The sequence below is a fragment of the Kribbella sp. NBC_00889 genome (assembly GCF_045207705.1).
GTDB lineage: Bacteria > Actinomycetota > Actinomycetes > Propionibacteriales > Kribbellaceae > Kribbella.
In genome coordinates this window covers 4,029,094-4,941,925 of sequence record NZ_CP108783.1, presented here as the reverse complement: position 1 = coordinate 4,941,925, position 912,832 = coordinate 4,029,094, and the positions used below count along the sequence as shown (strand labels likewise).

Sequence of the window (912,832 nt, the reverse complement as noted above, 5' to 3'; positions counted from 1 at the left end):
GCGGCAGCGAGAAGACCGACTGGGAGGTCGAGCTCGGCGTCGTGATCGGGCGTACGGCGGCCTACCTCGACAGCGAGGCGGATGCGCTGGAGTACGTCGCCGGCTACGTGCTGGCCAACGACGTGTCGGAGCGGCACTTCCAGCTGGAGCGTGGCGGCCAGTGGGACAAGGGTAAGAACGCAGCTACCTTCTGCCCGCTGGGTCCGTGGATCCTGACCGCCGACGAGGTCCCCGATCCGCAGGCGATCAAGCTGGGCCTGGACGTCAACGGCGACGTACTGCAGGACGGCTCGACGGCGAACATGATCTTCGGCGTCGCGCACCTGGTGCACTACATCTCGCAGTACATGACGCTCTACCCCGGCGACGTGATCAGCACCGGCACGCCGGCCGGTGTCGGTGCGGGACAGAAGCCGCCGCGGTTCTTGCGCAAGGGCGATGTCGTGCGCGTGTGGGCCGACGGCCTGGGTGAGCAGCACAGCCGGCTGGTCTCCGCACCTTGATGGTCGTCGGCAAGCTGGAGGTCGAGACGCTTCCGGATCCCGCAGCCGTCGGGGCGGCGGCAGCGGCGGCCGCGGCCGAGTCCCTGCGCCGGATCATCCAGGCGCAGGGCTCGGCCCGGCTGGTCCTCGCGGCGGCGCCGAGCCAGCAGCACACTCTGGCGGCGCTGTCCGTTGCCGAGGGCATCGACTGGTCACGGGTCGAGGCGTTCCACATGGACGAGTACGTGGGGCTGCCGGTCGCCGCGGAGCAACGCTTCGGCCGGTGGCTGGGCCGGCATTTCACCGCCCCGGTGCCGCTGGCTGTCTTCGACCCGGCCGGCGGCGCGGAGCCGGTGGCCGAGGCGGCTCGCTATGCGGCGCTGGTCGCGGCCGCGCCGATCGACATCGTGCTGGCCGGGATCGGTGTCAACGGGCACCTCGCGTTCAACGAGCCGCCGGCCGACTTCACCACCACCGACGTCGTGCAGGTGGTCGCACTCGACGAGATCAGCCGACGGCAGCAGGTGGACGAAGGGCTGTTCGTGTCGCTGGACGACGTACCCACCCATGCCTGGACGCTGACGGTTCCGTTCCTGCTGTCGGCGCGCGACATCTTCTGCATGGTGTCCGGTCCGGCCAAGGCGGACGCCGTACGGCGAACGTTGCACGGTCCGGTGGATCCCGGCGTACCGGCGAGTGCGCTGCGGACGCATCCGCGGGCCCGGCTGTATCTCGATCAGGAGGCCAGTCCCGATGAGTGAGTACCTGACCGCGATCACGGCGTTGCTCGGCCGGATCGAGGCGGAGGAAGGCGAGTCCATCGCGGCCGCTGCCCGGTTGATGGCCGAGCAGGTTGCCGCCGATCAGCTGATCCAGGTGTACGGACCGGGCGGGCACTCGAACCTGGCCGCCCAGGAGATCTTCTTCCGGGCCGGCGGTCTGATGCACGTCTCCGCGATCCTCGACGAGGGCACCTTGCTGTCGAACGGCGCGCTCCGCTCCATGGCCGTGGAGCGCATGCCGGGTTACGGTCGGATGGTGATCGAGAACGCCGGGCTCGGCCCGGACGACCTGCTGTTGCTGGTGAACGCCTACGGGATCAACGCGGCGCTCATCGACGCGGCCCTGACCGCTCGCGAGCGCGGCACGCGGACGATCGGCGTGAGTTCCCGTGAGCACGCCGAGCAGACGGCGAAGTCGCATCCGGCGCGGCACCCGTCCGGTGCGAACCTGCACGAGGTCGTCGACGTTGCCGTGGACACCAAGGTCCCGATCGGTGACGCGGTGATCGCGGTCGCCGGGATGCCCGAGCGGGTCGCCGCCGTCTCCACCTTCGCCAACGCGTTCACGCTCAACACGATGGTGCTGGCCACGATCGAGCGGCTGATCGAGCAGGACGTCGTACCGCCGGTGTGGCGCAGCGGCAACGCACCCGGAGGGGACGAGGCGAACGCGGCCTTCGTCGGCAGGTTCAGGGAGCGGGTGCGGTGGCTCTAGACAGGTTGTCCGGCCGGGACCCGTGGTCGGGGGAGACCCTCCACCTCGAGTACGTCGACGGCCTGATCTCCCGCATCGAGCGAGCGCCCGGAGACGCGGACCTGCCGTGGATCAGCCGGGGACTCGTCGACCTGCAGGTCAACGGGTACGCCGGGTACGACCTGAACGGCGACGATCTGTCCGTGGACACGGTCCGCGGTCTGCGGGAGGCCCTGCGGCGGGTCGGAGTCACGGTCTTCGTGCCCACGCTGATCACGGCGAGCCCGGAGCGCAACCGTCGTGCTCTCGGGATCGTGGCCGAGGCGAGGCGGCAGGACGCCGAGGTTGCGGCGGCCGTTCCGTTCGTGCACCTCGAGGGTCCGCACATCTCCGACCAGGACGGTCCGCGCGGCGCTCACGACGCGGCCTTCGTCCGTCCGCCCGACCTGGCCGAGTTCGAGCTCTGCCAGGACGTCTCGGACGGACTCGTCGGCTTGATCACCGTGTCTCCGCATTGGCCTGACAGTGCTGATTTCATCGCGGAGGTCGTTGCCGCCGGCACCCGAGTGGCGGTCGGGCACACCCACGCGGACGGTGCGCAGATCCGTGCCGCGGCCGAGGCCGGCGCGACGTTGTCCACCCATCTGGGTAACGGCGCGCACGCCCGGTTGCCGCGCCACCCGAACTACCTGTGGGCACAATTGGCCGAGGACCGGCTGAGCGCCGGGTTCATTGCCGATGGTCACCATCTCCCGGCGGATACGTTCGTGGCGATGGTCCGCGCAAAGGGCCTGGATCGGTCCTTCCTGGTCTCTGACTCGGTGGCGACCGGCGGCCGGCCACCGGGGGTGTACTCGTCGTCTGTCGGCGGCGAGGTGGAACTCACCGATGACGGACGGCTGGTCGTCCGCGGTACGCCGTACCTGGCTGGAGCGGCCGCGCCGCTCGCGGACGGCGTCGCCTGGGCGGCCGCCGCCTTCTCGTTGCCCGAGGCCCTCACCATGGCCGTCACGACGCCCCGCCGGATCATCGACGGGACGGACGGCCGGCTGCGGCCCGGCGTTCCGGTCGAGGACGTCATCACGTTCGGCTGGCAGCCCGGCGACCGCACTCTCGCCTGCTGATCAGCGCGTCAGGTCGTCCGGGCGCAGGGTGGCGACGAGTTCGCCGCGGCTCCGCACACCGACCTTGGCGAACGCCGACTTCAGGTGGTCCTGGATCGTGTGCGGCGAGATCGACAGCCGATCGGCGATCTCCGTGGTGTTGTGGCCCGAGATGACCTCGAGGCAGATCTCGCGCTCCCGGGTGGTCAGTCCGTACGCCGCGAGCAGCATGCCGACCAGGTGGTGACCACCAGCCGGTTCGATCGTGACGACGACCTCTGACTGGTCGTCGTCGCTGATCAGCCGGCTGCCCTGCAGCACCACCCAGCCGCCGGTCGCGGTCTGCACCCGTGCCTGGAACGTTCCGGCCGCCCGAGTCCCGGTCACCACGGCACGCAGAAGGGTGCTGAACCGCCCAGGTGCGATCTCGTTGAGCTCGTCCTGCCAGGTCCGCGCGGCTGCGGTGATCGCGCGCGGCTCACCGCTCGGGCCGGTCACCACGATGGACGGTCCGCCCCCGCCCTTGTAGCCGTGCGCATCGGTCCGCACCGCCACCCGGGTCGCTGAACCGATCGCCGGCGCCACTGAGCCGAGGAACTCGACCTCGCGGTCGCTGAACTCGGGACCACTCCGGACGAATCCGGCCGCGCCCCAGCAGTCCCCGTCGACGGTGAACGCGGCCCGCACCTCGTGCTCGATCCCGAGTGGCCGCCAGATCTCGTTCAGCCGCCGGTGCCCGACGACCTCGCGGTACGGCAGGTCGGACAGTCGCGCCACCGGGTACGGCCGGCGGGCCAGGTCGGCGAACGAGTTCGGGACGGTGCCGGCGTACTCCGTCTCGGCCAGCGTGGGTTCGTACTCGGGCGGGATGTGGTCGCGGCCGCTCGTCATCGAGCTGATCACCAGCGTGCCCGGATCCATCGCGGCCCAGCAGGTCAGCTCACTGCCGACGACCTGCTCGACCACCTCGATCGCCGCGGCGTGCAGTTCCGTGACGCCCAGTCCGGACGTCGCCAGTGCCGCGATGTCCCGGCGCGCGGCTCGCGCCCGGCCCTCCCACATGGGCTCAGTATGCGCCGCCGTACCGGACCCGCCTATCCCTGAAATGTGGGGAATCCACGGCGATCCAGACCCCCGGTGGACGGGATGGAACCGCCGCTCACCGCTGCCTACCGTCGCAGCCAGACAGTCGCAGCCACAAGGGAGGCATCATGAACGAGTCGGTACACCTGAGCACAGCCGGGACGGGCGCGGAGTACGCCGCCCCGGACGCGATCGTGACGGTCAAGGTCGCCAGCGAGCACACCGGCGCGCAGTACGAGGTGTTCGAGATCGACGCACCGCGCGCCCCGGCCGCGCCACCGCACAGCGAGTCCTGGAGCAAGGCGTTCTACGTCCTGACCGGCCGGATCCTCGTGCAGGCAGGCGATCAGGGCTATGACCTCGGCCCGGGCTCGTCGATCAGTATCCCGGCCGGCACGCTGAACACGTTCTCCGTGCTCACGCCATCGGCCAAGTTCCTCGCCATCAGCCAGACCGGCCGGATGAGCGCGCTCTTCGCCGAGCTCGCCGAGGTGCGGTCATGAGTACGGCGACGCAGGTGCTGGCGATCGTGATCGCGGTGATGCTCGTGTCGGTGTTCGTGATGGAGTCGTTCCTGTACCGGAACCCGCGGCTGTACCCGATGTTCCTGACCAAGCCTCGCGACTTCGACGCGGTCCGCTTGTGGACCGTGAACATAGGCTTCTACAACCTGACCACAGCGATCGCGCTGGTAGTCGGCGTGCTGCTCGCGCGCAACGATCACGTCGCGCAAGGACAGGCGCTGGTCGTCTTCACCGCGGCTCAGCACACGTTCATGGCCGTCGTCCTGGTCGTGTCGCAGCGGAAGCTGTGGTTCAACGCGCTCCTCGAGGGAGTTCCCGCTGCGGTGCTGCTCATCCTCGCCCTCAACTGAGCAGTACGGCGCGAGGTGTAGGAAACTTACGGGTCTTGCGCAACTATGGGCATCAAGCACCATCACTCAAGGTTCTCCGGATGTCACCATCAGCTTCATCCAGCCGGGGACCCTGCCGCCCTGAGTACCCGTGAAGGTGAGGCTCATGAGCCCAATCAGTCGCAGAACCCTTGTCCTCGGCGGACTCGCCGCAGCCGGCGTCAGCGCCCTGCCGGTCCGCTCGGCCGTGATCGCGGCGACCGCCGCCGTCCCGTACCCGTTCCAGCTCGGCATCGCGTCCGGTGAGCCCGACGCGAACAGCGTCGTGCTGTGGACCCGGCTGGCCCCCTCGCCGCTGAACGCCGACGGCCACGGCGGGATGACCGACACGAACATCGTCGTCGACTGGCAGGTGTCCACCACCGACACCTTCAGCACGCTGGTCGCCAGCGGCCAGGTCACCGCGACGTACGCGACCGCCCACTCCGTCCATGTCGTCGCCGGCAATCTGAACCCCGACTCCGACTACTTCTACCGATTCCGTGCCCAAGGCCACGTCTCGCCGGTCGGCCGCACCCGGACCACGCCCGCGATCGGCGCAGCCGGACGCGACCTGACGATGGCGTTCACCTCCTGCTCGCACTACGAGGAGGGCTACTACACCGTCTATCGCCGGATGGCCGAGGAGAACCCGGGCGTCATCCTGCACCTGGGCGACTACATCTACGAGTACGGCGCGACCTCCGGGCGGCCGCGGCTGCACCTGGGGGCCGAGATCGTGACGATCGCGGACTACCGGCGGCGGTACGCGCAGTACAAGACCGACCCGGATCTGCAGGCCGCGCACGCGGTCGCGCCGTGGATCGCCGTACCGGACGACCACGAGGTGGAGAACAACTACGCGGGCACGATCCGCGAGAACAACACTCCGGCACTGACGGCCGCGCAGTGGACCGCACGGCGGTCGGCGGCGTACCAGGCGTACTACGAGAACATGCCGCTGCGGCCGGCTCAGGCCAACAGCGGCAACAGCATCCCGCTGTACCGGCGGCTGCGTTGGGGGAGTCTGGCAACGTTCCACATGCTCGACACCCGCCAGTACCGCAATGACCAGGCCTGCGGCGACGGCTGGAAGATCTGCTCGGACGCGGACCTTGCCTCGCGCAGCCTGCCCGGCAATGCGCAGGAGACCTGGCTGCTCGACGGTCTGAACCAGCACCTGGGCACCTGGGACATCATCGGTCAGCAGGTGTTCTTCGCGCGGCGGTTCAACTCGACCGGCGCGAGCATGGACTCGTGGGACGGCTACCGCGCGTCCCGGGCCCGGATCCAGCAGGGTTGGGTCGACCGCGGTACGCGCAACCCCGTCGTACTGACCGGCGACGTGCACCGCGCGTGGGCGAACGATCTCAAGGCCGACTACAACAACGTGAACTCTGCGACCATCGGCACCGAGCTCGTCACCAGTTCGGTCACGTCCAGCGGTGACGGCGACGCCTCCACCACGGTTCCTGACGCCGGGACCAACCCGTGGCTGAAGTTCTACAGCAACCGGCGCGGGTACATCCGGGCGACGCTCAGCCCGACGCAGATGCGGACCGACTTCCGCGCGGTAGCGAAGGTGTCGGAGCACGGCGCCGCCGCCACGACACTCAAGTCGTTCGTCGTCCAAGAGGGCCAACCCGGCCTGCAGGCTGTGTGAGGGGATCATGAGGCTTTCCGCAGCTGCTGTCGCAGCCATCACCCTGCTGTCGTCCGCCGTACTCGCCGCTCCCAGTGCAGACGCGCACATCGCCGCACCGACCTGGGTGACCGCCAACAGTGTGTCGACCGGTGACCAGGACGCGCCGTCGATCGCGACCAACCGCAACGGCTATGTGGCCGTGGCGTGGGAGGACGACCGCGACACCGACAACGCGACCGACAACGTGCACAGCGAGATCTTCGTGCGGGTGTACCACAACGGGACCGCGCTGTACGAGAAGAAGGTGTCCGCCGCCGGCAGCAGTGGGGTGACGAACTGGCGCCACCTGCACCCGGACGTCGGCCTGGACGACAAGGGCAACGCGGTCGTGGTGTGGCAGGACGACCCGGACGGCAACGGCTTCTACAACATCCCGTACCGCGTCCTGAACACCGCGGGCACCGTGACCGCATCGGGCAACGCCAACACCAGCGCCGACGGCCAGCAGATCAACCCGCGGGTGTCGGTTGATCCGGACGGTGCACCGTCGAGTGCGGCGGTCGCGTTCACCGTTGTGTGGGAGGACATCCAGACCGGCACTCAACCGACGGTCAAGGCGGCCGGGTTCACAGGTCCGACGACCCGCGCCTGGGAAGTCACCGCGTCGACCACGACCGGCCAGCACCACAACCCGGATGTCGCGGCGTCGGCCTCCGGCGATGCGGTTCTCGTCTGGGAGGACGACGGCGACGCCAACGCATCGTACGAGGTCGGGCTGATCCGGCTCGCCCGGACCAACGGTGCGGCCACGCTGTCCCGCCGGGTCGCGAACTCCAACACCACTGGTCAGCAAACGCATCCAGCGGTGGCGGCGAACTTCAACGGTGACTTCGCGGTCGCGTGGGAGTCCGACCACACCGGCACCGCGGGGTCCTGGACGCGCAACTTCACTTCGACCGGCACGGCCCGGTACGCCGACGTCCAGGTCGCGACCGGCGCCAAGGCACCGTCGATCGGCATCGACGACCAGGCCCAGACGGTCGTCGGCTGGACGGTTCAGGCCACCGACCTCGATGTCTGGGTGCGCGGCTTCGGCACCACCGGCACGGACACCGGCCGGCTGTCGGCGCAACAGCTCAGCTCGGTCCCGGACCTGCGCCAGGAACAGATGACAGTGGCCGTCTCACCGTTCGCCGAGGTCGCTGTCGCCTACACCGACGACAACGACGGCAACACGTACGACCAGATCTATCTGGGCACCGGAATCTCCAACAACAGCTGGTGATTCAACGCGTCTCCGGGGACACCGTGCTCAGCACTGTGTTCCCGGAGGTCACCACCTCGAGCCGCTCGATGTCCTTCAGCGCGATCGACGTACTCGCCGGGACGTTGGCCTTGTAGGTGCTCGTGGTCGCCCACCAGCCCGCGGTCTCCACGCTGCCGTCCCGGCCGTGGACGAGGAGCTCGCAGTGCTCCCCGGGCTTCAGATCGGTCATCCGCAACTGGATGTCGGTACCCCAGCCCTTGCTGGTCAGCTCCGCCGTCGTGTCGATCCCACTCACGCCGTTCGTCGCCGTCCACGTCACCGAGTCCGGAGTGTTGATCGCTTGCCAGCCCACCACCCCGCCGGCCGTCACCACCGCGACGGTGGCCGCCGCAGCCAGGATCCACCGACGGGTACGTCGTACCGGACGTGGGGGGAGTGGGAGTGGCGCCGGATCCTCCGCCTCGATGTCTTCGGGCGGAACGGTGTGCAACAGGCCGGGGAGAGGTGCGAACTGGAGCAACGCCTCGCGACAGGACGCACACGTGCGCAGGTGCTGATCAGTGGCGTGGCGCTCCGCGCTGTCCAGGGCACCAAGGACGTAGGCCCCGATAGCGATGGTCTCCGGACACTTCATGACCCGGTCACTCCCCGTTCCTCCAGCGCGGCCCGCAACGCGTGCAGCGCGTAATAGCTCCTCGACTTCACCGTCCCGGGCGGGATCCCCAGCACGACGGCGGCTTCCGCGACGGTCCGCCGCCGGTAGAACAGTTCGACGATCACCCGCAGGTGGTCGTGACTCAGCTCGTGCAGAACCTCGGCCACTTGCCAGGCCTGCAGGACCCGGTCGATGTCGTCGGCCTCGGCCGCCGGGTCGCGCCGCCCGTCCAACGGCACCTCGGTGACGCGGGCCACGCGTTTGCGCCGCCCGGAGATGACGAGGTTGCGCGCCACCGTGAACAGCCACGGACCGGCCCGTTCCGGATCCAGCTGGTCCGCATGTGTCCAGGCCCGGGCCATCGTCTCCTGCACGATGTCCTCGGCGTACTGGTGATCGCCGCCCACCGAACGCAGGACGTAGCCGAACAACGGTCGCCGGTACCTGTCGTACAGCGCGCGGATCACCGTTTCGTCATCCACACAAGGAGATACGCGCCAGAGCCGTCGAAGGTTCAACTGAACCATCTCCGGAGCGCGTGCGTAGTTGTCCCGGAGAGGAGAACATCCCATGAGAGCTTTCAATCTGTTGCTCGGGGCAACCGCGGCGCTGGCCACGCTGACCGCGTGCGGTGCCGGTGGCAGCAACCAGCAGGCCGCCGGTGACCAACCTGCCCCTGCGGCGAACGGCGCCGTGTCGGTCAAGGACGTGAGCGGTATCGGCCAGACCCTGGTCGATCCGGCCGGCAAGACCGTCTACTTCGCGGACCAGGAGGCCGGCGGCATGATCAAGTGCACGGCCGGCTGCCTGGAATTCTGGATACCGGTCGAGGGAACGGACAGCGCGGCCAAGGCCATGGACGGTCTCGGGGTCGTCCAGCGGTCCGACACCGGCAAGAGCCAGCTCACCTTCCAGGGCAAGCCGCTGTACACCTTCCGCCTCGACACCGCAGCGGGCCAGCACAAGGGCCAGGACCTGACCGACGAGTTCGACGGCGCCAGCTTCACCTGGCACGCCGCCACCACCACGGCCGCGGCTCCCTCGCCGGCTCCGTCGACCTCGTCCGGCTCCGGCAACGGCAACGGGGGCTATGGCTACTGACCGCGGATCAGCCGGAGGTCCTTCCCGTCGACCAGGCGGAAGCCGAGGCCGCGCGCGGCGTCGATGTGGACCAGGACGCCGGCCAGCCGCAGCTTGGCCCGGAGGCGCTTGATCACCGACTGCACGGCCGCGGGTCCGGTGAAGTACGAACCGTCCCAGGCCCGGTCGTGCAGTTGCTGGTACGTCCAGATCCGGCCGGGCCGCTCCGCCAGGCACGCGAGAACCTTCAACTCGTGCGGTGTCAACGGCAACGGCACGCCGTGCCAGGTCGCCTCGTGATCGTCCAGGCGCAGACCGCCTACGCGTACGACGGACGCGTCGCCGGCGGGATGGCCTCCGCCGGATCCGCGGAACTGGCGGAGGAACTGACCGGCGACAGTGGGGTCGGACGCGACTACGAGCACACCAATGCCGTCGAACTGGGCGGCGAGCCGGCTGCGCTCCTCGGGACTGCTGGCGATACAGACGACGACCGGGACAGCGGCGGTGCCGTCCATCAGGCCTGCTTCAGTGGTTCGGAGGCGCTCCACAACGTGTCGAAGAGGAACTCGAGTGCGGCCGCGAGTTCGTCGTTGCGGACGATGATCGCGACCACGCCGGTGACCCCCGGCGCGACCAGTGGCATCACCACGGTGTGCGCGTCGAACAGGGCGAACTTCATCGGCAGCGCGCCCGGATACACTCGCGCCTGCTCGCCTCCCGACGTCCAGGACGGCAGGTTCTTCGCGACCACCGGATCGGCGAGGATCGCCTTGTCGTAGATCGCCCGGGCCCGGACGCCCCGCCGGAGCGCGCCGAGCTCGCCCTCGTTCGAGCCGCCGACCTGGAGCGGTCCGCGGACGACCACATCGATGCTCTCGCGTGCCTCGGACTGGAGCCGGTCGAACCGCTGACCGACCAGGCTCGGGGTGCGGAGGATCTCGACGAGTTCGCCGTCCGCGCCGGTGCTCTGCTCGAACAACTTGGACAGGTCCGGCAACACCTGCTCGACCTGCTGCTTGCGGTTCTCGAGCTCCTGCTGCTCGCGTTCCAGCAGCGCGGCCAAGGCCCGGTCCGGGGGAGCGGCGTGGTAGCGGCTGCTGTAGCCGGCGCCCGCGTCGATGAGTCCTTTGTCGACGAGGGAACGCAGTACCAGGTAGACGCTGCTGCGCGAGGTCCCGGTCCGGTCGGCGATGGTCGCGGCGGGCAGTGGCGCCTCGCCGAGCAGACAGAGGTAGACCTTGGCCTCGGTCTTCGACAGACCCAGCTTTTCCAGCAACGACTCCGTGTCCATCTGGCTCCCTCCCGGACGTCCTGGCTCCAGTCAACAAGTTCTCCAGTCGCTGGACGACATCTGCCCACAAAGTGCCGACAGTTTGCCCCGCTTTCTGCCGCCGAGGCGACATAAAGTCACCGGCCACCCTGCCATTTCCACGGAAAGGTCGGCATATGAGACTCCGGGCGGCCGTCATCGCCTGCATCGCACTGCTCGCAACCTTGCTCAGCGCTCCGGCCCGGGCGAATCCACTGGTGGCAACCTCGCCGGCCGGGACGCCGCGGGCGGACAAGATCCAGGCGGCACTACGGGACCAGTTGACCCGCAAGTCGGTCGCTCCCGTCGCCTTCTGGGTCCGGTTCGGCACTCAGCCGGACCTGTCGAAGGCCGCCGCCATCGACGACTGGAAGGCGCGTGGCACGGCGGTCGCCGAGGCGCTGCAGCGCGCCGCCCAGTCGTCGCAACATGACATCCGGGCCCAGCTCGACGCGGCTGGGACGTCGTACCAGTCGTTCTGGGCGACGAACGCGATCCGCGTCACCGGCGGCAGCTTGGCGATGGCCGAGCAACTCGCCGCGTCGGCCGACGTCGAGGGGCTGTACGCCACGACGTCGTACCAGCCGCCCGAACTGGACAAGAAGACCGCGGCGGGGAAAGAGGCCGCGGCGGTCGAGTGGGGTATCGCGAACATCAATGCCGACGACGTGTGGAACCAGTACGGCGACCGAGGCGCCGGGATCACCGTTGCCAGCATCGACAGCGGTGTGCAGTACGACCATCCCGCCCTGGTCCAGCAGTACCGCGGCACGAAGCCGGACGGGACGTTCGACCACAACTACAACTGGTTTGACGCGGCCGGCACCTGCGGACCGGTGCCGTGCGACCACAACGGTCACGGCACCCACACGATGGGCACGATGATCGGCGCCGACGGCATCGGGGTCGCACCCGAGGCGAACTGGATCGCGGCGAACGGGTGCTGCCCGAGCGACGCGTCGCTGATCGCGTCGGGCCAGTGGATGCTGCAGCCGACCGACCTGGCCGGGCAGAACCCCGACGCCGGCCGTCGCCCGCAGATCATCAACAACTCCTGGGGCAGCGAGACACCGTCGAACGATCCGTTCATGGAGGACATCACCAAGGCGTGGGCGGCGTCCGGCATATTCGCGGTGTGGTCCAACGGGAACAACGGCCTCAGCTGCCACACCAGCGGCTCACCGGGCAGCCTGGCGTCGAACTACTCGACCGGCGCGTACGACGTGAACAACACGATCGCGGACTTCTCCAGCCGCGGCAGCGGCCAGGACGGTGTCACCAAGCCGAACCTGTCCGCACCTGGTGTCGACGTCCGGTCGTCCGTTCCGGGCGGCTACGCCTACGCCAGTGGTACCTCGATGGCCGCACCACACGTGGCCGGCTCGGTAGCACTGCTGTGGTCGGCGGCCCCCGGGCTGGTGGGTGATGTCGACGCGACGCGCGCGCTGCTCGACGGGAGCAGCGCGGATACGCCGGACGGACAGTGTGGCGGGACAGATGCCGACAACAACGTGTACGGCGAGGGCCGGTTGAACGCGTTGGCGTTGGTGGACTCCGCACCGGTGGGCGACACCGGAACGCTGGCCGTCGCGGTGACGGACTCACGGACCGGCAAGGCGATTCCGTCGGCCGGGTTGAAGATCACCGGGCCTGTCAGCCGGGAGCGCACGGCCGGCGACGACGGGAAGTACTCGCTGCCGCTTCCGGTCGGCACGTACAGCGTCGCGGCGTCCTCGTTCGGGTACGACGGCGGGACCGCGCAGGTGACTGTCACCGCGGGGAAGACGACTCAGGTGGCGGTGCGGCTGCGCTCGATGCCGCGGGTCACGGTGTCGGGAACGGTCGAGGACGGATCCGGTCAAGGCTGGCCGCTGTACGCCAAGCTCACGGTCGACGACGTGCCGGGTGGAGTCTTCTACACCAAGCCGGAGGACGGTCGCTACAGCTTCGAGTTGCCCGCCAACGCGTCGTACAGCTACAAGGTCGAGGCGGTCTATCCGGGGTACCGGACCGGCTCCGTGGCGATCGATGTCCGCGGACAGGATGTCAGGCGGGATGTGTCGCTGACGGTTGATCCGGACTCGTGTGTTGCCCCTGGCTACAGCTATGCCGGAGTCTCGACGGACTTCGATCACGGTCAGCCGGCTGGCTGGACAAACGACGGATGGCGGTTCGACGATCCGTACCGGACGAGAAACCGGACCGGCGGCAACGGTGGGTTCGCGGTCGGGCAGACTCCGGGCAGTCCGGTCGTGCTCGACGCGAGTCTGGTGTCGCCGGCGCTGGATCTGCGCAGCCGGAAGTCGCCGGCGATCACGTTCCGGCAGAACCTCCATTCACTCAGCGAGAACAGCGACGTCGATCTGAGTCTGGACGGTGGCACGACCTGGCAGACGGTGCTGGACCAGCCGGATGACGTACAGCCGGAGCGGACCGTCGTACCGATCCCGCAGGCTGCCGGCAAGGACGGCGTCCGGGTCCGGTTCCACTACTGGGACGCGAAGTACAACACCTACTTCTGGCAGGTCGACGACGTGTTCGTCGGTGACCTGACCTGCGGTCCGGTGACCGGCGGTCTGGTGCTCGGACAGGTCAGTGACCGGAACACCGGCGCGGTGCTCAACGGCGCATCGGTTCAGCTTGCGGATCGGACCGTCCGGACCGCGGCGACGCCGGCCGATGGCGGACTGGGCGACGGCTTCTACTGGATGTTCTCGCCTGCCGGACGTCAGACAGTGGGCACGAGCTTCGTCGACTACCAGGACAGCTCCGAGCGGGTGCAGGTGCAGAGCCGGCGGATCAGCCGGGTCGACCTCCGGCTGTCGGCCGGGGAACTGTCTGTGAAACCTGGTGCCGTGACCATGGACGTCAAGGCGGGCGGCGTCGCGACAGCCCGGTTCACGGTGCAGAACACCGGGACCGCTCCGGCCGAGATCAGCTTCGGCGAACGGCAGGTCGTGGCCGCTGGCAACAGTGCCTTGATTGCTGGCAGCAACAGTGTGGCCCGGGTGGCAGGTGACTACTCGCCGCTGGCGTTGGCGCGTGATGGCCTGGATGCGAAGGGGCAGGGGGCTGGGGCGCCGGCGGCTGGGCCGTGGGTCGATCTGACTCACTACCCGACCCGGATCATGGACAACACCGTTGGTGAGGTCGGCGGGCTGGTGTACTCCGTCGGCGGCGTCGACGGGCGGCTGACCACCGCGAAGGGCTATGTCTACAACCCGTCGACGCAGGAGTGGTCGCCGATCGCGGATCTTCCGGACGGCCGGGAGAACGCGGCCGGGGCGTTCATCGGTGACACCTTCTATGTCAGCGGCGGCTGGGGTCCCGACCTCGTCCCGTCGAAGAGCACCTTCGGCTACGACCGTCGTACCGACACCTGGACGCGGTTGGCCGACGCGCCGGATGCTCAGGCGGCCGCGGGCCGGACGGTCCTGGACGGCAAGCTGTATCTGGTCGGCGGATGTTCGAACGCGTGCGACTCGACGAACGTCCGGCGGTACGACCCGGCCACCAACACCTGGGACGTACTCGCGGCCTACCCGGAGCCGGGCGGGCATCGAGCCTGTGGGGTGCTCGAGGGGAAGGTGTACTGCGCCGGCGGGATCCGGCGCGGTGGGGCCATCTCGCAGAGCACGTTCGCGTACGACCCGGCCACGAACGTGTGGACGAAGAAGGCCAATCTGCCGATCGACCTGTGGGGGATGGGCTACACCGAGTCGTACGGACGGCTGCTGGTCTCCGGCGGGATCACCACCGTGGTCTCCGGTGGCGGCACGACCGGTGCCATCACCAACGAGGGGTTCTCCTACGACCCGGCGACCGACCGGTGGTCCGCGCTGGCTCCGTCCGGGCATGTCCTCTACCGCGGTGGCAGCGCGTGCGGGCTGAACCGGATCGGTGGATCGGCCAGGTCCGGGTTCATCCCGGTCGACTCGGCGGAACAGCTGCCGACGTACGGCGCGTGTGGCGAGACGGATGTGCCGTGGATGTCGGTCACCGGTCCATCGACGACGTTGGCTCCGGGCCGCAGCGTCACGGTGACGGTGCGGGTGAACGCCGTTGGTCTGAAGGCCGGTGTCTACTCGGCGGGCGTTTGGGTCGGGGAGAACACGCCGTACCTGGCCAAGCCGGTAGACGTCACGCTGCGGGTCCGCTGATGGTGCTCAGCGGGAGAACAGTCCGGTGAGGCGGCCGCGGGTGAGGGTTCTGTCGTCGATGGCGTTGAGGGCTTCTTCGAGGTCGGCGCCGTTGGGGAGGGCGGTTGCCTCGGAGAGGGCGTAGATGGTGAAGCGGTAGTGGTGTGTGCCGCTCGGCGGGCAGGGGCCGTAGTACTTGGCCCCGCCCGCCGAGTTCTTCGCTTGCCTGGCATCCGGCGGCGTTTCGCCTTCTGCGAGGGAGGTTGTGGTCGGCTCGAGGTCGAGCAGGACCCAGTGAGTGAACGTGCCGCGGGGTGCGTCCGGGTCGTCGACGACAACGGCGAGGGCGCCGGCGTTCTGCGGCACGTTCTTCCACCCGAGTGGCGGTGAGACGTCGTCGCCGTCGCAGGTGTACTTGCGCGGGATCGAACCGCCCTCGCGGAACGCCTGGCTGGTCACGGAGATGCTGGCGGGTGCGGTTGTGGCCGGTTCCTTCGCCTGGCCGCCGCCGCATCCGGCCGTCCCGAGGAGGACGGTCGTGCACAGCAGCAGCCGTAGTCGCACCCGCTCAGCGTCTCACGAACGTGCGAGCCTTCTCAGTGGTCGGGATGCTTAGGGGTCGGGAGGCTCAGGGGTCAGGAGGCTCAGTGGCTGGGGACGAAGACGATCGCGTCGCCGACCGCGCGCTCGGCGCCGCCGGTACCGCTCGGGTGGTTGACCAGGGTGCCGTCCTGCAGCGCCATCGCGGTCGACCCGCCGCCGTCCAGGTTGATCGAGTTCTGCAACCCCAGCGACTGCGCGACCGCGGCCGTCTCGTCCATCGTCGTCCCGACACTCGTGGTCTGCCGCCCGTCGAGCGTCGCGAGCACGATCTTTCCGTCCGGCGTCGTGCCCGCGATCGTCCTGGGGTTCCGGTCGAAGAAGCTACCGGTCCCGTCCGGTACGACGATCTCGCCGTTGGCCGTCAGCCGGTAGCGACCGGTCACGCCGTACAGGCCGCTGCGCAGCGGGACCTTGTCGCCGTCCTCGTTCGACAGGTTGAGGTCGCGGTCGAGGCATCCGCGCGACGCCACCTTCAGCAGCGCAACGGTGTCCCGCCCGGTCGCCTGCAGCGACGTCTGGCCGGCCTTCAGGCTCGTGCCCCGCGTCGTCGCCGTGCTGACCACGCATCCACGCCGGTCGAGTACGACCTCGACGCCCGCGCCGGCCGGAGTCGCCGCGGCGAACTCGGGCGTGAACAGTACGACGTCACCCGGGGACGCGCAGGTGGTCTGGTCCGGCAGGCTCGCGCAGTCGGCCGGGATCACCGGCCGGTGGTTCACGAACTCGAGCGGCAGCGTGGCGAGCGTCGCGCGGTTCCGCACCTCGCCCGACCACTGCAGGTGCCCGGCGACCACCTTGTTGCTCTTGGCATCGATCAGTAGGTTGGCCTCGGCCGGGTCGGTCAGCGGCTCGCTCAGCAGCTTGCCGTCGGAGATGCCGAGGCCGACCGGATCGCCCGGGTACAGCGGATCGGCGGTGAAGGTGAAGAACGACGCGTTGACGCCGGCCACCGCGCCCGCAGACCGGACCAGGTCCGAGGTCTTCTCGACCCTCGCCAGGTCCGGCCCGTACGTCGCCTGCAGGTGGCCCGTCGCCTTGCGGGGATCGATCCTCAGCACGCTGACGACCCACGGTCCCCGGGTCGTCGTGTTGATCTGGTCGGCGGGCGCTGGTTCGGTCCCGCGCACGATCCGGGTCAGCGTCAGGCCAGGCGCCAGTTCCTGGCTGCTGCGGGTCTCGGCCAGATCAGGGTCGCCGAGCGGCAATCCACTGCCGGCGGCGGTCGCGTTGAGGGGGAGTGCGACGCCGATCGTGGCGGCCGCCGCGACCACGGTCGCCAGCGCACCACGCACAGCTCGAGGGGAAAGAGTCATGGTCACCATCCTGTTCGTCGGTGGTGGAATCTTTCCTCTCAAGGCGCTGTCTCGTCAGCATCTGACAGGTTAACGGTTTCGTCACCTGTCCGAGGGCTGAGCGGGGCCGGGGCGGCGGATGCGTTTTCATCTACGATCCGCACGTGCCAACGTCCTCGAGTGCCTGACCGCCATGTCCGCTGTCGTCGGTGCCTTCGTCGCCTTGGTGTCTGTTGCGGTACTGGGGTACGTCGTAGGACTGATCGGCGTACTGCGGGCGCAGGACGAGTTGGTTTTGTCGCGGATGGCGTTCTTCGTGGCCACGCCGGCGCTGTTGTTCACGACGGTGGCGCGGGCGGACCTGCACGCGATCTTCTCGGTCGTCCTGCTGACCAATGTGGCCAGTCTGTTCGTGGTGCAGCTGGTGTTTCTGCTGGTCGCTGCGGTGATCTGGCGGCGGACGAGATCTCAGGCGACGATCGGTGTCCTCGCGTCGTCGTACGTGAACGCGGGCAACCTCGGCGTACCGGTGGCGGCGTACGTGCTGGGGGACGGGGCGTTGGTTGCGCCGATCGTGTTGTTCCAGTTGCTGGTGATGGCTCCGGTCGCGTTCGCCGTACTGGACGGTGATCGGCAGGGGTCCGGGCGGCGGGTGTCGTTGCGGGCCGTGGTGACGCGGCCGTTGCGGAATCCGTTGACCGTGGCGTCGCTGCTCGGGCTGCTGGTGGCTGCGCTCGGTGTGCAGCTGCCTTCGTTGCTGATGCGGCCGATCGACCTCGTGGCGGCTGCCGCGGTGCCGGTCGCGTTGGTGGCGTACGGGCTGAGCTTGAGTGGCGGTACCAAGGACTCGATCAGCTTGCGGCGGGACGTCGTACTCGCCGTGGTGCTCAAGACGGTCCTGCAACCGATCGCCGCGTATGTCTTCGGACGGTGGGTGCTCGATCTGCACGGGATCGCGCTCCTCGCGCCGACCCTGCTGGCCGCACTACCGACTGCCCAGAACGTCTACGTGTACGCCGTTCACTACCGCAGCAGCCGGACTCTCGCGCGGAGTGCCGTGCTGATCAGCACGCTGCTGTCGATTCCGATCATGATCGCGATCGCCGGATTGCTCAGCTGACCGGTCACTTCATCGCGTTGAAGGCTTCCTCGGCGACCGGCGCTACTGCGTCGACGGCCACGCCGTCGTTGCCCGATTGGGCAATCACGGTCAGCGTGTTGGAGCCGCGGTAGCACTGGGTCGGCAGGTTGCCGGCCGACTCGACGCAGGTGGCGCGGCCGACTCGCTTGATCTGGTCGGGGGTGGCACCGGAGTCGGCGAGGGTCTTGTCGATGTCGACCTTGCCGCGCAGGGCGATCACCACGAACATCCGATTGCCGTCGAGGTTCCCGTACGCCTCGACCGTTGCCTGCTTCCCGTCGTTGATGCGGCTCAGCGCCTCGCGGGTCTGGTCCAGTTGGAGCTGTCCGCGGATTTCCTGATCCGTGATCCGGTCAAGACCCGCGAGCTTGGCCGGCGGGGTGATCCCGCGCGCTGTGTTCAGCCTGTTGAGCGGCCCGAAGCCCCAGATGTAGCCCAGCAGCGCCAGCACCAGCAGCACGACCAGGATCCCGCCCACAGTCATCCAGGGACCCCGGCGAATCCGCCGCCACCACTTTTTCTTCGCGACCTTCTCCCCAGCCGCGACCTTCTCCCCAGCCGCAGCCTTCTCCCGAGCCGCGACCTTCTCTCCAGCCCCAGCCTTCGCAGGCGCATCACCCTTCTCGCCCGTCGCAGCCTTCTCACGCGCAGCAGCCGTCTCCGCATCGGCCTTCGTGGGCTTCGGGTCCTCGACCTTGGCCAGTTCTGCGGTGTCCGCCATGCCGGCGGCCGTGGTGGTAGAAGCCTTGGACGTGGGGTCCGGGGTGGTGGGGTCGCTCATACAGGCTCCTCAGGACTGGCAGGACGCACGGTTCGGCCCGATGGTGTCATATCGGGACAACCCGATTTCGCAGCGTAGTCGTTGACTGCAAACGAATGGTGCCCGCCTCCCCGACGGGAGACGGGCACCATCCAAGTACAACTCAGAGCGTCGCGACCACGCTGACCGAGTCGGATTCGTCCGCATGCCAGACAATCTCACCGGTGATCCGGCCCGCGGCCCGCAGGTCGGGCTCCGCCCGCTCCGCCAGCGTGAGCCGGGCGGCCGGGCCGCTGACCTCGACCTTGCTGACCTCGGTCTTCATCGAGACCTGCGCAGCAGACTTCGCCCCACGGATGCCCGCAAGCACCTCGGAGACCGCATCCAGCACCTCAGGCTCCTGCGCGGCGACCGTCAGGTCTGCGTCAGGCTCCGGCCAGCGGGTCAGGTGGATCGAACCCTCCTGCCACCACGACCACACCTCTTCGGTCGCGAATGGCAGGTACGGGGCGAGCAGCCGCAACTGGACCGACAGCGCGACAGCCAGCGCTGCCTTCGCCGAGGCTGCGCCGGCGTCACCCTGACCGCCGTACGCGCGCTCCTTCACCAACTCGACGTAGTCGTCGCAGAACGTCCAGAAGAACCGCTCGGTGACCTCGAGCGCACCGGTGTAGTCGTACCGCTCGAAGGCGGCGGTCGCGTCGGTGACAATCGACCGCAGCCGCTGCAGCATCGCCAGATCGACCGGCTCGGTGACCGCAGCCGGGTCGACCGTCGATGCGCCGAAGCTGAGCACGAACTTCGACGCGTTCAGGACCTTGATCGCCAACCGGCGGCCGACCTTCATCTGCGACTCGTCGAACGGCGAGTCCAGCCCCGGCCGCGCCATCGCGGCCCGCCACCGGACCGCATCCGAGCCGAACTTGTTCAGAATCTCGGACGGGACGACCGCGTTGCCCTTGGACTTGGACATCTTCTTGCGGTCCGGGTCGACGACGAAGCCTGAGATCATCGAGCGCGCCCATGGGAGCGTGCCGTTCTCGAAATGCGCCCTGACGATGCGGGAGAACAGCCAGGTCCGGATGATCTCGTGGGCGTGTGTGTTCAGGTCCATCGGGAACGTCCGGGCGAACAGGTCGTCGTCCCGCTCCCAGCCACAGACGATGTGCGGGCTCAGCGACGAGGTGGCCCAGGTGTCCATCACGTCAGGGTCGGCCTCGAACCCGCCCGGCTTGCCGCGCTGGCTCTCGTCGTACCCCCGCGGAGCCTGCGAGGTCGGGTCGATCGGCAGCTCGGCCTCGCTCGGCATCAGCGGGTGGTCGTAGTCCGGCTCACCGTCGGCGTCGATCGGATACCAGACCGGGAACGGGACGCCGAAGAAGCGCTGGCGGGAGATCAGCCAGTCGCCGTTCAGTCCCTCGACCCAGTTGAGGTACCGGTGCCGCATGTGCTCCGGGACCCAGGCGAGCTCGTTGCCGCGCTCGATGAACTCCTGCTTCAGGTCGGCGTCCCGGCCGCCGTTGCGGATGTACCACTGCCGGGTCGAGACGATCTCGAGCGGCTTGTCGCCCTTCTCGAAGAAGTTCGCCATCCGCTGGGTCGGCTTCGGCTCGCCGTCCAGGTCGCCGCTCTCGCGCAGCTTCGCGACAATCAGCTCGCGAGCGCTGAAGACGGTCTTGCCGGCCAACTCGGCGTACAGCTCCGAACCCTCCAGCCACGGCGGCGTGTCACGCAGCAGACGGCCGTCACGGCCGATGACGGTGCGGACCGGCAGCTGCAGCTCGCGCCACCACAGGATGTCGGTCTGGTCACCGAAGGTGCAGCACATCGCGATTCCGGCGCCCTTGTCCATCTCGGCGGCCTCGTGCGCGAGGACCGGGACCTCGACCCCGAACAGCGGGGTCTTCACGGTGGTCCCGAATAGGTGCTTGTAGCGCTCGTCGGAGGGGTGGGCGATCAGCGCGACACAGGCCGGGATCAGCTCGGGCCGGGTGGTCTCGATGTAGATCGGGCCGTCCGCGCCGTGGAACGCGATCCGGTGATAGGCACCGGCGTACTCCCGGGCCTCGAGCTCGGCCTGGGCGACCGCGGTCTGGAACGTGACGTCCCACATCGTCGGCGCCTCGGCCAGGTAGGCCTCGCCACGGGCGAAGTTGCGCAGGAAGGCACGCTGCGACGTACGGCGGCTGTCCTCGGAAATCGTGGTGTAGAGGTACGACCAGTCGACGCTGAGGCCGACCTGCCGCCACATCGCCTCGAACGCCTGCTCGTCGATGTGGGTGAGCCCACCGCACAGTTCGACGAAGTTCTGCCGGCTGATCGAGACCTGCTTCTTCGGGTCAGGCTTCGCCGGCGGCGTGAACTCCGGGTCGAAGGGCAGGGTCGGGTCGCAGCGGACGCCGTAGTAGTTCTGGACTCGGCGCTCGGTGGGCAGGCCGTTGTCGTCCCAGCCGATCGGGTAGAAGACCTTCTTGCCGCGCATCCGCTGGAAGCGGGCGACCAGATCGGTGTGGGTGTAGCTGAAGATGTGCCCGACGTGTAGGGACCCCGAGACCGTCGGCGGGGGCGTGTCGATGGAGAACACGTCGGCTCGCTCGGCGGTGCGGTCGAAGGCGTAGGTCTGCTGCTCCTTCCATACGGCAGCCCACTTCTCCTCGAGTCCTTCGAGGCTGGGCTTGTCTGGAACGCGGGACGTCTGGCTCATGCGCACAATCGTAGTGGTTGTCAAGGGGTGCTCCGACCGCTTTATCCACAGGGCTCACTAGACTCGGTCTCCTGATGAGCGACCTCACCTACGCCGATGTGTCGGCACGGCTCCAGCAGCGCTGGCCGGAGCACAAGATCGAGCCCACGCTGGACCGGGTCCAGCGGCTCGTCGAGCTGCTCGGCGACCCGCAGAAGTCCTACCCCGTCGTGCACCTGACCGGGACCAACGGCAAGACCTCCACCGCGCGGGTGATCGACACCCTGCTCCGCGAGGCGGGGCTGCGGACCGGCCGGTTCACCAGCCCGCACCTGGAGTCCGTCCGGGAGCGGATCACCCTGGACGGCGAGCCGATCAGCGAGGAGCGCTTCACCGAGGCGTACGCCGAGATCGCGCCGTACCTGGACGTGGTCGACGCCGAGCAGGAGCACCCGCTGTCGTTCTTCGAGGTGATGACCGCGATGGCGTTCGCGGTGTTCGCCGACGCCCCGGTCGACGTGGCCGTGATCGAGGTCGGCCTGGGTGGCACCTGGGACTCGACCAACGTCGCCGACGGGACCGTCTCGGTGATCACCCCGGTCGCGGTCGACCACGCGCACATCCTCGGCGCGGATCCGGTCACCATCGCCCGGGACAAGGCCGGCATCATCAAGCCCGGCGGTACGACGGTGATGTCGCAGCAGAGCCTGGAGGTCTTCGAGGTGCTGCTGACCAAGGCCGCCGAGGTCGGCTCGCAGGTCGCCCGGGAGGGGATCGAGTTCGGCCTCACCAGCCGCTCGCTCGCGGTCGGCGGGCAGGTGATCTCGATCAAGGGACTCGGCGGTGAGTACGAGGAGATCTTCGTCCCGCTGCACGGTGAGTACCAGGCGCACAACGCGGCCACCGCGGTCGCTGCCGTCGAGGCGCTGCTCGGCGCCGGGCCGGAGCACGAGGACCGCGTCACCACCGAACTGCTGCAGGCCGGCTTCGCACAGGTCACCAGCCCGGGCCGGATGGAGGTCGTCCGGACCAGCCCGACGATCATCGTCGACGCCGCGCACAACCCGCACGGCGCCGAGGCGACCGCGGCCACCGTCTCCGAGGCGTTCGCGTTCCAGCCGCTGATCGGCGTACTGGGCTGCATGAAGGACAAGGACGTGTACGGCCTGCTGGAGGCGTACGAACCGATCATGGAGACGGTCGTGTGCACCCGGAACAGCTTCGTCGAGCGCTCGATGCCGGCCGAGGAACTGGGTGAGTTGGCGATCGAGGTGTTCGGTGAGGACCGGGTGCTGGTCCGGCCGCACCTGATCGACGCGATCGACGACGCGATCCGGCTGGCCGAGGAGAACGCGATCGCCATGGGGACGGGCGGCGTACTGATCACCGGGTCTGTCATCACCGCGGGCGAGGCGCGCACTCTGCTGGTCCGCAAGCCGAAGCAGGCCGACCAATGAGGTCCCTCGCCTCGATCGTGCTCGGCTTCGAGTCGCTGGTGCTGGCGCTGGCCACGCCGGTGATGATCTCCGTCGCCGACGTCCGGCCCGCGGTGGCCCTGTCCGTCTGTCTGGGGCTGGCCGTCCTCGCGATCGTCGCGGCCGGGCTGCTGCGCCACCAGGTGGGCTACATCCTCGGCTCGGTGGTCCAGGTCGGCGCAATCGGCCTCGGCTTCGTCGTACCGGTGATGTTCGTGCTCGGACTGGCGTTCGCGGGCTTCTGGGTGGCGGCGTTCGTGCTCGGCCGCCGGATCGACGAAGCGAAAGCCCAGCAGGCGCAGCAGGGGTAAAACGGCTAGGCTCAGCGGCCCGAACTACTTCGAGAGAGAGTTGACAGATGTCGCAGCGCACCCTGGTCCTGCTGAAGCCCGACACGGTTCGCCGTGGCCTGGTGGGCGAGATCCTCGGCCGGTTCGAGGCCAAGGGGCTCCGGATCGTCGCGATGGACCAGCGCACGATCGACGGCGAGCAGGCGGACCAGCACTACGCCGAGCACGTCGAGCGCGACTTCTACCCGCCCCTGCGAGACTTCGTCACCAGTGGCCCGCTGGTCGCCCTGGTCCTCGAGGGTGACGAGGCGGTCGAGGTCGTCCGCCTCCTGAACGGCGCCACCGACGGCCGCAAGGCCGCCCCCGGCACCATCCGCGGCGACTTCTCACTCTCCAACCGCGAGAACCTCGTCCACGGCTCGGATTCGCCCGAATCGGCCGAGCGCGAGATCAAGATCTGGTTCCCCGACCTACCCTGAGTGACACTGGAGGCAGGGGCGGAGGCCGCTGCCGACTGCTTGTGCAGGAATGGATACGATACGTGCCTGGGCGGACGGAACGTGTCGGTCCATGGGGTGAGCGCGGGCGGCGCTTAGCCTGATCGGGGACCGAGTGGGAGGTGCCGCGGTGGCGAACAGCATGCTCGGCCGCGACATGGCGGTCGATTTGGGTACGGCGAACACTCTGGTCTACGTCCGCGGACGCGGCGTGGTGCTGAACGAGCCATCGGTGGTGGCGACCAGGACCGACGAACCGCGCGAGGCGGTCGCATTCGGGCACGAGGCGAAGAAGATGATCGGCCGGACCCCCGGCAACATCACCGCGATCCGGCCGCTCAAGGACGGCGTCATCGCCGACTTCGACGCCGCCGAACAGATGCTGCGGTACTTCATCCAGCGGGTGCACCGGCGCCGGTACTTCGCGAAGCCGCGGATCGTGGTCTGCGTGCCGTCCGGGATCACAGCGGTCGAGCAGCGCGCGGTCCGCGACGCCGGGTACATGGCCGGAGCCCGCAAGGTCTACATCATCGAGGAGCCGATGGCGGCCGCGCTCGGCTCCAACCTCGAGGTCCGCGACGCCACCGGCAACATGGTCGTCGACATCGGCGGCGGTACGACGGAGGTCGCGGTCATCTCGTTCGGCGGCATCGTCACCAGCCAGTCGATCCGGGTCGCCGGCGATGCCATCGACAAGGCGGTCGTGAACTACTGCAAGAAGGAGTACTCGCTGCTGCTCGGCGAGGCCACCTCCGAGCAGATCAAGATGACGATCGGATCGGCGTTCCCGACCACCGACGGTCCGGACAGCGAGATCCGCGGCCGGGACATGGTCTCCGGCCTGCCGCGGACCGTGAAGGTCTCGTCCTCGAACATCCGGCAGGCGATCGAGGAGCCGATCACCGCGATCGTCGACGCGGTGAAGGCCACCCTGGACAAGACCCCGCCGGAGCTGGCCGGCGACATCGTCGACCGCGGCATCGTGCTGACCGGCGGCGGTGCGCTGCTGAAGGGGATGGACGAGCGGCTGCGGCACGAGACCGGCATCCCGATCCACGTCGCCGAGAACCCATTGGACGCCGTCGTGCTCGGCGCCGGCAAGTGCGTCGACAACATCGAGACCCTGAACCGCATCCTGGTCACCGACAACCGGCGCTGACGCCCGAGGGACGCTGACCCATGCTCAAAGACCTCGGCACCCCCGCCAGGGGCCTGGTCCGTTCGGCCGGTATGCCGCGGGAGATCCGCCGGCGCCGGACCGTACTGGTCCTGGTCATCCTGGCCTGCTTCACGCTGATGGTGCTCGATGCCCGGCGCTCGGCCGGTTCCCCGGTGGAGCCGTTGCGGGAGGCCGCGGCAGGCGTGTTCGGTCCGCTCGAGTCGACCGCCAGCTCGGCCCGGCAGCCTGTGGACAACCTCCGCGAGCGATTCGCCGAAATGGATAGGTTGAGGGACGAGAACGAAAAACTGAAAAAGGACAACGAGTCGCTCACCCAGGACCTGAACTCCTCCGACTACGCCCGCAACCGGGCCGCCGAGCTGGACAAACTGCTCAAGCTCGCGCCCGCGTTCACCATGACACCTGCCCGGGTGATCGGGATCGGCAGCGCCCAGAGCTTCAACCACACGGTCACGATCGATGCCGGTACGGCGGATGGCGTGCACGTCGACATGACCGTGCTGAACGGGAACGGTCTGGTCGGCAGGGTGGTGCGGACCACCCAGGCGACCGCGACCGTGCTGCTGATCGGCGACCGGAAGTCGACCGTGGGCGGCCGGCTGAACGCCTCGATGGCGCTCGGCTTCGTCTCCGGCCGCGGCGACGTCGCGGGCCTGCTCGACTACCACCTCGTCGACCTGAAGGCGCGGCCCAAGGCGGGGGACAAGATCGTCACCTGGGGCTCCAGCGACAACGCGCCGTACGTGCCGGGGGTGCCGATCGGCGTCGTCACCTCGGTGACGGAGACCGAGGGCGCCCTCGGGTCCACCGCGACGATCAGGCCGTATGTCGATCCGACCCGGATCGACACGGTCGGCGTGGTGACCGGACCACCGGCCCGGCCGCCGCGCGCCCAGCTCAAACCAACGCCTTCGCCGAAGGTGTCGACCACAGAAGGGAAGGTGAACTGACGTGATCGCACTGCGCATCGGGTTGGCCGCCCTGTTCCTGATGGTGGCCGTCACCGTGCAGACCTCTGTGCTGACGAACATCGCGGTCGCCGGCGTGACCTGCGACCTCGTGCTGATCGTGGTGATCGCGCTCGCTCTGTCCCGCGGGCCGGAGTGGGGAGCGATCGCCGGGTTCGCCGGTGGTCTGCTGCTCGACGTCGTACCTCCCGCCGATCACACCGCCGGGCGGTGGGCGCTGGCGCTCGCGATCGCCGGGTACCTGGCCGGTCTGATCCGTCGCGAGACGTCGACCGGCCCGGTCGGTCCGCTGGGGGTCGCGCTGACCGTGGTGCTGGGCACTGCCGTGTCGCTGTTCATCTACTGCGCGACCGGCTCGCTGCTGCACGATCCGTCGGTCGACTGGGGCGAGTTCGGTGTCCGCCTCGGCATCGCCGCCGGGTACGACGTCGTCGGCGCCATCGTCGTCATCCCCCTGGTCATGTGGATCCTGGGCCGCGTGCTCCCCGCCCGCGAGCGCCGCCGGGTCCTGCCATGAGCTTCGACGGCTTCGAGGCACCGCTGAAGGCCCGGTTGCGGTTGTTCGTGATCGGCGTTCTGGTCTTCTCCTTGCTGTGCACGTTGTTCGCCCGGCTCTGGTACATGCAGGTGATGTCCAACGACGACTACACCCAGGCCGCCACGCAGAACCACACCCGTCAGGTCCTGGTGCCGGCGCCGCGCGGCACCATCGTGGACGCCGCCGGCCGCACTCTGGTCGGCAACCGCGTCTCGCTGGTGATCACGGTCGACCGGTCGGTGCTGGCGAAGCTGCCGGACAGCCAGCAGAACGCGGTGCTCGCCCGCCTGGCGAAGGTGCTCCGCCAGAAGCCGAAGGACCTCAAGGCGCGCACGATGCTCTGCGGTGAGCCTGGCGCGTCGAAACCACCCGCCTGCTGGAACGGCACGCCGTACCAGCCGATCCCGGTGGCGAAGGACGTCAGCGAGCAGGTCGCGATCGAGGTGATGGAGCGCCGCGAGGACTTCCCCGGTGTCGCCGCCGAGTCGCAGACCCTGCGCGCGTACCCCGAGCCGTACAAGGTGAACGCGGCCCACCTCCTCGGATACCTGTCGCCGATCACCACCGAGGAGCTGGAGGCTCTGGACAAGGCCGGTCAGGACTCGGTCCCGCACCGGTCGGACCTCGTCGGCCGGGCCGGCGTCGAGCGCACCTACGACAATCTCCTGCGCGGCACCCCTGGCGTCAAGGACGTCATCGTCGACGCGGTCGGGTACACGACCGGCATCCAGAAGCAGACCGCGCCGGTCCCGGGCGCCACGCTGGTGACCAGCATCGACGCGCGGATCCAGGCCTCTGTCGAGACCCAGCTCAAGAGCGCGATCATGACCGCGCGTAAGCAGACCGACCCGGTCACCAAGCGCAAGTACGTCGCCGACTCCGGTGCCGCGGTCGTGCTGGACACCAAGACCGGCCGGGTCGTCGCGATGGCCAGCTACCCGACCTACGACCCGGGTGTCTGGGTCGGCGGCATCACCCAGCGCGAGCTGGACGCGCTGTACTCGACGAAGTCCGGCACCCCGCTGGTCTCCCGCGCCCTGCAGGGTCAGCTCGCACCGGGGTCGACGTTCAAGCCGATCACCACCGCCGCCGCGATGGGCGCCGGGTACAGCCCGAAGACCCGGCTCGACTGCTCCTCGTACTTCGAGGTCGGCAACCGCCGGTTCAAGAACTACGAGTCCGCGTCGTACGGGATGATCGGCTTCGACCAGGCGCTCGCGCTGTCCTGCGACACGTTCTTCTACCGGATCGCCTATGCGCTCTGGCTGAAGGAGGGCGGCAACTCCACCGACGTGAACACCCACGACCCGCTGGTGGAGATGGCGAAGAAGTTCGGCCTCGGTACGCCGACCGGCGTCGACCTGCCCGGTGAGGTCAGCGGCCGGATCGCCGACCGCAAGTGGAAGAAGGAGTACTACGACTCGCAGAAGGACTACTACTGCAAGCTGGCGCAGAACCCGCCGGCCGGGACGTCGGCGTTCCTGAAGCAGTTCTCCCGCGAGTTCTGCGTCGACGGCTACAAGTACCGTGCCGGTGACGCGGTGAACTTCGCCATCGGCCAGGGCGACACCACCCTCACGCCACTGCAGCTGGCCTCGGTCTACGCGGCGCTGTCCAACGGCGGCACGCTGTACGAGCCGCGGGTGGTGCAGTCGTGGATCGGTGCGAACGGCAAGAAGCACGAGATCAAGCCCACGGTGAAGGCGAAGCTGCCGGTGCCGTCGTCGACCCTGCGCTACATCGACAAGGCCCTCCAGGAGACGGTCAAGTCCGGTACGGCGGCCTGGAAGTTCAACGGGTTCCCGGTCGACCAGATCCCGGTCCGGGCCAAGACCGGTACGGCTGAGGTCTACGGCAAGCAGACGACCTCGTGGCTGGCGTCGTACACGGATCGGTATGCCGTGGTGATGATGCTGAGCCAGGCCGGTACCGGTTCGGGCGCCGGTGGTGACGCGGTCCGCAAGATCTACGAGACCCTCTACAACATCAAGCCCGCCCCGCCGGCCGGCCAGCAGACCCCGGGACAGTGAGGGCCTCGACATGGCACTGCTGAGCCCGATCCGGACCCGGCCGCGGATGGACCGCCGGTCGACGGTGTGGCAGGTGGACTGGATCCTTGTCCTCGGTGTCGTCGCGCTGTCGGCGATCGGCGCCGTACTGATCTGGTCCGCGACGCACGCCCGTACCTCGCTCACCGACGGCAACCAGTACGCGTTCCTCGCCCGTCACGCGCTGAACTTCGCCATCGGCCTGGTGCTTGCGGTCGGCGCCGCTGTCACCGACCATCGCCGAGTCCGCATCCTCGCTCCGGTCCTGTACGCCGCCTCGATCGTCGGGCTGATCCTGGTCCTGGTGCCCGGGGTCGGCGCGGTGATCAACGGCTCGCGCTCGTGGATCCAGCTGCCCTGGATGTCGATCCAGCCGAGCGAGTTCGCCAAGCTCGCGGTGATCGTCGGAATGGCTCTGCTGATCGCGGAGAAGGGCGAGACCGACCACAACGACACCGCCCGGACCATCGACGTCGCGCAGGCGATCGCGGTCGCCTGCATACCCGTGATCCTGGTGATGCTGCAGCCCGACCTCGGCACGGTGATGGTGCTGGGGGCGATCGTGTTCGGGATCATCGCGGTGTCCGGCGTACCGAAGCGCTGGATGCTCGGGCTGATCACCGCGGGCGTCGTGGTGGCCTCGGTGGCGATCAAGCTGCAGGTGCTGAAGGACTACCAGCTGGCCCGGTTCGTCGCGTTCGCGGACCCGTCGCAGGATCCGCAGGGCATCGGCTACAACGTCAACCAGGCCCGGATCGCGATCGGCAACGGCGGGATCTTCGGCCAAGGGCTGTTCCACGGCAGCCAGACCCAGAACGCGTTCGTGCCCGAACAGCACACCGACTTCGTCTTCACCGTGGCGGGGGAGGAGCTCGGCCTGATCGGGGCCGGTGCGATCATCGCGCTGTTCGCGCTGGTGCTGTTCCGCGGGCTGCGGATCGCGATCAACGCGCGGGACGCGTTCGGCCGGCTGGTGGCGACCGGCATCGTCTGCTGGTTCGCGTTCCAGGCGTTCGAGAACATCGGGATGACGCTCGGGATCATGCCGGTCACGGGTCTGCCGCTGCCGTTCGTCTCCTACGGCGGATCGTCGATGTTCGCCGGCCTGCTCGCGGTCGGGCTGCTGGAGAACATCCACCTCCGCTCGCACCGGTTCTGATCGACCTGCCCAGACACGACCTACCCAGACACGACCTGACACGGCACCGACCGGGCTGACGCGTCAGGTACGCTGCTGCCTGCTCGGCCACCGGTGGGCGCGCTCGGGCCCACGGTTCTGACAGGGTTTGGAAGGTCCATGACCAGGTTCGTGTCGCTCCCGCTTGCCCTCGCCGCTGCCCTCAGCCTGTCGCTCACCGCCTGCGGTGGAGACGACAAGAAGAACGCAGCAGCATCCTCGACTCCCGCCGGGACCACACCGGCACCGAGCGTGACTCCCTCGGCACCGAGTGGGAAACCGACCGGTCCGGTCACCCGCTCGTCCGCTGAGCTCACCAGAGCCCTGCTCGCGCTGAGCGACCTGCCGACCGGGTTCTCGCAGGAGAAGGAAGACCCCGAGGACACCTCGAAGCCGTTCTCGTCGCCGACGAGCAAGTGCAAGACGCTGGTGAAGTACCTCAACGCCACCGAGGCGCCTGGTGCGAAGACGAGCGTCACCCGCTCGTTCTCCGGCGGCCAGGAGGGTCCGTACATCGACTTCGGCCTGGACTCGATGGGTACGGCGGCGAAGGTCGCGGACCTGCGCGAGACCTACGAGGACGCGGTCTCGTCCTGCTCGAAGGTCTCGCTCAAGGTCGAGGGCGAGAGCAGCACGTCGATGAAGGTCGAGGAGATCTCCGCGCCGAAGGCCGGCACCGGCCCGTTCGCATTCCGCCTGACCGGCACGAGCGGCCCGAAGCGCGGCTTGGAGTACACGGCCGCGATCACCGGCGTGAAGGACGTCATCGTCTCGGTCGGCGTGCTGGCCGGACAGGGCTTGGAGTTCGAGGCCGCCACCGAAGCCGCCGTCACCAAAGCCCAGCAGGTCCTCAAGGCCGGCTGACCTGAGAGGCCGGCGGACCCGAGAGGCCGGCGGACCCGAGAGGCCGGCGGACCTGAATGCCGGCTGACTTGCAGGACCGGACGGCGCACTCAGCCGAAGGTCCAGGTCGGGTGGGCGGCCTCCAGGACGGATCGATGGCCTGACCACCTCGCCGAAGCGAGTGGAGTGACGTCGAGCAGCGTCGGGCGACCGGATTCGAGCCGATAGCCCCACGTGAACGCGGCGACCGGGGCGACGGTGCGCGAGTGGATCACGTCGGGCACGACAACGAGGAACGTGTCGGCGCGCCACGTGCCGTCCGGGTGGTCCGGATTGGCCGGGGCATCGAAGAACGTCGGCAGGTAGCCGTAGGCGTAGAACGGATCGGCCGGGTTGAGGTTCGGGGCGCGGTCGACCGAGATGTCGCCGTCGAAGTCCCGGGTGATCAGCTGGATCCAGCCCATGATCGCTTTGATGCCGGAGCCGTGGTATCGCAGACTCGCCGTACACAAAGGAAAGCCGCGGAACGCCTCGGCATTCAGGTCCGGCACGACGAGTTGATGGCCCGACGCCCACGGGTCGTCGTTGGGCACGATGCGGACCGAGATCAGGCCGCGGTGACCCCGGACGTCGAATGGGATGGACAGCTCTCGGCGCATGGTGTTCCCCTCTTGAGGCTTCAAGCAATTCTCCAACAAGCGCTGGGTTTCCGGTGGAGTTCACTACCCGGCGGGCGAAGGCTTGTGCGCGGGCGGTGAGGGGAGCAAGGTGAATCCAGAACAGAGACTTGGGGGCCGACTGTTCGGTGGGGGAAGGCGGGACAGACCGCCTTCGATCGGAGGGCGGGCTGGGGGAAGACCTTCTCGGTCCGGGATCGTGTGCGGTCCCGACCTGCTCGTGCGCCCCCGTTGGAAGGGGGAGAGATGCCGAGGAAGGCCAACGGTCGAGCGGGCAAGCACCGCGACGACGACTACCGGATGCCGGGTGACGCGGCGGCCGGTCAAGGTGCCAACGGCCAGCCGGCGAGCGGAATGCCGATGACGGGTATGGACTCTGCGCCGGGTTCGGCGGGAGCCGGAGGTATGGGCAGTGGCGGATCGGCGGGCGGTGCCGGTATGAGCGGCGGCGGCCAGGCCGGTGGAGTGGGCATGAGCGGTGGCACCGGTGCACCCGGTGGCGCGGGCATGAGTGGTGGCGGTTCAGCCGGTGGTGCAGGTATGAGCGGCACGGACGGGCGGACCGAATCCCCGACGCGACGGCAGTGCGGTGTGATGGACGTGCACCGGCGGCTGCTGTCGACCTCACCCGAGTACGCCGCCGCCCGGTCGGCGATCGAGAACGCGACGTCGCTGTACGTCGCCGGTCCGCAGCGTTTCACCGGTATAGCGCGGATCCCGTGCGTGGTGCACGTGGTCTGGAACACCGCCGCGCAGAACATTTCGCAAGCCCAGGTCGACAGCCAGATCGACGTACTGAACCGGGACTTCCGGGCGACGAACTCCGACATCGGCATCGTTCCGGCCGCGTTCACCGGCCTGATCGCGGACTCCCGGATCGAGTTCTACCTCGCCACCGTGGACCCGAACGGCAACCCGACCACCGGTGTCACCCGGACCCAGACGAGTACGGCGTCCTTCGGCACCGACGACAAGGTGAAGAAGTCGTCGACCGGCGGCATCGACCCGTGGCCGACGGACCGGTACCTGAACATCTGGGTGTGCCAGCTCGGCGGCGGCCTGCTCGGGTACGCCCAGTTCCCGGGCGGCCCGGCGAACACCGACGGCGTGGTCATCCTGCACAGCGGGTTCGGCACCAACGGTACGGCTGCCGCACCGTTCGACCTGGGCCGGACCACGACCCACGAGGTCGGGCACTACCTGAACCTGTTCCACATCTGGGGCGACGACGGCAGTGGCTGCAGCGGCAGCGACGAGTGCGCTGACACCCCGAACGCGGCCGGCCCGAACTTCGGCGTACCGACGTTCCCGCACGTGACGTGCAGCAACGGTCCGAACGGGGATCTGTTCTACGACTACATGGACTACACCGACGACCGCGGCATGGTCATGTTCACCAACGACCAGGCCACCCGGATGGAAGCCTGCCTCGACACCGTCCGGACGAACCTGCCGGTCTATGCCGGCGCCTCCGGTACGCCGGAACCCGCCGGCTCGGTGGTGTCGTGGGGCGCGAACCGGCTGGACGCGTTCGTGCTCGGCACCGATCTGGCGATGTATCACAAGTGGTGGGACGGATCGTCCTGGGGACCGTCCGTCGCCGGTTACGAATACATGGGTGGTGTCTGCATGAGTGCTCCTGAAGTCGCGTCCTGGAGCCCGGACCGGCTGGACGCGTTCGTCCTCAGTACCGATCACGCGCTCTACCACAAGTGGTGGGACGGCTCGAACTGGGGACCGAGTGTCACCGGTTACGAGTACCTCGGCGGCGTCTGCATGAGCCCGCCGCGGTTGGCGACCTGGGGGCCGAACCGGCTGGATGCCTTCGTCCTCGGCACCGACCGCGCGCTCTACCACAAGTGGTGGGACGGCTCGAACTGGGGACCGAGTGTCACCGATTACGAGTACCTCGGCGGCGTCTGCATGAGCCCGCCCGAAGTCGTTGCCTGGGGCAGCGATCGGCTGGACGTGTTCGTGCTCGGCACCGACAACGCGGTCTACCACAAGTGGTGGGACGGCTCGAACTGGGGACCGTCGGCCACCAGCTACGAGTACCTCGGTGGTGTCTGCGCTTCACCGCCGCGGGTCGTCGCCTGGGGCGAGAACCGCCTCGACATGTTCGTCATCAGCACCGATTCCGCGCTGTACCACAAGTGGTGGGACGGCTCGGCCTGGTCGGGCTGGGAGTACATGGGCGGCGTCTGTATGACGGCCCCGACCGTGGTCTCGTGGGACGCGAACCGGCTGGACGTGTTCGTGCTCGGTACGGACTCCGCGCTGTACCACAAGTGGTGGGACGGGTCCGCCTGGGGACCGTCGGTCACCGGGTACGAGTACATGGGCGGCCTCTGCACCGACGAGCCGCGCGTCGTCTCGTGGGCCCCGAACCGGCTCGACGTGTTCGTCACCGGCACCGACAAGCAGCTGTACCACAAGTGGTGGGACGGCTCGAACTGGGGACCGGGCGTCACCAGCTACGAGCCGCTCGGCGGCGTGATCAGCGACTTCCGGGTGACGGTCCCTTCGACCGTGCCCGAGTCGATGCCGCCGTCCGGAACGATGCCAGGGGCAACCATCGAACAGGCGGTGCTGCGCTGACCGGACACAGCAAGGGGCGGTGGACGCACTCGTTCGAGGAGGACCACGACGGGATCAGCGTCTACCGCCGGGACGACTTCGCCTTCCCGCCGGCCCGCGGCCGGCGGGGGGTGGAGTTCCGGCCGGACGGCACGATGGTGGAGTACGCGTTCGGCCGCGGCGACGCGCCCGAGCCCAGACCGGGCGGGCACTGGAGCGCCGACGGACTGATCACCCGCTCCGCCGGCGGGACCGCCCGGATCATCGCGGCCGAGCCCGATCGTCTCGAGATCATCTGGCAGGACTGACATGACCACTGCACCCGTGCGTTATCTCGTCGTACCGACCGTCGATGCCGCCGATGGCGCGCACTCGGCCCGGTTCGGCGACAAGACTCTCCTCTGGGTTCCGGCCGGCCAACGCCTCGGCCGGGCCTCCCGGACCGCACCCGGCCTGCTCCTCGTCACCCAGGTGGGCCGGAGTTTCCAGGACGACTACCCGGACGTCGCGCCGTTGCTCGACCACGGCCGGCACCTGGTGATCTCGTCGGCCGACAGACCGCGCCGCCGCTCCAACAACTGCTGGCGGATCGAACCACTCCGCGCCGGTACGACGGTTGTCGACAATCCGACGCCGGCTGCGGCGAGGGTGGATCCATCGATCGTGGACCTGGTCGCGCAACTGTCACCGGCGTCGTACCAGGACGATCTGACCTGGCTGGCGAGTCTGCCGACGCGGCACTCGCTGAGTACGTCGTTCACCGCCGCGGTGGACTTCGCCGCCGCCAAAATGGTTGCCCTCGGCTACGGAGTGACCCGGACCCAGATCACGGTCGGCGCCGGACACTCGCAGAACCTGATCGGCGACCGGCCCGGCACCGGCGGTGGTGGCCTGGTCCTGATCACGGCACACCTCGACTCGATCAACATCGCCGGCGGGCCGGCCGCCACCGCACCCGGTGCGGACGACAACGGGAGTGGTTCCGCGGGCGTGCTCGAACTCGGCCGGTTGCTGTCGACCCAGTCCTGGCGGCACGACGTACGGCTGATCCTGTTCGGCGGTGAGGAGGAGGGGCTGTTCGGCAGCAAGCAGTACGTCGCCGCGCTGCCGCCGGCCGAACGAGCCCGGATCCGGGCCGTCCTCAACATGGACATGATCGCGAGCAAGAACACGGTCGTGCCGACAGTCCTGCTCGAAGGCGCTCCGGTTTCGTCGAGCCAGATCGCGGACCTGGCGACGGCGGCAGCGACGTATACCGGGCTGAAGGTCGAGACGTCGCTCAACCCGTTCGCCAGCGATCACGTGCCTTTCATCGACGCCGGGATCCCGGCGGTGTTGTCGATCGAGGGCGCGGACAGCGCGAACGGCCACATCCACTCGGCGAACGACACGCTCAACTTCCTGAACTGGTCGTTGGCGGCCGAGATCCTCCGCATGAACATCGCCGCCCTGGCCGGTTGGCTCGAACCCGCGACCACGCTCGCCCGGCCAAGACCAGCCGGTTCGGTGGTCTCATGGGGCCCGGGCCGGCTGGACGTCTTCGCGGTCGGCATGGACTCCGCCCTGCACCACAAGGCGTTCGACGGCACCTGGCACGACTTCGAGTCCCTAGGAGGCGTTGTCCTAAACTGACGCCCGTGTGGAGCCCGAACGCGCGTGACTTAGGTGGACTTCCGACGAGGTACGGCGTAGCGACTCGCGAGCGGGCAGTGTTCCGGTCGGAGTCACCCGACGACCTGGACTCCGCGGGCCGGAGCGCGTTGGTCTCGGTCGGAGCCGGCTTGGTCCTCGACGTGCGCAGCGACCGCGAGCTGACGAGACCACATCCGCTCGACGGCACCCCGGCGTACCGGCGGATCCCCTGGATCGACCCGGTCGCCGATGAATCGCGGAATCCGGCCGCCGAGTCGCGGCTCGTCGATGTCTACTCCAACGGCCTGAGTCGCAACTCCGCCCACATCGGCAAGATCTTCCGGGCGGTCGCGGATGCCCCGGCGGACCGACCGGTGGTCGTGCACTGCCAGGCGGGCAAGGATCGCACCGGACAGCTCGCCGCGCTGCTGCTCGAGCTGGTCGGCGTACCTCGCGACGTGATCGCCGAGGACTACGCCATCAGTGAGGTCATGCTGGGCCTGCAGGACGGTCCTGAGCGGTCGCGGACCAGGCCGGAGACCATCCTCGGATCACTCGACCACCTTGACTCCCGCCTCGGCGGGATCCGTGCGTACCTCTCCGGCCTCGGGTTGAGCCAGCTGCAGATTCACCGCCTGGCGGCGCGCCTCGTGCCGGTCGGCGTGCGCGCCGTGGTGTTCGACTTCGACGGTCTGCTGATGGACACCGAGTCCACGTCGGTGCAGAGCTGGCAGGCCGAATGGGCGCACCACGGGCTCGAGCTGGATCTCGAGGACTTCTGGCCGGGCCACGGTGGCGACACCTCCGAGACCCGGTACGCGCTGCTCGCCGCGGCCGTCGGCGCCGGCTTCGACCGGGAGGCCAGCCACGCCCGGCGGATGGCGCATCGCGAGCGGATGCACTCCGAGCTCGACTTCCGGCCGGGGATCCTCGACTGGGTGACGACGGCGCGCGAGTTCGGCCTGCAGGTCGGGATCGCCAGCAGCTCACCGAGCCCGTGGGTGCGCGGTCATCTGGAGCGGGTCGGAGCGATCGACCTCTTCGACCTGATCGTCACCGGAGACGAGGTCAGCACCCACAAGCCCGATCCGGCGATCTACGAGCTGGCCCTGCGGCGCCTCGGCGTACCGGGGGCGGAAGCGATCGCGGTCGAGGACACCGCGCATGGTGTCGCGGCGGCGCAGCTGGCCGGCATGTTCGCGGTCGCCATCCCCAACCCGTACGTCACGCCGGCCGCGGTCTCGGCTGCGGACCTCGTTCTGACCAGCGCTGACCAACTCCTGCTCAGTGAGCTGCTTCTTTCAGCGGCGTCGAAAGGGTCGACCTCGGTAACCGAGTGACCTAGTCTGCTGACCCTCTGTAAATTTCCAACCGGAGGGAACGCAGATGCGGAAGCTTCTTGGTGCTGCCGTGATGTCGGGGGCGGTTGTGGCGGGTCTGATGGCCGGGACGCCGGCCCAAGCATCGACCACTGGGGCGCAGGCCTGCGACCTGGTGACCGCGCCGAGCGTCGGCTACAGCGCGCTGATGCTGTACGTCGCCGTCGGCCTGGAGGGTTGTTCGACCAGCGTCACTGAGGTCAGGGTCGAGTTGCAGAAGGGCCCGAGCGCGTCCGGACCGTTCACCACGGTCGCCGAGACGTACGCGTACTCCGGCGGAGGCGCCTGGTTCGACGAGGGCACCGGCTGCGGCTACTACGTCGGTGTCGCCCATTGGCAGGACCAGACCGAGACATCGCCCAACCCGGCGTACTACTGCAACTGAATCCACCGGCGCCTGGGCTCGGCGACGAGCCCAGGCGTCAGGTCAGGTGCGTCAGCAGCAGCGGATTGATGACCTCGGGGTGGGAGTAGGTCACCAGGTGGGCCGCGTTCTGGATGATTTCGAGGTGCGCGCCGGGGATCTGACCGGCCAGGGGTACGACGGTCTCCGGCGGGATCGAGGTGTCCGACTCGGCGGTGACGAGGAGCACCGGCGCGGTGATGTCCGACAGGCCGGGGACCAGGTTGGTGCTGCCGAGTGCCTCGCAGCAGGCGGCGTAGCCCTCGTCAGGACTGTCGAGCAGCATCTGGCGGACCGGAGCAGTCGCGGTGAACTCCGGCAGGAACCAGCGGCTGAGCGTCGCGTCGGCGATCGCCTGGGTGCCTTCGGCACGGACCTGAGCCGCGCGGTCGGCCCACATCTGCTTGTTCTCGGCCGGGTTGGCCGGCGGGCAGATCAGCGCGAAGCGGTTGAACCGGTCCGGCGCGTTCTGGGCCAGCCACAGCCCCACCGCGCCGCCGAGCGAGATACCGACGTACGACGCCTGCTCCACGAGGAGCGTGTTGAGCAGCTCGACCACGTCACCGCCGAGGTCGTCGATCGTGTACGGCCCGAGCGGTACGTCGGACCCGCCGTGGCCGCGGTGGTCGAAGGTCACCACCCGGAACCGCTGCGCCAGGACCTCGAGCTGCGGCGCCCACATCGCCTGCGTCGCCCCGAGCGACGATCCCAGCAGGACCACCGGCGCGTCGTCGGGACCCGTCACCTCGTAGTTGAGTCGCATGCCCCCACACTACGGACGCGACCGCAGGATGCGACCTTGTGCGCGGGTCGACCACATCGGCGGGTCGTTAGTGGTTGCTCGGTGCTCAAGGTCGTCAGCGGTACAACGCCAGGGCACCGGTGAGTGAGTCGACGGTTTGGCGGGGGCCGAAGAGGGCGAGGCCGAGGTATTCGACGTCGTCGGGCTTGGTGCCGCTGACCGTGCTGGACATCTGCTCGTAGGTCCGCGCCCGCTGGGCGATCTGGTGCATGTCGTGCACGGTGACGTCGTCCCGCGCGGCCGCCGCGGTCCGGAGGTCGTGCAGTTGATCGGCGGAGGCCCGCAGTACCGGGATCGGGTAGGCGCACATGCCTGTGTGCGGGTTGCCGGCGGCATCCTCGGTGTCCGGGCCGACCACCTGATCGTGGTGGTGGCCGAGTCCGACGCCGAGCAGGGCAGCGGTGTTCAGGGCGACGCCGATCGGCGCCTCGGCCGCGATGACCACGACCATCTTGTTCGTCAGCACGGCGGCAAACCTAGCTTCGTGCGCGGCTGTTCGCGATCGGTTCCGAACGTCGTTCGGCAGACCTGCGAAACTGCCTGTCATGGACGAACTTGATACGGCGCTCCTGCGGATGCTGCAGAACGATGCCCGCCGGACCAACCGCGACATGGCCGCCGAGCTCGGCATCGCCCCGTCCACCTGCCTGGAGCGGATCCGCAGCCTGCGCGACCGCGGCGTGATCACCGGCTACCACGCCGAGGTCGACCTGAAGGCCATCGACCGCTCCACCCAGGCGATCATCTCGATCAAGCTCCGCCCACAGGCAATGGCCGTCGCCACCACCTTCCAGGACTACGTGAACCAGTTGCCCGAGACCCTGGCGATGTTCATGGTCTCCGGCGGCTCCGACTTCCTTGCTCACGTCGCCGTCAAGGACACCCAGGCACTGCGTGACCTCGTCCTCGCTCTGGCCAAGCGCCAGGAGATCGCCGACATCCGCAGTTCGGTCGTCTTCGAGCATCACCGCCGTACGACGATCATGCCGCTAGCAGGACACTAGAGCACCGAGAGCGGTAGGAGCTTCTTGCCGGTTGGGCCGACCTGGATTTCGGTGCCCATCTGGGGGCAGACGCCGCAGTCGAAGCAGGGGGTCCAGCGGCAGTCCTCGACCTCGATCGCGCCGTCCTCCTCGAGCGAGTCCTGCCAGTCCTCCCACAGCCAGTCGCGGTCCAGGCCCGAGTCCAGGTGGTCCCAGGGCAGGACTTCGGCGTACTCGCGCTCGCGGGTGGTGTACCAGGCGAGGTCGACCGGCTCGCCGGCCAGCGCCTTGTCGGCGGACTCGACCCAGCGGTCGTAGGAGAAGTGCTCGCTCCAACCGTCGAACCGGCCGCCGTCGCGCCAGACCTGCTCGATGATGCGGCCGACCCGGCGGTCGCCGCGGGACAGCAGACCCTCGATGATGCCGGGCTTGCCGTCGTGATACCGGAAGCCGATCGCCTTGGCGTAGCCCTTGTCGGAGCGGATCGCGGCGGCCAGCTTGGACAGCCGCGCGTCGGTCTCCTCGGCGCCTAGCTGCGAGGCCCATTGGAACGGCGTGTGCGGCTTCGGCACGAACCCGCCGATCGACACCGTGCACCGGATGTCGCGCCGGCCGGACACCTCGCGACCGGTCGCGATCACCTTCTTGGCCAGGTCGGCGATCGCCAGCACGTCCTCGTCGGTCTCGGTCGGCAGGCCGCACATGAAGTACAGCTTCACCTGCCGCCAGCCGTGCCCGTACGCCGCCGCCACGGTGCGGATCAGGTCCTCCTCGGTGACCATCTTGTTGATCACCTTGCGCATCCGGTCCGACCCGCCTTCGGGGGCGAACGTCAGGCCGCTGCGCCGGCCGTTGCGGGAGAACTCGTTGGCCAGCGTGATGTTGAACGCGTCGACCCTTGTCGAAGGCAACGACAGCGAGACGTTGCTGCCCTCGTACCGGTCGCCGAGGCCCTTGGCCACGTCGGCGATCTCGCTGTGGTCGGCCGAGGACAGGCTGAGCAGCCCGACCTCCTCGAACCCGGACTGCTTCAGCCCGTTCTCGACCATGTCCCCGATCGTGGTGATGCTGCGCTCACGCACCGGCCGGGTGATCATGCCCGCCTGGCAGAACCGGCAGCCGCGGGTGCAGCCGCGGAAGATCTCCACCGAGTACCGCTCGTGCACGGTCTCGGCCAGCGGGACCAGCGGCTTCTTCGGGTACGGCCAGGCGTCCAGGTCCATCACGGTGTGCTTGGCCGTCCGCCACGGGACGCCCGGACGGTTCGGCGCGACGCGCTTGATCCGGCCGTCGGCGAGGTACTCGACCGTGAAGAACTTCGGGATGTAGACGCCACCGGAGGCGGCCAGGCGCATCAGCACCTCGTCGCGCCCGCCCGGGCTGCCCTCGTCCTTCCACTCCCGGACCACGTCCGAGATCGCCAGCACGATCTCCTCGCCGTCACCGAGTACGGCGGCGTCGATGAAGTCCGCGATCGGCTCCGGGTTGAACGCGGCGTGCCCGCCGGCCAGCACGATCGGGTCCTCGTCGGTCCGGTCCGCGGCGTTCAGCGGGATCCCGGCCAGGTCGAGCGCGGTCAGCATGTTGGTGTAGCCGAGCTCGGTGGAGAACGACAGCCCGAAGACGTCGAAGGCCCGGACCGGCCGGTGGCTGTCGAGGGTGAACTGCGGGATCGCGTTGTCCCGCATCACCTGCTCCATGTCCGGCCAGACGGAGTACGTCCGCTCGGCCAGGATGTGGTCGCGCTCGTTCAGCACCTCGTAGAGGATCTGGACGCCCTGGTTGGGCAGGCCGACCTCGTAGGCGTCCGGGTACATCAGGGCCCACCGGACGCTGACCGAGTCCCAGTCCTTGCTGACCGAGTTCAGCTCGCCTCCGACGTACTGGATCGGCTTCTGCACGCTGGGCAGCAGCGCCTCCAGGCGCGGGAACAGGGATTCGACGCTCATCGAGTACTTCCGGTCGGGGTCAGAGCGCCTACCAGCCTAACGCCGGTGACCGGCTATCCCCGCATCGGAGCGGGACCCGTGCTGGGCCGGATGACCAGCCGAGCTTGGAGGGTCCGGGTACGACGGCCTTTGCGGCCCTGGAGGAAGGGTGACAGCAGGCGCCACGCCTCCTGGCCGAACTCGGTCTGGGGCATCGCGATCGTGGTCAGGCCGGGGGAGGTGTAGCGGGCGTAGACGATGTCGTCGAAACCGGCCACGGACACCCGGTCAGGGACCGCGAACCCGAGCTCCTGCAGCCGGGCGAGTGCGCCGAGCGCGACCAGGTCGTTGAAGCCGATCAGGCAGGTGGCACCCGTGGCGAGGGCCTCGTCGGCGGCCGCGTGGCCGTCGTCCAGCATGGCGCCGGCGGGGATCCGGAGGAGTTTGGTCCGGCTCCGGATCGACGACTGCAAGGCTGACCAGCGATCGCTCTCCGCCGCGGCCTCGGCGGGACCGGCGAGGTAGCAGAGCCGGGTGTGACCGAGAGCGTCGAGATGACGGCAGAGCGCATCGACCGCCTCCTGGCTGTCGACGGTGACCGAGGGGAACAGGCTGCGAGCCGGCTTGCGGTTGACCACCACGATCGGTTCGTCGAGCTCGGCCAGTCCGGCCAGGTCCGGCGTACTCATCCGGGGACCGCAGAGGATGAGGCCGTCGCTCTGGCGGGCGAGCTCGTGCAGGTGGCGGATCTCTTCGCCAGGCTGCTCGTTGGCGTCGGCGACCAGGGTGCGGTAGCCGGCCTTCTCGGCCTCGGCCGAGATGCCCTTGAGGATGGCGGCGAAGAGTGGGTTGGCCAGGTCGGGGACCAGGACGCCGACGATGCCGGTCCGGCCGCGGGAGAGATTCTGCGCGGTCCCGCTCGGGCGGTAGCCCAGCCGGGTGGCGACGTCGCGGACCCGGGTGACGATCTCGGGATCCACGGTGGGGGTGCCGTTCATGACCCTGGACACGGTCGACTTCGAGACGCCCGCAGCCGCCGCGACGCTCAGGATCGTCACCTGCCTGGTCCGGCGCACCCATCCTCCTCGTGATCAGGAACCGGTTCCTGAAACCCTACCGCGCTAGCTGGGTATGGGACAGCTCCTGGCCCAGGAATCCTTGCCATGAAAGGTGTTTCATGATCGTCCACCCTTGACTGGGGCCGACGCCGAACCTACGGTCAGGAACCGGTTCCTGACCGCCCCGGAAGGACATCGAGCATGGAGTTCATGCGTCGACAGGTGTTGCTGACCGGCGGAGCACTCGTCGCCGCCGGCTTGATCGATCCGGCGATCGCGTCCGCCGCCACCGGTCTTCCCGACGAGGACGGCCGCGAGCTCTGGCTGCGCTACCGCAAGGCAGGCCCGTCCCGGCTGCCGGAGTACCGCCGTGCGTTCACTCATGTCGTGGCACCCAGCCACGACGTACTCGACTCGGCGGCAATTGAACTGGTCCAAGGACTTTCGGCCGTCACGGCGGCGCAGTCCCTCGCCTCGCGGCACTGAAGCACGACGGCGCAGTCGTCATCGGCACGCCCAGCACCTCGGAGTACATCGCCGCGTCCGTCGACCGGGCCGAACTCCGCCGCCTCGGTCCCGAGGGTACGTCGTTCGCACCCGCGGCAACGCCACCATCGTCGCGAGCGAGGGCGAGCGAGGCGTCCTGTACGGCGCCTTCCACCTCTTGCGACTGCTGCAGACCGAACGCCGCTTCACCCATCTGGACCTCCACGAACGCCCGGTCAACACACTGCGTCTGGTCAATCACTGGGACAACCTCGACCGCAGTGTGGAGCGCGGGTACGCCGGAGAGTCGATCTTCGAATGGGACAAGCTGCCCGAGACCGGGCCGCGGGATCTCGACTACGCACGGATCCTTGCATCGGTCGGACTCAACGGCACCGTGGTCAACAACGTCAACGCGGACCCAGCGTTCCTGTCGACCGAGATGCTGCCGAAGCTGGCCGGACTGGCGGCGGTGCTGCGGTCGTGGGGCGTCAGCCTCTACCTGTCCGCGAACTTCGCCGCCCCGATCGTGCTCGGCGGGCTGGCCACGGCCGATCCGTTCGACGACGGCGTGAAGGCCTGGTGGCGGGACAAGGCTCGTGAGATCTACGACGTGATCCCGGACCTCGGTGGTTTCCTGGTCAAGGCCGACTCTGAGGGGCAGCCCGGTCCGATCACGTACGGCCGGACCCATGCCGACGGCGCCAACCAGCTCACCGAGGCCGTTCGCCCGTACGGCGGGATCGTGATGTGGCGGGCGTTCATCCACGACTTCGACCCGGTGACCTGGGCGAGCAAGTCGTACCTGACGTTCCAGCCGCTCGACGGGCAGTTCGCGGCCAATGTCGTCGTACAGATCAAGAACGGGCCGATCGACTTCCAGGTGCGGGAGCCGCCTGAACGCCCTGGTGATCAGCCGCCGTCGGGCATGAGGTGGTCGCAGATTGCGGACCGCCAGGCCATCACAATGGCTCGGACCAGGGCGTCCAGCGGCTGAAGCGACGTCGCTGCCGCCCATTGTGATGGCCTGCAGGTCCGCACATCTCGGGCCATCCGCCGCTGTCAACTCCCGGCCGAGTTCAGCTAGAGCCGGCGTTCCCAGGCGGTTCGCTGGGCGGTGGGGCGGAAGCCCAGTTTCTCGTTGACGGTGATCATCGGGGTGTTCTCCGGGGCGTTCCAGGTGTGCAGGACGGCCGGGTTGGTCAGGCGGGACTGCAGGGAGCGGAGGTTGGGGAGTTTGACGGCGATGCCGAGGCGGCGGCCGCGGTGCGGCGGGTGCACGTACGTGTCGTACTGACTGAGGCGGTCGGGTCGCTCGGGCGTGCCGCCCATCTGGGTGTACGCCGCCAACGCGCCTGAGTCGGTGTGGACGGCGGCAGTGGTGTAGGTGAAGCGGCCTTGAGCTACGCGGCGGGCCTCGGCCTCGCGGACGAGCTCGGGCGTCCACCGGGTCGCCTCGACCGTACGGTCGCCGTGCGGTACGTCGGCGTACATCCCGCTGATCAGCTCGGCGAACTGCTCGAGCCACTCGTCAGGCGTGTGCTCACCCCACTGCACGATCTCGTAACCGGGGACCGGCCGCTCCACGGAGGCCAACTGCTCCTCGGACAGCGGCAGCTCGAGGACCTGGTGCAGCTCCGCGTGCTTGCGGACGAACCCGCGCGCCGAGGCGAACGCCGTACCAGGGCTCTCACCGGTCACCGGATCGCCGGCCACGTTGATCCCGGTCAGCATCCGCCGGCCCTCGGCCTGGGCCCGTTCGATCACTGCCTCCAACAGGCGCGACGCGACCCCGCGCCGCCGGTACGCCGGATCGACCGCGAACTCCACGTCGACCGTGTCGGTGTTGTCGAGCAGCCACCAGTCGAGCCATGCGATCCCCAGCCAGGCATCACCGTCCACCAGCGCCAGACCGTCCGCCCGGAGGTCGGAGTGGTCGCCGGTCATCAGGACCCGGGCCTCCTCCATCCCGAGACCCACGGGGAACTCGAGCTCCTCGCGGCGTACGGCGTCCTTCACCGCGAAGAACTGCTTGAAGATGTCTGGGTCCCGGCCGTCGACCGTCACGATGCGCACCCGGGAACCCTACGGGAGCCGCCGGGTGGCCGGCGCGCCGACTAGTGGTGCGGACGCAGTGCCCGGTTCGCGGCCGGTTCGGCGATCTGGGCGCGGAACGGGTGCGAGGGGTAGACGCCGAGGATGCGGACCTCGACCGAGAAGAACGCGAGCTCCTCGAGCGCCAGAGCGACGTTCGGGTCGTCCGGGTGCCCCTCGATGTCGGCGTAGAACTGGGTCGCGAAGAACATCCCACCGAGCTGGTAGGACTCCAGCTTCGTCATGTTGACGTTGTTGGTGGCGAACCCGCCGAGCGCCTTGTAGAGCGCGGCCGAGACGTTCCGGACCCGGTAGACGAAGCTGGTGATGATCGGCCCGGAGCCGACCGGAGGTACGTCGGGCTCCCGGGAGAGCACCAGGAACCGGGTGGTGTTGTGGTGCTCGTCCTCGACGTCGCTCGCCAACGTCGCCAGGTCGTAGAGGTCGGCTGCTGCCCGCGGGGACAGCGCGGCGACCGTCGGATCGGCCAGTTCGGCGACCTCGCGGGCGGCGCCGGCGGTGTCGTCGGCAACCACAGTGGACCAGCCGTGCTCGCGGATGATCTTGCGGCACTGGCCGAGCGCGTGCACATGGCTTCGAACCGTCCGGATACCGTCGATCGACGCCCCGGGGACGGCGAGCAATTGGAAGTGGATCGGCAGGAAGTGCTCGCCGACGATGTGCAGCCCGGACTCCGGCAGCAGGTGGTGGATGTCTGCCACCCGGCCGGCGATCGAGTTGTCCACCGGGATCATCGCCAGCCCGGCCCGGCCGCTGCTGACCGCCTCGAGCGCGTCCTCGAACGTCGTACAGGGCAGCTGCTCGCGGTCGGGGAACATCTCGGTGCACGCCATCGCCGAGTTGGCGCCTGGCTCACCCTGGTATGCGATCGGTCCGTCCACGGTCTACCAGCCTAGACCCAGGTCATCTCAGCAAGCGGATCAGGTGTCCGACTTGCGGACCTTCTTCGGTGCGCCGGTCGTCGCACGGCCCTCCAGTTGCTTGGCCTTCGTGGCGTACATGTCGATGTACTCCTGGCCGGACAACTCCATGATCTTGTACATGATCTCGTCGGTGACCGCGCGCAGGATCAGCCGGTCGCTCTCCATCCCCTCGTAGCGGGAGAAGTCCAGCGGATGGCCGAACTTGATCGTGGGGGAGGCGAACGAGGCGACCACCTTGCCGGGCGGGGCGACCACGTCGGTGCCGATCACGCCACACGGGATCACCGGAACCTTGGCCTCCAGCGCCAGCCGGGCGACGCCGGTGCGGCCCTTGTACAGCCGGCCGTCGTGGGAGCGGGTGCCCTCGGGGTAGATGCCGAACACCTCGCCGCGCTCCAGCACCTTCATCCCGGCCCGCATCGCGCCCTCGGACGCGGACCCGCCGGACCGGTCGATCGGCACCTGGCCGGTGCCCTTGAAGAAGCCGCGCTGGAACCGGCCCTTGATCCCGGCGCCGGTGAAGTAGTCGGACTTCGCGACGAAGGTGACCCGCCGGCGCAGCACCAGCGGCATGAAGATCCAGTCGGAGTACGAGAGGTGGTTGCTGGCGATGATCGCCGGACCGAGGTCCGGGATGTTCTCGGCGCCGACGACGATCGGCCGGAAGATCCGCCTGACCGGCGGACCGACCAGCACGTTCTTCAGCACCCAGTAGATGCCCTTGCCGTCACCGTCACCGGCGTCGACCGCGTGTGGTCCGCGGTCCGGCTCGGACCGCGGCGCCTGCGCCGGTTCCGTCATCGATGTCCTTTCCTCACAGTTCCCCGACCCCTCATGATGCCGCACCGCGGCCCGGTTGGCCCGTAAGTCGCCGCGCGGGAACTCCTGACACGGATCGCCGCCGCTTCGTAAGCTGCTGACGGCAGTGTCGCCCACACTGGGAGGGGTCATGCGGACCAGACGATTCGTGGCAGTTCTCGGGGTGGTCGCGGCGGTGTTCGCGGGCCTGCCGACGGCGGCCGGAGCCAGTACGACGGAGGCCTCGGCGACCGTCGTCCCGATCCAGGTCACCGGTCCGGCGGCGTCCCGGTTCAACCTGGTGGTGATGGGCGACGGCTACACCGCCGCCGAGCTGCCGAAGTTCCGCGAGCAGGTGGACAAGCACCTCAACATCCTGTGGAGCATCGAGCCGTTCAAGTCGTACCGCGACTACTTCAACGTGTACGCCGTCGAGATCACCTCGCCCGAGAGCGGCGTCGACTGCGACCCGGACCTCACCTCACCGCAGGTCGACACCCCACTGCAGATGGGCTTCTGGGGCGGCTGCAACCCGGGCAGCGTCCAGCGCCTGCTCACCGTCGACTCCGACGCCGCGACCCAGTACGCCGACCTGGTCCACGGCACGACCGGCGCCAACCGCCAGATCCTTGCTATCGGCAACAGTGCCACGTACGGCGGCGCCGGTGGCACCTACGCGACCGCGTCCGGCGGCAACGCGCTCTCCGCACTGATCACCCCGCACGAGCTCGGCCACTCGCTCGGCGGCCTCCAGGACGAGTACGACTACTACGCCCGCGGTGAGCGTGGTGCGCCGTACGAAGGGCCGGAGCCGTCCTCGATCCACCACACCTTGCTGACCGAGCAGCAGCTGCGGGACCAGCAGAAGAAGTGGTACCGCTGGCTCGGTGAGTCGTCAGAGTCCGGCGGCACGATCGGCCGGTACCAGGGCGGCATGTACGCCGGGTCCGGAGTCTGGCGACCCAGCAGGCACTCGATGATGAAGGCGCTCGGCTACTACTTCGACCAGGTCTCCCGGGAGCGGATGACGCAGCGGATCTCGTCCCGGACCAACCTCTTCCAGGACAGCACGCCGGTCGGTCAGGTGGCCGGTGACCAGGTCGTCTGGCTGCAGACCCTGCACCCGCTGAGTCACGAGCTCGACGTCACCTGGACCCTGGACGGTACGGCGCTCCCGACCGCGAACGCCCGCGCCGTCGACCTCGCGGCCCTCGACCTCACGCCCGGTCGGCACACGCTGACCGCGAAGGTCGTCGACCCCACCGAGTACATCCGGGATCCCGCCGTACGACCGACTGCGACCCGCTCCTGGAGCGTGAACACGACGATGACGGCGTCCCCGGCGGCGGACCCGGTGAGGTTCACCGGGTCGACCTCGACCGAGCATCCGGTGAGCGCCGACGAAGTGGTGTACGCCGAGACGTCGCAGCCTTCGACCGAGCAGCCGTCGATCACGTGGCGGCTCGACGGTACGCCGGTAGCGAACCCGGGCAATGACCGGGACTTCGACCTCGAGCCGCTACACCTGACCGGGCGGCACACGCTGACCGCGAGCGTCGGCGACGAGACGCTGACCTGGTCTGTCGACGGGGTCGAGCCGGTGGTGAAGTCCACGCTGTCGAAGCCGTTGCTGACCGTGCAGAAGCCGACCGGCCCGGAGTACATCTACAACGACGCGTTCACCATGGGTCTGGCCGCGACGGACGACAGCGCGGGGTACGTCGTTCCTGAGTTCCGGGTCGACGGGGACGGTTGGTACAACTACTTCGGCTGGCCGACGGACGCGTCCGCGCCGTTCCGGTTCACCGCCGAGGGGACGGAGATCGACCAGCTCGTCTACGGCAAGCTCGGGGTACCGCGGGTGGTGCCGTGGGACGACGTACCGCCCGGGTACGGCCGGCACCAGGTCGAGTACCGCGCCATCGATGCCACCGGCAACATCGGGACGCCGCGCCAGTTCGCGGTCACGCTCCTTCGGCCCGCACCGGCCTGCACGTCGACCGTGACCGGAGTCCACGACGGTCCACTGGTGGTGGGATCCGGCGTCACCTGCCTGGTCGATGCCACGATCGACGGCCCGGTGCTGGTCCAGTCAGGCGCGTCGTTGGTTGCCACCGGCACTCGCATCGCGGGTCCGGTCCGGGCCGACAGGGCGGCCGACCTCCAGTTGCTGCGGAGCACGGTGGCCGGACCGGTGACCGCCGACGGCGTTACCCGGAGCGTGGTCGCGGTCGGGTCCTCGGTCAACGGGTCGGTGTCGGTGACCAGGGGACGTACGACGGAGGCCGCCGTACTGGCTGGGAACACGGTCGAGGGGCCGCTGAGTTGCTCGGGGAACGCGCCGGCGCCGGTGAACCTGCAGGCGCCCAACCAGGTCTCGGGGCCGCGTTCCGGGCAGTGCGCGCGGTTGTGAGTTGCGCGGACATGGACGTGAGATTCGCTGACATGTCCGTGGGCTGCGCGGTGCCATAGCTTTCCGGTGCGGGGCCTTCCCGCCGTACTGGAGGAGAGAGATGAACGGACTGCGGGTGGCGGCGCTGATGGCGGCCACGATCACCACCGGGCTGATGGCGGGCGTGTACGCGATCTACTCGAACGCGTTCATGCCCGGCCTGGCCACGACCGACGACAAGACCTTCGTCGGCGCGTTCCAGGCGGTCGACCGGGCCATCCTCAACCCGGTCTTCCTGCTCCTCGGCTTCGTCGGCTCGGCGGTGTTCACGCTGCTGGCCGGTCTGCTCAGCCTGAAGGAGCCGGCACTGCCGTGGCTCGCGGTGGCCTTCGCCCTCAACCTGATCACGATCATCGTGACGATCGCGGTCAACGTCCCGCTCAACGACGCCCTCAAGGCGGCCGGTGACCCAGCCACCATCGACGTCGCCGCCGCCCGAGCAGCCTTCGACGAGGCCCGCTGGCGCTCCTTCAACCTGCGACGCACCGTGCTGATGCTGGTCTCCTTCGGCCTCCTCGGCTGGGCCCTCTACCTCACCGGCAAGTCCGCCGCCCAGCCCTAGCCCGGAAAGCGCATTCCCCGGTGTTCCCTGGCGGGTTGTTTCACCGCTGACCGGTTCTAACCCGTCAGCGGTGAAACAACCCGCCATCGGATCCTGAGAGGATGGCGGGCGTGGCACCTGTTCAAGCTCCGCCGTCGCAGCAACTTCCCGCGGTCCAGAAACTGCGGGTCCGGTTCGCCAAGCGGGGGCGGCTGCGATTCACCTCACACCGCGACTTCCAGCGGGCGTTCGAGCGCGCCGTCCGCCGCGCCGAGCTCCCGGTGGCGTTCTCGCACGGCTTCAGCCCGCACCCGAAGATCTCGTACGCCGGTGCCGCGCCGACCGGAGCCGCGTCCGAGGCGGAGTACCTGGAGATCTCGCTCACACACGAGCGGGACGCCGAGCAGGTCCGGGCCGCGCTGGACGAGGCGCTGCCGCCCGGGCTCGACGTACTCGAGGTGGTTGTCGCCGGCCCCGGAGCGCTGGCCGAGCGGCTGGAGGCGAGCGAGTGGCGGATCGCGTTGCCTGGGGTGGATCCCGAGGTAGCCGCCGCCGCGGCGGTGGAGGCGTTCCTGGCCCGGGAGGAAATTCTGGTCGAGCGCATGACCAAACGGGGTCTTCGCTCGTTCGACTGTCGGGGTGCCGTTCTGCGACTCACCGTTGCGCACGAACCGGCGCCGGTTGCGACGTGTGCGATACTGCAAGTGGTGTTACGGCACGGAACCCCGGCCGTGAGACCCGACGACGTTCTCGCCGGCGTGCTAGAGGTAGCGACGCTCCCGGTGACGGGCCCGGCTCTTCTGACCAGGCTCGCCCAGGGCCCGCTCATCGCGGCCACCGGCACGGTGGACGACCCGCTCGCTCGTGACCGCGACGCCACCCAGGCGACCGCGACCGGCCAGGTAGGTCCCCACCAGACGCATCCAGCGGAGGGCGACGCCGCCGCTCCCTCTGTGCCCTGAGCGCGGGCGGAGCGGATCCAGCAGGCTTCCGCCGCGCCGGCACCGACGATGTGCCGCACGGCGAACCGTGACCGTCTTTCGGAGTGGCTGCGCCGGACCCGTAACAGGGTCGCAGGCTGCGCCGGAAGGCTTGAGGAGACCCGTACCGCATGCTCGACAACGAGCCGACTACCGAGGCAGCCGAGACGGCTGCCACCGCCCAGCAGCCCAGCACCGGCAGGACCGCCAAGAAGGCTGCCGCGAAGAAGACGACCACCCGCAAGCGCACGGCCAAGACGGCCGCCGCCGAGGTGGTTCCCACCCAGTCCGACGGCGAGACCGCCGACCCGGCTCCGGTGAAGAAGACGGCCGCCAAGAAGGCTGCCGCCAAGAAGACCCCGGTGAAGAAGGCCGCGGCCAAGACCGCCGCGAAGAAGACCACCGCCAAGCGCCCGGCGAAGAAGACCGCTGCCCAGGACACGTTCCCGGAGCTGAGCGAGAACGCCGCGCCCGACACGACCACCGCCGACGCGGGCCCGGTCGTGGAGAACGCCCCGGCACCGGCGAAGAAGACCACCCGGAAGCGCACCTCGAGGAAGGCTGCCGCGACCGACCTGACCAGCACGGATTCGCCCGTCACCGACGGCCCTGTCGCCGACGCCGTGGACCCGTCCGGCGCCGCGGCCGATGCTGCGCCGGCCGCGACGCGGTCGTCTCGCCGCCGCGGTGCCAAGACCACGACAGCGACCAGGACCACGACCACTGCCTCTGACGAGGCGCCCAGCACGATCTTCCCGAAGGCTGAGGAAGAGGCCGAGACCCCGGCTGAGGAGCCGACCACGCGTCGTACCCGCCGGCGTGCTCCGGCCGCTGCGGCAGTGCTGTTCCAGGCGCCCACCGACGTACCGGCTCAGGCTCCCGCGCAGGCCGCGGCGACCAGCCCGGTCGAGGCGACAGCCAAGACGACCCCTGAGACCACTCCGGAGACTGCCAAGGCGACCCCTGAGACCACTCCGGAGACTGCCAAGGCGGCCCCGGAGGCCGCGGAGGCGACTCCGGAGCCGGGTGCCGACGAGCAGCCGACGACCACGCGGCGCCGCCGCAGCCGTCGCGGTCGTGACGCGGAGGCGCGTGAGGCCACCGCCGAAGAGACCAGCACCGAGCAGACCGCTGTTCCGGTGGACAAGGCAGCCGAGGACGAGTCCGCGGACGCCCAGCCGGAGTCGGACTCGCAGTCCGAGGACGGCGAGGAAGGTGGCGAGGGCACGCGCCGTCGCCGTCGTCGCCGCGGTGGCCGTCGCCGCCGCAAGTCCGGTGACGCCGATGGCGCCGAGGACAGCTCGGACGAGCAGTCCGACGACGACGAAGCCGACGAGCAGGACGCCGAGTCCGGCTCCGACGACGAGCAGGACGCTTCCGCCGACGGCGAGGAGGAAGGCTCGGGCAGTTCGTCCCGGCGCCGTCGTCGCCGTCGCCGCCGCAAGGGCGAGGAGGGCGCCACGTCGCCCGACGACCCCGACGAGACCGTCGTCCGGGTGCGCGAGCCGCGCAGCAAGAACACCGCGAACGAGATCACCGCCGTCGAGGGCTCGACCCGGCTGGAGGCGAAGAAGCAGCGCCGCCGCGAGGGCCGGGCGGCCGGCCGCCGCCGCGCGCCGATCGTCACCGAGGCCGAGTTCCTGGCCCGGCGCGAGTCGGTCGAGCGGACCATGGTGATCCGCGCCCGGGGTGACCTGACCCAGATCGCCGTCTCCGAGGACAACGTCCTGGTCGAGCACTACGTCGCCCAGGAGGAGCAGGTCTCGCTGATCGGCAACGTATACCTCGGCCGGGTGCAGAACGTGCTGCCCAGCATGGAGGCCGCGTTCATCGATATCGGCAAGGGCCGCAACGCCGTCCTGTACGCCGGTGAGGTCGACTGGGCCACGCTCGGCGGGGCCAACGGCCCACGCAAGATCGAGCAGGTGCTCAAGTCCGGCCAAGCGGTGCTGGTCCAGGTCACCAAGGACCCGATCGGCCACAAGGGCGCCCGGCTGACCAACCAGATCAGCCTGCCCGGCCGGTACGTCGTCTACGTACCGCGTGGCGGCAACGGCGGCATCAGCCGCAAACTGCCCGACACCGAGCGGAACCGCCTGAAGACCATCCTCAAGGACATCGTCCCCGACGAGGCGGGCGTGATCGTCCGGACCGCGGCCGAGGGCGCGTCCGAGGAGGAGCTGACCGCCGACGTCAGCCGCCTGCAGAAGTACTGGAACGACATCGACAAGAAGTCGAAGAGCGGCCAGGCCCCGCAGTTGCTGCACGGTGAGCCGGACCTGCTGATCCGGGTCGTCCGCGACCTGTTCACCGAGGACTTCACCAAGCTGGTGATCTCCGGTGACGACGCCTACGACCAGGTACGCGAGTACGTCTCCGACGTCGCCCCGCATCTGGCCGACCGGGTGGAGAAGTGGACCGGCGACGGCGACGTCTTCTCGAACTTCCGGATCGACGAGCAGATCAAGAAGGCGCTGGACCGCAAGGTGTGGCTGCCGTCCGGTGGTTCGCTGATCATCGACCGGACCGAGGCGATGACCGTCGTCGACGTGAACACCGGCAAGTTCACCGGCTCCGGCGGCAACCTCGAGGAGACCGTCACCAAGAACAACCTGGAGGCGGCCGAGGAGATCGTCCGGCAGCTCCGGCTCCGCGACATCGGCGGCATCATCGTGATCGACTTCATCGACATGGTGCTGGAGTCGAACCGCGACCTGGTGCTGCGCCGACTGGTCGAGTGCCTGGGCCGGGACCGGACCAAGCACCAGGTGGCCGAGGTCACCTCGCTCGGCCTGGTCCAGATGACCCGGAAGCGGATCGGCACCGGTCTGCTCGAGGCGTTCAGCGAGAACTGCGACCACTGCGGTGGCCGCGGCCTGATCCTGCACGACGAGCCGAAGGAGTCCCGTCGCCGGGACAGCCGCAACGGCAACGGCCAGGACAACAACAAGCCCGCGGCCGCGCAGGCTGACGACGGTGGCCGCAAGAGCTCGCGCCGCAGGCGGGGCAAGGGCCGCGCCGAGGACGAGCAGTCGGCCGAGGACACCTCGCAGCACAACGCCGACGCCGCCCAGCGACTGGCCCAGATCGCCGCTGCGTCAGCGCTCGACGCGAAGAAGGCCGACGAGGCCGGTACGACGGAGACTCCGACCGGCTACCCGGCCTCCGGGGCGGACGACGTACCGGTGAGCCCGGAGGCGACCGGATTCCCGACCGAGACGGCTGAGTCGACCACGACGGTGGGCGCCGAGGCGGCTTCGGCTGAGGCGGCTCCGGCCGAGGTTGCGAAGAACGGGAGCAGCAGGCGCCGACGGAGCAGCCGGGGCCGTGGCAAGGCAGCGACCGAGGGTGATGCTGGTAACACCGAGGCCGGTGCGACCAGCGACGCCACGGAGCTCGTCTCGACGGGGAGTTGACCCGGTTTGACCCGTCTGTGAGCCGACCCGTAAACTTGAGCTTCGGCGCGCGTTCCGCGTGCCATGTTTGTGTGGGCCGCTAGAGGTCTGTGCAGGCCCCCGTAAGTTTTCCGAACCAGCAGAGAGTGAGATCCACGGTGTACGCGATCGTGCGCAGTGGCGGCACCCAGCAGAAGGTCGCCGTCGGCGATGTCATCGAGATCGACAGCCTGACGGACGAGGTGGGCGACACCGTGTCCCTCCCGGCGGTCATGGTCGTTGACGGCGACACCGTGACGACCGATGCCGCGGCGCTGGCCAAGGTGGCCGTTTCGGCCGAGGTCCTGGGTCGTACCAAGGGTCCCAAGATCCACATCCTCAAGTACAAGAACAAGACCGGTTACCGCAAGCGCCAGGGGCACCGTCAGCACTACACCCAGGTCAAGGTCACCGCGATCGACGCTAAGAAGAAGTGAGCTGATCTGAGATGGCACACAAAAAGGGAGCGGCGTCGACCCGCAACGGTCGCGACTCCAACGCGCAGCGCCTCGGCGTGAAGCGGTACGGCGGTCAGCTGGTCAACGCCGGCGAGATCATCGTCCGCCAGCGGGGCACGCACTTCCACCCGGGCAACCTGGTCGGCCGTGGCGGCGACGACACGCTGTTCGCGCTGGCCGAGGGCAAGGTGGAGTTCGGCACCCGGCGCGGTCGCCGCGTCGTCAACATCGTCCCGGCCCCGGCGGAGTAACACCGCCACCCGGACGTTTCACGAGCTCTGAGAAGGGCGGGTCGCGGAATACCGCGGACCCGCCCTTCTGCTGTGTAAGTAACACCCAATAGGAAGTAGAGAACACCGATGGCGATTCCCAGCTTTGTCGACCGGGTCACGGTGCATGTCACCGCGGGCCGCGGCGGAAACGGCTGCGCCTCGGTGCACCGGGAGAAGTTCAAACCCCTCGGCGGTCCGGACGGCGGCAACGGCGGCGACGGCGGCAGCGTGATCCTGCGCGTCGACCAGGACGTGACCACGCTGGTCGACTACCACCGCTCCAGCCACCGCACCGCGACGAACGGTGCCCAGGGCAAAGGTGACCACCAGGCCGGCAGCAACGGCGGCGACGTGGTCCTCGGTGTCCCCGACGGCACGGTCATCAGTACGGCGGACGGCGTCGTACTCGCGGATCTCGTCGGGCCCGGTGCGGAGTTCGTCGCGGCGCAGGGTGGCAAGGGTGGTCTCGGCAACGCGGCGCTCGCCAGCAGCGCCCGCAAGGCGCCCGGTTTCGCGCTGCTCGGTGAGGACGGCGAGGAGCGGACGCTCGTCCTCGAGCTCAAGGTGGTCGCGGACATCGGCCTGGTCGGGTTCCCGAGCGCAGGCAAGTCGTCGCTGGTCGCGTCGATCAGCCGAGCCCGCCCGAAGATCGCCGACTACCCGTTCACCACCCTGATCCCGAACCTGGGGGTCGTCGTCGCGGGCGACACGACGTTCACCGTGGCCGACGTACCCGGGCTGATCGAGGGTGCGAGCGAAGGCCGCGGACTCGGCCACGACTTCCTGCGGCACGTGGAGCGGTGTGCGGCGCTCGTGCACGTCATCGACTGTGCGACGTACGAGCCTGGCCGGGACCCGCTGAGTGACCTGGACACGATCGAGGCGGAGCTGCAGGCGCACGGCGGCCTGGAGAACCGGCCGCGACTCGTTGCCCTGAACAAGATCGACGTACCGGACGCCCGCGAGATCGCGGAGATGGTGCAGGCCGAGCTGGAGCAGCGCGGGCTGCGGGTGTTCCCGATCTCGACCGCTTCGCATGAGGGTCTGGAAGCCCTGAAGTTCGCGATGGCGGAGATCGTCATGCGGCGGCGTGCCGAGGAGGAGAAGCCCGACACCACGCGGATCGTGATCCGGCCGCAGGTGCAGGGCGGGCCTGAGTTCAAGGTGAAGAAGTTGCCGGACGACGGCGGCTGGCTGGTGCAGGGCGAGAAGCCCGAGCGCTGGGTCAAGCAGACCGACTTCGCGAACGCGGAGGCGACCGGCTACCTGGCCGACCGGCTGAACCGGCTCGGAGTGGAGAAGGAACTGCTGGAGCGCGGCGCGATGGAGGGCGACGCGGTCGTCATCGGCGACGGGCCGAACGCGATCGTGTTCGACTTCGCGCCCGAGGTCCAGGCCGGTGCCGAGATTCTGGCTCGGCGCGGCGAGGACCACCGGCTGGAGGAGCCGCGTCCCGCGGTCCAACGGCGGCGGACGAAGGACACCGAGTACCACGCCCACCGGGCAGGGGAGTCGACGACCGACCTGTCGGAGTACGGCGCGGGCTGGGTCGAGGACGAGGTGGACCTGTCCCCGGCCGAGTCCAAACGAGCAGCTGAAGCTGCGGCGAAGCTGGCGCGCAAGGAAGCGCGCGAGCTCGAACTGCAGAAGGAACTCGACCAGAACGGTTGATTTCATGAAGGAACGCGCGGAGGTCGTCGAGGCCACGCGGATCGTCGTGAAGGTCGGCTCGTCGTCGCTGACCCAGCGCGGCAAGATCGACCTCGAACGGCTCCGGCTGCTCGTCGACGCCATCGCGGCACGACGGGTGGAGGGGACCGAGGTCGTGCTCGTCTCGTCCGGCGCGATCGCCGCCGGCCTGACCCCGATGGGCCTGCGGTCGCGACCGCGTGACCTGGCGACGCAGCAGGCGGCGGCATCGGTCGGGCAGGGGCTGCTGATGGCCCGCTACAGCGACGCTTTCGCGGCGCATGGCCTGCGGGTCGGCCAGGTGCTGCTCACGGTCGACGACGTGACCCGGCGGAGCCACTACCGCAACGCCTACCGGACGTTCGCGCGGCTGCTCGAGCTGGGCGTCGTACCGATCGTCAACGAGAACGACACAGTCGCCACCACGGAGATCCGGTTCGGCGACAACGACCGGCTCGCCGCGCTGACCAGTCACCTCGTGCACGCCAATCTGCTGCTGCTGTTGTCCGACGTCGACGGGTTGTACGACGGGGATCCGCGCAAGCCGGGGACGTCGATGGTCACCCACGTTCGTGGTCCCGCTGATCTGGCGCCGTTGCGGATCGGTCGTACCGGGTCGTCGAGTGTGGGCACCGGTGGCATGCAGACGAAGGTCGAGGCGGCCGCGATCGCCACGGAGGCAGGGATTCCGGTCGTCCTCACGTCTGCCGGTCGCGTGGGGGAGGCGCTGAAGGGCCTGCCCGTCGGAACCCTCTTCCACCCCACCGGCCGTCGTCGCAAGACCCGTCTGCTCTGGCTCGCCCACGCCACCTCGGGTCAGGGCCGGCTCCACCTGGACGAGGGCGCCGTACGAGCGGTGACAGAGCGCCGGACGTCGCTCCTGCCGGCCGGCATCTCGAAGGTCGAAGGCACGTTCTCGGCCGGCGATCCGGTCGACCTCGTGTCGCCGTCCGGCGCGGTCATCGCGCGCGGCCTGGTCAACTACGACGCGGCCGAACTCCCTGACCTGCTGGGCCGATCGACGCGCGACCTCGCGCGCGAACTCGGAGCGGCCTACGAACGCGAGGTCGTCCACCGAGACGACCTGGTCCTCCTGTGAACCGATCAATCTAGGATGAACCATGAGCGAGATCATCGAGCTGGCCAGGCGGGCGCGGGAAGCGTCGTACGCGTTGGCCGAGGCTTCGCGGGCGACGAAGGATGCGGCGCTGCAGGCGATGGCGGCGGCGTTGCGGGCGAACACGGACGCGATCGTCGCGGCGAACGCGAAGGATGTCGCGTCGGCCCGTGAGGCTGGTACGCCGGAGTCCACGGTGGATCGGCTGGCGCTGGACCCGAGCCGGGTCGACGCGATGGCCGCGGGGCTGGAGCAGCTTGCCGGGCTGACCGACCCGGTCGGTGAGGTCGTCCGCGGCTACACACTGCCGAACGGGTTGGAGCTTCGCCAGGTCCGCGTGCCGTTCGGCGTCGTCGGGATCATCTACGAGGCGCGCCCGAACGTGACCGCCGACGCGGCCGGCATCTGCCTCAAGTCGGGCAATGCGGTCCTGCTGCGCGGTTCGTCCTCGGCCGCCGCGTCCAACGACGCGATCATCGCCGTACTGCGGTCCGCCGCCGCTTCGGCCGGATTACCCGCGGACGTGGTCCAGGGTGTGCCGACTGAGAGGGCCGCGGTGAAGGAGCTCATGCAGGCGCGTGGGCTGGTCGACGTACTGATTCCGCGCGGTGGCGCCGGCCTGATCCAGACCGTGGTCAGCGAGTCGACCGTGCCGGTGATCGAGACCGGAGTCGGGAACTGCCACGTCTATGTGGACTCCGACGCCGACCTCGACCTGGCGCTGACGATCCTGCTCAACGCGAAGACTCAGCGTCCGAGTGTCTGCAACGCGGCCGAATCCCTGCTGGTGCACTCGGCGGTGGCCTCGGACTTCCTGGCGCAAGCCCTGCCTGCGCTGGCCGAAGCGGGCGTGACCGTGCACGGCGATCCCGCTGTGGTTGCTGCGGGCAAGGATGTTGTCGCGGCGACGGAGGAGGACTTCGGCGCGGAGTACAACTCGCTCGACCTGTCCGCCGCGGTGGTCGACTCGCTCGAGTCCGCGGTGCAGCACATCCGCCGCTACAGTTCGGGTCACACCGATGCGATCATCACGCGTTCGCAGGCCGCCGCGCGCCGGTTCGTGCAGGCGGTCGACTCGGCCGCGGTCGTGGTCAACGCCAGCACGCGGTTCACCGACGGCGCCGAGTTCGGCTTCGGCGCCGAGATCGGCATCTCCACCCAGAAGCTGCACGCCCGCGGCCCGATGGGCCTGCCCGAGATGACCTCGACCAAGTACGTCGTCACCGGCGAGGGTCAGATCCGAACCTGAACGTCCTCACGACGGGCGGCTCGGCGGACACCACCGCCAGAGCCGCCACGTGGTCGGGATCCACGTCCAGATCCTCGAGTTGGATTCCCGCTGTGATCTTGCGCGGCTTGGCTGGCAATCCCTCACCGGTCGCCTTCACCGCGGCCTCCCTCCGCGTCCAGTACGTGAGGAACGCGTGCACCTTCTCGCGTCCGTCGACGCCGCTCAGTTCGTGAATCTCCTCAGGAGTCAGCGCCACCTGCGCGAGACCGGCGATGTCCAGGTGCGGGTCGACCTTCTCCACATCGATCCCGACCGGCCGGTCACCGATCGCAACACCGACCAGGTCGCCGGCGTGGGTGACGGACAGCTCGACGCCGTCGGTACGCACCTTTCCGTGCGGCTTGCCGCAGCGCGGGCAGGTGCGGTCCAGCCGGATACTTGCTGCAGGCAACGAGAACCGTGCCGCGAGCAACCGCCGTACCATCGTGCACCCGAGCAGGAACCGGGCCCGTGCCTCCGGCTGTGTGTACGCCGCCAACCGCTCCCGCTCGACCTCGTCCAGATCTGCGGCGAACTCGTCGCGGGCCTGGTCGATCCGGGCCCACCAGACATCGACCGTCATGCCGGTCCTGGCGTCCAGGTCAGGCTCCCGCTGCGCAGGTCCTCGAGGATCCCGTCGATCCAGTCCGCCTCGGCCACCGTGACGGCCCGCTGGTACTCGGTCTCGAGCAGCGCGAACCGGGGGATCGGCGCGCCCTCGACCTCCAGGGTCAGCTCGGCGTCGAGCTCCGCCACACGCTTGGTCAGGTGGTCCCGCCGTTGCGCCAGCAGCTCGCCGGCGGTCTCCGGCGGCACCAGCATCACGAACGACAGTCCCGCCGGGAACTCGGGGAACTCGTTGCGCGGCGTGGTCAGGATCTCGGCCAGCCACTCCCGGCAGACTGTCCGCCCGTCCTCGGTGAGGTGGTAGACGGTCCGCTCGGGATAGCGCTCGTCCCGCTCGGTCGCGCCGGCCGTGATCAGGCCGGCGTCCTCCAGCCGGACGATCATCCGGTAGAGGCTGGTCCGTTGGCCGACGTTGACGACCTGGTCTTTGCCCCACTGCTTGATCAGCCGCTGGATCCCGTACGGGTGCAGTGGGCCGTTCTCCAGCAGGCCGAGGATCGCGAGCGCGAGGGGGGAGCGTCGGAAGGTCACGCTGTCAGCTTAAGGGGTCAGAGATACTAGTTGCAATGAAACTAGAGAATATGTGACTATCGAGCCATGAGAACAGCAGAACTGACCCAGGGTGCGGTCGAGTCCCGCGACGGCACTGAGATCGGCTACTGGAAGACCGGGCAGGGACCGGCGGTCGTCGTACTGCACGGCAGCATGGAGTCCGCCCGTAGTCACACGTTGCTCGCCGGGGCGTTGGCCGGCGACTTCACGGTCTACCTCCCGGATCGCCGCGGACGTGGGTTGTCCGGTCCGCATCGGCCGGAACACACCGTGCGTACCGAGGTCGAGGATCTTGAGGCGGTCCTGACCGCGGCGGGTGCCGAGTTCGCCTTTGGTGTCAGCGCCGGCGGCGCCGTTGTGCTGGAGGCGGCGCGCACGCTGCCGGGCCTGCGGAAGGTCGCATTGTATGAGCCTGCGATTGTCGACAATCCCACGCCGCATCGGGAGTGGCTGATCCGCTTCGATCGAGAGGTTGCTGAGGGCAATCTTGCCGGTGCGATGGTGACGAGCATGTACGGGTTGCAGTTGGCGCCGGCGTTCCTGAAGGTCGTGCCGCGGCGGCTGATGACGCGGATCACCGAGAAGATGCTGGTCAAGGACGAGCGGCAGGCTGGGGCGGACGCCATCACGATGCGCAAGCTCGCGCCGACCATTCACTACGAAGGCGCGCTGATCGCCGAGTTGGCTGGGACGTTCGAGGCCTTCCGCGAGGTGTCGGCGGACGTGCTGCTGATGGGTGGCAGCAAGGGTCTCGCGGCGTTGAAGCCTTGGCGGGACACGCTGGAGAAGGTTCTTCCACACTGCCGGCGGGTCGAGTTCGACGGACTCGACCATGGTGGGTCCAGTGACCCGGGTGGGATCAATCCAGGCGGCAGTGCTCAGGCGGTCGGTCGTGTGGCCGGCGAGCTGAAGACGTTCTTCAAGCGGTCCTGAAGGCCCAATCGACCGCGTCGGCGATGTCCGTCACCGGGTATCGCGCGGCTGTCACCACGCGGTCGGCTCCGATCACGAGTACGACGCGCTTGAGTCGCTCGTACCCGCCCGCGCGGAAGGTCGGCAGCCGGAGGGACGCGGTCAATTCCAGCTCCAGGTCGGACAGCAGAACGTGCTGGATCTCCTCGGCCTTGGCGAACGCCTGCTGTTCGTCGGTGCGTTGGGTGCTGACTCCGCGCACAGTGATTCCCCTCGCGACGAATTCGTCGTACCGGGCGGCGAAGAGGCGGTTCTCCAGCGTGCAGCCGTTCGCACCGGCGATATCGCCCCAGCCTTCCGGCAACGGAGTCGGCCGACCGGTCGCCGGGTAGCCGAACAGCACAGTCGCGCGGGCATCCGTGTCCACCACGTCGATCGTCGTACCGCTGACGGAGGGCAGAGCGATCTCGGGGACGCGCCGGCCCACCAGTTCGTGGATCCGGTGCGCGGGCGGCTCGTCGGCGTCGTTCGTGCCGGTGAGCGAACCGTCCCCGAGCAGCCAGCGGTCACCCCAGTCCTGCAGCGCAACCAGCACCGGCAGCAGCGCGCGGCCGCGCGGGGTAAGGCGGTAGGCGTAGCGCGTCGGGCGGTCCTGGTACGCCGTTCGCTCGACGATCCCGCTCTCGAGCAGGCCGGTGAGCCGCTCGGTCAGGACCTTACGGGAGATGTGCAGCGAGTCGGCGAGTTGGTCGAAGCGGTCGAGGCCGCGAGCGAGGTCGCGCACGATCAGCAGTTCCCAGCCGTCGCCGATCACACCGAGGGACTGCGCGATCGCACAGTCGGGCTCGGGAGAGAAGCTGCTCCGCCGCACGTCGACCCCCAATCCGGTTGCCACCACGCTAGCTGGCGACTAAGTTCCCGTTAGGAACTCACTCTACCTGTGCTCTACCTGGGGGCAGCATGTACTGGCGTCGGATCGCTGAGCTGCCGGCGTGGCTCAAGGCCGTGATGGTGGGGCAGCTGGTCAGCGCGGCCGGCGCGCTGGCGTGGATCTACCTGACGCTGTACCTGGTTGAGGATCGCGGCATGTCCGCGCAGCAGGCCGGCTTCGCCGCGGCGGCGTACGGGGTGGGGTTGCTCGGAGGCAATCTGGGCGGTGGCTGGTTCGGCGACCGCTTCGGCCTCCGCCGGGCCGCGGTGGGCAGCCAGCTGGCCTGGTCGATCTGTTGCTTGGTCATGCCGTTCGTGCCAGGCGCGCTGCTGATCGTGGTCGGGATGCTGGCTGGCCTCTTCGGCGGAGCGGGTCGGCCCAACATGAGTGCGCTGGTCGCGACCGCGCTTCCGGCTGAGCGTCGGCGCGAGGGGATCGCGTTGTCGCGGACGGCGAGCAACGCCGGGTTCACGATCGGGCCTCCACTGGGAGGGTTGCTGGCGGCGTACAACTTCTCGCTGGTGTTCGTGATCGACGCCGTCACCAGTCTGGTGCTGGCGGCGGTCATCTGGCGCTGGGTGCCGCAGGCGTCGCGTGCTGGTTCGGCTGTCGCTCGTGGGCTTTGGCGGATCTTGCTAAGGGACAGGCAGGTGCTGATTCTCTTGGCGGCGATCGTCGTCATCGACACCGTGTATCGGCAGCTGTTCGCCACCATGCCGCTACTGCTCCGGGACGCTGGTACGCCGGCAGTCGCCTACGGACTGCTGATCGGCTTGAGCTCTGCCGTCATCGTGTGCTGCGAGGCGCCGCTCGCCGTACGTCTACGCGCACATCGGTCGACTCGGGTGATCGCAGTCGGCTTCGCGCTCGTGGGTCTGGGGCTGGCAGTGCTGGGCGTCTGGCCGGCGCTGGTCGGGGCGACGCTTGCGATGGTGGTCATCACAGCGGGGGAGATGCTCTACAAGCCGACTGCCACGGCTCACGTCGCCGATGCGGCTCCGGAAGGCATGGTCGGGCGCTACTCCAGCCTGTACGCCGCCGCGTCCATCAGTGGCATGTTCCTGGCGCCCGCTCTCGGTGGTGCGGCCTATCAGCACGTTCCCGACCTGCTCTACCCGGTCGCGGCGGCGCTTGCCTTGGGTGCGGCCGTCGTACTGCTGCTCACTCGGGCAGCGGCGCGGGACGCCCTTCCCATCGGGTCGACAGCACGACAGTCGTCCGGGTCCTGACCACGCCGTTCACTCGGCGCAGCGTGCCCACGACCGCCTCGAGGTGGGTGACATCGGCGACCCGGACCTTCACCACCAGCTCCTGGTCGCCTGCGACGAACCAGCAGTCCTCGACCGCCTCGATCTCCCGGACCTGGTCGACGATGTCGTCGGTCTCCACGTCGTCGCGCTGGAACAGCCCGATCAGCGCGCTCGTCCCGAGCCCGACGTGCTCGGGGGCGACCACTGCGCGGTACCCGAGCAGTACGCCGCGTTCCTCCAGCCGCCGGACCCGTTCCTGCACGCTCGGGCCGGACAGACCGACCACGCGGCCCAGCTCGGCCCAGCTGGACCGGCCGTTCAGGCGGAGTGCCTCGATCAGCTGCCGATCGATCGCGTCCATGGCGCGAACCTCCCGTTCACCACAGATCCGTAGGCATATCACTCGATCTGCCTTTAATTCGTTTGTGTGAGCGTAACTCACACCGTACAATTTGAAGTGTCGAGGCCAGCCCGCCGCGACCCCGCCGTACAACCCGTGAAGGAATCATGATCACCCCCGAAGTTGCCCGTGCCCACATCGACGAGCGCCAGCGTGCCGCCGCGCAGGCTCGGCGTGCGCACGCCGTACCGTCCCAGTGGCGCCGGCTGCTGGCCCGTCACATTCGCCACAGCTGACGTCCTCGGCGCGACCGGCCGGCCGATGAGGCCACCGGTCGCGCTTCTGTGTCCGGCCACGAGATAGGCTCTGGGGCATGCAATCGCACATCCTGCCGCTGCTGGCGGCCGTCGAAGAGGCCGGCTCCGAAGCCAAGCACATCTCGGAGTGGTGGTACGGCGGGTTCGCCCTGTTCGTACTGGTCCTGCTGCTCCTCGTCACCGTCATCATGGGCAAGGGCCGGCCGCACTCCTGAGCGGCTGAGAACTGGCTGATATGGCTTCCGTCGAGCGGGTCCGTCGCCTGGGCGTGATGGGTGGCACGTTCGACCCGATCCATCATGGCCACCTGGTCGCGGCCAGCGAGGTGCAGGCGTACTTCGACCTGGACGAGGTGATCTTCGTCCCGACCGGCCAGCCGTGGCAGAAGACCGACCGGGCGGTCTCCCCGGCCGAGGACCGGTACCTGATGACGGTCATCGCGACGGCGTCGAACCCGCGGTTCTCGGTCAGCCGGGTCGACATCGACCGGCCGGGGCCGACGTACACGATCGACACCCTGCGCGACCTGTCGGCGCTGTACCCGGACGCGGAGCTGTTCTTCATCACCGGTGCCGACGCGCTCGCCCAGATCCTCACCTGGCGCGACGTGGACGAGATGTTCAAGCTGGCGCAGTTCGTCGGCTGCACCCGGCCCGGGACCGAAAGCCTCGAGCTGCCCCTGGACAAGCTCCCGATGGATCGGATCACACTGCTCGAGGTGCCGGCGCTGGCGATCTCCTCGACCGAATGCCGGGCCCGGGTCGCCAAGGGCAACCCGACCTGGTACCTCGTCCCGGACGGCATCGTCCAGTACATCGCCAAGCGCGAGCTCTACACCAACCGTTAGAAGGAACCTATGCCAGCAAGCGATCGTGCCATCGAGCTGCTCACCGCGGCTGCCGAGGCCGCCCACGACAAGAAGGCCGAGAACGTCCTCGCCTTCGACGTGTCGGAACAACTCGCCATCACCGACGCGTTCCTGGTCGCGTCCGCGTCCAACGACCGCCAGGTGCGGGCCATCGTCGACGCGGTCGAGGAGAAGCTGCGGGTCGACTTCGACGCCAAGCCGGTCCGCCGCGAAGGCGCCCGGGAAGGCCGCTGGGTGCTGCTCGACTACCTCGAGATCGTCATCCACGTCCAGCACGACGAAGAGCGCAGCTTCTACTCCCTCGAGCGTCTCTGGCGCGACTGCCCCGCCATCCCGCTGCCGTCTCCGATCCCTTCGGCTGAATGAGCGCGGGGCGACTGATCGTCTGGCGCCACGGCCGGACCGAGTGGAACCTGCAGGACAAGATGCAAGGCCAGGCCGACATCCCTCTCGATGAGGTCGGCATCGAACAGGCCCGCGTGGCAGCCGCACGGCTCGCCTCCCTCGCACCGACCCGCCTCTTCGCCAGCGACCTCCAGCGCGCCGCCGCCACCGCCGGCGAACTGGCAGCGCTGACCGGCCTCAAAATCGAGTACGACGAAGCCCTCCGCGAGATCCACGTCGACGACTGGGCCGGCAAAACCTCGGCCGAAATCGCCGCCACCCAACCCGAAGCCCTCGCCCGCGTTCGCGCCGGCCAAACCCAGCGCCGCGGTACCGCCGGCGAAACCAGCGAAGAGGTCGCCGACCGCTTCTCCGCCGCCGTGGCCCGGATCTCCGCCGAAGGCACCCCGGAAGACACCATCGTCATCACCACCCACGGCTTCGCCGCCCGCGTCGGCATCTGCCAGTTCCTCGGCATCCCACAGGCGCACTGGTCAGCGTTCGGCGGCCTCGCCAACTGCAACTGGATCTCGCTTCTGCCGAGTCGCAACAACGGCTGGCGCATCGAGGAATGGAACGCCGGCTCCCTCCCCGAACCAGTCATGAGCGACGACCCCCAACGCTAGGTTCTAGGACACCGTTTCGCGGCGGCTGTCGTGCCGGCCGCCTTCGGCGGCGCCGCGGGATGCCCTCCGGCGTAGTGCGCTCGGCGGGTGACTCCGGTGACTGGCAGTCGGACGTCGCTGCTCGGCGGTACTCGTCTCAGCGGCCTCCGATGGTTCCGACGGCGCGCCTCGGCGTACTGCGCTCGGGCCAGCTAACGCCGTCAGTTGATACCGCTGCGGGCGGCCACCTGCTGGCCGCCCGCAGCGGTGTCGCTCAGGCGCTCCGGCGTAGCGCAGTCAACGAGTTCGTCGTAGTCAGTTGGAGAGGACTCGGGCTGCTCCCGCCGCTGGCATCGACGACTGTCGCGGGCCGCGCCAGGCTTGCCGACTCGGCGTACGAATTGGAAGACTTGAGGCTCCGCCCGGCGGCGACCTGAGACGGTTCAGCCGCCGCCTGCGGGCCGGATCCGCCTGTGTACAGCCTGCTTCCGGGGTGCCCGCGAGCGAGGGGTATCCGATTTTTCTTTGGCACCCGGTATCCGCTAAACTTCCGGAGTCGCAAGACACCGCGGGGCTTTGGCGCAGTTGGTAGCGCGCTTCCATGGCATGGAAGAGGTCAGGGGTTCGAATCCCCTAAGCTCCACCGCAAGGTCAGAGGCCGGTTTCCCCTTCGGGAGACCGGCCTCTTGCATGACTGAGTGACTATCGGTTCGCGGGCAACAGTTTGTCGATTGCCTCGGCTCCCTCGGTCAGGACCGGCCGGAGCTGATGGCGGTAGACCGTCTCCGTGGCCTGAGTGGCCGTAGGCAGACAGTTCTTGACAGCCTGCCTTCAGCGGTTTGCGTCCGCCAGCGGCAGCATCGGGAAGTGGAGAAGGACGTCACCCAGGCGGGTCGTCGCGGATCGCCCGGACAGAGTTGGCAAGTCCCGGTACTCCTCCTGCGAGAGATCGATCGGAAATCGTCCGACGGTCGTACCGGGCAGAAAGACCACAGCATTGCATCGCAACATCGTGCCCCGGTTCCAGCTGTACGGCACCAGTAGCACGTACTCGATCGATGCGAAGTTGTCAGCAACCCACTGCGGGTGCCCGACCATCCCCAGGCCATCACCGATACGCCTGTCGATCAGGCGCGACAGCGCAGCCGGCGGCACATCCTTGATCTGGTCCGGCAGTGGATGCTCTACAGCCAGCCCGAAGGACCCGCCGAACCTCTTCACGACTCGACGCAACACGGTTCTCATACGCTGCCGTTCATCCAGTCCAGCTCTTGATGTAGATCGGAGTGTCCCAGCGTCCGGAGTGGCTGGCCATCGGCTCCGATCGCGTTGCGCATCACGCTGGTTTGTCCGGCTCGCGCATCGTCCATTCGTGCGGCAGTGCCGCGAACCACATCACGTCGATGCGCTCGCCCTGCCACACGCTGTGTGCGCGCATCGTTCCCTCGTGCACGAACCCCGCTCGGCGGGCCACCGCTGCTGACGCTGCATTGTCCGCCTCAACCGTCAGGAAGGCACGAGCTGCGCCGAGCTCGAACAACCACCGTGTGAGCAGAACCACCGCCCGCGTCGCGTACCCGCGCCCTCGCGCGCTCGGCCCGATCCAGTAGCCGAACTGCGCTACGTCTTCCTTCGACCAGTCATCGACGCCGCAGCACCCGACCAGGTCACCAGAGGCTGCGTCCGTGATCGCGAAGGCAACACCAGATGGTGGCTCCGCCGCGCCGAACGCCCGCCAGCTCGACGCGAACTCGTCGCTGATCGATTCAGCGTCCTCGATCGAGAGCGGCGGAGCCGGTCGTCCGAGTCGGTCGTGGGCCCCGTTGTAGCGTCGGATCGCTGGATCGGCGAATGCTTCCGCCATGAACCCCGCGTCATCTCTCGACCAGGGTCGGAGAGTGACCACGCCGTCCGAGAGCGACACGACCGGAATGTCGGCATCCGCTTCACGCACGTCTATCGGCTCCTTCCGGTTTGACCCTGCACATGTCGAACTCGGAGGTTACCCCGAGCCTCCGGTGGGGGGTCGTGCTCTTCCGGGTGCCGCCTTTCAGGTTCGCGACAGTGGGCACTTGCATGGCCGGAGACCGTGCGGAAACACGAGGCGCTCGATCCATCACACCGCAGGTCAGAGGCCGGGTTCCCTTCGGGAGACCGGCCTATTGCATGACCTGAGTGTCTGCCGGTTCGGGCAGGATTTCGTCCATCGCTACCGGACGCAGAACGTCCGCAATCGGGGGTACGTTGTCGCCATGTCCGACTTCAGGATCAAGGCGCTCACGCCGGAGACGTTCGACGACTTCGCCGCTCTCGTCGAGCGGAACAAGGGCATGTTCGCCAGTTGCTGGTGTACGCATTTCCATCCCGACTGCGCGGAAAAGGGTCAGACCGCCGAGGGGAACCGGGCGCTCAAGCAACGTCTGGTGGCCGACGGGATCGCGCACGCGGCGCTGGTGTACGACGACGACCGGGCCGTCGCCTGGGCGGAGTACGGATCACCCGAGGAGCTGCCCAACATCCAGCACCGCAAGGAGTACGTCGCCACTGCCGAGCGACTGCCCGAATACCGGGTCACCTGCATCCTGGTCGAGCGCAGCTTTCGCGGTCACGGCCTGGCGGCGATCGCCCTGCGCGGAGCCGTCGAGCTGATCGCGCAGGCCGGCGGCGGCCTGGTCGAGGGCTACCCGCACGACACCGGCGGGGTCCGGAAGAAGAACTCGTCGTTCCTCTACAACGGCACCCGCACGATGTACGAGCGCGAGGGCTTCACCTACGACCGGCCCAAGGGTCTGGGCAACTGCGTGATGGTGCGCGAGGTCGCCCCGAGCACGCGCGACTGAACCGGTCCCTCGCTCCACGCGAAGACGACGGCTGCTGAGCATTGATGCTACGCACGGCTTAGGTGGTGTGGGCCGGGTACTCTGACCTGGATCGGACTGGCTGGCATCTCAGTCTCTGGAGAACCACATGCCCGGCAGCAGTTTTGGCGCGTGCCCGCTGCGCGCCCATGTCGATCCGCGCCTCTTGCGATTCAGCGCCGGGGCCACAGCGAGCGTGCTCGCCGTCGTGCTGCTCATCGTTGACGTTGCTCGACCATTGGGTCTCGGCCTGCTCGCCTCCCAGGTCGCCGTGTTTGCGTTCACTGCGTTCGTGAGTTTTCAGTGGTCGTTGTGGGCGCAGATCTTCGCCCGTGTCATCTGGCCGCGGATCGGAGCGCCAGCCGAGTTGGAGGATGCTCGGCCGCCGAGATTCGCCCAGTTCGTCGGGTTCGTGTTCACCGCTCTGGCGCTGGCCGCCTTTGTACTCGGCTTCGATGTCGCCGGCTACGGCCTCACCGCTCTCGCCTTCGGCGTGGCAGCCCTCAACGCATCCACCGGGCTGTGTTTGGGCTGCAAGGCCTACCATCTGATCCGTCGCCCGAAACCGGCCTGAGCCCATCCGGAGCCGTCGTGACAGTCGATCATGGGCTGCCGGCCTTTGTACGAAGTGACATCAGCGGACCGGGTCGCCGGGGAGGAGGGCTCGCCACCAAGGCGTGTCTGTCCAGCGGTCGTAGCGAGCCAGTTGTTCATCGACGGTGGTGACCTTGCCTGCGGGGGCGTAGTCGAACAACGAGGCCTCGTGCCGGATGCCGAAGAAGGTTCGGCGGCTCCAGAGGTCGACGATGTAGCCGTCGTACGACCGGCCGCGGCGCATGAACGCGTCGGCCCTCGCGCCCGCACAGCACAGCCGGTAGCCGAGTGGTTCGATCTGACGTCGCAGCTCGACGAACGCTGTCCACAGACCCTGGCCGGAGCCGGTCCAGGTCCTGCCGTCCGGCGTTGTCAGGACCAGCGTCCAGTGGGAGTCGGTGGTCGAGGTCTCGTCGACGGAGCACTGCTGCTCCTTGCCGTCGAGCCAGACCGTGAGCGGCTCCACCTCGTGATAGTCGATTCGGCCGTTCATCGTCCTGCGAACTCCGATTCTCGATCGTGGGCCTTGCCATCCCCACTGACCGGTGAATTTAGCGGACTTGATGATCTCGGGTGCGATCCCGCCCTCGAAACTGATCTCCAGCTCGGACCGTAGGGACCGGTATGTCCACTAGTGCGTACCGGGGATGCCGCGTTGAGGGCTTCGTTGTCCGCAGCAAGCAAGCCGGGCGAACAAGTACCTTCCGTTGAGCAAGCCGGTGCGCGGCTCGATTGGTTACCAGCACTTTGCGTTCAGCGTGGTTGCGATCTCGGTTGCCCACGCGGCCAACTCGATCAGCAGTGCGTGAGCGTGGGGCCGGGTAGTGCCTCAAAACGAGACAGCTTGCCGGGTGCGAAGTGGAGAGACTGATTCCATCCGGGATGCGCCCGAAAGGAGTTCGCCATGACCACCATCGACGCCGATGCGTTCGGCGCTCACGAGGAACGCGCCCAACCTGCCGCTGCGGCCGCTGAGGCTGAGGCCGCGGTTCCAGCGGTGACTGGGGACCCGTCTCTGATCGGTCTCCCCAGCTTCATCGTGGGATCGGTCGCGCTCGGTCTCGTCCTTGTCGGCTACGTGCCGGCGGCGGCGGTTGGGGCCTCGCTCTCCATCATCGTCGCGGCCACCGGACCAGGCCTGGTGATCGCCGCCGTCTGGGCGGCAGGCGTCGGCCAGAGCGCGGTAGCCGGGGTGTTCGGCATCTTCGCGGGGTTCTGGCTCAGTTACGCCATGCTCGTACTGGGCCTCACACACAACTGGCTCGGCATCGTCGCCGCGGACGCCCTCGACACGCAAGGCTTGTTCCTGATCTCGTGGCTGGTCGTGATCGGGATGCTGACCCTGGCCACACTCCGGCTGCCGAGCGCGTACACGGTGCTCTTCGCGCTCATCGAAATCGCCTTGGTGCTGGTCTTGATCGGCACCCTGCAGGAATCAGCAGGCGTTCTCCACATCGCAGGTGTGGTGGTGTTCCTCTTCGCCGCGGTGGGTGTCTACCTGTTCTTCAACTCGGCTTCGCAGGCGACAGGCGGTGGCGCGCTTCCGCTCGGACCACCGCTCGTCCATGGTTGAGCCGCCTCGACCCTGAGCTTCACCGCAGGTCGAAGGCCCTGTCCCGTTCGGGAAAGGGCCTCCGACCTGTACCCCGGGAGGCTATGCCTCGCGCTGGTACGTGCTCAGGCGAGTGCCTTGGTCTTGATGGAGTCGTACTCCGCCTGCGTGATCGTTCCGGAGTCGAGCAGTTCCTTGGCGCTGGCGATCTCGTCGGTCGGGCTCTTGGACGTGCCTGCGACATCCTGGATGTACTTCTTCTGCTCGGCTTGCTGCTCCTCGAACTGCGTCCGCCGGCGCTCGTTCATGCTCCGGCCCCGAGCGATGAGGTAGATCAGTGCCCCCACCCACGGCACGAAGATGAGCAGGATCGCCCAGCCGGCCTTGGCCCAACCACTGAGCGAGCGGTCGCTGAACAGGTCCCACAGACAACGGAACCACACCATCAGTGCGGCAATCCAGATGAAGAACCAGAAGCTCCACAGAAGAACTTCCCCGAAGTCATTCGTCATTGCGTCCACGGTCATTCCCTCCAGAGATGAGCGGACGCGCCAGCCGGCTCACCCAGGTCGAGCCTCATGACCTGCGCCTCCGATGGGCGTCTCGGTCGCATTGCAGCAGGTCCGGACTGTCCGGGGCGTCACCCATGGTGGATGAACTCCGTTGCCATCGGCAGGGAGGTCATCCCAGCATGTCGTCGACGGCGATGCGGGCGGCTGACGGGCAGCCCTTGGTGAAGCCGTAGAAGGGGCCGAAGTCGCGGGTCGCCGCGAACCCTGTCATGTAGAGCCCGGCCAGGGACGTCTCGAGGCCCTCGGACAAGGCGGGGAAGCCCTCGGTGACCGAGATCCGATCCACGACATCGCCCAGGTAAGGCACGCGAGCAAGGTCGGCCCGGTAGCCGGAGGCGAAGACCACGTGATCGGCTGTCAGCGCCGCGCCGTCGGAGAGAGTCAGGGTCACGTCGTGTTCGCTGACTGCCGTGCTGACCACCGCACACCCCGGATGACTGGTCACGACGGCGTCCGGGATCCGCGGCACGAGCCAGGGTTCGAGGGTGAGACGGCCGACCTGCCAGAACTCGGCTGCGATCGCTCGCTGCCGCTCGACCGGGAGTCCTCGCCACCATCCCCGGTGTGCCAGCGTCTGATTGACGTACTGGTCGACGAAGCGCCAACTCACTTTGGCGAACGCCGGTGTGCTGTGGCGATGTACCACGTGCACCTGCGCGGCGTCGTGGTCACAGAGCAAAGCCGCCCATTCGTAGGCGCTTTGCCGACCGCCGATGATCACGACCCGCGCACCGGCGAGCGCATCGAAGGAGACCAGTTGAGACGTGTGCGAGCGGCGAGCCGGGGGGACATCGGCGTACCACTCCGGCAGGTTGAGGAAGTAGCCGATGCCGGGTGCGACGAGTACCTTGTCCGCGGTGATCGTCGTACCGTCGTCCATTGTTGCCACGAAGCCCGCGTTCGGCTTGCTCAGGCCGGTCACGAGGCGCTCGTCGAGGTCGAGCCTCTTGCACTCGCGGAACCACTCCGTGTAGTCGAGGAAGACCGAGATCGGGATCGGGTCGAAGTCTGCGGGGCGCAGGCCCCGATCCTCGAAGAACGCCTCGAACGTGTACTCGCCGTTTCCGTCGAGATGCCAGTCGGGGCCTGACCGCAGAAACATCTCAACCGGCATGTTCTTCCGCCAGAACGCCATCCGGTGGCCCACGATCCGGGTCTCGATGCCGTTGTCACGGGCAAGGGCCGCCGCGGAGTAGGCATAAGGCCCCGCGCCGACGACCAGCAGATCCGTCCGATCCGGCATCGTGTCTCCTGAAGGTGTGGCCGGTGGCAACGAGAACGAGTGGGCGGTGAGGCCAAGAATCCTCTACCTGATCCGTTGGCGCCAGGAGGTCACCCCGGGGCCGATCAGTTCGTGGGCAGGAGCCAGCCGATGCGTAGTTCTTCCGCGCCCGGGCGGAAGGTCCGGATGAGCTCGGCGCGTTCGGGGTCGTTTTCGGGGAGGTCTTCGGCGAGGGCGGCTTGGGCGGCGATTGTCTGGGGCCTGGCTCCGAGCGCGGCGCGCAGGTGGAGTGAGCGGCGCAGCATCGCGATCCGCTCCGCGGGCTCCTTGAGATGCGCGAGGTGCCGGATGATGTACGACTCGAAGTAGCCGTCGCCGGACTTCGTCGCGATCTCGAGTGCTGTCTCGTAGCGTGCGAGGGCGCCGGCCGGGTCCCCATCGATGTTGTCCAGCAAGACGCCCCAGTGGTACTCCGCCCAACCGCGCTGCTTCTCGTCGTCGCTCTGTGCCGCCGCGCGGTAGCCGGCCTCGGCCACGGCGCGGTCGTCGGCGCGGGGGTCGCGCTGGAACAGCAGGCGGCTGTACGCCATTCGGGCCGTGAGCAACTGCGCCGTCGGCGACGCGGGATCGAGTGCCGCGACCGCCTTCTCGGCCTCCTCATGACCCTCGATCTGGAAGAACCAGCGGTCGACGGCGATCTCGGCGTGTAACTCGGGCTCGGCGTCCGGGTCCACGACGGCGAGTGCGGCCTCCCACTCCCCGAGCAGGTGCAGGCGTCGGGCTACGTAGGCGTCATCAGTTAGCATGACCCCTACCCTAGGAATCGATGATGTAGGTGGTCAAGTGGAATACGGCGACTACATTGGGAACGTGACGCGCCTGGCCGTCGAGCTGGCCAACACCGGCACGCTCAACCAGGACGGTGAACTGGTCGCCGCGTTCTTCGCAGAGCACGAGATCACTCCGCCGCCGGACGGCGAGTACGGCGACCTGCCGGATCTCGTGCGTACGGCGTTGGCTCAGTCGGTCGACGGTGCCGCGCCGGACGCCGTACACCGCCTGCTGCGTGACTATCCGCCTGACATGCACTTGTCCGACCATGACGGCGGCTGGCACATCCATTTCAGTCGCAACGGCACCCCGGCCAAGCGCTGGGCCGGCCAGTTGATCGCCGCCAAGCTCGCCCTGGTCGCGGCGGGGGATCCGGCGGTGACGCTGGGGCGGTGCGCCGCGGCTGGGTGCGGAAACTACTTCGTGGACCAGTCACGGAACCGGACGCGCCGGTTCTGCTCCAACGCGTGCGCGAGTCGTACGACGGTCGCGGCGTACCGAGCCCGGGCGGCGAAAAACTCCTAGCAGAGTCTCTCGATGTCCAGCACGATGGACGGATGGCATCGGTCAGGCAGTTCCAAGTCACCTTCGATTGCGCGGAACCCGAGCGCGTCGCTCGTTTCTGGTGCGAGGTCTTGGGGTACGTCGTACCGCCGCCACGGGAGGGATTTGCCACGTGGGCCGATTTCCATCGCTCGCTGCCGCCTGAGCGTCAGGGGGCGGGGTTCTCCTGCGGCGATCCCACAGGTGTAGGCCCGCGGCTCTACTTCCAGCGCGTTCCCGAAGGTAAGGTCGTCAAGAATCGGGTGCATCTTGACGTGCGGGTCGGCACCGGGCTTGTGGGTGAAGAGCGCGTGGCTGTGCTCGAGGCCGAATGCGCACGGCTGGTCGCGCTCGGCGCGACACGCGTACAACTACTGCGGGCCGATGGCTTCAACGAGTCGTGCCTTCCCATGCTGGATGTCGAGGGCAACGAGTTCTGTCTGGACTGAGTCGGGGGGCATGGAGATGGGTCTTAGGGGGAGCGTTGAGGAAGGGTTGTGGCCGCTGGTCGAGTCCTTTCTCGGCTCGCACGACGTGGCAGGCCTGGCCGTCGCGGTGGTTCGCGACGAGGAGGTCGTCGCGCGTGGGTTCGGCGTTCGTGACGTCGGCACCGGTGCGCCGGTCACGCCGGAGACGATGTTCCACCTCGCGTCGGTGTCCAAGCCCTTCGTCGCGACCGCGATCGTGTCGCTGGCGATCGCTCGGGACACCGGTGGACCGGTGCTCGATCTGGATGCTCCGATCACCGATTGGGTGCCTGAGTTCACCTTGGCCGACGGTCGGGCAGGCGACGTCACAGCCCGGCGTCTCCTGAGCCACACGAGCGGTCTTCCCGACGTCGTCGACTACGGCTGGCACGACCCTCAGCTCGGCGACGACGCCCTGAGCGAGTTCGCTCGCAGCCTGTCGGACTGGCGGCTGCAGGCGGAGCCCGGCTCGGCGTTCTCCTACTCCAACGCCGGGTTCGAGCTTCTCGGCCTCCTGCTGTCCAGGGTCACGGGGACGACGTTCGAGAACGCCGTACGGCGCGAGGTCCTGGCGCCACTCGGGATGCGGAACAGCACGTTCCTGCGTGCCGAGGTACCCGCGCACCTGGCTGCCTCACCGCACGTCGGGATGCCGCTGTCGGTGCCCGATGGCTCCTATCCGTACACCAGGCGCCATGCCCCGAGCTCGACCCTGCATTCGAACCTGGTCGAGATGTGTCGCTGGATGGTGGCGCACTTCGAGCCGGCCGCAGTGGCTTCCGACGAGCGGTGGGCGCGGCTGGATCCTGGGTTGCTCGACCTGATGTGGCAGCCCGTGGTGTCGGTGGGCAACCCTCCGTCGGACGAGGCGAGGTCACTCGGTTGGGCCATCGGCAGCTACCGCGGGCACCGAACGGTGAGTCACGGTGGCATGGACCCTGGGTTCAGGTCGAGGCTCGTGCTGGTTCCGGAGCGGCGTACCGGCGTCGTCGTACTCGCGAACTCCAACGCGATCCCTGCCTCGCTGATCGCGAAGGCAGCGCTCGACGTCGCCCTCGCCGATCACCACCTCTCCGGTGCGACGCCCGAGGGGGTGGTGGCCATGCGCGCCTTGCTGCCCCCGGTCGTCGGCCCTGTCGCCGAGGCGCTGAAAACATCGGGTCCGGATGCCGCAGAGGCGGCGTACCACCGACTGGCCGCGCTCGAGCCGGCCGAGTTCAGTCTCGACGACGAGGGGTTCGACGAGGCTGTGTGGGGAGCGATCGAGCTGCGCCGCACAGACCTGGTCTGGCCGCTGCTGCGAGTGTGGACCGAGTTGCGTCCGCACTCGTCCGCCGCTTGGACGATGACCGGATGGGCCCATCAGCTCGACGGGCAGCTCGACCTGGCGAGGAGTGCCCTCCGACGCGCCGTCGACCTCGACCCCGAGAACGACGATGCCGCGCAGCTCATGAGCAGCCTCCCGTCGGCGTGACCGATGAAGATCAGAGTGGGCTGAGGCGAGGCCGCGGGCGGACGGCTCAGGGGTGCAGGGTGGGGCGGTAGGTGAGCTCTTGGGTGTGGCCATCGAGGGTCCGTTGCTCGATCAGCTCGAGGTCGAAGTCGGCCGCACCCTGGAAGACGGGGTCAACTCCGGTCTGACCGGAGATCACGGGGAAGATCGTCAGCTGGACGCGGTCGACCAGGCCGGCGGCCATCAGCGACCGGTTCAGGGACAGGCTGCCGGCCGAGCACATCGGTACGTCGGACTCCTCTTTGAGCCGGGCGACGACGTCGACGGCGTCGCCGTTGTCCAGCGTCGCGTTCTTCCAGGCGAGGGGTCCTTCCAGTGTCTTCGACACCACCGTCGTCGGCAGGCTCCTCATCATGGTGTTCACCGGGTCACGTACGTCGGACTCCTCGATGCTCGGGCCCAGAATCTCCAGGAACTGCCGGTAGGTGGTTGCCCCGAGCACCAATCGCGGCGTCTCGCCGTAGAAGGCAAGACGGCGGTCGAGGAACTCGGGCCCTTGCTTGCCCCAGTAGCCTCCCCAATCGCCGCCTTCGCCGTACGAGCCGAATCCGTCGAGGGTGGCGAAGACGTCGAAGGTGTAGATAGCGGTCATGATGTGCTCCGTAAGGTGTTGGTTGGTCCGGGAGGGCCGGATGTGGCTGATGATGTCTTGCCTTTTGTGGCTTTGAAGGAGTGGCCGTCCGGTTCTTCGGGACGCCCTGGCTGCTGATTGAGATGTGCGCGCTTCGTGCGGTCGCTGTTTACGGAGATGACAGTGGGGTGTTCCTCGGGCCGATGGATGCTGGCCGGAACGAGGAGGAGAAGTTGAGTGAGCGCCGTGCCCAGGTCTGGGCCGGGATCGACGCGGGCAAGGGGCACCACTGGGTGGCGGTGGTCGACGAGACCGGCGCGACGTTGTGGTCGAAGAAGGTCGACAACGACGAGGCGGCGATCCTGACCGCGCTCGGCGAGATCCTGGCCCTGGCCGGCCAGGTGCACTGGGCGGTGGACATCTCGGGTACGTCGTCCGCGCTGTTGCTGGCACTGCTCGCGGCCCATGGTCAACTGGTCGTCTATGTTCCCGGCCGAACGGTGAACCGCATGTCTGGGGCCTACCGGGGCGAGGCCAAGACCTACGCCCGTGATGCCTACGTCATCGCCGACACTGCCCGCCACCGCAACGACTTCGCTCCGATCGACGTACCGGCCCAGCTGGCCGCCGACCTGGCGTTGCTGACCGGCCACCGCACCGATCTGGTCGCCGACCGGGTGCGGATGATCAACCGGCTGCGTGACGTGCTGACCGGTGTCTTCCCTGCGCTGGAGCGGGCTTTCGACTACTCCGCGCACAAGGGCGCACTGGTTCTGCTGACCGGCTACCAGACCCCGGCCGCGATCCGGCGCCGTGGCCGGGCGAGGCTGACGGCGTGGCTGGCCAACCGTGGTGTCCGCGGCGCTGACGCGGTCGCGGCGGCCGCACTGCAAGCAGCTCAGGCCCAGCACACCGTACTGCCCGGCGAGGACGTCGCCGCCCAGATCGTCGCCGATCTCGCGGCGCAGATCCTGTCCCTGGACGACCGGCTCAAGCGGGTCGACCAACAGGTCCGTGACACCTTCCGCAACCACCCACAGGCAGACATCATCGAATCCCTGCCCGGCATGGGACCGATCCTCGGCGCCGAGTTCGTCGTCGCGGCCGGTGACCTGTCGTCCTACGCCGACGCCGGCCACCTCGCCTCGGCCGCCGGGCTGGTTCCCGTTCCGCGTGACTCCGGACGCCGCACCGGCAACCTGCACCGGCCCAAACGCTACAGCCGCCGCCTGCGCCGCGTGTTCTACCTGTCCGCGCAGACCAGCATCATCCGCGACGGACCGAACCGCGACTTCTACCTCAAGAAACGCGGCCAAGGACTCAAACACGTCCAAGCCCTGATCGCCCTGGCCCGCCGACGAGCCGGCGCCTTGTGGGCCCTCCTGCGCGACAACCGGATCTTCACCCCCGAACTGCCGACCCCGCAACCGGCTTGACTTCCTCATTGAGACTCCTTGAATTGCTAAAAGCTGGGTTGCTGCCGGAATCGCAGTGGTTTCTGGTTTGGTGTCAGCACTCAGCATGCCCAGCAGAGCCACGGCGTACAGGGCGGTCGCGCCGACGAGCCAGGTCCGTTGAGAGGTACGTCTGGCGGGTCGGCATGGGGTGTTCATGCGTCATGACCTGCTTCCGCAGGCGTGAGACAAGCATGATGCTGACCAGGAAAAGTACGGTGGTGACCAACAGCGTGTCGGCCTCGCCGAAGGCGGCGATTTTCCACGAACACCCCCAGCCCCGATCCGGCATCGCCCCGCGGATTTCCCGAGATCCTCTGTACGCCGATGCTGGGCGCCGCCACTTGCAACAACCTTTCAGCCGCCTTCAGACAGGGACGACCAGGTCGTAACCACCGTCCTACGCTCCGCGAGACGTAGGCCTGGAAGCCGTGTCAGTGGGCGTGTCAGTGGCGTGTCAGGGAGGTGTCTGGGCGTGGCGCGATGGTTGCTGCATGAACAGCTCAGCGATTGCAGTCTCAGGACTGCGTAAGGCTTATGGGGACAAGGTCGTGCTCGATGGCATCGATCTGGAGGTTCGGGCCGGGACGGTGTTCTCGCTGCTCGGTCCGAACGGCGCGGGCAAGACGACCACGGTGAACGTGCTGACCACCTTGCTGAAGGCGGACGGTGGGACCGCACGGGTTGCCGGCCACGACATCGACACCGAGGCCAAGGCGGTGCGGTCGGTCATCGGGGTCACCGGTCAGTTCGCGGCGGTGGACGAGCTGCTGACCGGGCAGGAGAACCTGCAGCTGATGGTGGATCTGCTCGGGGTGAACTCCGGCGAGCAGGTCATCGCGGGGCTGCTGGAGCGGTTCGATCTGGTGGAGTCGGCGCAGAAGCCGGTGTCGACGTACTCCGGGGGTATGCGCCGCAAGCTGGACCTGGCGATGACGCTCGTGGGCAACCCGGAGATCATCTTCCTGGACGAGCCGACCACCGGCCTCGACCCACGCAGCCGGCGCACGATGTGGACGATCATCCGCGGGCTGGTGGCCGACGGCGTGACCATCTTCCTGACCACCCAGTACCTCGACGAAGCCGATCAGCTCGCCGACCGGATCGCTGTACTCGACCAGGGCCGATTGGTTGCCGAGGGCACCCCGGACGAGCTCAAGCGCCAGCTGCCCGGGACGCACGTCCGGCTCCGGTTCGGCACCGTCGAGGAACTCGACGCGGCCGCGCGGATCTTCACCGACTCGACGCGAGACGACGAAGCAATGGACCTGCGGGTTCCGAGCGACGGCGGGACGAGGTCGCTGCGGGCCGTGCTCGACAGGCTCGACGAGTACTCGATCAGCGCCGAGGAGTTCTCCGTCCACACACCCGATCTTGATGACGTTTTCCTCGCCCTGACGGGCCACAACACGGAGGTAGTCGCGAAATGAGCGCCCAGAACCACTCGATCGTCATGCTGCGTCGCAACTTCAAGCACATCACCCGGAACCCGACCTCGGTGTTCAACGCGGTCCTGATGCCGGTCGTGATCATGTTGATGTTCGTGTACATGCTCGGCGACGCCTTCAACGTCGGCGTCGACTACGTCGACTATGCGACACCGGGACTGATGCTGCTGGCCATCTGCTACGGGCTGGGGGCCACCGCGACCGCGGTGAACTCCGACATGACCAAGGGCATCATCAACCGGTTCAAGGTCATGGACGTCTCCCGTGGTGCCGTGCTGACCGGTCACGTGATCGCGAGTCTGCTGACCAATCTGATCGCCATCGCCGCGATCGTCGGGGTGGGATTCCTGCTGGGATTCAACCCGTCGGCGAGCTTCGTCGACTGGCTCGGTGTGATCGGTCTCGTCGTACTGCTCGGATTCGCGGCCGGCTGGTTCACCGTCGCCCTGGGACTGTTTGCGAAGTCTCCGGAAACCGCGGGACTGGCCGCGGTGCCGCTGGTCATGCTGCCGTTCTTCAGCAGCGCGATCGTCCCGGCGGACAAGATGGGGGCCGGCCTCAAGCAGTTCGCGCAGTACCAGCCCTTCACCCCGATCATCGAGACCCTGCGTGGGTTGCTGAACGGTGCACCGGCCGCCAGCGACGTGATCCCCGCCCTCGCGTGGTGCGTCGGAATCGCTCTGGTCGGATATCTGTGGGCGCGTTCGACCTTCGCGAAGCGAGCCTGACGAACTGGGGCGTGCTGTGCCGCACCCTCACGAGGCGAGTGTGACCTCGACCAGCTCAGACCAGTTCGACTCCGTACCTTCCTGCGTCACCTCGGCGAACCGTGCGTCGCCGAGGTGACGTCGTACGTCGTGCTCGATCCTGACCGCGGCCGGGTTGGAAAGGTCCGGCAGACCGCGTACGCCGTTGCTCGCCGCCAGCAGCCGCGCTGCCTGCTCGTACTGTTCGCGGCGCATCGCCAGATCCGCGACCCCGACGATGGCGTGCGCGAGCGAGGGTGCGTGGCCGGCCTCGGACGCCGCCTGGAAGGCGGCGGCTCGGTGTCCGCGGGCCTGCTCGAGATCGTCGGCGAAGTCGCCGAGCTGACTCTGGACGACCGCGCGGATGTTCGCCTGATCCGCCTCGTCTCCCAGAACGGTCGTCGCGACCTCGAGTTGCCGACGTGCCTCCTCGGCGTCTCCGCGCCAGCCGGCTAGTTCCGCCTTCGCGAGTGCCAGCACGGCCAGCGCACCCGGCCAGGGGATCCGGTCCGCGTAGCGCTGCGCGTCCGCCATTGCCACCTCACTGGACTCCACGTCACCGAGCAGCCAGTACAGCTGAGCCTGTCGCGCGCGCAGCCGGATGACATCGTCGACAGCACCGAATTCGGTGACGACCCCGACCGCCTGTTCGAGGTACTCGCACGCGGCGGTGAACTCGCCCCGCGTGGCGATGCGGTCCGCCAGCTCGGCCAGGGCGAACGAGATCCCGAACCGTTCGCCGACCGCTCGGAACTCGGCCAGCGCCAGCTCGAGATCCTTGTCCGCATCCCGCCCGTCGCGCCCGAGCATGATCCTCATCTTGCCGAGCTGCAGCCGGGCCATCGCGCGTCCCCAGGGGTCCTCGTGGCTGAGCAGCGATTCCCACGCGGGCAGGATCTGGTCCGGCGCCTGCAACATCATCTCCAGCGGCGCGATCAACCCGAGCACCGGATGAGGATCCTCACTCTGCTGGCTGTATCGGTAGGCCTTGTGGATCCACTCCGCGACCTGGTGCTCGTCGCCCGGCCCGGAGGTCAGGAACTGCACGACCAGGGCGTACACCATGGCACGGATCTCGTCGGTCACCTCGCCGGGCGTCTCGATGGCCGCCATGATCAGTTCGTTGCCCTCGGTCTTGTCTCCCGCGAGCCACCAGTACCAGCCGGCGGACGCGGCCAGCCGCATCGCCCCCTGCGCCTCGCCGGCCGCTACCGCAGCACGCATCGCGGCACTGATGTTGTCGTGCTCGGCCGCGAGCGTGGCGAGCCATTCCAGCTGCTCGGCGCGGCGAAGGTGCGGCTCCGCGGTCTCGGCGAGTTCGGTGAAGTAGGCGAGATGCGCATGGCGCGCCAGCTCCGATTCACCCGCCTCCGCGAGCCGCTGCGCGGCGTACTCCTTGATCGTGCCGAGCATCCGGTACCGCGGCGCCTTGTCGGTGTCGGCGACCAGCAGCGACTTCTCGGTCAGTGCGGTCAGCAACTCGAGCACGTCGCCCGCCTCGACCGCATCGCCGGCACAGACTCGCTCGGCTGCCTCCAAGCTCGCACCGCCGTAGAACACTGCGAGCCTGCGTAGGACCGTCCGCTCGGCGTCCGACAGCAGTTCCCAGCTCCAGTCGATCACCGCGCGGAGAGTCCGTTGCCGCGGCAGCGCCGTACGACTGCCGCCGGTCAGCAGGCGGAAGACGTCATCGAGCCGGTCGGCGAGCTGATCGAGAGACATGGTGCGGAGCCTGGCCGCGGCCAGTTCGATCGCCAGCGGCATCCCGTCCAACGCGCGGCACACCCGCGCCATGGTCGACAGCGTGTGGGCATCCACCGCGATATCCGTGCGTACGGCGGCTGCCCGGTCGCGCAGCAGCTGGACAGCCGGAGAAGACTCGATCGCGCCCAGGTCCGCGTCGCTTGCGGGCAGGGCCAGCGGTACGACGTGCCACAGCGCCTCACCGGTGATACCGAGCGGCTCCCTGCTCGTAGCGAGGATCCGCAGCCGCCGGCACTCCCCGAGCACCCGATGCGCGAACGTCGCGGCCGACTCGATCACGTGCTCGCAGTTGTCCAGGACCAGCAGCACCTCGCGCTCGCGCAACGCGGTGATGACCCGATCCGTCGGCTCCGTGTCCGACGCATCGGTGAGCAGCCCGTCCCGCAGGCTGAGCGCGGCGAGCGTCGCCTGTGCCACGTCGCCGTCCGCGCCGATGGGCGCCAGTTCCACGAACCACACACCGTCGGCCAGGTCACCGACCAGCGTTCGCGCGGTTTCGGCGGCGAGTCTGGTCTTCCCCGCGCCGCCCGGCCCGACCAAGGTGGTGAGCCGATGGCCGGCGACGAGGTCGCGAACCGTGGCGACGTCGGCGTCCTTACCGATGAAGCTGGTCAGCTCGGCACGCAGATTGGTGGTCCGGGTTTCCTCCCGCCGTCCCAACTCGCCCCGCAACAGCGCGACGTGTACGGCGGACAGCTCGGGGGAGGGGTCGACGCCCAGCTCGTCGGCCAGCGCTTCTCTCGTGCTCTCGTACAGGAGGAGCGCGTCGGCGTTGCGGCCGGCCGCGGCGAGGGCACGCATCAGCGCCGCCACGAGCCGCTCCCGGACCGGGTGCGCGGCAACCAGGTCGGTCAGTTCCGTGACCATCTCCGCGCCGTTGCCGAGGCTGATCTCCGCGTCGAAGCGATCCTCGAGGGCGGTCAGGCGCAGCCCTTCGAGCCGCGTGACTGCCGCGTCGTACGCCGTACTGTCCTGCAAACCGACGTCCTGCAGGGCCGCGCCGCGCCACAAGGCGAGGGCCTCGCGCAACAGTCGTATCCGGGCTGGACCCTGGTCGGTGCGGGCCTGGTTGAGGAGGCGTTCGAACCGGATGGCGTCGACGGTGTCGGGCTCCACCATCAGCCGGTAGCCGTCGGTCTGCCCCTCCACCGAGGCGTCCGGCAGAGCCTTCCGGAGCCGGGAGACCAAGCGCTGCAAGGCATTCGCCGCTTCGGCGGGCGGCTGCTCACCCCAGATCCAGTCGACGAGGGTCGCCTTCGGAACCACCTGCCCCGGACTGAGCGCAAGGGCGATCAACAGCCCCCGCAACCGGGCGCCCGGCACGTCGGCGACGACCCCGTCGTCCGAACGAACCTCGAATGATCCCAGCATCCCGATCTGCACCCGCCCGATCTTGCCATGGGCGGCCGGTTGCCTCGCGATGTGGGATCAACGGAAACAAAGAGGCGCCAGGTGACAAGAACGTTCCGGAAAGCCGAGGTCGGCGGTGCTGAGTGCGGCACGGTTGGCTGGTGATCCCTGCGATCCCCGAAAGGATCCCCAGCCATGACCCGTGGCTCGAGGCGTGATCTCCAGTCAGGACACCCAGGCGGCCCTGTGGTTCCTTGGCGTCCTGTCGCAGGTGCGCGTCAGTGGCGAACAGACCGGCGGGGCCTTCTCTCTGACCGAGACAGCCGCCCGGCACGGCATCACGATTCTCGCCCCGCCACCCCAGCCGTAGGGATCAGCTCGCGGCCTTCTTCACGAGGGCGGTGATCTGCTTCTCGCCGGCAGCGGTCAGCTTTGTCAACGCGAAGGCGGTCGGCCACATCTCGCCGTCGTCGAGGTTCGCCGAGTCGTTGAAGCCGAACGTGCTGTACCGCGACTTGAACTTCCCCGCGTTCTGGAAGAAGCAGACCACCTTGCCGTCCTTGGCCCACCCGGGCATCCCGTACCAGAGCTTCGGCATGAGCTGAGGCGCGTTCTTCTTGACGATGGCGTGAATCCGCTCGGCCATCGCACGCTCCGCCTCCGGCATCTCGGCGATCTTCTCCAGTTGGGCCGCCTCTTGGTCCGCCCCGAGCGCGGCCGCCTTCATCTCCCGCGCATGCTCCTTCATCGCCCGCCGCTCCTCGGCGGTGAACCCTTCGTACGACGTGCCCTTCGAGCCTGCGGCCTTCTTCGCGTTCATCGGAGTTCCTGTCTACGAGATCCGCTGAGAACACTTCCCATGCTAGGAACCCGTCTGCGGCCTGAGCTTCTTCGAACCTGATCGATTTAAGTGGAGAGGTCGTCTCCGGTTCTGTGCTACGGTGAAAACGGAGACGGGATCTCCGCTAAGGGAGCTGGAGGGTGGAGATGGCTGAGACGGTGCTCGTGACCGGTGGGACGGGGTACGTCGGGGGATGGGCGATCGTCGCGCTGCTCGACGCTGGGTACGACGTGCGTACGACGGTTCGTGCCGCGAGCAAGGAGCAGTCGGTCCGGGATGTGGTGGGGGAGCGGGTGGGATTCGCGGTTGCGGACTTGATGCGGGACGACGGGTGGGATGCGGCGATGCAGGGTGTCGACTCTGTGCTGCATGTCGCCTCGCCGCTCGGGGATGAGGGTTCGAAGGATCCGGATGCGCTGATCGTGCCGGCGCGTGATGGGGCGTTGCGGGTGCTGCGGGCCGCGACTCGTGCGGGGGTGAAGCGCGTGGTGATGACCTCGGCCGCGAACGCCGCGAGTCCGGCGTCGTACACGGACGACGGCGTCACGGACGAGACACTGTGGACCGTCGACTCTCCGTCGCTGCCGGCGTACCGGCGTTCGAAAACCCTTGCGGAGAAAGCGGTCTGGGACTTCATGGAGGGGTACGACGGCCCGACCGAGCTGACGACTGTGCTCCCTGGTGCGGTGTTCGGGCCGATCCTGGCGGCGGACAACGTCGGTACGACGCAGATCATCCAGCGGATGCTGACGGGCAAGATGCCGGGTACGCCGAAGATCGGTCTGGAGGTCGTGGACGTTCGCGACCTGGTGGATCTGCACATCCGCGCGATGGTTGCGCCGGAGGCGGCGGGTCAGCGGTTCCTCGGCACCGGCGAGTTCGTCTGGATGCGTGAGATCGCGGCGGCGCTCAAGGAGGCGCTCGGCCCGCAGGCAGCGAAGGTGCCCACCCGCCGGCTCCCGAACTTCGTGGTGCGGCTTGCCGCGATCACCGACCCATCGCTGCGGGCGATCACCATCTCGCTCGGACGCCGCAACCGGCACACCACGGCCAAGGCTGAGCGTGTGCTCGGTTGGAAGGCGCGCCCCGCGGCCCAGACGGTCGTGGAGTGTGCCCAGAGCCTGATCGCGCACGGCGTGGTAGCCGCGTGAACGACGCCACCCCGAGGAGCGCCCGGCGAGACTCCGTGCGGAACCGTGAGCGGCTGGTCGATGCCGCGCGGGAGGTGTTCGCCGAGCAGGGGTTCGGCGCCACGCTCGACGACATCGCCCGGCATGCGGGCCTCGGCACCGGGACGGCGTACCGGAACTTCCCGAACAAGCGCGCGATCGCGGCCGAGGTGCTGCGGGAAGCAACCGAACAGATCGCGGTCGATGCACGGGAGGCGCTCGAGGTCGAGGACCCATGGGATGCGCTCGTGCAGTTCTTCGAGCGCACGGGTGCCCGGCAGGCCGCCGACCGGGGACTGTACGAGACCCTCACCGGGCAAGGCGACGACGAGGTCCAGACCCGCATCTGGCCCGAGATCGTTGCCGCAGTCACCGAACTCTTCAACCGTGCGTACCGCGCCGGCGCGATCCGCCCCGACGCCGCGGTCCAGGACGTCGCCGCGATCTTCGCCCTGCTCGGACCGGCGTTCGAAATGAGCCGCGCCATCGACCCCAACCTGTGGCGCCGCTACCTGGCCCTCCTCCTCGACGCCCTCCGCCCAGCAAACCAACCCGCCCTGCCCGTCGGCCCGCCACCCGTCGAATCCCTCGACCTCATCCTCCGCGCCGGCAAACGCAGCTGACCTCAGGTCAAGGCGGTCAGCGCTGGATGGCGCTGGGCCAGGTAGGCGCCGCGGACGATCGTCTCCTTGTACTTCGCGGCCGCGCGTCCAGTGAGTACGGCCTCGACCGGCGAGTCGTCTGCCCGGACGAACTGGATCAGTGCGTCATGGCGACCCAAGCTGATGCATTGGTTGAAGTAGCGGAAGTGCAGATCCCGCGGCTCGCGCCCGGCCAGACGATCGGTCAGGGCGCGGACCGCATGCGCCGCAGCCGGGATCCCGGTTGCGCAGGCCATCCGCAGTTCCTGGCCGGTGGTCCGTCGTACGGCGGCCGCGTCGCCGACCGCGTAGACGTCCGGATGCGACACCGACCGCAATGTCCCGTCTACGATCATCCGGCCCCGTGAGTCGACTGCGAACTCCGCCTCCGCAGCCCGCCTCGACACCTCGAACCCGGTCGTCCACACCACCACATCGGCCTCGAGCCGATCATCGCCGTCCATCGGCAGACCTTCACCATCGACCGACGCCACTCGCACACCTTCGACGCGCGAGATCCCGAGACGCTTGAAGGTCTTGTGGAGATGGCGTCGCCCACGATCCGACAACCCGGCTCCGAGCTCGCTACTCGTCACCAGCCGCACCTCCCGACCCGGGTAGGTCTCGGCGATCTCGGTCGCGACCTCGATGCCGGTCAGCCCACCGCCAACCACGGCAACCGACCCCTCCTTCTCCAGCCGCTCCCGCAGCCGCGTCGCATTGTCGACATCCGCCACGGTGTAGGCGTACTCACTTGCCCCAGGCACCGAACTCAGGCTGGTGCGACTCCCCAGCGCATAGATCAGTACGTCGTACCGCAGTTCCCGCCCGGTCAGTACGACGGTCCGCCGGTCCGCGTCGATGTGGATGACGCGATCGGCGACGAAGTCGACCCCGGTGCCTTCGAGCAACTCCTTGATCGGGCGCTCCGGCAGCTCCTGGCCGGACGCCAGTTGATGCATCCGGACCCGCTCGACGAAGGTGTCGCGGGCGTTGACGAGCGTGACCGGCGCACCGGTACGGCGAGCAGCCAGCTTGGTCGCGATCATCCCGGAGTACCCGGCTCCCAGTACGACGATGTGCGGTGACATGTGCGCACTCCTTTCGACATGACTCCTGACACATCGAGGCGGCGCGAATGTGACGTGACGACGGTCACGTCCACGGGCTGTCACGAACCTCGCGGGCTGTCTGGTCAGGTCGGCATCGTCTACGAGGAGGAAGACATGCCACAGCAGAAGGCTGTCCTGATGCGCGGCGCGGAGGCCGAGCGGCTCGGCGATCCGCCGAACATGACCTGGCTGATCGCCGACGCCGAGCACACCAACGGCATCATGAACGTCGTCCGCACCACGCTCGGAGCCGGCGTGGACGGTCCGCCGCCGCATTTCCACAAGGAATCGCCGGAGATGTTCTACCTGCTCGACGGCGCGCTGCGGATCCTGGCCGGCGACCAGATCGTCACGGTGGAGAAGGGCGACTACCTGCTCGTCCCGCCGCTGATGCCGCACGCCTGGGGTACGCCGCTGGAGGTCGGAGCGGACGTGCTGATCGTCAAGGCGCCCGGGAACAACCGGTTCGACTACTTCCGGCTGGGCGACCGGATCCGGCGCGGTCAGGCGGAACCGGCCGCGGTGCTCGCGACGGCGGAGAGGTTCGACAATACTTTTGTCGACAATGAGGTGTGGTGGCACGAGCTCGCCGTGCGGGAAGGTGAGCGGCGACAGTTCATCCCCTTCCCGGGGAACTGATGCGGACTCATCCCCTTCCCGGGGAACTGATGCCGACCGGCACAATCGAGGTCATGGATGGCCTGGCCGAGTTCGAGTCACAGCGACCCCGGTTGTTCGGCATCGCCTACCGGATCATCGGTGAGGCGAGTGAGGCCGAGGACGTCGTGCAGGACGCGTACCTGCGCTGGCGGTCGGCCGAGGGTGTCAGTACGCCGGCCGCCTGGCTGACCACGGCCGTCACCAACCTGTGCATCAACCGGCTGACGTCGGCCCGGTCCCGGCGGGAGCGGTACGTCGGCCCATGGCTGCCGGAGCCTGTTGCCACGGGCAATGACCCCCTGGAGCTGGCGGAACGCCGGGACACCATGACCATGGGCTTCCTGGTGCTGCTGGAGAAGCTGACGCCGCCGGAGCGGGCCGTGTTCGTCCTGCGGGAGGCGTTCGACTACTCGCATCGTGACATCGGCGAGGTACTCGGGATCGACGAGGCCAACGCCCGGCAGCTCTACCACCGCGCGCTGGCCCGGGTCGGCGACGCGCGGCGCCGGTTCTCCGCGAGTCCCGCGGACGGGGTGAAGCTGGTGGAGCGCTTCCTGGCCGCAACCGTCGAGGGCGACGTGGCCGGGCTGGAGCAGATCCTGACCGAGGACGCGTCGGTCTGGGCTGACGGCGGCGGTAAGGCAACCGCTGCCCGCCATCCGATCTTCGGCCGCCTCGAAGCCGCTCATTACCTGACCGGCCTTGGGAAGACCCAACGGGCGCTGGCCGCGACCGTTGCCGTGGGCGAGATCAACGGCGAGCCCGCGATCCTGGTCCACGAGTCCGGCGAGCTCACCGTCATACTTGTCCCGGAAATCCGCCACGACCGGATCAGCACCATCCGCGCCGTCCTGAACCCCGACAAGCTCGCCTACGTCAAAGGACAGCTCGCAGCATGACGACGTACAGCGACTTCCCGGCCGAACTGGTGACCGAGCGCCTGCGACTCCGGCGATGGAAGCCGTCGGACGCCGAGGAGCACCGCGGACTGTGGACCGAGCGCGATCAACGAGCGGTACGCCGGATCGACGCCGACGGACGGCCGACGGTCGAGGAGATGCGCGGGTGGCTGGTGGCGAACCCGCTGGGCACCGAGCCCGGCCTGGGGTTGCTGCCGATCGAGCGGCGCGACACCGGCGAGTTCGTCGGGTACTGCGGGCTGACGGTGGGGCAGGGGTCGTTCGACGAGCCCGAGATCGCCTACGAGCTGGCCCGGCGGGCGCACGGTCACGGCTACGCCACCGAGGCGGGTCGAGCGGTCGTCGAGGCGGCCGAAGCCACCGGGCGGCGGCGGTTGTGGGCCACCGTGCGGGAGTGGAACGCGCCGTCGTTCCGGGTGCTCGAGAAGCTCGGTTTCCACCGCAGCGACCGGGTCACCGAGGACCCGGAACGCGGCGACCTGATCTGGATGACCCGCGAGCTCGGTCAGCCGTCGGAGTAGAGACAGAACGGATGGCCGGCCGGGTCGAGCAGGACGCGAACGTCCTTCTGTGGCTGGAATTCGGCCAGGGTGGCACCGAGCTCCAGGGCATGCGCGACGGCCTCCTCGAGATCGCCGACCTCGATGTCGAGGTGCATCATCATGTGCTGTTTGCCGTCCTCGGCCGGCCAGGTCGGGCGGACCCACTCGGCCGACGTCTGGGACTGGAAGGCCAGGTAGGTCTCGGAGTTTCCCGGCACGGCCAGGGTGAACTCGCTCGGCTCGTTCTTGTGGATCTCCCAGCCGAGCACCGCGTGGTAGAACAACCCGAGCGCCTGCGGATCCGGCGCGTCGATCACCGTCCCGAACCAATGACCCTTCGGCGAACGTCCCCGGAGCATGTCTCCTCCTCCTGCTTGAAGTCTGTACTGGACACTAGACCCGTGAACCGACAGGACGACCTGGCCGCCGAAGGTGAACCGGAGAAGGAGTTCAACCCCGGAATCGCGGCGCGGTTGCCGCGGAAAACCGTGGCCGGCGGCGCACTGATCCGCGACGAGGCCGGCCGCATCCTCTTCCTCGAACCGACCTACAAACCGACCCTCGACATCCCCGGCGGCATCGCCGAGTACGACGAATCGCCGTACGACGCCTGCTGTCGCGAGGTCAAGGAGGAGATCGGCCTGGACCTGGAGATCGGCCGTCTCCTCGTCGTCGACTGGGTCCCGGTCCTCGGCGTCTGGACCGACGCGCTTGCCTTCGTCTTCGACGGCGGCACCCTCGACGACCACCACCTGTCCGCACTCACCCCAGACCCCACCGAGGTCCGCAGCCACCACTTCCTCACCCTCTCCGAAGCCACCCCCAACCTCCGCCCCTCCATGACCCGCCGCCTCACCCTCGCCCTCCAAGCCCTCACCCACCCCACCCCCACCTACGCCAACTTCGGTCGCCCAACCTTCAGCTGACAGCGTTTGTGAGGAGAGCTGCGTAGTCTCCGCCGTCCGCAGCACGCAGAGCATCGAGATGGTTGCGGCGGGCCTCGCCTGCCGGGAGGCCGCTGCGCGCGCCCCAGGTGAGATGGTCCGGACCGAGGCCCAGGGAATCCGCGAGTGCGCTCGCGACGAGTCGGGCATGCCGGCCGTTGCCTTTCACGAACGGATGGATGAACACAAGCCGATGGTGAAATCGAACGCAGGTCTCCGACGAACCGAAGGTTCCTTGTTCGATCCAGAATCCGGCATCGCCGAGCAGGACCTGCAACTCCTCCTGAATGCGCGCAGGTGGAAGGCCGATGGTGGTGTCGCGCTGACGAAGCCGTCCCGCCCATGTCCACACATCACCGAACATCCGGCGGTGAGCCTCACGAAGGAAGGTGTGGTTGAGCAGATCCCTCGGCTCGAGGGCCTGATCGCCAAGCCAGAGCAGCCCGTCGGTGATGTTCGACGCCTCAGCCTCGTTCAGCTCGTCCCGGGTTCGGATCCACGAGAACTCCTCGGTCAGGTGCTGAGCATCGTCGGCGTCGACCGGCGTCTGGCCGTCCTCCGAGCCGCCGAGCTTCGTCACGCGGCGGAGCGACCGATCCGATGCGCGACGATCTTGCGCAGCACGCGCTGGAAGCCGTCATCCGTGAGCGGCTGAGCTTCCAGGGCCATCGTCCAGGCGACCTTCTGCGCCTTCGCGATGTCCGACTGGGTCGGCTGCTCGTCCTGCGCGAGGAGGCTGAAACCAAGGATCCGCAGGACGCTGATGACCTTGTCCGCTTCCAGCCGAGGGGCTCCGTTCTCCAGGCGGCTGAGCCATTCGCGCGAGACTCCGGCCTGCGCCGCCAGGGCAGCCTGCGACAGCTGCCGCCGCCGTCGCTCGGCTCGAACGGCCGCACCGAGGTCGTGCATCTGCCCGATCGCCATCTCAGCGCCTCTCTCGTGTGATGGTACTGTCACAGCCTAGTCGCTGTGACAGTACCATCACAACCGAGCACTGTCGGAGAAGAGGGCTTGAGAACAGTCTCCTAGGCGGTGGCCAGCAGGGTCGGTCGGTACAGGGTCTGACCCGACGTGTCGTCGACGACGGCGACCCGGACCGATTCCGGTGTGTTGTCGCGATGCGGTACGGCGAAGACGGCGGTCGCCGGGCGGCCGTCGTACCTGGCGGTGTAGCTGACGAACCGCCAGTCCTCGTCGTCCCAGTAGTCGTGGATGTCGGATCGCAGCAGCCCGTTGACCGCACGGTATGCCGGACTGAGTAACAGCCGTCGCTGAGTAGCGGCGAGCGGTATGTCGTTGGTCGCGGTGCCGGCGAGTGGATGGGTGATCTCCACCCGCAGCCGACGCAGCGGAAGCAGCCAGTACCGATCCAGTTCGGCCGACAACATGACGAACGCGGCAGCCTCCAGCACCAGCACCGCCACAACCGCGACGGAGCCGACCGACCACCACCCATCACCTGCAGCCGTCGCCACCAAAGCCGTTGCCAGCAGCAACGCCGCGCGCCCGATCGTGCGCCGGCCAACGGGTTTGGCCGACGAGCCGATGCACCCACAGGACGCATCCGGAACCACGATCTTGGCGTAGATCAAGTACCCGGTGAACCCTGCCGCCAGCGCCACAGCCGCCACCGTCTCGACAGTCCATGCCGGCGGCAACAACAAGGCCAATGCGATCACGGCCTCGATCGCACCGACCGCGCGGTACGCCGGTGCCGCGCGCGTCTCGCCGACCAACCGGGGCAAGGCAGTCCGTCGTGCTTGCTCCGCGCTGTCCCGCCCGGCGACTTTGCCGTACGACGACCAGAGCAGGAGCAATCCGATGAGTAGCGGCTGGGCAGCCGCCACCTGATGTGCGAACATCACGGCCCTCCCGGTCAGTTCGAGGCGTAGACGGTGGCGATGTCGATCTCGTTGGTGCCCGGTCGCCAGGCACCGATCACCTGGGCATGTCGGCCGACCTTGAGCATCGACAGATCCGATACCGCGGGCGTGCCGTTGTAGACGGCCGCGGTGAGCCCGGGCTGCAGATGCCCCACGACCTTCTGGCCGTGGTGCTCGAGTTGCAGCGCGGACCGCCCGATCGAGGTGATGCTGACGGTCAGGTTGACGATGTTCACCCAGACCGACTCGGCAGCCAGGGTGCCGTCCGGCATCAGGACGCCGCGGGCGTACAGGCCGTCGCCGACCCGGACCTGGTCGAGCGTGGTGGGCCGGAGCTTCCAGACGCTCGTGACTCCGGTCAGCTGGATCCGGTGCAGCCGGCCGTCGGATCCCTGTACCTGCAGGAGATCCTGGTTCCGGCCGATGATCAGGCCTTCGGCGAAGTTGGGGTCCGGCTGTCCGGGTTCGGGGTACTGCGTGGCCGCGGCGAACGCGGTCTCGGGGGCGAGTGAGCCCATGGCGCTGGCGGCGACCAGGCCGGTGGCGCCGAGCGCGGCGCGGGTGAGCAGGGACCTGCGGTCCATCGTTGTGGTCATCTCAGCTCACCTCTCAGCCGACGTTGATCGTGCAGGGGATCAGGCCGGCGCTCAGGCTCGCGATCGCGGAGAACGCGGCCGGAGTCAGGTCGACGATCCTGTTGGAGGCGCACTTGCCGCCGCAGCAGGCACGCTCACCGCAGAACAGGTCGGTCTGCGGACCGCAGTCCGCGATCGACGTGACCACCCGTGATCCGTTGCACAGGTTGGTCGTGGAGTGGCGGAACCCGCAGGTCCGCCGGGACATCCCGGTGACTCCGCAGGTGTCGGGGTGGGTGATCGCGAAACAGGCGTCCGAGGCGTTCGGCCACGCGTGCTGGAAGTTGCCCGAGTGGCAGGTTCCGCAAGCACCTCGTCCGGTGCTCGCGCAGGGTCCCCATGCGTTGCCGCAACAGAACCATGAGACTTCGCCGTTGAGTCCGGCCATGACAGATTCCTCCAGGTCTAGGGGCGGTAAGACCTACAGAAACTTTGTACTCTGCTCAGGGGGAATCTCCCAGAGCTCAGGTCGAAACGGAAACTTTTTGCCCGGAACCAGGGGTAGGTATTCGATCGGAGTCGAATGCTTCAACCCCTGGCACTGGAGTCTGTATGCGGTATACGATCCTGGCGAACGCGCTGATTGTGACCTGGTGCACGGTGTGATGCATCGGTACCGGATAGGATCGGTGTGTTTGTGGAGGGGAGTATTCCTCTCGGGCGCCGCCCCCAGTGCGCCCGAAGCGGCAGCGTCGTCATCACGGGAGGCCTGGGCGGCCGAACCGGTGCTGCCGGCCCGGAGTTCCGGGCGGAAGAGACCTCCGGACCAAGCTGTGTGCCGTCGTCCGGAGGTTAGTCATGGTCTCTGTCATGTCCCCTGCTGTCTGGGTCTTCACCATCATCGGGTTGCTGGCGATCGTCGCCTTCGACCTGATCGTGATCGCGCGTCGCAATCACACGGTGACGATCAAGGACGCGACCCGATGGGTGCTGTTCTACGTCGGCCTGGCCGCGCTGTTCGCGGTCGGCCTGTTCGTGTTCAGTCCGGGCCAGACCGGCGGCGAGTTCGTGGCGGGCTACATCACCGAGTACAGCCTGAGTGTCGACAACCTGTTCGTCTTCGTCATCATCATGGCCCGGTTCGCCGTACCGAGCCTCGCCCAGGACAAGGTGCTCTACATCGGCATCGTGGTCTCGATGCTGCTGCGGGCGATCTTCATCCTGGCCGGCGCGGCCGCGATCTCCGCGGCCAGCTGGGTGTTCTACATCTTCGGCGCGTTCCTGGTCTACACCGCGATCCGGCTGGCGCTGGAGGGTGAGAACGACGAGACCGACTTCCAGGAGAACGTCGTACTGCGCGGGCTGCGGCGGATCCTGCCGCTGTCGCACGACTACGACGGCTCCAACCTGACCACCCGCGTCGACGGCCGGCGAATGCTGACGCCGCTGGTGATCGTGATCTCCGCGATCGGGATGGCGAACGTGATCTTCGCGCTCGACTCGATCCCGGCGATCTTCGGGCTCACCCAGGACGCCTACATCGTGCTGACCGCCAACGCGTTCGCTCTGATGGGCCTGCGTCAGCTGTACTTCCTGATCGGTGGCCTGCTGGAGCGGATCATCTACCTGAACGTCGGCCTGTCGGTGATCCTCGCCTTCATCGGTGTGAAGCTGATCATCGAGGCGCTGCACGGCTCGCGCATCGACGACATCGGCGCGATCCACCTGCCGCACATCGGCATCCTCACCTCGCTCGGCTTCATCGCCGGCACCCTGTTCGTGACCACGGTCGCCAGCCTGATCAAGTCGTCGTACGACCGGCGCCAGGTCGAGGTGAAGGTCCGGATCGACGACTGACCGGACCGCCACCACTCACCAACCTCGACCGACGGCGGCCCGACGGCTTCCGCTGAGCGGTGAGCCGCTCAGGGGCGTGTGGTTGGTGAGTGCTGGGCGTCCGCCTCCTCCGGACGGCGTACCTCGCGCAGGCGTAGGAAGAGGGCCGGGATCGGCGTCAGGATCAGCCCGGAGGTGAGCAGGGCGGCACGGAGGCCGGACCGGCCCGCCAGGGCGCCGAGCGGCGGGCCGCCGGCGACCTGACCGATCGCGTTCGCCTGGGACACCATCGAGATCACCGTCGCCCGCGACCGGGAGTCGACGTGGCGGTTCAGCCAGGCCGACTCGATAGGCCACGCGAGGGTGTCGGCGATCGTCCGCAGCCACATCGCGGCCAGCGCCAGCCAGAGGTGGTCGAGCAGCGCGAACGAGATGACGCCGACCACCTGCAGGAGGCTGAGCAGCGCGAGTACGCCGTTCGGATGCGAGGCACCGACCCGCTCGGGAGACAGCTTGTTCAACCCCAGCGAACTGATCAGCGACAGCAGCGTCCCGACCAGCGCGAGCACGGCGAACCAGAACGCCGGGTCCGACGTACCGAAGACCGTCGGGAAGCTGAAGTTCAGGATCTTCACCGACCACAGCCGGTCGAATGCCTCGCTCGACAGGCCGGAGATGAGGCTGATCAGGACCAGCGTCCGGACGACGGGACGCCGCCGGGCGACCGAAAGACCGTGCTTGAAGGTGTCGGCCATCTCCCGGAAGGTCTCCCGTTCCGCGGCCGGAGTCCGGTGGAAGTTGGCCTCGCGCATGAACGCCGCCAGGACCAGCGCGACCAGGATCATCCCGGCGCCGGACAGGACGAGGGGGAGCGGCAGGCTGATCAGGCCGAGCGCACCCGCGGACACGATGCCGGCGATCGTGGCGGCCAGGCTCACCTGCTGGCTGCGGACCATGACCGAGCCGACCCGGTCGGTGCCGATCTCGTCGGTGATCCAGGCCTGGTCGGCGCCGGAGGTGAAGGTGTAACCGAGGCCCCAGAGCACCTGGGCGGCGAGGATCGCGAGGAAGGCCGGCACCAGGCCTTGGAGCACGTAGCCGGCGCCGATCAACGCGACGCCGATGATGATCGACAGTCGTCTGCTGTACAGGTCGGCGACGATGCCGGTCGGGATCTCGAAGAGGAAGCAGGCCAGTTCCAGCGTGGTCCCGACCAGGACCATCTGGAGTGGGTTCAGTCCGGCTTCGCGGACGTAGTACACCATGCTGAGCGTGGAGGTCAGCGCGCCGAAGAACGCCCAGGCGGCGTTGTAGGCGTAGTAGGTCCGAACGGGGTCGGCGGACCGGAACACAGGGTGAGACATCGCGGGTAGCTCCCGAAAGCGTGTGCGGGCATGACAAGGCGCGACTCGATTAGGTCAAACGCTTGACGTGACGCACTACGGCGGCCTACCGGCAGTGGCCCGGAACAGCGGCGGTGGTGCGCTTTCAGGAGCTACGTTGCATGGGCTCAGGGTAGGGCACCGGCGGCGAGTCCGCCGCTCAATTTCCCGCCTCAGAGTGGTGTTGAGGAGTACCATCAGTAATGCCTGGCCCGGCCGTTCCCCCGTGATGGTCGGGTCAGGTTTTTCGGTGTCAGGGATGTCGAGAACGGCCTGTCGGCTTCGTCCCCCGGTAGACAGTCAGTCCTACCGGAAGGAACAGCCATGCTGCTCGAGAACAAGGTCGCGATCGTGTACGGCGCCGGCGGCGCGATGGGTGGCGCGGTCGCGCGGGCGTTCGCCACCGAAGGAGCCACCGTCCACCTGGCCGGCCGTACCCTCGCCAACCTGGAGAAGGTCGCCGCGGACATCGGTGCGGCGGTCGGTTCGGTCACGGTGCTGGACGCGTACGACGTACGGGCGGTGAACGATCACGTGGCGTCGATCGAGGGTCCGATCGACGTCGTCTTCAACGGCGTCAGCATCCGGGTGAAGCAGGACATCCCGCTGGTCGACATGGACGTCGAGGACTTCGTCCGCCCGGTCCAGGACGCGGCCCGGACCAACTTCGTCACGTCGACGGCGGTCGCCCGCCGGATGATCGTGCAGCGCTCCGGCGTGATCATCCTGCTGTCCTCGTCGGCCGCGCGGGAGTCCGGGTTCGAGATGGGCGGGTTCAGCCTGGCCTGCGCTTCGATCGAGTGCCTGACCCGGTCCATGGCCGGCGAGGTCGGCAAGTACGGCGTACGCGTGGTGGCGCTGCGGCCGAACTTCACCCCGGACACACACCCGGAGTGGGATATCCCGGAGGACGGTCTCGACCACCTGCTCGAGCGCACCGCCCTCAGGCGGCTCCCGCGCAAGGCCGAGGTTGCGCGGACAGCGGCCTTCGCCGCCTCCGACCACGCCGGCCCGATGACCGGCGCTGTCCTCAACCTCAGCTGCGGCTCGATCGTGGACTAGAACGGTTTGCGATACCTCGGCTGCCGCTCCACGGTCCGGTAGCCGAGGCTTTCGTAGAGGGCGACGCTGCCGGTTGGGTTCTCCAGGATCGTCCACAGGGATGCCGTGCGTACGCCGTACTGCCAGAGGCCGGCGTGGTTGGCGCGCAGCAGTGCGGACGCCAAGCCGCGTCGGCGCCAGTCGGGGCGGACTCCGACCCAGGGCGTGTCGTCGACGCCGCTGACCACCCATCCGGCGAGGCGATCGCCGTCCCAGGCCAGCGTCCACAGCGCGTACTCCGGGAAGTCCTCGGCCACATCGGTCTCGAACTCCTCGAAGGTGTCCTGGACGTACCCGAGCGAGCTCCGCCCGAACACGTCGGCGTTCGCCTCGAAGATCGGCCGCCGACGCCGGCCGTAGCTCGACCCCGGCCGGTAAGGCGACTTCTGTGGGCGCGTGGAGTGGCATCGTCATCCGGACCCTGGTGAAGGCGACCCGATACCCGGCCGCTTCGAGCAACGCCAACTGCCGCTCCGACTCCGGATTCCCGCCGAACATCGGCGTACCGATCCCGGCGTCAGCCGCCGCATGCTCCCGGGCGCGGTCCTCCTGCCAAGCCAGCAGACGCCGCCCGATTCCCTGCCTCTGCCACGCCGGTTCCACCGATCCGGTCAGCAGATACAGCCGAGTCCCGTCCGCCTCGTCCCACCACCGCATCCGGGCCACTCCCACCACGGTCCCGTCGACCTCGACCAGCTCACCCCGCACCACGAGTTCCATGCCCGCACTATCGCAACCCCTCGGGTCCCTACTGCCTCGCTCAGCGCGCGGCAAGCGATGCTCGAGCGGCAACTGCTCGGTCAGGTCTTGACATGGGCGGGTTACGGCGGGTTGACTGCGACATAGTTCACAGGAGAAATAAATTCTGGTCCGGACCGAAGCCGCTGGCTCAGAGCGACTTCTGCCGGGACCGCTGTCCGCCCGGATCCACTGGCGATGCCAGTGGATCGTTCGGCGTTCGCCGAGGGTCGTTGCTCTCAGCAACACGAGGGAACCCTTGTAGGCAAGCGATCTGAGCGCATCGGTCAAGGTCCGGTATCGACCCGGTGCAGAAGTCTTCCGCTGCCGGGGGTTCTGTGTCATTCTCCGGGATAGCGAAACCCGAGATCCTATCGGATATCGGTTCCACCCCAGAGCGTGACGGAAAGGATGCGGAGTGAGCGCAACCTTCGAGGTGAAGCCGGCGCCGGCGGCACCGGCCAGGACCGAGGCGGTGAAACGCACCCCGCCGCCTCGCCCGAGCCGGCGGACCGCGGCCCGCCGCAGCCTGCGCCGGCACTGGCAGCTCTATCTGCTGATCGTCGTACCGCTCGCGTACTTCGTCATCTTCAAGTACATCCCGATCGCGAACGGCGTGATCGCGTTCAAGAACTACAGCCCGATCAAGGGCCCGTGGGGCAGCGACTGGGTCGGCTTCAAGAACTTCGAGCTGTTCTTCCAGAACCCGGTGTTCTGGACGCTGGTGAAGAACACCTTCATCCTGGCCGCCTACACCGTGCTCGCGAGCTTCCCGATCCCGATCATCCTGGCGGTCGCGCTGAACGAGATCCGCAACGGCCGGTTCAAGAAGACCGTCCAGCTGGTCACCTACGCGCCGTACTTCATCTCCACCGTGGTGGTCGTCTCGATGACGATCCTGGTGCTGTCGCCGCGGCTCGGATTCGTCAACGACGCGATCGGCCTGTTCGGGGTCCCGCAGATCGACTTCCTCGGCAAGCCGGACTACTTCCGCCACATCTACGTCTGGTCCGACGTCTGGCAGACCACCGGCTACTCGGCCGTCATCTATCTGGCCGCGCTGTCCGGGATCGATCCCGCGCTGCACGAGTCGGCCCGGATCGACGGCGCCAGCCGACTGCAGCGGATCCGGCACGTCGACCTGCCGGGGATCATGCCGACCGCGGTGATCATCCTGGTGCTCGGTGTCGGCAACATCATGTCGATCGGGTTCGAGAAGGCCTTCCTGCTGCAGAACCCGCTGAACACCGCACAGTCCGAGATCATCGCCACCTACGTCTACAAGACCGGACTGCTGAACGCCGACTTCAGCATGGCCACCGCGATCGGGCTGTTCAACTCGGTGGTCAACCTCTTCCTCCTGCTCGGCGTGAACTTCGTCGCCAAGCGCATCACAGGGAACGGACTCTGGTCATGAGCGTCACGTTGCAGGGATTCCGGCGTACGGCGTCCGGGCGGTCGGAGCGCACCGCGATCGAGGAGACCAAGACCGACCGGATCTTCCTGATCGGCGTGAAGATCATGCTCTGGATCGCGCTGATCATCGTCGCGGTGCCGTTGATCTACATTGTCGCGAACTCGTTCAGCAGCGCGTCCGCGGTGAGTGCCGGCCGGGTCCTGCTGTGGCCGGTCGAGCCCAGCATCCGTGCGTACAAAGAGGCCTTCAGCGATCCCCTGATCATGAAGGGCTACCTGAACTCCTTCATCTACGCGATCGGCGGCACCCTGATCAGCGTCACGCTGACCATCGCGATCGCCTACCCGTTGTCGCGCCGGACGTTCTTCGGCCGCAACGTGATCATGAGTCTGCTGATCTTCACCATGCTGTTCTCCGGCGGCCTGATTCCGACGTACCTGGTGGTGCAGGACCTGGGCATGCTGAACACCCGATGGGCGATGGTGATCCCGAGCGCGATCGGGGTCTGGCAGGTGATCATCGCGCGCACGTTCTTCCGGAGCACGATCCCGGACGAGCTGTACGAAGCGGCCACCATCGACGGGGCCAGTGACCTGAGGTTCCTCTGGTCGATCGTGCTGCCGCTGTCCAAACCGGTGATCGCGGTGATCGCGCTGATGTACGCGATCTTCCAGTGGAACAGCTACTTCGACGCACTGGTCTACCTCAAGGACCCGGGCCTGTATCCGCTCCAGATCGTGCTGCGGAACGTGCTCATCCTGAACACGATGACCGGTTCGACCACGACCACCAGCTTGGCCCAGCAGCTCGAACAGCAGCAGTTGGCCAACGTTCTCAAGTACGCGCTCATCGTCATCTCGAGCCTGCCCGTACTGATCATCTACCCGTTCGTCGCCCGCCACTTCACCAAGGGCGTGATGGTCGGCGCGGTCAAGGGCTAACGGGTCCATTCAGGGCTGAATGGGCCCACTTCAGAAGGGAACACAGCAATGCGCTCATCCGTGAGCAAGGTCGTCGCGCTGGCCGCGGCCGGTGTGCTCGCCCTGGCGGCGTGCAGCTCGGACAAGGACAAGGGTGGTGCAGCGAACGAGACCTCGGCCGACGGCAAGGTCATCATCGACACGTTCACCCCGTCCGACTCCAGCACCAACCTGGACACCAACCAGGTCACCAAGATCATGAGCGACAAGTTCAAGATCCAGTTCCGTTGGCAGACCACGACGTACGACGCGGGTCCGGCCAAGGAGAAGCGGCAGATCTCACTCGCCAGCGGCGACTACCCGGACCTCTTCTTCCTGATCCCGTGGGTGGACGCGTTCACCCAGGCCGAGGTGCTGAAGCTCGGTCAGCAGGGTGTCGCGGTCCCGCTCGAGGACCTGATCAAGGAGAACGCGCCGAACATCCAGAAGGTGCTGGACTCCAACAAGGAGTACAAGGAGATGTCGACCGCGCCGGACGGTCACATCTACGCGCTGCCGCAGTGGGCGGACTGCTTCCACTGCACCTACCCGGACAAACTGTGGATCAACAGCACCTGGCTGAAGAAGCTCAATCTGCAGCCGCCGAAGACGACCGAGGACCTGCGCAAGGTGCTGCAGGCGTTCAAGACCCAGGACCCGAACGGCAACGGCAAGGCCGACGAGATCCCGATGACCACCGACGTCCAGGACAGCAGCCTGATCGCGTACCTGATGAACGCGTTCGCGTATGACCCGGTCGGTGCCAACAACGGTCAGCGCTCGCTGCTCACCCTGAACGGCGACAAGGTCGTGACTCCGGTCAGCAGCCCGCAGTGGAAGGAAGGCCTGAAGTACATCGCCTCCCTCTACAAGGAAGGCCTGATCGACCAGGCCGCGTTCACCCAGAACGCGCAGGCGCTGCAGGCGCAGGGCAACAACCCGAAGGCGGTCGTGCTCGGATCGGTGCCGGTGCTGTGGCCGGGCATCTTCGTGCAGCTCGACTCCAAGGACGGCCGGGACAAGCAGTACGACTCGGTGCCGCCGCTGACCGGTCCTGAGGGCAAGAGCTACACGGGCTACAACCACCCGACCTCGACCGGTTACACCTTCATGCTGACCAACAAGGCCAGCAAGGAGGCGCAGGTCGCAGCGGTCAAGATGCTCGACTACATCTTCACCGACGAGGGCCAGATGATCTCCAACATGGGTCCGGAGGGTGTCGGCTGGAACAAGCCGAAGACCGGTGAGATCGCGCTCGAGGCGAGCACCAAGCCGCTGTACAACCCGGTCCAGAACGCTCCGAAGAACATCAGCTGGGGCGCGCTGGGGCAGTACAACAACACGCTGGCCTACCGGAACGCGCAGGTGGTTCCGAAGGACATCTACACCGGTGCCGGCCTCGAGCGGCGGTTGTTCGAGGCAACCAAGCAGTACGAGGGTCACGAGGACAAGGCGCAGTGGTTCCCGCAGACCTCGGTCTGGCCGGACCCCAGCCTGAGCGGTGAGACTGCGACCCTGCAGACCAACCTCAGCACCTACGTGAACCAGAACCAGTTGGCGTTCATCACCGGTTCGAAGAACATCGACACCGACTGGGATGCCTACGTGAAGGGTCTGGACAGCACCGGCATGACCCGGTACCTGGAGATCCAGCAGCAGGCGTACGACAAGTACAAGTCCGGGAGCAAGTAGCCCTTCATGTCCCACGAACTGTGGTTCCGCACCCCCGCGCCGGACTGGTTCGAGGCGTTGCCGCTGGGCAATGGTCACCTCGGTGCCAAGGTGTTCGGCCGGGTCGGTGTGGAGCGGATCGCCCTCAACCTGGACGACGTGTGGTCCGGCGACGGCCCGCGCGAGCTGACGGTGGCGGACGGTCCCGAGGTGCTGGCCGACGTACGACGGTTGTTGCTGGAGGACGGTGATCGGCTGGCCGCGACTGAGCGGACCCGGGCGTTGCAGGGTCCGTTGGTGGAGTCGTACCAGCCGCTCGCCGACCTGCTGATCGAAGCGCCCGGAGAACCACAGGACTACCGACGGAGTCTGGATCTCCGGACCGGGATCGCCGCCGTCGACTACATGGTCGACGGCGTGCGGTTCCGGCGGGAGACGTACGTGTCGACGCCGGACCAGGTGATGGTGTGGACGATCACGGCCGACCGGCCGGGTGCGATCGACCTCGACCTGAGCCTGGAGAGTGAGCATCCGGTACGCGTGGAAGTCGCCGACGGCACCTATGGTGTCGTCGGCCATGCGCCCTCGGATCTGACGATCGAGTACCGGCAGAGTCCGGACCCGATCCGGTACCGCGACGGTCACGGCGTCGGCTTCGGCGTCGCCCTACGCGTGGACAGCCTAGGCGGTGCCGTGGATGTGACCGACGCGGGTGTCGCTGTTCGCGGTGCCGACAGTGTGACGGTGTTGTTGTCGGCGGCAAGTACGTTCGCCGGCTGGTCGGTGCCGCCCGGCCGGGATCCGCTGGTGGCGCTGCGCGAGGCGATCGGCGTACTGGACGCGGTTGCCTTGGACAAGCTTCGTGGGCGGCACGTCGAGGACCACGTCGCGTTGTACGACCGCGCCGAGCTGGTCCTGGGTGAGCCTGGCGAACTGCCGACCGACGAGCGGATCAAGGCGGTGGCTGCCGGGGGCAACGATCCGGACCTGGTCGCGTTGATGTTCGGCTTCGGCCGGTATCTCCTGATGGCGTCGTCCCGGCCCGGGACCCAGGCCGCCAACCTGCAAGGCATCTGGAACACCGACCGCCGGCCGATGTGGGCGAGCGACTGGACCAACAACATCAACACCCAGATGAACTACTGGCCGGCGGATCTGACCGGCCTGGGGGAGTGCTTCGACCCACTCACCGACCTGCTGGAGGGCCTGGCGACGTCGGGCGCGCAGACAGCGAGAATCCTGTACGACGCGCCGGGCTGGGTGTCGCACCACAACGCGGACATCTGGCGTGCGACCTGGCCGGTCGGTGAAGGTGGCGACGACCCGGTGTGGTCGATGTGTGCGACCTGTGGCGTCTGGCTGACCGCGCATCTGATGGAGCATTACCGCTTCCAGCAGGATCTCGGCTTCCTCCGCGACCGCGCGTATCCGCTGATCGCGGGTGCGGCCGAGTTCGTCCTGTCGATGCTGGTCGAGGACGGCGACGGCCGGCTGCAGTTCATCCCGTCGACCGCGCCCGAGCACCACTTCGTCCTTCCGTCCGGCGAGAACGCGTCCGTCGACCTCACCTCGACGTACGACATCTGGCTGATCCGCGAGCTGTTCGCGAACCTGCACGAGGCCGAGGGGGTACTCGGGCTCAGCTCGGAGCTCGCCGTACGAGCCGCGGCCGCACGAGACCGTCTGCCGGCGGTGCGGATCACGCCTGACGGGCGGCTGTTCGAATGGCCGACCGACTGGCCACCGTCCGAGCCCGACCACCGCCATCAATCGCATCTCTACGGGCTCTACCCGGGCGCGGAGATCGACCCGACACGTACGCCGGAACTGGCCGCGGCCGCTCGTGCTTCGCTGGAATTGCGGACTGCGGGTGCGACCAACGGTGGCTGGACGGCCGCGTGGCTGGTCGCCCTGTGGGCGCGGTTGTTCGACCCGGAGAAGGCGGCGGAGGTGATCCGTGACTATCTGAGTCGACTGGTTTCGGACAACCTGTTGCACCGCGACGGCGACATCTTCCAGATCGACGCCAACTTCGGCATGACCGGTTGCATCCCCGAGCTGTTGATCCAGAGTCACACCGACACGATTCGGCTGCTGCCGGCGCTGCCTGCGGACTGGCCGGATGGATCGTTCCGCGGCCTGCGGGCTCGGGGTGGTCTGAGCTTCGATGTCAGTTGGAGCGGTGGTCGGCTGACGGCCGTGTCCGTGCTCGCGGCGCAGCGCGGTACATACCGGATCGCGTGGCCCGACGGCGAGGTGACGGTGGAGTTGCCGGCCGCCCAACAAATGGACCTGGTTAGGACTGCCTAACCAAAGTTGTTGTAGTCTCAATGTCCGTGAAGACGCGCATCGTGGTAGTCGTTGCGGCAGCTCTGCTGGTGCTGGCCGGGTGTGGTGGTGGCACCGACACCGGGGGTGCCGACACCGGGGTCGGTGACACCGACGTCGCGACCGGCGGACGGCTGTTCAAGACCGCCGACGAGGACACCGCCAAGCTCGGTTCGGACGCGCAGCCGGGCGTCTTCCCGCGGACGGTGAAGCACGCGCTCGGCGAGGCGAAGCTGGACAAGAAGCCTGAGCGGGTCGTCGTACTGGACAGCGGTGAGCTGGACGACGTACTGGCGCTCGGCATCACCCCGGTCGGGATGGCGACGACCGCGGGGCAGGCCGGCGTACCGTCGTACCTCGCGGACAAGGCGCAGGGGATCAAGACCGTCGGCGGGATCAGCGAGCTGAACCTGGAGGCGATCGCGGCGCTGAAGCCGGACCTGATCCTCGGCAGCAAGCTGCGCGCTAACGACCTGTACGACAAGCTGAACGCGATCGCGCCGACGGTGATGAGCATCCGGCCCGGGTTCCCGTGGAAGGAGAACTTCCTGCTGGTCGCGGACGCGGTCGGCGAGGAGGACAAGGCCACCGGGATCCTGAACGACTACCAGAAGCGCGCCGACGAGGTGAAGTCGAAGGTGGACGGTTCGCCGACGATCTCGCTGGTCCGGTTCCGGCCGGCCGAGATCCGGCTGTACGGCAACCTGTCGTTCATCGGCGTGATCCTGAAGGACGTCGGGCTGCCGCGGCCGAAGATCCAGGACGTACAGGACCTCGCGGTGGAGGTGTCGCAGGAGAACATCTCGCAGGCGGCCGGTGACTGGATCTTCTACTCCAGCTACGGCAAGCCGGACACCACCGCCGAGAACACCGTTGTCAACGGCAACCTCTGGAAGGCGCTGCCCGCGGTGAAGGACGGTCACGTAGCCCGCGTCGACGACGAAGTCTGGTTCCTCGGCCTCGGCCCGCTCGGCGCCATGGACGTCCTCACCGACCTGGAGAAACTCCTGAGCCCGAAGGGCTGAGAAGCTCCCCGCCCTTCGCTTCGCTCAGGGCGGGGAGGTAGGAGGAACTCGTGAGTCCGAGACCGGGGCCGGGATCAGTCGAGGGCGCGGCCGCGGTCGGTGACGGTGACGTCGGGGGCGTACCGGGCGACGGCTGCGACGAGGTCGTCGTAGGGGAGGGGCCGGCCGAGGATCTCGACGGTTCCGGGCCATCGGCAGGACGGACCCCAGCTTCTCGAACTCCGGGCGAGCGAGGTTTCGTCGTGCACCAGCACGACGAGGTACGGTTCCCAGACCTCGTCGCCTTCGGCGTTCACCTCGTGCCGTTCCACCCGGCAGACACCGTGTACGTCGGGCCAGGCGATCATGCGGCGTTGCTCACCGCCCAGGTGGATCCCGGCAGCGTCGATCGACAGCAGTACGTCGTCGGAGTCGGCCTCGCGCCGCTCCTCGATCGTTGTCACGGCACCGACCAGAAGCAGCACCGGAAGGCCGACCGCGAAGATCAGCGGCGTTCCGCCGAAGGACAGCCAGATGGCCTCGAGGGGTTTGCGGACCGGTTCGCCCCTGACCAGCTGCACGACTACGCAGAGCACGGTGAGCAGCACCATCAGCGCGAACAGCACCGTGCCGAGGTACAGGACAGTCTTCGTCGTCCCGAGTCCGCGACGCTTGACGACGAACGGCTCGGCGGTCTGCACAGACGGCATAGTCGCATTGTCAGGGCTCTCAGCCCTTCGCACCACCGTCCTCACAAAATGCTAATCATTTCGGTCCGGACCGGTCCTTCCTAGGGATGAAAAGCCACGCCGGACCCTGTGGCGGGCTTTGGTCCGGACCGTGTGTCCGCAACAATCGCTGCATGCCGGACCGCCAGACCGCTGTCGCAGCACCGAAACCGCCGTCGCGGGCCAATAGCCGTGGACGCCGGAAGAACGGCAAGTGGCGTCGTGGCTGGTTCATCGCCGTCCTCGCGGTACTGTCCGCCCTTCCGCTGCTCTTCCATCGCTGGGTGCCGAACTCGGTCGGCAACCTCGGCAGCCTGCTCGACACCTTCCTGCCCTGGGTGGGCGTCGCCATACCCATCCTCGGAATCGCGGCCCTGGTACGACGTTCCGCTATCGCCGGTGTCGCGTTGCTGGTACCCGCGGTGGTGTGGGGCCTGATGTTCGGCAACCTGCTGATCCCCGGCAAGGGTGGCGGTGCCTACGACGTCCGCGTCCTGTCGCACAACGTCGATGCGGACAACCCGAACCCGAAGGCGACGGCGCAGGATCTGCTCACCGCCGACGCGGACGTGATCGCCCTCGAGGAGGTCACCGCGGCGGACATGAAGGTCTACAAGGCGGCGTTCGCCAAGACGTACCCGTACCAGGTGGCCCGCGACACCGTCGGGCTCTGGTCGAAGTTCCCGGTGGCGCAGAGCGAGTCGGTCGACGTCGGCTTCAAGTGGACCCGCGCGCTGCGCGCCGAGGTGAGCACCCCGCAGGGCAAGGTGGCGGTGTACGTCGCCCACCTCGCCTCCGTGCGGGTCGGCACCAGCGGCTTCACCTCCGGCCAGCGCAACGACACGATCAAGGCGCTCGGCCGGCAGATCTCGGACGAGAAGCTCGCCGGGGTGATCGTGATGGGCGACTTCAACGGTACGGCGAACGACCGCAGCCTGGCTCCGTTGACCACCGGACTGCGCTCGGCCCAGGGCGCGGCCGGCTACGGGTTCGGCTTCACCTGGCCGGCCAAGTTCCCGATGGCGCGGATCGACCACATCATGGTGCGCGGCGTCACCCCGACCAAGGCCTGGGTGATGAGCTCCACCGGCAGCGACCACCGCCCGGTCGTCGCCGAGATCCGGATCTAGTCTCCTGCGATCCCGTTGCGGTACGCGTAGCGGACGGCTTCGGCACGGTGCCGGGCGCCGATCTTGGCGAAGGTGTTGTTGATGTGGGTCTTCACAGTCGCCTCGCTGATGAACAGTTGCTTCGCGATCTCCGGATTGCTCAGTCCGCCCGCGATCAGTCGCAGTACCTCGGTCTCCCGCGACGTCAGTCCGGCGGCGTCCTTGGCCGGCGCACCCGGCGTCAGGCCGGCGATCAACCGCCGCGACACCTCGGGATCGAACGTCGACTGCCCGGCCGCGGTCGACCGCAGCGCCGCACCGATCTCCGCCCGGCCGGCGTCCTTGGTCAGGTAGCCCCGCGCCCCGGCCCGCAGCGCGGTCGCGATCGACGCGTCGTCGGCGTACGTCGTCAGCACCAGTACGGCGACGTCCGGGAAGCCGGCCGTGATCCGGGCGGTCGCCTGGACCCCGTCCAGGACCGGCATCCGCAGATCCATCAGCACGACATCGACGTTGCCCTGAGCAACCAGATCGACGGCTTCGGCGCCATTCGCGGCCGCGCCGGTCACCTCGATGTCGTCGAGCAGTTCGAGCAGGGCGACGAGTCCCTCGCGCACGACCTGCTGGTCGTCGGCCACCACGACCCGGATGACGTCACTCATCGCCTACCTCCGCGACCACCAGCCAGTCGTCCCCGTCCGGACCTGCTGTCAGCGTGCCACCGACCAGGGCCAGCCGCTCCCGCATCCCGGTCAGGCCGAATCCTTCGCCACTCGTCGCTCCCTTGTTACGCACCGACAGCCGGACGCCGTCGCCGTACGCCAGTTCGACGTCGACCGCCTGCCCGGCGCATGCTTCGCCGCATTCGTCAGCGCCTCCCTGGCGGCGCCGAGCAAGGCCACGGTCACGCCGGACTCCGATCGCTGCGACTCGCCCAGCACCGTGAGCCGGACCGCGGTGCCGTGGTCGTTCTCGTGCTGCTCCGCCAGCACGGCGATCGCGTGCGAGAGCTCCGGTACCTCGTCGGCCCGCAGCGCCGCCACCGCGTTGCGCGCCTCGGCCAGCCCCTGTACGGCGAGACGCCGCGAACGGCGGATGCGGTCGAGTGCACCGGCGGTGTCACCACGTTCCTCCAGCAATGCCTCTGCCACATCGAGCTGGACACTGAGTGCGCCGAGCGAGTGCGCCAGGACGTCGTGCAGGTCGCGAGCGATGCGGCCGCGTTCCTCCAGGGCCGCTGCGCGGGCGTGTTCGCTCCGGGCCAGCCGACTCTGTTCGAGCAGTTGCTCTGTTTGCCGGGCCTGGACCTCGTACTGACGGCGGTTGAGGCCGAACGCGATCAGGACGGCGGTCCACAGCAGTTGACTGAAGAACCAGCTGTCCGGGTGGCCGAACCACCAGGCCGAGACCGCGTAGGCGGCCGCCGTACAGATGGTCGCGGCAACGATCGGGCGGTTTCCGCGGACCACGCCGTCCCGGAGGAACTGCATCACCGCGATGTCGGAGACCGCGACCAGGACCAGCGCCAGGGCGTTGGAATCGTCCACTCCGGCGGTCGCGGCGCCGATCACCGCGACCGCGGTCAGCAGTCCGAGGGCGACGTGCTTCCGCGTCGCCATCAGGGCGGTGCCGGCCATGAACAGGGCCAGTCCGGCGCTGAGCACGATCCAGACCCGGTGATCGTCGGGCCGCGCGGTCGCCAGCACGGCGATCACGACGCCAGTGGTGAGCACCCGGCCGACCCAGCCGCTCTCGCCGTGCGGCCGCGCCGGCAGGACCGCCGCCAGCCTCGCCTTCGCATTCACGTGCTGGTGTACTCCTCCGCGTCGGTGTGGGCCTTGCTCTGGATGACCAACGACTGGGTGAGCAGATTCGCGCCCAGGGTGAGGAGCAGCGAACCGCCGCCGGACGTGACCGTGGCACCGATCAGGTGCCCGAGTCCCGCCAGGCCGAGCCGGACGACCAGATAGGCCACCATGATGCCGAGTCCGGGCGCGCCGAGCCTGAAGAACACCTTTCCCGCGCGCCGCTGGACCTGGGCGACCCGCCCCGTGGCGACGCCCGCCATCAGTGCGACGCCGGCCCCGGTGACCAGCAGAACCACGTCGGCCACACCGAGGTGGAGGTGCTTGTCGTACATCTGGTAGATCCCGACGCCGATCATCAACACCGGGCCGCGCCAGACATCGGCGTCGGAGTTCTCCAGCTCCGACCAGGACAGCCGGCGGGCGATCACGACGACCGCGATCGCGACCACGACGAGAGCGTTGGGCAACGTTCCGAAGGACATGTCACGGACGGTAGGCGGCCACGGTCCTCTCGCGGACCGTCCACGGGTGGAGATCGAGGTGGAGAAACCAGGAGTAACTCGCGGCCGCGGCGACGAACTCGTTGCTGCCACCCGCCGTGGACCTGATCCGGCCGGTGCTGGCGGAGCTGGCCCGGGACACGCTGAACGGGCTCACCGTCTTCGCGATGCCCGGCCGGGACCCGTACTCACGGACCCAGGGCACCCCGAGCCCGACACCGGGGGCGATCGAGGCCGGCGCAACCGACTTCATCATCAATTCGCTGGACAACTTCGTCCCGTTCCCGGACGCGATCGCGCAGCCGGTCGGCGCCGCCCTGGTGACGGGCCTTGCCGACTCGGGCATCGAGCTGCCGGGTCTGGAGGTGCTCCCGGTCCAGCTCCGCCGGCTCGATCGCGCCCTGGCGGAGTACCTGGAGAGCGACGAGGCGCTGCCGCTGTCGTTCCCGATCGCCGGCCTGCTGAACCTGATGGCGACCCAGGTGAACCCGCTCGCCGTGAACGGTCCGCATCTGTCGCCGTTCGCCCGCCTCTCGTACGCCGAGAAGGCGGCGGCGTTCGAGTTGATCGAGCAGACCGACGCGGATCTGGTCGCCCTGCTCGACGTGCAGTTCCCGGAGCCGCTGAAGGCGTCGGTGTCCGGGCTGCTGAAGTTCGTCGGCGGCGCGCTGATCGAGTTCGCCACCTTCGGCGCGTACGGCGAATCGGCCGTCTACGACAAGGTGAGCCGCACGCTGCGGGAGCGGCCGGTCGGCTGGAGCCAGACCGGCTACCAGCCGCAGGGCCCGGTCGAGGGCTGGGACGACTTCATCGGTTACTACCAGGGCCGTCAGAAGGTGAGCGACTGATGCGCGACGTCATCGTGATCGGAGCCGGCGGCGGTGGCCCGGTGGTGGCCAAGGAGCTGGCCGCGCAGGGCCTCGACGTCCTGCTGCTCGAGGCAGGCCCGCGGCACGCGAAGCCGCGCGAGGAGTGGACGACGTTCGAGGACGACGCGAACAACCCGCTCACCGGCTATCTGCGCTGGGGCCCGTCCGACCGGGAGAAGCCGGCCTGGTACCGGGAGTGGCCGCAGAACTCCTTCGTCTGGCAGCTGTCCGGCGTCGGCGGCACCACGCAGCACTTCTACGGCAACTACCCGCGCGCGTACCCGGGCGTCTTCGAGGGGTACGACGGCCCGGACCGCACCGGGTACGACGTCGACCACCGGTTCCCCTTCACGTACGGCGAACTGGTGCCGTACTTCGAGTGGGTCGAGGCCACCATGCCGGTGATGACGGCGGCGATGGGGCACAAGGAGCAGACGTTCTTCCGCGGTGCCGAGACACTCGGGCTGCCGGTGCAGACCACCAAGACCACGCATCGCCCGGCGTACCGGCCGCAGGAGAACGCGATCCTGCAGCCGGGCGGGACGGCCGGGAAGACGTCGGACAAGGACCTGCTGGTCTATCCGAGGGCCACCGGGTGCACGTTCTGCGGCTACTGCTTCCAGGGCTGCATGCGGCCGAACGGTGCCCCGCGCAACCAGTTCGCCAAGCGGTCGACCGACAACAGCTACGTGCCGATGGCGCTGACCGCGGAGGTGTGGTCGAAGGGCGGCAAGCCGGTCGAGCTGATCGCCGACGCCTTCGTCACCCAGGTCCACACCGAGCGGCGGCACGGCGTACTGACGGCGTCCGGGGTGACGTGGCGGTCCGGTGGGTCCGAGCATCGCGAGGACGCCAAGGTCGTGGTGATGTCCGGCGGCTGCACCGAGAACCCGCGGCTCTGGTTGAACAGCGGTCTGCCGAACCCCAACGGCTGGGTCGGCCGCGGCTACACCGACCACTTCTTCGACTGGGTGTTCGGCGTCTTCGACGACTACACCGGCAACCCGAAAGGCGTCGGCTCGAGTGCCCGGCTCGACTACCCGCCGTACGGCGGCCTGGAGAACGTCGGCCTGCCGCCGGCGCTGATGGCGTTCGCGGGCACGCTGTCGGACAGCGGGATCCGTGGCCAGTACACGAACGGTCGCGGCCGCACCGGACCGTGGGACGGACCGGCCGGCCGGGTGATGGGGCCGGAGCTGAAGGAGGTCCTGTCGCACGGGCTGGACCGGCTGCTGAGCGTGCTGGTGATCACCGACGACGACGTCGAGGCGCAGAACCGGGTCACGCTGTCGGCGTTGCCGGCCGACGAGAACGGGCCGATCCCGAAGGTCACCTTCAAGCAGCGGCAGCGCACCGCGCGGACGCTGCGCAACCGCGAGTTCATGGCCCGCAAGGCGGCCGAGCTGCTGCGCGGTGCCGGCGCGAAGAAGGTCTACCGGATCGACTGGGCTCCGCTGATCCTGCACGTCCAGTCGTCGATGCGGATGGGGGCGTCCGAGCACAACTCGGTCCTCGATCCGCGCGGCGAGACCCGGGCGGTGAAGCGGCTGTTCATCGCGGACAACTCCGCGCTGTCCAACGGCCTGGGCGGCCCGAATCCGACGCTGACCTCGCAGGCGCTGGCGACGCGGACGGCCGAGAAGATCTTCGAGACCTACTTCGGTGGCGATCCGTGGGTCCGGTCCGGGTCCCCGGTGGTGTCCACGGACCCGCGGATCAGCGTCCGGCTGGGGCAGCTCGGACTGTGATGTCCGTTTGACGAACATCGGCGTCCGGTCCGGTCCTGCCCTCCGGACGCGGGTGTTCGTAGCCTCGAAGTACCCGATCAGGAGGACTTCGAGATGACGATCACCTCGACGGCAGCGGACCTGTCCGCACTCGCCACGCACTACGCCGAGGACGGCTTCGTCCTGGTGAAAGGCCTGCTCAGCAAGGAGGAGGCGGCCTACTACCGGCAGCGCAGCCACGAGCTGCTGGCCCAGCTGAACCGCAACGACGACGCCACCTGGAAGTCCGCGATGGGACTGTCCGACGGCGCGACCCGACTGCAGCATCTGCATGACGCGCAGTTCTACGACGCGGAGTTCAGCAAGCTGGTGATCGACCCGCGGTTCACCGACGTGGCCGCTGCGGTGATGGGCGTGGACAACGTCCAGTTGCACCACACCAAGCTGTTCGTGAAGCCGCCGGAGAACGGCTCGCCGTTCCCGCTGCACCAGGACTACCCGTTCTTCCCGCACAAGTACCACCGGGTCGGCGCCGCGATCTTCCACTTCGACGACGCGCCGGTGGAGAAGGGCTGCGTCCGCGTGATCCCGGGCAGCCACAAGGACGGGCCGCGCCAGCACGAGGCGGAGGGTTCGTACCATCTGATCGATCCGCCGTTCGAGGCGGCGACGCCGCAGCCGGCCGAGGCGGGCGACGTACTGTTCTTCACCTATCTGACCGTGCACGGGTCCGGGGTGAACACCAGCGACGGGGCGCGGACCACCTGGCTGATCCAGTACCGCGACCCGGCGGACCCGCCGACGGTGAAGACGCACGACCACTCGCTCGGGCAGGGCATGATGCTGCGAGGAGTCGACCCGACCGGCAGGAGCGCTGTTTGACCCTCGCGGATGTCGCGATCGCGGACCGTTTCGTCGACCTCGCCGGACTGCTCGAGTCCTGCGAGGTCGACGGGTTCCGCGCGGACTTCCTCAGCTGGGGGCACTACCGGCCGGAGTACTGGCGCAACTACTGGCACAGCCATTCGTTCCACGAGGTCTGCCTGGCCTACTCCGGCGCGGGCCGCTTCAACTCGGGAGACCTGAGGTACGACGTTCAGCCGGGCTCGGTGTTCCTGGCCCGCCCCGGCGATGTCCACGAGATCCAGTCCAGCCGGAGCGAGCCACTCGGCATCGCCTTCTGGGGCTTCACGTTCCGGCCAGGCGCTGATGAACCCGGCTGGTGGTCCGGACTGACACGTTCGGATGGGCCCGTGATGTCAGACCGGACCGGCTCACTCCCTGCACTGATCACAGCGCTGGCGGCGGAGGCGGCGGCGCCGGTGTCCGGCTACAGCACCGCTCTGGGCGCTCTGGGCGCGACTCTGGTCATGGAGACCGCCCGAGCCTTCGCCCTCGACGAGGACCTGGCAGTGGAGCCGGTACGGCGTGACCGCGGCCCTCTGGTCGTGGAGGCGATGCAGCGCCACCTGCGTGACAACCTGTCCCGCGCGATCACGGTGCGGGATGTAGCCGCCGCCGCACACCTCTCGGAGCGCCACGCCGAGCGACTCTTCCAACAGCAGACCGGCGCCTCGATCATGACCACTCTCCGCCGACTCCGCCTGGAACTGGCCGCCCAGCTACTCCTCGACCCCACGGTCACCGTCACCGAGGTAGCCCGGTCTTGCGGGTACTCCGACGTACGCCCGTTCTCCACTGCGTTCCGCCGCCACTACGGCCGCACTCCCGGCGAGCACCGCCGCGCCGGCGGCACCGAGTTCGTTCAGGAGATTTGACCTGAACCTCGGTTGAGGTCTCAGGCTGGCTGCCATGATGAAGATCGGCGTCATCCTGCCCTCCGTAGATGTCCAGCGAACCGAACACCTCGACCTGCGCGCGGCCGCCAGGTACGCCGAAGAGGCGGGGCTGGACAGCGTCTGGATGGGCGATCATCTCGCCATCGGTGCCGCGACCCTGGAGGCGACGATCGGGCTGGCGACCGCGGCAGCCGTCACGGAGCGGGTCGCGATCGGAGCCAGCGTCTTCGTGCCGGCGATCCGCCCGCTGGCCTGGGCTGCCAAGCAGATCGCCTCGCTGCAGTACGTCTCCGGCGAACGACTGATCCTCGGGGTCGGATCGGGTGGTGGCGAGGAGCAGTGGCGGGCGGCCGAGGTTCCGTTCGCCGAGCGCGGGCGACCACCTCGCCGCCGTACGCGCACTGCTCTGACAGGTCAGTCCCGGCGGCGCCGCCAGAGACCCACAACGGCGACCAGTCCGGCCAGGGACGGCAGGGCGCCGATGATGCCGTGCAGTGGCGGCACGATCGTGGTGTAAGCCTCGCCGCCGACGGACAGACCTATGAGTTGGATGGTCGCGCCGAGGACGAACAGCACAGTGCTGACCGCGCGGACCCGGCGTTTGCCTCGGGCGACGCCCCAGATCGCGTACAGCCAACCGACGAGCCCGACGACTCCGACAGCGGCCAGGTAGATGGCGATCGCGTTGCGGTCGGCAAGGACCGACTTCTGCGGCCAGGCCGGGTATGCCGCCCGGACGTGGTCGGCGATGAGGTCGATCGTGACGATGTCGATCAGCGGCGCGAGCGTGGCCAGGACGGTCAGCAGCAGGCCGGCGTACAGAGCCGGTCTGACGTACGCCGGTGAGCGGGGTGGTGCGGCCATGGTGGTCATCGCGATCCTCCTGATTCTTACGGTGTATGTTTCAGGGTATACTTACGCCGTAAGAATCATCAAACGAGAATCAGGGTCCCGATGACTGCCCGCCGTACCCGTGGCCACAGCGTGGGGCTGACCCGTGAGGCGGTACTGCGGGCCGCGCTCGCGTTGGCCGATCGCGAAGGGCTGAAGGCGCTGTCGATGCGCCGGCTCGGCGCCGAGTTGGACGTCGAGGCCATGACGATCTACCACCACGTGCCGAACAAGGACGCCCTGCTGGACGGTCTGGTCGAGCAACTCGTCGCCTCGATCGCCCCTCCGGTGTTCGAGACGCCTTGGCAGGAAGGCATCCGCGACTATGCGCAGAGTCTGCGGGCCGCACTCCTCGCGCACCCCAATCTGGTCCCGCTGATCGCGTCCCGGCCGGCCATCACCACACAGAACCTTCAGGTGCTGGAGACCACGTTGGGGAGCCTGCGGTCTGCTGGTCTCGCACCCGCTGACGCACTGGACGTCATCTACGCGGTGACCGGCTTCGTCGTCGGCCAGGTCGTCACCGCGTCGGAGGGTGATCCGGTCGATCAACTGGCGCCGCTCGACCTCTCCGAGTTTCCGTTGCTGGCCGAGGCGGCGAAGGGACCGCGAGATGCGGAAGCACGCTTCGTGTTCGCGCTGGACGCCCTGGTGTCCGGTCTCGGCTCGAGGCGCTAGACTGGTGGCATGCGAGTGAGCCTGCTCCTTAGTTAGCCGTACTGGCATCCAGGCGCCGATGAGCGCCGGTCAGTGCGGCGTCCCCTCCTGTGTGAGGGGCTTTTTCATTTCTGGGAACGCCGTCTGGCAGATTTAGGCTCAACAACACACGAGTGCGGGAGTAGGACCGTGAGCGAGCAGGTGGAGGACGCCCCTATCGACCGGGGTGGGTACGACTTCAACGTCATGCAGGCCAAGTGGCGGCCGGTGTGGGAGAAGCTGGACCCGTTCAAGGCACGTGACGACGGCTCGGCTGAGCGGCGTTACGCGCTCACGATGTTCTCCTACCCCTCCGGCGACCTGCACATGGGCCACGCCGAGGTCTTCGCGCTGCACGACCTGCTGTCGCGGTACTGGTTCCAGCAGGGGTACGACGTACTGAACCCGATCGGCTGGGACTCCTTCGGGCTGCCTGCCGAGAACGCGGCGATCAAGCGCAACGAGCACCCGGCGACCTACACCTACGCCAATATCGAGACGCAGGCCGAGTCGATCCGGCGCTACGGCATGAGCTTCGACTGGTCGCGCCGGCTGCACACCTCCGACCCGGAGTACTACAAGTGGACGCAGTGGCTGTTCCTGCGGTTCTACGAGCGCGGGCTGGCGTACCGCAAGGCGTCGTTCGTGAACTGGTGCCCGCACGACCAGACCGTCCTGGCCAACGAGCAGGTGATCCAGGGTCGCTGTGAGCGGTGCGGGCACGAGGTCACCAAGCGCGAGCTGACCCAGTGGTACTTCAAGACCACGGAGTACGCCCAGCGGCTGCTGGACGACATGGAGCTGCTGCAGTGGCCGGAAGAGATCCTGCTGATGCAGCGCAACTGGATCGGCCGGTCCGAGGGCGCGTTCGCGGACTTCCAGGTCGAGGGCCGGGACGAGCCGATCCGGGTCTTCACGACCCGGCCGGACACGCTGTTCGGCGCTACCTTCATGGTGGTCGCACCGGATGCGAAGCTGGCCGCCGAGCTGGTCACTCCTGACCAGCAGGCCGCCTTCGACGAGTACCTGACCGCGGTCAAGTCGACCACCGAGATCGAGCGGCTGAGCACCGAGCGGGACAAGACCGGTGTGTTCCTGGGGTCGTACGCCATCAACCCGGTGACCGGGGAGCGGATCCAGATCTGGGCCGCCGACTACGTGCTGGCCGACTACGGCACCGGCGCGATCATGGCGGTGCCCGGCCAGGACACCCGGGACTGGGAGTTCGCGGAGAAGTTCGGCCTGCCGATCGTGCGGACCGTGCAGCCGTCACCCGACTTCGACGGCAAGGCGTACACGGGCGAAGGCCCGGCGATCAACAGCGCGAACGACGAGATCAGCCTGGACGGACTGGGCGTCGACGAGGCCAAGGCCCGGATCATCGACTGGCTGGACAGCAAGGGGCTGGGCGAGCGGACGATCAATTACCGGCTGCGCGACTGGCTGCTGAGCAGGCAGCGGTTCTGGGGCGCGCCGATCCCGATCATCCACTGCCCGACGTGTGGCGAGGTGCCGGTCCCGGACGACCAGCTGCCGATGGAGCTGCCCGACCTGCGCGGTGCCGACCTGGCGCCGAAGGGCGTGTCGCCGCTGGCCGCGGACCGCGAGTGGGTCGAGGTCGACTGCCCGAAGTGCGGTGGCAAGGCCGAGCGTGACACCGACACGATGGACACCTTCGTCGACTCGTCCTGGTACTTCCTGCGCTACCTGTCGCCGGAGTACACCGACGGCCCGTACGACCCGGCCGCTGCCGAGCGGTGGATGTCGGTCTACCAGTACGTCGGCGGCAAGGAGCACGCCGTACTGCATCTGCTGTACGCGCGGTTCTTCGTCAAGGCGCTGCACGACATGGGTATGCTGACCGTCGTCGAGCCGTTCACCCGGCTGCTGAACCAGGGCCAGGTGATCAACCAGGGCAAGTCGATGAGCAAGTCGCTGGGCAACGGCGTGAACCTGGGCGACCAGATCGACCTGTACGGCGTCGACGCGGTCCGGCTGACCATGGTGTTCGCCGGTCCGCCGGCCGACGACATCGACTGGGCCGACATGTCGCCGGGAGGCTCGCTGAAGTTCCTGCAACGGGCCTGGCGGCTGGCGGGATCGGTCGAGGCGCCGCTGGGTTCGGATCCCTCGACCGGTGATGTCGAGCTGCGCCGGATCACCCACCGGACGATCGCGGACTCGGCCGAGCTGATCGACTCGATGCGGTTCAACGTGATGGTTGCCCGGGTCATGGAGTTGGTGAACGCCACCCGGAAGGCGATCGACGCCGGACCGGGCGCGGCCGATCCGGCGGTCCGGGAGGCGGTCGAGACGGTGGCGGTGCTGCTGAGCCTGGTCGCGCCGTACACGGCCGAGGACATGTGGGAGACGCTGGGCTACGAGCCGACCGTCGCCAAGGCCGGCTGGCCGAAGGTCGACCCGGCGCTGCTGGTCCAGGACACGGTCACCTGCGTGGTCCAGATCGCCGGCAAGGTGCGGGACCGGCTGGAGATCGCGCCGGACATCAGCGACGCCGATCTGGAGCAGCTGGCGCTGGCCTCCGATGCGGTCCAGAAGGCGCTGGACGGCCGGGGTATCCGCAAGGTCATCGTGCGCGCGCCGAAGCTGGTCAACATCGTTCCGGCCTGATCGTTGCGGCCTGGCCCGTGTCCAAGTGGCACGGGCTAGGCTGCTCAGATGCGTTCTGAGCTGATCGATGTCACGACCGGCGGTGCGGAAGTCGTCTTCGACCTGACGAGCAGGTGTGAGCAGTACGTCAGCTCCGAGGCTCATCAGGCCCAGGGCGACGGACTGCTGCACATCTTCGTCCCGCACGCGACGGCGGGGATCGCCATCCTCGAGACCGGGGCCGGCAGCGACACCGACCTGCTCGCGGTGCTCGAGCAACTGCTGCCGCGCGACCTCGAGTGGCGGCACCGGCACGGTACGCCGGGTCACGGGCGCGACCACGTGGTGCCCGCGCTGATGCCGCCGTACGCGACGATCCCGGTGCTGGACGGGCGGATGATGCTCGGCACCTGGCAGGCGATCTGCCTGGTCGATACCAATGTCGACAATCCCCGGCGGCAGGTCCGGCTTTCCTGGCTTCCCGGTTAACGGATCACCAGGTAACTCGCCGGGAGGGATTTCGGTGACTTATCGTGATGTTGCCGATCGCGTTACGTTCGCGAAACACGGCTCGGATTGAATTGCCCGCATGGCAGCCCTTGAGACTCTGCGGGACCACTGGCATGGCCTCGGCACCGAACTCCTCATCCGCGCCACCCGCGGTATTTGTGACGGCAGCCTGACGAATGCCGATTCCGGCCGCGCGGACACCCGGGCCCGACTCGACGACTGGGCCGGAATCCTTTCCCTCTACGCCGGCGACAATGAATCCGCCTCGGTTCGCGCAAGTGCTTGAATCACCGGGCCGGATGATTTTCTGCGCGTTCAATAATTGCGTTCTGAAGTAAACCCGTTGCCTTGGTCAACAGTTCTGTGTGATACCGCTCACTGGACGCACCCGGCACCGATCGCTCAGTCACGCTATGTTGTGACAGGAACGTGAGGCTCTAGAGGGGTGACGGGCTTTGTCGGACACGGATGGCCGGGCTGAGGGGCGGCGGAGCTTCGCCGATCTGTTGCTCGACTTGAGAGTCCAGTCGGGCCTCTCCCAGGAGGAGCTGGCCGACCGGGCCGGGCTCAGCGTGCGGAGCATCCGTGAGATGGAAGCCGGCCGGGTGGCGCGTCCCCGGAAGGACTCCGTCCGGCTGCTCGCCGAGGGACTCGGACTCGGATCCAGCGACGCGGACCGCTTCCTCGCCGCGGCCGGGCACGGCGCCGTACGACCGGTGATCTCGGTGGCCGACCCGGCACCGACCGGACTGCGCTGGCGCGGGACGCGGCCGATCCCGGACGGCCTCGTCGGCCGTGAGCAAGAGCTGCTGGAGCTGGAAGGGCTGCTGCGGCAGAACCGGCTGGTCACGCTCGTCGGCCCTGGTGGAGTCGGCAAGACCGAGCTCGCGCTGGCTGCGGCCGACAAGTTCTCCGGTGCTGACACGACGGTGGTGGTTGTCGACCTCACGACCGTCCAGCGGGACGCCGCCGTACCGTCGGCCATCCTGGACGCGTTCGGCACGGCTCCCGGTACGTCGGACCTGGACGACGTACTGTCCGGCCGCCGGCCGGGTGACCTGGTGATCGTCGAGGACAACGCCGAGCATGTGCTCGACGGGGTCGCTACGGTGGCGAACCGGATGGTCCGCAGCTTCCCGGGCATCGGCGTGCTGGTGACGTCGCGGATCCCGCTCGGGCTGCCGGACGAGGTGGTCCGCCGGGTGCAGGTGCTCGGCGTACCGGACAACGACAGAGACTTCGGGGACATCGCGGCCAGCCCGGCGGTGGAGATGTTCTGCCGGCGGGTGGCTCGGGTGCGGCCCGACTTCGTGCTGACCGAGGAGAACGCGTCGATCGTCGCCCGGCTGTGCCGCCGCTTGGACGGGCTACCTCTGGCTCTGGAGCTGGCGGCTGCGCGAGCCGGTTCGCTGTCGGTGGAGACGATACTGGCCGCGCTGGACGACCGGTTCCGGCTGCTGTCCGGGCCGAGGCGGTTCGGTGCGCCGCATCAGCGGACGCTGGCGGACACGATCGCCTGGAGCGTGGACGCGCTGTCCGACGCCGCGCGGCAACTGCTCTACCGCGCATCGGTGCTCGGGTCGCCGTTCACGCTGGATGCGGTGGCCGGCGTGTGTACAGGCGATCCGATCGAAGCGGCCGACGTACCGATGCTGCTGGCCGAGCTGGTGGACAAGTCGCTGCTGCAGCCGGTGCACGAGTTCGAGCAGCTGTACGGCGCCCGCTACAAGCTGCTGGAGACGATCCGCGAGCACGCGTACGCCGGTCTGTCGTCGCAGGGAGACGACCTGATCGAGTTCCGCGACCGCGCGGTGGCGTGGTGCTCGAACTACGTCTCCGGGCTCGAGGGCGCGTGGTCCTCGCCCGACCGGGAACGGCGCTACCGGGCTGCGAACGCCAACTCGGCGCTCTTCGAGGTGGCGCTGGCTCGCGCGGCCGAGCTCGGGCAGTGGGACGTGGCCGCGCGGATCGTGCTCGGGTTCCGGATCGCGTGGCAGTACCAGGCGAGTGTGGCCGAGAGCGGGATCCGTTGGGCGACCTTGTGCGCGGACAACGTCGCGGACAAGGAAGTCAGCGGCATGCTGCGCGCGATCGCCGGGCGGCTGTCGAGCCTGACCGGTGACGTCCGTGGTGCGCGCCGACACTACGGCGAGGCCCGCACACTGATCCCCGGCGAGACCGAGATGGGCCTGGTCGCCCGCGGCGGGTGGGTGTCGTCCGGTTCGCATCTGCTCGACACGCAGAGCCTGGCTGAGATCCCGGCGCTCGTGGATGACGCGCGCAAGCACGGCGACGTGCAGCGGTCCGCGACGGTGCAGGCCATCTGCGGACTCGCCCTGCTGCGATGGGGTCGCCTGCCTGAGGCCAAGGAGCTGCTGCTCGCCTGGGAGGCCGCACTGGTCAACCCGGGCGTGTATCCGGACGAGATCGCGTACATGGCGCTCAGCCGCGTCGAGCTGGAGCTCGGCAACCTGTCCGACGCGCGGCGCTGGGCGCTGCTCGCCCGCGGCAGCCAGGCCTCCGACGACCCGGAGCGCACCAAGGTCGCCGGCTGCCTGGCCATGGTCGAGTACCACGACGGCCAGTACGACGAGGCCCGGGCGCTGCTCGACGAGGCGGATGCCGACATCCGCGGGCACCGGGGGTACTTCGACTACCAAGTCATGCGCTACCGCAGCCGCATGGCCCGAGACGCCGGCGACGCGGAGCAGGCCCGCATCTGCATCCGCGACGCGGTCAACCGGCTGCTGGTCGAGGGGCGGGTCGTGTACCTGCTGGAGGTCCTGCCGGAGGCCGTGGCCGTGCTGCACGCCCTCGGGAAGTCCGAGGACGGCGACGCCCTGTGTGGCCAGTTGCTGGCCTGGCAGCGGTCCATGGACCCGCCGATGCTCCCGACCGCGTGGGCGGTGCTGCAGGAGTCCTGCGAGAGTGCCTCGGTGGCTCCCGGCTGGCCGGAGCCCGACCCCGCCGCAGCGGTGCTGCGGCTGGCGAACGACGTACTCGCTGCGCTTTCGTGACGCCGATCCGCTGAAGCTGCCGGACAACTGCCGGTTCTTCTGCCTCGTCCTGACATGGCTGCCGGACGAAGAATTACAGCCGTAGGACAGGTTCCACGAAGCAGAGTCCGACACCGGCAGCGGCGGCAGGGAAGGGGTGGTGAGCCATGACGAGGCCTTGGTTCACCGCAGCACTGCCGTCGAGCTCGGAGAGGCAACGCGGAGGGTATCCGGTGGCCGACTGGTGGGGGCGCCGATCGGCTGCCGAGAGCTCCGGAGTGCTGCACAGTGCGGATCTGTCCTGCCTGAACCGGGTGCCGTGCGCCGTCAGGGCACCGGACCCGGGGCGAGGTCCCAGTATTGGGCCGTGCACACGACACAGGGGACGAGTGCCGGTCCGGCTGACACGGGGAAGTGGTGGGTTTGGTCACCCGCTGCGGTGGGTCGGCTGCTGGGACCTCCCGGGACCTCGACGGGCTCGCGGTCAGACCGGTACTTCGCGGAACCGGCACGGGGAGTAGCTCGCCGAGGTTTCTGAGCTCAGCTGACAACAAGGGGGAGTCAGCAGAAGAAGTTGGAACGCTGGCAACGAGGGGAGTCAGCGTGACGAACTGGGGGGTCGGTGCAGTGGGGAGCCGGCACAACGAGGTGGAGGCCACCGGAGGGGTTGGCCTCCACCTCGCTCAGTGCTTGGGGGAGTCCGCCTGCTCGAGGACCGCCTTCTTGTCGAAGGCGTAGCCGACCATCCAGGTCGGCTGGAGGCGGTAGTAGACGATGTCGTCGCCCCAGCTCGACGGTGAGCTGCCGTAGTGCTTGACCAGGTGCGCCTCGATCTCCGCGAAGTCCGGGTGGTCCGGTGTCAACGTCTCCACCTGCCCGTGACTGAACACGCCGATCCGCTCGCCGTCGACGTACGAGACGCTGGCCGCGGGCCGGACCTTGAGGTGCCGTGCCTTGGCCGCGGACCCGGAGGTCGTGAACACCCACCGCGCGTGCAGGAAGTGGCCGTCGACCGCACTGATCCGTGGCTCGCCGCGGGCGGTGACGGTGGCCAGGTTCAGCGTGCACATGCCAGTCAGAACCCGCACCAGCTCGCCGGCGTCCAGCCGGCGCGAGTCCGTGATGATGTTGTGCAGATGCTCCGTCGAGCGCTGGTACGCCGCGTCGAGGAGCTGCTGCAGGTCGGTGACTTCTGCCGCTGTCTCCTTCATCTCCGCAGTCTGGCAGACACGCACTTAACTGTCCGGTAACCTCGCTTCATGTCAGCCCGCGTGCACGTCGTCACCGACTCCACGGCTGGGCTGGCCACGCACGAGGTGCTCCGCCACCCGCTGACCGTCGTACCACTCCAGGTCGTCATCGGCGGGACGTCGTACGACGATGGCGCCACCTCGACCGACGCGGTCGCGGAGGCGCTCAAGACCTTCACCCCGGTGTCGACCAGCCGCCCGGCGCCGCAGACCTTCGCGGACACATACGCCGCTTGTGCGAAGGACGGAGCGGAGTCGGTGGTGTCGATCCACCTCTCCGGCGATATGTCCGGCACCGTCGAGGCGGCCATGATCGGCGCCAAGGAGTCGCCGATCCCGGTCCGCGTGGTCGACTCCCGCTCGCTGGGCATGGGCCTCGGGTTCCCCGTCCTGGCCGCGGCCGCCGCAGCCGCCGCGGGGGAGGACCAGGCCGGCGTCGAGGCCGCGGCCCGCACGCGGATGGCGTCGATCTCGGCGTACTTCTACGTCGACACCCTCGAGTACCTCCGCCGCGGCGGCCGCATCGGCGCGGCTCAAGCCCTCCTCGGTACGGCGCTCGCCGTCAAACCACTGCTGACGATCAGTGGCGGCCGGATCGTCCCGCTCGAAAAGGTCCGCACCTCCAGCCGAGCCATCGCCCGCCTCGCCGACATCGCCGTCCAACGCGCCGGTGACACCCCGGTCCAGATCGCGGTCCACCACCTCGCCAACCTCGAAAAAGCCCAAACCCTCGCCGACGGCCTCTCCGACCGCCTTCCCGCAGCCGAAGAAATAGTCCTCCGCGAAGTAGGAGCCGTCATAGGCGCCCACGTAGGCCCCGGCCTCCTAGCCGTAGTAGTAGCCCCGCGCTGATCTCCTGTGGGTTCTCCACAGGTTTGAATTCGCGGTTTGTGGCGGGCCTCGGACTCGTACTTTCTCTGGCGTGAAAGTCACACGTCGTGCTCCGGCGCCCGACCCGGGCGCCCGTGAGCGTGCGCTGGCGCGGCTCGCCGCCAACGCACGCGAGCACGCACCCGACGAACACCTGGAGGAGCGTGATGAGGACGTGCGCGGTGGATGGATCCCCGAATCGATCCGGCCCGAACGATTACGAGACGCCCGCTGGACCCTGTCCCCACGGCACGTCGTCGTCCTGGCCGCCGTCCTGGCCATCGGCCTGTCCTGGGCCGCCTGGCAGGTCTTCCGCGCCCGCCCCGAAACCCTCCCCGATACCCGCCCACCCACGACCGTCACCTCCGGCTCACCCGTCACCCAACCCGGCGCCGCGTCCTCACCCGGCAGCGGTCAGCCAGGCGCGAACCCCTCACCCGGAGCCGCGCAGCCGTCTACCGGTGCGGGCCAGCCATCGTCGGGTGCCGGCCAGCCTTCGGCCGCCGGCCAGGGCTCGGGCACCGGCCAGTCGCCCGCCGGCGTGGTCGTTGTCGACGTCGCCGGCAAGGTCCGCCGTCCCGGCCTCGTCCGAGCCCCCACCGGCTCGCGCGTAGCCGACGTGCTCACCCTCGCCGGCGGCCCACTCCCGGGCGTCGACCTGACCACCCTCAACCTTGCCCGCCCAGTCACCGACGGCGAACAAATCCTCGTCGGCATCCCCACCCCGCCCGGCGCCACCACCGCCCCAGGTAACACCCCAACGTCCCCGTCCGCCGCCGCCAACTCCCCCGTCAACCTCAACACCGCCGATCTCACCCAACTGGATACCCTCCCCGGCGTGGGCCCGGTCCTGGCCCAACGCATCCTCGACTACCGCACCCAGAACGGGCCCTTCGCCACCATCGACCAACTCCAAGAAGTCCCCGGCGTGGGCCCCAAGAAGTTCGACTCCCTGAAGTCCCATGTCCGCATCTGACGAGACTCCCGAGAAGCCGGGGGAGACGCTTGATCTACGACTGTTGGTGCCCGCGGGTGCAGGTTGGTTGGCGGCCGTCGTACTGGTCGGCGAGCAGCCACTCGCAGGGGTGGTGACGGCAGCGGTGTCACTTGCCCTCGCCGGCGCGGCCGCCACGTTCCTGCGAGGTCGGCTCAAGTCCGCCAGATCCAGCGGGAGGCGTGCGGTCTGGGCTGTCGTCGGAGTGCTCGTGGTGGTCGCAGGGATGGGAGTCGGAGCCGCCCTGCAGGTGAAGGGGTTGCAGGCCGGCCCGGTCCAGGGATTGGCGGCGGACGGTGCAACGGTTGGCGTCCGGTTGACGATCGACGGGGACCCGGCCGTACGCCGGAGTCCGGGCAACCGGCGCCCGCCGTATGTGGTGGTGAAGGCAACCATCGAGGAGGTTCGAACTCGGAGTATGACGTCGTGGACCGGGAACGGGACCTCGAGCCCGCAGGCTGGTGGGGAAGTGACTACTCGGGTGCGGACTCGGGTGTTGGTGGTGGGAGATGAGGCCTGGAGAGGAGTGCGGTTCGGGGAGCGGGTGGACGGAAGGGGGCGGTTGGAGGCGGCGGAGCGTGGCGGCGATGTCGCGGCCATGCTGTCGGTTCGCGGCGAGCCGCGGGTGGTGGAGGAGCCCGCTTGGTGGTTGCGCGCGGCCGAGCGGGTCCGGGCCGGCCTGCGGGGAGCGGTGGCGGGAGAGCCGGATGACGTGAAGGGCCTGGTTCCTGCACTCGTGATGGGTGACGAGTCCGGGCTCTCCGACGAACTCGCCGACGACTTCCGGACGACCGGGCTGACCCATCTGTCCGCGGTCTCGGGCACCAACCTGACGTTGCTGCTGGCGTTCGTCCTGCCGTTCAGCCGGCTGATCGGCGTGCGGGCGCGCGGGCTGACTGCGGTCGGCCTGATGACGGTCGTCGTGTTCATCATCCTGGCGCGCCCTCAGCCGAGCGTGTTGCGAGCAGCCGCGATGGGCCTGATCGCGCTGGCCGCGATGTCCGGCGGAGGCGGCCGGCGCCGCGCGGCACGCAGCCTCTCGGTCGCGGTCATCATGCTTCTGCTCCTCGACACCTCGCTCGCGCGATCAGCCGGGTTCGCGCTGTCCGTGCTCGCAACCGCGGGCATCGTGCTGCTCGGTCCAAGCTGGCGGGACGCGCTGTCCCGATGGCTTCCGACCTGGCTCGCCGAGGCGATCTCGTGCCCACTCGCCGCCCAACTCGCGTGTACGCCGATCGTCGCCTGGCTCTCCGGCCAGGTCTCACTCGTCGCTGTCGCTGCGAACCTGCTCGCCGGTCCCGCAGTCGGCCCGGCAACCATCCTCGGCTTCGCAGCCGCCGGGGTCGCACTCGTGAGCACAGAGGTAGCCCAGCTCGTCGGCTGGGCCGCCGGCTGGCCGGCCCGCTGGATCATCCTGATAGCTCGAGAAGGCGCAGACCTCCCTGGCGCATCCAATCCCTGGCCGGCCACGATCATCGGCGTCGCCGTGCTCACGGTGCTCTGCCTGGCCATCGTCATCGGCTTGCACCGCATCCTGGCTCGCCCGATCGCGGCACTCCTCGCGCTCGTCCTGCTGGCAGTCGTCGTACTGCGTCCGGTGGGTTCGATCGGCTGGCCACCAGGCGACTGGCTGCTGGTGATGTGCGATGTCGGACAAGGTGACGGCTTGGCGCTACGAGCAGGTGAGAACGCGGCGGTGGTGGTCGATACCGGCCCGGATCCAGCTGCGATGGATCGATGCCTGAGGGATCTCGGTGTCGAGTACATCCCGGTGCTGGTGCTCACGCACTTTCACGCGGATCACGCCGGCGGCCTGGCCGGCGTACTGAAGGACCGGCGCGTGGGCGAGATCGAGGTGACGCCGTACTTCTCGCCGCGCGCGGAGTACGACCGCGTCGTCGAACTCGCGGCGCAGCACGGGATCAGCCTGCGGACGGTCACCTATCACGAGAAGCGCGTCGTCGGCGCACTCAGTTGGACCACGCTCTGGCCGGCCCGCGTGCCGGCACTTCCACCACCGGGTACGTCGTCCGCGACCTCGAGCGACGAGGGTTCACCGGAGAACAACGCCAGCATCGCGATGATGGTCGAGGCGTCCGGCCTCCGGATCCTCCTCACCGGCGACCTGGAACCCGAATCCCAGCGAGCCATCCTCGCCTCCGGCGCCGACCTCCGAGCCGACGTCCTCAAGGTTCCGCATCACGGCTCGGCCCAGCAGGACCCGGCCTTCATCGCCGCCACCGGCGCCCGCCTCGCCCTGATCTCGGTCGGCCGCGACAACGACTACGGCCACCCGGCACCCAGGACCCTGTCGCTCCTGGCCCATCAATCCACCCGAACCGCCACCACCAGCACGAACGGCCCCCTGACCGTCACCAATCCCGCCAACCACCTGACCCTCACCGCCGCCCACGACCCATGAGCACGAGCCAGCAGCCAGCAGCCAGGAGGTCAGGAGAACGTGACGGCCGTGGCTGGGACTGTGCTTTCCGGTTCGTCGCCGAGGGACCACGCGGCTACTCGGGAGACCACCTGGGCCGGGACGTCGTCGCTGATGCCAGTGACAGCGGGGATGTCGTAGGTGCCGTGCGCGTCGTACGGGAGGACGACGCGGTAGCCGCGGGCCAGGGCAGTGCGCGCGGTGGCCTGTACGCACATCTCGGACATCACGCCGCAGATCGCCATCGACCTCACGCCGGCGGCGATCAAGAGCTGACCGAGCGGTGTCGCGTCGAAGCCGTCGTCGCGGGGCTTGCGAATCACCTGCTCACGCGGCCCCGGCTTCACCGGCAGGTACAACTCCCAGCCCCGCGTCCCCGGCTCGTCGGCCGCGCCGGGCACACCGTCGTTCTGCAGGTGCACAACGACCGCCCCAGCCTCCCGCGCACGGTCGAGCAGTTCGGTTGTCCGGTCCAGTAGGCGATCGGCTCCGGGTACGGCGTTCTCGCCGGAGACGAAGGCCGATTGCAGGTCCACCAGGATCAAGGCGTCGACAGGCGCAACGGGGTCGGTCATGCCGCCATCCTTGCCGGTCGGTGCAAGCGACCTCCAGCGAGTTTCTGTCGACGCGACATGGGATGCTGGCCGGGTGGCTGCTCGTAGGGGTTCCGCGCCCAAGCTGGGCGACGTACTGCTGGTGACCGGTGCCGAGGCGTTCCTCGCGGACCGGGCCGTCAAGTCGGCGATCGCCGCGGTGTCCAAGGAGGCGGCGTCCAAAGGCGAGGCCGACATCGAGGTGACGGACGTCGACGCGACCGGGCTGGACGTGGGGGTGTTCGCGGAGCTGACCGGGCCCTCGCTGTTCGCGAGCGAGCGCGTCCTGGTCATGCGAGCGCTGGAGAACCTGCCGTCCGACATGGTCCCGCACCTGCTCGAGTACGCCGGGAGCCCGTCGGACGACGTGCTGGTCGTGCTGGTGCACTCGGGCGGCCAGAAGGGCAAAGGCGTCCTCGACAAGTTGCGCAAGGCATCGGTCAGCGAGGTCGTGGCGACCGCGCCGAAGGCGTGGGAGTTGCCGCAGTTCGTGGCCGGGGAGATCCGGCTGCTCGGCGGCAGCGTGGACGAGCGGGCGTCCTCGGCGCTGGTCGACGCGGTCGGTCATGATCTGCGCGCGCTGGCGGGGGCGTGTTCCCAGTTGGTGTCGGACTCGGGCGGGCAGGCGGTCACGGCCGAGTTGATCGGGCAGTACTTCGGTGGTCGTGCGGAGGTGACGAGCTTCGCGGTCGCGGATGCGGCGATCGCGGGCCGGACCGAGCCGGCTCTGGAGCAGTTGCGGTGGGCGCTGGACTGTGGCGTCGCCCCGGTGCTGGTGACGAGCGCGATGGCGGGCGGTCTGCGCGGGTTGGCGAAGTTCTCGAGTGCCCCGGGCGGGCTTCGCGAGGCGGACCTGGCCCGGGAGGTCGGCGTACCGCCGTGGAAGCTGAAGCAGCTGAAGCAGCAGGTCCGCGGGTGGACCCCGGGCGGGCTGGCGACCGCGATCAAGGCGGTCGCTCAGGCCGACGCCGACGTGAAGGGTGCCTCAGGCGACGCCGGCTACGCCCTCGAGCGGATGGTCATCACCGTCAGCCGCTCCCACGGCCGCCGCTGACCGGACAGTCGGTCGGCCGAGGTGTCGGTCAGGGCTTGCGCGATCGGTGTCGCGTGGACGTGGTGATGTCACCGCCGCGCTGGCCTCCGCCGAGGCGGTCTACGCCGGGCACCGCCGACCGCGCGCGCTGAGCCCCGGGCGCGCGGACCGAGTCCGACCACGCCAGGCGAGGAATCCCCCGGGCGCGCGAGCCCAGAGTTCGGGCACGCAAAAACGATCGGCCGGTCTCAGGACGGGCCGATCGTTGGCGGGCTGCCTCAGAGAGAGGCGGCCTTCTTGAAGATGGCCGACTTGCGGTTGGCGGCCTGGTTGGCGTGGATGACGCCCTTGCTGACAGCCTTGTCGAGCAGGCGGCCGGCCACGCGGGCGTGCTCCTGCGCCTTCGCGGAGTCGCCGGTCTCGGCGGCCTCGCGGAAGCGGCGCACAGCCGTCTTGAGGGTCGACTTCACCGACTTGTTGCGAAGTCGCGCAGCCTCGTTCTGGCGGTTGCGCTTGATCTGGGACTTGATGTTCGCCACGTGAGCAGAGCCTCGATCAGGAGTATGCGGTCATTAACAGGAAGGTGTCGCGCGCACGGCTGTACACCACCCGTGGGTGCGCGAAGAGCCAGATTACCAACAAGCCACCGTCAGCTCCAAACTCAGCCACCCCGGCGGCGACCTACACGGCGAAACGCGGCGAAAAGCGGCGACGTCAGTCCACCTCTGCCGCGGCTTTGAGCCGCTCCAGGGTCACCCGGATCCCGCGCCGGTTGAGCCGCGTCCGATCCCCGAACACGCGCTGAAACACCGTCCGCATCACCACCGGCCGACGGTCCGTCCACGACTCGGTCAGCTCACACCCGTCGGCGGTCGCCGCGAACTCATAGGCCCACAGCGAGATCGGCACCGGCCCGAAGTGAATCCAGAACGCGAATCGCCGCCCCGGCTCAGCCTCCACCACCCGCCCCTGCGTGAACCACCGCAGCGCACCCACCCGGTTGTGCCCGACAAAACGCGCCCCCACCACCGGCCCCGGCGTACCCGAGGCCCAACTCACCCGAGTGCACTCCGGACTCCACTCACCCATCCGGGGCAGATCACTGACCAGCCCATAAAGCCGCCCCGCCGACGCCCCCACCGCAATGGATTCCGCCAAGTCCGCCATACGTCTCCTCCGCCGCCGCACATCCTGCCCGAGCGTGACATAGCGACTACCGGACGGCATACTCGGGCGCTCCGTCGCTCCCGGAGGAGATTTGTGTTTCGTCGTACGCCGATCGTCGTGGTCACTGCGCTTGTTGCGTCGCTGGCTGGTGTTCCGCTCATCGCCCGTGCGGCCAACGCGTTGCAGAGTGGTGAGACATCGGCAGCGGCTGATCCGCTGGTCAAGCGATCCGACACCGGCTCGTACATCGTCCAGCTCGATGACGCACCGGTGGCCGAGTACGGCGGTGACATCGCCGGACTGCCCGCCACACGCGTGCTGCCGGGCGGGAAGTTGGTGAAGACCGCCAGCCAGGTCGTCGGATACGTCAAGCACCTGGCCGAGGAGCGCCAAACGCTTCTGGAGACGGTCCCCGGCGTGAAGAAGCTGTACGACTACAGCTACACGTACTCCGGTTTCTCCGCGCAGATGTCGTACGACGAAGCCGTCAAGCTGGCCAGGTCGTCCGGAGTGAAGAGCGTCGAGCCGAACGAGCTCCAAAGGCAGGACACCGTGGACACCCCACGCTTCCTCGGGATGTCCGGCACGGGTGGAGCTTGGCAGCAGGCCGGTGGGGTCGACCGCGCCGGCGACGGCGTGATCATCGGCGTCATCGACTCGGGCTTCGTCCCCGAGCGGGCGAGCTTCGCGCCGATGAAGACCAGCAAGCGGTCGGACGCGATCGTCGCGAAGAAGTGGAAGGGCACCTGCCAGGGCGGCGAGGAGGCGCCTGTCACCTGCAACAACAAGGTGATCGGCGCCCGGTACTTCGACAAGGGCATCGGCAGCCGCCCGATCGCGGAGGAGTTCAAGTCGCCGCGGGACTACGGCGGCCACGGCACCCACACGGCCAGTACTGCGGGCGGCAACCACGGCGTCGAGATGAGCGTCATGGGCCGGGACTACGGCAAGGGTTCCGGCATCGCCCCGCACGCACGCCTGGCGATCTACAAGGTGTTGTGGGCCGTCGACCAGAGCGGTGGCGGCAGCGGCACCGACGCGGACATCGTGGCCGGTATCGATGCAGCGGTCGCGGACGGTGTGGACGTGATCAACTACTCGGTCTCCGGATCCGGCTCGACGTACGTGAACGCCACCGGCCTGGCGTTCCTGCGGGCCGCGAAGGCGGGCGTGTTCGTGGCCACGAGCGCCGGCAACACCGGTCCGGGTGTCGGCACGGTCGGAAAGAACTACCCCTGGGTGACGACGGTTGCCAACGGCACCCATGACCGCGACATCCAGACCACTGTGACCCTCGGCGACGGCAAGACGTACACCGGCGCGGGCATCGGCGCCGGGACACCACAAGCACCCGTGACGCTTGCCAAGGACGCCGGACTCGCCGGAGCTGACCCGGCCACCCTCGCGCGCTGCCAACCGGGCACGCTCGACCCGGCCAAGGTCAATGGCAAGATCGTCGTCTGCGACCGCGGCGTCAGCGATCGTGTGGACAAGAGCAAGCAGGTCAAGGCCGCCGGCGGCGTCGGCATGATCCTGCTCAACGTCACCCCAGGCACGCTGGACGCTGACCTGCACACGGTGCCGACGGTGCACCTCGACGACAAGGTCGCTCCCGCGGTCAAGGCGTACGTCGGCGGTACGGCGAACCCGACCGCCACGATCGGCCCCGGTACGCCGGTCCGCGTGACCGCACCGAAGGTCGCGACCTCGTCCAGCCGCGGGCCGTCCCCAGCCGGCAACGGTGACCTGCTCAAGCCGGACATCCTGGCGCCGGGCACCAATGTGCTCGCCGCGACGACCGCCTTCAGCGCGGCCGGTGGCGAGTATGCGTTCATGAGCGGTACGTCGATGGCGTCACCGCACATCGCCGGCGCCGCGGCGGTGCTGAAGGGCAGGCACCCGGACTGGTCGCCGATGGCGATCAAGTCGGCACTGCTGACCACCGGCACCGATCAGGACACCAGCCGCAAACCGATCCGCAACGAGTCGGGCTCAGAGGCCAGCCCGTTCGAGTACGGCGCCGGCCTCGTGCAGCCCAAGAAGGCGATGGACCCTGGCCTGGTCTACGACTCGTCGTACACCGACTGGGCCAAGTTCGTCTGCGGCTCCGGCCAGGTGCCGGCGACGCACGAGCTGTGTGCGGGCGGCAAGATCGATCCGAGCGACCTGAACTACCCGACGATCGCGGTCGGAGACCTGGCCGGCAAGCAGACCGTGACCCGCACGGTGACGAACGTCGGCCAACTCCCTGAGATCTACGCCCCGAAGGTCGAAGGCCTGGCCAAAATCAAGGTGACCGTGACACCGCGGATCCTGATCACGCTGCCCGGCCACACGGCGACGTACAAGGTCACCTTCGAGAACACGGGTGCGCCGCTCGAGCAGTACTCGTTCGGCAAGCTGACCTGGAAGTCGAACCAGCATGCGGTGACCAGCACGCTGGCGATCAAGCCGCTCACGGTCAAGGCACCAACGCAGGTCACGGGGACCGGGACCGCAGGGTCCGTGCAGGTGCCCATCACCGCCGGGTACTCCGGCACACTCAACACGACCGCGGCCGGCCTGACGGCAGCGACCACCGCCGAGGCCGACCTGAAGAACCCGGGCGGGGTGTCGTTCCCGACCGCGAACCCGCAGGTCAACGACCACGTGGCCAAGTTCACCGTGAACGTCCAGGCCGGTGTGAAGTACGCGCGGTTCTCCACGTTCGACGCGGACTACCCAGCCGGCACGGACCTGGATGTCTTCGTCTACAAGGCCGGTACGGCGACGCTGCTCGGCAGCAGCACCGGCAGCTCGGCCGAGGAACAGGTCGACCTCGCACAGCCCGCCGGTGGACCAGTGGACGTGTACGTCGACCTGTTCGCCGGAGCCGACCAGCAGCAGGTGAAGCTCAACCACTGGGAGCTCCAGAAGTCCGAGGGCAACCTGACCGTCACCCCAGCCACTCAGCAGGTCCAGGTAGCCGGCCAGACCACGGTCACAGCCTCCTGGACCGGTCTGACCGCCGGCATGCGGTACCTCGGCCAGCTGCACTACTCCGACGGCGCCGACGGCTCCGGATCGACCCTCGTCCGGGTCGACAGCTGACATCGGCTCAGCACGTTGTCACATGCTGAGCCGACGTCCAGGGATCAGGGCTGTGCTGCGGCGATGACCTCGTCGGGCTTGGCGGTCACGAGCGGCTTGCACTCGCCGGTCGCGACACCTCAGGACAGCCGCTCCCGTACCCAGTCCAGGTGGATCAGGGCGTGCTTGCGCTGCCAGGAGCGGATGGTCGGCAGGCCAGGTGGGGCCGGCTGGGCCGCGCCCCACCACAGCCCGCCCGCGATGGCGGCCAGGAACCCGGTGATCCCCACGTCGTCGGGCAGCTCAGGCAACCGGACCGACTCACGCATGTCCGCGTGCAGGATGACCTCGTCGGTCCAGGGCGGCGCCAACGCTGCGTGTGCCCAGTCGATGAAGACCACCCGGTCGTCGGTGAGGATGATGTTGTCGGCCCGCAGGTCCCAGTGCGCCAGCGCTTTGCCCTCCGCCAGAGCCCGCAGCCCGATCCGCGACAGCTCTGCCAGCTCCTCCTCGCGTCCGCCCACCCAGTCGGGTACGTCGAGCCCGTCCGCGATGACGCTGTCCCACCGGCTCAGGAACTCCTCACTCCGTACGGCGGCGACCGGCGCCTCCGGCCACGGCGAAGGGTCGAGTGCTGCGGTCAGCTCGGCGAGAGCGTCCAGGACACGGTCGGCCTCGTGCTGGTCCCATGGGTGGGACGGCAACCAGCCCTCGATGTCCTCCAGGAGCAGCCCGACCCAGTCGCCGTCGTCGTACACGTCGTACAGCGCCGGGGCCGTCGGCAACGGGCCGACGCCCTGGATCGCGGCGATCTCGTTGCGGAACAGCGTCGGGGTCTTCGGGTTGAGCGACGTACCGACGGTCTTGACGAAGGCGCGGCGGCCGGACGCGGTCACCAGGCGGGCGGCGACGCCGGGGGAGAACCCGCCCTGCTGGGTCGTGGCGGAGACCACCGCCGACCCGAGCGCGCGTTCGACCCACGCCCGCACACCGGCGGGCAACTCCTCGAAGGGCAACCGGACCCCAGCAGCGTGTGCCATGCCCACAAACGGTAGGTCGCCGGGCCCCGGACCGCTCGCGATTTTCGAATCCGCTGGCCCTGCATGGGATGATTGACCGATTGTCCGTCACCCGAGCTGAACTGGACCCCCTCCGTGCCCGCTGGCCCCACGACCGTGCCTCAGCCAGGTCGTACCGACCCGTCGCTGATCCGGAACTTCTGCATCATCGCCCACATCGACCACGGCAAGTCGACGCTGGCCGACCGGATGCTGCAGATCACCGGGGTGGTCGACGACCGCTCGATGCGGGCGCAGTACCTCGACCGGATGGACATCGAGCGCGAACGCGGCATCACGATCAAGTCGCAGGCGGTCCGGCTCCCGTTCGCGCCGAAACCGGACTCCCCCGGCGGCCTGCTCGCCCCGGACGGGACGACGTACATCCTGAACATGATCGACACGCCCGGTCACGTCGACTTCACCTACGAGGTGTCGCGGTCGCTGGAGGCGTGTGAGGGCGCGGTGCTGCTGGTCGACGCGGCCCAGGGGATCGAGGCACAGACGCTGGCGAACCTCTACCTCGCGCTGAGTGCGGACTTGCACATCATCCCGGTGCTGAACAAGATCGACCTGCCCAGTGCCCAGCCGGAGAAGTACGCGGCCGAGCTGGCCCACATCATCGGCTGCAACGCCTCGGACGTCCTGAGGGTGTCGGCGAAGACAGGCGAGGGCGTCGACGAGCTGCTGAGCGAGATCGTCGCCCAGGTCGAGCCGCCGAAGGGCGTCAAGGACGCGCCGCCGCGGGCCCTGATCTTCGACTCGGTCTACGACACCTACCGCGGCGTGGTCACCTACGTCCGGGTGGTCGACGGCGAGCTGACCCACCGGGACCGGATCAAGATGATGTCGACCGGCGCGGTGCACGAGATGCTCGAGGTCGGGGTGATCTCGCCGGAGCCGATGAAGACGCCGAGTATCGGTGTGGGTGAGGTCGGTTACCTGATCACCGGCGTGAAGGACGTCCGCCAGTCCCGGGTCGGTGACACCGTCACCGCGGCCGTGCACGGTGCGACGCAAGCGCTCGGCGGTTACAAGCATCCGCAGCCGATGGTGTACTCCGGGCTGTTCCCGATCGACGGCGACGACTACCCGACGCTGCGGGACGCGCTGGAGCGGCTGCAGCTGAACGACGCGGCCCTGCAGTACGAGCCGGAGACCTCGGGCGCGCTCGGGTTCGGGTTCCGCTGCGGCTTCCTCGGGCTGCTGCACATGGAGATCGTCCGTGAGCGGCTCGAGCGTGAGTTCGACCTCGACCTGATCTCGACCGCGCCGAATGTCGTCTACCGGGTCGAGATGGAGGACGGCAAGGAGCACGTCGTCACCAACCCGAGCGAGTTCCCGGAAGGCAAGATCGCCGAGATCTACGAGCCGGTGGTGAAGGCGACCATCCTCAGCCCCAAGGACTTCATCGGCGTGATCATGGAGCTGTGCCAGGCCAAGCGGGGCAACCTGCAGGGCATGGACTACCTGTCCGAGGACCGGGTCGAGCTCCGCTACACGCTGCCGCTGGCCGAGATCGTCTTCGACTTCTTCGACCAGCTGAAGTCGAAGACCAAGGGCTACGCGTCGCTCGACTACGAGCCGACCGGTGAGCAGGCCGCCGCACTGGTCAAGGTGGACATCCTGCTGCAGGGCGAGACGGTCGATGCGTTCTCGGCGATCGTGCACCGCGACAACGCCTACTCCTACGGCGTCGCGCTGGCCGGCAAGCTGAAGGAACTGATCCCCAGGCAGCAGTTCGAGGTGCCGATCCAGGCGGCGATCGGGTCCCGCATCATTGCCCGCGAGTCGATTCGCGCGATGCGCAAGGACGTGCTGGCCAAGTGCTACGGCGGTGACATCACCCGTAAGCGCAAGCTGCTGGAGAAGCAGAAGGAAGGCAAGAAGCGGATGAAGATGGTCGGCCGGGTCGAGGTACCGCAGGAGGCCTTCATCGCCGCCCTGCGCACCACCGACACCGGAGAGAAGGCCAAGAAGTAGTGCCGGTCGAGATCCCCGCCGGGTTACTGGTCGTCGCGTCGCGAGGTCAGGACTGGGCGGACTGGCTGGATCGTTTGCCCCGGTTGACCCGCGAGCTGCTCGACGAGTGGCAGTTGCGCGTCGACGGTACGGCGGCGTACGGGAACTGTGCTCTGGTCGTCCCGGTGACGACGGCGGACGGGCAGCGCGCCGTACTGAAGGTGCAGTTCCCGCACTGGGAGGCGGAGACCGAGCATCTCGCGCTGCGGGCGTGGGCCGGGAACGGCGTGGTCCAGTTGCTGCGGGCCGATCCGCGGCGGTTCGCGTTGCTGCTCGAGCGGCTGGAACCGCGGGACCTGACCACGATCGATGCCCTCGACGCCTGCGAGATCATTGGCAGCACCTACAAGCGACTGCATGTCCCGGCCGGACCGCAGTTCCGGACGTTGTCGGGTGAGTTGAAGCGGTGGCTCGAGCGGTTCCGGCAGTTGCCCGCCTCGGCGCCGGTGCCGCATCGGTACGTCGAGCAGGCGATCGCGCTGTCCGAGGACTTCGTCGCCGACCCGGACACCGACGGCCGGCTGATCCACACCGATCTGCACTACGAGAATATGCTGGCAGCAGAACGCGAGCCGTGGCTGGTGATCGACCCGAAGCCGCTGTCCGGCGACCCGCACTTCGAGGTCGCGCCGCTGATCTGGAACCGCTGGGACGAGATCGTTGCCTCCGGCGACCTTCGGTTCGCGGTCAGACAGCGTTTCTATACGGCGATCGACGCTGCCGGCCTGGACGAGGAGCGCGCCCGCGACTGGGTGATCGTCCGGCAGATGCTCAACGTCCTGTGGACGCTGGAGGATGCCGACGAGTCCCTGCCTCAAGACTGGCTCACCCGCAACATCGCGATCGTGAAAGCCATCCAGGACTAGGGCGTGTCTCCCACTCCCACGCCTACTGCGCGGCGCTCGAATTGGGAGACACGCCCTAGAAATTCGGTGGAGACCGCACGCCGGGCGAGGGAGTATGCCCGGTATGCGGGTGCTGACGGTCAACGTTGTGGAGAAACTGATTCCGGGTCCGAAGGAGACCGGACTCACCGCCATCGACAAACGACCGCAGGCGGGCCGAGTACAGGTCGGCGAGCTCGGGCTGACCGGTGACAGGGTGTGTGACACCAAGAACCACGGCGGCCCGGACCTGGCGATCTACGCGTACGCCGACGAGGACGCGAACTGGTGGTCCGCGCAACTGGGCCGGGAGATCCCGACCGGTCTGTTCGGTGAGAACCTGCGCACCGAGGGCCTCGACATCACCGGCGCGTTGCTGGGCGAGACCTGGCGGATCGGTGCCGAGGTCGAGGTGATGGTCCGCGCGCCGCGGATCCCGTGCGTCACGTTCCAGCACAGGATGCAGGAGCCGCACTGGGTCAAGCGATTCCACCAGGCCGGCCGTCCGGGCGCCTATCTGAAGGTACTGCGGACCGGATCGATCGGTGCCGGTGATCCGGTCGAGGTGCTGAGCCGGCCGGAGCACGAAGTCACCATCGGCGTCATGTTCGGCCGGCAGGAACCGGAGAAGATGCAGCGGATGCTGGAGTCCGGCGTCGACCTGATGGATGAGCTCCGTGAGACCGCGCAGCGCGTCGCGGCGCGCGCATGAGTGGCCTGCTGCCCGCACCTGGACCGCTTCGCCCACTCGCACTGGCCACCCTGCTCAGCCGGGTCGGCAACGGGCTGCTGATGACGGTCAGCGTGCTGTACTTCACCCGGATCGTCGGATTGTCCATCGCGCAGGTCGGACTCGGGCTCACCGTCGCCGGCCTGTTCGGTCTGCTGTCGGCGGTGCCGATGGGGCATCTGGCCGATCGCCGGGGTCCGCGCACCCTGTTCGTCATCTTGAGCCTCATGCTCTGCGGGGTGTCGCTGCTCTACCTGCTGGTGGACACCTTCTGGCAGTTCCTGATCGTGTCGATCGTGCTGACTGCCTTCGACCGGGGAGCGGGGGCCGTCCGGGGTGCACTGATCGCCGCCATCACGCAAGGCGCAGGCCGGGTTGCTGCCCGTGCCTACCTGCGGGCGGTGACCAACATCGGCATCATGGCCGGCGCCGGAATCGGTGCGTTCGCCCTGCATTTCGACACAGGTACGGCGTACCGCCTGATGTTCGTGCTCGACGCGATGCTCAGTGCGATCGCGGCGTTCGTCGTACTGGCGGTGCCCGCTGTGGCACCGGTTGAACGAAGCGACGACGGGCCGGTCTGGGTCGCCCTGCGCGATCGTGGGTATCTGGCGGTGGCCGCGCTGAACGCCGCGATGTCGATCCACTACGCCATCTTCGACGTCGCGATCCCGCTCTGGGTGGTGGACCACACCGAGGCGCCCCGCTGGATGGTCGCCGTGACGCTCATCATCAACACCGTGGTGGTCGCGCTCTTCCAGGTCCGGTCCTCGCGCGGGATCTCGGATCTGACCACGGCCGCGCGGGCCACCCGGACTGCCGGACTGTTGCTCCTGGCATCGATGATCCTGTTCGCCGGCGCCTCCTGGGGAAACGCCGCGGTCGCGGTCGGCCTGCTCGCCCTCGGTGCTCTGGTCCAGGTGGCCGGCGAGCTCCTGCAGTCCTCCGGCTCGTTCCTGCTCGGCTTCGAACTCGCCGGCGAGCACGCCCAAGGCCAGTACCAAGGCGTCTGGAACACCAGCATGTCCATCAGCACCATGGTCGCCCCAACCATCCTGGCCCTGCTCCCACTGGGCCTCGGAGTCCCCGGCTGGATCATCCTGGGCGTCTGGTTCGCCGTGGCCGGCGTCCTCTTCGTCCCCGTCGTCAGGTGGGCCGGCGCCCGGCGTACGGCTCAGTTGGTCAGGTAGTGGTGGATCGTGGCGGTTGCTTCGATGCAGCGCCACGTTCGGTCCTCGAGGATGTCGAGGCGCTCGTGCAGAGCACGTCTGACCTGGTCGGGGCGGCCCTGTGAGAGCTCGTCCAGGACGTCTCGGATCACGTCGTGCTGCTGCAGCCGGCGCCGGCCATCTTCCTGGCCAGCTTCGGAGCCTTTGCACCGTTGGCGTTGATCCAGGTCGGAGCCGGGCTGTGCATCGTGATCGGCGGGATCGCGCGGGCGGGCCTGACGATCACGGCGACCGGAGTCCTCGGCTGGCTCATGGTGGTGGCCGCGGCGACCGTCGTCATGTGGGCGACGCGGTTGATGCTGGCGTCAGTGGTGTTCTGGGCGTTCGGGCTCGACCTCGATGTGCTGTACGACGCGGTCTGGCAATTCGCTCGGTACCCGGTCCAGATCTACGGCCCCGTACTGCGGGTTGCCTTCACCTACGCATTGCCCGTGGCATTGATCGCCACCGTCCCGGTCGAAGCACTGATGAGCAGGGGAGGAGGCGTCGTGGCAGCGGTCGCTGTTGCCGGTGGCGCGAGCGGAATCGCCTGGCTGATCTGGCGCCGTGGACTCCGCCGCTACATCAGCGCCACGAGTTAGCGGGTGGGCTCCAGGTAGCCGAGGGCCGCGGAGATCTTGCGCGCGGCTTCGATCGCGGCGGGAGCCATCAGCGCCACCTGGGCGATGGATTGCTCCAGAGACAGGGTGGAGATGCTGACGGCGGCGATCGCCGTACCTGTGTGGTCGTGGATGACCGAAGCGACGCAGCGGATGCCTGGTTCGTTCTCCTCGTCGTCCAACGCGTAGCCGCGGGTGCGGACCTGGGCGAGGTCGGCCTTGAGCTCGGCCGCGGTCGTATGGGTCAGGGGAGTGCGGGCCGGCAGGCCGGTGCGGGTGATGTGCGCGTCGAGGGCCTCATCGTCCTTCTCGGCCAGCAGCGCCTTGCCGATGCCGGTGCAGTGCAGCCAGAACGCCTTGCCCACGCGAGACGGCATCCGGTACGGCTTCGGGCCGTCGAGACGAGCGACATAGATCGCCTCGTCACCGTTGAGCAGGCCGACGTGCACCGTGCAGCGGGTCTGCGCGACGAGATCCGCGAGCACCGGCCGGGCGACGGTGGCCAGGTCGACGTTGGTGAGGGCGTGACCGGCCAGCCGGAGTGCCTTCGGTCCCGGGTGGTACGACCCGTCGTCGGCCTGGGCGACGAACTCGTGCTCCACCAGCGACGCCATGATCCGGTGCACCGTCGACTTGGCCAGGCCGGTCGCGTTCACGACGTCGGTGAAGCGTGAGTGCTCCAGGACGGCGTCCAGCACCATCAGCGTCTTGTCGATGGCCGAGGGCGAACTCATGTCGGTCATCCTGCCACTCCTCACGTCACCTCCTGCGCCGATCACCGGGCCAGCCAGCCACCGTCGACCGCGAGCACGTGCCCGTTGACGTAGTCGGCCGCCGCCGAGGCCAGGAAGACTGCGGCGCCGACCAGATCCTCCGCCCGCCCCCAGCGACCGGCCGGGATGCGCTCCCGGATGGCGGCGTCGCGGGCAGGGTCCGCGCGCAGGTCGGTGGTGTTGTCGGTGCTGATGTAGCCGGGTGCGATCGCGTTCACCTGGACCCCGGCCGGACCCCATTCGTTGGCCAGTGCCCGGGTCAGTCCCGCGACCGCGTGCTTACTGGCAGTGTAAGCCGGAACCCTGACCCCACCCTGGAAACTCAGCAACGAGGCGATCGTGACGATCTTGCCGGTACGCCGTTCGGCCATCGCGGCACCGATCGGCCGGGTCACCGCCCAGGTGGAGTTGAGGTTCACGTCGATCACGTGCCGCCAGTCGGCGGTGCTGGTCTCGGCCGCCGGCCCGCGCCGGATCGTGCCCGCGTTGTTGACCAGGATGTCGATCCGCCGCGTCCGCGCCAGGTCGACCGCAGTTGCTTCGACCGCGTCCGGGTCGCCGAAGTCGGCGATGACAACCGTCGCCTCACCGCCGCCGTTCTGCTTGATCGCTTCGAGCGTCTCCTCGAGCGCCGCGTCGCGCGCCATCAGGATCAGCTCGGCGCCGGCCGCGGCGTACCCGGCCGCGATCGCCGCCCCGATACCCCGCCGGGCTCCGGTGACGAGCGCCGTACGCCCGCGGAGGCTGAACGGGTCAGCCGTCACCGCAGGTCCCGGACGTCGACGCCGTCCATGTCCCCGAACGCCTGGTTCTCGCCCGCCATCGCCCACACGAAGCTGTACGAGGAGGTGCCGGCGCCGGAGTGGATCGACCAGCTGGGCGAGATGATCGCCTGGCGGTCCGCGACCAGGAGGTGCCGGGTCTCCTCGGGCTCGCCGAGCAGGTGGACGATCCGCTCGGTCTCGGGCAGGCCGAAGTACAGATAGCACTCGGTACGACGGTCATGCGTGTGCGCGGGCATCGTGTTCCACGTACTCCCGGCGTGCAGCGTGGTGACGCCGAGCACGATCTGGCAGCTGCGGACGCCGTCGGCGTGGATGTACTGGTCGATGGTGCGGCGGTTCGCGGTCTGCTGGTCGCCGAGCTCGAGCCGGTTGCCTTCACCGGGATTGACCAACGTGGTCGGGAACGAGGTGTGCGCGGCGGCCGAGAAGAGGTAGAACGCCGCATCCGGGCCCTCGAAGACGACCTCGCGAACCCCACGGCCGGCGTACAGACAGGCTCCGGTGGTCACCTCGTACTTGGTGCCATCCGCGGTGACTGTGCCCGGGCCGCCGACGTTGACGATGCCGGCCTCACGGCGTTCGAGGAAGAACTCGCTGCGGAGTTCGGGCCAGGTGCCGAGCGTCAGCGGACCGTTCGCGGGGCGGGCGCCGGCCAGCACGATCCGGTCGTGGTGGGTGAGCACCGCGGTGACCGTGTCGGGCGTGAACAGGTCGTCGACGAGGTAGTGCGAGCGCAGGGCTGCGGTGTCGAAGCCGGGCACCTGATCGGGGTGGGTGGCATGCCTGATGTGGAGGGGCGGCTGAGCGTTCACGGAACAAGGTTCTAATCGGCGGAACCTCCTGTCAACCGTGGAACGAGACGGCTAAGGTTCTGGGTTCCATATCTTGACGCTCAGTTCTGTTCAGTGGAACCCTCCACTCACTCGCCCATCGCTGGTGCTGGCCGGGTTCTTCTCGCACACGATGGCGATGGTCGCTTCGGACGCGAACGTGATCTCGTCCGTCATCACCCGCGACCTTGCGCCGGTGCTGGTGCCGAAGGTCCGCCGGCTGACCGATGCCGGGGCGCTGAAATTCGCGCGGATCACACCACGCTGGTCGTCGCGTTGCCGCTGGCAACTTCCCTGGTGGTGTACGTCGGCCTCGGGCTGCTACTCCCGGAGCGTCGCCCGGAGGTGGACGAGCTGGTCACCTCGCTGGACACGGACCCCGACGACGTCGCCGCGAGACGCGCCGCCGCCGTCGGCTGATCCCTGGAACACTGTCCCACAACACAGAACCGCCAACTCTCTGGAGAATCTGCATGCCGAACATCACCGTCGAGCTCCTGTCCGGCCGCACCCTCGACCAGCGCCGCGAGTTCGTCGCCGCCGTCACCGAATCCGCCATCGCCATCCTCGGCGCCAAGCGCGAGTCCGTCCGCATCGTGTTCACCGAGATCGAGAAGACCGACGTGGCCAACGGCGGCACCCTCGTCGCCGACGCCTGAGTGCCCGGCCCGGCGCCCTCCTCGCCCCAGGGCGCCGAGCCGGACCGCCAGCACTCACCAACGGCGACTGGTGGGTCCGGGAGTCGCCCGCCTGAGCGTGAACGCTCGCGGGGACCGCCCGTTGGTGAGTGCTGGAGGTCCGGTCCCTGAAACTCACGCGCGACTCCACGGCTCACCTATTACTGTCTCGGGCATGCGAGTAGGTGTGTTCGGAGCCACAGGACAGGTCGGCAGTGTCATGCGGGAGCTGCTGGTCGAGCGGGAGTTCCCGGTGGACGACATCAGGTACTTCGCGTCGGCGCGGTCGGCGGGGAGCAAGCTGCCATTCGGGGACCGCGAGATCACGGTGGAGGATTCGGCGACCGCGGACTTCGGCGGCCTCGACCTCGCGCTGTTCTCGAACGGGAAGACGGCCTCGAAGGAGTACGCGCCGAAGGTGGCCGCGGCAGGCGCTGTCGTGGTGGACAACTCGTCCGCCTGGCGGATGGACCCCGAGGTGCCGCTGGTGGTGTCCGAGGTGAACCCGGCCGATCTCGACCACCTCCCGAAGAAGATCGTCGCGAACCCGAACTGCACCACGATGGCCGCGATGCCCGTCCTCGCCCCGCTGCACCGCGAGGCGACGCTCACCCGGCTCATCGTCTCCACCTACCAGGCCGTCTCCGGCTCCGGTGGCGTCGGCGTCAGCGAACTCGAGGACCAGGCGAAGGCACTGATCGAGTACGGCGGCCGCCTGGCCCGCGGCACCGACGGCGTCACCCTCCCCGAGCCCAAGGTGTACGCTGGTCCGATCGCGTTCAACGTCCTCCCGCTGGCCGGATCGATCGTTGCCGACGGCACCGGTGAGACCGACGAGGAGCAGAAGCTGCGGAACGAGAGCCGCAAGATCCTGCACATCCCGGAGCTCCCGGTGGCCGGAACCTGCGTCCGGGTGCCCGTGTTCACCGGCCACTCGCTCAGCATCCACGCCGAGTTCGCGGAGCCGATCACGCCGGATCGCGCCACCGAGATCCTCGGTTCCGCGGCGGGCGTCGTACTCGCTGACCTGCCGACGCCGCTGCTCGCGGTCGGCCAGGACCCGTCGTACGTCGGCCGGATCCGGCAGGACCAGTCCGTCCCGGACAACCGGGGGCTGGTGCTGTTCGTGTCGAACGACAACCTCCGCAAGGGCGCCGCGCTGAACGCCGTCCAGATCGCGGAGCTCCTCGCCCGGCGCTGATCGGAGAGCATTCGTTTGAATCTGCGGCCCTCCTGCGGAGGGGCGCGATGGACCAGCCCCGAGGATAGGGTGAGGTCTCCTTCGTGCGGAGGTGACCGAGCTGGAGCAAGGGGCTGTGATCGGATCCGCGAATCTGCGGTTCCGGTTGCTGGGGACGGTGGAGGTTCGGACCGCCGACGGTGACGTCGTTCCGCTGCCGTCACATCGTCCGGCGGTGCTGCTGGCCGCCCTGTTGCTGCGGCTGAACCGGACCGTGCGGGCCAACGATCTGGTCGACGTGCTCTGGGACGACGACGATCTCCCGACGAGTCCGCGGGCGGCGCTGCAGATCTACGTGTCCCGGTTGCGAGCCGCGCTGGGCGACACGGACCGGACGATGATCCAGACCGGCGACGGCGGCTACTCGCTGCGGGCGGACCCGTCCCGTCTCGACCTCGAGGTGTTCCGCGTGCTGGTCCGGCGTGCGGGCCAGACGACGGATCCCTCGGCCAGGGCCGAACTCCTCACCGAGGCCCTCGCGCTCTGGCGAGGCGAGCCGCTCGCCGGCCTCGACACGGGCGCTCTCACCCGAGAGATGACTCCGCGCCTCGTCGAGGAGCACCTCCGGGCGCAGGAGCTGTCGTTCGACGCCCGACTCGCCCAGGGTGCCGCGGCCGACGTCATCCCCGAACTCACCGAGCTGGTCCATCGATACCCGACCAGGGAGCGCTTCTGGGCCCAGCTCATGCGCGCCCATCACGCGGCCGGGCGGCAGGCTCTCGCGTTGTCGACGTACAGCGAGGTGTCGCGCCGGCTCCGCGATCTCCTCGGCGTCGGACCCGGTGCCGAGCTCCAACGTCTGCATGCCGAACTGCTCGCCGCGACCGACACCGAGAGCATGGTCGTGCCGCGGCAGCTGCCGTCCGTCGCACCGGCGTTCACCGGCCGTACCGAGCACCTCCGGCAGCTTGACGACCTCCTGCCGGGCTCGCGGGTCGCGCTCGTCATCGGCCCGGCCGGAATCGGCAAGACCTCGTTGGCGATCCATTGGGCCAAGCAGGTCGCGGACCGCTTCCCGGACGGCATCCTGTACGCCGACCTCCTCGGCTACTCGCCCGCCGCGGTGCCGGCGGACCCGCACTCGGTGCTGCCCCGGTTCCTCGCCGCACTCGGAATCCCGGCCGACCGCCTCCCGGTGACCGCGGACGAACAGGTCGGGTTGTACCGCAGCCTGCTCGTCGACCGTTCGGTTCTCGTCGTGCTGGACAACGCCCGTACGGCGGAGCAGGTCCGGCCGCTCGCGGCCACCGGCGCGACCTGTATCACGCTCGTCACCAGCCGCAACGAACTCGCCGGTCTGGTCGCCACTGAGCAGGCCGAGCCGATCCGCCTCGACGTGCTGGACCCGGACCAGTCGAGACAGTTGCTCGTGGCAAGAGTCGGTGAGCGGCGGTTGCGCGAGGATCCAGCCAGCGTCGACACCCTGATCGACCGCTGCGCCGGTCTTCCGCTGGCCCTGTCGCTGCTCGCGGCCCAGATCGCGCTGCGGCCGCGGCGAGAGCTGAAGTCGTTCGTCGAACTGGTCAACGAGGCGCCGCTCGACGCGCTGGCGACCACCGACGGGGTCGACGTACGGACGATCTTCTCCTGGTCCTACCGGCAGCTGCGGCCCGAGCTGGCGCGGATGTTCCGGTTGCTGGCGCAGCATCCCGGCAGCGAGATCACCACGGGTGCGGCCGCCGCCTTGGCCGGTGCGCCGATCCGCGACGCCCGGAACATGATCGCCGTACTGGTGGCCAATCATCAGCTGGTCGAGATCACACCGGATCGCTATGTTCTGCACGATCTGCTGCGGACGTATGCGCGTGAGCTGTGCAAGCCCGACGAGGCTGCCGAAGCGTTCACGCGATTGCTCGGCTATCTGGTGCACACCGGGTTCGCGGGAGCGTTACTCCTCGCTCCGAGCCGGGAGCCGGTCGCGTTGCCGGAGCTCGATCCGGCGGTGGAGCTCGTGCTGCCGGCCAGTCGCGACGAGGCGTTCGCGTGGTTCGACTCGGAGCAGCCGAACAATCTCGCCGTACTGCAGTCCGCGGCCGGGCCGGCCGATCAGTGGCTCTGGCTGTATGTGTGGGCGATCGCGGACTATCTCGACTTCCGCGGACGGTCCGGGTACATGGAGGCCGAAGGGCTGGCGCTCGAGGCGGCCGTGCGGCTCGGTGACCTGCGCAAGCAGGCCCAGACGCGCCGCGACCTGGCCCGCGGCCACATGGCGATGCGGGAGTGGGACGACGCCATCCGGCATCACGAACTCGCCCTGGGGATCGCGGAGGAGCTCGACGACCAGCCCGCCATCGCGCACGGGTCGCTCAGCCTGGCCCGTGTGCTCACCAGGATGGGAAAGCATCGGGAGGCGATCGAGAAGACCGTCCGGGCGCTGCGGATCTACGAGCAGACCGGGCACACCGACGCGCGGGGGACAGCGCTCAACAACCTCGGCTGGTACTACGCACAGCTCGGCGAGTACGAGGCCGCGGTCGACTATGCACAGCAGGCGCTGAAGCTCTTCCAGGAGCAGGACTCGGAGTACGGTCGTGCCGTCGTCAGCGACACGATGGCCTTCGCGCTGGCCGCGGCCGGACGGCTCGACGACGCGATCGCCAGCTACACGACCGCGGTCGACATCGTGCGCGCGCAGGGCCGTCGGCTGGAGACGGCCGAGTGCCTGATGGCGCGGGCTGAGGTAGAGGAGCGAGCCGGGTACGACGAAGCGGCCCACGCCAGCTGGACCGAGGCGTTGGAGATCCTCGAGGCGCTCGATCACCCCGATGCCGAGGCTGCTCGGCACGCCCTGGATCAGCAGCGGTTGAACGGACAGTAAGACTGGAGGCACCGGCCGTAGGTACCTGTTACCTGTTGCGGAAACGTAATGCAGAAGGCTGACGTGGGTACGCGAGTGCCCATGGTCAGCGGTGCCCAGTACCGATTACTCTCCGGTTACTTGACCCCCGATGGAGGCCAGTTATGACGCCTGTCGCCGATTCCGGCCAGCTCGCGCTGCTCAGCAACCGCAAGGACACGATGGCCCAGATGTTCCTGGACCGGGTCGCCGCGACTCCTGACCGAGAGGCCTTCCGGTACCCGTCGGGTGACGCCTGGACGTCGGTCAGCTGGCGCGACATGGACGGACTGGCGCGCCGCCGCGCGGCCGGCCTGGTCGCCCTCGGCGTCCAGCCCGAGCAGCGGGTCGCGATCGCGTCCAGCACCCGGATGGAGTGGGTCGAGTGCTACCTGGCCGCCGTCCTCGCCGCGGCCGCGACGACCACGATCTACCCGACCACGATGTCCGTCGACGTCGCGTTCATCATCGCGGACGCCGACGTACAGGTCGTGTTCGCCGAGGACGCGGCTCAGGTGGACAAGCTGCGGGAGCGCAAGGCGGAGATTCCGTCGGTGCGCAAGGTGGTGCTGATCGACGGGGAACCATTGGACAGCGATGGAGACTGGGTTATCAGTCTTGCCGCGTTGGACGCGCTGGGTGCGGACGAGGTGGACGCCGTTGACGGCCGGATCGCCAAGGTCAAGCCAGAAGATCTCTGCACGCTGATCTACACCTCCGGCACCACCGGCCGGCCGAAGGGAGTGCGGCTGCCGCACTCGGTGTGGACGTACGAGGGCGCCGCCGTCGAGGGGATGCGGGTGCTCAGCCCGGACGATCTGCAGTTCCTCTGGCTGCCGTTGTCGCACGTGTTCGGTCAGGTGCTGCTCGCCGTACAGTTCCAGCTTGGGTTCGCCACCGCGATCGACGGGCGGATCGACAAGATCGTCGAGAACGCCGCCATCGTCCAGCCCACGTTCATGGCCGCGGCACCGCGGATCTTCGAGAAGGCGCACGGCCGGATCGTGACGATGATCGCGTCCGAGGGTGGGGCGAAGGCCAAGCTGTTCGACTGGGCCTTCGGAGTCGGCGCTCGCGTGTCCGCGTTGCGCCAGCAGGGCAAGGAGCCGGGCGGTCTGCTCGGGGCGCAGTACGCCGCTGCGGACCGGCTCGTGCTGTCGAAGATCCGGGCTCGGTTCGGTGGACGGATCCGGTTCTTCGTGTCCGGGTCGGCGGCGCTGGACAAGAAACTGGCGGAGTGGTTCCACGCCGCTGGGCTGCTGATTCTCGAGGGGTACGGGCTGTCGGAGACGGCGGCCGGGGCCACGCTGAACCGGCCCACGCAGTACCGGCTCGGCAGTGTTGGTCCCGCGTTCCCTGGCACGCAGTTCAAGATCGCCGAGGACGGCGAGATCCTGATCAAGGGCGACGGCGTGATGAGCGGGTACCACAATCAGCCTGAGCAGACGGCCGAGGTGATCGATGCCGACGGGTGGTTCCACACCGGGGACATCGGGCACTTCGAGGACGAGTATCTGTTCATCACCGACCGGAAGAAGGATCTGTTCAAGACGTCGGGCGGCAAGTACGTCGCGCCGCAGGTGATCGAGGGGCGGTTCAAGACGATCTGCCCGTACGCGAGCCAGTTCGTTGTGCATGGCAACAAGCGGAACTTCGTGTCGGCGTTGGTGACGCTGGATCCTGATGCGGTCGTCGGGTGGGGCGCCGCCAACGGTCTTGGTGGACGGTCCTATGCGGAGATCGTCAGCTCGGATGCGGCTCAGGTGATGGTGCAGGGGTACGTCGACGAGCTGAACGCCGGGCTGAACCGGTGGGAGACGATCAAGAAGTTCACGATCCTGGAGCGTGATCTGACGGTCGAGTCCGGTGAGATGACGCCCAGCTTGAAGCTGAAGCGCAAGCACGTCGAGAACGAGTACGCCGACGTACTGGACAAGATGTACGAGTAGTCGGGCTAGCGGGTGGCAGCTTGGAGTTTGGTCGGCCAGGGGAACACGAGGGGGTCGAGGCTCGACTGCCAGCAGTGGCTCAGCTCCCGGAGTGTGTCGGTGGCGCGGTCCAGGTCCGTGTCGTCGTAAGGAAAGGCGTCCGCCCGGCTGATGCCCCAGCTCTCGCGGGCTTGGGCGTACGGCGTACGTCGATCGTTCTCGACGGCTCCGTGGATGACGCTTGTGAGGACCTCGCTCACGCCGATGCTGTTCGGCGCTTTCAGGATTCGGGTACTGCGGACCTTGGCGTCGTGGCGTTTCTTGCCTGCCGACTGTTGCATGCTGTCGAACACTGCGCCTGCCGCGATGCAGCCGAAGATGCCGTCGGCGATTCCGAGTTCGCGTTCGGTGACGGCGTGTGCGAGGTCGTGGGGGACGCGGTGCTTGCGTGAGTACGAGGACAGGGTGAACACCGCGCCGTCCGCTCGCCGGATCAGCGTGAAGCACTCGCCGCGCGGGTCGTGATGGAACGTCAGGTGCATGACCACCACAGTGGACCCTTGCGCCTCGGCGCACCACCGGATTTCCCCGCTGCACGGGACTCTCGGCTACCGCAGCCCGGCCAAATACGAAGGACAGAACAAGATCACGCAGGTAGCCTCACCAAATCATGGAGATGTCCGACATCACCCGGGCGAAAGCGGCTGCGACTTCGATCGCCGCATCGCTCGACCTTCCAGCCAACGACGCCATCGTTCTCCACAACTCGAACAAGCTGGCGCTGCGGCTGACGCCGTGCGATGTCTTTGCCCGGGTTGCGCCTGTGGGGCAAGAGGTTGCCCAGTTCGAAGTCGAGCTCGCTCAACGACTCGCCGAGGCCGGAAGCCCGGTGGGTGCCTTGGAGCCACGGGTGGACCCGCTGGTGTACACCCGCGATGGCTTCGCAGTGACGCTGTGGGTCTACTACGAGCCCGTGACACCTCACGTCTCACCAGCCGACTACGCCAAGGCGCTGGAGCAGCTGCACGCCGGCATGCGCAAGGTTGATGTGCCGAGCCCACGGTTCACGGATCGGATCGCGGAGGCGGAGGAAATCGTTGCCGACCCGGATCTCTCGCCGAAGCTCGCTGACGCGGACCGTGTGTTCCTCAGCAGCAGACTGGGAAGCCTGCGACGGGCGATCGAGGACCGCGGCGCCGTGGAGCAGCTGCTCCACGGCGAGCCGCATCCAGGCAACGTGCTCAGCACGAAGAACGGCCCGTTGTTCATCGACTTCGAGACGTGCTGTCGTGGACCCGTCGAGTTCGACCTCGCCCATGTTCCAGCGGCGGTCTGCGAGCATTACCCGGACGTTGACCAAGGACTGCTGGACGAGTGCCGGCAACTCGTTCTCGCGATGGTCGCAGCGTGGCGTTGGGATATCGGCGACCAGTTCCCGAACGGGAGGCGATTCGGAGAGGAGTTCCTGCGCGCGCTGCGCACGGGTCCGCCTTGGCCGACCCTCGACACGATGGCCACGCGACTGGATGGTCTGTGGAAATCGCCGTCAGTTGGCGGCGTCGCGGACGTAGGTGCTGATGGCTTCGACGTAGTCGGTCGGCTGTTCCTCGTCGATCAGGTGACCGCTGCGGTCGAAGATCCATAGCACAGCGTTGGGCATGCGGTTGGCGAGGTCGCGGGCCATGTCGAAGCCCACGTGGCGATCCCAGAGTCCGATCATCACCAGCGCGGGGATCGTGATCGCAGCCAAGTCGTCGGCAAGGTCGGGACGTTCGGTGCCGACCAGTGCGAGCGCCATCTCCATGTTCATCTCGGGCGCGGCAGGGTCGGGCTCAGGCATGTTGGCCGGGTCGTAGTAGAAGAACCGGGCGGCGTGCTCGCTCGACGATATCGCTCCAATCGCGGCCAGGGTCCGCTGGATCGGATCGGTCAGGCCGTCGAGTTGCGTCCGCAGTTCTGTCCGTTCGGCCGGCGCGAGGAACGTGTCGACGGCGTTAGGACGCAGCGACCAGAGACCCGGGTGCAACGGACCGACGACCGGGGGAGCGTGGAGGATCAGGCGATCGACACTGTTGGGGTGGGCAACGGCGTACTCCGTGGCAAGCAGGCAGCCGAACGAGACACCCCACGGGATGATCCGGTCCAAGCCCAACGCCGACCTGATCTCCTCGAGGTCCGCCACCAACCGCGTCATGGTGTAGGTATCCGGCTCGGTCGGCTTGGCCGAACGTCCACACCCACGCTGGTCGTAGAAGATCACCGTCGAGACCTTCGCCAGTTCGTCCCCGACCGACTGCTCGACCGAGTAGCAGCTCTCACCCGGCCCACCATGCAACAGCACCAACGGCACCCCGCCGTTATGAGCCCCCGCAACCCGGACCCAGTGCTCGACCCCGCCCGCCACCACAACGCGCACCCCATCACTCACCATGCCCGCGAGCATACGTCCCAACCCGTCCCATCCCCGGCCGGAAAATGGTTGGGCGGCGGGAAGGGAGGGCTGGTAGTTTCTGGGTGCACGTGACACTGCTCTAGGAGGTGAGACCCATGAACCTGCATCCTCGTGGGTGCTCCCCGGTCGTGGTCACGGTTGGGCGACTGACGTAGGTGTCGCCGGGAGCGCCTGAATCTGAAGGCACTTCCGAAAGGCGACACATCATGCATTTCACTACGCAGAATTCATCGAACGGCGTCATCGAACGCGACTTCGTCCTGGGTGACATCACCGGCGTCCTCTGGTCCCCGGAATCCGGAGCCGACGGTGCGCCACTGCACCTGATGGGTCACGGCGGCGGCCTGCACAAGAAGGCGCAGGGACTCGTGGCCCGTGCGCACTACTACGTGACCACCTGCGGTTTCACCGTGGCCGCCATCGACGCGCCCGGACACGGCGACCGGCCGCGATCGGCGGAGGACGGGAAGTGGGTCTCGGCTCTCCTCGAGGCTCGAGCAGCCGGTCAACCGATCGGCCCGATCGTCATCGACTACAACTCGTCGCTGGCGGAGCGCGCCGTACCGGAATGGCAGGCGACCTTGGACGCCCTCCAGGCACTGCCCGAGATCGGCACCGACGCGCCGATCGGCTACAGCGGCATGACCTTGGCCAGCACGATCGGGCTGATGTGGACGGCGATCGAGCCGAGGATCAGCGCAGCGGTCTTCGGTGGGGTCTTCGTGTACGACGCCCTGACCGAGGCGGCACGGCAGATCACCATCCCGGTCGAGTTCATCCTCCCGTGGGACGACGCGGAGATCGACCGCGAATCCGGGTTCGCCCTGTTCGACGCCTTCGCCTCGAAGGAGAAGACGTTGCACGCCAACCCCGGCGGCCATCACGAAGTTCCCTGGTTCGAGACCGAGATCTCGGGCCACTTCTTCGCCCGCCATCTGGGCCGATCCGTCCCATCACCGGCCTGATCTGAAGCTGTCGGCGGCCGGCTCATACCCGGTCGCCGCACAGCTGTGCTCGATCAGACACGCACTGGACAGGTCTCTAGTCCAACGACGAGCAACACTGGATGTACGGACGGCCGACTTCGCCGAACCTGATCGAGCTCACCCCCCCAGCTCCAGGACGCGAGGCCGGCCGTCTGCTCAAGGAGACGTTGCGCGACGGCGCGGCAGGCAGAGCTGGGCCGACAGCAGTCCGGCGGCGCCGATCAGGACCCACAGCGCCCAGGGCCCGATCGCGTACACGGCACCGCCGATGAGCGGTCCGGCGCCCGTACCGATCGTGTACGCGACGCCGTGCAGCCCTTGGTAGCGCCCGACCATCTGCGGCGGAGCCAGACTTCCCAGATACGCCTGGGAGTACGTGCTGGTCACCATCTCGCCGAATGTCCAGATCAGTACCGTCGCCGACAGCAGGACCATGTCGGTCGCGAACCCGGTCAGCGCCAGACCGATACCGACGATCAGGTTGCCGACCGCCAGGACGTACTCCGGCCGGTACCGCGAGACCCAGCCGGTGATGGGCAGCTCCAGCACCAGGACGAGCAGACCGTTGAGCCCGATCAGCAGGCCGAAGTCTCGCGGGCTCAGACCCGCGTCGTTGACGTGCAGGGGCAGGCCGACGGTCGACTGGATGTAGACGAACTCGGCGACCACGGTCATCAGCAGGAATCGCACCAGCAGGCGGTCGGACAGCGCCTGTCGATACCCGACCGCCCGGTCATCCTCCCTTTCCGCATCGTCAGACCCCACCTGGGGCGCATCCCGCAGCAGCACCGCCACGACCACGCCGAACAGCAGGCACGCTGCGGCATTGCCCAGGAACAGCCCTACATAGGAGGTGCTGGCCAGCACACCTCCGATGACGCCGCCCAGTGCAGCGCCGATGTTCATCGCGAACCGGTACACCCCGACGGCGGCGAGCCGCTGCTGGTTGGTCGTCACAGAGTCGATCAGTACTGCGGCCGCGGCCGGCCGGTAGAGCTGCGACGTCACGCCGATGAGCCCGGCCACCGCGACGATGGCCAGGAGCGGCCCGAGGAACGGCACGATCGCAGTCAGCCCAGCGGTGGTCACCGCCGACAGCACGATCGTCCATCGACGGCCGAGGTTGTCGGCGAGGTAGCCGCCGACGGCGTTGCCGAGCACCTTGCCCAGACCCGTCACACCGAGCACGAGCCCCGCGGCACCGGCGGAATAGCCGCGCTGGGTCAGGTAGAGCACGATGAACACGGGCAGGAAGTTGCCGACCTGGTTGACCAGGATGCCGAGGCTGATGATCCACACCCGGCTGGGCAGGCCGCGCAGCGCGTCGCGGAATCGCGCGTCGTCGACGCCCGGCGGGTCCGACGGCGCGGTGCTCACGGGATGGGCTCCGTGCGTATCTGGATCGCCGCGGCCAGTCGCTTGCCGTGGGCAATCGCTTCGGCTGCGGTGGAACCGCGGGCGATGACGTGACCGACCTTGTCCTCGTTCCAGGTCAGCGGTGGTACCTCGTCGCCGGGCTTCACGTCCAACTGGAGGTCGACGTACGCCGGGTCCGCGCGGACGGCCTCGACCCCGGTCACCTCGACGACCCGTCCGGGCTGCGGTGTGATGAACCGTACGGCGGCTCCGCCCTGAGGTCTGGGAGATGTGATCAGCGGTTCAACCAGGCCGAAGCCGGCGCCCAGCGCGTAGCGCTCCATGTCGACGCCGTACGCGATCTCGGCCAGTTCGTTGATCCGGTCACCGCCGATACGGTTGTGCGATTCGACGATCCGCGGGCCGCGCGAGGTCAACTTGACCTCCGTGTGCCCTGGACCGTTGCGCAGGCCGACCGCGTCGAGGAAGCCGGTCACCAACTGCGTGACCTCGCCCAGCGTCCCGGCCGAGAGGCCGCTCGGCTGCGAATGTCCGATCTCGACGAAACCGGCGCCGCCGACCTCCTTGTCGGTCACCGCGACGATCACGTGCCGGCCGTCGAACGACAGGGTCTCCACGCTGATCTCCGGGCCGTCCAGGAACTCCTCCATGAGGAACTCGTGGAACGAGTCGGCAAAGGCCAGGTCGCCGGCGGCCCACTGCACGTCGTCGAGGGATCGGTAGCGGTGGGCGACGACGTCCACGTCGGCCTGGTCGCGGACCCGGAAGACGCCGAGGCTGCCCGATTCGCGGACCGGCTTGACGATGATCGGGAGCCCGTGCGCCTTCACGAACTCCCGGATGTCCTGCCCGGACCGGCCGACCGCCGAGGCCACCGGACTGATGTCCCTTGCGGCCAGGTGCCGGCGCATCCGCCACTTGTCCAGCAGCAGTTCCACCGTTTCGACCGACTCGCCGCGGAGGCCGAGCGCCTCGTTGATCCGCGCCGTCGGCAGCAGCCCGAGCTCGGACAGCGACACGGCCGCCTGGAACGGGTACGCCGCGTGCAGCGCCCGGACCAGCGGCAGGAGGCGGTCGATGTCGCCGTAGTCGAGCAGCAGCGCCTGATCGACGTACGGCCAGTGGCCGCGGTCGTACTCGCCCGGGAACTGGACGTGAACCACATCCAGGCCGAGCTCCCGGGCCTTGCGCACATGCTTCAGCTTGCCGCCGACAACCAGAACGCGAGGCCGCGTGGTGGGCACAACATCGTCGAACACCGTGGCTCCTGTCAGAGAGGGTCCGTGCGACCCACACCCTGCCGGTCTGAGGTAGCCCCCGCATATCGGAACTCCTCCCTATCCCCGATCCCCGAGAACCTCCTAGGGATCCGCCGTACCGTGCGCGGCCGCCTAAGTACCCAGCTCGTTCGTGTAGCCTCCGCGCGTGGGCTCGAGATCCAGCCGGCTGATGACGTCGGTGTTCCTTGTCCGCGGCAGCCTGGTCCTGCTGCTGTACCGGAAGGGCTCGCGTGCGATGGACGAGGACTCCTGGGTCGGAATCGGCGGCCACCTCGAACCCGGCGAGATCAATGACCCCACAGCCGGTGCTCTCCGCGAGCTGGAAGAGGAGATCGGCGTGCGTCCTGACCAGATCTCTGATCTTGCCCTGCGGTATGTAGCACTCAGGGACACCGGCACCGAACTACGCCAGACCTACTACTTCACCGCCGTACTCCGGCCCGAGGCGCCGCTTCCCGTCGACTGTGCCGAGGGCGATCTCCACTGGTTCGATCTGACAGTGGATCCCTCGGACCCCAAGATGCCGCCCACGGCTCGCATCGCCTTCGCCCATTGGCTGAGCCACGGCCGCCACGACGAGGCACTCCGCTTCGTCACGATCGGTGCAGATGGTTCATGCGAGGTCAACGGGTAGGTGTTCGAGGTTCCTGTCACTCGCCGACGAGGCCGTCGATGGATTCTCGGATGAGATCGGCGTGGCCGTTGTGGCGGGCGTACTCCTCGATCATGTGCATGACGATCCAGCGTGCGCTGGGCGTGGTGCCGTCCCTCCGGGTGCGTCCTGCCGGGCGGCCCAGGCCGCCGTCCGCCAAGGTTTCGGAGAGCAGATCGCGGGAGCGGGCGACCGCGCCCTGCCAGAGCGCCTGCAGTTCCTCGGGGGAGTCATCGGCGGCCGAGTTCCACTCCCAATCGGGGTCGGCGTCGAAGTAGTCGTCGTTCCAGATGGCCTGGCGCTCGTTCCCCCGCAGGCAATAGGAGAACCAGTGGTCCTCGTAGAACGCGACGTGCTTGAGCATCCCGCCCAGCGTCATCGTCGACACGCCCACGGTCGCCCGTAGCCCGGCCGCATCCAGGCCGGAGCACTTCCAGGCGAACGTCGCCCGCTGGTACTCCAGGAAGCCCAGGATCGTCTCGGTCTCACCGCCCGCAAGAGGAGGTAACGGGCGTCCCTGCTCGTCCAGGCCGGTCATGCTCAGCAGCCTATGCCCGCGTCAGGTCGTGAGGTGGGCCGGACCGAACCAGGTGCTGAGAGCATCGGTCAGCCCGTCGTCGGGCCCATTGGTGGCCCAAGCGGCGTACCCGTCCGGTCGGATGAGCACTGCTGCGGGCACGCTGATCTCGCCGACGCCCGGCACCGTCCACCGCTCGCCGGGACACGTGGCCGTCACGCAGTCGATCCGGTCCGCCCAGCCGTCGACCGACGGTACGTCGCCACCGTTGAGCGCCAGCAGGATCGGACGCCCCGCAGCCAACAGTCTGTGGACACGACCGGCTCCATCGGCCGTGACGAGATCGGCATCGGGCACCCGGCGTCCGGCCAGCGGGTGGTCGCACTTCGTGTCGTAGCAGATGTCGAGCGCCGCGATCATCAGCCCGAGCCGCCGGCGTACGTCGTCGATGTCGAACAAACCGGCGAAGATCTCGCGCAACGCCTCGCTGTGCGCGCCGGGTCGCGACAGTGCGGTCTGCGCCCGAGTGTTGTGCAGAACGCGAGCAGCCACCGGATACCGCTCGCTCGCGTAGCTGTCGAGCAGGTCGTCGTACGCCTCGCCGCGAAGGACAGTCGCCAGCTTCCAGCCGAGGTTCACCGCATCCTGGACGCCCATGTTCAATCCCTGACCACCCGCGGGGTAGTGGATGTGGGCGGCATCGCCGGCCAGGAACACCCGACCCTCGCGATAGCGATCAGCCTGCCGCGCACCATCGCCGTACTGCGACAACCAGCGCGGACTGTGCATACCGAAGTCGGTGCCCGCGACCTCACGAAACGACTCGCGGAAGGCCTCGAACCCAGGCTCGACCGCACGGTCGAGAACGCGGTCGTGCCGCTGCACGATCAACCGGTACCAGCCCTCCTGGAAGTTGAGGACGGAGAAGTCGCCAGGACCGCCGCGCTGCGAGAAGAGGGGACCGGCAGGCGGGTCGGTCAGCTCGACGTCGGCCAGCATGCCGGTCATGGTCGCGTCGGTCCCGTCGAAGCCGATCCCGGCCAGTTTCCGTACGGCGCTTCGTCCGCCATCGCAGCCGACCAGGTACGCGGCGCGGATCCAGCCGCCGTCCGGGCCGCCGATCTCGACGTCGACACCAGTCGCGTCCTGGCGGAACCCGAGCACCGGGGAGGCCCACCGCACCGGTGCTCCCAGAGAAGTGGCGTGCTGGTCGAGTTCCCGTTCGATCTGCGCCTGCACGATGGCCAGCGTGTGCGGGTAGCGGGTGGGGAAGTCGGAGAAGTCCAGCGGCAGCCCGGCCAAGTGACCAGCCTGGATCGGCCGCCCGTGCGGCAGCATCCGCTCCAGCAGACCGCGCTGGTCGAACACCTCCATGGTCCGAGCGTGGATGCCGCCCGCGCGGGACTCGCCCGTCCGGGCCGGCAGGGCGTCCACCACGATCACGTCGATCCCGGCCAGCCGCAGTTCCCCTGCCAGCATCAGTCCGGTCGGTCCGGCGCCGGCGATGAGCACCTGAGTCTGCATGAGTTCGCTCCTTAACAACGTTAAATTGACTTTAATGCTGTTAAGGAGAACAGAACGCTGTTAAGCTGTCAAGGCAGATGCAGGCACAGGAGGCAACGTGAAGCTCGATGCCGGCGCCATCGCCACGGCCGCCTTGGGGCTGCTCGACGACACGGGCGTCGACGGCCTGACGATGCGCAAGGTGGCGGCCGAGCTCGGCGTACAGGCGCCCGCGCTCTACTGGCACGTCAAGAACAAGCAGGAGTTGCTGGACGCGATGGCTCGCGTGCTGTTCGTCTCAGCCGTCGACGGCATCGAGGCGCCGCGACGCGGGACGCAGTGGCAGGACTGGCTGATCGAGCTGGCCGGCCGCCTGCGCGCGGCGCTGCTGCGGTACCGCGACGGCGCTCGGGTGCTGGCCGGTACGAACGTCAGTGACGACTCGATGTGGCGGGTGACCGAGCTGACGTTGCGCACCCTGGAGGACGCCGGTTTCCCGATGCGGGACGCCGTACGGATCTTCCCGATTCTCCTGCACTACACGATCGGCTTCGTCCTCGAAGAGCAGGCGCAGACCGGCGTCGCGTATCCCGACGGCAATCCGTACAACCCCGAGCAGCTCGCCCAGGCCGTCGACGCCGACCGTTACCCGTTGACGGCACGGATGGTCGGAGACCTGTTCACCGCCGACCCCGACGCGGAGTTCGACCACGGCCTGCGGATCATCCTTGCCGGAGTCCGCGCGACCACGCGACCGAAAGTCTGACCCATCCGCTGGTGAGAACGCCCCGAATGTCGGCTGCACGGGGTTTCTACCAGTGGGAGGTCAGCACATGAGTAACGCAACGCGCCGGGGGTTCCTGGTGTTCGCGGGCGCGGGGACGGTTGCGGCGGTGGGAGCGGTCGCAGCGGTTGGTGCGGTCGGCGACAAGGCCGCGGACGCGGCGAAGACATCGCTGGAACCGGGCGACCTGGCTGACGCCGAGTCGTTCGTCGTCCACGTCAAGGACGTGAAGTCCGGTCAACTGGCGATCATGGTCGGCCACCGCGAGGTGCTCGTGACCGATCGTGAACTCGCGGCCCGCCTTGCCGGCGTGACGACCGCCTGATCCAGCCTTTCAGCATCTGTTCTTGGAGGAATTGTCATGTCTTCGCACCGCGAGGCACCGGAGATCTCGAAGGATCCGGTGGCCGACAACACCGATGTCTACGCGTTCGTCAGTCCGGACGCACCGGACACGGTCACGATCATCGCCAACTTCATCCCGTTCCAGAACCCGTTCGGCGGGCCGAACTTCTACGAGTTCGGCGACGACGTGCTCTACCAGATCCACATCTCCAACCGTGGAACCGGGCAGGCCGACATCAGCTACCAGTTCCGCTTCCGCGCCGAGATCCGGAACAAGAAGACGTTCCTGTACAACACCGGTCCGATCACGTCGATCAAGGACCGTACCTGGAACCGGCCGCAGTACTACTCCGTGACCCGCGTCGAGCAAGGCCGGTCCCGGACCCTCGCCCGGAACCTGACCGCCCCGCCGGTCAACGTCGGAGTCCGCAGTACGCCGAACTACGCCAGGCTCGCCCGCCAGGCGATCCACACCATCGGCACCGGTCGCAAGGTGTTCGCGGGGCAGCGCGCCGACGCGTTCTGGGCCGACCTCGGCAGCATCTTCGACCTCGGCACTCTGCGGCCCTTCCAGATGGCTCACCTGATCCCGTCTGCCGCCGCTATGGGCGTGAACGGGCTGCAGGGTTCCAACGTGCACACCATCGCGATCCAGGTCCCGATCACCGACCTGACCCGCGACGGCCGCCGGCCGACGAAGGTGCTGGACCCCAAGTCCGTCATCGGTGTCTACGCGTCGGCCAGCCGTCAGCAGTCCCGGATCGTCGACGGCAACGGCACCTCGGTGTGGCACGGCCCTTACAAGCAGGTCTCCCGGCTGGGCAACCCGCTGTTCAACGAGGTCATCGTGCCGATGGCGGAGAAGGACCGCTGGAACAGCCTGCCACCGTCGGCCGACAAGCGGTTCGCCGGATTCGTCACCAAGCCGGAACTCGCCGGCCTGCTGCCGGTGCTGTACCCGGGTGTGTTCCCGAGGTTGGCGGCGTACAAGAAGCCACGTGCGGACCTGGCGGCGATCCTGCTGACCGGCATCCCGAAGGATGTCGTCGACGGCTTCCAGAACTACACCGGTCCGGTCCAGGCCGACATGTTGCGCCTCAACGTCGCCGTACCGCCGGCCAAGTCGCCCAACCCACTCGGCCTGGTCGCGGGTGACGCGGCCGGATTCCCGAACGGCCGGCGCCTGATCGACGACGTCGTGACTGTCGAACTGCGGGCCGTCGCCGGCATCACGATCCCGCTGGTCGACAAGTCGTTCAAGCCCGACGACGCGGCCGGTGCGATCAAGGACGGTACGTCGAACACCAACGGCCCGCTGCTCGACCGCTTCCCCTACCTCGGTACTCCGGGCGGCGGCTACCAGTCGCTGCCGGGCACCCCGGCCGCGTGATCACGATGAGCGGCCCAGGGAACAACGCGGTCGAGAATCCCCATGCGGGGAAGGGGTCCTCGGTCCTGCTCGACATCGGCGGGGACATCGGTGCCCTCGTGATCGCCATGCCGGCCGACCTCGAAGACGAGGAGGTCGAACTCCGCAAGGCCGGCTCGTCGGGTCCTTCCGATCACCATCACCATCACGACCACGACTACGGGCATGGGCATGGCCACGGGCACGGGCATGGACATGGGTCTGCGCCGCATGTGGCCGTCGTACCTCGGCCGAAGCCCGATGGCACGACCGCGCACTCCGCGGTCTTCTCAGAAGTTGCCCAGGGCACCTACGAGCTCTACCTCCGCCCCCACGGCCTGGTGCAGCTGACGGTCGAGATCCACGGCGGCCGAGTCACCGAGGCGACCTGGCCTAGCTGACGGCTCCCGGCTTCTGTGCCTCGAAGAGGAACCGTTCGCTGGTCGCCACGAACACACCGTCTCGCTGGATCTGCTCGTGCAACGCCAGCAGCCGGTCGCGATATCGCTCCACGGTGAAGTCCGGAACGATCCAGATCACCTTGCGCAGGAAGTGAACCACCGCGGCGATGTCGAAGAACTCCATCCGCAACGACTCCGGCCGGACCTGTACGACGGACAGCCCGACGGACTCTGCTGAGGCCACAGCCTTCTCGGTACTGCGTCCTGTACCGACAGGCTGTGGCCCCATCATGTATTCGGTCAACTCGATCACGGTGCCGGAGCCGATCTGTTGAGACAGATACACGCCACCAGACCGCAGTACCCGGGCGATCTCCGGCCAGATCACCACGGTCGGATGCCGGCTCACGACGAGGTCGAACGACTCCGGGTCGAACGGCAGCGGGGCGTCGTCCGCAACCTCGACCACGGTGCCGCCGTGGGGCGCGAGGTTGCGCCGGGCAATCTCCAGGTTGGGTGGCCACGACTCGGTCGCGGCGAGCCGTGACGGCGCAGTCGGGATCGGGATTCCGGCCAGCACCTCGCCGCCGGTCTGGATGTCGAGGGCCGCCTCGGCGGTCGCCATCCGGGTGCCGATGAGCTTCTGGTATCCCCACGACGGACGTTCCTCGGTGGCGCGGCCCTCGAACCAGGAGAAGTCCCAGCCCTCGACCGAGATGGCTTCACCTTCTGCGACGAGTTCCTCGAATGAACGCATGGCCGCCATCTTCGCAGTTCGCCGGGGTCGATCTGACCGTCCCGCAAACTGATGCTCCTATTGGTGTCAAGCCGTGTTGAGCCAGGCGCGGTAGCGGTGGGCGAGTTCGTAGTCGGGGAACGTGCCGAGTTCGGTGCGGGTGATTTTGGTGATGTAGGTGTTCATCGCCTGGGCGGCCGCGGCGAGGGTGATGTTTTTGGCTTGCCGGGTGGGGCGGAGGTCGGCGAGCTCGGGCGCGGCCTGGCCTTGGGTGAGGGATCGGAAGATCTCACGGGCGAGGGCTCGTTTGAGGCGGCGGAGGATTTCTGCGGTGTCGCGGCCCTTGGCGCGGTGGGCCCGGACGTAGTCGCGGGTGCGTGGGTCGCAGGTCATTCGGACCAAGGCGATGGTGTGGAGTGCGTGGTTGGCGGCCCGGTCGCCGCCACGTGAGAGCCGGTAGCGGGTGGTTTTGCCCGACGAAGCCGGGACCGGGGCGGCGCCGCACAAGGCGGCGAAGGAGCTTTCGCTGCGCAGCCGGTCAGGGTTCGCGCCGGCGGTGACGAGCAGTTGTGCCGCGGTGGCCGGCCCGACCCCGCGCAGCGAGAGCAGGTGAGGGTTGGCTGCCCGGGTGAGATCCTTGAGCTGCTGGTCGAGTTCGGCGACCTGCCGGCTGAGGAAGCGGTGACGCTGGGCCAGCGCCTTCAACGCGGTCAGCACGGCCCGGACGATGGAGTCGCGGTGGTGGGCTGGTCGGCAGCCGGCCAGCGCGTCGACCAGTGGCTGGTCACGCAGCGGCCGGTATTTCTCCCGCAGCACGACGGGAGCCGTGATGAGCATGTGATGGATCTGGTTCATCGCGGCGGTACGTGCCTTGACCGCGGACCGGCGGACGATGTGCAGGGCACGGATCGCCTCGACCTGCTCGGTCTTGGCGGCCGCGTCGGCGCGGCCGGCCAGCACCGCATGAGCGGCCTGATAGGCGTCCAGAGGATCGGACTTGCCACGCATCCGGCGCCGGGCACGATCCGGGCGGGTGACTTCGCGGACCTCGATCCCCGCGGCCTGGGCGGCCCGAGTCAGCCCGGCGCCGTAGGAACTGGTGCCCTCGATCCCGATCACCACCAGCGTCCCGAACGTCGCCAGGAACGCCAGCGCGGCCCGGTAACCGTCCGGGGTGGTGCCGAACTCACGATCACCTAGTTCGCGGCCGACCTGGTCAACCGCCGCGACGTGGATCGTGTCGGCGTGGGTGTCAACGCCTCCGGTCACCGTGCCCGCGGCAGCAGCAGTCACTGTCATGATGGGTCTTGCCTTCCGTGTCGATCGGACAGGTCGACGCCGGCCGGGCGGCAGACAAGACATTAATGAGGCTTTGCCAGGCTCTTATTAGGTCATGCCGCCCGGCCGGCGACGGAACTCCCGAGCACCGGACGGACCAATTTGCAGTCAACCCAGCAGGGCGACAGTCGGCGGACGAGCCACGGCGCCCGAGAGCCTGCCCATCATTAATGTCGGTGGCCGGTGCGACGATCGGGTGGTCGACGTACGGGACCGAGGTAAGGGAGCGGGAGATGGCCGAAGTGACGCATGAGGTTCGCCTCAGGCCGGTCGAGGATCAGGACGTCGAGGTGTTCTTCGACCACCAGGCCGATCCGATCGCGAACGAGATGGCCGCGGTTCCGGCTCGCGACAAGGATCAGGTCACCGCGCACTGGGCGAAGATCCGCGGCGACGACACCAAGATCCACTGGACGATCGTGGCGGACGGCGCGGTGGCGGGGAACGTCGTGAGTTGGGAACAGGACGGCCAGCAAATGCTCGGCTACTGGGTCGGCCGCGAACTCTGGGGCAGGGGCATCGCCACGGAGGCCGTCACACAGTTCCTGACCCAGATGCCAACCCGGCCCCTGACTGCCCACGTCGCAGCCCACAACGCCGGCTCGATCCGCGTCCTGGAAAAGTGCGGCTTCCACCGAGACCACGCCCAAGAAGCAACCGCACCGCCGTCCGACGACGGCATCCAGGAGTACATCTACGTCCTCGACGCGCTACAGACGTGAGAGCACTTGCTCCTCAGCGTCAGGGCTCGAGCTCGGTGGGTTGGTACAGCGGGATGAACCGGATGATCGGCTCCTCGTAAGGATGGGCCGCCTTCAGCGCCTTCAGGACGACTGCTGCCGCTGAGGTCTCGCACTCGGACTCGACTCGGGTCTCGGTCCCGTGCATCAGCTTCCCGATCTCGCCGTCGAAGGGTTCGGCGCCGGGCATCGGCTTCCAGGTTCCGCCGATCTGCCAGAAGCTGGTCACTTGGTCGTAGCGGCCGACCCGTCCGGCACCGGCGGATTCCAGCGCCGCCAGGATCGCGGACACATGGTCGTCGGGGACGCAGACCTCGATCTTGACTCTCGACATCACAACTCTCCTCTCTCACGTCAGGGTAGAGTTTGGGACAGTGAGGCGATCTGGTGCTCCTCACCCGCCTGTCTGCACCTCACCCCGCCTGTCCCGATCAAGCGACCCTCGAGCTGTGACGCCCGCGCAAGGATGCGCAGGAGCCGGCCTGCCCTGAGGCCCGCCTGTGCCTGTGTCTGGAGACCGCATGACCTCGCTGACGCCTGAGTCAGCCACGCCCGGATCCGTTCCGTCCCCGACCGACGTCACATCCGTCCTGGCGGCGCTGCGTTCCCCACGGCGCCTGCGGACGGAAGTGCTGGCCGGCCTCGTCGTCGGGCTGGCGCTGATTCCCGAGGCGATCAGCTTCTCGATCATCGCCGGCGTCGACCCGAGGGTCGGGCTGTTCGCCTCCTTCACGATGGCGGTGTCGATCGCGTTCCTGGGCGGACGCCCGGCGATGATCTCCGCGGCCACCGGAGCGGTCGCGCTGGTGATCGCGCCGGTGATGCGCAACCACGGCTTCGAGTACTTCGTCGCCACGGTGATCCTGGCCGGGATCCTGCAGGTCGTCCTGGGCGTGCTCGGTGTCGCCCGGCTGATGCGGTTCATCCCTCGCTCGGTCATGGTCGGCTTCGTCAACTCGCTCGCGATCCTGATCTTCCTGGCGCAGCTTCCACATCTGACCCACGTCCCCTGGCTGGTCTACCCGCTGGTCGCGGCCGGCATCGCGGTGATGGTGTTCCTGCCGAAGCTGACCAAGGCGGTCCCGGCCCCGCTGATCGCCATCCTCGCCGTCACGCTGTTCGTGGCGCTGACCTCGGTCACTGTGCCGACCGTGGGGGATGAGGGCAAACTGCCCGACAGCCTGCCATCACTCTTCTTCCCGGACGTGCCGCTGAACCTCGACACGGTGCGCATCATCGCGCCGTACGCCGTCGCGATGGCTCTCGTCGGACTGCTCGAATCCCTGATGACCGCCAAGCTCGTCGACGACATCACCGACACACACTCGGTGAAGACCCGCGAAGCCTGGGGGCAGGGCGTCTCGAACATCATCACCGGCTTCTTCGGTGGGATGGGCGGCTGCGCGATGATCGGCCAGACGATGATCAACGTGAAGGCCTCCGGTGCCCGGACCCGGATCTCCACGTTCCTGGCCGGCGTGTTCCTGCTGATCCTCGTCGTCGGCCTCGGAGACCTCGTCGGTGACATCCCGATGGCCGCGCTGGTCGCGGTGATGATCATGGTCTCGGTCGGCACGTTCGACTGGCACAGCATTCGGCCCAAGACGCTGCGCCGGATGCCGCGCAGTGAAACGATCGTGATGCTGTCGACCGTCGTGATCGTCGTCATCACCCACAACCTCGCCATCGGGGTCGTCGTCGGTGTCCTCGTCGCGATGGTGCTGTTCGCGCGCCGCGTCGCCCACTTCACCACCGTCAGCGAGGTGGCTCACACCGACGAGAACATCAAGACGTACGCCGTCACCGGTGAGCTCTTCTTTGCCTCCAGCAACGATCTGGTCTACCAGTTCGACTATCGGGGCGACCCTGCGAACGTGGTCATCGACCTGACCGACTCCCACATCTGGGACGCGTCGACCGTGGCGACCCTGGACGCGATCACCACGAAGTACGAGCGGTACGGCAAGACCGTCCGTATCGTCGGCCTGAACCCTTCCAGCGCGGAACGCCACCAGCGCCTGGCCGGGCAGCTCAGCGCCGGCCACTAGTCGGGGATACGGGACAGGCTTCGGGTGACGAGGCGCGTCACGTATCTGGTGTGTGGATCGGGTAGGTCGAGGGTTTGGGCGTACTCGCGAGCCTCGACCGCCAGTTTGAGCGGCGCGACCTGCAGCGCGATCCCCGCCAGCCGGCGCCTCTCGGCAGCGCTTCCCCACGGTACGGCGTCCAGGTAGGCCGACAGTACGTCGGGGACGTTGCCCAACTCGTCCGCCTCCTGCAGCAGTCGATCCAGGGAGAGCATCGGGCAACCGACCCTGGCCTCTTCCCAGTCGAGCAGAACAACAGACCCGTCGTCTCGCACCAGACCGTTGGTGCCCTGGACGTCCGGGTGATCGATCGAGCTCGGCACGACCGCGGTCAGTTCCTCGATGCCGCGTTGCAGAGTGGGAAGGTGACGACGCAGCCCGGCGATCAACTCGTCGTCCAGATCGGCCACCCGGCTGAGGTCTGTCAGCAGAGTCTCCGGAATCGCGGACAGGTCGTACTGCGGCAGGCCACTGAGCTCAGCGTCGGCCATCGCACGTTGCACCTCACCGAGCGTCCTCGCCTGCGCCACCAGCGCAGCGGGTCCTGTCTTCTCCACAGTCGGGCCGCTCACAAACGCGAAAACGCTACGCTGCCAGACAGGATCATCGTCATGCGCAAGCAGCGCCGCCGTCGCCTGCGGGTACGCGCGCTCGACCGCCCGATGCACGGCGGCAGCATGCGGGTACACGACCGGAGAGGCGTGCTTGACGACGACGTACTGGCCGTCCACCTCGAACAACCCGGTAGCTCCCCACCGCTTCACCCTGAGCACTTCAACGGGCCCCCGAACCACCCCCGGCAAGACCGAGCCCACCCACGCCGACAGCCCGGCAATGTCTTCCCGATCCCCAGGCCACTCAGAAAGCTCAGGCACTACCCACCGCATCCTCTCTCACAACCATCAGGACATCTGAGCGCGCACCTTCACGGACTCATCGCTCACCCGGTCCATGATGATGTACGGCAGGTCGAGCCGACGGTCTGGGCTGATAGCGTCGGTGATTGTGGGCGGCGCTGATGATTTGCAACTCGCGTTCGACACCTCGGATCTGGCGGCGGACGTCGCGCTCGGGTACTTCGAGTCCGGCGTTTCGGCAACGCTGAAGGCCGACGGCACACCGGTCACGGAAGCTGATCGGGCGGTCGAGCGATTGGTTCGCGAGACGTTGTCTGCGGCCAGGCCGGACGATGCGCTCCTCGGCGAGGAACTCGGTCGGCTCGGTGAGTCCGATCGGGTCTGGATCATCGATCCGATCGACGGTACGTCGTACTTCAGCCGGCATGATCCGAACTGGCGGGTTCAGATTGCGCTGGAGGTTGCCGGGAGCATCGAGATCGCGGTCGTCATCGCGCCGGCGCTGCGACGCTGCTGGTGGGCGACCCGTGGCGGCGGTTCCTTCGAGTCATCCTGGCCACGCGAGGCGGCCGAACCGAAGCGCCTCGAGGTCAGCACTACGTCGAGGTTGGCGGATGCTCGGCTCGAGGCCCTCGACGACGGGTCCAGAGCCCGCCTCGCACCGAACGTGGCGCACGCACCGGGCAGCCCTCTCCCGCTGATCGAGCTTGTTCGCGGCGAGATCGATGCCTTCCTGGTAGAGCGCTACCACCTCTGGGATCACGCGCCATGGATCCTGCTCGTCGAAGAAGCCGGCGGCCGCTTCACCAACCGAACCGGAACCCACACCGGCGACCAAGGCGGCGGCCTCTACTCCAACGCCAACCTGCACACCCAACTCCTCACCACCCTCCACTACCCGTGACGGACCGCGGGCCGCGCCGCACACCAAGAGCGGGATGACGCGTGGGCTCAACCACGTCCCGCTGAACGACTACGGCGTATTGACTAGGACGGCGGCGTGTTTGCCGGTGGTTAGGGATTGGCCTTGACGAAGCGCTGGAACATCTCCAGGCCGAGGGTGGTGAAGCGGTAGTGGCCGAGGGTCTCGTCGGCAACTAGCCTCGGTCTCCTTGATCCTAATGTAACCAAGCGACCACTCTCTGCCAGCACAGCTCCGCGGCGATCCCGTCAAAATCGAGTCCGTACGATGGGTGGGTGCCGTCGACATTGCCCGAGGGGGAGGTTGCGCCCCGGGACGGGGCGCTGCCGGAAACCGCAGTTCGCGAGGCCGCCACGCGGCCGCTCGGGTTCTACCTCCATGTGCCGTTCTGCGCGTCGCGCTGCGGGTACTGCGACTTCAACACGTACACCGCGAAGGAGCTCGGTGGCGGCGCGTCCCAGGCGTCGTACGCCGACACCGCGATCGGCGAGGTGCGGATGGCTCGGCGAGTCCTCCAGAGCGTGGATCAACCCGTCGACACGGTGTTCTTCGGCGGCGGTACGCCGACCCTCCTGCCGGCCAAGGACCTCGGGAAGATGCTGGCCGCGGTACGCGACGAGTTCGGGCTGGCGCCGGGCGCCGAGGTGACGACCGAGGCCAATCCGGAGTCGGTGGATCCGGCGTACCTCGAAGGTCTCCTAGAGGCCGGGTTCACCCGGGTGAGCTTCGGCATGCAGAGCGCCTCGTCGCACGTGCTGAAGATTCTCGACCGGCAGCACACGCCCGGCCGAGCGCTCGACGCGGTGAAGGAAGCGACCGCGGCCGGTTTCGAACACGTCAACCTCGACCTGATCTACGGCACCCCCGGCGAGTCACTCGACGACTGGCGGGCCTCGCTCGAGTCGGCGCTGTCGGCACAGCCTGATCACGTGAGCGCCTACGCGCTGATCGTCGAGGACGGGACCCAACTGGCCCGCCGGGTCCGGCGCGGCGAGCTGCCGATGCCGGACGACGACGACCTCGCCGACAAGTACGTGCTGGCCGACGAGATGCTGTCCGCCCAAGGCCTGACCTGGTACGAGGTCTCCAACTGGGCCCGCACCGAGGACGCCCGCTGCCGGCACAACGAGCTCTACTGGCGCGGCGACACCTGGTGGGGGATCGGCCCCGGCGCGCACAGCCACGTCGGCGGCGTTCGCTGGTGGAACGTCAAGCATCCCAGCGCGTACGCCGACCGCCTCGGCGCCGACGACAGTCCGGCGTACGCACGCGAAACCCTCGACGCCGAAACCCGCCGGGTGGAACGCGTCCTGCTCGAGATCCGGTTGTCCGCCGGCCTCCCGCTCGACGTACTCGATGACGAAGGCAGAGCCGCGGCGGAGCGGATGCCCGACCTGGTGATGCGGGAGGCGGACCGTCTGGTCCTTACCCGCAAGGGCCGTCTCCTCGCCGACGCGGTCGTCCGGAACCTGCTGCCCTAGCGTTCTGAGATCACTCCCTGTGGTCAGCGTTCGGTGATCGACGCGGTTCGCTGCGTGACGACACGCGGAAGTATGTACTGACCTGGTCGGTCTCGTTTCGCTGCGTGACGACGAAGTGCTTGACATACCCAGTCGCGACGCTTGAAACTCAGCACACTTTCGCGATCCGAGAGCGCTCTCAACTCCGTCCAGTCCAGGGAGCTTTTGATGCGGCCCAGAAACGGTGCCGGCCTCCGCCCCATCGCACTGCTGTGTGCTTGTACTGCCGTTCTGCTCGCCTCCGCCTGCGGTGGGTCCGGGGGGTCGGATGCCTCAGGCAACAATGCCGGCGACGGCCCGAAGATCGAACTGACCATCGCCACCTTCAACGAGTTCGGCTACGAGGACCTGTACCGCGAGTACGAGGCCCAGCACCCGAACATCAAGATCGTCGAGCGCCGCGCACCCACCGTCGACGCGCACATCAAGAACCTGGACACCAACCTCGCGAACGGGTCCGGCCTGGCCGACATCGAGGCGATGGAGGTCAGCTGGATCTACAACTACCTGGCCAAGGCGGACCAGTTCGTCGACCTCCGCGACTACGGCGCCAACGACCTGAAGGACCGCTGGCTGGACTGGAAGGTCGCCGGTGCGACCACCCCGGACGGCAAGATCATCGGGTACGGCACCGATATCGGGCCGGAGGCGATCTGCTACCGCCGCGACCTGTTCGCGAAGGCCGGGCTGCCGACCGACCGAGCTCAGGTCGCGAAGTTGTTCACCGACTGGTCGTCGTACTTCGCCACCGGCCGGAAGTTCAAGCAGAAGGTGCCCGGCTCGGCCTGGTACGACTCCGCCGTACTGACCTGGGAGGCGATGCGCAACCAGCTGATCCAGGCCTACTACTCCAACCAGGACCGCTTCCTCGGCGCGGAGAACCCGCTGCTGAAGAAGACCTGGGACCAGGTGGTGAAGGGCACCGCCGACGGCCTGTCCGCCGGGCTGCCGGCCTGGAGCGACGAGTGGAACAAGGCGTTCCGCACCGACAGGTTCGCGACGATGGCCTGCCCCGGCTGGCTGCTCGGCGTGATCCAGGGCAACGCCGGCAGCTACGGCAAGGGCAAGTGGGACGTCGCCGACGTGTTCCCCGGCGGAGGCGGCAACTGGGGCGGTTCGTATCTGACCGTGCCGAAGCAGTCGCCGCAACCGGTCGAGGCGGCCCGGCTGGCCGCCTGGCTGACCGCGCCCGAGCAGCAGATCAAGGTGTTCAAGAAGGTCGGCTCGTTCCCCTCGACACTCGACGCGTACGACGATCCACAGGTCAAGTCGCAGGTGAACCCGTACTTCAACAACGCGCCGGTCGGGCAGATCTTCGTCAACCGCGCGAAGAACGTGATCCTCAAGCAGCACAAGGGACCACGCGATGGTGAGATCAACCAGGTGTTCAGCGCCGCACTGACCAAGGTCGACGAAGGCAAGCAACCTCCCGACGCGGCCTGGAAGCAGGCGCTCGACCTCGCCGACAAGGCCGCGAACACCCGGAAGAGTGGCTGACGCCCCGGCCGCCGGCGGCGCGCGAACGCCCGGCCGAAGTACTACGGTGTGAAGGCACATCAACCGAGGCGGGGAGGACCGATGGACCGCTCGGGTTCTCCCACGCTGGAGCAGGTCGCGGCGCTTGCGGGTGTCTCTCGGGCGACTGTTTCGCGGGTGGTGAACGGCTCGCCGAAGGTGCTGCCGCAGACGGTGGCCGCGGTCGAGCGGGCGATCGGCGAACTCGGCTACGTGCCGAACCGCGCCGCCCGTGCGCTGGTGACGCGCAAGACCGACTCGATCGCGATCGTCGTACCCGAACCGGACAGCCGCGTCTTCTCCGACCCGTTCTTCGCCGGCATCCTGCGTGGTGTCAGCCGGACGCTGGCGCCGACGTCGTCGCAACTGGTGCTGCTGATCGAGCCGGCCGAGGCCGACGACCAACGCCTGCTGCGCTACCTGCGGGGCGGCCATGTCGACGGGGCGATCATCGTCAGCCACCACGGCCGCGACAACGTGCTGCAGGAGTTGACGCAGCTGCCGTTGCCGATCGTGTTCAGCGCCCGGCCGATCGGTGTCGAGGTACCGGTGGCCAGTGTGGACGTGGACAACGTCGCGGGGGCGCGGACGGCGGTGGAGCACCTGTTGTCGATCGGGCGCCGCAAGCTCGGGACGATCACCGGTCCGCTCGACATGACGGCCGGCCTCGACCGGCTGACCGGGTACCAGGACGTGATGAAGGAAGCCAAGCTGCCCGAGGCCGTCGCGTTCGGGGACTTCACCGCCGACGGTGGTGAGCAGGCGGCGATACGGCTGCTCGACGAGCACCCCGACCTGGACGGTCTGTTCGTCGCGTCCGACCTGATGGCGACCGCGGCGCTGCGGGTGTTGTCGCAGCGCGGCCGGCGGGTGCCGGACGAGGTCGCGGTGGTCGGGTTCGACGACTCTGTGCTCGCGACCACGACCACACCGAGGCTGACCACCGTGCGGCAGCCGGTGGAGAAGCTGGGTGCCCGGCTGGCCGAGATCCTGCTCGCCAAGATCGGCGGCGCGACGCTCACCAGCCCGGAGATCTACGGGACCGAACTGATCGTCCGCGACTCCGCCTGAGCTGAGCCGCGCCAGGAGTAATGTCACCCCGTTGTTCACTCTCCGCTGCGACGATTGCCGTATCGCGTCACGCCCGTGAGGTCCCCCAGGGAAAGGGAACGGATGACCGACCACGAGATCCGGATCGCGCTGGTCCTGAACGGCGGGGTCAGCCTGGCCGTCTGGATGGGTGGGGTGACCCACGAGCTGGATCTGATCCGGCGTGCGTCCGGTTCCGGCAGCGCGCCCGGTCCACAGCCGTACGACGAGGTCCTGGCCGAGCGCTGGCGTGAGCTGTGCCGGCGCGGTGACGAGAACCGGCGCGTGGTCGTCGACGTGATCGCGGGTACGAGCGCCGGCGGGCTGAACGGTTCGTTGCTGGCGACAGCGATCTCGAACGGCTCGACCCTGGACCCCGACGGCGAGCACGGACCCTGGCTGCGGCAGAAATGGGTCGCGCTCGGGTCGCTCGAGGTCGGCAAGCTGGTGCCGTCGGCCGGCAAGAAGTCCACCTCGGTGCTGGACGGCAAGTACTTCTTGCAGGAGCTCGACAGTCTGCTCAAGGGCGTCGTCGACGCGGGCGAGACGGCGGCCGAGGAGCCGGTCACGCTGTTCGTCACCGCGTCCGGGCTCGGTGTCCAGCAGTTCGAGGCGAAGGACGCCGCCGGGCAGCGTTTCGTCGTACCCGACCATCGGTACCTGTTCGCCTTCACCAGTGAGAACGCGGCGACGTACGACGGATCGAAGCGGGCCTTCGCGGTCGCGGACAAGAACGGGCTGAACGACACCAAGCTGCTGGCGCGCGCGGCCCGCGCGTCGGCCTCCTTCCCGGCCGCGTTCGGCCCGGTGCTCGAGACCCCGAATCTGGCCGACTCACCGCCTCGCGTGCAGCCCGCGAACGCGGAGTCGGGTGCCTGGCTGGTGGACGGCGGCGTACTGGACAACGCACCCTTCGGTCCGGTCCTCGATGTCGTGGCCAGACGACCGGTCGCCGGGCGAGCCAGCCGCTACGTGTTGTACGTCGTACCGTCGGCCGGGATCGGGAGTGCGTCGACGGCGTTGCCGGAGGCGAAGGAGCCGAGCTGGCGGGTGGCGGCGCTGTCCGCCGTACAGTTCCCGCGCGAGGTCGACTTCCGGTCCGATGTGGAGCAGCTCGAGCGGCTGCTGCTGGAGGCGGACGCGTCCTGGTCCGACACCCAGCGACTGTTCGATCGTTGCATGAAGCAACCAGTCGAGCGGGACCGGCTGCAGGCGGCGGCCAAGGCACTGCAGCCGACGTACTCGCGCGGCCGCGCCGCCGGCGGTGTCTGGGAGGCGGTGACGATCGCCGGCCACGACCAGTCGACCGTCCTCGACGCGGCGACCGCGCTGTCCGAGCAGGAGGTCGACGAGATCCTCGGGACCGACCACCCGTGGGTGCCCGATCCGGACGGCTCGACGGCTCCGCTGCAGAACGATGCCGAGGGCAACCCCAGTTGGCTGTGGGGGACAGGTGCGGCGGAGCGCGTCGTACGGCTGATCCTGCGCTCGCTGCGCAACCAGATCAGCGAGGCGCCGAAGGAGCAACGGGCCGAGCTGGAGCGGCGGCTGAAGGCGGCCAGCGATGCTCTGCTGAAGACGCAGGCTGTGCGGGACGCACTCACCGAGCAGCTGACCGCCGCCGACCTCGACCTGAGCCCGGCCGGTGGCGCCGAGGCCGTCGCGGTCGGGCTGAAAGACATCTTCACCGACCTGCAGATCCAGCGGGCGCTGGGCGACACGTTCGCCGAGCTGATCGCGGCCGTCGGGCGGGACCTCGTCGAGACCGCCCTCGAGGTGGAGATCGTGTCGCGCTGTACGTCGGCGCGGACGCCGCAGCAGCGTAGTGCGCCGTTCCAGTTCCTCCGGCTCGGGCCGGACATCCCGCTGCCGCTGCTGGACGACCAGCCGGAAGGCTCGATCGCCAACAACCTCAAGGACCGCATCCTCTACGGGTCGCAGGTCGGGCACTTCGGCGCGTTCGGTGCGGCGGACTGGCGGCGGTGGGACTGGCTGATGGGCCGGCTGCACTGTGTCGCGCACCTGGGCGCGATGCTCGGCGCCGACGAGGACTGGATCCGCGAGACGCAACGGCAGGTCCTGAAAGCGGAGGACTGGAAGGTCGAGGCGGTCGCCGAGCGCGTCCAGCGGCTGGCCCAGGACTTCCCGATGGGCGCGGGTCTCGGTGCGCTCACCACGATGCGCGACGAGCTGAACCAGTCGGACGAGGGTCGGGCGACCACGAAGGGCCTTGCGGACCGGATGGTCGACGTGTCCGGCGGACTCGGGTCGCAGGTCGGCGACTGGGTGAAGGCGATGGCGGGCCGCAAGGACAAGCCCGGTTCGTGGTTGCTGCAGTGCGCGCGCTGGTTCACCGAGCCGGCGCGGCAGTCGGTGTGGACCCGTGTGGTGCGCGGCGCCAAGGTGACGCCGGCCAAGCGCCCGTTGGTCTTCGAGCAGTGGTTGCCGGTGGCGGGCATCGTGCTCGGTGTGGTGTTGCTGGTCGTCGCGGGGCTCGTCGAGCAGAGCGCCGTACGGATCATCGCGGCAGTGCTCGCCGGAGTGGTGCTGGCGGCGACCGCCGTGCTCGGTGCCGCGACCTGGTACGTCCGGCGTGCGCGGCGGCGGATCCAGGCCTGGGTCGAACGGCGGATGCCGGAGATCAGTCCAGCGTCACGAAATCGATGAGCTCCTCGACCCGGCCGAGCAGCCCCGGGTCGAGATCGGCGAAGCTGGTCACCTTCGACAGGATGTGTTTCCAGGCCGCGGCGACATCGGCCTGATCGGTGGCCGGCCAGCCGAACGACTGCAGCACGCCCTTCTTCCAGTCCTGCCCGTGCGGGATCCGTGGCCAGGCCTTGATCCCGACCGACGACGGCTTGACCGCCTCCCAGATGTCGATGAACGGGTGCCCGACCACCAGCACGTGCCGGTTGGTCACCTGGGCCGCGATCTTCGACTCCTTCGATCCGGCGACCAGGTGGTCCACCAGAACACCGAGCCGGCGACCCGGACCAGGCTGGAAGCGGTTGACGATGCCGGGCAGGTCGTCGACACCTTCGAGGTACTCGACCACGACGCCCTCGATCCGCAGGTCGTCGCCCCACACCTTCTCGACCAGTTCGGCGTCGTGCCGTCCCTCGACGTAGATCCGGCTGGCCCGGGCCACCTTCGCCCGGACGTTGTCCACCGCAACCGAACCGGAGGCGGTCCGGGTCTTCTTCGCCGGGCCGGCCTTCTTCGGCGGTTTCAGGCTGACCGGTTTGCCGTCCAGCCAGAACCCAGGCCCGAGCGGGTACGTGCGGACCTTCCCGAACCGGTCCTCGAGATCGACCACACCGTGCTCCCAGCGCACGATCGCGCCGACGAACCCCGAGGTCGGCTCCTCGACGACCATGCCCTTCTCGATCTCGACCTCGACGGTCCGCCCGTTCTTGGGCTTGCGCCAGTCCCCACTCAGTACGTCGTTCCCATACCTGTCAGCCACCGCCCAACCGTATGTCGTCGTACCCTCCCTTACAGCTCAGCCACACACCCTTTCCCACCCCGCGCCCGCCCCGATTCCCCGCGCCCGCCCCGATTCCCCGCGCCCGCCCCGATATCCCGCGCCCGCCCCGATTCCCCGCCCGTCCCTTCTGATGGGTTGACCCATCAGAAGGTGGGTGAATCGCCCCGGGTTTCGTGGAGACCCGATTACTTGGTTCCGGCCTTGGTGAGGACGGGGATTTCACTGTAGTGGTTGGCTTCGAACTCGGCGGGTGGGACGTGCCCGATCTCGCCGTGTAGGCGTCGGTGGTTGAACCAGTCGACGTATTCGGCGACGGCGATCTCGACGTCGTTGATGGACTTCCAGCCCGTGTTGGGTCGGGTGGCGGGGTTGCGGATCAGCTCTGCTTTGAACAGCGAGTTGAATGCCTCGGCCATCGCGTTGTCGTAGGAGTCGCCGCGGCTGCCGACGGACGCGACGGCGTCGGCCTCGGCGAGCCGCTCGGTGTAGCGGACAGCTCGGTATTGGACCCCGCGGTCGCTGTGATGAATCAGCCCGGTGAGGTCGTGGCCGGCCCGCTGCCGTGCCCACAGCCCCATGTCGAGGGCGTCCAGGGCCAGGTCGGTGCGCAGGCTGGTCGAGACCTGCCAGCCCACGACCAGGCGGGAGAACACGTCGAGGACGAACGCGGCGTAGACCCAGCCGGAGTGGGTGCGGATATAGGTCAGGTCCGCCACCCAGAGCTGGTTGGGTGCGTCGGCGACGAAATGCCGCTGCACTAGGTCGGCTGGACGTGGTGTCTGAGCACCTTCGGTCTGGGTCGTCCTGCGGGTCTTCTCACGCCTGATGCCTCGCAGGCCCTCGGCGCGCATCAGCCGTTCCACGGTGCACCGGGCAACGTTGATGCCGCCTCGATTCAGCTCGGCATGGATCTTGCGCGCGCCGTAGACCTCGAGGTTGTCCTTGTGCAGCTGGCGGATCGCCGGGACCAGTTCGGCGTCTCTGACCGCCCGGGCCGATGGCGGCCTGCTCTTGGCGGCGTAGTAGGTGCTCGGGGCAATCTTGATCCCGGCAGCGGCCAGGACCTTACAGATCGGCTCGACCCCGAACCGGTCGCGGTGCTGGTCGATGTAGTCGACCAGCACCGCCGTCGGCACCTCGGTTACTTCACCTTGCGGTCGAGCTCCGCCGCCGCGAAAAAGCCGACGCTGTCTTCAAGATCTCGTTGGCCCGCCGAAGCTCGCGGTTCTCCCGCTCCAACTGCGCGATCCGCTCGGCATCGCTGGTGGCAGTGCCCGGAACTGTCCCCTCGTCGATCTCAGCCTGCCGGACCCAACCCCGCAACGTCTCGCGGTGCACGCCGAGTTGCTCCGCGATCCGCGGAATCGCCCCCGACCTCGTCGCCGGGTCCTTGCGCGCGTCCACCGCCATCCGCGTGGCCCGCTCACGCAACTCGTCGCCATACTTCCTCGGTGCAGCCATAACTCTCATCCTCCATGGATTGAGAGCCTCCATCAGACCCGGGGCGATTCAGGGTTGGCCACCGGCGCGCGGCTGGCCAACCCACCATCTCGTGGGTCAACCAGGGAAACGCCGGCGTCGCACCGATATCGCGGGGACGGCGGGGTGGCGGGATTGCTGGCGGGGGGCTGGGGTGGGTGAACCCATCAGAAGGTGGGTTGGCCACCGGCCTGCGCGTGGCCAACCCACGTTCTCGTGGGTCAACCCATCAGATGTTCTCGTGGGTCAACCCATCAGATGGAGGCGCATGCCGTTGGGGTGGGCGCTCAGAGGGGGGAGGGGTCGGGTGTTGGTCAGTAGGTGGGAGCGGCTTGGGTTGTGGTGGGTTGGCGGGACGGGGAAGCGACCGTGAACAGGAGATAGGTGAGGAAGCCCGCGACCAGGCCGACTGCCCAGGAGTAGTCGTAGAGCGGCTTGAGGAAGGGGATCAGGCCGTCCTCCGGGAACGGGCCGGCGCCGGGGTTCGAGTACGCGCCGCCGACGGCGAGGACAGAACCGACGACGGTGGCGACGACCGCGCGCCAGTTCCAGCCGGCCGAGTACCAGTAGCGGCCGCCCGGTAGGTAGAGGTCGGCCAGGTACAGGCTGGTGCGGTCGATCAGCCAGTAGCCGGCGATCAGTACGCCGGCGACCGAGGCGAGCAGGCCGCCGTAGAAGGACAGCCAGACGAAGATGTAGATCGACGGGTCGGAGATCAGCCGCCACGGCTGGATCACGACGCCGATCACGCCGGTGACCAGGCCGGCGGTCCGGAAGTTCAGCCAGCGCGGGACGGCGTTGGCGAAGTCGTACGACGGGCTGACCACGTTCGCCGCCACGTTGCACGACATCGTCGCGAGGATCGCCATCACCAGGCCGATCGTCACGACCACCGGGTTCTCGAAGCGGCGGGTCAACTCGACCGGGTCCCAGATCGCCGTGCCGTAGACCAGCACGGTGCCGGACGTGGTGATGATCGAGACGAGCGCGATGAACGACATCGTGGTCGGCAGGCCGATGATCTGGCCGACGACCTGCTGGCGCTGACCCTTACCGAACCGGGTGAAGTCCGGCATGTTCAGGCTGAGGGTCGCCCAGAACGCGATCATGCCCATCAGCGACGGCGCGAAGATCTTCCAGAAGTCGGCGTCCCAGCCGAGCTTCGACGGCTGCGACAGGATCGGGCCGAACCCGCCGGCCTTGACCAGGATCGCCACCATCAGCGCCAGGAACGCGACCGTGACGAGTGGCGCCGCCCAGTTCTCGAACCGCCGCAGTCCCTCGATGCCGCGCCAGATCAGCACCATCTGGAGCACCCAGAAGAACGCGAAGCTGAGCCACATCGTCCACGGGTGCCCGCCGACCGCGGACGCCTCCGTCCAGCCGTTGCCGAACAGTTCGCCGACGATCACGAAGATCGCCTGGCCGCCGATCCAGGTCTGGATGCCGAACCAGCCGCATGCGATGAACGCGCGCAACAGGGCCGGGAAGTTCGCGCCGCGGAGGCCGTAGAAGGCGCGCGCGAAGACCGGGAACGGGATGCCGTACTTCGTCCCGGCGTGACTGTTCAGCAGCAGCGGGACCAGCACGATCAGGTTCCCCAGCGTGATCGTGATGAACGCCTGCAGCCAGTTCATCCCGAGCGCGACCAGACCCGCGGCGAGTAGGTAGCTGGGGATGTTGTGCGCCATTCCCATCCAGAGCGCCGCATAGTTGTACGTCGTCCAGTGCCGCTCGGGCAATCGGGTCGGTGCGAGCTCCGCGTTGGCGTAGGGGCTGTCCGCGAGGACGGCGGGATCGGCCAGTTCGACTCTGCCGTCGGGATGAGTGGTCTGCTCGATCGTGGTCATGGTTGCCACCCCATCCGGTCGTGGTTCGCGCCGCACTTCGCAACAAAGTGCGGCAAACCTGACGCGGTGTCAACGGACAACTACAACTTGACCGCCCGACCCGTGCGCTTTCGGGAATCAGCCGGGGCCGAGCAGGGGCAGCGTCGGGCGACGCGGGGTGCCGAGTGTCCCGTAGCCGCGCTTGATCGCGTCCTGGAGTTTCTCGAGCGGCCACGGCCAGTCGTCGGTGTGGGCGAGAGCCTGCTCCAGCGGGGTGCCGCCGTGGTGGAGACCGGAGATGGTGTTGGCGACGGTGCCGAGGTCGCCGGCTTGGTCGCGCACGAACTCCGCGTCGACGACCGCGCCGTGACCGGGGACGACCTTCGACGAGCTGGACAGCATCCCGATCACCCGGTCGATCGTGTCCGGCCACTCCAGCGGGAACGAGTCCTCTCCGTACGACGGCGGCGCCGACTCCTCGATCAGATCGCCGACGAAGTAGACCTCCGCATCCGGCACGACGACCACCACGTCGCCGTCGGTGTGCGCGTTCCCCAGATGCAGCAACTCGACTCTGCGGTCGCCGAGATCGATCACCCTCGCCACCGCGAAGGTCTGCGCCGTCAGTTCGGCGGCCGTCGCGGCGTTCTCGTGGGCGATGACCTCGGCCTGATCGAAGACGCTGTTCCCGGCGACGTGGTCGAAGTGCGCGTGGGTGTTGACGACCCAGCGCACCGGCTGGCCGGTCAGTTCGCGGATGTGCTCGCGCAATTCCTCGGCCTGCTCGGTCGTCGCCCGGGTGTCGATCACCAGCGCACCGTCCGCCCCGACGACCAGACCGACGTTGAGGTCCCATTCGTCGTACCGGCGGACCCAGCAACGATCGCCGACTTCGGCCCACGTACTCATGGGAGCGAGATTACTTGCTGTGTACATCTCCTCCGACCACCGGTCCCGTCGCATCCAGAGGACGGAATCGCACTTGAAGGGCGGTCGGGCGGCGCCTAGGGTCACGGTGGCGGTTCGCAACGGTTCCGAACTCGGCAGCGAAACTTTCGAAGGGCGGTCGGCGTGACGACACGACGTGCACTGGTGGTCCGGGGCGGCTGGGAAGGGCACTCGCCGGTCGAGGCGACCGACCTGTTCATCCCGTTCCTGGAAGAGAACGGTTACGAGGTGACCGTCTCGGACAGCACCGAGAGCTACCTCGACCTGGACGGCACCGACCTGGTGCTGCAGTGCGTCACGATGAGCGAGATCGACGCCGACCACTTCAAGGGCCTGGAGGCCGCGATCCGCCGCGGTACCGGATTCGCGGGCTGGCACGGCGGCATCGTCGACTCGTTCCGGGCCAACGCCGACTACAGCTTCATCACCGGCGGGCAGTTCATCTCGCACCCGCACGGCTTCACCGACTACCGCGTCGACGTCGTCGCCGAACACCCGATCGTCGAGGGCATCACCCACTTCGACGTCCACACCGAGCAGTACTACGTGCACTACGACCCGACCAACACCGTGCTCGCCACGACGACGTTCCGCTCGCATCCGGACTACCCGTGGATCGAGGGTGCCGTGATGCCGGCCGTCTGGACCCGGACCTGGGGCGCGGGAAAGGTCTTCGTCTGCACCGTCGGCCACAAGCTGGACGACCTCGAAGTGCCTGAGGTGCGGACCATCGTCGAGCGGGGGCTGCTGTGGGCGAGCAAGTGACGGGCATCGGCATCGTCGGTACGGGCGTCATCTCCGGCACCTACCTGGACCATCTGGCCAAGCTGCCCGGCGTTGATGTGGTCGCGGTCGCCGACCTGGACATCAGCCGCGCGCAGGCGATCGCCGACGGCAACCCCGCCATCCGCGCGCTGTCCCCGGACGAGCTGTACGCCGCGGACGACGTCGAGATCGTCCTGAACCTGACCATCCCAGCCGCCCACGCACCGGTGCACCAGGCCGCGCTCGAAGCCGGCAAGCACGTGTACGGCGAGAAGCCGCTGGCCGTCGACCGGGCCGAGGCGGAGCCGCTGCTCAAGTACGCCGCCGCGAACAACCTCCGCGTCGGCTGCGCGCCGGACACTGTGCTCGGCACTGGTACCCAGACTGCCCGGGCTGTCATTGACCGCGGCGACATCGGCGTACCGACGGCTGCCACGGCATCGTTTTTCACGCCCGGGCACGAGCTGTGGCACCCGGCGCCGGAGTTCTACTACCAGCCCGGCGGCGGTCCGGTCCTCGACATGGGTCCGTACTACGTGACGAGCCTGGTGACCTTGCTGGGTCCGGTACGACGCGTGACCGCGCGGGCCGGTCAGTCGAAGCAGGAGCGGAAGATTCACACCGGTCCGCGAGCCGGCGAGACCTTCCCGGTCCAGGTGCCGACGCACGTGACCGGCGTACTGGAGCACGAGTCGGGTGCGCTGACCACGGTGCTGATGTCGTTCGACATCTGGGCCGCGCGGTTGCCGCGGATCGAGGTGCACGGGACCGAGGGCAGCCTGTCCGTACCCGACCCGAACGGGTTCGATGGCAAGGTCGAGATCGCTACCGCGGCCAACCGCGACTGGACCGAGGTCCCGGTCGCCGGTGGGTACGCCGGAGCCGGCCGGGGCGTCGGGGTCGCGGACATGGCCCGGGCGGTCCGCACAGGTCAGCCGCACCGGGCCGACGGTGCACTGGCCTACCACGTGCTCGACGTACTCGAGTCCTTGCTCGAAGCGGCTGCCCAGGACCAGCCCGTGGATGTCGCGAGCACAGTCACCCGGCCCGCCGCCGTACCGTTGGGAGCGTCCCCCGAGCTCGCCTGAGACCCGTCCCACGCCGTCACACGTCGGTGCGAGCTACTACGGCTCGGTAGACTGGCACTCGTTTCAACTGAGTGCCAAGGGTCACTGAGTCGTACGTCGAGGCGAGGGAGGTGGTGCGCGTGCTGGACGATCGCAAGCTGGATGTTCTCCGCGCCATCGTCGAGGACTACGTGGCGACCCATGAGCCGGTCGGCTCGAAGACGCTGGTGGACCGGCACAACCTCGGGGTGTCGCCGGCAACCGTGCGTAACGACATGGCTGCGCTGGAGGAGGAGGGGTACATCACCCAGCCGCACACCAGCGCCGGCCGGATCCCCACCGACGCGGGCTACCGGCTGTTCGTGGACAAGCTGAGCACGGTCAAGACGCTGTCTCCGGCGGAGAAGAAGGCGATCACCTCGTTCCTGGCCGGCGCGGTCGACCTGGACGACGTCGTACGCCGTACTGTCCGGCTGCTGGCCCAGATCACCCGCCAGGTGGCGATCGTGCAGTACCCGTCCCTCAACCGTTCCAGCGTCCGGCACATCGAGGTCGTCACGATGACCCCGCGCCGGCTGCTGCTGGTGCTGATCACCAGCACCGGCCGCGTCGAGCAGCGGATCGTCGAGCAGACGAACGACGTCGACGAGCAACTGATCGCCGACCTGCGCTCGCGGCTGAACACCGCACTATCCGGGCAGCGGCTGACTGAGGCCACCACGTCCCTGGCCGCGGTGACCGACCTGTTCGCCCCGGCGGACCGGCCACTGGTCGCGGCGATCGTGACGACGCTGCTGGAGACGTTCACCGACGAGGTCGGCGAGCAGAGGATCGCGGTCGGCGGCGCCGCCAACCTGACGCGGTACGGCGACGACTTCGAGCGGAACGTGAAGCCGGTGCTGGAGGCACTGGAGGAGCACGTCATTCTGCTCAAGCTCCTCGGTGAGGCCACCAACCCGCAGACCCTGACGGTCCGCATCGGGCACGAGAACCCGTTCGAGGAACTGGCCACCACCTCGGTGGTCGCGACCGGCTACGGGTCAAAGTCGGAGGCGCTGGCCACGCTCGGCATCGTCGGCCCGACCCACATGGACTATCCGAGCACGATGGGCGCCGTGAGGGCCGTCGCGCGCTACGTCAGCCAGATATTGGCGGACTCCTAAATGACTGAACCCAACCCCTGGTCTGGAGTATGAGCACCGATTACTACGCCGTCCTGGGCGTCAGCCGCGACGCGACGCCGGACGAGATCAAGAAGGCGTACCGCAAGCTGGCACGCCAGTACCACCCGGACGTGAACGACTCCGAGGACGCCCACCACAAGTTCCAGGAGATCGGCCGCGCCTTCCAGGTGCTGAGCGACCCGCAGAAGCGGCAGTTGCACGATCTCGGCGGTGACCCGTTCGCGACCGCGGGCGCCGGCCCGGGCGGCGCGGGCTTCGGCCAGGCCTTCACGTTCACCGACATCATGGACGCCTTCTTCGGCCAGACCGGCGGGGCCACCCGCGGGCCTCGGCCGCGGACCCGGCGCGGCCAGGACGCGCTGATCCCGCTGCGGATCGACCTGGCCGAGGCCGCGTTCGGCACCACCCGGGAGCTGAAGGTCGACACCGCCGTACTGTGCCCGACCTGTTCGGGTTCGGGAGCGGCGGCGGGCTCCGAGCCGGTCACCTGCGAGATCTGCCACGGTCGCGGCGAGGTCACCCACACCCAGCGGTCGTTCCTCGGCGAGGTCCGCACCATGCGGCCGTGCCCGAACTGCCGCGGCTTCGGTACGACGATCCCGAACCCGTGCGTCGAGTGCGCCGGCGACGGCCGGGTCCGGTCCCGCCGCACCGTCACGGTCAAGATCCCCGGTGGCGTCGACAGCGGCACCCGGGTGCAGCTGTCCGGCCAGGGCGAGGTCGGCCCCGGCGGCGGCCCGGCCGGCGACCTGTACGTCGAGATCGAGGTCGAGCCGCACGACATCTTCACCCGCAACGGCGACGACCTGCACTGCACGGTGACGCTGCCGATGACGGCGGCCGCGCTCGGCACCACGATCGACCTGCCCACGCTGGAGGGCGAGACCACCCCACTGGAGATCCGGCCCGGCACGCAGTCCGGGACGGCGATGACGCTGACGGCTCGTGGTGTCCCGCGCCTGCGGCACGCGGGTCGTGGTGACCTGATCGTCCAGGTGATCGTCGAGACCCCGACCAGGCTGGACGACTCCCAGGTCGACCTGCTCCGCCAGTTGGCCGAGGCTCGTGGCGAGGAGCGTCCCCAGGGTCAGGTCCAAGCCGCCCACAAGGGCGTCTTCGGTCGCCTCCGCGACGCCTTCGGCGCCCACTGAAACAGGCTCGGCCGGCTCCGCCGGCCTCGCGGGAAGGTGATGGGCTGGTGGGCATTGCCGTTTTCTTCGCGCCGGAACTCGTGGGCGACGAACTGACGCTGGACGGCGCAGAGGGCCGGCATGCGGCGGTGGTTCGGCGGATCGGCCCTGGTGAGCGCATTCGGTTGACCGACGGTCGTGGTTCGTGGGCCGAAGGCCCGGTGACGGCTGCGTCCAAGGCCGGGGTGACCGTGGCGGTGCAGCAGCGTGGGCACGAGCCGGCGGCTTCGCCTCGGTTGGTGGTGGTGCAGGCGTTGCCGAAGGGCGAGCGGGCCGAGCTGGCGGTGGAGATGCTGACCGAGGTCGGGGTCGATGTGATCGTCCCGTGGAACGCGGAGCGGAGTCAGTTCCGCAACAACCCCGAGCGGTCCGCGAAGACGTACGCGAAGTGGCAGGCCTGGGCGTTCGAGGCGAGCAAACAGTCCCGCCGCTCCTGGTTCGCCACTGTGGAGCCCATCGCGAGTACGCCGGAGGTCGCGCGACTACTTTCCGCCGCGGCACTCCCCGTCGTACTGCACGAGGAAGCCAAGACGCCGCTCGCCTCGCTCGAGCTCCCGACCGACGGCGACATCGTCATCGTCATAGGCCCGGAAGGCGGCATCGCCCCAGCCGAGCTGGCCACCTTCGCCGCCGAGCCCATCCGCCTCGGCGACACGGTCCTCCGCACCTCAACCGCCGGCGTAGCCGCAGCCGCCGCCCTCCTCTCCCACTCCCGCTGGACCTAGCAACTGACCCGGCCGATGGCGGGTTGTTTCATCGCTGGCGTCAAAGAACCGGATAGCGAGCGAACAACCTGCTAGCGGACCTCGATGGTTTTGGAGTCGATGTCGGTGGTGGAGCCGTCGGCGGGGGAGATGAGGAAGGCCTCGATCTGCCAGGGGCCGGGGGTGAGCTTGAGGTTGAAGGCGAAGGGCGTGAACTTCTGGCCCTCCTTGGTGTTCGTGTAGCCCTTCCGTACCTCGCGGGTCTTCAGGTTCGTGGCCTCGTAGTTCACCGTCGCCTCGTACGCCGCGGCCGTGCCTTCGACGGTGACCATCGACTTGGTCAACTGGTCCTGGGCCGGGGAGGTGATCCAGACCAGCGCCTGGACGTTGGCGGCCTGGGCGCGACTGAGCGGCGTACTGGTGTCGACCTGGCCGAACAGCCGGGCGCCGACCTGGCCGTCCTGGGTGATCTGGACCTGCTGGCTGCTGTCGTCGAGGGCGCCTTGCACCGTGTAGATCAGCTGCTGGGCGGCCACGTCCGCGGTCTCGGGGTCGAGCTTCGTCGTCGGGAGCCGCTTGAAGTCGACGGTGACCGTGCCGTCGGACCTGGTGACGGTGTTGATCTCGGCGCCCCGCCACACGGAGTAGTAGTCAGGGTCGCCGGGCTGCTTGGACGTCATGATCCGGACCGCCTCGACGGCGGGCCGGCCACTCACCTTCGCCCACGTGCGGTAGAGCCGGACCCTCGGGGTGGCCTTGGTCGTTGCTCCCGGAGTGGGACGGACCGCGGTCTTGTCGCCGAGCCAGTAGACCGGGACGAGGGTGCCCTTCACCATCGGCTCCGGCGTACCGCGGCGGTCCTTCGGCACCGAGGTCGCCTGCGCCGTCGGCGGCTCTGGCGGCGGCTGGCTCGGCGAGGTGCTGGACTGTGGGGTGGTCGACGACGGCAATGCGGAGGCGCTGGTCGACGTACTGGGGCCGGCTGCGAGGCCGCTGTCACCTGCGGTGTTCATGTTGTTGTCGAGGACAGTGAAGGCGCCGATCACCGCTGCCGTGCCGACGATTGCAGCGCCGGCGGTCAGCACCCACGGGCGCCGGGACGTCGTACGGCGCTGGGCCCGGGCGCGGGCCTGGATCTCGGGTAGCGAGTCGGTCGGCTCGACCCGGTCGGCCTCCTCGTGCAGGGACCGCCGCATCAGCTCGTCGAACGAGTCGTTGGGCTGTTCGTTCATACGTTCTGCTCCAGGAGCTGGCGCAGCGACTTCGTCGCCCGCGCGGCGTGGCTCTTCACCGATCCCCGGCTGATGCCCATCGTGTCGGCGATCTCCGCTTCGGAGAGGTCACCGTAGTACCGCAGCACCATCACGGTGCGTTGCTTCTCCGGCAGGGTGCGCATCGCTTCGATCACCTGGTCGGTCTCGGCTGTCCGCAGCGCGGCCTGCTCGGCGCTCGGCGCGTCCGGCAGCGAGCGTGGTGTGTGCTTGTCGACGACCACCAGGTGGCGCTGGCGGGAGCGGCAGCGGTTCACCACCGCGGTGCGCAGGTACGCGAGAGCCTTGTGGGGGTCGCGCAGCCGGTGCCAGCGGCCGTGCATCGCGACGAACGCGTCCTGCACGATCTCCTCCGCCGTACCGGTGTCGCGCAGCAGCAGGGCGCCGAGCCGGACCAGCGACGTGTAGTGCGCCGTGTAGACAGCCGTCAACGCCTCGTCGGCATCCCACGAGGACTCATGTGTCACGCACTCTTCGTACACCACGGCTGGTTGCGCCACGACACGATGACGCGGAGACCCCCTTGCAGGTTGACAACACACCCCGGTTGACAACAGCCAGGCCTCGTTTCGGGCGGTTCGGGCGTGTTCCGGGGAATTACAAGTGAGGGTGTCAGTGGAGGCGGCTAGCATGGGTTAGTCAGTCAGTGATCATCGGCATCAGGAGGAAGAGCCTGTCCAGGCCACGCAGTATCGAACCGGAGGCGCGCGCGAACGGCCGTGGACGCGATGAGCTGTCCCGATCGAGCACCGCCACCAGCGCACAGGCGTCGCACAAGATCGTCGTGCCGAACAGCATCGACATGGTGGCCCTGCTCGGAGCCCGGGACGAGTTCCTCCGCATCGTCGAGAAGGAGTTCGCCGCCGACATCATGGTCCGCGGCAACGAGATCACGCTCAACGGCGAGCCGGCCGAGCTGGCCCTGGCCGAGCGGCTGATCGACGAGCTGATCGCGGTCGTGCGGACCGGGCACGGGCTGACCGCCGACTCGGTCGAGCGCAGCATCGCGATGATCAAGTCCGCCACGGCCGAGAGCCCGGCCGATGTGCTGACCCAGAACATCCTGTCCAGCCGCGGCCGCACCATCCGGCCCAAAACGCTGAACCAGAAGCGGTACGTCGACGCCATCGACAAGAACACCATCGTGTTCGGCATCGGCCCGGCCGGTACCGGCAAGACGTACCTGGCGGTGGCCAAGGCGGTCCAGGCGCTGCAGGCCAAGGAGGTCAACCGGATCATCCTGACCCGGCCGGCCGTCGAGGCCGGTGAGCGGCTCGGCTTCCTGCCCGGCACGCTGTCGGAGAAGATCGACCCGTACCTGCGGCCGCTGTACGACGCCCTGCACGACATGCTCGACCCGGAGTCGATCCCGCGGCTGATGACGGCCGGCACGATCGAGATCGCGCCGCTGGCCTACATGCGCGGCCGGACGTTGAACGACGCCTTCATCATCCTGGACGAGGCACAGAACACCTCGCCCGAGCAGATGAAGATGTTTCTCACCCGGCTCGGTTTCGGCTCCAAGATGGTCGTCACCGGCGACGTCACCCAGGTCGACCTTCCGACCGGCACGAGCTCCGGTCTGCGTGTCGTCCAGGAGATCCTCGAAGGCGTCCAGGACCTGACCTTCTGCCGGCTCACCTCCCACGACGTGGTCCGGCACAAGCTGGTCGGCCGGATCGTCTCCGCCTACGAGAACTACGAAGGCAATGGCGAGCCGCGAAGATGAACGTCGAGGTCAACAACGAGTCCGGAGTCGAGATCGACGCGCACGGACTGATGCGGCTCAGCCGGTTCGTGATGTCGTCGCTGCGGCTGCACCCGGAGTGTGAGCTGTCGATCAAGCTGGTCGACGAGGACACGATGGCGCGGTACCACGTCGAGTTCCTGGACCTGCCCGGTCCGACCGACGTGATGTCGTGGCCGATGGACGAACTGCGGCCGGGTTCCGCCGACAACGGCGAGGACTCGGATCTTCCGCTCGGTCATCTCGGTGACATCGCGCTCTGCCCGACCGTGGCGGCCGCCCAGGGCGCCAAGGCCGGGCACGGCACGTGGGCCGAGCTGGAGCTGCTGACCGTGCACGGCATCCTGCATCTGCTCGGCTACGACCACGCCGAGCCGGCCGAGAAGGCGGAGATGTGGGAAGTGCAGGGCCGCCTGCTGGAAGCCTGGCGAGCGCCGGCGAACCAGTTGGCCGGACAGGAGTGACGTTCCGGTGAGCTCCCAGGACCTCGTCCTGCTGGTCGTGGCCGCGGTGCTCGTGCTGCTCGCCGGATTGTTCGCCGGTGCCGAGGCGGCGCTGTCGTCGTACTCGAAGGTCCGGGCCAATGAGCAGGTCGAGCGGGGGAACCTGCGCGCGGTCCGGCTGCGGGACCTGCTGTCCGACGCCCCGCGGTACCTGAACTCGCTGCTGCTGCTCCGGCTGAGCTGCGAGATCACCGCGATCGTGCTGGTCACCCAGGCGCTGTCGAACGTCTTCGACGTCACCTGGGAGCACGTCCTGATCACCGCCGTGGTGATGGTGCTGGTCTCGTACGTCATCATCGGCGTCGCCCCGCGGACACTGGGCCGGCAGCACTCGGACCGGTTCGCGATCATCTCCGCCGGTCCGGTGATGGCGCTGACCCGGGTGCTCGGCCCGCTGCCGAAGGTGCTGATCCTGCTCGGCAACGCGCTCACCCCGGGTAAGGGTTTCGCCGAGGGCCCGTTCGCGACCGAGGCGGAGCTGCGGGCGCTGGTCGACTACGCCGAGAAGTCCGCGGTAATCGAGTCTGGCGAGCGGCAGATGATCCACTCGGTGTTCGAGCTCGGCGACACCATCGTCCGCGAGGTGATGGTGCCGCGCACTGACATGGTCTACATCGAGCGGCACAAGAAGCTTCGCCAGCTCACTTCGCTCGCGCTGCGCTCCGGCTACTCGCGGATCCCGGTGATCGGTGAGTCGCTGGACGATATCCTCGGCGTCGTCTACCTCAAGGACGTGATGCGCCGCGTCTACGACAACGCGCAGGCCGAGTCGACCGAGCGGGTCGAGTCGGTGATGCGGCCGTGCATGTACGTGCCGGACTCCAAGCCGGTCGACGAGTTGCTGCGCGAGATGCAGGCGGCCCGGATGCACGTCGCGATCGTCGTCGACGAGTACGGCGGAACGGCCGGCCTGGTCACGATCGAGGACATCCTGGAGGAGATCGTCGGCGAGATCACCGACGAGTACGACGAGGACCCGGACTCGGTGCAGGAGCTGTCCGACGGCGCGTACCGGGTCTCCAGCCGGCTCCCGATCGACGAGCTCGGCGAGCTGTTCGGCGTACCGCTGGACGACGACGACGTCGACACGGTCGGCGGCCTGATGGCGAAACTGCTCGGCAAGGTGCCGATCCCCGGCGCCGAGGTGGAGATCGAGGGATTGTCGCTGACGGCGGAGCGGCCATCCGGGCGCCGCAACCAGGTCGGTACTGTGCTGGTGCGACGGGTCGAGACCGCGACCCGGCCGCAGGACCAGAACCACCAGCCCGCCTGACCCCGGATCGCCCCTTTCTTTGGAGTACGTGTTGTCAGACCTTTCGGCCGAGGACGCCAAACTCGTCACGCTCGCCCGCGCCACCCGCGCCCGGACCCGGGCGGCCGAGGGTGCGGCCGTGCGCGACTCCGACGGGCGGACGTACGCCGCCTGCACGGTGGCGCTCGACACGGTCGAGCTGACCGCGCTGCAACTGGCGGTCGCGATGGCCTTGTCATCCGGTGTGAAGGGTCTCGAGGCCGCCGCGGTGGTCACCGACGCGGAGTCCGTCGACGTCAACGTGGTCCGCCACTTCGCCGGCGCCGCCATCCCCGTAGTAGTTGCCCAAGGCACCGGAGAGGTCCGCGATGTCGTCCACACCTGAGCCGTTCAAGTCCGGTTTCGCCTGTTTCGTCGGCCGTCCCAACGCCGGGAAGTCCACGCTCACCAACGCCCTGGTGGGCCAGAAGATCGTCATCACGTCGTCCAAGCCGCAGACGACCCGGCACGCGGTCCGGGGCATCGTGCACAGGCCTGACGCCCAGCTCGTGCTGGTGGACACGCCAGGTCTGCACAAGCCGCGCACACTGCTCGGCGAGCGGCTCAACGACCTGGTGAAGGCCACCTGGGCCGAGGTCGACGTGATCGCCGTCTGCCTGCCGGCCAGTGAGAAGATCGGGCCCGGTGACCGGTTCCTGGTGACCGAGGCGGCCAAGGTCGCGAAGACCCCGAAGGTCGCGCTGGCCACCAAGGCCGACCTGGTCGAGCCGGACCGGATGGTCGAGCACCTGGCCGAGATCGCCGCGCTGGGGGAGTCGGCCGGCATCGAGTGGGCCTCGATCGTCCCGGTGTCGGCGACGTCGGGCTTCCAGGTCGACGTGGTCGCGGACGAACTGGTGAAGCTGCTGCCGGAGGGTTTCGCGCTCTACCCGGATGGCGACATCACCGACGAGCCCGAGGAGACGCTGGTCGCGGAGCTCATCCGGGAGGCCGCGCTGGAGGGCGTCCGGGACGAGTTGCCGCACTCGATCGCGGTCACCATCGACGAGATGGGCCTGCGTGAGGACCGGCCAGACGACAAGCCGCTGCTCGACATCTACGCGAACATCTACCTCGAGCGGGACAGCCAGAAGGGCATCGTGATCGGCCACAAGGGTGCCCGCCTGCGCGAGGTCGGTGCCTCCGCCCGCCGCCAGATCGAGACGTTGCTCGGTACGCCGGTGTACCTCGACCTGCATGTGAAGATCGCCAAAAACTGGCAGACAGACGCGAAGCACTTGCGCAAACTGGGATTCTGATCAATCTGTCGTGGGGGAAGACCGAGTGCTGACCAATCCTGTGTACGCCGCTCTGACCGGATCGCACGCCGGCTTCGCCGAGGTCCTGGGCAACGCCCGTCGGTATCCGCCCGCGGTCGCGCCGTTCCTCGCTCTGCCGGACAACCCGACGCCGCAGGACTGGGCCGACGCCGCGGTCCTGCTCGGCCCGGGAACCACGGCTGCGCTGATGCGCCCGGAGTTCCCCATCCCTGACGGCTTCAAGTTGGACCTGCACATCGACCTGGTGCAGTTCGTCGCGCCGGCAGACCTCGCGGCCGAGGACCCGGAGGCGGTCCTGCTCGGTCCGGACGACGTACCCGAGATGCTCGCGCTCGTAGCTCTCACCGATCCTGGGCCGTTCCGCACTCGCACGATCGAGCTGGGCACCTATCTCGGGATCCGCCGCGGCGGCGAGCTGATCGCAATGGCAGGCACCCGCTTCGCATTGCCGGACCACACCGAGATCAGTGCCGTCTGCACCCATCCGTCGTATCAGGGCCAGGGCCTCGCCACCCGCCTCATCCGCTCCGTTGCAGCCCACATCACCGCGACCGGCCGCACCCCGATGCTCCACACCGGCGGAGGAAACACCAACGCCATCCGCCTCTACAACTCCCTCGGCTTCACCCTCACCAACCGCATGAAGGTCACCCTGGTCCAGGCCCTGTGAACGACCTGTCCCACGTCTTCTGGCTCGGCGGCGGCAGCGGCGGCGGCAAGTCCACCGTCGCCCGCCACCTGGTCGAACGCTTCGGCGTCCGGCTCTACGACACCGACCGTGCGATGGCGGATCACACTGCCCGCAGTGCGCCGGAGGATACGCCGTATCTGGAGAAGTTCCTCGCGATGGACATGGACGAGCGGTGGGCGGACCGGTCACCCGAGACGATGCTCGAGACGTTCCACTGGTTCCGGGGCGAGGCGTTCGACCTCATCGTCGACGATCTGCTGCGGTTGCCGCCGGAGCCGATCGTGGTGGAAGGATTCCGCCTGCTGCCCGCGCTGGTCGAACCTCTGCTGGCCGATCGGCGGCAGGGTCTCTGGTTGCTGCCGACCCCGGAGTTCCGGCGGATGGCGGTGGAGCACCGGGGGTCCTTGTGGGCGATCGCCGGGCGGACGAACGCGCCAGAGCGTGCCCTGGGCAACTTGTTGGAGCGGGACCGGAGGTTCACCGATCAGGTCGCGATGGAGACGCGGCGGCTCGGGCTGACCAGCATCATGGTCGATGGCAGCCGCACCGAGGACGAGCTCACGGTCCGGGTGGCCGGGTTGTTCGGGCTCGGCCACCCGGCGTGAACTACAGCGTCTTCTGGTAGGCGAAGACGCGGGCGATGATGCGGTAGTTCAGCTGTTCGTTGATCGAGATCATGTGGTCGTTGGACTCGGCGTTCCAGGTGTCGACCAGGCTCAGTGCCAGTTCCTCGTCACGCATCCACAAGAGCATGGCGGACTTGAGCAGCGCGCCGAGGCGGTGGCCCCGGTGGTCGCGCGACACGGCCGTGTCGTTCTGGATGCCGATGTGCGGGCGCTCGCGCTCGACCGTGATGGTCGAGTGGCCGGCCAACTCACCGGTGGCCTTCTCCCGGGCGATCACCCGGCGGATGGTCCGATCGCTCTTGATCTGCGCCTCTTCGTAGGCCCGCAACCGCTTTGGGCTGTAGACGTCGTCCTCCATGTCGAGGTCGTCCTTCGGCGCGTCGTTGATCGACTCGGTCACCGCGACCATGCCGTCGAGCAACTCGTCCGGCAGCGCCCCGGTGATCTTCACCAACTCGTACGCCGACGAGCGGGCGACGGCGCCGTCGTACAGGCTCTGCACGTTCGACCAGTCGAGGCCGTCGAGGTCCTGCCGACGGTTCACCTCGATCGCCTTCTGCTCGTAGCCGTGCCGCCGGGCGAACGCTTCCGCCTTCGGCAGGTCGTACCCGCCGAACCCGACCACGCTCCGGCCCAGCTCGCGGGTCACCTGCTCGGCGTACTCGACCAGGGCGGACCCGACCCCGCGACCGCGGTGGTCCGGATGGACGTTGACGTCGATCCAGACCTGGTTCAGGTTGTCGTACGACGGAGCCGACACGAGCAGCAGTCCGATCGCGGTGCCGTCGGTCTCCCGGGCCAGAAACGCCTGCTCGGGGTTCATGTCCCAGCCGTACCGCAGCATGTTGGCGAACCCTCGTGGGGTCAGGTCCAGCATCTCCGGACAGTCCAGCTTAGTGCCGGCGTTCTGCACGGCTACGGCATCGATGCACCCGGCCTCGTCGTCGGGTGACAGTCTCGTGATCTCCACGCCCACAGAGTCCACCACGCCGTCGGTTACCGCGAGTGGTTTATCCGCCGTGGAGAAGTTCCCCGCTCAGGGCTGCGGCATGCCGTAGGCGTGGTCGACGACCATCGAGAACATCAAGCGCTTCTCCCCGATCATCGCGCGGCGGTAGTCGTCCCAATCCGGGTGCTCACCGGACGCGGTGCGGTAGTAGTCGACCAGGTCCTCGACGACCGCGTCGTGTGGGTCTGCCGCCACCGCACTGAGCTCGGCCTTGCCCTCGAGTACGACGTACGAGCGGCCGCCGGGTCCGTCGACGTACAGACTGGCGCGCGGATCGCGGCGCAGGTTCTTCGTCTTGGCCCGGCCGTCGGTCAGCGAGACCCGGATCCGTTCGCCGTCGAACACATAGGTGACGTTCGACAACTGCGGTCGCCCGTCCCGTTTGAGCGTGACCAGGACGCCCAGCCCGTGAGTGCCGATCCGGTCCGCGAGAGTTCGTGTCATACCACGGAGCTTAAGATTTCAAGCACACTTGAAGGCAACTCGGACTGTTTCCGTCTCAGGTGGTGACGATCAGGACGCCGGCGACGACGGTGGTCAGACCAGCGATGTGGGTGAGGCTGAGTCGCTCGCGGAGTACGACGAGACCGGCCATCGCGCCGAGTACGAGGTTGAGGGTACGGCCGATCGCGACGGTGCCGACGGACGCGACGGACAGGGCGAGCAGCACCAGCCCATAACTCGCCGGCGTCAGGATCGCGATCGGTATCGCCTGCCGCCAGTGGCCGAGCACCGCACGCAGTTCGCCGCGACGCGGCGCGAGGATTGTCGACAACACGACGATCTGGGCCACGTTGGCTATCGCGAGGTACGGCACGAGGTTCGCGCCGAGCGAGGTCATCGCGAAGCCGTCCCACAGTGTGTAGGCGGCAGTGCAGGTCGCGACCGCGAGACCCAGCCCGAGACCGAGCGCCATCCTTCGGTGGCGGCGTTGCCCGTCCATCACCAGCACGCCGCACACCACCAGTACGACGCCACCCCAGGCCTTCGCTGCCGGCCATCCCTGCCATGGGATTATTGCCACCGTCACGAGGACGGGAGCCACGCCCCGGCTGATCGGGTAGACCGTCGAGAATTCGCCCGCGCCGTACGCCTTCTGCAGGGTGACGGCGTACATCGTGTGCAAAAGCATGCTCACCAGACCGGACCACCAGGCCGACCCCAGGCTGCCGCGCAGGCCTGACCAGATGAGGAGTGCGACCGAGAGCGGGAGGGTTACGAGACCGCACAGCCAGACGAACGCCGGACCGGTCTGGGAGGTCTTCTTCATCAGGAGGTTCCACGCGGCGTGGCAGCCGGCGGATGCGGTCAGGAGGCCGAGAGCGATCACGTAGACAGTGTCTACATGATAGGAATAGACACTGTCTACCAACACCTGTGGGTTGGCTGAAGAAAGCCGCCGGAGACTGGTCCGGGCGGACCCGGCTGGAAACGATCGGGGGTATGACCGAGATCAGCGAGCGGGCCGCGGTACGGCGGCTGAACGACCGGCTCGGATTCGGGCCGGCGGCCGGGGACCTGACGGCCGGGTTCGATGCGACGCTGCGGCGATTGCTGGGTCCGGCGACGGACGCGGCGGCCGCCGCCCTGCCGCCGCCGACGGGGCTCGCGCCACCGCCGCCGATGGGCAAGAAGGATCCGGACGCCAAGAAGGACAAGGACGCGAAGAAGGCGGCCGCGAAAGCGCGGGCGGCGCAGGAGCGGAAGCTGACCGTGTGGTGGCTGGATCGGATGGTCGCGAGCCGGACGGCCAGTGAGCGGCTGACCTGGTTCTGGCACGGGCACTTCGCGACCAGCAACCAGAAGGTCCGCAACGCCGCGTGGATGCTGGGGCAGAACCAGACGCAGCGCACGCATGCGCTCGGCCGGTTCGGCGACCTGGCCCAGGCGATGGTCGTCGACACGGCGATGATCCGCTGGCTCGACGGCCAGAAGAACCGCAAAGGTACGCCGAACGAGAACCTGGCCCGCGAGTACCTGGAACTCTTCACGCTCGGCATCGGCCACTATCAGGAGACCGACGTCGCCCAGGGCGCGCGCTGCCTCACCGGGTGGGTGCTCGGCCGCGACGGGAAGGGCGCGACGTTCCAGCGGAGGCGGTTCGACTCGGGCTCGAAGACGCTGCTCGGCAAGACCGGGAACTTCGATGCCAAAGGATTTGCCGGGCTGTCGCTGGCGCAACCCGCCTCGGCCGGCTTCGTGATCGGGCGGCTGTGGTTCCGGCTGGTGTCGGCGACGCCACCGGATGCGGCGACCATCGCTCGGCTGACCACGGCGTACGGCGTCGAGCGCAACGTACGGTCGTTGCTGACGGCAATGGTTGCCGAGGCGGCGTTCCGGGATCCGGAGTCCGCGCTGGTGAAGCAGCCGGTGGAGTGGGCGGCCGGCTTGCTGCGGGCCTTGCGGATCCAGCCGGGGAAGCTCGCCGAGAAGGAGCAGACCAAGCTGCTCGCCGGACTCCGCGGCATGGGGCAGCTGCCGTTCCGTCCGCCGAGCGTCGGCGGCTGGCCGGCTGGTGCGAGTTGGCTGACGACGTCGGCCGGGGTGACCCGGCTGCAGCTGGCCCAGCACCTGGTGAAGCAGGCCGAGATCCCCACAGTGGAAGGCGCCAAGGACAAAGTGGCCGCGGTCGCGACCCTGCTCGGTGTTGATGCCTGGACCGAGCGGACCAAGACGGCACTGGCCGGCGTGAAGGACCCCAAGCAGCTGACGGCACTCGCCGCCTGCGCACCCGAATACGTGGTCAGCGGATGAGCGGCCGAGGAGGACCGATGGACAACCTGACGAGAAGGCGGTTCCTGGCGCTCAGCGGCGTGACGGCAGCCGGAGCGCTGGCTGTCGGGGCGACGCAGGTGAACTGGTCCGACCTGATGGCCGCGGCGGTCGACAATCCATTGCCGAGCGACCAGTCCGTGCTGGTGGTCATCACCTTGTACGGCGGCAACGACGGACTCAACACGGTCGTGCCTGCAAGCGATCCGGCGTACCAGAAGGCGCGCCCGGATCTGGCGTACGAGCAGAACGACGTGCTGGATCTGGGTGACGGGCTCGGGCTGAACCCGGGCCTGAAGGGCCTGAAGGGTCTGTGGGACGAGAAGCGGCTGGCGATCGTGCGTGGCGTCGGGTACCCCGAGCCGGATCGCAGCCACTTCCGTTCGATGGCCATCTGGCAGACGGCGTCGCCGAAGTCGCCGGTCCCGACCGGATGGCTCGGCCGCTGGCTTGATGCGACCGGTGCCGATCCGCTCCGGGCCGTGTCGGTCGAACCCACCCTTCCGCCGCTGCTGGCCGGCGAGACCACTGCGGCTGCGTCGCTGCCGTTGCGTGGGCTGGCACTCCCCAAAGGTGCACTCGGTACGGCGTACGCGGCGCTGGGCAAGCCGAGTCCGGGGGAGGGGCACTGGCAGGCGCGCGCGGCCAAGGCAGTGCAGGACTTGCAGGACGCGACGAAGGTGCTCGGCAACGCGGTGCGCACCGGTCACGAGAAGGACGAAGACGAGGACGAGCAGCGCACGCAGGGAGCATCGGCGGGCGGTACGTCGCAACTTGGAGCCCAGCTCGAACTGATTGCGGGATTGATCGAGGCGGGTGTGCCGACGCGGGCCTACTCGGCTTCCCTCGGGGGCTTTGACACACATGCTGACGAGCGCGGGACGCAGCAGCGGTTGCTGACTGAGCTGGACGCTGCGGTGACGCCGTTCGTGCAACGGCTGCGGAAGACGGACCGGGGGAAGAACGCAGTGGTGCTCGTGTACTCCGAGTTCGGCCGGCGCGTCCAGGCGAACGGGAGCGACGGGACGGATCACGGTACGGCGGGTCCGGTGTTCGTGGTCGGTGACAAGGTGTCGGGTGGTTTCTTCGGCGAGCAGCCGAGTCTCACCGACCTCTCCAACGGCGACCTGAAGGCGACCACAGACTTCCGCGACGTCTACGCCACCGTCCTCCGCGACGTCCTCGGCACCGAACCCGCCAAGATCCTCGCCGACCACAAAACCACCATCGACGGCCTACTGAGGGTGTGAGAGCAAGAGCTCGAAGCAGGCACCGCGCCGACCGTCGGCGCGGTCGCCAACCGTCAGATCACCACCATGGGCTCGGGCGACTCCTCGGGCGATTGCGAGGCCCAGGCCGGCGCCCTTGCTCTGGGGGCCGTGGACGAGGCGTTGGAAGATGCGTTCGCGGACTTCGGGCGGGACTCCAGGGCCGTCGTCCTCCACCAGGAGGCCGGTCGGGGCGACCGCGATGTGCAGGGAGTGCGCACCGGCCTGGCGGGCGTTGTCGAGGAGGTTGGCGAGGATCTGGGCCAGGCGTTCCGGATCGCCGCTGACCGTCGCGGACCCGGTCACCTGGACGGCGACGTCGGGCGCGACCAACCGGATGCGGGCGGCCTGGGCTTCGGCGAGGTGGCGGAGGTCGACCTGGGCGAGGTTGAGCTGCAGGCCGGCGTCGATGCGGCTGAGTTCCAGGAGGTCGGCGACGAGAGTGCCTGCGCGCCGGGACTCGCGGACCAGCAGGAGCTCGAGCTCTTCGCGGCGTTCGGCCGGGGCCTCGGGGCCGAGCTGGATCAACGTCTCCGCAGCGGTCTGCAACCCGGCGACCGGCGTACGCAACTCATGCGCGGCATCGGCGACGAACTCACGCATCCGGTCCTCGGACCGGCGCGCCGAGCCCTCGGCACCTTCGAGCGCGTCCAGCATCTCGTCGAAGGCGGCCGCCGTACGCCCCAGCTCGGTGTCGGCCCGCTCCGGCTGCAGCCGCTCACCTCGCCGCCCCGCCACGATCGACCGCGCCAGTCCCGTCATCGCATCCAGCGGCGCCAGCGCGAACCTCATCCCGATGATCAACGCGAGCGCGGTGATCAGGATCGCCGCCGCACCCGACATCAGCAGCACCGTCCGGAGTCGCGCGCTCGCGTCCGACAACAACGCCGTGTCCGCCGACAACAGCAACGTCGCGCCGCGCGTCCGCTGTCCCGTCTGCAACGTCGCACGCACCTGCCGGACGGTCCCACCCGGGTCGACCGGTGGCGTACCGAGTTGCTGACCCGACCGTAGGATCAGCGTGACCCGGACCCCGTCCGCGTCGATCCGCCGTACGAGGTTGCTCGGGGCAACGTTCTGCCGGGCGAGCTGCTGAGCCAGCTGCGCCCGCCCGGTCAGCAGCGAGTCGAGACTGCGCTCGGCCTGCGCGTCGAAGACCGCCTTCACCACCAGCCCTGTCACCGGCAGCACGACGAGCAGTACGGCGATCGCCGTCAGCGTCACGCGAACCCGCAAGGACGCCGTACGCAGCGGCCTCATGACGGCGGCCGCAGGACGTAGCCCGAACCGCGGACGGTGTGCAGCAACCGTGGCCCGAGTGCCTCCAGCTTCCGGCGGAGCGCGCTCACATGCACCTCGACCAGGTTGGCCGCGTAGTCGTCGTACCCCCAGACCGCGGTCAGCAGTTGGGTCTTGCCGACCACCTTGCCGCTGCGCCCCGCGAGGAACGCGAGCAGCTTGTACTCCGTCGCCGTCAGCTCGATCTCCTGCCCGGCCCGCCGTACCAACCCGGCCTCGACGTCGACCGCCAGATCGCCGATCTCCAGGACAGTCCGGAGCCGGCCCATCCGCCGCAGCAGCGCCTCGACCCGCGCGATCAGCTCGGCAAGAACGAACGGCTTCACCACATAGTCGTCAGCCCCGGTCCGCAGCCCATGCAGCCGGTCCTCGACCCCGTCACGCGCGGTCAGCAGGATCACACCTGCGTTCGACGTCTCCCGAGCGACCGTCAGCAGCTCGAACCCGTCCCGGCCGGGCAGCATCACATCGAGTAGCACCAGGTCCGGCTGCCACTCCGCCAGCTCCCGCTCGAAGCCGTCGCCGTCCGCCTGCGTCCGCACCGTGTGGCCCGCCTCGGTCAGCGCGATACCGACGCCGGTGCGGATCGGTTCCGCGTCCTCGACCACCAGTACCCGCGCCGCCATCCGGCCATCCTTGCATCGCCACGGCTCCCGCCAAGGACCGCAGGACGCACATCTTCAGCACTTCTTCAGCACTCTGTCCGGCACAACGCGGTCACGCTCCGTGTCTCGCCGATCGAGACCCCCGGTTCGACGGCCGAGCGTGGTTGTGCATAGACTCACTGGCATCATGCGGCACCAGCTTCTCCTCCTTCGCTGCCGCGGCGAGGCCTGACAAGGCCGGTTCCCTCGCCGCGGAGTTCGGTCGTACGCCGGTCGTCCCTCACGACCCCGCAGTACACCTTCCCGAGGAGAACCCCCGTGGCACCGCAGAATCAGCCCAAGCCCGTCCAGCAAACCTCCGGTATGCCGATCCGGCGCTACCGGGCGTTCCCGCCGATCGACCTGCCGGACCGCACCTGGCCGACCAGGTCTGTCGACCGCACTCCGCGCTGGCTGTCCACCGACCTCCGTGATGGGAACCAGGCCCTGGTCGAGCCGATGTCGCCGGCCCGCAAGCGGCGGATGTTCGACCTGCTGGTGAAGATGGGCTACAAGGAGATCGAGGTCGGTTTCCCGAGCGCCAGCCAGTACGACTTCGACTTCGTCCGTAGCCTGATCGAGGACGACGTCATCCCCGACGACGTCACGATCTCGGTGCTGACCCAGGCCCGGGACGAGCTGATCGAGCGGACCGTGCAGTCGCTGCAGGGCTCGCCGAAGGCGACCATCCACCTCTACAACGCGACCGCGCCGCTGTTCCGCCGGGTCGTCTTCAACGTGGACAAGGCCGAGTGCCTCAACATCGCCGTACGCGGCACCGAGACGGTGATGAAGTACGCCGACGACATGCTGGGCGACTGCCAGTTCGGGTACCAGTACAGCCCGGAGATCTTCACCGGCACCGAGCTGGAGTTCGCGCTCGAGGTGTGCGAGGCGGTCAGCGACCAGTGGCAGCCGGCGGAGGGGCGGGAGATCATCCTGAACCTGCCGGCCACCGTCGAGATGTCGACCCCGAACGTGTACGCCGACCAGATCGAGTGGTTCAGCCGGGGCCTGACCCGGCGCGAGCACAGCACGATCAGCCTGCATCCGCACAACGACCGCGGTACGGCGGTGGCGGCGACGGAGCTGGCCCTGATGGCCGGCGCGGACCGGGTCGAGGGCTGTCTGTTCGGCCATGGCGAGCGGACCGGCAACGTCGACCTGGTGACGCTGGGCATGAACCTGTTCAGCCAGGGCATCGACCCGCAGATCGAGTTCTCCGACATCGACGAGATCCGCCGCACGGTCGAATACTGCACCCAGATGCGCGTGCCCGAGCGGCAGCCGTACGCCGGTGACCTGGTCTACACCGCTTTCTCCGGCTCGCACCAGGACGCGATCAAGAAGGGCCTGGAGGCGCTGGACAAGCAGGCCGCGGCCGAGGGCCGGCCGGTGTCCGAGATCACCTGGGAGGCGCCGTACCTGCCGATCGACCCGAAGGACGTCGGCCGGTCGTACGAGGCCGTGATCCGGGTGAACTCGCAGTCCGGCAAGGGCGGCGTCGCGTACATCATGAAGTCGGAGCACCGGCTCGACCTGCCGCGCCGGCTGCAGATCGAGTTCAGCCGGGTGATCCAGCAGCACACCGACTCCGAGGGCGGCGAGGTCGGTCCGCAGCAGATGTGGGACATCTTCGCGGCCGAGTACCTCTCGCCCGGCAAGCTGTCGCTGCTGAGCGTCAACTCGTCGTCCGGTGAGGGGCAGGGCGACCAGCTCCGCGTTCAGGTCTATTCCAATGGTGTTCCGCACGAGCTGTCCGGTGAGGGCAACGGCCCGGTGTCGGCGTTCGTCGACGCGATCCAGCCGCTGAAGTACGACGTACGGGTGCTGGACTACCACGAGCACGCGCTCTCCGCGGGCGGCGACGCGCTCGCCGCGGCGTACGTCGAGTGCGAGGTCGGTGACGAGGTCTACTGGGGTGTCGGCCGCGACGCCAACATTCTCACCGCCTCGCTGAAGGCCGTCGTCTCCGCGATCAACCGCGCAACTCGCTGACTTATCAAACGTTCGCCCGCCACCGCTAGGGGTGGCGGGCGACGTTTGCGTTGCGGCGTACCGAATTTCGGCACTGAGGGTGTCAGAATCGGTGCGCAGAGCAACCGAATACTCACGATTCGGTGACCGTGGCCTCGGGTACGAAGAAACCGTTGACTCGGTGTATGTGGTTGCGCAAACTAGCGACACTGCGCGCAGATGAATGCAAGACAGCATGCGTTAGTACGGCTGCATTCGGCTTCTGCGTTGACACGCCGTCGGTACCCCGCGTGGAGGTGAGCTGTGAGTGGTGCGGTCGAGACTCCGGCCTCGAAGCTGATAGAGAGGCCGGTGGATGAACCGAAACCCACGGCCCCCAAGAGATTCTTCAACTCCTGGCTGGTGCGAAGACTAGCCAAGGCCGTGCTGACTGTCTTCATCGTGACGACGGGAACGTTCTTCCTGGTCAGGCTGCTGCCCGGTAACCCGGTCGACACCTACATCCAGACCCAGATCGCGCAGACAGGTATCTCGTACGAGGCTGCTGCCGCACAGGCCAAGAACCTGTTCTCGCTGGATCCGGACCAACCGCTGATCCAGCAGTACGTCACCTACATGCTCAACCTGCTGCACGGCGACTTCGGCAACTCGCTGCTCTCGCCGGGGACCACCGTGGCGCAGGTGATCAAGACCTACCTGCCCTGGACGCTGTTCTCCGTCGGCGTCGCCACCATCCTCAGCTTCATGATCGGCATCGTGGCCGGCATGATCATGGCCTACCGCCGGGAAAGCTGGATCGACCACACGCTGAGCTCGATCGGATCCTTCCTGCACGCGATCCCGAACTACATCCTCGCGATCCTGATCGTGGTCTTCCTCGGGGTGAAGCTGCAGGTCTTCAACCTGACCGAGGCCCGTGGCTCGTACACACCGGGGGTGGAACCGTCGTTCAGCCTGGCGTTCCTGAACGACATCTTCTACCACGCGATGCTGCCGATCCTGGCGTACCTGCTGACCACGGTCGGGTCCTGGGCGCTGGTGATGAAGTCCTCCACGGTGGAGACCCTCGGCGAGGACTACGTCACCGTCGCCCGCGCTCGCGGCCTGACCGACTCGCGGATCCGGTCCGGGTACGTCGGGCGCAACGCCGTACTGCCCCTGTTCAGCGTGCTGGCCATCTCGCTCGGGTTCGTCGTCGGAGGATCGATCTTCGTCGAGCGGATCTTCGGCTACCAGGGCATCGGGTTCAGCCTCTACAACGCGATCTCGGGCCGCGACTACCCGGTGCTGCAGGGGATCTTCCTGGTCATCACGATCTCCGTGGTGGTGGCCAACCTGCTCGCCGACATTCTCTACAGCCGGCTGGATCCGCGGGTCCGGGTCCCCGGCAAGGGTCAGGGGTGACGAGATGACCGAGGCTGCAGCCACCGGCGGCGCCGTCGCCGCCATCGGGACGACGGGTGTCTCCCGGTTCGCCGGCATCATGCATGGGTTGCGGCGCAGCCCGGCCGGCTTCATCGGGTTCGTGATCGTGGCGCTGCTGGTGCTGATCACCGCGATCGGGCCGTTCTTCACCCCCGAGGTGGAGCCCAACGTCAAGGAGATCCTGCTGCCGTTCGCGTCGCCCGGGCACTTTCTCGGGACCGACAACGAGGGCAAGGACGTGCTGATCCAGATGATCGACGGCGGCCGGTCCGTCATCTTCATCGGGTTCTTCGCCGCCGCGATCTCGACCTTCATCGCGATCGTCCTCGGTTCCCTGGCCGCCTACCTGGGCTCCAGCACCGACTCCGTGGTCACGACGGCGGCCGACGTCGTACTCACGGTCCCGACGATCGTCCTGCTCGCGGTGCTCGGTGCGATGTTCAAGCTGGACTCGCCGATCCTGCTCGCCATCCTCGTCGGTGTCCTGAGCTGGCCGGTGCTGACCCGGGCGGTGCGGTCCCAGGTGCTCTCGCTGAAGGAACGCGAGTTCGTCGAGGCGGCCAAGTTGCTCGACCTCGGCACGATCCGGATCGTGTTCGTCGAGATCCTGCCGAACATGGCCAGCTTCATCCTGATGAACTTCATCATCGGCGTGACGAACGCGATCTACGCGCTGGTCGGCCTGTACCTGCTCGGGCTGGCGCCGCTGACCGGCTCCAACTGGGGCATCATGCTCAACCGTGCCTGGATCGCGGGCGCCATCTTCAACGACGACAGCCTGCCGTTCATCCTGAGCCCGATCGTCGCGATCATCCTGCTGCTGCTCGGATTGGTGATGATGACGAGATCACTCGAAGAGATCCTCAACCCGCGTCTCCGGGACCGGTGAGCATGGTGACTTCGATGCCCCAGGACACAACCAGCGCCCGCGCGGCGCGCGGCGGTCAGGGCAAGCCACTGCTGTCGATCCGCGACTTCAACGTCGAGTACCGGACCGGTTCCGGCGCCACCGTGCGCGCCGTACGCGGCATCGACCTCGACCTGTACCCCGGCGAAAGCCTTGCGCTGGTAGGCGAGAGCGGCTGCGGGAAGACGACCTTCGGGCTCGGCCTGCTGCGGCTGCTGCCACGGCTGGGACATGCTTCCGGAAAGGTCACCTTCAACCGTGGTGACGGGGCCGAGATCGACATCCTCGGTCTGGACGGGCGCGATCTGCGGCAGTTCCGCTGGCGGGACGCGGCGATGGTCTTCCAGGGCGCGATGAACGCGTTCAACCCGGTGATGAAGATCCGCGGCCACATGCACGACACGATGCGGGCGCACACCAAGGCCAGCAAACGCGAGATCGAAGAGCGGGCCGCCGAACTGCTGCAGCTGGTGCGGCTGGAGCCGGAGCGGGTGATGGACTGCTACCCGCACGAATTGTCCGGCGGAATGCGGCAGCGGGTGCTGATCGCGATGAGCCTGTTGCTCGAGCCGGAGGTCCTGATCCTGGACGAGCCGACCACGGCACTCGACATCCTCACCCAGCGTTCGATCGTCGACGTACTGCACGAGGTCCGCGAACGGCTCGGCTTCTCGATGATCTTCATCTCCCACGACCTGTCGCTGGCCGCCGAGCTCGCCGACCGGGTCGCCACCATGTACGCCGGTCGCATCGTCGAGACCGGTGGCGTCCGGGACATGTTCTACCGGCCGCGGCATCCGTACACGCTCGGCCTGATCAAGGCGGTGCCGCCGATCGTCGGCGACCTGCCGGATCTCGAGTCGATCCCGGGCGGGCCGCCGAGCCTGGCCGCGCTGCCGCCGGGCTGCAAGTTCAACCCGCGGTGCGGGTACGCCACCGCGGAGTGCAAGGAGGCCGACCCGCCACTGATCCCGGTGACCGATCAACCGGGCTCCGGGCACGAGGTCGCCTGCATCCATTCCAAAGACGTGCATCTCGAACGCAGAGTGCAGGACGACAGAGTGCAGGACAACAGAGTGCAGGACGACTTGGGGACCGCCTCATGACCGCGACGGAGACAAGCCGGCCGGCGACGGCCGAGGGGCGTACGCCGTTGATGACGCTGGACGGGGTCAGCCAGGTGTTCAACACCAAGGCCGGGCCGATCCGCGCGGTCGACCAGGTCAACCTGTCGATCAACCCCGGCGAGGTGCTCTGCCTGGTCGGCGAGAGCGGCTCCGGCAAGACCACCGCGGCGCGGATGGCGGCCGGCCTGGCCAGACCGACCGACGGCCGGGTGGTCTTCGACGGCACCGACATCTGGTCGATGAACCGGAACGGCTTCCGCGACTTCCGGCGCAGCGTGCAGTACGTCCACCAGGATCCGTACGCCTCGCTGAACCCGACCCGGACCATTCAGCAGACGATGACAGCACCGCTGCTCAAGCACGGCGTGGTCAAGGGAGCGAAGGCCGCCGCCGAGCGAGCCGCCGAGCTGCTGGCCAAGGTCGACATGACCCCACCGGAGAGCTTCCTGTCGAAGTACCCGCACCAGTTGTCCGGTGGTCAGCGGCAGCGGATCTCGGTGGCCCGGGCGCTGACCCTGGACCCGAAGATCATCATCGCGGACGAGTCCACGTCGATGCTGGACGTGTCGATCCGGATCAGCGTGCTGGCGATGCTCGGCCGGCTGCGCGACGACCTCGGGGTCGGGTTCCTGTTCATCACCCACGACCTGGCGATCGCGAAGTACTTCGGCTGGCACGGCAAGACCGCGGTGATGTACCTGGGCCGGATCGTCGAGTTCGGGCCGACACCGCAGCTCATCAACTCGCCGACGCATCCCTACACCCGCGCGCTGATCGACGCGATCCCCGAGCCCGATCCGGACCTGACCAAGACCAAGGGCACGGGATCGCTGCGCAGCCTGGAGATCCCGAATCTCGCCCACCTGCCGGCCGGCTGTTCGTTCCATCCGCGCTGCCCGCAGTTCGAGAGCGGCCTGTGCGACGGTGCGGTGCCCGAGCTGGTCGCCGTACGTCCCGGTCAGTCGACCGCGTGCCACGTGGTGGCGCGCGACGGAGCCGGAGATGCCGAGGTCCGCGATGAGCCGGTGGCCTGATGGCACCGCAGATCGGCCGGCTGGCGCTCGGCTGGGCGGCGTTCCTGGTACTGGCCAGCGGGGTTCTGTTACTCACGCTGACGCCCGGTACACCGGAGTTCGTCGTCACCCTGTTCACCTTGTGTTTGGGCCTGCTACTGGGCCTCATCGTCGTCGCCGCGGTCCTTGTGCTGCGGCGACGGGAGAAACGCGAGGGCGGTTAGCAGTACCCCAAACCAGTAGTGCCTGACCCACATGGGCGTGCGGTCAGATCAGAAAGGACGAAGGATGAGTCCCACCGGCACCAACGATCCCGGCACCAACGAGTCCGGCGCGCGCGCCGTGACCAACGCAGTCTCCCGCCGGCATGTGCTCCAGCTGTTCGGCATCGCCGGGGTCGGCATCGCCGGCATCGGGTCGCTGGAGGCGTGTTCGCCGAGCAGTCCGGACGACGCTGGAAACGACGCCAAGAAGTCCGGGGAGTTCCACGGCGCGTACCCCTACCAGTTGCCGCCCAAGGGCCACTTCAACCTCGGCGCCGGCGTCCTCGACGGCATCCAGCAGCAGAGCCCGTACCTCGACCTGATCTACCCGAGTGCCGGCATGTACTACTGGGCCGACAAGAAGTGGGAGTACCTGCTGGCCGAGTCCAACACGCTGGACGAAACGGCCAAGACCTACACGATGAAGCTCCGGTCCGGCCTGACCTGGAGCGACGGCTCGCCGCTCACCGCCAAGGACGTCGTCTCGACGTTCAACCTGCGCTGGCTGATGCGTCAGCAGGACTGGACGTTCCTGTCCGACGTGAAGGCGCAGGACGACACCACCGTCGTGTTCACCATCGGCACGCCGTCCACGGTCCTCGAGCGCTTCATCCTCCGCGCGCCGATCCTGCCGGACTCGGTCTACAAGGACTGGGCGAGCAAGGCCGAGACGCTCCGCAAGGCCAACGGCAGCCTGGACAGCGGCGAGGGCAAGCAGGTCAACGCCGACTTCCAGAAGTTCCGGCCGGAGAACCCGGTCGTGTCGGGGCCGTTCAACTACGACCCGAAGACCATGACCAACGCCCAGATGACGTTGGTGAAGAACGACAAGGGCCTGTTCGCCGACAAGATCGGATTCAGCAAGGTCGTCCTGTACAACGGTGAGACCTCCGACATCACTCCGGTCGTGATGAACAAGGACGTCGACTACGCCACCCACGGCTTCGCCGTGGCCAGCGAGAAGACGTTCCAGCAGAACGGCTTCCGGATCCTCCGCCCGCCGGTGTACTCCGGTCCCTCGCTGGTGTTCAACTACACCACTCGCCCGGAGTTCTCCGACGCCCGGGTCCGGCAGGCGATCGCCTACGTCCTCGACCGCAACGAGAACGGCACCGTCGCGCTCGGCGACTCGGGCAAGCCCTGCAAGTTCATGGCCGGCTTCTCCGACATCCTCGTCCCCGACTGGATCACCGACGCCGACCAGCAGAAGCTCCAGGCCTACGAGAAGGACCTCGACAAGGCCACCCAGCTGCTCCAGCAGGCCGGCTGGAAGAAGTCCGGTGACAAGTGGCAGACGCCGGCGGGCAAGCCGGCCGCGTACGACATCAAGTTCCCGACCGAGTTCGCCGACTGGAACCCGGCCGCCACCAACGCGGCCGACCAGCTGAACAAGTTCGGGTTCAACATCACCAAGCGGGGCATCACCTTCACCCAGCTGAACCCCGACGTCCTGGCCGGCAAGTTCGACATCGCCATCCAGGGCTGGGGCGCCTCGAACCACCCGCACCCGTACTTCGCGTTCGTCCAGGACCTGTACACGTTCAACTACGTGATCGCGGCGAACCAGGGCGGCAAGGGAATGAACTTCCCGCTCAAGCAGACCACGTCGGCGGGTCCGATCGACCTGCAGGCCGTGGTGGACAAGTCGGCCCAGGGCCTGAACGTCGACGAGCAGAAGAAGAACATCACCGCCGCGGCGATGGCGTTCAACGAACTGCTCCCGATCATCCCGCTGTGGGAGCGCTACGGTAACAACCCGGCGCTGGAGGGAACCCGGGTCGCCAAGTTCCCGGCGGACGACGACCCGATCCTGAAGAACGCGCCGTACGCCGACAACTTCGTGATCATGTACATGTACCAAGGCAAGGTCGCCCCCGTCTGAGTCGGTTAATGACTAGCGCCTGACCCGTTCGTTTGGTTGGGTCGGCCGGGTGATCATCGTTCGCGAGATCGACCCGGCCGACCTGGCACTGTTCGACGAGTGGTACGACGCCCTGCGGGCCGGTGTGGTCGCGGGACGCGAGGCCGCGCTCGTGGTCGGGCAGGAGGCGCTCGGCTTCTCGCTGCGCACTCCGGGCCCGCTCAAGCGCCGGATCGCGGTCGGCGCCTTCGAGGACGACCGGGTACTCGGCGCGATGCTGTTCGAGTACCGGTTGACCGACAACCTCGACATCGTCGAGGTCGAGATCGACGTACCGCCGCAGCATCGGCGGCGGGGGATCGGGACGGCCCTGTGGCAGTGGGCCGTGACCCGCGCGGCGCAGCTCGGGCGGACCATCTTCCAGTCCGAGATCGGGGTGCCGGGCGAGTCGTCGCCGGGCAGTGCGTTCGCCGAGCGACTCGGGCTCACCGTCGAGCATGTCGAGGACCATCTCGTCGTACCCCTGCCGTACGACGAGGCGCGCCTGGACGAGCTGCGGTGGTCCGCCGGGACGCTGGACGGCTATCGGCTCACCTCGTGGGCGGGCGTGTGCCCGCCGGAACATCAGCAGGCGTACGCCGATCTGCACACCGCGATGGACGAGGACGTGCCGACCGGCGGGATGACGCGCGAGGTCGTGCCGTGGACGGTCGAGAAGCTGCAGGCAAGCGAGCAGCGCGTCGATCGGAACTACCTGGCGCTGGTGACGATGGCGCACACGCTGTCCGGTGCGCCGGCCGGCTACACGCTCATGTACCTGCCGCGGGCTGATGCCGAGCATGCCCAGCAGGACGACACCCTGGTACTGCGGGACCACCGCGGGCACAACCTGGGCACGCACCTGAAGCTGGCGAACCTCGACCAGTTGGCGAAACATCGCACCACCCAGCGCTTCCTGCACACCTGGACGGCACTGTCGAACGCCCCGATGCAGAAGGTCAACGCGCGCTTCGGTTTCCGGTCGGTCGAGCAGAACCGCGAGCTCGAGCTCACCTGTCCGCGGCTGCGTCCGGCCGCCCGCGCTCTCGTCGTCGACCCGGACGACCGCATCCTCCTGGTCCGCTTCGAGTTCGACGACGGGCCGTTGTGGGCGACCCCCGGCGGTGGCCTGGAGGCGGACGAGACGCTCATCGAAGGGCTGCGCCGCGAGCTGCGGGAGGAGATCGGTCTCGAGACTCCGGACGACCCGCCGCACCTCTGGCACCAGGAGGTAGTTGCCGAGGGCCACGCTACCGGGTACGACGGTGTCCTCAACGAGGTCTTCCTGATCCGCACCGGCCCGTTCACCGTCGGCGGCACCCTGACCGAAGCCGAACTCCAGGCCGAGAACCTCCACGGCCACCGCTGGTGGACGCTCTCCGAACTCCAGTCCGCCGAGGACCGCTTCGCCCCCCGATCCCTCCCCAGCCTGGTGGAGTCGGTGTTGCGGAACGGCCCGCCCACCATCCCGCTGGCGCTCGGCGGCGTGTGAGAGCGACGTTCGGAAGTTGTGGGAAGCGTGTGAGGACACGGGATTCGGGGGTTGTGGTCGGCCTAGTTTCTAGGTGTGAAGTCTCGACATAGTGATGACTGGTTTGTTCCTGTTCGGTCGGTGGGCGCGGCGGCGACGCTGCAGACCGGCCGGTTGCCGGAGGGGCCGCGGGTGGGCATCGCGTTCACGACGCTGGCGCACCTGCGGGCCGCGACCGGACCGCGGCAGGAGTGGCTGCGGATGGACGAGGAGACGCTGCACGAGGTGCTCGCGCCGCTCGGTGTCACCAGGATCCAGCTCGACCCGGTGCTCGTCGGTCCCGACGTCGGAAGCTCACAGCCGTCGTACCCAGCTCAGCCGGCCTTCGTCCATTAGCGCGTGGCCGTCGGCGCTCTCCGCGACACTCGGGTCGTGGGTGGCGATGATGACGGCGGCGCCGCGGTCGGCCTGAGCTCGTAGCAGGTCGAGGACGCGTTCGCGGTTGGTGCTGTCCAGCTCGCTGGTGGACTCGTCGGCCAGGATCACCTTGCCCTGCTGGGCGATCCCGCGCGCAACCGCGACCCGCTGCTGCTCGCCACCGGACAGCTCCTCGACCAGGTGATCACCGCTGTCCGCGAGCCCGACGGACTCGAGTGCGGACGTGATCGCCCGGTCGACCTCCTCGAGCTCCGCGTCGCCGCTCGGCTTGCGGCCGGCCAGCAGCGGGATGGTCAGGTTCTCGCGCGCGGTCAGCACCCGCGCGAGCCCGTTGCCCTGCGGGATCAGTACGACGCCGTGCGCGGCAGCCTTCGGCCGATCGGTGATGACGAGCCGGTCCACCTCGACCTGGCCGGACTTCACCGGCACCGCGCCGGCGATTGCCCACAGCAACGAGCTCTTGCCGGCGCCGGACGGTCCGCTGACGGCGAGCACGAACCCGGGCGGCACCGTGAACGACACGTCCGCCACCGCGACCAAGTCGCCGTACGCGACCGTCACATTGTCGACGTTGATCACCGTGGGCCCTCCTGCTCGATCGGGGTGAGGCGGATCTCGCCGTCGTCGGTGGTCACCTGCACCAGCGTCCCGGCCGGCAGCAGCTCGGCCACGTGCGGGGGGAGTGGCAACGAGCCGTCGGTTGCCACCACGGCGTACTCCTCACCGGACCGGCCCTCGGACGCGATCCGCCCGTCCCGGATCGTGATGGTCCGCGGCAACGTCGCCGCCACCTCCGGGTCGTGCGTGATCAGCAGCACGGTCATCCCAGTCTCGGCGTTGATCGTCCGGATCGCCGCGAGCACCTCGTCGCGGGCCTGGTGATCCAGCTGACTGGTCGGCTCGTCGGCCAGCAGCAGACCGGGCATCGTCGCGATCCCGACCGCCACCGCGCACAGCTGGATCTGCCCAGGAGTCAGCGACGTCAACGGCGTACTGGCGTGCTCGCGCAGTCCCACCATGTGCAGTACGTCGTCCGGCTGCGGCAGCTCGTGGCCGCGCGGAGCGGCGCGTTGTGCGTAGCGGATGTTGTCGGTGGGCGTCAGGTAGGGGATGAGGTTCCGGCCGGCGCCTTGCAGCACGATGCCCACGTCGGCGGCGCGCATCCGGTCCAGCTCGGCCTCGGTCATCGTGGCGACGTTGTGCTCACCGATCTGCAGCCGGCCGGCGCTCGGAGTCAGCAGACCGCCGCACAGTTGCAGCAGCGTCGACTTGCCGGCACCAGACGGACCGAGCAGTCCCACCAGCTCACCAGGGCGGACCGTGATCCCGATGCCGGACAACGCGGCGACGTCATGCCCGTGCGCACGGTAGATGTGCACCAAGCCCGTCGTACTGATCGCCAGACCAGTCACGTCAGCTCCTCCCGGATCCGGCTGTAGCCGGCGCGTCGGTTGACCCCGGTGCCGAGCAGAAGGGTGGCTGCGGCGAGGACTGCGGTACCGGCGATCCACAGCACCAGCGCGACGGGCCAGTTGGTCGCGAGCTCCAGGGGTATCGGCCCGCCGGTGTCGGCGAACAGGGGTATGAGCGGCAGTGCGATCTGCGCGCCGACCACTCCACACAACGACCCCAGCAGTACAGCCAGCGCGACCGGTCCGGTTTGCTCCCACCTGGCAGCTCGACCTGTGGTGTTGGACGGTACGCCGGTGATCCGCAGGCTCGCGTAGTCCTGCGCCCGCGACCGCCAAGACGTCACCACGGTCAGCAGCAGTACGACGAGCGCCAGCGCCCACCCCGCGATGCCGACAACCGGCGTCAGCTGCAGCGCGAGTGCACTCGCCGACCGCCCGTACGAGGCGATCCGGTCGGCCCGGCGGTCGACGAGTTCGGCCGCGAACCCTGCCTTGCTGAGCTTCTGAGTGATCGTGTCGACGTTCGCCAGGCCGTCCGCGTTCAGCCAGAGCTCGTAGTCCGTCCCGCCCTCGTCGACGCTCCCGGCCAGCCGCCGTACTGTCTCGAGATCGACCACTGCGGTGCGATCGGGGTAGCGATCCACCGGGCCTGTCAGCCGGTCGACCTTGGCGAGTGTCAGCGGTGTGCCGTCGATCGCGGGGCTCGTGCTCGCGCCGTCGTCGAACGGGAACTCCGACGTCACCAGCGCCGGGATCAGCGGGGGCACCGTCGCGTACTGCAGGAACTGGTCGTTGCCCAGGCTCTTCACGGCGATTGTCAACAATCCGCCTGCCTTGGCGGTGACGGATCCTTGGTCGGAGCCGAGTTGCCGGACCGGTTGCCAGGTGTCCGGCGATCCGATCGGGATGGACGGGTGGTCTTCGCTGGAGATGTTGCTGATGGTCACGTCGCCCTGGACGCCGGCCTGGTCGAGTGGTTCGCGACCAATGCCGAGCCGGAGCAACTGGCAGCCACCCAGGCAGTCGACCGCCGCACGCAACTGGAGCGGTTTGCCCGGGACCAGCGGCATCGGCGGGAAGGTGACCAGGTAGCGGCCCCCGTTGCGCAGACTCACCACGTTCGCCCGCAGGACGATCGACTTCGGCGGCTCGGTTGCCGTCTGCGTGCCGTTCACTGTCTGCGCGGCGAGCGGCTTCATCGGACCGGTCGAGGCGGTGACGGTGAGCTGAGAGCTGCGGAACTCGATCGGCTTTAGCCCGGCGGGTGCCTTCAGCGTCTGCCAGCCCTCCGCATCCGTCATCAGATCGCCGCGGAACGCGATCCGCCGGAAGCTGTCCGGCTCGATCATCATCGACTTCAGTGAGTCCGGTGCGGGCGGTCGCGACGTGACGACCGGGGTCATCCAGTGCCGGTCCGGATCGATCTGGTCGACCGCTCGGGTGAACTCGTTCAGGTACAAGGCATTCATCCGCAGTACCGCTTCGGCTCCGGTCTCATAGCCCGCCCGGGTGTCCCGGTTGTGGTCGCCGACCGACGCCGCCTGGCCGGCGAACGCGACCAGTCCGCCGGCCACCGCGACCGCCGCGACGATGCGAGTGACCGCGGGCCGACGGGAGACCTGCAGTGCACCGAGCGCGAGGCCCAGCCGTCCGCGTCGCGCGGCCTGCCGACTGATCAGGCCCGCCATGGGGAGCAGGAGATGAGCGAACGTGAGCCCGACCGCCAGCGCCAGCAGGGCTGGAGTAAGAACGGGTAGCGGCCCACGGCCGTCACCGGTGAGCGCGGCCGCCAGACCAGCCACCGCGAAGACGATGACGCACAGGTCGAGCACCCCGATCGCCCTGCCACGCCGTCGTGGGACCACTCGACGCAGCAGGCTCGAGATCGGCTGCCGTACGCCGCCGCGAACCTGCAGCGCCACCACGATCAGCGAGAGGACGACGGCAACGGCCAGCGCCACCGGCACTGTCCACGGCAACTCGAGGGGGGAGCCGTGGCGCAGCCAGGTCGCCCGGACGATCAGCAGCAGTCCGAACCCACCGAGAGCACCTGCTAGCCCACCGACCAGCACAGGCAGCCCGAGCTCGGCGGACAGTGAGCGTGCGGTACGGCGGGCAGATGACCCCCGCAGACGTGCAAGAGCGATTTCCGGCCGCCGCTGGTCGACCACAGCCCCGAGCGCCAGGGCCAGCACGACCACACCGAACAGGGCGACCTGCACCATGATCAGTGGGATGATCGTGGTGGCCTGTTTCCGTTCACTCTGGATCCGGTCGACCAGTGAGGCGAGTCCGGACGTGGTTTCCGCGTAGATGCCTTGCTCCACCGCGTTGCCGTTCACCGTGACCGTGGCGTTCTGCAATCGGGGTAGGTCGTTGATCCGCGCCACACCGGGGATCGGCGCGGTGTCGGCGGTCATCCGCGGCGACCATTGGTCCCCGTCGAACGTGGTACGCGGAGTGAACAGGAAGTCCGAGGAGCCCGGATCCTTGGTGCCGGGCCTGCGGGAGTGCCCGGTCGGGTAGGCGCCGAACCAGTAGTCGGCCCGAGGTTGCTTCGGCTTGTACAGGCCGACGACCGTGAGTTTCTGGTCCCCTTCGGCTCCGGCGTCCGACGACTTACCAGTGAGAACGGTGCCGACCTTGAACTGCCAGGTGCCGGTGTCCGCGGTCGAGGCGATCACCTCGTTCGGGGCAGTCGGGCAGCGGCCCTGGGCCAGCATGAGCTGCTCGCAGTACCCGGCGCGCCAGATCAGCCGGCCCGCGACCGCGTCGTCGTCCGGCTGGACTCGCCAGCCGATGTCGGTGTGGATGCCGTGCACGGGCGGCGAGAACAGCGGCTTGAGGTCGGACGGAACCAACTGGTCGAGGCTCTCCGGCCGATCGGTGCCGGGGCCTTGTGCCCGGCCGCGGGGCGCTCCCTCGATCTGCCACGCCGCGGTCAGGCGCTGCGCGGTCAGGGTCTCGGTCGTCACGGTCTGCTCGACGGCCCGGGCGTACCAGGGCGCGAACACGGCGCAGGTCCCGATCAGCAGGCTGACGCCGGCCAGCACCAGCGCCTGGGACCACCGATACCGCAGCGCCCTCCGGAGAAACATGTGTTCAGCCACCCCCAGTGTTTCGCTCGCCCGGCTCGCTCGCGCCTGAAGATACGGAACGCGGCGGCGGGTGTGCCTGACCGTGGCGAAATGTCATGGAGTTGTTGTCTAGGCAGGAACGCGATCACGGACGGTGATCGCCCGAGGGGGGTTGCCCTATGCAACCGGTGACGACGGTAGGTTCGGCACATGCGTGAATCCCAGCTCGGTGACCTGACCGTTTCCTGCCTCGGCCTCGGCTGCATGGGGATGTCCCAGTCCTACGGTGCGACCACGGACGAGGCGGAGTCCATCGCGACCCTGCATGCCGCCATCGACGCCGGCTGCACCTTCATCGACACCGCCGACGTGTACGGCGACGGCGCGAACGAGGAACTCGTCGGCCGCGGGCTGGCCGGCCGCCGCGACCAGGTGGTGCTGGCGACCAAGTTCGGCTTCAAGAAGCCCGCGAGCGGCACGGCGCTCCCGAACGTCGTCGACGGGTCGCCCGGCTACGCGCGGCAGGCGATCGATGCGTCGCTGCGGCGGCTCGGCGTGGACCACGTCGACCTCTGGTACCTGCACCGCAAGGACCCGCAGATCCCGATCGAGGAGACCGTCGGCGCGATGGCCTCGATGGTGGAGGCGGGCAAGGTGCGGTACCTCGGCCTGTCCGAGGTCAACGGCGACACGGTTCGGGCCGCGCACGCGGTGCACCCGATCAGCGCCGTCCAGAGCGAGTGGTCGCTGTGGACGCGCGACCCGGAGACCGTCGTACTGCCGGCGCTGCGCGAGCTCGGGATCGGGTTCGTGCCGTTCAGCCCGCTCGGGCGAGGGTTCCTGACCGGGCAGCTGAAGTCGCCGGACGACTTCGAGCCGGACGACATGCGGCGCGGGCTGCCGCGGTTCATGGGCGAGAACTTCCAGCGCAACCTGGACCTGGTGGAGAAGGTCCGGGAGCTGGCGGCGGCGAAGGGTGTGACCGCCGGTCAGCTCGCGCTGGCGTGGCTGCTTGCTCAGGGCAACAACGTTGCGCCGATCCCGGGGACGAAGCGGCGCAAGTACCTGGCCGAGAACCTCGGTGCCGCCGACATCACGCTGACGGCTGATGAGCTCGCCGCTCTGGACGCGGCGTTCCCGGCTGATGCGGCGACCGGGCAGCGTTATACCGACGGCGGGATGGACCTGGTGGGCAAGTGATCGGCGTCACCGGATCCACCGGGCAGCTCGGTTCCCGGATCGCCCGGCTGCTGGCGGATTCCGGCGTACCCCAGCGGCTGCTCGTGCGGGATCCGGCGCGGGCTCCTTCGCTCCCTGGTGCCGAGGTGGCGCAGGCGGCGTACGGCGAGCACGCGGCACTGCTGAACGCGCTGGACGGGGTCGACACCCTGATGTTGCTCAGCGCAACGGAGTCGGCGGATCGGGTGGCGTTGCACAAGGCAACGGTCGATGCGGCGGTGGCGGCCGGCGTACGGCGGATCGTGTACACGTCGTTCGCCGGAGCCGCACCGGGGGCGACGTTCACCTTCGCCCGCGACCACTGGCATACCGAGCAGCACATCCGGTCGCTGGACGTGGAGTTCACGTTCCTGCGGGACAACCTGTACCTGGACTTCGTACCGGGGTTCGTCGGTGAGGACGGAGTGATCCGGGGTCCGGCGGGGGACGGTCGGGTCGCGGCGGTCGCCCGCGACGACGTGGCTGCTGTTGCGGCCCGGGTCCTTGCGGACTCGGCGCATGCTGGGGCGACGTACGAGCTGACGGGTCCTTCCGCGTTCACGCTGGCCGAGGCGGCCGGCGTACTGTCCGACGCGCTCGGCCGGAAGGTCCGCTACGAGCCCGAGACCCTGGACGAGGCCTACCGCTCACGCGAGTGCTACGGCGCCCCCGCCTGGGAGGTAGCCGGCTGGGTCACGTCGTACGCCGCCATCGCCAGCGGCGAACTAAGTCACATCTCCACCGCCGTCCAAGACATCACCGGGCGGGCGCCCCTGGGCCTCGAGGAGATTGTCGCCCCCGGATGAGACACTGACCGCGTGCCGCTCTATCGGGATGAGGCGATCGTGCTGCGCACCCAGAAACTGGGTGAGGCGGACCGGATCGCGACGCTGCTGACCCGCGGCCGCGGCAAGATCCGCGCGGTCGCCAAAGGAGTCCGCCGTACGTCCTCCCGCTTCGGTGCCCGCCTCGAACCGTTCAGCCACGTCGACCTCCAACTCGCCACCGGCCGCACCCTCGACGTCGTCACCCAGGCCGTCTCGATCGCGGCGTACGGCGAAGGAATCGTCGGCGACTACGCCCGGTACACCACCGGCACCGTCCTCCTCGAGACCGCCGACCGTCTCGTGGTCGAGGAGAAGGAACCCGCCACCCAGCAGCACCTGCTGCTCGCCGGCGCCCTCCGCGTCCTCTCCACCGGCGAACGCGAACCAGGCCTCGTCCTCGACTCCTTCCTCCTCCGCTCCTTGGCGATCTCCGGCTACGCGCCGTCCTTCGCCGACTGCGCCCGCTGCGGCGAACCAGGCCCGCACCGAGCCTTCAACCCAGCCTCCGGCGGCATGGTCTGCTCCTCCTGCCGCCCGCCGGCCTCAGCCATGCCGGCCCCCACCACCGTCACCCACCTCTCCGCCCTCCTCACCGGCGACTGGCCCACCGCCCTCCAAGCAGACCCCCGAACCCGCCGAGAAGCCACCGGCCTGATAGCCGCCTTCTTCACCTACCACCAAGACCATCAGCTCCGCTCCCTCCCCCACCTAGACCTCACCCCCGACCGCCCTACCGCTCCCACTCCGGCCACCCAGTAGGCCCACTCCGCGCCCCGATCGGCCGCCGCCCCGGCGCCTCACTTGGAGAACCACCCGTCCGCCCGCCGACACCAAGCGGCCGCGAACTCCTCAACGGCTGCTGCCCCGCCCACGCATGAGCTATAGCCCGCTTGACATCCAATTCCGCCTGCCGGTCTAGCTCGTTCCCACCCGACCCAGGCCCTCGCTCCCCAAACCGGTCAAGCCCCGGCTGCCGGTCGTACGAACCCCGATTCAGCCGAGCACAAACATGCGCATAGATGTTGTTACGACCTTCCCGCGGCTTGACAGCGAGCAACTCGCGCCGCGCAAAGTCCCCTGGACTCGCGGGCGACATCTCCCGGAACACCAACCGATAGTCCGCCCTGCCTTGCGGATCCGACTGCACGTACGCCGTCACGCAGTCCCGCAGATCGCCCTTGCCCGGCTCAAACCCGAGCGCATGATGACCGTCGGTCTTCCCGTTAGCCAGGTCGAGCATGACGCGCAGCACCTGGCGTCGCAGTACCGCCTCAGGTCCGAGGGGATTGTTGGTCGCTGCCCGATCGATCCGCCGAAAGTCCAGATCGAACTCAGGCCCAGCCACGAGCCGGTACACCCCGGCCCGACTCACGAACCCTCACGATCCTCCCGGCGCAGCTCCTCGAGGATCTCCTGCGTCTCCGGCCCCATCGAGGCCGCCCACTCATCCAGATCCAACGGCCGACTACCAGGCAACGGCTCACTGGCATACGCACGAACAGTCGGATCATCAACCACCCCCGCCGGCGGCTGATCATCCCCCCGCAAGTCCCGGTACTGCGCCGTCGACATCACAACTGCCTCCGGTTTTCCGTCGTACCCCCAAACAACTGGCGCTCCACGGCCGACCCGCCAGGCTTCTACAACCCCGCGCAACCGCGTCGCCAATTCACCTGGCTCCACCGCCCCGCCCAGGGCCCCGAACTTGGCCTCCCCGCCGAGATCCTCGAACTCGTCGTACGTGAGCATCACGGCCTCCGGCTCACCATCGCCAAAGCTGAAGGCCCGAGTACGTCCACCCCGGAATCTCGCCAGTACGCCAGCCAGATCCGCACGAAGCTCGTCAACGCCAAGCAGTCCACTCATGCTCTGAATGTATTCGTTCCGCGGCAACGAGAGTCCGAGTTATCCACAGCCATCCTTAGCCGGCGCTGTGACCTCGCCTCCATCAGGATCAACCAGCACAGGAATCGCCTCACCGATCCGCAGTTGAGTGGCGGCCTGCGGGGTCATGGAGATCTGTCCGGTGTCGCCCAGCGTGCTCTGCCAGGTGATGTCCCATTGCGCGGTGGCGGTCACTGGGTAGGTGCACTTCGGCAACTCCCGCGAGGTCTTCTTGTACCGATGCCCGCAGTCGGGGGAGTCCTTGATGCCCATCGCCTTGCTGTACGGCGTACCTGAGCCTTCACACCGAACCGTGTTCCCATCGCCAAGCGCCCAGTCGACCGCCTTCACATGCGCGGTAGCCGTCACCGACAACCCCGGAACACTCGCACTCCGCACAATCGGACCCCAGGTGTTCTCCGTCTTCTCCACCCACAACCACACCGGCATATTCACCAGCCCGACCTGCCCCACCCCAGGCGCCGACTTCACCAAAGGCGGAGCCAACTGCATAGCCGCCACCGCCCGATAAGCCAACGTAACCGGATCAATCACCACCGTGTCGGGCTCGCCGGGCAACCACACCCACTCGGTCACAAGATGCCGCCCCTGGTCATACCCCTGCTCCCGCACGCAAGCCCAGATGCTTCCATCTGTGTGCCCCTGCCAACGCGGGTCGGTGAAGGGGGGAGGTGGATACTCGCGCTTCAGATAGCACTGCTGGCTGTTCGACCATTTGCCGAGCTCGGCATCCGTGCATGCCTGAGCGGCGCCGCCAAACTGGCAGATCTTCTTTGCATCCGAGGCCTTCTCTGGGGGGTGGCCTTTCGATCCAGTGCCGCCGTCGTCGCTGCCGTAGGAGCTCAGGATCCAGGTGCAGACCGGCTCGGTCTTCAGGCAAACGAGTTTGTACCCTGGTCCGGGCTTCGGTGGGATGACTAGTCCAGCCAGAGCAACTCGAAGAGGACCGACCGAGATGGTCGCCGCGATGAGGGTGAACAGTGCGATACGAAAGGCGAGCCTTAGCATTTTCCGACTGCCTTTTCTTCGACGACAAACCACATCTTCTCTGTGGTTCCAGGTCGATCCGCGTATACGACCTTCGCAGTAAATGAGTTTCGCCGGCTGGTTTCAGGTCCAACCGGGACGACCTTCCGGTCCTTCCGGAAGTGGAGAGCTGTCGCGGAGGAATCCACGCAGGACCGCAGCGTGACTTCCTGTTGAGCGCCGTCCAGACTGACAGCTTGGGCATTCAGCGAGCGAACCTGGACGCTTCCGGCCCGATACCAGCCGTTTTGGCGTAGTGATCGGACATCATCGATTGCCGCGATGATCCAACTGCCACCCAGGCCCGCCGCTTCGAGGGGTGCACGGCTCGACTTCGTCGGATCGTTCAGGGCCTTGTCTATCGCGGCTCGTGCAGCCCGGTAGCGAGCCTGAGCGCCATCTACTGCCGCTTGCTCTTCCGGCGTCCAGGTAGGAGTGGAAGGGGCCGTTGGGGTGGGGGAAGGGGAGGTGGGGGTGGTGTTGGGGTGGCCGGCTTCGGGGGAGGCTTGGCAGGCGGTTAGTGCCAGGAGAGCGCAGATGGCTGCGGTGGCGGGTCCGAGGGCCGGTCGGTGGGTCATCTGGCTCCGATCTGAGGTTGCTGTTGGTGTAAGGGTGTCATACGGAGGGTGTTCGGATGGGGCAGTTGTCCACAGGTGCCTGGATGGTGCGAGTGAGGCAGGGCTGGGCGTCTCGGAGGCTTGCGCCAGGTTGGGTTCGAGCTCGAACAAGTGCGCAGGTGCATGCCCAGCAGCACCGCTCGGCGTGACTCGCTGCCGACGAACGTGCTCAGAGGCCGCGGTTGAGGTTGCGGATCTGCGACGGCGGTTGGTGGGCGGTGTGTGGTTCGGGGGTGGTCGTGGGACGGAGGGGCGCTCTCGTTGGTGGGGTTGTTCCGTTGAGAGCGATCGCGAGTGGGGCCTCGGCTGGCACCGCGCGTTGGTGAGGCGGGATAACGGAGTTCAGGTTGTGCGCGAATGACTTGAGGTCGTGTTGTGAGGCCAGTTTGGTGATGAGTTCCGGCATGGTTCGTGGCTCGCGGCGGTTGCGGTGGAGCATTGTGTGCAGGGTGGCGAGGACTCGGTCCGGGTTCTCGGCGAGGAGGCGGTTCAGGAAGGTTGAGGTTCGCTCGACCTTCATGGCGTGCGGGCCAGTTAATGGCGGGTCGAAGTCCTTCAGGTTCTCGGTGACCAGGACGTCGGACCGCGAGTGCACCGCTGCGGCGAGTACATGGGTGTCCTTCGGGTCAGCGTGCATCTCTGGCATCAGTGCGTCGTACCCGGAGGTCAGCGCTGCGGGGAAGGCCTTGTTCATCTGGCTGAAGCGGGCGTCGATTCGTTCTGCCGTGACTCCCGCCGGACGATTCCGTTTCACCTCGTCGAGGACCTGAGCGGACCATTTCGGCACGAGCAGCCGCTCGTAGGCGAGGCTCAGCAGTATGTCGGTCGTCAGCTGTCCCAGGAGCACGTTGGCATCGAGGAACGCGCGAGGGCGTCTGGCGATGTCAGCGGCCCGCGCCGGAGCCGTCGTCCTCGGCCATCGCCTGCAGCGCCTGCTCGCGCTCGGCGTTGACGCGCGCATTCAACGCGAGTACGTCGGCCAGCCGGACCCAGTCGCCGTACTCGGACGACCGGATGGGAAGGTCGCCGCGACTCGCGTACAGCCGTAGTTCGTCGCGATCCATCTCGATAGCGTCCGCCGCCTCGTCGATCGTCAGTTCGGACCGCAACGGTGTGACCTGAACAGCCAGACCTTGAAGCAGAGCCGCCTCGACGAACCGCATCACGTCGTACACCTTGGCCGGGATCTCGCGGCGTTCCCCGTGCGGCCCGACGAGCGTGGGTCCGCCAGGCACGACCACCCGTTCGTCGTCCTCCAACAGAAAGACCTCGGGGCGCCCAGGCATCGCATCCATGATCGCGAGTCTATTGGCCTCGATCGGGCGGACGGGGGAGTTATCCACAGGCCCCTGCAGGGGCGGTGGGTGGGGGTGTGGGGGAGGATTTGGGTATGTCGCCTATTGGTCGTCGTCGTCGGGGTGTGGAGGGGTCGCGGGGGGAGAAGGTGGTGGTGGCGCCGGAGGCGCATCCGTCGGGGGCTGTGGTGCCGGGGGTGCCCAAGGAGTTGGTGCCGAAGCACGTGGCGATTGTCATGGATGGGAATGGGCGGTGGGCCAAGCAGCGGGGGTTGGCTCGGACGGAGGGGCACCGGGCGGGGGAGGCTGCGCTGCTGGATGTGATCAAGGGCGGGATCGAGATCGGGGTGAAGTACATCTCGGCGTACGCGTTCTCGACGGAGAACTGGGCGCGGTCGCCGGAAGAGGTGCGGTTCCTGATGGGGTTCAACCGTGAGGTGATCCATCGCCGGCGGGACGAGCTGGACGCGATGGGAGTCCGGGTGGTGTGGTCGGGGCGCCGGCCGCGGTTGTGGAAGAGCGTGATCGACGAGCTCGAGTACGCGCAGGAGCGGACCAAGGGCAACGACACGATCACGCTGCAGTTCTGCGTGAACTACGGCGGTCGCGCCGAGATCGCCGACGCGGTGCGCAAGATCGCGGTGGAAGTTGCCGAGGGCAAGCTCAAGCCGGGCCGGATCACCGAGCAGACGATCGCGCGGCATCTGTACGCGCCGGACATCCCCGAGGTCGACCTGTTCGTCCGGTCGTCGGGCGAGCAGCGGACGAGCAACTTCCTGGTCTGGCAGCTCGCGTACGCCGAGATGGTCTTCCTGGACACGCTGTGGCCGGACTTCGACCGTCGCGACCTGTGGCGCGCGATCGAGATCTACGCCCAGCGCGACCGCCGCTACGGCGGCGCCATCCCCAACGAAGTCAACCCCACCAGCGTCAACCCGGCGAGCGTCAACCCGACGAGCGTCAAGTAGTACGAGGGTTAGGCAACAACCCGCGTTCGTAGGCGACCGTCACCGCGCGAGTCCGGTCGTCCACGTCGAGCTTGGTGAAGAGCCGCTGCAGATGCGTCTTCACCGTGGCCTCGCCGATGTACAGCTCCCGCCCGATCTCCGCGTTGCTCAAACCACGCGCGACAGCCGCCAGCACCTCGAGCTCACGCGGTGACGGCTGCGCGACCGGCGGCGTACTAGGTGTACGCAACCGCGACATCAGCCGCGCCGCGACCGGAGGCGCCAGCACGGTCTCTCCACGCGCCGCCGCCCGGATCCCCTCCAGCAGATCGGCATGCGGAGTGTCCTTCAGCAGATATCCCGCCGCGCCCGCCTCGACCGCGTGCAGGATGTCGGTGTCGGTGTCGTACGTCGTCAGCACCAGCACGCGCGTCGACGGATACCCGGACACGATCGCGCCGGTGGCAGTGACCCCGTCCGTCCGCGGCATCCGCAGATCCATGAGTACGACGTCCGGCCGCGCCGACTCGACCAGCGCGAGGGCCTCCGAACCGTCGCCGGCCTCGCCGACCACCTCGATGTCCTCGGTGACGGAGAGCATGCCGGTCAGCCCGGACCGCACGACTGGATGGTCGTCGACCACCAGAACCCGAATCACACGTCCTCCTGACCAGCCGGCATCAACACCTGGACCCTGGTACCCCGGCCCGGCGCACTCTCCACCTGCACCGAACCCCCGGACTCCTCGACCCGCCCGCGCATCGCGGCCAGCCCGAAGCCCCCGGACACTGCTGCCGGCGCGAACCCGGACCCGTCGTCCCGGATCTCGATCCATACCCGGCCGTCGGACAACCCCAGCGTGATCAGGACCTGTGTCGCCCGCGCATGCTTCCGTACGTTCGCCAGCGCCTCCTGAGCGGCCCGCAGCAGCACGACCTGCTGCGCTTGCGGTAGCGCCGCGACCTCCTCGTCCGGCAGATCCAGCGACACCTGTACGTCGACACCGGTCTCGGCCGCGAACCGTTCGGCCTGCCGACGTAGTACCTCGGTCAACGTTGCCTCCGACAACGCAACCGGGGTGAACGCGGCAACCAACGCGCGGGCCTCGGCGAGGTTCTCCCGGGCCGTGTCCTCGATCGCGGCCAGCCGTGCCGCCGCTCCGTCCGTACCGCCGCGCTGGAGCTCGACGGCGGCCGCCTGGGCGAGCATCACGATGCTGGTCATGCCCTGCGCGAGCGTGTCGTGGATCTCGCGGGCCATCCGTTCCCGCTCGGCCATCACGCCGGCGCTGTGGTGCGCCTCGGCCAGTTCGTCGCGGGCCGACTCCAGTTGCTCGATCAGCTCCGCCCGCTGCTCGCTCTGCGTGATCACCTTCTCGATCCAGATGCCGAACAGCAGGCTCACCACCAGGCTGACCAGCATCCACGGCAGGACCTCCCAGAACGTGTCCCAGCCCCACCCCGCGCTCCACAGTTGCGCGGCGCCGACCCCGATCACCAGCAGCACACTGAGCGCCGCACCCTCGCGTACGTCCTCGCCGAGCAACCAGATCTGTGCCGACACGATGAACATCAGGAACACCGACTGCGGGAACAGCCCGACCAGCACCATCAGGCACGCGATCATGATCAATCGATAGGCATGCGACGGCAGCCGCCGCCGGGACCTGATCGCGGGCAGCCCGATGAACTGGTACGCCGCCCCGAGCACCACCACCGCACCGACGAAGAAGGCACGCCGGACCGGGCTCAGGTCGACCGTGAAGGACACCGCCAGCGTCGTCGCCAGCAGAACCCAGAACACGACGTGCCAACCGACCAGCGTGCGCGTCCAGACCGGCTGGTCCACCCGCTTCGTCGCATCCACGGTCACCATTTTCCTCCACACCAGGACCCACACACGGGGTGCGCCCCCGGCGGACACGGTACGGCGCCGGGCCACCGGGGCCGACGCCGTACCGGGGTGCTGCTTCATCAGCCCGCGTCCCGGCGGGTCCAGCGGAAGACGCGCTGGGCAACGAGGAGGCCGACCACCAGCCAGACCGACAGCACGATCGCACCGGTTCCGAGCTGCCACGAACCGCCCGGCTCGTTCACCTCGAACCCGTCCGGCAGGAACACCGACCGCATGCCCTGCGCGAGCCACTTCAGCGGGAAGATCTCCGCCACCGTGCGCATCCAGGCCGGCAGGCTGCTGTAGACGAAGTACACACCGGAGATGAACTGCAGGAGCAGGACCACCGGCGTCACCACCGCGGATGCGGCCCGACCGGACTTCGGTACGACGGAGAACGCGATCCCCAGCACACACCCGGACGCCGTACCGAGGATGAAGATCCAGACGAAGTTCAGCCACTTCTCCGGCTCGCTCGGGATGTCGACGCCGAGCAGCAGGCCGGCGATCGCGAGCAGCAGGCCGAACTGCAGGACGGAGGTGACCAGGACGACGCCGATCTTGCCGATGAAGTACGACTGGGAGGACATCGGCGTACCGCGCAGCCGCTTCAGCACGTCCTGGTCGCGCTCGATCGCGATGCCGATGGACAGCGACTGGAAGCTGGTCAGGAAGATGCCGGAGGCAATCATTCCCGGAGTGAAGTAGGTGGCAGCGTCGACGCCGCCGGAGAAGTCGGTGCCGCTGAACACGGCGGAGAAGATGCCCAGGAAGATGATCGGGAAAAGGAACGTGAAGATGAGCTGCTCCCGCTCCCGGAAGAACTCCCTCACCTCCAGGCGGGTCCGCGAGACGCCGATCTTGAGGGGGGAGGGCAACGCCGTGCTCATCGAACCGCTCCTTCCAGGACCGGAGCGGCCGCGACCGCCCCGATCAGTTCCAGGTAGATGTCTTCCAGGCTCGGCCGCCGTACCTGCAGCTCCGGCACCTCGCCGTCGTACTGGGCCATCAGGCGCGCGACTTCGGCGGTCGGGTGATCGGTGCGCACCTCGCGCATCCCGTCGGCAGACAGCCAGGAGACCCGTGCGGTCCGAGCACCGCGCCCGCCGAGCGTGTCGGGGGTCGCGACCTCGATCATCCGGCCGTCGGCGATCACGGCAACCCGGTCGGCCAGGTGCTCGGCCTCGTCCAGGTAGTGGGTGGTGAGCAGGATGGTGGTGCCCTCGGTGCGCAGGTTCTCGATCAGCGTCCAGAACTGCCGGCGCGCCTCGGGGTCGAACCCGGTGGTCGGCTCGTCCAGGAACAGCAGCTCGGGGTTGCCGACCACGCCGAGCGCGACGTCGAGGCGCCGGCGCTGACCGCCGGACAACTTGCGGGTCCGGGTACGGCGCTTCTCCTCCAGACCGACCGCGGCGATCACCTCGTCGGGGTCACGCGGGTTCGGGTAGTACCCGGCGAAGTGGTGGACCAGCTCGGCGACGGACAGTTCGGCCTCGTCGCGGGAGGTCTGCGACACGATGCCGAGCCGCGCCCGCCACTGCCGGCCCCCGTGCGCCGGATCGTTGCCCAGCACGCTGACCTCGCCCTCGTCGGCGTGGCGATACCCCTCCAGAATCTCCACGGTCGTCGTTTTGCCGGCGCCGTTCGGCCCGAGCAGGGCGAACACCTCACCGTGCTGGATGTCCAGGTCGACCCCGTCGACGGCCACCTTGTCCGGGTACCGCTTCACCAGCCCCCGCACCCTCACTGCGTTGTCTGTCTGCATGTCTCAACCTTCCCTGCCGCGCCCCGTCCCCCGGGAGCGTCGCCCGGCGGACTCGCTGTCCCCCGACCGGTGGACAGACCGTGTCCTACGGACAGGAGGTAGTGGGTCGGCGAGGGCAAACAGCGGTGATGATCAGGCGTGACGAGGGATATACGTAGACGACTACGTCCTGTTCTTAGGCACGCCGTGAGATGACGAGACCACCCGCAGCCGGTTAGCGTCTGGGCATGGCTCAGACGGTGCGTGGAGTGGTGGCGGCAGGCAAGGGCAAGCCGGTGTCGATCGAGGAGATCACGATCCCCGATCCCGGCCCGGGCGAGGCGGTGGTGAAGATCCAGGCGTGCGGTGTCTGCCACACGGACCTGCACTACCGGGAGGGTGGCATCAACGACGACTTCCCGTTCCTGCTCGGCCATGAGGCGGCAGGCGTGGTCGAGTCGGTCGGCGAGGGCGTCACGGACGTGGAGCCCGGGGACTTCGTCGTACTGAACTGGCGGGCCGTCTGCGGCAACTGCCGTGCCTGCCTGCGCGGCCGCCCGTGGTACTGCTTCAACACCCACAATGCCAAGCAGAAGATGACGCTCAAGGACGGCACCGAGCTGAGCCCGGCGCTCGGCATCGGCGCGTTCGCCGACAAGACCCTCGTCGCGGCCGGCCAGTGCACGAAGGTCGACCCCGCCGCCAAGGCCGAGGTAGCCGGCCTGCTCGGGTGCGGCGTGATGGCAGGGCTCGGTGCCGCCATCAACACCGGGAACGTCGGCCGCGGAGACAGCGTCGCTGTGATCGGCTGCGGTGGCGTCGGTACGGCGGCCGTAGTCGGCGCCCGGCTCGCGGGCGCGTCGAAGGTGATTGCCCTCGACATCGACGAACGCAAGCTCGCGGTGGCCCGGGAGCTGGGTGCGACCCACGCGATCAACTCCAAGGACCTGGACCACGACGGAGTCGTCGAGGCAGTCCAGGAGTTGACCGGTGGGTTCGGGGCGGACGTGGTGATCGACGCGGTCGGCCGGCCCGAGACCTGGAAGCAGGCGTTCTACGCCCGCGACCTGGCCGGCACCGTCGTGCTGGTCGGTGTACCGACGCCGGACATGACGCTCGACATGCCGCTGCTCGACTTCTTCGGCCGCGGCGGTTCACTCAAGTCGAGCTGGTACGGCGACTGCCTGCCGAGCCGCGACTTCCCGCTGCTGATCGACCTCCACCTGCAGGGCCGGCTCCCACTGGACCGGTTCGTCTCCGAGACGATCGCCCTGGACGAGGTCGAGGCCGCGTTCACAAAGATGCACCACGGCGACGTGCTGCGCTCGGTGGTCGTGTTCTAGGCCACCTTGAACGAGATCCACACGTCGGGCTTCTCGTCGGGCTTGCCCGGGATCGAGCGACGCTCCTGGGTCCAGACGTCGCCGGAGACCGCGGTGGCGACGCGCTGCCAGAAGCGGACGGCCTTCTCGTTGTTGTCCTGGAACGCGACGTCACAGGGGCCAGGGTGGTGTGCGAGTACGTCCAGCACCGCACGCAGTCCCAGACCGTTGCGCCGGACCGGCCGCACTATGAAGAAAGCGTTCAGGACGTGGACCGGTTGTTGCAGCGCCCGCATGAAGCAGAAGCCGATCGGGCTCTCGCCGTCGGTGAACAGGTACCCGGCCCATTCCGGGTCCCCGGTCAGCACCTTCTCCAGCCACTCGGTCCGGTAGCTCCCGTCCGGCCGGGGCAGTTGGCCCTGGAACTCGGACATGTCGTGCCGGAACAGCAGCCACAACCTCTCCATCACGACTCGGTCCTCCGCGGTGGCACGCCGTACGAACATTGATCTCCTCAAAGGGTGTGAGAACGCAGAAAAGCCTCCCGCCGGAAGAAGATCCGGTACGGAAGGCTTACTGCGGAAGAGTTTATCAGGCCCGCGGTGCGGTGCTGCGCCCGACCCAGCTCATGTCCGGGTAGCGAGCGCCTGCCGGCGTGAGCCCGGACAGCGAGGCGAGGTCCTCGTCGGAGAGCTTCAGGTCGACCGCGGCCCAGTTCTCCTCCAGGTAGCGCCGCCGCTTCGTACCCGGGATCGGCACCACGTCATTGCCCTGTGCAAGCACCCAGGCGAGTGCCACCTGGCCCGGCGTCGCGTCGTACCGCTGGGCGATCGCGCGGACCCTCTCCACCAGCTCGAGGTTCGCCTCGAGGTTGTCGCCGGTGAAGCGAGGGAGCGTACGCCGGAAGTCGTCGTCCGCGAGGTCCGCCGGCAGTGCGCCCGTGAGTAGGCCGCGGCCGAGCGGCGAGTACGGCACGATCCCGATGCCGAGCTCCCGGCAGGCCGGCAGCACCGCTTCCTCGATGTCGCGGCTGAACAGCGACCACTCGGACTGCACCGCCGTGATCGGGTGGACCGCGTGCGCCCGCCGGATGGTGTCCGCCGAGGCCTCCGACAACCCGAGGTACCGCACCTTCCCGGCCTCGACCAGCTCCGCCATCGCCCCGACCGTCTCCTCGATCGGTACGTCGGGGTCCGCGCGGTGCTGGTAGTACAGCTCGACGTGGTCGACGCCGAGCCGGGACAGCGACGCGTCGATCGACGACCGCACGTACTCGGGTGAGCCGTTCACGGCGCTGCGAGCGGCGGCGCGGGGATCGCCGACGATGCCGAACTTGGTCGCCAGGAACACCTCGTCCCGGCGATCGGCGATGGACCGGCCGACCAGCTCCTCGTTCGCGCCGAAGCCGTACAGGTCGGCGGTGTCGAGGAACGTGATGCCGAGATCGAGGGCACGGTGCAGTGTTGCGATCGATTCGGGGTCGTCGGGGGTGCCGTACGCGAAGCTCATTCCCATGCAGCCCAGTCCCAGCCGGCTGACCTCGGCTCCAGTGCTTCCCAGTTTCATCTGTCCACTCCCAAAAGTTGGCATGGCTCCGCCCACCGAAGGACTCGTGAGCGTCCGTCGGCCGGGCGAAAAGGTGATTTACGGTTCGGCGGTGCCGCCGTACACGGTGATCTTGTAGTCGGTCACCGCCAGCGCGAGCCGCAGATCGTGCAACTGCTGCTTGATCCTGGCCCGGTGCTCCTCCATCAGGGCGAGCCGCTGCGGCCCCGTGTGCTCGCCCTCCTCGACCAGGTCGAGGTAGTGGCTGACCGTGCCGATCGGCATGCCGGACACGCGCAGCCTGGTGACGAACACGATCCGGGCCAGCGCCCGCCGGTCGTAGCTGCGGTAGCCGGTGTCGTCGCGCTCCACGCGGACGAGTCCGATCCGTTCGTAGTACCGCAGTGTGTGGGCGGTGAGCCCGGTGACGTCCGCGGCCTCGGCGATGGTCATCCGCTCGGGCAGGTCGTCCGGCAGATCGAGCAGGCACAACAGGTCGGCGTCGATCGGCTCCGGGCCCCCGTGGTGAGCGGCGATCGCCTGCCAGCGTTCCTGTGCGGTCAGCTCGGTCGTGGTCATGTCTTCGACCGTACGCCTTAGAGTGCGCTCAAACGCAAAGGTGACCTGGCCCACACTGCTCAGGCAGGCCGCTGGCAGTCCCCGCAGGTGCCGAAGATCTCCAGCGTGTGGCTGATGTCCGCGTAGCCGTGCTCGGCCGCGACCTTGTCGGCCCAGCGTTCCACCGCCGGGCCCTCGACCTCGACGGTGCGGCCGCAGTTGCGGCAGACCAGGTGGTGGTGATGACCCTTGGAGCAGCGCCGGTACGCCGTTTCGCCGTCGGCGGTCCGCAGTACGTCGACCTCCCGCGAGTCGGCCAGCGCCTGGAGGGTCCGGTAGACAGTGGTCAGGCCGACGGCCTCACCGGAGGACCGGAGCTCCTGGTGGATCTCCTGGGCGGTCCGGAAGTCGTCGAGATTGTCGAGCGCCGACGCTACCGCCGCGCGCTGACGGGTCGAGCGTGTTCCGATGGCCACCGTTCCTCCTGTTCTCTGGTCCGCGTCAATTCTCGCAGAAGTCGGCAAGTCGGCGTTCATGTCAGTGCTCGTCCCAATGGTCTCCGTGCGCGGCGTGCAGATGACCGTCGTGGACATAGTCGACGTGGTCGTCGTGCTCGACCTTGGTGTGGCCGCATTGCGGATTGTGCGCATGTGGGTGCCCGGCGCTCACGACATGCGGCTCCGGTGCCGGTACGCCGACCTCCGGTTCCGCGTCGGCCAGCGGCGCGACCCGGCCCTGCCGGCGGCGGATCAGGGTGCCGGCCGTTGCCGCCACCACGAACCCGGCCAGGGCCAGTACGACGATGGTCGCGCCGGGAGCGACGTTCGCGTTGTACGACGTGATGATGCCGGCCAGACAGGCGACGACACCGATGACACACGCCGTGACGAACGTACTGCGGAACGACCGGGTGATCTGCTGTGCCGTCGCCACCGGGACGACCATGAGTGCGCTCACCAACAGCAGGCCGACAGTCCGCATCGCCACCGTCACAGTGACAGCAGCCATGACTGCGATGAGCAGGTTGAGCAGTTGGACCCGCAGGCCGGTCACCCGGGCGAACTCCTCGTCCTGGCACACCGCGAACAACTGAGGGCCCAGTCCGATCGCCACCACCAGGACGGTCACAGCCAGTCCGACGACGACGTACAGGTCGCTGGACGAGACTGTGGTCAGCGAGCCGAACAGATAGGTGTTCAGCGTGGCGGCACCTTGGCCCGCGAGGCCGATCAGCAGTACACCGCCCGCGATGCCGCCATAGAAGAGGAGAGCGAGGGCGACGTCGCCGCTGGCCTTGCCGCGAGCCCGGACGAGCTCGATCGCCGTTGCGCCCGCGATCGACACGATGACCGCGGTGAACACCGGAGCGGTGCCGGTGAGCAGGCCGAGCGCTACACCGGTGATCGCGATGTGCCCGATGCCGTCGCCCATCAGCGACAACCGCCGCTGCACCAGGTAGGTGCCGATCGCAGGCGCGGACAGTCCGGTGAGCAACCCAGCAATCAGCGCCCGCTGCATGAACTCCAGTTGGAACATGGTCATGAGCTGAGCCACCCCGGTTCGTCGCCGCTGTGTGAGTGGTGAACATGGGCGTGGGTCTGGGAGGCGTGCGGCGGGCCGTCGTACACGATCCGGCCGCGGCGCAGGACGACGGACCGGTCGATCAGCGCGTCCATCGGGCCGAGGTCGTGGCTCACCATCACCACCGTGGTGCCGCGCGCGACCCGGTCCCGGATCGCGTCGGCGAAGATCTGCTGGCTGGCCAGGTCCACTCCGGCTGTCGGCTCGTCGAGGACGAGCAGCTCCGGGTCGGACACCAGCGCTCGCGCGATCAGGACTCGCTGCTGCTGCCCACCGGACAGCTCCGCCACGGCGTCCTTGCGCCGGTCGGCCATGTCGACGATCCGCAGCGCGTCCTCGACTGCCTGCTTGCCGGACGCGTGCATCGGAGTGAACAGCCGCCGCTGCGACAGCAGCCCGGACGACACCACTTCGTACACGGTCGCCGGTACGCCGCCTGCCGCGGTGATGCGCTGTGGAACGTACCCGATGCGCTTCCACTGCCGGAAGCGGGGGACCGGCGTACCGAAGAGGCGGACCTGTCCGCGGGCCGCGGGCAGCAGACCGACGACGGTCCGGATCAGGGTGGACTTGCCGGAGCCGTTGGTGCCGAGGACGGCGACCACCTCGCCCTGGCGGATCTGCAGGTCGACGCCGCGCAGGATCAGCCGGCCACCCAGCTCGACCGAGAGATCGGCGACCTGGACGGCCGGCGGAGCGGAGTCCGGTGGTTGTGATGTCACGCGCAGCTGTTCGCCTTCCGGAGCTCCTGCAGGTTCTCCCGCATCAGGGTCAGGTACGTCTCCTGCGAGTTCGCGTCGGACAGGCCCTCGATCGGGCTCAGTACGGCGGTCTGCACGCCGACGTCACGGGCGATCGTCTCGGCCACCTTCGGGCTGACCAGCTCCTCGTAGAAGATCGTGGTCACCTTCTGTGCCCTCACGATGTCCTGGACCTCCTTGATCCGGGCCGGGGTCGGCTCGGCGTCCGGAGTGAACCCGGCGATGCCGACCATCGTCAGACCGTATCGCTTCGCGAGGTAGGCGAAGGCCTGGTGGCTGGTCACGAAGGTCTTGAGCCGGCAGTTGGCCAGGCCGGTCTTGTAGTCGGTGTCGAGCTTGCCGATGTCGGCGAGCAGGGCTTTCGACCGCTCCTGGTAGCCCGCGGCGTTGGCGCTGTCGGTGGAGACCAGCTTGTCGGTGACCGCCTTGACGACGTCGGCGTACCGGATCGGGTCCAGCCAGAAGTGTGGGTCCAGCGCGTCGTCGGTGTGCGCGGCGGGAGCGACGTACGCCGCCGGCGTGACCGTGTCACCCGGCGTGGCCGCGCCCTGGGTCTCGTCGTGCTCCTCGAAGTCCGCGCCGGTCGCCTCCAGCTTGGCCGCCGGGGCGACGTCGAAGCCGGCGTCCTTGGCGTTCTGCTCGACCGCTTCGTCGACCGCCGGCTGCAGGCTCTTCTCGTAGACGACGAGCTTCGCCGATGCGATCGTGCCGACCTGCTTGGGGGTGAGTTCGAGATCGTGCGGCTCGACACCAGGTGCGGTCAGCGTGGTCACGTGCACCGCGTCACCCCCCACTGTGCGGGCGATGAACTCGAGCGGGTAGAACGAAGCCACGACGTCGAGCTTGCCGTCAGCAGAGCCGCTGGCGGACGAGCCGCCGCATCCGGCCAGGGTGACGGCAGCCAGGGCAGTGGCGCCGGCGATGACAGCACGAAGACGAGATCTCATGACAATCATTTTCATTTAGTTGGAACTGATTGTCAAAACAGGGAGTTCATCCATGGCCAGTCGCAGCGTTGGACGCCGCCGTGCCGACCGTCGTCCCAACCGGCGCCGGAAGATCGATATTCCGCAGGGTCACGGGCATGGTCACGGGCACGGCCATGGCGATCATGTGGTGGATACCTCGGTGGTCGACTCGGATGCGATCGTCGCCCGGCGCGTCCGCATTGTGGTCGCGGCGGTCCTCGCGCCGCTTCTCGCGGCCGCGGTGATCGCCATGATCGTGATGTGGCCCGGCGGTGGCGTGAAGGTCGCGTCGTACCAGACCGACTCGGCCAGGGGCGAGGTCACCGCGCTGAAGCCGTGCGCCGAGAAGAAGGATCAGTGCGACGAGGCCACGATGAAGCTGACCAGCGGGCCGGACCTGGGCAAGTCGGTGCCGGTCCAAGTGCCGAAGGCCGGCCAGGCTCCGCTGAAGATCGAGGTCGGGCAGTCCTTGATGCTCGGCATTCAGAAGGGTGCCCCGCTCGAGCAGCGCTACCAGTACGTCGACCACGACCGGACGATGCCGTTGCTCCTGCTGGCCGCGATCTTCGCGGTCGCCGTGGTGGCGCTGTCGAGATGGCGGGGCTTCGCGGCCTTGATCGCGCTGGCGGTCACCGCGGTCACGCTGACCCAGTTCATCCTGCCCGCGATCCTCAAGGGCTCGAATCCGCTGCTGGTCGCGGTCGTCGGCGGAGCCGTGATCATGGCGATCGCGCTGTTCCTCACGCATGGGATCAATGCGGAGAGTTCGATCGCCTTGTCCGGGACGATCGCGGCCTTGGGTCTGACCGTGGTGCTCGGCTGGTTCTTCACCAAGTTCTGCCAACTGAGTGGACTGGCGTCGGAGGGTGCCTCCGGGGTGCAGGCACTGGTGCCCGGCGTCGACCTGAAGGGATTGCTGGTGGCCGGCATCGTCATCGGGGCGCTCGGCGTACTCGACGACGTGACCGTCACGCAGGCCGCGGCCGTCTGGGAACTGTCCGCTGCGAACCCGGCCGCGACCCGGCGTGAGCTGGTCGGTGCGGGCCTGCGGATCGGCCGCGCCCATGTCGCGTCGGTCGTCAACACACTCGTGCTCGCGTACGCCGGTGCCTCGTTGCCGGTGCTGATGACCTTTGCGATCCAAGGTGTTCCCGGCCGGTACGTGATCTCGACCGAGATGGTGGCCATGGAGATCGTTCGCGGTCTGGTCGGCAGCCTCGGCATCATCGCCGCGGTCCCGCTCACGACGGCCCTGGCTGCGATGGCGGTGGCCGATCGTTCCCGCGACCTGATCTCGACCGAGCCCGAGCACGTTCACGAACCGGTATAGCTGCGCACCTTCCTCTTCCCCCGGGAGCACGAGGCTCCTAGAGTGCTGAGTAGGTCACGGAGAGTCCGCTCACAATTACCTTCCGTGGCTGCAACGGGGTGAGGAGTGCTGATGAGATTTCGGCATCGGGACGGTTCGGCCGTTCACCTGGGGTACTGCGCGAACGTCCATCCGGCCGGCGATCTGGACGGCGTGATCGCCGGTCTCGACGGCTGCGCGTCCTTGGTTCGCAAGGAGTTGGACGTGCCGGTGCTCGGTGTCGGCCTGTGGTTTCCGAGCACGCTCGCCGACCGATTGGCGAACTCGCCGGCCGCGCTCAACAGGCTGCGCCGGGCGCTCGGTCGCAACCAGCTCGAAGTCGTCACGTTGAACGGGATCCCGCACAGCTTCTTCACCGAGGAGATCGTCGGTACCAAGGTCTACTGCCCGGACTGGACCGAGCCTGAGCGGCTCCGCTACACCCTCGACCTGGTTGATGTCCTGGCCGAGTTGCTCCCCGGCGATGCGGCGTACGGCTCGATCTCGACGCTGCCGCTCGCCTGGCGGGTGCCGTGGTCGAAGGCCCGCAACGCCGCGGCGCGGGAGGCGTTCGACCGGGTCGAGCGGCATCTCGCCCGGACCGAGGCGCGCACGGGCCGCCGGATCCGGATCGCGGTCGAACCCGAGCCGGGCTGCGTCCTGGAGATGCTCGGCCAGGCCGCCGCCTGGCTCAGCCGCTATGCCAGCCCGTACGCCGGGGGCTCGGCGATCGGACTCGGCTTCGACACCTGCCATCTGGCTGTGCAGTTCGAGGAACCCGATCGTGGCTTCGAAACGCTGTGGCGAGCGGGCATCGATGTGGTGAAGGCACAGCTGTCCGCGGCGCCCCAGCTCGCGGATCCGTCCGACTACTCGGGGCGTCGAGCGCTCGCGAAGCTGGGTGATCCGAAGTACCTGCGTCAGGTCCGGGAGTGGTGCGGTCCCGGTGTTGACGACGTCGAGCTGGCCTACCAGTTGTCGGGTCATGCGGCCTGGCGGATGCATGCGCATGTCCCTGTGCACAAGGCGTTACCGCCTCCGCTCACCGGCACGGACGGCGTACTCGACGACTGCTTGAACCGCCTCGTTGGTGGTGGTCACCCGTTGACGCACCATCTGGAGTCGGAGGTCTACACGTGGCCGCGGATACCACGGACGCAGGAGAAACTGGCCGAACGCATCGCGGGAGAACTCGGCTGCCTTCGCAAACACCTGCTGGGCCTGGGACTCGAGGCCTCAGGCTGAGCTCAGCGGGCAGGAAGGTGCCCGCGGCAACGATCGGCTGGCCGTGCCCTAACCAAATGCCGGGCTCAGCTGCTGGCGATCTTGGAGACCGCGAAGAGCAGGATGATGAGGATCGAGAACACGCGCAGGAACCGCGGACCGGTGCCGACGGCGGGCCAGGACAGGAACCCGAGCCAGGCCAGCAGCAGCGCGAGCAGGATCAGCGCCGGGATTGCGATCACCAGCGGAGCGAGGACTCCGGCCAGGGCCAGCACCAGAGTGATGGCGGGCAGGGTAAGGGTGGGCATCCCGTGCAGCTTCGCCACGTACGGGTAACTGAACTTCGTGATCCGCTGCCGGAGCGGACTCTCCGGCTGACCGCTGGGGGAACTCATCTCCCCATTGTTCCAGGTCTTACAGTGGACCTCGTGTTCGTGGTGATCAGGTTCCGGGTGGAACCAGGGGAGCAGCCGGGGTTTTTCGAGCGGCTATGGGGCGCGGTCGAGGTCCTGGGGAAGCAGAAGGGGTTCGTCGCCGCCCGGGCCGGGCGGAACGCGGACGACCCGGAACTGGTCGCCTTGACGATGGAATGGGTCAACATCGGCAGTTACCGTCGCGCACTGTCGCCGTACGAGGTGAAAGTGGCCGCCGTCCCACTGCTGTCCCAGGCGATCGACGAGCCCACCGCATACGACGACGTACCCGAGTTCCTGCCGTAGCAGCGGTCGTTCGGCCGGATGCGACGGTGGCCACCCCGGACCGATAGCCTGGACCCTTCGTACGCAACCTGTGCCCGTTATCTGGAGTCGAAAAGTGCCCGTGGAAACCGTCGATGCCGTCGTCAGCCTCAGCAAGCGGAGAGGCTTCGTGTACCCGTGCGGCGAGATCTACGGCGGAACCAAGTCGGCCTGGGACTACGGGCCGCTGGGTGTGGAGCTGAAGAACAACGTCCGGACCCAGTGGTGGCGGGCGATGGTGACGAGTCGTGACGACATCGTCGGCCTGGACTCCTCGGTGATCCTGCCGACCAAGGTCTGGGAGGCGTCCGGGCACCTGTCGGAGTTCGTCGACCCGCTGACCGAGTGCCAGTCGTGCCACAAGCGGTTCCGCGACGACCACCTGCGCGAGGACTACGCCCGGCGCAAGAACAAGGACGCCGACGACGTCAAGCTGGCCGAGATCGCCTGCCCGAACTGTGGCAACAAGAACACCTTCACCGAGCCGCGGATGTTCAACGGCCTGCTGAAGACCTACCTCGGCCCGGTGGAGTCCGAGGAGGGCCTGCACTACCTCCGCCCGGAGACCGCGCAGGGCATCTTCATCAACTTCGCGAACGTGATGGGCACGGCCCGGAAGAAGCCGCCGTTCGGCATCGCCCAGGTCGGCAAGAGCTTCCGCAACGAGATCACCCCGGGCAACTTCATCTTCCGGACCCGCGAGTTCGAGCAGATGGAGATGGAGTTCTTCGTCGTACCGGGCTCGGACGAGGAGTGGCACGAGTACTGGCTGAAGACCCGCTGGGACTGGTACGTCGGCCTCGGGCTGAACCCGGACAACATGCGGTTCTACGAGCACCCGAAGGAGAAGCTGAGCCACTACTCGAAGCGCACCGTCGACATCGAGTACAAGTTCAACTTCGGCGGCAAGGAGTTCGACGAGCTCGAGGGCATCGCGAACCGGACCGACTTCGACCTGTCCACCCACTCCAAGCACTCCGGTGCCGACCTGTCGTACTTCGACCAGGAGAAGGGCGAGCGCTGGACGCCGTACGTGATCGAGCCGGCCGCCGGCCTGACCCGCAACGTGCTCGCGTTCCTGCTCGACGCCTACACCGAGGACGAGGCGCCGAACGCGAAGGGCGGCGTGGACAAGCGCACGGTGCTGCGGTTCGACCCGCGGCTGGCGCCGGTGAAGGCCGCCGTACTGCCGCTGTCGCGCAACGCCGAGCTGTCCCCGAAGGCGAAGGACCTGGCCGCCGAACTGCGGAAGAACTGGAACGTCGACTTCGACGACGCCGGTGCGATCGGCCGCCGCTACCGCCGGCAGGACGAGATCGGTACGCCGTACTGCATCACCGTCGACTTCGACACCCTCGACGACCAGGCCGTGACGATCCGGGAGCGCGACTCGATGAAACAGGAACGGGTGGCCCTCACCGAAGTCACCGGCTACCTCGCCCAGCACCTGGTCGGCTGCTGACATGGCGGCTCGGCGGTTCCTCGGTCGTGACCACCTGCGCTTCGGACTGACGATCTTCGGCCTGTCCGCGGTGATGGTGTTCGTGCTGGCCGCATGCTCGGACTCCAAGCCGCAGGCGGCCGACGACAGCCCCGCTCCGTCGACGCCCCCGGCGAGCTCGAACTCGCCGATCCCGACCGCATCCACGCCCGCGCTGACCCCGCTGCCGACACCGTCGAAGCCCTGGCCGACGCCGAAGGTGACCGGCGAGCCGGCGAACGACGCGGCGCTGGCCGACCGGATCCGGTTCGCGATCGCCAAGCAGGCGCAGATCGCGGCCGGCAAGTCCGCCACCACGACGGTGAAATGCCCGGGCATCGACGACGTGGAGAAGCCTGGCAATCACTCGTTGACGTGCACCGTCACGTATGGCGGGAAGCCGTACACCGGGACGCTGACGGTCGACGCGAAGCAGTACACGGCGTCGTACAAGTTCACCTCCGACTCGGTCGCGATCGTGAAGGCCAAGGTGGTGGACGCTGTGCTGCGGACGGCGCCCGACGCAGCCAAGGTGACCTGCACGATGGCTGATGTTGCCGTGGTCAAGCATTCCGGCGAGCCGATCGCCTGCGACGTCACCACGATGTCGAACGCGGTCGAGCCGTACGAGGCGCAGATCTCCGGCAACGGCCAGGTGCTGGTGGCGAAGGCCTGAGTCATGCTGCAACTGGGCAACCTCACGATCGACACACCCGTGGTGCTGGCGCCGATGGCCGGCATCACCAACGCGGCGTACCGCAGACTCTGCGCGGAGCAGGGCGCCGGGCTGTACGTGTGCGAGATGATCACGTCGCGCGGGATCGTCGAGGGTGACCAGAAGTCGCTCGACATGCTCACGTTCGACGAGCGGGAAACGGTCCGCTCCGTGCAGTTGTACGGCGTCGATCCGACGTACATCGGTCGTGCCGTGCAGGTGTTGTGCGATCAGTACGGCGTCGCGCACATCGACCTGAACTTCGGCTGCCCAGTCCCGAAGGTGACCCGCAAGGGCGGCGGCGCCGCGCTGCCGTGGAAGCGCAACCTGCTCGGCGCGATCCTGCGCTCGGCGGTCCACGCCGCGACGCCGTACGGCGTACCGGTCACGATGAAGACCCGGATCGGCATCGACACCGACCACCAGACGTACCTCGACGCGGGCCGGATCGCCGAAGAGTCGGGCGCCGCGGCGATCGGGTTGCACGGGCGTACGGCGGCGCAGGCGTACTCCGGTCAGGCCGACTGGTCCGCGATCGCTTCGCTGGTGGAGCACGTGAGCATCCCGGTGCTCGGCAACGGCGACATCTGGGAGGCGGGCGACGCTTTGCGGATGGTGGCGGAGACCGGGTGCGCGGGAGTCATCGTCGGGCGCGGATGCCTTGGCCGGCCGTGGTTGTTCCGGGACCTCGCGGTCGCGTTCTCCGGTGGCGAAGCACTGAATCTGCCGACCCTCGGTGAGGTCGCTGTCGTGATGCGCCGGCACGGTGAGCTGCTGGCTGACCTGATGGGGGAGCCGCGCGGCCTGCGGGACTTCCGCAAGCACGTCCCCTGGTACCTGAAGGGCTTCCCAGCCGGCGGCGAACTCCGCGCGGCCCTCGGCATGGTCGAATCCCTCGCCCAACTCGACGAACTGCTGGCCCAGCTCGATCCGACTGTCCCGTTCCCGGTCGCCGAACTCGGTGCACCCCGAGGTCGCCAAGGCAGTCCCCGCGACCACATCGTCCTCCCACACGGCTGGCTGGACGACACCGACGGCCTCACCGCCGACCTGGCCGAAGCCGAACTAGGCGTCTCCGGCGGCTAACAGGACACAGCCTCCGGCCGCGGCTGCCTTGGCGCCTTCGGCGGACCACGGCTCGTCACACGCCCGGAGGTCCTCCGCGGAACGGATGTGATGCCCGAAAGGGCAAGGATTCGGCAGAAAGTCGTGTGGGCTTGGGCCGCTGCTGATTCGTCGCGGTGTGCGGGCGCGTTGAGGTCGGGCGGTCGTGACCATGCACGCCGTTCGAAGGTCTTGACGGCGGTCTTGGTTGGCCGCTTCAGTGCCAAGATGGCCGTTGTGGAGTCCTACGTCGAGCGGCCGCCGTTGCCGGGGCTGGCGGGTGTGGTGCGGACGGTCTGGATCCAGCGGACCGGCGAAGCGGCGTACGTGCAGCGGCATTTGCCGACCGGTGGCGTGGAGATTCACTTTCCGATCGGTGGGCGTCCGCAGTTGGTGGGTCCGTTGACTGGTCCGGAGGTCGAAGTCATCCCCGCCCACACCACGATCGTGGGCGTGCGGTTCCACCCGGGTACGGCGCCGCCCTTGCCGACGGTGCTCGACGATCTCGTGGATCAGCGCGTGAGCCTGGTAGATCTGTGGGGAAGCTTGGAGGACCGTCTCGTCGAGGCGATGGCCCGAGCCGGCACACCCGAACGAGCGCTCATGTTGTTGCAAGCCCACCTCGTGCAGGAGTTTCGTACCGCGGTGCGCGTGGATCCGCTGGTGGGCGAGGCGGTGCAGGCGTTGATGCCGTGGCACCCGCTCAACATCGACACGCTGGCCAACCATCTGGCGCTCTCCGCGAGTCAGCTGCGTCGCCGGTGCCTGCACGCGGTGGGGATGAGCCCCAAGGTGCTCCAACGGACCTTGCGGTTCCAGGGGTTTCTCGCGTTGGCGCAGGCCGGCGCCACGCCCACGGGCCGGCGTGATGCGGACGGTACGGCGGGTCTGGCGATCGACGCGGGGTACGCCGACCAGGCGCACCTCAGCCGGGAATGCCTCCGCCTGACCGGCCTCACCCCGAGCCAACTCCTCGGCCTCAACCCGAGCCAGCCCCTCGGCGGCACCGTTGACCGGTGCATGTGCGGCCACGACCACTCCGCGTCGTACAAGCCGTTCCTAGCTACCCGGAGGCAGCCGCTCCGAGTCTGACCGGTGCGCGATTTGTTCAAGACCCCGCCGGCGTGCCGGTCATAACGTCTGACTCATGACCGACTGGACCGACGCACTCGACGGCGAGCTGTTCAGTCCCGGCTCAGCGGGCTACGAAGAGATCCGCCGCCCGTTCCACCCCGCCTACCGGGACGCCCGGCCCAGGTTCGTAGCCCTGTGCCGCTCGGTCTCGGACGTCGTCACCGTCATCAAGTACGCCGCAACCACCGGAGACCGCATCGCCCCACGAGGCGGAGGCCACTGCTTCGCGGGCCGATCCTCGACGGACGGGATCGTGCTCGACCTGTCCGGTCTCGATGGCATCGCGGTGGGATCCGATGGCATCGCCACGATCGGAGCCGGCGCCCGCCTGGCACAGGTGTACGCCGCTTTGCACGCCTACGACCGAACCGTGCCGGGCGGATGCGGTCCGACCGTCGGCATCACGGGCCTCACCCTCGGCGGCGGGATCGGTCTGCTCGGGCGCAAGTACGGCCTGACCTGCGATCGCCTCGTCGGCGCGCAGGTCGTGCTCGCGGACGGCAGCGTCGTGGAGTGCGACGCTGACCACGAACCAGACCTGTTCTGGGGTCTTCGTGGCGCCGGCGGCGGCCAGTTCGGTCTCGTCACCGCACTGCGGTTCGACACCGTCCCTGAGCCGATCATGACCCGCATCGAAGCGCAGTGGTCAGACATCGCTCTTGAGGAACTGATCTCGGCCTGGCAAGTCTGGGCACCGGACGCCCCGGACAAACTCACCGTCAACCTCTCCCTGGTGTCCGAGCCCGGCGTACCCGTCCAGGCGACGCTCTTCGGCGCCTCGACACTCGACGAGGCGACGACCCGGGAACAGGTGCAGCAGTTCACCGATCGGGCCGCGACCGTCGACTTGCGCGCCGGCCTGCCGTACAGCCGGCTGAAGAGCACCTTCGGCGACCCACTCGATGAACCCGAACGCCTCACCCGGTTGAGGTCGGAGTTCTTCTCCGACTCGATGGCCGACGGCACCATCGCATCTCTCCTGGCCCAGTTCTCTCCGACCACGGGCCGACGGGAGCTGGCGTTCACCGCGATGGGCGGGGCCTACAACAGGATTGTCGACAACGCGACGGCGTTCGCTCATCGCAGCACGCGCTTCCTGCTCGAGCACGTCGGCGACGCGGACGATCCTTGGGTCGACGAGTCCTGGGCGACCGCGCACGCCGATGGGTCCGGCCGCGTCTACCCCAACTTCCCCGACAGCGCGCTCGACGACTGGGCGTCGGCGTACCACGCGGCCAACTATCAGCGGCTCGCAGCGGTCAAGCGCGCCTACGACCCGCACCGATTCTTCGACTTCCCGCAAGCCATCTGATCACCACGGAGGACAGCCATGAGCAAGGTCATCAGTGCCCACTCGGTTTCGGTCGACGGTTACATCACCGGTCGCGATCCCGGCGCTGGGCGTGGGCTCGGCGACGGGGGGATGCTGTTCAACTGGTACTTCGACGGGGACACGCCGAGCCAGGTGTTCGACGGCTTCAAGCTGAGCGGGGCCAGTGTCCGGTTCTTCGACGCGAGTGCCGAACGTGTCGGCGCCAGCCTGGCCGGTCGCAACACGTACGACGACTCCGGCTGGGTCAACGGCGGGGCTCCACACCCGACCGCGCCGCTCGTCGTCGTCAGCCACCGTCCGGTGCCGGGGATGAGTGACCATCGTCAGACCCTGATCACGACCGGGATCGAGGACGCTGTCGCCGCGGCACGCGAGGTCGCCGGTGACAAGGACGTCGCCATCATGGGCGGCGGCGCGGTGACGTCGGCGCTCGCGGCCGGCCTCGTCGACGAGGTGATCCTCCACCAGGTGCCGATCCTGCTCGGCGCCGGGCGCAGCTTCTTCCAGGAACTCCCCGAACACGTGGAACTCCGCCTGCTCGAGGCCATCCCCGCGCCCGGCGTGACCCACCTGCACTACGAGGTCGTCCGATGATTCTCGTCACCGGCGGGCTCGGCATGATCGGCGCCCACACCGCCCGTGCGCTCCTCGACCTCGGACAGGACGTCGTCGTCACCACCCACCGCCGTACCGAGGTCCCGTCGTTCCTCGCCGGCCAGGTCATCGTCGAACCCCTCGACGTCACCGACCGGGACGCCTTCCTCGCCCTCGGCGCCCGCCACGACATCAGCGACATCGTCCACCTCGCGGGCAGCGTTCCGGGCGAGAATCCGGTGGATTTCTTCCGCACGGACACGACTGGTCTGCTCAACGCGCTCGACGCCGCCCGCGCTTGGGGCGTCCGCAGGTGCGCCGTCGCCAGCAGCCTCGGCGTGTACATCGGCCGGACCGAAACCCGCTGGCACGAGGAACTCGACCTGGCCACCACAGAGCTGCCGCACCTGGTCATCGCGTTCAAGAAGGCCGTCGAGCCGCTCGCCATGCACAGCCTTCAGGACAGCGGGGCCCAGCCCGTCGTACTCCGGATCGGGACCATCTGGGGACCGCTCGTCGATCCGGAAACACCGTTCTTCTACATCCCGCCGTACATCAGCGCCGTACTCCGGGGTGAGGAGCCGAAGCCGCTGTACGCCGACGACGGCGGAGACTGCTGCTACGCGCCGGACGCCGGCCGCGCGATCGCACTCCTGACGACCGCGAAAACCCTGCCGCACAACGTCTACAACGTGTCCAGCGGCCGTCCGTACACCAACCGCGACTTCGCGGGTGCTCTGCAGGCGATCACTCCCGGCCTGAAGCTCGACCTCCTGCCGGGACGGCAGGACGGTCCCGGCGACAACCCGTACCTCGACATCACCCGGCTCACCAACGACACCGGCTTCGAGCCGGCCTTCGATGTCGCCAAGGCGGTCGCCGACTACGTCGCGTGGCGCGCCGCAAACCCTCGCTGAAGGAGAACAGCATGCTTGACCCGAAAGTACGGAGCGTCCTCGACGGGACCTCGATCGCTCACCTCGCCACGATCTGCGCCGACGGTTCGCCGCACAGCACTCCCGTGTACGTCGGCGCCCGCGGTGACCGCATCGTCTTGTTCACCGGTCCGACCATGCGCAAAGCACGCAACCTGCGCCGCGACCCTCGGATGGCGCTGTCCATCGCGCCTGTCGACAATCCGTTCGAGCCGGTCGTCATTCGCGGCCGGGTGGTCGAATGGATCGAGGGCGACGAGGCCTGGGAGATTGTGGACAATCTGGCCATCAAGTACGCCGGCGCACCCTATCCCCGAGGCGAGGAGCGCGTCGTGGCCGTCATCGAGCCCGAGCACCAGGCTGTAGGGATCGGGTGAGGGCCCGCTTTCCGCTCCGGCGAATCACCCTGCGTCTCCGTGAAATCTCTTTCTGTTGATCTCTTGACCTGACGCCCGGTCACGAGGGACGTTGGACGGCATCGGATTTACGAGTCATTTCCGAACCTGGTTCGTAAAGGGAGTGCCGTGGCGATAGTCATCGGGGTCGTGACCCACTCGACGCACGGGCAGCTGTTCCGCGACGCGGCCGGCACGCTGCGCGGGGTCGACCTCGAGTGGGTCAGCTACGACCACGAGGACGAGATCCGCGCCAAGGTCGCCGAGTTCCTCAGCAGCACCCGGGTGGACGGCTTCCTGGCCGGCCCGGTCCCGTACACCGAGAGCCGCGAACTCCTCCCGCCTGGTCTGCCGGTCGGCGTGATCCGCTCGTCCGCGCTCGACCTGACCCTCGCCCTCTACCGCGCCCAGGAACGCGGCTGGGGTCGTACGCCGGTCAGCATCGACACGTTCCCCGCGGAAGCGGTCGAGGCGGTGGCGACCGCGCTCGAGCTGGACCCGGATGCGATCGAGTGTCTGCCGTACTCACCGACGCAGTCCGTCGAGGACATCGTCGAGTTCCACCGCTCGGCGTACGAGCGGTTCGGCGATCGCAGCTACGTGATCAGCGTCCGGGCCGCTGTCCGCGAGCAGCTTCGCGGACAGATCCCGATCATGAGCGGTATGCCGGTCCCGGCCACGATCCGGACCGAGTTGCACGAGCTCGCGTTGCGGATCGAGTCCGATCGGGCCAGCGCGCAACGGTTCGCGGCCGGCGTGTTCCTGATCTCGCGATCGTCCGACGAGGACCGTGCCCGGGTCGGCCTGATGAACCTGTTGCTGAACACCCCTGAGTTCGCCGGCGCGTGGATCGAGGATCGCGGCCGGCGTGGCGTCGTCGTCTTCGCCCACAAGGCCCTGTTCGAGCGCGTGACGCGCAACTGGGTCGCCGTACCCGCACTCGCCGAGGCCGCTACGGCGCTCGGTGCGCAGGTGTCGGCAGGCTTCGGCGTCGGCGTGTCTGCCCGCAACTGCGTGCTGCTCGCCGAGCAGGCCGCGGCGCGGGCGGAGTTGGAGGACGAGCCCTGTGCCTATCTGATCGAGGACAGCGGCGTGATCATCGGGCCGATGGGCCCGAAGACGAGCACTGTCCGCGAGGCGCTCAGTTTCTCCTACCGCGAGCACGGCGACCACGTCGAGCAGCTCGCGAAGTCCGTCGGGCTCAGCGCCGCCACCGTTTCCCGGCTGGCGGCCCTGGACCACGAACTAGAAGGCCGGACGATCTCTCCTGGTGAGCTCGCCGACCGTCTTGGCATCACGGATCAGAGCGGACGCCGGCTGATCCGCACCCTCGACGCAGGCGGCCTGGTGAGCGTCGAGGGCACCGCCCAGCACCATCCGAAAGGACGCCCGAGTCGTCTGTACCGACTGCGCATCGCCCAAGCGTTGAAGGGACACCAACCATGGAGCTCAACCGCCGCCAGATCCTGAAGCTTGCCGGCCTCGGCATCGCCTTACCCGCCGCATCGCCCCTGCTGTCCGCCTGTTCGAACGACAAGTCCGGAGGTGGTTCCGGCGACGGCAGTGTGAAGTTCGAGGGCTGGGACCCGATGTGCTCGTCACGGTCCGGATCGACGGCGAACTGTTGAAGGCCCGGGTGCCGACGCCGTTCCAGTTGGGCCACGACAGCACGGTGTACGTCGGGTTCAACCCGGTCCGGCTGCATCTGTTCACAGCCTCCGACGGCATCGCGCTGCAAGCACCCCAACGCGTGTGAGCAACCAGCACCCAGCGCACGCTCTACACAGCACCCAGCGCACGCTCTACATAGCACCCCCCCATCGAGAGGAATGCTCTTGAGAGACCCTGAGAACGCCACCGTCGAGGTCGAACTGCCGGACGACTTCGACGCCTTCTGGGCGGCCGGCCTGGCGGACTGTGCGTCGTACCCGCTGGAGCCGGTGCTCACCGAGATGCCGGCACTCTCCACGGACACTGTGATTGTCTACGATCTGCGCTACACCAGCTTCGGCGGTCTGCGGATCGCCGGCTGGTACACCATCCCGCGCGACCGGCCGGCGCCGTACCCGGCACTGGTGACGATCCCCGGCTACATCTCCGAGCCGACGATCCCGAAGGAATGGTCCGAGCTCGGGTATGCCGCCCTCGCGGTGGCGCCACGCGGCAAGCTCCGGTCGAACGACGTGTTCAACCCCGGCTACCCGGGGCTCCTGACGCACAACATCGTCGACCACAACACCTACGGGTATCGCGGCTTCTACCTCGACGTCGTCCGGGCGGTCGACGTCTTGCTCGGTCGTCCGGAAGTCGACACTGCACGGATCGGATTGCAGGGATCGAGCCAGGGCGGTGGGCTCGGGATCAGTACGGCGGCGCTGCGACCAGACGCGATCAAGGCCGTCGCGGCCGGCGCGCCGTACTTGTGCGGGATCATGACCGCGCCGACGCTGACCCGGTCGTACCCGTACGAGGAGATCAACGAGTACCTGCGGGTGCACCCCAAGGACGTGGATCGGGTGCGGGAGTCGGTCGCGTACTACGACGGCCTCAACTTCGCGCCGAAGGTGCAGGCGCCGACGCTCCTGTACCTCGGGCTGGAGGACGATGTCTGCCCGCCGGAGACCGGGTTCGCGCTGCATCGGACGCTGACCTGCGAGAAGACGCTGCACACGTTCCCGCACTGCGCGCACCACGCCGGGCTGCCGGGCGTGATGCGGATCGTGGAGGACTTCCTTGCCGAGCACCTGCAACCGGGACGGTGACTGATGGATTTCGACAACTACTGGGCCGCGGTCGACAGGGAACTCGCCGCAATACCCGCTCGTCCGGTGCTCGACGTGGTGCCGGCCCGGGCGACCGACGAGGCGACCAGCTACACCGTCCGGCTGACGAGCACCGGCCCGTACCGCGTCTTCGGCCACCTGAGCGTCCCCACCGGTGACGGCCCGTTCCCCGCGCTGCTCCAGACACCGCGGTACGGCAGCGTCAATCACGTACCGCACCCCAACGACCGGAGCCGGTACGTCGTGTTCGGTCTGATGCATCGTGGTCAACGATTGGCCGACGAAGGATTCTCGGCGGCGTACCCAGGGTTGTTGACAATGGGCATCGACGATCCGGCGTCGTACATCTATCGCGGGATCGCGGCGGACTGTCTTCGGGCGGCCGAGTTCCTGCTGGGGTTGTCGGAGGTCGATCCGGCGCGGGTCGCGGTGACCGGCGACGACCTGGCCGTGCTGACGGCCGCCCGGCGGCCCGGTGTCACCGCGCTCCGGGTGACGGATCTGCTGTTCTACCGGGCGATGGAGGCGCGGCTCAGGTCCAGTTCGTATCCGCTCGAGGAGCTCAACGATCATCTCCGAGCCGGATCGTCGGTGCAGATTGTCGACAACACGCTGTCCTACTTCGATCCGACCTGGCACGCGCCTGCGGTGACCGCGACGAGCCTGGTCGCGGCGGACGATCCGGACTGGTGTGCGTCGCTGATCAATGCCCTGCCTGCCGCGGGTGTCTACAAGCTGACGCACCTCGATGGGACGGACAACGACTTCCTCGATGCGTGGTTGGCCGAGCTGTCCGGGGTCCGGCCGATGTCAAGGTTCCTGGTCGGATGAGCGATCCGCTCGAGGTAGATCCGCCGGTCCGTCCGTCCACCACACTCGGCGGGCTTGGGGTGCGGCCGGTGATCAACGCGTCCGCCACTCTGACCATGCTCGGTGGCTCGTTGATGCCGGCCCCGGTTCTGAAGGCGATGAACGGCGCGGCCGCTCACTTCGTCGACCTGGACGAACTGCACACCCGCGTGGGCGAGCGGCTGGCCGCGCTGACGCACAACGAGGCGGCGTACGTGACCTGCGGTGCGGCAGCGGCGATCACACTGACCGTTGCCGCCTGCATCACCGATCAGTCGCAGGCATTCCCGGTCGATACCGAGGTGGTGATGTTCGCTTCGCAGCGGAACGGCTACGACTACGGCGTCCAGTTGACCGGGGCCCGGATCGTCGAGATCGGTCCGTCGGTCGACGACCTGCGGGCCGCGCTCGCTCGGAAGCCGGCCTGCGTCTTGTGGTTCGCCGGGACTCACTTCGCGGCGGGCGCGCTTGCCGTCGAAGACGTGGTCGGCGTCGCCGCGGAGGCCGGCGTACCGGTGATCGTTGACGCGGCCGCACAGATTCCACCGGTCTCGACACTGTGGCGATTCACTCGGGAGGTGGGCGCGGACGCGCTGATCCTCAGCGGTGGGAAGGGGCTACGCGGTCCGCAGGCCAGCGGCCTGGTGCTGGGCCGCCGGTGGATCGTGGACCGTTGCCGGCTGCATGCATCGCCCAACCAGGACATCGGGCGCGGCATGAAGGTCGGGAAGGAGGAACTGCTCGGTTTGCTCGCGGCGGTCGAGTGGACGCTGGAGCAGGATGAGGCGGCGACGCTCGCCGGCTACGAACGGATTGTCGACAACTGGATCCGCGGAGTGCAGGGACTGCCGGGAGTGACCGTCACCCGCGGCTATCCGAGCGAGGCGGGTCAGCCGCACAGCCGAGCGGTTGTGCGATTGTCGACAACCTCCGGCTGGACCCGGGACGACCTGGTCACGGCGTTGTGGGACGGCGACCCGCGGATCGCGGTCGGCACCTATCGCTTGCCCGACGACGCGATCGCACTCAACCCGCAGACGGTGGAACCCGGCGAGGAGGAAAAGGTTCTCGAAGCCCTTGTCGGCCTTCTAAGCTCTGGGAATGGCGAGCAAGCCGGATGAGACGCGGGACGGCGTCGACCTGACCAACTTGGATCAGCCCCTGTTCGACGGGGCTGACGCGACCAAGCGGGATCTGGTCGACTATCTGGATGCGGTGCACGAGCGGATCCTGATCGAGTTGCGGGAGCGGCCGTTGTCGGTGATCCGGATCCGGCCAGGGCAGCCGAAATTCATGCAGAAGAACGTGCCGAAGTACACACCCGACTGGGTCAAGACGGTGCCGGTGTGGGCGGAGGCGTCCAAGCGCGAGGTGTCGTACGCGCTGTGCGACGACCGGCGGACGCTGCTGTGGTTCGCGAACCAGCGCGCGGTCGAGTACCACCCGACGCTGATGCGCGCGGATCATTGGGACCGCATCACGCATCTCGTGCTCGACCTCGACCCGCCGGAGGGAGACGAGACGTTCGCGAAGGCGGTGCAGGCGGCGTTCCTGGTGCGGCAGGCGCTGAGCGACGCAGGGCTGTCGGGTGCGGTGAAGACGAGCGGCGCGAAAGGCGTGCATGTGTTCGTGCCGATCGACGAGTCGGTGTCGATCGAGGATGCGGCTGCGGCGACCCGGGCGATCGCGGCGCGGGCCGAGCGGATCGACCCGGACGTCGCGACCACGGCGTACATCAAGGAGGACCGGGGCGGGAAGGTGTTCGTCGACTCGACGCGATCCGGTGGGGCGACGGTGGTCGCGGCGTACAGTCCGCGGGTCCGGCCCGGTACGCCGGTGTCGTTCCCGGTCGGCTGGGACGACCTGGACCGGGTCACTCCGCGCGACTTCACCGTCCGCACTGCCGTCGACCAACTGGGCGACGCCGACCGCTGGGCCGATCAGCTCCCAGCTCCCCAATCTCTGCCCGAAGACCTCCTCGAGGACGGCCGAGCCATCCCCATCGCCCGCGTCATCGCCATGCACGAAGGCAAGCGCCGCAAACGGGCCAAGGAGAAGGCCGAGCAGGAGGACTAATCCTCGCTCGCCGTCGTCAGTTCGAGCGCGAGCTGGCGTACGTCGGTGGACGGGTGGTTGCGCAGGGCAATGAGTAACGCGCGCCAGGTGGAGGACCAGCCCGAGCGCGGGCCGGCGGTGGAGATCAGGGACCAGGCGAGGAGGCCGGCGACCAGGTCCGGGTCGTGGACGAGCTGTGTCGCCGGATCCGCCAGGGACTCGGGGGACCAGTTGGCTTCGCTTGCCGTCAGACGGGAGCGGAACAGGTTGGCTGCCGAGAAGGCGCCTGCACCGAGGGATCTGGGTCCCGCAGCAACGCGGTCACGTAAGAGACGTCCCCGGCCGCCTGCGCGACGGTCAGCCCGAGCGTCCGCTCGTACGACGCACAGCGTGCCAGCTCGTCGAGGAGCGTCGACCCGTTCAGCCGACGGCCCGCCAGTGCGGCCGCCCGCTGCCGCACGCCGTACGGAAGCTTGTCGACGGACTGGATCAGCTCGCTCGCACGCATGGGCCCAATCCTGCCCACCCCAGGTGTCAGGTCAGTCGGGCAGGGCCGCATCGGGCAGCAGTACGGCGGCCTGTCAACTGACCTGCTCGAGTTCCGCGAACGCGGCGGCGAGCTTCGGCAAGGTGTAGTGCGCGTTGAGCCCACTCGGATTCGGCAGGATCCAGACGCGGGCGTCCCCGATCAGGCGGTCCTGCTTGCCCATGGCAGCCTTCCGCTCGCCGAAAGCGTCCCGGTACGCCGTGACGCCGACGATCGCGAGCCATTCCGGCTGGACGCGAAGGACCTTCTTCACCAGGTTCTCCCCGCCGGCCAGATACTCCGCGCGCGTCAGTTCGTCGGCTCGCGCGGACGGGCGGTCGACGACGTTGGTGATCCCGAGGCGGTAGATCAGGAGCTCACCCTGCTCGTCCGGTCGCAACTGGCGCGGCGTGAACCCACCCAGGTGCAACGCCGGCCAGAACCGATTCCCCGGCCGGGCGAAGTGATGACCGGTCTCCGCCGACATCAGCCCGGGATTGATCCCGCAGAACAGCACCCGCAGCCCGTCACTGATCACATCCGGCAGAGGTTGCACGCGCCAAACCGTACAGCCCAGGCCGCGTCAACCCAGGGTTGACGCCCAACAGATTGTCAACCTAAGGTTGACGGCATGACTCCTGGACCTGACCTGCAGCAACTCATCACCACGATCAAGTCGGACGCCGGCAGCGACGACGAACTCGAGCAGCTTGGCGCCGCGGCGTCGACGATCAGCGAACTGACCAGCACCGGCGACGCCGCACTCGGCTTCTTCGTGGACCGCGCCCGCGGCGCCGGCAAGTCCTGGGTCGAGATCAGCGCGGTGCTCGGCGTGAGCAAGCAGGCCGCGCACAAGCGCTTCGCCGACTCGTGGACCAGCAAGCCGGCCTTCAACCGGTACACGAAGCGTGCGATGGCTGTGGTGAAGGCCGCGGCGGACGTGGCCCGCGGCGACAACCACGACTACATCGGCACCGAACATCTGCTGCTCGCGTTCTACGCCGAGCCCGAGTCGCTGGGTACGAAGGCCCTGCTGCACCACGGGATCACCAAAGAACGGGTCCGCGCCGCCGTCGACGAGGTGAATCCAGCGGAGGAGCCGACCGACCCGCCGAAGACGCTCGACGCCGAGCGACCGCCGTTCACCCGACGGACCGCGCACGTGCTGCAAGGCGCGGTCGGGGAGGCGCTGACGCTGGGGCACAACTACATCGGCACCGAGCACCTGCTGCTCGCGTTCTACCGGGACTCGGCCGGCCTGGCGACGAAGATCCTGCTGGCGGAGAACTTCGATGAGACCGCTGCCTGGACCGCCCTCCGTGCGCTGCTGGAGGAGGCAACGAAGTAGGTTGGGCGCATGCCTGACTGGTCTGCACGGTTGAGTGAATTGGCGGTGACGGCGAAGGTTCCGGGGGCGGTGCTCGGGATCTGGCACGACGGTGAGACGACGATCGCGCCGTACGGCGTGCTGAATGCGTCGACCGGGGTCGAAACGACGGAGGACTCGCTCTTCCAGCTCGGGTCGGTCAGCAAGCCGTGGACCGCGACGATGATCGTCCAGCTGGCCGCGGAGGGGCGGCTCGATCTGGACAACGCCGTGGTGAAATTGTTGCCTGAGGCATCGATCGATCCACGGATCACCGTCCGTCACCTGCTCACTCACACCAGCGGCATCGACGGCGACGTGTTCACCGACACCGGCCGCGGCGACGAGTGCCTCGAGCGGTACGTCGGTCTCCTCGCAGACGTCGAGCAATTGTTCGAGCCAGGTACGGCGTACTCCTACTGCAACGCCGGGTTCGTGCTGCTCGGCAGGCTGATCGAGGTGCTCGACGGCGGCAGCTGGGACGAGTCGCTGCGCAAGCGGCTGGTCGAGCCGCTCGGACTGACCAGGACGGTCACGCTGCCGGAGGAGGCGATCCTGCACCGCGCCGCGCTGGGTCACCTGGGCACCGACGGATCGCCGGTCAAGACGTGGCAGTTGCCTCGGAGCATCGGTCCGGCCGGAGGGGTCACCGCGTCGGCCGGCGACCTGCTCGAGTTCGCCCGGATCCACCTGACCGACGACCGCTACCGGTCGATGCAGGACCCGCAGGTCCCGTACGCCGGTGGCATCGGCGGCTTCAGCAACCTCGGCCTGGCCTGGCGGATCTATGACTGGCAAGGCCGCGGCCTGTTCGGCCACGACGGTACGACGATCTCCCAGCTGGCGTTCCTCCGGATCGACCCCGAGGCGCGGCTGATCATGTGTCTGCTGACCAACTCCGGCAATGGCACGACCCTGTTCGAGCCGCTGGCCACCGAGGTCTTCACGCACTTCACCGGGGTCGGCCACCCGGCCTCACCGCAGCCGGCCGACGCTCCGGTCGACGACCGCCATGTCGGCCGCTACGAACGTGCCAGCGTCCGGCTGGACGTCGTACGGCGCGACGACGCGCTGGTGATGGCGTATCAGGCCACCGGTGACCGGCTGTCGTTCGCCGAGCTGCCTGTGCAGGAGTACGAGCTGCGCCCAACCGAGCCCGCGGACGGCGATCACTTCGTCACCCGCGAGGCGCCGGAGCATCCGTGCGTCCCGGTCACGTTCACGCCGAGTCACGTCTTCACCTCCGGCCGGGTCACGCCCAAGCGCTGAGCGAGGCCGCCTGCTGAGATATTCGGGGTGCGATTTGGGGTGAGCGAGCTAACGTCTCACCTGTGACTAGTGCACCTGCTGAACTTCCTCGTAAGGCCGGTGACCTCCGGGCCGCCGGGTATCTCCCACGGTCGATCAAGGCCGAGATTCGTGACAACCTGCTGACAGAACTCCGGGCCGGGCGTGATCCGTGGCCCGGCATCGTCGGGTTCACCCGGACGGTGATTCCGCAACTCGAACGCGCCCTGCTCGCGGGGCATGACGTCGTCCTGCTCGGTGAGCGCGGCCAGGGCAAGACCCGGCTGCTGCGCACGCTGGTCGGCCTGCTGGACGAATGGACTCCGGTGATCGAGGGCGCCGAACTGCCCGAGCACCCGCTCGAACCGATCACGCCGGCGTCGCGCCGCCGCGCCGCGGAGCTCGGCGACGAACTGCCCGTCACCTGGATCCATCGAAGCGAGAGGTACGCCGAGAAGCTCGCGACACCGGATACCTCGGTGGGCGACCTGATCGGTGACGTGGACCCGGTGAAGGTTGCCGAGGGCCGCAGTCTGGGTGACCCGGAAACCATCCACTTCGGTCTCGTGCCCCGGGCGCACCGCGGCATCGTGGCGATCAACGAGCTGCCGGACCTGGCCGAACGGATCCAGGTCGCGCTGCTCAACGTGATGGAGGAGCGCGACATCCAGGTCCGCGGGTACACGCTGCGGCTGCCGCTCGACGTGTTGCTGGTGGCAACGGCCAACCCGGAGGACTACACCAACCGCGGCCGCATCATCACGCCGCTGAAGGACCGGTTCGGCGCCGAGGTCCGGACCCACTACCCGCTCGACATCGACGCCGAGGTGGACGTGATCCGGCAGGAGGCCGAGTTCACCGCCGAGGTCGGCGAGCCGCTGCTCGAGGTGCTGGCCCGGTTCGTCCGGCACCTGCGCGAGTCGACGTCGATCGATCAGCGCTCGGGTGTGTCGGCCCGGTTCGCGGTCGCCGCGGCCGAGACGATCGCCGCCGCCGCGCTCCGGCGCAGCGCGATCACCGGCGAGGAGCCGGCCGTCGCGCGGCCGGTCGATCTGGAGGCCGTGCCCGCCGTACTGCGCGGCAAGCTCGAGTTCGAGCCGGGCGAGGAAGGGCGCGAGATCGAGCTGCTCGAGTACCTGCTGCGTCGCTCGGTCGCCGACACCGCACGGGAGCGGTTCGCCGGGCTCGACCTCAGCCCGCTGGCCAACGCTGTTGCTGATGGCAACCTTGTCACCACGGGTGAGCGGGTGCCCGGCCGGGACGTTCTGGCCGCGCTGCCGGAGCTGCCGGTTCTGCACGACGTCGCCGCGCGCGCCGGCGTCGAGCCGGACGAGTCGCCCGGCCGCATCGCTGCCGCGGTCGAGCTCGCCCTGGAGGCGTTGTACCTGTCGAAACGACTGGCCAAGGACGCCGACAACGACACGACGATCTACGGGATCTGACATGTCCGCGTCCATACCGGAAGGCTGGTCCTACGGGCCGTGGCACGACGGGCCGGATCCACTGAAGGCGCCCGCGGATCTGCGCGACGCGCTGGATGAGATCGGCCGCGACGTGATGAACGGCTCGTCGCCGCGGTCCGCGCTGGAGGAACTTCTCCGGCGCGGCACCCGGAACACCCAGGGCCTGGACGACCTCACCCGCAGGATGTGGGAGCGCCGCCGCGAGATCCAGCGGCGGCACAACCTCGACGGCACCCTGCGGGATGTCCAGCGGTTGCTGGACGAGGCGCTGGCAGCCGAGCGGCGCGAACTGTTCCCGAACCCGTCCGACGATGCCCGGTTCAAGGAGGCCGAGCTCGACGCGCTTCCGTCGGGTACGGCGGCCGCCGTACGGGAGCTGGCCAACTACCAGTGGGAGTCGTCGGAGGCGCGGCAGAAGTACGAGGAGATCCGGGAGTTGCTCGGGCGCGAGCTGCTCGGGTCGCGGTTCGAGGGCATGAAGGAGGCGCTGCAGCAGACTACGCCTGAGGACGTCGAGCGGATCAACGAGATGCTCACCGACCTCAACGCGTTGCTCGCCGCGCACGCGCAGGACCGGCCCGAGGTGCCGGAGTTGTTCGACGAGTTCATGGCCAGGCACGGCGAGTTCTTCCCGGAGAATCCGCAGAACGTCGACGAACTGATCGACGTACTGGCGCAGCGGGCGGCCGCGGCGCAGCGGATGATGAACTCGATGACTGCCGAGCAGCGGGCCGAGCTGATGGAGTTGTCGCAGCAGGCCTTCGGCAGTCCGCAACTCGCCCAGCAGTTGGCGGAGCTGGACGCCCAGCTGCAGTCGCTGCGGCCGGGGGAGGACTGGACCGGGTCGGAGCGGATGAGTGGTGACGACCCGCTCGGTCTCGCCGACGGTGCGCGGGCGATGTCCGACCTCGCCGAGCTCGATGCGCTGGCCGAGCAGTTGGCGCAGTCGTATCCGGGCGCGCGGCTCGAGGACATCGACCTCGATGCGCTCACCCGGCAGCTCGGCGACGAGGCAACGGTGGATGCTCGCCGGTTGTCCGAGCTGGAGAGGCAGCTGCGCGACCAGGGCTTGCTCGAGCGAGCGCCTGATGGTTCGTTGCGGTTGTCGCCGAAGGCTCTGCGACAGCTCGGGCAGACCGCGCTGGCCGACGTACTGCGGGCTGCTCGGGGATCGGGTGAACGCGACGCTGCCAATGCCGGGGCTGCTGGGGAGCTGAGTGGCTCCAGCCGGCAATGGCAGTTCGGCGACACCCAGCCGTGGGATGTGCCTCGGACCGTGCGGAACGCAGTACTGCGGAGTGCTACGCGCAGTGGGTCGGTCAAGCTGGATGTGGCTGATGTGGAGATCGCGGAGACCGAGCACCGGGCCCGGGCCGCGGTCGCGTTGCTGGTCGACACGTCGTGGTCGATGGTCCAGGAGGGCCGTTGGCTGCCGATGAAGCGGACGGCACTCGCCCTGCACCAGCTCATCTCGACCCGCTACCGCAACGACGCGCTCCAGCTGATCACGTTCGGGAGGTACGCCGGAGTCGTCGAGCTGCCGCAGCTGATCGGGATGGAGGGCGCCTGGGAGCAGGGGACGAACGCGCATCACGCCCTGCTGCTGGCCGGCCGTCATCTGCGTCGCCATCCGGACGCGCAGCCGGTGGTCCTGATGGTGACCGACGGCGAGCCGACCGCGCACCTCGAGCCGGACGGTACGGCGGAGTTCTCCTACCCACCCGAGCCGGCCACGCTCCGCAAGACGATCTTCGAGGTGGACCGCCTGGCCAAACTCGGCGCGTCGCTCACGGTCTTCCGCCTGGGCGACGACCCCCGCCTCAACGCCTTCGTCGACCTCCTGGCCCGCCGCAGCGGCGGCCGAGTCCTGGCCCCCGACCCCGACGGCCTCGGCGCCGCCGTAGTAGGCGACTACCTCCGCACCCGCCGCAAACTCTGACCCGGTTGCCGTGGGCACCAGACAAGGTGCCCACGGCAAGGCCACTCAGCTGCGGGCGGTCCGGGCCGCCTGGACCAGGTGCCGGAGCGCGGGGATCACCTCGTCGTAGCCGCGGGTCTTCAGGCCGCAGTCCGGATTGATCCACAACCGGTCTGCCGGCACGGCCGCCACGGCCCGGTCAATCAGGTCCGTGAGTTCCTCCTGGCTGGGGACGCGAGGAGAGTGGATGTCGTAGATGCCCGGGCCAACGCCGCGGCGGAAGCCGGCGGCGGTGAGGTCGCCGAGGATCTCCATGCGCGACCGCGCGGCCTCGATCGTGGTCACGTCGGCGTCCAGTCCGTCGATCCCGGCGATCACCGCACCGAACTCCGAGTAGCACAGATGCGTGTGGATCTGGATCTCGGCGGACGCCCCGCCGGTGGCCAGCCGGAACGCACCGACCGACCAGTCCAGGTACGCCTTCTGCTCCGCCGATCGCAACGGCAGCAACTCGCGCAGCGCAGGTTCGTCCACCTGCACGATCCTGATCCCGGCCGACGCCAGGTCGACCACCTCGTCCCGCAGGGCCAGCGCGACCTGATCGGCGGTGACGGCGACGGGCTGGTCGTCGCGGACGAAGGACCAGGCCAGGATCGTCACCGGCCCGGTCAGCATCCCCTTCACCGGCCGCTCGGTCAGCGATTGCGCGTACGACGCCCAGCGCACGGTCATCGGCTCGGGTCGCGACACGTCGCCGTACAGGATCGGTGGTCGGACGCACCGGCTGCCGTACGACTGCACCCAGCCGTGCCTGGTGGTCGCGAAGCCGTCCAGCTGTTCGGCGAAGTACTGGACCATGTCGTTGCGCTCGGGCTCGCCGTGCACGAGCACGTCCAGCCCGAGTTCTTCCTGCAGGCTGATCACCCGCGCGATCTCGGCCCGCATCCGCTCGTCGTACGTCGCCTGGTCGATCCGGCCGGACCGGAGTTCGGTCCGGGTACGGCGGAGATCCGCGGTCTGCGGGAACGAGCCGATCGTGGTGGTCGCGAGATCCTGCAGCCCGATCGACTCCTGCGCCTTCCGGCGTTCGTCGTACGGCGCTCGCTGCCGATCCTCGGGACCGATCGCGGCGACCCGGTCGCGGACCGCCTGCTCACGAGCGAGGCCGGACTCGTTCAACGGGCCGCGGGACGGATTGTCGAGGTTCACCAATACGCCGGGCTCGTCCTCGCTGAGCGCACGGCCGAGCAGGACCACCTCGTCGACTTTCTGCCGCGCGAACGCGAGTCGCGCCCGCACCTGCGGATCGAGCTCGTCCTCCGCATCCACGTCGTACGGCAGGTGGAGCAGCGAGCACGAGGTGGAGACGGCGAGCCGGCCGACGGAGCCGAGCAGCTTCACGCAGGTCGACAACGCCTCACCCAGGGCAGTGCGCCAGACGTTCCTGCCGTCGACCACCCCGGCGAAAACGGTCTTACGCTGGATGGCCGGCAAGACGGCCAGTTGGTCGACCAGGCCAGGAGTGGACACGAGGTCGACCGCCAGCCCCTCGACCGCGGTGGACGCCAGCACCGGCAGGGCAGCACCGGGATCTCCGAAGTACGTCGCGACCAGGAGACGCGGGCGTTCGGTGAGCTTCGCCAACCGGTCGTACGCGCGACGGAGAGCGTCGAGCTCAGCCGGTGTGCGGTCCTGGACCAACGCCGGCTCGTCCAGCTGCACCCAGTCGGCTCCCGCGGCATCGAGCCTGCCGAGGAGTTCGGCGTACGCGTCCAGGAGACGGTCGAGCAGGCTGAGTGGCTCGAAGCCCGGAGTTGTGGATTTCGAGAGCAGCAGGAAGGTCAGTGGTCCGATCAGGACCGGGCGGGTCTCCACACCGGCTTCTCGCGCGGCCGCCAGGTCTTCGAGTGGCTTGGCCGGGTTGAGCCGGAACACCGTGTTCTCGGTGAGCTCGGGGACCAAGTAGTGGTAGTTGGTGTCGAACCACTTGGTCAGCTCCAGCGGCGCGACCTCGGCGTGGCCACGTGCCATCGCGAAGTACGTGTCGAGTCCGGAGCGACCGAGGGCGCGGAAGCGCTCCGGAATGATCCCGAACAGCTGCACGTGGTCGAGCATCTGGTCGTAGTACGAGAAGGTGTTACCGGGGAGAACGTCGAGTCCGCGGCCGGCCAGGTCGCGCCAGGTGTCGGCGCGCAGTCGGTGGGCGGTCGCCTCCAGTTCGGCCGCGTCGCTGTCGCCGGACCAGTACTTCTCGACGGCCTTCTTGAGTTCACGGTCCGGGCCGATGCGCGGATAGCCCAGCACTGTCTTGATGGTGTTCACGTCTCTCTCCTCGCGAGCGTGCCAGGGATCGGCGGGGTCGCGGAGACGCCGGACGGGTCCTCCCACGAGACCACCGATCCACCGCGCACCGGCTGGTGCGCGGACCGTCGGCAGGTCTTCGGACTCACGGGCAGTCCGGTCGGTCCGACCGGTCGGCCTACTGGCCGTCGCTTCCCGGACGCCGGGCGTCCAGTGCTGTCTGACGGCTGTCGTTCCCGTTCACCGCTGCGGGGCAGTCCCGGATTCACACCGGGTTCCCTCTTGCCTCGCCTCGTCGTCGACCACCCGACCAGGCGAACCGTCGGCAGTGCCGAGCGTAACCCGCGGGCACCGCGACGCGCCGGACGGCGAGACGAACACCACTCGCGGTGCCCGCCGTCGACACGACGAAACCCCGGGAGCGATTCGCTGGAAGGTTTCGTTGGCGAACGTGCCGATTGTCTTGCGTTGTCAACGGGGGAAGGGTTTTCCGGCCTTCGACCTGTGGGCAGAGTCACGTCGGCATCGTGAGACCAGTGTTCAACTGGACTGGTTTTCGGGCTTACTCTGAGAGCAACGCCCCCGCCACTGGAGTCGATGGGCCAGCGGGCCACCACACCGCGCTCAGAAGCACCGCCTGAACCACAGGGAGTGATCGTGCCGAAACTCGTCTACGACTTCGCCGAAGGCAACAAGGACATGAAGGAGCTGCTCGGCGGGAAGGGGGCGAACCTGGCCGAGATGACCAACCTCGGCCTGCCGGTGCCACCCGGATTCACCATCAGCGCCGAGGCCTGCCGCGCGTACCTGGCCACCGGCTCGGTGCCACCGGAGTTGGCCGACGAGATCGACCACCACGTCGACGTACTGCAGCAGAAGATGGGCAAGAAGCTCGGCCAGGCCGACGACCCGCTGCTCGTCTCGGTCCGGTCCGGAGCGGCCGTGTCGATGCCCGGGATGATGGAGACCGTTCTGAACGTCGGCCTGAACGACGACTCGGTGAACGGGCTCGCGCATCACTCCGGCAACCCGCGGTTCGCCTGGGACGCGTACCGCCGGTTGATCCAGATGTTCGGCAAGACCGTGCTCGGCATGGACGGCGACGTGTTCGAGGGCGCGATCGAGGCGGCCGAGGAAGCCAAGGGCACCCGCAACGACCTCGACCTGGACGCGGACGACCTGAAGCGCCTGGTCGAGACCTTCAAGCAGGCCGTCCACGAGCACACCGGCCGCGAGTTCCCGCAGGACCCGCGGACCCAGATGGACCTGGCGATCGAGGCCGTCTTCGGCTCGTGGAACTCCGAGCGCGCGATCCTCTACCGCCGGCAGGAGCGGATCCCGACCGACCTCGGTACTGCGGTCAACATCTGCTCGATGGTGTTCGGCAACCTCGGCATGGACTCCGGCACCGGCGTCGCGTTCACCCGCGACCCGTCGAGCGGTCAGCCCGGTGTGTACGGCGACTACCTGCAAAACGCGCAGGGCGAGGACGTGGTGGCCGGCATTCGCAACACCGTCCCCCTCGCGGACCTGGAGCAGATCGACAAGACGTCGTACGACGATCTGATGGCGATCATGGCCAAGCTCGAGGGCCACTACCGCGACCTGTGCGACATCGAGTTCACTGTCGAGCGCGGCAAACTGTGGATGCTGCAGACGCGGGTCGGCAAGCGGACCGCGGCGGCCGCGTTCCGGATCGCGACCAGCCTGATCGACGAGGGCGTGATCGACACCGACGAGGCGCTGAAGCGGGTGAAGGGTGCGCAGCTCGCGCAGTTGATGTTCCCGCGGTTCGACGCGGACGCGGACACCGATCTCATCACCAAGGCGATCGGTGCGTCGCCGGGTGCGGCGTCCGGCACGATCGTGTTCACGTCGGCCGCCGCGGTCGAGGCCGCGGACCGCGGCGAGAAGGTGATCCTGGTCCGGCGCGAGACGAACCCGGACGACCTGCACGGCATGATCGCGGCGCAGGGGATCCTGACCAGCCGCGGCGGCAAGACCTCGCACGCGGCCGTGGTTGCCCGCGGCATGGGCAAGACCTGTGTCTGCGGCGCCGAGGAACTCGACGTGAACGTTGCCCAGGGCACCATCAAGGTGCACGGCACGGTAATCGAGGCCGGTGAGACGATCTCGATCGACGGGACGACCGGCGAGGTGTTCCGCGGCGAGGTCCCGGTGGTCGCGTCCCCGGTGGTGCAGTACTTCGAAGGTTCGCTGGCTCCCGAGTCCGGCGACGAACTCGTGGCCGCGGTGCACCGGTTGATCACGCATGCGGACGACGTACGGCGGCTCGGCGTACGGACCAATGCGGACACCGCGGACGATGCGGCCCGGGCGCGGCGGTTCGGGGCCGAGGGGATCGGGCTGTGCCGGACCGAGCACATGTTCCTGGGCGAGCGCCGGGAAGCTGTCGAGCGGCTGATCCTGGCCGACAACGACGGTGATCGCGATGCGGCGCTGGCCGAGCTCGAGCCGTTGCAGCGGGGCGACTTCCTGGAGTTGCTGGCCGCGATGGACGGGCAGCCGGTGACGATCCGGCTGATCGACCCGCCACTGCACGAGTTCCTGCCGTCGATGGAGGATCTGGCGGTCAAGGTCGCGCTGGCCCGCGAGCGCGGTCAGGACCCGGGTCACGATGCCGCGCTGCTGGCTGCGGTCGAGCGGCTGCACGAGGAGAACCCGATGCTCGGCCTGCGGGGTGTCCGGCTCGGCCTGGTCATCCCCGGGCTGTTCGCGATGCAGGTCCGGGCGATCGCGTCCGCGGCCGTCGAGCTGAAGCAGCAGGGCAAGGACCCGCAGCCGGAGATCATGATCCCGCTGGTCGGCGCGGTCCAGGAGCTGCACCTGGCCCGGGACGAGGTGGAACGCGTGATCGCCGAGCTGGGCGTCGAGTGGGACATCCCGATCGGGACGATGATCGAGCTGCCGCGCGCGGCAGTGATCGCGGACCAGATCGCCGAGGCGGCCGACTTCTTCTCGTTCGGTACCAACGACCTGACCCAGACCACGTGGGGCTTCAGCCGCGACGACGTCGAGGGCGCGTTCTTCGCCCGCTACCTGGAGAAGGGCATCTTCGCGGTATCGCCGTTCGAGTCGATCGACCGGGAAGGTGTCGGCGCGCTGGTCCGTACCGGCGTCGACCGCGGCCGCGCCACCAAGCCGGATCTCAAGCTCGGCATCTGCGGCGAACACGGCGGCGACCCGGACAGCATCCACTTCTTCCACGAGGCAGGCCTGGACTATGTGTCCTGCTCGCCGTTCCGCATCCCGGTGGCCCGCCTCGAGGCCGGCCGCGCCGCACTGTAAGCGGTCGCTCCCGGCTCACGACCGCTAGCCTGCAGACGTGAGCCGGGAGCAGCTGCGCCAGACCTTCGGCGAGGATCGGTCCACGCACCGGCCAGGCGACCGCGCCGATGGTGGCCCGCGGCTGGTATTCCGGCCATCGGGCCTTGACAGCGGAGCGGCGTGACGGACAGTACGGATGTATCGGCACTCTGATCGACGCGATCGGGGGTTCGATCACGAAGCGTTACGTGACTCAACTGTCCGCAGTAATTTCCTTAACCAACCCCTTGCGTTGCGGCCGGTAAGGTAGTCAGAATATCCGGGCGGGAAGGGCGATCACTCGTCGACTTTCGGGTCCGACCTGAACCAGCCGCTGTGGCGGCTCGTGACTCCCTTCCCGCACCAAATCCTTTGCAGGCAAGGCCGTGTAGGGTTTTCGGCATGGCCCAATATGTCGTGCAGTTGCGCTTCGATGTTGCCGAGACCGAGCGCCGGCTGGAGGTCCGTCCGGCCCATCGCGAGTACCTCACCGAGCTCAAGGCGGCCGGCAAGCTCGTCGCCGCCGGACCCTTCACCGACGAGACCGGCGCGCTGCTCGTCTACGACGTCGCCGACGAGGCCGAGCTCCGCGAGATCCTCGCGAAGGACCCGTACACCCCGGCCGACATCTACGAGATCGCCACCCTCGCCGAGTGGAAGCCCCTCTTCCCCCTGGGCTGAGCTCGCGTTCCCCACTCAGGGAACGCCGAGGGGCGGGAGCTCAGATGTCGGCGCCTTCGAGGTCCAGGTGGTCGACGTAGGCCCAGAGCCAGACCAACGGCGCCAGGACCAGCTCGGGTTCGCCGTCCTCGTCGGCGACGAAGATCATCGACGCCTCGCCGTTGGAGATGTCCTCGATCACCGCGTCGCAGACCTCGATCGCGGCATCGAACGGCAGCAGCGGGGGCCCGTTCTCCCAGCGCGGCTGGGGGAGCGGGAGCACCGGTGCCTCGTCGGTCCCGTCGAGCTCCACCGAGACCTTCTGCAGCTCTTCGTACAGGTCGTAGGTGATCAGCCCGGCGAGCGGACGGCCGTCGAGACCGATGAGGTACGGATCGTCGGAGCCTTCTCGGAAGTTGTCCCGCAGGTCCGGGAACGCCGCCTTGAGGTCGGTCGCCTCCAGGTACGGCGCCTCGTCCAGTTCCTCGACCTCGGTCAGCCCGCTGCGCATCTCGTCGAACTGGTGCAGCAGCGTGTTCAGCTCGTCGTACGCGCCGCCGCCAGGAGCCTTCTGCGCCCGTGCCTCCAGGTCGCGCAGGTGCTCGAGCAGGTCGTCCTCGAAGTGCAGCTCGTACCGCGGCAGGTGGGGCTCGCGACCGGAGTTGATCTGGGCGACCAGCTGAGTCGACACCGGTCCGAGCCGCTCGGCCAGCACCTCCAGCGGCGTGGTCGGCTTCTCCTCGTCGTCGTGCGCGCAGGAGTCGTCGTCGACCTTCCCGCCCTCGAGCGCGAGCAGCACCTGGAACGCCGGGAACGCGACCAGCGCCGCCGTCGCCATCATCCCGTCGCCGATCAGCATCAGCGGGTTCGCACCGGCTTCGGTCCGGCGCAGATGATCCGGCATCAGTACGGCGGCCTGCTCGACGTTCACCTGGCTGGCCAGCGACGACAGGCCGTGCTCGGCGTCGACGCCGAGCAACTCGACGAGCCGCTCCGAGCTCATGTCGAAGTTCGAGCGCAGGTAGTACCGCAGCCAGCCGGCGTCGACCGGATTGGCGAGCAGCTCCGCGACGCGGGCACGGAAGTCGGCCAGGTCGGCGACCGCGAGCACCACGAGCACCGGCTGCTCGCCGTCGCCGATCACCAGCGGCCGGGTGTCACCGTTCTGGAACCCGTCGATCACCTGGTGCAGGCTGTCCGCAGCCGCATCGAGCGGCCACGACTCCGCCTCGAACTCGTTCACCACCGCGGCGGAGGTGTCATCGGGCATCTGCTGGTCCTCTCCGGGTGGCGGCGGGAGTTGGGGTAACTCTAGGCGGCGGCGGTTTCGACGGACGGTGAGGGGCCCGTCCGGGGGCTGGTGTGAGCATCGGCGTGACATTGGCTACGCTGCAATCGGCGGGTCGATGCAGAGGTATCTCACATGTGAGATAAAGTCCGGCCCATGACCGATGACTACCTGAGCCGGATCGGAAATCTCATCCGGGACGCCCGCAAGCATCGCGGCTGGACACAGACGCAACTCGCGGAAGTACTGAACACCAGCCAGAGTGCGGTGAACAGGATCGAAAAGGGTCATCAGAACCTCACCCTCGAGATGCTCGCCCGGATCGGCGAAGCCCTCGATTCTGAAATTGTCTCTCTCGGTGGCGGTCCGGTCCACCTCCGCGTCGCCGGCGGACGGGAGCTTTCCGGGTCGATCGACGTGAAGTCGAGCAAGAACGCCGGCGTCGCGCTGCTCTGCGCCAGCCTGCTGAACAAGGGCCGCACCACGCTGCGCAAGGTCGCCCGGATCGAAGAGGTGAACCGGCTGCTCGAGGTACTGAACTCGATCGGCGTCCGGACCACCTGGCTGAACGACGCCGGCGACCTCGAGATCGTCCCGCCGGCCCACCTCGACCTGGGCAGCATGGACGCCGAAGCGGCCCGTCGTACCCGCTCGATCATCATGTTCCTCGGCCCGCTGCTGCACCGCGAGGACACCTTCCAGCTGCCGTATGCCGGTGGCTGCGACCTCGGGACCCGGACCGTCGAGCCGCACATGGCGGCGCTGCGGCCGTTCGGGCTGGACGTGAAGGCGACCGGCGGTGAGTACCACGCGGTGGTGAATCGGGCACTGTCGCCGGGCAAGCCGATCGTGCTGACCGAGCGCGGCGACACCGTGACCGAGAACGCGATCATGGCCGCGGCCCGGTACGACGGCGTGACCGTGATCCGCAACGCCAGCTCCAACTACATGGTGCAGGACCTGTGCTTCTACCTCGACCTGCTCGGAGTCACGATCGACGGCATCGGATCGACGACGCTGACCGTGCACGGCAAGCCGGAGATCGACGTGGACGTCGACTACGCGCCGTCGGAGGACCCGATCGAGGCGATGAGCCTGATCACCGCGGCGGTCGTGACCGGTTCGGAGATCACCATCCGGCGGGCGCCGATCGAGTTCCTCGAGATCGAGCTGGCGCTGCTGGAGGAGATGGGCTTCGACTACAGCCGCAGCGCGGAGTACCTGGCCGAGAACGGCCGGACCCGGTTGGTCGACCTGACCACCCGGCCGTCCAAGCTGCACGCGCCGATCGACAAGATCCACCCGATGCCGTTCCCCGGCCTCAACATCGACAACCTGCCGTTCTTCGCGGTGATCGCGGCGACAGCGACCGGGCAGACGCTGATCCACGACTGGGTCTACGAGAATCGGGCCATCTACCTGACCGACCTGAACAAGCTCGGCGGCCGGGTCAAGCTGCTCGACCCGCACCGGGTGATGGTCGAGGGGCCGACGCACTTCTCCGGCGCCGAGATCATGTGCCCGCCGGCGCTCCGGCCGGCCGTCGTCACGCTGATCGCGATGATGGCCGCGAAGGGTACGTCGGTCCTGCGCAGCGTCTACGTGATCAACCGCGGCTACGAGGACCTGGCCGCCCGGCTCAACTCGCTAGGCGCTCAGATCGAGACCTTCCGCGACATCTGACCCGCGCGCGTCCTGCAGGAAGGCGACGGCCTCGGTGATCACCTCCGGATCGGTCATGATCCGGCGGTGACCGAGGCCGGTCGTCGCCAGGAAATGCGCTCGCGGCCCGTAGGCGCGTAGCAGCACCCGTGCCTGCCGGGGATCCACGACGTCGTCCTCGTCGTTGTGGATCACCAGCAGGTCCGCGTCGGCGGTCGCGACCGAGAACCTGTCCCAGATCTGCTCGTCGCCGTCGAAGTACCCGCGCTCGACCGACCGCCGGAGCGCCTTGTTGGTCTTCGGTCCGAGGCCGAGCTCGCGGCAGAACGTGTCGGCCAGGTAGCCGAACTCGGCGACGCCGCTGATCATGACGAGTCGCCGGGCGGCGACGCCTTCGCGGACGGCGTAGAGGGCGAACGGCACGCCGAGGGAGTGGGCGATCACGCCTTCGAACGGGCCGTGGCGTTCCTCCAGTCCGCGGATGATGCGCTGGTAGCCGAGGATCGAGACGATCGGGCCGGGAGTCTCGCCGTGCCCAGGAGCGTCGAATGAGACCGGGCTGTAGCCGAGCTCGAGCAGCCTCGCGACGAAACCGGCGTACCGCGACGCGCGCGAGCGCCAGCCGTGCACGAGCAGGACCGGGCGGCGGCCGTCACCCCAGGTGTAGGTGACGACGCCGTCGACGACCTCGACCCGCGCGGTCTCGTGGATCGCCCGCTCGGACTCGCGCACCCGGCCGCGGCCCAGCGGCCGGCGCCAGAGCGCGAACGCGAGTCGCCCGGCCAGCCGGGGAGAGAACCTCTCGACGGCCGACAGCCCGGCCCGGATCAACTGCTTCATGTCTCCTCCTCAACAAACTATACGAACGGTCGTATTATTAGTTTGTCCGAAGCTCGACGTCAACCGGCACTAGGATCGTGAGTCGTGGAAAAGGTCGACGGGCGGCTGGTGCGTGGTGACCAGACCCGGCGCGCGGTGCTGCGCCGGTCGGTCGACATCGCCTCGGTCGACGGACTCGAGGGACTGTCGATCGGGCGGCTCGCGACCGAGCTGGGGATCAGCAAGAGCGGGCTGTTCGCGCACTTCGGGTCGAAGGAGGAGTTGCAGCTCGCGACGATCCGGGCCGCGCGGCGGATCTACGCCGACGAGGTGGTAACGCCGGCGTTCGAGGTCGAGCCCGGCCTCGGACGGGTCTGGGCGCTGAGCGAGTCCTGGCTGCACTACTCGAGCAGCCGGGTGTTCCCGGGCGGTTGCTTCTTCCAGAAGGTGTCGCACGAGTACGCCGGCCGCGACGGCGCCGTGCACGACGCGCTCATCGACGTCCATGTGGAGTGGATGGAGCTGATCGAGGAGACCGTCCGCGCGGCCGTCGAGGCCGGCGAGGTGGACGCCGACGCCAACCAGTTGGCCTTCGACCTGAACGCGTACTACGAGGCGGCCAACTTCGCGTCGATCCTGCACGACGACGGCAAGGCGTACGACCGGGCTCGTCAGGCCATCCGGTCCCGGCTGGAGTCGGTCGTGGCCGCCGGTACGACGCTGCCGTGGTGAGTGGGGAGATCGCGGCGCCGGCGGATCGGTGAGCAGAGCAGGACCAGGCCCGCGAGTGGGACTCCCGCGGTCGTGATCCAGAGGGTCGGCCCGAGTCCGAGAGTCTGGCCGAGGGTTCCACCGAGGAGCGCGCCCAGCGGGATCGTTCCGTAGTTGACGAACGAACTCGTCGCGGTCAGGCGACCGAACAAGTCCGGTGGGCAGTAGGACTGCAGGAAGGTCGCCTTCACGACGTTGCCGCCGACGACGCCGAGACTGACGCCGAAGCCACCGGCCAGGTACAGCCAAGGGCTGAGGCTGCTCAGCGGGATGAGCAGGGCGAGGGTCGGTAGCCCGAGCTCACAGATCAGCAGTGCGCGCGCCGTACCGAAGCGGGCAGCGAGACGACGGCCCGCGAAGGCGCCGGCAACCCCACCGCTGGTCGCGGCGGCCACCAGTGCGCCGACGGTGCCCGCCGTCAGACCGGCTTCGCGGACCAGGAAGACAACCACGATGGCTTGGTAGCCCATCAACGCGAGGTTCGAGACCGCGCCGAAGATCGTCAGAGTTCGCAGCCAGACATCCCTTGCCACCAACGCGATGCCTGCCCGGATCGCGCCGGCTTGGCGGCCGGACGTCGTACGGCGCTCCCGGAATCCGATCGCGGCCAGGCACAGGAGAGCGACCAGGAAAGTTGCTGCGTCGATGAGTAGTGCATTGGCCGGGCCGGCCAGTTGGACGACCAGGCCGCCGCAGCCCAGGCCGGCGATCTGGGCGGCTGATGCGCTGCCGTGGAGTTTGGCGTTGCCTTCGGCGTGGTCGGCCGGGTCGACGAGGTTGGGCAGGTAGGCGGTGTAGGCGGTCTGGAAGACGACCGCGGCGGCGCCGGCGAGGATCGCGGCGGCGAGCAGCAGGTGGATCGTGAGTACGTCGGCCCACGCGGCGAGGGGGAGCGCGGCGAAGAGCAGGAACGATGCGGCCGAGGAACCCAGCAGGACCGGGCGGCGGCGTACCCGGTCGATCCAGGCGCCGGCGGGCAGTCCGATCAGCAACCAGGGTGCCCAGGCGGCCGCGGTCAGCAGGCCTACTTGGAAGGTGGTTGCCTGGAGCATCGAGATCGCGATCAGCGGGAGCGCCACCGACGAGGTCGCGGATCCGAACCGGCTGATCGTCTCGCCGGTCCAGAGCAGCCGGAAGTCGCGGTGCCGCCGCAGCAGGCTCATGATCTGCGCGGGAAGGACTGCAGTTGCACGATCACCCGCTCGGTGTTCTCGCCCGCGGGTTCCGTGCTGGTGTACTGCTCGACGACCGCGGCGATCTCTTCGTTGAGGTTGTGCAGCTGATCCGGAGTGAGGTGCAGATCGCGCCAGTCGGAGAGGGCGGCCGCGTGCTGCCACTCGCCGGGCCAGTTCTCGTCGACGTACGCGCGGACGCGGTCGAAGTACCGCTCGACCAGATCCCGCAGGTAGACGTTCAACGCGCCACTGGTCTCGGGATCGTCGCGGAACTCTCCCGGGTCGAGGACTGTCTGCCGCGCCGCGAGCCGCCACCAGCGCTCGCGCTTGGTGCCGCGCTCGACGTCTTCCTCGAGGTAGCCGTGCTCGGCGAGCAGCCGCAGGTGCCAGCTGATCGTGCCGGTGCTCTCGCTCAGCCGGGCCGCCAGGCTGGTGGAGGTGGCCGGGCCGTCGAGCTCGATCGCCTCCAGGATTCTCATCCGCAGCGGGTGGGCCAGTCCGCGCAGACTGCGGGCGTCGATCCTTCGTCGCATGGTTGCAGAGTAGTCTCTGCAAATGAGTCTCTGCAAAGCCGGTTGTCGGTGGCGGCTCCTAGCGTTCGGGGCATGCGGCCTCAGGTAGTGGCTCAGGTGGCGGTGTCGCTGGACGGTAGGACGTCCGGGTTCGACGCCGACCTCGCGCGGTTCTACGCGCTGGCGACGCTGTGGCAGGAGGACGTGACGCTGGTCGGTGCGGACACGATCCTGGCGCAGGAGGCCGCGGTTCGCGCCGCGCCGCATCCCGGTCCACGGCCGGCCGCGCCGCTGCTCGCCGTCGTGGACAGCCGAGCGCGGGTCCGCGAGTGGGAGGGGCTACGCCGGCTCGGCCACTGGTCCGATGTCCTCGCCCTGTACGCCGACCAGACGCCGGCCCGGCCGCCTGACGCGACGACCCGCGAACTCGTCACCGGGTACGACCGGGTCGATCTGGCCGAGGTGCTCGATGTTCTCGGCGATCGCGGTGCCAGGACCGTCCGCGTCGACTCCGGTGGGACGCTGATCGCCGTACTGCTCGAGCTCGGTCTCGTCGATGACATCGCGCTCCTGGTCCACCCCGTCGTCGTCGGATCCGGCCGGCGATGGTGCGGGCTGGAAGGGCTGCCGCTACGTCATGCCGGCACCGAGGTCTTCGAAGGTGGCATCGTCTGGCTCCGGTACTGCGTCTCCGCCTGAACTGTCGGTGCCGGCCGCTACTGTGAGCGGTGATGAGGAAGCAGCACGAGTGGTACGACGAGCATGACGCCGAGCGCTGGGTGGCCGAGCCGGTCAAACGACCGGGCCGGACTGCTTTCGCTCGCGATCGTGCGCGGGTGCTGCACAGTGCGGCGCTGCGGCGGCTGGCGGCGAAGACCCAGGTGGTGACGGCCGGCAGCGACGACTTCGTCCGCAACCGGCTGACGCACAGTCTCGAGGTCGCGCAGATCGGCCGCGAGCTGGCTCTCACACTCGGCTGCGACCCGGACATCGTCGACGCGGCCTGTCTGTCGCACGACCTGGGCCACCCGCCGTTCGGTCACAACGGCGAGCGCGCGCTCGACCAGGTGGCGGCCGGCATCGGCGGCTTCGAGGGGAACGCGCAGACGCTGCGACTGCTGACCCGGCTGGAGTCCAAGACGTTCGACGCGGCCGGCCGCAGCGTCGGCCTCAACCTGAGCCGCGCCACGCTGGACGCCGCGACCAAGTACCCGTGGTCCCGCCGCGCCGGAGAGCGCAAGTTCGGGGTGTACGACGATGATCTCGCCGTCTTCACCTGGTTGCGCCAGGGCGTCGGCGAGCAGCGGTGTCTGGAAGCGCAGGTGATGGACTTCGCCGACGACGTCGCCTACTCGGTGCATGACGTCGAGGACGGGATCGTTGCCCACCACATCGACTTGGCGCAGGTGGGTGCGGACCGGGCGACGTACTGGCAGACGGTCCGGCAGATGTACTTGCCGGAGGCAACGGATGCGGAGCTGGACGCCGGCTGGCGGCGGCTGACCTCGCTGGCCTACTGGCCGGCGACGCCGTTCGACGACAGCCGGCGCGCGCTCGGCGGGTTGAAGGACCTGACCAGTCAGCTCATCGGCCGGTTCTGCACGGCGGCCGAGCAGGCGACGCATGCGGTGTTCGGCCGCTCGCGGCTGATTCGCTACGAGGCCGACCTGGTCGTCCCGGACGGCATCCGGGTGGAGATCGGCCTGCTGAAGGGCGTCGGCATGTTCCACGTGCTGAACTCGCCCGAGCGGCAGGCACGACGCGCCACCCAGCGCGAGCTGCTCACCGAGCTCGTCGAGGCCCTGTGGAAGACCGCTCCACAGCACCTCGACACCGCGTTCGCCGCGGACTTCGCCGAGGCCGCGGACGACGGCGCGCGGCTGCGCGTCATCGTCGACCAGGTCGCGTCGTTGACCGACCCGTCAGCTCTTGCCTGGCACACGTCGTTGAAGGGTTAATCTGCTGGGTATGAGTGACGCAGACCAGCAGCCAATTGTCATCGTCGGTGCGAGTCTCGCAGGTGCGACCGCGGCCGAGGAGCTTCGGAACGACGGCTGGACCGGAGGCATCGTCCTGATCGGCAGCGAGACCCGGCTGCCGTACGAGCGACCACCGCTGTCCAAGGGGGTGCTGCTCGGCAAGGACGAGGCAGAGGTCGCGCAACTTCACGACCAGCAGTGGTACGACGACAACAAGATCGAACTGCGGCTCGGCAAGACCGTCACCAGCATCGATGTCGCCGGCCACACCGTCACTCTGGACGACGGCTCTCAGGTGTCCTACGGCAAGCTCCTGATCGCGACCGGCAGTCGTGTGCGGCGTCTCGACGTACCCGGTGGTGACCTGCCCGGGGTCCACTATCTGCGGACGGCCGAGGAGTCGCAGGCGCTGGACGACGCGTACGTCGCCAAGCCGCGGGTGGTCGTGGTCGGCGCGGGCTGGATCGGCCTCGAGACGGCGTCGGCCGCTCGGGAACGTGGCTCCGAGGTGACGGTGGTCGAGCCGCAGTCGACCGCGTTGGCGTCCGTGCTCGGTGAAGAGGTCGGCGAGTTGTTCGCCGAGTTCCACCGCCAGCACGGGGTTCAGTTCCGGTTCGGCGCCGGGGTCGAGGGCTTCGAGGGCACCGACAAGGTCACCGGTGTACGGCTCTCCGGGGGCGAGGTCATCCCGGCGGACCTGGTGGTCGTCGGCGTCGGCGTACAGCCGAACACCGAGCTCGCCGCCGAAGCCGGTATCGAGGTCGCGACCCGGGAGAACGGCTCCGGCATCGTCACCGGCTCCGACCTGAAGACGTCGGTGGCGGACGTCTACGCCGCCGGAGACGTGGCGCGGTGGGACCACCCGCTGTTCGGCCGGTCGGTCCGGGTGGAGCACTGGCAGAACGCGAAGGACAGCGGTGTCGCGGCGGCCAAGGCGATGCTCGGCCAGGACGTCGCGCACGACGCGATCCCGTACTTCTTCACCGACCAATTCGACCTCGGCATGGAGTACGCCGGTGAGGTTCCGCGCGGGACGTCGTACCAGGTGGTGCTGCGCGGCGACCCGAAGTCCGGTGCCTACTTCGCGTTCTGGCTGGACGGCGATCGGCACGTCCTGGCCGGCATGCACGTCAACAACTGGGACACGATCGACACCATCCAGGACCTGATCCGCTCAGGGAAGCAGGTCGACCCCGGCCGCCTCGCCGACACGTCGGTGGAGCTGGCGGACGTCTAGAGCGGGTAGGCGACGTACGCGAAGGACTGGCTGTCCGACGACCAGCTCGGCACGTTCATCGTGCCCTGGCCGCCGAACAGCGTCCCGAGCTCACGGACCTCCCCGCCCGGGCTGAGCAGCCGCAGGCGTACGTCGTCCACATCCGCGGGATGACCCAAGGTGCCGGACGGGAAGCTGACGTAGGCGATCACTGACCTGTCCGGCGCGGGGTGCGGGAACCAGTTGACCCGCTCGTCGAACGTCAGCTGCTCGACCTCACCCGTGCTCACCAGGATGCGGAACAACTGCGCATGCCCCGGCGTCGTCGAAGCCCGCTCGGAGTTGAAGTAGATCCACTTCCCGTCCGGGCTGTACTCCGACCCGTCGTCGGCGTACTCGTCGTTCGTCACCTGGACGTCGGCCCCACCGGCGGCCGGGATGGTCCACACGTTGGCGATCCGGCGCCCGTCGATATGCGTCAGTCCGATGTACGCCAGCGTCTTCCCGTCCGGCGACACACCGTGCAGGTAGTGGTGGAAGCCCGGTCCGCGGTCGTTGGTCACCCGCCGCGGGCCCGAGCTGTCGAACGGTACGGCATACAGGTGACCGTCGTCGGCCGACACGTACACCGTCGTACCGTCCGGGCTCACCACGTGGTCGTTGTTGATCGCCGGCACCCCGCCGAGGTCGATCTCCTGCAGCTCACTGCCGACTCTGAACAGCCGCCCGTCGCCGTTGACGATCAGCTGCCCGTCCGGCATCCAGTTGGGCGCTTCGAAGAGCAGTGTGGATGAGCTGTGCACCAGACGACGCTCGCCCGTGGCGATGTCGACGACGTAGAGCTCGGACCGTTGACCAGGGCGCAGGGTTCGTGGCACGCCCTCCAACCTATGTCATCAACTCGGGGGAGTGCCTTCCGGATCAGCGACACAGCCGGACACAGCGGCCGTACGCACCCGGCGCCTGGTTGTAGAACGCTCGCTGACCCTGCAGGTACGTCGCGTACGAGCGGCTCTCGACGGCCGGACCGTCGGTCGTGCAGTACGGCGCGTCCGCCCCGGCGTTGCCGACCTGCTTCGGGTCGAAGCCGGCCTGGTTGATCATCACGTAGAGGTCCTCGCCGAGCCCGTCGTTCGTCCGCAGTGTGTTGTCCTGCCCGAGGAACCGCATCAGGTTCGTGGCCACCGCGTCGTACTGCGTGGCCGGGATCTTCAGCGTGTCGTACGGGTGGGCACAGACGCCGACGGTGAAGTCGATGCTCTCCTTGTTGCGGGCCTGCAGGAACGCGTCCAGTGCGGCCGCGGTGACGGTTTGCTGCTGCTTGGTGTTGTCCCAGTACCCTGCGGCGAGAGCAAGAAGGCGCACGTACTTTTCCCCAGTTCGTGCTCCCGTGGCCGGGAGTGCTTGCCGATGATCGTAGACTCACGGGGTGGCAGGCCGGATCAAGGACGAGGACATCGCGCTGGTGCGCGAGCGCGCCCGGATCGACGACATCGTCGGCTCGTACGTGACCTTGAAGAACGCCGGCGGTGGTTCGCTGAAGGGGTTGTGCCCGTTCCACGACGAGAAGTCGCCGTCGTTCAACGTCACTCCGGCGCGCGGGTTCTTCTACTGCTTCGGCTGCCAAGAGGGCGGCGACGTCATCGACTTCATCCAGAAGATCGACCAGATCACCTTCAGCGAAGCGGTCGAGACGCTGGCCTCGAAGGTCGGCATCCAGCTTCGGTACGACGACTCCGGCGCGCCGATCCAGCGCGGCCCGGGGAACCAGCGGCCGCGGCTCGTCGAGGCGCACAAGGTCGCCGCGGAGTACTTCGTGGAGCAGCTGTTCGGCGCCTCCGACGCGGCGGCCGGGCGGCAGTTCCTGGACCAGCGCGGGTTCGACAAGGACGCGGCCGTGTACTTCGGGGTCGGGTTCTCGCCGCGCGGTGGTGAGGCGCTGACGGCGCACTTGCGTGGCCGCGGCTTCACCAACGCCGAGCTGGTCGCGTCCGGGCTGTCCGCCGACGGTCAGCGCGGGCTGTACGACCGGTTCCGCGGCCGGCTGATGTGGCCGATCCGGGACGCGTCGTCGGACGTCATCGGGTTCGGCGCCCGCCGGCTCTTCGATGACGACCGGATCGAAGCGAAGTACCTGAACACACCCGAGACCCCGATCTACAAGAAGTCCAAGGTCCTGTACGGCGTCGACCTCGCCCGCCGCGAGATCGCGAAGGGCCGCCAGGCCGTGGTCGTCGAGGGCTACACCGACGTGATGGCGTGTCACCTGGCCGGGGTGCAGACGGCGGTCGCCACCTGTGGGACGTCGTTCGGCGACGACCACGCCCGCGTGCTGCGGCAGCTGCTGCTGGATCACGACCAGTTCCGCGGCGAGGTGATCTTCACCTTCGACGGTGACGAGGCCGGTCAGCGCGCCGCGCTGAAGGCGTTCGCGGGCGACCAGGCTTTCGCCTCGCAGACGTACGTCGCGGTGGAGCCGGACGGGCTGGACCCGTGCGATGTCCGGTTGCAGAAGGGCGACGCCGCGGTCCGGGAGCTGATCGGCCGGCGGGTGCCGCTGTACCGGTTCGTGCTGACCAACGTGCTGTCGAAGTACGACCTGGACCGCGCGGACACGCGGATCGACGCGCTGCGCGAGGCCGCGAAGCTGGTGGTCAGCATCCGCGACCGGTCGAAGGTGGACTCGTTCACCCGTGAGCTGGCCGGGCAACTCGGCATGGAGGTCGACCAGGTCCGGTCCGAGGTTTATCGCGCTGCGTCGCGAGGGCCGGAGCCGGTCGGGGACCGCCGTGCTCCGGTGGGGCAGCCTGAGGTCGCCGCGCCGCCGCCTCGCGTCGACATCCCGTCGCCGCGGGATCAGCGGTTCGTGATCGAGTGGGACGTACTGAAGATCGCGATGCAGCATCCCGCGCTGGTCGGGGTCGCGTTCGACGAGTTGGACGATCACGACTTCACCCATCCGTGGCTGGCCGCGGTGCGGACCGCGATGGCGAAGGCCGGTGGGCCGTCGGCCGCGCCCGCGGCTGAGGCGTGGGTGGTCGCCGTACGCGATGCCATCGGCAACGATCCGGCGGCCGCCGTCGTGAGCGCGCTCGCGGTCGACCCGCTGCGACTGGGCCGTGAACCGGATGAGGCTTATGCGTTGGCGTTACTGGCTCGATTGCAGGAGTTGACCTGTGCTCGGCGGATCCAGGACCTGAAGTCGAAGCTGCAGCGGACGAACCCGATCGATCGGGCCGACGACTACAACAAGATGTTCGGCGAGCTGATCGCGCTCGAGGCTTACCGTTCCGACCTTCGCAAGAAGGCCATCTCCGGGGCGCTCTGAGGGTTCAGTCCTGGCCGCGTGACGCATGCTGGGGGTATGCCCGATGACGGACTCCTGCGACGAGTCGACGCCGTACAGGTCCCGGTGCCGAGCCTGGAGGAGGGCCTTGCCTTCTACGTCGAGGCCCTCGGCCACCGCCTCCTCTGGCGGAACGACGACCTGGGCCAAGCGGGCCTCAAACTCCCGGACGGGGACAGCGAACTGGTGCTGACCACGACCAGTCCGTACGAACCCAACTGGCTGGTCGACGACGTACCCACAGCTATCGCCACCATCACCGACCACGGCGGCACTGTCGTGACCGGACCCCTCGACATCCCGGTTGGCCGGGTCGCCGTCGTTCACGACCCCTTCGGCAACTCACTCGTCCTCGTCGACCTGTCCAAGGGCCTCTACGTCACCACCCCCGACGGCACCATCACCGGCGTCCGGCCCACATCTCACTAAGCCTTGAGCCTGGTAAGGAATCGCAGTACGTCGTCGAATCACCGTTCATCGGCAGCCGGAAGCGGTCAGTCCAGCGACTTGATCCAGGGGTGGTCGCTGCCTTTGGTCTCCGCCAACGCCTCCGCGAGCCACCTGCGCGCGTCTGCATCGAGCAGCGGCGCGGTGGCTTCGAAGTCCGCCTGATCCTTCGGGCGGGTCTGCAAGCCCTTGAACAGCAGGACGAGCTCCGGCTTGAGATACGGGATGCCGTCCGGCGTGTGGGCCACCGAGTCGTCGTAGGGCCGGTGAACCGCGCGGTCGAGAGCACAGATCCAGTTCGCGCCGTCGTCCGGGCAGCGCATCACGTCAACGCGCCACTTCCCGTTCGCCGGATCCCGCACCATGGTCTGCTGATACTCGAAGTACGCCCCACCGGCCCCGTCGACCGGCCAGAACCCCTCGCGTCCGGCCACGAAGAACTCGTACGGCGACAGCCGCTCCCGCAGTACGTCGAACTCCCACAGCGGCGTAGCGATCTCCAAATCTTCATGAGCCCGTGTCTGGTGACCCCGGAACAGATCCAGCGCCCACCCGCCCACAACACACCATCGCGCGTCCACCCCCGCAAGCAGCGTGGAAATCTCCTCAGGCCGCCACGCATCCCAAGCCTCGGGTCCCCACTCCAACTGCACCGGCTCAACCAACATCCCGCGAGCGTAACCGCCCCTCAGGTTCGCCCATCGCCCTCGGCGACTGTGGAGGCGGACGAACGGGCGAGCACTGCTGCGCGGCTCCTGAGTCAACTGCCCGCCTGGTTCGGCAGGGCAGAAGCAAATGATGCCTATGTGAAATCGGCGCGCGAGCTCCCGGCCCTCATCGCCCGGTCGGGAGACGAGGTTGTCGGCGTGCTCCTGTATCGCCGCCTACGCATGGTCAAACCCCTCGGCTGACGGCGGGCACGGTGTCACCCGAGCGGGGTGAGGCGATCGGGGTATCGGGACGGGAGGCTGGCAGCGATCACCCGGAGCTCGAGGGGAGAGGCGCGCGATGTCGACACTGACCGTCTGGAAGTTCTCGACCTGGGACGGGGCCAACCAAGCGATCGGCACGTTGGAGGGTTTGGCCAAGCAGGGGCTGATCAGGGTGCACGACGCGGCGTCGGTGTCGTGGCAGCCGGAGGCGAAGAGGCCCAAGACCCGGCAGTTGCGCAGTCTGACCGGTGCGGGCGCGATCGGCGGGATGTTCTGGGGCATGCTCTTCGGGATGATCTTCCTGATGCCGTTCGCCGGCGCGGCCATCGGAGCCGCATCGGGCGCCATCGCAGGATCGCTCGCCGATGTAGGCATCGACGACGACTTCATCAGGTCCGCCCGCGATCAGATCACCCCCGGGACGTCGGCCCTGTTCCTGATGTCGAGCGAGGCAGTCCTTGACGAGGTCCAGGCAACCTTCGAAGCAACCGGCCTCCAGAAAGTGGCCCGCCTCGTCCAGTCGAACCTCTCCGCCGAACAGGAAGCAGCCCTCCGCGAGATGTTCGGCGGCTGACCCACGCACAGCTGACTCGGCAGCGAGGCTACCGAGCCAGCTCTGTCAGTGGGTCAGCGGATCGTGGGGTGGGTGGGCGTGATTCGGGTGCTGACGGAGGTCCAGGTGACTACGTCGCCACGCACCAGCGGTTGCGGGTCGCCGTTGACGTTCCGGGGTGCGGTGATGGTGGCGACTTCGCGAAGGCCGAGGAACTGGCCGGTCCTGGGTTCGATGATGAGTTCCTGGCGCACACCCAGGAACTGCACCCGGCCGATCGCACGTCCGGCCTTCCCGTCGAGGTTCACCGCGTCGGCCTGGAGCTGGATGCCGGGAATCTTGCGGGCTGCCTGGTAGAGGGCTGCCCGCAGGTCGGCTGGTGCGATTCCCGAAGCCAGGACGGTGGCGACCCGGTTGAAGGCCTCCTCGTCCGCCCGCTGGGGAGTGCGGGCCGGGAAACCGCGTGGGAGATCGTCACCCTTCCGCAAGGCCGCCAGCAGTTCGTCAGTGTCTCGTGGCAGACGGGCGAGGAACTCGGGAGAAGGCATCAACCAGCTGCCGGTGCAGATGTTCTTCGAGCCCTTCTTCTGGAGAAGGATGCCGCCACCGCGCGGGAGCACCCCGCACGCGTATGGCGACTTGATCGTCTCCGGCTTCATGTTCAACGGGTCGATCTTGCTCCAGAGCTGTTTGGCCGCTGCGGGCGAGAACTCCTTCGTTGCATTGAGCACCGAAATCGCTGTGTACGGCGCCTTCTGGTCGGCTGAGATCCACCAGTCGCTCACGTCGAGGCGCGTGCCGACGTACGAGTTCTGAGGTCCGAATCTCCACGTCCCCTGGCTTCGCTGGGTGACCTGGCGGTACTGCCCAGGCGGGATCGGCGCGTCCGGGTTGGCGCTGGTGAGTTCGGCGGCGTTGGCCAGGAAGGTGTTCGCGTCAGCGACCGCGCCGGGCTTCGTGGCGCCGTCCTTGATGACGACGTCGTTCACCAGGAAGCCGACGGCCAGCGTGGCGGCCACTGCGCCGGCCACCAGCACCCGGCGCCGGCCGACGGAGCGGCGTACGGGGGAGGGGGTCAGCAGACGCTGACGGGCGCGGGCGAGTGCGATGGGATCCGGCGGGGGTACGTCGTCGCGTACCCGCTTGAGCAGGTCGATCTCATTCATCAGGGTTCTCCTGGAAGTCGGGGCCGAGCGCCGCGCGCAGGGCACGGCGGGATCGGTGCAGTCGGGACCGGACCGTCCCGATCGGGATGTCGAGTGCGGCGGCGATCTCCGGGTAGCTGAGGTCTTCCCACGCGAAGAGCAGCAGAATGTCGCGATCGGCTTGCCTTAGACCGGCCAGTACTCCGGCCAGGGCGCGCGAGGCCGACTGCGCGTCGACCCGGGCGGCAACCTCGGCGGCGAGCATGTCCGCGCCGTCGAACGATCCACCGGGGTCCGAGCGCGAGTAGGCGCGGTACTGGCGGACCTCGTCTCGCCGCCGTCGATGGATCAGGTTGGTGGCGATGCCGTAGAGCCAGGGCAGCGCACCCGCCGAGGACTCGTAGTAGTGGTACCGGCGTTCGAAGGCGATCAGGAACGTCTGCCCGACCAGGTCGTCAGCTTCGGTCGTGCCGAGCCGACGGGCGACGTACCGGTGGATCGCGACGGCATACCGATCGAACAGCAGGGCAAAGTCCTGCCGCCTGAGGGACACGAGCTGGGCGTCCGTGCGCTGGCCGACCGGATTGGTCCTCAGGGCAGCCTCTGGCGGTGGCCCCGGTTCGGGTGGCAGGCGTTCTCGGGAGAGGGCGGCCGTCTGTATTCGGTTCACGCCTGCTTCTGCCCGATCCCCAGATATCGGTTCCCGCCCACCCGGAGAGCATGCCCTAGTCGGCGGTGCGGAGCGCGCCCGGGGCCGAGCCGGTCGCGGCCTTGATGTGGCGGCTGAGGTGGCTGACCGAGTCGTAGCCGGTCAGGTCTGCGATCGCCTGCAGCGGCAACGTGGAGTTGCGGAGGTGACCCAGCGCGTGCCGGAGCCGTACGTGCTGCAGCGCCGTACGCGGGCTCGTGCCGCGCAGCCGTGCGAAGGATGCCCGCAGCCCGGATGGCGAGATGCCGAGTTCGGCGGCGACCGAGGAGATCCGGATTCCCGAGGCGAAGCGTTCCTCGAAGATCCGCTCTGCCTGCGCGACCAGTTGCTCCGCCGCGGTCACCGGCGCAGCTGCCGCGCGGCGCAGCAGCAGGTCGAGTTCGCCGAGCAGCAACGAGCAGAGCTGGTCGCTGTCTTCGCTGGGCTGCGTGCTCTCGCGGACGAGCGAGTCGAAGACCCGGCCGAGGTTGCGGTCGCCGTCGTCGAAGCAGACGCGTGGCCAGGGCCAGCGCAGAGCCGCGTCGACCTGCAGGAAGCGGTTGGCGTAGCCGGTGCGGCTGAGCTCGGCGTGCCACGTCCGCGGCGGGGTGAGCAGCACGGTCCCCGGCGTGGCGGCATACGTCTCGTCGCCGATCGGGCAGGTGATCCGCCCGCGCACGTAGTACACCAGCTCCCACGAGGTGTGCGCGTGCGACGGATAGTCCTTGCCCGGCCCGGCGGTGTGTACGCCGGCGCCGAGCAATCGAAGCGATTTGTGCATAACCGCTGTCGCCTTCTGCATTGTTTTCCTGGTACGTCGCATCGATGCTGGCATCGATTCGTGCATCTGGGAAGGAGTGCTTGGATGGATATGGCGACCGCACTGCGCGACCTCGGCGTGACCGACGACGTACTCACGCACGGCGAGAAGGACCAGCTCGACCGCGACGGATTCCTCCCGCTGGAGGGAATCCTCACGCCGGAGGACGTGGCCGGGCTCACCAAGCGGATGGCGGAGCTGACCGCCGCCGAGGGCGACCGAGCGGGTCTGGAAGTCCACCAGGAGAACGGCACCGACCGACTCGCCGACCTGGTCAACAAGGACCCGAGGTTCGAGGTGTGCTTCAGCCACCCACGCGTCCTGGCCGCGATGCGGCACGTGCTCGGCGAGTTCAGGTTGTCGTCCCTCAACAGCCGCGCGGCCTTGCCAGGTCAGGGGCACCAGGGTCTGCATGCGGACTTCGGCCACCCGGTCGAGCCCGGCGCGTACGAGGTGTGCAACTCAATCTGGCTGCTCGACGACTTCACTCCGCAGAACGGCGCGACACGCGTCGTACCCGGGTCGCATCGGCGCGGAACAATGCCTGGAGACGAGATGGCCAATCCAGGCGACGAGCACCCGGAGCAGATCCAGCTGACCGGCAAGGCCGGGACGGTCGTGGTCTTCAACAGCCACCTGTGGCACGGCGGCACCCTGAACCGCACCGACAAGCCGCGCAGGGCGATGCACTCCTACTTCGCGCTGCGCCACTTGCCGCAGCAGCTCGACCAGCAGGCGTACCTCCGCGTCGAGACGTACAAGCGGCTGAGTCCCGCGCAACGCTTCATCCTCGACGTCAGCGGCACCGGCTGAGTCGTCAGTCTTCGGCGGCCAGCTGGTGAGCGATCCGTGCTGCTTCGAGACGACTCGAGACGTCGAGTTTCCGCAGGATGTGCGAGACATGGACGCTGGTCGTCTTGATGCTGATCGTGAGTTCGGCGGCGATCTCCCGATTCGTGTAGCCGCGGGCGAGCAGCCGGAGTACTTCGCGTTCGCGCGCCGTGAGACCGAGGGCGTCGTCCTGGTCGCGGAGCGCGGGTTGATCCGCGAGGTCGAGGTGGGCCCGCTGCGCGAGCAGTTCGAGCTCCCTGATCAGCGGCTGCGCGCCGAGCCTGCTCGCAACCTGGTGCGCTTCGCGGGCGGGGACCGCCGCGTCCGCTCGCGAAGCGCCGGCGGCGACGAGCGCCTCGGCGTGCCGCCAGTGGCAGTAGGCGGCAAGGTACGGGCGCTCCAGCTGATCCCAGGCTGCGCTCGCCGCCTCCCACAATGCGGGTTGGGAGCAGCCCTCGACGCGGGAGTGCTCGGCTTCGGCGATGGCCAGCCAGCCGGCCGCGTCCAGTGTCACTGCAGCTGCATCGGCGGCCGAGCGGTGGGCGCGTTCGAGCAGCTGCTTCGCGCGACGGCGCGCGTCGTCGACACCCGCTGTGTCGCGGCGGATCGCCGCCAGTTGCGCACGGTCCGTCTCGGCTTGGATGGCCAGAGCGCACACCCTCGGCTCGCGGATCTTCACTTCACCCGGCGAGTCGAGGCCCAGCTCGGCACCGAGCACCCGTGCCGCGTCCCGCGGACGCCGTTCCCACAGGGCGAGCTCCGCCACGAGGCAGGAGTACGCCGCCGTCAACTGCGGCTCGAGCGCCGCCGGCCCCGCCGCTTCCAGGTGCTGCCGTGCGACGGCAAACGCGCCACGCCGGAGCTCCAGCTCTGCGCGGATCAGGTGCACGCCCTCGGGCCGGAAACTGCTGGTCAAGTGGAGCGCCGCATCGAGTACCTCCTCGGCGCGAGCCCAGTCACCCAAGCCGAGGAGCGCCTCTGCCGCGTTGGCTGCGATGACGATGCCACTGCTCCGCTCGTACCCGTACCGGCGAGACTTGGCAACACCGTCGAGCGCGTCCTGAGCGGCCTCGCGCAGCCGGCCGCCGATCAGGTGCACGTCCGAGAGCAACACATACGTTCGCAGCTCCTCGACCACCGCGCCACGCTCCCGCGCGCGCCGGCGGGCGTCCAGAAGGCACTCGATGCCCTCGGCGCCGCGCCCGAGGAGCTGGAGGTCCAGGCCGAGGACGGCGAGCGCCCTGAGGGCGGGTAAGTCGTCGCCGATCGCAGCGGCGACCGCCAGCGCCTGCTCACAGGCGGCGCGCGACTCGACGGGCCGCAAGGACAGGCTCAGCGCATTGCCGAGTGCGGAGAGGACGCGGGCTCGCTCCGGCGAAGGCGGCTGCTCCGGAACGAGTTCGACCGCCCGTTCGAACGCCGCCCGCGCGCCGTCGCGATCGCCGACCGGAAGGAGGTACGTGCCGAGCCGTTCGTACAGCAGGCCGAGCTCCGCATCGTCATCAGCCAGCGAGATCGCTTGTTGCAGCAGCTCCGGAGCCCGTTTGCCGACGCCGGAGAAGTACGCGACCTCGGCGGCCCCCGTCAGCACCCGGCCGCGGTCGTGCCCGGTCACGGACTCGGGGTCGTCGACCTGGTCCCACAGATCGAGCGCGCGGTCGAAATGCTGAAGGGCCTCCGCCGGCCCGGAAACAGCCTCCGCTTCCAGCGCCGCCTCGATCGACGATTGGAGCGCCTCTATGGGTCTCCCGGCCGCCGACCAGTGGTGCGCCAACTCGGCCGCGGTCGAGCCGGGCTGCGCGCGCAGTGCACGGGCGAGACGCTCGTGCAGCTCCTCACGCTCGCCCGGCAAGAGAGTCGTATACACAGCCTCGGCTAGGAGTGCGTGCCGGAAGCGGAAAGAGCCAGCCGCTTGGTCCGGCACGAGTACGTCGTACTCGACCGTCTCGCGTAACGCCTCGACGAGTCGTTCCTCGGGCAAGCCTGCGACCGCGGCGAGGAGCCGGAACGGGACGTCACGCCCAGCGGCGGCGGCGATGCGGAGGAGGGCGCGGCTCTCGCTGTCGAGGCCGTCGAGTCGCTGCAGCAGTACGTCGCGAAGTACCCGGGGAAGCGTCTGCTCGCCACGGACTGCAGCTGCTAGGAGTTCTTCGGCGAAGAACGGATTCCCCTGCGAGCGTTCGTAGATCTCGTTCGCCAGCTCCGCCGGGAAGGGTGCCTCCGTGGTCCCGGCGAGCAGTTGCGCAAGCTCGTCACGCTCCAGTGGCTCCAACGCCAGAGCAGTGGCGGCCCGCGCGCGCAGTAGCTCCCCGACGAGGCGTCGCAGCGAGCTGTCCGGGACGAGCTCGTCGCTGCGGTACGTCGCGACCAGCAGCAGCCTCCGCTCACGCGCGGCGTGCGCGAGGAACGACACGAGATCCAGCGTTGATCGGTCAGCCCAGTGCAGGTCCTCGACGACCAGGACGACCGGCGCTTCGGCGCCGAGGTGTTCGAGTAGGGCGAGCGTCTCCTCGAACAGTCGGAGCCGCGAGTCAGGGCCGCCCGAAGCTGCAGCCGTCTGCGGCTCCGTCAGCTCCGGGACAAGCCGCGACAGCTCCGGAAGCGAGCAACCCGCGACGGCCGCTGATCCCCGCAGCGGCCACAGCGCCTCGACGAGAGGGAGATAGGACATGCCGCTGCCGACGAGATCGATACAGCGCCCCCGCAGTACGGTTGCACCCGCCCGCAGCGCCCGAGCGCCCAGCTCCGACACGAGTCGGGTCTTGCCGATGCCGGCTTCGCCCTCGACCAGGACCGTGGAGCCACGAGCGCGTGCCGCGGCAGCGAGCGTCGCATCGAGGCGTTGCAGCGCGTCGGCCCGCCCCACGAACCTCGGCCACGCCGGTCCTGGCTCCATGTCTAGTTCGAGTATGCGCCCGGGATAGGACGTCGGTCGCCAGGATGTAGGACGGACCTCCCGATTGTGCGGGCCCCGCCCGAGGGCGAGCATCGAAGGGACGAGCCAGCCGGTGGGGGAGGGGCGATGACGACACAGCAGGTCCGGGACGCGATGCAGTTCGTCAACGAGCAGGACGCCGCGACGGTCGAGCGCTTCATCGAACGGCTCGAGCTCCGCGGCAAGGATCCGACGTTCGTGGCGTACCGCGAGGCCTACCTCGACGCGATGGACCTGTCTCGAACCGCCGAGGTCCTCGAAGTCGGCTGCGGTACCGGCGTCGTGTCCCGCGCGATCGCCTCCCGCGATGGATTCGCCGGCACAGTGACGGGGGTCGATCAGAGCCAGGACTTCATCGCGGTCGCCCAGACGCTCGCGGCGAACGAAGGCGTGGGCGACCGCGTCCAGTTCGCGGTCGGCGATGCGCACAAGCTCGACCTCCCGACCGCCGGCTTCGACGCTGCCATCGCCCACACCCTCGTCAGTCACGTCCGCGACCCACTCGCGGTACTCAAGGAGATGGCGCGCATCGTTCGCCCCGACGGCATCGTTGCCGTCTTCGACGGCGACTACGCGTCCCTCACCTTCGACTGCGCTGATCCGGCACTCGGCAAGGCTGTCGAAGCCGCGCTCGAGGCGATGCTCATGAGCTCGGCACGAGTCATGCGCGAGCTCCCGCGCCTGCTGCCGAAGGCGGGACTCCGACTGCTTGTCACACAGGCGAACGTCTACGCGGAGATCGGCTCGAGCACGTTCCTGCTCAACCTGGCCGAGACCTACGCGCCACTGATCGCCGTGCAGGGCCTCCTACCCGCAGCACAGGTCGACGAGTGGCTCGCACACCAACGCCGTTCCGCCGCCGACGGCACCTTCTTCGCCGCCTGCAACTACTACAGCTACCTGGCCCGACCCTGACTGCTCGCCCGATAGGATCCGGCGGGTGGAGGATCCCGAGCTCGCGGTCTGGTTGGAGCGGTTGCAGGAAGAGTCGTTCGACCGGGCGGGGTCGGCTACGCGTACGGCGTACCCGCCGGAGCGACGGATGACCGGACCCCAGTTGGCCGGATATCTGGAGCGCCGCAGCTACGCGCTCGCGTCCTCGACCCGGCCCGACGGTCGTGCACACGCCGCGCCGACCCTGTACTCCATTTACGCGCAGGCGTTCTGGCTTCCCACGGTCGGCGGCGCGGTCCGGCTCCGCAACGTGCAGGCGCATCCGTGGCTGGCCCTGTCTGTCCTCGAGGGTGACCACGACGCGCACGTCGCGGTCCTCACGGAGGGGCCGGCCGAGGTGCTGACCACCGTTCCGGAGGACGTGTCGGAGTTGACGCGCAGCCGCAACGACGGCGGGAGCGTGGACTGGGCGACGGCCTGGCTACGGATGGCCCCGCAACGACTGTTCAGCTTCGCCGAAGTCGCCTGGCAGGAATCCGGTAGCTCCTGACGACCTTCGCGCATCCGCAAGGTCGACGTACCCTCATACCGTTGAAGGTGCTCGCCGTGTTGTACGCCGACAGCATGTCGAACATCGCCTCGGCATCACTGGGCTGAGGAGGACGAACGGTGTAACGGTCAGGCAGTACGACGGTGGCCTTCATGACTGGTGTCCGGCCGGTTGCCGACCCGGATTCGGGAGCACGTTGGTGAGGACAAAGGCGACCACGACAGCGACCACGACCTGCGGTGTCACCAACACACCGTCGGTACCGAGCAACACTGTGGCCAGCAGGGTCGAGGTCAACGGCAACCGCAGCATGGCGGTACACATCGCTCCGATGCCCATGCCGATCGCCGGCGCCAGACTCATGCCGGGCAGACCCGCCGCGGCGATCCCCAGCACCGCACCGATGAACATGGCGGGGAAGACCGGCCCGCCCCGGAACGCGCTGAGCGCGAGTCCGTACGCGAGCAACTTGCAAACGGCGAGCAGGATCAGCACCCCGACCGAGTAGTCTGCGGCGTCTTCGACCAGCGCGGGCAGGGCATCCTGGCCGGAGAACAAGACCTGATTGAAGCTGTTGTCGGAGATCAGCTGGTAGGCCATGGCGATCAGCCCGATGAGAAGGCCGAGAGTCGCCGTCACCGGCACCCGGTTCACGTGCACGACCGCACGCAGCGACAGTCCGATCCAGCGGATCACCCAGCCCAGCAGCGCCCCAGCCGCGCCCATGGCCAGAGCCCAGGCCATCGTGGCCACCGTCGGATCCACCGCCGGCGGCACGGAGGGGAGGGCCAGCGAGAAGCTGCCGAGCCCCGTCCAGTTGTCCAGACCGACGAAGACCAGAGCGCCGATCCCGGAGGCCAGCAAGCCCGGCAGCGCTACCAAGCTCAGCGTCGCACCTCCGATGCCGGCGACCTCCATGATCAGGAACGCGCCGAGCACGGGGGAGCCGAGCAGCGTGCTGATCGCAGCGAAGCTACCGGCCGACGCCATGATCGTCAGCGCCATCGGTGGCGCGTCCTTCCGGACCAGATGCACCGTCAGCACCGCGAGGCCACCACCGATGGCGATCAGGGGAGCCTCAGGCCCGAGGACGGCGCCAAGACTGAGTGTGCTCAAGGCAGCCAGGATGATGCCGAAGAGCTCCTTGTCAGCCGGCGGACCTCCACCGGTCTGGAACCCGAACGCGGGTGAGTGACCACCGTTGCCGGGCAGATACCGAATGGTCAACCCGGTCAACAGTCCGCACAGCACCAACCAGGGCACCGGCCACCAGGCTGGTACCCCTCCGCTGAAGATTTCCTGCGGAAGATCGTCGAACAGGGCCTGCTGGATCGCGCTGACCAGAGCGAGGAAACCGTACGCGACGGCCGAGATCGGAATGCCGAGGATCGCGGCGAGCAGCAGCGCGAAAAGATACGGCTTCGAACGGATGACCGTGGCCGGGTCCATCGCCGGTGGACCGCCCGACGGCCGCTCAGCCGCGCGCGATGCGGCCGCTGGGCGTTGTGAGTCGGTCATGACACATGCCTCCCGGACGAGAACAACCCCGGCCCGCCTCGCCATCTGAGCTCGCCGAAGACCTCCCTCACGATCCGTGGTCGAGGCGCCCGGCCACATCGTCCCGGCCGGATGATCGTTCACCGCCGCACGGCGGGAGCGGTACGACGGTCAGCGGCGCCGCCCCCACCGACGCCCGGCCCCGACACCGGCCAAATGCAGCGCGACGCAGAGCAGGCCGGCCATCAGCAGCGTCTGAGGCGTAAACGCATCACTCACGCTGGCGTTGGCCCAGTCCAGGATGAGTGCCAGCCCAAAGATCACAGCGGCGATGATCGCGAACATTGAGTGCTCCTTCGAACGATCGGGCGGAAGTAGCACTCAGGTACCCATCCGCCAACCACGGAGGAATCACCCCACGAGGGGGATGTGACGCGCGCGGCGTTCGGATGAGGTGGGTGGACATTCTGCGAGGGGGCCACGGATGGCGCTGAACGAGTACGAAGCCGGCACCGGATTCACCGGCACGATCGGCAGAACGGCGGACGAGTCGTCCCCCGCGTGGCCGAAGCCCACCCGTGCCACGCCGGGTGCTCCCAACGTGCTGATGGTCGTACTCGACGACACCGGCTTCGGCCAACTGAGCTGTTACGGCAGCCCGATCGCGACGCCGAACTTCGACAGTCTGGCCGCCAGTGGGCTGCGCTACAACAACATGCACACCACGGCGCTGTGCTCGCCGAGCCGTTCGTGCATCGTCTCTGGACGCAACCACCACAGCAACGGGATGGCGTGCATCACCGAGTTCGCGACGGGCTATCCCGGGTACAACGGTGTGGTCCCGTTCGAGAACGGGTTCCTGTCGGAAATGCTGCTCGGGCAGGGATACAGCACGTTCATGGTCGGCAAGTGGCACCTCACTCCGAGCAACCAGGAGACCGCGGCCGGGCCGTACGACCGTTGGCCGCTGTCGCGCGGCTTCGAGCGGTTCTACGGATTCCTCGGCGGCGACACCAGCCAGTGGTACCCCGACCTGGTCTACGACAACCACCAGGTCGAGCCGCCGGCGACGCCCGAGCAGGGCTACCACCTGACCGAGGACCTGGTGGACCGGTCGATCCAGTTCGTCGTCGACGCGAAGCAGGTCGATCCGGACAAACCCTTCTACCTGCATCTGTGCTTCGGCGCGACCCACGCGCCGCACCACGCCCCGAAGGAGTGGGCGGACAAGTACGCCGGCCAGTTCGACGACGGCTGGGACGCGTACCGGGAGCGGGTGTTCGCCGAGCAGAAGGCGCTGGGGATCGTCCCTGCCGATGCGGAGCTGTCTCGTCACGACCCCGACGTACCCGACTGGGAGTCCCTGCCCGCACCGGCCCGCCGCCTGTACAGCCGGATGATGGAGGTCTTCGCCGGCTTCCTCAGCCATACCGACCACCACCTCGGCCGCCTGCTGGAGTTCCTCGGCGAGCAGGGCGAGCTCGACAACACCATCGTCATGGTGATCTCCGACAACGGCGCCAGCGCCGAAGGTGGCCCGACCGGTACCACCAACGAGGCACAGTTCTTCAACAACGCCCCGGAGTCCCTCGAGGACAGCCTCGCGGTCATCGACGAGATCGGCGGTCCCAAGCACTTCAACCACTACCCGTGGGGCTGGACGTGGGCCGGCAACACGCCGTTCCGCCGGTGGAAGCGCGAGACCTACCGGGGCGGGAGCTCCGACCCGTTCATCGTCAGCTGGCCACAGGGCATCCAGGCCAGGGGCGAAGTGCGAACGCAGTACGCGCACCTCATCGACATGGTGCCGACCGTCCTCGACGCGCTCGGCCTCGAGCCGCCGGCCACGATCCGGGGCATCACACAGTCGCCGCTTCAGGGGGTGAGCTTCGCGCACACGTTCGACGACGCGGACGCAGCGACCAAGCACCGCACCCAGTACTTCGAAATGCTCGGTCACCGCTCCATCTACCACGACGGCTGGCGAGCGGTCTGCCCGTGGCCCGGCCCCTCGTTCACCGAGGCCGGAGCAGGCTTCGGTGAACCCATCTCGGCGGACAAGCTCACCGAGCTCGACTCGACGGGCTGGGAGCTGTACCACGTGGCCGACGACTTCGCCGAGAACCACGACCTCGCAAGCAAGCACCGCGACAAGCTCATCGCACTCATCGGCATGTGGTACGCCGAGGCCGGCAAGTACGGCGTACTGCCGGTGGACGGAAGCGGCCTCGCGCGGCTCGTCGCCGAGAAGCCGCAGGCTGCCGTACCGCGGGACAAGTACGTCTACCGGCCGAACACCCAGTCGATCCCGTTCGGCGCCGGCCCTCGGGTGCTGAACCGGCCGCACAGCATCACCGCAGACGTGGACCTGCCCGAGGACGGCGCCGAGGGAGTTCTGCTGAGCCAGGGCACCGCGGCCGGCGGATACTCGCTGTTCATCAAGGACCGCAAGCTGCATTACGTGCACAACTACGTCGGCCGAGGCCTGTACAAGGTGTCCACGCCGGAGGCGCTCCCGTCCGGTCCGCACAAGCTGCGCTTCGAGTTCGAGCCGACCGGAAAACCGGATATGGCGAACGGCCGCGGAGCACCGGGAACGATGCAGCTCTACGTGGACGAGACCCTCGTCGCCCAGGCCGAGGCACCGGTGACGACACCCTTCATCCTCAACCCCGGTGCCCTCACCTGCGGCGCCAACCCCGGCTCCCCGGTAACGCCGGACTACCCGTCCCCGTTCCGCTTCACCGGCACCCTCCGAACCGTCACCATCGACATATCCGGCGACCTCATCACCGACAGCGAAAGCGAACTCCGCGCAGCAATGGCCCGCCAGTGACCACTACCTGGCGGCCGCCGGCGCAGCGAGCGGACGGTGTGGTGCGGGGTGCGGACCGTGTGGTGTGGCGTGCGGGTTTCTCACGCCGGCGCCTCGTCGAATGCGACCGCTTCGATCGTCGCCGGGTCGGCCTCGGCGAGCTGTTGCAGAAGGGCGCGGGCTGTCTCGACCTGGGTCGGGTCGAAGAGGCTGAACACCCGGCCGCTCGCCGTGCCGATCCGGTCCCGGACGGCCGCGTAGCGCTCGGCTCCTGCGGGGGTGAGGTGGAGTAGCTCGTCGCGGTCCTCGACGAGTCCGTCTGCGGCGAGGCGCGCGAGCAGCGCGTCGGCCCTCGGGCCGTCGTACCCACTGGTGGAGAGCAGCTCCTTGACGGTCCTCGTCGGGGTAGTGCCGCGCAGGCCGAGGGCGTTGAGCGTGAACCACGCGCCGGGCTCGAGGTCCTCCTCTGTGAGGATCCGGGTCAGTGGGCCGCGCAGGTTGCGCTCAGCCAGCGCCATCGCGGTGCCGAACGGGAGTGTCGGTGCGTTCATAGTCGTTGTTCCTCCTAGGATAGACAGGCAGCTGTCCACCACCGTAGCCAAAAGACAGGAGACTGTCTATATGCCTGGGTATCCCCAACCACTCATCGGGTTGCTGCTGCGCCTGGCGAACCAGCGCTGGTCCACGGAGATGGACGCGGAGCTCGAGAAGCTCGGCGTCCGCGCCCTCACCGCGGCCCACGCGCGGGTGATCCCGTTCGTACCGCCTGAGGGCGTCAGCGTCCAGGCGCTCGCTACCAAGGCCAACGTGCGCAAGCAGACCATGGCCCAGAGCGTCGAGCAGCTGATCGCGGCCGGCCTGGTCGAGCGCCGTCCGGACCCCAACGATCGGCGCGCGTGGCTCGTCGTACTCACCGAGGCCGGGCGTGCGATCCGACCGAAGTCCCACAAGGCGGGGGGCACTGTCGAGCGCGCCTGGGCCGACCAGCTCGGCGAGGATCGACTGGAGGCTCTCCGGGCAGCGCTGATCGAACTCGTCGGATACGACGCAGAGATCTGATTTAGGTTCCCTTTGTTTGGCAAACCCCTTGCTTGCAAGGGCATCAGTCCATGATCGCGAGCGACCAGCACCAGCCGGCGAGTTCACGGGCGATCGCGACGTTGGCGATCACGGGGCGTTTGCGGCGCAGGTTGAAGGCGACCCAGCGGGCGTGCAGGCGCCGGTTGCCGGCGTCGCCGCGGGCTCGTGCCGCGGGCGGGGCGAGTTCCCATCGGTCGCGCATGGTCTTGCCCGGCCGGTAGGTGGTGCGGTGGTGCCAGGCGGCTTCGACCAGGAGCCGGCGGACGTGGGTGTTGCCGGTCTTGGTGATCGGGCCTTGTGCGCGTGAGGTTCCCGAGGAGTGTTCGCTGGGCACCAGACCGACGAACGCGCCGATGCTGTTGCCGGTGAAGCGGTGCCAGTCGCCGATCTCGACCGCGAGCGCGAACCCGGTCAGAGTCCCGATTCCGCGCAGGCAGCTCAGCCGTTGCACGATCGGGGTGAACTCGCTGTCGGCGGCCAGGGTAGTGATCGCGGCATCGAGCCGGTCACGGCGGGCGGTGATCGCCAAGACGGTGTCGTGATCGGACTCGAAGGCCAGCTGGGTCGTCGGCGGATCGAAGTGCCGGCGCCGCAGCCAGGTCTCGTGGGTGCAGGTCCAGGCCTTCCCGCCGGAGTAGACGATTCCTTGGCGCAGCAGCAATTTCGACAACCGGTGCCGGGCCCGCATCAGGTCACCGCGGCAGTCTTCGCGGGCCCGGACCAGGTCCCGCGCCGACTCCTGCTCCACAGTCGGTATCACTACCGGTGTGATCTCGTCCAGGCGCAGTAGGCGGGCCAGATGGATTGCGTCCTTGGCGTCAGTCTTCACCCGATCACCGGCCGGGCGTTGCAGTTTCGATGGCGCCGCCACCTCACAGCGCACTCCGGCAGCATTCAATGCCCGATACAGACCGAACCCGGTCGGCCCGGCCTCATAGGTCACCGCGACCGGACCCGGCAACTGCTGGATCCAGGACCGGATGTCGTCATGGGCAGGGGTCAGTCTGGCCTGCACCAGTTCGCCGGTGACCCCATCGATCGCCGCGGCCGCGACCGACCTGGCGTACACATCCAGCCCAACACTCGTACGCTCGATAAACACCGGGGCCTCCCCACATTGCTGGATAGGCCGAGCAGCCGAAATCTGCTCGGTAACCCACGAATCTGTGCGCGTGAGGCCCCGGCCCGCAACCCTTCACCCGCAACCGGGCCGCCGACCACGACTCACCGTTTGCCCGCAGGCGGCCAACTCAACCGGCCGATGCGACGGAGTCAACGTGGAGCACGCGCAGCGCAGCGAGCATGAACGTGAATCGCCCCGGGTCTGATGGAGGCTCTCAATCCATGGAGGATGAGAGTTATGGCAGCACCGAGGAAGTACGGCGACGAACTGCGTGAGCGGGCCACGCGGATGGCGGTGGACGCGCGCAAGGACCCGGCGACGAGGTCGGGTGCGATTCCGCGGATCGCGGAGCAACTCGGCGTGCACCGCGAGACGTTGCGGGGTTGGGTCCGGCAAGCTGAGATCGACGAGGGGACAGTGACGGGGACTACCACCAGCGATGCCGAGCGGATCGCGCAGCTGGAGCGGGAGAACCGCGAGCTTCGGCGGGCCAACGAGATCCTCAAGACAGCGTCGGCTTTTTTCGCGGCGGCGGAGCTCGACCGCAAGGTGAAGTAACCGAGGTGCCGACGGCGGTGCTGGTCGACTACATCGACCAGTACCGCGACCGGTTCGGGGTCGAGCCGATCTGTAAGGTCCTGGCCGCTGCCGGGATCAAGATTGCCCCGAGCACCTACTACGCCGCCAAGAGCAGGCCGCCATCGGCCCGGGCGGTCAGAGACGCCGAACTGGTCCCGGCGATCCGCCAGCTGCACAAGGACAACCTCGAGGTCTACGGCGCGCGCAAGATCCATGCCGAGCTGAATCGAGGCGGCATCAACGTTGCCCGGTGCACCGTGGAACGGCTGATGCGCGCCGAGGGCCTGCGAGGCATCAGGCGTGAGAAGACCCGCAGGACGACCCAGACCGAAGGTGCTCAGACACCACGTCCGGCCGACCTAGTGCAGCGGCATTTCGTCGCCGACGCACCCAACCAGCTGTGGGTGGCGGACCTGACCTATATCCGCACCCACTCCGGCTGGGTCTACGCCGCGTTCGTCCTCGACGTGTTCTCCCGCCTGGTCGTGGGCTGGCAGGTCTCGACCAGCCTGCGCACCGACCTGGCCCTGGACGCCCTCGACATGGGGCTGTGGGCACGGCAGCGGGCCGGCCACGACCTCACCGGGCTGATTCATCACAGCGACCGCGGGGTCCAATACCGAGCTGTCCGCTACACCGAGCGGCTCGCCGAGGCCGACGCCGTCGCGTCCGTCGGCAGCCGCGGCGACTCCTACGACAACGCGATGGCCGAGGCATTCAACTCGTTGTTCAAGGCAGAGCTGATCCGCAACCCCGCCACCCGGCCCAACACGGGCTGGAAGTCCATCAACGACGTCGAGATCGCCGTCGCCGAATACGTCGACTGGTTCAACCACCGACGCCTACACGGCGAGATCGGGCACGTCCCACCCGCCGAGTTCGAAGCCAACCACTACAGTGAAATCCCCGTCCTCACCGAGGCCGGAACCAAGTAATCGGGTCTCCACGAAACCCGGGGCGATTCAACGACGTTGACACCGGCCCACCGGCCGGCTCCACAATCACCCGCCGGGAACGGTGCCATTCCACAGCCACAAATTCGAGAGTCACTCCATACCGTCTAGCCGGCCTCGGCCAACTCCTGGAGGGACTGCCTCATCGCGGCACGATCCGGATAGCCGTGTCGTGCACCAACTGTGTAGACGTAGTGCCGGTCGCTCTTCATCACTGCAGCGACGTACCAAACGGGGCTGCCCGCGGCCAGCATCGCCACTATCGTTCGGTGTTCGGGTGTCGTGAACATGCTGAACCTCCTCAGCTCGGTGTTGGGTGTGAGCCGGTCGGCGGCCCGGCTCACACAGCTGCCCTTCCTTGCTCAGAAGCACGCCTCGGCGTAGTAGCACGGGTGCCAGTACCACGGGTCAGGCGGCGGCGGGTCCACAAAGGTGATGCGGAAGTGCGCCTGGTTCTGGATGAACTGCCCTGAGTTGCCGGTCAGATAGTTGGCGCGGACCGTCCAGACCTCCCCTCCAACCGTGTGCCTCGCAAGGTTGACGTACGTCTCGTTCGCGACGCAGTTGCCTCCGGCAACCCCGCTGTTGAAGATGAACCGCCCGCTGACGTTGCTTTCGACGTTCCAGAACGCCGAGGTGTACGGCCGCAGACCGTTGCCGCCGACCCGCAGCGATGTCCAGTCCCCGGCGAACATCTGGTAGTCGTCGGTGCCACCGTCCACCGGCTGGTTCTCGAACCGGAAGCTGGACGGGTACACCGAGGTCAGGTAGACGTGAGCGTTGGTCCTGCACGCCGCCGCCTGGGCGGGCCCCGCAGTAACGACCGAGACCACCGCCAACGGGACCAACACGGCCGCCACGGCGGCGACCAGTTTCACCACCCGCCGCCAGCGGCCGGATGTGCGCGTGTATTGCATGACTGTTCCCTTCCCTGGAGCTGCGGATCGGTCGACCGGTCGATCGAATGAATCGACCAACGTTCGACACCACCCACCCCCCGGATAGCCAACAATCACCACCACCACCCCGAGGCCAACGAACCACGCCGACCCGCCTGGGCGTAGAGCCACGACTAGGCCGATACAGCCGCGGGCCTTCGGCCCGGGCTCAGCGGATGGCGGTGAGGTCGAGGCCGGTCCCGGCGGGGGTCAGCAGGGTTAGACGGTTGTAGTCGATGGTGTAGGTGACGGTGGCCCTGAGGGTGGTCAGGATCGCGGTCTCCACCTCGGCAGTTTCGCCTGTGCATGCGTGGTCGGTCGTGGTGACGCCGGTGAAGGTCAGCTCTGTTCTGGTGCGGGTGACGAGGCCGGAGAGTTCGTTGCAACCGGTCCAGCCGGTCAGTCGCTCACCGTCAAAGGTCATCCACGCCTCCTCGGCCCCATGGTGGTACTGGCGGAGATCGCCGTCCTTGATGATGACGGTGTCCACCTTCCACCTGGGCCTGTCGAGCGGGAAGTCGGGTTCGGCGATCTTCCTGTCCAGCAGAGCGATCGCCGTACCGGCCGATGCGAGGGTGAGCTGGCCGTCGTTCAAGTGCCAGCTGGGCTTGCTGACCAGGAACCTTGTCAGCCATTCGTCCTGGACCATGAGTGGCGGTTCGCAGCGCTGCTGGGTGACGAAGTATCCGTCGATCCATAACCTGCCGTCGGCCAGCAGCTCACCGGCTGCGGCAGAGGCGCCGAGCTGGTTGCACCCGGCGTACGCCCCGAAGCAGTGATACACGCGCGGACCCTCTTCGTTCGGGTTGGGCTGTTCGGCGAACTCCAGCCGGATGCGTGTGTTCGGGACCAGGTCCTTGGGATTGCCGTCCTCCGTCACCGCGGTGGACAGATAGGTCTTGCCCATCGGTGAACTAGTCGATCCGCCCACGCTCGGCTCCTCTCCACATCCGGTAGCCCCCGGGGCGGCCGGACACCGGCCAGGGTCGCCTCGTGACATTCAGTCCGTTGGTGCGGCCTACGTCGTTGACCGTTGTTGGCACCGGGTAGATCCCAGCCCGGTCGCGGGGATCAGTGCCTTGATCTCGTCCGCGTCACGCCTGGGGAACCGAATCGAGTTGGCTCAATGCATCGAGTGCGGCCTTCATCATCTCCTCTGCCTTTGTGTCTCCGTAGATCCTGGCGGCGAAGGCGAGGTACTTGATGTTGACCCAAACGACCGCGAGCAGATAGGTGCTGCTCCAGCCTGGGCCGGTGTCGGGGCGTCGGCCGGTGAGGCGGCGCCAGGTGTCGACATAGGTCTGGTACCCGCTGCTCGTCGGCCCGCCGAGGTTCGCGATGTCGAGGGCAGGTGCGCCGACGAGCGCGCCGCCCCAGTCGATGATGTGGCCTTTTTGATCCTCGTCAACGAGAACGTTGTTCCGATGAACGTCACCGTGGAGGAGCGTCCGAGGCAGCTGGTCGAGAGGGTTGGTGATGCGGGGATCGTGTTGCAGTGCAGCAACTTGCGGGATCAGCTCGTCCGGCACGGGTCGATGGAGCGCGGCGAGTCGCTGCATCGAGATGTCGCACTTGGTCCGCCACCAGGTCGCATCAACGACCGGCACCGACTCGAGTGGCGCTGCGTCGAGGTAGTGAAGGTGGACCCTGGCCAGCGTCTCGATCGCATTCGCGGGGAGGCTGGTCTCGTCCGCTGCTGGCGTCGCCTCGTAGAAGGCGGTCATCAGGTACGGACCCGACTCGTTGGTGCCGGTCTCGATGATCTCCGGCACGGCATCAGCGCCGGCCACGCTCGCCGCTGCGTGTATCGCCGAGATCTCGAGCTGTGAGGTCTGCTTCAGCAGAACCGTTCGCTCGGTCCGTCGCCCGGACCGGGTCAGAGCAACCCGAAGGCGGAACTTCGGCGCGTCACTGAAACCGCCGGTCACCGGCTCAGAAGAGACGACTTCGACTTCCGACCCCGGACCATGTGACGTCATCGCCATAGTCGTTGACCCTAGCCGAGCGGTGGTCCGACACCCGTCGCACGCGGGTCGGCCGTCGAGTTGCAGACGAATTCTGAGGGGGTGTCCAGTGTTCGGTTCGCTGCGGTGCCTGGTGGGTGGGTTGCGCGCCGGTCTGCCGTGGTGCCGACGGGGTCTTGCGGACCGGCGGCGGCGTGATGGCGAGGTTCGCAGCGGGGCTGGCTGGCCCGGTGAACCTCGAGAGCTGGCCAGGGGACGGTCCGTCGGCCGCTGACCGACCAGCCCCGGCACCGTCATGAAGCCCGGTGCGCGGACCGGCCAAGGCCGACCGGAGCATGGGCGGCCGCGGGCGGGAGACGCAGATCACGTGCGGGTGGGCTCACAGATTGCCAGGCTGTTTCGTCTACTGAGCGTCAGACGAGCCGAGTCTCGACGTGAGGAATGCGAGTGAAACTCAGAAAGCCAACCCTGGTCGTGGCCGCTTCGGCGCTCACGACCCTTCCGGCTCGAAGAAAGTGGCAACGAGATCCGGAAAGCAAGGGGAGTGCTTCATGTTTCGAGACATCGGCGCCTACGTTGACGGCGACAACAACAAGGCCGAGTTTTCCTCGGGACGGATGACCCCGAGGGCGGCTATGAGGTCCTGTTCTGGGACTGAAGGAGTCGCGTTCTGCAGCTTGGCGCCTGGCGATATTTCACTTGCCGAGGCATCGATTTCCTGTCAATGATCGCCAAGAGGGCTCTCGTGCTCTCAACACTTACAAGGAAGGTCAACAAGTGAGACGAACCAAGGTTGCACTGGCTGTCGCGGCAATCGCCTTGACGCCGGCGCTCCTGATCACCACCCCCGCGTCTGCCGCCGGCTCGGTCGGCGCCCCTACCGCTTGCCAGGCGCCCACGGATACGTTCGTCGCGACCACGCCGGTGGACGAGATGTCCGACGACGATGTGCGGGTCACGATCATGCGCATTATCGGCGACCCGAGCACGGGCAGCGCGGTCGAAGCCGCCGCGCAGAAGGCCATGGACGGGACCATCGAGGACCAGCGCGACTTCCTGACGACCGACCGCTGGACGGCCCAAGCCGAGGACGACAAGGTTGCCGTCGCTACCACCCTCCACTTTGCCATCGTGTACAACGACCGCGCCGTCAACAAGGCGGCGCAGCAGGCCCTCAACGACGGCACACCGACTGTCGTGCGCGCCTTCCTGGAGACCGGCTGCCGCCTCGCCCAGTTCGAAGACGACAGGGTCGCCATCTTCCGAATTCTCGCCGATCCGACCACCAGCGCGGCGGTCCGTGCGGCGGCAGAGCAGGCCCTCGACGAAGGTACGCCGGAAGCGGCGCGGTACTTCCTGGAGCACGGCCAGTTCGAGGTCTAGCCGTACTCGGTCATGAGGTTGGTGGCAGGGGTATGGGGTTGACGTGAGGAGAACCCCCGGTTGGGGTGTGGCTTGTCTAGGGCCTACTGCAACAACCGGAGGTTCTCCTTGGACACGGTGGTGCGCGGCTGACCGCTCATGGTCGGCGGTTGATTGTTGAGCGGTGTCGGGTGAGTTGGAGGCAGGCGCATGTCGCGGCGGCGATGGGGTGTCGCGTAAGTGTGTGAAGACCTGGATCGACCGGTTCGCCTTCGAGGGTGACACGGGTCTGCGGGATCGGTCGTCGCGTCCGCACACGACGCCGCGGCGTACCAGCACCGAGATCGAGCAGCAGTTGGTGGGGTTGCGTCGTACGGCGCGGCGAGGGCAGGACTGGATCGGGTCGGCGCTCGGCCTGGCGCCGCGGACAGTGGCGCGGATCCTGCGCCGTCACCAGATGCCGTATCTGCGTGAGTGTGACCCGAGGACCGGTGAGGTGCACCAACTCGCCCGGCCGGCCGCATCCATGACCGCGGCGGTTGGAAGGCCAAGGGCCGCGAGCACGGACAGGCCGCGCAACAGAAGCGGGCCAAGATCGACGACGACTACATCCACTCACTCGTCGATGACCACTCCCGGTTCGCTTACTCCGAGGTCTTACCCGACGAGAAGGGCACCACCTGCGCGGCGTACCTCCTCCGCGCCGCGCAGGCGTTCACCCGGGCCGGCCCTCACGACCCGGCACCGACATCAAGATTGGCGGACACCTCTACTGCCACATGAACCCGACCGGCGCGCTTTCATGAGCAAACGACATCAGATTTCACCGTCATGGCAACAGAGACCTGGATCTGCCAGAACGCATCTGATCTATTGCGTCACGTTGCCTCTCTAGCTCGATGCGGACCGTTGTAACGCTTAATGGCTCCCTTGCGATGTGGCGGGTGCCTGACTCGCGATGGCGGCTGACGGGGCTGCCTGTGCGCATTAGGCGGGAAGTGGGGGATCGTGTACGACCTGGGTCGTCTCCAGCGTGCCCGCGCGCAAGGGCTGCGAGAGCTCGTGGCTGTCCACGTTGGTCGCAATGGTGGCGTCATCGCGGTCGTCGTTATTGGCCTTGTGTTGGTGGCTGGCTGTGGTCCGACGAAGGCTGGTGATTCGACGGTGGGTGCCTCATCCGGTCCCTCGACGGCGAGCAGACCGACGCCGAGTGCTAGCCCTGTCCTGTCGGCGACATCGACGCGGCCTACGGTGGCTGGCAAGTCTGTCACCGTGGGCAACATGACGTTCAAGATGCCGGCGACATGGAAGGAGATTGGCCGGGACGCCCAGTCGGCGGTGTTCACTGATCTGAAACATTGCCGAACCCCGGAACAGGGATGTCCGCCGATTGCATTCGGCAGTCCCTCGAAGTACTCACGGGAGACGCTCAAGGAAATGACCGCATCTCAGCTTTGTGTCGTTCCTGGGCGGACAGTGGTGCCTGCGGCAGGCCAACTTCAACAGATGGGCGAGCGCGAGGTGGGCGGCGAGACCGCCCAGTACTACGAGCAGGCGATTTGCCCGCCGGATCTTGTGAAGCCCTCCAAGGCCTACATCTGGTACGTCGAGGGTGAGAACGCCCTCGTCGCTGCCAACGATGTACCCAGTGGAGCAGTCGACTTGTCTACGCTGCAGGCCGTGCTGGACACCGTGCAGTGGAACTAGGGGCGAAGGGAATCCACTGTTGCGGTTGCTGCGGCGGCTCGGCCGAGATCGCCGCGCCGGGGCGAGAGGCAGGACGACGAATCCCGTGGCCGAGGCCATGGGATATGAGAGCTGTGAGGATCATGGTGTGCCGTCCGGGATCGCGGTTTGACCCGTATGAGAGCAGATCGGTGCCGTGAACAAGGCGTCGTCACAGCTTTGACTGTTCCTGCCGGCCCGGTGTTGGCCATCGTGTGCCCGTACCGAACAGGAGTCCGACAGCCGTGACCAGCATGCCTCAGGTGATAGTGACCGACCCGTCCGACATCTCCGTCGAGGAGGTGGTGCTCGGTGTGGATACCCAAAAGGACACGCATGTCGCCGCTGAGGTGATGGTGCAGGGCGGGGTGATCGCGTGCAAGGCTTTCCAACCACCGCGGCTGGATACCGGGGGCTGTTGGGTTGGGCACGTGGCCTTGGCCTGGTGCCCGGGCCGGGGTCGAATGCACCGGCTCTTACGGTGCCGGGCTGACCCGCTACCTGCTCAGCGAGGGCGTGGAGGTGGTGGAGGTCAACCAGCCTGACAAGGCAACCCGCCGTCGACGGGGCAAGACAGACACGATCGATGCACAGGCCGCCGCGCAGGCAGTGATCTCCGGCCGCGCTGCGCGGTCTGCTTGCCCTGGACATGGACGATCCCGGCCCAATGCTGCCGTGGGAGCTGATGGAGTGCCTGCGCGAGCTGTTCCACAGTGACTTGTTGCAACTCGCCCGGACCCAGCCCGCTCTGGAAGCGTTCGTACTCGAACAAGCTCTGGGCGAGACCCAGGTGGTCGAAATCGACGGGGCTCCGGACCCGCGTTACTGGGAGCTGTACCGGTCGGCAGACGCCTGTAGCTACGCCGACCGCACCGGCGACATCGCCAACGTGGCAAAGCTGAGCGACTTTGTCTCCGACCGCCAGTGGCGGGCCAGCCCGATGAGCATCGACTACGCCTCCGGGCGTCTGCGTGCGTTGATGGCCTACTTACCCGACGAACCCGGCCACAGAACGCGGCTGTATCTGTGGCGCGGCTCAGGCCGGGACTTCGATGAGCGCGACCGGCTGCTGCTCACGCTGCTGCGGCCCCACCTGATTGCCGCGTTCCGCGCCGCCGAGCGATGCCGTCAGGCACCCGCGGCACTGACCACACGACAGCTCGAACTCCTTCAATACGTCGCCCAGGGTTACACCAACACACAGATCGCCCGGCGGATGCAGTTGTCCGAGGGAACCGTACGCACGCATCTGAACCACATCTACGAGCGGCTGGGCGTCGCCAGCCGCACCGCGGCCGTCACGAGGATGAGCGCCGCCGGGCTGGAATAGCCGACCATCGGGCAGGCGACAACTGCGCCGAGACCCACTCGTCCTGGTGCAGGTCATGGGCCCGGCGGTCCTGTGCGGGCAAGACGCCGGGAGGGGGTCGAGCAGGTGCGGGCCGTTGTTGCGACGGACGTCGTTGACCGCGGTGGACACGGCGTAGATCTCCAGGCCCGTCGGCGGCCTCATCAGCGCCTTGACGTCGTCAGGGGTCCTTGACTGTGGGATCGAGCCACTGTTCCCAGTCGTCGGGAGCGATGGCCGTGGGCATGCGGTCGTGAATGCGTCCGATCTCATCGGTCGCGGTGGTGGTCAGGATCGTGTACGTCCGCAGCAACGCGGCCGGATCGTCCTCGGCCAGGGACTTGTCTTTCCACACCTCGTACAGGCCGGCCAGAGCGAGTGAGGAGCCGTCGGTGGGCCGGATTCTCTGCACTGGTCAAGTCCAGTGATGGCTGCCAACCTCCGCCAAAGGTGATCGTCACCGCGATGACGGCAAGCAAAGGTCTGATTCGCGATGATCCTCGGTGATCTTGCGCCGGTCTGGGATCAGCGCTCAGCGCGCCTGGTAATCGGACTCGATTCGGCCCAGCCAGGTTGACGGTCTCGCGTGGGCTGCGGAGTTGGATGACGGTTAGGTGTGCCCACAACGGGTCCTGTGTGCGAGCGGTCAGCTGGTCGTGTCTGATCCGGGTGAGCCGCCACGCCCTTCGGATTGGATGATTTGGGCGAAGCCACCAGCGTGGCGTTTCGCGGTGGCCGTGCCACAGCTCCTCGCGGGTGATGATGCGCCGCAGCGACCGCTTGATGGCACGCCACAGCACAACGCGCCGCGGGTAGTCGAGCCAGATAAGCGTGTCGGCGCGGGACCACAGCAGGGCGGTGACCTCTGGCGGAGCCTCGGAGCTGGCCGGTGGACCCTGCGAGTCGAACAGCCACTCGTCGCCGGCGGCGATTCGCTCGATGGCGCTGACAAAGGTGGGTGACATGCGCAGGTCGGGCGCGAGGTACAAGTCGTCCAAATGGTGAAACGGCAGGCCGAGGACCGGCGCGAGCCGCCGGGCCAGGGTCGTCTTGCCGGATCCTCCGATGCCGGCGATCAGCACTCTGCGCATGACGACAGTCAACCTCGATCAGCGGCTGAACCCGTCGACTCCGGGGTGTGTCGCGAGGAAACCACCAGCGGCAAACGAGTCCACGTCCGGGGTTTGGTTCAGGCTCGACACTGACGTCATCCAGCCGACGAGCACCGCGATCTCCGACGACGTCGCTCGGTCCCAATCGACGCCAAGAACCGGCAGCAGCCGAAACCAGCGCAGCAGATCGAAGCTGTAGCCGGCGGCATGTCAACGGACTTGCGTCGCCGGTGTGCCACGTATCGGTGAAGTGCGCGTTGTCGAGACAGGCCGAACACCGCCGTTCGTTGTCGTCGATGGTGAGGGTTCGGAGGTCGAGCCGGCCGTCTGGTACCTGCGGAATCTGGCCCTACGTGATGTCAGCCCGTTGACTTGTCGTAGCTACGGCTTCGACCTGTTGCGGTGGTTCCGCCTGCTGTGGGAACTGAGGGTCGGTTCGGACCGGCGACGTCCTCCCAGGCCGTCGCCGTCCTGGTCGGCTGGATGCGGTCATCGCCGAATCCTCCAGAACTGCAGGCCACTGGGGTGGGTTAGCCCCCCGACAAGCGAGCCTTTCACCGAACCACTTGTCTGAGACGGTGCTGGCAGGCCGTGGGCCAAGGACATCTCGCGCCCATCGGGCGGGTCGTGTCCAGCTTGGGAACGCCTATCGGGCGTTGCGTGCGGATAGCGGGTCGGTTAAGAGGTCCAAGTGGCCGACATGGCATGCGGTCTCTTCCAGCATGTGCACCATCACCCAGCGAAGCGTCACGGGACCCTTGCCGAATGATGGCCGTGGCGCGGTCGTGTCGAGGCTAGGAAGTTGACTTGCGACGCGGCGGCTGCGCGAGCACGCGGCACGGTAGAGCTCGACGATTTCCCCGACGGTGTCGTCGGCCGCTGACTCGAGGTCCCACTCCGGCAGCGTGTCGAACGGCGCGGACGCCCAAGGCTCAGGCAGATCACCGCCGCCGACACGCGCGATGAACCAATGGTCCTCCATGTGCGCGAGATGCTTCACCACAGCGCCTGGTGTCAGATTGGTTGCCGGCAGGGACTTGGTTTGCGCCTGCTCGTCCGTCAGCCTCCCGAATCGGGTGAGCACCCGATGACGATACTGATCAAGAAACTGGCTGAGGGTGGTCCGCTCGTCAGCATCGAGGTCGGGGTAGAACTGCGCTTCGTCCACGGACATCTAGGCTTGGATCCTTCCGTGATGGTTCTGGTGGCAGCGCCGGGAATCAGACGCGGTTGGTCTTAACGTATGGCAGGCCGAGCTCGGCGTTCGTTGCCAAGCCGCTCGCCAACTGACCCGAAGGCATCCCAGGGGAACGGTCTACCCGTCTGTCCGGTGGTGGATCCTCTTGCGCGCAGCCGTTGATCATGGAGTGCCACGGCAACGTCCGCGAGTACAACGTGGCATGAGGATTGATCACGAACGGTCTCGACCCGTACGACACCGACGCCGACCGGATCAACCGCGTCCTCAGTCGCTGTCTCGTCTCGACAGCGCCCCGAGGGAAGCACCGCGCCCCTTGGGGCTTGCACATCCGCCGGCATCCGTCCGGGATGTTGCGGGTGACGGGGTCGACGCCGGCGTACACCGCATTGCTAGGCGCGTTTTCATCGCACACACCATGGGCATGCAGCGGCCGACTGACGATCATCGCCTTCGACGACTGGCGACCGGTTGCCCGTAACGCATGTCGAGCAAATACTGCTGAGTGTCGGTCGGCGGTGTCACGGTCACGTGCTGCTTCCGGCCGGCAGTTCGAGGGACCCCGTCCAACAGGTCCCGTCGTCCCGCCCCTTGGGAGGAACCAGTGAGGATCGAACGCACGTCTGTCCGGAGCCGCATGCGCCGGACCACCCAGTTGCTCGCCGCTGTCAGCGCGGTCGCGGCTTCCCTGTACGCCGTACCAGCCGCGGGAGCCGCCGTACCGTCGCCGTCCGCGCAGCTGTCCGCCGCCAGCACTGCGGTGGAGCGGTCAGGTGTGAAGGGCATTGCCTGGTACACCGACGCTGCCTCCGGCAAGGTGGTCGTCACCGCCGACAGCACCGTGTCAGCCGGCGACGTCGCTGCGCTGAAACACGATGCCGTCGAGGTCAACCGGACGGCTGGTGTCTTCAGGCCACTGCTGTCGGCCGGCGACGCGATCTACGGCGGACAGTACCGCTGCTCGCTCGGCTTCAACGTCGTGAAGGGCAGTACCTACTACTTCCTCACCGCCGGACACTGCGGGAAGGTGGCGAAGACCTGGTACACCAACTCCGGTCACACCACCCTGATCGGCCCGACCGTCGACTACAGCTTCCCCGGCAACGACTACGCGCTCGTGCAGTACAGCAACACATCGCTCAGCCACCCGGGTGGGTTCACCGCGGCCAACGCGTTCGTCGGTGAAAGCGTCAAGCGCACCGGGTCGACCACCGGCACGCACAGCGGCACTGTCACCGCGCTCAACGTCACGGTCCGGTATGCCGGCGGCGGTCGTGTCAGCGGCATGATCCAGACCACCGTCTGCGCCGAATCCGGCGACTCCGGTGGTCCGCTGTACGACGGCACCAAGGCCCTCGGCATCACCTCAGGCGGAAGCGGCGACTGCCGGTCCGGCGGTACGACGTTCTACCAGCCGGTCTCCGAGGCCGCGAGCACCTACGGCGTCACCGTCTACTGACAGACCAGCCACGGCCTGGCCGATCACGCGGCCAGGCCGTACAGGACCGACTCGCATCCCTACGAGCAGCCGGTCGGGTTCACCGTCGCGGACTCATTGGGCAGAACTGACGGACCGCTGCTTCCTGAGTCAGATGAACTGGTCCAGGAAGGCCCGCGCGTACGGCGTGTCAACCCGCTGGTAGCCCCCGGTCGCGTTGCACGTCAGCGAGTTCACGAACGAAGCGTCGCCCACCACGTACCGGCCGAGGAACGCCGGCCCGCCGGAGTCGCCGAAACAGGAGCCTCCGCCGGCATTCGCGTCGCGGTCGTTGATCTGGAAGGTCGCAACCTCGTCCTGCACGTTCTTGAGCAACGACGTGGTGAAGCGCCGCTCCGGCACCAGGATTTGCGACTTCTTTGCGCCGATGTCAACGCCATAGCCGACCAGGGTGAACGTCTCATTCTTCAGCGCGCCCTGGTTGCCGTCGAGCGTGCCGACCGGCAGCAGCGGTGCCGGCGTGATGCCTGGCCACTTGGAAGCGGCCGGCGCGTCCAACACCACGACACCTTGGTCGTGCTGCTTGGAGATCGACAACTTCCCGGTCCAGCCGGGATCCGGGTGTGCGGTGCCGGTGATGTAGTTCGCGGCGCGGGCCGCGCGCTCCGCCGGTGTGATGCCCGGCGCGAGCGGGTCGAGCGCCAGGTCGGTGTTGAACGAGACGTAGACGTTGGTGGCCGGACTGGCGCCGGTGTCGCCGGTGCAGTGACCGGCGGTGAGCACCACCGTGGGCGAGATCAACGTGCCGGAGCAGCGGAACCGACCCGACTCGGTGGTGAACCGGACAAGGCCGACGTTGGTGTGCACCTCATCGCGTTGGCCGCCTGTGATCGCCGCGGCCGGCTGTGCGGTGACCAGCACGCCGGCAAGAAGCGCCAGAGCGCCGAACACGCTGCCCAGACGACCGATCCGATATCGCCTCATCACGTAACTCCCGCCCGTCGGCCATTCGCAGCCAGCCCTGGCGATGGGTGCAACGGCACGCCAGGCCGGGGATGGTGTCTTGGACCAAACGGTGCCGCACCGAGCTCGGCCGCACAAGCCCGCAGCAGAAGCCCGCCGTACAAGCCCCTCCGCCTAGCGCTCTGCATAGGGGCGCGTGGAGGGCCGACCCGGTAGCAGCTCATGGTGACCTGGTCGGTGCGCTCGGCAACTACTTCTGACCGGTCTCGCGGTCGCTGTCCGGAGCACAGGCGTTCGGCGAGGCACAGTTGCGGCTGTCCGCGCTGTTCCCCCAGGTAGTTGCTTCTCGTTCGGATCGGCCTACCTGAAGAGCCGCTCGGCGGACACGTTCACGTCTGCACTGAAGGACTTCGTGCCTCCGGCAGATGTGAACATCACCAACTGTGGTTCGGTCAAGATCATCAAGACCGACGACACCGGAGCGGCCCTCGCCGGTGCCGAGTTCACGCTGTACAACGACATCACGCCGATCGGTGGCACCCGGGGCGCCGAGGACACGATCACCACGCTGAAGTGCACCACCGGCGCTGACGGAACCTGCACGATCAGCAATGTGTTCGCCGGTGAGTACTGGGTGGTCGAGACGGTCACACCGCCTGGCCACGACACCGCGGCCGACAAGCACGTCACAGTGGTCGGCGGTGTGACGGCACCGGTCGAGGTGACCTTCGTCGCCCCGCGCCAGCGCGGGGCGATCCTGGTGACCAAGACGCGCAAGCACGCGGCGTCCACACCGTCCACCCAGCCGCACGCCGGTGTCACGTTCACGATCACCGGCGGCGCGTCCGGCGTCACCGACGCGAACGGGCAGGTGTGCTTCGACAATCTGGTGTTCGGTAGCTACGACGTGACCGAGACGGTCCCGGCCGGCTACGCGGCGGACGGGGCGACGACCAAGACCGTTGTGGTCAACAACAAGGCGGCCTGTGGGGCTACGCCGTACGTGGGTGAGCTGGTGTCCTTCGGGAATACTCCGCTCACCAACCTGTCGGTCTCGGTGGATTCCCAGATCGACGGCGGTACGGCGTCCACGGTCGTCTGCACCGGTCCCAGCGGGCAGGTGGCTAGTGGCTCCACCGGCGCCAACGGTGACGGCTCGGCCTCGGCCTCCAACCTGAAGCCCGGGACCTACACCTGCACGGTGGTGATCGACCCGTAAACCGCAGGCGATCCTCTGAAGGTGGACCCGCCGGCCATACCCCCAGGCCGGCGGGTTCCTGTCCCCGCACGCGTCCAGCCAGGTGACCGCGAGTGGTTCTCGATCCCCACGGGCGACCCGGAGCTATGGCGCATCCTGCTCGCCGAAGTCGTCGACTTCGCGCGGAAGTCACTACGCGATGCGCGGTGAGTGACGAGGTCACCCCGCCGCCGGCTGACCAGCGCAGCAATCGGCCGATGACAGGAGGTGACCGCGCGGAACGCTGGCTGGCCGTGCCGGGCGTCTTCTGCTGCTCAGCGCCTTCTGGAGTGGCTCAGCTCCTTGCTTGGGCGCCGCGAGCGCACAAAACTGAGAGGTTGCGACCACCTGGCCGGTGCTCGGGGCAGCCGGGCGCGCCGCGCAGAACGATCCATCTAGCTAAGGAGCGTCATGCGCAGAATCAACGTCGCCGCGACGGTCGCCGCGGCAGTCGCCGCACTACTTCTCCCGACGCCGGCCCAGGCCGCGCCAATCACCCCCGGCGGGTCGACGGAAGTCACTGTCGGCAGCAATGACCAGCTGTTCTCGCAGAACAAGCAGAACGAGCCGGGTCTGGCTGTGAACCCGGTCAACCCCGCGATCCTCGCGGCGGGAGCCAATGACAACATCGACATGGAGGCGTGTAACGCCGGCGATGACCGCACGTGTCCGTTCACCCCGGGCGTGGGCGTGTCCGGCATCCAGTTCTCGACCGACTCCGGCCGCACGTGGTCGCAACCGACGTACACCGGCTTCTCGGCGCGCGTCACACCGTCCTGCCTCGGTGCACCCGACGTCGCGCCTGGCCAACCCCCGGCCGGCGACACCGGCTGCGTGCCAGATCCCAACGGCCCGATCGGCACGCTGCCCAACTACGACACCAACGGCATGGTCTCCAATGGCGACCCGGAGCTGGTCTTCGGTCCGGTTCCCGACGCCGCAGGGAACTTCTCATGGGCCAACGGGCAGAGGCTGTACTACGCGAACATCGCCACCAACTTCCCGGGCAATCCCGGCTTTGCCGGCGACGCAGCCATCGCGGTGTCCCGCACCGACGACCTGGCCGGCGCCATCGCCGGTGACAACGACGCCTGGATGGACCCGGTGGTCGTGACCAAGCAGAACCAGGCTCTCTTCAGCGACAAGGAACAGGTCTGGGCCGACAACGCCGAGAGCAGCCCCCACTTCGGCAACGCCTACGTCTGCAACGTCGGATTCCGCGGGAACGGCGGAGCCGAACCGGTGCTGTTCGCTCGTTCCACCGACGGCGGCGACACCTGGACCTCGCGCCAGCTGTCCGCGGCGACCAACAACAACCAGACCGGCGGACGGCAGGGCTGTGCCATCCGAACCGACAGCCAAGGCGTGGTCTACGTGGTGTGGATCGGCACCGACATCCGCACGCGTGAGGGCGTCTTCTTCCAGGCCCGGTCCTTCGACGGTGGCCGGACTTTCGAGCGACCCAGGGCCGTGGTCTCGGGGCTTGGCGGAATCGGGCAGTTCGACCCCGCGCAGGGCCGGTTCACCATCGACGGCATCGCGGGCGCGCGGACCAACACCTTCCCGTCGTTCGACATCGCCAATGGTGCGCCGACGGGTGAGGACGCCACCGACCAGATCCTGCTCACTTGGTCCGACGACAGTCAGGGAACCAACCTCGAGAAGGCGTTCCTGGTGAGCTCGACCAACGGGGGCGGCACCTACTCGGCGAAGACGGTAGTGAGCCAGGGCAGCGACCGAGCCAACTTCCCGGCGGTCGCAATCTCGCCCGACGGCACCGACGCGTGGCTGGTTTACAACGCCTGGCTCGACCCGTGGCGCGCCGACACGACCTCCGCGCGCCGGGTGCTGGGCGTGGTCCGGCACGCCGACATCGCCGGCACGGGCCACACCGTCGGCGCGTTCACGACAGTGTTGCGTGGCGCAGTAGGCGACGGGCGCGCGTCCAGCGCCAACAGCCTGACCTCGGAGTTCCTCGGCGACTACAACTACGCCGTCGCCACGCGGGACTACGGCTCCGGCGTCTGGAACGACATGCGCAACGGAGCTGTCTGCCCCGCCATCAACGCCTACCGTCAGGCGTTTGTCGAGGACGTCCTGGCCGGCACCACTGAACCCATTGTGGGAGACGAGAAGGAGGACCCAGCGGCGGCAGCCGAACTGCCGGCCACGCACTCTACGGACCTACGCCCGGGACCCAACAACGACTGCCCGGCGACCTTCGGCAACTCCGACATCTTCGGCGGAACCTTCAGCGACGACTCCTGAACCCGTACGAGCCGCAGCCACAACAACCCGACGGCCGCCCAGATGGGCGGCCGCCGGCAGTAGCCCCGCGCTCCATGTGACCTCGGACGAAGTGGCGGACGAACGTGCGGTGGCGCAACCGTCGCGCATAGGACGAGCCATTCGCCGGCAGGGCTGGCTGCGCTTCCTCTGGTTTGGCGTGTGGCTCGCACCTCCACGACGATCACCAGCAGCGCATGAGCGCCACTCCTCAGCCGCTGGCCATCTGAACGTCGCATCCGTCGAACTCGGCGAGATAGACCTTGGAGCTGCCGTGGGGGTCGAGTCGTAGCGGGCCGTCTGCGGGCTGCGCGGTGCCGAAGTCAAGGTTGCGTCCGTCCGTGGCGTCGCGCAGCTCGAAGTCGCAACGACCGTAACTGTTGAAGTCGACGACCTTGACGACGGCTTTGTGGCCGGCTGGCACTGTGAACGCCTCGGTGTCACCGGTCCCGGCCTTCTGTGCGAAGGGAAGGGCGATCTGACCGACGCCTCCGGAATGGGTCGCGAGGCAACTGGGATCGTTGGTGCTCACCCTGAACGTGCCGGTGTCCGCTATCTGGTAGGTCCGGGTCTCGAAGACTTGGGGGAAGGCTTTCTGGTCGCCGCTGTCGACGTTCGCGAGTGTGAACGTGCAGCCGTTCTCGACGGTGTTGGTGCCGCGGATGCTGAGCCGCCACGGGGAAGCCTCGGTGAACTCCCCGTCCGCCGCCCCATCTTGTCCGGGCGACCTGTTGACATCCAGCAGGAGTGCGGCCACGGCTCCGGCTGCGAGGATCGCACCGGCCACGGACAGGTACACCAAGCGCCGCGGCCAGGACCGTACGGACCGGTCCTTGCCGGTCGGCTCCGGCTCCGCCTCGGGCTCCGGCTCCGCCTCGGGCTCGGGCTGAGGCTGCGGCATTTGCTGGCGGCGCGGGGCCGCATCGGCGGCGCTCAGCGCTGCTGTCGCCGCGGCGGCCACAGAGCGGCTGTCGTCGTCAGCCAGACGCTCGAGGGTCATCCTGGCCGCCAACGCCAACCCGGCGTTCCTGCCCTGCAGCAGCCCGACGAGCTCCTGGATCGCGCCGATCCGCACCGTGGCCAGCGGATGGTCGATCAGCTCGCGAAGCTCGGCAGGCAGCGGTGCCGGGACGGTGACCGGACGACTGCGGCGGGCGAGGTACAGCTCACCCTGCATCTCCACGTCGCGGCTGGGGGTCTGGTGAGGATTGCGTTCGCGGACCCGGTCGAAGACGTAGTCGTACAGCTCGTTCAGCGACACCCAGCCGTCCTGGTCGAGGTCGGCGTCCCCGGTGGCCAGACCGTCCACCAAGGCAGCGGTGAACACCGAGGGAGTGCTGTGGTCGTCGGCGAGCCTGTCACCTTCGAACGCGTACTCCGTCGCGCTGGAAGCCGTGATCACCGCTCGGCCACGGCCACCGCCCAGCCTCCCACCGGAGAAGCTGTCCAGCACGTTGGCGTCGCCTGCGGCGCGCACGGTCACGCCCCGGCCGAAAGCGCCGCCGTAGCAACAGTCCAGAAGCAGCACGATGCTGCGCGATCTGCTCATCCGCAGGCATCGCTGCACGAAGTCGGCGGACACAGCGGTGGAGCCCAACCGGTTCGGGAGGGTGTTGCTCGCCGCGAAGAACAACTCCCCTGAGTCGCTCTTGAGGCCGTGGCACGAGAAGTGCAGCAGCAACACGTCTTCGGGCCGGCTGTCCGCGAACAGATCCTCGATCCGCCCCTGGATGACGTGGGCCGACTCGTTGCTGACGACCTGCACGTCGAAGCCACCGATCCCGGGGTCACCGAGCACGCCGGCCAGAGCCTGCGCGTCCGCCGCCGGCGCGCGAAGCCGCCCGAGCCCCTCGTGCTCGTAGACGTCGTTAGCGACGATCAGCGCCTTGCGTCGCCCAGCCATCCAGCCGCCCTCCCCGGCGCGGAATGCCCGCTCACCCTCAGTGTCGGTCACGATCCACCGGCCGGCCAACCTTTTCGCGACCGCCTTGTCGCCACGTGCCGCCGACCAGGAGGTGAGCGATGTAGATTTCGCGGGCTTTGGTCGCGACAGTCACCTCGTCGGTGAACTCGCTGAACCACCAAGCCCACGACCGTCTCCAGAGCGTCGACAACATCCCAGATAACAACACACAGTGACCATCGCTACGCGTCGTGTGCCGTGGGTGGGCTACATCATGGACATGTCTATTAATGTTCAAGGGAGCATAGGTTCGATCAATATCACGCTGAGGCTCATGGTGAGACGGTTCAACGTGCGCAACGGCTCGGCTACCTCCCACAGCACGTCGCGGTGAAATCTCGGTGCTGCTGGCAACCGTCTCTGCCTGCCGGTTGATGACCTTCTCGTCGGCGCCGGCGAGAAGCTGTTCGGGCCGACGGATTTGCTCGTACTGCTGGCGGAGGAGCTTCTGGACCAGGCACGTCGCCGCCACCGGCACTCTGATCCGGGCGCCGGTGGCGGCGAGCTCTCTTACAGGGAAGGGGTCATTGCCCAGGCGCCAGCACCGAGCTGTTGTGGTAGGCGGCGATCAGCCACTGGCCGTCCCGCTTCTCGAAAACCCAGGTCGCGTTCACCTTGCCGGTGTCCGGAACCTCGGTCTGGCCGGGGAACAGGATGCCGGATTCGCTGATGACGATCGCTGCGTCCCTGCCGACGAAGCGGAAGCTGAGCTGCTTGTTGGAGGTCGAGCTGCCCTTGAGTGGCCCCGCGAAGGCCAGAGCCATGTTCTCGCGGATTACGTCTCGGCTGTCGCGGAGCGAGCCGGTCATGATGGCGGTCGCGTCGGTGGTGTAGTTCGCGACCATGCCGGCGGCGTCGCCAGCCTCCCATGCCTTGTAGGAGTCAACCAGTACGGCCTGGATGGCGGCCTCGTCGGCCGGACGACTGTGTGACATCGGGTTCTCCCTTGTGATCGGTTCGCTCGGGGTATTCCGGCGAACTCGGGAATACATACCGTCGTCGGGCTCGGAACTCATCGCGTCCGCACAGAAAGTTGGTGAGGCGTACTGATCCACGGTTCCCGTGGCGCCTGCCTGCGCCCGTGCCGGCCTACAAGCTCAGCCACACTCCAGGCGGGGCGCCGACGCCCGCCGTTGACAAGTCCCTAGTCGTCGAGTCTGGCCGCCAGACCGAAGGTTGCGAAGACCTCGGAATCTTGGAACACCGAGTTCCGACTGATGCCGGCGGCGGTGACCGTGAAGATCTGGAGCGTGTGCAGCTCGTAACCGCCACCGACGCGCTGGTATGCGGCGAAACCGGGCTGGCCGTTGGCGGCGACGATCTTCAGCTGCCAGTCCGTTCCGGCCTTCGCGAAGACCCATTCCATGAACAGGCCGTAGTTGGCGGGGCCGGTGAACCAGTTGAGCATCGGCGGCATCTCCATGAGCACGTCCTCGGTGAGCAGCCGCTTGAGCCCCTCGATGTCTGCGTTCATGAATGCTTTCATGTAGCGCTCGACCCAGGCTCGCTGCTCGGCCTCGAGTGGCTCGCTGACATTTTCGTGCTGGATCCCGATCTCCTTCAGCCGGGTACGGGCCCGCTGGAGGGAACTGTTCACCGACACGACGGTGGTGCCGAGGATCTCCGCCGCCTCGGCGGCGGAGAAGCTGAGCACGTCACGCAGGATCAGCGCACCGCGCTGACGCGCCGACAGGTGCTGCAGGGCGGCGGCGAACGCCAGACGCAGACTGCCGCGGTCGATCACGGCCCCGGCCGGATCACCGCCGGTCAGCAAGGAGTCCGGCAACGGCTGAAGCCAGGGCACGTTGTCTCCGAGGACCAGCGGCGCGAGCGGCTCCGACTCGGCCACCAACCCCGACGGCAATGGCCGACGGCCATGGCCCTTCAACGCGGTCAGGCAGGCGTTCGTCGCGATCCGGTAGAGCCAGGTCCGTAGGGAACTACGGGACTCGTCGTACTGCTCCCGCGCCCGCCATGCCCTCAGGTACGTGTCCTGCACCAAGTCCTCAGCGTCGTGAACAGTGCCGAGCATCCGGTAGCAGTACGCCAGCAACTCCGAACGGAACGGTTCGACCAGCCGATCGAAGCCCTCTACGTTCGTCGTCACGTCCACGCCCTTCTCTGCTCCGATCAAGATCACCATGCTCGAGCGACTGTAGCCGTGAGTACCGACAGCGCTTGTGGTGGTAGCGGAGTACGCGCCGGCCGGGCCTCCGGCTACCGCCCGCCGTTGAGGAGCCGTCGAGGACGACGGACACGGTCCGCAGCTGGTAGCGGACGAAGTCGTCGCGGGGCCCGAGGACGAGTGAAGTGGCGGCGAGCGCGTCCCACCAGAACATGATGTCGAGTGCTGGCGTAGGCGGGCAGACTGAAGGTATGCGGTACGTCGAGTTGCGCCGCCACACCGAGAACGACGGTGATCGCCTGACGCCGAGGGGCGTGGCGGATGCCGAGGCGATCGGTGGCCGGCTGCGGCCGCCGTATGCGGCGTTCGTCTCGACCGGAGCGGTTCGTTGCACCGAGGTGCTGGAGATCCTGCGGGCCGCGGCCGATCAGGACGGCGTCCCGATCGTGGAGGCAGTCGGCCTGCGGTCCATGGTCGAGGACCGGTGGCGCGACGCTGTCAAGGCTGCGGGCAAGGGTGCGGATGTCGAGGCTGTCCGTGATGTCGATCCGGATCTGGTCGAGCGGGAGTCGTCGCTGCTACCACCTTTGGGCAAGGGCCAAGGAGTCCTGTTGATCGAGGACAGCGGGACCTTCCGGCTCGAGCCACTCGCCTGAGCATCGCCAGCGACCGGTCGGTCCCGCTGAGTCACCTTCACCGAGCCGGGGGGTGGGCTTCGAGGTGAAGGCGACCATATTCAGCGTAAGACTGTCCCGCGCTCAGGCGACCAGACGCCGGATAACGATTGCACAGCCAGCCGCGGGACCTCACGCTGCCGAATTTCCTATGGCTTCACCGACCCAGTAGGTCACCGCGTGGCGGGTCAGGCGTGGTCGCCGTCGAGCAGTTCATGGAGTTGCGCGATCGCTTTGATGATGTCGTCGTAGTCATTCTGGGCGGCGCGGGATTCGGCGCTGGTGAGGCCGCAGCGGTGCACGCGACGGAAGTCGCCGTACGGGACTTGTAGTGGCCTTTGCGTGCTCGTCCCGCTCGTCCCGCTCGTCCCGAACGGTCTGCAACTTCCCGATCGCCCGCGATCCGACACGTCTGCGCCCGCGGATCGTCGTACGGCAGGGTCCGGCCGACGACCTTCGCGGCCGCCCGGCGGCGCTTGATTTGGGTGCCGACACTGCGGGTACCGGGGGCTGGCCGCCGGCCGGTTCCTCGCTCGCACCGTGTGACCGGTTGGTGGCATCGGACAATCCGTTGAGGAGGGGCCATGAACGACACTTCCGGTAGTCTCGTCCGCCTGGACGACACGGCGTTGGCCCTGGCCGAGACGGCCGAGGACCTTCGCGGCCGGACCGTTGTCGACCGCAACGGTGACGAGGTCGGTGACGTCGACGGTCTGATCGTCGACGAGGAGGAACGGCGAGCCCGATTCCTCGAGGTCGGTTCCGGCGGGTTCCTCGGCCTGGGTGAGAGGAGACAGCTCGTACCGGTCGACGCGATCACGCGGATCGATGACGACAAGGTCCATATCTCCGCCGAACGCACCCACGTGGCCGGTGGCCCGGTCTACGACCCCGAGATGGTGCCTGAGACCCGGTACTACGAAGACCTCTACGGCTACTACGGCTTCTCGCCGTTCTGGACCCCCGGCTACATGGATCCAGGCTTCCGACGCTGACAACAGCCGCATCGCGCATGGACGCACAGGGTTGCGAAGTTCGAGCCGGCCAGGATCAGGACGCAACCGAGCAGTTGGAGCGGCGTCGGCCGCTCGCCAAGGACCAAGCGCGAGGGCGCCGACCGGAGTGAGCATGAGGAGTACGGGGAGCGGCGGCAAGGCCAGGGGGCACCGATAGAAACTGGCGGTCCCCGGGCTGGCGCCGGCCAGGTCGCACTCTGCCGGCCTTGACCTCAAGTGTGGTGGGAACCACTTGCTCGGTCCTGGGCAGAAGTGTTGCGTTGGCGCATCCTCTCCGAACGCCCACGCGAGGTGGTCATCGGCCCGGAGGAGTCAGCGCCCATCGGCATCTGCTTCATGCCGGTCGAAGAAGGCAAAACGGTCAAGAACCGCCCCCACCTCGATCTGACGTGTGATCCCGAGGATCGAGACGAGGAGATCGACCGCATCCTGAGCCTCGGCGGCCGCCGTGTCGACATCGGCCAGTCCGGAGGCGAATCGTGGACTGTGCTCGCGGACCCCGAGGGAAACGAGTTCTGCGAGTGCGGCCTAAGCAGACACTCGTGTCCTGACCAATTCGGCAGCTGAAGCGGCCTCCGCGATCTCCTGAGGTTTGGGCGGCATCGCGCTGTCGTTGCTTCCGGCAACTGACTCCGTAGTCGGTCAGTCGTGGAGTCTGTCCGGTCTGTGCAGTGCGTAACGACGCCCCCGGTGAGAGATACCCGACAGAGAGGATGTCGTCATGACACGCTCCGTTTCGCCACTGCTGGCCGCGGGAATCGTCGCCGGGCCGCTGTTCGTCGGCGGGACGGTTGAGTCGGCGAGGCCCTTGCACACGTGGGGCTTGCACTTCCGGCGGCACCGGCGGCATCCGGCTGGGTTGTTGCGGGGCAGCGTGTACCTTCGTGCTCGTCGCATTGGTGTGGCCGGGTCGTTCGGTGCTCGATGTCTTTTTTGCGGCCTCGGCAGTGGATGCGGCAGCGGCGCAGCTCGGAGTAGAAGGTGGGGCTGGGCCTGCCAGGTTGCGGGCGGCAGCGGACGGTTGGCGTCATGAGGGATGTCATGACGCCGAACCGCTGCTGACTGCCGTCAGGCGCAAAAGCCTGTGACCTGCGGCTTTGTGGAGTAGGGCGGGCGGGACTCGCACCCGCGACGCAGGGATTATGAGTCCGACGGCCGTTGCCACAGAGACCTACTTCAGGCTCCGGGAGTTCGTGTCTCGACCCGATCTGACCACTCTGCCAACGCTGTTTGACTCCACTTGGCCCCACGAGTGGCCCCACGCTGGCCATTGATTCCCCCGCCGAACTGCGGTGCTGAGTGGCGGTATTGAGCTGGCCCGCGGACCGATGGACGCGCGCCGCGATGACCTGGGTTTTGCAGCCATCATGGGGCCCAGCAGCGCGTCACCTCAGGAGCATGTCACCCAGGTCAAACGACCCCGCGTGGGAGAAGGCGAGCGGACGCCATGCCGGGGCTGAAAGGGCGGCGCGCCGCGCTCGCGTCGGCGCCGAAGGGCCTGTTCGGAGGATGTCGCCAGGGGATTGCGCGCATACGATCTTCAGGTGACCGGGTCCTGGCTCCAGGCTCGCGGCCGCGGGCGTGGCCCGGGGCGGGCTGTCGTCCGCTGGTTGGAGCGGCTGGCCGATGTCGGCGCTCGGCCGGAGGACACCCACGACGAGCGGCTCCGACAGGGCACGCTCATTTTCTCGTCGCTGCTGATCACGGCGATCTCCACGATCTGGGTGACCACGTACCTCGCCTACGGCGACCCGGTCTCGGCGGCGATCCCAGGCTTCTACCAGGTGATCACCGTCATCGGGCTGGCCGTCCTGGCCCGGACGCGGCGTTTCGCCACGTTCCGCACCACGCAGCTGCTGGCGTTCCTGGTGCTGCCAGCTTTGCTGCAGGTCTCGCTCGGCGGCTTCGTGGCGTCGAGCGCGATGATCCTCTGGGCGGTGTTCACACCGCTGGCGGCGCTCGCGTTGCTCGGTATCCGGCGCTCCGTGCCGTGGCTGGTGGCGTTCTTCGTCGAGTTGGCCGCGCTCGCCCTGGTCGATTCCCGACTCGCACAATCCCCGTCGGCGCTGCCACCCGGATTCGTGGTCACGTTCCTGGTGCTGAACATCGCGGGCGTCATGGTGAGCGCGTACGTGATGCTCAGCTACTTCGTCGAGCAGCGGGAGCGAGCCCATCGGGACCTCCGGGCCGAGCGGGAGCGTTCGGAGCGGCTCCTGCTCAACGTGCTCCCGGAGCCGATCGCCGAGCGCCTCAAGTCAGAGCCAGGGGTGATCGCGGAACACTACGACGCGGTCAGCGTGCTCTTCGCCGACATCGTCGGCTTCACGGCGCGATCGGCGGTGATGGCGGCGACGGACGTCGTGAAGCTGCTGGACCAGGTGTTCTCCGCGTTCGACCGGATCGCCGACGCCGAGGGGGTCGAGAAGATCAAGACGATCGGTGACGCGTACATGCTGGTCGGCGGCCTACCGAAGCCGCGGCCGGACCACCTCGCAGCGGTCGCCCGTACTGCGCTCGCGCTGCGCGACGAGGTCGCCCGGATCGCAGCCCTGCCCGGGCAGGACTGGCTCGCGGTCCGGATAGGAATCGACTCCGGACCGGTGGTGGCCGGCGTGATCGGTCGGCGCAAGTTCATCTACGACCTCTGGGGCGACACCGTGAACACCGCGAGCCGGATGGAGTCCCACGGCCCACCCGGCGAGATCCAGGTCACGGGACGGGTGGCCGCCGCCCTCGGCCCGGAGTTCGCCGTACGTCCGCGCGGCACCATCGAGGTCAAGGGAAAGGGCCCGATGCAGACCTTCCTCCTCGACCGGCCCTAGCGCCCGCAGACGGCACAGCACTCATGGAGCGGGGGTGGGCAACTATCGGCAACAGGGTGAAAGGCACGGGCTGCCCGGGTTGTCGCGGGAGGTGGCGACACCTGCACCCGGAGGACTCGGCCCGACAACGTTGGGAGAACGAGCAAGCCAGCTGCGCTGTTAGGAAAGGCTCTGCGAGCCGACGCAAGCAGTCAGTGCCTGAACCAGGGTCGCTCGCTCGGTGACCTACATCCGCAGCTGGTGGGGGAGTGGGATGTGCAAAACTCGCTGAGCCCATTCGATTACAGGCAACGCTCCGGCGAGGTGGTCATCTGGCGTTGCGCAGTCGGCCACCGTTGGCCAGCGTTGGTTTCCAACCGGACGAACGGTTCTGGGTGTCCGGGTTGTCAGGGAAAGCTGTCGTTCCTGCTCGACTGTTGAACTGCCCGCGACCCGTGTCGACGGCGGTTCGAACCTTCGGCCAACGGATTAAAAGGCTGCGTGATGCCCTAGCAACGAGCCTCTCTAGGCGGAAGTCCGGGTTCGAAGGGATTCTGTCCCCGCCAGTCGACTCTGTTTGACGCGATTTCGCACCACGTTTGATCCCACGCCGGCGGTCCAGTTGCGACGAATATCGTTACGCTAGCGGGTCATGCAGGATTCGTCTCTCCAGGGTTCAAGGCGGCGCGGGCGCGGCGTTCGCCGTGCTGCCCTCACGGGCCGCCGTGGGGGGACCGTCCACGGACGGCCGCCGCAGCCGGTGGAGGCACAGCACTCATCGAAGGCCTCAGGGCTTCGTCGCCGAACCCTAGTCCTCTCTCCGGAAGGGAGCCGCTGGGCTCAGTGTTGACTATCGCCTGGGCCGGTACTTCAGGCGTGTCACTGCCGGCCCCGAGGCCACGTCGACAGGATTGAAGTCCAGGGCACCAATACCGTCCAGCGGCCGTTCGCCGCCGCCCACCGTTACCGGCGCGACGTGCAGCACCAGTTCCTCCAGCAGCCCGGCCCTGAGATATTGCCGCACGGTGCTAGCGCCACCGGCGATCTGCACGTCGCCGGCATCGGCCGTCTTGCGCGCCTGTTCCAGTGCGGCCTGAATGCCGTCGGTGACGAAGTGAAACGTCGTGCCGCCCTTCATCGGCAATGGCTCGCGCTTGTAGTGACTGAGTACGTACACCGGGGCGTGATACGGCGGCTCATCACCCCACCACCCGCGCCAGTACAGGTCCCACTCACCCCTGTCCGGGCCGAACATGTTCCGCCCCATCACGAACGCTCCCGTCGGGTTCGGGGTGCCGGTGAAGGGAGACGTGTCCAGCTCGGAGCCATGCCATGCCATCGTCCGCATCCCGCCCTCACCCATCGGATTCTCCAGGCGCTGCCCAGAGGCCGCCATGCGCCCGTCAAGGGACACGGTGACGTCGCACCTCACGATCCGCATTTCTGCTCCCATCCTCGACGATTCCGGCCGCGAGCGTTCCAGGTGGCATGACTGCTCGGCAACACGCACTGCACGCATCACGCGTAGCCATCCACGTGCCACTACGCCAGGGCTGCGCGGTGCCGAGCAGTCACGGTTCCGTCATGCCACCAGGATTCCGAAGAAGCTCGTCGCGGAATACGCTTCATCTCGTCAGCGAGGAGGTGGTAGCGGTGCGAGAGGCTTGGGAGACTATGACCGCCGGGCCACCGGATGCATCGTCATCGGTGCTGCTATTGCCGGGTGGGGCGATGGCGGCTCGGTCGTTCCGCCTCGTCATGGACGAGCCGGCTCTGTCAGGGGTCCGTTCGGTGGCCACGACGCTGCCGGGCATGGCCGGCGCGCCCCTCGCTGAGGACGTGTCCATCCCCGCACTCGCTCGTCGCGCTGGCGAACTCGCGAGGGAGCATCATTGCGACGTGGTCGTGGGTTTCTCCCACGGTGCCACGGTGGCCTTGGAGATGGCGCTGTCTGGGCTCTTCGATGGCCCGGTCGTCCTTCTCGGCATCAGCCCGACCACCGCGGATGAAGCCCGGTTCTTCCGCGGCGTCGTGCGGGCATCGGAGAAGGTCGGCGTGTGGCCGATGGCGATCCTGCTTCGACTCATGCCGCTCATTGCCAGGTCCGCCAAGAGCACCAAGGTCCACAAGCAGGAACTGCTCGAGGACATCAAGCTGAACACTGCCCGCGATGCGGTCCGCGTCTGCAGCGAGTACCTCGACTACATCGCCGCAGACCGCGACCCCGCCGCCGAACTGGCCGCCTCCGGTCACTCGGCGTGGGTAGTCCACGCCGAGAAGCGCGGCGACGGTGGCCTCACCGACGACGAGCGCGCCACGCTCAAGGGCGCACCCAACGTCACGCTGGTGACCATTCCTGGCTCGGTCTTCCTGCTACCGGATGAGGTCCCACAGCAGATCGCCGCGGTGATCGCCACCGCTGTGGCGCATGCGTCGTAACCGCGGCCGAGGGCACGACAACGCCGAGGCTCGCGCGACCAGCGCGGTCGACCCCTGGCAACCGCGTCCAACCCCGCCACCGACAAGGCTCGCGAGACCTGAACGCCAGCCGAGCGGCACAGACCCTCATCAGCAGGAGAAGGTCATTAATCGCTTCAGCAGACCGAGTCTTTGCGGTTCGTGCCGGACCTAGGCCTTGGCGCGGCCATTGGGGCTCAATCGACCAGCGGAACGGGCAGCCTCGGCCGCGGCCCACCAATCCAACAATCCAGAGAGGACATCCGCCACACACGCAACTGCCTTCTCACATGCACGTCTCGTCATACCGGTTCGTCGGCCTGCACCGAGCGCGTAGTCAGTCACTCCACGGTGACCAGAAGAACAGAACGCCCGAGGCGAGGCCAACGATGGTGAAGATGAATGCTGACCCCAGCAAGAACAGACCGGCGAACTCGACGTGGGGACGACCGGGCAGCTTCACCGCCGCTGCCGTCGATCCGGCCCGGTCAGCCGCCCCTCCCGGCCGCTGGCCCTGGTCGGCCGCCTGAGCCTCTGCCGCGGCGACCAGCCACACCCGTCGCGCATCGCTCCGTCTGCCTCCCGCCTGAAAGGCCGGCGGTGGGAGATCTCCGGACTGACCGAGCTGGTGATGGCGCCGCCGTGGCTGTACTGGTCAGTTAACTGCACTAACTGGTCGTCCGAGTTGGCCGGGTGGGTGGGTTTTCGTGATGATCTGCGGCGTGGTTACTGGGGAGCTTCGTTCGTACGGTGAGGTGATGGAGGGGCGTGTCGCTCTTCCGCGGGTTGGTGCCGCTTCGGCTGGTGGCCTGGCGTCGTTGCCGTGGCTGGTGGTGGATGCGGCTGGCCGCGAGGTCGAGCCGGTGAGTCGGTATCTGCGGGATCTCGCGTTGGGTGATGCCAGCCCGGCGACGGGGCGCAGCTATGCGCACGATCTGCTGCGGTGGTTCCGGCTGTTGTGGCTGGTCGACGTGGGGTGGGAGCGGGCGACGGAGGCTGAGGCGGCCGCGTTGGTTGGTTGGCTGCGGTCCGCGCCGAACCCGCAGCGCAAGCGGGCCGGTGCTGGCGTGGTGAATGCCCGCACAGGCAAGCCGACCTTGGCGGCTGGGTATGCGCCGTCGACGATCGCGCACGCGCTGACGGTGGTGCACGGGTTCTATGAGTATCACCGGCACTTCGGCCGTGGACCGGGCGTCAATCCGGTCCCGCAGAACCCGGATCGCCGGACGAGCTGGCACACCGTTCACCGCTGGAGCCCTCGGTGCCGGTCCGGCGGGGCCGGCTGCGCCCCAAGGTCAGGTCCCGGGTCCCGCGGGCGATCCCGGACAGGCTGTGGGACGAGCTGTTCGCTCAGCTGCGGTGTGTTCGCGACCCGCCCTGCTGGCGTGTTTCGTGTCGTCCGGGGCGCGAGCGGCTGAGCTACTCGGGTTGGGTTTGGAAGACGTCGACTGGTCAGCGGGCAAGGTCTGGGTGATCAGCAAGGGCACCCGGCAGCACGAGCCGGTGCCGGTGTCACCGGAGGCCTTGGCCTATCTGGCGGCCTACCTCGATGAGGCGGGTCTCCCGGCACCGGGGCAACCGTTGTGGCGCACCAGGCGCGGGCAGCCACGCCCATTGACGTACTGGGCGCTGCGACAGGTCATGGCGCGGGCGAATGATGCCCTGGGCATCAACTGGACACTGCACGACCTGCGGCACCCCGCAGCCACGCGGATGGCGCGGGATCCGGAACTGACGCTGGTTGAGGTACAGACGATCTTGCGGCACGCGCATGTGACGACCACGGCGCAGTACACGGTGGTGGCCCTGGAGGATCTCATGGACAAGCTGGCCGAGCACTACCGGCGGCCGAAGCTGGAGCCTCGGTGGACGCCCGGTTACGCCGCTGGCGATGTCGAGGCGGTGTTCGGATGAGCACGTCGGCCGGGGAACCGAAGTACAGCTCCCGGGGTGGCTGGGCCACCACGGCGCGAGTCGTTCGCCACGACCCGAGCGTCATGGTCGACATCCCGGCGGCGAAGCTGCAGCCGACACCACCGCCGGTCCTGAGGAACCCGCCGCGGCCGGCTGGTGATCTGTCGGTCGCGACGGCGGAGGAGATCCTGGCAGTTGCTGAGCCTTTGTGGGCGCACACCAAGCCCATCAGGTTGCACCTGCGAACCGGTATACCGGCTCTGCTGTCGGAGCTCGAGACGGCGCCCGGGAACAGCTGGCAGCAACGCTGGGAGGCCCGCGGCCTCAACGACGGCACCGTCGTTCCAGCCGACCTGGTGACCGGGAAGAAGCCGCGTGGTCACATGACGACCAGCGCGCGGATCCTGTTCTGCCTGCGGGTTGTGCGCCCGAGCCTCAGAGCGCTCCGGGCCGGGAGGTATCCGAACTACGCCGAGCACCTGCGCCTGGCCACCCGCGATCCGCTGCTGGACAAGTTCTTCGACCACGTCCGCGACTCCGCTGCCCGGGACTTCATGCAGCGGGCCGCGCTAAGCGACGTCGCCCAGGCCCTCACCGTGTTCGGCATCAACCTGAGCGATCTGACCCCAGGGGTTCTACTGCACTATGCACTGACCGCCCGGGCGCAGGGCGTGGACGGCGGGCCGGCGGTGAAGCACGACGCCGTCGCGGCCTGGCAGCTGCTGCGCTCGATGGGCGTCTTCCCGCTCTCGTCGCCGCACACGCTGCGAGCGGCATTACTGCAGGGCCAGCTGACCATCGAACAGCTCGTCGACCGAGACCGGCCGACCACACCCGGCATCCGCGAGGTGTTCATCGAATACCTGCGCCGGCGCGCGGTCGGCCTGGACTACAACACGGTCAGCCAGCTGGCCCACCTGCTCACCCAGCCGTTCTGGAGCAACGTCGAGAAGGTCAACCCCGGCCAGGCCGATCTGCACCTGTCGGAGGAGACCTACCAGCAGTGGAAGCAGTGTCACGACCCGGTGGTTGTACTACCGCGACCTGCTGGCCGCGACCGAGGCTGTCGGACTGGGAAAGCACTTCACCCACGACGGCACCCGGTGGCAGCGCACCGCCAGCGAGAACGACTGCCGCTACGCCAAACGCGGCGAGGCCTACCGGCTCCGCGCCCTGAACCGCGACACCGGCGAGCTGGTCCAGGTCACGCTCGAAGAAGAGGGCGCGTTCTTCGACTGGGCCGTCGTGGAGATCCTGCGGCACGCCGGACTGAGGATCGAGGAGCTGCTCGAGCTGACCCACCTCAGCGTCCGCAACTACCAACGCACCAACGGCGAGGGGATCGCGCTGCTGGTCGTCGCGCCCTCGAAGGCCGACCGCGAACGGGTGATTCCGATGTCGGCCGAGCTGTTCCACCCGATCGCCCAAGTCATCAAACGCCACCGCAGCCAACACAGCACTGTTCCGCTCGCGCACAGCTACGACCCCTACGAGCGGATCTGGAAAGCCTCACTGCCCTACCTGTTCCAGCGCATCAACGGCCTGCACCGCTCCGCAGTCACGCCCACAACGATCCGCCGCCGGCTTCTGGAACGCTGCACCGACCTGGCGAAGATCCACCCGGAGTTCGAAGGCATCACCTTCGCCCCGCACGACTTCCGCCGGCTGTTCGCCACCGAACTGGTCAACTCCGGGCTCCCTATCCACATCGGCGCCGCTCTGCTCGGCCACCTCAGCATCGAAACCACCCGCGGTTACGTCGCCGTCTTCGACGAGGTTGTCGTGCGCCACTACCAGCAGTTCCTCGAGCGCCGCCGCGAACAGCGGCCACAGGAGGAATACCGCGAGCCCACCACTGGCGAGTGGACCGAGTTCGAGGAGCATTTCGACAAGCGCAAGGTCGAACTCGGCTCCTGCGGCCGGCCGTACGGCACACCATGCGCCCACGAGCACGCCTGCATCCGCTGCCCGATGCTCACCCTCAACCCGAAGATGCTCCCGCGCCTGGACGAGTTGGAAGCCGACCTGGTCCAGCGCCGTGACCAAGCCGCGGCCAACGGCTGGAAGGGCGAGATCGAGGGTATCGACCTCACCCTCACCTTCCTCCGCGGCAAACGCACCCAGGCCCGCCGCGCAGTCAACCTCGGCATGCCCACCATCCCAACCCATGACCTCACCGCACAGCCAGGCACGCCACCTGGCTCCTAGCAGCAGCTCGAACCTCTCCCGCGACACCCTCAATATCTGTGGTGATGGGATTAGACATTCACCGGCGACGTGTGTAGTGTTCCTCGTGTTGACAGAGAAGAACAGCGAAGCTGACGTGGACAGCTACCGTCCTGTCCAAGAGTGTGATTGCGAAGTACGTACGACGGCGGATTCCGCCGGGCCGATCAGTGAAGGGGCTCGGGTTTCCCGCCAGGATCCGGTCAGAGTCACTGCGAGCCAGTGGTCGGAAAGGGCTCCAGGCTTGACGGATGGAAGTAGCTGTTGCAGTTCGCAGTTGTAGTCAGCGGTTGAAGTCGCAGTTCCGTACCAGCAGTAGCAGTTGCTGTTTGTAGTTGAGGTAGCAGTAAGTAGCAGTAGTTGTTGTTCGAGAGAGAAGGGAAGGGATTACACCGTCGGATCGCCCGCCAGTGCCAGTACTTCGCCGGGCGGGTGCCGTAGCTCCATCAGATGGGAAGGTGGTCTTCGGTTACGCATTCAGCGATCCCCGCAATGACAGCCTTCACGTGGCGCGCTGCGGACATGCAAGACCGGCCTCACGGCTGGTAGATGGTGGCAATCCACAACCCCTGGGCCCCGGTGCTTCGGCACCGGGGCCTTCGGCATGGAGGTTCGATGACCCCAGACCTGCACACGGAGACCCCGATGAGTTCAACCCCGGCCGGGCCGGCCAACTTCGACGACGATGACTATCCCGCCTTCACGATGGGCAGGGCCGCGGAAATGCTGGGCACCACGCCAGGGTTCCTACGGAGCCTGGACGAGGCAAAGCTGATCGCCCCGCAACGTTCTGAGGGCGGCCACCGTCGCTACTCCCGCTACCAGCTCCGCCTGGCAGCCCGCGCGCGTGAACTCGTCGACCAAGGCACCGCCCTCGAGGCCGCCTGTCGGATCATCATCTTGGAAGACCAACTCGCCGAAGCTCTGCGTATCAATGAAGAGCGGCGGGAACAGGACTAGCCACCGACGACGCGAGGATCCGCTGGGACTCCGCGGCCCCACGACGAGTGCTCTGCGGAACCCAAACCGCCCCTCGCCCGGGGAGTGAATCCGCGCGATGGACCTCGATCACGACAAGACGATCGCCATCGCCGAAGGCATCCTCATGCTCGGCACCGCATCACCCGCCCAAAACCGCCCAGATGCTGGCCGACCTCGCACAAGCCCACGGCCTTTCGCTGATCGAGGCCGCTGAATGGCTGATCCTCACCCGCACCTGGTGACCTTCGCCGGCGACTCCGCCCGGCCTTGGTCCGCGGCGGTACTCCCCGTTGCCCTGGCGCCGGGGCTGATCAGCACCCCTTAGCCTGGATCCACCGATGCTGAGGCCGGGGTGAGCGGGTCGTAACGCGAGAATGCCCTTACCTGCTGGGAAATTGGACTTGTCTAAGGTCCCAATAGTCCGAGCCGGAAGGGCATCTCTGAGATGCAACTCTCTCATACTCCGCGGGCGATCTCGGCGGTGTTCGACGATCCGAATCTCGTGTCGGCCGCCGGTCTGGTGCCGATCGTTGCGGTGGCTGAGCAGGCTGGACTGCGGTCGCTGGCCGATGAGCATCTGAGTGTGCCCACCGACAAGGGCGCCAACGCGGGGTTGAAGGTGGCCTCGCTGGTCGCGGGGATGGTGGCCGGCGCGGACAGCATTGACGACCTGGGCCTGTTGCGGCACGGCGGCATGGGCAAGGTCTTCGAGCGTGCGTATGCGCCTTCGACACTGGGCTCGTTCCTGCGTGCGTTCACCTTCGGCCACGTCCGCCAGCTCGACGCGGTCGCGTCCCGGTTCCTCACTGGCCTCGCCGACCAGACCCACCGCGGCCACGCGATCATCGAACAGGTCAACGCCGACCTGAAGAGCTCCGCCCTGGCCCACCTACCCTCAGGCACCTTCTGGGCCAACGCCGCCTGGCTGGTGCTCGCCGTCATCGCGTTCAACCTCACCCGCGCCGCAGCCACCCTGGCCGGCGACACCCTGTCGAAAGCCACCACCCCCACAATCCGACGCACCCTGATCACCGTCCCAGCCAGGATCGCGTCAACTGCGCGACGGCTCATCCTGCATCTGCCCACCACCTGGCCATGGGACTCAGCCTGGACCGAGCTATTCACCCGAGTCTGCGGACCACCACGCCCAACAACCACCTGACCACCCAGCCGATCGGCGCAACCCAGACCCAGCGTGGAACACCCCGGCAGCGAGGCCGGCGACCACCCATGCCCACGCCACGATCACAAGCTCAAACCGAGAACGCACCCTCAAGCCTCAGCCCATCGGTGGATCGGGGCTTACCCGGGATGGCCGGCGCCGCCGACCAGGCGCTCCGCGAACTCCAAGCCGACCAGCTCGAGCACAATGCCGCGGCCGCCGGCGACGCACTCGAAGGTGCAGCAGGTGAACCGCGGCTGTACTTCCAACGAACTAAGCCTCCGGACCTCCCGGGGCGGTTCAAACGGGGTGGAGCCGGACGGGAGCCTCACCCTGCCCATTGACAGGCTCACGCTCCATATCAGATCAGGACCAGTTGTCGATCAAGGTGTCGTGAGGCGTCGGCGATCCGGTGCCGGTCTCGAGGTACTGCTTGAGGCTAACCATGAACACGCCCCACTTCGTGCTGCAGTGGTGCATGAACTCGGCCGGCTCAGCCCAGCCCTCGTGCTTGAACAGGACGACGGTCCAGTCGTCGTCTCGCCGGATGTCGAAGGTGATGCGGGTCCCGATCCACTCCTCAAAACCCTCCGTCACCTGCCAGCTGACGCGTTCGGGCCGACGCTCTACCACTGTGGACTTGATGCCGGCGCCGAAGTCCAGCGTGCCGCCAACAGCGTCGTCGCCGCTCGTATCGCCGATCCACCAGGACGCGATTCCGGCGCGGGTCGCGACCGCGTCGAACACGGTCTGGGGGGCAATGCCCTCCACTGCGATGCGGTGCAAGATGTCAACCACTGTCTGTTCCTTCCTAGAGGTGCTTCTTTCCGAACGGCTGCGCGGTCAGGTGATGGGCCGGCGTCGAGGCCGACCGCGCAGGAATGGGGTCATAGGTCTTCGGCGATCTCCTTGATGGCTGCGAGGCGGGTCTCCCAGGCCGTGCCGATGGCATCGAGTCGGCGCGCCGCAGTACTGAGTTCCGATCCGACGACCTGGTATCTCACCTCGCGCCCGACTGGGATCGGCTTGACGAGGCCGACGTCCTGGAGGACAGCGAGGTGCTTGGCGATTGCCTGGCGGCTGATCGGGAGGCGGCTGGCGAGTGCCGACGCGGACGCGTCGTTCTCCCCCAGTGCCTGCAGGATGCTCCAGCGGGTCTCGTCCCCGAGCGCGGAGAACACCGGTACCAGCGTCTCGGTCACAGCGAACTGCCCTCGAGCAGGCTGACGAGCTTGTCGAGTTCGTCATCCCACCCCTGGCGGTGGCTCTCGAGACTCCCCGCGGGGTCGGCAGTCATCTCGAATCCCGTCTCCTCCACGGTGAGCAGAGTGCCGTCGGGCGTGGGCTCGAGGGTGAAGGTGAACACCGTGGAGGGCGCATCGTCGACCGTGTCCGGGACGCGCCCGATGTCGTCGTTGCACCACCGGTAGGTGACACTGCGGGAGGGGTGGATCGCCTCGATGCGAATCGGCCTGGCCGGTTCGTCCGGCCATCCGATGGTGCCGTGTGCACCCACGCCCCCACCGATCAGGACGGTTCGTCCGAACCAGCGGGAGATGTGCTCGGGTTCGGTGACCGCGGTCCAGACCTTCTCAGGCGGGGCGGCGATCCGGATCGTGCGTCGAACGGCGAACGTGTCGGGGTCGGCGACCGCTCGTTGGTTGATCGTCATGACAAGTGTCCTTCGGTTGATGGATGGTTTCGACAGCGAGCGGCTCGGGCGCCTCCTGCTCGCTCGTCGGGGCCGCGGCCGGCCGAAGACTGCGGGAGACCACGGCGACCCCGGCGGCGGTCATGGCGATGACTGCTCCGGTGAGGACTGCGGCGGGGAGGCCGGCGAGATCTATCGCGGCACCGCCGGTCAGGGAGCCGCCGGCGATGCCGGCGTAGACCGCCGACACCGGCAGCGAGGACGCCAGCAGGGCCCCGGGTCCGGCGAGTGTCTCAACCCGGTGCTGCATCGCGGGCGTCATACCCATGCAGAGCCCCACGCACAGCACCGTCAGGGCCATCACGACTGGACTTCCACCGAAGAGGTACATCCCCATCAGCGACGCACCCATCCCGATCGTCCCGACGACCAGTGTGCGCGCGGCGTTCGCGTCGGCGAACCGGCCACCGGCGGCAGAGCCGATCATGGACGCCACGCCGTAGAGCAGCAGGAAGGCGGTCACCGCGGCACCGGTGACGCCGGTGACCTCACCCAGATAAGGCACCAGGTAGGTCCACGCCGACTGGACCGCGGTGAAAACCAGGCAGCACAGCGCCAGCACGGCCAGCACCGGAGGGGCGAGCACGTGGCGTAGTTGATGTCTCACCGCCCGGCTCTCTCGCATGGTCGGCACCGACGGGATGACAGCGGTCGAGGCCAGCAGGACCACGAGCCCGGTCACGACGACCGCGCCGAACGAGGTACGCCACCCCAGTGTCTGACCAAGGAGCGTGAACAGGGGCAGCCCAAGGGCGCTCGCCGTTGCAAATCCGGAAATCACCACGGCCATCGCGCGGCCCGTCCGTTCGGGTGGCACCATCGACGTCGCCGTGGTGATCGCGGCGGCGATGAACAGTCCCTGGACCGCGCCGACCAGCACGCGGGAGCCGAGGAACAGCGAGTATTCGTCGATAAGCACTGGCGCCAGGTTGAGCAGTACGAACGCTGCGGTCGCGGCGAGCACCACCGTGCGACGGTCGAACCGCGTGGTCAACAGGGTCAGCAGCGGACCACCGATCATCAAGCCGAGCGCGTTGGCGCTCACGAGTGCACCGGCGGCCGGCACCGAGACAGCGAGTCCCACAGAAATTAGGTCGAGCATCCCGAAGACGAGCTCATCCGAGGTGCCCATCATGAACGCCCCAGCGAACAGCACGCCCAGCGCCGCGGTGGTGCCGGTTGGAGCCTTGGTGGCGATCTTCATGTGACCTCTCTCCGTAAGTGCAATCGTATGGTTGCATATGACATGATTCTTCTGCAACCCCTGACTTGCACTTACATCGGCGCGTCGGGACACACGACGTGCAGTGACATCAGCTCATGGCTGGCTCGTTATGTGTGGGTACGTGGAGTGCGCAGACAGCGCGGAGGACGGCTTTCACAGAGCCGCCAGCTCCAAGGTGGCCCGCTCGCTGTGAGGTTCAGCCTCCAGCAACGCCCGTCGTGGCCACCAGAAGCAAGGCGTCGAGGTGGAGGTGATCCGCGCGATCGACCACGACATCGCGACCGGGGTCTGGTCAGACATGACCGTGCACTCGACGGTCGACGAGTGGCCCGCGATCCAGCAGCAGGTAATGGCTGCCGATATCGTGGTGATCGCCGGACCGATCTAGCTTGGCGACAACAGTTCGGTGACCAAACAGGCAATCGGGCGGCTTACGGGAACTCCTGCCGACGCCGGGTGGATCGGCGAGGCCGGCTTGGGGCCGTCGTATCTGGACGAAGGGTCGGGCGGTCCCGAGAACTACTTCACCAACCGCAACACCACCCTCATGACCTGGAACCTGTTGCACCTGGCAAGGATGCTGAAGGACGCGGGCGTCATCCCGGCCCTCGGCAAGCCATCGCTCGGAGTGGGACGCCGGCTGCCGGTTCGACTTCGAGAACCCGGAGCACCGGTGAAGGCCCCAGGACAGGCAGGGCCCGAGGTCGACGTAGGCACGCGTAATCGGCTAAGGCTCGACCCACCGATGGTTGGGGTGATTTGGCTGGGGTGAGCGTGCCGTAACGCGAGAATGCCCTTGCGTGCTGGGAGATTGGGACTTGCGACAGTTCCGAAGCTCTCAACCCGAAGGGCATCTCTGAGGTGCAACTCTGTCATAAGCCGCGGTCGATGGTGGCGATGTTCGACGATCCGAATCTAGTGGTTGCGCCCGTTAGTTCGTCGGTGGTTACGCGGCAAGCGGTAGTGGCGTGCTGGGGTCGTGGTTGCCGAGGCGTGTGAGTAGGTTGTTGAGGTCGGTGCGGGTGAAGGTCCAGTCGAGGGGGTTGGCGGTGCGGTTGTAGTGGTCCTGGAAGGCCACCAGCCGTTGCGCGACGGCGTTGAGGTCGGTGAAGTTGTCGGGGGTAAGTGCTTTGCGTTGCACGACGGAGAAGTAGATCTCGACCTGGTTCAGCCACGACGCGTGCACGGGCAGGTGGACCATGTGCGCGTTGGGGTAGGCGTCGTTGAGCCGTTGGGCCGCGGCCCAGTTGCGGTGGGAGGCACCGTTGTCGACGACCCAGAACACCCGCCGGGCGCTGGCATAGGGTTCGCTGGACATGACCTGGTCCACCAGTCGGGTGAACGGGACGATGCCTGTAGTGGGCTCGCAACGGCCGATGACGTGGGCGCGGTGCACGTCGTAGGCGGCGAAATAGGCCAGCGTGCCCTTGCGTGTGTACTCCGCTTCTACCCGCATCGGGCGGTGTGCGGCCGGCTCCAGGCTGGGATGTTTGCGGTGTCGGGCCTGGACACCGGGTTTCTCATCCGCGCTCAACACGAAATCGCTGTCGCCGAGCGGCTCACCGTCGAAGGTACGGGCGTAGAGATCGAGCACCCTGGCGGCTTTGGACGCGAAATACGGGTCGCGGGGAAAGATCCAGGATCGGTGCTGCCAGGGCTTGATCGCGTCGGCGGCCAGCCAGCGGCGCACCGTCGAGACCGAGATCTGCTCGACCACACCGCGGGTCACCACCTCACGCGCCAACTCGGGGCAGCTCCACCGGGTCATCGGCATCCCCGCCGTAGTGGGCAGTTCGCAGGCCAAGGCCTTGACCCCGGCAACCACCTCGGCGGTGAACTTGCGCGGCCGCCCGCTTCGCGGCAGATCGAGCAATCCTTCGAGCCCGCCGAGGCAGAATCGCCTGCGCCACTTGCCGGCGGTGTCGGCATCGATCGCGAAGCGGCGCCCGATGGCGGCGTTGGACGCACCGTCGGCAGCGGCCAGCACAATCCGGGCTCGTAGTACCTGCCGATGCTCAGCGCAGGCCCTGCGCGTGATCGCTTCCAGTTCCGACCGCTGCGTAACGGTCAAGCACACGACATACCGACTGCGCATCGACACCGCGTCCCTTGTCCCCTTGCCACTGCGAACAAGGAACTGTGCCCGACGATCTCGGCACGGTCGCGCAGACTCACCGCGTGTGGCCATGGCAGGCTGACAGCCATGGCCACACCGCCGGACTCGACCAAGACCTCACTGCGACAACGGCTGCACACCCACGCAGCCGAACGTTGGCCCCAACTGGCCGGTCTGCACATCCGCCATCGCGGAGCATTCGCCTACGTCGACGGCGAACTGCCCGACGGCACCACAATGCCACTACTCCGACTCCGATACGGCGGCTCCGCCACCACCTGGGGATTCGCCATCTACCAAGCCAGCAACAACACCTACCAGGACTCCATCCTGCCCAGCGGCCTCCCTGCCGGCACCCCAGCCGAGGCCCTCGATTGTGCCTGCGGCCTCTACCTCACCGACCCCACCGCCTGGCAACCACCGACGAACTAACGGGCGCACCCACTAGATGCGGCGGTGTCGTTCCTCCTCGTAATGAGAAGGTCGTCTGGCTGCCCGGCCGTTGTCGACCCGGTGACGAATACACCCTCGTCCTGCTCCTGGATCCGACTGGCAACTACGACAACGACCGGGTGTGTGCCAGCCGCTACTGCATCGGCTGCGGCTACCACCGGTTCGGCAGCGCCGAACTCGAACCCGCCCCCACCCCCACTGTCCGATCGCTCGTCACGACTGCCCTGGGCCGGGGACGGCACGGGGTCAGCCTGACTGACCTCCATCGGGGAGGACACGCAACCAGCTACCAACGCTACGCGCCGCGATCACTGCCTGACACGCGACCGTCAACCGCAAATCCTCCCGGCCAGCTCCCCCGTACACCCCAGAACTACTTGGCCGGCCGGAAGGATCTGCGGCCCGACGCTGGTCCACTCACGCCAGCGCGAGCTGGTTCCCGCTCGAGAAAGGAGCCAGCGACCCCCTCCCAGGTGCCCACGCCCAAACGCATCGAACAGACAAGCGTCTTGAGGGAGGCCGCGGATGACGACCATCTCTGGCAGCACCCAACACGTCCTAAGCGGCCTTGAAGGCCTCAACCAATTCATCTCACTAGACTCGACCCGGGAAGCGGCACACCCGTCGTCCGGCACCGAGGAAGCAAACCAGCGCGCGGCCTCTACCGCGACTACGGCGCCTGGCTTGACCACACCGCGTCCCCTGGCGGCTGTGTCCGCTCGATCCAGCTTCCCGGCAAAGCCCACGGGGCCGGCGGCCTGCTGAACCCGCGGAGTGTTGCTTGATCCGCATGGGTGGGGGTACCGGCGCTCTACCAAATGCTCGAGACACCGGGTGCGGGTCTCGGGCCTGCACGCGTGTCACGGGCTCCCTGCTGGGCCACGGCCCACTGCACCGAAAGGCAGACCGCGATGTCGATGCACGCATTCGACCCCTGGACCTACCGAGCGACTTCCGGCTACACCGAGGGCAACGACCTGAACGGATACAAGATCGCCGCCACCGACGGCGACATCGGCAAGGTCGACGGAGCCACCGACCAGCCCGGCATCGCCGGGCTGGTGGTCGACACCGGACCGTGGATCTTCGGCCGCAAGGTGCTGCTGCCGGCTGGCGTGGTCGAGCGGGTCGATCACGACGACGAGAAGGTTTACGTCGACCGCACCAAGGACCAGATCAAGGCCGCCCCCGAGTACGACCCGGACACCGGAGCCGATGACGCCTACCGCACCCGGCTCGGCGGGTACTACGACGACACCTACCGCACCGGTATGTAGTCGGCTGCGCGTAAACGGCCGTTCGGCGGCCGATGCCGCGGTCCCGCCCAATACGGGTCCCGCGGCCACGGCCGCCGAACGCACGACCGCTCATTACACCGCAGGGCGCTCGATGCACGCGACGACCAGATCCGCAGCCAAAACACTCACACCGGAGACACATTGACCGACCCGACGGCGATCCGCGACAACACCAACTCGTAGAGCGACGACATCACCCAACTGCGCGAACTCGCCGGGTGCTCCACAACCACACATCATCGCGCCCAACCTGGGTCGCAGCGAAGACGCCGTACGATCCAAAGCGCACGAGCTCGGGATATCGCTGGATCCCTAACCCGAACCTGCGGCTCGGTGATGGCCAACGACCGGGTCGGCTGCCCCTCTGGCCGGGGCGGCGGGAGTGAGGGTCGGTGTCTGCATCAGGCCACTGTTGCCTGATGGTTGCGTGGTCCGGCGGCGGCAGATCTCGTTGCACTGGGCACCGTTCACCTCTCGCGGAGTAGGCAGGTGCAATCCACCAAAGTGCGGCTTGTTGCAAATCTAGCGCGTCCTTGCTGTTGGGCCAGGTCGCGCGCGGTCTGCGCGACTCGCTGAACCAGGCTGTGGCGCCGGGACGTCAGCCGGCGCAGCGGCGCCGCCAGCCGCGCCCACGCATCGGCTGCCATTTTGGTCAGCCAGCGCCTGGTCACCTGCGGCCTCGACACGTAGCGATTCAACTCGCCCGGCTGAGACACAGCGGCATCCCCACCCAAGATGCGCGGTTACGGTATGACACCGCAACTTTCTCGACGCCATCCCACCGAAGGACCGCGGCGCGCAAGGCGTCAGTCCACGTTCCTCGGCTTGCCCCAGATCGTCAGGCTATTCCGGAACGTTCCGGTCCGCTAACTGTGCGTTCGCGGGTCGCTGAGACGTGGGCGCATGCGGCTCGCGGCGGGTGCGGTAGGCGGCGGAAGCTGCTCAGGTGAAGATGCTGACGCCACCAGGGCCGACCAGCAGCCCGATGATGATGAGCGCGATGCCCCAGATGAGCTGTCCGCGCACGAGCGAGAAGATGCCGGCGATCACGAGAATCGCCGCGATGATCCACAGAATGAGGCCCATGGCCCATCCCATCTGTCAGGCCGGCAGACGACCGGCGTGTGATCCCCGAACTGCTAACCGGTACCCCGCACCAAACCGCGATCACCGATCAGTCCGGGGCGTTCGAGTCACCGTGTCTGTGACCGAGCGACCCGGGGTGAGACATCGGTCGCCGGGATTAGAGTCGCGGGTCGCGGGGATCATCCAAGCGCTCCTCGCGGACCACGGTTTGGGTGGTCCGCGAGGAGCGGCTGGACAAGAAGATCGCCAGCACGAGACCAAGTGCGCCGGCACCCACCAGAATGTAGCCGACCGCCGACTACTTCGGACTCAGGATGCGCACGCGAGATGGTGGGTCTGCGTTCGCGTTCGTGTCGCCGAAGATGACCTCGACCGAGCTGAGTAGCGCGCCCAGCCAGAGCCCGGCAGCGCGGCTACGAGATCACAAGACGGGCTCAGGTAGCCGACCCCAATCGTGCGCCCGTGGTGCCCCGAAGAGCCCAGAACAGCCGTCAACGACCCCGATCACTGAGCACGATCACTGCTGAAGGTCGGTGGTCGTCGGGCGATTGGGGCTCAAGGCAACGGACTCGTAATGAGAAGGTCGCCAACTCCAACTCGCATGGGCTAGTGATAAGCGCTTGCGCTCCGCAGACGACCGGCGGTCGGGGTCCTGACCTAGGCTCCCGCCCGGCCGGCGTGGTGCGGTTGCATTGTGCGCCGGTGAGTTCTCCGTTCTGCGCGGCGGTGGTGGTATGGGCGATGATGGTGCCATGACCACGGAGTCGCGGCCAATCGATCTCCTTGTCCGTCCTGAGGCCGCCGCTGTCCGTTCTGTATGGATTGGCGAGGCGACGGACTTCACTCCTTGGCTGAAGGACAACCTCGACTGGCTCGACGTTCTGGGGCTAGGGCCCCTGGAACTGGTTGGTGTGGAAGTCCCGATCCCGGATGTGGGGCGAAGCCTCGACATTCTCGCCCGCACGCCGGCCAACACCCTTGTTGCGATCGAGAATCAGTTCAGCAAGACCGACCATGATCACCTCACGCGCGGTCTGGCTTACGCCGTAGGGCTTGAGGCTGGCGCGCTCGTTGTGATCGCCGAGGATCACCGCCGCGAGTTCGTGGCGGTCGCCGACTACCTCAACACCGCGTACGAAGAGCTCGGGCCTAACAAGGGCATCGCCGTTTTCCTGGTGAAGCTGGCCGTCGAAAAGGTCGGTGGCCACTATGTGCCCAGGTTCGAGATCGTATCGCGACCGAACACCTGGCTTGCGGAGATCCAGGTCGTCGGCAGCGTGAGCACGCGGACCGTCACTGGGTTTCTGGAGTCGTGCCCACCCGAGTCAAGGGACCGCCTCGCGGAGATCCTCGACAACTGGACGAGAACACCAGGAGCGTCGATCCGGCTCAACCCGAACTCGGCGTCGGTCTCGCTTGACTACCCATACTCGCCCAGGACAGGACACCGCTCGCTGTATGTCGTCTACAGCAACGACACCATGACCGTGAACCGGGGCTACCTGCGGGAGAGCGTCATCGATGACACTCTCGTCGCCGAGATGGACCGGCGACTTGCCGCCTCGTTCCCCCGCATCTCTGACAAGCCGTACTATCCGACGGTGCGCGAACCGCAGCCGGCGGCCCTGACTGAGTTTGCACAGTGGGTTTTCAGCATCGGCGGCACTGTTGCGGGGTGACCCGGTTCGCAACGCGAAATCGAGTCCTCTACCGCTCGTATAGAGGGCGCGCGGAAGGCTCTCAACGGACTCCAGCCCTAGGTCCGCAAGGCGGTAGCAAGGTCGGTTAGGTTCAGGCGGGAGACCTGTGGCCCAGCTGACAAAGGTTGTCCACGAGAGCCTAGCGGTCGGGTCCGGCGGTCAAGGCTATGACTGGGTGGACCGCACAAGCTCGATCACGGAGGCGGAAAACGGTGCCTCGCCGCCGATAGGCACCCCTCGCGCGACGGCCGCGCGAGGCAGTGACCAATCCTGCTGCGACGAGCAGAGCCACAGCACGGTGCGCGGTGCTCGGCGCCGCGCCGTACCGCTCAGCCAGAGACTTCTCGCTCGGCAGGGGATCGCCGGGGGACAGGATGCCGGAGTCGATCGCGCCCCGTAGATCTGCGGCAATCCGCTGATACGGCCGGAGGTCCTCGTCCAAGGCGTTTGGTGTCTGCGGCAGGGAATTCCGGGCCGCCGACTCGGCTGGCGTTGGCCTGGGCGGCACCCGAGTTGGCGTCGATCCGGCGGCGCGCTGGTCAGCCTCTGACCACCATGCCGTGTATACGCGAAGCGTCGTGGTCCCGCCGCCGGAGTGGCCTAGGCGCCCAGCCGTTGCGCGTACGTTGTAGCCGGCGTTGATCAGCCCGGTTGCGTTGTAGTGGCGGTGATTCTTGAGCGTGCTGTGAATCCCGAGACGTTTCGCGAGTCTCGCGTACCGCTTTGACAGCGTGTCTGGGTGGTGCGGGGCGCTCGCGTCGGGAACGGGGGAGTAGATGAATCCGTCGGGATTGAACGCGATGCCCGCAGCCGCGGCGCGCTTCCTGGCCCTCTGCTCTTGTTCGTCGAGGATCTCGTCAGGCACGGGATCGAGGAGGACTCGCCGTTGCTGGTGAGTTTTGGTGTCCTTCTCCTCCAGCTCGCCGTCATCGTTGACGAAGATCGACCGCTCGACCCGCAGGACCGACGGTGCATCTTTCCTGCGTTCGCGGTCGCTCCAGCGCAGTGAGCACATCTCTCCACGGCGGATTCCTGTCGTCGTCTTCGTCGACAGAAACGATCCCCAGTCCTCGTCTTCCTCCCATGCCGCGGTGAGCAGTCGGCCGACTTCATCGGCGGTCGGCGGCTGTGGATTCGGAGGTGGGAGCCCTGGCTTGTCCGCGTGCTCGGCTGGGTTCACAGAGATCCACTTCCAAACGACCGCACGGTCCAGGGCGCCGCTCAGGATCCAGTGGATCTGCCGGACGGATGAATCGGCCAGGCCCTTGCACACGTGCGGCTTGCACATCCGGCGGCACCGCCGGCATCCGTCCGGGTTGTTGCGGGGGCAGCGGTTGCCTTCGTGCTCATCACAGTTGTGTGGCCGGGTCGTTCGGTGCTCGATGTCTTTCTTGCGGCCTCGGCAGTGGATGCGGCAGCGGCGCAGCTTGGAGTAGAAGGTGTCGAGTGTCTCGACGTCGAGCCGCGTAAGTTGCGTTGAGCCGAGCAAGGGCTTGATGTGGGTGTTGTACTTCGACAGGTAGCCGCGCTTTGTCTGGATGTCGACGTCGAGGTACTTCTCATGAGCTGGTCGACGGTCGCTCGCGTCTTTGGATTGCGCTTTTCGTCGACCTGATTCAGAAATCGGGTGCGGACCTGCTCGGCAACGTCGGCCTGCTTCGGGTCGGGCGGAACCGTGTCGGTCAGGTACAGCTTCCTCCGCATCACGGGGGTCCCGGCCCGCGTACACCCGGACGCGCAGCGCCCCAGATGGCAACGGGTCAACGCGGCCGCGTTGCGCTTGCGGGGCTGAGGTGGGCCTGCCAGGTTGCGGGCGGCAGCGGACGGTTGGCGTCATGAGGGATGTCATGACGCCGAACCGCTGCTGACTGCCGTCAGGCGCAAAGCCTGTGACCTGCGGCTTTGCGGGTAGGGCGGGCGGGACTCGAACCCGCGACCCAGGGATTATGAGTCCCCTGCTCTAACCAGCTGAGCTACCGCCCCGTGCTCGGCAGATGGTATCTGGTGGGTGTGGGGGAGTGGGGAAACCAGGGGTGCGTCAGGGGTTTGACTGAGGGGTAGGTGGGGCGGACCAGGCATGATGGAGGCAGGTCCGACGAAGGGAACACCGATGGGCTGGTTCATTTTCCTCATCCTCGTAGTGGGCGCGATCGCGGCGTACAAGTATCGGGTGCCGCTGCTGGCCAAGTTGACCGGTCAGCCGCAGGACCGGATTCAGCGCGCCATCGACCGCAAGAAGGGCAAATAACGCTGACTCCTGAGGAGTGCCGGGTGCAGATTGTGCTCTGAGGAGACGCGACCGCACGCCGGGCCTGCAGGCATGCAGAAAGCCGGTCCCATGGAGGGACCGGCTTCTTGTACTACGCCCGCGATCAGGTCCATGACTTCTGACATCCAGGCGAACGGGTCCTGACATCTGACAGGTGGTTGCGGGTTGCGTCGATTCGCTCGGAGCGCTTCAGACTGTTGGTTCGTAGGGTGCCGGCGGTACGTCGTACCGAGACGCCGGCACGGCCACGGCCGTGTTCCTGCTGATCGTGACCAGCGCCATCAGCGTGTGTTCGAACCAACCGAACAGTACCCACACGAACAGTGACCACACGGCCGTCCCAGCTGCTACGGCGAGCGCGACTGTGATCGAGTTCGCTCCGTCGTCCAGGACTGCCGCGAGCACACTGACCGCGCCGGTGGTGATCGCCAGCGCGATCAGGATCCATTTGATCACGCTGATCGCAGTCGCAACTCGTGCCCTCTGCGCCGCTGAATTCGACATCGGTTCCCCCTCTCATCCGCCCGAGCCCCCTTCGGACATGCGCTCACGGTACGTCCGAGGCCGATGCCAGCCAACAGGCGAACCTGTCCACGATCGAGGGACGGAGATGTGAGGCCGCACTGGGCGAGGAAGGCAGGCCGCGAGGGCACCGAGCAATGAAAAGAGCCGGCTCCTGGAGGAGGCCGGCTGGTGGGTTGCTCCCGCGACTGGACTCGAACCAGTAACCTGCCGGTTATCCGCGTCGACCTGCCTACTCGGCGCCCGCCGCGGCGTAACGCCCATGTCGGTCACGACACAATCCGTAACGGACGCGACAGTGCAACCGATTTCCCCTCCGGTAAGAGGCAACACGGGGGTGAACGGAGAGCAAGACGTGAGAATGACACTGCGCCCGAGCTGGAGCCAGGCCGTCGACGGGTTCGCGGGGTACCTGCGGGCCGCCAACCGCTCACCAGAAACGATCCGACTCCGCACGTACTGGGTCGGCCGCTTTGCCAGTGAGTGCTGGGAATCGGACTGCGGCCGGGACGCGCAATCCTGCGGCGACCCGTTCCAGGTGCGACTCGACGACCTGTTGCGGTTCATGGCCAACGAGAGCTGGTCGGCCGAGACGCGCAAGTCGGCCCGGTCGTCCCTGGTGGCGTTCTACCGGTGGGCTGTCGACACGGACCGAATCACCGAGCGGGCCGACCCGACCCGGCGCCTGCCGAAGGTGACCCCGGCGCGGGCGCTGCCGCGGCCGGCGCCCGACAACGTGCTGCGCGACGCGCTCTGGCAGGCGACCGACCGAGACAGGCTCATCCTCATGCTGGCCGGGTATGGCGGGCTGCGGCGGGCCGAGATCGCCCAGGTGCACACGGTCGATTTCAACTGGTCGACCGGTCTCCTCCTGGTGCACGGCAAGGGAGGGCACGACCGCGCGGTCCCGATCCACCCGGACCTGACCTACGCGGTCCGGGCCGAGATCGCGCGGCGTCAGATCGGCCAGCACGGCAGCGGTTACAGGTTCGACTCGCAGATTCGGCCGGACGGCTACCTGTTCCCGGGCAAGCACGGGCACGTCACGCCCGACACCATCGGGCGGGTCCTCGACCGGTTGCTGGCCGGGAAATGGACCGGGCACACCCTGCGGCACCGGTTCGCCAGCGCCGCGTACGCCGCCGACCGGGACCTACGGGCGGTCCAGGAACTACTCGGCCACAGCAAGCCCGAGACGACCGCGCGCTACGTCCAGACGCCACCGGACGCGATGCGGGCCGCCGTGCTGGCCGTTGGACTCGATGCCGCATGACGCTACGATCCGTAGGCATGAGCACACCACCACCGGCCACCGAGACGCAACGGGCCATGATTGCCGAGCTGCGCCGTACCGTGGTCGAGGCCGCCGCGGCGGTCGCCGCGGCCGACAGCGCGCTGGCCGACCCGGAGCTGGACCGGGACCAGGCGCGCGAGGTCATCGCGACCTTGCGCGCTGCGCTGCCAAAGGTGGTCGACAGCGGGGTCGGTTTCTGGTTCCCGCCCAAGCCACCCGCCGAGTAACAGGGCACCGGTCGGCGTACTCGCGGTCCCGATGATCCCGAGGCAAGCCCCATCGCCGCCCGGCAACATAGAACGCCCGTCCCGGTCGCAGTTCGGGACGGGCGTTCTGCTGTGTCTGGCCGGAAATCTTGCGGCCGAGGACACTCGAGGTGCAGCTGTCGACCGGAAGATTTGCGGTCAGAGGCCGGGCGGTGGCGGGATCGGGCCGCCCGTACGCAGCGGCACCAGCGGGCGCCCGGCATCGTCTCTCGGGTCACTGGTCGGGGTCACCTTGGCCCGGACGGTCTCGACGCCGGGCACCAGCAGCAGCGCGGCGGCCAGGCCGAGCCACAGCGCGCCCTGGTTGTCGTTGACCAGGCCATAGGACACGGCCAGCGCCTCGCCCGGCAGGGCCAGGCCGTACAGGTAGGCCCGGACCGGGTTGCGCCGCAGCGCGGCCACCAGGCGGCTCATCACTCGGTGGCCGCGTCGAGCAGCACGGCCCGGACACCGGCCTCTACCGTGGCCTGGTCGACGGCTCCGGCCGGAAGCTTGGCCACGACCGCCGCCGCCAGCTCCTGCGGGTCGACGTTGCGGGCGAACAGCGCCGCGAACCGCTTGGCCTCAACCGCCCACCGGTCGGCCTCGGCCTTCCACCGGTCGGTCTCGGTGTTGTATCGCGCCCTTTCCTCGGTGCGGAAGGCCTGGATCTCGGCCAGGATGTCGTCTGCGTTTGCCATGTCGTCCTCGGGTTGGGCCGCCTTGAACCAGGCGGCGGTATCGGTCTCGGCCGAGCGCGTGTGCTTGATCGACACGTGCACGTGTCCGGTGTGGGGGTTGTCGCCGTAGTACGGCGCCCACTCCCACGGCTTGTAGGTGTGGCCGTCGATGGTCTTGGCGTAACTGCGCATCATGCGGCGGTTGTGGATCACGTACTCAACCCGGGCGTCACCGGTCAGCGCGTCCAGCAGCTCGGGCACGTCGATGCCGTCCTTGTCGATGTCGTCGGCCCGGACGACGCCACCGGCCGACCAGTCCGGGTTGTGGTCGGACTCGCGCGCCTGGTGGGACGCATCACCGATCCAACCGTCTGTCCCGCGGTCGCGCTGCGGCCAGAGCGCATCGATCTCGCGGAACAGCGCAACCAGGGACGCTGCGAGGTAATACCGGCCGCCCTGGTCGTTGTAGCCGACATAGCTCATGGGGGGTCCTCACTTCAGTAGATGGGGGATGAGCCAGCCCGCGGCCATGCCGACCGCCATGGCGAACCCGGACGCCACCAGCACGCGGGTTTCGAGCGCGGACACACGCCGCCTCAAGTCGGCCACGTCGCGGGTGAGCTGGTCGAGCGGGGCCAGGGCCGTCTTGATGTCGGACACGTCCTGGCGTACGCCGTCGTAGAACTCTTTCGGCGTAATGACGATGCTGCCGTCTGGTGCCTCACCCATCAGACGAGCCCGGCGAACCAGTGCACGGTAAACGCGCTACTGACCAGCACCCCGGCGTCCTTACTGTTCACCTGGACCGTAAACGTGGTCGCGGTCCGGGCCACCAGCGAGACCCAATAGGTGCCCGTGTTGTCGCTGGTGAGCACCACCCATACCGGCGTGCCGCCCATGCCATGCGTGATCGTCGCCCGCCCGGATGCATCGGTGGTGAAGCCGCTGCGGCCACCCTTGTACGTGGCCTGGTCGGTCTTGAGTGCGAGCTCGGCCTGGATCGCCGTATCGACCGCCTTGAGCGTCGTGTCGATGGCCTCGGCCAGGTCCTTGCCGAGGTCGGGGCCGTCCGGGGCGTCACTGAGCAACTGGTACGGCCAGCCGTAGTTGGGCGTTGCGCCAGGCATGGTCAGGTCTCCTATGCAATCGAGCGGAAAATGGCAATTGCGTTCACGGTCGCCACGTGGAACGCGGAGGCGGCCAGCGCTGCGGTGCAGTCGGCGTAGCACTGCACGGTGATGGTCGGGCCAGGGGTGGGCAGCACCGCCGTGTTGAACGCGGCCAACGCGCCCATCGGAAAAACCGCGTCGGCGTCGAGGCCGAGCGACATGGCCGATCCGGTCAGCCCGTTAATGCCCGCGTAAGCCAACGCCTGTTGGCGGCTGGCCGTGCTGTTGACCAGGCTCACCGAGGCCATGACCGTCACCGCGGCCTCATCGGCCCACGCCGGAACGGCGATGCTCTTGGCCGCCTGCTGTGTGTATTCGGCGGGCTGGGCGAAGTTGGTCCGGAAGTCGAGCGCGCTGCCGAACGCCACCGACGCGCCCGCAAAGTTCGGGTCGTTGGGCGGGGTGACCCGGCCGATGATGAACCAGGACGCGCCCTGACCGAGCAGGCCGACGACATGGCCGGCCTTGAGCGCGATGGCCTCGCCCGTGTTCAAGATCGGCACGTCAGTCAGCGTTCCGCCGCCCATGTCGACGGTGTTCTGTCCGGTGTTGGGATTCCAGGACAGCACCGTGCCTTGCCGGAACCGCACGCCCGGGCCGGACGTGCCGAACAGCGGGGCCAGGTCGTCGGTGATCATGCGTCACCCCCGATCAGTACGGCTTGCTGTTCGCGCGTCTTGAGCTTGACCGGATCGTCCGGCGTGAGCGGGATGGTGACCTCATCAACCACGTGCGTCTCGGTCCGCAGTGACCCGGACCGGGACGCCGCGGGATAGCCCACGGCCAGCACGTCGTACGGCTCTATGGCCGGGTTGGGAACGCTGGACAGCTCGACCTGGTACGGCAAACCGAGCTGTTGGCGTAGCAGCGTCTCGGCCGCGTTCTGCGCCTGCGCGTTGGTGGTGAGGAACTGCGAGCTGTAGAACATCGGGACCTTGCCGAACCCGCCGTTGTAGTAGGTAGGGCTGGCCGGGTCGAGGTTATACGCCACGCCACGCACGGGCGCGGTGGTGTCTCCGGCCTCACCAGTGGCCACTACGGCGTTGTAGACCCGTTCACGGGTCAGCCCGCGGCTCATCTGCACCAGCACGCCCTCGCGCCCGGCGTCGACAGTCCAGCTCGGCGCGCCCTCGGTCGACGGTGGAGTCTTGATGACGAAGATTCCGCGGTGATCCCAATAGCCAATCTTGCCCAGCGACGTGATCAGGTCTTGCAGCGTCCCGAGGCGGTCGTCCTCGGCCACGATCGTGCGGTTGATCGTGTCGTCTCGCACGTCGGGGTCATCCCACTCGATGATCCCGGCGAAGAAGTAGACACCCCAAATGAGGCTGTTCACCAGGTCGCCGTTGGTCATGGTCGACGGGAACTGTTGCGGGGCCAGGAACCGGCCATCCCGTAGCCCTGCGCTGCGGTCGGACCCTGACAGCTCGATCACGCCGTCAGGCGCCTCGTCCTGCTCGATCGTGTCGATGCGGTAGTAACCGAGGCCGACCCATTCGCGTTGGCCGTTGCCGTAGGCCAGGCCGCGCTCGACGTACACATAGTGGCTGTACGGCGCCAGTTCATCGGCCGCCGACACCGGCCAGGGCCACACGGTGGTCAGGCTCAGCGTCGAGCGAATGTCGGCGGTCGCGCTGTACTTCACATCGCCGCCCAGGATGGGGATTTCGGTTCCGCCCGGGTCGTTATTGTCGGGACTGATCACGAACGTGTGATGTACGCGCGCCCGGAACACCGCCAGGTGACTGCCACGCAGCGTCGACAGGAACCGCTCGGATACCGGCCTCATGGCACGATCACGTCCTCTGGTGAGCCGACGCGCTCGAGGAGGTCGGCCCAGGTCGCGTTGGCGGCCAGCAGGTCGGCCCAGGTCGCGTAGTCGGCCAGGACCGAGGTCCACGTGTACGTCGAGCCGACGACCTCGGGGCCGGGCGCCGCAACCTCGGTCAGAGGCACGTCCCACAGCCGCCGCGGTGACGTGCGCAGCGTCGGCCGCCGCGACGTGTCACCCACGGCGAAATACCCGCCAGGCAGGTGCTGCGCGGCCGAGGGAAGCTGTAGGAACACGATCTCCCCCGAGGCAAACAGATAGTCCAGGTCACGCTCCTCGGCCAGCGTCTCGGTCATGAGCTGCGCGCTGTAGGCCAGGCTCGACGCCACATCGCCCACCGCTACCGGCAGGGTGCGACCGACCACCTGGAACAGACCTTGCCGGGCCCGCCTGGTCACGTCGGATCGGTCAACCACGATCACCGGCCGGTTGAGGTACGGCGCCGCAGGCACCTTCAACCAGGCCAGGTCAACGTCTTGTGTGGTCGAGGCGGTGTCAGTGAACAGCGTGCTGCCGGACCCGTCGAGGCCGCGCAACCGGTAACTCACCGGTTCGCCCGCAGGGAACTCGTAATCGTCGGCGTTGGCGGTCTGCGCCACGACCGGGACCGACAGCCCACCACGGACCGCCGTCCAGCGCACGCCGCCATTGGTCGAGCGCTCGAACACCGCCGACACGGCCGGGCTCAGGAACGATCCGGCCAGGCGGATACGGGACAGCACCGGGTCATAGGTCAGCGTCAGCGTCATGCCGCCGCCCCCGCCCGCACGGTACGCCGTAGCGCCCGGTCGCGTTTCTTGAGCTCGACCTGGACCACGCGCACGACCTCGCCGCCGATCTCGATGTGCGCCTCAAGCACGCTCGGCCCGCCGTCGGCCTGGTCGAGCGGCACGACCGAGGCGCCTCGGGGCAGGTTCAGGAACTCGGGGCCGTTCTCACCGACCAGGGCCAGGCCGGACCGCAGCGCGGTGCCGCCTCGGGCCAGCATCGGGATATTGGGCGTGTTCAGGGTGAACCCGCCGACCGTGCCGACCCCGGGAATGTGCGTGTCGACGCCAGGAATAGTGAAAGAAAGGTTATTCCATTTGCCGACTACCCAATTGATGGAGGACTTAAATGCACCGGTAATACCGTTCCACATCCCGGAGCTGGCCGACGTGATCCGCTTAGGCAGGCCCTTGACGAATCCGACCGTCGCGTTGAACGCGCCGACTACGCCATTCTTGGCCGCCACGGCGCCGCCACTGATCTTGTCCCAGACCCACTTGATGCCCGGCCACAGCGTGCCCGTGAAGAACTTGCCTACGGCAACGGCAGCGGCCTTGACCGCGTTGAACGCGCCAGTCACGATCAGACGAAACGTCGTGCTGCGCTTCCATGCCAATACAACAATCGCAATCAACGCAATGATCCCGAGCACGACCAGGCCGAGCGGGTTGGCGGTCATGGCCGCGTTCAGCAGCCATTGACCAGCCGTCCATGCCTTGGTCGCTACGGCGACCGCCTTCTGTTGCGCGGCGTACGCGAGCGCGGCGACCTTGGCCCGGATGAACTGCACCGCAGACAGGTTCATCACCAGGTTCAGGCCCGTGCCCACACCGGACATAAAGTCTGTGGCCAGGGCAACCGACTGAAGTCCGCCCGCGTACTTGTCCAGGCCGACCAGCTCAAACCCGGACGAGAGCGCACCGAGCGAGTCGGTGGCCTTGCTCGACTTGTCGTCAAGATTCTCGGCCCGGTCACCGACTGTCCGCAGGCCCTTCTCTGCCTTGTCCGCGGCCTGTTCGAGGCCCTTGGCGTCACCGTTGAACTTGATACTGACGGTGCGGAGTCCCGACGCCATCACTCACCCCCGTTGAATTCTCGAATGATGGCGTCGGCCGCCGCGTTCCAGGCGTCCGAGATGCGCGCGGCCTCGGCCTCGATCACCGGGAAGAACCAGGACCCCTGCTTGCCCTGGTGGAACTTGTGGAACTGGTCATACTGAGTCGACCCGAACTCTGAACCGAACAGCAGCTTGTAGGCCGGAGCGCGGTTCACGCCGAGCCGTTTGGTGCCACCGGCAACCAATACCGGGATCCGGTCGCGCCGAACCTTGGCCGTCGAGGCAACCAGCGCGGACTGCGGCGAGAGGTCCGACCGGGCGGCCGAGCGGACTGCGGGCAACAGGTCGTCGGCAATTTGGCCGGCCGCGTCCCGGAGCTTGTCGGTGGCCTGCTTGGGCAGGTCCCGGAACGCCGCCAGCGTCTCGCGTACGCCGTCGATTTCGAGCGTGATCGTCAGCCCACTCTTGGCCATCCTCGCACCTCCTCTACGTGTCCTGGTTGGTGTTGCGGTTCAGCTCGTCCAGCAGCTCACTGGCCGTCTGGATGGCCGCCGCTCCCTCGGCCGCCCACACACTCGGGGCGATTCCGGTAGCGACGGCCAGCGCGACTAGCTTTCGGCCGAGGCTGCCGGTTGGGTAGGGTCCGCGGCGGTCTCGGCCTCGGCCTCGTCCTCGTCCCAGTCGAGCTTGTACGCCTGGACGAAATCGTCCAGCTTGCCGGGCACGTCCTCGCCCAGGCGCTTGGCCGCGATGTGCGCGATGGGGTACATGTCACCCATCAACAGGTTGTCCTTGAGCTGGCCCAGGCTCTTGCCCTTGTTGGTCTTCTCCCACACGAAAATGTCGCGTGAGTCGGCCTCGACCACCAGCGAATCGCCGTAGTCCGGGGTCAGGGTGAAGGTGATCATGTCAGCCTGCCGGGGGCGTGAAGACGGGAGAGCCGACGCACGGCAACTCCAGCTCGACCTCGGCCCATGATCCGGTCTCGCCGCCGAAATCGGTGTGCTTGGCCATCACGGTCACCGCGGCCGACTTGCCGCCGCGCTTGGGCTCAAACACCAGGTCGACGGGCGTCCCGGCGTTGTCGTTGAGGTAGTCGGCCAGGCCGCCAGTCTGGTTGATCTGCAACCCGGCGATCTTGAGTGTCCAGGTCGCGTTGTCCACGTCGACCGCTGCGCCGTCCGGCACCAGCGTCTTGTAGACCTGGTGCGGCTGGTCCGGGACCAGGCGCATTTCCTTGCACTGGTTGCCGTACTCGGTCGCGCCGAACGAGATAAGCGCGTCCTTCATCACGAACGCGCCTGTTGCCGGTGGCATCCTATTCACTCCTCGCTGTGATTTCCAGGGCGAACAGCTCGCCGCCCTGTGTGGGTACTGCGAACGGCTGGCCGCCGTCGACGTAGGCCACTGAGTCGATGGCCTCGGCCAGCTCGGGTAGCAGCGCCTCGGCCTTGTCGATGGCCGCGGCCTCCTCCTTGCCGAGAATGACGATCACTCGCCAGGTGACTTGGAACGCGCCACCGCTGCGGTTGCCGAACGAACCGAGCAACGGCCAGGCGTCGCCGGGCGTGATGATCGTCGGGCGCTTGGCGTACCCCGTGACGCCCTCGACCGTGGACAGTTGCGCGGCCAGCTCGGCGCGCGTGATCTCGAAACTCATCCGAACGCCCGCTTGCGGTGTGGCCCCTCGAACCGCCGGACCTCGGGGTCCGAGCCGGGCAGCACCAGCGAACCCGACTCGGAATCCCCTTGCAGTACAGCGATTGGCAGCCCACGCAGCGCCAGGTTCCGCGCTACCCGCCGCTTGAGCGCCTGCGAGAGCGAGGCGGGCCACGGGTCGGCATCGGCCGGCACCCGGCACCGGTTCGCCTGGTCGGCCTGCTCGGCCGCCAGCGCGTCGGTGATCTGCTCCACCGTTGCGCTGGTCTCGCCCAGGTAGTTGGTGACCTCTTGTAGCGTGGGCACGGGCACGGCTCAGACCTCCGGGTCGGCCTGGTCGGCCGCCTCGGTCTTGCGCGGGTCGGTCGCGTCGTACTCGATGCCGCCGATGACGTGCCGTCCCTCGTGCTGCACGGTGTAGCGCTGGCGGCACGTGACCACCGTGTGATCTGGCAGCACGGCCAGGCCGTTGCCCACCAGCTCGATCGTGTCGCCCACCTTGACGGCCACGGGCTCGACGGCCTCAGCCTTGACGCGCTTGGTCCTCTCGGTCATGTCTCCAGACCTCACTTGGTGTAGGTGATCTTGCGCAGGCCGGTGACGTCGTACAGCACGCCAGCGAAGTACGCGAACGTGGCCATATCCCAGCCCTCGGCGGTCTCTGAGAGCTTGTCCAGGCGGGTCAGGCCGCTGTTCCAGACGTGCACCGCGGCCGGGTCGGCAACCAGGCTGTTGTTGGCGCCCGCGCTGGTCGGGCCGAGCGAAGCGGCCGGGTACATGCCGTATCCGGCGATCTGGAGCGACGCGAACTTGTCGGCCGCCTGGCCGTCGCGGTTCTGCGGGGAGAGGATCGGGTAGATCTTGTCTCCGCTGCCGTTGACCGCCAGCGCCAGCGCCTTGTAGAGGTCGACGTGACCGAACGCCCGGGCGAACCGGTACCCGTCCGGGATGAACTGGAGATCGACCAGGCCGCCCTCGACGGCCAGCCCGGCGTTGACTCCGGTGGTGCCGGTGGCGATCGTGGCCAGCGGGGTCACGCCTGCCAGGCCCGCGGTGATCAGAGCGGCGGTCTTGGTCTCCAGCGCGATCTTGAACGACCGCTCGAACTCGGCCCACGCCAGCCCGGACACGACCGGGTTTCCGCCCTGGTCGGCAACCTCGCGCGTGATGTGCACCCGGCCGCTGACCGGGGCCGGGGTCACGGTCGCGCCCGCCACGGTCACCAGGTCGCGCGACTCGGGGTTGACGCCCTCGACGTGGTCGGCCACGCCGATATCAGTGTTGGCCCGGTCGAGCTTGGACCAGAAGAACGGGGTGACGTTGGTCAGCCCGCCCTTGTGGAAGAAGTCGTACAGCGGGGACGCCGGTACGGGCGCCTGGCCGAGGAACATGTCCGGCCGGTACACACTCGGGTTGACCGCCGCCACGTCGGCGGTGGTCGTCGGCTGGTCCGCGAACTGCGGACTCAGCCGCTCGGTGGTGAACTTCTGCAGGCGGGCCAGCGCTGCACCGTCACCGTCCTTGCCGGCCGCCAGCAGGTCGGTGGCGAAGTCGAACCCGGACGGGGCTCCCTCGACGCCTGCGAACCGGTAAATCGGCTCCTCGACGACCTGGAACTGCGCGCTGCCCGGGCCGACCGGAAGCTTGATCTTCTCCAGCTCGGCCAGCTTCTCGGTCAGGGTCGCAACCTGCGCCATGAGCGCGTCGCCCTCGGCCTTGGCGAACGCGACAGTCTCACCCGCGCCGACCTTCGTGTCTGTCACGTTGGTTTCCTCCTGATCTTGTGCGGCGGACGCCGCAACGCTTGTGATGTGGGCGCCCGTGAACGCGGGCACCCGGACCACCGCGGCACCGGTCACGGTCGTTGCCTTGGCGTTCTGTACGCCGTCGCGGTCAACCTCGAACTCGCCCTCGACCTCGGCTGAGAACGCCTTGAGAATGCGGGCGTCGGCCAGTGCCAGCACGCGGTCGCCCTCGGGGGTGCGGGCAATGCCGAACTCGGCCAGCACGCCCTCGGCAGTCGGTGTCAGCTTGGTTCCGACGCCCACTTGCTGGTCGAGCGACGTGCGATCGTGGGCGATGTTGAGCACCACGTCGGACGGGTCCTCGGGCAGCGTGACCTTGGACGCATCGGCGAACGTGAAGCGCGCGGGCTTGCCGGTCGCCTCGTCCATCGCGGGCCGCGAGATCTCGCCGAATGGCAGCAGCATTCCGCTCAGGGTGCGCTTGGCCTGGTCGACCTCGAACACCGCCGCCGTGAAAGTGACTGTCCTACGCATTGCTGGTTTCCTCCTGTACGGCGGGCAGCTCGGGCCGGTCGGCCGGGGCCGCGGCGGGCAGCTCGGGCCGGTCGGCCGGGGCCGGTGCGGGCAGGCCCAGCGGCTCAAGGCCGCGCTTCTCGCGCGCCTCGTCCGGTAGCAGGACCTTGGCGCCGATGAGCGTTGCGTCGGTCGACGCCGCGGCCTGGTCGTCAAGGCGCAAATAGCTCGACGTGTCGAACACGACCCGGTATCCGTGCGGAGTCAGGTCGTCCAGGGACAGGCGACCCTCTATCGCGGTCATGTACGGCCCTAGAACGTCCTCGATCCGCGACCGCCGCCGGTCCTGCGCGTTGAAGTAGGTGCGGCTCGTGGTCGACACACTCAGGTCCTCGGCATCAATCCCGGTCAGCCGCGCAATCTCGGTAATCGCGAACTCGCGCGCCTCTGCAAGTTGCAGCTTCTCGGGGTCGAACCCGTCGCGGTTGTACTTGAGCGCGGCCGGGATATAGGCCGTGATGCGCGCCTGCCGGGCCGCGTACCAGGCATCGAGTAGTTCGCCGATCGCCCGCGCGTCGGCCTCCTCCTGCGTCTCGTCGCCCTCGGGAATGCCGATCGGGTCGGCACCATCGGCCGGTTCGAACCAGTCGACCGGAGGCACGCCGTCAGCCGCCCGCAACGCGATGCGCGACAGCAAGATGTAAGCCTTGATCGCGGTTGACGCGGTGAGCAGACCGCCGTTCGGCGAGTCAATCCGGATCAGGCCCGGCACGTCAGGCCAGACCAGCGCCGTGCCCTCGGGGTACGTGACGTACTTGGGTTGGACAGTGACCGTCTCGGCGTCGAGGCGCACGACCTCGGCCGGCCGATTGTGCCAACCGACGTGCGTTGTCTTCCACCAGGCGCGCTCCGACAACAGCAGGTCCTCAACCGTTCGGGTGATCGACACCGAACGGGCCACCCCGGCCTCAGGCTGGCTGAGCAGGGACCATTCAACCGGCTTGCCGTCCGGGCCGACCAGGATCAACGGGAACTGCCCGATGCCGCCGCAGATCAGGTCACGCGCCCGCTTGACCGCGGGGACCGCCAGCGCCTCGGCGCGGCTGATCTTGAGACGACCGAAGATGTAGTCCTCAAGGCTCGGCGTCCCGTACAGCACGCCCGAGTCAATGTCGGCCGCGAACCGCGCGGCGACCGCAGGCGTGGCCGAGATGGCCCGAACGTCGCGCCCGGTCGGAACGGCGAGCATCTGCGACGGGTTCTGTTCGACCCCGCGACTGAGGCCCAGTGCTCGAAGGATTCCCACGGCGCAAACTGTGACATGCGCAATGCCCGTGCAACGAACGCTGCACGGGCATTGGGCGTGTCGCCGCGGCTAGCGTGCGGCGGCGGCCACGATGATGCGCGGCTTGCCGACCGTCTTGCGGCGACAGTCCGCGACCGCCCACACCGCCGCCTTGATGGCATCCGCTCGGCCCGTCGACACCATCCGTGGGCCGTCCGCGCCCGGCAGCGTGCGGGCCGCCAGCACCTGCCCAGTCAGGTGGGCGCCACCGTCATGGCTGAACACGTCCTCGGCCACCAGGCGGCCCAGCTCGGCCACCGCGGCGCCCGTCCGGCCCTGCCCGGCGCGGGCACGGACCCCGGTCATGGCCGGGTCCTCAAGCAGGCTTGCGCCGACCGTCGCGGTACGCCGAAAACCCGACGCCCGGACCGCCGCCACCGCTTCCCGCAGGTCGGCGTAGTCGGCCACCGTGACCACCACCCGCCCAGGGGTCTTCCACGCCAGCGCCACCGACACCCCGGCCCGGAACCACGACTCGACCGCCGCCGCGAACGGTGCACCGGCAGGCAGCTCCTCCACCAGCTCGGCCCACGTTTCGTCGGTCACCACCTGGTCGCCGCGCATGACGGCCGACGCGGTGAGCTGCCACATGTTCAGGTACTGCGCGGCGAACCCCGCCATGGGGTCGGGGTCGTCGGCCTGCGGGTCCGCCTCGCCCGACAACGCCGCCGAATACTTGGCGGCAATCATCCGACGCCGGTCCTCCGACCAGTGCGGCGAGGCGGCCCGCCAGACCTCGGCACTGCCCAGGTCCGCACCGGCCGGTGCACCCCACAGCATCAACAGCGTCTCACCGTCGTCCGAGGTCAGCGCCTCGGAAATCTTCGTCCGCATGAGCGAGGTTGCCCGCCGATGCGCCGTCGAAGTCAGGTGCAGTTGCGCCCACAGCCGCTCCAGCATCGCCGGTTCCAGTCCCTCAGTCACAGTGTCCGGCTTCACGTCCCACGCCTCATCCACCACCGCCAGCCCGGCATCGAACCCGTACACGCCTTCCTGCGACCGGACCAGCCACCGACTGCCGTCGAGCGCCTCGATCGCCTCTTTGCCGTTCGCCTTCGTGACCTCCCAGCCCTGCGAGTCGGCCCACCGCCAGGCGCCGCGCTGGATCTCCCGGCAGATCGGCAGATCGTTGCCGCAGTGAACGACCGTCTGAACCTCGCCGATCAACTCGGCGTGCTGCATCCGCCACAGCGCCAGCCCACGAATGCGCACGGACTTGCCCGCCCGCCGCGGGCACGACTCGACCACCGACCGCCAAACCAACGACCCGTCCGCACGGTGCTCAAGTTGCCGCGTGATCGCCAGGCGCTGCCACCACCGCAACCGGATTCGCTGCGTCTCCTCGATCCACGCGACCGCCTCGGCGCCGTAGCTGCCCACCGCCTCCTCGGTCGGCGGGGTCATGTACAGCGGCGGGCTCGCATCCTCGGGAACCTCGGCGAACGCCGCCAGCCACGGCCACGCCGCCAGCGCCTGCGGGTCCCACGCGAGTCCAGCTCGGGGCTCGACGGGCGCGGCGGGTTTCGGCGGGCCAGGGTTGAACGATCCTGAATTCCGGTTGGTTGATCTAGGCAAGGGATCGGGGAGAGAGAGCGGAAGCGGCGGAGATTCCCAGCGGGTCGCCGCGGCGGGAAAAACCCTGCCCTGCAAGGCGATTGCGGCACCTTCGGCCCGCGCTTTCTCGATCACCGCGGCCTGCCCGGTGCGGTCGCTGCACTTGCGATGCTCGGCACGCCAGTTGCTCGGCACCCAGGTGAGCCCGGGGTACGCAGCCCTCGACTTGATGTGGCCGACCACCCACTCATCGGCAGCGGTCACGGTCTCGCCGCACTGGCCGCAGGGTGCGGGCAGGCGTGCGGAGATGTAGGCGCGGGCGGTGGCGACAGCTCGGCCGGACCAGGCGGTGTGCGTGTGCATGGGGTTCAGGTCTCCGGGGTCACTCAGAGTTGCGGACGACGGGTAGACACAATGCTTGCTGTAGGCAACAGACTGCCTTGCGTGGCTCCCTCGTCGGTGGCGTCTTTCCCTTCATCATCGGCCAGCAACTGTGCAGCGGTCAGGATCGCACGGTCTGCAAGCAGGCCGGTAACTACCGGCGTCAGGATCTCGGCGAGCTTCAGGGCTGGACCAGGCCGACGACCAGCGGTCAGCAGGGCCGCGAGCAAGGCGGCATCGATGCGGGCCGCGAGAGCGTCACGCAGGCCCGTTGTCCACACGTGAGCAGCGGGCACCTGTACGGGGTCGGGTCCATATATCTCCTCCATAGCTCCTCTTTGTCTCCTCTTCCTATATAGGGACCCGGCCGTTACGACCGAGTGTTGCCGGTCGTTACGACCGAGTGTTGCCGGTCGTTAGGACCGAGTGTCAACGTGTTGCCCTGTGGGAGTTATCCACAGTTCCGGGGTCCCTGTGGGGCGGGTTATCCACACTGTGGATAAGGCGCAACGGCCGCCAGAAGTCCAGGCCGTATTTCACCTGACGCCCGGGCGCCTTGGCCTGGACGATGCGGATTGCGTGGATATCCTCTAGCTGGCCGAGAACCTTGGTCACGCGGTCGCGTTGGGTCGCCTCCGACCCGGACAGGCCCAGCGCGCTGGCGATCGGCCGCCATCCCGCCTGATACCAGGGCTCAGCGTCGTTGTCCTTGGCCGTGTTGGCCATAATGAGCAGCGCAACGCGCGCAGCGTGATTGCGGCCGAGGTGAGGCAGCACGTTGACCGTGGCAGCCGCGACCAGAGACGCGCCCATCAGTGCGCAGCCTGACTGAGCTGGCCGCGTCCGAGCGGATCGCGGTACCAGCTCGGCGTCTGCTTGCGCGGCGGGTGCGCCAGGTAGTCGAGCAGGCGCGCACGCTCGGCCGCAGACAGGGCAGCAGCCTGCCACTGCGGGCACTGGCCGCAGTAGCAGACCGCGAGGCAGTAGCGGCCGAGCGCGGTCATCAGCTCTCCTCATTGGTCCGGGCCGCAGGCTGCCGCCTGCGCCGCGGCTTGACCGGGCATAGCGCCTTGTGTGGCATGTACCGGCGCATTCCTGGTTCGTGTGGCCGTTCGCGTGACTCCACCCAGCCCGACAGCCCGCCCTCGACCAGGCGGGCACACACAGTGCCGTCCGGGTCGGGAACGGGCTCACAGGGCATCGGAGTGCCGGTTACCAGGCTCACGAAGATGATCGGCCGGCCGCACCAGTTGCAGGGTTTCGCCTTCACTGCAAGGACTCCAGGCACTTCTGGCGGGCCGCCATCCACCGCAGGTAGCCGCCAGGCTGCCGACCCTGGAAAGCGTCCCACTGGCGGTACACGTCAGCGCGTAGGTGCTTGGGGACGCGCTTCCAGCACGCCGGGCACACCAGGTGTCGAGCGCTGCGCATGCCCTGGCACCCGGCGACCTCACACGGGAACGGTCGGAGCTTGGCGACGGTACGGGGCACGGTCGAGGTCCCTTCTACGGTTGGGTTGTAGGCCGTGTTCCGCTTGGCCGGGCCGAGGCACCAGGCCGAGGCCAGCAGCAGCGCGGCGAGGATGAGTGCGAGCAGAACGCCGCCGTTGATTGCTCCGAGCAACGTCCACATCATGGGTTGGTCACCGACGCGCAGCGGTCGCACATCTCGTCATCGGCCGGGACGCCGCAGACGCCGCACAGCGCGACCACAGCGAGCGTCTGACGTACCAGTTCGTTGTACTCCTCGGGCTTGGCCTGTGCGGCCAGGCCGCGGAGCACCCTCTCGACCAGGTGCTGGTCGAGCAGGCCGCCCGCTGCGTCTCCGAGGTAGGACACCGCCGAGCACATCGCGGCCTCACTGCGGCCGGGGTGCAGATCCGACGTGATCCGGCGTACACACGCCCTGATGGTCAGCGGGGACAGCTCGACTGCGTTGGTGGTCATGCGGATTCCTTTCCGTAGTGCTGTTGGGCGGCCTGACGGGTGGTGCCGAGGCCGCGGCCGATCTCGGCCCAGGACCGACCCCATTGGCCGCGTTGGATCGTCACCGCCTCGGTGATGGCGCGTTCCAGGTCCTCGCGCAGCGCCACCAGCTCGGCCAGCTCGACCTCATCGGCATTTCCGACGCGCTTGGCCGCCGTCCGCAGCAGGCGCCGAACCATCGCCAGGTACTCGGTTGTCTCGACTTCCCTGCGCCGCCTGGCCATGTCAAGGCCGCCTTGACACTGAATCGGCGGACTCGGCCTCGGCCGTCCTCCGCTTCCACAGGGCCAGGTGACGGGCGCACGTCGTCGCGTACAGGTCGCCGTCTTTCAGTACGGCGTAGGCCACCCGGGACCTGCACGATGCGCACGTCACGTCACGTGCCTGGTATCGAATGACGTTCATCGGTCGGCCACCACGGGCGGGCCGGGCACGGCGGCGGGCGGGTTGACGCCCGGGCAGTCCCCCTGCCCGGGCGTGCCGAGGATGGCCAGCGCGCCGAACCAGATACCGGCGACCGCAGCCATGATCAGGACCGACACCAGCGCGGCCTTGGCCCGGGCGCTCACTGGTCGGCCTCGGCGTGCGGGTTGCGGGCGGTCGTGTGGTCCTGGCCGCAGACCTTGCGGTCGTGCGCCATGCCACGCAGGCAGGTCGCCAGGTGGCACCCTCGGCCGTCGGCTAGCACCCGGTACACAAAGCACCGATGACCGCAGAACTGGCAGTACGCGCCCGCCATCAGGACAGCTCCTGCTCTGCCGCGTCGTCGTCATGCTCGGCCTGGTGGTCGAGGTAGGCGCCGTGCGACTCGATCGGGTCGGACGGGTCGACCGGGAACACCTGGCCGCAGTCGCCGCAGGTGTAGGACGCGGTTGCCGTGCCGCTCGCGTCCGCGGTCGTGTGCATGCCCGCCAGCTCGGGCAGCAGCACGGAAACGGCCGGCGCCAGCATCTCGCTGACCCGGGCGTCCTGCGCGGTCCGGTAACGGATCACCGCCGCCGAGGTCTGGTCGCGTATCGACATGAGCGCTCGCAACGCCGTATCGGCGGCGGCCACTGCGGCCGGGCCGGACCGGTGCACGTTCAGAGAGTTCGGCCCGGCCAGGTCGCGTGTGCACCACAGCTCAAGGGCTTTGCGCAGGTCCTCGACGGCCTCGGCCGCCTGTCTCACTAGTTCGTTGCTCACAGCAAGTGTCCTCCAGTTCCAGGGATTGGAACGGGGCACCCGGTCAAGGCGCGATGGGGGCAGCGCGGCTGACGTGACCGGGCGCCCCGGCTACTTGGCTCGCGCGGCGCCGCGGTCGAGGCAGAGTCGATTCACGTCCCGCGGGTCGAACAGCATCGCGCCATTGCGACCCGGCAGCTTGACCTTGGGTGTGATGTCACCGGACTTGACCAAACGGCTAAGGGTGCTCTTGTCGACGCCGAGCGTCTGGCACGCTTGAGCGCTGCCGATCAGGTTTGCGTTTGCCATGCACTGAGCATTGCACAGGGACCGTGCGTTGGCCAAGCAACCCGGACATGACAGAACGCGCGCGTTGCAAACGTTCGATCCAGCGCGACCGCAACGTTCGTTGGCAACGCGCGTTGCACTTGGGTAGTTGTGATGCAAGACTCAACGCATGAGTAACGCACCGGCCGAGGGCTATATCCCTCAGTTCGACCTCGCAGACCGCCTACGTAAGGCGCTGCGGGTCGCAGACGTGTCAGTCCAAGAGATTGCCGACTACCTCGGCGTCTCCCGCAACACTGTCGGCGCCTGGATCAACGGTCGTGTTGTGCCTCAAATGGCCTTCGTCCGGCTGTGGGCGATGCGAACCGGCGTCCCGTACGAATGGCTCAGCACAGGAGAAAGCCCGGACCAGGAGGGGCCCGGTCCGGGCGCTCAAGTGCCTAAAGCTAGGCGGTCACGCTCTGTGCTCCCGCGCCTGGACTCGAACCAGGAACCTGCCGGTTAACAGCCGGCTGCTCTGCCAATTGAGCTACGCGGGATCGGGATGGAACCTGTCCCCGAACCCCGAGGACCTGAGTAGGTTAGCAGGACGGGGCCGAACTACAAAAACGGGATTCGGCCTGCCCGGGCTTGCCTTCTGGGTCAGATTCCGAACTCGTCCCGGACCGACTTCAGGGCCTCTTCGGCGGCATCCAGTACGCCGGGTTGGTCCGGCTCCAAGCCCTTGTCCAGAACGAAGTTCCAGGTGACCGGGACGTCGGCGGTGGCCGGGTTGCGGCGGCCGATGATGCGTACGCCGCGCTTGCCCACGAGGGGGACGTGGCGCTGGATCACGATGCTCGCGTCGACCCGTTCGCGGAGCAGTTGCCCGAAGCGGCCTGGGTCGTCGACCTGGAGGTCGGTGGCGCGTAGTGGCGTACCGAAGGCGGTGGTCTCGTAGACATGCAGGACCGAGGCGTCGGAGTCCCAGCCGGCGCGCTCGATCTTCTCCCAGCCGACGCGACGGACGGACTCCGGCGAGTCGGTCGGCAGGTAGACGGCCGCGCGGGTGCCCGCGACCCATGTGCCGTTGGTCAGGCGGACGGCGGCCAGGATGTCTTCCTTGCCGACGGGTGAGTGCCGGGACGCGATGGACACCGCCTCGGTCAGCTCACGGGGCCAGGAACTACGCCTGAGTCTCACCTGCTCATCATCCCAGCCCCCACCAACCCAGCCCGCACCGCCCACGTCCACGAAGGCGTTCAGGCGGCGTAGTCGCGGAGATGGTGGTGGGCTCGGCGGCGCAGCTGGCGGAGGGCTTCTCGTTCGAGGACGCGGATCCGGTCCGGAGGGAGGCTGAGTTGGGTGGCGGTTTCCTCGATGGTGCTCGGGATATGGCCTCTCAGCCCATAGCGGTGATGGAGAACGGCTTGATGCAGATCGTCAAGGAACTCCAGGTGGTAGGCGATGTCCCGGCGCAGGCCGGCGTGCAGTACGACGGACTCGTCGTCGATCACGGGTTCGGAGTCGTCCAGATCGAGGGTCTCCGGATGGATCCGCCACGCCTGGGCGCGTTCCACCCGAGCCACCGACAGACCGGTCTCCGTTGCGAGCTCCCGAGTGGTGGGATCGCGGCCGAGCGTCTGCGTGAGCTCATGCCGGATCGATGCCAGCCGGCCGGAGTCGGTATACGCCTGGGCAGGCATCCGCACCAGTCGTGATCGGTCGGAGATCGCCCGGCCGATCGCCTGGCGGATCCACCAGATCGCGTACGTCGAGAAGCGGTGGCCGAGGCGGTGGTCGAACCGCTCGACCGCCCGCATCAGCCCGATGTTCCCTTCCTGAATCAGGTCGAGCAGCGAGATGCCTTTCCCGGTGTACCGCCGGGCCAGCGACACGACCAGCCGCAGGTTGCACTCGATCATCCGCCGCCACGACTGCTTGCCGAGCGCGACCACCTGCTGCAGGTCGGCCGGATCGTGCCGGCCGTGCTCGCCGGCCAGCCGCTCCGCCGCGAGTAGCCCGGCCTCGATCCAGTACGAGAGCTCCTTCACCTCTTCCAGAGTCAGTAGTTCGTGGTTCCCGATGTCGCGCAGGTAGGCGACCAGTGCGGTCCGGTCAGCCGGCTCGCAGTCCAGTTCAGCCATCCGTTCCCCTCTCTCCTGCCAAGAGCTCCTGCCAAGAGCTGCTGCCCAAGAGCTCCTGCCCAAGAGAGTGCCGCGATTTCGCCGCGCTGAACGGATCAACTTTCCGTCGGTGGATAACTACCGGGCGTCACAACCCCCGCCTGTGGATGACGGCGGCCCCACCCAAGCAAGCGCCGTATGATGCCTGCCAAAGGGAGTTCAGGACCAAGCCGGGTACGACGCCGCCACCTCGGCGTACCGGTCGGACCAGTTGGGCAACTCGGCCCCGGCCAGTTGCGCGTCGAGCCGATCGAAGAAGGCGTGCGTCCCAGGCATGAAGCCGCGCGCGTTGGTGACGGACAGCCCGGTGTGGGTGAAGATCAGCAGGGTCCCGTCGCCGTCCACGGACAGTTCGTACCGCACGACACTGTCCTCGACGATGCGCTGGTGCCACTCGTGTTCGAACACATGCGGCGGATCCCAGACGAGGATGCGCCCGGTGAGGCGCTTGGCGTCGGGCGCGGCCGGCGGCTCGTCCGGCATCATCTCGATGATGCCGCCGGTGCGCCCGTCGATCACGGTCTCGCCGAACCAAGCCTTGCGCTCGAGCGGATCGGTCAGCGCGGCCCACACAGCGTCGATCGGATATGGCAGATGACGCCGGAACGTCATCGTGGTGCGGTCGCCGTCGATGATCAGGTCGCCGTGGTGGTCCTGCGTGGTCATTCGGTGGGCTCCTTCTGGTTTCGGGCCAAGTGGTTCTCGAGGGCGCCGAGGTGGCGCGGCCAGTACCTGCGGTAGCGGCTGATCCAGTTCTCGATCTCGATCAGGCGGTCGGCGCACAGCGCGTAGATCCGGCGCTGGCCGTCCGGCCGGACCTCGACCAGTCCGACCTCGCGGAGGATCCGCAGATGCCTGGAGACCGCGGGCTGAGTGAGCTTGTGCAGGTGCGCGACCAACTCACCGGCCGGCCGCTCGCGTTCGGACAGCAGGTCCAGCAGTTCTCGCCGGCTCGGCTCGGCGATCGCCTCGAAGACGTCCATGCCCAGAAATATTACAAGAAGCGTATATACACTTCAAGTGATATGTCCGACCGCGCAACTAACGGGCTGAAATGGTCCGTCCTGAGGTCTACCGTTGGCCGGGTGCGAGTGGCTACCTGGAACGTGAACTCGGTCAAGCAGCGGTTGCCCCGGTTACTGGGGTGGCTGGACGAACGGCAACCGGATGTGGTGTGCCTGCAGGAGACGAAACTGGCGAACGACGCGTTCACCTCGTTGCTCGGTGACGAGCTGGCCGGCCGCGGCTACGAGACAGCCCTGTACGGCGAGGTGCAGTGGAACGGCGTAGCCCTGCTCTCGAAGGTCGGCCTGGAGGATGTGGTGACCGGCGTCGCCGGTGCGCCAGGCTTCCCCGATCCCGAGGCCCGCGCGGTCGCGGCGACCTGTGGTGGCATCCGGATCCACTCGCTCTACGTGCCGAACGGGCGCACTCCGGACTCCGATCATTACCACTACAAGCTCGCCTGGCTGGCTGCTCTGCGCGAGGTGATCGCCGCCGGACCGGCCGACCAGATCGTCTGTGGTGACATGAACATCGCCCCGACCGACGCCGACGTGTTCGACCCAGCGGCGTACGTCGGGCAGACCCACGTGACGCCACCGGAGCGACTGGCGCTGACGGACCTGATGAGCGCCAAAGACCTGCACGATGTCGTCCGCGATCGCTGGCCGGACAACCGCGTCTTCAGCTACTGGGACTACCGCGCCGGCATGTTCCACCAGGACCTCGGCATGCGGATCGACCTGATGCTCGCGACCGATCCGGTCGCCGACCGGGTGAAGGCAGCGTGGATCGATCGCAAGGCGCGCAAGGGCACCGGTCCGAGCGACCACGCGCCGGTGATCATCGACCTGGACGTCGCGCCCGATGGCGATATCGGCCCGGTCGTGCCACCGCCGTCCGCGCCGCGGACCGGCCGCAAGTCCACCACCAAGCTTCCCCAGAACCGCTGATGCGTCGCCTGGTCGCGGCCATCGCGCTGATGGCAGTCCTCGCCGCGTGCAGCGGGGAGAAGAAGCAACCACCGGCAGCGCCCGCGGTGGCCTGGTCGAAGGTCGACGTCGGCGCGGAGCCCGTCGCCCTCCGGGCGTACGGCGACCAGCTGCTGATCGGCCTGCGGAATCGCGGAGCCGAGGTCGTCCCGGGTCTCGTCCTCCTCGACCAGGGGAAACAGACAAAGATCGCGATCAAGCCGAACCCGGCGAGCCCGTACGCCTACGAAGCGGTCTGGTACTCGATCGCCTACGACGGGAAGCAACTCCTCGCACTGGGAGGCGCATCGGGTGGTGCGCATTCGAACACCCGCTGGACCGTCTGGACAGGCTCGGTCGCCGGTGGCCTGATCGAGCGCCCGCAGGTGTTCTGGACCTTCGGCGGGCAGGACGCGGGCGATCTGTTCTCGGCCGTCATCACCTCCTCCGGCGGCCGGGCCCTGCTCGGTTCCTGGGGCGGGGTCGAGACCGGCAACGACGCGACCGTCTGGCTGCCGCAGGGCGACGCCAAGTGGAATCGGCTGAGCTCGGCGAAGACCGCCCTGCAGAGTACGCCGTCCCTCCTCGTCGGGCCGGGCTTCGGGACGACGCTCGGCAAGAGCGTCGTGTTCGTCGGCTCCCAGGTGCGGCTCGCGCCGAACGTGGTCGCGCAGGAGGCAGCGGTCTGGCGATCGGCCGACCTGAATCAGGGCTGGACCCGGATCGTCCTGCCGGATCCCGGCAACCGCAGTCAGGCCAACACCGCGACCTGCAGCAAGGACTGCGTGATCTCCGGCTACGTGGACGGGAAGCTGGCGATCTGGCGGCTCGGCGCCGACGGTACGGCGCAACGGCTCCAGGGTGTGCCGTCGATCCCGGTCGGCGACAAGGACAAACTGCCGCCGCCGATCGTCGACGGTGACAAGGTCGTCCAGATCGTTGCTCAGGACAACAAGGTGAAGGTGGTCACCGGGACCGGCGGCAGCTGGACGGTCCAGGAGTCGAGCGGTCCGCAGGGCCTGGTGACCGACGCAGCGGTCACCCAGGATCACAAGGTCTATCTCATCGCCGGTACGGCGTTGTGGGAGACCACGCTCAGCTGAGCAGCCCCCGGACGTACGCCGCCTGACCGATGTGCTCGAGGTCGTCGCCGATCACGCTCACCAGCCGCACGCCCATCGTCACCGGCGGCGTCCAGTTCCGGTCGACGATCTTGTCGAGATCGTCGTCGGTGACGAGCCGCAGGAACTCCAGCGTCCGCGCGTGCACGGCGTCGTAGTACCCGGCCAGCAGCTCGGCCGACAGTTGCACCTGGCCGACCTGCTCGGAGGTGTGCCCGTAGCCGGTGTCGGCGGGATCGAACGGCAGCCCGAGGCGCTCGTGCCACCCGTCCGCGGTCAGGACCTGCTCGTATCCACCGACGCCGGCGAGGTGGTCGTCCTGGATCCGGGTCAGGTGCCAGACCAGCCAGGCGATCGAGTTGGCCGTGTCGCCCGGCCGGGTCGCGAGAGTCTTCTCGTCCAGCCCGTCGACCACCGCGTGCACTTCCTCCTGGATCCGGCTGTACGCGTCGATCAGCAGTTCTCTTGTGTTCATGGACAGCCACCGTAGTACCCACTCCCGACAGTTCTAAGGTGGGTCGCAGCAAGTCCGGACAAATGAGGAGCAACCGTGGAATACCGCACTCTGGGCGCCAGTGGAGCGATCGTCTCGACCTACGCGCTCGGCACCATGACGTTCGGCAACGAGACCGACGAGGCCGGCGCGCACGCGCAGCTGGACCGGTATGTCGCCGCCGGCGGCAACTTCATCGACACCGCGGACGTCTACACCGGCGGTGTCTCGGAGGAGATCGTCGGCAGCTGGCTGGCGAAGAGCAGCGCCCGGGACGACGTGGTGGTCGCCTCCAAGGGCCGGTTCCCGACCGGCGACACCCCGAACGACGTCGGCACCTCCCGCCGGCACCTGCGTCGCGCGCTCGACGCCTCCCTGAACCGGCTCGGCGTCGACCACATCGACCTGTACCAGTTGCACGCCTGGGACCCGGTCACCCCGCTCGACGAGACGCTCGGTTTCCTCGAGGACGCCGTACGCGCGGGCAAGATCGGGTACGCCGGACTGTCCAACTTCACCGGGTGGCAGCTGCAGAAGGCCTGCGACCTGATCGACCGCCGGGGCTGGTCGCGACTCGTCACGCTGCAGCCGCAGTACAACCTGCTGGTGCGGGAGATCGAGTGGGAGATCGTCCCAGCCGCGCAGGAGAACGGGCTCGGCCTGCTGCCGTGGTCGCCGCTCGGCGGTGGCTGGCTGACCGGGAAGTACTCGTTCGACGAGGAGCCGACCGGCGCGACCCGCCTCGGCGAGAACCCGGACCGCGGTGTCGAGTCGTGGCGCCGGCGCAGCACCAACCAGCGCGTCCGCGACGTGGTCGACGCGGTTCGCGACATCGCGACCGCTCGTGGAAATTCGATGGCGCAGGTCGCCCTCGCCTGGCTGGTCGACCGGCCCGCCGTCACCTCGGTGATCCTCGGTGCCCGCACGATCGAGCAGCTCGACGACAACCTGGCCGCGGCCGACCTGCACCTGACCGCGGAGGAGACCGAGAAGCTCAACCAGGCCAGCGATCCGGGCGCGGCGGATTACCCCTACGGCGGTCCGGGCGTCGCGCAGCGGGGTCGTCCGATCACGGGTGGGCGCGCCTGAACGGCGATCGCTCCACAGCCTTGCGGAGAGCGGCGTACGACGCGACCAGCGCGCGCCGCTCTGCCGCGAGGAGCGGGTCGTCGCGGTCGCATCCTGCCCGGACCCATCGATCGGACAGGTTCATTGCCTCGACACGGTGCGCGGCCGCGGGCCGGACCGCCTCCGGATCGGCGTCGTACGCGTAGGAATAGAGGTCGACCAGAGCGGCCTCCAGTTGGTCGGCGGTGACCGATTCGTCGTGCTGCTGCGCGCGATGGATGCGCCACCACTCGACCTCCAGCCGGGCCGCCCGTGCCGGGTCGAGCGGCAACTCGCCGTCCTGGGCGACGAGATCGTAGAAGCGGCGCATGTACGCGCAGGCCGCGTCCGGCTGGTTGTCGGGGTACGGTGCCCATAACTGGTTGGCGCGCAGTACGTACCACGCTCCGGCCAGGGTCCGGCGGGGTGACATACCGAACGCGGCGGCGACCATCCCGACGGAGGCGCTGAGGAAACTCCGCCACTCATGGCGGTAGTACGCGGCCCAGGCGTCGGTCTCGCGATTGCCGACAACCACTGGGTCGAAGGACCGTGGACCTGTCGCAGGCATGACCCCCTCCTCCACAGGAGACCCCGATGAACGATGGTAGTCCCGTGGTTGGCATCGTCGCCCGGATGCAGCAGCGGCTGGACGAGCTGCCGGACGACCTGGCCCACCGCCGGATCTTCCTGAGCACATACCTTCGCACCACCCGAGCCGTTGGTGACGCCATCGATCTGGCGCGCTTCGAAGACCCGTCCTGGGTCGAGGACTGGGATGTGAAGTTCGCCGAGCTGTACCTGGATGCGCACGATGCCGCCTTGACGCCAGGCGCTCGAGTATCGCGCCCGTGGCGGCTGGCCTTCGACGCGCCCGCCGACATCCCAGCGCTGCGTCACGTCCTGCTCGGCATCAACGCGCACGTCAACTACGACCTCCCGCAGGCCCTCCTCGCGGTAATCAGCGACGCCGACTTCACCGATCCGTACCTCATGGAGCGACGGCGCCGCGACCATGAACGGATCGACGGTGTATTGGCCCAACGCGTCAGCGCGGAGGACGACGAGCTCGGTGGTGCGCGGAGTCTGCTCGATCAGGTGCTGACACCGCTCAACCGGCTGTCCTCGCGGCGGTTCCTGCGTGAGTCCCGTCAGAAGGTCTGGCACAACACCGTCGAGCTGCAGCACGCACGCAAGCAAGGACCAGACGCCTACGCGACCCGTCTGGCGGAGCTCGAACTGCTCAGCGCTGCCAAGATCGCCGACCTGCTACGTCCCGGACAAGTCCTGCTGCGTCTGGCCGTCACCGGCTTCGGTGTGACGCTGCCACCACCGGTCTAGCCCGGCAGTACGCCGGACCACACCACTCCGAGCGCCAGACATCCCAACGTCACCAGACCGAACACGCCGACCCACATCAGCGCCGGTACGCCGGTCAGCCGTCGCAGCTGATCCGCATCGGAGCTACGGCCTTGCCCGTAGCGGCGGGAGTGCTGCAACTCGAGTACGGCGCGAGGCGCGGCCAGCAGCAGGAACCAGGTCAGCAGATAGGCGAAGGCGGACTGGACCGACGGTGAGCCCCACCATGAGATGCCGAAGACAAGGGCGCCGAAGACAACGACCGACCAGAGGCCGTAAAGGTTGCGGATCTGCAGCAGCAGAATCAGCAACGCGACCAGGAGTCCCCAGAGCATCGCAACGGCGTACCCGCGGCTCAGGACGAAGGCAGCGGCGAGGCCGAAGAGGGCCGGTCCGGGGTAACCGGCCAGCAGTACGGCGATCATGCCCGGACCGGTCGGGTGGCCGCGTGACACGGTGACTCCGGAGGTGTCGGAGTGCAGTCTGATCCCGGACAGCTTCCGTCCGACCAGTGCGGCGATCAGTCCGTGCGCACCTTCGTGCGCGATCGTCACGACCTGGCGCGTCGACCGCCACAGCGGCCGGAAGCCGATCAGCACCAGTGCGACGACACCGGTCCCGATCACCAGTCGCAGCGACGGATCGGGCTGCGCCGACGTGATGCTGTCCCAGAACTCAGTCACCCGCCCATCCTTGCAGCACAGTGGTCAACTCCCGGCCGGGCGGGACGTTGACATCGCCAGTTGCGCGGACGACGGTTGAGGGATCGCGGCCCGGGGAGGGGCCGCCGCATTGGGGGCGACATGTCACAGCCACGCAGCATGAAGGCCACGGGGAAGAAGGCGGCGGCGAAGAAGACCGCCGCACGCAAGAGCAGCGCCCGGCAGGAGCCGGCGAAGACTGCGACGGGGGCGAAGCGGGCCGCCCGTGCCTCCGTCGCGAAGAGGACCCGGGCAGCTGCGAGTTCCAGCAGGACACAACGCACCGCGACCACTGTCGCCGCGCAGGCGGCCGCCGTACCGCTGCCGGACTTCCTCGGTTCGGCCGGCACGTTGACCCTCGCGCAGCGCACACAGCTGGTCGAGCAGGCGTTACTGCTGCTGGAGCAGAACTACGTGCATCTGCCGCTCAAGGTCGCGATGCACGCGGTGAATCCGTTGCAGCGGTTGCGAGTGATGCGGGCGCGGATGGAACGGCAGACCGCGGCCACGATGGGACCGGAGTGGATCTTCCACCGGGAGATGTCGAGCATCTTCCACTCGGTCCGCGACCTGCACACCAACTACCTGCTGCCGGTCCCGTTCGCCGGCAAGATCGCGTATCTGCCGTTCATGATCGAGAAGTGCTACGACGGGGCCGACGTCGAGCACTACCTCATCACCCGGACGGTGACCGGATACTCGGCCCCGCAGTTCGGGCCGGGCGCCGAGGTGACGCACTGGAACGGTACGCCGATCGCCCGCGCGGTCGCGCTGAACGGCGCCCAGTTCGCCGGCAGCAACGACGCGGCCAACCTCGCCCGCGGTCTGGAGTCCCTGACCCTGCGGCCGCTGGTGATCCAGTCGCCGCCGGACGAGGACTGGGTGACGCTGTCGTACGTCGGTCTGGACGGCTCGGCGCAGGAGTTGCGCGAGCAGTGGAAGGTCACCACCAACCTGCCGCCGATGACGGACCTGGACGCGATCAGCGAGATGTCGGCCTCGATGGGGCTGGACCTGGATTCCGACGAGAAGGCCCGGGCGAAGAAGGCGCTCTACGTCCGCGATGTGGTCGAGCTGGAAGGCGGTCAGAGTTCGGCCGAACTGCGGACACCGGCGGCCGTCACCGGCGCCGATCTGCCGACCACGATGCCGGGCGTCTTCCGCGCCCGCGAGGTGGTCACGTCGTCCGGAACGTTCGGGCACGTGCGGATCTTCACGTTCAGCGTGCAGGACCCGGTCGCGTTCCGGAACGAGTTCGTCCGGCTCGCCGCCGCGCTGCCGCAGAACGGCCTGATCGTGGACGTCCGCGACAACGGCGGCGGGCACATCTTCGCCAGCGAGTTCACCCTGCAGACGATGACGCCGCGGCGGATCGCGCCGGAGCCGGTGCAGTTCATCAGTACGCCGGTCAACCTCAAGATCTGCCGCCGGCACAAGGACAATCCGCTCGGCATCGATCTCGGTCCGTGGTTCGACTCGCTCGACCTGGCCACCGAGACGGGCGCCGCGTACTCGGCCGCGAAGCCGATCACGCCCGAGGACGGGGCGAACGACATCGGCCAGACGTACCACGGCCCGGTGGTGCTGGTCACCGACGCGCGGGTGTACTCGGCGACCGACATCTTCGCCGCCGGGTTCGCCGACCACGAGATCGGCCCGATCCTCGGCGTCGACGACAACACCGGTGCCGGCGGCGCGAACGTGTGGACCCACGGCCTGCTCGCCGCGTTGCTCAACGAACCACCCCCACCGGACGAGACCTCGCCGTACATCGCCCTGCCCAACGGTGCGAACCTGCGGGTCGCGATCCGCCGGACGTTGCGGGTGGGTGCGCTGTCGGGTACGCCGGTCGAGGACCTCGGGGTCAAACCGACGGTGGTGCACAAGATGACCGAGGCGGATCTGCTCGAAGGCAACGTCGACCTGCTGAACAAGGCCGGTTCGTTGCTCGCGGCGCTGCCGCACCGGCGTCTCGACGTGAAGACGACCTTCAGCGGTACGACGCTCACGGTCGCCCTGGAGGTGGACGAGCTGGACCGCGTCGATCTGTACCTCGACGATCGCCCGATCAGCTCCGAGGATCTGACCGGCCCGGAGCTCAGCATCGACATCCTGGAGGTCACCCACGGCCAGCTCCTGCGGGCCGACGGATACCAAGCCGGTGCTCTGGTCGCCTCCCGCCGGACGAAGGTCTGAACGCTGTAGTTTCAACGCATGCAGACGCTGCGCCTGACCGCCGAGGAAGAAGGAATGCTCGGTGGTCAGGACGGTGACGGCGTGGCGCTCGCGATGCGCGTGATCGTGAGCCTGGCCCGGATCGCGGACGCGCCGCGGCTGGTCGAAATCACCTCCGCGCACGTCGACTCGTGCCTGTACCACGGCCAGGTCAGCCTGGACTTCGCCCATCGCCTGGTCGACCTCGGCGCGAAGGTCCGCGTCCCGACCACACTGAACGTCGGCTCGATGGACCTCATCCATCCGGAACTGGTTCGTGACCGCGACCTCGCGGCGTCCGGTCGAGAGCTCATGTCGGCGTACGTCGCCCTCGGGTGCACACCGACGTTCACCTGTGCGCCGTACCAGCTGCCGAACCGGCCCGGACTCGGCGAGCACGTCGCGTGGGCGGAGTCGAACGCGATCGTGTTCGCCAACTCCGTCCTCGGTGCCCGGACCGATCGGTACGGCGACTTCCTCGACATCTGCGCTGCGATCACCGGACGGGCGCCGTACTCCGGGCTGCAAACGACTGAGGCGCGGCGGGGGACCGTGACGTTCGACTGCCGTCCGTTGGGTGATCGGTTTCTGCGGTCCGAGCTCGCGTATCCGTTGCTCGGGCATCATGTCGGGTCGGTCGTCGGCGGCGAGATCCCTGTGCTGGTCGGGATTCCGGCGTCTGCGGGCGAGGATGAGCTGAAGGCGTTCGGTGCGGCCGCCGCGTCGGCCGGGGGAGTGGCGCTGTTCCATGCGGTCGGGGTGACTCCGGAGGCTCCGACTCTCGATGAGGCGCTCGAGCTGCCGGTGCGCGAGATCGATCTCGACATGATGCGGCAGACGCGGCGAATGTTGTCGACCTTCTCGTCAGGTGAACTCGATGCGGTCAGCGTCGGCACACCGCACGCGTCGTACGCCGAGTGTGCCCGGCTCGCTGAGTTGCTGACGGACGGGCCTCCGTTGAAGATCGCGTTCTATCTGTCGACCGGTCGTGCGACGCGGGCGCTGGCCGAGGAGAGCGGCGTACTGCGGACGCTCGAGGCTGCTGGAGTCACGGTCGTTGTGGACACCTGCACCTACGTGACGGCGATCCTGTCGCCGGCGTGGAAGAACGTGATGACGAACTCTGGCAAGTGGGCGCACTACGCGCCGGGCAACATCAACGTGTCCGCCGTCCTCGGTTCGCTGGAGGAATGCGTGGCGTCCGCCCGCGCCGGTCGCGTGATGCTGGAAGACGCATGATCACGGCTCGCACACTCAATCCCGGCATCGCGACAGGTGAGGTGATCCGCCTGACAGCACCCCTGTCCTTCTGGGGCGGCACCGACGAGAACGGTCGCATCATCGACGCACACCATCCCCAGTGCGGCGTCGTACTGGCCGGCCGCGTCCTGGTGATGGAGTCGGGTCGCGGCTCGAGCTCCGCCTCCAGCGTCCTCGCCGAACAGATCCGCGCTCACACCGCACCGGCCGCCATCATCCTCGCCCGCCCCGACACGATCATCGCCCTCGGCGCCCTGATAGCCCACGAACTCTACGACCTCACCACCCCCGTAGTCGTCGTCGACGGGCCGCTTCCCGTCAGTGGCCGCCTACGGGTGGACGCCGGCCCGACCGGCGCCACGATCAGCCCGCTCATGCATGAGTACGGCGGTTGCGGTGAAGAGGAGTGCGCAGGCGGTGAGGGCTAGGGGGAGGGTGGTGAGGCGGGCGATGGTGGCGATGGCTAGGCCGCAGGTGATCTCACCGAGGTATTTGAGTTGGGCGAGGAATGAGTGGGTGGTGGCGCGGATGTCGGCGGTGGTGCGGGCGTTGACCCAGACCGTGCCGATCACCTGGGTCAGCGGTTTGACCATGCCGGAGATCAGTACGACGGCGATCGCGCCGGCGACCGGATCGCGGGCGAACGCGAGCAGGAGCGTGCCGAGTACCGCGCCTGCAGCCGCGAGGGCGTAGTCGTTGCGGGCGTGGGCGCCGTCGATGCGATGGCCGGCCAGGCGCAGGGTGAGCGCGCCGACGAGCAGCCCGGCAACGCCGAGGCCGGTGAACCAGATGGTTGGGTCTGGGTCGGTGGGTAGGCCGAGATCGATCAGCTGGACCTGGAACAGCCGTCCGACCGACCATGCGCCGTTCACGAGGAAGGTCGCCGCGAAGATCAGGCGGATCGCGCGACGGCGCCGTACGAGAGTGACGCCGCGCCGGAAGATGGTCCAGGACGCCGACCAGCGGGCGGTCCGCACCGGCACGAAGTGGTGCTCGGTGAACCTCAGCGCGACGTAGAGTGCCAGCGAGAGCATCGCAGCGCCGGCGATGACGATGGTCAGATCGCGGCGGGTCGCCCAGGCGAGCAGACCGAGCACGATCAGACCGGTTGCGGCCCCGGTCAGCTGTGCCCGGGCGGCGTGGGCGAGTACGGCGGTGATCCGGTCCGGCTGGTCGAGCTCGTCGGTGATCCAGGCGACGTCGGATCCACTCGCGAACGTCCACGAGATGCCCCAGAGCACCTGCGTCGCGAGGAGCGCGGGGAACGAGTCGACGAGCCCGGTGGTGACCATCGCCGTACCCATCAGGACCTGCGAGATCACCAGTGACCACTTGCGGCTGATGGTGTCGGCGACCACGCCGGCCGGCACCTCGCAGACCACCGCGAACCCACTCTGCGCCGCGCCGATCAGCACGAGCTGGGCCGGGGAGAGGCCGGCGTCCACGACCAGGTAGACGCTCGTGACCAGCCACCACCCGTTGTGCAGCACGGCCCGCAGCCAGGTCCAGCGGAGGAAGACCGTCACCATGCCCGCAGCGTCTCCCGCCCGATCGCGCGGGTCTAACGGATTTCTCCCACGGATGTGAGTTGGTTCATATCCTTCGCAACTATAAGCAAGTTGCGATAATTTGGAACAGTGGCGAAGCGCGGCCGATGCGGCCGGGATCACAGTCGAAAACGAATGACCGTTCTTGATTTTCGGGCGGCCATCGACGCAGGGTGGAATCTCAGAGAACGAGCGTTCGGTTTGAGGTGGGGGTCGATGTGGCGCAACTGACTCTGGAACGGGTGGAGCACCGATCGGTGCCGGTCGCGGTGAAGCCGCACGGGATCTGGCGGATCGTGCGGGAGGTCGCACTGCTGGCCGTGCTGTTCGGGGTGTACAACCTCGGGCGGTTCCTGTCGGCGGACCACACGTGGTCGGCGTTCCGGCACGCCGACGACTTGATCCGGTGGGAGGCGTGGCTCGGCCTGCCGAGTGAGGCCGCGGTGCAGCAGCACGCCTTGCGGATCGACGGCCTGGCCGACGTGGCCAACGCCTTCTACGCGAGCGTGCACTTCCCGCTGACCGCGGTGGTTCTGTTGTGGCTGATGATCCGGCGGCCGGCCGAGTACGGGAAGGCGCGCTGGGCGCTGGCGTCGCTGACCGGGCTGGCGTTGATCGGCCACATGTTCTTCCCACTCGCGCCGCCGCGGATGATGCCGGGCTGGGTGGACACCGGCGTACTGCTCGGGCAGTCCGTCTACGGACCGAGCACGGATTCCGGGGTGGCGAACCAGTTCGCGGCGATGCCGAGTCTGCATGTCGGATGGTCGTTGATGGTCGCCGTCTTCCTGATCCGGGCGACGCGGTCACGCTGGCGCTGGTTGTGGACCGCGCATCCGGTGCTCACGTTCACGGTCGTCGTCGTGACCGCCAACCATTACTGGCTCGACGGGTTGATCGCGACCGCGTTGGCCGTGCCGCTGCTGCTGATCTTCGACAGCCGGCGGGTGCGCATCCCCGCCGATGCCGGTGAGCTTGCTCAGCGTTTGAGCGACGAGCCCGCGGTGGCGAGCTCCTCGTCGGCCCGGACCAGGTAGGGCTCGCGGTCGAGGACGAGCCGGGCCGCTGCTGCGCGGAGGTCGAACCACAGGCCGATCAGCTCGAGCCGTCCTTCGTCCTCGGCCTTGTGCACGCAGGCGAAGCTGCGCAGGTTCGCGAGCTGTACGCCGACGTTCGCGACGGACAGCTTGTCCGCCGGGGACAGCTTCACCCCGGTGGCCGGGTCGACGATGTCCGGCAGCCCGACCGTGCGTCGTAGCGACGGTTCGAGGTGGCGCAGCCAGTTCTGCAGGCCGGTGCCGGCCGGGGCGTTCGCCTCGAGCGCGGCCGCGGCGGCACCGCAGTGCGAATGACCACAGACCACAATCGATCTCACCCCGAGTACGTCGACGGCGTACTCGATCGCGGCGTCGACCGAGCTGCTGTTCGATCCCTTGGGGGGAACGAGATTGCCGATGTTCCGGACACAGAACTGGTCGCCGGGGCCGGTGGCGGTGATCAGGTTCGGCACGATCCGCGAGTCCGCGCAGGTGATGAACAGCTGTGCCGGGCGCTGACCGTCCGCCGCGAGCTTCGCCAGCATCGGCCGGATCGGGTCGGCCGACGCCTCGCGGCCCGGAACGCCACCCGGTTCAGCTCGACCGAACCACCGCGCGCGATGTGTCCGCGCCGCCAGTCCTCGATCGCCTCGTACGCCGCATGGTCGAGATGGTGGACGTCGAGATCGACCCGAACCCGCGCACCTTCCGGGATCGACCGGAGCGTGCGGACCAAGGACGCAACGCCGAGGAACACCAGCGTGCCGCGGATCCGGATTGTCCACAGCCCGTCCTCCTCGGTCGTGGTGACAGTGGCCCGCGCCAGCCGATAGAGCACTCGCACGATCGCCAGCGCCAGGCCGATGAGTACGCCGTCGGCCAGTCCGAGTACGGCGACGGCCGCGGCGGTCACGACGTACACGAGGAGTTCGTCGTGTTTGCGCAAGGTGCGGATGTGAGCGAGCTGGACCAGCCGCAAGCCGGTGACGAGCAAGACACCGGCCAGGGCGGCCATCGGGATCAGCTCGAGCATCGCGCCGGCCGCCAGCACGAACGCCGCGATCCAGACACCGTGCAGGATCGCGGAGGCGCGGCTACGTGCGCCGGCTGCGACGTTGGTGGAACTGCGTACGATCACGCCTGTCACTGGCATGCCGCCGAGTGCACCGGACACCGCGTTCGAGGCGCCTTGACCGATCAACTCGCGGTCGAGGTTGCTGCGCTCGCCGCGATGAAGCTTGTCCACGGCAACTGCCGAGAGCAGCGACTCGACACTGGCGACGAGGGCAACGGTCAGCACCGCCGTGATGATCTCGATCGGAGTGCCGTCGGGCACCGCGGGCAGAACCAACTCTTTCAGTGGCTGCTCCGGCAGGTCGACGCGGGTGACGTCGGTCAGGAACGCCGCGGCCAACGCGGTGACCGCGACGACGGCCACCAATGGCGCCGGAATCACCGTGACCTTGGGCAGTCTGGGCCAGGTGAGCAGGATCGCGACGGTCAGTACGCCGGCCAGCACCGAATGGGGGTGATGGGCAACGAGTTGGGCGGGAAGCGCCGCCAGGTTGGCGATCAGGGAACTCTGCGCCTTCGCGCCGAGCACGACGTGCAACTGCTGGACGGCGATCGTGACGCCGATGCCGGCGAGCATGCCGTGTACGACAGCGGGGGACAGGGAGAGCGCGAGCCGCCCGACCCGGGTGACGCCCAGCAGGATCTGCAGCAGTCCGGCGGCGCAGGTGATCCCGGCGGTCGCGGCCCAGCCGAACTGGCCGACCAGGTCCGCGACGACGACCGTCAGACCCGCGGCCGGACCGCTGACCTGCAACGGTGATCCGCCGAGCGCCCCGGCGACCACGCCACCGACGACGGCCGCGACCAGGCCGGCGATGAGCGGGGCGCCGGATGCGGCGGCGATCCCGAGGGAGAGCGGTATCGCGATGAGGAAGACCACGAGCGAGGCCGGTAGGTCATGGTGAAGGACTGACCTCCAGGTCGTGCGCTCAGGCGCAGGACCGGAAGCCGGCGGGGGACGGGGAGTTGACATGGTCGGCACGGGTCCTCCGGCGTCGGTGCTCTGGGCAACTTGCTCTGGGCATCAGGCGTCGAAACAAAGAGTGTCGATCTGGTGACCCATAGTACTGGCCTGTTCAAGCCCGGAACAGGGACGAATGCGAGTTCGTTGCCGACGGCCCCGACGTGCGGAAAGGTGACGATTGCTCAGGCATCGATATCTCCGGGAACAGCACCCGGCGCGCGTGGTCGGTGTCGAGGTACTCGCGGACGGCGACGATCGCTCCGTCCCGGACAGTGAAGACCGCGCCGCATCGGTTGGCGTACGCCTCGCCTGATCTGGCCGTCGCCTGCGCGGTCCATTCGGCGAAGACCTGGTCGCCGTCGGCGAGGGCGTTCGTCAGCCTGATGGTCACCGGCGCTCCGGGCTCGAACAACTTGCCCGCCACCGCGCCGAGGAACTCGTCGACCACCGTCTCGCGCCCCTTCCACTCACCGGACAGCGGCAGGTCGCCCGGGTAGGTCCACACCACGTCGGGCGCGAAGCTCGCGCGGATGGTGGCCAGGTCACCGGCGGCAACAGCCTCGACGTACCTCGTCACGACGGCCTTCGGGTCCTTCATCGGTGTCTCCTCGGTGAAAAGTGTCAGTACGGCGTTGCCGCGGATCCGGCGGTCGCGCAGGTCGTCGAGGACGTCGCCGGTCCGGGACCAGTCCTCGATCCGGCCGAGCTCGGGGTGCAGCCGTCCGGCCGCGACCAGCCGGACGAGCGTGGCCAGGTCCGCGCCGTCGTCGCCGTCGGTGTAGTGGAAGTGCTCGATCGTCCCGTTCTCGGGTCCGTCGAACATGGTGAAGAAGTCAAGGCCGGCCGGCCGCCGGCTGGCTTGTCCGAACCAGATCAGCCGTCCGCCTGCGCGCACCTTCGACAGAGCGACCGGCAGGCTGTCACCTCCGATGGACTCGAGGACGAGATCGAACGGTCCGTCCGCGGCCGAAGCCTCGGGCACGATCGTCTCGGCGCCGAGTTCGAGCAATCGCGCACCGCGAACCGGCGAGGAGACGACAGCCGTGATCGATGCGCCGGCCGCCGCGGCGAGCTCGGTGAAGTAGTGGCCGACACCGCCGGAGGCGCCGGTCAGCAGGATCCGCCGTCCGATCACGGCACCCGCCGTACGCAGAAGACGGAGCGCCGTCAGCCCGGCGAGCGGAAGTGCTGCCGCCTGTTCGAGCGACACCGCGTCCGGCAGTACGGCGAGCTGCGTGAGCGGCGCGGTCACACGCTCAGCCCAGCCGGAGTGTGGCACGTGCGCCACCACTCGGGTGCCGACGGACGGACCAGCGGGAATCGTCCGGATCACCCGGCCTGCGACGTCCTTGCCGGGGCGCCAGCCGTCTCGCGGGTTCTCCAGTTGGAAGGTCTCACCGCGGTTCAGGGAGTACGCCGCGACCTCGATCACGACCTCGCCGGGACAGGGCTCGACCTCGTCGACCTCGGCCACCACGACCTTGCCGGGTCCGACAGGTAGTACTGCTCTCATCTGCGTTGCCTCTCGTGCTTAGACTCGACCTCGACGCTACGAACCGTTCGTGGCGGGCGGAAGACAGCACTTATTACTGCTCTAGGCACCTCATGGATACCGACCAGGTCAGAGGCAAGTGGGACGCCACTAAAGGCGCCTGCCCAACACGTCAGGTGCTGGGCCGGATCGGCGACACCTGGACGATGCTGGTGATCAGCACGCTGGAGAAGCACGGCACACTGCGGTCCGGGCAACTCAAGCTGCTGATCGAGGGCGTCACGCAGAAGATGCTCACCCAGACCCTGCGCCACCTGGAGCGCGACGGCATCGTCCAGCGGACGGTCGTCGCCACGGTGCCGGTGACGGTGACCTATACGCTGACTCCGCTCGGGCTGAGCCTGGCCGCGGCCGTCGCGACGATGCGGACCTGGGCCTACGACCACATGGACGAGATCGCCGCCGCCCGCGACGAGTACGACGCCGAAAGCTAGGGAGTCACGTGGATCTGCAATTGTCCGGCAAGACCGCGGTGGTCACCGGTGCCAGCAAGGGAATCGGGCTGGCGTGTGCCGAGGCACTCGCGTGGGAGGGCGTCACGGTGACCGGGATCTCCCGTGATCCCGCCAACCTGGCGAAGGCCCAGGAGGAGCTCGCCGCCAAGGGCCTGACGTACGCCGTGGAAGCGGTCGACCTCACCGATCCGGACGCGACCGACGCTGTGTTCGAGCGGATAGGCGTACCCGACATCCTGATCAACTGCGCGGGAGCGGCCCGCCGTACTCCGGTTGACGAGCTGGACAGCAAGGCGCTGCACGCCGCGATGGAGGCGAAGTACTTCACGTACATGCACGCGACCGACGCGGTCATCCGCGGTATGGCCGAGCGTGGCAGCGGTGCCATCGTGAACGTGGTCGGCCAGGGCGGCCGGCAGGCGAACCCACTGCACATCGGTGGCGGCGCCGCCAACGCGGCCTTGATGCTGGCCTCGGTCGGCTACGCCAAGGCGTACGCCGCTCAGGGTGTTCGGGTCAACGTGATCAACCCGGGCACGACCCGCACCGGCCGCGTCGACGAGGGCCTGGAGGCGGCGGTCCGGGCGAGCGGCCGGTCGAAGGAGGAGTTGCTCGGCGAGATGGTCGCCGACACCCCGCTCGGCCGGATCGGCGAACCAGAGGAGGTGGCTCGGGTCGCGGTCTTCCTCGCGTCGCCCGCCGCCAGCTACGTCACTGGCGCGATCATCCCGATGGACGGCGGCGTCACGTCCGCCATCTGATCTCGCCGTCGTGACGGTGAGTTCCGGGTCAGTCCGAGAAGTGGGTGACCGGGCGGTCCAGCGGTGCGCCGTCCAGCGTCACGTCGACGCGTTCGTTGAAGAACGCGATGAGGCCGGCGACCGGCAGCAGCGGCGCGGTGGGGAAGTCGTAGGACCAGGCCAGGTCGCGGCCGTCGACCGACCAGTATCCCGTGGTGCGGCCCTTGTACGGGCACGCGGTCCGGGTTTCGCTGGCGGTGAGGTGCCCGAAGTTCACCTCGGTCCGCGGGAAGTAGTAGCGCGGCGGCAGACCGGTCTCGAACACGATCACCGTCGATCGCGACTCGGCCAGCACCTTGCCGTCGTACTCGACCTTCACCTGGCGGCCGGAGCGGATCGCGTCGCACCGGGCGTACGGGTTGCGCGGGTGGACGAAGACCTCCTCGTCCTCCTCGAACCAGCTGTCCAGCGCGTCCCACTGGAACCGGACCCGGTCCTTCGCGATCCCGTCGTCGTACACCCACGCCTTGCCCGACCCAGCTGTGTGCACCCGCGCGACCCCGTGCTCGAACTCCTTCGTCTCACCGGTGTCCGTCAGCACGCCGTCCGCCACGTCGGCAACCGGGATGTAGTACTGCGGGTACGGCGGGAACTCCCACAGGTAGATCCCGTCCTGGGTGTCGAGTACGACGCGCCCGTCGAGCGTCGCGCGGATCCGCCGCGGGACCGGGACAGTCTGACCGGGTGGGACCAGGGGAGCCGGGTAGTCGTTCATGACTCCAGTAAAGGTCGCGGGGCCGACCTGAGGGAAGGCCGGCCCCGCGGTGGGGGGGTCAGACAGTGATCCAGTCGATGTCGGCGATGTAGCCGCTCGGGTTGCTGACCTTGATGGAGTTGGCTCCGGCGGTCAGCTTCATCGGGAGGTACGTCACCTGCGGCGTACCCCAGTCGTTGTCGCCGAGGCCGTGGTAGTTGACCCAGTAGGAGTCGGCGTCGTTGACGGTGAGCATGCTCTGCCGGCTGGTGTCGCCGTCGGTGTACGCGACCTTCACCAGGTACGTACCAGTGGTCGGGACGGTGATGTTGTGCAGCGTCACCGTGGCGTCGTACCCGATGTTGCCGATCTTCGAGCCGCCGGAGCACAGGTTGCAGCCGGAGATACCTGCGTTCCCGGTCAGCGTACTGGTCGATGCCTCGGCCTCGTACCGGACTGGCCCACCCGACTTCGAGGTGAACATGGTGACCGGCGCGCTCGCATCCGACGTACGGCCGCCGGACACGCCCTTCACAGTGAAGGCGTACTGCGTCTGCGGCAGCAGCCCGGTCACCACAGCGCTCGTGGTCGAGCTGGTCGCCACCTGCTTGCCGTTGGCGTACACCTTGTACGACGATGCGCCGGTGCTCGGCCGCCAGTTCAGGCTGACCGTCGTACGGCTCACGTCGGTCGCGGTGAGGTCGGCTGGCTTGCTCGGCGCATCATTCTTCTCCGGCGTGATCTTGTACAGCTTCGAGCCGTGTGCAGGCAGTCCCGCGCTGACCTGGCTGGAGACGTTCCGGGTGTTCTGGTTCGCCCAGATGTCGCGGACGGTCGCCTCGCCGGTCAGGCCGAGCTGGTCGAAGTTCCCGGTCACCGTGGCTGGGGTGTCGGCCAGGTTGAAGAGGGCGACGGTGACGCTGCCGTCCGCGTTCTTGGCGTACCAGGTCTGCTGCAACTGGTCCTGGTTCAGCGGCCGGGCCGGGTTGCCGGACTGGTTGATCGCGATGACCTCGCGGTTGGTCAGCAGCTTCAGGCCGTACGCGTCCAGCTTGGTCATGTCGTCCCCGACGAACAGCGGTGCGGCGTTGATCGCCCAGAACGTCATGTAGCTCTGCCGCTCGGCGTCGCTGAGGCCGTCCATCTCTCCGACGCCGACGTTGATCGCGTCCAGGTTGTTCCAGTGACCTGGTCCGGCGTCGTCGATCCACTGCGGCAGATCCCACCAGCGGGCCTTCACCGAGCTGTCCCAGCGGACGATCGTGTCGCAGTAGCACTCCACGTCGGTGTCGATCCGCCAGCCGTTCGAGTTCTGCTTCCAGACATCGGCGTACCGGTGGCTGAGCGACCACGACAGCGTGTACATCATCGGGCGCCCGGCGTTCTGGACCGCGCGCCACCAGGCCTCGATGTCCTCGGTGTTGTTGTGGTTCGGGTCGTCCGGCGCGCCCTTCCACGAGCCCGGGCCGACGCCGTCCATCTTGATGAAGTCGACGCCCCAGTCCGCAAAGAGCTTCGCGATCGAGTCGGCGTACTTCTGCGCGCACGGGCTCGCGTAGTTGATCTTGTACGCCTGGTCCCAGCCGTTCGTGGTGCGCAGGTCCGGGTACACGATGTCGCGGGTGAAGCAGCCGGGTGCGTTGTAGATCGGCGTGTTGCCGTCGCGGTAGACGTCGAAGCCGAGGCCGACCACGGTGTAGATGCCGAACTTCAGTCCGAGTTTGTGGATGTCGTCGCCGACCGCCTTCATGCCCCGCGGGAACCGCTGCGCGTTCGCCACCGGCCGGCCGTACTCGTCACCGCCGAGCTGCCAGCCCGCGTCGATGTTGATGTACTCGTAGCCGTACGGCTTGAGCTTGGTCGCCAATGCGTGCGCCTGGGTGAGGATGTTCTTCTCACTGATGAAGCTGCCGGGACCGTCCGGGTTCACGCCCGGGTAGTTGGTGGACTGCAGGCTCCAACTGCTCCAGCCCATGTAGGGCTTGGCCGCGACCTGCGGGTACTTCGCCGGGACCGGCTCCTTGGCCTGGACGGCGGTCGGGACAGCAGAGCCCTTGACCGCATCGGCCGGGCCGGTCGCGGCGGCCGTCGACACCAGGGCGACGGTGGCGAGCACGGCAGCGGCGGTACGACGTCTGAGATTCAGCACGGTGGTCCTCCGGATGACCGGGGAGAGAGCGGACGCTGCCGAGCCTAGGGTTGGTTAATTTACATCGTCAAGTATTCATCGCCGATGACTGTGCGTGGTCTCCGGCGAGGCGTTTCTCGAGGTGCTCACGGGTGGCCGGCCACTCGTTGCCGGTGATCGAGAACATGGCCGAATCGCGGAGGCGGCCGTCCTCGCCCGGAGCCCAGGACGGCGACCAGTTCCGCAGTACCCCCTCGAAATGTGCGCCGACGGATTCGATCGCCGCCCGGCTCCGCGCGTTGCGAGCGTCCGTCTTCAGGTCGACGCGGGCGACGTCCCAGACCTCGAAGGCATGCCGGAACAGCAGGTACTTCGCCTCCGTGTTGATCCCGGTGCCTTGGGCTGAACCCGCCAGCCAGGTGAAGCCGACCTCGATGGCCCGCAGTCGTTCACCGTCCGGCCACAGCCGAGGATCCCAGAACGACGTGGCTCCGACGACGCGGCCGGTGTCGACGGCGATCTGCGCGTACGGCGCCAGCTTGCCGGTGGCCGCCCGCTCGAGTTGCGCATCGATGTAGCCGGCCGCTTCTGTTGCCGTGGGCACCCAAGTGAACGCGTACGACGCCCGGTCCTGGTCGCCCGCGGCGCCAAGACCCTCCGCATGCCGAGGGGAGAGCGGCTCCAGCCGGACGCGCTCGCCCTCGAGCACCGGGCCTTCCAGTACGAATCCCACTACACCCCTCCTGGCCGAGACGAGGTGTCATCGTCGCAGTTGGCCGGTGGCGTGGAGCTGGATTTACCACGATCCGGGACAGGGCCGGGAGGCAGCTTCCCGGCCCGGTCCCGGTCGACTAGTGGTGCTGCGGACGGCGGCGTGGACGCAGTGGCCGGCTGTGCGGGTCGGTGCGTCCGTGCTCGCGCCGGCTGAAGACGAACGGGCGCGACGGACGCTCCGCGGCCGGGTGAACAGTCGGCCGGGACAGCTGGATCGGCGCCTGCTCGAGATTGACGCGGATCGGGCGCTGGTGCCAGGGCGAGCGGGTCCGGACCACGACCAGGCGGAACCCGCCGTCGCGGCGCAGCCGGAGACCGATCGCGATGGTCGCGATGGCCGGCACCAGACCGGCCAGCAGCAGGCCGTTGCGGGCGCCCCAGTGTTGGGCGATGAAGCCGACCGTGGGTCCGCCGATCGCGCCGCCCCCGATGAACACCAGGTTGTAGATCCCGGACACGCGCCCGCGCAGGCCGTCCGGAGTGGTCAGTTGGACCATCGACTGCGCCGCCGTGAGGAACATCAGCGTCGCCATGCCCATCGCCGACAGGAGCGGGATGAAGGTCCACAGCGAGGGCTGGATCGAGGCGACCATCTCGGTGACGGCCAGGATCGACGCGATGCCGACCAGGTTCCGCAGTCGGGGAGTCCGGATCCGTCGGGCGGACAGCAACGCTCCGCTCAGCGCTCCCGCGGCCACCACCGAGTTCAGTACGCCGTACCCGGTCGCGCCGGTGTGGAAGACCCGGTCCGCGAAGGCGGTCAGCGTGACCGGCAGGCTGATCGTGAACATGCCGTAGATGCCGACCAGGGCGATCGCCCACCGGACTGCCGGCTCGTGGAAGGCGTACCTGACGCCATCGCGCAGGCCGTCCCGCATCCGCAGACCCGCGCTGGCTCGCCGCGCCGCGACCAGGCCTGGCATCTCGGACTCCCGCATCCGGAGCAGCGCGGAGATCGAACCGAAGAACGTCACCGCGTTGAGCGCGAAGGACCAGCCGGTGCCGAGGGTGCCGAGCAGGATGCCGCCGAGTGCCGGCCCGATCAGGCTGCCCAGCTGGAACGTCGACGACACCATGCTGATCGCGTTGCGGACCCGGTCCTTGCCGACCAGTTCGGTGACGAACGACTGCCTGGTCGGATTGTCGACCGCGGTGGCCAGACCGAGGATGAAGGCCATCATGTAGACCTGCCAGACGTGCACCTGGCCGGTGAACGCGAGCACGGCCAGAGTGCCGGCCAGACTCCCCATCGTGGCCTGGGTGACGAGCAGGATCTTCCGCTTCGGGAAGCGGTCGGCGATCACGCCGCCGTACAGGCCGAACAGGAGGGTGGGCAGGAACTGCAGCGCGGTGGTGATGCCGACCGCGGTGGCGCTGCCGGTCAGCGTGAGGACCAGCCAGTCCTGGGCGATGCGCTGGATCCAGCCGCCGGTCGAGCTGACCAGCAGTCCGCTGACCAGGAGGCGGAAGTTGCGGACCTGCAGAGCGCTGAAGGTGTCCCGGAATCCGGGCCGGCGCTGCGTGGCCGGGATCTCGCCGGAGGCGGGCTTCGAGGTGGTGCGGTGAGTGTGGAAGTCGGGGACGGAAGGGACAGTACCGGTGGCCCGGGTGGTCAAGAGTGTTCCTAAGCGACGTGGACTGGTCAGGGGAGGACATGTCTATCCTCAGGGTTCGGTACTGGATTTCGACAGCGAATTACTCCTATTAGTCTTATAGCGTCACGTAATGGGAGGGATGTCGATGTACGACCCGGACCAGCTCCGCACGTTCCTGGCGGTGGCGCAGTCGCTCAGCTTCACGCAGGCCGCGGAGAGGCTGGGTATCCGGCAGCCGACGGTGAGTCAACATGTCCGCAAACTCGAGGCGGCGGTTGGGCGACCACTGTTCCTGCGCGACACGCGGACAGTCACTCTGACCGCGGACGGCGAGGCGATGGCCGGGTTCGCCCGGACCATCCTGGCCGCGCACGAGGAGGCGGCCGGGTACTTCACCGGCTCGGAGTTGCGTGGCCGGCTGCGGTTCGGGGTCACCGACGACCTGGCGCTGACCCCGCTGCCGAAGATCCTGCGTGACTTCCGCCAGCTCTACCCGCGGATCGACCTCGAGCTGACCGTGGCCCAGAGCCCCAATCTGCTCCGCCGGGTCGAGTCCGGCCACCTCGACCTGGCGTACGTCAAGCACGGCGCCGGCGGTGGCTACGAGCCGAACGGACGCCTGGTACGCCGGGATCCTCTGGTCTGGGCAGGGATCGCGGGGACGCGGATCGCGCCGGACGGCCCGGTGCCACTCGTCGCATACCAGGCGCCCAGCCTGAGCCGTTCTCTCGGTGTGCAGACGCTCGAACAGGCGGGCCGGACCTGCCGGATCACCTGCATCGTCCGCGGCGTGAACGGCGTACTCGCGGCCGTCCGGGCCGGGCTGGGGCTCGCGATCTTCGCGCGGTCGCTGATGCCGGCGGACCTGGTCGAGCCGCCGCCGAGCGCCGGGCTGCCGGAGTTGCCGTCGATCGACCTGGTCCTGATCACGAACCCGCGCGCTTCCAAGAAACCGGCCGAGGCACTCACGGCCGCGATCCTCGGAAGCAACGCACCGCTGAAGCCGGACGCCGCCTAGCGCCTCAGGCGCGGTTGAACGTCAGGTGCGTGACTCCGCTGGGCGAGGAGGTGGTCTCGATCTTGTAGTCCTTCTCGACGCCCTCCAGCCCGTCCCAGAGGCGTACGCCCCGGCCGAGCAGGACCGGCACCACCACGACGTGCATGTGGTCGATGAGCCGGGCAGCAAGGAAATCGCGGATCACGGTAGGCCCGCCGCCGATACGTACGTCCTGGTCGCCGGCAGCCTTGCGGGCAGTCTCGAGCGCCTCGGCGGGTGAGGTGTCGAGGAAGTGGAACGTCGTACCGCCCTCCATCTCGATCGACGGGCGGGTGTGATGGGTGAGGACGAAGACCGGCGTGTGGAACGGCGGGTTGGGACCCCAGGCACCCTTCCACGCCGGGTCCTCGTGCCATCCGGGGTGGCCCCACTTCCCGGCGCCCATGATCTCCGCGCCGATGCCCGGGTCGTGCCGCTGGACGAAGGCGTCGTCGACGCCCGCGCTACCGCCCGCCTCCCACCACTGGGTGGCGAACATCCATTGGTGCAGCCTGTCCCCGGCGTGACCGAAGTGCGCGTCGGGGCCTTGGTCTGCTCCGGTTCCGAAGCCGTCGAGTGAGATGGAGAAGTTGTGGACGCGGGCGAGTGACATGGCGGGTGGGTCCTTTCCGTCTCTCGGTCGAGCCTGGCCGGATCAGCTCGGTCTGTGCATCGATCATCGCGGTCCCACGTCATGACGTCGAATGCCAAAATTGCGAGCTTTTCATAGATAAACTTGATCTATGCTCAACGTCACCCACCTCAAGGTGCTGGAGGCGGTCGCCCGTCACGGATCGGTGACAGGAGCCGCGAACGAACTGCACTACTCCCAGCCGTCGGTCAGCCACCACCTGGGCCGGCTGGAAGCCGCCACCGGAGCCAAGCTCATCCAGCGAGTGGGCCGCGGGATCCGGCTCACCCCGGAAGGGGAACTTCTGGCCCAACGGGCGACAGAGATCCTGGGGCGACTGGACGCCGCGTCTGTCGAGCTGGAGGCGCGGGTCGGACTTCGGGCGGGGCGGGTACGACTGGCCGGTTTCCAAACGGTCCTCAGCACGCTGGTGCCGAGGGCAGCCACCGAACTGTCCCGAACCCACCCGGGCATCGAGCTGAATCTCGTCGACGCCCACCCGGCCGATGGGCTCGAGATGCTGCGGGGCGGGCATGTCGACGTCGCGTTGATCTTCCGGCACACCGGCACTCCGTTCGAGGAGGAAGGATTCCGGCTCACCCACCTGCTGGACGATCCCCTCTACCTCGTCAGTGACCAACCCGATCAGCGTCTCGAGGACCACCGTGACTCCGCCTGGGTCGGTGGGTGCGAGCACTGTCGAGCCGCCACGATGACGGCCTGCGAGCGCGCCGGCTTCTCACCACGCATCGCCTTCTTCTGCGACGACACCGTCGTCTCTCAGGCAGTGGTGGCCGCCGGCATGGGGGTTGCCATCCTCAACGGACTCGCACTGGAGGCACACCAGGCTCCGGGCATCCACGCCACACCGATCGCCGGCTTCGCCCGCTCGATCTACGCCGCCACGTACGGCGACCCGCCAGACCCGCCCGCCACGACCGCGCTGATCGAGATCCTGTCCTCGCTGCCTTAGTGCCCTGCGTCGGAGATCCCTTGGCGCTTGCGGCGCCCAGGCACGCACCTCGCGGCGTTGGAGAAGCATCCACGATGCTCCGCATCGAGGACGCTTCTCCGCCTTGCGATGCACGCACCTGGACACCGCAATCGCTCAAGGGATCTCCGACGCAGGACACTAGGTGAGGGCGTCGCCGCGGATGACCAGCGTGATGACGCTGACCGCGGCGACCGCGATCGTGACCAGGAACGGCGCGTTCCGCCACAACAGGATCACAGCCAGCAGTCCCGCGACCACGACCAGCGCGATCCACCCGACCACCCCGACCGGACCGGCGGGCGCGATCACGAGCAGCCCGGTCGCCACCGCGAGCGGCAGGGGCGCGAGCAGTCGCGCGTAGCGCCCGAGTCGTTGCGGCCAGCCCCTGACTCCGGTCGCCAGATCGTCCGCCATATCAGGTACGACGTTTGCCAAATGGGCACCGACGCCCAGAAGCGCGGTCGCGACAGTCGCCCACCAGGGTGCCCAGGTGCCCGCCGTGCCGAGCGTCACGAACGACGGCAGCGCGCCGAACGCGACGGCGTACGGGAGCCAGGAGATCACGGTGGACTTGAGACCGAGGTTGTACGCCCAGGCGCAGGCAACGAAGAGCAGATGCATCAGGCCGGCCGCGACCCCGTTGGCCAGCGACACCGGGATCGTGACGACCAGCGCGATGCCGGCGGCCACCTCGAGGGTCCGGCGACTCACCAGTCCGCGCACCACAGGCTTGTCCTGGCGGTTAACAATGGTGTCGCGGGCGGCATCAATCGCGTCATTGCTCCAGCCGATCGAGAGGTGGCCGGTGAGGATCGTTGCGGCGACGAGGAGACAACCGGCCGGATTCCGCCCGGCCGACCAGGCGGTGGCGGTGACGAACGCGGTGACGGCGATGGTCGGACCGGGATGGCAGGCAAGCGCCAGACCTCGCACCGTCCGCAGAACGCTCACGCACGTAACGATGCCACGATGACGCGGATCGCAGCCGTCCGGCCCGCGTTGCCGCGGTACCGCTATCCGCAGGCGGAGCTGACCGAGGCCTTCGCCTCGATCTGCCTCCCGGACGGCCGGGGTACGGCGTTGCTGCGGCGGCTGCACGCGAATGCTGGAGTGTCGTTCCGGCATCTCGCGTTGCCGCTGGAGCAGTACGGCGTACTGAAGGACTTCGGCGAGGCGAACGACGCGTGGATCGCGGCGGCCGTGGATCTTGGCGCGGAGGCGGTCGCGGGAGCAGTCAAGGACGCAGGGCTGACGTTGGACGACGTGGACGTGCTGATGTTCACGACCGTGACCGGCGTGGCGGCGCCGTCGATCGACGCGCGGGTCGCGTTGCGGCTGGGGCTGCGGGAGGACGTGAAGCGGCTGCCGCTGTTCGGGCTCGGCTGTGTGGGTGGTGCGGCCGGGATCGCCCGTTTGCATGACTATCTGAAGGCTTGGCCCACGCATGTCGCCGTACTGCTGTCAGTGGAGTTGTGTTCGCTGACGTTGCAGCGGGAGGACGCCTCGCTGCCGAACCTCGTCGGTGGGGCGCTGTTCGGGGACGGCGCGGCGGCTGTGGTGTTGACCGGGTCGGAGCATCCGGCGGCGTCCGGGCCGTCCGTGGTGGCGACGCGGAGCAGGTTGTATCCGGACTCCGAGCGAGTGATGGGCTGGGACGTCGGGGCCAGTGGGTTCCGGATCGTGCTCGGCGCGGACGTGCCTGAGGTCGTCCGGCAGTACCTCGGTGATGATGTGCGCGGCTTCCTCGGGGACCACGGGCTGACGGTGCCGGACGTCGGGACGTGGGTCAGCCACCCGGGCGGGCCGAAGGTGCTGGAGGCGGTGTCCGAGACGCTCGACCTGCGGCCGGGTGCTCTGGACCTGACCTGGAAATCGCTCGATGCGGTCGGCAACTTGTCGTCATCGTCGGTGTTGCACGTGCTCGGTGACACGCTGCGGCTGGATCCTTCTCCACAAGGCCCTGGGTTGTTGCTCGCGATGGGGCCGGGGTTCTGTTCCGAGCTCGTCCTGCTGGAGTGGTGATGTACACCTTCTACGTCGTCTTCGTGTTGCTGGTCGCCGCCGAGCGGCTGGTGGAGCTGGTCGTGTCGGTGCGGAACGCGCGCTGGAGCTTCGCGCAGGGCGGAGTGGAGTACGGGCGCGCGCACTATCCGTACATGGTCGCGCTGCACACGGCGCTGCTCGGCGGGTGCCTGGCCGAGGGAGCGCACCGGCCGTTCATCCCATGGCTGGGGTGGACGATGGTCGCGGTGGTGCTGTTGTCGCAAGGGCTGCGGTGGTGGTGCATCACGGTGCTCGGTCATCAGTGGAACACCCGGGTGATCGTCGTACCAGGGCTGCATTTGGTTGCCCGCGGCCCGTATCGGTGGATCCGGCACCCGAACTACGTGGCGGTGGTTGCCGAGGGCATCGCGCTACCGCTGGTCCACACGGCCTGGCTGACGGCGGTGGTCTTCACGGTGCTGAACATCCCGCTGCTCGCGATCCGGATCCGCTCCGAAGAGGCCGCCCTGAACTCAAACTTGGTCAAGTGATCGATCTCCTCGTCGCCGGTTGCGGTCCCGCCGGGGCGGCGACGGCGATCCGTGCCGCGCTGGCCGGTCTGTCCGTGGTCGTCGTCGAGCCACGTGCCGTACCGATCGACAAGGCGTGCGGCGAGGGGATCGCCCACAGTGCTGCTTCGTATCTGTCCCGCCTCGGAGTCGTGCTGGACGGCCGGCCGTTCTACGGCATTCGGTATCTCGACGGACAGCATCAGGTCGACGCCCGCTTCCACGCCGGCCCCGGGCTCGGAGTACGCCGTACGACGCTGCACGAGGCTCTCATGAAGCGAGTCGCCGACCTGGGCGTTCCCGTGGTCCAGACTCGCGTCGGCACCATCACCCAGAACATCACCTCGGTCACCGCCGCCGGCCACACCGCCCGCTACCTGGCCGCCGCCGACGGCCTCCACTCACCCATCCGCCGCCAACTGGACCTCGGTTCGACCTCTGTGGGAGATGTTCGCCGCGGACTGCGCAGGCACTTTCACGTCTCACCGTGGACTGATCTGGTGGAGGTGTACTGGTCGCGTCTGGGGGAGGCCTACGTGACACCGGTCGCGGCTGACTTGGTCGGCGTCGCCGTCCTCACCTCCGCCCGCGGCACCTTTGACTCTCACCTCAGCGCCTTCCCTGCCCTCCAACGACGGCTGACAGGTGCCTGCCCCGCAAACGACGTCATGGGTGCCGGCCCGCTCCGCCAAAGAGTCCGTAGCCGCGTCGCCGGTCGCGTCCTGCTCGTGGGCGACGCAGCCGGGTACGTCGACGCTCTCACCGGCGAGGGAATCGCGGTCGCCCTGCGCACCTCGGCGGAACTGGTGGACTGTGTTCTCAAGGACCGGCCCGAGGACTACGAAGCGGCCTGGCGCCGGGTCTCCTGGGAGTGCCGTCTGCTCACCGGCTCGTTGCTCTGGGCCCGGAACAGATCGTTGCTCGCTCCCCGCATCGTTCCCGCCGCGGCGCTGCTTCCCGGTGTCTACGCGCACATCGTGAACCGGTTGTCCTAGTGTCCCGAACCTCCGACTCAGGACACTAAGCAAGATGTGTGGCCCGGCGATCGCTCAGACAACCGCCGGGCCCCACGATGGCCCGAGCTTCCTGGTGAAAAGCTCGGACCCGGCCTTTCCAGCCGCCTGGTGAACGGCTGGACCGGCTGCTGAGTACGACTCAACCAGCCGGATGTTGCCCAACCATTGCCAGAATATGAAGCCTTGTTACACAGGGATGTGGCGAACCTCTCAGTGCTTTCGGGAACTCAGTGCTCGGTCCGTACGGCCGCGATCTGCAACTGCAGTGCCAGGCGTTCGCGCGGATCCGAGAGATCCAGCTCCGCGATCTCGCCGATCCGCTTCATCCGGTGCCGCAAGGTGTTCGTGTGCAGGTGCAGCTGCCGCGCCGCGCGCTGCGGCTGACCCGGGTACTCGAGCCAGGCCTGCAACGTCTCCACGAATCCGGTGCTGTGCTCGATGTCGTGCCGCAGCAGTGTGGCGAGTGGTCCGTCCAACTTGGTCGTGTCCAGCGAGGTGACGGCACGGTGAACAGTCAGCACATGCCACGCCTCTTCCACCCGCAACGCCGGTCCGGGCGCGAGTCCCCGTCGTACCAGGCCGAGCAGCTCGACCGCCTCGGCCCGTGAGCTCGGCAGGTCGGCCGGACCACGGGCTGGGCCGCCTGCTGCGGCGACAGTGCCGGGCGTGGCCTTCGCCTGATCGGTCACCAGCTTGCTCAGCCAGGTCCACGACCCCGGTCCGTCGTTGTCCGTGACGACGGCGAGCACTGTGCCGTCCAGATCGGCCAACTGCGGCTCGCTCCACCCATACCGACGACCCGTCGACTCCCACAGGTCGAGCTGCTGCGGTACGTCGTACCCGTCGGGCGACCCGAGTGCGACAACCCGCCAGGGCTGTGGTGGCAGCCGTACGTCGACCGGATTGTCGGGGGAGAACTGCCGGAGGATGGTCCGCAGCCTGTCGATGGCACTCCGTCGCGCGACATCCGCCTGAGCGCGCAGTCGCAGCAGATGCAAGGCCAGCACCGAGGCAGCGTTGCTCAGCTCGGTGGTGACCTCCTCACTCACCGGACCGTCCACCACAGCCCAGATCGACCCCAGCCACTCGCCACCGGCCCGCACGGGTACGACGAGACGCGGGCGGATGCCGTTCGGTCCGTCGGGCACCAGGAACGGTTCGCTGGAGCGCGCCAGCCGGCGGAAGATGCCTCGAGCCCGGAAGTGTGCGATCACCTCGGCCGGGACGCGGCGGCCGACGATGGTGGAGACCCGGGTGGGGTCGGTGAAGTCCTGCCCGGAGGAGTACGCCAGCACGCGCGACTGGTTGTCCTCGATGGTCACAGGCGCGTCCACGATCGCCGCAGCGGCGTCTGCCAGTGCGAAGAGCTCCTGATGTACTCCGGCGTCCCCAGCGGCGGGGGAGTCGGGCGCAGCGGCTCTGTCGATCACACCGCGTAGCAGCCACACCACGTGCGCCCAGGTCACGCTCGGCTGCAGTGCGACGAGCGTGAGCTGCCACCGCTCGGCAGCCGCGACCACGGCGGGTTGGTGAGCGAGCGTCGTACGCACGACGATGCCAGAGGCGTTACCGGCCGCGCACCGCTCGATCAGCTCGACGGCGTCCTCTGCGTCACGCAGGCCGAGGCCCAGCACCAGGTCACCGGGCTGACCGGTCGCCGGCTCCTGCGGATCGGCCAGGAAGACATCCCGGACCTCTCCGTCACCCTTGCCGGTGACCACCACCTCGAACAGGGCTGGTCCGACGGCGACGACGAGGTCAGGCGCGGTGATCATGAGGTTATTGTGCTCTGCGCACAGTCATTTGTCCCGTCTGTGGTGTGATCGCACCATGACAGCGGAGGGTTGACGACGCACCATCGATACATGGTCGCTGCTGGTTCTGCTGCTGGTGTCATTCACACCGTTCCCGATCGCGTCGCTGTCGTCGGCGCGGGCATGGTCGGACTCGCCACCGCCTGGTTCCTCCAGGAAGCCGGCGTCGAGGTCACCGTGCTCGATCGCGAGGGCGTCGCCGCGGGTGCCTCCTGGGGCAACGCCGGCTGGCTCACGCCCGGCCTGGCCACCCCGTTGCCGGAGCCGGCTGTCCTCAAGTACGGCGTCCGCGCGGTGCTGAGCCCGTCCTCACCGGTGTACGTACCGCCGACGGCGAGCCCGCGGCTCCTCAGTTTCCTCACCCGCTTCGCTCGCAACAGCACCGCCGGACGCTGGAAGACCGCGATGGAGTCGCTGGTCCCGATCAATCGGCAGGCCCTGAACGCCTTCGACCTGCTCGGCAAGGCCGGCGTCGAGGCGGAGACGTACGAGGCCAAGTCGTTCCTGGCCGCATACCGGACCGAGGCCGAGCGCAGCGTGCTGCTCGAGGAGATCGAGCAGATCCACTCCGCCGGTCAGGGCATCGAGTTCGAGGCGATCACCGGTGACGACGCCCGCGAGATCGAGCCGTCGCTGTCCGACGAGATCGGCGCCGCGATCCGGCTGCACGGGCAGCGCTTCATCAACCCGGGCGAGTACGTCCAGCTACTGGCCGACTCGGTGACCGCGCGCGGCGGCCAGATCATCAGCGGCGTCGTGGTGAAGGACATCGTGGACGAGATCCGCGGCGTACGGCTCATCACCGGCGACGGCGAGACCGACCCGTTCGACGCCGTGGTGATGGCGACCGGCGCGTGGCTGAACGACCTGGCCCGGGACTTCGGCGTACGCACCGTCGTGCAGGCGGGGCGTGGCTACAGCTTCAGCGTGCCGATCGCCCACGTGCCGGCCGGCCCGATGTACTTCCCGGCGCAGCGCATCGCCTGTACGCCGCTGGGCGACCGGCTGCGCGTGGCCGGGATGATGGAGTTCCGCAAGCCGGAGGCGAAGCTCGACCCGCGCCGGATCGACGCCATCGTCGAGGCGGCCCGTCCGCTGCTGCGCGACGCCGACCTGGATGCCCGCACCTTCGAGTGGGTCGGCCCGCGCCCCTGCACGCCGGATGGCCTGCCGCTGATCGGTGCGACCGCGTCACCGCGCGTCTTCGCCGCCGGCGGACACGGCATGTGGGGCATCACGCTCGGTCCGATCACCGGTCAGCTGCTGGCCGAGACCATCACCACCGGCCGCACCCCGGACGAACTGCGTCCGTTCAACCCGCTCCGCTGAGGAGCGACGTCGCGAGAGGGCGATCACCGGTTCTCGGCATCGCCCGCCCCGGCTGACCGACACCTCGGGCGCCAGGTGACCCTCCCGGACGGCAGACCACCCCGTCCACGAGCTCCACTGCCGGTCACCTCCGCCGGCCCCGGTCAGCCCCAAGAGCGGGCCCTGGCTGAGATTCCCCTGCCCAGGGCCCGCTCTTCGTTTTCTGTCGGTCCTGCGTGTCAAGGTGTTCTCCTCGACGACGAGGAGGGCCTCTCATGGTGCTGCGGTGGTACACGGTGGTGGTCGATTGTCACGACGTACGCAAGCAGGCCGCCTGGTGGGCGGAGGCGCTCGCCTGGAAGACGATCTACGAGACCGACACCGAGTGCGTGAACATCCCCGGCTGGGTGGACGAGGACGCCATGAGCAACACCCCGTGGGAGCGGATCGGGCCGGGCATGGTGTTCGTCCCCGTGCCGGAGGGCAAGACGGTGAAGAATCGCCTGCACCTCGACCTCGCGCCTCACACGAGCCAGGACCGCGACGCCGAGATCGCCCGCCTGGAAGCCCTTGGCGCCAGTCGCGTCGACGTCGGCCAGCCCGATGAGCCCAGCTGGACAGTCCTCGCCGATCCTGAAGGCAACGAGTTCTGCGTCCTCAGCTCCCGCGACTTCTGAGCCCCGCGGCTAGTGGACTCGGCTGCGTACTCCGGAGCCCAGGAGTGCGCCGAGGCCGATCGCTCCGATGCCACCGATCAGAAGTCTCGGCCCCCACCAGTAGCCCAGCACCAGGGCCACCGCCGCGAGCGCACCGAGAGCAACCGCCAAACCACGCATGGCTGGATTCTCGCGGCCGAGCGGACCCCCGACCGGCCGTTGCAGCAACCTGCCTCCAGATGGTTGCCGAACGGCCGCCCACGGAGCACCATCGGCTGAACGCACGACGAGGTGAGAGGCAGCCCGGATGTCCGACGATCGCCCTGCAAGTCCGGACCGCGGTTCGACGAGCGGCTCGTGGCAGTACACCCAGGAGCCTGTCCCACCCGGAGGCGGCAGCGACCTCCACACGTTCGAACTCAACCAACCCACCACCCCTCAGCATGCAGCGCCGAACCCGGGGCCCGGCCCCAGGGGTGGTGCAGATCCCCGGAGGCAGTCGTTTACGCAGTCTTCGACCGACTCGACCCTGAGGCGGCTGGCGGTCGTGGCCCGGATCCTCTGGCTCTCGGCAGGTGGTGCGTTGTGTGTCGCCGCGATCGTCGGACTCTTCGTCGGCGTAGGCGAAGCCGAGTTGCTGATCGTGCTCGCGGGTGGGGTCGTGCTCGCGATCATGCCGGCGGTCGTTGATCGCATCCGCTCGATGAAGGCGGGCCACTTCGAGATCCAGCTGATCGAGCAGATCGCCGACAACGCGCGCAAGAGTGCGGAGATGCTGCGACGACTCGGAATGGAGCACGAGCTCGACGCCTACGCGACGATCTACACCGAGATGCGTGGCGCTGAACTGACCGAGGTCCGGGGCGCGATGCTCGACCGGATCGTGCAGCGGGTGTCGAACGCGTCCGCGGTCGAGAAATTCGACCGGGGCGAGGTGAAGGACATGTTCACGCTGGGCTCGCCGATCGTCCGCGTGCTGGCCCTCGGGCTCATGGAAGGCGATCTGTCACTGATCGACAGCGAGGTACTGGTCGAGGCCCTCAAACGACCGCTGACCGGGAACGAGCACTACCACGCGCTGAAGCTGGTGCTGGGCGGTTGGGGCCATTTCTCGGCCGCAGAGCGCGCCAAGCTGAAGGACGCGATCGACTCCAACCAGCAGATCCAGTACGGGCCGGGACGGCGCGAGCTGGCAGAAAGAATCCGGAAGCTCTGAGCGAGCTCCCGGATTCTTTGAACTGTTTGAATCAGTGCGTGTGCGGTTCCGTGCCGTGCTCCGCCTCGTGGGCAGCGATCTGGGCCCGGACCTCTTCCATGTCGACCGCACGCAGCTGGCCGATCAGGTCTTCCAGGTTGGCGGCCGGAAGCGCGCCGGGCTGGGAGTACAGGACGACGCCGTCGCGCACGGCCATCAGGGTCGGGATCGACCTGATGTCGAACGCTTGAGCCAGCTCGACCTGCGCTTCCGTGTCGACCTTGCCGAACGTGACGTCCGTGTGCTGCTCGGACGACTTCTCGAACACGGGACCGAACATCTTGCACGGGCCACACCACTCTGCCCAGAAATCAACCAGGATCAGGCCGTCGCTACCGACCACCTCGTTGAAGTTGTCCTGGGTCAGCTCGACCGTTGCCACTACGACCTCCGAAATTAGACGACTACGAGTCCTTCAACACCGCCCCGCCTCGCAGTGTTCCCGGGCAGTACGGCATACCAGATGAGTGACCTCGTACGCCGTACGGATTGCCCGCTATGCGGATGCCGGACTGTGACCTGGGACACGCCGAATCAGATCGGAATGTCCACGAAGGGTGACGCGTAGTCCTTGACCTCGTCCAGGATCGACGCGGCGGCCTCCGGTGTGAGGTCGGCCCGCTCCCGCTCAGCGACGACCATCTGCTGCAGCAGCCGGGTCTCGCCGGCCGTGGCCAGGCCGGTGATCTCCGGGTGGCCGTTCAGCAGCCAGGCGGTCGCAGCCGTGATGTAGCGCTGCTCGTCGAACGGCCGGTACCAGGTGTCGTACGACTTCTCCTCGCCCTCACGCCAGTTGCGCCGGGCAATCATCTTGATCGTCATCAGCGCCGCGTCGGAGGCCTTGATCGCCTCCACCAGCGCCGCATAGTCGGCCGCGTACTGCGGGTCCGTCGAGAGGCGATAGTTGAGAGGTGTGAGAACGCTGTCGAAGTCGAACCGGCGCAGGCCCTCGGTGTGCACCGACGGCGCCTGGGCGGTGTGGCCGGTGATGCCGATGGCCCGGACCATGCCCTCGTCCTTGGCGCGGATCGCAGCCTCCAGCGAGCCACCCTTGCCGGTGACGAGATCGAGGTTCTCCAGATCGCAGACGGCGTGCATCTGGATCAGATCGACATGGTCGGTCTGCAGTCGCTCCAGCGACCGGTTGATCTCGCTCCAGGCCTCCTCGAAGGTCCGGCGGCCGGTCTTGGTGGCGAGGAAGATGCGGTCGCGGATCTCCGGCATCCGCGGGCCGAGCCGCAGCTCGGCGTCGCCGTAGTCCGCGGCGACGTCGAAGTGGTTGAGGCCGGCGTCCAGGGCCTCCTGGATCGAGGCGTCGGCCCGATCCTGGTCGACCCCGCCGAGCGAGGCCGCGCCGTAGATGAGCACCGAGCTCTCGTGCCCGAGTCTGCCCAGTCGGCGTGTTTCCATCCTGGTCCTCCAGGGGTAGCAGGGATACATCGGACCCTATGCCCGGAGTATGCCGTTTTGACCCCTCGCCACGGGAGAGTTTTCCACAGGCTGGACCCACTGATCAGTTACTATCTGTGATCACTTGTCCTGTTCTTTACCATGTTGTTCGCACGGATCTTCGAACCTGTCCGCGGCGTGTGGCATGGTGTGCGCTGCCCGATCGACCGGAACGGGCATGAGAGAGGAGCTATGACGACGGTGCCGAAGGTGTCACTCTTTTCCGATGAGTGTGACACTGCCCGCGAGTTGGGTAACAGTATGACTGCGGGGAGCGATGGAGCATCCGGATCCTGGTCTCAGGTCTCCCGGACGACAGTCGCTTGCCGTATTCTCCCGGCTACTGTCCGCGTAACTGCTGTCTGAGGGGCGGGTAGCGATGAGTTGGTGGCGAACGTTGCTGAATCTGCCGCCAAGAGGTGAGCATTGGTCGGACCAGCGGCGTACGAAGAAGCCGGGCAAGGGACGGCCGCAGAACACCGCACCGGAGTGGTGGGACCACCCGGATGGTCCGGTGTCACCCACCCCTCGCCAGGCACAGGGCGTAGCGGCGCAATACTCGACTCCGCAGCAGGCTCCGCCGCCGGCCGGCGGCGTGATGGCACCACCGCGTCGTCCCTCCTCTCGTCCGTCTGAGCCTTCGCAATCGGGACAGCGCCCACCCGAACGTTTGAAACAGCGATCGTCTCATGGTGCGCATACCCCACCGGTCCCGGGCCGTGAGGTGTACGAGCCCGGCCAGGCGCCATGGTCGACCGAGTCCGAGTCGTCGTTCTCCACGTGGGCCCGCCGGTTCTTCCGCGGCCTGGTGGTCGTCGTACTGCTGCTGGCTGCCATCAGTGGCGTTCGTTCGTGGATCAGTCCGAACCGGGCGCCCGAGACGGTGGTCAGCGGGCAGAGCAACTTCCCGTCCGACGAGGCCCGCGCGGTCGCGACTCGCTACGCCGTGTCATACCTGAACTGGGACGAGGAGGAACCGGATGCCCGGCCGGCCCAGATCGGGCTCGACCTGGCCGCCGGTCTGGACAGTCGCGCCGGCTGGAACGGCCGCGGCAAGCAGACCGCGGACCGTGCGTACCCGGGCGAGGTCACGGTCGACTCCGGTGGCGTTACCGCAGTGGTCGACGTACGAGTGGAAGTTCGTCCGTATGTGAAGAAGGGGAAGGTGTGGACCGCGGGGGCGGCCACGTGGGAGCGGCTGTCCGTTCCGGTTGCCCGGACCACATCGCGAGTGGTGGCCAGTGGGCCGCCGACGTTCGTGCCGGATGTGCGCGTGCCGCTGCCGGACAACATGCCCGAGGCCAGCGCTCCGGACGACGACCTGACCGCGGCCACGCTGAAGGATGCCGAGGCCTTCTTCGGCGCGTACGCGGAGTCGGACAACAAGGTGTCGGCGGTGACCGCGCCAGGCTCCACCATCCGTAGCCTGAACGGCGCAGTGAAGTTCGGTGAGCTGAAGGATTGGCAGGTCTATACCGGCAACGACGACGAGCGGCGGGCGACCGCTGCCGTCACCTGGGACGGGGCGGGTGACACCACCCTCGACCAGACGTACACGCTCACGTTGAGGCGTACTGTCGCCACGGACGGAGCACAACGATGGCAAGTGGCTGCCGTCGGATGAATCCAGCGACAGGCCATCGGATCACCAAGGCAACAAGGGAGACACCGCAATGACGACTCACGAACTGGCCGCGAGCGTGGTGCAGCTCGCCGCGCCCCTGGCCGATCCCAATGTCCCCACGGGTGCGGACTTCAAGGACTGGGTGCTGGTCATCGCGGGGAACATCTTCATCGCCATCCTCGTGCTGCGGGCCATCGGGCACTACTTCAAGCGCGAGTGGGGCGAGCTGTTCGGGCACATTGCGGCCGGGGTCCTGGTCGGCGGGCTGATCTACGCCAACAACCAGACCATCAATGTGCTGAAGGGCTTTTGGGGATTGCTGTCCGGAGGTAGCTGAATGCGCGTCGGCCGTACCCTGACCCACCACTTCGAGATCGAGACCCGGCAGTACGACCTGCTCGGTATCGACCTGGGAGAAGGCGCCCGGCGACGAATGATCATCTTCGGAGCGGTCATCATCGTTCTCTGGGTCGCACTGCTCATCCCGTTCATCGGGGTGCCGAAGAAGCCCACCGTCAGCCTGTACGTCGTTCCGCCGTTCGTGATCACCGCCTTCGGCTGGCGCCCCGGTAAGTTCCACGAACGCCGCCGCCGCGTGACCGAGTGGGCGCTGGCCGTCCGCTACGCGTTGCGCGCCCACCGCCCGATCATCGGTCTCGGCGCCCGGGCCGCCGACAAGACGGAGTACTTGCCATGGCGTGAGCGCGTCGCGACCCAGAAGGTGGCCAACCTGGCGAAGGCCAGAGTGACGCCGGAGTGGGACCGCGAGGTCGTGGTGGAGCTGGACCCGATGGTCCGCGCGGGTGCGGACATCACTGTGAACCAGCGTGCCCGATTGCTCGGGGCGGACCACGTGCAACGGGTCAGTCGCAGGAACTCGTCAGGGAAGGCCCAACGATGAAGATCGCTGACAAACTCCTGAACCTGGTCGGCGTCGGCCGCGAGCGTGGTCTACCGCCGCCTCGCCTGGTGGCCATCGCCGACGGTCTACTGGTGACCGAGCGCAGTGCGGAGGCGTGGTTCCTGATCTCGGTGGCGAACACCGACCTGGCCACCGAGGCAGAGCAGGACGCCGCCTTGGACGCTGCGGTCAGCGCCGCCGCAACCATCCTGGGTGACCGGCTCAGCCACCTGAAGGTGGTCTGGGGCCGCTCCACGGGCCAGGACTACATCGACTCCATGGCCGGCCACTACCGGCTCGGCGACCACGAGGCCTGGGCGCAGACGCGCGCCGACCGCATCGACGAGATGCGGATGCCTGAGCGGTACGTCGCTCTCGGCGTCCACCTCAGCGACCGCGACCCGCGGGCAACCGCTCAGGTGCGCGGTTCGATCAGCGACGCCCTCGGTACGACGTCGTGGCGGGTCAGCGCCCGTGAGCTCGCGCACCTGGACGATCGGGTCCGCAAGCTCGCCCGGCAGCTCGGTTCCACCGTCTGGCGGGCGCACACCGCGCCGGCCGAGGTGATCTCCTGGCTGGTCAGCCGCGAGATGCACCGCGGAGCCGTCGCCGCGCCCCGCCGCGGTCTGATCACCGGTGCCGCGCTTGCCCGGCTCACCTCCGGCCGAGTCGTGCCGTACACCGATCACCTGCGCATCTACGACACCCGCGGCCAGATCGCGGCGTACACGACCGTGCTGGCGATGACGGACTTCCCCGAAGAGCTCGAGACGCCGGGTGCGGGGGAGTGGCTGCGCACGCTGTCCGAGATCAAGGCGATCGACGACGACGGCGACGAGATCGACGTCACCGTCGAGGCGTCCGTCCGGTTCCGGGTGCTGACCAAGAAGACCGCGCGGAGCCTGGTCGACGAGACGCGCAAGAGCGCCAAGGAACAGCGCCGGTCCGCCGCGAAGGGCACTGCGGAGGAGACCGCGGACGAGATCGTCGAGACCGAACGCATCATGCGGGAGGTGAAGCGAGACATCAACCGCAGTGGCCTGACCCTGGTCGAGGACCACCCTCGCCTGCTGGTCAGCGCGGACACCCGCGAGGACCTCGAGGCGTACGTCGACGCCGTCATCGCGCACTACGCCGACCGCGGTATCACCGTGGCCCCGGGCGCGGACGAGCAGCGCGACCTGTGGCTGGAATCCTTGCCAGGCGACCAGTTGCGCGTCCCCGACCTCGGACATGTGCGTGAATCGACCGCCTTCTTCGGCTCCTGGTTCTGGGGCGGTGCGTCGATCGGTGACGCCACTGGTCCTGCCATCGGCTATCTGACCGGGTCGACGCCCGGTCTGGTGCGTTTCGACGCGGCCGCGGGTTCTGCTCTCGGTGACGCGACGACGACGCTGTTCCTGGGCCGGTCCGGTCGAGGCAAGACCACCGCCGCCATGATGGGTGGTCTCGACTCAGCCTTCGCCGGTGCCTGGGTGCCACTGCTCGACCTGAAGGGCGACGCGGCCGGCGTGTCCGCAGTCGCCGCGGAGTACGGCGTACCGACGGCTGTCATCGAGATCACGGCACAGTTCTCCGGTGCTGCGGACCTGCTGCGCGTGCTGCCCGTCGACGACGCATTGCTGCAGGCTCCGTCTCAGCTGATGTTGTTGCTGCCGCCGCATCTGCGTGGTGCGGCCGAGGCTCCGGTCGTTGCTGCGACCCGTGCGGAGATCCAGTCGCCCGATCCCTCGTCATGGGGTGTCATCCAGCGCCTGTGCAACTCCGACTCGGAGACGACCCGGACCGTTGGCTTTGCGTTGCGTGACTTGGTGGAGACCGGCCTTGGTTCGGTCGTCGCCGGTCCGCCGTCCGGTCTGTCCTCGCTGACGACGAACCCTGGTCTCTGGGTCGTTCAGATGCCCGGCCTCACGCTGCCCTCACCCGAGTCGGCGCCGGAATCCTGGTCCCCGATCGAACGTGTCGGTATGGCGTGTCTGCGCGGCTGCCTGGCGTGGATGGTCCGGACGACCGGCCGTCGCGAGTTCCGTGGCCGGTCCAAGGTCGTCATCGTGCCTGAGGTCCACCTGCTGACGAAGACCCCTGACGGCGCGTCGTTCCTGGACTACATCGCCCGTGTCGGCCGTGCGCTCGGCGCGTCCCTGGTGCTGGACACCCAGGACCCCGCGTCGATCCTGAAGCTCCCGGGTCTGGTCGAGCAGATCACCACGCTGTTCGCCTTCAGCCTGCGTTCCCGCGAGCAGGTCGACTCGCTACTCGAGCTACTCGGTCGCCCGCAGACACCGCCGTACCAGACGCTCGTCCGCGGCATCAACACCGCCGCCAACGGCAAGAGCATCCGCCACGGCCACTGCATCATGCGCGACCGCTGGGACGAGGTAGCCACCGTCCAGATCGACATCCCCAGCGAACGCGTGGCCGCCCTCCTCCGCACCACCCCCGAGTCCGAACACGACGTCCAGCCGGCCCAGCCCGTCATCGTGGCGTACGAGCCCGAAGACCCCTTCGCCGAAGACGAAGAAGAGACCTTCGAACCAGCCGCCACCGCGACAGCCCAAGCCGACGCCCACACCCACCTCGCCGACGAGCCGGCTGCCCCCACCGAGCCGCGCCCGGCCCAACAGCCGGCCCCGGCCTACTCTCCCAACGGCTCACCGGACCCGGCCTACACACCCGCGGCCCACACCCACAACGGCTCAGCCCACCCTGCAACGCCCCCCGGGCACGCACCAAACGGCTCGGCCGCCCCTGAGTACACACAAAACGGCTCGGCCGCCCCTGAGTACACACAAAACGGCCCCGCCGGCCCTGAGCACGCACCAAACGGCTCAGTCGACTCCGCATACGCACAAAACGGCTCCGCCGGCCCTGAGTACGCACAAAACGGCTCCGCCGGCCCTGAGTACGCACAAAACGGCTCCGCCGGCCCCGAGTACGCCCAAAACGGCTCGGCCGATGCGGCGCCCGCAGCAGAGGCTGCCCCCACGTCGGCATCAACCGAGCCCAACTCAGCCGGCCACCCAATCCTCCCGATGGCGCCAGCCGAGCCCCAACCCACCTCAGCCGACCCATCCACCGCCCCCCAGCCAGTAGCCCAGCAAAACGGCCACCCGCCCACCTCCAACGGCCACGACCACCACCACCCCACTCGCTACGAATCCCCCATCGGCCCCGACGAGGTCTACGACCAAGAGGCAGACGAAGCCGCCTACAACGAGGCCATGTACCAACCCGCCCCCAACGGCACCTCCGACAACGACCCCCAGCGATCCCCCTCCGGCAACAAGGAGCACGTCGCATGAGATGGCAGCGCCGAGCCCGCACGGCGCTAACCGTCCTCGCCATCTCACTGATCGTCACCAGCCAGGTCGCGCTGGCAGCTGATCCCAAGCCGGGCCCCACTAACCCCGCAGGATTCGGTGACCTGCTCCCGACGCCTGACCTGACGCACGGCGACACGAGGACGCTGTTCGAGCAGTACGGTCCGATGACGTACGGACTGGACTTCGAGACCAGCATCCGCGACCCTCTGCAGGCGGTCTTCAACGGCTACGCGTACATGGTGATGATGTACATCATCGCCATCACCCGTGCGGCGATCTCGGTCGGCTGGTGGCTGTTCTCGTTCACCGATGTCAAGCCGCTGACCGACGCCACCGCGACGACGATCGGGGCCTCGAGCAATCAACTCGTCGGTTGGTTGCTTCCTTCGGCGCTCGCCTTCGGTGCCGTCGCGGCTTATACGCAACGCAGGGCGAGCGGCAGCGCGATGGGCCAGCTGGTCTGGGTGCTGGTCGCCGGCGTGCTGAGCGTCAGTTTCGCGGTGGCCCCGGCGATGTGGCTGCGCGGAATCGACGGAGCCCGCCAACTGGGCGCGGCAACCATCATGACGACCTCTGCCGACGCGATGGGGCCGACGATGCAGAGCCCGATACCTTGGCCCGAGCCCGGCTTCACCGGGCCTCCGAAAGACACCCTGCTGAGAAAGTCCGCAGACGCCACGTGGCGCGGTTTTGCCGTGACACCGTGGTGCATTGCGGAATTCGGGTCGGTGGAGGCCTGCGGCCGGTACGGGAAAGGCATGCTCGACGCGGGCACGGATGGGGACGCGCGCTCGAAGTACATCGATTCCGTCATCAAGCCGGCCGAAGGCGGCGATGACGCCGCGACGGTGAAATGGGTCAAGGGCGAGAACCCGTTCGGGCGAATTTCGGTGGTCATGCTCGCCGCGATTGCGGCGACGTTGTTCGCATTCCTGACCATCTCGTTGGCATTCACGGCGTTGATGGCGTTCATCGGGTGTTTGCTGTTGCTGGTCGTCGGGGTCTTCTTCGCGTGCCTGTGGATCATTCCCGGCAAGCCCAGGCAGTGGGGCTTGAACTGGTTCGAGGCCCTGATAGGTCTGGTGATCCAGTCGTTCCTCGCGATGCTGGTGTTCGGGACGACCTTGACCTTGGTCACCGTGATCTTCAGCCTGACCGGTGTGCTCGGGTGGCTGCCGGTCACCGGACTGGCCATTGCGGTCTTGATCGCCGCGTTCAGGTTGCGCCGACTGCTCGACAACCTCACGTCGCTGATGCGGCCGGGATCCGGGAGCATCCTCCTCGGCGGTCTCGCCCGTAAGGGTGCCCTCGGGGCGTTCAGGCGACTAGCAGGTGCGGTGGGCGGCCGTGGGGCAGCCCCGGCGATGACAGAGCGGCGAGAACGCAACGGAGACACCGGGGCAACCGGCCCGCAGAAAGTTTCCTCGGTGCGGGTCTACCGGCAGGCGCCCGCCTTGAATGCTCTGCCGCGTGGAGGCGCGAGCGGCTCGCCGTACGAGTTGACTCAAGGTTCTGACCGGCGGCGGACCGACGCAGCAGCAGGTCCGACCGGACCTGCTGGTGGACAGGGCGCGGCCGGTGCCGGCGGACGGCTTGCTGCCGCGGCACATCCAACACGAAGCACCTCTGCACTCAATCTCGCCCGCTCCCGCGGTCAGGGCAAGGATGCCGACAAGCGCCGCACCATCACGGTGACCGCCGCGGGAGTCGCGGCCACGGGCAGTTCATCGACCAGTCGCGCATCGAGGCGCGCGGTGTCGGACGCGCCGAAGGGGCGGCATTCTCGGCAGACAGCGATGCCTGCGAACGAGCTCAGGCATCAGCAGCCCCGTGTCCACACGCATTCTGCGAGTCTGCGGGAGGGACCACCCAAGGGGCAGCGATCGCGGCGCAAACCACCGACCTCTCAACAGCGGAGATTCCGGGAGTACTCCACTGTCACGAAGGACGGCGTGACAATGCACGTGCCGCGCAGGTGATGCTTGATGGCTCGGAGATCACGATCGCCTCACGCCCGCCGCGAAGGTAGCGGCCGGCCACGTCACAATGCCCCGGACCCGAGTCCGCCGGATGACATTGACGGCGGGCACCCGTCAGATCGGCGGCCGGATGCGCCCGACGGCTGGCGCTCGCTGATGAGCACGGATTACGACTATCCGGAGGAGATGGACGAGCTCAGCGGTCGCGAGCGTCGTCGTGCGAAGAAGAGCTGGCGGCGCGACGATCATGCGCAGCGTATGGCGTGGCTGCGCAGCCAACGACAGGCCGAGCCAACCAGCCCGGCGGTCATCGTCGTCCTGGTCGTCATCCTGGCCATCGTGATTCTCGGTCTGGGCGGTGGTCTGCCGCGCCTCTTCGGCGACAAGGACACGGATGGAGGATCTCCGGTTGGGCTCCTGACACCGGGAAGCACGGTCGTCCTGCCGACGGCTCCGTCCAACAATCAGTCGAGCCAAGCTGCACCGACCGCGACGACATCGGCCCTGACGACCCCGCCACCTGAGACCCGGCGCCCATCTGCGAATGCGACAGCCTTGGCCACCGGTGTAGTTGGCGCCTGGGCTCGGGTGTTCTACACCCGCGACCCGAGCACCGAGGACTATGCCGCGCTGGTCGGCAAGGCCTCGAAGTACATGACCGAGGAAGTGGCCGCGAGCTTCACGTCGGCGGGCGATCCCACCTACGACGCCCTGAAGGCGGACGGTGGAAAGTCGACGGTCGTCTCTGCTCCGGTGAGTGCGCCGGCGGCCAACGCGGAGGCGCCGGTCGACACACCGGATCGCATCACGCGCTTCGTGAAGGTCACGATCAATGTCACGGGCAAGCATGCTCAGCGCATCGACGTACCCCTGCTCGTCACGCTCGCGAACCAGAACGGCCAGTGGGTCATCAGTGACGTGTCTGGCGGTACGGGGCCATGACGGTGGGGGATCGCGATGTTCGACGAACGTGATGTCGGTCGGGGTTTCCTGGCAGTCGCGAGCAAAAGTGTGTACGTCAAGGGCGCGGTTGCGCTCGCGGTCGTCGGGATCGTGAGTCTGTTGATGGTCGCGCCTTTCGGCGGAACGACTCAGCCGCAGGCGGCGTGCCTCCCGCTGCCACCGGGACAAGCCGGCGGCCGCGTTCCAGCAGGCTGGATTCGCAAATCCCAGCAAGACTTCGCCAAGCTGATCGACCAGGCCGCGATCGAGCGTGGTCTGCCCGGTAAGGCGACTCTGATCGCGTTGATGACGGCTCTGGTCGAATCGAACCTGCAGAACTTGTCGTACGGCGACGCAGACTCCGTTGGGCTGTTCCAGCAGCGTCCGGCAGCCGGATGGGGAACAGTCGCAGAGATCATGGATCCGCACTATGCAGCCGACGCCTTCTTCGGCGGGTCCGCAGCTCCGAACCCTCCTGGCTTGGTCGACATCAACGGCTGGCCGACGATGCCTCTTGGCGACGTCGCTCAAGCTGTTCAGGTCTCGGCGTTCCCCGACCGCTATGCGCTGCGGGAGCAGGAGGCGCGACAGATCGCGTCGGAGGCGGGCATCGACCTGACCCGTGCGGGGAATCCGTATGCCGGTCGATCAGGCGCACCTCCTCCGGGTTCGGCGAATGAAGGCGTGCTGGACGATGACGACTGCGGTGGGCAAAGTGGCGGTCTGGTCGAGAACGGACCGATCAACGGGGTCTGGCCCGAGCAGAAGGCAAGTGTCACCGACCCGAGTGGCACCGGCGGCCTGGTCACACCGCGGACGGCGGCCTGGACCGCCGAGGCCCGCAAGAACCTTGGAACTCTCAGTATGAGTTGCTGGGACGCCCACGTCTGGAACCCGACCAGCGACCATCCGCGGGGGAAAGCCTGCGACGTCATGGTCGGGGCCGACGCCAGGAAGTCCGCCCCGGCTCGAGTCCGCGGCGACCAGATCGCCAACTGGGCGGTCAAGACCGCGGCGCAGACTGGGGTGCACTATGTGATCTGGTACGGCAAGATCTGGTCAGCCCGCCGCGGAACGTGGATCCCGTACAACGGCGGCGGCGTCTACAACCCCACCGACGCCACCGGCGGCCACTTCGACCACGTTCACGTGTCCGTGTTCTGACCCGGACCTCACGCCTCACCCATGCAGAAGGAGAATCTCGGATGACCGGCCCCGGTGACCCACCTGAGGACAGCGCCTGGGAGCCCGGCCAACTCGAGCCCAGGCAGCCGCCGGGGCCCGGCGGTCCACCAGCCGTGCCCCCGAATTCACAGTGGATCCAACTGCCTCCGGACGCGGCTGGAACCGGTGCCGATGCCGGTTCCCCACGCGCCCGGGTCGACGTTTCCACCGCGACTCTCCTGCTGTCGGCGTTGCCTTGGTACTTCTGGAGCTTCGCCATCGTCTCGTGGATCGTTGGGCTGCTCGGCTTCGGCTGGGGATGGATCATTGTTGTTGCCTGGATGCTGTCCGGAGCGGTTGTCTTCGTTCGGCCTGTCGAAGACATGCTTGCTCGCTACTTGTTCCGACTTCGGCAGCCGACTCTCGTGGAGGAGCAGCGACTGCAGATGGCCTGGCGACAGGTCATCGAACGAGCCGGTGTGCCGCAGGACAGGTACACGCTGTGGATTCAGGATTCCGAAGAGGTCAACGCAACACCGACGCCGGGACACGTTGTTGGTGTGAGCCGCTGGGCGCTCTACACACTGCCTCCGGCGCACCTCGAAGCGGCGCTGGCTCATGAACTCGGTCATCACCTGGGCGGACGGGACTGGTTGAGCCTGCTCAGCTTCTGGTACTCGATTCCGGCGCGGTGCGCACTGATCGGAGTACGGGCACTCGGCCGGTTGATGCTGGCGGTTCCCGCCGTCGGATGTGTGGTCGTTGCCTTCGTGTTGCTGGCGTACTCCGGAGTTCTCTTCGCCGTCCTGCTGCTCGATGACAGCTTGCTGCTGCCGCTGCTGTTCCTCACGCCCTTCGTCGCGCCGCCGATCCTTGCCTGGCTCAGCCGACGCGACGTCATCCGCGCCGATCGCCGCGCTGCCGAGCTCGGATACGGTGCGACGCTCATCCAGGTTCTCTATGGCTGGCAGTTCCAGCACCAGCAGATGCTGGGGCGCGACGGCAGCCGACGGCGGCAGTTGATGTCGAGCTACCCATCTCTCACCGACCGCGCGCACGCCCTGGAACGCTTCCTTCAGTCGAACTGATCTGATGCGTCTCCGCTGAGCTGGAGAGAGTGGCGGATCAGGATTCGGTGAACCTGACTTCGTGGGTGGTGTTGGGGGCGGCGAAAGTCAGGAGGTTGTGGGCTTCTGACTCGATCGCGGTGCGGGCGGAGCGAGTCAGTTTGATGATCGGCTCGATGTCCAGGAGGGCTGACTTCTTGGACTTGGTTTGCTTCCAGAGGGCGGTGGCTTGGCCGTTGTGGAGGAGGGAGCCTCGGGTCAGGACTTCCTGGAGGGTTAGTTGCTGGCGGGTGGGGGTGTCTATCCAGCGGGTTCGGTCGGCGTGGGAGAGGAGGAGGTTGTCGAATTCGGGGAGGAAGCGGGTTGGGGCGGGAGTGTCTTCGGCGGGGAGGGTGATGGTGGGGAGGTCGTAGAGGGTTCGGCCGGTGGTGGCGTCGGTGTAGGTGCGAAGGTCCAGGCGGTCGAAGATCTCGGCGAGGCGGGTGAGGCCGGACCAGGTCTGGGCGTCGGCGACCGAGGCAGGGCCGTACGCGGCCAGGTAGCGCAGTACGAGCCGCTCGAGGGACGGGACCGGGTCGGTGGAGGCGGCGGGGTCGACGGGGGAGTCGAGCCAGAGGTCAGCGGTGGACATGGCGGGGTTGCCGCCTTTGCCCCAGATGCCGCGTGGCGGGGTCTGGATGGTGGGGAGCAGGCAGCGTACGGCGTGGGCCAGTGCGGCGGGTTCGCGGTCGGGCCAGAGTGGGCCGAGGTGTTCACGCAGTTGTACGGCGGTCGCCGGGCCGGCGGTCATGCGGTCGATACCGGCTCGCAGTACGGCGTCGATGTCGAGACCCTCGAGGCGGTGCCGGCCGTAGGTCATGTTCTGGAACACCTCGCGCTCGAGCCGCGGCTGGATCAGCGGGCGGAACGCGAGGAAGTCGCGGCTCGACATCAAGTGGATCGTCGCCCGCATCATCGAACCGCGGACGGCCTGCCGCTCCTCCAGCAGGGTGGCGAGTTCCTCCGGCTGGAAGGACTGCAGTCGCGTCCACAGTCCGACGTACGGCGCGAGTGGTGACTGCGCCTGCATACCGACGAGGTGCTCGATCGCCTCCAGCGCGGTCGCGTCCCGGCGTTCGAGCAGCCACTGCCGCTCCAGGGTTGCGCGACTCAGGGCCTGCAGGCTCAGCTTGGTCATGGCGGGATCCTCTCCTGTACGTCGGGTTCGACGCTACGAGAAGAAGCGGCCAGGTTCGGTCCTCTACTCGAGCCGCTCGCCAGTGAGACCTGGTGTTCGGGGCGATACGACGATCCCCGATCGTCAGCGTCAAGTGGCGACCGTCAGGCCAAGGCCGGCCACGAAGCTGGTGAGGAGTCGCTGGCCGAGAGGCCACAGACCGAGATCGCTGTCGGAATTGATGTGGCCTTGGCGGCCCGTGGTGACAAGAGGGACGGCCCAGTTGACGGCGAGGCCGGCCGCGGCTTCCACGGTGCAGTACGGGTCGTCGTCGCTGGCGACCAGTACGGCGGGGAGGCGTAGGGGACTGGGCTCGAGGCGGGCGAAGGTCGAGAGAAGCGTGGTCGGGAATGTGGGTGCGCGTTGGTCCGGTGACGCGACCATGAAGACTCCACGCACGTGGGGTGCTGCACTCGTGGTCAGCCAGTGAGCGGCGGCGTAGCAACCGAGGCTGTGCGTGACGAGGACAACGTCGTCGTCGGCGACCTGACCGGCCGCGTGGTCGATCGCGGCGGTCCAGTCGTCGCGGTCGGGATGCGTCCAGGATGCCGGTGCGATGCGGGTCGAGTTGGCGAGCCAGCCGGATTCCCAGGCGGACTGCCAGTGGTTGTGATCGGAGCCGTTCAGGCCGGGGACGATGATGAAATGCATGAGACAGCTCCCAAGAGGTGATCAGAGATGTCACCATCATGGTGCCGGTCATTGGCAGGGAGGCGTGTCAGCTGATGGATCGAAGGCAGATGAGCGAATCGAACACGAATTCATTGGATGCGATCGACCGGGAGATCCTGGCGATCCTGCAGACCGACGGGCGGTTGAGTGGTGCCGACATCGGGCGGCAGGTGAATCTGTCGCAGCCGGCGGTGTCGGCGCGGATTCAGCGGCTCGAGCGGTCCGGCGTGATCACCGGCTATCAAGCGATCGTGGATCCGGCCCGGATCGGGCTCAACATCCACGCGGCGGTGCGGATCCGGACGCTGCATGCACGGATCCCGGAGGCGCTCGAGCTGTTCGCCGGTCTCCCGGAGATCACCGCGACCTACCGGCTGACCGGTGAGGACTGTTTCCTCCTCGACGTCCACACGCCTGACGCCGGCCGCCTGGAGCAGGTGGTCGACGCGATCGGGCGTCTCGGGCCGGTCAGCACCTCGCTCGTCCTGCGCAACTACCCGACCAAACCTCTCGCGATCGGGTGAAGGCGCCAGCCCGGCCGGACGCTGCGGGCGGTCGACAGGTTTTCCCTTGCGGGCGCGGAACGACGGGGACTATCGCTTCCCAGCAGGCAGTGAGGCGAACTAGGGTCTCGACGGATTGTAGTTGTTGCATCACGCAACACGAACGGGTTCGTCGACTGTGGGAGGGAACGTATGACGAAACGCCGCAAGGCGGTCGTGGCCGTCACCGCCGGACTGGCCACCATCTCGCTCGGGCTGTCCGTCACCAGCGCCGCGGGGGCCGCGCCGGAGGCCACGACCCTGGGCAACCTGAAGCTGATCAAGACCAAGACGTCGCTGCTCGGCAAGCACTACTGGTACCAGCAGACCTTCAAGGGCCTGCCTGTCGTCAACGGGTACTACGCCAAGCACGAGACCAAGGCCGGCGGTGTCGAGATCGCCGACGGACGGGACGCCATTCCGGCCGATCTGGACGTGTCGGCGAAGGTGCCTGCGGCAACAGCCACCAGCAGCGCGAACAGCGTCGTCAGCGCCCGCGCCGCCCGGGCCCGGATCGCCGGGCCGCACAAGGACGCCGTACCGGCGCCGACCGCCACCCAAGGCGCGGCCCAGCTTGCCGTCGTCGGAGGCAAGGACGCGCGGGTGGTGTGGAAGGTGACCAGTAAGTCGGCCGAGGGCGTCAGCCAGTCCCTGGTCGACGCCAAGAGCGGGACCGTGGTCGAGTCGAAGGTGATCAGCCAGAACGTCGACGGCCACGGCTCGGTGTTCGACCCGAACCCGGTGGTCAGCGAGAAGAACGAGAAGCTGACCGACCAGAACGACAAGAACCAGGACGCCCTGTTCCTGGCGCAGAAGAACGTGATCCTGCGGAACCTGGACGGCTCCGGCAAGCTCAACGGCACCTACGTGAACATCGACGAGGCCAAGGGCGGGGTCGCACAGAACACGAACAACAACTTCGTCTACCAGCGCGCGAACAACAAGTTCGAGCAGGTGATGGCGTACTACCACGTCAACCAGACGCAGGAGTACATCCACCAGCTGGGCTTCACCGAGGTGAACAACGAGTCGCAGGACTTCTCGATCAACACGTTCGCCGGCGACAACTCGTTCTACTCCCCGGACGACGACATGATCACGATGGGCGAAGGCGGCGTCGACGACGCCGAGGACGCCGAGGTGATCTGGCACGAGTACGGTCACGCGATCCAGGACGACGTGGTGCCGGGATTCGGCTCGAACGTGGCGGCCGGATCGATCGGTGAGGGCTTCGGCGACTACTGGGCCGTCACCATGTCCGAGCCGGTCAGCAAGGGCTTCGAGCTGCCCTGCGTGATGGACTGGGACGCGACGTCGTACACCAGCACCGAGCCGCACTGCCTGCGTCGTACCGACACCGGCAAGACCACCGACGACATCGTCGGTGAGGTGCACGACGACGGTGAGATCTGGTCGAACGCGCTGTGGGACATCAACCGTGCCCTCGGCCGGACCAAGGCCAACAAGGTGATCCTCGAGGCGACGTTCTTCTACGACCCGGACACCTCGTTCGCCGCCGCGGCCCAGGACACCGTCCAGGCTGCCCGGCTGCTCTACGGCAAGCCCGCCGCGCAGCAGGTGACCGACGCCTTCAAGGCGCGCAAGATCCTCTGACGGTCGCTCCAGGTTGTGCGCTCACGACTACTGTGGGCGCATGACTTGGAGTACGGCGGACATCCCCGACCTGACCGGACGACGGGCGCTGGTCACCGGCGCCACCAGCGGCCTTGGGTACGAGACGGCGCTCGAACTGCTGGGACACGGCGCCGAGGTGCTCATCGGCGCGCGCAATCCGGAGAAGGCTGCCAAGGTCTCCCAAGCCCTTGCCGACGCATCCGGCCGGCAGCCCACAGTCGTCGAGCTGGACCTGGCCGATCTGGCGAGTGTCGAGCAGGCGGCCGGCAAGCTCACCGCGACCTACAACACGCTCGACCTGCTCGTGAACAACGCCGGCGTGATGGCGACGCCGTACCTGCAGACCAAGGACGGTTTCGAGCTCCAGATCGGCACCAACCATCTCGGGCATTTCGCCCTCACCGGCCGGCTGCTGCCGTTGCTGCTCAAGGCGCCCGCGGCCCGGGTCGTGACGGTCAGCTCGTTCGTGCACACGACTGTTCGCGGGATCGCGGAGGCGGACTTCCGGCGACCCGCCAGCGGCTACTCCAAGTGGGACGCGTACGGGAAGTCGAAGCTCGCGAACGTGCTCTTCATGCTCGAGCTCGACCGCCGCGCCCGCGCTGCCGGCGTGAAGCTGCTCAGCGCCGGCGCACATCCCGGCTACGCGTCCACCAACCTGCAGGCCTACGGCCCGGAACTCGCGGGGCAGCGGTTCATGGCCAACCTGATGGCCATCGGGAACACGCTGTTCGCGCAGTCCGCCGCGGCAGGGGCCTGGCCGAGCCTGTATGCCGCGACCAACCCTGACCTGCGCCCCGGCTCGTACGTCGGCCCGGGCTTCCTCGGGTTCCGCGGCAAGCCGGCGCTCGCGCACCCGACCCGCACCGCGCAGGACCCCGACCTGGCCAAGCGGCTGTGGGAGTGGTCGATCGAGGCAACCGGAGTGGATCCGGCACTCACCGTGCCGAGATAGTGACACAGCGGCAGCTTTCTGGTTACCCTCCGGTAATTCTCGATGGTAGTCCGGACGCCGGAGGTCTCACGTGCGCAGACTCGCAGCCGCCCTCGCTGTCGCCCTTGCCGTTGCGCTGGCCCTCATCACCATCGGTCCGCGTGCCGAGGCCGACCAGTCCGCGGCAGGCTTCAGTACGTCGTACCAGCGCATCCCCGGGGCGGACGGGATCGGGATCGGCGCCGTCGTGCTGACGCCGACCGGCCAGGGCGACGGGCCGTTCCCGCTCGTGGTGATGCCGTCGAGCTGGGGCGTGCCGAACGTCGAGTACGTCGGTCAGGGCGCGAAGCTGGCCAGGTCCGGGTTCCAGGTCATCGCGTACTCGAGTCGCGGCTTCTGGGATTCCGGCGGCGGCATCGACATCGCCGGCCCGCCGACCGTCGCCGACGTCAGCAAGGTGATCGACTGGGCCGATCACCACACGCCGGCCGACACCGGCCGCGTCGCCGCGGTCGGGATCTCGTACGGCGCCGGCACCTCGCTGCTCGCGAGTGCGCAGGACCCGCGGATCAAGGCGGTCGGCGCGATGAGCGGCTGGGCCGACCTGATCGCGTCGCTCGATCCGAACGACACGGTCGCGCTCCAGTCCGTCGCCGGTCTGCTTGCCCTCGGCAATATCACCGGCCGTCCGGGTCCGGAGATGGCGTCGCTGCAGACCAAGTTCGTCACCGGGAACTTCGACGGCGCGATCGCCGAGGCCAAGCAGCTGGCGCCGGTCAGGTCGGCCGCGACGATGGTCGACCGGGTCAACGCGAAGGCCCCGGCGGTGTTCCTGGCCAACGCGTTCGAGGACTCGATCTTCCCGCCCTCGCAGTACACCGACTTCTTCACCCGGCTGACCGGCCCGAAGCGGCTGCTGCTCGCGCACGGCGACCATGCGACCCCTGAGGTGCCCGGCGCGATCGGCCTGCCCAACGAGACCTGGGACGAGCTCGCGGCCTGGCTGCGGCACTACATCGCGGGCGCGGACAACGGCGCCGACGCCGAGGCGCCGGTGCAGCTGAAGTCGCAACGCGGCGGGTGGCGTGGGTACCCGAGCTGGGCCGCCGTCGGACAGTCGCTTACGGCGTACCTCACCAAGCCGACCGGGTTGTCGCGCACCGGCAGTCTCCAGTCGCAGGCCTCGACGGGGTGGACCAGCAACATCGCCGCTGGTGTGCCGACCCTCGCGGACAGCGGCGTGGTGCTCGTTTCCGGCGCGCTGCAAGGGCTTCTGTCGATCCCGACCGCGGTCGCGACTCGGCTCGTGGACAGGTCGTTCGCGGGCGTCTGGTCCGGCCCGGTCTACACCAGTGGCGCCGTGGTCAACGGCACGCCGAAGCTGCATCTGACGGTCAAGCCGTCCGGTCCGAACACCTCGCTCTTCGCCTATCTGTACGACGTCAACGCGCTCGGCGTCGGCTCGCTGATCACGCACAAGCCGTTGACCCTGCGCGGCGCGACCCCAGGCAAGGCGGTGCCGATCGACGTGCGACTCGAGGCGACCAGTTGGGAGGTCCCGGCCGGCAACCATCTGGTCGTCGTGGTGGACACGGTCGACCCTCGCTACCTCGGCCGGAGCGCTCTCGGTACGTCGGTCACCTTCAGTTCCCCGGCGAGCGACCCGTCCTGGATCAGCATCTCGTGATCCTCTGACCGGGCAAGCTCACAGTGCTGAATCGTCAACGCAACAAGGATCCGCGCCCTGACGACGGTCCCGGCCGCTGACTCGGGCGAGTTCGGGATGCGAAGTCGTCGCGTCTCACCGATCCTGGTAGCTACTGCCAACCATGGGAGGTGACAGTGCGATGGCCGCTCCCAGCCATGCGCTCGCGCCCACCTCGGTGAGCAGGTTCCGGCCACCACGCTTCGGGCTCGGCGGTTCGCGTCTCGGCGAACCGCCAGGGCCGGACGGTGACGCGGCCGCGGTCGCCACCGTGGACGCGGCGTACCAGGCCGGCATCCGGTTCTTCGACACCTCTCCGGCGTACGGAGAGTCGGAACGACGTCTTGGTACGGCGCTGCAACGGCGGCCGCGTGGTGAGTTCCTCGTGTCCACCAAGGTGGCGGGTGAGGAGTCCGGTGCGTCGGTGCGGGCGAGTGTGAAACGGCTCGGGTTCGCAGTCGACGTGGTGCTCGTCCGAGATCCCGACGAGGCCGCGATCGAGGCGGCGTACCCGGTGCTGGACGAGATGCGGCGTAGGGGAGAGATCAAGGCAATCGGAGTGGCCTCGGGGGACTGGCGGCTGCTCGATGGACTGGTGCGCGATGTGGACCTGGATTGTGTGCTGCTGTCCGGGCAGTACTCGCTCCTCGATCAGTCCGCGGCGCCGCTCCTGGATCGTTGCCTGGCTCGCGCTATCTCGGTGATCGTGTCCGGCATCCTGACCCGGCCGATCCTGCAGAGCGAGAAGTCCAGCGATCCCGTCGCGATCCGGGTCCGGCGGATCTCTGCGGTCTGCGAGCGGTACGGCGTTTCGTTGCCGCAGGCTGCACTCGCCTTCCCGGCAAGGCATGCCTCGGTCACGTCCGTGCTGATCGCCGCGGCCAGCCCGGCCGAGATCCGCGCCGACGCGGCCCTGGTGCGGCAGCCGGTGCCGGCCACCTTGTGGCGGGATCCGGAATTGCTGCGATTGGTATCCTGACGGCAGGTTCCGCGGTCTGCGGTTCCCCGGTCGAGTGGCGTCGTACCCGGTCCACGACAAGACGGCGCCCGCCCCAGGAGGGGCCACTCCGATGCATGCCATCGACATTCTCGAGATCGCCGGCGCGGTCACCATTCTGGTCGCCTTCGCGGCCGCCCAGGCGGGCAAACTCCGTCAGCGCACGCTCGCGTACCAACTGCTCAACCTGCTCGGCTCAGGGGTACTCGCGGTGATCGCCGCGGTCGAGTCCTCGTGGGGTTTCCTGCTCCTCGAGGGCAGCTGGGCCGTGATCAGCCTCATCGGTCTGCTCACCCTCAACCGAGGCCGCGAGCCGGCCACGCACTGAGCCGCACGCACTGAGCAGGCCACGCACCGACGCCCGCCACTGAAATTCCGGGTCAGAACTTGTCGCCGGGGTTCGTCGGCGGCGTCCCCGAACTCGGTGTACCCGTGGGGCTTCCGGTCGTCGGGGTCTGGCTCGTGGTCGGCGTCGGTCCGGTCGATCCGGTGTTCGGCGGCGGGGTGGTCGGGGTGACCGTCACCGTCACCGTGTTGCTCGGCGTCGGGATGACCGGCTCCGGCTCCAGCGGCTCGGCGTTGCGGAACAGCAGCCAGGCCAGGAACACGGCCAGCGCCATGATGAGCGCCATCGTCACCAGCGCGAAGATCAGCGCCCAGCGCGACGCCGGGCGCAGGATGTTCGGCCACGGCAGCGGCCAGATCCGGAACAGGCCCGGCCGGCGGCGACCCTCCCAGTAGTGCCGGAAGTCCGGTCCGCGGACCCGTCCGTTCTGCGGGACCCGGTCCATCAGTACGGCGGACAGCACGTCCTCGCCGCGGCGCTCCGCGATCAGCCGCTCGTCCGACGCCGCGCTGGTCCCGTCGTCGGTCCGGATCGGGCCGAGCGCGACCCACAGCGCCAGGTCGTTGTCGTCCGAGTCGTTGTGCGCCAGTACGGCGTCGTCCGGCAACTCGTCGACGGCGTTCACGAACCGGTCCCGGGCAGCCGCGTCGTCCGCGGAGCCCTCGGTCATCATCGCGACCACCGCGCTCCGGCCGTCGTCGGCGCTTGCGGTGTACAGGTAGCCGGCCGCGTTCGCGCCGAGGCGGCCGCGCAGCCAGTACTCGCCGACCCGCGGCGGATCCTCCGGCAGCAGCGGCAGTGCCTCCGGGATCACCCGCGCAGGCGCGTCGTCCGGCGTGTCCGCCGTACGCACCTCAGCCTGTGATTCCGTCGCAGTCATCACCTCCAATCCCACCACATCCCTGGTAGCACTGTCGCCACCGGGAGAACTCACCCGCTGTGACGGCCCCGGTCGAGGCTTGTGAATTTGGGTCGATGGGGAGGATGGGGAAAGGACCTGGTGGGCCGTCGGCCCGGCGGACCCGGGGATCTGATGGAATGGCCGGAGTTGTGAGTGCGCCACAGCAGCGACGCGGCGCGGAGATGACCAAGGTCCGAGCGCGGACCCCGGAAGGACAGGCATGACCGAAACCACTGTGCCAGCTGGATCGGTGGCCCAGCAGTCCCGGCTGATCGGCGAGGCCGTCACCGAGGTCAAGCGGGTGATCGTGGGCCAGGAGCACATGGTCGAGACGCTGATGGTCTCGTTGCTCGCCAAGGGCCACTGCCTGCTCGAGGGCGTGCCCGGCGTCGCCAAGACGCTGGCGGTGCGGACCTTCGCGTCGGTGGTCGGCGGCACGTTCGCCCGGATCCAGTTCACCCCCGACCTGGTCCCGTCCGACATCGTCGGCACCCGGATCTACCGGCAGACCCGGGAAGCCTTCGACATCGAACTCGGCCCGACGTTCGTGAACTTCGTGCTCGCCGACGAGGTGAACCGGGCCCCGGCCAAGGTGCAGTCCGCGATGCTGGAGCTGATGGCCGAGCGGCAGGTGTCGATCGGCGGCCAGACCTTCCCGATGCCGAAGCCGTTCATCGTGATCGCCACCCAGAACCCGATCGAGTCCGAGGGCGTCTACCCGCTGCCCGAGGCGCAGCGGGACCGGTTCCTGGTCAAGATCGACGTACCCCACCCGCGCGGGCACGAGGAGTTCGAGATCCTTCGCCGGATGAGCGTCGACCCGCCGGAGCCCCGGCAGGTGCTGAAGCCGGAGACGATCCTGGAGCTGCAGCGGTCCGCGGATCAGGTCTTCGTCCACAACCTCGTCGCGGAGTACGCCGTCCGCCTGGTGATGGCGACCCGGACACCGTCCGACTTCCACCTGCCCGACCTGGAGCCGATCATCGAGCTCGGTGTCAGCCCACGGGCCACCCTCGGCATGATCGCGGCCGGGCGGGGTCTCGCACTGATCCACGGCCGCGACTACCTGCTGCCGAGCGACATCCAGACCGTCGCGCTGGACGTGATGGGTCACCGGCTCGGCCTGACCTTCGATGCCGTCGCGGACAACATCGACCCGCGCGCCGTGATCGAGCGCATCCTGGCCACGGTCCCGCCGCCCCAGCCGGTCTGGCGTGACGGCAACGACGGCACCGGCCGCCCGGAGTTCGTCTAGTGGCCAACCGTCCGGATCCGCGGGCTGCGATGACGATCTCGCAGCTCGCTCCCGAGCGTGCGCTCCGGCGGCTGGAGCTGACCGTCGTACGGCGGCTCGAGGGGTACCTGCACGGGGAACACCTGGGCCTGCTGCCGGGGCCTGGCACCGAGCTGGCCGAGGCCCGGGAGTACCAGATCGGGGACGACGTACGACGGATGGACTGGGCCGTCACCGCCCGTACGACGATTCCGCACGTGCGGGACCTGATCGCGGACCGGGAGCTGGAGACGTGGGCCCTGGTGGACCTGTCCGGGTCGATGGACTTCGGGACGTCGCAGCTGGAGAAGCGGGAGCTGGCCGTCGCGGCCGTCGCCACGGTCGGGTTCCTCACCCACCGACTGGGTGACCGGTTCGGTGGCCTGATGCTGCGTGACTCCGCCCTCCGGCGTTGGCCGGCCCGGTCCGGGCGACTGGCCCTGTATGGCCTGCTCCGGGCGCTGCTGACCGAGCAGATGGGCGACCAGGAAGCACATCGCAGCGACCTGGCCGCAGCACTCGAATCGATGGCCCGGACCCAACGCAAGCGCGGTCTGCGGGTGGTCGTGTCCGACTTCCTGACCCCTCAGGACGGTGAGGTCGACAACCGGCTGGAGCCGTCCTGGGAGCGCGCGATGCGCAAGCTCACCGCGCAGCACCAGGTGCTCGCGGTGGAGATCGTCGACCCGCGCGAGCTCGAACTGCCGAACATCGGCGTGGTCACGATCGGTGACCCCGAGACGGGCGAGGTACGGGAGATCGACACCCGCCGGCGCAAGATCCGGGAAGCGTTCGGGCTGGCCGCACTCGCGCAACGGGAACGAACCCGGATCGCCCTGCGTAGGGTAGGTGCGGGGCACTTGGTCCTGCGGACCGACCGGGACTGGGTCGCCGACACCGTGCGGTTCGTGCTCGCCTACCGGCGAGTGGCGCCCCGCCTGCACCAACCGCCGAAGGGAGTGGCTCGCTGATGGAGTTCCTGTCTCCGGCCAGACTGTGGTTCCTGCTCATCATCCCGGTCGTGCTCGCGGCGTACATCTTCCTGCAGCACCGACGGTCGCAGTACGCGCTGCGGTTCACCAACATCGCCCTGCTGGACCGGGTCGCGCCGCGCCGGCCGCAGTGGCGGCGGCACCTGGCCGTGGGGCTGGCGCTGCTGTCCGCGCTGTCGTGCATCGTGGCGTTCGCGCAGCCCAAGGACAAGGTCAAGGTGCCGCGCGAACGGGCCACCATCGTGGTCGCGGTCGACGTGTCGCTGTCGATGATGGCGACCGACATCGAGCCGAACCGGCTGGAGGCGGCGAAGAAGTCGGCGAAGAACTTCATCAACCAGCTGCCGGGCAAGTTCAACGTGGCCCTGGTCAACTTCGCCGGTACGGCGTCCATCATCGTTCCGCCGACCACCGACCGGGCGACGGTACTGCGTTCCGTCGACGGCCTGGAACTGGCCGAGTCGACGGCGACCGGCGAGGGCATCTTCACCTCACTGCAGGCACTCACCCAGGTCCCACCGGACCCCGACCACCCGAACGACCCGGCCCCGGCCCGGATCGTGCTGCTGTCCGACGGGAAGCGGACAGTCGGCCGGACGGCGCAGGAGGGTGCGCAGGCCGCGAAGGCGAAGAACACCCCGGTGTACACGATCTGCTTCGGCACCGACTCCGGCTTCATCGAGATGGACGGCATCCGCCAGCGGGTCCCACCGGACCGCGCCGAGCTGCGCAGCGTCGCCGAGATCAGCGGCGGCGAGGCGTACACCGCGGAGTCCGCGGGTGAGCTCGAGGACGTCTACAAGGACATCGGCTCCTCGGTCGGGTACGACGAGGTGGACAAGGAAGTCACCGCCCGCTTCGCCGGCATCGCGATGCTCTTCACCCTGGCCGCCGCCGGTGCTTGCATCGCCCTGGCCTCGCGGTTCCCGTAACCCCGACCAGAAGCGCGACACGGCCGTGATGTAGTTGACACGGCGCGGTTGCTGGTGTTGGTGGGGGCGGTGGTGCAAGATGTACGCAGTTGGTCTGCTGGGATCGAGTAGTTGTTCGAGAACGCTGGGGAAGGCGCCCCTCGAGCACAGGAGGTCCCGGTGGCGACGACTCGTGGCGTTCTTTACGTCCACACGGTGCCGTCAGCGTTGTGCCCGCATGTCGAGTGGGCCGCGGGCGGCATACTCGGCGTGCCTGTGAAACTTGACTGGACGCCGCAGCCCGCAGCTCAGGGCACCTATCGGGCCGAGCTGTCATGGCAGGCCGAGGCAGGGACGGCGGCCAAGCTGGCGTCCGCGCTGCGCGGCTGGCAGAAGCTCCGGTTCGAGGTGACCGAGGAGCCCAGCAACGGCGTCGAGGGCGAGCGGTACTCGTTCACGCCCGACCTCGGTGTCTTCCACGCGACGACCGGCGTCCACGGCGACATCATGGTGCCCGAGGAGCGGCTGAAGGCCGCGATGCTGAAGGCCGCCAGCGGCGAAGCCGACCTGACCGAGGAGGTCGAACGCTTGCTCGGTCGCCCCTGGGACGACGAGCTCGAGCCCTTCCGGTACGCCGGCGACGGGGCACCGGTCCGATGGCTCCATCAGGTCGTCTGAACGGAACCTGAGAACTTCAGAAGAAAGCCATGAACGGCAGGACATCCCCGAACATTTCGATGAGACTGAGCATCAGACATCCCACTAGGGTGGGAGGGGCCGTGGCCGCTGGGCCACCGGGTGTCGGGACACCCCCGGTTGTCGACAACAGCGGCCGCACCACGTGAAGGGCGCGGACCTCAGGGTCCGCGCCCTTCCTACGTGCTACAGCGGGATGTTGCCGTGGGCACCACGAGTGCGGCCGGTGGCTTCGGCGTCGGCGATCGCAGTGGCCAGGGCGGTGCGGGTCTTGGCGGGGTCGACGACCTCGTCGACGACGCCGATCTCGCGGGCGCGGTCGATGCCTCCGGCCAGCTTCTCGTGTTCGGCGGCGAGTTCGGCCTCGACCTGCGGGCGCAGTTCGGGGTCGACCTCGGCGAGCTTGCGCCGGTGCAGCACCCGGATCGCGGCGACCGCGCCCATCACGGCCACCTCCGCGCGCGGCCAGGCGAACACGCGCGTGGCGCCCAGCGATCGCGCGTTCATCGCGATGTAGGCACCGCCGTACGTCTTCCGGGTCACCAGCGTCACCCGCGGTACGACGGCCTCTGCAAACGCGTGCAGGAGCTTCGCACCACGCCGTACGACGCCGTCCCACTCCTGGCCGACACCGGGCAGGTACCCGGGCACGTCGACCAGAACCACCAGCGGTACGCCGAACGCGTCACACATCCGGACGAACCGGGCCGCCTTCTCCGCCGATAGCGCGTCGAGGCAACCACCCAGCCGGAGCGGGTTGTTGGCGATCACGCCGACGGTGCGACCGCCGAGCCGACCAAGTGTGGTGACGATGTTCGGTGCCCACCGCTGGTGCAGTTCGACCGAGGAGTCCTCGTCGAGCACCCCTCCGACCAGCGGATGGACGTCGTACGCGCGCTTGGCCGACTCCGGCAGCAGCCCGGACAGGTCGGTGTCGGGAACGCTGGGCGCCACCGTTCCTTGGTTCGCGAGCAGGTCGGTGACCCGGCGGGCTCGCTCGATCGCCGCGGCCTCAGAGTCGGTCGTGATGTGGACGACGCCGGACCGGCGGCCGTGCGGCTCGGGCCCGCCGAGGCGGAGCATGTCCACGTCCTCACCGGTGACGGAACGGACCACATCCGGCCCGGTCACGAAGATCCGGCCCTCCGGCCCGAGGATGACGATGTCGGTCAGTGCCGGCCCGTACGCCGCTCCGCCCGCGGCCGGACCGAGGACGACGGAGATCTGCGGGATCTTCCCTGATGCCTGTGTCATCGCGTAGAAGATCTTCCCGACCGCATGCAGGCTGAGCACGCCCTCGGCCAGTCGGGCGCCGCCGGAGTGCCACAGGCCGATGATCGGCACCTGCTCCTGCCGGGCGACCTCGTACGCCCGGACCACGACGTCACAGCCCTCGTCGCCCATCGCGCCACCCATCACGGTGGCGTCGGAGCAGAAGGCGATCACGGGTGCGCCCTCGACAGTCCCACGCGCCGCGACCATCCCGGACAGGTTGTCCGGGGTGATCAGCGCCAGGCTGCCGGGGTCGAGCAGGGCGGTCAGTCGGGTGACCGGATTGCGTGGGTCCTGCTCGCGGGGCAGCTTGACGGGCTTGGGTACTACGGGGGCGGTGGTCATAGGTCCTCCGGGGTGAGAAGGAAACTGCGGCGTTGCCCGGCGTACGGCGTACCGTTCTCCGGGCGACTGGCGGCTGGGCTACACCGTCTTGAAGGCGATGGCGGCGTTGTGACCGCCGAAGCCGAACGAGTTGTTCAGCGCCGCGAGGTCCCCGTCGGCCAGCTTGCGCTGTTCGGTCGCGACGTCCAGCTCGATCCGGTCGTCGAGCTTGTCCACGTTGATGGTCGGCGGCACCAGCCGGTGGTGCAGCGCGAGCACGGTCGCGATCGACTCGACCGCACCGGCCGCGCCGAGCAGGTGACCGATCATCGACTTCGGCGCGGTCGCCACCGCGTGGTCCGCGTCGTTGCCGAGCGCCAACCGGATCGCCAGCGACTCCGCGATGTCGCCCTGCGGGGTCGAGGTGGCGTGCGCGTTGATGTGGAAGATGTCGGCCGGGGTCAGGTCGCCCTCGACCAGCGCCCGCTCCATCGCCCGCCGCGCACCGGACCCGGTCGGGTCGGGCTGGGCGATGTCGTGGCCGTCGGCGGAGATGCCCGCGCCGGCCAGCTCGGCATAGATCTTGGCGCCGCGCGCCTTGGCGTGCTCGTACGACTCCAGCACCAGGACCCCGGCGCCCTCACCGAGCAGGAATCCGTCGCGGTCCACGTCCCACGGCCGCGAGGCCCGCTCCGGCTCGTCGTTGCGCTTGCTCAACGCCATCATCTGCCCGAACGCCGCCAGCGGCAGGGCCATGATCGCGCCCTCGGTCCCACCGGCCAGTACGACGTCCGCGCGGCCGAGCCGGATCTGGTCCAGGCCGAGCGCGATCGCTTCGTTGCCGGAGGCACAGGCCGAGACCGGGGTGTGCACGCCGGCCTTGGCACCGAACTCGAGGCTCACGTACGCCGCGGACGAGTTCGGCATCAGCATCGGGATCGCCAGCGGCGACACCCGGCGCGGGTTGTTCTTCAGGGCGTCGTAGTTCGACAGCGTGGTGTGCAGGCCACCGATGCCGGAAGCGACGGCTACGCCGAGCCGCTCCCTGTCCAGCCCGGAGTCCTCCAGGCCGGCGTCGGCCCACGCCTCACGGGCGGCGACCACGGCCAGCTGGGCGTTGCGGTCCAGGCGCCGGGCCTTCACCCGCTCGAGCACCTCGGTCGGCTCGACCGCGGCCGGAGCGGCGATCTGGACCGCGAGGTTCTGCACCCACTCGTCGGTCAGCCGCCGGGCGCCGGAGCGACCGGCCAGCAGGCCTTCCCAGGTACCGGCCACGTCGCCGGCGAGCGGCGTGGTGGCTCCGAGCCCGGTGATCACGACTCGGGTCTTCGACATCTTTACCTCATCCTTTGCGAGATCTGGGGGACAGGAGCGAGGGGTGGGTGGTGCGGGTGCCAATGTGGGGGCCACTGTGTGGGCCGGTGTGTGGTGCTCATCGGACAGGTGGTCCGATGAGCACCGGCCAGCACACGGAAACGGCGGGTGGTCAGCCGTTCTGGGCGCGCTCGATGAACGCGACCGCGTCGCCGACGGTCTTGAGGTTCTTCACCTCGTCGTCGGGGATCTTCACGTCGAACTTCTCCTCGGCGGCCACCACGACCTCCACCATGGAGAGCGAGTCGACGTCGAGGTCGTCGGTGAAGGACTTGTCCAGCTGGACGTCCTCGACCGGGATGCCGGCGATCTCGTTCACGATCTCGGCGAGGTTGGAACGGATCTCTTCGGTGCTGGCCATCTTCTCGGTTTCCCTTTCGGATCTGCTGGGGCTACTTCAGCCGGGCCGGCCACCTGAGCCGCCCGGACAACTATGGGGGTACTACGGCACCCGGATGACCTGGCCGGCGTACACCAGGCCGGCGCCGAAGCCGATGACGAGCGCGAGGTCGCCGCTCCTGGCCTCGCCGGACTCGCGCATCGCGGTGATCGCCAGCGGAATCGAGGCGGCCGAGGTGTTGCCCTGCCGCTCGATGTCGCGGGCAACCTTCACGTGCGCGGGCAGCTTGAGTGCCCGCCGCATCGCGTCGGTGATCCGCATATTCGCCTGGTGTGGCACGAACAGGTCGAGGTCCTCGGCCTTCACGCCGGCCGCGTCAAGCGCCTGCTGGGCCGTCTTCGCCATCTCGAACGACGCCCACCGGAACACCGGGTTGCCGTCCATCGTGAGGTGCGGCCAGTTGGAACTGCCGACCGCCTCCGGCCACGACTCCTTCTGGCTGATCACCCGGTGCTGGGTCCCGTCGGATCCCCACACGACCGGGCCGATCCCCGGCTCGTCGGTCGGTCCGACCACCGCGGCACCAGCTCCGTCGGCGAAGATGAACGCCGTACCGCGGTCGGTCCGGTCGGTGATGTCGCTGAGTCGCTCGACCCCGATCGCCAGCACGTACTTCGCGCTGCCACCGCGGACCAGGTCGTTGGCCATCGCGATGCCGTAGCAGAAGCCCGCGCAGGCGGCGGAGATGTCGAACGCGGCCGCGGTCGGCGCGCCCACCTCGACCGCGATCTGGGTCGCGATCGCCGGGGTCTGGTACAGGTGCGTGACGGTCGCGACGATGACGCAGCCGATCTGGGCCGGCTCGATCCCGGCGTCCTTCAGCGCGTCCCTGGCGGCGTTGACCGACATCATCAGGACGGTCTCGTCGTCGCTGGCCCAGCGGCGTTCCTTGATCCCGGACCGGGTCTGGATCCACTCGTCACTGGAGTCGATCTGCTCGAGGATCTCGGAGTTCGGTACGACGCGGCGCGGCCGGTACGACCCGATGCCGAGAACACCGGCGTACGTCGATCCTGTCGACGGCGTGATCGTGGTCATGAGGACGCTCCGTTCGGGTGGAGGCGGACCAGCGGCTGCCCGGGGGCGACCGGGTCGCCTTCTTCGACGAGCCACTCGACCACGATGCCGCCGTGCGGCGCCTTGACGTCGAGCTCGTCGCGCAGGCTCTTCACCTTCGCGACGACCTCGCCGGCTTCGACCGTGTCACCGGACTCCCGCAGTACCTGCCCGGAGCGGGTGAAGATGCCCTTCATCGGGGCGACCAACAGCCGCCAGGTCGGCGACGCGTCGATCTCGGACGGGCTGCCGTGCTTGTCCACGAACGCGCGGGCGTCGTCGAGCTGGTCGGGGGTCTTCAGCGCGAACGTCTCGACGCCCTTCAGCGCCCGCCTCGCGATACCGGTCAGTGTGCCGGCCGGCGGCAGCTCCAGGATGCCGGTCACCTCGAGGTCGGCCATCGTCTGCATGCACAGGTCCCAGCGGACCGGCGCGTTGACCTGGGTGACTAGCCGGCGCAGGACGTCCTGGCCGTCGTGCACGACCTGGCCGTCGCGGTTCGAGATCAGGCGGGTCCGCGGGTCGTGGGTGCTGATTGCGGTCGCGTACCCGGCCAGGGTATGGACTGCAGGCTCCATGTGCTTGGTGTGGAACGCACCGGCCACCGACAGCGGGATCAGCCGGGTCTTGGCCGGCGGGTCCGCGGCGAGCGCGGCCAGCTCCTCGACCGTGCCGGCGGCGACGATCTGGCCGGGGCCGTTGTCATTCGCGGGAGTCAGGCCGTGCTCGGCCAGCTTGGCCAGGACCTCGTCCCGGTCGCCACCCAGTACGGCGGTCATCGAGGTGGCCGTCTGTGCGGCCGCGGCGGCCATCGCCTTGCCGCGCTCGCGGACCAGGACCATCGCCTGCTCGGCCGTGAGTACGCCGGTGCCGGCCGCCGCCGCGATCTCGCCGACACTGTGCCCGGCGACGGCGCCGACCTTGGTGAAGGCGTCGGCGGGTTGCGGGAACACGGCCAGCGCGGCCAGCAGGCTGGACGCGACCAGCAGCGGCTGCGCGATCGCGGTGTCCCGGATCGTGTCGGCGTCGGCCTGCGTGCCGTAGTGGCCGAGGTCGAGGCCTGCCACCGCGGAGAGCCAATGGAGCCGGCTCTCGAACACCGGATCGGCCAGCCACGGCTCGAGGAAACCTGGGGTCTGGGCACCCTGACCGGGCGCGACGATGACGAGCACGTGACAACTCTCCCTGAGCCGGGCCGTCCGTGTCCCTGGAAGGGGCACGAATTCTACCGGGCCGACTTTGTAGGAATCCTACAAAACGTAGCTTCCCGGCTCGGGATTGAGCAGGCGGCCCAAGGCCAGTGCGACACGAAGTGTGAAAGCGTCTCGCGGGTTCAGCGGGTGGTAGCCCGTGAGCTCTGCCACACGCTTCAGCCGATACCGGACGGTATTGGCGTGGATGAACATCGCCCGGGCGGTCGCCTCGATCGAACCACCCGAGTCCAGGTAGGTCGAAACGGTGTCAAGGAGTACACCATCCCCTACTGTGAGCGGGCCGTAGACGTCGGTGGCCAGTTGCCGGCGGGCATGGCCGTCTCCGGAGAGTGACCGCTCGGGGAGCAGTTCGTCGGCCAGGACCGGGCGAGGCGCGGCCGGCCAGGCAGGCGCCGCCCGGAGTCCGGCGACGGCGGCGCGGGCCGACGTCACGGCCGCCATCAGATCCTTCACGACCGGCCCGACGACGATCGGTCCGGGTCCGAACCAGTGGGCCAGCCTTTGTACGATCTCGACAGGTTTGCTAGTACCACCGAGTACCACCACCAGCCGGTCGCCCTGCATCGCACACAGAGCGTCAGCGCCGGCCTCGCGGGCGGCGTACCGGACCGCGTCGGCGACGTTGGCGTTCCCCTCGCTGGCCGGAGCGCGACCGACGACCACGGCGATCTCGGCGGATCCCGACGTACCGGACGATCCGGTCCAGCCGAGGGCGGAGGCGCGGGAGCGGACCGAGTCGTCGGCCTCGCCGCGGATCACCGCGTCGACGACCAGGGCCTCCAGCCGGTCGTCCCAGGCGCCGCGCAACTCTGCGGCCTGCGCATAGACGGTGGCGGCCGCGAACGCGACCTCGCGGGCGTAGCGCTGCATCGCCTCGCGCACCACCGGTACGTCGTCGGGCGGCAGCAGGTCGCCGATGGTGGTCTCGATCATCTCGATCGTGGTGCGGACCAGGTCGACGGTCTGGTGCAGTGAGATGACCCGGGTGAACTCCCTCGGCGCGGAGCCGAAGATCCGGGTCGGCATCGAGGGGTGCGCCTCGGGATCGCGGAACCAGTCGACGAACGTCGTGATGCCGGACTGCGCGACCAGCCCGATCCACGACCGGTCCTGTGCTGACAGCGTGCCGAACCACGGCAGTTGCTCGTCCATCGCCGCCATCGCCGCGGTGGCGAGCGCGCCGGTCTGGTTCTGCAACCGATCAGCCCGCGCGAGATGCGCCTTGGAACTCCGCTTCGCCACGTCCAGACCATAGCTCCCACGTCTTCGGCATGATGGGCCTATGACGGACAACGCGGGTGTGGCGGATGCGGTCGCGGCGCTTCGGGCGATCGGGTACTACCTGGAGCGCGACCAGCAGCCGACCCATCGGGTCAAGGCGTACCGGCGGGCGGCGGACACGATCGCCGCGTTGCCGCCCGCCGAGGTTCGCGCCCGTCGCCGGGCCGGCACACTGACCGAGCTGGCCGGGATCGGGCCGAAGACCGAGGCCGTGATCGTGGAGGCGATGGACGGCACCGCACCGTCGTACCTGGTCAAGCTCGAGGAGGCGGCCGGTGACCTGACGACTGCCGGCCGGGCGCTGCGCGCGGAGCTGAAGGCGGACCTGCACCTGCACTCGGAGTGGTCCGACGGCGGCAGCCCGATCGAGGAGATGGCGCGTACGGCGCACCGCCTCGGGCACAAGTACATGGCGCTGACCGACCACTCGCCACGGCTCACCGTCGCCAACGGACTGTCCCGGGAACGGCGGCTGGAGCAGATCGAGGTCGTTGCCGAGCTCAACAAGAAGCTGAAGGACGAGCTGGACGGGTTCACGATCCTGAACGGGATCGAGGTCGACATCAACGAGGACGGCTCGCTGGACTGCGACAGCGAGATCCTGGCCCGGCTCGACGTGGTCGTCGCGAGCGTGCATTCCAAGCTGCGGATGGCATCCGAGCCGATGACCGAGCGGATGGTCCGCGCGGTCGCGAACCCGCACGTCGACATCCTGGGCCACTGCACCGGCCGCTTGGTCACCGGCGGCCGCGGTACCCGGCCGGAGTCCGAGTTCGACGCCGAGGTGGTCTTCGAGGCCTGCCGTCAGTTCGGTACGGCGGTCGAGATCAACTCCCGCCCCGAACGCCTCGACCCGCCCAAACGCCTACTGACCCTCGCCGTCGAGATGGACTGCGTCTTCTCCGTCGACACCGACGCCCACGCCCCCGGCCAGCTCGACTGGCAACCCTACGGCTGCGAGCGCGCGGAGGAATGCGGCGTACCCGCCGACCGAGTCATCAACACCTGGGACCAGCCCGCGCTGCTGGACTGGACTCACTCCTGAGCGACGGGCATCCGGCGTAGATTGCTCGGTATGAGCGATCTGGAGAAGGACCCGGCGGAGGTGCTCTCGACCGGGGACGGCGAGGGGCCTGTGGTCGAGTTGCTCGAGGGCCGCGAGGTGGTGCTGGGGCGGTCGACGAAGGTACGGCGACTGCTGCCGAACAAGAACCGCCGGATGGTGGGTGCCTGGTGCTTCGTGGACCACTACGGGCCGGACGACATCACCCACCGGGTCGACTCGTACGACGTGCCGGGGGAGCGGGGGATGCTGGTTCCGCCGCATCCGCACACAAGTCTGCAGACGGTCAGCTGGCTGTTCGAGGGGGAGATCGAGCACCGCGACAGCGTCGGATCGCATGCGTATGTCCGGCCCGGTGAGCTCAACATCATGACCGCCGGCAACGGCATCGCCCACTCCGAGGTGTCGACGCCGACCGCACCGCCCACCCTGCACGGCGCGCAGCTGTGGGTCGCGCTGCCCGACTCAGTGCGGTCAACGACCCCGGCGGCGTTCAACGCGTACGCCGACCTACCCGAGCTCGAGCTCGACGGCGCCCGCGTCACCGTGATGATCGGCACCGTCGCCGGTGTCACCTCGCCGGCCCCGGCGTACACCCCGCTCGTCGGCGCGGACGTCACCGTCGGGCCCGGTCGCACACTGACCTTGCCGCTCACACCCTCCAACGAGTACGCCGTACTGATCGTGGACGGATCGCTCGCGGTCGGGGACCTGACGCCCGGCTTCGGCGAGATGGTCTACCTCGGTGCCGGCCGGGAGTCGGTCAACGTGGTTGCCTCCGACAACGGTGTTCGCTTCCTGCTGCTCGGCGGCGAGCCGTTCGAGGAGCAACTGGTGATGTGGTGGAACTTCATCGGCCGTTCGCACGAGGAGATCGTCGCCGCCCGGGACGCCTGGCAGGCCGCGATCGGGGCCGGTGGCAACGACCGCTTCCCGATGGTGCCCGGGTACGACGGCGATCCGCTGCCGGCCCCGGCGTTGCCCGCTATCGCGCTGAAACCAAGGCCGCGGGCGCGCTGACCTGACGACGGCGGCGGTAGTACGCCCACGTCAGGAGCAGAACCGACGGACCCCACAGTTGCAGCGGCGCGTAGCAGCTGATCATCAGCACGGCCGCGCCAGTGCTGCCGAACGGGATGAAGCTGTCGCTGAAGACGTCCCGGAAGCCGTAGGTCCAGATCGCGATCAGTGAGAGCCCGCCGAGGATCGCCGGAACGATCGCGGCGTACGGCGCGACCCGGCGACCGCCGATGAACGGGATCCAGGCAGGCGCGACCTCGCCCCACCGCTTCACCAGACCGAAGGTGATCAGCGCGACCCCCTCGGCGAAGATGGTCAGGCAGACGACGTACAAGTGCTCCCCGAAGCCGCGCAGGTGGGCCGGCTGGCCGGAATCGTCGAGCATCCCCATCGACGAGCCGGCGACCAGACCGAGACGCCACAGCCCGGACGGCAGTGTCATGAACGGGATCGCGTGGGCCAGGCCGTACGCCCAGCGGGGAACAGGTCGCTCGGTTGTTTGCTTCACGCTTCGAGCATCCGGCCGCGGGCCGTCCGGGGACCTCACCCGCGGGAGTGAACCGGCTCCCTCCGGAGAACCTTTCAGAGCAGGTCGTGGTCGCGGGCGTACGCCGCCGCGGCGGTCCGGGACGGGACGTCGAGCTTGGTGAAGACGTTGGTCAGATGCCGTGCGACAGTCTTGTCGCTGAGCACCAGCTGCTGCGCGATCTCCGCGTTGCTACGCCCCGCCGCGACCAAGCGCAGTACCTCGATCTCGCGGGCGGTGAGACCGCCCGCGCCGTCGCGGTGCAGCAGCCTCTCGACCTCCTGCCGGGTCGGAACCGCGCCGAGCTCACCGAGGCTTCGCCACGCGGACGTGAGCTCCGTCAGTGCCGACTCCTCGTCCTCGAGGAGCCGGAACGACCGCCCGATCAGCACCTTCGTCCGTGCGATCTCGTACGGCGCCTGAAGCGTGCTCCACAACCGCAACGCCTCCCGGGCCTGCGGCAAGGCCTGATCCGGATCGCCCCGCTCCAGTGCGACCAGGGCCAGGGAGTACGCCGCCGCCGCGCGCAACCCGGCACACCCGAAGCCGGCGGCGATCCCGGCCAGTTCCTCCGCGGCCGAGGCGGCTTCGTCGACAGCTCCACCGGCCACCAGCACCTCGACGGCTGGTGCGAGCAGGCGCGACCGGTACACCGGTCCCATGGTCTCCGCGAGCAACCGCCGCACTGCCGCGACAGCCGCGGAGGTGCGGCCCCGGGCGAGCAGCAGCAGGGCCCTGCCCGGCTGAGGGTCGTAACCGAATCCGGCGGCCTCGTCGTAGGACCTCTCCGCGGCGGCCAGGTCGCCGAGAATCCGGTGGACGTCTCCACGCTCGCTCAGCGCGAGTCCGGCCGCGGCCTGGGCGCCCGACGACGCATAGCGCCGGCATGCGTCGTCGAACTCCTGCACCGCCTCGCCGTAGGCGCCGTGCAACCGCAGGATCTGCCCCCGATGGACGGCGCATTGGCCGGTGAACGGCACCAGATCCGGCTGGGTGTCGCACCACCGGGTGAGTGCGGCTGTCCACGCGGCCGCGCGGGAGTAGTCCTGCACCTCCTGACAGCCTTCGATCATCGCGCAGTACACGTTGCCCGCGAAGATCGGTGACAGCTCACCGGCCGCGACCCCCACCATGGCTTCGTCGAGCATGGCGAGGCCCTCCGGCACGCGACCGGAGTACATCAGCATCCGGCCCTGGCAGACGAGGCCCTGGGCGAGCAGATCGGGCTCGCCGAACCGGCGGGCCACCTCGGTGATCTCGGCTCCGACGCGCAACGCGCCCGCGAAGTCGCCCTGGTCGAGGCGGCGATAGAAGTCGTGGACGAGGAGGTACCCGCGCTCGACCACGTCGCCCTGGTCCGCGAGCAGCCGCTCCGCCCGCGCGGCCCAGCCGAGGCCGATCGCGACCTCGCCGCGGGTGTTCAGCACCAGCGCCAGCCAGAAGGCGAGCCGGACCGCGCCCAGAACGTTGCCGTCATCAACTTCCCGCCGGTACGCGCGCTGCAGCGAGCGGACGCAGGCATCGTCGTCCCCGACCAGGTACGCGGCGGTGGCCAGCGTGAGCAGATCGCCGGCGCCCAGGTCGGCGGCGGACGACAGCCGGTCGTACGCCGTCGCCCAGTCCCGCCGGTCGAACGCCGCCCGGGCGCGCTCCAGATCCTCGACTATGCCCATCGCAGTCCCCTCCCCGCGAGGATGGACCCTCCGGTCACGCCGGGGCAAGACTCCGGTCCGTGCCGGCCCGCGCCGCGATCCGTTTGGCCAGGAACGCCGCGTCGCGCCCGACGCCGGGCAGGGTCATGGACGCGAAAGCGTACTGGAAGCACAGGCCGCAGAAGAACAGGCCGGGTGCCTCCGCGGCGACCCCGCGCAGTTCCCGGGGCCAGCCGTCGGCACCGATCACGGCTCCGTCGATCCAGTCGAACACCTGCCGGAAGCCGGTGCACCAGATCACGTTCGTCACTCCCAGCACCCGGCCGTCGCCCAGCACGGGCAGCCCGGCCTCGACACCGGTGACCTTGTCGTGGACCCGCTCGACCCCTCGCGCGAGCAGGTCCGCCCGCTTGACCCGGATCATCGGGCCTCCGTGGAAGCGTCCGTGCTGCATGATCGCGTCGGAGTTCGGCAGCCTTCGGGTGACCAGGTGCCGCCCGACGAACAGGAAGACCGGCCAGAACAGCCGCTCGCCCGGCTTGCCCGGCTTGACCGGGAGCTGACCGGGGTCGCGCCCGACCAGAACGGTCCGGTGTGTCTGCGCCACCTCGTACGCGATGTCGGTGCCCGAGTGTGATCCGCCGACCACCAGGACCGGTCCTGGCTTCAGTTGTCCCGGCCTGCGGTACTCGCTGGAGTGCAGTTGCCGGATCGCCGGGTCCAGGTCGACGGCGAAGTCCGGCAGGCTGGGCGTCCGTCCGAACGTGCCGGTCGCCACGACGACGTTGTCGGCCACGATCCGCTCGTCACCGATCACCACGGTCCAGCGGCCGTCGTGGCGTTCGAGGCGGTCCACCCGGGTGCTGTTCCGGATCGGCAGCGAGAAGTGAGCGGCGTACGACTCGAGGTAGTCGGCGACCTCGTCCTTGCCTGGATACGACCAGGGCTTGCCCGGGAACGGGAGCCCGGGCAGACCGTCGTACTTGGTCGGTGTATAGAGCCGGAGGGTGTCCCACTGGGCCCGCCACTGGTCGCCGACCCGGGCGTTGCCGTCCAGGATGACGAAGGACCGGCCGAGTTTCTGCAGGTGGTACCCGGTCGCGAGGCCGGCCTGCCCGGCGCCGATGACAACTGTTTCGATCGTGCTGTTCATGCGAGTCTCCGCTCGTTCTCCAACGACGCTGTCGGGACGACGCCACGCCGAAGCGGGCGGAAGCGCAGCCACCACAGCAGCATCAGCGCGGACGTCACGACGTAGAAGCCGTGCAGGGCCCAGATCGGACCCGCCGGCAGATGCACCACGTAGATGCTGTGGACGGCGTTGCCGACGTTGGCCAGGACGAGGTTCGCCGGACTGTAAGACTCCAGGTCGTGGGTCCGGAGCGCCTTGACCACCATCGGCAGCACGCTCGACGCGAAGAGGATGGTGGACACCGTCCCCGCGAGAAGAGCAACGCTTGCGCCAGTCATGTCACCGACGGTAGGGATCGCGCCTCGTCCACCGCGTCGGACGGAATACGCAACTCCCGCGGCGTTGGGCCTACGAGGTTTGTCGTAGCGGCGTGCTCGGCCGGAGCGTGACCCAGTAGCGGCGGGTCAGGCCGAGCCAGGTGTCGCGGACGTCTTCCAGGACGCCGCCGTTGCGCTCGATCGTCTTCGCGGACGCCACGTTGTCGTCGTCGCAGGTGATCAGCACCCGGTCGATCCCGCGCGTCCGCGCCCGGCCGAGGACCTGGCCGAGCGCCCACGAGGCCAGACCGCGACGCCGGGCCGACGGCCGGATGCCGTATCCGATGTGCCCGCCGCCCTCGAGCAGTTTGGCGTTCAGTGCGTGCCGGAGCGAGATCGCACCGAGGTAGTTGCCATCCTCAACGATCCACCAGTACGTCGCGTGCACCCGGTCCGGCCCGATCGGGAGGGAATCGTCGCTCTGCTCCCGCAGCCGCTCGATCCAGCCGACGAACCCCTCGACCGTGGTGAGATCCTCGGCCTCCCATACGCCGGCGCCGTCCTGGGACGCGGTGCCCCACTCGCGCGACGACTCCAGCCAGGAGTCGCGGAGGTCGACGGTCGGCTCGATCAGTTCAGGCATGACTCCGAGGGTAGGACAACGAGAGCCGCCTCTCCCGGGAATTTCGGGAGAGGCGGCTCTGGTGGACTGAGCCCGGCGTCAGGCGCCGGCGCCCTCCTGCTTCACGCCGGCGACCGCGGTCGGGTCGTCGATCCGGTACTTGCGGGCCGCCTCGGCGGCGACCTCCGGCTTCACGTCGCCCCGCTTGGCCAGGATCTCCAGTGCGGCCACGACGATCGACTCGGCGTCCACCTGGAAGTGGCGCCTGGCCGCCGCCCGGGTGTCGGCCAGACCCCAGCCGTCGGTGCCGAGCGAGGTGTAGTCGTTCGGGACCCAGCGGGAGATCTGGTCCTGCACCGCGCGCATGTAGTCGCTGACCGCGACCACCGGGCCCTTGGTGTCCTTCAACTGCTCGGTGATGAACGGCACCCGCTCCGGCTCCTCCGGGTGGAGCAGGTTGTGCTCCTCGGCGGCGACGGCGTCGCGGCGCAGTTCGTTCCACGACGTCACCGACCAGATGTCGGCGGCCACGGAGTACTGCTCGGCCAGGATGTCCTGGGCCTTGCGCACCCACGGCAGCGCGACGCCGGACGCGAGCAGTTGCACCCGCGGTACGTCGTCGCCCTCGGCGGTCTCGTACTCGTGGAAGCGGTACATGCCCTTCAGCAGTGCCGCGACGTCGAGGTTCTCCGGCTCGGCTGGTTGGGCGACCGGCTCGTTGTACACGGTGAGGTAGTAGAAGATGTCCTCACCGAACGGCTTGTCCTTGTCCAGGCCGTAGCCGTACATCCGGCGCAGCCCGTCCTTGACGATGTGCGCGACCTCGTAGGCGAAGCCCGGGTCGTAGTGCACCGCCGCCGGGTTGGTCGACGCGAGCAGCGGCGAGTGACCGTCCGCGTGCTGCAGCCCCTCACCGGTCAGCGTCGTACGCCCAGCGGTCGCGCCGATCAGGAAGCCCCGGCCGAGCTGGTCGCCGAAGGCCCACTGGAAGTCGCCGGTCCGCTGGAACCCGAACATCGAGTAGAAGATGTAGAACGGGATCATCGGTTCGCCGTGCGTCGCGTACGCCGTACCGGCCGCGATCACCGAGCCCATCGCGCCGGCCTCGCTGATGCCCTCGTGCAGCAGCTGGCCCTGCTCGGACTCCTTCCACGACAGCAGCAGGTTGCGGTCGACGGCCTCGTAGTTCTGCCCGTGCGGCGAGTAGATCTTGGCCGTCGGGAACATCGAGTCCATGCCGAACGTGCGGTACTCGTCCGGGGCGATCGGGACGATCCGGTGCCCGATCTCCGGGTCCTTCATCAGGTCCCGGAACAGCCGGACCAGGGCCATCGTGGTCGCGATGGGGGTGTTGTTGCCCTTGCTGAGCGGCTTGTACACCTCGTCGGCCGGCAGCTTCAGCGAGGTCTTCGGCGCCACCCGCCGCTGCGGCAGCGAGCCGCCGAGCTGCTTGCGCCGCTCCATCATGTACTGGTACTCCGCCGAGTCGGTGCCCGGGTGGAAGTACGGCGGGTTGTACGCGTCCTCGAGGTCCTTGTCCTCGATCGGCAGGTACAGCCGGTCGCGGAACGCCTTCAGGTCGTCCGAGGTCAGCTTCTTCATCTGGTGGGTCGCGTTGCGGCCCTCCAGCGCCTCGATCGTCCAGCCCTTGATGGTCTGGGCCAGGATCACCGTCGGCTGCCCGACGTGCTCGGTGGCGCTCTTGAACGCGGCGTACACCTTGCGGTAGTCGTGGCCGCCGCGGGGCAGCTTGCGCAGGTCGTCGTCGGACAGCGTGCTGACCATCTGCTGCAGCCGCTGGTCGCCGCCGAAGAAGTTGTTCCGGATGTACTCACCGGACTCGACCGAGTAGGTCTGGAACTGGCCGTCCGGCGTGGTGTTCATCTTGTTCACCAGCGCGCCGTCGTGGTCCTGCGCCAGCAGCGCGTCCCACTCGCGGCCCCAGATCACCTTGATCACGTTCCAGCCGGCGCCGCGGAAGAACGCCTCCAGCTCCTGGATGACCTTGCCGTTGCCGCGGACCGGTCCGTCCAGCTGCTGCAGGTTGCAGTTGATCACGAAGGTGAGGTTGTCCAGCTCCTCGCGGGCGGCCAGGCCGATCGCGCCGAGCGACTCCGGCTCACCCATCTCGCCGTCACCGAGGAAGGTCCAGACGTGCTGCTGGCTGGTGTCCTTGATGCCGCGGTGGTGCAGGTACCGGTTGAAGCGGGCCTGGTAGATCGAGTTCAGCGCGGCCAGCCCCATCGAGACGGTCGGGAACTCCCAGAAGTCCGGCATCAACCGGGGGTGCGGGTACGACGACAGTCCGTTGTGCGGACCGCGGGAGACCTCCTGGCGGAAGCCGTCCAGCTGGTCCGCGCTCAACCGGCCCTCGAGGAAGGCCCGCGCGTACATCCCGGGGGAGGCGTGGCCCTGGATGAAGATCTGGTCACCGCCGCCGGGGTGGTCCTTGCCGCGGAAGAAGTGGTTGAAACCGACCTCGTACAGGCTGGCCGCGGACTGGTAGGTGGCGATGTGGCCGCCGACCTCGAGGCCCTTGCGGTTGGCCTTGCTCACCATCACCGCGGCGTTCCAGCGGATGAAGGCCCGGATCCGGCGCTCGATGTGCTCGTCGCCGGGGAACCACGGTTCCCGCTCGGGCGGGATCGAGTTGATGTAGTCGGTGCTACGCAGTGCGGGCACCCCCACCTGTCGCTCCCGGGCCCGCTCGATCAGCTTGAGCATGAGGTAGCGTGCTCGCGCCTTGCCACGTTCGTCCAGGACCGCGTCGAGCGATTCGACCCACTCACGTGTCTCGTCGGGGTCGATGTCGGGGAGCTGGGTGGGCATCCCCTCGGTGATGATGGCTGGTGGTTCGTGTCCGGAAGCCACGGTGTCCTGCCGTTCTCTCTGGTTGTCTTCACCGCAATCCTGTCACCTGTTCGGAATGCGTTCTACTTCGCCTTCCACAGGGGCACGATTCCGGTCGTGCACGCGTGATCTGAGCGGACACGGACTGTACCCACCACGCGGATACCGGACACGTCACGGATCCCTCGTGCATACTTGCGCGACGCGGTACGTCACGATGGACTATCGCTACTGACGCCTACCCCCGGGCAAGCGGGGACCACGGAGGAGGACACGTGAGCGCGACCGCGGACCACGCGGACGGCAACAGCGGTGTGCCGAACATGGCGTCCCGGCTCGGCCTCGAGGCCGGCTGGGTCGTGCAGGAGATCGGGTACGACGAGGACTGCGACGACGAGTTCCGCAACGCGATCAAAGCGATCACCGGCGAGGAGTTCGTCGACGAGGACACCGACGAGGTCGTGGACGTCGTACTGCTCTGGTTCCGCGAGGAGGACGGCGACCTGGTCGACGCGTTCTTCGACATCCTCACCGACCTGAAGGCCGGCGGAGTCGTGTGGCTGCTGACGCCGAAGGTCGGCCGTGACGGGTACGTCGAGACCAGTGACATCGCCGAGGCGGCTCCGGTCGCCGGGCTGTCCACCACCAGCACCCTGAGCGTGACCGACGACTGGTCGGCCACCAAGCTCGTGGTGCCGAAATCCGGCCGCCGGGGATGACGCGAGGGTGACCCCTGCCGTCGGCGGCCGGGCCCCGGACTTCACAGCCCGCAACCAGCACGGCGAACAGGTCCGGCTGAGCGACTACGCCGGCCGGAGCGACGTCGTACTGGTCTTCTATCCGTACGCCTTCAGTGGGGTCTGCACGAGCGAGTTGGCTGCGCTACGTGACCGGCCGGACCTGCTGTCGGCGGCGGAGTTCCTGGCGATCTCGTGCGACCCGATGTTCACCTTGCGGGCGTACGCCGACGCCCAGAAGCTCGAGTTCGGTCTGCTCACCGACTTCTGGCCACACGGCGCAATCGCCTCGTCGTACGGCGTCTTCGATCCCGAGCGTGGTTGTGCGCTGCGGGGCACGTTCGTGGTGGACCGGGCAGGGATCGTCCGGTGGTCGGTCGTGAACCCGATCCCGGAGGCCCGCGACCTCGACGACTACTCCCGGGCGTTGGCAACTCTGGGCCACGACCTCGGGTAGACTGCGCCGGTCGTTTGATCCACAGCGGGCGGATAGCTCAGCGGTAGAGCGCTTCCCTTACAAGGAAGATGTCGGGGGTTCGATCCCCTCTTCGCCCACCTCAATCTTTACGCTCCGTTATCTTACGCATTCCGCTCCAGACCAGTAACGTGCCCCTGGATCCCGAGGGGGCTCGGGGACAACTGGAGGGGAATACATGTCTCAGCACGCGCCAAACAGCCGTGTCCGGAAACTCGTGCAGAACCGCCACGTACGCCGTTACGCCGCACCCGCGGTGCTCACGGCCGCGTTGGTCGGGGTCGCCGTGATTCCGTCGGCTACCGCCGCGTCGACCGTGCCGGCCAACAGCGTCGGCTCGGCACAGATCATCAACGGCGGCGTCTGGGGTGGCGACATCCACGACAACACGATCGCGGAAACCAAGCTCGGATGGGACCTGCGCCAGAAGATCGCGAAGAGCGGCGGTCAGGGCCCGGCCGGGCCCGCCGGCCCGGCCGGCCCGGCCGGACCTGCAGGTAAGCCCGGCGACCCGGCGACCGACGTGCTCGGCAAGGAAGGTGTCTCGGACACCCTCGGCCCGAAGGTGATCGCGAACATCGGCGGCTCGTTCAAGACGCAGAAGACGAAGGTCGGGGAGATCACCCTGCAGCCGGGCAGGTGGCTGCTGAACGCGTCGGCGTTCTTCGCGCGCACGGAGGCCGGCGTCGCCGGCACCCGGCCGCAGCTGGCGCTGCGCGTGGGCGCTTCGGAGACGGCGTTCGGGGACGACTACGGCACGATCCTGGGTGCGGAGATCTCGCCGGCGAAGGACCGTGAGCTGACTGGCTCGACCGTGAAGGTCGTGAAGGTGTCCGAGGCGACGAAGGTCGAGGTCTTCGGGTTCGGCTACAACGACGACGGCAGCTCCGCCGGCGGCGGTCAGATCACCGTGACTGCTGACGTAGTTGCGGTTCGCATCGGCTGAGCTCTTCGCTCAGCGAACGTTCCACCGGGAGTCCCCGGTCCGCTCTGCGGGCCGGGGACGACCTGTTTCCGGTGATCGGACACTCTGCCGAAACGGTGTATCCGCAGGCAGTGAGGGTCGTTGTCCTGGGTGGCGGCGGTCGGCGGGATTTCTTAACTCATCGATCGCCGGAACGGACTCCTCCAGGGCCGGTCTCGACTGGTAGGGTTCACGGCTGTCGGTCGGCGCGATGACGCACCGGGTGTGCCCGGTCACGGCTTCGTTCCGGCAGGCGGAAAACGGGGCTTTTCTGTCGGTGAGAGTGAGACGGGTCTGCCCTGAGCCCGGCTCCGTCCAGTTGGGGAGGCACGTGTCCGTGGGTCGCCAACTGGCTGGCACCACCGGTGTTCCCCGGCCTGCCCGCGCACTCGCTGATGCCCTCCCGACCCACCCCGTGCAGGTGGTGGCACGCACGTGGTGAGAAGCGGTGTGGACCGGCCGGCGATCAGCACCGGACCGGCCCTGATGATCCCGGCCGGATACCCCAGAGACCTGCCCAGTGCGCTGCTCCGCGCGGCCCGCGACTTCGGTGGCGCCGGCGTGGTCGAGATCGGCCCCGACGGCCGCGAGACGAAGCTCGACTTCCCGACCCTGCTCGAACTCGCCGCCCGCATCCTGGCCGGCCTGCGGGCGAACGGCGTACGCGCCGGCGACCCGGCGGTCGTGCACTGCACCGAACCGGTCGGCTTCTTCGCGGCGTTCTGGGCCTGCACACTGGGCGGCATCCGTCCGTTGCTGATGGCCCCGAGTCCTGAGGGCGACCGGTCCGAGGAGGGCCGTGAGCGGCTCCGCAAGCTGACCGACCTGCTCGGCTGGACCGTGCTGATCGGCCGCCCGTCCGACCTCCCTGATGACCTCGGCCTGCCGGTCCTCGACCCGGACGCTCTCGCGGGTCATGAGCCGACGTCGGAGTTCCATCGGCCGGCCGCGGACGACGTCGCTGTACTGATGATGTCGTCGGGCACCAGCACCGGTGCGCCAAAGATCGTGCAGCTGACGCACCGCGGCCTGGTCGAGTTCGCCGCCGGTACGCCGGCCATGCTGCCGGTGCGGCCCGGACAGACGACGCTGAACTGGCTGCCGCTGACCCAGAGCGGTGCGTTCCTGCTGTACCACCTGCTGCCCGTGTTCACCGGCTGCACCAACGTGCACGTGAACACCGACTGGCTGCTGGCCGATCCGCTGCGCTGGCTGGACCTGATGGACCAGCACCGGGTCAACCACTCCTGGTCTCCGAACTTCGGCTATCGCTTGGCCACGCAGGCGATCGCGGGCGAGCCGGACCGGCACTGGGACCTGTCCGCACTGCGCAGTCTGGTCAGCGGTGGCGAGCAGATCACCGTTCCGGTGATGTCGGAGTTCCTGCGGCTGACGAACCGGTTCGGCGTCGTACCGGAGACCTTCGTCGCGGCGTGGGGGATGACTGAGACCGTCACCGGGATCACGTTCGCGCGGCCAGGGCTGACGCCGAACGTGCACCGCGTCCGGATCCCACCGACCGGCGTGATCGAGTGGGTCGATCAGCGGCCCGCTACCGGGAAGGTCGCAGTCGCCCGGCCGGGTAAAACGCGGGCCGAGGCGCCGGGCGTGCTGAGCCTGGTGTCGGTGGGTGCGCCGGCTCCGGGGACGACGGTGCGGATCGTGGCGCCGAACGGTGCGGTGCTGCCGGAGGGCCGGATCGGTCAGCTGCAGGTCGCGTCCGCGCGGGTGACGCCGGGGTACCTGGGCAACCTGGAGGCGGACCGGGCGGCGTTCCCGATCGGCAACTGGCCGGCGCGGAAGTGGCTGGCGACCGGGGATCAGGCGTTCATCACCGGCGGGCAGGTGGTCATCACCGGCCGGGACAGCGAACGCATCATCATGGCCGGGAAGCTCTACTACGCGCACGACATCGAATCGGTCGCTGCGACGGTGGTCGGTGCCGAGCAGGGCCTCGTCGCGGCGTGTGGGATCGCGGACGGGGCGAGTGGGACCGACCGGCTGGTCGTGTTCTATGCGCTCACGCCGGAGTCGATCCCGGGAATGGATCAGGCGATCCGGAGTCTCGTCCTGGCCCGGCTGGGGCTCGAGGCCGAGGTGATCGGCGTACCGCGGCGGGACTTCCCGACCACACCCGGCGGCAAGATCCTGCGCCCGCTGCTCAAGCAACGCTGGATCGACGGCACGCTGGAAACTCCTCCCCACCCGTACGTCGAACCGGCCGGCGCCAACTCGTACTCCGGCCCCGCCGGCGAGGGCCCGCACGCCAACGCCGCCGACACCCTCATCTCAGCCGAAGAAGACCCAGCCGAACGCACCACCGAACTCCCGGTCGTCCGCCTCGCCTGGAAACGCACCCTCCAGCATTCCATCCCCACCCCACCCCAACGCCCGACCCTCGGCACCCCCACCTCGCCGGTCACCGCCGACCCAACCGCCGACGCGCCCACCGAGCCAGAGCCCGCCCCGATCCCGGACGCCGAACAAACCACGGAGCTCCAACGAGTCCCTGCCACCGACGAGCCGCGTCCGCCCGCACAGGCCAAGTCGCCCAGCCCCACCGAGCACCCAGCCGAGGCGCTCGCAGCTGAAGCACAGCCCCACCCGGAGCCCATCGCCGAGCTGGAGCCCACCGCCGAGCTCGATCGCACCGCCAAGCGCGAGCCCACCGAGGAAGCGTCCGAGCAGGCGGCCGAGCCGCGGCCGGAGTCCGTCGCGGCCGTGGAGCCGATGCAGCCCGTCGAGGAAACACCTGACGAGCCTGCCGCGGACGCACATCCGCAGCCGGAGCCCACTGCAGAGGCAGCCGAGCCCACCGCCGAAGCGGCCGAGGAGCCTGCCCCGGAGCTGACCGCAGAGACCCAGCCGACCGACCCCGCCGAAGAAGCAGCCGACGAGCCTGCGGCCGAAGCACAGGCCGAGCCGGAGACCACCGCAGAGTCCGAGCCGACCGAGCCCGCCGAAGAAGCAGCCGACGAGCCTGCGGCCGAAGCACAGGCCGAGCCGGAGACCACCGCAGAGTCCGAGCCGACCGAGCCCGCCGAAGAAGCAGCCGACGAGCCTGCGGCCGAAGCACAGGCCGAGCCGGAGACCACCGCAGAGTCCGAGCCGACCGAGCCCGCCGAAGAAGCAGCCGACGAGCCTGCGGCCGAAGCACAGGCCGAGCCGGAGACCACCGCAGAGTCCGAGCCGACCGAGCCCGCCGAAGAAGCAGCCGACGAGCCCGCGGCCGAAGCACAGGCCGAGCCGGAGACCACCGCAGAGTCCGAGCCGACCGAGCCCGCCGAAGAAGCAGCCGACGAGCCCGCGGCCGAAGCACAGGCCGAGCCGGAGACCACCGCAGAGTCCGAGCCGACCGAGCCCGCCGAAGAAGCAGCCGACGAGCCTGCGGCCGAAGCACAGGCCGAGCCGGAGACCACCGCAGAGTCCGAGCCGACCGAGCCCGCCGACGGAACGGCTGAGGAGCTTTCGGCCGAGGCACAGCCGCAGCCGGAGCCCTCCGTAGAGTCCGAGTCGACCGAGCCCGCCGAGAGAACGGCTGAGGAGCCTGCAGCCGAGGCACAGTCGGAGCCGGAGGTCTCCGGGGAAGTCGGGTCGACCGAGCCTGTCGAGGCAGCAGTCGAGTCGGCGGTCCTCGAAGTACCGCTGGAGTCCGCTGATGGGACAGAGTCGGTCGAGCCTGCCGCGGAAGCACCTGAAGAGCCTGCGGCCGAAGCACCGGCTCGGTCTGAGCTCCCGGCGGCGCGGTTCATCGCGCGGTACACGATCACGCAGGCCCCGGCCCTCGACGTACCAGCCGAAGACCCCACCTCCGAACCAGCCGCCAAGGCAACCGACCCCGACCAGCCCCAGCCCGCCGCCGAAGTCGGTGCCGACGAGCAGCATCCCGAGGCCGAGCTGGAACCAGCCGCCGAGTCCGAGCCCACGGCCGATGAGCAGCAGTCTGAGGCCGAGCCAGTCGCCGAAGCTGAGTCCGAGGCCGCCGGGGACGAGCAGGAGCCTGAGACTGAGCTAGCTGCTGGAGGTGAGGCCGAGCTTGGTGCGGAGGCCGTTGCCCTAGAGCAGCTCGAGCCTGAGGCGTCGCAAGTGGCCGGGGGTGAGTCGACCGGGACCGTCGACCAGCCGGCCGCCGATGCGACCTCCGAGGAGATCGCAGAGGCTGAGCAGTCTGGATCCACCGAGGAGCTAGCCGCCGAAGCCGAGCCGGTCGAGGAGGTACCCGCGGAGGCTGCCCGGGAGCAGGAGGCTGCACAGGAGCAGGAGGCTGCGCGGGAGCAGTCCGCGGTGGGTGCGCCGGCGGAAGCCGTCGCGGTGGCATCCGTGGAGGCTGCCTCTGCGGCAGAGCCTGTTGAGGACGGAGCTGCCGAGCAGGTCGCGGAGGCCGGGCAGGAGTCGGAAGCTGCGCCTGAGCTGGTTGCGTCCGCCGAGCAGGAGCCCGAACGCACGACTGCGCAAGCTCACGCAGAACCTGCGCCGCAGTCCGAGACCGCGCAGGAGCCGCGTTCCGAGACTACGCAGAAGTCTGAGCCGCGTTCTGAGAGCGCGCAGGAGGCTGAGCTTGCGCCGCAGTCCGTGACCGCGCAGGGAGCTGAGGCAGCGCCGCAGAGTGAGTCTGCGGTCGTGACTGAGGGGTCGCGGCGGGCGCGGCAGGAGCGGGGTTCGCGGCGGGTTGTGGAGCCGGTGGCTGTGGTTGGGTTGGCGGGGCGGTTTCCGGGCGCGGAGACCCTGGAGCAGTTCTGGGACAACCTCGTCGGTGGGGTGGAGAGCCTCCGGCGGTTCACGAACGAGGAGGTGAGCCAGGCCGGCGGGCATGTGGACGACGAGCTGGTCGCCGTCAGCGGTGTGCTCGACCACGTGGAGTCGTTCGACGCGAAGTTCTTCGGCCTCAGCGACCGTGAGGCCGAGTTGATGGATCCGGCGCAGCGGCTGTTCCTCGAGGTCTGCTACCAGGCGCTCGAGCACGGCGGGTACGCGGGTACTACCGGCCGCGTCGGTGTGTTCGCGGGCTCCGGCATGAACCTGTACACCCAGCAGCACCAGTCCCGCGATTCCCTCGCCACCCGCGTCGCCTACCGCCTCGGCCTCACTGGTCCAGCCATCGGCGTACAGTCCGCCTGGTCCTCGTCCCTCGTCGCGGTGCACCTGGCCTGCCAGGCGTTGCGCTCCGGCGACGCGGACCTCGCACTCGCCGGTGCGGCCGCCGTACAGGTGCCTCAGGCAACGGGCTACCACCCGGCACCGGAGTCGATCCTGTCGCCGCGCGGTCAGGTCCGTGCGTTCGATGCGGCCGCCGACGGCACGGTCGGTGGGAACGGCGTCGCCGCCGTACTGCTGAAGCGCCTCGACCAAGCCGTCGCAGACGGGGACACCGTGTACGCCGTGATCCGCGGCACCGCGGTCAGCAACGAGGACGCGCCTTCGGGCAACCAGGTCGAGCTGATCGAGCGTGCGCTGGAGCGGTCCGGGTTCGCGGCGGACTCGCTCAGCTACATCGAGGCGAACGCGATCGGCAGCGCCGCCGCGGACTCCGCCGAGGTGAAGTCGCTGACGACCGCGCTGCGCAGGCACACCGACAAGGTCGGCTTCTGCACGATCGGCTCGGTGAAGCCGAACATCGGCCACCTCGACAGTGCCGCGGGCATGGCCGGCCTGATCAAGACCATCCTGATGCTGCAGCACCGGATGCTGGTCCCGACGATCAACTACACCGAGCCGAACGCGGAGCTCGGGCTCGACGGCAGTCCGTTCGTGATCGGCACCGAGGCGCACGACTGGGAGGCCGGTACGACGTTGCGCGCGGGCGTCAGCGCTCTCGACGCGGGCGGTACCAACGCGCAGGTCATCCTGGAGGAGGCGCCGCGGCAGATCCGTCGCGGCGACGACGGACCGGTGGTGCTGCCGCTCTCCGCGCCCGATCCGGACGCTCTGGCAGACCTGGTCGAGTTGTTCCGCACCGACCTCGGCCACGGCACCGGACACCGCCTGATCGACCTCGCTGGTACGGCGGCCCTCGGCCGACCGCCACACCGGCACCGCATCGCGGTAGCCGGCGCGTCCGAGGCCGAGCTGGTCGACGCACTCGGCTCAGCTCAGGCAACCGAGGTCCCACGCGGTGGACCGGGTCCACTGGGCTACGCATTCACCGGACAGGGCGCTGCGCGGCGTGGGATGGCCGCTGCGCTTGCTGCTCGCTTCCCGGTCTTCCGGTCGGTGCTGGACGAGTGCGACCGCGTGTACGCCGAGGAGACCGGTGGCAGCCTGCTGGAGCTGTTGCTGACACCTGCCGGCGCGTCTGAGGGGGTCTGGCCGACAGAGACCGCGCAGCCCGCACTGTTCGCGTTCGAGCTTGCCCTTGCGCGGCTCTGGCAGTCGTTCGGTGTGCAGCCCGCGTTGGTGGTCGGTCACAGCGTGGGGGAGTACGCCGCTCTGTGCGTGGCCGGTGCTTTGTCGCTGGCGGACGGCGTACGGCTGACTGCTAAGCGCGGCGAGCTCATGCAGCGTGGCACCGTGCCCGGCGCGATGGTTGCTGTGCGTGCGGACGCGGACCGGGTTCGCGAGCTGACGCAGACGCCGGGCGTGGAGATTGCCGCAGGCAACGGTCCGCAGTCGTTCGTGCTGACAGGGTCCGAGGTGATCGTCGGGCAGCTCGCGGAGCAGCTGGACCGGCTGGAGGTCGCGTACCAGCGGCTGGACGTGGATCGGGCGTTCCACAGTTCGTTGGTGGACCCGATCCTGAAGGACTTCGCGGCGATCGTCCGGGAGATCACGCTGAAGCCGCTGCGGACGCCGATGGTGTCGAGCTGGTCCGGCGATCTGCTCGAGTCCGGGACGGTGCTGGACGGCGACTACCTGGTCGGGCAGTTGCGGCAGCCGGTGCTGTTCGGTGACGCGGTCGAGGCGGTCACGGCCGCCGGTTGCCGGCGCTTCCTGGAGCTCGGGCCGGACGCCGTACTGAGTCCGGCCGGGCGGCGGATCGCGCCGAACAGCACGTGGATCCCCGCGCAGCGGCTGGGGCAGGATCCGGTGCTCGCGACGATGAACGGGCTGGCCGAGCTGTACGAGCAGGGCACTGAGATCGCATGGTCGAAGGTGTACTCCGACGGCGGCCGCGTGCCGTTGCCGACGTACCCGTTCCGGCGCGTGCATCACCCCGTCGACACCTCGGCGGCCGGGCTTGCTAGTGATGGTGCGGGGCGGCCGGCCCGCGTGCAGCCGAGTCCGTTCGAGCGCGCGGCTCGGGCGCAGGCAGTCGTGTTCGAGCCGTCGAGTGCGGCAGTGAAGCGGATCCCGCTGGATCCGCCGGCCGAGCCAGAGGTTGCTGAGAGCAACGATCCGGTGGAGGAGCAGTCGCCGTTCGCGTTGCCGGCCGAGACGCATCAGATCGACGCGGACTACCTGGCGCGGGCCGGGGTGCTGTCCGGTGACGAGATGTCGGCCGAGCGGTACCGCGACTCGCTGGACCTGATCCTGGATCTGACCTGTGAGGCGCTGAACCTCGACCCGTACGACTTGACCGTCGATCACACGTTCGCCGAGCTCGGCGCAAGGCCGGACTCGATGGCTCCGGTCATCACCGAGATCAACTCGCGCTTCGAGGTGACGCTCACCCCCGAGGACCTGTTCAGCGCCTACACCACTCCGCACAAGCTCGCCACAGCCGTCGCCACGCAGACCCCGGAAGCCCTGGAGGCGGAGCAGGCGGCCGTTGCAGCCCAGCCGGAGAACACCGCCGAAGCACTCGAAGCGTCCGAGGACGTCGCGGTGGAAGCCGTCGCCGAGAAGGCGGAAGACGTCGCAGCGGAGGCTTCTGCTGAGGAAGCGGAGGTCGAGCCTCCTGCTGAAGAGCTCGAGGAGACGGCTCAGGCGGAGTCGGTGGAGGGTGCGCCGGCTCGCGATGCGCGGACCGCGTTGGCTGATCTGGGCTCCGGGCTGGCGGAGTTGGCGGCGAAGGTCGACGAGGCTGCGGCGGCTACCAGTGAGGCTGAGCTGCCGGGCAACGGGATGGCCGTGCTCATGTCGCAGCAGCTCCGCGTGGCTGGTCAGTTGGTGGACGGCGTCACCAAGCTGATGCGCGAACAGTTGGCCCTCCTCGAGGCCGCGACCTCAGAAGACCCAACAACCTCTGAACACTTCGCCGACCCATCGACTCCGGCCGAGCCGGAAGGCGTGCAGGACGTGGACGATGGCGCCGAGGCCGTCGATGCTGTGCAGGCTGATGCACCCGCGGCAGACCCCACGAACGCTCCAGATGTCAACGCGGAAGTACAGGCCGAGGCTCGCACGAGCGAGGATGTTGAGCGGTTGCGGCGGGACTTGGGCTACTGGGAGATGGCGCTGGCGGGCGCTGAGCCGCTGGTACTGGTTGCGGATGGAGTTCGGCCGGCCGCGTCGGGCGCTGTCGGGTCGGTGAAGAAGGAGTTCGAGGAGGAACTCGGGGACGCGGTGTTCGTGTTCAGCCGGGGCCGGAAGGTCTCCCCACTGATGACGATGCTGGCGGCCGTCGGGACGGTGCTCGGACGCTTCGCGGCGCAGGACGATGTGACGATCGGAACCGCGCTGATCCGGCCCCAGGGCGACACCTCGACGGCGGCCCGGCGCGCGCTCCCGATCCGGATCGACCTGTCCGGCGAACCCGACCTCGGCGAGCTCGCGCACCGGGTGCGCGACGTGACGGCGGGCGCGTTCGACCACGCCGGCACGGACCTCGCCGTACTCGAGCGTGACCCGCTCTTCCAGGTCCTGGTCGAGTTCGAGGACGGCGACGAGGAGCTGCCCGAACCGCTCGACCTCCGCCTGCGGCTGACCCACCACGGCGCCGGCATCACGTGTACGGCGGACTACCGCTCCGGACTGTTCGAGCAGCGCACCATCGACCGCCTCGTCGCGTACCTCGAAGCGGTCCTGCGTCGCGCCACCACCCAGCCGAACCTGCGCCTGCCCGACCTGATGTTCCCGATCGAGTCCGACCTCGAGGCCCTGCGCGAGCTGGAAGGCGACACCGCTCCGGCCGGCCCGATCGGTCGGGTACGACGAGACGCCGTCGTCGCCGGCGAGCTCAGCGGACTGCACACCCTCTTCGAGCAGCAGGTCGCCCGAACCCCGGACGCGACCGCGCTGATCCAGGGCGAGCGTGAACTGACGTACGCCGAGCTCGATCGCCGGGCCAACGCGCTGGCGTGGCGGCTCGTCGACCTCGGCGTGAAGCCCGGCCAACTGGTCGCCGTACGTGTTGCCCGAGGCACTGAACTGGTCGTCGCGGTGCTCGCCGTCCTGAAGTCCGGCGCGGCGTACCTGCCGCTGGATCCGGGCGTACCCGAGTCGCGCTGGGCGTTCATGGTGGCGGACTCGTCGGCGGTCGCGCTGGTCGGTGACGACGCAGCGCTGGCGGACCGGCTCGGTCTGCGGCTGGTCCCGGTCACCACGTCGAACGGCGATGCGCGGGCGCGGCAGGCGCCGCCGGTGCGGGCCGCCGCGGATGATGTTGCCTACTGCATCTACACCTCCGGCTCGACCGGGAACCCGAAGGGCGTCGTCGTCCCGCATCGCGGCCCGGTCAACCTGATCCGGCACTACCTGCGGACCCGGAGTTCGCTGCGGACGTTGCAGTGGACCTCGTTCGGTTTCGACGTTCACGTGCAGGAGATGTTCACCGCGCTCGCGTCCGGCTCGGCGCTGGTGCTGATCGGCGAGGACGACCGGTACGACCCGGACGCGGTGATCGCGGCGCTGCGGGACCACGACGTCGAGCGGCTGTTCATGGCGTTCAGCCCGTTGACGGCGTTGCTCGCGACCATGCGGCGGCTGCCCGAGCTGCCCGCGCTGCGGGAGATCGTCGCGGGCGGCGAGGCGATGGTGCTGACGCACAAGGTGCGCGACTTCCTCGAGGCGCATCCGGAGTGCCGGCTGTTCAACGAGTACGGCCAGGTCGAGGCGTCGATCGTGACCACGATCCACGAGGTCAACCCGGCTGTGGACCGGCCGTCGATCGGGCGTCCGGGCGAGGGCGTCGTCGTACGCCTGCTGGACCAGGTGCTGCGGCCGGTACCGGTCGGTGCGGTTGGCGAGATCCACCTCGGTGGCCCGGTCGTTGCCCAGGGCTACATCGGACGGCCGGAGGAGACCGAGCACGCGTTCGTGCCGGATCCGGGCCATCCGGGGGCGCGGCTGTACCGCAGTCGGGACCTGGGTCGCTGGCGGGCGGACGGGACGCTGGAGTACCTCGGCCGCGCCGACGACCAGGTCAAGATCCGTGGTCACCGCGTCGAACCCGGCGAAACCGAACACGTTCTGGCGGATCAGCCGGGTGTGGTCGACGCCGTCGTGGTCGCCTGTGCGGACCCGACCGGCGACACCTGCCTCCTCGGGTACGTCGTTCTCGAGGACAGCGATCCGGCAGTCCTGGCCCGCCTGATGCTCGACCTGACCAAGGAGCTCCCGATCTACCTGGTCCCGGCCGACCTGATCCCGATCGAGGAGCTCCCGCTCGACGACAACGGCCGGCTGGACCGGACCCGCCTTCCCGAACCCGAGTGGCTCACGCCGTAAAGGACTGTTCTGCACCGTGGACGGGGGTTGTCGGGGACAGCCCTCCCGCAGCCACCGGCCTCCGTCCGCGGTGCAGAACCCGCGACGATCCTCATCCCTCCTGAGGATCGATCGCACTCCTCGCCCGGCGGCGGAACAGCGATGAGGCGCTGATCACGCAGACGAGCAGGGAGTAGACCGCCAGCGCGGACCCGACGCTTCCGGTCGTCGGTCCGACGCTGCCGGCACCGGCTCCGTTCCCACCGGAGCCCATCCCGTCTCCGGCGGACCCGACCGCCACCACGGCGGTGACCACGATCAGAGCGATCAGTGGTCCGGTCCAGCCGAGCACACCCATCCGGAGCGCGTGGCCGTCGTCGGCCTGCGCCCCGATGGGTGGAGCCGACCCTGCCACGGCTGCGGCGGTCCCCGGGCCGGCGAGGGCCCGTCCGCGCAGCGAGCCGTGCAGGGCAGCGACGCCGCACGCGGCGGCGACGTTCATCAGTAGCAAGCGTCCGGCGACGTCCTCGAGCGCCGCGGCCCCCGGACCGACCGTGCGGTACACGATCGCGTACACGTCGACCGGCACAGTGACCGCGGCGGCCAGGACAGCGGCGACCTGGAACAGTCGCGGCCGTCCGACAGCTGTCCGCAGTACGTCGTACCTGGAAGTGGTCCGGACCAACAGCGCGGTGAAGAAGAGAGCGAAGAGGAGGAGCACCGCGACGTCCATCGGGGACCGAGTCTCTCTGGTCGAGCGTTGCCCTGGACAACGCTGGCGGACGTTGCTGACCTGACCTGCCTTGACACCGTGCTGTTCGCGAGGGCGGCGGAGAGTTTCCTCTCCGCCGCTCACGCGTTCGGCTGGTCCTGGCCCCCCATCGACCAACCGCTGCCGACCGGTCCAGGCCCCCTGACCAGTCTTGGATGACGTGCCCCCACCCCATCCATCCGTTGCATCGCGTGGGACGGCCCAGTCGTTACACAAATTCGGGCAATTGGGTTAAAACTGCGCAAAGGTGCGCATGAGACCCTGTTCCGCGCGTGCAGATGTGTGCGTGACGCGGGAGAGGTGTACGGCGGTCAGCCGACGGCGGCCCAGGCCTGATGGGCGGCACCGAGGAGGCCGGCGTTGTCGAGTTGGGCGGGCTCGACCGCCAGGTCGGTGATGAAGGGGAGTTGCGCGAGCCGCTTCACCCACGCCTGCACCGGGTCGAACAGCACCGGCCCCGCCTTCGACACCCCGCCCCCGATGACGACCGTGGTCAGATCGACCGTCACCGCCGTCGCGACGATCCCCGCGGCCAGCGCCTGCGCCCCGTCGTCGAACGCGGCCAGCGCGAGCTCGTCCCCGCCGGCCGCGTCGGCAGCGAGTACGGCGGCATCCGCGTCCTCGTTGATCCGCCAGCCGCGACGCTTGGCCCGGGCAACCATCCGCGGGCCGCTCGCGTACGCCTCCACGCATCCGTACGACCCGCACGCGCACGCCTCGCCGTCCAGGTCCACGACCATGTGGCCGATGTGCGCGGCGTTGCCTGACTGACCGATGACAGGCTTGCCGTCGACAACCAGTCCGCCGCCGACACCGGTCGACACCACGATCCCCAGGAGCGTGTCGGCGTCGCGTCCGGCGCCCGTCCAGAACTCACCCAGTGCGAAGCAGTGCCCGTCGACCCCGAGCGTCACGGGTACGTCGCCGACCAGCTCCCGGACCCGCTCGACCAGCGGGAAGTTCCGCCAGCCGGTGATGTTGACCGGTGACACCAGTCCGTGCTCCTGGTCCAGTGGCCCGGCCGAACCGATCCCGACCGCGACCGGCGTCGCGTCACCGCGAACCCGCTCGATCAGCTCGCCGAGCGCCGCGAACACCACGTCCGCGTCGCCGGGTGGAGTGAGGATCCGGTCCCCGGTGAGGATCTCACCGTCCGCAGACACGAGTGCGGCGGCCATCTTCGTGCCGCCGATGTCGATGCCCAGGACGGTGTCCTGCTTCACTGGTTCGTCACTCATGGTCCCCCCGTCAGTGCCGATGCAGGTGGTCAGGTCGGGAGACAACGTTATCCGTAGTCGGCCCGGACAGACAGGGGTCAATTGCAGGAATCCCCGCAAACCCGCAGGAAGGCGCCGGGTAAATGCCTTGACATAGCCTGACAACGATCGCCCTAGACCGCCGAGAAGGCGCTAATTATTAGCTGTCCGTGACGGCATCGGCCGGGCTCCGGCGGACGGGGGTGGCGGCGCGGACCTCGGGGAGGGGAGGGTAGGGGGATGAGTGATCAACTGGATCGTGATGCCGCCGGCGCGCTGATCGTCGGCTTCAGCGGGACCACCGCCCCCGACGAGTTGCGCCGCGCGGTCGCCGCCGGGCTCGGCGGCGTCATCCTGTTCACCCGCAACGTCGGCGACGCCGATCAGGTGGCCGCCCTGACCGCGTCGCTGCGGGCCGAGCGGCCCGACCTGATCATCGCGATCGATCACGAGGGCGGCGAGTTCAGCCACCTCGCGCCGGCCAACCCCTGGCCGCTGGCCTCACCGCGCGTACTCGGCGATCTCGACGACGTCGACCTGACCCGTGCGTCCGCCCGGGACGCCGCAGCGACGCTGGCGGGCCTCGGCATCGACCTGATGCTCGCGCCGTCGGTCGACGTGAACAGCAACCCGGCGAACCCGATCATCTCCACCCGCTCGTTCGGTACGACGGCCGACGTGGTCTCCCGGCACGGCGTCGCGTTCGTCGAGGGCGTCCACGAGGCCGGCATCGCCGCCTGCCCGAAGCACTTCCCGGGCCACGGCGACGTCGCGGTCGACTCCCACGTCGGCCTACCCAGCGTCGACCGCTCGATCGAGGAGGTCAACGCCGTCGAGCTCGCGCCGTTCCGGGCGACGATCGCCGCAGGCGCCGACGTGGTGATGAGCGCCCATATCGTCTTCTCCGCGTACGACGACCAGCCGGCCACCCTGTCGCGCCGGCTGCTGACCGGCCTGCTGCGGGAGGAACTCGGCTTCACCGGCGTGATCACCACCGACGCTCTGGAGATGCAGGCGATCACCAGGACCCGGTCGATCGAGGACGCCGCGGTCGCGTCGATCGGCGCCGGCGCCGACCTGGCCATGATCGCTGTCGGCTCCGCGGACCCGCGAGCCCTGACCGCCCGCGTGGTCGATGCCATTGGCAACGGAACGCTGGACGCCGAGCGCGTCGCCGACGCGGCCGCCCGGGGCCGTGCGCTGGCGGCAAGTCTGGCCCGGCGCACTCGGCAGCCCGGTCTCGACGGTGCCCCGATCCGCGAGGTCGCCGCGCGCGTGGTGGCCGGCCAGAACATCCCGTTGCTCGGCTCCGCGCCGTACGTCGTTGATCTGACGCAAGGGCTGCATCCGGCCTGGAACCCTTATTTCAGTGGGCTTCCCGAGGTCTTCGGCCGTGTCGCGCCGGGCTCGGACGGCGTCGTACTCCGCGGCGAGCATCGGCTCACCGACGCCGACTCGCCGGCCGGCGACGCGATCAAGACGGCGGCCGCGGCCGCCGCGGGCCGTCCGCTCGTCATCGCCGTCCAGGACGCCGGGCGTACGCCGTGGATGCGCGACGCGCTGACCTACTTGGTGGAAGGGCACAAGGACAGCGTCTTCGTACTCTGCACGGGCATCCCCGAGGACCGCGCCCTCGTCCCCGAAGGCATCCGCTCCGCCACCACCTCAGGCCGCAACGTCATCGTCCTCGAGGCAGTCGCGAAGTCGCTCACGCAGGCTTGAGGTTCAGATCCAGGGCATGTTGTTCGACGTAGTTGAGGGCGTGGCGGACGGCGCCGACGGAGACGATCGCGTCGCCGAGGGACGAGACGGCGACGCGAGGCGGCGTACTGGTGAAGCCGGCCAGGTGCCGCTCGATGTCGGGCAGCAACGCCGCGGCGGCCTGGGCGACCGCGCCGCCGAGGACGACGAGCTCGGGGTTGAACAGGATCCCGAGCGTCGCCACCACCCGGGCAGTCCGGCCGGCCACGTGCTGAAGGATGCCCAGGGCAACTTCATCGCCGGAGCCGGCGGCGGTGAAGACCTGTTCCGCGGTGATCGGGCCGTCACCGCCGAGCGTCCGCAGTACGGTGTCGATGGCCGGGTCGGCGACCGCCGCGGTGCCCCGATCGCGCGCGATCCGGGCGATGCCATGCGTGTCACCGACGCCCTCGACGAGCTTGAGGTAGACCATCTCGCCCGCACCACCACGACTGCCGTGCAGCAGCCGGCCCGAATCCATCAGGCCGGAACCGAACCGCTCACCGGCGAGCAGTACGGCGAGGTCGTCGACGTCACGCCCTTCGCCGCGCCACTGTTCCCCCAGCGCGGCGAGGTTGGCGTCGTTCTCGAGCCGCACCGGCCAGCCGTGCAACTCTGTCAGCCGCTTCGCCAGGCCGGCGTCGAACCGCCGCCAGAACTCGTCGTCGACCAGGATGTTCCCGTCGCGGTCGACCGGCGCCGCGACTCCGACTCCCGCAGCGAGCACCTGTGTGTCGCAGACTCCCGCGCTCGCCAGGGCTTCGACGATCGTCTCGTGCACGATCTCGGTCCGCTCACCGGCCGTCTTCACATCGGACACCGAGCGGCCGGCCTTGGCGACCGTCTCGCCGCGCAGGTCTGCGAGCAGCACCGTGGTCTTGGCGTCGCCGATGTCGATCCCGAGCACATACCCGCCTCGGCTGTTGAACTCGAACCGCCGTGACGGCCGGCCCACGGCGGTGTCGTCGCGGCCGGGGTCGAGCTCGACCACCCAGCCCATCGAGATGAGGTCGTTGCAGACCGCGTGCACGGTCGCCCGGGTCAGGCCGGTGGCCTGGATCAGACCGGTTCCCGTCATCACCCCCGCGTTCGAGAGCACGCCGAGGAGCTTGCCCGCGTTCACGCGGCGCAACAGCGGCGGCGTCGCCGTGGCTTGAGTCACTGCCATTCAAAGCCCCTTGACCAGCTCGAACATCCCGGCGCAGAATACTGCAGGATCTAAATTTAGACTCTATATTAACCAGTGACAACTATCTGCAGACGACTTCAGTGAGGCGCTGATGACGAGCAAGCAGTTGACGAACGATGCCGACTGGTGGCGGCAGGCGGTCGTCTACCAGATCTATCCGCGGAGCTTCGCCGACTCCGACGGCGACGGTCTCGGCGACCTGCAGGGCATCGTCAGCCGCGTGCCGTACCTCGAGACCCTCGGTATCGACGCTGTCTGGCTGAGCCCGTTCTACCCATCCGCGCTGGCCGACGGCGGGTACGACGTCGACGACTACCGCGCCGTGGACCCACGGCTCGGCACCCTGGCGGACTTCGACCAACTGGTCGACGCGCTACACGCGGCGAACATCAAGCTGATCGTCGACATCGTGCCGAACCACACCTCGGACCGGCATGCCTGGTTCACCGAGGCGCTGGCCGCGCCGAAGGGCTCGCCCGCGCGGGAGCGGTACATCTTCCGGGAGGGCGACGGCGACCAGCCGCCGTCGGACTGGGAATCGGTGTTCGGCGGCTCCGCCTGGGCGCGGACCGACGACGGCCAGTGGTACCTGCACATGTTCGCGGCTGAGCAACCGGATCTGAACTGGGAGCACCCGGAGGTTCGGGAGGACTTCCTCCAGACGCTGAGATTCTGGTCGGACCGTGGTGTCGACGGCTTCCGGGTGGACGTCGCGCACGCGCTGATGAAGGACCTGGCGGAGCCGATGCCGTCGCAGGCCGCGCTGCCTCGAGTGTCCGAGTCGTACGGTCTGCACCCGCTGTGGGACCGCGACGGCGTACACGACATCTACCGCGAGTGGCGGCAGGTCCTGAACGAGTACGACCCGCCCCGGTCCGCCGTGGCCGAGGCGTTCGTCCCGGCGTCGCGCCGCGCGCGGTACGCGAGAGCAGACGGGCTCGGGCAGGCGTTCAACTTCGACCTGCTGCAGGCCGACTGGGAGTACGACAAGTTCCGCCAGGTGATCGAGGAGAACCTCGCGCTGGCCGACCAGAACGGCTCGTCCTCGACCTGGGTGTTCTCGAACCACGACGTAGTCCGGCACGCGACCCGCTACGGCCTGCCGAAGGATCCGTCCGGACTGTGGCAGGACGGCAAGGCCTGGCTGCTGAGCAACGGCACCGAGCCGACCGTCGACGTGGAGCTGGGCTTGCGCCGAGCCCGCGCCGCGGTGCTGCTGATGCTGGCACTGCCCGGATCGGCGTACCTGTATCAGGGGGAGGAGCTCGGGCTGCAGGAGGTCGGCGAGCTGCCGGCGGCGAACCTGCAGGACCCGGCGTACTTCCGCTCCAAGGGTGCGGAGAAGGGCCGTGACGGGTGCCGGGTGCCGATCCCGTGGACCGTCGGTGGGTTGTCGTTCGGCTTCGGCTCGGGTGGGTCGCACCTGCTGCAGCCGAAGTGGTTCGGTGGGTACTCCGTCGAGGCGCAGGAGGGCGACGTCAGTTCGACGCTGAGCCTGTACCGCAAGGCCCTCGCAGTACGCCGGGGACTGCAGACGGGCAACTCGCTCACCTGGGTCGACGGCACCGACTGGGTCCTCCACTTCACCCGTCCCGGCGGCTGGCAATCGATCACCAACTTCGGTGCGGCGCCGGTCGAGCTGCCGGACGCCGCGGTCGTGCTGTCGAGTGGTCCGCTGGAAGGCGACAAGCTCCCGAGTGACACCACAGCCTGGCTGATCTGATGCGGCAGGATGGGGGCCGTGACTCCGACGCTTGCTGACGTGATCGCCGTACTCGACCGGCTCTACAACCCTGCCTGGGCGGAGTCCTGGGACGCGGTCGGTCTGGTCACAGGCGATCCGGAGCAGCAGGTACGACGGATCCTGTTCGCCGTCGACCCGATGCGCGCGGTGGTGGACGAGGCGATCGGAGGCGACTTCGATCTCCTCGTCACGCACCACCCGCTGTTGTTGCGCGGCGTGAACAGCGTGGCGGCAACGACGCCGAAGGGTCGGGTCGTGCACGACCTGATCCGGAGCGGTACGGCGTTGCACGTCTGCCACACCAACGCGGACAACGCGAACCCAGGCGTGAGCGACGCGCTGGCCGCGGCCCTGGGCCTACAGGACACGCGTCCGCTCAAGGCGATGCCGTCCGACCCGATGGACAAGCTGGTCGTGTTCGTGCCGGTCGACGAGACGCAAACCATGCTCGACGCCCTGGCGAAGGCGGGCGCCGGCCAGATCGGCGACTACGAGCGCGCCGCCTGGAGCGGCATCGGCGAAGGGACCTTCCGCCCGCTCGAGGGCGCGAACCCCACGATCGGGCAGGTCGGCGACATCGAGGTCGTGCCGGAGAACCGGCTCGAGCTGATTCTGCCGCGACACAAGCGGCGGGCTGTCGTCGAGGCGCTGAAGGCGGCGCACTCCTACGAGGAGCCGGCCTTCGACATCTACGAGCTGGCAGCACTGCCGAGCGAGCGCGGTGGCGGCCGCGTCGGCGCGCTCTCGGCACCGCTGCCACTGAGGGACTTCGCCCGGCTGGTCGCCGATCACCTCCCGCGCACTGAGCACGGCGTACGGGTGTCGGGGGACCCGGAGCGGACGATCGAGACGGTCGCCGTCGTCGGGGGAGCGGGGGACTCGGAGTTCGAGCGGGTCCGGGCCGCAGGCGTCGACGCGTACGTGACCGCCGATCTCCGGCATCACCCCGCGACCGAGGCACAGGCGTACGACGAAGGCCCGGCGCTGGTCGATGTCGCGCACTGGGCCAGCGAGTGGCCCTGGCTGCGCGACGCCGAACGACTCCTCCTCGAAGGGTTGGCAGCACAAGGCAGTACCGTGGACACTCACATCTCGACGCTCTGCACGGACGCCTGGACCCTGCGGTTCTGAGTGCAGCTGAAACACAACTGAAGGAGCCGACTCTGAACGCCGAGCCCGCCGTCCAACGCCGGTTGCTGGACCTGCAGGATCTCGACCTGCAGCTGGATCAGGTCGCGCACAAGCGCAAATCGCTGCCGGAGCACAAGGCACTTGCCGACCTGACCGCGGAGAAGTCCGTGGTCGACCGCGACCTGGTCACCGCCGACACCGAGGTCAGCGACCTGCAGCGCGAGCAGAAGAAGGCCGACAGCGACGTCGACCAGGTGCGGCAGCGCAAGGCACGCAACCAGCAGCGGCTGGACTCCGGTCAGGTCACGTCGGCCAAGGACCTGGAGAACCTGCAGCACGAGATCGGGTCGCTGGACCGGCGGATCTCCGACCTGGAGGACGCCGAGCTCGAGGTGATGGAGAAGCTGGAGGCCGCCGAGGCGGTCCAGCTCGATCTGCGCACCCGCGCCGAGGCGTTCGCCGGCCGGCAGTCCGAGCTGGAGACCAGCCGCGACGCCGCGCTGAAGGAGCTCGACGAGCAGCGTGCCGGGCTCGGCGACAAGCGCGCCGGGGTGGCGGCCGAGCTTCCGGATGCCCTGATCACGCAGTACCAGCGGCTCCGCGAGCACAACGGCGGAATCGGCGCCGCGCCGCTGGTCGGCAAGCGCTGCATGGGCTGCCGGATGGAGCTGGCGCCGTCCGACCTGAACCGCATCAAGACCGCCCCGGCGGACTCCGTACTGCGCTGTGAGGAGTGCGGACGGATCCTGGTCCGGACCGCGGAGAGCAGCGCATGAGCGAGCGGAGCGAGCTCATCGTCAAGCACAGTGCGTCTTGTGCCTCATCCGCGCCCGGAGCGAAGCGAGGACGTGGATGAGCTACCAGCACGTCATTGTCGAAGCCGATGGTGGGTCGCGCGGGAATCCGGGACCGGCGGCGTACGGCGCGCTGGTCCGGGATCCGGCGACCGGCGAGGTGATCGCGCAGGACGGCAAGACGCTGGGGATCGCGACCAACAACGTCGCCGAGTACTCCGGACTGATCGCGGGGCTCCAGTTGGCCGCGGAGTACGCGCCGGACGCCTCGATCGAGGTGCGGATGGACTCCAAGCTGGTGATCGAGCAGATGGCCGGCCGGTGGAAGATCAAGCACCCGGACCTGCAGCCGCTGGCGATCAAGGCGCAAGGCCTGGCGCCGTTCGGGACCGAGTGGACCTGGGTGCCCCGGGCCCAGAACTCCGCGGCCGACGCGCTGGCGAACAACGCGCTGGACGGCGTACCGATCCCGCTGAAGCCGGAGGCCGGCGGACCCGGGCCGGCGGCAGTCAAGGAACCGTCGGATCTCCAGAAAGCCTTGCAGGGTTGGGGTCCGCAAGCCGAGCCGCCGACGCAGCTCATCTTCCTGCGGCACGGCGAGACGCCGCACACCGTCGAGAAGCGGTTCTCGGGATCCGGCGGCGACGACCCCGCGCTCAGTGACACTGGTCGGGCGCAGGCCCAGGCCGCCGCCGAGTACCTGTCCCGGATCGGTGGTGTCGACGCTCTCGTGACTTCGCCGATGGTGCGGGCGCGGCAGACGGCCGACGCGGTCGCCGGCAAGCTCGGGCTCGAGCCGGTGGTGGACAACGGCTGGGTGGAGTGCTCGTTCGGCGACTGGGACGGGCACACGTTCGCCGAGGTGCAGCAGAAGTGGCCGGATGCGATGAACGCGTGGCTGGGCTCGACCTCTGTCGCGCCGCCCGGTGGCGAGTCGTTCGACGCGTGCGCGCGCCGGGCCCGGTCGGCGCGGGACGGACTGCTGACCCGCTACCCGGGCAAGACCGTTGTCGTCGTCACCCATGTCACGCCGATCAAACTGATGGTCCGGTCGGTGCTGCAGGCACCGATGGCGTCGGTGTTCCGGATGGAGCTGCGCCCCGCGACCATCACCGAGATCCACTGGTACGCCGACGGCCTCGCGTCACTCCGCTCCTTCAATGTGCAACCCTCGTTAGTCTGACCCCACGCACACGTCGTGCGCTGAGAAGGACGGAGGGCCCCACGTGCCGCTTCAGAGGGTTCACTTTGCCGAGGACGTGCCCGAGGTGTTCCGGGCGTCGCTGCAGGACATCCGGCGTGAGCTCGAGGTGCCGACGGAGTTCCCGGACGACGTGGTCGCGGCAGCACTGCACGCGGCGAAGAACCCGCGGCTGCCCGAGCTGGACCGGACCGATCTCGAGTTCGTCACGATCGATCCGCCGGACTCGATGGACCTCGACCAGGCCCTGCACATCGAGCGCACCGGCGACGGCTACACGGTTCACTACGCGATCGCCGACGTCGCCGCCTTCGTCCAGCCCGGCGACCCGATCGACCTCGAGGCACGCCGCCGCGGCGAGACGCTCTACGCGCCGGACAAGCGGACCCCGCTGCACCCGCCGGAGCTGTCCGAAGGCGCGGCGTCACTGCTGCCGGACGGAGTGCGTCCCGCGTTGCTGTGGACGATCACGGTCGACGCGACGGGCGAGGGGACCGGCGTCACCTGCGAGCGCGCGCTGGTGATGTCCCGGGCCAAGCTGAACTACGCCGGCGTGCAGAAGGACCTCGACGCCGGCAACGCGTCGGAGTCGCTGCAACTGCTTCGCGAGGTCGGGACACTGCGTGAGCAGCGTGAGCTCGAGCGCGGCGGAGTCAACCTGCCCATCCCGGACCAGGAGGTCGTCACCTCCAACCATGGTTGGGGTCTGGAGTTCCGCGCACCGCTGCCGGTCGAGGGCTGGAACGCGCAGATCTCGCTCCTCACCGGCATGGCCGCTGCCGAGCTGATGATGAAGGGCAAGATCGGCATCCTGCGGACGCTGCCCGAATCGCACGACAGCCTGCGCCACAAGCTCGAGCACACCGCCAAAGCGCTGGGGATCACCTGGCCGGACGGGACGTCGTACGCGCAGTTCATTCATGGGCTGCAGCCGAAGGTGCCGGCGCACGCGGCGATGCTGGCTGCCTGCACCGTGCTGTTCCGGGGCGCCGGGTACGTCGCGTTCGCGGGCGGTGTGCCGGAGCGGCCGCAGCATGCCGCGATGAAGGCGGAGTACGCGCACGTCACCGCGCCGCTGCGACGGCTGGTGGACCGGTGGACCGGCGAGATCTGTGTGGCGCTGTCCGCCGGCACCGAGGTGCCGGCCTGGGTGCGCGAGTCGATGGACGAGATCCCGAAGACGATGGACGAGGCGGACCGCCGGGCGAACGCGTACGAACGCTCGATCGTCAGCATGGTCGAGGCCGGTCTGGTGGCCGACCGGATCGGGACGGAGTTCGAGGGCGTGATCACCGACGTTGACGAGCGCGACACCACCCGCGGCGTCGTCGCCCTCTCCACGGTCGCGATCGAAGGCCGCGTCACCGGTAGCGTCCCCCTGCCGCTCGGTCAGGCGATCCGCGTGAAGCTGGTCGAGGCCGACATCGCCAAGCGCACCGTCGCCTTCGAGCTAGCCCCGTAGGTAGTCCTCGACGGCCGCTGTCGTGCGGTCCAGGTCTTCGGTCGCGAGCAGGTCGATGAGCGCGCCGCGCAGCAACGCGAGTACGCCGGTACGGCGTGCCTCCGCGGCCGGGCTACGGGGATCGGGCTGACTCCCCTTGAGCAGTTCGAGCCAGTCGTCGACGGTCGAGCGGCCGTAGTCCGCCCACGGGCCGTCCGGCGCGACCAGCGAACGCCCGTACGCCTCCACCCAGAACTTCATCAACGGCCGGCGCTCGGGCTCGGCCAGCCACGTCCACAGCTCTCGCGCGACCACGGTCAGGCCGGGTGGTTCGTCGTAGCTGGCCTCGATCTGGCGGAGTAGTTCGAGTTCGTCGACGCGGGCTCGGGCGAGCAGGGCGCGGATCAGGCCGTCCTTGCTGCCGAACAGGAACAGCAGCACCCGGGGGCTGGACTCGATCGCGGTGGCCAGCGGGCGCAGGGACAGGTCGGCCAGTCCGTGGCTGAGCGAGTAGGCGTAGGCGCGCTCCAGCAGTTCCTGCTGACGCGCGGAGGGGGCTGGCTTCGTCGACGGCACGGAGCTAGTATCACCTACTGAAACAGTCGTGTCAGTAGATTGGGTGGACTGGATGAGCCGGACGAAGGCGATCAGGAAGCTGGGCAAGCCGGGAGATCTCGGGTGGGTGGTGCAGGCGCATGCGGAGATCTATGCGGCGGAGTACGGCTGGGGTCTGGAGTACGAGGCGCTGATCACGCGGATCGTGGCGACGTACGCGAGCGAGCACGACGACGATCGCGAGGCCGCGTGGATCGCCGAGGTGGAGGGGGAACGGGCCGGCAGCATCTTCTGTGTCCGTGGGCCGGACGAGACCACCGCCCAACTCCGCCTGCTCCTGGTGACGCCGGACGCCCGCGGTCTCAAGCTTGGCGCCGAACTGGTCGACACGTGCCTCGCCTTCGCGCGCGCGGCCGGCTACAAGAGGATGGTGCTGTGGACCAACGATCCGTTGGTGGCGGCGCGTCACATCTACCTGGCCCGCGGCTTCCGCCTCACCGGCTCCGAGCCGCATGACTCCTGGGGTCTGGAGCTCGTTGGCCAGACCTATGAGCTGGACCTGGGCTGAGCTCAGTCCGCGCAGGTCGGCGCGCCGGGCGCCGCGGTCCGGTAGAGGGCGTGCGAGAGAAACGTCGTGACGTAGCCGTTCATGACGGCCAGTGCGTGGCGCGGGCCCACACTGCCCAGCGGCAGGAACTTCCGCAGCGGCAGCGCCAGGTAGTAGGCGCCGTAGTCGGTGAAGTTGAAGTGCCGCGTCCCCGGGATGGTCGCGCACCACGCCGTCCCTGTGCTTGCCTTGAGCAACGACAGGGCACGGTCCCGGCCGTCGTCGTTCTTCGCGTCCGGGCCGCAGACGCTGGTGATGCACGAGTCGTCCGCGCCGAGCAGCATGATCGGCGCGTGCACGCCCTTCGTCACCACCTCGCCGAACTGGAGTCCGTCCAGGTCGACCGCGGCGCCACACCGCCGATCGGTGCGGCACGCCTCCAGTGAGGCCGCGCCGCCGAACGAGTGGCCGACGTACGACGTACCGATCCCGGTCTCGACGCTGTTCGGCAACTGCTTGCCGAGGGTGGTAGCGGCGAAGCGGGCGTCGGCGGCCCAGGTGGTGACGAGGTGGTCGCCGGCCTCGAGCGCGCCGTCCGAGGTCTCGCCGAGATTCGGTGGGTTGGCGGCTGCGGTGCTCTTGACCGTCTGGCCGTCGAGGACGGTCAGGTTCGCGCTGTACGTCGGAGTCACGCCGGCGACCAGGTAGCCGTGGCTGGCGAGTTCCTCGGCGAGGCTGGCGTACATCGGTGCGGACAGCCCCATGCCCGGCATCAGCACGACGACCGGAAAGCGCCCGGGGGCGATGGTCGCGCGGTCCAGCGCGTGGTCCTGCAGGCCGTTGAACGGGCCCTGGAACACTGCGATCGGTGACTTCAGGTGCAGCCCGTTCCATAGGCCTGGCGCGTACTCCACGTGGCGTCCGGTGGTGCTCTTGGCCACCGGGTACCAGAGCCACACCGAGAGCTTCCGCGGGCCTTCGCCGTACGGATCGCGGCGGACCGTGTCGGTCCACTCGAACGTCCGGCGACCGACCTGGAAGGTCCCGGTCGGGTCGGGCAGGGACACCGGTTCAGACCGCTTCACCAGCACCCAGCCGACGTACCCGCTGCCGCCGAGCAGAGCGAACAGCACCAGGATCACGATCCCCGTGCGCATCCGTCGCATCCCTCTGCGGGCCATATCCCAAGCGTCTCACCCAGAGCCTCGATCCGTGGATCCTGGCTCGGGGTGTCGAACCCGGCAGATCCGCTCCGACGTGACCGATATCAGTGCTGATCGATCGAGGAGTGGCGATGAACCTTCCGGATGTCGCGTCCCGGGACGAGTGGCTGGTCGCGCGCAAGGCGCTACTGGCGGAGGAGAAGGAGTTCACCCGGCAACGGGACGCGTTGAACTCGCGACGTCGGCAGTTGCCGATGGTGCTGGTGGACAAGCCGTACGACTTCACCGGGCCGGACGGCGAACTCGGGCTGGGGGAGTTGTTCGAGGGCCGGCCGCAGTTGGTCGTGTACCACTTCATGTTCCAGCCGGAGTGGGAGGGCGGCTGCCGCAACTGCACCGGCTTCGTCGACGACATCGGTTCCCTCGACAACCTGCACCGGTTGAACACGACGTTCGCGCTGGTGTCTCGGGCGCCGTACGAGAAGCTGGCCGCGTACAAGGCCGAGCACGGTTGGACCGTCCCGTGGTACTCGTCGTACGGGAGCGACTTCAACTACGACTACCACGTGACGCTGGACGACTCGGTGGTGCCGTTCGAGTACAACTACCGCACCAAGGCCGAGTGGGACCTGCTGCCGAACAACGAGCACGTGCAGAGCGAGCAGCCGTTCGACCTGCATGGTCTGAGCTGCTTCCTGAAGGTCGGTGACGACGTCCATCACACGTACTCCACCTACGGTCGTGGGCCGGACGCGATGACGTTCACCGTCACCGCGGTCGACCTGACCGTGTTGGGTCGCCAGGACTAGATCCAGGGGAGGGCCGAGCGCTCGGTCCAGTACTCGTCGGGTTGCTGGACGAACTCGACAAGGGGGCCGTCGACGTGGAAGGCAAGGTTGCTCGCGAGTTGCTGGGCGGTGATCGCGCCGCTGAGTACGACGTCGGCCCACGGCTGCGCGACGGCGGCGCCGATCGCGAGCGAGTCCGGTGCGACGCCGTGCTGGTGGGCGAACGCGTTGAACGGCGTCTCGCCCGCCTTCGCGGTCAGGCGTCCGTTCGCCACAACTTCCTTGACGACGACGAACCAGCCGGCGTCGTGCGCCTCGGCCAGCGCGGCGCCGGCGGACGTCTCCAGCACGTTCCAGGTGGACTGGACCGCACTGAACGGCCCGTCGAGCTCGATCGCCGTGCGCAGCGTCTCGGCCTGGTGCGGTCCGCTGGTGGACAATCCGACGCGTACGCCGCTGTCCGCGAGCTCCTGCAGCCGGTCGAGCAGCTGCTTGTCGCCGAGCGCCGGGCTGTCCGACGTGAGGCTGTGCACGAGGTAGAAGTCCGGCGGTCCACCAAGCGCTTGAAGGGTCTCCGGCCACTGCCGTTCGAACGTCGCGAGCGAGTGGTCCTTCACCTCGTGCGTCCCGGCATCGGTCCGCCAGTCGGCGACGTAGGTGTAGCCCCACTTGGAGCCGATGGTGAGTTCGGTACGGCGTTGCGGCGTCAGCCACTCACCGAGGAACGTCTCGGCGAGTCCGTACGAACGCGCGGCGTCGAAGTACCGGACACCGGCGTGCCACGCCCGGTCGAGCAGATCGTGCGTACGCCGGCGAAGGTCCTCGACCGCACGCGCCGGCGGAAGGTCTTCGTCGTGCCCGAGATTGATGTACCCGGGCCGCCCCAATGCCGCCAGACCCAAACCGATACGCGCTGTCATGGCTTCGATCGTAGGTGTCCACGGCAACCAGTGTGAGACGCGCCGCATCGCGCAGCGGCGGATGTCCTACGTCGTCTAGCGTTTTGTCATGTGACCGATCCACGTCTGCCACCACCAGGCACCGTCGTCCGACGGACGACGGCGCGCGTGCTGCCGGTGCGTCCGGACGGCAAGGTGTTGCTGCTGCACGGCTGGGATCCGCTGAAACCGCAGACGCCGTACTGGTTCACCATCGGCGGCGCGGTGAACGACGGGGAAACGCTCGCCGAAGCCGGCACGCGCGAACTTCGCGAGGAGGTCGGCATCGTGCTGCCGCCGGACTCGCTCGGCGATCCGGTCGCGACGAACACGATCGAGTTCGAGTGGGGCGGTTGCCCGATCATTCAGCGGCAGACGTTCTTCGCGATCGGGGTGGACGGCGTCGAGGTGACGTTCGCCAACCAGGAAGAGCTCGAACTGGAGACGATCAGCGCACACGGCTGGTGGCACGCGGACGAACTGGAGGCGACCGGCCGCGCCGCGCACGTCACGATCCCGGGACTGCTGCGCCGGGCCGTCGACGCGATCACCCTGCGCCGCGCGTCCTGATCCCCGGTCAGCGCTTGCGGGCCTGTTTCAGCACCTTCTTCGGCACCTTCTTGTCGACCTCGTAGTGCACGCGATCGAGCCGTTCCGCACAGCCGGCCTTCGACAGCCGCAGCAGGACGACCGGGCACTTCTTGCACCTCGGCTTGTCCTTGCAGCACTTCTTCTTCGCGGTCATCGACGGCACGCAGCGAGTGTAGGTGAGGCATACCTAACCGTCTAGCTGAGCGGGCAGGGATCGTGGCGGACGTCACTCCAGCTGTCCGCCGAGCACTTCCCGTGCTTCCAGCAACGACGGGCCGTACCAAGTCAGGTGCCGGCCCGACGCGCAGCGCGCGGGCTGCGCGAACACTTCCGGCCCGTCGCCGGGGGAAAACGCATAAGGCTCGTCCGGCAGTACGACGAGATCGTGGTCGGGTAACGCGTCCGGATCGAACCGCGGATAACGTTCGCCGGAATCCCGCAGTACGTTGTCGATACCGATCCGGGCGAGCAGATCACCCGCGAACGTGTCGCGTCCCAACGCCATCCATGGCCGCTGCCAGATCGGTATCACCGCGCGCCGGCGTATTCCGTCGTACGGCGAACTCCACACCGCACGAGCGCTGGTCAACCAGTCGGGTACGCCGCCGATGATCGCGGACAGCATGCGTTCGAGTGAGTCGAGTGATTCGTCGACGGTCGTCGGTGCGGTCACCCACACCGCGATTCCGCGACCGCGCAACGCGTCGAGATCGACGACGCGATTCTCTTCGGCGTTCGCGATCACGACGTCCGGCGCGAGTGCTGCGATGAGTTCGACGTCGGGATTCTTGGTGCCGCGAACGCGCGTCACATCGAGGTCCGCGGGATGCGTACACCAGTCGGTCGCACCAACGATCAGGTGTGCGTGCGTTGCTGCGATCGACTCCGTCAACGAGGGCACGATGCTGACCACGCGCAGCACTTCGGACGGCGTCTCCACGACGTCTCCGAGGTCGTCTCGCGGCTTGTCTCGCACGTCTGTCACCTCACTTCGCGAAGGCCGTTGCCGACGACAACACTCGCCGATTGCGTGCTTCGACACGAACTTTGTGCGCGTGTCGCCAAGAAATTATCCGGTCCCTCGGGCATCCTCATAGCGCGGCGGAATCCCTTCTGCACAAGGATTTTCGGCATTTGCGCGCCGCTTTGCGACCAGGACGCCTTAACCTGCGGACGTTTCGGGTGCTTTACGTACGCACCAAGTGTTGTCATCATCGTGACGACGAGGAATCCACCGTGGTTTTCCTCAGCCGCACCAAGGAGGCAGAGTGCCAGCCAAGAAGGCAGCCGCAGGGAAGGCGACAGCCAAAAAGGCTTCTCCCGCCAAGAAGACTGTCGCGAAGAAGGCCAGCGCCGCAAGGACGACGTCCGCGCGCAAGGTCAGCGCAGCGAAGAAAACAGTGACGAAGAAGGTGAGTGCGGCAAAGAAGGCGCCAGCCAAGAAGACGGCCGCCAAGAAGACCACTGCTGCGAAGAAGACGACCGCAGCGCGGAAGACGACGGCGAAGAAGGCTCCGGCCAAGAAGGTCGCCGCGAGGAAGACGACCGCGAAGAAGACCGTCGCGAAGAAGGCGCCGGCGAAGAAGACCACGGCCCGCAAGACGGCCGCGAAGAAGACCGTGGCCCGCAAGACGACGGCGAAGAAGACCGTCGCGAAGAAGGCTCCGGCTCGCAAGACCGCGGCGAAGAAGGCTCCGGCCAAGAAGGTCGCCGCCAAGAAGGCCCCGGCGAAGCGGACCGCCGCCAAGAAGGCGCCCGCCCGCAAGGTCGCGGCGAAGAAGGCCCCGGCCCGCAAGGCTCCGGCCCGCAAGACCACCGCGCGGCGGGTCACCCGCTGAGCCCGGCGTCCGCACTCGCGCGACGTCGACGAAACCAAGACCGAGGGGCACCACCGAGATCGGTGGTGCCCCTTGGTGCGTGTTCATTGCGCAGCGCCGTGTCAGTAGTGCGTCGTCAGGTGCGCGGTGTCAGTTGCGGTCAGTCGTCGTCCCATTTGGGGTCGTTGTCCCAGGCCTCGTTGCGTTCCTGGACCTTCTCCAGTGCCCGAGCAGCTTCCTCGGGGGAGTTGTACGGCCCGAGCCGGTCGCCGGCCTTCTCCCCTTGGTACGGCTCGACCTTGCCGGTCTTGACGTTGTAGTACCACTCGTTGCTGTGATCGTCGCTCATCTGGATGACCACCTCCTGGGAGTCTTGTCGCAGCTCACTAGAATGATCTCACCATGTCGACTATCACTCCCGGCATCATCTCGCCGCGCCGCGAAGTACCCGCATCCATCCCGCGCCCCGAATACGTCGGCAAGCCGTCTCCGACGCCGTACGACGGTTCGTACGTGACCGCGCCGGAGTTGGTGGACAGGATGCGCGTCGCGAGCAAACTGGCCGCGCAGGCCTTGCAGGCGGTCGGTGCGGCGGCGAAGCCTGGTGTGACCACCGACGAGTTGGACGCTATCGGCCATGAGTATCTGATCGAGCGCGGTGCGTACCCGTCGACGCTCGGCTACCGCGGTTATCCCAAGTCGCTGTGTACGTCGGTGAACGAGGTGATCTGCCACGGCATCCCGGACGACCGTCCGCTCGAGGACGGCGACATCGTCAACGTCGACATCACGGCGTTCCTCGACGGTGTGCACGGCGACACCAACGGGACGTTCCTGGTCGGCGACGTCGACGAGGAGAGCCGGCTGCTGGTCGAGCGCACGCAGGAGGCGCTCAACCGCGGCATCAAGGCAGTCAGGCCGGGCCGGAAGGTCAGCATCATCGGGCGGGTGATCGAGTCCTACGCCAAGCGCTTCGGGTACGGCGTGGTCCGCGACTTCACCGGCCACGGGATCGCCACGGCGTTTCACTCCGGCCTGATCATCCCGCACTACGACGACGAGCGTTTCGACGACGTGATCGAGCCCGGCATGACGTTCACCATCGAGCCGATGCTCACCCTCGGCACCTACGACTACGACCTCTGGGACGACGGCTGGACCGCCACCACCAAGGACAAGTCCCGCACCGCCCAGTTCGAACACACCCTGGTAGTCACCGACACCGGCGCCGAAGTCCTGACCCTCCCGTGACCGCCACACAGTACGAGCACGCTCATCTTCCGGGCGTGCTCGCACTGTGCAAGGCCGAGTCTGCCGGCGGACCCCGATCGCGCTCACTCGAGCATCGCACGTTCAAGGGCTTCCGGATCTACCCGTCCTGAAAGCCGAACCTGCGGTAGAGCGTGAGGGCAGCGGTGTTGTCGTCGTCGACGCGGAGCGCCACTGTGTCCGCGGAGCAGCCGCTCAACAGCAGCCGGGCGATGCCTAGCCGCCGATGCGTCGGCGCGGTGAACAACTCGATGACGAACGCGCAGTCCGGGGTGTCCGGCCACGGTGCACGCTGGACGACCAGGATCGCGCCGACCATGCGGTCACCGACGAGAGCCAGCCGGCTCAGCCGCGGATCGAGCACCCCGTAAGCGTCCTCGAAGGTCAGCGCGATGTCCTCGATCGCCTCCTGTTCAGACGCCGACGCCGCGCCGGGCGGATAGGCCTCGAAGTACAACCGGCCCAACGCCGCTGTGTCCGCCGCCACGGGCGGACGCAGCACGACACCCTCGACCCGCGGCGCCTCGACCGGACCGGCCGGACGGACGAGGGTCAGCATCGGTGGCGTCATCGGTTGGAGGCGCCCCGGATGAACGTCGCGATGTCTTCGGACTGCTGGACGCGCGACGGGTCGTGGACGTACATCATGTGACCGGCCGGGTAGTACTTCGTCTCGATGTTGCCGAGCAGTTCGGCGGGGAGTTGCAGGCGACCAAGGGTGTGTTCGGTGGCGAAGTACGGCGTCGCGCCGTCGTAGTGACCGCAGGCGACGTGCACCTTGAGATGTGGGTTCACCCGCATCGCCTCAGCGAGCTTCTCCGCGACGGTGATCTGCTGACCCTCGAACTCCTTGTACGACCAGTTCTTCGCCGCGTCCATGCTCAGGATCTCGTACGGCAGGTCGTTCTGGTAGCCGAGCTCCACCCGCACGTAGTGGTTCAGCGCCGCCGTGTACGGCCCGATGATCGCGCTGAACGACGGATCCTTGGCCGGCGTCTCACCGGCGTAGTCCGCCTCCCAGCCGGTGAAGCGGCCGTCCAGCCGGCCGACGGTCTGCCGACGGGACCGCAGTACCTCGCCGAAGAATCGCATGTGTTCGATCCGCAGGTTGACCCGGTCGATGTAGTCCTCGGTCAGCCCGGTCAGGGCCGCGATCCGGCCGACCACCTCGGCCCGGAAGTCCTCCGGGATCCGGTTGCCCTGGGCAAGCGCATTCGGGTAGCGCCCGGCCGCGAACCGTTCCGCGTCGGCGAGCACCTCCTCGAGCGTCCGGTCCGGCATCAGGCCGTGGTAGTGCGCGATGGCGGCGTACGTCGGCAGGTAGAGCGTGTACGGCAGATCGTTGCCCGGCGTGAAGTCGAGTGTGCCGAACTCGAGCACGGCGGAGATCAGCATCACGCCGTTCAGGTACATGCCGTAGCGCTCCTGCAGATGCGATGCGAGTCCGGCGGCGCGCGTCGTACCGTAGGACTCGCCGGCCAGGAACTTCGGCGACATCCAGCGTCCGTTGCGCGACGTCCACAACCGGATCACCTCGCCGACCGACTCCAGATCGCGGGTGAAGCCGTGGTAGTCGCCCGGCTTCTCGCCCTCGACCGCGCGCGAGTAGCCCGTCGACACCGGGTCGATGAAGACAAGATCGCTGTGCTGCAGCAGAGTCTCCGCGTTGTCCACCAGCCCGTACGGCGGGGGCGCGAGCTCACCCGCGTCGCCGGAGACCACGCGGCGCGGGCCCAGCAGTCCGAGATGCAGCCAGATGCTCGACGAACCCGGCCCGCCGTTGAACGCGAACGTCACCGGCCGCTCGGCCGCATCGGCGCCGTCCAAGGTGTACGCGGTCAGGAAGACCTCGGCCTTCGCCTGATGCCCGTCGAACTTGCCGTCGGTCAGCACCTCCTGCTTCAGCACGATCCGTCCCGTGGTGGCGGTGTACTGCAGTTCGCGCCCCTCGATGGTCAGGGTGTGCTGCGAGGTGACGAGGTCGTCGGTCGGCGTCGCCGGCTTCTTCTTCTCGTCCGTCGCGTCGGTCGTGGACTCGGTGGTCTCATCCTTGGCCATGCCGAGCACCCTAATCGACGCACCGGCCGTACCGAGGGCTGTCTGTCGACCAAACCGTGCTGCGGTGATCCGCGATCCGGAGCGCGGGCAGCACTAGCCTGTGAGCATGGCGACGATTCTGCATATCGCGTTCGTGGAGCACTGGGAGGCTGCGCAGGAGACCGGCAGCTATCGGTGGTCGACGCGGGGCAAGTCCCTCGATGACGGGGCGACGTTCATCCACGCCTCGCGGCCGGAGCAGGTCGCCATGGTCGCGAATTTCGTGTACGAGGACGTGGCCGAGCCACTGTGCCTGCTGGTGATCGACACTGGGCGGCTGGTGTCCGCCCTGTGCGACGAGGACCTGGACGGGATCGGCATCAGCTTCCCGCACATCTATGGCCCGCTGAACCTGGACGCGGTCGTCGACGTCCGCCCGTACGAGCGAGGCTCCGACGGGCGCTGGCCGGAAGTGTCCGCCGAGGCCGTATCCTGAACCGAGGAACGGGTCGGTCGGGCGATCGCGTCGTCCGCGACAGCGGGCGCCGAGGAAAGTCCGGACTCCACAGGGCAGCGTGGTGGGTAACACCCACCCGGGGCAACCCGCGGGACAGTGCCACAGAGAACAGACCGCCAGCGGCTTCGATGAACCCCGTGGTTCATCGGAGTGCGGGTGAGGGTGAAACGGTGGTGTAAGAGACCACCAGCTCCGCAGGTGACTGCGGAGGCTCGGTAAACCCCACGTGGAGCAAGGCCAAGAAGGGCGGTGGGCAACCACCACTCGCGCGAGCGTTCGAGGGCTGCCCGCCCGAGCTCGCGGGTAGGCCGCTGGAGGTGCCCGGCAACGGTCACCGTAGATGGATGATCGCACTCGACAGAATCCGGCTTACATGACCGGCCCGTTCCCCCACCAGCCGAAGGATGCCGCCGTGGCCCGGAACAGCAACTGGTGGCCCACAACACAGCATGACCTGTCTCAGGCCCCCACGAGGTGTTGCAGACCCCGGGACTCGCCTGGAGCAGCCCGCGCTGGATGCTCTGAACAGAGCAGAGCTGCCGCCGCGCGGCGGCAGCTCTTTGCGGGTGTTTCTCAGAAGGTGTGTTCGTCGGAGGGGAAGGTGCCTGCGGCTACGTCGGCGGCGTAGGTGGTGGCTGCTGCGGTGAGGATTCCGCGGAGGTCGGCGTACTGCTTGACGAAGCGCGGCATGGTGCCGGACCGTAACCCCGCCATGTCCTGCCAGACCAGCACCTGGGCGTCGGTGTCGCGGCCGGCTCCGATGCCGATGGTCGGGATCGTGACGCGCTTGGTGATTTCCGCGGCGACGTCGCCCGGGACCATCTCCAGTACGACGGAGAACGCGCCCGCCTCGGCCAGTGCGACCGCGTCGTCGATCAGGCCGGCGGCCTGGTCGCCACGACCCTGCACGCGGTAGCCGCCGATGCTGTGCTCGCTCTGCGGTGTGAAGCCGATGTGCGCCATCACCGGAATGCCGGACTGGGTCAGCTTCTCCACCATCGGTACGACGGTCCGGCCGCCCTCCAGCTTGACCGCGTGCACGCCCGCCTCCTTCATGAACCGGACGGCGGTGTGGAACGCCTGCTCGGGCGACGCCTGGTACGAACCGAACGGCAGGTCCGCGACGACCAGCGCCCGGTCGACCGCGCCCGCGACGGCGCGCGCCAGCGGGATCAGTTCGTCGACGGTCACGCGCAGCGTGGTGTCGTAGCCGAAGACGTTGTTCGCGGCGGAGTCGCCGACCAGCAGCACCGGAATGCCGGCCCGGTCGAAGATCTCGGCGGTGTACTGGTCGTACGCCGTCAGCATCGCCCACTTCTCGCCGCGGTTCTTCATGTCCCGCAGGTGGTGGATGCGGTACCGCCGCGGCCGCTTGCCGGCCTCACCGGGGCCACCGCCGTCGGACGGCTTGTTGTCCGCCGGCGCTACCGGGGCGCCGAGCTCGGACGAACCGGCGCTCGCCATGGCCTGCGCCCTGCGGGCAGCGCGGTGCGAAGCCGTGTGCTCGTTCGCCACCTGGCTGGGGGCGTCCTGCTGGACGTCCGCACGCCGCCGCGCGCCGACCGACGGCTTCGGCTCGTTCATCGGTGCGTTGCTCTCGTACTCCGCACTCGGATCCGACAGATACCTGTTGTCCTGCTTGCTGCCCGAGTCCTGCTGGTAACCCTCGATCGACTCCGGCATGTACGCCGTGATGGTCGGGGTGTCCACCGTGTGGTTGGGCGGGGGAGTGGCAGGCGTGCTCGGCCGGTTCTGTTGCTGCTGCTGGCCCTGAGGCTGCGCGGGCGGAGCCGGGGGCGGCGGCGTCGTCGGAGTCTGACCAGACGGCTGGTGTGAGCTGATCCCGTTGCTCAACCCATTGCTGAGTCCGTTGCTCTGAGCCGGACCGTTCGACGGAGTAGGGCCTTGCGCAGGCGCCTGGCCGCTCCAGTTCGCGTTGCTGGTCCCGTTCGAGCTGTGCGGTCCTTGAGGCCGCTGCGTCAGCCCGTTGCCGGCCTGCGGTGGTGCAGGCGGCCGCTGCGGTTGCGGCTGCTGACCGGCCGCCGGTGGCTGCGCCTGCCGGTTCGGCGGTACGCCGTTGCTCCCCGGGCCGAACGGGCTCGGGCGGCCCTGCTGCGGCGGAGGAGTCTGCTGAGGCTGCGCAGGCTGCTGCGGACGGAACGGGTTCTGCTCCGGGTACGCCGGCTGTCCGTACGACGGCTCGTCGGCGCGGGACTGCTCGCGCTCCCCGTAGTGCTCAGGCCGCTGCGGCTGATCGCCGTACTGGCGGCTCTGCGGCTGGTCGCCGTACCGCTGCTGCTGGGGTTGCTGCGCCGGGGGCGGCGGCACCGCGGGCAGGTACGGCGGCTTGGGTACGTAGGGCTGCTGGGGCACCGGGCCGCGCTCGTAGGACCTGGGGGCGTTCGGCAGCGACGGCGACGGGTCGAGACCGAGGCCGTTGGCCCGGTCCCGCCACGAGTCGTTGTCGTAGTCCGAGCGGCGGTGCTCCTCGGTTGTCCGGTTCTTCGGTCCGGTCCCGTACGGCGACGGCAACTCCTCGTCCTCGCCCTGGGTACCGGCCGACAGGAAGTTGTCAACCATGCCTTCATCGTCCCACCGTTGCGGAGGGTGAGCGCCACCGGCTGTGCCTGAGTGATCGCTCACACCGTCACCGGGCGAGCCGGACCGACCCGTGGGCTCTTCAGGAGCGCCCCACGGGGTGTCATTGGATGGGCGGTACCGCCAGGAATCGCTCAGTGCTCGGCTGCCTTCCGTGCGTCCTCACGCCATGCATTGGTGATCGGCAACCGGCGGTCCCGGCCGAAGGCCTTGTGGGTGATCTTCGGACCCGGTGGGTACTGCCGGCGCTTGTACTCCGCGCGATCGACGAGCTGGATCACCTTGCTGACCAGCTCGGTCTCGAATCCTGCCGCGACCAGCTCGGCGCTGCCGCGGTCCAGCTCGACGTAGTCGTCCAGCATGTCGTCGAGCAGGTCGTACGGCGGCAGCGAGTCGGTGTCCTGCTGCCCCGGCCGCAGCTCGGCCGACGGTGGCTTGGCGATCGCGTTCTCCGGGATCGGCGGCTGCTGGCCGCGCGCCTTCGCGTCCGCGTTGCGCCACTTCGCCAGCCGCCAGACCAGGGTCTTCGGTACGTCCTTGAGCGGAGCGTAGCCGCCGACCGCGTCGCCGTAGATGGTGGAATAGCCGACGGACAGCTCCGATTTGTTGCCACAGGCAAGAACCAGGTGGCCGTCGGCGTTCGACAGGCCCATCCAGATCACCGCGCGGACCCGGGCCTGCAGGTTCTCCTCCGCCAGGCCGGTCAGGCCGAGCGTGTCGATGAACGGCTGCACCATCGGCTGGATCGGCACCACCCGGTAGTTCAGACCGGTCCGGGCAGCGAGCTCGGCCGCGTCGTCCTTGGAGTGGTCGCTGGAGTACACGCTCGGGTTGGAGATGCCGAACACATGCTCGGCGCCGACCGCATCACAGGCGATCGCGGCCACCAGCGACGAGTCGATGCCGCCGGACAGACCGAGCAGGACGGATTTGAACCCGTTCTTCTGCACGTAGTCGCGCAGTCCGGTGACGATCGCGCCGTACATCTCGGCCTCGTCGGACAGCCGCGGCGCCACCGCAGCCGCGATCGGGTCGTACGCCGCCAGGGCCGCGTCGTGGATGACCTTGTGGACGATCTCGATGCCCTCGTGGGTGCCGGCCGGCGTGCCCGTCGGGGCCGCCAGCTCGAGGTCGACCACCATGCTGCCCTGCTCGAACTGCGGGGCGCGGGCGAACACCTTGCCCTCGGCATCGGCGATCAGCGAGTCGCCGTCGAAGACCAGCTCGTCCTGGCCGCCGACGAGATTCACGTACGCCAGCGGGCAGCCGGCCTCGCGGGCGCGGCGACGGACCAGTGCGCCGCGAACGTCGTCCTTGTTGGCCTCGTACGGAGAGCTGTTGATGACGAGCAGGAGCCCCGCACCAGCGGCCTTGGTGGCGGCGACCGGGCCGCCGTCCTGCCAGAGGTCCTCACAGATCACCACGGCGACGTCGACGCCGTGGATCCGGACCACCTGCAGCGTGTTGCCGGGAACGAAGTGCCGGAACTCGTCGAAGACGCCGTAGTTCGGGAGGTGGTGCTTGACCGCGCTCGTGATCACGCGGCCCTGGTGGATCACGGCCGCGGAGTTGGTCGGGGAGCCCTTCGGCCGGCCGAGCCGGTCGATGCCCATCGCCGTACCGGTCGCGCGGTCGAGGTAGCCGCAGACCACCACGATGTCGCCGAGCCCTTCGTCGGCCAGCCGCTTCGCCAGGTCCTGGATCCGGGCCTGCGACGCGTCCACGAACGACGCTCGCAGGGCCAGGTCCTCGACCGGGTAGCCGGTCAGCGCGAGCTCCGGGAACGCTACGACATGCGCACCACGCTCGGCCGCGTTCCGCGTCCAGGCAACGAGCTTCTCTGTGTTGCCGTCGACGTCACCGACGGTCACATTGAGTTGAGCGAGCGCTACCCGAAGCTGAGGCACGAGAGCACATTACTGGTTACCCCGGCTCTTGCGAGAGTCCGCTGTACTCCCGGACCAGCCGGAGGTTCCGCTGGACCGGATTCATCGCGTCCACCGTGAGGTGCTCGCGCGTCAGCCGCGGGTACTCGACGCGCATCCGTTCCACGTGATCCCACCCGACCTCGTGCCATCCGGGAATCCCACGCCGCCGGCCCTCCAACCGGAGCCGGTGCTCGCCTTCGTCCGTACAAACGCACTCGATCAACCGCAGCCGTGCGTCGTACTCCGTCGCCAGTTTCTCCCATCGGTCCGCCACTGTGTCGTCGACCAGACAGTCGACAATCGCCGACTGCTCGAGCATCAGCTGCCGGCGGACCAACGTCTCCAGCAGGTCGTAGTACATCGCCAGGAAGGCCGGCCGGCTCAGTCCGCCGAGTACGCCGTGTGGTTTGAGCGCCCCGAGCAACCAGTCACCGGCGAAGACCGGAGTAGCTGCTTCGACAGCAAGTGCTTCGGCCAGCGTCGACTTGCCGGTCCCGGGCAGACCGGTGAACACGATGACCTGCTGCCATCGACGGAGTACGTCGTCGTCCATGCGGCTCATCAAACAGCGACCAAGGTTCACCAGGCCGGGAACTTTGGGTGGATGGCGAGGCGGCGACGGCTCGGTTCACTCAGGGGTATGGCGAACCAAGGTGGGCCGACCGGGCTGGGGGAGCGGGCGCTGGGACCCGATCTTGCGCGGGGTTTCATGCTGCTGTTCATCGCGCTGGCGAACTCCCACTACTTCGTCTACGGCACGCGCGTGTTCGGCGGCTTCTCGATGGACGGCTCGAATGCCGACCGCGTGGTGGGGATGGTGCTGTCGACCTTCGTCGACGGCCGCGCGTTCCCGATGTTCGGGGTCCTGTTCGGGTACGGCGTCGCGCAGATCGTCCGGCGGCAACGGGAATCCGGCAAGGAGTGGTGGCCGATCCGAACGTTGCTGTGGCGCCGGAGTCTCGTCCTCATCGTGCTCGGCTTCGTGCACGCGATGCTGCTGTACATCGGTGACATCCTCGCGGCGTACGGCGTACTCCTCTTCCTTGGTGTCTGGGCCGTGCGCTGGAAGGACCGCTGGCTGTTGATCGTCGCAGCGCTGGTCTTTGTCCTCACCGCATTGCCGAGCGACGACTCGCTGGCCACTGCGTCCGACGCCAGCGATCCCTCGATGCTTCCTCCGGACTTCCTGGGGCAGTTCGGTGACCGGATCGTCGTGCAGCCGTTCATCGCCTTGCTCGGCTGGATCGGGTTCATCACGCCGTTCCTGGTCGGTCTGTGGGCCGGCCGCCGGCGCATCCTCGAACGGCCGGCCGAGCACCTGACTCTGCTGCGTACGACGGCAGTCCTCGGCCTCACAGTGGCAGTCGTGGGCGCACTCCCGGTGTCGTTGGTGGTCGGCGGCGTGATCGACCAGCCGAGCGGCGAAGCGCTCACCCGGCTCGGTCCGCTGCATGACGCATCCGGTGTCCTCGGCGGCTTCGGGTACGCCGCTCTCATCGTTCTGATCGCGCTCAAGCTGCGCGATCGCCAGGACCGGATCACCCTGGCGATCGCCGCTGCCGGCCAACGGTCGCTGACCTGCTATCTGTCCCAGTCGGTGGTGTGGGCCGTGGTCTTCACGCCGTACCTGCTCGATCTGTCCCGCACGCTCTCCACCACCACGACGGCACTGCTCGCGGTCGCGACCTGGCTGGCGACGGTGTGGATCGCCGACCGGATGCGGCGCGCGAACTACCGCGGTCCGTTCGAGATCCTGATCCGGAGGGTGACCTATCAGCCGAGGAGGACCGCGGCCACCCGGTCGCGGAGCTCGGGCAGCCTCGCGTAGAACACGTCGCCCGGGCACTGGGTCGAGTTGTAGTCCCGGTGCCCGACGATCGCGGCATGCGGATCGAGGCCGTACGTCGTACACAGCCAGGCGCAGGTCAGCACGGACATGTCGAACAGGGCGGTCGGCACGTTCTCGCTGACATAGATGCCCTCGTGCTCGATGCCGATCGTGTGGCTGTTCTGGTTGGCGGTCTGGGCACCGAGGACGTTCTGCCCGTTCCTGATCGAGGACAGCGACTTGCTGCGGCCCTCCATCAGATGGCCGCCGCGGCTGATCGTGAGCTGCTGGCCGGAGTCGATCCAGCCATTGGTGTCCATGTGCAGGTCCTGGATCCAGTGCGACACGGCGTATGCCGCCGCCAGCGAGTAGTCGGTGACGTTCGGGCTGGCGGTGTGGTGGATGACGATGTGGTCGGGTGCGCCGATCACCTGGGTGGCGGACTTGGGCGGGCGCGCCGACCATTCGGTGCGCGTGTAACAGCGCGGCGCGGGGGCGGCGTGCGCTGCCGTGGTCGAGACGGCGATGCCGCCGATCAGCACCCCTGAGGCGGCAGCGCCGCGCAGGACAGTGCGCCGGGACATCCGGGCAGGTTGGAAATTTTCTGGGGCGGTCATGGTATGGAAAATTCCCTACCGCCGAGCGGCCGAAACCGGTCTGGTCTAATGACGGTCGTGAGAGATGGGCAGGAGCGGGCGGGGGACGTCCGGCTGGGGCGGGTCGGCAAGGGCGTACGGGTGGCCGTCGCCCTGGTCGGGATCGGCCTGCTGATCAACGGGTCGGTGCGCGCCACCGACGACGCGTGGCCGTTCGGCCCGATGTCGCAGTACGCGATGTCTGTGCCCGACGACGCCTCCATCACCTACACCCGGATCAGCGCGCAGACCGATGCCGGAACGACGGTCGACGTACCGCTGAACATCGAGGGCGCCGGAGTCGCGCGGGCCGAGATCGAGGCCCGGACCGGGGACATCGTCAAGGACCCGTCGCTGCTGCAGCAGGTCGCGGACGGGTGGGCGAAGAAGCACCCGGACAAGCCGAAGTACGTGAAGCTCGAGTTGATCCGTGACACCACCCAACTGGTCGAGGGCCGGGTCGTAGGACCGCCGGCACCGGAGGTCCTGGCCACCTGGGAGGTGCGCAAGTGAGCGCCCGCACCGTCGCCGTCCGTGCCGCGAACTGGTTCACCCCGGCCATCGCGCTCGCCCGGGTGGCGTGGTTGCGGACTGTCCTCTATCTGTTCGTCATCGTGGACATGCACGCCTTCGTCCGCGACACCCGGCTGAAGGGCGAGCATCCCGGGCTCTACCAGCCGTTGCTCCTGGCCCGCATGTTCGATCTCCCCAAGCCCACGGTCTTCAACACGACCGCCTTGTACGTCGTCCTGATCGCGGCCTGCCTGGTCGGCGCGTCGAACTACTTCCCGCGGATCGCCGGCTGGATCGTGGCGCCGGCGTTCACCTGGTGGGTGCTGATCGGTATGAGTGACGGGAAGGTCGACCACGATCACCTCGCGCTCGTGATCGCGTTGTGGGTGCTTCCGACCGTGAAGGCCGGTCGCGGCGGACGAGCGTCGTACAACGATCAGACGCGATCGGAGTCGGCCGGTTGGGTGATCCGGTGTGTGCAGATCTGCGTGATCGCGACGTACTTCCTTTCCGCGATAGCGAAACTGCGCAGTGCCGGATGGGCGCTGACCTGGCCGGGGAGCGCCGTACTGACGTGGGCGATCGTCCGGCGGCCGCATCCGGTCGGGGAGTGGTTGCTGCACCATCCGTGGATGCTGCACGTGATGCAGTGGGTCGGGATCACCGCGGAGTTCCTGTCCCCGGTCATCCTGTGGCTCAAGGGGCGGTGGCAGTTGCTCGGGGCCCTGTTCTTCCTCGGGTTCCACGCGGCGAACACCGCGATCCTGCTGATCCACTTCCTGCCGACCGTGGTCTGCTGGCTGGCGTTCGCGCCGATGGAGCGGATCGTGCCCTGGGTCCAGCGGCGGCAGGCCTCAGACAGCGACGCCGGAGAGGCCGAAGACCAGGCCGAAGATGGCCGGGAGGCCAAGGAGCAGGCCGGCGCGTAGCCGGAACCGGCGGCCGCCCGGTCCGGGAGTCCGCACGACCCGGGACAGCACCGCTCCGGCGTACCCGAAGACCAGGGCGGCAAGCAGGATCTCCTTGGTCGGCAGGTCGTCGGCGTTGTGGTGGGTCAGCCCGAGCGTGACCAGCCCCGGGCAGCAGAACGCGAACATGCCGAATCCGAGCTCCGGGACGGGCAACCAGCGCCGCCCGAGGACGTCCTGCTCGGCGGTGCGCTTCCGCCGGATCGTCTGGACGAATCGCGCCGTGCTGAGCAAGAGGTCGCTGGCGCAGAGCGCCGCTGCCACGATCAGCGCCACGTGGTACCCGGCGCCGACGATCGTTTGCACGACAGACACGGTAGGCCCTGGCGCTGCCGATGTCCCCAGCAGCACGTAACGTCTGCTTAACAGAGCCGGGGCACACTGTGTGAGAACCGACCGACGCCGTGAGAGGTGGACCGATGGACAAGCAGCAGGAGTTCGTGCTGCGCGCGCTGGAGGAGCGCGACGTACGCTTCGTGCGGCTCTGGTTCACCGACGTGCTCGGGTTCCTGAAGTCCGTGGCGGTGGCGCCGGCCGAGCTGGAGGGCGCGTTCGCCGAGGGAATCGGGTTCGACGGGTCCGCGATCGAGGGGTTCGCGCGGGTGACCGAGGCGGACATGCTGGCCAAGCCGGATCCGTCGACGTTCCAGATCCTGCCGTGGCGCGGCGAGACGATGGGCACCGCGCGGATGTTCTGCGACATCAACATGCCGGACGGGTCCGCGTCGTTCGCAGACCCACGGCACGTGCTCAAGCGGACGCTGTCCAAGGCGGCCGATCTGGGGTTCACCTTCTACACCCACCCCGAGATCGAGTTCTACCTGTTCAAGTCGCTCACCGGCGCGCCCGGGACGCATCCGGAGCCGGTCGACTCGTCCGGGTACTTCGACCACACCCCGCAGGGGATCGGGAACGACTTCCGCCGCGAGGCGATCACGATGCTGGAGTCGATGGGCATCTCGGTCGAGTTCAGCCACCACGAGGGCGGGCCGGGCCAGCAGGAGATCGACCTGCGGTACGCCGACGCGCTGTCGACCGCCGACAACATCATGACGTTCCGCGTCGTGGTGAAGGAGGTCGCGCTCACCCAGGGGATCTACGCCTCGTTCATGCCGAAGCCGCTGAGCGACCAGCCCGGGTCCGGGATGCACACCCACATGTCGCTGTTCGAGGGTGACCGGAACGCGTTCTTCGAGGGCGGCGCGCAGTACCAGCTGTCCAAGACCGGGCGCGCGTTCATCGCCGGGCTGCTGCAGCACGCGGCCGAGATCACCGCGGTGACGAACCAGTGGGTGAACTCGTACAAGCGGCTCGCGGTCGGTGACGAGGCGCCGTCGTTCGTCTCCTGGGGGCACAACAACCGGTCCGCGCTGGTCCGGGTGCCGATGTACAAGCCGCACAAGGGGCAGTCCTCGCGGGTCGAGTTCCGGTCGCTGGACTCGGCGGCGAACCCGTACCTCGCGTTCGCGCTGATGCTGGCCGCTGGGCTGAAGGGCATCGAGGACGGGTACGAGCTGCCGCGCGAGGTCGAGGACGACATCTGGGCGCTCACGCCGCGTGAGCGCAAGGCACTCGGCATCAAGCCGCTGCCGAGCAGCCTGGCGGAGGCCATCAGCGCGATGGAGGACAGCGAACTGGTCGCCGAAACCCTCGGCGAGCACGTCTTCGACTTCTTCCTCCGCAACAAGCGCGCCGAATGGCTCGACTACCGCCGCCAGGTAACCCCCTTCGAACTCAACAAGCTCCTACCTGTCCTCTAGAACCACGGATCTTCCCCAGCGTGCTGCCTCGCGGGTGCACAGCCACTCGGCGGGCTGGTGAATCCGGCTAGCAGGCCATCCGCTGGCGGGTTTCTTGATGAGTGGCGCACTGCAACGCGCTATCGGGGAAACAAGCCGCCAGCCGATCACGGGCGGGCCCCTGGCGGGTGGTGCGCGTGCGGTTGGCCGGCGGGTGGACGTGGTGGGGTAGTGCGGTTGAGTGGCGATTTGCCGCGTGGTGGCGGTAAATAGTTTCCTGAGTGGTCATCTAGTGGTCGCCGGGGTCGCGTGGGATCGGGTCTCATGCGGCGACTGCTGGTGGGTATCGGACTGCTCGTCCTGTTGTTCCTCACGGGAGCCTCGGCGGCCTCGGCTCATGTGATCGCTTCGACCGGGTACTCGACCGTGCACCAGGACGGCAGCCGGGTCACGTATCTGCTGAGCCTCGAGTACGACGTACTCGGGCGAGCTGTCGACCTCGGCGCACCGACCACGGACGACGGTCAGCGCGCGCAAGCCCTGGACACGGCCAAGGACCGCATCGCGGAGTACCTGCACGACCGGGTGGTCATCGCCGTCGACGGTGCCGCGTGTGAGCAGTCGCTGGAGACGACATCGGTCGGCCGGCGCGCCACCAAGGCGTACGCCGACCTCGGGCTCGTGTTCGAGTGCCCCGGCTCCTCCGGCGCGTTCAGCCTGCAGTACAGCGTCTTCGCCATGTCCGAGGCGGTCGCCGACGACCACACCAACCTGGTCGAGTACACCTTCGACAGCGGCTCCGGCCGGACCGTGTTCGACCGCTCCCACCACGACTTCACCGTCGGCGACAACACGCTGGCCACGTCGAGTCTCCAGTTCGGCAAGATGGGCGTCGAGCACATCCTGACCGGGCTCGACCACGTCCTGTTCGTCGTCGCCCTGATCCTCGGCGCCGTGAACCTGCGCAGTCTCGTCCAGGTGATCTCGATGTTCACCGTGGCGCACAGCGTCACGCTGATCTCCACCCTGCTCGGCGGCCTGTCCGTGCCGCCGGTCATCGTCGAGCCGCTGATCGCGCTCTCGATCGCGTTCGTCGCGGTCGAGAACCTGCTCGGCTCCACCCGCCACCGGCTCCCGGTGGTCTTCGGTTTCGGTCTTCTGCACGGGCTCGGTTTCGCCGGGTCGTTGCGGATCACCGATCAGGTCAGTCCGGAACTGCTCGTCTCGCTGCTGAGCTTCAACGTCGGCATCGAGGCGGGTCAGGCGTTGCTGCTGCTCGCCGTGTTCCCGCTGGTCCTGTTGATCCGCCGGACCCGGCTCTCGGTTCCGGTGGTCCGTTCGGCGACAGGGGTCGTCGCCGCCTTCGGCCTCTTCTGGTTCGTAGAAAGGTTCCTCATCGCTTGACGTCCTCCCCGCCCTGAACGACGAGGATTCCAGCCCATCTACGCGGAGGTAGTGAGTTGAGGTTCACGCTTCACCGACTCACCAACGGGTGTGTCTCGGCGTGCACTGACCGCCCGTCCGGCGGCGATGTTGATGGCGGCGTTGATGTCAGCGTGGTCGCGGTGGCCGCAGGAGCGGCATCGGAACGCTTGACTCTCGCGATTCCGAGGCTCGCGGTGCCCGCAGCGCGAACAGGTCTGACTCGTGTAGGCAGGGCAGATTCGCTCGACGCGGCCCACAGCTTTGTGCTCGAGCCGCTGGACCAGCAGTCCCCAGCCGCTGCTGAGGATGCCGCTACTCAGCGCGGCCTTGGCGCGTCGTCGGTTCGGCAGGAACGTACCTGGCTTGACTCGGTTCGGTTTCGGTTTCGGGCGCCGCGTCATCTGCGTGATCTTGAGGTCCTCGACTCGGATCACGTCGAATCGACGCGCCAGATCAGTGGAGGTCTTCTCGATCCAGTCCTTACGGCGGTCCACAGCGCGGGCATGCACCTTTGCGATCATGGCCACCACCCGCTTCCTGCGGTTCGAGCCGCGCTGGGCTCTGCTGAGTCGCCGTTGAAGGTGGACCAGTCGCCGACGCTCGAACTCGGACATAGCTGGGCAATTGAGCAGCTCTCCGGTGGACAAGGCGGCAGACACGGCCACGCCACGATCAACTCCGACGACGTCACCGGTGCCTGGTGGCGGGATCGGATCAGGTACGGCGGCGAATCCGATATGCCACCGTCCGGCCCGATCGCGGGTTATGCGATACGACTTCGCCCGCGGTACTGCGCGGCTTGCCCGAAACCGCACCCAGCCGACCTTAGGCACCAGGGCCCGTCCCCACTTCCGGTTCACGCGCTCGACTCGGCCGGCCTGCGCACCGACGATACGAAATCCTTCGTGTTCTCCGGCCTTCCGCCACCTCGGGCGGCCGTGGCTGCCGGCGAAGAAGTTCTGGCGTGCTTGGTCGAAGTCCCGCAGCGCTTGCTGCTGGACGGTCTGCGACCCATCACGCAACCAGCCGAACGCGGCCCGCGCCTCGGTCAACTGCCGAGCTTGCTCGACGAACCCTGGGCTGGAGCCCTTGTCAGACGTCCACATCGACCACTGCTCCAAGGCGAGGTTCCACACGTACCGCGCATGGCCACACTGTGCGAGCAGCCCAGCTGCCTGCACTGGGGTGGGGACCAAGCGAAAGCGGGACATGCCTCGTATCCAATCAGCCACCGCCGACAGTTCGGCGACCACTGTGAAAGGAGGAGTCGCGGTTCAATCCTGTCCGATGAGACAGCGACTGCCCGCGACGTATCGCATGATCCGCCTGACCCGCTCGTCTCGCGATCACAGACCAACAACGAAGTGGCACAAACTCCTGTACGGCGTCACCGCCGGATTGGCCGTGATGGTGATCGGCGTACCGCTGACCGGGGTCGTCGCCGACGCAGTCGACGGTCCCAGCGCCACCATCACCGGCACGGTCTTCGAGGACCGTGACGCCGACAACCGGATCGACGCGGGTGAGGCCGGCATCGCCGGCGTCAGCGTGTCGGACGGTCAGCAGAGCGTCGTGACCGATGCCCAGGGTCACTACACGTTCACGACCGACGTCGATCGCCGTGACGTCGACCTGGTCTTCGTCACCCAGCCGGCCGGCTACTCGGTCGGCACCGACGACAACATGACCCCGAAGTTCTTCCGCAGCCTCGGCCAGCTGGCCGACGGCGCCGGCCAGGAGGTCAACTTCGGCCTCCGCAAGGACCAGGCCTCCGCGGCCGGCGGGTTCACCTTCGCCAACGTCGCGGACCCGCACGTCAACGCGCAGCTGCCCGAGCAGATCACCGAGATCAACTCCACGCAGCGAAAGCTCGCGTTCATCCAGGTCAGCGGCGACCTGACCAACAGCGCCACCGACTCCGAGTTCGAGTTCTACAAGAAGAGCACGGCGAACTCGAAGGTCCCGGTGTGGCCGGCGGTCGGCAACCACGAGTACGCCGCGGGAGCGACGTACGCGGCCCGGATCAACAACTACCGCAAGCACGTCGGTCCGGAGTGGTACTCGTTCGACTACAGTGACCGGCACTTCCTGGTCCTGGAGAACAACGGGGCCGCGCCGTTCGCCGAGCAGCTCGAGTGGGTCAAGGCCGACCTCGCCCGGAACATGAAGGAGGGCAAGCACCTGGTCGTGCTCACCCACCAGCCGATGAACGTGCCGTTCGGTTCGCCGTCGGTGTACGACGAGTACGGCAAGGTGCTGGAGCAGTACGGCGCCGAGCTGATCCTGGTCGGCCACGAGCACTCCAACGACGTGGAGCCGAAGAGCGACTTCGCCGGCACCGCGAAGCACATCCAGACGGTGTCCAGCTCGTACACGATCGACAACTCGCCGCGCGGGTTCCGGTTCGTGCACATGGACAACAAGGCCTTCGACAACCCGTTCCGGATCTACGGCGCGGAGAAGGACCTCACGATCGTGTCGCCGGCGCCCGGTACCGCGGTCCCGCTGAACGGGTTCCCCGGGATCCAGGTCAACGCCTACGACACCACCGACCAGCCGGTCCGGGTCCGCTTCAAGCTCGACAAGGGCTCGTGGCGGCCGCTCAGCGCGACCGGTGAGTTCACCTGGTACTCCGCCCTGCCGAACGGCATCAACGCCGGCAAGCACCAGCTCACTGTGGAAGCAGCCGACAAGACCGGGGCGACGTGGACCCGGACCTCGGACTTCACCTTCACGAACGAGAAGGCGATCAAGCCGGTCGCCGGAGCCAACTGGTCGCAGCACCACGGTGACGCCTCGCACAACGGGGTCGCCACCGACGCGATCGCTGCCGGTCAGCGGTTGGCCTGGTCCTACCGGACCAAGGGCACCTTCCTGACCGGTTCGCCCGCGATCGTCGACGGCGTCGTGTACGCCGGGACGCGGGATGAGAACGGCGACGGCAATGCCGCGGTCCACGCGGTTTCGCTTGCCACCGGCAAGAAGCTGTGGAGCTATACCGTGCCGTCCTCGGTGCACGGCAGCGTCGCCGTCTCCGACGGCCTCGTCTATGTCCCGACCCTGCGCGGCACGCTGTTCGCGCTGGACGCCAGGACCGGCGCACTGAAGTGGAAGAACGACCCCGGGCCGGCGCCGGAAGGCAACAACCAGCGCACCTATGGGTACTACGGCGTGACGGTTGCCGATGGCAAGGTGTTGTTCCCGTACCAGACGCGCTTCGGCGAGGCGGCCACCGGTCTGCTCCTCGCCCTCGACGCCACGACGGGTCAGCGGGTCTGGGCCGCACCGATGAGCGGCGCCACGATGAGTGACGGCACACCGGCCGTGTCCGACGGACGGGTGTACGTCGGCAACGAGACCGCGGATCGCGTGATCGCGTACGACCTGAAGACCGGTGCGAAGCTGTGGCAGGGCACGGAAAGCCTCGGCGGTTGGCAGGACGGCATCCCGTCCGCGGCCGACGGCAAGGTGTTCATCGGCTCGAACAACGGGATCGTGGCGCGCGACGGTGCGACCGGCGCGGTGCTGTGGAGCTACCGCAGTTCGCACCCGTCGCTGGTGAGCAGCGGCGCGACCCCGTCCGCGGCGGCGATCAAGGGCAACACGGTCTACATGTCCTTCCCGAGTGGTGCGATCACTGCTCTGAACGCGACCACGGGTGACGTGATCTGGGATCAGTTGCTGCCTGGATCGCAGTACCGGGGTGGCTCGTTCACCTCGCCGGCGCTGTCGGGGAACACGCTGTTCGTCGGCGCCAACAGTGGTGGGTTCTACGCGCTGGACGCGCGGACGGGCCAGCCGATGTGGTCGCAGGACATCGGCACCTGGGTGTCGGCAGGTCCGGCGGTCAGCGGCAACACCGTGGTCGCCGGCGCGTTCGACGGCAACCTGTACGCCTTCACCCCGGGTGGTACGACGGCCGAGCCGTGGCCGGTCGTGTCCGGCAAGGTGACCAACAAGGTCACCGGCGGTCCTGCCGCGAACAGCACCGTGCTGGTCGTCCAGGACGGTACGGCAGTCGGCCGGACCACGACCGATGCTGAGGGCAACTACCAGGTCGGGCTGTCGCAGGGTGCCGGCACGTATACCATCCAGGTCGCGCAGGTGGGCTTCGCGACCGCGGCCAAGGAGGTCGAGGCCGGCGACAGCGGCACCTATCAGGCAAATCTGGAGGTGTCGCCGGTCAACGTCGACGCGAGTATCGGCAAGCGGCTCCCGAGCGGTCTGGTCGAGGGTGGCGTCGGTGACATCGTGATCGAGAACAAGCACCTGGCGATGGCGATCGCGAAGGTGTTCCAGGACTCGCAGATGAGCCCGTCCACCCCGGGCAAGGTCGTCGACATGGCGATCACCGGCCAGCCGGACCAGCTGGACTGGATCAACCTGCCGTACGTCAGCACCACCGAACCCACCGGTGGCAGCGCGTGGCAGCAGTTGCAGGTGCGGTCGACCGACGTACGCATCGTCGAGAACACCGGCGAGAAGGCGGTCGTCCAGGCCACCGGGACCTCCTCGGAGAACCCGAACCTGAAGGTGGTCACGACGTACACCGCGACGGCCGACGAGCAGTTCGTCACTGCCGCGACGACCTTCACCAACGCGACGGGTGCGCCGCTGACGGTGTGGGTCGGTGACGCCCTCGACCACGACGGCGCGGGATCGCGCTCCGCGGTGTCGGGCAGCGCGCCGGTCACCAGTGGTGGACCGTTCGCGCAGACGCCGGACGCGAAGCGCTGGATCGGGCAGTCCGGGACCGGCCCTGACAACCAGACCTACGGACTGGTGTACGGCGCGGACAGCGGAGCCTTCACCGGGTACTCGCAGGCGATCTGGACGATGAGCAAGTTCAAGCTCGACCTGCCGGCCGGGGGATCGCACACGATCACCCGGCGGGTGGTGGCGGTATCGAACGAGGGTGCGACGGACAAGTTCGCCGTACTGAACCAGTTCGCGTTCTGATCAACCGATCAGGACGTCGATGATCCGCACGGGCTGCTGGGGTGAGGCCGCGATCCGGTCCAGCACCGGCAGCCCGTCGGTCACGGCGCCGATGACGGTGGAGTACTTCGGCAGGCCGTCGGTGCCGTGGACGAAGAAGAACCGGCGGTAACACTGGGTATGCCGGATTGCGACAGAGTGTGTTCAGAGCTCGGCGGCGTGGAGCGGCGCCTGATCGGAGGCGTGCTCCGAGGTGGTCGTCCAGCGGGCCGCGGCGGTGGAGTGCCGGTACGGCGGATCGGTCGGGGAGGCCGGCGCGGTCATGGTGAGGTCCGGGAGCGGTGCGGGCTCGGCGGACGAGATCACCTGGGTGCCGTCCGGTGCGAGTGCGTGGACCTCTTCCACCGTGAGTAGACCGACCGGGCGGATCCCTTCGGTGATCACCACGATGCATCCCGGGATCACCTGCTGGGCGCGGTTGCCCTTGGACGGGACGAGGATCCCCTCCGCCGGCGTCCGCCAGGCGCCCGGTGCGAACCGCCGGAGTGCGATCCCCGCCTGCCCGTCCTCCGTGCTGCGCGGCGGCAGGTACGCGGTGGCTGTGTAGTCGTAGTCGTAGTCCGGCTCGGGCGGCCCGGACGCCCGCCCACCCTGCTGAGGCGTCAACCAGACCACAGTGCCCCGCACGGCGAGCGACCCCGTCATCATGACCATGAACAGCCATCATGCCGACTACAGCCCGAATCCGCTACACGACACCGTGTATCCACTGCAACACACTTGGTATCCATCCGAGGTGCCCAGTTCGCCGTCCCAGGGGCACGGGTAGCCTGCTGGGGTGGCTGAGGCTCGGAGGGGTTCCTGGGAAGGCCGGCTGGTTCGGCTGGGCTTCGGGGATCCGCAGCGGGCCGGGGTGATGCTGGAGCAACTGGACGCCCTGGCCTCGCACAGTCCGCTCGCCACCACACAGTTGATCAACTCGCTGTCGGAGTCGGCGGATCCGGACCTCGCACTGCAGGGACTCTGCGGGATCGCGGAGGCGCTGCACCGGTACGGGTACGACGTCGCCGCGTTCGCACGCACGCTGGAGATGGACGACGACTTCCGCCGTCGGCTCGTCTTCGTGCTCGGCGCGAGTGAGGCCTTCGGGCGGCACCTCGAAGTGCACCCACGGCACTGGTACGACCTGGCCGACCCCGCGCTGGCCGCCGTACGCCCGACACCTGACGACGTCCGCGCCCGACTCGCCACGGCCGTCGACGCACCCAACCCGGTCGACGCGCTGCGGATCGAGTACCGCCGCCTCCTGCTCCGCCTCGCCGCCCGCGACCTCGCCGAGGGCCTGCTGGTCGACGAGGTCGCCGCCGTGCTGGCCGACCTCGCCGGCGGAGCCCTGGAGACCGCGCTCCACATCGCCCGCAACGCCTACTTCGCCGCCCATCCCGGCGCCGCCGACTGCCGCCTCGCGATCATTGCCATGGGCAAGTGTGGTGGCCGCGAACTCAACTATGTCAGCGACGTCGACGTCCTGTTCGTCGCCGAACCGCACGACGGAGACCCCGAGGTCCCGGCCCTCAAGACCGCGACCCACCTGGCCGCCGCCGCGATGCGAATCTGCTCGGAGCACACCGGCGAGGGCACCCTCTGGCCGGTCGACGCCGCCCTCCGCCCCGAAGGCAAGTCCGGCCCGCTGGTCCGCACCCTCGACAGCCACCTCGCGTACTACCAACGCTGGGCGAAGACCTGGGAGTTCCAGGCCCTGCTCAAGGCGCGCCCGGTCGCCGGCGACGCCAAGCTCGGCGAGCAGTACGCCGAGAAGACCGCCGAACTGGTCTGGTCCGCGGCCGACCGTGAAGGCTTCGTCGACGACGTCCAGGCCATGCGCCGGCGCGTCATCGACCACATCCCGGCGGCCGACGTCGACCGCCAACTGAAGCTCGGTCCAGGCGGTCTGCGCGACGTCGAGTTCGCCGTACAGCTCCTGCAACTCGTGCACGGCCGCAGCGACGAAGCGGTCCGCAGCGGCACGACGCTGGTCGCGCTCGAGTCGTTGACTGCCAACGGGTACGTCGGTCGCACCGACGGCGCCGTGCTCGCGGACGCCTACCGCTTCCTCCGCTCGATGGAGCACCGCATCCAGCTGTACCGGTTGCGCCGTACCCACCAGGTCCCCGACGACGAGGCCGACCTCCGCCGCCTCGGCCGTTCGCTCGGCTTCACCAAGAACCCGGTGACCGACCTGACCGCGGCGTGGAAGAAGCACGCGCTCGAGGTCCGGCGGCTGCACGAGAAGCTGTTCTACCGCCCGCTGCTCGCGGCCGTCGCCCGCATCCCCGGCGGCGAGGTCCGCCTGACCCCGGAGGCCGCCAAGCAACGCCTGACCGCCCTCGGGTACGCCGATCCCGCCTCGGCCCTGCGGCACATCGAGGCGCTGTCCGAGGGAGTGTCGCGGCGTTCGTCGATCCAGAAGGCGTTGCTGCCGGCCATGCTCGGCTGGTTCGCGGAATCGCCCGACCCGGACGCCGGCTTGCTCGCGTTCCGGACGATCTCGGACCACCTCGGGTCGACCCCGTGGTACCTGCGTCAGCTCCGCGACGAGGGAGCCTCGGCCGAGCGCCTCGCGCACTTGCTGGCCAGCGGCCGGTACGCCGTGGACCTGCTGCAGCGTGCTCCGGAGGCGACCGCCATGCTCGCCGACGAACGCGAACTGGTCCCGCGCTCTCAAGAGGCACTGCTGGTCGAGATGTCTGCAGCTGCCGGCCGCCAGGAGCAACCCGAGGCGGCGGTGGCCGCGATTCGTGCGGTCCGGCGCCGCGAGCTCTTCCGGACCGCCGCGGCCGACCTGTCCGGTCTGCTCGAGGTCGAGGCTGTCGGGGAAGGCCTGACCGCAATCTCGGTGGGCACACTGACCGCTGCGCTCGAGGTGGCCAAGCGCGCGGTGGCAAAGGGCGAACCGGAGCCGACGCGGATGTCGATCGTGGCGATGGGTCGCTTCGGGGGCCATGAGCTCGGGTACGGCAGTGACGCCGACGTGATGTTCGTCCACGATCCGCTACCGGGTGCGGACGAGCGGGCGGCGACCGACTTCGCGACCCAGGCCGCGACCGAGCTGCGCCGGCTGCTCGCCCTGCCGGGCGCGGATCCCGCCGTCGCGATCGACGCCGACCTGCGTCCCGAGGGCCGCCAAGGGCCGTTGGTCCGGACGCTGGCGTCGTACGCCTCGTACTACGCGCGCTGGTCGGCGGTGTGGGAGGCGCAGGCACTGCTACGAGCCGACCCGTTGTGCGGTGATCCCGGGCTGTGCGCGTCGTTCCGCGAGCTGATCGACCCACTGCGCTACCCGGCCGACGGGGTCAGCGAACGCGACGTGATGGAGATCCGCCGGATCAAGGCCCGCGTGGACGCGGAACGCCTTCCGCGTGGTGCCGACCCGAGCACACACACCAAGCTCGGCCGCGGCGGCCTGGCCGACATCGAGTGGACTGTGCAGCTGCTGCAGCTTCGCGAGGCGCATCGCCTGCCTGAGCTTCGTACGACGCGCACCCTCGGCGCACTGCGGGTCGCGGTGGACGCAGGCCTGGTGGAAGCGGCCGAGGCGGCCACCCTGCGCGACGCGTGGGAGCTGGCGACCCGGATCCGGAACGCGATCATGCTGGTCCGCGGCCGGCCTGGCGATTCCTTGCCCCGCGATCCCCGTGACCTCTCCTCGGTCGCCCAGATCTGCGGCTACCCGCCCGGCGAGTCCAGCCGCTTCTCCGACGACTACCTCCGCATCACCCGCCGCGCCCACAACACCGTCGCGCGCCTCTTCTGGGACGACTGAGCAGCAGGCAGTCCTGCCCGCCGTGGATCACTCGTCGTTGACAGGCAACCTTTTAGTTGCCTATTATTGAGGGGTGGAGCTGGTGTTCAAGGCGTTGGCGGACGAGGGACGCCGCAGGTTGCTGGACGCGTTGCGGGAGCGGAACGGGCAGACCCTGCTGGAGCTGTGCGAGCTGCTGCCAGAGCTGACCCGGCAGGGCGTGACCAAGCATCTGCGCCTGCTCGAGGACGCGAACCTGGTCGTCACCGTCAAGCGCGGCCGGCACAAGTTCCACTACCTCAATCCGGTACCGATCAACGAGATCGCCGAACGATGGCTGAGCAACTACGAGCGCGACAAACTGCGCGCCCTCAGCGCATTGAAAGCGGCGCTCGAGGAGGACAGATGAGCAAGCCCGCGATGATTCACGTCACCTACATCGAGACGACCCCGGAGAAGCTGTGGGAGGCGCTCACTTCGGGAGCGTTCACCCAGCTGTACTGGTTCGGCCGGCGGATCGAGTCGGACTGGACCGTCGGCTCGCCGGTGCGGTTCTACGACAGTGCCGACGACAGCCTGACCGATTCCGGCGAGGTGCTGGTGTACGACGAGCCGAAGACGCTCGCCTACACCTTCAAGAACGAGTTCCTGGAGTCCCGGCGCGACGAGGTGCCGGGCCGCGTGACGTTCACGATCGAGCCGGCCGGGTCGACTGTGGTCAAGCTGCAGGTCGTGCACGACGAGATCGCCGCCGATGCGGTCGAGGGCTGGCGCACCGGATGGGCCCCGATCCTGGCCAACCTCAAGACCTACCTGGAGACCTCCCGCACCCTCGCGATCGAGTTCTGAGGCGGGTTTCCTAGACTCGGCGTAGTGGAAAGGACGGATCAGGTCAGACAGGCGGGCGTGTTCAGCCACGTCCGGCGCACTGTCCGGATGACAGTCGGGCAGAAGCGGGTCTGGGAGACGCGCTGGTCCGGGCTGGGCCGGAAGCTGGAGGAGCTGCCGCCGGGTGACGTCGATCTCGACGAGTGGTTCGGCCGGGAGGCGCCGACCGTACTCGAGATCGGATCCGGGATGGGCGACGCGACCGCCCAGCTCGCGGTCGCCGCGCCGGAGGTCAACCACCTGGCCGCCGAGGTGTACCCGCCCGGTCTCGGGCAGTTGATGCTGTGGGTGGAGAAGTACGACCTCGACAACGTCCGGCTGCTGGACGGCGACGCGCTCGACTTTCTCCGCGACCACGTGGCGCTGGGCGCCTTGTCCGGCGTACGGATCTACTTCCCGGACCCGTGGCCGAAGAAGCGGCACCACAAGCGCCGGCTGGTGACGCCGCCGTTCGTCGCGCTGGTGGCGTCCCGGCTGCAGCCCGGCGGAACGTTGCATCTGGCAACCGACTGGGCGGACTACGCGGACCGGATGCTCGAGGTGTGCGAGGCCGAGCCGCTGCTGCGTAACGCGTACGACGGCTGGGCCCCGCGCCCGGAGTGGCGTCCGGTCACCAAGTTCGAGTCCCGCGCCCAGGCCGAGGGCCGGGCGGTGCGCGATCTCCTCTACACGAAGGTCACGCCGACCGGCTTGTGAAGCTCCAGTGCCCGGCCGGCACCGTGTAGACGGTGTAGCCGTCCTGGTACGACGGTTCGCTCGCGAACTGACCCGGTACGACGGTGACCTCCGACGACGCCGCGGACGGTACGTGGACTTCGGCCGTCGTACCGACCGGCACCTGGACCTCGAGGGACAGCACCCGGCTGACCTGCCGCCACACCACGGAGACCCGCCCGCGGATCGTGTCGGTGTGGATGCCGGCCGAACTCGTCTCGTCGCGTGCGTCCGGCCGGACCACGATCCGCTCCCAGCCCGCGTCGACGTTGCGGAGTCCGGCGACGTTCTCGTAGATCCACTGCACGACGGTGCCCTGGAAGTAGTGGTTCCGCGACCGCGAGTCCTCCTCCCACTTCTCCCACATCGTGTCCGCGCCGAGGTCGAACCAGTACCCCCAGCTCGGATACGAGCGCTGCAACGCGACCTTCGTCGCGGCCTCGCCGTACCCGTGGGCGGTCAGCACCGGCAGCAGTTCGCCGACGCCGAGGCAGCCGGTGTTGAGGTGGAAGCCACGCGCCTCCACGTCGGCCGCAAGGTTCGCGGCGACCCGGGGGACAAGCTCGTCGGGCACGATCCCGAAGGCCAGCGGCACCGCGTTCGACGTCTGCCGGTAGTCCGGGTCGTCGGCCGACCGGTAGTGCCCGGCCTCGCGATCCAGGAAGGTCCGGTTCAGCCCGTCGGCCAGCTCGGCCGCCGCCTTCCGGTAGTCGTTCGGCTTGCCGATCAGCTCACCGATCTCAGCGGCCGCGAGAACGGCGCGATAGAGGTACGCCGTACCCGTGAGCCGACGGTCCTCGGGCGCCGGGCCGCGGCCGTAGCCGGGTGGCAGCCAGTCACCGAGCACGCTGACGGACAGCCCGTCATCGACCCGGTCGAGCTCCCAAGCCAGGTAGCGAGTCAGCGAGTCCCAGTGCTCGCGCAGCAGCCGCTCGTCGCCGTACGAGCGGTGCATCTCGCGCAGCAGGAACGGGTAGACAGTCGGCCACTCGGTTGCGGGGGAGAGGTCGGTGAAGCCCCAGCCGCTGGACGGCACGATCACCGGCAGCTGCCCGGACTCGGCCTGGCTGTCGCGGATGTCGCCCAGCCACTTGGTGAAGAAACGAGCCATGTCCAGCGTCGCCAACATCGTCGGCCCACCGACCTGCGCGTCCCCGGTCCACCCGTTCTTCTCCATGAACGGCGTGTCGGTCGGGATGCCATGCAGGTTGTTCAGGATCGTCCGCCGCATCGCCTGGTCGAACTGCTCGTACGGCGCCTGTGCCGACGTGAACCTGGTCACCGTGCCGACGTCGGAGTGCGCGACGCGCATCAGTACGTCGGGTCGCTCGGTCAGCCCGTCGATCTGGACGTAGCGGAAGCCCTTGTAGGAGAAGCGTGGCTCCCACTCCTCGACACCGTTGCCGGCGGCGATGTACTCGTCGCGCTGAATCCGGTCGCCCTCGACGTGCCGGTTCACCGCGACGACGTTGCCGTCAGCAAGCGTCTCACCGTGCGTCAGGCCAACGACTGTCCCGGCCGGCGCGGTGACGGTGAGCTTGGTCCAGCCGGCTGTGGTCTGGCCGAAGTCCGCGATCCACACCCCGGGCCGAACCTCGGTGAGCTCGACGGGCGCGACGGTCTCGACCACCCGGATCGGCTCGTGCGCCTGTCCTTGCAACTGTCCCTTCGGCGCGTCGACCACGGAGGCTGCGGACCAGGCGGAGTCGTCGAAGCCGGTCGCGTCCCAGGCGGGGAGGGCGCGGCGGGCGTCGTACGTCTCGCCGGTGTAGAGGGAGTCCGAGAGGGTCGGTCCGCCGGTGATGCGCCAGGACTCGTCCGAGACCACCTCGGTCGTGTGGCCGTCGTCGTACTCGACGACGAGGCGCGCGATCAGCCTCGGTTCGGCGGTCCATGGGGCCTCGTGCCAGCGCCAGGCGTTCGGCGACGTGAGTCCGAAGAAGCCTCGGCCGAGCTCGGCACCGACCACGTTGTCGCCGGCGCGGACGAGTTCGGTGACGTCATGGGTCACGTAGAGCACGGTGTGGTCGTAGTCGGTGAAGCCGGGGTCGAGGACCGCGTCGCTCACCGCCTGACCGTTGAGGCGCAGGTCGGCGTACCCGAGACCGCTCGCGTAGAGGCGCGCGCGTCGCACGGTGCCGTCGAGGGCGAAGGCCTTGCGCAGGAGTGGAGCGCTTTCCACCTGGCCGCCGATCCACCGGGCAGATCCGAAGCCCTCGTCCTGCAGGCCGGTCTCGAACCATTCCGGTGTAGCCCACTCGCCTTGGCGGTCCAGTCCGTCCCACAGCTGGACGGTCCAGTGGTAGCGCGTGCGTGCGGTCAGCGGCGGGCCGTCGTACTCGATGCCGAAGGTCCGCGCCGAGCTCACCGTGCCGGAGTCCCAGACATCCGCACTTTCCGGCGTCAGCAGCTCCGGCGTGCTCGCGACCAGGATCCGGTACGCCGTCTGGGTCGCGCCGTACCCGGGGGCGGTGGCGATCCAGCTCAACCGAGGCCGCGACACGTCGGTGCCCAGTGGGCGGACGGCGTACTCGGTCTTCAGCGTTCCGGCGTTCAGTGGACCCCCAGGCGTCCAACCGTCCGGCAGATCAGGCATCAGGCGGCTCCTCAGGCTCATCGGCACCCCGAGGACCGTAGGCAGCCCGCCGCCAGGCTTTCAACATTCTGACCACAACCGGCCGATGAGTCCGTCCGCTCAGCGATTTGTCGTCTCACATCCCGAAACCTGAGCATGTCACTCGACTTTGTCCGCTTTCATGGACTCATGCAGGTCACTCGAAACGCTCCCGGCGACGCGCTCACGCGGCGCCGGCACGTCGACCTGCTGCGCGTGAACTCTTCGGGTTGTCGACCTTCGGCGTAGGACTCCGCCCTCCGTCACCGTCTCCTCCCGACCCGTAGGAGCAGTTCCGTGCGTCGTCTCATCCTGATCGCGTTGCTGGGTTCCGTCGCCCAACTCGTCGACGGCACCCTCGGCATGGCCTACGGCGTCACCGCCAGCACAGCGCTGCTGATCACCGGGATCACCCCGGCCGTCGCGTCCGCTTCCGTCCATCTCGCCGAGGTGGGCACCACACTCGCCTCCGGTATCTCGCACTGGCGCTTCGGCAACGTCGACTGGCGCGTGGTCGCGCTGATCGGTGTGCCGGGAGCCGTCGGCGCGTTCGCCGGTGCGACGTTCCTGTCCAGCTTGTCGACCGAGTCGGCATCGGTGTGGGTTGCCGCCCTGCTGCTTCTGCTCGGCGTCTACATCCTGGCCCGGTTCGGCACCGGCAAGGTGCGGGCCGTGATCGAGGGCAGGCCGGCGGGCCGGTTCCTCGGGCCGCTGGGTCTGGTCGCCGGCTTCATCGACGCCACCGGTGGTGGTGGTTGGGGCCCGGTGGCGAACTCGGCGCTGCTCAGCAGCGGCAAGCTCGCGCCGCGACGCTCGGTCGGCTCGGTGAACGCCGCGGAGTTCCTCGTCTCGGTCGCCGCCAGCATCGGCTTCCTGTTCGGACTCGGCGGGAAGAACCTGCCGTACGGCATCGTCGCCGCGCTGCTGATCGGCGGCGTCCTCGCGGCACCGCTGGCCGCCTGGCTGGTGTCCCGACTGGCGACTCGCTGGCTCGGTGTCGGTGTCGGCCTGGTGCTGATCCTGACCAACGCCCGCACGCTGATGAATGGCCTCGACGTCGCCGCCGGCCCGCGCTATCTCGCGTACGGCGTCCTGGTCCTCGGCTGGGCCGCGGTCGTCGCGTACGGCGTACTGTTCGCCGGCCGCCGCGCCGTGGCCGAGGCCGAACGTGTCCTGGACGACGAGCGCGAGCTCGTCGAGACCGCCTCCTGACCTGCTCTTTCCTTCCGCCCGCGGCCGTCCGGCCGCCTGCACCACCGAAGGTCCGCTTGTGAGTATCCACCGCATCCGTCCTGTCCGCCTGCTTGCCGCCGTCCTGGCTCTGTCGGCCGCCGTCACTGGCTGCTCGCGAGCCGACCGCGACGAGGCTCCGGTCGCGTCGACCGACAAGGGCCCAGCCACCGAGCTGCGGCTCGGCTACTTCCCGAACGTCACCCATGCCGCCGCCCTGGTTGGTCTCGACCAAGGCCTGTTCACCAAGGAACTCGGCAGCACGAAGCTGGTGCCGACCAAGTTCAACGCCGGCCCGGAGGCCGTTGGCGCGCTGCTCGGCGGCTCGCTGGACGCGTCGTTCATCGGCTCCGGTCCCGCGATCAACGCCTACGCGAAGTCCAACGGCGAGGCCGTCCGGCTGATCGCCGGTACTACGTCCGGCGGTGCGCAGCTCGTGGTGAAGCCGACGATCACCAAGCCGGCCGACCTGGTCGGCAAGACCGTCGTCACCCCACAGCTCGGCAACACCCAGGACGTGTCGCTGAAGAATTGGCTCGCCGAGAACAAGCTCACCGGGAAGGTCAAGGTCACCAACCTGGAGAACGCGCAGACGCTGGACGCGTTCAAGCAGGGCGAGGTGGACGCGGCCTGGCTGCCCGAGCCCTGGTCGTCGCGGCTGGTGCTGGACGCCGACGCGAAGGTGCTGCTCGACGAGGCGTCGCTGTGGCCGGACGGGAAGTTCCCGACCACGGTGCTGATCGTGCGGACCAAGTTCCTGCAGGAGCACCCCGAGACCGTGAAGGCGCTGCTGACCGGCCTGGTCTCGGCGATCGACTTCGCGGACAAGGACAAGGCGGCCGCGGAGACCGCGGTGAACAAGCAGCTCAAGGAAGCCACCGGCAAGGCGTTGAAGCCGGCTGTCATCGACCGCGCGTTCCAGAACATCCAGATCACCGCGGACCCGATCGCGTCGACGTTCCCGCAACTGGCCAAGGACCAGGTCACCGCGGGCATCGCGAAACAAGCACCGGCGGTGGCCGGATTCGCGGACCTCGGTCCGTTGAACGACGTACTGAGCAAGGCAGGCAAGCCGGCCGTCGACGCCGCCGGTCTGGACACGAAGTAGTCACCAGGGAGGCAGCCATGACCGCGATCGTCGAGGCCGATCGGGCCGTAGTGGACAGCGTGAGTCCGGTGCGGTTTCACCAAGTGGGCAAGGCGTTCGGGAGCGGCCGGTCGGCGGTCGTTGCGCTCGAGGGTGTCGATCTGGAGATGGCCGCGGGTGAGTTCGTCTGCCTGCTCGGCGCGTCCGGCTGCGGCAAGACCACGCTGCTCAACCTGGTCGCCGGTCTGGATCAGCCGACGAGTGGACGGATCGAGCTGAGCTCGTCGCGGCCCGCGGTGGTGTTCCAGGAGGCTGCGCTGATGCCGTGGCTGACGGCTGCCGGGAATGTCGAGCTGCCGTTGCGGATGGCCGGCGTACCGAAGGCACGGCGGCGTGCGAAGGCTGCTGAGCTGCTGGAGCTGGTCCGGCTGGCCGGGCTCGGTGACAAGCGTCCGCACGAACTGTCGGGCGGGATGCGGCAGCGGGTCGCACTGGCCCGCGCGTTGGCATCGACGACGGACAACACCGGCTCCGGTGCGGGCAAGCCGTCGCTGCTGCTGATGGACGAGCCCTTCTCTGCCTTGGACGCGATCACTCGGGACGTGCTGCAGGGAGAGCTGCTGCGGATCTGGCGTGCGACCGGTACGGCGATCCTGTTCGTGACGCACGACGTCCGCGAGGCCGTGCGGCTGGGGCAACGCGTCGTACTGCTGTCGTCGCGGCCTGGTCGGGTCGTGCGGCAGTGGGACGTCGACCAGTTGCCCGAGGCTGAGGCAGTTGACGAGATCAACACCGAGCTTCGCAGGGTGATCAGTAGCCATGCCGCAGCTTGATCTTCAGGAAGAAGGCTCGGTCGAGGCCGGCCTGGATGCGCTGGACACGCCGGTCGAGCGGTCGGAAGGCTCACGGGCACGGCGGATTGCGGCGGGGGTGCTCCCACCCATCGGTGCTGTCGCCTTGCTGGTGGCTGTGTGGCAGGCGTTGTGGGCGGCGGCATTGTGGCCCGAGTTCAAGTTGCCGGCTCCGATCGATGTGTGGGATCAGATCTGGCAGTTGGTGACGTCGGGGGAGATCCTCGAACTGTTCTGGGTGTCGGTGCATCGCGCGGTGATCGGCTTCGCGCTGTCGCTGCTGATCGCCGTACCGCTCGGCCTGGCGATCGCCAACATCAGGGTCGTACGGCGAGGGATCGGGCCGTTGGTGTCGGGGTTGCAGAGCCTGCCGTCGGTGGCGTGGGTGCCGGCCGCGATCTTGTGGTTCGGGCTGAACGACCGGGCGATCTACTGGGTCGTGCTGCTAGGCGCCGTGCCCTCGATCGCGAACGGGTTGGTGTCCGGTCTGGATCAGGTGCCGCCGATCCTGCCGCGGGTCGGGAAGGCGCTCGGAGCGGGACGACTGAGTGGGATCCGCTACATCCTGCTGCCGGCCGCACTGCCCGGATTCCTCGGCGGACTCAAGCAGGGCTGGGCGTTCTCCTGGCGCTCGTTGATGGCCGCCGAGTTGATCGCGACGTCGCCGGACCTCGGTCAGGGACTCGGCCAGTTCCTGCACAACGGGATGTCGCTGTCGGACATCTCGATGGTGTTCGCCGGCATCCTGCTGATCTTCGTCGTCGGCGTCGGAATCGAACTGCTGGTGTTCCGGCCGCTGGAGAACTCGGTACTGCGCGCGCGGGGTCTGACCGTCACAGCGCGCTGACGCCGTACTGTGGGGGCGTGGTCCGATTCCTGCCGTTCCTGATCAGCCTGGCGCTCAGCGTGTACGCGCTGTTCTCCTGCATCCAGACGCCCGACGAGGAAGTGCCGCATCTGCCGAAGCTGGTGTGGATCGTCCTGATCGTGTTCGTCCCGTTCGTCGGGCCGATCGTCTGGCTGCTCATGTCGCGCACCCAGGGCAGTCGTCGGGAAGTCACAGGCCGGCCGCCACGGCCGTCCGCACGCCCGGTCGCGCCCGATGACGATCCGGACTTCCTGAAGACGCTGGATCGCTACCGCGACCCGCGGACCACGGTCAAGCCGCCGCACGACGACGAGCCTCACGACCGCCCGGACGATCGACCGCAGGACGCCGTGCAGAAGCCCGAGCCGAAGCCTGAGCAGCCCGAGGAGCCGGAGACGAAGCCCAAGGCGAAGGACTCCGGCTCCGAGACGACGCCAGAGGCTGAGACCACCTCAGAGCCCGACGACGGCAAGGCCTGAGCCTGCGCCCAGGCCCTGCCGGTCAGGGCCTCTGTCGTGGTGAGTGGACGAGCAGCGGCTCACGCGGACTTTCGGTGCTCGGGCAGGAGGGTGTTGTCGCGCTCCGACTCCGTGGTGCCGCCCCAGACGCCGTACGGCTCTCCGACCGAGAGTGCGTGCTGCCGGCACTCCGGCTGGACCGGGCAGGTCCCGCAGAGGGACTTGGCCACCATCTCGCGGGCACGTTTTCGCACGCCACGCTCCGACTCGGGCGAGAAGAACAGCTCTGGGTTGACGTCGCGGCACGCGGCCTGCGACTGCCAGTCCCACAGATCCATGAGCGGGCGGGGTAGGCGAGGCATCCCTCTCGACATGGCAACCTCCTTGACTCACCGTAAGCGCGGACGGGCGCTCGGTGAAAACTATGCTCAACTCATGGCGAGTTCAACCCTTGTTGTCTCGAACTTCGGTCCATTCGTTATCGGCAGGTGTCGTCGCGTGTCGTGATCGGGGCCAGATCACGCGGAGAGTGTGTTCACGTCATCACCGGGTGTGACTTGCGCCACTTATCCGGTGACCGAGGGGTCAGACCTCGCCGGCCGGGTCGAACCGGTAGTACTCGTGTGCTCCGTGCAGGGTGCCGGTCTCGCCGGTCAGGGCACGGATGACCATCGCGTGAGTGATCGCCAGCACCGGTCCGTCCGTGCTCGCGGAATGCCGGGTGAGTGCCGCACGGGCCCGCTCACGGACCCGGGACAGCGGCTCCCAGGGCCGTTGGATGCCTTCCGGCCACTCGCCGTCGTACGCCTCGAACTCGGCCTGTGCGGCCCGTACGTCGGCGATGCCCCGCCACGCACCGGTGTGGTCCGGCAGCCAGTCGCGGAGGTCGTAGTCGACCCGGACGCCGAGGGCCAGCCGGTGGCCGATGATCGCGGCGCTCTGCAGCGCGCGGGTGAACGGGGAGCTGACAAGGTACGTCGCTCCGATCCCGCTGAGCAGGTCCGCGAGCTCCTGGGCCTGTTTCGTCCCGAGCGGGGTGAGCGGGGCGGAGTCTGCTGCCATACCTGGCCAGCCCCGGGAGTCGATCGGCTCGTAGTCCGGCTCCCCGTGCCGGACCAGATAAATCTGTGTCACGGCCATGTTCTACCGGAGATGGCGGGCGCCTGCCCATCCTCGGGCGTGGCTGCTCGTGGACGGATCTGCGACGGAGGCGGGCGGATGGATGTCGTGCAGCTCGTCGAAGACGTGGTCGATGCCGGCGGCGGGATGCGGGCGTGGCCCCGGCTGCGGCTCGATCCAGCGCACCTCGGTCGCGCCGTGGTGGCCGTGCACCGCGAGCACCGAGTGCAGATTCGGCCAGACAGCTGTCGCGGGATTGTCACCGCGCCAGCGCAGCGCCACCGACCCGTCGCTGAACTCGCAGCCCTCAGCGACCACTCCCGTGCCCGACACGCCACTGGGATCCCGGTAACGAACCAACTCGAAGGTCCGCGGCCTCACCACCGTGCTGCACTCCTCATCGTGTCGACCCGTCTTGCAGCCCTCAACGAGGCCGGACCGCCTGCGGTTACTGAGGAGTGACAGCTCGGCGCATGAAGATGCGTTGCGCCGGGTCGAGTCCGAACGCCGTCTCGGCGGCCAGCAGGTCGGTCAGACCAGGAGTCCACTCGTCCGGCCGCAACTCCACGAAGCCGAGGCGGGCGTAGTACGGGCCGTTCCAGGGCACGCTGCGGAAGGTGCTGAGGGTGAGTGCGGGCAGACCCTGCTCAGCCGCCCACGAGTCGACGTGCTCGATCAGCAGGCGGCCGAGGCCCTGACCCTGCTGGTCGGGATGGACACTCACCTGCTCGATGTGCGCCGCGTCGTCGACCAGCGTGACCAGGACGAAGCCGGTCGGACGGTCGTCGGCGTCGGTCGTGACCCAGAGCCGGCCGGCCCGGCGACTCTGCTCGAACAGCTCGAGCGGCGGCGCTGGATGCTCGGCGATGTCGGTCATGCCGATGTCGCGGAAGAGGACGCCGGCGGCGACCTCGAGTTCGCGCAGGAGTTCCAGCTCGTCCTGGCGCGCGGTACGGATGCTCACCCGCTGAGACAACCATGATCGAGGCGCGGATGCCACGGACTTTCCGCGCCGGTGGTACTGTCGGTGCCGTGACGCGTAGCTATTGGCGATTTTTTGAGTGGCCGGCCTTGGTGCCGGGCGACTCAGCCGATCGCTGACGCCCACCGAAGACACCAGAGCCGGCCCGAAGGCAAGGACATCCGTCCTTGCCTTTTCTCGTTCCCAGCCGGCTGCCTGCGACCTTCCGCGATGTCCGGCGGAAAGGTCCCCAGTCATGAACACCATCCCGCACCAGGCCAGTCAGGCGGCCGTCGTCGATCGACGGATCGAGAAGACCGTCCCGTTGATCACTCCGCTCGCGCTGCACGACGAGCTGCCGCTGAGTGACTCCCTGGCCCGGACCGTCGTCGACGGCCGCCAGGCGGTCGCCGACGTACTGAACGGCGTCGACGACCGCCTGCTGGTCGTCGTCGGCCCGTGCTCGGTGCACGACGCGAAGGCGGCCCTCGAGTACGCCGAACGCCTCCGCCCGGTCGCCGAGCGCCTGTCCGACGGTCTTCTCGTGGTGATGCGCGTGTACTTCGAGAAGCCGCGCTCGACCCTGGGCTGGAAGGGGCTGATCAACGACCCCGGCCTGGACGGCTCCGGTGACGTGAATCGCGGCCTGCGGACCGCCCGGCAGTTGCTGCTGCAGGTGCTCGAGCTCGGCCTTCCGGTCGGCTGCGAGTTCCTCGACCCGATCACGCCGCAGTACATCGCCGATCTCGTCGGATGGGGCGCGATCGGCGCCCGGACCGTTGAGAGCCAGGTGCATCGCCAGCTGTCGTCCGGCCTGTCGATGCCGATCGGCATGAAGAACCGTCCCGACGGTTCGATCGGTACGGCGGTCGACGCGATCAAGGCGGCCGCCGTACCGCACGTGTTCACCGGTATCGACCACGACGGAGCGCCGGCCATCCTGCACACCCGCGGCAACCCGGACTGCCACTTGGTCCTGCGCGGCTCCGACGGCGGACCCAACTACGACGAAGAGTCGGTCGCGGGAGCTCAGGAACTGCTGCGAAAGGCGGGTCTGGCGGAGCGGGTCGTCGTCGACGCGAGCCACGGCAACAGCCGCAAGGACCACCGCCGGCAGCCGGTGGTGGCCGGCGAGATCGGTGCACAGGTCGCCGCGGGCAACCGGGCGATCGTCGGCGTGATGCTGGAGTCGTTCCTGGCCGAGGGCCGCCAAGAACTCGACCCCACGAGAGAGCTGACCTACGGGCAGTCGATCACCGACGCCTGCATGGGTTGGGAAACCACCGAAACAGTGCTCGAGAAGCTGCGTGACGCGGCGGTAACACGGCGCGGATAGCTGTTCATCTTGCGGCTGCGCGGCGGCCACAGGCTTTGCTTACTGTCCGGGGCATGACTGAGATCTCCCGGCGCCTGGTGCTCGGTTCGGCGGCGGGTGGGGCAGCGATGTCGCTGCTCCCACCCTCGCTGCATACCGCGATGGCGCAACCTGTGCGGCGAGGTGGCTTGCGAGCGATCGAGCACGTGATCGTGCTCATGCAGGAGAACCGTTCGTTCGACCACTACTACGGAACCCTGCGCGGCGTACGCGGGTTCGGTGACCGGCAGCCGTTGCGGCTGCGCAACCGCAAGAGCGTGTTCCACCAGCCCCAGACCGGCGGTGGCGAGGTGCTGCCGTTCTCGGTCCGCGAGGCGGCGGCCGCGGCCGGCCGGCAGCCCGACGACATCCAGTACCTCGGTGCGCTGGCCCACGGCTACAGCGACGCGACCCAGGCCTGGAGCAACGGCTGGCACGACGACTGGGTCCAGGCCAAGACGTCCGCCACCATGACCCACTACGAGCGCCGCGACATTCCGTTGCAGTACGAGCTCGCCGAGACCTTCACGATCTGCGACGCCTACCACTGCTCCGTCAACGGCTCCACCAACCCGAACCGCAACTACCTGTGGTCCGGCACGACCGGCTACGAGCCCGGTACGACGCAGCGCGCGGTCACGAACGCGGCGTACGACTACAACCACCTGGGCTACGACTGGACGGCGTACCCGCAACGGCTGGAGCGGGCCGGGGTGTCGTGGCAGATCTACCAGGAGTGGGACAACTTCACCGACAACGCAGTCGAGTACTTCAAGACCTTCAAGGAGTTGGGTCACCGGATCCTGGCGTCAGTGCCCGGCGGCTACCGGACCACCGAGGAGTTCTACGACAAGCTCTTCGCGAAGACGCCGGCCGAGCGGACCGATGCGCTGAAGCAGCTGGACGCGGCGGTCGACCAGCTGTCGGTCAAGGACCAGAAGCTGTTCCGCAAGGCGATGTACCGGTCCGAGCCGGAGTCGCTGATCCCGCGGATCCGCGCCGACATCAAGGCCGGGAAGCTGCCGCAGGTGAGCTGGCTGGTGCCGTCCGCGGTCGACTCCGAGCACCCCGGTTCGTCCACGCCGGTGGGCAGCGCGAACCTGGTCTACGACCTGCTCGACGCGATCGCGTCGGACCCGGAGACGTGGTCCAAGACCGTGCTGCTGATCAACTTCGACGAGAACGACGGCTACTTCGACCACGTCCCGCCGCCGGTCGCGCCGCGGCCCGCTTCGGGTGAGAGTGACGACTGGTACGCCGGTCGGCCGATCGGACTCGGGCCACGGGTGCCGATGACCGTGGTGTCGCCGTGGACCGTCGGCGGACACGTCAGCTCGCAGGTGTTCGACCACACGTCGGTGATCCAGTTCCTCGAACGCTGGACCGGTGTGAAGGAACCGAACATCAGCACCTGGCGCCGCACCGCGTGCGGCGACCTCACCTCGGCGTTCGACTTCGATCGCGCGTACCGGCAGCCGTCGGTCGACGCACCCGGTCCGGTGCCGGCGCCGATCGCGCGGTGGAAGCCGACGCCGCCGGCCGACCAGGCAGTGCCGCAACAGGAGCACGGCCGTCGTCCGGCGCGCGCTCTGCCTTACCAGCCGTCGATTTCCGGGTTCGTTGCCGATGGCAAGTTGATGTTGGCCCTCGGCAACGACGGAGACCAGGCCGCGCACTTCGCCATCTACCCGTACGGCGGTGAGCTGCCGCTGCCGGCACATCTCGACGTACAGCGCTCGCACGTCGAGACGATCGCCGTGGACGGCCCGTTCGAGCTGGCGGTCCAGGGTCCGAACCGGTTCTGGGCCGAGCTGGCCGGTTCCGTCGACGGACCCGCCGCGGGGCTGGACGTGCGCACCGACCGGCACGGCAACGAGCTCGAACTGGAGCTCGTCAACACCTCGCGCAAGTCGCTGACCGTCAAGTTGAAGGCTCGCGGTTACGGCCGCAAGACCGTCACCATCGAACTGCGGGGCAAGCAGAACCGGTCCCTGTCCTGGCCGACCGACCACGGCTGGTACGACGTCGAGGTCACCAGCCCGGACGACACGTCGTACCGGCGTCGTCTGACCGGCCACCTGGAGATCGGCAAGCCCAGCATTACCGGCTGATCGCTGCCGTCCGCGCCCTGGTCACGGTGATCAGGTCGGCGGGGGACAGGCCGATGTCGAGACCGCGGCGGCCACCGGACACGTAGACCTTGGCGTGTTCGGTGGCCGTGCTGTCGACCACCGTGGGCAGAGCGCGTTTCTGGCCGATCGGGCTGATGCCGCCGACGACGTACCCGGTGGTGCGTTCGGCGGCGGCCGGGTCGGCCATCACCGCCTTCTTGCCGCCTGCCGCGGCCGCGATCGCCTTCAGGTCGAGTTGCTTGTCGACCGGTACGACGCCGACCGTGAGTTTGCCGTCGACCTCGACCAGCAACGTCTTGAACACCTGCTCGGCCGCCAGCCCCAGCGCCTCGGCCGCCTCCAGCCCGAACGACTTCGCCGCCGGATCGTGGTCGTAGGTGTGCGTGCTGAACTCCACCTTCGCCTTCGTCAGCGCAACCGTCGCGGGCGTTCCCTGGCTCTGCCTACTCTTCGCCACCAGCCGAGCTTACGAGACGCACACAGCAGTGGCCTGCTTGCGGGTCGAGGCGAGCTTCGAGGGGCTCGTCGACGGTGTTGAGGAGGCCGGTCACCAGGTGCAGGTTCATGCCGCAGACCAGCCGGGGGTGTTCGGCGGCGAGGCGGCGGAAGGGGCAGTTGCCGAGCGCGATGCCGTCCTCGGCGGTGCGCGGCTCGAAGCCGTGCCGCTCCAGGATGTCGGTCAGCGAGAGCCCCGATCCGGTCCTCCCGAGGGCCTCGCCGTACTCCTCGGCCTTGCGGTTGACCGCGTCGCGGGGTGAGCTGCCGGTCGTCTCGGCGTCCTCGACCGCGGCCGCGAGCAGCCGGCCGGCCACGGCGTACTGGCGCTCGGGGAGGGTGATCTCGATCTCCCGGTCGGACCGGTGGTAGAGCTTCGCGGGCCGCCCGGCGCCGGGGCCGGTGCGGCCGGTCCGGCGCTCGAAGCCGGTCGCGAGCAGGCCCTCCTCGGTCAACCGGTCCAGGTGGAACGCGGCGGTGGTCCGCGGGATGCCGAGCGCGGCGGCCGCTTCCTCGCGACTCACCGGCGCCGGCTGGGCGACGACGTACTCGTACAGCCGGCGTCGCGTCGGCTCCTCGAGCACGGCGACGGCCTGCAGGCTCGCGTCCCAGGACATGTCCACGGGATGATTCTATCGACAAGATCCGTTGATGAAAATGTATAGTGACTCAGGTCCGTTGACCCCTCAGGGAGTGTGCAGATGGCGATTTCGGCCGATCTCGAATCCGTCCCCCTCCATATCGTCCCCGGCCGTGCGGAGATCGATCTCCCCGCCGCCCAGCGGGCCGTCGCGGATCTGCTGACCGCGCTCGGCCGGGACCCGCACAGCGCCCACCTCGCCGACACCCCCAGGCGAGTGGCCGACGCGTACGCCGAGATGCTCACCCCACGCGAGTTCGAGCTGACCACGTTCCCGAACGACGAGGGGTACGACGAACTCGTGCTGGCCAAGGACATTCCGGTCCAGTCCCTGTGCGAGCACCACCTGCTGCCGTTCACCGGCGTCGCGCACGTCGGCTACCTGCCAGGGGAGCGGATTCTCGGGCTGTCCAAACTCGCCCGCGTGGTCGAGCTGTTCGCCCGCGACTTCCAGGTCCAGGAACGGCTGACCAAGCAGGTCGCCGACTGGCTCCAGGACCACCTGGCGCCGAAGGGTGTCGGCGTGGTGATCGAGGCCGAGCACCAGTGCATGTCGCTGCGCGGTGTTCGCGCCACCGGCTCCCGGACGGTCACGTCGTCCCTGCACGGCACGCTGCGCGAGAACCCCAGCTCACGCCAGGAGTTCTTCGCACTCACGGGTCTGACGCCGTAGCCGGCGGTCAGGCCGTGGCCACTGCCGGTGGGCGGTGGTGGGTGTTCCGTCCGGTGGCGAGGATGTGGGCGACCTCGCCTGGAAGCAGATCGGTGCCGGGGACCGGTTCCATCTCGGAGACGTCGATCCAGCGCACTACGGTGGCGCCGCAGTGGCCGTGGACGGCGAGGATGGAGTCGAGGTCCGGCCAGATCGCCGTGGACGGGTTGGGGCCGTGCCAGCGGAGCGCGACCGAGCCGTCGGTGAAGACACAGCCTTCGGCCACGATGCCGGTGCCGGAGACTCCGCTGATATCGGTGTAACGGACGAGTTCGAAGGTCTGCGGTTTCACCGGCGGACCTCGCCGGAATGCGTGGAACCGCCGTAGCCCGAACTGGATTGGCCTGAGGGTGCCATGGTCCTTTCCCCGGTGGTCGGCGTGGATGGGCGCTCGCCACAAACCGGGGACAATACGGACTGTCAGCGGGGAAGTACGGTCTGTAGCGACAGATCTTCTCAAATCAAGTTAGAACCAAACCGGCCGACACGCCAGAGATCTCCCCGCGTGTCTCGATCCTCGATCCGCCTCGCGGTATTTCGGTCCCGGTCCGGTCGCGTCCCGTGATCGAATACGGAAGTGTTCCTGACGCTAGCCACCGACCTTGCCGGAGTTGACGCACCCGCGAGCGATTTCGGGTTCCTGTTGCACAAGAACCCGGCGCGACCGCAGGGGATCGAGGTGACCGGCGGCACAGCGCATGTGTTCTACCCCGACGCCACCGACGAGCGCTGTACGGCGGCCGTCCTGCTCGAGATCGACCCGATCGCGCTCGTCCGCTCCGGGCGGGGGAAGGCGCAGGAGGGGTTCACCCTCGGGCAGTACGTGAACGACCGGCCGTACGCCGCCTCCAGCCTGCTCGCCGTCGCGCTCGGCAAGCTCTTCCGGACCGCGATGAACGGCCGCTGCGACGCCCGCCCCGACCTGGCCGCCCGGCCGATCCCGCTGGAGATCCACGTCCCCGCGCTGCCATGCAACGGCGGCGCCGAGCTGGCCGCCCGCATGTTCGGCCCGCTCGGCTGGATCGTCGACGCTCGGCCGGTGCCGCTCGATCCGGAGATCCCCGCGTGGGGTGACTCCCGGTACGTCGATCTGCGGCTGACCGGCGTACTCCGGCTGGCCGACGCACTCAATCACCTCTATGTCCTGCTCCCGGTGCTGGACGACGCCAAGCACTACTGGGTCGGCTCGGACGAGGTCGACAAGCTGGTCCGGGCCGGCGAGGGCTGGCTCGGCACGCACCCGGAGAAGGACCTGATCTCCCACCGCTACCTGGCCCACCGCCGGTACCTAGCCGACACCGCCCTCGAGCGCCTCGCCGAGGCCGACGGCGTGGAGCTCGTGGAGGAGCCATCGGAGGAAGGCTCGGTGTCGCTGGCGGTCGAACGTCGCCAGACGGTTGCCGGCGTACTGCGGGAGCTCGGGGCGCGGCGGATCGCGGACCTCGGCTGCGGTGAGGGCGCGCTGGTCGGTGAGCTGCTGAAGGACCCGATGGTCGGCGAGCTGATCGCTACCGACGTGTCCGCGCGGGCCCTGATCGGCGCCAAGCGGCGGCTGCACTACAACGACCTGCCCGACCGTCAGCGGGAGCGGCTGCGCTTCCTGCAGTCGTCGGTGACGTACGCCGACCACCGCCTGGCAGGCCTGGACGCTGCCGTCCTGATGGAGGTGATCGAGCACGTCGACCCACCACGCCTGCCCGCCCTGGCCAAGTCCGTCTTCCAGGCCGCCCGCCCCGCCGCGGTCATCGTCACCACCCCCAACAGCGACTACAACGTCCGCTTCCCGTCCTTGCCCGCCGGCCGTTTCCGCCACCCCGACCACCGCTTCGAATGGACCCGCACCGAATTCCAGTCCTGGGCCACCGCGGTTGCCCACGACAACGGCTACGCCGTGGAGTTCCGTCCGGTAGGTCCGGAGGACCCGGAGGTGGGCCCGCCGACGCAACTAGCGCTCTTCATCCGCGTCGCCCCCGAGGGCGCGACCGGCGGGATGACGGGGAGGTCATGAGCTGATGGGCGCACTTCACATCCCCAACCTGTGTCTTGTGGTTCTGGTGGGGGCCAGTGGTTCCGGGAAGTCGACGTTCGCCCGGACGCATTTCAGGGCTACCGAGGTGATCTCGAGTGACTTCTGCCGTGGGCTGGTGTCTGACGACGAGAACGACCAGGCGGCCAGCAAGGACGCGTTCGAGGTGCTCAACTTCATCGCGGCCAAGCGCCTCGCCGCCGGCCGGTTGACCGTGATCGACGCGACGAACGTGCAGCCCGAGGCGCGCAAGGAACTGGTTGCTCTGGCGCGGGAGCACGACGTACTGCCGATCGCCATCGTGCTCGATCCGCCGGAGCGTGTCTGCGTGGAGCGCAACGCACAACGCCCGGATCGCCAGTTCGGCGGGAAGGTCGTCGCCCGGCAGCGTTCGCAGCTGAGGCGCGGTCTGCGCAGCCTGAAGCGCGAAGGCTTCCGCACTGTTCACGTCCTCGACAGCGTCGAGGAGATCGATGCCGTCAGCATCGAGCGCACCCGGCTCTTCAACGACCTGACCGACCAGACCGGCCCGTTCGACATCATCGGCGACATCCACGGTTGCCGTGCCGAGCTGGAGCAGTTGCTGACCGAACTCGGCTACACCCTCACCCGCGACGCCAACGGCCGCCCGATCGACGCGGTCCACCCGGGGCGCCGCGCGATCTTCGTCGGCGACCTGGTCGACCGCGGCCCGGATACGCCGGGCGTACTGCGGCTGGTGATGGGAATGGTTGCCGCCGGCCACGCGTACTGCGTTCCCGGCAACCACGAGGACAAGTTGCTCAAGGCACTCAGAGGCCGGAACGTCAAGATCAGCCACGGTCTCGAGACCACGCTCGAGCAGCTGGCCGAGGAGCCGGCCGAGTTCCGCGACGCGGTCGAGCAGTTCATCGACCGCCTGATCTCGCACTACGTCTTCGACGAAGGCAAGCTGGTCGTCTCGCACGCCGGCCTGGTCGAGCGCATGCACGGCCGCGCATCCGGCCGCGTCCGTTCCTTCTGCCTGTACGGCGAGACGACCGGCGAGACCGACGAGTTCGGTCTACCGGTCCGCTACCCGTGGGCCAACGAGTACCGCGGTCGCGCGATGGTCATCTACGGCCACACGCCGACCCCGGAGCCGGAGTGGATCAACAACACGATCTGCCTCGACACCGGCTGCGTCTTCGGCGGCGCGCTCACCGCGCTGCGCTACCCCGAGCGCGAGTTGGTCTCGATCCAGGCGGCCGAGGAGTACTACGCCCCGGCGAAACCGTTGCATGTGGCAACCGCGCCCGCACGCGAGCCTGACGTGCTCGAGCTCACTGACGTCACCGGCCGCCGGGTGATCGAGACGTCGACCCACGGCCGGCTGAGTATCCGGGCCGAGCAGGCCGGTGCCGCGCTGGAGGTGATGAGCCGGTTCGCGATCGACCCGCGCTTCCTGCTGTACCTGCCGCCGACGATGAGCCCGGTCTCCACCTCGAGCGAACCCGGGCTGCTGGAGCACCCGCTGCAGGCGTTCGAGACGTTCAAGGGCCAAGGTGTCACCGAGTTGGTGTGCGAGGAGAAGCACATGGGCTCCCGCGCCGTGGTTCTGCTGACCCGGGATGACGATGTCGCCGAGAAGCGTTTCGGTCTCGCCGGTCGTGGCGCGGTCCACACCCGCACCGGACGGTCCTTCTTCGAAGCTCCACTGACCGACGAGCTCCTGCTCAGGCTGAGAGCGGTCGTCGAGACGGCGGGCGTGTTCGACGAGCTCGACACGTCCTGGCTGCTCCTCGACGCCGAGCTTCTACCGTGGAGCGCCAAGGCCGAGGACCTGCTCCGTCACCAGTACGCCGCTGTCGGTGCGGCCGCTCGCAACTCATTGCCAGCGGCAACCGCAGCGCTCGAATCCGCCGCTGCGGCGGGACTTGACGTCGACCGGTTGCTCACCGCAACAGGGCGTCGTACTGCGAACGTCGAGCGATTCACCGCGGCGTACCGGCGCTACTGCTGGCCGACGGACGGGCTCGACGGGGTCCGGGTCGCGCCGTTCCAGGTGCTCGCGTCGGAAGGAGCGACGTACCAGGACCGGCCGCACGCCTGGCACCTGGGCATCGCGGACCGGATGGTTGCCGCCGGCCCGGACCTGATCACGCCGACCCGGCGCCTGTACGTCGATGCGTCGGGATGGGATGCCGGGATCGCGTGGTGGCAGGAGCTCACCGACGCGGGTGGTGAAGGCATGGTCGTGAAGCCGGCCGACAACCTGACCCGGACCGCGAAGGGGCTCGCGCAGCCGGGGCTGAAGGTGCGCGGGCAGGAGTACCTGCGGCTGATCTACGGCCCCGACTACACCGAGCCCGCGAATTTCGAGCGTCTCCGCGACCGCAACCTCGGTCACAAGCGCTCACTCGCTCTCCGCGAGTACGCCCTCGGCCTGGAAGCCCTGGAGCGAGCCGCCCGCGGTGAGCCGCTCTGGCGCATCCACGAATGCGTCTTCTCCGTCCTAGCCCTCGAGTCGGAACCGGTGGACCCACGCCTATGACCAGCTACACGATCCCTGGAATGCACGTCCGCGAACACATCGTCTCCGTGCCGCTGGACTGGTTCACTCCGAACGGTCCGGACCGCATCAACGTGTTCGCCCGCGAGGTCGTCGACCCGATGCGCAAGGACGAGGATCTACCCTGCCTGCTCTACCTGCAGGGCGGTCCCGGCGGGCGGGCGCCGCGCCCGGTCGAGCCGTCCGGGTGGATCGGGACGGCGCTGAAGACCTACCGGGTGATCCTGCTCGACCAACGCGGGACTGGTCGCAGTACGCCGATCAGCGCGCGGCGGATGGAGTCGTTCGAGAGCGCCGAGGCCGGTGCGGACTACCTCGCGTGCTTCCGCGCGGATTCGATCATCGCGGATGCCGAGCATCTGCGGACGACCGTCTTCGGCGGGGTCAAGTGGTCGACGCTCGGGCAGAGCTACGGCGGATTCCTGACGCTGACCTATCTCTCGAAGGCACCCGAGGCGCTGACCGCGTGCTACGTGACGGGCGGTCTCGCCTCGATCGATCCGGATGCCGCCGAGGTGTACCGGCGTACCTATCCGCGCGTCGAGGCGAAGAACCGCGAGTTCTACCGCCGCTATCCGCACAACGTGGGCCGGGTGGCCGCGATCGCGGACCGGCTCGCGGCGGACGACGTACGGCTGCCGGACGGTGACGGGCTGACGGTACGGCGGTTCCAGTCGCTCGGGATCGCCTTCGGGATGAAGCCCGGGTACGAGCGGATGCATTGGCTGATCGACGAGGCGTTTGACGGGGATGCGTTGTCGGACACGTTCCTGAGCCAGGTGATGGGGGAGTCGTCGTACAGCGCCGAGCCGCTCTTCGCCGCGCTGCAGGAGAGCATCTACGGGTCCGGCGAGGGTGCGACCGCGTGGGCAGCCGAGGCGGAGCGGGCGCTGCGGCCGGAGTTCGCCGAGGACGCGCGGCCGCTGCTGTTCACCGGCGAGATGATGTACCCCTGGATGTTCGAGGAGATCCGGGGTCTGCGTCCCTTCCGGGCAGCCGTCGAGGTCCTGGCGGCCCGGCCGCGGTGGTCGGAGTTGTACGACCTCGAGCGGCTCGCGGCGAACGACGTACCGGTGGCGGCCGCGGTGTACTACGACGACATGTACGTCGACTCCGGGCTGCAACTGGACACGGCCCGGCGGGTCGGCAACGTGCAGGCCTGGGTCACGAACGAGTACGAGCACGACGGCCTCAGCACCGAGCGCGTGTTCAACCGCCTGACCGAGCTCGTGCGCTCGGTCGGCGGCGGCGTCCCCGCGGGCTGACTGGCAGCTTCAGGTCACCGGCCGGCCCCGCACCGCGATCGGTGCGAGGCTCCCGGGCATGAGTCGATCAGGCCACCTTCACGGTGGACGTGCTCTGAGAAGTCAGGCCGACTTGAGCGCGCCGTCCGCCGTGGCAGCGGCGCCCGAGCCGTACGCCGACTCCAGGCGATCGAGGAACGCGGCGCGGTCCAGGGTGTACTCCTGGGTGCCGACCGTCTCGAGGACCGTGGTGGCCAGGGTGCAGCCGATCTGGGCGGCCGCCTCGTGGTCGAGATCCGCGGCGCGGCCGGTGAGGTAGCCGGCCCGGAAGGCGTCACCGCCGCCGGTCGGGTCGACCAGTCCCGGAGCCGGGACGGCCGGGACCTTGGCCAGGATGCCACCGGCGTTCTCGATCACCACACCGTCGCCGCCGTGGGTGGTGACGCGGACGCCGACCCGCTCCAGGATCTCCCCGTTGCTCCAGCCGGTCTTCTGCGCCATCAGGCCGGCCTCGTACTCGTTGCTGAACAGGTACGTCGCCCCGTCGACGAGCCGCCGGATCTCCGCACCCTCCATCCGGGCCAGCTGCTGGGACGGGTCCGCGGCCACGGCGATCCCGTGCGCCTTCGCCAGGTCGGTGTGCTTGAGCATGCCCTCGGGGTCGTCGGCGCCGACCAGCACCAGGTCGATCCCGCCGGTCTCGGCGTGGATCGCCGCCAGGTCGAGCTCGCGCGCCTCGGCCATCGCACCGGTGTAGAACGAGGCGATCTGGTTCGCGTCCAGGTCGGTCGTACACGTGAACCGGGCGGTGTGTACGTTCTCACAGACCCGCACGTGTGACACGTCCACACCGGCCTCGGTGAGCGCGGCGCCGTACTCGGCGAAGTCGGCACCGACTGAACCGACCAGCAGCGAGGGCTGACCGAGCTGGGCCATGCCGTAGCAGATGTTCGCCCCCACGCCGCCGCGGTGGACCACCAGCTCGTCGACCAGGAAGGACAGCGAAACCTTGTGCATCTGTTCTTCCAGGAACTGGTCCTTGAACCGTCCGGGGAACGTCATCAGGATGTCGGTCGCGATCGATCCGGCGACGGCGATGCGCATACGGGGTGCTCCCTCGGGTGGGGTGGTTGATCGTGGTTCAGGCAACCCATAGAGACTACAGGCGATCGATCTAATACACGGAAGGCGGGATTCGATGGGAAATCAGGTGCAGGTGACCGACCAGTTGCACGGCTACATGGTCGCGCACGGTATGCCACTGGACGAGATCGCCACCGAACTGGTCGCCGAGACCCAGGGGCTCGGACGGGCCTCGGTCATGCTCACCACCCCGGACCAGGCCGCGCTGCTGACCACGCTGACCCGGCTGATCTCCGCCCGCCGGGCGGTCGAGATCGGCACCTTCACCGGCTTCTCGGCGCTGGCGATCTCGCGCGGGCTGCCGGCCGACGGGCGGCTGATCTGCCTCGACGTGGACGACGAGTGGACCTCGATCGGCCGCAAGTACTGGGAGCGGGCCGGCGTGGCGGACAAGATCGACCTGCGGATCGGTGACGCGCACCAGTCGGTGACCGAGCTGGACGGCGAGTTCGACCTGGCCTTCGTGGACGCCGACAAGGACTGGTACATCCAGTACTTCGAGGCAGTGCTGCCGCTGATCCGGCCGAACGGGCTGATGTTGTTCGACAACACCCTCGCCGGTGGGCGCGTGGTCGGCGTTCACGACGAGGAGCCGGTCGACCGCAAGGAGTTCAACGCGCACATCGCCAAGGACGCCCGGGTCGACGTGGTCATGCTCGGCATCGGCGACGGGCTCACCCTGGTCCGCAAGAAGTGAGCCGCGCGTGAGCAAGGTGGCGGCGCGCCTCGCCGTGTCGGGGCTGCAGCACAAGTACGGCGATCGCCCGGTGATCGAGGGCCTGACGTTCAGCCTCGCACCGGGGAAGGCGATCGCGCTGGTCGGGCCGAACGGCGCCGGCAAGACGACGGTGCTCAAGTGCATCGTCGGCTCGGCCGAACCCGCGGCCGGCAAGATCCTGCTGGACGGCCTGCCGATCGACGAACGTGCCGAAGCGGTACGACGCGACGTCGCCACCCTGCTCGACGACCTCGACTTCTTCCCGGACCTGACCGCGGCCGAGCACCTCGATCTGCTGGCCCGCGCCCACGGCAACTCGGAGCCGGAGGACCTGGTCGACACCCTGCTCGACGACATCGGCCTGCTGCCGGCCGCGGACCAGCTGCCCGGTTCGCTGTCGTCCGGTCAGCGCCGCCGCCTCGCCCTGGCCACGGCCCTGGTCCGGCCGCGAAAACTCCTCGTCCTCGACGAGCCGGAAGCTCGCCTCGACGTCGACGGCGTCCAGTGGTTGTCCAACCGTCTGAGCGAGGAGAAGCGGTCCGGTACGTCGATCCTGTTCGCCAGCCACGACCCGGCCCTGGTCGAGTCGGTCGCGGACTCCATCGTCACCCTGACCCCGCTGCCATGAGCTCTGCGGACGGTCCGGTCGTCTTCGACCCGTCGGACTTCGGCGCCATCCCGACGTCGCGGGCGCTGCGCCAGTGGATGCGCACGACCCGGCGGCGCCGGGCGGACCGCTCGTTCTGGCAGATCTTCGAGGACGTCTACCTGGTCCTGTTCACGCTCGCGATGGCCGCGGCGACCGGCGGCAACGTCCTACGGCAGCTGAACGCAGACGCGTCCCGCTGTACGACGGCGGCCTGCTTGGACCTGGCGCACTACCTGCCGTGGATGCTCGTGCCGTTGCTCGTGGCAACAACGCTGCGAGTGCTGCTGAGTGTCGGGCCGGTGTCGGCGTCGCGGGCGGCTGGGTTCTGGCTGCTGGCCACTCCGGTGAATCGGACGGCTTTGCTGCGGCCGGCGTACTGGCTCGTGATCGTCGTTGTGGCGGTTGGTGGCGCTGTGGCGTCGGTGATCGCCTGGGCGCTGCTCGGTGCGCAACTGCGGTCGATCGGGGAAGCGTCGGTGCTGACGGCGTCCCTGCTGGTCTGCGCTGCTTGTCTGACAGTGTGGGTGCAGCAGTCGGCGGGGCGGAGCAGGTGGACGCTCCGCGTGGCCGACCTGCTGCTGATCGCGGCCGCGATTCCGGCGGTGTGGCTGGCGGTCCGCGGTGAGCCGGCGTCGGATCAGTCGATCACCGGGTCCGGGCTCTTTGCCATCAGCCAGTCTTCGTCGGAGCCGGCCCTGCTGACGTCGGCGCAGACGCACTTCCTGGTGGTCGGGGTGGTCTGTCTGATCGTGGTGGTTGCGCTGGTGATCATCACCGCTCAGACGCTCGACAAGTTGACTCGAACCACTGTGATCGCCGGTGGTGAGCTGCTGGCAGGCCTGGCCGGGGCGGCGAGCAGCTTGGACATCAGCATGCTGGCTGACGTCGTCTCGGGCCGGCACTGGCGGATGAAGGGTCGTGTGCGGACGCGGCGCGGCCGTGGGTCCGGGGGTGCAGCTTTGGTGCAGCGGGAGTTCCTGCGGATCCTGCGCTGGCCCCGGCGGCTCGTGATCGGCTTCGCGTTGCTCGTCGTACCGTATGCCGTCGCCGGGACCGGGTTCGACGTACTGGTGCCGATCGCTGCCGGGTTCGCGGGCTTCGTCGCCGTACGGCCGCTGATGGACGGGCTGCGATCGGTCTGCCGGTCCACCGGCCTGGTCCGTGCGCTCGGGATGGATCTGCGCGAGCTGCGGGCGATCATGGCGGTCGTCCCGGCGTTGTTCGCGGCGGTGTGGGCGGCGCTGGCGTTCCCGGCCATCGGAAACGGAGCCGCTGCGTTCGCGGTCGCCGCCGGGATGCTGTCGGGCGCTGTCCGCCAGGCCTCCGCGCGGCCGCCGTCGTACTCCGGACCGCTTGTCGCCTCGCCGATGGGCGCGATCCCGCCCGGCCTGTTCTCGCAGCCGATGCGAGGCTTCGACCTCCTCATCCTCTGCCTGGCCCCGGTCCTGCTGAACCTGAGCTCCACCTGGGTCCTGGTCATCCCCGGTTTCGTCCTGGCGATCATGTTCGCCATCCGCCCGAAGCAGGACTGACGCTAGACCTCGTGCACGAGCCACTTCCGCTCGATCTCGCGCTCCAGGTCCACGTCGTGCTGCCGCGCGAACAGGATCAACTGACAGAACACGTCAGCGAACTCCTGATGAAACCCGGCCCGGATCTCCTCCGCCCCCAGCCCGTTCTCCCGCGCCCGCCCGGTGTGCTGCAGGTACGCCTGCGTCAGCTCACCCACCTCCTCCTGCAACTTCAGCAAGAACCAGTCCGGATCCCGCTCGAACCCGAGCACCTCGCCGTACCGAACCGACAACTTCTCCAACCGCCCCGAAAGCTCCGCAAGATCCACGCTCGTACCCAACCAGGGGCTACCGACAGTCCTGCGCACTTGTCGGTCGAGGGGCACAGACTGGGGGGATGGATGTGGTGGCGTGGTTGGTGGGGTCGGCGGAGCCCGCGGTTCGGGGGATGGCTCGGCGGGATTTGCTGGGCGAGGAGCATGGGGAGGACGTGCTCGGTGGGGCGATCGTGGAGACGTTGCTGACTGATGCCTGTGCGGACAAGCGCGCGTACAAGAAGTGGACCGGGGCGCACTGGCGGATCGTTTCGCTGGTGGAGTTGGAGGTGCCGGCCGGGGAGCCGCGGGCAGTCGAGGCGGCGGAGTACGACCTGGCTGAGGTGACGCGGTCACTCAAGTACGGCGTGAGTGTCGTCGACGGACTGGTACGACGGTGTGGCTCGATCGAGGGGAACACGCTCGGAGCGTGTGCGCGGCTGGGTCTGGCGGCAGATCCGCGCGTCCAGCAGCTCGCGGAGGGGCTGATCGAGTGGCAGTGGCCTGACGGCGGCTGGAACTGCGACCGGAAGGCGTCCGGCCGGCGCTCGTCGTTCCATGAGACGCATGCCGCGGCGTGGGGTCTGCATGAGTACTACCGGGCCACCGGAGAGACAACCGCCCAGGACGCGGCCTTGCGGGCAGGGGAGTTGTTTCTCGAGCACAGGTTGTTCCGGAGCCTGTCGACCGGCGCAGTCATCAACAAGCGGTGGTTGCGGCCGGCCTATCCGCCGTACTGGCACTACGACATCCTGCAAGCCCTGCTCGTGTTGTCGCGGCTCGGACTCGCCCGGGACGAACGCGCCGCCGAGGCACTGGACGAGCTGGAGCAGCAGCGACGAACGGACGGCCGGTGGAACGCCGGTACGCCGTGGTGGGGCCCACTCGGTGGCACGCGGACGCCTGAGGTCGTCGACTGGGGAAGCGGCGGTCCGAACGAGATGATCACCCTCAACGCGCTGCGGGTGCTCACCGCCGCCGGACGCCGTACGTTGCCTTGAGCAACGTACGGCGAGCGGTCACTACTTCTGTGCGTCGGGCGCCGGGAGAGGCTCCGGGTCCTTGCCGGACTCGGGCACATCGGCGTCGTCAGCCGGCGACTCCACTTCGGGCTGCGGTTCCGGAGCCGGGACGAGCGGCTGGTCAAGGCCGTTCTCCTCGCTGATCGCCGCGCGGGCGACCGAGGCCTCGATCCGGTTGAGCTGTTTGCGGATGGCGGTCCCGGTGCCGGTCGGCGCGGCCCAGAACCGCCTCATGTACTCCTCGATCTCAGCCTGCATCATGGCCCTGAGCTGAGCTTGTGTGTACGGCAAATCGTCCTCCACGTGACCTGGGGTGAACTCGCCGCGGGCGAGCGCCGCCCGGGCTGCGGGGCCGGGACAGTCGGTACCGCCCGGCCGGACCGCGGAGTGCGGCCGGATCGCCGTACCGCGGGGAAAGATCGTGCGGAAGTCGGCGATCACCGCGCGGGTGGTCGCCTTCAGCGCGGCGGTCGGCTGCTCACCGGTGACCAGCACCAGCAGGATCGCGCCGTACCGCTCGTTGAGATCGGCGTTGCCGTTCGCGCCGGACTGGGTTCGCAGCCCGCGCAGCGTCCAGGCCCGGCCGGCCTGGTCGACGGCGACCTGGTACGCGATGTCCGACCAGCCCCGGTTGTCCATGTGGTAGTTCTGCCACCCACGCAAGGCCGACGCGACCGCCGCCTGGCTGTGGATGACACTGGTCGATCCGGTCCCGGGCCAATGGATCACCGTGCCCTGGACTCGGGAGACGGTCAGGTTCCCCGGCCCGTCGTTCGGCGGCCGCGCCCTCCAGGCGGACCGCGGCAGATATGTCACCATCAAGTGCTCCTCACGTGCCTCACAAGCACCGGATACTCGCTGCTGGCACTCGGTAATCAACCGATCACACTCGGCACGCAGTCGTCAAGGCTGAACGGACGTCCTGTCGGTCCCTACCCAATCAGTGACCCGGTCCACGCAGGACCGTACGACACCAGGAGGCCAGCAGCGCCGCGGTCAACCGGTCACGGAGCGGTCTCCTGGAGCAGTGGCAGAAGTTGGTCGCCCACGCGGACTGTTTCCTCGCGGTACGGCGTGTCGGAGAGGATGAAATGGGTGACGCCGAGGTCCTGGTACTTGCGCAGGGACTTCGCGACGTCGTCGGGTGATCCGACCAGCCACGTCGTACCCGCGCCGCCTGCGCCGTACTTGCCCGGCGCCGTGTACAGATTGTCGTCCAGTACGTCGCCACGCTCCGCCAGGTCGAGCAACCGTTGCTGCCCGACAGCCTTGAACCACCGGCGGTCCCGTGAGCCCGCAGCCTCCGCCAGCTTCGCGACCTTTGCCTCGGCGTCCGACCACGCCTGCTCGGTGGTGTCGCGGACGAGCGTGGTGATCCGCAGCCCGAACTCCAGCGGCGGATGCTCCCGCCCCAGCTCGGACTCGAGCAAACGCAGCCTGCTGATCCGCTCCGCGATCCCGTCCAGCGGCTCACCCCAGAACAGCTGCACATCGGCATCCGTCGCCGCCACCCGCTGTGCCGCCTCGGACGCGCCCCCGAAGTACAACCGCGGATGCGGCCGCCCTTGCCGTACGACGGGACGCGTGGCGACCGTGGATCCGGTGACCGAGAAGTACTCACCGGCGTACGACACGTCCTCCTCGGTCCACAATCGTCGAACCAGTTGGAGGAACTCGCGCGTCCGGGCGTACCGCTGCGCCTGGTCGCCCTCGGAGTCGCCGTACGCGGCGAGATTGTCCTGGCCGGAGACGATGTTGATCAGCAGCCGTCCGCCGCTCAGCTGATCCAGCGTCCCCGCCGCCGAGGCGAAGTGCGCGGGCTGCCAGTACCCGGGCCGGATCGCCACCAGCGGCTGGAAGGTCGTCGTCCGCGCCGCAAGTGCGGTCGCCACCGTGAACGTGTCCGGCCGGCCCCACCCGGTCCCGATCAACGCGCCGCCCCAGCCGTGATCCTCGGCGAGCCGGGCGAGCTCGGTCAACCGCTCCAGACTGTTGTGACCCGCGCCGGCGTCGTCCCCGCGATGCCCGGGATCGACCTGATTCGGGAGATACCAGAGGAAAGTCATACAAAGGAGTTTATGTCCATCGTATTAGTAGACTTTTAGGCCGTCTCGCGGTCTGGTCAAGCCGCCCGACCGGGAGGCCCGACCGGCCTCTGACTCAGTACTGCGAGTTGTCGGGGCCAGCAGAATTCCCTGTTGGACTGTGTGCAGGGATCGTGAACAGGATGCTGGAGACGTTCCCCAACGGTTCGGAGGACCGGATGACGAAGGCAGCACAGCGTTCGCTCGGCGACGGTGGACCGGAGGTCAGTGCGCTCGGGATGGGGTGCTGGGCGATCGGCGGGCCACACGCACGGCAGGGGAGTCCGGTTGGTTGGGGGGTGATCGACGACGACGAGTCGAAGCGGGCGCTGCGGCGCGCGTACGATCTCGGGGTCACGTTCTTCGACACCGCCGACGTCTACGGCTGCGGCCACAGCGAGAAGCTGATCGCGGCCGCGCTCGGCGACGTCCGCGACGACATCGTGATCGCATCGAAGGCCGGCTACACGTACGTCGAGGAGACCCGCGAGGCACCGGGGGAGAACGGCGACCCGGACTACATCCGCTGGGCCTGTGACGAGTCACTGCGGCGACTCGGGACGGACCACCTCGACCTGTACCAGTTCCACCTGGGTGGCCACGACCTGGCGAAGGCGGACGACGTCCTCGCGGTCTTCGAGGAACTGGTCGCTGCAGGCAAGGTTCGGGCGATCGGCTGGAGTACGGACAGCCCGGAGCGGGCCGCGGTCTTCGCGAAGAGCGAGCACTGCCAGGCGATCCAGCAGCACTTCAACGTGTTCGGCGGCAATGGCGAGGTGCTGGACCTGTGCGAGCAGCACGGCCTGGCAAGCATCGTCCGCGGTCCACTCGGTATGGGCCTGCTGACCGGGAAGTTCGACGAGAACAGCACCCTCCCGGCGGACGACGTACGCCACGGCTGGAACTTCCGCACCGGCGACCAGGCCGAGTCGCTCCGCCGCCTCGACGCCGTCCGCGACATCCTGGCGTCGGACGGCCGCACCCTGGCCCAAGGCGCCCTCGCCTGGCTCTGGTCCCGCAGCGAAGCCTTCGTCCCCATCCCCGGCTTCAAGACAGTAGCCCAGGTGGAGGAGAACGCTGGCGCCCTCGACCACGGCCCTCTCACCAAGGATCAACTGGCCGAGGTCAGCACGATCCTGTCCTGACCGGCCTCAGCGGTCGGCGGGCTGGTAGGCGGTCACGACGACGGCGCCGCCGAGGCCGATGTTGTGCTGGAGGGCGACGGCTGCGCCGTCCACCTGGCGGGCACCGGCCTCGCCGCGGAGCTGCCACGTGAGCTCCGCGCATTGTGCGAGGCCGGTGGCGCCGAGCGGATGGCCCTTGGAGATCAGCCCGCCGGACGGGTTGACGACCCAGCGGCCGCCGTACGTCGTGTCGTTGCCGTCGACCAGCTTGTGCCCCTCGCCTTCCGCGGCCAGGCCGAGGGCCTCGTAGGTGAACAGCTCGTTCGGTGCGAAGCAGTCGTGCAGTTCGATCACGTCGAGGTCGTCGGGGGTGAGCCCGGTCTGCGCGTAGACCTGGTCGGCCGCCGTACGGCTCATGTCCGTGCCGACCAGATTGATCGCGCTGTTGGTGTCGAAGGTCGAGGGCAGGTCGGTGACCATCGCCTGGCCGACGATCTCGACGGCGCGGTCACCGAGGTCGTTCGCCTCGACGAACCGCTCGCTCGCGAGTACCGCGGCGCCGGAACCGTCGGACGTCGGCGAGCACATCAGTCTGGTCAGGCCCGCGTCGGCGTAGACCGTCTTGGCGTTCTTGATGTCGTCGACGGTGTAGACGTCCTGGAACTGCGCGTACGGGTTGTTCGCCGAGTGCCGGTGGTTCTTGGCCGCGATCTTCGCGAAGTGTTCCGGTGTCGAGCCGTACCGCTCGTTGTGCTCCAACCCGGCGACGCCGTACATCCACGGCGCCGGCGGGGAGGCGAACTCGCGCATCTCAGCCAGCGCCCGGACGTGCTTCGCGACCGGCCATTCGCGGTCGTCGTACGCCGCGGCGAGCGAACCGGGCTGCATCTTCTCGAAGCCGAGCGCGAGCGTGCAGTCGGCCAGACCGCCGCGGATCGCGCTCGCGGCCAGGTACAGCGCGGTCGACCCGGTCGAGCAGTTGTTGTTCACGTTGGTGATCGGGATGCCGGTCATGCCCAGCTCGTAGACCGCGCGCTGGCCGCAGGTGGAGTCGCCGAACACGTAGCCGACGTGGGCCTGCTCGATCCGGTCGAAGGTGATGCCGGCGTCGTCCAGCGCCTTGCTGCCGGACTCCTTGGCCATCGCCGGGTAGTCCCAGCCCTTCCGGCGGCCCGGCTTCTCGAACTTCGTCATACCGACGCCGATGACGTAGACCTTGTGCACGTCGTCTCCTAGTCCATCGTGACGAGGCCGGACAGCATGATGTCCAGCTGATCGATCGTGCCCGACCCGATCGACTGCGCCTCGAAGGAGTGGCCGAACGGGCTTGCGTGAACCAGTGGCGCTCCCGCGCAGACCTCGCCGTCTTCGACAGCGAGCACGTAGCGAACGCAGGTGCCGGTTCCACACGGACCGCGATTGAGTACGCCGTCACCCCAGACCACCGCGCTGCGGGTCGACAATCCGGTCACCGGTTCAGTGATCAGGAGCATGTCCGGCGCCGGGATGTCGCTCGCCGGCCCGCGCAGCCGGCTGAGGAGGTCGTGCCCCGCGACCGTGAGCTCGTGGAACGAGAACCGGTCGAGCTGTGTGCCGAGGTCGGAGGCGGTGACGGCCGCGAAGCGGTTGCCGCCGGCCGATGCCGACCTGATCCGAAGGGGCCTGCCGAGGTAGTCGACCTGCTGACGAACCGACGTGCGCGCCACCGCGGGCATGTCGACAGCGACTCGGCCGGAGCTGAGGTTCCTGCCGACGATGACACCGGCCGCCGTCTCGAACGTCACCGCGGGGTCCGTGCTCGGGTTGGTGCACATGGCCGTGGCGAACAAGGTCGCCTCGCCACATCCGCCCAGCGGCCCGTGCGCGGCGACGAACCTGAGCCCGTAGTCGGCGTCGTCCGTCGACGGTGCGAACACCACAGCGACGATCGCCGACGGGTCGCCTCCGCGGGTCTTGAAGTAGTCAGCCTGGACCAGCTCGAGCGCCTCGCCATCGCACTGCTCCGACGAGGTCAGGTCGTAGCACGCGACCGGTTGGCCCTCGCTCGTTCCCTCGGCGACGAATCCGCTCACGATGGTTGCAGTCACCGAACCATCATTGGTTCAGCCTGATCGCGGTTGCGCCCTACAGGCGCAGGAAAACCCGTCACCCGCTTCCGACGAAGCGAGCTAGCCCGGCTCTGAGCGCACTCATAGCGTGAATCGGCAGTCAAGTTCGGGACGGAGGCATCGGGATGTTCGCACCAACCGAGTCGGCGCGCGTCGCTGTGGTGACCGGCGGGGCCGGCGGCCTGGGACGGGCCTGTGTCGAGTCGCTGCTGGCCCGCGGAACGGCCGTGGCCGTCGTCGATCGGCTGCCACCGAAGGACCTGCCCGGCAAAGCCATCTCTGTGACCGCGGACGTGACGTCGCCCGATCAGGTCCGCAGCGCCCACGAGGAGGTGGTGGACCGGCTCGGCGATGTGTCGATCCTGGTCAACGCCGCCGGGATCGCTCGCTCCACCCGGTTCGCCGACATCAGTCTCGACGAGTGGCAGAGCGTCCTGGGCGTGTCCATTACCGGCACGTTCCTGATGACGCAGGCATGTCTACCGGGGATGCGCGCGGCCGGCTGGGGCCGGATCGTGAACTTCTCCTCGACCGCGGGCAAGAACGTCTCCACCCTGGGCGGTGCGCACTACACCACTGCGAAGGCTGGGCTCCTCGGCCTGACGCGCGCCGTGGCTCAGGAGCTCGGCCCGCTCGGCATCACAGTGAATGCGGTGTGCCCAGGTCTCTTCGAGACCGAGATGGCGCGCTCGCTTGCGGCCGGGCGGGATCTTGACGCGTACCTCGGTGGTCTGCCGGTCCCACGGATCGGGCAGCCGTCGGAGGTCGGCGAACTGGTGGCCTTCCTCGCCAGCGACCAGGCGGCGTACATCACCGGGGCGTCGGTCGACATCAACGGCGGGGAGCTGATGGTCTGATGCCGCCGTGGTGATACTGGACGGACCGCAAGGCCCGCGGATCCGCACCAGCGATGGGCGCGAGCTCCTCAATCTCTGCTCCAACGACTACCTCGGGCTCGCGAACGATCCCGACGTACGCCGGGTGGCGCACGAGGCACTCGACCGGCTCGGGTTCGGCTACGCCTCCGGCCGGATCATCTCCGGTACGTCGACGGCGCATCTGCAACTCGAGCAGGAGCTGAGTACCTTCCTCGGCACCGAGGCGTCGCTGCTGTTCACGTCCTGCTTCGACGCGAACACCGGCCTGTTCGAGGTGCTGCTCGGACCTGACGATGTCGCGATCTCCGATGCCGCGAACCACGCATCGATCATCGACGGTCTTCGCCTGTGCCGGGCACGCCGGGCGATCTACCCGTCCCGCGACCTCGAGAATCTTCGGAGGGAGCTCGCGGCATCCGGCGATGCCCGGCGTCGGCTGATCGTCACCGACGGCGTCTTCTCGATGGATGGCGGCAGCCCCGACCTGGTGGCTCTGTGCGACCTCGCCGATGAGTACGACGCGTTGCTCGTCGTCGACGACTCGCACGGGACCGGCGTACTCGGCAACCACGGTCGGGGCACCGTGTGCGAGCCCGGAGTCGCAGGGCGGGTGGACCTGGTGACCGGAACCTTCGGCAAGGCCCTGGGCGGCGCAGGAGGCGGCTTCGTCAGTGGCCGGCGCGAGTTCGTCGACCTGCTGCGCCAGAAGGCGCGCCCGTATGTGTTCTCCAACGCACTCCCGCCCGTGCAGGTCGAGGTGGCCCGGCACGCGCTGCGCCTGCTCGAGCGCGACGACGACCGCCGTTCGCGGATGCTGGACAACACGGCTCTGCTGCGCAGCGAACTCAAGCGTCATGGCCTCGTCGTGCCGGACGGCAATCACCCGATCATCCCGATCATCCTGAGTGACGCCGGCATCGCCCGGGCCGCGGCCGCCGAGCTGCTGCGGCGCGACATCCTCGCGGTCGCCCTGACCTACCCCGTCGTGTCCGCTGACACGGCACGGATCCGGCTGCAGGTATCGGCCGCGCATACCCGGGCCGAGCTGTTGGCCGCGGCAACCACGATCGCGGACGTCGTCCGCGGAACAATCGCTTGCGAAACCGTCGGCGTACGCACATAGTGTACGTGCATACGTGATCGCGGAGAGGTGCACAGTATGGGCGGACGCTGGCTTGTGCGGGGCGCGATGGCGATGGTTGCCGTCATCTCCTTGTCCGGATGTGGCCTCGCCCAGCTGAACTTCCGGGTGGACGACCGGTTGCACTTCGCCGGCCCCGAAGCCCGGTCGACCGTGGGTACTCCGGTCACCGTCAGCTGGACGATGGACGACTTCCGGGTCGCGGCGGAGGGCAGCGAGGCGCCGTCGGACGAGGCCGGCTACTTCGCCGTCTTCGTCGATCAGAAGCCGGTCAAGCCCGGCCACACGATGGACGACGTGGCCGACGGCGACCCGTCCTGCGAGGAGTCGCCGACGTGCCCCGACCAGGACTACCTGGCCAAGCACGACGTCTACACCACGACGAGCGGCGAGGTCGAGATTCCGACGATCCCGGATCTGCCCGGCAGCGAGGAGAAGGTGCAACTCCACACCATCACGATCGTGCTCATGGACACCTCCGGGCATCGCATCGGTGAATCGGCCTGGGACCTCGAAGTCCGGGTCCGGAAGGCGGGGTTCTGACGTGTCAGACCGAGAAGAACTGCGGGCGAACCAGCAAGCGGCTCTGCAGGAGGTGGACCAGGCCGGCGCGGCGCTGCGCGAGCAGGCCCGCGCGACGCTCGGGGTCACCGGCGACGAGAACACGGAGAGCTTCCGGTCACTCGTCCGCAAGCACAACCTGAGCTACTACCCGATGATTGCCTTGGGCCTGTTGTTCGTCACCGGTGCGTTCCAGAGTTATGCGTTCACGGTCCTGACGCCCGAGATCAGCCGCACGCTCGGCATCTCGATCGCCGCCATCGTCGGAGCCCGCGCGCTGTACCAGCTCGCCATCGCGATCGCGCCGCTGCCGATCGCGCGGCTGTCCCAGAGCCGGGCGCGGCGCGCGATGCTCTGCATCGTCACCGGGATCGCGTGGAGCTGCATCACGCTGATGACCGGACTCGTCACTTCACTGGTCGCGCTCATCGTCATTCTCTGTCTCGACGGCCTGGCCACCGGATCGGTCGTCGCGCTGCACGCGCCGCTCATCGCCGACAGCTATCCACCGGCCGCACGGGTACGCGCGCTCACGGCGTACACCGCGATCGGCACCTTCGGGCAGGCGCTGGCGCCGCTGCTGGTCGGCATCCTCGCGTCCGTCGCCGGTCTGAGCTGGCGTGGCGTCTTCCTGACTCTGGGACTCACCTCGCTGCTGCTGACGCTGTGTGCGATCCGGCTGCGTGACCCGGGGTTCGGGAAGTGGGACTCCGAGCAGCTACGTGCCAGCGTGCATGAGGAGCACGGCGAGTCGGCGGATTCGCTGGCGGCCAAGGACGTCGCCCTCGGGTTCTGGGAGATCTGCCGTCGCGTGATGCTCATTCCCACCAACCGGAGGGTCTTCGCCGGGTTCGCGGTGTACGGCGTACTCACCGTGCCGCTGGGCACCTTCATCTCGGTGTTCCTCGACCAGCGGTGGAACCTCGGCCCGGGGGAGCGCGGCCTGTTCTTCTCGGTCTTCTTCGGGATCGGCGTCCTCGCCCTGATCGGCTACGGAGGCCGCGGCGAGAAGCAGTTCCGGTCCTCGCCGGCGCGGGTGTTGCGGGCTGCCGGATTCCTGCTGGCGGGGGCGGTCGTCTTCATCGCGATGGGCGGCGTGATGCCGGCGTTCGTGCCGATGCTGATCTGCTTCGGGATCGCCGGAGCGTGCATCGGGCTCCTGCAGCCGATGCTCGGCATCTCGATGCTCTCGATCGTGCCGGCCCACATGCGGCCGCACGCCCAGGCGCTGGCCGGGATCTTCGTCGCGATCGGTGGTTCGGCCGGCGCACTGCTACTCGGTGGCATCGAGGAGCAGTACGGGATCGGCGGCACGATGGTCGCGATCGCCGTACCCGGGGTAATCGGTGCGTTCGTCATCGCCAGCGCGGGCACCTTCATCGAGGGCGACCTCGACCGGATGATCGACGAGGTGGTCGAGGACGAGGAGATCCGCCGGGTCGAGCGGAGCGGCGGACGCCTTCCGCTGCTGGCTTGTCGCGGGATCAACTTCTCGTACGGCCAGCTGCAGGTCCTCTTCGACACCGACTTCACCATCGACGACGGTGAGATGGTCGCGCTGCTCGGTGTCAACGGCGCCGGCAAGTCGACGCTGCTCAAGGTCATCTCGGGCATCGGCCTGCCGACCGCGGGCAGTGTGCGCTACCGGGGCCAGGAGATCACCTACCTCGACGCCGAACGCCGGATGCGGCTGGGCATCACCCAGGTCCCCGGCGGCCGCGCGGTCTTCGGGCCGATGACCGTCGTCGAGAACCTGCGCAGCTACGGCTACACGATGGCCAAGGAACGTGGCGCCGTCGACAGCGCGATCGAGAGATGCCTCGAGGCGTTCCCGCGACTGGCCGAACGCCGCAACTCGCTGGCCTCGACGTTGTCCGGGGGCGAGCAGCAGATGCTCGGGCTGTCCAAGGCGTTGATGCTCCGTCCACGCCTGCTGCTCATCGACGAGCTCTCGCTCGGCCTGGCGCCGGTGATCGTCGGTCAACTCCTCGACATGGTTCGGCAGATCAACGCCGACGGCACGGCCGTGGTGCTGGTCGAGCAGTCGGTGAACATCGCGCTGAACCTGGTCGACCACGCGTACTTCATGGAAAAGGGCGGGATGCGATTCGACGGCCGCGCTGACGAACTTCTGGCTCGCGACGACCTGCTGCGCGCGGTCTTCCTGCACGGTGCGGGAGCGGCGCGATGACCGCGATGCTGCGGCGGGCCCGCAAGCCGCTCATCCAGCTGGCTGCGTTCACGGCCGCCGTCGTACTGACCAAGATCGTGACCGTCGTCCTCGACCGGCACGACGTCATCAAGGCGGAGACGCCACTGCCGGTGATCATGCTCGGCACGATCGTTGGCTTGACCTACGGCTTGCTGGCAGTCGGCATCGTGCTGGTCTACCGGAGCAACCGGATCATCAACTTCGCGCACGGACAGATCGGTGCGTTCGGAGCGGCGTTCTTCGGCGTCGTCGCGATGAAGTGGCACGTTCCGTACTGGATCGCGTTCGTGATCGCGTTGCTCGCGTCGGCGGCGACCGCGGCCGCCGCCGAGACCGGCGTCGTACGACGGCTGCGTAACGCACCGCGGATCGTGTCGATCGTCGCGACGCTGGGCATCGGCCAGTTCCTGGTCATCTTCGCCGCTCTGATCAACTCGACGGCATCCGGACCGCTGTATCCGCAGCCTGAGTGGTTGCCGGTCTTCAACGTCGGCGCGCTGCACGTGACGGAGGCGTACTCCGGCATGCTGTTCCTGTCGCCCCTGTTCGTTCTCGCGGTCGCACTGTTCCTGAAGCGATCGCGGTTCGGTCTCGCCATCCGCGCCGCGGCGGCCAATCCGGAGGCCGCGCGGATGTCCGGCATCTTCGCGAGCCGGATGTCGACCCTGGCGTGGGCGATCGCCGGCGCCTTGTCCGCTTTCACCGCGATCCTCACTGCCCCGACGCAAGGCTTCGCCAGTGCCGACAGCTTCGGCCCCGCGTTGCTCTTGCGTGCGCTGACCGCCGCTGTCATCGGCCGGATGCAGAGCCTGCCCATCGCACTGGTCAGCGGTGTCGGTCTCGGCATCCTCGAGCAGTTGCTGCTGTGGAACTACCCGCAGTCGGGTCTGGTCGAAGTGGTCATGTTCGTCATCATCCTGGTTGCACTGCTGGTGCAGCGCCGGCGCGGTGGGCGTGACGAGGAGAAGGGCAGTTGGGCGGCGGTGCGCGGCCTGCGACCGATCCCGGAGAAGCTGCAGAGTCTCTGGGCAGTGCGTGCGATGGGCCCGGCGTTCGGCATCCTGACGATCGCGGTGCTCGCGATCCTGCCGCTGTTCATCTCCAACGGCCTGTCGGTGACCTTCACCGGCATCCTGGCCTTCGCGATCGTCGGATTGTCGATCGGTGTCCTGACCGGTCTCGGTGGGCAGTTGACGCTCGGTCAGTTCGCCGTCGCCGCGATCGGCGCTGTCATTTCGTTCAAGGTGGCCGGCAGCACCGGCATCTTCCCGCTCGCGCTGCTGCTCGCCGGTCTGGGCGCGGGACTGGTCTCGGTGCTGATCGGTCTGCCCGCGCTCCGCATCCGCGGCCTCATGCTCGCCGTCACCACGCTCGGCTTCGCGCTGGCCGCGCCGTTGTGGCTGCTCACGCAGCCCTGGATGCTCGGCGACGGTCAGGATCCGGGAAAGCCGTCCGGGTGGCCGATCGGTGCGCTCGACACCGGCCGCTCGTACTACTACTTCGCGCTGGCGCTGTTCGTCCTTGCCCTGGTGGTGGCGCGAAACATCCGGCGCAGTGGATTCAGCCGCCTGCTCGTCGCCATCCGCGACAACGAGGAGAACGCGCGGGCGTTCGCCGTACGGGCGAGTGTCGTCAAACTGCAGGGGTACCTGATCGGCGGGTTCATCGCCGGCATCGGAGGGGCGACGTACGCGCACTCGTTGTCCACCATCAGTGCCGGGACCTTCCCGACGTCGGCCAGCATCGACGTCGTCGTCATGACAGTGCTCGGTGGCGTCTCGGTGCTGATCGGTCCGGTACTCGGGGCGATCTGGGTGCTCGGCCTGCCGTTGCTTGACATCGGCAACATCGGACTGGCGGCGACGAAGTTCGGAGTACTGCTGCTGATCCTGTGGAAGCCGGGCGGCCTGATCCAGGTCGTCGCGCCGATCCGGGACCGGATCGTGAAGTTCATCGCCCGCCGGCACGGCATCGATCCCGAGCCGTTGTACGCCGGTGAGGACACAACAGACGGTACGGCGACGGCCCGGGGCGTCCGGGTCAGCGACCTGCGCGTCGGTGAACCGCGCACCGAGATCGCGGATCGCCCTGAGGCGGGTGCGGCACTGCTCGAGGCGCGCGATCTGCGCAAGAGCTTCGGCGGCGTACACGCGGTCCGCGGGGTGTCGTTCGACGTACGGGCCGGCGAAACGGTCGGACTGCTCGGACCGAACGGCGCCGGCAAGACGACGACGTTCGAGCTGCTAGGGGGCTTCACGAGACCGGACACGGGACAGGTGTTCTTCAACAGTGAGGACATCAGCAAGGTCGGCCCGGAAGGGCGCGCGCGGCGCGGCCTGATCCGATCGTTCCAGGATGCGGCGCTGTTCCCGACGATGACCGTGAAAGAGACCGTCATGCTCTCGCTCGAGCGAGTCCGGCCGACGGGGTTCGTAGCGTCGACGCTCGGTATGACTCTCGGCGAACGGAAGAAGGAAGGCCAGGCCCGTACGCTCATCTCGGCGATGGGGCTGGATCGCTACCGGGACAAGTCGATCCAGGAGCTGTCGACCGGCACCCGGCGCATCACCGAGATCGCGTGTCTCGTGGCGCTGCAGCCGATCTGCCTGTTGCTCGACGAACCGTCCAGCGGCGTCGCCCAGCGCGAGACCGAGGCGCTCGGACCGCTGCTCGTCGACCTGAAGAAGGAGCTCGACCTGACGCTTGTCGTCATCGAGCACGACATTCCGCTCATCATGGGGATCTCCGATCGCATCATCGCGATGGCCGACGGACACCTGATCGCCGAAGGTACGCCGGACGAGGTGCGGACCGACCCGCTGGTCGTCGACGCGTACCTGGGCGGCAGCATCGAGGCGATCGAGCGCTCCGACGCCGGCCTGGCCGTGGCCGACCGATGACGACCGGTCGGCCTACTCGGGCTGGGCCGGGTCCTCGGGGACGGCGTCGAGCAGCGCTTCCATCCGGGACCGGATCGGTGCGGCGTTGTCGGGGGCCGTGAGGATGTACGGCCGGTCGTGGATGATCGCGTCGACGACGAGTTCACCCACGACCGATGGCTGAACGCCTTCGTCGCGCACCAGCTTCTGAGCCGCCGCCAGGATGGTCGTGATCGTTGCCGAGCGCACCGGTGCGTCCGCGGGCCGGAAGCGTTGAGTGTTCTCCACCATGTCGGTGGCCACCGGCCCGGGGCACAGGACGCTCACGCCGATCCCGTGGCGAGCCAGCTCCACCCGCAGCGATTCGCTCAAGCCGACGACCGCGTACTTCGACGCGTGGTACAGGAATCCGGACTTGTAGAGCAGCGACTGCCCGTCGACGAAGAGCCCTGCCGCTGAAGCCGTGTTGACGATGTGTCCGCCGAGGCCGCGCTCGATCATGCGTGGCACGAACGCCTGGAGGCCGTTGTAGACGCCACCCGCGTTGACCCCCATGACGTAGTCCCACAGGGTGTGGTCCATCCGCGACGGTGCGACGGAGTCGATCACGCCGGCGTTGTTGACCACGATGCTCACAGGGCCCAGCTCTGCCTCGACGGCGTCCGCGATCTCGGCGTACCGCCGGCGATCGCGGACGTCGAGCATGTAGGAACGGGAGGTCGTCACCGCGGACAGCTCGGCATCGGCTGCGTGCAAGGCCGGTTCGTCGAGGTCGGCCACCGCGACGGAAACACCCCGGTCGGCGAGCGAGCGAGCGATTGCCAGTCCGATACCGCGTGCCCCTCCGGTGACAAAGGCCGTACGGCCTGCGAGGGAATCCATTGTCTCTCCTCACTCGGAGCTGCCGGCTTCGCAGATTTGCCCGGCAAAGCCTTGCGCTCACCCTAGGCGTATCAGCATAGTGTATGGGCATACGTCATAGCCCGTGGTTGACAGGAAGGAGTTCCGCCGATGAGGACTGTTGCTGGTGTCTCCGGATCTCTGCTGGTCCTCGTGCTTGCCCTCAGTGGGTGTGGGAACTCCGGTGAGGCCGCGAAGGGCGCGCCGTCCGCGACGGTCGAGAACAAGAGTGGCGCTGCCACCGTGGACGCTTGCAAGCTGTTGACACCTGGTGGCCTGGAGCAACAGTTCGGGATCTCCTTCGGTGCCGGTGCTCCGACCCATCAGGAGGAGACCGGGTCCGACCAGTGCGTCTGGACCAGCTCGGGCGGCACCCCGGCCACGACGTTCTCTCTCACCGTGTTGCGCCAGGACGGGCTTCGCGGCGACCTCAAGTCCAGCGGGATGACGCTGGCACAGCTGTTCGAACAGACCAAGGGCGCGTACCCGAAAGCCAAGGCGATCGACCTCGGCGACCAGGCGTACATCGCCGCCCGCGAAGTACAGGTACTGGCGGGCGACACATGGTACTCGTTCTCGTTCCATGGCCCGGATGACACCGGCGTCGACGGACTGAAGGCAGTGGCCGCTCAAGTGGTCGGCTGACCGTGCACACCTCGGGGAGAAGAAAGGAGTCAGGATCGATGATGCGTATTCGGAGCGCCGTTGTGGCGGCGTGCTGCGCAGTTGTCCTCGTCGCTTGCGGCGTGCAAGGCGGTAGTGGTGGAACGGCGGTCAAGGGCAGTGGTACGGAGTTCAAGCCGTCGACGTCCGGGCCGATCAAGATCGGCGTGCTGATCACCGACACCCGGGCCGAGGCCGAGCGGAACGGCGTCGGCGTCGTGAGCCCGTACAAGGCCTCGGCTCATGCGATGATCCAGGCCGTCAACGACGGCGGCGGCGTCGCGGAGCGGAAGCTGGAGGTCGTCGACGAGACGATCGACTTCTCCACCCCGAACTTCGACTCGGCGTTCGAAGCGATCTGCCAGCGGTTCACGAAGGACAACCAGGTCCAGGCGGTGGTGTACGACGGCCTCATCTACAACCAGGCCTTCAACAAGTGCCTCATGACCGCCGGCGTTCCGATCCTGTACATGGGGCAGAACGGATCGCCGATCGGCGACGACACCGATCTCAAGGACAACCCCGGCGTCATCGCGGTGAACGCGGTGAGCATCGATCGCCGCGTCAAGAGCATCATGAGCAAGGCAATCGAGGCGAAGTTCCTTGCCTCCGGCAGCAAGCTCGGCGTGGTCATCGAGGACTGCCCGTACAACGAGCGCGCCTACGAGAACACGCTGAAGCCGCTCGCAGACAAGGCCGGCGTCGAACTCGTCAAGTCGGACATCAAGTGCGCCCACGGCTACGCCGACAACGGTCCGAACCTGGCCCAGGTCCAGTCCCTCGCCCTCAAGTTCAAGTCCCAGGCCGTGGACAGCGTGATGATCCTGACGCTGTACGAGAACGGGATCATCTACTACTTCGCACAGGGCGCACACGCGCAGAAATGGTCGCCGCAGTACCTGCTGTTCCACCCGCAAGGCATGGCCGACGTGATGAAGCTCTACCCGCCGGACCAGTTGGCGAAGATGCGCGGATTCGGCGGCATGCCCGACCAGGACGTCACCCAGCCGCCGGCGCCGCCGGCCGAGCAGGCCAAGGTGCGGAAGACCTGTATCGACGATGCCCGCAGCAACGGCGTGCCGGTCCAGAAGGTCACCGACCAGATCGTCATCTACCAGGCGTGCGACGTGGTGCGGCTGCTGCAGCAGGGCCTGGCCAACAGCGGTGGCCTGGGAGGGATCGACAAGCTCGTGCCCGGGATCGAGAAGATCGGAACGGGTTTCGTCAGCGCCCTCACGCTGGACGGCGCGACCAAGTTCGGGCCTGACCGGCATGACGGCATGGAGAAGACGGCCGCGTCGAGCTTCGACCCCGGCTGCAAGTGCTTCACGTACAAGACCCCGCCCGCGCCGGTCGGATAGCGATCACCATCACCTTCGAGAAGGGCCGTACAGCATCATGACCACAACGAGCGAGCCTGCGGTGCACGGACACGTCGAGGACGGTTGGGGGAAGGTCGCCGACCAGTTCCGGGCGAACTTCGAGGGGACTCCCGGTGAGGTGGGCGCAGCGTGCTGCGTGTACGTCGGTGGCCGTCCCGTCGTCGATCTGTGGGGCGGCCTGGCCGACAGCGAGACCAAGCGGCCGTGGCGCGAGGACACCATCGCCATCGTCGCCTCCACGACGAAGGGTGCGACCGCGATCTGTGCGCACCTGCTGGCCCAGCGCGGCGAGCTGGACCTCGACGCACCGGTGGTGGAGTACTGGCCCGAGTTCGGTGCCGGAGGCAAGGACCAGATCCCGGTGCGGCTGCTGTTGTCGCATCAGTCCGGCCTGCCGGTCGTCGACGGGCCGCTGACGTTGGAGCAGGCGTATGCCTGGGATCCGGTCATCCGCGCTCTCGAGGCTCAGAAGCCGGAGTGGCAGCCGGGCACCGAGCACGTCTACCACAGCATCACCTACGGGTACCTGGTCGGCGAGCTCGTACGCCGGGTCTCCGGCAAGTCGCTCGGCACCTTCTTCGCCGACGAGGTGGCCGGCCCACTCGGGCTGAACGCCTGGATCGGGCTTCCCGAGGAACAGGAACAGAAGGTGGCGCGGATCGAGTACGCCGCTCCACTCAGCCTGGAGGAGATGACCGAGGGCATGATCGAGACCACCGGTCTCGATGCCGACACGGTGACCCGGTGGATCCAGGCAGTCTGGGGCGAAGGCTCGATCCAGGCCCGGGCCGGCTCGCTCGGCGGCGCGTTCGAGGTCACGTCCGACCTCAACGCTCAGCGGGCGTACCGAGCAGCGGAGATCCCGGCCGGGAACATGCTCACCGACGCGCGCTCGCTGGCCCGGATGTACGCCGCCACGGTCAGCGACGTGGACGGCGTACGGCTGCTGGATCCCGCCACGGTCGAGCGGGCGACCGAGATCCAGACCGACAAGACGCGGATGCACGGCCTGCCCGCGGATCTGGACCTCCCGGCCGACCGGTCCTTCAACATGTCGCTCGGGTTCTGGCGGGCCTGCCCGCCGTTGCCCATGGCGGGGCCGAAGTCGTTCGGCCACCCGGGCTCGGGCGGGTCGGTTGCCTTCGGCGAGCCGGATGCCGAGGTCGGCTTCGGCTACGTCATGAACCTCTGGTCGTTCCGGACCGGCGAACCGCGGGCGTCGAGCCTGGCCGCGGCAGTCCGCTCCTGCCTCGGATGATGGGAGACCTCGGATGACGGAACTCCAGAAGACAGTGGAAGAACTCGTCGCCCGATCCGGCGTACCCGGTGCCGTGGTGGGCGTGCTCGAGGACGGGCGGATCGAGACCGCGGCCGCCGGACTCGCGAACCTGACCAGTGGCGTCGAGATGACGCCGGACACGCTGTTCCTGACCGGCTCGATCACCAAGGTCTGGACCACGACGCTGCTGATGTCCTTGGTCGAGCAGGGACTGGTCGACCTCGACGCGCCGGTCAAGCGCTACCTGCCGGAGCTCGTCCTCGGCGACCCGGAGGCCGCGGATGCCCTGGTTGTACGGCATCTCGTCACCCACTCCACCGGAACCGACGCATCGGACCTGATCGCCGACGTCGGCGAGGGCGACGACGCGATCGCGAACTGGGTGCCGCTGCTCGCCGATGTCGGTCAGTTGTTCCGGCCGGGGGAGTACTTCTCCTACAGCAACGCCGGCTTCGTGCTGGCCGGCCGGATCATCGAGGTCGTCACCGGTCAGGGCTACTCGACGGCGATGAGGCAGCGGTTGTTCGCGCCGCTGGGCCTGGAACGCAGCATGTTCACGGCCGAGGAGGCGATCCTGCACCGGATGGCGATCGGCCACTATCCGGGAGCAGACGGATTCGTGCGCAGTGAGCGGTTCATGATGCCCCAGTGCCTCGCGCCGGCAGGCACGACGTTCATCACCTCGGTCGAGGACACGCTGACCTTCGTGAGTTCCCATCTGCCGACGATCACCTCGGCGCGGCGCCTGCTCAGCCCGGAGACCGTCGACCGGATGGCCGCACACCAGATCGACTTCCCCGTGCCGGAAACGGGCTCGGTGGGGCTCAGTTGGCTGCGCAAGCAGTACGGCGATCACGTCGTACTCACGCATGGCGGTGGTTCGTACGGCGGGATCGCCATGGTCGGCGTTGTTCCCGACCTCGGTGCGGCGTACATCGCCTTTGCGAACGGCGGGCCGGCCTCGATGCCGTTCCACCAGGAGATCGCCGAGGCTCTGCTGCAGGACCGGTTCGGCCTACCCGCGCCGGTTGCGCCCGACCTGTCCGGTCCGGAGCCGAAGCAGAGCCGCTACCACGGCAGGTATGTCTGTTGGGGCTGCGAGCTCAACGTCGGCGACGACGGCGACGCGCTCTCCTACCAAGCCAGATTCACCGACCCGGTCCTCGGCCGCAACCGTTCGGATCCGCCGCCCGTCCGGCTGCGACCGATCGGAACACAGGCTCTGACCTTGGCCGATCACCCCGGCCAACCGCCCTTCGCCTATGGCGTCGGCGACGACGGAGCCGGACACCCGGAGTTCCTGTTCCTGCTGGACCGGCTGGTCCGCCGCATGGGTGACAACCAGCACCGCCACAGCTCTGGAGGATCTTGATGACGGAACAGTTCGGCACGTTCGACTTCGGCTTGGACGAGGCCCAGGAGGAGCGTGCCGCGCGGCTGCATCGCGAAAGCCTCATCGTCGACGTGCTGTTCCAGGGCCCGGTCGGGTACCGGGCGTTCGACGAGGAGATGAACAAGGAACTGCGCACTCTCCTCGAGAAGACCCACGACACCATGGAGACGTTCAGCCGTGGTCTCGAGGCGCCGCTCCGCCGCGCGATGGCGGGCCGGCTGGACGCGGTGAAGGAGCATTGGGACGCCAGCGGGATCACCTGCGGGAACCGCCAGGTGGAGATGTCCGACGAACGCCACGTCCGGGAGTGGTCGTTCGCCTTCGTGCAGAAGCAGTTCGACTACTTCCCCTGGCTGATCAAGGCCCTGACCGCCGCTGACATCCGCCGTGCGCACGATACCGGAGCTCACGCCGGCCTGGTCAGTTCGCAGGTCATGCTGGGTCCGTGGCGCGACCTCGACGCTCTGGCCTGGGCCCACGACGCCGGCCTGCGGATGATGCAGCTCACGTACAACAACATGACGACTGTCGGAGTCGGCTGCACCGAGCGGACGGATGCCGGACTGTCCGCGTTCGGCGTGGCCAGCGTGAAGGCCATGAACGAACTCGGCATCATCGTCGACACCGGCCACGTCGGCCGGATGACCACACTGGACGCCTGTGAGGTGTCGGAGGCACCGGTCGTTGCCTCCCACACCGCGGCGCAAGGCGTGTTCGATCACGCGCGGGGCAAGAGCGACGAGGAGCTGCGCGCGCTGGCCGCCACCGGCGGCATCATCGGCATCGTGACCGTCCCGTTCTTCCTCGGGGCGGGACCGACGGTCACGATCAACGCGATGCTCGACCACATCGAGTACGTCGCCGGCGTCGTCGGCGTCGATCACGTTGCCATCGGCACCGACTGGCCGATGCAACTGCCGAAGTGGATGCTCGACGACCTGCTCCAGCCGATCTTCGCCGAGACCGGCTTCAGGCCCGAGGACAAGCTGGTGGCGACGCAGGAGCTGGTCGGGTTCGACGACTACCGGGACTTCCCGAACATCACCCGCGGCCTGGTCGCGCGCGGCTGGTCGGACGAGGACATCGCCAAGGTGCTCGGCCTGAACTTCGTCCGCGTGATGGAAGCCGTCTGCGGCTGAGCATGAACGTGGCCGGTGGTCGCCGCCTACGCGGTGACCACCGGCCGTGCTTCTACTTCCGTTCGTCCTTCGCCACCACGCCGTTCTGCACGACGAGTACGACGCTGTCCGGGTCGGCGAACAACTTGGGGTCCTCCAGCGGATTGCCCGCGAAGGCAACGATGTCGGCCTGCTTGCCGACCTCGAGCGTGCCGATCTCGCTGCCGAGCCCGAGCAGGTCGGCGTTGACGCGTGTCGCCGCGATCAGTGCTTCCATGGGGGATTGGGCCGCGGCCCGCAGTGTCAGTTCCTCACCCCGACCGGTCTGGTCAGGTCCGATGACGTCGGACCCGAGGCCGACCCGGACACCGGCGGCCGTGGCGGCGAGCAGCCCGTCGATCATCGCCTGGCGTACCCCGGATGCCTTGTCGGCGAAGTGACTCGGCAGGCCGAGGTCGTCGATGTTCCTGATCAGCCTCTCGAGCGCGGTGAGCGTGGGCACGAGGGAGACCTGGCGCTCGGCCATCAGGGCGGCCGTCTCCTCGTCGATCCCGCTGCCGTGTTCCACACACCGAACACCGGCGAGGACAGCCATGCGGATGCCATCGACGTTGAGGGCGTGGACGGTGACATAGGTGCCCCTGGCGGCGGCCTCAGCGACGGCCACCGCGATCTCCTCAGCGCTGAACTGGGTGTCGGTGAGCTTGTCGTGCTTGGAGATGACGCCGCCGGTGACGCAGAGCTTGAGGAAGTCGGCGCCCCGCCGGAACGATTCACGCACGTTCCTGCGCATCTGGTCAGGCCCGTCGGCCAGCATTGTCAGCGTCCGCAGGCCGGGCACCTCGATCTCGCTCCACACATGGGTCGGCTCCCATTCGGACGCGTAGTGTCCGTGTCCGCCGGTCTGGCAGTGGATCGGGCCGCACTGCACGATCCGGGGACCCGGAAGCTTGCCTGATGCAACGACACGGGCGAGGCCGGCGTCGATGCCGCCACAGTCCCGCACCGTGGTGAACCCGGACCGAAGGGTCTGGGCGCAGTTGGAGAACATGTCGGCGGCGATCTCCGCCACCGACATCCCGTACCCGACGCTCGGCTCGAGTTCGCTGGCCAGGCCGAGATGGACGTGCGCGTCGATCAGACCGGGGGTCAGGGTCAGTCCGGTGCAGTCGACGACCTCGGCCTCGGCAGGGACTGATCCGCCGATCCGGGTGATCCTTCCGTCCTCGACGAGGATTCCGGCCGGCTCGGGATCGGACCCGGTCGCTGTGACGACGGTTGCGCCGTGCAGCCAGAGACTTGAAGTCATGGGCAGTGTGCTCCTTCGGCAGTGGTGTCGGCGTCGCGGACGAGAATCTCGGCCCGAACCATTCGCTTACGTACGCCCATACACTATGCTGGTACGCCAAGAGGGGTGCAAGAGCTACCCACGCCGTACCGGACTGGAGGACACGCCGTGGCGACACAGCGCAAGGTGCAGAAGTCAGCGCGGTTGGCGCGCGGCGCGCTCGATCGGGAGACGGTGGTGGCCGCGGCGCTCGAGATCGCCGACCGCGACGGGCTCAGTGGCGTCACGATGGCCCGGGTGGCCGAGGCGCTGGGCGGCAGCCCGATGTCGCTGTACCGGCACCTGAGCGACAAGCAGGAGCTGCTGGACGCCGTCGCTGATCTCGCGGTGTCGGAGATCCCGGCGATCGCCAAGGACGGGCGGTCCTGGCGAGTGCGGCTCGAGGAGTTCGCGCTGGACTCCCGGCAGTGCGCGCTGCGCCACCCGGCCCTGATCGAGATCCTCCTGCAGACATACGTCCGCGGCCCGCACACGGAGGCGGTCGGGTTGGACATGATCGTGCTGCTCCAGGGGGCCGGCTTCGAGAAGGAGTCGGCCATTCGCGGGTTCATGGCTCTGCGCAACCACATCATCGGCGCACTGGCGTGGGAGGTGTCCCGGTTCCGCGGTGGTAGCGAGGAGTTCGCCCGCGGGGTGTCCGACAACTTCGTGCACGCGGACACACCGGCCGACTCGCCGTTCCGGGATCTGCTCGAGGTGGTGCCGGAGGATCCGGAAGCGCAGTACCTGTTCGGGGTCCGCCGCCTGCTCGACGGGTTCGAGACAGAGCTGCGGAGGATCCGTCGACGGTCCGGATCGAAGAAATGATCGAGGACCTCTATCGACGACCGTCCTTCGTCGACCTGATCTCACGGTCACTGCAGAACTATCCGGATCGCGTCGCGTTCTCCACGCCGACCGGTGACCTGACGTACGACGAACTGCGCCGGCTGATCTCACGGATCGCGTTCGCGATGCGGGATGCCGGGGTCAAGCCGGGGGACGGCGTGGCGATGATCGCCCCGAACCGGCCGGAGACCTTCGCCGCGGTGACGGCGGCGCAGTCGCTCGGTGCGCGGTACACGCCGTTGCACCCGATGGGATCCCTCGCCGACCACGTCGTCGTCTGCACCGACGCCGAGATCACCACACTCGTGGTTGATGCGGCGCAGTACTCCGACCACGGCGCGGCGCTCGCCGCCGAGCTGGACCCGAGCCCGAGAGTGCTGCTCCTCGGTGGAGGCTCCGGATCCGACGTCCTCGCCGGGCCTGACACGGACGGGGTTATTCCATCCGTCGCCCGTGAGTCCGACGTCGCGTTGCTGGGCTACACCGGCGGGACGACCGGACGGCCCAAGGGCGTGATGCTCACGCATCGTTCGCTGGCCACTCACCTCTATCTCACCGTCGCGCACTGGCAGCTCCCGACCGAGCTGCGGTTCCTGGGATCGACGCCGCTGACCCACGCACTCCAGGGCATCGTGCCGCCGATCTTCCACCAGGGTGGAAGCGTCGTACTGACCAAGGGCTTCGATCCCGCGGAGTTCTGCGAGACCGTGCAGAGGCACCGGATCACGGCGACCTTCCTGGTGCCGAGCATGATCTACGTGCTGCTCGACTACATCGCCGAGCACGAGGTGGATCTGTCCAGCCTGCAGACGATCCTGTACGGCGCGGCGCCGATGTCACCCGACCGGCTCGAGCAGGCTCTCGAGGTGTTCGGCCCCGTGTTCGTACAGTTCTTCGGACAGAGCGAGGCGCCGAACACGGTGACGACGCTCAGCAAGGAAGACCATGATCCGGGGCGGCCAGAGCGGCTTGCGTCCTGCGGCAAGCCGCATCCGACGCTGGACGTCGCGGTCCTCGACGAGAACGACCAGCCTTGCGCGGTCGGCGAGCTCGGAGAGGTCTGCGTTCGCGGTCCTCTGGTGATGGACGGCTACTGGAAGCAGCCGGAACTGACTGCGGAGACGCTGCGCAACGGCTGGCTGCACACCGGTGACGTCGGCCGCTTCGACGCGGACAACTTCCTGTACCTCACCGATCGCAAGAAGGACATGCTGATCACCGGTGGGTTCAACATCTACCCGCGCGAGGTCGAGGACGCGGTGGTGACGCATCCGGAGGTCTCGGCCGCGGCGGTGATCGGGGTTCCGGACCCGAAGTGGGGCGAGGCGGTGACGGCCTTCGTGGTCAGGACACCGGGCGCGACCGTGACGGCCGACGAGCTCGTCGCGCTCGTCCGCGAGCGCAAGGGTCCGGTGCATGCGCCGAAGAGGCTCGAGTTCCTGGATGCCCTTCCGCTCACGCCGCTGGGCAAGGTCGACAAGAAGGAACTGCGGGCCCGCTTCTGGGGCGACCGCGACCGAGCCGTGAACTGAACGCCTTCCAGGAGGAGAACCGATGAGCACCGACACTGCCGCACGGCCCGGTGACCCGGGAACGAGGTCCGGGCGCGCCGCGCGGCCACGCTGGGCGGACGACGAGGCGGTCGCGCTGGGTGCGGTCGCGCGCGCCTTCTTCGAGGCCGAGGTCGTCCCGCACTTCGAACGGTTCGACGAGCAGAAGTACGTCGACCGCGAGGTGTGGCACAAGGCCGGCGCGCTCGGCCTGATGTGCTGCGAGGTGCCGGCCGAGTTCGGTGGGGGAGGTGGCACGTTCGCCCACGACGCCGTCGTACTGAGTGAGCAGGCCCGGGCAGGCGACACCGGGTTCGGCAACATGGTGCACAGCGGGGTGGTTGCTCCGCTGCTTGCGACGTACGGGACTGACGAGCAACGGCGGCGCTGGCTGCCGGGGATGGCGACCGGCGACATCATCGGGGCCGTGGCGATGTCCGAGCCGGGCGCGGGCAGCGACCTCAAGAACATCGTCACCCGGGCCGAACGCAAGGGTGACCAGTACGTCATCAACGGCTCCAAGACGTTCATCAGCAACGGCGCCCGCTGCGATCTGGTCGTCGTCGCTGCGAAGACCGACCCCGCGGCAGGACGCAACGGGATCTCCTTGCTCGCCCTCGAGACAGCCGACGCACCGGGCTTCCGGCGCGGGCGCACCCTCGACAAGCTCGGCCGGCATGCCTCGGACACCGCGGAGTTGTTCTTCGACGACGTGTCCGTGCCGGCCGGCCACCTGGTCGGGGAGGAAGGTCGCGGACTCGAGATCCTCAAGGCCGAGCTGCCTCGCGAGCGCTTGGTCATCGCGGTCACCGCGGCGGCCGCGATGGAACGTGCGCTGGAAGAGACCGTCGCGTACACCAAGACGCGGGAAGCGTTCGGCGGTCCGTTGTTCGCGATGCAGCACGTCCGGCTCGAGCTCGCCGAGCTGGCGACGATCGTCCGGGCGTCCCGGGTCTTCGTGGACGACTGCATCGAGCGGTTCGTCGACGGCACCCTCGAGCCGGCCACAGCGTCGATGGCGAAGTGGTGGCTGACCCAGAACCAGTCCGACGTGACCGATCGATGCCTGCAACTGTTCGGCGGTTACGGCTACATGCGGGAGTACCTCATCTCCCGGCTGTACGTCGACGCGCGGGCCCAGAAGATCTACGGCGGGGCCAACGAGGTGCTCAAGGACCACATCTCCCGATCACTCTGAACGAGGTGTCTTTGCGTATGACCGATCCACGCCTGCTTCACAACGACGCCGTTGTGGTCGACACGCACAACGACCTGATCCTGTTGGTGGACCACTTCGACCGGCGCGAGCAACCCGGCCACTTCGGCCAGTTCTGGTTGCCGGAGTTGCGCGCCGGCGGGGTCGACGTACAGGTCCTGCCGATCTGTATCGAGGACCAGTTCCAGTCCGAAGGGGCCCTGCGTCGTACCTTGCTGCTGATCGAGCGGATCCACGAGCTCGGGGCGGAGTACAGCGACGACGTGGCCGTCTGCCTGACCGGCGCGGATGTCGACGCCGCGACCTCGTCCGGACGGATCGCGTTGGTGATTGCTCTCGAGGGCGCGCACGCCATCGGGCAGGACCCGCAACTGGTGCGCACCCTGGCCCGGGTCGGGGTCCGGGTGATCTCGATGGCGCACTACGCGCGGACGTTCCTTGCCGACGGCAGCGGGTTGGACGCGACCTCACGCAGCCGGCTGACGCCGGAGGGCATCACCGCGCTGCGCGAGATGGAAGACCTGGGCATCGTCTTCGACATCAGCCATCTCGGCATCGGCGGTGTCGAGGACGTGCTGTCGCTGGCGGCCCGGCCGTTCCTCGCGACGCACTCGGCCTGCCTCGGCATCACTGACAGCCACCGCAATCTCGGCGACGAGCAAGTGAAGGCCATCGCGGAGCTCGGCGGGGTGATCGGGGTCGCGGCCGCGGTTCCGTTCTTCATCGACGCGAAGTCCCCGACGGCCGAACGCGTCGTCGACCACATCGAGCGCATCATCGATGTCGCCGGCATCGATCATGTCGGCCTGGGGCCGGACATCATCGACGACTACTACCAGCATGTGTTCGGCGGCTGGGTCGGCGCCCCGACCAACGGCGTCGAGTACGAGCGGGCCGAGATCGTGCGTCCCTCCGACTTCCCGAAGATCACCGAGGTGATGGTGCGCCGCGGGTTCCGCGAGGCCGACATCCGCAAGATCCTCGGCGAGAACGTGCTGCGGGTTCTCCGTGACGTGATGGGAGTCCCGGCCAGATGACCGTGTCGGACGACCTCCAGTACGCGTTGAGGAGCAAGGACGTTCGGACGCCGGCGCAGTTCGCGGCGGCTGACGTCAAGATCGAGACCGTGAATGTGTCGATGCGGGACGGCGTCAAGCTCGCCACCGACCTGTATCTGCCGCCGAAGACGCCGGCACCGGTGATCGCAGTACGTACGCCGTACGGCCGCGACGGCGACAACCTGGTGGCGCCCTTCCTGGCGTTCGCCCGCCGGGGGTACGTCGTCGCCGTACAAGATCTCCGTGGCACCGGGGACAGCGAACCCGAGGACCACGACTTCTACATGTTCGAGCCGCAGGACGGCTACGACTTCGTCGAGTGGGTCAGCGCTCAGGACTGGTGCGACGGATTCATCGGGTCCCTCGGCGGCTCGTACGTCGGTCAGGTGCAGTGGCCGATGGCGAGACATCCGAAGATGACCACGATCGTTCCGGAGGTCAGCGGGATCGGGGTCGGGACCAAGACGGCGTCGTTGCACATGGTGGTCAACGCGCTCGCCCACACGATCGGCCACGGGGAGGAGAAGACGGATCTCCCGCACTGGCAGGTCGAGCCGATGATGCTGGACGAGACGCTGTCGACGGGGTTCTTCAACGAGCCTTTCGTCCATCCGATGCTGGGAGAGCTGACCGACGCGTTCCCTGCGCTGAAGGACTTGTCGCCGGTCGAGGCGCAGGCCTGGCTGTGGGCGCACTACTGCTCGCTGACCTGCCCGGAGCGGGCCGAGTTCGTCCGTGAACTCACCGGGTCGCCCCATGTCACCATCGTCGATGCCGAGAACATCGGGCCGCTCTTCGGCCAGGGCATCTCGCTCGACCGGCACACGTTGCCTTCCGTCGAGCCCGCGCGACAGGTCGCCGAGTTCCAGGCGATCCCGCTGCTGCGCACCGGTTGGTACGACTGGTTCATCAACGACGCACTGGCGACCTTCGAGCTCCTCCGGAAACACGCTCCCGAACCATTGCGCTCCCAAGTCCGGATCATCGTCACCCCCTCCTCCCACAACTCGGTCGGCTACAAGGAGCGGATGGGGGAGCACCCGGAGCTGCAGCACAACCACTGGTCGAACGTCGACTTCACGTTGCGCTGGTACCAGACCGTGCGGGACGGCTCGATCGACGAGTGGCCGCGCGTCATCTACTACCTGATGGGCGCCAACGAGTGGCGCAGCGCGGACGACTGGCCGCTGCCAGAAGCGGTGGACGCGCCGTACTATCTCGGCGCCGGCGGGACGTTGACCACGACGCCTCCGCAGGAGCAGCAGGCCGTGGACCAGTACGTCTACGACCCGCTCGACCCGACTCCGACCGTGGGCGGCAGCATCGTCTCCTGGGTCTATCCGCCCGGGAGTGTGGATGTCAGCACGGTCCAGCAGCGCAACGACGTACTGACCTACACGACCGAACCGCTTGCCCAGGACATCGATGTTGTGGGCAACCTTCGGGCAGTGCTGCATGCCAGCTCGTCCGCGGTGGACACCGACTTCGCCGTACGGCTGAGCGACGTCGGTCCGGACGGACGGGCTGTCCAGCTGCAGAACGGTCTGCTGCGGGCGCGGTATCGCGATCTCGATCGTGGCGCGGAACCGCTCGTACCCGGTGAGGTCTACCCGCTGGAGATCGACATGTGGGTCACCGCGAACCGGTTCAAGGCCGGCCACCGGATCCGGGTCGACGTCAGCTCGGCGGACTTCCCGCGGTTCGACCGGAACACCAACCTGGGTGGCGCGCCAGGTGATCCGGTCCCGGCGACACAGACCGTCTATCGGGATGCGTCGCACCCGTCGCACATCCTGCTTCCGATCATCCCGGTCACGGCATGAGTACGCCGCACGAGCACCTGTCGACGCGTCAGCAGGGCGCGATCACAGTCGTGACGCTGGACCGAGGACCGGTCAACGCGGTCAACCTGGACATGTACGAGGAGATCCGCGACCTGTTCGGCCGGTTCGACGAAGTACTGCCGGGCACGAAGGCAGTCGTACTGACCGGCGCCGGGAAGCACTTCTGCGCGGGGAACGAGCTCGAGGAATTCCTCACCCTGACCGAGGTCAACTCCGCTGGGCGGATGCGACTGGTCCGGGACGCGTTCGCGTCGATCTACGACTGCCCGGTGCCGGTGATCGGCGCGGTCCACGGAGCGGCGCTCGGGACTGGTCTGGCCATCGCGGCAAGCTGCGATGTGGTCGTGGCCGGCGAGAGCGCTCGATTCGGTACGCCGGAGGTGAGCGTCGGTGTGATGGGCGGTGCACGCCACCTCGCCCGTCTGCTTCCCCAACCACTCGTGCGTGCGATGTACTTCACCGCCGAGCCGTGGCCGGCGTCCGAGCTCGTTCAGTACGGCGCGGTGCTGCGCGTCGTACCGGACGACGAACTGCTCGACGTGGCGCTCGGCTTGGCGGAGAAGATGACGCGGCACAGCTTGGCCGCACTCCGCCATGCGAAGGAAGCCATGAACACCGTCGAGTTCATGGACCTGAAGGCCGGCTACGAGTTCGAGCAACGGATGACTGGCCGTCTCGCCGCCGAGGCCGACGCCAAGGAGGCGATCGCCGCGCTCCGCGAGAACCGCAAACCGGCGTACAGCGACCGGCTGGGACGGGTGTGATCGAGGAGACCACGGCCGGATTCGTCGACTCGGTGTGGGTGTATCCGGTCAAGGGTGCCGCGGGCGTGGCGGTCGACGAGGTCGACGTACTGCCCGGCACCGGAGCGCTCCACGACCGTTCGGTCGCGATCGCGCGCGGTGATCAGCCAGTGCCGCCCCGGACGCCGTGGCGGCTGCGATCCGCCTTCAAGCAGGTGGCGCGCGATCCCGACATGACGCAGGTGACTGTGACCATGGCCACGCCCGGTGTGGTCGAGCTTCGTCACCGCGCTCACCCCGACGGACCGTCGGTGCGCTCGGACCAGGCTCAGCCGCACCAGGAGGCTGTACTGCGCCAGTGGTTCGGAGAATCTGGGTTGCGACTCGTGCTCGGCGATGCGGCGGCGCTGTGGGACATCGCCGACGCCGAACTGTCCGTGATCAACCTGGCGACGATCCGCGCGCTCGAGCAACTCACCGGCACCACTCTCGACATCCGTCGATTCCGCGCCAACGTGTACGTCGACGGTCTGGCGGCCTTCGCCGAACTGTCGTGGGTGGGCCGGCGGATCCGTCTCGGCGACTGCGAGGCCGAAGTGATCCGGCCGACCGCCCGCTGCCGCGCGACGTCGGCGAACCCGGGGTCCGGGGAGCGGGACCTGGAGTTCCCGTCCCTGCTCACGCGGGCCGTCGGTCTCCCGCACCTGGGCGTCTACGCACGCCTGGTCGGACCCGCACGGCTTCAGGTCGGTTCGCCGGTGGTGGTGAGTGGCCGGCCCGATCCGGTACGGCTCGTCGACAGGCTGCGGGAACGTCGTGAGGTTGTGCATCCCTGGCCGCGGGAGGCCGAGGTGCTCGAGACAGTTCGCGAGGATGACCGGACGATCAGCGTGTGGCTCCGCGATCCCTACCGTCAGCCGGTGGCCGCCGGTCAGCACATCCGGGTGCACCTGCCGACAGCGAAAGCTGCGCTGACCTGGCGTGCCTACAGCGTCTCCGGTCGGTACGACGATCGGATCCGGATCACCGTGCGTCTGCGCGGTGCGGTCTCGGAAAGCCTTGCATTGTTGGCTTCTGGAGACCGCCTGCTCATCTCAGGTCCGTTCGGAGTCCCCACGCTCTCGCGAGAGCCGCGGCCGCTGTACCTGGTGAGCGCCGGTATTGGCATCACCCCCGTGGCTGCGGCGTTGCAGCAGTTGGCGACAGCCGCGGACGGCCGCCCGATCTCCTTGCTGCACGTCGACGCGAGCAAGGAGAGCGCGACGCTCTGGCCCGAGGTGGTCGAGTTCGCTCGACAGTCCGGGGCGACGGCCACGCTCTTCGAGACGCGGCGTGCCGCTCGACGTCCCACCCAGCGCGACATTCTCGGCGGTCTGGCCGGCGACCGCCATGCCGACGCGGAAGCACTCGTGTGCGGCTCGACCGACTTCGTTGCCACGGTGTCCCAAGTCCTCCGGTCGGCGGGAGTGGACGCGGATCGCATCCACTCCGACCCGTTCGTCTCGCCTGCGATGGAAGTGCCCGCCCGACGGCCCGCACCAGGGCCCGGCCCGCACCAGGTGACCTACCTTCCCGACGGCACGGCAGCGACCTGGACCGATGCCGACGGCACCCTTCTCGAACTGGCCGAGAATCATGGGGTTCCCGTGCTCTCCGCCTGCCGGTCCGGCGCGTGCGGATCCTGCACGCTCGACCTTGTGCACGGCGAAGTCTCGTACCTGATCGATCCCGCACTCCCACCGGGATCGCGGGCGGTGCTGGCCTGTTCCGCAGTGCCCACCGGCCCTGTCGTACTGCGGTTGCCCAGGCGTCCCGAATAGGTGTGTCAGTCGGCCACGATGGCGCCGCCGGTGTACGGACGGCTCAGGCGGGTGAGGACATCGTGGTAGGCGTCCATGAACGCCGTACGGACGTTGTTCCGTTCGAGGGCCGCGACACCACGGACCGTCGACTCGCCCGGTGTACCCACCTCACGGCGTACGGCGAGGGTGTCGCCGTCGCGTTTGATCAGGAGCTCGGCCGTGCCGGCCATGGTCTCGAGGAACATGGCCTTCGCGCTCTTGAGGTCGAGGCCGTGGCAGACCGCGGCGTCGATCGCGGCCTCGGCCAGCACCGCGATGTAGGCGGGCATGACCCCGGACGTCGCCGTGGCCAGGTCCATCTGGCGCTCCGGAAGGACTACGACCGTCCCGAGCCGGGAGAGGAGCTCGACCGCGGGCTCGCCGCCCGCGGCCACGGCAACCACGCCTCGGCGGACCTCGACCGGCGTGTTGGGCATCGTCCGTACGACGGTGGCGCCGGGGTAGGCGGCTTGGAGCTCGCCGACGGTGGTCGGGCCCATCATCGAGATCACCATCTTCCCCGTCGCGTCGACACCCTTGGCGATCTCGGCCAGCTGGTCGGGACGATGACCCAGGAACACAGTCTCGGAGCGCTTGAAGAGGTCGGCATTGGTGGGCATCACCTCTCCGCCGAGCTCGGCCACGAGCGCCGCCGCCCGCCCGGAGCCCGCGTCGGTGGCGTAGACCGGCTCACCGAGCCCACGCGCGATTGCACTGGCCATGTTTCCTGCGCCGACGAAGCCGATCATGTGGATCCTCTGTCAGGGGGACGAACGGTCATCTGAACCGTAGAGCGGTCGAGCCGTTCGTACTTGCGTCGCACGTCGGACCCGTGCCGCACGTTTTGCATCACCTGTCGTTAGCAATCGCGGCCGGGCCCGCCGAGGATCGGTGCACAGAAGGAATGTGCCGGCAGGAAGGCCGCAAAGCATGCCGAGTAGAGGTGCGACCGACAAGTCGACGGGGCCCGCGAGTCCGCGGGTCCGGGTCCGGCGTCGACCCGCCCGAGCGTCGTACGACCTCGACAAGGTCCACGAGATCCTGGACGAGTCCCTCATGTGTCACGTCGGCTTCGTCGTCGACGACCAGCCGTACGTGTTGCCCACCCTGCACGTCCGGGTCGGCGATGAACTGCTCATCCACGGCTCCCGCCGGAACCGGATGTTCAACCTGATCGCCGACGGCGCGCCCGTCTGCGTGGAAGCCACGGTTCTCGACGGTCTGGCGATGGGCCGCTCCGTCCTGCAGAACTCGGTGAACTATCGCTCGGTCGTCGTCCTGGGCACGGGTACGGCGATCGAGGATCCCGAGGCCAAGCTGGAACGCATGCTGGCTCTCGTCGAGAAGTGCATCCCGGGCCGGTTGCCGGACCTGCGACCGCTGACCGATGCGGAGCTCGGTAGTGCTCTGTTGGTGTCCATTCCGCTCGACGAGTGCTCCGTCAAGGTGCGCACCGGCGACGGGGACGACGCGGCAGCGGATCGAGCCCTACCTGTCTGGGCGGGCGAGCTCCCGTTGCGGGTGACACCTGGTGAGCCGGTCCCGGACGAGCATGTGCCGGCCGGTACGGCGGTCCCCGAGTATCTGCGGTTGTGGGGCCAGGGCAGAACGGGAGTGTGACACCGGCCATCGGACGCTATCGTCGGAGGATGACGTCAGAGCTCCAACGGTTGGTTGATGCTCTAGGCCACAAGATCCAGCGCAACGTGACCGTCGACGATGCCTGGATGCGTCAACTGGCCTTCTCCTCGCACGAGTACGGCCCCGTCGACAGGCTCCGTCGGCAGTCGATCTTCCAGCAGCACGACGTACGTCCGGAAGTCCTGGCCTGGACGCAGGCGGCCGGAGCGCGGACCGCGGTGGAGCCGTTCCGGCCGCCGATCGATCCCCGGATCGGTTGCACTCATCAACGGCTGGTGATCCCGATCCGGTGGCAGGGCGCACTGGTCGGTTACATCTGGATCGTGGAGGGGGAGAACGAGCTCACCGCGGAGGAGCTGAAGACCGTTTCCCAGACGACCGAGACGCTGGCTGCCGCCCTGCATCGAGACCAACTGGCTGAGGAGTTCAGCAAGAGCAGGATTCGCGATCTTGCCCATGAGCTGATTCTGGCCGGCGACCTGGCCGCTCGTCGGCACGCCGCCGCCGACCTCGTCGACGCCGACTACTTCGTCGCATCCGAGCCGGTGTGCGTCGTGGTCGTCACACTGTCCGCGGACGGTCGCGGGCTGTCCGAGAACGAGCGCGACGTACTCGGTGGATGGCTCGATCGCGCGGGACGCCGGCTGAGCGATCGTCGTCACATCTGCCTGGTCCGGCGAGACCACGGGCTCCTCCTGCTCTCCGACAAGGACCCGATGTTCGGCGGCACGGAGAAGGTCGCGCTGGTGCGTGATCTGCTGTCGAGCATCCTGGCGGATCTGCCAGACAGTGATCCGTACGCCGGCATCGGCAGCGTGGCCGGCGATCTGACCGATGCGCACAGCTCGTACGAGACGGCACAACGAGCAGCCCGCGTGGCCCGCGTCATGGGCGGCCCGGATCGCGTGATGTCCCACGAGGAGCTCGGCGTCTACGGACTGCTCACCAGAATCCCGAGTCGTGAACTCGACGAGACTTGCGTGCCATCCGGACTGCTCCAGTTGATCGGATCAGGCCCGAAGGGCGCCCAGCTGGTCGATACCCTCGAGGCGTTCCTGGAGAACGCGGGAGACGTCCAGGCGACGGCGGAGCAACTGTTCGTGCATCGCACCACGCTGTACTACCGGCTCCAGCGGATCGAAGAACTGACCGGCGCCCACCTGTCCAACGGGGAGGACCGCCTCGTGTACCACCTTGGCCTGAAGATCGCCCGGCTGATCGGACTCAGAAGTTAGCTACAGGAGGAGGAGAGCGGGCCGCCGCTTTCCGACGACGGGAGAATGCCCGGCGCACGACCATCCCCCTAGCGTGAACGCGTGACGCGATTCGGGATGGAGACGCCGGGATGCTGGTACTGACTGCGACGGACGTACGGGCGGCGTTCCCGATGGGCGACGCGGTGGAGTTGATGCGCTCGGCAATGGCCGCGCACGGCAGGGGAGAGGTGTTCCAGCCGCCTCGTGTGGTGCTGGATCCGCCGGCGTTCGATGGGTCCGTCTGGCTCAAGCCGGCCGCTGTCGAGGGAGGGGTCGGGCTCAAGGTGCTCACGATCGTCCCTGGGAACCAGCAGCGTGGCCTGGAGGTGATCCAGGCGTTCGTCGCTCTGCTCGATCCCGTGACCGGCGTACTGCTGGCGCTGCTCGAGGGCGGAGTGGTGACGGAGCTTCGCACCGCTGCGACCTCGGGTGCTGCCACCGATCTGCTGGCCAACCAGGACGCAGGTGATCTCGCCATCATCGGCGCCGGAGTCCAGGCGCGGAGCCACCTTCTGGCGATGGCCGAGGTCCGCAAGCTCCGGCGCGTCCGCGTCTGGAACCGGACCGAACCACGAGCGCTCGAGTTCGTTCGATGGGCCGAGGCTCGCGGCTTCGAGGTCGAGGTCTGCGACAGCGTGCAGTCCGCGGTGGACGGAGCGGACCTGGTCTGTACCGTCACGTCGTCGACGGACCCCTTGATCGACGGCGACTGGATCTCCCCAGGCACACACCTCAACGCGGTCGGTGCCTTCCACCGCGAGGGTCGCGAGCTCTGCGCCAACCTGGTGCGGAAGGCGGACGTCTTCGCCGTCGACAGCCGTGATGGCGCCTTCGCCAACGCCGGCGACATGCTGATACCACTCGGCGAAGGCGCCCTCGCCGACTCGTTCGATCCACCCGAGGTCGGTGAGTTGCTCGTCGGCACTCGGGCCGGGCGGACGACGACAGACCAGATCACCGTGTTCGAGTCCCTGGGGTTGGCGATCCAGGACGTCGCGGCGGCAGCATCGATCGTCACGCTTGCGCAGCGTGAGGGCATCGGCGTCGTGATCGACTTTCCCTGACAGGAGCCGGTCGTGACCAAGGAAGTCACCGTTGTCGGCGGCGGAGCCATCGGTCTCGCCACCGCCTACTACCTGGCCCAAGCGGGCGCGGCGGTGCGGGTGATCGAAGCCCGCCAGGTCGGCAGCGGGGCTTCGTGGGGCAACAGCGGCTGGATCGCTCCCTCGTTCGCCGCGCCGATCCCTGCGAAGGGGCTGGTGAGCTACACGTTGAGGTCCTTGTCGGACCCGGCATCGCCGATCTACTTCGCCCTGCGAGCCGACCCTGACTTCATCCGCTGGGCGTGGAGGTTCTGGCGCCACTGCAACGACGGTGCCTTCCAGCGCGGAATGCATGCCACGGCAAAGCTGGGCGAGAAAACTCATCAGCTGTACGCCGAACTCACCGCTCGCGGGATCGACTTCGGAATCCGGCGCGAGGGGATCCTGATGGTCGCCCTGCGGGCCGGTGCGCTCGAGGCCGACCTCGACCGGCTGAGGATCTTGTCGGCGTACGGATATCCGTTGCCAGAGGCAATCTTGACCGGGGCCGAGTTGCACGAGGCGGAGCCGGTTCTGTCCGACGAGGTGACCGCGGGGTTCATGATCGAAGGCGAGGCGCATGTCGACCCGGCGCGGATCAGCCGCGGATTCGCGGACGCCCTCGGCCAGGTCGACGCCGAGCTCTTCGAGGGCACCGAGGTTGCCGGAATCGAGCATCGCAACGGGCGGGCGACCGCTCTGCGCACCTCGTCGGGACGGTTCACGGTCGAGAACGTCGTACTCGCCGCCGGAGCCTGGACCGAGCCCCTCGCGCGGATGCTCGGCGTCAGGCTGCTCATGCAGGCGGGCAAGGGCTACAGCTTCTCCATCCGTCCCCGGACCCAGCCGCTCCGGCCCATCCATTTCGGTGAATCGAAGGTGGTCGTCACGCCGCTGTCCGACGGCAAGACGCGCGTCTCCGGGACGATGGAGCTGAGCGGCCTCAATCTGCGTCTGGACGAACGCCGCATCCGCGCCATCAAAACCGGGGCGAGCCGGTATCTGGCGGACTGGCCCGACGACACCGTCGAGGACGAGTGGGTCGGCATGCGACCCCTCGCCGCTGACGGCCTGCCGATCCTCGGACGCGTGCCCGGCTTCGAGAACGTCTATCTGGCGACCGGCCACTCGATGTCCGGAATCACCTTGGCCCCGGCAACCGGCCTCTTCATGTCCGACCTGATCATGACCGGCCGAACACCGCCCCCGCTGACCCCCTTCGCCCCCGCCCGCATCACCCGCCGCTGAAACCGACGAGTCCACCCAGCCACCACTCCCGCGGCCGGACAGAATCGTCATACTGGACGTCCCGCATCCGGCTGGATCCGGGGAGGATCTCTGACCGCTACGGGGCCGGAATCGTCCCCAAATCCGCCCGGGGTGAAGCAGACGCTGCGCCCATCCGGTCAGACGGCTCGCAGAGTTTCCTCGAACTCGGTCACGAGCCCTTCGCCGCGGAAGCCCGTGCCGCCGTTATTGCTGGCGGCACGGGCCGGGAGTCTCACGGAACGGCGACGGAACGCGGAGGGGCCGTGATGATTTCTCCGCGGGTCAGCGGCCTACAGCCGATCAGACGTCGTAGTACAGCTCGAACTCGTGGGGGTGGGGGCGGAGCTGGATGGGGGCGATTTCCTGCTCGCGCTTGAGGTCGATCCAGGTCTCGATCAGGTCCTCGGTGAAGACGTCGCCTTCGAGCAGGAAGGCGTGGTCGGCCTCGAGGGCGTCGATCACGGCCGGGAGCGAGGTGGGGACCTGCGGGATGCTCGCGTGCTCCTCCGGGGGGAGCTCGTAGAGGTCCTTGTCGACGGGGTCGATCGGCTCGATCTTGTTCCGGATGCCGTCCAGGCCGGCCAGCAGCTGGGCCGCGAAGGCCAGGTACGGGTTCGCCGACGGGTCGGGGCAGCGGAACTCGATCCGCTTCGCCTTCGGGTTCGACCCGGTGATCGGGATCCGGATGCAGGCCGAGCGGTTGCGCTGCGAGTAGACCAGGTTGACCGGCGCCTCGAAGCCCGGCACCAGACGGTGGTAGGAGTTCACCGTCGGGTTGGTGAAGGCCAGCAGCGACGGGGCGTGCTTGAGCAGGCCGCCGATGTACCAGCGGGCCACGTCGGACAGGCCGCCGTACCCGGACTCGTCGTAGAACAGCGCGTCGCCACCGGAGAACAGCGACTGGTGGCAGTGCATGCCGGAGCCGTTGTCACCGAAGATCGGCTTGGGCATGAACGTCGCGGTCTTGCCGGCCGCCCAGGCGGTGTTCTTGACGATGTACTTGAACTTCTGCAGGTTGTCCGCGGTCTTCAGCAGTTCGTCGAAGCGGAAGTTGATCTCCGCCTGACCCGCCGTACCGACCTCGTGGTGCGCGCGCTCGACGAGCAGGCCGGCCCGCTCCAGGGCCAGCGTGATGTCGTCGCGCAGGTCGCCGAAGTGGTCGGTCGGCGCGACCGGGAAGTAGCCACCCTTGTAACGGACCTTGTAGCCGCGGTTGCCGCCGTCCTCGACCCGGCCGGTGTTCCAGGCGCCGGCGACCGAGTCGATCGAGTAGTAGCCGGAGTTCGCCTTGGTCTCGAACCGGACGTCGTCGAAGACGTAGAACTCGGCCTCCGGCGCGAAGAACGCGGTGTCCGCGATGCCGGTCGACTTCAGGTACTCCTGCGCCTTGCGGGCGATGTTGCGCGGGTCGCGGCTGTACGCCTCGCCGGTCAGGGGGTCGTGCACGAAGAAGTTGATGGCCAGCGTCTTGGTGCCGCGGTACTCGTCGACGAAGGCGGAGGTCGGGTCGGGCAGCAGCTTCATGTCGGACTCGTGGATCTGCTGGAACCCGCGTACCGACGACCCGTCGAACATGAGGCCCTCTTCGAAGACCTCCGGTCCGAACGACGACACCGGGACGGTGAAGTGCTGCATGATGCCCGGCAGGTCGCAGAACCGGACGTCGATGATCTCGACGCCCTCGTCCTTGACGTAGGCGAGCAGCTCCTCAGCGCTGGAAAACATACGTACTCCTCGGGGTGGCTCAGAGATTGCATCTGAACGTAGGGCCTGCCGATTACTCGGCCGTGACCCCAATGTTTCGCGGATGTTACGCCCAGCGTGTCCGCGCTGACCCACTGGTGTACGGCGGTGACGGCCTGAGATCTCCCGGTCCGCTGTGTCCCGGCCCGGACCGTTTCCGTAGGCTAGCCATCATGGCATCATCCGCGCAGCCGGGCACAGGACCCTCCGAGGAATTCCGGTTCCCGGGGAATCGGCTGGGGCTCCCGGCCACCGGACCGGGCTCGGTCGCGGGCTGGGGCCGCCGGGTGCTGGCGCTGCTGCTGGACTGGCTGATCGCCGGGCTGATCGCGTCCGCGGTCACGTCGAAGCCCATGTGGGCGGGTGGCAATGATTTCGGGACCGCGCAACTGGTCGCCTTCTTCGCCATCACCGCGATCCTGACCGGGCTGGCCGGCGGCACCATCGGTCACCGTGTGTGCGGGATGAGGGTGATCCCGATCCGCGGCACCACCAGCTACACGACGCAACCAGGGCTGCTGGCCGGCGTCATCCGCGCGTTCCTGATCTGCCTGCTGATTCCGGCCGTCGTCTACGACCGCGACCGCCGGGGCCTCCACGATCGCGCCGCGAACACCGCCGTCGTACTGCGGTAGTCAGGGCCGGGTGAGCCGGAGCTGGACGTCGTCCAGGTAGCCGGTGCGGAAGCCGGCCTCGGAGTACGCGAGGTAGAACTCCCACATCCGGCGGAAGGTTTCGTCGAAGCCGAGATCGGCGATGGCCGGCCCGCGCTCGATGAAGCGGTTCCGCCAGATCCGCAGGGTGCGCGCGTAGTCGGCGCCGAGATACCGGAGCACCTCGAGACGCAGGCCGGCGTGCCGCGTGGTGATGTCCTCGATCACCTTGATCGAGGGGATCAGGCCGCCGGGGAAGATGTACTTCTGCACCCAGGTGAACGTGTTCCGGGTGGCCAGCATCCGCTCGTGCGGCATCACGATCGCTTGCACCACCGCGACCCCGCCGGGAGCGAGCCGTCGCTCGATCGCGTCGAAGTAGACCGGCCAGTACTTCTCGCCGACCGCCTCGATCATCTCCACGCTCAGTACGGCGTCGAACTCGCCGATCTGGTCGCGGTAGTCACGCAACGCCACCTGCACCCGGTCGCTCACGCCGGCCTCGGCGATCCGGCGCTGGGCCATCAGTGCCTGCTGCGAGGCGATCGTGATCGCGGTGACCCAGGCACCGCGTTGCGCGGCGCGGATCGCCAGGCTGGCCCAGCCGCACCCGATGTCGAGCACCCGCGATCCGGACACCACCCCGGCCGCGTCGAGGATCGCGTCGAGCTTGTTCAGCTGCGCCTGCGTGAGTTCGTCGTACGACGCTGTGGCCAGGTCCGCCGCGGCGGCGGGGCCGAAGTACGCCGCCGAATAGGTCAGGGTGGGGTCGAGGAACTCGGAGAACATCGCGTTGCTGAGGTCGTAGTGGCGGCTGACGTTCTCGCGGGCACCGGCCCGGTCGTTCTCCTGGTCTCCGGGCTGGGACCGGGTCACCAGCCAGCGCAGCGACTGTGCCCATTTGGGCAGCAGGTGCCGGGTCTCCTCGTTGCTGAACCGCTCGGCGAACGGGACCAGCAGATCGGACAGGTCGGTGCCCGGTTCGGGATCCCAGTCGCCGGCCAGATAGGCCTCACCGAATCCGGACCCGGCGTCGTGACCCAGTCGGTCCAGGAATGCCGCGCTGCGGTGCACCCGCATCGCCGGTCCGCCCAGGCCGTACGACCTGTTCTCGAGGTGGATCGTGGCAGGCAGATCTCTGGCGATCAGACGGAGCGCGGCCAGCGCGCCGGCCCGGCGGACCGGGTTCGACCGAGGTCGGGCCAGTGTCGGCCACGTCTCGGTCACCGGCTGATGCACAGCCGGGAGGAGATCCGTCATGATCGTCAACCTCGTGTCCTCGATCCGTCCTGGTCGCACCTTAAGGCCCAACCTCCGCCCCACGACGCGACACGAAGGCACACTCGTGCCACGTCACGGACAGATCAACTGATGAGCGGCCGCCGGGTTACCCCGGCAGCATCTCGCTCGTCGCCCCCCAGCGCCGAGTCACCGGCCCTTCATGGCCTGCCTGGCGCCCTTGAGGCTGGTCGGCACCGGACCCTTCGGCATCGGCACCTGCGGGCGAACGGCGTCCAGCGCCTTCAGCCGCTGCAGCAGGTCCGTGATCTCCGACGGCTGCAGCGCCTGGGGCAGCTTCATCACGTGCTTGGTCAGCTTGCGGATGTCGACCTCGTCCTCGCCCTGACCGGCCACGATCTGGATCACCGGCGCGCCACCGGCCACCCGGTTGTGCTTCTTGCCCTCGGCGGCGAGCAGGTTCTTCACCCGGCTCGCCTGCCCCTCGCCGACCAGCACGATGCCCGGACGGCCGACGACCCGGTGCACGATGTCGGCGTTCTTGGTGACCGCGACGGCGGGCGTCACGGTCCAGCCGCGGCGCAGTGTCTGCAGCGCGGACGCGGCCGCACCCGCCTGGCCCTCGATCTGGCTGTACGCCGCCTTCTCGACCTTGCGGCCGAAGATGATCGTCGCGGCGAGGAAGCCGAGCGCGACACCCAGCGGGATCCACACCATCAGCGGCCCGACCAGCAGGCCGACCACCACGAAGATCGCGACGATGCCGAGGAAGATCCCGGCGAGCACCAGCCCGACCGTCGGGTCGGACTTCTTGGTCAGCTTGTACGCCGAGGCGATCTGCTTGAGCCGACCGGTCTTCTTCTCTTCGGGCGCGTCGTTCTTGGCCATCTCTCCCGGATCCCTGTTTTAAGCGGTCTGTGTCGCGGCGTTCATCCGCGACTCCACAGCCTGACGGTACAGCCGACCGGCCCGGTACGACGAACGCACGAGTGGCCCGGACATGACTCCGGCGAAACCGATCGCCTCGGCCTCGGCCTGCAGCTCCACGAACTCCTCGGGCCGGACCCACCGCTCGACCGGGTGGTGCCGCACCGAGGGGCGCAGGTACTGGGTGATGGTGATGATCTCGCAGCCGGCGGCGTGCAGGTCGCGCAGCGCCTGGCTGACCTCGTCCCGGGTCTCGCCCATGCCGAGGATCAGGTTCGACTTGGTCACCAGGCCGTAGTCGCGGGCCTGGGTGATGACATCCAGCGAGCGCTCGTAGCGGAAGCCCGGCCGGATCCGGCGGAAGATCCGCGGCACCGTCTCGACGTTGTGCGCGAACACCTCGGGCCGGGACGAGAACACCTCGGCGAGTTGCTCGGGGACAGCGTTGAAGTCGGGCGCGAGCATCTCGACGCCGGTGCCCGGGTTCAGCTCGTGGATCTGGCGGATCGTCTCGGCGTACAGCCAGGCGCCGCCGTCGTCCAGGTCGTCGCGGGCGACGCCGGTCACGGTGGCGTAGCGCAGGCCCATGGTCCGGACCGACTCGGCGACCCGGCGCGGCTCGTCCCGGTCCAGCGCCTGCGGCTTGCCGGTGTCGATCTGGCAGAAGTCGCAGCGGCGGGTGCACTGGTCACCGCCGATGAGGAACGTGGCCTCGCGGTCTTCCCAGCACTCGAAGATGTTCGGGCAGCCGGCCTCCTGGCACACGGTGTGCAGCTGCTCGGACTTCACCAGCTTCTGCAGTGCCAGGTACTCCGGGCCCATCTTGGCCCTGGTCTTGATCCACTCGGGTTTGCGCTCGATCGGGGTCTCCGCGTTGCGCACTTCGAGCCTGAGTAGCTTCCGTCCTTCTGGGGCGATCGTCACGACCCTAAGCGTACGCGGCCCTGGTCAGGGGCGATCCACCCCCACGGGCTGTCCGGTGCTCCCCTGCGTGCTGCGCGGCACTCGGCACGGCATCTCGCTGCACTGGAGCAAAGGCCACGATGGAACCACATCGAGGCCTCCACTCCAGCACACCGAGCTACCGCACCGAGCACCTGCTCGCGACTGCAGGGGAGCACCGGACAGCCCGTAGGCTGATGAGCTATGGCCACGCTTGAACTGGGTACGACGTCCGCGGCCGCCGAGCCGGGGACACCACCCGGCACCGGGACGACTGTTCGGGGCTGGGTGCGGCCCGGTCCGACCGCGGCGCAGCGGCGTGCCGACGTACTGCTGGGTCTCGGGATGGCCGTCGCCGCGGTGATCGGCACCGAGCTGGCCCGGGGTGCCTCGCCGACGCATGTGGACCTCGGGATCGGCGGAGTCGAGCCGTACGTGCTCAGCGCGGCGGTCTCGCTGCCGCTGTGCTTCCGACGCCGGTTCCCGATCCCGGTGCTGCTGGCGGTGGCGGCACTGTTCGTGGTCACGGGGGAGCGGGCGATCTTCGCCTTCGCCAGCAACCTCACCACCCAGGCGTCCCTGTTCATGGCGATCTACGCGGCCGTCGCCTGGGCCCGGGACCGGCGGCTGATGAAGGCGTCGGTCGCGGTCGTCTTCGTCGGGATGTTCGGCTGGCTGGCGATCAACTTCGTCAGAGCCCTGCGCAACAACGAGATCGAAGGCCCGAACCACGCACTGCTTTCGCCGTACGTCTCCAGCGTCATCCTCACCGTCGCACTGAACATCCTCTACTTCTTCGGCGCCTATTTCTGGGGCAGGACCGCGTGGGGCACCGCCCGGCAGCGCCACGAACTCGAGCAGCAGGCCACCGAGCTCGCCGCTCAGCAGGAGGCGAACGCCCGCCGCGCGGTGATCGATGAGCGGCTACGGATCTCCCGCGAGCTGCACGACGTGGTCGCGCACCACATCAGCAGCATCGGCGTCCAGGCCGGCGGCGCCCGGCGGGTGATGGACTCCGACCCTGACGCGGCCAAGAACGCGCTCAGCGTGATCGAGGACTCCAGCCGTACGGCGGTCAACGAGATGCGCCAGCTCCTCGGCATGCTCCGCGCCGCCGACCCCGACGTCGACCTGGAGGCGCCGGTCGCCAAGGCGCCACAGGCGGGCGCCGACCGGCTCCCGGCGCTGATCGCGGACGTGAACGGCGAGGGCCTGTCGGTCGGCTTCCACCAGATCGGCCAGCCGGTCCAACTGCCCGAGACGGTCTCGGTGTCGGTCTACCGGATCGCCCAGGAGGCGTTGACCAACGTACGACGGCACTCGACGGCGCGGAGTGCACACATCACGCTGCGCTACCTTGGTGACTCGGTCGAGCTCGAGGTGATCGACGACGGCCGGCCCAAGCACGCCCCGGTGGGTAGCCGGCTCGGCCATGTCGGCATCCGTGAGAGGGTCGGTCTGCTCGGCGGCGAGACCGAGATCGGGCCGCGCGCAGTAGCTGCCGGTGGCTTCCGGGTCCGGGTCCGGATCCCGCTCGACCCGCAAAACCGCCCACTACAAGGAGGAGACCAGGCATGACCGACACGGTGACCGAGCCGATGCGCGTCCTGCTGGTGGACGACCAGGACCTGGTCCGGGCCGGGTTCCGGATGATCCTGTCGGTCGAGCCGGAGATCGACGTGGTCGCCGAGGCCTCCGACGGGGGGAAGGCGATCGAGCTCGCGCTGGCGCTGCGGCCGGACGTCGTACTGATGGACGTCCAGATGCCCGGCATGGACGGAATCACCGCGACCCAGCGGATCGTCGCGGCGGACGCGGGCAAGGTCGTCATCCTCACCACCTTCGACCGGGACGACTACCTGTTCGAGTCGCTCGGGGCCGGGGCCAGCGGGTTCCTGCTCAAGAACACGGCGCCCGAGGACCTGGTCGACGCGATCCAGGTCGTGCACTCCGGCCATGCGCTGCTCGCGCCCGAGGTGACCAGGCGTGTCATCAAGCGGTTCACCGGCGGCGGCGAGCGGGTCTACCGCCCGGACCTGCTGGAGGACCTGACCGAGCGCGAACGTGAGGTGCTCGGCCTGATCGCCCGCGGCTTGACCAACACCGAGATCGCCAACCAGCTGTACGTCGGCGAGGCCACCGTCAAGACGCACGTCTCCCGCGTGCTGCTCAAGCTGGGCCTGCGCGACCGCGTCCAGGCTGTCGTCTTCGCCTACGAGTGCGGCTTGGTCACCCCTGGCGACGACCCGACCGGCTGACCGGCGACCACCGCGACCAGCGAGCAGACGGCGGCGGTCACGACGACAACGGCCGGTACGCCGATTTGCTCGGCCGTCAGCGGGACGACCGCGAGGACAGCGCCGGCGCAGAGGATCAGCGCGGGATGGATCACCCGGTCGACCTCGATCGGCTTGTGCACTGCCCAGAGCAGCACGATGAATGCGGCTGCAGGCACCGAGACCGAGTAGCCGACCGTCACGGGGGAGACCTCCATCTCGTGACCTGTCTGGACGGCCACCTCCAGACCGGCGCCCAGCGCGGCCAGCGACGCGAAGACACCGTAGTGCCCGTAGCCCCAGCGGTACGACTGGTTGCGCCGCTGGCTGAGGCACTCTCCGGCCGGGTGCTGGAAGTAGAACCACCAGAGCGCGAAGAGCAGCACCAGACCGGCCCCCGCGACGACCAGGAGCGAGCCGCTGAACTCGCCGGCGGCCAGCGCGTTCTGTACGCCTCTGGTTGCCGCCAGCACGCTCTCGCCGAGCAGGATCAGCGTGAACAGGCCGTACCGCTCGGCAATGTGGTGCGGGTGCCAGTTGGTCGGGTAGGTGCGTTCGGCCCAGAGCGGCACGGACAGCTCGAGCACGACCAGCACCAGGAACACCGGCGGATTGGGTCCACCGGTCAGGACCAGACTCAGCACCCATCCCACCTGTGCGACCGCGATCCCGATCGCGTAGCGGAGCGCCGTACGCCGACGGGTCGGGTCCTCGGCGGCCGCGCGCAGCCACTGGGCCACCAGGGCGAGTCGCATGATCACGTATCCGAGCGCCACCCAGCGGAAGTCCGAGTGCTTGGCCGCCTCCGGTATGCCGGCCGCGATGACCAGGACACCGCCCATCTGCACCATCGTGAGCAGCCGGTACGCGACGTCGTCGGTGGCGTACGAGGAGGCGAACCAGGTGAAGTTCATCCACGCCCACCAGATCGCGAAGAACACCTCGAGGAACGGCACCACCCCGTCGGCGAGGTGACCGTCCTCGATGCTGTGCGCCAGTTCGGCGGTGGCCGCGGCGACCGCGACCACCAGGGTCAGATCGAACAGCAGCTCCAGCGGACTGGCCGTGCGGTGTGGCTCGTCGACGGCGCGGGCCGTCATCCGGGCTCTGAGCGGGGTGCGTTCTGCGGGCAAGGTCGGCTCCTTGTCGGTCCTGTCACCAACTGAGACAGGACAGTGTCGCGAACTGTGACCGCTCGCGCTGTCACAACCGCGGTGGGTGCCCTGTCTTAGCTGGCGACAGGAGTGCGACCAGCGCACCCGCAGCACGAGAGGTGAACCATGAAGATCGTGGTGATCGGCGGTACCGGACTGATCGGCTCGAAGCTGGTCCGGCGATTCGAGGCGGACGGTCACGAGGCGATCGCGGCCTCACCGAACACCGGAGTGAACACACTGACCGGCGAGGGACTGGCCGAAGTACTGGCCGGCGCCGCCGTGGTGGTCGACGTGTCGAACTCACCGTCGTTCGAGGACACCGCCGTGATGAAGTTCTTCGAAACGTCCACGTCCAACCTGCTCGAGGCCGAAGCCGCCGCCGGGGTGGGGCACCACGTGGCGGTGTCCATCGTCGGCACCGAGCGGCTCCCCACCAACGGGTACTTCCGGGCCAAGATCGCGCAGGAGCAGCTGATCGAGAACGGAGGCATCCCGTTCTCGCTGGTGCACGCGACGCAGTTCTTCGAGTTCACCAACGCGATCGCGGACACCGCCACCGATGAGGCCGGCAAGGTCCACATGGCACCAGTGAGCTTCCAGCCGATGGCCGGTGACGACGTCGCGGACCAGGTCGCCAAGACCGCGGTCGCCGAGCCGTTGAACGGCCGCCGGGACATCGCCGGGCCGGACCGGTACCGGATGGACGACTTCTTCCGGATGGCGCTGCCCGACCGCGAGATCGTGACCGACGACCACGCGACGTACTTCGGCAGCGAACTGCTCGAGGACAGCCTGGTCCCGATCGGCGACGTGACGCTCGGTCAGTTCCACTACCCCGAGTGGGCGGAGGCGCATCGATGAGCTCTGGCGACTTCCTGGAGCGACTGGAGACCGAGGTCAACGCCGACCTGGCGATGGCCCGAGCGGGTGCACCGGCGGCCGACGCTCCGCCGAGTGAGTGGCTGGTGGACCCGGAAGAGGTCGAGGTCGAGCAGACTGAGTACACCAGTCTGCTCGGGGCCGTCCAGGCGCTCGAAACCGACCGGATGGATCCGGGCCAGACCCCCACCGGACGCGACGACACGGCGCGGGGGCAATGGGAGGAGTGACGGTGGCGGACGACCTCGAATCGGCCCTGGAGGTGTTCGAGGGGGTTCGCCCACGGCTCTTCGGGATCGCCTACCGGATGCTGGGGAGCGCCACCGAGGCCGAGGACCTGGTCCAGGACGTGTGGCTGCGGTGGCAGGCCGCTGACCGCAGTGCAGTCACCAACCCGGCGGCGTACCTGGCGACCGCGACCACTCGGCTGGCGATCAACGCCGCGCAGTCGGCCAGGGTCCGCCGGGAGACGTACGTCGGGCCGTGGCTGCCCGAACCGGTCGACACCAGCGCGGATCCGTACCTCGGTGCCGAGCGCGCTGACGCGCTGGAGTTCGCCGTACTGCTGCTGCTGGAACGCCTGTCGCCGAACGAGCGGGCGGCGTACGTACTGCGGGAGGCGTTCGACTACCCGTATCCGCAGATCGCCGAGATCCTGCAGCTCAACGAACCAGCGGTTCGCCAGCTCGTCAGCCGGGCCCGCAAGCACGTCACCGGCGAGCGCCGTACTCCGGTGGACAGTGCCGAGCAGCGCAAGCTCCTCAGCGCCTTCGTGACTGCGGCGAGGTCGGGTGACCTCGCCGAGCTCGAGGAGCTGTTCGCCCCGGACGTGACGAGCGTCTCCGACGGCGGAGGGATCCGCAGTGCCTCCAAGATCCCGGTGCACGGAGCGCAGACGGTGGCGAAGTACTTCCGGTCGTTCAAGGACCGCTTCTGGGCCGGGGTCGAGGTGGAGCTGTCAACCGTCAACGGGCAGCCCGCCGCGCTGCTGCGGCAGGACGGCAAGGTCTTCACCGTGCTGACCATGGTCGCCACCAGCGAGGGCATCGAGCAGCTCCTGTGGGTGATGAATCCGGCCAAGCTCGGACGCGTGGGGTGATGGAGTCCGTCGTACGACGCTTCGCGGCGGCCTGTGCGGCAGAGGACCAGGAGGCCGTGCGGGAGGTGCTGGCCGCGGACGTCGTGCTGGTCAGTGACGGCGGCGGCCGGGTCCTCGCGCCGCTGCGCCCGATCCGCGGCGCGATCGAGGCCGCGCGGATCGTCGTCACGCTGATGTCGGCGGCGGTCCTGTCGATCGAGGAGATCAACGGCCGTCCCGGCGTCGTCCTGCGCCGGGGCGGCCGGGTCGAGGCCGTTGCCTCACTCGAGGTGACCGGGTCCGTCATCACCCGCATCTGGGTCGTACTGAATCCGGACAAGCTGGCGCACTGGCTGGTGTCCGATCCGTCCCGCGGATGACACCGCCGATCACCCTGGCGGCCGACGTGCCCGCACGCCTGTCCTGACTAGCGTTGGAACCGCTCCCGCCGTGGGAGCGACCGGCGTGCGCCCGGTCAGGGGCCGACGTGATGGGAAGCGGTGACGGATGCTGAGGGTGGCTGGGCTCACTCGGCGGTTCGGGGATCAGTTCGCGCTGGACGACGTGACATTCGACGTCGTCCCGGGACGGATGACCGGATTCGTCGGAGCGAACGGAGCCGGGAAGACGACGGCGATGCGGATCATCCTCGGCGTGCTGGCGGCGACCGCCGGCGAGGTGCGGTGGAACGACGCGCCGCTGACCCAGGAGGTACGGCGGGACTTCGGGTACATGCCGGAGGAGCGTGGGCTGTACCCGAAGATGAAGATCCGCGACCAACTGGTGTTCTTCGGCCGGCTGCACGGCCTCTCCGCGGATCGTGCGGAGGAGCGCACCGACAAGCTGCTCGAACGCCTCGGACTGGCCGAGCGGGCCACCGACGCGCTGGAGACGCTGTCGCTGGGCAACCAGCAGCGGGTGCAGATCGCGGCCGCGCTGGTGCACGAGCCGATCGCGCTGGTCCTGGACGAGCCGTTCAGCGGTCTCGACCCGCTGGCGGTCGACACGATGGTGGACCTTCTCCGCGAGGAGGTGACAACCGAGGTGCCGGTGCTGTTCTCGAGCCATCAGCTCGACCTGGTCGAGCGGCTCTGCGACGACCTCATCGTCCTGTCCCGGGGCAAGGTCGTCGCGGCCGGTCCGGTGGCGGACTTGGCTGCCGGCTCGGGTACGACGTACCGGCTCGTGGTCGACGGTGACGCGGGCTGGCTGCGCGACATCCCGGGCATCCAGGTGCGCGACGTGGCCGGCGGTGCGGCGCTGTTCGACGTCGAGACCGACGGGGCGGGACAACACATTCTTCAGCAGGCGATCACTCGCGGGCCGGTGCTCGAGTTCGGGCCGGAGCGGGTGGCGTTGAGCGACATCTTCCGGGAGGCGACCCGATGAACGACCGATCTCTGGACCGTCCGTGGATGCTGATCGCCGAGCGCGAGATCACCACCAAGCTGCGGGACAAGACCTTCATCGGCTCGACCGTGGTGATGCTGTTCATCGTCATGGTCGCCGTGATCCTGCCGGCGGTGCTCGCCGGCCGCGGCGGCGCGGACAAGATCGCCGTTGTCGACGATGCCGGTGCGAAGGTCGTGCAGCAGGCGTCCACCACCAAGGGCGGTGACGGCTTCGAGGTGATCCGGGCCGCGGATCGTCCGGCCGCCGAGCAGCTCGTGACCGACGGCGACGTGAAGGTGGCGCTGCTGCCGGATGCCGACGGATACGTCGTCCTCGGCAAGGACCGGGTCGACTCCGGGCTCGAAGGCGCGTTGCGTGAAGCGGCGTCGGCCGTCGGGATGGAGAAGAACGCGGCCGGGGCCGGACTGACGCCGACCGAGCTCCGCGCCGGCACGAAGGTGCAGCTGGAGCTGCTCAAGCCGGGTCCGTTGCCGGACATCGTCTCCGACTTCGTCAACATCGGCCTGGCGCTGGTGTTCTACATGACCGCGCTCGGCTTCGGCATGATGATCGCGCAGAGCGTCGTCCAGGAGAAGGAGAGCCGGGTCGTCGAGATCCTGGCCGCCGCGGTACCGATCCGGTCGCTGCTGTGGGGCAAGGTGCTCGGCAACACCGTGCTGGCGTTGTCCCAGATCGTGGTGATCGCGGCCGCGTCGCTGATCGGGCTGCTGGCCACCGACCAGGCCGACATCCTCGAGGTGGTCGCTCCGGTGGCCGGCTGGTTCGTGGTGTTCTTCGTGCTCGGGTTCGTCGCCCTGGCCGGGTTGTGGGCGGTCGCGGGATCGCTGGCGACCCGGCAGGAGGACCTCGGGTCGACCACACTGCCCGGGCAGATGATCCTGATGATCCCGTTCTTCTTCTCGGTGTTCGCCGGATCATCGGCCAAGACCGTGGCGTCGTTCATCCCGATCGCGTCGTCGATGGCGATGCCGGGCCGGATGCTGACCGAGGACGTGCCGCTGTGGCAGCCGCTGCTGGCGATCGTGATCCTGCTCGCCGGCACCGTCCTGATCGTCCGCCTCGGCGCCCGTCTCTACGAGCGCACCCTCCTCCAAACCGGCCGCCGCCTCGGCTACCGAGAGGCACTGGCCATCAAGGCGACCTGATCTATCGTGCCAGCCGGGGCCGACGTTACAAGGTTGGTCCCGGCTGAGACGAAACCGCAACACTCGGAAACTGTGAGCTGTGCGTTGACCTGGACTACGGTCTCAACGCATGAACGTCGAGCTGCGCCACCTGCGGGTGGTGGTCCTGGTGGCAGAAGCGGGGTCCGTCGGACGGGCCGCCCGCTGGCTGAAGGTCAGCCAGCCGAGCCTGACCGCGCAGCTGAAGCGCATCGAGGCCGCCTTCGGCGGTGAGCTGTTCGAGCGCTCCCGCACCGGCGTCACCCCCACCGCACTCGGCCGGTACGCCGTCGACCGCGCCCGCGCCATCCTGGTCGACGTCGACCACCTGTCCGCCACCGTGTCCGCGATGACGGCGGTCGAGTCCAGCGCCGTACGGCTGGGCGGATTTCCGACCGCGCCCATGTCAGGCATCGCCTCGCGACTGCGCGACCACGGCGAGATCGAGCAGGTGAGCATCGAGGTCGAGTGGTCCACCAGTGTGTTGCTGCAGCAGTTGGAGAGCGGACGGCTCGACTTCGCGCTGCTGCGCGAGTTCCCGGGCTTCGAACCGCGGCTGCCGAGCGGCGTCGAGGCCACCACAGTCGTTGAATCGGAATCGGCGTACGTCGTGATGTCCGCCGACCACCCGCTGGCGGTCGCATCGCGGCACCGCGGTGAGATCGAGCTGGCCGCGCTGTGCGACGAGGAGTGGATCGGGGAACCGCCGGACGACAGCGGCTTCCACGTGTTGTTCCGGGCGGCCTGCGAGGAGGCCGGATTCCAGCCGAAGGTCGAGCACCACTCGGTCGACACTTCGGTCCTGATGGGCTTCGTCACCAGCGGCCAAGGCGTCGCGCTCGTCTCACCGACGTCGTACCGGATGCTCTCCACCGACGTCACCACCCGCACCCTCACCGGCGACCCGATCCACCGTCGCCTGCTGCTGGCCTGGAGCACGGAATCGCCGCGCGCCCAGATGGCGCGGGACGTCCACGAAATGGCCGCCGCAGCCTACGAACAAGCCTTCACCGAACACGCCCGCCGAGACCAACACCAACGCATGCACGTCGCGTAACCCGCGCCCCACCGCGAACACCTTCCGGGACCGTGAACACCTTCCGGGGACGGTGAACACCTTCCGGGGACCGTGAACACCTTCCGGGGACCGTGAACACCTCCCGGGACGGTGAACACGTCATACCGTGTCCGCACTCCCCACACCCTGTCCACGGCCCCCGGCGATGTGGGTGGGCCAGGGTGCTCCACGACCTTGTGCACGGGTCGACCACATCGGCGGGTGTCTGGTGGTTGATCGGTGCACAAGGTCGTGGGATGTACGGCGGTCGGCTCGCCCGTCCGCGGCCTGGATCGAGCTAGGCGCCGGCCGCCCGGATCTGTCCCGGGCCATCGACTACCGGCGGGTTCTCGAACGCACTGATGAAGAACTCCCCAGTGTCCTCGGGATCGTCCATGCGCTCCCGGTACTGAGACCCCACCTGCTCCCGAACCCCCGGCACCGGAGCAACCCCCTGCTCCCGAACCTCAGGCACAGGCGGCGTTTCCACTCGCTCACCCCTGCCCTCAGCCTGCTCTCCGGCCGCCGCTCCCCGCGATTCCCCAACCTCACCCTGCGACGAGTCCGCCCTAGCCGACCCCATCGACTCCGCACCCGGTGCCTGCGGCGCGGCTGCCTGCCCACTCGGCGCCTGCGGCGCGGCTGCCTGCGCACTCGGTGCCTGCGGCGCGGCTGCCTGCGCACTCGGTGCCTGCGGCGCGGCTGCCTGCCCACTCGGTGCCGACGGCCCGGCCGGCTTCGGCTCCTCGCCACCCGCCTCAGGCGCGCTCGCCTGGCCTTCACTCTTCACCACCGGCTCAGCAGTCCCCGGCTGCCCACCCGACGCTCCGGCTGCTCCAGCCGCCGCCGCTCCAGCTGCCGCCGGTCCGCTCGGTGCCTGCGGGCCCGCCTGCTTCGGCTCCTCCGGGCGCGCCTCGGACTCTGCCTGCTGCGCAGTCTGCACCGGCACCTGCTGCGCCTCCTGCTCAGCCTCGTCCACCGGAGCCGCAGCCTCCGACTCCCCACCCGATGCCGCCGCTGCTCCATCCGATGCCGCGGTTGATCCGCCCGCGTCCCGCGAGCCCGCCGCCTCCTGCGTTCCCGCCGGCTGCTCACTGGGCGTCTGCGGTGCGGCTGCCTCTTGCGTTCCCGCGGTCTGCTCACTGGGCGTCTGCGGTGCGGCTGCCTCTTGCGTTCCCGCGGTCTGCTCACTGGGCGTCTGCGGTGCGGCTGCCTCTTGCGTTCCTGCGGTCTGCCCACTGGGCGTCTGCGGTGCGGCTGCCTCTTGCGTTCCTGCGGTCTGCCCACTGGGCGTCTGCGGTGCGGCTGCCTCTTGCGTTCCCGCGGTCTGCCCACTGGGCGTCTGCGGGCCTGCCGGCTTCGGCTCTTCCGGGCGCGCCTCGGGCTCTGCCTGCGGCGCCGCCTGCACCTGCTGCGTCTCCTGCTGCTCAGACACCGGCACCTGCTGCGTGGGCTGCTCGGCCTCGCGCACCGGGACCTGCTGTGTCTCCTGCTCAGCCGCGCCCGCTGCCGCCGCGCCAGCGCTCATCGGGACCTGCGTGACCTGCTCGTCCTCGGCCACCAGTTGCTGCTCAGCTACCGGCTGTGCGGCCTCAGGCTGCTTCTCCTGCTGGTGTTCCGCGTTCGGGACCTGCGTGGTCTCGTCGCGATCGGTCGGCACGAGCTCCGTGTCATCACCGAACTCGTTGCCCTCAGCATCGTTGTTCATGCCGCGGAACTGCGCCGTGTTCTCCGCCGTACCAGCCGCCGGGAACTGCGCCGTCTGCTCATCCGCCTGACTCCGCGGTCGCACCGGCTCCGGGTCCTCGTCGAACAGGTCGTCGAACCGGCTCCGGCTCTCGTACGTCTCGGCGTACTGCCCCGGATAGGTGCTCCCGGCAACCGGATACAAAGCGGCCGCGTCCGCCTCCTGTTGCGCCTGCACGGCCTCCTGCTCCTGCTGCAGCCGCTCGGCCTCCGCGCGCTCCCGCCGGCGGCGCTGCGTGCTCTGCACGATCAGCTGGATCCCGTAGACCAGCGAGATCACCGCCAGGATCGGTACGACGCCGTTCAGCGTGTACTGCCTGGAGCCGTCGATCATCCCGTTGGTGACCCCGGGGACGTCGTTCAGGAAGTTCGTCGTCCGGTTCGGGATCCACAGCCAGCAGTAGATCAGCGTGCCGAACGCGATGAACGCACCGAGTGCGCCCGCGCCGGAGAAATACGACACGACGGTCCAGAAGATGAGCGCGCCGATGCCGTAGGCGAGCGCCATCTCCTTCACATTCAGCTCGATGCCGCCGGGCGCCGCGAGAACTCCGAAGACAGCCGGGCCGGCCAGCGCAACGGCCACTCCGAGCAAGAAACCGAGAAACTTGGACACACCCCCAAGGTAGCGACGTTTTGCCGTCACACCCCGCAGACACTTCGGCACGTGCAGAAGGGCAAACGCTTGCGACAGAAGGCAGCGGCCACATCGGGTGACCTAGGCTGAGCGCCTGTGGAGCGACCGAACATCGTGGTGATCCTGTCCGACGAGCACACTGGTTCCGCAGCGGGTTGGGCCGGTCACCCCCGGATACGGACGCCGCATCTTGACCGGCTGGCAGCGCAGAGCGTGTCGTTCGACCGCGCCTTCACGAACAGTCCGATGTGCGTTCCGTCGCGGTTTTCGCTGATGACGGGGCGATACGTGCACGAGATCGGGGCTTGGGACAACGGTGTCATCCCCGGTCCGGACTTCCGCTCGTGGGGACATCATCTGCGTGACTACCAGACGGTCATCGCGGGCCGCACCCACTTCAACGGCCCGGATCGCCTGCTGGGCTTCGACCGCCGCCTGACCGACGACCTCGACTTCTGGATCGACCACAGCGGCCGCCCACCTCGTCGTACGGCGGAGTGGCGCCGACTCACCAATTCACACGTCACCGAGTACGGCGCTGGTGAGCACGTCCACACCCGTCACGACGTCGAGGCCACCGACGCAGCGCTCGACTTCCTCCGCGATCCCGGCAAGGAGCCGTACCTGCTCTATGTCGGCTACATGCATCCACACTTCCCGCTGGTCGCACCACCGGAGTTCCGCGACCGCTACGACCCGGCCGACGTTGACCTTCCGCCCGCTCCGTCCGACGACCAGCATCCGGTGATCTCGCTGCTGCGCCACGGCTTCCGCAACGATGAGCCCATCACGGAGGAACAGGCACGCGAGGCCACCGCTTGCTACTGGGCCTTGATCAGCCATCTCGACCACCAGATCGGCCGGCTGCTGGCGGCGATCCCCGACGACACGGTCGTCCTCTACATCAGCGACCACGGGGAGATGGCCGGCCATCACGGCATCTGGCAGAAGCAGTGCTTCTACGAACCCGCTGTCCACATCCCGTTCCTGCTTCGCCACCCCGCACTGGACCCGGCCCGGACCACGGCACCGGTGAGCCTGATCGACATACTCCCCACGCTCCGGGCGATCGCCGGTCTGGCTCCCGACCCGACCTTGCCGGGCACCAGTCTGCTGCGTCCCGTCCCGGTCGACCGCCCGATTCTCTCGGAGTACCACGCCCAGGGCATGATCAACGCGGGCTACATGCTGAGGTCCGGTCCCTGGAAGTACTGCTACTACGGACCGACCGACCCGCCCCGCAACTCTTCGACCTGGACGCCGACCCGTTGGAACTACACGACCTGGTCAGCCGTCGACCCGACATGGTCGCCAGGCTCGACGCCGCTCTCAGAGCGATCCTCGACCCCGATCAGACCAACGACCGCGCGCACGCAGAGCAGGCAGCGCGAGCTGACTGAACGACCGACTGTGCTGGTGATGACGTCAGACGCTCAGGCCGTACGTGATGGCTGTGGGCGGTTCCTCGATGTGGTTGATGTCCGGTGAGCGCTCGTACTCTTCCCACGCCAACATGCGGTCCAGGTGCCGCCGGATCGGCTCGACCACCTCGGTGACTGTGACATCACGGCCGAGCTCCTTCGACAGCGTGGTGACGTCGGCGTCCGAGATCCCGCACGGCACGATCCGGTCGAACCACGTCAGGTCGTTGTCGCAGTTCAAGGCGAACCCGTGCATCGTGACGCCCTGCGCGACCCGGATCCCGATCGCGGCGATCTTCCGCTCCCGGCCACGGTCGTCTGCGGCCACCCAGACCCCGCTACGACCCTTGACCCGTCCGGTCTTCACCCCGAGCTCGGCGCAGACCGCGATCAGCGCCTCCTCCAGCCGCCGGACGTAGTCCACGACGTACACATGTGAGGCCAGCTTCACGATCGGGTAGCCCACCAGCTGCCCCGGACCATGCCAGGTGATCTTGCCGCCGCGGTCCACGTCGACCACCGGCGTCCCGTCCAGCGGCCGCTCCTGCGGCTCGGTCCGCTTGCCCGCCGTGTACACCGGTGGGTGCTCGAGCAGGATGACCGTGTCCGATCCGGTGCCCTCGGCAACTTCCGAATGCAGGCGTCGCTGCTCGGCCCACGCGGTCTCGTAGTCCACCGCGTCGGCGCCGAACCCGGCCTCCACATACTTGATAGCCCTCACGTCTTCGAGTGTATGCGTCCCCGACTCCCGCCGTTCGCCGCCGTCCACAGGCCGCCGCCGATCAAGCCGTCGTACGGCGGCCGCCGGAGTGGGCTGTGGATAACTTCCGGGGGCGTGGTCGCGATTCGTGCACTCTCTTGGGCATGGACCTCGACGACATCGCCGGCTACAGCCTGCGCCGGAAGCTCGGGTCCGGATCAGCCGGCGGCGTCTGGCAGGTCCGCGACCTGGCCTCCGGCCGCAACGCCGTGCTCAAACGCGTCCCCGTCAGTGCGATCTCAGACCTGGAGGAGCTTCGTGAACAACTCTTCATCCTGCAACGCGTCAATCATCCCCATCTCGCGCGTCTCCTGGAGCTCCGCGAGACCGAATCCGAGTGGCTTCTGTTCGGCCAGTACGTCGCGGCCGGCACCCTCACCAGCCTGCTCGGCCGCCGTGGCGCCCTGTCCACCGGCGAACTGGTCACGCTCCTCAGCCCGCTGGCGGAAGCCCTCGACCACCTCCATCGCTCCGGCCTCACGCACGGCCGAGTCACCGCGCCGAATGTCATGTTCGACTCGGCCGGCCGCCCCGTCCTCACCGACCCCGTCATCCATCCGCACCTCAACCCCGGAGCCAAGTCCCCAGCACCCACCGACGACCTCACCGCTCTGACCCACCTCGCCCATCAGTCCGGGGGCAGCCCTGCCCTCTTCCCACCAACGCTGTTCACCACGGGCGGGACCCGTGACCTCCTGGCCCTCGACGCCCCCGCCCCCATCGACCTCGCCTTCCCCGAGCCGGAGAACGGCCCGGACACCACCAAGCCACCCACCGACGACGATGACCCCGTCCAACGTTCCCGAGGCCCGCTGACCCCATCGCCACCCGATGAGTCAGCAACCGACTCCGTGCAACCAACCGGGCCCCAGCCCACCCCACCCAAGCCCGTTCCGCGCCTCCCCAAACCCTCTCGCCGCCCCACATCCCGTCGCCCCAGGCTCAGCCGTCGGACCGCTGCGACACCCACCAACCCCCTCGACCGCCTAACGCCCAGGCAACCCGCGTCCGAGCCGCCTGCGCCACCTCCCTCGACACCAACCACGAACTCGTCCGGCCTGCCTCCACCAGGACGTCGCCGACCACGCCGTCGCGTCTGGCGCCGGAAGCACACGTTCTGGCGACGCAGGTTCCCCCACCCCGCGTACGGCGTACTAGCCGCAGCTGGACTTGGCGCCGCGGTCGTACTCGTCCTCGGCCTACTCACAGTCGGCGCACTCGACAACCAACCCACCCCAACGGCCGCCACAGACCCAGCCACGACCCCACCCCAGCAGGCCCCAACCCCACCACCGTCGCAGACCTCAACTCGAGCACCCGCGCAGACCTCGACCGCGTCGCCGCAGCCCTCAACACCCTCGCGCCCGCCACGGCCGGCTGAGACCGCGGACTGGGTGCGCACTCTGCAAGCTCTGGATGCCCAACGGGCACAGGCGTTCTGGGCTCTGGAACCGAGCCTTCTCGACAAGATCTACGTACCAGGGAGCAAACCGTGGACCTCCGACCGCGCCCTCATTGTGGCCTACAGCAAGCAACAGCTCCGGGTCCAGGGACTCCGCATCCGGATCGACTCCACCACGGTGGAGCGCCGCACAACAATGAGTGTCACGCTCCGGACCGTCGACCACCTGATCGCCGGCAGCCTCGTGGACCGTCACGGCACCAGCACCCCTCTGCCACCGGCCACGCCTACGACAAGGCTCATCACCCTCACCACGAACCCCAGCACACCCGCGTGGCGAATAGCCGCGATCACCAACGTCTGACGACCAAGGCGCGCCCCACCGCGAGCCGTGCGTCAGCTGCTGAGAGCGGCGGACAGCGCAGCGGTGACGGTGGGGTGGTGGAACGTGAAGTTCGTGGACTGGAGGCGCGTCGGGATGGCGCGCTTGCTGCCCAGGAGTTCCCAGACGAATTCACCGAGGACGGCCTTCATCAGGAACCCGGGAATCGGGAAGAAGGCGGGCCGGTGCAGCGCGGTTGCGAGGGCCTCGGTGAACTCCAGGTTCGTCACAGGCATCGGCAGCGTGACGTTGACCGGCCCGCTGATCGAGTCGGTCTCGGCGACGTGCCGGACCGCGCGGAGCCAGTCGGTCAGAGAGACCACCGGGAAGTACTGCGTGCCTGGTCCCAGCCGGCCACCCAGACCGAGGCGGAAAGGAAGCGAGATCAATTGAAAGGCCGGAGCCTTGCGATCGAGGACCACGCCAGTACGCAGGGACGCGACACGGCTGCCGGCTTCGCGGGCGGGTTCGAGCGCGCCCTCCCAGAGGCGGACGACGTCGGACAGGAACCCTTCGCCCAGCTCGGAGTCCTCGGTGAGGATGCGGTCTCCACAGTCCATTCCATAACCGCCGACGCCGCTCTGACTGATGAGTACGGGCCTGTGCTCGAGCTGGGCGGTGACGGAGGCCAACGTCGCGGTCGTACTGACTCGGCTCTCGCGCAGGGTCCTGCGGTACGTCGGAGTCCACGGGCGGCCGATGTTCGCGCCGGCGAGGTTCACCAGGACATCGGGCTCGCCGATCGCGGCCGGGTCCAGGTCACCTCGCGCCGGGTCCCATTGGATCTCGTCCGGCTTGGCCGGCGTACGACGTACCAGGCGGTGGACCTGGTGGCCGTCGGCGACCAGGTCGCGGGCGAGTGCGGTGCCGAGGAAGCCGGATGCGCCGGCCAGGACGTACTTCATCCAGCGTGCTCCTTCGTCGGGTTCGGCCGTGTCGTGCCGTGTGCTGACAGCGGTGCCCGGGTGCAAACGGGCGTGAACGGAAATGGCGCCGGTGCTCGCCTTGGGGAGACGGACACCGGCGCCATCAACGGATCAGACGTCGAACTGGGCCTCTTCGAGGCGCTGCTTGACGGCGGTCAGGTAGCGGGCCGCGTCGGCGCCGTCGACCAGTCGGTGGTCATAGGTGAGCGCCAGGTAGACCATCTGCCGGATCGCGATCGTCTCGCCGAGCTCCGGGTGGGTGATGACGACCGGGCGCTTGACCACGGCGCCGGTGCCGAGCATGCCGACCTGCGGCTGGTTCAGGATCGGGGTGTCGAACAGCGCGCCCCGGCTGCCGGTGTTGGTGATGGTGAACGTGCCGCCCGCCATCTCGTCCGGCAGCACCTTGTTGTTGCGGGTGCGGTCGGCCAGATCCGCGATCCGCTTCGCCAGGCCGGCGATGTTCAGGTCCCCGGCGTTGTGCACGACCGGGACCATCAGGCCCTTCTCCACGTCCACCGCGATGCCGAGGTGCTCGGCGGCGTGGTAGGTGATCTCGCCCTTCTCCTCGTCGATCGACGCGTTCAGCTTCGGGTACTGCTTCAGCGCGTCGATCGCGGCGAGGGCGAAGAACGGCAGGAAGGACAGCTTGACGCCCTCGCGGGCCTCGAACTCGGCCTTCTTCGCGTTCCGCAGTTTGGCGATCAAGGTGACGTCGACCTCGACCACGGTGGTCAGCTGGGCCGAGACCTTCAGCGAGTTGACCATGTGGGTCGCGATCGCCTTGCGGATCCGGCTCATCTTCTCGGTGGTGCCGCGCAGCGGGCTGACCGTCGGAGTCTGCGCCGCAGGAGCTGCGGCAGCTGCCGGGGCGGCGGCGGGTGCGGCCGCGGCAGCCTTCTTCGCCTCGGCGGCGGCGGCGATCACGTCCTGCTTGCGGATCCGGCCGCCGACGCCAGTGCCCTGGACAGCGTTGAGGTCGACCTGGTGCTCGGCCGCGAGCTTGCGGACCAGCGGGGTGACGTAGTTCGGGCCGTCAGACGACGATCCGTTCGCCGACGCGGCGACCGGAGCAGCGGCAGGAGCCTGAGCCGGGGCGGCCTGCGGGGCCGGCGCAGCGGCCGACGGCTGAGAGGCGGGAGCCTGGGCCGGGGCGGCCGGTGCCTGGGCAGCCGGTGCGGGTGCAGCGGCCGGTGCCTGAGCAGGCGGAGCGGCCTGCGGTGCCGGGGCGGCCTGCGGCGCGGGCGCGGCCGCGGCCTGAGCTGGCGCCTCGGCCTGGGCCGGGGCCGCGGCGGCGGGAGCCGCAGCGGGTGCGGGGGAGGAGCCCGGGGCAGCGTCGCTGGAGCCGACAATCGCCAGCTCGGCGCCGACCTCGACGGTCTCGTCCTCGGCGACCTTGATCTCGAGCAGCTTGCCCGCGATCGGCGACGGGATCTCGGTGTCGACCTTGTCGGTGGAGACCTCGAGCAGCGGTTCGTCCACCGCTACGTCGTCACCGACCTGCTTCAGCCAGCGGGTGACCGTGCCCTCGGTGACACTCTCGCCGAGCGCCGGCAGCGTCACCGACGTACCGGAGGCGGAGCCACCGCCGGAGGACTGGGCCGGGGCCTCAGCGGCCGGAGCGGCCTCAGCCGGGGCGGCCTGCGGTGCTGGGGCAGCCTGCGGTGCTGGGGCAGCCTGCGGTTCGGGCGCAGCCTCCGCGGCAGGAGCCGGAGCGGCCTCAGCCGGAGCGGCCTCAGCCGGCGCGGCCTCAGCCGGGGCGGCCTCGGCCTCGGCGGGCGCGGAGTCGGCCGGAGCGGAGCCCGAGCTCTCGCCGGCGTCGCCGATCACCGCGAGCTCCGCGCCGACCTCGACGGTCTCGTCCTCGGCGGCCTTGATCTCCAGCAGAGTGCCGGCCACGGGCGACGGGATCTCGGTGTCGACCTTGTCGGTCGAGACCTCCAGCAGGGGCTCGTCGACGGCAACCGTGTCACCGACCTGCTTGAGCCAGCGGGTGACGGTTCCTTCGGTGACGCTCTCCCCGAGGGCCGGCAGGGATACAGAGGTCGGCATGACGGTCGTTGCTCCTTCGTCTGATCGGTCGAGTGTCAGCCTACGGGGCCGCCGGAGCGAGCGGGATCCGGGTTACAGCGGACGCGCACGCCCCGCGGCCTCAAACCTACTCGGACAGTCCAGTGGCTGCCCGGCCATCTCAATCGTGGAAATGCAGCGCCTTTCCGGCCAGCGCGAGGTGGGCTTCGCCCAGGGCCTCGTTCTGCGTCGGGTGGGCGTGCACCAGCGGTGCGACGTCGGCCGGGTAGGCCTCCCAGTTGTAGATCAGCTGGGCCTCGCCGATGAGTTCGCCGACGCGGGAGCCGACCATGTGCAGGCCGACGACCGCGCCCTCCTTGGCACGGACGAGCTTCACGAAACCGGAGGTCTTCAGGATCTGGCTCTTGCCGTTCCCGCCGAGCGGGTAGTTCAGTGTCTCGACCTCGCCGTACTTCGTCTTGGCCTGCTCCTCGGTCAGACCGACCGACGCGACCTCCGGCTCGGAGTACGTCACCCGGGGGATGCCGGCCTCGTCGATCGGGGTCGGGTTCAGGCCGGCGATGTGCTCGGCAACGAAGATGCCCTGCTGGAAGCCGCGGTGCGCGAGTTGCAGACCGGGCACGATGTCGCCGACCGCGTAGACGCCGGGCACGCTGGTCTGCAGCGTCTGGTCGACGGTGACGAAGCCACGGTCGAGCGCGACACCGACCTCCTCGTAGCCGAGACCGGCCGTGTTCGGTCCGCGGCCGACCGCGACCAGCAGCACCTCCGCCTCGATCACCTCGCCGCCCGCGACGCTGACCTTGACGCCGGTATCGGTCACGGCGACAGACTCGAACGCGGTGCCGGTCTTGAAGGCGATCTTGCGCTTGCGGAACGCCCGCTCCAGGGCCTTGCTCGCGTCGGCATCCTCCGCCGGGACGAGCCGTGGCAGTGCCTCGACGATCGTGACCTTGGTACCGAAGGAGGTCCAGGCGGAGGCGAACTCGACGCCGATCACACCGCCACCCAGCACGACTGCGGATTCTGGGACCCGGTCGAGCGTCAGCGCGTGCTCGCTGGCGATCACCCGGTCGCCGTCGAGCTCCAGGCCAGGCAGAGACCGCGAGTACGAGCCAGAGGCAAGGATGACGTTCTTACCGGTGTACGTCGTGTCGCCGACCTGGACAGTGGTCGGCGACGTGAGGCGGCCTTCGCCCTCGATCACGGTGATGCCGCGGGCCTTCAACTGGCCCTGCAGGCCCTTGAACAGCCGGTCGACGACGCCGTCCTTGTACTTGTTCACCCCGCCCATGTCCACGCCCTCGAGCGTGGTGCGGACACCGAACTGTTCACCTTCGCGGGCCGAATCGGCCACCTCGGCGGCGTGCAGGAGGGCCTTGGTCGGGATGCACCCACGGTGCAGACAGGTCCCGCCCACCTTGTCCTTCTCCACTACAGCGACGGACAGGCCGAGCGTGGCGGCCCGCAGCCCGGCGGCGTAGCCACCGCTGCCTCCACCAAGAATCACCAGGTCGTACGTCGTACCGCTGTCTGCCGTGTTCGTCACAGGTTCCTCCGTGGGCGTCTGGTCGGCGGGCCGGCCCCGGATCGCGGTTTCGGCCCGGCGACATCTTTTCACCGCCGCGGCCGGGCGCCTCCGCCGGGCCGGTCGCAGGGCGTGCCGCTGGGTGCCTGGGTTGTGGTGTTAGGGATACTTTGCCTATGAAGTGGTTCGGTCGCCGGCAGAAGCCGGGCACGATGCGCCGGTCGGAGAATCCGGATCAGGCGCACCTTCGGGAGTTCGCTCAGACCCGCCAGGGAGTCGAGGGGTTCGTCGAGCCGCGTACGGCGGTGACCGAATACACCCTGCTGCTGGTCGCCATCGACGGCGAGTGGACGCGGCGGCGGGTGCCGTCGGTCCAGTGGGCGCACAACTTCGCCAACAAGCTGGGGATCCCGTCGTACGACGCCGCGGTCGTCGGCTACCCGCCTCGCATGCGCGAATACAACGCCCGGATGAAGAAGAACGGACTGAGCTGAGCCGTCCCGCTGCCGCGGACGGCGCCGGTGGGTGCAGATGAAGGATCAGCACGAGTTCTTCGCGACCGGCAACCTCGAGTGGACGGACGCGGGTGGAGGCATCGCCGAGAAGGTGCTCAGCCGCGACAACGAGAACGGCGACCTGACCCGGCTGGCCCGATGGGCTCCCGGCACCACGTCGGGCGCCGGGGTCATCAGGCACGAGTACGTCGAAGAGGTCTATCTGCTCGAGGGCTCGCTGACCGATCTCACCCTCGAGCAGACCTTCGGCCCCGGCGACTACGCCTGCCGGCCGCCGGGGATGCCGCACGGCCCGTACACGACGGCCGACGGCTGCACCATGCTCGAAATCCGCTACTCAGCTCGCTGAGGCGGCCAGCTCCACCAGCGTGCGAACGGCGTACCCGGTGCCGCCGGTGGGGGTGTAGCCGGACGGCCCGCCGTCGTTGAAGGCCGGGCCGGCCACGTCGAGGTGCACCCAGTCGATGCCCTCAGCAACGAAGTCGCCGAGGAACGCGGCCGCGGCCAGCGCGCCGCCCCACGGCTCACCGGTGATGTTGGCCAGGTCGGCGACCTTGGAGTGCGACTTCAGCTTGTCCAGCATCTCGGCCGGGATCGGCAGCGGCCACATCGCCTCGCCGGCGGTGAGCGCGGCGTCGACCACCCGGTCCCGCGCGGTGTCGGTGTTCGCGAACGCGCCGGCCACCTTGGTGCCCAGGGCAACGACGCAGGCGCCGGTCAGGGTGGCCACGTCGATGATCAGGTCAGGCTCGTCCTCGGACGCGCGGACCAGTGCGTCGCCGAGCACGAGCCGGCCCTCGGCGTCGGTGTTCAGCACCTCGACGGTCTTGCCGCCGTACATGGTCAGGACGTCGGACGGGCGGGCCGCGGACCCGGACGGCATGTTCTCGGCCATCGCGGCGTACGCGGTCACCTGGACCGGCAGCCCGAGGCGTGCGATCGCGACGGTCGCACCGAGCACCGCGGCGGCGCCGGCCATGTCGGACTTCATGCTGACCATGCCGGTGGAGGTCTTCAGCGACAGGCCGCCGGAGTCGAAGGTGATGCCCTTGCCGACGAAGGCCAGGTGCGTCACCGGCTTCTTCGGCGTGTAGCTCAGCCGGACCAGCCGCGGGGGATTCGTCGAGCCCTGGCCGACGCCGAGGATGCCGCCGTACCCGCCCTTGGCCAGAGCCTTCTCGTCCAGCACCTCGACCTTGACGCCGTACTCCTTGCCGAGCTTCAGCGCCTGGGCGGCGAACTCGACCGGGTGCAGGTCCGACGGCGGGGTGTTGACCCAGTCGCGCACCTGGTGCACCGCGTCGGCGGTGACCTCGGCCCGCTCGAGCGCGGCCTTGGCCTCCTTCGTCCGGGCCAGGTCGGTGAGCACGATGAGGTTGCCGGGGACGTCGGACGGGCTGTCCGATTTGTACGCGGTGAACGAGTAGCGGCCGAGCAGTGCGCCCTCGGCGACCGCGCGGATGCACTCGACGTCCGGCGTCGGCAGCGCGAGCGCGACAGAGTGGGCCGTCTTCGCGGCGCGTACGCCGGTGCCGGCCGCGGCCCGCAGGTCCTCGGTCTTCAGTTCGCCGTCGGGGGCCGCGCCGAGACCGACCGCGATCAGGCTGGCCGACTTGCCCGGCTTCGGTCCGGGCACCTTGGTGACCTCACCGGATTTGCCGGTGGCGCCGAGGTCGGACAGCACCTCCACCAGCTTCCCGCCGTACGCGGCGTTCAGCGACTCGGTGCCGGCGGGCAGGGTGACGCCGCCGCCGAGTTTGACCACGCCGATGACCACGGCGTCGGTCTTGACACCGGCCGCATCCGACTTGCTCAGGGTGATGGTGCTCACGAAATCCTCAGTCCTCCTTGACCGCGCCGGGCAGACGGCCGGCCGTGACGGTACGTGAATGCTGCCTCCGCATGCTACGCGTCGGGTAAGTTCCGCTCCATGACCGCGTCAGCCGAATTGAAGAAGTCCCCGTTGCACGAGCGCCACGTCGCGCTCGGCGCCAAGTTCGCCGAGTTCGGCGGCTGGGAGATGCCGCTGGAGTACGGCGGTGTCGTCGCCGAGCACACCGCGGTGCGTACCTCTGTAGGGGTCTTCGACGTGAGCCATCTGGGCAAGGCGACAGTGAAGGGGCCGGGGGCAGCGGCGTACGTGAACTCCTGCCTGACCAACGACCTGGGCAAGATCGCGCCGGGGCAGGCGCAGTACACACTGTGCTGTAACGAGCGCGGGGGAGTGGTCGACGACCTGATCGCCTACCTGCACGCCGACGACGACGTGTTCCTGATCCCGAACGCGGCCAACACCGCCGAGGTGGTCCGGCTGCTGCAGGCGGACGCGCCGGAGGGCGTCGTGGTGACCAACACCCACGACGACTACGCGATTCTCGCGGTGCAGGGGACCAACAGCGACGACGTGGTGTCCGCCATCGGTCTGCCGATCGGCCACGACTACATGTCTTTCACGACGGCCGAGTTCGCCGGTACGCCGGTCGTGGTCTGCCGCACCGGTTACACGGGCGAACGCGGATACGAACTCGTCGTACCGAACCAGGCCGCGGTTGCGGTGTTCGACGCGTTGCTGGCGGCCGGAGCGCCGTACGGGATCGTGCCGGCCGGACTGGGTGCGCGGGACACGCTGCGGACCGAGATGGGGTACCCGCTGCACGGTCAGGACATCACTCCGGACATCACCCCTGTGCAGGCGCGGTCCGGCTGGGCCGTGGGGTGGAAGAAGGAGCACTTCTGGGGAGACGAGGCGCTGCGCGCGGAGAAGGAGCGTGGACCGGCCCGGATCCTGCGCGGACTGCGTGCCGCCGGGCGAGGGATCCCGCGGCCGCACATGACCGTGCTGGACCAGTCCGGCACCACTCTCGGCGAGGTCAAGTCCGGAACGTTCTCACCGACGCTGAAGAAGGGCATCGCGCTGGCGCTGCTCGACGCGACGGTGAAGGAAGGCGACCAGGTGGTCGTCGACATCCGTGGCCGGCAGGAGACCTTCGATGTGGTCAAGCCACCCTTCGTCACCGTCCACGTACGGGAGAGCTGAAGGTCCTCGGGCCAAGATGTGACTACGGTGAGCAACCGGACACTGAATGTGTTCTGTCGTCACCGAGTGTTATAAGTTGGCACAAATTGGACACTGTCGGTGCTGTGCCGACGCATTTTGCGAACGAATGACTGCAGAGGGTGACGTCACGGGGCAAATGTTCCGTTCCGGTACCCGTTCCGGTAACGATTTGTGCACTGGTGCCGGGCACCGCTGGTTTGGTGTCACAGTGTCAGGCAGGCTTGCGCCCGGTTGTGGGGGAATCGGTGCTGTCAAGGGGATTTGACGGAGCCGCCCACAGAACAAAGGCTCGGCACGATATCCACCGATATGTGCCGGATCACCAGACCGAATCCGGTTGACAGAGCTGACGGAGCGCGAATGAGTATTGGGTCACCCGACTCGACCGTAGGTGTCGAGGACCACCCGGCGTCGGCGGAACCGGTACGGACCACTGCGACGCCGCACGGCAAGTCGCCGAGCCGGATCGCGTTCGACCGGCTGCGCAAGGACCGGGTCGCTGTGGCGTGTGCGTCGGTCGTGGTGTTCTTCATCCTCATTGCGGTGTTCGCACCGCTGCTGACCAAGCTGGAGGGGCAGAACTACAGCACCTTCCACACCGACCTCGTCGACGAGTTCGGCTATCCGACGATCTCCTTCAGTCCCGACCACTGGTTCGGGGTCGAGCCGAAGACGGGCCGCGACAGCTTCGCCCGCTGGGTGTACGGCGCCCGTCCGTCGCTGATCATCGCCTTCCTCGCGACCCTGTTCGGCACCGTCGTCGGTGTCGTGATGGGTCTGCTGGCCGGCTTCCTCGGCGGCTGGGTGGACCGGGTCATCTCGTGGCTGGTCGACTTCGTGCTGAGCCTTCCGTACCTGCTCTTCGCGATCGCGCTGGTGCCGATCGTCGAGTCGATGCGCGGCGGTTCGTTCAACCTGACCCCGCAGGAGCAGGCGCAGATCCGCTTCTACGTTCTGATCTTCGTCTTGTCGTTCTTCGGCTGGGCAGGTCTGGCCCGGATCATCCGTGGTGAAGTCCTGTCGCTTCGCGAGCGTGAGTTCGTGCTCGCCGCCAAGGCGATCGGTGTCCCGACCCGGCAGGTCTTGTTCAAGGAACTGCTGCCCAACCTGGTCGCACCGATCGTCATCTCGGCCTCGCTGTCGTTGCCCGCGTATGTGACCGCAGAAGCCGGCCTGTCGTTCCTCGGTGTCGGACTGGTCGAGCCGATCCCCTCGTGGGGTCAGACGATCGCCGTCGCCACCAACTGGTTCAAGGCCGACCCGCTCTACCTCTGGTTGCCAGTGGTCGGGATCACCACTTTGGTGTTGTCCCTGGCCCTGCTCGGAGATGCGATCCGGGACGCCTTCGACCCCAAGACTCGCCGGTAGTTCGGCGATTGCCCCAGCGGCAGAAAAGGAGAAACCCGATCATGCAGTGGAAACGGATCACCGCAGTCGCGGCGACGGTCATGTTGGCCGCCGTGGCCTGTGGCAGCCCGTCCTCGAACAGCGGAACTAACAGTGGTGGGCAGGGCGACCTGGGTGGGGCCCAGGAAAAGGCGACTGACGCCACTGCGAAGGGCCCGGCCGCGGAAGTCGACGGAGCGAAGAAGGGTGGCACCGTCACGGTGCTGTCCGACGTCACGCCGGACACCTTCGACCCGACGAACATCTATTACACCGACGGTAACCAGATCAGCAAGCTGATGTTCCGGGCGCTGACCCAGTACCGGTTGGACGGGGACAGTCACAAGCCGGTCCTCGTCCCGGACCTCGCCGAGGACCTGGGCACCAAGTCGGCAGACGGTCTGACCTGGACCTTCAAGCTGAAGAAGGGCATCAAGTACCAGGACGGCACGGAGGTGAAGGCCGCCGACTACGCGTACGCGATCAAGCGCTCCTTCGCCCACGACCTGTACGACGCCGGTCCGACGTACCAGATCCAGTTCTTCAAGGACGGCGAGAAGTACAAGGGCCCGTACGGCGCCGGTGGCGCGAACTACGCGGGTGTCGAGACGCCGGATGACAGCACGCTGGTCATCCACCTGGCGAAGAAGTTCGACGACCTGCCGTTCTACGTCGCGTTCCCGATGTTCACGCCGATCCCGCAGGCGAAGGACACGCAGAAGAACTACGAGCAGCGCCCGATGTCGACCGGCCCGTACAAGGTCGACTCCTACGTTCCGGGCACCGAGCTCAAGTTGTCGAAGAACCCGAGCTGGGACCCGAACACCGACCCGGTGCGGCACCAGTACGTCGACGCCTGGGACTTCAAGTTCGCCCAGGACACCATCAAGGCTCAGCGTCAGGTCCTGGCCAGCTCCGGCCCGGACGCCAACGCGCTGAACTACTCCAACCTGGACAGCACCCTGCTGGCCGAGGTCAAGGACCAGTCGCAGCTCGTCAAGGGCCCGTCCCCGTGCACCATCACCTACCCGATGGACACGCGGAAGATCCCGCTCGAGGTGCGCAAGCTGATCGCCAAGGCCTACCCGTACGACTCGTGGCGCAAGGTCGCCGGTCTGAACCCGGCCACCGACCCGCCGGCGTCGACGATCCTGCCGCCGGCCGTCCCGGGCTTCGTGAAGTACGAGCTGCCGGGTCTGAACGGAACTGGTAAGGGCGCCGAGGACGACGCCGTGGCCGCCGAGATCAAGTCCGAGCTGGGCAAGCTGGGCAAGGCGAACTTCGAGCTCAGCTGGTACTTCTCGATCGACGACCCGATCTCGACCCAGAGCAGCCAGCTGCGTCAGCAGGTGTTCGAGAAGGCCGGCTTCAAGGTCAAGACGATCGGTGTTCCGAAGGCCAAGCTGCGTACCTACGTCGGCAACCAGGACGCTCCGGTCAACATCGGCAAGACGCCGACCGGTTGGTGCTCCGACTGGCCGTCCGGCACCAGCTGGTTCCCGGTCCTCTTCCGCTCCGACGCGATCGCCCTGGGCAACAGCATCGGTCAGCTGGAGGACAAGGCGCTGGACGCCAAGATCGACGCGGTCTCGGCGAAGACTCCGGATGAGCAGCTGACGGAGTGGACGAAGATCGACAAGGACATCCTGGAGAATTACCTCCCGGCCTTGCCGCTGTACTACTCCAACACCGAGGCTCCGATGGGCAAGAACATCGGGCACGCGATCAACGACCCGACACAGGGTCTGCCGGAGTTCACCTCGATCTACCTGAAGCAGCCCTGATCGAGGCCCGTTCTGAAGCAGTAGTCATTCAATGAACGGTGGAGTGGTGCCCGGATCACGGTCCGGGCACCACTCCGATCGGTGAGGAGACAATCCCGTGCTCTACTTCGTGGCGCGCCGTCTGGTCAGCGCGCTCAGTGTCGTGTTGGTCACGCTGATCGCGACCTTCGCGCTGTTCTTCGTCGCGCCCACGGACCCAGCCGGCGCGATCTGCGGCGAGCGCAACTGCACCACGCAGCGCTACAACGAGATCAAGGCGAACCTTCACCTGGACAGGCCGAAGGTTCAGCAGTTCGCGGAGTACACCGCAGGCATCTTCACCGGCCGTGACTTCACCACCTCCGGCGTCAGCCAGCACTGCGCCGCGCCGTGCCTGGGCTTCTCGTTCAAGAACGACCGCCCGGTCACCGAGATGCTCAAGTCCCGCCTCCCGGTGACGGTGTCTCTGGTCGCCGGCTACGCCGTCCTGGTACTCACCATCGGCGTCTTCGTCGGATCGATGGCGGCGAAGAGACGCGGGACCCTGGGCGACCGCGCCCTGATGACCAGCACGCTGGTGGTCAGTTCGGTGCCCTACTACATCGTGGCGCTGATGATCGCGCTGTACCTGACCATCTTGTATCCGATCCTTCCACGAGGGGAATGGACCCCACCGTCGGAGAGCGTCGGGAAATGGTTTGCCGGCCTGCTCACCCCGTGGCTGGTGCTCGGTATCTACAACTGCACTTCCTACGCTCGGTACTCCCGCGGATCCATGGTCGAGACGCTGAGCGAGGACTTCATCCGGACCGCGCGGGCCAAGGGCCTGTCCGACCGGGTGGTCACCTACAAGCACGCGCTGCGGTCCGGCCTGATCCCGGTGATCACGATCTTCGGCCTCGACGTCGCGGGCAGCCTCGGCGGCGCGATCTTCACCGAGAAGATCTTCGGTCTGCCCGGCCTCGGCGTACTGGTGCTGGACAGCTTGAACAGTTACGACTTGCCGGTGATCATGGGCACCGTACTGGTGGCCTCGGTCGTGCTGGTCGCGATGAATTTCCTCGTGGACATCGGCTACAGCCTGATCGACCCGCGGGTGAGGCTTTCGTGAGCACACCTGCCCCTGAAGACCGGAAGGACAGCATGGTCGAGAGCGCAGCTGGCGAGTCACAGTCGACCGCGGCGGCCAAGCGTGGCCCGTCGGTCGCCACCCGTGAGCGTCGGCAGGCTTCGATCAACCCCAGCGGCGAGACGCCGTACCTGGTGGTCGAGGACCTGACGGTCAAGTTCCCGACCGCGGACGGTCTGGTCAGCGCGGTGAACGGGCTGAGCTACTCGGTCCCGCTCGGCCGCACGCTGGCGATCGTCGGCGAGTCCGGCTCCGGCAAGTCCGTGTCCAGCATGGCCGTGATGGGCCTGCACGACCGCAAACGCACCCGGATCACCGGCTCGATCCGGCTCGGCGGCGACGAGATCGTCGGCCTGTCCGAGCACGAGCTGATGAAGATCCGCGGTGACGCGGTGGCGATGGTGTTCCAGGACCCGCAGTCCTCGCTGCACCCGCTCTATACGGTCGGCAACCAGATCACCGAGGCCTACCGGGTGCACCACAAGGTGTCCAGGGACAAGGCGAAGAAGCGCGCTCTGGAGATGCTCGACCTGGTCGGCATTCCGAACCCGCAGCGCCGGTTCTCGCAGTACCCGCACGAGTTCTCCGGCGGTATGCGGCAGCGCGCGATGATCGCGATGGGTCTGGTCAACGACCCGAAGCTGGTCATCGCCGACGAGCCGACGACCGCTCTGGACGTGACGGTGCAGGCGCAGATCCTGGACCTGCTGAACAACCTGCAGAAGGAGTTCGGCTCCGCGATCGTGCTGATCACCCACGACCTGGGTGTGGTGGCCGAGATGGCCGACGACGTGCTGGTGATGTACGCCGGGCGTTGCGTCGAGTACGGCACCGCCGAGGACGTGCTGGCGAACCCGCGGATGCCCTACACCTGGGGTCTGCTCGAGTCGATCCCGACGGTGTCGGCGGCGAGCGAGCGGCTGCGCCCGATCAAGGGTCTGCCGCCGAGCCTGCTGAACCTGCCCGACGGCTGTTCCTTCAGCCCGCGCTGTCCGTACCAGGACCGGGTGAAGGGCGAGCGTTGCATCACCGACCTGCCGGAGCTGCTGCCGGTGGACGGCGCCGGTGCCCACACAGCCCGTTGTCACCTGCACGACAAGGCCACGATCTACGCGGCCGAGGTCGCGCCGAGACTGGGCTGACAGGGGGCTGAGGAGAGAGATGAGCGACAACACAGTGCACAAGGTCGACGGCGTTCCGTCCGGCAGCACGGCGAAGGACTCCGGCACGCCGCTGCTGCAGGTCCGGGACCTCAAGATGCACTTCCCGATCAAGGAAGCGGCCGGACTCGGCCGGACCAAGAAGGTCGTCCAGGCCGTCGACGGCGTGAGCTTCGAGCTCAACGCCGGCGGGAGTATGGGCCTGGTCGGCGAGTCCGGCTGTGGCAAGTCGACGACCGGCCGGATGATCACCCGGCTGCTCACCCCGACCGCGGGCGAGATCCTGTTCAAGGGCACGAACATCGCCCACCTGAAGGAGCGGGAGCTGCGCCCGTTCCGGCGGCAGCTGCAGATCGTCTTCCAGGACCCGTACAGCTCGCTGAACCCGCGCCAGACGGTCAGCAACATCATCAGTACGCCGCTGCGCGTGCACAACCTGGTGAAGAAGGGCAAGGAGCTCGACCGGGTCCAGGAACTGCTGGAGCGGGTCGGCCTGAACCCCGAGCACCACAACCGGTACCCGAACGAGTTCTCCGGCGGTCAGCGCCAGCGCATCGGCATCGCCCGGGCGCTCGCGGTGGAGCCGGAGGTGATCATCGCCGACGAGCCGGTGTCCGCGCTGGACGTGTCCATCCAGGCCCAGGTGATGAACCTGCTCGAGGACCTGCGCCGCGACCTCGGCATCGCGTTCGTGTTCATCGCGCACGACCTGGGCGTGGTCCGGCACTTCTGTGACCGGGTCGCGGTGATGTACCTGGGCAAGATCGTCGAGCAGGGCAGTCGCGATCAGATCTACGGCGCTCCGCAGCACCCGTACACGCAGGCGCTGCTGTCCGCGGCTCCGGACCTGGGCACCATCCGTGGTGTGCCGCCGAAGGAGCGGATCCGGCTGGTCGGCGACGTACCCTCGCCGATCGACCCGCCGAGCGGCTGCCGGTTCCGGACCCGCTGCTGGAAGGCCGAGGACATCTGCGCGACGCAGGAGCCTCTGCTCGAGGCGAAGGCCCAGTCCACCGCCGGCCACGCCGCGGCGTGCCACTTCGCGGAGCCGAAGGTCGACCTCACCGCCGAGGTCTCAGCCTGAAACCCGTTGCACAGAAGGGTCCCCGCTTCGGCGGGGGCCCTTCTTCATCGGTGCTTGAGCTCGTCCCGCTCCTGGGCGAACCGGACCGTCTCGAACGCGACCAGCACCGTCAGTAGAGCAGCGAGTACGGCGAGCTGCCCGAGCGCCGGCACGTTCGTGACCAGCGGTATGGCGATCAGCACGAGCGCGGCTGTGATCAGCCGGGACACGCTCCACTGGTGCATGGTCCGGCGCTTGAACCCGACATGGCCGAGCAGGTAGAGGGCGACGCCGACGAAGAGCGCATAGAGACCGACGCCCTTCAGCGGATCGTCCAGGTGATGGTGCTCGGTGTCGCCGACGTACTCCAGAACCTTCTTGAGGCCGAGGGCGAGCAGGACGATCCCGATCACCATCGGCAGGTGCAGGAACGTGTACGCGTCGCGGGCCAGCTTGGGACGGGTCTCGGGTGGCTCCTTCTCCAGCGCGCGCTCGCCGTACCGCACGGCGGCGTCGAAGTAGATCCACCAGAGCGCGGCGGACACCACCAGGCCGAGGAGGGACGCGAGCAGGATCGGCCAGGAGATCGGCAGGTCGGTGACGCCGACGCCGATCGCGACGATCGACTCGCCGAGCGCGATGATCACGATGAGGCCGTGCCGCTCGGCGAAGTGCGCCGCCGACCGGAACCGCCAGCCGCGTGCGTCGATCAGGTAGGTGCCGCCGTAGTCCGCTGCCAGAGCTGCCGCCCACAGCAACGTCTGGGTCCTCCCGTGGTACTGCGAGGCGATCAGCAGGAGCGCCGTAGCGGCGAGCATCGACGGCGCGAACCGGAGCAGCGTACGCCGCAGCACCGGGTCGCCGTCGGCGATCAGCCAGAACAGGACCAGGTGCAGCGCCCGGAAGGCGAAGTACGCACAGGCGATGACCACCGGGCCGGGCAGACCGCCGGGCAGGTCATGGAAGGCCTCGGGAATCGCGAGTGCGATCAGGAACATCGCCGCCATCGACAGCAGCAGGACGCCGGCGACCGAGCCCTCGTCGGCCTTGACGAGGTTGCACAGCCAGGAGAAGCCGATCCAGCTCCACCAGAGCAGCCCGACCAGCAGGATCCCGCGGAGCAGTCCGTGCCAGCTCAGGTCGTGCGCCATCAGCGCGGTGATCTGCGTCAGCGCGAAGACGAAGACGAGATCGAAGAACAGTTCCAGCGTGGTGACCGACTGGTCCGCACTGGTCTCCAACGCCCGGATGGATCTCCTGGATGCCGCCATGGCGCACATCCTGCCATCCGGCCCGCGCTGTTTCCCTCGATCGCCGATTGGAACGGTGGGCTCCCGCCGGTCAGGGTCAGGAGGAGCCCACCGGTCTCTATGCGCGGCCGTGCGCCTGCCGGCTGCGACGGCTGAGCGAGTCGATGGTGACAGCGATCAGAAGCACCACGGCAGTCACGATGTAGCGGACGCTGGAATCGAGGCTGAGCAGGGCCAGACCGTTCGAGATCGACATGATCACCAGAGCTCCGAGCAAAGCGGAGTACGCCGATCCGCGGCCACCGAAGAGGCTCGTGCCGCCGATCACGGCGGCGGCGATCGCATTCAGGTTGGTGTCGGTGCCGCCGCTGCTCTGACCCACCGCGACCAGCCGGGCCGCCGCGAGGATGCCGCCGACGGCGGCGAAGGTCGAGCAGGCCGCGAAGACGGACAGGTAGATCATCCGGACGTTGATACCTGCCCGCCGGGCGGCCTCGACGTTGCCGCCGACCGCGAACACCGAGCGGCCCCAGCGGGTCCGCCGGACGACGAGATCGGTGCCGACCACCAGCGCGAGGAAGAACAGGAACATCGACGAGACACCGCGATCGCCGTTCAGCACGAAGACCGGGACGACCAGCGCCACGGCCAGGGCGCCTGCCTTGATGGCGATGACCGATGTGGGGGCGGCCGACAGCCCGGCGGCCGCGCGGGCGCCTCGGCCGCGCAGCCGGGTCAGCACGTACAGCGCGACCACCACCACGATCAGTCCGTAGGCGACGGCGGGGGAGAGGAAGCTGCGCGCGGCGAATCCGACCAGCGCGGAGTCGTACGGCAGGTTGAGCGTGCCCTCCTTGCCGAGCACAAGCAGTTGGAGACCGAGGAAGCCGAGCAGACCGGCCAGCGTGATCACGAAGCTCGGTACGCCGAACCGGGTGTAGAGCGCCCCGTAGAACAGCCCGATCACGAGCCCCAGGGCGATGCTGACCAGGAGCGAAAGCACCCAGGGCCAGTCCAGGTTGACGAAAGTGACGCCGAGGACGGCGGCGGACAGGCCGCTGACCGAGCCGACGGACAGGTCGATCTCGCCGAGTAGCAGCACCAGCACGATGCCCAGCGCGATGACGCCGACCGAGGTGGTCTGCAGGGTGAGGTTCACCAGGTTGCGGCTGGACAGGAACGAGCCGTTCGCGATCTGGAAGACCGCCCAGATGATGATCAGGCCGACCGCCACCGGGACCGAGCCGAGGTCACCCGAGCGGAGCCGGGCGGTGAACGCCGAGACGGCGCCGCTGATGCCGTGGCTCGCGATCAGCCGCTCGTCCTGCAGGTCGGCGGGCAGTTGGTCGGTGCCGTTCGTGGACGGGGTGCCGGGGGGCGGCGTGTCCTGCGGCCGGATCTCTGATCCGTGCAACGTCATGATGCCGAGCCCTCCTGCTGTGTCCGGCGCGCGGCGCGCTCGGAGACGGCGTTGTCCGTCGCGCCGGTGATGGCGGCGATGATGTCCTGCGTCCTGGTCTCGCTGACCACGAAGACGCCGTTGTTCCGGCCGAGCCGCAGAACGGCGACCCGGTCCGCGACCGCCATCACGTCGGCCATGTTGTGGCTGATCAGGATGACGGCCAGGCCGCGTTCGCGCAGCCGCTCGACCAGGTTGAGCACCTCGGCCGTCTGCGCCACGCCGAGAGCCGCGGTGGGCTCGTCCAGCATCACGACCTTCGGCTGACCGAGCAGGCTGCGCGCGATCGCGACGGTCTGCCGCTGGCCGCCGGACAGACTGGCGACCGGGATCCGGACCGACGGGATCTTCGCGGACAGCTGCCGGAGCAGTTCCCACGACGACCGCTCCATCTCGACCTCGTCGAGCACCCGGCCCCGGCGCAGCTCACGGCCGAGGTACAGGTTCGCGACCACGTCGAGGTTGTCGCACAGGGCCAGGTCCTGGAACACGGTGGCGATGCCGAGCTGCTGCGCCTCGGCCGGGCTGCCGACCCGCACCTCCCGGCCGTCGAACACCATCGTGCCGTCGTCGGCGGTGTAGACGCCGGCGATCGTCTTTACCAGCGTCGACTTGCCGGCGCCGTTGTCGCCGACCAGGGCCAGCACCTCACCGGTCCGGACGTCCAGCTCGATGTTCTTCAGGGCCTGGACCGCTCCGAAGCGTTTGGAGACGCCCCGCAGCGTCAGCACCGTACCGGTGCCGACGGGGACAGGTGTGGGGGTGACAGTCACTCGATCAGCCTCCTGGGCTTTGCGTTCAGGCCATGATCGCGGCGATCCGTTTGCCGGGACAGACCCGGCGTTGCCCCGCACCTCACTGCGGGGCAACGCCGAAGGGGCGGGTCAGTTGCTGGTCAGGCCGGCCGCGGTGCAGGCGGCGGCGAACGACGCGGTGCAGATGTCGCTCACCTTGTAGATGTTGTCCTTGACCACGGTGTCCTTGATGTTGGCCTTGGTCACCGCGACCGGGTCGAGGATCGTCGACGGGATGCCGCTCTTCTCGGTGGTCGACTCGGGCTTGCTGCCGTTCGCCAGCGCCAGCGCGCCCTTCGCCGCGGCCTCGGCCTGCGGCTTGACCGCCTTGTAGATCGTCATCGCCTGGTCCCCGGAGACGATCCGCTGGATCGCGGCCAGCTCGGAGTCCTGCCCGGTGACCGGCGGCAGCGGGGTGACGCCGCCACCCTTCAGCGCTGCGATCGCGCCGCCCGCCGTACCGTCGTTGGCGGCGTACACACCGACCAGGCCGTTCTTGATCGCGCTCAACTGGCCTTCCATCCAGGCCTGCGCCTTGTCCGGGCTCCAGTCCGGGGTGTCGAACTCGGCGGCGACCTTGAAGCCGCTGCTGTCCAGCACGCTGTGCGCGCCCTTCTTGAAGTCGGCCGCGTTCGGGTCCGTCGGCGCGCCGTTGATCATGGCCAGGTTGCCGGAGGTCTTGCCGGCCGCCTTGAGGGTGTCGACCAGGGTCTGGGCCTGCAGCTTCCCGACCGCCTCGTTCTCGAACGACACGTAATAGTCGGCGTTCTCGATGAACCGGTCGTACGCGACCACGGGGACGCTCTGGCTCTTCGCGGAGGCGACGACCGCGGCGGCGGCCTTGCCGTCGACCGGGTCGAGCACGAGCACGTTCGCGCCCTGGGTCAGCGCCGCCTCGGCCTGCTGTTGCTGCTTGGCCGCGTCCTGGTCGGCGTTGCTGTAGATCAGTTCGCAGTCGGCGCAGGCGGCCTTCAGCGCCTCGGTGAACAGCGGCCGGTCGAGTGCCTCGTAGCGGGTCGTCTTCGACTCCGGCAGCAGCAGCGCGATCTTCTTGGCGCCGCCCGAACCGGAGTCACCGTCGTCGGAGCCACAGGCGACGAGGGAGACGGCGAGGGCCGAGACGGCGAGGCCGAGGCCGACGAGACGGGATGCTGACACGGACATATGGCGGCTCCTTGACGTGAAGGCCCGGGTAGGCCTGACGGAAGTCAAGCTCCCGGCAGCCTTGACGTCAAGACTTGAATTCAAGAAATAGACATATTCCTGCAACGTGACCGACGCGGGGCAGGCGGAAGCCCCCGTCGTACTCCGGATGGCGAGGTGGCGTCAGGAGATGCTGAGCGACTTGGTGGCCTGAGCGTGGCTGAGCACGGAGGCCAGGTGGATGGCGCCGATGATGTCGGCCTCGTCGCCGAGCTCGGCGCGTCGCAGGTCCACGGTTGCGGCGGCGCTGGGGATCGCGCAGCGGTCGAGAGCTTCGCGGAGCGGGTGCAGGATCAGGTCACCGGCCTCCGCCATCAGGCCGCCGACCACGATCACCTCGGGGTTGAACAGGTTCACCAGTCCGGCCACCGCGACACCGACCCGGCGGCCGGCATCCTCGATCACCCGTCGGCAGCCGAGGTCGTCCTGGAGCGCCCGGCTGATGATGTCTTTCAGCCGGAGTGGGCCGTGCGACGCGGCAAGGCTGCTGATCAGGGCGCGGGATCCGACGAACGTGTCCAGGCAGCCACGGTTGCCGCAGCGGCAGATCGGGCCGTTCTCGTCGATGGTGACGTGACCGATCTCGCCCGCCGTACCGGCTGAGCCGCGGAACACCTCGCCGCTCAGCACGATGCCGGCGCCGACACCGTAGGAAAACTTGAGGTAGCAGCCGTGCCGGACGCCGCGGAGCGCGCCGTTGCGCAGCTCGCCGAGGGCGGCCAGGTTGGCGGTGTTGTCGAGCGCGACCGGCGCTCGCAGGTGGCCGGCCATCGCCTCGGCGACGTTCACGCCGCGCCAGCCGGGCAGGACCGCGTCGGACCCCGCCTCGCCGCTGACCGAGTCGACCGGCGCGGGCAGGCCGAAGCCGATCGCACTGATGTCCTCGACACCGGAGCTGACCGTCTCGGCCAGGTCGGCGAGCAGCCGGGCGGCGCGCTCCATCCCGTCGTCGGCGACGTGGTCGGCCTGCAGCGGCATCAACTGCTGGGCGAGGACCTCACGGGACTCGTTGGCGATCGCGACCCGGACGTCGCGCTCGCCGAAGGCGACCCCCGCGAGGAGACCGCCGCCCGACGCGAGCGAGACCAGGACCGCGCGGCGGCCGTTGCGGATGCTGCGGGACAGACCGACCATGCCGGCCTGGTCCAGTTCGCGGACCATGTTCGACACGGTGGCGGCCGACAGCCCGGAGGCGGTGGCGATCTCGACCTGGGTCAGGGGGCCGTGTTGCCGGACGACTCCCAGAACGCGTTCGCGGTTGGCTTCGCGCAGCGAAGCCTGCGACCCAGGTGCGGGGCGGGTTGCGTTCATTACATAAACATAACGGATCGCGAGGTGTACCCGGCCCTGTACCGGCCGTAAACCGCCAACATCACATCTGTCCTCGCCGTCACTGCCCCACGTTCGCCGTCCACCGGCGACATTAATGCACGCCTGCCCGGCGCCTGCAGAAGACACACTCCACCCGTCGGCGTGTACCGAAGAACGGGTAGTGGTCCGCCCATCTCACCCCCGCCCCGCTCGTGGCGAGGCCGCGGTGCCGCGGGATGGGCGCTGCGGGCGAACTACTACCCGTTCTTCGGTACGTCATGCGCTAGGTGGTCAGGGCGAGGGACAGCAGAGCGACCGGGAGCGCCAGTTCGACGGTGGCGCCGAGTACGTCGCCGGTGGTGCCGCCGAGTGCAGTGTGGGCGCGGCGGGTGGTGGCGAACGCGGTGGCTACGGCCAGCAGGACCGCGGCGGCGGTGCCTGCGAGTCGGAGGAAGTCGGGCGCGGTGGTCAGCCAGGTGAGGACCAGGGCAGCGGCCAGTACGACGACTGTGGCCGCGGCTGCTGTCAGGGGGCGGACGGTGGCGGCAACGACGGCGCCGAGGCCGTCCGGGCGGGCTGCGGGTGCTGTGGTGCGGCAGGACCACGGGAGAGTCAGGCGACTGGCTGTGGTGGCGATCAGGGCTGCCTGCCAACCGAAGCCTGCCTGGATGCAGGTGGTGAGGGCCGCGACGTCGACCAGGAGTACGCCGATGATGCTGACGACACCGAATGGCCCGATGTCGCTCTGCTTCATGATCCGGAGCATGGTCTCGCGGTCGCGGCGGCTGCCGAGCGCGTCCGCGAAATCCGCCAAGCCGTCCAGGTGCAGTGCGCCGGACAGGCCCGCCACCACAAGCACGGCAAGCACCGCGGTGAGCAGCTCCGCATCCGGCCGCACCAGTTGGACCAGCGCCACGACGCCGGCAGCGACCGAGCCGATCACCAAGCCGACGGCAGGCGCGAGCACCATCGCCCGCCCACCGACCGGACGGTCCACCGTCGACGGCATCGGCGCAGGTAGCACCGACAACGTGCCCAAACTCAACCAGGCCCCGTCCAACCATCCGCCACCGCCCCGGTCGGCCGAGTCACTGCTGGCAGGTTTGGCCGGGTCGTCGGATTGCCCCTCGTTCGCCGTCATGTCAGGGGGAGGGTTCGGCCTGCGATGGTCCAGAGGACCTGGTCGGAGGCCAGCGAGATGGTGGTGTTGAGGCGGCCCATCAGGTCGCGGAAGAGGCGGGTGCCGGCATCGGCGGGGACCACGCCGGAGCCGATGTCGTTGCTGACCGCAACCACGACCCGGGATGTGCCCGACCAGGCGGCGGCGAGCTCCGCGATGCGTTCGTCGACCAGGTCCGAGCGACTCAGATCCGACCAGACGTCGAGGGAGTCCATGGTGCGGGAGAGCCACAGCGTCAGGCAGTCGATCAGCATCGGCGGCCCGGACGACTCGAGCAGCGGGACCAGATCGATCGTCTCTGCCAGACCCCAACTGGCTGGGCGCCGGGCCTGATGCTTGGCGACCCGCTCCGCCCATTCCGCGTCACCGGAGTCGTCGCCACCAGTCGCGACGTACAACACCTCGGGCACCGAGGCCAGGCGGCGTTCGGCTGCGATCGACTTGCCGGACCGTGCCCCGCCGAGGATCAATGTGCGCTGCTCAGCCATTCGCCCTCCCGGAATCGAACACCACTGGTACGTCGAAGGCGGCCTTCCGCGCCGTACGGCGGAAGGCCTTCAACACCGGCCCTCCGACGAGCAGCACCAGGACCGCGCTGAGGATCCCGCGCGGGATGTCCCAGCCCAACGACGTCGCCACCACGAACAGGAGGTACCGATGCAGGTTCCCGGCCAGCGCGTCACCCGGGATGAACGAGAAGTCGCTGCCGAAGGTCGCGTACGGCCAGAACCACAGGTTCATCACCACGCCGTACAGCACGCCGGAGACCAGCGAGTACGCCGCCAGCAGCAACAACTCCAGCCGTCCACCCGCCCGTGGCAACAGCCCGGCCAGGCACCCCACCCACGCGCACGCGAACATCTGGAACGGCATCCACGGACCGACCCCGCCACTGATCAACGCCCCACCCAGCAGCGATACAGCCCCCAGCACGAACCCGAACCCTGCCCCGAATGCCCGCCCGGCCAGCACCAGCAGGAAGAACCCCGGCTCCAGCCCCGCCGTACCAGGACCCAGCGCCCGCAACGCGGCGCCGACAGCCGCCAGCATGCCGAGCAGTGAGATCACCTTCGCGTCGATCCCCGACTCCGACAGCTCCGCGAGTACGACGGCCACCAGCAACGGCAGCAGCAGGACGAAGAGCCACGGTGCGTCGGTGGTGTGGCCGATCGCGGACGCACCCGCCTGATCCGTGTGCAAGAACAACGGCCAACCGAAGGCCAGCAGCCCGGCCAACGAGGCGACCATGAGAGCCGCGGTACTGCGAGGCTTCAGCCGGACGAGATTCACGACGCACGGTCCAGTGCGGTGGCGACCTCGCCGACGGTCAGGAACGGCAACGGAGCAAGGATCTTCGCCACCTGCGGCGCGAATGCCGGCGACCCGGCGATCACCGCCGCAGTCTCGCCGTCACTCACCAACTCGCCCTCAGCGAGCACCAGAACCCGGCTGGCGACCTCGGCGACCATCTCCACGTCATGCGTCGACAGCACCACCGCATGTCCAGCAATTGCGAGCTCACGCAGGATCTCCACGAGCCGCCGCTTGGCGCCGTAGTCCAGTCCACGCGTCGGCTCGTCGAGCAACAGGAGCGGCGGGGCACCACACAGTACGACGGCCAACGCCAGACAGAGCCGTTGTCCCTCGGACAGGTCCCGCGGATGCATCCGGTCGTCGATGTCGGGCGCCAGCCGGTTCAGTAGCGCTCGGCAACTACCGGACGGCACTCTGAAGTCGGAGTCGGCGCTGGCGCACTCGTCGGTGACGGTGGCGGCGTACAGCAGGTCCGCAGGCTCCTGCGGCACCAGTCCGACCGCCTTCACGAGCTTGTCAGGTCTGGTACGACGTGGGTCCGCGCCGCCGGCGACCGCCGTCCCGGATCGGGCCGGGACGATGCCGACCAGCGCGTTCAGGAGCGTCGACTTACCGGCGCCGTTGCGGCCCATCAGAGCGACGACCTCGCCGGCTTTGATGCTCAGGGACACTCCACGCAGCGCCATGACGCTGCCGTAGCCGGCAACGAGGTCGGTGCACCGCGCGAGCTCAGAGCCAAGTGACGCGTTGGGTCTGACCGGCGCAGCCGAGTCCAACCGGCTGCGCAACGCGACCGCAGCCCGCCGGGCGTCCCGCACCGACAGCGGCAGGGGAGACCAGCCGGCCAGTCGTCCGAGCTCCACCACAGGCGGTGCGACCGGTGCGGTCACCATCTGGTCCGCCGGCAGCCCGGTCGACACAGCAGCAGAACCACCGGGTACTTCGATCACGCGGTCGGCGTACTGGATGACGCGCTCGAGCCGGTGCTCGGCCATCACCACAGTGACACTCAGATCGTGGACGAGCCGCTGCAGCGCGGCCAGCACCTCCTCCGCCGCCTGTGGGTCCAGAGCGGACGTCGGCTCGTCCAGAACGAGCACAGCCGGGTGAGAGGTGAGGGCCGCGCCGATGGCGGTCCGCTGTCGCTGTCCGCCGGACAGCGACGTCAGCGCACGATCGCGTACGTCGGCCAGTCCCAGCAGGTCGAGCGTCTCTTCGACCCGGCGCCGCATGACGTCCGGCGCGACTCCGAGTGACTCCATGCTGTACGCGAGTTCGTCCTCCACTGTGTCGGTGACGAACCCGGCCATCGGGTCCTGCCCGACCATACCGACGACATCGGCCAGGTCGCGGGGCCGGAACTCGCGGGTGTCCCGCCCGGCGATCAGGACCCGCCCGGACAGCGTCCCACCGGTGAAATGCGGCACCAGCCCGTTGATTGCCCTCAGCAACGTTGACTTGCCGGAGCCGGTCCGGCCGATGACGAGCGCCAGTTCGCCCTCGGGCACGGTGAAACTCACGTCCCGCAGGGCTGGTTCCGTGGCCCCGTCGTAGGTGACCGTCACCCGGTCGAACTCGATCATGTGACCACCCGCTTCACCAGTGGCGGCGCGGCCAGCGCCGGAGTCAGGCCCACGAGGATGCCGAGAATCGGCAGCAGCGGAGCAGGTGGGACCACCATCGGCCCCGGCAACACCAGACCGGCCACGCCACGCGACGCTGCGGTCACCATGGCCGCGGCGGCGATCGCGCCGGAGCCGACGACCAGCCACTCGGGGAGAGCCCACGGATCGGGTCTGTACTGCGTCCGTGTCACCCGCTGCCGCCCGACCGCCATCGCACCGACGGCCATCAGCAGTCCGACGCCGAGAGTGGCCGCAGCGAACGGGAACGCCATGGAGTCGGTCAGGAGCGCGTAGACGCCGAGCAGGATGCCTAGCAAACCCAGCAGCACGCACAGTCCGGTGAGGCGGCGCTGGTGCTTAGGGACCTGCGCCGTACGGCCGTAGCCGCGGGAGTCCATCGCGGCCGCGAGTTCCACGGACCTGTCCAACGCACCTTCCAGCACCGGCATGGCCGTCGTACGGAATGAACCTCGGGTGCGGCCGCGCAGGCGGCGGGCGGCGCGGATGCGGCGGGAGTCCGTCACCAGTTGCGGTGCGAAGGTCAACGCCACCACACAGGCCACGCCCATCTCGTAGAGGGCTCCAGGCAACGACTTCAGCAGTCGCCGCGGACTGGCCAGTGCGTTGGCGGCACCAATGCAGCAGAGCATGACCGCCAGCTGCAGGCCGTCGTACAGAGCCGTGATCAAGGCCTCGGCGGTGACCTCGCCGCCGAGCTTGACCCCGCTGGCCCAGTCCGGCAACGGGATCTGGGGCAGCGTGAACAGCACTGTGTTGCCCTGCGAGCGGGTGGACAGCAGCGCTTGCAGGACTACTCGGAGACCGATGACCACCAGCCCGAGCTTGAGGAACGCAGCGTAGCTGTGGGCCCAGGGAGCGTCGCTCCGGCGGGCCGCCACGACGAAACCGGTCACTGCGAGGATCAGCAGGAGCAGCACCGGGTTACGTGTCCTGCTGGCGGCCACGGCCATCCCCAGGGACCACAGCCACCATGCCCCCGGGTGCAGGGCCCGGGGGAGCGTCAGGTGGTGGACAGTACGCACTACTGACTCGAGGAGCGCCGGCGGCTGAGGACCAGACCGCCGCCTGCCAGTACGAGGACGACGACCGCGGCGATGATGATGCCGGTCCACGGTGCACCGTCGTCGGACGAGGACGAGTCGGAGGTGGTCGGTGCGGGGGCAGCGGTGGAGCCGACCGCGGCACCGATCTCCAGCGTCACCGGCGTATCCGTGGCCGGCACCTTGATGTTCTTCAGCTGGTCGCCACAGCCCTTGGACGGGTACCCGTCGATCCCACAGGTCAGGCCCTTCTCGATCCGGACCGGGCCGACCGCGGCCAGGATCTTCGCCCCGGTCGACTTCGGATCCGTCACCACGCAGGTGCCGGTGGCCGGCTTCGGCGTCTCACCGCTGAGCGCGTCTTCCGGCGTACCCGGGTCGACCACCAGGGCCACCCGCTTCTTCCCGGTCTCGGCCGGGGTCTTGCCGCAGATCGCCTCGAAGTCACCGGCCGCGCGCGGCATCCGGGGCGCCGCGCCGCCGACGGCGAACCGCCAGCCCTCCACGGCGCCATCGGCCGGTACGACGACGTCCGCGCCCTTCTGGGCGAAGGCCCACTTGCCCGCCGTCCACTGGTAGTAGCCCCAGAAGCGGTAGCCGTCCTCGGCCTGTGCTGTGGTGGCGACGGTCCCCGCGAGCAGGAGACCCGCCAGCAGGCTGAGGACCAGTCGTAGCGTCCGTTGTGCAGTCATCTGATTGTCCTCGGTCAGGCCGCGGCCCGATGGAGGAGGTCCCGCCTGCGCAGGCAGGGTAGGGGCTCCACCCGCGGACCACGGCGGGTAGCTGAGCCTGTCTGCCTGCGTCACAGTGTTCCGGCTCGCCACCTGAGGTGGCCTACGGTTGCGGGTCAGCGCCGGACTTGGACCGGCTTCCCTGTGACGCAGGCGTTTGGTTCGGACCGAAGCCTACTCTGGCGCGGCGAGACTCATCGGGCCGTAGACCTCACGGCCGTCCTCCAGCAGGTAGACCTGCCCGACGCCACGCTCGGACAGGTCCCGCCAGGTCTCACCCAGCCAGCTCTCCGCGTCGCCCTGCGCGGAGAAGTCGGCCCCGCCGACCTCACCGGGATCGACCAGGGCGCCGCTCGCGGTCTCGAACCGCCAGCTCCAGCTCACGAGCCCGGCCGGGTCTGCGGCGAGTTCTGCACGGTCTTGGCCGGGTCGCGCTCGACGATGCCGCCCAGGACCTCGTCGATGCGCTTGAGCAGGCCGTCCTCGAGCTTGACGCCGGACGCCTTCACGTTCTCGACCACCTGCTCGGGCCGGGAGGCGCCGACGATGGCCGACGAGACGTTCGGGTTCTGCAGCACCCAGGCGACGGCCAGCTGGGACAGCGACAGGCCGGCCTCGTCGGCGAGCGGCTTCAGCTCCTGCACCCGGGTGAGCACGTCGTCGTTGAGGAAACGCCGGATCATGTTCGCGCCGCCCTTGTCGTCGGTGGCCCGGGAGCCCTCCGGCGGCTGCTGGCCCGGCACGTACTTGCCGGTCAGCACACCCTGCGCGATCGGGGAGAACACGACCTGGCCGATGCCCAGCTCCTCCGAAGCCGGCACCACCTCGGCCTCGATCACCCGCCAGAGCATGCTGTACTGCGGCTGGTTCGAGACGAACGGGATGCGCAGCTCACGGGCCAGCCGGTGGCCCTCCTGCAGCTGCTCGGCGGTCCACTCGGACACACCGATGTAGAGCGCCTTGCCGGAGCGGACGACGTCGGCGAAGGCCTCCATCGTCTCCTCCAGCGGCGTCTCGGTGTCGTACCGGTGCGCCTGGTAGAGGTCGACGTAGTCGGTCTTGAGCCGCTTCAGCGACCCGTTGATCGACTCGTGGATGTGCTTGCGGGACAGACCGGTGTCGTTCGGTCCGCCCGGGCCGGTCGGCCAGTAGACCTTCGTGAAGATCTCCAGCGACTCGCGCCGCTGACCCTCCAGCGCCTCGCCGAGAACCGACTCGGCCTTGGTGTTGGCGTACACGTCGGCCGTGTCGAACGTGGTGATGCCGGCCTCCAGGGCCGCCCGCACACACGCCTTGGCCTGTTCGTTCTCCACCTGGGAGCCATGCGTCAGCCAGTTCCCGTACGAGATCTCGCTGACCTTCAAACCACTGTTGCCGAGATAGCGGAAGTCCATACCCCCGACCCTACTGGGCCCGGATCAGCTCGGCTTCTCGCCGCGCTTCACCATCGGCTTGGGCATCCGCCAGCGGCGCATCTGCATGGTCCGCCGGACCGCGTAGAACCCGATGCCCTTGGTCGGCTCCTTCGGGAACTTCGCCGTGACCGCCTTCCGCAGGCCGGCCGAGAGCAGGAACCAGTCCAGCGCGATCAGCACGATCATCACCAGGAAGAGCAGGTTGACGATGCCGGCCAGCCAGGGGAACTGCGCCGAGAACACCACGCCGACCAGGGACACCACCAGGAGCACCGGCAGCGCGAACTCCATCACCGAGTAGCGGGCGTCCACGTAGTCCCGGGCGAACCGCCGGACCGGCCCCTTGTCGGCGGCCGGCAGGTACCGGTCGTCGCCCGTACGCATCGCGTCCTGCATCTTGGCCCGCTCGGTCCGGACCTTCTCCCGCCGGTACGCCGACGCCTCCTTGCGGTTGCGCGGCTTGCGCAGCGCGGCCTTGCGGGCCGCCTCCGCCTCCTTGCGGGTCGGGGTGGGGCGTCCCTTCCCGCCCGGCTTGGCCTGGGGCTCGGCGGGTACGGTGGTATCTGTCTCAGACTTGGTACGACGGAACACGGGGTCTGAACCTCATTCGGCAGGGCAGGTCGCGACTCGGGGTGGTCCCCGGACCTGACACCCACTTTATCGGGGCCGGTCCTGATGGTGTGGTGACCCGTGGGGACATAGGGTGGACAAGGCACGCCGGGTCGTCACGCCGGCACAGAAGGGGTACGGATATCGATGAGCATCTTCAGGCGGATGTCGACGATCTTCAAGGCCAAGGCGAATTCCGCCCTGGACAAGGCCGAGGATCCTCGCGAAACCCTTGACTACTCGTATCAGAGGCAGCTGGAGCTGCTGCAGAAGGTGCGGCGAGGTGTGGCCGACGTGGCCACCAGCCGCAAGCGGGTGGAGCTGCAGGCCTCCCAGCTGCAGTCCCAGTCCAGCAAGCTCCAGGACCAGGCGCAGAAGGCGCTCTCGATGGGCCGCGAGGACCTGGCCCGGGAGGCCCTGACCCGCAAGTCCGGGCTGCAGGGCCAGATCGACGATCTGCAGACCCAGCACGCCCAGTTGCAGGGTGAGGAGGAGAAGCTGACGCTCGCCTCCCAGCGGCTGCAGGCCAAGGTCGAGTCGTTCCGGACCCGCAAGGAGACCATCAAGGCCACCTACACCGCGGCCGAGGCGCAGACCCGGATCAACGAGGCGTTCTCGGGCATCTCCGAGGAGATGAGCGACGTCGGTCTGGCAGTCCAGCGGGCTGAGGACAAGACCCAGCAGATGCAGGCCCGGGCCGGCGCGATCGACGAGCTGCTCGCCTCCGGTGCGCTCGACGACGCCAGCGGTACGGCGAAGGACAACATCACGCTGGAGCTGGAGCGGATGTCGTCCGGCTCCGACGTGGAGAGCGAGCTGGCCGCGATGAAGGCGCAGCTCTCCGGCGGCAGTGCGCCCAAGGAGCTGCCCGGTGAGACCCCTGGGCCGGCCCAGGCGCAGGCGCCTGCCCAGCAGCCGGCGCAGCAGCCGGCGGCCGAGCCGGCCCGGCCGCAGGACGGTGATCTTCGATGATCGTTCGCATCATGGGCGAAGGTCAGTGGCGACTGGCCGACGACAAGCTGGACCAGCTGAATGCGGTCGACACCGATCTGGAGAAGGCTGTCTCCGCCAGTGACGAGGCGGGCTTCAAGACTGCCTTCGCCGCGCTGCTGGAGTTCGTCCGGGCCGGCGACAAGCTGCCGGACGACGAGCTGCACGACTCCGACGCGATCCTGCCGCCGGGCGACAGCACGCTGGGCGAGATGCGCGAGCTGATCAGCGGTGACGGCCTGATCGCCGGCTGAACACACTGCCGGCGATCGCCGTCCCGACCCGGCGGCCGATCACGTGCTGTAGTCGACACGAGACCCCCTGAGCCTGGAAAACAGGCTCCGGGGGTCTTCGTCCGGGTGCTGGATTTCGCACGGGTAAACACTCGCTCCGGGTACTGTCCGACCAGGGCATTCCCGTAGTACTCTCTGGGTCAATGCCGTTGTGGGGGCGGCATTTCATCGAGGTCCGTGACGGGGAGTGGGTTGGTCGCGGGCATCGCTTTTCACCTGTGGGGGGTGACTGTGCGTGACTGAATTCGTCATGTCCGAGGGGTTGGCCGATTCGGCTGATCTACGGCCGGCGCCGTCGGGGGAGCGTCGTCGGCCGGTCTGGGTGGTACCGGACGAGATTCCGGCGATCGTGCCGCTGTCGGCCCGGTTCACCGAGGCGCGTTGGGTGGGCAGGTACCGCCGAGCCGCGCTCACGGCCGACCTGGCCGCGGCCGTGACCGGTGGCTCGCTCGCGCTGGTGGCCCGCTTCGGGGCCCAGATCAACCTTGGCTACATCCTGGTGGGCGCGCTGCTGCCGATCGCCTGGCTGGCCTGTGTGGCGCTGCAGCGGGGCTATGAGACCCGGTACTTCGGCACCGGGCCGGAGGAGTTCCGCTCGATCATCCGGGCCGCGGTCGCACTGACCGCCCTGGTCGCCATCACGTCGTACGCGACCAAGAGCGAGGTCGCGCGTGGTTTCGTCATCCTGGCGGTGCCGATGACGTGCCTGGCGGCGATGTTCGGCCGATGGGTGCTGCACCGCAGCATCTCCTGGCGGCGGTTCGCCGGGCGGTGCATGCGCCGGGTGCTCGTTGTCGGACGCAACGACCAGGTGACCACGCTGCGGCGGCACCTGGAGGAGCGGCCGGCCGACGGCTACATCGTGGTCGCGAGCTGCCTGCCGCGCGGCGACGCCTTCGAGGAACCGGAGCCCGAACGGCTGGGCCGGACCGAGATGAACATCCTGGCCGCGGTCGACCAGTACGACGTCGAGGTCGTGGCAGTGGCCGCGGATCCTGAGCTGGCGGGGTACACGCTGCGGAAGTTGTCATGGGCGCTCGAACAGCGCGGTGTCGAACTGATCGTCTCGCCGGGCATCGTCGAGGTCGCCGGCCCGCGGATCTCGATCCGACCGGTCGCCGGACTCTCGCTGCTGCACCTGGAGCGGCCTTCGGTCAGCGGCGGGCCGCACCTGCTGAAGACCATCTTCGACCGGGTACTCGGGTGTCTGCTGCTGCTGGCGGTCTCGCCGATCCTGATCGTGACCGCGGTCATGGTGAAGGCGACCAGCCGGGGGCCGGTGCTGTTCCGGCAGACCCGGGTCGGCCGCGGCGGTGAGCAGTTCTCGATGCTGAAGTTCCGCACGATGGTGGCCGACGCCGAGGAACGCAAGGCCGACCTGCAGAAGCTGAACGAGGGCAACGGGGTGCTGTTCAAGCTCCGCGACGATCCACGGGTGACGAGGGTCGGCAAGTACCTGCGCCGGTTCTCGATCGACGAGCTGCCGCAACTGGTGAACGTGCTCCGGGGGGACATGTCACTGGTCGGCCCACGGCCACCGCTGCCCGCCGAGGTCGCGAAGTACCAGATCGACGACGCGCGGCGGATGCTCGTGAAGCCCGGCCTGACCGGCCTGTGGCAGGTCAGCGGTCGCAGCGATCTGACCTGGGAGGAGTCCATGCGGCTCGACCTGCGGTACGCCGACAACTGGTCGATCGCGCTGGACCTGCTCATTTTGTGGAAGACCGCTCGCGCCGTCCTGGGAAGCGACGGCGCCTATTGAACCCGCCCGGCCATCTGCCGGCCGGGCGGAGTCAACCGCACCACTACGTCGGGGGACGTCAGAACACGCGGTGCATTCCCGAGGGGGGAATTCATGATGCAACACCTCAGTGCCGAGCCCGGTACTGATCAGGAAACGGCCGACGACGCTGTCGTCGTCCGGTCCGAGGCCGCGACCCTGGTGATCCAGGCCGCGTCCGGGGACCAGGGCTCCTGGAGCCGGTTGGTCGACCACTATGCGCGGCTCGTCTGGGCCGTTACCCGCAGCTTCCGGCTCAGCGACAGCGACGCCGCGGACGTATCCCAGATGGTCTGGCTGCGGTTGCTCGAGCACATCCACCGCGTCGACCCCGAACGGGTCGGCGCGTGGCTGGTCGTCACCACCCGCCGGGAATGCCTGCGGGTGCTGGCGTTCCGCAAGCGGGTCCTGCTCACCTACGAGTCGGCCGCGTTCGAGGGGGTGCCCGGCGACCTGCCGGAGCTGGACGCGGATCTACTCGCCGACGAGCGGGCGGTCGACGTACGGCGGGCTCTGGAGAGCCTGCCGGACCGGTGGCAGCAGCTGCTCGGCATGCTGATGGCCGACCCGCCCGCGCCGTACGCGGAGATCTCGGCGACGATCGGAATCCCGATCGGCAGCATCGGCCCGATCCGCGGCCGGTGCCTGGAGAAGCTCAGACTGCTGCTTGCCTCCTGAAGCAGGAGCCTGTATCCGGCGGCTGGTCCGGATCCGTCTGATCAGAGCATGATCCAGGCGGTCCGGACCGGCCGTTGTGTGCTGCCCGGCCACCGGAGCAGGAAGCTGACCAGCCGGGCCGCGGTCGGTCCGTCGTCGGCACCGCGGGACTCGACCATCACCGGTCCGGACGGGGAGACCCGCAGTTCGACGGTCAGGTCGGTCTGTCCGTGGATGTCGACGTCCAAGGTGATGCCGTGGCCGGTGAACCGCAGCCGGCGGAAGTCGCCATGAGTGTCGCTGGAGAAGCCAGGGGCGTCGACGAGGCTGTCGAAGACCAGGTCGAGTACGTCGAGATCCCGCTCATGCCGCCCGAACGCGGCATAGCCGACCGAGCGGAGCAGCGCGATCTGCTCGCCTACGGCACGCTCAGGAGGCCCGATCACCGTGCTCAGCGCTCCCCTTGCACCTTGATCACGCTGTCCTGGTCCTGGCCGTACGGTGCGCCCTGCCAGGCGGCCCAGTTCACCCGGTTGCCCTGTTCGTGCACAATGAAGTTCCACGGTCCGGCGTAGGTGTTGTTGAAGAACCGGTTGCCCTGGTCGTGCGTGATCGCGTCCTGCACCGTCGCCGTCTTGTACGGCGACCAGGTCGGAAACGTGCCCCAGTTGGAGAACAGACCGTTGAAGCCGCAGCCGCTGCTGAACGCACAGGTCTTGCCGATATTGTCCGGGACGAGGCTGAACAGGTTGTCGTGCACGCGCACGTTCTGCGTCTTCCACCGACAGTCGGCCAGGTACGGCGGTTTCTTGATCGTGGTCTCGTTGCAGGACTTGGCCGTCACCACAGAGGGGTTCACCAGCGTGCCCGAGCCGGTGCTGGTGTTGGCCGGCGACCCGGCGAACCGGTCGGCGTTCTCCCACAGCACGACGCCGGACCAGTTGTCGGTGAAGACGTTATCGCTCACCTCGAAGGTCTTGTTGTAGACGCCGGCTACCCGCGGGTCGCTGCCGGACTCAGAGATGTACAGCGCCGACGTCGGGAACCCGAGGTTCAGCGGACCCTTCACGAGACCGTTGCGGGCGAACGTGTTGCCACGGATGCCGGCGTTGTAGCTGGTCTCGTAGATGATGCCCTCGGCCAGATTGCTGGAGATGTAGTTGCCCTCGATCACGAAGCCGGTGTTGTTGGTGTCCGCCCACAGCCCGGCGCTGAGGTTGTCGTGGATCCAGTTGCCCCGTACCACAGCGCCGGTGACTTCCCAGAACTTCCCGCCGCCGGTGCACCCGCAGCCCTTCTTGACCCTCTCCCAGTCGTCGGTGTTGTTGCCGGCGATCTCGTTCTTCTCGATCGTGATGCCCTTGACCTTGCCCGGGTTGTAGGCGTTGAAGCCGTACTGGCCGTTCTGCTGCAGACAGTTGCCGCGGACAACGTTGTGGTCGCCGACCATCAGCCCGGCGCCGGCGTTCAGACGGATCGTGTTGGCCTCGACCGTCCAGCTGGCGGCGGCGTCGTGGTTCACCACGCCCTCGTCGTTGTTCGTCCGGGGTGCGCCGAAGTTCTGGATGGTCAGGTTCTTCACCGTGACCTTGGTAGCGTAGCCGGTGAAGGCGTACCGATTGTCCTTGGCGCCATCCAGGATCGCGCCGGGCGCGCCGACGTAGGTGTTGCCGTCCTTCGGGATCACCTGGGCATACATGCCGGCGCCGAGCTTGTGGGTTCCTGCGGCCAGCCAGAAGGTGGTGCCGGCCGGATGCGAGGTGGTGAGCTGGTTGAGGTTCTGGCCCGTGCCGACCACGACCGCACCGGACGGAGCCTTGGCCGGACCGGCCAGGGCCTTGGCGTTCCCACAGACCCGCGCCGGCGGCGCTGTCGGTGCGGTGACGTTGGTTTCCGTGGCCGCGGGTGAAGCGGACGGAGTGGACTGAGCCTTCGATCTCGCGTCGCCGTCGAGCACGGTGATCCCGACCACGACGAGCGCGGCGACCACGACCGATGTCGCGGCGATGAGGAACGGCGGGCGGCGGTACCACGCGTGTCCCGTAGACGGGTCGCGTTGTTCCATGGCGTTTCCTTCGGGGGGCATCTGGGCCTCGGACTCAGGCGGTGGCGGTTACCGGGTGCTCGATCGCGTACCGGTAGATGTCGAGCAACTGATCGATGCTCTGGTGGGGCTGGTGCTTCTTCTCGTACGTCGTCCGGGCCTGCCGGCCGAGATCGTCGTACCGGTCGGGGGATGTGTCGACGTCGAGCAGCAACTTGGCGAGCGCGTCCGGACGTCCCGGTTCGAACAGCGCGCCGTCGACGCCGTCGGTGATCAGGTCCGGGAACGACCCGTGGCCGGACGCCAGCAGTGGTATGCCGACTGCCATCGCCTCGACGACCACCAGGCCGAACGTCTCCTCCCACTCCGACGGCAGGACGACGGCCCGGGACGAGCGGATCAGCTCGAACACCTCCGGCTTGGTCATCATCCCGCGCAGCTCGACGGACGGCCGGGTGGCCGCCCAGGCGGTGACCTCGTCCAGCATCGGGCCGCCGCCGGCGATCACGAGCCGGAGCGCGTCGTCGCTGGCGATCGCGCGGTACGCGTCCCAGCCCTTCATCAGCAGGGGAGCGCCCTTGGCCGCGTCCAGGCGTCCGACGTACGTGACCTGGCGCTCCTTCGGTCCGCCGACGGGGCCGTCGTACGGGACCACGTTGTGTTTGACGAACGTCCGGTCCGGCTCGAAGTCCATCGCGGCCATCAGCTGTCGCTGGGATTCGGAGATGAAGATGTACGCCGATACCAGGCGGCGCCAGCTGCGCCGGTGGCTCCGGGCGTTCAGCACCGTGGTCGAGGTCGCCAGCGCGGATCCCCGGTAGCAACGGTGGATCACCGCGGGCGCCGGGTTGCCACCGGCGCAGTCGTGGCAGACCTCGCCGTTGCGGAAGAAGTCGCCGCTGGCGCACAGCAGCTTGTAGTTGTGCAGGGTGATCACGACCGGGACGCCCGCCTTGCGGCACGCGTACAGCACGGACGGGCTCAGCAGCGGGAACGTGTTGTGGATGTGAACGACGTCGGGCCGGTCCTCGGCCAGGGCAGCGGCGAGGTCCCGCCGGCTCGCCGGGTTCCAGACCACGCGGGCGGGCAACGTCGCCTTCTGCCACGCGGGCCAGTCCTCGATGGCGTCACTGTGCCGCTCGAAGTGCCGGACCTCGTGGCCGAGGGCGGTCAGTGCCTCGCTCTCCTGGTCGACCACCCGGTTCTCCCCGCTCGGAGCGGTCGACCGGTACCGGTTGTGTACCAGCAGGATCTTCATCGCACTCCTTCACGGGTGGATGTGGAGTACACGAGTGATGCCGCCAGCGTCAGCTCGAGCAGGTACGGCGACGCTTCGCTGAGGCCGCTCTCGGTGAACGACGCGACCACGCAGTACGCGACCAGGAACAACGCGAGCGCGCGATGCGGTCCCTGCGGGCGGAACCAGGCGGCGGTCAGGACGAACAGCACCAGCATGATCGTGATCGCGACCCCGACCAGCCCGACGTCGTAGTACGTGCCGAGCCAGTTACTGTCGATCGGCAGGCCGTTGAAGGACTTGTTCGACAGGCCGAAGCCGAACAGGGTCTCGAACGCCGACCGCGGCTCGGCCAGGATCGAGTCCCAGACGGCCCTGCGGCCGGTCAGTGCGGTCACTTCTTCGGCGTCCTGCCCGCGCGCCAGCCAGGTCGCTACCACCGAGCCGAGGGTGAGTGCTCCGACGGAGAAGACGGCGAAGCCGATGGCGAACGACTTGCGCACCCGCGACCGCGCGGTGAACAGGCTCAGCCCCGCGATCAGTACGCCGGCCAGCAGCGCGACCAACGCGGTCCGCGTATGCGTCAGCAGCAACACGGGAATGGCCACCAGCACGCTGGTGAGCGCGACTCCGCGCCGGAGTAGCCCGGATAGCCACAGCACGATCGTGAGGCCGGCCGCCACCGCGGCGTAGTGCCCGACCTGCGTCGGCGGGATGGGCCAGAGAGTGCCGCCGAGCCGGTCGTCGGTGAGCGCCACCCCGGGCGCGACGAGCAGACCGAGGACGACCGATCCGAGGATGGTCCACAGGACAAGGAGGTGCGTCCGGACGAGCAGGAGGTCCCGGCGGGTCCACCACGGTGTCAGCAGCCACAGCACCATCGCGAAGGTGAACAGGCGGCCGCCGCGGAAGAGCGCACCGAACAGGAACTCGGCCCGGACGCTGGCGAGCAGGCCCTCGGCCGCCAGCATCAGGAGCAGGAAGATGAACACACTCGGCCGGATCCGGACCGGCCGGTTCACCGACAGCGCCATCATCAGTGCGCCGACCAGGGCTCCTTGGGCGATGAGCTTGCCGAGGGACCCCGGGATCGGCAGCAGGTGTGGCGCGCCCGGGAAGAACGTCATCACGTTCAGCACGAGCAGTGCCCAGGTGAGCTGGACCCGCCGGCGCCGCCGGACCTCGGGCGCGACCACCCGCCTGGTCGGGCGGTGGCCGAGCCGCGTGGCCAGCTGCGTGCTCCACCGGGTGGTGATCGTGGTCATCGGCCGAACATCTCGACGTCCACCGTCCTCGGCGTACCGGCCTCGGCTTCGGCGACGCCGACACCCTCGTCGGTCTGATCCGGACGGAGGACGACAGCGGTGTCCAGCTCGAGTCCGGCCAGCCGCAGCATCTCGCCGGTGGCCTGGATCTTGGTGGTGGTCGATTGACCCGCGGTCACCACGACGGCGGCGTGCGACGCCCACGTGCCCAGGTGATCGGCGCCGATCTCCGGCGTCAGGGTGGTCAGGGTGAGAACGATGTCCGAGACCTCCCAGGCCGAGTCGAGTGCGACGTCACCGGAGCTCGACGGCCGGTGGGAGTCGCTCAGGTGCAGATAGCAGCCTTGCGCCGGTCCGCGGTCCGGGTCGGGGCGATGGACGTCGATCCGAAGGCCCGGTTCGCTGAACCGTGACTCGTGGGTGCCGGGCGTCTTGACGCCGAGCATCCCCGCGAGCCTGCCGGACTCGGTGAGGTCGGCCACCAGTACGTGCTTGCCCTCCTCGGCCAGCGCCACCGCCAGCGACGCCACCACCAGGGCACAGGTCTTCACGTCGTCGACGCTGACCACGGTCATGCCCGGCGTGGGACGCTCGCCCCAGAAGATGCGCTGGTCGAGGTGCTGCACCATCAGCCGGACCTCCGGCTGCCGTCGCTGCGCGTCGCTCAGGTACCGGGGATAGGGCAGGAGCTGCCAGCGCGGCGGCCGTTCGCTGCTCAGCCGGACCCGGGTACCCAGCGCACGGGCGATGTCCTGCCGCTTCCACAGCCGGTCCGAGATCAGCGCACGAACGATGACGAAGCCGAGACCGATGAACAGCCCGGCGAGCAGCCCGGTGGCCGCGTTGATCGCGATCGTCCGCTTGGCCGAGACCGGCACCGGCGCGGCCGCGTCGAGCATCCGGCTGCTGTTCATTCGCGAAGCCTGGGCCTGCTGGTCGAGCAGCTGCTGACTAACGTAGACGTACCGGTCGCGGGCGGCGCCGAGGCGGACCCCCGCCGGGCTGTTCGGTTCCTTCATCTGGGCCGGATCGTCGCCGGCGGCGCGGACCGCCTGCTCGGCCACGGTCAGGTCGCCCTCGGCCGCGGTCTTGTCGCGACGCAGCGGCGCGTCCTGCAGCGCGATCTGCTCCTTGCGGTAGACCAGAAACACCTGTGCGACGACGGTCGCCAGCTTGGTCGCCTGGTCAGGAGTCTTCGCCGAGGCCGTGATCTCGAGCACCCGGTCGGTCTTGCCGCCGACGGTGTACTCCTTGAGCAGGTCATCCGGCGTCTCGGGCAGCTTGAGCAGGTCGATGACCCGCTGTGCCACCGTGTGTGTGGTCGCCAGGCTGACATCCGTGGCCATCGCCTTCGCCGGGTCCTCACCATCGCGATGGGTGAGCAGCAAGCGGGTCGACGAAGCGTTCGTCGTCGGCACTACGACGGTCGACGCCAGGCCACAGCCCAGCCCGACGATGCCGACGATCAGCCAGATCCGCAGGTGCCGGCGGACTGCGTCGCGGAGAAACCGAAAGGTGACCAGCGCGTCCGGCGGGTACGCGGTCGAGGGTCCGTCGTCGGCGAACAGGCCGTCGTCGTCGGTCCAGGCCGGCTGGCTCACCACGGGCTCGGTGGACGGCTGGTTACTCATTTGCCCCTCCTCGCGGTACCGGTGAGGAGGGTCGGCAGCCGGGAGCTCGACCGGCGCATCGACTGCGAGACGCGGCCGATGGTGCGGTCCGTCGGGTCGGGATCGGTGACGACCAGGCCGTCGATGTTCCGGTCGTCGGCCGCGGCCGCGACAGCCAGCCGGGCCAGTTCCTCGGCCGTCACGGTGCCGGCCGACAGGGCGACGATCGTGTTGGTGGTGCGCTCGGCGCCGACCAGGTGCGGCGCGTCCCGATCGACGACGACCAGGTGGATGCTCAATGCCGTGGTGCCGGCCGGCTCTTGGTGCGAGTCGACCACGATCGAGGTGGTGATGCCGATCGACGTGGCGAGCGCGGCCAGTTGCGGGCCGAGCGGCAGCGCCTTGTCGTCACCGGTGAACGAGATGACGGTCAGCGAGACAGGCCCGCCGCCCTTCACGTCCAGGCCGAGGTGATGCAGCGTCTTGCGCAGACTCCAGGCCTCGACGGCCGTTGGTGAATAGTGCTCGAGCAGATAGGCCCAGTCGGACACATCGGTTGCCTGGTACGACGAAACCGACGCCAGCACCGGAAGTCCGACCGCGTCCGCGATCTCGTCCCGCAGCCGCAGCCGCCGGTCGCCGCGGACCTTCGCCAGTACGCCGATCGAGCTGGCCACGGCGCCGATCAGTGCGCCGAGCAACCCGAAGATTCCCAAGTGAATCGCGAGATTCCCGCCCCGTGCGGTAGTCGCCTGCTCCAAGACCCGTGCCCCCGTTTTCTTCCCCAGGTCGCCGGGCAGCTTCTGGTCCGTGGTGACGAAGACCAGGTAGACCTCGGCGACAGCATTCGCCAGTCGCATCGACTGACCGGCCGTCGTTCCCTTGGCGTCGATCTGGATGACGTCGTCGGTGACGGCGGTGACCTTGACCCTGCCCTTGACCACTTCGGAGGGCAGCGCGGGCGACAGGTTCTGCCCCGCGCTCCTCAGCACCGGCTCGCTCTCCGCGATGAAGACCTGCGTCTCGATGCTCTGCGTGCCGGTCGCCTTCTCCGGATCGGCTGCCAGTGGTGGCGGCAGCACCACGAGCGAAGTGGCGGTGTGCAGTGGCGGCACCAAGAACCCGGCGGCAAGACCGACGAGCAGGCCGACCGCTGCCACGGCAGCGACGATCAGGCGGTACCTACGAATGGCCCGCCAGGACTTCTTGACGTCGAGCTGCTGTGCGCTCACAGTCCCCTCCAGTCGAACGCCACGGTGGTGTCCTGTAATAGAGGGCGGTGAAAGAGGGCTGATACAGCCGATCTCCGGTCAAGACCGGAATCGGAATGTGCTGACCGCCGGGTCCTCCGCCGTGAGGTTCCCGGTACCGACGAGTGTCGTGATCGGGACCTTGTGCCCGAATCGCGGTGAGTACCAGCCCAGCAACGGATCGTCGTCACCACGGTGCGCGGACCAGCTCAGGCCGGCCGGCAACTCGACGACCGCCGAGCTGTTCGGCCACTCCAGCCGTCCGGTCGCTCCATCCAGGTCGATGGTCACTTCAGGCCCGAGATGCCACGCGATCCGTACGCCGGCTGTCGTATCGAGCCGGTCCTCGACCCGCAGTACCCCGTGATCCAGTACGGCGGTCCGCCGGTGTATCACCGGGTTGTCGCCGGATTGGTAGCCGTCGTGTTCGGCGTCCCACGTCGCCACATCACCATCAGCGGCGTAGCGGCGTACCCGGCCTGTTGCCCCGCGCAACCAGAGGAACGGGCCGCCTTGGACGGACTGCTCGGTGCCGGATACCTCGACGGTGTTGTGGGCGATGGTCGAGCGGAAGTAGTTCCGCCAGCCCTCTTCACCGTGATAGCAGTACGTGCCTGGATCCGCCAGGACGTCGACGCCGCCGACCCGGACCTCGAGCGAGAGCGCGTCGCAGTGCGCGTGCGCGGCGATGGACAGGAAGCCGTGCGGGCCTGCGTCGGCGCGGCACCAGATCTCCGGCCCTGCGTCGCGGCTGCGCAGGATCGTGAGGCCCGCATCCTCGAAATGATCTGGTCGTTCGGCTGGACGATCGGATTGTCGACCATCTACCAGTGAACCGACGAGGGCCGCGGTCGCCGTGACCGGGACCTCCGGCCACCAGAGCGCGCGGCCGACGACGGCGGCGCCGAGGGACAGGAACGCCGACCAATTGCTGACATTCGGTGGATCCAGGACCAGCACCATGCCCTCGTCGTCGTCGCCCTGACGTGGCGGCCGCAGCGTGTTGTCGACAATCGCCGCGGCCACGTCGATCGTGCGCGTCAGCAGGGCCCAGGCCTTCTCGGTCAACGGATGGCCGGCTTTGTCCGCTTCGAGAGCGGCGTACAGGCCGAGCTCGGCGACGAAGCGGTGGTAGTCGGTCGCGAGTTCGCGGTTCACGCCGGACGGGAAGGTGTTCGCGTCCAGTTCGCTCTCGAGGAGCGCGGCCGCATCGTCGCGCCAGCGCGAGCTCTGGGTGAACCACGGGAACGCGCAAGCACCCGCGAGCTGCCCGGCGGCCTCGGCGATCACATGATTGTTCGCCGACGAGCCGCGGCTGCGGAACGCGGCCAGATAGCGCTGGTGCCAGTAGATCTGCCGCAGCGCGAGTTCGTTGTGCTCGAACAGGTCGGTGACCTCGGGCCAGTCGTTCAGCAGTCGCCGGATCCAGGTCCAGCTGATCAGCCGGATGCCGATCTCGATCCCGCTCGCCCAGTGCACACCGGACAGGAACGGGTTGGACCGCCACCAGTCGTTCAGGTGCTCGGCGACACGCTCGGCGTACGCGTCGTCGAGGGTCAGGTACCAGGCCGCGGCCAGCTGGGTGAGGTGGTGGTGCCGGGACAATTCCCAGACCTGCTTGACGTTCCCGACCAGTTCCTCGTTGCGGTGGTTCAGCCGGAAGGTGTACTGCGCCGGGTCGGACCGCCGGCCGGTGGTCGGGTCGCGGAACCAGTCCGGCGAGCGCAGGTCCGTCCGGTCGGCGCCGAGCACGTCCAGCTTTCCGGCCATGATCGCGTCCGCGGTCGCGATGATCGCCTTGCGCGCTTCCTCCGGTACGGCGTCCGCCGCATGCGACGGCAGCGTCGTACCGAAGGTCAGCTCCTTGCGCACCGGCGGATGCACCTGCACGTCCTGCCCGGGCTTGACCTGCTGATAGGCCCAGGTGGTACGACGTACGTGGTCGCGCGTACGCCAGGCCAGCTCGGTGGGGGACATCCGGCGCAGGCGGCGGACGTACCAACCCAAGGGCTGGCGGCTCACACCATCTCCGGACGGCCGCTGGCCAGGCTCCGGTCGACGGCGATGGTCGCGCGCGTGGTGGCGATCAGTGAGTCGAACGAGATCGGCATCGGGCCGCCGGACCTGACCGCGGCGACGAAGCGTTCGAGTTCGACACGCTGGCCCTTGTCGGTGCCGCGGGCCTTCCGGGTCGAGGGTTTCCGGCCGGCCCAGACCGAGGCGCTCTGGAAGTTGTCCAGCCGGCCGTTGCGGCCGCCGCCGGTGATGTCCAGCGTCTCCTTCGGGAACCGCGCGTTGCCGCCGCCGACGTACGTGATCTGGCCGGCCGAGCCGTTCGCGAACCGCAGGGTGACGATGACGTCGCCGGCGTCCGGTCCGGGGACGGCGTACACCTCGGTGGGCGGGCTGTTCAGCCACCAGGCCAGGGTGTCGATGAAGTGGCCGCCCTCGCCGCCGAACCGGCTGCCCTCCTTGTCCTGGTCGAGGTACCAGCTGGACGGGTCCAGCCGGCCGGCGTTGACCAGGTAGCGCAGTGAGTAGTTGCCGCCCGGGTCGCCGAACCGGTCGCGCAGGTCGGTGAGCAGGGGAGCGAATCGGCGGTTGAACCCGACCATCAGCCGGTCGTTGCCGGTGGCGTCGACCGTGGCGACGATCCGGTCCACGTCCTCGGTGGTCAGCGCCAGCGGCTTCTCCACGAAGACCGCCTTCCCGGTCTCCAGTGCCCGGCACGCCAACTCCGCATGGCTACTGTGCCGAGTCACCACGAACACTGCGTCCAGGCTCTCGTCGGACAGTACGGCGTTCGCCTCGGTCGAGATGTTTTCGAACCCGAACCTGCGCTGCGCGTTGGCGGCGGACAGCGACTTGTTGGTCGCGACGTGAGCCAGGACGGCATCCTCGTTCTTCTGCAGGTGCGGCAGGAGCATGCTCGATGCGTAGTTGCCTGCCCCGATGAACCCCAGCCGCGCTCCGCCGGCGGAAGCCGGCCGCCCGCCCGGCTCCCGCCGGCGGGTAGTAGTCGCAGCATCCGTGGACCCGGGCGCGGTTCCCGCAATTCCCCCGGCGCTCTGCACCGCGCCGGCTCCGGTGTGCGCCGCTCCATTGCCTTCCGGCGGTTCCGCGGCATCCTTCGGGTACTCGAAGAGGAAGCCGACTCCGGGGAGGGCTCCTGTACTGAGTTGCTGGTAGACGTCTGTCGCGTCGGCGATCGGGAAGGTGCCGGCGATCAGGGAACCGATGTCCATCTGTTCGCGGGCAATCAGGTCTATGAAGCACGCCAGGTTGCGGCGTTCGGTCCAGCGGACGTACCCGGCGGGGTAGTCGATGCCCTGGAGTTCGTAGCGGTCGTCGTACCGGCCGGGGCCGTAGGAGCGGGAGAACCGGACGTCGAGTTCCTTGTCGTAGTACGCGTTCCACGGCAGGTCGAGCCTGGTCTTGCCGATGTCGACCACCCGGGCGCGGTCGCGCGCCAGCCGGGCCGCGGTCTCCACCGGGCCGTTCGAGTGACCACCGGCGGCCAGCAGGATGTGGTCGGCACCCAGTCCGCTGGAAGCCTCGAGGATCGACCGCTCCAGCGACGCGATCCCTGCCTCGTCCGCGGACGAGCAGTGCAGCGCGCCGGCCTTCTCCGCCATCCGGCACCGGTCGTCGACGGTGTCGATCCCGAACACCCGTACCCCGGCCGCAACCAGCAGCCGCACAACGAGCTGACCGACCAGCCCGAGCCCGATCACCACCGCGGTGTCGCCGAGCTGCACCTCGGCCTGCCGTACGCCGTGCATCGCGATCGCACCGACCGTCGAGAACGCGGCCTGCTCCGGCGGTACGCCGTCCGGCACCGGCACGCACAGGTTGACCGGGATCCAGTTGTACTCCGCGTGCAGCGCGAACTCGTTGCCCGCGGCAGCGACCAGTTGCCCGACGCTGAACTCCTCGGCGCCGGCGCCGACCTCGACCACCACACCACACAGCGAGTAGCCCAGTGGCGTGTACGAGTCGAGCTTGTTCATCACCTTCTTGTAGGTGTTGACCGCGCCCTGCTGGGCGACCGAGTCCAGCACCTTGCGGACCTGGTCCGGCCGCGCCCGCGCCTTGCCGAGCATGGACAGCTTGGCCTCGCCGACCTTCATCAGCTCGGTGCCGGTGGAGATCAGCGAGTACAGCGAGCGGACCAGCACGCCGCCCGGCGCACAGGTGGGCGGAGGCACGTCCAGGACCGCGAGCTCACCGGACTTGTAGTTCTGTGCAACCTGTTTCATGCCAGTCCTTCAGAGAGTGTGGAGCCTTCAGAGTGAGGTGATGGTCACGCCCAGGGAGCGCATGTGGCGGGTCCAGGTCTCCAGCGTCAGCAGCTGCCAGATCTGCTTCGAGTAGTCCTCGCGACCGGCGCGCTCGTCGTCGACCAGCCGCTGTACGGCGGCCTGCTGGAGGAAGCCGCTGCCGACGAGTTCGCCGCGGAGCAAGGTGTCGTCGACGAGCTCCCGCAGGTCGTTGCGGACCCAAGCCCGCAGCGGCGCACTGAACGACGCCTTCGGCCGGTAGATGATCTCCTTCGGCAGCCAAGCCTCGGCCGCCTTCTTCAGCGCGAGCTTGCCCTGCCGGCGGTGGATCTTCTCGCTGCCCGGGATCGAGAACGCCGCCGCGGCGACGATCGGGTCCACGAACGGCGTCCGGACCTCGGTCGATGCGGCCATGCTGGACCGGTCGGTGTAGGCCAGGTTGAGGCCGGGGAGGAACATCCGCGAGTCCGCCAGGCACATCCGGTTCACGTGATCGTCGAGCGTCGTGTCGTGGTAAATGTCGCTGTGCTCCGACAGCAGCTTCCCGACGTACGGCTCCAGGTCCGGGCTCAGCAGTCCGGTCAGCTGGTCACCGTCGTACATCGTGTAGCTGCGCCGGAACGCCGTCTCCTCCGGCAGGTCCGCGAATGTCAGGAACCGCTTCGCCCAGCGGGCGTATCGCAGTCCGCGACCGTTCACGGTGACCGGCATTCGCCGTACTGCCGGGCCGATCAGACCGTTCCGCAGTACGCCGGGGAGCCGCTGGTACTGCGCTCCCATCACACAGGCGAGGTGTTTGCGGTAGCCACCGAACAGTTCGTCGGCGCCCATCCCGGACAGCAGCACCTTGACACCGGCGGCGCGCGCGGCGTCGCACATCAGCAGGGTGTTGATCGCGGCCGGGTCACCGATCGGCTCGTCGAGCGTGTCGACAATCCGCGGAAGCAGGTCGACCACGTCCGGGGCGATCTCGATCTCGTGCAGGTCGATGCCGAACTGCTGCGCCACCTTGCGCGCGTAGATCGCGTCGTCGGGCATCGCCTCGAGCCGCTGGTCCTGCGCGCGGAATGTGATCGTGTAAGAGTCGACACCCGGATCGAGCCGCTTCGCCAGCACGGTGACGAGGCTCGAGTCGAGGCCGCCACTCAGGAACGTCGACACCGGGACGTCGGCGACCATGTGCGCGGCGACTGACTCCTCGATCACCGTCCGCAGATCAGCCCGCGGCCCGGCGGCTGCTTGGGTCGCGATGTCGGTCACGCGCCAGTACGTCTCGTGCCGGCTGCTGCCGTCCGGCCGGAACTCGGCCCACGAACCCGGCGGCAACTTCTCCACGCCGTCGATCGCGCAGCGCTGCTCGGGCAGCCAGTAGTAGAGCATCGACGCAATCAACGCGCCGGGCTCGGTGCGGAGCTCCGACCCGACCGCGGCGACCAATGCCTTCAGTTCGGACGCGAAGACCACGCCGCCCTCACGGCGCAGGAAGTACAGCGGCTTGATGCCGAGCGGGTCGCGGGCCAGGTACATGCTGCCGCTGTCCTCGTCCAGCATCGCGAACGCGAACATGCCGCGGAACCGCGACAGCGCGGCCGGACCCCAGCGCCGCCACGCCTCGAGCACCACCTCGGTGTCCGAGCTGGTCCGGAACGCGACGCCCGACCTGGACAGCTCGGCGCGCAGTTCCTTGTAGTTGTAGAGCTCGCCGTTGTAGCAGATCGTCAGGCCGCGCTTGGTGAACGGCTGGTCAGCGCCCGACGACAGGTCGATGATCGACAATCGACGATGGGCGAGGTGCGCCCGCACGTCACCGTCCTCGAACCGGTAGACATGGTCGGCGTCCGGACCGCGATGCGCGATCCGGTCGCTCATCGTCTCGGCCAGCGCGAAGCCGTCGTGCTGCTGGTAGCAGCCGGCGATGCCGCACACCTCAGGACCCCGTGGCCCGGGCCACGTCGCCGACCTCGCTGACGTGACCGGTCAGGCCGTCGTACACCTCGAGGTAGGCCTTCTGCTGGTGTTTCCAGGCGAGCACCTGCTCGACCCGTTCGCGGCCCAGCCGGCCCATCCGGCGGCGCCGGACCTCGTCGTCGAGCAGGTCGACGATCGCCTGCCCGTACTTCGCGACGTCGTTGGGCTCGACGTACACCGCGGCGTCCTCGGCGGAGACCTTGGTCTCGATCAGGTCGAAGGCGACGACCGGGAGCTCGAAGGCCATGTACTCCATCGTCTTGTTCATCGTCGACACGTCGTTGAGCGGATTCTTCGGGTCCGGCGACAGGCCGGCGTCCGCGGTCGACATGACCGCGCGCACCGTCTCGTCCGGCACCCGGCCGGTGAACTCGACGTGCTCGGCGAGGCCGAGCTCGTCCCGCAGTGCGACCACGTCGTCGAAGGAGTCACCGCCGCCCATCAGCGTGAACGCGATGTCGGTCCGGCCGAGATTGTTGACAATATGATCCGCCGCGCGGACCACGATGTCGACCCCGTCCTGCGGTCCCATCACGCCGATGTAGGTGACCAGGTAGCGGTGACCACGGCGCAGCGACTCGTCCACCCCGCCGCGGCGCAACTTGTCCGGGTCGGGCCCGGTGCGGACCACTGTCACGTCGTGGTTCGCCTTGCCGCTGCGCGTGATCGCGATCCGGCGGTAGGAATCGTTGGTCGAGGTCACGTGGTCGGCCTTGCGGTGCGTCATCCGCTCCAGGAACCGCAGTCCCTTGTACGGCAGGCTCGTCGTACCGCCGAAGCGGGACTGGAACAGCTCCGGGCACAGGTCGTGGTGGTCGAAGACGAACTTGGTCCGGTCCAGCCGGCGCAGCAGCATCGCGATCGGCCAGAAGATGTCCGGCGGGTTGCACGCCTGCAGTACGTCGAACGTGCCGGCCTTGCGCGCCCGCAGCACCAGCCGCAGCGTCGCCAGGAACGAGTACGCGTACTCCGCGACGAACCCGATCTTGCTCCCGCCGGGGGAGTACGCCTTGTACTGATGCACCGTCACCCCGTCGATGACCTGGTACGACGGGTCGCCCGGGCCCTTCGGGCAGACGACGGTCACCTCGTACCCGGACGTCACCAGGGCCTGGCACTCCAGCCAGACCCGGCGGTCGAACGGCACCCACAGGTTCTGGATGATGATCAGTACGCGCGGACCGCTCACCAGCCGACTCCTTCGTATCCGGGCAGCGCCTCGACGGCGTTGCCGAGCCGGCCGCTGAGGTCGATGGTCCGGGAAGGTGGAGTGCTCAGCAGGGCGTCGATCGCGGCGGTGTCGGTCGCCGACACGATCGCCAGGTCCGCGCCGGCGAGCGCCGCGGTCGGGTCGTCGGTCAGCACCCGTTGCAGGTGCGGCAGCTTCGACGTCACGTGCCGCAGGTTCGCGCCGACCAGGCGGCTCGGGTTCACGATCGCGTCGTAGATACGCAGGTTGTAGCCCTTACCGATCAGCCGTTCGGCCAGCTCGACGCTCGGGCTCTCGCGCAGATCGTCGGTCGCGTGCTTGAAACTGAGGCCGAGCAGTGCGATCTCGCGTCCCGGGCCGGCCACGACCCGGTCGACGACGTCACGGACAGTCAGCTCGTTGGTCGCCAGCGTTCCGGCGAGCAGCGGCAGGTCTGTGTCGTTGACCCGGGCCAGGTGCAGGACCGAGCGCAGGTCCTTCGGCAGGCACGAGCCGCCGAACGCGAACCCAGGCCGCAGGTAGTACGGCGAGATGTTGAGGCTGGTGTCCTGGACGAAGATTCGCATGACCTCGCGCGAGTCCACGCCGTAGTACCGAAAGATCCGGCCCATTTCGTTGGCGAACGACACCTTGGTCGCGTGGAACGCGTTGCAGGCGTACTTGAGCGCCTCCGCGGTCCGGACGTCGACAACCTGAACGTCGACGCCGAGGAACCCGAACAGGTCGGTCAGGGCGGTGCCGACCTTCGCGTTGCGTGTCCCGACGACGACGAAGGGTGGATCGTAGAAGTCGGCCAGCCCGGATCCTTCCCGCAGGAACTCCGGGCACATCGCCGTACCGAAGGTGAAACCCTCGGCGAGGCGTACGTCGGCCAGCACCTGTGCGACGACCTCGTCCACGGTTCCCGGCGGGACCGTGCTCCGGACCACGATGCTGTGGAACCCGGATTCCGGCGGTTCGGCGACATGCGCCGCCTCGGCGATGTCGCGGACCGCCCGCCGGATGTAGGTCAGGTCGGTACTGCCCGCCGCGGTCGACGGCGTCCCCACACAGATCAGCGAGACGTCGGCGCGTTCCAGCGCGAGTCGCGGATCGGTGGTCGCATGCAGTCTTCCCGCGGTGACTCCGTCCGCCACCAGTTCGTCCAGGCCCGGTTCGACCACCGGGCTGTGTCCCCCGGTGATCGGACCGACCTTCGCAGTATCGACATCGACGCCCCAGACGTCGTGGCCGTTGGCAGCCAGGCACGCAGCCGTCACTGACCCCACATAGCCCAAGCCGAATACGGCAACCTTCATAACGCCCCCCACAGGCTCATGACGCGGGCATCCCCCACGTACGGCAGCAGCGCAGAGAAGAGCAGCCGCGGCCGCCCCCTGATACACACCGCCGGAAGAAATTGCGTGTATCAGGCGGCCCGGTCGCCGATCTGTATTGGGCGACAGACCAGTGCTGGGGTGAGGGAGCGACGGATGAGGGTTCTGGTCACCGGGGACCGGGGATATATCGGCGCTGTGATGGTGCCGTTCCTGCGCGATGCCGGGCATCAGGTGGACGGGCTGGACACCGGGTTGTACGAGGGGTGCGACCTGCTGGGAGGACCGGATCCGATCGGGAACCGGAGACCGCGCGACATGCGGGACGTCACCGCGGCCGAGCTCGAGGGGTACGACGCCGTGGTGTGTCTGGCCGCGTTGTCGAACGATCCACTCGGTCATCTGAACCGCGACGCGACGTACTCGGTGAACCTGGACGGGACGCTCAAGGTGGCCCAGGCGGCCAAGGACGCCGGCATCGAGCGGTTCCTGTTCGCCTCCTCCTGCAGCCTGTACGGAGCGGCCGGCTCCGAGGCGGTCGGTGAGGACGCGGACATGTACCCGGTCACGCCGTACGGCGAGACCAAGGCGCTGGCCGAGAAGGAACTGTCGAAGCTTGCCGATGACACCTTCAGCCCGACCTACCTACGCAACGCGACCGCGTACGGCGTGTCCACCCGGCTACGGCTCGACATCGTGGTGAACAACCTGACCGCGATCGCGATGACGACCGGGCAGGTGCGGCTGGAGAGCGACGGGACACCCTGGCGGCCGCTGGTGCACATCGAGGACATCAGCCGGGCGTTCCTGACGGTGCTCGAGTCGCCACGCGAGGTGATCCACGACCAGGCGTTCAACGTCGGCCGGTCCGAGGACGTGGTCCAGGTCCGCGACATCGCCGAGATGGTCCGCGAGGCGGTGCCCGGCTCGACCCTGTCGATCGCCGACGGCGCCGGACCGGACCTGCGCAACTACAAGGTCGACTTCAGCAAGCTCAACGACACCTTCCCGAACCTCAAGCTGGCGTGGACGGTGCGCAGGGGCGCGGACGAACTGGCCGCCGCGTACGAGCGGCACGGCCTGACGCTCGAGGACTTCAACTCCGCGCAGTTCGTCCGGCTGCGCCGGATCCAGCAGCTGCTCGGTGCCGGCCTGGTCGACGACCAGCTGCGCCGCCAGACCGACGAGCAGTTCCCCGGTCCCGGGGACGCACTATTCAAGGAGAAGCACTGATGGGGGAATCAGTCGCCTGCCGCCTCTGTGGCGAGACACTGACGCGGACGTTCGTCGACCTGGGCATGTCGCCGCCGTGCGAGAGCTTCCTGCGCGCCGACCAGATCGACAGCGGTGAGACCTTCTACCCGCTGAACGTCCGGATCTGCGACAACTGCCTGCTGGTCCAGCTCCCGGCGTACGTCGCGGCCGACGACGTGTTCAGCGACTACCTGTACTTCTCGTCGTACTCGACCAGCTGGGTGGAGCACGCCCGCCGGTTCGTCGTGGACATGCAGGAGCGGCTCGACCTCGGCGCGGAGAGCCTGATCGTCGAGGCGGCCAGCAACGACGGCTACCTGCTGCAGCACGCGACGGCGCTCGGCATCCCGGTGCTCGGCATCGAGCCGGCCGCGAACATCGCCGCGATCGCCAACGACAAGGGCATCCGGACCGAGAGCTACTTCCTCGGCGAGGAGACCGGCAAGGACGCGGCGGCGCGGCACGGACAGGCAGACCTTGTCGTCGGCAACAACGTGTTCGCGCACGTGCCGGACATCGTCGACTTCGCCAAGGGCCTGCGCGCGCTGGTGAAGGACGACGGCCTGGTGTCGCTGGAGTTCCCGCACCTGCTCCGGCTGATCGAGCGTCGCCAGTACGACACGATCTACCACGAGCACTACTCGTACCTGAGCCTGAAGACCGCCGCGCTGGCGCTGGAGAAGGCCGGCCTGAAGGTCGTCGACGTGCAGGAACTGGCCAGCCACGGCGGTTCGCTGCGGGTCATGTCGACGCCGATCGAGACCGCGGGCGAACCGACCGAGCTGGTCGGGAAGGTCCTGCAGGACGAGGCGGACGCGGGCCTGCACACGGTCGAGGGCCACCTGGGCTTCGCGACCGAGGTCTTCACGATCAAGTCCGACCTGCTGGAGTTCCTGATCCAGGCCCAGCGCGACGGCAAGTCGGTCGCCGGCTACGGCGCACCCGGCAAGGGCAACACGCTGCTGAACCACTGCGGCATCCGCGAGGACCTGCTGCCGTACACGGTCGACCGCAGCCCGCACAAGCACGGCATGTACCTGCCGGGCACACACATCCCGATCTTCGCCCCGGAGCGCCTCGCCGAGACGCGCCCCGACTACATCGTGATCCTGCCGTGGAACCTGCGGGAGGAGATCGTCCACCAGCTCGGCTACGCACGGGAGTGGGGCGCGAAGTTCGTCGTACCCATCCCGCGTCTCGAAGTGATCTGACAAGCACTCAGTGGGGGGAAGGAACAGCGCGATGAAGGTCGTGATCTTCTGTGGGGGGTTCGGGCTGCGGATGCGCAGTGGAGTGGACTCCGCGCCGAAACCGATGATGACGATCGGCGACCGGCCGGTCCTGTGGCACGTGATGCGCTACTACGCACACTTCGGCCACACCGAGTTCATCCTGTGCCTGGGCTTCGGGGGGTCCGCGGTCAAGGAGTACTTCCTGCGGTACGAGGAGACGGTCTCCAACGACTTCGTGATGTCGAAGGGCGGGCAACGGATCCAGCTGCTCGACTCCGACATCAGTGAGTGGAAGATCACCTTCGTCGACACCGGGATCGACACCAGCATCGGTGAGCGGTTGCGCCGGGTCCGGCCGTACCTCGAGGACGACGACGCGTTCCTGGCCAACTACGGCGACGTGCTGACCGACGCTCCGATGGACAAGATCGTCGACCACGTGATGACCAGTGACATCACCGCCAGCCTGCTCGCGGTGCCGCCGCAGGCGTCCTTCCACGTGGTCGAGTTCGGCACCGACGCCCGGGTCACCGGGCTGCGGTCCGCGGCCGACCTCAACGCGTGGATCAACGGCGGCTACTTCGTCATCAAGAAGGAGATCTTCGACGTCCTGCACGAGGACGAGGACCTGGTCGGCGACGCGTTCCCGCGGCTGGCCGCGATGCGCAGGCTCGAGGCCATCCCGCACCACGGGTTCTGGGCGCCGATGGACACCCTCAAGGAGCGCAGTCAGCTCGAGGAGCTGTACCGGTCCGGCAAGAAGCCGTGGGCACTGTGGAGCCACGAGGCCCGCGCGCAGCGTGGCCAGGTGATGGACAAGGGCTTCGACGCTCCGGCCGGATCCGTCGGCGACGACCCTGTAGTGGTGGCGATCTGATGCTGCCGTTCCAGCTCGGCCTGATCGACGGGCCGGTTCATCTGGTTGCCCTCGGCGCCCATCCGGACGACATCGAGATCGGCTGCGGCGGCACGCTGCTGAAGCTGGCCGAGTCGGTGCCGGAGCTGACCGCCGAGTTCGTCATCGCGACCGGGTCCGCACTCCGGCTGGAGGAGGCCCGCCGCGCGGCGGAGCTGTTCCTGCCCGAGTGCGAGGTGACCGTCACCTCGGCCGAGCTGCCGGACGGCCGGCTGCCGTCGTACTGGAACGAGACCAAGGAGTTGCTCGAGGCAACGGCTCGGGCGGCCCAGACCGGTTCGTCCCGGCGCCCGGACCTGGTGCTGGCGCCGAGCCGCACCGACGCGCACCAGGACCACCGCCTGATCGCCGAGCTGGCGCCGACGGTCTGGCGGGACCAACTGGTGCTGCACTACGAGATCCCCAAGTGGGACGGCGACATCAGCCGGCCGTGGCTGTACGTCGAACTGACCGAGGAGCAGCTGCGCGACAAGATCGCCCTGCTGCGCAAGGCCTACCCGTCCCAGGTCCCGCACGACTGGTTCGACGAAGAAGTCTTCGCCGGACTGGCCCGGCTGCGCGGGATGGAGTGCCGCGCGCGGTACGCCGAAGCGTTCACCACGGCCAAGGCGACGTTGACATGGTGACCGGAGGGGATGCAGTGCGAGATCAAAAAGAGGCGAGCTTCAAGTGTCGTGGGTGCGCGGGGGAGAACGTCGTACCCGTGGTGGATCTCGGTGCACAACCGTGTGCCGACTACTTCCCGACGGCGGACACGCCGGGGCCCGATCCGCGCTGGCCGCTGGAGCTGTGGCTGTGCCGGGACTGCACGCTGGTGCAGCTCGGCCCGGTCGAGCCGCAGCTGCCCGAACCGCCGCTGGCGGTGGAGTCGGCGACGAGCATCGCGCACGCCGAATCGTCGGTGAAGGAACTGCTGAGGGACTACCCGGAGCTCACCGGTGGAGTGGTCTTCGAGTTCGCCAGCCACCACGGTGGCTCCTGGCTCGAGCACCTGTACGCCGCCGGTTGCCGGCCGGCCGGTGACGGCGAACGAGCCGACCTGGTCGTCGACGTGCATGGCATCGCGCACGAACCGTCGGTCGGCGAGATGCTGCGGCTGCGCGCCGAACGGCTCGCACCGGGCGGCCTGCTGGTGCTGGAGTTCCACCACCTGCTGCCGCTGTTCATCGGCAACCAGTTCGACACCATCCGGCACGGCCACTGGTCGTACCTGTCGCTCGGAGCGGTGAAGCGGCTGTCCGCCCTGCACGGGCTCGCGGTCGAGTCGGTGCGCCAGGTCGACATGTTCGGCGGCAGCCTGATGGTGATGCTGCGGCACGCGGACGATGCCAAGCCGGACGCATCGGTCGACGTACTGCTGGAGGACGAGGACGCGGCCGGCATCGCCGAGGAAGTCCAGTTGGCCAGCCTGCAGGAGGCCGCGTGGCACGCCGCCGGCGCCCTGCACGACGAACTGGTCCGGCACAAGGCCGCCGGGCGCACAGTGCTCGGGTACGGCGCTCCGTCGAAGGCGCCGGTGTTGCTCGACCTGAGCAGGATCGGGACCGACCTGCTGGAGTTCACCGTCGACGCCGCACCGGGCAAGCACGGACGCCGGATCCCCGGCGGCTGTGGTGTCCCGATCCGGCCGATCGACGAACTGCGGGCCGCACAGCCGGATGTCGTCCTGGTACTGACCTGGGACATCGCCGACGAGGTCATCTCCCAACTCGAAGCCGGTGGCGGCTGGGGTGCCACGTACCTGGTCCCGCTGCCGGAACCCCACGAGCTGGGGATCCGACGGTGAGAAGCCAGCTGGTTCGCGGAAAGGAATCACGATGACGTCTGTTGTAAGCGCCCTTCGAGGCTCGGGGCTGGATTTGCTCCGGCATCTGCTGCGGAGGCCGATGGCCCGGTTGGCGGCGTTCCACCGCCTGAGGTGGCGCGTTACCTCGCGGGAGGCATTGTTCACCCAGGTGTACGAGACGGCGGGATGGGACAGTGCGGAGTCGGGGTCCGGCACCGGATCCGAGTTGCGCGCGACCGTCGACATCCGCGAGCGCTTGTCTGAACTCCTGACCCGTCTCGGTGCGACCTCGGTGCTCGACGCGCCGTGCGGCGACCTGAACTGGATGCGTCACATCGAGCTTCCGGTGGAGGAGTACTACGGCGTCGACATCGTGCCGAGCGTGATCGAGAAGAACCAGCGCGAGTACGGCGACGAACAGCGGCAGTTCGACGTCGCCGACCTGACCCGCGACAAGCTGCCGCGTGCCGACCTGATCCTGTGCCGGGACTGCCTCGTGCACGTCTCGTTCCAGGACGCGGCGGCCATTCTGGAGAACTTCCGCGCCACTGGTGCGACGTGGCTCTTGATCAACACGTATCCGGACGTCGAGCGCAATCGGAATCAGTTCACCGGCCGGAACTGGCGGCGGTTGAACATGCTTCTCCCCCCCTTCAATTTCCCCGAACCGATCGAGTCCTTCCCGGACGGCGGCGAGATCGACCCGAATCGACTCGGCCTGTGGCGGCTCCAGGACCTTCCGGCTGTCCAGCGGAACGCGCTGTGAGCCGAGCATGAAAGGGGTACTGCGCCGCCTCACCTGGGGACTCGCCGACCAAGCTGTTACCAGCATGGTCAGCTTCGTGGTCGGGATCGTCGTCGCACGATCGCTGGGTGCTGTGGAGTTCGGCGCCTTCAGCCTCGCGTGGGTGACCTACGGGGTCGTGGTGAACATTTCCCGCGGCCTCGCCACCGACCCATTGGCGGTGCGGTTCAGTGGAGTGCCCAGGCCGGTGTGGCGGAAGGCAGTGGCAAGTTCGACCGGGATGGCGATCGCGGTCGGTCTGATCCTCGGCGCGATCTGCGTGGCTGTCGGTGCGGTGCTCGGCGGACGAACCGGCGCGGCCTTCATCGCCCTGGGCATCGTGTTACCCGGGCTGATGCTGCAGGACAGCTGGCGGTTCGCGTTCTTCGCGTCCGGTCAGGGTGGAAAGGCGTTCATCGCCGACATGACCTGGGCGCTTGCGCTCGTTCCATTGCTCTACCTGGCGTCGCATGACGCCAGTGTCACGCGGTTCGTCCTGGCCTGGGGTGCCGCGGGTGTCTTCGCCGCGCTGGTCAGTGGTCTTCAGGCCGGCGTACTACCGCGGTTGTTCCGGGCCTTCGACTGGCTGCGGAAGCATCGCGACCTGGGGCTGCGCTACTTGGCCGAAAATCTGACCATCAGTGGCGCTTACCAGTTCAAGATGTACGGCCTCGGCGCGTTGGCCGGAGTCGCGGCGGTCGGCACCGTCCGCGGGGCCGAGATGATGCTCGGCCCGTTCTTCATCGTGCTCTCCGGCATCGGCCTGGTCGCGGTGCCGGAAGCGGCCAGGGTGCTTCGCCGGCGCCACAAGGCCCTGCCCTTGTTCTGCCTGTTGCTCGGTGGAGCCCAAGCGGCCGCCGCACTGGCCTGGGGGCTGGCGCTGCTGATCGTCCTGCCGGACGGGTGGGGACACGCGCTGCTCGGCGAGGTGTGGCTGACCGCCTCGGCATTGTTGCTACCGGCGACTTTGTCGGTGATGTTCGCGAGCTTCTACACCGGCGCTGCGGCCGGACTGCGGGCTCTCGGCGTGGCACGGCGGAGTCTGCGCGCCCAGCTGTTCGCCTCGGCGGCGTACCTGATCGGTGGTGTCGGCGGCGCTGCCATCGGCGGCGCGCTCGGGTCGTCCTGGGGAGCGGCCGGGGCGACGTTCGTCGGCGCGATCGTCTGGTGGTGGTACTTCGGAGTGGGGATCCGCGAGCGGTGGGCCGAGCTGGCTCCCGGCGAGAGTCCTGCAGAGGTCCCCGCTGATGTGCCGGCCGAGGTGCCCGCCGAGGGGGCCGGCCTGCAGGGGCTGCCGGAAATGAGGAGCAGATGAGCGCGGCACCGCGGCTCAGTGTCGGCTTGCCGGTCTACAACGGGGAGAAGTACCTGGCCGAGTCCCTCGACGCCCTGCTGGGACAGACCTACACCGACTTCGAGCTGATCATCTCGGACAACGCCTCCACCGACCGGACCGAGGAGATTTGCCGCGACTACCTGGCCAAGGACGCGCGGATCAGCTACTTCCGTCAGCCGGTGAACATCGGCGCGGCGCCGAACCACAATTGGACGTTCGAGCATTCCCGCGGCGAGCTGTTCAAGTGGGCGTCGCACGACGACCTGTACGCGAGCGACCTTCTCCGTCGCTGCGTCGAGGCGCTGGACAAGGATCCCGAGCTCGTACTCGCGCACGCCTGGCAGGCGATCATCGACGGGGCCGGCGACATCGTGCTCACGGTCGACTACCCGTTGGCCACGGCTGATCCGCGCCCGCCGGAGCGGTTCCGGAGCCTGCTGTTGACCGTCGGCGGGGATGACTTCTATGGCGTCATCCGTTCGGATGTACTCCGTCGTACGCCGCTGCACGGGAGCTACCACCACGCGGACCGGACGCTGATGGCCGAGCTCGCACTGAACGGGCGGTTCCATCAGGTCCCCGAGGTGCTGTTCTTCCGCCGCGACCACCCGGACCGCGCCGAGAGGGCCAGACCGACGATCCGGTCCCGGGCCGCCAACCTAGAGCCGCGGCGGGCGCACCGGTTGAGCAACCCGACCGCCCGGCTGTTCGCCGAGTACATCGGTGGCTTCGTCGGTGCGATCCGGCGAGCGCCGCTGTCGTCGGCCGAGCGCCGCCACTGCTACGCACACCTGCTGCGCTGGATGGCGAGCCGGGGCGTGTCCAGATCGCCGGGCCGGATCGAGGACTCAGTACGCCCGCAGGCTCTGGTAGAGATGAGGACAAGATGAACGCAGTACCGCGGCTGAGCATCGGCCTGCCGGTGTACAACGGCGAGAAGTACCTCGCCGAGGCACTCGACGCGCTGCTCGGGCAGACGTACGCCGACTTCGAGCTGATTGTCTCCGACAACGCCTCGACCGACGGTACGGAACGGATCTGCCGGGAGTACGCAGCCCGAGACGCGCGTATCCGCTACATCCGCCAGCCGGTGAACATCGGTGCCTCGCCGAATCACAACGTCGTCTTCACAGAATCCAAGGGCGAGCTGTTCAAGTGGGCGTCGTACGACGACCTGTACGCCCGGGACCTGCTGGAGCGGTGCATCGAGGCGCTCGACGAGCGCCCGGACGCCGTGTTGTGCCACTCGTGGACCGCGATCATCGACGAGGCGGGCGACATCGTCGCCAAGGTCGGCTACCCGTTGACCACCGACTCACGAGACCCCGTCGAGAGATTCCGGAGCCTTCTGTTCGACGTCGGTGGTGATGACGACTACGGCGTCGTTCGGGCCGAGGTGCTGCGCCGGACGGCCCTGAACGAGAGCTTCTATCACGCCGACCGGACGATCGTGGCCGAGATCGCTCTGCACGGTCGCTTCTACCACGTGCCGGCGTCGTTGTTTTTCCGCCGCGACCACCCGGACAGCGCGCTCCGGTCGAACCGGACGATCCGCTCTTGGTGCGGCAACCTCGACCCGCGCCGACGGAACCGGGTGCGGCACCCGGTCGTGAGGCTACTTGCGGAGTACCCGCTGGGTTACGTGCGGGCACTGTTCCGCTCACCACTGACCCGCGCGGAACGAGTCCGTTGCCTCGAGCACCTGGTGCGCTGGATGGCGAGCCGCGCGGTTCCGCCGTCGCGGCGTCGGCAGGACACCCCGGTGGAGCAGGTCGACGAGGTCGTGTCGGTGGCTACGGTCGTCGCGGGTCAGGGAGGACAACTCGCATGAGCGGCAACACATTCGCAGCAGGTCGCGGTCCGCGGATCGGGTTCTTCGGCCTGCTCGGCTCCGGGAACCTCGGCAACGACGGTTCGCTGGAGGCGTTCCTGGCTTTCTTGGACAAGGTGTACCCGGACGCGGAGATCGACTTCCTGTGTGCCGGTCCGGAGGCGATCGAGGCTCGCTACGGCCTGCCGGCGACCCGCATGCACTGGAACCGCGGCGAGTACAGCACCGCGAGCAGCCCGCGCGCTGTCGCGCTGAAAGGTATCGGGAAGATCGTCGACGCCTTCCGGACCGCGGCCTGGGTCCGGCGCCACGACGTGGTGGTCGTGCCGGGCATGGGTGTGCTGGAAGGAGGCCTGCCCTTGCGTTGGTGGGGCTTCCCCTACTCGCTGCTGCTGCTGACCGCGTCCGGCCGTCTGGTCGGGACCAAGGTCGCCCTGGTCAGCGTCGGTGCCAATACCGAAGGGCGGCGGATGACTCGCCGGGTCTTCACCCTGGCGGCCCGACTGGCACACTACCGCTCGTTCCGTGACCAGATGTCGAAAGATGCGATGCGCGCCACCGGCTTGGGCATCGCCGACGATCTGGTCTACCCGGACCTGGCTTTTGCGCTGCCGATTCCGACGAGGCGGTCGGCCACCCCTCCGGGACAGCCCACGACCGTTGGCGTCGGGGTCATGACGTATCACGGGTCGAACGACGACCGCGACCGCGCCGACGAGGTGTACGCGCACTACGTCGCGAAGCTCACGCAATTCGTGCACTGGTTGATCGAGCAAGGGCACCGCGTCCGCTTGCTCACCGGCGATCACGAGGACGAGCAGGTCTCAGCCGAGATTCTCGCCGACGTGCGGACGCGCCGGCCCGATCTCGATCCGTCCTGCCTGGTCGCCGAGCCGCCGCGATCGCTGGATGAACTGATGGAGCAGATGGCGGCGCTCGATACGGTCGTCGCCACTCGTTTCCACAATGTGGTGTGCGCACTGATGCTGTCCAAGCCGACCGTCTCCATCGGGTATGCGGGAAAGAACGACGTACTGATGGCCGGCATGGGCCTGGCGGAGTTCTGCCAGAGCATCCGTACGCTCGACGTGGATCGGCTGATCAGCCAGTACACCGCGCTCGAGTCCCGCCGCGACGTGGTCGGGCAGGCGATGGACGATCGCAACGCCGTCAACCGCCGCTTGCTCGAGGAGCAGTACGCCCTCTTGTCGTCGACGGTCTTCCCCGCCGGGCCGGCGGAAGCAGAAGTTCTGGAGGGACGCTCATGAAGGTCACGCAGGCACCGGAGATCGCCGGGGTCTATCTGTTCGAGCCCACCCCGCATCTCGACGACCGCGGCTTCTTCAGCCGGACCTTCGACGCCGACGTCGCCCGGTCGGTGGGCATCGACCCGGACGGGTTCGCGCAGGACAGCTTGTCGCGATCCTGCAAGGGCGTGTTGCGTGGGATGCATCTGCGGTCCGGCCTCGGCGAGTCGAAGCTGGTCCGCTGCTCGGCGGGCGAGGTGTTCGACGTCGTCGTCGACCTTCGGCCGACATCTCCGACGTATCTGAACCAGGCGCACTTCACACTGTCGGGCGACACCCAGTGCTCTGTGTACATCCCGGCCGGGTGCGCGCACGGCTTCCAGGCGCTCACCGAACCCGCGGACATCGCATACCGGATCGACCGGCCGCACGATCCGGCCGAGGACGTCGTGATCGCGTACGACGACCCTGAACTCGCCATTCCGTGGCCGCTGCCGGTCACGCTGATGTCGGCCCGCGACCAGCGGGCGGTATCTCTGGCAGACCTGACCCGCTCGGGCGTTTCGAGCGCCCGCTGATCGAACACGACGCATCCGGAAGGCACCTCATGGCTCACACAGCATCCATATCGCAACTCCAGACGCCGCCGTGGGCCCTCGTCAACGGGGACCTCGTGCCGTACACCGACGTGCGGATCCATGTCGGTGCTGAGGCCCTGACCCGGGCTTTGAGCGTCTTCGAAGGCATGAAGGGTTACTGGGACTCCGCCGGCGAGGTCTTCGCGATCCGGAGCCCGCGGCGTCACTACGACCGGCTCTGCCGATCCGCTTCGTTGTTCCACATTCCCATTCGGTTCAGCTACGACGAGTTCCTCGCCGGGCTGGCGACGCTGGCCGGTGAGTTGCTGGTGCCGGAGAAGGACCTGTGGTTCCGTCCCACCTTGTTCGTGACCCAGGGGCACTGGGGTGAGGCGACGGTTGCCGACCTGGTGGTCACGGCCTTTAGTCAGCAGAAGCACGACCCGGACCCGATGCGGCTCGGTGTGACCACCTGGCGCCGCGCCACGGACGTGGTCCTGCCGACCCGCGTGAAGAGCAGCGCGAACTACGTCGGCGCCCGCCTGGCCCGGATCGAGGTGCGCCGGCTCGGGTACGACGACGCGATCATGCTCAACGACGCCGGCCGGGTCGCCGAGGCAACTGGTGCCTGCGTCCTGATCGCTCAGCGCGGGCGGATCGCAACCCCGCCGACCAGCGAGTCGTGCCTGGACAGCATCACGGTCGACGTGCTCGAGGTGGTGGCCAAGGACCTCGGAGTGCCCTTCGATCGGCGGCCGATCGAGCGGACCGAGTTGCTCGCCGCCGACGAGTGCGGCCTGGCCGGGACGATCTCGGAGCTGACTCTGGTCTCCGAGGTGGACGGCGCCAGCTACGAGCAGTCCGGACTGCTTGCGCAGCTCCGGCAGCGTTATCTGGAACTGATGCGTGGTGACCTGGCCCTGCCCGGTGTCGACCTGGTGCCACTGGTCGACGGGTCCCGTCAACCAGTGCCTGCCGGGGCCGGTGTGCGGGTCGGCTGAGTCCGACCCGGAATTTCGCAGTACGACAAGGAGGGGGACTCCAATGCATTCCATCTATGTCGACGCCGAGTTCGGCGACGACGAGCGCAGGCAGAAGTTGTACGACGGCGACCTGTTCGTCTACTCACCACGGCCGTCCACTCTGGCCCTCACCGAGTTCGCCGGTGAGATGGCCCGGGCGGCGTTCGCACCGCTGGATCCGGAGACGGCGCAGTTCGACATGGCCGTGGAGGACTACGCGGCGCTGCTGGCCGAACTCAAGCCGCGCTTCATCCATCACCCGGAGTCGAAGCGGCTGATCCAGGCGATGCTGGCCGACTTCGGCTGCGACACCGAGCAGGTCTACTTCGACGTACCGCGGATGCGGAGTTCGACGTCGAACGACTACCTGACCACCGGGATCGCGTTCGCCTTCCACCCGCACCGCGACACCTGGTACTCGGCGCCGCACTTCCAGCTCAACTGGTGGCTGCCGATCTTCCCGATCACCGCGGACAACGGGCTCGCCTTCCATCCGAAGTACTGGCAGACCCCGGTCAAGAACAGCTCCCGGGTCTACAACTACGCGGAGTGGAACGCGACCAGCCGGAAGATCGCCGCGACCCAGATCGGCACCGACACCCGGGTCCAGCCGGTGCCGGAGGAAGAGGTGGAACTGGTGCCGCAGATCCGGCCGATCTGCAAGCCGGGCGGCATCATCTTGTTCTCCGGTGCGCAGTTGCACTCCAGCGTGCCGAACACCTCGGGCCGGACGCGGTTCAGTATCGACCTGCGGACCGTGCACCTGGGCGACGCGATGGACCGCCGGTCGGCGCCGAACATCGACTCGGAGTGCACCGGTACGACGATGGGCGACTACCTTCGGGTCAGCGACCTGGAGCACATCCCGGCCGATGTCGTCAGTGAGTACGACACGCCGAGCCACGCGATCGCGTGACTGCTCCGGCCGGCGTCACTCCGACGCCGGCCGGGCCGCTCGCATCCGGGCGAGCCGGTTCATCACCAGCGCCGTCGGCGGGATCACGAACATCCCGCAGCCGAAGCCGCCGAGCGCGTCGGTGGGGTAGTGGGCGGTCAGGTGGATCTGGGCAAAGGCGCTGAGAACACCGCCGATGACGGTGACGGCGAGCAGGATCGCCGTACCCGCGATCCGGCCCGTGCGCAGCAGGTCGGCCAGGAGCAGGCCGATCACCATCGCCGCCGCTGTGGCCGCGGCGACATGTCCGCTGGGATAGGACAGGAAGTCGTCGTGGATCCGGCGGTTCACCAGCGGTTTGAGCGCCGTCGTGAGCACGCTGGTCGTCACGATGCCGAGGACGGCGGCGATTGCCAGCGCCTGGCGTCCCGCGATCAGGCAGAGCGCGGCGGTGACGAGCACCAGGACGACCCGGCCGGCAGGCTCCCCGAGCCAGTCCATCACGCGGACGAGATTCCACGCCCCGGCGGGCGAGTCGTCGACCAGGTTCTGCACCCGGACATCCAGCCGGCTCGGGCCGGTGTCGCCGGCGTACAGCACGGCCGGGACGATCCACAGCACCGCCCCGATGACCGCCAGTACGACGGCCGGCCCGCGGACCGCCGGCACCAACGCCGGCCGCATGGCCGCACGCGGCCGAGCAGCATCCTGCGACGCCATTTCTTACCCCCACCCCACCAGTCCCGCACCCCGACACAAATTCTATCCAAGGGTTCCTGAGCCGCCGTCGCCGACGGCCCTCGGTCGTAGTACTCTGCGATGTCGCACCGCCGACGGGCGGGTGAACTTCTGGGGATGTGGGGCACGCATGCTTTGTCGTCACCGTGGGTGGCGATCTCCGTTGGACAGTGTTGATGGCAGACTGCACGCTGCGACGGACACGTACCGTGTTCGTCCACTTGCAGCTTGGAGCAAGGGGCCGTTGTGAGCGGAGCTGAGGCGCCGGACGCGGTTGACGGCCGCCGTCCGCTGTGGGTGCTTCCGCACGAGGTGCCGGCGATCGTCCCGCTCCCGTCGCGATCGACCGAGCCGCGCTGGATCGGTGTGTACCGCTGGGCCGCCGTCGGCGGTGACCTGCTCGCGGCCATGCTCGGTGTCTCCATCGCTCTGCTGACCCGATTCGGCTACCACGTCGGCAGCGGTTATCTGATTGTCAGCAGCGTGCTCCCGCTGGCCTGGGTCGGCGCGGTCGCCATGTCCAAGGGGTACGACCCTCGCTACTTCGGTGCCGGACCGGACGAGTTCCGGTCGCTGCTGCGGTCCGGAGTCGGCCTCACCGCAGCCGTCGCGATGGCGGCGTACGTGACCAAGACCGAGATCGCGCGCGGCTTCGTCGTACTCGCGATTCCGGTGATGGTCGGTTCCGCCTTGGTACTGCGGTACGCCCTGCGCAAGGACCTGCACCGGCACCGGGTCAGAGGCCGCTGCATGCATCGGGTTCTCGTGGTCGGGCGAAATGGCCCGGCCGCAACACTTTGTGAGCACTTGGAGAGCCGTCCGACGGACGGCTTCCGCGTCGTGGCCACCTGCCGCCCGCGCGGCGACCAGCACGGGACCGGGCCGATGCCGCCGGAGGAGCTGGACGAGCCGGACATCCTGGCCGCCGCTGACCGGCACGCGGTCGAGGTTGTCGCGATCGCCACCGAGCCCGAGCTCGTCGGGCAGTCGCTGCGCCGGCTCTCCTGGGCCCTGGAGCAGCGCGGCATCGAGCTGATCGTCTCGCCCGGCATCATCGAGGTCGCCGGTCCGCGCATCTCGGTCCGGCCGGTCGCCGGTCTGTCCCTGCTGCACCTGGAGCGGCCGTCGGTCAGCGGCGGACCGCACCTGATGAAGGCGGTCTTCGACCGGATCCTGGCGCTCGGGATGATCGTCCTGCTCGCGCCGGTGCTGATCGGTCTCGCGATCGCCGTCCGGCTGTCCAGCACCGGACCCGTGCTGTTCCGTCAGCAGCGGGTTGGCCGGGGCGGCGCCGAGTTCACCATGCTGAAGTTCCGCAGCATGTACGCCGACGCCGAGCAGCGGCTCGGTGACCTGTTCGCGCTGAGCGACGGCAACGGCGTGATCTTCAAGATGCGCGACGACCCGCGGATGACCCCGTTCGGCCGGTGGATCCGCCGCTTCTCGCTCGACGAACTCCCGCAGCTGTTCAACGTGCTGCGCGGCGACATGTCCCTGGTCGGCCCCCGCCCTCCGCTGTCGGAGGAGGTCGCGCTGTACGCTGCCGACGACTCCCGTCGGATGCTGGTCAAGCCCGGCATCACGGGACTGTGGCAGGTCAGCGGCCGCAGCGACCTGTCCTGGGACGAGTCGGTCCGGCTCGACCTGCGGTACGTCGACAACTGGTCGATGACGCTGGACCTGCTGATTCTCTGGAAGACCGTGCGCGCGGTGATCTACGGCGCAGGAGCGTACTGATGGACCTGAAAGCACCGGTGTACGTCGCGGGCCACCGCGGCCTGGTCGGATCCGCGATCTGGCGGCGGTTGGAAGCGGCCGGCTTCACCCAACTGATCGGTGCGTCGTCGGCGGACCTGGACCTGCGGGACCGGGCCGCGACGTTCGCGTTCCTGGCCCACCACCGGCCGGCCGTGGTGATCGACGCGGCGGCCCGCGTCGGCGGCATCCTCGCGAACCGCGACCACCCGACCGAGTTCCTCAGCGACAATCTGCGCATCCAGGTGAACCTGATGGACGCGGCCCTCGAGGTCCGCACGCCCCGGCTGCTGTTCCTCGGCTCGTCCTGCATCTACCCGAAGTACGCCGACCAGCCGATCCGCGAGTCGAGCCTGCTGACCGGTGAACTGGAGCCGACCAACGACGCGTACGCGATCGCCAAGATCGCCGGCATCATGCAGGTCCAGGCGGTCCGCCGCCAGTACGGGCTGCGCTGGATCTCGGCCATGCCGACCAACCTCTACGGGCCGAACGACAACTTCGACCTGACCAGCTCGCATGTGCTGCCCGCGTTGATCCGGCGGTTCGACGACGCCCGTCGTACCGATGCCGCTGAGGTCGTGCTGTGGGGGAGCGGGACGCCGCGGCGGGAGTTCCTGCACGTCGACGACCTGGCCGACGCGTGCCTGCACCTGCTGGAGCACTACGACGAGCCGGAGCCGATCAACGTCGGCGTCGGCGAGGACGTGACGATCCGCGAGCTGGCCGAACTGGTGGCCCGGGTGATCGGCTACACCGGTGCCATCAGCAACGATCTGTCCAAGCCGGACGGTACGCCGCGCAAGCTGCTCGACGTGAGCCGGTTGCGGGCACTCGGCTGGAAGCCGTCGATCGGGCTCGAGGAAGGCGTCGCGGCCACCTACGCCTGGTATCAGGGGCAGACCTCATGAAGAAGGCGTTCGTCACCGGGATCACCGGGCAGGACGGGTCGTACCTGGCGGAGCTGCTGCTGGCCAAGGGGTACGAGGTCCACGGCCTGATCAGGCGGGCTTCGACGTTCAACACGCGCCGGATCGACCACCTGTACGAGGATCCGCACGCGAAGGACAAGCGGCTGTTCCTGCACTACGGCGATCTGACCGACGGGTCGCGGCTCGTCACTTTGCTGGCGTCGATCCAGCCGGCCGAGGTCTACCACCTGGCCGCGCAGAGCCATGTCCGGGTCAGCTTCGACGAGCCGGAGTACACCGGTGACACCACCGGGATGGGGACGACGCGGCTGCTCGAGGCGATCCGGATGATCGGGCTGGACTGCCGGTTCTACCAGGCGTCGTCGTCGGAGATGTTCGGTGCGACGCCGCCGCCGCAGAACGAGGAGACCCCGTTCTACCCGCGGTCGCCGTACGGCGCGGCCAAGCTCTACAGCTACTGGATGACCCGGAACTACCGCGAGGCGTACGACATGTTCGCGGTGAACGGGATCCTGTTCAACCACGAGAGCCCGCGGCGTGGCGAGACCTTCGTGACTCGGAAGATCTCCCGCGCGGTGGCCCGGATCAAGCTCGGCCTGGAGCAGCGGGTGTACCTGGGCAACCTGGAGGCCTCCCGCGACTGGGGCTATGCGCCGGAGTACGTCGAGGGCATGTGGCGGATGCTGCAGCACGACACCCCGGCCGACTACGTGATCGCGACCGGGACGTCGTACTCGGTCCGCGACTTCGTCTCGCTGGCGTTCGACCACGTCGGGCTGGACTGGGAGCAGTACGTCGACTACGACGCGCGGTACGAACGCCCGACCGAAGTGGACTCGCTGATCGGGGACGCGTCCAAAGCCACGACCGAGCTCGGGTGGAAAGCCCAGGTGCATGTGCCCGAGCTGGTCCGGATCATGGTCGACGCGGACCTGGCCGCGCTGACCCGCGAGGACTGAGGAATGACTGCGGAGACCACTGACCCCCGGCTCGCCACGTCGGCGCACGACCGCGTCGACGTACTCGGGATCCACGTGAGCGTGACCGATCTGGACGAGACGGTCGAGACGTTCGCGCGCTGGATCGACCACGGTGAGCGGCAACTGGTCTGCGTGTCGGACGTGAACGCGCTGCTGCACGCGCGCGCCGACGAGCGGTTGACCGAGGTCTACAACAACGCCGGGCTGACGGTCGCCGACGGGATGCCGCTGGTGTGGGCGGGCAAGCGAGCCGGTTTCGACCGGATGGCGCGCGTCGCCGGCCCGGACCTGCTCGAGCGCGTGATGGCAGAGGCTGCCGATCGGGGCTGGACACAGTACTTCTACGGCGGCGCCGAGGGCGTGGCCGAGGATCTGCGGGACACGTTCCAGGGGCGCCACCCCGCGTTGAAGGTGGTCGGTACCGACTGCCCGCCGTACCGGCCGCTCACCGAGGCGGAGGACGCCGCCGCCGTCGCGCGGATCAACGCGGCGAAGCCGGACATCGTCTGGGTCGGTCTCGGCGCGCCCAAGCAGGAGCGCTGGATGGCCGAGCACCGGGACCGGCTGAACGCGTCGATCCTCATCGGGGTCGGCGCCGCCTTCGACTTCCACACCGGCCGCCTGGACCGGGCGCCGCTGTGGATGCAGCGGTCCGGGCTGGAGTGGAGCTACCGGCTGTACAAGGAGCCGCGGCGGCTCTGGAAGCGCTATCTGTTGGGCATCCCGCGTTTCGGCGTCGGCGTCCTCCGGCGTCCTCCGCGTCCGGTTTAGGGCGTGTCTGATGGTGCACCGCCTACTGCGCGGCACTCAGCACGGCACCTCGCCGCACGTGAGCAAAGGCCACGATGCTCCGCATCGAGACCTTCGCTCCCGCACGCCGATGCACCGCACCGAGCACCTGCTCGCTACGGCGGTGCACCATCAGACACGCCCTAGGGTGCTTCAGTGAAGTTCCGGCGGCCGAAGCTACGTCGGCTGGCCGGGCCGGCCGGTCGCGCCAGTTGGGGTTTGGCCGACCAGGCGCTGTCGAGTCTGAGCAATCTCGCGGTCGGAGTCGTCGTCGCCCGCTCCAGCACTGTCGCTGACTTCGGTGTCTACGCGCTGGCCTTCGGCGGCTACACGATCGCGTTGAACGTGTCCCGTGCGGTCGCGACCGAGCCGCTGGCAGTCCGGCATTCCGGAGACCGGACTCCTGACTGGGAACGAGCAGTGCGCGCCAGTACGGCGACCGCGTTACTGGCCGGGTTCCTCGGGATGCTCGTGGCGCTGGGGATCGCGGCGTTCCCCGGCGTGCCGTCGAAGGGGGTGCTGATCGCCTTCGCGGTGACGATGCCGGGGTTGCTACTTCAGGACGCGTGGCGATGGGCGTTCTTCGTCGTCGGGGAAGGGCAGAAGGCGCTCGTCAACGACCTGATCTGGTTGCTGGCGATGCTGGTGATCTTCGGCGGGCTGTATCTCACCGACACGGCATCCGCGTCCACCGTGACGTTCGCGTGGGGACTGGGTGCGGTGATCGCGGCTGTCGCCGGGCGGTTCCAGGCCGGATTCTCGCCGCGTCGGCAGTTGATCCGCGAATGGGTACGGCGGAACTGGGACCTCACTCCGAAGTACATGGGGGAGATGCTCGCGGTCTCCGGCACGATCCAGGTCTACATGCTCGGCATCACGGCCGCGGCCGGTCTTGCCGCCACGGCCGGCATCCGCGGTGCGCAGGTGCTGCTGGGTCCCGTGAACGTCATCAACCAGGGCATCCGGATGATCTCCGTCCCCGAAGCCGCCAGGGCCCTGCGCCATTCGTACCGCCGGCTGTGGCTGGTCGGTCTCGCGATCTCGCTGGGCGTCGGCGCGGGCGCCCTTGCCTGGGGAGCCGTCTTCCTTCTGCTGCCGGCCGTCGTCGGCCGTGAGCTACTCGGACCCGGAGTCTGGACGCAGGCTCACGCCGTACTGATCCCCGTCATCCTGCTGCAGGCTTTCGGGGCCTCCAATGCCGGTGCCTTCGCCATCCTCCGCGCCCTCGCCGCCGCCACCCGAGGCCTCCGCGTCCGGCTCATCTCCTCCGTCATCCTCATCACCTTCGGCGTCGGCGGTGCCGTCCTGGCCGATGCCAAAGGCGCCGCCTGGGGCCTGGCCACTGCTTCGTTCTGCACCCTTCTCCTGTGGTGGAACGAAGCCCACCGAGCCATCGCCGCCCACCGCCGCGCCGTCAGCGCACCGTGATTGTTGAGTAGCCGCCTCGTACGGCGTTGTGGCCGTCGTAGGCCTCGATGCGGTACATCTGCGTCGTACCGGAGGGGGCATTCGGATCGGTCAGGGTGATGGTCGGCCGGCTCCAGAAGGTGGAGTTGGCCGTGGTGGTGGCGACGATCGTGTTGGTGGCGCCGCGGAGCAGCCGATAGGTCAGCGTGATGTCGTCGTTGTCCAGCGAGGTCTGGACGGTGGCCTTGACCTGACCGACCGTCGTACTGGAGAGCGTCGGCAGGACCGGGCCTAGGGGAGCGGCGCCGTTGCCGAGGTTCGTGAAGCGGGTGAGACCCTGCTGACCCACGCCGTTGACCTTGGTGAAGTCGCCACCGACCCACAAGTCGCTCCCACCGGTCGCGGACACGAGCGGACCGACCAGCGTCGGCGGACCGGCGTTCGTGTTCGGGAACCATGGTCCGAGCGACCCGTTGGCCGGGTTCTGCAGCAGCAGGAAATGCGTGCCGGTGCCGTCGCTGAAGGCACCCGGGCAACTGTGCGCGTGCGAGCCCTTGAACAGCCATCCGTTCACCATGGTCAGTGCCTCGGTCGCGCCCAGACAGGTGTTCTTCCACACCAAGTTTCCGGTGGCAACATCCGCGGCCCAGGTCCCGTCGAAGCAACCACCGCCGTCGCCGGCGTTGGCGAAGTACACCCGGTTCCCGGACGTCTCGATGTCCTTCACCCGGGACGTGCACCCACTGGTCGGTAGCGGTACGGCGGACGCCGCGGCGAACGGGAGCAGTGCGCCGGTCGAGCTGTTCACACTCGCGACGGCCCAGCGATTCACTCCGCCGACCTTGGCGAACGTGCCGCCCAGATAGACCTTCGAGTTGTCGTCGGCCGCGTCGATCGCGTACACGTCGGCGTCCGCGTTCGGGTTCCACGGCAGCAGGCCGCCGTTGACCGTGCTGATCGCGGCCGCGCGGTTCCTGGCGATGTTGTTGACCAGTCCGAACGATCCCCCGAAGTACAGGCTGGTCCCGCCGATCGCGAGTGCCTTGACCCGGTACGAGACGCTCGGCTTGATGGTCGGCACCAGCGCGCCGGTTGCCGTGTCGAACGCCGCGATCCGGTTTCGCACCTGGCCGTCGACGCGGGTGAAGTCACCGCCGACGTACACCCGGGATCCGTCGGCCGACGCGACGATCGCCCAGACGAAACCGTTCAGGGTGTGGTTGAAGCTCGTGTCGAGCGCACCGGTCGTCTGATCGAAGGCGGCCAGATAGGTCCGCGTCGTCTGGTTCGTCCCGGCCGCCGCACCCGGCGGACGGACCTTCGTGAACCGGCCGCCGACGTACGCCTTGCCCTTGGCAACAGCCAGGCCGAGCACACTCGCATCGGTCTGCCAGGACGATCCCGCGACGGCGGTCAGCGACGCACCGGTGCTGACAGCTGGTGGAGCCGGGATCAGGCCGAACGCCAGACCCGCCGCCCCGAGCACAGCAAGCAGTCTTCTCCCCATGATTCCCCCCAGTTCACCAGTTCCCGAGTACCCCAGATTTCCCCGTACCGCAGTTCCCCGGACTCTCAGGCTACGACCGGCAGGCCCGCGCCGATCCACAGCCGAAGGGGGTCTGCCCTTTCGAGCAGACCCCCTGACGACCTACTTCACCTTGATCGAGACCGACGGGCCCTTCACGATGTTGCGGCCGTCGTGCACCTCGATGTGATAGGTGACCGTCTGGCCGCTCTTCACACCCGTGTCGACCATCGAGTACAGCTTGCGCTTCTCCCAGTAGTAGGAGACGTACTTGTACGAACCGACGTTCGTCGAGCCCCGGAACACGTTGTACGTCAGCGTCAGGTTGTCCATGTCGTAGACGTCGTTGAACGCCACCCGGACCTGGTTGGCCGTCGTACTGGTCAGGGTCGGTGCCTTCGGCTTGGCCGGGTAGGCGCCGCCCGGGGTGTTGGTGAACCGGGCCAGGCCCTGCTGCACCGCGTTGTTCACGTGCAGGAAGTCGCCGCCGACCCACAGGTCGGTGTTGGTGCCGGCCATCGCCAGTGGTCCGACCTTCGTGGTGCTGTTCGGGTTGGCGTCGGTGTTCGGGAACCACGGGCCGAGCTTGCCGTCGATGCCGCTCTCGACCAGCAGGTAGTGCGTACCGGTGCCGTCGCCGAAGGCGCCCGACGAACTGCAGTTGTGCGCGTGCGAGCCCTTGTAGACCCAGTTGCCGATGGCCTTGATCGCCTCGGTCGCGCCCAGGCACTTGTTCTGCCAGAGCAGTTCGCCGCTGGTCGCGTTGGCGGCCAGGACGCCGTCGTAGCAGCCGCTGCCGTCACCGCCGTTGGAGACGAACACCTTGTCGCCCAGGGTGTCGATGTCCTTGACCCTGGTCGTGCAGGTGGCCGTCGGCTTCGGGATCGCCGCCGCGGCCGGCATCGAGTACGCCGCCCCGGTGGTGGTGTTGACCATCGCCAGCGAGTAGTGGTCCTTGCCGTTGATGGTGCTGAACGGTCCACCGACGAAGACCCGGGTGCCGTTGTCGGACACGTCGATCGCGTACACGTCCTTGTTCGCGTTCGGGTTCCACGCTGTCAGGTCGCCGTAGAGCAGCCGGACCGCGGCGAGCCGGTTGCGGGTCTGGCCGTCGACGCGGCCGAAGGCGCCGCCGATGTAGACCGTGCTGCCGGAGATCGCGAGCGCCTTGACGCGCGCCGCGACGACCGGGTTCCAGGCCTGCACGATCCGGCCGGTGACGGTGCTGTACATCGCGATCTTGCTGCGCTTCAGGCCGTTCGCGACAGTGAAGTCACCGCCGATCACCACCCACTTGCCATCCGGGCTGGTGGCGATGCTGTACACCGGGCCGTTGAGGGTCGGCGCGAACGTGGTCGGTGCGCCGGTGGTCCGGTCGAAGGCGGCGACGTAGGTGCGGACTACTTCGCCCTGACCGGCGGCCTTGCCGGGTGGGCGGATCCGGGTGAACAGACCGCCGGCGAAGACGGTGTTCCCTGCTATGGCCAACGCGTTCACGCTGTTGTTGGTCTGCCACGAGGTCTGCTTGATCGCCGAGACGGCGGAACCGAAACCTGGGGCCGCCGCCACCACTGGCGGACCGGACGGAATCAGTGCGGCGGCCACCACCGCCGCGCCGGTGACGATGGCCAGAACTAACTTCTTCATTTATGTCCTTCGGACGGGCGGGTGCCTCACAACGGTGCGTGGCCTCAAAACACACACCAGCAGCGGACATTAGCGGGGTGGGAGCTCGACCGGAAGGCAAGCTCCCACCCGCGTTATGACTTTGTGTCGCAAACCCGAAAAACTTGTCCGAAGCCTTACTCAGCGGCCTTACTCAGCGGGCCGCGAAGTGCGACTGCACCTGGACCGGAGTGAGTGCGTACGGGTACACCGCGCCCTCGTCGATGCTCATCCCGACCTGGCTCGCTCCACCGCCCGGCCAGTTGGTGTTGTTGTCGTACCCGAGCCGCCACCAGCCGTAGTACAGCGACGCGGTTCCGACACTCGCGCTTCCTGCGAGTGCACCGTCGACGTACAGCTTCATCGCGCCGTTGTCGAAGGTGCCGACGACGTGGTGCCACTGGCCGTCGTTCTTGCCCGAGGTGCTGGTCAGCGTCTTCTGGGCGCCGTCGTTCACCCCGAACACGATCGAGCCGTTGGTGCGCATGTACAGCTGCCGGTCGCCACCGGTCGCACTGGTGCCGGCCTTGGAGTTGCCGAAGCCGATGATGCGGCCGCCGCGGTTGGTGCCGCTCTGCTTCACCCAGGCCTCGACGGTGAACTGCTGCGGCATGCTGTAGCCCTTTTCGGACGTCATCCGGCCGCTGGTCAGCGTCGCCGTCATCGCGGTGTTCCCCGCGATCGCACCGGGCTGGCCGAGCACCGCGCCACCGAAGGTGCCGTTGTTGCTCTGCCCGGACGAGTCGACGGACGTCGTCGCACCGGCCGCCTCACCCAGCCGCCAGTAGCCCTGCGGACCGTCGGCGTTGATGATCTGGTCGTACGCCGTGGACGGCGTACTGGCGACCGTGACCGGGTCGGAGTAGTTGCCGCGCAACGTCGTACTTCCGTCGGTCACCTCGACCCGGTAGTTCGGCGTCTCGCCCGGCACCACGTTGGTGTCGGTGTAGTGCAGCCACGGCCGGTCCCACGGGGTCGACTTGGCTGTCCAGGTCGCGATCGTGGTGTTGCTGAAGCCCTTCAGCAGCCGGTAGGTCAGCGTGCTGTCGTCGTTGTCGACCACAGTCGGGAAGTGGATCTGCACCACACCCGGCTGGACGCTGTACGGCAGCAGCTTGGCCGGCTTGGCCGGAGCGGCACCCGGCGTCGCGTTGGTGAAGCGGGTCAGGCCCTGCTGGCCGACGCCGTTCGTGCTGAAGAAGTCGCCACCGACCCAGAGGTCGTCGCCACCGGTCGCGAACGCGAGCGGTCCGACCTCGGTGGGCGGTCCGGCATCGGTGTTCGGGTACCACGGGCCGAGCGTGCCGTCGGAGATCTTCTCCACCAGCAGGTACCGGTAGTCGAAGCCCTGCGGGAAGCCGCCGGCGCCCTGGTTGGCGCAGTCGTGCGCGTGCGAACCCTTGTAGAGCCAGCCGTTGACGACCTTGACCGCCTCGGTCGCGCCCAGGCACGAGTTCTTCCACTTCAGCGCGTTGGTCGAGACGTCGACCGCCCAGGTGCCGTCGAAGCAGCCGCCGCCGTCACCGCCGTTGCCGAAGTACACGGTGTCGCCGCTGGCGTCGATCGCCTTGACCCGGGTGGTGCAGGAGCCGTTCGGCGGCGGGACAGCGGACGCACCCGGGAACGGCAGTACGGCGCCGGTCGCCGGGTCGAGGCTGGTCACGGTGTTCTGGTTGGTGCCGTTGACCGCGCTGAACTGGCCACCGGCGTACACCTTGGAGCCGTCGTCCGCGGCATCGACGGCGTACACGTCGCCGTTCACCGATGGGGCGAACGGGAGCAGGGTGCCGGCGTCGGCGCTGACGGCCGCGAGCCGGTTCCGGGTCAGGTTGTTCACCAGGCCGAAGGATCCACCGAAGTAGACGGTGTTGCCGTGCACGGCAATCGCCTTGACCCGGAAGGAGACCGACGGCTTCCAGGTCGTCACCAGCGCACCGGTGGCGGTGTCGAAGGCCGCGATCCGGTTGCGGGTGACGCCGTTGACGGTGGTGAAGTCACCACCGACGAAGATCCGCGATCCGTCGGCGGAGGCCGCGACCGCGTAGACCTGGCCGTTGAGGACCGGGTTGAATGCGGTGACCAGAGCACCGGTGTTCTCGTCGAAAGCGGCGAGGTACGCCTGCGCGACCTCTCCGGTCCCGGCAGCGGCGCCCGGCGGCCGCACGCTCGTGAATCGGCCGCCGGCGTACGCGTTGCCCGCTGCGACCGTGATGCCCTGCACACTTCCGTTGGTCTGCCAGGTCGGGCTCGCCACTGCTGACAGCGAGGCCTCGATGCTCTGGGCGGGCGGCGCGAAAACGACTACCAGTGCCCCGGCGACGAGAGCGCCCACGAGCCCCAGACGCGTGCGCAACCATCTCTTGTTCATCCTGCGGTGTCCCCCTCGGACGGAAGGCGCGAAACGGCGCCAAATCAAATTCCCGGCAGCCCCCGGGAATCCCCCGGAGGTCACAGTAGGGCATGGACCGGACTCTTCGGTACGCCCGATCCCAGGTGCCTATATCCTGGGGCGCTGGCACCGAGCCTGTGGGCGATGGAAGTGGGGTAGGGATGGAACCGGGCACCGTGGTCTGGCGGGAGACCGCTCAGTCACTGCTACGGCAGAAGTGGCTCATCATGGGCTGCATCGTCCTCGGCCTGCTCGGAGCTTCTGTCTTCGCGCTGTCCCAGACGACGCGGTGGACCGCCTCGAGCCAGTTGGTGCTCGGGCCGGCGGTCCCGCCGGCCCTGGTCGGGAAGCTGCCCACGACGGACAAGACCGGTCCGCTCGGGATGGATCTGCCCGCCGAGACGCAGGCTCGCGTGATGGCCAGCCCGACGCTGCTGCACAGCGTCGCGAAGTCGCTCGGCATGGACACCAACGACGACGCGATCCAGGAACTGGCTGCGGTGACCCGGGTCAAGGCGGTCACCGACAACGCGTACCTGGTCACCACCGATGGCCCGACCGCGGCGAAGGCGGTCGAGCGGGCCAACGCGATCTCCAGCATCTACCTGAAGCAGCGCAACGACGAGGCCAAGGCGCTGCTGACCACGCTCGCCGGGCAGGCCCAGGATCGGTCCAAGACCGCGACCCAGCAGTCGAAGAGCCTGGTCAGCCAGATCGACGAGGCGGTCCAGCGGGGCGACTCGCAGACCGCCGCCGCGCTGCGCGACCAGCGGGTCGGGCTGGCGACCGAGGCCCGGCAGGCGGCCGACGACGCGGCCGCCATGGTCAAGGCGCTGACCACGGTCGGCTCTGGTAGTGAACTGGTCACCCCGGCCACCGCGGACACCGCGACCTCCTCACCGATGGTTGCCCGCGACATCCTGGTCGGCGGCATCCTCGGTCTGGTGCTCGGCTTCGGTCTGGCGCTGCTCCGGTCGCACCTGACGCCGTACATCGTGACTCGCGACCAGGCGGCCCGTTCGGCGAGCTCGCCGGTCATCGCCGCGTCGGAAGGCAACCGGCGCCGGTTCTGGCATCGGACGGCTCCCGAGTTGCCGCAGTACGAGATCACTGCTTTGGGCGCCGAGGCGAGCGGTGCGCTTGCTCGCCGGGAGTTGAACCCCCGCGCGTTCGCCGGTGGCGGCCCGGGCGCGATGCTCGTCGTCTCCGCATCCCCGACGCCGAACTCGGCCGGAATCGCGCTGGCGATGGCCGAAGCGAACGCTCGCGACGGCCGGGAGACCCTGCTGGTCCTGGCGGACATCGAGGGTACGCCGGTCCTGTCGCACGTGACCGGGCACGAAGGGCTGACCGACCTGGTGATGGAGCCCGCGGCGACGCGGGCGATCCGGGCGAGGAAGCTGTTCCGCCCGGGCACGGTCGCCGATCTGTACGTCCTTCCGCCCGGCCTGAACCACGAGGAGACGGCTGCGGCCGTTGGTCCGTCGCTGGTGCCGGGCATCGTGGCGGACCTGCCGCCTGGGTACTCCGTCGTCATCCACGGACCGGCGTCTGTCGGCCGGCACGGGATCACGCCGCTGGCCGCGGCTGTGGACGCGTCGGTCTTGGTGGTGCAGGTCGGGCATGACAAGGAGATGGACGTTGCCCGGCTGACCGGTGCGTTGCAGTTCGCCGGTGCTCCGGTGCTTGGCGTCGTACTGATCGGTGCCTCGCCGCACGACGAGACGCTGGGCATTCCGTTGAACTACAAGCCGCTCGACACCGCTGCACCGCTGCGCTGATCGTGTTGTCATGATGCGATCCGCGACCGCCTACCGTTCCGGTGGGACTCGTCTGGCGCCGCCGGTGCCGGGCACGGTCGACGGCGAGATCCAGAAGCCGGCGTGGTTCTGGCTGGTGTTGTGGTGCTTGTTCGTGCTGGGTGTGCAGCCGTGGTCGTCGCGAGTCGCGGCGCCGCAGGGGACCACCGGGTCGACCAACAGTGTGATGAAGGGGCTGCTGCTCGGGGCGATCTTCCTGATCGCGATGGCTGCGACCAAGCCTGGATTCCGGACCCGGGTGAATCCGGCGAGCAGTCTCTACGTGCTGTACGTGATGTTCGCGGTCGCCACAGCGTTCCTGCTGGCGGAGCCGCTCGGGCCGCTGACCCGGTTGGCGCGGTTCCTGATCGGGCTGATCCTGGTGTTCCTGCTCTGGCGGCCGCTGGTGCAGGTGCCGGAGCGGTTGGTGCGGGCGCATCTGTGGGCGCATGTGTTGCTGGCGGCCACGGTCGTCGCGAGTCTGGCGTACGCACCCAGTCAGGCGTGGCGGCCGCTCAGTTCGCTCGGCACTGGGTATCGCCTGCAGGGTGTCATCATCCCGATGCTGCCGCCGCGGGTCGGTGAGGTCGGCGCGATCCTGTTCGGACTGGCGCTGCTCGGGCTGCTGTGCCGGAAGCTGTCGATGATCCCGTCGGTCGGGCTGATGGGGCTGGGCGTCGTACTGGTGGCGGCGAGCCGAACCCGTACGTCGGCGGCCGCGATCGCGTTCGGCTTGGTGATCGCGTTGATCATCACCCGGAAGACGTGGGCCGGGCGGATCGCGAGTCTGGCGGCACCGGGGCTGATCGGGATTGCGTTCCTGACCATCGGATCGCTGCACACGTGGGTGTTGCGTGGGCAGGGGACACAGCAGATCAGCTCGCTCAGTGGGCGTACGACGAGTTGGCAGGCGGTGCTGGACGAGAAGGTGTCGATCCAGACCGCGATCATCGGCCACGGCCTCGGCAACAAGCGGGTGCTGCTGCGTCGCGGTGAGGGCGACATCGATGTGATGGCGATCGACAACAGTTGGCTCGGCCTGTACTGGGAGACCGGCCTGCTCGCGGTCACGATCGTCGCGATCGCGTTGATCCTCGCGTGGGTCTCGGTCCTCCGGGCACCGACGCCGTACATCCGCGCCTGCGGAGCCCTCCTCCTCGGCTACGTCACCGCCGCCTCCCTCAACGAAAGCGGCCTCTCCGACCTCAGCTCCATGACCGTCCACCTCTTGGTGGCCGCCGCCATCTGCGACGCCGACCGAATCCGCCAAAGATCCCGAAACCAGGCCAGAGCTCTAACCCGCTAATACCCACTCGCTTTTCGGCAGCCCACCAGTTGCCTAGGGTGCCGTGGCTAGCTGCTGACTGAGTCTTGGTCGAAGCCGGCTTCTTGCCATTGGGGCCAGGTGAGGGTTTTGCCCTGGTAGGCGAAGCGGTCGGCGGACTTGCCGCCGATCTGGTAGCTGTTGTGGCGGAAGGTGACGGCGCCGGGGCGGGTGGGGGAGCCCTTGTTCTCGACGACGCCGGTGCTGGAGGTCGCGTCGTGCATGACGACGAGGTTGCCTTCGATCGTGACGTCGCGGAGGACGTACGTACCTCGCGGCCCGTCACCCCGCGTGCGGGACTGGATCGAGATCCCGTTGCGGTTGTCCTTGACCAGGTTGCCGCGGACCTGCACCCCGGCGGACGTGTTCACGTTGATCCCGCCGCCGTCCCACAGGCTCCCACCGGACCCGCGCCCGGTCCCAAACCCGTTGCCCTCGACAACGTTCTGCTCGATCGCGGCCTGGTAGCTGATCTCGTACCGGATCCCGTCCGCCGCGTTGCCGCGGATCCGGTTCCCGGTGATCGTCCGGTCGTACTCCGCGATGTCGCTCCACATCCCGATGCCCCGATTGCCGACGATGTCGTTGCCCGACACCTCGCCCGACGACCGGGTCGACTTGATCCCCCCGGACTCCCAGTCGGCGATCCAGAACCCGTCGGTGTTGTTCCGGGTCACCAGGTTCGCGGTGATCCGGACGCCCTCGGACTTGTACTGCCCGATCCCGAGCTGCCCGTTGTCCGCGACCGTGTTCCGGCTCAGCTCGGCCCGGTCGCCCTCGATCACCATGATCCCGACCGCGTGGTTCCAGCGGACCTCGTTCGAGACCACCTTCCACCCGGGCCCGACCTGGAGCGCACCTCCCTGCGGCAGGCTGGCGAAGTGCTCGATCGTCAACCCGGTCACGGTGACGTCCTCCGCCGACTTCTCGATCGCAGTTGGCGTCCGCGACATCTCGACCGCACGGCCGTCCGGATCGGCACCGACGTACACGGCGTTCGCGGCGTAGTCCCCGAAGAACGTCCCCGGCTCCAGCTCCCCGAGGCTCATCACCCGCGTCAGATGCTTCCCATCGACGAACACCTGCTCGCCCCGCTGGCACGGCTTCGCCTTGTTGTCCTCGCACTGCCCTTTCAGCGGGTACGCCGCCGGCAGCACCCCGCGCACCACCCACCGATCGCCGTCCCGCTGCCACCCACTCAGCGCCACAGACCCGGTCAGTACAACGCCCTTCCCACCGGCCAGCGTGTCACCGGGCCGCGGACGGATCGCCCGGCTGATCCGATGCACACCCTTTGTGAAGCAGAACGTCGTACCTTCCGGCGCCGCGTCGATCACCTTCTGCGGATCCGCCCCCACCGCGATCGCAGTACCCGTGCAGGCCTTCGCCGTACCAGGTCCCGTCGGCCCGAGCGCAACGGCAGCCGCGGCCGGCGGGGCAGTAGGCACCGTCACCGCAGGGGGCGCCGCAGACGGCTTGGCTGAGTCTCCATCACCAGCAGAGCACCCGGCCAGCAGCAGCACCAGTACGGCGCCACCCGCCACAACACCACGACACCTCATCAACAACCCTTCACCCACCCCCGGCGAACAGATCTGGAGGAGACTACAGGCACACCGGGGCGGCGCGGACCTGTGGCACTCACCAAGTTCGCACGGCTCAGCCGGCCCACGCTCGACCGCACGAGCGGTCCGCCCCCGATCACCGATTGGTGAGTGACGCAGGTCCGCACTCCCTGGCCGGCGCCGTCGGTGAGCGTTCGGGCTTTGGCCGGGTGGGGTGCTGTGTCGGCGCGGCGTATTGGGGAGTCCGGCATGCCGTTTCAGGTGGGTAGCGCTCCCCGGACTGCGTCAGGACCGCTTGGGGGTGGCGGACGGCGGGTGGCGCGTGGCGGGTGGATGGGTGTGCGCGTTCGGCTCGACTTTGGGCACTGGTCAACCCCCCTTCGTACCGCGCCCGTCGTACCGCGCCCGTCGTACCGCGCCCGTCGTACCGCGCCCGGCGTGGGGACCGCGGACAGCATCTGGGGACCGCGGACAGGTCATACCTTGTCCGCAGTCCCCGGTTGCTGTCGGCGCCCCACTCCAAGCGCACTCAACCACCCACACATCAGACAGAAGAGCCGAAATTCCTTGTCCAAGGCCACCAGGAGGTGTTCAACGCCCGATCCGAGGTGCCCCCAGCCGAGGCGGCGGGCGTTGTGGGTCGCGACGGGTGGTGTCAGGTGAGGTAGGTGTCTCGGGCGAGGTTGTAGGCGAGGTCCTTGGCGACCTGGAAGGCGTCGTCCTCGTCGAGCCGGTGCTGTACGACGAGGTTGGCCAGATAGCCGGCGTCGATCCGCCGGGCGAGATCGTGCCGGGCGGGGATCGACAGGAACGCCCGGGTGTCGTCGACGAACCCGGACATGTTGTAGAACCCGGCGGTCTCCGTCACCAGCTCGCGGAACCGCCGCATCCCGTCGGGGCTGTCCAGGAACCACCACGGCGCCCCGAGCCGCACCGCTGGATACACGCCGGCCAGCGGCGCAAGCTCCCGCGAGTACACGGTCTCGTCGACAGTGAACAGCACCAGCCGGAAACCAGCCGCGTGCCCGAACCGCTCGAGCAGCGGCCGCAGCGACCGGGTGAACTCGGTCGCCACCGGAATGTCGTGCCCCTGGTCCGGCCCGTACGCCGCGTGGATCGCCGGATCGTGGTCGCGCAGGACGCCCGGGTGCAGCTGCATCACCAGCCCGTCCTCGGCCGACATCACCGCCGACTGGTACAGCATGTGCCCGGCGAAGACACTCGCATCCTCCGCTGACACATCACCCTTCAAAGCACTCGTGTAGATCCGCGCAGCCTCCGCGTCGGTCAACGGGAGCGCCGCCGCGCTGTAGTGCCCGTGGTCGGTCGCCCGCGCGCCCGCCTCGACGAACGCCTGCCGCCGCTGCCGGATCGCCGCCAGGAATCCGTCGTACGTCGCGGTGTCGATGTCGGCCAACTCTCCGAGCCTGGCAGCGAGAACACTCCAGCCGGGCCGGTCGAGGTGCACGAGGGCGTCGGGACGGAAGGTCGGGACGACTCGACCGGGCAGGTCCGCGGCGAGCTTCGCGTGCTGGGCGAGGTCGTCGGTGGCGGCGTCGGTGGTCGAGATCAGCTCGATCCCGAAGCGGTCGAGCAGGGCTCGCGGCCGGAACTCGGGCTCGGCGATCCGGGCGGAGATCTGGTCGTACAGCTCGTCCGCGGTCTCGGCCGAGGGGTGAGCGGTCACGCCGAGGACCTCGGCGAACTCGTGCTCCAGCCAGTACCGGCTCGGCGTACCGAGGAAGAGGTGCCAGTTCGCGCAGAACTCCCGCCAGACATCGCGCGGGTCGGCCGGCGCGGTGCCGTCGCGGCGGGGGAGACCGAGGCGGTCGGGGGAGATGCCCTGGGAGATCAGCATCCGGGTCACGTAGTGGTCCGGGACGACCAGCAGCTCGGCCGGGTTGCCGAACGGCGCGTCGGTCGCGAACAGCCCGATGTCGACGTGCCCGTGCAGGCACAGCAACGGCAGGTCCTTCGTCGACGCGTGGATCCGCCGGGCGACGTCGCGTGCCTCGCCGGCGGGCAAGGCGCGGTCCGGATGAGGCTGCAGGGCCTTCGGCATGGGTCCTCCGGGATGAGCGTGCTGAAACGAGTACTGCAAAGGATTGCAGTGCGCACGCGCCCACACAACCCCTTGTCCACAAGGCGAATCTCTCTGCCCGTGGATCGACGGTGAACGAACTCTTGACACAAGTGTGAAACCGATTGCAGACTGCGACGTCGGGGCCGACCTGAGGAGGTGACCATGCCTGCGACGATCCGTGACGTGGCTCGGCTGGCGGGCGTGTCGCCTTCCACCGTGTCCCGGGCGCTGTCGATGCCGGAGATGGTCAACGCCGCGACCCGGGTCCGAGTCGCAGCCGCGGTCGAGCAGCTCGGCTACCAGCCCAACCGTGCCGCCCGTGGTCTGATCACCGGCCGCACCGGCAACATCGGCCTGGTCGTGCCCGACCTGGCGAACCCGTTCTTCGCCAGCGTCACCAAGGGCGTGCAGGCGCGCGCCCGCCGGTCCGACACGGCTGTGTTCGTTGCGGACACCGACGAGGACGTGACCGCGGAGGTCGGCCTGGTCCGTGCGCTGTCCAAGCAGGTCGACGGGCTGATCCTGTGTTCACCACGCTCCGGTGACGCCGACCTGTCCGCGATCGCCCAGGACACGAACGTCGTCCTGGTCAACCGCACCGCCGAGGGCATCCCCGGCATCACCTACGACAACGAGGAAGGGATGCGGCAGGCCGTCGCCCACCTCGTTGCCCTCGGCCACCGCCGGCTCGCCTGGGTCGGTGGACCGGTCACGTCGTGGTCGACCCAGCACCGCGGCATCGGCCTGGAGAACGCCGTCGCCGACCACGGTGTCGAGCTCAGCCGGGTCGGTCACTTCGGGCCGACGTACGAAGGTGGCATGGCGGCGGCGGACCAGGTCGTCGCCTCCGGCGCCACCGCTGTCATCACCTACAACGACCTGGTCGCGATCGGGCTGCTGGCCCGGTTGCACGCACGGGGGATCTCGGTTCCGGGCGACCTGAGCGTGGTCGGCGTCGACGACATCGCGATGTCCCGGATGGCCCGACCGGCGCTGACCACGGTCCGGCTGCCCAAGCAGGAGGCCGGCCGGATCGCGGTCGAGCTCCTGCTCGCCCTGCTCGACGACCCGGACAGCACCGTCGACACCCGCGGCACCCTGCACGGCGAGCTCATCGTCCGTGACTCCACGGGGCCTGCGGCAAGCCCCTGATCTGCCGCCCCGAGCCGATCAATCCCGGCACCACGCCGGGCCCGCCCTTGATCCAGAGGAGATAGACCCGATGCCCCTGCAGCGCAGAACCGGCCGTCGCGTCCGCCGCACAGCCGTCGTCGGCCTGCTCGCCGTACTGGCCGCGTGCGGAGCCCCGACAAGCCCCAACCAGTCGTCCGGCGACAGCTCCGGCGATGCGCCGGACAAGCCCTCGAAGGCGGTGACGCTGAACATCCTCGACGTGGCCGGGAACCTGCAGCTGACCCAGCCGATGATCGACGACTTCGTCAAGCAGCACTCCGACGTGATCTCCAAGGTCACCTACTCCAAGGGTCCGGCGCCCGAGCTGTCCGGCAAGATCAAGGCCCAGCAGGACGCCGGCCGGGTCGACATCGACCTGGTGCTGACCGGTACCGACGGCCTCGCGGCCGGCGCGGAGCAGGGCCTGTGGATGGACCTGCTGCCGAAGTACGCCGATCGGCTGCCCGGCATGAAGGACTACCTCGAGCCGGCCGCGAAGATGCAGGCGCTGGCCGGCAACGTCGGCGTCACCGTCACCTACTACCCGTCCGGCCCGCTGCTGGAGTACCTGCCGGCCAAGGTGGCGTCGCCGCCGCGCAGTGCCGAGGAACTGCTCGCCTTCGCGAAGGCCAACAAGGGCAAGGTCATGTACGCGCGCCCGGCCAACTCCGGACCCGGCCGGACCTTCCTGATGGGCCTGCCGTACATCCTCGGTGACAAGGACCCGAAGGACCCGGTCAACGGCTGGGACAAGACCTGGGCCTACCTCAAGGAGCTCAACCAGTACGTCGACTTCTACCCGTCCGGTACGGCGGACACGATGAAGGCGCTGGCCAACGGTTCGGCCAGCATCATCGCCAGTACGACGGGCTGGGACATCAACCCGCGCGTCCTCGGCACCGTGCCGAAGGAGGCCGCGATCACCCCGCTGAAGGGCTTCCACTGGGTCACCGACGCGCACTACGCCGTCGTACCGAAGGGGGTCTCGACCGACAAGCAGGCCGCGATCCTGCAGTTGCTGCAGTTCATGCTGACGCCGGAGCAGCAGGCGAAGGCGTACGACAAGGGCTACTTCTACCCGGGTCCGGCGATCAAGGGGGTCGACCTGTCGAAGGCACCGCAGGAGAGCCAGGACGCGATCACCCAGTTCGGCCGGCCGGAGTACGACAAGTTGATTGCCGACAATCCGAACGAGGTGCCGTTGGACGCGAAGGCTCTGGTCGCGGCGTTCGACAAGTGGGACCGGGAGGTCGGCGGCAGCAAGGTGAAGAAGTCGTGAGTGGTTTCGGCCGGCTCCGGCTGGAGGGTGTCGGCCGCCGGTTCGGGACGGCCGACGCGCTGGCCGGGCTGGACCTGACGATCGAGCGGGGCGAGTTCATCGCCCTGCTCGGCCCGTCCGGTTGCGGCAAGTCGACCGCCCTGAACTGTCTGGCCGGGTTGCTGCCGTTGACTACCGGCAGCATCTGGCAGGACGACCAGCGGATCGACACGCTGCCGCCGGAGAAGCGCGGCTTCGGCATGGTCTTCCAGAACTACGCGCTCTTTCCACACCTGACCGTGCGGGACAACATCGCGTTCGGTCTGCGGATGCGCCGGCTGCCGAAGGACGAGGTAGGGCGCCGGACCACCGCGGCGATCGAGATGGTCCGGCTCGAGGAGCACGCGGGCAAGCTGCCCGGACAGCTGTCCGGTGGTCAGCAGCAACGCGTCGCCATTGCCCGGGCGACTGTGCTCGAGCCGTCGCTGGTGCTGATGGACGAGCCGCTCAGCAATCTGGACGCGAAGCTCCGCCTGGAGATGCGGACCGAGATCCGCCGCCTGCACCAGTCGCTCGGCCTGACCACGGTGTACGTGACGCACGACCAGGAGGAGGCGCTCAGCATGGCCGACCGCCTGGTCGTGATGCGGGAGGGCCGGGTGCAACAGATCGGCACGCCTGAGGAGGTCCACACGACGCCGACCACCTGGCACGTTGCCGACTTCATGGGCTACCGCAACCTGTTGCCGCTCGCGGCGCAGAGCGTGGCCGGCGAGGTCGTGACGGTCCCGCTCGGCGGTACGACGATCGACGGCGTGGCGCAAGGTACGGTCGCCGCCGGCGAGGACGTGGTCGTGGCGGTGCGGCCCGAGGACGTGAAGCTCGGCAACGAGGGCCTGCAGGGTCTCGTCGAGGTGGTCGAGTACCAAGGCCGCGAGCTCGCAGTGGAGGTCGTGCTGGACGACGGCACGCGTCTCCACGCCCGGACCGAACGCAAGGTCCAGGCCGGTGAGTCGGTGTCGGTGGCCATCGACCCGAGCCGCCTGCTGGTGTACGCCTCCGACCGTCCCGCGGCCGAGCTGGTGACAGCGGGGCTCGCGGTATGAGCGAGACCGCGAGCTGGCAGCACCGGCTGGCCGAGCGCGGCGTCGACCGGCGCCTCTGGTTGTTGCTGCCGGCCACTGTCTTCGTGCTGCTGCTCTTCATCTACCCGTTCCTGTACGGGCTGAGTCTGTCGTTCCAGCCGCTGAAGGGCGGCGGGGCCCTGGCCAACTACCAGAAGTTCTTCAGTGACGCCTATCAGCGCGACACGATCGTCACGACGCTGAAGATCGCGCTGCCCGCGGCACTGCTGAACGTGCTCGCCGCGGTGCCGATCGCGTTCCGGATGCGCGGCCGGTTCCGCGGCAAACGGCTGCTCACGACGGTGCTCGTCGTACCGATCACGCTCGGCACAGTGCTGACGGCGCAGGGCCTGCTGAACTATCTCGGCCCGACCGGCTGGTTCAACCGGATCCTGATGGCCGTCCATCTGATCGACGACCCGATCCGGCTGACCAACAACTACTGGGGCGTGTTCTTCTCGCTCGTCATCACCGGGTTCCCGTTCGCGTTCCTGCTGGTGCTGTCGTACCTGAGCGGTATCGATCCCACCCTCGAACGGGCCGCCGCGACGCTCGGCGCGTCCCGGGCGCAGCGGTTCCGCCGGATCACGCTGCCGCTGCTGGCTCCCGGGCTGGCGACGACGTTCCTGCTCACGTTCGTGCTCGCGTTCTCGGTCTTCCCGTCGGCGGTCCTGGTCGGCAACCCGGCCGGATCGACCCGGGTGATCTCGCTGGCCGCGTACCAGGCGGCGTACGAGCAGTACGACTACGCCTACGCCTCGGCGATCGCGATGATCATGGGCGTGGTCGAGCTGGTCGTGGTGGCGATCGTGCTGCTGTGGCGGTCGCGGCTCTACACCGGATCGACAGGAGGCAAGGGATGAGCACGCGAGCCCTCAAGGCGACGCCGACCGCCTGGCTCATCTGGGCCGTGGTGGTGTTCTTCTTCGTCAACCTGGCCGGTGTGGTCGGGTCTGTGCTGGTCAGCTCGTTCGGCCGCCGCTGGTTCGACACCTGGGTCCCGGACGGCTTCACCACCCAGTGGTACGGCGACGCATGGCACGAGTTCGGGTTGTTGCAGGTCATCTCGGTGACCCTGATCGCCTCGGGACTGGTCGTCGTACTGTCGGTCCTGGTCGGCGCGCCGGCGGCGTACGTGCTGGCCCGGCAGAACTTCCCGGGCAGGCGGCTGGTGTACCTGACCTTCCTGCTGCCGATCCTGATGCCACCGATCACCTACGGCATCCCGCTCGCGACCGTGCTGTACAAGTTCGGTTTCGCGGGTCACCTGTCCGGAGTGGTGTTGGCGAACCTGGTGCCGTCGGTGCCGTTCGTGATCCTGACCATGACGCCGTTCATCGAGCAGGTGGATCCGAAGATCGAGAGCGCGGCCCGGATGCTCGGGGCGAACACCCGCGCGGTGTTCCTGCGGATCCTGGCGCCGCTGCTCGTGCCGGGCCTGCTGGCCTCGGCGATCTTGGTGCTGGTCCGTACCGTGGGGATGTTCGAACTGACCTTCCTCACCGCCGGTCCGGACTCGCAGACACTGGTGGTCGCGCTGTACTACTCGATGTCGGCGGCCGGGATCCGTGCCCAGCAGTCGGTCGATGCGATGGCGGTCATGTACACGGCGATGATGCTGGTACTGCTCGTGGTCGCGCTGCGTTTCGTCAACCCCACGCAGTTGGTCGCCCGTGTGAAGGAAGAACCCGAATGAAAGCTGAGGTGCACGCTTGAGCAGGCTGAGTCTCACCCATCTCCCCGTCGCCCCCGCGGTCGATCCGCGGGCGTTGTCGGTCGGCATCGTCCATCTCGGGCTGGGGGCGTTCCATCGCGCCCACCAGGCCGTGGTCACCGAGCGCGCCGCCGTCGCCGGCGGCGAGACGCGGTGGGGGATCACCGGGGTGAGCCAGCGCTCGGGCAGGGTCCGCGACCAGCTCGCGCCGCAGGACGGTCTGTACTCCGTTCTGGAGCGCGGACTCGGCGATCCGTCGGTACAGGTGATCGGCAGCATCCGTGAGGTCCTGACCGCCCCGGAGGATCCGGACGCTGTGGTGGCACGGATCGCGGATCCCGCGGTGTCCGTGGTCACGCTGACGGTGACCGAGAAGGGGTACCGCGCGGCCGGTCACGGCCTCGACCTGGACGATCCCGAGATCCAGGCGGACCTGACCGGCCGCCCACCGCGCACGGTGGTCGGGCAGCTCGCGGCCGGGCTGGCGCGCCGGGACGAGCCGTTGACGATCGTGTCCTGCGACAACCTGGTGGCCAACGGGCCGTTCCTGCGGAAGCTGGTGACGGACTACTTCGAGGCCCTGGGCAAGGTTCCCGAGGTGTTCGAGACGACCCGGTTCCCGGCCAGCATGGTCGACCGGATCGTGCCGGCGACCACCGACGCGGACCGTGACGAGGCGGCCCGGCTGCTCGGCGTACGGGACGAGGCAGTCGTGGTCGCGGAGCCGTTCCTGCAGTGGGTGATCGAGGACGACTTCGCGGGGGACCGGCCGGCGTGGGAGCGCGGTGGTGCTGTCCTTACTGGCGACGTTGCGCCATGGGAGCAGGCCAAGCTGCGGATGCTGAACGCCACCCACTCGATGCTTGCCTACCTCGGTGCTCTGCGCGGTTACGAGACCATCGCTGAGGCGGTGCGAGACGAGGAGTTGTCCGCACTGGCACGACAGCTCATGACGGAGGACGTCGTACCGACGCTGACGGCACCCGACGGCCTCGACCTGACCGAGTACGGCGCGTCCGTCCTCGAGCGGTTCGCCAATCCGGCGTTGAAGCATCGGACCACGCAGGTCGCGATGGACGGGTCGGTGAAGCTACCGGTCCGGATGCTGGGGACGGTACGCGACCGCCTGGCTGCGGGGGCCGAGCCTCGGGTGATCTCGCTGGCCGTCGCGGCGTGGATGGTCTACGTGTTGAAGACGCCGATTGTCGACGATCCGCAGGCTGACCGGCTGAAGGCTGCCCTTGCAGGAGCCCCAGGTCCGGCCGCAGTGGTCGACGCGTTGCTCGGGGTCGACTCGGTCTTCACCCCCGACCTACGCGATTCGACAGCCTTCCGCGAACTCCTGATCGACCACGTCAGCTCCCTGACTGCCGGCTCGGACACGTCAGTTCGCTGATCTCCGGGTTGTGAAGGTGCTTGTCGTGTCCTGACCGGTCATGCGCCATTCCTGGGCGCTGTACCACTGGCCGGTCTTCTGGAACCGGTCGGTGGTCAGGCTGTCCAGGATGTAGGTGTTCTTGTCCAGCGTCACCTCGCCGAGCGGGATGGCCGCGCCGGCGTTCTGCACCATGCCGGTAGCGGTCGTCCCGCCGCGCATCGTCACCTGGTTGCCGGAGACAACGATGCCGCGGAGTACGTTCAGCCCCCACGGGCCGGAGCCGCGGGTGCGGGACTGGATCGAGATGCCGTTCACATTGTCGGCGACCACGTTGTCGCGGACCTGGACGTTCGACGACGTGTTGACGTTGATCCCGCCGCCGTCCCACAGCGACGTACCCGAGCCACGGCCGGTGCCGAGGCCGTTGCGGCTGATCTCGTTGTTCTCGATCACGCCGTTGCGGCCGATCTCGTACCGGATCCCATCCGCCGCATTGTCGACAATCTGATTGGCGCTGAAGGTCCTGCCGTCGTCGTACGCGTCGCTCCACAGCCCGACGCCCCGGTTCAGCTTGATGAGGTTGCCGGTGACCCAGCCGCCGCTGGACCAGGTGGTCTTGATCCCGCCCGACTCCCAGTCCGCGATCCAGAAGCCATCCGTGTTGTTGGAGCTCACCTCGTTGGCCGAGATGGTGCCCTTGAGGGTGCTGTACTGCCCGATGCCGAGTTGGCCGTTGGAGTGGATGAAGTTCTTCTCCAGGACGGCGCCGTCGGCGTTCACGAGCATTGCCCCGACCGCGTGATTCCAGCGGATGTCGTTGGCGAGGACCTTCCAGCCCAGCCCGAGCACGACCGCGCCACCTTGTGCGGGTGTCGCGAAGTGCTCGATCGTCAGCCCGCGCACGGTCACGCCGCCCGCGGTCGACTGGATCGCGGTCTCGGTCTTCGACATCTCGACCGACCGCCCGCGCGGGTCGTCACCCAGGTAGACGGCGTTCGCCGTGTAGTCGGCGTAGAAGGTGCCGGGGGCAACCTTGTCCCGTGAGGCCACCCGGGTCAGGTGTTTGCTGTTCAGGAAGACCTGCTCACGCAGGTAGCAGATGTTAGCGACGTTGTCCTCGCACTGCCCGGTCTGCGAGTACGCCGGTGGCAGGACTCCCGTGGTCACCCAGTCGCCGTTCGACGCGGTCCACCTGGTCAGCGGCACCGACCCGGTCAGTACGGCGCCCTGATCGCTGGCCAGCACCTGGTCGGCCTTCGGGCGGATGGTCTGTGTGATCCGGTGCAGGCCGGCCGTGAAACAGAACGTCGTACCGTTCGGTGCGTCGTCGACGATCTTCGCGGCGTCCTGCCCGGGCTTGATCGTGACCCCGGCGCATTGGGGTGCTTGCGATGGTCCCGATGGGAACGCCGCGTCCGCGGAGGGCGGCGTCGTGGGCAGATCCGCTGGGGGAGGCGTCGGTTGCACTCCGGGCATGATCGCGTGCAGCGGATCGTCAGACGGTGCCGCAGGCAACAGACCGTCCGAGGATGCCGCAGGCAACAGACCGTCCGGGGATGCCGCGGGCAGCAGACCGTCCGGGGATGCCGCGGGCAGCAGACCGTTCGGGGATGCCGCGGGCAACAGGCTGAACTCGCCCTGCACTAAGACGTCGTCGGTGGGCACACCGTGCGCGGGCAAGGCTGTCGTGGCGGCGAAGGTGCCGACTGCAACGATCGCCACAACTGCCGTAGCTGTCTTCATTGCGGAGCCTCCGGGGGCACAGGTGGATCCTGAGCGCACCCCCCATGGCGCGGCTTCGTCTGCAGACTACTACCACCTCAGGTAGCCAAGGCAATACTTTCCGCGCAATTTCTGTTGCACCCAGCCCCAACTCCGTTGCAACAGGCAATCGATCGCGCCGGGGGACCGTAGGTAGAAGTGGGGCCCGTGGACAGGAAATGGGGACCGTGGACAAGTAGTGGGGACCGTGGACAAGTCGTGCCATGTCCGAGGTCCCCGGATCCTGTCCACAGTTCCCCGGATGGTGTCCAGGCCGGCGGCAACGTCATGGCAAGGATGACGGCGTGGCTCATCGACCAGTGGTGTACAGACCGACAGGTAGTGCACTCGCGAGACACCGTACACAGAACGCACCGACGCTCAGCTGCACTACCGGTCGGCCCGACACTTCCTGTCCAGCTGCACGCCGCCACCTCAGCCGAACCCGGACCCCGACCCGGACCCGGACCCGGACCTCGGGAGCGTTCCGCCAGAGGTCACCGATCGCGTTCGTTCTCCTCGACCCGCACGTCCTCGCGCCTGAGCGCTGCGCGCAGGCGTGGCACCGGTGGTCAGTTGGCGAGGAAGCTGCCTACTAGGTCCAGGCCGGCTTTCTGCCAGCCGTCGGCGGTGAGTTTGGCGCCGAACATCGAGAAGCGCTTGGCGCCCAGGACGTCGAGGACGTACTTGTTGCCGCTGAACACGACCTCGCCGTCCGGCACCTCGGCGCCCGAGTTCTTCACGATGCCGGTGCTCTGGGTACCGCCGGTCATCTCGATCGTGTTGCCGGTGACGCTGATGTCGCGCAGCAGGTACGTGCCCCACGGGCCGGTGCCGCGGGTCCGCGACTGGATCGCGATGCCGTTGACGTTGCCCTTGACCACGTTGCCGCGGACGGTGACACCGGACGACGTGTTGATGTTGATCCCGCCGCCGTCCCACAGCGACGTACCCGAACCGCGCCCGGTGCCGAAGCCGTTGTTGGTGATCGTGTTGTTCTCGATCGTCCCGTTCCGGCTGATCTCGTAGCGGATCCCGTCGGCGGAGTTGCCGATGATCTGGTTGGAGCTGATCACCCGGCCGTCGTCGGCGACGTCGGCCCACATGCCCACGCCTCGGTTGGCCTTGATCAGGTTGCCGCTGACGGTGCCGGAGGAGCGGGTCGACTTGATCCCGCCGGACTCCCAGTCGGCGATCCAGAAGCCGTCGGTGTTGTTCGAGCTGATCACGTTCCGCGTCACCGTCGCGTCGGCCGAGCTGTACTGCCCGAGGCCGAGTTGGCCGTTGTCGCGGATCAGGTTCTTCTCGACCTTGGTGTTGTTCGCCTTGACCAGCATCACGCCGACAGCGTGGTTCCAGCGCACGTCGTTCGCCGTCACCTTCCAGGCCGGCCCGGAGACCAGGGCGCCGGCCTGCGGCGCGCTGGCGAAGTGCTCGATGGTGAGCCCACGGACCTCGACGCCGGTCGACCCGGACTCGATCGCGGTCGATGTCTTCGACATCTCCACCGAGTGGCCGGCGGGGTCGTCGCCGAGGTAGATCGCGTTCGCGCCGTAGTCGGCGTAGAACGTGCCCGGCGCGACCTTGGAGGTGTTGCCGACCCGGGTCAGATGCGCGCCGTCGAGGAACAACTGCTCACGCAGGTGGCAGATGTTCGAGACGTTGTCCTCACACTGCCCACTCGCTCCGTACGCCGCCGGCAGTGCGCCACGCACCACCCACGCCGAGCCGGACTTGGTCCAGCCGGTCAGCGGGACGGATCCGGTCAGTACGGCGCGAGCCGCGCTGGCCAGCGTCATGTTCGCCTTCGGCTGGATCGTGTCGGAGATCCGGTGCAGACCGGCCGCGAAGCAGAACGTCGTCCCGGCGGGCTTGGCGTTGACGATCGACTGGGCGTCGTCACCAGGCTTGATCACCACGCCGCTGCAGGGACCGGCGAAGGCCGGGCCGGCGTCGCCCTCGTCCGCCGTGGGGACCGTCGGGCCGGTGGGGGAGGTCGGCTCGGTGGACGGCGGCTTGCTGGGCTGCGTGGTGGGCTTCTTCGACGGCGGCTTAATGGTGGCCTTCGGCGACGAGGTCGCCGGGTGCGTGGCCGTCGGCTTGGGTGCGCGGTGTGAGGGGAGCACACCGGAAGCGGCTGTGTCGCGCGCCTGACGAGACTTGGCGGTGGTTGTCGCCTTGTTCTCGTTGGCGATCACCGGGAGCGCGATCGTAACGACTGACAGCGCAGCAGCGATAAGCGCTGCGAACCACAACTTCCTCAATGCACCCTCCGGGGTTGCGGTCCCTGAAACCAGGTGTAGCCACCGCGAGACTTAAGGTAGTGCCATGCGGGTCGCCATGTTGCACAACCGTTACCGGACCGGTCAACCCAGTGGCGAGAACACCGTGGTCGCGCAAACGGTTGATTTGTTGCGTAACTCAGGACATGAGGTCGACCTGTACGCCCGGAACAGCGACGATATCGCCGCGATGAGCCGAAAAGATCGCACTCTGTTACCGTTCCGCTCCGTCTGGTCATTTTCGGCCGAACGCGATTTAACACTTCTATTGCAGGAAAATCGGCCCGATGTCGTGCACGTGCACAACACGTTCCCGCTGTTCAGTCCCTCGGTGCTGCGAGCGGCGTACCGGCTGGGCCTTCCGGTGGTGGCGACGCTGCACAACTTCCGGCTGATGTGCGCCAACGCAGTCCTGCAGCGTGACGGCAAGCCGTGCGAGTCCTGTGTCGGCAAGCTTCCGTGGGCCGGTGTGGTGCACAGCTGCTATCGCGAGTCGCGGGTGCAGACGTTGCCCCTGGCCACGAGCATCGGCGTCCACAACACCCTGCACACCTGGCAGCGGTACGTGACCACTCTCGTCGCGCCGTCGGAGTTCGTCCGCGACCGGTACGTCGCCGGTGGCTTCGATCCCGACCTGTTCGTGGTGAAGCCGCATGCCGTCCCGCACTCCGGGCAGGTTCGCAGCGGTGCCGGCGATGCGGTCGTCTTCCTCGGCCGCCTGGAGGACGACAAGGGTTTCGCGGATCTCCTGCAGGCGTGGGATTCCTCGCTCGGGAAGCTGATCGTCGTCGGCGACGGCACGCTCCGCGCCGAGGCGGAGCAGCGCGCTCGGAACGACTCGTCGATTCAGGTACTTGGTCAACTTCCGTGGGCCGACAGCATGGAAGTACTGCGGTCCGCGCGCGCCGCCGTCGTACCGGCGCGTTCGTATGAGAGCTTCGGTCTCGTGGTGGTGGAGGCGTTCGCGCACGGGGTGCCGGTGGTCGCATCCCGGCTGGGAGCGCTGGCGGAGTTGGTGGACGACGGCGAGACCGGCGCCCTGACCGAGCCCGGCGACCCGGAAGGGCTGCGCAAGGCCCTGGGGTTGGTGACCGATCCCCGGACTTCGATAGCCTTCGGCGAACGAGCCCGACAGGTCTATCTCAACCGCTTCACCCCGGAGCGCGACCTCGAGGCCACGGAGAGGATCTACACCGATGCGATCGCGCGGCACGCCGAGGGCGGGCAGACGCGTCGGGGACGCCGGGCTCACCGTGACTGACCGGTATAGTGCCGCTGACGCGGGGGGACGCGTCGTACCGGGCCGTCGAGGCTCATCGAGAGACGGCTCCTGCCGGGAGCCACTGGGGGATCAGAGTTTGTCGCGGATCGGATTTCTGGCCGGAGTCTTCGACCTGTTCCACGTCGGGCATCTCGACGTGCTCGGACGGGCCGGGCAGGCCTGTGACCGGCTGGTCGTGGGTGTACTGACCGACGAGTGGGCGATGGACGGGTGGGGTGCGCGGCCGTTCGTGCCGTTGCCGGAGCGCATCCAGATCATCGAGCACCTGCGCTGCGTCGACGAGGTGGTTGTGGTGGACGGCGTACGGTCCGACTGGCTGACCGGCGTAGTAGGGGTACAGACCGTGTTCGCTGCGAGTGGTACCGACGGCGTGCTCGGCGTGGACGAACTCGCCGGGATACCGGGCGAGCTGGTCAGCGTCCTGCCGGCCGGTCGCGGATCCCGCAGCCCGATCCTGCGCGCCGCCATCGGTCAGCGGCAGTCGCGCAGTTCCGTCGCATGACCGCCCTGGGTGAGGTCGTCGGTCAGCTCTCCCGGGCCCAGAAGCCGTCAGCCGGGACACCGGCGTACTCGCGCTTCGTCAACCGGCGGATCGGCCGTGTCTTCGCGGCCGCGGCGTTCCTCGGCCGGCGTACGCCGAACCAGGTGAGCCTCGCGTCCGGCTTCTGCTCGTTGATCGGCATCGTGCTGGTCGCGACGGTCCGGCCGTCGCTCGGGCTCGCGCTGATCGTGACCGCGCTGCTGGTGCTCGGCTACGGCCTCGACTCCGCGGACGGCCAGCTGGCCCGGCTGCGCGGTGGCGGATCGCCCCTGGGTGAGTGGCTCGATCACATGATCGACGCGGTCAAGATCGTCCTGCTGCACAGCGCGGTACTCATCTCGTTCTTCCGCTTCGATGCCTTCAGCAACGAGTTGCTGCTGCTGATCCCGCTCGGCTACGTCTGCATGTCGTCGGTGCTGTTCTTCGGTCTGATCCTGATCGACCAGCTGCGCCGGCGCCACGGTGCGACGCACCAGCCCAACCAGCGCGGCGACTCGGTGGTCAAGTCGTTGCTCATCGCACCGACCGACTACGGCGTCCTCTGCCTGGTGTTCCTGGCCTTCGGCACCCCGTCGCTGTTCATCGTGCTGTACGGCGCCCTGCTCGCGGCCAACCTGGTGTTCCTGGCGGCTGCGATCGCCAAGTGGTACCGGGAGATGGCCACCCTGCAGCCGGGGGTGGGCTGATGGGGATCGTCGGCTACGCGCCCGGTGTGTACGACATGTTCCACATCGGCCACCTGAACATCCTCCGCCGGGCCCGAGAACACTGCGATCACCTGATCGCCGGTGTGGTCGAGGACGACGTGGTCGCGCGGATCAAGGGTCGGCCGCCGGTAGTGCCGCACGACGAGCGGATGGAGGTCGTCCGGGCGATCGGCCTGGTCGACGAGGTGGTCAGCGACTGGTCCAGCGACAAGTTCGAGATGTGGAGGCAACTCCGGTACGACGTCCTGTTCAAGGGCGACGACTGGAAGGGCACCGAGAAGGGGACCCGGCTGGAGCGGTTGCTCGGTGAGGTCGGTGCGTCGGTGCACTATTTCCCGTACACCGCGTCCACCTCGAGCACGGATCTGCGCAGGTTGCTGGAGGGGATGGGCTGATGCCGACCCGGCCGAAGGTCCTGCTCAGCGCGTACGCGTGCCGGCCCAAGGGCGGGTCGGAGCCAGGTGCCGGCTGGGCCTGGGCGAAGGCCGCGGCGCGGGACCACGACGTCTGGCTGCTCACCCGGGGCAAGTTCGCCCACGAGATCGCCGAGGAGCTCGCGATCCGGCCGGTTCCGGCGCTGACCGTCGTACCGCTGGAGCTGCCGAAGTGGGTCCTGCGGTTGCGTCGCCGCCCGGCCGACGTGTACTGGTACTACCCGCTGTGGCAGGGCCTGGCCCGGCGTACGGCGCGACAGTTGCATGCGGAGCACTCGTTCGACGTGATCCACCACCTGACGTTCGCGGTCGACTGGATGCAGGCGGGCGTCGTCGAGGAGTCGTCCGCGAGGGTGATCTGGGGACCGGTCGGTGGTTCGACGACCGCGCCGCTGTCGATGGCGCACTGGCTCGGGCCGCGTGGAGTGGTGGCCGAGCTGGTACGGCGTACCTACACCGGCATCCGGCGTCGCCTCACCGGCCGGAAGCTGGCCCAGAAGGCCGACCTGATGGTTGCCCAGAACAAGGATGTGGCCGAGGCCTTCCGCCCGTACGCGCGCGAGATCGTGGTGCAGCCGAACGTCGCGATCCGGCGGTTCACCGCGTCCGGCCCGTACGAACCGTTCGGTGCGCCCGGGGTGAAGACCGCGCTGTTCGTCGGCCGGCTGATCCCGTGGAAGGGCGTGTTGCTCGGGATCAGCGCGCTGGCGCGTCCCGAGGCGGCGAACTGGGAGCTGCGGATCATCGGCGACGGTCCGGACTGGGGACGCGCCGAGCACCTGGCGGAGGAGCTGGGCGTCCGCGACCGCGTCGAGTTCATGGGTCAGCTTCCGCGCGAGGACGTACTGGCAGCAATGTTCCGCGCCGACGCCTTGCTCGCCCCGGCCCTCCGCGAGGCCGCCGGCTGGGCCGTCACCGAGGCGTTGGCGTCCGGGTGCCCCGTGGTGTGCGTCGACCGCGGCGGCCCCGCGGTGATCGTCGGCCCGGAAGACGGCGCCGTCGTCTCCTGGCGCGGGGACGTGGTCGGCGAGCTCGCCAAGGGCCTTGCGTCCCTCCAGGGCCGGATCACTCCGGTCGACCGCTGGGGTCCGGACCGCCTCCCGGACCTTCTCGCCGAGTGGTACGCCCCGGCCCGCGTTTCGTCCTAGTCCTGGGCGGTCTTACCCGGGAGAGCGAGCATGCGGTCGAGGGCCAGCTTGGCGTACTTCTCGGTGTCGGCATCGACCGTGATCGGGTTGACCACGTGGCCGGCGACCAGGTTCTCCAGCGCCCAGACGAAGTGCGGCATGTCGATCCGGTTCATCGTCGCGCAGTAGCAGACCGTCTTGTCCAGGAACACGATGTTCTTGTCGGTGTGCTGCTTGGCCAACCGCTGCACCAGGTTGAGTTCGGTACCGACCGCCCACGACGTACCGGGCTCGGCCGTCTCCAGGGTCTGGATGATGTACTCCGTCGAGCCGACCAGGTCGGCCTTCAACACGACGTCGTGTTGACACTCCGGGTGCACGATCACGTTCACGCCGGGGACGCGCGCCCGTACGTCGTCGACCGATGCGGCGGTGAACCGGCCGTGCACCGAGCAGTGCCCGCGCCACAGGATCATCTTCGCCGCGGCCAGTTGCTCACGGGTCAGCCCGCCACCCGGCTTGTGCGGGTCGTACACCACGCACTCGTCCAGCGAGATGCCCATCTTCAGTACGGCGGTGTTGCGCCCGAGGTGCTGGTCGGGCAGGAACAGCACCTTCTCACCCTGCTCGAACGCCCACTCGAGCGCGGTGTCAGCGTTGCTCGACGTACAGACCGCTCCACCGTTGCGGCCGCAGAACGCCTTGATGTCGGCGCTGGAGTTCATGTAGGTGACCGGCACGGTCACGTCCGCGACACCAGCGTCCGCGAGCGCGTCCCAGGCCGCCTCGACCTGCTGGATCCGGGCCATGTCCGCCATCGAGCAGCCGGCCGCGAGGTCGGGCAGGATCACGGTCTGCCGGTCGTTGGTGAGGATGTCGGCGGACTCGGCCATGAAGTGCACACCGCAGAACACGATGTACGGCGCGTCCGGCCGGGCCGCGGCGTCGCGGGCGAGCTTGAACGAGTCACCGGTGACGTCCGCGAACTGGATCACCTCGTCGCGCTGGTAGTGGTGCCCGAGCACGAACACCTGGTCGCCGAGGGTCGCCTTGGCCTTCAGCGCGCGCTCGACCAGGTCCGGGTCGGAGGCGGGAGGAAGGGCTCCGGGGCACTCGACCCCGCGCTCGGAGTGGGGGTCGGTGCTCTGGCCCAGGAACAGCAGCGGGAGGGACTTCGGGCCGTCCGCGATCGTCGTCACGTCAAACATCGTGCCATGCCGCGTGCCCCTCGCCGCGTGGTGCACATCACTGCCCAGACTGTGAAATCGGTACTCTCCGGTTGTGAAGATCGCAGGCCTCGTCCTCGCCGCCGGTGCCGGCCGCAGGATGGGCACACCCAAGGCGCTGGTCCGCGACCCTGACGGCCTGGCGTGGGTGGTCCGGACTGCCCGCCTCCTGGCCGACTCCGGCTGTGCTCCGGTCCTGGTCGTCATAGGCGCCGCCGCCGACCAGGTCCGAGCGGTCCTGGCTGACGAGCCCGTCCAGGTGGTCGAGGCAACGAACTGGGACGAAGGGATGAGCGCCTCGCTCCGAGCGGGGTTGAAGGCGTCACCGCAGGATGTCGACGGAGTGGTCGTCGTACCGGTCGACGTCCCAGGCCTCACGGCAGCCGCGGTACGCCGGGTCACGGGGAACCGCTCGGCGTTGGTCCGAGCGGTGTACGACGGCCGGCCGGGGCACCCGGTGTTCCTGGGCCGGGACCACTGGGACGGGATCATCGCAACTGCGCAGGGGGACAGCGGGGCCCGGGAGTACCTGCGGAAACATCAAGCAGAAAAGGCTGAATGTGCGGATGTCGCAGAGGGTGCCGACGTTGACACGGTGCACCAATTGCCGGACGGACATCACCCCGGCTGAGCCTTGGCAACGGCGTCGCCGCTGCGGGATGCTGAAAAGATGAACTTGTTCGGTTCCGCGGGAGAGCTCGCCGAGCGGCTGCGCGGAACCGGATATCTGGCCGGCGACGGGTTGGCCACGGTCGGGTATCTGGCGCTCGCCCTGCACCGGCCGTTGCTGCTCGAAGGCGAGCCCGGCACCGGCAAGACCTCCCTGGCCGCGGCGATCGCCGAAGCCCTCGACCTGCAGCTGATCCGGCTGCAGTGCTACGAAGGCATCGATGCGACCCAGGCGCTCTACGACTGGGACTTCCCCCGCCAGATCCTGCACCTGCGTACGGTCGAGGCGACCAGCTCGGACCCGGCCGTCGAAGAGGTCGAGAAGTCGCTGTTCGACGAGCGCTTCCTGCTCGCCCGCCCGGTGCTGCGCGCGCTCCGCGAGAGCCCGGCGGTGCTGCTGGTCGACGAGATCGACCGTGCGGACGACGAGTTCGAGGCGTTCCTGCTCGAGGTCTTGTCGACGTACGAGGTCACCATCCCCGAACTCGGCACGATCACCGCCGAGACCCCGCCGATCGTCGTACTCACCTCGAACCGCACCCGCGAGGTCCACGACGCACTGAAGCGCCGCTGCCTGTACCACTGGATCGACCACCCGGGTCTGGCCCGCGAGGTCGAGATCGTCCGCACCCGGCTGCCGGAGGTCTCGCACCGGCTGGCCGAGCAGGTGGCGCGCTCGGTGCAGCGGATGCGTGAGCTGGATCTGCTCAAGCCGCCCGGGGTGGCCGAGACGCTCGACTGGGCTCGCGCACTCGATGCCCTCGGCACCGAGATCCTCGACGTGGAGACCGCGGCGGCGACGTTGGGAGCCGTGCTCAAGTACCGCGAGGACACCGACCGGGTGCGCGAATCACTGGACCGGTTACTGGGGAGCTGAGGACAGATGACCGCACCAGATCTCGCGTTGGCCGGCTTCGCGTCGGCGCTCCGGCACGCGGGACTGGCGGTCACTTCCGATCGGGTGCAGCTCTTCCTCGAAGCGGTCGCCACGCTCGACGCGGGCGTCACCGCGGATGTCTACTGGGCCGGCCGCGCCGCCCTGTGCACGGGTCCCGACGACACTGCCCGGTACGACGAGGTGTTCGCCGCCTGGTTCTCCGGAGAACGGTCGAACGGCGCGGCCCGGCGTACGACGGCGCAGTCCTCGGTGCAGGCTGCCCTCGAGGTGGACGACAGTGCGGGAAGCCAGGACGGCGACCAGTCGTCGAACGCCTCCGCGAGTACGACGGAAGTCCTCCGGCACCGCGACGTCGCCGAACTGTCCGCGAGTGATCGGGCCCACCTGAACCGACTGTTCGGGTCGCTGCGTCCCAGGATCCCGGTACGTCGTACTGTCCGGCGACGTCCATCGCATCGCGGCGACATCGATCCACGGCGGACGCTCCGGGCCCAGCTGCGGCAGGTCGGCGAGCCCGCCCGCGTCCACTACCGCCGCCGCGGCACCCGACCGCGCCGGGTCGTCGTACTGGTCGATGTCTCCGGTTCGATGCGCCCGTACGCCGACAGCCTGTTGCGGCTCGCGCACACGATGGTCCAGCGAGCTCCGCGGTCGGTGGAGGTATTCACGATCGGGACTCGGTTGACCCGGGTGACTCCGGCGTTGCGTCGAGGCGATGCGGAGTCCGCGCTGCGGTCGGCGGGGAGCGTCGTACCGGACTGGTCGGGTGGCACTCGGCTCGGTGAAGTGCTCAAGGTGTTTCTCGACCGGTGGGGCCAGCGAGGGATGGCGCGACGGTCGATCGTGGTGGTGTGCAGCGACGGTTGGGAACGCGGCGACACCACGTTGCTCGGTGCACAGGTGCAGCGGCTGGCTGCGCTGGCGCATCGGGTGGTCTGGCTGAATCCGCATCGCGGCAAGCCCGGATACCTGCCGGTGCAGACCGGGATCGTTGCGGTGCTCCCGTATCTGGACGAACTCGTCGCGGGGCACAGCCTGGCCAGTTTTGCCGATCTCCTGGAGGTGGTTGCCGATGCGTGATGTGCTCGAGCGATTAATGGAGTGGTGGCGCGCGGGCGAGTCGGTTGCCGTGGGCACTGTTGTCGCGACGTTCTCGTCGGCTCCGCGGTCGCCGGGTGCGGCGATGCTGGTCGGGCCTGAGGGCGAGGCGGTCGGCAGCGTGTCAGGAGGGTGTGTCGAGGGCGCGGTGTACCAGTTGGGCGAGGAGATCCTCGAGTCCGGCGAGTCGATGCTGCAGCGGTACGGCGTGAGCGACGAGTCGGCGTTCGCCGTCGGGCTCACGTGTGGCGGGATCATCGACATCTTCGTCGAGCGGGTCGATCGCTCGTCGTACCCCGAGTTGGGGGAGGTGGCGGCCGACGTCGAGGCCGGGCGGCCGGTGGCGGTGGCGACCGTGATCGCGCATCCCGATCCGGCAAGGGTCGGTCGCCGGATGGTGGTGCGCCCGGTCGGTCAGCCGATCGCGGGGACGCTCGGGTCGTCGCGGGCCGACGACGCGGTGGCCGACGACGCGCGCGGGCTGTTGGCGAGCGGGCGGACGGAGACGTTGGAGTACGGGCCGGACGGGCAGCGGCGCGGCGAGGGGATGCGGGTGTTCGTGTCGTCACACGCGCCGGTGCCGCGACTGTTGGTGTTCGGTGCGATCGACTTCGCCGCGGCGGTGGCGAAGCTCGGATCGTTCCTGGGATATCGGGTGACGGTGTGCGATGCGCGGGCGGTGTTCGCGACGGCGTCGAGATTCCCGTCGGCCGACGAGGTGATTGTCGACTGGCCGCATCGCTACCTGAAGGCCGAGGCCGAGGCCGGGCGGATCGACGGACGGACCGTCATCTGTGTGCTGACCCACGACCCGAAGTTCGACGTACCGCTGCTGGAGGTGGCGTTGCGGTTGCCGCCGCTGGCCTACATCGGGGCGATGGGTTCGCGGCGGACTCACGACGACCGCGTGAAGCGGCTGCTCGAGGCGGGACTGACCGAGGAGGAACTGGCCAGGCTGGCGAGCCCGATCGGTCTCGACCTCGGCGGGCGGACGCCGGAGGAGACCGCGGTCAGCATCGCAGCCGAGATCATCGCCCTGCGGTGGGGCGGTGCCGGCGACCGGCTGTCGACGGTGGCAGGACCGATTCACCATTGAACATCTCTTGTGGTGGACATCACAGGAGAGCAGGATCGGACGGACGACTTGGCTCACTTCTGGAGGCGGGGCGATGACCCGGATCACGGTGAAGGTCGACGGAAGCAGCTTCACGGACGAAGTGGAGCCGCGCACGTTGCTCGTGCATTATCTGCGCGAGCAACTGGGGAAGACAGGGACCGTGGTCGGCTGTGACACCGGCAACTGCGGAGCCTGCACGGTTCACCTGGACGGCCGGAGTGTGAAGTCCTGCTCGGTGTTCGCGGTCCAGGCCGACGGGCACGAGGTGACGACGATCGAGGGTCTCGCGGCCAATGGGCAGTTGCATCCGATGCAGCAGGCCTTCCACGAGAACCACGCGTTGCAGTGCGGCTACTGCACGCCAGGAATGATCATGCAGTCCATCGATCTGCTGGCCGACAATCCGGACCCGTCCGAGGACGACGTCCGGCTCGGGCTCGAAGGCAACCTCTGCCGGTGCACCGGCTACCAGAACATCGTCAAGGCCGTCCGCGCCGCCGCCGCTGCGGGAGGTGCGCAATGACCACCACCGAGGCACGCCCGGCCGCAGAGGTCGGGAGCCCGCGCCGGCGCAAGGAGGACGCCCGCCTCGTCACCGGCCGGACGCGCTGGACCGACAACATCGTGCTTCCGGGCATGTTGCACCTGGCAATGGTGCGCAGCCCGTTCGCGCATGCGCGGATCACCGCGATCGACACCGAGGCCGCCCGGGCCGCCACCGGGGTGGTCGCCGTACTGACCGGGGCCGACATCGCCGACGAGCAGGGTGCGTTGCCGAACGCCTGGGCGATCGTCCCGGAGCAGAAGGCACCGGTGCACCCGTCGATGGCGGTCGACCACGTCGCGTTCGCCGGCGAGATCGTTGCCATGGTCGTGGCCCGGAACGCGGCCGAGGCGAACGACGCCGCCGACCTGATCGACGTCGACTACGAGGAACTGCCGCCCGTCCTCGACCTGCGCCAGGCCGCGACCGACGCGTCGCTCGCGCACCCGGACCTGGGCACCAACGTGTCGGCGGTGTGGTCGTTCGACTCGGCCTCGGCCGGCACCGGTGGCGATGTCGAGGCCGCGATCGCGGCCGCCCGCGACGGCGGAATCGTGATCGAGAAGGAGATCCGCCAGCAGCGGCTGATCCCGGCGTTCATAGAACCGCGGTCGATCGTCGTCGATCCGACGCCCGAACAAATGACGGTGTGGTCGTCGACCCAGGTACCGCACTTCGTCAAGATCTTCATCGCGCTCGTGCTCGGCATCCCGGAGAGCAAGATCCGGGTGATCGCGCCGGACGTCGGCGGCGGGTTCGGCGGCAAGCTCCAGTTCACCCCCGAGGAAGTGCTCACCGTCATCGCGGCCCGGCGGACCGGGAAGCCCTGTAAATACACCGAATCCCGGTCCGAGTCGCTGATGGCCGCCCACCACGGCCGGGACCAGTGGCAGAAGCTGACGCTGGCCGCGACCAACGACGGCGACGTGACCGGTCTCAAGGTCGAACTGCTGGCCGACATGGGTGCCTACCTCGGCCTGGTCACGTCGGCGATCCCGTTGCTCGGCGCCTTCATGTACAACGGCATCTACAAGTTCCCGTCGTACCACCTGAAGTGCACGAACGTCTTCACGAACAAGACCTGGACCGACGCCTATCGCGGCGCGGGCCGGCCGGAGGCGACGTTCGCGGTCGAGCGGCTGATGGACGAGTTGGCCGCGAAGGTCGGGGCCGACCCGCTGGCGATCCGGGAGCGGAACTGGATCAAGCACGAGGAGTTCCCGTTCGCGACGGTGTCCGGGCTGAAGTACGACTCCGGCAACTACGAGGCCGCGACCGCGAAGGCCCGCGAGCTCTTCCGGTACGACGAGTTGCGCGCCGAACAGCTCAAACGGCGCGAGTCCGCTGACCCGGTCCAGCTCGGCATCGGCGTCTCGACGTACACAGAGATGTGCGGGCTGGCGCCGTCGCGGTGGCTCGGCTCGATGGGGTACGTCGGTGGAGGCTGGGAGCATGCGTCGATCCGGATGCTGCCGACCGGCAAGGTCGAGGTCATCACGGGGACGAGTCCGCACGGGCAGGGACACGAGACCGCGTGGAGCCAGATCGTGGCCGACCGGCTCGGCGTCGGCTTCGAGGACATCGAAGTACTGCATGGTGACACGCAGGTCGCGCCGCGCGGCCTGGACACCTACGGCTCGCGGTCGCTGGCGGTCGGTGGGATGGCGGTGCTCGCCGCGGCCGACCGGGTGATCGAGAAGGCCAAGCCGATCGCGGCGCAGTTGCTGGAGGCAAATGTCGACGACCTCGAGTTCGCGGGCGGCCGGTACGGCGTCCGCGGGACCGAGTCGGGGATGACGATGGCCGAGCTCGCGTTCGCGGTCTTCCAGGGGCACAAGCTCGACGGCTCCGCGGAAGGTTGCCTGGATGCCGACGCGACGCTGGATCCGGAGGACTTCTCCTTCCCGCACGGCACGCATCTGTGTGCGGTCGAGGTCGACACCGAGACCGGTGCCACCACGATCCGGTCGTACGTGAGCGTCGACGATGTCGGGGTTGTCGTCAATCCGATGATCGTCGAGGGTCAGGTCCACGGCGGTCTGGCGCAGGGCATCGCGCAGGCGCTCTTCGAGGAGGCCGTGCACGACGAGAGCGGCACGCTGGTGAGCGGGTCCCTCGTCGAGTACCTGGTCCCGTCGTCGGCCGACCTGCCGTCGTTCACCACCGCCCGGACCGAGACTCCTTCGACGACGAACCAGCTCGGCGTGAAGGGTGTCGGCGAGGCAGGCACGATCGCCTCGACGCCTGCTGTCGTCAATGCGATTGTCGACGCCGTCCGTCACCTCGGCGTGTCGGACGTGCCGATGCCCTGTACGCCGTACCGGGTCTGGAAGGCCTTGCAGGAAGGGGCGCGGTCATGATCCCGGCAGCTTTCGAGTACTTCACGCCGTCGACGGTCGACGAAGCGGTCGCGCTGCTGCGCGAGCAGCCCGACGCGAAGGTGCTGGCCGGTGGCCAGAGCCTGACGCCGGTCCTGCGGCTACGCCTCGCGGCGCCCGAGACGATTGTCGACATCGGGCGGATCGCCGAACTGCAGGGCGTCCGCGACGACGGCGACGCGCTGGTCATCGGTGCGATGACCCCGCACAGCACGGTGCAGGCCGATCCGCTGGTCGGAGAGCACGCCCGGCTGGTGTCGTTGGCGACGGCAACGATCGCCGATCCGCAGGTGCGGCACCGCGGTACGTTGGGCGGTTCGCTGGCGCATGCCGACCCGGCCGGTGACCTGCCCGCTGTCGCGGTCGCCCTCGACGCGTCGTTCGTGATCGCCGGCCCGGACGGCCGACGTACCGAGGCCGCTGCCGACTTCTTCCAGGGCGTGTTCAGTACGACGCTCGCCGAGGACGAACTGCTGGTCGAGGTGCGGGTGCCGAAGTACACCGGCTGGGGCGCGCACTACGAGAAGTTCAACCGGGTCGCGCAGCAATGGTCGATCGTGGCCGTGGCGGCCGCGGTTCGGCTGGACGGGGACTCGATCGCGGAGGCGCGGGTCGGGCTCACCAACATGGGCTCGACCCCGATCCGGGCGAGCGCGGTCGAGGCCGCGCTGGTCGGCCGGCCCGCGACCCCGGAGGCCGTGCGCGAGGCCGCGGCCCGGGCGGCCGACGGGACGTCTCCGGTCTCCGACCTCAATGGTGATGCCGACTATCGGCGGCATCTCGCGTCGGTGCTGACGCGGCGTGCGGTGCTCGCGGCGGCGGGGACCGGATGAAGCTCGAGCACAAGTTCGTCGTACCGGCTCCAGTCGACGAGGCGTGGGTCGCGTTCAACGACCTCGGAAGGGTGGTGCCGTGTTTTCCCGGCGCCACCCTGACGTCGGCCGAGGGTGACGAGTTCACCGGCTCCTGCAGGGTGAAGCTGGGGCCGGTGTCGCTCCTGTACTCCGGCAACGGCACGTTCGTCGAGCGCGACGAGTCCGACCATCACGCCGTGATCGAGGCCAAGGGCAAGGACCGCCGGGGCAACGGCACGGCCAGCGTCCGGGTAGTCGCCCGCCTCACCGCGGCCGACGCCACGTCGACCCAGGTCACCGTGGACACCGACCTGACCATCACCGGCCGCCCCGCCCAATTCGGCCGAGGCCTCATCCAAGAAGTCTCCGACCGCCTCCTGGACCAATTCACCACCTGCCTGACCACAACCCTCCAAACCCCCACCACCCCCGCGACTCCGGCGGCGTCCGCCTCTTCCACCACCTCCGCGAGTCCGGCGGCGTCCGCTCCCTCCACCGAACCCACTGCCCACGCCCAGCCCGCCGGCCCAGCCGAACCCGCGGGTCCAGCCCAACCCGCGGATCCCACCCGGCCCGCAGGCCCAGCGCGGGCCGCCGGTGCGGATCAGCCCGCCGGCATGGGTCAGCCCGCTGACCCATCAGCACCTACCTCGGACCTCGGCACATCGTCCGCTTCCGGCGCGGCTTCTGAGCCGCCAGCGCTCAACCTGGCGGCGACAATGCTGCCGGTGTTGGCCCGCCGCGTCCGGCCCTATCTCATCGGGGCAGTCGTGGCTCTCGTCCTCCGGCGCCTGTTCCGCCGCTGACTGGTCACGGCTGCTCGGGGGTGGGTGGGCCGCCGGGTGGCCACTCGACCAGTTCGATGCGGTAGCCGTCTGGGTCTGTCACCCACGACGTCTTCGGACCGTCCTGACCTCCTGGCAACTCGACAGCGCCAGGCTCGAGACCAGCAGCGGTCAGCCGGTCGACGGTTGCGCTGAGCGACTCGACCTCGATCGCGAAGTGTGCGAACCCGCCCAGGACAACCGGCCCGTCGGCCGGGCGGTGCACCAGCTCGAGCGACACCCCCGGCTCGTCGGGCAGTTTCAGCCAGACCAGGCTGGACCCGTCCTCGAACGGGACCGTAGTGAGCTCGGTGTAGCCAACGGTCCGGTAGAAGGCGAGCGAACGTTCGAGGTCATTCACGCGCAACGCGAAGAGGATTGTCTTCATGTTGACGATCCAACTGACGGCACCCCCGCACGTCAACGCAGCCCGTGGGAGAGGATGTCGGCATGCGAGTGCTGATTGCGCCGGACAAGTTCGCGGGCACGCTGACGGCCGTCGAGGCGGCCGCGGCGATCGAGGAAGGGTGGCGGCGGCGGGATCCGCAGGCCGAGGTGCTGGTCGCGCCGATGGCCGACGGCGGTCCCGGGTTCATCGACGTGCTGTCCGCCGTCGTCGACGGGACGCTCCTGTCCGTCACCGTCCGTGGCCCGCTGGGCGACGACACCCCGGCGACCGTGCTGCTCGCGGGCGAAACGGCGTACGTCGAGACTGCGCAGGCGTGCGGCCTGCACCTGGTGGAGCCGAAGCAACGCCGGCCCGAGGACGCGACGACGTACGGCGTGGGTCAGCTGATCGCGGCCGCGGTGGAGGCCGGTGCGAAGCGGATCATCCTCGGACTCGGTGGTTCCGGGACGAACGACGCGGGCGCCGGACTGCTGGCAGCCCTCGGTGCAACCGCGACCGGAGGCCGCCTGGACGCCGGTGCCACCGGGCTCGCGGAGCTGACCGCCGTCGACCTGGAGCCGGCCCGGGAGCGGATGGCCGGGATCGAGTTCGTCGCGGCGAGTGACGTGGAGAACCCGATGCTCGGCCTGCGCGGCGCGACCAACATCTTCGGCACCCAGAAGGGCATCACCGACGAACGCAAGCCGGCGGTCGACGGCTGGCTGACCAGGTTCGCCGAGCTGGCCGGCCGGAAGACCGCCGACCAGAAGGGCGCCGGCGCCGCCGGTGGTCTCGGCTACGCGCTGTTACTCCTCGGTGCCGAGCGCATCTCCGGCATCGACCTGGTCGCCGACCTCACAGGCCTGAAGGAGAAGGCGTCGAGGGTCGACCTGGTGCTGAGCGGTGAGGGCGCGTTCGACTTCCAGTCCCGCGACGGCAAGGTGATCGCCGGCGTCGCGAAGGTCGCGAACGATGCCATGCGCCCGTGCGTGGTCCTGGCCGGCAAGGTCCAGATCGGCTCCCGCGAGATGCGCACGATGGGTGTCGAGTCGGCGTACTCGCTGGTCGACGCGGTGGGGGAGGAGCGCGCCTTCGCCGACCCGCACGGCTCCCTTGCGGCGGTTGCGGAGCGTGTCGCCCGGACCTGGGCCCGCTGATCACCCTGCGACCGGGGTTGTTGATCCTGGAAATTGGTGTGCGACCATGGGAATGGTTCCGGATCGGCGCTTGTTGGTCCGAAATGACAGCGGACTTTCCGCGCGCGGCTGCTTGCCCACACAGCAGCCGGGCGCTCACGAGATGACTGGAGTCAGGAATGACTGAAGCGCAGACCGAGCAGACCGTCGCCACGGGTGTTCTCCTCACCGACGGGGCCGCCGCCAAGGTGAAGGCGCTGCTCGAGCAGGAAGGCCGCGACGACCTCGCGCTGCGGGTCGCCGTGCAGCCGGGTGGCTGCTCCGGGCTGCGGTACCAGCTGTTCTTCGACGAGCGTCAGCTCGACGGTGACGTGGTGGCCGACTTCGGCGGCGTGAGCGTGGTCACGGACCGGATGAGCGCGCCGTACCTGAAGGGCGCCTCGATCGACTTCGTCGACACGATCGAGAAGCAGGGCTTTACGATCGACAACCCGAACGCCACCGGCTCCTGCGCCTGCGGCGACTCGTTCAACTGAGCCTCCTCGAAGCCCCCGGCGCCTGTTGGTGCCGGGGGCTTTGTCGTGTCCGGACCAGCCCCGGCGCCGATGGTGAGCTCGGTGCCGACCCGCCCCGGCGACACGCCGCCTGACCCGCGGGTCGTGGGGTCCCTCAGTGCGCGGGTGTGCCTTCGCGGGCGCGCTTCGGTAGCAGCCAGGTGACGGCGAGGCTGACCAGGAACATCCCGATCGCGACCAGTACCGCGGTCTTGGTGGCGACGAGGAACGCATGCGCCGGTAGCAGCTGGAAGAAGATCGTGCCGATCACCGCGACCCCGATCGCACCGCCGAACTGCTGCATCGCGGTCAGTACGCCGGACGCGGAACCCGCCGCCTGGTCGTCGATCGACGCCAGGATGATGTCGAACAGCGGGGCGAACACCAATCCGGCACCGATACCGGTCGCGAGGGTTGCCGGGACCAGGTTCCAGATCGTGGTGGCGTCGCCGTACGTGTGCAGGGTGAGCCACACGCCGCCCATCGCCACAGTCATCACCGCGACCCCGAGCTGCAGCGCCTTGCGCCCGAACTTCGGTGCGAGCAGGCCGCCGGACAGCGGTGCGCCGATCGCGATGCCGAGCGAGAACGGCACCATCGCAAGGCCGGCCTTGAGCGGGCTGTAGTGCAGACCGAGCTGGGTGAAGAGGTTGAAGACCAGCGTGAACCCGGACATCGCGAGGAAGAACGTGGTGATGACGGCGAGGCCGGCGACGTATCCGCGGCTGCGGAACAGCGACGGGTCGATGATCGGGTTGCCGGAGCGGCGCTCACGCCAGCCGAACAGTGCGAACACCCCGATGGACGCGACCATCATCGCGATCGACCAGGCCGGCCAGCCGAGCTCGCGGCCCTGGACCAGCGGGTAGATCAGCAGCCCGGACGCCACGCTGACCAGTACGACGCCTGCGGTGTCGAGCCGGGACGCGCCGGGCGTCTTCACCTCGGGCATGAACCGGAGCGCGCCGACCAGGGCGGCGATGCCGATCGGGACGTTGATGAAGAAGATCATCCGCCAGCCGGCGTCGAACCAGTTCGCGTCGATCAGCACGCCGGCGAGGATCGGGCCGGCGACTGCAGACAATCCCATCACCGGACCGAACATCGCGAACGCCTTGCCGATCTCTTCCGCCGGGAAGACCGCCTTCAGGATCGCGAACCCCTGCGGGATCATCACCGCGCCGAGCAGTCCCTGGGCGACCCGGCTGCCGATCAGCAGTTCCGGTGAGGTGGCGAACCCGCAGACCGCGGACGCGACGGTGAAGCCGACAGCTCCGATCAGGAACAGCCGCCTACGCCCGACCAGATCGCCGAGCCGGCCGAAGCTGATCAGCCCGATCGCGAAGGCGAGCGTGTAGCCGGCCAGCATCCACTGCATCGCGGACTCGGACCCACCGAGCTCGGCCCGGATCGACGGCGCAGCAATGTTGACAATCGTCGCGTCGACAAGATCCATGATCTCCGCGATCAGCACGGTCGCGAGCACGATCCAGCGCCACTTGTACGGCGTACCGCTCGTCCCGTTGGAGGTGGTTGTCGGACCGGTGGCGCCAGGTGCGGTCTTGGTGGTGGCTTGGGTGGCGTTGGTCTCGCCGGTGCCGGTGGCGGTGGCGGTGGACGTGGAGGCGACGGTCTGGGTGGCCGGTGGCTCCGGTGGGGTGGTGGTCGAGGTGCTCATCGGTGGCTCCTGGAGGACGTGGCGCGAACGGTGTTCGTTAACGAACACTGTTCTACTCACGAACACTGTTCCTGTCAAGTACGGTGTTCGCTACAGTGGTCCCATGACCCAGTCGCCCTGGCAGCCGATCAGCCCCGCGAAGCCCACCCGCACCCCGAAGGAACCGCTCACCCGGGACCGGATCGTCGACGCGGCCATGCGCCTACTGGTCGATAAGGGGTACGACGCCGTCTCGATGCGCAAGGTCGCCCAGGTCCTCGGCACCGGTCCGGCGTCGCTCTACGCCCACGTCGCGAACAAGAAGGAACTCGACCAACTCCTCGTCGACCGCGCGGCCTCGGACATGCGGCTCCCGGAGACAGCGGATCCTGAGCGCTGGCAGGAGCAGTTGAAGGACGCGATGCGCGAGATGCTCCGCGTTATGCGCGCGAACCCGGGCGTCGCCCGGGCGGCGATCGGCCAGGTGCCGCTGGGGGAGCAGGCCCTGCTCAGCACCGAACGGTTCCTGGCCATCCTCAAGGCCGGGAATCTTCCCGACCAGGCAGCCGCCTGGGCGGTCGACCTGATCCCGCTCTACGTCACCGCGATCGCCTTCGAAGAGTCCGTCCAGGGCGCCTGGGCCTGGACACCCGAAGACATCGAAAGTTTCGTCGGCGGCCTGCGCACGTACTTCGAATCCCTCCCGGCTGACCGCTTCCCCTTCACCCTCGCCCTAGCCGGCGCCCTCACCTCCGGCGCCACCGGCGACGAACGCTTCGAGTTCGGCATAACCGTCATCACAGCAGGCCTGGCCGCCCTAGCCGAAAAGGCTTGATCTGAGGACAGCTCAGGCGATGCGGTCGTGGTCGGGGTGGACCGTGCCGGTCTGCGGTTCAATCCAGGCCTTGATCCGGGCCCAGGAGTTGCGCCAGTTCTTCAGTGCGGCGTCGCGGGCGCCGGCCGGATCCCGTGCCTCGAGGGCGGCCAGTATCCGGGTGTGCTCCTCGAAGGCTTCCTTGCGGATCTGTTCGTCGCGGAACGCGGCCCGCTCGATCCTCCGCAGCTCGACCTTGACCAGTTCAAGGAAGCTCATCAGCACCGGGTTGCCGGCGGCGAGGTAGTACACGTCGTGGAACTCTTCGTCGAGTTGCTGCACCCGGCCGACGTCGGCGCCGGCCATCTCGTCGAGCATAGCTCGCATCCGGCCGAGCGCGTCGTCGTCGAGGCTCCCGGCTGCGGTCTCGGCGGCGTACGCATCCAGTACGCCGCCGAGCTCGTACAGGTGTACGGCGCGGCCGAACTGCAGATCGGCGACCCGCGTGCTGCGGCCCCGCGCGATGTCCACGAGGCCTTCCTGGGACAACCGGATCAGCGCCTCGCGAACAGGAGTCCGGCTGACCCCGAGCATCGAGGCGACCTCCAGGTCGCGGATGTTCTCGCCTGGCTCGAGCGGCCCGTTGACGATCCAGTCCTTCAGTCGCTCGTACGCGATGTCCTGGGCGTTGACCCGCATCGGCATCTTGTCGCCGCCTGGCAACGGCATCTCGGTCCGCCCCTCACAGTGGATGACGCTCGGTATGCAGCATATCTGTCACCGCCAGCCCGCCGGCAGGACGGATCGCGCGATGCTCACGTGCGCAGCTGTCCAGCCGCCGGCGACGCACTGGTTCACCTGGACCCGTGCAGCGGCGCCGAGCAGTTCGTACGCCTCGACCCTGGTCAACCGGTGACTGGTGTGCAGCCGTTCGATCAGGTCCGTGAAGGCGTGCCGCAGGTTCGTCTCCAGCGGCGCACCGAACTCACACCCGATCGATCCGATCGTCGCGGCGGTGTCGAGCCGAGGCGTGACCGGCTCGTCCTCGCCTGTGAGAACGTCGACGGTGATGTGCACATCGGCGTTGGTCTCGAGGGCCGTGCCGGTGACCTCGGCGTCACCCATCGAGGCATGCACGTCACCGAGGGACAGGAGTGCTCCGGGGACGTTCACGGGCAGCAGTACGGTCGATCCCACCGTGACGCTGGGACAGTCGACATTGCCGCCATGGCCCGGGCCGAACTCCAGCGAACTCGCCGATCCAGCGGCGGGCGCGGTCGCGATCGAGCCGACCATCGGGCGGACTGGCAGCAGCAGGTCGCCGACCCCGGTCGGGAAGACCACCGTGTCTCCATCGATCCGGCAGATCCGCGTGTCCGGCAATCCGTTCTCGAGTGGACTCCAGTGCCCGCCGCACACACCCTTGGAGTCGCCTGTGACAAGCGTCGCGGCGTACGGCGCCAGCGTGCCGAGCTCGATCCGATCGATCCGTACGGCGAGCCGGTCGCCGGGCTCGGCGCCGTCGACGAAGATCGGCCCGGTCACCGGGTTGTAGTGCCCGATCAGGTCCATCAGATCCTGCTCGCGGCCGAACACCTGCTCGGCGGAGGAGACCTTGTTGGAGAAGCAGTCGTAGGTCTCGACCACGAGCGACGTCCCCGGACTCACCCGGACGGCCGGGGTCGTCGCGGCATCGAAGACGAACGCGTGCGCGGTCCGGGGGACCCGAACGACGGTCATCACGCACCACCGCCGAAGACAATCCGTCCGGCGCTCATCGTCAGTACCGGCCGCGCCTCGGCGATCCGGTCGGCAGGCAGCGTCCACGGGTCGTTGCCCAGGGCCACTAGGTCGGCGTCGTTCCCGACGGCGACCCGGCCCCGGCGCGCGGCCGCACCGGCGGCTACGGCTCCGGCTGTGGTGGCACAGGCGATCGCCTCCGTGAGTGTGATGCACTGCTCCGGCTGGAAGGTCCGGCCATCGGCGCCGGTCCGGGTCACCGCGAGCTGAACGGCGACGAGTGGATCGGTATCGCGCTGGTCCACCCGCAGCCCGAGCCGCCGGTCGGAGCCGAAGGTCACGACGGCGCCGGCGTTCAGCAGACTGCGGTACGGACTGATCCCGCGACCGAACTCCTCGTCGCCGCGGGCGGTCAGGATTGGGCCTTGGGCAACGATCTCCCAGGGCTGTGCCTCGATCGCTACGCCCAGCGCGGCGAAGCGGGCGAGATCCTGAGGCTGGATCCGGCGAGCGTGGATCACCCGGTGCGGTGGCAACGACGTACCGGCGCGGGACGGTAGTCCGGCCAGGATGTCGAGCGCCTCGGTGACGCCGAGGTCGCCCATCGCGTGGATCGACAGCGCGGCGCCGAGGGCATCCGCACGCTTCCCGAGCCGACCGGCCTCATCGGTACCGGGGTACCGGAACGAGTCGATCCGCGGTCCGCCGGGCTGTGAGTACCAGCCGTTGTCGAGCGACATCTTGAACCCGCCGAACGAGATCAGCGGCGAGTTCGGTTCGACGGCGGTGAAGTCGTCGACCCGCCAGATCGACGGCCTGAAGCTGTAGCGCACTGACAGTTCGCCGGCCAGCGAGTCGATCAGGCCGACGTCGGTGAAGGAGCGTTCGAGGTGGATCGCTGTCCGGCGATCCTCCACCGGGTATGTCGCGATGTCGTGCACCTCGGTGATGCCGCGCTTGGACAGGTCGGCGAGCAGATCGCGCAACTCGGCCAGCCGTCTCGCTCGATTCGGTGGTGGCACGACGCCCGCCGCCAGACGGCTCCACACGGCGGTACCCCGGAGTACACCGGTCGGGCGGCCGTCGTCGTACCTCTCGATCCGGCCGCCGGCGGGATCGGGGGTGTCCGAACTGATCCGCGACCTCTCGAGCGCGAGGCTGTTCAGCAAGGCCGTGCTGTGGTCGAGGCTCCGGAGGAACAGGGGTCGACCGTCGGTGGCGTGGTCGAGTTCGTCGAGTGTTGGGAGATCACGGTCAGGCAGTGTCGCCGGGAGCCAGTCGCCACCTGTCACCCAGTCGCCGGCGGTGATCCGCGAAGCCACGGTCCGCAGGCTCTCCAGTGCGTCGTCGTGGCTGGTCGTGTCCGACCAGTTCACGGTCCAGCGATCCTCCGCACTCCAGCCCAGGTGAGTGTGGCTGTCGACGAAGCCGGGGAGCAGCGTCGCACCGTCCAACTCGATGACCTGGGTCGCGGCCGGCGCGGGCTCGCCGGGCCGGCCGATCGCCGTGATCCGGCCACCGTCGACTGCGATCCACACCGGTTCCGCGGTGCCGTCCGGTGCCCACGGCCCGGCCGGAATTCTTGCCTGGTGCAACAACGTGTCAACCATGGAGATCCTCGATCCTCGGCGGCTGGGCGTAGACGTCCGGTCGGTCGTGCTCGAGTGATCTGAGCTCGTCGCGCCGGGCCCGGATCACGGTCGGGTCGAGGTCGACGCCGAGTACGGCAGGGGAGTCGTCCGCATGAGCGATCACCTTGCCCCACGGGTCGATCACCAGGCTGTGCCCGTACGCCGTGAACCCGGTGACATCGGCCCCGATCTGGGCGGGCGCCAGCACGTAACAGAGGTTCTCGATCGCACGCGCCCGGAGCAAGGCCTCCCAGTGCGCCGGGCCGGTGTACGCCGAGAAGTTCGCGGGCACCGTCAACACCGTCGCACCGGCCTTCGCCAGGCCTCGATACAACGCGGGGAACCGCAGGTCGTAGCAGATGCTGAGCCCCAGCGTGACGTCGTCGGCCCCGACGACCACGGTGTCGTCACCGGCGACGGTGAACGCGGCCTCGTCGTCGGCTGGTTCGCCCGGCCGGTCCAGCCGGAACAGATGGACCTTCCGGTACCGCGCCACGATCCGGCCGTCACGGTCGAACACGAGGCAACTGTTGTAGGCGCGCTGGGCGTCGTCCGACGCGGTCCAGACCCCGCCGAGGACCAAGCGGAGGTCGAGGTCACGGGCGAGACCGGCCAGTCGCCCGATCGCCGGCCCGTCCTCGGCTTCGACGTACCGGGGGTCGAACGGGCCGCGGTAGATGCTTGCCTCGGGCAACACCGCCAGTGAGCTGCCGTTCTCGGCCGCGGTCCGCAGCGCCTTCTCGATCGCGTCCAGATTGGCGCCCCGGTCCGAGCCGGAACCGAGCTGGACGACACTCACCCTCATGACGCCACCACCGCCGGCTTCGGCGCGATGGCGTACGGAATGCACAGTGGACTGCCGGTACGCGGGTCGGGGATCACATCGGACTCGAGACCGAACACGTCTCTCACCATCGTGCGGGTCAGTACCTCGTCCGGCCGGCCGTTCGCGTAGACGCTGCCGTCGCGGACCGCGACCATCCGATCCGAGTACGCCGCCGCCTGGTTGAGGTCGTGCAGCACCATCAGGATCGTCGTACCGTGCTCCCGGTTCAGCCGCCGGAGCAGTTCCATCAGCTCCAGCTGGTACGCGACATCGAGGAACGTGGTGGGCTCGTCCAGCAGGATGATGCTGGTGTCCTGGGCGAGCGCCATCGCGATCCAGGCACGCTGTCGCTGTCCACCGGAGAGTCGTTCCAGCGGACGGTGCGCGAGGTCGGACATCCCGGTCTGCTCGAGTGCCCACGCCACCGTGCGACGGTCTTCGTCGGACTTGATACCGAGGAACTGCCGATGGGGATACCGGCCGTGCTCGACGAGATCCATCACCGTCATGCCCTCTGGCGCGGTCGGGCCCTGAGGCAGGATCGCGAGCTGTTGTGCCAGGGCCCGGGACGAGATCGAGGCGATCTCCTTGCCGTCCAGCAGTACCCGGCCCGACCGCGCGTCGAGCAGGCGGCCGATGCAGCGCAGCAAGGTGCTCTTGCCGCAGCCGTTGCGGCCGACCAGGCTGGTGACCGCGCCTTCCTCGATCTCGATGCTCAGGTCGGGGATCACCACCAACGGGCCGTAGCTGAGCCGCAGGTTCTCGGTGCGGAGCCGAGCGGGCGGATGATCAGTCATGCGTGCAGTCCCTTCCGGAGCTGGAGCAGGAAGTACGGTGCTCCGAGCACCGCGGTGAACAGTCCGACCGGGATCTCCGCCGGCGGCAGGATCGCGCGGCCGAGAGCGTCGGCGACCACCACGAGCAGCGCGCCGATGCAAGCCGAGGCCGGGATCAGGAGGCGGTGGCCGGGTCCGACGAGGCGGCGGCACAGGTGGGGTGCGAGCAGGCCGACGAAGGCGATCGTGCCGCCGACCGCAACCGCGGATCCGGCCAGTGCGACGGCGATGGCCAGCAGCCCGAGCTTGAGTGCCTCCAGCCGTGAGCCGAGGGCACGGGGTACGTCGTCGCCGAGCCCGAGCAGGTTGAGTTGGTCGGCCAGAAACCAGGCCAGTGGGATGAGCACCAGGGTCCAGGGAGCGACCTGTTCGACGTGGATCCAGGTCCGGCCCCAGAGGCTGCCGGTCAGCCAGCGCAGCGCGGCCTGCACGTCACCGGTGAAGGAGGTGGTGACGATGATCAACTGGATCAACGCCAGCGACAGTCCGCCGAACGCGACGCCGATCAGCGCCAGCCGTCCGGGGTTGACGATGCCGTCTCGCCGTGACAGGAGGTACGTCGTACCGCCGGCCACGGCAGCACCGGCGAACGCGGCAGCCGGCACCTGCCAGATGGCAGCGGCGCTGCTGGAGAAGCTCAGTACGAGCAGTGCGGCGAGTCCTGCTCCGCCGTTCACACCGATCACCGCGGGGGATGCCAGTGGGTTGCGGGTGACTGCCTGCAGGATGACGCCGGACACCGCGAGGCCGGCGCCGACGCAGAGGCCGACCAGGATCCGCGGCAACCGGAATCCGATCACGATCCGGTGATCGGCGATCGTGCCGGTCCCGGTCAGCGCCCGGAGGATCCGGCTGAGGTCGATCTGTACGGCGCCGATGCCGATGCTGATCACCGACGCGACGACCACCAAGGCGAGCAGCCCGACGACGATCAGCCGGCGCCGGTATCCGACCCTCCGCAGGATCGTTGCCGACGGCAACACTTCGGTCAGGACCGTCATACGACACCCCTTCCGCGCCGGGCCAGATAGATGAAGTACGGCGTGCCTAGCACCGCTGTCAGTACACCGACCGGGACTTCGGTGCTGGGGACAACGATTCGGCTGACGACATCCGCGGTGACCAGCAGCGCCCCGCCGTACACGATGCTGAATCCGAACACCCGCAAGTACGACGTACCGACAGACCAGCGCGCCATGTGCGGAACGAGCAGCCCGACCATGGCGATCGGCCCGGCCACCGCGACGGCGGCACCGGCCAGCACGACGACGAGCGCCAATGCCTGCAGCCGGACCCGCTCGACCGGCAGGCCGAGACCGCGGGCGATGTCGTCACCGAGCGAGAGCACGGTCACCGACTTCGCCAGCAGGAACGCGCAGCCGAGGCCGATGATGGCGTAGGGCAAGAGGGTCCGGACGCCGGCCCAACTCGCGCCGTCGACTCCGCCGACCAGGTAGCGCAGGAGGAACTGCACCGCGTTGTCGTTGAGCACGACGACACTCATCACCAGCGCGTTCGCGAGGAGCGCCACAGTCACGCCGGCGAGGGCCACCCGTCCCGGTGTCATGTCGACGCCGGCGACGATCACGAACACCAGCCCGGCCGCGGCCGCTGCCCCGGCGAAGGCGACGAACGGCATCAGGCTGATCGCGCCGAGGCGGAATGCGGTGGCCCCGAGGGTGTAGGTCACCAGCGCTACCGCGAGTGCGGCGCCGGCATTCACGCCGATGATCGACGGCTCCACGATCGGATTGCGGGTGACGCCCTGGATCAGCGCGCCGGCGACCGCAAGGCCGGCGCCGATCAGCAACGCCAGCACGGTTCGTGGGAGCCGCAGGCTCTGCACGGCGGCCGTGAGTTGCGGATCGGCGTGACCGGTGAGTGCCTGCACGACCTGGCCCGGGGACGCTGTGCCGTTGCTGCCCACCATCAGGCTGAGTGCGCAGGCGATCAGCAGGACGAGTACGCCGGCGGCGAGGGGGACACGGAGCGGCCGGATCCGATCGGCCGCTTCGCGTGGCGGGGTTGTGGTGGTGGTCTGCATCGGGTCAGCCCTTGGCGAAGGTGTCGACCGTTTGCTGGACCATCATCGGCACTGACAGCGCTCCGCGACCCACCGACCAGACGCCGCGGTCGACCGTGTGCACCTGGTTGGTCTGGACCGCCGGGATCGAGTCCCACAGCGAGTTGCCCTTCCAGGTGTCGGTGACCACCGGAGAGCCCGGATCGACCGTCAGGAACATCGCGTCCGCCTTGGTCTGCGCCAGTGACTCGAGTGGGGTCTGGTCGCTGAGCTTGCCCGCGACTTCCTTGTAGGCGTAGGTCAGCCCGAGTTCGGACAGCACCCCTGCCTGCAGGGAGTTGGCCGTGAAGGCGAAGAACTTGTCCGGCGTCGGGACGCCGATCAGCGCGCGCTTTCCCGCCTCAGCGGTGAGCTTGCTCTTGCCTGCCGCGATGGAGTCCTTGAGGCTCTTCTCCGTCTCGGCGGCCTTGTCCGCCTTGCCGACGGCCTGGCCGAGCTTCTGCAGGTTCGGGTAGAAGTCGGCCCAGCTGGAGGTGTCGAGGATCAGCGTCGGTGCGATCTGCGAGAACTGCTCGTAGTCCTTCAGATGCTCGGACTTGTCGGCGACGATCAGGTCGATCGGTTCAGCCGAGAGGATCTCGAGGTTCGGCGAGATGCGGCTGCCGAGCGAGGTGTACTTGCCGAGCTTGCCCTCGAACTGCGGGGGCATCGGGTTCCCGCTGCCTGGTTGCTGCTCATCGGCGATCATCACCGGCTGAACGCCCAGGGCGAGCAGGTCTTCGAGGAACTGCCACTGCATCACGGCGACGCGGACAGCGGGCTTGGGCAGCTTGACCTCGCCAGTGGCTGCCTGGATGGTCACCGCCTCGGCGGTATCGCCGGCCGCGGCGTCGCTGCCGGGGCCGCTGCCACAGGCCGCGACGGCGATCACGCTGACGGCGGCGGCAACGGTCGTCGCGACCCTGGTGAGCTTGGTGACCCTGGTCAGCCTGGTGAGCTTGGTGACCTTGGCCAGCGGACGGGGACGTCGGGAGAGTCCAGCATTCATAGGTGCTCCTTAGACAGGGGAGTGAAACTCGAGAGACCTGTGATATGCGAAATGCTGTATATCGCACGAAGGTAGGACTGCCCATGGGTCGTGTCAACGCTTCGAGCAGGTTTTAATCTGGAACACCTGCTACACGGACGCGCGCCCCGCCGCGGTCGATCGCGGTGAGAACTCTGTGCGTAGCGGCGTGACTCCTTGCTGTTCACTAATGCACATGGTTAATGTTCGGATTGTCAACAAAACTACGACCTGGCCGTCAGTGTGTGCCGAAGGCGTGAGGTGGGCACCCGGGTGAGGCCGTGTGAAGACAGGAGGACACCGTGGACGCCGAGACCCAACCGCCAGTCGGGCCCCAGCCGCTCAGGAACACACCCGTCGAGAGCCGGCCGCCCGTCAACAGTCCGGGCGGGGGCCGATCGCCAGGCGGAGGTGGTCCGTCAAGTGGTGGTCCGTCAGGTGGAGGCGGTCCGTCAAGTGGTGGCGGTGCCTCCGGTGGTGGAGGTGCGTCCGGTGGAGGTGGACGGTCGGGTGATTCGCGGACTTCGGTTGATTCTGAGCCGCCGCCCGGCGTACTGAAGCGGGCGATCGCCGCATCGGCGATCGGGAACGCGACCGAGTGGTTCGACTACGGCATCTACGCCTACGGCGTGACCTACATTTCGGCAGCGATCTTCCCGGGCGACACCGAGAGCGCGACGCTGCTCGCATTGCTGACATTCGCCGTCTCGTTCCTGGTCCGGCCGCTGGGTGGTCTGGTCTGGGGGCCGTTGGGTGACCGGCTCGGCCGCAAGCACGTGCTGGCGATCACGATCCTGATGATGTCCGGCGCGACGCTACTCGCCGGCCTGGTCCCGTCGTACAACTCCATCGGACTGTGGGCGCCGACGCTGCTGGTCGTGCTCCGGATGATCCAGGGTTTCTCGACTGGTGGTGAGTACGGCGGTGCCGCGACCTTCATGGCCGAGTACGCCCCGAGTCGCAGGCGTGGATTCCTGGGCAGCTTCCTCGAGTTCGGAACGCTGGCCGGATTCTCCGCCGGTGCCCTGCTGATGCTGTTCTTCTCGCTGGTGCTCGGCGACGAGAAGATGCACGCGTGGGGCTGGCGCCTGCCGTTCCTGGTGGCCGCGCCGCTCGGCCTGGTCGGTGTCTACCTGCGGTCGCGTCTCGAGGACACGCCCGTCTTCCGCGAGCTCGAGGCGAAGGGCCAGAAGGAGGAGCAGACAACGCACCAGTTCAGGGATCTGCTGGCCGGCTACTGGCGGCCGATCCTCCGGCTCGGTGGCATGGTCGTCGCCCTGAACGTCGTCAACTACACGCTGCTGACGTACATGCCGACGTACCTCGAGAGCGAGATCAAGCTCACCGCGGACGAGTCGCTGATCGTGCCGATCATCGGAATGTTGACAATGATGATCTTCCTGCCGTTCGCCGGCCGACTATCGGATCGGGTCGGCCGCAAGCCGCTGTGGTGGGTCTCGCTGGCCGGGTTGTTCATCTTCGGGGCGCCGATGTTCCTCCTGATGGGGACGAACATGCTCGGCGCGATCGTCGGCTTCGCGGTGCTCGGTCTGCTGTACGTCCCGCAACTGGCGACGATCTCGGCGACCTTCCCGGCGATGTTCCCGACCCATGTCCGGTACGCGGGTTTCGCGATCGCCTACAACGTGTCGACCTCCTTGTTCGGAGGTACGGCGCCCGCCGTGAACGACTGGCTCACCGCGAAGACCGGCAACGCCCTGGTGCCGGCGTACTACATGATGGCCGCCTGCATCATCGGCGCCATAGCCCTCGTCAAGGTCCCCGAAACCACCCGCTGCCCGCTCAACGGCACTACCGTTCCGGGCACCGAAGGGGCGCCGCCCCCGGTCGCTCTGGAACCCGAGCCGGCCAGAGCCTGACTACTCGATCGGCTCCTGCAGTTCGGTGACCCAGCCGTCCGGATCGTCCGGGCAGTCGAGGTAGAGCTCCCGCGCAGGCTCGCTGGACCGATGGCCGTTGTCGTCGATCCAGCGGGCCAGCGCCTGCCACGCGGGTAGCACTTGGTCGATCGGTCCGCGATGCACCAGCGTCGCCGCACGTACCGCGGGCAGGTCGATGAACTCCAGGCCGTTGAGGTTGCCCTCGGCATCGATCGCTGCCGGAACAGTCGCGCGGACGACGACTTCGTCCTCGGTCTGGTGGGCGCGTTCGTACAGGCAGGTCAAGTGGCCGGTTGGCCGGACGGCGGCATGGGGGAGCCGGCGGCCGAGTTCGGCGCAGAGTGGATGGACCACCGGGCTGATGTCCGCGGGCGTGAAGCTCGCGGCGGTGGTGGTCAGTCCGACCATCCGGACGGCCGCCAGCTCCTTGATCACCACATCGGCGGTGGGGAGGTCAGTTTCGATGCTGCGCAGGCGTGACTCGACCTGGGCGAGCCGGGTGTAGCTCTCGGCAACAGTGGATTCAAGCTCCGCGCGTCGGATTGTCAACAATGCTTGCAGTTCGGTCGGGCTGATCTCGTCGGCGACCATCGTCCGTACCTGCTCGAGCGAGAACCCGAGATCCTTCAGAGCGACGATCCGGTTGAGGTCGGCGAGTTGTCCGGCGGTGTAGCTGCGATAGCCGGTCGCCGGATCGACGTACGCCGGCCGCAGCAGTCCGATCGCGTCGTAGTGCCGCAGCATGCGGATCGATACCCGCCCATGCCGTGCAAACTCTCCAATTGCGAACAATCTCAGCCTCCTTCCGCGGTGACGTCAACCAACCACAAGTTCGGCGAACGTGATCGCGGTGTCGTCCTCGTGCCACGGACCGATCACCTGCGCGCCGACCGGCAGCCCGTCCGGTGTCTGCCCGATCGGCATGCTGAGTGCGGGATGCCCGGTCAGTGAGGCGTGCGCGATCCAGAACACCTGGGCGTCGTACCGCTGCTCGCCGTACGACGTCGTGATGGTGCGCTCCTCGAACGGCCGGTCGTCATGGGGAAACGCCGCGGTGAAACTGACGGGGCACAGGAACACATCGACCTCCTCGAAGTACTGCTGCCACTTCATCCGCGCGCCCATTCTCCGCCGCTCCTGCTCGATCACCTCGCCGAGACTCAGCGATGACGGCTCGCCACCGTGCAGCGCGAAGAACAGTTCGACCTGCGATCCGAACGCCTCGGCCTGGTCCCAGGGATCGACACCGTCGGGCCAGCCCTCGACGATCTTCGCACCGCTCCGGCCGATCTGGTCGACCGTCGCCGAGAGCACGTCGCCTACCTCACTCGACACCGGCGCGGCGGGATGGTCGGTCACTACGCCGACCCGGAAGTCCGCGAGCCGGCCGTGGCGCGACCGGGGCAGTTCCCAGGAGAACGGTGCGGCCGGGCCGCCGGTCACCCGCAGCGCTGTCCGCAGGTCGGCAGCCGATCGCGCGAGTGGTCCGATTGTCGACAAGTTCGGGAACTCGTTCGGGACTTCCGGCGGCCCCGGCACCTGGAAGCCCTGCAGTGGGACGAGCCCGGCGGTCGGCTTCAGCCCGTAGACGCCGCAGTACGCCGCCGGCAGCCGGATCGACCCGACCAGATCCGACCCGTACTCCAGGTAGCTCAGGCCCGCGGCGAGCGCGGCCGCGCCGCCTCCGCTCGAGCCGCCCGGTGTGCGGGCGAGGTCCGCTGGATTGTTCGTCCGCCCGTAGATCTCGTTCGTGGTCTGTCCGAAATCCGCGAGCATCGTGTGGACATTGCTCTTGCCGACAATGATCGCGCCGGCCCGGCTGAGCCGCTCCACCACCACCGCATCCCGATCCGCGACATACTCCGCGAACGCCGGATTGCCCCAGGTCGTATGCAGGCCCGCGACGTTGAAACACTCCTTGATCGTCATCGGTACGCCGTGCAGCGGCCCGATCTCACGCTCGTCCGCTACCGCCGCATCAGCTTCGTCCGCACTCCGCAGAGCGAACTCCGCCCTCGTCTCGACCACCGCGTTCACGCTGTGGTCGTGCGCGATCCGCACCAGCAGTTGCTCCGTGACCTCGCGCGACGTCACCTCGCCGGCCCGAATCCGGCGGGCGATCTCGGTTGCTGTTGTCATCATGCGGATTGTCTACGGTCTGACACAGTGTCAGGGTCAACGGGAGGGGCAACCGACCGCACGCCCGTTGTGGAACACCGTCCGGATGCGGGACTCCAGCGACGTACAGCCCAGCTCCGTGCCGTCGATCAGCACCAGGTCTGCGCGCTTACCCGCGCAGATCTCGCCGCGGTCGTCCGAGAGCCCGAGCAGCCGGGCGGCGTCGATTGTTGCCGCACGCAACGCTCCGGCATCGCCCAGGCCGGCCGCCGCCAGGTGCTCAAGCTCCCGCAGTACTTCGGTGTGCGGGCGTACTGGATTGTCCGTGCCCATCGCGATCGGCACCCCGGCATCGAGCGCGAGCCGGACCGACTTACGGTGCGCCTCCGGAGCGCCGTCGGGGGCATGCTCAGGATCTGGTTGGGTTGTCGACAATGTGGGCATGTAGAACGTGCCGGCTGCAGCCATCGCCTCAACAGCAGCCTCGTCGAGGTACGTCCCGTGCTCGATACTCGCCGCGCCGGCCCGTGCCGCCACTTCGGCTGCCCGCGCGCCGTGGGCGTGCACCATGACCCGGCGATCGCCCTGCCGGCGTGCTTCGTCCACCAGCGCCGTCATCTCGTCGACAGTCAACTGGACGTCATGGACACCGGTCCCGAGCGCCAACGACCCGGTCGCAGTGAGCTTGATCCAGTCCGCGCCGGCCCGCACCATCCGCCGTACGGCGGCCCGCGCTCCGTCCGCGCCGTCGAACACCGGGTCCGGCATCGACGGATCGCCGAAGTAGTCGACCGGCCCGACGTCCGCTGTCCACAGGTCGCCGATGCCGCCCGTCGTACACACCTGGCGGAGGCTGATCAGCACCTCAGGCCCCTCGATCCACTCGCGCTCAACTGCGAGCCGTACGCCGGCATCGGCTCCCCATGCATCGCGAATCGTGGTGATGCCGAGGCTCAGCAAGGTCCGGAGTACGGGTACGGCGGACAGCGGCCGAGTCGACCGTGGCAGGCCGTCCGCATCGCTCAGCATCTGCGTGAGACAGACGTGCGTGTGGCAGTCGATCAGCCCGGGCAGCAGCAACCCACCGGAACAGTCGACCTCCTCGTCCCCATCCAACCCTGATCCAACGTCGACAATCCGATCGTCGGCGAGTACGACGTCCGCCGCCCGCACATCACCAGACGCGACATCGAGCACGGATCCGGAATGCAGCAGCAGGCGACCAGTCACTCCCGAGTCGTCGCAACCTCGAGGGCCGCTGGGAACGGCTCACAGCTGCCCGCATCGCGCTCAGGTGAGAGCGGTGCCTTGGAGGCCGGACTCCGAAAACCGGTCGCAAGTTCGATGACGGTCGTAGTAACTTGCCGCTCGGTCGAATTCGTTGCCGAGATCCGTGGAGCAGGAGAAGAGACGGTCGCATGAACGCCGAGACCGTTGCCACGCACGAGCGCACGCCCGGACCAGGACGTGGGCCGGTTGGTGGTCTGCTGCGGACGCGGAACTTCGGCTTGTTCTGGGTCGGCGAATCAACCAGCGGACTCGGCTCGGCCGTCACGACTGTGGCCCTGCCCCTCGTGGCGGTGACCACCCTCCACGCCGGCACCAGCATGGTGGCGCTGCTGACAGCCGCGAACTGGGTGCCGTTTCTGGTGATCGGGCTTCCGGCCGGGGCGTGGGTCGACCGTTGGCCGCGTCGACGCGTCCTGCTGGCCGCCGATGTCGTGTCGGCGGTGGTGCTGGCTGGTGTCCCGATCGCGGCGTGGACCGGAGTACTCACCATGGGCATGCTGCTGGCGGCAGCGCTGCTCGCCGGTATCGCCAAGGTGTTCTTCGACCTTGCGTACAACGCGTTTCTGCCCCATCTGCTGGCCCCCGAGGATCTGCTCGAGGGCAACTCCAAACTGCAGACCAGCGCCTCGGCGGCCGAGCTCGCCGGTCCGGGCCTGGGAGGGCTGCTGGCACAGGTGGCGGGCGCGGTCTGCGGGGTCCTCATCGACGCGCTGACGTTCCTGGTCTCGGCGGTCTGCTTGGCGGTACTGCGAGTCGGGCCCGAGGCGCAGCGAGACCGGGCCGGTGATCTGGGCGTGTTCCGTCAGATCGCCGAGGGTTTCGGGTTCATCCGGCGCGAGAGTTTCCTGGTGGCCATGACTGCGATGGCGGCGATCGGCAACTTCGCGATGATGGGGCTGACCGCACTGCGGATTGTCTACCTGGTGCGTACAGAGGGCGCGAGTGCGGGCACCGTCGGATTGGTGATCGGTGCGAGCAGCGTCGGCGGCATCCTGGGCGCCGTGTTCGCGTCGCGGATCGTGCGGCGCTTCGGCAACGCGCGCGCCTACCTGGTAGCGAATCTCGCGATCGCGCCGTTCATCCTGCTCCTCCCGGCCGCCGGTTCCGGTTGGCGGCTGTCGCTGTTCGCGGCCGGATCCCTCGTGGTGCTGACAGGCTCCACAGTCTCGAACATCATCACCGCCACGTTCCGGGGAAGCTACGTGCCCGTTCAGCTGCTCGGCCGGGTCACCGCGAGCTCTCGGTTCCTCGTCTTCGGCACAGGTCCGCTCGGCGCGGTGACCGGCGGAGCGTTGGCGGCCGGCTTCGGAATCCGAAGCGCCATGTGGGCGCTGGCTGTCCTGTTCGCCTGCACCCGCACGCTCCCGCTGGCCACGCCAATCCGCACCTTGCGCGACTTCCCCGCCTACCGCGCCTGACGAGTGTGGGTCAGGTGGTGATGGCGGAGACTGCGTCGGACCAGATGGTGGCGGCTTCGTCGATCTCGTCCGGGGTGACGACGAGGGCGGGGATGAAGCGGACTACCTGGCTCCAGGCGCCGCAGGTCAGCAAGAGGAGTCCTCGGCGGGCGGCCTCTTGCTGTACGGCGGCTGCCGCGACCGGGTCGGGTTTGCCGTTGGCGTCACGGAACTCGTTGCCGACCATCAACCCGAGCCCACGCACGTCGGTGATCTGCTCGTGTTTGTCCGCCACCAGTTGCAAAGCCTGCTTCAGCTGAGCACCGCGCTCGGCCGAGTTCTGCACCAGACCCTCGTCCTGGATCACGTCCAGCGTCGCCACCGCCGCCGCGCACGCGACCGCGTTCGCGCCGTACGTCCCGCCCTGCGAGCCGGGCCACGCCTTCTCCATCAACGCCGACGGGGCTGCGATGCCCGACAACGGGAAGCCGGACGCGAGCCCCTTCGCCGTGACCAGGATGTCCGGGTGCGAACCGAAGTGATCGCCGCCCCAGAACTTCCCGGTCCGCCCGAATCCGGTCTGTACTTCGTCGACAACCAGCAGGATCCCGTGCTCGTCGGCGCGTTCCCGCAGGCCGGCGAAGAACCGCTCGTTCGCCGGGACGTAGCCGCCCTCACCGAGCACCGGTTCGACGAAGAAAGCGGCAGTGTCGGCCGGCGTACTCAAGGTCTGGAGGGCGTAGTCGAGCTGGCTCAGCGCGAAGTCGGTCGCCTGCTCGACCGGCCAGCCGAAGTGGCCCGGGTCCGGGAACGGCGAGACGTGTACGCCGGCCATCAGGGGACTGAAGCCGGACCGGAACTTCGTCCCGGAGGTCGTCATCGATGCCGCGGCAACGGTCCGGCCGTGGAAGCCGCCGTGGAACACGATCACGTTCGGCCGTCCGGTCGCCTGCCGGCTGAGGCGCAGCGCGGCTTCGATCGCCTCGCTGCCGGAGTTCGCGAAGAACATCCGGTCGAGGTGCTGGGGGAGGACCTCGCCGAGGCGGTCGACGAGTGTCAGTAGCGGCCGGTGCATCACGGTCGTGTACTGCGCGTGGATGATCTTGCCGACCTGCTCCTGGGCGGCGGCGACCACGCGGGGATGGCAGTGCCCGGTCGACGTCACGCCGATGCCGGCCGTGAAGTCGAGATACCGGCGGTTGTCCTCGTCGAACAGCTGCACGCCCTCACCGCGGGCGGCGACGACTCCGGTCGCCTGTTTCAGGATCTGCGACAGCTCGGCCACGGACTTCCCCTCCAGATGTCGACTGGTAGATTGTCGACAATCAGCGTATCTCAGGTGTCGAGGCCGGTGAAGGGGTGCGAATGACCGAGCGAAACGCAACCAATGCAATAGATGCCGACCGGTATGCAACCGGGGCGATGGTCGCCGAGCGTGGCGAGGCCGCGGTGGTGGATGGCGCGCGGCGTGAGGCCGGGGTGGTGGTTGCCGGGCGGCGCGAGACCGGGCCAGCGGTTGCCGGGCGTGGCGAGGCCGGGGCAGTGGATGTGGGGCAGTGGGTGCCGGGCGGGATGGGGGCGGAGCGGTGGTTGCTGAGCGGAGTGGGGGTGGAGTGATGGGTGGCGGGCGGGATGTGTCTCGCGAGGAGGCTCGGGTCGTCGAGGCGGTTGAGAAGCGCCTCTTCATCGACGGCAAGTGGACCGATGCGGAGGGCGGTACGACGTTCGACGTGGTCGATCCGTCGACGGGCGAGGTGCTCTGTGCGGTCGCCGATGCGACACCGTCCGACGGGCGCGCCGCGCTCGATGCGGCCGTCGCGGCGCAGCCGGCGTTCGCCAAGACATCTCCCCGCGACCGCGCGGACATGCTGACGGCGGCGTACCAGCTGCTGATGGAGCGTGTCGACGATCTGGCGTTGCTGATGACGCTCGAGATGGGCAAGCCGCTCGCGGAGGCGCGCGGCGAGATCGCGTACGCGGCCGAGTTCTTCCGGCACTTCGCGGGCGAGGCGGTCCGGATCGACGGTGGGTACCAGACCGCGCCCGCCGGCAACGCCCGCTTCCTGATCACCAAGCAGCCGGTCGGCCCCTGCCTGCTCATCACCCCGTGGAACTTCCCGATGGCGATGGGCACCCGCAAGCTCGGCCCGGCGATCGCGGCCGGCTGCACGAGCGTGATCAAACCCGCGCACCAGACACCGCTGTCGATGCTCGCGCTGATGGGGATCCTCGCGGAGGCCGGCGTACCGGCAGGTGCGGTCAACTGCGTCACCGCGATGGACGCGGGCGGCGTGATGGAGCCGCTGATCAGGTCCGGGCTGGCTCGCAAGCTGTCGTTCACCGGCTCCACGCGGGTCGGGCGGGCCCTGCTGGAGCAGTGCGCCGAGAAGGTCCTGCGGACGTCGCTCGAACTTGGCGGCAACGCGCCGTTCCTGGTGTTCGAGGACGCGGATCTGGACGAGGCGGTCGACGGGGCGATCGCGGCCAAGATGCGCAACATGGGCGAGGCGTGTACGGCGGCCAACCGGATCTTCGTGCATGCCTCGGTCATCGACGAGTTCGGGCGCCGCCTCGCGGCAAAGATGTCAGCGCTGACGGTTGGTCGCGGCACCGAACCCGACGTCAAGGTCGGACCGCTGATCGACGAGGCCGGTCTCACCAAGGTCCAGTCGCTGGTCGCCGATGCCGTCGACCGCGGCGCCAGCGTCCTCACCGGGGGAGAGATTGCCCCGGGCAACGGCTACTTCTATCCGCCGACGGTGCTCACCGGCGTACCCCGGGATGCCGCGATGGCCGACCAGGAGATCTTCGGCCCGGTCGCGCCGCTGACGCCGTTCACGACGGACGACGAGGCGCTGGCAGCCGCCAACGACACGGAGTACGGCCTCGTCGCCTACGTGTTCACCAACGACCTCCGCCGCGCGCTCCGCATCGCCGAGTCCCTCGAGACAGGCATGGTCGGGCTCAACCAGGGCGTCGTCTCCAACCCCGCCGCCCCGTTCGGTGGCGTCAAGCAATCCGGCCTCGGCCGAGAGGGCGGCTCCGTCGGCATCGAGGAGTTCCTCGAGACCAAGTACATCGGCATCGCGATGCCCTGATCGCGAAGGAACCGGCCTCTACCGCGACGTGAGGCGAGCGATGGCGTCGTCCATGTGGGCGATGAGCAGATCGTCGGCGTGCAGACCGTCGCCGTTGCGGATGGCTTCGGCCAGGCGCTCGTGCTCGCCGACGCGAACCTCGGACGTCGTGTAGGTCTCCTCGAGGGCGTGGATGCACATGCGGGTCTCGGTGATGTACGTCCGGTGCATCCGGGACAGCCGGGAGCTGGCGGCCAGCTCGACCAGGCGTTCGTGGAACGCGATGTCGAGCTCGCCGACGGCCGCCGGGTCGCCTTCCGCTGCTGCCATCTCGTGGACGATGGCGAGCAGTTGTTCGCCGGCGGCCTTGTGGTCGCCCAACATGATCTTGCGGGCAGCGGCGCGCTCGATCGCCTCGCGGGCCAGGTACATGTCCTGGACGTCGTCCGCGGTCATGTCGATCACGAACAGGCCGCGGTTGCGAATCGCGACCAGCAGCCCTTCCTGCGTCAGCCGCTGCATGCCCTCCCGCAGAGGTCCGCGGCTGACGCCGAGCTTGCGGGCGAGGTCCGCCTCGCCGAGCTGCGTGCCCGGCTTGAGCTCCCCGTGGCCGATGGCCTTGCGCAGTTTGTCGGCGATGATGCTCGGCGTCGACTCCTGGGCCAGCGGCTCGATGTAACTGGTCACACTTCCGTCCCCCTTGAGGCAAACAAACTTCCCAGACCTGGCAGAGAAGGTACCTGGCCGAGCAAGTCGAGTCCCTTCCAGACCGTCACCTGGTTCGCGGTCAGCACCGGCTTGCCGACCGCGGTCTCCAGATCGTCGACAATCTCCAGCGTGTGCATCGCGGTGTCCGGCACCAGGATCGCCTCGGCGTCCGGGTGGTCGGCGGCCTTCACCATCGCGATCACCCGGTCCGGCGCGAGCGTCCCGACCTCGGCCGCGGTGATGATTCCGTGGCTGCCCATCGACACCACTTCGACCCCGCCGCCGGTCAGGAATCGCACGAAGTGCTGCGCCACGTCCTCCGGGTACGACGCCGCCACCGCGACCCGCCGTACGCCGAGCGCGCGGCACGCGTCCACGAACGCGATCGAGGTGGAGGACGCCGGTACGCCGATCGCCTGGGCGACACCGGACGCCTGGTTGCGGGCCCCCTCGGGACCGAAGACGAAACTGCCCGACGTACACGCCCACATCACCGCGTCCGGCTCTTCGGCCGCGAGCTCCGAGGCGCCTTCGGCGAGCCGCTCGGCGCGGCCGAGGTCAAGCAGGGCGTCGATCCGGTGCGCGTCCTCGCCCACCGACGTGATCACGACCGGCAGCCGGACCGCACCGTCGAGCCGCGCCTCGAGCGCCGGGTAGTCGTCCTCCGCGCTGTGCCCGGGATAGAGCAGCCCCACCGTGACCATTCCGACCTCCTGGCTGACCCGCGTCGCAATAGGTAGATTGTCGACAATGCTAACCCGTGAGAGCTCCGGCACCGGAAATGTCGCGTACGACGTCCCGCGGTTGGTGACCGGGCTGCGCCGGCAACTGCGGGGTGTGGTCGCGGACGACCGGCGGACCCGGGCGCTGTACGCGGCGGACGGCTCGAACTACCGCGCCGTCCCGGACCTGGTCGTCGTACCCGCGGATGCCGAGGACCTGGCGACAGCGGTGGCGCTGACCGCGGCGGCCGGCGCTCCGGTGGTGGTGCGTGGCGGCGGTACGTCGATGGCGGGCAATGCGATCGGTGGCGTGGTGATCGATGCGTCCCGTCACGTCAATCGCATTCTGGAGATCGATCCGGCGACGCGGACCGCGGTGGTAGAGCCGGGCGTCGTACTGACTGATCTGCTGGCTGCGGCGAAGTCGTACGGGCTGGCGTTCGGGGCGGATCCGTCGTCGGGGAGCCGGGCGACGTTGGGCGGGATGATTGCCAACAATGCGTGTGGTGCACATTCGGTGGCCTGGGGGACGACGGCCGACAATCTGCGTTCGCTGGATGTGGTGCTTGCTGATGGCACCAGGATGACGGTGGATTCCATTGCGGACCGCGCGGAGTGTGCGGCGCGGCCGGGGCGGGAGGGGGAGCTGCATCGCGCGCTGCAGCGGTTTGTCGATCGGCATGAGCTGCTGATCCGGCGACGGTTCGGGCAGTTCACGCGGCAGATCTCGGGGTACGCGTTGCATCGGCTGCTGCCGGAGTACGGGTACAACGTGGCCGGATTGTTGACCGGGAGCGAAGGTGGGCTCGCGGCGACGCTGCGGACGACGGTGGCGTTGACCGAGTTGCCGAAGGCAAAGGTTCTGTGTGTGCTCGGGTTCGGTGACTCGATCAGTTCGGCCGACTGCGTGCCGATCGTGCTGCGGCACGGCCCGCTCACGATGGAGTCCATCAACAGCGACCTGGTCGAACGCCTGCCGCGCGAGGTCCGCGATGCCGCGGTGCGCGCCGGTCTGCCGGAGGGCAACGCCTGGCTCCTGATCGAGATGGGCGGCGAGGACGAACACTCCGCCACCGCTGCCGCCCGAACCATGCTCGACGACCTCCGCAACACCGCATCAACAAGCACGACACCGCCCAACACCAGCCCCAGCGCCAGCGGGATCGGAAGCGCCGGGAGGAGCGGGAGCGGGGGCGCCGGGGGTAGCGGGAGTGGAAGCGGAATCCCCGGCGGGAGCGGTAGCGGAATCCCCGGCGGGAGCGAGGGCTGGAGTGGCACCCCTGGCGGGGGCGGGAGTGGAACCCCCGGCGGGAGGGGGAGGGTCGGTGGAGCGGGCTTGTCTGTGGGTGGGGGAGGGCGGTTTCCGACGGCTTCGTTGGTTACTGATCCGGGGGCACAGGCTGTGTTGTGGCGTTGCCGGACAGATGCTGCGGGGCTGGCGACGCGGCGCGCTGACGGGGCGGAGGCGTGGGGTGGTTGGGAGGACGCCGCCGTGCCGCCGGAGCGGTTGGGGGACTACCTTCGCGGGCTTGACGAGGTGATGGGGCGGCACGGTCTGTCCGGAGCGTCGTACGGGCATTTCGGTGAGGGCTGCATGCACATGCGGATCGACTTCGACCTGCTCAGTGCGCGCGGCCTCGCGACGTACCGGGAGTTCGTCGAGCAGGCCACCGACCTCGTGGTCGAGCTCGGCGGATCGGTGTCCGGAGAGCATGGTGACGGCCGAGCGCGAGGTGAGCTGCTCAGTCGGATGTACGGCGTCGACGGTGTGCGACTGTTCGCGGAACTCAAGGAGATCTGGGATCCGGCGCGGGTGATGAACCCCGGGATGATCGTCGACCCGCCGCCGCTGGACCTGGCGATCCGGCATGACGGTCCGGCGAAGGACCGCAGATTGTTGACAGTCTTCGCGTACCCGGATGACGACAACGACTTCGCCCAGGCGCAGCGCCGTTGCGTCGGGATCGGCAAGTGCCGGCAGAGCTCGGGTGGAGTGATGTGCCCGAGCTATCAGGTCACCAAGGATGAACTGCACTCGACCCGCGGCCGCGCGCATCTGCTGTGGGAGATGCTGCAGGGTGACGTCATCGCGGACGGATGGCGATCGACCGAGGTCCGCGATGGTCTCGACCTTTGCCTGTCCTGCAAGGGATGTCTGTCCGATTGTCCGGTGAACGTCGACATGGCGACGTACAAGGCGGAGTTCACTCAGCATTACTACGCGCGCCGCCCGTGGGCGCGGCCGATGTCGCACTGGTCGATGGGATGGCTCCCACTCTGGGCCCGGCTCGCCTCGCCGGTGCCTGCGTTGGCCAACAAGGTTGCCGGCCTCGGTCTGGTCAAGAAGCTGGGCGGAATCGCGGCCGAGCGCGCTGTGCCTATGTTCGCTTCGGAGACCTTCACGAGCTGGTTCGCCAAGCGCGGCAGGGGATTGTCGACCGGTGGACAACGGGTTGTGCTGTGGCCGGACACGTTCACGAACTACCTGGCGCCTGAGATCGGGCGGGCTGCGGTTGAGGTGCTGGAGGTGGCTGGGTTCGAGGTGGTGCTGCCGGACAAGCCGGTCTGCTGTGGGCTGACCTGGATCTCGACGGGCCAGCTGAAGAAGGCCCGACGCGTGCTCACTCGATCGCTCAAGACCCTCGAGCCGCATCTGGCCGCCGGTACGCCGATCGTCGGCCTCGAACCGAGTTGTACGGCGGCACTCCGCCACGACGCACCGGATCTGATTGCCGACAATCCACTTGCCGACCAGGTTGCGAAGGCGACCCGCACGTTCGCCGAGCTGCTCGCCGAGGCCGAGTGGGAACCGCCGCAGGTCGGGGGAGAAGCGCTGGTGCAGACGCACTGCCACCAGCACGCCGCGCTCGGCTTCGACGCCGACCGTCGGCTGATGGCCGCGGCCGGGATCGACGCGACCATCCCCGACTCCGGTTGCTGCGGATTGGCCGGCAACTTCGGATTCGAGCACGCCCACTACGCGGTCTCGAAGGCGATCGGCGAGCGCGTCCTGCTCCCCGCCGTACGTTCCTTGCCCGAGGCAACCGCCGTTCTCGCCGACGGCTTCAGCTGCCGCACCCAGATCACCCACGGCACCACCCGCCACCCCCGCCACCTCGCCGAACTCCTGGCCGCAGCCTTAGCCCAGTCAACCGACGGCTGACCGATCACGCGTTTCGCGCGCGGCTTGCGCCGTGCACTCAGATCGCCCGCGGCCGGCCTGACCACGTTCTGCCGTCTCGATGAACTCGGTCTGGACGTGGTCGGGCAACGCCGTGAGCCGGATCTGGCGGTGATCGCGTGCCGGCACCCAGCCGCGTTCACCGATTGGCGGCCAGCACTGCCGCGAGGCCCTCTTGCAGATCTTTGACGAAATACTCGGGAACCTCCAGCGACGGGAAATGTCCCCCGCTTTCGGGCGACCTCCATCGGACGATCTGTCGGTACCGCTCCTGCGCCCAGGCGCGCGGATACTTCTCGATGTCGCGGGGATACATACTGACTGCTGTCGGGACGTCGACCCGAAGTTCGGGGTCCAGTGAGTTGTGGCTTTCGTAGTAAATGCGAGCCGACGATGCGCCGGTCCGCGTCAGCCAATACAGGGTGACGTCGTCGAGAACCCTGTCTCTGGAAATCCTCTCGAACGGGCTGTCTTCGGTGTCTGACCATTCGGCGAACTTGTCAAGGATCCAGGCAAGAAGCCCGACCGGTGAGTCGACGAGCGAGTAGCCGATGGTCTGCGGCCGGGTCGCCTGCTGCTTCGCGTACGCCGCGCGGTGGCGCCAGAAGTCGCGGGTTTCCTCGGTCCACTTGCGCTCGACCGCCGTCAGTCCGTCCGTTGTCAACCCGGGCGGTCCCTCCGCGAACGTTGTGTGGATGCCGAGAACGTGCTCCGGGAACCTGCCGGCGAGGACCGTGGTGATGTTGCCTCCCCAGTCGCCGCCGTGGGCTGCGAACTTGCTGTAGCCGAGCCTTCCCATCAGTTCCACCCAGGCGGTAGCGATCTTTTCGGTTCCCCACCCGGTGATGGCCGGCTTGTCGCTGTAACCAAAGCCTGGGAGCGATGGAACCACGACGTGGAACGCCGGCGTGTCTGCATCTTTCGGATCTGCCAGCTCGTCTACGACATCGACGAATTCGGCAATGCTGCCTGGCCACCCGTGCGTCAAGATCAGAGGAGTGGCATCTGCGCGCGCGGATCGGCGGTGCAGGAAATGGATTCCCAGATCATCAATGGTCGTGCGGAACTGGCCGATCCGGTCGAGGCGCTCTTCGAACGAGCGCCAGTTGTACCCGGTGCGCCAGTAGTTCACGAGATCGACGAGGTCGGCGAGAGGAACGCCCTGATCCCATCGGCGAGGGTCGGGCGCGGCGCGATAGACCGTCTCGGCCTCCGGTAGCCGCGCAGCCGCCAATCGCGCGCGCAGATCGTCGAGATCAGCGTCGGTTGCGTGGGCTTCGAATGCTTGCACGTCGCTGGTTGGACGGGGCATGAGACCTCCTAGCCATCGCGGAACCGGCTGCAATCTATCGCGAACCGGCTAAGACGGTTCTAACATGCGTTTCTGCCTGAGCGCAACCTGCTAAGGTGGTTCCATGCGTGCCGAGTTCCCTGACTTTCGCCTCGGCACCGTGCTGGCGACCAGCTTCACGGGGACTCTGTCGGAGCGTCACGGCGACGCTGTGGAGCGCATTCCCACGCCGCAGCGACTCGTCGACTGGCTGGCAGTGAGCGGCCTCGCCGTGGACTCCTGCACCAGTGCCCAGCTCGACCTCGCTCGGGAACTGAGGGAGTCGATTCACGCCGCCGCGACAGCGGCCGCGATCCAGGACGCTCTCCCTGCAGCTGCCGTTCAGGTCATCAATGACTGCAGCGCTCAGGGTCGGGCCGCGGCTGTCCTGACGCCCGAGGGAAAGCGGCGATGGCGGCTCAGTTCGGCTTCCTGCGTGGAAGATGCCCTCAGCGTGATCGCCGCCGACGCAATCAGCATCATCGCAGGCGAACGAGACGGAAAACTGGCCTTGTGCGCATCGCCGACCTGCCAAGCCGCCTTCTTCGACACCAGCCAAAGTCGCACCCGCAGATGGTGTGACATGGGCACGTGCGGTAATCGTGAGAAGAAGGCGCGCTTCAACGCCAAGCGGCGCAACCCCAGCTCAGCGGAGTGATCGTCACCTCGGTACATCGCGCGGAGCTTGCTTGAAACCGGTGGATTCAGGCCCACCTACACCCTCAAATGCGATGGGCGGCTTTGCGTCGCGGCTTGATGTCGAGGGCTGCGAGCGCGCCGTCTACGGCCACGCGGCGGAGCTCGTCCTGTGGGACGTCGGCGAATTGGATCGTGCAGTCTTGGATGCCGCCGAAGGCGATGACGGCCCGGGCGGCCTGCTCCAGCGTGGGGTCGGGGCCGTGCAGCAGCTTCCCGAGTCGTCCGCGCCACTCCAGCACGAGATCGATCAGGCCCAGGTCGGCGAGGGTGGTCAGCTCGCTGAGCATCAGCACGATCTCTCGGCGATTGCGGTAGTGGAAGTCGAAGTACCCCTCCAGCAGGGCGCGCGGCTCGACCTCGCCCAGCGCCTCCTGAGCCACCAGGAAGGCCTCTTCCTCGTCGATGATCGGCTGCACGATGCTGCGGACCAGTTCCTCGCGGGAGGAGAAGTGGTAGTACAGCGCCGGCTTCGTGATGGCCAGCCGGTCGGCGATCTCCTGCAGGCTGGTCCGCTGCACGCCCTTCTGGGCGAAGAGCTCGCGGGCGACCTCCTGGATCCGCTGCTTGGTGTCCGAGGGGCGAGGCATGCCGTCAGCTTATCTGACTTAACGATAGGTAAGTAACCATGCTAAGCTTACCGACCGTTAAGTAAGGGAGGCATGCTCATGCGGATTCTCATCTCCGGCGCCAGCGTCGCCGGTCCGGTGCTGGCGTACTGGCTCACCAGACACGGCTTCTCCGTCACCGTCGTCGAACGCTCGCCGGCTCTGCGCAAGACCGGCGGCCACGCGGTCGACCTGTTCCGGCCCGCAATGGACATTTCGGAGAAGATGGGCGTGCTCCCGCGCGTCGAGGAGCGGGCCACCGGCACGAACCAGATGACCCTCTACCGAGAGGGCGTACGGCGTCCCGTCCGGGTAAACCTCGCGAAGATCTTCAGCGCCGCCTCCGAGCGGCACGTCGAGGTGATGCGCGACGACCTCAGCGAGATCTACTACGACGCGGCCTGCGACGACGTCGAGTATCTCTTCGGCGACTCGATCACCGAGATCTCGCCCGACGGCGAGGTGCGGTTCGAGAACGCCGAGCCACGCCGCTTCGACCTCGTCGTCGGAGCGGACGGCCTGCACTCCAACGTGCGCCGCCTCGTCTTCGGCGACGAGTCCCAGTTCAGCTCGTACATCGGCGCCTACCTCGGGGTCCTGAACCTGCCCAACACCGCCGGCCTCGACCGCGAACTCCTCATCCACGTCGGCGTCGGCCGCACGGTCGGCATGTACGGCGCGCCGCACCTCGGCGACGCGCGGGCGTTATTCCTGTTCCGCAGCGAGGGCGAGCTCGACTACCACCATCACGACGTACGCCGCCAGAAGAACCTGCTGCGTGGTGCGTTCGAGGGCATGCACCCCGAGGTGGACCGGTGGCTGGACGAGCTCGACCGTACGCCGGCGTTCTACTTCGACTCGATCACCCAGCTCCGCATGGACACCTGGTCGCGGGGGAGGGTGACGCTCGTCGGCGACGCGGGGTACTGCCCCGGCCCGGCCGTCGGCGGCAGCACCACCTTGGCCGTCGTCGGCGCGTACGTCCTCGCCGGTGAGTTGGCGCGGGCCGGTGGCGACCACGGGCGCGCCTTCCCTGCCTATGAACGCGCCATGGCGGAGCATGTGCGCGGCAGTCGCGCGGTTGGGCTGAGCGCGGCGAAGACTCTGATCCCCACGTCGCGTCTCGGCGTTTCGGGACTGGCCCAGGGCTCCCGATTGATCTCTGCCCTGCCTGCGGGGCCCAGTCGCGCGCTCCTCCGCCTCACTACCAAGAGCGCACGCGTGTACAACTCCATGACCGTTGACAATTACCCGCCGACCTCAACCGCATCAGGAAGCCGGGTCAACCCCGGAGGTAGCTGGGTGGAGTGATGAATGCACGCCGCCCCACCCGGCGACTGAGTCGTCGGATTGTTGACAATCGCTAGCTGAGGAGGCGGAGGGCGGTGAGGGCGTAGGTGCGGGCCGCGGCGACGAGTTCGGCGATGGGCACCGACTCGTCGGCGCGGTGAGCCTCGGTGGTGACCGAGCCTGGTCCGAGCACGACAACGGGTACGCCGAGGTCACGAGCGACGTACCCACCATCGCAAGCCGCCGTCCAGCCGGCGAGGGGGAGCGCGGCGCCGCCGGCGTCGAGTCGGGCGGCCTCGGTCGCGACGACCAGCGCGTCGTCGGCCGCGGTCTCGAAGGCGGGCATCTCCATCGGCATGTCGAGATCGACGGTGAGACCGCGGGACTTCAGATCCAATGCCGCGACCCGGGTACGCAGGTCGTCGAGGACAGTGGCCGGCGATTCGCCCGGGAGCAGGCGGCGGTCGGCGACGATCACGCACTCGGCCGGGACGATGGAACCGCCGGTGCCGCCGTTGATCTGGCCGACACTCCAGGTTGCGGGGCCGAGTAGCGGATGAGGCGCGGCGGCGAGTTCGGCGTGCAGGCGTTCGATCTCGGCTACGACCGCGGCCGCGCCGTAGATCGCGTTCGCGCCGTCGTCCGGGTTGCCGGCATGGCAGGCTCGGCCGTGGATCGCGACCCGCAGGTACGAGTCGCCGCGGGCCGCGATGATCGTCTGCAGATCGGTCGGTTCTGCAGTGATGCAGCCGACGAAGGATCGGGGCCGTCCGCTCGCGGAGGCGACGTACGCGCGTATCCCCTTACCGGTCTCCTCCTCGTCGACCACGGCCGCGAGCTCGACCGGACCGCTCAGGTCGGTGCCGCGCAAGGCGGCCAGGGCGACGAGCGCCGCAGCCAGACCGCCCTTCATGTCGGACGCGCCACGCCCGTAGATCCGGCCATCCCGTACCTCACCGCCGAACGGATCCGTCGTCCAGCCGTCGCCGATCGGTACGACATCCGTGTGCCCGAGCAGCAACACACCGGGATCGTTGCCCCCGGCAAGCGTGATGCCGACGTTGTCCCGCCCTGGCTCGACGGGCGAGGTCACCACATCGAGCCCGAGCTCCCGTCCGGCCGCGGCGAGTACGGCGACGGTCGCGGCCTCCTCACCCGGCGGGTTCTGGCCGGTCGCGCGCACCAGGTCCGCGGTGACCCGCACCAGCAGGTCTTCGTCGATCCGATCCAGCACTGCCTGCTCAGCGGGCGTCACGCTCATGCCGACCAACCCTAGTCGGACCTCCCGTCCAGGTACGCACGCCAGCCGCCGTACGACGTGATGTCGCGCCCCGGGTGCGCAGCATCGGCGGTGCAGACAAACCCGAGTACCCGCCGCCCGTCCGACAGTTCCACGGGCCCGATCGCGAGCGGCGGTTCGATTGTCGACACGAACCCACCGAGTTCCGCCGCCGGCAGACTCCACACCTCCACCTCGATCCCCGGGCCGTCCGCTCCCGAGACGGTCGGCGTCAGTCCCGGGCGCGGTCCGTCGACCAGATACATCCGGTACGACGAAGCGGTCCGTGCGGCGAACGCGAGTCGGGCACCACGCCGTACCAGCTGATCGTTCAGTGGCTGGCCGGACAGGTGAGCGCCAGCGACCGCGAGCAGTACCTCGGCCTCCGGGTCCACGCGCTCCGGCACCGGCTCATCACACCAGACGGCCGCCAGGTCGATCACCTCGTGGTCGTGACCGGCCGGGGCCAGGAGCTGAATCCCGAAGGGCAGACCATCCGCCCGATCTGGTCCCGGGAACGCGGCGGCGCAGAGATCGAGCAGGTTGACCATGTTCGTGAAGCGCCCGAGCCGGCTGTTCACGCCGATCGGATCCGCGGCCACTTCAGCCAGAGTGGGATGCCCGGGTGTCACCGGCAGCAGGAGTGCGTCGAGCTCGGTCCACAGGTGTTCGCTCGCCCGGGCCAGCGTGGCCAGTCGATCAAGGCCCGCGAACGCCTCGGCGGCCGTCAGAGCTGCGCCACCACGGACAATCGTCCGCACGGTCGGGTCCACCGCGGGTGAATCGTCGAGCTTGTCCCCGAATGCCAGCCAGCGCTCTGCCAGCCATGGCCCGGAGTACAGCAGGTCGGCCGCGGCGAGCAGCGGCTGCACGTCCACCTTGACCACGTCGCCGAGACGATGCGCCTGATCGAGCGTCTGCTGCCACGCCTGCTCGTGCAGCGGATCGAGCTCCAGCGCGGCATCGGGTACGCCGATGACGGGCGCGCTTCCTGCGCGACGGCCTGGCCGGCGATGCGGAAGTGCCGACCACCGCCGCGACCACGCATCGTCCGGGTCGAAGGCGACCATCACGTCGAAGGCCTGGCGGGCCGTCTCGACCGAACGGGCCATCACAGTCACGCAGTCGAGCGACCGGCAGGCCGGTACGACGCCTCGGGCCGAGACGAGACCGCGCGACGGTTTGATGCCGACAATCCGATTGAAGGCAGCCGGAACCCGGCCGCTGCCGGCCGTGTCGGTCCCGAGCGCGAAATCGACCTGTCCGGACGCGACCGCGACCGCGCTGCCCGAGCTCGAGCCGCCCGAGACATGCTCAGGGGAGAAGACTGAGTGACAAGCGCCGTACGGCGATCGGCTGCCGACCAGTCCGGTCGCGTACTGGTCCAGATTCGTCTTCCCGAGCGGGACGGCGCCGGCCTCGAGCAACCGATCGACCACGAAGGCGTTGCGCGCTGCCGGGCGTGAGTTGCGTGGGTCGCCGGCGGTGGTCGGCACACCCTCCAGATCGATGTTGTCTTTGAGAGCCATCGTCAGCCCATGCAAGGGACCGGGGGCCGGCTGGATGGGGTCGACCCGGCTGATCCACTCGTTCATGCTCCCCACCGAGCCCGCTCGGCCTCGAAAGCGGCGCGTCGTTTGGCTCGTACGGTCGCGATGTCCACGGGTGCCTCCTGCTCGATCCGGCGTACGTCGGCGATCGAGAACGTGGCCGGGCCGACCCGCAGGTCCGCCCGTCCGGCTTTGATCTCGGCCCGCTCGTGGGCGAGTTCCTCAGCGCTCACCGGCGTGAATCTGATCAGGTCGAACTGTCTCAGCAACCATGGTTGCTCGTCGCCGGGCGCGAGCCGCCAGACCGGGACGGTCCGTCCGACCAACTGGTACCCACCCGGGCCCTCCATCCCGTACACACACAGATAGATCCCCCCGATCCCGACCGCATTCTGCGGCGTCCAGGTCCGGGCCGGGTTGTACTTCGTGGTGACGAGTCGGTGCCGGGGATCGATCGGTACGGCGACCGGCGCACCGAGGTAGACGTCGCCCAGGCCGACGACCAGGTACGTCGCGGCCCGGACGATCTCGAACACCTCGTCGCGGTGCTGCAGATCGTTGACACGACGGATGAACTCCACGTTGTCCGGGCACCAGGGCGCGTCGGGCCGGACCGACGTCGCATACCGGCGCATCGCTTCGTGGGCCTCCGGGTGGTCGAAGGCGATCGGCAGCGTCACCTCGCGGGCCGGCAGCACCACCGTCTCCGGGTCCGCCAGGCCGGTCGCCAGGAACGCGAGCTGCTCGGCCAGTTCGACCAACCCGAGCCGGGCGGAGTCCACCGCGATCAGGAGTGATCGCACACCTTCGACCAGCTCCGTCACGCCGTCCGGCCGGTGGGCTCGCAAGGCTTGAGCCAGGAGGTGGATCCAGACCCGGACGGTGAGGTCGAGTTCGGTCGGCCCGGCCTCGACCAGCAGATGGCGTTCGCCCGCACAGCGGATCGTGTACGGCGGTGTGCCGTCGGACCGGTGGAGTACGTCGGGCAGCGCCGGACCGGCGGCGACCGCGACGGGTGGCGCCGGTTCCTGCCGGAGGTCCGACAGCCAAGCCCGTCGCTCCTCAATCGCCTCGGCTGCCGTCTCCACAGTCACCGGGATCAACCGAACGGTGTCCCCGGCACGTAGCTGCCCGAGCATCCACCGATCCGCCTCGATCACCACGGCCGGTACGACGAAACCGCCGAGCGACGGTCCGTCCTTGCCGACGATGACCGGGGTGTCGCCGGACAGCATGATGCCGCCGACGGGGTAGGCGGAGTCGTGCACGTTGGACGGGTGCAGGCCGGCCTCGCCTCCGTCGGTTCGGGCCCAGACCGGCATCGGGCCGGTCAGTCTGATCCCAGTTCGGTCGGACCGATGGTCGACAATCCAATTGCTGGCAAAGAACGCATCGACACCGTCGGCGGTCAGATGATCCGGCGCGCCGTGCGGTCCGGGGATGACCCCGACCTGCCAGCTGGCCGACATCGCCGGCGGCTCGACTGACTGCGGGCTGAGCAGGTTCTCCCGGCGCCCGACGGGGAGTTGGTCACCGGCCGCGAGAGGCCTGCCCTCGTGCCCGCCGAACCCGCCCAGCACGAAGGTCGCGCGGCTGCCGAGTACGAGCGGTACGTCCAGGCCGCCCTCGATCGCCAGATACCCGCGCGTGCCCGGTCCGTCGAGTGGCCCGAGATCGAGCACGGATCCGGCCGGCAGCTGTACGACCAGACCGGGGCGAACGCGCCAGCCGTCGATCGTCGCATTGTGGACAGCACCGCCGACACAGATGAGCCGATCCTCGTCGCAGGTCAGGACAGGTCCGGTGAGCACACACTCGAGTCCGGCCGCGCTGCTCGGGTTGCCGACCGCGGCGTTCACCAGGGCGAAGCTGAGTTCGTCGGCCGCTCCTGACGGGGGTACGCCGACATCCCACAGCCCCGGCCGCCCGGCCAGGTCCTGAACGGTCGTCTGGATTCCTGGGGCGACCACAGTGATGACCGCCATCGTCACCACCAGCCCAGCAGCTGGACCGGTGTCGGGTTCCAGCCGTTGCACGGATTGTTGACCTGCGGACAGTTGCTGATCAGGACCAGGAGGTCGCGGCTCGCGGTCAGTTCGACGTACCGGCCGGGCGCCGACAGGCCGTCGTCGAACCTCAGGTCGCCTGCGGAGGTGACCGGGACATTCATGAAGAAGTTGACGTTGTGGGTGAGCTGCCGTTGGCCGATGCCGGCCTGCGCGCCGTAGGTGAGGAAGGTCTGGCGGCACGCGTGCTGGTGACGGGTGTGCTCGCCGTACCGGATGACGTTGCTCTCCTGGGAGCACGCGCCGCCGACGGTGTCGTGCCGGCCGCAGGTGTCGTCGGTGATCACGGCGAGCTCATCGGCCCGGGTCGAGAGCAGATGTGATCCAGTGGTGAGGTAGACGGCTCGTTGCGCGCGGATCGTGTCGAAGGCGGAGTACCGGTTGTCGATGTCGTGGGCGTCGTAGAACAAGGTGTCCACGGCCTGGTTGCCGTGCAGGTCGACAATCCGCAACCGGCCGTTCGCCGGTACGGTCAGCAGTGCACCATCGCCGGGTTCCACCACGGTGTCCAGGCTCATGCGACCAGCTCCCGGGTCAACTCGAGTGCGCGCACCGCTTCCGCTCGGAGTTCCGGATCACACGGCTCGGCGATCTCGGTCCGTACGGCGGTCTCGATGTGTACGGCGACCGGCGCGGGTTCCGTGCTGGACAACGGATGTGCGGCGGTCGAGACGAACGCGAGCAGGTCCTGTTCGGCCCGCAGCGTGACGCTGTCGCCGGCCCGCGCGTGGTCGGGATCGAAGGTCAGCGAGGCCCGGGCGTCGTCGGTGACGCGGACCTTCGAGAAGAAGTGGACGCAGCCGTGCAGGTCCGCCGCGCCGAAACCGTGCTTGGTCAGCTCGAGCTGCAGCAACCGGTCGGGCGGGGCTCCGATCAGGCAGTCGTGCCAGTCGGATCCGGAGGCGACGACGGTGGCCAGGGCGAGACCGCGGTCCGACATGAGGACCATGCCCGCCCTGATCCGCGCGGACATCTGCGACTTCAGTGTGTCCGGGATGTTCAGACGGTCCAGTCGATCGGCGCCGATGATCAGCGTCGAGGCGTTCGCACCGTCGGCCAGTGCAGTCAGGGTGATGGTGCGTCCGGCTCGGACGGGTGCGGACCATGCCGCGGCGGCGGGAATCTCGTGTTTCATGCGACAGCGCCTTCCACGACAGTGCCGTCGACACTGGTGCCTTCGACACTGGTGCCGATCGACGCGTGGTACGCCCGCCGTTGACCCCGGTACGCGATCAGTCCACCGACGGCCACGATCCCGAGCGTGAGCAGCGGCAGATAGTGCAGGTACCACCCCTCGCCCGCAGGGTCGTAGACCTCGGCGCGCGGCCAGCCGAGGTTGATCGCCATCGCGAGTCCGTAGCCGACAGCAAGAATGTTGACAATCAGACCGAACCGCCCGAGCGAGAACAACGGGCGGCCGTTCTCGTCCACGCCGGCGGACAGTCCACCGGTCGTCAACCGCCGTACCAGCAGTGGCGTGGTCACCATCAGGTAGGCGACGTACAGCAGCATGATGCAGACGCTCGCGAGGCCGAGGAACAGTCCCGTGTTGCCCACGTTCACCAGCAGGCACACGGCGGCCAGCACCCCGGGCACGATCGTCGCCGCGACTGGAGTGCCGGTACGACGCGACACCCGACGCAACCGAGCCGACGCAGGCAGGACGTTGTCGCGCGCCATCGAGAAGATCATCCGGGCAGCCGCGGTCTGGATCGCCAGCGTGCACACGCACACCGCGAGCGCGACATCAAGGAGCAGCAGCTTGCCCGGCGTCGTACCGAGGCTGCTGGTCAGGACGTAGGGGAGGCCTTGGGTGGCGAGATCGCCGTCGGTCAGCGACGGCGCGGCCATCAGCGCGGCGATGATCAGGAACGCGCCGCCGATCCCGGAGGCGACGACGGCGCGGATGATCGTCCGCGGTGTGGTCGCGCGCGGCTTGTGCGTCTCCTCCGACAGTTCGCCCGCGCTGTCGAAGCCGACCAGCACGTACGCCGCCATCAACGTCGAGATCAGCAGCGGCACGACGTACCCGGTGGTGCTGTCGAGGTTCGTCGTGTGCAGGACGACCGACGGACCGCGCTCGGCTTGGCTTGTCAACAAAACAACGATCAGTACGACGCCGACGAGCTCACAGGTCACCCCGACCGAGTTGACGATCGCCGTGATCCGGACGCTGGTCGCGTTGAGCAGCGTGGTCGCGGCGAGGAGCAGGCAGCCGAGGACGACGGCGTTCGTCGCGCCGTCCTTCGAGGACAGCGCGGAATCGGTCCCGACCAGCTGGAAGCCGGACCAGACCGCGGGCAGGACGACCTGGAGCGCGATGGCCGCGGTGGCCAGCGTGATGATCTGCGCGATCACCATCGCCCAGCCGGCGAACCAGCCGACGACCGCGCCGCCGAGTCGTCGGGACCACTGGTAGATCGCTCCGGACAACGGATAGCGGGCGGCGAGCTCGGCGAAGCACAACGCCACCATGAGCTGACCGGCCAGCACCGCGGGCCAGGTCCAGAAGAACGCCGTCCCACCGAAGCCGAAGCCCAGGCCGAAGAGCTGGAAGACGGTGGTGAGGATGGACACGAACGAGAAGCCGGCAGCGAATGACGCATAGCTGCCGACCCGGCGTGAGAGCTGTTGGGTGTAGCCGAAGCGGCCCAGATCGGTTTCAGAAGTGGCTGACATTCCGGTCTCCGTCGGATCGGCCCGGAATGCGCACGGCAGCCCGGGGCCTTCAAGGCCTCCCGGGCTTTTGTCCCGCCGTGGAGCGATGCCGTCGCGACAGCACCGCCTCCCCTCTCGGACCAGGCCTGCCGGTCATCGGCAGCGGAACCCTAGGGGCGCCCCGCCTCAGGCGGGTCTGTTCCAGTTCAGGGCGCTGCGGTTTCAGCGGGCGTCCTCGTGTGTAACGGCGGCGTAAAGGAATCCTCTCACCAGGGCCGGAGCCGGTGAGAGAGCAGAGAGGCCGTCCTTCTGGCGCTGCGGCGCGGTGGACCGCTGAGGGTTGCCTAGGGCAACAATTTGTCGGCGGCGCGGCGGAGGCGGGCGACGCCTTCGTAGATGCGGTCCGGTGGGGTGGAGGCGAAACACAGCCGGAGGGCGTCGGTGAACCTGCCGGTGGGGGAGAACGCCGGGCCGGGGATGAAGGCGACACCTTCGGCGAGCGCGATCTCGAACAGGTCGGCGGTGTTGACGCCGTTCTCCAGGGTGACCCAGAGGAAGAAGCCGCCCTCGGGATCGGTCCAGCGGGCGATGTCGCCGAAGTACTCCTGCAGGGTCGAATGCATCGCGTCCTTGCGTCGCTTGTACTCGAGGCGCTGGGTGACCAGGTGCTCCTCGAGATGCCCGCCGGTCAGGAAGCCGGCGAGAAGTCGCTGGGCCGGGAGATTCGTGCAGGTGTCCATTGCCTGCTTCGCGTTGATCAGCAGCGGCTGCAGCTCGGGGTCGGTGTCGACCCAGCCGACCCGGAGTCCGGGCGCGATGATCTTCGAGAACGTCCGTACGGCGAACACGAGCGGATCACCGGCACCGAGCTCGCGCAGCGTCGGCAGTGGGTCGCCGGCGAAGCGCAGAAGCCCGTACGGATCGTCGTCGATCACCATCGATCCCCAGCTCCTGGCCAACTCGAGCAGCCGGTGGCGTCGTTGCAGGGAGAGGGTCGCGCCGGACGGGTTCTGGAACGTCGGGATCGTATAGATCGCCTTGGGTCGACGATCGCCTAGCAGGCGTGGTAGATCGTCGACAATCATGCCGTTGTCGTCGACCGGGACCTCCAGCAGTTCGGCGCCGTACGACAGGGCGGTGGCGCTGCCGTTCGTGTACGTCGGCGATTCGACGACGACCAGGTCGCCGGGGTCGACGAAGATCTTGCAGAACAGGTCGAGGCCCTGCATCCCGCCGGCCGTGATGGTGAGCCGGTCGGCCGTGGTTTCGTCGCTGGTCCCGCGGAGTGTCTCGAGCAGGGCGTTGTGCAGCGGCGGGTCGCCCTCGGTGGCCGCGTAGTCGTACGCGTCGGGGCGGCTGAGTTGTTCGGCGGCGATGGCGGCGAGGATTGTCGACGGTACGGCTTCCGCGGCCGGTGACCCCATCGCGAACCTCACGATGTCGTGGGTCTGCTTGTGCAACAGCGATGTACTCGAGTCGATCACCGACCCGACCAGCCCGGCGACACGTCCGGCGTACGGGAGACGTTGCGTGGTTCCGGCTCCTGGCACGCGATCACTTCCCTGCACGGGCTACCTCCTGATCGTGAGTTCGTGGGGGAGACCGGTCAGGCGTTCGACGCCGTCTCCGGTGACCACGACGGGTTCGGACAGTTCGTAGCCCCAGCCGTCCATCCACATCCCGAGGATCACGTGGAAGGCCATGCCGGCAGTCAGCACCGTGGTCTCGCCGGGACGCAGGCTGACGGTGCGCTCACCCCAGTCGGGCGGGTACCCGATGCCGATCGAGTACCCGATCCGCGAGTCCTTCACCAGCCCGTGCGCAGCGATCACGTCGTTGAACGCCGCGTGGACGACGCTTCCGGTCACGCCTGCGCGGATTGTCGACAACGTGGCGCGCATACCTTCGGCGACGATCTTGGCGGTCTCGCGCAGTCGCTGTGGTGGATCGCCGAGCATCACGGTGCGGGCCAGGGGAGCGTGGTAGCGCCCGAACACCCCAGCGAGTTCGATCGTGGTCGCCTCGCCGGACACGAACGGGCGGTCGGTCCAGGTCAGATGCGGCGTACCGGCGGCGTTTCCGGTCGGAAGCATCGGCACGATAGCGGGGTAGTCGCCGCCGTGCTCGGGGGTGCCGGTCGCCTGCGCGGCGAGGATCTCGGCGACCAGATCGCATTGCCGGTTGCCCGGCCGGAGTTGGTCGAGGGCGATGCGCATCGCGTTCTCGGCGATCGAGCCGGCGATTCTGAGTTGGCGGAGTTCGTGCGGTGACTTGAGCAGGCGGATCCAGTTCACGAGTTCGGCCGAGTCGACCAGTCGGTGGCCGGGCAGGCCGTTGCCGAGGGCAATGTAGCCGCGGGCCGAGAAGAAGTGCGCGTCGGCCTCGACTCCGACGTCCGCGCCGGCCGGGATCAGGTCGCGGGCCATTCCGGCGATCCAGTCGAACGGATGCACGTCGGGCCGGTGAACGAGGTCCTCGGGGTAGCCGTGGATCTGGTCGTCGCGCAGATTGCAGGTGTACGACGCCCCGGCCGCGTCCATCGCGCGGGCGAACAGATGTGGTTCCCCGTCAGCCGGGACGACCAGGCATTGCGGGGTGTAGAACGACCAGGCGTCGTACCCGGTCAGGTAGAAGAGGTTCGCCGGATCGCTCACCACCAGTGCGCCGAAACCACGGTCGGCCAGGGCGGCGCGAACCCGGCGGAGCCGGCCGGCGTACTCGTCCGGCTCGACCGCCAGCTCCAGCAGGTCCGGCACGCTCATCACCTCACCCTGGTTGCAGATTGTCGACAATCCTAGCGTCAGATCAGTCGCGGAAAGAAGGCCGGCCACAGCGCGCGGCCAGTGAGCGTGGGTGGTCAGGCGAGGAGGAGGCGTTGGCCGGGGCCTTGGGCTTGGTGGCCGGCCAGGTCGAGGGCGGACCACATGGTGACCTGGTTGGCGGTGAGGACCGGTTTGCCGAGAGTGGCTTCGAGGCCGGCGATGATGTCGTAGGTCGGGAGGTTCGTGCAGCTGATGAAGACCGCCTCGGCGGCCGGGTTGTCGACGCTGCGGACGAGTTCGACAGTGGTCTCGTACGGCACCGCCCAGATCTGGGCGATCAAGCCCAGGCCGGCAGTCCCGACCACCTCGATATCGGCTTCGGCGAGGAACGCGGTCAGCCCTTCGGTCAAGTCGTTCGTGTACGGCGTGACCGTCGCGACCCGGCTGATCCCGAGGTGCCGCAGCGCCATCAGCAACGCTCCGCTCGTCGTGACCGCGGCCGGGGCGCCGGCCGCGACCATGGCGTCGACGAGCGCAGCTTCACCGGCGAGACCACCGACGAAGCTGCCGAACGTACACGCGTATGCGACGGCCAGCGGTGCGACCGGCAGGACGTTGACCGCGGTCTGAGCGATCAGTTCCGGATCGGAGACGTGCAGCGCCATCTCGACCGTTGCCGCGAGCGGGGCGTACGGCGTCCGGGTGAAGTGCAGTGTGACGTCGTCGGGGACCCAGCGCCACAGTTCGCGGTCGAGCGCGAAGTCGTACGGCGCGACGACGCCGATGCCGGTCTGGAGCAGCTTGGGCACCGGCGCCGGCAGCGGGTGCGGGGGAGGCCGCAGGGTCATGCGGTCAGTGTGCGGCTCACCGAGGATTGTTGACAATCCTACGGACGGGTTTCTAGCCTCGATGCGTGCCAGCCACCTCTGAGCGTCCCGTCGTCGCGGTGCTCTGTGAGCGGGCGACCGACCGGCCACCCGGGCTGGAGGGCCTCGCGGTCGACTTCAGGTACTGCGCCGCGGATGGTCTGCCGGAGGCGGTCCGCGGTGCCCGCGCGTTGATGCTTTGGGATTTCTTCTCGACCGCGGTCCGTGACGTCTGGGCCGACGCCGGCACGCTGGCGTGGATCCATGTGACCGCGGCGGGTGTCGACACTCTGCTGTTCGACGAACTTCGCGATTCCGATGTGGTCGTCACCAACGCGCATGGGGTGTTCGACCGGCCGATCGCGGAGTACGTGCTCGGCGCGGTGATCGCTCATGCCAAGGACAGTTGGCGCAGTCTCGACCTCCAGCGCGGGCATGAGTGGCGGCATCGGGAGACCCGGAGCATCCTCGGTGCAACCGCGCTGATTGTCGGCACCGGGGCGATCGGACGAGAGACTGCCCGCCTGCTGCGGGCCGCCGGGTTACAGGTGCGCGGTGTTGGGAGGGTCGCTCGCACCGACGACCCGGACTTCGGCGAGGTTGTTGCCAGCAGCAACCTCGCGGACGAGGTGGCCTGGGCGGACCACCTCGTCCTGGCGGCGCCGCTGACGGCGGCGACGCGAGGGCTGGTCGACGGCACAGTGTTGTCGGCGATGCGACCGGGTGCACATCTCATCAACGTTGCTCGCGGTCCGGTTGTCGACGAACGAGCCTTGCTCGAGCATGAGCAGATCGCCGCGACCCTGGACGTGTTCGACCGTGAACCCCTCCCGCCGGACGATCCGCTGTGGGATGCACCCAACGTGACGATCACCGCGCACATGTCGGGCGACGTGATCGGCTGGCGCGACACGTTGGCCGGGCAGTTCGCGACGAACGTCCGCCGATGGCTGGCCGGCGAACCGCTGCTCAACGTGGTGGACAAGAAGCTCGGCTACATCCCCACGAGCAACCGATGACGCAGACCGACAGGAGAGTGCTGGTGTGGAGGTAGGCGAGCTGGTTGCGGGGTACCGGTCCGGGGCGGTGTCGCCGGTCGAGGCGACGCGGGCAGCGTTGGATGCGATCGAGCGGTACGACGAGCAGGTGAACGCTTTCGTGCTCGTCGACGCCGAAGGCGCGCTCGCGGCCGCGAAGGAGTCGGAGGCCCGGTGGCATTCCGGGGAGCCACTGGGCCCCGGCGATGGGGTACCGACATCGATCAAGGACGCCCTGTGGACCAAGGGCTGGCCGACGTTGCGCGGCAGCACGATGATCGACGAGGCCGGTCCGTGGAACGAGGACGCCCCGGCCGTCGCCCGGCTGCGCGAGACCGGCGCGGTGATTGTCGGCAAAACTACGACCCCTGAGTACTCGTGGAAGGGTGTCACCGACTCCCACAAGTACGGCGCGACTGGCAATCCGTGGGATCCGTCCAAGACGTCCGGAGGATCGAGCGGCGGTTCGGCGACCGCGGTCGCGCTCGGGATGGGTGCGTGGTCGGTTGGTACCGACGGCGGTGGGTCGGTCCGGATCCCGGCCGCATTCACGGGCACGGTCGCACTCAAGCCGACGTACGGGCTGATCCCGTTGTATCCGCCGAGTGCGTTCGGGACCCTGTCGCACGCGGGGCCGATGACGCGGACGGTCGGGGATGCAGCGGCGCTGCTCGACATCATCACTGGATTCGATGCCCGTGACTGGTCCTCGATGCCGACGCCGGCCACCTCGTTCCTGGACGGGATCGATGACGGCGTGGCCGGCTTGAGGATTGCCTTCTCGTCCGATCTTGGCTTTGTCGACAATGATCCCGAGGTCGAGGAGTTGGTCCGGACGGCGGTCGGCGTCCTCGCGGCGGCCGGTGCCGAGGTGACCGAGATCGATCCCGGGTTCACCGACCCGATCGACGCGTTCAACGTGCTCTGGTGGTCCGGCGCGGCCAAGGTGCTCGAGGCATACACGGTCGACGACCGCGTCGATCCCGGACTACGTCGAGTCGCAGCGCTCGGATCGTCGTACTCGGCGTCGGACTTCCTCGACGCGACCGCGACGCGGATGGAACTCGGGTTGCTGATGGGGCGGTTCCATCGCAAGTACGACGTACTCCTCACGCCGACGCTGCCGATCACGGCGTTCCCGGTCGGTCAGGACGTGCCGGATGGCTCGGAGTCGCCGGACTGGACGAGCTGGACGCCGTACACCTATCCGTTCAACCTCACGCAGCAGCCTGCGCTCAGCGTTCCGTGTGGGTTCACCAAGGCCGGCTTGCCTGTCGGATTGCAGATTGTCTGCTCTCGGCACGCGGACGCGCTCACCTTGCGGGTCGGACGGGCCTACGAGGCCGCCACTGATCGGCACCAGCGCACACCCACCTTGGAGGCACGATGAGCAAGTACGTCACCGTCAGCCTGGACAAGCGCGGCGTGAGCTGTGTTGCGCAGCTGCTCGAGGATGTCGCGCCGCGGACGTGCAAGGCGGTGTGGGATGCGCTGCCTCTGTCGGCGCCGGTGTTCCACGGGAAGTACGCGCGGAACGAGATCTACACGCTGCTGCCTGGGTTCGCGCCGGCTGATCCGGGCAAGGAGAACATGACTGTCACGCCGATCCCGGGCGACTTGTGCTGGTTCTCGTTCGACTCCGATGATCTGGGCAATCCGGCGTACGGGTACGAGAACACCACCGGGACGGGTACGACGGGGGCGATTGTCGACCTGGCTGTGTTCTACGGGCGGAACAATCTGCTGATCAACGGCGATCAGGGCTGGGTGCCGGGCAATGTGTTCGGTGCAATTGTCGACAATCTGGATGGCTTTGCCGCGGCTTGCCAGGATCTGTGGATGGGCGGCGCCCGCGGCGAGACGCTGAGCTTCAACCCCCGCGACTGAAAGCACCCCAACCAAAGGCATCCGCGCAGCACCGCACCCGGGCACGAGCACCCGGCTGACGGCATGCGCGCAACACAGCACCCGACAGCGCAGCACCCCGGCACCCCGGCACCACATCACCCCCCGTACCAAAGCGCCTCGGCACCCGGCTGACGGCATCCGCGCAGCACAGCACCCGGGCACCAGCACCAGGGCGCCAGCACCCGGTTGAAGGCATCCGCGCAGCGCAACACGCTCACGGCACAGCACCCCGGCGGCACACCACGCCCGCAGCACGGCAGCCCGGCGGCATAGCACCCGGGTGAAGGCGTGCGCGCTGCGCAGCACTCGACAGCACGGCACCCCGGCGTTGGGGGCCGGGGTGCCTTTGGGTGTCGTGCGTCAGAGGCCCTTGCGGAAGCCTTCGCGCCAGGAGGCGTAACCGGGCTGCCAGTCGAACGTCGCCTTCGCCAGCGAGTTGTCGGCACCGCGCATCGTGGTGAAGGCGGCCACGCCGACCTCGCCCGCGGCCAGGCGGCCCAGCCAGACGGGGACGTGACGCGGGCCCTTCACCCCAAGGATGCGGGCGAACTCCGGCAGCCACACCGCCGCCTGCGCCGGGTCGTCGTCGGCGATCTGGTAGATGCCGGTCGCATTGCTCTCGACCGCCTTCACGGTGGCGTCGGCCGCGTCGTCGTAGTGGATGAACGACCACACACCCGCGCCGTCGCCGATCAGCGGCAGTTGGCGCTTCCGGATCATCTCGACCATCGATCCACCCTTGCCGATGTCACCGGTCGGACCGTAGAACGCCCCGTACCGCAAGGCGATGCCCTCGATCCCGTCGGCGTTCGTGACGGCCGACTCCAGGTGCTTGATCCCGGCCATCGTCTGCCGCTGGGCGGCCACCGGGTTCGCGTCGAGCGGGTCTGCCTCGGTCTTCGTCGCGGATCCGCCGTGTTGCAAGTTCCAGCCGGCGTACGACTGGACGACGAACCGTCGTACGCCGGCAGCCTGGGATGCGGAGAGCAGGTTGTCGGTGCCCTCGATGCGCAACCGGTTCGTCATCGCGAAGCTCTGGTCGAACTTCTTGAAGTCGATCCCGCTCTTGAGCGCCGTCATCTGATGTACGACGACCTCCGGGCGGACCGTGTCCACCGCGGCCTTCACCGCGGCCGCGTCCAGACCATCAGCCAGGACCACGTTCGCGCCGAGTGCCTTGATCGAAGCCGCCTTCGACTCCGACCGGATCATGCCGACCACCTCGTGACCGGCCGCCACCAGTTGCGGGACCAGCGACCGGCCCAGTCCGCCGGTCGCGCCTGCCACCAATACCTTCATTGTCATTCCTCCGTCGTCTGTTGGTACGACCCGGAGGACACGCGCCGGCGGCGCGTTGTGACGTGATCCACGTCACGCGCGTGCGTCGTGCCCCGCCAGGCCGGGGCACGACGCACGCCGAGGGAGGGGTCAGCGAGTCAAGGTGATGAGTTGTGCGGTGCCTGCCTGGACCGTGGCGGTGAGTGAGTTGCCGTCCACCGGGACCCGCTGGCCGACCGGTGAGCCGGTGGCCGTGCCGTTCGGACGGATCTGCCGGTCGCCGAGCGTGACCTTCGAGGCGTCCGACGAGGCGAGGCCCGCGGCGTCGCTCGATCGCAGCGTGACGCTCTTGCCGTGACGGAACCGCGAGGGTAGGTCGAGCGTGACGCGCGAGGCGGTGCTGTCCGCCGCGGCCGGGTCCTGGACGTTGATCAGTACGACGGTCAGGTCGCCGTGCCGATCCTCGACGCCGTACGCCCGCAGCTTGCCGAGCTCGGTGTCCGGCAGGCCGAGGTCGACGAAGCGGCCGCGAGGCACCTGACGGAACGCCCAGATGCCGTAGTACAGCGGTGTCGCGGACAGCTCGCCCTTGTCCATCGCGGCCTGATCGGCGGCGCAGAACGCGCCGTAGTACCGGTACGAGATCGGGTACTCCGGCGAGTCGCGCGGCTTGAAGTCACCACAGATGGCGGCTGTGTTGGTGTGGAACTGCACTCGGCTCACACCGCTCTGAGCAGTCTGGAGCAGGTAGTCGAGCGACCACAGGGACGTCGCGTAGCTGGTGCTGACGCCGGGCTGACCGCTGCACGACGCGCTGTTGGATTCGTTGATCGTCATCGGGATGCGCGGCAGCCGACTGCTCAGCTGCATGATGCCCTGCAGTTTGGCGTCGGTGTTGAGGTGTGTCGTGGCCGACATCAACTGCGGGATGGTCAGGTTGGACGAGCCGCAATGGCTGCCCGGGTACCAGTGCGAGGCGATCTCACTGATCACCTGGTCGGGCTTGACGCTGGTGTCCGCGGCGACGGCAGCGGTGAACGCGTCCAGTTTCGTGTTCGTCTTCGCGGTGTTCGCCGATGGCCCGGTCAGCTTTATCGTTGCGTATGGCAACCGTTGCTGGATCGCCGCGGCGTACTGCTTCATCGTCTCCCAGTACTGAGCCGGCGTCAGCGTCGTGACGTGGTCGTACTCGTTGCCCAGTTCAACCGAGAGCAGGTCGTCGCCGAGCGTCGCGTGGGCGGCAGCGACCTCCTCGATGACTTGGTCGAGAGTGACCTGTCCGTTGAGCACCGAGAGCAGCGGCGCTCCCAGAGTGACCTTCCAGCCGGACTCGTGCAGCAGGGAACGGAGCTGGATGAGGTCGCCCTGGTCGACGGTGCCACCGATCGCCCAATCGGGCGCCGGAGTGTCCTTCGCGGCGCCGAATGCCGGCCAGACCAGATCCATCGAGTAGCCGCCGAGGCGCAGTACGCCCGGTCCGAGGGTCTTCAGCCGCTGCGCCATGCGTTGGCGGGTCAGGTATCCGTGCGCGAAGTCGGCGGACTCGACCGAGAAGCCTTGGTTGTCACCGGTGATCGAGGCGTTGGTCCGGTCGCTGTTGACGGTCAGCCGAACCTCGCTGGGGGCCGGCGGTGTGTCGCTGGTGGGTGGCAGGGCGGCGCCGGCGACCAGCGTTCCGGTACTGGCGAGCGCCACCGCCAGGGTGGTGGCGAGCAGGGATCTCATCGGGGCGGTCTCCTCACGGATGATTGCTGATGACAACGACCTCGCCGGGCACGAGGGTGGTGGCGGTCTGATGGGTGAGCCGAGGCCGGAACCCGGGCCAACTGCCGTCGGCCCGGACCGCCTGCCCGTCGATGCGGACCTGTGGCGCGTCGAGCATCCGGCCGGCACCGGTCGGGTCGTACGGCGTCAACCGGTCGACGAAGCCACGTGGTGTCGCGACAGTGATCGGCTGGTCGGTCTTGTTGATCAGGACCAGGCGGCCGTCGGCGCGCCACCCCTGGACCTCGGTGCCGGTGTCGACCGGCCGCAGCGTCATTGCGCCCTGAACGAAGTGCGAGAACAGGAGCAGAGCGTAGTACTCCGGTTGTGCGGTGGGTGCACCGATCGCTGGGGACGGGTCGTAGTTGACGGCGTTGTAGTAGCCGTTGCCTTCCTCGGGTTCGAAGAACGCGCGGACCTCGGCGTTGTGCAGGTTGACGCCGACCCCGCCGATTCGGCAGTCGGTATTACTACCGGGTTGGTCCGGCGGCTGCGGGCAGGCGACGTGGAACATCATGTCCACGGCGTACGTCGCACTCGCGGCCACGTTGCTCACGCCATCCGCGCCACGACCTGCGGCCGTGTTGGTCTCCTCGAGGCGGTAGGTCAGGCCGCGCTGAGCCGCGTCGGCGCTATGGACCGCTACCTGGTAGTCGAGGCTCGCGAGGTGCTCTGCGGACAGGAGCGCGGGGATGGACGGGCAGCGGTACGGCTTGTTCACACAGGTCCGCGCGAGCGGATAGAAATGGTCGCTGCTGTGGACCGGACGCTGGGTGTCGAGGATCTGCTGCCAGTTCCAGAACCATCGAGTCGGGACTGTACGTTCGTGGATCTGCTGCCAGGGCAGGATGTCCTCGCTCGTGTTCGGTGTGATCGCCTTGGTCGGGCTGATCGCCGCGGCGTACACGGGCAGGTCCGCGACGTACCGGTCGAGGCCGGAGGTGCCGTACGACAGATCGGGCTCGTTGCCGAGTTCGATGCCGGTCACCTGGCCGGGCCGGAAGGTCTGGCGGACCGCGGTCGCGAACGCCTTGGCGTGCTCAGGGCTGACGAACGGCCGCGTCTCCTTCGGCGGTGACATCGCCGTGCCGAGCACAACCCGCCAGGCGTCGTGGCCGTGGCTCGCCTGGTCGAGCGTCGCGCGGATGCTGCGCAGATCCTCGGGCGTGATGATCTCGTCGGTGTTCGGTGCGGCCGGGTCGAACGGCATCAGATCCTGGGACGAACCGCCGATGCGCAGTACGCCACTGCCGAGGTTCCGCAGCAGTTGGACGAACGCCGGCCGGGCGGTCGGACCCATGTAGCGCTCGATCAGCGACCACTCGATGCTCAGCCCGACGAAGTCGCGCGCCACCGCCGTCGGCGCAGCGGGGAGTACGTCGGCCACGGGCGCGGCACCGGCGTGCGGAGTGCTGGGTGCGAGCAAGGTCAGGGGGAGGGCGAACAGCGCGAGGGCGGCAACGACCGCCCGGCGCCTGGGGCGGCGTCGGCTCATCATTCAACCTCTGGGGAGGCTCCGGCCGCGGGCACCGGAGTGGCTGAGAAAACGTTGTCTGATTAGACTTCTGTGAGATTCTGACCATGTCAACCCCTCGGGCGTGACGAACTTCCCGCGGCTCGCTGACCGCGCGCTGCGGGTAGCCTCGTGCCCGCAGACCTGTGTGGGGAGGACCGTGACCAGATCCGGGAAGCGCACGACGATCGTCGATATCGCGCGTCAGGCCGAGGTGTCGATCTCGACCGTGTCGCGGGTGCTGAACGGGCGACCGGTCGCCGACGAGGTGCTGGCGACCCGGGTGCGGAAGGCGGCGACCGAGCTCGGCTACCGGCCGAACATGGTCGCCCGGGACTTCCGGCGCGGCGTGACCAGCACGATCGGCGTCGTCGTCCCCGATCTGGCGAACCCGTTCTTCCCGCACGTGCTCAAGGGATTGGCCGAGGAGGTGTCGGCCGGTGATCATCGCTTGCTGGTGGTGGATTCCGGTGAGGACGCCGATCAGGAACTGCAGCTCGTGGCTCAGTTGGCGGGTAGTTGCGACGGCATCATCCTGTGTTCACCGCGGATGCCGCAGAGCAGTCTCGCGACGTTGCCGGCGCTCGGCGTACCGATCGTGTGCACGAACCGCTCGGTGGGCGCCCTGCCGTTCGGGACCGTGGGGATCGACTCGGCGGCGGGCATGCGCCAGGCCGTCGCGCACCTCGCCGAGCTCGGTCACCGGCAGATCGGCTACCTCGGAGGTCCTGGCACGTCGTGGTCGGACGGCCTGCGGCGACAGGGCCTGAGTACGGCGGCCGCGGACCTCGGGGTCAAGGTGTCGTCAACGGAGGCGGGGTCGACGAGCGACGACGGTCACGCCAAGCTGCCCGAGCTGCTCGATCAGGGCGTGACGGCGGTGATCGCCTTCAACGACCTGGTGGCGATCGGTGCGCTGGCCCGGCTGCGGGAGCTCGAGATGGACGTGCCGTCGCGGCTGTCCGTTGTCGGGTTCGACGACATCCCGGTCGCCGCGTTCCTCGGGCCACCGCTGACCACCGTCAGTCTGCCGAAGGAGGAGCTCGGCCGCCGTGCCTGGGCCGGTCTCCATCAGCAACTGGAGACCGGGCAGGTGCCCCAGGAGGAGCTCCTGCCCGCGTCGCTCGTCGTTCGGCAGTCGACGGCCGCACCCGCCGACTGACGATCGTCACTCCGATGTGAACGTCAATTCGGTCGGGCCGAAGGACACGTTGAGGTTGACGTCGATCGTCATCCGCCCGTCGGCTGTGCGGCAGGCGAGCTTCGCGACGAACGGCGTCTCGAGCCAACGGATCGTCGCGACGAACGCGTCGCCGTCACCGTAGGCACTGGTCACGACGCGCTGCACCTCCGGGGCGACCGCGTCCAGGAGTACGCCGTGACTCGACTGCTCACGCCAGTCGCCGACCGCGCACACGATGTCGGTCGGCCCGTCCGAATCCCGCTCGACACCGAGCAGCGAGAACGTGCCGGTCCCGTCGGGGTCGAGGCGAACCGCGGCCAGCCCGGCGATGTTCTCCGCGAACCGGTACGTCTGCCCGTCGCCGCCCGCCGGCGCAGGACCGGTCGGCGGCGCTAGCTCGAGCCGATCGGGCCGGGCCACGGGCGTGACCTCCTTGCCCTCGAGCGCGGGAAGCAGGTGGTCCCAGACCGTGTCGACGATGGCCTGCATGTCGCCCGTCGCGCTGGTGACGATCAGGGCAGCGTCGTGGTCGGGGAGGACCATGACGAACTGACCGAACGCGCCGTCGCCGCGGTAGGTGTTGTTCCGCCCGCGCCAGAACTGGAAGCCGTAACCCTGCTGCCAGTCCGGGTTCTCCTGATGGTCGTTGGGCACCTGCTTGGAGGTCGCAGCCTCGTACCACTCGGCCGGGACGAGTTGCTTGCCCTCCCAGGCGCCGTGCTGCAGCAGGAGCTGCCCGAAGTTCGCCAGTGACTCGGTGTTGATGCTCAGCCCCCAGCCGCCGACGGTGATGCCCTCCCTCGACACCTGCCAGGTCGCCTCGGTGATCCCGAGCGGCTCGAACAGCCGCGGCTTCAGATAGTCGAACAGCCGCTCACCGGTCAGCCGCTGCAGGATCGCGGACAGCATGTACGTCGCGCCGCTGTTGTAGACGAACACCGTGCCCGGCTCGTGGTCGACGTCGAGGCCGAGGAAGATCTTGACCATCCGGCGGTCCCGCGAGAGCGCCGCGACGGTGTCCTCGCTGTGGCCGGTCGTCATGGTGAGCAGATGCCGGACCGTCATCGCGGCCAGGTTGTCGCTGATCGTCTCCGGCAGCTCATCGGCCCCGAAGAACGAGATCACCTTGTCGTCCAGCGTCAGCAGGCCGGAGTCGATCGCGAGACCGATCGCGGTCGAGGTGAAGCTCTTCGACACCGAGAACAGCAGATGCGGATCGGTCAGCCGGTACGGCGACCATTCCTCCTCGAGTACGACGTGACCGTGCTGCAGCAGCATCACGGTCTGGATCTCCGGCTCGGACGCGTCCAGTGCGGCGACAAAGGTGTCGAGCGCGGCACTGGACAGTCCCTGGTCCTCTGGGGTACTCCGTGGAAGGCTACTCACCCCAGGCACGTTATCTCCCCGATCGGACAAATATCAGGTGCGTTCTACCAGGCGGGCAGCCGTGATCTTGGACGCCGTGGCCGACGATGGGTCGTCAGCTCTGGTGCTCTGACGGTTGGAGGTGGTCGAGCTTGTCGGGGTTGACCACGCCGTGGATGGTGGTGATCTGGCCCTCGGCAACGACGAAGGACCAGACGGCGGCCGTGCGGTTCGCGACGTCGCGGACGCGGACTGCGGGCTGACCGCCGACGTGCACTGGCTCGACCGTCAGCTCAAGACCGCGAAGTTTGACGAAGGCACCGACCAGCATCCGGGCGACGTTCTGCGCACCATGCACCGGCCGGGGGAATCCACCCTTCCCTCCGCCGTCGCCGGTGAACGTCGCGTCCGGTGTCAGCAACTCGACCAACTCCTCGAGCTCACCACGCTGCGCCGCCGCAACAAAGCGCCGTACGAGCTCGTCTCTTTCCTGACGGGAGGCGTCGAAGCGCGGGCGCTCGTCGGCGAGCCGGCGGCGCGCGCGTACGGCGAGTTGGCGGCAGGCTGACGGGGTCTTGCCGATCATGCCCGCGACCTCGTCGTACGGGTAGCCGAAGACGTCGCAGAGGAGGAACACCGCACGCTGGTCGGGGGAGAGCCGCTCGAGGACGACGAGGAACGCGGTCGACAGCGAGTCCGACAGCGCGGCTCGGTCGGCGAGGTCGACGTATTCGTCGACGGCGGGTTCGGGCAGCCACGGGCCGACGTACAGCTCGCGCTTGCGGCGCGCGGACCGCAGTTGGTCGATCGCGAGCCGGGTCGTGACGGTGGTGAGGAACGCCTTCGGTGACTCGACGTCCTCTTCGCGGTGCAGCCGGAGATAGGCCTCCTGGACGATGTCCTCCGCGTCGCCGAAGCTCCCCAGCATCCGGTACGCGATCGACAGCAGCAGTGGCCTGAGTTCCTCCATCACACCTTCACAGACGATCGAGGCGGTCTCTCCGTGACACTGTCACACGATCGATTGTCCGATCGTCTGCAATCCACATGAACACAGTCACCTGGATCTTCACCGGCGTCCTGGCCGTGGTCTTCACGGTCTCCGGTGTCGCCAAGTCCACGATGTCCCGCGATCGCCTGATCGCGACCGGTCAGACCGGCATCGCGCCGTTCCCGATGCCCCTCGTTCGGGCCGTCGCGATCTGCGAGTTGTTCGCCGTCGCCGGTCTCTTCGCGCCGTGGCTGACCGACACAGCCCGCGTCCTCACGCCGCTGGCTGCGGTCGGCCTCGCCTTCGTCATGATCGGCGCCGCGACCTCCCACGCCTCCCTCCGGGAACCCAAACCAGTAGCCGCCAACACCACCATCCTGGCCCTCGCCGCCTTCGTAGCCGCCAGCCGCTTCGCCACCCTGACCTGACACAGTGGGGGCATGCAGACGTACCTCGACTCGTTGGTGACCGACGGCGCGGCAGGGGTGCTCCTGCACTACCGGTCTCCCGAACAGACCTGGATCGGCTCCAGCGGCGTGGCGGAGCTCGGCACCGATCGGCCGGTCGACCCGGACGGGTGGTTCCGGGTCGGGAGCATCACGAAGACGTTCACGGCCGTCGTGGTGCTGCAGCTGGTGGGCGAGGGCAAGCTGCGACTCGACGAATCGGTGGCGAAGTGGGTACCCGGTGTGCCGGACACGATCAGCCTGCGGCAGTTGCTCAATCACACGAGTGGGCTCTACAACTACACCGACGATCTCCCGGAGCCGGCCGCGATCGTCCGGAATCGCTTCCGGCACCGCGATCCGCAGGACGCGCTGCGGACGGGACTCGGGAAGCCGAGGCTGTTCGAGCCGGGAAGCTCCTGGTCGTACTCGAACATCAACTACATCGCCCTCGGGCTGCTGATCGAGGCCGCGACGGGCAGCGGGTACGGCGATGAGGTGGCGAGCCGGATCCTGCGACCCCTCGGGCTCCAGCGGACCGTAGTGCCAGGGGACGACCTGGACCTGCCTGACCCACACGCCAGCGCCTACTTGACCGTCGACGGCGAACCGGTGGACCTGGCGCGGATCAACCCGTCCCAGGCCTGGGCGGCCGGAGCGATCGTCTCGACAGCCGCGGATCTCGACCGCTTCTACGCGGCCGTGCTGGCCGGTGAGCTACTGGCGAAGGCTGAGCAGGAGGCGATGCTGACCGTCGTACCGTCAGGCGAACGCTACGGCTACGGCCTCGGCATCGAACGGCACGAGCTGCCTGACGGTCAGGTCGTGTGGGGCCACACCGGCGGATTCTTCGGCTACCTGACCGTCAGCTACCACTCCGCCGACCTGTCCAAGCAGCTCACCCTGTCCTACACAGGCACCAACGCCAATCCACCGGAGACCGACCAGGTGCTGGCCGGTCTCCTCGGGTGACTATCGCTGCACGAGTACGGCGACCGTGCGGGGTGGAACCGTGGCTGTGCCGGTGCCGGGGGTCCAGGTTGTTTGTTTGACGACAGGGTCCGAGCCGGTGGACTGGATGGAGGAGAGGGAGAGGGACTGGCCGGCCAGGGCGGGGATTGTCTGGGTGACGGGGGAGCCGGTGGTGTTGAAGACGACCACGACGCCCTTCAGGGACGGGTCGACGTCGGGGCCGGTGGTGTCGTCGATGTGCATGGTGACGACGCCGGGGGTTGTGCCGCTCAGGGGGAAGCTGAGTTTCTGGTTGATCAGGTCCGCGGAGCCCAAGCGGAACAGGGGAGTGGAGAAGCGGAGCTTGAGGAGGTCGTCCGCCGCGGCGGAGGCCGTCGCGACGTCCGCGGCGGTCGGCTTCAGGGCTGGGTTGGCGAGGAGTACGCGCATGTACTGCCACTTGGCCTCGTTGTCCGGCTTCGGCGGCAGGCCGTGGCCGAAGCCGTTGTCGGCGCCGGTCCAGTCGAGCGTGTTGAACCAGTCGCCGGAGTCGTACGAGTTGCGATCCAGCGATTTGCTCCGCAGCATGTCCGCACCGGCGTGCCAGAACGACGGGGTCTGCGCCAGCGCGGTCGTTGCCAGCGACATCGTGTTCATCCGGATCCGGTCCAGCATCGTCATTGCCGGCGGCAACTTGTAGGTCAGTGAGTCCCACAACGTCTCGTTGTCGTGGGCATCGACGTACGTGATCACCTCGTCCGGCTGGTCGGCGTACCCCGCCGGCGAACCGTTGTAGTCGACCCCGTCGCCGCGGACGACCGCACCGGTCTCGGCGGAGGTGAAGCTGAACGCGCGCAGATTGCCGGCCAGACCGAGTTGGACGAGGTCGGTGTCGTGGGCGAGCCGTTTCGCGCGAGCCGCTTCCGAGCCGTTCACCGGGTCGCCGTTCGGGTCGCTCGCTGCGCCGGAGCCGAATCCCTGGATCCGCGGGTTCTCGTCGAACGGACCGCCACCGCGGACCGCGTCCCGGAGCCGGTCGGAGAACGTGCCGATGCCGGTGCCCCCGAGGTTCCCCTGCCGGGCCTGGACGAACAGCGCGTCGTTCGCTACTTCGCCGAAGTTCCAGCCCTCGCCGTACAGGTAGATCTTCTTGCCGTCGACACCGTCCTTGGCGAGGGTCAGTTGGTCGAGCGCGGCCCGGACCTTCAGCATGTTGGCCTTGCTGTGGTGACCCATCAGGTCGAACCGGAACCCGTCGACGCGGTAGTTCCGGGCCCAGCTGACCGTGCTGTCGACCATGATCTTCTCGGCCATCGCGTGCTCGGTCGCGATGTTGCTGCAGCAGGTCGACGTCTCGACCTTCCCGGTCGCGTTGAGCCGTTGGTAGTACCCGGGCACGACCTTGTCCAGCACCGACGTCGGCGCCTGACCGGCCGCCGGGGTGTGGTTGTAGACCTGATCGAGTACGACGCGCAGCCCGGACTTGTGCAGTCCGCCGACCATCGTTCGGAACTCGGCGACGCGGGCGAGACCGTCGCGCTGGGTCGCGTACGAACCTTCGGGCGCGAGCCAGTGGTACGGATCGTAGCCCCAGTTGAAGCCGTCCTTCGCCGCGACCGCGGTCACGCAGGCCTGCTGCTGCTCGGAGTCCGGCGGCAGCGCCTTCAGATCACACGCAGGCGATTGCTGCCCGGTCTCCGGGATCGATGCAATGTCGAATGTCGGCAACAGGTGCACGGTGTTGAGCCCGGCTGCCGCGAGCGCACGCAGATGCTTCGTCCCGTTGCCCTCGTCCGCGAAGGCGAGGTAGGTGCCACGGTGTGCGGCCGGCACGGTGCTGTCGCTGATCGAGAAGTCGCGGACATGCAGTTCGTAGATTGTCGAATCGACCGCACGCGCGAGCTTCGGCGACGGCGTACTCGACCAGAGCGCGGGCTTCCCGGCCGGATCGTTCAGATCGACAGCGACGGAGTACGCCGAATCGGTCGTGAGCGCGACCGAGTACGGATCGGTGACGACGTTGGTCTCCACCTTGCCCGTCGACGGTGCGAACACGGTCACCTGGTAGCGGTAGGCGGCGTTCTTCCAGGACCGTGGCCCGCTGGCGGACCACGATCCGTCGTCGCCGCGCTGCATGGCGATTGTCTGCGATCCGACCAGCAGATTGACCTTTTGTGCAGTCGGCGCCCACAGCGTGAACCGCGGCGCGCCACCCTGCCAGGTCACGCCGAACGAGCGCCCAGCCGCCGACCTGCCGTACAGGTCGTCAAGGACCCCAGGGATCTGTACGCCGGTCGCGTCGAGCAGACGCCCGGCGTCGTCGTACTGGGCGAGCCCGAGTTGCCCGGTCAGGATCTTGCGGGCGTCAGCGTGATCCAGTCTGAGCGCTGTGTACCCCTTGAGCGTTGGGAACTTCGCCAGGACCGCAGCAGGGATCCCACCGCTGTCATAGCGCAGTCCGGCCGACGCACCACCGATGTCGTCCGCGTCCACCTTCAGAGAGCCGTCATCCGACCAGTGCAGTCGCCAGCGCGACCGCTCCGGGTGTGGAACCGGTGGTACGGCGAGCAGGTCGCGGCCGAGCCAGTAGGCCTTGGCCTGGCTCAGGTCGGGCTGCGCACCGGGCTTCGACGTCGTCACAGTGAGCGCGTGGGTCGCGAGCACGTACGAGAACGTGACGACCAGGCCGTCCGCCGGCACAGTGATCGGAACGTTGTTGGCCGGGTAGCTCTCGTCGAAGGACAGGTTGTGTGCGACCTTCGCCTCATAACTGCCCGCTTTCAGCTCGCTGGTGGACCAGGTGTAGGTGCCGTCGCCGTTCTCGTCTGTCAGCCACGGTCGCATGCAGGCCGGATCCCAGTCGGCCGGACAACCCAGCTCCGACTGGAACGAACCCGGCACCGTGATGATCGGCCCCTCCGCACTGGACGTGGCGAAGTGCCTGCCGTGCTCGTAGTAGAACGTCACCGGTCCGGCGGCCGGCGCGATGTACGAGATGTTGGCGCCGTTCTGGTTGCCACCGGCACCGTAGTTCTCGTCCCACGCCTTGTTGATCGCCGCCTTGTAGGCGTGTTCACCAGCCGGGATGGTGGTGTAGGTGCCCTTCCACACCTTGTCCTTCGGGTCGAGCGTCAGCTGCGCCTGGTTGCAGTCCGGCGACCAGTCCGCCTGGCAGCCCATCTCACTGTTGTGGTCGCCCGGCACGCTGACGTTGGCGGGCTGCACGACCGGACCGGTGCCACCACCACCGCCGCCGCCCAGGGCAGCAGCGTCGCCGACGACGCCGTACGACCCGGACACCGAGTAGTGGCCCGACACGTCCCGCAGCACCGCGCGGTACTCGAGCAGTGTCCCCTTCGGTACCCCGGACACGTCCTGGAACACCCGGTACGGCGCGTTGTCGTCAGACCCGAGCCGCTGCCACGCAGTCGTCCCCACGGGCCGGTAGCCGAAGGTCACCGTCACCGGAGTGTTCGCGGGGACCGCGGCTGCGATCTCAGCACGCCCGCCGACCGTCGCACCGAGCTCCGGCGAGCTCATGTAGACAGCCGGTGCCTCGGACGGCGACGGCACCTTGCTCTGCGCCTGATAGACGGTCACGGACAGCGGCGCCTGGCTGAGCAGCACCCGGCCCTCGCGATCGGTCCGCACCGACTTGGAGCCACCGTAGACCGGCTTGAACGAGGTGTTCGACCCGTACGTCGGGATCGTCGCAGACGCCGCGGACGACGAGTTGTTCGCGACCACCAGGTACTCGACGTTGTCGCTGCTGAGCCGGCTGAACGCGTACAGCCCGCCCGAGTTCGACGAGTACCGGTGCACCTGCCGCCCGTCGGCCAGCGCCGGGTACTTGGCCCGCAGGTTCTGCATCGCCGCGATGTGCTTGTACATCGGCGCGTTGGCGTCGTACCTGTCCTGGCTGCCGATCGTCGTCGTACCGCTGCCGTCCACGATCTCGTCGTCGGTGTAGTCGGTCGTCTTCGTGGCGAACATGTCCTGCCGCGCGTCCTTGTCACCACCAGGACCGGTGAAGCCCTGCTCGTCGCCGTAGTAGATGACGGGCTGACCGCGGGTGAGGAACATCAGCGAATGCGCCAGCTTGTCGCGGGCGAGCAACTCCTGGCCGTTCGCACCGCCCTGCTTGAGGAACGTGCCGACCCGGCCCATGTCGTGGTTGCCGAGGAACGTCGGCAGTTGGTACGCGTTCGAGTCGGAGTCGGTGTAGTAGTCGTCGTTCGCGTAGAGGTCGCGCAGCTTCGTACTCGGATCGCCCTTCGCGAACGCCACCGCGTTCTGCTGGAAGCCGAAGTCGAGGGTGGCCTGCAGCGCACCGGCCGTGGTGTACGTCGACATGAACTTCGGGTCGGCGTCGAACACCTCGCCGAACATGAAGAAGTCCTTCGCGCCGGCGCCCTTGGCCGCGGCCAGGATCTGCGGCGAGAACTTCTGCCAGAACTCGAGGTTGACGTGCTTGACCGTGTCGATCCGGAACCCGTCGATGCCGAACTCGGCCCAGCTCTGGTAGACGTCGATCATCCCGTCGCGGACCCGCGGCTGCTCGGTGAACAGGTCGTCCAGGCCGACGAAGTCGCCGTACTCCGCCGATTCGCCGGCGAAGGTGGAGTCGCCGCGGTTGTGGTACAGCGTCGGATCGTTCAGCCAGGCCGGCACCTTCACGGTCTCGTCGGCCGGGGTGCGGAACACCGGAACGTTCGGGAACGACGTGTTCCGGTCCAGCGGCGGGAAGACGTCGCCACCGGCGTAGGTCTTGTCGTCGAACTCGGTGCCGGCAGCATCCTTGTACGGCGATGTGGACTTCGAGATGTAGCCGTACTGATCGGACTGGTACGCAATCACGTCCGCGGTGTGGTTGGTGATGATGTCGAAGAAGACCTTCATGCCTTTGCGGTGGGCCAGGTCGATCAGCCGTTTCATGTCCGCGTTGGTGCCCAGGTGCGGGTCGATCTGGGTGAAGTCGGTGATCCAGTAGCCGTGGTACCCGGCGCTCACGTCGGCACCGGCGCCCTGAACCGGCCGGTTCTTGAACGACGGTGTGAGCCAGATGGACGTCGTACCGAGGGACTTGATGTAGTCGAGCTTCTGGATCACGCCGGTCAGGTCGCCACCGTGGTAGAAGCCCTTGTCGGTGGGGTCCAGGCCGGTCTGCAGCCGGTCGCCGGTCAGCCCGCCGGCGTCGTTGGACTTGTCCCCGTTGGCGAACCGGTCCGCCATCAGGAAGTAGAACCGTTCCTTGGTCAGGTCCTGGCGCAGGCTCGGTGACGACAGCGCCTTGTCGGCCGGGGTCACTGCCGACCCGGCCAGGTCGACCGGCTTCACGCTCACGACGTGGCTCGTGTCGTCGTAGCTGAAGGCGAGCTTGGCCGGTCCCTCGATCCGCAATGGGATGTTCGGGCCGTTCAGCACCCCGCCGGCGCCGTAGTTCTCGTCCCAGCTCCCGTTGACCGCGACCTTGTACTCGTACGAGCCGGCCGGTACGTCGAAGACCCCTCCGTACGGCGCGGCCGCGCCAAGACTGGTCGCCGCGCAGCCCGGATCCCAGTCGCCCGCGCAGCCGAGCTCGTTCTGCAGCGACCCGGCCAGCGTGATCACCCGATCCGCCGCGACCTGCGCGGGCGCCGGTGCCGCCGTACCGAGTCCGAGCACGACCACCGCTACCGCGGTGAACCCTGCCGTCCATCGCCTGAACCCGCGCATCCCGGTCCCCTCCCAGCCGACTGAGCCTGCCGGGACGCTAACCCGCGACCTTCACCGTGAGGAGGGCTCGAACGTCACGGTCGGGTTACGAGGCGTGGCAGAGTGCTTTCGATCGGCGTGCGCAGGATGCTGGTCGCCTCTTCGTCGTACGGCGTTGGCTCGGCGTTGAGGATGATCAGGGGTTTGCCGGCGTTCAGCGCGATGTCGCAGAGGCCGGCGGCCGGGTAGACCTGCAGGGATGTGCCGACGGCCAGGAACACATCGGCTGCCTCGGTGGCCGCGACGGCTGCGTCGAGGACGCGGCGGTCCAGAGACTGGCCGAAGGAGACGGTTGCCGACTTGAGGATGCCGCCGCACGCCTCGCAGGCAGGGTCCTCGTCGCCGGCGTCCAGCCGGGCGAGTACGTCGGCCATCGGGATCCGCCGCCCGCAGTCCAGGCAGTCGACGAAGCGGACCGTCCCGTGCAGCTCGTGGACGAGGTCCGGTGATGAGCCGGCCTTCTGATGCAGCCCGTCGACGTTCTGGGTGATCAGTCCGGTCAGGCGGCCCTGCCGTTCGAGCTCCACCAGCGCCAGGTGGCCCGGGTTCGGCTCCATCGTCCAGACCGGTACGGCGAGACGGTGCTTCCATGCCTCCACGCGGACCGCGCGGCCGGCGACGTACTCGTCGATGTCGAACATCGCCTGCGCGGCCGGGTTCTTCGTCCAGACTCCCTGTGGGCCGCGGAAGTCGGGGATCCCGGACGCGGTCGAGATCCCGGCTCCGGTCAGTACGGCGATACGGTCGGCATGGATCACGACTCCGAACGTAGCGTCTTCCAGTCCGGAGCCACGACCGACATCACGATCTCGTCGACCCACTGGCCCTCCCACAGCAGCGAGTCCCGCAGCCGGCCCTCGACCATGAAGCCGGCCTTCTCGTACGCCCGCTGCGCCCGCGGGTTGAAGGCGTACACACCGAGGCTGATCCGGTGCAGCCCGATCTCCTCGATGCCGTAGCCGACGATCAGCCTGGTCGCCTCGGTCCCGAGCCCGCGGCCCTGGCCGGCCGGGCCGATCAGGATCCGGAAGTTGCAGCACCGGTTGTCCGGATCCCAGTCGTTCAGCACCGCCTCACCGACGACGGCTCCGGTGGCCTTGTCCACGATGGCCAGGTCGAGCCGGTCGGTCTGGTCCTGCCGGGTTCGCATCCACTCGCGTGCCCGCTCTTCGCCGATCTCGCCGTGACTCCCGGTCAGCCGGGCAACCTCCGGATCAGCCATCGCCGCAGCCATGGGCTCATAGTCGCCCTCATCCAACGGCCGCAGTACGACGAGCGCACCGGTCAGAGTCGGCTTCGTCGCGAAGTCGGTCATGCTTTCGACCGCAGCGTCTGCCACTCAGGGGCCAGGATCGACATCATGATGTCGTCGTGGCGTTCGCCGTCCAGGGCGACTGCCTGCCGCAGCCGGCCTTCCTCGACGAAGCCGGCCTTCTCGTACACTCGCCGCCCGCGCGGGTTGAACGCGAAGACGGTGAGCGAGATCCGGTACAGCCCGAGCCGCTCGAAGGCATAGTCGACGATCATCCGGGTCGCTTCGGTCCCGAGCCCCTGGCCGCGGCCGTCCGCGCCGATCATGATCCGGAAGTTGCACGACTCGTCGTCCGGACTCCACTTGTTCAGCACTGCCTCACCGACGGTCCGGCCGGTCGCCTTCGACACGATCGCCAGGTCCAGGCGGTCGGTCTGCTCCTTCCGGGTCCGCAGCCATTCGCGGTACATCTCCTCCTCGACGCCGCTGCCGTCGTCATGGGGATCGGTGAACCTGGTCACCTCAGGATCGGCCATCGCCGCCACCAGCGCGTCGTAGTCGCCCTCGTCCAACGGACGCAACACGACCAGCTCACCCGTCAGCGTCGGTTTCACCGCGAAATCGCTCACGGTCGGCAGTCTGTCAGCTGACCCGCCGAACGACGTAGCTGTTTTCGTCCGCCGACACGAGGTCCTGGGAGCGCATCCGGCACCAGGCTGGGATGTCGGTGGCGGCGGCCGGGTCGTCGGCGAGGACGGTGACGGTGTCCCCGATCGCGACGGTGGGTAGCGTCTTGGCCAGCTTGATCACCGGGAGTGGGCAGAGCAGGCCGCGGCAGTCCAGGTCGACGTTCACATCCCCACCTCCGCGCGGATCCGTCGCACGATCCCGGGCAACACCGTGCAGAACCGGTCGATCTCGTGGTACGTCGTGGTCCTGGCCAGCGAGACGCGGACGTTCCCGTGGGTGAGGACGCCCATGGCTGCCAGTACGTGGGACGGTCGCAGGGTGCTCGACGTACAGGCCGAACCGCTGGAGACCGAGAAGCCCTCCGCGTCGAGGGCAGTGACGAGTGCCTCGCCGTCCACGTAAAGACAGGAGAAGGTGAGCACGTGTGGCAAGCGGTCTTCGGGGTCGCCGACCACCTCGACATCCGGGATCTCGGCGGCCACTCGTTGCCTGAGCTCGTCGATCCAGGCGCGGTGGTTCTTGTTCAGGTCGGCGGCTTCGGCGAGGCGGGCCTGGAGAGCGGCCGCGGCGGCGAGCGTGTTCGGGATGTCCGGGAAACCGGGGGAGAGGCCGTCCTCGCGCTCGTCCATCGGCCAGGCCGGCACGATCCGGGTCCCCTTCCGCACTGCCAGCAGACCGACGCCGGCAGGCCCACCCCACTTGTGGGCGCTTGCCGTTAGCACCGACCATCCCGTCGGTACGGCGTCGTGCCCGATGGACGCGGCCGCGTCGACGAACAGCGGTACGTCGCCACACGCCTCGGCGGCTGCCTCGATCGGCTGACGCGTACCGACCTCATGGTTGGCGGACTGCAGCGCCGCCACCGCGACACCCGGCGCACGCACTGCGTCCCTGAATGCATCCAGGTCGACCCGGCCGACCATGTCCACGCCGACCTCCACTCCCGCGTCCCCGGCGGTGTGCAGTACGGCGGAATGCTCGACGGCACTGTGGACAACGGCAGCGCCCACGCGCCTGCGGGCAGCCGTGACCGCGGTCAGCCCCGCGTGGATGGCCGCCGTACCGGAGGTGGTCAGGAACAGTTCGTCGGGCCGCACTCCGACCGCGTCGGCGAGGACCGCCCGGGCGTTGTCCAGCAGCAGCCGCGCGGTCCGGCCCTCGTGGTGCAGGCGGACCGGATCGGCCCAGCCGGAATCGACTGCCGAGAGCAACATTTCCCGCGCTGCCGGGTGTAATGCCTCCGCCGACGCCGCGTCCAGATACGCACGCTCACTCACACCGGAAACGCTAAGCCCTACCTGTGCGCAAGAACGCGAAAGGTGTCCAGTAGTGTTTGGTCGTCAGTCTCACTTGGGAAGGGAAAGGCGCCCCGTGGGTTCGAACGGCACGCCCGGAGTGGACGAGCGCGCGGCAGGTCTTGCCGGCGCCACACGTCCGGCGAAGCGACGCCTGCTGGTCGGTGCGGGAGTGGTGCTCGGCACCCTGCTGCTGACCGGTTGTTCAACGGCGACCAAGGAGCAGTGGAAACGACTCGGTCTCCCCCCGGGCGCATCGGACCGGACCGAGGCTGTCCTCAGCCTCTGGATCGGTGCCTGGATCGCGGCGCTGATCGTCGGTGTGCTGGTCTGGGGCCTGATCCTGTACGTCTCCGTGCGCTACTACAAGCGCAACGACGAGGCTCCCAGGCAGGTCCGGTACAACCTGCCGCTCGAGGTGCTCTACACGCTGGCGCCGTTCGCGATCATCGGCGTGCTGTTCTTCTACACCGTCGAGCACGGCAACCAGGTCACGGCGATGTCGAACAACCCGTCGCACACGATCAACGTGGTCGGCCAGCAGTGGCAGTGGACCTTCAACTACAAGGACACCGTCGACGGGCAGGAAGGCGTCTGGGAGACCGGCACGCTGCAGAAGCCGGCCGAGCTGTGGCTGCCGGTGGACGAGTCGGTCCAGTTCGACCTGACCTCTCCGGACGTCATCCACTCCTTCTGGGTGCCGTCGTTCTACTTCAAGCTCGACGTCATCCCGGGCCGGACGAACAAGTTCCAGCTGACCCCGACCAAGACCGGCACCTTCGCCGGCAAGTGCGCCGAGCTCTGCGGGCTCTACCACAGCCGGATGGTCTTCACCGTCAAGGTGGTACCCAAGGACGAGTACGACGCGCATCTGCGTGATCTGGCCGCCAGGGGCCAGACCGGCGCCGCCACCGGTGGACAAGACGCCACCACCATCCCCGGTCACGGGGAGCAGGAGGGGGAGAAGTGACCGACCTCGCCGAGCGCACCGGCGCTATCGGTAGCACCAGCATCACCGCGTTGCCGCGGCGGCGCAGCAAGGGCCAGATCGCGGTCAAGTGGCTGACCACCACCGACCACAAGCTGATCGGCCACATGTACCTGATCACGTCGTTCGCGTTCTTCCTGATCGGCGGTGTGATGGCTCTGCTCATCCGCGCCGAGCTGGCCAAGCCGGGCCTGCAGATCGTGAACGAAGAGGTCTACAACCAGCTCTTCACGATGCACGGCACGATCATGCTGCTGCTGTTCGCGACCCCGCTGTTCGTCGGCTTCGCGAACGAGATCATGCCGATCCAGATCGGTGCCCCGGACGTCGCGTTCCCGCGGCTGAACATGTTCAGCTTCTGGCTGTTCCTGTTCGGCGGCCTGATCACCATCAGCGGGTTCTTCACCCCGGGCGGCGCGGCCGACTTCGGTTGGTTCGCCTACGCCCCGCTGTCCAACGCGGTCCGCTCGCCGGGCATCGGCGGTGACCTGTGGATCATGGGTCTGTGGATGGCCGGTCTGGGCACCATCCTCGGTGCGGTCAACTTCGTCACGACCATCATCACCATGCGGGCACCTGGCATGACGATGTTCCGGATGCCGATCTTCACCTGGAACATCCTGGTCACCTCGATCCTCGTGCTGATCGCGTTCCCGATCCTGGCCGGCGCGCTGCTGATGCTGGAGGCGGATCGAGCCCTAGGGGCTCACGTCTTCGATGCCGCGAACGGCGGGCCATTGCTCTGGCAACATCTGTTCTGGTTCTTCGGGCATCCAGAGGTGTACATCATCGCGTTGCCGTTCTTCGGCATCATCACCGAGATCCTGCCGGTGTTCAGCCGCAAGCCGGTCTTCGGCTACATCGGTCTGGTCTCCGCGACCCTCGGTATCGCGGTCCTGTCGGTGGCGGTCTGGGCGCACCACATGTTCGTCACCGGCGCGGTGAACCTGCCGTTCTTCTCGTTCATGACGTTCTTGATCGCGGTGCCTACCGGGGTGAAGTTCTTCAACTGGATAGGCACGATCTGGGGCGGCTCGGTGTCGTTCGACACCCCGATGCTGTGGTCGGTGGGCTTCCTCACGACCTTCCTCTTCGGCGGTCTGACCGGCATCATCCTGGCCTCGCCGGCGCTGGACTACCAGCTGTCCGATTCGTACTTCGTGGTCGCGCACTTCCACTACGTCGTCTTCGGCACCGTGGTGTTCGCGATGTTCGCCGGGTTCTATTTCTGGTGGCCGAAGTTCACGGGCCGGATGCTGGACGAGAAGCTGGGGAAGTTGCACTTCTGGTTGCTGTTCATCGGTTTCCACACCACGTTCTTGGTGCAGCACTGGCTGGGTGTCGAGGGCATGCCGCGGCGGTACGCGTCGTACGGCGCGAACGAGGGCTTCACCACGCTGAACGAGGTCTCCAGCGTCGGTGCCTTCATCCTCGGCCTGTCGATGCTGCCGTTCTTCTACAACGTCTACAAGTCGCGCAAGGCGCCGCTGGTGGGCGTGGATGACCCGTGGGGTTGGGGCCGTTCGCTGGAGTGGGCGACCAGTTCCCCGCCGCCGCGGCACAACTTCGAGCGGCTGCCGCGGATCCGGTCCGAAAGCCCCGCGTTCGACCTGCACCACGCCGACCTTGCCCTGGCCGAGTACCCGGACAACCGGGCCGGCACGGACAACCTGCTGGACGCCGGTGAGGACGAGGGCCGGGTCGAGCACCTGGAGCAGGTCGTGGCCGATACCGACGCTGAGGGGAAGGACAAGGCGTGAAGGTCGAAGCCTGGGTCTTCGGGATCCTGAGCGTGTTCGTGCTGGTCGTGACGCCGATCTACTGGCTGATGTCGGAGGACCCGACCGGCACCACCGCACTGACGATGACGTTCTTCCTGTCCCTGCTGGTGGCGTTCTACCTGAGCATCACGGCGCGCCGGATGGACGCCCGGCCGGAGGACCGCAAGGAAGCCGAGATCGTGGAGGGTGCCGGTGAGCTCGGCTTCTTCCCGCCGTACTCGTGGTGGCCGCTGTGGTGCGGGCTGACCCTGGCGGTCGTCGTCCTCGGCATCGTGTTCGGCTGGTGGCTGTTCATCGCCGGCTGCGGCATCGGCATCATCACGCTGTCGGGGTTCATCTTCGAGTACTACCGCGGTGACCACGCTCACTAGTTGAAGCTCGTACGGGCGCCATCCGGAAGCCAACCGGATGGCGCTTTCGTGCGTCTTAAGGGGTGCCACCGGAGAATGGGCCGTTGTGGTCCGTACCACTGTGGTGGCGGTGTGCTTGCGCGGGTATTCCGGTACTACGGGTTACCCTTGCGGCGGTTGGTGCAAACAGGGGAGAGCTGGGGAATGTTGAGCGGTTCGGTGAGGAAACACGGCCTTGCCATGGTGGGGATCTGCGCGATGCTGCTGGTGGGCACCGCGTGCAGCGACACCGAGGCGGGCGGATCGCCGTCGGCGGGGGCCACACAGAGCGGTGGTACGCCGGGTGCCTCGAGCAGCCCGGGCACCTCGTCCAGCCCGTCGGAGAACCCGGCCGCAGCGAGCATCTCGGTCGTCCCGGCCAAGGGTGCGGCCTCGGTCAAACCGGATCAGCCGGTGACCGTGAGCACCACCGTCGGCAGCCTGAAGGCGATCACCCTCAAGGACGACGACGGCGACGAGGTGACCGGCAGCTTCAACACCGACCGGACCAAGTGGACCTCCACGCCGCAGCTCAAGCCGGGCGCGTCGTACAAGCTGAGCGGCACGGCCGAAGGCACCGACGGCGCCACGGTCCCGATCAGCTCGACGTTCGAGACGCTGAAGGCGGCGAGGAGCCTGAAGGCCTCGGTCGCCCCGCTGAACGGCGAGACCGTCGGCGTCGCGATGCCGATCCAGATCTACTGGAACAACCCGGTCAAGGACCGCGCCGCGGTCGAGAAGCGCCTGTCGGTGAAGACCTCGGTCCCGGTCACCGGCAGCTGGCACTGGGTGAGCAGCACGCAGGTCAACTACCGGCCGATGAACTACTGGCCGGCCGGCACCAAGGTGACCGTCGGCATCGCCACCCAGGGCGTCAACGCGGGCCGCAATACGTGGGGCACGGCCAGCCGGACCATTGCCTTCAGCATCGGCAAGTCGGTCGTCAGCAACGTCAGCGTGAAGACGCACTCGATGACGGTGACGATCAACGGCAAGCTGGCCCGGACCATCCCGATCACCGCCGGCAAGGACGGCTTCACCACCCGCAGTGGGGTGAAGGTGATCATGGAGAAGTTCCCCACCAAGCGGATGGACGCCGCGACGGTCGGCATCAAGCCGGGCGACCCGGAGTACTACAACATCAGCAACGTGAAGTGGGCCCAGCGAGTGACGAGCTCCGGCGAGTTCATGCACGGCGCGCCGTGGTCCGCCGGCAGCCAGGGCAGCGCCAACGTCAGCCACGGCTGCGTCGGTATGAGCCTCAAGGACGCCCAGTGGTACTTCGCTCAGACCCTCCGCGGCGACCCGGTCATCGTCACCGGCACCACCCGCCGCATGGAGCCAGGCAACGGCTGGACCGACTGGAACACCACCTGGGCCAACTACAAGGCCGGCTCAGCCCTGTCCTGAGAGCGCCAGCATGGCGGCGAGCACTTCGTCGGCGTGCAGGACCGGCAGTGAGTGGTGGGTGGCGGTCGCGATCCGTACGACGCTCGCCCCGGCGGCACTGGCTCGTCGGGCGACTTGGTCGGGGTTGTGAGCCTTGCTGCGGTCCGCGACGACGACCAGGGTCTCGGTCTCGAGTTGCTGGACGTCGGGCCTGCGCGGCAGGACCGGTCGAGTGGTGGGCTCGACAGTGGCCAGGCCGGCCAGGTGCATCCAGTCCGGGTCGACGGGCAGGCCTTGCGTCTCCCAACGCAGGAACGACTCCGTACGGGCGGGACTGGGCCACAGGAGCGAGGGGAGCGCTCTGGCGACGTACCTCGGCTTGAGGCCGGTGAAGCAGTCGGTCGGATCGATCAGCACGAGCCTGTTGACCCGCGCCGGGTTCCGGAGTGCGTACGTGAGTGCGATCCGGGTGCCGTAGGAGTGCCCGCACAGCACAGCCTGCCGGATCTCCAACGCATCCAGTACGCCGGTCAGCCAGGCCATCAGGTCGTCCACCGTGCGCGGTGGGGTCGCCGTACTGCGGCCTGCGTCGCCGGGGAGGTCGAGAGCATAAACGCGGTACTGCTCCGCAAGCCGGGGCGCGACGGTGAACCAGACCGCTGACGTGGCGCCGTGGCCGGCGAGCAAGACCAGGGGAGGGGCGTCCGACGGGCCGCACGCGTTCACGTGCGTGCCGGCGAGGTCGAGGTGTTCCACCGGGACACCCCAGCGGCGGAGGAGAGCGTCGTACGCGTCCTGGAAGGTCATGACGCGAGAATAGCTCACTGAGTGAGGTAAGTTGTCGGGCATGCGTGAGGGAGTGAAGCCGGCCGACCCGGAGCGGGCAGCGGCGCTGGAGGTGGTGCACCGGCTGCGGGAGGTCGCATTGCGGCTCGAGCTGGCAGTGGGGGAGTTCGCCCGCGCGACCGGTATGCATGCGACCGACGTACGGGCGCTCACGCGGCTACTGGATGCCGAGCGGGCTGGTGTGGAGGCGACTCCGGGATGGCTCGCCCAGCAGCTCGGGATGACCTCTCAGGCGACGACGGCGGTCATCCACCGTCTGGAGGCCGCCGGGCATGTCGAACGCCTCAGAAGCCGCTCAGACGGCCGCAGCGCTCGCCTGCAGGTGTCCGAGACGGCTGTCGACCTCGGCTGGCGGTTCTTCGGGCCGCTCCTCGAGCGCCTGATCGGCATCACCGAGCAGCTGGGCCAGCGCGACAGGTCGGTCGTCAGCGACTACCTGACCACAGTCGCTGACGCCCTCGAATAAACCGAAAGACCCCGGCGAGACGCCGGGGTCTTTTGGGTGGTGCTGCGATCAGGAGCGGTCGCTGGTGACTTCGCGATACGTCTCGGTCTCGCTGAGGTCCTGGATCTCGTCCGCGTCGTGAGCGTGCTCGTGAGCCGCCTCCAACTCGTGCGTCGTCGGCTTCTGGATCGCGTCGGCGTAGTAGAAGCGCGACAGCCGGGCACGGAGCTTGTTCAGGGCCCGGCGCGGGGCGCGGACGCCGTTGTCGTCGGTCTCCGGACCGATGTCGAGCGGCAGGACCCGGTCGTGCGCCGTGAGGCTGTACGCCTCGTAGTTCGAGATCGGCTCGTGCTTCTCCGTGTACTTGCCCTCGGGGGAGCGGACGATCACACCGGTCTCCAGACCGTGCATCAGCCGGTCGTTGTCCGAACGCTGCAGCGAGATCGCGACCCGCCGGGTCACCCAGAAGGCGAGCACCGGGCCGATGAACACCGCGAACCGGAGGAACCAGGTCACGTTGTTCAGTGACAATCCGAAGTGGGTGGCGATCAGGTCGTTACCGCCACCGATCCACAGCAGCGCGTAGAAGGTGATGAACGCCGCACCGATACCGGTCCGGGTCGGCATGTTCCGCGGCCGGTCGAGCAGGTGGTGTTCGCGCTTGTCACCGGTGATCCAGCTTTCGATGAACGGATAGAGCGCGACCAGGGTGACGAAGGCAGGAGGTATCAGCAGGGCCGGGATGATCAGGTTCCAGCTGAGCGTGATGCCCCAGAAGTGTGACTCGAATCCGGGCATGATGCGGACCGAGCCTTCCAGCCAGCCCATGTACCAGTCCGGCTGGGATCCCGCCGTCACCTCCGCTGGGTTGTACGGGCCGTACAGCCAGACCGGGTTGATCTGCAGCAGCGCGCCCATCAGCGCGGTGATGCCGAACACGACGAAGAAGAAGCCGCCGGCCTTGGCGGTGTACACCGGGAACAGCGGGTAGCCGACCACGTTCTTCTCGGTCCGGCCGGGACCGGCGTACTGCGTGTGCTTGTGGTACACGACCAGGAACAGGTGGACCGTGACCAGGGCAAGGATCAACCCCGGAATCAGCAGCACGTGGATGGTGAAGAAGCGGGAGACGAATTCGTCACCCGGGAACTCGCCACCGAAGATGAAGAAGTTCAGGTACGTCCCGATGATCGGGGAGGCCCCGATCATCCCCTGGGTGATGCGTAGACCGGTGCCTGACAGCAGGTCGTCGGGGAGGCCGTAGCCGATGAAGCCCTCGATGATGCCGAGGAACAGCATGGTGAAGCCGATCACCCAGTTCAGCTCACGCGGCTTGCGGAACGCGCCGGTGAAGAAGATGCGGAGCAGGTGCACCATCATCGCGGCGATGAACAGGACCGCCGCCCAGTGGTGGATCTGCCGCATCAGCAGACCGCCGCGGACGTCGAAGGTGATGTCCAGCGTCGAGGCGTAGGCCTCGGACATGGGCAGGCCCTTGAGCAGGCTGTACGAACCCTGGTACTCGACCTCGCCCATCGACGGCTTGAACCAGAAGGTCAGGAAGATGCCGGTGAGGATCAGGATGATGAAGCTGTACAGCGCGATCTCGCCGAGCATGAAGGACCAGTGGTCCGGGAAGACCTTGCGCAGGTTCTTCCGGCCGATCTTCGCGATCCCGAGGCGGTCGTCGAGATATTTGACCGGTGGCGGGAACTCTTTGTCAGACACTGCAGTCACCCTCGTTCGAAGAAGCTCGGGCCGACCGGCTCGGTGAAGTCGCTCTGCGCGACCAGGTAGCCCTCTGCGTCCACTGCCAACGGTAGCTGAGGCAGCGGGCGGGCCGCAGGACCGAAGATGACCTTGGCGCCGTCGGCCAGGTCGAAGGTCGACTGGTGGCATGGGCAGAGCACGTGGTGAGTGGTCTGCTCGTACAGGGAGATCGGGCAACCGACGTGGGTGCAGATCTTCGAGTAGCACAGGATGCCGTCGACACCCCAGTTCTCCCGGCCGGGAGGCGTCTGGATCTCGCTGGGCTTGATCCGGACCACGATCACCGCGGACTTCGCCTTGGAGTTCTGGTACTCGACCGGGCTCTCCTCCTGCATCGCAGCCAGGTTCGCCGGCGCGGCATTGACCAGCTGGCCCACGATCATGTCGGACGGCTTGATCGGGCGGTCGGTGACGTCGTTGACGACGCGGATGCCCTTCGCCCAGATCGTGCTGTAGAGCGCGCGGCCCGGCAGCGGACCGAGGTCACGCAGCAAGATGATCGCCGGCAGGCCGAGCAGGCCCAGTCCGGTCAACAGCCCACGGCGGATCAGCTTGCGCCGGGTGAAGCCGGATTCCGCCACACCCTGCTGGAACGCGTCGGAGATGTCGGCGATCTGAGCCGGCGAGGAGTGCGCGGGGTGCCGGTCCTCGGCGATCTCCTCGTCGACCATCAGCTTCTTGGCCCACTGGATCGCGCCGGCGCCGAGCAGGAAGAGGGCCAGGCCGATGCACAGGCCGATGACCATGTTGTTGGCGTTGCCGGACAGCGGCCCGAACACGAGGTTGGCGTCGCGCGGGATGGCGAAGTACGCCACGCAGGACCCGAGGGAGAGCAGACCAGCCAGGGTGAACATCACCGAGACCTGGCGCTCGACCCGGTCGGCCGCCTTCGGGTCGATGTCGGTGATCCGGTACTCGTGCGGCTCGATTCCCGGGTCCGGGATCGGCTCCGCCACCTGCACCTGACTGTGCTCTTCCTCCGCCTTCACGGCCGGAAGGTTCTCGTCGTGACTCATTCGGCCTTCGCTCCCTTGGCCTTGACGCCCTTGGCGCCGATCCACACCGCTACACAGACCAGCAGGCCGATACCGACCAGCCAGCCCCACAGACCCTCCGAGACCGGGCCGAGCCGGCCGAGGCCGAACCCACCCGGGTCCTTCTGCTGCTGAAGCGCGTTCAGGTAGGCGATGATGTCCCGCTTGTCCTCCGGCTGCATCACCTGGTCGGAGAAGACCGGCATCTGCTGCGGACCGGTGAGCATCGCCTCGTAGATGTGCTTCGGGTCGACGTTCATCAGTGACGGCGCGTACTTGCCGTTCGGCAGTGCGCCGCCGCGGCCGGCGAAGTTGTGGCACGCCGTGCAGTTGGTCCGGAACAGCTCGCCACCGCGGGTGATCTGCTCGTCGGTGGCCTTGCTGATGTCGTACGACTCCTGGGCCGGAACCGCCGGGCCGGGGGCGAGCGAGGCGACGTACGCGGCCAGGGCCTCGATCTCCTCCTGCGTGTACGACGGCGTCTTGCGCGGCACCTGGGCGCCGGGCTGCATGGCGGGCATCCGGCCGGTGCCGACCTGGAAGTCGACGGCGGCCGCCCCGACCCCGATCAGCGACGGTCCGGCCATCTTGCCCTCGCCGTTCCCGCCACCCTCGGCGTTCAGGCCGTGGCAGCTGGCGCAGCCGACCGCGAAGAGCTTCTTGCCCTCTTCGATCTGCTGGGACTGGGCCGAGTTGTCCGCCACCGCGTCGTCAGGGGCGAACGCGGCGTACGCCGAGCCCACTGCCAGGAGGCCGAAAAGAAGCACGACGAGGCCGGCGGACCGGTGCCGTCGTCGCGCGGAGAGAAAGCGCGCCGGTGACAAGGAAGGTCTCTTCTCACTCATTTGAGCAGGTAGATGGTCGCGAACAGGGCGATCCAGACCACGTCGACGAAGTGCCAGTAGTACGACACGACGATCGCCGAGACGGCCTGTTCGTGGGTGAACTTTCGAGCCATGTACGTCCTGGCGAGGACGAACACGAAAGCGATGAGGCCACCGGTCACGTGCAGACCGTGGAACCCGGTGGCCAGGTAGAAGACCGACCCGTACGGCGACGACGAGATCGTCAGGCCCTCGTGGACCAGCTTGGCGTACTCCGTCACCTGGCCGGCGATGAAGACCGCGCCCATCAGGTACGTGAGGATGAACCACTCACGCATACCCCAGGACCGGATGTTCGCCAGTGCGCCGGACCGGCCCACCTTGCCGTGCTCGGCGGCGAACACACCCGCCTGGCAGGTGAACGACGACGCGACCAGGACGAACGTGTTCACCGAGGCGAACGGGACGTTCAGCAGCTCGGTGGACGTCTGCCACAGCGTCTCCGTACCCGGAGCGGCGGCAGCGGTCGTGACTGACCGGATGGTGAAGTAGGCCGCGAACAAGGCGGCGAAGAACATCAGCTCGCTCGAGAGCCAGACGATCGTGCCGACACTGACCATGCTGGGACGGTCGTGGTGTCCGTGTTCACGAGACGCTGGGAGCGCGGTTGCAGTGGCCACGCGGTCATTATGTCGTTCCAGGTATCGACTGCCACGACCACCCCCATGCATGTCGTCAACTCGTTGTTCTTACTGTGGAACCGTGCTTCCTCTCCACGCCGGGCCCGGCGACCAGATCGAGCCGTTCACCGCGCTCCGGTTGCTGACGGGCTGGACCTTCGAGCCGGTGTTACTCGGCGTGACCATTGCCCTCGGCGCGCTCTACCTGTACGGCGTCCACCGGCTGCACAAACGGGGTGACAAGTGGTCCCGGTGGCGCACTTTCGCCTTCGTCGGACTGGGTCTGGGAAGTGCTGTGATCGCCACCCAGTCGGCTCTCGGCACCTATGACACGGTGCTGCTCAGCGTGCACATGGCCCAGCACATGATCCTGTCGATGCTGACGCCGCTGATGCTCGCGCTCGGTGCGCCGATCACGCTGGCCCTGCGGACCCTGCCGCGGCGTCCGCGGAAATGGTTGCTCTCCGTGTTGCACTCGCGGTTCGCGAAGGTGCTCTGCTTCCCGCTGATCGGCTTCACTCTGTTCGTGCTGAGCCCATGGGCGCTCTACTTCAGTGGCTGGTACGACGCCACGCTGCATTCGGCCGTGTTGCACGACCTGCTCCATCTGCACTTCATCCTGGTCGGTTCGCTGTTCTTCTGGCCGCTGCTCGGCCTCGACCCGGTACCCGGCCGGGTGATCTACCCGTTCCGGCTGATGCTGGTGTTCCTCACGCTGCCGTTCCACGCCTTCCTCGGCATTACGATCATGTCCGCGAACAAGCTGATCGCCGAGGACTGGTACACCAGCTTCGGCCGGTCCTGGCCGCCGTCACCGCTGCACGATCAGTACATCGCCGGCGGCCTGCTCTGGGGGTCCGGCGACCTCGTCGGGGTGGTGTTCTTCGGCGTGCTGTTCGTCCAATGGGTGCGCGAGTCGCAGCGTGAGGCCCGCCGCGAGGACCGCCGGCTGGACCGGTTGGAGGAACAGGCTCGCCGGGCCGGACAGGCACCCCGGTAGCATTCGCCGTGTCCAGTCTTCTCAGAACACAGCTTGGGATGGATCGATGAGTTCAGAGCGTCCGCTGAAGGTGCTGGTCTACAGCGATGACCGCACGACGCGGGAGTCCGTCCGGCTGGCGTTGGGCAAGCGGCCCGCCGCTGATCTGCCCGAGCTCGAGTACGTCGAGTGTGCGACCGAGCCGGCCGTGATCAAGTCCATGGACAAGGGCGGGATCGACCTGGCCATCCTGGACGGCGAAGCGGTTCCGGCCGGCGGCATGGGCATCGCCCGGCAGCTGAAGGACGAGATCTTCCAGTGCCCGCCGATCCTCGTCATCACCGGTCGTCCGCAGGACGCCTGGCTGGCGACCTGGTCGCGGGCCGAGGGCGCGGTCTCGCACCCGATCGACCCGGTGCGTATGGCGGAGGTCACCGCGGACCTGCTCCGGCAGCGGCTGGCCACTCTCCCCGCCACCACCGCCTGACGCACTATGCCTGCCTACACCTGGCCCCAGGTGCTCAATCCGCTGCTGCGGCGCGAGGACCTGGAGGCGTCCGCCACCGCGTGGGCGATGGAGCAGATCCTGTCCGGCGCGGCGTCGCCGGCCCAGCTCGCGGGGTTCGTGATCGCGCTGCGGTCCAAGGGCGAGACGGTGTCCGAGGTGGAGGGCCTGGTCGCGACGATGCGCGACTTCGCCACCCGGGTCTCGGTCCCGGGCCGGACCTTGGACGTGGTCGGTACCGGTGGTGACCAAGCCCACACCGTGAACATCAGCACGATGTCGGCGATCGTTGCCGCGGGCGCCGGCGCGAAGGTGGTCAAGCACGGCAACCGCGCGGCCTCATCGGCTTGCGGTGCGGCCGACGTACTCGAAGAGCTCGGGATTCCGCTCGACCTCACCGCGGCGCAGGTCGCGGAGGTGGGGGAGCGGGCCGGGATCACGTTCTGCTTCGCGCCCGCGTTCCACCCGGCGCTGCGGCATGCCGCCGTACCTCGGCGGGAGCTCGGCGTACCGACGACGTTCAACTTCCTCGGCCCGCTGGCGAACCCGGGTGATCCGTCCGCGCAGGCCGTCGGGGTCGGGGACGCGCGGATCGCCGGGCTGATGGCCGGCGTGCTTGCGCGACGGGGGATCGACGCGTTGGTGTTCCACGGTGATGACGGGCTGGACGAGTTGACCACCCGGACCACGTCGCAGGTGTGGATCGTCGGTGGCGGAACGGTCGAAGGGCCGTTCACGGTCGACCCGCGGGAGCTGGGAATCGAGCCGGTGACCGCGGAGGCGCTGCGGGGCGCGGATGCGGCGTTCAACGCGAAGGTTGTGCGGGCGCTGCTCGAGGGCGAACCGGGTGCGGTGCGGGACGTCGTACTGCTGAACGCGGGTGCCGCACTGGCGGCGTACGAGCCGACCGAGGGTCCGATCACCGCGCGGATCCGGGCCGGGATGGACCGGGCCGCCGAGGCGATCGACTCGGGTGCGGCGAAGGAGACTCTGGATCGGTGGATCGCGGCCTGTGCCGAGGTGCGCTGACTGATCTGGCTCAGGCCCGGCCGGGGGCGCTCCCCTCGGCCGGCCTTTCTGCTTGTCGTCTGCCGACTAGCCGTTGATCTTGATCTGCTTGACCTTGTTGCGCCAGATCTGCTGCCAGGTCGGGGTGCTGCCGGCGATGTCGGCGATCGACACCATCGCGGTTCCGTCGCCGCGGTCGATCACGACGATCATGATCGTGGAGAACGTCTCCTTCAGCTTGGGCACGCTGACCGCCACCTTGGTGGTGATCTCGTGCCCCTTGTGGCCGTTGATCGTGATCGCCTTGTGCGTGGTGCCGGACAGCTTCGCGTCCTTCGAGTACAGGCCGACGATCGCCCGCGTACCCGCCTGGACCGCGGCCGCCTTCAGGCCGGCCGGCGTCGTACTGAACTTGATGTCCGGGGCGAGCTGGCCGAACGAGACATAGTTGCCCCAGTCGACCCCCTTCTGGCCGGTGTAGTCCTTGTGCACGACGAAGAAGATCGCGGCGCCGCCGTGCACACCGGACCGCTGCGCGTCCTGGTTCTGCCAGGCCGCGCTCATGATCGGCATCGTGTCGTTGTTGGCGGCAACCAGTTCGGTCCCTAGCACCTTGCCGATCGGTGGTGGCGTCTCCGTCGGCTTCACGGACGGGGACACCGTTTGCAAAGGCTTCGAGATCCCTGTCGGCAAGGCGACCGGGGTGACTGCGTCCGCCTTGGTCCAGATCCAGCCGACGCTGAGCCCGGTCGTCGCCAGGGCGGCGACCACCAGCACCAGAGCCCCGATCAACCGAGCCCTGGCAGCCGTATCCAGCGACGCCTTGCCACCACTCCGCCGGCGCCGCGCAGTCGTGATCCCATACTCCTCGTCCCCACCCTCCGAGTCATACCCCGCCGGCCCGTACGGCGTCTGTCCTGCATGCTGCCCGTGCGCCTGCCCGGGCTGCTGTCCGTGCTGCTGTCCATACGGTGCCTGCCCGGGCTGCTGTCCGTAGGACGCCTGCCCGGCGTGCTGGCCCGGACCCGAACGCCCAGGACCCTGCGCGGCCGCCCGGTGCGCCTGCTGCCCCGGCTGCTGCCCGTACCCGTGCTGCCCTGGGGGCTGCGCTGGCTGCCCCGGGCCTTGCCCCGAGTGCTGTGACTGTTGCTGCTGCGCGTACGCCTGCTGCCCCGGGCGCTGCGCCTGCGGCGGCTGCACCGGAGGCTGCCCGGAGTGTTGAGCCTGTGGCGGCTGCCCGTATGGCGGTTGACCCGGCTGCTGCGTCGGTCCCGGCGGCGCGGCCGCCGGCCGTTGGGGCTGAGCGCCGTACGGCTGCTGACCTTGCTGAGGTGGGGCCGGCGGCTGAGCCGCGTGCTGCGGCCGGCCCGGCTGCTGGGACTGCTGATAGCCCGGCTGCTGGTTTGCACCCTGCTGAGTCGGCTGCCCGGCTGCCGGCTGTCCGCTGTTCGGCTGGCTCTGCGGCTGTCCGCCGTACTGCTGCGCCTGCGACTGCCCGCCGTACTGCTGACTGGGCTGTTGCGGCTGGCTGTACTGCTGCGCCGACGGCTGTCCGTGCGACGTACTCGACGAACGTGGCGGCGGGGGAGGAGGAGGCGGCGGCGCCGGAGCGGGGGACTGACCGAACAACGGATCAGACGACCCACCCAGCCCACCGGACGACCCACTCAGCGGCTCATGATCCAGCGGGTCCGGAACCGAGTGCCGCCGGTCCGCGGCCGACGGCGGTGCGGACGTGAACCACGCATCCGGTGCGGGCGGCGCAGGCGACGTACCGGACAACGAGTCACCCGCCCCAGACTGCCCGAGCGACCCACCCGCCCCGGACTGCCCGAGCGACTCACCCGCGTCGTACGGCCCGAGCGGATCCCCCGACGAGGGATCGCGAGGGTCGCCGTCCGGCCGGTTGTACCCGGCGGGCGGTTGCGGTGGTGCACTGTGCCGCGCCGGAGGGCGCTGGGGCGGTTGCGGGGTCTGGTCTTCGTTCTCAGCCAACGTTGATTCCCTTGTAGGCCTGGCTCTCGGCGGTCCTCAGATCCGGCCGGTTGATCGGTATGTCGCTGATGTACGCGACGGCGGTTCCGTCACCGAGGTCGAAGACGGCCACCGTTAGCGTAAGCACCCGGGCGGTCAACTGGGTCGACTTCGCGGTCACTGTCTGCTGGATGAACCACCCCGACTTGCCGGACCGAGTCACCGCACCGCTCCCGGCGCTCTTGAACGTGACCGGTACGTCGCCGTACATCGATGTCTGCACCTCGCGCGACAGCCAAGCCGCGGTCGCCTTCGGGTCGCCGTTGAAGCCCGAGGCGGTACCCAGCGCGCCGACGAAGATGTCGGCGTACCAGTCGTTCTGGCCGTCGAAGTTCTCCTGCAGGAGCATGTACTGGCCGCTGGAGTTCTGCAGTTGCGCGACGAGCCGCTTCCGGTCCGACCACGGCGAACTCCGGCGCGGGAACGAGATCGCGTCCGACGAGATCCGCTCACCCTCATGCAACTTCGGATTCTTCGACTGCCCCGGCGTGGTGGTTCCCGACGCGCTCGGCGGGCCCGTCGGCTGACTCTCACTCGGCTCGCCGGTCGGCTGACTGGTCGGCTGGTTCTCCGGTCCCGCCTTCTCGTCGTCCCCCGAAGTGATCACGAAGAACCCGGCGATCACCAACATCACGCACGCCACAGCCCCGCCCACCATCAACCAAAGCCTGCCCCCAGCCCCGCCAGACTTCCCCCTCCCCCCACGAGCCTCACCCCCAGCCCGAACCCCCCAACCCTGCCCCTCACTCCGCCCACCCGGCCCACCCTGCTGCCCACCAGCCGATCCGTCAGCTCCACGCTGCCGCCGGCCCCACCCATCAGCTCCACCACCCTGTTGCTGACGGCCCCATCCGTCAGCCCCACTGTGCTGCCCGCCCCAGGCGTCACCCGCCGCCTGGCCGCCCCCGCCCCAGGCGTCACCCGCAGCCTGCCCGCCGCCACCCCAGGCGTCACCCGCAGCCTGCCCGCCGCCACCCCATGCCCGACCACCAGCCGCCCCGGCGTCAGCACCCTCTTGCTCCCGCCGCCCCCAACCCGCGTCCCCCGCAGCCTGCCCACCCCAAGCCTGCCCGCCACTAGCCCCCTGCTCCCCGTCACCCGCCGGCGTACGACCCCACGGCCCAGTAGTCACCGACCCACCACCCGCCGCCGACCCACTACTCGCCTGCCCGCCACCCGACGTTCCAGCACCCGCCTGGTCACCGGCCTGCGATCCACTACCCCAGCCGTCAGCACCGGCTCCTGTCTGGTCGCCGGCCTGCGGTTGACGACCCGAGCCGCCACCACCCGCCGACCCGCCGCCACTCCACGCTCCGGCGTCTCCCTGACCACCACCGGCCGGCTGCTCGCCACCCCGCGCTCCGGCGTCCCCCTGACTACCGCCGGCCCGCTGCTCACCAGCCCACGCCGCGGCCTGACCGCCGGCCTGCGTTCCACCGCCCCAGCCGTCACCACCGGTGGCCTCGCCGCCACTCGACGGCCCGGCGTTCGCCTGGCCACCAGCCTGCTGTCCCCACGCCCCAGCGCTGCTCGGCGCGCCGCTGTCGTCCGGCTGCTCCCCGCGTTCCCAGGCCGCGTCGCCAGTCGGTTGTCCGCCCCACGACCCACCAGTCGCCTGCTCCCCGCCGCGGGCTGCGGCATCCGTCGCGCTTTCCGGAAAGAAATCCCCGCTGAGGGACGACTTGTTTCCGGGAAGCGGGCTGGTTGGGGTCAGGTGTGGCTGATGGTGGCTATCAGGTGGTTGTTGCGTTGTTGGTGGTGGGTGGGGCGCAGACTGCTCGCCGCTCTCGGTCGCTTCACGACCCGACGGCCTGGCAGTCGCCGGATCACCGTCGTCCAGTTGTTGCTGTACGTCGTCAGCCGATGGGTCAGCGCTGGTGCGCGAATCGTCCGCACCCGTCTGGTCGTCGGGCTCTGTCGCGGCGTTCCCAGGCCGTGACAATGGCACAACGTTCGTGTGCTGCCGATCGTCGGCTGTCTGTTCCGGACGACTGCTCGAGGTCCCGTCGGCTGCCTGTCCCGCACGTGCGCCCGAAGTCTCGGCGGCCGGCTTCTCTGCACCAGCCCCGGTCCGGTCGCCCGCCTCGCCTGTGCCGGTCGATTGGTCGTCACTGGTCGTCTGCCCGCGTGGACCGGCGTTCGGCTGATTGCTGTCGGTGTCGGCCGCACGAACCCACGGGTTGTTGTTCTCGAGCTGGGGGTCGTCGCTGGTTGTCGTTGATCCGGCGCCTGTTGGCTCGGCGTCGGCGGTTGTCTGTCCGCCGCTTGTCGGAGGTTCGCTCGCTGCCGGCTGTGCGCTGCCGCGAGGGTCAGCGTTGGTTTGGGCGTCGTCACCGGTCTGCTCGGCCCGCGGGTCGGTTGCTGGGGGTTGTTGAACCGACGGGTTGGTGTTCGTGTTGTCGGTTGAGGTGCGGCCGGTGATCTGTGGGGTTTCGCCCCATCTCTCAGCGGCTGTCTCTTTCGCGGTCGCCTGGCGCGACGGCTGCGGGTCGGGCGGAGTCTGGTCGTCGGTGGGCGCGCTGGGCTTCTGCTTGCCGTCCGAGGTGGGGGGTTGCTGGACGCCCCAGAGGCGCTGGGCTTCGTTGGCGTCTGCTTTCTGGACTCCCCAGGTTTGGCTGGCCTGGTGGGTGGCCCAGTCGGGCGGCTGTCCGGAAGCGTCGCGCTCGGCGTTGGGGTGCTGTGGTTGGTCCGCGTTCTTGTCGGGCTGGTTCGCCGGGTTCTGCGGCTTGAGGATTTGGATGTTGGGGTGGTCTTGTGAGGGGTCCTGCGGGTTGTGGGGTGCCCACTGGTCTGGGGACGTGGGCGTGACGAGCTGGGGGTTCCAGGTCGCGCGGGCGCGGTCTCCTGGATCCAGGTTGGCTTGTGGCGTGTGCTGCTCGACGGGCGGCGTGTAGTCAGCCGGCTCGTTGGCAGTTGGTGCCGAACTCGTCTCGCCGACCGCCGGTGCCGGGTTGGATTCGGCGGCGGGGTGGTCGGGGAGGTCTTCGTGTTCGGTGCGGTTGGTCCATTGCGTCCCGTTCCACCATCGGATGGTGTTGGGCTGGCCGGTGGGGTCCGGGTACCAGCCTGCGGGAGGGTTGCTCATGAAGTCACGGTAACTTCGCCGCGTGTCAATGGAACGGTCGTTTTACTGCGTCAGCTGCCGTCCTCTTCGCCGAGGCTGAAGGCTGCCTCGAGGTCGTGCGAGGAGTATGCCCGGAACGCGATGTGGGTCTCGGTGCTGACGACGCCGGGCACCCGGTTGACGTGGTCGGGGATGACGGTGGCGAGGTCGTCGTGGTGGGCGACCCGGACCATCGCGATCAGGTCGAGCCCGCCGGTGACGGAGTACACCTCGCTGACACCCTCGATCGCCGCCACCTGCTCGGCGACCTCCGGGATCCGTGCGACGTCGGCTTTGATGAACACGATCGCGGTGACCATGCCGTCCTCTCCTAGAGCTCACATCCCAACCCGCTGAAGCATAGTGCGGCCCACCCCCTGACCCGCTGCCAGCACGGACGACGAAACGGATCAGACCGGATCCAGACGCCGGAGGGCAGCGGCGGTCGAGGGATCGGCGGGAAGGAAGGCCTCCATGCGCAGCTCGGACAGGGTGACGTCGACAGCCGTGCCGAAGCGGGTGAGGGTCGTGATGAGGCGCAGGTCGCCCTGCGCGGATCGAAGGTGCAGCGGTACGGCGAACCCGAGGTGGCCCGGGGTGAGGTCTGGCCGAGGCGGGATCAGCCCGGTGAGTTCCTCGATGAGGGCATCGGACTCGGGAGCTGGGTTCTGCAGGGCCTCGCGCGTCAGAGCGTCGATGACATGCCACGACCACTCGGGAAAGTTGAGGATCCGAGGAGCGAGGCCGTCGGGGTGGAGGAGCAGGCGCGGGATGTTGGTCGGCGCGCTCAGCAGGCCATCCGAGATCCCGGCCGTGAGGACGTGGAAGGTCCGGTTCGCGAGCACCAGGTCGCCGCGCCGGTCGACGGCGACCGCGGGGTACGGGCGGTGGCCCTCGAGGATCTCGGTCAGCGCCGTTCGGACCGCGCCGAGGCCCGCTCCGTCGTACGGCGTCTCGTCGTACGCGGGGGCGTACCCGCCGGCCAGCAGCAGCGCGTTGCGGTCGCGCAACGGGAGTTGGAGCGATTCGGCGAGCCGGATGACCATCTCGCGGCCGGGGATCGAGCGGCCACTCTCGATGAAGCTGACGTGGCGTTGGGTGGTGCCGGCGCGTACGGCGAGCTCCAGCTGGCTGACGCGTCGGCGCGTCCGCCAGAGGCGGAGGCCGGCGGACAGCTGGGAAGGACTGGTGGAGATCAGCACCCGTCCTGTCTAGCCGATGGCACCGACAGTTCCGGCGCCATACCTGGCAGGGAATTGTTCGCGGCTGGGCTCCTCGGCAAGGTCGTAGCAAGGGCGGCCGCCGGTCGCGTGGTTGCGAGGAGGAATGTCTTGTCCGATGTGAAGAACCCGGCTGAGGAACTGGCCGATCGGTACGTCGCGGTGTGGAATGAGCCCGATCCCGGCGTACGCCGGAAGGCTGTCGAAGAGCTGTGGACCGAGGACGGTGTGCACCTGCTCGAGCCGCCGGAGGAGATGGTGACGCGGGCGGCGGAGATCGGGGTGGTCGCGGTGTTGGAGGCTCGCGGTCATGATGCGCTGAGCCGACGGGTGACGCGGGCGTACGACGAGTTCGTGGCGCCGGGGGAGTTCGTGTTCCGGCGGCGGGGTGAGGCCGCGGCACTGAGCGACATGGTGAAGCTGCGCTGGGAGATGGTGCCGGCCGGCGGGGGAGACGTGCTTGCCGTGGGCATCGATCTGCTGGTGCTCGGCGCGGACGGCCGGATCCAGAAGGACTATCAGTTCATCGAGGCGTGAGCGCGGGACCCACTGGGCGCATTCGGCGGCGGCGCTCAGTGGGGTGTTGGTGTTGCTCGGAATGAGAGTTGTCGAGGCGGGTCAGGTGGCGGGCGGCGCCGGAGATGGGGCAGGTCCAGGTGCCGTCCATCTCGACCAGGCGAATGCCGGGCTGGTCCAGCCAGCGGAGCACGAGGTCGATCTCCTCGGGCGAAGCTGAGGCGACCGGACCGATACCCGGAAGCACCGTCTCGGCAGACGCCCGGAGCATGTCGAGGTACCTGCGGGGATCCGTGCCCCGCGGGCTGATCCCGGCGGCCGCGAGCCGGCCGCGGCGGATCACGTGGAGCTCCCAGCCGCCGTCGTCAGTACGCCGGGCCGCGCAGATCTCCGCGCAGCCGGTCACCGACGCCATCCGCTGCATCCGCGCCGAACTTCGCACGAACGCACTCAACCGATCCCGCTGTACGGCGGCGTCCTCGAACCGTTCGTCCGCCGACAGCAGGTCGATCCGCCGGTCCAGCGCCTCGACCACCGGCGTCGGGTCCGCGGTCAGCGCCGTCCGCAGCGCCGTCACGAATTCGCCGTACGAATCGGCCGAGATCCGCCCGTCGCACGGCGCCACGCAGCGGCCCATCTCCGCCAGCACACACGGAGACAGCTGTGGCGTACGCGACATCCGTGCCGTGCACTGCCGGATCGGGAACGCCTCGTGCAGCGCCGCCATCGCCCGCTCGGCCGTCTTCCGCGAGCTGAACGGCCCGAGATAGCCGGCGTCGTCGTCACGCACCTGTTTCACCAGCGACAGTCGCGGAAACGGTTCGACAGTGACCTTCAGCCAGTGTTGCCGCTCCGGGAACTTCGACCTGCGGTTGTACCGCGGCTTGTGCTCCGCGATCAGCCGCAGTTCGCGGATCTCCGCCTCGAGCGACGTCCCGCACTCGATCCCGCGGACGCCGGTCGCGATGCCGATCATCTCGCCGATCCTGGTGCGGGTCTCGGACGCGGTGAAGTACGACCGCACCCGGTTCCGCAGGTCCTTCGACTTGCCGACGTACAGCACCTCGCCGCGGTCGTCGGTGAACAGGTACACACCCGGTGCGTGGGGCAACGTTTCGGACAGATGCCGCTTGGCTCGCACGGCCGGCGCGACGCGGGACGAGAAAGTCTGCAGGTCCTCCAGCGTCTGCACGCCCAGCGAGCCGACGCGTTCGAACAGCCCGTGCAGTACGTCGACTGTCGCGCGGGCGTCCGACAACGCGCGGTGGTTGGGTGCCGTGGTCGCGCGGAACAGCTTGGCCAACGTGCCGAGCTTGCAGTTCGGTGCCTCGTCGGGGGTGATCACCCGGCGCGCCAGCAGGGCCGTGTCGACGACGGCGAAATCGGGCCAGTCGTACCCGTGCACGAGGCTGTCGTGCTTGAGGAAGCCCATGTCGAACGGCGCGTTGTGCGCCACCATCACGCAGCCCCTGGCGAACTCGAGGAACGCCGGCAGCACCGAATCGATCCGGGGTGACGAGGCAACCATCAGGTTCGTGATACCGGTCAGCACGGCGATGAACGGCGGGATCGGATCGGCCGGGTTCACCAGCGTCTGGAACTCGCCCAGCACCTCGCCGCCACGCACCTTCACCGCGCCGATCTCGGTGATCCCGGATTCGCCCGGCGCGCCACCGGTGGTCTCCAGGTCGACGATGCAGAACGTGATGTCGCGCAGCGGCGTACCCAGGTCGTCGAAACTCGGCTGGACGCCACGGATCGGCATCAGCGGTTCCGGTTCCGGCGCGCGCACTGGGCTGGTCATGTCCAAGACGCTAAGAGCCCCCACCGACAATTCCGCAGGTGACACGCGAGAGAGTCGACTACGCTCTCTGTATGCGTACACAGGCGATCACCGCGAAACCGGCCGAGGCGCCGGGCCGTTGTGGTCTGCATCACTGGCCGCGGTCTTCGTGCCGCCGGGCCATCGTCCGGGCCGGACTGCGGACCGGTGACTGAGACAGGGACCGCCGCGAGCTCCGCCGCTACCTCCTTGCCCGAACCGGTCCGGCAACGGGTCCTTGCCCTCGCCGCGCACGCTCTCGGCCAGCTGCCCGCGTCCGACATCCCGGCGCCGCTGCGCCGGTTCGCGAGTTTCGCGCCGGCCAAACGCGCGAAGCTGTCGGCGTCCGTACTCGGCCCGATCCTGGAGACCGACGACCACTTCCGCCGGCTCGCGGCCTTCCAGGTACGCCGGGAGCACCCGGAGCTGGGCGACGCGGTGGCAGACGGTGTGCCGGTGCCGGCCGCGGACCCGGTCGAGGTCGCGGCGCTGGCGTACCTGCTGCGTCCTGACGACTGGGAGCAGCACATCGCCGCGGCCGCGCAGGTCCCGGTCGAGTCGCCGCGCGCCGACGAGGAAGCCGTCACCAGACTCTCCGACCAGCTCGACCACGCCCGGACCGAGACGCGGCAGGTCCGCGAACGGCTCCGCGAACAGGTCAACGAGCTCAAGGCCGAGAACGTCACGCTCCGGCGCAAGCTGAACGAGGCGCGGCAGCGGATCAGCGGCCTGCAGAGCGATCTCGAACTGCGAACCACGGAAGCCGAGACGGCCGACGAACGCGTCGACGCCGCACGCGCCGAAGTGGAGCGTGAGCTGCGCAAGCTCCGCGCCCGCATCACCGAACTGGAAGCGGTCGACTACGCGGCCCGTCGTACGGCGGGACAGGAGCGAGAAATGGCGTCGACACGGACCAGACTGCTCCTGGACACGGTGCTGGAGGCAGCGAGTGGACTGCGGCGTGAACTGGCGCTACCGCCCGGGGGAGACCTCAGACCGGCCGACACGGTCGCGGGGACGGAGCCTGAGGCCGCTCCGATGGGGCGGACGGCTCCGGACGACGATCCGGCCTTGTTCGACGAACTGCTGGCGTTGCCGCAGGTGCATCTGATCATCGACGGCTACAACGTGACGAAGACCGCATGGCCGAACTCACCGCTGCATTCGCAGCGTCAGCGGCTGGTGACGGCGTTGGGTGCGCTGGTGGCGCAGCGCCGGATCGAAGTGACGGTGGTGTTCGACGGGGCCGAGCTGTCCGGACCGGTCCAGTTGAACCCACCGCGAGGTGTGCGCGTGCGGTTCAGCCCGGCCGGAGTGATCGCGGATGAGGTGATCCGGCAACTGGTCCGGGCCGAACCGCCGGGACGCCCGATCGTTGTCGTCTCGACCGATCGCGAAGTTGCCGAAAGCATCATCAAGCTCGGTGCCCGCTCACTCTCCGCCACCAGTCTCATTTCGCGCATCGCCCGCGCCTGACGCACAAAACTGTCGGCGGGGCTCTCTAGCGTCCTTCTCAGCCGGATGCAAGTCCGGGTGCTTCCCCACTTTGGAGGACGTTGTGCTGATCGACTGCGACGCTTGTGTGATGAAGGGCCCGGGCTGCCAGGACTGTGTGGTCACCGTGGTCCTGGGCTTCTCGCCCGAACGGTCCGAACGGTCCGGCACCCTGCGGATCGACGACGACGAGCGGGCCGCCCTGGACGCGCTGGCCGAGTCCGGGCTCGTGCCGCCGTTACGCCTCGTGCACGCCGTCAGCAGCATCGAGCCGGACGCTGCTGCCAGAACCCCTGACGGAGAAGGTGAAACGGCCGTTGGGTCGGGATGATCCTTCGTTAATTTTGGATCAAACCCGAGGGGCGAATTGCACTGGTCACGAAACGGTCACTACTGTTACGTCTCGTTGCCTCAGGGTGCCGGCTGATCAGGCCGGCCGGGCAGCGGCAATGCCGAGGGAGTGACCCGTCGGCGGACGTGGGTGAACACCCGCAGCCGGCGTGGTCGACGGGGACGGCGTCGAGCAGAGGAAGGGACCGACCGGGCTGTGTCCATCGGACGCATCAACCGCACCAAGGGAATCGCCCTCGCCGCCATCACCAGCACGGCTGTCGCTGCGGGCGTGATCTTCATCCAGACGGGAGCGGACGCGGATCCGAAGCCCACCCTGGACCAGGCCAAGAAGCAGGTCGCCACGCTGCAGCACAAGGCGGAGGAGGCCGGTGAGTCGGCCAACGATCTGCGCGGGCAGATCAGCGCCTCGGCCGTCCGGGTGAAGGCGCTGCAGGCCGGGATCGCGAAGCAGCAGGCCCAGGTGGACGCGGTGAAGCGGCAGATCGGCTCCCTGGCGGTCGCCGGGTACCAGACGTCCGGGATGACGACGACGGCCCAGTTGCTGCTGTCGACGAACCCCGACCAGTTCCTCAGTCAGGCCTCCACCGCGCAGGCTTTCGCCGGCCAGCAGAACTCGGCCCTCCGCCGGTTCCAGCTGGCCCAGGGCAAGCTCGGCGACCTGCAGGCCAGCGAGCAGTCCGAGCTGGCCTCGCTGAAGGCCGTGCAGACCCAGCAGGACACGCTGAAGAAGCAGATCCAGACCAACCTGGACGCCGCCGAGAAGGTCCTCGACAAGCTCAGCGACGCGGAGCGGGCGAAGATCCAGGCGGAGAACGAGAAGGAAGCCGAGGACGCCCGGGACGAGCGCCCGAGCCGTGACGAGGACCGGATGGACAACAGTCTTCCGGTGCCGGTCAGCGGCCGCGCCGGGACGGCGGTCAAGGCGGCGATGGCCCAGCTCGGCGACTCCTACGTCTGGGGCGCCGACGGGCCTGACTCCTTCGACTGTTCCGGCCTGATGATGTACGCCTGGGGCAAGGCCGGCGTCTCGCTGTCGCACTCCTCGAAGGCGCAGGCGAGCGAGGGCCGCCGGGTCAGCAAGAGCCAGCTGATGCCGGGCGACCTGGTCTTCTACTACTCGCCGATCAGCCACGTCGCGATGTACATCGGCAACGGCCGGATCGTGCACGCGAGCCGCCCGGGCAAGCCGGTGAAGACCGACCCGATCGACCTGATGCCGTACAACACCGCGGTCCGTCCGGGCTGACCTGCACCCTTGACATACTCTTCGGCTCCGGGGCACTTCCCCCGGAGCCGAGTCGTTTCACGATCGTCCAAGTGCTCTACTGTCGGAGGAGGCACGTAGTGTCCCGCCTGACTGGGGCAGGTGAGCAGCGAGGGGCCGAGGTGATCGACGAGCAGGGCGACACGGTGCCTCTCCCGCTGGTTCCCCCGGACGATGACGGACCGCAGCCGTTCATGCGCAAGCTGCCACCGGCCGTCGGGCCGATCGTGAAGAAGGTGGCGCTCGGCCTCGCCGTCTGCCTGGTCGCAGGCGCTGGGTACGCCGGACTCCGGCAGATCGCCGACGCTCCGGCCGATCCGAACTCGCCCGTCGCTCAGCCGCCACAGACCTCCACCACGCCCAACGAGGCGGCCGAAGGGGTACGACGAGCCGTCGCCGGCGAAGCCGTGCTGCAGAAGATGGCCGACGCGGTCGAGAACGACAACCGCACCGAGTTCCTGGCCACCATCGACCCGCGGGCGGCCGAGTTCCGGGCCACCGCCCGGACGATCTTCGCCAACCTGACCAACCTCCCGATCGGCGCGTTCACGCTGCGCTACGTGAGCGACGACACCGGCGCGCTGACCCCGGACCGGCAGTCGGAGCTCGGCGGTTCCGAGTCCTGGCTGGCCCAGGTCGAGGTTTCCTGGCAGCTCGCCGGCTACGACACCAAGCCGGCCCGCGAGATGCTCCCGGTCACCTTCGTCTCCCGCGACGGGACGACGTACGCGGCCTCGTTCTCGGAGCGGTTCGTGGCCGGGCAGCGGCGGCCGATCTGGACGCTCGGTCCGATCGACGTGGCCAAGAGCGACCACAGCCTGGTCATCAGTCTGGGTTCGGAGTCGGATGCGAGGGCCTACGTCGCGGTCGCGGATCGTGCGGTCGAGTCGGTCAGCAAGGTCTGGGGCAAGAGCAACTGGCGGCAGAAGGTGATCGTCTACCTGCCCGCCAAGCAGGCCCAGATGGAGGCCGTCCTCGGCGCCGCGCCGAACACCTATACCCAGATCGCGGCAGTCACGATGGCAGAGGTGGACACGCCACAGGTCGGTGCGCCGGTGCGGATCGTGGCGAACCCGAAGCTGTTCGAGGAGCTCGGCAAGCAGGGCCGGCGCATTGTGCTGACCCACGAGACCACGCACGTCGCGTCGACCGCGACCGCCTCACCGGTGCCACTCTGGCTGGCCGAAGGGTTCGCGGACTACGTCGCCTTCACCGCCGTCCCTGTCCAGGACGAGTCGGCTGCCAAGGAGTTGTTCAAGGCGATCCGGGCGGGCGATGTACCGGCCACGCTGCCCACCACGCAGTCGTTCGCGGCGTCGTCGAAGGACCTTCCGCAGGCGTATGAGTCGGCCTGGCTCGCGTGCCGGCTGATCGCCGAGCGCGAGGGGCAGAGCAAGCTGGTGAAGTTCTACCGCGCGGTGCACGCGTCGAAGAGTTCGACGGGTCTGGCGGACGCGTTCAAGTCCGTCCTGGACATGACCGAGACCGAGTTCGTCGTCGAGTGGCAGAAGTACCTCAAGAGGCTCGCCGGTGCCTGAGTCGGCCGCACGGTGGGTACCCCGTGCGTCCGCCCTGATCCTCGCCGTCGCCCTGGTCCTGGCGATCGTCATCACGACGCCCTGGCATCTGATCGACCTGCCCAAGCCCGAGACGGCACTGGACTTCACCCCGGCCGAGATCGCCCGCCAGAACGCGTTCCGGCACGAACTGTTGCCGTGGTCAACGACCTCCTGGGTGCTCTCGATCCTGGTCCCGCTGGTGATCGGCTTCAGCCCGCTCGGCCGCCGCCTGTACGACGCGATCCGCCTTCGCCGCTGGTGGATCGTCGTACCGCTGCTGGTCGCGGGGCTCGGGCTGCTCACCAGCCTGATCACCGTCCCGACCGACGTGATGGCCGAGCGGGTCTCCCGGAAGTACGGTCTCTCGGTGCAGGACTGGGGCCTGTGGACCCGCGACCGCGCAGTCAACTGGCTGCTGATGTCGTTCGCGCTGGCGGTCGTCGCCCTCGGCCTGATCGGACTGGCAAAGCGCTGGCGACAGGGTTGGTGGTTGCCTGCGGCAATCGCGGCGGCGGTGCTGGTGCTCGGGGTCTCGTTCGCCTACCCGGTGCTGGTGGAGCCGCGGTTCAACTCATTCACCTCGATGCCGGCCGGCGCGCTGCGCGACGACCTCATGAAGCTGGCCGCGGACGACGGCGTACCGGTCAAGGACGTGCTGGTCGCGGACGCGTCGAAGCGCACAACCGCCCTGAATGCCTACGTTTCCGGTTTCGGATCGACCCGCCGGCTGGTCGTCTACGACACGCTCCTGAAGGACACTCCGACGGCGCAGATCCGGCTGGTGGTCGCGCACGAACTCGGGCACGCCGCGGAGGACGACGTACTGCACGGCACGTTGATCGGTGTCCTCGGCGCCGCCTTCGCCGTGACGCTGCTCAAGTTGTTGCTCGGGGCCCGGATGGCAGACCCGCGCCGTACTGCGATGCTGCTGGCCCTGATCGTCGCCGGTACGACGCTCGCCTCCCCGGTGCAGAACCTGGTCAGCCGCAAGATCGAGGCCCGCGCGGACTATCACTCGCTCGAGTTGACGCACGACCCGCAGGACTTCGTCGCGATGCAGCACGACCTGGCGGTCACGAACATCTCCGGTCTGGACCCGAGCCGCTGGCGGTACTGGATGTTCGCCACCCACCCGACCGCGCCGGAGCGGATCGCGATGGGCCGGGCCTGGGCGACCGCACATGGCGAGACCGTACCGCCGCTGGTCGACCGATGACCGTGCTCGTCGTCACCAACGACTTCCCGCCACGGCAAGGCGGGATCGAGACGTTCGTCCGGTCGTTGTGCGATCAGCTCGACGAGGTCGTCGTCTACACCTCCCGCTCACCCGGCGACGCGGCGTACGACGCCGGCCTCCCGTTCCCGGTCGTGCGAGACCGGACCACGATGTTGTTGCCGACGGCCCGGGTCACGAAGTACGCCGTACGCCTGATGCGCGAGTACGACGCCGACCGGGTGCTGTTCGGTGCGGCCGCTCCACTCGGCTTGATGGGCCCGGCGCTCCGACGGGCCGGCGCACGGCGGATCGTGGCGATGACCCATGGGCACGAGACGTGGTGGGCCGGCGTACCCGGAACGCGGCAGGCGTTGCGGCGGATCGGCGACGCCGCGGACACGGTGACGACTGTCTCGTCGTGGTGCGCGGATCAGATCGCCCCGGCGCTGTCGCCGGCCGCGGTACGACGGATGCGGCGGTTGACGCCCGCGGTCGACACCGAGCGATTCTTCCCGGACTGCGGGGGAGAGCAGGTCCGCAAAGGACTCGGGCTCGAAGGCGTCCCGCTCGTTGCGTGCGTGTCGCGGCTGATTCCACGCAAGGGTCAGGACACTCTGATCCGGGCCTGGCCGCGCGTCCTGGCCGCCGTACCGTCGGCGGTGCTCCTCCTCGTCGGCGGCGGTCCCGACCGCGAGCGGCTCGAAGGGCTTGCATCGGCGGTCGGTGTCCGGTCGTCGGTGGTGTTCACCGGCCCGGTCCCGTGGGCAGACATCCCGCCGTACGTCGATGCCGCGGACGTGTTCGCGATGCCATGCCGGACCCGCCGGCTCGGGTTCGAGCCGGAGGCGCTCGGGATCGTCACGCTCGAGGCGTCCGCCACCGGGAAGCCGGTCGTGGTCGGGGACTCCGGTGGCGCCGGCGACACGGTCCGCCACGGCGAGACCGGCTACCTCGTCGACCCCTACAACCCGGTCCCGGTCGGCGTACGCATCGCCGAGCTCCTCTCCGATCCCGCACACGCCCGGGCCATGGGCGCGGCAGGCCGGGACTGGGTACGACGCGAGTGGTCGTGGGACCGCAGTGGCGCCGTACTGCGGGAGCTCCTGGACGTGTGATCAGAAACGACGTGTGACCAGAACGTGGTGGACGAACCTGTGGTCGGTTCGTGTACTCTGCGGATATGCATCAGATGTCCCGACTTGCCGCAGCCGTACGAGCTCAATGCTCTCCGGCTGCCGCGGCCTGACATCCTGAAACTTCCACCGGCGACCGGAAACGGTTCGCCGGTGTTGTTGTTTCCGTAGCCCGGTGGTCTGGTTCCGGTCAGTACAGACAAGGAACCACAATCATGACCATCACCAGGACCTTCATCGACTTCTTCCTCGACCGGGACCACGTTCCGACCACGGGGTCCACGCTCATCCCGCGGCTGGGTGATCCCGTGCTGTTCACGACCTCCGGGATGCATCCGTTGACGCCTTATCTGGAAGGGGAACCCCATCCACTGGGGCGCAGACTCACCGGTGTGCAGCGATGCCTGCGCACCACCGACCTCGACGAGGTGGGGGACCCGACCCACCTCACCGTGTTCGAGATGCTCGGCTCGTGGTCGCTCGGGGACTACGGCAGCAGCCAGACCCTGCGCTGGGGCTACGAGCTGCTGACCGAGGGCTTCAAGATCGACCCGGGCCGGCTGTACGTGACCGTGTTCGGCGGTGACGACCAGGTCCCGCTCGACCAGGAGTCACTGCAGACCTGGCAGGAGCTCGGCGTGCCGATCGAGCTGACCACCGAGGACAACTGGTGGTCGAACGGCCCGACCGGTCCGTGCGGGCCCGACTCGGAGATGTTCGTCTGGACCGGCGAGGGCAGCCCGGAGGGTACGCCGAGCACCGACAAGCGCTGGGTCGAGGTGTGGAACCACGTGATGATGCGCTATCGCCGCCTGGACGACGGATCGCTCGAAGGACTGAAGCAGCAGAACATCGACACCGGGCTCGGCCTCGAGCGGCTCACGATGCTGCTCGAGGGCAAGGACTCGGTCTACGAGACCTCGCTGTTCGAGCCGTGGATGCGGATCGTGCCGAAGCTGTGGCGGCTCGACGAGCAGTCCCAGCGGATCGTCATCGACCACCTGCGCTCCAGCATGGTGATCGTCGGCGACGGCGTGCACCCGTCGAACACCGGCCGCGGCTACGTGCTGCGCCGGCTGATCCGCCGGGTGCTCACGATCCTGTGGCGCGACGACGAGTCGCGGACGCTGTCCGACCTGCCGCTGGAGTTGTTCGAGCACACGCTGAACCACTTCCACCAGGGCGAGACCGTCACGCTGGTGCGGCGGATCCTGATCGACGAGGAGATCCGGTTCAGCAACCTGCTGGACCGCGGCCGGAAGGTGCTCAGCCACGAGCGTTTTCACAAGTCGCTCGACGACACCGACTACGAGTACCTGCACGAAACCCACGGTCTGCCGCGGGAACTGGTCGACTCGTTGCGGTGACGAGGTGTACCGACGAACGGGTAGTACTCGCCGGATTCGGCTCCTGCCGGACCTCGCCGAGCGGGCCCCGCGGCGGCCTGGCGAACTACTACCCGTTCTTCGGAACGGTCACACGGGATCCAGGACCTCCGGGATGATGTCCGAATCCGGGATCTCCGGAGGTACGACCTTCCCGACCGACGACTGGGCCACGAACGCGCCGGCCAGCACGATCACGCCGCCGATGATCTGGTTGGTGCGCAGTGTCTCGTTGAGCAGGATCCAGGCGAAGATGCTGGCGGCAACCACCTCGACGTACGCGACCGCGCCGCCGATGGCCGCCGACAGCCGCTGCACCGCGGCCGCGCCGGCCAGGTAGGCGACGACGGTGCTGACGACGATCAGCCAGCCGGCCAGGACCCAGCCCGGCGCGTGCCGGTGGCCGATCGCGATCGTGTCGGCCAGCGTGTGCCACGGGATGCCCCACGGTGACGCGATCGCGGTCAGCACCACCGCTCCGACCACACTGCCGGCCGCGGTCATCACCAGCGGATCCGCGGCGCCGGTCAGCTTCTCGATCAGAATGAAGTACGTCGCCTGGCACGCGGCCGCGGCGAGACCCGCGATCAGGCCGACCGCGTCGATCTGTACGCCGGACCAGATCTCCACCACCGTGGCCAGGCCGATCAGCGCGATCCCGACTCCGACAGCGGCGGTCCGCGGTACGGCGACCTTCTGTCCGAACTTGAGCCACGCGACCACGAGCACCGGCCCGGAGAACTCCAGCATCAGCGCGACGCCCACCGGCAGCCGGCTGGCCGCAATGAAGAACAGGGTCTGGCAGCCGGCGATCCCGGTCAGGCCGTAGAGGACGAGGGCCTTCCAGGACGTGCGGGCGGCGCGCAGACCCGCGGAGCCGCGGAACGCCAGCGCGAGCGGCACGAGGAGGGCGGCGGCGCCGAGGATCCGTAACCAGGCCGCCTGTTCCGGTGAGAAGCCGGCACCGATCAGGGCCTTGGCGAACGGCCCTGACCCACCGAAAGTGACCGCGGAGAAGACCGCGAACCCCAACCCCACCGACTTCGTGCTGTACATGGGCATAACAGTCTCATGCCCATTACATGGCTGTCGAGCGCGATTCTCGGCCAGAGAGACGCGCCCTGGTGGTCAGAGCACGTTGATCGCGCGCGCCGCGACGATCCCGACGGTGAGCAGTGCGATCGCCGACTGGATCGTCATCAGGGTCTTCACCCGGGCGGTCAGCGGCATCGTGTCGGTCGGACTGAACGCGGTCGCGGCGGTGAACGCGACGAACAGGTAGTCGGTGAATCCGGGTAGCCAGCGATCCCAGCCCGGCAGGTCGACCGTCATCTGCGGGAACAGCAGGTCCGCCCGCTCCGCCTCGCGCTCGTGCTCGGGCGCCCGGGCGAACGGCCCGCCGCGATCGATCTCCCAGTACCAGACGGCGAAGGCGACGACGTTCGTCACCCAGATCAGGAGCGCCGCCTTGACCAGCACCCTGCCGTTGTCCCCCTCACCGGAGCCGAGGAAGAAGATCAGTCCGGTCAGATAGAAGGCGTTCACCAGCACGAGCACCGCGAGCAGCACGATCTCGACCCAGCGCAGCCAGGGCTCGTCGCGGGTCAGGTGGAACGGGTTCGCCCAAACCAGCGGGATCAGGAGGGCCCCGCCGATGGCGGGCATCAGCCAGCGCGGCAGGGTGCTGATCTCGGTCGGCACGAGCAGTTGCAGGACCAGTGCTGCGATCACCGCCAGCGAAGCCGGCCAGCGCCGGATGTGCCGCATGCTGGGTTCCGCAGTCTTCGGATCCTTGTTCACTCCAGCATTCTGACCCGGGACCGCCCTCAACCGACGGAGGCGTCGACGACCGCCTGTCCTACTTCGGTACGTCGGTAGTGCACCTGATGACCTGTACGACGCCGTGACGCCAGACCGGCGTCGTGGAGCGCGGCCAGATGTTCGGCGACCGTGGCCAGTGCCAGCCCGTACTCCGCGGCGAGCGCACTGGTCGTGGACGGCGGGTCCAATGCGACGAGGAGGGTGGCGCGCGTGCGACCGAGCAGACGGGCGAGTGGGTCGGGGGGAGCGGGCGCGTCGGACCAGAGCCGGGCGGCTCCGCGCGCTGGGTAGACGACTGTCGGTTGGTACGTCGGGTCGACGACCATCACGAGGTACGGCCACTGGAAGACGCCCGGAACGAGGAGGAGTCCCTGGCCGGTGAGCTCTCGATCCTGATCGCGGTAGCGGGCCGCGATGAGACGGTCGTCCTCCCAGGTGAGCGTGGGGTGCAGATCGTCGAACAATCCGGCCAGTCCGCCGTCGGTGAGTTGCCGGCCGCGGTAGGCGATGTCGTCCTCGAGGACGCGGCTGATCAGCGGCCAGTCGGGCCGGATCAGCGTGGTCCACGCGGTCTCGATCTCGTCCGCGAGCCGTTCCCGCGCTCCGGCCGGGTCCTCGAGCATCCGGTTGATCTCGGGCGCGGCGGGGTTGTTCAGTTCGTCGCGGGACCGGGTCAACTCGGCCCGGACCCGATCGAGCGGCGTACTGCGGACGCGGGCGATCTCGGTCGCGAACTTCGCTCGGGACGCCTTCGGCGGCGGTGTCAGGAAGTCAGGCGTGAACCCGACGCGAGGCTGCAGTGCCTTCAATCCGCGCAGGTCCAACTGAGCCGCGGCCTCCCGTTTCGCCGCGACCCACGGCAGGTACAACTGCCGGTGCTTCAACCCGTGCAGCACCCGCACCGCGGACATCGTCTCCCACAGTTGCGAGGCCCCGAACCGGCACCGCAGAGCGTCCTTCTGCGTGAACCGCAACACCGTCATCGCACAGAACTTTCGGCCACACCCAAAACTCTACGCCCGGCCGTTCCCCGTCGTGCACGCTCGCGGCGTGAGTGTGAGTACCCCGGCGACCTACGGCTATCGATCTGTCCTCCAGGTTCCTGGCATGCGGAGCGTGTTCCTCGCGCACGCAGTGTCGATGGTGGGGACGGTCGCGGCTCAGGTCGCCCTGTCGATCGTGGTGTTCGAGCGGACCGGCTCGGCGCTGCTGTCGGCGCTGGTGCTGGTGTGTTCGTTCCTGCCTTATGCGCTGGGTGGAATGCTGCTCTCGTCGGTGGCGGACCGGTTCCCGGCGCGACGGGTGTTGGTGGTTTGCGACGTGTTGAGCGCGGTGTGCATCGGGGTGATGGTGATCCCGGGTATGCCGGTCGCGGCGTTGCTCGGGTTGTTGCTGGTGAGCGGGATCATCGCGCCGGTCTTCGCCGGGGCGCGGGCGGCGAGTCTGGCGCAGTTGCTGCCGCAGGACCTCTTCCCGATCGGACGCTCGTTGCTTCGGGCAATCAGCCAGGTGACCGTGCTGACGGGGTTCGCGCTGGGTGCGATAGCGGTCGCCGCGATCGGCTCCACCTGGCTGCTCGCGCTCGACTCGGCGACCTTCCTCGCGTCCGCGCTGCTCATCGGCCTCGGTACGCCGTTTACCCCGGCGGGCAGCCGTACGAGCACCACGATCGCCGACTCCTGGACGGGTCTGCGTTACCTGTTCGCCAACGCCCGGCTCCGCCGCCTGATCATGCTGACCTGGGTCGCGCCGGCCTTCTCCTCGGTCCCGGACGGACTCGCGGTCGCCTACGCCGCCCAGGCGGGTTCAGTGGCCGCGAAGGCCGGCGCCCTCTTCACCGGCTACGCGGCCGGCACAGTACTCGGCGAGCTCGTCGTCGCGCGGTTTACCCCTTCCACGCGGCGACGGCTCGTCGTCCCCTTGCTTCTTGCCAGTCAGATCCCCGCAGTCGCCTTCGTGGCCACGCCGAACGTCCCGATCGCGGCCGTCCTGCTCGCGATCGCCGGCGCCGGGTACGCCTTCAACCAGGGGATCGACCCGCTGATCCTGCAGGCGGTCGACCCGTCGTACCGCGGCCGCCTGTTCACCGTCCAGACCAGCGGCCTGATGGCGATCCAGGGCGTCAGCATCGCACTGGCCGGCGTCGTCGGCACCTTCCTCGCACCGAACCTCACCATCGCCGCCGCCGGAGTCCTCGGTACGGCGGCCACCCTGCTGATCGCCCGTCAGGCGCTCGACCGCACCACCAAGGGCGCGGTGACGAGCCGTCCCGGCTGATCGGTGTCGCCACTGATCTCCCGCAGCGCACGCTCGAACAGGCAACGCGCGATGTCACGCAACGGAATCCGTGCCGTCGTCAGCGGAGTGTCGAGCATGCTCGCGAACGGAAAGTCGTTGAACCCGGTGACCGCGACATCCTCGCCGACCGTGATCCCGCCCCGCTGCAACGCGCGCATCGCGACCACGGCATAAGCATCGTTGTCCGCCACGAACACATCCGGCCGATCGGCCTCGGCGACGTACGCCGCCACTGCCTCCAGCGAACCGAACGACCGTACGACGGCGGACGGGAACTCCCGCAGGAACCCGGCCTGCCGCTGATGCACCCACGGCAGCGCACTGTCCGTCGCGAGGTACACGGCCCGCTCACGGCCGGTCGACCGCAGATGCTGCGCGATCCCCACCATCGAGGTCTCGTTGTCCACGTCGACCCAGCACTGCCGATGCTGCGGCCCGGTCCGCCCGAACGCCACGAACGGGAACCGCCGCTGGCTGAGGAACTCGATCCGTTCGTCCTTCGGCATCGTCTCGAGTACGACGATCGCATCGACCTGCCGGGCCGCGATCAGCCTCTCGTAGAGGGCGATCTCGGTCGCGCCCTCGGTCGGCGTGGTGACGTGAACGCCGTACCCGGAGACCGCTGCCGCCTTCACCAGACCGCCGAGCAGACCGTGCAGGAAGCCACCCAGGCCCGGGTTCTGCTCGCTGAACGTGTCGTCCTCGAGGTACAGCGGCAGCCCGATCACCTGACTGCGGCCGGACGACAGTGCCCGGGCCGCGTGGTTCGGCATGTACCCGAGCTCCTCGATCGCGGCGCGGACGGTCTGGACCGTCGGCTCGCTCACCCGGTGCGGTGCGTTCAGCACGTTCGACACCGTCATCGCCGACACCCCGGCCAACCGGGCCACGTCCGCGACCGTCGTCCGGCGTGGTTTCCCCTGCTCCGCCAATCCAGCCCCCTCAGTCAGTTCCGCACGATCCTGGCCACCCCAGCCACTGGTACGTCGATCGCCCACAGCTCCGGCGGTGTCGTCGTACTGCGAAACACCTCCGTGCCCGAGCAGTCCGACACTACGAGGTCGACCGGTCCAGGCCCGGCACCCTCGACGATGAGCCGGCCCGAGCTGCCGCCGTTCACCAGCACCACCGACAGATCCGAGTCGGCCAATCGCACCACAGGATTGGTGAAAGCGGCCACCACGGTCGTCGAGCCGACAGCCCGCACCTGCGGATACCGCGCGTCCGGCCGCGACGGAACCAGTACGCCGTCCAGCAGGACGTCGGCGTGATCGCGGAGGAACCCGAGCCAGTACCGCACGACCCGCTCGTGCTCGGCGGACAATGCGTCGAGCTCCATCGACACCTGCGGCGTACTGAACATCGCGCCGATGAACTGCTGGGCCACGGTCTCCGCCGACGCGTCGGGATGCCACATCAGCATGTCCGAGTGGACCGCGCGACCGCCGGCCAGCAGTCGGCTGTCGATGGTGCGAACCCGGTTCTCCACCGGGTCCATCGCGCAGTCGCCGGCCCGCAGGAACGTGCCGAACTGCCACAGCCGTGGGTTCACGTAGTCCTGCCGGAACTCGATCAGCACGTCCGGCCGCAACCGCTTCAGCTCAGTGGTGACCGCCTGCAGGAACAGCTCCACGCCCTCGTCGACGGACGTGCAGTCGCCGTCAGGCGCCGGGGGAGGATTGTCCCAGGCCCACGAGTCGATGAAGTCGAGCTTCAGGCCGTCGACTCCCCAGTCACGCACCGGCCGGATGCAGCACTCGACCAGGTGCTCGCGCACCTCGGTGTAGCGCGGGTCCAGCACCGCGGTGACCTGTCCGTCGGCGAACCCGAGGGTGCGGTCCTTCAAGCGGTCCCACGCCTTGGAGTGCACACCGATCAGCGGCGGCGCGAGCCAGAGCACGTAGCTCAGTCCGAGATCGTGCACGCGTCGTACATGCTCGGACATGTCGGGGAATGTCCGGCTGGTCGGCTCCCAGTCACCGCAGTACGCGTAGCCGCGCGCGGTGTCGTCCGTCTGCCAGCCGTCGTCTACGATCACTGCCGCACAGCCGTACGCCGCGCCGTCGCGGGCGTGACGCTCGACCGACTCGGCGGACACGTGCTGATGGTCGCTGTACCAGGTCGAGTACATTGGCTGCCGGGCCAGCTCAGGCACCGGCACGATCCGGTCGCCGAGCTCGGCGGTCCAGTCGGCGGTGACACCGTCGAGCGCCTCGGCGAAGTGCAGGTCGCGGACGTCGATCCGCAGGACGAAGCTCTGGCCTTCGACGTCGTCGACGATCAACTCGACCAGTTGCTCGGCGGTCTCCTCATGAACCCCGATGGCGAAGTCGCAGCCGCGGACGTGCGACGACAGCGACACGGTCAGCAGGTTCCGGTCCTGCGCGTCGACCAGGGTGCCGACCGGCGCGGAGCGGACCGACCGGATCTCACGACGAGAGCCCCAGTCGGTCGGCAGCTCTCGCCGCGACGATTGCGTCGCCCGCCACAGTGACACCGCCGACTCGGCCGGCCAGGCGAAGCGCAGGGTGACCGGACCGGCCGCCACCACCTCGTACCGCAGTACGCCCGGCTCGGTCGTCGGCAGCTCGGTCATCGACGCCGCGCCGCTCGCTGTGCCGGTCTGGCACAGGCCGCCGGGAGAGCGGATCTCGAAAGTCGTCACGCCGTGGACTATAGCGGTAAAACCAAGACCTCAGAAGGTATTGACGGAATTGGTCCACCTCTCTAGTTTTAGCGCTAATATCCGATGTTCCGAGGAGTGGCCGTGCTGGCTCTGACCTCCGGCAACAGCTACGTCGAGGACGCCTTCGCCTGGGCCCGGAAGCGGGCCCTGGACTGGGTCCAGACCGACGCCGCGCCGGGCAATCTGCCGTCGTACTGGGCCGGTTATCCGTCCCGGCCGATGTTCTACTCGCGCGACGTCTGCCACCAGGCGGCCGGCGCGCACCTGCTCGGCCTGGACGCGGAGAACTTCGCGATGTTCCGGCAGTTCGCCGCCTCGGCGACACCGGCCCGGAAGTGGTTCCCGATCTGGGCGTTCCACTTCGACGGGCGCATCGCCGCACTCGACTACCACCACGACGAGCACTTCGTCCGGGAGATCCCCGCGGTGTTCGATCTGACCTACCGGGCGCTGGAACAGTACGACTGGACCGGCGACCGCCGATGGCTCGACGATCCCGACCTGGCGGCGTACTACCGGCACAGCATCGGCGAATTCGTCGCGGCACACGACAGCGACGGCGACGGCATCCCCGAGGCGGGCGGGACCGGGGACATCTTCCTCGGCACCGCCACCTACAACGAGCGGGAGGCGCCGCTCATCGTCGCGGGCGACGGCCTGGCGCTCCAGTACGCCGTACTCCGCAAACTCGGGCACCATGCCGAGGCCGACCGGATCCAGGCGACGTTCCTCGACGACTGGTGGAACGGGGAACAGTTCGCGCGTGGGCGGACCAAGGACGGGTTCGACTACGGCTGGGGACTGGAGTCGCACGATCTGGTCCCACTGTTCGGGCTGAGTGGGACCGGTGAACGCAACGAGCGGCTCCTGGACTATGTGGAAGCCCAGCTGGAGACCCACCCGCCGCTGAACATCGAGTCGTTCAGCTACCTGCCCGAGCTGCTGTTCCGGAACGGTCGCGACGAGTCGGCCTGGCGCTGGACGAAGCACCTGATCGACAGCCGGGACGACTATCCGGAGATCTCCTTCACCGTCATCGAACACCTGGTCGCCGGACTGCTCGGGCTGCGCCCGGACGCGCCGAACGCGGCCCTGACGATCGAGTCCCACCTGCCGGCCGAGATCGACTGGCTGATCGCCGATCACGTCCGGGTCGGCGACTGGGATCTCCGCATTCACCAAGAAGGCCGGCGTACGACCCAAGTCACCGTGCACAGCGGACCGGGGCCGCTCACGGTGACGGTCGGCCGCACCGGTCCCCGCACGATCGAGCCCGGTCGGACCGCCCGGGTCAGCACACCGACGAAGGACCCCTCATGAAGCTTCCCTATCGTTTGCTGCCCGTTGCGACGGCACTCCTGCTGGCCGCAGGGTGCGCCACCGGCAGCCAGCCCGCCGCCAACAACTCCAAGGACGACGGCGGCTCCGCCGACATCACCTTCTCGTTCTGGGGCACGAACTCCGAAGCCGCGTCGCTGAAGGCGATCGCGGCCAAGTTCGAGCAGGCCAACCAGGGCACGAAGGTGACCACGAACTGGATCCAGTCCGACTACGAGCAGAAGATCCAGACCTCGATCGCCGGCGGCACCCAGTCGACCGTGATGGAGATCAGCAACACCAGCCTGGCCGGGTTCGCGCCCAGCTTCGCCGAGCAGCAGGTCGACCCGGGCAAGTACGTGCAGCCGAACATCTCCTCGGCGCTGCAGTTCCAGGGCAAGTACTACGCGACGCCGTTCGCGGCCAAGCCCAAGGTGATGGCGATCAACGTCGACGCGTTCAAGGCCGCCGGCGTACCGTTGCCCAGCACAACGACTCCGCTGACGCTGGACGAGTTCAAGACGATCGCGGCCAAGCTCTCGCACGGTGACGGCAAGGCTCGCGTCTTCGGGTCGAGCAATCTCTGGTACCGCGGCTGGCTGACCGCAGCCGGCGGCGGCTACTACAACGCCGACGCGAGCCAGTGCACCTTCGGCGACGAGACCGGCGTGAGGACCGCGCAGTACGTCGTCGACATGCAGAAGGAGCGGTACGCGCCGACCTCGCTGGACATCGAGGGGCAGGACCAGGCGCAGTGGTTCGCAGCCGGCCGGCTGGCCACCTTCAGCGACTTCGGGCCGTGGACGGTCGCGGACTTCGCCAAGATCAGCAAGCCCGCGTGGACGCTGGTCCCGGTTCCCGGCAAGGGATTCCCGATGGAGGTCGACGGGCTCGCGATCAGCAAGAAGGCGACCGGCAAGCAACTCGAGACGGCGAAGAAGTTCGTCGAGTTCGCCAGCACCCAGCAGGTTGCCCAGGACCAGCTGATCCAGGGCAACACGGCCCTCGGCGTACCGATCATCGCCGCCTCGGCGCCGACGTTGGAGAAGGTGCTGCCGGCCGACCGCAACCTGGCCGCGTTCACCACCGCGCTGAAGAACGGCCTCGTCGGCGTCTCGGTCGCTCGCGAGGCGCAGATCTCCGGCGACGCGGACAAGGGGATGACCAGCTACACCCCGCTCGGCAGCGGCAAGGACGACGTCGCCAAGGTGCTCCCGCAGCTCGCCGCCAAGTGCACCGACGCGCTGAAGCAGCAGTGAGGTAGTCCATGAACCCGACCATCGGCTGGATCCGCGAACTCGCGGCGTCCCTGGGCGTCCCCGCAGTACTCGTGCCGCTGGTCCCGTTCCTGCTCCTGCTGATCGCCCTGTACGCCGTCATCGGGCTGGCGGCGTACGGGGCGAAGCGGAAGTGGCCGCGGGCCGACAAGACGATCGCGTTCTGGCTGTTCGTCTCGCCGTGGCTGATCGGCTTCGCCATCTTCACGGTCGGCCCGATGGCGTCCTCGATCTACGTCAGCCTGACCTCGTGGGACCTGATCACGCCGCCGAAGTTCGTCGGTCTGGCCAACTACAGCGAGGCGCTCCAGGATCCGCGGGTCGGGCAGGCACTGAAGGTGACGCTGCTGTACGGATTGATCAGCGTGCCGCTGCAGACGGCGCTGGCGTTTCTGGTGGCGATGCTGCTGAACGCCGAGTTGCCCGGGATGCGGTTCTTCCGGACCGTCTGGTACCTGCCCAGTCTGGTGTCCGGCGTGGCGCAGATGGTGCTGTTCCTGTGGGTGTTCAACCCGCAGTACGGCCTGGCGAACGACGTATTGGGGAGGTTCGGGATCACCGGGCCCGGCTGGTTCAACGATGCGTCCTGGGCGTTGCCGACGGTGATCCTGATGAGCCTGTGGACGGTCGGCGGCGCGATGGTGATCTACCTGGCCGGGCTGAAGGACGTGCCGTCGAACCTCTACGAGGCGGCGGCGCTGGACGGCGCCGGTCCGGCGCGGCTGTTCTGGCACGTGACGCTGCCGCAGATGTCGCCGATCATCCTGTTCAACGCATTGACCGGGATCATCGGCGCGCTGCAGATCTTCACCCAGGGCTTCATCGCGAACGGCGGCCCGAAGGACTCGCTGCTGTTCTTCGTCTACTACCTGTACGACAACGCGTTCCAGAACTTCCGGATGGGCTACGCGTCCGCGCTGGCCTGGATCCTCTTCGTCATCATCCTGGCGCTGACCGCGGTGACGGCCAGGGGGAGCGCGTTCGCCGTGTACTACGAGTCCGAGCAGTCCGGCGGCTGGAAGAGGAGAAGGCGATGACTGTCCTGGCGGAGTCACGGCCGGCGGTGGCGTTCCGCACCGACCGCCCGTTCTGGCGGCGCAACATCTCGCTCACCGTCGTCCTGTACGTCGTCCTGGCCCTCGGGTCACTGGTGTTCGTGTACCCGTTCCTGTGGATGCTCGCGACGTCGCTGCGATCGCAGGCCGGGGTGGGAAGTTCCGGCGCGAGTGTGTGGCCGCACGAGTTCCTCTGGGACAACTACACGCGGGCGATCACGTCGTTCCCATTCTGGCGGTACGCCCTCAACTCGGTGCTGACCACGCTGATCCCGATCATCGGCACGGTCTTCTCATGTTCGCTCGCGGGCTTCGCGTTCGCGCGGTTGCGGGTGCGGTTCTCGGGCGTCGTGTTCGCCGTCGTCCTGGCGACGATGCTGCTGCCGGGGGAGGTGACGATGGTGCCGCAGTTCATGCTCTTCAACAACCTCGGCATGATCGACACGCTCTATCCGCTGATCCTGCCGGCGTTCTTCGGGTCGCCGTTCTACATCTTCCTGTTCCGGCAGTTCTTCGCCCGGATGCCGTCGGAGCTCGCCGACGCCGCGGTGGTGGACGGCTGCGGGTGGTTCAAGACGTTCTGGCTGGTCTATCTGCCGCTGGCCCGCCCGGCTGTCGTGGCGGTCTCGATCCTGCTGTTCATGGGCTACTGGAACAACTTCCTCGGCCCGGCCATCTACATCAACTCCGACAAGTGGAAGACGCTCCCGCTCGCGCTGGCCGGCTTCCAGTCCGTCAACGGCACGGACACCCCGTTGCTGATGGCAACGTCGGTGCTGATCACAATGCCTTGTCTGGTGCTGTTTTTCGTCGCGCAGAAGCACATCACCAACGGAATCACGTTCACGGGCGGCCGCTGACTGATGGACAGACCTGCCCACTTCCCCTAACTGGGCAAGGGGCAAGCGCCGCCCCCCGGTGGCTGGCCGGTTCCGAGTCAGCGCAGCTACACCATCTGTAACTGAGGCAAGATCCTGGACACCTTGCGAACTGTTCCGTTCGCAAGGTGCCCAGGCCTGATCAGTCCCGGCCCAGGATGCCTTGTTCGTAGCCCTTCGCCACTGCTGCTGCGCGGTCGTTGACGCCGAGCTTGGTGAAGAGGTGGCTGAGATGCGTCTTGACAGTGGCCTCGCTGATGAACAGCTCGCGGGCTATCTCGCGGTTCGAGGTGCCCATGGCAACGAGTGCGAGGACCTGGCGTTCGCGGGGAGCCAGCGGACTCGGCGCCGGGGTGCGGACGGCCGAGACCAGACGGGATGCGACGGCAGGGGAGAGGACCGTCCGTCCGGCCGCCACTTCGCGCACGGCCGTGAACAACTCGTCCCGTGGGGCGTCCTTGAGCAGGTAGCCCGTCGCTCCGGCCTCGATCGCGGGCACGGTGTCGGTATCGGTGTCCCAGGTGGTGAGGACCAGGACCTTCGCGCGGGCGCCGCTGCGAGTCAGTTCCCTGATGGCGTCCAGCCCGCCACCTCCCGGCATACGCAGGTCCATCAGGATCACGTCGGGGTCGAGGTCGGCGGCCAGCGCGACCGCCTCCACGCCGTTGGACGCCTCCGCGAGCACGGTGAAGCCGGGCACCGACTCGAACATGCCGCGCAGGCCGTTGCGGACGACCGGATGGTCGTCGACGAGAAGCAGCGAGATCTCACTCATGGAGCACCAACGGTACGCGAGCCGACACCGCCGTACCGGAGCCCGGCTCGGCCTCGACGGTGAGCGAGCCGGCGATCCGCGCGGCCCGGGCGCGCATGCCCTCCAGACCGAAGCCGCCGGTGCTGCTGCGGGCGGGCAGTGCCAGCGGTTCGAACCCCTTGCCGTCGTCGCGGATGTCCAACGTGACCTCGTCGTCCATGAAGCTGAGGGTGACCCCGACCCGGGTCGCGGCCGCGTGCTTGGACACGTTCGCCAAGGCTTCCTGAGTGATGCGCAGGAGAGTGGCCGAGACCTCCCCGTGCAGGTGCTGCGCAGTACCCGTGAGCGTGAACTCCGTGCGTACGCCGGTCCGGTCTGCCCACTGGTCGACTGTCTTGTGCAGCGCCTCGGGAAGTCCGTCGTACGACAGACCCGCGGGCGCGAGGTTGTGGACCGAGCGGCGGGCTTCGCCCAGGCTGTGCCGGGCCAGCTCGGTCGCGCGGACCACGTGCTCCCGCGCGGCCGCCCGGTCGGACGTGGTCGCGACAGCCTGGAGCTGGGCGATGATGCCGGTCAGGCCCTGGGCGATCGTGTCGTGGATCTCCGCCGCCAGCCGCCGGCGTTCGTCGGCGATACCCGCTTCCCTTGCCTGGACGAGGAGTTGAGCCTGCAGGGCGGCGTTCTCGTCGCGGGCCTGCTGGAGCTCGACGATGGTGGCCGCCCGGCCCCGGGACCGTTGTTCTTCCTGCTCGCTGAAGTGGATGACGAGCGTCAGCATCACGTTGTTGCCCGCGAGGAGGACCGCGAAGACGATCCACCTCATCCCGCCGTCGACAGGGATCCCACTGGTCTGCGCCCCCGCCACCGGGATCGAGCAGGCGAACAGCGCGACTCGTCTCCAGCGTCGTCCGGGAATCAGTTCCTCGGCATCGAAGTACCCCGCCACGGCGTAGAAGGCGAAGAAGGGATTCATCAGGGTGAGCGCGAAGCCGATCGCGTAGCGGATCGCGTAGTACACGACCGATAGCCGGCTCGGACCGCGGCGGGTGCGGTCGCCCCACCAGAGCTGGAGGGCCACGGCCGCGACGACGAGAGCCGCGGCCGTGGTCTGCCGGGCCGCGGTCGGCATGATGAGCTCGACCGTGGCGGCCGACAGGAGGGCTCCGAGGACGAGCAGACCGAGCGGCTGCCACCGCCGGAACACCTGCTGCCGCCGATCGATGTCCGCTTCCGCTGTCGTCACCCTGTCAGTCTCCTACTCCCAGCGGAACCAGCGGATGGCGGCCGCCGAGAGCACGATCGCCCAGGCAGCGAGTACGCCGAGGTGCGACCACGCCGGCCAGTCTCCGGCCGCGGCCTGGCCCAGCGCACGGGCCGCCGCTCCGAAGGGGGTCGCCTCGACGATGTGCCGCAGGACATTCGGCATGTTCTGCACAGGCAGCCAGACACCTGCGCAGAACATGCTCGGGAAGAACACCGCCGAGCCGATCGCGCTCGCGACCTTCGCCGTACCGGCCAACGCGGTCACCAGCGCACCGATGGCCAGCGCGACGGCGGCGGTGAGCAACAGTGCCAGCGCATACCCGAACGCCTGCTGTGGAAGCTTCACGTCGAAGGCCAGCCGGCCGATCGTGAGGCAGACCAGCGCCGACACCAGCGCCGTGGCACCGTTCAGGCCCATCTGGGCGATCAGCAGGGCGGACGGGCGGACCGGCGTCGCCGACATCCGGCGCAGGATGCCGCGCTCGCGATAGCCGGTGATGACCGGCGGCATCGTCTGCAGGCCGGTCACGATCAGCGCGACCAGCACGAGGATCGGCACGTACAGGTCGATCAGCCGAAGACCGCCGAGGCCGGCGTCGACCTTCCGGAACGACGGGATGCTGCCGAGGATCACCAGCAGCACGGGTGGGAAGCCCAGGGTCCAGAAGAGGATGCCGGGCTCGCGCCGGAACAGCCGAGCCTCGGTGCGCAGGACGGCGGCGAAGGGAGAGGTCGTGCCGCGAGGAGTCGCGGTCGGAACGGTGGCGGCGGTGCTCATTGTGCGGCTCCGGTCAGGTCGAGGAAGGCGTCGTCCAGCGTGGCGTCGGTGACTCTGAGCTGGTGCGCGGTGATGCGGTGCCGGGCCAGGAGCGAGAGCACCGCGGTGACGGTGTCGTCGGTCCCGCCGAGCGTGATCCGGTCGTCCTTGTACTCGACCGAGGCCAGTGCCGGGAGTGCGGCGAGTTCCTCCTCGTCGAGCGGTGCCGACGGTGTGAACGAGATGACGGTCGATCCGGCCGTCCGGCTGATCAGGCCGCGCGGTGTGTCGAGCGCGGTGATGCGGCCCTTGTCGATCAGGGCGATCCGGTCACACAACCGCTGCGCTTCCTCCATGAAGTGCGTGACGAGCAGGACGGTGACGCCTCGCGCGCGGACGTCCTCGACGATCTCCCAGGTGTCGCGGCGGGCACGCGGGTCGAGGCCGGTCGTCAGCTCGTCGAGGACGACCACCCTGGGGTTGCCGATCAGTGCGAGCGCGATGAACAGCCGCTGCTTCTGGCCGCCGCTGAGGACGCCGAACCGGGTCGTCAGGTGAGCGGTCAGGCCGAGGCGTTCGGCCAGCGGCCGCCAGTCGGCCGGGTTCGGGTACAAGGCGGCGTACAGCTCGAGGGCCTCGCGCACCGTCAGCTTGGCCTGCAGCTCGCTCTCCTGGAGCTGGGCGCCGAGGACCTGGGTCACCGCCGCGTGATCGGCGACCGGGTCGAGCCCGGCCACCCGGATCCGGCCCGCGTCGGGGACCCGCAGGCCCTCGATGGACTCGACCGTGGTCGTCTTCCCGGCACCGTTCGGGCCGAGGATCCCGAAGATCTCGCCCTCCTCGACGGTGAACGACACACCGTCGACGACGGTCCGGTCGCCGTAGGACTTGCGCAGGTTACTGACTTCGACGACAGCCCCACGGGCCGCCGTTCTCGTACTCGCCGTGGTCATACGACGAGCCTCGCGGACGGCCCACCCACCCCACATCGCCCATCAAGATCGACCCGGCATCAACCGATCGGCTGATGCCGGCCGTACGCCGCCTACTTGGTGTAGAGGGCCTCGACGTCGGCCTCGTGGTTCTTCATCACGATGTGGCGGCGGAGCGAGAGCTTGAGCGACAGCTCGCCGCTCTCCTGCGTCCAGTCGGTCTGGAGGATGTGGAACTTCTTGATCTCCTCGGCCTTGGAGACCGAGCCGTTGGCCTCGTCGACAGCCTTCTGGATCTCGGCGATCAGGTCATCGTCGGCGGTCAGCGACGCGACGTCGGTGGGCTTCCCGCGCTCGGTCGCCCACGGCACGATCGTCTCCGGGTCGATCGTGATCAGCGCCGCGATGAAGGGCTTGCCGTCGCCGACGACCATGCACTGACTGACCAGCGGGTGCAGCCGGATCTGGTCCTCCAGCACGGTCGGCGCGACGTTCTTGCCGCCCGCGGTGACCAGGATCTCCTTCTTCCGGCCGGTGATCTTGATGAAGCCGTCGACGTCGAACTCACCCAGGTCGCCGGTGTGGAACCAGCCGTCCCCGTCGATCGCGGCGGCGGTCGCCTCGTCGTTCTTCCAGTAGCCCTGCATCACCTGGCCACCCTTGAACAGCAGCTCGCCGTCGTCCGCGACTCCGACCGAGACACCGGGCAGCGGCCGGCCGACGGTACCGATGCGGATGTCGTCGGGCAGGTTGACCGCCACCGCCGCCGTCGTCTCGGTCAGGCCGTAGCCCTCCAGCACCGGTACGCCGATGCCGCGGAAGAAATGGCCGAGCCGGTGACCCAGTGGCGCGCCGCCGGAGACGGCGTACTGGACCTGGCCGCCGAGAACGCTGCGCAGCTTGCTGTAGACGAGCCGGTCGAACAACGCGTGCTTGGCCTTCAGCCCGAACGACGCGCCGCCCTTGTCCTGCGCCTGCGAGTAGGCGATCGCGGTGTCCGCCGCGGCGTCGAAGATCTTGCCCTTGCCCTCCGAGTGCGCCTTCTGGCTGGCCGAGTTGAACACCTTCTCGAACACCCGCGGCACGCTGAGGATGAACGTCGGCTTGAACTCGCCGAGGTCGGGGACCAGGTTCTTCACGTCGGCGGTATGGCCGACCTTGACCATCTTCATCACGCAGCCGACCTGGATGATCCGGGCGAACACGTGGGCCAACGGCAAGAACAGCAGCGTGCTCGCGCCGTTGACGTCGAACAGGCCGTCGAGGATCTTCACCGCCGGGCCGAGCTCGTCCAGGAAGTTCGAGTGGCTGATCTTGCAGCCCTTCGGGCGGCCCGTCGTACCGGAGGTGTAGATGAGCGTGGCGAGGTCGCTCGGCACGACCGCCGTACGGCGCTTGTCGAACTCGGTGTCGGTGATCTCCTGGCCGAGCACGGTCAGCTCGTCGACGGCACCGGCCTCGATCTGCCAGACCTCCTGCAGGTGTGGCGCCTCCGGCCGGGCGGACTCGACCACCGCACCGTGAGCGGCGTTCTCGGCGATCGCGACGACCGCGTCGGAGTCGGTCAGGATCCACTGCACCTGCGACGCCGAAGACGTCTCGTAGATCGGCACCGTGACCGCGCCGATGGTCCAGATCGCGTAGTCGATCAGGGTCCACTCGTACCGGGTCGCGCTGAGCAGGGCGACCCTGTCGCCGTGCTTCACTCCGGCCGCGATCAGGCCCTTCGCGACGCCGGTCACCTCGCGGGCGAACTCGGCCGCGGAGACGTCGAGCCAGCCGCCCCCTGAGTCCGAACCGACCCGCCGGCTGAACACAGCGGTGTCAGGATGGGAGGACGCGTTCGCCCAGACGGGGTCGCTCAGGCTCCCGGTGGGTGGCTCGGTCACAGCAGGAACGGTGTACTCACGCATCCGCGTCTCCTCAGTCGGTCACGAATTGTCGACTCCGGCGCACGCTACAGTCACCTACCCATAAGTAGCCAGGTTCATGTGACCCAAGGAACAGGTGCCCGCAGCAATGTCCACGCTCGACCTCAGTTGCGACGACCTGGTCGTTGCTGATCCAGCCTACGTGGCCGAGCGGCTCGGTTCGGACACCCTCTGGCGCGAGTGGTGGCCGGAGCTGATCCTGACCCCCTCCGAGCGGCGCGGCCTCGAGGGCGTGCGCTGGTCAGTGACCGGCGCGGCCGTCGGTACGGCGGAGTGGTGGCTGGAGCCGGTCCGCGATGGGGTCGTGGTGCATTGGTACCTGCGTGTCGATCCGCGCCGGCCGGTCCGCGGCCGGGCCCTGGCCAGGCTACGCGAGCGGTACGTCGCGGCGTACCGGGAGCGGATGTGGCGGTTCAAGGACGAAGCCGAGGCAGGCCGCGCGGCGGGCGAGCACCGTCCCGGATCCGATCCCGCGATAGTCTCCGGTGAGGACACCGCACCCGGCCGTCCTCGTACCACTCGTCCCACCGGTTCCCGCACCACCAGCCCTGGCAACTAGCATCACCACCGCACTTTCGGTTCCCGCAGTGACCATCAGCTCCCGCACCACCAGCCCTGGCAGTTAAGAGGTGTATCAATGGCGGAACAGACCACCTCGACCATCGTGGTGAACGCGTCCCCGAAGCAGATCATGGCGGTGATCGCGGACTTCGCGGCGTACCCGGAATGGGCCGACTCGATGCGGGAGACCGAGGTGCTGTCCACCGACGAGGCGGGCCGGCCGAAGCAGGTACGCTTCCGGGTCGACGCCGGGGCGATCTCGGACGAGTACACGCTGGCGTACACGTGGTCCCGCAACGAGGTGACCTGGACGCTGGTGCAGGCCAAGATGGTGAAGGGGATGGACGGCGCCTATGTGCTGCGCGACCTGGGTCCGGACGGCCAGGAGGGAACCGAGGTGACGTACCGGCTCGCCGTCGACGTGGCGATCCCGATGATCGGCATGCTGAAGCGCAAGGCCGAGAAGGTCATCATCGACACCGCCCTGAAGGGCCTCAAGAAGCGCGTCGAGTCGTAAGTCCGTGACTCGGGTCCTGCTGTACACGGGTAAGGGCGGCGTAGGCAAGACGACCTCCGCCGCGGGAACGGCCACGCTCGCCGCGCTGCGCGGGCTGCGCACGCTGGTGCTGTCGACCGATGCCGCGCACTCGCTGTCGGATGCGTTCGACTGCGAGGTCGGTGGTGAGCCGACCGAGGTCGACGACCTGCTGTTCGTCCAGCAGATCGACGCCCAGCGCCGGTTCGAGCGGTCCTGGGGCGACATCCAGGCGTACCTGCGCTCGGTGCTGAACATGGTCGGGGTCGACCCGATGGAGGCCGAGGAGCTGACCGTGCTGCCCGGCGCGGAGGAGGTGCTCGCGCTGCTCGAGGTGCGCGACCACTTCCGGTCCGGGCGCTGGGACGTGATCGTGGTCGACTGCGCGCCGACCGCCGAGACGCTCCGCCTGCTCGCGTTGCCCGAGGCCCTCAACTGGTACATGGGCCGCATCTTCAACGCCGAGCGCAAGGTGATGAGAACCTTCCGGCCGTTCCTGAGTCGTCCGTCGGGCATCCCGGTGCCGGACGACACGGTCTTCGACGCACTGCGCAGGTTGCAGAGCGACCTGTCGGACATCCGCACGTTGCTGGCCGGCCCGGACGCGTCGGTGCGGCTCGTGCTCACGCCGGAGGCCGTGGTCGTCGCCGAGGCGCGGCGTTCGCTGACCCGCCTCTCGCTGTACGGCTACCGCGTGGACGGTGTGGTGGCGAACCGCGTGTTCCCGGCCGCGGGCGCGGACACCTGGCGGCGTCAGTGGGTCGCGGCGCAGCGCGGGATCCTCGAGGAGGTCGCTGACTCGTTCCGGCCGTTGCCGATCTGGGAATCGCCGTACCGGGTCTGTGAGCCGGTCGGCGTCGAGGAGCTGGCCGCCTTCGCGGTCGAGATGTACGGCGGGGACGACCCGTTCGCCCGGGCCACGGACGAGACGTCGCTGTGGGTGGACCGGCACATCGACACGGACGGCCGCACCTACACGCTGACCATGCCGTTGCCGCTGGCCTCCGCGAACGAGCTGGAGCTGGCCCGGCACGGCGACGAGCTGATCATCACGGTCGGGTCGTACCGCCGGGTGCTGCCGCTTCCGGCCGCGCTCGCGCGTGGAGTGGTCGCGGGTGCGCGACTGGACGAGGGACGGCTGCAGGTGCGGTTCGCGCCGCGCGAGTCGGCGCGTCCGGTGCCGTCCGGCGAGGCACCGAGTGGGAGTGGACCGCTGGAGTCCGCGCAGGAGCTGGCGCAGGGCCTGACAGCGGAGTACCACGAGCAGTTGACCCAGCAGCGTGCGCGCGAGGCAGCGATCGGGAGGGCCGTTGAGTAAGGAGCCGATCGGCAGCCTCGCTGAGGAGGCGGCCAAACTGTTCGCCGTACTGCAGCATGCGGCCGACGTGGATGAGACGAAGCATTCCGAACAGACACCCGCGGCGGATGAAGAGCACCAGCACAAGCTTGGGCCGGACTGCGTGTGGTGCCCGGTGTGCCAGCTGATCCACAAGGTGCGGAACACCAGCCCGGAGACGATCGAGCAGCTGTCCGCCGCGGCCGCGCACGCGCTCGGCTCGGTGCGATCGTTGCTGGAGGCAGCCGCCGCGGCAGCCCGGCAGGGCCAGGAGGACGCGGCGTCGCGCTCCGCCAAGCAGAAGGACAAGCAGGACGACGAGCCGAGCCGGCCGACAGTGGACCGGATCGACGTGAGTGAGGACCCCGAACCATGGGACTGACCATCGGCATCGATGTCGGCGGAACGAAGATCGCGGCAGGTGTCGTCGACGCGGACGGCACGATCGGTGCCCGCGCGAATCGCGACACCCCGGCGGACTCGGTCGACGACACCGCGGCGGCGATCTGCGACGCGGCCGCTGAGCTGATCGCCGCGCACGAGGTGGAGGCGGTCGGGATCGGCGCGGCCGGGTTCGTGTCCTCGGACCGGTCGACGGTGCTGTTCGCGCCGAACCTCGCCTGGCGGGACGAGCCGCTCGGTACCCGGGTCGCGGAGAAGCTGAAGATCCCGGTCGTGGTCGAGAACGACGCGAACGCGGCAGCCTGGGGTGAGTTCGCCTTCGGCGCCGCGAAGGACGTCGAGCACATGCTCTGTCTCACCATCGGCACCGGGATCGGTGGCGGGGTCGTCATCGGAGGCGAGTTGCTGCGCGGTGCCTATGGGGTAGCGGCCGAGCTCGGCCACATGCGCGTCGTACCGGGTGGGCATCGGTGTGGCTGTGGAGCGAGGGGGTGCTTGGAGCAGTACGCCTCCGGGCGTGCGCTCGTCCGGGAGGGGCGGGCGCAGGCGGAGGCCGGTTCGCTGGCGGCGATGCAGATGCTCACCGTGTGCGGGATCTCGGACCCGGCCGGGCTGACCGGGCCGATGATCACCGAGGCGGCCGCGGCCGGCGACCCATGCGCCGTCGAACTGCTCGAGGATCTCGGCCGGTGGCTGGGGGAGGGCCTGGCGAGCCTCGCGACCATGTTCGACCCGACCACGATCGTGATCGGCGGCGGCGTGAGCGCGGCGAGGGACCTGTTGATGAAGTCCGCCCAGGTCGCCTTCGAGCGGAACCTGCCGGCCAGGGCCAACCGCCCGCACCCGTCGTTCGGGCTCGCCGAACTGGGCAACGACGCCGGCCTGATCGGCGCCGCCGACCTGGCCCGTCGCCCCGCCCCACCCGCGGAGAAAACCCGGTGATCCGCACCGCGCGGGATACTGGAGGTAATCCGGCGGGGGCTGGGGGTACGGCGAGGAGGGTCGTGCAGTGGCTCTGACGCAGGCTTTGACGATCGGGATCGACATCGGCGGGACCAAGGTCGCCGCCGGGGTGGTCGACCCGGAGGCCAACATTCTGGACCGGTTGCGGCGGGACACGCCGACGACGGATCCGAAGGAGACCGAGGACGCGATCGAGGAGATCGTCCGCGACCTGGAATCCCGGCACGACGTGATCGCGGTCGGTATCGGCGCGGCCGGGTTCGTCGACGGGACACGGTCGTCGGTGCTGTTCGCACCGCACCTTGCCTGGCGGCACGAGCCGCTGCGGGACGCGGTCGAGCGCAGGCTCGGGCTGCCGGTCGTGGTCGAGAACGACGCGAACGCGGCGGCCTGGTCGGAGTGGCGCTTCGGCGGCGGTCAGGGTGAGAGCCACCTGGTCTGCGTCACGCTCGGCACCGGCATCGGCGGCGCGATCCTGAACGACGGTGCGCTGCAGCGCGGGAAGTTCGGCATCGCGGGCGAGTTCGGGCACATGCAGGTCGTGCCGGGCGGGCATCGGTGCGAGTGCGGCAACCGCGGCTGCTGGGAGCAGTACGCGTCCGGCAACGCGCTGACCCGGGAGGCGCGGGAGCTGGCGCTGTCGGGTTCGCCGGTCGCCCACAATCTGCTGCGCGCGGCAGGCGGCGATCCGCGCAAGATCAACGGTCCGATGGTGACCGAGCTGGCCAAGGACGGCGACCCGGTCGCGGTCGAGTTGCTCGAGGACGTCGGCCGTTGGCTCGGGATCGGGCTCGCCAATCTGGCCGCCGCGCTGGACCCGGGCACGTTCGTGATCGGTGGCGGTGTGTCGGACGCTGGGGAGCTGCTGCTGGCGCCGGCCCGCGAGGCGTTCAAGCGGACACTGACCGGTCGCGGGTTCCGGCCGGAGGCGCGGATCGTGCGTGCCGTCCTCGGCCCGGAGGCCGGCCTGGTCGGTGCCGCCGATCTCGCGCGGGAAGAGGCGACCTGGTTGCGCCGGGTCCGTGTGAAGACGACCGCCGTGACCGCGAAGACCGCAGCCGCCCGGAGTCGCTCCACGCGGCTCGAACGAGCAGCACGCAAGTCGGCCGCCCGGCGTACCGGCATGCGCGCCGACCCTGACCTCCAGCACGCCGACCTGAACGGCGACCCTGAAGCATGAGCGAAGGCCCGCCTCTGCTGCGGGTGTTGTCGTACAACGTGCATCGGTGGGGTGACGATCGGGCTGCGCTCGCGCGGGTGGTGAAGGCGTGTGCGCCGGGCGTGATGCTCGTGCAGGAGGCGCCGACCTGGTGGGGGACCCGGCGGAAGCGGCGCGCAATGGCGGCGAGCTTCGGCATGCGATACGTCGCCGCGTCGGCCCGGAACGCGATCCTGGTTGCCGATGGCACCGATCTGGTGGAGCCGCTGCACTGGCGGATCTGGCGCCCGTTCGTACGGCGCCGGCTGAACCTGATCGCCACCCAACTTCCCGGTGGTGCCGTCGGCGGCCGCGTCACCGTGGGCTCTACCGACCTGGCCCTGATCGTCTGCCACCTCGGCCTGCACATCCGCGGCCGCCGGCACGAACTCGAACAGGTCCTCCGCGGTTGCCGCTCCTTCGATCTCCCGTACCTCCTCGCCGGCGACCTCAACGAAGAACCCGACGGCCAGGTCTGGAAGCGCCTCGCCGCCGAAGGCCTCACCGACCTCGGCGCCGATGCCGGCCCGACGTACAGCTCCTCCAACCCGCACAAGCGCATCGACGGCGCCCACGCAACTCCCACCCTCACCGCCCGCATCGTCCCCATCCCGACGGCAGCCCGCCCCGACCTCCCCGCCGCCTCGGACCATCTCCCGATGCTGATCGAGCTCAGTTCGCCAAGAACCGGTCCGCCGTGAGTGCCGCGTTCTTGCGTGTGCTCAATCTGATCGACGAGCCACAAGCCCTGTTCTCGCCGAGGCTGATGCCACGCGTGCTTCGGCCGCGGCGCCCTTCGAGAACGGCTTCGTCGTCGGCAAGCAACTGTCCAGAACGACGATCGAGTAGCCGACACAATGGTCGATAGACATAGGATCTCTGCTCATGCGCACATCGGTGAGTTCCCTGTCCTACGACCGCCCGGCAGGCACTTGGCTGGAGGCACTCCCGCTCGGCAACGGGCGGATCGGGGCCATGTGCTTCGGCGGTGTGAGCACGGACCGGATCGGCCTCAACGACGAGACGCTCTGGTCGGGGAGCCCCGAGACCCAGCGGATGCTGTCGACGCCGCTCGGCGACACCGGGGCCCAAGCAGTACAGGCGGTCCGGGACGCACTCGCGGCCGGCGACATCCGTCGCGCCGAGGGGTTGGCGAACGGCTTCCAAGCCGGTCACTCGCAGGCCTACCTGCCCCTCGGCGACCTGCTGCTCGAGTACAGGACCGCCGGGGAGGTCACGCAGTACCGCAGAGAGCTCGACCTCGATACGGCAACCGCCACGGCGGAGTATGAGGTCGGAGGTCTCGCGGTCCGGCAGCAGGTGTTCGTGAGCAAGCCGGCCGGTGCCCTCGTACTCCGGCTGACCGCATCGCAACCGATCGGACTTACCGCCCGCCTCACGTCGCAGCTGCGATCCCGCGCTCATCGGACGGACGACGGCATCGGCCTCCTCCTCCAGGCTCCGGCGAACGTCGCCCCGCCACACCGCGACGTACCCGACCCCGTCCACTACTCCGACGGCCCGGATCGCGGTATGGCGGCGGCCATCTCGCTCCGGGCGACGACCGACGGCGAGATCCGCGCCGACGACACGGGCCTGACGATCGAGAACGCCACCGACGTCACCCTCGTCCTGTCGACCGCCACCGGGTACGACGGCCCGTCGACGCCACTGACCCGATCGGCCGAGGACTGCTTCGCCCAGGCCGACGAGACCGTGCGTACAGCCCGCACCCGCGGGTACGACGACCTCCACGCGGAGCACTTGCAGGACCACCAGGCACTCTTCCGCCGCTCGTCGCTCGAGCTGCCCGGCAACGACACCGCCGACCTGCCGACCGACGTACGGCTGCGGAACGGGGACGACCCCGCGCTCGCCGCGCTGGTCTTCAACTACGGCCGCTACCTGATGATCGCGAGCTCCCGCCCCGGTGGCCTTCCGACCAACCTGCAAGGCATCTGGAACGACATCCTCCAGCCGCCGTGGAGCTCGAACTACACGGTCAACATCAACACCGAGATGAACTACTGGCCCGCCGAGACGACCAACCTCGCCGAGTGCCACGAACCGCTGCTGACCTACCTCGAGCACCTCGCCGAGGCAGGCCGTCGTACGGCGCAGGAGCGGTACGGCTGCGGTGGTTGGGTCGCGCACCACAACGCCGACGCGTGGTGCTGGACGATCCCGGTCGACGGCAACCCGAAGTGGTCCAACTGGCCGATGGCCGGCACCTGGCTGGTCCGCCATCTGTGGGACCACTACGCGTTCTCCGGTGACCGTGAGTTCCTCGGCCGCGCCTGGCCGGTACTTCGGGGTGCGGCGGAGTTCTGCCTCGACTGGCTGATCGAGCTACCCGACGGCAGTCTCGGTACGTCGCCATCCACGTCACCCGAGAACGACTACGTCGCGCCCGATGGCGAGCCGGCGTCGGTGACTGTCTCGGCGACGATAGACCTCGCCCTGATCGCCGACCTGTTCGACCGCTGCGTGATCACCGCCGACGTCCTCGAGCTGACCGACCCGTTGGTCGAGCGGTTCGCCGCGGCGCGCAAGCGGATCCCCGAGCCGTCGATCGGTAGCCGGGGGCAACTACAGGAGTGGGCGGCCGACCTGACCGAGGATGATCCGCACCACCGGCACACGTCGCATCTGATCGGCGTACACCCCGGCGACCTGATCACGCCGGACCGCACTCCGGCGCTGGCGGCCGCCGCGGCTCGTACGCTCGACCTTCGCGGCGACCTGGCGACCGGTTGGTCGCTGGCCTGGAAGATCAACCTCAGAGCCCGGCTGCGCGACGCGGCCGCGGCACACCGCTTCGTGCGCGCATTCCTGACGCCTGCCGACGACACCGAGACGGACTACGCCGGCAGTGGCGCGGGCGTGTACCCGAACCTGCTGTGTGCCCACCCGCCGTTCCAGATCGACGGTAACTTCGGCGCGACCGCGGGCATCGCGGAGATGCTTCTCCAGAGCCACACCGACGAGATCGAACTCCTGCCGGCGCTGCCGACTGAATGGCCGACCGGCCAGGTCACCGGCCTGCGCGCCCGCGGCGGCGTGACCGTCGACATCACGTGGTCACCCGACGGCTCCGAGGCCGTCCTCACCGCGGACCGCGATCAGCAACGCACCATCCGCCACGGCGACAGCCGCACTACGGTCACCCTCACCGCCGGCGAAGCCCACCGACTGGTGCTCTAGCGGGCGCTATCCGGAACTTTTTCGCCGCCAGGCGGCGAAAAAGTTCCGCAAACCGTCAGCTCTTCTTGCGGTTGAGGAAGGCGAGCATCGCTTCTTGTGCTGCGGACGAGCCGAACAGGCTCGCCGACAGCTCGGCGAGATCCTTGCCGCGGGCATCGATGTCGGCGAGGAGCTCTCTGTTGAGCAGCTTCTTGGTCTCGCGCAGGCCTTGGGGTGCGCCCTTCAGCAGCGACTCCACGACGGAGTCGACCGCGGTGTCGACGTCGGTGTCCTGAACCGCGACGGTGACCAGACCGAGCCGTGCGGCCTCGGCGCCGTCGAAGGTGTTTCCAGTGAGGAACGTGTACGCCGCCGCGCGGTCGGTCAACCGGGGGAGCACGGTGAGCGAGATCGTCGCCGCCGCCAGTCCCAGTCTGACTTCGGTGAGCGCGAAGGTGCTGCTCGCGCCGGCGACGCTGATGTCGGCGGCGGCCACGATGCCGATCCCTCCGGCCCGCACCGGACCCGCGACCCGTGCGACCACCGGCTTCGGGCTGGCGACGATCGCCCGCTGGACGTCGACCATCCGCTGCGCGCCGACGCCCATCCCGATCGTGGTCGCCTCGGACAGGTCGGCTCCCGAGCAGAACACGTCCAGGGCCGACCGGATCACGATCACTCGGACCGCGTCGTCCGCGCCCGCGTCGTCCAGCCGCTCCAGCAGTTCACCGGTGAACTGCTGGGAGAGTGCGTTCTTGTTGTCCGGCGAGTCGAGCGTGATGGTCGCCACGCCGTCGGCCACGGTCAGCTGCACGAGTTCCGTCATGGAGACATCCAACACCCGCCTGGCCCTCGGCGGCTGTAATCAGCCGCACAAGCCCGTGCGGTCAGGCTCCCCGCGGGCTGAGCGGGTCCGCGTGCCGGTGGACGATCTTCCAGCCGTCGCCCTCCTTGCGGAAGACCATCGTCGCCCGCAGCGCATGCGGGAACTCACCGGGCTGCTCGACGTACATCACCGTGCAGCGCTCGATCGCGACGGAGTACGCCGTGTCACTGCCGACGTGCTTGTCGAGGTACTCGAACTCGACCTTGGCGCCACTCGGACGGAACTGCGCCGAGGCCCATTGGTAGCGCGGTCCGACCTGCGACCAGCCGACCTCGAGACCGCCGAAACCACCGAAGATCGAGGTCTGCTCGCTGTGCGACACCAGCGGCATCCACAACGACGAGTCCCCGTTCACGAAGGCCGTGTTGGCCCGCTCGAACTGGTCCAGGAACGCCTCGAAGCTCTCGGTCACTCCGGGCAGTTTACGGCGCCCGGGGTCTACTTGCCGTCGGCGTACGTCGGGGACAGTTCGCGGGCCAGGTGCTCGATGAACAGGCCGACGTCGGTGACGATGCCGCGGGCCTGGGACGAGCCGCGGTCGGCCAGCTTGGTCACCGTGGCCGGGTTGATGTCGACGCAGGTGAGCGGGATCGACGACGGCAGGATGTTGCCGGTGGCAACCGAGTGCAGCATGGTCGCGGCCATCAGGCAGTAGCCCACGCCGGGCAGTTCGGCCCGCATCGCGCGCTGACCCTCGAGGACGTCGGTGTACACGTCCGGCAGCGGGCCGTCGTCGCGCACCGAACCGACCAGGACGAAGTTCTTTCCCTTCTTCACCAGCGCGTGCATGACGCCCGAGGTGAGCACGCCCTGCTCGACCGCGGCCGCGATCGAGCCGGCCTTGCGGATCGTGTTGATCGCGCGGATGTGGTGCTCGTGGCCGTGCTCCACCCCGCGACCGCGGGCCAGGTCGACGCCGAGCGACGTACCGTAGAGCGACGACTCGATGTCGTGGGTGGCCAGCGCGTTCCCGGCGAACAGGACGTCGACGAAGCCGGCCTCGACGAGCGACACCATCGCGGGCGCGGCGCCGGTGTGCACGATGCCGGGGCCGCCGACCCAGAGCACCTTCTGGCCGTTCGCCTTCGCCTCGCGCATGCCGTCGGCGACCTGCATGACCAGCACCCGCTGTGGCTTCTCGCTGGACACCTCCGAGTCCATGAAGCCGAACGCGTCCTCGACGGTCTCGACGAGCGGAGGCGTGACCTTGACGCCCTGGGCGCTGGTGATGATCCGCATCCCGATCTTCACCTCGGACATCGGGACGGTGCGGACGGTGGCGCCCTCGACCAGCAGACCGCAGTCCATCTCGGGGTTGCGGACCTGCACCCAGTGACCGCCGAGCCGGACGCTGGTCGGCAGGTTGGTGGTGGAGTAGAAGCCGTCCGGGAAGACGCCGTCCTGGGCCACCTCAGTGATCTCCGGCGTCCCGGGGTGCACCAGGTTCGCGCCCTTGGTCTGGATCCGCATCAGCAGCCGCTGCAGCGACTCCTCGTCCTCGGCGCCGACCGTCATCCGGACCGTTGACGGGTCGTCCTTGTCGTAACCGAGATCGAACTTGTCCAGCGTGTAGTCACCGCCGTACCCGCGGATGTCGTCCAGGACGCGTGACAGCAGTCCGGTGTCCATCAGGTGGCCGGTGATCTCGACGGTCTCGGTGACCTGCACGGGTACCTCCCCTACGCGTTCGTCGGATTGTCCGACGATCCGCATGCTAGCTCAGACGACCGCCCCGTCGTCAGGCGTGTCATCAGGTGGCAACCGATCCTTCATCCGGATCACCAGGGTGAGGAATCCGCCGATGAATCCGACCACCGCGAGCGTGGTGATCCGGCCGGTGCCGAAGTCGAGGACGGCGGCCAGGATCAGCAGCAGCGGGCCGCCGATCAGGCCGAGCCAGGCGATCCGGCTGACCCAGTCCAGCCGGGGTGCGCGCGGCGGCTCCGGTGGGACGAAGTGGTCGTGCGGGTCGTCCTCCCGCTTGACCGGCTTCTCCTCTTCCTCGTCGTCGTCCGGCGTGTCCTTGATGACGAGCCCGGTCGGTACGTCGATCAGCGGCTCGTACTTGTCGTCGACGTCCTCACTGGCCGGCCACCGCGGCACCGGGCTCTCGTCAGCGTCGTGCCCGGGCGCCGACGGCGCGTTGAACTGCTCGACCAGCGACTTCCACTCGGCGTCCTCGGTGCTCCGCTCGATCACCGGGCGGGCCCGCTCCACCGCCTCCGCGTCGACGAAGATCACGTCGTACCCGGCCGGGATGTGGACCGGCTCCTCCGCCTCTTCCGGCGTCTTGGCCTCGCTCTGGGCCTCGCAGTACGCCGCGATGCCGGCCTCCGCGAGCGCGGTGAGGACCGGTTCGGCGACCAGTGGGTCGATACCGCCGAGCGACGTGTACGCCGTGGCGGTGAGGCCGTTGTCACGCATCGGCGGCGACCCGGCGGATGAAGTCTGTCGAGTCCGCGAAGATGCGCGGTGCGTCGTTGTCCAGAGTTGCCACGTGAAAGCTGTCCTCGAGCAGGGTCTCGGTCACATCGCGGGACGAGATCGAGGCAAGCACGGTCCGCCCCGAGCTCGGTTCCACCACATGATCGACAGTACTGCGGAACATCAGCACGGGCTGCGTGACTTTGGCCAGATCGTCGCGAGTTATCTGCCACAGCTGGGACAGGGACCGCAGCGCGCGAAGCGGCATCCGGTCGTACGCGCCCTCGTCCATGCCCGGCTTCTTGATGTCGTTCGAGATGCCGGGGAACGACGGCACGAGCCGGGACAGCACCGGCAGCAGCACCAGCCGCTTGTCGTCGGTGCGCACCGACGGGTTGATCAGGACCAGACCGGAAATGTCGGCGCCGTGCTCCTCGGCCAGCCGCAGAACCAGGCAGCCGCCCATCGAGAGTCCGGCCAGGAAGACCTGGTCGTGCTCCTTGCGCAACCGCTCCAGTTCGTTGTCCAGGACGGCGTACCAGTCCGGCCAGCAGGTCTTGTTCATCTCCTGCCAGCTGGTGCCGTGGCCGGGCAGCCGCGGTACGGCGACGCCGTACCCGTCGGCGGCCAGATGCTCGGCGAACGGACGCATCGACTTCGGCGAGCCGGTGAATCCGTGGCTCAGCAGGACTCCGATCGCGGCGTTCTCCCCGGTCCCGGGACTGCGGTAGTCCTCCGCATGGCCTTGCACTGGCACGGTCACTCCTCGCCGTCAGAGTCCTCACAGACGGTCAGGCCGCACCGGCCTGCTCGCGACTCTATGGTCGCATTTGGACTGCATCCAGTCTGCAACAAGGTGACAACACGGTGAGCAACACGGAGATTCCTGGCGGTGACATTGCCTGAGGGGGAAGCTGGAACGTAGTGTCCTGCACCGACGGTGGGCGCCGGAGCTTGTCGCCGCCGTCACCGGTGGGCACTGGTGCCGGACGAGGTACAGGCCGACGATGGTCGGTGGTGAAGGTGTCAGGCGAGCGACGGAGGTCGAGGCGGATGCTGTACCTGTTCCTCAGGCGGTTCATCGTCGCCCCCTTGGTGAAACTGCTCTTCCATCCCCGGGTGAGCGGGCTGGAGAACATCCCGACCACGGGCGCGGCGTTGCTGGTCAGCAACCACCTCGCGTTCTGCGACTCGATCTTCCTGCCGGTCGCCGTACCGCGGCAGATCGTCTTCCCGGCCAAGTCGGAGTACTTCACCGCGCCCGGTCTGAAGGGAAAGCTGGTGGCGACCTTCTTCCGGTCCGTCGGCCAGATCCCGATCGACCGGTCCGGTGGGCGCGCCTCGCTGGCCGCGCTGAACACGGGGCTGGACATCCTGAAGAAGGGCGAGCTGTTCGGGATCTACCCCGAAGGCACCCGCTCGCCCGACGGCCGGCTCTACAAGGGCAAGACCGGCGTCGCCCGGATGGCGATCGTGGCCGGCGTACCGGTCATCCCGGTCGCGATGATCGACACCGAGAAGCTGCAGCCGCCCGGCACGCTCTGGCCGCAGTGGCTGGTCCGCGAGCCCGGCCGCCGGCTGCCCCGGCTGGTCCGCCCGGGCGTGGCGATCGGCAAGCCGCTGGACTTCTCCCGCTACGAGGGCATGGAGCGCGACAGGTTCGTGCTGCGCTCGGTCACCGACGAGATCATGTACGCGATGATGGAGCTGTCCGGCCAGGAGTACGTCGACATGTACGCCGAGAAGGCCAAGGAACTGCTCAAGAAGGGCGAGTCGATCGACGAGCACGTCCGGCTCCGCGACACCAAGGCCAGTTGACCGCTTCCGACCTCGTCCGCGGGTGAGGATGTCCGCATGGACAGCGACCTGAACGTGCTCGGCGAACCACTGGAGGAGTGCGGGACCGATCCGGTCACCGGCTTCTACCGGGACGGCTGTTGCACCAGCGGCCCCGAGGATCTGGGCAGCCACACGGTGTGTGCCGTGATGACCGCGGAGTTCCTGGCCCACCAGGTCTCGGTCGGGAACGACCTGGTCACCCCGCGCCCCGAGCTGCAGTTCGCCGGTCTCCAGCCCGGCGACCGCTGGTGCGTGGTCGCGGTCCGCTGGCTCCAGGCCTACCGCGACGGCGCCCCGGCCCCCGTCGTCCTGGCGTCGACCCACGCCCGCTCCCTCGACACCATCCCCCTGACCGTCCTCCGCGAACACGCAGTAGACGTACCAGCAGACCCCGGCTCCCTGACCTGACCACCTCGATTCGGGGAGGATTGTGTGCCGGGAACAGGCAGCGAGCCTCCCCAAACCACCGCTCTAGCCTGCGAGGGGAAGAGTGGGGCAGGTGGGGGAGCAGGGGTGGGGGGAGCGGCTCCAGCCGCGGAGGCGGAGGGCGGCGGCGACCTGAGCGGCGGCCTCACACGGATGCGCGACCAATTGGTAGCCGAAGCGCAAGGTCACCTTGCCGCTGAGTGCTGCCGAGTTGTTCCGGCCCATGTCGCGCCATCGCGACAGGGACTCGGAGTGGCCCGCCCGGCCGTCGAGCTCGACGATGAGGTCGTACGGCGTGTACTCGACGTCTCGGTAGACGACTTGGCCCTCGTCGGCCGACTCGACCCGCACCTGCCGCGTACCGGGCGGCAGGCGATGGAGGCGCTCGACCCGCCGCAGGTAGACCTGCTCGAGGAACGACTGAACTCCTTCCACCCCGTCGAGGAGGATCTGGCGCAACACCCGCCGGGTCGGCAACTTCGGGAGTGCGTCGAGTTCGCCGATCAGACGGGCGGGCGTGGTCCGGCGCTGCCGGCACGCGTCAAGCAGGATCGCCGCCTTGCGCGACACATCCGCGGCCGTGCTTGCGGTTGTCAGTAGGGCGACCTCGAGACGCACCATCGGTGGTTCGCGGGACCCTTGGAGCTGCGCCGGCAAGTCCCGATGGCGACTGACGACGACTCCGGGGCGACTGTCGACACGGCGCGAATGCGGGAGCGCAAGGTGGATCGTGTCGTCGATCCACCTGCCCTCCACGCCGTACTGGCGCAGTGCCGTCTGGCCGGCGAGCGCAGCTTCCGGTCCGTACGCCAGCCACGCGGCCCACACCCGGGTCCCCCACGGCAGTGGGCTGGTGAAGTCGACGTACACCCCCGGGTAAACCCGCTGGATCTGCAGCGCCCAGCACCGCCGTCCCAGCACCTTGTCCGTGATCCCGTGAGCGAGAGCCTGGGACCTGCTGAAGGTACCCCGCTGGCGCCGGCGCAGTTCGACGAACGCACCCCCTTCCGCCATCTCTCACCTCCTCCGTCACCCACAACATGCACCGATCCCCTCCCGAACCCTCCCCACCTCCTCCCCTCTGGATAACCGGTCGGTTTGGGGTGGTTGGCTGCCCGATTAGGGGATGACATCCTCCCCAGTCAGGCATCTCGGGGAGGGTGAGACGGGCGGGGTGGGGATGCGTGGGGCTGGCCTAGAGTTGGGGGCATGCAATTCGCGACGGTGAGTGCGGGGGAAGTGCCTGGGGTGCCGGGCCTGGATGATCTGCGGGCGCTGAAGCCGCTGCAGCAGCCGGAGTGGCCGGATTCCGCCACGTTGGACCAGGTGATCGGCGAGCTGCGCAAGCTGCCGCCGCTGGTGTTCGCCGGTGAGTGCGACGACCTGACCACCAAGATCGGTGCGGTCAGCCGCGGCGAGGCCTTCATCCTCCAGGGCGGCGACTGCGCGGAGACCTTCGACGGCGTGACCGCGGAGAACATCCGGGCCAAGCTGCGGGTCCTACTGCAGATGGCCGTCGTCCTCCAGTACGCCGCGAGTGTGCCGGTCGTGAAGGTCGGCCGGATCGCCGGGCAGTACGCCAAGCCACGGAGCTCCGGTGACGAGACGCGGAACGGCGTCACGCTGCCGTCGTACCGGGGTGACGCGGTCAACGGGCTCGAGTTCACGCCCGAGGCGCGGAACCCGGACCCGCACCGGCTGCGCGGCGTCTACAACGCGGCCGCGGCCACGCTCAACCTGACCCGCGCGTTCACCACCGGTGGGTACGCCGACCTGCACCAGGTGCACGCGTGGAACACCGACTTCGTGAAGTCCTCGCCGGTCGGGCAGAAGTACGAGCGGCTGGCGTCCGAGATCGAGCGCGCGCTCTCCTTCATGCGGGCCTGCGGCGCCACCGCGGACGAGTTCAAGACTGTCGACTTCTACGCCTCCCACGAAGCGCTGATCCTCGAGTACGAGCACGCGCTGACCCGGATCGACTCGCGCACCCAGCAGCCGTACGACGTGTCCGGCCACCTGCTGTGGGTGGGGGAGCGGACGCGGCAGCTGGACGGCGCGCATGTCGAGTTCCTGGCCTCGCTGTCGAACCCCCTCGGTGTGAAGATCGGGCCGACCACGACCCCGGAGTACATCCGGACGCTGATCGACAAGCTGAACCCGAAGGGCATCGAAGGCAGGCTGACCTTCATCACCCGGATGGGCGCCGGCAAGATCCGCGACGGGCTGCCGCCGCTGTTGGAGGCCGTCCGCGACCACGGCTCGCCGATCGCGTGGGTGTGCGACCCGATGCATGGCAACACCTTCGAGACTCCGAACGGATACAAGACCCGCAACTTCGAGGACGTCATGGACGAGGTCCAGGGCTTCTTCGACGCGCACGAGCAGGTGGGGACCTGGCCGGGCGGCATGCACATCGAGCTCACCGGCGACGACGTGACCGAGTGCCTGGGCGGCGGTGAGGAGCTGGTCGCCGAGGATCTGGTGAACCGCTACGAGACCGCCTGCGACCCGCGGCTGAACCGGCACCAGTCGCTCGAGCTCGCGTTCCTGGTCGCCGAGCGGCTGCGGGGCGCGAGAGCGTGATTGACCTGCGGTCCGACACCGTTACCCGGCCGTCGGCGGGGATGCTGGCGGCGATGACTTCGGCACCTCTCGGGGACGATGTGTACGGCGAGGACCCGACCATCAATCGGTTGGAGGAGACGGTCGCCGGACTGCTCGGGCACGAGGCCGGCTTGTTCACCGTCACCGGGTCGCTTGCGAACATGCTCGGCGTACGGGCGCTGGTGCCGCCTGGCGCGGAGATCCTGTGCGAGGCGAGCGCACACATCGCGCGGGCCGAGCTCGGCGCGCACGCGGCCGTCAGCGGCGTCACCACGCGGACGTGGAGCGCGCCGGCCGGTCAGATCGACCTCGAGCAGATCCGCGCACTGATCGCGCCGGACCTCGGGTCGTACTTCGTCTCCACCGCGGCGGTGTCGGTCGAGAACACGCACAACTTCGGCGGCGGCGCGATCCAGCACGGGTACGACGCTCTGGCGGACGAACTGGATGGATTGGGGCTGCCGCTGCACCTGGACGGTGCGCGGCTGTGGAACGCGTCGGTGGCGTCCGGGGTGCCGGTCGCGGCGTACGCGTCGCGTGCGGCTGCTGCCAGCGTGTGCTTGTCGAAGGGCCTGGGTGCGCCGGTCGGCTCAGTGCTGGTCGGCTCGACCGAGCTGATCCGCGAGGCCCGCATCTGGCGCAAGCGCCTCGGCGGGGGCTGGCGCCAAGCCGGCGTACTCGCGGCGGCCGGTCTCTACGCGCTCGAGCACAACGTCGAGCGCCTCGCCGAAGACCACGCCAACGCGCGTCTCATCGCCTCGGTCCTCGCCGACGCAGCCCCTGGCTCCGTCAAACCCGACCAGGTCGAGACCAACATCGTGGTCGCCGACCTCGCCGCCACCGGCAAGACCGTCGCCCAGGTGGTCGAAGCTGCTCGCGCGGCCGGCGTACTCGTCGGCGGTGTCGGCCACACCCAGCTCCGCGTGGTGACCCACCTCGACGCCTCGACCGCCGACTGCCGGACCGCGGCCGAAACCCTCGCCCGCATCCTTCAGTAGGCGAGGGTTCCGGCGCGTTCGGTCAGCGCAGGTGGTACGCGTCGATCGTGGTCAGGTCAGTCGTGTTCCCGTCCGCGTCCGTTGCCGCGTCCTTCGCCAGCTTGACCGCGCTGCCGTTGATCGCCGGCAGGTCGCGGGTGGTGGTCACGCCCTCGATCGCGGAGCGCTTGGCGCGGGCGGCGTACGTCACGATCAACGGGATGGCCGTCGTACTCGCGTCGTCGTAGTGGTCCTCGATCAGGCCGCCGATGTCGAACAACCTGCGGTCGAGTTTGCCGGCGGCAACGTCGGCTTCCACGTCGGACGGGATGACGGTGAGGCGGCCCTTGATCCGGAGGGCTCGGAAGGTGATGTGCTCGCGGCCGGGCCCGCGCCGAATGCTCGGGTTGCTCAGCTCACCACCGAGGAGGGTGATCTGGTCACCGGTGACCAGGGTGATCGTCCGGTTCGGTGCTGCTGAGGGCGTGCCGGCGGTCATGGTCGCGGGCGGGCCGGCCGCGACCGCCGGAAGGCCGGGGTTCTGGGCCGTGAGGTCGACGGACATGGCGAGCGCCGCGGCGGCGATCCACCGCGGTCTCGGTCTGGAGTGCACCATGTGCTTCCTCGTCAACTGGGCAGAGCCCGTCCGGGCAGACGGGCTCATCCCTACTTGCCCGAAGGGCGCTCAGCAGTTCTCGCGACCGGATGCCGACCTCGGGCCGGTGGTCCCTGCGGGCCCGGGATAGGCTGCAGGCGTCGGGGTTCGCAGCGTTCGGGGAGAGCCGTGCGAGAGATCGTCGTGTTCAGCGGAAGTGCCCACACTGATTTGGCGGAGCGGATCTGTGCCGATCTCGGCGTACCGCTCGCACCGGTGGAAATCCATCGTTTCAGCAACGACTGCCTGCAGGTACAACTCCAGGAGAACTGTCGGCAGCGAGACGTGTACATCGTGCAACCACTGGTGCCGCCGACGCAGGAGCACCTGATGGAGCTGCTCCTGATGATCGATGCGGCCCGTGGCGCCTCAGCGGAGCAGATCACCGCCGTGATGCCGCACTACGCGTACGCGCGGTCGGACAAGAAGGACGCGTCCCGCATCTCGATCGGCGGTCGCCTCGTCGCGGACCTCCTGGTCACGGCCGGCGTCGACCGCGTCCTGACTATGGCTCTGCACGCACCCCAGGTGCACGGGTTCTTCTCGGTCCCGGTCGACCACCTGACCGCGATCGGTGTACTCGCAGACCACTTCCGCGGCCGCGACCTGACCGAGACGGTCGTGGTCAGCCCGGACCTGGGCAACGCGAAGACCGCCACCCAGTTCTCCCGCCTGCTCGGCCTCCCGGTCGCCGCCGGCAGCAAGCAGCGCCTGGCCGACGACCGCGTCATCATCGACGCGATCGTCGGCGACGTAGCCGGCAAGCGCGCGATCATCCTCGACGACGAGATCGCCACCGGCGGCTCGATCATCGAACTCCTCGACCGCCTGAAAGACCGCGGCTGCACCCAGGCGGCCGTCGCTACTACCCACGGCCTGTTCGCCGGGAAGGCAGTAGAACGACTGCGGTCGCACCCGTCCGTCACCGAGGTCATCAGCACCGACACGGTGCCGCGGCCCGCCGGCTTCCCCGAACTCCAGGTCAGCTCGGTCGCCGGACTGTTCGCCGAAGCGATCAAGCGCATCCACGAGGGCGAGTCCGTCAGCAGCCTCTTCGACGGCGTAGACCCCACCCACGCCCCACCCCAACCCAAACTCCCGTTCTAGGGGTACTGGGCCGACCCACGCCCGCGTGCGACTACTTGGCCGGCGCCCGCGGTCGAACGGACCGTTGCCGGCAGCTGATCGTGACAAACGGCAGGGTTCGTCGTGACAAACGACGGAGGTACGGCCCCGTCGGATCGTTAGGTTCTCGATGTGACTACTCGTACTGCGGAACGTAGCCCTCTCTCGGTACTCGCTTTCGGACCGCGGCGGCCGGTGCTGACTGGTGTTGTGTTTCTGGTGACGCTGGCGTGTGGGATCGCGCAACTGGTGTACCGGCCGCTGTATGAGCATGTGGTGCGGGACGCGTCTCACATCGACGACGGGCAGTGGTATCGCCTGCTGACGGGCATGTTCTTCCAGGACGGCTGGGCGTCGGGGCTGGTCTCGAACCTCATCCTGCTGGCCGTGGCCGGCTCGGTCGCCGAGCGCGTGTTCGGGCGATGGCGGTGGCTGGTCCTCTACTTCGTCTGCGGATGGTTCGGGCAGCTCATGAGCTACGTGTGGATCAACCCGGTTGGCGCGGGCAACTCGATGTGCGTCGCCGGTCTGATCGGCGGGCTGACGACGGTGATCCTTGTGGCTCCGCGCCGGTACGGCGTCACGCCACCACTGCAGCTCCGGATCCTGGCTCTCGCTGTCCCGGTGCTGGCCGTCGTCGACACGATCCTCCACGACAATCACGGCCTGCCCTGTCTGCTCGGCATGGTCGTTGGCTTCCTGCTTTTGCCTCACCCCGAGCGCTGATCGGACGTTGGTTCGGGGGAGGTGAGGTTGTTGGTGGCTAGCCAGTCGTCGATGTGGGTCATGGTGGTTTGGAGGATCTTGCCGAACAGGAGCATGTGGTCGGCGTCGGGGATTTCTTGGTAGGTGGCGTTGGGGTACTTCGAGGCGGTGGCGCGGCAGACTGCCGGGACCACGGTGAGGTCCTGGGCGCCGCCGAAGATCAGGACCGGGCCGGAGATCGCGGCGTAGTCGACGCGGGATGCCTTGCGGCGGTCGAGTTGTGGAAAGGCCATCTCGCAGTACGCGCGGCCCGACTCGCAGACGAGGTCCGCGAACCGCGCGCGGGAGTCCTCCAGCGTCTGCGTGATACGCCCGCCCACCTGGAACTTCTCCCAGGTCGGACGGAGCGGCTTGGCCCAGGGCCGCGGCTGGAGGTAGTGGCTGAGGAACAGCCGGCTCATGGATGGGTACATGGCGAAGATCCCGGCCGCCGGGGCTGGGCACACCCCGATCAGACCGGCATGCGCCGTCCGGGCCGCGACGAGCTGAGCCAGCAACCCACCCAAGGAGTGTCCGACGATCAGCGGCGGCGAATCGAGTGACTCACACACCTCGACCAGATCGTCGGCGTAGTCCGTCAGGCTGAGCGTCGCGACCTGCGTCGATCCGTCCTGCAGAGGCAGTTCGTGATGGCGCAACGTCGGCGTATGAACAGCAAACCCACGGGCTTCGAACGCAGCCCCGGGCCTCACGGAAGCTGCTCCCGCGACCCCAGGTCCCGTGAATGAGAACAACATGCTCGACAACGCTCATGGCGCCGAAACCTATCCGACCCGAGGGAGCAGCCGGGAGTGGTGCCGCGTGGAAGGATCGGGTGCATGGCGGATTCGGTGCGGATGGGTGTTGTTGGGGCGGGGAGTATTTCGGTGCGGGGGCTTCTGCCGCATTTGGGGCAGGGGGATCTTGCCGGGCGGGTGACGCTGGCGGCGGTGTGTGATCCGGTGCCGGGGCGGGCGGAGGCGGCGGCTGAGAAGTTCGGGGTGGAGCAGGGGTTCACGGAGTACGAGGACCTGCTGGCTCGTGGGGATGTTGATGCCGTGACGATCGCTTCGCCGATCGGGTTGCACTATGAGCAGGGCAAGCTGGCGTTGCAGGCCGGGAAGCATGTGCACTTCAACAAGACGATGACGATCACCGTCGCCGAGGCGACGGAGCTCATCGAGCTTGCCGCGGCCAACGACCTGCGGATTGTTGCCTCGCCGGGGGAGATGCTGCGTCCGCATCACGTCCGGACACGTGAGTTGATTGCCGAGGGCGCCATTGGGACGTTGTCCTGGGTGAGTTGTGGCGCGGCGTTCGGCACCTATCACGAGGACGAGGCCGTGCGCGGCGGCAGCGACGTACTGACGAACATCGATCCGTCGTGGTACTTCCGCAAGCCCGGTGGCGGGCCGATGTACGACATGACGGTGTACGGGCTGCACGCCGTGACCGGGATCCTCGGCCCGGCCAAGCGCGTGACGGCGATGTCCGGCGTACGGATTCCCGTGCGGACAAGCGGAGAGACGGAGGTACGGACGGATGCCGACGACAACACCATCGTGCTGATCGACTTCGGTGACAACCTGTTCTGCGTCGCGACCGGGACCGCCGCAGGAGGGATGCGGGGTGGATTCGGCGGTGCGTACTACGGGACGAAGGGGACGATCGACGGACTGCTGCTCAACGATGAGCCGTTCGACTTCCCCGACCGCAACCCCGCCGAGCTGTCGCCGCGTGGCCCGGGCAACCAGGCTTTGCTTCCGCACGTGACAGGTGTGCATCGCGAGATCGAGGAGCAGCACGTGTATGAGGACGTCATGCAGCTGGTCGACTGGGTCCGCGAAGGCAAGCCTTCGATCGTCACCGCCGAACACGCGCGCCACGTGATCGACATCATCGAGGCCGCGTACCGAGCCTCCGCAACCGGTCAGACGCAGAACCTCACGACCACCTTCTGACAGATCACGGAGGCCCGAAGGCGTCAGCCCTCGCAGCACACCCTGTGGAGCCACTCGGGTTCGTGCCACCAGTAGGTGTTGTCGTGTGAGTGCGCCTGCTCCCGGGTGAGCGGAGTCGGCGCATTCGCGGGAGCCGGTACGGCGGCCGTCGTCCGGGCGGCACTGGAGTACGGCGCGAGCAGGTCGTCGACCGTGTGCAGCTTGCCGGCGACCATCACCCGGTCGACCGCGGCGGCGACCCGGATGTCGGCGAGCGGATCGCCGGTCACGAACGACAGGTCGGCCTGAGCTCCCGGCTTGATCACGCCGAGCTTGTCCTCGAGGTTCAGCCACCGCGCCGGGTTGCGCGTCGCGGTCGTCAGAGCCTCGTACGGCGTGAAGCCACCGGCGACCATTGACCGCAGGTTGGCATGCGTTGACACCGCGACGTTGTCGAGCGGGCTGTCGGTGCCGCAGATCACGAATCCACCGCCGCGGTGGATTCGCAGCACCATGTCGACGTTGCCGCGCAGCAACTCCCGCGTGGTCACGCCCGCTGGTCCTGCCGCCGTGTTCACCTCGGTCTGCAGAGCGGCGTACTCCCAGGAGGGGAACAGCGTGGTCGTCCGCCGGTCGGTGAGGAGGCTCGGGTCGTCAACGTGCGCCATCGTCGAGTTGAACAGCGTCGGCGTGACCGACAGCCCGGCCTTGGTGAACAGCGTGACGACATCGGCGTACGCGCGGCCGAGCCGGCTGACCGTGTGCGAGTAACCCAGCCGGTTCGTCGCGCCGGTGTGCTCCATCCCGTCCATGCCGAGGTGCTCGGCCGGATAGAGGTAATGCGACGACAGCTGCAGTCCGAGTCGGTGGACGGCGGCGATCGCGCGACGCTGGTAGTCGATCGGCAGGCGCACGTACGTTTTCACCAGGTCATACGCAAGACCCTCGACCCGGTCGAGTTCCAGACCGAGTTGCCGTACCGACAGCGTCGGCCGCATGAAGTTGTAGTAGACCCGCGACCCGTCGATCGCCTCACCGGTCGCGAAGTACCGCGGCCCGACCAACGACCCGTGGGCGAGCGCCTCCCGCGTCTCCTGCATCTGATAGACCGGATCGCCGGGCGACCGCGTGGTCGTGATGCCGTACGACAGCCACAGGTTGCCCTGCCGCGCACCCCACGCCCGCCCACGCAGGTGCCAGTGGTTGTGCGCATCAATCAAGCCAGGCATCACCGTCAGCTCCGACGCGTCGACGTCCGCCCGTCCCTGATGCGGGCGTACGGCGGCAATCCGCGACCCGTCCAGTACGACGTCGACGTCGCGGCGCAGCGTGGTCGCGCGGCCATCCCACAGGGCGCCGGCGTGGATCGTGACGTGCTGGTTGACAATCGCCCGGCGCCACTGTAGGTCGAGCTTGACGGTCTGCGGGCGAGAGCCGCGCAGAGTCGTGCGCCGCAGCCGGCCGTTGTTCAGGTAAAGCAGGGTGTCGTTGTCCTGCCAGACCGGCGAGTCGGTGACCTCGTCGGTGATCGCCCTGGGCTCGGCGGTGAACCGCCCGCGTTCGTCGACGGGAGCGACGTACAGCAGGCTCTCGACGACGAAGGCGAGCCACTTGCCGTCGGGAGAGAAGACCGGGCCGTCGTCGCCGCGGGTGGCCAGTGAGCGGAACGGCATCGGCTCGACGTACTCCAGCGCTGTCGTGGCGACATCGACGTACAGGAGCTGGCTGGTGCCTTCGCGGAACCGCTTGGAGAACGGCTTGACCGCCGCCAGCACGATCGTCTTCCCGTCCCGCGACCAGCTCACCCGGCCGGGCTGGAACAACGTCGGTGTCAGCTGACGGACCTGGCCGGAGGAGAGATCGAGCACCCACGCGATCCCGTCCTGATCCTGGTACGCGACCTGCTTCCCGTCCGGGGAGAACCGCGGCGCGGTCTGTGCCCCGGGCAACGACGAGAGCTTGCTGTCGGCACCGGTCTTCAGGTCGTGCAGCCACAGGTCCGCGGTCCCGTCCCGATCGCCGGCGTACAGCAACTTGCTGCCGTCCGGCGAGAAGTCGGGATCCGAGTTGAAGTAGCCATCGGCAACCAGTTGGCGTGGTTGCCCACGGCCACTCGTTGCCGCCAGCCACAACGCGTTCAGGGACCGGAACGCGATCCACTCGCCGTCCGGCGACGCGGTCGGGCAGGCGATCCCGAGCACCGGCCGGCGGGCGGTCGACTCCAGGTCCGGCACCTTCGGCCGCGGCCGCTTCGCCGTCACCGGGACGGTCGCGGTGAACGGTACGACGGTGTGCGCGCCGCCGGCGCTATGTCGCAACACGTGTCCGTCGGCGGTGTAGAAGACATCGCTCGCGGATGCCCACGAGGGCGGTACGGCGAACACGTCCTTCCCGCTCGTCACCTTCTCGTCGCCGACGACCAGGTCACACACCGGACCCGCCAGCCGGACGTAGGCCAGCTGACCGGTGGGGGAGTACGCCGGTCCGTACAAAGTAATCCCGGTCTCTGCGGCGACCAGCGTCGTACGCGCACCGGTGGTGAGGTCGAGCTGGACGATCGACGCGGCGTCGACGGTGAAGGCGATCTTGGTGCCGTCGGCGGAGACGGCGGGCTCGGCCTCATCGCTCGGGTCGTCCGTGAGGGCAACGATCTTGCCGTCGGACAGGTCGAGCCGGTGGATGCCGTAGCTGCCGTTGCCGCCGCGGTCGGAGGAGAAGACGATCGACCGGCCGTCGGGCGCGAAATGGGGTTCGCGGTGGTCGTACCGGCCGCTGGTCAGCTGAGTGAGACCGAGGCCGTCAACCCCGATCGTCCACAGGTGGAAGTTGCCGTCGCGGTACGACTGGAACACGATCCGCCGGCCGTCCGGCGACCAGCGTGGCCGGGTCGCGTCCTGCAGGTCGTCGGTCAGCCGCCGCGACTCGCCGCCCGCGGCCGGTGTCACCCAGATCGCGGTGACCAGGTCGAAGGCCAGCCAGCGGCCGTCGGGGGAGACCGAGACCATGACGTTGGTGGCCTCCGACAGCAGGGCCTGATTGCCGGCCGCCTGTGCAGCAGAGGCGGTCGAGGTTGCGGACGCGGTGGTGGTGACCGCGGCCAGGCCTCCGGTGAGTTGCAGAGCGCGGCGCCGCGAGATGCTCCAGGATCCGGGGGTGTGGGCGTCATGAGGCACGATGCGATTCCAATCCCTAGGGGGCGGTGGGAGCTCACACAATGTGCCAGGACCGTCGATGGTGCACGATCCTGTCCGGCGGTTCGATCGCCCAACGGCCCGTGCGCTGCGACGAACGGCGAACGTCTATCGTCTGCGCCATGCCTTCCGTGTCTCCCCGGCTCCGGGCGCTCGGCGCCGCCGTGCTCTGCATCGTGATCGCACTCGTCGCCGGGCTCGCGCTGGACAGCCGGCTCGACCGGCACTGGATCCTGCGCGGACTGACGCTCGTCCTGGCGTTGTGCTGCGCCGCCTTGCTGCTCACCGACCAGACCCGCCGCATCCGCCAGGTCGTCACGGCGATCGGCCTGGCGATGTTCGGCCTGGTCATCCCGGTGACCCAGACGACCTGGGCTACGCCGCCGGAGATCGAGTTCGCCCTCGCGGTAGCCACTGACGCCGAGAACGCGGCCACCAAGGCCGCGCGCAGTGCGGTCACGATCGAGGACGTGAAGTCGGCCGCCGAGTCCCGTGGTGGCGCGATCGGCTCGCTGAAGACCGACAAGACCCCGGAAGTCCGCGGCGCCACCGCGTTTCCCCTGATCGTCCGCGCCAAGGCCGACCAGGGCCGTCCGTGGGCCTGTGTCTCCTTCGAGCACGGCCTGGACGCCAGGGTCCGCCCCTGCTGATCAGCCGGCGTGGTCCACTTGGTGGGCAATCGATTTCTCGCGGACCCTGCCGCGGCCTAGGGTCGCGGTATGACTCTTGGGAATCTGTCCGGCATCAGCGCGCTCGCCGACGTCGAGTCGCGGTCCATCAGTGCGGAGAACCCGACCGGCGAGCCCGGGCAGGGTGGCCGGCGGACCGAGGGGACCGGGGCCCGCGCGGCCCGGGATCTCGGTCAGGGCTGGAAGGTGTCGCCGTCGATCGAGATCGGCCCGGGCGAGACCGCCACGCTCGCGGACATCGCCGGTTCGGGCTGCATCACCCACATCTGGCTGACGACGCACGTCGACCACTGGCGGCGGCTGGTGCTGCGCGCGCACTGGGACGGCGACGAGGCGCCCGCGATCGAGACGCCGGTCGGAGACTTCTTCTGCTCCGGCTGGGGCAAGTTCGCCCAGGTCAACTCGCTGCCGGTGTCGGTGAACCCGAACGGCGGCTTCAACTGCTACTGGGAGATGCCGTTCACCGAGCAGGCCACAGTCACGTTGGAGAACACGCACGACGAGAAGGTGGTCGTGTACTTCCAGGTGGACTACTGGCTGGGCGCCGTACCGGACAAGTCGGCGTACCTGCATGCACAGTGGCGGCGCAGCAACCCGCTGCAGTCGAAGGCCGTGCACACGCTGCTGGACGGCGTGGAAGGGCCGGGCCACTACGTCGGGACGTACGTCGCCTGGGGCGTCAACAGCACCGGGTGGTGGGGCGAGGGCGAGGTGAAGTTCTACCTCGACGGCGACGACGAGTTCCCGACCATCTGCGGCACCGGCACCGAGGACTACTTCGGCGGCGCGTGGAACTTCGACGTGCCCCACCTCGGCGGCTACACCGAGTTCAGTACGCCGTACCTCGGCATGCCGCAGGTGATCCGGCCGGACGGGCAGTACGCGAGCCAGCAGCGGTTCGGGATGTACCGCTTCCACCTGCCCGACCCGATCCGGTTCAAGGAGCGGCTGCGGGTCGACGTACAGGCCCTCGGCTGGCGGTCGGGAGGCCGCTATCTGCCGCTGCAGGACGACATCGCGTCGACCGCGTTCTTCTACTCGGCCAAGACGAGTACGGCGCGCCCCGAGGCGCCGGTGCACGACGTGATGGAGATCTGCTAACCGGGAATCGGTAGCGGCTTGTGCAGTGCCGCGCCGGTGAGGACGACCAGGGCCGAGGTCCAGCCCAGGGGAGCCTCGCCGGCCGGCTCCAGGTCGCGATTGACCTTCTCCGGCAGCGCGCCGGTGCTGGTCCGGTAGTGGTCGAGCCAGGACAGCAACGACTCTGCGGTCGCCTGGTCTCCGCGGGCCGCCGCGCTCAGCGCGAACAACGCCGTCTGCGGCGTCCAGGCCACGCCGTCGGTGCGCCAGTCCTCGCCCGGCGTCACGCCTCCGTTCGGCTGCGTCAGTACGCCGCGAGTCCGGTCGATCGCCGTGGACACGGCCTCCCGGGCCGGAGCGAACGGTGGTCCGAGCACGGTGACGATCGCATCGGCACCACCACCGATCCCGATCGGCTCGAGTCCCGGCTCCAGGAAGCTCACCGCGTGAGCCGGCGTTCGCGGATAGTCCGGACCGAAGACGCGATCTGTTGCTGTGGACAGCTTGTCGAGTGCGGCCCGCCAGCGTGCGGCCTCGTCGCCGTGGTTCTGTTGCGTGGCGATCTGAATCGCGGCGCGGAGGCCGGTGAGGAGCGGGGCGACGATGCCCAGCGTCACCGTCGACTCGGGCCGCTCCCAGTAGTCGGGAGACGGCGCGGGCAGTCCGTCCGGGGTCAGCTCGGAAACAATCTCGTCAGCGGACTCGCGGACCAGCTCCCAGTACTTCGCGCCGGCCCGGCAGAACCAGGTTGCCCAGAGCACCCATCCCGATCCGTCGAGCTGTGGCTCACGTCCGTCGCGGATCACCTCGCCGGTCGCGGAGTACCGCGCTTCCCAACGGCCGGACGACGGCTTGATGCCGTCGAGGAAACGCAGCACCCGGTCGGCTTGGTCGTACTGTCCGATCGAGCACCGTGCCGCAGCGACGAACGACGCGTCGCGGGGCCAGACGAACCGCCAGGGACCGTCCCGGCCCGCCAGCGTGGCGCCGCTGGGGAGGGTGAGTGCGTCGAGGTCGGCGATCGCGTGCTGCATCAGCTCGCCGCGCTCTCCCGCGGACTGCGCGGCCCCGTGGATCGGTACGCCGTCCGCGACCAGCTGGGGTTGTGGGTTGCGCGCGAGGTTGTTCGCCGTACCGGCGGCCAGGATCGTCAGCAGAACGACGATCACCACGGCCGGGAACCACCGGTCCCGTCGCGCGCTGTCGTCCCGCATCGTTCCCCCTACTGGGCCAGGTGTTGCACTTCCGCCTCGAACTTGCGCCGCGGTGCGAGCTCGACCAAGTACATCGCTGACAGGACCAATGCGCCACCTACCAGCATGCGCCACGTCACGCTCTCGGACCCGAACAGGACCGCGAAACCGGACGCGAACACCGGCTCCATCGTCATCGCGATGGCCGCCCGGGTCGGGGTGAGATGCGCCTGCGCCCAGGTCTGCACGATCAGCGCGAGCGCGCCGGCGACCAGGGCCATATAGATCACCCTGACCCAGTCGCCTCCGGTGGGCGGGACTGCGAATCCGCCGGGCAGCGCGCCGATCGCACAGACCATCGTGATGACGATCATCTGCAGCGCCGACAAGCCGAAGGCGTTCCGCGGGGTGGACCACGCGCCCAGCCCGATGATGTGCAGGGCGTAGAGACCGGCCGAGGCGAGGGTGAGCAGCTCGCCGGTGCCCAGGCTGAGGCCTTGCAGCGACAGGACGCCGAGCCCGACGGTGGCGAGGAACACAGCGACCCAGGCCCACCGGCCGATCTTGTGCCGGAGGATGACGGCGGCCAGCAGCGGGGTGAAGACGACGTACATGCCGGTGACGAACCCGGACACGCTCGCCGACGTGTGCCGCAGGCCTTCGGTCTGAACCAGCTGGGCGATGCCGTAGGTGATGCCGAGGGCAACGGCCCGCCCGCGGTCGAGCCGGCTCAGACGGGAGATCGCCGGCGGGTGCACCAGCACGAGCGCGAAGGACGCGATCAGGAACCGCAACGCCAGGTAGTCGGCGACGTCCATCCGGGTGAGCAGGTCCTTGGTCAGGAAGAACGTGGATCCCCACGCCGCCGCGACCGCGAGCAGGGCCAGCACGGCCAGACGTGGGTGGTTCACGCCGGACATCTCATCAGACGCCTTGCACAGAAGGCAAAACGGATCAGAGGACGGTGATCACGATGGTGCTGCCGGGCTGGGCCTTCTTCCCGGCGCCCGGGTCCTGCGCCGCGACGATGTTCAGCCCGAGGTTGAACGGCGCCTTCTCCACCTTCACGATGAAGCCCGCGTCGGTGAGGATCTTCTGCGCGTCGGCGAGACTCTTGCGCTTGACGTCCGGAACGTCCTGCAGCGGTGGGCCCTTCGACACCACCAGCTGGACCTTGTCCTTGGCGAACAGGGTGCCGGTGTTCGGGGTCTGGCTGATGACGTTGCCTTCCGGCACCTTCTCGTCGTACTGCTCGGTGCGGCCGACCAGGAGGCCGAGCTTGCGCAGTTGCCTGTTCGCGTCCTGGTACGACTTCCCGGTCGTGTCCGGCACGGTGATCGGCTTCTTGCCCTTGCTGACCACGAAGTTGACCGCGTCCCCGGGCTTGACGACGGTGTCGAACTTCGGGCTGAACGCGATCACCCGCCCGGTCGGCACGGTCTCGTTGTACTGCTCGACGATCTGGCCGGCGTTCAGCTTGATCGGGGCCAGCGCGTTCTTCGCGGCCTCCAGCTCCAGTCCGGCCAGCTGGGGCACACGGTACCGCTCCGGGCCTTTGGAGACGGTCAGGTTGATCTCGCCGTTCTTCGGGATCCGGTCGCCTGCGGCCGGGTCGGTCGACACCACTTGACCCCTGGGCACGTTCTCGGAGAAGTCCTGGTTGGCCAGGGTGGTCCGCAGTCCGGCCTTCTCGGCCTCGGCGGCTGCCACCGCGGGGACCATGCTCACCAGGTTGGGCGTGCTCGTGTAGCGGTGGATCCCGTAGTACCAGGCCGCCGTACCGATCCCGATGGCCGCGGCCAGGATGAGGACGAGCGCGACCAGTCCGCGGCCCCGGCGCGGCGGCGGCGCCTGGACCCGGGTCGCCGGGCCACCGGTCGGCCGCCCCTTCTCCACCGGTACGACGATCGTGTCGTGGCGCAGGACGTGACCGTTCTCACCCGCCAGCGTCGGCACATCGCGGGTGTAGCCGTCGTCGTACCCACTGTCCTGACGGATCTGCTGGATCGGCACTGTGAGGTCGCCGGTGAGCTCCGGGTCGTCCGGCAGGCCGTCCTCGAGCGCACTGCGGACCCGGTGCACCTGCCTGCTCAGCACCCGCGCGTCGGCGGGACGCAGATCCCGGTCCCGGGCCGTCGCCCGCTGCACCAGCGCATCGACGTACGGCGGGATACTCGGTACCTCGAGCGACGGTGCGGGAACATCGGCGTGCACATGCGCGTAGGCGACCTGGATCGGGGTGTCGCCGGAATGCGGCTTGTTCCCGGTGAGCATCTCGTACAGCAGGATGCCGGAGGAGTAGACGTCCGAGCGGGCGTCCGCACTGCCGTCGGTGACGAGTTCGGGCGCCAGGTACGACACCGTGCCCATCAGCAGGCCCTGGGTCGCGGTGTTGCCGGTCGCGCTGACCGCCCGGGCCAGGCCGAAGTCGGCGACCTTCACGACGCCGTTGTCGGCGATCAGCACGTTCTCGGGCTTGATGTCGCGGTGGACGATGCCGGCGTCGTGGGCGGCGGAGAGCGCGGACAGGATCGGCGCCAGCAGATCCAGCGCCCGGGCGGGGGTGAGCGGCGCCTGCTCGCGGATCACGTCCCGCAGCGTGCGGCCGGGCACGTACTCCATCGCCAGGAACAGGGTGCCGTCGTCGTCACCCTGGTCGAAGACGGCGACCACGTTCGGGTGCGAGAGCCGGGCGGCGGCCCGTGCCTCGGCGACGAACCGGCGGGCGAACTGGGCGTCGTCGCCGAGTCCGTCGTGCATCACCTTCAGGGCGACGGTCCGGTCCAGCCGCGTGTCGAGGGCCTGGTAGACGGTGGCCATCCCGCCCTTCGCGACACGCGCGCCCACGCGGTACCGTCCGTCGAGCACTCGCCCGACGAGGCGGTCGCTGACCTGCGTGTCCACGTCGTCCGTCACTTGCGGTGAGCCGCCTCTCGAAGCCGTCCTGCTCAGAGAGTGTAGATAAGGGCTCAGCGTGACGGCGCCAGGCTCACCGCAGTGGGTCCCAGCCGCGTTCCAGTTGTGCCTTGATCCGGAGGACGTTCTTCACATACAGCTTCGTGTCCGGATACATGCCGTTCTTCGTGACCCCGCCGAGGCCCTGGTAGTACCCGGCGACCGCGATATCGAGCTTCGCGGCGCCGGTCAACCGGTCCAGCAGCACCACACCGGCGGTGACGTTGTCCTGCGGCTTGAGCAGGTCCAGGTTGCGCCCGACGATGCCGGACACGAAGCGTCCGGTCGACGGGATGACCTGCATCGCGCCGACGGCGTTGGCGGGGGAGACCACCCGCTGCTTCCAGCCCGACTCCTGCCAGCTGACCGCGAGCGCCAGCTCAGGGTCGACGCCGTACCGCTTCGAGGTGCTGACGATCAGGCTGCGCAGCTGCGTCCGGGTCGGCAGCTTGCGCTTCTTCAGGGCCGCCCGGTTGCGGTTGGCCTGGGCGACGATGTGGTCGGCGTACGTGCGGCCGGCGAAGGTGTTGTTCTTCGTCTTGGCCGGTGCCTTGGCCTTGGGTTTCGGCTTGATCGTAACCGGCACCTGCAGCGGTTTCCCGGCGTAGATGCGGTCGCTGACCTTCAATCCGTTGGCGGCCAGCAGATTGGCCTGCGAGCACCGGAACCGCTTGGCGATCTTCGTGATCGTGTCGCCCGGCTTCACCACATAGGTGACCCGGCCACCCGCGACCGTGCGCTTGGCGGGGTGGCCGGAGGCGATCCTGGCCTTCTGGCCCGGCACCTTGAGGGTCTCGCCGGCGTAGATCGCGTTCCCGTTGCCAGGAAGATTGTTCAGGGCGACCAGGGCCTTGACCGTGGTCCCGTAGCGGGCGGCGATGTGGCTGAGGGTGTCGCCGTCCTTCACCTTGTACGCCCCGAAGCCGGGCGAACCTGCGGTGATCACCGCGGCGGCCAGCACTGGAACGGCGAGCCCGGTCACTATCCGTACGACGTTACGCATCGATCCATCTCCCCGTGTGAGCGTCTCTTGACCGTAAGTGCTGGTACGGATGTGACAACAGGGGCGAATGGGGTGATTGTTACGCCTGTAACTCAATGTTTACAATTCAAAGCTGAACTACATCAATGTAGTTCACAAACTGATGTTGCTCAGGGCAACCGCCGGGCTACAGCACCGCTAGAGCGCGGCCCGGCCTTCCAACGGCGACGAGGGATTCGCGTGGTAGCGCTTCGGGATCCGGCCCGCCCGCCGTGCGTTGCGTCCGGCAACTACCGCGTCGCGCATCGCGGCCGCCATCAACGCGGGGTGTTCGGCCCGGGTGACCGCGGTCGCCAGCAGTACCGCGTCACAGCCCAGCTCCATCGCCAGCGCGGCGTCGCTCGCCGTACCGATCCCGGCATCGAGAACGACGGGTACGTCGAGCTCGTCGACGATCATGCTGATGTTGTGCGGGTTGCGGATGCCCAGGCCGGAGCCGATCGGGGAGCCCAGCGGCATCACCGCCGCACACCCGGCCTGGGCCAGCCGGCGGGCCAGGATCGGGTCGTCGTTGGTGTAGGCGAGCACCTGGAATCCGTCGTTCACCAGCTGCTCGGCCGCGTCCAGCAACTCGACCGGATCGGGGAGCAGGGTGTGGTCGTCGGCGACCACCTCCAGCTTGATCAGGTCGGTGTGGAACGCCTCCCGGGCGAGCCGCGCGGTCAGTACGGCCTCGCCGGCGGTGAAGCAGCCGGCCGTGTTCGGCAGGATAGCGATGTCGTGCTTGCGCAGTACGTCGAGGACCGAGCCCTGCTGATTCGGGTCGAGGCGGCGCAGGGCGACCGTTGTCAGCTGCGTGCCGGACGCGACCAGAGCCTCTTCCAGTACCTCGAGACTGGGCGCACCGCCCGTCCCCATCACCAACCGCGACGTGAGCTCGCGTCCGGCAATCAGTAAGGTGTCATCGCTCATGGCCTCACCTTAGGCGCTCGGCGGAGTGGCCGAACCTACTGCCCAGGAACGGCTTTCCGAGCTCCGGAAGGACGCCGGTGCGGACCGTGTCGGCGATGATCTGCGCGGTGATCGGGGTCAGCAATACGCCGTTGCGGTAGTGGCCGGTCGCCCACAGCAACCCGTCCAGACCGGACGGTCCGAGGATCGGTGCGTTGTCCGGTGTGGCCGGCCGGAGCCCGGCGATGGACTCGACCAGTTCCAGCTCGTCCGTGATCGGGAGGACGGTCCGTGCGTCCCGCAGCAGCGTGAAGACGCCGCCTGCGAGCACACGCGTGTCATAGCCGAGCTCACTGGTGGTCGCACCAACGACAAGTTCGCCGTTGGGCCGCGGCACCAGGTAGACCGAGAAGCCGCGAGCCGTCGCGCGCACCGTGTGCTTGAGCGCCGGGCGGTACGCCTCCGGCACCCGCAGCCGAAGCACTTCACCCTTCACCGGACGCACTGGCGGCCGCAGCTCATCGGGAACGCCTTCCAACTGCGACGACCAAGGCCCAGTGGCAGCTATCACTTGCGCAGCCCGCACGGTGTCCCCGTTGTCGAGTTGTACGCCGACAGCCGTTGTACCTGCTGTAATGACGTGGGACACGCGCTGGCGGATCACGGTGACGCCGGAGAGCTCGACTGCACGCAGGAGGGCGGCGACTGCCTGCCGATTGTCGACTGAGTGGTCGCCAGGCACCCACACGCCGCCGGAGACGCCGGCTGCGAGCAGGGGCTCGCGTTTGCGGGCGTCCCGGCCGGACAGCTCTTCGACGTCCAGACCGAGTCGGCGCTGGTAGTCGGCCAGTCTGCGCAGTGCTGCCGCGTCATCAACGTCGTATGCCACGGACAACGTGCCGGTCTGGTGGAGGCCTGCGGGCAGACCGGTCAGCTCTTCGAGCTCGGCCGCGAACGCCGGCCACGCAGCCACGCCGGCGAGGTTGAGGGCCAGCAGGTCGTCTTCGCCGTACTCGACTTCGGTGACCGGTGCGAGCATGCCGGCGGCGACGGTGGAGGTCTGGGTGCCGGGTGTTGGGTCGCATACCGTCACCTGCATACCGTCTGCCGCGAGGCGCCAGGCGGTCGCCAGGCCGATCAGCCCGGCGCCGACCACCACCACATCGGACGTGTGCTCAGGCATGCCGTAAAGCCTACGTCCAGCAAGACATGGCAGGCTTTGCGGTGTGACTGAGCACACCGACCGCCTGAACGACGCCCGCCTCTACCTCTGCACGGACGCCCGCGAGAAGCAGGGCGACCTCGGACAGTTCCTGGACGCTGCGCTGGCCGGTGGCGTGGACATCGTGCAGCTCCGCCAGAAGGAGATGGAGGCGGCCGACGAGCTGGCCGCGCTGGAGGTGTTCGCGGACGCCTGTAAGCGGCACGGCAAGCTGCTGGCGGTCAACGACCGGGCGGACATCGCGTTCGCGTCCAGGGCCGACGTACTGCACCTCGGCCAGCGGGACCTGCCGGTGCACGCCGCACGAGCCATCACCGGACCGGATCCGATCATCGGGCGGTCGACGCACACGTTCAGTCAGGTGAACGCCGTGGTGGCCGAGCAGGGATCCGACTACTTCTGCGTCGGTCCGACCTGGGAGACCCCGACGAAGCCCGGTCGTCAGGCAGCCGGTCTGGATCTCGTCTCGTACGCCGCCAGCAGGCCGCAGTCCAAGCCCTGGTTCGCGATCGGCGGCATCGATCTCGGCCGGCTCGACCAGGTCATCGAGGCCGGCGCCACCCGCGTGGTCGTCGTCCGCGCCATCACCGACGCGGACGACCCGGAGGCGGCGGCCGCGGAGTTCAGCCGGCGGCTGCGGGGTGCCGGGTGATCAACAACCCGAAGACCGCCCGGATCATCGCCGCGATCCTGATCGCCATGCTGGTGATCACGTTGGCGGCGTCGTTGTTCGGCTGCGCCGCGGCCAAGACCCAGCCGTCGGGCACGTCGAGCACGGATCCGGACAGTGGTCTCCGGATCGTCGCGGTGGCGGACCTCCCGAAGGAGGCGCAGGACACGCTGGAGGTGATCGACGCGGGCGGACCGTACCCGTACAGCCGCGACGGCGTCGTGTTCGGCAACCTGGAGAAGATCCTGCCGAAGCACGACCGCGGCTACTACCACGAGTACACGGTGAAGACGCCGGGAGAGAAGGACCGTGGCCCCCGCCGGGTCGTGACCGGCACCGGCGGCGAGCGTTATTACACGGATGACCACTACGAGTCGTTCCGCCGGATCGCGGAGGACGGGGGCGCCGACGGATGACCGACCTGCGCACGCTACTGACCGAGGGGTTGCGCCCCGGCGTCTACCGCTGGCAGTCGGACCACACGCCGGATCAGGTACGCCGTGACGTCGAGGACGCCGGCTGGGACTTCGTGCTCCTGGATACCAGCGACGTCACCGACAAGGCCGGCTTCCTGGACCAGTGCGCGACCGCGTTCGACCTGCCGCGCTGGTTCGGCCGGAACTGGGACGCGCTGGCCGACTCGCTGAGCGACCACTCCACGGGTGCGCCCGAGATCGTCCTCTGGGAAGGCCTGCACCACCTGCTCGAGCACGACCACGACACCGTCGACGTCGCACTCCAGATCGTCGGGGAGGACATCACGAACTCGGGCCAGCTCCGCGTCCTGGTCCGTGAGCCTTCGGCCGCCGCAACGCCGGACCTGATCCGCTCGCTACCTGCCCTGTAGCCGATCGGCGAGCTCGTCCAGCTCGGGTACGAAGACCACCGACCGACCGCGGTTGCTCTCCCGTACCCAGTCCCGTAACGGCTCGCTCTTCGCGAGCCGGTCCGTCAGGTCGCCGACCACTGCGAACCCCACGCCGTACTGGACGAACTTCTGCGTGATCGCTCCTGCCCGTCCGGTCCTCAGGTCGAAGAACTCGTCCCCGAGCAGGTCCGCCTCCAGGGCGACCCACGTCGCGTCGTGGTCGTAGACCGCCTGCGAGATCAGATCCACCGCGCCCAGCTCGTCCACCACCTCGGTGTCGGTGACGTACACCCGGACCCCGCCTACTTCCTCAACCACTCCAGCACCCTCTCGGTCTGGGCCGGCGCCACGTGCCCGGCCTTCGGCAACACCACCGTCCGCTCCGGCAACCGCCGCTTGGTCTCCTGCGCGTCGAGCATCCGGTCGCGCCCTCCGACGATCACCAGCAGGTCGAGCTTCGCCAATTGCTCGTCGGTGAAGACCGGGAGCCGCGGCTCCCGGTCCGCTGCTGATGACGAACGTTTCGCCTTCACGCGTCGGCAGCAAGCGCTGATCGCTCGGCACCGGCCAGGTGGCCAGCAGCTCGCGATAGCGCTCGTGCAGCAGACGTCTGCCTGCCTCGGAGGTGAAGATCATGGCACCAAACTACCTTAAACTTCCCTATTGAGTCATTTATAGGGAATTCTAAGGAATCGGCCCTAGGCTTGGTGCCCACGACGACGAAGGATGCGGATGCCTCAGGAGCTGTACTCGGTCGAGCAGGTCGCGCAGCGACTCGGGCTGCACGTCCGGACGATCCGGAACTATGTCCGCGACGGCCGGCTGAAGGCGGTCCGGATCGGCAAGCAGTACCGGATCGCCCGCGAGGACCTGGAGGCGTTCACCGGCACCAGTGCGGCCGCGCTGGAGGTGGACCAGCAGACCCGGCACGTGGAGGCGTCCAGCATCGTGCACATCGACGCGGTCGACCGGGCCACCGCGGACCGGATCAGCACGCATGTGATCGGGTCGCTCAATCAGAGCGGGATCGGCCGGCTCCGCGTCGAGACCGTGTACGACGAGGATCGCGCCGTACTGAAGGTGATCATCCTTGGAGACCTCGCTCCGACCGCGGAGCTGCTCCGGCTGATCGAGATGATGACCTAGAGCTGCCGGGAGGTGGCTGCGATCGCGAGGTCGGCCAGAGCCTTACGGGCCGTGTCGTCGGCCAGGGGAGCGCGGTCGAGCGCGTCGAGGGCGTCCTCGGTCCGCTCGGTGATGAGGTCCTCGCAGGCCTGCACCGCTCGAGAGTCCTGCAGGATCTCGCGCAGCAACTGGATCTCGTCGTCGTCCAGGTCCGGTCGCCCGAAGAGCCGGTCGAACTCGGTCAGCTGCACTTCCGACGCGTGGTCGACCGCGTACGCGACCAGCACAGTCCGCTTGCCCTCGCGCAGGTCGTCACCGGCCGGCTTCCCGGTCAGTGCCGGGTCGCCGAACACCCCGAGCAGGTCGTCGCGCAGCTGGAACGCCTCGCCGACGGGCAGTCCGTACGCCGACAACGACTCGATCAACCGCTGATCCGCACCGGCCAGCGCTGCCCCGACGTGCAGCGGCCGCTCGACCGTGTACGTCGCCGCCTTGTACCGCAGTACTCGCAGGGCCAGGTCCATGTCGGACTCGCCGCTCGCCTGCGCGAGCAGGTCGAGGTACTGACCAGCTGTCACCTCGACCCGGACGGCATCGAAGTACTGCTCCGCCCGAGCCAGCGCGGCCGCGTCGAAGCCAGACGTGTGCAAGAGCTCGTCCGCCCAGATGAGGCACAGATCTCCGAGCAGGATGGCCGCACCGATGCCAAAGCTCACCGCGTCGCCGCCACGACCGGACTGCTCCGACCGAGCCCTCTGCAACGCCTCGAACCGGCGGTGCGCGGCCGGTGCACCTCGTCGTACGTCGGAGGAGTCCATCACGTCGTCGTGGACCAGGGCACTGACGTGCAGCATCTCCAGACTGGCCGCGGCCGTCAGGATCGGCCGGGCCGGGTCACCACCGGCGGCGCGGAAACCCCAGTAGCAGAAGGACGGCCGCAACCGCTTCCCGCCACTGGTCGCGTCCCGGGCCGCCTGGACCTGCTCGGTCAGCTCCGGCCCGATCGCCTCCAGGCGCCGCTGCTGCAGGTCGAGGAAACCGGTCAGCGCGCGCTGCACCTCGGCGGGGATGTCCACATCGCCATACACGTCTCGGAGCGTAGTCGGTGCGACGACGCGGTGGACACCGCGGGTAACCTGTCGCCATGGCGAACGGTCTTGCTTCGACGCGTCCTGGCAACCGGCCGACGATCCGCGAGCTCCTCGCGAGCGGAGGCCGTTCCTTCTCGTTCGAGTTCTTCCCACCGAAGACACCCGAGGCCGAGGAGGTGCTGTGGCGCTCGATCCGGGAGATCGAGCAGCTGCGGCCGACCTTCGTCTCGATCACGTACGGCGCCGGCGGGACCACTCGGGACGGCACGATCCGGGTCACCGAGCGGGTCGCCCAGGACACCTCGCTGACGCCACTCGGTCACCTGACCTGTGTCGCGCACTCACGCGACGAGCTGCGCTCGGTGATCGGTGCGTACGCCGGGTCCGGGGTGCGCAACATGCTGGCGCTGCGCGGCGACCCACCGGGTGGCCCGAACCAGCCCTGGGTCGCGCACCCGGAGGGCATGAACCATGCGATCGAGCTGGTCGAGCTGATCCGGTCGCTCGGCGACTTCTGTGTCGGCGTCGCGGCGTTCCCGGACAAGCACCCGGAGGCCACCTCGCTGGAGGCGGACGCTCAGGTGCTGGCGGCCAAGGCACAGGCGGGCGCGGACTACGCGATCACCCAGATGTTCTTCGGAGCGGACGACTACTTCCGGCTGGTGGATCGGGCGGCCGCGCTCGGCTGCGACATCCCGGTGCTGCCGGGCGTCATGCCGGTCACCAACATCAAGCAGATCCAGCGGATGGCGGAGCTCACCGGGATGGCGCTGCCGACGGCTGTCACCGACCGCCTGCTCGCGGTCGAGGACGACCCGGCCGCGGTCCGGCAGGTCGGCGTCGAGATCGCCACCGAACTGTGCGAACAGCTGCTGGCGGGCGGCGCTCCGGGCATCCACTTCATCACCTTGAACCGATCGACCGCGACCCGTCAGGTCTTCCTCAACCTGCGATCGTCGGTCGTGTCCTGACCGCGGCACCCGGCCGTATCCTGTGGCGATGGCTGACCCGTCGGATCTGTTGATCGACCGCACCCTCGTCCTGCTCCGGCACGCCAAGGCGGTCCCGCCCGAGACCATGCCGGACCTGCAGCGTCCGCTGGCCGACCGCGGCCGCGCCGACGCCCGCGCGGCCGGCCGCCATCTAGTTGCTCAAGGCATCGAAGCCGGACTGGTCCTGTGCTCGCCGTCGGAGCGCACCCGGGAGACCTGGCAGTGCGCCGCCGAGGGCGGGGCGACCACCACCGACATCTGGTACGACCGGCGCATCTACAACGCCGACACCGACGAGCTCCTCGATGTCATCCACGAAGTACCGGCCGAGGTCCGCACCGCGATCATGATCGGCCACGCGCCGGGCATCCCGTGGCTGGCCGACGAGCTCGCTCTGGACGGCACCAGCCCGGAGCGGGTCGAACTCACCAAGAAATACCCGACGTCGGGCCTGACCATCCTCCACCTGACCTGCCGCTGGTCCGACCTGTCCGCGAACGAGGCCGACCTCGTGTCGTACGTCGTACCTCGCGGCTGACCCGCGAGGTACGACGCGCGCTCAGTCGCGGGCGGGCAGCCAGTGCGTGGTGCTGTTGATCGTGATCAGCCGTTGCGTCGCCCGGGTCAGCACGACGTACAGCGCGCGGACTCCACCGAGGGTGTCGTGCACGATCTGGTCCGGTTCGACCACCACGACGGCGTCGTACTCCAGGCCTTTGGACTCGAGGGGGCTGACGGCAACGACCCGCGGATTGCCGATGTCGGCCAGCACCGCGTCGACGGCAGGTCGCAGCTTCGGCGTGACGATGACGCCGACCGTGCCTTCCACCAGTTGGAGCAGTTCGGTGGCCGCGTCCGCGGTGGCCTCGACGACCTTGCCGTCGTCGAAGATCCGGTGCTCCGGGTCCACTCCGGTACTGCGGACCGCGTTGGGCAGATCGGCGTCGGGGAGACTCTGCCGGATCACCTCACCGGCGAACGCGTAGATCTCGGCCGAGTTCCGGTAGTTGGTCGACAGCCGGAACGTGTGCCGCTGCAGGTGCGACAGCATCGAGTCCATCGCCGCACGGGCCTCGTCCGGGTCCGGCCACGAGCTCTGCGCCGGGTCGCCGACGATGGTCCAGCTCGCCTGCGGCCCGCGCCGCGTCACCATCCGCCACTGCATGGGGGAGAGGTCCTGTGCCTCGTCCACCAGCACGTGGGCGTACTCCTCCGGCTCGTCGGCCTCTCTGGCCGCCGCTGCCCGGGCGCGCCGCTCCGAGGTCGTCAGCACCTCGTTGACGCCGTCCGACAGGCCTTCCAGCCAGTCGAACTCCTCGTCCCTCGTCTCCGAGACCGGAGCGCGTCCCAGCACCGTGTCCAGCTCGTCCAGCAGGGCCACGTCGGCGATGGTGAACTCGTCGGTGCCGCGGATCGCTCTGGCGAGCGCGTCGACCTCGGCCGGCGTCAGGTCGTTGCGGGCCCACCGCTGCAACCGCCGCGGGTCACCGAACCACCGCAGTACCGCCTCCGGCGTCAGCACCGGCCACCACTGGCTGAAGAACGACCGGAACGCCGGTGTGTCGGTCACCCGGTCGCCGAACGCCTCACGATCGGCGTACACGCCGGTCCGCAGATCCTCCGGGAACCGCTGCCACAGCGCGCCGACCAGAGCCTTGCGGGCTTCGGTGCCCGCCCGGTTGCGTGGCGTACGGCGCAGGGCGTTCCGACGTACGTTGTCCAGCTGGTTGGCGTCCAGCTCGATCGTGGCGCCGCCGAGGAAGACGCGCAACGTCGCGGGCGCCGTCGGCACGCGGTCGCGGGCGGCCCGTGACAGCAGTGCGCTCATCCGGAGCGAACCCTTGATCGCGGCAACCTCCGCCTCGTCGACCGCGGTGGCCTTGACGCCGTCGACCAGCTCGCCGACCGCCCGCAGGGAGACCGTGTTCTCACCGAGGCTCGGCAGCACGCGCTCGATATAGGCCATGAACGCGGCCGACGGCCCGACGACCAGTACGCCGCCCCGCTCGAAGCGCCGGCGGTCGCTGTACAGCAGGTACGCCGCCCGATGCAGAGCGACCACGGTCTTGCCGGTCCCCGGTCCGCCGCCGATCACGGTGACGCCACGAGCCGGCGCCCGGATCGCCTCGTCCTGCTCGGCCTGGATGGTGGCGACGATGTCGCGCATCGTGTGACCGCGAGCGCGCGACAGCGAGGCCATCAGTGCGCCCTCGCCCATCACCGGCAGGTCCTCAGGAGCGCGCTCTGGGGCGAGCAGGTCGTCCTCGAGACCGACGATGCGGGCGCCCTTGTTGCGCAGGACCCGCCGCCGGACCACCTTCAGCCGATCGGTCGAGGTGGCGCGGTAGAACGGCTCCGCGGCCGGCGCGCGCCAGTCGATCACCAGCGGCTCGTACTCGACGTCACGGACACCGAGGCGGCCGACGTACAGCCTCTCCAGATCCGCCGCGGCGCCTGCGGCCGGCTCGTCGTCGCCCTGGTCGGAGTCGAGCCGGCCGAAGACCAGGCCCTCGTGCTCCGCGTCCAGTTCGGCGATCCGGCGGGCGGCGGCGAAGACCAGCACATCCCGCTCGTACAGACCGGTCTGCTCCTCGTCGCGGACCCGGCCGACGTTCTGCGCCTGCCCGCGTTGGTGCCCTTCGACCGCGATGCGCGACGCCGATCGAGCCGCCTCCGCGACCCGGTCGTAGACCCGGTCGACGTGGTGCTGCTCCGCCGCCAGTTCGGCCCGCTCGACGTTCTCGTGATCGGCCGACGTAGGGGATTGATCCACCGAGGTCCTCTCTACTGCCGGGCTCCTGCCCCGACACGGAACACATGAACGATCAATCCTACGTGGGTCCGGTGACCGAACCCCCACCCGGTCTCAGGCCTTACCGATGGCATCGGCCACGATGGCGGCGCCGAGTGTGGTGGCGGGCACACCGGAGCCCGGGTGAGCGCCCGCACCGACGCAGTACAGGCCCTTCACGGGGGAGACGTTCGACGCCCGGCGCCGGGCCGTTCTGTACCCCTCCCAGGCCACCCCGGCCCACCACGACGGTGACGTCTGACGGGACACCACCTTGTCCCGGATGTGCAGCCCACGGGCCACGAGCAGGTCGAGTACGTCGTCCGTCGGGTAGCCGTGCACCAGGACGGACCACGCCTGGTAGCCGGCCGGTGCCTGTCCGCCGGTCCGGACGACCACTGTCGGCGTACCGTGCAGCACCGTCTCGAACGGCAGGCTCGGCACGGGCTCCTGCAGCCCGAGATGTACGACGTACGCCGCCTGGGCCTGGTGCGTCGCCAGCACCTTCTTGCGGACCTTCTTGGCCGCCGGGTCGTCCAGGAGCTCGGTGTAGAGCTGACGCGGGTCGATGTCGCTGACCACGATGTCGGCGGGCAGCTCAGTCGCATCGGCCAGTCGTACGCCGGTCACTCTGCCGTCGGCCGTGGAGACTGCAACCACCTCGGCGCCGGTGTGTACGTTGATCTTCCGTTCGCTCGCACGCTGGGCCAGCGCGTCCGCGAGCGCACCGAAGCCGCCCTCGATCGTCCAGCGGCCGAACGTGCGCTCCAGGTAGGACCACACCCCGACGTACCCGGGGGTGAGCTTGGCGTCCGATCCGCCTTGCGCTGCGAAGTGCCGCAGTACCGCGCGGGCCCGGTCGTCATCCAGCTTGCGGTTCGCCACCTTCTCCAGCGACTGCCAGGGCTTGAGCGACCGGACTGCACGCAGCGACAGCTTGTCGTGCAGTGGTGGTTCGAGCGAGGTCTTGCGCAGGATCTGCCACGTCTCGCCGTAGCCGTCGACCAGAGCGGTCCATTGCTTGGCGGTCTTCTGGTCGGCCAGACCGGTCCATGCCTCCGCCTGCGCACCGCGGTCACCGATCGGCAGGTCCAGCACCGATCCGTCGCCGAACATGTGCCGCCGCGGCTCGGTGACCGGCTCGAGTTGGACCAGACTCTCGATCGGGCGGCCGCTCTTGCGGAAGAGGTCGCGCAGCGCCGCTGGGAGCGTCGTACTGGCTGCTCCTGCGTCCCAGCTGAACCCGTCCGCCTCGACGCGACCCAGTACGCCGCCCAGGTGCTTGTCGCGTTCGCACACGGTGACCTCATGGCCGAGCTTGGCCAACCGGACTGCACTGGCGAGGCCGGCCAGACCAGCCCCGACGACTACAACGCGGGCCATCAGGCGGCACTGCTCCCTGTCACCGGGGTGACCCGTTCATCCCGCCACGCCTTGAAGCGCGCGAAGCCACGCCGGATGAACCGGAACGTGAAGTACACCCCGATCAGGCCGAGCAGCAACAGCACGCCGGCGATGATCAGCGCGACCTCCGGGTGGAACGCGGCCAGTGCCACCACACTGGCGACGGCGACGTCCTCACCGGACGACGCGGCGATGTTGGTGACCGGCTCGGGGGAGGTGTTGATCGCCAGCCGCAGACTCGACTTCACAGCGTGTGAGAGTAGCGCCACGAGTCCACCGGTGGTCGCGATCACGGCCTGCTGCAGGGTGCTCGCCTCACCGGACAGCAACGCGGCGATGATCACGCCGATGGTCGGCCGGATCACGGTCGAGATCGCGTCCCAGGCCGAGTCGACGTACGGAATCTTGTCGGCGACGAACTCGAAGGCGAAAAGAACACCCGCTGCGATCAGAACCGGGGTGGTGGTCAGGGCCGTCGGTACGTCCTCGGCGCCGGCGAAGCGGCCGAGCAGACCGAGAATCAGCACGCAGGCGTAGGCGTTGATGCCACTGGCCCATCCCGTCGTGAACGCCAACGGCAACGCTTCCATCGTCGATCTCCGTAACGCTCGGTCGCCACCCCGTGAGACGGCATGCTTCGTCAGTATCGAACCTGCGGATGTGAGTTTTGGTTAACCGTTGACATCCGGTCCGCCCCGACCCACAGTGACTAGGCTGCCAGTCTGCGTGACCGGCATCCCCCGCCATCGGGTTCAGGAGATCAACATGCTTCGTCGTCCGAAGATTCTCGCCGCACTGGCAGCGGTCGCGCTGCCCATCACCGCGCTCGGCGTGTCGACCGGAGGCCCACCCGCTGCCGCTGCGCCCCCAGGGCCATCCGCCGCGACCGCCTCCGCCACCGCGGCCTCCGCGTTCAGCGCTGCCGCCGCGAAGTACGGCGTGCCCGAGTCGGTCCTGCTCGCCGTGTCGTACGCCGAGTCGCGGTGGGACGACCATCTGGGTGCCCCCAGCACGTCGGGCGGTTACGGCCCGATGCACCTGACCGCCGTCGACCCCAGCGAAGTGGCCGACCTGTCCGGCAAGCGCAAGATCGCCAGCGCTGCGTCGCTGCGGACCCTCGACAAGGCGTCCGAGCTGACCGGGCTGGACCCGGCCGCCCTCAGGAACGACACCACTGCCAACATCAACGGTGGCGCCGCGCTGCTGGCGTCGTACCAGCGCTCTCTGGGCCTCCCGGTCGGTGCGAGCACCTCTCCGGCCCAGTGGTACGGCGCAGTGGCGTCGTATGCGGAGGCCGGCGACCGCGTGGCCGCCTCCGGCTTCGCCGACGATGTCTACTCGATCATGGCCCGCGGTGCGGCCCGGACGACGAACACCGGACAGCAGATCACGATGGCCCCGGTCGCAGTGACTCCGGACAAGGCTCAGGCCGGCAAGCTGGCGCTGCCCGCGGGGACGAAGCCCGCGAACAGCGGCGTCGAGTGCCCTCCGACGCTCGGGTGCGAGTGGCTGCCGGCACCGTACTCCCAGTACGGCACCGGGGCCGGTGACTACGGCAACCACGACCTGGCGAACCGGCCGAAGACCGGCAAGATCGACTACATCGTCATCCACGACACCGAGGGCAGCTGGCAGACCACGCTGAACCTGGTGCAGGACCCGACGTACGTTAGCTGGCAGTACACGATGCGCTCGTCCGACGGCCACACCTGGCAGCACGTCAAGGCGAACGACGTCGCCTGGCACGCTGGCAACTGGTACGTGAACATGCACAGCATCGGCATCGAGCACGAGGGCTTCGCCCCGCAGGGTGCCACCTGGTTCACCGAGGCGATGTACCGCAACTCGGCCAGGCTGGTCAGCTACCTCGCCGCCAAGAACAACATCCCGGTCGACCGCGCCCACATCATCGGCCACGACCAGGTGCCGGGCACGATTCCCAGCACGGTGGCCGGCATGCACTGGGATCCGGGACCGTACTTCGACTGGGAGCACTACTTCGACCTGCTCGGCGCCCCGATCTACGGGAACAAGATCTTCCCGGTGAAGGCCGGCTCGATCGTCACCATCAAGCCGGGCTTCGAGAACAACGTCCAGGTCGTGACCGACTGCACGGGAGCCGGGACCACCTGCGACCCGCAGGGCACCAACTTCGTCTACCTGCGTCAGTCGCCGGACGACTCCGCTCCGCTGGTCAAGGACGTGGGACTGCGTCCGGGCGCGACCGCCAGCACCACACAGGTGTCCGACATCGGCGCCCGTGCCACCGCCGGTTCGCAGTACGTCGTGGCGCAGCGGCAGGGCGACTGGGTGGCCGTCTGGTACCTGGGCGCACTGGGCTGGTTCAAGAGCCCGGCGTCGGCTCCGGACGCGTTCGCCAAGCCGGGTCTCGTGGTGAAGCCGAAGGCGGGCAAGGCCTCGGTGCCGGTCTACGGGCGTGCGTACCCCGAACAAGCGGCGTACCCGGCGGGTATTCCGTACCAGACCGTCACGCCGCTGCAGTACTCGATCGGTGCCGGCCAGGCCTATCCGGTCAGTGACCTCAACATCGAGACCGACTACTACCGCGCCGTCACCTTCGCCGGTCAGCCTCCGACCGACCACGTGCAGGTGCTCGGCACGGACCGCTACTACCAGATCTGGTTCGGCCACCGGATGGCTTACGTCCGGGCCGCCGACGTGGACATCAGTCCGGCCGTCTAGCTTGCCTGTTGTGCATGACGAAGCCGTCCAGCAACTGCTGGACGGCTTCGTCGCGTCGGTGCGTCAGGTCGCCGCGGTCGAGGCGATCTGGCTGCACGGTTCGCTGGCCCTGGGCGACTACCAACTCGGCCGCAGCGATCTGGATGTCGTCGCGGTCGTGTCGTCACCGCCGCCCGCCGCCGTCGAGGACGTTCATCGGCGACTGATCGCGGAGTCTTCGCTGGCGTCCAAGCTGCATTGCTCCTACATGCTCGCCGACCAACTGGCGGACGCGTCGATCCGGCATGTGACCTTCGCCCAGGAGCGGTACTTCGACCGGCCGGTGACCCCGGTGACGCGGCGGGAGCTTGCCCTGAGCAACGTCTCGCTCTTCGGGCCGCCACCGTCCTCGTTGCTGCCGGCCACCAGTGACGAGGAGTTGTTCTCCTTCATCCGCCGTGACCTGCGGGAGTTCTGGCTGCCCGCCGTGGCCCGGTGGACGAACTGGTACATGGATGTCTGGGTCGATCTCAGCCTGCTCACCATCGCCCGCGCGCACGCCACGCTGACGACGGGGGACCTGATCACCAAGCGGGCCGCCCTCGACGTCCTGCCATCGTTGGGCGCGCCCGCGGCCGTCGTCGCGGACATCACCCGCGGCCGCTACGGCTCCCGCCGCCGCGCGACGCCGTGGTGGCGACACCGCCGCGCAGTCCTGACGCGCCGCTTCGTCCAGACCGCGATCCCCGCCGTCCTCAGTTGACGGTGATCGGGGTTCCGCTGGCGATGGAGACGAGTTCGGCGTACGTGGTCGGGAAGACCGAGTGGGGGATGCCGGCAGCGGCCCAGATGACGTCGTACTGCTCGAGGGCGGCGTCGACGTAGGTGGGGACCTGATGCGGGTGGCCGACAGGGGCGACACCGCCGATCGACTGGCCGGTGTGCTCCTTGACGAACTCCGGTGTGGCGCGGCGGAGCTTGCCGATGTCGAGCTCGGCGGCGACCTTGGCGGTGTCGACCCGGTGCGCGCCCGAGGTCAGGATCAGCACCGGTACGCCGTCGCCGTCGAAGATCAGGCTGTTCGCGATCGCGCCGACCTCGCATCCGAGCTCGGCGGCAGCGGCCGCCGCCGTCGGCACCGCCTCGTCCAGGATCACGATCTCACCGGTGGCACCGGCCGCCTTCAAGGCATCGGCCACCTTCTGCACATTGGGATGACTGCTCACCTTCGGCACCCTATGCGGCCGGCTTGACGCGGGTCACGCCGGTTTCAGTTCGGCTGCTCCGAAGGACACGTTGAACCGGTCGCACCAGATGGCCACGCTGCGGAAGTCGCCGAGTGTCACGCCGGCCGGGACCGGGTAGTTCTGGTTGCCGTGGTTGCCCTTCAGGCTGCCCAGACTGCGGTAGCGCCCGTCGTCGAACAAGTGCCATCCGGCCCGGCCCGGAACGACGTTCGCATCGCTCAACCACACTTTCAGGTCGGGACCGTCCGAGGTGTTGAGGTTCTCGATCCTCAGCACCCGGCTGCCGTCGGACAGCCGGAGTACGGCGACTGTGCCGGACGTCTCGTGTTCGTGCGTGATCAGCTTCCCGGTCAGCAGAACCTCTGTGGTGGGCGGGACCTGCTTCGGTGCGACGGAAACTGTCGGTGGCGTCGTCGACGATGTCTGTGTGGAGATCGGAACAGCGCCGGGTAGCGCCTCGTCGACGACCGTGTCGGTGAAGAGCCGCCACGGCTGGAAGAGCGGCAGCGCGACTGCCGCGACCACGACGGCAACGGCCGCCGCGGTGACCAGTGCTGTCCGCTTCTTCACGGTCCGTCCCTTCGTCAACGCCTCGGTGCACCCAGTCTGGCGGCCGGATCGGTCGCGCGGCGGCGCGCCGGGCTTACGGGCCGTTGACGATTGTCGGCGGGCGGCGATACTCTTCCAGTGTTCGAACAGATGTTCGATTACCTCCGACCCGGCTTCGTCGGGAGGCCGGCCGGAGGTGACCCGGACAGCTGGACGGCTCCGGTGCGGAGTTGCGGCCGCATCGGGATCCGGTGGTTCCGGCGGGCCGGGCACCGAGGTGGACCTCGACCCCCACCTCGTGCCCACCCGCCGGGCCTCCGACCGGGCCGTCGACCAGGGGAAGCAGCAGTTCGTACACAGGAGGCGATGGACCATGTGGGAGTTCGACGAAGCCGTCGAGGTGCGTTCGGGTGTCGTGGACGGCGTCGAGACCCCGGAGCAGTTCCTCTGGCGTGGCCGTCTGTGGCGGGTCTGCTCCGTCCAGGCTCACTGGACCGAGACCGCCGCCTGGTGGGAACGCGGCATCATCGGCACCCCGATCCATCGCGTGACCGACTGGCATCACGCCGAGGCCGCTCCGGCCGTCGCCGAAGCGCCTGTCCTTGCCGGTGCTGCCCCGACCAGTGGCGCAGCGAACGGCGCGGCGGTCGGCGTACTGGATGCGGACTGGGGACCGCGGCGCGCGGTGTACCGGGTGGAGGCGGGGTGTGGCCGGCACGGTCGGCGTGAGCTGTTCGATCTCGCGCACGACCCGGACTCCGGCCGCTGGCAGCTGGAAAGGGTGACAGACCGATGACCGTTTCACCGGTGTCTCCGGCGGCCGCCGGCGCGGCGAGTCGGGAGCTGTCCCGTGCCCGAGCCGCCCTGGCCGAGGCGTTGGACACGAGCGACCATCTGATCCGCTACTCGAGTGCCCACATCGCGGCTCTCCGGGTCGCGGCGGCGGTCCTGGCCGTGCGCGCCCGGCCGGTGCGCTCCGGCGCTCGCCGCCGCATCCAGCGGAATGCCTGGGTGCTGCTGGCGGAGGTCGCCCCAGAGTTCGCCGAGTGGGCTACGTTCTTCTCGGCCGGTGCGTCTCAGCGGGCTGCCGCCGAAGCCGGCCTGGAGCGAGCCGTCACGACCCGCGAGGCCGATGACCTGATCCGCGCAGTGGAGACCTTCTACGGCCTGGTCGAGTCCTCGCTGCGGCTGTCCAGCACTCCCACCTTCACCGCCACCACAGACCCTCAGTCGGTCCTCACCCAGTCCTGGATGCAGGCCAGCTAGCAACAGCCCACGACGGCAGTCACTCGGAGAGAAACGACATTGAGTCAGGTACGCAGAGGTGTCGGCCATGACCTGTGCGGTCGCGTGCATGCGGTGCTCGGGGTCGAGTGCTATCTGGCCGACACCCATTACCCGAGCCCGCATCAGTCGCTGGAAGGCGAGTCCTGGGACGACGGCCTGTGCAGCAAATGCGCGGGCGGCGGCCTCCTGGCCGGCTACACCTGCGACCGCTGCAACGGCGCCGGCTTCGAGCCCGTCGAGCTGATAGACCCCGAAACCTACCAACCCGGCTAACCTCCGCACCTTCGGCGGCGCGGCGCTGCGGCAGGTCGGCGGAGTGGTCACCGCCTCCTCCGCCCCGCAGCGGCGCCACGCTGCGGCAGGTGGGCGGGGTGGTGACCGCCCCTCCGCCCGCACACCTACCCGGACGGCGGCGAGCTCCCGGGGTGGGAAGTAGGGTGTGGCGGACGCGGGGTGGTTGGTTGGGGGACTGCTAGGAGGGTCATGACGATGGTCGATCGGCGGCGGCGTTCGCTGCGGACGGCGCTGGTGGGCGAGGCTCTGCGGGTTGCCCTGGCAGGGCGGGCCCGGACCGATCCGGGCGCCGGGCTGGACATCGTCGACCTCGGTGGCGGCACCGGCGGATTCGCCGTACCGCTGGCCGTCGAAGGTCACCGGGTGACCGTGGTCGACCCGAGTCCCGACGCGTTGGCGTCGCTCGAGCGGCGGGCGCGGGACGAAGGCGTGAGCGACCTGGTCCGCGGCGTCCAAGGCGATGCCGCCGAGCTGCCCGGCCTGGCCGGTGAGTCAAGTGCGGATGCCGTCTTGTGCCACGGCGTACTCGAGGTCGTCGACGATCCGGTGCAGGCCCTGCAGGCAATGGCCTCGGTACTGCGCGAAGGCGGCGTACTGAGCTTGCTCGTTGCCCAACGCAACGCTGTCGTCTTGGCGCGGGCCCTGGCCGGTCACCTGGCCGAGGCGCGGGTCGCGCTGCAGGACCCGGACGGTCGCTGGGGTGCGAACGATCCGATGCCGCGGCGGTTCGACGAGGCCGGCATCATCGCGCAGTTGGCCGACGCCGGCTTCATGGTCCACACCGTGCACGGCGTCCGTACGTTCGCCGACCTGGTCCCGTCCGCTTTCGTCGACGCCGAACCGGGCGCCGCCGACTCCTTGGCCGAGCTGGAACGCGCTGCCAGCCAGCACCCCGACTTCCGGGCGCTCGCCACTCAGTTGCACATCCTCGCCACCCGCTGACCACCCGGACAGCGCGGGGGCGTCCACGAGGTACGACGTACCGCGTCAGACTCCCGGGCGTGTCGCGGCTCACGCAGACGGCCCGGAGCGCCCGAATGCGACGGAGCGTGACGGGCTGGCAACCGTAGGCTGGAACAAGGTTTCGGCTGGTGGCGCCGTGGCTCGTAAGCGTCCGTCGAGGCGGGGAGTTTCCGGACCGTGACGCGCTGGACAGGCGGCCAGGGTTTCGTGTGAGGCACGCGCGTCCTAGACTGAAGGTGGCCTATCGAGATCGCGCTCACCATGGAGGGATCGACGGTGCCCCTCTCGGAAGAAGAGCAGCGCCAGTTCGAGCAGCTCGAACGCGCCCTCGCTGCGGAAGACCCGAAGTTCGTCTCCGCCATGCGAGGGACCAATGTGCGCTTGTATTACAAGCGCCGGGCAGTGCTTGCCGGCGTTGGATTCGTGCTGGGCATCGCGGTCTTGATGGCCGGCGCGATCATCCCCAACACCATCATCGGAGTCATCGGCTTCGTGATGATGGTCGCCTGCCTCTACATCGCGGCGCTCAGCATGAAACGGATCAGCAACGCGGGGGACTCGGACGACATCCCGCCGCCGCCTCCGCCGTCGAAGCGGCATCGGACCAAACACGACTCGTCCGGAAGTTTCATGGAGCGCATGGAGGACCGCTGGCGGCGCCGCCGCGACGAAGACCTCTGACCGGCCGCCGCGCCGGCTGAGCGCGAGACCAGTCGAAGAACCACACCCGTGCCCTGGTGGGGCGGGTGTGGTTCTTTGTGTGCGCGGTCTGGTTCGAGATCTGTCCCAGGTGGGAACCACCGCCCTCGGCCGCGCATCCCGGGATGGGTCGGCCGCGCACCCCGAGATGGGATGCGCGGCCGAGGTCCACTGTGCAGCAGAGGCCTGGTCGTCAGTTGCGGCCGAGGCCTGGTCGTCAGTTGCGGCCGAGGCCTGGTCGTCAGTTGCGGCCGAGGCCTGGTCGTCAGTTGCGGCCGAGGCCCGGGTGTCAGTTGGCGTGGCGCCCGCGGAGGACCAGGGATCTGAGCCGGGCGAGCAGAAGGTCGAACTCGTCCAGGAGGTCGGAGGCCTCTGTGCTGCCCCGGTTCAGGTACCAGCGCCAGGACGGTGGCAGCAGCCGCGCCCGCCAGCGGCGGACCTGCCGCGCCTGGGACCACAGCGCCTTGCGTACGGCGGCCGCCTCGGCCCGGAGGTCCGTGCTTGGGTTCACGTCACCGGAGTACCGCAGAGCCTCGATGCCACGGGCCAGTCGGAGAGCCTGCGGATGCGTCCCTGTGGGCAGTTTCGTCAGCAGCCATTCGCCGGACTGGCGTGGCGTGGAGATCTCCGACCAGTCGAGACCGAGGTCCCGGGACGTGTCGCGGATCTCCGCCCAGAGCCCTTCGGCTCCGGCGCGGCCTGGCGGCCGAGAGAACCGGCGGCGTCTGGTCAGACTGCGGATCAGCCACGGGATGCACAGCAACAGGATCACGCCCGCGCTGATGCCGATCGCCTGGCCGCCTCCGTTGGTGAACCAGTTGCCCTGGTCGAGGACCGCGACGCCGCTGTCGTTGGGTAGGTTGCGGTCGCTGTTCGGCTTGTCGATCAGCGGATCCTCGGTCCCGCCCGGGGTGATCGGCGCGGTGCTCGGCGCCGTCGACGGGTTGATCGAGTCAGAGCCGGTGCCGACCGTCCAGCTTGGTGCGGCCGCCACCCGGGCCGGCGGGGTCGGCTCGAACCGGATCCAGCCGTAGCCCTGGAAGTACAGCTCGGGCCACGCGTGCATGTCGTGCATCCGCACCGTGTACTGGCCGTCCTTGTCGGACGTCCCGGGCAGGAACCCGATGCCGACCCGGGACGGGATGCCGAGGATGCGCGCCATCAGCGCCATCCCGGTGGCGAACTGCTCGCAGTACCCGGTCTTGTTCTCCAGCAGGAAGTCGCGCAGCGCCGGCATCCCGCTGCCGCGCGCGTTGTCGGTGCTGTAGGTGAAGCCACCGCCGCTGCGGAACCAGCTCTGCAGCAGCACCGCCTCGTCGAACTGGTTGCCCTTGGCATCGGCAGTGACCTCGTTGGTGAGGTCCTTGATCTCCTGCGGGGTACGCCGCGGCACCCGGCTGGTGTACTCGTCCGGCGCACCGCCCTGGAGGGCGTTGTGCAACTGGTCCGGGTTGGGCTTGAGGTCGTACGCGCTCAGGTTGTACTTCTTGCCGCCGACGACCTGCCCGTTCGACGACACCACGTCGAGCGCGCCGGCGTCGTACCGCCAGTCCCGCTTGAGCGAGATCGTCCGCAGCGGATAGGGGACCGGCGCGAACTGGGACCGGAAGCTCCGGCTGACGCTGATCTCCATCTTGGCCTGTGGGGCCTTGCTCAGGTCGCCGTTGTACCCCGGCGGCGGCGAGAGCTCGCCGTCGATCTTGCGGTTCTCCGGCCGGGGCGCGATCCGCCAGGTGTTGCCGTCGAAGCTGTCGAGCGCGGTCAGCCGCAGGTAGGTGCCGGCGTCCGGACCGCCCTTGTAGGTGAGCGCGACCACGTTGTCGCCGCGCTTGAGGTTCTTGCCCATGTCCAGCATCGGGTCGGTCGATGAGATCGACGCGCCGACGCCGTTGCCGGGACCGCTACCCGCCAGGCCGTTGCCAACGACACCTTCCGGCAGAGCCGGCAGCAACGCCGGCAGGAGTGCGGCGAGCGCAACCACGCTCAGACCGATCCGTCGGCCCGCCTGCCCGAGCGCGGACGCCTCGACCGGCTCGGCCGCGTCCAGGTGGGACACACCGGAGATCCGGCGACCCCACCGGCTCAGCCTGCTGCGGCCCTCGGCCGACAGCAGCACGATGTAGCCGATCGCCGGCGGGATGAACAGCAGCGCGGGCAGTCCGCCGTGCACGGTCGCGGCCGGCACGGTGTACATGATCAGGAGCAGCAATCCGGCCCAGGCCGCCTGCCGAAGCTGCACGGCGACGACGTGGATCAGCAGTCCGGTCGCGGAGATGACCGACACGGCGAACAGGGTCAGGTGCGAGTCCGGCGGCAGCGGCGCGCTGAACCGGTTGATCGAGTCCATCGCGTTGACCATCTGCTGGTTGAACTCGATCGCTGTCGCCTTCCACGGGAACAGCCCGAACTTCAGCGTGCTGTTCAGGAAGAACAGCGACAGCAGTTCGATCAGCACCACCAGTTGAACCAGCGGTACGACGATCCGCGGGGCGCGCAGGTTCTGCAACAGCACTCCGACGCCGGTCACAGCCCCGCACAGGAACGCACTGATGAACAAGAACGGCCCCGAGAACACGGGCGTCAGCACGAGCGACCCCAACACGGTCGCTCCCCAAGCGGCGAGAGAGATCCTCACGTGACCGGTCATGCGATCCTTCCGCTCCGCAGCCCGAGGCCGGACCACACGGTGGGTAGGTGGTCGCCGCGCCGGACTCTGGCGACCCGCCAGCCGCTCCGGCGCAGTTCGTTCTCAGTGGCGTCCGCGGCGGCGGTCAGCCGGGCCGCCTTCTCGGTCGCCTCGGCGCCGACCGCCCAGCTGGCCGCGTCGAGCAGCAGCGCGACGCCGATGGCCTGGCTGGTCCGCCAGCGGTTCAGCGAGGTGATGTCCTCGGAGCTGCACGCGCCGAGGATCGCGATCACCAGGCTGGGGTCGTGGGTATGCCGGTCGACGGTCAGCAGCGGACCGATCTCGGCGTACTTGTGTTCCTCGACGGTCGCGCACTCGGTCAGCAACTGCTGCGTGGTGAGCGGCTGGTGGACGGAGGCCGAGGTGCGGTGGGTGATCGCCGACAGTGTGGTCGGGCCGCCGAGCATCGTGGTCGCGTAGCCACGGCGGATCCTGTCGATGCCGACCGAGGCGGCTGCGCTGACGGCCCACTCGAGGCTGGACGACGGGCCGTGGCCGTGGTGCGAGATGACCCGCGCGTCCAGGAACATCGCGCACCGGCTCTGCCAGGGCTGCTCCTCCCGCCGCACCATCAGCTCGCCGCGGCGGGCGGTCGACCGCCAGTGCACCCGGCGGAGGTCGTCACCGTCGCGGTACTCGCGAACAGTCGCGTCCTCCTCGCCGGCCGACGCGATCGCCCGCGGCCGGTTCTCACCGGAACCGGCCCGGTCCGCACCCAGCCGGATCTCCGGCAGCCGGTAGACCCGCGGCGTCACCAGCAGGTGCTGGCTGCGGGTGAACGTGCGGCTGGTCTCGACCAGACCGAACGGGTCGGCCACGGTCAGCATCAACGGCCCGACCTGGAACAGGCCACGGACGTCGGACTTGACCGAGTACGTGACCGTACGACGCCAGTTCGGACTGACCCGGTCGACCACGAAGCGCGGCCGGTGACCCAGCACGTAAGGGATCCGGTCCTCGAGCAGGAGCAGACCCGCGGGCATCCGGCCTTGGTTGCTCAAGGCAAGCTCCACCGTCGCCTGCGTACCCACCGGCACCTGGTCCGGCGCGAGGCTGCGCCGTACCTGCAGTCGCAGCCTGGTCCGTCCGACGACGAGCGCCGCGACCAACGGCAATGCGACCAGCAGGATGCCGACGCGCAGCAAGTCCTTCTGCCCGAGCAGGAGTGCACACAGAGACGCGGTGATGCCGGCCGCGACGAACGCCCGCCCTCTGGTGGTCAGCCCGCGCAGTGCCTGCCGCATGTCTCAGTCCCGACGAGTGCGGGGGAGTGCCACTGTGGACACCAGCCCGGAGATGATGTCGGCTGCACCGCGCCCACCGAGATGCGCCTCAGCCGCAGGAAGAACACGGTGCGCCAGCACGGGCACCGCGAGCTCTTGAACATCGTCCGGGAGCACGAACTCCCGGGAGTCGAGCGCCGCCGCCGCGCGGGCCGCCCGGATCAGGTGCAGGGTGGACCGGGGGCTCGCACCCAGCCGGAGCTCCTGCGACCGACGGGTCGCGCCGACCAGGGCGACGGCGTACTCCTTGACGCCCTCGGACACGTGCACCGACTGCACCGTCTTCACCAGCCGCAGGATCTGCTGGCCGTCCGTGACCGGTTGCAGGCTCTTCAGCGGGTCGTCGGCGGCGTGACCGTCGAGCATCCGCAGCTCGGCGGCCGGCTCCGGGTACCCCATCGAGACGCGGGCCATGAAACGGTCGCGCTGCGCCTCGGGGAGCGGGTAGGTGCCTTCCATCTCGATCGGGTTCTGGGTCGCGATGACCATGAACGGCGCCTCGAGCTGGTACGTCGTGGTGTCGACGGTGACCTGGCGCTCCTCCATCGACTCCAGCAGCGCGGCCTGGGTCTTCGGCGAGGCACGGTTGATCTCGTCGCCGACCACGATGTTCGCGAACACCGCGCCGGGCTTGAACTCGAAGTCGCGGATCTCCTGGTTGAAGACCGAGACGCCGGTGATGTCCGACGGCAGCAGGTCCGGGGTGAACTGGATCCGGCGCACGGTGCAGTCGATCGACCGGGCCAGCGCCTTGGCCAGCATCGTCTTGCCGACGCCCGGTACGTCCTCGATCAGTAGGTGGCCTTCGGCCAGCAGGACCGTGACGGCGACCTCGACCACGTCGGGTTTGCCCTCGATCACCTGCTCGATGGCCCGGCGGACTCGTCCCGCCACCTCGGCCAGTTCGTCGAAGTCCCCGGCTCCTGCCAGCGCCGAGCTGGTCGCGGTACTGCTCACCCTGAGTCCTCCCCATTCGTTGACGGCCGACACATTCTCACCCGCTGTAGGGGCCGGGCCTAGAGCATCGGAAGTTTCGTTACCTGGCGTTTCGGTGTTCATCGGCACAGGCCCTCACCGGCTGGGTCGGAAAGTCGTCCCTCCAAGCGTACGGGCGGCGAAAACAAACTGCCGGGGGTTACGACGGCTCTGGGCGCCGAATGGTTCATCCCGATGCGGAGCGAAGTGGAAAGAGCACCGAGTGGAGCGAAGTGGGGGATGACCGGGTGGAGCGAGGTGGAGAAGGCCGGTGGAGGGGAGTGGAGGGGCCGGTGGAGCGAAGTGGAGGAGAGCCAGGCGCCTGACCGGGCAGCGACACGCGGGAACGCCGGGTGGGATTCGCGGCGCGGGTGGGGGGAAACGGGCGGAAGTTGGTTGACGGTGGTGGAAAGTGGAGTAAGGTGGAGCGCAGTGGAACCGGAGTGGTGGAAACAGCTCGCCTGAGACGGAGAGTCCGCAACGGGGAGGTGGAGCGTGTTCCTCGGAACGCACTTCCCCAAGCTCGACGACAAGGGACGGTTGTTCCTGCCGGCGAAGTTCCGTGACGAACTGGCCGACGGCCTGGTGATCACGCGTGGACAGGAGCGGTCGCTGTCCGTGTGGCCCGAGCGCGAGTTCATCCAACTGACAGAGCAGCTGAAGCAGGCGCCGATCACCAACAAGGGTGCGCGGGACTATCTGCGGATGCTGTTTGCCGGAGCCTCGAACGAGGTGCCGGACAAGCAGGGCCGGGTCACCATCCCGCCGATGCTGCGCGATTACGCGGGACTGGATCGCGACTGCGTCGTCATCGGGGCGATGAACAGGGTGGAGATCTGGAACACCGGGAACTGGAACAGGTACTCGCAAGAGCAGGAGCAGGCCTTCGCGGACCTCTCCGAAGAGGTATTGCCAGGGATCTTCTAGCTGAACAGTGGGCGAGCAGGACCGAGAGCACACCGACCGTCCGGTGAGATCACGGGTCCGACTTCCGACCTCAAGCCCTTGGCGCCACTTCCCCGGCGCCAAGACCGACGAGGTACTTCCCCGGAAGGCGTACCCGCGATCTGACCGGACGGTGTCACTCGAAGCACCGCGCCACAGCGACACCCTCCACCCCGCCCCACCGCAGGACACGTACGACGGCGAACCGCCGGACCGGATCCGCGACATCCGGAGCCGGCGACCAACCGGAAGGCCGGCCCGGACGGCAGGCCTGACGGGCAGCACAGCAGTACAGAACCTGCGGGGGCAGGGTCGCTCCCGCGGCGACGGGAAGGGTCGAGGATGAACGCTGCGGAGCGGCATGTGCCGGTGATGCTGGAGCGCGTGGTCGCGCTGCTGGCACCGGCGCTCGCGCACCCCGGCGCGGTCCTCGTCGACGCGACCCTCGGCCTCGGTGGTCATTCCGAGGCGTTCCTGCGCAGCTTCCCCGACGCCCGGCTGATCGGCTTCGACCGCGACCCCGCGGCGCTGCGCCTCGCCGGTGACCGGCTGGCGCCGTACGAGGAGCGGATCACCCTCGTGCACGCGGTGTACGACCAACTCCCGCGGGCGCTCGCGGACCTCGGCATACCGGCGATCGACGGGATCCTGTTCGACCTGGGCGTCTCATCGATGCAGTTGGACGAGGCCGACCGCGGGTTCGCCTACGCGCAGGACGCGCCGCTGGACATGCGGATGGACAGCACCGGCCCGACCACCGCCGCCGACATCGTGAACACCTACAGCGCGGCCGACCTGGCCCGGATCCTGTTCCAGTACGGCGAGGAGAAGTTCGCCCGGCGGATCGCGGACCGGATCGTGCGGGAGCGCGAGACCGAGCCGTTCACCACCAGCGCGCGACTGTCCGAGCTGGTCCGGAACGCGATCCCGCAGGCTGCCCGGCGTACCGGCGGGCACCCGGCGAAGCGGACCTTCCAGGCGCTGCGGATCGAGGTGAACGGCGAGCTCGAGGTGCTCCGGCGGGCGTTGCCGGCTGCGCTCGCGGCGCTGGCGCTGCACGGGCGGATCGTGGTGATGAGCTACCAGTCCCTGGAGGACCGGATCACCAAGCAGACGTTCGCTGCCGCCACGAAGAGCGACGTACCTGACGACCTGCCGGTCATTCCGGCCGGGCACGAGCCGTACCTGAAGTTGCTGACCCGCGGCGCCGAGCGGCCGACCGAGCAGGAGGTCGCGGCGAACCCGCGGGCCGCCTCCGCTCGCGTGCGAGCTGCCGAACGAATCCGGGAGAAAGGGCTGGTGGCCTGATGAGTACTGTCTTCAGCCCGTCCAAGGCACGGGTCACGCCGGCGCCGGCCAAGCGGTCGGAGCCGAAGCTGCGGGTCGTCTATGGTGCGCCGTTCCGGCCGCCGCGGATGCCGTTCGTCATCTTCGTGGTGTCGCTGCTGGCGGCCGGCCTGATCGGCCTGCTGCTGCTCAACACCGAGCTGCAGAGCGGGACCTTCCACGTCACCGAGCTGAACAAGCAGGCCGATCAGCTGCGGGACCAGCAGGAGCAGCTGGAGAAACAGGTCCGCACGCTGGAGTCGCCGCAGAACCTGGCCGACCGGGCCCTGAAGATGGGCATGGTGCCGAACCCGAATCCGGTCTTCCTCCGGCTGTCCGACGGGCGGGTGCTCGGGGTGCCGCAGGAAGGCAAGGCCGGGACGGGTGCGGCGATGTTCGGTCCCAGCGCGGCGCCGAAGCCAGCCGTCACGCCGAGGCCGCCGGTCGTCACGCCCAAGCCTCCGGCCGCGACAGTGAAGCCGCCGGCCGGGACAGTGAAGCCGCCGGCCGGGACGGTCAAGCCGGGGACGGTGAAGCCGGGTACGGCGACCGCACAGACAGGAACGGCCACGGGTAACAAGCCGCCCGCCACCACGAACTCCCCGCGCACCGGTACGACGACAGGGGCGCAGGGCACCACGACCACCGGGGGATGATCGGATGACGGACCGACGGGGCAGCGAGCCGCCACGCAGGCGTGGCACCGAGCCGGGCCGGGGCGGCACGCCCCGCAAGGCCCAGCCTCGCCGTCCGTCGATTACCGACAGCAATCGCTCCACCCCACAGCGTCCCGAATCCACCCGAGACCGCGTCCTTCGCCAAGCCCGCGAAGAGCAGGAGCGTGCCGCTCAACCGAGTCCCGCTCCGCGCCGTCCGGTGAAGAAGGCGCAGCCGAAGAAGCGGGTGAGCTCGAACGGCGCGCGCCAGGCACCCCGCCGGACGACTGGCGACACCGACCCGCGGAAGAGGCCGGTCAAGAAGGCGACGGCCAAGAAGGCTCCTGCCAAGAAGGCTCCTGCCAAGAAGTCGGGGGCGAAGAAGAGGCCTCCGCAGAATCGGCCGGCTCCGCGGCCGAAGAAGCGGAAGGTCAAGCGGCCGCCGCGGACCTTGAAGTTGGGGCGGCCGACGTTGCGGCTGCGGGTGACGTTCGGGGTGATGGCGTTCGTGCTGTCGCTGTTCGCCGGGCGGCTGGTGCTGCTGCAGGGCGTGGACCCGGACAGCTATGCCCAGGCGGCCAGCCGGGAGAACACCAAACCGTTCCCCCTGTACGCCTCCCGCGGCGCGATCGTCGACCGCAACGGCGTTCCGTTCTCGGTCTCCGAGGAGGCGGTCGCGATCACCGCGGACCCGACCCAGACCGGCCCGGTCGCGACGCAGCTCGCCGCGATCATGGCTCCCAAGCTGTCCGGTACGACATACGACAAGCTCGTCACCGCGATGACCGGGAAGGGCCGGTACGTCCGTCTCGCCCGCCAGGTCGCCCCGCAGACCTGGAACGAGATCCAGGCCGCGATGAAGCAGCGCAACGCCGACATCAACGAGCAGAACAAGGCCAAGCCGCAGGACCAGGGGGCTCCGCTGCTGGCCGGCCTCTACACCGAGGACGACCCGGTCCGCAGCCACCCGAACGGCACCATCGCCGCGAACGTGGTCGGCGTGGTCGGCGCGGACGGCAAGGGGCTGTCCGGACTCGAGTATGGGCTGAACGACAAGCTGTCCGGCCAGGACGGCAAGGCGATGTACGAGGTCGACACCAAGGGCAACAAGATCCCGAACGCGAACCACACGGTCGAGGAACCGAAGCCCGGCGTCGGCGTGCAGCTCACCTTGGACGCCGACCTGCAGTGGTTCGCCGAGAAGCGGATCGAGCAGACGGTGAAGCAGTACAAGGCCAGCGCCGGCACCGTGGTCACGATGGACGTGAAGTCCGGCGAGATCCTGGCGATGGCCAACTACCCGAGCTTCGACCCGAACAAGAGCGTCACCTCGCCGAACCAGTTGAAGAACCCGGCGCTGGAGCGGACCTACGAGCCGGGCAGCGTGCAGAAAGTGGTCACCATGGCCGCTCTCGCCGACGCCGGCCTGATCGACCTGAACACCAAGCTCCGCGTCCCGGGCAGCATCGAGGTGCAGCGGCGCACGATCAAGGACCACTGGGACCACGGCACGCTGAACCTCACAATCGCCGGGGTGGTCGCGAAGTCGTCGAACGTCGGCACGATCATGGCCTCACAGCAGATGCGGATCCCGCAGTTCGTGAAGTACTTGCACGACTTCGGTTTCGGCGCGCCGACCGGGCTGAACTACCCGGGCGAGAGCAAGGGCCTGATGCCGCCGGGTGACGAGTGGAGCGAGCTGACCCGGTCGAACGTCGCGTTCGGCCAGGGCCTGTCGGCGAACGCGGTGCAGATGACCGCCGCGGTGAACGCGGTCGCGAACGGCGGCGTCTACGTGCCGCCGAAGCTGGTCCGCAACTACGTCGACGCGAACGGCACCACCACGCCGAACCAGACCGCCCCGCCGCGCCGGGTGGTGAGCGAGAAGGCCGCCAAGGAGGTCGCCACGATGATGGAGGCGGTGACGGCGAAGAAGGGCACCGCACCGCAGGCGGCGATCGACGGCTACCTGGTGGCCGGTAAGACCGGTACCGCCCAGGAAGTCGACTCGGCCTGCGGGTGCTACCGCAAATGGGCGACTTCTTTCGCCGGATTCGCCCCAGCCGACAACCCACGGTTCGTGACGTACGTCGTACTGCACGATCCCTTGGGTGCGCGGGGAGGTGGCTTCCAGGGAGGACCGGTGTTCCGAGACGTGATGAGCTACGCGCTGCAGAAGTACGTCGTCCCACCGACGGGGGCGAAGCAGCCCGACGTTCCCATCACCTGGTGACGCAGGGTCAGGTAGGACTCACGGTGCCCGGAGCGGTAGCCTCTGGGCCCGTGTCCAACCCTTCCGCCGCAGGCGGCGCCGTCGCAGCGATCAGGCCACGGCACATCGTGCCGGTAGACCTCGCCGAGGTCGCCAGGGTCGCCCACGCGCGGACCCCGGCAGCGTCAGCCGGCATCACCGGTGTCTCGCTCGACTCGCGCTCCGTCCTTCCTGGTGACCTGTACGCCGCTCTGCCGGGTGCGATCACGCACGGTGCAGCCTTCGTGGCGAAGGCGCAGCAGTCCGGGGCGGTCGCCGTACTGACCGATCCCACCGGCGAGGAGCGGGCGAACGCGACCGGTCTGCCGGTCCTGGTGGTCGACAAGCCGCGGGACGTGCTCGGCGCGGTCGCCGCCCGGATCTACGGTGAGCCGACCAGTGAGCTGCGGCTGATCGGTATCACCGGCACGAACGGCAAGACCACGACCTGCTTCCTGCTGGACGCCGTACTGCGTCGGCTCGGTCAGGCGGCGTTGATCGGGACGATCGAGACGCGGATCGGCGACGAGGTGGTGAAGAGCGTCCGGACCACTCCGGAGGCGACCGATCTGCAGGCGTTGTTCGCGGTGATGCGGGAGCACGCGGTGGCGTGGTGCTCTATGGAGGTGTCGAGCCACGCGTTGGCGATGGGCCGCGTGGATGGCGCGCGGTTCGCGGTCGCCGGGTTCACCAACCTCACCCAGGACCACCTGGACTTCCACAACACGTTCGAGGAGTACTTCGCCGCGAAGGCCTCGCTGTTCACCCCCGAGCGGTGTGATGTGGCGGTGGTGACCATCGACGACGAGTACGGACGCCGGTTGGCCGCGCAGACCGTCGTACCGCTGGTGACTGTGTCCACGACCGGCGAGGCCGACTGGACCGTCGCGAGCCGGCACCAGTCCGAACACGGCACGACCGTTCTCGACATCCAGGGGCCGGGGGAGACGCTGACCGTCGAGATCGCGCTGCCTGGTGACTTCAACGTGGCCAATGCGCTGCTGGCGACCGCAATGCTGCGGCAGGTCGACGTACCGGCGGAGGCGATCGCGGCCGGACTGCGGACCGCGACTGTGCCGGGGCGGATGGAGACGTTCACCCGCGAGGACGGCCTCGCAGTGATCGTGGACTACGCGCATACGCCGGACGCGGTGGAGCTCGCGCTGAAGGCGGCCCGCGGTGCGACGAAGGGCCGGCTGTTCGCCATCGTGGGCTGCGGCGGCGACCGTGACGCGGGCAAGCGCCCGCAGATGGGCGCCGCGGCCGCGCGGGGATCGGACGTCGTCATCGTCACCGACGACAATCCGCGCAGCGAGGACCCGGCGGCGATCCGGGCCGCCGCGCTCGAGGGTGCCCGGCAGGCGGTCCCGGGCGTCGACCTGCACGAGATCGGTGACCGGAGGCGGGCCATCGCGACCGCGATCGAGCTGGCCGGACCGGGCGACACCGTCGTCGTACTGGGTAAGGGCCATGAGACAGGCCAGGACGTCGGCGGTGTGATCCACCCGTTCGACGACCGCCAAACCGTGCGTGAGTTGCTGGAGGCTGAGCGGTGATCGGAGTCAGGTGCGGTGAGATCGCCGAGGCGGTCCACGGCGAGCTGGTGGGTGTGGACCCGTCGGCCGTCGTCGACGGTGCGGTGGTGATCGATTCGCGAGCAGCCGCTCCCGGCGGGCTGTTCGTCGCCCTGCCCGGTGAGCGGGTCGACGGGCACGACTTCGTCGGTACGGCGTCCGAGGCAGGCGTCACGGCGTCACTCACGACGAGGCCGATCGACGGTGCGCCCTGCATCGTCGTCGCCGACACCCAGAAGGCGCTCGGCGATCTGGCCCGGCTCGTGGTCAGCCGGCTGCCCGACCTCGTCGTGATCGCCCTGACCGGCTCGTCGGGCAAGACCAGCACCAAGGACCTGATCGCGCAGCTGATCCGCCCGTACGGCGAGACGGTGTCGCCGGAGAACTCGTTCAACAACGAGATCGGTCACCCGCTCACCGCGCTGCAGGCGACCGAGAGCACGAAGTACCTGGTCGCCGAGATGGGCGCGCGGCACATCGGCGATCTGACCTACCTGTGCGGGATCACGCCGCCGCGGGTCGGACTGGTGCTGAACGTCGGGACGTCGCACATCGGCGAGTTCGGCTCCCAGGACAACATCGCGCTCGGCAAGGGCGAAGTGATCGAGGCCGTCGTCCCCGGCGGTACCGCGATCCTCAACGCCGACGACCATCGGGTCGCGGCGATGCGGAGCCGGACGCAGGCACGAGTGCTGACCTTCGGCGAGGCGCCGGAAGCGGACATCCGCGCGGAGGGCGTCAAGCTCGACGCCGAGGGACGCCCCGCGTTCACCGTGCACCTCGGCGACTTCGCCGGCGAAGTGCAGTTGCAGCTCATCGGCGAGCACCATGTGTCGAACGCGCTGGCCGCGGCGGCCGTCGCATCGGCAGTCGGCCTCACCCCCGAACAGATCGTGGCCGGGCTCAACTCGGCAAGCCGCGTGTCGGCGGCGCGGATGGAGCTGGTCGAGCGGGCGGACGGTGTCACGATCATCAACGACGCCTTCAACGCGAACCCGGACTCGATGCGCGCGGCACTGAAGGCGCTGGTCGCGATCGGCCGCTCGCGCGGTGCGCGGACCTGGGCGGTGCTGGGCGAGATGCGCGAACTCGGCGACACCTCCACCGACGAGCACGACGCGATCGGACGGCTCGTGGTCCGGCTCGACGTCAACCGGCTCGTCGTGGTCGGGGAGGGTGCCAAGCCGATCCACCTCGGTGCGTCGCTGGAAGGCTCCTGGGGCAATGAGTCGGCGTACGTCGACTCGATTCCGGAAGCGCTCGCGCTGCTGCGGGCCGAGCTGCGCGCGGGCGACGTCGTACTCGTCAAATCCTCGAAACTGGCGAAGCTGCGCAGCCTGGCCGACGCCCTGCTGACCGGACGCGATGAGCTGTCCAATTATGCGGAGGACGTGCAGTGATCTCGATCCTGTTCGCCGGCGCCGTGTCGATGGTGCTGACGCTGCTCGGCACCCGCTGGGCGATCACGCTGCTGTCGCGGCGTGGCTACGGCCAGGAGATCCGCGACGACGGCCCGACCTCGCACCACACCAAGCGCGGTACGCCGACCATGGGCGGCACCGTCTTCATCGTCGCCACCATCGTCGGGTACTTCGCGGCGAAGCTGTTCACGATGATCAGCGGCCACGGGAGCGCGCCGACCGCCTCTGCGCTCCTGGTGCTGTTCCTGTTCGCGGGCATGGGTGCGGTCGGCTTCCTGGACGACTTCATCAAGATCGTCCGCCAGCGCAGCCTCGGCCTGCGCAGCAAGGCGAAACTGGCCGGCCAGACGGTGGTCGCGGTCTCCTTCGCCGTCCTCGCGCTGCAGTTCCCCGACGAGCGCGGCCAGCGTCCGGCCTCGCCGTTCATCTCGTTCATCCGCGACATCAACTGGCTGCACCTGGCCGGGGTCCTGGTGGTGATCTGGATCCTGCTGCTGATCGCGGGCATGTCGAACGGCGTCAACCTGGTCGACGGCCTGGACGGTCTGGCCACCGGCGCGTCGATGATGGTGTTCGGTGCGTACACCCTGATCTGCATCTGGCAGTTCAACCAGAGCTGCGCGTCGTTCCCGACCGCCAAGTGTTACGAGGTCCGCGATCCACACGACCTGGCCGTGGTGGCCGCCGCTCTGACCGGCGCGCTGTTCGGCTTCCTGTGGTGGAACGCGTCGCCGGCGAAGATCTTCATGGGCGACACGGGCTCGCTGTCGCTGGGTGGTGCGCTGGCCGGGTTCGCGGTGATGACCCGGACCGAACTGCTGGTGCTGCTGCTCGGCGGGCTGTTCGTCATCGTCACCGCCTCGGTGATCCTCCAGGTCGGCTACTTCAAGCTGACCGGTGGCAAGCGATTGTTCCGGATGGCGCCGCTGCACCACCACTTCGAGATGCTCGGGTGGGAACAGGTGAATGTGGTGATCCGGTTCTGGATCATCCAGGGCCTGTGTGTCGTGATCGGTCTCGGGCTGTTCTACGCGGAATGGGTCGCCGGATGAGTCTCGAAACACGCACCTCCGACGGTTGGGCGACGACCCGGTTCGTCGTGCTCGGCTTCGGTACGGCGGGCTACGCGTGCGCCGACTCACTGCTGCAGGCCGGCGCCGAGCACGTCACGGTTGTGGACGATCGGGACAACGAGGCACTGCGCGAGAAGGCGCAGATCCTCGAGACTCTCGGCGCCGCCATCACGCTCGGCCCGGGCAGTACGGCAGAACTCCCGAAGGACGTCGACATCGTGGTGACGTCGCCCGGCGTCCCGCCGTACGCGCCGCTGCTCGCGCAGGCCGACGAGCGCGAGGTGCCGATCTGGAGCGAGATCGAACTGGCCTGGCGGCTGCGGGACCCGGCGAACGCCGCGCCGTGGCTGTGCATCACCGGGACCAACGGCAAGACCACGACCGTGCAGATGCTGACCGCCATGCTGACCGCGGCCGGCCACCGTGCCGTTGCCGCGGGCAACGTCGGGCTGCCGCTGCTGGAAGTCGTGATGGACCCCGAGCCGTACGACGTGATCGCGGTGGAGCTGTCCAGCTACCAGTTGCACTTCACCCACTCGATGTCCGCGCACTCGGCCGCCGTACTGAACCTCGCGCCCGATCACGTCGACTGGCACGGGTCGATGGAGGCCTACGCGAAGGACAAGGGCCGGATCTACGAGAACTGCCAGATCGCGTGCGTCTACAACGTCGCCGACCCGGTCACCGAGCAACTGGTGATCGACGCCGAGGTGATCGAGGGCTGCCGCGCGATCGGCTTCACCCTCGGTACGCCGGGACTGTCGATGGTCGGCCTGGTCGAGGATCTGCTGGTCGACCGCGCGTTCGTCGAGCAGCGCGAGACGTCCGCGCTGGAGCTGGCGAAGCTCGAGGACATCACGCCGGCGGCACCGCACAACGTGGCGAACGCGTTGGCCGCGGCGGCGCTCGCCCGGGCGTTCGGCGTACCCGCGACGGCGGTGCGGGACGGGCTGCGCGGATTCACCCCGGACAAGCATCGGATCGCGCACGTCGCGGAAGTTGCCGGGGTCAACTATGTCGACGACTCGAAGGCGACCAACCCGCACGCGGCGCAGGCGTCGCTGCTGGCGTACGAGCACGTCGTCTGGATCGCCGGCGGTCAGGCCAAGGGCGCGACGTTCGACGAACTGGTGCTCGCGGCAAGGGAACGGCTGCGGGGTGTCGTGCTGCTCGGCCAGGACAAGCAGGTGATCGCCGAAGCACTTGCCCGACACGCACCGGATGTCCCGGTAATCACTGTCGAGGCAACGGACACTGGAGCTATGCAGATCGTGGTGGGGGAGGCGGCGAAGTTGGCACAGGTGGGTGACACCGTGCTGCTCGCGCCTGGCTGCGCATCCTGGGACATGTTCGCCAACTACGGAGCCCGTGGGGACGCCTTCGCCGAAGCCGTGCGTCGGCTGGGCGACAACTGATCCGGGAGTGATCGCGTGACGTCGATCGCGGATCAGCCCAAGAAAGCGCAGGACGAGCGGCCGTGGATTGCCGCCATCCGCGAGGTGCTCGACCGGCCCCTGACGTCGTACCACATCCTGCTCGGTGCGACCGGTCTGCTGCTGGTGCTCGGGCTGCTGATGGTCCTGTCGGCGTCCAGCGTCCTGTCGCTGCGTGCGAACGGGAACAGCTACACGATCTTCGTCCGCCAGTTGATCTGGGTCGGCGTCGGCCTGCCCATGGCGTACGTCGCGTCCCGGATGACACCTCGGCACTTCCGCATGCTCGCGTACGTCGCTCTGCTCGGCTCGGTGTTCCTCCTGGTGCTCACCTACGTGCCCGGCCTCGGTGTCGGGGTGAAGGGCAACACGAACTGGCTGAACCTCGGTGGACCCCTGCAGATCCAGCCGAGTGAGTTCGCCAAGCTGGCGCTGGTGATGTGGTGCGCGGACCTGTACGCGCGCAAGGAGAAGTTGCTCACCCAGTGGAAGCATCTGCTGGTCCCGATGGTGCCGGTCTGCGGTCTGGTGATCGCACTGGTCGTCGGACAGCACGACCTCGGTACGGCGCTGGTGCTGATGGCCGTGATGATCGGCATGATCTGGGTGGTCGGCGCGCCGACGCGGTTGTTCATCGCCACCATCACCGTGGTCGGCACGATCGCGTCGTACTTCGTCATCACCGCGAAGCACCGGATGGACCGCGTCTCGTCGTTCCTGGATCCGTTCACCGACCCGTCCGGTGTCGGCTGGCAGGCGTACCACTCGTTCTACGCGCTCTCGACCGGCGGCTGGTGGGGTGTCGGGATCGGCAACAGCCGGCAGAAGTGGGGCAACCTGCCGGAGGCGCACACCGACTTCATCTTCTCCGTGATCGGAGAGGAACTCGGCCTGTTCGGGTCGCTCACCGTGCTCGCCCTGTTCCTCACCCTGGCCTATGCCGGGGTGCGGATCGCGACCCGGAACACCCAGCCGTTCGTCCGCTATGCGGCGGCCGGGATCACGGTCTGGATCATGGCGCAGACCCTGGTCAACCTGGGTGCCGTGATCGGACTGCTACCCATCGTGGGGATTCCGCTCCCGCTTTTGTCGTACGGTGGTTCCGCACTGCTGCCGACGCTGATCGCGATCGGCATGCTGCTGTCCTTCGCGAAGGCCGAACCCGGCGCGCAGGCCGCCTTGAAGGAGACCAGGCGGTCGCGGTTCGGATGGCTGTCTTCGCGGCGTACGCCCTAACGAGAACACGCGGGAGCGTTGAAAGCTGTGCCCAGCATCGTCCTGGCCGGTGGAGGATCCGCCGGCCACACCTCACCCCTGATCGCCACCGCCGACGCACTGCGCCGCATCGACCCGACGGTCGAGATCCTCGCCCTCGGCACCGAGCGTGGCCTGGAGACCCGCGTGATTCCCGAGGCCGGTTACCGGCTCGAGTTGATCCCGCCGGTGCCGCTGCCGCGCAAGCCCACGCCCGCCCTGCTCGCCGTCCCCGGGAAGATGCTCGCCTCGGTCCGCGCGGCCCGCAGGGTGCTGGACGAGGCGAAGGCCGACGTCCTGGTCGGCTTCGGCGGCTACGTCTCCACACCCGCGTACGTCGCAGCGTGGCGGCGGAAGACGCCGATCGTCGTCCACGAGGGCAACGCGATGCCCGGGATCGCGAACAAGTTCGCCGCCCGCTACTGCACGCAGCACGTGAAGACATCCTTCCCGGGCACCGATCTTCCGCACGCGGAGTACGTCGGCCTGCCGATTCGGCGAGCGATCTCCACGCTGGACCGGGCCGCGCTGCGCGCCGAGGCTCGTCAGTTCTTCGGACTGGACCCGGACGCGCCGACGCTGTTCGTGACCGGTGGCTCGCAGGGCGCGCAGCAGATCAACCAGGCCGTCTCCGGCGCCGCCGCGGACCTGCAGGCCGCCGGGATCCAGGTGCTGCACGCGATCGGCCCGAAGAACACCCTCGAGATCCCGCAGACCGGTCGCTACCCGTACGTCGTGCTGAACTACGTCGACCGGATGGACCTCGCGTACGCCGCGGCTGACCTGGTCGTCGGCCGCTCGGGTGCGAACACGGTCACCGAGGTGTCCGGTGTCGGCCTGCCCGCGATCTACGTTCCGCTGCCGATCGGTAACGGTGAGCAGCGATTGAACGCGAAGCCGGTGGTGGACGTGGGTGGAGGTGTGCTGATCGACAACGCGGAGATGACGACGGACTGGGTCCGGGCCAACGTGCCGCAACTTCTGCACGACCGCGAGCGTCTGACAGCCATGTCCACAGCAGCGACCGGCGTGATCCGTACGGATGCCGACGAGCGATTGGCGCGGATCATCCTGGATGTGGTGGGGTCTGCTTCGTGATCGTCACCGCTCCGCACACAACGCTGCCCGCGGAGAAGCTGGGCAGGGTGCACTTCGTCGGTATCGGCGGCGCCGGTATGTCCGGGATCGCCCGGATCATGGCGTCCCGCGGCATCGAGGTGTCCGGCTCCGACGCCAAGGACAGCAAGGTGCTGGCCGCGCTGCGCGCGCTCGGCGCCACCTGCTGGGTCGGCCACGCCGCCGAACAGGTCGCGGCCGTGGACACCGTGGTGGTGTCGACCGCGATCCGCGAGACCAACCCTGAGGTGGTCGCGGCACGGGCCGCCGGGATCCCGATCCTGCCGCGGGCCGCCGCGCTCGCCTCGGTGATGGTCGGCCGCCGGACGCTGGCGATCGCCGGCACGCACGGCAAGACGACCACGACCTCGATGCTGACCGTCGCGTTGCAGCACTGCGGGGCGGATCCGTCGTACGCGATCGGCGGCAACCTGAACGAGTCGGGCTCGAACGCCCACGACGGCAGCGGTGACCTGTTCGTCGCCGAGGCGGACGAGTCGGACAAGTCGTTCCTGACGTACACGCCCGAGGTGTCGATCGTCACGTCGGTCGAGCCGGACCACCTGGACAACTACGGTGACGAGGCCAGCTACCGGAAGGCCTTCGAGGAGTTCTGCGGTCGCGTGCTGGCCGGCGGCTTCATGGTGATCTGCCACGACGACGCGGGTGCGCGCCGGCTGGCGGCGTACGCGCACGAGCAGGGGATCGACGTCCGCACGTACGGCGAGTCGGAGGACGCGGACCTGCGCGTCACCGAGATCACCGCCACCGGGGCGACGCAGTCGTTCGTGCCGGTGTACCGCGGCCGCAAGCTGCCGATGGTGCAGTTGCAGCAGGCGGGCAAGCACAACGCGCTGAACGCGTCGGCCGCGCTGACGGTCGGCCTGGGCCTCGGGTTCTCCGCGGCCGACCTCGCCGAGGGGCTGGCGTCGTTCACCGGCACCGGGCGGCGGTTCGAGTTCAAGGGTCTCGAGGACGGCGTACGGGTGTTCGACTCGTACGCTCACCACCCGACCGAGCTGGCCGTCGACCTGACCGCGGCCCGGCAGGTCGCGGGGGAGGGCCGCGTGGTCGCGTGCTTCCAGCCGCACCTGTTCAGCCGGACCAGGATCTTCGCCACCGAGTTCTCGGAGGCGCTCGCGCTGGCCGACGAGGTCGTCGTGATGGACGTGTTCGCCGCCCGCGAGGACCCGGAGCCCGGTGTCACCGGTGCCCTGATCGCGAACCACGTGCCGTTGAAGCCGGACCAGGTCCGCTTCGAGCCGTCCTGGTCCGCCGTACCTCAGCTGGTCGCCGACCTGGCCGAGCCCGGCGACCTGGTGGTCACCCTGGGCGCCGGCGACGTGACCCTGATCGGGCCGGAGGTCGTTGGTCTGCTGGCCGAACGCGCCGCCGCCCGCGAGTCTGCCGCGGAAGCCCTTGCCCCTGTGGTGGAGTAATTGCGTGGGGTTTGTTGAATGAGCCAGAGCGCTGATCTGGCTCGGGCACAGCAGCGGTTCGCGCGCCGGCAACGGCTCGTGCGGTGGCGGAGTTGGCTGCCGTGGGCCATCGGCGGCGCACTGGTCGTCGTGGCCGGTGTGATCGTCTGGTTGTTCTACTACTCGTCCGCCTTCGCAGTCGACGGCGTCCGGGTGAGCGGTGCGGACACGGTGCCGGTGGCAACGATTCAGAACGTCGCCGAGGCACCGGTCGGGACGCCGCTGGCGAAGGTCGGTCTGCGCTCGATCGCCGACCGGGTCCGGACCATTCCGGCGGTGGCGGACGCGCAGGTGACCCGTGCCTGGCCGAACAAGGTCGTGATCGTCGTCACGGAACGGGTCCCGGTGGTGGTCGTCACCGACGGGTCGCGGTTCGAGTTGGTCGACGCGACCGGTACGACGTTCAAGACCGTTCCGGACCGGCCGGCCGGGCTGCCGGAGGCCAAGGTGACCGGCTCCCGGCGCGACGTCACGATCCGTTCGCTGGTGACGGTTTCGGCGGCCCTGCCGGACACGTTGCGGGCCCAGGTCGGGTCGATCTCGGCGGAGTCGCCGGACTCGATCACCCTCAACCTCGGCTCCGGGGTGAAGGTCGTCTGGGGCAGCTCCGATGACAGCGAGCACAAGGCGGAAGTACTCAGCGTACTGATGAAACGCAAGGCGAAGGTGTACGACGTCTCGGCACCCGATCTCCCTGTCACCAAAGGGGAAAAGCGGTGAGGGATCACATCACGGGAGTGTGCGGCGAGGCGCGTGGACTTTGGCTGGAAGCGTCCCGTACCGTGCGTCGTAATCTAAAGTTGACATAAGTCTAAGCATTCAGTTGAGGTTCAGTCTTTTCGCTGGACAACGGGAAACGAACGAGGCGAGAGGCGCGGACGTGGCGGCACCGCAGAACTACCTGGCACTCATCAAGGTCGTCGGCATCGGCGGAGGCGGCGTGAACGCCGTCAACCGGATGATCGAGCACGGTCTGAAGGGCGTTGAGTTCATCGCCATCAACACCGACGCGCAGGCGTTGCTGATGAGCGACGCGGACGTCAAGCTCGACATCGGCCGGGAGGAGACCCGGGGCCTCGGCGCCGGCGCGAACCCGGCGATCGGGCAGAAGGCCGCCGAGGACCACGCGGAGGAGATCGAGGAGGCGCTGAAGGGCGCCGACATGGTCTTCGTCACCGCGGGCGAGGGCGGCGGCACCGGCACCGGTGGCGCGCCGGTGGTGTCCCGCATCGCGCGCTCGCTCGGTGCGCTGACGATCGGTGTGGTGACCCGGCCGTTCTCGTTCGAGGGGAAGCGCCGTGCGACCCAGGCGGAGGACGGTATCGCCGCCCTGCGCGAAGAGGTCGACACCCTGATCGTCATCCCGAACGACCGGCTGCTGACGATCTCCGACCGCGCCGTGTCCGTGCTGGACGCGTTCAAGCAGGCCGACCAGGTGCTGCTGCAGGGTGTCTCCGGCATCACCGACCTGATCACCACGCCCGGCCTGATCAACGTGGACTTCGCCGACGTCAAGGCGGTCATGTCGAACGCCGGGTCCGCACTGATGGGCATCGGCTCGTCCCGCGGCGAGGACCGCGCGGTCGCGGCGGCCGAGGCGGCCATCTCCTCGCCGTTGCTCGAGGCAAGTATCGAGGGTGCCCACGGCGTACTGCTGTCGATCGCCGGCGGCTCCGACCTGGGCCTGTTCGAGATCAACGAGGCGGCCCAACTGGTCTCGGAGTCCGCGCATTCGGACGCGAACATCATCTTCGGCGCGGTCATCGACGACGCGCTCGGCGACGAGGTGCGGGTCACCGTGATCGCGGCCGGGTTCGACGGCGGGATGCCGAAGCGCCGTGAGCAGGCGATGAACTCGGCCCGCCCACAGACCACGCGCCCGGCGACCGATGCGTCGTACTCGGCCCCGATGTCCGGGACGACGAACCCGCCGGCACAAAGCGGTCAGCAGTCCGGTCAGCCTGCGACCGGGCAGCCGGGTCAGCCGCCGGAAGGTCAGCCTGGCGCAGGCCAGTCCGCATCCGGTCAGCCGGCCTCGGGTCAGGGCACCGCGGGGCAGGCCGGGTCCGGGCAGGGCACCGCGGGGCAGAACGGCGGTCCGGCTCAGCCGGCCCCGGGCACCCCGGCGGGCCAGGCCACGACTCCGCCGGCTCCGACCGACGACACCGTCCCGGTGCCGGCCCCGACCGAGGGCCGTCCGGGAGCAGGCACGACCAACTCGGCCCGCCCGCAGGGCGGTGACCCGGTCCGTACCGTGCCGTCGCAGTCCGCGCCGCACACGCCGGCCACTCCGACCTCGCCGCACTCGTGGCCGACCAATGGTCCGAGCAACTCGCCGACCGGCGGTTCGACGTCCGGTTCCACCTCCTCGCAGCCCGCGCCGGCCCGCCCTGTCCGCAAGCCGGAGCCGGAAGAGGACCTCGACATCCCGGACTTCCTGAAGTAAGGAGCGTCCGGGCCGGTAGCCTTTGTTCGTGTTCAGCTACGACGAGGTTCACTCCGCTGCCCGCTTCGCCGTCACCGACCGCTTCGGCGGTGTGAGCACGGCGCCGTACGGCGAACTGAACCTCGGCGGGTCGGGGGAGGATCCAGACCTGATCGCGGAGAACTTCCGCCGCATCGCGGCGGCCTTCGGCGTCGAGCCGGAGGCTGTGGTCCGGGTCAGCCAGGTCCACGGGCGTGACGTTCATGTTGTCCGGCCGGGGGACGAGTTGCCGGCCGACCCGACACCCACCGCGGATGCGATAGTCACGACCAGATCCGATGTGGTGCTGGCTGTCCGTGCCGCTGACTGTCTCCCGGTCCTGCTGGCCGATTCCGAGCGACGCGTGATCGGCGCCGCCCACTCCGGACGCCCGGGGATGTACGTCGGCGTCGTACCGGCGACCGTCGAGGCGATGCGTGATCTCGGTGCCCGGAACATCACTGCCGTACTCGGGCCGCATGCGTGTGGGAAGTGTTACGAGGTGCCCGCGGAGATGCGGGCCGAGATCGCGGGGCGGGTGCCGGCGTCGTACTCCGAGACCACGTGGGGTACGCCGGCCATCGACGTGGCTGCTGGCGTGAAGTCGCAGCTGGCCGAACTCGGGGTCGAGGTCATCGACGCGACCGCATGCACGATCGAGTCGGAGAACCTCTACTCGTACCGGCGTGAAGGCAAGGTCAGCGGACGCCTGGCCGGTCTGGTCAAGCTGGCCGCGGAATGAGCACACGTGCTGACGAACTGCGGAGCAATCTGCAGCGGGTCCGGGAACGGATCGAGAAGGCCTGTCAGGCGGCCGGGAGATCTCCGGACGAGGTCACCCTCGTCGCGATCACCAAAACCTTCCCAATCAGCGACGTACGGGCGCTGGCGGCCCTCGGGGTCCGGGACGTGGGGGAGAACCGCGAGCAGGAGCTCAAGGCGAAGGCGCCGGACTGCCCGGATCTGACCTGGCACTTCGTCGGGCAACTGCAGTCGAAGAAGGCCCGCTCGGTGGCCCGGAACGCGTCGATCGTGCACTCCGTGGACCGCTCGTCACTCGTGGCCGCGCTGTCGAAGGCCGCTGCCGCCGAGGAGAAGACCCTTCGCTGCCTGCTCCAGGTCAGCCTGGCGTCGTACGGATCGCGTGACGCAGCCACCGGCGCCGAACGGGGTGGAGTCGAGCCGGACGCCGTACCGGAACTGGCCGCGGAGGTCGCGGCCGCGGACCGGCTGGAGCTCGGTGGCGTGATGGCGGTAGCTCCATTGGGGTCGGACCCCGACGTTGCCTTCGCCGGGCTGCAAGACGTAGCGTCCCGGCTACGCTCCGAACACCCCGGCGCAGACTGGATCTCGGCCGGGATGACCGGTGATCTGGAGGCCGCGATCAGGCGCGGCGCGACACACGTCCGGCTCGGGCGCGCCTTACTCGGTACGCGTCCTCCACTCGGTTAGTGTCGACATCGAGCAGGTTTGTTTCCTGCTCACCGTTGTCGTCGAACCGGGATCGAGGGGCTGGAGGGCCATGAGCGGCGCACTGCGCAAGATGGGTGTGTACCTCGGCTTGGTCGAGGACGGGGAGCGCTACAACGCTCGCTACGACGACGAGTACGACGACTACGAAGAGTACGACGACGCAGCCGTCGACGGGGAGTCCCACGAGCCCGAGCCGGTGCCCGCCGGCCGGGAGAGCCGCGAGGCCCGTGAATCCCGCACCGAGTCGCAATCTCACTCGGGTCGCGAGGAGCAGGGCGCAACGGTGAGCAAGTTTCCAGATCGACGTGGTGTCGCACCGTCCCCGGAGGTTACCGAGTTGGCCCGCATCACCACCGTGCACCCGCGCAGTTACAACGAGGCGCGAGTCATCGGTGAGCACTTCCGCGACGGCACGCCCGTCATCATGAACCTGACCGAGATGGACCACGCGGATGCCAAGCGGCTGGTCGATTTCGCCGCCGGGCTGATCTTCTGCTGCCGTGGTTCGATCGAGCGGATCACCACCAAGGTGTTCCTGGTCTGCCCGCCGAACGTGACGGTGGCCGCCGAGGAGAAGGAGAAGATCGCCGCGGACGGGTTCTACAACCAGAGCTGACCCGAACCCTTCGCCGGTCTTCTACACTCATTGACGACATGGTTGCTCTAACGCTCGTCCTCAGTGTTCTGTACTGGGTGCTGCTCGCCTTCTTCCTGGTGCTGGTGGCGCGGTTCGTACTCAGTCTGATCGTCATGTTCGCGCCGCAGTGGCACCCGAAAGGCCCACTGCTGCTGTTCTTCGAACTGATCTACTCGGTCACCGATCCGTTCCTGCGCCCGCTGCGACGGATCCTGCCCCCGATCGGGGCCGGCGGGATCCGGATCGACCTGTCCATGCTGATGCTGTTCGTGATCGTCTCCGTGGCGATGTCGATCAACTCGACCGCGCTCGGATCGCTGTGACCCAGCGGATCGGGGCGGACAGGGAACCCGTGGAGGTTCTGCCGGGTCGGAGGGTGAGGACATCGGGGACTGGGTAGGTAGAGTCTCGACGAACGGCTGAGTTGTCGAGACTCTCCGCGGGGGCAGTGGAGCGTTATCGCCCGCCCGGATTCCGTCAGAACACAACGAAGCGATAACGTGATCTACTGAGTCGCCGAGGTGAAGGCCACGGGGACTCCGCCAAGACACAGACAAACGAGGTGAAAGATGCCGCTGACGCCGGATGACGTCCGCTCGAAGCAGTTCACGCCCGTCCGACTACGGGAGGGCTACGACGTCACAGAGGTCGACTCCTTCCTCGACGAGGTGGAAGCCGAGCTCGAGCGACTTCTCGCCGAGAACGAGGAGCTGCGGGCCAAGCTCGCGGCGGCTCAGCGCGCGGGCGCGGGACAGGAGCGGCCGGTCGTCGACCAGACCGCTGCGCTGCCGCCTGTCGTGCAGCAGCCCAAGCCCCCGGTCGTCGTCGAGAAGCCGGAGGAGAAGCCACCCGTGGTGCCCGCTGTAGCGGCCGCGGGGGCTGCTGCGGCAGCAGGCACTGTCGGGGACGCGTCCAGCTCCGCCGTGCGGCTGCTGGAAATGGCGACCAAGCACTCCGACGACCTGGTCCAGGAGGCGAAGGACACCGCCGACAAGATCATCGGCGAGGCCCGCGCCAAGGCCGAGCGGCTGGAGAACGAGGCGCGTGGCAAGGCCGACCGGATGACCGGCGAGGCCCGTGCCCGCGCCGAGAAGCTGGACGGCGAGATCGCCGAGCGCCGGGCCCAGATGCTCGGCACGCTGGAGAAGCAGAAGGGTCAGCTCGAGCGCACGATCGACGACCTGCACGCCTACGAGCGCGAGTACCGCAGCCGGCTGAAGACGTACTTCACCGAGCAGCTCAAGGCGCTCGGGAACGGCGACGACACGCTCAGCCCGCGCAACGGCTTCCGCCCGGAGGCTCGCGCCCAGGCTCACGGTCACGGCGTCTAAAAAACCTCGAGAAGAGGCGGTGCTTTCCGGCGGCACCGCCTCTTCGGCATGTCTGGCCACTTCTGACACACCGTCCCGTTGCGGTGACAGGGTGTCAGCGCCAGGCGAGCGGATCCTTCCGGCCACTGAGCGTCTCGACGTCGGTGAGCCGCAGCCGGTACGGCGTCAGCCGTAGCAGGGAGGGCGATTCCCCGGCCGGGCCGTCGGGGAACACACTCCAGAAGTCGTAGCCGAGCGGTGCCGGCTCGCCCCGGTACAGCTCCCAGACTCGTTGCCGGGTCGCGACATCGGCGATCCACTCCGCGCGGCAGTCCGCGACTGCCACTTGATGACCGGGCTCCCAGTAGCTGCAACTCAAGTACGGGCTGTAGGCAAGGTGTCGCACCTTCACCGGCGTCGCCCGCGTGACGATCCACCCGGTCAGCTCATCCGCCAGTTCCCACAGCGGATGGAGGATGCGGGTCCGCGGCCGGTGATCCGGGCCGACGGTCGCGACGGTGCACCACACGATCCGGTGCGCCCGATCCAGAAACTCCTTTTGCACAACCATGGGTGTAGATTAGCCGATGCACAACCACGGTTGTATAGTTCGCGGCATGGACTTCGATCCGGCCGGTGCGGACCTCTCACTCGCCTCGCTGTTCGCCGGCTGGGCGCTGGCCGACGAGCTGCAGCGCCGCCTGGTGGCGGACGATTTCGAGGACACCCGATTCGCCGACGGGGTGATCTTCCAGCACCTGATCAGCGGCCCGGTGACGATCAGCACACTGGCCGAGCGTCTCGGCGTCACTCAGCAGGCCGCGTCCAAGTCGGTCGCGGACCTCGAGCATCGTGGCTACCTGACCCGCGAGCCGGATCCCGCCGACGCTCGCGCGCGGAACGTCGTACTCACCCAGCGGGGACAGTCCGTGATCGCCGCGGCCCGGCGTCATCGGGCGGCCCTGGATGCAGAACTCCGCCGAACCCTCGGCACCGAGCGCATCGAAGCAGCCCGGTTGGTGCTCGTCGACACCATCAACCACCTCGGCGCCACCCCATCCCTCCGAGCCCGCGCCGTCCGCCCACCCCGCTAACCCACCCACCCGCGTGCCCTCCCACCCGCGTGCCCTCCCCACCCGCCCGAATGCAGACCCACTCGCCCGCGCGCCCGCATGCAGGCCCGCGCGCCCGCCCGTCCGCCTCCATCCGGTGGGTCGACCCACTCGCCGGCGTGCCCGCCCGCGCACCCGCCCTCCCTCCCGCCCGCATGCCGACCCGCGCGCCCGCCCGTCCGCCCCCGTCTGGTGGGTTGACCCACGAGACGGTGGGTTGGCCAGCCGCCTGCCGATGGCCAACCCTCCATCCGGTGGGTCGACCCACTCGCCGGCGTGCCCGCCCGCGCACCCGCCCTCCCTCCCGCCCGCATGCCGACCCGCGCGCCCGCCCGTCCGCCCCCGTCTGGTGGGCTGACCCGCGAGATGGTGGGTTGGCCAGCCGCCTGCCGATGGCCAACCCTCCATCCGGTGGGTCGACCCACTCGCCGGCGTGCCCGCCCGCGCACCCGCCCTCCCTCCCGCCCGCATGCCGACCCGCGCGCCCGCCCGTCCGCCCCCGTCTGGTGGGCTGACCCGCGAGATGGTGGGTTGGCCAGCCGCCTGCCGATGGCCAACCCGCCATCCGGTGGGTCAGCCCACCAAATGGGCATGGACGGACGGGCGGGCGGGCGAGCACGCGGGCCGGGTGGGATGGGTGGGGTGAGGTGTGACGGGTGGAGTGGGGTGGATGGGGGGAGTGAGGTGGGAGGGGGTCAGGCTTTGGCTAGCCAGTAGGTGAGGTGCAGGTCCTCTTCGGTGCCGGTGGCAACGTCCGGCGTCTCGGTCGGGGCCGAGTGCGCCAGCTCGACGGCCAGGACCTCGCGGGCGATCTCGTCGCTGTGCTTGCCGAGGGCATCGGTCAGGTCGGTGTCGGTCGAGGTGAGCCAGACCTTGATCCGGTCCGAGACCTCGAGGCCGGCGTTCTTCCGGGCTTCCTGCAGGGTCCGGATCACCTCGCGGGCCAGACCGGCCTGCTTGAGCTCCGGCGTGACCTCGAGGTCGAGGGCAACGGTTTCGCCCTGCTCGTTCACCACGGACCAGCCTTCGCGCGGCCGCTCCGACAGCAGCACCTCGGACTCGCCGACCTCGACGTTCTCGCCGTCCACCACGACGGTCGCCGTACCCGACTCCTTCAGTGCGGCGGCGAGGGCGGCGGCGTCGGCCGCGGCGATCGCGGCGGCGACCACCGGGGTCTGCTTGGCGAACCGCTTGCCGAGCTCGCGGAAGTTGCCCTTCGCGGAGAATTCGACCAGGTCCGCGCCGGCCGAGGAGAGCGGTTCGACCGAACCGACATTGAGCTCGTCGGCGATCTCGCGCAGCAACTGCGGCGACAGGTCAGCGATCGCCGCCGATCCGACCAATGCCCGGGACAACGGCTGGCGCGTGCGCACCTTCGCTTCGGCCCGCGCCGAGCGACCGAGCTCGACCACGCGACGTGCCATCGACACATGCTGTGCGAGTGCATCGTCGATGAGGTTCTCGTCGTACGCCGGGAACGTCGTCAGGTGCACCGACTCCGGGAGACCGGGCGTGACCGGGCGGAACACGTCCTGCCAGACCCACTCGGTGACGAACGGCGTCAGCGGCGCCATCACCCGGGTCAGCGTCTCGAGCGTCTCGTGCAGCGTCGCCAGCGCGCCGGGGTCACCGGCCCAGAACCGGCGGCGCGAACGCCGGACGTACCAGTTCGAGAGCACGTCGACGAAGCCGCCGATCGCGGTGCCCAGCTTCTGCGTGTCGTAGACCGCGTACGCCTCGTCGGCGTCGCGGACCAGCCGGTGCGTCTCGCCGACCAGCCAGCGGTCCAGCACCGATCGCTCGGCGACCGGTGGCGCGTCCGTTGGCGACCAGTCGGCCAGCCGCGCGTACAGAGCGTGGAACGCGACCGTGTTCCAGTAGGTGAGCAGTACCTTCCGGACGATCTCGTTCAGCACGTTCGGCCCGAGGCCGCGGGCCTTCCACGGTGAGCCGGACGCGGTCATGAACCACCGCACGGCGTCGGCGCCGTGGTCGTCCATCAGCCTCATCGGCTCCAGGATGTTGCCCAGGTGCTTGGACATCTTCCGGCCGTCCTCGGCCATGATCAGGCCGAGGCAGACGACATCGCGGTACGGCGACTCGTCGAAGACCAGCGTGCCGATCGCCATCAGCGTGTAGAACCAGCCGCGAGTCTGGTCGATCCCCTCGGAGATGAAGTTGGCCGGGTAGGTCTGCTCGAACTTCTCCTTCGAGCCCTCGACCCAGGGGTAGCCCCACTGCGCGAACGGCATCGAGCCCGAGTCGTACCAGGTGTCGATCACCTCGGGCACCCGGCGGGACTCCGCGCCGCAGGTCGGGCAGGCGAAGGTGATGTCGTCGACGTACGGCCGGTGCGGGTCGGTCTCGCTCACGTCGCGGCCGGTCAGCTCACTGAGCTCGGCCAGCGACCCGACGCAGACCTGATGGTCGTCTGCGCACCGCCAGATCGGCAGCGGCGTACCCCAGTAGCGGGTCCGGGAGACGGCCCAGTCGATGTTGTTGCGCAGCCAGTCGCCGTACCGGCCCCACTTGACCGAGTCCGGGTACCAGTTGGTCTTCTCGTTCTCCCGGAGCAGCGCGTCCTTCACCTGGGTGGTGCGGATGTACCAGGAGGGGAGGGCGTAGTACATGACCGGGGTGTGGCAGCGCCAGCAGTGCGGGTACGGGTGCTCGTACGGCACGTGCTTGTAGAGCAGGCCGCGGTCCTGGAGGTCCTTGACCAGGGTCTCGTCGGCCTTCTTGAAGAACTGCCCGCCGACCAGCGGCACGTCGGCGGCGAAGTGGCCGCTGCTGTCGACCGGGTTCACGACCGGCAGGTCGTACGCGCGGCTGACCGCGAGGTCGTCCGCGCCGAACGCGGGGGACTGGTGCACCAGACCGGTGCCGTCCTCAGTGGTGACGTACTCGGCGAGTACGACGTAGTGCGCCGCCTCGGGGAACTCGACCAGCTCGAACGGTCGCTGGTAGGTCCAACGCTCCATCTCACGGCCGCCGTACCGGCCGGTCACCGTCCAGCCCTCACCGAGCCGGTCCAGCAGCGGCTCCGCCACGACGAGCGACTCGGTGCCATCGGTCGCGACGACGTACTCGACATCGGGATGAACTGCGACAGCAGTGTTTGAAACGAGCGTCCAAGGTGTTGTCGTCCAGACCAGCAGCGACGCTTGGCCGGCCAGGGGTCCGGAGGTGAGCGGGAAGCGGACGTAGACCGACGGGTCGACGACAGTCTCGTAGCCCTGGGCGAGCTCGTGGTCGGACAGACCGGTGCCGCAGCGCGGGCAGTACGGCGTGATGCGGTAGTCCTCGACCAGCAGGCCCTTGTCGTGGATCTGCTTCAGCGACCACCAGACCGACTGCACGTACGGCGCGTCCATGGTCCGGTACGGGTTCTCGAGGTCGACCCAGTAACCCATCCGCCGGGTCATCACCTCGAAGGCGTCCACGTGCCGCAGGACCGACTCACGGCACTTGGCGTTGAACTCGGCGATGCCGTACGCCTCGATGTCGTTCTTGCCGGTGAAACCGAGTTCCTTCTCCACCGCGACCTCGACCGGCAGGCCGTGGCAGTCCCAGCCGGCCTTGCGCTCGACCCAGAAGCCCTTCATGGTCCGGTAGCGCGGGAACACGTCCTTGAAGACGCGGGCCTCGATGTGGTGGGTGCCGGGCATGCCGTTCGCCGTCGGCGGGCCTTCGAAGAACGTCCACGGCTGTCCGCCCGCGGACTGCTCGAGGCTCTTGGCGAAGGGATCGTGCTCGTCCCACCGGGTGAGCACCTCGCGCTCGAGCGCGGGGAAATCAACTTGTGCCGGGACCTGCCGCCACGGGGTGTCTGCCGTCATCGTTCCGTCGTCCTTCGTCGCCAGTGACCTGCTGACGAGGGACGAAGTACCAGGCTTTTGGTCGCCGGATACCGCGCGGTACCACCCTCCTTGGTAACTCCCGGTGGAGCTACCCACTTCCTTCCCGCGCCGCGGCCGGTTCTAATAGGTCCTTGCGGACCGTTCTTCCGGCGGCTCCGGGGTGATGGCCCCATCGCTGCCTTTGCGGATCGCGGTTGTCAGTGTACGGCGTAGTACCAGGCAACTACGAATCGTTAAGTGACCGGGTCCGGCGGGGTGGGGCAGTGAAAAGTAGTGGTCAGGGGAGGATTCAGGGATGAGAATTCTCCCGCGGGCTCGGGTGCTTCCGGACCTCGGTCTGCGGTAGGACGTCAAAGGGGGAGGAGAGCGACATCCGGCCGGGGCATCGAACAGATGCCCGGCTGAATTCCAGTTGGGTCCGAACTGATGCTCGTTCGGAACGAAACAGACTCGGGTGGTGAGACAGTCGCAGATGCGACTGTGACGCGCGGAACATCGAGTGGCCTTGAAGAACCGACTACCGTATGTCCACGGTCTGCGCGTCGGACTGGCACGTGGTGAACACGTGGCCTAATGTCTTGCGACCAGTCCGCTTCAGTCTCCGACGAAGGCAGGGGGTAGCTGACCATGGCTACATCGGCTCCCAAGAAGACCGCCCCCCAACGCACCGCCGCGGCCAAGAAGAGCGCCGCGAAGAAGACGACCGAGCAGGCCAAGACCACGGCCCGCAAGAAGGCGCCGGCGAAGACCTCACCGGCCAAGAAGACTTCCGCGGCGAAGAAATCCACAAGTTCGGCCGCGGCGAAGAAGACAGCTGCGAAGACCCCTGCGAAGAAAGCTCCGACGAAGAGGGTGGCCATGAAAACGAACGAGAACAGGGCCCCGGCAACGGCGCCGGCGAAGTCCGCAGCACGCAAGGCTGAGACCCTCGCGGTGAAATCCGGGGAGACCCCGTGGACGACGGCCGAGCTGGCCGAACTGCGCGGCGAGCTGGAGGCCGACGTGGTGCACCTGCGGGAGGAGATCCGCGACGCCGAGCAGGAGATCGTGGGCCTGCTCCGCGACGGCGGTGACGGAGCCGGTAACGACCAGGCCGATGTCGGCTCCACCACGCTGGAGCGCGACCACGAGATGTCGCTGGCCAACAACGCCCGGGACATGCTGGACCAGATCGAGCGGGCCCTGGCCCGGATCGAGAACGGCACCTACGGCGTCTGTGAGAGCTGTGGCAACCCGATCGGCAAGGGTCGGTTGCAGGCGTTCCCGCGTGCGACACTGTGCGTGTCATGCAAAGAACGCGAAGAACGCCGCTGAACCACACCTCGTCCCGTCAGGCGGGGGACGACGCTGAACCGACGCCGGAACCGGCCGACCACGAGTCGGCCGGTTCTCCGTCGTCTCCGGACCCGGCCACGCCGCCGCCGAAGAAGTCCTGGAAGTGGACCCTCATCTTCGCCGTCGTGGGGCTGGTCATCCTCGGGCTGGATCAGTTGACGAAGGCTCTGGCGCTCCAGCATCTGACGCCGGGTGAGCCGGTGAACGTGATCGGGAGCCTGCTGAAGTTCAACCTGATCCGGAACTCGGGGGCCGCATTCAGCCTCGGCGCCGGGTATACGCCGTACATCAGCGTCATCCAGATCACCGTCGCGGCCGGGGTCATCTATCTGTCCCGGCGACTTGGGTCGGTGGGCTGGGCGATCGCGTTCGGGCTGCTGTTCGGCGGTGCGGTCGGCAACATCATGGATCGGGTCTTCCGTGAGCCGTCGCCGTTCCACGGGCACGTCATCGACTTCTTGCAGACCCCGCACTGGGCGATCTTCAACGTCGCCGACATGGCGGTCACCACGGCCGCCTGCCTGCTGGTCCTGCAGACCCTGCGCGGCGTCCGCTTGGACGGTACGAAAGACCACCGGAAGTGAGTGACTCCCGGACCGTGATGGTGCCGGACGGGCTGGCCGGCGAGCGCCTGGACGCGGCTCTGTCCCGCCTGTTCGGCGTGTCCCGGACCAAGGCCGCCGAGCTGATCGAGTCCGGCCTGGTCCAGGTCGACGGTGCCCCGGCTCCCAAGTCGTCCCGGGTGGCGGCCGGCGTACTGCTGGACGTCGAGCTGCCGGCTCCGCCCGCAGCGGTGACCGTCGTGCCCGAGACTGTGGACAACCTCCGGATCGTGTACGACGACGACGAGATCATCGTGGTCGACAAACCAGTCGGAGTCGCCGCGCACCCGTCGCCCGGCTGGACCGGCCCGACGGTGATCGGCCACCTGGCCGGAGCCGGCTTCACGATCTCCACCAGCGGAGCCGCCGAGCGGAAGGGCATCGTGCACCGGCTCGATGTCGGTACTTCCGGGTTGATGGTCGTCGCCAAGACCGAGTACGCGTACACCGTGCTCAAGCGCGCCTTCAAGGAGCGCACGGTCAAGAAGATCTACCACGCGCTGGTCCAGGGCCACCCGGACCCGTTCACCGGGACAGTGGACGCGCCGATCGACCGGCACCCGCACCACGACTACAAGTTCGGCGTCGTCGCGGGCGGCAAGCCGAGCGTCACCCACTACGAGACGCTCGAGGCGTTCCGGTACGCGACCCTGCTCGAGATCACCCTCGAGACCGGCCGCACCCACCAGATCCGCGTGCACATGTCCGCCATCGGCCATCCGTGCTGCGGCGACCTGACGTACGGCGCCGACCCGGTGCTCGCCGAGCGGCTCCAGCTCACCCGGCAGTGGCTGCATGCCATGCGCCTCGGCTTCAACCACCCCGGCACCGGCGAGTACGTCGAGTTCACCTCGGAGTACCCGGACGACCTCGACCACGCGCTGGATCTGCTCGTGGACTCGCAGTGAGGCTGTACCTGTCCTCCTTCCGCCTGGGCGACCATCCCGAGCGCCTGGTGGCACTCCTGCCACCGAGCGGCCGGGTCGCCGTCATCTGCAACTCGATCGACTTCGAGGAGCCTGGCGAACGCAACGAGAAGGTGGCGGCCGAGATCACCTGGCTGACCGAACTGGGTCTGCGTCCCGAGGAGCTCGATCTCCGGGAGTCCGCCGACTTCTCGACGTACGACGGAGTCTGGGTCCGCGGGGGGAACGTCTTCGTCCTCCGCGAGGCGATGGCGCGCTCCGGCGCCGACCGGATCCTCCCTGATCTGATCCGCTCCGACCACCTGGTGTACGCCGGGTACAGCGCGGGGCCGTGCGTCCTCGCGCCCAGCCTGCGCGGGCTCGAACTGTGCGACGACGTCGACGTGGTCGAGGGCGAGGTGATCTGGGACGGTCTCGGCGTCCTCGACCACGCGATCGTCCCGCACCTGAACTCTCCCGGCCACCCGGAAACGGAGTTCCTGGAGAAGGTCGCCGCCCTCTACGACCGCACCAACGTCCCCTACCTCCCCATGTACGACGGCCAGGCCCTGGTCGTGACCGGCGACCACAGCGAACTGGTGTGAACCTGGTCTGGTCCACGACCGGATATCGGGCGATTTCGGAGCGCCGGCCGGGACGGTCGGAGGGTCTGCGAAAACTGTCGGTGGGGCCCGCATAGGCTGTGTCAGTCCCGCTCACTCACGCCCTGGGAGGTCTGCGAAGACATGGCGTCCAGCGACAGTTTCGTGCATCTACATGTGCACACCGAGTACTCCATGCTGGACGGCGCCGCGCGGATCGACGAGTTGTTCAAAACCGCCCATGACATGGGCCAGCCGGCGATAGCGACCACCGACCACGGCTACGTGTTCGGGGCCTACGAGTTCTGGAAGACCGCGAAGAAGTACGACGTCAAGCCGATCATCGGCGTCGAGGCGTACCTGACGCCGCACACGCATCGGAGCGAGCGGAAGCGGGTCAAGTGGGGCGACGCGAACTCGGGTCGCGACGACGTCTCCGGCAGTGGTGCGTACACCCACATGACGTTGCTGGCGAAGAACACCTCCGGCATGCACAACCTGTTCAGGATGAGCTCGCTGGCCAGCCTCGAGGGCTATTACTTCAAGCCCCGGATGGACCGCGAGCTGCTGAACACCTACGGCCAGGGCCTGATCGCGACCACCGGCTGCCCGTCCGGTGAGGTGCAGACCCGGCTCCGCCTCGGGCAGTACAAGGAGGCCGTCGAGGCCGCCGCGGAGTTCCGCGACATCTTCGGCAAGGAGAACTTCTACTGCGAGTTGATGGACCACGGCCTCGGCATCGAGCGCGACATCCAGAAGGACCTGCTCAAGCTGGCCCGGGAGCTCGGCCTGCCGCTGGTGGCGACCAACGACCTGCACTACACCAAGCCCGAGGACTCGACGGCGCACGCCGCGCTGCTGTGCGTGCAGTCCGGTTCGACGTTGTCCGACCCGAACCGGTTCAAGTTCGACGCGAACGAGTTCTACGTCAAGACCGCGGCCGAGATGCGCGAGGTCTGGAAGGAACTGCCGGAGGCGTGTGACAACACGCTGCTGATCGCCGAGCAGTGCGACGTCAGCTTCACCGAGGGCGAGGGCCGGTTCATGCCGCGCTTCCCCTGCCCGGAGGGACACAACGAGGAGTCCTGGTTCGTCGCCGAGGTCGAGACCGGTCTGCACTTCCGCTACCCCGACGGCATCCCGGACGCGGTCCGCAAGCAGGCCGAGTACGAGATCGAGGTCATCGTCGGGAAGGGGTACGCCGGCTACTTCCTCGTCGTCGCCGACTTCATCAACTGGGCCAAGAAGAACGGCATCCGGGTCGGACCGGGCCGTGGTTCGGGTGCCGGTTCGATGTGCGCGTACGCGATGAAGATCACCGACCTGGACCCGCTCCAGCACGGCCTGATCTTCGAGCGCTTCCTGAACCCGGAGCGGATGTCGATGCCCGACTTCGACGTCGACTTCGACGACCGCCGCCGCCCCGAGGTGATCCGCTACGTCACCGAGAAGTACGGCGACGACCGGGTCGCGATGATCGTCACCTACGGCACGATCAAGGCCAAGCAGGCGATCAAGGACGCGGGCCGGGTGCTGGACTACCCGTTCGCGATGGGCGACCGGATCACCAAGGCGATGCCGCCGACCGTGATGGGCAAGGACATCCCGCTGTCCGGCATCTTCGACCCGCAGCACAAGCGGTACTCCGAGGCCGGCGAGTTCCGGCAGCTGTACGAGTCGGACCAGGACGTGCGCAAGATCGTCGACACCGCGCGCGGGCTGGAGAACCTGAAGCGCCAGTGGGGTGTGCACGCGGCCGGCGTGATCATGTCCAGCGAGCCGCTGATCGACCTGATCCCGATCATGCGCCGCGAGCAGGACGGCCAGGTCATCACCCAGTTCGACTACCCGAGCTGCGAGACGCTCGGCCTGGTCAAGATGGACTTCCTCGGCCTGCGCAACCTGACGATCATGGACGACGCGGTCAAGAACGTCGAGGCCAGCCGCGGCATCACGCTGGACCTGGACGAGCTGGCCAAGAGCCTGAACGACGGCCCGACCTTCGAGTTGCTCGGCCGCGGTGACACGCTCGGCGTGTTCCAGTTCGACGGCGGCCCGATGCGGGCGCTGCTGCGCCTGATGAAGCCGGACGGCTTCGAGGACATCTCGGCCGTCGGCGCGCTGTACCGGCCCGGCCCGATGGGCGCGAACTCGCACACCAACTACGCCCTCCGGAAGAACGGGCAGCAGGAGGTCTCCTACCTGCACCCGGAGCTGGAGAAGGCGCTGGAGCCGATCCTCGGACCGACGTACGGGCTGATCGTCTACCAGGAGCAGGTGCTGAAGATCGCCCAGGAGCTGGCCGGCTACAGCCTGGGCAAAGCGGACCTGCTCCGCAAGGCGATGGGCAAGAAGAAGAAAGAGGTCCTCGACGCCGAGTACGTCGGCTTCGAGGAGGGCATGAAGTCGAACGGCTTCTCCGCCCAGTCGATCAAGGCGCTCTGGGACGTCCTGGTCCCGTTCTCCGACTACGCGTTCAACAAGGCGCACTCCGCGGCGTACGGGCTGGTCTCGTACTGGACGGCGTACCTGAAGGCGAACTACCCGGCGGAGTACATGGCCGCGGTCCTCACGTCCGTCAAGGACGACAAGGACAAGATGGCCATCTACCTGAACGAGTGCCGCCGGATGGGCATCAAGGTGCTACCGCCGGACGTGAACGAGTCGGACTCGAACTTCACCCCGATCGGCACCGACATCCGCTTCGGCCTGTCCGCGATCCGCAACGTCGGCGTGAACGTGGTGGCCGAGGTCGTCGCGGCTCGCGAGGAGAAGGGCCGGTTCACCGACTTCGTCGACTTCATCGACAAGGTGCCGCTGCCGGTCTGCAACAAGCGGGTGATCGAGTCGCTGGCCAAGGCCGGTTCGTTCGACTCGATGAACCACGCCCGGCGCGCGGTCGCCGCGGTGCACGAGCAAGCCGTCGACGAGGCGATCGACCTGAAGCGGAACGAGGCGCACGGTCAGTTCGACCTGTTCTCGATGGGCGACGACGAGGCGGACGAGGGCGAGGGGAACAGCCGGCTCACCGTCACCGTTCCGGAGATCGAGGAGTGGGACAAGGCGACGAAGCTCGCGCACGAGCGCGACATGCTGGGGCTGTACGTCTCCGACCATCCGCTGTTCGGCGTCGAGCACGTGCTGACCAACGGCAGCGACTGCACCATCGGTCAACTGCTCGCCGACGAGGACCGGCCGGACGGCTCCCAGGTCACCATCGGCGGCTTGGTCACCGCGGTGCAGCGGAAGGTGAACAAGCGCGGCGACATCTACGCGATCGTCACCATCGAGGACCTGGAAGGTTCGATCGAGGTGATGATGTTCTCCTCGGCGTACCAGTTGCACGCACACCTGCTCACCAACGACGCGATCATCTTGATGAAGGGCCGGGTCCGGCGCCGTGAGGACCGGCTCGAGCTGAGCGGCTCCGAGGTGATCGTTCCGGACCTGACCGAGGGCCCGAGCGGCCCGGTGGTGATCACGATGCCGGTGAACCGGTGTACGCCGCCGCTGGTCGAGCAACTGCGGGACGTGCTGCAGTCGCATCCCGGGATGACCGAGGTGCAGTTGCGCCTGCAGGCCCGCCAGAAGACCACGGTGATGCGGATCGGCGACCGGTTCCGGGTGACACCGACGTCGTCGCTGATGGCGGATCTCAAGGCGCTGCTCGGACCTTCCTGCCTGGCCAGCTGAGGGGGACCAGTGAACGAGTCGTCTTCGGTTGCCGACCGGGGCGGTGGGGTGGGGCAGCAGAGAATGAGCCACACTGTCGAGGTGAGTCAACAGGAGTCCGCACAGCCCTCGCCGTACGTCGCACCGCCCTCGGGGCTGCCGCTCGGTACGCCGCCGGCCCCGGAGCCGGAGATGCCGTGGGCGAAGGCGATCCTGGTGACCGTCGTCGTGTTCCTGGTCGCCGGCGTGGTGGCCGGGTGGGCCTGGCAGCAGTTCTCGCCGCTGGCGCAGTACACGGTCGACGAGCGGGGCGGTGCTCTGGGCGAGGAGCAGATGACCCGGATCTTCGGGCCGGACGGCACGTTTACCTCGATCGGGTTCGTGACCGCGCTGGTGCTGGGTGCTGCGCTCTTCTGGTGGCTGCGCAACTACGGGCCGTGGTCGGTCGCGATCGTCGTACTCGGCGCCTGCATGGGTTCGGGAATCGCGTGGGGTGTCGGCATGCTGCTCGGCCATGATCCGCTGCAGCAGCGACTGGAGGCGGCCAAGCCGGGAGACCTGGTGTCAGCCCCGCTGGAGCTGCATACCTGGACTCCGGCCGCGGCCTGGTTGGTCGGTGCCGCACTGGCCGCGGCCGTCATCGCCGCCGCCACCTGGCGCAGCGAGCCGGTTGCAACCACTTCGCAACCTGGCGCGTCAAACACCCCGCCACCGGTGCACTAGTGTGTCCAGGTCGTGCCGCGCGAGAGCGCCGGACGACCTAGCCGGTGGGTGAGGCCACCGGACCACGCGAGGGAGCATATGTCCGACCAGAACATCCCGCCCAACCCGCCGTACCCAGGCGCCGGCGGTCCGCAGCACCCCCAGAACCCGTACGGCGGCCCCCCGCAGGGACAGCGTCCGTACGCCGGTCCGCCGCAGGGTCAAGGCCAGTACGGCAGCCCCGCCCAGCACGGCGCTCCGCAGGGTCAAGGCCAGTACGGCGGCCCCGCCCAGCACGGAGCTCCGCAGGGACAGCGCCCGATGGGTGCTCCCGGCAACCAGCAGGGTCCCTGGACGCAGGGCGCTCCGCAGGGTGCACCGCAGTACGGCCAGGCGCCGTCGCAGGGGCACCCAGGTCAGGCGCCGTACGGGCAGCAGCCTGGCGGACCAGGCGCGTACGAGCAGATGAACATCGGCGGACAGCCGCCGCAGGGGCCGGGGTTCGGTCCGGGGCAGTGGCAGCAGGAGCCGAAGAAGCGCCGCGGCAAGGTGATCCCGCTGATCGCCGCGCTGGCCATGGTGCTGGTCGTCGCCGGCGGCGGAATCTTTGCCTACGGCAAGCTGAACGGCGGCGAGCAGCCGGAGGCCGTGCTGCCCGGCACCGCGGTCGCCTACGCCCGCGTGGACCTGAACCCGTCGGCCGGCCAGAAGGTCGCCGCGATCCGGTTCCTGATGAAGTTCCCGTCGGTCAAGGAGAACCTCGGCCTGACCGGTGACAAGGACGACCTGCGGCAGAAGCTGTTCGAGCAGATCAAGAAGTACGCCGGTGACGACCTCGCCGATGTGAACTACGACAAGGACATCAAGCCGTGGCTCGGCGAGCGCGCCGGGCTGGCCGCGCTGCCCGCCACCGACGGCAAGAAGGACCCGAACGTGGTGCTCGCCGTCCAGGTGAAGAGCGAGAGCGACGCGAACAAGGGCCTGGACAAGCTGCTGGCCAACGAGGACGAGAAGCCGGGCCGTGCGTTCAGCAACGGCTACGTCCTGCTCGCCGACAGCCAGGCGATCGTCGACACGGCGGTCGCCACCGCCAAGGACAACCCGCTGGAGAAGAACGCCAAGTTCAGCGCGGACATGGACAGGCTCGGCGAGCGCGGCTTCATGTCGGCGTGGGCGGACATCAAGGCCATTGCCTCGCTCTCCGGCCGGGTCGAGTCCGAGCAGTTGGCCGGCCTGGGCGACGCGAGCATGGCGGCGGCGCTGCGATTCGACTCGCAGTACGTCGAGCTGAAGGGCATCGCCTTGGGTGACCAGAGCATCAAGGTCAACTCGGCCGACGCCGGTGACGTGATCAGCCAGTTGCCGGACAGCACCGCCGGTGCGCTCGCGGTGTCGGGTGGCGAGAGCCTGATCGACACGATGTGGAAGCAGATGGAGAAGGCGGCCAACGGCAACCTCGAGCAGCTCACCCAGGGCTTCGCCGAGGAGACCGGCCTGAAGCTGCCGGACGACCTGAAGGTTGTGCTGGGCAAGAACCTGGCCCTCGCGATCGACAAGGACACCTCGAACGGCCCGAAGATCGCGGCCCGGCTCGAGACCGACCCGGCCAAGGCCGAGCCGGTGGTGGAGAAGCTGACCACGCTGCTGCGGGACAAGTCCCGGGCGAACATCCCGGTCGAGTCGGCCAAGGACGACGACACGCTCGTGCTGGCGACCGACAAGGACTACGCCGACCAGGTGCTGAAGGGCGGCACGCTGGGCCAGACCGACAACTTCAAGCAGGCCCTGCCTGACACGAAGGGCGCGGTCTCGATCGGCTACATCGACTTCGAGGCCGCGGGTTCGCTGAGCGAACGGTTCAGCTCCGACAAGGACCTCGCCGCGCTCAAGTCCGGCGGCTTCGTCGCCCGCTCCACAGGCGACGGCCAGGCCGAGTTCACCCTTCGGGTGGTCGCGAAGTAGTCGTTCCACATCGAGAAACCCCGGACGGCAGCGGTATCCGTCCGGGGTTTTCTTGTGAAGTGATGTCGAAAACGCCGGTGCGGCTTCTACCTCCTGAGTGAAAGCACCTTTCACCGAGAAGGAGAACGAGATGAACCACCTCACCGGCATTCGGACCGTCGGCGTACCGGTCAGCGACCAGGATCGTGCGGTCGCGTTCTACACCGAGACGCTGGGATTCGAGCTGTTGATGGATGCTCCGCTGCCGCAGCTCGGCGGTCGCTGGATCGTGGTCGCGCCACCCGGCGCCGCGGCCAGCATCGCGCTCACCCCGGCCAGGGACGACAGCCCGGCCGGCATCGACACCGGCATTCGCCTGTCCAGCCCGGACGCCGAGGCGGCGCACGAGCACTTCCTCGCCGCAGGCGTCGAGACCGATGAACTGCTGAAGTGGCCGGACGTCCCGCCGATGTTCAGCCTCCGCGACCAGGACGGGAACCGGCTGTACGTCTCTCAGGAATGACCCGGCAACGTCACGCCGGTGAGCGAGGCGCAGGCGTCCAGGAAGGTCGCCTGCACCTCCGGATCGGACGCGGCCGGATGCGTCCGGTGCGGCCGGAGGTGGTAGTAGTACCCACCGCTCGGCGTACTCGCCGCGGTCGCGAGCCAGACCTGGGTCAGGTGAGCCTGGCCCAGGTCGCCGGGTGCACCGCGGCCGCCCATCTTGGTCGGGACCCAGCCCGGATCCACGGCGTTCGACAGTACGTCGGGCCACAGCCGGGCGACCGCGAAGGCGAGGATCACGTCGTGCAGCTTCGAGTCCGAGTACGCCTGCGCTCCCCGCCATCGCCGACGTACCCACTGCAGGTCGTCGAGTACGACGTCCCCGCCCTCGTGCATGCCCGAACTCAGGTAGATCAGCCGGTCCGGCCGATCGATCAGAGCGCTCAGCAGGTACGGCGCCAACGCGTTGACGGCGAACACGTGTTCCAGGCCGTCGACGGTCTCGATCCGTGGTTCCTGATAACCGACCGCCGCGTTGTGGATCACCACGTCGAACCGGCCCGACTCGTTCGCCTGCCGGGCCAGGTCGCGCGTCTCCGCGATACTCGCGAGATCGCCGGTCAACGCGGCTTCGGCTCCGGGCAGGGCGGACATGGCATCAGCCGCACGGGCCTCGTTGCGGGCATGGAGTACGACGTTGTGCCCTTGATCGATGAGCTCGGAGGCGGCCAGCCGGCCGAGGCCGTCGGCGGAACCGGTGATCAGGATGCGTGCCACGGTGTCCACTCTGCCAGCTCAGACGAGGACGTGGCCGCCGTCGACGGTGACGATGGTGCCGGTCGCGTAACCCTGGTTCATCAGGTAGACGTACGCCTCGGCGATGTCGATGACCTCACCGACCCGTCCGACCGGGAGCAGCCGCGCCGTCTCGTCGTACAAGGTCTGCTGGTCTTCGACGGACAGGTCCGACCACAGTGGCGAGCGGACGACGCCGGGCTTGACCGCGTTGACGCGGAGTGGTGCGAGTTCGACGGCGAGTGCCCGGACCAAGGAGTCCATGGCACCGCAGATGCTGGCCGCCACCGACCAGCCTGGACTGGGGCGGTCACCTGCGGCGCCGGTCGTCAGTACGACGGAGCCGCCCCGGCGGATCTTCGATGCGGCGGCGCTGACCGCACCGAGAGCGCCGAAGTACCGGAGCTGGAACGCCTGCCGGGCCCGCGCGAGGTCCATCGACTCGACCTCGAGCAGCGTGAGCGGTTCACCGGCCGTGAAGATCAGGTGGTCGAACGGGTCGAGACGATCGAAGAACGCTCTGACCGCAGCGGCGTCGGTCAGATCGACCGCCTCGCCGGACGCGGTGCCGGGAAGCGCCTCCAGCGCGCGCTTGACGGACTCGGGGTTGCTGGAGGCAACGATTACGGTGGCGCCCTGGGCGGCGGCGAGGTGGGCGGTCGCGAGCCCGATTCCCGACGTACCGCCGAGGACGACGACGCGCTGATCCTGCAAACTCATCAGAAGACTGCCTTTCGTGGTGGGGGATTCCCTTCCACGATGCGGGCGTCCGGCCGCCGGAGTCCAAGACCTGTTCCGGCGTCTGTAATACCCTGAAGGTATTATGGACGTCGACCTCCGCAAGCTCAGGTACTTCGTGGCCGTCGCCGAGGAGCTGCACTTCGGCCGGGCGGCGGAGCGGCTGCACATCGCCCAGCCGGTGCTCTCCCGGCAGATCCGCGCGTTCGAGGACGAGCTCCGGGTCCAGCTCTTCGTCCGGAGCAAGCGAGCCACCGAACTCACGCCGGCGGGTCGCCAGTTGCTCGACGACGCCCGGCCACTCCTCGCCTCAGCCGAGGCCGTGCGCCGCCGCGTCACTCAAGCTGCGCGGGGACCGAAGACCTTCACCGTCGGCTTCATGCCCGGCATCACCGTCACCCCAGCTGTCCGCGCCTTCGCCGCCGCACATCCCGAGGTCGAGGTCGAAGTGATCCGCACGACCTGGGACGACCAGGTGGACGTCCTGCACGACGGCCGAGTCGACGTCAGCATCGTGCGCCTGCCGATCGACCAGCAGGCTTTGACCATCCGCCCGCTCTTCGAGGAGCCCCGGGTCGCGATGCTCCCGTCCGACCATCGCCTGGCCGGCAAACCGGTCATCGACATCACCGACCTCGCCGGCGAACACCTGCTCCAGGAGCCCGACGCCGTTCCCGAATGGCGCGACATCGCGCTGGAACTGCGCACCGGCGCACCGAAGCCGCTCCCCGCACTCCGCAGCGTCGAGGAGAAGCTCGAACACGTCGCGACCGGCACCGGTATCTCGATCCTCCCGCTGTCGGTCGCGACCTTCTACCACCGCTCCGACGTCGCCGCCGTACCGGTGAACGATCTAGCGACCAACAAGGTATGCCTGGCCTGGATCGCCTCTCGCCGCTCCCGGTTGATCTACGACTTCGCCGATCTGGCGGCCACCGTCGACTGGACTCCGCAGCGCTGAACTCCTTCGGTGCCACTATCGAAGGATGGTGAAATCGGGGATGGCGGCGCTGCTGGTGCTGACGTTGGTGGGTTGTTCGGGTGGGAGCCCGGCCACGAGTACGCCGGCCACGGCCGCAATCTTCCTTGATCCGGCGACGACGCCGCTCGATCAGGCGAAGGCGAAGGCCTTGCAGGACGTGCTCGCGAAGATCGTCGCGACACCGGACCTCGAGTCGGGCTCGCGCGGTGTCACGGCCACGGTCGTCACCGATCGGTGGACCTGGGCCGGGGCGGCGGGGAAGGACGCCCGGGGTACGGCGTTGACCGCGGACACGAGCATGGCGGTCGCGAGCATCACGAAGACGTTCGTCGCGGCCGAGGTGATGCTGCTGGCGAAAGCGAAGAAGGTCGACCTGGACGCGCCGATCTCGACGTACGTGAAGCACAGGCTGACCGCGAACAAGGCGACCGTCCGGCAGCATCTCTCGATGACATCCGGCGTACCGAACTACCTGCCCGACGACTACGCGCGGATGGACAAGGCGATCGCGACCGCGCCGAGTGAGCACTGGACGCATGAGCAGGCCTTGTCCTACGACACTGCGCCGGTCGGAGCACCGGGCAGCACTTACAACTACAGCAATCCCAGCTACGTGCTGCTCGGTCTGCTGATCGAGAAGGTGACCGGGCAGCCGCTCGCGACCGTGCTCCGCCGGGACCTGGCGACCCCGGCAGGGCTGCAGCATGCTGCCTTCCAGGACGGCGAGAAGCCGCAGCCGCCCGCCGTGGCCGACGCCAATCCCGGGTGTGGCTCGGCGAACGACGGCTATCTCCCGTGCCGCTCGATCGCCAGCTTGTCGGCGGCGAACGGAGGGCTCGCCGCCGACGCGCCGACGATCGCGCGCTGGGGATACGAGCTGTACGGCGGCCGCGTGCTTCCGGCCGACCTGGTGAGCGAGATGACCAAGGGCGAGGGCGAGTACGGGCTGGGGACGATGCGGTTCACGGGCCGGTTCGGCATCGGTACGGCGTTCGGCCACCGCGGTGAGATGGCCGACCACACCAGCCTGCTGCTCGTGATCCCGGAGAAGAGACTCTCCGTCGCCCTGCTCCTTGCCGATGGCAACAAACAGGTCGACACCGCGATGGCCGGACTCCTCACCGCCCTCCAGCCCATGCTGAACTGAATGCTCAGCGGCGGACGCGGTAGCGGATGTGGGTGGCTGCTGGGGTGTCGATCACCCGGGCGACCTCCAGTTCGATCCGTTCCGGCAGGACGTCGAACAGGCGCATCCCGCCGCCGAACAGCACCGGGACCTGGTCGATCTGCAGCTCGTCGAGTACGCCCGCCTCGAGCGCCTTCTGGGCGGTCACCGCACCGTGGACCAGGACGTCCTTGTCCCCGGCCGCGGCCTTCGCCTGCGCCATCGCGGTCTCGATGTCGGACACGAACTTCACCGTCTCGTACTTCGCGGCCGCCTCCGGCACCGGTTGGCGGCTGAGCACGAAGATCGGCACGCCGTGGTGGTCGCCGCCGTAGAAGTCGACCTGTTCCGCCGTACGCCGGCCGACCAGCACCGCGCCGGTCGCGTTCAGTTCGTCCCAGACGTCGCCGGCCGGCCCCTCCGGCCGGCCGAACTCGCCGTCCGCGCGCTCGTACCACTTGTGCAACCGCATGAAGCCGTCGCCGCCCGGGTTGCCCGGACGGTCGTTCGGGCCCGCGATGTACCCGTCGAGGGACATCGCCATCAACAACACCGATGAAGACATGATCCTGCTCCTTCACTCCGCAGAGCGCGGCCGACCCGCGCTCATACCCTCGCGTCGAAGGAACCCGGCCGGACTCGACATCAGTCCGGCGCGGACAGCGCCTCCAGGACGCCCTCGCCGTACTTGGCCAGTTTGTTCTCGCCGATACCGCTGATGGTGCCCAGCGCGGCCAGGCTGCCGGGGAGGTCGGTGGCGATCTGGCGGAGCGTCGCGTCGTGGAAGATGACGTACGCCGGGACGCCCTGCTCCTTCGCGACGGCGGCACGCCAGGTCCGTAGCCGCTCGAAGACCGGAGCCGCCTCGGGGGAGAGGTCCGCCGCCGCCTTCTTCTTCGACCCCGACGAGGACTTCGACCGCATCCGCTCCGGCTCCCGGCGCATCATCACCTCGCGCCGGCGGCCGAGCACCTCGCCGCTCTCGTCGGTGAGCACCAGCGTCCCGTAGTCGCCCTCGACCGCGAGCAGCCGCAGCGCCAGCAACTGCCGGATCACGCCACGCCACTCGGTGTCCTTCAGTTCCGTGCCGATCCCGAACACGCTCAGCTGGTCGTGCCGGAACTGCTTGACCTTCTCGGTCTCCTTGCCGAGCAGGATGTCGATCAGCTGGCCTGCACCGAACTTCTGGCCTCGCTCGTGCTGCAGCCGGTACACGGTCGACAGCAGCTTCTGCGCCGCGATCGTCCCGTCCCACGACTCCGGCGGAGTCAGGCAGGTGTCGCAGTTCCCGCACGCGTCGCCGTGCTGACCGAAGTACGCGAGCAGTTGCGACCGGCGGCACTGCACGGTCTCGCACAACGCGAGCATCGCGTCGAGATGCGAACTGAGCCGGCGCCGATGCGCGAGATCGCCCTCGGAGGTGTCGATCATCTTCCGCTGCTGAACGACGTCCTGCAGACCGTACGCGAGCCACGCGGTGGACGGCAGCCCGTCGCGCCCCGCGCGGCCGGTCTCCTGGTAGTAGCCCTCGACCGACTTCGGCAGATCGAGATGGGCGACGAAGCGGACGTCCGGCTTGTCGATGCCCATCCCGAACGCGATCGTCGCGACCACGACCAGCCCGTCCTCGCGCAGGAACCTGGCCTGGTTGGTGGCTCGGGTCCGGCTGTCCAGGCCGGCGTGATACGGCACGGCCTCGATCCCGTTCTGGGTCAGGAAGGCCGCCGTCTTCTCGACGCTGTTGCGGGACAGGCAGTAGACGATGCCTGCGTCGCCGGCGTGCTCGGTCCGGAGCAGATCGAGCAACTGCCGCTGCGGGCTGTCCTTCGGCACGATCCGGTACTGGATGTTCGGCCGGTCGAAGCTCGCGACGAAGTGCTTCGCGTCGGTCAGCTTCAACCGGGTCGCGATCTCCTGGTGCGTCGCCTCCGTCGCGGTCGCGGTCAACGCGATCCGCGGTACGTCGGGCCAGCGCTCGTGCAACTCCGACAGCATCAGGTAGTCGGGCCGGAAGTCGTGGCCCCACTGGGACACACAGTGCGCTTCGTCGATCGCGAACAGTGCGATCTTGCCCTGGTCGAGCAGCCGCACGGTCGACTCCACCCGGAGCCGCTCGGGGGCCAGGTAGAGCAGGTCCAGCTCGCCGGCCAGGAACGCCTGCTCGATCTCGCGCCGCTGCTCGAAGTCCTGGGTCGAGTTGAGGAAGCCGGCCCGGACCCCGAGCGCGGTCAGCGCGTCGACCTGGTCCTGCATCAGCGCGATCAGTGGCGAGATCACCACGCCCACGCCGGATCTGACCAGGGCCGGGATCTGGTAGCACAGCGACTTGCCACCACCGGTCGGCATCAGCACCAAGGCGTCCCCACCGGCAACGACCGTGTCGATGATCTCGGCCTGCTGACCGCGGAAGGCGTCGTACCCGAAGACTCGGCTCAGCACTTCGACGGCTTCGGAAACGGGCAGCCCGGGTGTCTCGGTCACCCCGCGAGTCTAATGAGATCGCTACGTCGATGCTGGGCGTGCGGCACGATCCTGTGGATTACTCGGGGATCTCGCCGGCATAGGTGCCGACGCTCCAGATGTTGCCCTCGGGATCGCGGACGGTGAAGCCGCGGGATCCGTAGTCCGAGTCGGACAGACCGCGGACCACGACGGCACCGGCGGCGATCGCGCGGCCGATCAGGCTGTCCGGGTCGTCGTGGACGAGATAGACCGACTGGGGCACGTCGGCCAGCGCACTGAACTCGTCCGCTTCGGACTTGGCGTCGCTCGAGCCGACCATGATGCCGCCACCCGTCGGCCAGGACAGCTCGGCATGAGCAACCGAACCCTCAGCCACTCCGGGGTACGACGCGACCAGGACGAAACCGAGTCCCTCGGTCAGGAACTTCAGTGCGGCCTGTCCGTCCTTGTAGTGCAGACCCGGCCAGACGCCGATCACGTTCTTCTTCTGTTCAGTCGTCGTGTTCATGCCTCCAACTCTTCGGCCCAGGCCGGGACGAAGTCTTGAAGATTTGGGAGCTCCTCGACCAGCCACTGCCGCGGCGAGCAGCCCGCGATCGCCTGCCACTCCCTGGTCAGATGCGCCTGATCGGCGTACCCGAACTCGGCGGACAGGTCGGCGAGCCGGGTCGCCGGCTGCCGTCGCAACCGCCCGACCGCCCGCTCGAACCGCAGCACGCGCGCCGCCACCTTCGGCGGCAGCCCGAATTCTGCGGTGAACCGATCGGTCAGATGCCGCCGGCTCCAACCGACCTCCGCGGCCAGCTCCTGTACGCCGATCGCCCCGCCGGCGTCCCGCAGTCGTCGCCAGGCCCAGCTGACCTCCGGACGCACCTCATGTGCAGGCGTGTCCGCCATCCGCCGGAGGAACAGCGTCTCGAGGAGGTCCATGCGCTCGTCCCAACTCGGGGCCTCCCGTAGTTGCTCCGTCAGCACGCGGGCGGGCCGGCCGAGCACCTCGTCGAGGCCGACGACGGTGGACGCGAGCTCACCGGGTGGCAGGCCGAGCAGGACGCGCGCCGCGGCCGGCGTCAGTGACAGCTGGACGCCCGCCCGGCTGGGTGTCGCGCCGATATGGACCGCGGTCGAGTGCAGTCCGCCGACCAGCGCGTCGTACTTCTCCACCGGACAGTCGGGCCAGGCGACACCCAGCGGATCGTCGAGGGTGATGACGAGCGTCAGGTACCGCGAGGGCAGGCCGCGGTGCAGCTCCGGGGGATCGCCGTGGTACGCGTACCCGCTCACGTCGCCGACGTACGGGCGCAAGGCAGGATGCACCGCTCGCGTGTGGTGTTCCATCCCAGCCATGTGCTCAGGCTAGATCCGGCGTCCGACAGAATCATCCGCTCCACAATCCGGGACCCGCGTACCGCCATCCGGACGCACGTGGCAACATCAAAGGGGTCGTTCTACTGCGAGGAGATGCCGTCGTGCCTGCCCTGAGGTCCCGTACCGTCACCCACGGCCGCAACATGGCCGGCGCCCGCGCCCTCATGCAGGCCTCCGGGGTCGCTCGGGAGGACTTCGGCAAACCGATCGTCGCGGTGGCGAACAGCTTCACCGAGTTCGTCCCCGGCCACACCCACCTGGCGCCGGTCGGCCGGATCGTGTCCGAGGCGATCCACGCGGCCGGTGGGATCGCGCGCGAGTTCAACACGATCGCCGTCGACGACGGCATCGCCATGGGCCACGGCGGCATGCTCTACAGCCTGCCGTCGCGGGACCTGATCGCCGACTCGGTGGAGTACATGGTCGAGGCACACTGCGCCGACGCGCTGGTCTGCATCTCGAACTGCGACAAGATCACCCCGGGCATGCTGAACGCCGCGCTCCGGCTGAACATCCCGACCGTGTTCGTCTCCGGTGGTCCGATGGAGGCCGGGCGGGCCACCCTGGTCGACGGCACCGTGCGCAAGCTGGACCTGATCGACGCGATGTCCGAGGCGGTGAACGAGAACGTCTCCGACGCCGACATCCTGCGGATCGAGGAGAACGCCTGCCCGACCTGCGGCTCCTGCTCCGGCATGTTCACCGCGAACTCGATGAACTGCCTGACCGAGGCGATCGGCCTGTCGCTGCCCGGCAACGGTTCGGTGCTCGCCACCCACACCGCGCGGAAGGCCCTGTACGAGAAGGCCGGCGAGACCGTCGTACAGATCACCAAGCGGTACTACGACAACGACGACGCGACCGTGCTGCCGCGCAACATCGCCTCCCGCGAGGCGTTCGGGAACGCGATGGCGCTGGACATCGCGATGGGCGGGTCGACCAACACGATCCTGCACCTGCTCGCGGCCGCGCAGGAGGCCGAGGTCGGCTTCGACCTGGACGACATCAACGCGGTGTCGCGCCTGGTGCCGTGCCTGGCCAAGGTCGCCCCGAACGTCGCGCCGGGCGGGACGTACTACATGGAGGACGTGCACCGGGCCGGCGGCATCCCGGCGATCCTGGGTGAGCTGCACCGGGCCGGACTGCTGAACGAGAACATCCACACCGTGCACAGCGACTCGATCGACGAGTGGCTGAAGACGTGGGACCTGCGCGGCGGTTCGCCGTCGCCGGAGGCCGTCGAGCTGTGGCACGCGGCGCCCGGGTGCAAGCGGTCGGCGACCGCGTTCTCGCAGTCGGAGCGTTGGGAGACCCTCGATACCGACGCGGCCGGCGGATGCATCCGCGACCTCGAGCACGCCTACTCCAAGGACGGCGGCCTCGCCGTACTGAAGGGCAACCTGGCCGTCGACGGCTGCGTCGTGAAGACGGCCGGGGTGGACGAGTCGATCTGGACGTTCCAGGGTCCTGCGGTGGTGTGCGAGTCGCAGGAGGACGCGGTCGAGAAGATCCTCGCCAAGCAGGTCCAGCCGGGTGACGTCGTGGTGATCCGGTACGAAGGCCCGAAGGGCGGCCCCGGGATGCAGGAGATGCTGTACCCGACGTCGTTCCTGAAGGGCCGCGGCCTGGGCAAGGTCTGCGCGCTCGTCACCGACGGCCGCTTCTCCGGCGGCACCTCGGGCCTGTCCATCGGACACGCCTCCCCGGAGGCCGCGTCCGGCGGGACCATCGCGCTGGTCCAGGACGGCGACCAGATCCGCATCGACATCCCGAATCGCTCGATCGAGCTGCTGGTCGACGAGGCCGAGCTGACCGTACGCCGGGATGCCCTCGGCGGCGTCTACGCCCCACGCGCACGTGAGCGCAAGGTCTCGCAGGCACTCCGTGCGTACGCCGCCATGGCCACCAGCGCGGACAAGGGCGCGGTGCGCGACGTGAGCAAGCTCGGCTAGAGCTCGAGGTCGAAGGCGAGGGTGATCGCCTCGGCCAGGGCAGGTTCCTGGTCGGGGTGGAGGTACCCGATGAGGCGGCCGAGCTGGGCCCTCGGGATGGTCTGGATGTTGTCGCAGGAGATCGCGCTCTGATGGTCCAGCCCGTTCTCCGGGCCGACCAGTACCTCGGTGGACAGGCCGCGGATCGTGCTGGTGATCGGCGCCACCGTCACGTTGGTCAGGCGTGGGCGGATGAGTTCACGCGTCAGCACCACGACCGGCCGCGGTTTGTCGAGCCGGGCGATGTGGAGCGGCCGCATCAGTCGAGGTCGGTGAGCACGGTGCCGGCGGCCGCGGGGGCCAGGCCCTCCAGGTCGGGGTAGTCGCCGTGCTCGGTCAGGATGGCGAGGTCGCGGGCGGCCAGCTCGCGGCGGCGCTCACGCTCCATCGCCCGGGCGACCACGGACGCCCGGCTCGTTGCCTTGTCGGTCGCCACCAACTGGTCCATGAAGTCGACCAGCTCATCCGGCAACCGCACGGTGATCTGCTTGCTCATACCAGTACCATACCGCGCTGGGATTCACTTCGGTAGGGCGGTCTGCTCCCCGCAGGTCTGCCACAGCCGCTCGGCGGTCGCCTGGTCCTGCGCCGCCGTGGACGGCTGGGTGAGTTGCTTGTCCGAGTAGTAGCCGCCGGCCTCGGCCTCAGCTCCCGTCGCGAGCCACACCAGCGTCTCGGCGCCCTGCTCCGGTGTCTTGGCGAACGGCTTGGTCATCGCCATCATGGCCTTCATCAGCCGGCCGTTGTTGGTGTTGAACCCGGTGGAGACCAGCCCGGGCTCGAACGAGTACGCCTGGACTCCTCGCCGGGCCAAGTCTGCGGTGAGCAGGATCGTCGCGAGCTTCGCCTCGCCGTACCGGCGCAGTGGGCCGCCGGTCATCCGGGCGGTGGTGGAGTAGAACCGCGTCCCGGTCAGGTCGTCGAAGTCGATGCGCTTCGCCTTCGCGTGCTCGTCCGAAACGGTCATGATCACCCGGCCGCCGGGGGAGAGGTGGTCGGTCAGCAGATTGGTGATCAGGTACGGCGCGAGCACGTTCAACGCCCAGGTCAGCTCGATCCCGTCCGGCGAGAGCTGATGGGTGCCGTAGATCGCGCCGGCGTTGTTCACCAGGACGTCGATGGCCGGCGCCCGGTCCGCGACGTCGGCGACCATCGTCCGGATCGAGGCCTGCGAGGTCAGGTCGGCCTCGAAAACGTCCGCCCCGGCGAGGTCGGCGGCGACCTTCTCGGCCTTCGCCCGATTCCGCGCCACGAGCCCGATGCGTGCGCCCTGCTGACTCAGCTCGCGTGCGGCCGCCAGCCCGATGCCGTTGGTTCCCCCGGTGATCAGTACGTATTTCCCGTCCATCCCCAGCCCCTTCGAGAAGGTCCCCTGGGTCTACTACAACCCCGGCGGGGGTCAGTTCGGCGACATCGTCGACCAGCTGAGGTTGGTGTCGGGCAGCGACGGGAGCGCGGCGATGGCGGCCAGCTCGGTGTCCAGGAGGCCGACGAGCTGGGCCAGCCGGGCCGTGGTGTCGGTGGCTTCGAGCAACTTCTGCCGGTCCGGGGTGAGCAGTGTCATCGCGGCCGACATCAGGTACGACAACGTGCTCGGGTCGTCCGGCAGTTCGCCGATGTGCAGGCCTGGGCGGCTGATCTCGGTGACGGCCGCGGCGTACCGGCGGAACCGTTCGATCGCGATGGTCGCCGTACCGAGTGGGTCGTCGCCCAGCTCCTCGTCCAGCCACTCGACGTCCGCGACCAGGTAGTCGCCGCCGCCGTCCAGCTCGGCCACCTTGAACCGGCGGTTGCCGGTCAGCGTGAGCTCGACCGGTCCGTCGTCGTCGGCGTCGAGGGTGATTTCCGAGATCGTCGCCGCACAACCGGTTCCGTAGAGCGACCGGAACACCCGCTCACCCAGCTCGTACCCGTCCCGGACGGCCAGCGCGCCGCAGACGAGTTCACCGCCGTTCTCGACCAGGTCGCGGACGACCGCGCGGCCCTGGACATCGGTGACCGGAATGGGGAGCACCAGCCCGGGGAAGATCACCGTCTCGACAGTGAGCAGCGGCAGGCGGGAGTCCATGCTGTCGAGCGTAGTGGACGATCACCCCGATCACGGCCCGTGATCGGCCGCGTGGTGGATAGGGCGCAGGGACGGCGGGTCGTCACCACTAGACTGAGCCCATGATTCGCCGCGTCGACCTGCGGGGCCGAGTGGCGGCCGGAGAGGTGTCCGACCTCCAAGCCGAAGTGAATGCCCTCGTCCCCCGAGCTGTGTTCGACGTCGAGAAGGCTCTCGACGTCGTCCGACCGATCTGTCTGGACGTCCGCCATCGTGGACTCGAGGCGATCAGGGAGTACGGCGAGAGGTTCGACCATGTGCGTGTCGACGAGGTCCGCGTCCCGGCCGAGGCGCTGAAGACGGCGCTGGAGGAGCTCGACCCCGAGGTCCGTGTGGCGTTCGAGGAGTCGATCCGGCGGGTCCGCGAGGTCAGCCAGGACGAGCTCACTGCCGACATTGCCTCCGAGCCCGCCCCCGGTGGGCGGGTGACACAGCGGTTCGTCCCAGTTCAGCGCGTCGGGCTGTACGTGCCGGGTGGTCGTGCGCCACTGGCGTCGTCCGTCGTGATGAACGTCGTGCCGGCGCAGGTCGCCGGGGTCCCGTCGCTGGCGATTGCATCGCCGCCGCAGAAGGAGTTCGGCGGTTTGCCGCACCCGACTGTGCTCGCGGTGTGTGCGCTGCTCGGCGTCGACGAGGTCTACGCGATGGGCGGCGCGCAGGCGATCGCCGGCTTCGCCTACGGCTTTGACGGATGCCGGAAGGTCAACCTCATCACGGGGCCAGGCAATATCTACGTGGTCGCCGCCAAGCGGTTCCTACTGGGTGAGGTCGGCATCGACTCCGAGGCCGGCCCGACCGAGATCGCGATCCTCGCCGACGACACCGCGGACCCGCAGCACGTCGCCGCCGATCTGATCAGCCAGGCCGAGCACGACCCGATGGCCGCCAGCGTGCTGGTGACGCCTTCGGAAACGCTGGCAACCAAGGTGGAGGCCGAGCTGTCGGTGCAGGTCGCGAAGACCAAGCACCAGGACCGGGTCACCGAAGCGCTCAACGGTCAGCAGTCGGCCGTCGTACTCGTGGACGATCTGGACCAGGGGACCGCGGTGGTGGATGCGTACGCCGCCGAGCACCTGGAGATCCAGACCGCGGACGCGGAGGAGCGGGCCGGGCTGATCACCAACGCCGGCGCGATCTTCGTCGGCGGCTGGTCGCCGGTCTCGCTGGGCGACTACTGCGCTGGGTCCAACCACGTCCTCCCGACCGCCGGCTGTGCCTGCCACTCGTCGGGACTGTCCGTGCGCAGCTTCCTGAAGGCGATGCACGTCGTGCACTACTCGCGCGACGCCCTGCAGGAGGTGGCCGGCCACGTGGTCGCGCTGGCACACGCCGAGGACCTGCCGGCCCACGGCGCCGCGGTGTCGGTGCGATTCCCCGGGGAGGACTGATGGGCCGCTTCGACGGGCTGCCGCTCCGCGACGAGCTGAAGAGCTTCGAGCCGTACGGCGCCCCGCAACTCGATGTCCCGGTGCTGCTCAACGTCAACGAGAACCCGTACCCGCCGAGCGAGGAGACCGTCGCCGACATCGCCGCGTCGGTCACCGAGGCGGCGCGTGGCCTGAACCGCTACCCGGACCGTGAGTTCCTGGAGTTGCGCGGGGAACTCGCGGCGTACCTGGGCCGGGAGTCCGGCGCGCAACTGACCGCCGAGCAGGTCTGGGCGGCCAACGGCTCCAACGAGGTCATGCTGCACATCCTGCAGGCCTTCGGCGGACCAGGACGTACGGCGCTCTCGTTCGCGCCGACGTACTCGATGTATCCGGAGTACGCGCGGGACACGAACACGGCCTGGGTGACCGGCCGCCGGGCCGAGGACTTCACCCTCGACCAGAGCAAGGCGCTGGCCGCGATCTCCCGGCATCACCCGTCCGTCGTACTGCTCGCCTCGCCGAACAACCCGACCGGGACGGCGCTGCCGATCGACGTCGTGGAGGCGATCGCCGCCCGGACCGCCGCGGTCGGCTCGGTCCTGGTGGTCGACGAGGCGTACGCCGAGTTCCGCCGTACCGGGACGCCGAGTGCGGTGACGCTGCTGCCGTCGTACCCGAATCTCGCGGTGGCGCGGACGATGTCGAAGGCGTTCGCGCTGGCCGGTGGCCGGGTCGGATACCTTGCCGCGAGCAAGCAGTTGGTGGACGCGCTGCGGATCGTGCGGCTGCCGTACCACCTGTCCGCGGTGACGCAGGCGGTCGCGCGGGCAGCACTGCGGCACTCCGACGAGCTGCTCGGCCGGGTCGAGCAGTTGCGGGTGGAGCGCGACGAGACGGTCGACTGGCTGCGGGCGCAGGGCCTGCGCGCGGTCGACTCGGACGCGAACTTCGTCCTGTTCGGGACGTTCGCCGACCGGCACGCGGTCTGGCAGTCGCTGCTGGACGACGGCGTACTGATCCGCGAGACCGGACCGGACGGCTGGCTGCGGGTGTCGATCGGCACCGGCGCCGAGATGGCCGCATTCCGCGCTTCACTGGAGCGTGTACTGAAGACCGACGTGGGAAGGCTGACACATGAGTGAGCGAAGCGAGCTCATAAGACAACACAGTCGCCAATGCGGGGAATGCGCGCCCGCAGCGAAGCGAGGACGTGCATGAGCCGCACAGCGCGGATCGATCGGGAGACCAGCGAGTCGAAAGTCCTGGTCGAGCTGAACATCGACGGCGAGGGACGGGCCGAGATCTCAACAGGGGTTGGGTTCTACGACCACATGCTCAACGCACTGGCCAAGCACGCGCTGCTCGACCTGCACGTGAACACGGTCGGCGACCTCGAGATCGACGCGCACCACACGGTCGAGGACACCGCGATCGGCATCGGCCAGGCGCTTCGTGAAGCTCTCGGGGACAAGCGCGGCATCCGCCGCTTCGGCGACGCGACCGTGCCCCTGGACGAGGCGCTGGTGCACTGCACGGTCGACCTGTCCGGCCGGCCGTACTGCGTCCACACCGGTGAGCCCGACGGTCAGGTGTACGCGATCATCGGCGGCGACTACGCCGGTTCGCTGACCCAGCACGTGTTCGAGACGCTCGCGTTCAATGCCGCGATCTGCATCCACATCCGGGTGCTGTCCGGCCGCGACCCGCACCACATCGTCGAGGCCCAGTTCAAGGCCTTCGCCCGGGCGCTGCGCGCGGCCGCCGAGCTCGACCCGCGGCAGCCGGGCATTCCGTCGACCAAGGGCGCTCTGTGAGCAAGAAGGTCGTGCTTCTCGACTACGGATCGGGCAACATCCGGTCGGGGGAGCGAGCACTGCAGCGCGTCGGCGCGGACGTGACTGTCACTTCCGACTTCGACGAGGCGCTGAACGCGGACGGTCTGCTCGTCCCGGGCGTCGGGGCGTTCGAGGCCTGCATGACCGGACTCAAGTCCGTTCGCGGTGACGTCGTGGTCGACCGGCGCCTGACGGGCGGGCGCCCGGTGCTCGGGATCTGTGTCGGCATGCAGATCCTCTTCGCCCGCGGCATCGAGCACGGCGTCGAGACCGAGGGCTGCGAGCAGTGGCCCGGCACTGTCGAGCGGTTGAAGCCCCAGCACGACGAGCCGGTCCCGCACATGGGGTGGAACACAGTCGACGTACCTGCCGGCTCTGCGCTCTTCGACGGCATCGAGAAGGAACGCTTCTACTTCGTCCACTCGTACGGCGTCCGCGAGTGGCAGTTGACCGACGCCCGCGAGTCGGTGGCCCCGCTGGTGACTTGGACGTCGTACGGCGGCGACCGGTTCGTCGCCGCGGTCGAGAACGGCCCGCTCGCGGCCACCCAGTTCCACCCCGAGAAGTCCGGCGATGCCGGCGCCGCACTGCTGGCCAACTGGGTCCGCTCGCTCTGAGCGCAGCCCCGGCGTACGGCGTGTGCCTCATGCGGAGCGGGTGAGGACGTCCCGGACACCCGGGTGTGGGATGGATGGTGGCGGCAAGTCGTGTCGCCGCGACCGAGGGGTGATCGGCGATGACCGGCATCAGCAGCACCACGAAACGGGCGGCCAGCGATCTGACCGTCCTACCACGATTCACCAGGGACACCGTGGTGTCGGTCCCGAAGGACCGGATGCCGGATCAGGAGATGCTGCCTCAGTCGGCGTACGGGATCGTCCGGGACGAGGTCATGCTGGACGGCAACGCCCGGTTCAACCTCGCCACGTTCGTGACCACGTGGATGGACGACGAGGCGAACCGGCTGTACGCCGAGACGGTCGACAAGAACATGGTCGACAAGGACGAGTACCCGCAGACGGCGGAGATCGAGAGCCGGTGCGTGCGGATGCTCGCCGACCTGTGGAACGCGCCGGACACAGCCGACGCGATCGGGACGTCGACGACCGGCAGTTCCGAGGGCTGCATGCTCGGCGGCCTCGCACTCAAGCGGCGCTGGCAGCACGCCCGTCGCGCCGCGGGTAAGCCCTTCGACCGGCCCAACCTCGTGATGGGCCAGAACGTGCAGGTCGTGTGGGAGAAGTTCGCCGAATACTGGGATGTCGAGCCGAGGTACGTCCCGCTGGAGGGCGACAACCTCTACCTGACCGCCGACCGGGCCCTGAAGTTCGTGGACGAGAACACCATCGGTGTGGTGGCCATCCTCGGATCGACGATGGAAGGTAGCTACGAGCCGGTCGCCGAGATCTGCGCCGCGCTGGACGACCTCGAGGAGCGAACCGGACTGTCCGTGCCGGTACACGTCGACGCGGCGTCAGGTGGGTTCGTCGCTCCCTTCCTGCAGCCTGACCTGGTGTGGGACTTCCGGCTGCCGCGAGTGGCGTCGATCCAGGCATCCGGTCACAAGTACGGGCTCGTCTATCCGGGCGTCGGCTGGGTGCTGTGGCGGCACACCGAGAACCTGCCCGAGGAACTCGTCTTCAAGGTGAACTACCTCGGCGGGGATATGCCGACCTTCGCGCTGAACTTCTCCCGGCCCGGCGCGCAGGTGCTGCTGCAGTACTTCCAGTTCCTGCGACTCGGCCGCGACGGCTACCAGCGGATCCAGCAGACCTGCCAGGACGTCGCCGTACACCTCAGCGAGGCGATCAAGGAGATGCCCGAGTTCGAGCTGGTCTCGGACGGACGGGACCTGCCGGTGTTCGCGTTCCGGATGGCCGACGGCATCACGAAGTACACGGCATACGACGTTTCGCGGAAGCTGCGCGAGCGGGGCTGGCTGGTGCCGGCGTACACGATGCCGCCGAATCGGGAGGATCTGGTCGTCCTGCGGGTGGTCGTGCGGAACGGATTCAGCCACGACATGGCCGACCTGTTCCTGCGCGATGTGCGGGTCGCGGTCGAGTGGCTCGACGGGCTGGTGGCGCCGATGCCGCAGGAGAAGGAGCCGGCCGGGTTCCATCACTGACCGGCATGACCGTGAGGTTCTGGGCAGCCGGATTCCGGGCACACCAGTCCGTCCGGCAGAGTCTGTGGGTCGTGCCGCTCCTCGGCGGCCTGTTGGGTGTGGTGCTGGCCGGGGCCGACCTCTGGCTCGAGGGCCGGATCTCATTGCCGCCGGAGTGGTCGTACTCCGAGAGCACCGCGAGCAGCGTGTTGTCGTCCGCCGCGGCCGCGATGGTCGGGCTGATCGGCTTCGTGGTCACGATCGGCGTGCTGGTCGTCCAGATGGCGACCGGCACGCTGTCGCCACGGTTCATGCGGCTGTGGTACCGGGACCGGCTGCAGAAGTTCGTGCTCGCGACGTTCACGGCCACCTTCACCTTCGCCTTCGCACTGCTGCGCCAGGTGGAGTCCGACTCCGTGCCCGATCTGGGCATCAGCCTGGTCGGGCTGGCCGTCGGGATCGATCTGATCCTCCTGCTGCTGTACTTCGACCGGTTCGTGCACGCGCTGCGGCCGGTCGCCGTCGCGGCTGCGATGGCACAGGCCGGGCTTGCGATCGAGGCCGAGGAAGACGATCTCGTCGCGGACGCCGGTGCCGGCGATCACGCGGACCGGCGTGGGGCGGTGAGCTCCAGGGTGCCGGCTCCCCGGTCGGGCGCTATCCAGGACATCGACATAGCCGGCATTGTCCGGTTCGCGGCGGCCCGGGACCAGCTCGTCGTCATACCGCACACGATCGGTGACTTCGTCATCGCGGGCAGCGTCATGATGGAGGTTCACGGCGCGGCGGCCGGCGAGGCCGACCTGCGGCGGCTGGCCAGGATGGTCTCGCTGGGGCGCGAGCGCACGATCGACCAGGACCCGGCCTTCGCGTTGCGCATCCTGGTCGACATCGCCATCCGGGCGTTGTCTCCGGCGGTCAACGACCCCACCACGGCGACGCAGGTGCTGAACTACATCGGCGCCCTGCTGCTCGGGATCGGTGCCTCCGACCGCGCGTTCCGGGGGACCGCGCTCGACACCGACGGCCGGGTCCGCCTGGTCCTGCGGACCCGCAGGTGGGCGGAGTACCTGGAGCTCGGAGTGACCGAGATCCGCCAGTACGGTGCGTTCTCGCCGCAGATCTGCCGCCGCTTGCGTGCCATGCTCGAGGAACTGCGGGCCGGAGTCCTCCCGGCACGTCGGGAAGCCGTGCAATCGCAGCTCGAGGCCCTGGATCGCGCGACCGACGCTGCGTTCGCCGACCCGTTCCAGCGGGCGCTGGCACGGATGAGCGACCGGCAGGGCCTTGGCGCCGCGCGACTCGGCGAGGACTCCGATGCCCGCCGTTGACCGGAGACTGATCAGTCGGACGCGGGCAGTCAGGACGTTGCTGCTGCGGTCCGCCTTTCTCGGGGTCGCGACCGCGGCCTTGGTCGTCGCACAGGCCTTCCTGCTGGCGGGCCTTCTGTCCAGGTCCTTCCAGGACGGCGCGGGGCTTGCCGAGTTGCGCGGTCCGCTGCTGGCCTTGCTCGGCGTGGTGATCGCCCGTGCTGGGCTCGCCTGGTGGGCCGAGCTGATGGCACACCAGGCCGCCACGCAGGCGAAGGCGGAGCTGCGGATGACCTTGCTGCGGCACGTTGTCGACCTGGGGCCTGCCTGGCTCACCCGGCACCGCACCGCGGATCTCGAGACGCTCGGCACCCGGGGCCTCGATGCTCTCGACGGCTACTTCACCCGCTACCTGCCGCAGCTGGTCCTGGCCGTGATCGTCCCCACCGCGGTCATCACGGCGGCCGTGACACAGGACATCGTGGCTGCGGCGATCGTCGCCGTCACCGTTCCCCTGATCCCGCTGCTGATGGCCGTCGTCGGTGCCGGCGCCAGGGTCCAGGCGGTCAAGCGTCTGGTCGTCCTGCAGCGTCTGGGCGGCCACTTCCTCGACAGCATCGCCGGCCTGACGACGCTGAAGGTGTTCGGCCGATCGCGGTCCCAAGCTGCCCTGGTCCGCCGTGCGACCGACGACTTCCGGCAGGAGACGATGGGTTCGCTGCGAGTGGCGTTCTTGTCGTCCCTCGTTCTGGAGTTGCTCGCTTCGTTGTCGGTGGCGGTCGTCGCGGTGGCTGTCGGGATCAGGCTCGTCAGTGGCAGTCTCGACCTCTCGACCGGCCTGTTCGTGCTCATCCTTGCTCCTGAGGCCTACCTCCCGCTCCGCACGCTCGGCGCGAGCTTCCACGCGGGCACGGATGGTGCCGCGGCGGCGGACCAGGTGTTCACGGTGCTGGACAGCCCGCGTCCGGCAGACGGTATCGGAGCCGTTCTCCCGTTCCACCCGACCGTGGACCTGCGGGTGGACGACCTGTGCGTGAGCTATCCGGACCGGGACGGCCCCGCACTCGACCGGATCAGCCTGTCCGTCCGGTCCGGGGAAGTGGTGGCCTTGACCGGCCCGAGCGGTTGCGGCAAGTCGACGCTGATCGCCGTACTGCTGGGCTTCGTCGGGGTGGACTCGGGGCAGGTGACCGTCTGCGGGGTGAACCTGGCGCAGCTCGATCCCGACCGCTGGCGCCAGAACGTGGCATGGGTGCCGCAGCGGCCGTACCTGTTGGCCGCGAGTCTGGCCGACAACATCAGGCTCGGCAGACCGGACGCTGCCGAGGAGGACGTACTGCGAGCGGTCGACGACGCCGGGCTCACGCAAACGATCGACAGGCTGCCGCTCGGCCTCGCGACGCCGCTGGGTGAGCGCGGTGCTGGTCTGTCCGCGGGGGAGAAGCAGCGCGCCGCGCTCGCGCGGGCGTTCCTGATGGATGCACCGCTGCTCCTGCTCGACGAGCCGACGGCCAACCTGGACGGGGAGACCGAGGCGTCGGTCCTCGCCGCGGTCGCCCGGCTGACTGTCGGCCGGACGGCGTTGATCGCCGCGCATCGACCGGGCCTGGTCGCGGTGGCGGACACGGAGATCCAGCTGGAACGTGCGACCGCGTTGGACTACCGATGATGTCCGGCGTGACGGCCCGGCTGGCCGCGGCCAGTCTGCTCGGGGCGGGTGGCGCCGCCGCCGGCCTCGGTCTCGCGGCGACCGCCGGCTGGCTGATCGCCCGCGCCTCCGAGCAGCCGAACATGGCGGCGCTCGGACTCGCGGTCGTCGGGGTGAGATTCTTCGGGATCAGTCGCGGGTTGCTCAGGTACGCCGAGCGCCTGGTCGGCCACGATGCGGCGTTCCGCGTGCTGGCCGACGTACGGATGAAGGTCTACGCCAGGCTCGAGCGTCTCGCGCCGGCCGGCTTGCCGGGTTTCCGCAGCGGTGATCTGCTGGCCCGGTTCGTCGACGACGTGGATTCACTGCAGGATCTGCTGTTGCGCGTCGTCTCGCCGTACGTGGTCTTCGTGGCATCCATCGGGCTGACGGTCGGCCTGGTCGGGACGCTGGTACCGGCCGCCGGTGTGGTTGTCGTGGTTGCCGCGCTGCTCTGCGCGACCGCCGTCCCAGTCCTCGCCCGGCAGTTGGTGAGACGCTCCGAGGCGCGGCAGTCAGAGACGCGCGGCGAGCTGTCGACCGCTGTGGTCGACCTGGTCCAGGGTGCGCCCGACCTGATCGCCTACGGTGCGGCGAAGGCCCAGTTGCGCAAGGCCGATCGAGCCGACGCCGGGCTGACCAGGGTCGCTCGGGCGGCTGCCCGTACCGCGGGGACCGGCTCGGGGCTCACCGCCCTGCTCGCCGGCCTCTGCGTGTGGGGTGTGCTCGCGGTCGGGATAGTTGCCGTCGACAACGGTCGACTCCCCGGTGTCCTGCTCACTGTCGTCGTCCTCGTCTGTCTGGCCGCCTTCGAGGTGGCCTCCGGACTCCCGCAGGCCTTCGCGATCTTCGAACGGGTACGGCGTAGCCAGGAACGGGTCGATGCCCTGCTGGCTGTCGAGGTGCCTGTCCGCGAGTCCATACATCCGGTGCCGCTGCCGGCCGCGCCGTACACGATCCGGCTCCGCGGTGTGCGCGCTCGCTACCCGTCCGGACAGCTTGCGCTGGACGGGATCGACCTGGATCTGGCGCCCGGCGAGACGATCGCGGTGGTCGGACCCAGCGGAGCAGGCAAGTCCACGCTGGCCGCCGTCCTACTGCGCTTCCTCGACCTCGAGTCCGGTACGGCGTCCCTGAACGGGGTCGGTCTCGGTGACCTGGATCCCGACGCTCTCCGCCGGGTGGTCGGTTCGGCCGAGCAGGACGCACATGTCTTCGACCGCACGATCGGCGACAACCTCCGGCTGGCACGGCCCGACGCCACCGATGCCGAGTTCCGGGCCGCGCTCGCACAGGTCGGCCTGCTGACCTGGGTCGACGGCCTGCCGCACGGTCTGGACACCGAAGTCGGCGAGCACGGCACCCGCCTGTCGGGCGGCCAGCGGCAGCGGCTCGTCGTCGCGCGTGCCCTGCTGGCGGATTTTCCGGTGCTGATCCTCGACGAGCCGACCGAGCATCTCGACCCTCGGGCCGCGGACGCGCTGACCGCGACGCTGCTGGCCGCGCCCCCCGGGCGCACCACGCTGCTCATCACTCATCGGCTGGGTGGGCTGCAGAGCGTCGATCGGGTCCTGCTGCTGGAAGCGGGTCGCGTAGTGGAGTCGGGCACCCACTCTGAGTTGGTGGCGGCGGGCCGGACGTACGCGCGGATCTGGGCCAGAGAACAGGCAGATCTCACCCGGTCGGAATGATGCGCCGCCGGCGAGTCAGGCATGAGCCTGGGGAACGACGACGTTCCCGACGAGGGTGATCAGCCCGAGGAAAGGTCTGCGATGGACCCGACCGACCTGGCGCGTATCCAGTTCGCCACGACCAGCATCTACCACTTCGTCTTCGTTCCGATCACGATCGGGCTGGCGTTTCTGGTCGCCGTACTGCACACCAAGTGGTACCGATCGGGCAAGGAGGATCACAAGCGCTTGACCCAGTTCTTCGGTCACCTGCTGCTGATCAACATCGCGGTCGGCGTCGTCACCGGGCTGGTGCAGGAATTCCAGTTCGGCACGAACTGGTCGGCGTACTCGCGATTCGTCGGCGACGTCTTCGGCGCCCCATTGGCGATGGAGGGGCTCGCGGCGTTCTTCCTGGAATCGACGTTCGTGGGGTTGTGGGTCTTCGGCTGGAACGTGCTGCCGCGGCGGGTTCACCTCGCCACGATCTGGCTGGTCGCCGTCGGGGCCTCGCTCTCGGCCGCGTTCATCATGGCCGCGAACTCGTGGATGCAGCACCCGGTGGGTTACACCACCAACGCGCAGACCGGGCGGCCGGAGCTCAGTTCGATCGGGGACCTGTTCACGAACCCGGTGTTCGTCTGGGGCTACATCCACGTGCTGCTGGCTTCGCTGCTGACCGGAGCCGTGCTGATGCTGGCAGTGTCCGCGTGGCAACTGCGCCGCCGCGAGAACAGCGGGCTCTTCCGCGGTTCGGCCAAGCTCGCGATCATCGTGCTGCTCCCCGTCTCGGTCCTGGCGCTGGGGGTGGGCAGCCACCTCGGTGTGGTGGAGGCGGAGTACCAGCCTATGAAGATCTCGGCCGCCGAGGCGCAGTGGGAGACCTGTCAGCCGTGCTCGTTCTCGCTGTTCCAGATCCGCGGCGGCAGGAACGACGAGACCCCGACGCAACTGCTCGAAGTACCCCATCTGCTGTCCGTGCTCGCCACCGGCACGTGGAACGGCCAGGTGGAGGGCCTCAACGAGCTGCAGGCGGCCGACGTCCAGCAGTACGGCGAAGGCAACTACGTACCGAACGTGTTCGTGCAGTACTGGTCGATGCGGGTGATGGCCTACCTCGGCAGCCTGCTGGTGCTGATCGGCGTCTGGGGAGCCTGGCTGTTGTACCGCGGCAAGCTCACGCAGTCGCGGTTGTTCCTCGCCGTGGCGACCTGGGCGGTGCTTGCACCGGTCCTGATGAACACGGCCGGCTGGATGCTGACGGAGAACGGTCGGCAGCCGTGGCTCGTCCAGGGACTGATGAAGACCGCGGACGGCGTGTCCACCTCGGTCAGCACGACCGAGCTGGCGATCAGTCTGGCGGCGCTGGTCGTCGTCTACCTGCTGCTCGGCATCGCCTACGTGTTCCTGATGCTGCGCTACGCGCGGCGCGGCCTCGAACTCGACCATGCCGAGGAAGAGCCCGGCCGCGATCCCCGCACGCCGGCGATCACCTACTAGCGAGCCGGGAGGCAGCCATGGGACTACCCGAGCTGTGGTTCGTGATCATCGCGGTCCTGTGGACCGGTTTCTTCGTGCTGGAGGGTTTCGACTTCGGCGTCGGCGTACTGCACCGGGTGCTCGGCCGGACCGATCGGGAGCGCCGGGTGGTGATCAACACCATCGGCCCGTTCTGGGACGGCAACGAGGTCTGGCTGGTCGTCGGCGGCGCGGGCATCTTCGCCGCCTTCCCCGACTGGTACGCCAGCTGGTTCTCGGCGAGCTACCTCGCGGTCCTGTTGCTGCTGGTGGCGCTGATCATGCGCGGAGTGTCCTTCGAGTTCCGTGGCAAGGTCGACACACACGGTTGGCGCCGGTTGTGGAGCGGCACGCTGACGACCGGCAGTCTGTTGGCGCCGCTCGTCCTCGGAATCGCGCTCGGTGACCTGATCGCGGGCCTCCCGATCAACGCCGACGGCGAGTTCACCGGCTCGTTCTGGGATCTCTTCACGCCGTTCGGCCTGTGGACCGGGCTGACGCTGGTGACGTTGTGCCTTGTGAACGGCGCGACGTTCGTCGGCATCAGGACCACCGGTGAGCTACGCCTGCGAGCGCACCGCACCGCCCGCCGGGTCGGCTGGGCGGGCTTCGTGGTGGTCACGGTCTTCGCGGTCTGGACCCTCGTCGTCGCCGACCACGGCTGGGGGCCGATCCTGCCCCTGGCCATCGCCCCGGCAGCACTGGTCGGCTCCGTCTGGGCGGTGCACGGCGAACGTGACGGCACGGCGTTCATGCTGTCTGCGACGGCGATGGCCCTTACCGTGGCGGGGCTGTTCGCCGCCCTCTACCCGCAGGTCCTGGTGTCGAGCACAGACCCCGCGTACAGCCTCACGGTCGACAACTCCGCGTCGGCCCACTACGCGCTCACGGTGATGAGCGTGATCGCACTGGTGTTCCTGCCGTTGGTGCTGCTCTACCAGGCCTGGTCGTACTTCGTTTTCCGTCACCGGCTGAGTGCGTAGGCAGCTTCACCCCACCGGGGTGAGGTATCTCGTCCGCATCCGTCGAAGGATCAAGCGGTATGGCGGGCGATCAGCACTTCGACGTGATCATCATCGGCACCGGCGCGGGAGGCGGCACGCTGGCCCATCGGCTGGCGCCGTCCGGAAAGCGGGTCCTCCTGCTCGAGCGGGGGGACTATCTGCCGCGAGAACGCGAGAACTGGTCCTCCGCGGCGGTGTTCGTCCAGGGCCGCTACCGCGCGCCGGAGTCCTGGTACGACCAGCACGGCCACGAGTTCCCGCCGGAGACCAACTACTACGTGGGTGGAAACACCAAGTTCTACGGCGCCGCACTGTTCCGGTTGCGACCGCAGGACTTCAGTGAGTTGCAGCACCACGATGGCGTCTCACCTGCCTGGCCGGTGACGTACGACGACTTCGAGCCGTACTACACCGAGGCCGAGCATCTGTACCGTGTCCACGGCCGCCACGGCGAGGATCCCGGCGAGGGACCGGCCAGTGCGGAGTACCGCTTCGCGCCGGTCGAGCACGAGCCCCGGATCCAGCAGTTGAACGACGACCTGGAGAAGCAGGGACTGCATCCGTTCCACCTGCCGATCGGCGTCGACCTCATCCAGGACGAGCACGGCCGGGCGACCCGGGACAGCGTGTGCATCCGGTGCGACCGGGTGGACGGTTTTCCCTGCCTGGTCCAGGCGAAGTCGGACGCGCAGGTGATCTGCGTCGACCCGGCGTTGCAGCACGAGAACGTGTCGATGCTGACCAACGCCAAGGTGGTGCGCCTCGAGACCGACCCGACGGGACGAACGGTCTCGCAGGTCGTGACGGAGGTCGACGGGTCGACCGAGCGGTTCAGTGCCGACGTCGTGGTCGTCGCCTGCGGCGCGGTCAATTCCGCCGTACTGCTGCTGAACTCGGCCAACGACCGTCATCCGAACGGTCTCGCGAACAGCTCGGACGTCGTCGGCCGCCACTACCTACGGCACAACAACCTCGCGCTGATGGCGGTGTCGAAGGAGCCGAACCCGACCCGGTTCCAGAAGACCCTGGCGATGAACGACTGGTATCTGGGTGCCGACGACTGGGACTACCCGCTCGGCGGGATGCAGATGCTGGGCAAGTCCGACACCGAGCAAGTCCGCAGCGGTGCGCCGCGCTGGGCCGGCAAGGTCTCGCCGGGCATGCCGTTCGAGGTGATCGCCCACCACGCGGTCGACTTCTGGCTGTGCGGTGAGGACCTTCCGCTGCCGGACAACCGGGTCACCGTGCGCAAGGACGGCTCGATCCAGCTGGCTCTGGACGAGAACAACAACGTCGAGGGCGTCAACCGGCTGAGGCACAAGCTGCAGGACATGCTCGGCGACCTGGGGATGCACGAGCACCGGCTGCTCGATCACAGCATCTACCTGCACAAGGGGATGCCGATCGGCGCCACCGCGCACCAGGCCGGCACCGTGCGGTTCGGCGACGACCCGGCGAGTTCCGCGCTCGACGTGAACTGCAAGGCCCACGACCTCGACAACCTGTACGTCGTCGACACCAGCTTCTTCCCGAGCATCGGTGCGGTGAATCCCTCGCTGACCGCGATCGCGAACGCCCTCCGGGTCGGCGACCACATCCTCGACCGGCTGCGCTGAGCCCCGCGCTCCGGACTGATTGGAGTACGTATGCCAACCGCCGACATGGACGCACTGGTGATCTTCGGTGCGACCGGTGATCTTGCCAAGCTGGAGACCTTCCCTGCCCTGGTCGGGCTGGTCGACCGGGGGGTGCTCGACGTCCCGATCGTCGGGGTGGCCAAGAGCGGCTGGGGACTCGATCAGTTCCGCGAGTACGCCGCGGCCTCGTTACGAGCCAACGGGATCGACCCAGCCGCCCCCGCCGCGGCCGGCATGCTCGGCCTGCTGCGGTACGTCGACGGCGACCTCGACGACGACGCGACGTACACGGCGATGGCCGACGAGGTCGGCACCGGCGGTCACGCGCTGTTCTATCTCGAGGTACCGCCGCCGCTGTTCGGCCGGATCGCCCAGGGCATCGCGAAGGCGGGCAAGGCCGACGGGGCCCGGGTGATGGTCGAGAAGCCCTTCGGCACCGACCTGAAGAGCGCACAGCAGCTCAACGCGACGATGAGCGAGGTCTTCCCCCAGAGCGCCATCTACCGGGTGGACCACTGGCTCGGCCTGGACCCGCTGGAGAACGTGCTGTTCGCACGCTTCGCCAACTCGGTGATCGAACCGCTGCTCAACCGCGACCATGTGGAGAGCATCCAGATCACCATGGCGGAGAGTTTCGACGTCTCCGACCGCGGCAGCTTCTACGACCGCACCGGCGCGATCCGCGACGTCCTGCAGAACCACATGTTGCAGGTGCTCGCGAGCGTGCTGGCCGATCCGCCGGGCCATCTCGCCGACGCCGCGTGGCGGGCTCAGAAGGGCGCGGTCATCGGCTCGCTACGCCCGCTGACCGCCGAAGACACGGTGCTCGGGCAGTACGACGGCTACCTCGACGTCGCCGGCGTCGATCCACACTCCCGGACCGAAAGCTACGTCGCGGTCCGGCTGACCCTCGACACCTGGCGCTGGGCGGGCGTGCCGATCGCGATCCGCGCCGGGAAATGCATGCCGGTGACGGCGACCGAGGTGGCGATCCGGTTCCGCCGGCCACCGCAGGACATCTTCGACCTCGGGCCGTCCGGGGGCGCGAACCAGTTGCGGTTCCGGATCTGGCCGGAGAGCCAGGTCGGGATCACGCTGACCGGGAAGAAGCCCGGCGCCGGCTGGACCCCGCAGGCCGAGGACCTCACCTTCGCCGAAGCACCGGGAACCGACCAGCGACCGTACGACCGGCTGATCGGGGCGGCACTGCTGGGCCGGCAGGCGCTGTTCGCCGCGCAGGAGACGGTCGAGGCTGCCTGGCGGGTGGTCGAGCCGGTGATCGGTGGTGACCTGCCCGTCGTCCCGTACGCCAAGGGAAGTTGGGGCCCGAAGGAGGCCGACGCCCTGCTGCCGCACGGCGTGATCTGGCACGACCCGGCAGGATGATCGAAGGAGCCGGCCGATGACACAGCCGACCAGCAGCGGCGCTCGGGATCCAGCGGAGCCTCGCCGGGTGGTGATCGTGGGCGGCGGCTTCGCCGGTCTGTTCGCGGCCCGTGCGTTCCGGCGCCGACCGGTGCAGGTCACCCTCGTCGACCGCGCCACCCACCACCTGTTCCAGCCGCTGCTGTACCAATGCGCCACCGGGGTGCTGTCCGAGGGCCAGATCGCCATGCCGCTGCGGGCGATCCTGCGCAAGCACCGCAACGTCGACTGCGTGCTCGCCGAGGTGACCGGCTTCGACGTCGAGGCCCGCATCGTGCACGCGATGCGTCCGACCGGAGGCGACATCGAGTTCCCGTACGACGACCTGATCCTGGCCGCCGGCGTACGGCAGTCGTACTTCGGGCATGACGAGTTCGCCAAGTTCGCACCCGGGATGAAGACGCTCGCGGACGCACTCCTGATCCGCCGCCGCGTCTTCGGTGCCTTCGAGATGGCACAGTCGGCCACCGATCCCGAGGAACGCCGGCGATGGCTCACCTTCGCGCTGGTCGGCGCCGGTCCCACAGGTGTCGAACTGGCCGGGCAGATCCGCGAGGTGGCCACCTCGACGCTGAGCAAGCAGTTCCACGACGTCGATCCCACCGAGGCCAAGGTGCTGCTCTTCGACGGCGGCGACGCGCCACTCGCGCCGTTCGGGCCGAAGCTGTCCGGCAAGGCCGCCGCGGCGCTGACACGCCTCGGTGTCGAGCTGCACCTGGGATCGATCGTCACCGACGTGAACGCGAACGGGCTGGTGGTCCGTGGACCCGACGGCGCGAGTACGTCGTACCAGGCCGGAACCGTGCTGTGGGCCGCCGGGGTGGCGGCTCCGCCGGTCGCCGACGTGCTTGCGAAGGCGACCGGCGTCGAGCAGGACCGGGCCGGGCGGATCAAGGTCCAGCCGGATCTGACCCTGCCCGGCCATCCGGAGATCTCCGTGGTCGGTGACGTGATGAGCCTCGACCGCCTTCCCGGCGTCGGCGAGGTGGCGATGCAGTCCGGCTACTACGCGGCGAAACGGATCCGGAACGAGGTGGACGGCAAGACGGACCCACCGAAGCCGTTCAAGTACCGCGACTTCGGCTCGGCGGCGTACATCGCGCGCGGTCAGGCGGTCGTCGAGGTCGGCCGGGTGCGTCTCAGCGGCAAGCTCGGCTGGCTGTCGTGGCTCGGCATCCACATCGCCTTCCTGACCGGGTACCGCAACCGTGTCGGCGCGGTGCTCAGCTGGGCGGTCGCCTTCAGCCGGGAGACCCGGCGCGAACGAGCCTTCACGATGCAGCAGGTCGCGCCCGGCGGCGCCGATCTCTATCGCAACCGAACAGGAGACGACTCCTCATGGCCGACTACCCACCCATCGCCGAACACGGACTGATCGGCGATCTGCAGACCGCCGCGCTGGTGACCACCGACGGCTCCATCGACTGGTTCTGCTGTCCACGGTTCGACTCGCCGAGCGTCTTCGCCGCTCTGCTCGACCATGAACGCGGCGGCTACTTCCGGGCGCGGGCGACCGGTCCTGAGGTCACCAGCCGGCAGCTGTACTTCCCGGACACCGCCATCCTGATCACCCGGTTCATGACCCCGGACGGCGTCGGCGAGGTCGTCGACTTCATGCCGCCGGCCGGCAAGGGGCCCACCGCGAACCACCGGATCCTGCGGGTGATGCGATGCGTACGGGGGCGGATCGACTTCGAGGTGGACATCGTGCCCCGGTTCGACTACGGCCGCACGGAGCACGAGATAAACCTGGTCGGGCAGGGGGCCGTTTTCTCGACCGACGACCTGAGTCTGACGTTGCACGCAGTCCGTGAGCCGGGTGACGAGCGGCTGGCGCAGGTCCGGGTGGACGGCGGCGATCTCCACATCGACTACACGATGACAGCGGGTCAGTCCCGGGGACTGGTGCTGGAGTCCGCGGCCGACGGGCCACCACGAGAGATCGGGGTCGCGGAGTTCACGGCGATGTTCGACGACGTCACGACGTACTGGCGCAAGTGGCTGTCCAAGTCGACGTACACCGGCCGGTGGCGGGAGATGCTGCAGCGCTCGGCGATCACTCTCAAACTGATGACCTATGCGCCCACCGGAGCCGTCGTGGCCGCACCCACGGCCGGGTTGCCCGAACAGGTCGGCGGTGAACGCAACTGGGACTACCGCTACACCTGGGTTCGGGACGCGTCGTTCTCCGTGTACGCACTGCTCGGCCTGGGGTTCACCGAGGAGGCGGCCGAGTTCTGCGAGTGGTTGCGGGACCGCGTGCGGGAGGAGACCACGGGAGACGGCGGTCCACTCAACATCATGTACCGCGTGGACGGTTCGTCCGACCTGATCGAGGAGTCCCTGGAGCATCTGGAGGGCTACCGAGGCTCCCGGCCGGTCCGGATCGGCAACGGCGCCTCGGACCAGCGGCAGATGGACATCTTCGGCGAGGCGCTGGACAGCATCTACTTCGCCGACCAGCACGGCATCGAGCTCGACCACCGCGGCTGGATCGCGTTGCGCGGTATCGCCGACTGGCTGACCGACCACTGGGACCTGCCGGGTGCGGGGATCTGGGAGACGCGCGGCGGGCCGAAGGACTTCACCTATGGCCGGGTGATGAGCTGGGTCGCCCTCGACCGGGCGATCCGGATGGCCGCGGAGCACGGCCGGCCGGCGGCGGTGGACCGCTGGATCGAGAGCCGGGACCAGATCTACAACCAGGTGATGACACGCGGCTGGAACGAGAAGATCGGAGCCTTCGTCCAGCACTACGACGACACCGTGCTCGACTCGTCACTGTTGCGGATGGCAACGGTCGGCTTCATCGCGCCCACCGACCCGATGTGGCTGTCCACGCTGGACGCGATGGACGCCGGGCTCGTGGTCGACAGTCTCGTCTACCGCTACGACCCGGCCGCTTCGCCGGACGGGCTGGCCGGCGACGAGGGGACGTTCTCGCTCTGCACCTTCAACTACGTCGACGCGCTGGCGCGGGCCGGCCGGCTCGAGGAAGCCCGGCTCATCTTCGAGAAGATGCTCACCTACGCCAACCACGTCGGCCTGTACTCCGAAGAGATCGGTTCGACCGGCGAACAGCTCGGCAACTTCCCGCAGGCGTTCACGCACCTCGCGCTGATCGACGCGGCCATCACCCTCAACGCCGCCCTGGATCAGGCGAGGGTCGAGGGGCGGAACACCGTGACAGACGTCGCGGCCGCGCGCCGAGGGGCCGAGGGGCCGATGCGACGGTGAACCGACCGGTGACCTGATCCAGGGTCACGGGTGCGGCCGGCGCTCCGCGTCGGGAGCGTCCTGGCTGCGCGCGAGCCGGCGATCGATGGCGACGGCGATCGCGGGGTACACCAGCACCGACAAGACGCCGGCGCCCACCAGGGCGGCGGCGTTCTCCGGGAGCATGTGGCCGGTCTCGAGCCCGATCTCGCTGAGGGCGACGAGCAGCGGCAGGGCCGTCGACACGATGAAGACGAGTTCGAACCGTCTCGTCCGGGGGAGTGCGGTCCGGTAGATCAGCAGCGTCGGAAGGCCGCGGACGACCAGGAGCAGAAGGAAGAACAGGAACAGCCGCGCCGGAGCTTCGACGATGGACCGCACGTCCAGGCCCATCCCCGACGAGACGAAGAAGATGGGGATGAAGAAGCCGTAGCCGACGGCGTCGAGCTTGTGGTCGAGTGTCTCGACGTTTCCGGGCGCCCACCGGCGCAGCACGACGCCGGCCACGAAGGCTCCCAGGACGACGTCGAGGCCGAAGTCGTTCGCGACCACGAGTAGGAGCAGCAGCAACGCGACGGTCCACCGCAGCGTGGTCTGCGAGGTCGCGTGCTCTCCCTCCGACAGGATCCGGGCGATGCGTCCACCGCGACCCAGCCGGGGGACCAGACTCAGCAGCAGTGCGAGGACGCCCATCCCGACGAGGGAGATCAGCCCGATGAACCGGCCGTGCGACCCGAGGAAGATCGCGATCGCCACGACCGGCAGGAACTCCCCGACCGCCCCGGCCGCGAGGACGTAGGAGCCGAAGGAACCGCGCAGCATGTTGTTGTCCCGCAGGATCGGCAACAGTGTTCCCAGCGCCGTCGTGGTCAGACCGAGCGCGACCGGTACGAACGCGTCCACGACGCCCAGCGCCGCGAAGCCCCCGACGACCGCACCGGCCAGCGCCACCGTGACCAGCCACCCGACGATGGCGAGCTTGCCGGCCCGCTGCCTGAAGACCGCCAGTTCCAGCTCGTATCCCGCCATCAGGAACAAGAACCCCAGCCCGACGTTCGCGAGCAGTTCGATGCTGTCCGGGTCGGCCAGATCGAGCACCTGTGGCCCGACGACCACGCCGCCGAGAATGAGCACCACGACCTGCGGGATCCGCGCCTTGCTCCACAATCCGACGATGACCGGCGTCACGGCTGCCACCAGCACGACCACGAAAAGACTGGTCAGTCCCTGACCGAGATCACTGCCCATCCGTTCAGCGTGGCTGCTCGTGCGCCCCGGGTCGTCCCCTGCCCCGGACGATCCGGGCCGGCGGTGATCCGGGTCCCCGCGCCGTAATACCAGTCGCGTAACTGGTTATGCCCCTGTCCCGGGATCACGGTTTGGGTGACAGTGTCCGATTTCCGGGCTGCCAGGCCTTCACGGATGACAGCGGTGATGTCACACTCACTCGCCAGAGCGGTGGCAACCATCGGGGATCCGGGAGGCCGGGTGCTGGCGGCGAAGAACCTCGAGGTCGTCTACGACGACGTGATGCTGGTGCTGCGGGGCGTCGGTCTCGAGGTCCCGCAGGGACGGATCGTCGCCCTGCTGGGGGCCAACGGCGCCGGCAAGTCCACGCTGTTGCGCGCGCTGTCCGGCCTGCTCGACGTCCACGACGGCGAGGTGAGGCGCGGGTCGATCACCCTGGACGGCGAGCCGATCCACTCGTACGGCGCCAGCCGGATCGCTGCCCTGGGCATCAAACAGGTGATGGAGGGACGGCGGATCCTCGCCGACCTGACCGTCGAGGACAACCTGCGGATCGGCGGACACGTCCGCCCGCGCTCGATCCGGAGCAACCTGGACCGCACCTACCAGATGTTCCCGGTGCTGGCCGATCGGCGGCGTTCGCTGGCCGGCTACCTGTCCGGTGGCGAGCAGCAGATGCTGGCGATCGGCCGGGCGCTGATGTCCGATCCGAAGTACCTGCTGCTGGACGAGCCGAGCCTCGGCCTGGCGCCGATGATCGTGCACCAGATCCGGGACGTGATCGTGCAGATCAACCAGGAGGGCACCACCGTGCTCCTGGTCGAGCAGAACGCGGCGATGGCGCTGTCGATCGCCGAGCACGGCTACGTGCTGGAGAACGGCGCGATGGTGATGGACAAGCCCGCGGCCGATCTGCTCGCGGACGGCGACGTCCGGGAGTTCTATCTGGGCCTCGGCGCCGAAGGCTCGACGAAGTCCTTCCGCGACGTGAAGCACTACCGCCGCCGGAAGCGGTGGCTCTCATGACCGCGACGGAGGCTCATCAGAGCGAGAGCACGCCGGAATCCACCTCAGTGCTGACGTTCGAGGACGTCGTGCTCGGGTTCGACGGGGTGACAGCTCTCAACGGTGTGACCTTCCAGGTGGATCCAGGCGAACTGTTCGCGGTGATCGGACCCAACGGCGCGGGCAAGACCTCGATCTTCAACGTGCTGTCCGGCGTTTACCGGCCGCAGCGTGGCACCGTGCGGTTCGGCGACGACGACCTGATCGGGCGGCGGCCGCACGCGATCGCGCGGCTCGGCATCGCCCGGACCTTCCAGAACATCGAACTGTTCTCGAACCTGACCGTGCTGGACAACCTGATGCTCGGCCGGCACCTCCATCACCCGTACGGCGTCCTCGCCGCATTGGGCTGGATCGGCAAGGCCCGACGCAACGAACTGGCGAACCGCAAGGCGGTCGAGGAGATCGTCGACTTCCTCGAGCTGGCGCAGTGGCGGCGACTCCCGGTCGGCCTGCTGCCGTACGGCGTACAGAAGCGGGTCGAACTCGGCCGGGCCCTGGCCTCGGAACCGAAGCTGTTGCTGCTGGACGAGCCGGTCGCCGGGATGAACCTCGAGGAGACCGAGGACATGGCCCGGTTCATCCTCGACATCCGTGACGAACTCGGGCTGCCGATGGTGATGGTCGAACACGACATGGGTCTGGTGATGGACCTGGCCGACCGGATCATGGTGATCGACTTCGGCCGGCCGATCCGCACCGGTACGCCGAAGGAGGTGGCCACCGACCCCGACGTGGTCCGGGCCTACCTGGGCGAGGAACACCGGGTGGTGGAGCGGTCATGACGACGGTCGCGGCTCCGGTCAGGATGGCGACGATCGCCACCCGGGTGCGGGATCGCGCCGCCGCGTCGCCGGACCTGATCGCCTTGCGGGAGAAGGATCTGGGCATCTGGCAGCAGGTCAGCTGGCAGGGGTACTGGGACACCGCGGAGCTGGTCGCGCACGCCTTGCTTGCCCTCGGCATCGAACCGGGCGACCGCGTCGCGATCCACTCGGAGAACCGGCGCGAGTGGCTCTACACCGACGTCGGCACGGTCGCCGTCCGCGCCGCCACTGTCGGCCTGTATCCGACCAACCCGGTCGCCGAGGTCGGCTACCTGCTCCGCCACTCCGGTGCGAGGGTGCTGATCGCCGAGGACCAGGAGCAGGTCGACAAGGCCCTGGCCATCGACGACCTGCCCGAACTGATGCACATCGTGTACGTCGAACCCCGCGGCATCCGGAACCGGTACGACGACTCGCGGCTGCTCGCCTGGCCCGATTTCCTCGCGCTCGGCGAGGAGCATCGACAGGCGCATCCGCAGGCCGTGACCCAGCGGATGGAGGAGTCGCGCCCGGACGACGTGGTCACGCTGATCTACACCTCCGGCACTACCGGCCCGCCGAAGGGCGTGATGCTCACGGCGGCGAACGTCGACTTCGCCATCCAGGAACTGATCGAGCGCGGCGGCTTCACCGCCCCACCGCCGTCGCCCCGCGACAGCGTGCTGTCCTACCTGCCGCTGTGCCATGTCGCCGAGCGGATCTTCAGCGGCTGGTTCGGCGCCGGGGCCGGAGTCTGCGTGCATTTCGCCGAGTCGATCGAGACCGTTGCCACCAACCTGCACGAGGTTCAGCCGACCGTCCTGTTCGGCGTACCCCGGATCTGGGAGAAGATCGCGGCCGGGGTGCAGATCCGGGTCGAGTCCGCCGACCCGGTGAAACGCGCGATCGGTGGCTTCTGGTTACGCCGGGCCGACTGGATCGGCGACGTACTGGCGGCCAACGAAGGTCGTCATACTGCTGCGTCCCGAGCGGTCTACGCCGTCGGATGGCTGTTCTGCTACCGGGCACTGAAGGACCGGCTCGGCCTGCGCAAGGTCCGGTACGCCGCCTCCGGTGCCGCGCCGATCGCACCCGAGGTACTGCGGTTCTTCATGGGCCTCGGCCTGCCGATGCACGAGGTGTACGGCATGACCGAGAACACCGCGGTGGCGACCGCGAACCGCCCTGGCCGGGTCAAGGTCGGCACGGTCGGCGAGCCGCACGCCGGCGTCGAGGTACGGATCGACGAGGGCACCAGCGAGATCCTGACCCGGCACCCGGGCACGTTCGCCGGCTACTGGCACGACCCGGACGCGACCGCGGCGGTGATCGAGCCGGACGGCTGGCTGCACACCGGCGACGTGGGGGAGTGGGTCGACGGCACGCATCTGCGCATCACCGACCGGATGAAGGACATCATCATCACCGCGGGCGGCAAGAACGTCGCGCCGTCGGAGATCGAGAACGCGCTCAAGGCGTCGCCGTACATCAAGGAGGCGCTCGTGGTCGGCGACCGCCGCAGGTTCCTCGCCGCCCTGATCGGCATCGAACCGGACACGGTCGGCCATTGGGCCCAGGTGCACCGGCTGCCCTACTCGACGTACGGCGATCTGTCCGCGAAGCCTGAGGTGATCGCGCTGGTGCAGACCGTCGTGGACGAGGTGAACGTCCGGTTCGCCACCGTCGAGCAGGTCCGGTCGTTCCGGCTGCTGCCGAAGTTGCTGGATCACGAGGACGGTGAGCTGACCGCGACCCAGAAGCTGAAGCGCAGCGCCGTGACCACCTCGTTCGCCGAACTGGTCGAGTCCATGTACGCGGAGGGTGCCCGGTGAACGAGTTCATCGCCACGGTGGTCCGCGGGCTCGGCAACGGGTCGATCTATGCCTTGCTGGCGCTGGGATTCGTGATCGTCTACAAGTCGATGCGGGTGATCAGCTTCGCCCAGCCGGCCTTCATGATGGCCGGCGCCCTGCTGGTCAGCTACTTCGTGCTGTCGATGAACTTCTTCCTCGCCGTCGTGGTCGCGCTGGTGCTGACCGCGCTGCTCGGGGCCGGCGTGGAGCGGCTGGCGCTGCGCCCGATGATCGGCAAGCCGGTGTTCGTGATCGCGATCATCACCCTCGGCGTCGACATCGTGATCCGCACGGTGGTGAACGCGTTCATCGGCCTGGACATCCGTCAGATGGGCGACCCGTGGGGTCTGGGGCAGGTCGACGTACTGGGGGTGAAGGTCGACCAGAGGCACCTGGCCACGCTGATCACGACGCTGATCGTGGTCGCCGCGCTGTTCGCCTTCTACCGCTGGTCGCGGACCGGACTGGCGATGCGCGCGGCGTCGTCGGACCAGGAGGTCGCGCTCGCGCAGGGCGTCTCGGTCGGCCGGGTGTTCTCGCTGTCATGGGCACTCGCGGCGGCCCTCGCCGGATTGGCCGGTGTGTTCCTGTCGACCGGCATCGGACTCGAGCAGAATCTCTGGCTGACCGCGCTCAAGGCTCTGCCGGTGATCATTCTCGGCGGCCTCGACTCCCTCGGTGGGGCGGTGGTCGCCGGACTCTCGATCGGCGTGGTCGAGGCGCTGGTCGGCAGCTACGGCGCCGACCTGCACCCGGTGTTCGGCGGCGACTTCTTCCTGGTCGTGCCGTACCTGCTGATGCTGCTCGTCCTTCTGATCAGACCGTACGGCCTGTTCGGCACCAGGGAGGTCGAGCGCATATGAGCACCCGCTCCGGACGACCCATGTTGTACCTGACCTACGGGCAGGACATGGCGTTGCTCAACACCTCGGCGAAGCGCGGCTGGACCTTGGTGCTGGCGATCGGTGCCGTGTCGTTGCCTTTCCTGCTCACCGACGACCTGCTCCTCGTACTGGCCACCGCGTGCGTCGCGTCGATCGGCGCGATCGGCCTGAACATCGTCACCGGGTACGGCGGGCAGGTGTCGCTCGGGCACGCGTTCTTCCTGGGGATCGGGGCGTACACCGCGGCGGCGATCTCGGGCGATCCGGACAGCACCCGGCTGATCGGCTTCGGGATCACCTCGGTGCCGATCTGGCTGCTCGGGGCGGGTCTGGTCGCCGGTCTGGCCGGGCTGATCGTCTCGCCGTTGGCGGCCCGGTTGCGCGGGTTGTACCTGGCGGTGGTGACGCTCGGACTGGTGTTCATCGGGGAGCACATCTTCAAGCACTGGAAGCACCTCACCGGGGGAGTCGGGGTCGGTCGACCGGCCGCCGTACCGGAGTTGTTCGGGATCCAGTTCGCGGTCGACGGGGAGGTGTTCACGAAGGCACAGAAGCTCTATCTGCTGATGCTGGTGCTGCTGGTGATCTTCGGCGTACTGGCCCGCAATCTCGTCCGGTCCAGGGTCGGCCGGGCGCTGGCCGCCGTCCGGGACCGGGATCTGGCCGCCGAGGTGATCGGCGTCGACGTGACCCGGTACAAGATGATCGCGTTCGCGGTGTCGTCGTTCTACGCCGGCGTCGCGGGCGCGCTGCTGTACGTGATGATCGGGTTCGTCGAGCCCGGGTCGTTCAACCTCGCGCTGTCGGTGCAGTACATCGCGATGATCCTGATCGGTGGCGTCGCCACCATCTCCGG

Annotated in this window: 855 protein-coding genes, 4 tRNA genes, 1 other RNA gene, 2 pseudogenes, 4 riboswitches and 1 other annotated feature (2 of these 867 running past the window's edge); of the genes and pseudogenes, 487 read left to right on the top strand and 375 right to left on the bottom strand. The window is 68.4% G+C overall.

Translation table 11 applies throughout. The features are described 5' to 3' along the window. The 4 genes in view from OG817_RS23915 to OG817_RS23900 are tightly spaced (each overlapping or abutting the next) and all read left to right on the top strand, a layout consistent with a single transcriptional unit that may run on beyond the window. Positions 1-503, top strand: partial view of a fumarylacetoacetate hydrolase family protein gene (locus tag OG817_RS23915; protein ID WP_406046874.1) — the 3' portion only. The gene continues 334 nt to the left of window position 1, outside the view; 503 of the gene's 837 nt are visible here — the last part of the coding sequence; the start codon falls outside the window, past its left edge; its stop codon occupies positions 501-503. Continuing rightward, a complete protein-coding gene (locus tag OG817_RS23910; RefSeq protein WP_406046873.1) occupies positions 503-1,243 on the top strand; it encodes a 6-phosphogluconolactonase in 741 nt (246 codons plus the stop codon). The genes OG817_RS23915 and OG817_RS23910 overlap by 1 nt, the downstream gene beginning before the upstream one ends. Then, positions 1,236-1,979, top strand: a complete 744-nt coding sequence (locus OG817_RS23905) for a sugar isomerase domain-containing protein (RefSeq protein WP_406046872.1) — start codon at positions 1,236-1,238, stop codon at positions 1,977-1,979. Before OG817_RS23910 ends, OG817_RS23905 begins: the two co-directional genes overlap by 8 nt. Further along, complete coding sequence (locus OG817_RS23900; RefSeq protein WP_406046871.1) at positions 1,970-3,082, top strand: N-acetylglucosamine-6-phosphate deacetylase; 1,113 nt, start codon at positions 1,970-1,972, stop codon at positions 3,080-3,082. Before OG817_RS23905 ends, OG817_RS23900 begins: the two co-directional genes overlap by 10 nt. Here the strand turns inward: OG817_RS23900 and OG817_RS23895 are convergent, their stop codons facing one another. After that, the gene (locus OG817_RS23895; protein WP_406046870.1) at positions 3,083-4,123 is read right to left on the bottom strand and encodes a helix-turn-helix transcriptional regulator; all 1,041 of its coding nucleotides are present in this window, start codon (positions 4,121-4,123) and stop codon (positions 3,083-3,085) included. A gap of 149 nt (positions 4,124-4,272) precedes the next feature. Between OG817_RS23895 and OG817_RS23890 the strand changes: the two genes are divergently transcribed. The 4 genes from OG817_RS23890 (at position 4,273) to OG817_RS23875 (ending at position 7,966) form a co-directional block, all read left to right on the top strand. After that, complete coding sequence (locus OG817_RS23890; RefSeq protein ID WP_406046869.1) at positions 4,273-4,647, top strand: cupin domain-containing protein; 375 nt, start codon at positions 4,273-4,275, stop codon at positions 4,645-4,647. Continuing rightward, on the top strand, positions 4,644-5,018 hold the full coding sequence (locus OG817_RS23885; RefSeq protein WP_406046868.1) for a DUF1304 family protein: 375 nt from the start codon (positions 4,644-4,646) through the stop codon (positions 5,016-5,018). Before OG817_RS23890 ends, OG817_RS23885 begins: the two co-directional genes overlap by 4 nt. Before the next feature lie 145 nt (positions 5,019-5,163). After that, the gene (locus OG817_RS23880; protein WP_406046867.1) at positions 5,164-6,699 is read left to right on the top strand and encodes an alkaline phosphatase D family protein; all 1,536 of its coding nucleotides are present in this window, start codon (positions 5,164-5,166) and stop codon (positions 6,697-6,699) included. A gap of 7 nt (positions 6,700-6,706) precedes the next feature. After that, positions 6,707-7,966, top strand: coding sequence for a hypothetical protein (locus OG817_RS23875; protein ID WP_406046866.1), 1,260 nt, complete (start codon positions 6,707-6,709; stop codon positions 7,964-7,966). Between the two features lies 1 nt (position 7,967). Here the strand turns inward: OG817_RS23875 and OG817_RS23870 are convergent, their stop codons facing one another. Both OG817_RS23870 and OG817_RS23865 read right to left on the bottom strand, forming a co-directional pair. Then, positions 7,968-8,582 carry an anti-sigma factor family protein gene (locus tag OG817_RS23870; RefSeq protein WP_406046865.1) on the bottom strand — a complete coding sequence of 205 codons (615 nt, stop codon included), beginning with the start codon at positions 8,580-8,582 and terminating at the stop codon, positions 7,968-7,970. Beyond that, on the bottom strand, positions 8,579-9,085 hold the full coding sequence (locus OG817_RS23865; protein WP_406046864.1) for a sigma-70 family RNA polymerase sigma factor: 507 nt from the start codon (positions 9,083-9,085) through the stop codon (positions 8,579-8,581). The genes OG817_RS23870 and OG817_RS23865 overlap by 4 nt, the downstream gene beginning before the upstream one ends. An 88-nt stretch (positions 9,086-9,173) precedes the next feature. Between OG817_RS23865 and OG817_RS23860 the strand changes: the two genes are divergently transcribed. Then, a complete protein-coding gene (locus tag OG817_RS23860) occupies positions 9,174-9,704 on the top strand; it encodes a hypothetical protein (protein ID WP_406046863.1) in 531 nt (176 codons plus the stop codon). Here the strand turns inward: OG817_RS23860 and OG817_RS23855 are convergent. Then, positions 9,698-10,201, bottom strand: coding sequence for a winged helix-turn-helix domain-containing protein (locus OG817_RS23855; RefSeq protein ID WP_396394905.1), 504 nt, complete (start codon positions 10,199-10,201; stop codon positions 9,698-9,700). The genes OG817_RS23860 and OG817_RS23855 overlap by 7 nt on opposite strands. Further along, positions 10,201-10,977 (bottom strand): TrmB family transcriptional regulator, encoded by a 777-nt coding sequence (locus OG817_RS23850; RefSeq protein ID WP_396394904.1) that lies wholly within the window; start codon positions 10,975-10,977, stop codon positions 10,201-10,203. The genes OG817_RS23855 and OG817_RS23850 overlap by 1 nt, the downstream gene beginning before the upstream one ends. A 155-nt stretch (positions 10,978-11,132) precedes the next feature. Here OG817_RS23850 and OG817_RS23845 point away from each other — a divergent pair, with 155 nt between their 5' ends. After that, positions 11,133-15,155 (top strand): S8 family serine peptidase, encoded by a 4,023-nt coding sequence (locus OG817_RS23845; protein ID WP_406046862.1) that lies wholly within the window; start codon positions 11,133-11,135, stop codon positions 15,153-15,155. 6 nt (positions 15,156-15,161) lie between these two features. Here the strand turns inward: OG817_RS23845 and OG817_RS23840 are convergent, their stop codons facing one another. Together OG817_RS23840 and OG817_RS23835 are read right to left on the bottom strand one after the other, a co-directional pair. Beyond that, entirely contained in the window at positions 15,162-15,698 is a 537-nt protein-coding gene (locus OG817_RS23840; protein WP_406046861.1) for a YbhB/YbcL family Raf kinase inhibitor-like protein, read from the bottom strand. Positions 15,699-15,778: 80 nt separating this feature from the next. Next, positions 15,779-17,050, bottom strand: coding sequence for a phosphodiester glycosidase family protein (locus OG817_RS23835; protein ID WP_406046860.1), 1,272 nt, complete (start codon positions 17,048-17,050; stop codon positions 15,779-15,781). 172 nt (positions 17,051-17,222) lie between these two features. Between OG817_RS23835 and OG817_RS23830 the strand changes: the two genes are divergently transcribed. After that, positions 17,223-18,149, top strand: a complete 927-nt coding sequence (locus tag OG817_RS23830) for an AEC family transporter (RefSeq protein ID WP_406046859.1) — start codon at positions 17,223-17,225, stop codon at positions 18,147-18,149. A gap of 4 nt (positions 18,150-18,153) precedes the next feature. On the opposite strand, the gene OG817_RS23825 is transcribed toward OG817_RS23830, so the two are convergent. Both OG817_RS23825 and valS read right to left on the bottom strand, forming a co-directional pair. Next, complete coding sequence (locus OG817_RS23825; RefSeq protein ID WP_406046858.1) at positions 18,154-18,951, bottom strand: hypothetical protein; 798 nt, start codon at positions 18,949-18,951, stop codon at positions 18,154-18,156. A 142-nt stretch (positions 18,952-19,093) separates the two neighbouring features. Continuing rightward, positions 19,094-21,634: a valine--tRNA ligase gene (gene valS, locus OG817_RS23820; protein ID WP_406046857.1), complete on the bottom strand. Its 2,541-nt coding sequence runs from the start codon at positions 21,632-21,634 to the stop codon at positions 19,094-19,096. A gap of 74 nt (positions 21,635-21,708) precedes the next feature. Between valS and OG817_RS23815 the strand changes: the two genes are divergently transcribed. The 9 genes from OG817_RS23815 (at position 21,709) to OG817_RS23775 (ending at position 30,650) form a co-directional block, all read left to right on the top strand. Beyond that, a complete protein-coding gene (locus OG817_RS23815; protein WP_406046856.1) occupies positions 21,709-23,070 on the top strand; it encodes a bifunctional folylpolyglutamate synthase/dihydrofolate synthase in 1,362 nt (453 codons plus the stop codon). Continuing rightward, positions 23,067-23,399 (top strand): DUF4233 domain-containing protein, encoded by a 333-nt coding sequence (locus tag OG817_RS23810; RefSeq protein ID WP_396394894.1) that lies wholly within the window; start codon positions 23,067-23,069, stop codon positions 23,397-23,399. The genes OG817_RS23815 and OG817_RS23810 overlap by 4 nt, the downstream gene beginning before the upstream one ends. Positions 23,400-23,446: 47 nt before the next feature. Further along, complete coding sequence (gene ndk, locus OG817_RS23805; RefSeq protein WP_360453807.1) at positions 23,447-23,857, top strand: nucleoside-diphosphate kinase; 411 nt, start codon at positions 23,447-23,449, stop codon at positions 23,855-23,857. A gap of 160 nt (positions 23,858-24,017) precedes the next feature. Further along, on the top strand, positions 24,018-25,034 hold the full coding sequence (locus OG817_RS23800) for a rod shape-determining protein (RefSeq protein WP_131352455.1): 1,017 nt from the start codon (positions 24,018-24,020) through the stop codon (positions 25,032-25,034). 20 nt (positions 25,035-25,054) lie between these two features. Next, a complete protein-coding gene (mreC, locus tag OG817_RS23795; RefSeq protein ID WP_406046855.1) occupies positions 25,055-26,005 on the top strand; it encodes a rod shape-determining protein MreC in 951 nt (316 codons plus the stop codon). Between the two features lies 1 nt (position 26,006). Next, the gene (gene mreD, locus OG817_RS23790; RefSeq protein WP_396394892.1) at positions 26,007-26,540 is read left to right on the top strand and encodes a rod shape-determining protein MreD; all 534 of its coding nucleotides are present in this window, start codon (positions 26,007-26,009) and stop codon (positions 26,538-26,540) included. Next, positions 26,537-28,591 (top strand): penicillin-binding protein 2, encoded by a 2,055-nt coding sequence (gene mrdA, locus OG817_RS23785; RefSeq protein WP_406046854.1) that lies wholly within the window; start codon positions 26,537-26,539, stop codon positions 28,589-28,591. The genes mreD and mrdA overlap by 4 nt, the downstream gene beginning before the upstream one ends. 10 nt (positions 28,592-28,601) lie before the next feature. Continuing rightward, entirely contained in the window at positions 28,602-29,768 is a 1,167-nt protein-coding gene (gene rodA, locus OG817_RS23780; RefSeq protein ID WP_406046853.1) for a rod shape-determining protein RodA, read from the top strand. 138 nt (positions 29,769-29,906) lie between these two features. Then, complete coding sequence (locus OG817_RS23775; protein ID WP_406046852.1) at positions 29,907-30,650, top strand: hypothetical protein; 744 nt, start codon at positions 29,907-29,909, stop codon at positions 30,648-30,650. A gap of 89 nt (positions 30,651-30,739) precedes the next feature. On the opposite strand, the gene OG817_RS23770 is transcribed toward OG817_RS23775, so the two are convergent. Further along, on the bottom strand, positions 30,740-31,288 hold the full coding sequence (locus OG817_RS23770) for a hypothetical protein (protein ID WP_396394888.1): 549 nt from the start codon (positions 31,286-31,288) through the stop codon (positions 30,740-30,742). 264 nt (positions 31,289-31,552) lie between these two features. On the opposite strand from OG817_RS23770, the gene OG817_RS23765 reads away from it, so the two are divergent. The 5 genes from OG817_RS23765 (at position 31,553) to OG817_RS23745 (ending at position 37,279) form a co-directional block, all read left to right on the top strand. Further along, on the top strand, positions 31,553-33,904 hold the full coding sequence (locus tag OG817_RS23765) for a M43 family zinc metalloprotease (RefSeq protein WP_406046851.1): 2,352 nt from the start codon (positions 31,553-31,555) through the stop codon (positions 33,902-33,904). Between the two features lie 110 nt (positions 33,905-34,014). Next, positions 34,015-34,191 (top strand): hypothetical protein, encoded by a 177-nt coding sequence (locus OG817_RS23760; RefSeq protein WP_406046850.1) that lies wholly within the window; start codon positions 34,015-34,017, stop codon positions 34,189-34,191. Between the two features lies 1 nt (position 34,192). Further along, the gene (locus OG817_RS23755) at positions 34,193-35,515 is read left to right on the top strand and encodes a M20/M25/M40 family metallo-hydrolase (protein ID WP_406046849.1); all 1,323 of its coding nucleotides are present in this window, start codon (positions 34,193-34,195) and stop codon (positions 35,513-35,515) included. A 5-nt stretch (positions 35,516-35,520) separates the two neighbouring features. Beyond that, positions 35,521-36,855 carry an HAD-IA family hydrolase gene (locus OG817_RS23750; protein ID WP_406046848.1) on the top strand — a complete coding sequence of 445 codons (1,335 nt, stop codon included), beginning with the start codon at positions 35,521-35,523 and terminating at the stop codon, positions 36,853-36,855. Between the two features lie 46 nt (positions 36,856-36,901). After that, on the top strand, positions 36,902-37,279 hold the full coding sequence (locus tag OG817_RS23745) for a hypothetical protein (protein ID WP_406046847.1): 378 nt from the start codon (positions 36,902-36,904) through the stop codon (positions 37,277-37,279). A 37-nt stretch (positions 37,280-37,316) separates the two neighbouring features. Here OG817_RS23745 and OG817_RS23740 read toward each other — a convergent pair whose 3' ends face one another. Next, a complete protein-coding gene (locus OG817_RS23740; RefSeq protein ID WP_396394881.1) occupies positions 37,317-38,060 on the bottom strand; it encodes an alpha/beta fold hydrolase in 744 nt (247 codons plus the stop codon). 94 nt (positions 38,061-38,154) lie between these two features. Beyond that, positions 38,155-38,565 (bottom strand): DUF2000 domain-containing protein, encoded by a 411-nt coding sequence (locus OG817_RS23735; protein WP_406046846.1) that lies wholly within the window; start codon positions 38,563-38,565, stop codon positions 38,155-38,157. A gap of 79 nt (positions 38,566-38,644) precedes the next feature. Between OG817_RS23735 and OG817_RS23730 the strand changes: the two genes are divergently transcribed. Next, positions 38,645-39,103 (top strand): Lrp/AsnC family transcriptional regulator, encoded by a 459-nt coding sequence (locus OG817_RS23730; RefSeq protein WP_406046845.1) that lies wholly within the window; start codon positions 38,645-38,647, stop codon positions 39,101-39,103. Here the strand turns inward: OG817_RS23730 and OG817_RS23725 are convergent. Both OG817_RS23725 and OG817_RS23720 read right to left on the bottom strand, forming a co-directional pair. After that, positions 39,100-41,031, bottom strand: coding sequence for a TIGR03960 family B12-binding radical SAM protein (locus OG817_RS23725; protein WP_406046844.1), 1,932 nt, complete (start codon positions 41,029-41,031; stop codon positions 39,100-39,102). The two genes, OG817_RS23730 and OG817_RS23725, sit on opposite strands and share 4 nt — an antisense overlap. Before the next feature lie 53 nt (positions 41,032-41,084). Next, complete coding sequence (locus OG817_RS23720; RefSeq protein ID WP_406046843.1) at positions 41,085-42,086, bottom strand: LacI family DNA-binding transcriptional regulator; 1,002 nt, start codon at positions 42,084-42,086, stop codon at positions 41,085-41,087. Between the two features lie 183 nt (positions 42,087-42,269). Here OG817_RS23720 and OG817_RS23715 point away from each other — a divergent pair, with 183 nt between their 5' ends. After that, positions 42,270-42,554, top strand: coding sequence for a hypothetical protein (locus OG817_RS23715; RefSeq protein WP_406046842.1), 285 nt, complete (start codon positions 42,270-42,272; stop codon positions 42,552-42,554). A 178-nt stretch (positions 42,555-42,732) separates the two neighbouring features. Then, positions 42,733-43,551 carry a hypothetical protein gene (locus OG817_RS23710; RefSeq protein ID WP_406046841.1) on the top strand — a complete coding sequence of 273 codons (819 nt, stop codon included), beginning with the start codon at positions 42,733-42,735 and terminating at the stop codon, positions 43,549-43,551. An 86-nt stretch (positions 43,552-43,637) separates the two neighbouring features. On the opposite strand, the gene OG817_RS23705 is transcribed toward OG817_RS23710, so the two are convergent. Genes OG817_RS23705 through OG817_RS23695 form a run of 3 tightly spaced genes read right to left on the bottom strand, consistent with a single transcriptional unit; the run spans position 43,638 to position 46,393 of the window. Then, positions 43,638-44,630: a GNAT family N-acetyltransferase gene (locus tag OG817_RS23705; RefSeq protein ID WP_406046840.1), complete on the bottom strand. Its 993-nt coding sequence runs from the start codon at positions 44,628-44,630 to the stop codon at positions 43,638-43,640. Between the two features lie 41 nt (positions 44,631-44,671). After that, on the bottom strand, positions 44,672-45,550 hold the full coding sequence (locus OG817_RS23700) for a prephenate dehydratase (RefSeq protein ID WP_406046839.1): 879 nt from the start codon (positions 45,548-45,550) through the stop codon (positions 44,672-44,674). A 39-nt stretch (positions 45,551-45,589) separates the two neighbouring features. Continuing rightward, on the bottom strand, positions 45,590-46,393 hold the full coding sequence (locus OG817_RS23695; protein ID WP_396394871.1) for a lysophospholipid acyltransferase family protein: 804 nt from the start codon (positions 46,391-46,393) through the stop codon (positions 45,590-45,592). 148 nt (positions 46,394-46,541) lie between these two features. On the opposite strand from OG817_RS23695, the gene OG817_RS23690 reads away from it, so the two are divergent. From OG817_RS23690 to OG817_RS23650, 9 genes are all read left to right on the top strand, one after another. Continuing rightward, positions 46,542-48,803 carry a M64 family metallopeptidase gene (locus tag OG817_RS23690; RefSeq protein ID WP_406046838.1) on the top strand — a complete coding sequence of 754 codons (2,262 nt, stop codon included), beginning with the start codon at positions 46,542-46,544 and terminating at the stop codon, positions 48,801-48,803. Between the two features lie 100 nt (positions 48,804-48,903). Further along, the gene (locus tag OG817_RS23685) at positions 48,904-49,404 is read left to right on the top strand and encodes a DUF1772 domain-containing protein (protein ID WP_406046837.1); all 501 of its coding nucleotides are present in this window, start codon (positions 48,904-48,906) and stop codon (positions 49,402-49,404) included. A 110-nt stretch (positions 49,405-49,514) separates the two neighbouring features. After that, on the top strand, positions 49,515-50,345 hold the full coding sequence (locus OG817_RS23680; protein WP_406046836.1) for a TIGR03936 family radical SAM-associated protein: 831 nt from the start codon (positions 49,515-49,517) through the stop codon (positions 50,343-50,345). A gap of 149 nt (positions 50,346-50,494) precedes the next feature. Further along, the gene (locus OG817_RS23675; RefSeq protein WP_406046835.1) at positions 50,495-53,779 is read left to right on the top strand and encodes a ribonuclease E/G; all 3,285 of its coding nucleotides are present in this window, start codon (positions 50,495-50,497) and stop codon (positions 53,777-53,779) included. A gap of 137 nt (positions 53,780-53,916) precedes the next feature. After that, a complete protein-coding gene (gene rplU, locus OG817_RS23670) occupies positions 53,917-54,234 on the top strand; it encodes a 50S ribosomal protein L21 (protein WP_131349790.1) in 318 nt (105 codons plus the stop codon). Between the two features lie 11 nt (positions 54,235-54,245). Next, positions 54,246-54,506, top strand: a complete 261-nt coding sequence (gene rpmA, locus OG817_RS23665) for a 50S ribosomal protein L27 (protein ID WP_132405181.1) — start codon at positions 54,246-54,248, stop codon at positions 54,504-54,506. 108 nt (positions 54,507-54,614) lie between these two features. Then, entirely contained in the window at positions 54,615-56,198 is a 1,584-nt protein-coding gene (gene obgE / locus OG817_RS23660) for a GTPase ObgE (protein WP_406046834.1), read from the top strand. A gap of 4 nt (positions 56,199-56,202) precedes the next feature. Continuing rightward, positions 56,203-57,315: a glutamate 5-kinase gene (proB, locus tag OG817_RS23655; protein ID WP_406046833.1), complete on the top strand. Its 1,113-nt coding sequence runs from the start codon at positions 56,203-56,205 to the stop codon at positions 57,313-57,315. A gap of 22 nt (positions 57,316-57,337) precedes the next feature. Then, the gene (locus tag OG817_RS23650) at positions 57,338-58,582 is read left to right on the top strand and encodes a glutamate-5-semialdehyde dehydrogenase (RefSeq protein WP_406046832.1); all 1,245 of its coding nucleotides are present in this window, start codon (positions 57,338-57,340) and stop codon (positions 58,580-58,582) included. Here the strand turns inward: OG817_RS23650 and OG817_RS23645 are convergent. Together OG817_RS23645 and OG817_RS23640 are read right to left on the bottom strand one after the other, a co-directional pair. Beyond that, the gene (locus OG817_RS23645; RefSeq protein WP_406046831.1) at positions 58,554-59,186 is read right to left on the bottom strand and encodes a 4'-phosphopantetheinyl transferase family protein; all 633 of its coding nucleotides are present in this window, start codon (positions 59,184-59,186) and stop codon (positions 58,554-58,556) included. The two genes, OG817_RS23650 and OG817_RS23645, sit on opposite strands and share 29 nt — an antisense overlap. Then, complete coding sequence (locus OG817_RS23640; protein WP_396394861.1) at positions 59,183-59,761, bottom strand: PadR family transcriptional regulator; 579 nt, start codon at positions 59,759-59,761, stop codon at positions 59,183-59,185. The genes OG817_RS23645 and OG817_RS23640 overlap by 4 nt, the downstream gene beginning before the upstream one ends. Before the next feature lie 66 nt (positions 59,762-59,827). On the opposite strand from OG817_RS23640, the gene OG817_RS23635 reads away from it, so the two are divergent. After that, on the top strand, positions 59,828-60,715 hold the full coding sequence (locus OG817_RS23635) for an alpha/beta fold hydrolase (RefSeq protein WP_406046830.1): 888 nt from the start codon (positions 59,828-59,830) through the stop codon (positions 60,713-60,715). On the opposite strand, the gene OG817_RS23630 is transcribed toward OG817_RS23635, so the two are convergent. Continuing rightward, a complete protein-coding gene (locus OG817_RS23630; protein WP_406046829.1) occupies positions 60,702-61,589 on the bottom strand; it encodes a winged helix-turn-helix transcriptional regulator in 888 nt (295 codons plus the stop codon). The genes OG817_RS23635 and OG817_RS23630 overlap by 14 nt on opposite strands. Positions 61,590-61,654: 65 nt before the next feature. Here OG817_RS23630 and OG817_RS23625 point away from each other — a divergent pair, with 65 nt between their 5' ends. Continuing rightward, entirely contained in the window at positions 61,655-62,854 is a 1,200-nt protein-coding gene (locus OG817_RS23625) for an MFS transporter (protein ID WP_406046828.1), read from the top strand. Here OG817_RS23625 and OG817_RS23620 read toward each other — a convergent pair. Beyond that, positions 62,787-63,236: an Lrp/AsnC family transcriptional regulator gene (locus OG817_RS23620; RefSeq protein WP_131349810.1), complete on the bottom strand. Its 450-nt coding sequence runs from the start codon at positions 63,234-63,236 to the stop codon at positions 62,787-62,789. The genes OG817_RS23625 and OG817_RS23620 overlap by 68 nt on opposite strands. A gap of 146 nt (positions 63,237-63,382) precedes the next feature. On the opposite strand from OG817_RS23620, the gene OG817_RS23615 reads away from it, so the two are divergent. The 7 genes from OG817_RS23615 (at position 63,383) to OG817_RS23585 (ending at position 66,032) form a co-directional block, all read left to right on the top strand. After that, positions 63,383-63,511 carry a hypothetical protein gene (locus tag OG817_RS23615; RefSeq protein ID WP_406046827.1) on the top strand — a complete coding sequence of 43 codons (129 nt, stop codon included), beginning with the start codon at positions 63,383-63,385 and terminating at the stop codon, positions 63,509-63,511. Positions 63,512-63,588: 77 nt separating this feature from the next. Continuing rightward, the gene (locus tag OG817_RS23610; protein WP_165553658.1) at positions 63,589-63,747 is read left to right on the top strand and encodes a hypothetical protein; all 159 of its coding nucleotides are present in this window, start codon (positions 63,589-63,591) and stop codon (positions 63,745-63,747) included. A gap of 20 nt (positions 63,748-63,767) precedes the next feature. After that, the gene (gene nadD / locus OG817_RS23605; protein ID WP_396394855.1) at positions 63,768-64,379 is read left to right on the top strand and encodes a nicotinate-nucleotide adenylyltransferase; all 612 of its coding nucleotides are present in this window, start codon (positions 63,768-63,770) and stop codon (positions 64,377-64,379) included. 9 nt (positions 64,380-64,388) lie between these two features. Further along, a complete protein-coding gene (rsfS, locus tag OG817_RS23600) occupies positions 64,389-64,766 on the top strand; it encodes a ribosome silencing factor (protein ID WP_131349814.1) in 378 nt (125 codons plus the stop codon). Next, on the top strand, positions 64,763-65,410 hold the full coding sequence (locus OG817_RS23595) for a histidine phosphatase family protein (protein ID WP_406046826.1): 648 nt from the start codon (positions 64,763-64,765) through the stop codon (positions 65,408-65,410). Before rsfS ends, OG817_RS23595 begins: the two co-directional genes overlap by 4 nt. 149 nt (positions 65,411-65,559) lie before the next feature. Continuing rightward, positions 65,560-65,826, top strand: coding sequence for a hypothetical protein (locus tag OG817_RS23590; RefSeq protein ID WP_406046825.1), 267 nt, complete (start codon positions 65,560-65,562; stop codon positions 65,824-65,826). A 133-nt stretch (positions 65,827-65,959) separates the two neighbouring features. Further along, positions 65,960-66,032, top strand: a tRNA-Ala gene (locus OG817_RS23585). A 188-nt stretch (positions 66,033-66,220) separates the two neighbouring features. Here the strand turns inward: OG817_RS23585 and OG817_RS23580 are convergent. After that, the gene (locus OG817_RS23580; RefSeq protein ID WP_406046824.1) at positions 66,221-66,610 is read right to left on the bottom strand and encodes a hypothetical protein; all 390 of its coding nucleotides are present in this window, start codon (positions 66,608-66,610) and stop codon (positions 66,221-66,223) included. A gap of 115 nt (positions 66,611-66,725) precedes the next feature. Further along, positions 66,726-67,343, bottom strand: coding sequence for a GNAT family N-acetyltransferase (locus tag OG817_RS23575; protein ID WP_406046823.1), 618 nt, complete (start codon positions 67,341-67,343; stop codon positions 66,726-66,728). Positions 67,344-67,641: 298 nt separating this feature from the next. On the opposite strand from OG817_RS23575, the gene OG817_RS23570 reads away from it, so the two are divergent. Together OG817_RS23570 and OG817_RS23565 are read left to right on the top strand one after the other, a co-directional pair. After that, on the top strand, positions 67,642-68,229 hold the full coding sequence (locus tag OG817_RS23570) for a GNAT family N-acetyltransferase (protein ID WP_406046822.1): 588 nt from the start codon (positions 67,642-67,644) through the stop codon (positions 68,227-68,229). A 127-nt stretch (positions 68,230-68,356) separates the two neighbouring features. Next, positions 68,357-68,821 (top strand): DUF4395 domain-containing protein, encoded by a 465-nt coding sequence (locus OG817_RS23565; RefSeq protein WP_406046821.1) that lies wholly within the window; start codon positions 68,357-68,359, stop codon positions 68,819-68,821. Positions 68,822-68,881: 60 nt separating this feature from the next. Here OG817_RS23565 and OG817_RS23560 read toward each other — a convergent pair whose 3' ends face one another. Beyond that, the gene (locus OG817_RS23560) at positions 68,882-69,334 is read right to left on the bottom strand and encodes a hypothetical protein (protein WP_406046819.1); all 453 of its coding nucleotides are present in this window, start codon (positions 69,332-69,334) and stop codon (positions 68,882-68,884) included. A 411-nt stretch (positions 69,335-69,745) separates the two neighbouring features. On the opposite strand from OG817_RS23560, the gene OG817_RS23555 reads away from it, so the two are divergent. After that, complete coding sequence (locus OG817_RS23555; protein ID WP_406046818.1) at positions 69,746-70,414, top strand: GPR1/FUN34/YaaH family transporter; 669 nt, start codon at positions 69,746-69,748, stop codon at positions 70,412-70,414. Between the two features lie 104 nt (positions 70,415-70,518). Here the strand turns inward: OG817_RS23555 and OG817_RS23550 are convergent, their stop codons facing one another. The 3 genes from OG817_RS23550 to OG817_RS23540 form a co-directional block, all read right to left on the bottom strand. Next, positions 70,519-70,905 (bottom strand): SHOCT domain-containing protein, encoded by a 387-nt coding sequence (locus OG817_RS23550; RefSeq protein WP_360447117.1) that lies wholly within the window; start codon positions 70,903-70,905, stop codon positions 70,519-70,521. 169 nt (positions 70,906-71,074) lie between these two features. After that, positions 71,075-72,208 (bottom strand): FAD-dependent oxidoreductase, encoded by a 1,134-nt coding sequence (locus tag OG817_RS23545; RefSeq protein ID WP_406046817.1) that lies wholly within the window; start codon positions 72,206-72,208, stop codon positions 71,075-71,077. A 104-nt stretch (positions 72,209-72,312) separates the two neighbouring features. Continuing rightward, positions 72,313-72,993 (bottom strand): hypothetical protein, encoded by a 681-nt coding sequence (locus tag OG817_RS23540; RefSeq protein ID WP_406046816.1) that lies wholly within the window; start codon positions 72,991-72,993, stop codon positions 72,313-72,315. 64 nt (positions 72,994-73,057) lie between these two features. On the opposite strand from OG817_RS23540, the gene OG817_RS23535 reads away from it, so the two are divergent. From OG817_RS23535 to OG817_RS23525, 3 genes are read left to right on the top strand one after another with little or no spacing between them, the layout of a single operon-like run. Then, entirely contained in the window at positions 73,058-73,543 is a 486-nt protein-coding gene (locus OG817_RS23535; protein WP_406046815.1) for a CGNR zinc finger domain-containing protein, read from the top strand. A 32-nt stretch (positions 73,544-73,575) separates the two neighbouring features. Then, positions 73,576-74,010 (top strand): VOC family protein, encoded by a 435-nt coding sequence (locus tag OG817_RS23530; RefSeq protein WP_406046814.1) that lies wholly within the window; start codon positions 73,576-73,578, stop codon positions 74,008-74,010. A gap of 16 nt (positions 74,011-74,026) precedes the next feature. After that, the gene (locus tag OG817_RS23525) at positions 74,027-75,502 is read left to right on the top strand and encodes a serine hydrolase (protein ID WP_406046813.1); all 1,476 of its coding nucleotides are present in this window, start codon (positions 74,027-74,029) and stop codon (positions 75,500-75,502) included. Positions 75,503-75,548: 46 nt separating this feature from the next. On the opposite strand, the gene OG817_RS23520 is transcribed toward OG817_RS23525, so the two are convergent. Next, positions 75,549-76,133: a dihydrofolate reductase family protein gene (locus OG817_RS23520; RefSeq protein ID WP_406046812.1), complete on the bottom strand. Its 585-nt coding sequence runs from the start codon at positions 76,131-76,133 to the stop codon at positions 75,549-75,551. 212 nt (positions 76,134-76,345) lie between these two features. Here OG817_RS23520 and OG817_RS23515 point away from each other — a divergent pair, with 212 nt between their 5' ends. The 3 genes from OG817_RS23515 (at position 76,346) to OG817_RS23505 (ending at position 79,742) form a co-directional block, all read left to right on the top strand. Next, positions 76,346-77,548, top strand: a complete 1,203-nt coding sequence (locus tag OG817_RS23515) for an IS110 family transposase (protein ID WP_406046811.1) — start codon at positions 76,346-76,348, stop codon at positions 77,546-77,548. A 512-nt stretch (positions 77,549-78,060) separates the two neighbouring features. Next, positions 78,061-78,996 carry an ATP-binding cassette domain-containing protein gene (locus tag OG817_RS23510; RefSeq protein ID WP_406046810.1) on the top strand — a complete coding sequence of 312 codons (936 nt, stop codon included), beginning with the start codon at positions 78,061-78,063 and terminating at the stop codon, positions 78,994-78,996. Continuing rightward, a complete protein-coding gene (locus OG817_RS23505) occupies positions 78,993-79,742 on the top strand; it encodes an ABC transporter permease (RefSeq protein WP_406046809.1) in 750 nt (249 codons plus the stop codon). The genes OG817_RS23510 and OG817_RS23505 overlap by 4 nt, the downstream gene beginning before the upstream one ends. 27 nt (positions 79,743-79,769) lie before the next feature. Here the strand turns inward: OG817_RS23505 and OG817_RS23500 are convergent, their stop codons facing one another. After that, complete coding sequence (locus OG817_RS23500; protein WP_406046808.1) at positions 79,770-82,907, bottom strand: BTAD domain-containing putative transcriptional regulator; 3,138 nt, start codon at positions 82,905-82,907, stop codon at positions 79,770-79,772. Between the two features lie 181 nt (positions 82,908-83,088). Here OG817_RS23500 and OG817_RS23495 point away from each other — a divergent pair, with 181 nt between their 5' ends. Further along, positions 83,089-83,244, top strand: coding sequence for a hypothetical protein (locus OG817_RS23495; RefSeq protein WP_406046807.1), 156 nt, complete (start codon positions 83,089-83,091; stop codon positions 83,242-83,244). A gap of 3 nt (positions 83,245-83,247) precedes the next feature. Here OG817_RS23495 and OG817_RS23490 read toward each other — a convergent pair whose 3' ends face one another. Then, entirely contained in the window at positions 83,248-83,694 is a 447-nt protein-coding gene (locus OG817_RS23490; RefSeq protein WP_406046806.1) for an iron chaperone, read from the bottom strand. A 167-nt stretch (positions 83,695-83,861) separates the two neighbouring features. Between OG817_RS23490 and OG817_RS23485 the strand changes: the two genes are divergently transcribed. Both OG817_RS23485 and OG817_RS23480 read left to right on the top strand, forming a co-directional pair. Beyond that, complete coding sequence (locus OG817_RS23485; RefSeq protein WP_406046805.1) at positions 83,862-84,866, top strand: NAD-dependent epimerase/dehydratase family protein; 1,005 nt, start codon at positions 83,862-83,864, stop codon at positions 84,864-84,866. Between the two features lie 35 nt (positions 84,867-84,901). Beyond that, on the top strand, positions 84,902-85,507 hold the full coding sequence (locus OG817_RS23480) for a TetR/AcrR family transcriptional regulator (RefSeq protein WP_406046804.1): 606 nt from the start codon (positions 84,902-84,904) through the stop codon (positions 85,505-85,507). Between the two features lie 2 nt (positions 85,508-85,509). On the opposite strand, the gene OG817_RS23475 is transcribed toward OG817_RS23480, so the two are convergent. Further along, the gene (locus OG817_RS23475) at positions 85,510-86,616 is read right to left on the bottom strand and encodes an NAD(P)/FAD-dependent oxidoreductase (RefSeq protein WP_406046803.1); all 1,107 of its coding nucleotides are present in this window, start codon (positions 86,614-86,616) and stop codon (positions 85,510-85,512) included. 135 nt (positions 86,617-86,751) lie between these two features. Between OG817_RS23475 and OG817_RS23470 the strand changes: the two genes are divergently transcribed. From OG817_RS23470 to OG817_RS23460, 3 genes are read left to right on the top strand one after another with little or no spacing between them, the layout of a single operon-like run. Further along, positions 86,752-87,276, top strand: a complete 525-nt coding sequence (locus OG817_RS23470; protein WP_406046802.1) for a cupin domain-containing protein — start codon at positions 86,752-86,754, stop codon at positions 87,274-87,276. 53 nt (positions 87,277-87,329) lie between these two features. Then, on the top strand, positions 87,330-88,196 hold the full coding sequence (sigJ, locus tag OG817_RS23465; RefSeq protein WP_406046801.1) for an RNA polymerase sigma factor SigJ: 867 nt from the start codon (positions 87,330-87,332) through the stop codon (positions 88,194-88,196). After that, positions 88,193-88,738 (top strand): GNAT family N-acetyltransferase, encoded by a 546-nt coding sequence (locus tag OG817_RS23460; protein ID WP_406046800.1) that lies wholly within the window; start codon positions 88,193-88,195, stop codon positions 88,736-88,738. Before sigJ ends, OG817_RS23460 begins: the two co-directional genes overlap by 4 nt. Here the strand turns inward: OG817_RS23460 and OG817_RS23455 are convergent. Continuing rightward, positions 88,723-89,118, bottom strand: coding sequence for a VOC family protein (locus OG817_RS23455; RefSeq protein WP_396394831.1), 396 nt, complete (start codon positions 89,116-89,118; stop codon positions 88,723-88,725). The two genes, OG817_RS23460 and OG817_RS23455, sit on opposite strands and share 16 nt — an antisense overlap. Before the next feature lie 42 nt (positions 89,119-89,160). Here OG817_RS23455 and OG817_RS23450 point away from each other — a divergent pair, with 42 nt between their 5' ends. Further along, the gene (locus tag OG817_RS23450) at positions 89,161-89,685 is read left to right on the top strand and encodes an NUDIX domain-containing protein (protein ID WP_406046799.1); all 525 of its coding nucleotides are present in this window, start codon (positions 89,161-89,163) and stop codon (positions 89,683-89,685) included. Here the strand turns inward: OG817_RS23450 and OG817_RS23445 are convergent. The 5 genes from OG817_RS23445 to OG817_RS23425 form a co-directional block, all read right to left on the bottom strand. Further along, positions 89,678-90,283 carry a mobile mystery protein B gene (locus tag OG817_RS23445; RefSeq protein WP_406046798.1) on the bottom strand — a complete coding sequence of 202 codons (606 nt, stop codon included), beginning with the start codon at positions 90,281-90,283 and terminating at the stop codon, positions 89,678-89,680. The genes OG817_RS23450 and OG817_RS23445 overlap by 8 nt on opposite strands. Beyond that, positions 90,280-90,627 (bottom strand): helix-turn-helix domain-containing protein, encoded by a 348-nt coding sequence (locus OG817_RS23440; RefSeq protein WP_406046797.1) that lies wholly within the window; start codon positions 90,625-90,627, stop codon positions 90,280-90,282. The genes OG817_RS23445 and OG817_RS23440 overlap by 4 nt, the downstream gene beginning before the upstream one ends. A 101-nt stretch (positions 90,628-90,728) precedes the next feature. Continuing rightward, a complete protein-coding gene (locus OG817_RS23435; RefSeq protein ID WP_406046796.1) occupies positions 90,729-91,565 on the bottom strand; it encodes a MauE/DoxX family redox-associated membrane protein in 837 nt (278 codons plus the stop codon). A 14-nt stretch (positions 91,566-91,579) separates the two neighbouring features. Beyond that, entirely contained in the window at positions 91,580-92,182 is a 603-nt protein-coding gene (locus OG817_RS23430; RefSeq protein WP_393391285.1) for a cell wall protein, read from the bottom strand. Positions 92,183-92,195: 13 nt separating this feature from the next. Continuing rightward, positions 92,196-92,429 (bottom strand): hypothetical protein, encoded by a 234-nt coding sequence (locus OG817_RS23425; RefSeq protein ID WP_406046795.1) that lies wholly within the window; start codon positions 92,427-92,429, stop codon positions 92,196-92,198. A gap of 602 nt (positions 92,430-93,031) precedes the next feature. Here OG817_RS23425 and OG817_RS23420 point away from each other — a divergent pair. Beyond that, complete coding sequence (locus OG817_RS23420; RefSeq protein ID WP_396394823.1) at positions 93,032-94,018, top strand: TerC/Alx family metal homeostasis membrane protein; 987 nt, start codon at positions 93,032-93,034, stop codon at positions 94,016-94,018. A 68-nt stretch (positions 94,019-94,086) separates the two neighbouring features. On the opposite strand, the gene OG817_RS23415 is transcribed toward OG817_RS23420, so the two are convergent. After that, the gene (locus tag OG817_RS23415; RefSeq protein WP_406046794.1) at positions 94,087-95,361 is read right to left on the bottom strand and encodes an MFS transporter; all 1,275 of its coding nucleotides are present in this window, start codon (positions 95,359-95,361) and stop codon (positions 94,087-94,089) included. A gap of 342 nt (positions 95,362-95,703) precedes the next feature. On the opposite strand from OG817_RS23415, the gene OG817_RS23410 reads away from it, so the two are divergent. Further along, complete coding sequence (locus OG817_RS23410; protein ID WP_406046793.1) at positions 95,704-96,441, top strand: SDR family NAD(P)-dependent oxidoreductase; 738 nt, start codon at positions 95,704-95,706, stop codon at positions 96,439-96,441. On the opposite strand, the gene OG817_RS23405 is transcribed toward OG817_RS23410, so the two are convergent. Then, positions 96,438-96,797, bottom strand: coding sequence for a GNAT family N-acetyltransferase (locus OG817_RS23405; RefSeq protein ID WP_406046792.1), 360 nt, complete (start codon positions 96,795-96,797; stop codon positions 96,438-96,440). The two genes, OG817_RS23410 and OG817_RS23405, sit on opposite strands and share 4 nt — an antisense overlap. Positions 96,798-97,017: 220 nt before the next feature. Next, positions 97,018-97,200 (bottom strand): annotated as a pseudogene (locus OG817_RS23400) (GNAT family N-acetyltransferase); the annotation flags it as partial. A gap of 436 nt (positions 97,201-97,636) precedes the next feature. Between OG817_RS23400 and OG817_RS23395 the strand changes: the two are divergent. From OG817_RS23395 to OG817_RS23375, 5 genes are read left to right on the top strand one after another with little or no spacing between them, the layout of a single operon-like run. Further along, positions 97,637-98,635 carry an ABC transporter permease gene (locus OG817_RS23395; RefSeq protein WP_406046791.1) on the top strand — a complete coding sequence of 333 codons (999 nt, stop codon included), beginning with the start codon at positions 97,637-97,639 and terminating at the stop codon, positions 98,633-98,635. Further along, on the top strand, positions 98,632-99,576 hold the full coding sequence (locus OG817_RS23390) for a carbohydrate ABC transporter permease (RefSeq protein ID WP_396394818.1): 945 nt from the start codon (positions 98,632-98,634) through the stop codon (positions 99,574-99,576). The genes OG817_RS23395 and OG817_RS23390 overlap by 4 nt, the downstream gene beginning before the upstream one ends. Before the next feature lie 48 nt (positions 99,577-99,624). Then, positions 99,625-101,286 carry an ABC transporter substrate-binding protein gene (locus tag OG817_RS23385; RefSeq protein ID WP_396394817.1) on the top strand — a complete coding sequence of 554 codons (1,662 nt, stop codon included), beginning with the start codon at positions 99,625-99,627 and terminating at the stop codon, positions 101,284-101,286. A gap of 6 nt (positions 101,287-101,292) precedes the next feature. Further along, positions 101,293-103,575: a glycosyl hydrolase family 95 catalytic domain-containing protein gene (locus tag OG817_RS23380; protein WP_406046790.1), complete on the top strand. Its 2,283-nt coding sequence runs from the start codon at positions 101,293-101,295 to the stop codon at positions 103,573-103,575. A gap of 26 nt (positions 103,576-103,601) precedes the next feature. Beyond that, entirely contained in the window at positions 103,602-104,618 is a 1,017-nt protein-coding gene (locus OG817_RS23375; RefSeq protein ID WP_406046789.1) for an ABC transporter substrate-binding protein, read from the top strand. Positions 104,619-104,692: 74 nt separating this feature from the next. On the opposite strand, the gene OG817_RS23370 is transcribed toward OG817_RS23375, so the two are convergent. Next, the gene (locus tag OG817_RS23370; protein WP_396394813.1) at positions 104,693-105,307 is read right to left on the bottom strand and encodes a hypothetical protein; all 615 of its coding nucleotides are present in this window, start codon (positions 105,305-105,307) and stop codon (positions 104,693-104,695) included. Between the two features lie 152 nt (positions 105,308-105,459). Here OG817_RS23370 and OG817_RS23365 point away from each other — a divergent pair, with 152 nt between their 5' ends. Then, a complete protein-coding gene (locus OG817_RS23365; protein WP_406046788.1) occupies positions 105,460-106,455 on the top strand; it encodes an endonuclease/exonuclease/phosphatase family protein in 996 nt (331 codons plus the stop codon). On the opposite strand, the gene OG817_RS23360 is transcribed toward OG817_RS23365, so the two are convergent. The 3 genes from OG817_RS23360 to OG817_RS23350 form a co-directional block, all read right to left on the bottom strand. Then, positions 106,452-107,096, bottom strand: coding sequence for a response regulator (locus tag OG817_RS23360; RefSeq protein ID WP_406046787.1), 645 nt, complete (start codon positions 107,094-107,096; stop codon positions 106,452-106,454). The two genes, OG817_RS23365 and OG817_RS23360, sit on opposite strands and share 4 nt — an antisense overlap. Positions 107,097-107,186: 90 nt before the next feature. Beyond that, positions 107,187-108,239, bottom strand: a complete 1,053-nt coding sequence (locus OG817_RS23355; RefSeq protein ID WP_406046786.1) for a sensor histidine kinase — start codon at positions 108,237-108,239, stop codon at positions 107,187-107,189. Next, entirely contained in the window at positions 108,236-108,724 is a 489-nt protein-coding gene (locus OG817_RS23350) for a hypothetical protein (RefSeq protein ID WP_406046785.1), read from the bottom strand. The genes OG817_RS23355 and OG817_RS23350 overlap by 4 nt, the downstream gene beginning before the upstream one ends. Positions 108,725-108,840: 116 nt before the next feature. Between OG817_RS23350 and OG817_RS23345 the strand changes: the two genes are divergently transcribed. The 5 genes from OG817_RS23345 to OG817_RS23325 all read left to right on the top strand — a co-directional run bounded on the left by OG817_RS23345 (position 108,841) and on the right by OG817_RS23325 (position 113,654). Further along, positions 108,841-109,590 carry a hypothetical protein gene (locus OG817_RS23345; RefSeq protein ID WP_406046784.1) on the top strand — a complete coding sequence of 250 codons (750 nt, stop codon included), beginning with the start codon at positions 108,841-108,843 and terminating at the stop codon, positions 109,588-109,590. Further along, complete coding sequence (locus tag OG817_RS23340) at positions 109,590-111,359, top strand: GMC oxidoreductase (RefSeq protein WP_406046783.1); 1,770 nt, start codon at positions 109,590-109,592, stop codon at positions 111,357-111,359. Before OG817_RS23345 ends, OG817_RS23340 begins: the two co-directional genes overlap by 1 nt. A 93-nt stretch (positions 111,360-111,452) precedes the next feature. After that, a complete protein-coding gene (locus OG817_RS23335) occupies positions 111,453-112,220 on the top strand; it encodes a phytanoyl-CoA dioxygenase family protein (protein WP_406046782.1) in 768 nt (255 codons plus the stop codon). Next, entirely contained in the window at positions 112,217-113,116 is a 900-nt protein-coding gene (locus OG817_RS23330; RefSeq protein WP_406046781.1) for a helix-turn-helix domain-containing protein, read from the top strand. The genes OG817_RS23335 and OG817_RS23330 overlap by 4 nt, the downstream gene beginning before the upstream one ends. 34 nt (positions 113,117-113,150) lie before the next feature. Then, positions 113,151-113,654 carry an LLM class flavin-dependent oxidoreductase gene (locus OG817_RS23325; RefSeq protein ID WP_406046780.1) on the top strand — a complete coding sequence of 168 codons (504 nt, stop codon included), beginning with the start codon at positions 113,151-113,153 and terminating at the stop codon, positions 113,652-113,654. Here OG817_RS23325 and OG817_RS23320 read toward each other — a convergent pair. After that, positions 113,552-114,010, bottom strand: a complete 459-nt coding sequence (locus tag OG817_RS23320) for a hypothetical protein (protein WP_406046779.1) — start codon at positions 114,008-114,010, stop codon at positions 113,552-113,554. The two genes, OG817_RS23325 and OG817_RS23320, sit on opposite strands and share 103 nt — an antisense overlap. An 81-nt stretch (positions 114,011-114,091) precedes the next feature. Between OG817_RS23320 and OG817_RS23315 the strand changes: the two genes are divergently transcribed. The 5 genes from OG817_RS23315 to OG817_RS23295 all read left to right on the top strand — a co-directional run bounded on the left by OG817_RS23315 (position 114,092) and on the right by OG817_RS23295 (position 120,861). After that, positions 114,092-114,706, top strand: coding sequence for a TetR/AcrR family transcriptional regulator C-terminal domain-containing protein (locus OG817_RS23315; protein ID WP_406046778.1), 615 nt, complete (start codon positions 114,092-114,094; stop codon positions 114,704-114,706). A 168-nt stretch (positions 114,707-114,874) separates the two neighbouring features. Beyond that, positions 114,875-117,355: a leucine--tRNA ligase gene (leuS, locus tag OG817_RS23310; RefSeq protein WP_406046777.1), complete on the top strand. Its 2,481-nt coding sequence runs from the start codon at positions 114,875-114,877 to the stop codon at positions 117,353-117,355. Between the two features lie 48 nt (positions 117,356-117,403). Beyond that, positions 117,404-117,823 carry a YjbQ family protein gene (locus OG817_RS23305; RefSeq protein WP_406046776.1) on the top strand — a complete coding sequence of 140 codons (420 nt, stop codon included), beginning with the start codon at positions 117,404-117,406 and terminating at the stop codon, positions 117,821-117,823. 100 nt (positions 117,824-117,923) lie between these two features. Beyond that, on the top strand, positions 117,924-118,130 hold the full coding sequence (locus OG817_RS23300; protein WP_396394797.1) for a hypothetical protein: 207 nt from the start codon (positions 117,924-117,926) through the stop codon (positions 118,128-118,130). 169 nt (positions 118,131-118,299) lie between these two features. Beyond that, entirely contained in the window at positions 118,300-120,861 is a 2,562-nt protein-coding gene (locus tag OG817_RS23295) for an ATP-binding protein (RefSeq protein WP_406046775.1), read from the top strand. Positions 120,862-121,523: 662 nt separating this feature from the next. Here the strand turns inward: OG817_RS23295 and OG817_RS23290 are convergent. Next, a complete protein-coding gene (locus OG817_RS23290) occupies positions 121,524-122,051 on the bottom strand; it encodes a pyridoxamine 5'-phosphate oxidase family protein (protein ID WP_406046774.1) in 528 nt (175 codons plus the stop codon). Positions 122,052-122,099: 48 nt separating this feature from the next. On the opposite strand from OG817_RS23290, the gene OG817_RS23285 reads away from it, so the two are divergent. The 3 genes from OG817_RS23285 to OG817_RS23275 all read left to right on the top strand — a co-directional run bounded on the left by OG817_RS23285 (position 122,100) and on the right by OG817_RS23275 (position 126,376). After that, the gene (locus OG817_RS23285) at positions 122,100-122,942 is read left to right on the top strand and encodes a DegV family protein (RefSeq protein ID WP_406046773.1); all 843 of its coding nucleotides are present in this window, start codon (positions 122,100-122,102) and stop codon (positions 122,940-122,942) included. A 70-nt stretch (positions 122,943-123,012) separates the two neighbouring features. Continuing rightward, positions 123,013-123,936 carry a helix-hairpin-helix domain-containing protein gene (locus OG817_RS23280; protein ID WP_406046772.1) on the top strand — a complete coding sequence of 308 codons (924 nt, stop codon included), beginning with the start codon at positions 123,013-123,015 and terminating at the stop codon, positions 123,934-123,936. Further along, positions 123,923-126,376 (top strand): ComEC/Rec2 family competence protein, encoded by a 2,454-nt coding sequence (locus tag OG817_RS23275; RefSeq protein ID WP_406046771.1) that lies wholly within the window; start codon positions 123,923-123,925, stop codon positions 126,374-126,376. Before OG817_RS23280 ends, OG817_RS23275 begins: the two co-directional genes overlap by 14 nt. A gap of 29 nt (positions 126,377-126,405) precedes the next feature. On the opposite strand, the gene OG817_RS23270 is transcribed toward OG817_RS23275, so the two are convergent. Further along, positions 126,406-126,969: an isochorismatase family protein gene (locus OG817_RS23270; protein ID WP_406046770.1), complete on the bottom strand. Its 564-nt coding sequence runs from the start codon at positions 126,967-126,969 to the stop codon at positions 126,406-126,408. A 73-nt stretch (positions 126,970-127,042) separates the two neighbouring features. Here OG817_RS23270 and holA point away from each other — a divergent pair, with 73 nt between their 5' ends. Continuing rightward, positions 127,043-128,041, top strand: coding sequence for a DNA polymerase III subunit delta (holA, locus tag OG817_RS23265; RefSeq protein ID WP_360447224.1), 999 nt, complete (start codon positions 127,043-127,045; stop codon positions 128,039-128,041). Positions 128,042-128,298: 257 nt separating this feature from the next. Here the strand turns inward: holA and rpsT are convergent, their stop codons facing one another. Together rpsT and OG817_RS23255 are read right to left on the bottom strand one after the other, a co-directional pair. Next, positions 128,299-128,559 carry a 30S ribosomal protein S20 gene (gene rpsT, locus OG817_RS23260; RefSeq protein ID WP_360447226.1) on the bottom strand — a complete coding sequence of 87 codons (261 nt, stop codon included), beginning with the start codon at positions 128,557-128,559 and terminating at the stop codon, positions 128,299-128,301. Between the two features lie 175 nt (positions 128,560-128,734). Next, positions 128,735-129,187, bottom strand: coding sequence for an SRPBCC family protein (locus OG817_RS23255; protein WP_406046769.1), 453 nt, complete (start codon positions 129,185-129,187; stop codon positions 128,735-128,737). A 93-nt stretch (positions 129,188-129,280) separates the two neighbouring features. Here OG817_RS23255 and OG817_RS23250 point away from each other — a divergent pair, with 93 nt between their 5' ends. Continuing rightward, the gene (locus tag OG817_RS23250) at positions 129,281-132,277 is read left to right on the top strand and encodes a S8 family serine peptidase (protein WP_406046767.1); all 2,997 of its coding nucleotides are present in this window, start codon (positions 129,281-129,283) and stop codon (positions 132,275-132,277) included. A gap of 119 nt (positions 132,278-132,396) precedes the next feature. Here OG817_RS23250 and OG817_RS23245 read toward each other — a convergent pair whose 3' ends face one another. Next, positions 132,397-133,296 (bottom strand): hypothetical protein, encoded by a 900-nt coding sequence (locus tag OG817_RS23245; RefSeq protein WP_406046766.1) that lies wholly within the window; start codon positions 133,294-133,296, stop codon positions 132,397-132,399. 114 nt (positions 133,297-133,410) lie between these two features. On the opposite strand from OG817_RS23245, the gene lepA reads away from it, so the two are divergent. From lepA to OG817_RS23225, 4 genes are all read left to right on the top strand, one after another. Then, a complete protein-coding gene (lepA, locus tag OG817_RS23240; RefSeq protein ID WP_396394786.1) occupies positions 133,411-135,297 on the top strand; it encodes a translation elongation factor 4 in 1,887 nt (628 codons plus the stop codon). Continuing rightward, positions 135,297-136,202, top strand: a complete 906-nt coding sequence (locus OG817_RS23235) for an aminoglycoside phosphotransferase family protein (RefSeq protein ID WP_406046765.1) — start codon at positions 135,297-135,299, stop codon at positions 136,200-136,202. Before lepA ends, OG817_RS23235 begins: the two co-directional genes overlap by 1 nt. Positions 136,203-136,305: 103 nt before the next feature. Next, entirely contained in the window at positions 136,306-136,932 is a 627-nt protein-coding gene (locus tag OG817_RS23230; protein ID WP_406046764.1) for an MOSC domain-containing protein, read from the top strand. Further along, positions 136,929-138,140: an MFS transporter gene (locus OG817_RS23225; protein WP_406046763.1), complete on the top strand. Its 1,212-nt coding sequence runs from the start codon at positions 136,929-136,931 to the stop codon at positions 138,138-138,140. The genes OG817_RS23230 and OG817_RS23225 overlap by 4 nt, the downstream gene beginning before the upstream one ends. Here OG817_RS23225 and OG817_RS23220 read toward each other — a convergent pair. After that, entirely contained in the window at positions 138,125-138,271 is a 147-nt protein-coding gene (locus tag OG817_RS23220) for a hypothetical protein (RefSeq protein WP_406046762.1), read from the bottom strand. The two genes, OG817_RS23225 and OG817_RS23220, sit on opposite strands and share 16 nt — an antisense overlap. Before the next feature lie 3 nt (positions 138,272-138,274). Here OG817_RS23220 and OG817_RS23215 point away from each other — a divergent pair, with 3 nt between their 5' ends. Continuing rightward, positions 138,275-138,760 (top strand): ABC-2 family transporter protein, encoded by a 486-nt coding sequence (locus tag OG817_RS23215; protein WP_406046761.1) that lies wholly within the window; start codon positions 138,275-138,277, stop codon positions 138,758-138,760. Here the strand turns inward: OG817_RS23215 and OG817_RS23210 are convergent. From OG817_RS23210 to kduI, 3 genes are read right to left on the bottom strand one after another with little or no spacing between them, the layout of a single operon-like run. Next, positions 138,757-139,521 carry an IclR family transcriptional regulator gene (locus tag OG817_RS23210; RefSeq protein ID WP_406046760.1) on the bottom strand — a complete coding sequence of 255 codons (765 nt, stop codon included), beginning with the start codon at positions 139,519-139,521 and terminating at the stop codon, positions 138,757-138,759. The genes OG817_RS23215 and OG817_RS23210 overlap by 4 nt on opposite strands. Before the next feature lie 32 nt (positions 139,522-139,553). Next, on the bottom strand, positions 139,554-140,315 hold the full coding sequence (locus tag OG817_RS23205) for an SDR family oxidoreductase (protein ID WP_406046759.1): 762 nt from the start codon (positions 140,313-140,315) through the stop codon (positions 139,554-139,556). Further along, a complete protein-coding gene (kduI, locus tag OG817_RS23200; protein ID WP_406046758.1) occupies positions 140,312-141,148 on the bottom strand; it encodes a 5-dehydro-4-deoxy-D-glucuronate isomerase in 837 nt (278 codons plus the stop codon). The genes OG817_RS23205 and kduI overlap by 4 nt, the downstream gene beginning before the upstream one ends. Before the next feature lie 294 nt (positions 141,149-141,442). On the opposite strand from kduI, the gene OG817_RS23195 reads away from it, so the two are divergent. The 5 genes from OG817_RS23195 to OG817_RS23175 all read left to right on the top strand — a co-directional run bounded on the left by OG817_RS23195 (position 141,443) and on the right by OG817_RS23175 (position 147,868). Next, a complete protein-coding gene (locus OG817_RS23195) occupies positions 141,443-141,586 on the top strand; it encodes a hypothetical protein (RefSeq protein WP_406046757.1) in 144 nt (47 codons plus the stop codon). A gap of 53 nt (positions 141,587-141,639) precedes the next feature. After that, on the top strand, positions 141,640-141,825 hold the full coding sequence (locus tag OG817_RS23190) for a tautomerase family protein (RefSeq protein WP_393391369.1): 186 nt from the start codon (positions 141,640-141,642) through the stop codon (positions 141,823-141,825). Between the two features lie 193 nt (positions 141,826-142,018). After that, the gene (locus OG817_RS23185) at positions 142,019-143,044 is read left to right on the top strand and encodes an aspartate-semialdehyde dehydrogenase (RefSeq protein WP_406046756.1); all 1,026 of its coding nucleotides are present in this window, start codon (positions 142,019-142,021) and stop codon (positions 143,042-143,044) included. A 91-nt stretch (positions 143,045-143,135) separates the two neighbouring features. After that, complete coding sequence (locus tag OG817_RS23180; protein ID WP_406046755.1) at positions 143,136-145,901, top strand: BTAD domain-containing putative transcriptional regulator; 2,766 nt, start codon at positions 143,136-143,138, stop codon at positions 145,899-145,901. Between the two features lie 143 nt (positions 145,902-146,044). Continuing rightward, positions 146,045-147,868 (top strand): AMP-dependent synthetase/ligase, encoded by a 1,824-nt coding sequence (locus OG817_RS23175; protein ID WP_406046754.1) that lies wholly within the window; start codon positions 146,045-146,047, stop codon positions 147,866-147,868. Between the two features lie 5 nt (positions 147,869-147,873). Here the strand turns inward: OG817_RS23175 and OG817_RS23170 are convergent, their stop codons facing one another. Continuing rightward, positions 147,874-148,389, bottom strand: a complete 516-nt coding sequence (locus OG817_RS23170) for a hypothetical protein (protein WP_406046753.1) — start codon at positions 148,387-148,389, stop codon at positions 147,874-147,876. Between the two features lie 128 nt (positions 148,390-148,517). Between OG817_RS23170 and OG817_RS23165 the strand changes: the two genes are divergently transcribed. Next, positions 148,518-149,492, top strand: a complete 975-nt coding sequence (locus tag OG817_RS23165; RefSeq protein WP_406046752.1) for a phosphotransferase — start codon at positions 148,518-148,520, stop codon at positions 149,490-149,492. Here the strand turns inward: OG817_RS23165 and OG817_RS23160 are convergent. After that, positions 149,394-150,278: an alpha/beta fold hydrolase gene (locus OG817_RS23160; protein WP_406046751.1), complete on the bottom strand. Its 885-nt coding sequence runs from the start codon at positions 150,276-150,278 to the stop codon at positions 149,394-149,396. The two genes, OG817_RS23165 and OG817_RS23160, sit on opposite strands and share 99 nt — an antisense overlap. A gap of 227 nt (positions 150,279-150,505) precedes the next feature. Between OG817_RS23160 and OG817_RS23155 the strand changes: the two genes are divergently transcribed. After that, entirely contained in the window at positions 150,506-151,264 is a 759-nt protein-coding gene (locus tag OG817_RS23155) for an alpha/beta hydrolase (protein WP_396394764.1), read from the top strand. Between the two features lie 177 nt (positions 151,265-151,441). Here the strand turns inward: OG817_RS23155 and OG817_RS23150 are convergent, their stop codons facing one another. Beyond that, entirely contained in the window at positions 151,442-152,662 is a 1,221-nt protein-coding gene (locus OG817_RS23150) for an MFS transporter (RefSeq protein ID WP_406046750.1), read from the bottom strand. Further along, positions 152,659-153,921, bottom strand: a complete 1,263-nt coding sequence (locus OG817_RS23145) for an ATP-grasp domain-containing protein (protein WP_406046749.1) — start codon at positions 153,919-153,921, stop codon at positions 152,659-152,661. The genes OG817_RS23150 and OG817_RS23145 overlap by 4 nt, the downstream gene beginning before the upstream one ends. 166 nt (positions 153,922-154,087) lie before the next feature. On the opposite strand from OG817_RS23145, the gene OG817_RS23140 reads away from it, so the two are divergent. Continuing rightward, the gene (locus OG817_RS23140) at positions 154,088-154,576 is read left to right on the top strand and encodes an NUDIX domain-containing protein (protein WP_406046748.1); all 489 of its coding nucleotides are present in this window, start codon (positions 154,088-154,090) and stop codon (positions 154,574-154,576) included. A 16-nt stretch (positions 154,577-154,592) separates the two neighbouring features. Here the strand turns inward: OG817_RS23140 and OG817_RS23135 are convergent, their stop codons facing one another. Together OG817_RS23135 and OG817_RS23130 are read right to left on the bottom strand one after the other, a co-directional pair. Next, entirely contained in the window at positions 154,593-155,132 is a 540-nt protein-coding gene (locus OG817_RS23135) for a DinB family protein (RefSeq protein WP_406046747.1), read from the bottom strand. 21 nt (positions 155,133-155,153) lie between these two features. Next, positions 155,154-156,635, bottom strand: a complete 1,482-nt coding sequence (locus tag OG817_RS23130) for an FAD-dependent monooxygenase (protein WP_406046745.1) — start codon at positions 156,633-156,635, stop codon at positions 155,154-155,156. 97 nt (positions 156,636-156,732) lie between these two features. Here OG817_RS23130 and OG817_RS23125 point away from each other — a divergent pair, with 97 nt between their 5' ends. From OG817_RS23125 to OG817_RS23110, 4 genes are all read left to right on the top strand, one after another. Continuing rightward, a complete protein-coding gene (locus tag OG817_RS23125; protein ID WP_406046744.1) occupies positions 156,733-157,380 on the top strand; it encodes a TetR/AcrR family transcriptional regulator C-terminal domain-containing protein in 648 nt (215 codons plus the stop codon). 67 nt (positions 157,381-157,447) lie between these two features. After that, positions 157,448-157,723: a hypothetical protein gene (locus tag OG817_RS23120; RefSeq protein ID WP_131350022.1), complete on the top strand. Its 276-nt coding sequence runs from the start codon at positions 157,448-157,450 to the stop codon at positions 157,721-157,723. A 36-nt stretch (positions 157,724-157,759) separates the two neighbouring features. Continuing rightward, positions 157,760-159,133, top strand: a complete 1,374-nt coding sequence (locus OG817_RS23115; protein ID WP_396394757.1) for a DUF4331 domain-containing protein — start codon at positions 157,760-157,762, stop codon at positions 159,131-159,133. Between the two features lie 5 nt (positions 159,134-159,138). Then, positions 159,139-159,552, top strand: a complete 414-nt coding sequence (locus tag OG817_RS23110) for a hypothetical protein (protein ID WP_406046743.1) — start codon at positions 159,139-159,141, stop codon at positions 159,550-159,552. Here the strand turns inward: OG817_RS23110 and OG817_RS23105 are convergent. Together OG817_RS23105 and OG817_RS23100 are read right to left on the bottom strand one after the other, a co-directional pair. Beyond that, entirely contained in the window at positions 159,545-160,309 is a 765-nt protein-coding gene (locus OG817_RS23105; RefSeq protein WP_406046742.1) for a class I SAM-dependent methyltransferase, read from the bottom strand. The genes OG817_RS23110 and OG817_RS23105 overlap by 8 nt on opposite strands. A gap of 66 nt (positions 160,310-160,375) precedes the next feature. Next, positions 160,376-161,587, bottom strand: coding sequence for an IS110 family transposase (locus OG817_RS23100; RefSeq protein WP_406046741.1), 1,212 nt, complete (start codon positions 161,585-161,587; stop codon positions 160,376-160,378). A 272-nt stretch (positions 161,588-161,859) separates the two neighbouring features. Here OG817_RS23100 and OG817_RS23095 point away from each other — a divergent pair, with 272 nt between their 5' ends. Beyond that, entirely contained in the window at positions 161,860-162,348 is a 489-nt protein-coding gene (locus tag OG817_RS23095; protein WP_396394754.1) for a GNAT family N-acetyltransferase, read from the top strand. 19 nt (positions 162,349-162,367) lie between these two features. Here the strand turns inward: OG817_RS23095 and OG817_RS23090 are convergent, their stop codons facing one another. Further along, entirely contained in the window at positions 162,368-162,700 is a 333-nt protein-coding gene (locus OG817_RS23090; protein ID WP_396394753.1) for a hypothetical protein, read from the bottom strand. A 187-nt stretch (positions 162,701-162,887) separates the two neighbouring features. Between OG817_RS23090 and OG817_RS23085 the strand changes: the two genes are divergently transcribed. Next, positions 162,888-164,414, top strand: coding sequence for a SulP family inorganic anion transporter (locus OG817_RS23085; RefSeq protein WP_406046740.1), 1,527 nt, complete (start codon positions 162,888-162,890; stop codon positions 164,412-164,414). Here OG817_RS23085 and OG817_RS23080 read toward each other — a convergent pair. Next, a complete protein-coding gene (locus tag OG817_RS23080; RefSeq protein ID WP_406046739.1) occupies positions 164,411-165,217 on the bottom strand; it encodes a hypothetical protein in 807 nt (268 codons plus the stop codon). The two genes, OG817_RS23085 and OG817_RS23080, sit on opposite strands and share 4 nt — an antisense overlap. 241 nt (positions 165,218-165,458) lie before the next feature. Between OG817_RS23080 and OG817_RS23075 the strand changes: the two genes are divergently transcribed. The 5 genes from OG817_RS23075 to OG817_RS23055 all read left to right on the top strand — a co-directional run bounded on the left by OG817_RS23075 (position 165,459) and on the right by OG817_RS23055 (position 173,023). Then, the gene (locus tag OG817_RS23075) at positions 165,459-166,214 is read left to right on the top strand and encodes an inositol monophosphatase family protein (RefSeq protein WP_406046738.1); all 756 of its coding nucleotides are present in this window, start codon (positions 165,459-165,461) and stop codon (positions 166,212-166,214) included. A gap of 293 nt (positions 166,215-166,507) precedes the next feature. Continuing rightward, positions 166,508-167,713: a radical SAM family heme chaperone HemW gene (gene hemW / locus OG817_RS23070; protein WP_406046737.1), complete on the top strand. Its 1,206-nt coding sequence runs from the start codon at positions 166,508-166,510 to the stop codon at positions 167,711-167,713. Between the two features lie 207 nt (positions 167,714-167,920). Next, positions 167,921-169,249 carry an extracellular solute-binding protein gene (locus OG817_RS23065; protein WP_396394746.1) on the top strand — a complete coding sequence of 443 codons (1,329 nt, stop codon included), beginning with the start codon at positions 167,921-167,923 and terminating at the stop codon, positions 169,247-169,249. An 81-nt stretch (positions 169,250-169,330) separates the two neighbouring features. After that, positions 169,331-170,338: a LacI family DNA-binding transcriptional regulator gene (locus OG817_RS23060; protein WP_406046736.1), complete on the top strand. Its 1,008-nt coding sequence runs from the start codon at positions 169,331-169,333 to the stop codon at positions 170,336-170,338. Between the two features lie 102 nt (positions 170,339-170,440). Then, complete coding sequence (locus OG817_RS23055) at positions 170,441-173,023, top strand: DUF3376 domain-containing protein (protein ID WP_406046735.1); 2,583 nt, start codon at positions 170,441-170,443, stop codon at positions 173,021-173,023. On the opposite strand, the gene OG817_RS23050 is transcribed toward OG817_RS23055, so the two are convergent. The 4 genes from OG817_RS23050 to OG817_RS23035 all read right to left on the bottom strand — a co-directional run bounded on the left by OG817_RS23050 (position 172,998) and on the right by OG817_RS23035 (position 178,060). Further along, positions 172,998-173,822, bottom strand: a complete 825-nt coding sequence (locus OG817_RS23050; RefSeq protein WP_406046734.1) for a DUF3097 domain-containing protein — start codon at positions 173,820-173,822, stop codon at positions 172,998-173,000. The two genes, OG817_RS23055 and OG817_RS23050, sit on opposite strands and share 26 nt — an antisense overlap. Before the next feature lie 206 nt (positions 173,823-174,028). Next, positions 174,029-175,304, bottom strand: a protein-coding gene (locus OG817_RS23045; RefSeq protein WP_406046733.1) for an IS3 family transposase whose coding sequence is annotated in 2 segments (ribosomal slippage) — positions 174,029-175,022 and positions 175,021-175,304 — 1,278 coding nt in all. Because the reading frame shifts where the segments join, the coding sequence is not laid out codon by codon here. A 332-nt stretch (positions 175,305-175,636) separates the two neighbouring features. After that, entirely contained in the window at positions 175,637-177,172 is a 1,536-nt protein-coding gene (locus OG817_RS23040; RefSeq protein WP_406046732.1) for an NCS1 family nucleobase:cation symporter-1, read from the bottom strand. Positions 177,173-177,289: 117 nt separating this feature from the next. Next, entirely contained in the window at positions 177,290-178,060 is a 771-nt protein-coding gene (locus OG817_RS23035) for an MBL fold metallo-hydrolase (protein WP_406046731.1), read from the bottom strand. Positions 178,061-178,222: 162 nt separating this feature from the next. Here OG817_RS23035 and OG817_RS23030 point away from each other — a divergent pair, with 162 nt between their 5' ends. The 5 genes from OG817_RS23030 to OG817_RS23010 all read left to right on the top strand — a co-directional run bounded on the left by OG817_RS23030 (position 178,223) and on the right by OG817_RS23010 (position 183,030). After that, entirely contained in the window at positions 178,223-178,864 is a 642-nt protein-coding gene (locus tag OG817_RS23030) for a ThuA domain-containing protein (protein WP_360447317.1), read from the top strand. Continuing rightward, positions 178,849-179,952, top strand: a complete 1,104-nt coding sequence (locus tag OG817_RS23025; protein ID WP_406046730.1) for a Gfo/Idh/MocA family protein — start codon at positions 178,849-178,851, stop codon at positions 179,950-179,952. Before OG817_RS23030 ends, OG817_RS23025 begins: the two co-directional genes overlap by 16 nt. A gap of 119 nt (positions 179,953-180,071) precedes the next feature. Beyond that, the gene (gene hrcA / locus OG817_RS23020; protein ID WP_396394738.1) at positions 180,072-181,094 is read left to right on the top strand and encodes a heat-inducible transcriptional repressor HrcA; all 1,023 of its coding nucleotides are present in this window, start codon (positions 180,072-180,074) and stop codon (positions 181,092-181,094) included. Between the two features lie 29 nt (positions 181,095-181,123). Further along, positions 181,124-182,266 (top strand): molecular chaperone DnaJ, encoded by a 1,143-nt coding sequence (gene dnaJ, locus OG817_RS23015; RefSeq protein WP_360447321.1) that lies wholly within the window; start codon positions 181,124-181,126, stop codon positions 182,264-182,266. 47 nt (positions 182,267-182,313) lie between these two features. Beyond that, complete coding sequence (locus OG817_RS23010) at positions 182,314-183,030, top strand: 16S rRNA (uracil(1498)-N(3))-methyltransferase (RefSeq protein ID WP_406046729.1); 717 nt, start codon at positions 182,314-182,316, stop codon at positions 183,028-183,030. Between the two features lie 71 nt (positions 183,031-183,101). Here the strand turns inward: OG817_RS23010 and OG817_RS23005 are convergent, their stop codons facing one another. Both OG817_RS23005 and OG817_RS23000 read right to left on the bottom strand, forming a co-directional pair. Then, complete coding sequence (locus tag OG817_RS23005; RefSeq protein ID WP_406046728.1) at positions 183,102-184,241, bottom strand: Gmad2 immunoglobulin-like domain-containing protein; 1,140 nt, start codon at positions 184,239-184,241, stop codon at positions 183,102-183,104. Beyond that, positions 184,238-184,747 carry a SigE family RNA polymerase sigma factor gene (locus OG817_RS23000; RefSeq protein ID WP_406046727.1) on the bottom strand — a complete coding sequence of 170 codons (510 nt, stop codon included), beginning with the start codon at positions 184,745-184,747 and terminating at the stop codon, positions 184,238-184,240. The genes OG817_RS23005 and OG817_RS23000 overlap by 4 nt, the downstream gene beginning before the upstream one ends. A 335-nt stretch (positions 184,748-185,082) precedes the next feature. Here OG817_RS23000 and OG817_RS22995 point away from each other — a divergent pair, with 335 nt between their 5' ends. Genes OG817_RS22995 through OG817_RS22965 form a run of 7 tightly spaced genes read left to right on the top strand, consistent with a single transcriptional unit; the run spans position 185,083 to position 190,397 of the window. Then, the gene (locus tag OG817_RS22995; RefSeq protein WP_360447387.1) at positions 185,083-186,009 is read left to right on the top strand and encodes a PhoH family protein; all 927 of its coding nucleotides are present in this window, start codon (positions 185,083-185,085) and stop codon (positions 186,007-186,009) included. Then, positions 186,006-186,491: an rRNA maturation RNase YbeY gene (gene ybeY, locus OG817_RS22990; protein ID WP_360447331.1), complete on the top strand. Its 486-nt coding sequence runs from the start codon at positions 186,006-186,008 to the stop codon at positions 186,489-186,491. The genes OG817_RS22995 and ybeY overlap by 4 nt, the downstream gene beginning before the upstream one ends. Before the next feature lie 7 nt (positions 186,492-186,498). After that, positions 186,499-187,803 (top strand): hemolysin family protein, encoded by a 1,305-nt coding sequence (locus OG817_RS22985; RefSeq protein ID WP_131513674.1) that lies wholly within the window; start codon positions 186,499-186,501, stop codon positions 187,801-187,803. Between the two features lie 28 nt (positions 187,804-187,831). After that, positions 187,832-188,167 (top strand): cytidine deaminase, encoded by a 336-nt coding sequence (locus tag OG817_RS22980; protein ID WP_131350068.1) that lies wholly within the window; start codon positions 187,832-187,834, stop codon positions 188,165-188,167. Then, a complete protein-coding gene (gene era / locus OG817_RS22975; RefSeq protein ID WP_406046726.1) occupies positions 188,151-189,080 on the top strand; it encodes a GTPase Era in 930 nt (309 codons plus the stop codon). The genes OG817_RS22980 and era overlap by 17 nt, the downstream gene beginning before the upstream one ends. A gap of 25 nt (positions 189,081-189,105) precedes the next feature. After that, positions 189,106-189,771, top strand: coding sequence for a GNAT family N-acetyltransferase (locus OG817_RS22970; RefSeq protein ID WP_406046725.1), 666 nt, complete (start codon positions 189,106-189,108; stop codon positions 189,769-189,771). After that, a complete protein-coding gene (locus OG817_RS22965) occupies positions 189,768-190,397 on the top strand; it encodes a hypothetical protein (protein WP_406046724.1) in 630 nt (209 codons plus the stop codon). The genes OG817_RS22970 and OG817_RS22965 overlap by 4 nt, the downstream gene beginning before the upstream one ends. 1 nt (position 190,398) lies before the next feature. Here the strand turns inward: OG817_RS22965 and OG817_RS22960 are convergent, their stop codons facing one another. The 3 genes from OG817_RS22960 to OG817_RS22950 form a co-directional block, all read right to left on the bottom strand. Beyond that, positions 190,399-191,388, bottom strand: coding sequence for a GNAT family N-acetyltransferase (locus OG817_RS22960; protein WP_406046723.1), 990 nt, complete (start codon positions 191,386-191,388; stop codon positions 190,399-190,401). Between the two features lie 66 nt (positions 191,389-191,454). After that, on the bottom strand, positions 191,455-191,871 hold the full coding sequence (locus OG817_RS22955) for a PPOX class F420-dependent oxidoreductase (RefSeq protein ID WP_396394728.1): 417 nt from the start codon (positions 191,869-191,871) through the stop codon (positions 191,455-191,457). Between the two features lie 55 nt (positions 191,872-191,926). Beyond that, positions 191,927-192,757 carry a hypothetical protein gene (locus OG817_RS22950; protein ID WP_406046722.1) on the bottom strand — a complete coding sequence of 277 codons (831 nt, stop codon included), beginning with the start codon at positions 192,755-192,757 and terminating at the stop codon, positions 191,927-191,929. Between the two features lie 113 nt (positions 192,758-192,870). Between OG817_RS22950 and OG817_RS22945 the strand changes: the two genes are divergently transcribed. Together OG817_RS22945 and OG817_RS22940 are read left to right on the top strand one after the other, a co-directional pair. After that, positions 192,871-194,181: a DUF1800 family protein gene (locus OG817_RS22945; RefSeq protein WP_406046721.1), complete on the top strand. Its 1,311-nt coding sequence runs from the start codon at positions 192,871-192,873 to the stop codon at positions 194,179-194,181. Between the two features lie 17 nt (positions 194,182-194,198). Further along, complete coding sequence (locus OG817_RS22940; protein ID WP_406046720.1) at positions 194,199-195,449, top strand: DUF1501 domain-containing protein; 1,251 nt, start codon at positions 194,199-194,201, stop codon at positions 195,447-195,449. On the opposite strand, the gene OG817_RS22935 is transcribed toward OG817_RS22940, so the two are convergent. Continuing rightward, entirely contained in the window at positions 195,435-196,727 is a 1,293-nt protein-coding gene (locus tag OG817_RS22935; protein ID WP_406046719.1) for an ATP-binding protein, read from the bottom strand. The genes OG817_RS22940 and OG817_RS22935 overlap by 15 nt on opposite strands. Further along, complete coding sequence (locus tag OG817_RS22930; protein WP_406046718.1) at positions 196,724-197,392, bottom strand: response regulator transcription factor; 669 nt, start codon at positions 197,390-197,392, stop codon at positions 196,724-196,726. Before OG817_RS22930 ends, OG817_RS22935 begins: the two co-directional genes overlap by 4 nt. Before the next feature lie 342 nt (positions 197,393-197,734). Between OG817_RS22930 and leuA the strand changes: the two genes are divergently transcribed. The 9 genes from leuA (at position 197,735) to OG817_RS22885 (ending at position 207,889) form a co-directional block, all read left to right on the top strand. After that, on the top strand, positions 197,735-199,408 hold the full coding sequence (gene leuA, locus OG817_RS22925) for a 2-isopropylmalate synthase (RefSeq protein WP_396395015.1): 1,674 nt from the start codon (positions 197,735-197,737) through the stop codon (positions 199,406-199,408). A 330-nt stretch (positions 199,409-199,738) separates the two neighbouring features. Further along, entirely contained in the window at positions 199,739-200,791 is a 1,053-nt protein-coding gene (locus OG817_RS22920; protein WP_396394720.1) for an ABC transporter permease, read from the top strand. Between the two features lie 4 nt (positions 200,792-200,795). Then, the gene (locus tag OG817_RS22915) at positions 200,796-201,701 is read left to right on the top strand and encodes an ABC transporter permease (RefSeq protein WP_406046717.1); all 906 of its coding nucleotides are present in this window, start codon (positions 200,796-200,798) and stop codon (positions 201,699-201,701) included. Positions 201,702-201,715: 14 nt separating this feature from the next. Beyond that, entirely contained in the window at positions 201,716-202,825 is a 1,110-nt protein-coding gene (locus OG817_RS22910) for an ABC transporter ATP-binding protein (RefSeq protein WP_406046716.1), read from the top strand. Further along, positions 202,822-203,880, top strand: coding sequence for an ABC transporter ATP-binding protein (locus OG817_RS22905; RefSeq protein ID WP_406046715.1), 1,059 nt, complete (start codon positions 202,822-202,824; stop codon positions 203,878-203,880). Before OG817_RS22910 ends, OG817_RS22905 begins: the two co-directional genes overlap by 4 nt. Further along, positions 203,880-204,083: a hypothetical protein gene (locus tag OG817_RS22900; RefSeq protein ID WP_396394715.1), complete on the top strand. Its 204-nt coding sequence runs from the start codon at positions 203,880-203,882 to the stop codon at positions 204,081-204,083. Before OG817_RS22905 ends, OG817_RS22900 begins: the two co-directional genes overlap by 1 nt. Before the next feature lie 64 nt (positions 204,084-204,147). Further along, positions 204,148-206,004, top strand: a complete 1,857-nt coding sequence (locus tag OG817_RS22895) for an ABC transporter substrate-binding protein (protein ID WP_360447365.1) — start codon at positions 204,148-204,150, stop codon at positions 206,002-206,004. Positions 206,005-206,053: 49 nt separating this feature from the next. Beyond that, positions 206,054-207,514 carry a GNAT family N-acetyltransferase gene (locus OG817_RS22890; protein WP_406046714.1) on the top strand — a complete coding sequence of 487 codons (1,461 nt, stop codon included), beginning with the start codon at positions 206,054-206,056 and terminating at the stop codon, positions 207,512-207,514. Between the two features lie 120 nt (positions 207,515-207,634). Next, positions 207,635-207,889, top strand: a complete 255-nt coding sequence (locus OG817_RS22885) for an SAV_915 family protein (protein ID WP_406046713.1) — start codon at positions 207,635-207,637, stop codon at positions 207,887-207,889. On the opposite strand, the gene OG817_RS22880 is transcribed toward OG817_RS22885, so the two are convergent. From OG817_RS22880 to OG817_RS22870, 3 genes are read right to left on the bottom strand one after another with little or no spacing between them, the layout of a single operon-like run. Beyond that, positions 207,848-208,510 (bottom strand): ATP-binding cassette domain-containing protein, encoded by a 663-nt coding sequence (locus OG817_RS22880; protein ID WP_406046712.1) that lies wholly within the window; start codon positions 208,508-208,510, stop codon positions 207,848-207,850. The genes OG817_RS22885 and OG817_RS22880 overlap by 42 nt on opposite strands. Further along, positions 208,507-209,343, bottom strand: a complete 837-nt coding sequence (locus OG817_RS22875) for an ABC transporter ATP-binding protein (protein WP_406046711.1) — start codon at positions 209,341-209,343, stop codon at positions 208,507-208,509. Before OG817_RS22875 ends, OG817_RS22880 begins: the two co-directional genes overlap by 4 nt. Beyond that, positions 209,340-212,441, bottom strand: a complete 3,102-nt coding sequence (locus OG817_RS22870; RefSeq protein WP_406046710.1) for an FtsX-like permease family protein — start codon at positions 212,439-212,441, stop codon at positions 209,340-209,342. The genes OG817_RS22875 and OG817_RS22870 overlap by 4 nt, the downstream gene beginning before the upstream one ends. A 189-nt stretch (positions 212,442-212,630) precedes the next feature. Between OG817_RS22870 and OG817_RS22865 the strand changes: the two genes are divergently transcribed. From OG817_RS22865 to recO, 3 genes are read left to right on the top strand one after another with little or no spacing between them, the layout of a single operon-like run. Next, positions 212,631-213,620, top strand: a complete 990-nt coding sequence (locus OG817_RS22865) for an aldo/keto reductase (protein WP_406046709.1) — start codon at positions 212,631-212,633, stop codon at positions 213,618-213,620. Continuing rightward, the gene (locus tag OG817_RS22860) at positions 213,617-214,444 is read left to right on the top strand and encodes an SDR family oxidoreductase (RefSeq protein ID WP_406046708.1); all 828 of its coding nucleotides are present in this window, start codon (positions 213,617-213,619) and stop codon (positions 214,442-214,444) included. The genes OG817_RS22865 and OG817_RS22860 overlap by 4 nt, the downstream gene beginning before the upstream one ends. Before the next feature lie 12 nt (positions 214,445-214,456). Next, positions 214,457-215,224, top strand: coding sequence for a DNA repair protein RecO (recO, locus tag OG817_RS22855; RefSeq protein ID WP_396394704.1), 768 nt, complete (start codon positions 214,457-214,459; stop codon positions 215,222-215,224). Positions 215,225-215,833: 609 nt separating this feature from the next. On the opposite strand, the gene OG817_RS22850 is transcribed toward recO, so the two are convergent. From OG817_RS22850 to OG817_RS22835, 4 genes are all read right to left on the bottom strand, one after another. Next, positions 215,834-216,331, bottom strand: coding sequence for a hypothetical protein (locus OG817_RS22850; RefSeq protein ID WP_406046707.1), 498 nt, complete (start codon positions 216,329-216,331; stop codon positions 215,834-215,836). A 39-nt stretch (positions 216,332-216,370) separates the two neighbouring features. Then, the gene (locus OG817_RS22845) at positions 216,371-217,378 is read right to left on the bottom strand and encodes a hypothetical protein (RefSeq protein ID WP_406046706.1); all 1,008 of its coding nucleotides are present in this window, start codon (positions 217,376-217,378) and stop codon (positions 216,371-216,373) included. 804 nt (positions 217,379-218,182) lie between these two features. Further along, positions 218,183-218,974, bottom strand: coding sequence for a PIN domain-containing protein (locus OG817_RS22840; protein ID WP_406046705.1), 792 nt, complete (start codon positions 218,972-218,974; stop codon positions 218,183-218,185). After that, positions 218,898-219,308, bottom strand: coding sequence for a hypothetical protein (locus OG817_RS22835; protein WP_406046704.1), 411 nt, complete (start codon positions 219,306-219,308; stop codon positions 218,898-218,900). Before OG817_RS22835 ends, OG817_RS22840 begins: the two co-directional genes overlap by 77 nt. 95 nt (positions 219,309-219,403) lie before the next feature. Here OG817_RS22835 and OG817_RS22830 point away from each other — a divergent pair, with 95 nt between their 5' ends. Then, on the top strand, positions 219,404-220,276 hold the full coding sequence (locus tag OG817_RS22830) for an isoprenyl transferase (protein WP_406046703.1): 873 nt from the start codon (positions 219,404-219,406) through the stop codon (positions 220,274-220,276). On the opposite strand, the gene OG817_RS22825 is transcribed toward OG817_RS22830, so the two are convergent. The 4 genes from OG817_RS22825 to OG817_RS22810 form a co-directional block, all read right to left on the bottom strand. Further along, on the bottom strand, positions 220,269-220,913 hold the full coding sequence (locus tag OG817_RS22825) for a response regulator (protein ID WP_406046702.1): 645 nt from the start codon (positions 220,911-220,913) through the stop codon (positions 220,269-220,271). The two genes, OG817_RS22830 and OG817_RS22825, sit on opposite strands and share 8 nt — an antisense overlap. Beyond that, positions 220,910-222,130 (bottom strand): sensor histidine kinase, encoded by a 1,221-nt coding sequence (locus tag OG817_RS22820; RefSeq protein ID WP_406046701.1) that lies wholly within the window; start codon positions 222,128-222,130, stop codon positions 220,910-220,912. The genes OG817_RS22825 and OG817_RS22820 overlap by 4 nt, the downstream gene beginning before the upstream one ends. A 98-nt stretch (positions 222,131-222,228) precedes the next feature. Next, a complete protein-coding gene (locus OG817_RS22815; RefSeq protein ID WP_406046700.1) occupies positions 222,229-223,038 on the bottom strand; it encodes an ABC transporter permease in 810 nt (269 codons plus the stop codon). Beyond that, positions 223,035-223,913 carry an ABC transporter ATP-binding protein gene (locus OG817_RS22810; protein WP_406046699.1) on the bottom strand — a complete coding sequence of 293 codons (879 nt, stop codon included), beginning with the start codon at positions 223,911-223,913 and terminating at the stop codon, positions 223,035-223,037. Before OG817_RS22810 ends, OG817_RS22815 begins: the two co-directional genes overlap by 4 nt. Positions 223,914-224,140: 227 nt before the next feature. Between OG817_RS22810 and OG817_RS22805 the strand changes: the two genes are divergently transcribed. Then, complete coding sequence (locus OG817_RS22805; RefSeq protein WP_406046698.1) at positions 224,141-225,235, top strand: S-(hydroxymethyl)mycothiol dehydrogenase; 1,095 nt, start codon at positions 224,141-224,143, stop codon at positions 225,233-225,235. On the opposite strand, the gene OG817_RS22800 is transcribed toward OG817_RS22805, so the two are convergent. From OG817_RS22800 to OG817_RS22770, 7 genes are all read right to left on the bottom strand, one after another. Further along, complete coding sequence (locus tag OG817_RS22800) at positions 225,232-225,720, bottom strand: GNAT family N-acetyltransferase (protein WP_406046697.1); 489 nt, start codon at positions 225,718-225,720, stop codon at positions 225,232-225,234. The genes OG817_RS22805 and OG817_RS22800 overlap by 4 nt on opposite strands. Before the next feature lie 85 nt (positions 225,721-225,805). Beyond that, a complete protein-coding gene (locus OG817_RS22795) occupies positions 225,806-226,780 on the bottom strand; it encodes an aldo/keto reductase (protein ID WP_406046696.1) in 975 nt (324 codons plus the stop codon). Between the two features lie 78 nt (positions 226,781-226,858). Further along, positions 226,859-227,338: a MerR family transcriptional regulator gene (locus tag OG817_RS22790; protein WP_406046695.1), complete on the bottom strand. Its 480-nt coding sequence runs from the start codon at positions 227,336-227,338 to the stop codon at positions 226,859-226,861. Positions 227,339-227,397: 59 nt separating this feature from the next. Further along, complete coding sequence (locus OG817_RS22785; RefSeq protein ID WP_406046694.1) at positions 227,398-227,793, bottom strand: Fur family transcriptional regulator; 396 nt, start codon at positions 227,791-227,793, stop codon at positions 227,398-227,400. Between the two features lie 61 nt (positions 227,794-227,854). Next, positions 227,855-228,859 (bottom strand): metal ABC transporter permease, encoded by a 1,005-nt coding sequence (locus tag OG817_RS22780; protein WP_406046693.1) that lies wholly within the window; start codon positions 228,857-228,859, stop codon positions 227,855-227,857. Then, positions 228,856-229,620, bottom strand: coding sequence for a metal ABC transporter ATP-binding protein (locus tag OG817_RS22775; protein ID WP_406046692.1), 765 nt, complete (start codon positions 229,618-229,620; stop codon positions 228,856-228,858). Before OG817_RS22775 ends, OG817_RS22780 begins: the two co-directional genes overlap by 4 nt. Further along, entirely contained in the window at positions 229,617-230,606 is a 990-nt protein-coding gene (locus OG817_RS22770) for a metal ABC transporter substrate-binding protein (protein WP_406046691.1), read from the bottom strand. Before OG817_RS22770 ends, OG817_RS22775 begins: the two co-directional genes overlap by 4 nt. A 52-nt stretch (positions 230,607-230,658) precedes the next feature. On the opposite strand from OG817_RS22770, the gene OG817_RS22765 reads away from it, so the two are divergent. Together OG817_RS22765 and eboE are read left to right on the top strand one after the other, a co-directional pair. Next, complete coding sequence (locus OG817_RS22765) at positions 230,659-231,957, top strand: YibE/F family protein (RefSeq protein ID WP_406046690.1); 1,299 nt, start codon at positions 230,659-230,661, stop codon at positions 231,955-231,957. Positions 231,958-232,068: 111 nt separating this feature from the next. Continuing rightward, positions 232,069-233,220, top strand: a complete 1,152-nt coding sequence (eboE, locus tag OG817_RS22760; protein ID WP_406046689.1) for a metabolite traffic protein EboE — start codon at positions 232,069-232,071, stop codon at positions 233,218-233,220. A gap of 65 nt (positions 233,221-233,285) precedes the next feature. Here the strand turns inward: eboE and OG817_RS22755 are convergent, their stop codons facing one another. After that, positions 233,286-233,594 carry a DUF6703 family protein gene (locus tag OG817_RS22755; protein WP_406046687.1) on the bottom strand — a complete coding sequence of 103 codons (309 nt, stop codon included), beginning with the start codon at positions 233,592-233,594 and terminating at the stop codon, positions 233,286-233,288. A 33-nt stretch (positions 233,595-233,627) separates the two neighbouring features. Here OG817_RS22755 and OG817_RS22750 point away from each other — a divergent pair, with 33 nt between their 5' ends. The 15 genes from OG817_RS22750 (at position 233,628) to ligD (ending at position 247,334) form a co-directional block, all read left to right on the top strand. Continuing rightward, on the top strand, positions 233,628-233,918 hold the full coding sequence (locus OG817_RS22750; protein WP_406046686.1) for an antibiotic biosynthesis monooxygenase family protein: 291 nt from the start codon (positions 233,628-233,630) through the stop codon (positions 233,916-233,918). Positions 233,919-234,012: 94 nt separating this feature from the next. Then, on the top strand, positions 234,013-235,398 hold the full coding sequence (locus OG817_RS22745; RefSeq protein WP_406046685.1) for a glycine--tRNA ligase: 1,386 nt from the start codon (positions 234,013-234,015) through the stop codon (positions 235,396-235,398). 1 nt (position 235,399) lies between these two features. Then, complete coding sequence (locus OG817_RS22740; RefSeq protein ID WP_406046684.1) at positions 235,400-236,092, top strand: hypothetical protein; 693 nt, start codon at positions 235,400-235,402, stop codon at positions 236,090-236,092. Positions 236,093-236,095: 3 nt separating this feature from the next. Continuing rightward, on the top strand, positions 236,096-237,217 hold the full coding sequence (gene dusB / locus OG817_RS22735; RefSeq protein ID WP_406046683.1) for a tRNA dihydrouridine synthase DusB: 1,122 nt from the start codon (positions 236,096-236,098) through the stop codon (positions 237,215-237,217). Positions 237,218-237,463: 246 nt separating this feature from the next. Then, on the top strand, positions 237,464-238,327 hold the full coding sequence (locus OG817_RS22730; protein ID WP_406046682.1) for a helix-turn-helix domain-containing protein: 864 nt from the start codon (positions 237,464-237,466) through the stop codon (positions 238,325-238,327). A 55-nt stretch (positions 238,328-238,382) separates the two neighbouring features. Continuing rightward, positions 238,383-239,681 carry an FAD-binding oxidoreductase gene (locus OG817_RS22725; RefSeq protein ID WP_406046681.1) on the top strand — a complete coding sequence of 433 codons (1,299 nt, stop codon included), beginning with the start codon at positions 238,383-238,385 and terminating at the stop codon, positions 239,679-239,681. A gap of 18 nt (positions 239,682-239,699) precedes the next feature. Continuing rightward, positions 239,700-240,296, top strand: a complete 597-nt coding sequence (locus OG817_RS22720) for a dihydrofolate reductase family protein (protein WP_406046680.1) — start codon at positions 239,700-239,702, stop codon at positions 240,294-240,296. Then, the gene (locus OG817_RS22715; RefSeq protein WP_406046679.1) at positions 240,293-241,213 is read left to right on the top strand and encodes an NAD-dependent epimerase/dehydratase family protein; all 921 of its coding nucleotides are present in this window, start codon (positions 240,293-240,295) and stop codon (positions 241,211-241,213) included. The genes OG817_RS22720 and OG817_RS22715 overlap by 4 nt, the downstream gene beginning before the upstream one ends. Positions 241,214-241,224: 11 nt before the next feature. After that, positions 241,225-241,608: a PPOX class F420-dependent oxidoreductase gene (locus OG817_RS22710; protein ID WP_396394671.1), complete on the top strand. Its 384-nt coding sequence runs from the start codon at positions 241,225-241,227 to the stop codon at positions 241,606-241,608. 147 nt (positions 241,609-241,755) lie between these two features. Next, the gene (locus tag OG817_RS22705) at positions 241,756-243,096 is read left to right on the top strand and encodes a hypothetical protein (protein WP_406046678.1); all 1,341 of its coding nucleotides are present in this window, start codon (positions 241,756-241,758) and stop codon (positions 243,094-243,096) included. Between the two features lie 121 nt (positions 243,097-243,217). Further along, on the top strand, positions 243,218-243,382 hold the full coding sequence (locus tag OG817_RS22700; protein ID WP_406046676.1) for a hypothetical protein: 165 nt from the start codon (positions 243,218-243,220) through the stop codon (positions 243,380-243,382). A gap of 79 nt (positions 243,383-243,461) precedes the next feature. Next, the gene (locus OG817_RS22695; protein ID WP_406046674.1) at positions 243,462-244,388 is read left to right on the top strand and encodes an acetylxylan esterase; all 927 of its coding nucleotides are present in this window, start codon (positions 243,462-243,464) and stop codon (positions 244,386-244,388) included. Positions 244,389-244,391: 3 nt separating this feature from the next. Continuing rightward, on the top strand, positions 244,392-245,240 hold the full coding sequence (locus tag OG817_RS22690; protein WP_406046673.1) for an acetylxylan esterase: 849 nt from the start codon (positions 244,392-244,394) through the stop codon (positions 245,238-245,240). After that, entirely contained in the window at positions 245,237-246,379 is a 1,143-nt protein-coding gene (locus OG817_RS22685) for an aminotransferase class V-fold PLP-dependent enzyme (RefSeq protein WP_406046672.1), read from the top strand. Before OG817_RS22690 ends, OG817_RS22685 begins: the two co-directional genes overlap by 4 nt. Then, positions 246,360-247,334: a non-homologous end-joining DNA ligase gene (gene ligD, locus OG817_RS22680; RefSeq protein ID WP_406046671.1), complete on the top strand. Its 975-nt coding sequence runs from the start codon at positions 246,360-246,362 to the stop codon at positions 247,332-247,334. Before OG817_RS22685 ends, ligD begins: the two co-directional genes overlap by 20 nt. Before the next feature lie 226 nt (positions 247,335-247,560). Here the strand turns inward: ligD and OG817_RS22675 are convergent, their stop codons facing one another. Then, entirely contained in the window at positions 247,561-247,821 is a 261-nt protein-coding gene (locus OG817_RS22675) for a hypothetical protein (protein ID WP_406046670.1), read from the bottom strand. A gap of 73 nt (positions 247,822-247,894) precedes the next feature. Then, positions 247,895-248,395, bottom strand: coding sequence for a G/U mismatch-specific DNA glycosylase (gene mug, locus OG817_RS22670; protein ID WP_406046669.1), 501 nt, complete (start codon positions 248,393-248,395; stop codon positions 247,895-247,897). A 75-nt stretch (positions 248,396-248,470) separates the two neighbouring features. On the opposite strand from mug, the gene OG817_RS22665 reads away from it, so the two are divergent. The 4 genes from OG817_RS22665 (at position 248,471) to OG817_RS22650 (ending at position 253,894) form a co-directional block, all read left to right on the top strand. Next, complete coding sequence (locus OG817_RS22665) at positions 248,471-249,187, top strand: Clp protease N-terminal domain-containing protein (RefSeq protein WP_406046668.1); 717 nt, start codon at positions 248,471-248,473, stop codon at positions 249,185-249,187. 9 nt (positions 249,188-249,196) lie between these two features. Beyond that, entirely contained in the window at positions 249,197-250,474 is a 1,278-nt protein-coding gene (locus tag OG817_RS22660) for a serine hydrolase domain-containing protein (protein WP_406046667.1), read from the top strand. Between the two features lie 62 nt (positions 250,475-250,536). After that, the gene (locus tag OG817_RS22655) at positions 250,537-251,934 is read left to right on the top strand and encodes an ATP-binding protein (protein WP_396394661.1); all 1,398 of its coding nucleotides are present in this window, start codon (positions 250,537-250,539) and stop codon (positions 251,932-251,934) included. A 1-nt stretch (position 251,935) separates the two neighbouring features. After that, complete coding sequence (locus OG817_RS22650) at positions 251,936-253,894, top strand: vWA domain-containing protein (protein WP_406046666.1); 1,959 nt, start codon at positions 251,936-251,938, stop codon at positions 253,892-253,894. Between the two features lie 45 nt (positions 253,895-253,939). On the opposite strand, the gene metE is transcribed toward OG817_RS22650, so the two are convergent. Continuing rightward, a complete protein-coding gene (gene metE, locus OG817_RS22645) occupies positions 253,940-256,195 on the bottom strand; it encodes a 5-methyltetrahydropteroyltriglutamate--homocysteine S-methyltransferase (RefSeq protein WP_406046665.1) in 2,256 nt (751 codons plus the stop codon). A 91-nt stretch (positions 256,196-256,286) separates the two neighbouring features. Continuing rightward, a riboswitch (cobalamin riboswitch) is annotated at positions 256,287-256,513 on the bottom strand. A 318-nt stretch (positions 256,514-256,831) separates the two neighbouring features. Between metE and ppdK the strand changes: the two genes are divergently transcribed. Further along, a complete protein-coding gene (ppdK, locus tag OG817_RS22640) occupies positions 256,832-259,483 on the top strand; it encodes a pyruvate, phosphate dikinase (protein WP_406046664.1) in 2,652 nt (883 codons plus the stop codon). A 420-nt stretch (positions 259,484-259,903) separates the two neighbouring features. Beyond that, positions 259,904-260,182, top strand: a complete 279-nt coding sequence (locus tag OG817_RS22635; protein WP_360455770.1) for a muconolactone Delta-isomerase family protein — start codon at positions 259,904-259,906, stop codon at positions 260,180-260,182. Between the two features lie 40 nt (positions 260,183-260,222). Here OG817_RS22635 and OG817_RS22630 read toward each other — a convergent pair whose 3' ends face one another. After that, positions 260,223-261,431, bottom strand: coding sequence for a hypothetical protein (locus OG817_RS22630; RefSeq protein ID WP_406046663.1), 1,209 nt, complete (start codon positions 261,429-261,431; stop codon positions 260,223-260,225). A gap of 174 nt (positions 261,432-261,605) precedes the next feature. On the opposite strand from OG817_RS22630, the gene OG817_RS22625 reads away from it, so the two are divergent. Then, positions 261,606-263,132, top strand: coding sequence for a helix-turn-helix domain-containing protein (locus tag OG817_RS22625; protein ID WP_406046662.1), 1,527 nt, complete (start codon positions 261,606-261,608; stop codon positions 263,130-263,132). On the opposite strand, the gene OG817_RS22620 is transcribed toward OG817_RS22625, so the two are convergent. Continuing rightward, positions 263,097-263,951, bottom strand: a complete 855-nt coding sequence (locus tag OG817_RS22620; protein WP_406046661.1) for an alpha/beta hydrolase — start codon at positions 263,949-263,951, stop codon at positions 263,097-263,099. The genes OG817_RS22625 and OG817_RS22620 overlap by 36 nt on opposite strands. 84 nt (positions 263,952-264,035) lie before the next feature. Here OG817_RS22620 and OG817_RS22615 point away from each other — a divergent pair, with 84 nt between their 5' ends. Continuing rightward, on the top strand, positions 264,036-264,662 hold the full coding sequence (locus OG817_RS22615) for a TetR/AcrR family transcriptional regulator (RefSeq protein ID WP_360455782.1): 627 nt from the start codon (positions 264,036-264,038) through the stop codon (positions 264,660-264,662). Here the strand turns inward: OG817_RS22615 and OG817_RS22610 are convergent. Continuing rightward, positions 264,602-265,864 (bottom strand): MFS transporter, encoded by a 1,263-nt coding sequence (locus tag OG817_RS22610; RefSeq protein ID WP_406046660.1) that lies wholly within the window; start codon positions 265,862-265,864, stop codon positions 264,602-264,604. The two genes, OG817_RS22615 and OG817_RS22610, sit on opposite strands and share 61 nt — an antisense overlap. Further along, complete coding sequence (locus tag OG817_RS22605) at positions 265,861-266,409, bottom strand: helix-turn-helix domain-containing protein (protein ID WP_396394652.1); 549 nt, start codon at positions 266,407-266,409, stop codon at positions 265,861-265,863. Before OG817_RS22605 ends, OG817_RS22610 begins: the two co-directional genes overlap by 4 nt. Positions 266,410-266,481: 72 nt before the next feature. On the opposite strand from OG817_RS22605, the gene OG817_RS22600 reads away from it, so the two are divergent. Genes OG817_RS22600 through OG817_RS22590 form a run of 3 tightly spaced genes read left to right on the top strand, consistent with a single transcriptional unit; the run spans position 266,482 to position 269,604 of the window. Next, complete coding sequence (locus OG817_RS22600; RefSeq protein ID WP_406046659.1) at positions 266,482-267,087, top strand: RibD family protein; 606 nt, start codon at positions 266,482-266,484, stop codon at positions 267,085-267,087. A gap of 32 nt (positions 267,088-267,119) precedes the next feature. Beyond that, positions 267,120-268,346, top strand: a complete 1,227-nt coding sequence (locus tag OG817_RS22595; protein ID WP_396394650.1) for a deoxyguanosinetriphosphate triphosphohydrolase — start codon at positions 267,120-267,122, stop codon at positions 268,344-268,346. Positions 268,347-268,356: 10 nt separating this feature from the next. Continuing rightward, positions 268,357-269,604, top strand: a complete 1,248-nt coding sequence (locus OG817_RS22590; RefSeq protein WP_406046658.1) for an NAD(P)/FAD-dependent oxidoreductase — start codon at positions 268,357-268,359, stop codon at positions 269,602-269,604. Here OG817_RS22590 and OG817_RS22585 read toward each other — a convergent pair. Together OG817_RS22585 and OG817_RS22580 are read right to left on the bottom strand one after the other, a co-directional pair. After that, positions 269,601-270,461, bottom strand: coding sequence for a TolB family protein (locus OG817_RS22585; RefSeq protein WP_406046657.1), 861 nt, complete (start codon positions 270,459-270,461; stop codon positions 269,601-269,603). The two genes, OG817_RS22590 and OG817_RS22585, sit on opposite strands and share 4 nt — an antisense overlap. 43 nt (positions 270,462-270,504) lie before the next feature. Beyond that, complete coding sequence (locus OG817_RS22580; protein ID WP_406046656.1) at positions 270,505-270,948, bottom strand: hypothetical protein; 444 nt, start codon at positions 270,946-270,948, stop codon at positions 270,505-270,507. A 64-nt stretch (positions 270,949-271,012) separates the two neighbouring features. Between OG817_RS22580 and dnaG the strand changes: the two genes are divergently transcribed. Together dnaG and OG817_RS22570 are read left to right on the top strand one after the other, a co-directional pair. Further along, entirely contained in the window at positions 271,013-272,911 is a 1,899-nt protein-coding gene (gene dnaG / locus OG817_RS22575) for a DNA primase (RefSeq protein WP_406046655.1), read from the top strand. 36 nt (positions 272,912-272,947) lie between these two features. Continuing rightward, positions 272,948-273,358, top strand: coding sequence for a VOC family protein (locus OG817_RS22570; RefSeq protein WP_406046654.1), 411 nt, complete (start codon positions 272,948-272,950; stop codon positions 273,356-273,358). Between the two features lie 65 nt (positions 273,359-273,423). On the opposite strand, the gene OG817_RS22565 is transcribed toward OG817_RS22570, so the two are convergent. Then, positions 273,424-274,044 (bottom strand): nucleotidyltransferase domain-containing protein, encoded by a 621-nt coding sequence (locus tag OG817_RS22565; RefSeq protein ID WP_406046653.1) that lies wholly within the window; start codon positions 274,042-274,044, stop codon positions 273,424-273,426. Between the two features lie 340 nt (positions 274,045-274,384). On the opposite strand from OG817_RS22565, the gene OG817_RS22560 reads away from it, so the two are divergent. Beyond that, positions 274,385-274,882 (top strand): DUF1269 domain-containing protein, encoded by a 498-nt coding sequence (locus OG817_RS22560; protein WP_406046652.1) that lies wholly within the window; start codon positions 274,385-274,387, stop codon positions 274,880-274,882. Between the two features lie 53 nt (positions 274,883-274,935). Here the strand turns inward: OG817_RS22560 and OG817_RS22555 are convergent, their stop codons facing one another. From OG817_RS22555 to OG817_RS22545, 3 genes are all read right to left on the bottom strand, one after another. After that, positions 274,936-276,027, bottom strand: coding sequence for a CU044_5270 family protein (locus OG817_RS22555; RefSeq protein ID WP_406046651.1), 1,092 nt, complete (start codon positions 276,025-276,027; stop codon positions 274,936-274,938). After that, positions 276,020-276,559 carry an RNA polymerase sigma factor gene (locus OG817_RS22550; protein ID WP_406046650.1) on the bottom strand — a complete coding sequence of 180 codons (540 nt, stop codon included), beginning with the start codon at positions 276,557-276,559 and terminating at the stop codon, positions 276,020-276,022. Before OG817_RS22550 ends, OG817_RS22555 begins: the two co-directional genes overlap by 8 nt. Before the next feature lie 172 nt (positions 276,560-276,731). After that, on the bottom strand, positions 276,732-277,475 hold the full coding sequence (locus OG817_RS22545) for a helix-turn-helix domain-containing protein (protein WP_406046649.1): 744 nt from the start codon (positions 277,473-277,475) through the stop codon (positions 276,732-276,734). A gap of 84 nt (positions 277,476-277,559) precedes the next feature. Between OG817_RS22545 and OG817_RS22540 the strand changes: the two genes are divergently transcribed. Then, a complete protein-coding gene (locus tag OG817_RS22540) occupies positions 277,560-278,327 on the top strand; it encodes a phytanoyl-CoA dioxygenase family protein (protein ID WP_406046648.1) in 768 nt (255 codons plus the stop codon). A 4-nt stretch (positions 278,328-278,331) separates the two neighbouring features. On the opposite strand, the gene OG817_RS22535 is transcribed toward OG817_RS22540, so the two are convergent. Continuing rightward, positions 278,332-281,241: an AAA family ATPase gene (locus OG817_RS22535; RefSeq protein ID WP_406046647.1), complete on the bottom strand. Its 2,910-nt coding sequence runs from the start codon at positions 281,239-281,241 to the stop codon at positions 278,332-278,334. A gap of 126 nt (positions 281,242-281,367) precedes the next feature. On the opposite strand from OG817_RS22535, the gene OG817_RS22530 reads away from it, so the two are divergent. Then, on the top strand, positions 281,368-282,195 hold the full coding sequence (locus tag OG817_RS22530; protein WP_406046646.1) for a methyltransferase domain-containing protein: 828 nt from the start codon (positions 281,368-281,370) through the stop codon (positions 282,193-282,195). Between the two features lie 25 nt (positions 282,196-282,220). Then, positions 282,221-282,724, top strand: a complete 504-nt coding sequence (locus tag OG817_RS22525) for a pyridoxamine 5'-phosphate oxidase family protein (protein ID WP_406046645.1) — start codon at positions 282,221-282,223, stop codon at positions 282,722-282,724. Between the two features lie 150 nt (positions 282,725-282,874). Here OG817_RS22525 and OG817_RS22520 read toward each other — a convergent pair whose 3' ends face one another. Both OG817_RS22520 and OG817_RS22515 read right to left on the bottom strand, forming a co-directional pair. After that, positions 282,875-284,242: a chloride channel protein gene (locus OG817_RS22520; RefSeq protein WP_406046644.1), complete on the bottom strand. Its 1,368-nt coding sequence runs from the start codon at positions 284,240-284,242 to the stop codon at positions 282,875-282,877. 150 nt (positions 284,243-284,392) lie between these two features. Beyond that, on the bottom strand, positions 284,393-284,566 hold the full coding sequence (locus OG817_RS22515) for a hypothetical protein (RefSeq protein WP_406046643.1): 174 nt from the start codon (positions 284,564-284,566) through the stop codon (positions 284,393-284,395). A gap of 139 nt (positions 284,567-284,705) precedes the next feature. Between OG817_RS22515 and OG817_RS22510 the strand changes: the two genes are divergently transcribed. Beyond that, positions 284,706-287,057 (top strand): arylsulfatase, encoded by a 2,352-nt coding sequence (locus OG817_RS22510; RefSeq protein ID WP_396394632.1) that lies wholly within the window; start codon positions 284,706-284,708, stop codon positions 287,055-287,057. An 80-nt stretch (positions 287,058-287,137) separates the two neighbouring features. Here OG817_RS22510 and OG817_RS22505 read toward each other — a convergent pair whose 3' ends face one another. Further along, the gene (locus OG817_RS22505) at positions 287,138-287,587 is read right to left on the bottom strand and encodes a hypothetical protein (RefSeq protein ID WP_406046642.1); all 450 of its coding nucleotides are present in this window, start codon (positions 287,585-287,587) and stop codon (positions 287,138-287,140) included. Between the two features lie 70 nt (positions 287,588-287,657). On the opposite strand from OG817_RS22505, the gene OG817_RS22500 reads away from it, so the two are divergent. Continuing rightward, positions 287,658-288,095 carry a MarR family winged helix-turn-helix transcriptional regulator gene (locus tag OG817_RS22500; protein WP_406046641.1) on the top strand — a complete coding sequence of 146 codons (438 nt, stop codon included), beginning with the start codon at positions 287,658-287,660 and terminating at the stop codon, positions 288,093-288,095. Positions 288,096-288,138: 43 nt separating this feature from the next. Here the strand turns inward: OG817_RS22500 and OG817_RS22495 are convergent, their stop codons facing one another. Then, positions 288,139-289,218, bottom strand: a complete 1,080-nt coding sequence (locus tag OG817_RS22495; RefSeq protein WP_406046640.1) for an IS110 family transposase — start codon at positions 289,216-289,218, stop codon at positions 288,139-288,141. A 258-nt stretch (positions 289,219-289,476) separates the two neighbouring features. On the opposite strand from OG817_RS22495, the gene OG817_RS22490 reads away from it, so the two are divergent. Next, positions 289,477-290,753 (top strand): IS3 family transposase gene (locus OG817_RS22490; protein WP_406046639.1). Its coding sequence is split into 2 segments (ribosomal slippage): positions 289,477-289,756 and positions 289,756-290,753, totalling 1,278 coding nucleotides; the frame shifts between segments, so codons are not numbered across the junction. Continuing rightward, positions 289,755-289,907, top strand: a sequence feature (AL1L pseudoknot). (Overlaps the previous gene by 153 nt.) Positions 290,754-290,878: 125 nt before the next feature. Here OG817_RS22490 and OG817_RS22485 read toward each other — a convergent pair. The 4 genes from OG817_RS22485 to OG817_RS22470 all read right to left on the bottom strand — a co-directional run bounded on the left by OG817_RS22485 (position 290,879) and on the right by OG817_RS22470 (position 293,637). Next, positions 290,879-291,061, bottom strand: coding sequence for a hypothetical protein (locus tag OG817_RS22485; RefSeq protein WP_406046638.1), 183 nt, complete (start codon positions 291,059-291,061; stop codon positions 290,879-290,881). A gap of 72 nt (positions 291,062-291,133) precedes the next feature. Continuing rightward, positions 291,134-291,688: a hypothetical protein gene (locus OG817_RS22480; RefSeq protein ID WP_406046637.1), complete on the bottom strand. Its 555-nt coding sequence runs from the start codon at positions 291,686-291,688 to the stop codon at positions 291,134-291,136. Positions 291,689-291,878: 190 nt separating this feature from the next. Then, positions 291,879-292,640: an META domain-containing protein gene (locus OG817_RS22475; RefSeq protein WP_406046636.1), complete on the bottom strand. Its 762-nt coding sequence runs from the start codon at positions 292,638-292,640 to the stop codon at positions 291,879-291,881. Between the two features lie 163 nt (positions 292,641-292,803). After that, complete coding sequence (locus OG817_RS22470) at positions 292,804-293,637, bottom strand: aminoglycoside phosphotransferase family protein (protein WP_406046635.1); 834 nt, start codon at positions 293,635-293,637, stop codon at positions 292,804-292,806. 969 nt (positions 293,638-294,606) lie between these two features. On the opposite strand from OG817_RS22470, the gene OG817_RS22465 reads away from it, so the two are divergent. The 5 genes from OG817_RS22465 (at position 294,607) to OG817_RS22445 (ending at position 298,090) form a co-directional block, all read left to right on the top strand. Further along, positions 294,607-295,056: an ALF repeat-containing protein gene (locus OG817_RS22465; protein ID WP_406046634.1), complete on the top strand. Its 450-nt coding sequence runs from the start codon at positions 294,607-294,609 to the stop codon at positions 295,054-295,056. 163 nt (positions 295,057-295,219) lie between these two features. Beyond that, positions 295,220-295,930, top strand: coding sequence for a helix-turn-helix domain-containing protein (locus OG817_RS22460; RefSeq protein WP_406046633.1), 711 nt, complete (start codon positions 295,220-295,222; stop codon positions 295,928-295,930). 386 nt (positions 295,931-296,316) lie between these two features. Next, positions 296,317-296,742: a hypothetical protein gene (locus tag OG817_RS22455; protein WP_406046632.1), complete on the top strand. Its 426-nt coding sequence runs from the start codon at positions 296,317-296,319 to the stop codon at positions 296,740-296,742. A gap of 441 nt (positions 296,743-297,183) precedes the next feature. After that, positions 297,184-297,477: a transposase gene (locus OG817_RS22450; RefSeq protein WP_406046631.1), complete on the top strand. Its 294-nt coding sequence runs from the start codon at positions 297,184-297,186 to the stop codon at positions 297,475-297,477. After that, entirely contained in the window at positions 297,410-298,090 is a 681-nt protein-coding gene (locus tag OG817_RS22445; RefSeq protein ID WP_406046630.1) for a response regulator transcription factor, read from the top strand. Before OG817_RS22450 ends, OG817_RS22445 begins: the two co-directional genes overlap by 68 nt. Before the next feature lie 199 nt (positions 298,091-298,289). Here the strand turns inward: OG817_RS22445 and OG817_RS22440 are convergent, their stop codons facing one another. Beyond that, positions 298,290-298,520: an SOS response-associated peptidase family protein gene (locus OG817_RS22440; RefSeq protein ID WP_406046629.1), complete on the bottom strand. Its 231-nt coding sequence runs from the start codon at positions 298,518-298,520 to the stop codon at positions 298,290-298,292. A 1,346-nt stretch (positions 298,521-299,866) separates the two neighbouring features. After that, positions 299,867-300,394, bottom strand: coding sequence for a DinB family protein (locus OG817_RS22435; RefSeq protein ID WP_406046628.1), 528 nt, complete (start codon positions 300,392-300,394; stop codon positions 299,867-299,869). Positions 300,395-301,022: 628 nt separating this feature from the next. On the opposite strand from OG817_RS22435, the gene OG817_RS22430 reads away from it, so the two are divergent. Continuing rightward, complete coding sequence (locus OG817_RS22430; RefSeq protein WP_406046627.1) at positions 301,023-301,877, top strand: S1 family peptidase; 855 nt, start codon at positions 301,023-301,025, stop codon at positions 301,875-301,877. Positions 301,878-302,006: 129 nt separating this feature from the next. On the opposite strand, the gene OG817_RS22425 is transcribed toward OG817_RS22430, so the two are convergent. Then, complete coding sequence (locus OG817_RS22425; protein WP_406046626.1) at positions 302,007-302,840, bottom strand: trypsin-like serine protease; 834 nt, start codon at positions 302,838-302,840, stop codon at positions 302,007-302,009. A 391-nt stretch (positions 302,841-303,231) separates the two neighbouring features. On the opposite strand from OG817_RS22425, the gene OG817_RS22420 reads away from it, so the two are divergent. Further along, positions 303,232-304,038, top strand: coding sequence for a prealbumin-like fold domain-containing protein (locus OG817_RS22420; RefSeq protein ID WP_406046625.1), 807 nt, complete (start codon positions 303,232-303,234; stop codon positions 304,036-304,038). A gap of 429 nt (positions 304,039-304,467) precedes the next feature. Continuing rightward, the gene (locus OG817_RS22415) at positions 304,468-306,324 is read left to right on the top strand and encodes a sialidase family protein (RefSeq protein ID WP_406046624.1); all 1,857 of its coding nucleotides are present in this window, start codon (positions 304,468-304,470) and stop codon (positions 306,322-306,324) included. Between the two features lie 229 nt (positions 306,325-306,553). On the opposite strand, the gene OG817_RS22410 is transcribed toward OG817_RS22415, so the two are convergent. From OG817_RS22410 to OG817_RS22400, 3 genes are all read right to left on the bottom strand, one after another. Then, positions 306,554-308,296 (bottom strand): caspase domain-containing protein, encoded by a 1,743-nt coding sequence (locus OG817_RS22410; RefSeq protein WP_406046623.1) that lies wholly within the window; start codon positions 308,294-308,296, stop codon positions 306,554-306,556. 533 nt (positions 308,297-308,829) lie between these two features. Next, on the bottom strand, positions 308,830-309,240 hold the full coding sequence (locus tag OG817_RS22405) for an SgcJ/EcaC family oxidoreductase (RefSeq protein WP_406046622.1): 411 nt from the start codon (positions 309,238-309,240) through the stop codon (positions 308,830-308,832). A gap of 209 nt (positions 309,241-309,449) precedes the next feature. Next, entirely contained in the window at positions 309,450-310,412 is a 963-nt protein-coding gene (locus OG817_RS22400) for a sigma-70 family RNA polymerase sigma factor (protein ID WP_406046621.1), read from the bottom strand. A gap of 269 nt (positions 310,413-310,681) precedes the next feature. On the opposite strand from OG817_RS22400, the gene OG817_RS22395 reads away from it, so the two are divergent. The 6 genes from OG817_RS22395 (at position 310,682) to OG817_RS22370 (ending at position 315,362) form a co-directional block, all read left to right on the top strand. Beyond that, complete coding sequence (locus tag OG817_RS22395) at positions 310,682-311,086, top strand: hypothetical protein (RefSeq protein WP_406046620.1); 405 nt, start codon at positions 310,682-310,684, stop codon at positions 311,084-311,086. A gap of 212 nt (positions 311,087-311,298) precedes the next feature. After that, positions 311,299-311,436: a hypothetical protein gene (locus tag OG817_RS22390; RefSeq protein ID WP_406046619.1), complete on the top strand. Its 138-nt coding sequence runs from the start codon at positions 311,299-311,301 to the stop codon at positions 311,434-311,436. 252 nt (positions 311,437-311,688) lie between these two features. Beyond that, on the top strand, positions 311,689-312,099 hold the full coding sequence (locus tag OG817_RS22385; RefSeq protein WP_406046618.1) for a PRC-barrel domain-containing protein: 411 nt from the start codon (positions 311,689-311,691) through the stop codon (positions 312,097-312,099). Positions 312,100-312,336: 237 nt separating this feature from the next. After that, complete coding sequence (locus OG817_RS22380) at positions 312,337-312,687, top strand: VOC family protein (RefSeq protein ID WP_406046617.1); 351 nt, start codon at positions 312,337-312,339, stop codon at positions 312,685-312,687. A 977-nt stretch (positions 312,688-313,664) separates the two neighbouring features. Next, on the top strand, positions 313,665-314,942 hold the full coding sequence (locus OG817_RS22375; protein WP_406046616.1) for an adenylate/guanylate cyclase domain-containing protein: 1,278 nt from the start codon (positions 313,665-313,667) through the stop codon (positions 314,940-314,942). A gap of 240 nt (positions 314,943-315,182) precedes the next feature. Then, positions 315,183-315,362, top strand: a complete 180-nt coding sequence (locus OG817_RS22370) for a zinc-ribbon domain-containing protein (protein ID WP_406046615.1) — start codon at positions 315,183-315,185, stop codon at positions 315,360-315,362. Positions 315,363-315,771: 409 nt separating this feature from the next. On the opposite strand, the gene OG817_RS22365 is transcribed toward OG817_RS22370, so the two are convergent. Next, positions 315,772-316,362: a dihydrofolate reductase family protein gene (locus tag OG817_RS22365; protein WP_406046614.1), complete on the bottom strand. Its 591-nt coding sequence runs from the start codon at positions 316,360-316,362 to the stop codon at positions 315,772-315,774. A 47-nt stretch (positions 316,363-316,409) separates the two neighbouring features. On the opposite strand from OG817_RS22365, the gene OG817_RS22360 reads away from it, so the two are divergent. The 3 genes from OG817_RS22360 (at position 316,410) to OG817_RS22350 (ending at position 319,292) form a co-directional block, all read left to right on the top strand. Next, positions 316,410-317,360 carry an alpha/beta fold hydrolase gene (locus OG817_RS22360; protein ID WP_406046613.1) on the top strand — a complete coding sequence of 317 codons (951 nt, stop codon included), beginning with the start codon at positions 316,410-316,412 and terminating at the stop codon, positions 317,358-317,360. Positions 317,361-318,136: 776 nt separating this feature from the next. Further along, the gene (locus tag OG817_RS22355; protein WP_406046612.1) at positions 318,137-318,796 is read left to right on the top strand and encodes a hypothetical protein; all 660 of its coding nucleotides are present in this window, start codon (positions 318,137-318,139) and stop codon (positions 318,794-318,796) included. Positions 318,797-318,806: 10 nt separating this feature from the next. Next, positions 318,807-319,292, top strand: coding sequence for a tyrosine-type recombinase/integrase (locus OG817_RS22350; protein WP_406046611.1), 486 nt, complete (start codon positions 318,807-318,809; stop codon positions 319,290-319,292). A 776-nt stretch (positions 319,293-320,068) separates the two neighbouring features. On the opposite strand, the gene OG817_RS22345 is transcribed toward OG817_RS22350, so the two are convergent. Then, positions 320,069-320,272, bottom strand: a complete 204-nt coding sequence (locus OG817_RS22345) for a hypothetical protein (RefSeq protein ID WP_406046610.1) — start codon at positions 320,270-320,272, stop codon at positions 320,069-320,071. 49 nt (positions 320,273-320,321) lie between these two features. Here OG817_RS22345 and OG817_RS22340 point away from each other — a divergent pair, with 49 nt between their 5' ends. The 3 genes from OG817_RS22340 (at position 320,322) to OG817_RS22330 (ending at position 323,661) form a co-directional block, all read left to right on the top strand. Beyond that, on the top strand, positions 320,322-321,500 hold the full coding sequence (locus OG817_RS22340) for a tyrosine-type recombinase/integrase (RefSeq protein ID WP_406046609.1): 1,179 nt from the start codon (positions 320,322-320,324) through the stop codon (positions 321,498-321,500). A gap of 633 nt (positions 321,501-322,133) precedes the next feature. Beyond that, positions 322,134-322,478 (top strand): MerR family transcriptional regulator, encoded by a 345-nt coding sequence (locus OG817_RS22335; protein ID WP_406046608.1) that lies wholly within the window; start codon positions 322,134-322,136, stop codon positions 322,476-322,478. 466 nt (positions 322,479-322,944) lie between these two features. Beyond that, positions 322,945-323,661, top strand: a complete 717-nt coding sequence (locus OG817_RS22330) for a transposase (RefSeq protein WP_406046607.1) — start codon at positions 322,945-322,947, stop codon at positions 323,659-323,661. A gap of 140 nt (positions 323,662-323,801) precedes the next feature. On the opposite strand, the gene OG817_RS22325 is transcribed toward OG817_RS22330, so the two are convergent. The 5 genes from OG817_RS22325 to OG817_RS22305 all read right to left on the bottom strand — a co-directional run bounded on the left by OG817_RS22325 (position 323,802) and on the right by OG817_RS22305 (position 326,576). After that, positions 323,802-323,930 (bottom strand): hypothetical protein, encoded by a 129-nt coding sequence (locus OG817_RS22325; protein WP_406046606.1) that lies wholly within the window; start codon positions 323,928-323,930, stop codon positions 323,802-323,804. Positions 323,931-324,027: 97 nt separating this feature from the next. Beyond that, complete coding sequence (locus OG817_RS22320; protein ID WP_406046605.1) at positions 324,028-324,459, bottom strand: SRPBCC domain-containing protein; 432 nt, start codon at positions 324,457-324,459, stop codon at positions 324,028-324,030. A gap of 89 nt (positions 324,460-324,548) precedes the next feature. Continuing rightward, a complete protein-coding gene (locus tag OG817_RS22315; RefSeq protein ID WP_406046604.1) occupies positions 324,549-324,863 on the bottom strand; it encodes an ArsR/SmtB family transcription factor in 315 nt (104 codons plus the stop codon). Then, positions 324,860-325,333 carry an SRPBCC domain-containing protein gene (locus OG817_RS22310; protein WP_406046603.1) on the bottom strand — a complete coding sequence of 158 codons (474 nt, stop codon included), beginning with the start codon at positions 325,331-325,333 and terminating at the stop codon, positions 324,860-324,862. The genes OG817_RS22315 and OG817_RS22310 overlap by 4 nt, the downstream gene beginning before the upstream one ends. Beyond that, on the bottom strand, positions 325,254-326,576 hold the full coding sequence (locus tag OG817_RS22305; RefSeq protein WP_406046602.1) for an MFS transporter: 1,323 nt from the start codon (positions 326,574-326,576) through the stop codon (positions 325,254-325,256). Before OG817_RS22305 ends, OG817_RS22310 begins: the two co-directional genes overlap by 80 nt. A gap of 265 nt (positions 326,577-326,841) precedes the next feature. Here OG817_RS22305 and OG817_RS22300 point away from each other — a divergent pair, with 265 nt between their 5' ends. After that, entirely contained in the window at positions 326,842-326,985 is a 144-nt protein-coding gene (locus OG817_RS22300) for a hypothetical protein (RefSeq protein ID WP_406046601.1), read from the top strand. Positions 326,986-327,003: 18 nt separating this feature from the next. Next, complete coding sequence (locus OG817_RS22295) at positions 327,004-327,369, top strand: hypothetical protein (protein ID WP_406046600.1); 366 nt, start codon at positions 327,004-327,006, stop codon at positions 327,367-327,369. A gap of 174 nt (positions 327,370-327,543) precedes the next feature. Here the strand turns inward: OG817_RS22295 and OG817_RS22290 are convergent, their stop codons facing one another. Then, positions 327,544-328,692 carry an IS630 family transposase gene (locus OG817_RS22290; protein ID WP_406057481.1) on the bottom strand — a complete coding sequence of 383 codons (1,149 nt, stop codon included), beginning with the start codon at positions 328,690-328,692 and terminating at the stop codon, positions 327,544-327,546. A 108-nt stretch (positions 328,693-328,800) separates the two neighbouring features. Between OG817_RS22290 and OG817_RS22285 the strand changes: the two genes are divergently transcribed. Together OG817_RS22285 and OG817_RS22280 are read left to right on the top strand one after the other, a co-directional pair. Then, positions 328,801-329,145 carry a hypothetical protein gene (locus tag OG817_RS22285; protein WP_406046599.1) on the top strand — a complete coding sequence of 115 codons (345 nt, stop codon included), beginning with the start codon at positions 328,801-328,803 and terminating at the stop codon, positions 329,143-329,145. A gap of 932 nt (positions 329,146-330,077) precedes the next feature. Next, entirely contained in the window at positions 330,078-330,443 is a 366-nt protein-coding gene (locus tag OG817_RS22280; RefSeq protein WP_406046598.1) for a PRC-barrel domain-containing protein, read from the top strand. A gap of 963 nt (positions 330,444-331,406) precedes the next feature. Here the strand turns inward: OG817_RS22280 and OG817_RS22275 are convergent. Next, positions 331,407-331,550, bottom strand: a complete 144-nt coding sequence (locus tag OG817_RS22275) for a GPGG-motif small membrane protein (RefSeq protein WP_406046597.1) — start codon at positions 331,548-331,550, stop codon at positions 331,407-331,409. Positions 331,551-332,302: 752 nt separating this feature from the next. Here OG817_RS22275 and OG817_RS22270 point away from each other — a divergent pair. Beyond that, positions 332,303-333,229 carry a hypothetical protein gene (locus tag OG817_RS22270; protein WP_406046596.1) on the top strand — a complete coding sequence of 309 codons (927 nt, stop codon included), beginning with the start codon at positions 332,303-332,305 and terminating at the stop codon, positions 333,227-333,229. Between the two features lie 160 nt (positions 333,230-333,389). On the opposite strand, the gene OG817_RS22265 is transcribed toward OG817_RS22270, so the two are convergent. Both OG817_RS22265 and OG817_RS22260 read right to left on the bottom strand, forming a co-directional pair. Further along, positions 333,390-334,538, bottom strand: coding sequence for a GntR family transcriptional regulator (locus OG817_RS22265; RefSeq protein ID WP_406046595.1), 1,149 nt, complete (start codon positions 334,536-334,538; stop codon positions 333,390-333,392). Between the two features lie 621 nt (positions 334,539-335,159). Next, a tRNA-Ile gene (locus tag OG817_RS22260) sits at positions 335,160-335,233 on the bottom strand. A gap of 127 nt (positions 335,234-335,360) precedes the next feature. On the opposite strand from OG817_RS22260, the gene OG817_RS22255 reads away from it, so the two are divergent. Beyond that, complete coding sequence (locus tag OG817_RS22255) at positions 335,361-335,498, top strand: hypothetical protein (RefSeq protein ID WP_360453030.1); 138 nt, start codon at positions 335,361-335,363, stop codon at positions 335,496-335,498. A 210-nt stretch (positions 335,499-335,708) separates the two neighbouring features. Here OG817_RS22255 and OG817_RS22250 read toward each other — a convergent pair whose 3' ends face one another. After that, positions 335,709-336,023 (bottom strand): hypothetical protein, encoded by a 315-nt coding sequence (locus OG817_RS22250; protein ID WP_406046594.1) that lies wholly within the window; start codon positions 336,021-336,023, stop codon positions 335,709-335,711. A gap of 379 nt (positions 336,024-336,402) precedes the next feature. Here OG817_RS22250 and OG817_RS22245 point away from each other — a divergent pair, with 379 nt between their 5' ends. Both OG817_RS22245 and OG817_RS22240 read left to right on the top strand, forming a co-directional pair. Continuing rightward, positions 336,403-337,314, top strand: coding sequence for a tyrosine-type recombinase/integrase (locus OG817_RS22245; RefSeq protein ID WP_406057479.1), 912 nt, complete (start codon positions 336,403-336,405; stop codon positions 337,312-337,314). A 17-nt stretch (positions 337,315-337,331) separates the two neighbouring features. Continuing rightward, the gene (locus tag OG817_RS22240; RefSeq protein WP_406046593.1) at positions 337,332-337,562 is read left to right on the top strand and encodes a hypothetical protein; all 231 of its coding nucleotides are present in this window, start codon (positions 337,332-337,334) and stop codon (positions 337,560-337,562) included. 177 nt (positions 337,563-337,739) lie between these two features. Here OG817_RS22240 and OG817_RS22235 read toward each other — a convergent pair whose 3' ends face one another. From OG817_RS22235 to OG817_RS22105, 27 genes are all read right to left on the bottom strand, one after another. Continuing rightward, a complete protein-coding gene (locus OG817_RS22235; protein ID WP_406046592.1) occupies positions 337,740-338,015 on the bottom strand; it encodes a hypothetical protein in 276 nt (91 codons plus the stop codon). Beyond that, positions 338,015-338,743 carry a hypothetical protein gene (locus tag OG817_RS22230; RefSeq protein WP_406046591.1) on the bottom strand — a complete coding sequence of 243 codons (729 nt, stop codon included), beginning with the start codon at positions 338,741-338,743 and terminating at the stop codon, positions 338,015-338,017. The genes OG817_RS22235 and OG817_RS22230 overlap by 1 nt, the downstream gene beginning before the upstream one ends. A gap of 9 nt (positions 338,744-338,752) precedes the next feature. Further along, positions 338,753-338,989 (bottom strand): hypothetical protein, encoded by a 237-nt coding sequence (locus OG817_RS22225; protein ID WP_406046590.1) that lies wholly within the window; start codon positions 338,987-338,989, stop codon positions 338,753-338,755. Then, complete coding sequence (locus tag OG817_RS22220; protein ID WP_406046589.1) at positions 338,989-339,387, bottom strand: hypothetical protein; 399 nt, start codon at positions 339,385-339,387, stop codon at positions 338,989-338,991. The genes OG817_RS22225 and OG817_RS22220 overlap by 1 nt, the downstream gene beginning before the upstream one ends. Before the next feature lie 11 nt (positions 339,388-339,398). Then, positions 339,399-340,067 carry a hypothetical protein gene (locus OG817_RS22215; RefSeq protein WP_406046588.1) on the bottom strand — a complete coding sequence of 223 codons (669 nt, stop codon included), beginning with the start codon at positions 340,065-340,067 and terminating at the stop codon, positions 339,399-339,401. After that, positions 340,064-341,218: a DUF5047 domain-containing protein gene (locus OG817_RS22210; RefSeq protein ID WP_406046587.1), complete on the bottom strand. Its 1,155-nt coding sequence runs from the start codon at positions 341,216-341,218 to the stop codon at positions 340,064-340,066. The genes OG817_RS22215 and OG817_RS22210 overlap by 4 nt, the downstream gene beginning before the upstream one ends. Beyond that, complete coding sequence (locus OG817_RS22205; protein WP_406046586.1) at positions 341,215-342,009, bottom strand: hypothetical protein; 795 nt, start codon at positions 342,007-342,009, stop codon at positions 341,215-341,217. The genes OG817_RS22210 and OG817_RS22205 overlap by 4 nt, the downstream gene beginning before the upstream one ends. Beyond that, entirely contained in the window at positions 342,006-343,103 is a 1,098-nt protein-coding gene (locus OG817_RS22200) for a hypothetical protein (RefSeq protein ID WP_406046585.1), read from the bottom strand. The genes OG817_RS22205 and OG817_RS22200 overlap by 4 nt, the downstream gene beginning before the upstream one ends. Beyond that, on the bottom strand, positions 343,103-343,558 hold the full coding sequence (locus OG817_RS22195) for a hypothetical protein (RefSeq protein WP_406046584.1): 456 nt from the start codon (positions 343,556-343,558) through the stop codon (positions 343,103-343,105). Before OG817_RS22195 ends, OG817_RS22200 begins: the two co-directional genes overlap by 1 nt. 135 nt (positions 343,559-343,693) lie before the next feature. Then, positions 343,694-343,993, bottom strand: a complete 300-nt coding sequence (locus OG817_RS22190) for a hypothetical protein (RefSeq protein WP_406046583.1) — start codon at positions 343,991-343,993, stop codon at positions 343,694-343,696. A gap of 1 nt (position 343,994) precedes the next feature. Continuing rightward, a complete protein-coding gene (locus OG817_RS22185; protein ID WP_406046582.1) occupies positions 343,995-344,402 on the bottom strand; it encodes a hypothetical protein in 408 nt (135 codons plus the stop codon). 1 nt (position 344,403) lies between these two features. After that, a complete protein-coding gene (locus tag OG817_RS22180) occupies positions 344,404-344,745 on the bottom strand; it encodes a hypothetical protein (RefSeq protein WP_406046581.1) in 342 nt (113 codons plus the stop codon). After that, positions 344,742-345,056 carry a hypothetical protein gene (locus tag OG817_RS22175; RefSeq protein WP_406046580.1) on the bottom strand — a complete coding sequence of 105 codons (315 nt, stop codon included), beginning with the start codon at positions 345,054-345,056 and terminating at the stop codon, positions 344,742-344,744. Before OG817_RS22175 ends, OG817_RS22180 begins: the two co-directional genes overlap by 4 nt. Positions 345,057-345,059: 3 nt before the next feature. Beyond that, positions 345,060-345,299, bottom strand: a complete 240-nt coding sequence (locus OG817_RS22170) for a hypothetical protein (RefSeq protein WP_406046579.1) — start codon at positions 345,297-345,299, stop codon at positions 345,060-345,062. A gap of 11 nt (positions 345,300-345,310) precedes the next feature. After that, positions 345,311-347,023: a hypothetical protein gene (locus OG817_RS22165; protein WP_406046578.1), complete on the bottom strand. Its 1,713-nt coding sequence runs from the start codon at positions 347,021-347,023 to the stop codon at positions 345,311-345,313. Then, positions 347,016-348,251: a phage portal protein gene (locus tag OG817_RS22160; protein ID WP_406046577.1), complete on the bottom strand. Its 1,236-nt coding sequence runs from the start codon at positions 348,249-348,251 to the stop codon at positions 347,016-347,018. The genes OG817_RS22165 and OG817_RS22160 overlap by 8 nt, the downstream gene beginning before the upstream one ends. Positions 348,252-348,377: 126 nt before the next feature. Further along, positions 348,378-350,264 carry an HNH endonuclease gene (locus OG817_RS22155; protein WP_406046576.1) on the bottom strand — a complete coding sequence of 629 codons (1,887 nt, stop codon included), beginning with the start codon at positions 350,262-350,264 and terminating at the stop codon, positions 348,378-348,380. A gap of 23 nt (positions 350,265-350,287) precedes the next feature. After that, positions 350,288-350,611, bottom strand: a complete 324-nt coding sequence (locus tag OG817_RS22150) for a hypothetical protein (RefSeq protein WP_406046575.1) — start codon at positions 350,609-350,611, stop codon at positions 350,288-350,290. A gap of 100 nt (positions 350,612-350,711) precedes the next feature. Continuing rightward, positions 350,712-351,095 carry a hypothetical protein gene (locus OG817_RS22145; protein WP_406046574.1) on the bottom strand — a complete coding sequence of 128 codons (384 nt, stop codon included), beginning with the start codon at positions 351,093-351,095 and terminating at the stop codon, positions 350,712-350,714. After that, positions 351,095-351,286 (bottom strand): hypothetical protein, encoded by a 192-nt coding sequence (locus OG817_RS22140; RefSeq protein WP_406046573.1) that lies wholly within the window; start codon positions 351,284-351,286, stop codon positions 351,095-351,097. The genes OG817_RS22145 and OG817_RS22140 overlap by 1 nt, the downstream gene beginning before the upstream one ends. 262 nt (positions 351,287-351,548) lie before the next feature. Next, entirely contained in the window at positions 351,549-351,917 is a 369-nt protein-coding gene (locus tag OG817_RS22135; protein WP_406046572.1) for a hypothetical protein, read from the bottom strand. Then, on the bottom strand, positions 351,914-352,228 hold the full coding sequence (locus tag OG817_RS22130; protein WP_406046571.1) for a hypothetical protein: 315 nt from the start codon (positions 352,226-352,228) through the stop codon (positions 351,914-351,916). Before OG817_RS22130 ends, OG817_RS22135 begins: the two co-directional genes overlap by 4 nt. Further along, complete coding sequence (locus OG817_RS22125; protein ID WP_406046570.1) at positions 352,225-352,491, bottom strand: hypothetical protein; 267 nt, start codon at positions 352,489-352,491, stop codon at positions 352,225-352,227. The genes OG817_RS22130 and OG817_RS22125 overlap by 4 nt, the downstream gene beginning before the upstream one ends. Before the next feature lie 177 nt (positions 352,492-352,668). Next, on the bottom strand, positions 352,669-352,836 hold the full coding sequence (locus OG817_RS22120) for a hypothetical protein (protein ID WP_406046569.1): 168 nt from the start codon (positions 352,834-352,836) through the stop codon (positions 352,669-352,671). Beyond that, positions 352,833-353,006: a hypothetical protein gene (locus OG817_RS22115; RefSeq protein ID WP_406046568.1), complete on the bottom strand. Its 174-nt coding sequence runs from the start codon at positions 353,004-353,006 to the stop codon at positions 352,833-352,835. The genes OG817_RS22120 and OG817_RS22115 overlap by 4 nt, the downstream gene beginning before the upstream one ends. Continuing rightward, complete coding sequence (locus OG817_RS22110) at positions 353,006-353,452, bottom strand: hypothetical protein (RefSeq protein ID WP_406046567.1); 447 nt, start codon at positions 353,450-353,452, stop codon at positions 353,006-353,008. The genes OG817_RS22115 and OG817_RS22110 overlap by 1 nt, the downstream gene beginning before the upstream one ends. Before the next feature lie 90 nt (positions 353,453-353,542). Continuing rightward, positions 353,543-353,740, bottom strand: coding sequence for a helix-turn-helix transcriptional regulator (locus tag OG817_RS22105; protein WP_406046566.1), 198 nt, complete (start codon positions 353,738-353,740; stop codon positions 353,543-353,545). A gap of 148 nt (positions 353,741-353,888) precedes the next feature. On the opposite strand from OG817_RS22105, the gene OG817_RS22100 reads away from it, so the two are divergent. Beyond that, on the top strand, positions 353,889-354,224 hold the full coding sequence (locus OG817_RS22100) for a helix-turn-helix domain-containing protein (protein WP_406057477.1): 336 nt from the start codon (positions 353,889-353,891) through the stop codon (positions 354,222-354,224). Here the strand turns inward: OG817_RS22100 and OG817_RS22095 are convergent. The 5 genes from OG817_RS22095 to OG817_RS22075 form a co-directional block, all read right to left on the bottom strand. Beyond that, positions 354,186-354,258: transfer RNA gene (locus OG817_RS22095), tRNA-Asn, on the bottom strand. The two genes, OG817_RS22100 and OG817_RS22095, sit on opposite strands and share 39 nt — an antisense overlap. Positions 354,259-354,361: 103 nt before the next feature. Beyond that, entirely contained in the window at positions 354,362-354,901 is a 540-nt protein-coding gene (locus tag OG817_RS22090; RefSeq protein ID WP_406046565.1) for a hypothetical protein, read from the bottom strand. Between the two features lie 59 nt (positions 354,902-354,960). Then, positions 354,961-355,845 carry an RNA polymerase sigma factor RpoD/SigA gene (locus OG817_RS22085; RefSeq protein ID WP_406046564.1) on the bottom strand — a complete coding sequence of 295 codons (885 nt, stop codon included), beginning with the start codon at positions 355,843-355,845 and terminating at the stop codon, positions 354,961-354,963. 198 nt (positions 355,846-356,043) lie between these two features. Beyond that, the gene (locus tag OG817_RS22080; RefSeq protein ID WP_406046563.1) at positions 356,044-356,550 is read right to left on the bottom strand and encodes an SRPBCC family protein; all 507 of its coding nucleotides are present in this window, start codon (positions 356,548-356,550) and stop codon (positions 356,044-356,046) included. Beyond that, positions 356,547-356,867 (bottom strand): ArsR/SmtB family transcription factor, encoded by a 321-nt coding sequence (locus tag OG817_RS22075; protein WP_406046562.1) that lies wholly within the window; start codon positions 356,865-356,867, stop codon positions 356,547-356,549. Before OG817_RS22075 ends, OG817_RS22080 begins: the two co-directional genes overlap by 4 nt. 102 nt (positions 356,868-356,969) lie before the next feature. Here OG817_RS22075 and OG817_RS22070 point away from each other — a divergent pair, with 102 nt between their 5' ends. After that, positions 356,970-357,839, top strand: a complete 870-nt coding sequence (locus OG817_RS22070) for an exodeoxyribonuclease III (protein WP_406046561.1) — start codon at positions 356,970-356,972, stop codon at positions 357,837-357,839. Continuing rightward, complete coding sequence (locus OG817_RS22065; RefSeq protein ID WP_406046560.1) at positions 357,839-358,960, top strand: hypothetical protein; 1,122 nt, start codon at positions 357,839-357,841, stop codon at positions 358,958-358,960. Before OG817_RS22070 ends, OG817_RS22065 begins: the two co-directional genes overlap by 1 nt. Here OG817_RS22065 and OG817_RS22060 read toward each other — a convergent pair. Beyond that, positions 358,953-359,453, bottom strand: coding sequence for a mycothiol transferase (locus tag OG817_RS22060; RefSeq protein WP_396397500.1), 501 nt, complete (start codon positions 359,451-359,453; stop codon positions 358,953-358,955). The two genes, OG817_RS22065 and OG817_RS22060, sit on opposite strands and share 8 nt — an antisense overlap. Before the next feature lie 75 nt (positions 359,454-359,528). On the opposite strand from OG817_RS22060, the gene OG817_RS22055 reads away from it, so the two are divergent. Next, positions 359,529-360,560, top strand: a complete 1,032-nt coding sequence (locus OG817_RS22055; protein WP_406046559.1) for an aldo/keto reductase — start codon at positions 359,529-359,531, stop codon at positions 360,558-360,560. On the opposite strand, the gene OG817_RS22050 is transcribed toward OG817_RS22055, so the two are convergent. Then, positions 360,541-361,149, bottom strand: a complete 609-nt coding sequence (locus tag OG817_RS22050) for a hypothetical protein (protein WP_406046558.1) — start codon at positions 361,147-361,149, stop codon at positions 360,541-360,543. The genes OG817_RS22055 and OG817_RS22050 overlap by 20 nt on opposite strands. A gap of 26 nt (positions 361,150-361,175) precedes the next feature. Between OG817_RS22050 and OG817_RS22045 the strand changes: the two genes are divergently transcribed. Then, complete coding sequence (locus OG817_RS22045) at positions 361,176-361,919, top strand: DUF5995 family protein (RefSeq protein ID WP_406046557.1); 744 nt, start codon at positions 361,176-361,178, stop codon at positions 361,917-361,919. Here the strand turns inward: OG817_RS22045 and OG817_RS22040 are convergent. Continuing rightward, a complete protein-coding gene (locus OG817_RS22040) occupies positions 361,916-362,620 on the bottom strand; it encodes a M50 family metallopeptidase (RefSeq protein ID WP_406046556.1) in 705 nt (234 codons plus the stop codon). The two genes, OG817_RS22045 and OG817_RS22040, sit on opposite strands and share 4 nt — an antisense overlap. A gap of 138 nt (positions 362,621-362,758) precedes the next feature. Here OG817_RS22040 and OG817_RS22035 point away from each other — a divergent pair, with 138 nt between their 5' ends. The 3 genes from OG817_RS22035 to OG817_RS22025 are packed head-to-tail and all read left to right on the top strand — an operon-like array spanning position 362,759 to position 366,540. Continuing rightward, complete coding sequence (locus OG817_RS22035; RefSeq protein ID WP_406046555.1) at positions 362,759-364,834, top strand: S41 family peptidase; 2,076 nt, start codon at positions 362,759-362,761, stop codon at positions 364,832-364,834. Between the two features lie 18 nt (positions 364,835-364,852). Further along, on the top strand, positions 364,853-366,091 hold the full coding sequence (locus OG817_RS22030; protein WP_406046554.1) for an aconitase X: 1,239 nt from the start codon (positions 364,853-364,855) through the stop codon (positions 366,089-366,091). Further along, the gene (locus OG817_RS22025; protein WP_406046553.1) at positions 366,088-366,540 is read left to right on the top strand and encodes an aconitase X swivel domain-containing protein; all 453 of its coding nucleotides are present in this window, start codon (positions 366,088-366,090) and stop codon (positions 366,538-366,540) included. Before OG817_RS22030 ends, OG817_RS22025 begins: the two co-directional genes overlap by 4 nt. Here the strand turns inward: OG817_RS22025 and OG817_RS22020 are convergent. Next, the gene (locus OG817_RS22020; protein WP_406046552.1) at positions 366,442-367,641 is read right to left on the bottom strand and encodes an MFS transporter; all 1,200 of its coding nucleotides are present in this window, start codon (positions 367,639-367,641) and stop codon (positions 366,442-366,444) included. The genes OG817_RS22025 and OG817_RS22020 overlap by 99 nt on opposite strands. 236 nt (positions 367,642-367,877) lie before the next feature. On the opposite strand from OG817_RS22020, the gene OG817_RS22015 reads away from it, so the two are divergent. Next, positions 367,878-368,696, top strand: a complete 819-nt coding sequence (locus OG817_RS22015) for a phosphatase PAP2 family protein (RefSeq protein ID WP_406046551.1) — start codon at positions 367,878-367,880, stop codon at positions 368,694-368,696. On the opposite strand, the gene OG817_RS22010 is transcribed toward OG817_RS22015, so the two are convergent. From OG817_RS22010 to OG817_RS22000, 3 genes are all read right to left on the bottom strand, one after another. Continuing rightward, on the bottom strand, positions 368,639-369,241 hold the full coding sequence (locus OG817_RS22010; RefSeq protein ID WP_406046550.1) for a carbonic anhydrase: 603 nt from the start codon (positions 369,239-369,241) through the stop codon (positions 368,639-368,641). The genes OG817_RS22015 and OG817_RS22010 overlap by 58 nt on opposite strands. Further along, positions 369,157-370,650 (bottom strand): SulP family inorganic anion transporter, encoded by a 1,494-nt coding sequence (locus OG817_RS22005; RefSeq protein ID WP_406057375.1) that lies wholly within the window; start codon positions 370,648-370,650, stop codon positions 369,157-369,159. The genes OG817_RS22010 and OG817_RS22005 overlap by 85 nt, the downstream gene beginning before the upstream one ends. Before the next feature lie 196 nt (positions 370,651-370,846). Next, positions 370,847-372,247, bottom strand: coding sequence for a nuclear transport factor 2 family protein (locus OG817_RS22000; protein WP_406057373.1), 1,401 nt, complete (start codon positions 372,245-372,247; stop codon positions 370,847-370,849). 92 nt (positions 372,248-372,339) lie between these two features. On the opposite strand from OG817_RS22000, the gene OG817_RS21995 reads away from it, so the two are divergent. Both OG817_RS21995 and OG817_RS21990 read left to right on the top strand, forming a co-directional pair. After that, a complete protein-coding gene (locus OG817_RS21995) occupies positions 372,340-372,720 on the top strand; it encodes a helix-turn-helix domain-containing protein (protein ID WP_131350356.1) in 381 nt (126 codons plus the stop codon). Positions 372,721-372,728: 8 nt separating this feature from the next. Next, positions 372,729-373,502, top strand: coding sequence for an SDR family NAD(P)-dependent oxidoreductase (locus OG817_RS21990; RefSeq protein WP_406057372.1), 774 nt, complete (start codon positions 372,729-372,731; stop codon positions 373,500-373,502). Between the two features lie 28 nt (positions 373,503-373,530). Here OG817_RS21990 and OG817_RS21985 read toward each other — a convergent pair whose 3' ends face one another. From OG817_RS21985 to OG817_RS21970, 4 genes are all read right to left on the bottom strand, one after another. After that, the gene (locus OG817_RS21985) at positions 373,531-374,256 is read right to left on the bottom strand and encodes a DUF427 domain-containing protein (protein ID WP_406057370.1); all 726 of its coding nucleotides are present in this window, start codon (positions 374,254-374,256) and stop codon (positions 373,531-373,533) included. Positions 374,257-374,314: 58 nt separating this feature from the next. Continuing rightward, positions 374,315-376,384, bottom strand: a complete 2,070-nt coding sequence (locus tag OG817_RS21980; RefSeq protein WP_406057368.1) for a fibronectin type III domain-containing protein — start codon at positions 376,382-376,384, stop codon at positions 374,315-374,317. A 67-nt stretch (positions 376,385-376,451) separates the two neighbouring features. Next, entirely contained in the window at positions 376,452-377,096 is a 645-nt protein-coding gene (locus tag OG817_RS21975) for a GNAT family N-acetyltransferase (RefSeq protein ID WP_406057366.1), read from the bottom strand. A 118-nt stretch (positions 377,097-377,214) separates the two neighbouring features. Beyond that, the gene (locus OG817_RS21970; protein ID WP_406057364.1) at positions 377,215-378,753 is read right to left on the bottom strand and encodes an MFS transporter; all 1,539 of its coding nucleotides are present in this window, start codon (positions 378,751-378,753) and stop codon (positions 377,215-377,217) included. Between the two features lie 109 nt (positions 378,754-378,862). On the opposite strand from OG817_RS21970, the gene OG817_RS21965 reads away from it, so the two are divergent. Beyond that, positions 378,863-379,750, top strand: a complete 888-nt coding sequence (locus OG817_RS21965) for a LysR substrate-binding domain-containing protein (protein ID WP_406057362.1) — start codon at positions 378,863-378,865, stop codon at positions 379,748-379,750. Between the two features lie 4 nt (positions 379,751-379,754). Here OG817_RS21965 and OG817_RS21960 read toward each other — a convergent pair whose 3' ends face one another. Further along, positions 379,755-380,381: a dihydrofolate reductase family protein gene (locus OG817_RS21960; RefSeq protein WP_406057360.1), complete on the bottom strand. Its 627-nt coding sequence runs from the start codon at positions 380,379-380,381 to the stop codon at positions 379,755-379,757. A 130-nt stretch (positions 380,382-380,511) separates the two neighbouring features. Between OG817_RS21960 and OG817_RS21955 the strand changes: the two genes are divergently transcribed. Continuing rightward, positions 380,512-381,372, top strand: coding sequence for a LysR family transcriptional regulator (locus OG817_RS21955; protein ID WP_406057358.1), 861 nt, complete (start codon positions 380,512-380,514; stop codon positions 381,370-381,372). A gap of 159 nt (positions 381,373-381,531) precedes the next feature. Here OG817_RS21955 and OG817_RS21950 read toward each other — a convergent pair whose 3' ends face one another. Next, on the bottom strand, positions 381,532-382,344 hold the full coding sequence (locus OG817_RS21950) for a UbiA family prenyltransferase (RefSeq protein WP_406057356.1): 813 nt from the start codon (positions 382,342-382,344) through the stop codon (positions 381,532-381,534). A gap of 18 nt (positions 382,345-382,362) precedes the next feature. Here OG817_RS21950 and OG817_RS21945 point away from each other — a divergent pair, with 18 nt between their 5' ends. From OG817_RS21945 to OG817_RS21935, 3 genes are read left to right on the top strand one after another with little or no spacing between them, the layout of a single operon-like run. Continuing rightward, positions 382,363-383,415 (top strand): type III polyketide synthase, encoded by a 1,053-nt coding sequence (locus OG817_RS21945; protein WP_406057354.1) that lies wholly within the window; start codon positions 382,363-382,365, stop codon positions 383,413-383,415. After that, positions 383,415-383,927: an isoprenylcysteine carboxyl methyltransferase family protein gene (locus tag OG817_RS21940; protein WP_406057352.1), complete on the top strand. Its 513-nt coding sequence runs from the start codon at positions 383,415-383,417 to the stop codon at positions 383,925-383,927. Before OG817_RS21945 ends, OG817_RS21940 begins: the two co-directional genes overlap by 1 nt. Next, a complete protein-coding gene (locus OG817_RS21935) occupies positions 383,924-384,940 on the top strand; it encodes an NAD(P)/FAD-dependent oxidoreductase (RefSeq protein ID WP_406057350.1) in 1,017 nt (338 codons plus the stop codon). The genes OG817_RS21940 and OG817_RS21935 overlap by 4 nt, the downstream gene beginning before the upstream one ends. A 248-nt stretch (positions 384,941-385,188) precedes the next feature. Here OG817_RS21935 and OG817_RS21930 read toward each other — a convergent pair whose 3' ends face one another. Beyond that, positions 385,189-386,736 (bottom strand): helix-turn-helix domain-containing protein, encoded by a 1,548-nt coding sequence (locus OG817_RS21930; RefSeq protein WP_406057348.1) that lies wholly within the window; start codon positions 386,734-386,736, stop codon positions 385,189-385,191. A 90-nt stretch (positions 386,737-386,826) separates the two neighbouring features. Between OG817_RS21930 and OG817_RS21925 the strand changes: the two genes are divergently transcribed. Beyond that, the gene (locus OG817_RS21925) at positions 386,827-388,104 is read left to right on the top strand and encodes an NAD(P)/FAD-dependent oxidoreductase (RefSeq protein WP_406057346.1); all 1,278 of its coding nucleotides are present in this window, start codon (positions 386,827-386,829) and stop codon (positions 388,102-388,104) included. A 254-nt stretch (positions 388,105-388,358) separates the two neighbouring features. Then, on the top strand, positions 388,359-388,760 hold the full coding sequence (locus tag OG817_RS21920) for a VOC family protein (protein WP_406057344.1): 402 nt from the start codon (positions 388,359-388,361) through the stop codon (positions 388,758-388,760). A gap of 9 nt (positions 388,761-388,769) precedes the next feature. On the opposite strand, the gene OG817_RS21915 is transcribed toward OG817_RS21920, so the two are convergent. Then, positions 388,770-388,919, bottom strand: coding sequence for a hypothetical protein (locus OG817_RS21915; RefSeq protein ID WP_406057342.1), 150 nt, complete (start codon positions 388,917-388,919; stop codon positions 388,770-388,772). A gap of 367 nt (positions 388,920-389,286) precedes the next feature. Between OG817_RS21915 and OG817_RS21910 the strand changes: the two genes are divergently transcribed. Then, complete coding sequence (locus OG817_RS21910) at positions 389,287-389,955, top strand: hypothetical protein (protein ID WP_396397457.1); 669 nt, start codon at positions 389,287-389,289, stop codon at positions 389,953-389,955. 31 nt (positions 389,956-389,986) lie between these two features. Here OG817_RS21910 and trxA read toward each other — a convergent pair whose 3' ends face one another. Beyond that, positions 389,987-390,376, bottom strand: a complete 390-nt coding sequence (gene trxA, locus OG817_RS21905; protein ID WP_396397456.1) for a thioredoxin — start codon at positions 390,374-390,376, stop codon at positions 389,987-389,989. Positions 390,377-390,528: 152 nt separating this feature from the next. Then, complete coding sequence (locus tag OG817_RS21900) at positions 390,529-391,404, bottom strand: aldo/keto reductase (RefSeq protein WP_360453113.1); 876 nt, start codon at positions 391,402-391,404, stop codon at positions 390,529-390,531. Between the two features lie 763 nt (positions 391,405-392,167). Between OG817_RS21900 and OG817_RS21895 the strand changes: the two genes are divergently transcribed. From OG817_RS21895 to OG817_RS21860, 8 genes are all read left to right on the top strand, one after another. After that, positions 392,168-393,067: a conjugal transfer protein gene (locus OG817_RS21895; protein WP_406057338.1), complete on the top strand. Its 900-nt coding sequence runs from the start codon at positions 392,168-392,170 to the stop codon at positions 393,065-393,067. Positions 393,068-393,116: 49 nt separating this feature from the next. Next, positions 393,117-393,404 (top strand): hypothetical protein, encoded by a 288-nt coding sequence (locus OG817_RS21890; RefSeq protein ID WP_131350394.1) that lies wholly within the window; start codon positions 393,117-393,119, stop codon positions 393,402-393,404. Continuing rightward, positions 393,405-393,968, top strand: coding sequence for a hypothetical protein (locus OG817_RS21885; protein ID WP_406057336.1), 564 nt, complete (start codon positions 393,405-393,407; stop codon positions 393,966-393,968). After that, positions 393,965-397,270, top strand: a complete 3,306-nt coding sequence (locus OG817_RS21880; protein ID WP_406057334.1) for an ATP-binding protein — start codon at positions 393,965-393,967, stop codon at positions 397,268-397,270. The genes OG817_RS21885 and OG817_RS21880 overlap by 4 nt, the downstream gene beginning before the upstream one ends. Before the next feature lie 263 nt (positions 397,271-397,533). After that, the gene (locus OG817_RS21875) at positions 397,534-399,270 is read left to right on the top strand and encodes a hypothetical protein (RefSeq protein ID WP_406057332.1); all 1,737 of its coding nucleotides are present in this window, start codon (positions 397,534-397,536) and stop codon (positions 399,268-399,270) included. Between the two features lie 156 nt (positions 399,271-399,426). Beyond that, complete coding sequence (locus OG817_RS21870) at positions 399,427-400,212, top strand: hypothetical protein (protein WP_406057330.1); 786 nt, start codon at positions 399,427-399,429, stop codon at positions 400,210-400,212. A gap of 15 nt (positions 400,213-400,227) precedes the next feature. Beyond that, the gene (locus tag OG817_RS21865; RefSeq protein ID WP_406057328.1) at positions 400,228-401,376 is read left to right on the top strand and encodes a hypothetical protein; all 1,149 of its coding nucleotides are present in this window, start codon (positions 400,228-400,230) and stop codon (positions 401,374-401,376) included. 41 nt (positions 401,377-401,417) lie between these two features. Continuing rightward, the gene (locus OG817_RS21860; RefSeq protein WP_406057326.1) at positions 401,418-402,464 is read left to right on the top strand and encodes a M48 family metalloprotease; all 1,047 of its coding nucleotides are present in this window, start codon (positions 401,418-401,420) and stop codon (positions 402,462-402,464) included. Between the two features lie 37 nt (positions 402,465-402,501). Here the strand turns inward: OG817_RS21860 and OG817_RS21855 are convergent, their stop codons facing one another. Beyond that, entirely contained in the window at positions 402,502-403,620 is a 1,119-nt protein-coding gene (locus OG817_RS21855; RefSeq protein ID WP_406057324.1) for a winged helix DNA-binding domain-containing protein, read from the bottom strand. A 129-nt stretch (positions 403,621-403,749) separates the two neighbouring features. Then, positions 403,750-404,310 carry an RBBP9/YdeN family alpha/beta hydrolase gene (locus OG817_RS21850; protein WP_406057322.1) on the bottom strand — a complete coding sequence of 187 codons (561 nt, stop codon included), beginning with the start codon at positions 404,308-404,310 and terminating at the stop codon, positions 403,750-403,752. 89 nt (positions 404,311-404,399) lie between these two features. On the opposite strand from OG817_RS21850, the gene OG817_RS21845 reads away from it, so the two are divergent. From OG817_RS21845 to OG817_RS21820, 6 genes are all read left to right on the top strand, one after another. Next, a complete protein-coding gene (locus OG817_RS21845) occupies positions 404,400-404,855 on the top strand; it encodes an Lrp/AsnC family transcriptional regulator (protein WP_406057320.1) in 456 nt (151 codons plus the stop codon). 171 nt (positions 404,856-405,026) lie between these two features. Beyond that, a complete protein-coding gene (locus OG817_RS21840) occupies positions 405,027-406,487 on the top strand; it encodes a M4 family metallopeptidase (protein ID WP_406057318.1) in 1,461 nt (486 codons plus the stop codon). Between the two features lie 40 nt (positions 406,488-406,527). After that, positions 406,528-407,463 (top strand): oxidoreductase, encoded by a 936-nt coding sequence (locus tag OG817_RS21835; protein ID WP_406057316.1) that lies wholly within the window; start codon positions 406,528-406,530, stop codon positions 407,461-407,463. 70 nt (positions 407,464-407,533) lie between these two features. Beyond that, positions 407,534-409,129, top strand: coding sequence for a CocE/NonD family hydrolase (locus OG817_RS21830; protein ID WP_406057314.1), 1,596 nt, complete (start codon positions 407,534-407,536; stop codon positions 409,127-409,129). A gap of 160 nt (positions 409,130-409,289) precedes the next feature. Next, complete coding sequence (locus OG817_RS21825; RefSeq protein WP_406057312.1) at positions 409,290-410,126, top strand: aldo/keto reductase; 837 nt, start codon at positions 409,290-409,292, stop codon at positions 410,124-410,126. Between the two features lie 3 nt (positions 410,127-410,129). Further along, positions 410,130-410,197, top strand: a riboswitch (guanidine-III (ykkC-III) riboswitch). A gap of 20 nt (positions 410,198-410,217) precedes the next feature. Then, the gene (locus OG817_RS21820; protein WP_360453158.1) at positions 410,218-410,472 is read left to right on the top strand and encodes a hypothetical protein; all 255 of its coding nucleotides are present in this window, start codon (positions 410,218-410,220) and stop codon (positions 410,470-410,472) included. Between the two features lie 52 nt (positions 410,473-410,524). Here OG817_RS21820 and OG817_RS21815 read toward each other — a convergent pair whose 3' ends face one another. Continuing rightward, complete coding sequence (locus OG817_RS21815; protein ID WP_406057309.1) at positions 410,525-411,370, bottom strand: hypothetical protein; 846 nt, start codon at positions 411,368-411,370, stop codon at positions 410,525-410,527. 241 nt (positions 411,371-411,611) lie between these two features. Between OG817_RS21815 and OG817_RS21810 the strand changes: the two genes are divergently transcribed. The 4 genes from OG817_RS21810 (at position 411,612) to OG817_RS21795 (ending at position 415,245) form a co-directional block, all read left to right on the top strand. Then, positions 411,612-412,646, top strand: coding sequence for a MoxR family ATPase (locus OG817_RS21810; protein ID WP_360453163.1), 1,035 nt, complete (start codon positions 411,612-411,614; stop codon positions 412,644-412,646). A 29-nt stretch (positions 412,647-412,675) separates the two neighbouring features. Beyond that, positions 412,676-413,635 (top strand): DUF58 domain-containing protein, encoded by a 960-nt coding sequence (locus OG817_RS21805; protein ID WP_406057307.1) that lies wholly within the window; start codon positions 412,676-412,678, stop codon positions 413,633-413,635. Next, positions 413,635-414,588, top strand: a complete 954-nt coding sequence (locus tag OG817_RS21800; protein ID WP_360453169.1) for a VWA domain-containing protein — start codon at positions 413,635-413,637, stop codon at positions 414,586-414,588. The genes OG817_RS21805 and OG817_RS21800 overlap by 1 nt, the downstream gene beginning before the upstream one ends. 159 nt (positions 414,589-414,747) lie before the next feature. Then, positions 414,748-415,245, top strand: a complete 498-nt coding sequence (locus OG817_RS21795; RefSeq protein ID WP_396397429.1) for a DUF3145 domain-containing protein — start codon at positions 414,748-414,750, stop codon at positions 415,243-415,245. A gap of 204 nt (positions 415,246-415,449) precedes the next feature. Here the strand turns inward: OG817_RS21795 and OG817_RS21790 are convergent, their stop codons facing one another. The 6 genes from OG817_RS21790 to OG817_RS21765 form a co-directional block, all read right to left on the bottom strand. Continuing rightward, entirely contained in the window at positions 415,450-416,880 is a 1,431-nt protein-coding gene (locus OG817_RS21790) for an acyl-CoA carboxylase subunit beta (protein WP_406057304.1), read from the bottom strand. Positions 416,881-416,958: 78 nt separating this feature from the next. Next, complete coding sequence (locus OG817_RS21785) at positions 416,959-418,194, bottom strand: beta-ketoacyl-[acyl-carrier-protein] synthase family protein (protein WP_406057302.1); 1,236 nt, start codon at positions 418,192-418,194, stop codon at positions 416,959-416,961. Between the two features lie 151 nt (positions 418,195-418,345). Beyond that, positions 418,346-418,594: an acyl carrier protein gene (locus OG817_RS21780; protein ID WP_130446978.1), complete on the bottom strand. Its 249-nt coding sequence runs from the start codon at positions 418,592-418,594 to the stop codon at positions 418,346-418,348. Positions 418,595-418,675: 81 nt separating this feature from the next. Beyond that, positions 418,676-419,671, bottom strand: a complete 996-nt coding sequence (locus OG817_RS21775; RefSeq protein WP_406057299.1) for a beta-ketoacyl-ACP synthase III — start codon at positions 419,669-419,671, stop codon at positions 418,676-418,678. Further along, on the bottom strand, positions 419,668-420,861 hold the full coding sequence (locus OG817_RS21770) for an acyltransferase domain-containing protein (RefSeq protein ID WP_406057297.1): 1,194 nt from the start codon (positions 420,859-420,861) through the stop codon (positions 419,668-419,670). The genes OG817_RS21775 and OG817_RS21770 overlap by 4 nt, the downstream gene beginning before the upstream one ends. A 78-nt stretch (positions 420,862-420,939) precedes the next feature. After that, positions 420,940-422,145, bottom strand: coding sequence for a PucR family transcriptional regulator (locus OG817_RS21765; RefSeq protein ID WP_396397419.1), 1,206 nt, complete (start codon positions 422,143-422,145; stop codon positions 420,940-420,942). 40 nt (positions 422,146-422,185) lie between these two features. Here OG817_RS21765 and OG817_RS21760 point away from each other — a divergent pair, with 40 nt between their 5' ends. Continuing rightward, positions 422,186-423,229 carry a PHP domain-containing protein gene (locus tag OG817_RS21760; protein ID WP_406057294.1) on the top strand — a complete coding sequence of 348 codons (1,044 nt, stop codon included), beginning with the start codon at positions 422,186-422,188 and terminating at the stop codon, positions 423,227-423,229. A 30-nt stretch (positions 423,230-423,259) separates the two neighbouring features. Beyond that, positions 423,260-424,267, top strand: coding sequence for a pirin family protein (locus tag OG817_RS21755; protein WP_406057292.1), 1,008 nt, complete (start codon positions 423,260-423,262; stop codon positions 424,265-424,267). Here the strand turns inward: OG817_RS21755 and OG817_RS21750 are convergent. From OG817_RS21750 to aceE, 6 genes are all read right to left on the bottom strand, one after another. Beyond that, positions 424,233-424,775: a hypothetical protein gene (locus OG817_RS21750; protein WP_406057290.1), complete on the bottom strand. Its 543-nt coding sequence runs from the start codon at positions 424,773-424,775 to the stop codon at positions 424,233-424,235. The two genes, OG817_RS21755 and OG817_RS21750, sit on opposite strands and share 35 nt — an antisense overlap. A gap of 74 nt (positions 424,776-424,849) precedes the next feature. Then, positions 424,850-426,466, bottom strand: coding sequence for a LuxR C-terminal-related transcriptional regulator (locus OG817_RS21745; RefSeq protein WP_406057288.1), 1,617 nt, complete (start codon positions 426,464-426,466; stop codon positions 424,850-424,852). A 34-nt stretch (positions 426,467-426,500) separates the two neighbouring features. Further along, positions 426,501-427,598, bottom strand: coding sequence for a flavin-containing monooxygenase (locus tag OG817_RS21740; protein WP_406057286.1), 1,098 nt, complete (start codon positions 427,596-427,598; stop codon positions 426,501-426,503). Continuing rightward, complete coding sequence (locus tag OG817_RS21735) at positions 427,595-427,915, bottom strand: hypothetical protein (RefSeq protein ID WP_360458323.1); 321 nt, start codon at positions 427,913-427,915, stop codon at positions 427,595-427,597. The genes OG817_RS21740 and OG817_RS21735 overlap by 4 nt, the downstream gene beginning before the upstream one ends. A gap of 70 nt (positions 427,916-427,985) precedes the next feature. Continuing rightward, a complete protein-coding gene (locus OG817_RS21730) occupies positions 427,986-428,537 on the bottom strand; it encodes a GNAT family N-acetyltransferase (protein WP_406057284.1) in 552 nt (183 codons plus the stop codon). A 78-nt stretch (positions 428,538-428,615) separates the two neighbouring features. Then, a complete protein-coding gene (aceE, locus tag OG817_RS21725) occupies positions 428,616-431,345 on the bottom strand; it encodes a pyruvate dehydrogenase (acetyl-transferring), homodimeric type (protein ID WP_396397409.1) in 2,730 nt (909 codons plus the stop codon). 296 nt (positions 431,346-431,641) lie between these two features. Here aceE and OG817_RS21720 point away from each other — a divergent pair, with 296 nt between their 5' ends. From OG817_RS21720 to OG817_RS21700, 5 genes are all read left to right on the top strand, one after another. Then, positions 431,642-432,085, top strand: a complete 444-nt coding sequence (locus OG817_RS21720; protein WP_396397408.1) for a DUF3052 domain-containing protein — start codon at positions 431,642-431,644, stop codon at positions 432,083-432,085. A 7-nt stretch (positions 432,086-432,092) separates the two neighbouring features. Then, positions 432,093-432,560, top strand: coding sequence for a peroxiredoxin (locus OG817_RS21715; protein ID WP_406057282.1), 468 nt, complete (start codon positions 432,093-432,095; stop codon positions 432,558-432,560). A gap of 26 nt (positions 432,561-432,586) precedes the next feature. Then, positions 432,587-432,658, top strand: a tRNA-Val gene (locus OG817_RS21710). A gap of 98 nt (positions 432,659-432,756) precedes the next feature. Beyond that, the gene (locus OG817_RS21705; RefSeq protein ID WP_406057280.1) at positions 432,757-433,524 is read left to right on the top strand and encodes a hypothetical protein; all 768 of its coding nucleotides are present in this window, start codon (positions 432,757-432,759) and stop codon (positions 433,522-433,524) included. Positions 433,525-433,977: 453 nt separating this feature from the next. After that, the gene (locus OG817_RS21700) at positions 433,978-444,087 is read left to right on the top strand and encodes an amino acid adenylation domain-containing protein (RefSeq protein ID WP_406057278.1); all 10,110 of its coding nucleotides are present in this window, start codon (positions 433,978-433,980) and stop codon (positions 444,085-444,087) included. 91 nt (positions 444,088-444,178) lie between these two features. Here OG817_RS21700 and OG817_RS21695 read toward each other — a convergent pair whose 3' ends face one another. Together OG817_RS21695 and OG817_RS21690 are read right to left on the bottom strand one after the other, a co-directional pair. After that, complete coding sequence (locus OG817_RS21695) at positions 444,179-444,799, bottom strand: hypothetical protein (RefSeq protein ID WP_406057276.1); 621 nt, start codon at positions 444,797-444,799, stop codon at positions 444,179-444,181. Positions 444,800-445,149: 350 nt separating this feature from the next. Then, on the bottom strand, positions 445,150-446,076 hold the full coding sequence (locus tag OG817_RS21690) for an ROK family protein (protein WP_406057274.1): 927 nt from the start codon (positions 446,074-446,076) through the stop codon (positions 445,150-445,152). A 258-nt stretch (positions 446,077-446,334) separates the two neighbouring features. On the opposite strand from OG817_RS21690, the gene nagZ reads away from it, so the two are divergent. Further along, positions 446,335-447,816, top strand: coding sequence for a beta-N-acetylhexosaminidase (gene nagZ, locus OG817_RS21685; protein ID WP_406057272.1), 1,482 nt, complete (start codon positions 446,335-446,337; stop codon positions 447,814-447,816). Here nagZ and OG817_RS21680 read toward each other — a convergent pair. Then, a complete protein-coding gene (locus OG817_RS21680; RefSeq protein ID WP_396397399.1) occupies positions 447,803-449,002 on the bottom strand; it encodes an ROK family protein in 1,200 nt (399 codons plus the stop codon). The genes nagZ and OG817_RS21680 overlap by 14 nt on opposite strands. 112 nt (positions 449,003-449,114) lie before the next feature. Between OG817_RS21680 and OG817_RS21675 the strand changes: the two genes are divergently transcribed. From OG817_RS21675 to OG817_RS21655, 5 genes are all read left to right on the top strand, one after another. Then, positions 449,115-450,746, top strand: a complete 1,632-nt coding sequence (locus tag OG817_RS21675) for a glycoside hydrolase family 13 protein (RefSeq protein WP_406057270.1) — start codon at positions 449,115-449,117, stop codon at positions 450,744-450,746. 18 nt (positions 450,747-450,764) lie between these two features. Then, positions 450,765-451,898: a Nif3-like dinuclear metal center hexameric protein gene (locus tag OG817_RS21670; RefSeq protein ID WP_406057268.1), complete on the top strand. Its 1,134-nt coding sequence runs from the start codon at positions 450,765-450,767 to the stop codon at positions 451,896-451,898. A 62-nt stretch (positions 451,899-451,960) separates the two neighbouring features. Continuing rightward, a complete protein-coding gene (locus OG817_RS21665; RefSeq protein WP_406057267.1) occupies positions 451,961-452,674 on the top strand; it encodes a zinc ribbon domain-containing protein in 714 nt (237 codons plus the stop codon). Positions 452,675-452,750: 76 nt separating this feature from the next. Beyond that, on the top strand, positions 452,751-453,875 hold the full coding sequence (locus OG817_RS21660) for a bifunctional RNase H/acid phosphatase (RefSeq protein ID WP_406057265.1): 1,125 nt from the start codon (positions 452,751-452,753) through the stop codon (positions 453,873-453,875). 43 nt (positions 453,876-453,918) lie between these two features. Next, a complete protein-coding gene (locus OG817_RS21655; protein ID WP_406057263.1) occupies positions 453,919-455,355 on the top strand; it encodes an RNB domain-containing ribonuclease in 1,437 nt (478 codons plus the stop codon). Here the strand turns inward: OG817_RS21655 and OG817_RS21650 are convergent. Continuing rightward, positions 455,344-455,910, bottom strand: coding sequence for a TetR/AcrR family transcriptional regulator (locus OG817_RS21650; RefSeq protein WP_406057261.1), 567 nt, complete (start codon positions 455,908-455,910; stop codon positions 455,344-455,346). The two genes, OG817_RS21655 and OG817_RS21650, sit on opposite strands and share 12 nt — an antisense overlap. Positions 455,911-455,962: 52 nt before the next feature. Here OG817_RS21650 and OG817_RS21645 point away from each other — a divergent pair, with 52 nt between their 5' ends. Continuing rightward, a complete protein-coding gene (locus tag OG817_RS21645; protein WP_406057258.1) occupies positions 455,963-456,457 on the top strand; it encodes a GNAT family N-acetyltransferase in 495 nt (164 codons plus the stop codon). Between the two features lie 2 nt (positions 456,458-456,459). On the opposite strand, the gene OG817_RS21640 is transcribed toward OG817_RS21645, so the two are convergent. Further along, entirely contained in the window at positions 456,460-457,593 is a 1,134-nt protein-coding gene (locus tag OG817_RS21640) for a hypothetical protein (protein WP_406057256.1), read from the bottom strand. A gap of 137 nt (positions 457,594-457,730) precedes the next feature. Between OG817_RS21640 and OG817_RS21635 the strand changes: the two genes are divergently transcribed. Then, a complete protein-coding gene (locus tag OG817_RS21635) occupies positions 457,731-458,408 on the top strand; it encodes a DUF899 domain-containing protein (protein WP_406057254.1) in 678 nt (225 codons plus the stop codon). On the opposite strand, the gene OG817_RS21630 is transcribed toward OG817_RS21635, so the two are convergent. Continuing rightward, entirely contained in the window at positions 458,405-459,307 is a 903-nt protein-coding gene (locus OG817_RS21630; protein ID WP_406057252.1) for an aldo/keto reductase, read from the bottom strand. The genes OG817_RS21635 and OG817_RS21630 overlap by 4 nt on opposite strands. 90 nt (positions 459,308-459,397) lie before the next feature. On the opposite strand from OG817_RS21630, the gene OG817_RS21625 reads away from it, so the two are divergent. After that, entirely contained in the window at positions 459,398-459,895 is a 498-nt protein-coding gene (locus OG817_RS21625; protein ID WP_131350493.1) for an NUDIX hydrolase, read from the top strand. 7 nt (positions 459,896-459,902) lie between these two features. Here the strand turns inward: OG817_RS21625 and OG817_RS21620 are convergent, their stop codons facing one another. Both OG817_RS21620 and OG817_RS21615 read right to left on the bottom strand, forming a co-directional pair. Next, positions 459,903-460,079 (bottom strand): hypothetical protein, encoded by a 177-nt coding sequence (locus OG817_RS21620; RefSeq protein ID WP_360447898.1) that lies wholly within the window; start codon positions 460,077-460,079, stop codon positions 459,903-459,905. Positions 460,080-460,142: 63 nt separating this feature from the next. Then, positions 460,143-460,892 (bottom strand): helical backbone metal receptor, encoded by a 750-nt coding sequence (locus tag OG817_RS21615; RefSeq protein WP_406057250.1) that lies wholly within the window; start codon positions 460,890-460,892, stop codon positions 460,143-460,145. 292 nt (positions 460,893-461,184) lie between these two features. On the opposite strand from OG817_RS21615, the gene OG817_RS21610 reads away from it, so the two are divergent. Beyond that, positions 461,185-461,754: a histone H1-like repetitive region-containing protein gene (locus OG817_RS21610; RefSeq protein ID WP_360447855.1), complete on the top strand. Its 570-nt coding sequence runs from the start codon at positions 461,185-461,187 to the stop codon at positions 461,752-461,754. Positions 461,755-461,893: 139 nt separating this feature from the next. Here OG817_RS21610 and OG817_RS21605 read toward each other — a convergent pair whose 3' ends face one another. Further along, on the bottom strand, positions 461,894-462,082 hold the full coding sequence (locus OG817_RS21605) for a hypothetical protein (protein ID WP_360447853.1): 189 nt from the start codon (positions 462,080-462,082) through the stop codon (positions 461,894-461,896). A gap of 53 nt (positions 462,083-462,135) precedes the next feature. Between OG817_RS21605 and map the strand changes: the two genes are divergently transcribed. After that, positions 462,136-462,984, top strand: coding sequence for a type I methionyl aminopeptidase (gene map / locus OG817_RS21600; RefSeq protein WP_406057248.1), 849 nt, complete (start codon positions 462,136-462,138; stop codon positions 462,982-462,984). A 118-nt stretch (positions 462,985-463,102) separates the two neighbouring features. On the opposite strand, the gene OG817_RS21595 is transcribed toward map, so the two are convergent. Beyond that, positions 463,103-463,573: a GNAT family N-acetyltransferase gene (locus tag OG817_RS21595; protein WP_406057246.1), complete on the bottom strand. Its 471-nt coding sequence runs from the start codon at positions 463,571-463,573 to the stop codon at positions 463,103-463,105. After that, positions 463,570-465,060, bottom strand: coding sequence for a S10 family peptidase (locus tag OG817_RS21590; protein WP_406057244.1), 1,491 nt, complete (start codon positions 465,058-465,060; stop codon positions 463,570-463,572). Before OG817_RS21590 ends, OG817_RS21595 begins: the two co-directional genes overlap by 4 nt. A 106-nt stretch (positions 465,061-465,166) precedes the next feature. Here OG817_RS21590 and OG817_RS21585 point away from each other — a divergent pair, with 106 nt between their 5' ends. Further along, entirely contained in the window at positions 465,167-465,535 is a 369-nt protein-coding gene (locus OG817_RS21585; protein WP_406057242.1) for a DUF952 domain-containing protein, read from the top strand. A 9-nt stretch (positions 465,536-465,544) separates the two neighbouring features. Further along, positions 465,545-465,945: RNase P RNA component class A (gene rnpB, locus OG817_RS21580), an RNA gene on the top strand. Between the two features lie 184 nt (positions 465,946-466,129). On the opposite strand, the gene panB is transcribed toward rnpB, so the two are convergent. From panB to OG817_RS21565, 3 genes are all read right to left on the bottom strand, one after another. Continuing rightward, entirely contained in the window at positions 466,130-468,136 is a 2,007-nt protein-coding gene (panB, locus tag OG817_RS21575) for a 3-methyl-2-oxobutanoate hydroxymethyltransferase (protein WP_406057240.1), read from the bottom strand. Between the two features lie 152 nt (positions 468,137-468,288). Then, positions 468,289-470,061, bottom strand: a complete 1,773-nt coding sequence (locus OG817_RS21570; RefSeq protein WP_406057238.1) for an NAD+ synthase — start codon at positions 470,059-470,061, stop codon at positions 468,289-468,291. Between the two features lie 16 nt (positions 470,062-470,077). After that, the gene (locus OG817_RS21565) at positions 470,078-470,635 is read right to left on the bottom strand and encodes an AAA family ATPase (RefSeq protein WP_406057236.1); all 558 of its coding nucleotides are present in this window, start codon (positions 470,633-470,635) and stop codon (positions 470,078-470,080) included. 87 nt (positions 470,636-470,722) lie between these two features. Here OG817_RS21565 and OG817_RS21560 point away from each other — a divergent pair, with 87 nt between their 5' ends. Continuing rightward, positions 470,723-471,910, top strand: coding sequence for a DUF418 domain-containing protein (locus OG817_RS21560; protein WP_406057234.1), 1,188 nt, complete (start codon positions 470,723-470,725; stop codon positions 471,908-471,910). On the opposite strand, the gene OG817_RS21555 is transcribed toward OG817_RS21560, so the two are convergent. Continuing rightward, positions 471,856-472,494, bottom strand: a complete 639-nt coding sequence (locus OG817_RS21555) for a peptidoglycan recognition family protein (RefSeq protein ID WP_406057232.1) — start codon at positions 472,492-472,494, stop codon at positions 471,856-471,858. The two genes, OG817_RS21560 and OG817_RS21555, sit on opposite strands and share 55 nt — an antisense overlap. A gap of 81 nt (positions 472,495-472,575) precedes the next feature. Between OG817_RS21555 and OG817_RS21550 the strand changes: the two genes are divergently transcribed. Both OG817_RS21550 and OG817_RS21545 read left to right on the top strand, forming a co-directional pair. Continuing rightward, the gene (locus OG817_RS21550) at positions 472,576-473,058 is read left to right on the top strand and encodes a hypothetical protein (RefSeq protein ID WP_406057230.1); all 483 of its coding nucleotides are present in this window, start codon (positions 472,576-472,578) and stop codon (positions 473,056-473,058) included. After that, positions 473,055-473,987 carry a hypothetical protein gene (locus tag OG817_RS21545; protein WP_406057228.1) on the top strand — a complete coding sequence of 311 codons (933 nt, stop codon included), beginning with the start codon at positions 473,055-473,057 and terminating at the stop codon, positions 473,985-473,987. The genes OG817_RS21550 and OG817_RS21545 overlap by 4 nt, the downstream gene beginning before the upstream one ends. Here the strand turns inward: OG817_RS21545 and OG817_RS21540 are convergent. After that, entirely contained in the window at positions 473,913-474,332 is a 420-nt protein-coding gene (locus tag OG817_RS21540) for a hypothetical protein (protein ID WP_406057226.1), read from the bottom strand. The two genes, OG817_RS21545 and OG817_RS21540, sit on opposite strands and share 75 nt — an antisense overlap. 113 nt (positions 474,333-474,445) lie before the next feature. Here OG817_RS21540 and glnA (OG817_RS21535) point away from each other — a divergent pair, with 113 nt between their 5' ends. Together glnA (OG817_RS21535) and OG817_RS21530 are read left to right on the top strand one after the other, a co-directional pair. Beyond that, on the top strand, positions 474,446-475,786 hold the full coding sequence (gene glnA / locus OG817_RS21535; protein WP_393383224.1) for a type I glutamate--ammonia ligase: 1,341 nt from the start codon (positions 474,446-474,448) through the stop codon (positions 475,784-475,786). A gap of 303 nt (positions 475,787-476,089) precedes the next feature. After that, complete coding sequence (locus OG817_RS21530; RefSeq protein WP_406057223.1) at positions 476,090-477,169, top strand: HupE/UreJ family protein; 1,080 nt, start codon at positions 476,090-476,092, stop codon at positions 477,167-477,169. A 38-nt stretch (positions 477,170-477,207) separates the two neighbouring features. On the opposite strand, the gene OG817_RS21525 is transcribed toward OG817_RS21530, so the two are convergent. Beyond that, positions 477,208-478,401, bottom strand: coding sequence for an RNA-guided endonuclease InsQ/TnpB family protein (locus tag OG817_RS21525; protein ID WP_396389216.1), 1,194 nt, complete (start codon positions 478,399-478,401; stop codon positions 477,208-477,210). Positions 478,402-478,477: 76 nt separating this feature from the next. Here OG817_RS21525 and OG817_RS21520 point away from each other — a divergent pair, with 76 nt between their 5' ends. Then, a complete protein-coding gene (locus tag OG817_RS21520; protein ID WP_406057221.1) occupies positions 478,478-482,149 on the top strand; it encodes a PQQ-binding-like beta-propeller repeat protein in 3,672 nt (1,223 codons plus the stop codon). A gap of 19 nt (positions 482,150-482,168) precedes the next feature. Next, positions 482,169-482,300, top strand: coding sequence for a hypothetical protein (locus OG817_RS21515; RefSeq protein ID WP_396389218.1), 132 nt, complete (start codon positions 482,169-482,171; stop codon positions 482,298-482,300). Positions 482,301-482,332: 32 nt separating this feature from the next. Here OG817_RS21515 and OG817_RS21510 read toward each other — a convergent pair whose 3' ends face one another. Further along, positions 482,333-482,842, bottom strand: coding sequence for a hypothetical protein (locus OG817_RS21510; protein ID WP_406057219.1), 510 nt, complete (start codon positions 482,840-482,842; stop codon positions 482,333-482,335). A gap of 202 nt (positions 482,843-483,044) precedes the next feature. Here OG817_RS21510 and OG817_RS21505 point away from each other — a divergent pair, with 202 nt between their 5' ends. The 4 genes from OG817_RS21505 to trmB all read left to right on the top strand — a co-directional run bounded on the left by OG817_RS21505 (position 483,045) and on the right by trmB (position 487,514). Further along, positions 483,045-485,951 carry a bifunctional [glutamine synthetase] adenylyltransferase/[glutamine synthetase]-adenylyl-L-tyrosine phosphorylase gene (locus OG817_RS21505; protein ID WP_406057475.1) on the top strand — a complete coding sequence of 969 codons (2,907 nt, stop codon included), beginning with the start codon at positions 483,045-483,047 and terminating at the stop codon, positions 485,949-485,951. Positions 485,952-486,024: 73 nt separating this feature from the next. Beyond that, entirely contained in the window at positions 486,025-486,339 is a 315-nt protein-coding gene (locus OG817_RS21500) for an ArsR/SmtB family transcription factor (protein ID WP_396389220.1), read from the top strand. Continuing rightward, positions 486,336-486,779, top strand: coding sequence for an SRPBCC family protein (locus tag OG817_RS21495; protein ID WP_406057217.1), 444 nt, complete (start codon positions 486,336-486,338; stop codon positions 486,777-486,779). The genes OG817_RS21500 and OG817_RS21495 overlap by 4 nt, the downstream gene beginning before the upstream one ends. Positions 486,780-486,803: 24 nt before the next feature. Continuing rightward, positions 486,804-487,514, top strand: a complete 711-nt coding sequence (trmB, locus tag OG817_RS21490; protein WP_406057215.1) for a tRNA (guanosine(46)-N7)-methyltransferase TrmB — start codon at positions 486,804-486,806, stop codon at positions 487,512-487,514. Here the strand turns inward: trmB and OG817_RS21485 are convergent. After that, positions 487,495-490,128, bottom strand: a complete 2,634-nt coding sequence (locus tag OG817_RS21485; protein ID WP_406057213.1) for a family 78 glycoside hydrolase catalytic domain — start codon at positions 490,126-490,128, stop codon at positions 487,495-487,497. The genes trmB and OG817_RS21485 overlap by 20 nt on opposite strands. A gap of 315 nt (positions 490,129-490,443) precedes the next feature. Between OG817_RS21485 and OG817_RS21480 the strand changes: the two genes are divergently transcribed. From OG817_RS21480 to OG817_RS21460, 5 genes are read left to right on the top strand one after another with little or no spacing between them, the layout of a single operon-like run. Then, on the top strand, positions 490,444-491,358 hold the full coding sequence (locus OG817_RS21480) for a sulfite exporter TauE/SafE family protein (protein WP_396389224.1): 915 nt from the start codon (positions 490,444-490,446) through the stop codon (positions 491,356-491,358). A 58-nt stretch (positions 491,359-491,416) separates the two neighbouring features. Next, positions 491,417-492,484 carry an ABC transporter substrate-binding protein gene (locus OG817_RS21475; protein WP_406057211.1) on the top strand — a complete coding sequence of 356 codons (1,068 nt, stop codon included), beginning with the start codon at positions 491,417-491,419 and terminating at the stop codon, positions 492,482-492,484. A 17-nt stretch (positions 492,485-492,501) separates the two neighbouring features. Further along, positions 492,502-493,296, top strand: coding sequence for an ABC transporter ATP-binding protein (locus tag OG817_RS21470; RefSeq protein WP_396389226.1), 795 nt, complete (start codon positions 492,502-492,504; stop codon positions 493,294-493,296). Further along, a complete protein-coding gene (locus OG817_RS21465) occupies positions 493,283-494,161 on the top strand; it encodes an ABC transporter permease (RefSeq protein ID WP_406057208.1) in 879 nt (292 codons plus the stop codon). Before OG817_RS21470 ends, OG817_RS21465 begins: the two co-directional genes overlap by 14 nt. 17 nt (positions 494,162-494,178) lie before the next feature. Beyond that, positions 494,179-494,661 (top strand): PLD nuclease N-terminal domain-containing protein, encoded by a 483-nt coding sequence (locus OG817_RS21460; protein WP_396389228.1) that lies wholly within the window; start codon positions 494,179-494,181, stop codon positions 494,659-494,661. 59 nt (positions 494,662-494,720) lie between these two features. On the opposite strand, the gene OG817_RS21455 is transcribed toward OG817_RS21460, so the two are convergent. From OG817_RS21455 to OG817_RS21440, 4 genes are all read right to left on the bottom strand, one after another. Beyond that, positions 494,721-495,014 (bottom strand): WhiB family transcriptional regulator, encoded by a 294-nt coding sequence (locus OG817_RS21455; protein WP_131350551.1) that lies wholly within the window; start codon positions 495,012-495,014, stop codon positions 494,721-494,723. A gap of 211 nt (positions 495,015-495,225) precedes the next feature. Beyond that, positions 495,226-495,780: a histidine phosphatase family protein gene (locus OG817_RS21450; RefSeq protein ID WP_406057206.1), complete on the bottom strand. Its 555-nt coding sequence runs from the start codon at positions 495,778-495,780 to the stop codon at positions 495,226-495,228. Between the two features lie 3 nt (positions 495,781-495,783). Continuing rightward, positions 495,784-496,143: a hypothetical protein gene (locus OG817_RS21445; RefSeq protein ID WP_406057204.1), complete on the bottom strand. Its 360-nt coding sequence runs from the start codon at positions 496,141-496,143 to the stop codon at positions 495,784-495,786. A gap of 64 nt (positions 496,144-496,207) precedes the next feature. Beyond that, complete coding sequence (locus tag OG817_RS21440; RefSeq protein ID WP_406057202.1) at positions 496,208-496,723, bottom strand: GNAT family N-acetyltransferase; 516 nt, start codon at positions 496,721-496,723, stop codon at positions 496,208-496,210. Positions 496,724-496,976: 253 nt separating this feature from the next. Here OG817_RS21440 and OG817_RS21435 point away from each other — a divergent pair, with 253 nt between their 5' ends. Both OG817_RS21435 and OG817_RS21430 read left to right on the top strand, forming a co-directional pair. After that, positions 496,977-498,056 carry a 3-deoxy-7-phosphoheptulonate synthase gene (locus OG817_RS21435; protein WP_406057200.1) on the top strand — a complete coding sequence of 360 codons (1,080 nt, stop codon included), beginning with the start codon at positions 496,977-496,979 and terminating at the stop codon, positions 498,054-498,056. 53 nt (positions 498,057-498,109) lie between these two features. Next, positions 498,110-500,185, top strand: coding sequence for a phosphocholine-specific phospholipase C (locus OG817_RS21430; protein WP_406057198.1), 2,076 nt, complete (start codon positions 498,110-498,112; stop codon positions 500,183-500,185). On the opposite strand, the gene ybaK is transcribed toward OG817_RS21430, so the two are convergent. After that, the gene (gene ybaK, locus OG817_RS21425; protein ID WP_396389234.1) at positions 500,175-500,663 is read right to left on the bottom strand and encodes a Cys-tRNA(Pro) deacylase; all 489 of its coding nucleotides are present in this window, start codon (positions 500,661-500,663) and stop codon (positions 500,175-500,177) included. The two genes, OG817_RS21430 and ybaK, sit on opposite strands and share 11 nt — an antisense overlap. Further along, positions 500,650-501,318, bottom strand: a complete 669-nt coding sequence (locus OG817_RS21420; protein ID WP_406057473.1) for a helix-turn-helix transcriptional regulator — start codon at positions 501,316-501,318, stop codon at positions 500,650-500,652. Before OG817_RS21420 ends, ybaK begins: the two co-directional genes overlap by 14 nt. An 84-nt stretch (positions 501,319-501,402) precedes the next feature. Here OG817_RS21420 and folE point away from each other — a divergent pair, with 84 nt between their 5' ends. Next, the gene (gene folE / locus OG817_RS21415) at positions 501,403-502,014 is read left to right on the top strand and encodes a GTP cyclohydrolase I FolE (protein WP_360447787.1); all 612 of its coding nucleotides are present in this window, start codon (positions 501,403-501,405) and stop codon (positions 502,012-502,014) included. A 7-nt stretch (positions 502,015-502,021) separates the two neighbouring features. Here folE and OG817_RS21410 read toward each other — a convergent pair whose 3' ends face one another. Beyond that, the gene (locus tag OG817_RS21410; protein WP_393383261.1) at positions 502,022-502,345 is read right to left on the bottom strand and encodes a hypothetical protein; all 324 of its coding nucleotides are present in this window, start codon (positions 502,343-502,345) and stop codon (positions 502,022-502,024) included. A gap of 285 nt (positions 502,346-502,630) precedes the next feature. Between OG817_RS21410 and OG817_RS21405 the strand changes: the two genes are divergently transcribed. The 3 genes from OG817_RS21405 to OG817_RS21395 are packed head-to-tail and all read left to right on the top strand — an operon-like array spanning position 502,631 to position 507,874. After that, positions 502,631-504,061, top strand: coding sequence for a 3' terminal RNA ribose 2'-O-methyltransferase Hen1 (locus OG817_RS21405; RefSeq protein ID WP_406057195.1), 1,431 nt, complete (start codon positions 502,631-502,633; stop codon positions 504,059-504,061). A 37-nt stretch (positions 504,062-504,098) separates the two neighbouring features. Continuing rightward, positions 504,099-506,591 (top strand): polynucleotide kinase-phosphatase, encoded by a 2,493-nt coding sequence (locus OG817_RS21400; protein WP_406057193.1) that lies wholly within the window; start codon positions 504,099-504,101, stop codon positions 506,589-506,591. After that, the gene (locus OG817_RS21395) at positions 506,588-507,874 is read left to right on the top strand and encodes an alpha/beta fold hydrolase (RefSeq protein WP_406057191.1); all 1,287 of its coding nucleotides are present in this window, start codon (positions 506,588-506,590) and stop codon (positions 507,872-507,874) included. Before OG817_RS21400 ends, OG817_RS21395 begins: the two co-directional genes overlap by 4 nt. A 102-nt stretch (positions 507,875-507,976) precedes the next feature. Here the strand turns inward: OG817_RS21395 and OG817_RS21390 are convergent, their stop codons facing one another. Continuing rightward, a complete protein-coding gene (locus OG817_RS21390) occupies positions 507,977-508,957 on the bottom strand; it encodes a carbohydrate kinase family protein (RefSeq protein WP_406057189.1) in 981 nt (326 codons plus the stop codon). Between the two features lie 94 nt (positions 508,958-509,051). Here OG817_RS21390 and OG817_RS21385 point away from each other — a divergent pair, with 94 nt between their 5' ends. Genes OG817_RS21385 through OG817_RS21375 form a run of 3 tightly spaced genes read left to right on the top strand, consistent with a single transcriptional unit; the run spans position 509,052 to position 511,895 of the window. Then, positions 509,052-509,693: an O-methyltransferase gene (locus OG817_RS21385; protein ID WP_406057187.1), complete on the top strand. Its 642-nt coding sequence runs from the start codon at positions 509,052-509,054 to the stop codon at positions 509,691-509,693. A 7-nt stretch (positions 509,694-509,700) separates the two neighbouring features. Continuing rightward, positions 509,701-510,342, top strand: coding sequence for an ATP-binding cassette domain-containing protein (locus tag OG817_RS21380; protein ID WP_406057186.1), 642 nt, complete (start codon positions 509,701-509,703; stop codon positions 510,340-510,342). Next, entirely contained in the window at positions 510,339-511,895 is a 1,557-nt protein-coding gene (locus tag OG817_RS21375) for a DUF6297 family protein (protein WP_406057184.1), read from the top strand. Before OG817_RS21380 ends, OG817_RS21375 begins: the two co-directional genes overlap by 4 nt. Positions 511,896-511,897: 2 nt before the next feature. Here OG817_RS21375 and OG817_RS21370 read toward each other — a convergent pair whose 3' ends face one another. Further along, positions 511,898-512,203 carry a pyrophosphatase gene (locus tag OG817_RS21370; protein ID WP_406057182.1) on the bottom strand — a complete coding sequence of 102 codons (306 nt, stop codon included), beginning with the start codon at positions 512,201-512,203 and terminating at the stop codon, positions 511,898-511,900. A gap of 68 nt (positions 512,204-512,271) precedes the next feature. Here OG817_RS21370 and OG817_RS21365 point away from each other — a divergent pair, with 68 nt between their 5' ends. Then, positions 512,272-513,189, top strand: coding sequence for a hypothetical protein (locus OG817_RS21365; protein WP_406057180.1), 918 nt, complete (start codon positions 512,272-512,274; stop codon positions 513,187-513,189). A 21-nt stretch (positions 513,190-513,210) separates the two neighbouring features. On the opposite strand, the gene OG817_RS21360 is transcribed toward OG817_RS21365, so the two are convergent. Both OG817_RS21360 and OG817_RS21355 read right to left on the bottom strand, forming a co-directional pair. After that, positions 513,211-514,029, bottom strand: a complete 819-nt coding sequence (locus tag OG817_RS21360; protein ID WP_406057178.1) for a hypothetical protein — start codon at positions 514,027-514,029, stop codon at positions 513,211-513,213. 185 nt (positions 514,030-514,214) lie between these two features. After that, the gene (locus OG817_RS21355; RefSeq protein WP_406057176.1) at positions 514,215-515,276 is read right to left on the bottom strand and encodes an LLM class flavin-dependent oxidoreductase; all 1,062 of its coding nucleotides are present in this window, start codon (positions 515,274-515,276) and stop codon (positions 514,215-514,217) included. Positions 515,277-515,437: 161 nt separating this feature from the next. Here OG817_RS21355 and OG817_RS21350 point away from each other — a divergent pair, with 161 nt between their 5' ends. Continuing rightward, complete coding sequence (locus OG817_RS21350; protein ID WP_406057174.1) at positions 515,438-516,439, top strand: aldo/keto reductase; 1,002 nt, start codon at positions 515,438-515,440, stop codon at positions 516,437-516,439. A gap of 6 nt (positions 516,440-516,445) precedes the next feature. Here the strand turns inward: OG817_RS21350 and OG817_RS21345 are convergent, their stop codons facing one another. Together OG817_RS21345 and OG817_RS21340 are read right to left on the bottom strand one after the other, a co-directional pair. Continuing rightward, on the bottom strand, positions 516,446-517,642 hold the full coding sequence (locus tag OG817_RS21345) for a lipid-transfer protein (RefSeq protein WP_406057172.1): 1,197 nt from the start codon (positions 517,640-517,642) through the stop codon (positions 516,446-516,448). An 8-nt stretch (positions 517,643-517,650) separates the two neighbouring features. Continuing rightward, positions 517,651-518,505 carry a proline racemase family protein gene (locus OG817_RS21340; protein ID WP_406057170.1) on the bottom strand — a complete coding sequence of 285 codons (855 nt, stop codon included), beginning with the start codon at positions 518,503-518,505 and terminating at the stop codon, positions 517,651-517,653. 146 nt (positions 518,506-518,651) lie between these two features. Here OG817_RS21340 and OG817_RS21335 point away from each other — a divergent pair, with 146 nt between their 5' ends. Genes OG817_RS21335 through OG817_RS21315 form a run of 5 tightly spaced genes read left to right on the top strand, consistent with a single transcriptional unit; the run spans position 518,652 to position 526,218 of the window. After that, entirely contained in the window at positions 518,652-519,383 is a 732-nt protein-coding gene (locus OG817_RS21335; RefSeq protein ID WP_406057168.1) for an SDR family NAD(P)-dependent oxidoreductase, read from the top strand. Positions 519,384-519,390: 7 nt separating this feature from the next. Continuing rightward, positions 519,391-520,527, top strand: a complete 1,137-nt coding sequence (locus OG817_RS21330) for a glycine C-acetyltransferase (protein WP_406057166.1) — start codon at positions 519,391-519,393, stop codon at positions 520,525-520,527. 36 nt (positions 520,528-520,563) lie between these two features. Further along, positions 520,564-521,088: a hypothetical protein gene (locus OG817_RS21325; RefSeq protein WP_406057164.1), complete on the top strand. Its 525-nt coding sequence runs from the start codon at positions 520,564-520,566 to the stop codon at positions 521,086-521,088. A 1-nt stretch (position 521,089) separates the two neighbouring features. Beyond that, complete coding sequence (locus OG817_RS21320) at positions 521,090-523,297, top strand: MFS transporter (RefSeq protein WP_406057162.1); 2,208 nt, start codon at positions 521,090-521,092, stop codon at positions 523,295-523,297. Then, positions 523,294-526,218 carry an ABC transporter permease subunit gene (locus OG817_RS21315; RefSeq protein ID WP_406057160.1) on the top strand — a complete coding sequence of 975 codons (2,925 nt, stop codon included), beginning with the start codon at positions 523,294-523,296 and terminating at the stop codon, positions 526,216-526,218. Before OG817_RS21320 ends, OG817_RS21315 begins: the two co-directional genes overlap by 4 nt. A 12-nt stretch (positions 526,219-526,230) precedes the next feature. On the opposite strand, the gene OG817_RS21310 is transcribed toward OG817_RS21315, so the two are convergent. Continuing rightward, positions 526,231-527,079, bottom strand: a complete 849-nt coding sequence (locus tag OG817_RS21310; protein WP_406057158.1) for an SDR family oxidoreductase — start codon at positions 527,077-527,079, stop codon at positions 526,231-526,233. 129 nt (positions 527,080-527,208) lie between these two features. Here OG817_RS21310 and OG817_RS21305 point away from each other — a divergent pair, with 129 nt between their 5' ends. From OG817_RS21305 to OG817_RS21285, 5 genes are read left to right on the top strand one after another with little or no spacing between them, the layout of a single operon-like run. Beyond that, the gene (locus tag OG817_RS21305) at positions 527,209-527,742 is read left to right on the top strand and encodes a hypothetical protein (protein WP_406057156.1); all 534 of its coding nucleotides are present in this window, start codon (positions 527,209-527,211) and stop codon (positions 527,740-527,742) included. Between the two features lie 38 nt (positions 527,743-527,780). Then, the gene (locus OG817_RS21300) at positions 527,781-529,121 is read left to right on the top strand and encodes an ABC transporter substrate-binding protein (RefSeq protein ID WP_406057154.1); all 1,341 of its coding nucleotides are present in this window, start codon (positions 527,781-527,783) and stop codon (positions 529,119-529,121) included. Between the two features lie 37 nt (positions 529,122-529,158). Further along, positions 529,159-530,400 carry a serine hydrolase domain-containing protein gene (locus OG817_RS21295; protein ID WP_406057151.1) on the top strand — a complete coding sequence of 414 codons (1,242 nt, stop codon included), beginning with the start codon at positions 529,159-529,161 and terminating at the stop codon, positions 530,398-530,400. Positions 530,401-530,413: 13 nt separating this feature from the next. Beyond that, positions 530,414-531,793 (top strand): serine hydrolase domain-containing protein, encoded by a 1,380-nt coding sequence (locus tag OG817_RS21290; protein ID WP_406057149.1) that lies wholly within the window; start codon positions 530,414-530,416, stop codon positions 531,791-531,793. Next, entirely contained in the window at positions 531,793-532,953 is a 1,161-nt protein-coding gene (locus OG817_RS21285) for a dipeptidase (protein ID WP_406057147.1), read from the top strand. Before OG817_RS21290 ends, OG817_RS21285 begins: the two co-directional genes overlap by 1 nt. A 52-nt stretch (positions 532,954-533,005) precedes the next feature. On the opposite strand, the gene OG817_RS21280 is transcribed toward OG817_RS21285, so the two are convergent. Then, positions 533,006-534,241, bottom strand: coding sequence for an amidohydrolase family protein (locus tag OG817_RS21280; protein WP_406057145.1), 1,236 nt, complete (start codon positions 534,239-534,241; stop codon positions 533,006-533,008). Positions 534,242-534,388: 147 nt separating this feature from the next. Here OG817_RS21280 and OG817_RS21275 point away from each other — a divergent pair, with 147 nt between their 5' ends. Genes OG817_RS21275 through OG817_RS21245 form a run of 7 tightly spaced genes read left to right on the top strand, consistent with a single transcriptional unit; the run spans position 534,389 to position 543,339 of the window. Continuing rightward, complete coding sequence (locus tag OG817_RS21275) at positions 534,389-535,087, top strand: TetR/AcrR family transcriptional regulator (protein WP_396389261.1); 699 nt, start codon at positions 534,389-534,391, stop codon at positions 535,085-535,087. Beyond that, the gene (locus OG817_RS21270) at positions 535,084-536,640 is read left to right on the top strand and encodes an AMP-binding protein (RefSeq protein WP_406057143.1); all 1,557 of its coding nucleotides are present in this window, start codon (positions 535,084-535,086) and stop codon (positions 536,638-536,640) included. The genes OG817_RS21275 and OG817_RS21270 overlap by 4 nt, the downstream gene beginning before the upstream one ends. Before the next feature lie 22 nt (positions 536,641-536,662). Continuing rightward, a complete protein-coding gene (locus OG817_RS21265) occupies positions 536,663-537,856 on the top strand; it encodes an acyl-CoA dehydrogenase family protein (protein WP_406057141.1) in 1,194 nt (397 codons plus the stop codon). Between the two features lie 17 nt (positions 537,857-537,873). Next, a complete protein-coding gene (locus OG817_RS21260) occupies positions 537,874-538,911 on the top strand; it encodes a dipeptidase (RefSeq protein ID WP_406057139.1) in 1,038 nt (345 codons plus the stop codon). Next, positions 538,908-540,755: a CocE/NonD family hydrolase gene (locus OG817_RS21255; RefSeq protein ID WP_406057137.1), complete on the top strand. Its 1,848-nt coding sequence runs from the start codon at positions 538,908-538,910 to the stop codon at positions 540,753-540,755. Before OG817_RS21260 ends, OG817_RS21255 begins: the two co-directional genes overlap by 4 nt. Beyond that, on the top strand, positions 540,752-541,540 hold the full coding sequence (locus OG817_RS21250; RefSeq protein WP_406057135.1) for an enoyl-CoA hydratase-related protein: 789 nt from the start codon (positions 540,752-540,754) through the stop codon (positions 541,538-541,540). Before OG817_RS21255 ends, OG817_RS21250 begins: the two co-directional genes overlap by 4 nt. Beyond that, positions 541,537-543,339 (top strand): MOSC domain-containing protein, encoded by a 1,803-nt coding sequence (locus tag OG817_RS21245; protein WP_406057133.1) that lies wholly within the window; start codon positions 541,537-541,539, stop codon positions 543,337-543,339. Before OG817_RS21250 ends, OG817_RS21245 begins: the two co-directional genes overlap by 4 nt. Positions 543,340-543,344: 5 nt before the next feature. Here the strand turns inward: OG817_RS21245 and OG817_RS21240 are convergent, their stop codons facing one another. Beyond that, entirely contained in the window at positions 543,345-544,109 is a 765-nt protein-coding gene (locus OG817_RS21240) for a pyrroline-5-carboxylate reductase family protein (RefSeq protein WP_406057131.1), read from the bottom strand. A gap of 181 nt (positions 544,110-544,290) precedes the next feature. Here OG817_RS21240 and OG817_RS21235 point away from each other — a divergent pair, with 181 nt between their 5' ends. From OG817_RS21235 to OG817_RS21220, 4 genes are all read left to right on the top strand, one after another. Then, the gene (locus OG817_RS21235; RefSeq protein WP_406057129.1) at positions 544,291-544,980 is read left to right on the top strand and encodes a pyridoxamine 5'-phosphate oxidase family protein; all 690 of its coding nucleotides are present in this window, start codon (positions 544,291-544,293) and stop codon (positions 544,978-544,980) included. Between the two features lie 29 nt (positions 544,981-545,009). Beyond that, positions 545,010-546,236, top strand: a complete 1,227-nt coding sequence (locus OG817_RS21230; protein WP_406057127.1) for a PucR family transcriptional regulator — start codon at positions 545,010-545,012, stop codon at positions 546,234-546,236. A 110-nt stretch (positions 546,237-546,346) separates the two neighbouring features. Beyond that, positions 546,347-547,321, top strand: a complete 975-nt coding sequence (locus OG817_RS21225; RefSeq protein WP_406057125.1) for an ornithine cyclodeaminase family protein — start codon at positions 546,347-546,349, stop codon at positions 547,319-547,321. A 12-nt stretch (positions 547,322-547,333) separates the two neighbouring features. Then, entirely contained in the window at positions 547,334-548,587 is a 1,254-nt protein-coding gene (locus OG817_RS21220; protein ID WP_406057123.1) for an NAD(P)/FAD-dependent oxidoreductase, read from the top strand. Positions 548,588-548,908: 321 nt separating this feature from the next. Here the strand turns inward: OG817_RS21220 and glnA (OG817_RS21215) are convergent, their stop codons facing one another. Further along, positions 548,909-550,333, bottom strand: coding sequence for a type I glutamate--ammonia ligase (gene glnA / locus OG817_RS21215; RefSeq protein ID WP_360447709.1), 1,425 nt, complete (start codon positions 550,331-550,333; stop codon positions 548,909-548,911). 191 nt (positions 550,334-550,524) lie between these two features. Here glnA (OG817_RS21215) and OG817_RS21210 point away from each other — a divergent pair, with 191 nt between their 5' ends. Further along, positions 550,525-550,986, top strand: coding sequence for an RDD family protein (locus tag OG817_RS21210; protein ID WP_406057120.1), 462 nt, complete (start codon positions 550,525-550,527; stop codon positions 550,984-550,986). On the opposite strand, the gene OG817_RS21205 is transcribed toward OG817_RS21210, so the two are convergent. From OG817_RS21205 to lipA, 3 genes are all read right to left on the bottom strand, one after another. Further along, positions 550,987-552,264, bottom strand: coding sequence for a class I SAM-dependent methyltransferase (locus OG817_RS21205; RefSeq protein ID WP_406057118.1), 1,278 nt, complete (start codon positions 552,262-552,264; stop codon positions 550,987-550,989). 168 nt (positions 552,265-552,432) lie between these two features. After that, positions 552,433-553,131 (bottom strand): DUF4191 domain-containing protein, encoded by a 699-nt coding sequence (locus OG817_RS21200; protein ID WP_406057116.1) that lies wholly within the window; start codon positions 553,129-553,131, stop codon positions 552,433-552,435. An 18-nt stretch (positions 553,132-553,149) separates the two neighbouring features. Next, the gene (lipA, locus tag OG817_RS21195; RefSeq protein WP_396389276.1) at positions 553,150-554,094 is read right to left on the bottom strand and encodes a lipoyl synthase; all 945 of its coding nucleotides are present in this window, start codon (positions 554,092-554,094) and stop codon (positions 553,150-553,152) included. Positions 554,095-554,316: 222 nt separating this feature from the next. Between lipA and OG817_RS21190 the strand changes: the two genes are divergently transcribed. Together OG817_RS21190 and OG817_RS21185 are read left to right on the top strand one after the other, a co-directional pair. After that, complete coding sequence (locus OG817_RS21190; protein WP_406057114.1) at positions 554,317-555,690, top strand: histidine kinase; 1,374 nt, start codon at positions 554,317-554,319, stop codon at positions 555,688-555,690. Beyond that, the gene (locus tag OG817_RS21185) at positions 555,687-556,370 is read left to right on the top strand and encodes a response regulator (protein ID WP_406057112.1); all 684 of its coding nucleotides are present in this window, start codon (positions 555,687-555,689) and stop codon (positions 556,368-556,370) included. The genes OG817_RS21190 and OG817_RS21185 overlap by 4 nt, the downstream gene beginning before the upstream one ends. On the opposite strand, the gene OG817_RS21180 is transcribed toward OG817_RS21185, so the two are convergent. After that, positions 556,325-557,521: a low temperature requirement protein A gene (locus OG817_RS21180; RefSeq protein WP_406057110.1), complete on the bottom strand. Its 1,197-nt coding sequence runs from the start codon at positions 557,519-557,521 to the stop codon at positions 556,325-556,327. The two genes, OG817_RS21185 and OG817_RS21180, sit on opposite strands and share 46 nt — an antisense overlap. Before the next feature lie 147 nt (positions 557,522-557,668). Between OG817_RS21180 and OG817_RS21175 the strand changes: the two genes are divergently transcribed. From OG817_RS21175 to OG817_RS21145, 7 genes are all read left to right on the top strand, one after another. Continuing rightward, a complete protein-coding gene (locus OG817_RS21175; protein ID WP_406057108.1) occupies positions 557,669-558,406 on the top strand; it encodes an SDR family oxidoreductase in 738 nt (245 codons plus the stop codon). Further along, on the top strand, positions 558,403-558,654 hold the full coding sequence (locus OG817_RS21170) for a hypothetical protein (protein ID WP_406057106.1): 252 nt from the start codon (positions 558,403-558,405) through the stop codon (positions 558,652-558,654). Before OG817_RS21175 ends, OG817_RS21170 begins: the two co-directional genes overlap by 4 nt. 2 nt (positions 558,655-558,656) lie before the next feature. Next, positions 558,657-559,523 carry an RNA polymerase sigma-70 factor gene (locus OG817_RS21165; RefSeq protein WP_406057104.1) on the top strand — a complete coding sequence of 289 codons (867 nt, stop codon included), beginning with the start codon at positions 558,657-558,659 and terminating at the stop codon, positions 559,521-559,523. Continuing rightward, positions 559,523-559,882 (top strand): hypothetical protein, encoded by a 360-nt coding sequence (locus OG817_RS21160; RefSeq protein ID WP_406057102.1) that lies wholly within the window; start codon positions 559,523-559,525, stop codon positions 559,880-559,882. The genes OG817_RS21165 and OG817_RS21160 overlap by 1 nt, the downstream gene beginning before the upstream one ends. Positions 559,883-560,009: 127 nt before the next feature. After that, entirely contained in the window at positions 560,010-560,891 is an 882-nt protein-coding gene (locus OG817_RS21155; RefSeq protein WP_406057100.1) for an ABC transporter ATP-binding protein, read from the top strand. Then, positions 560,888-562,060, top strand: coding sequence for an ABC transporter permease (locus OG817_RS21150; RefSeq protein WP_396389285.1), 1,173 nt, complete (start codon positions 560,888-560,890; stop codon positions 562,058-562,060). The genes OG817_RS21155 and OG817_RS21150 overlap by 4 nt, the downstream gene beginning before the upstream one ends. Before the next feature lie 109 nt (positions 562,061-562,169). After that, positions 562,170-563,135, top strand: a complete 966-nt coding sequence (locus tag OG817_RS21145; protein ID WP_406057098.1) for a LysR family transcriptional regulator — start codon at positions 562,170-562,172, stop codon at positions 563,133-563,135. 298 nt (positions 563,136-563,433) lie between these two features. Here OG817_RS21145 and OG817_RS21140 read toward each other — a convergent pair whose 3' ends face one another. After that, positions 563,434-565,497, bottom strand: a complete 2,064-nt coding sequence (locus OG817_RS21140; protein ID WP_406057096.1) for a hypothetical protein — start codon at positions 565,495-565,497, stop codon at positions 563,434-563,436. A gap of 117 nt (positions 565,498-565,614) precedes the next feature. Here OG817_RS21140 and OG817_RS21135 point away from each other — a divergent pair, with 117 nt between their 5' ends. Beyond that, the gene (locus tag OG817_RS21135) at positions 565,615-567,006 is read left to right on the top strand and encodes a sulfatase-like hydrolase/transferase (RefSeq protein ID WP_406057094.1); all 1,392 of its coding nucleotides are present in this window, start codon (positions 565,615-565,617) and stop codon (positions 567,004-567,006) included. Here OG817_RS21135 and lipB read toward each other — a convergent pair. Then, positions 566,944-567,660 carry a lipoyl(octanoyl) transferase LipB gene (gene lipB / locus OG817_RS21130; protein ID WP_131513981.1) on the bottom strand — a complete coding sequence of 239 codons (717 nt, stop codon included), beginning with the start codon at positions 567,658-567,660 and terminating at the stop codon, positions 566,944-566,946. The two genes, OG817_RS21135 and lipB, sit on opposite strands and share 63 nt — an antisense overlap. Positions 567,661-567,803: 143 nt before the next feature. Between lipB and OG817_RS21125 the strand changes: the two genes are divergently transcribed. Beyond that, positions 567,804-569,465 (top strand): protein kinase domain-containing protein, encoded by a 1,662-nt coding sequence (locus OG817_RS21125; protein ID WP_406057091.1) that lies wholly within the window; start codon positions 567,804-567,806, stop codon positions 569,463-569,465. 32 nt (positions 569,466-569,497) lie between these two features. Here the strand turns inward: OG817_RS21125 and OG817_RS21120 are convergent, their stop codons facing one another. The 3 genes from OG817_RS21120 to lpdA all read right to left on the bottom strand — a co-directional run bounded on the left by OG817_RS21120 (position 569,498) and on the right by lpdA (position 573,989). Then, entirely contained in the window at positions 569,498-570,388 is an 891-nt protein-coding gene (locus OG817_RS21120) for a TIGR01777 family oxidoreductase (RefSeq protein WP_406057089.1), read from the bottom strand. Between the two features lie 132 nt (positions 570,389-570,520). Further along, positions 570,521-572,461: a 2-oxoglutarate dehydrogenase, E2 component, dihydrolipoamide succinyltransferase gene (sucB, locus tag OG817_RS21115; RefSeq protein WP_406057087.1), complete on the bottom strand. Its 1,941-nt coding sequence runs from the start codon at positions 572,459-572,461 to the stop codon at positions 570,521-570,523. A 139-nt stretch (positions 572,462-572,600) separates the two neighbouring features. Beyond that, positions 572,601-573,989: a dihydrolipoyl dehydrogenase gene (lpdA, locus tag OG817_RS21110; protein ID WP_406057085.1), complete on the bottom strand. Its 1,389-nt coding sequence runs from the start codon at positions 573,987-573,989 to the stop codon at positions 572,601-572,603. 155 nt (positions 573,990-574,144) lie between these two features. Between lpdA and OG817_RS21105 the strand changes: the two genes are divergently transcribed. Further along, complete coding sequence (locus OG817_RS21105; RefSeq protein WP_131350737.1) at positions 574,145-574,462, top strand: hypothetical protein; 318 nt, start codon at positions 574,145-574,147, stop codon at positions 574,460-574,462. Positions 574,463-574,499: 37 nt separating this feature from the next. Then, entirely contained in the window at positions 574,500-574,832 is a 333-nt protein-coding gene (locus tag OG817_RS21100) for a cupin domain-containing protein (protein WP_406057083.1), read from the top strand. Here OG817_RS21100 and OG817_RS21095 read toward each other — a convergent pair. Further along, complete coding sequence (locus OG817_RS21095) at positions 574,821-576,314, bottom strand: leucyl aminopeptidase (protein WP_406057081.1); 1,494 nt, start codon at positions 576,312-576,314, stop codon at positions 574,821-574,823. The genes OG817_RS21100 and OG817_RS21095 overlap by 12 nt on opposite strands. Before the next feature lie 99 nt (positions 576,315-576,413). Here OG817_RS21095 and gcvT point away from each other — a divergent pair, with 99 nt between their 5' ends. The 6 genes from gcvT to OG817_RS21065 all read left to right on the top strand — a co-directional run bounded on the left by gcvT (position 576,414) and on the right by OG817_RS21065 (position 584,063). Beyond that, positions 576,414-577,520, top strand: coding sequence for a glycine cleavage system aminomethyltransferase GcvT (gene gcvT, locus OG817_RS21090; protein WP_406057079.1), 1,107 nt, complete (start codon positions 576,414-576,416; stop codon positions 577,518-577,520). Between the two features lie 381 nt (positions 577,521-577,901). Beyond that, positions 577,902-578,909, top strand: a complete 1,008-nt coding sequence (locus OG817_RS21085; protein ID WP_396389295.1) for an ABC transporter permease — start codon at positions 577,902-577,904, stop codon at positions 578,907-578,909. Between the two features lie 41 nt (positions 578,910-578,950). Next, a complete protein-coding gene (locus OG817_RS21080; protein ID WP_406057076.1) occupies positions 578,951-580,711 on the top strand; it encodes an ABC transporter substrate-binding protein in 1,761 nt (586 codons plus the stop codon). Positions 580,712-580,808: 97 nt separating this feature from the next. Continuing rightward, on the top strand, positions 580,809-581,801 hold the full coding sequence (locus OG817_RS21075) for an ABC transporter permease (protein WP_406057074.1): 993 nt from the start codon (positions 580,809-580,811) through the stop codon (positions 581,799-581,801). Further along, positions 581,798-582,961: an ABC transporter ATP-binding protein gene (locus tag OG817_RS21070; protein WP_396389298.1), complete on the top strand. Its 1,164-nt coding sequence runs from the start codon at positions 581,798-581,800 to the stop codon at positions 582,959-582,961. Before OG817_RS21075 ends, OG817_RS21070 begins: the two co-directional genes overlap by 4 nt. 19 nt (positions 582,962-582,980) lie before the next feature. After that, positions 582,981-584,063 carry an ABC transporter ATP-binding protein gene (locus OG817_RS21065; protein WP_406057072.1) on the top strand — a complete coding sequence of 361 codons (1,083 nt, stop codon included), beginning with the start codon at positions 582,981-582,983 and terminating at the stop codon, positions 584,061-584,063. A 44-nt stretch (positions 584,064-584,107) separates the two neighbouring features. Here OG817_RS21065 and OG817_RS21060 read toward each other — a convergent pair whose 3' ends face one another. The 14 genes from OG817_RS21060 to OG817_RS20995 form a co-directional block, all read right to left on the bottom strand. Continuing rightward, positions 584,108-585,313 (bottom strand): low temperature requirement protein A, encoded by a 1,206-nt coding sequence (locus OG817_RS21060; protein ID WP_406057070.1) that lies wholly within the window; start codon positions 585,311-585,313, stop codon positions 584,108-584,110. Between the two features lie 97 nt (positions 585,314-585,410). Further along, complete coding sequence (locus OG817_RS21055; protein WP_396389301.1) at positions 585,411-586,712, bottom strand: sugar ABC transporter permease; 1,302 nt, start codon at positions 586,710-586,712, stop codon at positions 585,411-585,413. Then, positions 586,709-587,524, bottom strand: coding sequence for an ATP-binding cassette domain-containing protein (locus OG817_RS21050; RefSeq protein WP_360447650.1), 816 nt, complete (start codon positions 587,522-587,524; stop codon positions 586,709-586,711). The genes OG817_RS21055 and OG817_RS21050 overlap by 4 nt, the downstream gene beginning before the upstream one ends. Positions 587,525-587,635: 111 nt before the next feature. Then, positions 587,636-588,709 carry a substrate-binding domain-containing protein gene (locus tag OG817_RS21045; protein ID WP_406057067.1) on the bottom strand — a complete coding sequence of 358 codons (1,074 nt, stop codon included), beginning with the start codon at positions 588,707-588,709 and terminating at the stop codon, positions 587,636-587,638. A 162-nt stretch (positions 588,710-588,871) separates the two neighbouring features. Beyond that, the gene (locus OG817_RS21040) at positions 588,872-590,059 is read right to left on the bottom strand and encodes an ROK family protein (RefSeq protein WP_406057065.1); all 1,188 of its coding nucleotides are present in this window, start codon (positions 590,057-590,059) and stop codon (positions 588,872-588,874) included. A gap of 283 nt (positions 590,060-590,342) precedes the next feature. After that, entirely contained in the window at positions 590,343-591,089 is a 747-nt protein-coding gene (locus tag OG817_RS21035) for an adenosylcobinamide-GDP ribazoletransferase (RefSeq protein ID WP_406057471.1), read from the bottom strand. Positions 591,090-591,196: 107 nt separating this feature from the next. After that, the gene (locus OG817_RS21030) at positions 591,197-591,727 is read right to left on the bottom strand and encodes a bifunctional adenosylcobinamide kinase/adenosylcobinamide-phosphate guanylyltransferase (protein ID WP_406057063.1); all 531 of its coding nucleotides are present in this window, start codon (positions 591,725-591,727) and stop codon (positions 591,197-591,199) included. After that, complete coding sequence (locus OG817_RS21025) at positions 591,720-592,487, bottom strand: ECF transporter S component (RefSeq protein WP_406057061.1); 768 nt, start codon at positions 592,485-592,487, stop codon at positions 591,720-591,722. The genes OG817_RS21030 and OG817_RS21025 overlap by 8 nt, the downstream gene beginning before the upstream one ends. A 38-nt stretch (positions 592,488-592,525) precedes the next feature. Further along, the gene (locus OG817_RS21020; RefSeq protein ID WP_406057059.1) at positions 592,526-594,136 is read right to left on the bottom strand and encodes an ABC transporter ATP-binding protein; all 1,611 of its coding nucleotides are present in this window, start codon (positions 594,134-594,136) and stop codon (positions 592,526-592,528) included. After that, the gene (locus OG817_RS21015) at positions 594,133-595,221 is read right to left on the bottom strand and encodes an energy-coupling factor transporter transmembrane component T (RefSeq protein ID WP_406057057.1); all 1,089 of its coding nucleotides are present in this window, start codon (positions 595,219-595,221) and stop codon (positions 594,133-594,135) included. Before OG817_RS21015 ends, OG817_RS21020 begins: the two co-directional genes overlap by 4 nt. Then, a complete protein-coding gene (locus OG817_RS21010) occupies positions 595,221-595,931 on the bottom strand; it encodes an SCO2322 family protein (RefSeq protein WP_406057055.1) in 711 nt (236 codons plus the stop codon). Before OG817_RS21010 ends, OG817_RS21015 begins: the two co-directional genes overlap by 1 nt. Positions 595,932-596,046: 115 nt before the next feature. Then, a riboswitch (cobalamin riboswitch) is annotated at positions 596,047-596,112 on the bottom strand. A 32-nt stretch (positions 596,113-596,144) separates the two neighbouring features. Beyond that, the gene (locus OG817_RS21005) at positions 596,145-596,354 is read right to left on the bottom strand and encodes a hypothetical protein (protein WP_360456095.1); all 210 of its coding nucleotides are present in this window, start codon (positions 596,352-596,354) and stop codon (positions 596,145-596,147) included. Then, positions 596,351-597,364, bottom strand: a complete 1,014-nt coding sequence (locus OG817_RS21000) for an aldo/keto reductase family protein (protein ID WP_406057052.1) — start codon at positions 597,362-597,364, stop codon at positions 596,351-596,353. Before OG817_RS21000 ends, OG817_RS21005 begins: the two co-directional genes overlap by 4 nt. Positions 597,365-597,388: 24 nt before the next feature. Next, positions 597,389-597,976 carry a DUF3043 domain-containing protein gene (locus OG817_RS20995; protein WP_396389310.1) on the bottom strand — a complete coding sequence of 196 codons (588 nt, stop codon included), beginning with the start codon at positions 597,974-597,976 and terminating at the stop codon, positions 597,389-597,391. Positions 597,977-598,141: 165 nt separating this feature from the next. On the opposite strand from OG817_RS20995, the gene OG817_RS20990 reads away from it, so the two are divergent. The 4 genes from OG817_RS20990 to OG817_RS20975 all read left to right on the top strand — a co-directional run bounded on the left by OG817_RS20990 (position 598,142) and on the right by OG817_RS20975 (position 601,735). Beyond that, positions 598,142-598,966, top strand: a complete 825-nt coding sequence (locus OG817_RS20990) for a PspA/IM30 family protein (protein WP_406057050.1) — start codon at positions 598,142-598,144, stop codon at positions 598,964-598,966. After that, positions 598,963-599,238 (top strand): PspA-associated protein PspAA, encoded by a 276-nt coding sequence (locus OG817_RS20985; protein WP_396389312.1) that lies wholly within the window; start codon positions 598,963-598,965, stop codon positions 599,236-599,238. Before OG817_RS20990 ends, OG817_RS20985 begins: the two co-directional genes overlap by 4 nt. A gap of 274 nt (positions 599,239-599,512) precedes the next feature. Beyond that, on the top strand, positions 599,513-601,039 hold the full coding sequence (locus tag OG817_RS20980; protein WP_406057048.1) for a sugar transferase: 1,527 nt from the start codon (positions 599,513-599,515) through the stop codon (positions 601,037-601,039). A 93-nt stretch (positions 601,040-601,132) separates the two neighbouring features. Then, a complete protein-coding gene (locus tag OG817_RS20975; RefSeq protein ID WP_396389315.1) occupies positions 601,133-601,735 on the top strand; it encodes an RNA polymerase sigma factor in 603 nt (200 codons plus the stop codon). Between the two features lie 41 nt (positions 601,736-601,776). Here OG817_RS20975 and OG817_RS20970 read toward each other — a convergent pair whose 3' ends face one another. The 11 genes from OG817_RS20970 to OG817_RS20920 all read right to left on the bottom strand — a co-directional run bounded on the left by OG817_RS20970 (position 601,777) and on the right by OG817_RS20920 (position 617,876). Then, positions 601,777-602,160 (bottom strand): hypothetical protein, encoded by a 384-nt coding sequence (locus OG817_RS20970; protein WP_406057046.1) that lies wholly within the window; start codon positions 602,158-602,160, stop codon positions 601,777-601,779. 5 nt (positions 602,161-602,165) lie between these two features. Next, entirely contained in the window at positions 602,166-603,779 is a 1,614-nt protein-coding gene (locus OG817_RS20965; RefSeq protein ID WP_406057045.1) for a right-handed parallel beta-helix repeat-containing protein, read from the bottom strand. Positions 603,780-603,813: 34 nt separating this feature from the next. Next, positions 603,814-605,016 carry a glycosyltransferase gene (locus OG817_RS20960; protein ID WP_406057043.1) on the bottom strand — a complete coding sequence of 401 codons (1,203 nt, stop codon included), beginning with the start codon at positions 605,014-605,016 and terminating at the stop codon, positions 603,814-603,816. Next, entirely contained in the window at positions 605,013-606,260 is a 1,248-nt protein-coding gene (locus tag OG817_RS20955) for an O-antigen ligase family protein (RefSeq protein ID WP_406057041.1), read from the bottom strand. Before OG817_RS20955 ends, OG817_RS20960 begins: the two co-directional genes overlap by 4 nt. Further along, the gene (locus OG817_RS20950; RefSeq protein ID WP_406057039.1) at positions 606,257-607,891 is read right to left on the bottom strand and encodes a YveK family protein; all 1,635 of its coding nucleotides are present in this window, start codon (positions 607,889-607,891) and stop codon (positions 606,257-606,259) included. The genes OG817_RS20955 and OG817_RS20950 overlap by 4 nt, the downstream gene beginning before the upstream one ends. Then, positions 607,888-609,102, bottom strand: coding sequence for a hypothetical protein (locus OG817_RS20945; protein WP_406057037.1), 1,215 nt, complete (start codon positions 609,100-609,102; stop codon positions 607,888-607,890). Before OG817_RS20945 ends, OG817_RS20950 begins: the two co-directional genes overlap by 4 nt. 78 nt (positions 609,103-609,180) lie before the next feature. Next, positions 609,181-611,142: an alginate lyase family protein gene (locus OG817_RS20940; RefSeq protein WP_406057035.1), complete on the bottom strand. Its 1,962-nt coding sequence runs from the start codon at positions 611,140-611,142 to the stop codon at positions 609,181-609,183. Further along, a complete protein-coding gene (locus OG817_RS20935; RefSeq protein ID WP_406057033.1) occupies positions 611,139-613,379 on the bottom strand; it encodes a bi-domain-containing oxidoreductase in 2,241 nt (746 codons plus the stop codon). Before OG817_RS20935 ends, OG817_RS20940 begins: the two co-directional genes overlap by 4 nt. A 27-nt stretch (positions 613,380-613,406) precedes the next feature. Continuing rightward, the gene (gene asnB / locus OG817_RS20930) at positions 613,407-615,326 is read right to left on the bottom strand and encodes an asparagine synthase (glutamine-hydrolyzing) (protein ID WP_406057031.1); all 1,920 of its coding nucleotides are present in this window, start codon (positions 615,324-615,326) and stop codon (positions 613,407-613,409) included. A gap of 1 nt (position 615,327) precedes the next feature. Then, entirely contained in the window at positions 615,328-616,557 is a 1,230-nt protein-coding gene (locus OG817_RS20925) for a glycosyltransferase family 4 protein (protein WP_406057029.1), read from the bottom strand. Further along, positions 616,554-617,876 (bottom strand): nucleotide sugar dehydrogenase, encoded by a 1,323-nt coding sequence (locus OG817_RS20920; RefSeq protein ID WP_406057027.1) that lies wholly within the window; start codon positions 617,874-617,876, stop codon positions 616,554-616,556. Before OG817_RS20920 ends, OG817_RS20925 begins: the two co-directional genes overlap by 4 nt. Positions 617,877-618,050: 174 nt before the next feature. On the opposite strand from OG817_RS20920, the gene OG817_RS20915 reads away from it, so the two are divergent. Genes OG817_RS20915 through OG817_RS20855 form a run of 13 tightly spaced genes read left to right on the top strand, consistent with a single transcriptional unit; the run spans position 618,051 to position 630,796 of the window. After that, positions 618,051-619,127: an NAD-dependent epimerase/dehydratase family protein gene (locus tag OG817_RS20915; protein WP_406057025.1), complete on the top strand. Its 1,077-nt coding sequence runs from the start codon at positions 618,051-618,053 to the stop codon at positions 619,125-619,127. After that, positions 619,127-620,359, top strand: coding sequence for a class I SAM-dependent methyltransferase (locus tag OG817_RS20910; RefSeq protein WP_406057023.1), 1,233 nt, complete (start codon positions 619,127-619,129; stop codon positions 620,357-620,359). Before OG817_RS20915 ends, OG817_RS20910 begins: the two co-directional genes overlap by 1 nt. Before the next feature lie 31 nt (positions 620,360-620,390). Beyond that, positions 620,391-621,257 carry a glucose-1-phosphate cytidylyltransferase gene (locus OG817_RS20905; protein WP_360456039.1) on the top strand — a complete coding sequence of 289 codons (867 nt, stop codon included), beginning with the start codon at positions 620,391-620,393 and terminating at the stop codon, positions 621,255-621,257. After that, the gene (locus OG817_RS20900; protein WP_360456036.1) at positions 621,257-621,922 is read left to right on the top strand and encodes a PIG-L family deacetylase; all 666 of its coding nucleotides are present in this window, start codon (positions 621,257-621,259) and stop codon (positions 621,920-621,922) included. The genes OG817_RS20905 and OG817_RS20900 overlap by 1 nt, the downstream gene beginning before the upstream one ends. A gap of 14 nt (positions 621,923-621,936) precedes the next feature. Continuing rightward, complete coding sequence (locus tag OG817_RS20895) at positions 621,937-623,082, top strand: class I SAM-dependent methyltransferase (protein ID WP_406057020.1); 1,146 nt, start codon at positions 621,937-621,939, stop codon at positions 623,080-623,082. A gap of 31 nt (positions 623,083-623,113) precedes the next feature. Next, on the top strand, positions 623,114-623,848 hold the full coding sequence (locus OG817_RS20890; RefSeq protein ID WP_406057018.1) for a class I SAM-dependent methyltransferase: 735 nt from the start codon (positions 623,114-623,116) through the stop codon (positions 623,846-623,848). 7 nt (positions 623,849-623,855) lie between these two features. Then, complete coding sequence (locus tag OG817_RS20885) at positions 623,856-625,181, top strand: hypothetical protein (protein ID WP_406057016.1); 1,326 nt, start codon at positions 623,856-623,858, stop codon at positions 625,179-625,181. After that, positions 625,178-626,092, top strand: coding sequence for a glycosyltransferase family 2 protein (locus OG817_RS20880; protein ID WP_406057014.1), 915 nt, complete (start codon positions 625,178-625,180; stop codon positions 626,090-626,092). Before OG817_RS20885 ends, OG817_RS20880 begins: the two co-directional genes overlap by 4 nt. Then, positions 626,089-627,033, top strand: a complete 945-nt coding sequence (locus OG817_RS20875; RefSeq protein WP_406057012.1) for a glycosyltransferase family 2 protein — start codon at positions 626,089-626,091, stop codon at positions 627,031-627,033. Before OG817_RS20880 ends, OG817_RS20875 begins: the two co-directional genes overlap by 4 nt. Then, complete coding sequence (locus OG817_RS20870; RefSeq protein WP_406057010.1) at positions 627,030-628,301, top strand: polysaccharide pyruvyl transferase family protein; 1,272 nt, start codon at positions 627,030-627,032, stop codon at positions 628,299-628,301. Before OG817_RS20875 ends, OG817_RS20870 begins: the two co-directional genes overlap by 4 nt. Next, positions 628,298-628,858, top strand: a complete 561-nt coding sequence (locus OG817_RS20865; protein ID WP_406057008.1) for a dTDP-4-dehydrorhamnose 3,5-epimerase family protein — start codon at positions 628,298-628,300, stop codon at positions 628,856-628,858. The genes OG817_RS20870 and OG817_RS20865 overlap by 4 nt, the downstream gene beginning before the upstream one ends. Before the next feature lie 29 nt (positions 628,859-628,887). Next, entirely contained in the window at positions 628,888-629,859 is a 972-nt protein-coding gene (locus OG817_RS20860) for an aminotransferase class IV (RefSeq protein WP_406057006.1), read from the top strand. A gap of 43 nt (positions 629,860-629,902) precedes the next feature. Continuing rightward, positions 629,903-630,796, top strand: a complete 894-nt coding sequence (locus OG817_RS20855) for a phytanoyl-CoA dioxygenase family protein (RefSeq protein ID WP_406057004.1) — start codon at positions 629,903-629,905, stop codon at positions 630,794-630,796. 15 nt (positions 630,797-630,811) lie between these two features. On the opposite strand, the gene OG817_RS20850 is transcribed toward OG817_RS20855, so the two are convergent. Further along, on the bottom strand, positions 630,812-631,495 hold the full coding sequence (locus tag OG817_RS20850; protein WP_406057002.1) for a phosphatase PAP2 family protein: 684 nt from the start codon (positions 631,493-631,495) through the stop codon (positions 630,812-630,814). A gap of 264 nt (positions 631,496-631,759) precedes the next feature. Between OG817_RS20850 and OG817_RS20845 the strand changes: the two genes are divergently transcribed. The 5 genes from OG817_RS20845 to OG817_RS20825 all read left to right on the top strand — a co-directional run bounded on the left by OG817_RS20845 (position 631,760) and on the right by OG817_RS20825 (position 637,397). Continuing rightward, on the top strand, positions 631,760-633,250 hold the full coding sequence (locus OG817_RS20845) for a sugar transferase (RefSeq protein ID WP_396389335.1): 1,491 nt from the start codon (positions 631,760-631,762) through the stop codon (positions 633,248-633,250). Beyond that, the gene (locus tag OG817_RS20840; RefSeq protein WP_406056999.1) at positions 633,250-634,179 is read left to right on the top strand and encodes a GDP-L-fucose synthase family protein; all 930 of its coding nucleotides are present in this window, start codon (positions 633,250-633,252) and stop codon (positions 634,177-634,179) included. Before OG817_RS20845 ends, OG817_RS20840 begins: the two co-directional genes overlap by 1 nt. Next, the gene (gene gmd / locus OG817_RS20835) at positions 634,176-635,159 is read left to right on the top strand and encodes a GDP-mannose 4,6-dehydratase (protein ID WP_396389336.1); all 984 of its coding nucleotides are present in this window, start codon (positions 634,176-634,178) and stop codon (positions 635,157-635,159) included. Before OG817_RS20840 ends, gmd begins: the two co-directional genes overlap by 4 nt. 3 nt (positions 635,160-635,162) lie before the next feature. Next, positions 635,163-635,951, top strand: a complete 789-nt coding sequence (locus OG817_RS20830) for a WecB/TagA/CpsF family glycosyltransferase (protein ID WP_406056997.1) — start codon at positions 635,163-635,165, stop codon at positions 635,949-635,951. A gap of 174 nt (positions 635,952-636,125) precedes the next feature. Continuing rightward, positions 636,126-637,397, top strand: a complete 1,272-nt coding sequence (locus tag OG817_RS20825) for a hypothetical protein (protein WP_396389338.1) — start codon at positions 636,126-636,128, stop codon at positions 637,395-637,397. On the opposite strand, the gene OG817_RS20820 is transcribed toward OG817_RS20825, so the two are convergent. From OG817_RS20820 to OG817_RS20810, 3 genes are all read right to left on the bottom strand, one after another. Further along, a complete protein-coding gene (locus OG817_RS20820) occupies positions 637,384-638,883 on the bottom strand; it encodes a fibronectin type III domain-containing protein (protein WP_406056995.1) in 1,500 nt (499 codons plus the stop codon). The genes OG817_RS20825 and OG817_RS20820 overlap by 14 nt on opposite strands. Positions 638,884-639,024: 141 nt before the next feature. Beyond that, positions 639,025-640,548 (bottom strand): fibronectin type III domain-containing protein, encoded by a 1,524-nt coding sequence (locus OG817_RS20815; protein WP_406056993.1) that lies wholly within the window; start codon positions 640,546-640,548, stop codon positions 639,025-639,027. A gap of 172 nt (positions 640,549-640,720) precedes the next feature. After that, on the bottom strand, positions 640,721-642,934 hold the full coding sequence (locus OG817_RS20810; protein ID WP_406056991.1) for a LamG-like jellyroll fold domain-containing protein: 2,214 nt from the start codon (positions 642,932-642,934) through the stop codon (positions 640,721-640,723). A 182-nt stretch (positions 642,935-643,116) separates the two neighbouring features. Between OG817_RS20810 and OG817_RS20805 the strand changes: the two genes are divergently transcribed. Both OG817_RS20805 and OG817_RS20800 read left to right on the top strand, forming a co-directional pair. Beyond that, on the top strand, positions 643,117-644,736 hold the full coding sequence (locus tag OG817_RS20805) for a Wzz/FepE/Etk N-terminal domain-containing protein (RefSeq protein ID WP_406056989.1): 1,620 nt from the start codon (positions 643,117-643,119) through the stop codon (positions 644,734-644,736). Between the two features lie 10 nt (positions 644,737-644,746). Next, positions 644,747-646,060, top strand: a complete 1,314-nt coding sequence (locus tag OG817_RS20800; RefSeq protein WP_406056987.1) for an O-antigen ligase family protein — start codon at positions 644,747-644,749, stop codon at positions 646,058-646,060. Positions 646,061-646,107: 47 nt separating this feature from the next. On the opposite strand, the gene OG817_RS20795 is transcribed toward OG817_RS20800, so the two are convergent. Together OG817_RS20795 and uxaC are read right to left on the bottom strand one after the other, a co-directional pair. Next, positions 646,108-647,640, bottom strand: coding sequence for a right-handed parallel beta-helix repeat-containing protein (locus OG817_RS20795; protein ID WP_406056985.1), 1,533 nt, complete (start codon positions 647,638-647,640; stop codon positions 646,108-646,110). A gap of 658 nt (positions 647,641-648,298) precedes the next feature. Next, positions 648,299-649,705, bottom strand: coding sequence for a glucuronate isomerase (uxaC, locus tag OG817_RS20790; RefSeq protein WP_406056983.1), 1,407 nt, complete (start codon positions 649,703-649,705; stop codon positions 648,299-648,301). A gap of 183 nt (positions 649,706-649,888) precedes the next feature. Here uxaC and OG817_RS20785 point away from each other — a divergent pair, with 183 nt between their 5' ends. From OG817_RS20785 to OG817_RS20760, 6 genes are all read left to right on the top strand, one after another. After that, on the top strand, positions 649,889-650,878 hold the full coding sequence (locus OG817_RS20785; protein WP_131514036.1) for a LacI family DNA-binding transcriptional regulator: 990 nt from the start codon (positions 649,889-649,891) through the stop codon (positions 650,876-650,878). Positions 650,879-650,948: 70 nt separating this feature from the next. After that, positions 650,949-652,178 (top strand): ABC transporter substrate-binding protein, encoded by a 1,230-nt coding sequence (locus OG817_RS20780; protein ID WP_396389348.1) that lies wholly within the window; start codon positions 650,949-650,951, stop codon positions 652,176-652,178. Continuing rightward, on the top strand, positions 652,175-653,263 hold the full coding sequence (locus tag OG817_RS20775) for an ABC transporter ATP-binding protein (protein WP_406056980.1): 1,089 nt from the start codon (positions 652,175-652,177) through the stop codon (positions 653,261-653,263). Before OG817_RS20780 ends, OG817_RS20775 begins: the two co-directional genes overlap by 4 nt. Continuing rightward, positions 653,260-654,144 carry an ABC transporter permease gene (locus tag OG817_RS20770; protein ID WP_396389350.1) on the top strand — a complete coding sequence of 295 codons (885 nt, stop codon included), beginning with the start codon at positions 653,260-653,262 and terminating at the stop codon, positions 654,142-654,144. Before OG817_RS20775 ends, OG817_RS20770 begins: the two co-directional genes overlap by 4 nt. Further along, positions 654,141-654,977 (top strand): ABC transporter permease, encoded by an 837-nt coding sequence (locus OG817_RS20765; protein WP_406056978.1) that lies wholly within the window; start codon positions 654,141-654,143, stop codon positions 654,975-654,977. Before OG817_RS20770 ends, OG817_RS20765 begins: the two co-directional genes overlap by 4 nt. Positions 654,978-654,993: 16 nt before the next feature. Then, positions 654,994-656,391, top strand: a complete 1,398-nt coding sequence (locus OG817_RS20760; protein ID WP_406056976.1) for a mannitol dehydrogenase family protein — start codon at positions 654,994-654,996, stop codon at positions 656,389-656,391. Here OG817_RS20760 and OG817_RS20755 read toward each other — a convergent pair. Then, positions 656,380-658,116, bottom strand: a complete 1,737-nt coding sequence (locus OG817_RS20755) for a right-handed parallel beta-helix repeat-containing protein (protein WP_406056974.1) — start codon at positions 658,114-658,116, stop codon at positions 656,380-656,382. The genes OG817_RS20760 and OG817_RS20755 overlap by 12 nt on opposite strands. Before the next feature lie 590 nt (positions 658,117-658,706). Continuing rightward, complete coding sequence (locus OG817_RS20750; RefSeq protein ID WP_406056972.1) at positions 658,707-660,332, bottom strand: right-handed parallel beta-helix repeat-containing protein; 1,626 nt, start codon at positions 660,330-660,332, stop codon at positions 658,707-658,709. A 130-nt stretch (positions 660,333-660,462) separates the two neighbouring features. Here OG817_RS20750 and OG817_RS20745 point away from each other — a divergent pair, with 130 nt between their 5' ends. The 5 genes from OG817_RS20745 (at position 660,463) to OG817_RS20725 (ending at position 664,528) form a co-directional block, all read left to right on the top strand. After that, on the top strand, positions 660,463-661,677 hold the full coding sequence (locus tag OG817_RS20745) for a glycosyltransferase family 4 protein (protein WP_406056970.1): 1,215 nt from the start codon (positions 660,463-660,465) through the stop codon (positions 661,675-661,677). Between the two features lie 97 nt (positions 661,678-661,774). After that, positions 661,775-662,200 (top strand): adenylyltransferase/cytidyltransferase family protein, encoded by a 426-nt coding sequence (locus OG817_RS20740; RefSeq protein ID WP_406056968.1) that lies wholly within the window; start codon positions 661,775-661,777, stop codon positions 662,198-662,200. Continuing rightward, positions 662,197-662,925 (top strand): CDP-alcohol phosphatidyltransferase family protein, encoded by a 729-nt coding sequence (locus OG817_RS20735; protein ID WP_406056966.1) that lies wholly within the window; start codon positions 662,197-662,199, stop codon positions 662,923-662,925. Before OG817_RS20740 ends, OG817_RS20735 begins: the two co-directional genes overlap by 4 nt. Then, positions 662,925-663,341, top strand: a complete 417-nt coding sequence (locus tag OG817_RS20730) for an adenylyltransferase/cytidyltransferase family protein (RefSeq protein WP_406056964.1) — start codon at positions 662,925-662,927, stop codon at positions 663,339-663,341. Before OG817_RS20735 ends, OG817_RS20730 begins: the two co-directional genes overlap by 1 nt. Next, positions 663,341-664,528, top strand: a complete 1,188-nt coding sequence (locus OG817_RS20725) for a glycosyltransferase family 4 protein (RefSeq protein WP_406056962.1) — start codon at positions 663,341-663,343, stop codon at positions 664,526-664,528. Before OG817_RS20730 ends, OG817_RS20725 begins: the two co-directional genes overlap by 1 nt. On the opposite strand, the gene nadA is transcribed toward OG817_RS20725, so the two are convergent. Beyond that, positions 664,525-665,715 carry a quinolinate synthase NadA gene (nadA, locus tag OG817_RS20720; protein WP_406056960.1) on the bottom strand — a complete coding sequence of 397 codons (1,191 nt, stop codon included), beginning with the start codon at positions 665,713-665,715 and terminating at the stop codon, positions 664,525-664,527. The two genes, OG817_RS20725 and nadA, sit on opposite strands and share 4 nt — an antisense overlap. A 73-nt stretch (positions 665,716-665,788) precedes the next feature. Between nadA and OG817_RS20715 the strand changes: the two genes are divergently transcribed. The 8 genes from OG817_RS20715 (at position 665,789) to OG817_RS20680 (ending at position 674,097) form a co-directional block, all read left to right on the top strand. Continuing rightward, on the top strand, positions 665,789-666,364 hold the full coding sequence (locus tag OG817_RS20715) for an NTP transferase domain-containing protein (RefSeq protein ID WP_406056958.1): 576 nt from the start codon (positions 665,789-665,791) through the stop codon (positions 666,362-666,364). 39 nt (positions 666,365-666,403) lie between these two features. Beyond that, a complete protein-coding gene (locus tag OG817_RS20710) occupies positions 666,404-667,279 on the top strand; it encodes an AAA family ATPase (protein ID WP_396389360.1) in 876 nt (291 codons plus the stop codon). A gap of 6 nt (positions 667,280-667,285) precedes the next feature. Continuing rightward, the gene (locus OG817_RS20705; protein WP_406056956.1) at positions 667,286-668,380 is read left to right on the top strand and encodes a vWA domain-containing protein; all 1,095 of its coding nucleotides are present in this window, start codon (positions 667,286-667,288) and stop codon (positions 668,378-668,380) included. Then, the gene (locus OG817_RS20700; RefSeq protein WP_396389362.1) at positions 668,373-669,494 is read left to right on the top strand and encodes an XdhC family protein; all 1,122 of its coding nucleotides are present in this window, start codon (positions 668,373-668,375) and stop codon (positions 669,492-669,494) included. The genes OG817_RS20705 and OG817_RS20700 overlap by 8 nt, the downstream gene beginning before the upstream one ends. Positions 669,495-669,567: 73 nt before the next feature. Beyond that, entirely contained in the window at positions 669,568-670,038 is a 471-nt protein-coding gene (locus tag OG817_RS20695; RefSeq protein ID WP_360440022.1) for a (2Fe-2S)-binding protein, read from the top strand. Further along, the gene (locus tag OG817_RS20690) at positions 670,035-672,419 is read left to right on the top strand and encodes a xanthine dehydrogenase family protein molybdopterin-binding subunit (protein WP_406056953.1); all 2,385 of its coding nucleotides are present in this window, start codon (positions 670,035-670,037) and stop codon (positions 672,417-672,419) included. The genes OG817_RS20695 and OG817_RS20690 overlap by 4 nt, the downstream gene beginning before the upstream one ends. Then, entirely contained in the window at positions 672,416-673,270 is an 855-nt protein-coding gene (locus OG817_RS20685; protein ID WP_406056951.1) for an FAD binding domain-containing protein, read from the top strand. The genes OG817_RS20690 and OG817_RS20685 overlap by 4 nt, the downstream gene beginning before the upstream one ends. After that, positions 673,267-674,097 carry an SRPBCC domain-containing protein gene (locus OG817_RS20680; RefSeq protein ID WP_406056949.1) on the top strand — a complete coding sequence of 277 codons (831 nt, stop codon included), beginning with the start codon at positions 673,267-673,269 and terminating at the stop codon, positions 674,095-674,097. Before OG817_RS20685 ends, OG817_RS20680 begins: the two co-directional genes overlap by 4 nt. A 4-nt stretch (positions 674,098-674,101) precedes the next feature. Here the strand turns inward: OG817_RS20680 and OG817_RS20675 are convergent, their stop codons facing one another. Then, complete coding sequence (locus tag OG817_RS20675) at positions 674,102-674,503, bottom strand: VOC family protein (RefSeq protein ID WP_406056947.1); 402 nt, start codon at positions 674,501-674,503, stop codon at positions 674,102-674,104. Between the two features lie 62 nt (positions 674,504-674,565). On the opposite strand from OG817_RS20675, the gene OG817_RS20670 reads away from it, so the two are divergent. Continuing rightward, the gene (locus tag OG817_RS20670) at positions 674,566-675,660 is read left to right on the top strand and encodes a glycerate kinase (protein ID WP_406056945.1); all 1,095 of its coding nucleotides are present in this window, start codon (positions 674,566-674,568) and stop codon (positions 675,658-675,660) included. 158 nt (positions 675,661-675,818) lie between these two features. Then, positions 675,819-676,175, top strand: coding sequence for an iron-sulfur cluster assembly accessory protein (locus OG817_RS20665; RefSeq protein ID WP_131350966.1), 357 nt, complete (start codon positions 675,819-675,821; stop codon positions 676,173-676,175). 133 nt (positions 676,176-676,308) lie between these two features. On the opposite strand, the gene OG817_RS20660 is transcribed toward OG817_RS20665, so the two are convergent. Further along, positions 676,309-677,871 (bottom strand): DHA2 family efflux MFS transporter permease subunit, encoded by a 1,563-nt coding sequence (locus OG817_RS20660; RefSeq protein ID WP_406056943.1) that lies wholly within the window; start codon positions 677,869-677,871, stop codon positions 676,309-676,311. A 103-nt stretch (positions 677,872-677,974) separates the two neighbouring features. Here OG817_RS20660 and OG817_RS20655 point away from each other — a divergent pair, with 103 nt between their 5' ends. After that, entirely contained in the window at positions 677,975-678,685 is a 711-nt protein-coding gene (locus OG817_RS20655; protein WP_406056941.1) for a TetR/AcrR family transcriptional regulator, read from the top strand. 12 nt (positions 678,686-678,697) lie between these two features. Here the strand turns inward: OG817_RS20655 and OG817_RS20650 are convergent, their stop codons facing one another. The 8 genes from OG817_RS20650 to OG817_RS20615 are packed head-to-tail and all read right to left on the bottom strand — an operon-like array spanning position 678,698 to position 686,768. Next, the gene (locus tag OG817_RS20650) at positions 678,698-679,393 is read right to left on the bottom strand and encodes a GntR family transcriptional regulator (protein ID WP_396389370.1); all 696 of its coding nucleotides are present in this window, start codon (positions 679,391-679,393) and stop codon (positions 678,698-678,700) included. Between the two features lie 48 nt (positions 679,394-679,441). Next, complete coding sequence (locus OG817_RS20645; RefSeq protein WP_406056938.1) at positions 679,442-680,404, bottom strand: acetamidase/formamidase family protein; 963 nt, start codon at positions 680,402-680,404, stop codon at positions 679,442-679,444. After that, positions 680,404-682,014 (bottom strand): amidohydrolase, encoded by a 1,611-nt coding sequence (locus tag OG817_RS20640; protein WP_406056936.1) that lies wholly within the window; start codon positions 682,012-682,014, stop codon positions 680,404-680,406. Before OG817_RS20640 ends, OG817_RS20645 begins: the two co-directional genes overlap by 1 nt. Then, positions 682,007-682,840, bottom strand: coding sequence for a carbon-nitrogen hydrolase family protein (locus tag OG817_RS20635; protein ID WP_406056934.1), 834 nt, complete (start codon positions 682,838-682,840; stop codon positions 682,007-682,009). Before OG817_RS20635 ends, OG817_RS20640 begins: the two co-directional genes overlap by 8 nt. Further along, positions 682,837-683,658 (bottom strand): ABC transporter ATP-binding protein, encoded by an 822-nt coding sequence (locus tag OG817_RS20630; protein WP_406056932.1) that lies wholly within the window; start codon positions 683,656-683,658, stop codon positions 682,837-682,839. The genes OG817_RS20635 and OG817_RS20630 overlap by 4 nt, the downstream gene beginning before the upstream one ends. Then, positions 683,655-684,698, bottom strand: a complete 1,044-nt coding sequence (locus OG817_RS20625; RefSeq protein WP_406056930.1) for a FecCD family ABC transporter permease — start codon at positions 684,696-684,698, stop codon at positions 683,655-683,657. Before OG817_RS20625 ends, OG817_RS20630 begins: the two co-directional genes overlap by 4 nt. Then, the gene (locus tag OG817_RS20620; protein ID WP_406056928.1) at positions 684,695-685,741 is read right to left on the bottom strand and encodes a FecCD family ABC transporter permease; all 1,047 of its coding nucleotides are present in this window, start codon (positions 685,739-685,741) and stop codon (positions 684,695-684,697) included. Before OG817_RS20620 ends, OG817_RS20625 begins: the two co-directional genes overlap by 4 nt. 4 nt (positions 685,742-685,745) lie before the next feature. Then, positions 685,746-686,768: an ABC transporter substrate-binding protein gene (locus tag OG817_RS20615; RefSeq protein ID WP_406056926.1), complete on the bottom strand. Its 1,023-nt coding sequence runs from the start codon at positions 686,766-686,768 to the stop codon at positions 685,746-685,748. 572 nt (positions 686,769-687,340) lie between these two features. Here OG817_RS20615 and OG817_RS20610 point away from each other — a divergent pair. Further along, a complete protein-coding gene (locus OG817_RS20610; RefSeq protein WP_396390751.1) occupies positions 687,341-688,666 on the top strand; it encodes an MFS transporter in 1,326 nt (441 codons plus the stop codon). Here the strand turns inward: OG817_RS20610 and OG817_RS20605 are convergent, their stop codons facing one another. From OG817_RS20605 to OG817_RS20595, 3 genes are read right to left on the bottom strand one after another with little or no spacing between them, the layout of a single operon-like run. Next, on the bottom strand, positions 688,667-689,479 hold the full coding sequence (locus tag OG817_RS20605; protein ID WP_406056924.1) for a MerR family transcriptional regulator: 813 nt from the start codon (positions 689,477-689,479) through the stop codon (positions 688,667-688,669). Positions 689,480-689,503: 24 nt separating this feature from the next. Continuing rightward, positions 689,504-690,829, bottom strand: coding sequence for an amidase family protein (locus OG817_RS20600; protein WP_406056922.1), 1,326 nt, complete (start codon positions 690,827-690,829; stop codon positions 689,504-689,506). Positions 690,830-690,862: 33 nt separating this feature from the next. After that, entirely contained in the window at positions 690,863-692,035 is a 1,173-nt protein-coding gene (locus OG817_RS20595; RefSeq protein ID WP_406056920.1) for an amidohydrolase family protein, read from the bottom strand. A gap of 188 nt (positions 692,036-692,223) precedes the next feature. Here OG817_RS20595 and OG817_RS20590 point away from each other — a divergent pair, with 188 nt between their 5' ends. Beyond that, positions 692,224-693,513 (top strand): MFS transporter, encoded by a 1,290-nt coding sequence (locus OG817_RS20590; RefSeq protein ID WP_406056918.1) that lies wholly within the window; start codon positions 692,224-692,226, stop codon positions 693,511-693,513. 10 nt (positions 693,514-693,523) lie between these two features. On the opposite strand, the gene OG817_RS20585 is transcribed toward OG817_RS20590, so the two are convergent. Next, a complete protein-coding gene (locus tag OG817_RS20585; protein ID WP_406056916.1) occupies positions 693,524-694,777 on the bottom strand; it encodes an aspartate aminotransferase family protein in 1,254 nt (417 codons plus the stop codon). 80 nt (positions 694,778-694,857) lie between these two features. Between OG817_RS20585 and OG817_RS20580 the strand changes: the two genes are divergently transcribed. Beyond that, positions 694,858-695,109, top strand: coding sequence for a hypothetical protein (locus OG817_RS20580; RefSeq protein ID WP_406056914.1), 252 nt, complete (start codon positions 694,858-694,860; stop codon positions 695,107-695,109). Continuing rightward, positions 695,109-696,590, top strand: coding sequence for an NAD-dependent succinate-semialdehyde dehydrogenase (locus tag OG817_RS20575; RefSeq protein WP_406056912.1), 1,482 nt, complete (start codon positions 695,109-695,111; stop codon positions 696,588-696,590). Before OG817_RS20580 ends, OG817_RS20575 begins: the two co-directional genes overlap by 1 nt. Positions 696,591-696,608: 18 nt before the next feature. Here the strand turns inward: OG817_RS20575 and OG817_RS20570 are convergent, their stop codons facing one another. Together OG817_RS20570 and OG817_RS20565 are read right to left on the bottom strand one after the other, a co-directional pair. After that, on the bottom strand, positions 696,609-697,256 hold the full coding sequence (locus OG817_RS20570) for a GntR family transcriptional regulator (RefSeq protein ID WP_406056910.1): 648 nt from the start codon (positions 697,254-697,256) through the stop codon (positions 696,609-696,611). Continuing rightward, positions 697,253-697,981, bottom strand: a complete 729-nt coding sequence (locus OG817_RS20565) for a maleate cis-trans isomerase (RefSeq protein ID WP_406056908.1) — start codon at positions 697,979-697,981, stop codon at positions 697,253-697,255. The genes OG817_RS20570 and OG817_RS20565 overlap by 4 nt, the downstream gene beginning before the upstream one ends. A 46-nt stretch (positions 697,982-698,027) precedes the next feature. Between OG817_RS20565 and OG817_RS20560 the strand changes: the two genes are divergently transcribed. After that, positions 698,028-701,162 (top strand): FAD-binding and (Fe-S)-binding domain-containing protein, encoded by a 3,135-nt coding sequence (locus OG817_RS20560; protein WP_406056906.1) that lies wholly within the window; start codon positions 698,028-698,030, stop codon positions 701,160-701,162. A gap of 157 nt (positions 701,163-701,319) precedes the next feature. Here OG817_RS20560 and OG817_RS20555 read toward each other — a convergent pair whose 3' ends face one another. Next, on the bottom strand, positions 701,320-702,492 hold the full coding sequence (locus OG817_RS20555) for an epoxide hydrolase family protein (RefSeq protein ID WP_406056904.1): 1,173 nt from the start codon (positions 702,490-702,492) through the stop codon (positions 701,320-701,322). 103 nt (positions 702,493-702,595) lie between these two features. Between OG817_RS20555 and OG817_RS20550 the strand changes: the two genes are divergently transcribed. Beyond that, positions 702,596-703,168 carry a CGNR zinc finger domain-containing protein gene (locus OG817_RS20550; protein ID WP_406056902.1) on the top strand — a complete coding sequence of 191 codons (573 nt, stop codon included), beginning with the start codon at positions 702,596-702,598 and terminating at the stop codon, positions 703,166-703,168. Positions 703,169-703,232: 64 nt separating this feature from the next. Here OG817_RS20550 and OG817_RS20545 read toward each other — a convergent pair whose 3' ends face one another. Then, positions 703,233-703,796, bottom strand: a complete 564-nt coding sequence (locus OG817_RS20545) for a TetR/AcrR family transcriptional regulator (protein ID WP_406056900.1) — start codon at positions 703,794-703,796, stop codon at positions 703,233-703,235. Between the two features lie 78 nt (positions 703,797-703,874). On the opposite strand from OG817_RS20545, the gene OG817_RS20540 reads away from it, so the two are divergent. Then, positions 703,875-705,125, top strand: coding sequence for an FAD-dependent monooxygenase (locus OG817_RS20540; RefSeq protein ID WP_406056898.1), 1,251 nt, complete (start codon positions 703,875-703,877; stop codon positions 705,123-705,125). A 52-nt stretch (positions 705,126-705,177) separates the two neighbouring features. Here OG817_RS20540 and OG817_RS20535 read toward each other — a convergent pair whose 3' ends face one another. The 9 genes from OG817_RS20535 to OG817_RS20495 form a co-directional block, all read right to left on the bottom strand. Beyond that, positions 705,178-706,365, bottom strand: a complete 1,188-nt coding sequence (locus OG817_RS20535; protein WP_406056896.1) for a M20 family metallopeptidase — start codon at positions 706,363-706,365, stop codon at positions 705,178-705,180. A gap of 11 nt (positions 706,366-706,376) precedes the next feature. Further along, entirely contained in the window at positions 706,377-707,978 is a 1,602-nt protein-coding gene (atzF, locus tag OG817_RS20530) for an allophanate hydrolase (RefSeq protein ID WP_406056894.1), read from the bottom strand. Next, positions 707,975-709,918 carry a 5-oxoprolinase/urea amidolyase family protein gene (locus OG817_RS20525; protein WP_406056892.1) on the bottom strand — a complete coding sequence of 648 codons (1,944 nt, stop codon included), beginning with the start codon at positions 709,916-709,918 and terminating at the stop codon, positions 707,975-707,977. The genes atzF and OG817_RS20525 overlap by 4 nt, the downstream gene beginning before the upstream one ends. Before the next feature lie 2 nt (positions 709,919-709,920). After that, on the bottom strand, positions 709,921-710,517 hold the full coding sequence (locus tag OG817_RS20520; protein WP_396389398.1) for an urea amidolyase associated protein UAAP2: 597 nt from the start codon (positions 710,515-710,517) through the stop codon (positions 709,921-709,923). Continuing rightward, positions 710,514-711,134 carry a DUF1989 domain-containing protein gene (locus OG817_RS20515; RefSeq protein WP_406056890.1) on the bottom strand — a complete coding sequence of 207 codons (621 nt, stop codon included), beginning with the start codon at positions 711,132-711,134 and terminating at the stop codon, positions 710,514-710,516. The genes OG817_RS20520 and OG817_RS20515 overlap by 4 nt, the downstream gene beginning before the upstream one ends. Then, positions 711,131-712,678 carry an amino acid permease gene (locus tag OG817_RS20510; protein ID WP_406056889.1) on the bottom strand — a complete coding sequence of 516 codons (1,548 nt, stop codon included), beginning with the start codon at positions 712,676-712,678 and terminating at the stop codon, positions 711,131-711,133. The genes OG817_RS20515 and OG817_RS20510 overlap by 4 nt, the downstream gene beginning before the upstream one ends. A gap of 54 nt (positions 712,679-712,732) precedes the next feature. Further along, a riboswitch (guanidine-I (ykkC/yxkD leader) is annotated at positions 712,733-712,842 on the bottom strand. A 159-nt stretch (positions 712,843-713,001) separates the two neighbouring features. After that, positions 713,002-714,207, bottom strand: a complete 1,206-nt coding sequence (locus OG817_RS20505) for a PLP-dependent aminotransferase family protein (RefSeq protein ID WP_406056887.1) — start codon at positions 714,205-714,207, stop codon at positions 713,002-713,004. A gap of 21 nt (positions 714,208-714,228) precedes the next feature. Then, entirely contained in the window at positions 714,229-715,419 is a 1,191-nt protein-coding gene (locus tag OG817_RS20500) for a M24 family metallopeptidase (protein ID WP_406056885.1), read from the bottom strand. Positions 715,420-715,514: 95 nt separating this feature from the next. Next, complete coding sequence (locus tag OG817_RS20495; RefSeq protein ID WP_406056883.1) at positions 715,515-716,267, bottom strand: Asp/Glu racemase; 753 nt, start codon at positions 716,265-716,267, stop codon at positions 715,515-715,517. Between the two features lie 65 nt (positions 716,268-716,332). Between OG817_RS20495 and OG817_RS20490 the strand changes: the two genes are divergently transcribed. The 3 genes from OG817_RS20490 to OG817_RS20480 are packed head-to-tail and all read left to right on the top strand — an operon-like array spanning position 716,333 to position 719,209. Continuing rightward, the gene (locus tag OG817_RS20490) at positions 716,333-717,304 is read left to right on the top strand and encodes a D-2-hydroxyacid dehydrogenase (RefSeq protein ID WP_406056881.1); all 972 of its coding nucleotides are present in this window, start codon (positions 716,333-716,335) and stop codon (positions 717,302-717,304) included. 25 nt (positions 717,305-717,329) lie between these two features. Next, complete coding sequence (locus OG817_RS20485) at positions 717,330-718,712, top strand: amidase (RefSeq protein ID WP_406056879.1); 1,383 nt, start codon at positions 717,330-717,332, stop codon at positions 718,710-718,712. After that, positions 718,709-719,209 (top strand): DUF3830 family protein, encoded by a 501-nt coding sequence (locus OG817_RS20480; RefSeq protein ID WP_406056877.1) that lies wholly within the window; start codon positions 718,709-718,711, stop codon positions 719,207-719,209. Before OG817_RS20485 ends, OG817_RS20480 begins: the two co-directional genes overlap by 4 nt. A 381-nt stretch (positions 719,210-719,590) precedes the next feature. Here OG817_RS20480 and OG817_RS20475 read toward each other — a convergent pair whose 3' ends face one another. The 3 genes from OG817_RS20475 to OG817_RS20465 form a co-directional block, all read right to left on the bottom strand. Then, positions 719,591-720,529, bottom strand: a complete 939-nt coding sequence (locus OG817_RS20475; protein WP_406056875.1) for an NAD-dependent epimerase/dehydratase family protein — start codon at positions 720,527-720,529, stop codon at positions 719,591-719,593. A gap of 129 nt (positions 720,530-720,658) precedes the next feature. Then, positions 720,659-722,233 (bottom strand): hypothetical protein, encoded by a 1,575-nt coding sequence (locus OG817_RS20470; RefSeq protein ID WP_406056873.1) that lies wholly within the window; start codon positions 722,231-722,233, stop codon positions 720,659-720,661. Positions 722,234-722,246: 13 nt separating this feature from the next. Continuing rightward, the gene (locus tag OG817_RS20465; protein WP_406056871.1) at positions 722,247-723,767 is read right to left on the bottom strand and encodes a hypothetical protein; all 1,521 of its coding nucleotides are present in this window, start codon (positions 723,765-723,767) and stop codon (positions 722,247-722,249) included. Positions 723,768-723,945: 178 nt separating this feature from the next. Here OG817_RS20465 and OG817_RS20460 point away from each other — a divergent pair, with 178 nt between their 5' ends. Then, entirely contained in the window at positions 723,946-724,947 is a 1,002-nt protein-coding gene (locus tag OG817_RS20460; RefSeq protein WP_406056869.1) for a LacI family DNA-binding transcriptional regulator, read from the top strand. A 6-nt stretch (positions 724,948-724,953) separates the two neighbouring features. Here OG817_RS20460 and OG817_RS20455 read toward each other — a convergent pair whose 3' ends face one another. Continuing rightward, positions 724,954-726,354 (bottom strand): serine hydrolase domain-containing protein, encoded by a 1,401-nt coding sequence (locus OG817_RS20455; RefSeq protein ID WP_406056867.1) that lies wholly within the window; start codon positions 726,352-726,354, stop codon positions 724,954-724,956. 94 nt (positions 726,355-726,448) lie between these two features. Further along, positions 726,449-727,303: an RNA polymerase sigma-70 factor gene (locus tag OG817_RS20450; RefSeq protein ID WP_406056865.1), complete on the bottom strand. Its 855-nt coding sequence runs from the start codon at positions 727,301-727,303 to the stop codon at positions 726,449-726,451. A 77-nt stretch (positions 727,304-727,380) separates the two neighbouring features. Here OG817_RS20450 and OG817_RS20445 point away from each other — a divergent pair, with 77 nt between their 5' ends. Together OG817_RS20445 and OG817_RS20440 are read left to right on the top strand one after the other, a co-directional pair. After that, positions 727,381-727,752, top strand: coding sequence for a DoxX family protein (locus OG817_RS20445; protein ID WP_406056863.1), 372 nt, complete (start codon positions 727,381-727,383; stop codon positions 727,750-727,752). Between the two features lie 12 nt (positions 727,753-727,764). After that, positions 727,765-728,742, top strand: coding sequence for a serine hydrolase domain-containing protein (locus tag OG817_RS20440; protein ID WP_406056861.1), 978 nt, complete (start codon positions 727,765-727,767; stop codon positions 728,740-728,742). Here OG817_RS20440 and pulA read toward each other — a convergent pair whose 3' ends face one another. The 6 genes from pulA to OG817_RS20410 form a co-directional block, all read right to left on the bottom strand. Next, the gene (gene pulA, locus OG817_RS20435) at positions 728,743-734,436 is read right to left on the bottom strand and encodes a pullulanase-type alpha-1,6-glucosidase (protein WP_406056859.1); all 5,694 of its coding nucleotides are present in this window, start codon (positions 734,434-734,436) and stop codon (positions 728,743-728,745) included. A gap of 74 nt (positions 734,437-734,510) precedes the next feature. Next, positions 734,511-735,233, bottom strand: a complete 723-nt coding sequence (locus OG817_RS20430) for an SIR2 family NAD-dependent protein deacylase (RefSeq protein ID WP_406056857.1) — start codon at positions 735,231-735,233, stop codon at positions 734,511-734,513. Next, the gene (locus tag OG817_RS20425) at positions 735,230-735,790 is read right to left on the bottom strand and encodes a GNAT family N-acetyltransferase (RefSeq protein WP_406056855.1); all 561 of its coding nucleotides are present in this window, start codon (positions 735,788-735,790) and stop codon (positions 735,230-735,232) included. Before OG817_RS20425 ends, OG817_RS20430 begins: the two co-directional genes overlap by 4 nt. Next, positions 735,787-736,356, bottom strand: a complete 570-nt coding sequence (locus OG817_RS20420) for a GNAT family protein (protein ID WP_360454699.1) — start codon at positions 736,354-736,356, stop codon at positions 735,787-735,789. Before OG817_RS20420 ends, OG817_RS20425 begins: the two co-directional genes overlap by 4 nt. Before the next feature lie 13 nt (positions 736,357-736,369). After that, positions 736,370-736,582: a sulfurtransferase TusA family protein gene (locus OG817_RS20415; RefSeq protein ID WP_396389419.1), complete on the bottom strand. Its 213-nt coding sequence runs from the start codon at positions 736,580-736,582 to the stop codon at positions 736,370-736,372. Beyond that, complete coding sequence (locus OG817_RS20410; RefSeq protein WP_406056853.1) at positions 736,579-737,694, bottom strand: cysteine desulfurase family protein; 1,116 nt, start codon at positions 737,692-737,694, stop codon at positions 736,579-736,581. The genes OG817_RS20415 and OG817_RS20410 overlap by 4 nt, the downstream gene beginning before the upstream one ends. Before the next feature lie 94 nt (positions 737,695-737,788). Here OG817_RS20410 and coxB point away from each other — a divergent pair, with 94 nt between their 5' ends. The 4 genes from coxB (at position 737,789) to OG817_RS20390 (ending at position 742,280) form a co-directional block, all read left to right on the top strand. Then, positions 737,789-738,682: a cytochrome c oxidase subunit II gene (gene coxB, locus OG817_RS20405; RefSeq protein WP_406056851.1), complete on the top strand. Its 894-nt coding sequence runs from the start codon at positions 737,789-737,791 to the stop codon at positions 738,680-738,682. Further along, positions 738,679-740,460, top strand: coding sequence for a cytochrome c oxidase subunit I (gene ctaD / locus OG817_RS20400; RefSeq protein WP_406056849.1), 1,782 nt, complete (start codon positions 738,679-738,681; stop codon positions 740,458-740,460). The genes coxB and ctaD overlap by 4 nt, the downstream gene beginning before the upstream one ends. Next, positions 740,457-740,852 (top strand): cytochrome c oxidase subunit 4, encoded by a 396-nt coding sequence (locus tag OG817_RS20395; protein ID WP_360454715.1) that lies wholly within the window; start codon positions 740,457-740,459, stop codon positions 740,850-740,852. The genes ctaD and OG817_RS20395 overlap by 4 nt, the downstream gene beginning before the upstream one ends. 237 nt (positions 740,853-741,089) lie before the next feature. Further along, on the top strand, positions 741,090-742,280 hold the full coding sequence (locus tag OG817_RS20390) for an Ig-like domain-containing protein (protein WP_406056847.1): 1,191 nt from the start codon (positions 741,090-741,092) through the stop codon (positions 742,278-742,280). On the opposite strand, the gene OG817_RS20385 is transcribed toward OG817_RS20390, so the two are convergent. After that, positions 742,266-743,066, bottom strand: a complete 801-nt coding sequence (locus OG817_RS20385; protein WP_406056846.1) for an alpha/beta fold hydrolase — start codon at positions 743,064-743,066, stop codon at positions 742,266-742,268. The genes OG817_RS20390 and OG817_RS20385 overlap by 15 nt on opposite strands. A gap of 40 nt (positions 743,067-743,106) precedes the next feature. Here OG817_RS20385 and OG817_RS20380 point away from each other — a divergent pair, with 40 nt between their 5' ends. Continuing rightward, the gene (locus OG817_RS20380; RefSeq protein WP_406056844.1) at positions 743,107-743,571 is read left to right on the top strand and encodes a MarR family winged helix-turn-helix transcriptional regulator; all 465 of its coding nucleotides are present in this window, start codon (positions 743,107-743,109) and stop codon (positions 743,569-743,571) included. A 48-nt stretch (positions 743,572-743,619) separates the two neighbouring features. On the opposite strand, the gene OG817_RS20375 is transcribed toward OG817_RS20380, so the two are convergent. The 4 genes from OG817_RS20375 to OG817_RS20360 are packed head-to-tail and all read right to left on the bottom strand — an operon-like array spanning position 743,620 to position 747,858. Next, positions 743,620-745,278 carry a cytochrome bc complex cytochrome b subunit gene (locus OG817_RS20375; RefSeq protein WP_406056842.1) on the bottom strand — a complete coding sequence of 553 codons (1,659 nt, stop codon included), beginning with the start codon at positions 745,276-745,278 and terminating at the stop codon, positions 743,620-743,622. Between the two features lie 5 nt (positions 745,279-745,283). After that, a complete protein-coding gene (locus OG817_RS20370; protein ID WP_406056840.1) occupies positions 745,284-746,336 on the bottom strand; it encodes a Rieske 2Fe-2S domain-containing protein in 1,053 nt (350 codons plus the stop codon). After that, entirely contained in the window at positions 746,333-747,199 is an 867-nt protein-coding gene (locus tag OG817_RS20365) for a c-type cytochrome (protein ID WP_396389429.1), read from the bottom strand. Before OG817_RS20365 ends, OG817_RS20370 begins: the two co-directional genes overlap by 4 nt. Beyond that, entirely contained in the window at positions 747,196-747,858 is a 663-nt protein-coding gene (locus tag OG817_RS20360) for a heme-copper oxidase subunit III (protein WP_406056838.1), read from the bottom strand. The genes OG817_RS20365 and OG817_RS20360 overlap by 4 nt, the downstream gene beginning before the upstream one ends. A gap of 82 nt (positions 747,859-747,940) precedes the next feature. On the opposite strand from OG817_RS20360, the gene OG817_RS20355 reads away from it, so the two are divergent. The 3 genes from OG817_RS20355 to trpD are packed head-to-tail and all read left to right on the top strand — an operon-like array spanning position 747,941 to position 750,371. Further along, a complete protein-coding gene (locus OG817_RS20355) occupies positions 747,941-748,858 on the top strand; it encodes a cytochrome c oxidase assembly protein (protein WP_396389431.1) in 918 nt (305 codons plus the stop codon). Between the two features lie 46 nt (positions 748,859-748,904). Continuing rightward, entirely contained in the window at positions 748,905-749,324 is a 420-nt protein-coding gene (locus OG817_RS20350; protein WP_396389432.1) for a hypothetical protein, read from the top strand. Between the two features lie 6 nt (positions 749,325-749,330). Then, positions 749,331-750,371, top strand: coding sequence for an anthranilate phosphoribosyltransferase (gene trpD / locus OG817_RS20345; RefSeq protein WP_360454745.1), 1,041 nt, complete (start codon positions 749,331-749,333; stop codon positions 750,369-750,371). A 66-nt stretch (positions 750,372-750,437) separates the two neighbouring features. Here the strand turns inward: trpD and OG817_RS20340 are convergent, their stop codons facing one another. The 4 genes from OG817_RS20340 to OG817_RS20325 form a co-directional block, all read right to left on the bottom strand. After that, the gene (locus tag OG817_RS20340; RefSeq protein ID WP_406056835.1) at positions 750,438-752,345 is read right to left on the bottom strand and encodes a hypothetical protein; all 1,908 of its coding nucleotides are present in this window, start codon (positions 752,343-752,345) and stop codon (positions 750,438-750,440) included. Then, positions 752,338-753,042, bottom strand: coding sequence for a hypothetical protein (locus OG817_RS20335; protein WP_406056834.1), 705 nt, complete (start codon positions 753,040-753,042; stop codon positions 752,338-752,340). The genes OG817_RS20340 and OG817_RS20335 overlap by 8 nt, the downstream gene beginning before the upstream one ends. A gap of 2,477 nt (positions 753,043-755,519) precedes the next feature. Further along, positions 755,520-755,807: an Lrp/AsnC ligand binding domain-containing protein gene (locus tag OG817_RS20330; protein WP_360454758.1), complete on the bottom strand. Its 288-nt coding sequence runs from the start codon at positions 755,805-755,807 to the stop codon at positions 755,520-755,522. Between the two features lie 90 nt (positions 755,808-755,897). Beyond that, complete coding sequence (locus tag OG817_RS20325; protein WP_406056831.1) at positions 755,898-756,689, bottom strand: helix-turn-helix domain-containing protein; 792 nt, start codon at positions 756,687-756,689, stop codon at positions 755,898-755,900. A gap of 129 nt (positions 756,690-756,818) precedes the next feature. On the opposite strand from OG817_RS20325, the gene OG817_RS20320 reads away from it, so the two are divergent. Further along, positions 756,819-757,244 carry a hypothetical protein gene (locus OG817_RS20320; protein ID WP_396389437.1) on the top strand — a complete coding sequence of 142 codons (426 nt, stop codon included), beginning with the start codon at positions 756,819-756,821 and terminating at the stop codon, positions 757,242-757,244. Here the strand turns inward: OG817_RS20320 and OG817_RS20315 are convergent. Continuing rightward, positions 757,231-759,027, bottom strand: coding sequence for a DEDD exonuclease domain-containing protein (locus OG817_RS20315; RefSeq protein ID WP_396389438.1), 1,797 nt, complete (start codon positions 759,025-759,027; stop codon positions 757,231-757,233). The two genes, OG817_RS20320 and OG817_RS20315, sit on opposite strands and share 14 nt — an antisense overlap. Positions 759,028-759,098: 71 nt before the next feature. Between OG817_RS20315 and OG817_RS20310 the strand changes: the two genes are divergently transcribed. The 8 genes from OG817_RS20310 to OG817_RS20275 all read left to right on the top strand — a co-directional run bounded on the left by OG817_RS20310 (position 759,099) and on the right by OG817_RS20275 (position 767,432). Next, positions 759,099-759,221, top strand: a complete 123-nt coding sequence (locus OG817_RS20310; RefSeq protein WP_360454767.1) for a hypothetical protein — start codon at positions 759,099-759,101, stop codon at positions 759,219-759,221. Next, positions 759,214-760,521, top strand: coding sequence for an NYN domain-containing protein (locus tag OG817_RS20305; protein WP_360454770.1), 1,308 nt, complete (start codon positions 759,214-759,216; stop codon positions 760,519-760,521). Before OG817_RS20310 ends, OG817_RS20305 begins: the two co-directional genes overlap by 8 nt. Before the next feature lie 109 nt (positions 760,522-760,630). Continuing rightward, a complete protein-coding gene (locus tag OG817_RS20300; protein WP_406056827.1) occupies positions 760,631-760,870 on the top strand; it encodes a hypothetical protein in 240 nt (79 codons plus the stop codon). Between the two features lie 216 nt (positions 760,871-761,086). Further along, positions 761,087-762,139 (top strand): NlpC/P60 family protein, encoded by a 1,053-nt coding sequence (locus OG817_RS20295; RefSeq protein ID WP_406056825.1) that lies wholly within the window; start codon positions 761,087-761,089, stop codon positions 762,137-762,139. A gap of 98 nt (positions 762,140-762,237) precedes the next feature. Continuing rightward, positions 762,238-763,695: a hypothetical protein gene (locus OG817_RS20290; RefSeq protein ID WP_406056823.1), complete on the top strand. Its 1,458-nt coding sequence runs from the start codon at positions 762,238-762,240 to the stop codon at positions 763,693-763,695. Next, a complete protein-coding gene (locus tag OG817_RS20285; RefSeq protein WP_406056821.1) occupies positions 763,688-764,932 on the top strand; it encodes a M48 family metallopeptidase in 1,245 nt (414 codons plus the stop codon). Before OG817_RS20290 ends, OG817_RS20285 begins: the two co-directional genes overlap by 8 nt. After that, positions 764,929-766,047, top strand: a complete 1,119-nt coding sequence (locus OG817_RS20280; protein WP_406056819.1) for a glycosyltransferase family 4 protein — start codon at positions 764,929-764,931, stop codon at positions 766,045-766,047. Before OG817_RS20285 ends, OG817_RS20280 begins: the two co-directional genes overlap by 4 nt. A 233-nt stretch (positions 766,048-766,280) precedes the next feature. Next, positions 766,281-767,432 carry an alanine--tRNA ligase-related protein gene (locus OG817_RS20275; protein ID WP_406056817.1) on the top strand — a complete coding sequence of 384 codons (1,152 nt, stop codon included), beginning with the start codon at positions 766,281-766,283 and terminating at the stop codon, positions 767,430-767,432. Between the two features lie 108 nt (positions 767,433-767,540). Here the strand turns inward: OG817_RS20275 and OG817_RS20270 are convergent, their stop codons facing one another. The 3 genes from OG817_RS20270 to OG817_RS20260 form a co-directional block, all read right to left on the bottom strand. Next, positions 767,541-768,506, bottom strand: coding sequence for an EamA family transporter (locus OG817_RS20270; RefSeq protein ID WP_406056815.1), 966 nt, complete (start codon positions 768,504-768,506; stop codon positions 767,541-767,543). 72 nt (positions 768,507-768,578) lie between these two features. Next, a complete protein-coding gene (locus tag OG817_RS20265; protein WP_406056813.1) occupies positions 768,579-769,250 on the bottom strand; it encodes a hypothetical protein in 672 nt (223 codons plus the stop codon). A gap of 26 nt (positions 769,251-769,276) precedes the next feature. After that, complete coding sequence (locus OG817_RS20260) at positions 769,277-770,254, bottom strand: DUF5937 family protein (protein ID WP_360454795.1); 978 nt, start codon at positions 770,252-770,254, stop codon at positions 769,277-769,279. A 67-nt stretch (positions 770,255-770,321) separates the two neighbouring features. Between OG817_RS20260 and OG817_RS20255 the strand changes: the two genes are divergently transcribed. Next, positions 770,322-771,548 (top strand): MFS transporter, encoded by a 1,227-nt coding sequence (locus tag OG817_RS20255; protein ID WP_406056811.1) that lies wholly within the window; start codon positions 770,322-770,324, stop codon positions 771,546-771,548. Here OG817_RS20255 and OG817_RS20250 read toward each other — a convergent pair. Continuing rightward, positions 771,497-772,501: a LacI family DNA-binding transcriptional regulator gene (locus OG817_RS20250; protein ID WP_406056809.1), complete on the bottom strand. Its 1,005-nt coding sequence runs from the start codon at positions 772,499-772,501 to the stop codon at positions 771,497-771,499. The genes OG817_RS20255 and OG817_RS20250 overlap by 52 nt on opposite strands. A gap of 14 nt (positions 772,502-772,515) precedes the next feature. Further along, on the bottom strand, positions 772,516-774,234 hold the full coding sequence (locus OG817_RS20245) for a glycoside hydrolase family 36 protein (RefSeq protein WP_406056807.1): 1,719 nt from the start codon (positions 774,232-774,234) through the stop codon (positions 772,516-772,518). A 102-nt stretch (positions 774,235-774,336) separates the two neighbouring features. Between OG817_RS20245 and OG817_RS20240 the strand changes: the two genes are divergently transcribed. The 4 genes from OG817_RS20240 to OG817_RS20225 are packed head-to-tail and all read left to right on the top strand — an operon-like array spanning position 774,337 to position 778,764. Further along, entirely contained in the window at positions 774,337-775,575 is a 1,239-nt protein-coding gene (locus OG817_RS20240) for a hypothetical protein (RefSeq protein ID WP_406056805.1), read from the top strand. Further along, the gene (locus OG817_RS20235) at positions 775,572-776,831 is read left to right on the top strand and encodes an extracellular solute-binding protein (RefSeq protein WP_406056803.1); all 1,260 of its coding nucleotides are present in this window, start codon (positions 775,572-775,574) and stop codon (positions 776,829-776,831) included. Before OG817_RS20240 ends, OG817_RS20235 begins: the two co-directional genes overlap by 4 nt. Before the next feature lie 8 nt (positions 776,832-776,839). Then, a complete protein-coding gene (locus OG817_RS20230) occupies positions 776,840-777,886 on the top strand; it encodes a carbohydrate ABC transporter permease (RefSeq protein ID WP_406056800.1) in 1,047 nt (348 codons plus the stop codon). Next, positions 777,883-778,764 carry a carbohydrate ABC transporter permease gene (locus OG817_RS20225; protein WP_406056798.1) on the top strand — a complete coding sequence of 294 codons (882 nt, stop codon included), beginning with the start codon at positions 777,883-777,885 and terminating at the stop codon, positions 778,762-778,764. The genes OG817_RS20230 and OG817_RS20225 overlap by 4 nt, the downstream gene beginning before the upstream one ends. Before the next feature lie 160 nt (positions 778,765-778,924). Here OG817_RS20225 and OG817_RS20220 read toward each other — a convergent pair whose 3' ends face one another. The 5 genes from OG817_RS20220 to OG817_RS20200 form a co-directional block, all read right to left on the bottom strand. Continuing rightward, positions 778,925-779,557 (bottom strand): response regulator, encoded by a 633-nt coding sequence (locus tag OG817_RS20220; RefSeq protein WP_406056796.1) that lies wholly within the window; start codon positions 779,555-779,557, stop codon positions 778,925-778,927. Beyond that, the gene (locus OG817_RS20215) at positions 779,550-780,779 is read right to left on the bottom strand and encodes a sensor histidine kinase (RefSeq protein WP_406056794.1); all 1,230 of its coding nucleotides are present in this window, start codon (positions 780,777-780,779) and stop codon (positions 779,550-779,552) included. The genes OG817_RS20220 and OG817_RS20215 overlap by 8 nt, the downstream gene beginning before the upstream one ends. A gap of 12 nt (positions 780,780-780,791) precedes the next feature. After that, the gene (locus OG817_RS20210; protein WP_406056792.1) at positions 780,792-781,577 is read right to left on the bottom strand and encodes an ABC transporter permease; all 786 of its coding nucleotides are present in this window, start codon (positions 781,575-781,577) and stop codon (positions 780,792-780,794) included. Then, positions 781,574-782,509 carry an ABC transporter ATP-binding protein gene (locus tag OG817_RS20205; RefSeq protein ID WP_406056790.1) on the bottom strand — a complete coding sequence of 312 codons (936 nt, stop codon included), beginning with the start codon at positions 782,507-782,509 and terminating at the stop codon, positions 781,574-781,576. Before OG817_RS20205 ends, OG817_RS20210 begins: the two co-directional genes overlap by 4 nt. 92 nt (positions 782,510-782,601) lie before the next feature. Beyond that, positions 782,602-784,401, bottom strand: a complete 1,800-nt coding sequence (locus OG817_RS20200) for an AMP-dependent synthetase/ligase (RefSeq protein ID WP_406056788.1) — start codon at positions 784,399-784,401, stop codon at positions 782,602-782,604. Positions 784,402-784,507: 106 nt separating this feature from the next. Here OG817_RS20200 and OG817_RS20195 point away from each other — a divergent pair, with 106 nt between their 5' ends. The 8 genes from OG817_RS20195 to OG817_RS20160 all read left to right on the top strand — a co-directional run bounded on the left by OG817_RS20195 (position 784,508) and on the right by OG817_RS20160 (position 792,618). Then, a complete protein-coding gene (locus OG817_RS20195) occupies positions 784,508-784,978 on the top strand; it encodes a hypothetical protein (RefSeq protein WP_396389462.1) in 471 nt (156 codons plus the stop codon). A 78-nt stretch (positions 784,979-785,056) separates the two neighbouring features. Beyond that, positions 785,057-785,497: an SRPBCC family protein gene (locus OG817_RS20190; RefSeq protein WP_396389463.1), complete on the top strand. Its 441-nt coding sequence runs from the start codon at positions 785,057-785,059 to the stop codon at positions 785,495-785,497. A 4-nt stretch (positions 785,498-785,501) separates the two neighbouring features. After that, positions 785,502-786,833: an ArsA family ATPase gene (locus tag OG817_RS20185; protein ID WP_406056786.1), complete on the top strand. Its 1,332-nt coding sequence runs from the start codon at positions 785,502-785,504 to the stop codon at positions 786,831-786,833. Continuing rightward, complete coding sequence (locus tag OG817_RS20180) at positions 786,826-787,233, top strand: hypothetical protein (protein ID WP_406056784.1); 408 nt, start codon at positions 786,826-786,828, stop codon at positions 787,231-787,233. The genes OG817_RS20185 and OG817_RS20180 overlap by 8 nt, the downstream gene beginning before the upstream one ends. Beyond that, positions 787,224-788,195: an ROK family glucokinase gene (locus OG817_RS20175; protein ID WP_406056782.1), complete on the top strand. Its 972-nt coding sequence runs from the start codon at positions 787,224-787,226 to the stop codon at positions 788,193-788,195. Before OG817_RS20180 ends, OG817_RS20175 begins: the two co-directional genes overlap by 10 nt. 67 nt (positions 788,196-788,262) lie before the next feature. After that, entirely contained in the window at positions 788,263-789,396 is a 1,134-nt protein-coding gene (locus OG817_RS20170; protein ID WP_396389467.1) for an ROK family glucokinase, read from the top strand. After that, the gene (locus tag OG817_RS20165; protein ID WP_406056779.1) at positions 789,393-790,115 is read left to right on the top strand and encodes an endonuclease/exonuclease/phosphatase family protein; all 723 of its coding nucleotides are present in this window, start codon (positions 789,393-789,395) and stop codon (positions 790,113-790,115) included. The genes OG817_RS20170 and OG817_RS20165 overlap by 4 nt, the downstream gene beginning before the upstream one ends. Positions 790,116-790,299: 184 nt before the next feature. Next, entirely contained in the window at positions 790,300-792,618 is a 2,319-nt protein-coding gene (locus OG817_RS20160) for a glycosyl hydrolase family 95 catalytic domain-containing protein (RefSeq protein WP_406056777.1), read from the top strand. A gap of 55 nt (positions 792,619-792,673) precedes the next feature. On the opposite strand, the gene OG817_RS20155 is transcribed toward OG817_RS20160, so the two are convergent. From OG817_RS20155 to OG817_RS20135, 5 genes are all read right to left on the bottom strand, one after another. Further along, entirely contained in the window at positions 792,674-793,423 is a 750-nt protein-coding gene (locus OG817_RS20155) for an enoyl-CoA hydratase family protein (protein WP_396389471.1), read from the bottom strand. Positions 793,424-793,484: 61 nt separating this feature from the next. After that, the gene (locus tag OG817_RS20150) at positions 793,485-793,895 is read right to left on the bottom strand and encodes a YybH family protein (protein WP_406056775.1); all 411 of its coding nucleotides are present in this window, start codon (positions 793,893-793,895) and stop codon (positions 793,485-793,487) included. Between the two features lie 26 nt (positions 793,896-793,921). Beyond that, complete coding sequence (locus tag OG817_RS20145) at positions 793,922-795,151, bottom strand: TIGR00300 family protein (protein ID WP_406056773.1); 1,230 nt, start codon at positions 795,149-795,151, stop codon at positions 793,922-793,924. A 51-nt stretch (positions 795,152-795,202) separates the two neighbouring features. Then, positions 795,203-795,907 (bottom strand): hypothetical protein, encoded by a 705-nt coding sequence (locus OG817_RS20140; protein ID WP_406056771.1) that lies wholly within the window; start codon positions 795,905-795,907, stop codon positions 795,203-795,205. Then, complete coding sequence (locus OG817_RS20135) at positions 795,900-796,664, bottom strand: alpha/beta hydrolase (RefSeq protein WP_406056769.1); 765 nt, start codon at positions 796,662-796,664, stop codon at positions 795,900-795,902. Before OG817_RS20135 ends, OG817_RS20140 begins: the two co-directional genes overlap by 8 nt. Positions 796,665-796,960: 296 nt before the next feature. On the opposite strand from OG817_RS20135, the gene OG817_RS20130 reads away from it, so the two are divergent. Both OG817_RS20130 and OG817_RS20125 read left to right on the top strand, forming a co-directional pair. Continuing rightward, positions 796,961-797,725: a lysophospholipid acyltransferase family protein gene (locus OG817_RS20130; RefSeq protein WP_396389476.1), complete on the top strand. Its 765-nt coding sequence runs from the start codon at positions 796,961-796,963 to the stop codon at positions 797,723-797,725. 36 nt (positions 797,726-797,761) lie between these two features. Then, positions 797,762-798,154, top strand: a complete 393-nt coding sequence (locus OG817_RS20125; protein WP_360454869.1) for a DUF2237 domain-containing protein — start codon at positions 797,762-797,764, stop codon at positions 798,152-798,154. Positions 798,155-798,217: 63 nt separating this feature from the next. Here the strand turns inward: OG817_RS20125 and OG817_RS20120 are convergent, their stop codons facing one another. Continuing rightward, positions 798,218-799,186: a type IV toxin-antitoxin system AbiEi family antitoxin domain-containing protein gene (locus OG817_RS20120; RefSeq protein ID WP_406056767.1), complete on the bottom strand. Its 969-nt coding sequence runs from the start codon at positions 799,184-799,186 to the stop codon at positions 798,218-798,220. A gap of 195 nt (positions 799,187-799,381) precedes the next feature. Here OG817_RS20120 and OG817_RS20115 point away from each other — a divergent pair, with 195 nt between their 5' ends. Continuing rightward, on the top strand, positions 799,382-800,755 hold the full coding sequence (locus tag OG817_RS20115; RefSeq protein ID WP_396389478.1) for a class II 3-deoxy-7-phosphoheptulonate synthase: 1,374 nt from the start codon (positions 799,382-799,384) through the stop codon (positions 800,753-800,755). Then, positions 800,752-801,774, top strand: a complete 1,023-nt coding sequence (locus OG817_RS20110) for a threonine aldolase family protein (protein ID WP_406056764.1) — start codon at positions 800,752-800,754, stop codon at positions 801,772-801,774. Before OG817_RS20115 ends, OG817_RS20110 begins: the two co-directional genes overlap by 4 nt. A 22-nt stretch (positions 801,775-801,796) precedes the next feature. Here OG817_RS20110 and OG817_RS20105 read toward each other — a convergent pair whose 3' ends face one another. Continuing rightward, positions 801,797-802,369: a hypothetical protein gene (locus tag OG817_RS20105; protein ID WP_406056763.1), complete on the bottom strand. Its 573-nt coding sequence runs from the start codon at positions 802,367-802,369 to the stop codon at positions 801,797-801,799. 168 nt (positions 802,370-802,537) lie between these two features. Here OG817_RS20105 and OG817_RS20100 point away from each other — a divergent pair, with 168 nt between their 5' ends. Next, positions 802,538-803,515: a ribose-phosphate pyrophosphokinase gene (locus tag OG817_RS20100; RefSeq protein ID WP_360449587.1), complete on the top strand. Its 978-nt coding sequence runs from the start codon at positions 802,538-802,540 to the stop codon at positions 803,513-803,515. A 228-nt stretch (positions 803,516-803,743) separates the two neighbouring features. Then, positions 803,744-804,259 carry a rhomboid family intramembrane serine protease gene (locus tag OG817_RS20095; RefSeq protein ID WP_406056760.1) on the top strand — a complete coding sequence of 172 codons (516 nt, stop codon included), beginning with the start codon at positions 803,744-803,746 and terminating at the stop codon, positions 804,257-804,259. Here the strand turns inward: OG817_RS20095 and OG817_RS20090 are convergent. Beyond that, on the bottom strand, positions 804,244-804,990 hold the full coding sequence (locus tag OG817_RS20090; RefSeq protein WP_406056758.1) for an alpha/beta hydrolase: 747 nt from the start codon (positions 804,988-804,990) through the stop codon (positions 804,244-804,246). The two genes, OG817_RS20095 and OG817_RS20090, sit on opposite strands and share 16 nt — an antisense overlap. Before the next feature lie 126 nt (positions 804,991-805,116). Here OG817_RS20090 and OG817_RS20085 point away from each other — a divergent pair, with 126 nt between their 5' ends. Next, a complete protein-coding gene (locus OG817_RS20085) occupies positions 805,117-806,238 on the top strand; it encodes a Gfo/Idh/MocA family protein (RefSeq protein ID WP_406056756.1) in 1,122 nt (373 codons plus the stop codon). Between the two features lie 23 nt (positions 806,239-806,261). Here OG817_RS20085 and OG817_RS20080 read toward each other — a convergent pair whose 3' ends face one another. Beyond that, positions 806,262-809,390, bottom strand: a complete 3,129-nt coding sequence (locus tag OG817_RS20080) for an amidohydrolase family protein (protein ID WP_406056754.1) — start codon at positions 809,388-809,390, stop codon at positions 806,262-806,264. Positions 809,391-809,530: 140 nt separating this feature from the next. On the opposite strand from OG817_RS20080, the gene OG817_RS20075 reads away from it, so the two are divergent. Next, positions 809,531-810,058, top strand: a complete 528-nt coding sequence (locus OG817_RS20075) for a hypothetical protein (protein ID WP_406056752.1) — start codon at positions 809,531-809,533, stop codon at positions 810,056-810,058. Between the two features lie 69 nt (positions 810,059-810,127). Next, positions 810,128-811,198, top strand: coding sequence for a glycoside hydrolase family 172 protein (locus OG817_RS20070; RefSeq protein ID WP_406056750.1), 1,071 nt, complete (start codon positions 810,128-810,130; stop codon positions 811,196-811,198). On the opposite strand, the gene OG817_RS20065 is transcribed toward OG817_RS20070, so the two are convergent. The 6 genes from OG817_RS20065 to thiO all read right to left on the bottom strand — a co-directional run bounded on the left by OG817_RS20065 (position 811,195) and on the right by thiO (position 818,441). After that, positions 811,195-812,391, bottom strand: a complete 1,197-nt coding sequence (locus OG817_RS20065; RefSeq protein ID WP_406056748.1) for a glucoamylase — start codon at positions 812,389-812,391, stop codon at positions 811,195-811,197. The two genes, OG817_RS20070 and OG817_RS20065, sit on opposite strands and share 4 nt — an antisense overlap. An 8-nt stretch (positions 812,392-812,399) precedes the next feature. Continuing rightward, the gene (locus OG817_RS20060; RefSeq protein ID WP_406056746.1) at positions 812,400-813,290 is read right to left on the bottom strand and encodes a DMT family transporter; all 891 of its coding nucleotides are present in this window, start codon (positions 813,288-813,290) and stop codon (positions 812,400-812,402) included. A gap of 34 nt (positions 813,291-813,324) precedes the next feature. Continuing rightward, positions 813,325-815,286 carry a Stk1 family PASTA domain-containing Ser/Thr kinase gene (gene pknB / locus OG817_RS20055; protein WP_406056744.1) on the bottom strand — a complete coding sequence of 654 codons (1,962 nt, stop codon included), beginning with the start codon at positions 815,284-815,286 and terminating at the stop codon, positions 813,325-813,327. 73 nt (positions 815,287-815,359) lie between these two features. After that, positions 815,360-816,328, bottom strand: coding sequence for a LysM peptidoglycan-binding domain-containing protein (locus tag OG817_RS20050; protein WP_406056742.1), 969 nt, complete (start codon positions 816,326-816,328; stop codon positions 815,360-815,362). Between the two features lie 177 nt (positions 816,329-816,505). Continuing rightward, positions 816,506-817,279, bottom strand: a complete 774-nt coding sequence (locus tag OG817_RS20045) for a thiazole synthase (protein WP_406056740.1) — start codon at positions 817,277-817,279, stop codon at positions 816,506-816,508. A 4-nt stretch (positions 817,280-817,283) separates the two neighbouring features. Next, positions 817,284-818,441 carry a glycine oxidase ThiO gene (gene thiO / locus OG817_RS20040; RefSeq protein WP_406056738.1) on the bottom strand — a complete coding sequence of 386 codons (1,158 nt, stop codon included), beginning with the start codon at positions 818,439-818,441 and terminating at the stop codon, positions 817,284-817,286. Positions 818,442-818,484: 43 nt separating this feature from the next. On the opposite strand from thiO, the gene thiE reads away from it, so the two are divergent. From thiE to OG817_RS20025, 3 genes are read left to right on the top strand one after another with little or no spacing between them, the layout of a single operon-like run. Continuing rightward, positions 818,485-819,132 carry a thiamine phosphate synthase gene (gene thiE, locus OG817_RS20035; protein WP_406056736.1) on the top strand — a complete coding sequence of 216 codons (648 nt, stop codon included), beginning with the start codon at positions 818,485-818,487 and terminating at the stop codon, positions 819,130-819,132. Further along, a complete protein-coding gene (locus OG817_RS20030) occupies positions 819,129-819,566 on the top strand; it encodes a ribonuclease domain-containing protein (RefSeq protein ID WP_406056733.1) in 438 nt (145 codons plus the stop codon). Before thiE ends, OG817_RS20030 begins: the two co-directional genes overlap by 4 nt. Beyond that, complete coding sequence (locus OG817_RS20025) at positions 819,563-819,997, top strand: barstar family protein (protein ID WP_406056731.1); 435 nt, start codon at positions 819,563-819,565, stop codon at positions 819,995-819,997. Before OG817_RS20030 ends, OG817_RS20025 begins: the two co-directional genes overlap by 4 nt. On the opposite strand, the gene OG817_RS20020 is transcribed toward OG817_RS20025, so the two are convergent. Both OG817_RS20020 and OG817_RS20015 read right to left on the bottom strand, forming a co-directional pair. Then, positions 819,983-820,336: a DUF4180 domain-containing protein gene (locus OG817_RS20020; protein ID WP_406056729.1), complete on the bottom strand. Its 354-nt coding sequence runs from the start codon at positions 820,334-820,336 to the stop codon at positions 819,983-819,985. The two genes, OG817_RS20025 and OG817_RS20020, sit on opposite strands and share 15 nt — an antisense overlap. Further along, positions 820,321-820,551: an alpha/beta fold hydrolase gene (locus tag OG817_RS20015; protein WP_406056727.1), complete on the bottom strand. Its 231-nt coding sequence runs from the start codon at positions 820,549-820,551 to the stop codon at positions 820,321-820,323. The genes OG817_RS20020 and OG817_RS20015 overlap by 16 nt, the downstream gene beginning before the upstream one ends. Positions 820,552-820,750: 199 nt before the next feature. Here OG817_RS20015 and OG817_RS20010 point away from each other — a divergent pair, with 199 nt between their 5' ends. Continuing rightward, complete coding sequence (locus tag OG817_RS20010; protein WP_393383798.1) at positions 820,751-821,164, top strand: helix-turn-helix domain-containing protein; 414 nt, start codon at positions 820,751-820,753, stop codon at positions 821,162-821,164. Here OG817_RS20010 and OG817_RS20005 read toward each other — a convergent pair. Continuing rightward, positions 821,161-822,231 (bottom strand): polyprenyl synthetase family protein, encoded by a 1,071-nt coding sequence (locus OG817_RS20005; protein WP_406056724.1) that lies wholly within the window; start codon positions 822,229-822,231, stop codon positions 821,161-821,163. The genes OG817_RS20010 and OG817_RS20005 overlap by 4 nt on opposite strands. 56 nt (positions 822,232-822,287) lie before the next feature. Here OG817_RS20005 and metF point away from each other — a divergent pair, with 56 nt between their 5' ends. Continuing rightward, complete coding sequence (gene metF / locus OG817_RS20000; protein ID WP_131351343.1) at positions 822,288-823,205, top strand: methylenetetrahydrofolate reductase [NAD(P)H]; 918 nt, start codon at positions 822,288-822,290, stop codon at positions 823,203-823,205. Between the two features lie 28 nt (positions 823,206-823,233). Then, positions 823,234-823,764, top strand: coding sequence for a SixA phosphatase family protein (locus OG817_RS19995; protein ID WP_396389501.1), 531 nt, complete (start codon positions 823,234-823,236; stop codon positions 823,762-823,764). A 21-nt stretch (positions 823,765-823,785) separates the two neighbouring features. On the opposite strand, the gene OG817_RS19990 is transcribed toward OG817_RS19995, so the two are convergent. The 3 genes from OG817_RS19990 to OG817_RS19980 form a co-directional block, all read right to left on the bottom strand. After that, the gene (locus tag OG817_RS19990) at positions 823,786-825,999 is read right to left on the bottom strand and encodes a HelD family protein (protein ID WP_406056722.1); all 2,214 of its coding nucleotides are present in this window, start codon (positions 825,997-825,999) and stop codon (positions 823,786-823,788) included. 93 nt (positions 826,000-826,092) lie between these two features. Continuing rightward, positions 826,093-827,400: a phytoene desaturase family protein gene (locus OG817_RS19985; protein ID WP_406056720.1), complete on the bottom strand. Its 1,308-nt coding sequence runs from the start codon at positions 827,398-827,400 to the stop codon at positions 826,093-826,095. Beyond that, positions 827,400-828,011: a DUF4126 domain-containing protein gene (locus OG817_RS19980; protein ID WP_406056718.1), complete on the bottom strand. Its 612-nt coding sequence runs from the start codon at positions 828,009-828,011 to the stop codon at positions 827,400-827,402. The genes OG817_RS19985 and OG817_RS19980 overlap by 1 nt, the downstream gene beginning before the upstream one ends. Before the next feature lie 175 nt (positions 828,012-828,186). Here OG817_RS19980 and OG817_RS19975 point away from each other — a divergent pair, with 175 nt between their 5' ends. Both OG817_RS19975 and OG817_RS19970 read left to right on the top strand, forming a co-directional pair. Continuing rightward, positions 828,187-830,124 carry an N-acetylmuramoyl-L-alanine amidase gene (locus OG817_RS19975; protein WP_406056716.1) on the top strand — a complete coding sequence of 646 codons (1,938 nt, stop codon included), beginning with the start codon at positions 828,187-828,189 and terminating at the stop codon, positions 830,122-830,124. Positions 830,125-830,134: 10 nt separating this feature from the next. Further along, positions 830,135-830,866, top strand: a complete 732-nt coding sequence (locus tag OG817_RS19970) for a nucleotidyltransferase domain-containing protein (protein WP_406056714.1) — start codon at positions 830,135-830,137, stop codon at positions 830,864-830,866. Here OG817_RS19970 and OG817_RS19965 read toward each other — a convergent pair. Both OG817_RS19965 and OG817_RS19960 read right to left on the bottom strand, forming a co-directional pair. Beyond that, complete coding sequence (locus OG817_RS19965; protein WP_406056712.1) at positions 830,859-831,329, bottom strand: YbaK/EbsC family protein; 471 nt, start codon at positions 831,327-831,329, stop codon at positions 830,859-830,861. The two genes, OG817_RS19970 and OG817_RS19965, sit on opposite strands and share 8 nt — an antisense overlap. A gap of 33 nt (positions 831,330-831,362) precedes the next feature. Next, on the bottom strand, positions 831,363-831,920 hold the full coding sequence (locus OG817_RS19960) for a DM13 domain-containing protein (protein WP_406056710.1): 558 nt from the start codon (positions 831,918-831,920) through the stop codon (positions 831,363-831,365). A gap of 352 nt (positions 831,921-832,272) precedes the next feature. Here OG817_RS19960 and OG817_RS19955 point away from each other — a divergent pair, with 352 nt between their 5' ends. The 5 genes from OG817_RS19955 (at position 832,273) to OG817_RS19935 (ending at position 835,124) form a co-directional block, all read left to right on the top strand. Further along, positions 832,273-832,695: a DUF6504 family protein gene (locus OG817_RS19955; RefSeq protein WP_396389508.1), complete on the top strand. Its 423-nt coding sequence runs from the start codon at positions 832,273-832,275 to the stop codon at positions 832,693-832,695. After that, entirely contained in the window at positions 832,692-833,165 is a 474-nt protein-coding gene (locus OG817_RS19950; protein WP_406056708.1) for an SAV_6107 family HEPN domain-containing protein, read from the top strand. The genes OG817_RS19955 and OG817_RS19950 overlap by 4 nt, the downstream gene beginning before the upstream one ends. Before the next feature lie 93 nt (positions 833,166-833,258). Next, the gene (locus tag OG817_RS19945; protein WP_360449506.1) at positions 833,259-833,459 is read left to right on the top strand and encodes a hypothetical protein; all 201 of its coding nucleotides are present in this window, start codon (positions 833,259-833,261) and stop codon (positions 833,457-833,459) included. A gap of 210 nt (positions 833,460-833,669) precedes the next feature. Continuing rightward, positions 833,670-834,422: a methyltransferase domain-containing protein gene (locus OG817_RS19940; RefSeq protein WP_360449503.1), complete on the top strand. Its 753-nt coding sequence runs from the start codon at positions 833,670-833,672 to the stop codon at positions 834,420-834,422. Positions 834,423-834,704: 282 nt separating this feature from the next. Continuing rightward, positions 834,705-835,124, top strand: coding sequence for a DUF3040 domain-containing protein (locus OG817_RS19935; RefSeq protein WP_360449500.1), 420 nt, complete (start codon positions 834,705-834,707; stop codon positions 835,122-835,124). Positions 835,125-835,431: 307 nt separating this feature from the next. On the opposite strand, the gene OG817_RS19930 is transcribed toward OG817_RS19935, so the two are convergent. The 3 genes from OG817_RS19930 to OG817_RS19920 are packed head-to-tail and all read right to left on the bottom strand — an operon-like array spanning position 835,432 to position 840,014. Beyond that, positions 835,432-837,744 (bottom strand): transglutaminaseTgpA domain-containing protein, encoded by a 2,313-nt coding sequence (locus tag OG817_RS19930; RefSeq protein WP_406056705.1) that lies wholly within the window; start codon positions 837,742-837,744, stop codon positions 835,432-835,434. Between the two features lie 41 nt (positions 837,745-837,785). After that, entirely contained in the window at positions 837,786-839,072 is a 1,287-nt protein-coding gene (locus tag OG817_RS19925) for a DUF58 domain-containing protein (RefSeq protein ID WP_406056703.1), read from the bottom strand. A gap of 3 nt (positions 839,073-839,075) precedes the next feature. Continuing rightward, complete coding sequence (locus OG817_RS19920) at positions 839,076-840,014, bottom strand: AAA family ATPase (RefSeq protein ID WP_393384822.1); 939 nt, start codon at positions 840,012-840,014, stop codon at positions 839,076-839,078. A 567-nt stretch (positions 840,015-840,581) separates the two neighbouring features. Here OG817_RS19920 and mraZ point away from each other — a divergent pair. From mraZ to OG817_RS19830, 18 genes and pseudogenes are all read left to right on the top strand, one after another. Further along, a complete protein-coding gene (gene mraZ / locus OG817_RS19915; protein ID WP_406056701.1) occupies positions 840,582-841,013 on the top strand; it encodes a division/cell wall cluster transcriptional repressor MraZ in 432 nt (143 codons plus the stop codon). 360 nt (positions 841,014-841,373) lie between these two features. Beyond that, the gene (gene rsmH, locus OG817_RS19910) at positions 841,374-842,339 is read left to right on the top strand and encodes a 16S rRNA (cytosine(1402)-N(4))-methyltransferase RsmH (protein WP_406056699.1); all 966 of its coding nucleotides are present in this window, start codon (positions 841,374-841,376) and stop codon (positions 842,337-842,339) included. After that, the gene (locus OG817_RS19905) at positions 842,339-843,013 is read left to right on the top strand and encodes a hypothetical protein (RefSeq protein WP_406056697.1); all 675 of its coding nucleotides are present in this window, start codon (positions 842,339-842,341) and stop codon (positions 843,011-843,013) included. The genes rsmH and OG817_RS19905 overlap by 1 nt, the downstream gene beginning before the upstream one ends. Positions 843,014-843,017: 4 nt before the next feature. Then, positions 843,018-845,246 carry a peptidoglycan D,D-transpeptidase FtsI family protein gene (locus OG817_RS19900; protein WP_406056695.1) on the top strand — a complete coding sequence of 743 codons (2,229 nt, stop codon included), beginning with the start codon at positions 843,018-843,020 and terminating at the stop codon, positions 845,244-845,246. Between the two features lie 50 nt (positions 845,247-845,296). Then, positions 845,297-846,820 (top strand): UDP-N-acetylmuramoyl-L-alanyl-D-glutamate--2,6-diaminopimelate ligase, encoded by a 1,524-nt coding sequence (locus OG817_RS19895; protein ID WP_406056693.1) that lies wholly within the window; start codon positions 845,297-845,299, stop codon positions 846,818-846,820. Further along, positions 846,817-848,238, top strand: coding sequence for a UDP-N-acetylmuramoyl-tripeptide--D-alanyl-D-alanine ligase (murF, locus tag OG817_RS19890; protein WP_406056691.1), 1,422 nt, complete (start codon positions 846,817-846,819; stop codon positions 848,236-848,238). The genes OG817_RS19895 and murF overlap by 4 nt, the downstream gene beginning before the upstream one ends. Continuing rightward, positions 848,235-849,311: a phospho-N-acetylmuramoyl-pentapeptide-transferase gene (mraY, locus tag OG817_RS19885; RefSeq protein WP_406056689.1), complete on the top strand. Its 1,077-nt coding sequence runs from the start codon at positions 848,235-848,237 to the stop codon at positions 849,309-849,311. The genes murF and mraY overlap by 4 nt, the downstream gene beginning before the upstream one ends. After that, a complete protein-coding gene (gene murD / locus OG817_RS19880; protein WP_406056687.1) occupies positions 849,308-850,747 on the top strand; it encodes a UDP-N-acetylmuramoyl-L-alanine--D-glutamate ligase in 1,440 nt (479 codons plus the stop codon). Before mraY ends, murD begins: the two co-directional genes overlap by 4 nt. 15 nt (positions 850,748-850,762) lie before the next feature. Continuing rightward, positions 850,763-852,001 (top strand): putative lipid II flippase FtsW, encoded by a 1,239-nt coding sequence (gene ftsW, locus OG817_RS19875; protein WP_406056685.1) that lies wholly within the window; start codon positions 850,763-850,765, stop codon positions 851,999-852,001. Positions 852,002-852,028: 27 nt separating this feature from the next. Continuing rightward, the gene (murG, locus tag OG817_RS19870) at positions 852,029-853,117 is read left to right on the top strand and encodes an undecaprenyldiphospho-muramoylpentapeptide beta-N-acetylglucosaminyltransferase (RefSeq protein ID WP_406056683.1); all 1,089 of its coding nucleotides are present in this window, start codon (positions 852,029-852,031) and stop codon (positions 853,115-853,117) included. After that, positions 853,114-854,574 (top strand): UDP-N-acetylmuramate--L-alanine ligase, encoded by a 1,461-nt coding sequence (gene murC / locus OG817_RS19865; protein ID WP_406056681.1) that lies wholly within the window; start codon positions 853,114-853,116, stop codon positions 854,572-854,574. Before murG ends, murC begins: the two co-directional genes overlap by 4 nt. A gap of 18 nt (positions 854,575-854,592) precedes the next feature. Continuing rightward, entirely contained in the window at positions 854,593-855,333 is a 741-nt protein-coding gene (locus tag OG817_RS19860; protein WP_406056679.1) for a cell division protein FtsQ/DivIB, read from the top strand. A gap of 160 nt (positions 855,334-855,493) precedes the next feature. After that, a pseudogene (gene ftsZ, locus OG817_RS19855) lies at positions 855,494-856,792 on the top strand (cell division protein FtsZ); the annotation flags it as partial. Positions 856,793-857,087: 295 nt separating this feature from the next. Further along, entirely contained in the window at positions 857,088-857,819 is a 732-nt protein-coding gene (gene pgeF / locus OG817_RS19850) for a peptidoglycan editing factor PgeF (RefSeq protein WP_406056677.1), read from the top strand. Next, positions 857,816-858,529, top strand: coding sequence for a YggS family pyridoxal phosphate-dependent enzyme (locus OG817_RS19845; RefSeq protein WP_406056675.1), 714 nt, complete (start codon positions 857,816-857,818; stop codon positions 858,527-858,529). Before pgeF ends, OG817_RS19845 begins: the two co-directional genes overlap by 4 nt. A 70-nt stretch (positions 858,530-858,599) precedes the next feature. Continuing rightward, positions 858,600-859,166 carry a cell division protein SepF gene (sepF, locus tag OG817_RS19840; RefSeq protein WP_396389525.1) on the top strand — a complete coding sequence of 189 codons (567 nt, stop codon included), beginning with the start codon at positions 858,600-858,602 and terminating at the stop codon, positions 859,164-859,166. Between the two features lie 38 nt (positions 859,167-859,204). After that, positions 859,205-859,510: a YggT family protein gene (locus OG817_RS19835; protein ID WP_360449460.1), complete on the top strand. Its 306-nt coding sequence runs from the start codon at positions 859,205-859,207 to the stop codon at positions 859,508-859,510. A gap of 246 nt (positions 859,511-859,756) precedes the next feature. Next, positions 859,757-860,518, top strand: coding sequence for a DivIVA domain-containing protein (locus tag OG817_RS19830; RefSeq protein WP_131351431.1), 762 nt, complete (start codon positions 859,757-859,759; stop codon positions 860,516-860,518). A 94-nt stretch (positions 860,519-860,612) separates the two neighbouring features. Here the strand turns inward: OG817_RS19830 and OG817_RS19825 are convergent, their stop codons facing one another. Continuing rightward, positions 860,613-861,068, bottom strand: a complete 456-nt coding sequence (locus OG817_RS19825; RefSeq protein ID WP_406056672.1) for a pyridoxamine 5'-phosphate oxidase family protein — start codon at positions 861,066-861,068, stop codon at positions 860,613-860,615. 46 nt (positions 861,069-861,114) lie between these two features. Here OG817_RS19825 and OG817_RS19820 point away from each other — a divergent pair, with 46 nt between their 5' ends. Next, positions 861,115-861,591 carry a MarR family winged helix-turn-helix transcriptional regulator gene (locus OG817_RS19820; RefSeq protein WP_406056670.1) on the top strand — a complete coding sequence of 159 codons (477 nt, stop codon included), beginning with the start codon at positions 861,115-861,117 and terminating at the stop codon, positions 861,589-861,591. 713 nt (positions 861,592-862,304) lie between these two features. Here OG817_RS19820 and ileS read toward each other — a convergent pair. Beyond that, the gene (gene ileS / locus OG817_RS19815) at positions 862,305-865,448 is read right to left on the bottom strand and encodes an isoleucine--tRNA ligase (protein ID WP_406056668.1); all 3,144 of its coding nucleotides are present in this window, start codon (positions 865,446-865,448) and stop codon (positions 862,305-862,307) included. Positions 865,449-866,096: 648 nt separating this feature from the next. Here ileS and OG817_RS19810 point away from each other — a divergent pair. The 8 genes from OG817_RS19810 to OG817_RS19775 all read left to right on the top strand — a co-directional run bounded on the left by OG817_RS19810 (position 866,097) and on the right by OG817_RS19775 (position 875,751). Continuing rightward, entirely contained in the window at positions 866,097-866,783 is a 687-nt protein-coding gene (locus tag OG817_RS19810; protein WP_360449450.1) for a TraR/DksA C4-type zinc finger protein, read from the top strand. Beyond that, positions 866,756-867,388 (top strand): signal peptidase II, encoded by a 633-nt coding sequence (lspA, locus tag OG817_RS19805; protein ID WP_406056666.1) that lies wholly within the window; start codon positions 866,756-866,758, stop codon positions 867,386-867,388. The genes OG817_RS19810 and lspA overlap by 28 nt, the downstream gene beginning before the upstream one ends. 17 nt (positions 867,389-867,405) lie before the next feature. After that, the gene (locus OG817_RS19800) at positions 867,406-868,314 is read left to right on the top strand and encodes an RluA family pseudouridine synthase (RefSeq protein WP_360449597.1); all 909 of its coding nucleotides are present in this window, start codon (positions 867,406-867,408) and stop codon (positions 868,312-868,314) included. Further along, positions 868,311-868,916 carry a Type 1 glutamine amidotransferase-like domain-containing protein gene (locus OG817_RS19795; RefSeq protein ID WP_406056664.1) on the top strand — a complete coding sequence of 202 codons (606 nt, stop codon included), beginning with the start codon at positions 868,311-868,313 and terminating at the stop codon, positions 868,914-868,916. Before OG817_RS19800 ends, OG817_RS19795 begins: the two co-directional genes overlap by 4 nt. 141 nt (positions 868,917-869,057) lie before the next feature. Then, a complete protein-coding gene (gene dnaE, locus OG817_RS19790; protein WP_406056662.1) occupies positions 869,058-872,606 on the top strand; it encodes a DNA polymerase III subunit alpha in 3,549 nt (1,182 codons plus the stop codon). Positions 872,607-872,687: 81 nt separating this feature from the next. Next, positions 872,688-873,308 (top strand): hypothetical protein, encoded by a 621-nt coding sequence (locus tag OG817_RS19785; protein ID WP_406056660.1) that lies wholly within the window; start codon positions 872,688-872,690, stop codon positions 873,306-873,308. Positions 873,309-873,386: 78 nt separating this feature from the next. Next, on the top strand, positions 873,387-875,249 hold the full coding sequence (locus OG817_RS19780) for a DUF3352 domain-containing protein (RefSeq protein WP_406056658.1): 1,863 nt from the start codon (positions 873,387-873,389) through the stop codon (positions 875,247-875,249). A 130-nt stretch (positions 875,250-875,379) separates the two neighbouring features. After that, a complete protein-coding gene (locus OG817_RS19775; protein ID WP_406056656.1) occupies positions 875,380-875,751 on the top strand; it encodes a VOC family protein in 372 nt (123 codons plus the stop codon). Here the strand turns inward: OG817_RS19775 and OG817_RS19770 are convergent. Both OG817_RS19770 and OG817_RS19765 read right to left on the bottom strand, forming a co-directional pair. Then, positions 875,742-876,509 (bottom strand): SDR family NAD(P)-dependent oxidoreductase, encoded by a 768-nt coding sequence (locus OG817_RS19770; protein WP_406056654.1) that lies wholly within the window; start codon positions 876,507-876,509, stop codon positions 875,742-875,744. The two genes, OG817_RS19775 and OG817_RS19770, sit on opposite strands and share 10 nt — an antisense overlap. Before the next feature lie 18 nt (positions 876,510-876,527). Then, on the bottom strand, positions 876,528-877,247 hold the full coding sequence (locus OG817_RS19765) for an SDR family oxidoreductase (RefSeq protein ID WP_406056652.1): 720 nt from the start codon (positions 877,245-877,247) through the stop codon (positions 876,528-876,530). A 103-nt stretch (positions 877,248-877,350) separates the two neighbouring features. Here OG817_RS19765 and OG817_RS19760 point away from each other — a divergent pair, with 103 nt between their 5' ends. Further along, a complete protein-coding gene (locus OG817_RS19760; RefSeq protein WP_406056650.1) occupies positions 877,351-878,226 on the top strand; it encodes a LysR family transcriptional regulator in 876 nt (291 codons plus the stop codon). A 25-nt stretch (positions 878,227-878,251) separates the two neighbouring features. Then, the gene (locus OG817_RS19755; protein WP_406056648.1) at positions 878,252-879,394 is read left to right on the top strand and encodes a serine hydrolase domain-containing protein; all 1,143 of its coding nucleotides are present in this window, start codon (positions 878,252-878,254) and stop codon (positions 879,392-879,394) included. A gap of 4 nt (positions 879,395-879,398) precedes the next feature. Here OG817_RS19755 and OG817_RS19750 read toward each other — a convergent pair whose 3' ends face one another. From OG817_RS19750 to OG817_RS19735, 4 genes are all read right to left on the bottom strand, one after another. Next, complete coding sequence (locus tag OG817_RS19750; protein WP_396389543.1) at positions 879,399-879,977, bottom strand: dihydrofolate reductase family protein; 579 nt, start codon at positions 879,975-879,977, stop codon at positions 879,399-879,401. Positions 879,978-880,057: 80 nt separating this feature from the next. After that, on the bottom strand, positions 880,058-881,893 hold the full coding sequence (gene recQ / locus OG817_RS19745) for a DNA helicase RecQ (RefSeq protein WP_406056646.1): 1,836 nt from the start codon (positions 881,891-881,893) through the stop codon (positions 880,058-880,060). A gap of 58 nt (positions 881,894-881,951) precedes the next feature. After that, a complete protein-coding gene (locus tag OG817_RS19740; protein WP_406056644.1) occupies positions 881,952-882,383 on the bottom strand; it encodes a VOC family protein in 432 nt (143 codons plus the stop codon). Continuing rightward, positions 882,380-883,222 carry a helix-turn-helix domain-containing protein gene (locus OG817_RS19735; RefSeq protein WP_406056642.1) on the bottom strand — a complete coding sequence of 281 codons (843 nt, stop codon included), beginning with the start codon at positions 883,220-883,222 and terminating at the stop codon, positions 882,380-882,382. The genes OG817_RS19740 and OG817_RS19735 overlap by 4 nt, the downstream gene beginning before the upstream one ends. 122 nt (positions 883,223-883,344) lie before the next feature. Here OG817_RS19735 and ilvD point away from each other — a divergent pair, with 122 nt between their 5' ends. Further along, entirely contained in the window at positions 883,345-885,195 is a 1,851-nt protein-coding gene (gene ilvD / locus OG817_RS19730) for a dihydroxy-acid dehydratase (protein ID WP_406056640.1), read from the top strand. On the opposite strand, the gene OG817_RS19725 is transcribed toward ilvD, so the two are convergent. The 4 genes from OG817_RS19725 to OG817_RS19710 are packed head-to-tail and all read right to left on the bottom strand — an operon-like array spanning position 885,192 to position 887,302. Further along, positions 885,192-885,494 (bottom strand): type II toxin-antitoxin system PemK/MazF family toxin, encoded by a 303-nt coding sequence (locus tag OG817_RS19725; protein ID WP_406056638.1) that lies wholly within the window; start codon positions 885,492-885,494, stop codon positions 885,192-885,194. The genes ilvD and OG817_RS19725 overlap by 4 nt on opposite strands. Continuing rightward, positions 885,494-885,730 (bottom strand): YlcI/YnfO family protein, encoded by a 237-nt coding sequence (locus tag OG817_RS19720; RefSeq protein ID WP_329475872.1) that lies wholly within the window; start codon positions 885,728-885,730, stop codon positions 885,494-885,496. Before OG817_RS19720 ends, OG817_RS19725 begins: the two co-directional genes overlap by 1 nt. A gap of 24 nt (positions 885,731-885,754) precedes the next feature. Then, positions 885,755-886,582 carry an SDR family NAD(P)-dependent oxidoreductase gene (locus OG817_RS19715; RefSeq protein WP_406056636.1) on the bottom strand — a complete coding sequence of 276 codons (828 nt, stop codon included), beginning with the start codon at positions 886,580-886,582 and terminating at the stop codon, positions 885,755-885,757. A 51-nt stretch (positions 886,583-886,633) separates the two neighbouring features. Then, positions 886,634-887,302 carry an LON peptidase substrate-binding domain-containing protein gene (locus tag OG817_RS19710; protein ID WP_406056634.1) on the bottom strand — a complete coding sequence of 223 codons (669 nt, stop codon included), beginning with the start codon at positions 887,300-887,302 and terminating at the stop codon, positions 886,634-886,636. A 101-nt stretch (positions 887,303-887,403) separates the two neighbouring features. Between OG817_RS19710 and hisD the strand changes: the two genes are divergently transcribed. From hisD to OG817_RS19640, 14 genes are all read left to right on the top strand, one after another. Then, a complete protein-coding gene (hisD, locus tag OG817_RS19705) occupies positions 887,404-888,729 on the top strand; it encodes a histidinol dehydrogenase (RefSeq protein ID WP_406056632.1) in 1,326 nt (441 codons plus the stop codon). After that, positions 888,729-889,853 (top strand): histidinol-phosphate transaminase, encoded by a 1,125-nt coding sequence (locus tag OG817_RS19700; protein WP_406056630.1) that lies wholly within the window; start codon positions 888,729-888,731, stop codon positions 889,851-889,853. Before hisD ends, OG817_RS19700 begins: the two co-directional genes overlap by 1 nt. Before the next feature lie 72 nt (positions 889,854-889,925). Beyond that, positions 889,926-890,525 carry an imidazoleglycerol-phosphate dehydratase HisB gene (gene hisB / locus OG817_RS19695; RefSeq protein WP_393383904.1) on the top strand — a complete coding sequence of 200 codons (600 nt, stop codon included), beginning with the start codon at positions 889,926-889,928 and terminating at the stop codon, positions 890,523-890,525. Beyond that, complete coding sequence (hisH, locus tag OG817_RS19690) at positions 890,522-891,163, top strand: imidazole glycerol phosphate synthase subunit HisH (RefSeq protein ID WP_406056627.1); 642 nt, start codon at positions 890,522-890,524, stop codon at positions 891,161-891,163. The genes hisB and hisH overlap by 4 nt, the downstream gene beginning before the upstream one ends. 119 nt (positions 891,164-891,282) lie before the next feature. After that, positions 891,283-892,674 carry a glutamate decarboxylase gene (locus tag OG817_RS19685; protein WP_406056625.1) on the top strand — a complete coding sequence of 464 codons (1,392 nt, stop codon included), beginning with the start codon at positions 891,283-891,285 and terminating at the stop codon, positions 892,672-892,674. A gap of 5 nt (positions 892,675-892,679) precedes the next feature. After that, the gene (locus OG817_RS19680) at positions 892,680-893,984 is read left to right on the top strand and encodes a DUF2254 family protein (protein WP_406056623.1); all 1,305 of its coding nucleotides are present in this window, start codon (positions 892,680-892,682) and stop codon (positions 893,982-893,984) included. Beyond that, positions 893,971-895,632, top strand: a complete 1,662-nt coding sequence (gene cydD / locus OG817_RS19675) for a thiol reductant ABC exporter subunit CydD (protein ID WP_406056622.1) — start codon at positions 893,971-893,973, stop codon at positions 895,630-895,632. Before OG817_RS19680 ends, cydD begins: the two co-directional genes overlap by 14 nt. After that, the gene (gene cydC, locus OG817_RS19670; protein WP_406056619.1) at positions 895,632-897,341 is read left to right on the top strand and encodes a thiol reductant ABC exporter subunit CydC; all 1,710 of its coding nucleotides are present in this window, start codon (positions 895,632-895,634) and stop codon (positions 897,339-897,341) included. Before cydD ends, cydC begins: the two co-directional genes overlap by 1 nt. A gap of 21 nt (positions 897,342-897,362) precedes the next feature. Beyond that, entirely contained in the window at positions 897,363-898,820 is a 1,458-nt protein-coding gene (locus OG817_RS19665; RefSeq protein WP_406056617.1) for a cytochrome ubiquinol oxidase subunit I, read from the top strand. A gap of 17 nt (positions 898,821-898,837) precedes the next feature. Further along, entirely contained in the window at positions 898,838-899,821 is a 984-nt protein-coding gene (cydB, locus tag OG817_RS19660; protein ID WP_406056615.1) for a cytochrome d ubiquinol oxidase subunit II, read from the top strand. A 59-nt stretch (positions 899,822-899,880) separates the two neighbouring features. Continuing rightward, positions 899,881-901,458 (top strand): GMC oxidoreductase, encoded by a 1,578-nt coding sequence (locus tag OG817_RS19655; RefSeq protein ID WP_406056614.1) that lies wholly within the window; start codon positions 899,881-899,883, stop codon positions 901,456-901,458. Positions 901,459-901,488: 30 nt separating this feature from the next. Next, positions 901,489-902,865 carry a glucose-6-phosphate dehydrogenase (NADP(+)) gene (locus OG817_RS19650; protein WP_406056612.1) on the top strand — a complete coding sequence of 459 codons (1,377 nt, stop codon included), beginning with the start codon at positions 901,489-901,491 and terminating at the stop codon, positions 902,863-902,865. A 16-nt stretch (positions 902,866-902,881) separates the two neighbouring features. Further along, positions 902,882-904,279 carry an NAD(P)/FAD-dependent oxidoreductase gene (locus tag OG817_RS19645; RefSeq protein ID WP_406056610.1) on the top strand — a complete coding sequence of 466 codons (1,398 nt, stop codon included), beginning with the start codon at positions 902,882-902,884 and terminating at the stop codon, positions 904,277-904,279. Then, positions 904,243-906,141 (top strand): glycoside hydrolase family 15 protein, encoded by a 1,899-nt coding sequence (locus OG817_RS19640; RefSeq protein WP_406056608.1) that lies wholly within the window; start codon positions 904,243-904,245, stop codon positions 906,139-906,141. The genes OG817_RS19645 and OG817_RS19640 overlap by 37 nt, the downstream gene beginning before the upstream one ends. Positions 906,142-906,165: 24 nt before the next feature. Here the strand turns inward: OG817_RS19640 and OG817_RS19635 are convergent, their stop codons facing one another. Beyond that, a complete protein-coding gene (locus OG817_RS19635) occupies positions 906,166-907,368 on the bottom strand; it encodes a cation:proton antiporter (RefSeq protein ID WP_406056606.1) in 1,203 nt (400 codons plus the stop codon). Positions 907,369-907,554: 186 nt separating this feature from the next. On the opposite strand from OG817_RS19635, the gene OG817_RS19630 reads away from it, so the two are divergent. The 5 genes in view from OG817_RS19630 to OG817_RS19610 are tightly spaced (at most 20 nt apart) and all read left to right on the top strand, a layout consistent with a single transcriptional unit that may run on beyond the window. Beyond that, complete coding sequence (locus tag OG817_RS19630) at positions 907,555-908,394, top strand: ABC transporter ATP-binding protein (RefSeq protein ID WP_396389564.1); 840 nt, start codon at positions 907,555-907,557, stop codon at positions 908,392-908,394. Continuing rightward, positions 908,391-909,218 (top strand): ABC transporter ATP-binding protein, encoded by an 828-nt coding sequence (locus OG817_RS19625; protein WP_406056604.1) that lies wholly within the window; start codon positions 908,391-908,393, stop codon positions 909,216-909,218. Before OG817_RS19630 ends, OG817_RS19625 begins: the two co-directional genes overlap by 4 nt. Then, the gene (locus OG817_RS19620; protein ID WP_406056602.1) at positions 909,215-911,071 is read left to right on the top strand and encodes an AMP-dependent synthetase/ligase; all 1,857 of its coding nucleotides are present in this window, start codon (positions 909,215-909,217) and stop codon (positions 911,069-911,071) included. Before OG817_RS19625 ends, OG817_RS19620 begins: the two co-directional genes overlap by 4 nt. After that, entirely contained in the window at positions 911,068-911,955 is an 888-nt protein-coding gene (locus tag OG817_RS19615) for a branched-chain amino acid ABC transporter permease (RefSeq protein ID WP_406056600.1), read from the top strand. Before OG817_RS19620 ends, OG817_RS19615 begins: the two co-directional genes overlap by 4 nt. Before the next feature lie 20 nt (positions 911,956-911,975). Beyond that, a protein-coding gene (locus OG817_RS19610; RefSeq protein ID WP_406056598.1) for a branched-chain amino acid ABC transporter permease crosses the window boundary here: on the top strand, positions 911,976-912,832 show its 5' portion. The gene runs 235 nt beyond the window's last position; the window shows 857 of its 1,092 coding nt (coding positions 1-857); its start codon is at positions 911,976-911,978; its stop codon lies off the right edge, out of view.

Excerpts from the sequence above, each read along its gene's own strand:
- OG817_RS20615 (WP_406056926.1), bottom strand. The coding sequence starts at position 686,768 with ATGAATGCTGGACTCTCCCGACGTCCCCGTCCGCTGGCCAAGGTCACC.
- OG817_RS22290 (WP_406057481.1), bottom strand. The coding sequence starts at position 328,692 with ATGCGCAGTCGGTATGTCGTGTGCTTGACCGTTACGCAGCGGTCGGAA.
- OG817_RS22035 (WP_406046555.1), top strand. The coding sequence starts at position 362,759 with ATGAAGGCCACGGGGAAGAAGGCGGCGGCGAAGAAGACCGCCGCACGC.
- OG817_RS21995 (WP_131350356.1), top strand. The coding sequence starts at position 372,340 with ATGGATACCGACCAGGTCAGAGGCAAGTGGGACGCCACTAAAGGCGCC.
- OG817_RS21150 (WP_396389285.1), top strand. The coding sequence starts at position 560,888 with ATGAACGACCGATCTCTGGACCGTCCGTGGATGCTGATCGCCGAGCGC.
- OG817_RS20670 (WP_406056945.1), top strand. The coding sequence starts at position 674,566 with ATGCGAGTGCTGATTGCGCCGGACAAGTTCGCGGGCACGCTGACGGCC.
- OG817_RS21310 (WP_406057158.1), bottom strand. The coding sequence starts at position 527,079 with ATGGATTCCCTCGCAGGCCGTACGGCCTTTGTCACCGGAGGGGCACGC.
- OG817_RS20880 (WP_406057014.1), top strand. The coding sequence starts at position 625,178 with ATGAGCGCGGCACCGCGGCTCAGTGTCGGCTTGCCGGTCTACAACGGG.
- OG817_RS23390 (WP_396394818.1), top strand. The coding sequence starts at position 98,632 with ATGAGCGTCACGTTGCAGGGATTCCGGCGTACGGCGTCCGGGCGGTCG.
- OG817_RS23755 (WP_406046849.1), top strand. The coding sequence starts at position 34,193 with ATGACCACTGCACCCGTGCGTTATCTCGTCGTACCGACCGTCGATGCC.
- OG817_RS19975 (WP_406056716.1), top strand. The coding sequence starts at position 828,187 with ATGCTTCGTCGTCCGAAGATTCTCGCCGCACTGGCAGCGGTCGCGCTG.
- OG817_RS22930 (WP_406046718.1), bottom strand. The coding sequence starts at position 197,392 with ATGGCGGCGCGGGTACTGGTGGTCGAGGACGCGGAACCGATCCGCACC.
- OG817_RS20125 (WP_360454869.1), top strand. The coding sequence starts at position 797,762 with ATGGACAGCGACCTGAACGTGCTCGGCGAACCACTGGAGGAGTGCGGG.
- OG817_RS23675 (WP_406046835.1), top strand. The coding sequence starts at position 50,495 with ATGCTCGACAACGAGCCGACTACCGAGGCAGCCGAGACGGCTGCCACC.
- OG817_RS23545 (WP_406046817.1), bottom strand. The coding sequence starts at position 72,208 with ATGCCGGATCGGACGGATCTGCTGGTCGTCGGCGCGGGGCCTTATGCC.
- OG817_RS23305 (WP_406046776.1), top strand. The coding sequence starts at position 117,404 with ATGCGTTCTGAGCTGATCGATGTCACGACCGGCGGTGCGGAAGTCGTC.
- OG817_RS20860 (WP_406057006.1), top strand. The coding sequence starts at position 628,888 with ATGGCTCACACAGCATCCATATCGCAACTCCAGACGCCGCCGTGGGCC.
- OG817_RS20650 (WP_396389370.1), bottom strand. The coding sequence starts at position 679,393 with ATGCCGTTGCCAGGCGGCGACAAGATGCCGATGCGGGTCAACGCCCAG.
- OG817_RS22150 (WP_406046575.1), bottom strand. The coding sequence starts at position 350,611 with ATGGAGGAGATATATGGACCCGACCCCGTACAGGTGCCCGCTGCTCAC.
- eboE (WP_406046689.1), top strand. The coding sequence starts at position 232,069 with ATGAGATTTCGGCATCGGGACGGTTCGGCCGTTCACCTGGGGTACTGC.
- OG817_RS20690 (WP_406056953.1), top strand. The coding sequence starts at position 670,035 with ATGACCACCACCGAGGCACGCCCGGCCGCAGAGGTCGGGAGCCCGCGC.
- OG817_RS23810 (WP_396394894.1), top strand. The coding sequence starts at position 23,067 with ATGAGGTCCCTCGCCTCGATCGTGCTCGGCTTCGAGTCGCTGGTGCTG.
- OG817_RS21170 (WP_406057106.1), top strand. The coding sequence starts at position 558,403 with ATGAGCTCTGGCGACTTCCTGGAGCGACTGGAGACCGAGGTCAACGCC.
- OG817_RS21235 (WP_406057129.1), top strand. The coding sequence starts at position 544,291 with ATGCCGAGTAGAGGTGCGACCGACAAGTCGACGGGGCCCGCGAGTCCG.
- OG817_RS21085 (WP_396389295.1), top strand. The coding sequence starts at position 577,902 with ATGAGTATTGGGTCACCCGACTCGACCGTAGGTGTCGAGGACCACCCG.
- OG817_RS21875 (WP_406057332.1), top strand. The coding sequence starts at position 397,534 with ATGATGTACATCATCGCCATCACCCGTGCGGCGATCTCGGTCGGCTGG.
- OG817_RS21435 (WP_406057200.1), top strand. The coding sequence starts at position 496,977 with ATGAACACCATCCCGCACCAGGCCAGTCAGGCGGCCGTCGTCGATCGA.
- OG817_RS22025 (WP_406046553.1), top strand. The coding sequence starts at position 366,088 with ATGATCACGGCTCGCACACTCAATCCCGGCATCGCGACAGGTGAGGTG.
- OG817_RS19955 (WP_396389508.1), top strand. The coding sequence starts at position 832,273 with ATGTGGGAGTTCGACGAAGCCGTCGAGGTGCGTTCGGGTGTCGTGGAC.
- OG817_RS20190 (WP_396389463.1), top strand. The coding sequence starts at position 785,057 with ATGGCGGAACAGACCACCTCGACCATCGTGGTGAACGCGTCCCCGAAG.
- OG817_RS22200 (WP_406046585.1), bottom strand. The coding sequence starts at position 343,103 with ATGGCGTCGGGACTCCGCACCGTCAGTATCAAGTTCAACGGTGACGCC.
- OG817_RS19655 (WP_406056614.1), top strand. The coding sequence starts at position 899,881 with ATGGCGGGCGATCAGCACTTCGACGTGATCATCATCGGCACCGGCGCG.
- OG817_RS21870 (WP_406057330.1), top strand. The coding sequence starts at position 399,427 with ATGAGCACGGATTACGACTATCCGGAGGAGATGGACGAGCTCAGCGGT.
- OG817_RS20865 (WP_406057008.1), top strand. The coding sequence starts at position 628,298 with ATGAAGGTCACGCAGGCACCGGAGATCGCCGGGGTCTATCTGTTCGAG.
- hisB (WP_393383904.1), top strand. The coding sequence starts at position 889,926 with ATGAGCCGCACAGCGCGGATCGATCGGGAGACCAGCGAGTCGAAAGTC.
- OG817_RS21375 (WP_406057184.1), top strand. The coding sequence starts at position 510,339 with ATGAGCTCTGCGGACGGTCCGGTCGTCTTCGACCCGTCGGACTTCGGC.
- ileS (WP_406056668.1), bottom strand. The coding sequence starts at position 865,448 with ATGACGGCAGACACCCCGTGGCGGCAGGTCCCGGCACAAGTTGATTTC.
- OG817_RS22795 (WP_406046696.1), bottom strand. The coding sequence starts at position 226,780 with ATGAAACTGGGAAGCACTGGAGCCGAGGTCAGCCGGCTGGGACTGGGC.
- OG817_RS21205 (WP_406057118.1), bottom strand. The coding sequence starts at position 552,264 with ATGACGGATCTCCTCCCGGCTGTGCATCAGCCGGTGACCGAGACGTGG.
- OG817_RS21735 (WP_360458323.1), bottom strand. The coding sequence starts at position 427,915 with ATGACTGGCGCAAGCGTTGCTCTTCTCGCGGGGACGGTGTCCACCATC.
- OG817_RS23340 (WP_406046783.1), top strand. The coding sequence starts at position 109,590 with ATGCGCGACGTCATCGTGATCGGAGCCGGCGGCGGTGGCCCGGTGGTG.
- OG817_RS19710 (WP_406056634.1), bottom strand. The coding sequence starts at position 887,302 with ATGGACTCCCGCCTGCCGCTGCTCACTGTCGAGACGGTGATCTTCCCC.
- OG817_RS22360 (WP_406046613.1), top strand. The coding sequence starts at position 316,410 with ATGACTGCTCGGCAACACGCACTGCACGCATCACGCGTAGCCATCCAC.
- ligD (WP_406046671.1), top strand. The coding sequence starts at position 246,360 with ATGGCGAGCAAGCCGGATGAGACGCGGGACGGCGTCGACCTGACCAAC.
- OG817_RS20350 (WP_396389432.1), top strand. The coding sequence starts at position 748,905 with ATGAGTTCAGAGCGTCCGCTGAAGGTGCTGGTCTACAGCGATGACCGC.
- OG817_RS21730 (WP_406057284.1), bottom strand. The coding sequence starts at position 428,537 with ATGCCTGAACTGATCGAGCCGACCGTCGACCTCCGCGACTCCTGGCTG.
- OG817_RS20155 (WP_396389471.1), bottom strand. The coding sequence starts at position 793,423 with ATGACGGAACTCGTGCAGCTGACCGTGGCCGACGGCGTGGCGACCATC.
- OG817_RS23005 (WP_406046728.1), bottom strand. The coding sequence starts at position 184,241 with ATGAACGAACAGCCCAACGACTCGTTCGACGAGCTGATGCGGCGGTCC.
- OG817_RS21550 (WP_406057230.1), top strand. The coding sequence starts at position 472,576 with ATGACGGTCGTGAGAGATGGGCAGGAGCGGGCGGGGGACGTCCGGCTG.
- OG817_RS22940 (WP_406046720.1), top strand. The coding sequence starts at position 194,199 with ATGGACAACCTGACGAGAAGGCGGTTCCTGGCGCTCAGCGGCGTGACG.
- OG817_RS22000 (WP_406057373.1), bottom strand. The coding sequence starts at position 372,247 with ATGAGAGCAGTACTACCTGTCGGACCCGGCAAGGTCGTGGTGGCCGAG.
- OG817_RS23365 (WP_406046788.1), top strand. The coding sequence starts at position 105,460 with ATGCCGGACCGCCAGACCGCTGTCGCAGCACCGAAACCGCCGTCGCGG.
- dusB (WP_406046683.1), top strand. The coding sequence starts at position 236,096 with ATGCTGCAACTGGGCAACCTCACGATCGACACACCCGTGGTGCTGGCG.
- OG817_RS19680 (WP_406056623.1), top strand. The coding sequence starts at position 892,680 with ATGACCGTGAGGTTCTGGGCAGCCGGATTCCGGGCACACCAGTCCGTC.
- OG817_RS21240 (WP_406057131.1), bottom strand. The coding sequence starts at position 544,109 with ATGATCGGCTTCGTCGGCGCAGGAAACATGGCCAGTGCAATCGCGCGT.
- OG817_RS21635 (WP_406057254.1), top strand. The coding sequence starts at position 457,731 with ATGAACCTTCCGGATGTCGCGTCCCGGGACGAGTGGCTGGTCGCGCGC.
- OG817_RS23860 (WP_406046863.1), top strand. The coding sequence starts at position 9,174 with ATGAGAGCTTTCAATCTGTTGCTCGGGGCAACCGCGGCGCTGGCCACG.
- OG817_RS20710 (WP_396389360.1), top strand. The coding sequence starts at position 666,404 with ATGAACTTGTTCGGTTCCGCGGGAGAGCTCGCCGAGCGGCTGCGCGGA.
- OG817_RS21680 (WP_396397399.1), bottom strand. The coding sequence starts at position 449,002 with ATGGCAGTGACTCAAGCCACGGCGACGCCGCCGCTGTTGCGCCGCGTG.
- OG817_RS20905 (WP_360456039.1), top strand. The coding sequence starts at position 620,391 with ATGAAGGTCGTGATCTTCTGTGGGGGGTTCGGGCTGCGGATGCGCAGT.
- OG817_RS21255 (WP_406057137.1), top strand. The coding sequence starts at position 538,908 with ATGACCGTGTCGGACGACCTCCAGTACGCGTTGAGGAGCAAGGACGTT.
- OG817_RS21605 (WP_360447853.1), bottom strand. The coding sequence starts at position 462,082 with ATGAGCGACGATCACAGCAACGAGTGGTACTACAACGTCAAGACCGGC.
- glnA (WP_360447709.1), bottom strand. The coding sequence starts at position 550,333 with ATGTTTTCCAGCGCTGAGGAGCTGCTCGCCTACGTCAAGGACGAGGGC.
- OG817_RS21865 (WP_406057328.1), top strand. The coding sequence starts at position 400,228 with ATGTTCGACGAACGTGATGTCGGTCGGGGTTTCCTGGCAGTCGCGAGC.
- OG817_RS20070 (WP_406056750.1), top strand. The coding sequence starts at position 810,128 with ATGACTCTTGGGAATCTGTCCGGCATCAGCGCGCTCGCCGACGTCGAG.
- OG817_RS21125 (WP_406057091.1), top strand. The coding sequence starts at position 567,804 with ATGGACCTCGACGACATCGCCGGCTACAGCCTGCGCCGGAAGCTCGGG.
- OG817_RS23520 (WP_406046812.1), bottom strand. The coding sequence starts at position 76,133 with ATGACCGCTATCTACACCTTCGACGTCTTCGCCACCCTCGACGGATTC.
- OG817_RS21820 (WP_360453158.1), top strand. The coding sequence starts at position 410,218 with ATGCATGCCATCGACATTCTCGAGATCGCCGGCGCGGTCACCATTCTG.
- OG817_RS22770 (WP_406046691.1), bottom strand. The coding sequence starts at position 230,606 with ATGAGATCTCGTCTTCGTGCTGTCATCGCCGGCGCCACTGCCCTGGCT.
- OG817_RS23335 (WP_406046782.1), top strand. The coding sequence starts at position 111,453 with ATGACGATCACCTCGACGGCAGCGGACCTGTCCGCACTCGCCACGCAC.
- OG817_RS22160 (WP_406046577.1), bottom strand. The coding sequence starts at position 348,251 with ATGCTCGCCGTTCCGACCGGGCGCGACGTTCGGGCCATCTCGGCCACG.
- OG817_RS22465 (WP_406046634.1), top strand. The coding sequence starts at position 294,607 with ATGTCCGACGACGATGTGCGGGTCACGATCATGCGCATTATCGGCGAC.
- OG817_RS21485 (WP_406057213.1), bottom strand. The coding sequence starts at position 490,128 with ATGCCTGATCTGCCGGACGGTTGGACGCCTGGGGGTCCACTGAACGCC.
- OG817_RS20520 (WP_396389398.1), bottom strand. The coding sequence starts at position 710,517 with ATGAGCCTGGACACCGTGGTGGAACCCGGCGATGGTGCACTGCTGACC.
- OG817_RS23715 (WP_406046842.1), top strand. The coding sequence starts at position 42,270 with ATGGAGTTCATGCGTCGACAGGTGTTGCTGACCGGCGGAGCACTCGTC.
- OG817_RS19845 (WP_406056675.1), top strand. The coding sequence starts at position 857,816 with ATGAGCACACGTGCTGACGAACTGCGGAGCAATCTGCAGCGGGTCCGG.
- OG817_RS20900 (WP_360456036.1), top strand. The coding sequence starts at position 621,257 with ATGCTGCCGTTCCAGCTCGGCCTGATCGACGGGCCGGTTCATCTGGTT.
- OG817_RS20500 (WP_406056885.1), bottom strand. The coding sequence starts at position 715,419 with ATGAGCGTGCCGGACCTGCTGGAGCTGGCGGTCGAGCCGGACGAGTAC.
- OG817_RS21465 (WP_406057208.1), top strand. The coding sequence starts at position 493,283 with ATGCCGCAGCTTGATCTTCAGGAAGAAGGCTCGGTCGAGGCCGGCCTG.
- OG817_RS22100 (WP_406057477.1), top strand. The coding sequence starts at position 353,889 with ATGAGTAACGCACCGGCCGAGGGCTATATCCCTCAGTTCGACCTCGCA.
- mreC (WP_406046855.1), top strand. The coding sequence starts at position 25,055 with ATGCTCAAAGACCTCGGCACCCCCGCCAGGGGCCTGGTCCGTTCGGCC.
- sucB (WP_406057087.1), bottom strand. The coding sequence starts at position 572,461 with ATGCCGACCTCTGTATCCCTGCCGGCCCTCGGGGAGAGCGTCACCGAA.
- OG817_RS23645 (WP_406046831.1), bottom strand. The coding sequence starts at position 59,186 with ATGACGGTCGATGTCTGGTGGGCCCGGATCGACCAGGCCCGCGACGAG.
- OG817_RS21145 (WP_406057098.1), top strand. The coding sequence starts at position 562,170 with ATGAACGTCGAGCTGCGCCACCTGCGGGTGGTGGTCCTGGTGGCAGAA.
- lspA (WP_406056666.1), top strand. The coding sequence starts at position 866,756 with ATGCAAAGAACGCGAAGAACGCCGCTGAACCACACCTCGTCCCGTCAG.
- OG817_RS22220 (WP_406046589.1), bottom strand. The coding sequence starts at position 339,387 with ATGCCTGGCGCAACGCCCAACTACGGCTGGCCGTACCAGTTGCTCAGT.
- OG817_RS19995 (WP_396389501.1), top strand. The coding sequence starts at position 823,234 with ATGGCTGACCCGTCGGATCTGTTGATCGACCGCACCCTCGTCCTGCTC.
- OG817_RS22365 (WP_406046614.1), bottom strand. The coding sequence starts at position 316,362 with ATGCGGATCGTGAGGTGCGACGTCACCGTGTCCCTTGACGGGCGCATG.
- OG817_RS20850 (WP_406057002.1), bottom strand. The coding sequence starts at position 631,495 with ATGGCGTCGCAGGATGCTGCTCGGCCGCGTGCGGCCATGCGGCCGGCG.
- OG817_RS22085 (WP_406046564.1), bottom strand. The coding sequence starts at position 355,845 with ATGGCTGAACTGGACTGCGAGCCGGCTGACCGGACCGCACTGGTCGCC.
- OG817_RS20730 (WP_406056964.1), top strand. The coding sequence starts at position 662,925 with ATGGGGATCGTCGGCTACGCGCCCGGTGTGTACGACATGTTCCACATC.
- OG817_RS22935 (WP_406046719.1), bottom strand. The coding sequence starts at position 196,727 with ATGAGGCCGCTGCGTACGGCGTCCTTGCGGGTTCGCGTGACGCTGACG.
- OG817_RS21265 (WP_406057141.1), top strand. The coding sequence starts at position 536,663 with ATGAGCACCGACACTGCCGCACGGCCCGGTGACCCGGGAACGAGGTCC.
- OG817_RS19635 (WP_406056606.1), bottom strand. The coding sequence starts at position 907,368 with ATGGGCAGTGATCTCGGTCAGGGACTGACCAGTCTTTTCGTGGTCGTG.
- OG817_RS20565 (WP_406056908.1), bottom strand. The coding sequence starts at position 697,981 with ATGGTCACGGTGGGGCTGCTCTATCCCGGGCACAGCGCGGAGGACGAC.
- OG817_RS22135 (WP_406046572.1), bottom strand. The coding sequence starts at position 351,917 with ATGATGTGGACGTTGCTCGGAGCAATCAACGGCGGCGTTCTGCTCGCA.
- OG817_RS19645 (WP_406056610.1), top strand. The coding sequence starts at position 902,882 with ATGACACAGCCGACCAGCAGCGGCGCTCGGGATCCAGCGGAGCCTCGC.
- OG817_RS21705 (WP_406057280.1), top strand. The coding sequence starts at position 432,757 with ATGTCTCAGCACGCGCCAAACAGCCGTGTCCGGAAACTCGTGCAGAAC.
- OG817_RS20465 (WP_406056871.1), bottom strand. The coding sequence starts at position 723,767 with ATGAGCCGACGCCGCCCCAGGCGCCGGGCGGTCGTTGCCGCCCTCGCG.
- OG817_RS21785 (WP_406057302.1), bottom strand. The coding sequence starts at position 418,194 with ATGTCGAAGACCCGAGTCGTGATCACCGGGCTCGGAGCCACCACGCCG.
- OG817_RS23285 (WP_406046773.1), top strand. The coding sequence starts at position 122,100 with ATGTCAGCCCGCGTGCACGTCGTCACCGACTCCACGGCTGGGCTGGCC.
- OG817_RS20045 (WP_406056740.1), bottom strand. The coding sequence starts at position 817,279 with ATGAGCGATGACACCTTACTGATTGCCGGACGCGAGCTCACGTCGCGG.
- OG817_RS21850 (WP_406057322.1), bottom strand. The coding sequence starts at position 404,310 with ATGCATTTCATCATCGTCCCCGGCCTGAACGGCTCCGATCACAACCAC.
- OG817_RS23100 (WP_406046741.1), bottom strand. The coding sequence starts at position 161,587 with ATGACAGTGACTGCTGCTGCCGCGGGCACGGTGACCGGAGGCGTTGAC.
- OG817_RS22720 (WP_406046680.1), top strand. The coding sequence starts at position 239,700 with ATGAGCAAGGTCATCAGTGCCCACTCGGTTTCGGTCGACGGTTACATC.
- OG817_RS20205 (WP_406056790.1), bottom strand. The coding sequence starts at position 782,509 with ATGACCACGGCGAGTACGAGAACGGCGGCCCGTGGGGCTGTCGTCGAA.
- OG817_RS21855 (WP_406057324.1), bottom strand. The coding sequence starts at position 403,620 with ATGACCAAGCTGAGCCTGCAGGCCCTGAGTCGCGCAACCCTGGAGCGG.
- OG817_RS20655 (WP_406056941.1), top strand. The coding sequence starts at position 677,975 with ATGACCCAGTCGCCCTGGCAGCCGATCAGCCCCGCGAAGCCCACCCGC.
- OG817_RS20120 (WP_406056767.1), bottom strand. The coding sequence starts at position 799,186 with ATGGCGGAAGGGGGTGCGTTCGTCGAACTGCGCCGGCGCCAGCGGGGT.
- atzF (WP_406056894.1), bottom strand. The coding sequence starts at position 707,978 with ATGAACGAGTGGATCAGCCGGGTCGACCCCATCCAGCCGGCCCCCGGT.
- OG817_RS23470 (WP_406046802.1), top strand. The coding sequence starts at position 86,752 with ATGCCACAGCAGAAGGCTGTCCTGATGCGCGGCGCGGAGGCCGAGCGG.
- OG817_RS20555 (WP_406056904.1), bottom strand. The coding sequence starts at position 702,492 with ATGCCCCGTCCAACCAGCGACGTGCAAGCATTCGAAGCCCACGCAACC.
- OG817_RS23455 (WP_396394831.1), bottom strand. The coding sequence starts at position 89,118 with ATGCTCCGGGGACGTTCGCCGAAGGGTCATTGGTTCGGGACGGTGATC.
- OG817_RS21175 (WP_406057108.1), top strand. The coding sequence starts at position 557,669 with ATGAAGATCGTGGTGATCGGCGGTACCGGACTGATCGGCTCGAAGCTG.
- OG817_RS19905 (WP_406056697.1), top strand. The coding sequence starts at position 842,339 with ATGAGTACTGTCTTCAGCCCGTCCAAGGCACGGGTCACGCCGGCGCCG.
- OG817_RS23410 (WP_406046793.1), top strand. The coding sequence starts at position 95,704 with ATGCTGCTCGAGAACAAGGTCGCGATCGTGTACGGCGCCGGCGGCGCG.
- OG817_RS19800 (WP_360449597.1), top strand. The coding sequence starts at position 867,406 with ATGGTGCCGGACGGGCTGGCCGGCGAGCGCCTGGACGCGGCTCTGTCC.
- OG817_RS22730 (WP_406046682.1), top strand. The coding sequence starts at position 237,464 with ATGGCCGTTGTGGAGTCCTACGTCGAGCGGCCGCCGTTGCCGGGGCTG.
- OG817_RS22180 (WP_406046581.1), bottom strand. The coding sequence starts at position 344,745 with ATGAGTTTCGAGATCACGCGCGCCGAGCTGGCCGCGCAACTGTCCACG.
- OG817_RS20960 (WP_406057043.1), bottom strand. The coding sequence starts at position 605,016 with ATGAAGATCCTGCTGGTACACAACCGGTACCGGTCGACCGCTCCGAGC.
- OG817_RS23435 (WP_406046796.1), bottom strand. The coding sequence starts at position 91,565 with ATGTTCGCACATCAGGTGGCGGCTGCCCAGCCGCTACTCATCGGATTG.
- OG817_RS20840 (WP_406056999.1), top strand. The coding sequence starts at position 633,250 with ATGGACCTGAAAGCACCGGTGTACGTCGCGGGCCACCGCGGCCTGGTC.
- OG817_RS20175 (WP_406056782.1), top strand. The coding sequence starts at position 787,224 with ATGGGACTGACCATCGGCATCGATGTCGGCGGAACGAAGATCGCGGCA.
- OG817_RS20260 (WP_360454795.1), bottom strand. The coding sequence starts at position 770,254 with ATGACGGTGTTGCGGTTCACGCAGAAGGACGCTCTGCGGTGCCGGTTC.
- OG817_RS21860 (WP_406057326.1), top strand. The coding sequence starts at position 401,418 with ATGACCGGCCCCGGTGACCCACCTGAGGACAGCGCCTGGGAGCCCGGC.
- OG817_RS22755 (WP_406046687.1), bottom strand. The coding sequence starts at position 233,594 with ATGAGTTCCCCCAGCGGTCAGCCGGAGAGTCCGCTCCGGCAGCGGATC.
- OG817_RS20075 (WP_406056752.1), top strand. The coding sequence starts at position 809,531 with ATGCCTTCCGTGTCTCCCCGGCTCCGGGCGCTCGGCGCCGCCGTGCTC.
- uxaC (WP_406056983.1), bottom strand. The coding sequence starts at position 649,705 with ATGCCGAAGGCCCTGCAGCCTCATCCGGACCGCGCCTTGCCCGCCGGC.
- OG817_RS20225 (WP_406056798.1), top strand. The coding sequence starts at position 777,883 with ATGACTGTCCTGGCGGAGTCACGGCCGGCGGTGGCGTTCCGCACCGAC.
- OG817_RS19740 (WP_406056644.1), bottom strand. The coding sequence starts at position 882,383 with ATGAACACGACGACTGAACAGAAGAAGAACGTGATCGGCGTCTGGCCG.
- OG817_RS23730 (WP_406046845.1), top strand. The coding sequence starts at position 38,645 with ATGGACGAACTTGATACGGCGCTCCTGCGGATGCTGCAGAACGATGCC.
- OG817_RS20515 (WP_406056890.1), bottom strand. The coding sequence starts at position 711,134 with ATGAAACACGAGATTCCCGCCGCCGCGGCATGGTCCGCACCCGTCCGA.
- OG817_RS23590 (WP_406046825.1), top strand. The coding sequence starts at position 65,560 with ATGGTTCCGACGGCGCGCCTCGGCGTACTGCGCTCGGGCCAGCTAACG.
- OG817_RS20665 (WP_131350966.1), top strand. The coding sequence starts at position 675,819 with ATGACTGAAGCGCAGACCGAGCAGACCGTCGCCACGGGTGTTCTCCTC.
- OG817_RS20140 (WP_406056771.1), bottom strand. The coding sequence starts at position 795,907 with ATGCGTGACAACGGCCTCACCGCCACGGCGTACACGTCGCTCGGCGGT.
- OG817_RS21565 (WP_406057236.1), bottom strand. The coding sequence starts at position 470,635 with ATGGACGACGACGTACTCCGTCGATGGCAGCAGGTCATCGTGTTCACC.
- OG817_RS20330 (WP_360454758.1), bottom strand. The coding sequence starts at position 755,807 with ATGGTCACCGCGATCGTGTTCATCAAAGCCGACGTCGCACGGATCCCG.
- OG817_RS19940 (WP_360449503.1), top strand. The coding sequence starts at position 833,670 with ATGACGATGGTCGATCGGCGGCGGCGTTCGCTGCGGACGGCGCTGGTG.
- OG817_RS22225 (WP_406046590.1), bottom strand. The coding sequence starts at position 338,989 with ATGGGTGAGGCACCAGACGGCAGCATCGTCATTACGCCGAAAGAGTTC.
- OG817_RS23510 (WP_406046810.1), top strand. The coding sequence starts at position 78,061 with ATGAACAGCTCAGCGATTGCAGTCTCAGGACTGCGTAAGGCTTATGGG.
- OG817_RS22845 (WP_406046706.1), bottom strand. The coding sequence starts at position 217,378 with ATGCTAAGGCTCGCCTTTCGTATCGCACTGTTCACCCTCATCGCGGCG.
- OG817_RS20885 (WP_406057016.1), top strand. The coding sequence starts at position 623,856 with ATGAAAGGGGTACTGCGCCGCCTCACCTGGGGACTCGCCGACCAAGCT.
- OG817_RS22130 (WP_406046571.1), bottom strand. The coding sequence starts at position 352,228 with ATGACCACCAACGCAGTCGAGCTGTCCCCGCTGACCATCAGGGCGTGT.
- OG817_RS23620 (WP_131349810.1), bottom strand. The coding sequence starts at position 63,236 with ATGGACGCGATCGATCGGCAGCTGATCGAGGCACTCCGCCTGAACGGC.
- OG817_RS23490 (WP_406046806.1), bottom strand. The coding sequence starts at position 83,694 with ATGAACGCGAAGAAGGCCGCAGGCTCGAAGGGCACGTCGTACGAAGGG.
- OG817_RS20580 (WP_406056914.1), top strand. The coding sequence starts at position 694,858 with ATGACCGAGCGAAACGCAACCAATGCAATAGATGCCGACCGGTATGCA.
- nadA (WP_406056960.1), bottom strand. The coding sequence starts at position 665,715 with ATGTTTGACGTGACGACGATCGCGGACGGCCCGAAGTCCCTCCCGCTG.
- OG817_RS22710 (WP_396394671.1), top strand. The coding sequence starts at position 241,225 with ATGCTTGACCCGAAAGTACGGAGCGTCCTCGACGGGACCTCGATCGCT.
- OG817_RS22650 (WP_406046666.1), top strand. The coding sequence starts at position 251,936 with ATGTCCGCGTCCATACCGGAAGGCTGGTCCTACGGGCCGTGGCACGAC.
- OG817_RS19860 (WP_406056679.1), top strand. The coding sequence starts at position 854,593 with ATGAGCCAGAGCGCTGATCTGGCTCGGGCACAGCAGCGGTTCGCGCGC.
- OG817_RS22105 (WP_406046566.1), bottom strand. The coding sequence starts at position 353,740 with ATGGCAAACGCAAACCTGATCGGCAGCGCTCAAGCGTGCCAGACGCTC.
- OG817_RS22125 (WP_406046570.1), bottom strand. The coding sequence starts at position 352,491 with ATGGCCAGGCGGCGCAGGGAAGTCGAGACAACCGAGTACCTGGCGATG.
- OG817_RS20725 (WP_406056962.1), top strand. The coding sequence starts at position 663,341 with ATGCCGACCCGGCCGAAGGTCCTGCTCAGCGCGTACGCGTGCCGGCCC.
- OG817_RS19665 (WP_406056617.1), top strand. The coding sequence starts at position 897,363 with ATGAGCCTGGGGAACGACGACGTTCCCGACGAGGGTGATCAGCCCGAG.
- OG817_RS21325 (WP_406057164.1), top strand. The coding sequence starts at position 520,564 with ATGGGCGGACGCTGGCTTGTGCGGGGCGCGATGGCGATGGTTGCCGTC.
- OG817_RS22305 (WP_406046602.1), bottom strand. The coding sequence starts at position 326,576 with ATGAAGATCGCCACCAAGGCTCCAACCGGCACCACCGCGGCGCTGGGC.
- OG817_RS23325 (WP_406046780.1), top strand. The coding sequence starts at position 113,151 with ATGATGAAGATCGGCGTCATCCTGCCCTCCGTAGATGTCCAGCGAACC.
- OG817_RS20475 (WP_406056875.1), bottom strand. The coding sequence starts at position 720,529 with ATGAAGGTATTGGTGGCAGGCGCGACCGGCGGACTGGGCCGGTCGCTG.
- OG817_RS22235 (WP_406046592.1), bottom strand. The coding sequence starts at position 338,015 with ATGAGCCGCCTGGTGGCCGCGCTGCGGCGCAACCCGGTCCGGGCCTAC.
- OG817_RS20855 (WP_406057004.1), top strand. The coding sequence starts at position 629,903 with ATGCATTCCATCTATGTCGACGCCGAGTTCGGCGACGACGAGCGCAGG.
- OG817_RS21010 (WP_406057055.1), bottom strand. The coding sequence starts at position 595,931 with ATGACTGCACAACGGACGCTACGACTGGTCCTCAGCCTGCTGGCGGGT.
- OG817_RS21190 (WP_406057114.1), top strand. The coding sequence starts at position 554,317 with ATGGCCACGCTTGAACTGGGTACGACGTCCGCGGCCGCCGAGCCGGGG.
- OG817_RS23380 (WP_406046790.1), top strand. The coding sequence starts at position 101,293 with ATGTCCCACGAACTGTGGTTCCGCACCCCCGCGCCGGACTGGTTCGAG.
- OG817_RS21395 (WP_406057191.1), top strand. The coding sequence starts at position 506,588 with ATGACCAGCTACACGATCCCTGGAATGCACGTCCGCGAACACATCGTC.
- OG817_RS21250 (WP_406057135.1), top strand. The coding sequence starts at position 540,752 with ATGAGTACGCCGCACGAGCACCTGTCGACGCGTCAGCAGGGCGCGATC.
- OG817_RS20010 (WP_393383798.1), top strand. The coding sequence starts at position 820,751 with ATGCCTCAGGAGCTGTACTCGGTCGAGCAGGTCGCGCAGCGACTCGGG.
- OG817_RS23690 (WP_406046838.1), top strand. The coding sequence starts at position 46,542 with ATGCGGACCAGACGATTCGTGGCAGTTCTCGGGGTGGTCGCGGCGGTG.
- OG817_RS20640 (WP_406056936.1), bottom strand. The coding sequence starts at position 682,014 with ATGGTTGACACGTTGTTGCACCAGGCAAGAATTCCGGCCGGGCCGTGG.
- map (WP_406057248.1), top strand. The coding sequence starts at position 462,136 with ATGTCGACTATCACTCCCGGCATCATCTCGCCGCGCCGCGAAGTACCC.
- OG817_RS23040 (WP_406046732.1), bottom strand. The coding sequence starts at position 177,172 with ATGACCACGATCGAGCAGACCACTCATCCCGACGGCAGAGTCGAACTG.
- OG817_RS23095 (WP_396394754.1), top strand. The coding sequence starts at position 161,860 with ATGGCCGAAGTGACGCATGAGGTTCGCCTCAGGCCGGTCGAGGATCAG.
- OG817_RS21840 (WP_406057318.1), top strand. The coding sequence starts at position 405,027 with ATGACGAAACGCCGCAAGGCGGTCGTGGCCGTCACCGCCGGACTGGCC.
- OG817_RS23885 (WP_406046868.1), top strand. The coding sequence starts at position 4,644 with ATGAGTACGGCGACGCAGGTGCTGGCGATCGTGATCGCGGTGATGCTC.
- OG817_RS22790 (WP_406046695.1), bottom strand. The coding sequence starts at position 227,338 with ATGACCACGACCGAGCTGACCGCACAGGAACGCTGGCAGGCGATCGCC.
- OG817_RS21390 (WP_406057189.1), bottom strand. The coding sequence starts at position 508,957 with ATGCGCATCGCCGTCGCCGGATCGATCGCGACCGACATCCTGATGACG.
- OG817_RS21000 (WP_406057052.1), bottom strand. The coding sequence starts at position 597,364 with ATGGACTTCCGCTATCTCGGCAACAGTGGTTTGAAGGTCAGCGAGATC.
- OG817_RS22545 (WP_406046649.1), bottom strand. The coding sequence starts at position 277,475 with ATGCACAAATCGCTTCGATTGCTCGGCGCCGGCGTACACACCGCCGGG.
- OG817_RS21890 (WP_131350394.1), top strand. The coding sequence starts at position 393,117 with ATGACGACTCACGAACTGGCCGCGAGCGTGGTGCAGCTCGCCGCGCCC.
- OG817_RS21930 (WP_406057348.1), bottom strand. The coding sequence starts at position 386,736 with ATGATCACCGCGCCTGACCTCGTCGTCGCCGTCGGACCAGCCCTGTTC.
- OG817_RS21845 (WP_406057320.1), top strand. The coding sequence starts at position 404,400 with ATGAGCGAATCGAACACGAATTCATTGGATGCGATCGACCGGGAGATC.
- OG817_RS20590 (WP_406056918.1), top strand. The coding sequence starts at position 692,224 with ATGAACGCCGAGACCGTTGCCACGCACGAGCGCACGCCCGGACCAGGA.
- OG817_RS20765 (WP_406056978.1), top strand. The coding sequence starts at position 654,141 with ATGAGCACGCGAGCCCTCAAGGCGACGCCGACCGCCTGGCTCATCTGG.
- OG817_RS21880 (WP_406057334.1), top strand. The coding sequence starts at position 393,965 with ATGAAGATCGCTGACAAACTCCTGAACCTGGTCGGCGTCGGCCGCGAG.
- OG817_RS22265 (WP_406046595.1), bottom strand. The coding sequence starts at position 334,538 with ATGTGCAAGCCGCACGTGTGCAAGGGCCTGGCCGATTCATCCGTCCGG.
- OG817_RS23890 (WP_406046869.1), top strand. The coding sequence starts at position 4,273 with ATGAACGAGTCGGTACACCTGAGCACAGCCGGGACGGGCGCGGAGTAC.
- OG817_RS23350 (WP_406046785.1), bottom strand. The coding sequence starts at position 108,724 with ATGTCCTTCGGAACGTTGCCCAACGCTCTCGTCGTGGTCGCGATCGCG.
- OG817_RS23770 (WP_396394888.1), bottom strand. The coding sequence starts at position 31,288 with ATGCGCCGAGAGCTGTCCATCCCATTCGACGTCCGGGGTCACCGCGGC.
- OG817_RS21300 (WP_406057154.1), top strand. The coding sequence starts at position 527,781 with ATGATGCGTATTCGGAGCGCCGTTGTGGCGGCGTGCTGCGCAGTTGTC.
- OG817_RS21495 (WP_406057217.1), top strand. The coding sequence starts at position 486,336 with ATGAGCAAGCCCGCGATGATTCACGTCACCTACATCGAGACGACCCCG.
- OG817_RS21100 (WP_406057083.1), top strand. The coding sequence starts at position 574,500 with ATGAAGGATCAGCACGAGTTCTTCGCGACCGGCAACCTCGAGTGGACG.
- OG817_RS22080 (WP_406046563.1), bottom strand. The coding sequence starts at position 356,550 with ATGACCACGCAGGACCACCACGGCGACCTGATCATCGACGGCGACCGC.
- OG817_RS21105 (WP_131350737.1), top strand. The coding sequence starts at position 574,145 with ATGAAGTGGTTCGGTCGCCGGCAGAAGCCGGGCACGATGCGCCGGTCG.
- OG817_RS21815 (WP_406057309.1), bottom strand. The coding sequence starts at position 411,370 with ATGACTGCGACGGAATCACAGGCTGAGGTGCGTACGGCGGACACGCCG.
- OG817_RS21230 (WP_406057127.1), top strand. The coding sequence starts at position 545,010 with ATGACGTCAGAGCTCCAACGGTTGGTTGATGCTCTAGGCCACAAGATC.
- OG817_RS22210 (WP_406046587.1), bottom strand. The coding sequence starts at position 341,218 with ATGAGGCCGGTATCCGAGCGGTTCCTGTCGACGCTGCGTGGCAGTCAC.
- ndk (WP_360453807.1), top strand. The coding sequence starts at position 23,447 with ATGTCGCAGCGCACCCTGGTCCTGCTGAAGCCCGACACGGTTCGCCGT.
- OG817_RS23625 (WP_406046828.1), top strand. The coding sequence starts at position 61,655 with ATGTACTGGCGTCGGATCGCTGAGCTGCCGGCGTGGCTCAAGGCCGTG.
- OG817_RS20275 (WP_406056817.1), top strand. The coding sequence starts at position 766,281 with ATGACCATCACCAGGACCTTCATCGACTTCTTCCTCGACCGGGACCAC.
- OG817_RS23610 (WP_165553658.1), top strand. The coding sequence starts at position 63,589 with ATGCAATCGCACATCCTGCCGCTGCTGGCGGCCGTCGAAGAGGCCGGC.
- OG817_RS20085 (WP_406056756.1), top strand. The coding sequence starts at position 805,117 with ATGGCGGATTCGGTGCGGATGGGTGTTGTTGGGGCGGGGAGTATTTCG.
- OG817_RS21120 (WP_406057089.1), bottom strand. The coding sequence starts at position 570,388 with ATGAAGTACGTCCTGGCCGGCGCATCCGGCTTCCTCGGCACCGCACTC.
- OG817_RS22530 (WP_406046646.1), top strand. The coding sequence starts at position 281,368 with ATGACGACACAGCAGGTCCGGGACGCGATGCAGTTCGTCAACGAGCAG.
- OG817_RS19765 (WP_406056652.1), bottom strand. The coding sequence starts at position 877,247 with ATGAGTTTGCAGGATCAGCGCGTCGTCGTCCTCGGCGGTACGTCGGGA.
- OG817_RS22630 (WP_406046663.1), bottom strand. The coding sequence starts at position 261,431 with ATGCCCGATGACACCTCCGCCGCGGTGGTGAACGAGTTCGAGGCGGAG.
- OG817_RS23135 (WP_406046747.1), bottom strand. The coding sequence starts at position 155,132 with ATGACCGGCCTGGACGAGCAGGGACGCCCGTTACCTCCTCTTGCGGGC.
- OG817_RS20445 (WP_406056863.1), top strand. The coding sequence starts at position 727,381 with ATGAACACAGTCACCTGGATCTTCACCGGCGTCCTGGCCGTGGTCTTC.
- OG817_RS22740 (WP_406046684.1), top strand. The coding sequence starts at position 235,400 with ATGGCGGCTCGGCGGTTCCTCGGTCGTGACCACCTGCGCTTCGGACTG.
- OG817_RS21030 (WP_406057063.1), bottom strand. The coding sequence starts at position 591,727 with ATGGCTGAGCAGCGCACATTGATCCTCGGCGGGGCACGGTCCGGCAAG.
- OG817_RS20050 (WP_406056742.1), bottom strand. The coding sequence starts at position 816,328 with ATGCGTAACGTCGTACGGATAGTGACCGGGCTCGCCGTTCCAGTGCTG.
- OG817_RS23765 (WP_406046851.1), top strand. The coding sequence starts at position 31,553 with ATGCCGAGGAAGGCCAACGGTCGAGCGGGCAAGCACCGCGACGACGAC.
- OG817_RS21955 (WP_406057358.1), top strand. The coding sequence starts at position 380,512 with ATGCTCAACGTCACCCACCTCAAGGTGCTGGAGGCGGTCGCCCGTCAC.
- OG817_RS23525 (WP_406046813.1), top strand. The coding sequence starts at position 74,027 with ATGGGTCTTAGGGGGAGCGTTGAGGAAGGGTTGTGGCCGCTGGTCGAG.
- OG817_RS22165 (WP_406046578.1), bottom strand. The coding sequence starts at position 347,023 with ATGCGTAGGACAGTCACTTTCACGGCGGCGGTGTTCGAGGTCGACCAG.
- OG817_RS23385 (WP_396394817.1), top strand. The coding sequence starts at position 99,625 with ATGCGCTCATCCGTGAGCAAGGTCGTCGCGCTGGCCGCGGCCGGTGTG.
- OG817_RS21280 (WP_406057145.1), bottom strand. The coding sequence starts at position 534,241 with ATGACTTCAAGTCTCTGGCTGCACGGCGCAACCGTCGTCACAGCGACC.
- OG817_RS22330 (WP_406046607.1), top strand. The coding sequence starts at position 322,945 with ATGCAACTCTCTCATACTCCGCGGGCGATCTCGGCGGTGTTCGACGAT.
- OG817_RS21590 (WP_406057244.1), bottom strand. The coding sequence starts at position 465,060 with ATGGCCAAGGATGAGACCACCGAGTCCACGACCGACGCGACGGACGAG.
- OG817_RS23725 (WP_406046844.1), bottom strand. The coding sequence starts at position 41,031 with ATGAGCGTCGAATCCCTGTTCCCGCGCCTGGAGGCGCTGCTGCCCAGC.
- OG817_RS21745 (WP_406057288.1), bottom strand. The coding sequence starts at position 426,466 with ATGGGCATAGTCGAGGATCTGGAGCGCGCCCGGGCGGCGTTCGACCGG.
- OG817_RS23120 (WP_131350022.1), top strand. The coding sequence starts at position 157,448 with ATGAGTAACGCAACGCGCCGGGGGTTCCTGGTGTTCGCGGGCGCGGGG.
- OG817_RS23745 (WP_406046847.1), top strand. The coding sequence starts at position 36,902 with ATGCGGAAGCTTCTTGGTGCTGCCGTGATGTCGGGGGCGGTTGTGGCG.
- OG817_RS21200 (WP_406057116.1), bottom strand. The coding sequence starts at position 553,131 with ATGGCCAAGAACGACGCGCCCGAAGAGAAGAAGACCGGTCGGCTCAAG.
- OG817_RS22115 (WP_406046568.1), bottom strand. The coding sequence starts at position 353,006 with ATGGCGGGCGCGTACTGCCAGTTCTGCGGTCATCGGTGCTTTGTGTAC.
- obgE (WP_406046834.1), top strand. The coding sequence starts at position 54,615 with ATGGCGATTCCCAGCTTTGTCGACCGGGTCACGGTGCATGTCACCGCG.
- cydB (WP_406056615.1), top strand. The coding sequence starts at position 898,838 with ATGGGACTACCCGAGCTGTGGTTCGTGATCATCGCGGTCCTGTGGACC.
- OG817_RS23550 (WP_360447117.1), bottom strand. The coding sequence starts at position 70,905 with ATGACGAATGACTTCGGGGAAGTTCTTCTGTGGAGCTTCTGGTTCTTC.
- glnA (WP_393383224.1), top strand. The coding sequence starts at position 474,446 with ATGGACAAGCAGCAGGAGTTCGTGCTGCGCGCGCTGGAGGAGCGCGAC.
- OG817_RS22810 (WP_406046699.1), bottom strand. The coding sequence starts at position 223,913 with ATGCAGACAGACAACGCAGTGAGGGTGCGGGGGCTGGTGAAGCGGTAC.
- OG817_RS20390 (WP_406056847.1), top strand. The coding sequence starts at position 741,090 with ATGCTGCTGGTGGGCACCGCGTGCAGCGACACCGAGGCGGGCGGATCG.
- OG817_RS20815 (WP_406056993.1), bottom strand. The coding sequence starts at position 640,548 with ATGAAGAAGTTAGTTCTGGCCATCGTCACCGGCGCGGCGGTGGTGGCC.
- OG817_RS22540 (WP_406046648.1), top strand. The coding sequence starts at position 277,560 with ATGGATATGGCGACCGCACTGCGCGACCTCGGCGTGACCGACGACGTA.
- OG817_RS22335 (WP_406046608.1), top strand. The coding sequence starts at position 322,134 with ATGACCCCAGACCTGCACACGGAGACCCCGATGAGTTCAACCCCGGCC.
- OG817_RS22285 (WP_406046599.1), top strand. The coding sequence starts at position 328,801 with ATGGCCACACCGCCGGACTCGACCAAGACCTCACTGCGACAACGGCTG.
- OG817_RS20645 (WP_406056938.1), bottom strand. The coding sequence starts at position 680,404 with ATGACCGTCGTTCGGGTCCCCCGGACCGCGCACGCGTTCGTCTTCGAT.
- OG817_RS22060 (WP_396397500.1), bottom strand. The coding sequence starts at position 359,453 with ATGAACACAAGAGAACTGCTGATCGACGCGTACAGCCGGATCCAGGAG.
- OG817_RS21790 (WP_406057304.1), bottom strand. The coding sequence starts at position 416,880 with ATGACCACCGCCCCCGTAGTACCCAAGCCCGTCAAGCTGCCCCGCGAG.
- OG817_RS19630 (WP_396389564.1), top strand. The coding sequence starts at position 907,555 with ATGTCACACTCACTCGCCAGAGCGGTGGCAACCATCGGGGATCCGGGA.
- OG817_RS20810 (WP_406056991.1), bottom strand. The coding sequence starts at position 642,934 with ATGAACAAGAGATGGTTGCGCACGCGTCTGGGGCTCGTGGGCGCTCTC.
- OG817_RS22310 (WP_406046603.1), bottom strand. The coding sequence starts at position 325,333 with ATGACGATCAACCAACGAGCGGTCGCCGACCCCGACACGTTCGCCGTT.
- OG817_RS23595 (WP_406046826.1), top strand. The coding sequence starts at position 64,763 with ATGAGCGCGGGGCGACTGATCGTCTGGCGCCACGGCCGGACCGAGTGG.
- OG817_RS19700 (WP_406056630.1), top strand. The coding sequence starts at position 888,729 with ATGGGCCGCTTCGACGGGCTGCCGCTCCGCGACGAGCTGAAGAGCTTC.
- OG817_RS22020 (WP_406046552.1), bottom strand. The coding sequence starts at position 367,641 with ATGGTGACGGTCTTCCTCCGCTGGACCTGGCTGCGGGCCGTGCTGCAC.
- OG817_RS22255 (WP_360453030.1), top strand. The coding sequence starts at position 335,361 with ATGGGCTGGTTCATTTTCCTCATCCTCGTAGTGGGCGCGATCGCGGCG.
- OG817_RS20160 (WP_406056777.1), top strand. The coding sequence starts at position 790,300 with ATGCGCACATCGGTGAGTTCCCTGTCCTACGACCGCCCGGCAGGCACT.
- OG817_RS22425 (WP_406046626.1), bottom strand. The coding sequence starts at position 302,840 with ATGAGGCGATATCGGATCGGTCGTCTGGGCAGCGTGTTCGGCGCTCTG.
- OG817_RS23060 (WP_406046736.1), top strand. The coding sequence starts at position 169,331 with ATGGACCGCTCGGGTTCTCCCACGCTGGAGCAGGTCGCGGCGCTTGCG.
- OG817_RS23570 (WP_406046822.1), top strand. The coding sequence starts at position 67,642 with ATGTCCGACTTCAGGATCAAGGCGCTCACGCCGGAGACGTTCGACGAC.
- OG817_RS23615 (WP_406046827.1), top strand. The coding sequence starts at position 63,383 with ATGATCACCCCCGAAGTTGCCCGTGCCCACATCGACGAGCGCCAGCGT.
- OG817_RS22945 (WP_406046721.1), top strand. The coding sequence starts at position 192,871 with ATGACCGAGATCAGCGAGCGGGCCGCGGTACGGCGGCTGAACGACCGG.
- OG817_RS20195 (WP_396389462.1), top strand. The coding sequence starts at position 784,508 with ATGTCCACGCTCGACCTCAGTTGCGACGACCTGGTCGTTGCTGATCCA.
- OG817_RS21225 (WP_406057125.1), top strand. The coding sequence starts at position 546,347 with ATGCTGGTACTGACTGCGACGGACGTACGGGCGGCGTTCCCGATGGGC.
- OG817_RS22610 (WP_406046660.1), bottom strand. The coding sequence starts at position 265,864 with ATGAGCCTGCTGCGGCGGCACCGCGACTTCCGGCTGCTCTGGACCGGC.
- OG817_RS20990 (WP_406057050.1), top strand. The coding sequence starts at position 598,142 with ATGAGCATCTTCAGGCGGATGTCGACGATCTTCAAGGCCAAGGCGAAT.
- OG817_RS19760 (WP_406056650.1), top strand. The coding sequence starts at position 877,351 with ATGGACGTCGACCTCCGCAAGCTCAGGTACTTCGTGGCCGTCGCCGAG.
- OG817_RS23505 (WP_406046809.1), top strand. The coding sequence starts at position 78,993 with ATGAGCGCCCAGAACCACTCGATCGTCATGCTGCGTCGCAACTTCAAG.
- OG817_RS23420 (WP_396394823.1), top strand. The coding sequence starts at position 93,032 with ATGTCCCCTGCTGTCTGGGTCTTCACCATCATCGGGTTGCTGGCGATC.
- OG817_RS21835 (WP_406057316.1), top strand. The coding sequence starts at position 406,528 with ATGACTTGGAGTACGGCGGACATCCCCGACCTGACCGGACGACGGGCG.
- OG817_RS20785 (WP_131514036.1), top strand. The coding sequence starts at position 649,889 with ATGCCTGCGACGATCCGTGACGTGGCTCGGCTGGCGGGCGTGTCGCCT.
- gcvT (WP_406057079.1), top strand. The coding sequence starts at position 576,414 with ATGACCGCGTCAGCCGAATTGAAGAAGTCCCCGTTGCACGAGCGCCAC.
- trpD (WP_360454745.1), top strand. The coding sequence starts at position 749,331 with ATGCCTGCCTACACCTGGCCCCAGGTGCTCAATCCGCTGCTGCGGCGC.
- OG817_RS21660 (WP_406057265.1), top strand. The coding sequence starts at position 452,751 with ATGAGCTACCAGCACGTCATTGTCGAAGCCGATGGTGGGTCGCGCGGG.
- OG817_RS21025 (WP_406057061.1), bottom strand. The coding sequence starts at position 592,487 with ATGGTCGCCTCGTTGGCCGGGCTGCTGGCCTTCGGTTGGCCGTTGTTC.
- OG817_RS22800 (WP_406046697.1), bottom strand. The coding sequence starts at position 225,720 with ATGTTCGTACGGCGTGCCACCGCGGAGGACCGAGTCGTGATGGAGAGG.
- OG817_RS20220 (WP_406056796.1), bottom strand. The coding sequence starts at position 779,557 with ATGAGTGAGATCTCGCTGCTTCTCGTCGACGACCATCCGGTCGTCCGC.
- OG817_RS21455 (WP_131350551.1), bottom strand. The coding sequence starts at position 495,014 with ATGTCGAGAGGGATGCCTCGCCTACCCCGCCCGCTCATGGATCTGTGG.
- OG817_RS21305 (WP_406057156.1), top strand. The coding sequence starts at position 527,209 with ATGAGGACTGTTGCTGGTGTCTCCGGATCTCTGCTGGTCCTCGTGCTT.
- OG817_RS19725 (WP_406056638.1), bottom strand. The coding sequence starts at position 885,494 with ATGCGGCCGCTCCACATCGCCCGGCTCGACAAACCGCGGCCGGTCGTG.
- OG817_RS21420 (WP_406057473.1), bottom strand. The coding sequence starts at position 501,318 with ATGTCCTGGGACGCGAGCCTGCAGGCCGTCGCCGTGCTCGAGGAGCCG.
- OG817_RS23635 (WP_406046830.1), top strand. The coding sequence starts at position 59,828 with ATGAGAACAGCAGAACTGACCCAGGGTGCGGTCGAGTCCCGCGACGGC.
- OG817_RS22830 (WP_406046703.1), top strand. The coding sequence starts at position 219,404 with ATGTCGCCTATTGGTCGTCGTCGTCGGGGTGTGGAGGGGTCGCGGGGG.
- OG817_RS21900 (WP_360453113.1), bottom strand. The coding sequence starts at position 391,404 with ATGGAAACACGCCGACTGGGCAGACTCGGGCACGAGAGCTCGGTGCTC.
- OG817_RS21510 (WP_406057219.1), bottom strand. The coding sequence starts at position 482,842 with ATGGTCATGATGACGGGGTCGCTCGCCGTGCGGGGCACTGTGGTCTGG.
- OG817_RS20795 (WP_406056985.1), bottom strand. The coding sequence starts at position 647,640 with ATGAGGTGTCGTGGTGTTGTGGCGGGTGGCGCCGTACTGGTGCTGCTG.
- OG817_RS23530 (WP_406046814.1), top strand. The coding sequence starts at position 73,576 with ATGGCATCGGTCAGGCAGTTCCAAGTCACCTTCGATTGCGCGGAACCC.
- OG817_RS20480 (WP_406056877.1), top strand. The coding sequence starts at position 718,709 with ATGAGCAAGTACGTCACCGTCAGCCTGGACAAGCGCGGCGTGAGCTGT.
- OG817_RS22245 (WP_406057479.1), top strand. The coding sequence starts at position 336,403 with ATGACACTGCGCCCGAGCTGGAGCCAGGCCGTCGACGGGTTCGCGGGG.
- panB (WP_406057240.1), bottom strand. The coding sequence starts at position 468,136 with ATGGTTGACAACTTCCTGTCGGCCGGTACCCAGGGCGAGGACGAGGAG.
- OG817_RS22195 (WP_406046584.1), bottom strand. The coding sequence starts at position 343,558 with ATGGCCAAGAGTGGGCTGACGATCACGCTCGAAATCGACGGCGTACGC.
- OG817_RS22270 (WP_406046596.1), top strand. The coding sequence starts at position 332,303 with ATGACCACGGAGTCGCGGCCAATCGATCTCCTTGTCCGTCCTGAGGCC.
- OG817_RS20700 (WP_396389362.1), top strand. The coding sequence starts at position 668,373 with ATGCGTGATGTGCTCGAGCGATTAATGGAGTGGTGGCGCGCGGGCGAG.
- OG817_RS20800 (WP_406056987.1), top strand. The coding sequence starts at position 644,747 with ATGATGCGATCCGCGACCGCCTACCGTTCCGGTGGGACTCGTCTGGCG.
- OG817_RS20535 (WP_406056896.1), bottom strand. The coding sequence starts at position 706,365 with ATGAGCGTGACGCCCGCTGAGCAGGCAGTGCTGGATCGGATCGACGAA.
- dnaE (WP_406056662.1), top strand. The coding sequence starts at position 869,058 with ATGGCGTCCAGCGACAGTTTCGTGCATCTACATGTGCACACCGAGTAC.
- OG817_RS23560 (WP_406046819.1), bottom strand. The coding sequence starts at position 69,334 with ATGAACGGCCGAATCGACTATCACGAGGTGGAGCCGCTCACGGTCTGG.
- OG817_RS21555 (WP_406057232.1), bottom strand. The coding sequence starts at position 472,494 with ATGTCCCGGCGCACTGTCCTGCGCGGCGCTGCCGCCTCAGGGGTGCTG.
- OG817_RS22515 (WP_406046643.1), bottom strand. The coding sequence starts at position 284,566 with ATGTTCGCGATCATCGCCGCTGTGATCTTTGGGCTGGCACTCATCCTG.
- OG817_RS21365 (WP_406057180.1), top strand. The coding sequence starts at position 512,272 with ATGGATGTGGTGGCGTGGTTGGTGGGGTCGGCGGAGCCCGCGGTTCGG.
- OG817_RS23165 (WP_406046752.1), top strand. The coding sequence starts at position 148,518 with ATGGAGATGTCCGACATCACCCGGGCGAAAGCGGCTGCGACTTCGATC.
- OG817_RS20495 (WP_406056883.1), bottom strand. The coding sequence starts at position 716,267 with ATGACCCTGCGGCCTCCCCCGCACCCGCTGCCGGCGCCGGTGCCCAAG.
- OG817_RS23910 (WP_406046873.1), top strand. The coding sequence starts at position 503 with ATGGTCGTCGGCAAGCTGGAGGTCGAGACGCTTCCGGATCCCGCAGCC.
- OG817_RS23415 (WP_406046794.1), bottom strand. The coding sequence starts at position 95,361 with ATGTCTCACCCTGTGTTCCGGTCCGCCGACCCCGTTCGGACCTACTAC.
- OG817_RS23065 (WP_396394746.1), top strand. The coding sequence starts at position 167,921 with ATGCGGCCCAGAAACGGTGCCGGCCTCCGCCCCATCGCACTGCTGTGT.
- OG817_RS19985 (WP_406056720.1), bottom strand. The coding sequence starts at position 827,400 with ATGGCCCGCGTTGTAGTCGTCGGGGCTGGTCTGGCCGGCCTCGCCAGT.
- OG817_RS23540 (WP_406046816.1), bottom strand. The coding sequence starts at position 72,993 with ATGCTAACTGATGACGCCTACGTAGCCCGACGCCTGCACCTGCTCGGG.
- OG817_RS22435 (WP_406046628.1), bottom strand. The coding sequence starts at position 300,394 with ATGTCCGTGGACGAAGCGCAGTTCTACCCCGACCTCGATGCTGACGAG.
- OG817_RS21160 (WP_406057102.1), top strand. The coding sequence starts at position 559,523 with ATGGAGTCCGTCGTACGACGCTTCGCGGCGGCCTGTGCGGCAGAGGAC.
- OG817_RS23485 (WP_406046805.1), top strand. The coding sequence starts at position 83,862 with ATGGCTGAGACGGTGCTCGTGACCGGTGGGACGGGGTACGTCGGGGGA.
- OG817_RS20985 (WP_396389312.1), top strand. The coding sequence starts at position 598,963 with ATGATCGTTCGCATCATGGGCGAAGGTCAGTGGCGACTGGCCGACGAC.
- OG817_RS21355 (WP_406057176.1), bottom strand. The coding sequence starts at position 515,276 with ATGACTTTCCTCTGGTATCTCCCGAATCAGGTCGATCCCGGGCATCGC.
- OG817_RS22780 (WP_406046693.1), bottom strand. The coding sequence starts at position 228,859 with ATGACCATGTTCCAACTGGAGTTCATGCAGCGGGCGCTGATTGCTGGG.
- OG817_RS22625 (WP_406046662.1), top strand. The coding sequence starts at position 261,606 with ATGACCGATGACTACCTGAGCCGGATCGGAAATCTCATCCGGGACGCC.
- aceE (WP_396397409.1), bottom strand. The coding sequence starts at position 431,345 with ATGCCCACCCAGCTCCCCGACATCGACCCCGACGAGACACGTGAGTGG.
- OG817_RS22840 (WP_406046705.1), bottom strand. The coding sequence starts at position 218,974 with ATGCGCGCGTCAACGCCGAGCGCGAGCAGGCGCTGCAGGCGATGGCCG.
- OG817_RS20315 (WP_396389438.1), bottom strand. The coding sequence starts at position 759,027 with ATGACCAGCCCAGTGCGCGCGCCGGAACCGGAACCGCTGATGCCGATC.
- OG817_RS23320 (WP_406046779.1), bottom strand. The coding sequence starts at position 114,010 with ATGACCACCATGGCCGCACCACCCCGCTCACCGGCGTACGTCAGACCG.
- OG817_RS20680 (WP_406056949.1), top strand. The coding sequence starts at position 673,267 with ATGAAGCTCGAGCACAAGTTCGTCGTACCGGCTCCAGTCGACGAGGCG.
- OG817_RS22280 (WP_406046598.1), top strand. The coding sequence starts at position 330,078 with ATGTCGATGCACGCATTCGACCCCTGGACCTACCGAGCGACTTCCGGC.
- OG817_RS20230 (WP_406056800.1), top strand. The coding sequence starts at position 776,840 with ATGAACCCGACCATCGGCTGGATCCGCGAACTCGCGGCGTCCCTGGGC.
- OG817_RS23155 (WP_396394764.1), top strand. The coding sequence starts at position 150,506 with ATGCATTTCACTACGCAGAATTCATCGAACGGCGTCATCGAACGCGAC.
- OG817_RS21780 (WP_130446978.1), bottom strand. The coding sequence starts at position 418,594 with ATGGCCAGCACCGAAGAGATCCGTTCCAACCTCGCCGAGATCGTGAAC.
- OG817_RS21065 (WP_406057072.1), top strand. The coding sequence starts at position 582,981 with ATGAGCGACAACACAGTGCACAAGGTCGACGGCGTTCCGTCCGGCAGC.
- OG817_RS22415 (WP_406046624.1), top strand. The coding sequence starts at position 304,468 with ATGCGCAGAATCAACGTCGCCGCGACGGTCGCCGCGGCAGTCGCCGCA.
- OG817_RS20115 (WP_396389478.1), top strand. The coding sequence starts at position 799,382 with ATGCAATTCGCGACGGTGAGTGCGGGGGAAGTGCCTGGGGTGCCGGGC.
- OG817_RS21055 (WP_396389301.1), bottom strand. The coding sequence starts at position 586,712 with ATGACGTTGCACGGATCAGAGATCCGGCCGCAGGACACGCCGCCCCCC.
- OG817_RS22480 (WP_406046637.1), bottom strand. The coding sequence starts at position 291,688 with ATGCAATACACGCGCACATCCGGCCGCTGGCGGCGGGTGGTGAAACTG.
- OG817_RS20210 (WP_406056792.1), bottom strand. The coding sequence starts at position 781,577 with ATGAGCACCGCCGCCACCGTTCCGACCGCGACTCCTCGCGGCACGACC.
- OG817_RS22505 (WP_406046642.1), bottom strand. The coding sequence starts at position 287,587 with ATGAACGCACCGACACTCCCGTTCGGCACCGCGATGGCGCTGGCTGAG.
- OG817_RS20870 (WP_406057010.1), top strand. The coding sequence starts at position 627,030 with ATGAGCGGCAACACATTCGCAGCAGGTCGCGGTCCGCGGATCGGGTTC.
- OG817_RS20385 (WP_406056846.1), bottom strand. The coding sequence starts at position 743,066 with ATGACCTTCCAGGACGCGTACGACGCTCTCCTCCGCCGCTGGGGTGTC.
- OG817_RS20975 (WP_396389315.1), top strand. The coding sequence starts at position 601,133 with ATGATGCAACACCTCAGTGCCGAGCCCGGTACTGATCAGGAAACGGCC.
- OG817_RS22275 (WP_406046597.1), bottom strand. The coding sequence starts at position 331,550 with ATGGGCCTCATTCTGTGGATCATCGCGGCGATTCTCGTGATCGCCGGC.
- OG817_RS22685 (WP_406046672.1), top strand. The coding sequence starts at position 245,237 with ATGAGCGATCCGCTCGAGGTAGATCCGCCGGTCCGTCCGTCCACCACA.
- OG817_RS20380 (WP_406056844.1), top strand. The coding sequence starts at position 743,107 with ATGCGTGAGGGAGTGAAGCCGGCCGACCCGGAGCGGGCAGCGGCGCTG.
- OG817_RS22205 (WP_406046586.1), bottom strand. The coding sequence starts at position 342,009 with ATGACGCTGACGCTGACCTATGACCCGGTGCTGTCCCGTATCCGCCTG.
- rodA (WP_406046853.1), top strand. The coding sequence starts at position 28,602 with ATGGCACTGCTGAGCCCGATCCGGACCCGGCCGCGGATGGACCGCCGG.
- OG817_RS21945 (WP_406057354.1), top strand. The coding sequence starts at position 382,363 with ATGACGCGGATCGCAGCCGTCCGGCCCGCGTTGCCGCGGTACCGCTAT.
- OG817_RS19715 (WP_406056636.1), bottom strand. The coding sequence starts at position 886,582 with ATGGACGGGAAATACGTACTGATCACCGGGGGAACCAACGGCATCGGG.
- OG817_RS20425 (WP_406056855.1), bottom strand. The coding sequence starts at position 735,790 with ATGACCGACTTCGCGACGAAGCCGACTCTGACCGGTGCGCTCGTCGTA.
- OG817_RS23210 (WP_406046760.1), bottom strand. The coding sequence starts at position 139,521 with ATGACCGACATGAGTTCGCCCTCGGCCATCGACAAGACGCTGATGGTG.
- OG817_RS20105 (WP_406056763.1), bottom strand. The coding sequence starts at position 802,369 with ATGGTGCACTCCAGACCGAGACCGCGGTGGATCGCCGCCGCGGCGCTC.
- OG817_RS20620 (WP_406056928.1), bottom strand. The coding sequence starts at position 685,741 with ATGCAGACCACCACCACAACCCCGCCACGCGAAGCGGCCGATCGGATC.
- OG817_RS23110 (WP_406046743.1), top strand. The coding sequence starts at position 159,139 with ATGAGCGGCCCAGGGAACAACGCGGTCGAGAATCCCCATGCGGGGAAG.
- OG817_RS21295 (WP_406057151.1), top strand. The coding sequence starts at position 529,159 with ATGACCACAACGAGCGAGCCTGCGGTGCACGGACACGTCGAGGACGGT.
- OG817_RS19950 (WP_406056708.1), top strand. The coding sequence starts at position 832,692 with ATGACCGTTTCACCGGTGTCTCCGGCGGCCGCCGGCGCGGCGAGTCGG.
- OG817_RS21940 (WP_406057352.1), top strand. The coding sequence starts at position 383,415 with ATGTACACCTTCTACGTCGTCTTCGTGTTGCTGGTCGCCGCCGAGCGG.
- OG817_RS22030 (WP_406046554.1), top strand. The coding sequence starts at position 364,853 with ATGCAGACGCTGCGCCTGACCGCCGAGGAAGAAGGAATGCTCGGTGGT.
- OG817_RS21060 (WP_406057070.1), bottom strand. The coding sequence starts at position 585,313 with ATGGCGGCATCCAGGAGATCCATCCGGGCGTTGGAGACCAGTGCGGAC.
- OG817_RS21020 (WP_406057059.1), bottom strand. The coding sequence starts at position 594,136 with ATGATCGAGTTCGACCGGGTGACGGTCACCTACGACGGGGCCACGGAA.
- nadD (WP_396394855.1), top strand. The coding sequence starts at position 63,768 with ATGGCTTCCGTCGAGCGGGTCCGTCGCCTGGGCGTGATGGGTGGCACG.
- OG817_RS20525 (WP_406056892.1), bottom strand. The coding sequence starts at position 709,918 with ATGGCGGTCATCACTGTGGTCGCCCCAGGAATCCAGACGACCGTTCAG.
- OG817_RS20545 (WP_406056900.1), bottom strand. The coding sequence starts at position 703,796 with ATGCCTCGCCCCTCGGACACCAAGCAGCGGATCCAGGAGGTCGCCCGC.
- OG817_RS20910 (WP_406057023.1), top strand. The coding sequence starts at position 619,127 with ATGGGGGAATCAGTCGCCTGCCGCCTCTGTGGCGAGACACTGACGCGG.
- OG817_RS22520 (WP_406046644.1), bottom strand. The coding sequence starts at position 284,242 with ATGACCGACTCACAACGCCCAGCGGCCGCATCGCGCGCGGCTGAGCGG.
- OG817_RS22385 (WP_406046618.1), top strand. The coding sequence starts at position 311,689 with ATGAACGACACTTCCGGTAGTCTCGTCCGCCTGGACGACACGGCGTTG.
- OG817_RS22870 (WP_406046710.1), bottom strand. The coding sequence starts at position 212,441 with ATGTTTCTCCGGAGGGCGCTGCGGTATCGGTGGTCCCAGGCGCTGGTG.
- OG817_RS19820 (WP_406056670.1), top strand. The coding sequence starts at position 861,115 with ATGGACTTCGATCCGGCCGGTGCGGACCTCTCACTCGCCTCGCTGTTC.
- OG817_RS20660 (WP_406056943.1), bottom strand. The coding sequence starts at position 677,871 with ATGAGCACCTCGACCACCACCCCACCGGAGCCACCGGCCACCCAGACC.
- OG817_RS20770 (WP_396389350.1), top strand. The coding sequence starts at position 653,260 with ATGAGCGAGACCGCGAGCTGGCAGCACCGGCTGGCCGAGCGCGGCGTC.
- OG817_RS22445 (WP_406046630.1), top strand. The coding sequence starts at position 297,410 with ATGGACGATCCCGGCCCAATGCTGCCGTGGGAGCTGATGGAGTGCCTG.
- OG817_RS20065 (WP_406056748.1), bottom strand. The coding sequence starts at position 812,391 with ATGCGGGACGACAGCGCGCGACGGGACCGGTGGTTCCCGGCCGTGGTG.
- OG817_RS22600 (WP_406046659.1), top strand. The coding sequence starts at position 266,482 with ATGCGGCCTCAGGTAGTGGCTCAGGTGGCGGTGTCGCTGGACGGTAGG.
- mrdA (WP_406046854.1), top strand. The coding sequence starts at position 26,537 with ATGAGCTTCGACGGCTTCGAGGCACCGCTGAAGGCCCGGTTGCGGTTG.
- OG817_RS19810 (WP_360449450.1), top strand. The coding sequence starts at position 866,097 with ATGGCTACATCGGCTCCCAAGAAGACCGCCCCCCAACGCACCGCCGCG.
- OG817_RS20130 (WP_396389476.1), top strand. The coding sequence starts at position 796,961 with ATGCTGTACCTGTTCCTCAGGCGGTTCATCGTCGCCCCCTTGGTGAAA.
- OG817_RS22905 (WP_406046715.1), top strand. The coding sequence starts at position 202,822 with ATGACCGCGACGGAGACAAGCCGGCCGGCGACGGCCGAGGGGCGTACG.
- OG817_RS20370 (WP_406056840.1), bottom strand. The coding sequence starts at position 746,336 with ATGAGTCACGACGAGAACCTTCCGGCCGTGAAGGCGGAGGAAGAGCAC.
- OG817_RS20685 (WP_406056951.1), top strand. The coding sequence starts at position 672,416 with ATGATCCCGGCAGCTTTCGAGTACTTCACGCCGTCGACGGTCGACGAA.
- OG817_RS21505 (WP_406057475.1), top strand. The coding sequence starts at position 483,045 with ATGCTGGAGCAACTGGACGCCCTGGCCTCGCACAGTCCGCTCGCCACC.
- OG817_RS20270 (WP_406056815.1), bottom strand. The coding sequence starts at position 768,506 with ATGTACAGCACGAAGTCGGTGGGGTTGGGGTTCGCGGTCTTCTCCGCG.
- OG817_RS22570 (WP_406046654.1), top strand. The coding sequence starts at position 272,948 with ATGCCCGATGACGGACTCCTGCGACGAGTCGACGCCGTACAGGTCCCG.
- OG817_RS21885 (WP_406057336.1), top strand. The coding sequence starts at position 393,405 with ATGCGCGTCGGCCGTACCCTGACCCACCACTTCGAGATCGAGACCCGG.
- OG817_RS23245 (WP_406046766.1), bottom strand. The coding sequence starts at position 133,296 with ATGGCACACGCTGCTGGGGTCCGGTTGCCCTTCGAGGAGTTGCCCGCC.
- OG817_RS23855 (WP_396394905.1), bottom strand. The coding sequence starts at position 10,201 with ATGGACGGCACCGCCGCTGTCCCGGTCGTCGTCTGTATCGCCAGCAGT.
- OG817_RS23430 (WP_393391285.1), bottom strand. The coding sequence starts at position 92,182 with ATGACCACAACGATGGACCGCAGGTCCCTGCTCACCCGCGCCGCGCTC.
- sepF (WP_396389525.1), top strand. The coding sequence starts at position 858,600 with ATGAGCGGCGCACTGCGCAAGATGGGTGTGTACCTCGGCTTGGTCGAG.
- OG817_RS23290 (WP_406046774.1), bottom strand. The coding sequence starts at position 122,051 with ATGAAGGAGACAGCGGCAGAAGTCACCGACCTGCAGCAGCTCCTCGAC.
- OG817_RS20955 (WP_406057041.1), bottom strand. The coding sequence starts at position 606,260 with ATGACCACGATCACCACCCGGTGGAGCACGCAGCTGGCCACGCGGCTC.
- OG817_RS21585 (WP_406057242.1), top strand. The coding sequence starts at position 465,167 with ATGGCGACGATTCTGCATATCGCGTTCGTGGAGCACTGGGAGGCTGCG.
- OG817_RS23825 (WP_406046858.1), bottom strand. The coding sequence starts at position 18,951 with ATGAGCGACCCCACCACCCCGGACCCCACGTCCAAGGCTTCTACCACC.
- OG817_RS23870 (WP_406046865.1), bottom strand. The coding sequence starts at position 8,582 with ATGAAGTGTCCGGAGACCATCGCTATCGGGGCCTACGTCCTTGGTGCC.
- pulA (WP_406056859.1), bottom strand. The coding sequence starts at position 734,436 with ATGCGCGGGTTCAGGCGATGGACGGCAGGGTTCACCGCGGTAGCGGTG.
- OG817_RS19780 (WP_406056658.1), top strand. The coding sequence starts at position 873,387 with ATGTCCGACCAGAACATCCCGCCCAACCCGCCGTACCCAGGCGCCGGC.
- OG817_RS21645 (WP_406057258.1), top strand. The coding sequence starts at position 455,963 with ATGAGCCGGACGAAGGCGATCAGGAAGCTGGGCAAGCCGGGAGATCTC.
- OG817_RS22405 (WP_406046622.1), bottom strand. The coding sequence starts at position 309,240 with ATGTCACACAGTCGTCCGGCCGACGAGGCCGCCATCCAGGCCGTACTG.
- OG817_RS22995 (WP_360447387.1), top strand. The coding sequence starts at position 185,083 with ATGGTGGCCCTGCTCGGAGCCCGGGACGAGTTCCTCCGCATCGTCGAG.
- OG817_RS20450 (WP_406056865.1), bottom strand. The coding sequence starts at position 727,303 with ATGGAGGAACTCAGGCCACTGCTGCTGTCGATCGCGTACCGGATGCTG.
- OG817_RS21045 (WP_406057067.1), bottom strand. The coding sequence starts at position 588,709 with ATGTCCGTGTCAGCATCCCGTCTCGTCGGCCTCGGCCTCGCCGTCTCG.
- OG817_RS22535 (WP_406046647.1), bottom strand. The coding sequence starts at position 281,241 with ATGGAGCCAGGACCGGCGTGGCCGAGGTTCGTGGGGCGGGCCGACGCG.
- OG817_RS23105 (WP_406046742.1), bottom strand. The coding sequence starts at position 160,309 with ATGCGTTCATTCGAGGAACTCGTCGCAGAAGGTGAAGCCATCTCGGTC.
- OG817_RS23830 (WP_406046859.1), top strand. The coding sequence starts at position 17,223 with ATGTCCGCTGTCGTCGGTGCCTTCGTCGCCTTGGTGTCTGTTGCGGTA.
- OG817_RS20755 (WP_406056974.1), bottom strand. The coding sequence starts at position 658,116 with ATGAAGACAGCTACGGCAGTTGTGGCGATCGTTGCAGTCGGCACCTTC.
- OG817_RS21360 (WP_406057178.1), bottom strand. The coding sequence starts at position 514,029 with ATGGTGACATATCTGCCGCGGTCCGCCTGGAGGGCGCGGCCGCCGAAC.
- OG817_RS20890 (WP_406057018.1), top strand. The coding sequence starts at position 623,114 with ATGACGTCTGTTGTAAGCGCCCTTCGAGGCTCGGGGCTGGATTTGCTC.
- OG817_RS22155 (WP_406046576.1), bottom strand. The coding sequence starts at position 350,264 with ATGCACACGCACACCGCCTGGTCCGGCCGAGCTGTCGCCACCGCCCGC.
- OG817_RS21805 (WP_406057307.1), top strand. The coding sequence starts at position 412,676 with ATGACGATCTCGCAGCTCGCTCCCGAGCGTGCGCTCCGGCGGCTGGAG.
- OG817_RS22815 (WP_406046700.1), bottom strand. The coding sequence starts at position 223,038 with ATGAGCACGGCGTTGCCCTCCCCCCTCAAGATCGGCGTCTCGCGGACC.
- OG817_RS21450 (WP_406057206.1), bottom strand. The coding sequence starts at position 495,780 with ATGGCCGTGACACAGATTTATCTGGTCCGGCACGGGGAGCCGGACTAC.
- OG817_RS23440 (WP_406046797.1), bottom strand. The coding sequence starts at position 90,627 with ATGGCGATCGGGCAGATGCACGACCTCGGTGCGGCCGTTCGAGCCGAG.
- OG817_RS20920 (WP_406057027.1), bottom strand. The coding sequence starts at position 617,876 with ATGAAGGTTGCCGTATTCGGCTTGGGCTATGTGGGGTCAGTGACGGCT.
- OG817_RS23255 (WP_406046769.1), bottom strand. The coding sequence starts at position 129,187 with ATGGCGGACTTGGCGGAATCCATTGCGGTGGGGGCGTCGGCGGGGCGG.
- OG817_RS22725 (WP_406046681.1), top strand. The coding sequence starts at position 238,383 with ATGACCGACTGGACCGACGCACTCGACGGCGAGCTGTTCAGTCCCGGC.
- OG817_RS20735 (WP_406056966.1), top strand. The coding sequence starts at position 662,197 with ATGACCGCCCTGGGTGAGGTCGTCGGTCAGCTCTCCCGGGCCCAGAAG.
- OG817_RS20510 (WP_406056889.1), bottom strand. The coding sequence starts at position 712,678 with ATGTCAGCCACTTCTGAAACCGATCTGGGCCGCTTCGGCTACACCCAA.
- OG817_RS23035 (WP_406046731.1), bottom strand. The coding sequence starts at position 178,060 with ATGAGTACGTGGGCCGAAGTCGGCGATCGTTGCTGGGTCCGCCGGTAC.
- OG817_RS22865 (WP_406046709.1), top strand. The coding sequence starts at position 212,631 with ATGCGTGAATCCCAGCTCGGTGACCTGACCGTTTCCTGCCTCGGCCTC.
- OG817_RS19685 (WP_406056625.1), top strand. The coding sequence starts at position 891,283 with ATGACCGGCATCAGCAGCACCACGAAACGGGCGGCCAGCGATCTGACC.
- OG817_RS20950 (WP_406057039.1), bottom strand. The coding sequence starts at position 607,891 with ATGAGTAACCAGCCGTCCACCGAGCCCGTGGTGAGCCAGCCGGCCTGG.
- OG817_RS20875 (WP_406057012.1), top strand. The coding sequence starts at position 626,089 with ATGAACGCAGTACCGCGGCTGAGCATCGGCCTGCCGGTGTACAACGGC.
- OG817_RS21630 (WP_406057252.1), bottom strand. The coding sequence starts at position 459,307 with ATGACAGCGCGTATCGGTTTGGGTCTGGCGGCATTGGGGCGGCCCGGG.
- OG817_RS21290 (WP_406057149.1), top strand. The coding sequence starts at position 530,414 with ATGACGGAACTCCAGAAGACAGTGGAAGAACTCGTCGCCCGATCCGGC.
- era (WP_406046726.1), top strand. The coding sequence starts at position 188,151 with ATGTCGTCCACACCTGAGCCGTTCAAGTCCGGTTTCGCCTGTTTCGTC.
- OG817_RS22185 (WP_406046582.1), bottom strand. The coding sequence starts at position 344,402 with ATGCCACCGGCAACAGGCGCGTTCGTGATGAAGGACGCGCTTATCTCG.
- OG817_RS20310 (WP_360454767.1), top strand. The coding sequence starts at position 759,099 with ATGCGTACACAGGCGATCACCGCGAAACCGGCCGAGGCGCCGGGCCGT.
- OG817_RS21080 (WP_406057076.1), top strand. The coding sequence starts at position 578,951 with ATGCAGTGGAAACGGATCACCGCAGTCGCGGCGACGGTCATGTTGGCC.
- OG817_RS19735 (WP_406056642.1), bottom strand. The coding sequence starts at position 883,222 with ATGGCTGGGATGGAACACCACACGCGAGCGGTGCATCCTGCCTTGCGC.
- OG817_RS19980 (WP_406056718.1), bottom strand. The coding sequence starts at position 828,011 with ATGGAAGCGTTGCCGTTGGCGTTCACGACGGGATGGGCCAGTGGCATC.
- OG817_RS19755 (WP_406056648.1), top strand. The coding sequence starts at position 878,252 with ATGGTGAAATCGGGGATGGCGGCGCTGCTGGTGCTGACGTTGGTGGGT.
- OG817_RS20600 (WP_406056922.1), bottom strand. The coding sequence starts at position 690,829 with ATGATGACAACAGCAACCGAGATCGCCCGCCGGATTCGGGCCGGCGAG.
- OG817_RS22590 (WP_406046658.1), top strand. The coding sequence starts at position 268,357 with ATGAGTGACGCAGACCAGCAGCCAATTGTCATCGTCGGTGCGAGTCTC.
- gmd (WP_396389336.1), top strand. The coding sequence starts at position 634,176 with ATGAAGAAGGCGTTCGTCACCGGGATCACCGGGCAGGACGGGTCGTAC.
- OG817_RS21430 (WP_406057198.1), top strand. The coding sequence starts at position 498,110 with ATGACTGAGATCTCCCGGCGCCTGGTGCTCGGTTCGGCGGCGGGTGGG.
- OG817_RS21515 (WP_396389218.1), top strand. The coding sequence starts at position 482,169 with ATGATCCGCACGGGCTGCTGGGGTGAGGCCGCGATCCGGTCCAGCACC.
- nagZ (WP_406057272.1), top strand. The coding sequence starts at position 446,335 with ATGAGTGATCAACTGGATCGTGATGCCGCCGGCGCGCTGATCGTCGGC.
- OG817_RS20560 (WP_406056906.1), top strand. The coding sequence starts at position 698,028 with ATGCTAACCCGTGAGAGCTCCGGCACCGGAAATGTCGCGTACGACGTC.
- OG817_RS23315 (WP_406046778.1), top strand. The coding sequence starts at position 114,092 with ATGACTGCCCGCCGTACCCGTGGCCACAGCGTGGGGCTGACCCGTGAG.
- OG817_RS20625 (WP_406056930.1), bottom strand. The coding sequence starts at position 684,698 with ATGACGGTCCTGACCGAAGTGTTGCCGTCGGCAACGATCCTGCGGAGG.
- ybeY (WP_360447331.1), top strand. The coding sequence starts at position 186,006 with ATGAACGTCGAGGTCAACAACGAGTCCGGAGTCGAGATCGACGCGCAC.
- OG817_RS19835 (WP_360449460.1), top strand. The coding sequence starts at position 859,205 with ATGGTTGCTCTAACGCTCGTCCTCAGTGTTCTGTACTGGGTGCTGCTC.
- OG817_RS19775 (WP_406056656.1), top strand. The coding sequence starts at position 875,380 with ATGAACCACCTCACCGGCATTCGGACCGTCGGCGTACCGGTCAGCGAC.
- OG817_RS23800 (WP_131352455.1), top strand. The coding sequence starts at position 24,018 with ATGCTCGGCCGCGACATGGCGGTCGATTTGGGTACGGCGAACACTCTG.
- OG817_RS21470 (WP_396389226.1), top strand. The coding sequence starts at position 492,502 with ATGACCGCGATCGTCGAGGCCGATCGGGCCGTAGTGGACAGCGTGAGT.
- valS (WP_406046857.1), bottom strand. The coding sequence starts at position 21,634 with ATGAGCCAGACGTCCCGCGTTCCAGACAAGCCCAGCCTCGAAGGACTC.
- murD (WP_406056687.1), top strand. The coding sequence starts at position 849,308 with ATGAGTCTCGAAACACGCACCTCCGACGGTTGGGCGACGACCCGGTTC.
- OG817_RS20745 (WP_406056970.1), top strand. The coding sequence starts at position 660,463 with ATGCGGGTCGCCATGTTGCACAACCGTTACCGGACCGGTCAACCCAGT.
- OG817_RS21185 (WP_406057112.1), top strand. The coding sequence starts at position 555,687 with ATGACCGACACGGTGACCGAGCCGATGCGCGTCCTGCTGGTGGACGAC.
- OG817_RS20365 (WP_396389429.1), bottom strand. The coding sequence starts at position 747,199 with ATGAGTGAGAAGAGACCTTCCTTGTCACCGGCGCGCTTTCTCTCCGCG.
- OG817_RS21335 (WP_406057168.1), top strand. The coding sequence starts at position 518,652 with ATGTTCGCACCAACCGAGTCGGCGCGCGTCGCTGTGGTGACCGGCGGG.
- OG817_RS23085 (WP_406046740.1), top strand. The coding sequence starts at position 162,888 with ATGACCTCGCTGACGCCTGAGTCAGCCACGCCCGGATCCGTTCCGTCC.
- OG817_RS23185 (WP_406046756.1), top strand. The coding sequence starts at position 142,019 with ATGCGAGTAGGTGTGTTCGGAGCCACAGGACAGGTCGGCAGTGTCATG.
- dnaJ (WP_360447321.1), top strand. The coding sequence starts at position 181,124 with ATGAGCACCGATTACTACGCCGTCCTGGGCGTCAGCCGCGACGCGACG.
- OG817_RS23850 (WP_396394904.1), bottom strand. The coding sequence starts at position 10,977 with ATGGACACGGAGTCGTTGCTGGAAAAGCTGGGTCTGTCGAAGACCGAG.
- OG817_RS19620 (WP_406056602.1), top strand. The coding sequence starts at position 909,215 with ATGACGACGGTCGCGGCTCCGGTCAGGATGGCGACGATCGCCACCCGG.
- OG817_RS22050 (WP_406046558.1), bottom strand. The coding sequence starts at position 361,149 with ATGCCTGCGACAGGTCCACGGTCCTTCGACCCAGTGGTTGTCGGCAAT.
- OG817_RS19925 (WP_406056703.1), bottom strand. The coding sequence starts at position 839,072 with ATGCGGCAGGCACTGCGCGGGCTGACCACCAGAGGGCGGGCGTTCGTC.
- OG817_RS21155 (WP_406057100.1), top strand. The coding sequence starts at position 560,010 with ATGCTGAGGGTGGCTGGGCTCACTCGGCGGTTCGGGGATCAGTTCGCG.
- OG817_RS23845 (WP_406046862.1), top strand. The coding sequence starts at position 11,133 with ATGAGACTCCGGGCGGCCGTCATCGCCTGCATCGCACTGCTCGCAACC.
- OG817_RS22915 (WP_406046717.1), top strand. The coding sequence starts at position 200,796 with ATGACCGAGGCTGCAGCCACCGGCGGCGCCGTCGCCGCCATCGGGACG.
- OG817_RS19750 (WP_396389543.1), bottom strand. The coding sequence starts at position 879,977 with ATGTCTTCATCGGTGTTGTTGATGGCGATGTCCCTCGACGGGTACATC.
- OG817_RS22145 (WP_406046574.1), bottom strand. The coding sequence starts at position 351,095 with ATGGGCGCGTCTCTGGTCGCGGCTGCCACGGTCAACGTGCTGCCTCAC.
- OG817_RS21595 (WP_406057246.1), bottom strand. The coding sequence starts at position 463,573 with ATGACGCCACCGATGCTGACCCTCGTCCGTCCGGCCGGTCCGGTCGAG.
- OG817_RS21775 (WP_406057299.1), bottom strand. The coding sequence starts at position 419,671 with ATGACCACGATCACGCCGTCGACAGGATCGACGTACGCCGGTGTTCTC.
- OG817_RS21530 (WP_406057223.1), top strand. The coding sequence starts at position 476,090 with ATGCGGCGACTGCTGGTGGGTATCGGACTGCTCGTCCTGTTGTTCCTC.
- OG817_RS20935 (WP_406057033.1), bottom strand. The coding sequence starts at position 613,379 with ATGAAACAGGTTGCACAGAACTACAAGTCCGGTGAGCTCGCGGTCCTG.
- OG817_RS21920 (WP_406057344.1), top strand. The coding sequence starts at position 388,359 with ATGGTGCTGCGGTGGTACACGGTGGTGGTCGATTGTCACGACGTACGC.
- OG817_RS23055 (WP_406046735.1), top strand. The coding sequence starts at position 170,441 with ATGACCGACCACGAGATCCGGATCGCGCTGGTCCTGAACGGCGGGGTC.
- OG817_RS20695 (WP_360440022.1), top strand. The coding sequence starts at position 669,568 with ATGACCCGGATCACGGTGAAGGTCGACGGAAGCAGCTTCACGGACGAA.
- OG817_RS21810 (WP_360453163.1), top strand. The coding sequence starts at position 411,612 with ATGACCGAAACCACTGTGCCAGCTGGATCGGTGGCCCAGCAGTCCCGG.
- OG817_RS23895 (WP_406046870.1), bottom strand. The coding sequence starts at position 4,123 with ATGTGGGAGGGCCGGGCGCGAGCCGCGCGCCGGGACATCGCGGCACTG.
- OG817_RS20705 (WP_406056956.1), top strand. The coding sequence starts at position 667,286 with ATGACCGCACCAGATCTCGCGTTGGCCGGCTTCGCGTCGGCGCTCCGG.
- OG817_RS19935 (WP_360449500.1), top strand. The coding sequence starts at position 834,705 with ATGGAGGGATCGACGGTGCCCCTCTCGGAAGAAGAGCAGCGCCAGTTC.
- OG817_RS19825 (WP_406056672.1), bottom strand. The coding sequence starts at position 861,068 with ATGGTTGTGCAAAAGGAGTTTCTGGATCGGGCGCACCGGATCGTGTGG.
- OG817_RS21985 (WP_406057370.1), bottom strand. The coding sequence starts at position 374,256 with ATGAACGACTACCCGGCTCCCCTGGTCCCACCCGGTCAGACTGTCCCG.
- OG817_RS23565 (WP_406046821.1), top strand. The coding sequence starts at position 68,357 with ATGCCCGGCAGCAGTTTTGGCGCGTGCCCGCTGCGCGCCCATGTCGAT.
- OG817_RS21350 (WP_406057174.1), top strand. The coding sequence starts at position 515,438 with ATGCTGGAGACGTTCCCCAACGGTTCGGAGGACCGGATGACGAAGGCA.
- OG817_RS23425 (WP_406046795.1), bottom strand. The coding sequence starts at position 92,429 with ATGTCCCGGCGGACCTGCGGGTTCCGCCACTCCACGACCAACCTGTGC.
- OG817_RS23775 (WP_406046852.1), top strand. The coding sequence starts at position 29,907 with ATGACCAGGTTCGTGTCGCTCCCGCTTGCCCTCGCCGCTGCCCTCAGC.
- OG817_RS23225 (WP_406046763.1), top strand. The coding sequence starts at position 136,929 with ATGAGTGGCCTGCTGCCCGCACCTGGACCGCTTCGCCCACTCGCACTG.
- OG817_RS23190 (WP_393391369.1), top strand. The coding sequence starts at position 141,640 with ATGCCGAACATCACCGTCGAGCTCCTGTCCGGCCGCACCCTCGACCAG.
- OG817_RS22765 (WP_406046690.1), top strand. The coding sequence starts at position 230,659 with ATGGCCAGTCGCAGCGTTGGACGCCGCCGTGCCGACCGTCGTCCCAAC.
- OG817_RS20300 (WP_406056827.1), top strand. The coding sequence starts at position 760,631 with ATGAAGGGCCCGGGCTGCCAGGACTGTGTGGTCACCGTGGTCCTGGGC.
- OG817_RS20965 (WP_406057045.1), bottom strand. The coding sequence starts at position 603,779 with ATGGAACAACGCGACCCGTCTACGGGACACGCGTGGTACCGCCGCCCG.
- OG817_RS22045 (WP_406046557.1), top strand. The coding sequence starts at position 361,176 with ATGAACGATGGTAGTCCCGTGGTTGGCATCGTCGCCCGGATGCAGCAG.
- OG817_RS19650 (WP_406056612.1), top strand. The coding sequence starts at position 901,489 with ATGCCAACCGCCGACATGGACGCACTGGTGATCTTCGGTGCGACCGGT.
- OG817_RS23275 (WP_406046771.1), top strand. The coding sequence starts at position 123,923 with ATGTCCGCATCTGACGAGACTCCCGAGAAGCCGGGGGAGACGCTTGAT.
- OG817_RS22240 (WP_406046593.1), top strand. The coding sequence starts at position 337,332 with ATGAGCACACCACCACCGGCCACCGAGACGCAACGGGCCATGATTGCC.
- OG817_RS22510 (WP_396394632.1), top strand. The coding sequence starts at position 284,706 with ATGGCGCTGAACGAGTACGAAGCCGGCACCGGATTCACCGGCACGATC.
- leuA (WP_396395015.1), top strand. The coding sequence starts at position 197,735 with ATGCCGATCCGGCGCTACCGGGCGTTCCCGCCGATCGACCTGCCGGAC.
- OG817_RS19720 (WP_329475872.1), bottom strand. The coding sequence starts at position 885,730 with ATGAGCAAGCAGATCACCGTGCGGTTGCCGGATGAGCTGGTCGACTTC.
- OG817_RS22820 (WP_406046701.1), bottom strand. The coding sequence starts at position 222,130 with ATGGTGACCGTGGATGCGACGAAGCGGGTGGACCAGCCGGTCTGGACG.
- OG817_RS21740 (WP_406057286.1), bottom strand. The coding sequence starts at position 427,598 with ATGAACAGCACGATCGAAACAGTTGTCATCGGCGCCGGGCAGGCCGGC.
- cydD (WP_406056622.1), top strand. The coding sequence starts at position 893,971 with ATGCCCGCCGTTGACCGGAGACTGATCAGTCGGACGCGGGCAGTCAGG.
- OG817_RS22900 (WP_396394715.1), top strand. The coding sequence starts at position 203,880 with ATGGCACCGCAGATCGGCCGGCTGGCGCTCGGCTGGGCGGCGTTCCTG.
- OG817_RS19900 (WP_406056695.1), top strand. The coding sequence starts at position 843,018 with ATGACGGACCGACGGGGCAGCGAGCCGCCACGCAGGCGTGGCACCGAG.
- OG817_RS22190 (WP_406046583.1), bottom strand. The coding sequence starts at position 343,993 with ATGATCACCTTCACCCTGACCCCGGACTACGGCGATTCGCTGGTGGTC.
- OG817_RS22665 (WP_406046668.1), top strand. The coding sequence starts at position 248,471 with ATGACTCCTGGACCTGACCTGCAGCAACTCATCACCACGATCAAGTCG.
- OG817_RS22675 (WP_406046670.1), bottom strand. The coding sequence starts at position 247,821 with ATGCGTGCGAGCGAGCTGATCCAGTCCGTCGACAAGCTTCCGTACGGC.
- OG817_RS22215 (WP_406046588.1), bottom strand. The coding sequence starts at position 340,067 with ATGATCACCGACGACCTGGCCCCGCTGTTCGGCACGTCCGGCCCGGGC.
- OG817_RS23170 (WP_406046753.1), bottom strand. The coding sequence starts at position 148,389 with ATGCACCTGACGTTCCATCACGACCCGCGCGGCGAGTGCTTCACGCTG.
- OG817_RS21800 (WP_360453169.1), top strand. The coding sequence starts at position 413,635 with ATGGAGTTCCTGTCTCCGGCCAGACTGTGGTTCCTGCTCATCATCCCG.
- OG817_RS21210 (WP_406057120.1), top strand. The coding sequence starts at position 550,525 with ATGGCATCATCCGCGCAGCCGGGCACAGGACCCTCCGAGGAATTCCGG.
- OG817_RS20280 (WP_406056819.1), top strand. The coding sequence starts at position 764,929 with ATGACCGTGCTCGTCGTCACCAACGACTTCCCGCCACGGCAAGGCGGG.
- OG817_RS21525 (WP_396389216.1), bottom strand. The coding sequence starts at position 478,401 with ATGTCCCGCTTTCGCTTGGTCCCCACCCCAGTGCAGGCAGCTGGGCTG.
- OG817_RS20165 (WP_406056779.1), top strand. The coding sequence starts at position 789,393 with ATGAGCGAAGGCCCGCCTCTGCTGCGGGTGTTGTCGTACAACGTGCAT.
- rsfS (WP_131349814.1), top strand. The coding sequence starts at position 64,389 with ATGCCAGCAAGCGATCGTGCCATCGAGCTGCTCACCGCGGCTGCCGAG.
- OG817_RS23090 (WP_396394753.1), bottom strand. The coding sequence starts at position 162,700 with ATGTCGAGAGTCAAGATCGAGGTCTGCGTCCCCGACGACCATGTGTCC.
- OG817_RS20440 (WP_406056861.1), top strand. The coding sequence starts at position 727,765 with ATGCAGACGTACCTCGACTCGTTGGTGACCGACGGCGCGGCAGGGGTG.
- OG817_RS23130 (WP_406046745.1), bottom strand. The coding sequence starts at position 156,635 with ATGCAGACTCAGGTGCTCATCGCCGGCGCCGGACCGACCGGACTGATG.
- OG817_RS20025 (WP_406056731.1), top strand. The coding sequence starts at position 819,563 with ATGACCGACCTGCGCACGCTACTGACCGAGGGGTTGCGCCCCGGCGTC.
- OG817_RS23270 (WP_406046770.1), bottom strand. The coding sequence starts at position 126,969 with ATGACCGACCCCGTTGCGCCTGTCGACGCCTTGATCCTGGTGGACCTG.
- OG817_RS23175 (WP_406046754.1), top strand. The coding sequence starts at position 146,045 with ATGACGCCTGTCGCCGATTCCGGCCAGCTCGCGCTGCTCAGCAACCGC.
- OG817_RS22230 (WP_406046591.1), bottom strand. The coding sequence starts at position 338,743 with ATGAGCTATGTCGGCTACAACGACCAGGGCGGCCGGTATTACCTCGCA.
- OG817_RS22355 (WP_406046612.1), top strand. The coding sequence starts at position 318,137 with ATGGAGGGGCGTGTCGCTCTTCCGCGGGTTGGTGCCGCTTCGGCTGGT.
- OG817_RS23695 (WP_396394871.1), bottom strand. The coding sequence starts at position 46,393 with ATGACGGAACCGGCGCAGGCGCCGCGGTCCGAGCCGGACCGCGGACCA.
- OG817_RS22485 (WP_406046638.1), bottom strand. The coding sequence starts at position 291,061 with ATGTTCACGACACCCGAACACCGAACGATAGTGGCGATGCTGGCCGCG.
- OG817_RS23835 (WP_406046860.1), bottom strand. The coding sequence starts at position 17,050 with ATGACTCTTTCCCCTCGAGCTGTGCGTGGTGCGCTGGCGACCGTGGTC.
- OG817_RS22660 (WP_406046667.1), top strand. The coding sequence starts at position 249,197 with ATGCCTGACTGGTCTGCACGGTTGAGTGAATTGGCGGTGACGGCGAAG.
- OG817_RS23880 (WP_406046867.1), top strand. The coding sequence starts at position 5,164 with ATGAGCCCAATCAGTCGCAGAACCCTTGTCCTCGGCGGACTCGCCGCA.
- OG817_RS23555 (WP_406046818.1), top strand. The coding sequence starts at position 69,746 with ATGACCACCATCGACGCCGATGCGTTCGGCGCTCACGAGGAACGCGCC.
- OG817_RS23360 (WP_406046787.1), bottom strand. The coding sequence starts at position 107,096 with ATGAGTGACGTCATCCGGGTCGTGGTGGCCGACGACCAGCAGGTCGTG.
- OG817_RS20540 (WP_406056898.1), top strand. The coding sequence starts at position 703,875 with ATGCGGATTCTCATCTCCGGCGCCAGCGTCGCCGGTCCGGTGCTGGCG.
- OG817_RS22555 (WP_406046651.1), bottom strand. The coding sequence starts at position 276,027 with ATGAATGAGATCGACCTGCTCAAGCGGGTACGCGACGACGTACCCCCG.
- OG817_RS22835 (WP_406046704.1), bottom strand. The coding sequence starts at position 219,308 with ATGGATGCGATGCCTGGGCGCCCCGAGGTCTTTCTGTTGGAGGACGAC.
- OG817_RS22805 (WP_406046698.1), top strand. The coding sequence starts at position 224,141 with ATGGCTCAGACGGTGCGTGGAGTGGTGGCGGCAGGCAAGGGCAAGCCG.
- OG817_RS21690 (WP_406057274.1), bottom strand. The coding sequence starts at position 446,076 with ATGAGTGACGAACCAGTGAAGCAGGACACCGTCCTGGGCATCGACATC.
- OG817_RS20830 (WP_406056997.1), top strand. The coding sequence starts at position 635,163 with ATGACTGCGGAGACCACTGACCCCCGGCTCGCCACGTCGGCGCACGAC.
- sigJ (WP_406046801.1), top strand. The coding sequence starts at position 87,330 with ATGGATGGCCTGGCCGAGTTCGAGTCACAGCGACCCCGGTTGTTCGGC.
- OG817_RS20550 (WP_406056902.1), top strand. The coding sequence starts at position 702,596 with ATGCGTGCCGAGTTCCCTGACTTTCGCCTCGGCACCGTGCTGGCGACC.
- OG817_RS21960 (WP_406057360.1), bottom strand. The coding sequence starts at position 380,381 with ATGTCACTCGCCCGCGTCCACAACTTCTCCATCTCACTCGACGGCTTC.
- OG817_RS19640 (WP_406056608.1), top strand. The coding sequence starts at position 904,243 with ATGGCCGACTACCCACCCATCGCCGAACACGGACTGATCGGCGATCTG.
- OG817_RS23815 (WP_406046856.1), top strand. The coding sequence starts at position 21,709 with ATGAGCGACCTCACCTACGCCGATGTGTCGGCACGGCTCCAGCAGCGC.
- OG817_RS20630 (WP_406056932.1), bottom strand. The coding sequence starts at position 683,658 with ATGACTGATCATCCGCCCGCTCGGCTCCGCACCGAGAACCTGCGGCTC.
- OG817_RS22075 (WP_406046562.1), bottom strand. The coding sequence starts at position 356,867 with ATGGACGTCTTCGAGGCGATCGCCGAGCCGAGCCGGCGAGAACTGCTG.
- OG817_RS22955 (WP_396394728.1), bottom strand. The coding sequence starts at position 191,871 with ATGACACGAACTCTCGCGGACCGGATCGGCACTCACGGGCTGGGCGTC.
- OG817_RS21915 (WP_406057342.1), bottom strand. The coding sequence starts at position 388,919 with ATGCGTGGTTTGGCGGTTGCTCTCGGTGCGCTCGCGGCGGTGGCCCTG.
- OG817_RS21965 (WP_406057362.1), top strand. The coding sequence starts at position 378,863 with ATGGGAGGGATGTCGATGTACGACCCGGACCAGCTCCGCACGTTCCTG.
- OG817_RS22715 (WP_406046679.1), top strand. The coding sequence starts at position 240,293 with ATGATTCTCGTCACCGGCGGGCTCGGCATGATCGGCGCCCACACCGCC.
- OG817_RS21560 (WP_406057234.1), top strand. The coding sequence starts at position 470,723 with ATGGCGAACCAAGGTGGGCCGACCGGGCTGGGGGAGCGGGCGCTGGGA.
- OG817_RS20575 (WP_406056912.1), top strand. The coding sequence starts at position 695,109 with ATGGGTGGCGGGCGGGATGTGTCTCGCGAGGAGGCTCGGGTCGTCGAG.
- OG817_RS21385 (WP_406057187.1), top strand. The coding sequence starts at position 509,052 with ATGGGAAATCAGGTGCAGGTGACCGACCAGTTGCACGGCTACATGGTC.
- OG817_RS21270 (WP_406057143.1), top strand. The coding sequence starts at position 535,084 with ATGATCGAGGACCTCTATCGACGACCGTCCTTCGTCGACCTGATCTCA.
- OG817_RS20675 (WP_406056947.1), bottom strand. The coding sequence starts at position 674,503 with ATGAAGACAATCCTCTTCGCGTTGCGCGTGAATGACCTCGAACGTTCG.
- OG817_RS20805 (WP_406056989.1), top strand. The coding sequence starts at position 643,117 with ATGGAACCGGGCACCGTGGTCTGGCGGGAGACCGCTCAGTCACTGCTA.
- hisD (WP_406056632.1), top strand. The coding sequence starts at position 887,404 with ATGATTCGCCGCGTCGACCTGCGGGGCCGAGTGGCGGCCGGAGAGGTG.
- OG817_RS23740 (WP_396394881.1), bottom strand. The coding sequence starts at position 38,060 with ATGCGACTCAACTACGAGGTGACGGGTCCCGACGACGCGCCGGTGGTC.
- proB (WP_406046833.1), top strand. The coding sequence starts at position 56,203 with ATGAAGGAACGCGCGGAGGTCGTCGAGGCCACGCGGATCGTCGTGAAG.
- OG817_RS21260 (WP_406057139.1), top strand. The coding sequence starts at position 537,874 with ATGACCGATCCACGCCTGCTTCACAACGACGCCGTTGTGGTCGACACG.
- OG817_RS22605 (WP_396394652.1), bottom strand. The coding sequence starts at position 266,409 with ATGCGACGAAGGATCGACGCCCGCAGTCTGCGCGGACTGGCCCACCCG.
- OG817_RS22140 (WP_406046573.1), bottom strand. The coding sequence starts at position 351,286 with ATGACCGCGCTCGGCCGCTACTGCCTCGCGGTCTGCTACTGCGGCCAG.
- OG817_RS23115 (WP_396394757.1), top strand. The coding sequence starts at position 157,760 with ATGTCTTCGCACCGCGAGGCACCGGAGATCTCGAAGGATCCGGTGGCC.
- OG817_RS22565 (WP_406046653.1), bottom strand. The coding sequence starts at position 274,044 with ATGTTGGTTGAGCCGGTGCAGTTGGAGTGGGGACCCGAGGCTTGGGAT.
- OG817_RS22895 (WP_360447365.1), top strand. The coding sequence starts at position 204,148 with ATGAGTCCCACCGGCACCAACGATCCCGGCACCAACGAGTCCGGCGCG.
- OG817_RS21640 (WP_406057256.1), bottom strand. The coding sequence starts at position 457,593 with ATGCGCACGGGGATCGTGATCCTGGTGCTGTTCGCTCTGCTCGGCGGC.
- thiO (WP_406056738.1), bottom strand. The coding sequence starts at position 818,441 with ATGCCTGAGCACACGTCCGATGTGGTGGTGGTCGGCGCCGGGCTGATC.
- OG817_RS20820 (WP_406056995.1), bottom strand. The coding sequence starts at position 638,883 with ATGGGGAGAAGACTGCTTGCTGTGCTCGGGGCGGCGGGTCTGGCGTTC.
- OG817_RS23300 (WP_396394797.1), top strand. The coding sequence starts at position 117,924 with ATGGCAGCCCTTGAGACTCTGCGGGACCACTGGCATGGCCTCGGCACC.
- OG817_RS21760 (WP_406057294.1), top strand. The coding sequence starts at position 422,186 with ATGACGGACAACGCGGGTGTGGCGGATGCGGTCGCGGCGCTTCGGGCG.
- rsmH (WP_406056699.1), top strand. The coding sequence starts at position 841,374 with ATGAACGCTGCGGAGCGGCATGTGCCGGTGATGCTGGAGCGCGTGGTC.
- OG817_RS23875 (WP_406046866.1), top strand. The coding sequence starts at position 6,707 with ATGAGGCTTTCCGCAGCTGCTGTCGCAGCCATCACCCTGCTGTCGTCC.
- OG817_RS21040 (WP_406057065.1), bottom strand. The coding sequence starts at position 590,059 with ATGAACGCAACCCGCCCCGCACCTGGGTCGCAGGCTTCGCTGCGCGAA.
- OG817_RS22010 (WP_406046550.1), bottom strand. The coding sequence starts at position 369,241 with ATGCTGGCGAAGCTCGCGGCGGACGGTCAGCGCCCGGCACAGCTGTTC.
- OG817_RS22595 (WP_396394650.1), top strand. The coding sequence starts at position 267,120 with ATGAGGAAGCAGCACGAGTGGTACGACGAGCATGACGCCGAGCGCTGG.
- OG817_RS20060 (WP_406056746.1), bottom strand. The coding sequence starts at position 813,290 with ATGTCCGGCGTGAACCACCCACGTCTGGCCGTGCTGGCCCTGCTCGCG.
- OG817_RS23460 (WP_406046800.1), top strand. The coding sequence starts at position 88,193 with ATGACGACGTACAGCGACTTCCCGGCCGAACTGGTGACCGAGCGCCTG.
- OG817_RS21520 (WP_406057221.1), top strand. The coding sequence starts at position 478,478 with ATGAGACAGCGACTGCCCGCGACGTATCGCATGATCCGCCTGACCCGC.
- OG817_RS22065 (WP_406046560.1), top strand. The coding sequence starts at position 357,839 with ATGCGTCGCCTGGTCGCGGCCATCGCGCTGATGGCAGTCCTCGCCGCG.
- OG817_RS22690 (WP_406046673.1), top strand. The coding sequence starts at position 244,392 with ATGGATTTCGACAACTACTGGGCCGCGGTCGACAGGGAACTCGCCGCA.
- OG817_RS22850 (WP_406046707.1), bottom strand. The coding sequence starts at position 216,331 with ATGAGTGGACTGCTTGGCGTTGACGAGCTTCGTGCGGATCTGGCTGGC.
- OG817_RS19830 (WP_131351431.1), top strand. The coding sequence starts at position 859,757 with ATGCCGCTGACGCCGGATGACGTCCGCTCGAAGCAGTTCACGCCCGTC.
- OG817_RS20780 (WP_396389348.1), top strand. The coding sequence starts at position 650,949 with ATGCCCCTGCAGCGCAGAACCGGCCGTCGCGTCCGCCGCACAGCCGTC.
- OG817_RS22560 (WP_406046652.1), top strand. The coding sequence starts at position 274,385 with ATGTCGACACTGACCGTCTGGAAGTTCTCGACCTGGGACGGGGCCAAC.
- OG817_RS22620 (WP_406046661.1), bottom strand. The coding sequence starts at position 263,951 with ATGAAGCAGTTGATCCGGGCCGGGCTGTCGGCCGTCGAGAGGTTCTCT.
- OG817_RS22500 (WP_406046641.1), top strand. The coding sequence starts at position 287,658 with ATGCCTGGGTATCCCCAACCACTCATCGGGTTGCTGCTGCGCCTGGCG.
- OG817_RS21285 (WP_406057147.1), top strand. The coding sequence starts at position 531,793 with ATGACGGAACAGTTCGGCACGTTCGACTTCGGCTTGGACGAGGCCCAG.
- OG817_RS22250 (WP_406046594.1), bottom strand. The coding sequence starts at position 336,023 with ATGTCGAATTCAGCGGCGCAGAGGGCACGAGTTGCGACTGCGATCAGC.
- OG817_RS19625 (WP_406056604.1), top strand. The coding sequence starts at position 908,391 with ATGACCGCGACGGAGGCTCATCAGAGCGAGAGCACGCCGGAATCCACC.
- OG817_RS22910 (WP_406046716.1), top strand. The coding sequence starts at position 201,716 with ATGCCCCAGGACACAACCAGCGCCCGCGCGGCGCGCGGCGGTCAGGGC.
- OG817_RS20915 (WP_406057025.1), top strand. The coding sequence starts at position 618,051 with ATGAGGGTTCTGGTCACCGGGGACCGGGGATATATCGGCGCTGTGATG.
- OG817_RS22170 (WP_406046579.1), bottom strand. The coding sequence starts at position 345,299 with ATGACCGAGAGGACCAAGCGCGTCAAGGCTGAGGCCGTCGAGCCCGTG.
- OG817_RS20335 (WP_406056834.1), bottom strand. The coding sequence starts at position 753,042 with ATGGTGGGCGGGGCTGTGGCGTGCGTGATGTTGGTGATCGCCGGGTTC.
- OG817_RS23650 (WP_406046832.1), top strand. The coding sequence starts at position 57,338 with ATGAGCGAGATCATCGAGCTGGCCAGGCGGGCGCGGGAAGCGTCGTAC.
- OG817_RS23230 (WP_406046764.1), top strand. The coding sequence starts at position 136,306 with ATGCGGGTGCTGACGGTCAACGTTGTGGAGAAACTGATTCCGGGTCCG.
- OG817_RS23160 (WP_406046751.1), bottom strand. The coding sequence starts at position 150,278 with ATGGTGAGTGATGGGGTGCGCGTTGTGGTGGCGGGCGGGGTCGAGCAC.
- OG817_RS21315 (WP_406057160.1), top strand. The coding sequence starts at position 523,294 with ATGACCGCGATGCTGCGGCGGGCCCGCAAGCCGCTCATCCAGCTGGCT.
- OG817_RS22635 (WP_360455770.1), top strand. The coding sequence starts at position 259,904 with ATGGCCCAATATGTCGTGCAGTTGCGCTTCGATGTTGCCGAGACCGAG.
- OG817_RS21925 (WP_406057346.1), top strand. The coding sequence starts at position 386,827 with ATGGTCGCTGCTGGTTCTGCTGCTGGTGTCATTCACACCGTTCCCGAT.
- metF (WP_131351343.1), top strand. The coding sequence starts at position 822,288 with ATGGCGAACGGTCTTGCTTCGACGCGTCCTGGCAACCGGCCGACGATC.
- OG817_RS23370 (WP_396394813.1), bottom strand. The coding sequence starts at position 105,307 with ATGCCGTCTGTGCAGACCGCCGAGCCGTTCGTCGTCAAGCGTCGCGGA.
- OG817_RS21675 (WP_406057270.1), top strand. The coding sequence starts at position 449,115 with ATGACGAGCAAGCAGTTGACGAACGATGCCGACTGGTGGCGGCAGGCG.
- OG817_RS20200 (WP_406056788.1), bottom strand. The coding sequence starts at position 784,401 with ATGCGTGAGTACACCGTTCCTGCTGTGACCGAGCCACCCACCGGGAGC.
- OG817_RS23685 (WP_406046837.1), top strand. The coding sequence starts at position 48,904 with ATGAACGGACTGCGGGTGGCGGCGCTGATGGCGGCCACGATCACCACC.
- OG817_RS21695 (WP_406057276.1), bottom strand. The coding sequence starts at position 444,799 with ATGGACGTCGCGGTGCTCCTCCTCTTCGCTCTCTTCTTCACCGCGCTG.
- OG817_RS22395 (WP_406046620.1), top strand. The coding sequence starts at position 310,682 with ATGCGGTACGTCGAGTTGCGCCGCCACACCGAGAACGACGGTGATCGC.
- OG817_RS21825 (WP_406057312.1), top strand. The coding sequence starts at position 409,290 with ATGGCCGCTCCCAGCCATGCGCTCGCGCCCACCTCGGTGAGCAGGTTC.
- OG817_RS20235 (WP_406056803.1), top strand. The coding sequence starts at position 775,572 with ATGAAGCTTCCCTATCGTTTGCTGCCCGTTGCGACGGCACTCCTGCTG.
- OG817_RS23905 (WP_406046872.1), top strand. The coding sequence starts at position 1,236 with ATGAGTGAGTACCTGACCGCGATCACGGCGTTGCTCGGCCGGATCGAG.
- cydC (WP_406056619.1), top strand. The coding sequence starts at position 895,632 with ATGTCCGGCGTGACGGCCCGGCTGGCCGCGGCCAGTCTGCTCGGGGCG.
- OG817_RS21755 (WP_406057292.1), top strand. The coding sequence starts at position 423,260 with ATGAGCGATCTGGAGAAGGACCCGGCGGAGGTGCTCTCGACCGGGGAC.
- OG817_RS20470 (WP_406056873.1), bottom strand. The coding sequence starts at position 722,233 with ATGAGATCCCTGCTCGCCACCACCCTGGCGGTGGCGCTCGCCAGTACC.
- OG817_RS20635 (WP_406056934.1), bottom strand. The coding sequence starts at position 682,840 with ATGAGGGTGAGTGTCGTCCAGCTCGGTTCCGGCTCGGACCGGGGCGCC.
- rpmA (WP_132405181.1), top strand. The coding sequence starts at position 54,246 with ATGGCACACAAAAAGGGAGCGGCGTCGACCCGCAACGGTCGCGACTCC.
- OG817_RS23475 (WP_406046803.1), bottom strand. The coding sequence starts at position 86,616 with ATGTCACCGCACATCGTCGTACTGGGAGCCGGGTACTCCGGGATGATC.
- folE (WP_360447787.1), top strand. The coding sequence starts at position 501,403 with ATGGCGATTTCGGCCGATCTCGAATCCGTCCCCCTCCATATCGTCCCC.
- OG817_RS22455 (WP_406046632.1), top strand. The coding sequence starts at position 296,317 with ATGACGTTCAAGATGCCGGCGACATGGAAGGAGATTGGCCGGGACGCC.